Raw genomic sequence first — 922,746 nt, 5'->3', positions numbered from 1 at the left:
CGCGGGCCAGCAGTTCGGGGAACTCGAAGGGCTTGAGCAGGTAGTCGTCGGCGCCCAGGTCGAAGCCTTTCACCCGCTCGGTGAGACGGCCGCGGGCGGTGAGCATCATCACGCGGATGTCGCTGTGCTGGCGCAGGCTGGCGAGCACGTCCCAACCGTCCATCTGTGGCAGGTTCACATCGAGGATGACCAAGTCGTAGGCGCACTGCCGGGCCAGGTGCAGGCCGTCGACGCCGTTGTCAGCGCGGTCGACGACATAGCCGCTTTCGCTCAGTCCCTGTTGCAGATAATCGGCCGTCTTGTGGTCGTCCTCGATGAGCAGGATTTTCATGGATAGTTACCCGGTAATTACGCGAAGAGTGGTGCCGCAGGCGCAGGGAAGTTCATACCGCCAACGAGAAAGGCGCGCAGTCTAGAAGCTGTAGCGACTTCAGGGTCAACCGTGGCGATGTCGCATTTCCGGCTGGGTGAGGAGCACTGAAAGTTATGTATGTCGCTGTTCTGTAAGGTTTTACAGAAGCGATTCAGTTTGTTCGGAGTGCCGCGAATTGTTTCCTGAAGTTACCTGGAAGAGGCGCGATGCCTTTTTAAATACATACAACGGGACGTCGGCAAATGGCCAATTACATGTTTGTAATTATCCAGTCACCTTGTCGCTAGAGAGGCACTTCTAGATTCGCCGGTGGAAATGACGGGATGCCGTCGAAGTTGACTCCACCGTGCGAGGTTCGCCGTGTTTTCAAGACGTACTGGATTTGCCGCGCCGGCAATGCTGCTGGCGTTGCTGCTCTGGCAGTTGCCAAGTGGGGCGCAGGCCCGCGAGATCGGTATCGAGGATGCCCTGCAGGCCGCCGCCAGCGGCAACCCCGAGCTGGCCGCCAGCGGCCGGGAAATCGGCATCGCCCAGGGATTGCGCGAACAGGCCGGCCTGCTGCGCAACCCGACGCTGTCCTGGGACCAGGAGGGCACCGATTCGCGCAATCGCACCACCACGATCGGCATCAGCCAGCCGCTGGAACTGGGCGGCAAGCGCGGCGCGCGGGTGGAACTGGCCGAGCGCGGCCAGGATGTTGCCGCACTGAGCCTGCAGGCGCGACGCAACCAGCTGCGTGGCGAAGTGATCGCGGCTTTCTACACGTCCTTGCGCGCCCAGGAACGGGAGCGCCTGGCACAGCAGTCGGTGGAACTGGCGCAGCGTGGTGTGACTGCGGCTGAGGGGCGTGTGCGTGCCGGCAAGGCACCGCCGCTGGAGGCCAACCGCGCGCAGGTGCAACTCGCCGAAGTACGCCTGGAGCAGTCCCGCGCCCGCCGCGAACGAGCCGACGCCAACCAGGCACTGGCCGCACTGATGGGCTTGGCACTGCCGGATTTCAGCGGCGTGCGCAGCGACAGCGTCGAACCCTTGCCCGGCCTGCCCAGCAGCAATCAACTCCTCGACCGCCTGGGCGACAGCGCGGAAATGCGCCTGGCGCAGACCCGCATCGATCAGGGCGAGGCCGCTGTGCGGCTGGCAAAGACCCAGCGCATTCCCGACCTCGACGTCAGCGTCGGCACCCAGGAGGCCATCGACGCCGGCAACCGCGACCGCATTGCGGTGATCGGCTTCAGCCTGCCGCTGCCGCTGTTCGACCGCAACCAGGGGAACATCCTCGCCGAATCCCGCCGCGCCGATCAGGCTCGCGACCTGCGCAACGCCACCGAACTGCGCTTGCGCCAGGAAACCCAGCAGGCGCTGCAGCAGTGGAGCACCGCCCAGGGCGAGGTGAATGCCTTCCGCCAGACCATCCTGCCCAGCGCCCAGACCGCCGTGGAGAGCGCCACGCGCGGCTTCGAGATGGGCAAGTTCGGCTTCCTCGAAGTGCTCGACGCCCAGCGCACCCTGATCACCGCGCGCGACCAGTACCTGCGCGCGCTGGCCCAGGTCAGCGATGCCTGGGGACGGATCGAAAGGGTCTACGGCGATGTCGGCGCGGCCCGCTAAGCGCCGCCGCGCCTGGTTCGGCCTGCTGCTCGTGAGCCTGACGCCGTCCGCCGCCGCGCCCATCGTCAGCCTGCCCGTGCACTGGTGCGTCCACGACCTCTTCAGCACCCTCCATCACCCTGCGGTGCCTGCGCTACGGCGCGGCGCCGGCGGAAATTTCCCGGAGCTTCCATGATCAAGAAAACCCCTCTCGCCGCCACCGTTCTGCTGGCCTCCGCGCTGGGCGTCTGCGCCTACGCCTGGATGGGCAGCGAACAGGCCGGCGGCAGCCACCTCGACGACGCGACCCATGCGGACGGCGAGCACCACGGCAACGCCGCGCCGACGCGCCATGCCGAAGCAGGCAGCCATGCCGATGGCGAGCATCACGCCGCCAAGCAAGCGCCAGCCGAAGAAGAGGGCCTGCACCTCAGCCCTGCGCAGATACAGGCTGCCGGCATCCAGCTGGCCACCGCCGGACCGAAGGCGCTGGACGAAGCGTTCAGCCTGCCCGGCGAGATCGGCTTCGACCAGGACCGTACTGCCCACGTCGTGCCTCGCACGCCAGGTGTGGTGGAGTCGGTGAAGGTGGACCTGGGGCAGAGCGTGAAGAAGGGTGAGCTGCTGGCGGTGATCGCCAGCCAGCAGGTTTCCGAATTGCGCAGCGAGCTGGCCGCTGCCCAGCGCCGGGCGAGCCTGGCGAGCAAGACCTTCGAACGCGAGCGGGAGCTGTGGCAGGAGAAGATTTCCGCCGAGCAGGACTACCTGCAGGCGCGCCAGGACCTGGAAGAAGCGCGCATCGCCCTGGCCAATGCGCAGCAGAAGACCAACGCACTGAGCGGCGTGTCGGCCAGCGGCGGGGGCAATCGTTATGAGCTGCGCGCTCCCTTCGATGGCGTGGTGGTGGAGAAGCACCTGGTGCCCGGCGAGGTGGTCAGCGAGACCACCGCGGCCTTCACGCTGTCTGATCTGTCGCGGGTCTGGGCCAGCTTCAGCGTGGCGCCGCAGGACCTGGCGCGGGTGCAGGTGGGCAAGCCGGCGCGGGTGGAAGCGGCGGACCTCGGCATGCAGGTCGACGGCCGCGTCAGCTATGTCGGCAACCTGCTCGGGGAGCAGACCCGCAGCGCGGTGGCTCGCGTCACCCTGGCCAATCCCGATGGCGCCTGGCGACCCGGCCTGTTCGTCAATGTGCGGGTGAGCAGCAGTGCGCGCCAGGTGCCGGTCGCGGTGCCGGAGCAGGCGATCCAGGAGGTGGAAGGCAAACCCAGCGTCTTCGTGCGCAGCGCCGAAGGCTTCGAACCGCGGCCGGTCGATCTCGGCGCGCGCAGCGCAGGTCTCGTCGAGGTGCTGGCCGGCCTTGTCGCCGGTGACCAGGTGGCGACTGAAGGCAGCTTCATTCTCAAGTCGGAGCTGGGCAAGAGCTCGGCGTCCCACGCGCACTGACGGAGCGAAAGCATGTTCGAACGCATCATTCGTTTCGCCATCGAGCAGCGCTATCTCGTGCTGCTCGCTGTCCTCGGCATGGCCGGCCTGGGCATCGCCAGCTACCAGAAGCTGCCCATCGATGCGGTGCCCGACATCACCAACGTGCAGGTGCAGGTCAACACTTCGGCGCCGGGCTTCACCCCGCTGGAGACCGAGCAGCGCATCACCTACCCGGTGGAGACCGCCATGGCCGGTCTGCCGGGCCTGCAGCAGACGCGCTCGATCTCGCGCTCGGGGCTGTCGCAGGTGACGGTGATCTTCAAGGACGGCACCGACCTGTTCTTCGCCCGCCAGTTGGTCAACGAACGCCTGCAGCAGGCCCGCGAGCAGTTGCCTGAGGGCGTCGAGTCGGCCATGGGTCCGATCTCCACCGGCCTCGGGGAAATCTTCCTGTGGACCATCGAGGCCGAGCCGGGCGCGCGCAAGGAGGACGGCAGCGAGTACACGCCGACCGACCTGCGGGTGATCCAGGACTGGGTGATCAAGCCGCAGCTGCGCAACGTGCCCGGCGTCGCCGAAGTGAACACCATCGGCGGCTTCGCCAAGCAGTTCCAGGTTGCGCCCGATACCCGTCGGCTGGCGGCCTACCGGTTGACCCTGGCGGATGTGATCGCCGCGCTGGAGCGCAACAACGCCAACGTCGGCGCCGGCTACATCGAGCGCAACGGCGAGCAACTGCTGGTACGCGCACCGGGGCAGGTGGGCAGCCTGGAAGACATCGCCAATATTGTGGTGGCCAATGTCGACGGCACGCCGATCCGCCTGCGCAACGTTGCCGAGGTCGAACTCGGCCACGAGCTGCGCACCGGCGCCGCTACCGAGGATGGCCGCGAAGTGGTGCTCGGCACGGTGTTCATGCTGATCGGCGAGAACAGCCGCACCGTCGCCAAGGCTGCCGCCGCCAAGTTCGATGAGATCAACCGCACGCTGCCGGCCGGGGTCAGGGCGGTGACCGTCTATGACCGCACACAACTGGTCGACAAGGCCATCGCCACGGTCAAGCGCAACCTTACCGAGGGCGCGATCCTGGTGATCGCGGTGCTCTTCCTGTTCCTCGGCAACATCCGCGCGGCGCTGATCACCGCCATGGTGATCCCGCTGGCCATGTTGTTCACCTTCACCGGCATGTTCAGCAACCGCATCAGCGCCAACCTGATGAGCCTCGGCGCGCTGGACTTCGGCATCATCGTCGATGGCGCCGTGGTGATAGTCGAGAACGCCATCCGCCGCCTGGCCCACGCGCAGCAACATCATGGCCGCATGCTGACCCGCAGCGAGCGCCTGCACGAAGTCTTCGCCGCGTCGAAGGAAGCGCGCCGAGCGTTGATCTATGGCCAGCTGATCATCATGGTGGTGTACCTGCCGATCTTCGCCCTCACCGGCGTCGAGGGGAAAATGTTCCACCCCATGGCCTTCACCGTGGTGCTGGCGCTGCTGGGGGCGATGATCCTCTCGGTGACCTTCGTCCCGGCGGCCATCGCGCTGTTCATCACCGGCAAGGTCAAGGAGGAGGAGAACCTGCTGATGCGCGGTGCGCGCCGTGCCTACGAGCCGGTGCTGGACTGGGTGATGGCACGCCGCGCACTGGTGTTCGCCGTGGCCGCCGTGCTGGTGCTGCTCTCGGGCGTGATTGCAAGCCGCATGGGCAGCGAGTTCGTGCCCAGCCTGGGCGAGGGCGACTTCGCCCTGCAATCGTTGCGCACGCCAGGCACCAGCCTGTCGCAGTCGGTGGCCATGCAGGAAAAGCTCGAGCGCCAGGTGCTCGACAAGGTGCCCGAGGCTCTGCGCATGTTCAGCCGCACCGGCACCGCGGAGATCGCCTCCGACCCGATGCCGCCGAACATCTCCGACGCCTACGTGATGCTCAAGCCCAAGGACCAGTGGCCCGATCCGAAGAAGAGCCGCGCGCAGCTGGAGGCGGAAATCCAGGAAGCCGCCAACGGCGTGCCGGGCAGCGCCTACGAACTGTCGCAGCCGATCCAGCTGCGCTTCAACGAGCTGATTTCCGGAGTGCGCAGCGACGTGGCGGTGAAGGTCTTCGGCGATGATATGGACGTGCTGAACAAGACTGCCGAGCAGATTGCCGGTGTATTACGTCAGGTGCAGGGCTCGTCCGAGGTGAAGGTCGAGCAGACCAGCGGCCTGCCGGTGCTCACAGTCAACATCGACCGCCAGCGCGCAGCGCGCTACGGGCTGAATGTCGGCGACATCCAGGACAACGTCGCCGTGGCCATCGGTGGCCGCGAGGCGGGCACGCTGTTCGAGGGTGACCGCCGCTTCGACCTGATCGTGCGCCTGCCGGAAAACCTGCGCAGCGACATCGACGCGCTGTCGCGCATGTTGATCCCGGTGCCGGCCCCGGCCAAGGCCACGGACTCGCGCATCGGCTTCATTACCCTGGGCGAAGTGGCGCGCCTGGAACTGGTGCAGGGGCCGAACCAGGTCAGCCGCGAGAACGGCAAGCGTCTCGTCGTGGTCAGCGCCAACGTGCGCGGGCGGGATATCGGCTCGTTCGTCTCCGAGGCCAGCGGCAGCATCGAGCAGCAGGTGAAGCTGCAGGCCGGTTACTGGACCACTTGGGGCGGCCAGTTCGAGCAGTTGCAGTCGGCGGCGCAGCGCCTGCAGATCGTGGTGCCGGTGGCGCTGCTGCTGGTATTTACCCTGCTGCTGATGATGTTCAACAACGTCCGCGACGGGTTGGTGGTGTTCACCGGGATTCCCTTCGCCCTCACCGGCGGGGTGGTGGCGCTGTGGCTGCGGGACATTCCGCTGTCCATCTCCGCCGGGGTGGGCTTCATTGCGCTATCGGGGGTGGCGGTGCTCAATGGCCTGGTGATGATTTCCTTCATCCGCAGCCTGCGGGAGGAGGGACGTGGCCTCGACGCAGCAATCCGCGAGGGTGCGCTGACACGCCTGCGCCCGGTGCTGATGACGGCGCTGGTGGCGTCCCTGGGCTTCGTGCCCATGGCCCTGGCCACCGGCACCGGCGCGGAAGTGCAGCGGCCGCTGGCGACGGTGGTGATCGGCGGTATCCTGTCCTCGACCACGCTGACGCTGCTGGTGCTGCCGGCGTTGTATCGGTGGATGCATCGGCGGGATGAGGAGGACTGAATAGGTTCGCGGTAAAGCACATGACCGCTCGTTGTCATGTGCCGTTCCACTGCGGCAGCCGCCCCGTAGCCTCCATAGTCTGGTGGCGACTGTAGCCCTGATGGGTGTGGCTCGCATCGTTCAAACTCACTTTTAGCCAATGGTTCAATTCCTATCTACGCTTCCCCTGCGCGCTGCTTTTCGACGCAAGAGCTCAACAAGGTTCATGCAACGTTCAGCAGGCGCAAATGACCAGGGATTGGGCCGCAGCATGGCTGGTCAAACAGGACTGCTGTCTGCGTACTTCAGTGAGGAAGTGATGCTCTATAAATGCATGCGTTGCGTAATGGTGTACGACGCGGAATTCGACGATGACCGGTTTCTCTGTCCGAACTGCCGTGACCGGGTATGGCCGTTTTCAGGTCCTCGGCCCGAGCACGTATCCGAAACTGAAATGGTATTGCCGCAGGAACCCATACTGCCGCTTCCACAGGTATCCCCGATCTCCTACGAGTTCACCCGGCTTACCAACGAAAATTTTGCTTTCTGGGAAAGCTACGTGTACCTGATGAGGTTCGTGGCAACTAATCTGCTTTCGTCTGAAGTCAGTTACGGTTATCAGCAAGCGGTAAAGGGTTTTCTCGACGCATTGAGTTGCTTCAAGAGAACGCCGACCAGCGAGGTGTGGGTGGCCTATGCGGTCTTTGGCTCGACTGTCGGGGTAACCCAGGCGGAGCACTTCGTGCGAATCGAGATGTGCATGACGGTAACTACACATCCGGATATCCCCATCTCTACCCACATGGGGATTTTCCGTTCGCCGCTGAGGATGGTGACGGTTCCCGCGCTGAAAAAAATCCGGCGTTTGGAGCACGGTGGAGTCAGTGTCCGTCAGTTGATGGAAGTCATGGAAAAAAACGGAAATCTGGCAAGACCCGTGCGTAAGCTCTCTGTCATGCTTCATGCGTTCGCCGCCGAGCGTTGTCTGCAGAAAAGTAGCGGTGTGAAGAAGGTCTTCATGATCACTGCGCCGCTGAAAAAGATGCTGCAAATCTTGCGGGAGAACTGTGGTACTTACGCGACTGAAGACATCTATTCAGAGGAGACAGGGGGCGTTTTGGCTGTCCAGGTTGGCGCTTCCCCATGGCATAAGTATTTCAATTTCGTCGTCACGAACATCCACCAGTATCCTTGGCTGACCGAGCTTGCCGATCTGAAGGGCGGGCGCCCGAAGATCGCCATCGAGCTCAAATCGCTGGAGGATGCTTTCGAAAGCACGCGTGTCGAGCTGATTCTCGACTGGCTGGAGAAATGGCAGTCCTGAAGGCGAGCGCAAGGGACGTATCTCATTCGGCGTGGGCTTCCTTTTGCGATGTCCGCCACGTAAAAAAAGGCGCCCATGTGGGCGCCGAGAGTTCCTCTCCCCCCAAAGGGCACGTGGAGCGCCAGGGAGAGGAGCAGTGCTGCGGGGAAATCATCACCAGAAGCCTTGGGGGGCGGTGATGGCTTCCGTTATACGCAGGCGCGCCTAACAGGAGGCTGAGGCGCAACTGACAATTCCGTCATCCGCCTGTCAGGCGCAGGCCGTCACAGAATCGCCAGCGGGTATTCGACGATCAGTCGCACTTCGTCCAGGTCCGACTCAAAGGCGGTGGCGCGGGTGGTCGCCTGGCGTACGCGCAGGGACAGGTCCTTGAGCTGGCCTTCCTGGAATACGTACTTGGCCTCGACGTCGCGCTCCCAGCGCTTCTGGTCCGTGAGCGGGTCGCCGTTGTCATCCGTGCGCATGTACACGGCGTTGGCGTTGGAATAGTCGGCGTCGGTGCCGCGGGCGTAGCGGGTCATGAAGCTCAGCCCCGGTACGCCGTAGGTGGCCATGTCGAGGTCGTAGCGGACCATCCACGAGCGCTCCTTCGGCGAGTTGAAGTCGCTGTACTGGATGGAGTTGTCCAGGTAGATGGAGTCGGCCTGGCGCAGGTAGTCGAAGTCGTTGTTGCCGTTGTTGCGCTGGTGGCTGACGGCGATGCGGTGGGCGCCGAAGTGCACGCCGGCGCTGGCGCTCCAGATATTGGTGTTGAACTCGCCGAGCAGCTCGCGGCCTTCGTCCTGCGATTTGTAGTAGTTGAAGCCGCCGAACAGCTCCACGGCCTCGCTGAGCGGGAAGTTCAGCGCAGTGCCGAAGTAGTACTGGTTCCAGGCGTCCTTCAGGCGGCTGCTGTAGAGGCTGATGCTGGCGTTGTCGTTGATGGCGTAGTCGCCGCCGCCGTAGGCGAGCCAGGCCGAATCCACCGGGCCTGCGTAGAAGGTGGCGAAACCGTCGTCCATCTGCCGCGACTGCGGCTGGCTCATGGCGTGCAGGCGGCCGCCCTGCAGCGTCAGGCCGTCGAGGCTGGTGTTCTGCAGGGTGAAACCACGGAAGGACTCGGGCAGCAGGCGCGAATCGCCGTAGTGCACCACGGGAGTCTCCGGGAAAACGTCGCCGGCCTTCAGCACGGTGTCCCACAGGCGCACCTTGGCCGCGCCGCCGGCCTTGGCGTAGTCGCTCTCGGTGCGCCCGTCGTTGTCGGTAGGCAGTACGTCCACCGAGCTGCCGGCGCCGTTGCGCCCGTCACCGGTGTCGAGCTGGAAGCCGACCATGGCGAAGGCGTCGACGCCCACGCCGACCGTACCCTGGGTAAAGCCGGACTCGAACTTGCCGATGATCCCCTGGGCCCAGACTTCCGAGTAGCCGTTGCCGCGCGGAGGCACTGACTGGCCGTGGCGGGCGTCGCGGTTGAAGTAGAGGTTGCGGTTGAGGATTTCCAGGCTGGAACCTTCGAGGAAGCCTTCGGCTTGCTCTGTGCTCTCTGCCTCGGCGAAGACGGTCGGCGAAGCAACCCCCAGTGCCAGCAGCGAAGCCGCCAGCGGAAATTTACGTCGGTACTTTCTATGCGTGCGATTCATGCGATGCGTGCGATACATGGATGTGCTCCCTAGGGCAGGATGGTTGGTGACCGCCTGCTGTTGTTGTTTTTGCCCAGGCGTGGCGAGGGCCACGGGCATCGTGTGGGAGCGCGGATAACGGCGAGATGAGCGGCGGATGACAAATCTGTCAGGGGGCGGATCAGAGCAGGGCGGGCAGCGCTGGCAGACATACCAATGTCGAATCCAGGCAACTCGCCGTTGCGGTTCGTGGCTAGGGTGACGGACCTTCACCGCAACGACTGGAGCTGTCATGTCCGATTTCATCACCGTACTGCGCGACACCTGCCCGACGCCCGTGCTGGACGCCACCAAGTGGAAGCGCATCGGCGGCGACCCGCACACCGTCAACCTCAATGCCTACCTGTCGGCGGACGGCAGCAAGATCATGGGCACCTGGATCTGCACCCCCGGCAAGTTCGAGGTGAACTACGAGAAGTGGGAGTACTGCCACTTCCTCGACGGCTATTGCGTTATCACCCCCGAGGGCGAGCAGCCGATTCACCTGCGCGCCGGTGATGTGTTCGTCATCGAGCCGGGCATGAAGGGCACCTGGGAAGTGGTGGAGACAGTGCGCAAGTACTTCGTCTTCGCCTGAGACAGGGCGCAGACGAGAAGGGGAGCCATTGGCTCCCCTTTGTCGTTTCAGCGGGCCGGGTAGATGTTCTCGAACCACCACTGGCGGCGCACGGCGTAGGGATCGGCCAGTAGCTCGGGTTGCTGGTCCAGGCTGAGCAGGGTGCGCTGCCCGGCGTCGTACCGCGGCCATTGCGGCAGCTTGTCACCAGGGGATTGGCTGGCGCCGGCGTAGTCCAGGAGCATGCCTTGCATCAGCCGTGACAAGCGATCGCTCTCGGCAGCGTCGGCGGCGTCCTGTGGCGTGCCGGCCAGCAAGCGGCCGACGTAGGTGTCCAGCTTGCCGAAGAAGTAGACCTGGTCGGCGGCGTGCTGGGCGCGACGACGCGGGTCGGTTTCGCGGTCGAAGCGGTAGACCTGCACCCGGTTTTGTGCGGCCAGGCCCTCCGCAGCCCAGAGCGCAGGCATGACGAAGGCGCAGTCGCCCAGCAGGTGCATGGCGCGGACGCCGTCGTCGTCCTCGGGGAATTGCGCGCGATACAGGGCCTTGGCGGAATCCTTGAGCGCCGTCGGGATGATCGCCAGGCGCTCCACCAGCGCATCGAGGCCGAGTCGGTCGAGGCTGTCGTCCCAGTTCAGCCACAGCCCCATCTCGTAGTGGGTGAAGCCGATCAGGATGTCGATACCGGTGGCTGCTCCGCGCCGGGCGAACTCGATGGGGTCCAGCTGCGCACTGGCGTGGGTCTTGGGCCAGAACAGCGAGTCCATGTGGAACAGCATGTCGGTGCGCTCGGACAGGGCGTGCACCTTGGTCATCAGGGCGTTGGTGTCCAGTTCCCGCAACTGCGCGAAGCTGTCGATGGCGCAATCGGCGAAGAATCCGCGCGCGAGTTCCTTTGCCGAGGCGTCGCTGAGCCCATGGCCGAGGTCGCCGCTCAACCCCGGCAGGCCGGCGTAGCCGCTCATCATCACAACGCGTTGCACCAGCCCCTGCAGATGACCGCCGGCGAGCAACCAGCTGATATCGATGCTGCCGGCGGATTCGCCCATCAGGGTGATGTTGCTCGCATCACCGCCGAACTGCGCGATGTTCTCCCGGATCCAGCGTAGCGCCTGGAGTTGGTCGAGCAGGCCATGGGAGTGCGAGCCGGCAAATTCCTCACCACCGAGCACGCTGACGTCGAGGAAACCGAACAGCCCGAGGCGGTAATTCAGTGAGACGAACACCACGTCGCCGTTCGCCGCCAGTACGTCACCGTGGTAGCACTTCAGGCGGCTGCTCTCCAGCCAGTTGGCGCCGCCATGGATCCACACCATCACGGGTTTGTCGCTGGCGGTCGGGTTACGGGTCCAGACGTTCAGCGTCAGACAGTCTTCGGAGCCCACCCACGGTCTTCCCGGCACTGGGGCGCTGTCGCTGAATTCGTCGTACTCGCCCTCGGTTTCGTCGAACAGCTGGGCGGCAGCCGGGCCGAAGCGCTCGGCGCTGCGAACTTCGCTCCAGGGGTGATGGGGTTGCGGCGGGCGGAAACGCAGTTCGCCCAGGGGCGGCTCGGCGTAAGGAATGCCGAGGTAGCGGTAGAGCCTGCTGGCCGGATCGTAGGCGCCGCGCAGTGGGCCCTGGGCGATGTGGATGAGGGTCTGGTCAGTCATTGCGAAGTTCCTGGCACGGACGCGGCGCCCGTCGTTGAAGCGGGGAATGGGAATCAGAGTCCGCTCTTGAAGCGGTTCCAGGCACGGGTCATCAGGCGCAGGTCCGCCGGCGTCGGGTTGGACTGCCAGAACATCTTCTGACGCACCGTTTCGGGCGGGAACACCGTGGGATTGTTCGCCACCTCGACAGGCAGCAGCTCCTGGCTGGCGGGGACTGCGGTGGCGTAGCCGACGGTGGCGGTGAAGTCGGCGCTGACCTTGGGCTCGAGTACCTGGTTCATGAAGCGGTAGGCGGCATCGGAATTGGGCGCGTTCCTGGGCATGGCCATGAAGCCGAACCAGGCGACCGTGCCTTCCCGGGGGGCGATGTAGCGGATGTCATCGTTCTTGCCGGCCTCCTGGGCGCGGCGATGGGCGATTTCGACGTCGCCGGACCAGCCCAGTACCAGGCAGACGTTGCCGTTGGCCAGGTCGTTGATGTAGCTGCCGGAGTTGATGTAGCGCAGGCTCGGCTTGATTCCGTCGAGCAGCTGGTTGGCCTGCTCCAGGTTCTCGCGGGTGGGCTTCTGCGGGTCGAGACCGAGGTAGTTGAGGACGATCGGATAGACGTCCTCGGGGCTGTCGATCAGCCCGACCCCGCAGTCCTTGAGACGGCTGACGTTGGCGGGTTTGAACAGCAGGTCGTAGGAATCCAGTGGCGCATTTGGCAGGCGCGCGTTGACGAGCGTCGCGTTCACTCCAAGACCGGTGGTTCCCCAGTCGTAGATGAAGGCGTGGCGGTTGCCCGGATCCTTGCCCTCGACGAACTTCATCAGCTGCGGGTCGAGGTTCTTCCAGTTGGGCAGCTTGCTGCGGTCCAGTTCCTGCAAGGCGCCGACCTTGATCAGCTGGTCCAGCGAGGTGCCGGAGGGGACGACCACGTCATAGCCGCTGTTGCCGGTGAGCAGTTTCACCATCAGCGTCGACTCATTGTCGAAGGTGTCGTACTGCACCGTGATTCCGGTGGCGGCCTGGAAGTCCTTGATGGTGTCCTGGCCGATCAGGTCTGACCAGTTGTAGACGCGCACCTGCTGCTGGGCGGCGCCGGCAGCGGGGATCGAGAGCGCAGTGAGCATGCCGAGCGCCAGCTTGATGCCTTTCATTTCGGTGGACCTCAGGGTTCTTGTTGAGAAAACTGTATTTTTCTACAAAGTTGTAGTCAACTACAATTTATCAGCGGCGCTGGCATGGCTTTCCCGATATCATGGCTTGAGTAGAATGCTTGCCGTCCATCCCCTGCAGAACCGAAACGGAGCCGCCATGCCCGCCCGAAAGCCCGCCGCCGAAACCTCGCTGCGTGAACGCAAGAAGGAAAAACAGCGCCAGGCGCTGATCGACGTTGCCACCGAGCTATTCCGCGAGCGCACCTTCGCCAGCACGCGCATGGAGGACATCGCCGCCGTGGTCGAGGTAGGGGTGACCACTGTCTACAACTACTTCCCCAGCAAGCACGAGCTGCTGGTGGCGATCATCGATAACCAGGTGACGCTGGCGCAGCACAAGGTCGAGCGAGTGCTGGACGCATTGCCGGTGGAGCCGGTGGACGGGCTGGTGAAGATGATCGGCGCCGACTACGGCAATATCGACCGCATAGAGGACAAGCGCCTGTGGCGCGAACTGCTGGCAGTGATGCTGTTCGCCAGCGCCGAGCACGTAGAGATCGAGCAGTCACGCAGCCGCTTCCGCAAGGCCCTGGACCGGGCGCTGGCGAGTTACATCGAACGCGGGAAGCTGCGTGCCGATTGCGAGGTCGGGGCAGTGGTGGACATTGTCTACGCCATCTATGCCTATCACTTCCGTAGCCTCGCCTGTGCCGACAAGGCGCGCACGCGTGATGCACTGAAGCTGGTGCGCCGTGACATCGAGGTGCTGCTGCGCCCGCACCTCGCGTGAGGCGGTCCTACTGCGGCCCGTCGCTGACCGACCAGCTGGCCGCCGATACGTAGGGCGCCAGGGCCAGTTCGCCGACCAGGGCTTCCAGCAGGCTGTCCTTGTCGCTCGGTGCCAGTACCAGGGCGGCCACTTCCACGTCGCCGCCGGTCTTGCGCGCGTGGCTTTCCAGGCTCTGCAGGGCAAGGCCGTTGGCGCTCAGGCGGCGCAGCAGGGTGGAGCGAACCAGTGCTTCCTGGTGGGCCTCGGTGACGGCCTGGACCGTGTAGTAGCGCTCGCTGCTCGGCTCGATAGGGGCGTGACGCTGGATCCAGCGGGTCACCGAGGGCAGGGTGAGGTTGCACAGCACGATCAGCAGGGTGGCGACCAGCGCCGCCGCAAGGAATCCGGCGCCCGCCAGCACGCCCACCGCGCCGGTGCACCAGACCGTGGCGGCGGTGCTCAGGCCGCGCACGCTGAGGCCATCGCGCATGATTACGCCAGCGCCGAGAAAGCCGATGCCGGTGACCACCTGGGCGGACATGCGCACTACCTGGTCCTCTGCGTTCATGAGGAAGGGCAGGGTGGCGAAGGTGGCTGCGCCGAGCGCGACCAGACCGTGGGTGGCGACGCCGGTGAAGCGCTGGCGCCACTGGCGCTCCATGCCTATCAGGGCGCCAAAGCAGAGCGCCGCGAAGAGGTCGAGGACGATTTCGAAGGACATGCCTTTGTACTCCGCGCCGGTCTTGCGCCAGCGCCCGTGGGAAGGGGCATCGTGCCCCCGGTGATGAAGAAGGAGAGGTCAGTCTACCGGGCTGTCAGGGCGCGCGGGGTGACATAGGGCAGCGCGCTCCAGCACGAGCGGTCGCAGGGTGAATCCTTGTATCGATGGGCGGCTTTGCCCGGTACAGTGGCCGTCCCTTTCACCGCAAGAGAGTCGGCAAGATGGTCACCTGTTACCTGCGCTACGTGCTGGACCCGTACAAGCTCAAGGAATTCGAACACTACGGCCGGTTGTGGATCCCCCTGGTGGAGCGCTTCGGTGGCCAGCACCACGGTTACTTCCTGCCTTCCGAGGGTGCCAGCAACATTGCCCTGGCGATGTTCACCTTCCCCAGCCTGGCCGAGTACGAAAGCTACCGGCAGCGGTCCATGGATGATCCCGAGTGCCAGGCCGCGTTCCGTTACGCGGAAGAAACCCGCTGCATCCTCAGTTACGAGCGCAGTTTCTTCCGGCCGGTGTTCGGCGACTGAGTTCCGGACACGGATAGCGGCGTCGTGCGCCATGGCGGCGGATAACCCGTTCTGGGTTATCCGCCCTACACGCTGCGCCGACCCGAGCCGGTTGATCGCAGGGCGAATAACGCCTCTGGCGCTATTCGCCGTAGCAGGGCAGACGATCAGCGCTGCGCCGTGACGTCACCGCTCCAGCCGCCGCCGAGGGCGCGGAACAGGTCCACCAGGGCGATCTGCCGCTGGGTGCTGGTCTCGATGTAGGCCGACTCGTTGACGAAGTTGCTGCGCTGCGCGTCGAGGTAGCGCAGGTGGCTGTCGACGCCGCCTTCGTAACGCGCCTTGGCCAGCTTCAGCGTTTCGTTGGTGGTGTTGGCCAGAGCCCGACGCGCGGCTTCCTCGCGTCGCAGGGTGTCGGTCGCTGCCAGTGCGTCGGCCACTTCGCGGAACGCCGTCTGGATGGTGCCTTCATAGGCGGCTACGGCGGAGTCCTTGCGCACCTTGGCCAGATCGAGGTTGGCGCTGTTGCGGCCGGCATCGAAGATCGGCAGCGACAGGGTCGGCACGAAGCTCCACGAACGCGAGCCGCCGTCGAACAGCCCGGACATCTCAGCGCTGGAGGTGCCGAAGCTGCCGGTCAGGCTGATGCGCGGGAAGAACGCCGCGCGGGCCGCGCCGATGTCGGCGTTGCGCGCCTTCAGCACATGCTCGGCGGCGAGGATGTCCGGGCGCCGCTCGATCAGCTCCGACGGGGTTCCCGGCGCGATGTCCTGGATCAGCATGGACTTGTCCTGCGGTACCTGCGGGATGCGCTTGGCCGCGTCGGATGTGCCGAGCAGCAGCACCAGTGCATTGAGCGCCTGCTGTTTCTGCCGCGCATTGCTTTCCAGCTCTGCGCGGGACTGTTCGACCAGCCCGAGTGCTTCCTGATAGTCCAGCGCCGTGGCCGCTCCAGCGGTGCGTCGCTGGCCGATCAGGCGCAGCGAGTCCTCGCGGCTGGCCAGGGTCTGCTCGGTGAGCAGGTGGCGGCGCTGGGCCCCATCGTAGGTGAGGTAGGCCTGGCTGACCTCGGCGATCAGCGCGATGCGCGCGCTGCGGGCGGCTTCCTCGGTGGAGAGGTACTGCTCCAGCGCAGCGTCGGTCAGGCTCTTCACCCGGCCGAACAGGTCCAGCTCGTACTCGGGCAGCGCCAGGCCGACCTGGTAGCTGCTGCTCACCGCCGAGCTGCCGCTGTTGGACAGGTCCGCCGGCAGCCGCTGGCGGTTGCCGTTGGCGGCGCCGCTCAGGCCGGGCACGCGGTCGGCGCGCTGGATGCGGTACTGCGCGCGGGCCTGTTCGATGTCCAGCAGGGTCTGGCGCAGCGAGCGGTTGTTGTCCAGAGCGATGTTCACCAGCTCACGCAGTTCGCTGTCGACGATGAAGCTCTGCCAGTCCAGGTTGCTGGCCGCAGTACCGGGCTGGGCGGCGGGGCCGCTCCAGCTCTGCGCCACCGGTGCTTCCGGGCGCTCGTAGGTGGGCGCCATGGAGCAGCCGCCCAGAACAATAGCCAGCAGCAGCGCGCTGGCGGCAAAGGCAGGTTTGCGCAGGGTGGTCATTGCGCGGCCTCCGTGGGTTGATGCGCAGGTTTGGGTTGGCGACGCAGCAGCGACAGCAGCCAGACGAAGCAGATGGGCACGAAGATCACCCCCAGCAGCGTGGCGCTGAGCATCCCGCCGATCACCCCGGTGCCGATGGCGCGCTGGCTGGCGGCGCCGGCTCCGCTGGCGACCACCAGCGGCACCACGCCGAGGATGAAGGCCATGGAGGTCATGATGATCGGGCGGAAGCGCAGGCGCGCGGCCTGGATCGCGGCGTCGCGCAGGCTGTGGCCCTGTTCCCAGAGCTCTTTGGCGAACTCGACGATGAGGATCGCGTTCTTCGCCGCAAGACCAATGATGGTGATCAGGCCGACCTTGAAGTACACGTCGTTGGGCAGCCCGGTGACCGTCACCGCGAGCACCGCGCCGAGGGCGCCGATGGGCACGATGAGCATCACCGACAGCGGGATCGCCCAGCTCTCGTAGAGCGCCACCAGCAGCAGGAACACCACCAGGATCGCCAGGGCGAACAGCTGGGTAGCCTGGCCGCTGGCGACCTTCTCCTGGTAGGAGAGGCCGGTCCACTCGTAGCCGATGCCGGCCGGCAGCTCACTGACCAGACGCTGCATTTCCGCCATGGCTTCGCCGGTGCTGACGCCGGGGGCGGCGTCGCCGGAGATGCGGATCGACGGATAGCCGTTGTAGCGTGCCAGCTGCACCGGGCCTTCTTCCCAGCGGGTGCTGACGAAGGCGGACAGCGGCACCAGCTCGCCGGCGCTGTTGGGCACGTAGAGCTTGAGCACGGCCTCTGGGGTCATCCGGTCGCCCTGTTCGGCCTGCACCACCACGCGCTGCTGGCGACCCGCGTTGGCGAAGTCGTTGATTACCGAGGAGCCGAACGCGGTGGACAGCGCGCTGCTGATGGACTCGAAGCTGACGCCCAGGGTGCGTGCCTTCTCGCGGTCGATCTCCAGGCGCAGCTGGGGAGCTTCGGCGAGGCCTTCCATCATGGCGTAGAGGATCTTCGGGTTGCCGTTGGCTTCGCCGAGCAACTGGTCGCGGGCCGCCAGCAGCGCCTCGCGGCCGAGTCCGGCGCGGTCCTGCAGGCGCAGCGAGAAGCCGCCGGAGTTGCCCAGACCGTCGATCGGCGGCGGGGTCACGGCCATGATCGCGCCGTCGCTGATGCCGGCGAAGCGTTCGTTGATCGCCGCGGTTTCCGCCTCCGCGGACTGCGATTTGTCACGCACGGACCAATCCTTCAGCGTCGGGAAGGCCAGCGCGGCGTTCTCGCCCATGCCGGAGAAACTGAAGCCCATCACCAGGAAGGAGGACGCGACGGCCTCGCGTGACTTCAGGAACTGCTCCAGCTCCTGGCCGGTGACGTCGGCGCGCGCACGAGTGGCGCCCGGCGGCAGCTGGATGTCGACGATCATGTAGCCCTGGTCTTCCACTGGCACGAAGGATTCCGGCAGGCGCAGGTAGCTGTAACCGAGCAGGGCGACGATGCCGGCGTAGATCAGCATGTAGCGCCCGGCACGTTTCACCAGCGCGGTGTTGAGCAGCGTGTAGCGTTCGGTCAGCCGGTTGAAGCCACGGTTGAAGGCGCCGAAGAAGCCGCGCTTCTCGTGGTGACCTTCGGGGATCGGCTTGAGCAGCGTCGCGCACAGCGCCGGGGTGAAGGTCAGGGCGAGGAAGCCGGAGAACAGGATCGACACCGCCAGCGACAGGGAGAACTGCTGGTAGATCACGCCTACGGAGCCAGCCATGAATGCCAGCGGCATGAACACCGCCGACAGCACCAGGGTGATGCCGATGATCGCGCCGGACACCTGGCCCATCGCCTTGACCGTGGCGGCGGCCGGGGAGAGGCCTTCCTCGGCCATGATCCGCTCGACGTTCTCCACCACCACGATGGCGTCGTCCACCAGGATGCCGATGGCCAGCACCATGCCGAACATGGTCATCATGTTCACCGAGAAGCCCAGCAGGTACATCATCGTCAGCGTGCCGAGCAGGCACACCGGCACCACGATGGCCGGGATCAGGGTGTAGCGCACGTTCTGCAGGAACAGGAACATCACCAGGAACACCAGCACCATGGCTTCGATCAGGGTGTGGATCACCTTCTCGATGGCCACGTCGACGAAGCGCGAGGTGTCGTAGGGCACCGAGTACTCGACATCGTCGGGGAAGTTCACCGACAGCTCGGCCAGGCGCTCCTTCACCAGCGCGGCGGTCTGCAGCGCGTTGGCGCCGGGGGAGAGCTGGATGGCACCGGCCACGGTGGGCTTGCCGTCCAGGCGCGCGGTGAAGTTGTAGCTCTCGCTGCCCACTTCCAGGCGCGCCACGTCGGCGAGCTTGACGGTGGAGCCGTCCGGATTGGCGCGCAGGACGATGCGGCCGAACTCCGCCGGGTCGTCCAGGGTGCCTTTCACGGCGAGGGTGGCGGTCAGCTCCTGCTCGGTGCTGCCGGGGGAGGCGCCGAAACTGCCGGCCGGTACCTGCACGTTCTGCCCGCGAATGGCGTTGCCCACGTCATCGATGGACAGGCCGTAGCCGACCAGCTTCTGCGGGTCGATCCACACGCGCATGGCGGCTTCGGAGGAGAAGAACTGCAGCTTGCCGACGCCTTGTACGCGGCGCAGCTCGTTGTTGATGTTGCGCGCGGCGTAGTCGCCCAGGGCGGTGGTATCGGTGCGCGCGGAGCCTTCCTTGTAGTTGAGCGCGTAGATCAGCAGGAAGCCGGCGCTGGTCTGCTCGACTTCCAGCCCCTGCGTGAGCACGGCCTGGGGCATGCGTGCCTCGGCCTTCTTCAGGCGGTTCTGCACGTCGACCTGGGCCAGCTCCGGGTTGGTGCCGGGCTGGAAGGTGACCACCACTTCGGCCATGCCGTTGGAGTTACTGGTGGACTCGAAGTAGAGCAGGCCCTTGGCGCCGTTGAGCTCCTCCTCGATCACGCTGGTGACCGAGTCCACCAGTACCTGCGCGGAGGCGCCGGGGTAGGTGGCGGTCACGGTGATCTGCGGCGGCGCCACGCTGGGGTACTGGGCCACCGGCAGCAGCGGGATGGCCAGCAGGCCGGCCAGGGAAATGAACAGCGCCACCACCCACGCGAAGTTGGGGCGCTTGATGAAGAACAGTGACATGGGAATTCCTCGCGGCGATCCTCGCCTTACTGGCGCGACGCCTGCTGTTGCTGCTGGGCGTGACGGGCTTCGACCTTGGCGCCCGGCTGCAGGCCGGTGAGGCCGCCGACGATGACCTGGTCGCCGCTGGCCAGGCCCTGGCTGATCTGCCAGCGCGAGCCCTGCATGGCGCCGGTCTGCACCTGGCGGGTCTCGACGCGGCTTCCGGCGCCGATCACCAGCACGTGGGCAGTGCCATCGGTGGCGCGCTGCACGGCGCGTTGCGGCACGAGAATGGCCTTGGCGTCGGTGCCTTGCGGGGCGGTGACGCGGACGTACATGCCCGGCAGCAGCAGGCCATCGGCGTTGTCGAACTTGCCGCGCAGCGAGACCTGGCCGGTGCCACGGTCCACCGAGATATCGGTGAACAGCAGTTCGCCCTGGCGCTCGTACTGCGTGCCTTCGACGCGCAGGCTCAGGGCCTGGCTCTGGCCGGCGGGGAGGTTGCCGCTCTTGAGCGCTTCACGCAGGCGCAGGGCATCGGCCACCGGCTGGGTGAAGTCGGCGTAGATCGGGTCGAGCTGCTGGATGCGCGCCATCAGCGTGGCGTCGCCCTGGCCGACCAGCGCACCTTCGGTCACCAGCGCACGACCGATGCGCCCGGAAATCGGCGCCTTGACCGAGGCATAGCCCAGGTTCAACCGTGCCGTTTCCAGGTCGGCCTGGGCCGAGCGTACCGAGGCCTGGGCGCTGCGCAGGTCGGCGGTCGCGGTGTCGAAGTCCTGTTGGCTGACCGCTTCGATCTTCACCAGTGGCTCGTAGCGCTTCACCCGTGCCTGGGCTTCCTGCTGCGCGGCCTGGGCCCGCGCCAATTCTCCTTCGGCGCGGGACACGGCGGCTTTCAACGGCGCCGGGTCGATCTGGAACAGCAGGTCACCGGCCTTCACGTCAGCGCCTTCCTCGAAGCGCTTCTGCACCACGATGCCCGCCACCCGTGCGCGCACTTCGGCGACGCGCATCGGCTCGATACGACCCGGCAACTCCGAGGTCAGGGTGAGAGGCTCGGTCGCTACCGCCACCACATCCACCGGGCGCGCCGCCTCGACAGCTGCCGGCGGCTCGCCGGATTGTCCGCAACCCGCCAGTGCCAGCGCTGTCACCAGCGCACTGATTGTCCCTACTGCACGCAACCTGCCCATGTTTCACCCGGGGTCTGTCTTTCTAAGAGGTTGCGTATGATCTTTCCGAAGCTAAAATGAGTCAATATTGACTCATGTGAAACAAGTGTGAGCAAAAGTGTCATTTCCTTTGGTAGGTTGGGACTTTTTCTGCACAATGCAGCTATCCCACCCTTTCCCTTGACCCTCTGACCGGTCACCGACCCGAGGCCCGCTGATGTCCCTGACTGCCCATGATGAACGACTCCTCAAGGCGCTTGCCGCCGCCATCGTCGACCGCCCGCGGGCGACGCTGAAGGAGCTCGCAGAGTCGGCAGGGGTGAGCAAGGCGACGCTGCACCGCTTCTGCGGCACGCGCGACAATCTGGTGGAGATGCTCATGAGTTACGGCGAGCGTGTGCTCAATCAAGTCGTCAGCAATTGCGAGCTGGAGAGCGCCGAGCCGCTGACGGCTTTGCGCAAGTTGATCCAGGAACACCTGACGCACCGCGAAGTGCTGGTCTTCCTGATGTTCCAGTACAGCCCTGACAGCCTTGACCCGTGCATGGACGGTCGCTGGCAGTCCTACAGTGATGCGCTGGATGCCTTCTTCCTCCGCGGCCAGCAATCCGGCGTGCTGCGCATCGACGTGACGGCGGCGGTGTTCACCGAACTCTTCCTGTCGATGATCTACGGCATGGTCGATGCGGAGCGGCGCGGGCGCGCGGCCAGCTCCAGTTCGGCGACCGTGCTGGAGCAGCTGTTCCTGAACGGCGCAGCGGCGCCTGCCAAGGCCTGACGCACTTCCATGCGGGATTAGCGGGTGGTGGCTGGACGTGGTTTTCCGTACCATTGCCGGCCCTTCGTGTTCCCCGCTTCCGAGTAGAAAAATGAAACCCGCCCGCCTGCGTGCCGATGTCCTGGCCGGACTCACCACGTCCTTCGCGCTGGTGCCCGAGTGCATCGCCTTCGCCCTGGTCGCCCACCTCAACCCGCTGATGGGGTTGTACGGCGCCTTTATCCTCTGCACCCTCACCGCCCTGTTCGGCGGGCGCCCCGGCATGGTGTCCGGCGCCGCCGGTTCGATGGCGGTGGTGATCGTCGCGCTGGTCGTGCAACACGGCGTGCAGTACCTGCTGGCGACCGTGCTGCTGGGCGGGGTGGTGATGATCCTGTTCGGCCTGCTGCGCCTGGGCAAGCTGGTGCGCATGGTGCCGCACCCGGTGATGCTGGGCTTCGTCAACGGCCTGGCGATCGTCATCGCCATGGCCCAGCTCGAGCATTTCAAGGACGGTGAACACTGGCTCAGCGGCAACCCGCTGTACGTGATGCTGGGTCTGGTGGCAGTGACCATGGCAGTGGTCTATGGGCTGCCGAAGCTGACCCGCGCGGTGCCGCCGGCGCTGGTGGCGATCCTCGGCGTCGGGCTGGCGGTCTACCTGCTCGGCCTGCCGACCCGCACCCTGGGCGACATGGCGCACATCGCTGGCGGCCTGCCGCAATTCGCGTGGCCGGATATCCCGTGGAACCTGGAAACACTTCGGATCATCGCGCCCTATGCCTTCCTCATGGCCATGGTCGGCATCCTGGAAACCCTGCTGACCCTCAACCTCACCGACGAAATCACCGAGACCCGCGGCTTCCCGGACCGCGAGTGCGTGGCCCTGGGCGCGGCCAACATGGTCTCCGGTGCCTTCGGCGGCATGGGTGGCTGCGCGATGATCGGCCAGACCGTGATCAACCTCAGTTCCGGCGGCCGCGGCCGGCTTTCCGGCGTGGTCGCGGGGGTGATGATCCTGCTCTTCGTGCTGTTCCTCTCGCCGCTGATCGAGCGCATCCCGCTGGCGGCGCTGGTGGGGGTGATGTTCGTGGTGTCCCAGCAGACCTTCGCCTGGGCTTCGCTGCGAGTGCTGAACAAGGTTCCGGTGAGCGACGTGCTGGTGATCATCGCGGTGACCGCCATTACCGTAGCCACCGACCTGGCCACCGCGGTGTTCTGCGGGATCATCCTGGCGGCGCTGGATTTCGCCTGGAAGCATGCCCGCGAGCTGTACGCAGACATCCATGACGAGGCCGATGGCAGCAAGCTGTACCGCGTCCACGGCACGCTGTTCTTTGCCTCCACCACGCCCTTCCTCAATCAGTTCGACCCGGCCGGCGACCCGCAGCAGGTGACCCTGGACTGCGCGCACCTGAGCTTCGTCGACTATTCCGCCATCGCCGCGCTGATGACCCTGCGCGAGCGCTACAGCAAGGCGGGCAAGAACCTGCGGGTGGTGCACCTGTCCGAGCGCTGCAAGCAGTTGCTCAAGCGGGCCGGCGCGCAGCACGCCTGAGTTGCGGAGCGGGCTGGCAGGGTTGTGTGCTTTGTAGGATGGTGTGGAGCGAAGTGATACCCATCGATCCCTGCGCCAGCAGCATGGGTATCGCTGCGCTCCACCCATCCTACGGTCCTGTTTGCGGACCAGAAGCGGGCATAGCACGTAGGGCGGATAACCCGGAACGGGTTATCCGCCGATACCAAGACGGCGGATAACGCTGGCGCGTTATGCGCCCTACGGCCCTGTTTGCGGACCGGGCATGGGCTTGGCGAGCTTCAGAACTTCACCTTGAAGCCCAGGATGCCCTCGTAGCTGCGCCCGTCGCCGTCCAGGGCGCGCTGGTAGCCCAGCGAGCCAGTGACGCTGGTGCGGTCGTTGAGCTGGTAGTCCACGCCCAGGTTGAGTTCGCCCCAGCTGCCGTCCATGTCGGTGCCGAAGGGGATGTAGCCGTCCGCCGAGGAGAACTCGGTCTTGGCCTTGCCCTTGAACTCGTGCCACAGGCTGGGGCGGACCCAGACGCTGGTGCGCTGTTGCTTGCCGTGGTCGTCCTCGCGGAACCAGTCCTTGTCGACGCGCACGCCCAGGCGGCCGGTCAGCGAATCGACATCTTCGAAACGCACGTCGGCGGCGTCGTCATGGCTGTCATCGAGTTTCAGCTTGCTGACGATCAGTTGGGCCTGCGGCTCGACGTGCAGGGTCTTGTCGGAGTCGAGCTTGAACGGGTAGCCAGCCTCCAGCGAGGCGGTGATGCCGTGGCCGCGGGTCTTCAGCGAACCGGCGTCGTTGGCGCGCGCCTTGAGGTCGAAGCGGTTGAACTGCACGACGCCGTCCAGGTACCAGCCTTCGGGGCCGAAGTGCGTCCAGTAGCCGCCTATGCCGTAGGAGCGCAGGGTGTCGTCGCCGGCGTCCTGGCCATCGGTGTGGTCGACGCTGCCCTTGATCCGCCCGGCCTGCAGCGAGAGCCCGGCCTGGTCGGTGCTGCCGTCGGTGTCCTCGCTGCGGTAGAGGTCCGCGCCGACCTGGAAGGCCTGGATGCGGTAGTCGTAGTCCGCGCCGTTGCCCAGTTTGTCGGAGCCTTTCTGGTGGATCAGACGGCCCCAGCCCAGGGATGGGCCGTAGCTGTTCACTTCCTCGCTGGGCAACGGATCGTTGACGTTACGGCGTTCCTCGCCGACCCGCTCGTGCAGGGTGTCGACCAGGGCGCGGCTGTAGTTCAGCGCCATGGCGGGGAGGGCGCTGTACAGCGAAGTTTCGGCGCGGTAGTTGGGCCGGGAGGACGGTGCCGAACGCTCCGGCGCGACCGGCTCGACAGGTGTTACCGGCGTGGTGGGATCAACCGGACTGACAGGATCAACCGGATCGACAGGCTCAACCGGATCGACAGGGTCAACCGGATCGACCGGATCGACGGGCGCCGCTTCCTGGTTCGAGCGCAGGTACCAGGCTTCGCCGTTGCTGTCGTCCAGGCTGGCCCGGTGCAGGGTGTATTCGTAGGGGCCGGCCTTGACCCGGTTGAGCAGGCGGAAGGCGTCCGTCTCGGTGGTGCCGCCGTTCACCGCGTCCACCACCTTGATGCCGTTGCCCTGAGTCAGGGCGCCGGGACCGCCGGCATTCTTGATCAGCAGGTTGCTCTCGCCGTCGGCCTTGCCACCGTCGATCACCAACTGGTCGGAGGGTGAGTCGTCCTTGTACAGGTAGGTATTCAGGGCGAGGGTGCCGTTGGCGCCGTGGTAGTCGTTGCTGGTGAGCTTCTTGTAGCCGCCGTCAGCGCTGAAATCGATCAGGCTGGCGCTGTTGGTCAGGCTGCTCAGGTTGGAATCACCGGTGAGCTGCCACAGGCTGCTGTCCCGCAGGGTCACATCGGAGTGGCTGCCCGTGGCAGTTTTCGCCGAGCCGCTGACCAGGGACGTCGAGAGATCGATGCGGGCATTGCCGACAGCGGCCTCACTCTTGCCCACACCTTGCCACTGGCCGGTTCCCATGTCCGGAATGCTGTTGCCGTCGCTGGCGATCGCCTCGTCGACGCTCAGCCACTGGCCGCTACCGCCCGCCAGGCTATGGCTGAGGGCGATATCGGCGGCACCGGCAGTGGCGATGGTGGCGCCGTCGCGGTTGCTCAGCGAGCCGTGGTCGATGCTGATCCTTCCCGGTTGTGCATCGGTGCCCTGGGCATAGAGGGCTGCGGACTGATCGCCGGTGGCGTTGACCACGAGGCGCTCGGCATCGACGCTGCCGGCATTCTTGGCGACCACGCCGTGGCCCAGTGCGCCGCTGGTGCCGACGCTGACATTGTCCAGCTGCGCGCTGGCGGTATTGCTGGCCAGCACGCCGAGGGCCTGTTCGCCGGTGGTGGCGACGGTGCTGTTGAGGGCGCTCAGCGTAGCGCCGGATTCGGCACGCAGCCCGTGGGACTGGATGCCGTGGGTGGCGACGCTGGTATTGCTCAGGTCCAGTGTCGCGCTATCGTCCTTGTACTGCCGGCTGACCAGCACCCCCGTGGCATGGTCGCCGAGGGTTTCCACACTGACGTGGTCCGCCGTCAGGCTGACCGCGCCGGGCTTGATCGAGCCGATGCCGGCGTAGAGGCCGACGGAGTATTCGCCCTCGGTCTTCACGCTGAGGTTATCGAGGATCATGCTGCCGCCGTCGTCCACCGCCGCGCCGTAAGCCTGCGAGCCCGTGGTGCGCACGCTGGTGCCGTCGGCCATCAGCAAGGCACCGGGATTGCGGGCTGCCAGGCCGTGGGGGAACGTGAGGTTGCCGGCGGTTGGCGAACCGTTGCCGGTGGTGGTGACCGATCCGCCGTGGACGGTCACGGTGGCGCCCAGGTCGGCGATGATGCCCATGGCGTTGTCGTTGCCGTGGGTGGTGACGGTCACGTCGTTGACGGTCAGTGTCGAGCCGGGCGCTGCGGAGGAGGAGCTGCCGGCGCCCAGCGCGGTGGAGTAGTTGCCGGAGGTGGTGACGCTGCCGTGTTCCACGATGGCGTCGGCGCCCTCGCGGATCTGCACGCCATAGCTGGTCTTCGGCGTGGTGCGGACGTCGCTGGCGGTCATCTTCAGGCTCGAGCCGGCGCCTTCGACCAGCACGCCGGGTGACCAGGGACCGGCGCCTCCGACCTGGCTGTCGACCGCGATGTTGCTGTTGCCGACGGTGGCGCTGCCGCCGCCGCTGATGTTCAACCCGATGGCGCGGTTGCCGTCCACCGCGACGCTGGCGTGATCGACGCTGGCGGTGGAGCCGGCACCCTCGACGGAAATGCCGTGGCCGTAGTTCAGGCCATGCACGTCCAGCGTCGTCCCGCTGATGTTCAGGGCACCGCCGGCCATGGCGCGCGCCCCGGCGGCAGGGTTGGCGACGCTCCCCGAACCCTGCACGCTGACGCTGCCACCGGTCAGACTGACGCGGCTGCCGGTGCCCTCGGCGCGGGCGCCGCCGACGTTGGTGCCGCTACTGAGGATGCGGTTGTCGCTGGCGTCGATGATCCCGCCATTGGTGGCATGCAGGGCAGCGGTGGTGGTGCTGCTGGTGGCGTTACCGCTGACATTGATCTCGCTGTGCCCAAGACTGATGTGCGCGCCGTCTTCCGCGCGGGCGGCACTGGCGCTGCCACCGCCTATGTTCAGCAGTGCGTCATCGGCCTCGATGTGGGTGCTGGCGCCCGTCGCCAATAGCCCGTGGCTCAGGCTCAGGGGCTTTTCATCGTCCACCGGCAAGGTGGCAGACACCGCAGCGCCGCTGGTGCGGATTTCACTGCCGGCCAGGTCCACCTGGGCGCCATCGCGCGCCCAGATACCCACTGAGCCCTTGCCAGTGGTGGCTATCTCGCCGCCGTCGATGGCAACCTGGGTAGCGCTGCCAGCGGCCAGCACGCCATGGCCGTAGCCGCCTGCGGTGCTTACATCGCTGTCGGTGAGGCGGACCTGGGCGCCGTCGTCCGCGCGCACGCCATAGGCGGAGCCGTTGCTGGTGGTTACGTCGATCCCCTCGGCGGACAGCGAACTGCCGCCACTCACCTGTATGCCGTGGGCCCCACCAGTGCTGCTGTTGCGCGCGCCGCTGGTGGCAATGGCGACGCCGTCCAGGCTGGCGCTCGAACCGTTTTCCAGTGACAGGCCGACCGCGCCCCAGGACTGGGTGGCGACCGAGCCGCCGGACATCTCCAACTGCCCCCCGTCGACGACCACTCCGCGGTTGTTGGTGCCTTTGGCGCCGCCGCCGACCAGTATGTCGGTATCGGTCAGGCGGGCTTCGCCATTGACGTCGATCTTCATTCCGGTCAGTTCGTTGGCGGTGATGGCGACTCCGGCGGTGGTCTTCGGATCGAGTGCGATGCTGCTGCCGGTCATCCGCAGGGTGTCGCCGGCAGCGACGTGCACGGCGGTCTGTCCCTTGGCCGCCGCCGCGCTGGTGGCGCTGCTTTCGATGCGCCCGCCGGCATAACCCAGGTTGCCGTTGCCGCTGGTCCGTATCCCGCTGGTGTTGGCGGCGGCCAGGCGGATGGTGGTATCGGCATGGTCGCCGCTGACGATGCCCGCGTTGCCGGCCAGCGTCACGCTGATCGGCGGCGGGGCGCCCAGCAGGCCCACGCCGGCGAAGGCTTGCGGTGCTTCGTGGGCGGCCTGCAAGGCGATGTCCAGGTAGGAGGGATGCGGCGGGTCGAAGAGCACGCCGGCTTCGGAGGGTTGGTTGAGGTCTTCGGAATCGGTCTCGGCGACGTTGTCCTCGGCTTCGGCGCGGATGATGCGCAGCCCGAAGGCGCTGGCCAGCACGAGGCTGATGGCTTGGGCCAGGCGGGAGTGGCTGAGACCGGAAAGGAAGGGCTGGTTGGCTTTCATGGCAGCCTCCAGGAGGCAAGGAAAAATTGCCGCCAGTCTCCGGGGAGCGTCCGTTGGTGAATGTCGGAGCCGCTGTCATCAGCTTGTAGGAGTGACTCCCGCCTTCAGGGCTGGTCTACGCTGGTAGCGGGACAAGCAAGGAGGGAGACAGGGAATGAGTACCATCCTGCTGGTCGACGGCCAGCCGGTGCTCCGTGACGGGGTGCGCGCGCTGGTCAGTCGTGCCGGGCACCAGGTGATCGGCGAGGCGGACAACGGCCAGGATGCGCTGACGCTTTGCCGCGAACGGCGCCCGGACGTGGTCATCATCGAGTTGGCGATTCCGCGCCTGGGCGGCCTGGATGTGCTGCGTCGCCTGCGCGCCGCGATGGATGGCGTGCGCCTGCTGGTGTTCAGCGCGCAGGAGCGTGAGGTTTATGCCGGCCGTGCACTGCAGGCGGGCGCGGATGCCTTCGTCGGCAAGGACGAGCCGGCCGCCGAGCTGGAGAAGGCGCTGGCCGCCGTGCTGCGCGGGCGCAGCTACTTCCCGCGCGGAGCCACGCAAGGGCCGAAGGCGACCGACGCCGATGGCCGGGCGGAGCTGGAACGCCTCTCCGGCCGCGAGCTGACGGTTCTGGAAATGCTTGGCCGGGGGCTCTCCAATAAGGAGATTTCCGACCAGCTGAGCCTGAGTTACAAGACCATCAGCACCTACAAGATGCGCTTGCACCAGAAGCTCAATGTCAGCAGTGACGTGCAGTTGCTGCAGGTGGCGCAGAGCCTCGGGCTGCTGGCCGCGGAAGGGACGACCGTGGCGCCGGCCGATCCGCAGCTCGAGCATGAGCTGGGCCTGCTGCGCGCATTGCTCGATGCTACGCCCAACCCCATGTTCGTGCGGGATATGGATAGCCGCCTGCTGCTGTGCAACCTCCCGTTTCTCAACCGTGTCGGCAGGACCTTCGAGGAAGTCCGTGGCGGGTGTTTCGAGGATGCCCACTGGCTGTCGCCATCGTTGCGCGAGCGCACGGCGCAGCGCTATCGCGAGGCGGTGCTGCGCGAGGAGCCGATCGCCGAGGAAATATCGCTGGATGATTCGACCATCGTCGGCACCTACTTCGCCTGGTGCGTGCCGCATCGCTCCGCGGATGGACGGATGCTGGGAATGCTCGGTGGAATGCTGTCCCTGGACGAGCGCGACGAGCAGTTGGCGGAGCTGCGTAGCGGCCTGTTCGAGAGCCGTTATCGCAGCCATCTGAAGACCAACCTGCTGGCCAGGATCGTGGCGGATTTCCGTGAACATCTCGGTGGGCTCGATGCCTCCGTGCGGCGATTCGGCGAAGAGGACGCGGGCACGCTGGCGGACGTTGAACTGGAGGCTTCGCGCGGGGGCCTGCAGTCGATGCTGGCGAGCCTGCGCCAGCTGGATGCCCTGCTCGACCTGCAGCACCATGTGGCCGAGCGGGTCAGTGAGGCGCACGAACTGGGCCGGCTCACCGAGGAAATCCTGCAGCCCCAGCGCGCGGAGCTGCAGGCCGCCGGTTACCGGCTGGATCTCGGGCCGGGGGTGCTCAGCCTGAGGAAGGTCTGGATCGACGCGGGCTACTACCGCCAGCTGCTCGAAGCCTTGATCGAGGCGGTGCCACGTAACCCGGACCACGCAACGATCCGCCTGCAGCTGAGCAACTGGCGGTATCTAAAAGGGCTCCTGCGCCTGCGTATCGAGGTGTCGCCCTGGCAGTGCCTGGCAAGGCTCGTGGACACCGGCGAGCCGGCGAGCTGGGCGCGGGCGCGGGTACAGCGGATGGTGCTGTTGTTCCATGGGGAGTTGTCGCAGCTGGAGGGCGAGCAGGGCGAAGGCCTGTTGCGCCTGGAGTTCGACCTGCCCCTGGTCATCTGAGCTGACTCAGTGCTGCCGTTCGTTCATCTGCTGGTAAGCGTCCTCCAGGGCCTCGGCGTCCAGCAGCAGCTGGCGGGCCGCGCAGCGCATGCGGCGGTTCAGTTCCTGGTTGGCGATCAGCGGCGCCAGCTCGCGCAGGAGTTCGGCGGCCACTTCGTTGTTGAAGGCGGTGGAGCGTACGCTGCGCAGCGTACGCAGATTCTGCTGTGACATGGAAACCTCCAGGGGGAGGCGGCCGGATAGGCGGCCGCCCGTCGTGGTTCAGAACAGTTTGAGGAAGTTGAGGTAGAAACGCGGCGCCTTGCCGTTGTCGTCGTCCAGTTCCTTGGCCGAGACCGAGCGGGTCAGCGGGAAGGCGACTTCCGGCGAGACGTAGGTGTCCTTGAACACCTGCAGGTGCGCGCCGAAGCCGGTGGAGGACAGGCTTTCGCTGCTGATCCAGTTCGGCTCCTCGCTCCACACCTTGCCGAAGTCCCAGAAGGCGTAGTACTGGGTCGGTACGGCGTAATCCCGGAAGGTATGGAGGCGGTTGTACTGCAGCTCGGCTTTCACCGCGAAGCCCTTGTCGCCGGTGATTTCCGACGGGTCGTAGCCACGGCCGAACTCGCTGCCGCCGACGCCGAACTGCTCGGGTGAGAGCAGCGTCTGGCCGAACGAGGTCTGTGCAGTACCGGCAATGTACAGATTCATGCCGTCGATGATCTTCGAAAGGTCCTGCAGACGCTGGGCGTCCACCTGCAGCTTGGTGAAGTCGGTCCTGCCGCCCTCGCGGGACGGGTTGGCGCGGTCTTCCTGGCTGGCGCCCATGATCTTCAGGCCCTTGCTCAGTTCGGCCTTGACCAGGTTCTTGCCGCCGAAACCGTCGAAGAAGTCGTAGCTGGCGCCGAGTCGGATGGCGCGAAGGCGGTCGTCGCTGGACGGCGGGTTGTGCGGATCGTCCAGGTACTCCGACTTGCCGTTGTACCAGGTGAAGGCGGCCGAGGTCTTGAAGGTCTGGTCGCGCTGGCGGACCCACGGGCGGGTGATGCGTACCGCGAAGGTATCGCCGGAGCTGTTGGCGTCGAGGAAGGAGTAGGTGTCGGCATGGCCGTCGTTGTGCTGGGCGAGGAAGCTCACCACATCACCCTGGCCGCCCACCGGCAGGTCGTACTGGCCTTCGAAGAAAGTCATCTTGTCGCCTTCCACCGACCGCCCGGCTCGGATGCCCAGGTGGTCGCCACGGCCGGTGAGGTCGTTGACGCCGACCCCGCCGTAGACCTGCCAGGGCCCGAAGTAGCGGCTGTCGCGGTTGTCGAAGCCGAAGAAGCCTTCGTACTTGCGCACCTGGTTATCGACGACCAGGTCGGTGCCTTGCTCCACCGGCGAGGCGGCGAGGGTGGCACGGCTCTGCTGGCCTGACAGGTCGTTCATCAGCAGCAGGTTGCGCTCGATGGTGGCGCTTTTCGGCGGCACTTCCTGGCGGATGTTGTCGGCGTAGCGCTGCACGGCCTTGTTGCTGTCGCCCTGCAGTTTCACTTCGTTGACCCGGCCCTCGAAGACCTGGATCAGCAGTTCGCCGTTCTCCAGGCGTTGCTCGGGCAGGTAGGCGCGGGCCAGCAGGAAGCCGGCCTGGCGATAGCGCTGGGTGATCTGCGCAACCACCGCGTTGACTTCACCGAGGGTGACGCGGTGGCCTTCGAGCCTTGCGGTCAGCGGCGCGAATGCCTCGGGGGCGTAGAGCGTGGTGCCGCGGATGATCACCTTGTCGACCTGGAAACGCGTGGTGTCGTTGGAGTTCACCACCATCTCGGCTGGCGGGCCTTCGGTTTCGGGGACGACCACGGTGTCCGGCAGTTGCAGGGTCGAGGGCATCTGCGTGGAGCTTTCACGGCCACCGTCGGGGCGGGGGATTTCCACCCTGCCGGGGTCGAGCTGGGCCCGCGGCCCGGCGAACGCCGGGGCCTGGACCAGCAACAGGGCGGAGCACACGGCGACCGCCAGGATGTGCAGTTTCGAAGGAATGCCTTTCATGGCTATTTCCCTCCCTTGATTGTGCTGCTAGTGGGTTTGAGGTCTTGGGGAATTACGCTGCGCTTGGCCTCGGGGACGATGAACTGGCCGTCCTTGAAGAGGCTGTTGGCGTAGGTCAGTACGTCGCTGAGGTCCGCCGTCGTGCTGGTCTTGCCCTGGTAGGAGCGCGGTTTGCATACCAGCTGGACGGCGTAGCTGCGCACCACGGCGGGGGACACCGAGTAGTTGGCCGAGGCCGCCGCGGGCGACTCCAGCGCGGTGCAGCGGGCGTTGCCGGGGGACTGCGCGGTCATCGGCAGCGGCGGCAGGCCGGGTTGTTCCGGGGGCACCGGGGCGAGCGGGCCGGTGATGGTCAGGGCGCCGTCCCTGAAGCTGACGCTGTAGTTGTTGCCGGCGCTGAAGGCCTGGTTCTGGCTGATGGCGTAGCTGCCGGCGTCCTCGCCGGGGGCACGCAGCAGCGAGCCCTGGGCGATCGAGGCCTGGTCCTTGCCCTTGAGGCCGCTGACGCTCCAGGTCAGCGTCGGGTCAGTCGCACCGTGCATCTTGCTCTGGTTGTCGGCAGTGACCACCAGCGGTGCGGGAGTGACCTGCAGGTTGCCGTCCCTGAACACCATGCGGTAGTTGCCGCTGGTGAGGGTCACGTTGCCCTGGGTGATGGCGTAGCCCTCGGGCGTGACGTTCTCACCGGAGATGCGCGCCAGGCTGCCGGTGGTGACCGAGGCTTGGGTGTCGCCGTGCTTCAGGCCGCTGACGCTGTAGGTGAGCGTCGGGTCGAGGTCGCCGTAGACCTTGGTCTTGTGGTCGGCGGTGACGGTCAGCTCGGCGGGGGTGATCGCCAGCTTGCCTTCGTTGAAGGTCAGGATGTAGTTGCCGTTGGCACCCAGCGAGCCCTGGCCGATGGCGTAGTTGCCGACGTTCTCGCCGGCCGCCCGCGAGGCCTGGCCGCTCACGACGGAGGCCTGGCTGTCGCCGTTCTTCAGTCCATTCACCCGGTAGGTGAGCGCTGGATCGATCTCGCCATAGACCTTGGAGTGGTCGTCGAAGTCGATCTGCAGCGACGCCGGGGTGATGGTGAAGGTGCCTTCCTCGTAGTGGAGGATGTAGTTCTGGGTGGTGCTAGTCAGGTCGCCTTTCCCGATGGCGTAGCCACCGGCCTTCACATCTTCGCCGGCCTGGCGAGCCACGTTGCCGCTGAGCACGGAGGCTTTGTCATCACTATGCTTGAACCCAGTGACCTGGTAGCTGAGCGTCGGGTCGACCTCACCATATACCTTGGTGCTGTCATCGGCGCGCACCATGAGGGTCGCGGGAGTGATGGTGAAGGTGCCGCTGGCGTAAGTGAGGATGTAGTTCTGAGCAGCCTTGCCGGTCAGGCTCAGGGTGCCCTGGTTGATGGCATAGCCGCCTTCCTTCACATCCTCGCCGGCTTGGCGCGCTAGCTGGCCGGCCAGAGCCTCTGTCTCCTTGTCAGCGCCTTTCAGGCCATCGACCTTGAAGGTCAGGGTCGGATCAAGTTCGCCGTAGACCTTGCCGTCGTTGTTCGCCGTGACGTTCAACTGGGCCGGAGTGATGTGCAACGTACCGTTCTCGAACTCCAGGACGTAGTTGCTGCCCTGACCGTTGTTCAGGCCCAGGCTGCCCTGGTGGATCGTGTAACCGCCGGCCCGGACATCCTCGCCGGCCTCACGGCCTATGGCGCCTTTAAGAACAGATGTCTCCGTATCGCCGTTCTTGTAGCCGGTAATCACATGGCTCAGGAGAGGATCTGCATCGCCATAGACCTTGGTTTGATCATCGGCCTTGACGGTCAACGTGGCGGGGGTGATGGCCAGGTTGCCATTGACGAAGGAGAGGACGTAGTTGCTGTCCCCACCTACCGAAAGGTTGCCTTGGCCAATGCTGTAGTTGCCAACGTTCTCGCCGGTAGCCCGAGAAAGGTCACCGCTCAGGCCCAGATTTGCTTCGCTGTCAGAACCCTTGAATCCGGTCACGGTGTAGCTGAGAGTCGGGTCTAAATCGCCATAGACCTTGGTGTGGCTGTCAGCAGTCACTTCAAGGGTGGCCGGGGTCACCGTGAAGGTGCCGTTGGCGAAGCTCAGTACGTAGTTCTGACCCTTGCCGCTGGTGAGGTCGACGTCACCCTGGCGGATGGCGTAGCTGCCGACATTCTCGCCAGCATCTCTGACCACACTGCCTGCAACCAGCTGATCCTCGGTGTCTCCGTTCCTCATGCCGGTCACGGAGTAAGTCAGTTTGGGGTCAAAGTCGCCGTAGACCTTGGTGCTGCCATCTGCAGTGACCACCAGAGTCGCCGGGGTGATCGAGAAGGTGCCTGCCTCGTAGTGCAGGACATAGTTTTTCCCGGCCCCACCATTGAGGTCTACAGAGCCTTGGTTGATGCCGTAGTTGCCGACGTCCTCGCCGGCCTGGCGAACCAGGGAGCCGCTGTTCATCACATCAGCTTCGACATCATTGCCCTTCAGGCCATCGACACGGTATTTGAGGGTCGGATCAGCCTCACCATAGACCTTGGTTTTGCCATCTGCGGTGACGGTCAGCGTGGCGGGGGAGATGGTGAACACGCCATCCTTGAAGTCCAGGATGTAGTTCGAGCCAACACCGCCATTGAGATCCAGAGTGCCTTGGCCGATGCCGTAGCTCCCCACGTTCTCGCCAGCCTGACGGGCCACGGAACCACCGTTGAGTACGGAAGACTCTGTGTCAGTACCCTTAAACCCAGTGACCACATGAGAGAAGGTCGGATCGGCATCGCCATAGACCTTTCCATCGTCCTTGGCGTGTACGGTCAACTTGGCCGGGATGATTGCCAATTGGCCATCGACGAAGGTGAAGATGTAGTTGCCTGATGCTGCATCTGTCAGGCCTACGTTGCCCTGCCCAATGCCATAGTTGCCGACATTCTCCCCGGTCTGGCGGGTGAGGGTGCCACTAACCACATCAGCTTCCTGGTCGCCGTTTTTCAGGCCGCTGATCTTGTAGGTGAGTTCTGGGTCAACGTCTCCATAAACCTTGGTATGCGAGTTGGCCTCAACCTGCAAGGAGACAGGAGTGATGACGAAATCTCCGCCTGTGTACTGGAGGATGTAGTTCTGCCCGGCGGCACCCGTGAGGCCCACGGTTCCCTGGTTGATGGCATAGGTTCCAGCGTTCTCGCCAGCGTCTCGGACGACCTGGCCACTCACCAACGTCTCAGGCGTGTCATTCCCTTTGTAACCTGAAACCCGATAGGTCAATTCAGGGTCGAGATCACCGTAAAACTTGGTCACCCCATTAGCCTGAACTGTCAATGTCGCAGGCGACACAGTAAACACGCCGTCATCAAAGTGAAGGATGTAGTTCTGCGAAAGCTCCCCCGTCATTCCAAGAGTGCCTTTATTTATTCCATATTCACCCACGTTTTCACCAGATTCCCTGGCAATAGCGCCGCTCAGAATTTTGCTCAGACTGTCAGTTTGCGCAAGCCCTGAAACAGAGTACGCAAGGAGAGGGTCAGCATCACCGTAAGTCTTGCCGGCATCCAGCGCACGAACTCTAAGTTCAGCTGGCGTGATGGTGATTTGACCATTCATTAACAAGACTGAGTAGTTGTGCGCTATCGAAGGATCAAGATTGAAGCTTTCAATCTGATTGACATAAGACCCCACGTTGGTTCCTTGACCAGAGGTTTTTACCGAATCATTTCTGATCGTGTCGCCATTCATGAGACCTTGCGCGGTGAACCATGGAGCGGCGTGCGACATGCCGTCGTAGACGTATTGCGCGCTACCGGCCGTGAGAGTCAGCGGAGCAGGAATGATAGTTAGCAGTCCATCCAAAATCCGGACAGTGTAGTTTGCAGATTTCGAAGGATCTAATGTTACGTTATTGATCCTGGTTACATATGATCCTACGTCTCTACCTTGGCCCGACAGGACTACGTTCTTAATAACAGCCTCGTCACCAGGAATAAGTCCATAATAAACATAACCATAAACGGACTGAACGTTTCCGTTATATACGTAGTATTCATTGCCGGCTTGCATGACAAGTTCGGCAGGAACTATTTCAAGTTTCCCGTCAACGAACTTAAGGGTGTAGTTTCCACCTAGCCCGTTGTTTAAGCCCAACCCACCCTGGTTGATGGCGTATCCACCAGGAATAACATCCTCGCCAGACTCCCTGGCTAGTGCTCCGCCATTTAAAATATCAGCACCAGTCTGCCCAAGCTTCTCGCCGGATACTTCATAATCTAATGTCGGGTCTCCAGTGCCATACGTTTTGGCTTTGTCTTTAGCAGTGACAGTCAATTCAGCAGGGGTGACTGTCAGTTTCCCAGTGCCACTGTTGAGTTCATATCGTTTTTGCGCAAACGACCCGGCAGCCAGGCCACCCTTGATGTCGTACTGCCCGACATTCGATTGCTGGGTAGCCGCAGTTGTGGGCTCAGACTGAGTAATGCCGGTACGCCCGAGCATCCGGTCAACGTAGTTGTCGATGCCGCTGACTTTCGAGGCCTGGGTGTTCTCGGCCAGGGATTGCGAGAGTGGTGGGTTAGCATCGCCATAGGTGCGACTGGCATCAGCCGGAGTGGCGGTGACAGTAGCCTTGTTCGAGGTGATCTGGACGTTCTGTGCAGTCCGATCCTGCGTCTTGAGGAACTGGACCTTGGCGTTTTCGTAACGGGCATCGTTGGTGGTGTTGCTGCCGTCGTTCATCAACCAGCCGATCTGCGCCAGCACCGAGGTGGTGGTGGAGCCCAGCTTGATCGCCAGTTGCTGGGAGGACTGGGTCTGCTCGTTGTACTGGATTTCCGCCTGCAGCTGGGCACCGGGGATGTAGTCGCCGAGCACGCCCCAGTAAGGTTTATTCGAAGAGTCCGAAGTGGTGCCGGCGACTGCTACGCCACCCACGCCAGACAGGGAGAATCCCACGGGCGTGCTCACTTCTACGCCGTTGCGAAGAACCTTGGTCAGGCCATCCTTCGTGCCATCCGGGATGAACTGCCATTGGACGTTGTTGGTGTCTCTGAAGCTGAGCCCATTGACCAGGTAGTCTGAGCTGTCCAGATAGGTGAGCAGGGTTGCGGGGCTGATGGTTCTACCATCACGCCCGGTATAGCTGGTGGCCTCGAAGATGATGTAATCGAACTGCTGCCCGCCAGCACTGAGGGTCACACTGCGATAGGTTTCATTGGCGTGTTGATAGGACGTGATGTTCTGCGAACCAACCACAGATAGGGTGTAGGCCTTCACCCCGGTCAATTGCTCTCCGGTGTAGGGCGCCGTGACGGTGTCGGTAGTGATAGGTTCAGCGCCAGTGGCATTTGTCTGCGTGAAGCGGAAGATACCGTTGCTGGCCTGGCCTGCCAGCGTGCCGGCGTAGTTCAGCCCGCTTTCCATGCGCACGCTGGCACCATCCAGGGCCACCTTGTCGCCAATCAGCGCGGTGTTGTTGTCCTGGAAGATCGATGCGGTGTCGCCGGTTTTCAGCCAGGCCACACCGGAACCGACATCGATGATCGCGCGCTTGTTGTAAGCCGCGTCCCCCGTGGCGCTTCCGGCGTTGTCGATCAGCCGGATGTCCCCCGTGGCGCTGATGTAGAGGTTGCCATCCTTGAGCAGGATCGGCGCACGGATATTGACTGCACCACTGGTGCGGGTCTTGTCCGTCCCGGTATAGGCGGAGACCGTACCTGCGTTGCCTGAGGAAATCAGGGCGAGAGTAGATTTGCTGGTTCGCCCGTCGTTGTTAACGGTCGCGAAGTTGGTGGCAATGATCGGGGCGTTGACGTTCAGGGTGTCAGTTGCATAGATCGTCACATTGCCTTGAGCCAGGCCGTTGACGATGGCGCTGGCAGCCACCGAGCCCTGGCCGCTGCCATCGGTGTCGGTCGCCTCGATGTTGACCGTGGCCGGGTCCAGCAGCCAGGTGCCGTCAGCCGTGCTGCCCTTGGTGGAGACGTTCGCGTCGGAGGTGACGGTCAGCTGCTGGCCGGAGGTTTCCACCACACCGCCGCGCTGGCCACCCTTGGCGCTTGCCTGGCCGGCGAAATGGGTCTTGCCGTCGCTCCAGACCACGACCTGGCCGCCATCGGTCTTGCCGTCGGCCTTGAGCTGGGCGCCCTTGGCCACGGTCGTGTTCTTCGCCGCCTGCTCGGTTCCTTTGCCTTGATAGCTGCCACCTACCAGCACCTTGCCGCCAGAACCCTGGGTGCCGCTAGCGTCGATCTTCGCGGAGCCGACGACATTCACCTCGTCGCCCAGTACCTTGATCTGTCCACCATTGACCCCGGTGGCGCTGATGCTGCCGGTGACGTTGGTCTTCGCCGAATTACCCAGCACCACGGTGCCGCCATCGGTGGACACGGAGTCGGCCAGCACATTACCGCCGACGTTGATCACCGAATCCAGGTGCTTGGCCGCGCGGGCGGCGCTCATCGCAACGGTGCCGTTGCCGACGTCGATTTCGCCGCTGTTGTGTACGCCGCCGGTGACGTCCGGGTTGACGCTGTCCTTCTCGCCGGGCTCACCGCTCACGGCGATGTTCAGCAGGCCGTCACCGTGGAAGTCCAGGGTCGCCTGCGGGCCGGTCGCCAGTTGCACCATGCCCTTGCGCGCCTGGATTACGCCGGCGTTGTTCACCTGGGCGCCTAGCAGGGCGACCATGCCGTTGTCATGCACGGTGATGCGGCCCTGGTTGGTCACGTTGCCGGTGAGCTGGATGTCCAGCTTGCCGCTCTCGGCGAACTTTTTAGCCTGTTCCTCGGTGAGGAAGCCGGCACTGGCGACCAGGGCGCTGGAGCTGATATGTGCCTTCGGGCCGATCCAGACGCCGTTGGGGTTCACCAGGATCAGCTGGCCGTTGGAGGTCACCGCGCCATAGATCTTCGACGGGTCGCTGCCGATGACGCGGTTGAGGGTGACGGACTTGCCGTCGGGCTGGTTGAAGGTGATGCGGTTGTCTGCGCCAACGCTGAAGCGCTGCCAGTTGATGGCGGTACGCGCGCTTTGCGTGTTCACCGTCATCTCGTTGCCGTTCTGGCTGATGCTGCCGCTGCCGGAGATGATGCTGCCGCCCTGGGGCAGGGCGTCGCCGGCCATGACGGTCAAGGGGATGCCGGCGCCGGCCAGCGCCACGGCGATGCACAGGATGTGCAGCCGGCTGGGGCAGGTGCCGTGGGAAGAGGTGTGCGAGGGTAGGTCTTTCATGATGCTGCTCCATAGCGAGAGGGCTATGGGGCAAGCATCGGGTCAGGGCACTGGCGCCCCCATCGGGGGCGCCTGAAAGCCGTGTAGTGCCCGCACTAGTGGGGGGAACTACTGCGCACAAGCTTGAGCTGGATCAATCCGGCGCTGGGTGGTTCGTCCGCGCTGCCGGTCTGGAAACTGCCCTCGAACAGCTGGCAGATCAGACGCACCAGTTCCAGGCTCGGACGCTGGTCGAGGCTGGCCAGGCGCTCGGGCAGATCGGCCTGCGGGGCAAGCGCGAAGTTCAGCCGCCAGATGAGCACGCCGTGGGCCAGGTTTTCCACGCTGGCCTGCACCTCGCGGACCTTCAGCGCGGAGCGTTCGAGTGAGAAGCGCAGCGCCTTGAGCAGGTTGCGGTAGCGCGCGAGATCGACCCAGGCAAACTGGGGCGCAGCGACGGGCCGCAAGGGCAGGTCGTCCAGCAGGCTGGCGGTCAGCTGGTTCAGCTCGCACACCTGCGGTGCTATCGGCTCGCTGCCCGTTTCGGTGCGCAGCAGTTCGCGCAAAATCAGCAGCTTCTCCTCCATTCTGCCGAGGCCGACGAAGGCGCCGGAGAGTGGTTCCTCTTCCGGGCGGTGCGCCACCGATGGCTGCAGCAATGCGTGCAGGTGGCGGATTTCGTCCAGCAGGTCGTCGAAGCTGTACTGCAGGTATCGCGCGCGGGTGGCGCGCAGGCCATCCAGATAGGCCTTGGCCTCCTGCAGGTGCTGTACTTCGAGTTCGTGTTCGGTGATATCGACGAAGGAGCAGACCACGCCGATGGATTCACCGGAGTCTTCGCACAGGGGCACACCGATCAGGCGGATGATGCGATGTTCACCGTGCAGGGTGCAGGCGATCACCTGGGTGAATGGCTTGTCGCCTGCCGCGCCAGTGAGGAAGTCGCGGCGCGCCAGAACACCATCGGCTTCATTGACCACACCCATTTCGAACATGCGCGAACCCAGCAACTGTTCCTCGCTCTTGCCGTAGACCTGCAGGAAGTAGCGATTGCAGGCCAGCAGCTCGCCTTCGCGGCTCCAAAGGCTGATGGGGCTGGGCAGGATGTCGAACAGCCGCGCGAGATCACGGGTCTTGCTGGACGGTTCTGCCGGCGCGCGCACCAGGCTTTCCACCACATTGTTGCTGAGCAGGCCCTTCACCTTGGCGGCCTGTACCAGGTCCACCAGCGAGTCGGTCTGCGTCTTCTCCAGCAAGCGCGCCTTGTAGGTGCTGACGGTGCGGTCGCTGATCGCCAGTTCTTCGGCGATATCCTTGACCCGATAGCCCTGCGACAGGTAGTGCAGGACGGTCAGTTCGCGCGGGGTGATGTGCTCGTCCGCGCCCGGTGCATCGCCGCCCTGATGCGGCGCCTGAGCGGGGAAGACCTTGCGCCCGCCGAGCACCAGGCGCACGGCGTCGTCCACTTCCTCGGGGCGGTCGCCCTTATGCGCGAAACCCCGCGCGCCGGCTTCCAGGCAGAGTCCCTGGTAGTGGGCGGCGGGCAGGTGGGTGAAGACCAGGGTCTTCTGTTGCGGCCAGTCGCGGTGCAGCCGCCGCAGCAGTTCGACGCCGCCCAAGCGCGGCAGGTCCAGTTCGAGGATCAGCAGGTCAGGGTGCAGGCGCTTGACCACGTCGAGCGCTTCGCGGCCATCGCCGACTTCGCCGACCACCTCGTGCCCGGCAGCCTCCAGACGCTGGCGCAGGGCAGCGAGCATGAAGGGTTGCGGGTCTGCAATGGCGATGCGGCTCATCCTGGGGCTTCCTGCACTAGGGGGTGCAGCAAGGGTAGTCCAGTTGGCGAAGGATCAGCTGGCGCAGGTCAACGGCAGCAGACTCAGCGCCGCGAGATAGAGGCCCAGCCCGAAGATCGTGTGGGTGACCAGGCTGTGCAGGCGGGCCTTGGCCGGGCTCTCGGTCCTGCTCGCGGCGATGCCCAGGCCCAGCGCTGGCTGCATCAGCAGGAAGGGCATCGCCACGGTGACCACGCCGAAGAGCAGCGCCGGCAGCAGGGTCGGCCGGCACAGCCAGTCGCTGCCGGCCAGCGCGACCAGGGTAAGGGCGAAGACGATCCCGGTGAGGTAGTGGATCGCCCAGCCCAGCGGGCGTTCGCCGGCCACTGGCGCGGCCTTGCCGATGGCGACGTGGCGGAACCGCCCGCGCGGCATGTGGCCTACCCAGCGGCCGACCAGGGCATAGTCAAGCGAAGGCACGCCAAGCAGATGCCGGCGCAGGACGGTCCAGCCGTCCATCAGCAGGGTCGCGCCGATACCGGTGGCGATGGCAGGGATGAGGACAGAGAGTGGCATGGCAGGTTCCTTCGAGTGGGTCGATGGAACCAGCATCCCGGTTCAAGCGGACTTGAGGTCAAGCCTCGCGGGCGATGCGCTGGCTCAGCCTGGATCCCAGCACATAGAACACCCCGCCGCCGACGATGAAGGCGCCGAGCATGACGAACACCCAGTGCGGTGCGAACAGCGCGAGGAAGAATCCGACCAGGATCGGCCCGAAGGCGCCGCCGAGGTTGGCCAGGTTCTGCGTGCCGTAGTACACGCCGCGCAGGTGGGGCGGCGCGATGCGGTCGATGAACATGTACTCGGCGGGGATCACGATGATCTCGCCCAGGGTGAACACCACCATCGCCAGCCCCCAGTGCACGAGGCTGTGGGACAGGCCGAAGCCGACGATGCCGAGCACGAACAGGCCCAGGCCAACGATCAGCCAGCGCTGCAGGTGCTCGTTGCCGATGCGCTTGCCCAGCAGGTACTGCAGCGCGATCACCGTCACCGCGTTGACCCCCAGCAGCGTCTGGATCACCTGGTAGGCGTATTCCGCCGTGCCGGTGGCCACCAGGTATTGCGAGAGGTAGGCGGAGAACTGGCCGAATACCACGGCGGTGAGCACGCCGCCGATGGTGAAGTACATCAGCCGGTGGTCCCTGGTCAGCACCCCCATCACCGCGATGAACGAGGGCGGTGCCACGCCTTCGGCCGGGCGCATGCCACGGTCGCCGTAGCGCGCGAAGGCCAGCAGGAACAGCGCGCCGAGGCTCGCCGAGAGCACGAAAGGCAGGTGCTGGCTCCAGTGCGCCAGGGCGGCGCCGATGAAGGGGCCGATGGCGTAGGCGAGGTTGATCAGGGTGTAGCGGATGGAAAACGCACGGCCCTGCTCGGCGGCCGGCAGCAGGCGGCCGAAGATGGTCTTCACCACCACGTCGGTGACCGAATAGGCGAAGTTGAAACCCAGCAGGAACAGGAAGAACAGCCACAGCTGGGTGGTCAGCAGCATGCCGGCAAAGGCGGCGACGAAGCACGTGCCGAAGCCGAGGATCAGGCGGAAGCCGGGCAGGCGGTCGATCAGGAAGCCACCGTAGAGGCTGAGCAGCGAGCCGCCGAACAGCGCGCCGCCCATGATCAGGCCGATGCGGCTGACGGGCAGGTTGAACTGGGTCGAGAGGTAGATCACCAGGTAGGGCAGGGTGATGGCCCGGCCCAGGGTGAGCAGAAAGGTGCCGCTGAGCAGCAGGTTGACCTGTAGCGGATAACGCTTGAGCGCGGCGAGCATTCCTTGCCTCGGCTGACAGTGGGAGCAGGTAGGCTCCCGATCCTATCAGCACCAGCTTGGTGCATGGCAAGCGCCGGTGGCCCTCGTGGGGCCCCGGCGTGCCCGCTGCGTCAGGCCCCGGGCTTTTCCCTGGCGCGCAGAGCCTTGACCGTTTCACCACCTACGCCCCAGCTGTCGGTGGGGATTTCCTGGATCACCACGAAGGTGCTCGCGGGCGGTTTGCGCAGGACCCGTTCCAGCAGTTCGGTGACACCTTCGATGAGCTGGCGGCGCTCGTCGGCAGTCACGCCTTCGTCGGTGACCTGGATGTTTACGTAGGGCATGGCGGTTCTCCGATGTTGTGAAGTGGCTTACCAGACGCCGGTGGTGGAGCCACCGTCGACGTTGAGGATGGTTCCGCTGACGAAGGTCGAGTCGGTCAGGTAGAGCACCGCGTCGACGATATCCTGCGGGCTGCCGATCTCGCCACTGGGCGCGAGGCCGCGCAGGAAGGCGCGGGTGCCTTCGTCATCGGGATGCAGCGGGGTTTCGATGATCCCCGGCGCCACCGCGTTGACCCGCACGTGGGACGCCGCCAGCTCCAGGGCCAGACCGCGCACCGCGCTGTTCAGCCCGCCCTTGATCAGCACCGGCAGCAGCGCCGGCACCTTCACGTTGGGTTGCATGGCGATGGATGCGGTAATGCTCACGATGTGCCCCGAACCCCTGGCGGCCATGTGCTTGGCGGCGGCTTGCGACGGGTAGAAGAAGCCCTTGAGGTTGGTGTCGACGATGGCCTCGAGTTCTTCCTCGGTGTAATCGCCTACCGGCTTGGCGATGAAGATGCCGGCGTTGTTGATCAGGATGTCCACCTGGCCGAAGGCTTCGATGGCCTGGGCGAACAGGCGCCGGGCGGTGTCCGGCCGGGCGATGTCGCCGGCCACGGCGAGGAAGTTGTGCGGGTTGCCCAGTCTGGCGGCGGCTTCCTCGAGGCGGGACTGGGTGCGGGCGTTGCCGACCACGTTGTAGCCGCGTTCCAGGTAGGCGCGGGCGATGGCGAAGCCGAGGCCGCTGGAGGCGCCGGTGACGATGACGGTCTTGCTCATGGTGATCTCTCCGAGAGTGGGGCGGGGCGGGGTGCCCGCGTCTTGGAGGCCAATCTAGGCTGCAATCGCGACTTGAAAAATGAGGTTGACGGCATTTGAATTGATACCTCATGTAATCAATAGAGTCGCGCCATGACCCGCCATTTCGACGATCTGCAACTGGGCAGCATCGAGCTGTTCTGCCTGGCTGCGGAGACCGGCAGCTTCACCGCCGCCGCCAACGAGGCAGGTATCACGCCCGCGGCGGTGAGTCGTTCGGTGGCGCGGCTGGAGGAGCGCCTGGGTGTGCGCCTGTTCGTCCGCACCACGCGGCAGATGCGCCTGACCGATGACGGCCGCATCTACTTCGAGCGATGCCGGCAGGCGCTGACCCAACTGGTGGATGCCGAGCGCGCGGTCAGTGGCGGCCAGAGCATCGCCTCGGGGCGCCTGCGCATCAGCGTGCCCACGCCCTACGCGCATTACCGGCTGTTCCCGCGGTTGCCGGAGTTCCGCCGGCGCTACCCGCAGGTGCAGGTCGAGGTGCATGTCAGCAACCGCAATATCGACTTCGCCAACGAGGGATACGACCTGGCCATCCGTGGCCGCGACCCGGCGGACTCCAGCCTGGTGGCGCGGCGCCTGGAGGAGGCGGAGAACGTGGTGATCGCCACGCCCGCGTACCTGGCGCGTGCCGGTACGCCGCAGACGCCGGAAGATCTCGCCGCGCACGAGTGCATCCAGTTCGAGCTGCCCAGCAGTGGGCGGCGTGTGCCCTGGTCCTTCCGGGTCCACGGCAAGCCGGTGGAGATCGAGACGACCGGTAGCCTCACGGTGCTGGAGGATTACCTGGCCACGGCGACCCTGGCCAAGTGCGGCGGCGGGTTGATGCAGGCTTACCGCTTCACCGTGCAGGAAGAACTGGAGCAGGGCCAGTTGGTGGAAGTGCTGAAGGACTACGGCCAGACCACACGGCCATTCCTCCTCATCTACCCCTACGCGCGCCATGTGCCGTCGCGTGTGCGGGCCTTCATCGAGTTCATGCTCGAGGCGCGTAATGACGGTGCATCCCTGTAGGAGCGGGGCACGCCCGCGGTCGCGCGCATGGCCCGCTCCAACAGGTTGGTTGCGTCACTCCGGCAGTCATGGGTGGTTTTTCGAGAAATAAGATACGAAGTATTCGCATTTACAAAGAATTTACATCTGCATACACTTTGGCTCCCCGTCGGCGTCCACCAGCCGGCATTCGCCAACCGAGTCATTGCGCCAACAGAGCGCAAACCTCGCACCGAAGGATCCTCCAGCAGATGAAAGACGTAGCCTCGGGCGCGCTCCTGCTCAGTCTCTCCACCCTTGCTCTCTCCGCGGTCGCCGCCCCCGTGGCCATCGACCTGCCCAAGCAGCCCCTGGCCGCTTCCCTGGAGCAATTGCAGTCCGCAACCGGAATGCGGATTTCCTATGACCGTGCCCAGATCGCCAGGGTTGGCGCGCCGGCACTCAAGGGCAACATGGAGCCGGGCGAGGCACTCGATCGTCTGCTGGCGGACAGCGGCCTGCAGGGCACGGTCAACGGCAACAGCGCGCAGGTCAGTGGCAGTGTGCGCAATGGCGCCGCGGGCAACGACAGTGTCGACCTGGGCGCCACCGAAGTCGTCGGCGCTGCCCCTGTGGCGCCGGGCACCACCGAAGGCACCGGCTCCTACACCACCGGCGTGATGCAGACTTCCACCAAGCTGAACATGACCGTCCGCGAGACGCCGCAGTCGGTGAGCGTGGTCACCCGGCAGCAGATGGAAGACCAGAACATGCAGGACCTCGACGACGCGATCCGCGGCGTCACCGGCATGACCGTCCAGCAGTATGGCCCGGCGCGCGTGAGCTACGCCGCGCGTGGCTTCGATGTCGACAACATCATGTACGACGGCCTCGCCACCAGCATTTCCACCTACACCCAGGACGTGATTTCCGCCGCGGATCTGGCGATGTTCGACCGCGTCGAAGTGGTGCGCGGCGCCACCGGCCTGATGCAGGGTGCGGGCAACCCGGCCGCCGCCGTCAACATGGTGCGCAAGCGCCCGACCCAGGACTTCCACATGAGCCTGGAAGGCAGCGCCGGCACCTGGGACCGCTACCGCAGCCAAGTCGACGTGTCCGGCCCGCTGAACAGCGAAGGCACCCTGCGCGGCCGCGCGGTGGCTGCCTACGAGACCCGCGACAGTTTCCAGGACGTGGTCAGCGGCGAGCGCGGTGTGCTTTACGGCATCACCGAGGCCGACCTGAACCCGGACACCACCCTGACCCTGGGGGCGTCCTACCAGAACGACAACAAGAACGACAACTGGGTAGGCCTGCCGGCACCGCTGGGTGGTCGTCACCTGGACCTCAAGCGCTCCGACTACTACGGCGCCGACTGGTCCTACTGGGATACCACCACCACCCACCTGTTCGGCGACGTGGTGCACCGCTTCGACAACGGCTGGCAGATGAAGGTCGCCGCCGACAAGCTGTGGGCGCGCATCGACATGCTCGGCCTGTACAACAGCTGCTACTACACTGAAGGCTGTCCGACCATGATTCAGGGGCCGGGCCAGTACGCCTACACCGATGACCACCAGAGCTACGACGCCTTCGCCAACGGCCCGTTCCAGGCCTTTGGCCGCGAGCACGAGCTGGTGTTCGGCGGCAGCTACCGCGAAGAGCGCTTCGACGGCCACGGCGGCTGGGGCGACCTGACCTACAACGATGGCTCGCCGGTAACCCCGTTCGACCCGACCAAGTGGGACCCCAGCTCGGTGCAGAAGCCGAACATCGACATGAGCCTCTGGAACATGAAGCTCGACCAGGAGCAGAAGGGTGCCTACGTCACCACCCGCCTGAACGTCGCCGACCCGCTCAAGGTCATCCTCGGCGGCCGCCTGGACTGGTACGAGGCCGACCCGCACAACGATACCGGCACCCAGAAGGTCACCCGCAACGTCACCCGTTACGCCGGCGTGGTCTACGACCTGAACGACGTCTATTCGGTCTACGCCAGCTACACCGACATCTTCAAGCCGCAGAGCAACTTCGATTCCAGCGGCAGCCTGCTCGACCCGATCACCGGCAAGAACTACGAGATCGGCCTGAAGGGCGAGCACTTCGGCGGCACGCTGAACACCCAGATCGCGCTGTTCCAGATCGACCAGGAAAACCGCGCCACCGACGACACCAGCGGTCCCTCGCCGTGCCCCAGCTCGCCGACCTCGATCTACTGCTCGCGCGCTTCGGGCAAGGTGCGCAGCCAGGGTGTGGACATGGAAGTCAGCGGTGCGCTGACCGAGAACTGGCAGGCGATGGCGGGCTACACCTACGTCGACGCCAAGTACAAGCACGACAGCAACGAGGACAACGTCGGCAAGCCGTTCGACCCGAGCAAGCCGCGCCACCTGTTCAAGCTCGCCACCAGCTACACCCTGCCGGGCGAGCTGCACCAATGGCGCGTGGGCGGCAACCTGGTGACCCAGAGCCAGACCGAGGACACCACCACCGGCTTCCAGCAGGGCGGCTACACGGTGACCAACGCCATGCTCGGCTACAAGGTCAACGAGAACATCGACACCCGGGTGAACTTCAACAACATCTTCGACAAGTACTATTACAGCGGTATCAGCTTCGGCAACCTGAACTACGGCGAGCCGCGCAACCTGATGTTCACGGTGAAGTACTCGATGTGATCCGCCCGGCCTGAACGAAAAAGCCCCGCATCGCGGGGCTTTTTCATGGCTTCTGTTTCACTGCGGAGCCGCTTGCCTTCGGTGCGTCCGTAGGATGGCGTGGAGCGAAGCGATACCCATCGATCTACCGGCCACTCCGTTGATGGGTATCGCAGGCTCCACCCATCCTGCGATCGAGTGTCCAGGGTGCCGAAGTTGTGGGGCCGACGCCTGTGGGGCGCATAACGCGCCAGCGTTATCCGCCGCGAAGTGTCGGCGGATAACCTGTACCAGGTTATGCGCCCTACGCCCCTGCAGATGACGGACCTGTAGGACCAAGCCATGCCCGTGAATGCGCCGGCAAGGCGCGCTTACGCCCGGCCTTCTGCCTTCTCGAACAGCTCCAGCAGGTCCGTCAGCGTGCTTTCCAGGTACTCGCCTGCACGGTACGCAGGCTTGAGCGCATCACCACCTGCCACCACTTCCAGCGGTCGTTCGATGAAACGGCCCACCGGCTGGAAGTCGCCATCGAGCACCAGCACCACCGGGATCAGGATACGGTCCAGTTCCATGCGTTCACGCAGGTCGTCCTCGGCACGCCCCTTGGTGATCACCGCCAGCTCCACGCGCGGTTGCAGGCGCTGCAGATGATCCATCACGGTGACGTTGATCTGGCAGTCCGGGCACCACATCTCGCCGGCGATCAGCAGGCGGTAGCGACCTTCCACGGCCTGGACGCGGCGCAGGGTGTCGGCGCTGATGGTGCCGGGTTCAGCCAACTGCTGCTGGACCTTGCGCACCCCGGCAATCTCGCCGGGCAGGCCGTGGGCGACGAAGGCGTCGAAGCTCTCACCGATGGAGAAGAGTTCCTCGTAGGAGGCCATGGGGATTTCCTTGAAGCGGGTGATGGCTCATCCCAGCAGAAATCCCCGTGGCGGGCAATCAGCTCTTGGCGGTCTGCGCCTTGGCGGCCGCCAGGTAGGGCGCCAGGCGGCGGCCCATTTCCTCGCCGAGGGCCTGCAGGCCGCTGAGCGGGCGGACCATCACCTCGAACTCGACGATCTTGCCGTCCTCGTCGAAGCGCACCATGTCGATACCCTTGAGGTCCTTGCCGTTCACCGTGGCGCTGAACTCCAGCACCACGTTCAGGCCGTCGCCGGTGGCCAGCTCGCGGTGATAGGTGAAGTTCTCGAACACCTGCAGCACGGTATTGAGAATGGTTGAGACCACCGGCGCGCCGGGGTAGGGCGAGTGCGCCATGGGCGAGCGGAACACCGCGTTGGGCGCCAGCAGCTGCGGCAGGTTGGACAGGTTCTTGGCAGCCACCATCTGGTGCCAGCTGGCCAGCGAAGCGGCGGCCTGGGGATGCAGGTTCAGTGCGGTCACGGGAATACCTCCTGAGAGTTCTTGTTGTTCACTCAGGACGATACGGCCGCTCCGGCAGGTCGCTCAATGATCGGAAATGACAGAAGACTGATCCTGGCGTACAGCGCGCTCAGTGCGTCGCCGGGCTGATCAGGTAGCTCACCAGCTGCGGGTCGTCCCCCGGCTCGATGCTCTGCACCGGGCGCGGCAGGTCGGCGAACACGGCTTTCCAGAAGGCCGCCGCCACTTCGTCCTGGGAATAGAAACGCACCAGCCAGGGGCCGGGATTGCCCAGCAGCACCTGGTTGGCCAGTGCGCGGCCTATCCCCGAGCGACGGTATTTCTTCAGCACGAACAGGTCCGATAGCTCCAGCGCGTCGATGCCCGGCAGCTCGCTGCCTTCCACCAGCAGGAAGCCGGCGATGAAGCCGTCGGCGAGGATCAGGTTGGCGCTCCACTCCGGCTCGCTCCAGTAGCGCGCCAGGTGCTCCTCGTGGATGTAGAAGCGCCCATCGACCTCCACGTCCTCGTCCTCCCAGTCCGACGACTCGTAGGCGTAGTACTGATAGAGGTTGCGGATCAGGTCCTGGTGTTCAGGGCCGGTCTGCACCAGCTGGATGGAAAGATCGTTCATGGTCGATGGCTCGCGAGGAGACGGAAGAGGGCGCGTGAACGCCATTGTCGCCCATTCCCGTGGCAATGCCAGTGGCAGACGGGTTTGAACCGCGCCGCGGCGGGGTGCGATGATGCAGTCGCCTTCACCTTCGAGACCCCACCGTGCGAACCGACAGCCGCCTCTCGCGCATGCTCCATGTGCTGCTGCACATGGCCCGCGACGACCAGCCCGTGACCTCCGAGCGCATCGCCCAGATGCTCGGTACCAACCCGGCCGTGGTGCGGCGGACCATGGGTGGCCTGCGCGAGGCCGGCTACGTGCGCTCGGAGAAGGGCCACGGCGGCGGCTGGACGCTGGACTGCGACCTGGCCCAGGTCACGCTGCTGGATGTCTATCGCGCGGTGGGCAGCGAGCGCCTGTTCGCCATGGGCTTCGATAACGTGCACCCGGACTGCCTGGTGGAAAAGGTGGTCAACGACGCGCTGCAGGACGCCATGGAGCAGGCCACCGCCATCCTCCTTGAACGCCTGGGCGCCGTGTCCCTGGCCGATCTCGCCGAACGCTTCACGGCGCTTTACCCGAAAGGCCACTGATGATTCCTGGCTGAAATGCCGGTCGATGACCGGCATTGACCCTGCGTGCTCAATCAAGTTACTTTAAAAGTAACGTAAGATACCAAGCCCACCAGGAACCCCCCATGATCGATCTCTTGAACTCGCCGCTGGCCGGCGCGCTGTGGACCTGCCTTGCCCTGGCCATCGCCGCCTCCGCGCTGTCCATGACCGTCACCCAGACCGAACTCTTCGCCCCCTTGCGCGCACTGGCCTGGAAGGTCCACCCGCAGGTCGGCCACCTGTTCCAGTGCTTCTACTGCTTCAGCCATTGGGTGGTGATCGCCGGCACCCTGGTCTACCGTCCGGTAGTGATCGCCAGTGGCTGGGCGCCGGTCGACTGGCTGGTGGCGACCTTCTTCACCATCGCCCTGACGGCGATGTTCTGCGGGCTGCTGTTCAAGGTGTTCCTCACCGCCATGGCCAAGGCCGTGAGCGAGCGGGAGCTGAAGAAGCTATTAGCCAGCGAGTGACCAGAAAGGACTCTGCATGACCCCCTCCGAACTGATGGCCCCGTTCCACGACCCCGACGCCGCCGCGCGCTACGCGGAAAACCCGCCACGCTTCGTCCCCGGCCTGTTCGACCTGCACCGCATGGCCACCATCCTGTTGGCCGAGCAGGCGCCGCACGACGGCCACCTGCTGGTACTCGGCGCGGGCGGCGGCATGGAGCTGCGCGCCTTCGCCGAAGCCCAGCCGGCCTGGCGCTTCACCGGCGTCGACCCGTCTGCGGAGATGCTCGCGGTGGCCGCGCAAATGCTCGGGCCGAACGCTGGGCGCGCTGACCTGCTGCAGGGCTACATCGACGACGCTCCGCCGGGCCCGTTCGACGGCGGTGCCTGCCTGCTGACCCTGCATTTCCTGCCCGAGGCGGAACGCCTGCGCGTGCTGCGCGAGATCCACGCCCGGTTGAGGCCCGGCGCTGCCTTCGTCATGGCCCATCTCTGCGCGCCGCAAGGCGCTGGCGAGCGGGCGCGCTGGCTGTCGCGCTATGCCGAGTTCGCCGTCAGCGCGGGGATGGAACCCGCCAGCGCGCAGCAGGCTCGCAGCGCCGTGGATGCGCACCTGAACATCCTCACCCCCGAGCAGGACGAAGCGCTGCTCTGGGAAGCCGGCTTCAGCCGCATCGAGGCCTTCTACGTCGGCTTTGCCTTCCGTGGCTGGGTCGCGCTCGCCTGACAGCCCTTGCAAGAGCTGCGTCTGCTAGGCTGGCGTCCCGTTTTGCGCTGGACGCCAGTCGATGCAGATTCCTGCCACCCACGTCATCCACCAGACCGAGCACTGGCTGCTCAACCACCATCTGGCGTCCGCCTTGCCGGGCTACCTGATGCTCGGTTCGAAGCAGCCGGTGGAGTCCCTGGCCGACCTACCGGAAGCCGCGCTGGCGGAAATGGGCGTGCTGATGGCGAAGGCCCAGCGCATCCTCGAAGCAACACTGCAACCCAGATGGCTGTATATCGGCCGTTTCGGCCATTCGCCGGGCTTCCCCATCCACTTCCATTTCATCCCGGTATACGCCTGGGTCGAGGAAGCCTTCTGGGCCGATGAGCGCTATCGCTCATTAAGTCAGTTCGCCCATATCGAGGATGCCTCCACCCAGACCGACGGCGCCGAACTGACCCTGTTCGTCTGGCGTGAATTCGGCGAAGCGCCGGTGCCGCCCGCCGTGCAGGGGCCGTCGATCAAGCAGGTGATCGAGCGGTTACGTGGGCGTTTCGTCCAGCCCCAGTGACGCCAGCAACCAGTCATGGAACAACTGCGCCGCCGGTGACAGCTGGCGGTGGCGCAGGGACACCAGGTACTCGCCGCGCTCGGTGACCATGGCCAGGTCCGTCACCCGCTGCATCTCGCCGTTGGCCACCGCTTCGTCGGCCATGAAGCCCCAGGCCAGGCCGATGCCCATGCCCTGCTGCACGGCGCGGTAGGCGAGGGTGAGCTGGTTGAACACCGGGTCGCTCTCCGCCGGCTGGTAATCCTTGCCGAAGTGACCGAACCAGTCGTGCCAGTCCAGGCAGCTCCAGGCCGAGGTATCCAGTTGCACCAGCGATGCGGCGGCGAGCTGGTCGAGGCTGGTGATGCGCGAGGCGTCGAAGTCCGGCCGGGCGACCGGGTAGACCACCTCCGGCAGCACGAAGCGGCTGTTCAGCGTGGTCCAGTCACCGGCGCCGTAGAGGATGCCCAGGTCGAAGTCCACCAGGCTGGCTTCGTCGATCTCGTTGATCGCGTGGACATGCACGGCGATGCCGGGGTGGGCCTTGTTGAACTCGATCAGCTTGGGGAACAGCCAGAACTGCGCCAGCGCATGGGTCGCCAGCACCGACACGGCGTTGCTCTGATGCACGTTGCGGATGCGCCGCACGCTGTGTTGCAGGCGATCGAGCAGCATGTCCACGGTGGTCAGCAGTTCCGCGCCGGCGGCGGTGAGGGTCACGCCGCGCGGTTTGCGCTCGAACAGCGGCACCTTGAGGCTGTCTTCCAGCGCGCGCATCTGCTTGCTCACCGCGCTCTGGGTGAGGAACAGCTCGGTGGCGGCCTGGGTGAAGCTGCCATAGCGGCCCACGGCCTCGAAGGTGATGAGGGTTTCCAGGGGGGGCAGGGTGCGCAGGTAACGGCTGATGACGGCTCTCCGGTGAAAGGCTTGAGGCATTCCTTGTGGGAATGTCTCGGTGCGGATTTATCCTTGGTCAGAACCTACCACAACCGCTACCGTGACGCCTCTTTATGGGCACTCACTGAAGTATCGAGGTTGTTGGAAATGAAACGCGGGGTGGTCTACGCAGGCATGGCAGGGGCAATCTGGGGCGGGGTGATCCTCGCGCCGTCGCTGGTGCCGGAATTCAACCCGCTGCTGATCAGTTCCGTGCGTTTCGCGCTGTATGGCGCCATCTCGCTGCTGATCGCCTTGCCCGTGGCCCTCGGCCTGCTGCGCCGAGTCAGCCGCGAGGACCTGTCGATGCTGATTCGCCTGTCCCTGGCCGGCAACCTCCTGTACTTCGCGCTGCTGTCGGCGGCGGTGCAGTTCGCCGGGGTGGCGGCGGCCTCCCTGATCAACGGCATCATGCCGCTGGCAATCAGCTATCGCAGCCGTTCCGAGCAGGACTCGCTGCCGCTGTCACGGATGAAGATGCCGCTGGCGCTGGTGGCGCTGGGCATCCTCTGCATCAACCTCGATCCCTCGGCGCTGATGGCCAACGGCAGCACGCCGGGTGAGCGCATCCTCGGTATCGTCTGCGGCTTCTCGGCGGTGGTCTGCTGGTCCTGGTTCGCCACGGCCAACGCGCGCTACCTGAAGGCCAGCCACTTCACCAGCCATGAATGGTCGACGCTGACCGGCGTGGTCACCGGCGTCATGGCCGTGGTGCTGGCGGGCGTCGGTGTACTGATTGCGCCGCAGGCGGTGCCGACCGGCATTTCCTCGGAGCGCTGGATGGTGTTCCTCTGGGTCTCGCTGTTCCTCGCCATCTTCGGCTCGTGGGTCGCCAATGGTCTGTGGAACGCCGCGACGCGCCGCCTGCCGATGAGCCTCGGCGGCCAGCTGATCGTCTTCGAAACGCTGTTCGCCTGCGCCTACGCCTACATCAACGAGCAGCGGCTGCCGGGCCCGGTGGAAGCACTGGCGATCGTCCTGCTGACCGTCGGCGTGCTCTGGGCCATCGGCCTGCACCGTGCGCCGGCAGAGGTTCCGGCACGCGCGGTGGAGTCCTGAGTCAGGCCTTCGGGCTGCCTTCCAGGCGCGGGCTCCAGTCTTCCACTGCGCCGTTCTCCAGGCGCCGCGACAGGGTGCGGCGCCAGTTCGGCGGCAGCGGCAGTTCCAGGCATCCGCGCAGCACGTCGGCGTCCACCCGCTTGTCGAACAGCACGGTGGAGAGCCGTTGCAGCGACCATTCGGCATAGGGCCGCTCGATCAGTTCGAGTGATGCCCCGGCGGCCACCGAGCCTTCCTCCAGCACCCGGTAGTACCAGCCGGTGCGCCCGGATTCCTGCACGCGCAGGGCCATCTGCGCCACGTCGAAACGGTCGTTGAGCTTCCAGCAGGGCATGCGCCCCTGGGAAACCTCCAGCAAGGCCGTGCCGGCACGGATGCGGTCGCCCAGGCAGAGGTCCGCTTCGGTCCAGCCGGTGGTGCTGAAGTTCTCGCCGAACGCTCCGGGCTGGCCCAGCAACGGGTGCTCGCCCAGCTCGGCGGCCCAGGCCGCATAGTGCTCGCGGGGGTAGTGATGGATGGCTTTTTCGATGCCGCCGTGAACGCGCAGGTCGCCTTGCTCGTCGCTCTCCAGCCCCAGCGTGGTCACCGCCAGAGTGGCCTGGCGCGGTTGCTTGGCGATGGCGCTGCGCGAGCCGGGCCGGGTGAAGGGCGCGGCTTGGCCGGTGAGGAGGGCATCGAGGGAAACGGCGGGCAGGCTCATGTCGGGATTCTCGGGCTTGGAAATGGTGTCGACCAAAAACTACCTGGACAAAATCCATCAGGACGGTAGGCTCTGTCAATGTTTCGATCCGATACCAAGTAAGTTTCCCTTCGATTTCGCGAGAGTTCGCCATGCACAAGTACCGCCTGATTATCCAGCGCCACGGCCAGTTGCTCGGCCATTTCGATTCCGATCTGCCCTGGGCTCGCGACGCCGTGCGCGCCATCGCCGAGAGCCTGGGCGGGCAGGATTTCGACCTGGAGCTGCAGGTCGCCGACAGCGAACGCCGCCTGCTGGAAAGCTCGCCAGCCGGCATCAAGGTGCTGGCCAGCGAGCCGTTATTCCGCCCGGTGCCGTTGCACACCTTGTAGGAGCGGGCCATGCGCGCGATCGCGGGCATGGCCCGCTCCTACAGGTTGAATCCGGTGTCTGACGTAGGGCGCATAACCCGGCACGGGTTATCCGCCGGTTACGTCACGGCGCATAACGCTGGCGCGTTAAGCCGGCCGAGACACTACGTAGGATGGCGTGGAGCGCAGCGATACCCATCAACGCACACGCACGGCCAGCATGGGTATCGCTGCGCTCCACCCATCCTGCAAAAGCGGGATCGGCGTCAGGCGGGGAGGTGGTTTTCCATCGGGCACGGCGCAGAGCGCCTCAACCCAGCTTCTGCCCCAGCTCGCCGATGAACTGGCGCAGCCAGTCGTGGTGCGGTTTGTTGTGCCGGGCGATGTCCCAGAGCATGAAGCAGCGGAAGGACGGCACCGGGAAGGGCACCGGGCTGACGGTCAGGTCGGTCATCGCCGCGTAGCTCTCGGCGGCGAAGGTCGGGATGGTGGCGATCACTTCGCTGCTCATCAGCGTCGTCAGCGCGCCACTGAAGTGGGTGAAGGAGGCGGTGACCCGGCGCGCATAACCGGCGGCCTCGAACATGTCGTCGATGAAGCCGCGCCGGCCGTCGTAGGACACCCGCACATGGTTCGCCGCGAAGTATTCCTCCAGGCCGATGGGCTGGTCCGCCGCACGGCCGCGCGGGCGGTACAGGCAGGAGTAGGACGAGGAGAACAGCACCTGGGACGAGTAGCTGGTGCCGAAATCCTTCGGCTCGCTGCAGATCACCAGGTCCATGTCCGGGTCCTGCAGGGACTGTTTCCACAGCGAGCTGTTGCTCTGGTGGAAGGCGAAGCTCACGCCCAGGCCTTCGGCCGCCGCAGCGTTGACGATACGTGGCGCGAGGCAGGCCTCGATGTCGTCGGACAGCCCGATGTTGAACACATAGCTGGACTCGTGGGCGGAGAATTCCGGCTCGCTGCCCAGCACGCCGGAGATCGAGGTCAGCGCCTCGGCGATCTTCGGCGCCAGCTCCATCGCCTTGCGCGTGGGCTGCATGCCCGAGGCGGTGCGGATGAACAGTTCGTCAGCGAAATGCTCGCGCAGCCGGCGAAGCGCCGCGCTCACCGCGCCCTGGGTCACGTGCAGCACGGCCGAGGCGCGGGTAGCGCTGCGCTCGGTCATCAGGCAGTGGAAGGTGAGCAGAAGGTTGAGGTCGATCCGCGAGATATTACGTACGTTAATCCGGCTCATATTTCCTAATCGTTTGCCCTGCGCCCGCGGGGATTCCTAGTCTGGCGTCCACACAACCATAACAAGGGATGGAGAATCCTGTGGACGCGATTTCGCAAAGCGTGGGTGCAAGCAGCATCCGTACCAGGGGCGGGCAGTCGGATATCCGCAAGCGGGCCATCGCGGTCGGCATCGGCAACTTCATGGAGTGGTTCGACTTCGCCATCTACGGCTACTTCGCCGCGGTGATCGGCATGCTGTTCTTCCCCTCCAGCGCGCCGGGAGTCTCGCTGCTCTCGTCGCTGGCGGTGTTCGCCGTGGGCTTCCTTTCGCGGCCGTTCGGCGCGCTGATCCTCGGTCCCATCGGCGACCGTTTCGGCCGCCGCGCGGTGCTGATCATCACGGTGTTCGGCATGGGCGTGTGCACCACCATCATCGGTCTGTTGCCCTCCTATGAGGCAATCGGCATCGCTGCGCCGATCCTGCTGATCGCCATGCGCTTCATCCAGGGCATGATGGTCGGCGGCGAGTGGTCCAGCGCCGGCATCTACATCGTCGAAAGCGCGCCGTCGAACCGCCGCGCCACCGCCGCCAGCGTGATCACCGGCACCGCCGGGCTGGCCTTCCTGTTCGGCACCTTCACCGCTGCGAGCATTTCCTCGGCGCTGGATGATGCGCAGCTGGCGGCCTGGGGTTGGCGCCTGCCGTTCGTGGCGTCGATCGTGATGACCGGCATTGCTGTGTTCATCCGCCGCAAGCTGGGGGATACGCCGGTCTACGAGGAAATGGTGCGCCAGCGTGATGCGCTCAAGGCCCAGGCGCCGAGCAAGGCCGTGCGCCGCCGGGCGTTCATCACTACCTTCGCCTTCTCCGCGCTGTTCGGTGTGTCGCTGTACTACTTCATCACTTACGCCAACAACCATCTGGTCAGCACCGTCGGCCTGCCGCGCAGCAGCGCTCTGTGGCTGTGCAGCATCGCGCTGGTGGTCTACGTGATCGTCAACCCGCTGATCGGCCGCCTGAGCGACGCCATCGGCCGGCGCAGACTCTTGCTGGGCGCGGCCGCTGCGCTGACGGTGCTGGCCTACCCGATCTTCCTGTTGCTCAACACCGGCAACCCGCTGGCGATCCTCGCCGGGCTCACGGTGATGGGCGTGCTGGTGGCGATCACCGCTGTGATGGACGTGGTGCTGCTGGTGGAGGTCTTCCCGGCGTCGATCCGCTCCACCGGCGCGGCCCTGGGCCACAACCTGGCCCTGGCGATCCTCGCCGGCCCCGGTCCCTTCATCGCTGCCGCGCTGATCCGCCAGACCGGCGACGCGAACCTGCCGGCGGCTTATCTGGCGGCGGTCTCCCTGGTTTGCCTGGTGGTGCTGTGGAAGACCCTGCCGGAAACCCGCGACAACGACATCAGCCGCTTCTAGGCCCCAAAAAATTTTCAGATAGTCAGCCCCAGACAGGAGTCCCCATGACCCGTGTAGCAATCATCCAGGCCGCCTCCGTTCCCTACGAGCCCATGGCCAGCGTCGAGAAGGCCGCCGGCATCCTGCGCCGGGTGGCGGAGCAGGGCGCGAAACTGGCGGTATTCCCCGAGGCTTACATCGGCGGCTACCCCAAGGGCGCAGCCTTTGGCAGCGTGGTGGGCAACCGCAGTGCCGCCGGGCGCGAGCTCTACCAGCGCTACGTCGAGGGCGCCGTGGCGCTGGACGGCCCGGAGCTGGCCGCGCTGGCCGAAAGCGTCGAGCAGACGGGCGTGACGACGGTGGTCGGCATTATCGAGCGCCACGGCCGCACCCTCTACTGCACCGCCGTGACCCTGGCGCCCGGCCGGGGCATCGCCGGCTATCACCGCAAGCTGATGCCCACCGGGCAGGAGCGCTTGATCTGGGGTTTCGGCGACGGCTCGACCATCGAGCCGGTGCAGACCGACTTCGGCGTGCTGGGCAGTGTGATCTGCTGGGAGAACTACATGCCGGCGCTGCGCCAGGCCATGTATGCGCAGGGTGTGCAGCTGTACTGTGCGCCGACGGCGGATGATCGCCCGACCTGGGCTGCGTCGATGCAGCACATCGCGCTGGAAGGCCGGGTGTTCGTGCTCTCGGCCTGCCAGGCGATCCGCCTTGGCGAGTACCCGCAGCAGCACCGCGAGGCTTTCGGCCTGGCGCATCAGGAAGACGACTACGTCATGCGCGGCGGCAGCATGATCGTCAGCCCGCTGGGCGAGGTGCTGGCCGGGCCGGTGTTCGATTGCGAGACCGAGCTTTACGCCGACCTCGACATGGGCCTGCTGGAGCAGGGCAACCTCGACTTCGACGTGGTCGGCCACTACGCGCGGCCGGACGTCTTCGAACTCAAGGTCAATACTGCGCCACTGCGCCCGGTGACTTTCGAGGGTTGATGGCAAGCGCCCGGCGCCGATGGGCGCCGGGCTTTCCCTCAGCGTCCGACGCGTTTCTGCAGATGCGCCGGGTAGCGTTCGCCGACGATCTCGATCTCGCGCAGCGCCGCTTCGATGGCGGCGAGGTCGGTGGCGTCCAGCACCAGCGAGGCCGCGCCGAGGTTTTCTTCCAGGCGATGCAGCTTGGTGGTGCCAGGGATCGGCACAATCCAGGGCTGCTGGGCCAGCAGCCAGGCGATGGCGATCTGCGCGCGGGTCGCGCCCTTGCTCTCGGCGAGGCGGCCGAGCACGTCGATCAGCCCGGCATTGGCCTTGCGGTTCTCCTCGGAGAAGCGCGGCACGACATTGCGGAAATCGCTGGCCGAGAACTGCGTGCTCTCGTCGATGGCGCCGGTGAGGAAACCCTTGCCCAGCGGGCTGAAGGGCACGAAGCCGATGCCCAGTTCGGCCAGCAGCGGGAGGATTTCCTTCTCCGGCTCGCGCCACCACAGCGAGTACTCGCTCTGCAGCGCCGCCACCGGCTGCACCGCATGGGCGCGGCGGATGGATTGCGGGCCGGCTTCGGAGAGGCCGAAGTGCTTCACCTTGCCCTCTCGGATCAGCTCGCCGACGGCGCCGGCGACGTCTTCCATGGGCACGTTCGGGTCGACCCGGTGCTGGTAGAAGAGGTCGATGCGGTCGGTCTTCAGGCGCTTGAGCGAGGCTTCCGCCACGGCGCGGATGTTCTCCGGGCGGCTGTCCAGGCCGAGGGAAACGTCACCGTCCCTGAAGCCGAACTTGGTGGCGATCACCACCTGGTCGCGAACCGGCGCCAGGGCTTCGCCCAGCAGTTCCTCGTTGGCGAAGGGGCCATAGGCCTCGGCGGTGTCGAAGAAGGTCACGCCGCTGTCGAAGGCAGTACGTAACAAACGGATGCCATCGTAGCGGTCGACCGCCGGCCCGTAACCGTAGCTCAGGCCCATGCAGCCCAGGCCCAGTGTCGATACCTGCAGGCCGTTGTGACCCAGTGTGCGCTTGTCCATCGAAGTCTCTCCAATCGAAAGTCAGTCCTGAAGCGGGAAGGGCAGGAATGCCCGGCGAAACGTCTGGAATGGACTTTACTCAAGGACTTTCACCGTGATTAGACGGTTGAAACCGCATTCGCCTATGAGCCTGGCTCATGGGTTATGCCGGGGCATTCATGAGGCTGCCTCATAGGTCCAAACGCGTTTCGGCGCTTAATCGCCGGCGTGGCAGGGCCTAGCATGGTCCCCAGTCAACGGGTCAAGCGGAGAACACCATGAGCGAACCAGCTTCTACCGCCCACAAGGCTTTCGGCGATATCGCCCCGGCGCTGGCCGACTACACCGACCAGGTGCTGTTCGGCGATGTCTGGGAGCGCCCTGGCCTCTCGCCCCGCGACCGCAGTCTGGTCACGGTCTCCAGCCTGGTGGCGCGCTACCAGGCCAATGAACTCCACTTCCACCTGGGCAAGGCGCTGGACAACGGCCTGACCCGCGAGGAGCTGATCGAGGCCATCACCCATCTGGCTTTCTATTCCGGCTGGCCGACGGCCTCCACCGCGCTGGGCGTCGCCCGCCGCGTGTTCGCCGAGCGCGATGCCGCCTGAGGAGCATTCCATGCAATACCGTTACCTGGGCCGTAGCGCCCTGAAAGTGTCGCCCCTGTGCCTGGGCGCGATGATGTTCGGTGGCGAGACCGACGAACCGACCTCGCGGCGCATCATCGACAAGGCCTTCGAGCAGGGCGTCAACTTCCTCGACACCGCCGACGTCTACCACAAGGGCCGTTCCGAAGAGGTGGTGGGCCGTGCGGTGGCTGCCCGCCGCGATGACTGGGTGATCGCCAGCAAGTTCGGCAACGCTCTGGGCGAGGGCCCGAACAACCGCGGCCAGTCGCGCAAGTGGATCTACCAGTCGGTGGAAGACAGCCTGCGCCGGCTGGGCACCGACTACCTGGACATCCTCTACTTCCACCGCACCGACGTCGACGCGCCGCTGGAAGAGGGGTTGCGCGCAGTGGGCGAACTGATCCGCCAGGGCAAGGTGCGCTACTACGGCCTGTCCAATTTCCGTGGCTGGCGCATCGCCGAGGTGGTGCGCCTGGCCGACCAGCTGGGCATGGACCGGCCGGTCTGCAGCGAGCCGCTGTACAACCTGGTGGACCGCACCGCCGAGGTCGAGCAGCTGCCCGTCGCCGGCCACTACGGCATCGGCGTGGTGCCCTACAGCCCTCTGGCCCGCGGCGTGCTCACCGGCAAGTACCGGCCCGGCGCCGAACCGCCGGCGGACTCCCGCGTCGGCCGTGGCGACAAGCGTATCCAGCAGACCGAATGGCGCCCCGAATCCCTGCAGATCGCCCAGCGCATCGCCGAGCATGCGATCGCCCGTGGCACCACGCCGGCCGCTTTCGCCCTGGCCTGGGTGCTGAACAACCCGCTGGTCAGCTCGCTGATCGCCGGCCCGCGCACCGAGGAGCACTGGGACGGCTACCTGCCGGCGCTGGACCTCCAGCTGACCGCCGAGGACGAAGCCTTCGTGGACAGCCTGGTGCCGCCCGGCCATGCCTCCACCCCCGGTTACAGCGATCCCGCCTATCCCGTGGAAGGCCGTCCGGCCCGTCGTTGAAATCCATCCATTCGAAGCGTCAGGAGCCAAACCGATGAAGACCCTTGGATACGCCGCGCAGAACCCGCAGGACCCGCTCGGTCCCTTCACCTTCGAGCGCCGTTCGCTGCGCGACAACGACGTGGCGATGGACGTGCTCTACTGCGGCGTCTGCCACTCCGACTTGCACCAGGCCCGCAATGACTGGGGCTTCAGCCGTTACCCGATGGTGCCGGGCCACGAGATCGTCGGCCGGGTCACCGCCGTCGGACCGAAGGTGACGCGCTACAAGGTCGGCGACGCCGTGGCGGTGGGCTGCATGGTGGACTCCTGCCGGGAATGCGACCAGTGCCGCAAGGGCGAGGAACAGTTGTGCCGGCAGGGTAACACCCAGACCTACAACGACCGCGACCGCGTAACCCGCGAAGCGACCCAGGGCGGTTATTCCAAGCAGTTGGTGGTGCGCGAGGAGTTCGTCCTGCGCGTGCCGGACGGCCTGGACCTGAGCAAGGCGGCGCCGCTGCTCTGCGCCGGGATCACCACCTATTCGCCGCTGCGCACCTGGAACGTCGGGCCGGGCAGCCGCGTGGGCGTGGTGGGGCTCGGCGGGCTGGGCCACATGGCGGTAAAACTCGCCATCGGCCTGGGCGCCACGGTCACGGTGCTCAGCCGCACGGCGGACAAGCGCAGCGATGCCATGGAACTGGGCGCCGATGCCTTGCTGGTGTCCTCCGATGCGCAGGCGATGAAGGCCGCGGCCAACAGCTTCGACCTGATCATCGACACCGTGCCGGTGAAGCACGACCTCAAGCCTTACATGCCGCTGCTCGATGTGGACGGCACCCTGGTGCTGGTGGGGCAGGTCGGGCCCATCGACGAGATCAGCAGCATTCCGCTGCTGCTCGGTCGTCGGCGCATCGCCGGCTCGCCCATCGGCGGCATCGCCGAGACCCAGGAGATGCTCGATTTCTGCGGCAAGAAGAACATTCTGCCGGAGTGCGAGATGATCCGCATGGACGAGATCAACCAGGCCTACGAGCGCATGGAACGCTCCGACGTGCGCTACCGCTTCGTCATCGATCTGGCCACGCTGTCCTGACCTGCAACGCCTTGCGCTGGGCTTTCAGTCCTGATGGCGCAGGGCGTCCACCAGCACCGTGAACGCGCGGGATTTCTGCCGCCGGCTCGGGTAGTAGGGATGGTAGCCGGGGAAGGTCGGGCACCAGTCTTCCAGCACCTTCTCCAGGCGTCCGGCGGCGACGTGCTCGGTGACCATGTCTGCGGGCAGGTAGGCCAGGCCGAAGCCATCCAGCGCGGCACGCAGGATGTGCGGGCTGCTGTTGAAGGTCAGCTGGCCTTCGACCCGCGCCTTCACTTCGTGGCCGTCTCTGGCGAACTCCCAGGCCATCAGCCCGCCGTAGGTGGGCAGGCGCAGATTCAGGCAATCGTGGCTGGCCAGTGCCGGCACGTCCAGTGGGCGGCCTTTGCGGGCGAGGTAGGCGGGGCTGGCCACCACTGCCATGCGCAGGTCCGGGGCGATGCGCACGGCGATCATGTCCTTGGCCACCTGGTCGCCCAGGCGCACGCCAGCGTCGAAGCGTTCGGCGGCGATGTCGGTCAGGCCGTAGTCGATGCTCACCTCGACCTTGATGTCCGGGTAATCCGGCAGCACTTTTGCCAGCTTCGGCCAGAGCACGGTGCTGGCCGCGTGCTCGGCGGCGGTGATGCGCAGGGTGCCGACCGGCTTGTCGCGGAAGTCGCTCAGGGCCGCCAGTTCCGCCTCGATTTCCTCGAAGCGCGGCGCCAGCGTCTGCATCAGGCGTTCGCCGGCTTCGGTGGGGGACACGCTGCGGGTGGTACGGCTGAGCAGGCGCAGGCCCAGGCGGGTTTCCAGCGCGCGGATGGTGTGGCTCAGCGCCGACTGGGAGACGCCCAGCTGCGCCGCCGCCTTGGTGAAGCTGCCCTCGCGCGCGACGGTGACGAAGGCGATCAGGTCGTTGAAGTTTTCCCTTGGCATCTCGGCTCCGCTGCGTCCAGCGCGGCGGGGAGCCGCGCCGGGGCAGTGTATCCGATGGTTAGACGGTGACCACGACTTTGCCGAACTGCTGGTTGGACTCCAGATAGCGGTAGGCCTCGACTATCTCGTCAAAAGCGAAGGTACGGGCGATCACCGGGCGCAGCGAGCCGTCGGCGAGGCCGGCGTAGATGAAGTCTGAGGCTTCGCGCAGGCGCTGCGGATCTTCCAGCACTTCATAGACGCGATAGCCACGCAGGATCAGCGAACGGCTCAGCACCTCGAACAGCGGGAAGGGCGTGGGCTCTGGGCTCAGGCCGCCGTACTCGATGAGAATGCCGCCCTCGGCCATGGCGGCAGTCAGCGCCTCGAAGATCGGGCCGCCCACCGGGTCGAACACCACCCGCGCGCCAGCCTTGCCGGTGATCTCGAGCAGGCGCGAGCGCAGGTTTTCCTCTTCGCTGGCGATGACTTCGATGGCGCCGGCCTGCAACAGGGCGTCACGCTTGGCCGAAGTGCGGGTCACGGCGATAGGCACCGCGCCCACGCGCCGGGCGATCTGGATGGCGGCAAGGCCGACGCTGCTCGACGCGGCAGTGATGACGACGAAGTCCCCCTCGCGCAATCCGGCAACCTGACTCAGAGCGCCATAGGCCGTCAGGTACTGCATCCAGGTGGCGGCGGCGTCGTTCCAGGCCTGTCCCGGCGGGTTCTTCACCAGGCGGGCCTGCGGGACCACCAGATGTTCCGCGTGAGTCGGGTCTTCCTGCATCAAGGTCGGCGGCAGGATGCTTACGGCATCCCCCGGAGCGAACCCGCGTACCGCGCTGCCTACCGCCTCGACCACTCCCGTGGCCTCCAGCCCCAGTCCGGAAGGGAGCTGCGGGCTCTCGATGTAGCGGTCAGTGCGCAGCAGCGATTCGGCGCGATTCAGCCCCAGCGCCTTGACCCGGATACTCACTTCATCTGCGCCGGGCTGGCGAACTTCCACCGGCTCTATGCGCAGGACTTCCGGGCCGCCGAACTGGTGGAAACGAACCGCGCGGGTCTTGGTGCTTTCCATGTGATGCTCCCATACGAAAGTGATTTGACGTAAAGCGACTATCAGGCATGGGATTTGCCCGATAAATGGCGTATAGAAACAGTTGGTCGAAATCAGGGGTTTCGAATGGATCGTCTGACCAGCATGGAAGTCTTTGTCCGAGCGGTGGACCTCGGGTCCTTCGCGGCGGCAGCGGATGCTCTGGAAATGTCCGCACCGATGGTGGGCAAGCACGTGCGCTTTCTCGAGGAGCGCCTGGGCGCCCAGTTGCTGATGCGCAGCACGCGCCGGCAGAGCCTGACCGAGGCGGGGCGGATTTATTACGAGCGCTGTCGCATGTTGCTGGCCGATGCGGAGGCGGCGGACATCCTTGCCGCCGGCGAGGTGGCTGAGCCGCGTGGCCGGCTGCGGGTGGCGATGCCGGTGCATTTTGGTCGACGCTGTGTGGCACCGGTCCTGCTGGAACTCGCGCAGCGCTATCCGCAACTCGAGCTGGACCTGCGCTTCAGCGACCGCCTGACGGACCTTGCGGAAGAGCAGATCGACCTGGCCATTCGCACCGGCGAGCCGCAGCCCAGGGACGGTATCATTGCGCGGCGCATCGGCCGGCAGCGCATGGTGGTGTGTGCGGCGCCAGCTTACCTGGAGCAGCACGGGCGGCCAGAGCACGTCGAGGAGCTGGCCGCGCACCGGGTGCTGGTCTACCACCGCTCCGGGCGGATCAATCCGTGGTTGTTCCCCCGTGAAGGACAGGAAGCGGTGGAGTTCGCGCCGAGCTCACGGCTGCGTTTCGACGACCTCGCCGCCATCGCCGACGCGGCGGTACGCGGCATGGGGCTGGCGTGGTTGCCTTACTGGCTGGTGCGCGAAGCCATCGAGGGCGGCGCGTTGGATGAGTTGTTGCCGGAGCAGCCGGGCTTTCTCTACGACGTCCATGCCACCTGGCTGCAGACCACTCAGTTGCCGCGCAAGGTGCGGCTGGCAATCGACGCGCTGGTCGAGGTGATCCCCGGTCTGGTGATGCCGGCGCAGGAGTAGGGCGGCCTGAGCGGACGCCCGGAGGCGTTACTTGGCCGGAGTGAGTTGCAGCACGCGGTTGCGGCCGCCTTCGGCGAGCAGGTAGCCGCCCTTACCGTCGGGCACGATGGACTGCGGCGCCTTGAGGAACGACAGGATCGTGCGCGGTTCGCCCTTGCCGTCCCACAGCAGCAGGCGGGCGCGGTGGGTGGAGTCTTCGCTGATCCACAGGCCGCGCTGGTCGCACATCAGGAAGGTAGGCTGGTTCAGGCCGGAGAGCAGGACCGGGTCCTTGCCGTTGTCGCTGAACTCGTGCACAACCCCTTTCTTCTTCTCGGTGTAGAGCAGCTTGCCGTCGGTGCAGCGGGTGACGGATTCGGTTTCCTGCAGGTGGTCGCGCAGTACGGTCAGTTCGCCATCGGCCCAGCGGTAGCGCAGCAGCCGGCCATTCTCGCCACGGTCCTCGATGGCATAGAGGTTTTCACCGTCGTCCCACAGACCCTGCACGGACTGACCCATGAACAGGTCGGAGACCTTGCCGTCCCTGAGCAGTTGTACTGGCCTGCCGTCGGATTCCTGGCTGAATACCCAGCCGCCCTGGGCGGCGATCATGCCGTCAGGTTTGGACAGGCCGTCGACCATGACCCGGCGCTCGCCGTCGGCGGCGATACGCAGGATGTTGCCCTTGTCCTTTTTCAACTCCTGGCTGACCAGCAGGCCGCCGTCGGGCAGCGGTACCAGCGACGCGGCCTTCTGCACGTTCTTGTGCAGCACCTCGACGGACCAGCCAGCGGTGGCCTGCACCGGATAGAAGCCTTGCCAGGCGAAGAAGCCGAGAGCGGCCACGACGAGGGATCCAGTGCCGGTGAGGGCAAAACGAATCAGCGAGCGGCGGGGCGAACGCACGGAAGTCTGGGACATGTATCGGCTGCCAAAACTGAAGGTGGGCAACACTGGGGTGATCCATTTGGATTTATGCCTTCCTGGCATCCAGCGCGCAGCCGGGCATGGTAACCAGACAGTTCACCCGTGGGCTAGGGCGAAACCGAGTGACAGACATCACGCAAGGCAATGCGGAATAGCCGGGTGATTGGTCGTGGAATCGACGCTATTGGTACGAATGTGCAGCGAACTGCCTGGAATTGCCCAGGTAGTTTGCGGTGTTTTGCCACATATGTGCTGATTTGCCAGTCATGCGGGAGAACTGGGAAGACGACTTGATGGCCAATGGCCTACAATCCCTGCGTCCTTTGCTGAGGACAATCCAGACGGCTGTTGCGGACAGGAAGTCCGCAACAGCCGTTTTCTTTTGTGTGCTTATTGCTCGGCCAGACGAATCACGGAGTCCGCTTTGGCCGACAGGACCTCGGGTTTCTGCAGGCGCGTCGGGACGCCCCGCAGCACTGGACCCAGCTCGCTGGTGCTGACGGGCTTGCCGAACAAATGCCCTTGCGCCGATTCGCACTCCAGGCTTTGCAGTTGACGATGCTGGCTGGCGTTCTCGACACCCTCGGCCACCACCATAAGACCCAGTTCGCGGCCAAGGGCCAGCGCATTGCGCAGGACGATGTGGCGGCGCGGATCGCCGTTGTTGAGGTCGGCAAGGAAGGTTCGGTCCAGCTTCAGTTCGGTGAACGGCAGTTCGACCAGGCGCTGCAGCGTCGAGTGGCCGGAGCCGAAATCATCGATCGCCAGACCGCAACCGAGCAGGCGCAGGCGCAGCACGTTTTCCAGGCTTAGCGGCGGCGCATGCAGCGGCGAAGTCTCGGTCAGTTCGAAGGTGACATTTTTCGGGTCCATCTCCAGTCGACGGAATACACGTTCGACAGCGGAGGCGAAGTCCGTCTGCGCCAACTGCTCGGATTCCAGATTGAAGGAAAGCTCCAGGTCGGCGCGATTGTGCGCCCGCAGTGCCTCGATGGCCTGACGCATCAGTTCGAACAACCCTTTGTCGAGCTGCCCATTGCGACGCAGGACCGGCAGGAATTCGCCGGGTGCCAGCAGTTGCCCGTCTTCGCGCTGCCAGCGGGCCAGTACTTCGAAGCCGTAGATCTGTGCCGTGGCAACTGTCACCTTTGGCTGCAGGAAGGCGCGCAGGGCGCCGCTGCCCAGCACCTCGGCGGGCGTCCCTTCTTTGCTCTGCTCCCCCTGCTGAGAGAGTGCGGAACGCGCTTCCTGTGGCTGGAAGTCCGCCAGCAGTGCGCGCAGGCGCTCCAGCGTGGCGGCTTCGTTGCCGAGCCAATAGACCTTCAGACCCTGCACCTGCAGAAGATGGGCGAGGGCGGTCCAGGTACCCGGCGCCAGTTCGCCGCTGACCACAACGCCTTGAGCCAGCCCTTCTCGGGCCACAGTCTGGAGAAACTCCAGACGCGCCACCGGCTCGCTGCGCACATCGCAGATCAATAGGTGTACGCCACCCAGGCTGCGCAGGCGGTCCAGCGCGAAGGCGTTGCTGGATACCTCCGACAGGAAGCTGTAGCCGAGATGGTGCAGCGCGGTGACGGCGGTCGAGCGGTGCAGCCCGGAGGCCTGGAGTACCAGCGCGGAAAGGGGAGGCATGGAGTTTTACTCACGGAAGATTGGCTTGGCACATTTTCGAAAACGACGCCCGCCATGTGAGGCAGGGGATTCCAGTTCTTCTGTCAGTTAAATCCGACTCTGTGGGCTCGACCTGACTTCGGGTAGATGTATCCCTTCCGAAAGGAGACTGATGGTCGATCCTTTGAGGAGTTTTCATGCAGTAAATTTCTGCTCCAATCCCCATCGGTTGGCTCGTTCAGCTCTGGCATGCGCCTTGCCACGTGGCATGCGGGTGAAACCCAGGGTCGACCCTCGTGGTCCCACATGTTAGGGTCCTTGGGCTCCCTTTCACGTCCGCACCGGCTACCCACGGCTGCGCGGCACGCCCTGAACATGGAGAAATGGCTCATGTCACGTCCCGTACCAAGGGGACCTGTCGACACCGCCATGGTCCCGCATAGCGAGGCCTCAGCCACTGCGCTGCTGAACCTCTGGCTCAGCCGACCTCAGCAGACCGCACTGTTCCTGGATGTCGACGGAACCCTTCTGGACATCGCCGAATCACCCGGCGCGGTCGTCGTACCGCCCGGGCTGCTCGATGCCCTCACGCACCTGCATCGCCGACTCGACGGTGCCCTGGCCCTGATCAGCGGCCGCCCGGTCGAAGAACTCGACCGGCTCCTGCAACCCTTGCGTCTTGCCGCCAGCGGCGGCCATGGCGCCCACTGGCGCGAAAGTGGCGACAGCCCCTTGCGCCGCACCAGCAAAGACCTGCCCGCCTGCGTGCGGGTGCAGTTGAACGCCCTGGCCAATCGGCATGTCGGAATCCAGGCCGAGGACAAGGGCAGCAGCTACGCGCTGCACTACCGCTCCGCACCTTCGCTCGCCACAGCACTGCATGTCGAGTTGCAGGCTTTGCTGCGGGCGCCGGAGGGCGCAGGGCTGCGCTTGCTCAACGGCAAGCAGGTCTACGAAGTCGTCCCCGAAGGTGTCGACAAGGCCCAGGCGATTCAGCGGCTGCTGGGTATGCCTGGCTTCGCCGGACGCTTGCCGCTGTACATCGGCGACGACGTCACCGACGAACCCGCCATCGCCCTGATGCCGGCCCTGGGCGGCCTCGGCCTTTCGGTCGGGCGCGCCTTGCCCGGTGCCAGCGCGGTGTTCAGCGACGCGGCGGATGTCCGCGCCGCTCTGATGCAAGCAGGAGGAATCAACCGATGACGAACCGGCACGAAGGTGCTCTGGAACTGGGCCTGATCGGCAACTGCCGGGTGGCCGCGCTGGTCAATCCGCAGGCGCGGCTGGTCTGGTGGTGCTACCCGAACTTCGATAGCGATCCGGCTTTTTCCCGGCTACTGGCCGGCGATGACGAGAAAGGCTTTGCCGATGTGGTGCTGGAGAACCAGGCCAGCAGCACGTCCGACTATCAGCGCAACACGGCGATCATCACCACCGTGCTGCGGGACGACAACGGCGGCGCAGTGCGCATCACCGATTTCGCCCCGCGTTTCCTGCAGCACGGCCATGTCTACCGCCCGGCGCAGCTGTGCCGGTTGATCGAGCCCATCGAGGGCGTACCGAAGATCACCCTGCGTGTGCGTCCGACCCACGGCTACGGCAAGCCGAGCCAGGGCGCCATCGGTTCCAGCCATATCCGCTACCTGGAAGGTGATGAGCCGCTGCGCCTGACCACCGACGCGCCGCTGGCCTATATCCAGCACGAAACGCCATTCGCCCTGCGCCATCCCGTGAGCCTGGTGATCGGCCTCGATGAACCGCTCGACAACGCTCCCGGCGAAGTGGTCCGCGATTACCTCAAACGCACCCAGAACCACTGGCACGACTGGGTGCGCGGGCTGGCCATCTGCTTCGAATGGCAGCCGGTGGTGATCCGCTCGGCGATCACTCTGAAACTGTGCAATTTCGAGGACACCGGGGCGATCATCGCCGCTGCCACCACTTCCGTGCCGGAGGCGCCCGACTCGCAGCGCAACTGGGACTACCGCTACTGCTGGCTGCGTGATGCCTACTTCGTGATCCTCGCCCTCAACCGCCTGGGCGCCACGCGGACCATGGAGGGTTACATCGACTTCATCACCACCGTGGCCAGCGGCGACGCCGAGCTCAAGCCGCTGTACGGGATAATCCCCAATCAGGACCTCACCGAACGTATCGAGCTGGATCTTGCCGGCTTCCTCAACCACGCTCCGGTGCGGGTCGGCAATCAGGCGGTGGAGCAGAACCAGCACGACGTGTTCGGCTCGGTGGCACTGGCGGTGCTGCAGAGTTTTGTCGACGAGCGCCTGCCCAATCCCAGCAGCGAGGGCATGCTGCAACTGTTGGAGAGCCTGGCCGCCAAGGCCGTGCACGCGGCGTTCGAACCCGACGCTGGCATCTGGGAATACCGTGGCCGCCAACGCATCCACACCCATTCCGCGCTGCTCTGCTGGGTTGCCTGCGATCGCGTCGGGCGCATTGCCAGACGCCTGGGCCGCGGCGAGAAAGCCGGCGACTGGATGGACAAGGCGGCCAACCTGCGCGAACGCATCCTCGCCGAGGCCTGGAGCGAGAAGAAGCAATGTTTCACCGGCGCTTTCGGCCATGACGACCTCGATGCCAGCGTGCTGCTGATGAACGAACTGGGGATCATCGAGGCCGATGACCCTCGCTTTATCGCCACGGTCGAGTGCATCGGCCGCGAACTCAACGTCAACGGGCAGATGCTGCGCTACGCCGCGGCGGATGATTTCGGCGTGCCGGAAACCGCCTTCCTGGTGGTGAAGTTCTGGTACCTCGATGCGCTGGCAGCCATCGGCCGAGTCGATGAGGCGCGTCAGCTGTTCGAGCAACTGGTCGCCTCGCGCAATCGTTACGGATTGCTTTCCGAAGACCTGCACCCGGACACCGGCGAACTCTGGGGGAACATTCCACAGACCTACTCCATGGCCGGGCTGATCAATTCCGCCATGCGTCTTTCCATTGGCTGGGAGGAAGGTCTATGCCGCGCCTCGTGGTGATATCCAACCGGGTCGCGATCCCCGACGAGAACGGCCCGGCGCCGGGCGGGCTGGCCGTGGCGGTGGACGCCGCCATGCGCAACCGCGAGGGCATCTGGTTCGGCTGGAGCGGCGAGAAGGCCGAGGAGCCGGGCCCGCCGACCATGGTCCAGCGCGACAACCTGCAGTACATCCTCACCGACCTGCATCCGCAGGACTTCGACGAGTACTACAACGGCTTTGCCAACCGCGTGCTCTGGCCGATCCTGCATTACCGGGTGGACCTGGCCGAGTTCAACGAGGCCGAGTTCGGCGGCTACCAGCGGGTCAACGAGTTCTTCGCCGAGCGCCTGAGCCCGCTGCTGGAGGAGGACGACGTCCTCTGGGTCCACGACTACCATCTGATCCCCCTGGCTTCGGCCCTGAGGCAGCGCGGGCATGGCAACCGCATCGGCTTCTTCCTGCATATCCCGATGCCGCCGGCCGACCTCATCACCGCGCTGCCGCATCACGACGAACTGATCCGCGCGCTCACCGAGTACAACCTGATCGGCTTCCAGACTGAAAACGACGCCAGCAACTTCGCCCGCTACCTGACCCGCGTGGTTGGCGCGGCGACTCCCGATGGCCGGCGCTATCACCTGGAGGACCAGCATTTTCGAGTCGGCGTCTTCCCGGTGGGCGTGGACGCGGCCGGTTTCCGCCGACTGGCCGAAGAGGCCTCGCAGAGCCAGGCAGCCGAGGACCTGCGCGAAAGCCTGGGCGGTCGCGCGCTGATGGTAGGGGTGGACCGTCTCGATTACTCCAAGGGCATCGTCAACCGGCTGGACGGCTACGAGCGCTTCCTCGAGCGCAATCCGGACTGGCACAACCGCGTCACCTGCCTGCAGATATCACCGGGCAGCCGCCAGGACATCCCCGAATATGCCGACATCGACGCCGCTGTGAGCGCGCGGGTAGGGCACATCAACGGGCGCTTCGGCGCCGTGTCCTGGGTGCCGCTGCGTTATGTGGCGCGCAACCACCAGCGCGCGGACATCGCGATGGTCATGCGCCACGCACGGATCGGCCTGGTGACGCCGCTGCGCGACGGGATGAATCTGGTCGCCAAGGAGTTCGTCGCCGCCCAGGACCCGGACGATCCCGGCGTGCTGATCCTTTCCCAGTTCGCGGGCGCCGCCGCCGAGCTGGGCGGCGCGCTGATCATCAATCCTCACGACCGAGACGCCCTGGCCGATGCCATGCAGCGGGCGCTGCGCATGCCGCTCAAGGAGCGCCAGGCACGTCACCGGGACATGTATGCGGTGCTGGAGGCCAACGACATCCGCTTCTGGGGGCCGAGTTTCATCGACGCGCTGACGCGGCCGGGCAGGGCGCTGAACTGGCTGTCGAACCATTACCTCAGCCACTGAAATGCAAAACCCCGCCATCGCGGGGTTTTCTTCATGCATTCAAACGGTTAGGGCGCCGGTTTCTTCCCATCGGACTTTGCCCATTGCGACTTCCGCTCGACCTTCACTGCCAGTTGGCCAACGGGGATTTCCTGGATTTCGCCACCCTGGGAGAGGAAAGCGGCAATCTTTTCATCGAGCTCCGAACGTTCGCGAATCAGCTGTGAATCAGTCATGAAGTCACCTTTGCGTTGGGCGCCAAACCGGCCCGGCCAGCCTACACGTCTTTGACCTGTCGCGTCGTAATTGCTCGACCATTTGTCAAAATCACCACTGGTCGTGAAAAAAAGCTATGAATTAGCGCCAAACCTTGTATTCTGCATGGGCTGCCTGCCCAGTAACGAGTTCCGCGACTTGATGTTCTTCTACAAGATGCTCCATCTCCTCGGCACCTCTTCACTACGCATTCAGCTCATCGCCGGTCGGCTTTCGGCCGGCCTTTAGCATTCTTTTAGGAGACAACATCATGTCCGATCGTCAAAACGGCATCGTCAAGTGGTTCAACGCTGAGAAGGGCTTCGGCTTCATCACCCCGGAAAGCGGCCCGGACGTATTCGTTCACTTCCGTCAGATCGAAGGCAACGGCTACAAGTCCCTCGACGAAGGCCAGAAGGTCAGCTTCGTTGTGACTGCCGGCCAGAAAGGCCCGCAAGCTGAACAAGTTCGCGCTGTCTAATCGACATCGCTGACGAAAGAGCCCCGCTTCGGCGGGGCTTTTTTTTGCCTGCGATTTGCCCCGCTGACTCTTGATGACGCTTTCGGGGAAAAAACAAAAACGCCCGGTGCAGTGCACCGGGCGTTTTTCGCGGGTGGCTGGGCGCTGAGCGCTCAGGTCATTCCTGCTGTGGGTCGAACTGCTTGTCGCGGATCAGCAGGGCGGGGATGACGCCGCAGATGAAGTACGCCGCGCCCATCACCAGGAAGCCGACGCCAATGGACATCTGCGTAGCGAGGAAGCCGATCACCGCCGGGGCGATGGCTGCGCCGATGCGGCCGATGTTGTAAGCCCCGCCCACTGCTGTGCCACGGAAGGCGGCGGCGAAGCTCTCGGTCATGTAGGTCGCGTTCACGCCGTACGGGATGCCATAGAGGAAGCCGAACACCACCAGCATCCAGAGAATGTTCTCGGGGCTGTGGAACAGCACGATCACCGGCAGGAACACCGCGGTGCCCAGGGCGCCGAAGGAGAACACGGTGCGGCGGCCGAACCAGTCGGCGGCGACGCCGGCCAGGACCTTGCCCAGGATCATCGCGGCATAGGTGCCCACCAGGTACGAGGTCATGGCCTTGAAGTTCATGCCCATCTCGGTTTCCAGGTACGACGGCATCCAGTTGTTCACGCCGTAGTAGCCGAACTGCAGGAAACCGGCGGTCAGTGCCCAGAACAGGAACATGCGGCTGGCCTTCGGGTCGGCGAAGATCTGCTTGAAGGCATTCTGCCGGGGTGCAGTGGCTTCGCGGCCGGACGAGCCTTCGGCCTTGCGCTGCTGGCGTTCTGCTTGCGCCTGGACCCAGGCGGCGGGCTCGGGGATCAGCTTGCGCATGGCGATGGCCAGCACCACAGGGATGATGGCGATGTAGAACAGGTAGCGCCAGCCATGGTCCGGCAGGATCCAGCCGGCCAGCAGGGTGGCGACGATGTAGCCCACCGACCAGCCGGCCTGCAGGGTGCCGAGCACGGTGGTGCGGTATTTGGTCGGCACGTATTCGGCCATCAGCGTGTTGCAGGCCACGTACAGGGCGCCGAGGCCCAGCGAGGCGACGAAGCGCGCGGCGGCGAACTGCCAGTAGTTGTGGGTGAGGCCGAGGACGGCGGTGCCGACGGAGAACAGCACAATGGTCCAGACCACCGTCTTGACCCGGCCGAAGCGGTCGCAGGCCCAGCCGCCGTAGATGCCGCCGAAGGCCATGCCGGCCAGGGTGACGCTGCCCAGGCTGCCGGCCTGGAGGTTGCTCAGGCCGAACTCGGCCTTGAGGCTGGTGAGGCTGTAGGAGAGGAGCATCAGGTCTGCGCCATCGATCAGCAGGCCGATGAAGCAGAAGGCGAAGACCAGGACCCAGGTCTTGCTCTGGGTAGCAGCGGTTGCAGCCGTTGCGGAAGCAGTGTTTTCCATGAACGAATTACCTGTTGTAGTTGTTGGCGGGGCGGTTGGCCGACCCTCGGTAAGCGTGCGTGCGAATCCTGCCGGCAGGCGCGTGGTGCGTGGCCACGCGCTGCCGAATTGGGTGCCTCAGTGCCTGTGTGTCAGGACTGGGCTTCGCGGATCATGTTGCGGGCGATGATCACCTGCTGGATCTGGGTGGTGCCCTCGTAGAGTCGGAACAGGCGGACATCGCGGTAGAAGCGCTCGATCGCGTACTCGCTGACGTAGCCGGCGCCGCCGTGGATCTGTACGCAGCGGTCAGCAACACGGCCGCACATCTCGGTGGCGAACATCTTCGCGCAGGAGGCTTCGGTGCTGACGTTGCGGCCCTCATCGCGCTTGCGTGCGGCGTCCAGCACCATGCAGCGGGCGGCGTAGATCTCGGCCTTGCTGTCGGCCAGCATTGCCTGGATCAGCTGGAACTCGGCGATCGGCTGGCCGAACTGCTTGCGCTCCAGGGCGTATTGCAGCGCGTCGGCGAGCATGCGCTCGGCGGCGCCGACGCTCAGCGCGGCGATGTGCAGGCGGCCCTTGTCGAGCACTTTCATGGCGGTCTTGAAGCCCACGCCCTCGACGCCGCCGATGAGTTGGCTGGCGGGGATGCGCACGTTGTCGAAGATCACGTCGCTGGTGTGCGCGCCTTTCTGGCCCATCTTGTGGTCCGGCTTGCCCAGGGAAATGCCCGGAGTGCCACGCTCGACGATGAACGCGCTGATACCGGCGGAGCCCTTGATCGCCGGGTTGGTGCGTGCCATTACGGTATAGATGCCGGCGTGCGGGGCGTTGGTGATGAAGCGCTTGGTGCCGTTGAGCACATAGAAGTCGCCATCGCGCACGGCGGTGGTTTTCAGCGAGGCGGCATCGGAGCCCGAGTCCGGCTCGGTCAGGCAGAAGGCACTGAGCAGTTCGCCGCCGGCGAGCTTGGGAAGGTAGTGGGCTTTCTGCTCCGGCGTGCCGTCGATCAGGATGCCGATGGAGCCGATGCCGTTGTTGGTGCCGATGTAGGAACGGAAGGCGGGGGAGGTGCGGCCGAGTTCGAAGGTGATATTCACCTCTTCTTCCATGGTCACGCCCAGGCCGCCGAACTCTTCGGGGATGGTCAGGCCGAACAGGCCCATCTCGCGCATCTGCTGGACGATGTCCTGCGGGATCGCGTCGGTCTCGGCGACCTCGTTCTCCCGCGGGATCAGCACTTCGCCGACGAACTGGTGGATGGAATCCAGAAGTATCTGCAGCGTTTCTGGGTCTCGGATCATGTGCACTCCTCAAAAGGCCCGCGAGCGGGCCTGTCTTCCGAGGCACCGTCACCCGAGATTCAGCGAGCGGCGGCACCTATGTTGTTGACCATGTTGATCAGGCGGGGCCCGATGTCGTCCTCGAGCTTCTCGCGTGTCAGCTGGAAGCTCGGGCCGCCGCAGTTGAAGGCCAGCAGGCCGTACTGCGGATGTACCAAGGGCACGGCGACGGAGTTGACGTCGCGGTGCCATTCGCCGATCGACAGGCAGTAGCCGTAATCGGTGAAGTCCCTGAAGGCGCGGTCCAGACCCTTGCGGATGGCCGGCCAGTTTTCCGGTTCGCGCTGGCGAACGTGGTCGAGCAGGAATTCCCGCTCGTTCTCCGGCATTGCCGCGAGGCACGCGCGGCCCACCGAACTCGCCGCCAGCGGCAGATAACTGCCGATCTGCCGGCGCATGGTCATGTTTCCCTGGCCCTGCACGACGTCCACGTAGACCATCTGCAGGCGGTCGCGGGCGGCCATGGCCACCGCCGCCTGGGCGTGGTTGGCCAGTTCCTCCATCAGCGGATGGGCCACCGCGCGGATCGACAGGTTCGACAGCATCGCGTAGCCGAAACCCAGCACGCCGACGTCCAGCTGGTACTTGCCTGAATGCACCTCGCGCTTGAGGCAACCCAGGCGCATCAGGGTGTTGGTCAGGCGTGTCACGGTCGGCTTGGGCAGGTCGGTCTTGCGCGCCAGGTCCTGGTTGCTCAGCACGTTTTCCCGTGGCGAGAAGCAACGCAGGATCTCCAGGCCGCGAGCCAGGGCCGTCACGAACTGGCCGCTGTTTTCCTCTTCGCTCAGTGCCGTGGCGGGGTCATACAGTCCCCGTTCCAGCAGGCCGATCTCACCTTCGTTTTTCGTCGGCGCAGCCGAGTCCATCTCCGTCTTGTTGCGGCGCATGGTAGAACCCCTATTCACGGAAAATCAATAAAATAAAATGCAGTTTCGTCAGGCGAAATTGTAATGAGTCTGGACTGGTTAGTACAGGCGTACCCTTAAAAATATTCAAAGCCGCGTATTTAAAGGCTTTTAGAGGGTGTGTCGATCTTCACCGTTTACAGGCTGGATGAGGTGTCACTATGATGAAATCGAAATACGGAATGTAGTTTCGTCAGACGAAACAACTAAGAGGTCAGAGCTCCAATGAATACCAGCGTGGTTCATCTCGATATCCAGGCCGATGGTGTGGCGGTCGTCCGCATCGACCGACCGGAAGCCAAGAACGCCTTGAATGCTGCCGTGCGCCAGCAGCTGGCCGAGCACTTCCGTGCCCTGAGCGAAAATCGCGACGTTCGCGCGGTGGTGCTGACCGGGGGCGAGGAATGCTTCGTCGCCGGGGCGGACATCCGCGAATTCGCCCAGGCCAGCCCCATCGAGATGTACCGCCGTCACACCGAACTGCTGTGGGAAGCCATCTCGCGCTGCCCGAAACCGGTGATCGCCGCCGTGAATGGCTTCGCCCTGGGCGGCGGCTGCGAGCTGGCGATGCACTGCGACATCATCGTCGCCGGTGAGTCGGCACGCTTCGGCCAGCCGGAAGTGAAGCTCGGCCTGATGCCCGGCGCGGGTGGCACCCAGCGGCTGATCCGCGCCGTGGGTAAGTTCCAGGCGATGCGCATTGCCCTGACCGGATGCCTGATCAAGGCGCCGGAAGCGCTGGCCATCGGCATGCTCAGTGAGGTGGTGGAAGATGCGCGCACGCTGCCCCGCGCACTGGAGCTGGCTGCCGAGATCGCCACACTGCCGCCGCTGGCCGTGGCGCAGATCAAGGAAGTGATGCTCGCCGGCGCCGACTTGCCGCTGGAGAGCGCCCTGACCCTGGAGCGCAAGGCTTTCCAGCTGCTATTCGATTCGCAGGACCAGAAGGAGGGCGCCGCCGCCTTCCTGGAAAAACGCAAAGCCAGTTTCCTGGGGGAATGAGCATGACCCTTTCTTTCGAGCGCATCGAGCGTATGGCCATTGTCGGCACCGGCGTCATGGGCAGCGGCATCGCCCAGATCGCCGCCCAGGCCGGCATCCAGGTGAAGCTCTTCGACGCCCGCGACGGCGCTGCGCAAGCGGCCCGCGATAACCTCGGACGGACCCTCGCCAAGCTGGCGGAGAAGGGCAAGATCACCACCGCCGACGCGGACGCGACCCTGGCGCGCCTGCTGGTCGCCGGCTCCCTGAGCGAGCTGGCGGATTCCGATCTGGTGGTCGAAGCGATCATCGAGCGCCTGGATGCCAAGCAGGCGCTGCTGGCCGAACTGGAAGCCGTGGTCAGCGCCGAGTGCATTCTCGCGACCAATACCTCGTCGCTGTCGGTCACCAGCATCGCCCGTGGCTGCCAGCATCCTCAGCGGGTGGCAGGCTTCCACTTCTTCAACCCGGTGCCGCTGATGAAGGTGGTCGAGGTGATCGACGGCCTGGCCAGCGACCCGCAGGTCGGCGACAGCCTGGTGGCGCTGGCCGCGCGCATGGGCCATCGCGGCATCCGCGCCAAGGACACCCCCGGCTTCATCATCAACCACGCCGGCCGCGCCTACAGCACCGAAGCCCTGCAGATGCTCAAGGAAGCCATCGCCGAACCGGCCGATATCGACCGCATTCTGCGCGAGGGCCTGGGCTTCCGCATGGGCCCGCTGGAGCTGTTTGACCTGACTGCGCTGGACGTGTCCCACCCGGTGATCGAGTCCATCTACAACCAGTTCTACCAGGAGCCGCGCTATCGCCCGGCGGCGCTGACCCGGCAGATGCTCGAGGCCGGTTTCGTCGGGCGCAAGGTCGGGCGAGGCTTCTATCGCTATGCCGACGGCAAGATGATCGATGCGCCCGCTCCGCAACCGGTGCCGAACGTGGCCGCGCTGCCGCCGGTGTGGATCGGTGCGGAGAACGAACAGGATCGCGAACTGCTCGGCGAACTGCTGAAGAAGCTCGGCGCGACCCTGGAGCAGGGCGCCCAGCCAAGCAGCGAGGCGCTGTGCCTGCTGGCTCCCTATGGCGTTGACGCCACCACGGCGTGCCGGAACTTCGGTACCGACCCGGCGCGCACCCTGTGCATTGACCTGCTGCTGGATCTGCAACGTCACCGCTGCCTGATGCAGAACCCGGCGACCTCCAGCGTCATGCGCGACGCCGCCCATGCGCTGCTGGCGGCTGATGGTGTGGGCGTCACGGTGATCAATGACAGCGTCGGCTTCGTTGCCCAGCGCGTACTGGCGCTGATCGTCAACCTGGCCGGCGACATCGTCCAGCAGCGCATCGCCAGTGTCGACGACCTCGACGAAGGCGTGCGCCGTGGCCTGGGTTACCCGCAAGGCCCGCTGGCCTGGGGCGACAGCGTCGGCCCGTCGCGCCTGCTGACCATTCTCGAACGCATGACCGGCCTGACCGGCGACGCCCGCTACCGCCCCGGCCCCTGGCTGCGCCGCCGCGCCGAGTTGGGGTTGTCGCTGCGCCATGCCGAGCCCGCGCTGGGCTGAGGCCCGGCGTCCACCTCTTTCAAGGAGACTTCCATGCTCAATGCCTACATCTACGCCGGCCTGCGCACCCCCTTCGGGCGCCATGGCGGCGCTCTGGCTCCGGTGCGCCCGGACGACCTGATCGCCCAGGTGATCCGCGAGCTGCTGGCCCGCACCAGCGTGCCCGGCGAAGCCATCGAGGACGTGATCCTCGGCAACACCAACCAGGCCGGTGAAGACAGCCGCAACGTCGCCCGCCATGCTGCGCTGCTCGCCGGCCTGCCGGTGAGCGTGCCGGGGCAGACGGTGAACCGCCTGTGCGCCAGCGGCCTGGCGGCCGTCATCGATGCGGCGCGCGCCGTGACCTGTGGCGAAGGCGAGCTGTTCGTCGCTGGCGGCGTGGAAAGCATGTCCCGCGCGCCCTTCGTCATGGCCAAGGCCGAGGCCGCCTACAGCCGCGACCTGACGGTGTTCGACAGCACCATCGGCGCGCGCTTCCCCAACCCGAAGATCATCGCCGGGTTCGGCAACGACAGCATGCCGGAGACCGGCGACAACGTAGCCCGCGAGTTCGGCATCAGCCGCGAGCAGGCCGACCGTTTCGCCGCGCGTTCCCAGGCCAACTACGAAGCCGCCCGCGAGGCCGGTTTCATCGCCGGGGAAATCCTCCCGGTCAGCGTGCCCACTGGGCGCAAGACGCCGCCGAACGTGGTCGAGCAGGACGAACATCCGCGTCCGTCTTCCGATGAAGCCGCGCTGGCGCGCCTGAAACCCTTGTCCGAAGGCGGCGTGGTCACCGCCGGCAATGCCTCTGGCGTCAACGATGGCGCGGCCGCGCTGCTGATCGGCTCGGCTGCGGCGGGCGAACGCCACGGCCTCAAGCCGCTCGCGCGGATTCTCTCGGCAGCGGCGGTCGGCGTGGAGCCACGCATCATGGGCGTCGGCCCGGTGGAGGCGATCAACAAGGCGCTTGCCCGCGCCGAACTGACCCTCGCCGACATGGACATCATCGAGATCAACGAGGCCTTCGCCTCCCAGGTGCTCGGCTGCCTGCACGGTCTGGGCGTGGACTTCGACGATGCGCGGGTCAACCCCAACGGCGGCGCCATCGCCGTCGGCCACCCGCTGGGCGCTTCCGGCGCGCGGCTGGCGCTGAGCGTGGCGCGACAACTGCAGCGCACGGGTCAACGCTATGCGGTGATCAGCCTGTGCATCGGCGTGGGCCAGGGGCTCGCCATGGTTATCGAGCGCGCGTGAGCGCGCCTGCGAGGAATTGAAGATGGGTGCTTTGAGCGGATACCGCGTACTCGACCTCAGCCGCGTGCTGGCCGGCCCCTGGTGCGGCCAGGTGCTGGCCGACCTGGGCGCGGAAGTGATCAAGATCGAACGTCCTGGCGTGGGTGACGACACCCGCGGCTGGGGCCCGCCCTACATGAAAGCCGCCGACGGCTCGGACAGTTCCGAGGCGGCGTACTACCAGTCGACCAACCGCAACAAGCTGTCGGTGGCGCTGAACCTGGCGACGGAAGAAGGCCAGGCGCTGGTGCGCGCCCTGGCCTGCGAGTGCGATGTGCTGATCGAGAACTACAAGGCCGGCTCGCTGGCCAAGTACGGTCTGGATTACGACAGCCTGTCCAAGGTCAATCCGCGCCTGGTCTACTGCTCCATCACCGGCTTCGGTCAGACCGGCCCGCGCGCCGAGGAGCCCGGCTACGACTTCATCATCCAGGGCATGGGCGGGCTGATGAGCATCACCGGCGAGAAGGACGGCGTGCCCGGCGCCAGCCCGCAGAAAGTCGGTGTCGCCGTGTCCGATGTGATGACCGGCCTGTACTCGGTGGTCGCCATCCAGGCCGCGCTGCTGGCGCGGGAGAAGACTGGCCGCGGCCAGCACTGCGACATGGCGCTGCTCGACGTGCAGGTCGCCATGCTCGGCAACCAGAGCCAGAACTACCTCGCCACCGGTCGCTCGCCGGGCCGCCAGGGCAACGCCCACGTCAACATCGTGCCGTACCAGGTGTTCAGCGCGCAGGACATGGATTTCATCATCGCCTGCGGCAACGACAGCCAGTTCGTCTCGCTGTGCGACGCCATCGGCCTGCCCGAACTGCCGAAGGACCCGCGCTTCACCCGTAACGCCGACCGCGTGCGCAACCGCGACGTGATCGTCGGCAAGCTGGCGGAACACTTCCAGGGCGACACCGCCGACAACTGGGTGCGCCGCATCCACGCGATGAAGGTGCCGGTCGGTGTGATCAACGATATCGGCCGCGCGCTGGACGAACCGCAGGTGGTCGCCCGGGACATGCTGGTGGAGATTCCCCACGCGCAGAACCCCGCGTTCCGCATGGTCGGCAGCCCGCTGAAGCTGTCCGACACCCCGGTGGAATACCAGCGCCCGGCGCCGATGCTCGGCGAACACACCGACGAGGTGCTCAAGCGCCGCCTGGGGCTTGACGACGCGCGCCTGGCTGCGCTCAAGGCAGAGGGTGTGATCGAGCAGCTGGGCAAACCCTGACGCGTCAATGCTCGCAAGAGAGTAGGGCGCATAACGCGCCAGCGTTATCCGCCGCTGGCCCGAATGACGGCGGATAACCGCAAGCGGTTATGCGCCCTACGGTCGTTGAGTCCGTTCGCGGGCAGGCCCGCTCCTGCAAGTGTTCCCCCATTGCTCTTCGCAGGAGCGGGTTTGCTCGCGAACCCACCCCAACAGCAGCGCCGAGGCAAACCGGCGTCAGCCAAGGAAACAACCGAATGAAAGTACTCGTAGCCGTCAAGCGCGTGGTCGATTACAACGTCAAGGTCCGCGTCAAGGCGGACCACTCCGGCGTCGATCTCGCCAACGTCAAGATGTCCATGAACCCCTTCTGCGAAATCGCCGTGGAAGAGGCCGTACGCCTGAAAGAGAAAGGCGTCGTCACCGAGATCGTTGCGGTCTCCGTCGGCCCGACCGCTGCCCAGGAGCAACTGCGTACCGCGCTGGCTCTGGGTGCTGATCGCGCCATCCTCGTTGAGGCCGTCAAGGGTGAGGGCAACGAAGAACTGAGCTCCCTGGCCATCGCCAAGTCGCTCAAAGCCCTCGTCGACAAAGAGCAGCCGCAGCTGGTCATCCTCGGCAAGCAGGCCATCGACAGCGACAACAACCAGACCGGCCAGATGCTGGCTGCGCTGACCGGCTACGCCCAGGGCACCTTCGCCTCCAAGGTCGAAGTCGCTGGCGACAAGGTCAACGTCACCCGTGAAATCGACGGCGGCCTGCAGACCGTTGCCCTGAACCTGCCGGCCATCGTCACCACCGACCTGCGCCTGAACGAGCCGCGCTACGCGTCGCTGCCGAACATCATGAAGGCGAAGAAGAAGCCGCTGGACGTGGTGACCCCGGACGCCCTGGGTGTTTCCACCGCTTCCACCGTGAAGACCGTGAAAGTCGAAGCTCCGGCTGCCCGTAGCGCGGGCATCAAGGTCAAGTCCGTTGCCGAACTGGTCGAGAAACTGAAGAACGAGGCGAAAGTAATCTGATGGCTATCCTGGTAATCGCTGAGCACAACAACGGCGCACTGGGCGCTGCCACTCTGAACACTGTCGCTGCCGCGCAGAAGATCGGTGGTGACATCGCTGTCCTGGTCGCTGGCCAGAACGTCGGTGGCGTGGCTGAAGCCGCTGCCAAGATCGCCGGTGTTTCCAAGGTGCTGGTCGCCGACAACGCTGCCTACGCTCACCAGCTGCCGGAGAATGTGGCGCCGCTGATCGCCTCCATCGCCGGCAATTTCAGCCACGTGCTGGCCCCGGCGACCACCAACGGCAAGAACTTCCTGCCGCGCGTCGCCGCCCTGCTGGACGTCGACCAGATCTCCGAGATCATCGAAGTCGTCAGCGCCGACACCTTCAAGCGTCCGATCTATGCCGGTAACGCCATCGCTACCGTGCAGTCCTCGGCCGCCGTCAAGGTCATCACCGTGCGTGGCACCGGCTTCGACGCCGTGGCTGCCGAAGGTGGCTCCGCCGCTGTTGAAGCCGTTTCCGGCCCGGCCGATGCTGGCAAGTCCGCCTTCGTGGGCGAAGAACTGGCCAAGTCCGACCGTCCGGAACTGACCGCTGCCAAGATCGTCGTTTCCGGCGGCCGTGGCATGGGCAATGGCGACAACTTCAGCATCCTCTACTCCCTGGCTGACAAGCTGGGCGCTGCCGTCGGCGCTTCCCGCGCTGCCGTTGACGCCGGCTTCGTGCCGAACGACATGCAGGTCGGCCAGACCGGCAAGATCGTCGCTCCGCAGCTGTACGTGGCCGTCGGTATCTCCGGCGCCATCCAGCATCTGGCGGGCATGAAGGACTCGAAAGTGATCGTGGCGATCAACAAGGACGAAGAGGCGCCGATCTTCCAGGTTGCCGACTACGGCCTGGTCGCTGACCTGTTCGAAGCCGTACCGGAGCTGGAACGGACTATCTGATCCCGCTCATTCCCCTGGCCGGGCCAGCCGTCATCGGCCCGGCGTTTTGCCAACACCTCAAGTAGAAAGAAACAAGAACAATGAATACTCGTCGACTCCCCGTGCTGGTCTCCGGACTGGCGCTGCTGCCCCCGTTCGTCCACGCCGATTTCCTCGCCGACAGCAAGGCCAGCATCGAAACTCGCAACTTCTACTTCAACCGCGACTACCGCCAGAGTGGCGCCGCTCAGTCGAAATCCGAGGAATGGGCGCAGGGCTTCCTGCTGCGCTACGAATCGGGCTACACCGACGGTACCGTTGGCGTCGGCGTCGATGCGCTTGGCCTGCTGGGTCTGAAGCTCGACTCCAGCCCGGATCGCTCCGGCTCCGGCCTGCTGCCGTATTCCGCCAGCGACAAACGCGCTGCCGATGACTACAGCGACCTCGGCCTGACCGCCAAGCTGCGCGTCTCCAAGAGCACCCTGAAGGTCGGCACGCTGCTGCCCAAGCTGCCGGTGGTGCAGTACAACGACACCCGCCTGTTGCCGCAGACCTTCCAGGGCGCGCTGGTGGAGTCGAAGGAACTCGACGACCTCGACCTGCAGCTCGGCCAGCTGCGCGAGGTGAAGCAGCGCGATTCGTCCAATGATGAAGACCTGTCGATGACCCGTGGCAACAAGCGCAACATCGTTGCCGGCAGCCACCTCACCAGCGACCGCTTCAACCTCGCTGGCGGCACCTACCGCTGGAGCAACCAGCTCAGCACCAGCTACCACTACGCCAACCTCGAAGACCTCTATCGCCAGCACTACGTGAGCCTGGTGCACACGCTGCCGATCGCCGAGGGCCAGTCGCTGAAGTCCGACATCCGCTGGGCACGCTCCACCGACGATGGCGGCAGCAACGTCGACAACCGCGCGCTCAACGCCATGTTCACCTACAAGCTCGGCAACCAGGCGTTCGGCCTCGGGCTGCAGCGCATGTCTGGCGACACCGGCTTCGCCTACCTGTCCGGCACCGACCCGTACCTGGTCAACTACGTGCAGATCGGCGACTTCGCCAACAAGGACGAACGCTCCTGGCAACTGCGCTACGACTTCAACTTCGCCTCCTACGGGCTGCCCGGCCTGAGCCTGATGACCCGCTACCTGCGCGGCGACAACATCGACCTGCTGAACGGGCAGGGCAACGGCAAGGAGTGGGAGCGCGACACCGACGTCGGTTACCTGGTGCAGAGCGGCCCGCTGAAGAACGTCGGCTTCAAGCTGCGCAACAGCACCTTCCGCAGCAGCTTCGGCAACGACATGGACGAAACCCGCTTCATCGTCAGCTACACCTTGCCGATCTGGTAAGTGCCACCTGAAGCCTCCCGGTCCATCGCAATTGGGAGGCTTCGCTCCACGAATCTCCGGGCGCTGCGCAGGTAGGCCCGGAGTACACCTCCGCGACACTCCGGGACGAACGGCGTGAAAGCCCGTGCTTGAGCGAGTGAGGGGATATTTCCTACGTGCTGGCTGTCTCACTGGGCGAGGAAAAGTCTGGTCAGGGCCTGCGCCCTCGGCTTATAAAACCCTTTCGCCGCTGTAGACCCGCAGGGATGGCGGCCCCACGAGATCAAGGAACGATGATGCGACGAGTCACGATGATTCTGCTCGCTGCCGCCCTGTTGCAGGGCTGTGCGCACCAGAAGACCGGCAACCAGTGCGAAGACAACTTCAATACCGAAGGGGGCTTCATCGCCGGCAAGACCTTCACTTCCAACGTCCAGCTGGACATGCCGGTGGCCAAGGTCTTCGACCGGGCGCAGAAGACGCTGGTGAAGGAGGGCTTCACCATCCAGAACGCCGACGAGAAGAGCGGCACCATCTCCGCCTACCAGGGCGTGATCCTGAGCAGCCGCAACGCACCGTTGAATGTCGTGGTGGAAAAGTCGGGCTCGGGCTCCAAGGTAAGCTATGTCTTTGTCACCCTGGGTGGCATGTACACCACCGAGGGCGCGGTGCGTGACGGCTTCTGCCGGTTCACCGACGGGATTCGGCAGTAATCGGTAGCCCGCTCCTGCAGGGAGCTCGGTTTGTAGGATGGGTGGAGCGCAGCGATACCCATGCTGCGGCGCGCCCCAGGGACGATGGGTCTCGCTGCGCTCCACGCCATCCTACGTTCGAGATTCTTGAGATTTCGCGGCGGCTGACGTCCATCGCGGACGTAGTCTGCTCCTACGCGCGGACCAGCCTCTCCACGAGGCGGCGCGTGAGCGGGGCGATGACCAGCACCAGCGGAAAGGCGATGCTCCAGCTGGCGAGCCACGCGCCCAGCCAGAGCTGGGCGAAGGCCGGGGCCAGGCCTACGGCGCGCCAGGTGGAGAGGCCGGAGACCAGCAAGGTCATCACGCAGGACAGGATCAGCGCGAACAGCAGCGGGCCGTAGCGGCGGGCGATCATGCGTGGGCCTCCTGCGCGTGCTCGACCTGCGGCTGGTGCAGGCGGCCGAGGGTTTCGGCGAAGTACTGGCCGAACAGCCGGGCGGTCTTCAGGTCGCCGGGGCAGAAGTCCGCGGCGGTCTTGTCCGCCTGGGCCATCAGCCCGGACCAGGAGCCGAGGCGGTTGGCGGCTTCCTCGGCGGGCACGCCCAGGTGCTGCTCGGGAAGGATCGGGTTGCCGGCCCAGAGCATCCCGTGCTGCATGCAGAAGGTGAACAGCGAGATCAATGTGGACTGCTTGTCGCCCGCCGGCAGCGCCGACACGGTGAAGCCGGCGGCGAGGCGGCCACGCAGCTTCTGCTGGCGCCAGAGCGGCCCGGTGGCGTCCATCAGGGCTTTCAGCGGTGCCGAGACGCCGCCCAGGTAGGTGGGCGAACCCAGAATCAGGCCGTGGTAGGCGAGCAGCGCTTGCGGCTGCTCGATCAACTCCTGCGCCTTGAGCAGGTGCACTTCGCAGCCGGGCACACTGCGGGCGCCGCTGGCGATGGTCTGGGCGATGCGCTCGGTACGGCCGCTGGCGCTGTGGTAGACGATGGCGATGGTTTTCATGGTTTCTCCGCAGGTTGCACGCAAGGGAAGGCCGCGCGTGGATTGACCCCGGCTGCCTTTGGCGTGAACCTACAAGTTCAAGCGAACTTGAGGTCAAGAGGTGTTCCATGGATATCGCTGACGTGGCCAGGCGCTCCGGCGTGCCGGCATCGACCCTGCGGTTCTACGAGGAGAAGGGGCTGATCGTTTCGCTCGCCAGACCCGGCGCTCGCCGCCAGTTCGCGCCGCAGATTCTCGACCAGCTGGCGTTGATCACCCTCGGGCAATCGGCCGGTTTCAGCCTGGAGGAAATCCGCTCGATGTTCGCCGGCGACGGCGGAACCAACATCGACCGGCAGATGCTGGCGGCCAAGGCGGACGAGCTGGATGCGACGATCAGGCGTCTGCAGGCGATGAGCCGGGGGCTGCGCCATGCGGCGGCGTGCCCGGCGCCCAGCCATGCCGAGTGTCCGACTTTCCAGAAGCTGGTGAAAGTGGCGGGGGAGAGTGCGCTGGAGGGGAAGAAGGAGCGGGGGCGGTTGAGGAAGGGGAAGGGTGCTGTCTGAGGGATTTGAGTGGGGAGAGGGTGGTATCGGCTGGCAGGATGCTTTGCAATTGCGAGCGGATGCCCGGTTCATGCTTGCGATCCCAGCCAACCGCCGGCCCTGCCGGCTCCTACAATTTCGTAGGGCGAATAACCCGGAACGGGTTATCCGCCCTGCAGAGAGACACCCAGCGCGGCGAACAGCCACTCGCAGAACCCTACCGCCTGCGCATTGCGCTCGCTCTGCTGGTGTACCAGCAGCGACCAGTTCGGCCCGCGCACGGTCTGCTCGCTGAGCGGGGCAAGCAGGCCATTGCTACGGGCATCGCCGGCCAGCAGCCGGCTCACCAGGGCAACGCCCAGCCCCTGGCTGGCGGCATCCAGCAGCAGGCCGGGGTCTGAGAAGTTCAGGCCCTCGCTGCGCTGGCCAACGTCGGCGCCGCCCTGCAGTTGCCAGTGCGCCCAATCCATTTCCCGTTCGCCGTGCAGGGTGGTGCGCGTTGGCCCCGGCTGTTGCAGCAACGAAGGATGGCAAGCCGGGTAGAGGCGATCTTCCAGCAGCACGCGGAAGCGACATTCGGCCTGGGCGGTGAGATCGTCGCGCACGGCGATGTCGATGGTCTGGCTGGCCATGTCCGGGGTTTCGTCGGTGGTCAGCAGCCAGAGGTCGATCTGCGGGTGGCGGGCGTGGAAGTCGCCCAGGCGCGGCACCAGCCAGTGGCGGGCGAAGGCCGGGGTGGTGTTGACCACCAGCTGGTTGGGCTTGCGGTACTGGTCCAGGCGGCGGATGCCTACAGCCAGTTGCTGGAGCATGGATTGCGTGGTGCTGAGCAGGTCGGCGCCAGCGTCGGTCAGCGCCACCTTGCGCCCGGAGCGGTAGAACAGCGGCTGTTCGACGAAGCTTTCCAGGCTGCGGATCTGCTGGCTGATGGCCGACTGGGTGAGGTGCAGCTCCTCGGCGGCCTTGTGGAAGCTGCCCAGGCGCGCGGCGGCTTCGAAGCCGCGCAGGGCATTCAGGGGTGGCCAGTGTTTGAGCATGATCGATAAGTCTGCCTAATCAGATTTGCGCAAAATCTATCGTTTGTTCTGACATTTTTACAGGCCTAGCATGGTTATCAGGCGCCGCTGAACCTTTTCCTTCCGATTAAAATTACTTACCAAAGGCTTGAGTATGCATCGCAACGACGATAGGCAGAACGGCTGGCGCATGCCTGCCGAATGGGTCAACCACGCGGCGACCTGGATGGCATTCCCGCATAACCGTCCACTCTGGGAGGGCGGCTGGCACGTGACCCTGGAGCAGGTGCAGGAAGACTTTGCCCGCGTCGCCAACGCCATCGCCCGCTTCGAGCCGGTGAAGCTGGTGGTGGACCCGTCCGCCATGGCCCGCGCCGCCGAGCTGTGCGGGGCCAACGTCGAGTTGGTGGCGCTGCCCATCGACGACAGCTGGTGCCGCGACTCCGGGCCGACCTTCGTCTGCCATCCGCAGCACGGCGTGGCCGGCGTGAGCTGGCGCTTCAACGCCTGGGGCGGCAAGTCCGAGCACACCCTGGACGAAGGCCTGGGCCGCCGCATCCTCAACCACCTCGGGTTCGATTGCTTCGGTACGCCGCTGGCCAACGAAGGCGGGGCGATCCACGTGGATGGCGAGGGCACGCTGATCACCACCGAGTCGGTACTGCTCAATCCCAACCGCAACCCTGGCGTCAGCAAGCGCGAGATGGAGGAAATCTTCAGCCGCCTGCTCGGCGTGACCAAGACCATCTGGCTGCCGGGAGACCCGCAGTACGTCACCGGTGACATGACCGACGGCCACGTCGATGGCGTGTGCGCCTTCGCCCGCCCCGGTGTGCTGCTGGTGGATGCGACCCACGACGCTTCCAGCACCTACGCCGAAGTGGCGCGCGAGAACCGTCGCGCGCTGGAGCTGGCCACCGATGCCAAGGGCCGTTCCTTCGAGCTGATCGAGCTGTTCGAAGCCGGCGCGGCGGTGGACCCGGAAGCAGAAGTCTTCTGCGCGTCCTACACCAACTTCTACCTCGCCAATGGCGCGGTGATCATGCCGGCCTACGGCATCGCCGCCGACGACGAAGCCGCGGCGGTACTGGCCCGCGCCTTCCCCGGCCGCGAAGTGGTGCCGGTGCGCATCAACAACCTGGCCCACGGTGGCGGCGGCGTGCATTGCATTACCCAGCAGCAGCCGGCCTGGCCGCTGGGGGGCCTGTGATGAGCAAGCTGACCGTCGCTGTCCTGCAGTTCTCCTGCAGCTGGGACCTGCCGCGCAACCTTGCCGAAGCCGAGCGCCACGTGCGCGCGGCTGCAGCGGCGGGGGCGAAGCTGATCCTCCTGCCCGAGCTGTTCGCCACGCCGTACTTCTGCATCGAGCAGGACCACGCCCACCTCGCCCTGGCCCAGCCTTATGACGACAGCCCGCTGCTACAGCGCTTCGCCAACCTGGCGGCGGAGCTCAACGTGGTGCTGCCGATCAGCTGGTTCGAGCGCGCTGGCAACGCCTACTTCAACTCTCTCACCGTGGCCGACGCCGACGGCAGCCTGCTCGGCGTGTACCGCAAGACGCACATCCCCAACGCCATCGGCTACCAGGAGAAGGAGTACTTCAGCCCCGGCGACACCGGCTTCCGCGTCTGGGACACCGCCGTCGGCCGCATCGGCGTGGGCATCTGCTGGGACCAGTGGTTCCCCGAGACCGCCCGCTGCCTGGCACTGCAAGGTGCGGAGATGCTGCTGTTCCCCACCGCCATCGGCTCTGAGCCGGGCGCCGAACAGCTGGATTCCCGCGACCACTGGCAGACCGCCCAACGCGGCCACGCCGCCGCCAACCTGCTGCCGGTGCTGGCGGCCAACCGCATCGGCGAGGAAGTGGCGCCCAGCGATGAGGCGCTGCGGATGCGCTTCTACGGCTCGTCCTTCATTACCGACCACAAGGGCGCGCTGCTGGCCGAGGCCGGGCGCAACGAGGCCGCCGTGCTGGTGCGCGAGCTGGACCTCGGCCTGGCCCGCGAGGAGCGCCTGACCTGGGGCGTCTACCGCGACCGCCGCCCGGAAATGTACGGCCCGCTGCTCGGCCTCGACGGCCGCCACCTGCACCCGCGCTGGCAAGGAGTCTGACCATGAACAAGCAACTGCTGATTGGCGCTCTGGGGCTATCCCTGGCATGCACCCTGCAACCGGCCGCAGCCGAAGAGAAGGTCCTGCGCCTGTTCAACTGGGCGGATTACTTCGCCCCCGACACGCTGGCGAACTTCACCAGGGAAACCGGCATCCGCGTCATCTACGACGTGATGGACAGCAGCGAGACGCTGGAGGCCAAGATGATGGCCGGGCACAGCGGCTACGACCTGATCTTCCCCGGCGATACCGTGGCCGAGCGCCTGATGCGCGCCGGTGCGCTGCAGAAGCTCGACGAGAGCAAGCTGGAGCACCTGGGCGATATCGAGCCGGGCCTGCAGAGCCTGCAGACCAAGTACCCGTACTCGCGGCATGCGGTGGTGCCCTACACCTGGGGCAGCATCGGCCTGACCTACAACCAGGCGAAGATCGAGCAGCGCATGCCCGGCGCACCGGTGAACAGCCTCGACCTGATGTTCAAGCCCGAGCTGGCCAAGCACTTCGCCGACTGCGGCATCTCGATGATCGATTCGCCGGACGAGGTGCTCGCCGTGGTGCTCAACTACCTCGGCCGCGACCCGCGCAGCGGCAAGCCGCAGGACCTGAGCGATGCGCTGGCGGTACTCAATGGCATCCGCCCGTACATCCGCAAGTTCCAGTCGCAACCGGTGACCCAGCTGGTGAATGGCGACCTGTGCCTGTCACTGGGCTACAGCGGCGACGTGATCCAGTCGCAACGCGCCGCCGACGAGGCGAAGAAGCCCGAACGCTTCGAGTACCGCGTGCCGCGCGAAGGCACTTCGGTGTGGATGGACACCATGGCCATCCCGGCCGATGCGCCGCACCCCGAGTACGCCTACGCACTGATCAACTACCTGATGCGCCCGGGCGTAATGGCGGCGATCAGCAACGCCACCGGCTACCCGACGTCCAACGCCAAGGCGCGGCCGATGGTCGAGGCGAGCATGCGCGACAACCCGGACATCTATCTTGATGAGAAGGCCTACGCGCGGCTGTTCCCCGGCAAGGACATTCCGCAGCGCGACATGCGTTCGCGGATGCGCACCTGGACCAGTTTCAAGACCGGCACCGGTGGTTGAGGAGGCGAAGATGATGACACGCAGGAACCTGCTTGGCGCCGGCATGACGCTGGCGACGGGCCTCGGGCTCGGCTTGGGACGCGTCGCCCTGGCTGCGAAGCCCTGGTACATGCCCGACGAGCACCGCAAGCAGGAGCGGGTGTTCGTTGCTTACGCGGCGAGCCCGGACGTCTGGGAAGACATCGCTCCGGACGTCAATGCCACGGTGGCGCGGCTGGCCCGCGCCATCGCCGAGTTCCAGCCGGTGACGGTGCTCTGCCGGCCGGAGCAGCAGGCCGAGGCCAAGCGCGCGTGCGCTGGCCAGAACATCGACTTCCTGCCGGTGCCGGTGGATGACATCTGGGTGCGCGACTACGGCGGCTGCTTCCTGGTCAATGATGCGCCGGGCGGCCTGGCGCTGGCCGACTTCAATTTCAACGGCTGGGGCGGCAAGCAGCACGCCGAGCGCGACCGTGAAGTGTCGGCAGCGCTGGCCGAGGACGTGGAGGCCAAAGCCCTCGTCAGCGAACTGTGCGGGGAGGGCGGCGGCATCGAGGTGGACGGCCACGGCACGGCCATCTTCACCGAGAGCTGCTGGCTCAACGACAACCGCAACCCGGGCTGGACGCGCCCGCGTATCGAAGCGGAGCTCAAGCGCATGCTGGGGCTGCGCAAGGTGATCTGGCTGCCGGGCATTCGCGGCAAGGACATCACCGATGCCCATGTGGACTTCTATGCGCGCTTCGTCGAACCGGGCGTGGTGGTGGTCAACCTGGACAATGACAAGCGTTCCTACGACTACGAGGTTACCCGCCGGCACCTGGAGATCCTGAAGAACGCCACCGACGCCGATGGTCGCAAGCTTGAACTGCACAGCCTGCCATCGCCGATGAACCCCAGGCCGAACGCCTACAACCTCGACAACCCGGACTTCGCGGCAGGCTACATCAACTACCTGCCGGTGAATGGCGGGGTGATCGCGCCGAAGTTCGGTGATGCGACGGCTGATGAGCATTGCCATGCCTTGCTCAGCGAGCTGTACCCGGATCGCGAGGTCGTGCAGCTGAACATCGACCCGATTGCCGCCGGGGGCGGTGGCATCCACTGCGTGACGTTGCAGATGCCGGCGGTGTGACGCCGGCCCTGCCTGCGACCGTGCAGTGTCAGGGGAACGCCGCGGCGAGCAGGGCGGGGAGGGCCTCGCCGGCGGCGCTGGCCAGGGCGAAGTCGCGTTCACCGTGCAGCGGGCCGGGGGCGGGATTGACGTGCAGGACGGTCGCGCGGAGGCGCCAGGCGATCTCGGGGATTTCCGCTGCCGGGTAGACCACGCCGGAGGTCCCGACGGAGATCAGCAGGTCGCACTGTTCGGCCGCCTGGAAGGCGTGGGTGATGGCGTCCACCGGCAGGCTTTCGCCGAACCACACCACGCCGGGGCGCAGCGGGCCGCCGCAATGGGCGCAGGCCGGCGGTTGCACGCGGCGGCCGGCCTCGGGTTCGTCCGGCACGGGCAGTGGCCCATCCGGCTCGCGCTGGCACTGGAAGCAGCGCGGGCGTTCCAGCTGGCCGTGCAGGTGAGTGACGTCCTGGCTGCCGGCGCGCTCGTGGAGGTCGTCGACGTTCTGGGTGATCAGCGTGAGCCTGGGTACCTTGCTGGCCAGCGCGGCGATGGCGAGGTGCGCCGGGTTGGGCTGGGCGCGGTGGATGACGCTGCGGCGCCATTCGTACCAGCCCCAGACCAGCGCCGGGTCCGCGCGGAAGGCTTCGGCGGTGGCCAGGGAGGCGGCGTCGAAGCGTTCCCACAGCCCGGTAAGACGGTCGCGGAAGGTGGGAATGCCGCTCTCGGCGGAAACGCCCGCCCCGGTGAATACCACGACGTGACGGGCCTTGCGCAGCGCATCGAGCAGCGCGGAATCGAGGGTCATTGCGGGGCTTCCTGCAGCGTCGGGGCACTTTCCAGACGATTGCGCCCGGCGGCCTTGGCGCGGTACAGCGCGCGGTCGGCGGCTTCGATGAGGGCCTGTGGGCTGCTGTCGGTGCCAGCGGGCAGGGTGGCGATACCGATGCTCGCGGTGATGCGGCCCAGGGGGCTGCCGGCGTGGGTGAGGTTGGCGCCCTGCAGGCGCTGCATGAATTGCTGGGCTACGGCCAGGGCGCCGTCAGGACCGGTGTTGGGCAGGATCACCGCCAGTTCCTCGCCGCCGTAGCGAGCGGCCAGATCGGCGGGACGCCGCACGCTGTCGGCGAGGACGCGGCCGATGCGCCGCAGGCAGTCGTCGCCGGCCGGATGGCCATAGGTGTCGTTGAAGCGCTTGAAATGGTCCACGTCGATCAGCAGCAGCCCCAGCGGCGAACGTTCGCGGTGGGCGCGGCGCAGTTCGGCGAGCAGGTGCTCGTCGAAGCTGCGGCGGTTCTCCAGACCGGTGAGGGGGTCGCGCGAGGCGAGCACTTCCAGCTGCCGGTTGGCCCTGAGCAGGTCTTCGCGGGCATCGCGCAGCAGGCGCTCGGTGCCGATGCGGCGCTGGATGGCGAGGATCAGCAGGCTGCCGATGACCACGATGACCATCAGCAGGCCGAAGGCGATGGCCACCGTGCGCAGGGCGTCGGCGGCCCAGGCGGCGAGGGCTTCGTCCTTGCCGAGGGCGACCGAGGTCACCAGCGGGTAGCGCTCGTTCTTGCGGAAGGCGTAGATGCGCTCGATGCCATCCAGCGAGGAGGCGAAGGTCGCGCTGCCGACCGTAGCGCTCTCCAGGTACCGGGTGAAGATCGGCGAGCGCGACAGCACGCGGCCCATGTCGCTTTCGCGGAAGGGGTAGCGCACCAGCACCTGGCCGTTGCTGGTGGCCACGCCGATGGCGCCGGTCTTGCCGATGTCGATCTTGCCGAACAGGCGAAGGAAGTCCTGCACGCCGAGGGTGGCGACTATCACTCCGGCGAAGTTGCCCTGAGCGTCGTTGTAGCGGCGGCTGACCGTGATTACCCAGACGCCGGTGGCGCGGCTATGGATCGGTTCGCCGATATAGGCGTCCAGCGAGGGATTGTCGCGGTGGTGGATGAAGTAACCGCGGTCGGCGCTGTTGGCACCGGGCGGGAAGGGGCCATTGGAAGTCATCAGCCAGTTGCCCTGGGCATCGTAGATGCCGACCCCATTGAGCTGTGCGAGCAGGTGTTGCTGGCTCCGCACCAGGTCATTCAGCCGTTGCAGCTGGGGCGCACCGCGTCCCTCGTGCTCCAGCCGTTCGGCCAGGTCTAGCAGCAGCATGGAACTCTGGGTGACGATGCCTTCGACGTAGGTATCCAGCGCCTGGGTGAGGTTGAGGTTGTGCGTGGTGGTTTCCGCCAGCGTGCGCTCGCGCGCCGACCACAGCTCCCACGCCGTGGCGGCGGCCACGGCAAGGCTGATGATCGACAGCAGGAGGATGGCAAGGCGGATGTCGCGTTTCACTCTGGCCTCGTTGGGTCGGTCCTTGTGGCGGTTGCCATGCTCGGCGGGCATCGTCCGCCGCGAGTGCAGGGAGACGCCGGCCGCGCGCGCCGGGTTACGTGTCGTTCGTCAGACGCCTGGCATGCCGCTGAGTTGCACCCGGTTGCGACCTTTCTGCTTGGCCACGTACAGGTGCCGGTCGCAGCGGGCGAGCAGCTCGCGCGGTTCGCCCAGGCCGCCCTCGTTGGCCATCGCCGCGCCGAGGCTGATGGTCAGGTGGCGCAGGCTGTCGGGCCGGTACAGATGCTCGATGCCCAGGCTCGCTACCTGTTCGCGCAGCCGTTCGGCGACACAGCGCAGGTCCTCGGCGCTGGTCGCCTCCAGCAGGATGGCGAACTCCTCGCCGCCATAACGATAGACGTTGGCGCGCCCGCCGCGCAGGGTGCCCACCAGGCTTTCGGCTACCTGGCACAGGCAGCGGTCGCCGGCCTGGTGGCCGTAGTGGTCGTTGTAGGGCTTGAAGTAGTCGATGTCGGCCATCAGCAGGGCGAACGGCCGCCCGTGGGCGCGCATGCCGTGCCAGCACTCGTTGAGCTGCAGGTCCAGCGAGCGGCGGTTGCCCACGCCGGTAAGGCCGTCGGTGGCGGCCAGCTCCTGCAGGCGCAGGTTGAGTGCTGCCAGCTCGGTGCGCTGGCGTTTTTCTTCAAGGTCGGCGAGGAATGCCTGGCGCACGCCCTTGATGTTGGTCCAGCTGATGAACAGGCTGAACAGCGCGATGGGCAGGTAGACCAGGGTGAAGATCAGCAGCGGCTTGGCGGCGCCGTCGTGGATCAGCCAGACGTTGTAGAGAATGATCGCCGTGATGATCGCCGAGACCAGCGCGATGCCCTTGAAGGAGTACCGCACGCCGAGGTTGCCCAGCAGCACGAACACCACCGAGGCATAGAGGAAGAACGGCACGTCCGGCGAGGCGCTGCGCCTGAGCAGTTCGAACCAGGCGATGGTGGAGATGATGTCATGCACCGGCATCAGCAGGTCCATGACCAGCACGCTGCGGCTGAAGCGGAACACCAGGAAGATGTTGATCAGCCCGATCAGACTGAGGCCTGTGCGCAGGAACAGTGATTCCCTGGCCATGTCGGGGATCAGCAGCGCGTCGGCCAGCACATAGGAGTCGTAGGCAGCCATGGCGATGAAGTTGATCGCCAGCAGGAAGCGCCGGTAATGCTGGATCACATACGCCTTGTAGGCATCCTGCAGGCGCGGTGGAATTCTCCCCTGGTACTGCTGCCGGGGAGGAGCGGCGGGGAACTCGGGTGCGGTCATCGAGAGTGGGAGCCTGTGTCTGCCATCCAGGGCGAATGCTGGCCAAGGGCTAGAGTAGGGTGCGGCACCATCGCCGTCCAGCGGGGCGATGCATAGGTTGTACCAAAACTTCGGTTGCCGCAGATTGGCTCTGTCGCCACAGTCGCTAATGGATCTTTATAGGGTGCCAATGCGGCGGCATGATGACCACATTCACCTGCTGTCGAGGCCTTACATGTACGTACCTGCGCATTTCGAGGAAACCCGCCCGGACGAGTTGCACCGGCTGATCCGCGACTATCCCCTGGGCATCCTGGTCACCGGCCATGACGGTCTGCTGGATGCCAACCACCTGCCGTTCGAGCTGGAGCTCTCCGGCGAGAAGCCGCTGCTGCGCGCCCACGTTGCCCGCAACAACCCGGTCTGGCAGGAGGCTGACGGCGAGGAGGTGCTGGTGATCTTTCGTGGCGAGCACGCCTATGTCTCGCCCAACTGGTACCCGAGCAAGCACGAGGCGCACCGCCAGGTGCCGACCTGGAATTACCAGGTGGTACACGTGCGCGGGCGCCTGACGGTCATGGACGAGGAGCGCTTCGTGCGCGGTGTGGTCGGCCGCCTGACGCGCACCCACGAAGCAAGCGAGGAGAAGCCGTGGAAGATGAGCGACTCCACCCCGGAGTTCATCAGCGGCATGCTGGCGAACATCGTCGGCATCGAGGTGGAGATCGGCGAGATCATCGGCAAGTCCAAGCTCAGCCAGAACAAGGAAGAGCGCGATCGCCTGGGTGCCGCCGAGCGGCTGGAGCAGCTCGGCAGTGGCGAACTTTCCGCAGCGATGAAGGGCGCGCTGGACTGAGTTCGTGCCGGTGAGGCCCGTTCCAGACATGTCCGCATGTTTCGAGGGGTTGGCGGATCGAGTGCGTGGAATGTAATAATATTACAATTCAATCGCAATTGATTCCGCCCATGACCTCCGCATTGAACACCGCAACACCCTCAATCGCCAAAGCCGCTACCCGACTCCACTCCATCGATGCCCTACGCGGGCTGGTGATCCTCTTCATGCTGCTGGATCACGTCCGCGAGACCTTCTACCTGCACCTGCAGGTGAGCGACCCGATGGATGTGACCCAGACCGACCCGGCGCTGTTCTTCAGCCGCACCCTGGCGCACCTTTGCGCGCCGGTGTTCGTCTTCCTCACCGGGCTTTCCGCCTTCCTTTATGGCGAGAAACACGAGGGCCGCGCGGCGGTCTCGGCCTTCCTGTTCAAGCGCGGGCTGTTCCTGGTGCTGCTGGAAATCACCCTGGTGAACTTCGCCTGGACCTTCCAGTTTCCGCCGCAGGTCATCTACCTGCAGGTGATCTGGGCCATCGGCCTGAGCATGCTGGCGCTTTCAGCGCTGATCTGGCTGCCGCGCGCCGCGCTGGTGGTGCTGGGAGTGGCGCTGGTGGCCGGGCACAACCTGCTCGATGGGCTGCACTTCGCGCCCGGCCACTGGGCACACGTGCCCTGGGCGGTGCTGCATGACCGCGGCTGGATCGAGGTGGGCGATGCGCTGCGCTTGCGCACGTCCTATCCGTTGCTGCCGTGGATCGGGGTGATTGCCCTCGGGTATGCCGCCGGGCCCTGGTTCGGTCGTTCTGCCGATGCTGCCCGGCGCACTCGCAACCTGCTGCTGGCGGCGGCCATCGCGCTGGGCGGTTTCATCGCCTTGCGCCTGAACAACGGTTATGGCGAGAAGGCCTGGGGCGATGGCGATACCGACCTGCAACTGCTGATGAGCTTCTTCAACATCACCAAGTACCCGCCGTCCCTGCTGTTCCTGGCGCTGACCCTGGGCATCGGCCTGCTCCTGCTGGTCTTCTTCGAGCGCCGAGGGCAGGGCGCACTGGCGCGCTGGCTGGCGGTATTCGGCGCGGCACCGATGTTCTTCTACCTGCTGCACCTCTATGTGCTGAAGTTGCTGTACCTGTCAGCCGTGGGGCTCTGGGGGCTGAACCGCGGGCAGTACTTCGGCTTCGATTCGGTGTGGGCGGTCTGGTTGGGTGCGCTGGTGCTGATCGTCGCCCTGTACCCGCCGGTACACTGGTTCGCCGGGCTCAAGGCCCGTCGTCGCGATATCGCCTGGCTTAAGTACCTGTGAGGCTGCGTAGTTCCGCCGTGCTGCTGGCGCTGTCTGCGCCGGCGTTCGGCGCGGTGCAGGGGGAGTCCGGCGGTTTGGTCGAGGACAGCCGCTGGAGCCTGCTTAACCGCACGGTGTTCGACCAGCGCGAGTACCGCCATGGCGACCGCAACAGTGGCGCACGCAATGCCTACAAGCCTCGCAGCGAGCGCAATGGCTATGCAGAGGAGTGGGCCTATGGGCTGATGGGCAGCCTGCAGTCAGGTTTCACCCGTGGCAGCGTCGGATTGGGGATGGATGCGCACCTCTACCAGGGCGTGCTGTTGGACAGTGGCGGTGGGCGCGCCGGCAAGGCACGGCTGGTTGGCCTGGATAACGAAGGCCACCCCAAGGACAGCTTCGCTCGCGGCGGCGCGGCGTTGAAGGCGCGGATGTCTTCGACCACCCTTTGGTGGGGCGAGCAGCGGGTAAAGACGCCGGTGTTCAGCTCGTCTGACAGCCGCCTGCTGCCGGAAACGGCCACTGGTTTCTTCCTCTCCAGCGAGGAGTTCTCCGGGCTGCGGCTGGTGGCCGGGCACTTCACCGAAAGCACCGATCGCAACGCCTCCAGCCATGATCGCGGCTTCGTGGTGAACTACTCCAACGCCCGCCAGGGCGATGCCTTCGACCTCGCGGGCTTCACCTACGCGCCAGTCAAGTCGGCAAGCCTTAGCCTCTTCACCTCGCGCTACGAGGACAGCTGGCGCCAGGACTACCTCGGCGGCACCATCAGCCAGCCGCTGAGGCAGGGGCAGGACCTGTCGCTGAACCTCAACCTCTACCGCACTCGCGACACCGGGCAGGCGCTGTCCGGGCGCATCGACAACACCACCTGGAGCCTGCTCGGCGGCTACGGTTTTGGCGCACACCGACTCAGTGTCGGTTACCAGCAGGTCGAAGGCGACACGCCGTTCGACTACGTGACGCGCGGGGCGATTTTCATCACCAACGCGGTGCAGCTATCGGACTTCAATGCGCCCAACGAACGCTCCTGGCAGTTGCGCTATGACCTGGACCTGGCTTGCTTCGGCGCGCCGGGGTTGTCGATGGCGGCGGCCTACGTGCGTGGCACGGACATCGATGGCAGCCACGTCGACCCGCGTGGCGGCTACGCGTACCTGGGCTACGGCGAGGGCGGCAAGCACTGGGAGCGCGACCTGATGCTGCAGTACCGCGTGCCGGAAGGCCCGGCCAAGGGGCTGCGGCTGGTGCTGATGCACAACAGCCACCGCGCCAATGCCGCGCAGGCGGAGCTCAATACCGATCAACTGAGGGTTGCCGTGGAATACCCGCTGGACGGCGGCTTCTGATCAGAGCCCGCCGAGCAGGTCGTGGGTGTCGAGCAGGCGCCAGGCGATCTCCGGGTTCCTCTCCAGGCCCCGGCGGATTGCGGCGGGTATGGCCTGGCGGGTCTTGCGACAGAGACCGGGCTGCTCGTCGAAGTCGAATTCGATGCCGCGCATGGTGCGCACTTCGTTGAAGCCGGGGGCGATGTGCAGGCGGATGCCAAGCTGCTCGTAGAGCTTGTGCTGCATGCGCTGCAGGTCGGACAGGTCCTTGAGGTTCTCCAGCCGCTCCAGCAGGCGCTGCTCCTCGTGCCGGGTGAGCAGCAGGATGCGCAGGTCGGCGTCGGGCTGTTCCAGCAGGCGTTCCCGGTCGCAGTTGCAGGCGCCGGGCGGGCATTGCTGGCGGAGCGGGGGAGTGGCGGTCATGTCCCGATCATAGCGGGGGATCGGGAAATTGCGCAGCGCTGCTTCGGTGAAAACCTGCCGGCTGAATGCAGGGCTTTACATTCTGCCCAACGGTCCCCTCTCCCTTCAGGGGGAGGGTTAGGGAGGGGGGAAGAAAGTTGGCACTGACATCGAAGCAAGACTTGGCTCCGTAACCCTCTCCCCAGCCCTGGCTGCGCGCCCCGCTCCGAAAGGAGAGGGAGCAAAGCGCACTCCAGCGCGGCGCGCGGACCTCAGTGCGCCGGCTTGCGAATGGTTTTGAGCAGGTCTTCCGGGCTGATCTGCCCGACGATGTTGCTCACGCCTTCGCTGCCCGGTTGCGGCAGGCCGAGGATGTGGCCCTTGATCTTGCCGATCACGTGCATCTCGCACGGCTTGCAGTCAAACTTCAGGGTCAGCACTTCGTCGCCGTGGATCAGCTGCATCGGCTGCACCTTGGTGCGCACGCCGGTGACGCCCTTGGCCTGTTTCGGGCACAGGTTGAAGGAGAAGCGCAGGCAGTGCTTGGTAATCATCACCGGCACTTCGCCTGTCTCTTCGTGGGCCTCGTAGGCCGCGTCGATCAGCTGTACGCCGTGGCGGTGGTAAAACTCGCGGGCCTTCTCGTTGTAGACGTTGTACAGGAACGACAGGTGCGACTCCGGGTACACCGGCGGCGGACTGGTTTCGGCCTTGCGGCCACCGCGCGGGTGGGCCTGCACGCGGGCTTCGGTGAGCGCCTCGATGGCCTCGCGGCGCAGCGACTTGAGCTGGGAGTTGGGGATGAAGAACGCCTGCGGGGCGTCCAGCTCGATCCGGTCGGCGTGGTACTGGGTGGTGCCCAGCTGGCCGAGCAGGTCGTGCAACTGGTCCAGCGCCTGTTCCGGCTTGTTGGCGGCGCCGAACGGGCCGTCCAGGGCGACGCTGGCGCTGACACCTTCCTCGCTGGTGGCGGTCAGTTCCAGGCACTCTTCGCGCAGTTTTGCGACCCACGACAGGCCGACGCGGCGCTCGGCGGAAGTCTTCTGCAGCGCCTGCTGCCAGTTGTGGTCGAGGTTGCGTGACAGCGGGTGGTTTGGGCGCAGACGGTAGAGGCCCTCGGGCATCTCGTTGGGCTCGACGCGGTAGCGGTAGCGCTTCTCGCCGTCCTCTTCGAATTCACCTTTCGGCTCGGCGATGTTGGCGCGGAAGCCGACCACTTCGCGCTTCACCAGCACGTTGAGGCCGTCGCCGTTGGACAGCGGGTCCTTGGTCACCACCAGCAGGTCGCGCTTGCCGACCTTTTCCACGGTGCCCACCGGCAGGCCGGTGAAGGTCGGCGAGTCGAAGGCGCCGATGTCGATCTTGCGGTCGCTGACGAAGTAATCGGTGCTGCCACGGTGGAAGGTCTTGTCCGGGTCCGGCACGAAGAAGTGGTCGGTGCGGCCGCTGGAGGCGCGGGCCAGGTCCGGGCGCTCGGCGAGAATGCCGTCCAGGCGCTGGCGGTAATAGGCGGTGATGTTCTTCACGTAGCCCATGTCCTTGTAGCGCCCTTCGATCTTGAAGGAACGCACGCCGGCGTCCACCAGGGCGCTGAGGTTGGCGCTCTGGTTGTTGTCCTTCATCGATAGCAGGTGCTTCTCGAAGGCCACCACGCGACCCTGGTCATCCTTCAGGGTGTAGGGCAGGCGGCACGCCTGGGAGCAGTCGCCGCGGTTGGCGCTGCGGCCGGTCTGGGCGTGGGAGATGTTGCACTGGCCGGAGAAGGCCACGCACAGCGCGCCGTGGATGAAGAACTCGATGGCGGCATCGGTCTCGTCGGCGATGGCGCGGATTTCCTTGAGGTTCAGCTCACGGGCCAGCACCAGCTGGGAGAAGCCTGCCTGATCGAGGAACTTCGCCCGCTCCAGGGTACGGATGTCGGTCTGGGTGCTGGCGTGCAGCTCGATCGGCGGGATGTCCAGCTCCATGATGCCAAGGTCCTGCACGATCAGCGCATCGACGCCGGCGTCGTAGAGCTGGTGGATCAGCGCGCGCGCCGGTTCCAGCTCGTTGTCGTGGAGGATGGTGTTGATCGTGGTGAACACCCGCGCGTGGTAGCGGTGGGCGAACTCCACCAGCTGGGCGATATCGCTCACCTCGTTGCAGGCATTGTGCCGAGCGCCGAAGCTCGGGCCGCCGATGTAGACGGCGTCGGCGCCATGCAGGATGGCCTCGCGGGCGATATGCACATCGCGGGCAGGGCTGAGCAGTTCCAGATGGTGTTTGGGCAAGGACATGATTTCTTCTTTATCAGGCGTGCTTGTCAGGTATGACACGGGCAATCGCGCATTGTACCGGCCAAACGCCGCGCCGGCACCCGTGGCGTGCCAGGCGGCGTAACCCCCGGTCGCTCCGGCTGCCCCTGTAGGAGCGGGCCATGCCCGCGAACCGCGGACAGCGTCCGCGCCAACCGCCGCTCCGCTCTCGCCAACTGACGCTTTGTAGGATGGCGTGGAGCGCAGCGATACCCATCCTACGTTTGTACCTGCGCGGGAACGCCCGCCACCTACGGCAACTCTGCAACGCCCCTTCAGCCCCCCTTGCAGAACTGCAAAGTGACCCTGCAACCCTGTCTATTCCGCGCTTTGCGGGCATGGATCAAGATTCGTTCGTCCTTTCGGAACACCTCCCCCCACTTTCAAGGAACCGAATCATGAACGCCAAGAAATCCCTGCTCGCCGCCTCCCTCGCCCTGGTCATCGGCAATGTGTTCGCCGCCGGCAACCCCACCGTCGAACACAACACCCAGGCCTTCCTCGAAGCCCTGGAAGCCGGCAAGGGCCAGCCGCTGGAAACCCTCTCGCCGAAAGACGCCCGCGCCGTACTGACTGGCGCCCAGGCCTCGGTGAAGGTCGACCTTTCCGGCACCCAGGTCAGCGAGAAGACCGTGCAGACCGACGTCGGCCCGGTGAAACTGACCATCGTCCGCCCGGCGGGCGTGAAGGGCACGCTGCCGGTGTTCATGTTCTTCCACGGTGGTGGCTGGGTGCTGGGTGACTACCCGACCCACGCCCGCCTGATCCACGACCTGGTGGTGAACTCCGGCGCGGTTGCTGTCTACGTCGATTACACCCCGTCCCCCGAGGCGCAATACCCGGTCGCGATCAACCAGGCCTACGCCGCGACCCGATGGGTCGCCGAACACGGCAAGGAGATCAACGTCGACGGCAAGCGCCTGGCTGTGGCCGGCAACAGTGTCGGCGGCAACATGGCAGCGGTGGTCGCGCTGATGGCCAAGGACAAGGGCACGCCCAAGCTGCGCTTCCAGGCGCTGCTGTGGCCGGTGACCGACGCCAGCTTCGAGACCGGCTCGTACAACCAGTTCGCCCAGGGACACTTCCTCACCAAGCCGATGATGCAGTGGTTCTGGGACAACTACACCACCGACCCAAAACAGCGCGCCGAGATCTACGCATCGCCCCTGCGCGCCACCACCGACCAGCTCAAGGGCCTGCCGCCGACCCTGATCCAGACCGCCGAATCCGACGTGCTGCGTGACGAAGGTGAAGCCTACGGTCGCAAACTCGACGCCGCCGGTGTGGCTGTCACTTCCGTGCGCTACAACGGAATGATCCACGACTACGGTCTGCTCAACGTGGTGAGCAAGGTGCCCGCGGTCCAGGCCGCCATGCGCCAGGCCGGTGAAGAGCTGAAGGTCCACCTGCAGTAAGCCGCTTATCCAACCAGCCGCTTTCCTCCCTCGCCACCGGGCGGGGGAGGTCACTTCTCTGGAGGCCTTTTTGGAGGGAATCCCAATGAGCCAGCCCACGCCGCAAGAATCCGTCACCCTGATCATTCGCCACCGTGCCCGCCCCGATGGCGTCGCCGCCTATGAAGCCATCCTGCGCGAACTGACCCGCGCCGCCAGCGAGTTCCCCGGTCACCTGGGTGTGGATGTGATGCGCCAGGGCGACCATTTCACCTCCGTCTTGCGCTTCGCCAGCGCCAACGAACTGCAGGCGTGGCTCGACTCGTCGCAGCGTCATGAACTGATCGAGCGCGCCAACCCGCACCTGATCGACGTCGAACAGAAGGAACTGCACACCGCCCACGAGTTCTGGTTCACCACCCCGGACAGCCCCCAGAAGCAGCCGCCGCGCTGGAAGCAGGCGACCATTTCCTACCTGGTGATCCTGCCGCTGGTGATGCTGGTGCCGCAGCTCTGGCGCCCGCTGTTCGCCCAGGTCCCGCTGCTGGGCGGCTTCGTCCTCGCCAACATGCTCGTCGTCGCGACCATCGTCCTGCTGGTGGTCTACGTTTTCATGCCACGGGCCACGCGCCTGTTCTCCGCCTGGCTCAATGCCCGCTGATCGAAAGAGGAACATCGCCATGTACGCCGACCTGATCCTGACCAACGGCCGCTTCCACACCGTCGACCGCGAGAAACCCGAGGCCACCGCTGTAGCCATCGCCGACGGCAAGTTCATCGCCGTGGGCACGGAAGCCGAGGCCATGGCCTTCCGCGCCGGCGCCACCCGCGTCATCGACCTCAAGGGGCGCACCGCGATCCCAGGCCTCAACGACTCGCACCTGCACCTGATCCGTGGCGGGCTGAACTACAACCTCGAACTGCGCTGGGAAGGCGTGCCGTCCCTGGCCGACGCCCTGCGCCTGCTCAAGGAGCAGGCCCTGCGCACGCCGTCGCCGCAATGGGTGCGCGTGGTAGGCGGCTGGAACGAATTCCAGTTCGCCGAGAAGCGCATGCCGACCATCGAGGAGCTGAACCAGGCCGCGCCGGACACCCCCGTGTTCGTCCTGCACCTGTACGACCGCGCGCTGCTCAACCGTGCCGCACTGCGCGTCGTCGGCTACACGAAAGACACGCCGAACCCGCCCGGCGGCGAGATCGTCCGCGACAGCAAGGGCGAGCCCACCGGCATGCTGGTGGCGCGGCCCAACGCGATGATCCTCTATGCGACCCTGGCCAAGGGGCCGAAGCTGCCGTTCGACTACCAGGTCAACTCTACCCGCCAGTTCATGCGCGAGCTGAACCGCCTGGGTGTCACCAGCGCCATCGACGCCGGCGGCGGCTTCCAGAACTACCCGGACGACTACCAGGTGATCGAACAGCTGGAGAAAGACAACCAGCTCACCGTGCGCATTGCCTACAACCTGTTCACCCAGAAGCCCAAGGAAGAACTGGCCGACTTCAAGAACTGGACCAGCAGCGTCCAGTACGGGCAGGGCAGCGACTTCCTGCGCCACAACGGCGCCGGCGAGATGCTGGTGTTCTCGGCCGCCGACTTCGAAGACTTCCTCGAACCGCGCCCCGACCTGCCCGGCACCATGGAAGCCGAACTGGAGCCGGTGGTACGCCATCTGGTCGAGCAGCGCTGGCCGTTCCGTCTGCACGCCACCTACGACGAATCCATCTCGCGGATGCTCGACGTGTTCGAGAAGGTCAATCGGGACATCCCGTTCAACGGCCTGCACTGGTTCTTCGACCACTGTGAAACCATCTCGCCGAAGAATATCGAGCGGGTGAGGGCGCTGGGCGGCGGCATCGCCATCCAGGACCGCATGGCCTTCCAGGGCGAATACTTCGTCGACCGCTACGGCAAGCAGGCCGCCGAGGCTACGCCGCCGATCAAGCGGATGCTGGCCGAAGGTGTGCCGGTGGGCGCCGGCACCGATGCCACCCGTGTCTCCAGCTACAACCCCTGGACCTCGCTGTACTGGATGGTCAGCGGCAAGACCGTGGGCGGCATGGAGCTGTACCCGGAAGGACTGCCTCGCAGCACCGCGCTGGAGCTGTACACCCACGGCAGCGCGTGGTTCTCCAACGAGCAGGGCAGGAAGGGCATGCTCAAGGTCGGGCAGATGGCCGACTTGGCGGTGCTCTCGACGGACTACTTCAACGTGCCGGAGGAAGAGATCAAGGCCATCGAGTCAGTGCTGACCGTGGTGGACGGCCGCGTGGTGTTCGGCAGCGGCGACTTCGAACGCCACGCGCCGAGCGCCATTCCGGTACTGCCGGACTGGTCCCCGGTGGCCAAGGTCCCCGGCCACTGGCGCCCACAGGCGCCGCTGCAGAATGCCGTGCACCAGTGCGTCGGCTCCTGCGGCGTGCATGGCCACAGCCACGAACGCGCTCGCCAGTCGAGCGTGCCGGTGAGTGATTTCCAGGGTTTCTGGGGCGCATTCGGCTGTTCGTGCTTCGCCTTCTGACCCAAACGATGGCCCGCTCCTTGTAGGAGCGGGCCATGCCGCGACCGGCGGATAACGTCCGCACCGACAGCCCCGTTGATACCGCCGGCTAACGCTTCGTAGGATGGCGTGGAGCGCAGCGATACCCATCGATCCGTGCACCGACAGCATGGGTATCGCTTCGCTCCACCCATCCTACGTTTGCTCCAGCGGACTGCGTCCGCATTGTTCCGGCGCCGGCTCGGCCGCAGGCATGGCCAGCTCCTACAGATTGGCTCCACGCTTCACTTGTAGGATGGGCGGGGGCGCCCAGCCCATGCCCGCGAGCCGCGGACAACGTCCGCGTTCAGAACCCCACCAACTGCCCCACGGCCTGCGCCTGCGGGTCATCGCTGCGGCTCACCAGGGCGTAGTTGTAGCCACCCCGGCTCCAGTAACGCGCCAGCAGGTCGCCATCCGTGCGCTGCCCCTGCGGCAACATCTCGTGACGCGGGCCCGGCGGGCGGATGAAGAAGGTCAGCCGGCGACCTTGGCCATCTTCGTAGATCACCAGCGCCGCCGCGCCCTGTTCGGTCGCGAGCAAGCGGGCGCCAACCGTCTTCAGGCCAACCTGCTCCAGCGCCGGCGGTGGCGGGGCGTCTTTCAGGTAGCGAGCCAGCCAACCGCGCAGGTCGCCGCCATCACGCAGGTCCAGGCCGTTCTGGTTGGCATCGGCAAACAACCGGTAAGCCTGCACTGCGTCCTGCATCGGCACCATGCCGCGCATCATCGCGTCGCCGCGCATCTGCCAGCCGCCCATGCCACCGACGCCCAGCGCCACCAGCAGAGCCGCCGCCGTGGCCAGCCGCGTGCGCCGGCGCTGCTGAATCTGCCCGCGAATCCGCGCCGGATCGAGCTGCTCGGGCAGCGCACCACGGGCCTGCCCGGCAAAGGCCGCGCGTAATTGCTGGGCATCCTGCCGCCAGCCTTCCACGCGGCGGGCGTCGTCCGGGTGGGCGGCCAGCCAGGCTTCCACCCATTGGCGGCGCGACGGGTCCAACTGGTCGTCGATGTAGGCGTGCAGATCCTGTTCCTGGGGAGTGCCGTCGGGAATGCGTTCGTTCATTTCAGTACCCGCAAAGAAGGAGTCGCCGCCTGTCCTTCGCTCAGCGCGCGCAGCGCCGTGCGGGCGCGCGACAGGCGGGACATGACGGTGCCCATGGGAATATCCAGAGTCTCGGCTACCTCGCGGTAGCTCAGGCCTTCGACGCTGACCAGCGTCAGCAGCGCGCGCTGCTCGGCGGGCAGGCGCTCGAAGGCCTCCAGCGTCGAGCGTGCGCTGACGATGTCCTCCGGCGAGGCGCTCACCGCGCTGTCCGCACCGAACAGGCTGAGCAAGCGCGCATAGCGTTTCGCACGGCGCTGCCCGTCGATGAAGTGCCGGTAGAGGATCGAGAACAGCCAGGCGCGCAGGTCGCCGTCGTCGCGACGGCCGGTCCAGGCCGACAGCGCCTTCTCCAGGGTCGCCTGGACCAGGTCGTCGGCGCTGCTCGCGCTGCGGGTCAGCGACAGCGCGAAGCGCCGCAGCCGAGGCAGCAGTTCGCGCAGTGAATGGTCGTCCAGTGAGTGCATCGGGGCGCCAGGAATGGGTGGGTTCGAGCGAGAAAGACGAACGCAGCGGCGATCTATTCCCTTCGCGGGGAAAAATAATTTATTCGCCCTCGGTGGGAATAACCCGTCGCACGGTGCGTCGTACCGGCTCAACGCATTCAGCCTAAGCCTGAGGAGCTGGAAATGACAGAAACACCGCCCACCGCACCCAACGTGCCCCTGCGCCTGGCCGCCATCGGCGCCGTGGTGCTCGGCGTGGCCGCCGTCTTCGCCTACGTCGCCGGCTGGCTCGACCCGCAGCGGCTCACCCCGGCCAGCGTGATCAACACCCTGGAGCACAACAGCGGCGTCTACCCCGGCTACCGGCGCAACCACGCCAAGGGCCTGTGCGTGATCGGCCACTTCGACAGCAATGGCGGCGCGGCCAGTCTGTCCCGAGCCAGCCTGTTCTCGGTCGGCCGCTCGCCGGTGGTAGGGCGCCTCGCCATTCCCGGCGGCAACCCCAAGGCCAGCGACGGTGCCGCGCCGATCCGCAGCCTGGCCCTGCGCTTCCAGCCGGCCGACGGCCAGGAGTGGCGCACCGGGATGAACGCCATGCCGGTCTTCGTCGTGCGTGATGTCGCCAGTTTCTACGCCCTGCAGCAGGCCACCGCGCCGCAGCCGGGCACCGGCAAGCCCGACCCGGAAAAGGCCGGCGCCTTCTTCAAGTCGCACCCCGAGACGCAGGCCTTCCTCAAATGGGCCAAGTCCTCGACGCCGTCCTCCAGCTACGCCAACAGCGCCTACTACAGCCTCAACGCGTTCTATCTGGTGAACAAGGAAGGCAAGGAGCAGCCGGTGCGCTGGTCCGTGCAGCCCGAAGCACCGGTCGAGCCGCTGGCCGCCGACAAGCGAGGTGATGCCGACTTCCTCGCCGCCGAACTGGCCCAGCGAATCGCCGCCGGCCCGCTGCGCTGGCGCCTGCAGTTCACCCTCGGCGAACCCGGCGACAGTACCGTCGACCCCACCCAGGCCTGGCCCGACAGCCGCCGCACCGTGGACGCCGGCGAACTGGTGATCGAGCGTCTGCAGCCGGAAATCGGCGGCGACTGCCGCGACGTCAACTACGATCCGCTGATCCTCCCCGACGGCATCCGCGCCTCCGATGACCCGCTGCTCAGTGCCCGCTCGGCCGCCTACTCGGAATCCTTCAACCGTCGTACCCGTGAGCAGGCCCAGGAGACCCACTGATGAAACCGACTTACTTCCCGCTCTCCCTGCGCGTGCTGCACTGGCTGATGGCCGTGCTGGTGCTTGCCATGCTGCTGATCGGCCTGGGCATGGTCGCCAGCGTCTCCCCGCGCCATGCCGCGCTGGTTGCCATCCACAAACCCCTGGGCGCGGCGCTGCTGGTACTCGTACTGCTGCGCATCGTTGTGCGCCTGAGCCAGCGTATCCCCGCACTGCCCAGCGACATGCCCGGCTGGCAACGCAGCGCCGCGCACCTCTCGCACTTGGCGCTCTACGGCCTGCTGCTAGCGCAGCCGCTGGTGGGCTGGACCATGCAATCCGCCGGCGGCTACCCCGTGGTGCTCTGGGGCGGCTTCGAACTGCCCGCGCTGGTTTCGCCGTCGGTGCAACTTCACACCCTCCTGCGCAGCGCCCACACCTTCATCGCCTACGCCTTGCTGGCAACCATCCTCCTGCACCTCGCCGCCGCGCTGTTCCACGGGCTCATTCGCCGCGACGAAGTCCTCCCTAGCATGACTGGCGCACCCATGCCGCGCAGCTCCAGCGGAGAGCAGCCATGAAGCGCTTGCTCGCTGTCGCCTACCTATTCACCTCCTGCGCGGCCCTCGCCGCGCAGGAGGCTCCTCCCGCGCAGGACTACCACTACGGGCAGAAACTCGACATCAAGCGCGTGGTGCAACAACCGGACCTGGGGTTCTGCGGGATTCGCGAAGTGGAGATGACTTACGAAGACAGCGCCGGGCAGCGGCATACGCTGCGGTATCCGGTGTGGGGGCAGGGGTGTGGGAATGAGAATTGAATGGTAATGGGGCGGGGGCTATGTGGCCCCCATTTCGCTTTGGGAGAAGAGCGGAAACGCTATTGGCACGTTGATTCGATATCAACGTTCAGATAGAGGTATGGTCTGTCCTGGGCTATTGAGCTTTTAAGCCCAGGTAGAAGTACTTTTTAGCGTGTAGCCGGGAATGAGGTGTAGGGCCAGTGCATGCAGTTGCATGCACCACCCATCGTGTCAGGACGATTTGGGAATCGTAGCGGCCGCTCTGGATGCTTGTTTGATCTTCCGCACCGTCTCCACAAACGGCGTAACGATCAGGCTCCACAGCGAAGAATACTTCCCGTCATCCTGCTCCCCGGCGCCGAACTGGATCGGCTCCGGCGCGCGCTGGGTGACGTAGAGCGTGCCGAACATCCAGTCCCACAGCGACAGGTTGATGCCGAAGTTCCTGTTGAAGTGGCGGGGCGCGTCGCTGTGGTGGATCTGGTGCTGGGCGGGGCTGTTCAGCACATGCTCGATTATCGGCCCGAACGACAGCCACACATGGCTGTGGCGCAGGTTGGTCGCCAGCACGTTGAACAGCAGGATCATGTAGGTCACGCCGAACAGCGTGTAGGCGCTGATTTCTCCGCCGCAGAGGTACCAGAAGGCGCCAGCATAGGCGCCCAGGGCGAAGGCGCCGGCCAGCTGCGCCGCCAGCTTCTCCACGAAGTGCACGCGGCTCGCGGTGATCGGCGTCAGCACCGCCGCCGAGTGATGCACCTTGTGGAACGCCCACAGCCAGCGTGAATGGAAGGCGCGGTGTACCCAGTAGTTCTTGAAGTCGCTGACCAGGAACACGCCAAGCCCGTAGAGCAGCGACAGGCCGAGGTTCGTCCCCAACTGTGGCCGCGCGCCCCAGAGGTGGGTGAAGAAGGCGATGTAGTCGCCCGAGCGCAGGATGTACGGATCGACCAGCCCGACGATGGGCACCAGCAACGCCACATTGAGGATGCCGCGCACCAGGTAGTAGCGGTAATCCAGCAGCGCCGAGCGATGCAGGTTCACCCGGCTGCCACCGATGAACTGCCAGAACGACGCCGCCTGCGTCAGCCCGCGCTGCCGGCGGAAGCGGAACAATGCGTAGGCGATGGCGTAGGAGCACAGCAGGAACACCACGCCGACGCGGCCGCTGAGGTCGAACAGGCCGGCGACCTGATGGGTGATGGGGTTGATCACCCACTCGGTGAAGTGGCGGTGGAGGTGCGGGAGGTCAGGCATGGGCGCTGGCGCCGGGAGTCAGGTGAACAGGCTTGTACGTCGAGTGACCGCCCACGGCGCTGAGGCGCCAGCGACTCATGGGGTGTTACGCGTTCGCTAAGCATGGAACCTGGGGGAGCACGCTGTCAAAGTCCAGCGGTGCCGGGGCGGGGCAATTCGACAGGGGGTCGTCAGCAGCCTGATGTGCGGAGGCGACTGGATTGGCCTGAAGTGGTCTGCGGAGCGGGGGCCATCGATGAGAGGGGGAGGCGCCGCCCGGTGACTAAACCGGGGCGTGAACCTAAGGGAGGCGGCCAAGGACCGACATCCGCGAAGCTGTAGGTTCCGCGCGAAGGGCAGGGTGAAGACGCTTGCCAGTCAGCAACGAGCCGCGTGGTTGAAGGCTCAGGCTGCTGTCGCCAATGGCTGCTGCTGTCGATCCAGCGTTTCCTGGAGTTCAGCCACGGAATCCAGGACTCTCTGTGCCCAGCGATCATCGTCCGGACGCACGACAACGACGCGGAAACCATGGTCATGGCCTTCGCTCTTCACGCCTTCGGAATCATCGACATGCAGGTCGATATCGAATGCCGGCGGAAGTTTCGAGGGGGAGTTCGCCAGCCCGCGCTCGGTCAGGGCCTGGTTGTGGCGAACGCTGTTGACCACGCCGTCGACGTGGATGCCGTACAGCAACAGCCAGCGCCTGATATAGGACGGTGTGCGGCCGGAGGACGTGTAGACCCAGATGCTGCAGCCCTGGCGGCGCAGTTCCCGGGTCAGGGAGCGGGTGCCGATACGCAGCGGTTCGCCAAGCCAGCGATGAACAAACTCCGGGAGCTTGCTGGGTTCGACGTCGCTGTGGTGGGGGAGGCAGGCCAGGGTGTCATCGATATCGAACGAAATCCGAATGCGCGGGCGTCCGAAGCGGTAAGGCGCAACGGAACCCTTCATGGCGTCCCACAGCTGATCCTTGATGGCCAGGCAGGTGGCGAGCATGGGTTGCGTACTCATCAGGTACCTCCCTGACAGGCGGAGGCGTGCTTCTCGCCAAGGAAAAATCGGTCCGGATCCGGTGAATGATCTTCGAGGAAGGCGGCGTACTTTTTCTTGATCTTGGGCAATTCGAATAGCGCCTTTACGCCATGCTTGGCGGAGTTGCGGATGACCGATGACGGGTTGTAGTAACCCTTGGCGTTGTCCAGGGTCAGCACAAACGGCGGCAGCCCGGCGCGTATCAGCAGATAGCTGACGATCAGCGAGCCGCTGCGATGGTTACCTTCGATGAACAATTGCGGTTTGCTCAGAATCCGCACGTAGACACCGGCGGCGCGCTTCCACACCGATTCGCTGTGATACGCGCAGTACCAGTTGTACAGGTCCTTGATGCCGCCTTCGACGTTGTTGAAGAAGTGCGCCTCGGTGGCCGCCAGGTGCGGCGCGAATTCCAGCCGACGGGCAGGGTCGCGGCCGCAAAGCACGGTGGCGTTGATCTCCAGCATCAGGTTCACCTGTTGCAGATCGAACAGGTCGACGCCCCGTGCGACGTAGTCGTCGATAAGGGCGTAACCCTCCAGCACGTTGTGCAACACCTCATCGGTGAACGGATCACGCGGCTCGGTAAAGCACTGGCTGAGCTCGCCGAAACGGCCTTGCACCTCACGCAGCGCACGTTCAATCGCTCGCAGATCAAGACGGCGCGTGGCAGGCATGGGCAACCCAGAGGATGAGGTGTGTGGCTTCATACGTCTGCAGGTTCGACTCAGCTGAACTTGCCGCTGATGTAGTCCTCGGTCATCTTTTCCCGCGGGCTTTCGAAGATCTGCTTCGTCGCGCCCATTTCGACCAGGTAGCCCGTGCGGGTGCCCTGGGAAATGTCGACCGAGAAGAACGCCGTCGTGTCAGCGACACGGATGGCCTGCTGCATGTTGTGGGTGACCAGAGCGATGGTGTAGTCCTTCTTCAGCTCGACCATCAGCTCCTCGACACGGCGGGTAGCGATCGGGTCGAGTGCCGAGCACGGCTCATCCAGCAACAGGACTTCCGGTTCGGTGGCGATGGCACGAGCGATGCACAGGCGTTGCTGCTGGCCACCGGAGAGCGACAGGCCGCTCACCTTCAGCTTGTCCTTCACTTCATCCCACAGCGCGGCGCCCTGCAGGGCATGCTTGACCCGGTCGCCGATGTCGCCCTTGTAGCGATTGAGGCGCAGGCCAAACGCGACGTTGTCGAAGATGCTCATCGAAAACGGGTTCGGCTGCTGGAACACCATGCCGATGTAGCGGCGCACGACGACAGGGTCCACGCCCTTGCCGTAGACGTCCTGCCCGAGGAAATGCACATGGCCCTCGAAGCGGAAGCCGCGCACCAGGTCGTTCATCCGGTTCAGGCTGCGCAGCACGGTGCTCTTGCCGCAGCCAGAAGGGCCGATGAAGCCGGTGATCTTGTTCTTTTCGATCGGCACGTGGCTGTCACGTACCGCCATGAAGTTGCCGTAGAAAATCTTGTCCAGTTTGCAGTCCATGACCACCTGGGTCTCGGCGCCAACCGGGGCGACTTTCTGTGCAGTAGCTGTGTTCACGATTCGGATGCTCCGTATCTCAAAACTTGGGCTTGCCAAAAATGCGGCTGATGACGTTCACGATCAGCACGATCATCACCAGCACCAGCGATGCGGCCCACGCGAGCTCGAGCTGGTTGTCGAAGGGCATGCCGGAGAAGTTGTAGATCAGCACGGAAAGCGAGGCCGTGGGGTTCATCACGGCCAGGCTGCCGTCGTGGTAGATCCAGTAGTTGCTGAACAGCGCGGTGAACAGCAACGGCGCGGTCTCGCCAGCGGCGCGCGCCACGGCCAGCATGACGCCGGTGAGGATTGCCGGCAGGCCGGTGGGCAGTACGATCTTCCAGATGACCTGGGCGCGGGTGCAGCCCATGCCGTAGGCGGCATCCTTCATGATCTTGGGCACCATCTTCATCGACTCTTCGGCCGTGAGCACGACGATCGGCAGCATCAGCACGGCCAGTGCCACGCCACCCGCCGGTGCCGAGTAGGTGCCGGTGGTCATCACCACCAGGGCGTAGGCGAAGACGCCGGCCAGGATGGAGGGCAGGCCGGTGAGCGTCTTGGCGGCAAAGCGCGCGGCGCTCGCCAGCTTGCTGTCCGGCCCCAGCTCAGCCAGGAAGACGGCTGCCATGATGCCAACCGGAACGGCAATGGCGGCGGCGATACCGACCATGACGAAGGTGCCGGCCAGCGCGTTGCCGAAGCCGCCGCCGGTCTCGAAGCCGGTCGGCGGCAATTCGGTGAAGACCTCCAGGCTCAGGCGCGCACCACCGCGGGTGATCAGCATGTAGAGCACGGAGATCAGCGGCACGCTGGCCAGCAGGGCGCCCAGCCAGACCAGCGTGGTCAGCACCAGGCTGCGCAGGGCACGGCCCTCGAGCTTGCGCTGCAGGCTTGGCAGGGCGGAAACGGTGGGAGTGAGGCTGGTCATTACTTGGTCCCCCGCTGGGCGTAAAGCATGATCATGGAGCCGAGTACGTTCACGATCAGCGTGATGAACATCAGCACCAGTGCGGCATACATCAGCACTTCAACCTCGTTCGGCCCGGCTTCGGGGAAGTTCAGCGCCAGCAAGGCGGCCAGCGTGTTGGCCGGTGCGAACAGCGACAGGGAAATGGTGTTGGCGTTGCCGACCAGCATGGCCAGGGCCATGGTTTCACCCAGCGCGCGGCCCAGGCCCAGCACCAGAGAGCCGAAGATGCCGGTGGCAGCGGAGGGCACCATTACCTTGAGGATCGCTTCCCAGTGGGTGGTCCCCAGGCCGTAGGCGGCCTGCTTGGTCTTCATCGGCACGCTGGAAAGAGCGTCCTGCGAGACCGCCGCAATGGTGGGCAGAATCATGATGGCGAGCACCAGAGAGGCGGGCAGCAAGCCTGGCCCGCTCAACGATGTGCCGAAAAAGGGTATCCAGCCGAGTTCGCTGTTCAACCACGCCGTCAGCGGGCGAATGGCCGGGATCACCACGTAGATCCCCCACAGGCCGTAAACGACGCTGGGGATCGCGGCGAGCAGTTCGACGATGGTACGGAACACCGCCGCAAGCCTGGCGGGGAGGAAATCCTGGGTCAGGAAGATCGCCATGCTGACGCCGAACAGGCCTGCGATCAGCAGAGCGATCAGTGCGCTGTAGAGCGTGCCCCAGATGGCCGGCAGAATGCCGTACTTGCCCTGGTTGACGTCCCAGACCGAACCCAGGAGAACGTCCAGGCCATGTTTCTCCATGCCCGGAAAGGCCTTGCGACCGACTTCGAACACGAGGGCAACGACCAGCACCAGAATCAGGACCACACCCAGGCGTGCAATGGCACGGAAGGTCCGGTCAACCAGGAAATCCTTCGCGGATGGCGGTTGGCAGGCAGAGTCCGGATTTACCGGTACGACAAAAGGTTGGGTCATGGGAGAGTTCCGGAACAGGTGGAAATCTCATCCGGCGTGGCCGACAGCCCCCGCCGGATGAAGACTCGCAGGCGTTACTGGATGTTGGCGGAAGCTTTGCGAACCTGATCGACGACTGCTTGCGGCAGCGGGATGTAGCCCATCGAATCAGCGATCTTCTGCCCTTCGGTCAGGCCGTACTCGACCATTTCACGCATGGCCTTGGCCTTGGCCGGGTTCTCGTTGTGCTTGCGGAAGATCATCCAGGTGTAGGAGGTGATCGGGTAGGACTGGGCACCGTCCGGATCGGGCAGCCAGGCCACCAGGTTCTCCGGGAACTTCACGGCAGCCAGCGCCGCGGCACCGCTTTCCGCGTTCGGCACGACGTACTGACCGGCCTTGTTCTGCAGCTCGGCGAAGTCGACCTTGGCCAGCTTGGCGAAGCCGTACTCGATGTAGCCGATGGCGCCCGGGGTCTGGCGAACGGTAGCGGTCACGCCATCGTTCTTCGGCGACTTGATGAATTTGTCGCTGGCCGGCCAGTTGACGGTGTTGCCTTCACCCAGGGCAGTCTTGAACTCCGGGTTGATGGTCGACATGTGCTTGGTGAACACAGCGGTGGTGCCACTGGAATCCGCACGCACGACAACGGTGATCGGCAGGGCCGGCAGCTTCAGCTCAGGGTTGGCCGCGACGATCTGCGGGTCGTTCCACTGAGTGATCTTGCCCAGGAAGATGTTGGAGTACACGTCGCGCGGCAGTTTCAGGCCCTTGGGGCTGCCCGGCAGGTTGTACGCCAGGACGATTTCGCCGGCGGTCATCGGCAGCAGTTGCACGCCTTCGGCAACCTTGGCGATGTCCTCGTCCTTCATGGCCGAGTCACTGGCCGCGAAGTCCACGGTCTTGTTGAGGAAATCCTGTACACCCGCACCGCTACCCTTGGACTGGTAATCCACGGTGACGCCAGCGGTTTTCTTGCTGAAGTCCTTGAACCAGGTCAGGTAGATCGGAGCGGGGAAGCTGGCGCCAGAGCCGGTCAGGCGGACGCTCTCGTCGGCAAAGACGACGGAAGAGGCACACATGGACAGCGTAACGGCGATCGCAGCAGATTTCACAAAGCTTTTCATCGAGGGCAATCCTTTTGATATCGGGCTGCCATACTGTGATCGGGTCCTGTGAATGTTTTATGACAGCGCGGTGGCAAACGCTCTGGCTTGCCGGCTCGACTGGCCTATCTCCGGGCTTCTGCGATGTGCGTCAGATGAATTCGCAGCGGCTGCTCGCCGTGGCTGGCGGCGATTTCGGGGCTGGGGTGGAGGTTCAGGGCGGGGGATCGCCTCCCTGTTCGATGAGCGCGCTGCGCAATAAATAGTTACGGTCACTCGGCAGTGCCAAGGGAGGCAGATGCGTTCGGTTGCCGCCAATGAACTGTCGGGGCGAGGCCGCTCGACAGGGGCCGCTATCGGCCAGTAGCGGACACTGAATAAGCTGAGTGGAGAGCCTTAGCCGTCAAACCTGCGCCTGACGGCCCGCTCTACGTCTCTAGAACAGATACTTGAATCCGACCATGGCGTCGTACCCATGGCTGTCGCCGTCAAAGGCCTCGCGGTAGCCCGCAGAGACGGTGAAGGTCACTTTCTCGCTGGCCTGGTGATCTATGCCGAGGTTCGCTTCCCACCAGGTGCCATCAATATCCGCCTCGAACGGGATGTAGCCGGACTGCGAGGAGAACTCGGTCTTGGGCTGCCCCTTGAATTCATGCCAGACACTAGGGCGAACCCAGCCCTGCGTGCGACGACGACTCTTGTCGCTACCTTCCGTCTCCCAGTCCTTGGCAATGCGCACGCCGAGGCGGCCGATCAGCGATTCGACATCCCGGAAGCGCACGTCGGCACCGACATCATCGCTGTCATCGAGATCGACGTAGCTGTAGATCACCTGGGCTTGGGGCTCGATCCACAGATCCTTGTCCGCCTCGTAGGGGTATCCACCCTCCAGCGAGCCGGTGTAGCCCCAGCCCCTGGTCTCCAGCTTGCCAAGCTCGTTGGGGCGCGCTTCGATGTCGTAGCGACTGACCTGCAGGACGCCATCCAGATACCAGCCTTCCGGGCCGAAGTGCGTCCAGTAGCCACCCAGGCTGTATGCGCGCAGCGTGTCATCGCCGGCGTTGCGGCCGGTGTAGTGGCTGACGCCGGCATCCATGCTGCCGATGCCCAGCGAGAAGCCCGCCTGGTCATGGCCGCCATCGGCCCGCTCCTTGCGGTACAGGTCGGCGCCCACCTGGAAGGCGGTCAAGTCGTAGTTGTATTCGGGGGTATTACCCACGGCGTCCTTGCGGTCGCCATCCTGCTTGCCGCTGCGGTAGATCACCCGGCCCCAACCCAGCGACGGCCCCCAGGTCGCCTCGTCTTCCGCCGGGGGCTCCTGCCAGGCCGTCGGACGCTCCTCTCCCACGCGCTCGTGCAGGGTATCGACCATGGTGCGGCCATAGACAAGGGCCAGCGCCGGCAACGCCCCGTACAGCGAGACTTCGGGACGGAAGTTCGGCGTGCGCGGCTCAGGTGGCGCAGGTGGAGTCGGAGGTTCCGGCGGAGTGGGCGGATCGGGTGGCGTCGGCGGGGTCGGCTCGATGTCCGAGCGCAGGTACCAGGTCTGGGTGCCCGAACCATCTGGCGCGCCACGATAGAGCTGGTACTCGTAGGGCCCGGCTACGACCCGGCGGGCCAGGCTGAACGCATTGGCGTCACTGGCAGCCACTGCCGTGTCCAGCAGGTTCACCACAGCGATACCGTTGCCCTCGGTAAGGGCCCCCTGTCCACCGACATTCCTAACCAGCAGCCCGGTGGAGCCTCCGCTACCTGTGGCGGTGGAATCCACCACCAGCATGTCCGAATGACTGTTCGGGCCGCCCTCGTTGAGCTCGCTGTTGAGCAACAGGCGCCCTCCGTTGGATACAAACACACCGGTTCCGGCGCTGCCGGCGACCTGGGCGTTGCTGATGAGCAATACGTTGCCCACCGCATGACTACCCCCGGTGAGGTCAATCAGGCCACTGTTGGTGAAGGTTCCTACGCCCAGCAACTGGCCTTGTACCGCGCCACCCAGCACTGGGGAGTTCGCACTCTGCCCAAGCGGCAGATAAGCACCCGTGGTGTCGAAGGTCAGAATGCCGCTGCTCGGCTGGGCGGCCAAGGTCAAGGTGCCGCTGTTGTCGATGCTGTTGCCTGCAGCGGTTCCGAGGTTGTTGACCGCCACCCCCCAAGTGTCCCGGACACCATCTCCATTGCTGTCGGCGTAGTTGCGCAGCGTCCAGGAACCCTGGTTGTCGAGGCTTACCTGAGAAGTAGCAGCGTTGATTGCGCCGACGATTGATCCGCCGTTATCAATGGTTACGGTGGCATCCGGGCCGTTGGCATCCCCCAGCACCGCGCGGTCGCTGAGGGCGCCGATGGAGCCGGTATTGGTCAGCGCCTGCGTCTCGCCGGCCAGGGACACACCCGTGCTCAGGCCCCAACCTCCAAGGATCGCCGCGCTGTTGGTGACGCTTGCCGATCCACCGACCGAGAGCGCATCGATACCTGACGCGATGCTCCCATGGGTTGTGATATTGCCGCTGTTCTCCACGCGGATAGTGGCCGCGCCGGAGGCTTGCGCCAGTATCCCCTGGCTGTCGGTATCTCCCAGGGTAGTAATCACCCCACGGTTGATGACTGTCTGGTCGCCGGTCACCGTTATCGTCCGTATGCCGCGCTGTCTTTCGCCTCTCGCGACTAGCTCACCGCTGTTGTCGACCGTGGCAGCACCTGCGCCCGTGCCCGATTTGTAGGTGGTATTGGCAAGGATGGCAGCACCTCTACCGTTCACATCGATCTTGGAGCCGGTGTAGGTGACACTGGCATCCTGTAAACCGCTCTCAGCACGCAGCCCATAAGCATCAATCCCCGTACCCACGCCGCCTGAACCTTCAGACTGAGTGGTGATGGTTCCACTGGAATTGACCGTTGCCTTTCCCTGTGTCGACGTCGCATAGATGCCATGGGCGTTCGTACTGAGTGTTTCGAGCTTCTTGCCCGTGTAGATCACCGTCGCATCGCCATCGATGGATTCCAGGCGAATAGCGCTCGCCCCCGGCCCGCTCGTGACGATGTCGCCGCTGTAGTTCACCAGGCCGTTCTGGGCGGTGGTGATGATGATCCCGTTAGCTCGAGTCGACACTGAACCGTTCTTGACCGTGATGTTGCCGCTCCCGGTCAGGGTGAAGCTGCCGGTGCCGCGCTTGGTGGCGTAAATACCCCGTGAACCAATCGTGTCGGTGTCGTTCCCCACTACCAGATCGCCGTCGTTCTGGATGCTGATGTCGCCCGTAGCGCCGACGTTGTCATTCACGTAGATGGCGTGGCCGTTATCACCGGTCGTGGTGATATCGCCGCTGTTGACGATATGGATGCTGCCAGTGGTGGAGATGGAGCGGATGCCGAAGCCGTTCAGCCCGTCGGTGGTAATGCTTCCGGTGTTGGCGAGGTTGGTCGTGCCCGCACCACCCTCTGTGAAGATGCCGAAAGCGTTCTGACCCATACCGCGAATGGTCGCAGCGTTACTCACCGTCGTGTTGCCGTTGACGGCGCGAGTGTGCACCCCAGCATGGTTGCCGGTGCCGGCCTGAGGATCGTTTTCGTCGTCGATGTTTGGATCGCCTCCCGATAGCGGGTCGTTGTTGTCAACGGTAAGGCTGACGCCAGAACCCACCGTGGCATTCACGTTCCCACTGGAAACTGCCTTCAGCCAGATGTTGTTTCCGCCGTAAGTGAGGATGCTCCCAGTGCCGGCATGCTGGAACACGATGTCCCCGCCCCCGGAAGCGCTCACATCAATACCATCGCGCTCGCTGCCAACTGAGCGGTTATTGATGTTCACCTCAGTGCCGGCGCCAATCAGGACTGTCGATGAACCAGTGTTAGTGTTGAGGATGGCGACAGCGTCCAGGCCGCTGCCTCCTGACTGGATGAGATTGCTCCCGCTCTGGAAGTTGATGAGTGCTTCCCCAGCCCCCAAGATTCCACCCGTGATCTGAGCCTGTACCGCACTGACCGCAGTCAACGGTGTGCTCTGAACTTTAGTGCCGTTGAGCAGGATGCTGGTGTTTGCGTTGGCGGCGCGGGCAAGCAGGGAGTTTCCTGCAGACGTGGTCACCTGGGTGCCGGCCAGCGTCGTGATATCGGCCGCGATGCCGCTAGCCGGAGTACAGGTCTGGGTTGTCGTGTAGGTGCCGCTTTGCTGCCCACAGACAGCATGGGCTGTCTCCGGCAGCATCACCAGGGTGAAAGCATTGGCTATGGCGACGCCCAGAGCGGATCGGGCATAGGCAGGCAGGGAATGCCGCGTAAATGGCGGGAGCATGAAGAACCTCCTTGTTGCAGTTACATCCGTGGCAGTTTCGTTGCCTCGGCTGCACGCCGTACTCCCTATATCGTCGTGACCACCTGCCGGCTGGCGCTTGTAAGCGAAATGTAGCGCAAGGCGTCAAAATCGCTACAAATGAAGTGCAGGTCTTAGTGGCTCGAATTGCAGTGCCAGGTGTCCGCTATGGGTCGGTAGCGACCTCTCGCTGGAGGCTGCAATCGGCCAGAAGCGGAAGCTTGGGTGAAAGAGGTTCAGTTCTCTCGACAGTGCCGCATTATTCTTTTCAGCTCGCTTAGTGCATCGCTGAAGTCGCTCACAGCGAAACTTACCGGCTTGCTGTCGGCGATCCAGCGTGTTGATATCCCTACTTCCAAACCGCTCGACGCGCTCCAGCCAAACCGGCGCCAGTGCAGCGTACTTCCCTCAATGACCTGCTCTGTCATGAGCACTGCGCAATTAAAATCCATATCGTCGCTGCACACCAGCAGCGGTACTAAGGTGGACGTGCCATCCTCTCCCGGTGCAAAACGGCGTTCAGCGAGAGCGTCCTCCTCTTCGTCCAGTAGCCACATTAGCGACAATCCTTTCTTCGAGACATCTGGGTTATCGATATGGCACGCCAGCCATTGCTCGATTGGTACCTCATCGATAGCAAGCCAAGCGCAGGGGCTTTTGGAAAAGCCTGCTTTGTGGCAGATGGCCCGAATTTGATGAAGCATTGAACACTCCCCGATTCTGTCCTGATCAAAAGGCAGGATTTAACACTACTTGCAATGTCTAAGCACCGATCTCGACAATGTCCGCTATGGGTCGGTAGTGAACTCTCGCCAGAGGCAGCAAACGGCCGATGGCGGACGTCTGCGGGAGGAAAGATTGCAACCGCATCTGGCCTCCCGACCCGGTATGGCGTTCTACGCACCAGGGAGGAGATGCCCGTACCCTGCAGCCCGGGTGAAATCGGCCAGGCGCCAGAGACTGCCGTTCGCCCCCCATGTGCCATCGGCAATGTCCGTCAGCTGTATCGAAGTCATCAGCATGCGACCGTCATCCAGCTCTGCACTTTTTTCGATTGCCTGGTGCAGGCCCAGCACGTAGTCCCTGCGCATCTGCTCATCAAGGACGCCTGTAGGCACCTTGACCATGACGATGCAGGGAATCGCGTGGGCGTGCACGCTGATCCCCCCACAGAGCCAGTCGGCAGCCCGCACTTCCTCGATCAGTACCCAGCACAGGCTGCGCTGCCGAGGATCGTTTCCCATGTGTTCATGAGCGATGGCTGCCTCGCTGACGCGCGTCAGTAGTCGCTCTCGTTGCTGATCGCTGAAAGCGCCGGTGGGTACCTTGATCAGGATGTTGGGCATGGCTGAAACCATTGGCAATGGATTGAGGCGCTATTGAACCTGGCGTTCGCTTCGGGCAATAGTGTCCGATCTGCCCTCTTTCGAGCCTAATCCGACAATGCACGATTTCACCATTGTGGTCATACCGGGTGCTTTCGCCTCGAGCGTGGCCTCTACGCTGGACATCCTCGCCACCGCCGCAAGCGTCGGCGAGCGGCGCGGCTTGGCCACGCCCCGCTGGCGGATATGCGGCCCTCGCCCCGGATCGGTGACGCTGGCACATGGTCTGCAACTGCAGGTGGAACCGCTCGAGCATGACGCCCAGGACAACTCCTGCTGGGTCATACCGGGTATCGGCGTCGGTGACGTCGGCCAGCTTCAGCAGCGCCTCGAAGAGCCCTGGGCGAGTCCCCTGCTTTCGGCGCTGAATACTCACGTCGCAAGCGGCAAGGAGATCGCCGCCTCATGCTCTGCGGTCTTCCTGCTGCATGCCGCGGGACTGCTGGAGGGGCGGCGGGTGACGACCTCCTGGTGGCTGGCACCGCACCTGCAGAAAATCGCTCCGGGCTGCCGTGTCGACCCTGACTTCATGGTGCTGGCCGATCCCCCATTGACCACCGCGGGGGCCGCCTTCGCGCAAACGGACCTCATGCTGCATCTGCTTCGCCGGCGCTTGTCGCCCGAAATCGCCGACTCCGTCAGCAAGGCACTCCTCCTCGACCGTCGACAACTGCAGTCGCCGTTCGTGATCCCCGCCATGATGGTGCAGGGCAATGCCCTGGTCTCGCGCCTGACCGCACAGATCGAGAACTCGCTGCCGGCCCTGCCCGAGGTCAAGGCACTCGCAGCGAGCGTCGGCATGTCCGAGCGGACCCTGTCGCGTCACGTCCACAAGGCAACGGGGCACTCCACTCGGCAGCTCATCCAGCGAGTGCAACTGCACAAGGCCCGAGCGCTGCTCGAGTCCGGCGAATACTCCGTGGAAGCGGTCTCGGCGCAGGTCGGCTATCGGGACGCAACAGCTCTCCGCCGCCTGATACGCCGACTTTTGAACGCCACCCCACGGCAACTGCGCCAGCGTTGATCGAGCGGCTGATTCAGCACTCTCGACCGTCCGCTATGGGTCGGAAGCCGCCATCGGCGGCAACGCAGTTTGCATTTGCCAACCGGCCTTGCTTGACCACCGCAACCCTTCCTCATAACCTCCCGACGCCCCTGTGAAAGCGACAGGGGCCGGGTTTGGCGACTCGAATAACTACCTAGGTGCGGTGACGTTTCGTCAGACCGTGACGTATCAACACGTCCACGGTTCTTCGCTATGGCGGGCCGCACAGGGAGACCTTCGGGTCTGCCGGGACCTAGGTAGCCGGTTCGCCAACCCTGTGTGGCTCTGCCTCCCTAATCGTTTGGCGACGATCAGGGCGGTGGTTTCTCGAAACTACCTAGGAAAAGCACATGGACGACATCTACGTTCCCACCGTTTTCCACCGCTACAACCGTTCCCTGCGCGGCGTGTTGATCGACAACCAGCCCTGGTTGGTCGCCCGCGAGCTGGGATATCTGATCCGCGAGCGGGTCGATGCTTATGTTCTTCGATTGGATGAGGACCTCTTTCGCGAGGCGCGCCTGGTGACGGGCAGCGGCGAGGAGGACGTGATGCTGGTGAATGACTTCGGCACCTTCCATGTGCTGCACCGTTATCGCGATCCGGAGCATCGGCAGTTGCGGATGTGGATCACCGGCCATGTGCTGCCAACGCTCAGGGATCAGGAGCGGGTGGCGGCAGGGTTGCCGAGGCGGATGCTGGCGAAAGGCGAGGGGCGGTCGCTGGCGGTGCTGGATTGGCAGGGGGAGTACTGGGTGCCGATGGGGGAGGTGCCGAGGTTGATGCGTGAGGAAAGGCGCGGGAGATGGTGGCGGAGGGAGTGATTGTTGGTTTGGAGTGGGGCGGGTTCGCGAGCAAGCTCGCTCCTACATAGAGCAAGAGCCCCTCTCCCGCGAGCGGGAGAGGGGACCGTCAGGTGTGAGTCATGCGGTGGTGTTAGCCGGATAGGGCTGCATTAGCGGTTGCCAATCACGCAGCCGGCGGGGTGCCTTCGGCGTTGGCGACCACGGCGTCGATCTGGATCAGCGCGCCCTTGGGCAGTGCGCCTACGCCGACTGTCCGGCGGGCGGGGACGCCACCGGGGAAGTAGCTGGCGTAAACCTCATCGACGGCGGCGATGTCGTCGATGTTTTTCAGGTAGAGGTTGACCTTCACCACATCGGCCAGGGCGTGGTCGATGCTTTCGACGATGGCCTTGAGGTGCTTGAAGCACTGGCCGGCCTGTTCCTTGATGCCGCCGGCCACCAGTTCACCGGTCTTCACGTCCAGCGGCAGCTGGGCGGAGATGTGGTTGTAGTGGGAGAAGGCGACGGTCTGGGTGGAGAAGGGGCACTTCGGCGCGGCGTCGGTGTTGCGGGCCTTGATGACGATGCCGTGGCGGTCTTCGACGGCCTGCGGGGGTGTGCCGTCGCCGTGGGAGACCACGGCCTCGACCTGCACCAGGGCATCCATCGGCAAGGCTTGCGCTTGCACCACGGTGCGTGCCGGCAAGTAGCCGACGGCGCGGGCGATAGCCGAGTCGGGGAAGAAGGTGGTGTAGACCTGGTTCACGGCCTGCATGTCGGCGAGGTTCTTGACGAAGACGGTGATGCGCACGATGTCGTCGAAGGGCACGTCGATGCTTTCGAGGATGGTCTTGATGTTGCGCAGGCACTGCCGGGTCTGTTCCTCGACGCCGCCGGCCACCAGCTTCCCGGTGCGCGGGTCGATGGGCAGCTGGGCGCTGAGGTTGTTGTAGTGAGAGAAGGCGACGGTCTGGGTGGACAGCGGGCTCAGCGGCGCGCTCTCGGTGTTGCGTTCGACCTTGATCAGGTCGCCGGCCTGCGGGGCGCTGGGGATGGTGCCTTCGCCGCAGGTGATGAGCGCTTCGACCTGTACCTGGGCGCCCAGCGGCAGGGCGGCCACGCCGACGGTGGTGAGGGTCGGCAGGTAGTTGGGGAAGAAGGCCGCGTGCACCTTGGCGACGGCTTCGGCGTCAGCGATGTTGGTCAGGAAGATGGAGATGCGGACGGTGTCGTCCAGTCTGTGGCCGATGCTTTCGACGACGGCCTTGAGGTTCCTGTAGCACTGTTCGGCCTGTTCCTTGGCGCCACCGGCCACCAGCTTGCCGCTGCTCGGGTCGACCGGAAGCTGGGCGGAAAGGTTGTTGTAGTGGGAGAAGGCGACTGTTTGGGCGTAGGGGCCGAGGTTTTGCGGGGCCTTGTCGGTGTTACGTGCCAGAACTGCGTTGTAGCCACTCATGTTGGTGCTCCCTTGTTCGCTGGGAATCCGTGGATTGGGTGGCAAACGCTTCGTCCATTGCGATATCGGTCGTTGCCACTATCGGTTCAGACGACGGATATCAAGCTCGTCGAGAGGCGCGCAGACTATCGAGTCTTGAAGGGTGACCCCTTTGACTTATGGCAAGCGTAGTGGGGTCTCCTTACCGGGTTGTTTCAATTGGCGATGGGAGGGTGTCGGGATATTTCGAAAGGGATTTCTGAAAGTGGGGTGGTGGTTTTCGTGGAGGTCCGGCGCTAGAGCGATTCCCTCACCCCAGCCCTCTCCCAGAGGGAGAGGGGGCAGTTCGTGCCGGCTGGCAGCTTGGTTTTATCCTGTAGGACCCTCTCCCCAGCCCTGGCTGCGCGCCCCGCTCCGAAGGGAGAGGGAGCCGATTGTGCCGGCTGAAGATGTGGGTTCTCCTTGCGCCGAACGGTCCCCTCTCCCTTCAGGGAGAGGGTTAGGGAGAGGGCGCTTTCCGGCCGCCTATCAGAATATGTAGTCAGTGGTCAGGAAGCTGGAGTCGCGGTCGCGGATGATCTGGCTGATCAGCGCCTTGTTGGCGTCGGTGAAGCGCGTGGCGACCAGGGTGCGGATGGAGAAGGTGCGCAGGGCGTCGTGGACGGAGAGGGTGCCCTCGGCAGAGTTCTTGCGGCCGTTGAAGGGGTAGCTGTCCGGGCCGCGCTGACACTGGGCGTTGATGTTGATGCGGCCGACCTGGTTGACGAAGGCATCCACCAGCGGGCCGATCTGCTCGGGGTCGTCGCCGAACAGGCTGAGCTGCTGGCCGTAGTCGGACTGCAGGACGTAGTCGATCACCTCGTCCAGCTCGCGGTACGGCACTACTGGCACCAGCGGGCCGAACTGTTCCTCGTTGTACAGCCGCATGTCGGCGCGCACCGGGCTGAGCAACGCGGGGTAGAAGAAGCTTTCGCGGCTCTCGCCGCCGCTGGGGTTGATGACCTTGGCGCCCTTGGCCAGGGCGTCCTGCAGCAGGCCGTCGAGGTAGTCGACCTTGCCCGGCTCGGGCAGCGGCGTCAGCGCCACGCCGGCTTCCCAGGGCATGCCGGGTTTGAGTTCGGCGAGCTTGGCGCTGAACTTGGCGAGGAAGCTGTCCAGCACGTCTTCGTGAACGAAGAGGATCTTCAGCGCGGTGCAGCGCTGGCCATTGAAGGAGAGGGCGCCGGTGATGGCTTCGCTGACGGCGTTGTCGAGGTCGACGCTGGGCAGGACGATGCCGGGGTTCTTGGCGTCCAGGCCGAGGGCGGCGCGCAGGCGGTGCGGGCGCGGGTGGAGCTTCTTCAGGTCGGCGGCGCCGGAGTGGGTGCCGATGAAGGCGAAGACGTCGACCTTGCCGCTGGCCATCAGCGCGCTGACGGTCTCGCGGCCGCGCCCGTAGATGACGTTGATGACGCCCGGCGGGAAGCTGTCGCGGAAGGCTTCGAGCAGCGGACGGATCAGCAGCACACCGAACTTGGCAGGCTTGAAGACCACCGTGTTGCCCATGATCAGCGCCGGGATCAGGGTGGTGAAGGTCTCGTTCAGCGGGTAGTTGTACGGGCCCATGCACAGCGCGACGCCCAGCGGCACGCGGCGAATCTGCCCGAGGGTGCCCTGTTCCAGCTCGAAGCGGCTGGAGCGGCGGTCCAGTTCCTTGAGCGCCTGGATGGTGTCGACGATGTAGTCGCAGGTGCGGTCGAACTCCTTCTCCGAGTCCTTGAGGTTCTTGCCGATCTCCCACATCAGCAGCTTGACCACGGCCGTGCGCTGCTCGCGCATGCGGTCGAGGAAGCGCTCGACGTGGGCGATGCGCTCGGCCACGCGCAGGTTGGGCCACGCGCCCTGGCCGTTGTCGTAGGCGGCCACGGCGGCGTCCAGCGCGGCGAGGGCGGCGTCGGCATCCAGCAGCGGCGTGCTGCCGAGGATGACCTGCTGATCGCCCTGATCGGTGGCGAGGAAGATCGGGCTGCGTACCGGGGCGAGCGGGCCGTCCCAGCGGCGCAGTTCGCCGTTGACCAGGTATTCGCGCTGCTCGACGGGGGCGTCGGGGCTCCAGGCATCGGGGATATCGGCGAGGCGGGGGAACAGATGGTCGAGCTTGTTGTTGTCGGGCATGACTCATCCCTCGGGGGAAGGTGGGCGACTGGTCTGTTGAGGCGCATGAGCGTTCGCGGTCATGTGCCGTACGGAATGTTCTAGAGCCTAGCTCGGCTCAGGTAAAACGATTCAGCAAAAGTAATGCACGGGCGTAGGGCGCATAACCGCTTGCGGTTATCCGCCGGCTTTATGGTGTACGGGTGGGGCGGCGGATAACCCGTTCCGGGTTATGCGCCCTACGGGTGTGCCGGGTTGGGCTGCTTTGCCGGAGCGGGCTGCAGGAGTTCCTGCTGCTCGGCGTAGCGGGCGCGGATGTCGAAATCACGGGGCCAGGAGGGCTGGACGGGGGCTTTCGGAGTTGCGGAGGAAGTCACGGGCGATACCTCGTTGCAGGAATCCGGGGCGGGCGGTTGGTGGTGCTCGCCGGGTGATGAGGTGCTGGGCGTGATGGGTATCGCTGCGCTCCACGCCATCCTACGTGGAGCTCCCTGGAGGGGAGTGCAGCGATACCCATCAATCAATGCATCAGACGAACATCGACAGCAGCAGGATGAACAGCAGGCCGACCACCGAGAGGATGGTTTCCATCGCCGTCCAGGTCTTGAAGGTCTCCATCACGCTCATGTTGAAGTACTGCTTCACCAGCCAGAAACCGGCGTCGTTGACGTGGGACAGGATCAGCGAGCCGGCGCCGGTGGCGAGGACCAGCAGTTCGCGGTTGACGCCGGGGATCAGGTCGATGACCGGCACCACGATGCCCGCGCCGGTGATGGTGGCGACGGTGGCGGATCCGGTGGCGATGCGGATCACCGCGGCCACTAGCCAGGCCAGCAGGATGGGCGAAATCTGCGCCTGCACCGCCATGTGGCCGATCACGTCGCCCACGCCGCTGGCCACCAGCATCTGTTTGAAGCCGCCGCCGGCGCCGATGATCATCACGATGGCGGCAGTGGGGGCGAGGCTCTGGTCAAGCAGCTTGAGGATCTTCTTCGAATCGAAGCCGCGCGCGTGGCCGAAGGTGTACAGCGACAGCAGCAGGGCCAGCAGCAGGGCGGTGATCGGGTGGCCGATCATGTCCAGCCAGGCGCGGATCACGTGGCCATCGTCGAGCATGACGTCGGCGAAGGTCTTGAGCAGCATCAGGAACACCGGCAGCAGCACGGTGAGCAGGGTGACGCCGAAGCTGGGCAGGTTGCTGGTGTCCGGCTCGTGGGCGATCTGCGCCACCAGCTCTTCATTGGGCTGGCCGGGAATGTACTGGGCGATGAACTTGCCGAAGATCGGACCGGCGATGGCAGCGGTGGGCAGCGCGACCAGCAGGCCGTAGAAGATGGTCTTGCCGATGTCCGCGCCGAATACGCCGATGGCCAGCAGCGGGCCCGGGTGCGGCGGCACCAGGCCGTGTACGGCGGAGAGGCCGGCGAGCAGCGGGATGCCGATCTTGATCAGCGACACGCCGCTGCGGCGGGCAACGATGAACACCAGCGGCACCAGCAGGATGAAGCCGATCTCGAAGAACAGCGGAATGCCGACCAGGAAGGCGGCGAGCATCATCGCCCAGTGCACGCGCTCCTTGCCGAAGGCGCGAATCAGGGTGCGGGCGATCTGATCCGCACCGCCGGACTCGGCCATCATCTTGCCGAGCATGGTGCCCAGGGCAAGGATGATGCCGACGAAGCCGAGTACGCCGCCGAAGCCGTCCTGGAAGGATTTGACGATGGTCGCCACGGGCATGCCGGAGGTGAGGCCGAGGAAGCCGGCGGCGATGATCAGGGCAACGAAGGGGTGAATCTTGAAGCGGGTGATCAGCAGGATCAGGCCGATGATGGTGACCACCGCGTCCAGCAGCAGATAGGTGTTGTGGGACATGCCGAGCATGGGTCTCTCCTGTTTTTGTCTTTGTGCCGGAGCGGCTCTTCTTTCTTGGATTAATCGAGATAGCGCTATCTTTCGATGGCAGGCGCTATTGCGTCAGTCGTTGGAGTGCTGTCGCCACCAGAGGTGTGCGGCTTCCGCCAGTTCGTCGAGCGGGCGGGTGGCGTCCAGGCGCAGGGTCAGCGGTTCGCTGGTCGGCACTTCGAGGGCGGCGAACTGGCTGTCGATCAGGCTGGCCGGCATGAAGTGGCCGGGGCGGGTGGCGACGCGCTGGGCGGCGGTTTCCGGGGTGAGTTCCAGGAACACCACGCCCAGGCCGGGCACGGCGCGGCGCAGGCGTTCGCGGTAGATGAGCTTGAGCGCGGAGCAGGTGAGCACGGGGCGCTGGCCGGCGGCGATGGCTTTCTGCAGCTGGGCGGCGAGGGTGTCGAGCCAGCCGGCGCGGTCCTCGTCGGTCAGCGGGATGCCGGCGCTCATCTTCTGGATGTTGGCTTCGGGGTGGAAGGAGTCGCCTTCAATGGCGAACGCGCCGCTGCGCAGGCACAAGGCCTCGCTGACGCTGGACTTGCCGCATCCGGCGACACCCATGATGAGCACGGCATCGATGGCGGGGAGCATGCAGGGCCTCGGTGTTGAGACAGCGCTATCTTTGGTGGGCGTAACGAAAAGCATCGGCTGCCTCCGTATTCTTGTCATTCTAGTCGGTGTGTCCCGGTGCTCTCGTGAGTATGTTTCACCGGCGGGCGAGGGGCGGCGGGAGCCGGCCTCAGGCAATTGCCCTGGCTGCGAGACAGCGCTACCTTAGTGCCTCGATTTTTGTTTGGCAAGCCGCCCGATGACCGCTCAGAAGAACGATAAGAAAAACGACAAAAGCTCTCGCACCACCGGCAAACCCACCCTCAACGATGTGGCACGCAGTGCCGGCGTCAGCCCCATCACCGCCTCGCGCGCCCTGCGCGGCGTGAGCACGGTGGCCGAAGAACTGGCGGAAAAGGTCCGCCAGGCCGCCGCCGACCTGGGCTACGTGGCCAACCCCGCCGCCCGCGCGCTGGCTTCCAAGCAGAGCCACAACATCGTGGTGCTGGTGCCTTCGCTGGCGAACCAGCTGTTCATCGAAACCCTCGAAGCCATCCACGCGGTGATGCACCCGCGCGGGCTGGAAGTGCTGATCGGCAACTACCACTACTCCCGCGACGAAGAAGAGAACCTGCTGCGCAACTACCTCGCGTACCAGCCGCGCGGCCTGCTGCTGACCGGCTTCGACCGTACCGAGAGCGCCCGGCGGATGATCGAGGCCAGCGGCGTGCCGGCGGTCTACATGATGGACCTGGACCCCGGCGCGGGGCTGCATTGCGTGGGCTTCTCGCAGATTCGCGCAGGGGAGGCCGCGGCCAGACACCTGCTCAAGAGCGGGCGCAAGCGCCTGGCCTACATCGGCGCGCAGCTGGACCAGCGCACCCTGCTGCGCGGCGAGGGCTATCGCCGCGCCCTGCAGCAGGCCGGCTGCTACGACCCGGCGCTGGAAGTCCTCACGCCGCGCCCATCCTCGGTGGGCCTGGGCGGCGAGCTGTTCCGCCAGCTGCTGGCCAGCCATCCGCAGGTGGAAGGCATCTTCTTCGGCAACGACGACCTGGCCCACGGCGCCCTGCTGGAAGCCATGCGCCACGGCATCCGCATCCCCGAGCAGGTGGCAGTGCTGGGCTTCAATGACCTGCCCAGCTCGGAATTCATGGTCCCGCGCCTCTCCAGCATCCGCACCCCACGCAAGGCCATCGGCACCCATGCGGCCGAGCGCCTGCTCGACCTCATCAACGACAAGCCGGTGAACGCGCCGGTGATGGACCTGGGGTTCGAGTTGATGGTTCGCGAGAGCAGCTGACGCACGCCGCAAGGATCGTAGGGCGCATAACGCGCCAGCGTTATCCGCCATCGGAGGTCAGCGGCGGATAACCTGTTCCAGGTTATGCACCCTACGGGGTTGGCTCCGGCATTCCCTTGTAGGAGCGGGCCATGCCCGCGATCGCGCGCATGGCCCGCACCTGCAGGTTGCACCGAGTCGCCGGGACCGCGTTGTAGGATGGTGTGGAGCGCAGCGATACCCATCGCTCCAGTGCGCAGACTGTATGGGCATCGCTGCGCTCCACCCATCCTACGCAAGCGCTCCCTGCAAACCCTTTGCGCATAAAAAGGCCCGCTGGAGCAGCGGGCGTAGTGCGGAGGCAAAGCTGTTTTCCGGCGGGCAGCCACCGGAGCAATCACTCAGTACGCATCGCTCATCCCATCGGTGATGGTGATGCCCTGCTTGCGCATTTCCTGGATCAGCCCAGCGCGTGTGCCGGGCAGGTTGAGCAGGGCCTGGTAGCGCGTGGCTTTGACTTCCTCGGCGGTGTAGGGCTTGAACTCGGCGGGCATGCTGTTGCCAGCCATGCCCTCCTTGCGCAGCAGCCAGTTGAGCAGGTCGGCCAGTTGCGCGTCGTTCAGCGCGGACTGGGACATGCCCGGCACGCGCACGAGGAATTGCCGCCCACCCTCCACCTTCAGGAAGTTGCCGACGAAGCCGTGCAGGCGCGGCGTGTCGTTGGCCTTGCTGCCGCTGCCTTCGGTGAGATGGCAGCCGGCGCATTGCAGCTGGTAGTTGGTAGCCGGGCTGTAGCTCTGCTGGGAGATCGGCTTCTGCACCTCCTCGTTGCCGGGCGCCGGCCGCTGGTGCGGATCGGGGATCGCACGGGCCTGGGCAATGGGGGCGACCAGACTGCAGAGCAGGGCGCCGACAACGAGACTGCGCATGGGCTTTTCTCCCGACTTCAGACCGCGACGCCGCGGATGATGGTGACGGTGCAGTTGTAGATGCGCGATTCCGCGCCCAGGCACCAGTTGACGTCGTTGTTGTTGAACGGACGGTACAGCGGTTCCTCGCTCTCGTTGCGGGTACAGGCGCACTGGGAGCAGCTGTGCTTACCGCAGCAGTCGTTGTAGGAAATGATGTAGTCCTTGCCGTCTGCCGGGTTGCGGCAGGTGCCGATCCAGGTCACTTGCGAGGCATCGGTGCCGGGCGGGCAGGAGGTGGTGGTGCCGCCGCAGCAGGTGCAGAGGAAACCGTCGATGGAGCAGTAGCGCCAGTAGTCGCAGCTGTTTGGGTCACCCGGATCGCCAGCCTTGGGCGCCTCGGCGGCCAGGGCCTTGGAGGTGCGGTCGATCGGCAGGATGATCGGCAGCGCGGCGCCGGCCACCAGCAGCGAGCCGAAGCGGCCCAGCAGCTTGCGCCGCGAAGTGACGTTGGCCACCTGGCGGGAGGAGCGCTCGAACAGGTTGTCGAGGAATTTCATTCTTGTTCTCTCCGTGATCAGTGGCTGTGGCCGTGGCTGGCGTCGTGGGTGTGCACGCCGTTGTGGCTGTGGCCATTCATGTACTGCTGCAGGGTGGCGCTGCCCAGGTGCTCGACCTCGAACAGGCTGTCCAGATGCTCGCGGGAGTTCACCAGGCCCTTGGCGCGCAGCACGCCCTTGCTGTCGATCAGCGCGGCGTAGGGCAGCTTGCCGATCTGGTAGGTCATGCCCACTTCCGGGCCGACCACGTAGGCGGACTTCTCCAGGCCGTGCTCGGCGATCAGCGCCTGCTGGGCGGCCATGTCGCCGTCGCTGACGTAGATCACTTCCAGCTCGCCGGCCTTGTCCTTGGCGATGGACTTGATCGCCGGCAGCAGTGATTTGCAGATCGGGCAGGTCGGCGAGAGGAAGAACAGCAGCTGGCCGCGCTCGCCTTCATAACCGAAGTTGACCGGACGACCATGACGGTCGGCGGCGGTGACTTTGGGGGCGGGCTCGTTGACCGCCACGCCCTTGTCGACCATCAGCGCGCCGGCCGGCGCGATGCGGCCGTGGAGGACGCCGATCTGGCGCACCAGCGCCATGACGGTGAAGGCGAGGGCGATGAGCAGCACCCAGAGAAGAATGTTGGAAACGATCAGACCTTCCATTTGTTCACCTTCCGATGAGTTTGAGCAGGCGGGGATGATTGGCCAGCAGGCCATCGGCCGCGGCATACAGGAGCAGGGCGACAGCGCTGGCGGCGAGAATCACGAAGGCGTCGAACACGCCCATCTCGCGAGCCTGCGGAGCGCAGGAGGCGATCAGGGCGAGCGCGGCGATGATCGCGTTGCGCAGCAGCAGTACCGGGCGCAGCGGTTGCATCTGGCCGGGGCCGGAGCAGCCGCAGTCGATGTCGCGGCGCCCGCGCCAGAGGTTGATGCCGATGGCGCCGGCATAGAACAGGATCAGCGCCGTGGCGGCCAGGGCCGCGACGTGGCGGCTCGCCGGCACCAGCAGGGCGAAGGCGACAACGCCTTCGACCACCGGCAGCACGCGGGCCACCGGGCCGACCAGCGAGGCCGGCAGCAGACCGTAGTCTTCGACCTGGCGGGCGAAGCGCATCGGCGCGCGCAGCTTGTGGCTGGCTGCGCTGGCGAGCAGCACTGCAACGGCCACCGCACTGGCGATGATCAGGATCGGATCGGAAAACATTTCCGTACCTCTCGGTTGGCTTTCTCGGAATGGATCAGTGGCTCAGGACCAGGATCGGCGTCTTGGCGATCTTGTCCATGGCGCCGTTGTACTTGCCGGTCTTCAGGTCGAAGATCTGCAGGCCGCCTTCGATGTCGGTGCCCAGCAGCAATGGCTTGTCGTCGGTAGTGGCATGCAGGCTCCACACCGGCTTGGGCGCTTCCAGGGTGCCGATCTTCTTCTGCGTCTTCAGGTCGTAGACCCAGATGAACGGGCTCGGGTCTTCCCATTTGCCGGCGCTGTGCTCTTCATGCATCAGCACGTACATGCGGTTGAGCTTGGGCGCTACGGCCATCAGCTGCCAGCCGCCGGTGCCCCAGCCTTTCTTGCGCTCTTCGTCGGTGGTCAGCGACCAGCTCGGCAGCATCTTCGGCTTGTCGCCGGAGACGTCCACCGGCTTGACCATGCCGTCGGTGGTCACGAAGAAGTAGGTCTCGCCCACGGCCAGGCCGCGTTCGTTGAGCTTCTCCTTGTTCGGATCGAAGAACGGAGTCTGGCTGCGGCCGGTTTCCTTGCCGTCGTCACCAATCTTGGTGATCTGCAGTTGGCCGTCACCGCACAGCGAGGCGAAGGCGCGCTTGCCTACCGGGTAGTTGAGCACGCAGCCGCTGATGGCGATTTCGCTGGCGACCTTCTTCTCCTGGGTGTCGACGACGGTGACCGAAGTGGACGGGGTGAAGTTGTAGATGTAGACGAAGCGGTCGTCCGAGCTCGCGCCCAGGGCGTACTTCTGGGTCAGGATCGAGGCGCGCTTGGCCGGGATTTCCACTTCCCACTTCGGACGCAGGTTCGAGGTGTCCCAGGCGGTCAGCACGTCGGTGCGCACGCCGCGGGTGCCGCGGGAGTAGAAGGTGTCGGCGGAGTACAGGGTCTTCGCATCGTGGCTCAGGGTGGACGGAGCCACGAAGCCGGTGCTGACCATGCCGAGCATCTTCTTCTGCTCGGGGTCGACCACGGTGACGCGGCCGGCGATGAAGTTCTCGAACTCCACGTCGACGATGTAGGCGCGGTGCGGCGAGGGCGGGAACGGCAAGACTGTCTCACCGATGCTCTCGGTCGGCAGCTCGGCCTGGGCTGCGCCCATCGCGAGGCACGTGCTCAGCGCGAGGACCGATGGAGCGAGGAACCTGGCGACGCTCATTGGCGGGTACTCCCTTTTTCTTGTTGGCGGGCTATCGGTTGTTATCGGGCCGTCTGCCAGGGGCGGACAGCGGACGGAACATTGAGGAGAGTCTGCCTGCGTCGGTTTGCAGCGGACTTGTTGTCCGTGCCATTTCCTTGTCTGGGGGTGACAGGGTGTCGCAGGGAGAAAGTGCAGACTGCCGTTGCGTTTGGAGGCGGGAAATCCGCCGAACGGCACAGACATGGATCAAGGCTTCGTCAGGTTTTGGTGCGAAAAAGCTGCATCGTGCCCCGAAAATCCGCACAATGCACATTTGAGCTATCTTGAAACGCCGTAACACCCACCGGAAGTGTGCATTGTGAACAGTTCACAATGTTCGACATGCTCAAAATTTCCGCGTCGTTCCTGATTGGCTTTTCCGGCCCGCTATTTGCGTTGTGCCGGGAGTCCTCAACCAATCCTCGCGGAGATCCCCCCTCGATGAGTTCCCCCAGTGAGTTCCCCCTGAGCGCCACGCCCAGGGAAGGGCGCAAAGGCCTGCTGCCCATCGCCATGGTCCTGTTCAGCTTCACCTTCTTCACCGGCACCATGTTCGCCGGCGGCAAGATCGGCATGGCCTTCGACTTCGTCGACATGCTCTGGGTCGCCTTCATCGGCAACGTGCTGCTCGCCGTCTACGCCGCCGCCCTGGGCCTGATCGCCTCGCGCAGCGGCCTGAACACCGTGCTGATGGGGCGCTTCTGCTTCGGCGAGCGCGGCAGCAAGCTGTCCGACTTCCTCCTCGGCTTCGCCGAACTGGGCTGGTACGCCTGGGGCACCGCCACCGTGGCCATCGTGCTGGTGAAGATGCTGTCCCTGCCGGAGTGGCTGAACATCCCGCTGATGGTGATCTTCGGCCTGCTGTTCTCGATTACTGCGATCATCGGCTTCAAGGGCCTGGACATCATGTCCCGCGTGTCGGTGCCGCTGATGTTCATCCTGCTGGTGGCATCGATGGTCATCGCGACCAACCACGCCGGTGGCTGGAGCGGCCTGCTGGCGAAGGAACCGAGCCAGACCCTGACCTTCTCCGCCGCCGTGACCATGGTCTTCGGCACCTTCGCCAGCGGCGCGACCCAGGCCACCAACTGGACCCGCATGGCCCGCAGCGGGCGCATCGCAGTGATCGCCAGCGTGGTCGCGTTCCTCATCGGCAACGGCCTGATGATCGTCGCCGGCGCCTGGTGCGCCATCGTCTACCAGAACGCCGACATCGTCGAAGTGATGGTGCTGCAGGGCCTGTCCTTCGCGGCGGTGATCATGCTCTGCCTGAACCTGTGGACCATCCAGGGCCCGACCATCTACAACGTCTCCGCCGCCGCCTGCCACCTGGTGCGCAGCGAACGTCGCCGCACCATGACCCTGCTGGCCGCCGGTATCGGCATCATCCTCGCCATCGGCGGCATGTACGAATGGCTGATCCCGTTCCTGGTGCTGCTGGGCTCGATCATCCCGCCACTGGGTGGCGTGATCATGGCCGACTACTGGTACCGCAACCGCGGTGAATACCCGGCGCTGGTGGGCAGCCACATCCCGGCGTTCAACGTCACTGGCCTGGTGTCCTACGCAGTCGGTGCAGGCCTGGCCTACGCCTCGCCGTGGATCGCGCCGCTGGTGGGCATTGCCGCTTCGGCCATCTGCTACATCGTCCTCACCGAAGTCACCCGCGCCCGTGCGCCGGTGACCGAGCCGCGCGCTTGAGCCTGAGCGTCGAGGAAATCCTCCGTCTGCCGGGGCTGGAAAGCCTCGCGCTGCGGGCCGGCGCGCGCAATGTGCATCGCAGCGTGCGCTGGTCCTACGTGGCGGAGAACGTCGGCATCGCCGACTGGGTGATGGGCGGCGAGCTGGTGTTCGTCACCGGCATCAACCACACCCGTGACGAGGCCAACCTGCTGCAGCTGGTGCGCGAAGGCGTCGCCAGCGGCATCGCCGGCATCGTCATCCTCACCGGCGACGAGTTCATCCAGCGCATCCCTCTGTCTGTGGTTCATCTGGCCGAGACTCAAGGGCTGCCGCTGATCGAGCAGCCCTACGCGCTGAAGATGGTCATCGTCACCCACCTGATCGGCACGGCGCTGGTGCAGATGACCCAGGTGAAGACCTCGCGCCGCGACATCCTCGGCCAGCTGCTCAGCGGCGACTACCCGAGCCTGGAGATTGTCCGCCGTCGCGCCCAGCATCTGGAACTGCCGGTGGAGACGCCACGGCGCCTGGTGGCGTTGCGGCTGTCCGGCGTCGACACGCTGTTCCAGCAGCAGGAGCCGGAGGAGGCCGAGCGCGCGCTGCAACTGACCCGCCAGCGCCTGCTCGACCACCTGGAGAACTGGCAGCAGGAGCGCCCCGAGCGCCTGCCGGTGGTGATCCAGGGTGACCTGTTCGTCCTGCTGCTGGATGATTCCAGGAGTGCCGAGCGCGCCGAACTGCACGCCCTGGCCGCCGGCTTGCAGCAGGAACTCGCGCCGTTGCGTGCCTATCTCGGTTTGTCCGCCCGCGCCGAGTCCTGCGCCGAGTTCCCCCGCGCGCTGCTCGAAGCCCGCCAGGCGCTGGACGTCGCCGAAGGCATGCAGGCGCCCGCCGGCTTCTGCGACTACCGTGAGCTGGGCGTGCTGCGCCTGCTGCGGGCGATCCCCGATCGTGCGGTGGTCGAGCAGTTCATGAAGGACACCCTCGGCCCGCTCAATGACGCGGGCCGCAAACAGCCGCAGTTGCTGATCGAGACGCTCGACGCGCTCGTCCAGGAAGGCGGCAACGCGCTCCGGGCGGCACAGCGCCTGGGCATCCACCGCAACACCCTGAACCAGCGGATCGCGCGCATCGAGGCCCTCAGCGGCCAGTCCCTGGACGACGCGCAGTTCCGCCTGAATACCTCCGTGGCGCTGCTCATCTGGCGCATGTCCAATGCGCCGCGCCACGAATAGCCTGAAGAGGACCTACGAGCCCATGAAGATCATCAACGCCTCGCTGCGCAAGCAGACCGGCCTGTTCACCATCCGCTGCGAAGGCGACGTCATCGCCGAAGTCGTGCAGCAAGCCGGCAGCGTAGCCGCCAGCGGCGACGACATCGACGCCCGTGGCAACCTGGCCATCGCTCCGCTGGTGGAACCGCATATCCACCTCGACGCCACCCTGACCGCCGGCGAGCCGGAGTGGAACATGAGCGGCACCCTGTTCGAGGGCATCGAGCGCTGGGCCCAGCGCAAGGAAACCATTACCTTTGATGACACCAAGTCCCGTGCCCACACCACCATCCGCATGCTGGCCGCCCACGGCATCCAGCATGTGCGTACCCACGTCGACGTGACCGATCCGACCCTGGCCGCGCTCAAGGCCATGGTGGAGGTTCGTGAAGAAGCGCGGCACCTGGTGGACCTGCAGATCGTCGCCTTCCCGCAGGAGGGCATCGAGTCCTACGAGGGCGGCCGCGAGCTGATGGAAGAGGCGATTCGCCTCGGCGCGGACGTGGTTGGTGGCATCCCGCACTTCGAGAACACCCGCGAGCAGGGCGTCAGCTCGATCAAGTTCCTGATGGACCTGGCCGAGCGCACCGGCTGCCTGGTGGACGTGCACTGCGACGAGACCGACGACCCGAACTCGCGCTTCCTCGAAGTGCTCGCCGAAGAAGCCCGCGTGCGCGGCATGGGCGGTCGCGTCACCGCCAGCCACACCACCGCGATGGGCTCCTACGACAACGCCTACTGCTCCAAGCTGTTCCGCCTGCTCAAGCGCTCGGGCATCAACTTCGTCTCCTGCCCGACCGAGAGCATCCACCTGCAGGGACGCTTCGACACCTTCCCGAAACGCCGTGGCGTGACCCGCGTGGCCGAGATCGACCGTGCCGGCATGAACGTCTGCTTCGGCCAGGATTCGATCAAGGACCCGTGGTACCCGCTGGGCAACGGCAACATCTTGCGCGTGCTGGATGCCGGCCTGCACATCTGCCACATGATGGGTTTCGACGACCTGCAGCGCGCGCTGGACCTGGTCACCGACAACAGCGCCCGTGCGCTGAACCTGGGCGCGCGCTACGGCATCGCCGCCGGCCGTCCGGCCAACCTGCTGGTGCTGGGGGTGGAGAGCGACTATGAGGCGGTCCGCCAGCAGACCAAGGCGCTGTACTCGATCCGCAATGGCCGCGTTCTGATGAAGCGCGAGCCGGAGCAGGTGGAGCTGGTCGAGGGCTGATAAGTGACGGCTTCACCTGTAGGAGCGCCCCATGGGCGCGATCGCGGGCATGGCCCGCTCCTACAGGGGAAACGCCGTTCATACCGCGCGATGCGAGCGTGGAATCTTCACGAATTCCTGCGCGGCGCCTGCCCTCACCCTAACCCTCTCCCAGGGGGAGAGGGGACCGCCCGGTGCAGTGTGAGGCCATGGCGTCAGCCGGCACGGACAGCTCCCTCTCCCTCTGGGAGAGGGCGGGGGTGAGGGACAGCAGTGGCACGAACTTGCTCAGGGCACCATCGCCATGCCGACGCCAAAGCGGTTCCACGCATTGATGGTGGCAATCGCCAGGGTCAGGTTGACGATCTCGGCCTCGCTGAACTGCTCGCGCAGGGCGTCGAACTGGTCCTGCGGGGCGTGTTTTTCCGGCAGGCGGGTGAGGCTTTCCACCCAGGCCAGCGCGGCGCGCTCGCGTTCGGTGAAGAAGCGGGTTTCCTCCCAGACGCTCAGGGTCTGCAGCCGTGCCTCGGTCTCGCCGGCCTTGCGCGCGTCATTGGCGTGCATGTTCACGCAGTAGGCGCAGCCATTGATCTGCGAGGCGCGCAGGCGCACCAGCTCCAGCAGCGAGGTTTCCAGCCCGGACTTGGCCAGGGCCTGCTCCAGGCCGAGCATGGCCTTGTAGGCGTCAGGGGCGGCCTTGGGCCATTCGATTCGTGCGCTCATGGCGATCTCCAGTGGGGCCCGCGCTAGTGCGGGAATGGAGCTAAGTTACCCCTCGCGCCGCTACCTTCGAATAGCCAATTCCCGGCAATAGCGGCAGACCAATGGCGGCCATTCAACGGTCATGGCCGACCGCCGTTCTAGTACCAAGGGAGTAGGCGGGAGCATCCAAAGCAGGATTCGGCCGCCGGCCGCGCGTTCTTACCATCTCATCACAGGCGTCGTTCCGGGCGCCGTGCCTTGCCAAGCATCTCGATGAGAGGATGAAGTGATGAACAACAAGAACGTGCTGTGTGGCCTGCTGTTAGTGGCCGGCCTGGGTGTTTCGGGTCTGGCCCTGTCCCACGGCAATGTGACGCCCCAGGCAGTGGATACCACGGGGCTGGAACCGCTGGGCAAGGAATGGCGCGACACCAACCCCTACCGCGAGCCCTATGCCAACCACGCCAAGGCGGTGGAGATCGGCGCCTCGGCGTACAACCAGAACTGTGCGCGCTGCCACGGCCTGGAGGCCAAATCTGGCGGCATCGCCCCCGACCTGCGCATGCTCGACGTCGGCGCCGAAGGGGATGAGTGGTTCAAGGAGCGGGTGATCAACGGCGCGGTGCGCGACGGCGCCGTGTACATGCCGAAGATGGCCGACTACATCAGCCAGGAAGGCCTCTGGGCGATCCGCACCTACCTGGACAGCGTGCACGTGGAAGAGTGACTGCCATGCGCCTGCCCACTCTGCTGATCGACGCGCTCCTGAGCCTGGCCCTGTGCCTGCTGCTGGGGCAGGCGCAGGCCGGGGTTCGCCCCTACGAGGACATGGTCACCAGCGGCGTGCTGCGGGTGGCCGTGTACGAGAACTTCCCGCCCTACAGCTTCATGCAGGGCGGGCAGCCGCGCGGAGTCGACATCGACCTCGCCCAGCGCCTGGCCAGCGGCCTGGGCCTGCGCGCGGAGTTCCTCTGGGTCACGCCTGGCGAGCGCCTGGATGACGACCTTCGCAACTTCATCTGGAAGGGCCACTACCTGCGCCCCGGCGTGGTCGCCGACGTGATGTTGCGTGTGCCCTACGACCGCCAGTACGCCAACCGGCGCAACGATGTCGGCGAGTTCGCCAACGAACAGGTGGTGATGTTCGGTCCCTACCAGCGCGAGCGCTGGCAGGTGGTCAGCGACGACCGCCGGCTGTCCGAGGTGGATACCATCGCCGCTTTCCGCGAACACCCCATCGGTGTCGAGCTGGACAGCGTGCCGTCCTTCTACCTGACCTCGGTGCTGGGCGGCCAGCTCAGCCGCATGACCGTGCACTTCCCCAGTACCCAGGCGGCCTTCGACGGCATGCGCGCGGGCAAGGTGGATGCGGTGATGGCCCTGCGCGGCGAACTGGACTGGATGCGCGCGCAGGCCGCCGACGAGCACCTGAAGAACGCCGAAAACACCTATCCCAACCTCGGTCAGCCCGAGTGGGACATCGGTATGGCCGTGCATGAAAGCAACCGCCAGCTCTCCAACGCCCTGGACGGCGAGCTGGAGGAGCTGGTGCGCAGCGGCGAGATGGAAAAGCTCTACGCGGCCTACGGCGTGCGTTACGAACTGCCGGGGCTCTACCAGGACGTGCAGTGAGGGAGACATGATGCACAGGCGCGAACTGCTGCTCGGGATCTGCGCGCTGCCGCTGCTGGTGGCAGCGGTGGAGGGCGACCCGATGCCCTCGGTGATGTGGGAGTACCACCACAAGCGCCTGCTCGATGGCGAACCCTACGTCTTCGATGAGCGGGTGAAACTGGGCGTGCCGCCGTTCGCCGAGGACGCCCGCCAGGTCCCGGTAGAAGTGGACGCCCGCGCCTTGCCGGGGCGCTTCGACCGGCTGCTGCTGTGGGCCGAGCTGAACCCGATTCCCCATGTGCTGACGCTCTATCCGGGCGAGCATCTGGAGCCGTTGCTCGCGGTGCGCATCCGCATCGAGCAGGCCACGCCGATCCGCGCCGCGCTGCGGGACGAGAAGGGTGTCTGGCATGTCGGCTCGGCCTGGATCGATGCCGCCGGTGGCGGCTGCACCGCGCCCAGCGTGGTGCGTGCGCAGCCGGGCTGGGAAGACCGCCTCGGCCAGGTGCACGGTGAGTCCTTCGCCAGGGGCGAATACAGCCGGGTGCGCCTGTCGGTCTCGCACCCGATGGACAACGGGCTGGTCGGTGGCATCCCCGAGTTCTATCTGGATCACGCCGAGCTGCGCGGGCCGGACGGGCAAGTCTTCGCCCGCCTGGACCTGTTCCCGGCGGTGAGCGAGAACCCCACCTTCACTTTCGAGGTGCGCGGCCATCCGCGCACACAGCTCTGGCTGCACGACAACAACGGCAACGAATTCCAGGCCGCTCTGCGCTGACGCCGCACCGAGTTGCCGCCGCCCTGTGCTGACGAGGTGCCCATGCGTTTCCTCCTGATCGCCCTGGCCTGCCTGTGCCTGCCGGCACTTGCCGACCTGCAGTACCACCTCGAACCCCGGCGGATCGCCGAAGGCACCTGGCTGGTGGAAGGCAGTACCGACAACTTCGCCAAGGACAACGGTGGTGCCATTGTCAACGTCGCCTTCATCGACACTAGCGACGGCGTACTGGTGATCGATACCGGCCCGTCGAAACGCTACGGCGAAGCCCTGCGTGCGCTGATCCAGCAAACCACCGGCAAGCCGGTGAGGCGCGTGCTGCTTACCCATCACCACCCCGACCACGTGCTGGGCAACCAGGCCTTCATCGATGTGCCCATCGGTGCGCTGGCCGGCACCGGCAAGCTGCTGAAAGAGCAGGGCAACGCCATGGCGGAGAACATGTACCGCCTGCTCGGCGACTGGATGCGCGGCACGGAAGTGGTGCTGCCCACCGAGGCCGTGGAGCCGGGCATCCTGCAGATGGGCAGTCACCGGTTTCGGCTGGTCGGCCTGCGCGGGCATACCGGCGCGGACCTGGCGATACTCGACGAGACCACCGGCGTGCTGTTCGCCGGGGACATCGTGTTCTACCAGCGTGCGCTGACCACGCCGAACAGTCCGGGCCTGGACGTGTGGCTGGGCGATATCGACACGCTGCAGAAATTGCCCTGGAAACTTATTGTCCCCGGCCACGGCCCCATCGCCACCGACGCCGCGCCCTTTGCGCAGATGCGCGACTACCTCGGCTGGCTCGATGGCGTGATGCGCGATGGCATCGCCCAGGGCGCCGACATGAACGACCTCCTGCGCACGCCCATCCCCGAGCGCTTCGCCGGCGTCAGCCTGACGCGCTACGAGCTGATCCGCAGCGTCAGCCACCTCTACCCGCGTTACGAGCAGAAGGCCCTGCCGCGTGTCGACGAGCACTGACCGCGCTTTCGTACCCATACGCTCGCTGACAACTCCGCTGCGGGGCCGCCCGTTCCTACAGAAAATGCCCAGCTTTCCGGAAACGTAGGAGCGGACTCCGTCCGCGATAGGTCCGCATCGCACCGGATGCCATCGCGGACAAAGTCTGCTCCTACGCACGCCCCTATTTCCGCGCCTTCGCGGCCCGGTATTGCTACCAAGGAACTAGGAAATTCGGCACTGCGTTCAATTGTTGGTGCGGCCCACCAAACCAAGAATCTGCGACAGACCGGGGAACTTTCCCGGGTACAACAACAATCGCAGAGGCGCACCGCCATGAGACAGCTTCAACCTTTCGCCCGCACCGTGCTGTTCACCGCCATCAGCCTGGCCTCCCTGGGCGCCCACGCCGGGGTGACCGACCAGGACATCAGCGATTCCGCCAAGCGTACCGACCAGGTCGTGGTCAACGGGATCAACCAGCAGGGCCAGCGCTTCAGCCCGCTCAATACCCTGAACAGCGACAACGTGAAAGAACTGCGGCCGGTCTGGGCGCTGTCCTTCGGTGGTGAGAAGCAGCGCGGCCAGCAGGCGCAACCGCTGATCAAGGACGGCGTGATGTACGTCACCGCCTCCTACTCGCGGGTGTTTGCCGCCGACGCACGCACCGGTCGCAAGCTCTGGCAGTACGACGCGCGTCTGCCCGACGGCATCATGCCCTGCTGCGACGTGATCAACCGTGGCGTGGCCCTGTACGGCGACCTGGTGATCTTCGGCACCCTCGACGCCAAGCTGGTCGCCCTGAACAAGGACACCGGCAAGGTGGTGTGGAAAAAGACCGTGGCGGACTACAAGGCCGGCTACTCCATCTCCGCCGCGCCGCTGATCGCCAAGGGCAAGCTGATCACCGGCGTGGCCGGTGGCGAGTTCGGCGTGGTCGGCAAGATCGAGGCCTACAACCCCACCAACGGCGAGCTGCTGTGGAGCCGTCCGACCGTGGAAGGCCACATGGGCTACGTCTACAAGGACGGCAAGGCGGTGGAGAACGGCATCTCCGGCGGCGAGGCGGGCAAGACCTGGCCGGGCGACCTGTGGAAGACCGGCGGCGCCGCGCCCTGGCTGGGCGGCTACTACGACCCGAGCACCGACTCGCTGTTCATCGGCACCGGCAACCCGTCGCCGTGGAACTCGCACCTGCGTCCGGGCGACAACCTGTTCTCCTCCTCGCGCCTGGCGCTGAACCCGGAAGACGGCTCGATCAAGTGGCACTTCCAGACTACCCCGCACGACGGTTGGGACTTCGACGGCGTCAACGAGCTGGTGTCCTTCGACTACAAGGACGGCGGCAAGACCGTGCAGGCCGCGGCGACCGCCGATCGCAACGGCTTCTTCTACGTTCTCGACCGCACCAACGGCAAGTTCATCCGTGGCTTCCCCTTCGTCGACAAGGTGACCTGGGCCAAGGGCCTGGATGAGAACGGCCGGCCGATCTACGACGACGCCCACCGTCCGGGTGCTCCGAGCGAGGGTGGTGAGAAGGGCACTTCGGTGTTCGTCGCGCCGTCCTTCCTGGGTGGCAAGAACTGGATGCCCATGGCCTACAGCCAGGACACCGGTCTGTTCTACGTCCCGTCCAACGAGTGGGGCATGGACATGTGGAACGAGAACATCGCCTACAAGAAAGGCGCGGCGTACCTCGGCGCGGGCTTTACCATCAAGCCGCTGAACGAGAAGTACATCGGCGTGCTGCGCGCCATCGATCCGAAGACCGGCAAGCAGGTCTGGCGCTACGAGAACTACGCGCCGCTGTGGGGCGGCGTGCTGGCGACCCACGGCAACCTGGTGTTCACCGGCAACCCCGAGGGCTACCTGATGGCCTTCGACGCCAAGACCGGCAAGAAGCTCTACCAGTTCAACACCGGCTCGGGCGTGATCGCTTCGCCTATCACCTGGGAGATGGACGGCGAGCAGTATGTGACCGTGCTTTCCGGCTGGGGCGGCGCGGTGCCGCTGTGGGGTGGCGAGGTGGCCAAGCGCATCAAGGACCTGGACCAGGGCGGGATGATCTGGACCTTCAAGCTGCCGAAGGATCTGGTAGCGAAGAAGTGATGGTTGTGTGATCGGGGAAAAGGGCCGGCCATTGAGCCGGCCCTTTGTTTTTGCGTTGGGGTCTGGGTGTTCCTGCGCCGCATCGGTGTAAGCGGAGATATTGGGTTTCGCCCCCTCGGGCGACCTACTTTGCCAAACGACGCAAAGTAGGCAAAGGTCTTGCCCCGGACATCCGGTTTTTCGCTTGGGGCGAAAAATTCCCTCGTTGAAGCGGAGTTTCAGGGGCCCGCTGCGAAGGGCCATCCCTGGCCCATCGCAGCTCTCGCGACATCCATGTCGCTCAACTCCTGAAACTCCGCTTCAACGAGGCCTCCTGAACGGGGCGTTCGGCGTGTGCGGATACTTCTCTGGAAGTCCTCAAAATCCAAAGCCAGGGGCGGGCGAGGCATTGGCTCTTTGTAGGAGCGAGCTTGCTCGCGAACCGGACGGCACGGTATTTCCCTGTAGGAGCGAGCTTGCTCGCGAACCACCCAGCACAGTAGGGCGCATAACGCGACAGCGTTATCCGCCGTGGTGGCGTCGGCGGATAACCCGTTCCGGGTTATCCGCCCTACAAACAGCCACGCCCACCGCATCTACTACCAAATGAGTAACCCACCACTCCCATGGGTGCATTCCGGGTCGGGAAGGGCGCTGCCTAAGATCGCTCCATGACCTGGCCGATGGAGGCCGGGAACCGACAGGAGAGCATCCCATGATCTACGCCGCACCCGGAACCCCAGGCGCCGTCGTCACCCTCAAACCGCGCTATGGCAACTACATCGGCGGCGAGTTCGTCGCGCCGGTGCTGGGCCAGTACTTCAGCAACACCTCGCCGGTGAATGGCGAAGTCATCGCCGAGTTCCCGCGCTCCACCGCCGAAGACATCGAACGCGCCCTCGACGCTGCCCACGCCGTGGCCGGCAGCTGGGGCCGCACCTCGGTGCAGGATCGTGCGCTGATCCTGCTGAAGATTGCCGACCGCATCGAGCAGAACCTGGAGCAGCTCGCCGTCGCCGAGACCTGGGACAACGGCAAGGCCGTGCGCGAGACCCTCAACGCCGACGTGCCGCTGGCCGCCGACCACTTCCGCTACTACGCCGGCTGCATCCGCGCTCAGGAAGGCGGCGCCGCCGAGATCAACGAGAACACCGTCGCCTACCACATCCACGAACCGCTGGGCGTGGTCGGGCAGATCATCCCGTGGAACTTCCCGCTGCTGATGGCCGCGTGGAAGCTGGCCCCGGCCCTGGCCGCCGGCAACTGCGTGGTGCTCAAGCCGGCGGAGCAGACGCCGCTGTCGATCATGCTGCTGGCCGAGATCATCGGCGACCTGCTGCCGCCGGGCGTGCTGAACATCGTCCAGGGCTTCGGCAAGGAAGCAGGCCAGGCGCTGGCCACCAGCAAGCGCATCGCCAAGATCGCCTTCACCGGCTCTACCCCGGTCGGTTCGCATATCCTCCATTGCGCGGCGGAGAACATCATCCCGTCCACCGTGGAGCTGGGCGGCAAGAGCCCGAACATCTTCTTCGAAGACATCATGCAGGCCGAGCCGGCCTTCATCGAGAAGGCCGCCGAGGGCCTGGTGCTGGCATTCTTCAACCAGGGCGAAGTGTGCACCTGCCCGTCGCGGGCGCTGGTACAGGAGTCGATCTTCGAGCCGTTCATGGTCGAGGTGATGAAGAAGATCAAGGCGATCAAGCGCGGCAACCCGCTGGACACCGACACCATGGTCGGCGCCCAGGCCTCGCAACAGCAGTACGAGAAGATCCTCTCCTACCTCGACATCGCCCAGGGCGAGGGCGCCGAGCTGCTCACCGGCGGTTCCAGCGAGCGCCTGGAGGGCGACCTGGCCAGCGGTTACTACATCCAGCCGACCCTGCTCAAAGGGCACAACGGCATGCGTGTGTTCCAGGAGGAAATCTTCGGGCCGGTGGTGGGCGTGACCACCTTCAAGGACGAAGCCGAAGCGCTGGCGATCGCCAACGACACCGAGTTCGGCCTGGGCGCCGGTGTGTGGACCCGCGACATCAACCGCGCCTGGCGCATGGGCCGGGGCATCCAGTCCGGCCGCGTGTGGACCAACTGCTACCACCTGTACCCGGCGCACGCTGCCTTCGGCGGTTACAAGAAATCCGGCGTCGGCCGCGAAACCCACAAGATGATGCTCGACCACTACCAGCAGACCAAGAACCTGCTGGTGAGCTACGACATCAACCCGCTGGGCTTCTTCTAAGGCGTTGCTGCCAGCCGGCGGGCCTTACCCCATCAGGTTCGCCGGCTCCCTTCTCTGGTGTACCGCCCGGCACTCCACCGGGTATCCCTTGTGTCGACGCGCCCGCTCGGGCGGCCGTCCGCTTCCGTGCCCACTTCCATGGGCGACGGCCTTCGTCGAACGCGGCTTCTGCCGCGTTTTCTTTTTCCTGGCTGGCATCGCGATGCGTCCCCGCGTAGGAGCGGACTCCGTCCGCGATTGGCCCCGCTTCGCGCCGGATACCCATCGCGGATGAATCCGCTCCTACAAGAGCGTTTTAGGCGTCCCGCGCCCGCAACACCTGCCGCTGTCCTGCGCAACACCTGTAGCGCCCGCAACATCCGCATCACATCCCGTGAGGAATGCCAGAGGCCAGGAAACACGGGGCCTTCAGCGTACTCCTGCAAGCCTGGCACAGCGGTTGCTCTGAGCCTTCCAAGCCGCGGCGAACGATCTGCGGCACCAACAAGAATCGGAGAACCTCCATGAGATCGATTGGCCTGCAAGTGCCTTCCGTTCGCCTGCAACCCACCCTGCGTCATTCCCTGCTGACCGCTTCGCTGCTGATGGCCGGTCTGTCCCCCAATCTCCAGGCTGCTGAAGTCCCGGCCAACGTCGATGGCAAGCGTATCGCCGCCGCCAACAGCGAGCCGGGCAACTGGATGTCCACCGGCCGCACCTACGACGAGCAACGCTTCAGCCCGCTGAAGAAGATCGATCAGAGCAACGTCGGCAACCTGGGCCTGGCCTGGAGCCACAAGCTGGACATCGACCGTGGCGTGGAAGCCACGCCGATCGTGGTCGATGGCGTGATGTACACCACCGGGCCGTTCTCCATCGTCTACGCGCTGGACGCCCGCACCGGTGAGCAACTGTGGAAGTACGACCCGCAGTCCGACCGCAGCCGCGCCGGCGAAGCCTGCTGCGACGCGGTGAACCGTGGCGTGGCGGTATGGAAGGGCAAGGTTTATGTCGGCGTGCTCGATGGGCGTCTGGAGGCCATCGACGCCAAGACCGGCAAGCGCGTGTGGAGCGTCGATACCCGCAGCGACCCGACGCGCAGCATCACCATCACCGGCGCGCCGCGCATCGTGAAGGGCAAGGTCATCATCGGCAACGGCGGCGCCGAGTTCGGCGTGCGCGGCTACATCACCGCCTACGACGCTGAGACCGGCAAGCAGGACTGGCGCTTCTTCACCGTGCCCGGAGACCCGAAGGAAATGCCCAAGGGCAAGGGCATGGAGATCGCCGCCAAGACCTGGTTCGGCGACAACTACCACAAGCAGGGCGGTGGCGGCACGGTGTGGGACTCCATGTCCTACGACCCGGAGCTGAACCTGCTGTACATTGGCGTCGGCAACGGCTCCTCGTGGAACCCGCGCATCCGCAGCGAAGGCAAGGGCGACAACCTGTTCCTCTCGTCCATCGTGGCGATCAACCCCGACAACGGCGAGTACGTCTGGCACTACCAGACCACACCCGGCGACGCCTGGGACTACACCGCGACCCAGCACATCATGCTGGTGGACCTGGAGATCGACGGTAAACAGCGCAAAGTGCTGATGCAGGCGCCGAAGAACGGCTTCTTCTACGTTATCGACCGCGCGACCGGCGAGCTGCTCTCGGCGAAGAACTTCATCCCGATCAACTGGGCCACCGGCATCGACATGAAGACCGGCCGGCCGATCCGCAACGAGAAGGTCTCCGACTACTGGAAGGACCCGCAGAAGAAGGCTCGCCTGATCCAGCCGGCCTTCTGGGGCGCCCACGACTGGCAGCCCATGTCTTACAACCCCAACACGGGGCTGGTGTACATCCCCGCGCACATCATGTCGGCGATGTACCAGGACGTCGACGGCGCGCCGCCGCGCTCCAAGTTCAAGAGCATCTACCAGCTCGACGTCAACACCGGGATGATGCCCGAGGACCCCGAAGGCCTGCGCAAGATCGCCGACACCTGGACCGGCAAGCTGATCGCCTGGGACCCGGTGAAGCAGGAAAAGCGCTGGGAAGTTCCCTACAGCACCATCTTCAACGGCGGCACCCTGAGCACCGCCGGCAACCTGGTGTTCGAGGGCACCGCCGACGGCCGCGTGGTGGCCTATGCCGCCGAGAACGGCAAGAAGCTCTGGGAATCCCCGGCCAACACCGGCGTGATGGCCGCGCCGATCACCTATGAGGTGGATGGCGAGCAGTACGTGACCTTCATGGCCGGCTGGGGCGGCGCCTTCTCCACCTTCGCCGGTGCCCTGTCGCTGCGCGCCGGGGTCAAGCCCAACGCCCAGGTGCTGACCTACAAGCTGGGCGGCACCGCGAAGCTTCCGGACATCAACTACAAGTGGGCCGACCGCAAGCCCGAGCCGCCGGCGCTGACCGGCACCACCGCGCAGATCGACCAGGGCCGCGAGCTGTTCAACGGCAGCTGCTCGCAGTGCCATGGCATCAACGCCATCAGCGGCGGCGTGGTGCCCGACCTGCGCACCCTCAGTGCGGAGAACCACCAGCGCTTCCTCGGCATCATCTACGGCGGACGCATTCCCGACGGCATGCCTTCGTTCCAGGGCCACCTCGACCTGCAGCAGGCCGAGGCCGTGCACCAGTACCTGATCAAGCGCGCCTACGACCTCAAGGAACAACTGGCCGGCGCGCAGAAGACCGCCGCCAAGTGACCGTCAAACCGGAGAGCAACCCATGACTGACGTGACAACCTACCAGCACTACATCGACAACCGCTTCGTCGCCGGCGAGCCGTTGATCGAGGTACACAACCCGGCCAACGGCGAGCTGCTGGCGCGCATCCCCGAGGCCAGCGCGGCTCAGGTGGACAGCGCCATCGGCGCCGCCCGCGCGGCGCAGAAGGGCTGGGCGGCCAGGCCTGCCATCGAGCGCGCCGGCTACCTGCGCAAGATTGCCGAGAAGGTCCGTGCCAATGCCCCGCGCCTGGCGAAGATCATCACCGCCGAGCAGGGCAAGGTGCCGGCGCTGGCGGAAGTGGAAGTGAACTTCACCGCCGACTACCTCGACTACATGGCCGAGTGGGCGCGCCGCCTGGAAGGCGAAGTGCTGACCAGCGACCGCGCCGGCGAGCACATCTTCCTGCTGCGCAAGCCGCTGGGCGTGGTGGCGGGCATCCTGCCGTGGAACTTCCCGTTCTTCCTGATCGCCCGGAAGATGGCGCCGGCGCTACTGACCGGCAATACCATCGTCGTCAAGCCCAGCGAAGAAACCCCGATCAACTGCTTCGAGTTCGCCCGTCTGGTGGCGGAGACCGACCTGCCCACCGGCGTCTTCAACGTCGTCGGCGGCACCGGGGCCAGCGCCGGCAGTGCGCTGACCAGCCACGCCGGGGTGGACCTGATCAGCTTCACCGGCAGCGTCGCCACCGGCTCGCGGATCATGGCGGCGGCCGCGCCGAATATCACCAAGCTGAACCTGGAGCTGGGCGGCAAGGCGCCGGCCATCGTCCTCGCCGACGCCGACCTGGAGCTGGCGGTGAACGCCATCAAGGCCTCGCGGGTGATCAACACCGGGCAGGTGTGCAACTGCGCCGAGCGCGTCTACGTGCAGCGCCAGGTGGCCGACCAGTTCATCGAGAAGATCGCCGCCGCCATGGCCGCCACCCGCTTCGGCGACCCGAACGTGCAGGCGGACCTCGACATGGGCCCACTGGTCAACCGCATCGGCCTGGACAAGGTCGCGCAGATGGTCCGCACGGCGACCGGGCAGGGCGCCCAGATCATTACCGGCGGCGCCGTGGCTGACCTCGGCAAGGGCTTCCACTACCAGCCCACCGTGCTCGCCGGCTGCAAGGGCGACATGGAGATCATGCGCAAGGAGATCTTCGGCCCGGTGCTGCCGATCCAGGTGGTGGACGACCTCGACGAAGCCATCGCCCTGGCCAACGACAGCGACTACGGTCTGACCTCGTCGATCTACACCCGCAACCTCAGCGCCGCGCTCAAGGCCAGCCGCGAGCTGGACTTCGGCGAAACCTACATCAACCGCGAGAACTTCGAGGCGATGCAGGGCTTCCACGCCGGTACCCGCAAGTCCGGCATCGGCGGCGCGGATGGCAAACATGGGTTGTACGAGTACACGCATACGCATGTGGTTTATGCGCAGGAGTGAGCCGGGCTAGTCCGTGTCTGGGCTTGGACCCTCTCCCTAACCCTCTCCCTAACCCTCTCCCTGAAGGGAGAGGGGACTGGATCGGCGTGAAGCGCAGCGACGGCTTCCTCCTGATATTAATGTGTCAGGAAAGCACCATCGCCACGCTTCACTCGAATACTCCCTCTCCCTTCAGGGAGAGGGCGGGGGAGAGGGTGTCAGGGCGCGCACGGAGCTCCCAGGGAAAGCGAATGCAGTACCCGTAAACCCATCACCGTTTTGATTGGGCGGGCCTTCCTTGCCAGGTGAGGCTCGCTCCTTTTTCCCTGCGCCCGAAGCCGGTGATTCGCGGACGCAGGGAAAAGGGGAAGGATCAATACAGCGCGTTGGGCTGCACGATGCCGTGCTTCTTCATCTTCCGATACAGGGTCGACCGGGCAATGCCGAACTGCTGCGCCACCGCACTGATGTTCCACTGCTGCTCACGCAGCACCGCCAGCAGGTGGCGGGCTTCGTCGTCGTCCAGGCGGGCGGCGAGGCCGGTCGTGGTGGCCGTCGGCAGCGCTTCGGCAGTGGCGGCAGGAGCAGCCTGATGCAACTCCATCGGCAGGCAGTCCAGGTCTATGCGGCCGTCCTCGGCGAGGGCAGCGGCGTAGCGCAAGCAGTTCAGCAACTGGCGGATGTTGCCCGGCCACGGATGGCCGCGCAGCCGCTCGCGCACCGCGCCATCGAGGTGCAGGGCGCCGCCCAGGCCCGCCAGCAGGCTGTCGATCAGCGCTTCGCGGTCAGTGCGCTCGCGCAGTGCCGGCAACTGCAGGGTCATGCCGGCGAGGCGGTAGAACAGGTCCTCGCGGAAGCCCTTGGCACGGATCATCTCGGCGAGGTTCTGGTGGGTCGCGGAGACCACCTGCACGTCCAGTGCCACTGGCGCTTCGGCGCCCAGCGGGAGGATTTCGCGCTCAGCCAGCACGCGCAGCAGGCGCGTCTGCAGGTGCGCCGGCATGTCACCGATCTCGTCGAGGAACAGCGTGCCGCCGTTGGCCAGTTCCAGCTTGCCCTTCATGCCTTTCTTGCTGGCACCGGTAAAGCTGCCGCCGCGGTAGCCGAAGAGTTCGCTCTCGATCAGGCTTTCCGGGATCGCCGCGCAGTTCAGCGCAACGAAGGGCCCGGCGTGGCGCGCACTCGCCTGGTGAATGGCGCGGGCGAAGGCTTCCTTGCCGGTACCGGTCTCGCCGGTGACCAGGATGGAAATGCCCTTGTCGAGCACCTTGCGCAGCTTGCGCACGCCGTCCTGCAGGCGTGGGTCGGCGCCGGCGAGTCGGGTGAGGTCGGGATGCTCCGGGCTTTTCGAGGCAGCAGCGGCTGGCGCACCGCGGCGTGGCAGGCTGGCCGGCGTGCGCAGGCCGACATCGACCAGCGCGTGATCGGCCAGGGTGCGCAGGCGGATGCCCCGCGCGCCACCCTTGCTCAGGTCGAGCAACTGGTCGACGTCCGCCTCCAGCAGTTGCTCGATGCGGCTGCCCAGCAGCTCGCCGCGGCAGGCGGTGAAAGCGGCATGGTTGCCGCCGATCACCCGGCCCTGTTCGTCGAGGGCGATCAGTTGTTCGTTGGCCAGGTCCGACACCTCGTCGCGGGCCTTCACCGAGAGGGTCAGGCGGTCGCGGTAGCGCTGGCGGAAGCTGGCGTTTTCGATCAGCCGGGCGTACAGGATCACCAGCTGCAGGGTCAGGTACTGCGCGTCCTTGGGCCCGTCGTTGTACAGGCAGGTGGCGTTCAGGCAGCCGCGCAGGCGGTGCTGGGCGTCGAAGATCGGTGCCACCGAGCAGCTCAGGCGGAAGTTGCTCACCAGGAAGTGCTCCTGGCGGTGGATGGTCAGCGCCTCGCCAGCGGCCAGCGCGGTGCCGATGCCGTTGGTGCCGGCGATGGATTCGTCCCAGCGCGCGCCGACGATCAGCCCGGCCTGGGTGTAGCGGTCGCGCTCGCTGGGCAGGCGCGCATCGAGGGTGATGCCGCGCTCGTCGCTGAGCAGCACCGCGAAACCGGCCGGCAGCACGCGCCGGGCAAGGCCGGTGACGCCCTGGCTGGCAATCGCCAGGTAGTCCTGGTGCAGGCCTTGGTGCTCGCGGATTTCCCCGGCGGTGAGGATGTGTTTTTTCGCCCGCGCGCGCGGGTCGAGATGGTGCTCCATCACGCTGCGGTACCAGGAGCGCGCGATGGCGCCCTCGGGCTGGATGTCACGCTCGCCGAAGTGATCGGCGATGAAGGCGGCAAGGTCGTTCGGGCAGTTTTCCAGGGATTGCGGGTGCATGGTCACTCCCGGCGGCCGTCAGTCGGACTGCGGCGCATTGTTTTTGTATGGGACCGGCTCCGTGTAGGACCGTTCCGAGGATTGGCTAGTCTAGACCGGTGGGTCACGGGCGACGAGAGCCCGAGCAAGGCCTGTGCCGAAATACGCCGCGCGGGGCGCCGAGCCCTGCGCCAGAGCGCTCGCCGCCAAAAGGTGCGGGAGCAACCGGGCAACGGCTGTCGCAGCGATGGGACAGTTGTAGCGGCGGGGTGCGACAGCTGTCGCGGGCCCGCTACCAAATCAGGGGGGAATCTCCTTCGAAAGTATCATTCGGAGTGTCCGACCCTGGTGTTTAACTCGACTTGCCGGGCTTGCCGGCGCCTTCCAACAAGAAAGAGGACAGACCCATGTGGACCAAGCCTAGCTTCACCGACCTGCGCCTTGGCTTCGAAGTGACCCTGTACTTCGCCAACCGCTGATCCACTCGGCCCCGGTCCGCCGGGGCCCCTGCCCACGGGGCACTGTCATGCACATCCGAATTCTCGGGTCGGCCGCCGGTGGCGGCTTTCCCCAGTGGAACTGCAATTGCCGCAACTGTCGTGGCGTCCGCGACGGCAGCGTGATCGCGCAGCCACGCACCCAATCGTCCATCGCGCTGTCCGACGACGGCGCCAACTGGATTCTCTGCAACGCCTCACCCGACATCCGCGCCCAGCTGGCGTCCTTTCCGGCGCTGCAGCCGGCCCGGCGTCTGCGGGATTCGGCGATTGCCGCCATCGTCCTGCTGGATAGCCAGATCGACCACACTACCGGTCTGCTGAGCCTGCGCGAGGGCTGCCCGCACGAGGTCTGGTGCACGGAAATGGTCCACCAGGACCTGTCCACCGGCTTCCCGCTGTTCCCCATGCTGTCGCACTGGAATGGCGGGTTGAAGCACCGGCTCATCGCGCTGGATGCCGAGCCCTTCAGCATCCCGGCCTGCCCGGGCCTGCGCCTCACCGCCATCGCCCTGCGCAGCAGTGCGCCGCCGTATTCGCCGCACCGGGGCAACCCGCATCCGGGCGATAACATCGGCCTGTTCATCGAAGACCTGTCCACCGGCGGCAAGCTGTTCTACGCACCGGGCCTGGGCCAGGTGGACAACGAGCTGCTGGCCTGGATGCGCCGCGCCGACTGCCTGCTGGTGGACGGCACGCTCTGGCGCGACGACGAAATGCGTGTCTGCGAGGTCGGCGACAAGCTCGGCAGCGAGATGGGCCACCTGGCGCAGAGCGGTCCCGGCGGCATGATCGAGGTGCTCGACGGCATCGACGGGCCGCGCAAGGTGCTCATTCACATCAACAACACCAATCCCATCCTCGACATCGCCTCGCCTGAACGCGCCGAACTGGACGCGCGTGGTATCGAGGTGGCGTTCGATGGCATGGGGATTTTCCTTTAATGGCTCTTTTCCCAGAAGGAGCGTCGCGATGACCCGCGAAGCCATGAGCCCCGCCGAGTTCGAGCAGGCACTGCGCGCCAAGGGCGCCTGCTACCACATCTTCCACCCGTACCATGTGGCCATGTACGAGGGCCGCGCCACCCGCGAGCAGATCCAGGGCTGGGTGGCCAACCGCTTCTACTACCAGGTGAACATCCCGCTCAAGGATGCGGCGATCCTCGCCAACTGCCCGGACCGCGATGTACGCCGCGAATGGCTGCAGCGCATCCTCGACCATGACGGCGCACCCGGCGAGGAGGGCGGCATCGAAGCCTGGCTGCGCCTGGCCGAATCCGTCGGGCTGGACCGTGAACAGGTGCTGTCCCAGGAGCTGGTGCTGCCCGGCGTGCGTTTCGCCGTGGACGCCTACGTCAACTTCGCCCGCCGCGCCAGCTGGCAGGAAGCCGCCAGCAGTTCGCTGACCGAGCTGTTCGCTCCGCAGATCCACCAGTCGCGCCTGGACAGCTGGCCGCAGCACTACCCGTGGATCGACGCCACCGGCTACGACTACTTCCGCAAGCGTCTGTCCCAGGCGCGCCGCGATGTCGAGCACGGCCTGCGCATCACCCTGGAGCACTACCGCACCCGCGAGGCCCAGGAGCGCATGCTGGAAATCCTGCAATTCAAGCTCGACGTGCTCTGGAGCATGCTCGACGCGATGAGCATGGCCTATGAACTGGAGCGGCCGCCGTACCACACGGTGACGAGCGAGCGCGTATGGCACAGGGGGTTGCTGTGATGAGTCTGCCTTCGCTGGACAGCATCCCGGCGCTGCGCCGGGGCTTCCGCCTGCAATTCGAACCGGCCCAGGGCTGCCATGTGCTGCTCTATCCCGAGGGGATGGTGAAGCTCAACGACAGTGCCGGGGCGATTCTCGGCCGGGTCGACGGGCAAGCCGACGTCGCCGGCATCATCGATGGCCTGCGTGCCGATTTCCCCGGCGTGCCGGGCATCGACGAAGACATCCTGGCATTCCTCGAGGTGGCCCATGCGCAATTCTGGATCGAGCTGCGCTGAAGCGCCGGTAGGCCCGCCACTCTGGCTGCTGGCCGAGCTGACCTACCGCTGCCCGCTGCAGTGCCCGTACTGCTCCAACCCGCTGGACTTCGCCAGGGGCAGCGAGGAGCTTTCCACCCAGCAATGGATCGAAGTGTTCCGCCAGGCCCGCGAGATGGGCGCGGCGCAGCTGGGCTTCTCCGGTGGCGAGCCGCTGGTGCGCCAGGATCTTGCCGAACTGATCGCGGCGGCGCGCGGGCTGGGCTTCTACACCAACCTGATCACCTCCGGCATCGGCCTCAACGAGAAGCGCCTGAAGGAGTTCGCCGACGCCGGTCTCGACCATATCCAGATCAGCTTCCAGGCCGCCGACGAGGAGGTGAACAACTTGCTCGCCGGCTCGCGCAAGGCCTTCGCCCAGAAGCTCGCCATGGCCCGCGCGGTGAAGGCCCACGGCTACCCGATGGTGCTGAACTTCGTCACCCACCGGCACAACATCGACAGCATCGACCGCATCATCGAGCTGTGCATCGAGCTGGAGGCGGACTTCGTCGAACTCGCCACCTGCCAGTTCTATGGCTGGGCCGAGCTGAACCGTGCCGGCCTGTTGCCGACCCGCGAGCAGCTGCAGCGCGCCGAGCGCATCACCGCCGAATACCGCGAGCGCCTGGCCGCCGAGGGCAACCCATGCAAGCTGATCTTCGTGGTGCCCGATTACTACGAGGAACGCCCCAAGGCCTGCATGGGTGGCTGGGGCAGCGTGTTCCTCGACGTCACCCCGGACGGCACCGCGCTGCCGTGCCACAGTGCGCGACAACTTCCGGTGAAGTTCCCCAACGTGCGCGAGCACAGCCTGCAGCACATCTGGTACGAGTCCTTCGGCTTCAACCGCTTCCGCGGCGACTCGTGGATGCCCGAGCCGTGCCGCTCCTGCGACGAGAAGGAGCGGGATTTCGGTGGCTGCCGCTGCCAGGCCTTCATGCTCACCGGTGATGCCGAGGCAACCGACCCGGTGTGCGCCAAGTCGGCCCACCACGGGATTATCCTCGACGCCCGCCGCGAGGCGGAAACCGCCGCCGCCCCGCTCAGTGCGCTGACCCTGCGCAACGAGCGGGCCTCGCAACTGATCTGCAAGGCCTGAGGATGCAGCGCAGCGACTGGAGCGCCGAACGCGCGGTAGCCGCCGCGGGGGATTTCGCCGAGCTGCACGTGGCCCACGGCGGATTGCTGTGGGCTGCGTTCGACCCCGCCAGCGCGCGCTGCCGGTTGTTCCTCCGTCGTGATGGGCAGAGCGTCGAGCTGACGCCGCCCGGAGCTTCGGTGCGCAGCCGCGTCTACGAATACGGTGGCGGCTCCTGCTGCGCCACCGCCGACGGCGTGGCCTGGGTGGAAGAGGGCGACCAGCAGGTTCACTGGCTGCGATTGGGCGGCGTGCCCAGGCCGCTCACCCACCGCGATGATTGCCGTTACGGCGACCTGCACTACGTGCCGGCGTGGAACGCGATACTCGCCGTGGAGGAGGAGAACGGCAGCGGCGGTGTGACTCACCGCATAGTCCGCCTCGACGCGGATGGCCGGCGCCGAGTGATCGCGTCGGGCGCGGACTTCTATGCGTCCCCGGTGGCGGACGGCAGTGCCGAACGCACCGCCTGGGTGGAATGGGATCGCCCGCACCAACCCTGGACGCGCACGCGGCTATGCGAGTCCTTCGCGGGTGAGCAGCGCTGCCTGGCCGGACAGACCCGCCATGAGTCCATCCAGCAGCCACGTTTCGCCGAGGACGGTCGCCTGCATTGGCTGAGCGATGGCGACGGCTACTGGCAGCCCTGCCACGAAGGCCACGGCACCTTGCCTTGCGTGGCGGCCGACCACGCCGGCGCGCCGTGGCAACTGGGTGGGCGTACCTTCCTGCCGCTGGCGGGCGGCAAGCTGCTGGCAACCCATTACGTGGATGGCTGCGGCCTGCTGGTGGTGTACGACGAGCGTGGCAGGCAGCACCGGCTCGCACCGGAGTACAGCCGTTTTCGCGCGCTGGCGGCGGATGAACGCCATTTCTATTGCATCGCCGCCGCGCCGGATCGACTGCCGACGCTGCTGGCGATCCGCCGGGTGGATGGCTCGACCCAGGTGCTGGCCGGTGGCGAGAAGCCGCTGCCCGAGGGCGAGCTGTCTCGTGGCGAGGCCTTCCGCTACCCGGTGGGCGGGGACGAGTGCGGGCATGGGTTCTTCTATCCGCCCCGCGCGGGCGACCCTGCGCCGCCGCTGGTGGTGTTCCTGCATGGCGGGCCGACGTCGGCCAGCTACCCGGTATTCGACGGGCGCATCCAGTTCTGGACGCGCCGTGGCTTCGCCGTCGCCGACATCAACTACCGCGGCAGCAGCGGCTATGGTCGTGCCTATCGCGAACGCCTGCACCTGGGCTGGGGACAGGTGGAAGTGGAGGACATCGGCGCGGCGCTGGACTTCCTTGCCAAGGCCGGGCGCATCGGCCGCCAGCGGGTGTTCGTGCGGGGCGCCAGTGCCGGCGGCTACAGCGCGCTGATGGCGCTGGCACGGCTGCCGGGCTTGCGCGGCGGCGCCAGCCTCTATGGCGTCAGCGATCCGCAGGCGCTGGCGCGGGTCACCCACAAGTTCGAGGCGGACTACCTGGACTGGCTGATCGGCGACCCGCAACAGGACGCCGAGCGCTACCGCGAACGCACGCCGGTGCTGCAGGCGGATCATATCCACGCGCCGATGATCTTCTTCCAGGGAGAGTTGGATGCGGTGGTGGTGCCGGCGCAGACCGACGCCATGGTCGACAGCCTGCGCCAGCGCGGCGTGCCGGTGGAAGTGCACCGCTACGCCGGGGAGCGCCATGGCTTCCGCCAGGCCGCCAACCTGGCCCACGCGCTGGAGGCCGAATGGCGTTTCTATCAGGTGCTTCTGGCGGACTGATATCCGTCAGAACCGACTGTCAGAACCGTCTGCCAAGGTCGCATTGCAATACCTGACGGATGCAGTAGGCTGCCGGAAATATCCCATAACAATAACGACAGAGCCCCCGATGTCCCACGAGCTCAGCCAGCTGCGCAAGTTCGTCTCGCCAGAGATCATTTTCGGTGCCGGATGCCGGCACAATGTCGCCAATTACGTGAAAACCTTCGGCGCCCGCAAGGTGCTGGTCGTGTCGGACCCCGGTGTAGTCGCCGCCGGCTGGGTCTCCGATATCGAGGCCAGCCTGGCCGCCCAGAACATTCTTTTCTGCCGTTACACCGAGGTGTCGCCCAACCCGCGCGTGGAAGAAGTCATGCGCGGCGCCGACGTCTACCGCAGCGAAGGCTGCAACGTGATAGTCGCGGTCGGCGGCGGCAGCCCGATGGACTGCGCCAAGGGCATCGGCATCGTCGTCGCCCACGGCCGCAACATCCTCGAGTTCGAGGGCGTGGACACCCTGCGCGTGCCCAGCCCGCCGCTGATCCTGATCCCCACCACCGCCGGTACCTCGGCGGACGTCTCGCAGTTCGTGATCATCTCCAACCAGGACGAGCGGATGAAGTTCTCCATCGTCAGCAAGGCGGTGGTGCCCGATGTGTCGCTGATCGACCCGGAAACCACCCTGACCATGGACCCGTTCCTCTCCGCCTGCACCGGCATCGATGCGCTGGTGCACGCCATCGAGGCATTCGTTTCGACCGGCCACGGCCCGCTCACCGACCCCCACGCGCTGGAAGCCATGCGGCTGATCAACGGCAACCTGGTGCAGATGATCGCCAACCCGGCGGACATCGCCCTGCGCGAGAAGATCATGCTGGGCAGCATGCAGGCGGGGCTGGCGTTCTCCAACGCGATCCTTGGCGCGGTGCACGCCATGTCCCACAGCCTGGGCGGCTACCTCGACCTGCCGCACGGGTTGTGCAATGCCGTGCTGGTGGAGCACGTGGTGGCCTTCAACTACAGCGCCGCGCCCGAGCGCTTCAAGGTGATTGCCGAGACCTTCGGCATCGACTGCCGTGGCCTGAACCATGCGCAGATCCGCCAGCGCCTGGTGGAGCACCTGATCGCCCTGAAGAACGCCGTGGGTTTCCACGAAAGCCTTGGCCTGCATGGCGTGGGCAGCTCCGACATTCCCTTCCTCTCGCGCCACGCGATGCAGGATCCGTGCATCCTCACCAACCCTCGCGAGTCCAGCCTGCGCGATGTCGAGGTGGTGTATGGCGAGGCCCTCTGACGAGCAGCAGCAACAGGCCCTGGCCGGGCTGCTGGGCCTGGGCAGCCATTCCGCGCGCAAGAGCCACTACCCCGAGCTGGTGGCGCGGCTGGACGAGCTGGAAGCGGAGCGCAACCGCTACAAATGGCTGTTCGAACACGCCGTCCACGGCATCTTCCAGGCCAGCCTGAGCCAGGGCTTGCGCGCCGCCAACCCGGCGCTGGCGCGGATGCTCGGCTATGACGACCCGCAGCAGGTGCTGTGGAACCTGCAGGACATGGCCAGCCAGCTGTTCGTCGGCGGCGAGGCGGAGATGCGCCGCATCCGCGCGCTGCTGCGCGAGCGGGACGGCCTGTTCGGCTACGAGACGCGCCTGCGCCGCCGCGATGGCAGCCATGTGATCGTCCTGATGAACCTGCTGATAAAGCCGGATGAAGAAGGCCTGGTGGAAGGCTTCGTCGCCGACATCACCGAGCGCGTCCAGGCCCAGCAGCGCCTGCAGAGCCTGAACGAAGAGCTGGAGCAACGCGTCGCCGAGCGCACCCGCGAGCTGGAGGGGCTGAACCAGCAACTGCGCGAGGCTCGCGACGCCGCCGAGGCCGCCAACAACAGCAAGGACAAGTACCTGGCCGCCGCCAGCCACGACCTGCTGCAACCGCTGAATGCCGCGCGCCTGCTGGTTTCCACCCTGCGCGAACGCAAGTTGCCGAACGCCGAACAGGTGCTGGTGGAGCGCACGCACCAGGCGCTGGAAGGCGCCGAGGACCTGCTCACCGACCTGCTGGAAATCGCCCGCCTGGACCAGAGTACGATCCGCCCGGACCTGGATGTCTATCCGCTGGACGAACTGCTCGGCCCGCTGGTCTCGGAGTTCGACGAAGTGGCGCGCGCCGCCGGGCTGCGCCTGCGCTCACGGATTCCCGCGCTGGCGGTGCGCACCGATCATCGTCTGCTGTCGCGCATCCTGCGCAACTTCCTCAGCAACGCCTGCCGCTACACCGAGCGCGGCAGCGTGATGCTCGCCGCGCGCCGGCGCGGGGATAGCGTCAGGCTGGAAGTCTGGGACACCGGACGGGGGATTCCGGCGGACCAGCTGCAAGCCATCTTCCTTGAATTCAACCAGCTCGACGCCGGGCGCACGGCCAACCGCCGCGGTGTCGGGCTGGGCCTGGCGATCGTCGACCGCATCGCCGGTATCCTCGGTTGCCGGGTGCAGGTGCGCTCGGTGCCGGGGCGTGGGTCGGTGTTCTCCCTCGAAGTGCCGCTGGTGCGCGATCTGCCGCAACCGGGGCTGGTGGAGAGCGGCCCGCGCCCGGTGACCGGCGACCCGCTGCCGGGCCGGCGCCTGCTGGTGATCGACAACGAAGAGGCGATCCTCGCCAGCATGGCGGCGCTGCTCGGACAGTGGGGCTGCGAGGTACTGGTAGCGACCAGCTACGAGGAAGCGCTGCAGGCGCTGGATGGCAAGGCGCCGGAGGTGATCCTGGCCGACTACCACCTTGACCATGGCCGCACCGGCTGCGAGGCGGTGCGTGGGCTGCGCGAGTATTTCCGCTGCGAGCTGCCGGCGCTGATGATCACCGCCGACCGCAGCGATGATTGCCGTCGTGCGTTGCAGCGGCTGGGGATGCCGCTGCTGAACAAGCCGGTGAAGCCGGGCAAGCTGCGCGCGACACTGAGCGTGCTGCTAACTCATTGAAGCCCTTCAGCCGTCCTTGCGCCGGAGCATGCCGTTGACCTTGTCACGGAGAGCGTCGATGGAGAAGGGCTTGGCGATCATCGACATGCGCGTGGCCAGTTCGCTGCCATCGATATGCACGATCTCGGCGTAGCCGGTGGCGAACAGGATCGGCAGCTCCGGCCGCGCCTCGCGCGCGGCCACTGCCAGTTCCTCGCCGTTCATGCCCGGCAGGCCGACATCGGTGAGCAGCAGGTGGATGGTGGTATCTCCCTGCAGGATCGACAGCGCCTCTTCGGCGTCCTCGGCCTGCAGCACCTGGTAGCCAATCTCCTCCAGCACTTCCACGGTGAGCATGCGCACCAGGTCGTTGTCCTCGACGACCAGGACGCACAGCTGCTCGTTGGCCGGTTCATTGGGGGGCGTAGGGGCGTCGGGAATGCTGACCACTGAGGTGCCTCTCGGGAAATAGAGTGTGACGCAGGTGCCCTGGCCGGGCTCGCTGCGCAGGCGGATGTGCCCGCCGGATTGTTTGATGAAGCCGTAGACCATCGACAGGCCCAACCCGCTGTTGGGGCCGATGCCCTTGGTGGTGAAGAAGGGGTCGAAGACGTGGGTCAGGGTCGCCTGGCTCATGCCCTGGCCGCTGTCCTGCAGGGAGAGGGCGAGGTAGTCACCGGCCGGCAGGTCATGCTCGCCGCTGACGATCTCCTGGCGCCGCAGGCTGATCTCCAGGCTGCCACCGCCGGGCATGGCGTCGCGGGCGTTCTCCACCAGGTGGAGCATGGCCTTGTGCAACTGGTCGCGATCGGTCAGGACGCTCTGCGTGTCATCCAGGGTGAGCGCCAGTGTGACGTCCGGGCCGGCGCGTTCGACCAGTTCGTCGTGCCAGTTGCGCAGTTGCTGGCCGAGGTTCACCGGGTGCATGGCCAGCGCCTGACGACGGGCAAAAGCCAGCAGGTTGTGGGTCAGCTCGGCGGCGCGCTCGGTGGCCTGGGTGGCGGCATGGAGGATGTGGCTGAGCTCCGGCTGGGTGTTGGCTGGCGCGCGGCGGGTGATCAGGTCGAGGCTGAAGCGAATGCTCGCCAGCAGGTTGTTGAAGTCATGGGCGATGCCACCGGTGAGCTGGCCGACAGCCTCCATGCGCTGGGCGTTGAGCAGGGCGGTCTGCGCCTGCTCCAGCAGTAGCGCGCCACGCTTCTGTTCGGTGATGTCGCGGCCGCAACCATAGATGACGCCGTTTTCCTCGGTGGCGTGCCAGGAAATCCAGCGATAGCTGCCATCGGCGTGGCGCAGGCGGTTCTCGAAGTGCTGCAGGCGCTCACCACGGGCGAGGGTGGAACGGATGGCGATGCTCGGCGCGAGGTCGTCAGGGTGTACCAGCTCTTCGCTGTTGCGGCCGGTGAGCTGCTCCTCGCTCCAGCCCAGCAGGCTGCCCCAGGCCGGGTTGACGTTGAGCAGCACGCCCTGGTGATCGAGCACGCAGAGCAGGTCCTGGCTCACCGTCCACACGCGGTCGCGCTCGCGGGTGCGCTGGCGGGCTTCTTCCTGTACGGCGACCTTCAGCCTGCGCTCTTCCGTACGCTGGCTGGCGGCGGACAGGGCATGGCCGAGCAGGGCGGCCAGTTCGTTGAAGAAGGTCGCGTAGTTCTCGTCCAGGCGCCGCCGCGGGCTGATGCCGAATACCGCCAGGCTGTCGGCGTGGCCATCCAGTGGGGTGGCGTAGGTGCTGTCGAGCACTTCCGGCCAGGGCGCGAAGGCGCGCATGTGCTGGCTGCCCAGGGGGGACTGGTGGGCTTCCTTGATGCCGCCGAACAGGTGCAGAGGGTCGTCGTCCAGCGTCAGTTGCGCGGGGGCGAAGTGATCGTTGGTGTCGGTGCCGCAGGCGCCGAGCAGGGTGCCGGCATGGTAGAGCAGGCAGAAAGGCACATCGTGGCTGGCTTCGGCAAGCAGGGCGAAAGCCAGGGCGCAGATCTGTGCGCTGTCGTCGGCCTGCCCGAGGCGCTCCGCCAAACGCGTCAGCAGGCGCTGGCGGCGTTGCTCGATGACGTTGCCGGTGGTCTCCACGGCGGTATTGAACAGGCCGATAGGCTTGCCGTCCTGGCCGAAGATCGGGCTGACGTTATAGGTGAAGTAGGCTTCCTCGACGTAGCCGAAACGCACCATGGGCAGCAGGCGGTCTTCCTCGTGGGCGGCCACGCCGGTCTGCAGGATGCCGTTGTACATGGGGTCGAGGATCGACCAGATGTCCGACCAGGCGACGTGCGCGGGCTGGCCCAGGCAGGCGGGATGCTTGTCGCCGGGGATTGCGCTCCAGGCGTCGTTGTACAGCAGGATGAACTCCGGACCCCAGTAGATGCACACCGGCAGGCGCGAGTTCAGGCCGACTTCGAGGATGCCCTTGAGCGTGGCCGGCCATTGGTCCATCGGGCCGAGCGGCGTGGTCGCCCAGTCGTACTGGCGGATCAGCGGTGCCATGGCGCTACTGCTGTTGAGGAAGTCGCCCTGGCCCTGCACTGGTGAAATAGGGGTTTCCCCCGGGGAGCTTGGCATCGAGCAAACCCTGCGACCGATTGATCTTCTGTTCCTTGTCGGACGTTGGAAAGGCGCACCGGGAGATAATTCCACTTTTCTCCAGGCTTATTCCGCAAAAAGTTCGAACGTCCCGCAGGAGTGGCTGTCAATTCGCCAGCTGGTATGTAGCCTACAACGCTTAGCGTTATTATTTCTCCAGTTTTAAGAACGTTCTTACAATAACTTCAAATACTTACCTGGCATCTGTCGCAATCTCCGCCATGCCGGCGGGATGCATCCAGGGAAGATAGGCCATCAGGGAACCCGCAGATGAACCAGAAAGCCATCGCCGACGAAAGCGCCTTCCGCCGCATACTCGCGCGCAACATGGCGCTGCCGCTGGGCATCTGCCTGCTGGGCGCGGTGCTGTTCATCGGCCTGATCCTCTACATGCTCGACGTGCTGGGCTGGGTCGAGCACACCGACCGGGTGATCTCCAGCGCCAACGAGATGCAGCGCCTGAGCGTCGACCAGGAAAGCGGGCTGCGCGGCTTCCTGATCACTGGCGATCCGGGCTTCCTGGAACCCCTGGAGCAGGCGCGGCCTCGCATCAATTCCGGCCTGAAGAGCCTCTCGGAGCTCGTGGCGGACAACCCGCCGCAGGTCGAGCGCGTGGGCCGCCTGACATCGATGCAGGACGAATGGATGACCTTCGCCCAGCAGATGATCGAGCAGCGCCGCCAGGGCCAGGACACCTCCGACGCCATAAAGGCGGGGCGCGGCAAGAGCATGATGGATGCGATCCGCGCCCAGTACGCCTCACTGATCAATACCGAGCAGCAGCTGCGCCACGACCGCAACCAGTTCGCCTCCAACCTCTCCACGGGCGTGGTCGTCCTCTACCTGGTGTTCAGTATCGTGGTCGGCACCCTGCTGGCGTATTTCGGTCGCCGACAGTTGGTCAGCCTGTCCGAGTCCTACTCCGAATCTCTGCGCCGCCAGGTGGCGCATAACGAACACCTGGCCCGCCAGGCCTGGCTGCGCGATGGCCAGAGCCGCCTGGGAGAACAGTTGATCGGCCAGCAGTCGCTGCCGACCCTGGGGCGCAGCCTGATGGACTTCCTCGGCGAGTTCGTCGCCTCCCCGGTGGGCGCGCTGTATGTGCGTGATGATCGCGGCGGCCTGCGTCTTTCCGGTACCTATGGTTTCGCCACCGGCGCCCTGGGTGAGGACTACTTTGCCCCGGACGAAAGCCTGATCGCCCAGGCCGCGCGCCAGCGCAAGCTGCGCGTGGTGGAGGGCTTGCCGCCGGACTACCTGAAGGTCAACTCGGCGTTGGGCAACGGCCAGCCGGTGAGCGTGGCGCTGCTGCCGCTGCTCAACGACGGTGGTGTGGTCGGCGTGCTGGAGCTGGGCTTCCTGCGCCAGTTGGAAGAGCGTGACCAGGCCTTCCTGCAGAATGTCGGCGAAAGCCTCGGCAGTGCCATCGCCTCGGCGCAGCATCGCCAGCGCCTGCAGGACCTGCTGGCGGAAACCCAGCAGCTCAACGAAGAGCTGCAGGTGCAACAGGAAGAGCTGAAGACCGCCAACGAGGAACTGGAGGAGCAGTCGCGGGTGCTCAAGGAGTCCCAGGCGCACCTCGAGGCCCAGCAGGCGGAACTGGAGCAGACCAACGAGCGCCTCGCCGAGCAGGCCCAGGAACTGGCCGCCCAGCGCGACGATCTCGACGGCAAGAACACCGAGCTGAACCAGGCCCGCCTGGACCTTCAGGGCCGCGCCGACGAGCTGCAGCGGGCCAGCCGCTACAAGTCCGAGTTCCTCGCCAACATGTCCCACGAGCTGCGCACGCCGCTCAACAGCTCGCTGATTCTTGCGCGCCTGCTGGCGGACAACGAACAGGGCAACCTGGACGATGAGCAGGTGAAGTTCGCCGAGTCGATCTACGGCGCCGGCAACGACCTGCTCAACCTGATCAACGACATCCTCGACATCTCCAAGGTCGAGGCCGGCAAGCTGGAAGTGCGCCCGGAGAACGCCAGCGTGCGTCGCCTGGTGGAAGCGCTGGAAGGGCTGTTCCGGCCGCAGGCCGACAACAAGGGCCTGCGCTTCGTTGCCGAAGTGGCGGAGGACGCCCCGGCGCTGCTGTTCAGCGACCGCCAGCGGGTGGAGCAGATCCTCAAGAACCTGCTGTCCAACGCCTTCAAGTTCACCGACAGCGGCGAAGTTGCTCTGCGTGTGAGCGCCGCGCCCGAGGGGCTGCGCTTCGATGTGCGTGACAGCGGCATCGGTATCGCCGAGGACCAGCTCGCGCGCATCTTCGAAGCCTTCCAGCAGGCCGATGGCGCCACCAACCGCCGCTACGGCGGCACTGGCCTTGGCTTGTCGATTTCCCGCGACCTGGCGCACCTTCTGGGCGGCAGCATCATCGTCAGCAGCGAGCCGGGCAAGGGCAGCGTGTTCAGCCTGTTGTTGCCGCTGAATTACCAGGCGCCGGCCGAAGACGAGGTGGTCAGCGCGCCTGCGCCGATTGTCGCGGTTGCCCCGACCGCCATTGCGCCGCCGGTGGTGCGTGCGCCGGCCGCCGCAGCATTCGCCGACGACCGCGAACAGGTCAGCGTCGGCCAGCGCTGCGTGCTGGTGGTGGAAGACGAGCCGAAGTTCGCCCGCATCCTCTATGACCTGGCTCGCGAGCTGGGTTACCGCTGCCTGGTGGCCATGGGCGCCGAGGAAGGCCTGCGCCTGGCCGACGAGCACGGCCCGGACGCCATCCTGCTGGACATGCACCTGCCCGACGAATCCGGCCTCGCCGTGCTGCAACGCCTGAAAGCCAACCCGCGCACCCGCCATGTGCCGGTACATGTGGTCTCCGTGGAGGACCGCAGCGAAGCGGCCCTGCACCTGGGCGCCATCGGCTACGCGCTCAAGCCCACCACCCGCGAGCAACTGCGCGAGGTCTTCGGCAAGCTGGAGGCCAAGCTGACCCAGGAGGTCAAGCGCATCCTGCTGGTCGAGGACGACCCGCTGCAGCGCGACAGCGTCTCGCGACTGATCGGCGACGACGACATCGAGATCACCGCGGTGGAGCAGGGCGAACAGGCCCTGGAGCTGCTGCGGCGCAACATCTACGACTGCATGATCATTGACCTCAAGCTGCCGGACATGCAGGGCAACGAGCTGCTGCGGCGCATGGGCGAGGAGGACATCTGCTCGTTCCCGCCGGTGATCGTCTACACCGGGCGCAACCTGACCCGTGACGAGGAAGCCGAGCTGCTCAAGTATTCGCGCTCGATCATCATCAAGGGCGCGCGCTCGCCGGAGCGCCTGCTGGACGAGGTGACGCTGTTCCTGCACAAGGTCGAGTCGCAGCTCTCCAGTGAACGCCAGCGCATGCTGCGCACCTCGCGCAACCGCGACCGGGCCTTCGAGGAGCGGCGCATCCTGCTGGTGGACGACGACGTGCGCAACATCTTCGCCCTCACCAGCGCCCTGGAGCACAAGGGCGCCCGCGTGGAAGTGGCGCGCAACGGCCGCGAGGCCATCGAGAAGCTCGCCGAGGTCGGCGACATCGACCTGGTGCTGATGGACGTGATGATGCCGGAGATGGATGGCTACGAGGCGACCCGCCTGATCCGCCAGGACGCGCGCTTCAAGAAGCTGCCGATCCTCGCGGTGACCGCCAAGGCGATGAAGGACGACCACGAGCTGTGCCTGCGCGCTGGCGCCAACGACTACCTGGCCAAGCCCATCGACCTCGACCGCCTGTTCTCCCTGATCCGGGTATGGCTACCCAAGCTGGAGCGCATCTGACATGCCTGATCGCAGCCAGGACATCGAGCTGCGCCTCCTGATCGAGGCGATCTACCTGAAGTACAGCTACGACTTCCGCGACTACTCAGGCACCTCGCTCAAGCGCCGTGTGCTGCACGCTACCAAGCTGTTCGAGTGCCGCAGCATCTCGGCCCTGCAGGAGCGCATCCTGCACGACCCGCACGCCTTCCATGAGCTGCTGCAGTACCTGACCATCTCGGTGAGCGAGCTGTTCCGCGACCCCAGCTACTTCCTCGCGCTGCGCCAGGAAGTGGTGCCGGTGCTGCGTACCTATCCGTCGCTGCGCCTGTGGGTGGCCGGCTGCAGCACCGGCGAAGAGGTGCATTCGCTGGCCATCCTGCTGCACGAGGAAGGCCTGCTCGAGCGCACACTGATCTACGCGACCGACATCAACCCGCGCTCGCTGGAGCAGGCGCGTCGCGGCATCTATGCGGTAGAGGACCTGGCCCAGGCCAGCGAGAACTACCGCGCCGCCGGCGGCAAGGGTTCGCTCTCGGACTACTACACGGCGGCCTATGACGGGGCATTGTTCGACAAGATGCTGCGCGCCAACGTGACCTTCGCCGATCACAGCCTGGCCACCGACAGTGTGTTCTCCGAGACGCACCTGGTCTCCTGCCGCAACGTGCTCATCTACTTCAACCGCCAGCTGCAGAACCGTGCCATCGGCCTGTTCCATGAATCGCTGTGCCACCGGGGCTTCCTCGGCCTGGGCAGCAAGGAAAGCCTGGACTTCACCGACTTCGCCGGGGAATTCGAGGTGGTGAATCGCCGTGAACGGGTGTTCCGCAAGCGATGAACGCGCAACGCAGCATCCAGGCCGTGGTCATCGGCGCCTCCGCAGGCGGCGTGGATGCGCTGTTCCAGCTGTTCGGCGGGTTGCCGGCTGGCTTCGCTTTGCCCATGGTGGTGGTGCTGCACCTGCCGGAAAACCACGAGAGCCAGTTGGTGGACCTGTTCGCCCGGCGCCTGGCGATCCCCGTGGAGGAGGCCCGTGACAAGGCGCCGGTGGAGGCGGGCACGCTGTACTTCGCCGCGGCCGGGTATCACCTGTCCATCGAGCGGGAGCGCAGTTTTGCGTTGAGTCGCGAGGCACCGCGGAATTTCTCCCGGCCGTCCATCGACATCCTTTTCGACTCGGCGGCGGACGCCTACCGGGAGAATCTCGCCGGCATCCTGCTGACCGGGGCCAACCAGGACGGCGCCGAAGGGCTGGCGCATATCCACCGCGAAGGCGGGCTGAGCATCGTCCAGGACCCGGCCGAAGCCGCCGTGTCCACCATGCCGGAGGCGGCCATTGCACTCCACGCCCCGGACCACATACTTCGGCTGCGTGAAATTCACGCGCTACTGACCCGAATGGGCACCCGACATGCTGCGTAACCAGGGAAGCAAACTGCTGATCGTCGACGACCTGCCGGAGAACCTGCTGGCACTGGAGGCGTTGATCAAGGGCGAGGGGCGCGAGGTGTTCAAGGCCTCCTCGGCGGATGAGGCGCTGTCGCTGCTGCTGGAGCACGAATTCGCCCTGGCGCTGCTCGACGTGCAGATGCCCGGCATGGACGGCTTCGCCCTGGCCGAGCTGATGCGCGGCACCGAGCGCACCAAGAATATCCCCATCGTCTTCGTCACCGCCGCCGGGCGCGAGCTGAACTACGCCTTCAAGGGCTACGAGAGCGGCGCGGTGGACTTCCTCTACAAGCCGCTGGACAACCACGCGGTGCGCAGCAAGGTGAATGTCTTCGTCGACCTCTACCGCCAGCGCAAGGTGCTCGCGCGGCAACTGGAGGCGCTGGAGCAGGCGCGCAGCGAGCAGGACGCGTTGCTTGCCGAGCTGCGCGAGACCCAGGTGGAGCTGCAGCGTGCGGTGAAGATGCGCGACGACTTCATGTCCATCGTCTCCCACGAGCTGCGCACGCCGCTCAACGGTCTGATGCTGGATACCCAGTTGCGCCGTCTTTACCTGTCCAAGGGCAAGCTGGAGCACTTCGCGCAGGACCGTCTGGGGGTGCTCTTCGAGCGCGACGAGCGCCAGCTCACCGGGTTGAACCGGCTGATCGAGGACATGCTCGACGTCTCGCGTATCCGCACCGGCAAGCTGTCGATCCGCCCGGAGCCGGCGAACCTCGCCGATATCGCCCGCCGCGTGCTGGGCAACTTCGCGGTGCAGGCGCAGGCGGCCGGTTGCGAACTGAGCCTGGAGACGCCTGAAGTGGTGGAAGGCGTGTGGGACGCCTACCGCCTGGAGCAGGTGATCAGCAACCTGGTCAGCAACGCCCTGCGCTATGGGCCCGGCCAGCCGGTGGAAGTGACCGTCGCGGTGGCGGATGGCCGCGCGCAACTCTGCGTGCGCGACCATGGCGACGGCATCAGCGCCGACGAGCAGCGGCGCATCTTCCAGCAATTCGAACGTGGCGCCGGCGCGGCCCGTGTCGCCGGCCTGGGTTTGGGGCTGTTCATCTCCGAGCAGATCGTCCAGGCCCACGGCGGCCGCATCGAGTTGCGCAGCGAGCCGGGGTTCGGCGCGGCGTTCAGCGTCTTCCTGCCGCAGGACTGAGTGCCGTCTGGCGGCGCCCGAAGTGAGGTGGCTGCGCCTATGCTTTGCTCCAATGAGCCAAGAGAGCAGACCTGATGCCCGATACGACCGCCAGCACCGCCCAGCTCGTCGAAGATGCGCGCTACCGCCTGCTGGTCGAGGCGGTGACCGACTATGCCATCTACATGCTCGACCCCGATGGCCGCGTCAGCAGCTGGAGCTCCGGGGCGCAGCGCCTGAAGGGCTACGCCGCCGATGAGATACTCGGCGAGCACTTCTCGCGTTTCTATACCCCCGCCGACCGCGAGGCCGGACTGCCGGAGCTGGCGCTGGGCGAGGCGGCGCGGGTCGGGCGCTTCGAGAGTGAGGGCTGGCGCCTGCACCGCGATGGCAGTTCGTTCTGGGCCCACGTGGTGATCGACGCCATCCGCGATGTTTCCGGGGAGCTGCTGGGCTTCGCCAAGATCACCCGCGACCGCACCGAGCAGCACGAGACCGAGCAGGCCCTGCGCCGCAGCGAGCAGCATTTCCGCCTGCTGGTCAATGGCGTCACCGACTACGCGCTGTACATGCTTGACCCCGAGGGCAATGTCACCAGCTGGAACTCCGGCGCGGAGCGGATCAAGGGCTACCACCCCGAGGAGATCATCGGCCGTCGCTTCGACTGCTTCTACTGCGACGAGGACCGCCAGGGAGGCGTTCCCGAGACCAGCCTGAGCACCGCGCTGGCCGAGGGGCGCTACGAGGAAGAACGCCTGCAGATGCGCAAGGACGGCTCGCGGTTCTGGGCCAATATCGTCATCGACCCGGTATTCGACGACGCCGGCAAGCTGCTGGGTTTCGCCAAGATCACCCGCGACATCACCGACAAGCGCCGCGCCCAGGAAGAGCTGGAGCGCGCCCGCGACGAACTGATCCAGTCGCAGAAGATGGAGTCACTCGGCCAGCTGACCGGCGGCGTCGCCCACGACTTCAATAACCTGCTGACAGTGATCCTTGGCGGGCTGCAGTTGCTCGAACGACAACTGCCCAGGGACAACGAGAAGGTCCAGAACATCTGGCGCAACGCGCTGGAGGCGACCCGCCGCGGCGCCCAGCTGACTCAGCGGATGCTGGCCTTCGCCCGCAAGCAGCGGCTGTTCCCGCAACCGATCCAGCTGCCGGCACTGCTGCAGGACATGAGCGAGCTGCTGGTCAGCTCCCTGGGCCCGACCATCAGCCTGGAGACGCGCTTTCCGCTTCAGCTGGACTGCGTGATGAGCGACCAGAACCAGCTGGAGCTGGCGATCATCAACCTCGCCACCAACGCCCGCGACGCCATGCCTGGCGGCGGCAGCATCACCTTCTCTGCACGCAATGCCCAGGTCGGACCGCGCCAGGGCGGCAAGCTGGCGCCGGGGGAATACGTGTGCCTGGCCATGACAGACTCGGGGCTGGGCATGGACGAGGACACCCTGCGCCGCGCCGCCGAGCCATTCTTCACCACCAAGCCGACCGGCAAGGGCACGGGGCTGGGATTGTCCATCGTCCATGGACTGGCCCAGCAGCAGGGCGGCGCGCTGCTGTTGCGCAGTACGCCAGGGCAGGGCACCACTGCGGAAATCTGGTTGCCGGCGGTGAAGACGAAGGCGGAGCTGGTAGCAGAAAGCACCGAACTGCCGCCCGATGCGGTGGGCGAACCCCTGGAGCCGCTGGGCCTGCGGGTGCTGGTGGTGGACGATGACGCGCTGGTGCTGGCCGGCACCAGCGCGCTGCTGGCGGACCTGGGTTGCCAGGTCGCGCGAACCGATTCGGCGCGGGCGGCGCTGCAATGGCTGGAGCAGTCGGACTTCGACCTGATGATCACCGATTTCGCCATGCCGGACATGGACGGCATGCTGCTGATCCAGCAGGTGCGCCAGTCATACCCCGCATTGACCTGTGTGCTGACCACCGGTTACGCGGGACGGCTGGATACTCTGGCCGACTCGGTGGTGCGTCTGCCCAAACCGTTCGACCGCGACCAGTTGCTGGCTTTGCTGCTGCAGGTGAAGCACGTCGGGTAGATAAACCGAACCTCAGAGGACAGGGCGCGCCCAATGGAGACTGCCCATGTCCCGGAGGACTCGCCATGTACGCTCATCCCCAGGCACAGCGACCGGACCCACAGGAAGCCCCGCCGGACCGCGAGAGCCAGATTCCCGAGGACTTTCCCGAGGAGCTGCCGATGCAGCAGCCCCCGGAGGAACCGGTGCCGCAGCCGGAACAATGAACGGCTACGCAGACTTTCCGGCTGCGCAGCAGTCTTCCATTGCCGCGATCGCGCGACGGGAAGGCTGCTGCAGGCCACGAATCTCGGCGCTTACTCCTGCAGATATTCCCCAGCCCCCGTCATTGTCTGGCCCCACATTTCCAGGAAGCCGAACGCCGTGGTCAGCAGCGCCAGAAAGCCAAGGCCGAGGATGCAACCCGCATAGAACGCGGCGCTGCGCTGGGTCAGACGCATGTAGATCGGCAGGCCGATGAACAGCAGCCAGCCGGAATAGGCCGTGGCGGCCCCGGCAGCGAGGATCAGCAGCCAGCGCGAGGGCAGCAGCGCGGCAATACCGGCGAGCATCAGCGGCAAGGCGACGGCGGTGGAGAAGCCCATGCTGTGGTTGATGTTGGGCCGCACCTCGGTGCGGAACAGCACCCAGCGCGTGAGGTAGGCGATGATCACTATCCCGGCCACCAGGCCGACGTAGCACCAGAACCCGAGCAGCGCGCCACTGGCGGCGCTGAGGAACTGGGTTTCGCTGTTGCCCGGCAGGCGCCAGCCCACCTGGGTGGTGCCGATGAACAGGCACACCGCCGGGATCAGCGGCAGCAGCAGCCAGAACGGCAGGTAGGCCGCCGGGTGCTGGTCGGTGCTGTCGCGCAGTTCGTGCCAGGCCTTCTCGGGGTGCACGAAGAAATGGGTCAGGGGAAAGGTCATGGCGTTCTCCTAAGCCTTGAAAGGGTTTCAGTGCCGCCTGGACCGGTTGGCGGAGTGCAGGCCCTCGGCAACCTCGATTTCGATCAGCGAACCGGGGTCTTCATTGCCCGGATCGTTGATCTGCGAACTGGCCAGCTCCGGATCGTCGATGGCCGGATCGAGGTCGCTCTGGGGCATCAGCCCCTCGCTGCGGTCACGGAGGTCGAGCAGTGGCAGCAACTGCTCCTGGAACGCCTGCTGCTGGGTTTCCGACAGTGCGGCAAACCCGTGGTTGAGGATGTAGCGAGCAAGGATTTCCTGGCGGCTGTCGGATTCCAGCGCGCCTTCTTCGAGCAGCCGGCGAAGGCCTTCCGAGCGTTCGACATCCTGATGATCATTCCAGCCCATCGTTTGCACCTCCCGGATCGGGTGAGCGTGAGTGGTCAAGCGTGTGTGGCTCGGCATGAGCACTGGCAGTGGGCGGCGTCTTTCGCGTCGCCTATGCGGATGACCTGTGCCGGGCGTCCGATGTTCGGTGCCAGGGACGAACGGTGCCGTGGCGGCGCTCAGGAGCTGCCGCTGACCTGAGCCTCACGCCACGCCCGGCAGGACCCATCGCATTCCGGCATGGGCGGCATCGACCTATGGTATTGGCCGGGCGCAGCGCTCGGCTCTTAGCATCTCTTGCGTTTCCCCTGACAACGAGAACAACAAGTGGACCTGGGTAAAATCCTGCGCCGTAGCGCGCTTTACTGGCCTGACCGCGAAGCCGTGGTCGACTCCCGCCAACGTATCACCTTCGCCGACCTCGAGCGCCGCACCAACCGCCTGGCCTCAGGGCTACAGGCGCTGGGGCTGGAGCAGGGCGCCCATGTGGCGATCCTGGCACCCAACCGCGTCGAGCTGGTGGAGGCGGAAGTCGCCCTCTACAAGAACGCCATGGTCAAGGTGCCGATCAACGCGCGCCTGGCCCCCGATGAAGTGTTGAGCGTGCTGAAGGATTCGCGCAGCCAGGCGGTGATCGCCGATGCCGCCTTCGCCCGACTGATCGACCAGCGCCGCGCCGAGCTGCCGGACCTGAAGCTGATCGTCCCGCTGACGGACGAGGGCGCCGACGTGCCTTACGAGCAGGTGCTCGAGCGCGGCTCTGAGGCGCCGGTCAGTTGCGACCCGGCGGACGATGCCCTGGCCGTGCTGCACTACACCTCCGGCAGCTCCGGCGTGCTCAAGGCCGCCATGCTCAGCGTCGGCAACCGCAAGGCGCTGGTGCGCAAGAGCATCGCCAGCCCCACCGGCCGTTCAGGGCCGGGCGATGTGATGGCCCATGTTGGCCCGATCACCCATGCCAGCGGCATGCAGATCATGCCGCTGCTCGCCGCTGGTGCCTGCAACCTGCTGGTGGAGCGCTACGACGACCGCCTGCTGCTGGAGGCCATCCAGCGCGAGCGCGTCACCCGGCTGTTCCTGGTGCCGGCGATGATCAATCGCCTGGTGAACTTCCCCGGCGTGGAAACCTACGACCTGAGCAGCCTGCGCCTGGTGATGTACGGTGCCGCGCCCATGGCGCCTGCGCTGGTGCGCCGTGCCATGCAGGTGTTCGGGCCGATCCTCGCCCAGGGCTACGGCGCCGGCGAGACCTGTTCGCTGGTCACCGTGCTCACCGAGCAGGACCACATCGCCGCGCTGGACGACCCCAGGCGCCTGGCCTCCTGCGGGCGCTGCTACTTCGACACCGACCTGCGGGTGGTCAACGACGACTTCGAGGACGTGAAGGCCGGCGAGATCGGCGAGATCGTCGTGCGCGGGCCGGACATCATGCAGGGCTACTGGCAGGCGCCGGAGCTGACCGCCGAGGTCATGCGCGACGGCTACTACCTCACCGGCGACCTCGCCACGGTGGATGAGCACGGCTACGTGTTCATCGTCGACCGCAAGAAGGAAATGATCATTTCCGGTGGTTTCAACATCTACCCGACCGAGGTGGAGCAGGTGCTCTACAGCCTGCCGGAAATCTTCGAGGCGGCGGTGGTCGGCGTGCCCGACGAGCAGTGGGGCGAGGCAATCAAGGCGGTGGTGGTGCTCAAACCCGGCATGCAGCTGGACGAGGCGCGGATCATAGAGCTGTGCGCCGCGCAGCTGGCCGGCTTCAAGAAGCCGCGCAGCGTGGACTTCGTCCGCGAGCTGCCGAAGAACCCCAACGGCAAGGTCGTGCGCCGCCTGGTGCGCGAACCCTACTGGCAGAACCAGGATCGGCGGATCTGAGGAGCATGACCATGCAAGCGATTCAACCCAGCCCCAAGGCGCAGGCGATCATCGAAGATCTGCGCGGCTTCATCCGTGAAGAACTGCTGCCGCTGGAGCAGCGCGAGGGCATCCGCTTCGGCGAGAAGCACTCCCGCGAGCTGTTGCGCAGCCTGTGGCAGCGCTCCTGCGAGCGCGGCTTCTACAACATCATGCTGCCCGAGGAACTGGGCGGTGCCGGCCTGGGCATCGCCGACCTGTGCGCGGTGAAGGAAGCCGCCGCCAGCAGCGGCGCAGTGCTGGCCGCCCACGTGCTGGGCGAGCTGAGCGGCCCGCCGCGGGTCGGTCATCTGTTCCGCGTGGCCAGCGAAGAGCAGGTCGAGCATTTCCTGCGTCCGGTGTGCCGCGCCGAGAAGGCCGTGTGCTTTGCTCTGACCGAGGCCGAGGCCGGCTCCGATGCCACGGCGATCAAGACCAGCGCGCGCCTGGAGGGCGAACACTACGTGCTGGACGGCGCCAAGCGCTACATCTCCGGCGCGCCCTACGCGGACTTCGCCGTGCTGCTGGCGGTGACCGGGCCAGGCAAGGGCGCGGGCGGAATCTCGGCGTTCTTCGTCGACCTGTCGGCTCCAGGTGCGAAAGTCGTCTCCGACTACCAGGCGATGTCCGGCCCCGGCACCCACGGCGACATCATCCTCGAAGGGGTGAAGGTACCGGTGGCGCACCGCATCGGCGAGGCGGGCAAGGGCTTCAAGCTGGCCATGGGGCGCATCACCCTGAATCGCCTGCTGCATTGCGCGACCATGCTCGGCATGGCCGACCTGGCGCTGAACCTGTCGGTGGATTATGCCCGCACGCGGGTGCAGTTTGGCCGGCCGATCGGCATGTTCCAGGCGGTCAGCCACATGATCGCCGACATGGCCACCGAGCTGTATGCCGCGCGCAGCATGATGTACGCCACGGCAGCCAGCTATGACGCGGGCGGCGACATCCGCACCCAGTCGTCGATGTGCAAGGTGTTCAGCTCGGAGACCGCCTTCCGCATCGCCGACCGCGCCGTGCAGGTGCACGGTGGCGCCGGCTTGATCAACGGCCATCCGGTGGAATGGCTGTTCCGCGCGACCCGTATGATGCGCATCCTCACCGGGACCAGCGAAATTCAGCGCAACACCATTGCCAAGGGCATCCTGATGCCCGATTGACCGGCAGGACCTGACAGCGCAGCGCCCACAAGAACAAGAGAGAGACAAGCAACATGCACGATGCTCATGCCTTCCAGCCCCGAAAAGCCTGGACTGTCGCCTTCCTGCTGGCGGCGATGATGCTGGTTAACTTCCTCGACAAGGTGGTCACCGGCCTGGTCGCGGTGCCGATGATGAAGGAGTTGAACCTGACCCCGGCCGAATTCGGCCTGGTCGGTGGCAGCCTGCACTGGCTGTTTTCCATCTCCGCGGTGGTCGGCGGCTTCCTCGCCAACCGCCGCTCCACTCGCTGGATGCTGCTGGGCATGGGCGCCTTCTGGGCGCTGGTGCAGTTGCCGATGCTCTATGCCACTTCGCTATGGACGCTGGTGGCCTGCCGGGTGCTGCTGGGCGTGGGCGAAGGACCGGCCTCGCCGGTCGCCACCCACGCGCTGTACAAGTGGTTCCCCGACGAGCGCCGCAGCCTGCCGGTGGCGCTGCTGCACTCGGGCAGCGCCATGGGCCTGCTGATCGCCGGGCTGATGATCCCGTGGGTCAGCACCCACTACGGTTGGCGCAGCAACTTCGCCATCCTCGCGATTCTCGGCGCGGTGTGGTGCGCGGCCTGGTTCTTCTTCGGCCAGGAAGGCCGGCTGGGCGAGGTTCGCCAGGGCCAGCCGGGTGGCGAACGCCTGCCGTACCGCCGCCTGCTGGGCGACAGTACAGTGCTGGCCAACTACTTCTGCCACTTCGCCGCCAACTGGTCGCTGGCGCTGACCCTGACCTGGGTGCCGGCCTACCTGGAGAGCGGCCTGGGCCTGAGCGGGATGAACGCCGGGCGGCTGTTCGGCCTGTTCGTGCTGGTGACCATGCCGCTGAGCCTGTTCATGGCATGGCTGTCGCAACGCATGCTGCGTGCCGGGGTGTCGTCGCGCGTGGCGCGGGGCGTGTTCGTCTCCGCCTGCCTGATGGCCAGCGGGGTTTTGTCCATCAGCCTGCTGGCGGACCTGCCGGTGGCGCTGCGCATGACCTACATGACCCTGAGCGGCGGCTTGGCGCTGGTGATGTACTCGGTAGGCCCGGCGATGCTGGCGGAAGTCACGCCCACCGCTCAGCGCGGCAGCATCCTCGCCATCGGTAACGCCTTCTCCTCGCTGGCAGGGCTGAGCGCGCCCATCGTCACCGGCTTCCTGGTACAGCGCTCCGGCGGCCTGGATGGCGCCGGCTATGCCCACGGCTTCGCAGTCAGCGGTGTATTGCTGGTGGTGGCGGGGCTGGTCGGGCTGGCCTGGCTGCGCCCGCAGCGTTCGCGGGCCCAGCTCTGCGGTGAGCTGGCCACGGCCAGCTGAGCGGGGGAGATGAAATAGCGGTCAATCGTCGAGATTGACCGCCGGCAGAGGCGAGCGCTCGATCAGCTCGCCTTTCCACGTTCCGTTACGCACCGACTCCACCAGCAGCTCGCGCATCAGGTCGTGCACGCAGGAGGCGGCAAAGCTCAGCGGCTTGTGCGCCGAGTGGGCAATGGACACGGTGCGCTCGATCTGCGGCTCGACGATGCGCCGCGCCATGGCTTGGGAGCCCACCTCGATGGGCGGCCAGTTGCTGATGGACGCCGCCAGCCCGCTGGACACCAGGCCGGTGATGCCGTACGCGGACTGCTGCTCGTACTTCACGTTGAGCTCAAGCCCTGCGGCCATGGCCACCTGCTCGATGCGTCGGCGCAGATGCATGCCCCGAGGCGGCATCACCAGCGGCAGGCTGAGCGCCTCGGCCAGGGTGATGGTGTCGCCTTCGCTGACCGTAGGAATGCGCCCAACCCAGTAGAGCTGCTCGACGAAGATCGGCTCGGCGACCACGCCTTCCAGCTCCTCGGCATTGGGCACGATGCCGAAATCCACCTTGCCCAGTTCGATGGCTTCGCCACCTTCCTTGCTCAGGCCGTCGCGTACCACCAGGTCGATGCCGGGGAAGCGTTCCTGCACGCGCTGGATGATCGCCGGCAGCAGCAGGGCGGAGGTGGTCACCGGGATCGCCAGGGACACCCGGCCGCGCGGATCGCCCCGGCTGGAAACCAGCTCGTCCTTCACCGAATCGATCTTCTGCACCACCGAGCGCGCCACTTCGTAGAGGCGCCGGCCGGCGTCGGTGAGGTCCACACCGTCGTGCTGGCGCAGCAGCAGTTGCACCTCCAGTTCGCTCTCCAGCATGCCGATCTGCCGGCTCAGCGCCGGCTGGGCGATATAGGCCTTGCGGGCGGCGGCGGAAAAGCTGCCGGCCTCGGCGATGGCGATCAGGTAACGCAACTGCTTGAGGGTCATCGTCGTGCCTTTTCCGGCCATGCCGGTTTGTTATGGGGCCCATCTGAAGACGATATTTGTTCGTCGCAAGGGGGCTATTTAGTATCGACCCATCACTGCAAAGCAAGGGTCGGTAACGATAAGCCAACAATCTGCCAAGTCTTCTGGAAGTTAATCTGAAGAGTAATTCTTCCAATAAAGATATCCAGATAATACAGCCACTTAAGATCGAAACCTCGCGTTGGTTAAAGTGATTTCGAGGATAACTCTGTATTGCCTGAAGATCGCTCGAACAAGAATAAAGAGGATAAGAGTGATGACGCCGAAAGTTCGCATCATGGTGCGAGGCTCATGGCTATTGGTCGCAACTTGCACCAGCCATTGTGCCTGGGGTTACAACTTCGAGATCGGGGAAATCCAGGGTCAGCTCGACTCTGCGCTGTCGCTGGGCGCCAGCATGTCCACCCACAACCCGGAACAGCGCCTGATGCGCAGCGCCTCGGGCGATGACGGCCGCCGCAACTACCGCGCCGGCGACGTCTTCTCGAAGATCTTCAAGGGTCGCCACGACCTGGAGCTGAAGTACAACGACAGCGGCGTGTTCCTGCGCGGCAGCTATTGGTACGACTACGCCCTGCGCGACGAGAGCCAGCGCTTCAAGGACGTCGAGGACAACGGCCGCAAGAACGCCAACAAGTCCGCCGGCTTCGAGCTGCTCGACGCCTTCGTCTACCACAACTTCCAGATCGCCGATGAGCCGGGCTCCGTGCGGCTGGGCAAGCAGGTGGTGAACTGGGGCGAGAGCACCTTCATCCAGGGCGGTCTGAACGTGGTCAACCCGACCAACCTGTCGGCCATCCGCCGGCCGGGCTCGGAAGTGAAGGACGCGCTGGTGCCGGTGAACCTGTTCTACGTCACCCAGAACCTCAGCGAGAACCTCTCGGCCGACTTCTTCTACCAGCTGGACTGGGAACAGACCAATCTGGACAACTGCGGCACCTTCTTCTCCAGCAACGACTACATCCCCGACGGTTGCTACGGCCTGGACGTGGGCAGGAACCTCACCGGCAACGCCGCTGCCGTGCGCGCGCTGACGCCGTTCGGCGTCGACCTGACCAGTGAAGGCATCCGCCTGCAGCGCGCCGCCGACCAGGACGCGCGCAACAGCGGCCAGTGGGGCCTGTCGTTGCACTGGTTCGTGCCGACCCTGGACACCGAGTTCGGCGCCTACGCGGCCAACTACCACAGTCGCCTGCCGTACACCGGGTCGATCAGCAGCCCGTACCTGACCAACAGCAACTTCGTCCCGCAGCTGTGCGGCAACCTCGGACTGTCCGGCGCGGCCTGCAACGGCCTGATGAGCAGCAGCGCCGGCAAGACGCTGACCGACGCGCTGCGCATGGGCACTTCCAGCTACTTCGTCGAGTACCCCGAAGACATCCGCCTGTACGGCCTGACCTTCGCCACCACGCTGTCGACCGGCACCGCGCTGCAGGGCGAGATCAGCTACCGGCCGAACCTGCCGCTGCAGTTCAATGGCCCGGACCTGATCCAGTCCGGTCTCGGTGATCCATCGCGCACACCGTTGTACGACAGCGGCGTGGTGGCTTACGCCGACAGCAATGCCACCGACGGTTACCGCCGCAAGGAAGTGACCCAGGCGCAGATGACCGCCACCCAGACCATCAGCCAGGTCATGGGCGCGGACCAACTGGTGCTGGTGGGCGAGGTAGGCGCCACCTTCGTTGGCGGGCTGGAGGGCAACGGCGGCCCGCGCTACGGGCGAAACAGCACTTTCGGCTCGGGCGAGCTGGCCAACAACGCGGTGTGCATCGCCAACTCGGCCACCCCGGAGAACTGCAACAACGAAGGCTTTGTCACGTCCTTCTCCTGGGGCTACCGCACCCGGGCGATCTGGAGCTACGCCAACGCCATCGCCGGCATTGACCTCAAGCCCGGTCTCTCCTGGTCCCACGATGTGAAGGGCTACGCCCCGGCGGAGGTCTCGGGCTTCAACGAGGGCTCCAAGGCGGTCGGCGTCTCGCTGGATGCGGACTTCAACAGCACCTACACCGCCGGTATTTCCTACACCAACTATTTCGATGGCGACTACGGCAACCGCGGCGACCGCGATTTCGTCTCGCTGTCGGTCGGCATCAACTTCTGACGGAGCCTGCCCCTTGAAACGCATTTATTGCCTGTTCTCCGCCATCCTCCTGGCCCACGGCGCGCATGCCGCCGTGCCGGCCGGGGAGGCCGCCAAGCTGCAAGACAGCCTGACCCCAATGGGTGCCGAGCGCGCCGCCAGCGCCGACGGCAAGGTCCCGGCCTGGCAGGGCGGGCTGTCCGGCGAGGGCCTGAAGATCCAGGGCAACGGCACGCCGGCCGACCCTTACGCTGGTGACCAGCCGCTGTTCACCATCGATTCGGGCAACTACCAGCAATACCAGGCCAACCTCACGGCGGGTCAGATTGCGCTGCTCAAGCGCTACCCCGGTCAGTACAAACTGCCGGTGTACCCGAGCCGCCGCAGCGTGGGCGTCTCGGACTCGGTGAAGGGCTGGGTGGCGCAGAACGCCACCGACGCGAAACTGGTCAACGAAGGCAACGGCATCGAGGGCTTCCACGGTGCGGTGGCTTTCCCGATCCCGCAGAACGGCCTGGAAGCGATCTGGAACCACATCACCCGCTACCGCGGCGGCAGCCTGCTGTCGGTCAACGACAGCGCGGCGCCCCAGGCCGGCGGTGACTACGTGATCACCACCACCGAACAGCGCTTCACCATGGCCGACCAGGTGAGCAACTACGAGCCGGGCAAGGTGGACAACATGCTGTTCTATTACAGCCACCGCATCACTGCGCCGTCGCGCCAGGTGGGTGAGGTGGTGCTGGTCCACGAGACGCTGGACCAGGTGAAGCAACCGCGCCTGTCCTGGGTCTACAGTTCCGGCCAGCGCCGCGTGCGCCGCGCCCCGGACAACGCCTACGACGCCGCCGGTCCGACCACTGCCGGCCTGCGCACCGCCGACAGCCGCGACATGTACAACGGCGCCCCGGACCGCTACGACTGGAAGCTGATCGGCAAGAAGGAGCTGTACATCCCCTACAACAGCTATCGTCTGGCCTCGCCGGGCCTGAAGTACGCGGACTTCCTCAAGCCCGGCGTGATCGACGCCGCGCCAACCCGCTACGAGCTGCACCGCGTCTGGGAAGTGGAAGCGATCCTGAAGCCCGGTGCCCGGCATATCTACTCCAAGCGTCGCTTCTACCTCGACGAGGACAGCTGGACGGTGGTGGAGAGCGACCAGTACGACAGCCGTGGCGAGCTCTGGCGGATCGGCGAGAACCACACCTTCTACCGCCCGGACGCCCAGGTATTGCTGTCCGCCGCGCAGGTGTTCTACGACCTGCAGGCCGGCCGCTACATCGCTTCGAACCTGAGCAACGAGCAGCCGCGCGGTTATGATTTCGGCTTCCGCGCCACCACCTCGGACTATTCACCGGGCGCCCTGCGCGGGCTGGGCATCCGCTGATGGCGCAGGCGCAATGAGCAGTGGCCGCAGCCGCCTGGCCGACCGCCTGCTGGGCGGCGGCCAGGAGCCGGACCCGCGCTTCACCCTGGCCAACGAGCGCACCTTCCTGGCCTGGATTCGCACCGCCATGGCGCTGCTGGCCGGCGCCGTCGCCGTGGACGCCTTCGCCGACCCCGCGCTGCCGGGGCCCGCGCGGACTTTCCTCGCGCTGATGCTGGCCGGCCTCGGCCTGCTCACCGCCGGCGCGGCAGGGTTGCGCTGGCTGGGCGTGGAGCGCGCGCTGCGCCAGGGGCGGCCCTTGCCGGTGCCGTTGCTTGTGCCGCTATTGGCAATGGCTTGCGTGGTGCTGGCCGCCGGGCTGATCGGCTACCCGCGATGAACAGGGACAAGGGATTGCAGGCCGAGCGCACCACGCTGGCCTGGACGCGGACCTTGCTGGTGCTGCTGGTATTGGCTGCGCTGGTGCTGCGGCGGATCGGCGAGCTGTCTGCGCTGGCGCTGGTTCCCGCGGCGTTGCTGGTGAGCTGCGCGCTGGTCTGCCTGGTCGGGCAGGGCGGTCACTACCGGCGCAGCCGCCGTGCGCTCGCGGGTGATCACAGTGGCGGTAATGGCCGCGCCGTAGCCTGCCTGAGCCTGGCGCTGGTGCTCACCGCCGGCATCTTGCTCGGCCTGATCCTGCTGCACGACGAAATCTGACCATGCACGATCTGTACGACCTCGACCTGAACCTGCTGTCGGTCTTCGACGCCATCTACCAGCAGCGCAGCATCACCCGTGCAGCGCGGCTGATGGGCCTGAGCCAGCCGGCGGTGAGCAACGCCCTGAGCCGTCTGCGCAAGCACTGCGGCGACCCACTGTTCATCAAGAGCCACCTGGGCGTGACGCCCACCGTGGCAGCGCACCGCCTGGCCGACCATGTACGCCTGGCCTTCGAAAGCCTGCGTGAAGGCTGGCGTCAGGTGCCGGGGCGCGAGCCTTCCACGCCGGAGCTACGGGTCAGCTGCATCGACTGCCTGCAGCCGCTGTTCCTCGACACGGCGCTGGCGCGGCTCGCTGAGGACTGGCGGGTGACCTTCTACCAGCCGCAACGCCGCGTGGCCTTCGACGAACTGCGCGGTGGCCAGTTGGACATCCTGCTGGACATCGATCAGGTGGTGCCGTTCGGCTATGGCATCGAGCGCCTCACGGTCGCGGCGGACCACTACGTCTTCGCCCATGGCGCGGCGCTGCAGCGGCCACCGGAAAGCCTCGCGGACTACCTGCGCCAGCCGCAGATCCAGGTCTCCGCCCGGCGCGGCGGCCTGTGCCCGGTGGACCTGCAATTGGGTTTGCGCGGGTTGCGCCGGAACATCGCCTGCCGTGTGCAGAGCGCACTGGCCGCGCGGCTGATGCTGGACCGGCATCCGCTGGGGGTGACGTTGCCAGCTCGCATGGCGTGCCTGCTGGGGCTGAACTGCCAGCCGTTGCCGCTGGGTGAAGCGGTGGCCTTCCCCGTGGCCATCTACATCGCCCCCAGCCTGGGTGATGGCGGGCGGATTGCCGGTCTGGCGCGGGCGCTGGCTTCGCGCCTGTCGATGCTGGATACGGCGGCCTAGGTTTCGTCGCTGCCGACCACGCGGTTGCGGCCGCTCTGCTTGGCGCTGTACAAGCGCTGGTCGGCAAGCTTGAGCACCGCTTCCGGGGTCACGGCCAGTGCGCCCAGGTCGGCGACGCCGATGGACAGCGTGACCAGCCCCACCTGCGGTATCTGTGTGAGCGCCACGGTCTCACGGATGCGTTCGGCGATGCCGGTGGCGGTTTCCAGGGACGTCTGCGGCAGCAGCAGGACGAATTCCTCGCCACCGGCGCGGCAGGCCAGGTCGCCGGCGCGGGACGAGTCGCGCAGCACCGCCGCGATCCGCCGCAGGGCTTCGTCGCCGGCATCGTGGCCCCAGGTGTCGTTGACCCGCTTGAAGTGGTCGATATCCACCGCGAGTACCGAGTAGGCCACCCCGGATTGCTCCAGCGCATCCAGTGCTACACCCAGCGCGCGACGGTTGGCCAGGCCGGTGAGGGCGTCGCTTTGCGCCTCCTGGCTTAGCTGGCCGAGCTTCTGCTGCATCAGCCCGACACCGGTGAGCAGCGCCTTGCGGATCGCCGCCGCTTCGCGGTACCAGGTCTTGATGCCCTGTAGTTCGCGGGGCGTTTCCGGGTTCGACAACTGCTCGGCGCTCAGCGCCAGCTGGCGCAGCGGTCGGGTGATCAGCAAGGTGCCGACCCAGATCGCCAGCACGCCGAGCAGGCTCGCCGGAATCAGTCCCAGCAGCATGTCCTTCATCAGCAGGTTCAGCGGCGACAGGCTCAGGTCGCGCGGTTGCTGGGCCACCACTGCCCAGTTGGCTTCCGGCACCTGGGCGTAACCGGCGAGCATGGGCACGCCCTGGTAGTTGAGTACCTCCATCGAACCGCTCTCGCCGCGCAGGGCGGCCTCGATGGTGCTGCTGTGATTCACGACCTCGCCGACGCGCTCGCGGACGGGGTGGTGCAGCAGTCGGTGGTTGGCGTCGGCAACGAAGGCGAAGGTGCCTTCCTGCTGGAAGTGGCTGCCGATGATGCTATGCAGCACGCTGGGCTTGAGGATGTACACCGAGCCACCGACCAGGCCCAGGTACTCGCCGCTCGGGCTGGTGATCGGTTGCGAGATCAGTACCACGAGGTTGCCGGCAATGGACTCGTAGGCCTGGCTGATCTTCGGCTGCTTCAGGCTCAGCGCTTCCTTTACGGCCTCCGAGCGCAGCGTGGTGCCGACGATCTGCAGCGAGTCGGGGTAGGCCTGCAGGACCTTGCCACTGGCGTCAACGATGATGATGGAGTTGAAGAAGGCGTCCTGGGCCTGCAGGCGCATGGCCTCTGCGTGGAGTATCGGAGGTTCGTCGAAGTGATTGGCGAGTATCCCGGAGCTGTAGGCCAGGTTGCGCCGTGCGGAGCCGAGGAACTCGCGAATGCTCGACGCCACCTTGGCTGCATAGGCGCGATTGGCCTCCAGCGTCGAGTGGATCAGTGCGGTGCGCTGCACGTTGTAGGCGACCACCAGACTGTTGCCGAGGGTGGCCAGCGCGGCGAGCAGCACGAAGACCAGTATCAGCATCCGCAGCGTCAGCGGTTTGCGGCTCCAGCGCTTCATGGGCTGGCCTGCCGGGTACTACGGGGTGATCGCGATGTCGGGGTCTGATCCATGTAAGCGCCGGGGCTGGTGAAGGACGTGCAGCCTACCCGCCAATCCTCGACGGGGCGAGGTTCAGGATAGGCAGGCTTGCGGCGTCCGTCACATTGCTGGCACGCATCCGGCAGGGGGCAATTGCGCTCAGGCGCCCATAAAAGAGCCCCGCATTGCGCGGGGCTCTTTCATTCACTAGTCACTCAGGCGTGCTTGCGCAGCTCGGTGCTGAGGCCTGCCTGGGCGATCGTTGCGATCGCCTGGTCGCGAGCGGCCTCGGAGTCGTACAGCTTGCTGGTCAGCAGTTCTGCACCGGTGTTATCGCGGATCACGAAGAAATTCTTGCCGCCGGGGGACATCTGGCGCTTGTAGCGCTCGACGGCCGCACAGGAGCTGCGGAGGCTGTTGATGGCCTGCTCGGCTGCCTCCTGTGTCGGGTAGGCCAGAGTTTCCAGCAGAGTACCGTGGGCAGTGTTCTTGAGCAGAACGCGACGGTTGCCGCTGCTGAGTTCCTTGATTTCATACCAACCGGGCATGTGTAGCTCCATATAACCGGTGTCAACGTCCTGCGGGTGTTCCCGCAGGGTGACAGGCCAGTTTAGGAGTACGGGCGTACTATTTGTATAGGAAAAGTCCTATGAATCATGGGGTTACTGTATCAATTTGTCTCAGGGTCACGGGTCTCAGAACGTCGCCTTGACCTGCAGGCCGAGCAGCAGGGCGTTGTCGATGTCCTGGCCGGAGAAGGCGCCCGGCTCGATGACGTATTGCAGGTCCGGGCGCAGGGTCAGCCAGGGCGTGGCCTGGTAGCCGTAGCTCAGCTCGATGAGTTGTTCGCCGCTGTCCAGGTTCGGGTAGTCCTGGCCGTTGGCGAGGGCGTTGTTCTCCTGCACCTCGCGGCTGCGCGGGTTGGGTACGGCGCGGCCGTAACCCAGTGCGAGGCTGTCCTTCGGGCGGCCTTCGAAGGGTTTGTAGAGCACGACGCCGGTGCCATACCACTGGGTGAAGGGCGAGGCGGCGCTGCTGGCGGCCGAGGCCTGGCCGAAGACGTGCAGGCTGCGGCCCCTGGAGGTCGAGTCGTTCCACACGGCCTGGTCCACCAGCAGGTAATGACCGCTGCGGCCGGACTCCTGCTTGTCGCTGCCGATGCGCTGCACGTCGGAGCTGTCGTAGTACCAGCCCAACTTGTACTCGCCGGGCAGCTCGCCCTGGGGCTTGTAGATCAGCTCGATGGGCACCACGGTGCCGGTGGTGTGCTTGGGGGTGAGATGCCAGGCGCGGCTCGAGTTGCCGTTGCTTTCCGGGTCGACGTTGAAGGCGGCGATGCGTAGCTGCCAGTCGGGCGCGAAACTGTACTTCACCCGTGCGCCCAGGTGCGCGTTGGGGTAGTTGGTCCAGCCGCTGCCGCCGGACATGTTCAGTGGGTGGCCGCAGAAGCCGGCGTTCATGAAGTTGCAGAGGATGCCGCTGTCCAGTCCGCCGACGTCGTTGCCCATGGCCATGTAGCCGAGCTTGAGGTTCACCGCCCGGCTCAGGTCGCGCTCGTAGCTCAGCTCGGTCAGGCGGGTATAGAGGCCTCCGTAGTTTTCCTGCACCGGCAGGCGGTTGCCCACCAGGTCTTCCGAGGCGCTGTTGCCGCGGCGGTCGTTGATGGTCAGCTGGACCTTGCCGCCGTTGTCCAGGCCGTAGAGTTTCGACAGGTCGAACTGCACGCCCAGCTTGATGTTCTGCGAATAGCGCGCCGAGCGGTGCAGTCCGCCGTGGGCGTTGTAGGCGGTCTCGCCGCTGTAGTCGCCGGTGAACTTGACGCCGTCCTGTTCCAGCTGGTGGCGCAGGCCGCCCCAGTCGCCGGACATGGTGGGGCGGTCGAGCAGGCCTTCTTCGGCCAGCGCAGGCAGCGAGGCGACGCACAGCAGCAGGCCGGGCGTGAGGCGAAGGGAAGTGCGCATGGAATTTCCTGAACGTGAAGCGAATAAAAAAAGGCGCGGGGGTAGTGCCGCGCCGGAAGGAGACGCCCGCACGAGGCGGGCGCGATGGGATCGTTACGCCGGGCCGCTCACTGCTTGTCGGGCAGGGCGTAGGCCATTACGTAGTCGCCGCGGTCAGTGGACTGGCGCGCACCGCCGGCGGTGATGACGATGAACTGCTTGCCGGTCTTGGGCGACACATAGGTCATCGGGCCGCCCTGGCTGCCGACGGGCAGGCGGGCCTTCCAGATTTCCTTGCCGTTGCCGCTGTCGTAGGCGCGCAGGTAGAAGTCCTGGGTGCCGGCGATGAACACCAGGCCGCCCTGGGTGGACAGCGTGCCGCCCAGGGTCGGCAGGCCGATGGGGATCGGCAGGTGCATGCGGATGCCCAGCGGGCCGGTGTCTTCCACGGTGCCCACCGGAACCTGCCAGGCCACCTGGCGGGTCTTCATGTCGATGGCGGTGAGGGTACCGAACGGCGGCGCCTGGCAAGGAATGCCGGCCACCGAGAGGAAGCGGTTCTTGTTCACCGCGTAGGGCGTGCCCTTGAGCGGCACGGCGCCCATCCCGGTGTTCAGCGCTTCGCCGCCGCCGGCCGCCGCGCCCTTGTTGGCCGAGGGGATCATCTGGATCCACAGGCCCAGGCGCATATCGTTGACGAAGATGAAACCGTGCACCGGGTCGGTGGAAAGGCTGCCCCAGTTCATGCCGCCCAGAGAGCCGGGGAAGCTCAGCGACAGGTCGGTACCCGGCGCGGTGTAGAGGCCGTCGTAGCGCATCTTCTTGAAGTCGATGCGGCACAGCAGCTGGTCATACGGCGTGGCGCCCCACATGTCCGACTCGGTGAGGGTCTGCGCGCCGATCTGCGGCATGCCGACGGATTTCGGCTGGGTCGGCGAGTAGGGCTCGTTGGGGATGTTGCCTGGCTTGACCGGTACATCCTTCACCTCGGTGAGCGGTTTGCCGGTGGCGCGGTCGAGCACATAGATCTGCCCGGCCTTGGTGCCGATCACCACCGCCGGCACGGTCTTGCCGTCGTCCCGGGTGAAGTCGATCAGGCTCGGCTGCATCGGCAGGTCGAAGTCCCAGAGGTCGTTGTGCACGGTCTGGTAGACCCACTTCTCGGCGCCGGTGGTGGCGTCCAGGGCCAGGATCGAGGCGCCGTAGGTGTGGTCGAGCTTGCTGCGCTCCACGCCATAGATGTCGGTGGAGGAACTGCCCATGGGCAGGAAGACGGTATTCATCGCCGGGTCGTAGGACATCGGCGCCCAGCTGTTGGGAGTGCTGCGCACGTAGGTCTTGCCGTCCGCCGGGGCCTTTTTGTCTTCCGGATTGCCTGGATCGAAGGCCCAGCGCATGGCGCCGGTGATGACGTCGAAGCCACGGATCACGCCACCGGGCATGTCGGTCTGGACGTTGTCCGCGACGCGGCCGCCAACCACCACGGTGGTGCCGGCCATGAGCGGGGCGGAGGAGAGCTGGTAGTAGGAGTCGGGCACGTCACCCAGGCCGGCCTTGAGGTCGACCTGGCCGTTGTTGCCGAAGCCCTGGCAGAACTCACCGGTGTCGGCATCCACCGCGATCAGGCGCGCATCGATGGTGTTGGTCAGCAGGCGACGCTGGCAGTTGGCGCCGGCCGGAACGCTGGCGGCGATGACCTGCGAGCTGTTGGGCTGGGTCGGCTGGGCGATCTCCTTGGTGGCATCGAAGTAGGCCATGCCACGGCAGCGCTGCCAGACCTTGGACTGGGCGTTGATCTCGTTCTTCCAGAGTTCCTTGCCGGTGTCCGCATCGAGGGCGATCAGGTTGTTGTGCGGGGTGCAGATGAACACCTTGTCGCCGACCTGCAGCGGGGTGAGCTGGTCTTCCGCACCGTTGCCGTCGCTGATCGCCACGTCGCCGGTGTGGTAGGTCCAGGCCACCTTGAGCTGATCGACGTTGCCACGGTTGATCTGGTCCAGCGCGGCGAAGCGGCTGCCGCCCTCGGTGTTGCCGTAGTGGGCCCAGTCCTTCTGCGCGTGGGCCGGGTCAACCGGCGTCAGGCCAGGGCCCTTGTCGGTGGGGGCAACGCTGGGATGGGCGACGAACATGTTGCCGGCGGCAATCACCACCAGCACTGCCAGCACGCCAGCGATGCCGTATGCGCCACGACCGGCGCCACGACCGGCGTCGCGGCCGGCGGAGCGGGCCAGCAGCGGGTAGACCAGCGCAACTACCACGCCGATCGCGCTGAACATGAACAGGCGCGAGAACAGCGGCCAGAACACCAGGCCGGTGTCGGCCACGGCCCAGACCGCGGTTGCCACCAGGAAGGCGGCGAACAGCCAGGCGCCGGCCGGCTTGCGAAGGGCGATCAGCAGGCCGGAAACGGCCATGGCCAGACCGCCGATGAGGAAGTACCAGGAACCGCCGAGGCTGACCAGGCGGATGCCGCCGGCGGCCAGGGCGAGGCCGAGGAGGGCGATGACCACACCCAGGCCGAGGAGGATGAAAGTGCTCACGCGGGAGGCGCGCTGTACCGGTTTCATACAGAAGGTTCTCACTGTTGGATTCGCCGATTATACTCTTAGCAAGCTAATTAACTAGATAGTACAAACGTCGAAGATGCGCCTTTTGTCAAAAAAAGCCGGGACGAATTCCATAGCCTCCTCCGGTTCTTGCCCAGAACATCCTGACCCACAATACCCCTGTGCAGAGGCTGCCAAGACTGGCAGCATCGTTGCTCGGTCCTACAGAAGAATCCTAGCTGCCGTGCCTGTTTCCCGCTCCGTTGTGCCCGCCCGACTCAAACTGCTGCCGCTGCTGATCTGCGGCGTCACCCACGGCCAGCTGGCCCGCGCCGCCGACCCGCAGAGCGCCGAGCAAGCGCTGGCCGCGCCCATGGTGGTGACGGGCGCCTATGCGCCGGTGTCGAGCTTCGACCTGCCGTTCTCCATCGACACCGTGCAGCAGCCGCAGCTCAGCGATGGCCAGCTCGGCGTCAATGCCTCCGAAGTGTTGCAGCGGGTGCCCGGCCTGGTGGTGCAGAACCGCCAGAACTACGCCCAGGACCTGCAGATTTCCTCCCGTGGCTACGGTGCGCGCTCGGCCTTCGGCATTCGCGGTCTGAAGCTGCTCAGCGACGGCATCCCGGCCAGCACACCGGACGGCCAGGGCCAGGCGGCGACGCTGAACCTCGACGTCGCCGAGCGCATCGAGGTGCTGCGCGGCCCGGCCTCGACGCTCTACGGCAGCAACAGCGGCGGGGTGATCCAGATGTTCTCCCGCGACGGTTACGGGGCGCCGAAGGTTGGCGCGGAAACCACCTTCGGCAGCGACGGCTTCAACAAGAACCACCTGTATGCCGAAGGCGGCACCGACCAGGCTGGTTTCCTGCTCGATGCCTCGCGCATGGACACCGACGGCTACCGCGACCACAGCGCCGCGCGCCGCGACCAGACCTTCGCCAAGCTCAACTTCAAGCCCGACGAAGACAGCCGGATGGCGCTGATCTACAGCAGCCTGGAGCAGAACAACACGCAGGACCCGCTGGGCCAGACCTGGGACGCCTATAAGCACGACCCGCGCTCCGTCGCTCCGGCGGCCGAGCTGTACAACACGCGCAAGAGCATCGATCACCAGCAGCTGGGCATGAACTACGAGCGCTATTTCGGGGATGCGACACTGCAGTTAAACCTCTACGCCGGCCAGCGCAGCGTGGTGCAGTACCTGTCGATCCCCAGGACGGTGGCTTCCAACTCCCAGCGCGGCGGTGGCGTGGTGGACTTCGACCGCGAATTCCACGGTGGCACCCTGCGCTGGATCCAGCCGGTGCACAGCGCTCCGGGCGAGTTGACCGTCACCACCGGGGTGGACTACGACCGCAGCGAGGATGACCGCAAGGGCTTCCAGAACTTCAGCGGCGACCAGTTGGGCGTGAAGGGCGAGATGCGGCGCAACGAGAACGACATCGCCACCAGCCTCGACCCCTACGTGCAGGCGCGCTGGGAACTGGGCAACTGGACCTTCGACGCGGGCCTGCGGCACAGCACCATGAAAATGGAAGTGGACGATCGCTACCTGGCCAACGGCGACTCCAGCGGCTCGAAGAAGTACCAGCAGAACAACCCGTCGCTCTCGGTGATGTACGCCTTCACTCCCGACCTGCACGGCTACGTCAGCGCCGGCAAGGGTTTCGAGACCCCGACCCAGGCCGAGATGGCCTACGCGCCGGGCCTGAGCGAGAGTTTCAACTTCGGCCTCGACCCGGCCACCAGTACCCAGTATGAGGTCGGTCTGAAGGCCAGGGTCGCCGGCAATACGCGGGTCAACGCGGCGATCTTCGAGATACGCACCGACGACGAGATCGTCGTCGCCAGCTCCAGCGGCGGCCGCACCAGTTACCAGAATGCCGGCAAGACCCTGCGCCGGGGTTTCGAGCTGGGCGTGCAGAGCGACCTGTCCGAGCACTGGCAGGCCAACCTGGCTTACACGCGCCTCGACGCCACCTATGACGAGGACTTCGTCGAAAGCGGCAGTACCATCGAGAAGGGCAACCACCTGCCCGGTGTGCCCGGCAGCAGCCTGTTCGGCGAACTGGTGTGGAAGCCGCAGGATGGCATCAGCATGGGCTTCGAAGGCCAGTACCGCAGCAAGGTCTACGTCGAGGACAGCAACGAAGACAAGCCGGCGCCCAGCTACGCGGTGTTCAACTGGCGCACCCGCTTTGAGCAGCACGTCGGGCCCTGGACCTTCCACCAGCTGGTGCGCCTGGACAACCTGCTGGATCGCCAGTACGTCGGCTCGGTGATAGTCGGCGACAGCAACGGGCGCTATTACGAGGCGGCGCCGGGGCGGTCGTGGTATGCGGGTGCGGGGCTGGAATACCGGTTCGATTGAGTCGGCGCCGGATCGCCTTCCAATGTTCCGATTGTCGTCTGCGGGGCGCCATGAGGTCCCTGAATCCTCTATCCTCGCGTCCTTTGCATTGCGTGGGACGAGTTGGTAATGGGCAGATGGGCAATGGGCGCACTGTTGATGTGCGTGGCGGGCATGGCGTCGGCGGCTGATCCGCTGTTCGGCAAGTACAACTACGGCGCGGCGCAGAAAGGCTTCGGCAAGCAGCAGGGCTTCGTCGAATGCCTGCAGCCCATGGGCGTCACCGCGCGCTGCAAGGATGGCGTGGACTACGCGGGCACGCGCTTCCGCCTGGCGCTGACCTTCGACAAGCAGAAACTGGTCGAAGCGGTGCTCTACAGCGAATACAACGACGCCGCCTACCGGCGCGTGCTGCAGGAGGTGGCCAAACGCTTCATGCTGGTGGCCATCGCCGACGACAAGAACGTGGTCGACGTGCTGGCGCACACTCTCAACCCGAACCGCACCGAGGCCGACGCCAAGGCCATTGGCGACTTCGAGACCCATGCGCTGCGCAGCGGGATGATCAGCTACCGGCTCTACGAGCAGCTCGACAAGTACATCAAGCCGGGCCTGGACGCCCGCCAGGTACTGGCCACGGTGCCGTCGAGCATTCGCGTGGCCGAGGTCACGGTGAAGCACGGCAAGTCCGATAACTGGCTGATCGTGAAATTCGCCAAGCCGGGCCTGGCGCCGAAGAAGCCCAAGGCCTGATATCCCCGGCAGGAGCGCAATGGCTTCATATCTTCGTATGAGGCCTTCCCCCGGATTGCATGGAACGGACGATTGTTCGCCACTGGCCTGACGCAGGACAGTGGCGCCACTACCGTTCAACCTGGAATCCGCACATGAAACGTTCCCTGTGGCTGGAGGAAATCGCCTCCGAGCTGACTCCGCTGCCTGCGCTGGAAGGCCCGCTCGACGTCGACGTGGCCATCGTCGGCGGCGGCTTCGTCGGCCTCTGGACCGCGCTGCGCCTGCTGGAGCTCAAGCCTGACTGCCGTATCGCCATCATCGAGCGCGACATCTGCGGCGGCGGCGCCTCGGGGCGCAACGGCGGCTTCGTCATGTCCTGGTGGCCAAAGATCAGTTCGCTGGCCGCGCAGTGCGGCAAGGACGAGGCACTGCGCCTGGCCCGTGCCTCGGCGGCGGCCATCGGTGAGATCGAGGATTTCTGCAAGGCCCACGACATCGACGCGCACTTCCGCCGCGCCGGCTGGTTGTGGACTGCCACCACCGACGCCCAGCGCGGTGCCTGGAAGGGCGTGCAGCAAACCTGCGAACGCCTCGGCGAGCCGGTGTTCCAGTCGCTCTCCAATAGCGAGGTGGCGAGCCGCGCCGGCTCCGCCAAGCACCTCGAAGGCGTGCTCGAAGCCAGCAACGCTACCGTACAGCCGGCCCGTCTGGTGCGCGGCCTGCGCCGGGTGGCGCTGGAGAAGGGCGTCCGCATCTTCGAGAACACCCCCATGCTCAGCTTCGATCGCGGCCGGCCGGCGGTGATCCGCACTCCCGGCGGCGAACTGCGCGCACCGAAGGTGGTGATGGCGACCAACGCCTGGGCGGCGGCGATTCCCGAACTGCGCCGCACCATCCTGCCGGTGACCAGCACCGTGGTCGCCACCGCGCCGATCCCCGAGCGCCTGGAACAGATCGGCTGGACCGGCGGCGAAGCCATCACCGACTCGCAGCTGATGGTCGACTACTACCGCACCACGCAGGACGGCCGCATCGCCTTCGGCAAGGGCACCGGGATGATCAGCTTCGCCAGTCGCATCGACGAGAGCTACGACCACAACCCGCAGCTCAGCGAAGACACCGAACAGGACCTGCGCCGCACCTACCCGCAACTGGACGACGTAGCGGTGACCCACAGCTGGTCCGGCCCCATCGACCGTACCTACGACAGCCTGCCGGTCTTCGGCCACCTGGAGGGCGCGCCGCACATCGTCTACGGCATCGGCTGGAGTGGCAACGGAGTCGGCCCGAGCCGCCTGGGCGGGCGCATCCTCGCCAGCCTGGCGCTGGGTATCGATGACGAATGGAGCCGTTGCGGCCTGGTCGGCCGGCAGCCCAAGCGCTTCCCGCTCGAACCGGTGCGCTACGTCGGCGGCCTGATGGTGCGCGGCGCGGTGCAACGCAAGGAACAGGCCGAGGCGCAGAACCGCAAGGGCGGCTGGCTCGACCGTACCCTGGCCGGCTTTGCCCCGGCGGGACTCGAAGACAAGGACCTCTAGGAGAAAGAACCATGCCCCAACCGATCCTGCTCACCGGCACCGCCGGCCTCGAACTGCCGGCGCCGCAACCGGTGAAGGAACCCCTGGGTACTCCGGTATCCAGCGCCGCGACCCACGCCGAGGAAGGCGAGGGCGGCCTGCTCACCGGTGTCTGGGAATGCACGCCCGGCCGCTGGCGGCGCCAGGTGCTGTCGCGGGAATTCAGCCACTTCATCAGCGGCCACTGCCTGTTCATCCCGGACGACGGCGAGCCGATCGAACTGCGCGCCGGCGACGCCGTGCTGTTCCCGGCGAACTGTCAGGGCACCTGGGATATCCGCGAAACCGTGCGCAAGAGCTTCGTGATCATTCCCTGATTCCGGCATCTATTCCGGCAATCTGCGCCGAGCGCAGCGCGATCCAGAGGACGGCCACGTCCTCGGTGCAGTCCAGCGAGCGCTCGGTGATTTCCTCGATACGGCGGATGCGGTAGACCAGCGTCTGCTTGTGCACGTTGAGCAACTGCGCGGCCTTCTGCCAGGAACGGTTCTGCTCGAGGAAGACGCGCAGGGTGTGCTGCAACTGGCCACCCTGTTGCGCATCGTAATCCGCCAGCGCACCGAGTACCCGGCGATGCACACGCCGTGCTTCTTCCAGGCTCGCCGGCAGCCAGGACTGCTCGCCCTGGGCATCGGCATAGGCCACCAACGGACGCTGGCGGTTGGCATGGGCCAGCGCGAGGCGCGCCTCGCGCAGGGCTTCCACCGCCCGCAACGCATGGCCCAGCGGGTTGCTGTGGCCAAGGGTGCAGTCCAGCTCGGCCTGCAACGTTTCTGCCTGCGCCGGATCGCTCAGCAGCAGGATCAGCTCGTTGCCCTGGTGGCGCACCAACAGGCCCATTCCCAGCCGCTGAAGGCGTTGCTGCCAGTGTTGCGGCAGCTCGCCGGCGGCGCGCGCCAGCACCAGGCAGGCGGCATCCACCGGGCAATTCAGCTGCGCCAGCCGTTCCTGCGCCGCGCGTTCGGTTAGGCGCTGTTGCAGCAGGTCGTCCAGCAGTTCCGAACCCAGCCGCAGCATGCGCTCATGCTCGACCTGGGCGCGTTCCAGCTCGATGCCCAGCACCGCCACGATGTGATGCAGCAGGCCGTAGTCGAGCAGCTCGCCGCCCGTGGCGAGGATTTCGCAGGTGGTCAGCGACGGTAGCGGCATCACCAGCGCTTCCTGCTCGCCATTGCTGCAGCGGGTCACGGTGTCCGGCACCGAGCGGCGCTGGGCGAGGGTTGCCCGCCAGCTGTCCGGCAGCGGCGGCAGGCCTTCCTGCCAGGGTTGCAGCGTCGCCGAGTCGAACAGGAACAGCTGCGCGCGCACGTCGCTGCACAACCGGCGCAACAGCCCGGCGAGGCCGAGACCGCGCAGGCCGATGCGGGCGCTTTCATAGATGCGCGTCACGGCGCTGCGACGCTCGTGCTCTTCCTGTTTGCTGGCGTCGACGATGGCGCGGGTCACGGCGGAGAAGGGCACCGCGTAATCGGTCATCAGCAGCGGGAAACCCAGCTGGCAGGCTTCGTCCTGCAGCGCCTGGATATCCGCCGGGGCCTGCATGTTCTCGCCGATCATCAGCCCCGAGATGCGTGCCCCGGCCAGCCGCTTCAGGTAATCCCGTTGCGCCTGGGCCTGGGCGGGAATGCCGATGCCGGTAGTCATCAGCAGGTCGCCTTCACCCAGCCACTGGGTCGGGTCCGCAAGCTCGCACACATGCGCCCAGCGCAGGCGCCGGCCGACGCCCTCGCTGCCGCCGAGCAGACGGGTGCGCAGGGAGGCGTTGTCGAGGATGTCCTGGATATGGAAAGGCATGGCGGGTCCGCGGGCAGGAGTGGCTATCGATCAGGCCGGCAAGCATGCCACCAAGCGCGAGGCCTTGTCGCGCCTGGCTTGAGCGAGCCTTGCGGGCTTCGTACCGGGATACGAGCGGGGCCCTTCAAATTGTAGTTCCGTCTGATTGTGGAGCCTGGCGGCGGCCTCAAGACTAGCTGGCAGTGCGCCATGCGAGCCCTTGCAGGCTGCGAATGGCGCCGCCTGCCGCGAGGCGGGCCGTCTACTCACCGGAGACCATAACAATGAACAAGATCCTGAGTTCCTCCATCGCCTGCGCCCTGGGTTGCGCGGCGACTTTCCCTGCCTTCGCCGACCTCACCGTGGTCTCCCACGGCGGCGCCAACAAGGCTGCCCAGGTCAAGGCCTTCTACCAGCCCTACATGCAGCAGAGCGGCAGCCGCCTGATCGCCGACGAGTTCAACGGCGAGATGGCCAAGGTCAAGGTGCAGGTCGATACCGGCAGCGTCTCCTGGGATGTGGTGGAGATGGAAATGCCGGAACTGGCGCGGGCCTGCGACGAGGGCCTGCTGCAGGAAATCGGCGAGCAGCCGGGTATCGCCAAGCTCGCCCCGGAGCTGCTGGATGGTTCGGTACAGCAGTGCGGCGTGGGCTTCTTCGTCTGGTCCACGGTGCTGGCCTACAACGCCGACAAGCTCAAGAGCGCGCCCACCGGCTGGGCGGATTTCTGGGACACGCAGAAATTCCCTGGCAAGCGCGGCCTGCGCAAGGGCGCGATGTACACGCTGGAGTTCGCCCTGATGGCCGACGGCGTGGCGCCGAAGGATGTCTACGCCGTGCTCGGGACGAAGGAAGGCCAGGACCGCGCTTTCAGGAAGCTCGACCAGATCAAGCCGAGCATCCAGTGGTGGGAAGCCGGCGCACAGCCGCCGCAATACCTGGCTTCCGGCGACGTGGTGATGAGCTCCGCCTACAACGGCCGCATCGCTGCCGTTCAGGACGAAAGCCAGCTGCGCGTGGTGTGGAATGGCGGCATCTATGACATGGACGCCTTCGCCATTCCCAAGGGCGCGAAGAATACCGAGGAAGGCCTGCGCTTCATCCAGTACGTGCTGCAGACCGAACAGCAGAAGAACTACGCGCAGCAGATCGCCTATGGCCCGGTGAACCGTGCCGCGGTTCCGCTGGTGGACGCCGCCCGCCGCACCAACATGCCTACCGATGAGGCCAACCTGGCCGGTCAGGTTGCGATGAATGCGGCCTTCTGGGCCGACCATGGCGAGCAGCTGGAGCAGCGCTTCAACGCCTGGGCCGCCAAGCAGTAAAGCTTCACAGTGTGCGGCGTCGCCGCACTTTCAGGCCGCCCTCGGGCGGCCTTTTTTGTGCGCGCCTACAACGATTAGCACCGCGACTCCCTTGTAGGAGCGGGCCATGCCCGCGAACCGCGGAAGAAGTCCGCGCGTCCCGTCGTGCATCGGTACCGTAAGCGTTGCTGACGGATCGCGAGCATCGCTCGTCCCTACAGGGAACGCCGTGCCTGGCCGGATCGCCGGGCACAAAAAAGCCCATCGGCAGCGCCGATGGGCTTCGGGTCAAACGCAGGAGCGGATCAGGTCGCCAGGCTCAGCGATGCCGATTGCTGCAGCGAGCGGCCCTTGGTTTCCGGCGCCCACGCCAGGCAGATGAAGAACGCCAGCAGGGTAATCGCCGCACCGATCAGCAGGGTTGCCTGCAGACCGATGGACTCGATGCCGATGGGCATCAGGTAGGTGCCGGTCGCCGCGCCGATGCGGCTGAAACCGACCGCAACGCCGACAGCGGTGGCGCGTACGGAAGTGGGGAACAGCTCGTTGGGGTAGATCCACTCCAGGATGCTCGGGCCGCCGGAAACGAAGGCGTAGAAGGCAAAAGCGCCGACGATGAACCAGGCCGGGGCGTCCGCCCACAGGCCCAGTGCCAGCAGCGGCAACGCCATCAGTGCGAAGGGCACCACCACCATGGGGCGGCGGCCCCAGGTTTCCACCAGCTTCAGCGCCGGGATCACGCCGATGGCGAAGAGGATAGCGATCATCAGCTCGCCCAGGGTCGAGGAGTTCTCGCCTTTGATGCCAGCGGTCAGCAGGATCATGCTACCGAAGGTGTAGAGCACATATTGGGGCGTGATCTGCGCGAAGTAGAGCATGCCGCACATGATGGTGCGCTTGAGGTAGCCGCCCGAGGAAATCATCTTCAGGTCGCTTTTCCACGAACGATGACGGCCACCGTCGTTCAGCTCGGCGACATCGGCGGCAGTGATTACCACGTCCTTGTCATAGACCAGCTTGATGACCTTCTGCGCTTCCTCGATTCGTCCCTTGCTGGCCAGCCAGCGCGGCGATTCCGGGATGCCGCGGCGGATCAGCACAACGATGATGCCCAATACCGCGCCGCTGAACAGCATCCAGCGCCACAGCGAGTGGTCGCCGGTCCAGGAGACCATCAGGTAGCCGACGATGAAGGCGGTCATGGCGCCGCAGGACCAGGCCAGTCCGGACACGCCGATCATGAAGCCGCGGCGCTTGGACGGGGTGAACTCCGTGAGCAGCGAAGTGGCGATGGGGTAATCCGCGCCGACCGCGAGGCCGATGACGAAACGCAGCACGATCAGTTGCCAGGCCTCGGTGACGAAGGCCGACAGGCCGCAGGCGATCACCAGCACGGTGAGGTCCAGGGCGTACATGGTTTCCCGGCCGATGCGGTCGGTGATGGCGCCGAACACCGTTGCGCCGAAGAAGATGCCGAGCAGCGAGGCAGCGCCTATCAGGCCGGTTTCCACCGAGGTGGCGGCGATGTCCTGACCGAAGCCGATCAGCGCGATGCCGATCAGGCTGAGGATGTAGCCATCGAGGAAGGGGCCTCCGCAGCAGGCCAGCAGCAATTTCCGGTGAAATTTCGATACTGGGGAATGTTCAATGACATCAAACACGCTCATGGGTACAACCTTTGTTGAATTTATAAGTGGCCGGGCAGGCAGCTTTCTGGAGCCGGCAACGGGCGGCAGGAGCCCTTTTCAGAGGCCGGCAAGGGGGAGGGAGAGGGTGCAGGGGGAGGCCCGGGCGGACAATTCACCCAAGGTAAGAAGCGCTGCGCAGGGCCTTGTACGATCGTATGAGCGGTGCCGCGGAGGCACTCAGCGCGTGCTGGCCTGTTGCAGCAGCAGGTGCACGGTGGCGCAGCAGCCTTGGCCGGGCAGATGAGAAACCTGCAGCTCGCCGCCGAGGCTGTTGATCAGGTGCTGGGCGATATTCAGGCTCAGGCTGTTGCGGGCCGGGTTGCGCGTGGGGTAATCGCGGGTCAGTTCTGAAAGGGAATAGGCGCGCAGTTCACGGCGCTTGCTGCCCGGAAGGCCTTCGAGGGTGATGCGCACACCCATTTGCTGCTGCTTCGGGCTGGCGGCGATGCGCAATCGGACGCTGCCGTCGTCGGTCAGGTCGATCACGTACAGCCCCAGGTGTCGCAGAGCTTCGCGCAGGGACTTGGCGTCGACCAGCAGGGCATTGCGCGAGCGACTGTCGGCCTCCAGTTTCAGCGGCAGCTGTTTCTGGTCGGCCGGTGCGTGCAGGACGTCGAGGACCTCGGAGGCGAGCTCGTCCAGCCGCGTCGGCATCAGGGGAACCTCGTCCTGGGCGATGAGCGCCCGCTTGAGCGAGGCGCCGTGGACCTTCAGTTCCTCGAGTATCGCCAGGGCCTGGTCGAGGTCCTTGGAATTGGGCTGCGCGAGGGTGTTGGCGAGCGCCTCGATACGTTCGTTGAGATGGGTCGTCGCGCTGGTGAAAAGATCGGTCAGTTGCTGGTGCGCCAGTTCGCTGGCTTCGGCACGGCCGCGCAGTTCGTTGAGCTGATCGTAGCGTTCGGTGATGTCGGTGCTGCAGCAGATCATCCCGAGCAGGTTGCCGTCGCGGTCGCGGTAAGGTGTGCCCCAGTGGTGGAGCACGCGGCGTTCGCCGTGGACCGAGAGTTCGATGTCCTTGCTGAAGGGCTGTTCCTCGGCGAGTGCGCGCTGCAGAAAGCGCAGCATGTTGCGGGCATCGGTCGGTTGATACCAGTCCACCTCGGTGGTGCGGGTGCCGAGCACGTCGTCCAGTTCCGCCTGGTACAGCTCCAGGTGCGCCGGGTTGGCGTACACCAGGCGCGCCTCGGTATCTCGGACGTAGAAAGCCGCTGGCAGGCTTTCCACCATGGAGCGCCACAGGGGCGCTTCGCCGCCGTCGGCGCCCGGGTCATGGGTATGACTCGCCGGTGCCGCGAGATGATTGCGCCGGGCGAAGTCGATCAGATCGAGCATGCTGGTGAGGTTGAGCTTGCTGCGCATGCGTGCGCGGTAGGTGCTGACGGATTTCTCGCTGATGGTGAGCTCGTGGGCGATTTCCTGGTTGCTGTAGCCGCTTGCCAGCAGGCTGAGCACGCTGAGTTCGCGGTTGGACAGCGAAGCGACGCGCTCGGCGTCGTTCTCGTACAGGCTGGCGCGATGCACGCTGCCCAGCATTTCGGAAGGGAAGTAGCTGTGCCCACGCAAGACCACCGCCAGGGCTTCCTTGAGGCGGTCGATGTCCTGGTGCTTGCTGACGAAGCCTGAGGCGCCCACCTGCAGGAAACGGCCGACGTAGTGTTCCGAATCCTGCGTGCTGTAGCCCAGGATCGGCAGCGTCAGGCCACGGCCGCGCAGGCGCGAGATGACATCCAGGCCGGTGAGCTGCGACAGGTCGATGTCGATGATCAGCAGGTCTGGCGCGAGGCGGGTAGTCAGGCTCAGCGCCTCGAGTCCGTTGCAGGCCTCGCCGACCACCGTGTGGCGCTCCGCCTGCAGCAGCATGCGCACCGCGTAGCGGGTCATCGGGTGTTCGTCCGCGATCAGTATCCGCGCCATCTGTTCCCCCTGGGTTGCCCTTCACTCTAAGGCATGGTGATCGCACTCGTGTAATCATTTTCCTACAAATCGTGACTGGTTTTCGCATCCTCACTTTGAGCGGGCACGCCAAGAATGGCCTCAACCGCTTCCCCTCAAGGTGACTCGCCATGGAACCCCTCACACGCATTCCCAACCTGTCCCACACACCGCTTGCGCTTGTCATCGCCCTGTTTATCGCCGCCCCGGCGCTGGCAGCGGACTTCAGCACTCCCCAGGTCTTCACCGTCGCCAGTGCGCTACCCCACGCGCTGGTGCAGTCGCGCATCGATATCCCCGGCAGCGGCCCAGCTGTCAATGTGCAGGGCACTGACTTTTCCCTGCGTGATGTGCTGCTGCGCAATGCCGGCAGCGGCGGCGCGCTGCAAGCTCTCGGCGGCGCGGTTGTGGACGCGACGGCGCTCGATGCGCAGACGCTGGGTGGCCGTAGCCCGGCCATCCGCGTCGACAGCAGCTCCCTGCGGCTGAGCGATTCGAGCCTGGTGACGCGCGGCATCCTCAGCTACGGCATACAGGTGTCGGGGGCCTCGGCCCTGCAGGTGGAGCATTCGCGCATCGAAACCTTCGAGACCAGCAGTACCGGCATCCTCGTGGAAGGTGACGCGCTTCCCGGTCTGGTCAGCCACTCGCAGATCCACACGCACAAGGCCGAGAGCGCAGGCGTCGGCCTGAGCGCCAGCGGCCCGCTGGAGCTGGTCGACACGCGGATTCTCACCGAGGGCAGTTCCAGCTACGGCGTTTCCGCGAACAACGGCAGCCAGGTGCTGCTGGGCCAGGGCAGTACGGTGAATACACAGGGAAACTATGCCGCTGCGCTGAGCGCCCGGGACGGCTCGGCCATCGCCATGAGCGACGGCTCGGTGTTCACCCAGGGGCGCCAGTCCGCTGCTGCCTTGGCCGGCCGGTCCAGCCAGATCGAGCTGCAAAATACCCAGTTGCTGAGCGCAGGCGCCCAGTCCTCCGCGCTGGAAATCAGCGGCGACAGCCGTATCGGCCTGCGGGACAGCCAGGCCGCCAATGTCGATGGCAGCACCGTGCTGTTCTCCGGAGGGCAGGGTATCGGCCAGCTGGAACTGACCGACTCAGCGCTCACCGGCCAGCAGGACCTGATCGAAACCGCCAGCGGCAGCCAGGGCCATGTTGATGCCCGGGGCGCGCAGCTGCATGTCGTCACCGGCAGTGCCTTCCTGGTTCGTCCGGGCAGCGTGCTGAACGCCGCTCTGGAGAGCTCGACAGTGGAAACCCCGACCCTTGCCAGCGTCGAGGACAACGGCCAGTTCGACCTGCTCGCGAACGGCAGCACCCTGCATGGCAACACCCAGTTGCTGGCTCCGTCCCGTGGCCGGCTGGACATGGACCTGGGCACCAGCACCTGGGAGTTTGCCGGTAACGCCTCCCTGGGCAATCTCAAGCTGCGCGATTCCGCAGTGTTCTTCAGCGGCCCCGGCTACCAGGTGCTGACGGTGAATGGCGACCTCAGCGGCAATGGCCACTTCCAGATGAAAACCGATCTTTCCACCTCCCAGGGTGACCTGCTGCAGGTGCTGGGCCAGGCCCAGGGCAGCCACGAGATACTGGTGGCCGACAGCGGCCGGGACGCCCAGGGTGCCCCGCTGAAACTGGTCGGCACCGGTGGCGGCGCCGGACAGTTCAGCCTGCTGGGCGGTCATGTCGATGCCGGCGCCTTCCGCTATGGGCTGCAGCAGCAGGGCAACGACTGGTACCTGGTGCAGACCGGGCAAGTGGCGCCGATGACTGCGCTCACTCCGGCGCTGCGCCCGCAGCTGGTCCCGCAGCCCAACGGCAGCAGTATTCCGATGACGGCGCTCAATCCCTCGATCCCGCCGCAGAAGGTGCCCCAGCCCAACGGCAGCAGCGTGCCCATGACTTCGTTGAATCCGTCGATGCGCCCGCAACTCGTGCCGCAGCCCAATGGCTCGATCATTCCCATGACGGCGATGACCCCCTCGATGCGCCCCCAGCTGGTGCCCCAGCCCAAGGTCGATACGCTGCCGATGACGGCACTGACATCGGCGAATCAACCCGCCGTCGCCACGGGTACCCCGGCCATTGCCATGAGCACACTGACCCCGGCATCGCGCCCGGCCAGCCAGGCCCAGCGCCTGTCCAAGGGAGCCAACGCCGCATTGGGCATGCAGACTGCCGCCGCCAACCTCTGGCAGAGCGAACTGGGCACCCTGACCCGCCGCCTCGGCGAACTGCGCCAGGGCCATGACCAGGGCGGCCTGTGGACCCGCGCCATGGGCGGCAAGCTGAACGTCGATAGCGGCGACAGCCGCGCTTTCGAGCAGAGCCTGAGCGGGGCCGAGATCGGCGCCGACCGCGCCTTCGAACAGGCTGATGGCACTCTCTATGTCGGCGGCATGCTCGGGGCGGGCCATGCCGACCAGGACTTCGGCGAGCACAGCTCCGGCGACCTCGACAGCCGCAGCGTCGGCCTGTACGCCACCTACGTGCGCGAAGACGGCTGGTACCTTGACTCGGTACTCAAGTACGACCACCTGCGCGGTGACGTGAAGGTGCCGACCAACAGCGGTGGCCAGGTCCGCGGCCACTACGACTCCGACGCCTACGGCGCCAGCGTCGAGCTGGGTCGTACCGTGCAACTGGGCCAGGGCTGGTTCGTCGAGCCGCAGGTACAGCTTTCTGGCGCCCATCTGCAAGGGCCGCAGTACACCAGCAGTGACGAACTGGAAGTGGACGGCGACGCCGTGGACTCCGTCCAGGCTCGGGCGGGCGGGCGTGCCGGGCGGAACTGGCAACTGGACTCCGGTGCGCAGCTGCAGGGCTACCTCAGCGCCTCGTGGATCGATGAGCTGGCCGGCGACAGCACGGTCAAGGTCAACGGCCACGCGCTGGACAACCAGCTGCCGGGTTCCCGTGCCGAACTCGGCGCCGGCGGTTCGCTGCTGGTCAGCGCCCATCAGAAACTGATGGCCGAGGTCCACTACGCCAACGGCAACGAGATCGAGCAACCGCTGTCGCTGACCCTCGGCTACCGCTACCTCTGGTAGCCAACCATCCCGCTCGGGCGCATGCCGTGCGCCCTCTGGAGACCCATCATGAGTCGCGCTCGCATCGTCAGGGCCGGCGCCATCGCCAGCCTGCTGGGTGTTGCTCTGGTACTGGCCGGCACCGGCTACCTGGCCTGGAGCCTGGTCGTGCAACACACCGGCGAACGCCTGGAGACGCTGGCCAGGCTCGCCTCCCAACGGGCGGACGACACCTTCGCCCAGGCCGCCGCGACGCTGCGCGAGCTGAACCGCTCGCCGCTGCCTCCCTGCTCGGCGGAAGGCATCGAGCAGATGCGTCTGCTGGCCATCGACACGCTAGCGGTGAAGGCGGTCGGCTACGTCGAGGAAGAGGTGTTCGTATGCAGTTCCTGGGGCCTGGTCGGCCGCGCGGCGGAGCGCTGGCCGGAAGATTTCCGAACCCGCGAGGGCTTGGGCGTATCCATCAACGTGCAGCCCTACGTGGCGCCGGCAAAACCCATGCTGGCCCTGCGCGATGCGGCGTTCAACCTGCTGATCGACCCCGAGCACTTCCTCGAAACCTCCCTCGCGCCCGGCGTCAGCCTGGCCCTGGGCACACCGGCAGGGCACTGGCTGGGCACGCCGGCCGCCGGTTTTGCCCAGGTTCTCACGCGCATCCATAGCGAGCCGCACACCGCGCTGCGGGGTGGTTACCTCTATACGCGGGTCAACCACGGCAATTGGCAGACAGTGGCTGCGGTCAGTCGCGAGGCCCTGGTCCGCGACTTGTGGCGCGAGCTGCTCATGCTCGCACCGCTGGCCCTGCTGCTTTCCGGCCTGTGGTGCTGGGTGGTTGCACGTCGCGTGCGTGCCTATCTGTCGCCTCTGGCAGTGCTGACACGGGCCGTGGCGAACGATGAGTTCACTGCCTTCTACCAGCCCATCCTCGACCTGCGCGATGGCCGCTGCATCGGCGCCGAAGCGCTCGTGCGCTGGCGTCGCAAGGACGGCTCGGTGACCCTGCCTGAGAGCTTCCTGCCCCTGGCCGAATCCAGTGGCCTGGTCGAGTCGATCACCGCGCAGGTGATCTCGACGGTCTGCCGCGACCTGGGCGCCAGCCTCGCCTCGGGGGAATTGCAGCATGTGTCGATCAACCTCTCGGCACTCGACGTGGCAAGCGGGAGCTTCCTGCCGCACCTGGCCGAAGCACGGCAGCAGGCGGGCATCGATCCCGGCAGCATCTGGCTGGAAGTGACCGAAAGCTGCCTGTTGAGTATCGACGCCGCGCACCGGACACTGGCGCAAAGCCGCGAGGCGGGCCACCCGATCGCCCTGGATGATTTCGGCACCGGTTACTCCAGCCTGCAGTACCTGCAGCGCCTGCCACTGGACCTGCTGAAGATCGACCGCTCTTTCGTCCAGTCACTATCGGACGGCGCGCCTTGCCCGGTGACCGACCACACCATCGCCATGGCTCGCCAGCTGGCGCTGCGGATGGTGGCCGAAGGCGTCGAAACCGACGAGCAGCTGCAGTACCTGCGTCAGCGCGGCGTGCAGTACGGCCAGGGCTGGCTGTTCGGCAAGGCGATGCCGCTGAACGAATTCGTCGCTTACCTTGCCGGCCAGACCTGGCTGGCGGCCTCATGACTTCCAACCCCTGACCACAGGATGACCACCATGAAAACCTCACTGCTGCTGTTCTGCCTGCTCAGTGCCACCCCGGCACTCGCGCTGGCCGCCGATACCGTCACCACGGTCCCGGTGCACTTCACCAAGGGCGCGAGCAGCACCACCGTCAAAGGCAGCTTCAAGGGCTACGACACGGTTCTCTACACCCTGTCGGCCAAGGCCGGGCAGCACATGAAAGTCGGCGTCAGCGGCAGCAGCAACGCCAACTTCAACGTATTTGCGCCGGGCGACAAACCGGGCGAGTCGACCGCCCTGGGCAGCGGCTCGGTCGGCCAGGACTGGAGCGGCGCATTGCCGGCCTCGGGGACCTACAGCGTGCAGGTCTATCAGATGCGCGCCACCGCCCGCCGCGGGACCAAGGTGGATTACAGCATTCACTTCGGCATCGAGTGACGATCAGGCCTGGCGGTTGCTGCGCAGGGCCAGCGCGGCCACCGCACAGGCCAGCAGCGCCAGGAAGGACAGGTAGAACGCATCCCCGTAGGCCATGAGGAATGACTCGTGACGGATGTGCGCGCCGAGCCGGGCCAGTGTTTCAGCCTGTGCCGGCAACCACTCGTTGAGGCCGAAGGCACCGCCCGGATCGTCCTGCAGGCGCTCCTGCACCGCGGGCGAGAAGAGCGTCACCTGCTCACCGATGCGCTCGGAATGGAAGCGCTCGCGCTGCGAGACGATCTGCGTCAGCGCCGCCGTACCCACCGCGCCGCCCAGGTTGCGCAGCATGGAGAACAGCGCCGAGGCTGAGCCGGCCTGCTGCTTGGACAGGCCCGAGACCGCCAGCACCGACAGCGCCACCATGATGAAAGGCTGGCCGATGCCACGCACCACCGTCGAGGGAATGATCACATTGGCCGCGCTGTCGGCGTCCAGGTGCGCGCCCAGGTAGCAGCCCAGCGCCATGATGGCGAATCCGGTGGCGACCATCAGCTTGGGATTCAGCCAGCGCATCAGGTGTGGCATCAGCGGTGCCAGCAGCAACTGCACGACGCCATAGGCGATCAGGCTCACGCCGATCTCGCGGGCGTTGTAACCGTGCAGCTGGGACAGGTAGTTGGGCACCAGGAACACCAGCCCGAAAGTCGCCGCACCGAAGATGAACATCGCCGCGCTGGCCACGCCGAAGTTGTAGCCGGCCAGCAGCCGCAGGTTGATGAACGAGCGCTGGCCGAACAGTTGCGTGTAGATGAACAGCAACAGCGCGAACACACCGATGACCAGCATCCAGACGATGAAATCGGAGCCGAGCCAGTCCTTGCGGCCGCCTTCCTCCAGCACGATCTGCACCGCGCCCAGGCCGATGATCATGCTGGCAATGCCCAGCCAGTCGCCATTGCGCAGTTTCTCCAGTTGCATGGTCCTGGGCTCGATGGCCCAGGCCACGGCGGCCAGCAGGAGCACGCCGGGGACCAGTTGCAGGTAGAAGATCCAGCGCCAGCTGTAGGCGTCCGTGAGCCAGCCGCCGATGGACGGGCCGGCGGCCTGGGCGACGCTGTTGGACAGGCTGAACAGCGCCATGCCCATGGCCACCCGCGAGGCCGGCAGCTCGGTGATGATCAGCTGGAACGACAACGGAATCAGCACTGCGCCGGCCGCGCCCTGGATGACACGGATGGCGATCAGGGTGGCGAGGTTGGGCGAGAACGAGCAGGCCACCGAGGCCGCCAGGAAGATTGCCGAGCCCACCAGCATCACCCGGCGCAGGGAAAACACCTCCACCAGCCAGGCCGTCAGTGGGATCATCACGATCTCCGCGACCAGGTAGGCCGTGGAGATCCACGAGCCTTCCTCGAAACTGGCGCTCAGCGAGCCCTGGATTTCCGGCAGGGCGGCGCTGGTGACGTGGACGTTCATGCCGGCCATGAAGCAGCCGAGCAACCCGCCGATCACCGCCACCCAGGCCTTGAGCGAGGTCTTTTCGCTGTCACCGGTCTCTCTATTCATGGTGCTGCGCCTCGCCATCGGAGCGGGTATCCACTTCGGCGATCACCGACATGCCGGGCAGGATCGGCACCTGCTGGCGGGCGCCGGGGTCGAGGGCGATCCGCACCGGGAAGCGCTGGACGATCTTGGTGAAGTTGCCGGTGGCGTTGTCCGGCGGCAGCAGGGCGAAGAGGGCGCCGGAGCCTGGCGAGAAACTCTCGATGTGGCCACGCAGAGTCGCCTCGGGAAAGCTGTCCACGCGCACTTCGACGGGTTGGCCAGGACGCATGCGGCGCAGCTGGGTTTCCTTGAAGTTGGCTACCACATAGGACTGCGCCACCGGCACCAGCGCCAACAGCGGCAGGCCGGGAGTGACGTACTGGCGCTGGCGTGCGCGGCGCTGGCCGACCACGCCGGCGATGGGCGCGCGGACCAGCGTGTCTTCCAGTTCGTTTTCTGTCAGGGCGAGACTGGCATCCGCCCCGGCGGCGCGAGCCTGCTGTTGCTGCAACTGGGCGGCGGCCTGCTCGCGGCTGGCCTGAAGCACGCTCAGGCGGGTACGTTGCCGGCTGGCCGCGGCTTCGGCGCGGCTGAACGCTGATCTTGCGCGGGCGAAGTCGGCAGTCACGCTCTCTAGGCGCTGGTCGCTGGCTGCCTTCTGGGCCACCAGGTCGCGGTAGCGCTGGTAGTCCAGTTGCGCGCGCTGGCGCTCGGCGCGAGCGCTGTCGATATCGGCGGCAGCCTGGTCGATCAGCGCCTGTTGCTCCATCAACTGCGCGTCCAGTGTCACCAGCGCGGCCTGCTGCGCGACGATGGCGGCGCGGGCCTCGGCCTGCCGAGCTTGCGCCTGCTGCAGGCGGGCCCGGTAGTCGCGATCCTGGATCCGTACCAGTGGGGTGCCGACGGCCACGCTCTGGTTGTCCTCCACCAGCACCTCGTCGACGTAGCCGGAGACCTTCGGGCTGATGGTGATCCAGTCCGCGCGCACATAGGCGTCGTCGGTTTCCTCCAGGTAGCGGCCGATGTTGGCCCAGTAGAGGCCATAGCCCAGCGCGGCCACGGCAAGGAAGCCGCCGCCCAGCCCCATCAGGCGGCGCTTGCCGATGATCCTTGTCGCCGGTTCGGTGGAGGCAGCTTGTTGTTCATCGACGGCCATGTTCATCGGGCGGGTCCTGTAGAAAAAGTGGTGCGCCCGGCAAGCTCCTGGGCTGGCTCGTCCTGCCAGCCGCCTCCGAGGGCGTGGAAGAGTTCGATCTGGCGCTCGACCAGTTGCCGGTCGGCTTCGGCCTTGTCTGCTTCGAGGCGGACCATCGCGCGCTCGCTGTCGAGCACGTCGAGGAAATCCAGGGAGCCAGCCTGGTAGTTCACCTGCGCCAGACGGTAGGCGTTGCGGCTGCTGGCCAGCGCACCGACCAGCGCATCGCGGTGGCCGCTCTCGCCGTAGTAGCGGGCGAGACTCTGGCGAACCTCCTTGAGCGCCACCAGCGCCTGCTGCTGGAAGCGTGCGAGCTGCTGGCGCTCGTGGGCCTGCGCGCCGTCGAGGCGGGCACGGGTGGTCAGCAGGTTGGGAAAGCTCCAGCGGATCAGCGGGCCGACGGCATAGGTGATCGCCTCGTGCTCGCCGAGGTCGTGCAGGCGCTCGGCGGAGGAGCTGATCGACGCGCCGAAGGACACGCTCGGATAGAAATCGGCCTGGCGTACACCCACTTCATGCCCGGCAGCCGCCAGCGCACGTTCGGCGGCGCGGATGTCCGGGCGGCGTCGCAGCAACGCCCAGCCATCGCCGACCGGCAGCGCCTGGTTCAGTCGGGGCACACTCTGGCAGTCGCTGACGGTTGCCGGCAATTGTCCCGGCGCGCTGCCGGTGAGCACGCCGAGCTCTTCCAGCGCGGCCTGGTGTTCAGCCTCCAGGCGCGGCAGCAGGGCGCGGATTTCCTGCAGAAGGCTGCGCACGCGGTCCACCTCCAGGTCGGTGACCAGCCCGGCGCGACGCTGGCGGACCGTAAGGTCGAGGCTGCGTTCCACGGTCGATACCGAGTGCTGCTGGATGACGGCACGCGCGGCATAGGCGCAGGCATTGGCATAAGCGCGGGCGGTGCCGGCAGCGATGTTGACCCGCAACTGGTCGTGACTGGCCTGAGCGGCCTCCGCGTTGGCCTGGGCGCCGAGGATCGACTGGCGCACCTCGCCCCACAGGTCGAGCTGGTAGTCCAGCGCGAACCCCGGCATCTGGTTCCACTGCGAGCCGGCGCGGATGCCGGTGGCCTTGGCTTCGGTCTGGTCATCGCTGGTGCGGCCGTAGAAGGTCTGCCAGCTCGCCGTGGTGCTCGGCCAGCGCTGCGCCCGCGCCTGGCCCAACAGGGCCAGCAGCTCGTCGATGTGGGCGAGGGAGGCTTGCAGGTCCTGGTTATGCCGCAGGGCCCGGGTTACCAGCAAGTCGAGCTGCGGGTCCTGATACAACCGCCACCAGTCGGCGGGCGGTTCCTGCGCGGCAGTACCGCTGGCGAGCGCCTGCCAGTCGCCACCGGGGGGCAGATGGGCAACCGGCGTCTCATGTTCGCTGATCGCCGAGCAGCCGCCGAGCAGCAGGCCGGCACAAGCCAGCGCGAGCAGCGAGTGTCGGGGGTTGGAGGAGGGTATGGGCATGTCGGGGAGTCACTTCGGTTCGGACTCCCGCAGGTTAGGGATTCAACCGGTGCGGCTCTCTCGCACGGCCGACAACCAGCCTCGCAAAAATGACAAGCTGCTCAGCGCCGGACCGCCTGGTAGTGGCTGGGCGATTGTCCGAGAACCCGCTTGAAGGTCTGCGAGAACGCACTCGGGCTCTGGTAGCCGTGCTCCAGCGCCACTTCCAGCACCGAGGCGCCGGCGATCAGGCGCTGCAGGCTGAGGACCATGCGCACGCGGGTGCGCCAGTCGCCGAAGTTCATCCCCAGTTCGCGCTGGAACAAGCGGGCGAGGGTGCGGCTGCTCATGTTCAGTTGCTGCGCCCAGTCTTCCATGCCGGTCTCGTCCGCCGGTGCGCCAATCACCGCGTTGCACAGCCGCAGCAGGCGCGGGTCCTGCGGCATGGCGAGGTGGATGCCGACCGTCTGCGCCGCGTCCATCTCCACCAGCAGCAGTTCATGCAGGCAACGGCGGCGGTGCTCGTTGCCGGCGTCGGCCGGTACGGCACTGGCGGCCACGAGCAGTTCCCGCAGCAGGGGCGTTACTGCGATCAGCTGGCACTGCTGGCCGCCCCAGGGCCAGGTGGAGGCGGGCATGAACAGGGTGCGCATGCGCACGCTGCCGAACATGCGGATCTGGTGTTCGGTGCCCGGTGGTACCCACAGCGCGTGGCCGGCCGGCACCACCCAGTTCTTCTGCGCCGCGCCGACCAGCATCACGCCAGAGATCGAGTGGATCAGCTGCGCCTGGGTGTGGCAGTGCGGCAGGATCTCCTCGCCATCCTGGTGGTCGTAGGCCAGCGCTTCGAGGGAAAGGGCGCAGGTCATGACGGGGTGCTTTCGGGGCGAGTGGAGGTGTCGAGCGGTTTCATGCGGGGCTCCTGGTGGAGCTTGCATTTTAAGTGAATATTCTGGCGGATAAGCGGCGTTTGAGTGCTTGAAAGTGAATTATCAAGCAATTAATGCTCGGATTATTGGCAGATGAAGCAATCGCCTGAAAGGCGGTGGATGGTCAGTGGGACGAGACAAAAGCCGAGGCTTCCTGCGCCGGCGGAATCGCGAAGTTCTCCCGCATGCGCTGCGCTTCCGCCAGTGGCGTGCGGCCGAACAGGCGCTTGAACTCGCGGTTGAACTGCGAGGCGCTGGCGTAGCCGACGGCCAGGCTCGCCGCCTGCGCCGTCATGCCCTGGCGCACGATCAGCAGCCGCGCCTGGTGCAGCCGCGTGCACTTGAGGTACTGCATGGGCGAGGTGCGGGTAATGACCTTGAAATGGCTGTGGAATGACGGAACGCTCATGCCGGCCTCGCTGGCCAACTGCGGCAGGTCGAGGGGTTGTGCGTAGCCCGTGTGGATGCGCTGCAGGGCCCTGGCAATGTTGCCGAAGCGACCACGCATGGCCAGCGCCGCGCGCATGGCATTGCCTTGTGCGCCGGTCAGCACGCGGAAGTACAGCTCGCGCAGCAGGGCCGGCGCGAGGATGGTTGCCTCCAGCGGATCGCCCAGCGCTTCGAGGAAGCGCAGCACGGACTGTGTCAGTGCCGGGTCCATCGGGCTGGAGAACAGGCTGCGCGGGGCGGTTTCTGCGGGTGGCTGGCCCAGCTGGAGGCTGTGCTGGTCGATCTGCAGCATCAGCTCGGCGGCGAGCTGGAAGTCCAGGTGCAGGTAGATGGCCAGCAGCGGACGCTCTGGTGTGGCGTCGGTTTCCATGGTGAAGGGCACCGGCACTGCGACGGCCAGGTAGTGCTGTGCGTCGTAGACGTAGGTTTCATCGCCGAAATAGCCGCGCTTGCAGCCCTGGCAGACGATCACGATGCCGGGATCGTAGAGCACCGGAGTGCGCGCCAGCGGCCGGTTCGAGCGGAGCAGTCGCACGCTTGGCAGTGCGGTGAGGTTGTAGCCCTCCTGCGGAGCCAATGCGGCGATCTGGGCGACCATGCGCGCCTGGTCACTGCTGGGGACGTCGATATCGGTATTCATAGAATCAGGCAATAAAGACAGAGCTTGAGGTCTCTGAAAGGGAGATGAGGCTGCGTATTGTGCACTCATTCCCCCTGCAATGGAGTCACCCCATGTCATCTCCCAAGACCCTGCTGATCACCGGCGCCAATAGCGGCTTCGGCCTGGCCCTGGCCCACGCGGCGCTCGCCGCCGGCCATCGCGTGGTGGGTACGGTGCGCACCGAGCAGGCCCGCGCCGAACTGGAAGCACTGGCGCCCGGCCAGGCCTTCGGCCGCCTGCTCGACGTGACCGACTTCGACGCCATTCCCGGCGTGGTCGAGGAAGTCGAAGCCAGCGTCGGCCCGCTGGACGTGCTGGTGAACAGCGCCGGTTACGGTCACGAAGGCATTCTCGAGGAGTCGCCGCTGGAGGCGATGCGCCGGCAGTTCGAGGTGAACGTCTTCGGCGCCGTGGCGATGCTCCAGGCCGTGCTGCCCTACATGCGCCAGCGCCGGCGGGGGCACATCCTCAACATCACCTCGATGGGCGGCTACATCACGATGCCGGGCATCGCTTACTACTGCGGCAGCAAGTTCGCCCTGGAGGGGATCAGCGACGCGCTGGGCAAGGAAGTCGAGGGCTTCGGCATCGCGGTAACCGCCGTGGCGCCGGGTTCCTTCCGCACCGATTGGGCCGGGCGCTCCATGGTGCGCAGCCCGCGCTCCATCGCCGACTACGACGCGCTGTTCGACCCGGTGCGCCAGGCGCGGCAGGAAAAGAGCGGCAAGCAGCTGGGCGACCCGCAGAAAGCCGCGCAAGCGATGCTGGCGGCGATCGAAGCGCCGCTGCCGCCACGGCATCTGTTGCTGGGCAGCGACGCGCTGGGGCTGGTGCGGCAGAAACTGTCGGCCTTGCAGGACGAGATCAGCCACTGGGAAGCGCTCAGCCGCTCCACCGACGGCTGAGCGGCGCATCAGTAGCCGGCGTTGCGCTCCTCGGGGCGCAGGGTGAGGACTTCGAAGCCGGTGGCGGTCACCGCCACGGTGTGCTCGAACTGCGCGGAGAGCTTGCCGTCGAGGGTGACCACGGTCCATTCGTCCGCCAGGGTTTTCACCCCGGAATGGCCCTGGTTGAGCATGGGCTCGATAGTGAAGGTCATGCCTTCGCGCAGCACCTGCCCGGTGCGCGGGCGGCCGAAGTGCAGTACCTGCGGCGGCTCGTGCATCTCGCGGCCGATGCCGTGGCCGCAGTAGTCCTCGACCACGGTGTAGCCGTGCTGCCGGGCGTGCCGCTCGATGGCGTGGCCGACGTCGCCCAGGCGCGCGCCGGGCTTCACCGCGCGGATGCCTTTCCACATCGCCTCGTAGGTGATCTCCACCAGACGCCGGGCAGCGGGGGAGACATTGCCGATCAGGTAGGTCTTGCTCGAATCGGCGATGAAGCCGTTCTTCTCCAGGGTGATGTCGAAGTTGACGATGTCGCCGTCCTGCAGGCGGTCCGCCTCGGACGGCACGCCATGGCAGACCACCTGGTTGCGCGAGGAGTTGAGCACGTAGGCAAAGCCGTACTGGCCCTTGCTGGCCGGCCGCGCGCGCAGTTCATCGACGATGTAGCGCTCGACCCGGTCGTTCACTTCCAGGGTCGTCATGCCTTCCAGCGCCAGCGTGTCGACGAAGCCGAAGACCTTCGCCAGCAACCGGCCGGATTCGGCCATCAGTGCCAGTTCCGCGGGAGTCTTGGTCACTTGGCGCCTCCCGCGGCGGAGTATTTGACCCCGGCTTCCTGCAGTTCGCGGGTGATGATCTCGTTGAAGCTCAGGGTCGGTTCCAGCTCGCAGAGCATGCCGATCTTGATCCAGAACGCCGCCTGGGCGTTGATCGACCGGCAGGCCACGGAGCTGGCGCGGCGCAGCTGGTCGTGCAGGTCGTCGTCCAGGTTGATGATGCCCATGATTCTCTCGCCTCTCTCTGACACAATTCGATATGAAGCATAACAAAACATATATGCATCATATTGATCGAGGCGAGGGAATGCAAAGCCGGCGGCTCAGCCCACCTGCGAGACGGGCTCGGCCAGTGGTTGGGCTAGGGCGATCGCGCCCTTGCCGGCCAGTTCCGCCAGTTGCTCGGTGGCCAGCCCCAGTTGCTCGGCCAGTACCTGCGCGGTGTCCTGGGCGAACATCGGCGGCGCCAGGCGGTAGGTGGGCGGCGAGGCGGAGAAGCGTGCCGGGTAGCCGAGCAGGGTGACTTCGGTGCCGTCCTGCCGGGTCAGGGTCTGCAACAGACCGCGGGCCTGCACCTGCGGGTCGGCGAGGGCCTGCTGCAGGTTGTTGATCGGGCCGCCGGGCACGCCGGCCTTTTCCATGGCAGCCAGGAGGTCGGCGGCATGCCAGCCGGAGATGCTTTTTGCCAGTTCCACTTCCAGTTCGCGGCGGTGCTGGCTGCGGCCAGGGTTGCGGGTGAAGCGCGGGTCGCCACCCAGGTCTTCGCGGCCGAGCAGGCGGCACAGCGCCTGGAACTGCCCGTCGGAGCCGCAGGCAACGAGGATGTAGTCGTCGTTGCAGGCGAAGTCGCGATACGGCACCACGTTGGGGTGGGCGTTGCCCAGGCGCTGCGGCACCTGCCCGCTGACCAGATGGTTCATCGCCTGGTTGGCCATCAGCGACAGCTGGCTGTCGAGCAGCGCGCAATCGATGTGCTGGCCTTCGCCGCTGGCGTGGCGATGGTTCAGCGCAGCGAGGATCGAGATGGTCGCGTACAGGCCGCAGAACAGGTCGCTCACCGGCAGACCGACCTTCAGCGGCCCGGCGCCGGGTTCGTCGTCGCGGCGCCCGGTGATGCTCATCAGCCCGCTCATGCCCTGCACCAGGAAGTCGTAGCCACCGCGCCCGGCGTAGGGGCCGGTCTGGCCGAAACCGGTGACCGAGCAGTAGATCAGCTTCGGGTTCAGTGCCTTGAGCGCGACGTAATCCAGGCCGTAGCGTGCCAGGGTGCCGACCTTGTAGTTCTCCACCAGCACATCCGCTGAGGCGGCCAGGCGCCGCAGCAGGGCGGCGCCGTCGGGGTGACCGAAGTCCACGGCGATGGCGCGCTTGTTGCGGTTGGCGCAGAAGTAGTAGGCGGCGTCCCAGGTGGGGCTGCTGTCTTCCAGGAAGGGCGGGCCCCAGGTGCGGGTGTCGTCGCGCCGGCTGGGGCGTTCCACCTTGATCACGTCCGCGCCCAGGTCACCGAGTATCTGCGTGGCCCAGGGCCCGGCAAGAACCCGCGACAGGTCGAGGACGCGCAGGCTCGAGAGCGGGCCGTGCTGTTGAGTGTTGCTCATGCTTCTCTCCAGTTCGCTGCGGGGCTTCAGTGCAGGTCTTTGCCACAGGTTTCGGGCATGCGCACGAAGGCCACCAGGGTGATCACCGCCATGACCGAGACGTAGACCAGGAACCACTGCTCCTGGCCGCGGCTCTGCAACCAGGTCATCAGGTAGGGCGTGGTGCCGCCGAAGATCGCCACCACCAGGTTGTATGGCAGGCCGATGCCCAGGGCGCGGATATCGGTGCTGAACAGCTCCGACTTGATCGCCGGGGCGATGGCCGAATACAGCCCGTAGAGCAGCAGGCCGAACAGTTCGACGGCGAGGATCGAGGCGAACGAGGCCTCCATGGAGCGCACCACCGGGTAGAGCAGGGCGGCGTAGCCCAGGGCGAAGACGATCAGTTGCGGGCGACGGCCGATGCGGTCGGACAGCCAGCCGAACAGCGGCTGGGAAATCATGAACACCACCAGCGCCAGGCTGCTGGCGGCATAGGCAGTACCCGGCTCCACGCCGAGGCTGCGGATGGCGTGCACCGGCAGGTAGCTGACGAACAGGTAGAAGGCGAAGGCCCCCAGCAGGCTGATGCCGACCAGGCGTCTCACGGCTTCCGGATGCTCGCGCCAGAGGGTGCGCAGCGGCTGCTCGATGCGCTGGCCGCGACGCTGTTCCTGGCCCTTGCGGAAGGCTGCGGTCTCGTCGACACCATGGCGAATCCAGAAGCCGGCGAGGCTGCCCAGGCCGCCGATGAAGAACGGAATGCGCCAGCCGAAGTCAATCAGCTGTTCACGGCTCAGCCATTGGCTCAGCGCCCAGGCCAGGCCCGAGGCGAACAGCAGGCCGAGGGCAATGCTGGCGAAGAAGAAACCCGAGTACAGGCCACGCTGGCTGGCCGGCGCCGATTCGGCGAGGAAGGTCGCGGCGGCACCGTACTCGCCGCCTACCGAAAGCCCCTGGACCATGCGCGCCAATACCATCAGCACGGGTGCGGCGATGCCGATGGTGGCGTAAGTCGGCATCAGGCTGATCAGCAGCGAGGGCAGCGCCATCATCAGGATGGTCAGGTTGAGCGCCGCCTTGCGCCCGGCGCGGTCATTGAAAATGCCGATCAGCCAGCCGCCCAGCGGGCGCATGGCGAAGCCAATGGCGAACACCGCGAAGGAGGCGAGCAGGGCGGTGGTCTCGTTGTCCGAGGGGAAGAACTGGTGGCTGAAGTAGAGCGCGAAGGCGGTGTAGACCGTCCAGTCGAACCACTCCACGGTGTTGCCGACGCTGCCGGCGATGATGGTGCGCCAGGCGATGGGCCGGGCGCGGGCAGCCGCGCCCATTGAAGCGGAGCGATGCGGTTGGCTGAGAAGGTGGGCCATCGGTGTTCTCCATTGTCATTGTTTTGAGAAGCACGGTTTTGAGAAGCACGGTTCTGAGGGGTACGGCTCAGGCTGCGGGCAGGTGGCGACGCAGGAAGGCCAGGCTGTCGCCGCTCTCCCGCAGGGCTGCGCGGCCGATCAGCGGCTGCCAGTGCGCCTCGCTGCCGAAGTCCGCGCGCCAGGCATACAGGCGGCGGGTGTAGAGCTGCAGATCGCATTCCTCGGTGACGCCGATGGCGCCAAAGACGGCATGGGCGATGGTGCAGATGCGCACCGCCGCGCTGCTGCAGCGCGCCTTGGCCACGGCGGCCGGGATGCCCTGCGGCCAGGTCGCCCCGCGCAGCGCCAGTTGCGCCGCCATGCGCGCGGCGAAGACTTCCTCGGCGAGCACGCTGATCTGTTGCTGGATGGCCTGGAAGCCGCCGACCGGCTTGCCGAACTGCTGGCGGGTAGTGGCGTAGTCCAGGGTCAGTTGCAGCACCCGCTCGGCAGCGCCGGCGATCAGCGCTGCGCTGAAGGCCGCGCCAAGTGCGCGCCATTCATGGTCCGGCGGCAGGCGCTGGGCGCTTTCCGGCAGGCTCTGCCAATGCAGTTCCTCGGTGCTGCTGGCGTGGACACCATCCGCCCGCCGTTGCGCGCCATCCACCGGCAATAGCCAGGCGTCTTCCGGCAGCGTCGCCAGTACCCAGCAGGATTGCGCGGCAAACGGCACCGCATGGCAGCGCAGGCCTTGACCATCGCGTTCGCCATTGGCCAGGGCGATGGGCCCTTCGGGCAGCGCGAGGCCAGCTTCGGCCAGCGCCAGGCGCGCCCACCAGGTGCTGGCCAACGGCAGCGGCAGGGCCGCGCCGCCAGCGGCGAACAGCAGGTGGCAGGCGGTTTCGGCACTGGCCGCCGCGCCGCCGAGTTCCTCGGGCAGCAGCAGGTCGGCGAAGCCGTGTTCGGCCAGCGAGCGCCACAGGCCGTCGGCAGATTCGCCCAGGTCGATGCGGCGCACGCGCTCGGCGCTGACTTCGCCTTCGAGCCACTGGCCGAAGGCGTCGAGAATGAGGTTGTCGAGGCTCATGGGGTTTCCTATCGCAAGCCGAGGCCGCGGGCGATCACGCCGCGGAGGATTTCGCGGGTGCCGCCGCGCAGGGAGAACACCGGGGCCATGCGTTCCAGGTAGGCCAGGGTGCGTTGCAGCAGGTGCGGGACGGCGGCGCCCTGCACCGCGCCCAGCAGGTCGCCGAGCAAGGTCGGGATGGATTGTTCGAAGCTGGTGCCCAGGTCTTTCACCAGTGCCGCTTCCACCACGGGGCTGCGGCCGTCCGCCAGTTGCGCGGCGAGGCTGACCGACAGCGCACGCAGCACCATCAGCTCGCTCAGAAGTTGGCCCAAGAGACGTTCCTGGCCCGCCTGCGGGTGGCTGCGCAGCCAGTCCAGCCAGGCATCGAGCAGGGCAATGCTGGAGTAGATGCGCTCCGGCCCGCTGCGCTCGAAAGCCAGCTCGGCGGTTACCTGTTTCCAGCCATCGCCTTCCTCACCGACCAGCGCCTCGGCCGGCAGCTGCACGTTGTCGAAGAACACTTCGCAGAAGTGCTCGGCGCCAGTGAGGTCGCGAATCGGGCGGATGCTCACGCCGGGCAGGGACAGATCGACCAGCACCTGCGACAGCCCGCGATGGCGGTCCTGGGCGCTGCCGGAGGTGCGCACCAGGGCGATCATGTAATGGCTGTGCTGGGCGTAGGTGGTCCAGATCTTTTGCCCGTTGAGCAGCCAGCCGTCGGCATTGGCCTCAGCGCGGGTGCGAACGCTGGCCAGGTCCGAGCCGGAGTTCGGTTCGCTCATGCCGATGCAAAAGAACTGCTCGCCACGGCAGATCGCCGGCAAGTGCTGGCGCTTCTGCTGCTCGCTGCCAAAGCGCAGCAGCAGCGGGCCGCTCTGGCGGTCGGCGATCCAGTGCGCGGCCACCGGCGCGCCAGCGCAGAGCAGTTCTTCCACCACCACGAAGCGCGCCAGTGGGTCGAGGCCGGCGCCGCCATACTCGCGCGGCAGGGTCAGCCCGACCCAGCCGCGCTCGGCCAGGGCACGGCTGAAGTCGGCGTCGAAGCCTTGCCAGCTGCGCGCCCGCAGGTCGGTGGGATAGTCCCGCAGGCGCTCGGCGAGGAAGCTGCGCAGCTCCTCGCGCAAGGCCTCGTGCCGCGCCGGTAGCGCGCGGAAATCGAGGGCTTCGAGCATCAGCCTTCACTCCGCTCGGGGCGGCCGGCGAGCAGGCGCTTGACCTGGTACTCCATCACCGTTTCCTCGCGCTGGTTGAGCACGAAGACGCGGGAGGTGACCACGGCGCGGTTGTTCTTCGAGGTCGGGCGGACGTCCTCGATCTCCACCACGGCTTCCAGGGTGTCACCCACGACCACCGGGCCTTTCACGCTCTTGTGCAGTTCCAGCAGGGCCAGGCCGGTGCCTTGCAGCATGGTCTGCATGAGGATGCCTTCGATCAGGCTGTAGCTCAGCGCCGCCGGCACCGGGCGACCCTGGATGGCGCCGTTGAAGGTGCTGTCGATGAAAATGACTTCGGCCTGCCCGGTGACGCCGACGAAGCCGATCAGGTCGGCCTCGGTGACGGTCCGGCGGAAGGTGCGGAAACGCTGACCGGCTTCGATCTGCTGCCAGTAGTAGCCTTGCCCGAGGGCGATTTCGTTGTGCGCCATGCACCACTCTCCTGTTGGGATTGTTGTCGTCGAGTGGGGTCAGGCTATGGGCAGGGCTCGTACTCATCCAATATTATTTGGAGAACGATTGATACGCATGGAATATCAGTATGGAGCTGCGCCAGATTCATCAGTTCCTCGCCCTGGCCGAGACCCTGAACTTCCGCGAGGCCGCCGAGCGCCTGCACATGTCCCAGCCGCCGCTATCGGTGTCGATCCGCAAGCTGGAGGAGGAGATCGGCCTGCCGCTGTTCGAGCGCACCACGCGCCAGGTGGCCCTCACCGAAGCCGGCGAGGCGGTCCTGCCGGAGCTGCGCAAGGCATTGCTGCACTTGCAGCAAGCGCGGCGCTACGCGCTTGAGGCCGGCGCCGGGGAACGCGGGCAATTGACGCTGGGCTCGGTCGGCTCGGCGACGCTTTCGCTGATCCCTCAACTGATTCCGGAGTTCCGCCGGCGCTATCCGGGGATCGCCCTGGAGCTGCGAGAGCTGCCTTCCAGCGGCGTGCTGGAGCTGGTGGAGAACGGCGGCGCCGATGTGGGGCTGGTGCGTTTCCCGCTGCCGCAGCAGACGGCGTTGAAGCTGATCCCGCTGGTGTGGGAGCCGATGATGCTGGTCGTCCCGCAGGACAGCCCGCTGGCACTGAGCGGGCGCAGCCGCGTGCACCTGGCGGAAGTCGCCGACCAGCCGCTCATCGATTACCCGCACACCGAAGGTCTTCACTACGTGTTGTTACAGCTTTGCCAGGCGGCGGGGTTCGTGCCGCAACTGGTGCATTCCACCACCCAGGTGCAGGCGGCCATCAGCCTGGTGGCGTGCGGGCTGGGCGTGGCGCTGGTGCCGGCGCTGCATGCGCGCAACTCATCGGCGCCGGTGTGCTTCCTCGATCTGGAAACCCCGCACCAGGAACGCACCGTGGCACTCGCTCTGGTCTACAACCCGGACAACGAAAGCCGCGTGGTGCGGCAGTTTCGCGACGTGGCGGTGGAGCTGCTGGCGGCGGAAGGCTAGGGATTGAGCTGTTGCAACGCGGGCGGACGGCGTTGCCGCTCGCCACGTTGACGGCGCAGTTTTGGCAGCAATCCACGCAGCACGCGCAGACCCCGTTCGGCATCGGGTGTGCCGCCGTACAGCAGGCGCAGGGTCCGTTGCAGCTCCGCCGAGTGCACCTGCTGCTGGTGCAGCCAGAGGTAGAGACCATCCAGCCGCGCAGGCCGCTGCTGCAGTTGCCGGTGCAGCCGACGCCAGGCCCGATGTTCAGAATGCCGGTAGCGCTGGCGCAGCCGGCTGACGAGTCGCTGCAGCCATTGCAGGGCTGCAGCGGCGGGCACGGTCAGCCAATGCCAGCCCAGCGCCAGGCCGGCAATCAGCAGCAAGGCGGCCAGCGCGTGCCGCTCGATCCACACCCCCAGTCGATCGCGCCACGCCCCGGGGTTCACCGAAGGCGGTGCTGCAGCCACCTCCAACGCCAGGCCCGGCAGGTGCTCCACGTGCAGTTCGCCGCTGCTGGCTTGCCGCCAGCGCAGCTCCAGCGGCGGCAACTCGACGCGTCCCGCGCGTTCGAGCTGATAGGCGACGCTGTCGACACGCAGCGCGCCATCGCTGTGGCTGCGTCCGTCGTCGAGCTCCTGCAGTCGGACGGGGTTCAGGTACTGGCGGGTGCCTTCCACGGCGGCGAATTCGGCGGGAGGCAACAGCTCCATCGGCGCGCCCTTTACTCGCAGCTCGACGCGGCGTTCCAGGCTGTCGCCCACCTGAAATGCAGCCACGGGCGGTCGCAGAACCTGCTGCAGTTGCACCGAGTCGGCGACCAGGCGGGCGCCGTCGTCCGGTGCGGGAGATACCTCGAAGCTCAACGGCCGGCTGTTGGCGTGAAGCGTGGCCGTGGCTTGCCCGACCTGCACGTTGACCCGGAGCGCGGGAATCTCGAAACGCTGCGCCTGACGGGGCGTGATCCGGTACTGGTAACGCAGGCCAAAGAAGGTCTGCCCGTCACGTTCCACCGTCAGGTGCACAGGGGAGCCGGCTGGCTCGGCCACGCGGGTGCCTGGCAGTTGCAGGGCAGGGAGCTGCGGCGCGGCGGTGAACCAGGTGTCCGTCAGTACGTCGAGTTGCAGCGTCAGCGTCGCGCCAAGACTTGCCTTGGAATCGGGGAGGAGCTGTGCTTCGACGCGCAATTGTGGCCCGTCTGCATACGCGGCAGTGGCGAGCAGCATCAGCAGCAACTGCAGGACCCGCTTCAAGGCCTGTCCTCCCCGATGTGGCTGCCCTGCGCGCGGAACTTGTTGCGCAGGAAGGCGGCGGGCGAGGTCTGCAGGCTGTCCAGCCAGTGCTCGTCGGCCGGTCGTTGGCCCCAGGGCTGGGCAATGCCGCGGCCCTTGTCCGCCGAGTCGTCGATGACTTCATCGTCGCCGCGTTGCTTGGGTGCGTTTTGCGCGGCGTCTTCGCGGTCCTTTTCCAGCGCTTCCACCAGCGCAAGGTTGGCGCGGGCTTCGGGGAAGTCGGTCTTCAAGGCCAGGGCCCGGCGATAGGCTTTGATGGCCTCGGTGAGTCGGTATTGCCGCGCCTGACAGTTGCCCGCATAGAACTGTGCCTCGGCGGTGTCGAGACGGAAGAACAGCGCGAGGGCGCCGGCGTAGTCCGCCGCCTGATAGCTCGCCAGTGCCTTCCAGTAGGGATCGTCGAAGCGCTCGGCGGCCAGTGCCGGGTGCCCATGCTGGAGGGCCCAGCGGCCTTGCTGGTCCGGACTGGCGAAGGCGTCCAGCCAGCTGGCGGCCATGGCGGGCGGGCTTGGCAGGACAACGCCCAGGGCCAGCAGCGCAGCACCCAGCCAGTGGACCCGACAACCACGGCGCAGGCTGAGCAGCACCACCGGGAGCAGTGCCCAGCACAGCCAGTAGCCCACCTCCCGTGAACCGTCCGTGGCCTGCTGGCGGGCCTGGAAGTGCCGCACGGCTTGCCGGCCGATCCAGCGCACGTCGCTGTCGTCCGGGCTCAGTGCGCGCAGGCCGGCATCCAGGGCGCTGGCCAGCTCGGTCAGGGAGGCGGAGCGGCCTGAGGGGGCCGCGCTGCAATCCACCAGCAGCCATTGCAGCGCATCGCTGGCGTGGCGCTGCAGATCGTTGAGTTCGCGCGGGTCAGCATGGTCGGCGAACAGCACCAGGCTGGCGGGCGTGCCGGCTTCCTCCGAAAGGCTCGCGGCCAGCCGCTGGACGCCACGCAGGTCGCTGCCGGGTGTTTCGATCAGGGCGGTGGACAGCGCCTGGACGTAGCTTTCCAGCAGGCCGGGGTCGTCGGTGGGCGGCAGTACCAGGTGTGCGCTGCCGGCATAGGCGATCAGCGCGGTGGGCGCGCCCTGGCGATCCCTGAGCAGATCGCGCAGCTTGCGCTTGGCGGCTTCGAGGCGGGTGGGGCGCAGGTCCGGCGCATCCATGCTGGGCGACAGCTCGACGGCGAGGATCAGCAGGCCGCGATCATCGGCGGAGTCAGTGGCGTGCCCCGGCCAGACTGGGCCGGCAACTGCCACTGCGCCGAGGCAGAGGAACAGCGTCAGCAGGTGTGCGGGGCTGAGCCGGCAAGCGCCGGGCTGATCGAGCAACAGGTGTTGCAGCAGGTGCGGGGCGATACGTTCGGCCAGCCGTTGGCCGAGGTTCTGGTGACGGCGCCAGAGCTGCAGCAGCAGGAGCGCCACGACGATCAGCAGCAGCCAGAGCGGTCGATGGAATGGCATTCAGGCTCTCCGCAGGCTGGGCAGGCGCAAGGCGCCGGCGGCCAGCAGATGGCCGCAGCAGGTCAGCAGCAGGGCCAGGCCCAGCGGCCAGTAGTAGCCTTCATGGCGCGGGCGGGGGCCCAGCCGTGGCTGTGGGTGCGGAGCGCTGCGGTCCAGTTCGGCGTAGACGTCGGCCAGCGCCCGGCTGTCTTCGGCACGGAAGAAGCGTCCGCCAGTGGTCTCGGCCAGGGCTTGCAGGCGCTCGCTGTCGACTTTCTCCGCACCCAGCCCGCGACTGTCGCCGATGGCGATGGCCTGTAGCACTACGCCGCGCTGCACTGCCAGTTCCACCGCGCGCTCCGGAGGAACGGCACTGGCGTTGTCGCTGCCGTCGGTGAGCAGCACGATCTGCTGTGCACGCAGCGCCGGCCCGTCCAGCACGCGCAGGCTCAGGCCGATGGCATCGCCGATGGCGGTGTCCGGCCCGGCCATGCCGATGGCGCTGTCGTCCAGCAGGCGCAACAGGGTCTTGTGATCGAGAGTCAGCGGGGCCTGCACGTAGGCGCCGCTGCCGAACACCAGCAGGGCGAGACGGTCGCCGGTGCGCCGGGCAATGAAGTCGTGCAGCACCTGTTTCACCGCCGCGAGCCGGTCCAGCTGGTGGCCCTGGGTGTCGCGATAGTCGCGGGTGGCCATGGATTGCGACAGGTCGATGACCAGCACCAGGTCGCGCGCCGGCTCGATCAGCATCCGCGGCGGTTCATAAAAGGCGGGACGGGCGAGGGCGAGCAGCAACAGGCACCAGTTGAGCGGGCTCAGCCAGCCCTGCCAGCGTGCGGCAGCCTTGCCCAAGGGTGCGTGATGCACGCGGCGCAGTTCGCTGAAGAACGGCACGCGCAATGCCGTGCGCGCCACGCGCTGCTCGGGCAGCAGCCAGATCGCCAGCAGGCCCAGCGGCCACAGGGCCAGCACCCAGGGGTAATCAAGCTGCCACACGGTGAGCCTCCAGCCAGAGGCGCACCTGGGCGAAGAGGGTGTCCCAGTCCGCTTGCGGCCAGTGCTGCAGTTGCGCAGACGGGGCGTAGGCGAGCTGCGCCAGGCGTTCCGCGAGATCGGAAGCCAGCGGCCACGGGCAGTGCCGTTGCAGGAAGGCCTGCCAGGCCGGGCCGTTCAGCGTGGCGAGTTCCCCGTGGCGATTGCGCAGTTCGGGGATCGACAGCGCGCAGCGCTTGAGCAGAGCGGCCAGCTCGCGCCGCTGTTCCGGGGCTCGCTGCGTCAGAAGGTCAAGTTGTGCCAGGGCTTCACGCCGGTACTGCTGGCCGCGCCAACGTCGGTAGCGCTGCAGGCCGAGCAACGCCGCCACGACGATCAGGACCATCAGCAGTACCCACCAGCCCCAGGCCGGCGGCCAGTAGGAAGGCAGCGGCGGCAGTGGCAATTCCTGCAATTGCCGCAGGTCCGGCGTCACGCTGCTCATGCCAGGACTCCGGGGCGCAGCAGTTCGCGGCGCAACTGGTCCAGCGGCGCTTCGGCGGTGCTCAGGCGCAGCAGCGGTACCTGGGCCAGGCGCAGGTGTTCCGCCACGCTGTCCAGGCGACCACGGAGGTAGTCCTGCATGGGATGGCGCACGGCCTTGCGGCGCAGGTCGAGGTCCAGCCAGCCATGGCCATCGCTGAGGCTCAGCGGCGTGTCGCCGTGCAGTTGAAGGGCGAGCGGGTCCTGTACCTGCAAAGCGAGAATCCGGTGGCGCCGACGCAGTTGCTGCAGCAGGTCACGGGTGTGCTCATCGCAGCCCGAGAAGTCGCTGATCAGATACAGCTGCCCGCCACGCTCCGGGCCACTGAGCAGCGTTTCCAGCAACGAGTTCAGCCGCGCGCCGTTCGCCGGGGCGCTATCGGCAGACAGTGCGTGGTTGTGCCGCAGCATCGCCGCGCAGAAGGCGCGAATGCCGGCCGGGTTGCGGGTGGGGCGCAGACGCTCTTCATGGCGATCACCGAACACCAGCCCGCCGACGCGGTCGCCGCCGTGCAGCGCGCTCCAGGCCAGCAGTGCGCCCAGTTCCACGGCGAGGGTGGATTTCAGGTAGCGCCGCGAGCCGAAGAACATGTCCATGCGCTGGTCGACCCAGATCAACGCGGGGCGCTCGCGCTCCTCGCTGAAGCTGCGTACCAGCGGCGTGCCGTGGCGCAGGCTGGCGCGGCTGTCGAGACGCCGCAGGTCGTCGCCGGGGCGGTAATGGCGCAACTCCTGGAAGTCCAGTCCGCGCCCGCGCAGGGTCGAAGCGTGTTGGCCGAGCAGGCTGACGGCGGCAAGGCGGGTGATCCGTGCGCCCAGTCGCCGCGCGGGCATTTCCAGGGCCAGCAGGCGGCCAAGGTCGGCGTAGGCCAGACCGTCGGCGCGGCGCTCAGGCGGGAATGGCGACATGGTCGCGCAGCCGGCAGAGCACGGCGTCGGTATCAATGCCCTCGGCCAGCGCCTCGTAGCTGAGCAACAGGCGATGGCGCAGGACGGGCAGCAGCACCGCGTGGATGTCGTCGGGCAGGACGTGGTCGCGGCCTTCCAGCCAGGCGTGGGCGCGTCCGGCGCGGTCCAGGCTGATGGCGCCGCGCGGGCTGCAGCCAACCTCGATCCAGCGCGCCAGTTGCGCGTCGTAATCGGCGGGGCGGCGACTGGCGCGCATCAGGTCCACCAGGTAACGGTCGATGCTCGGCGCCACTTCGATGGCGGCGACCTGCTCCCGTGCCGCCAATAGAATCTCCGCGTCCAGCGGCTCCACGGCTTCGCGGGCACGAGCACCGCCGCAACCTTCGGCCCGCAGCAGGCGCAGCATGGTTTCCTCGTGCTCGGGCGCCGGGTAGTCGAGCTTGAGTTTCATCAGGAAACGGTCCAGCTGCGCTTCGGGCAGCGGGTAGGTGCCTTCCTGTTCGATCGGGTTCTGCGTGGCGAGCACCAGGTACAGCTCGGGCAGCGGGTAGCTGCGGCCGGCGCAGGTGATCTGGCGTTCTTCCATGGCTTCGAGCAGTGCCGCCTGGACCTTGGCCGGCGCGCGGTTGATTTCGTCGGCGAGGATCAGGTTGCCGAACAGCGGGCCCGGCTGGAACTGGATTTCGGCATGCCCGCCGTGGGCGTGGAGGGTTTCCGCGCCGGTGATGTCCGAGGGCAGCAGGTCGGGAGTGAACTGGATGCGGCTCATCCTGCCGTGCAGGTGTTGCGCCAGGGCCTTGACCGTGCGCGTCTTGGCCAGCCCCGGAAGGCTCTCCAGCAGCAGGTGGCCGTCGGCGAGCAGGGCGATGAGCAGTTGCCGGATCACCGTTTCCTGGCCCAGCACGACGCGGCAGAGGTTGCGCTCCAGGTCCAGGAGCGGAGTGCGAATGTCCAAGAGGGAGCTCCGTGCGATCACGCCTGCGGTTGTACAGCGCGCGGTGAAGCACCACACCCCTCGTAACGGAGGGGTGTGGTGGTGGCTCAGGGCTTGGCGGCGGCCTGTTGCTGCCTGGCCTTCTCGGCGATCTTCTGGTACACGGCCTGCTGCACCTGGTCGATGGTGAAGCTGGCCGGGCGCTGGCTCGGCGGCCAGTCGACGAAGGTCTGCAGGAACTGCGCGGATTTCATGGTGGCGATGCCCAGCAGGTAGGCGTTCTTCACCAGCCAGTCGCTGTACTGGTCGGAGACGATGTCGGCGGTCTCGTACGGGTCCATGCGCAGGTTGAACAGTTTGGGAATCCGCAGGCAGACGAAGGGCTCGCTCCACACCTCGAAGCCGCCGGGCTTGCGCTGCTCGCAGAACACCGCCTTCCAGTCGCCGAAGCGCATGGCCACCAGTTGGCCGTCGTCGTTGAAGTAATAGAACTCGCTGCGCGCGCTCTTCGGGCTCTTGCCGGTCAGGAAGGCGAGCTGGTCGAAGCCGTCCAGGTGGACCTTGTAGCTGGTGCCGCCGGCAACCGGCGCCCAGCCCTTGAGCAGTTTGTCCTTGGCGTCGGGCACGCCGACGGCGGAGAGCAGGGTGGGGAACCAGTCCAGCCCGGAGAACATCCCGTTGGAGACCTGTCCCGCCTGGATGTGCCCCGGCCAGCGGACCATCGCCGGCACGCGGAAGGCGCCCTCGTAGTTGGAGTTCTTCTCGTTGCGGAATGGCGAGGTGGCGGCGTCCGGCCAGGTGAAGCGGTTCGGCCCGTTGTCGGTGGTGTAGATGACGATGGTGTTTTCGGTGAGTTTCAGGTCATCCAGGGTCTTGAGCAGTTTGCCGACGTCGCCGTCGTGCTCGAGCATGCCGTCGGCGTACTCGTTGCCGGGCATGCCGCTCTGGCCCTTCATCGAATCGCGCACGTGGGTATAGAGGTGCATGCGCGTGGTGTTCATCCAGACGAAGAACGGCTTGTCGGCCTTGGCCTGTTTGTCGATGAAGTTGATCGCCGCCTGGGTGGTCTCGTCGTCGATGGTCTCCATGCGTTTTTTGGTCAGCGCGCCGGTGTCCTCGATCTTGCCGTCGGCGTAGGAGTGGATCACCCCGCGCGGGGAGAAGTGCTGGACGAAGGGGTTGCTCGGGTCCTTGGGCCAGTAAGGACGCTCGGGCTCTTCCTCGGCGTTGAGGTGGTAGAGGTTGCCGAAGAATTCGTCGAAACCATGCTTGGTCGGCAGGTATTCATCGCGGTCGCCCAGGTGGTTCTTGCCGAACTGGCCGGTGGCGTAGCCCTGGCCCTTGAGCGCCTGGGCCAGGGTGATATCGCGGTCCTGCAGGCCGACCGGCGAGCCCGGCACGCCGACCTTGGTCAGCCCGGTGCGCAGCGAGGCCTGGCCGGTGATGAAGGTCGAGCGCCCGGCGGTGCAGCTGTTCTCCGCGTAGTAGTCGGTGAACAGCATGCCTTCCTTGGCGATACGGTCGATGTTCGGCGTGCGGTAGCCGACCACGCCCTGGGAATAGGCACTGATGTTGGTCTGGCCGATGTCGTCGCCGAAGATCACCAGGATGTTCGGTTTGTCGGCCGCCTGGGCGCCGGCTCCTGCCAGCAGGCCGACGGCCAGGGCGAGCCGCGGCAGCCAGCTGCGTTTGCGGGTCATAGCACGGTTCTCCGTGATGCTTGTTGTTGTGGTTTGCAGGCCTGGCGCAGGAGGCCGGACACAGGGCGCCATTGAACGCGGCAAGGGGTGGGGTGCAAATCACCCGTTGGGGTGGTTCGCCGGATTGTCGTGAGCGGGCGATGCCCAGGGGTGTTACGTGGGGTATCGCGGGGGCGGCCCGATCCTGGGAAAGGTTCGCGGGGCCGCTGCCGGATTCCGCGAAGAAAAGCCGGAATCACCTGCACGGGTGAGGGCGAAAATCACCTGATCGGGCGGTTTTTGCCGGCTGCGGGCACTGCCAGCATGCGCACTCCAACACCTGGACCACCTGGAGTACCGCATGCCAACAATAACAATGCGCGGACACTTTCGACCGCAGGCGCTGGCCCTGGCCATCGCCCTGGCGAGCGCGCCGTGCGCTCACGCCGTGAATTTCAATATCGGGGAGATCGAGGGGCAGCTGGATTCGTCGGCATCCCTGGGCATGAGCTGGGCCCTGAGCAACCCGGACCCGAAATTCATCTCCAACTACAACGTAGTCGGCGCCAAGGGCAAGGCCGCCTCGCGCACCGCCGATGACGGTCGCCTGAACTTCAGCAAGGGCGACGTGTTCTCGAAGATCTTCAAGGGCACCCACGACCTCGAACTCAAGTACGGCGACTCCGGCGCCTTCCTGCGCGGCAAGTACTGGTACGACTTCAAGCTCAAGGACGAGGACCTGCGCTACTACAACATCGACGACCATGGCCGCGACCAGTCGGCCAAGGCCTCGGGCGGTGAGTTCCTCGACGCCTTTCTCTATCACAACTACCAGCTGGGCGATCTGCCGGGCAACGTGCGCTTCGGCAAACAGGTGGTGAGCTGGGGCGAGAGTACCTTCATCCCAAACTCGATCAACTCCATCAACCCGGTGGACGTCTCGGCGCTGCGCCGCCCCGGCGCCGAGGTGAAGGAAGCGCTGGTGCCGATCCAGCTGCTGTACTTCTCCCAGGGCCTTTCCGAGAACGTCACTGCCGAGGCCTTCTACCAGATCAAGTGGGACAAGACGGTCACCGAGAATTGCGGCACCTTCTTCGCCGTGGACGCCGTGGCCAAGGGCTGCGACGACCGCCTGGTGATCGCCGGTCCGGACTTCGCGCCCAATGATCCGCGTGCCAACGCCGGGAGCATCCTGGATGTGGCGGGCAATCGCGCCAACGCCTACATCCCGCGCACCGACGACCACGAGCCGGGCGACTCCGGGCAGTTCGGCCTGGCCATGCGCTGGTTCCTGCCGGACTTCAACGACACCGAACTGGGCGCGTACGTGATGAACTATCACAGCCGCAACCCGTTCCTGAGCTTCACCCGCACGACCTTTGCCGGTGCCTCCAACGCGCTGACCACCGCCAGCCGTGTGCGCGGCGCCAGCTACTTCGTCGACTACCCCGAAGACATCCGCCTGTACGGCCTGAGCTTCCAGACCAACCTGGCGGGCGTGGCGCTCAACGGCGAGGTCAGCTTCCGGCCGAACATGCCGATGCAGATCAACACCGCCGACCTGAACCTCGCGGCGGTCAACCAGGTCGGCCTGGTCAATGGCGTAGCCACGGCGGTTTCGCCAGTGTTCGTCGACGGCCAGGCGGTCAACGCACCGGGCGCGTCGATCGAAGGCTACAAGCGCCTGCCATTCACCCAGGTGCAGGTCAGCGCCACGCAGTTCTTCGACCAGGTGCTGGGCTCCGAACGCCTGACTCTGGTGGGCGAGGTGGGTTACGACCATATCAGCGGCATCGGCAACTCGGTGGGCGACCTGCGCTTCGGCCGTAGCCCGACCTTCGGCGCCGGCGAGCTGCTCGACCAGTCGGTGTGCGTCGGCACCGCCGCCGGCACCGCCACGGCCAGCAACCCGCAGCAGGAGTGCAACAACAAGGGCTTCTACACCACCAGTTCCTGGGGCTACCGCGTGCGCGGCATCCTCGACTACCCGAACGTCATCGCCGGCATCAACTTCAAGCCGAACATGGCCTGGTCGCAGGACATCAATGGCACCGGCCCGAGCTTCGAGGAAGGCGCCAAAGCCATCAGCCTGGGCGTGGATGCCGACTACCAGAACACCTACACGATGAGCCTGAGTTACACCAACTACTTCGGCGGCGATTACAACACCCTGACCGACCGCGACTACATGTCGGTCAGCGTCGGCGTGAACTTCTGAGCAGGTGAACAGCACATGCAAGCAAAGACAATGATCAAGGGCGCCATCCTCGGCCTCAGCCTCCTGGCGTGCTCGGTGCAGGCCGCCGTCTCCGCGCAGGAAGCGGACAAGCTCGGCAGCGCGCTGACTCCCATGGGCGCGCAGAAGGAAGGCAACGCCGACGGCAGCATCCCGGCCTGGACCGGCGGCCTCAAGCCCGGCGCGGCGAAGGTTGAGAACGGCTTCCTCGGCGATCCGTTCCCCACTGACAAGCCACTGTTCGTGATCACTGCGGCCAACGCCGACCAGTACAAGGACAAGCTCACCGCCGGCCAGCTGGCGATGTTCAAGCGCTACCCGGACAGCTACAAAATGCCGGTCTTCACCACCCGCCGTACCGCCGCGAGCCCGCAGGCGGTGTACGACGCAGTGAAGCAGAGCGCGGTGACCACCCAGGAAGCCAACGACGGCAACGGCCTGGCCAACTTCAGCTCGCACTACTATGCCTTCCCGATTCCGCAGAACGGCGTGCAGGTGATCTGGAACCACATGACCCGCTACCGCGGCAGCAACCAGCACCGTGAGACCGTGCAAGCCACGCCGCAGACCAACGGTTCTTACAACACGGTGAGCATGGTCGAGGACATCGCCTACCCGCAGACGCTGGCCGGCGGTGCCGACAGCAAGCAGAGCGAGAACGTGCTGTTCTACTACAAGCAGCAGGTGACCGCGCCCTCGCGCCTGGCGGGCAACGTACTGCTGGTCCACGAGACCATCGACCAGGTGAAAGAACCGCGCCTGGCGTGGATCTACAACGCCGGCCAGCGCCGCGTGCGCCGCGCCCCGCAAGTGGCCTACGACGGCCCAGGCACCGCTGCCGACGGCCTGCGCACCGCCGATGACCTGGACATGTACAACGGCGCGCCGGACCGCTACCAGTGGAAGCTGGTGGGCAAGAAAGAGATGTACGTCCCGTACAACAACTACCGCCTGTGGTCCACGCAGCTCAAGTACGACGACATCCTCAAGGCCGGGCACATCAACCCCGACCACGCGCGCTACGAATTGCACCGCGTGTGGGTGGTGGAGGCCACGCTGAAACCGGGCGAGCGGCACATCTACGGCACCCGCCGGATGTACGTGGACGAGGACACCTGGTCCATCGTCGCCACCGACCAGTACGACGGCCGCGGCCAGCTCTGGCGTGTGGGCGAGGGCTTCCAGGTGAACGACTACGAGCAGGGCATCTCGGTGTACGCGGTACAGTCGCTGAACGACCTGATCGCCGGGCGCTACATCGCCATGGGGCTGGTCAACGAAGCCCGAAAGGGCGCGCAGTTTGGCGTCAGCGCCGCGATGAACGACTTCACTCCCGCGGCACTGCGCAACGCCGGTATCCGCTGATCCGCGCTGCCTGAAACAGCCCGGCGCCGCGACTCTCGTGGCGGCGCCGGGTCAGGGCTAGTCCTGCGGCTAGTCCGAACGACCGATTGTCCCGCCTCGCCCCGCAATGATCTTCTGACACCCCGACGCAGCACGAACTACAACGATAACGGGTGTCGCCATGTCCAGTTTCCCCGCCATTGCCGCCGCTACGCCGGTCGCCCCGCAACTGCCCCGCGAGCCACTGCTGCACGCCCTGCTGGAGTCGCCCCGGCGCCTGAACCTGCTGTGCGCCCCGGCCGGCTACGGCAAGAGCGCACTGGCGCGCGCCGTGCTGGAACGCCTGCCGTCGAGCTGCGCCCGCGTCTGGCTCGACTTCGCCGGGCAGCCCCTGGCGCTGAGCGCCTGCTGCACCCAGATCGCCCGTCAGCTGGGCTTGATCGACAGTGACCCGGCCAGCGTGCAACTGGCCCTGCAATCGCGCCGGCAACCCCTGTGGCTGGTGCTGGACGACTACCCTCAGGCCGCCGACCCCGAGCTCGACGCCTGGCTGCAGCGCCTGCTCGGTCTCGCAGAAGCACCGCTGTATCTGCTGGTGAGCAGCCGCCAGCGCCCGGCCTGGAACCTTTCGCGCCTGCTGCTGGATGAACGCCTCTGTGAGCTGGGCGCCGCGCGTCTCGCGTTCAGCCGTGACGAATGCGACCTGCTGGCGCTGGCGCAGGGCTACGACGCCGACTGCCGCGAGCGCCTGTGGGCCGCGACCCAGGGCTGGTGCGCTGGCGCGCGGCTGGTGCTCAGCGCGCGCGACGGCGTGCACGCGCCGGGGGAGGTGGCTTCCTGGCTGCGTACTTACCTGTCCCAGGAGCTGCTGGGCCGGCTCGACGCCGAGGCCGGCGCGATGCTCTGCGGTCTTGCCTACCTGCCGCGCTTCAACCGGGAAATCTGCGCGAGCCTGTGGGAAGAGCAGGGCGGCGTGATCTTCGACCGCCTGCAACAGGGGCAGGGTTTTTTCCTCGCCCTGGATGCCGAGGCCAGCTGCTTCCGCCTGCCGCCGCTGGTGGCCAAGGCATTGCAGTGTCACCTGCAGGGCCCGGCGCTGACCCGCCTGCGCCTGCGCGCCTGTGGCGTGCTGGGCCAGGCCGGCTGGCTGGACGAAGCCATCGAGATGGCGCTGGAAGCCGGCCAGCCGGAAGTCGCCGCCGGCTACATGGACCGCCTGGACATGGACTGGCTGTTCAGTGGCCGTCACCTCGGCCTGCTGCTGGAGTGGCGCGAGCGGCTACCGGCGACCCTGCTGGAAAGCACGCCACGGCTGATCAGCCTGAACGCCCGCGCGCTGCTGTTCAGCTGGCGGCTGGACGAAGCGCACCAGTGCATCGAGCGCCTGGGCAACTTCCTGCCGCAGCCCCAGGCGCCGCGCAACCGCCGTCTGCTGGCCAACTGGCTGGCCCTGCGTGGCGCGCTGGACGGCATGCACGGTCGCCTCGAACAGGCCCGCGACCACTGCAACGCGGCGCTCGAAGACCTGGAACCACGCGACTGGCGGTCGACCCTGTTGTGCCTGACCACCCTGGCGCGTCTGGACATGGCCACCGGCGCGTTGCCGCAGGCCCGGCGCATCCTCCAGGCTGCGCTGGAGCTGGCGCGGCGCCAGGGCTGCCTGGCCAGCGAAGTGCTGATCGACTTCGACCGCGTGCGCCTGTGCCTGCTGGCCGGCGAGCGCGAACAGGCCCGCAGCCTGCTGGACGCTTGCCGCGAGCGGCTGCCGGCCGGCAGAGAAGGGCATGAATTGCTGCGCGGGCGTCTGGCCTTCCTCGATGGTGAACTGCTGCTCCTGCAGGGCGATGCCATGGCTGCTGCGGCCGCGCTGGAAGGCGGGCTGGGTCTGGCGCGTTCCTGCGCCGATCCTTACATCCTCCACGGCCTGCTGGGCCTTGGCGAAGCGGCCTCGCGCAGCGGCGACGCAGCGTCCGCGCAACGCTACTGCGAGGAAGCCGAACGCCGCATGCACTGCTGGAATGTGCAGCCTGATTGCTACCGGCTGTCGCTGGAAAGCCTCAAGTTGCGCCTGCTGGCGCGTCAGGGCCAATGGCTGCGCCTGCACCACGAGGCGACGGTGCTGGACGGGGAGCTGGAACAGCGTCCGGAGCGGGTCGCACCGCTGCATACGCCATCACTGCCGCAGCGCGTGCGTTACCTGCTGGCGCTGGCCGAAGCCGGCTGTGGCCGGATCGACGCCGCGCGGGCCCGTCTGCTGCAGTTGCGTGAAGAGTGCCAGGCCCTCGGCTATCAGGCGTTGGCGGGTGAGACCGAACATGCCTTGAACAGCCTGCGGGTCGAGATCGCCCCAGAGCGCCTGCCCAGCCTGTTGCCGACGTCCAGCGGCGAGGCCGAGGACAGCGCCCACGGCCTCACCGCGCGGGAAGTGGCCGTGCTGCGTCTGCTCGCCGAGGGCCTGTCGAACCAGGAGATCGGCAACAGCCTGTTCATTTCGCTCAACACCGTGAAAACCCACGCCAAGAAGATCAACCTCAAGCTCGGCGTGCGCCGGCGCACCCAAGCCATCGTCCGCGCCAAGTCACTGGGGCTGCTCGGTTGAGCCAGCCTCCTGCATGCCGCGCAGCAGGTCCACCAGTGCGCGGGCACAAGCCGGCAGGGCCTCGCGGTCGCGCAGCAGCACGCTGCGTTCGCGCACCACCCAGGGCTCGTCCAGCGGCAATATGCGCAGGTTCATGGTGCGGCGGTGGCGGATGGCGGCCGTCTCCGGAATCACGCCGATGCCGACCCCGGCCTCGACCATCCGGCAAATGGCTTCGAAGCTCGCTACCTGGATGCGCAGGTTGAGGTCGCCGCCCATGCGCTCGACCCGTTCGCGCAGGAAACTCTGCAGGGTGCTGCCTTCATGCAGGGCGATGTGCGGGTAGTCCAGAGTGTCGGCGAGGGTCAGGCGTGGCAGGGCGCACAAGGGATGGTCGGGCGCTACCGCGAGCACCAGCCGGTCCGTGCTGAAGTGAACGATCTGCAGGCCTTCGGCGCGCACCGGGCCGGCGACTATCCCCAGGTCCGCCGAGCCGTCGAGGATGGCGCGGACGATGTCGCGGTTCAGCCGCTCCTGCAGGTCGACGCTGACACCGGGGCGCTCGGCGAGGAAGTCCGCCAGCAGTTCGGGGAGGAATTCGGTGACCGCCGTGGTGTTGGCGAAGATGCGGATGTGCCCGACCTGGTCGCCGGCCTGGCCGCTGAAATCGCTTTTCAGGTGGTCCACCTGGCGCAGGATCAGGCGCGCGTGCTGCAGCAGGCGCTGGCCCGCCGGGGTCAGCTCGACGCCACGATTGTCGCGGTAGAGCAGGCGGCAGTCGAGTTGGCCTTCCAGCGCCTTGATCCGCGCGCTGGCGGCGGCCGCCGAGAGATGGGCGCGGCGGGCGCCCTGGGTCAGGCTGGGAGCTTCGGCGATGTGCGCGAAAAGCCGCAGGTCGGCGAGGTCGAAATGCATGGGGCGGTTCTCCGCGAAGCGACCAACAGCGGCGCTAGGCTTGAAGTGTGGAAATGGCGTTAGGCATTGCCTAACGCTGGATTATGAAAATGTGGATTCGACGAACGCAAGCCCTGTTGCATGCTCCGTTCATCAAACCTGCCAAGAGGTCCGCAATGAGCGATTCACCCTACGCCGACTGGATCGGCCGCTCCCAGGAGCGCGAGGAAGAACTGAGTACGCTGCTGGTCCGCCGTCTGGCCGTGACCCTGGCCGAAGACGCCCCGGCTGCCGGCGAGGCGCTGCCGCCGCTGTGGCACTGGATGTTCTTCCAGGATGAAGTGACCGAGCCGGGCCTCGGCGCCGACGGCCATCCTGCGCGCGGCGGCTTCCTGCCTCCGGCCGATGGGCGCAACCGCATGTGGGCTGGCGGCCGCCTGGAGTTCCACGAGCCGCTGCGTGTCGGCGGCGTGGCGAAACGCACCACCACCATCGTGAATGTCGAGGAAAAGCACGGCCGCACCGGCTCGCTGCTGTTCGTCACCCTGCGCCACGAATTCGCCCAGGACGGCCGCCTGGCGTTCAGCGAGGAGCAGGACATCGTCTACCGCGAGCCCACTCCGCCCAAGCTCACCAGCGGCAATGCACTGCCCGCCGGCGACTGGAGTGAAGCAGTAGAGCCGACGCCGATCCTGCTGTTCCGCTACTCCGCGCTGACCTTCAACGGCCACCGCATTCATTACGACTGGCCCTACGTCACCGAGGCCGAGGGCTACCCCGGCCTGGTGGTGCACGGCCCGCTGATCGGCACCCTGAACCTGCGCGCTTTCTGCCGCGCCAACCCCCAGGTACGCCTGCGCCGCTATGCCTACCGTGGCCTGCGTCCGCTGATCTGCCCCGAACCGTTCGAAGTCGGCGGCCGCCTGAGCGGTCCCGGCAAGGCTGAAGTCTGGGCCGGCAACGGCGCCGGCATCGCCCAGCGCGGCGAAGTGGAATTCGACTGACCGCACCTTTCCCGGTGCCTCCAACAAGAAAGACATGAGGTGTTTCGATGACGTCCACCCCCGAAGAACTCCAGGCCATCCGTGACGGCGTGCGCGCCCTGTGCGCGGAGTTCCCCGCCGAGTACTGGCGCAAGATCGACGAAGAGAAAGGCTTCCCCGAGGACTTCGTCCGCGCCATGACCGAAGCCGGCTGGCTCTCGGCGATGATCCCGGAAGAGTACGGCGGTTCCGGCCTGGGCCTGGCCGAAGCCTCGGTGATCCTCGAGGAGGTGAACCACTGCGGCGGCAACTCCGGCACCATCCACGGGCAGATGTACAACATGTTCACCCTGCTGCGTAACGGCAGCGCCGAGCAGAAGGCCTACTACCTGCCCAAGCTCGCCAGCGGCGAACTGCGCCTGCAGTCCATGGGCGTCACCGAGCCCACCACCGGCACCGACACCACCAAGATCAAGACCACCGCTGTGCGCCAGGGCGACAAGTACGTGATCAACGGTCAGAAGGTGTGGATCTCGCGCATCCAGCATTCCGACCTGATGATCCTGCTGGCCCGCACCACGCCACTGGCCGAGGTGAAGAAGAAGTCCGAAGGCATGTCGATCTTCCTCGTCGACCTGCGCGAAGCCATCGGCAACGGCCTGACCGTGCAGCCGATTGCCAACATGGTCAACCACGAGACCAACGAGCTGTTCTTCGACAACCTGGAGCTGCCGGCCAGCAGCCTGATCGGCGAAGAAGGCAAGGGCTTCAAGTACATCCTCGACGGCCTCAACGCCGAGCGCACGCTGATCGCCGCCGAGTGCATCGGCGACGGCCGCTGGTTCACCGAGAAATCCGCCCAGTACGCCCGTGACCGCGTGGTGTTCGGCCGCCCGATCGGGCAGAACCAGGGCGTGCAGTTCCCCATCGCCGAGGCGCATATCGAGATCGAGGCTGCCGACCTGATGCGCTGGCGCGCCTGCCAGGAGTACGACAGCGGCAAGAATGCCGGCGCCGCCGCCAACATGGCCAAGTACCTGGCTGCCAAAGCCAGCTGGGAAGCGGCCAACGCCTGCCTGCAGACCCACGGCGGCTTCGGCTTCGCCAACGAGTACGACGTCGAGCGCAAATTCCGCGAGACCCGCCTGTACCAGGTGGCGCCGATCTCCACCAACCTGATCCTGTCCTACGTGGCCGAGCACCTGCTCGAACTGCCGCGCTCCTTCTAAGCCGGGACGAGAAGAACAATGAACAATACCCACGCACTTGCCGAGTTCCTTGCCGGCCTGCGCTACGAAGACCTGCCCACGTCCGTGGTCGAGTACACCGAGGAGCTGTTCCTCGACTGGCTCGGCTCGGCCCTGGCCAGCCAGAACCGCCACCCGATCCCGCTGTTCCAGCGCTACGCCCAGCGCATGGGCCCGGCCAGCGGTAAAAGCCGCGTGCTGGTGGACAGCAGCTCGACCTCCGCGTACTTCGCCGCGCTGGTCAACGGTGCCAGCTCGCACCTGGTGGAGCAGGACGACCTGCACAACAGCTCCGTGCTGCACCCGGCCACCGTGGTCTTCCCGGCGGCCCTGGCTGCGGCGCAGGAGCTGGGCAAGTCCGGCCGCGAACTGATCCTCGCCAGCGTCGCCGGCTACGAGGCCGGCATCCGCATCGGCGAGTTCCTCGGTCGCTCGCACTACCGCATCTTCCACACCACCGCCACGGTCGGCACCCTGGCCGCCGCAGTGGCCGTGGGCAAATTGCTGAGCCTGGACAGCCGGCAGTTCGTCAACTGCCTGGGCAGCGCCGGCACCCAGGCCGCCGGGCTCTGGGAGTTCCTCCGCGACGCCGCCGACTCCAAGCAGCTGCACACTGCGAAAGCCGCCGCTGACGGCCTGCTCGCCGCCTACCTGACGGCCGATGGCCTGACCGGCGCGCAGAACATTCTCGAAGGCGAGCAGGGCATGGCTGCCGGCATGTCCAGCGACGCCGACCCGAGCCGTCTGGTGGACGGCCTGGGCACCCGCTGGGCGCTCTGCGAGACCTCCTACAAGTTCCACGCTTCCTGCCGCCACACCCATCCTGCCGCCGATGCGCTGCTGGGCCTGATGCAGCGCGAAGGGCTCAGCCATGGCGACATCGCCAAGGTCACCACCCGCGTGCACCAAGGTGCGATCGACGTGCTCGGCCGCGTAGTCGTGCCGCAGACCGTGCACCAGGCGAAGTTCTCCATGGGCACCGTACTCGGCCTGATCGCCGTACACGGCAAGGCCGGTCTGGTGGAGTTCGAGGAATTCTCCCTGAACGATGCCCAGGTGGCGGCGTTCCGCGAGAAGGTCAGCATGCAGCTCGATGCGGAAGTGGACGGTGCCTACCCGCGGCGCTGGCTGGGCCGCGTCGACGTGCTCACCACCGACGGCCGCCAGCTGCACGGCGCCATCGATGAGCCCAAGGGCGACCCGGGCAACGGCCTGAGCCGCGCCGAACTGGAGGACAAGTTCCGCCGCCTGCTGGCCTTCGCCGGCCAGCGCAGCCAGGCCGAGGCGGATCGTCTGGTGCAGGCCAGCTGGGCTCTGCACCAGTTGCCAAGCCTCGACGTCTTCCACTGAGTCTGCTGCGGGCGGCCAGTCCGCCCGATTCTTCCGAAGCAAGCGCGTCGGCCAGCCGGCCGGCGTCTGGAGTTGCCCATGAGTTCGCGTCCCCTCGACGGCATCACCGTCGTCAGCCTGGAACACGCCATCGCCGCGCCGTTCTGCACCCGTCAGCTGGCCGACCTCGGCGCCCGCGTGATCAAGGTCGAGCGCCCCGGCGTCGGCGACTTCGCCCGTGGCTATGACGAGCGCGTGCGCGGCCTGGCCTCGCATTTCGTCTGGACCAACCGCTCCAAGGAAAGCCTGTCCCTGGACCTCAAGCAGGAACCGGCGCAGGCCGTGCTGGAGCAACTGCTGGAAACCGCCGACGTGCTGGTGCAGAACCTCGCGCCGGGCGCCGCCGCGCGCCTGGGCCTGTCGTTCGATGCGCTGCACGAACGCTTCCCGCGGCTGATCGTCTGTGACATCTCCGGCTACGGCGAAGGCGGCCCCTACGAACAGAAGAAGGCCTATGACCTGCTGATCCAGAGCGAGAGCGGCTTCCTCTCGGTGACCGGCGGGCCCGGCGCCGACGAGATGGCCAAGGCCGGCTGCTCGATTGCCGACATTTCCGCCGGCATGTACGCCTACAGCGGCATCCTCTCCGCGCTGCTGCTGCGTGTCCGCACGGGAGAGGGCAGCCGCGTCGAGGTGTCGATGCTCGAGGGTATGGCCGAGTGGATGGGCTTCCCCATGTACTACGCCTTCGAAGGCCAGTCGCAGCCGCCGCGCGCCGGCGCTGCCCACGCCACCATCTATCCCTACGGGCCGTTCCCCACCGGCGACGGCGGCAGCGTCATGCTCGGCGTGCAGAACGAGCGCGAGTGGAAGCTGTTCTGCGAAGTGGTCCTGCAGCGTCCGGAGCTGGCGGTCGATCCGCGTTTCACCGCGACCAGCCTGCGGGTGGCCAACCGCGACGCCCTGCGTGGGCTGATCGTCGAAGCCTTTGCCAGTCTTGGCGCCGAACAGGTGGTCGGACGCCTGGAGCAGGCGCAGATCGCCAACGCCCACGTCAACGACATGCGCGGCCTGTGGCAGCACCCGCAGCTGGCCGCCCGCGATCGCTGGCGTGAGATCGACAGCCCGGCCGGCCGCCTGCCGGCGCTTTTGCCGCCGGTGAACAGCAATGCCTACGCGCCGCGCATGGATGCCGTGCCTGCTTTAGGTCAGCAGACGGATGACCTGCTGCAGGAACTGGGTTATACCCCCGGTGATATCCAGCGTCTGCACGAGCAGGGCGCGGTATGACCCAGGAGAACCCAATGATTCAGCAAAGCCCGGCGGATTCCATCGTGCGAACCGCGCTGTTCGTTCCCGGCAGCCGCCCGGAGCGTTTCGCCAAGGCCCTGGCCAGCGGCGCCGACGCGGTGATCGTCGACTTCGAGGACGCTGTCGAGGCCTCGCTCAAGGCCCAGGCCCGCGACAATCTGGAAGCCTTCCTCGGCGCCAATCCGGAGGCCCGCGTGCGGGTGCGGGTGAATGCCGCTGGCGATCCGGAACAGGCCGCCGATCTTGAACTCTGCCGGCGCCTGCCGGGCGTCATCGGCATCCTGCTGCCCAAGGCCGAGCGCGCCATGCAGGTGCGTATCGCCGCGTCCTGCGGCAAACCGGTGTGGCCACTGATCGAGAGCGCCCGTGGCCTGCTCGCACTGGGCGAAATCGCTGCCTGCGAGGGTGTGGAACGCCTGACCTTCGGTGGCCTCGACCTGGCGCTGGATATCGGCATGAGCAGTGGCACCCCGGCTGCCGCGGTGGTCTACGACCAGGTGCGCCTGAGCCTGCTGCTGCATTCGCGGGTGAACGACCTGCAACCGCCGCTGGACACCGTGTTCCCCGCGTTCGACGACGCCGAAGGCTTCGCCGCGACCATCCGCCATGGCCGCGACCTCGGTCTGCTCGGCGCGCTCTGTATTCATCCGAAGCAGGTCGGTGTTGCCCATGCGGCGCTGGCCCCGAGTGCTGACGAGCTGGACTGGGCGCGCCGAGTGGTGGATGCGGCCGAGAGCGGCGCGGCGGCCTTCCAGGTCGACGGGCAGATGGTCGATGCGCCGGTGCTGGGCCGCGCCCGGCGGTTGCTGGCCAGCGCTGGCGACTGACGGCCTTTTTATGGCTCTCTGAAATTCCGCGCCTGGGTTTTCCCTCTCCCTAACCCTGGCTACGCGCCCCGCTCCGAAGGGAGAGGGGACTGGATCGGCACCAGTGGGAACCGTGGTTTCAGTCGGCACGGATAGCTCCCTCTCCCTTCAGGGAGAGGGCGGGGGGAGAGGGCAGGTCCGGGCGTCCAGTCCTCATCCATCTTCGCGAATCCCGTGCCTTTGTGCTGGGACATCCGACCGCTCCTACAGGGGCAATACCAGCGCGCAGATCGGGCGCGCGCTGTTCAGCTCAATCCAGCAGGCCCCGCGCCCGCGCAATCGCCACGGCCTCGGTGCGCCCCTGGGCGCCGAGCTTGGCGTTGATGTTGCGCAGGTGGGATTTCACAGTGAACTCGGAGAGGAACATCTTCTCGGCGATCACCTTGTTCCGGTGCCCGGCCGCCAGCAGGCGGATCACCTGGATCTCGCGGGTGGTCAGGCCTTCGCCGGCAGCGCCGGGTACCTGGCCGTTGCTCGGCGTCTCGCCATGGCCGACGAAGCGCTGCAGCAGGGTGGTGAGGAAGCGCGGCTCGATGCCCAGCGCCCGCGACTGCGCCTGATGCGGAACCGCCCAGCGTTGCAGCAGGCCACCCAGGCGCGGGCCCTCGTCGAGGAAGGTGCGCATGAAGCCTTCATGACTGGCGAAGCGCAGCGCCTCGCTGAGTGCCTCGAAGGACTCCTCGGTTCGCTCCAGGGCACTGAGCGCGAGGGCATGCAGCAGGCGCAGCTTGAGTTCGCGGCGGTGGTGCTGGCGGGCGTTGGCCTCGGCCATGGCTTCGCGCAGCTCGCGCTCGGTGTCCTCGCAGTCGCCTTGGGCGATGCGCAGGCGGAAGCGGGCGATGCTCGGGGTGTCCACGTCGTTGCCATGCAGCAGGATGCCCGGCCGCTCCCAGTCACCATGCAGCTCGGCATAGCGCAGGGATTGGCGGGCCGATTCCAGTCGATTCTCCAGGGTGGCCGCGCGGGCACGCTCCAGCCAGGCCGAGCAGATCACCCGCGCCGAGCCGGACTGCTGGCCGATCTGTTCCAGGTCCGCCAGCAGGCGCAGCCAGGCGTCGCGGTCGCCCTTGAGCAGAGCGACGCGGGCCAGCAGGACATGGCAGGAAATCAGTGAATCCGGCGGGCTGCTTTCCTTGGCGTGGGGCAGCACTTCGCCCAGCAGCTGCTCCACCTCGTCCAGCGCGTCGGTTTCGTAGAGTGCGATGGACAGCGTGATCTCCAGCGACGGCCGCCCCGCGAGAATCTTCTCAGCGCCGCCCGTGGTCTGCGTCGGGAAGGCCGCCTGCAGGCGCGCCACGGCATTGCCCAAACGCCCCTGGATCATGTCCAGCGCGCCCTCCAGGCAACTGGCGACGCTGCCCATGGACTGGGTGCGGCTCTGCGAGCAGCGCAGGATCGCCCGCGACAGCAGGCGCCGCGCCTCTTCGTAGCGTCCTGTGGAGACCAGGCTGTAGCCCAGGCAGTTGGCGATCACGCCGTACTGGAACTGCTCGTCATCGGGGATGCGCTGGATATGCGCCAGGCCCACCTCGCAGCAGTCCTCCACCTGGTCGGTGAGGGCGAACAGCAGGCAGCGGATGGTTTCCGCTTCCAGCGCCAGCGGTTGCTCGCCGTCCTCGGTGGCACCACGGATCAGCGCGATGCTGGCCAGCGCGTCGGTGTAGCGGCGGTGCAGGGCGAGGGTCCAGGAATAGCCCAGGCAGAGGTTCGGGTAGCGCTGCAGGGTCTGCGGCGGAATCTGGTCCAGCCAGCGCAGCAGCAGGCGCGAACGGCCGACGTCCATGAATTCGCCGACATGCCGGGTCAGGTGCAGCGCGGCCTCGTCGCGGGCACCGGCCTGCAGCAGGTGATCGATGGCCGGCACCGGGCGCTGCTCGGCCAGGTACCACTGCGCCGCCAGCTGATGCAGCCGTGCGGCATGGCCGGGGTAGGAACGCTGCAGGGCGTCGCGCAGGTAGCTGGCGAACAGGCTGTGGTAGCGGAACCACTGATGTTCGCTGTCCAGCGGGAACAGGAACAGGTTGGCGCGTTCCAGGTAGGCGAGCATTTCCTGGCCGTCCTGCCCGCCGGTGACGGCGTTGCACAGCGGTACGCAGAGCTGGTCAAGCACGCTGGTGAGCAGGAGGAACTGCCGGCAGGCCTCGCTCTGCCGCGCGAGGATGTCCTCGGTCAGATACTCGGCCAGCTCCAGGTTGCTGCCGGAGAAGCTGGAGACGAAGGCTGCGTGGTCGTTGCGCCCCTGCAGCGACAGGCTGGCGAGGTAGATGGCGGTGATCCAGCCCTCGGTACAGCGGTAGAGGGTGGCGATCTCGGCGTCACGCAGCGGCAGTTCGCGCTTGTCGCGGATGAAGCGCGTCGCCTCGTCGAGGGAGAAGCGCAGCGCGCCGGGGTTGAACTCCAGCAACTGGCCACGGGCACGGATGCGCCCCAGGCCTATGTCCGGTGTCGAGCGCGAGGCCAGCACCAGTACGCCGCAGGGCGGCAGGGTGTCGATCAGCTGCTGGACGAAGTTGAGCACCGCCGGGTTGTGGATCGCCTCGAATTCGTCCAGCAGCAGGGCGAAGGGGCGAGTGCGGTCGGAGAGCTCTTCCAGCAGCGTCTGCATCTGCTGGGACAGGCCCTGCGGCTCGCCGGTCGGCGTGGCGTCGAGTTGGCGCAGGCCGTTGGCGAGGTGGGCAACGAAGCGTTGCAGGTCGTTGTCTGCGGCATCCAGGTTGAGCCAGAGCACCTGGCGTTCCTGCGCCAGGCAGCGCTCGCGGTACTGCTGCAGGAGGGTCGTCTTGCCGAAGCCGGCGGCGGCGCGGATCAGGATCAGCCGCGCGCTGGACTGCTCCATCTGCTCCAGCAGGTGCTGGCGGGGCAGATGGCTGGCGGAGACGGACGGCGTGGCGAACTTGCTCGACAGGATGCGCAGGGGCGCGGTCCCGGTGGCAGAGGCGGCGGAAAACTGGGCAGACATGGCAACTCCGCTGGCCGGTCGTGTGGCTGCGCTGGGCGCGCCGCCGGCTCAATTGTTTTTCTATGTCGCGGCATCTTGCCACGGCCGGCGGCGGGATCGCAGTCGTCCATTCGAACTACTCGACAGTTTGAGGCACGCCAGAGGCCCGAAATGCGGCCCGAGCGGACTAGTCCGTGATTCGTCCGTTCGATCCATTGTTGCCCGCTGGCCCGTCGCTAGGCTGGGGAGCTGCCGGATATCCCGGCGCTTGCACAGCCAGACAGGAGCGATGCGATGGCGGGCCCGCTGACGGGGTTGAAGGTAATCGAGATGGTCGGCCTGGGGCCGGCGCCGTTCTGCGCCATGCTGCTGGCTGACATGGGCGCCGAAGTGATCCGCGTGCAACGCCCCGGCCAGGCGTTGGGCGAGCGGGCGCGCTTCGACGTGCTCGGCCGTGGCCGCCGCGCCGTCGCCCTGGACCTGCGCCAGAGCGAAGGGGTGGAAACCCTGCTGCAACTGGTGGAAGGCGCCGACGCGCTGATCGAAGGCTTCCGCCCCGGTGTGATGGAGCGCCTGGGCCTGGGGCCGGAGCAATGCCTGCAGCGCAACCCGAAGCTGGTGTTCGGCCGCATGACCGGCTGGGGCCAGAGCGGCCCGCTGGCCCAGGCCGCCGGGCACGACATCAACTACATCGCCCTGGCCGGCGCGCTGCACGCCATCGGCCGACCCGGCGAGAAGCCGGTGGTGCCGCACAACTACATCGGCGACTTCGGTGGCGGCGGCATGCTGCTGGGCTTTGGCGTGCTCTGCGCGCTGCTGGAAGCGCAAAGCTCCGGCAAGGGGCAGGTCGTCGATGCGGCCATGACCGACGGCACCGCGCTGCTCTCGGCGATGATGTACGGCTTCCGCGCGGGCGGCCGCCTGAGCGACGAGCGCGGCGCCAACCTACTCGACGGCGGCGCGCACTTCTACGACACCTACGCCTGCGCCGACGGCCGCTTCATCGCCCTGGGCGCCATCGAACCGCAGTTCTATGCCGAGCTGCTGCAGCGCTGCGGCATCGACGACCCGCAGTTCCAGCAGCAGATGGACCCGCGCCAGTGGCCGCAGCTCAAGGCCAAGCTCACCGCGCTGTTCCTGCAGCGCAGCCGCGCCCAGTGGTGCGAGCTGCTCGAAGGCAGCGACGCCTGCTTCGCCCCGGTGCTGGACTGGGCCGAAGCCGCCGAGCACCCGCACAACCGCGAACGCGGCACCTACCTCGAACTCGACGGTGTGCTCCAGCCCGCGCCGGCGCCGCGCTTCAGCCGCACACCCGCCGCGACGCCGACGCAGGCTTCGGGCGAACCGCAGAGCGAAGCGGTGCTGCGCGACTGGGGACTGAGTGACGAACGCATCGCCGACCTGCAGCAGGCCGGCGTCATCTGAACCCCGCAGCGACGGGGGCCAACAGCACAACAACAAGAAAGGTGAACCGATGGAACGCTTGTACGAGTACATAGTGGTAGGCGCCGGCTCGGCCGGTTGCGCAGTGGCCGGGCGGCTGGCCGATGCCGGCTGCAAGGTGGCGCTGCTGGAAACCGGCGGTCACGACCACCACGGCAAGGTCACGGTGCCGGTGGGCCTGGTGCTGACCATTCCGCGCAAGGGCGACTACAACTACGCCTACGAAAGCACCGCGCAGCCGAGCCTGGCGGGTCGCGCCAGCTACCTGCCGCGCGGTCGCGGGCTGGGTGGCAGCTCCTCGATCAATGGCATGCTCTACCTGCGCGGTACGCCTTCGGATTACGATGGCTGGGCCGCTGCCGGCTGCGAAGGCTGGAGCTGGAAAGAGGTGCTGCCGTACTTCAAGCGCGCCGAGAACAACGAGCGCGCCGCCGGCAAGGACGACGCACTGCACGGCGGCAGCGGCCCGCTGCACGTTACCGACCCGCGTTCGCCGTGCTCCTGGGCGCGCCACTTCATCGAGGCGGCGGCCAGCGCCGGCCACGCCTACAACCATGACTTCAACGGACCGCAGCAGGAGGGCGTGGGCTACTTCCAGGTCACCCAGTTCAACGGCGAACGCTGGAACGCCGCGCGGGCCTACCTGCACCGGGGCAATGCCGACGATGCGACGCACAACGGCGGCCGCGATAACCTGCAGGTGCTGACCGGCAGCCGGGCGCTGCGCATCCTGTTCCAGGGCAAGCGTGCCACCGGCGTGCTGGTGGAACGTGATGGCCAGGAAGTGGCGCTGCATGCCTCGCGGGAAGTGATCGTCTGCGCCGGCAGCCTGGTGTCGCCGCAACTGCTTATGGTTTCCGGCATCGGTCCGGCCGCGCACCTGCGGCAGTTGGGCATCGCGCCGCTGCACGACGCACCCGAGGTCGGGCAGAACCTGCAGGAGCACCCGGACCTGATCCTGCACAAGCGCATCTTCAGCACCGACCTGTTCGGTGTGACGGTGCGCGGCGCGCTGAGCTACCTGGGGCAATGGCGCAAGTACAAGCGCGAGCGCGGCGGCCTGTTCACCCGCACCTTCACCGAGGCCGGGGCCTTCCTCAAGACCGATCCGACGCTGGCCGATCCAGACATCCAGCTGCATTTCGTGATGTCCTCGGGCGACAACCACGGGCGCACCTTCCACTACGGCAGCGGCTATTCGATCCACGTCTGCGTGCTGCGCCCGCACAGCCGCGGACAGATTCGCCTGCACAGCGCCGACATGCGTGACGACCCGCTGATCGAGCTGAACCTGCTCAAAGACGAACGCGACATGGCGACCATGCTCAAGGGCGTGAAACTGGTGCATGAAATCCTCGAGCAGCCGGTGCTCACGCGGTTCGGCGGCAAGCCGCTGTTCCATGGCCACCTGAAGTTCGACGGCAGCGACGACGAGGCGGTGAAGCAGATGATCCGCGAGCACTGCGACAACGTTTACCACCCGGTGGGCAGCTGCCGGATGGGCGGCGACGCACAGTCGGTGGTCGACCCGCAGCTGCGCGTGCGCGGCGTCCAGGGCCTGCGTGTGGCGGACGCCTCGGTGATCCCGCTGCAGGTAGGCGGCAACACCAACGCGCCGACCATCATGATCGGCGAGAAATGCGCCGATCTGCTGCTGGCCGAGCGCAATGACGCCCAGTCGGGCCGCGCCGCATCACTGGGCGAGCTGCAGACCAGCTGATACGCAGGTTGTACGGGGGAGGGCCAGGCGGCTTCGGGCGCCTGGCCCTTTTCTGTTGCCCGCTGATATTCGGATTGGTGAATCCGGTTCGCGGCCATGCATTCCCCTGTAAGAGCCCCTCACCCTAACCCTCTCCCAAGGGGAGAGGGGACCGTTCGATGAAGGATGAAAATGCGGCGTCAGCCGGCACGATCTACTCCCTCTCCCTCCGGGAGAGGGCTGGGGTGAGGGCCGTCCCAGGCACAAGCTTCCCGGAAGCAGCCCTCTAGTCCATTCGAACCACCTGCCAAACCACCGCAGCTTCATCCCTTCGACCGACGCCGCGGGCAACGCCCCTCCCTAGTATCGAACTCACAAGAACAACATCGATTGGAGACCTGCCATGTACCTGACCCAAGGCCTGCAACGCATGCTGCAGCAGGACCCGGACCACGTCGCGACCATCTTCCGCGGCCGCACGCGGACCTTCCGCGAGCAGGGCGAGCGCGTCTCGCGCCTGGCCGCGGCCCTGCAATCGCTGGGTATGCGCAACGGCGACCGGGTCGGCATGCTGGCCCTGAACTCGGACCGCTACCTGGAATACATGCTGGCCACCTGGTGGGGCGGCGGCGTGCTCAACCCGGTGAACATCCGCTGGAGCGTGCCGGAGATCGTCTACTCGCTGGACGACTGCCAGACCGAAATCCTGCTGATCGACGACCACTTCCTGCACCTGGCCGAAGGCATCCGCGCCGGCGCCAGGAGCGCCCCGGTGCTGATCCATGTCGGTGACGGCGCCGCGCCCGAAGGCATGCATTCCTTCGAGGGCCTGATCGCCAGCCACGAGCCCATCGAAGACGCCCTGCGCGGCGGCAACGACCTCGCCTCGATCATGTACACCGGCGGCACCACCGGCCTGCCCAAGGGCGTGATGCAGTCGCACCTGAATCTCTGGTCCTCTGCTGTGGCACGCATGGCCGAGTTCCCCGCCGAGGATGACTCGCGCACCCTGCACGCCGCGCCGATGTTCCACACCGCCGCCATGGCGCGCTGCCTGAGCCAGGTGATCGGTGGCTACGTCAACGTCTTCATCCCGATGTTCGACCCGCTGGAAGTGCTGCAGACCATCGAGCGCGAGCGCATCAACGAGATGCTGCTGGTGCCGACCATGCTGCAGGCGGTGATCAACCACCCGGACTTCGAGCGCCACGACCTGTCCTGCCTCAAGCGCATGGCCTACGGCGCCTCGCCGATTTCCCTGCCGGTGCTGGAACAGGCCCTGGCGAAGTTCCCCGGCATTGCCTTCATGCAGGCCTACGGCATGACCGAAACCTCGCCGGTGATCTCGGTGAGCCCGGACTGGACCCACCAGGCCGAGGGCATCGCCAGCGGCCTGGTACGCAGCGCCGGGCGCGGCGGCTTCGGCGGCCTGGTGAAGATCGTCGACGAGGAGGGCAACGAAGTCCCCCGTGGCGTGGTGGGCGAGATCATCGTCTGCGGCCCCAACGTCATGCTCGGCTACTGGAACCGCCCGGAAGAGACCGCCAAGACCCTGCGCAACGGCTGGCTGCACACCGGCGACGGCGCCTACATGGACGAGCGCGGATTCCTGTTCATCGTCGACCGCCTCAAGGACATGATCGTCACCGGCGGCGAGAACGTGTACTCCGCCGAGGTCGAGAACGTGGTGGCCCGCCACCCGTCCGTGCAGAGCTGCGCGGTGATCGGCATTCCCCACGAGCGCTGGGGCGAGGCGGTGCACGCCGTGGTGGTGCTGCACGCCGGCAGCGACGTCTGCTCCGACGACATCCGCGCCCACTGCGCCCAGCACATCGCCGGCTACAAGTGCCCGAAATCCGTCGAGTTCGTTGCCGCGCTGCCGCTCTCGGCGGCCGGCAAGGTACTCAAGCGCGACCTGCGCGCGCCCTACTGGAAAGACCAGAACCGCGCCGTCAACTGACGGCGCGCGACACGCCCATCCCCAAGGAGAAACACATGAGCAATAAAGTAGTGGTGGCCGGGGTCGGCATGATCCCCTTCACCAAGCCGGGCCAGAGCGACGAGTACCACATCATGGGCGCGAATGCGGCCAAGGCCGCACTGGCCGACGCCGGTATCGACTATGCGCTGGTGCAGCAGGCCTACGTGGGCTACGTCTACGGCGACTCCACCTGCGGCCAGGCCGCGGTCTACGGCGTCGGCCTGACCGGCATCCCGGTGGTCAACGTCAACAACAACTGCGCCACCGGCTCCACCGCGCTGTTCCTGGCGCGCCAGGCCGTGGAAAGCGGCGCCGTGGAATGCGCCATCGCCCTGGGCTTCGAGCAGATGGTCCCCGGCGCGCTGAAGGGCGCCTACACCGACCGTACCGGCCCGATGGACCGCTTCGCCAAGACCATGACCCAGGTGCAGGGCTTCGACGAGGCCGCGCCGCGCGCCGCGCAGTTCTTCGGCGGCGCCGGGCGCGCCTACATGAAGGAATACGGCATCAGCCGCGAAGTCTTCGCCCGCATCCGCGTCAAGGCCAGCCAGCACGCCGCGCGCAACCCGCTGGCGGTGTTCCGCAACGTGGTCAGCGTCGACGAAGTGATGGCCTCGCCGATGATCTTCGACCCGCTGACCCGCCTGCAGTGCTGCCCGCCGACCTGCGGCGCGGCCGCCGCCATCGTCTGCACCGAGGCTTTCGCGAAGAAGCACGGCCTGCGCACCGACGTGGTGATCGCCGCCCAGGCCATGACCACCGACCGCAACAGCACCTTCGACGAAGGCGACATGCGCAAGGTCGTCGGCTACGACATGACCCGCAACGCCGCCAACATCGTGTACGAGAAGGCCGGTGTCGGTCCGCAGGACATCCAGGTGGTCGAGCTGCACGACTGCTTCACCGCCAACGAACTGATCACCTACGAAGGCCTGATGCTGACCCCCGAGGGCACCGCCGAGAAATTCATCCTCGACGGCGACAACACCTACGGCGGCCGCATCGTCACCAACCCCTCCGGCGGCCTGCTCTCCAAGGGCCACCCGCTGGGCGCCACCGGCCTGGCCCAGTGCTTCGAGCTGACCCGCCAGCTGCGCGGTACCGCCGATGCCACCCAGGTGGAAGGCGCGCGCTTCGCCCTGCAGCACAACCTGGGCCTGGGCGGCGCCTGCGTCGTCACCCTGTTCCAGCGCCAGTGACCGGGGAGCCGCGAGCATGATTGACAAGAGCCATATCGGCGCGGTGGTCTCCAGCCACACGCAACTGGTCGAGGCGGGGCGCCTGCGCTTCTTCGCCAAGGCCACCGGCCAGACCGATGCGCGCTACAGCGACGAGACCGCCGCCCGCGACGCCGGCTACCCCGGCCTGCCGGTGCCGCCGACCTTCCTCTTCTGCCTGGACATGGAAGCCGGCGGCTCGGGTTCGGTGCTCAAGCGCCTGAACATCGACCTCGGCCGCATCCTGCATGCCGAGCAGGGCTTCACCTACCACCGCATGGCCTTCGCCGGTGAGCGCCTGTCCTTCGAGACGAAGATCGTCGACATCTACGACAAGAAGGGCGGCGCCCTGGAATTCGTGGTGCGTGAAACCCGCGTCAGCAACGCCGCCGGCGAGCTGGTGGCGGAACTGCGCAACAGCCTCGTCGTACGCAACGGATAAGGAGCCGAGCGTGAACCTGAATGCAATCGCCGTCGGCGACGAACTGCCGAGCTTCACCACCGACCCGGTGAACCGCACCACCCTGGCGCTGTACTGCGGCGCCTCGGGGGACCACAACCCGATCCACGTCGACATCGACTTCGCGAAGAAGGCCGGCATGCCCGACGTGTTCGCCCACGGGATGCTGTCCATGGCCTACCTCGGCCGGCTGCTGACCAACTGGGTGGCGCAGGAGCGCCTGCGCAGCTACTCGGTGCGCTTCGCTGCGATTACCCAGCTGGGCGATGCCATCACCTGTTCCGGCCGAGTGCTGGAGAAGGACGAGACCTCCGGCACCCTGCGCCTGGAAATCACCACCCGCAACCAGGCGGGTGAAATCAAACTGTCCGGCGAAGCCGTCGTGGCCCTGGACGCCTGAAACAGGAGAACAACCATGAACAACAAACTCGCAGGCCAGGTCGCCATCGTTTCCGGTTCCGGCCGTGGCATCGGTCGTGAAATCGCCCTCAAGCTGCACCGCGACGGCGCCGCCGTGGTGGTCAACGACCTCGACGCCGCCCCGGCCGAGGAAGTGGTTGCACAGATCGTCGCCGAAGGCGGCCGCGCCGTTGCCTGCGTCGGCAGCGTGACTGAAAAGGACTTTGGCGAGCGCTTCGTGAAGACCGCCCTGGAGTCCTTCGGCGGCCTCGACATCATCGTCAACAACGCCGGCTACACCTGGGACAACGTGATCCAGAAGATGACCGACCAGCAGTGGGACGACATCATGGAAGTCCACGTCTCCGCGCCGTTCCGCATCCTGCGCGCCGCTTCCGGGCACTTCCGCGAAGCCGCCAAGAAGGAAGCCGAGGAAGGCCGCGAGGTATTCCGCAAGGTGGTCAACATCTCCTCCGTCTCCGGCGTGATGGGCAACCCCGGCCAGGCCAACTACTCGGCCGCCAAGTCCGCGATCAACGGTCTGACCAAGGCCCTGGCCAAGGAGTGGGGCCGCTACAAGGTGTGCGTCAACAGCGTCGCCTTCGGCCTGATCGAGACCCGCCTGACCTCCGCCGCAGCGGGCGAGGGTGCGACCATCAACGTCGGCGGCCGCGAGCTGAAGGTCGGCATCAGTGAGCAGATGGCGAAGAACGTTGCCGCGATGATCCCCATGGGCCGCGCCGGCACCCCGGAAGAGGCCGCCGGTGGCGTGTACCTGTTCTGCATCCCGGAGTCCAACTACGTCTCCGGCCAGGTGCTGATTGTCGGCGGCGGTCGTCCCTGACCGTCCCTTTGCCGGCTGCCTCGCGCGGCCGGCCTTCTTTCTGAATCGTCTGCCGAGGAGCCGCCATGAGCGCCACTCAATCGCCCTGGATCACCGACGACCTGGTGATCTTCCAGGACTCCATCCGCCGCTTCATCGCCAATGAACTGGTGCCCCATGAAGAGCGCTGGTGGAAGCAGCAGCACATCGACCGCGACATGTGGCTCAAGGCCGGCGAGTTCGGCATGTTGCTGCCGAGCATTCCCGAACAATACGGCGGCGGTGGCGGCACTTTCGCCCACGACGCCATCGTCACCCTGGAACAGAGCCGCGCCATGTGCACCAGCCTGGGCACCAACGTGCACAGCGGCATCGTCGCGCACTACCTGCTGCGCTACGCCAGCGAAGAGCAGAAGCTCGACTGGCTGCCGAAGATGGCCCGTGGCGAGCTGGTGGCGGCCATTGCCATGTCCGAACCGGGCGCCGGCTCCGACCTGCAGGCGATCAAGACCCGCGCCGTGCGTGACGGCGATGAGTACGTGATCAACGGCTCGAAGACCTTCATCACCAACGGCTATCACGCCGACCTCATCCTCGTGGTCGCCAAGACCGACCCGGAGAAAGGCGCCAAGGGCACCTCCATCGTGGTGGTCGAAACCAGGGACCTGCCCGGTTTCCGCCGTGGCCGTATCCTCGAGAAGATCGGCCAGAAGGGCCAGGACACCACCGAACTGTTCTTCGACGACGTGCGCGTACCGGCCAGCAACCTGCTGGGCCCGGAGGAGGGCAAGGGCTTCATCCAGCTGATGCAGCAGCTGCCCCAGGAACGCATGATCATCGCCCTCGGCGCGCTGGCCACCATGGAGCGGGCAGTGGCCGAGACGGTGGAGTACGTGCGCAACCGCAAGGTGTTCGGCCAGACCCTGCTGGACCTGCAGAACACCCGTTTCAAGCTCGCCGAGTGCCAGAGCACTGCCGTCATCGCCCGCGCCTTCGTCGACGACTGCATGGTCAAGGTGCTCAAGGGCGAGCTGTCCGGCGAGACCGCAGCCATGGCCAAGTGGTGGAGCACCGAGCAGAACTGCAAGGTGATCGACGAGTGCCTGCAGCTGCACGGCGGCTACGGCTACATGCTCGAGTACCCCATCGCGCGGATGTACGCCAACGCCCGGGTGGGCCGCATCTTCGGCGGCTCCAACGAAATCATGAAGGAAATCATCGCCCGCACCCTGTGATGCGGGTGGGCCGGGCCGCCGCGTGCGGGCCGGCCATTCGCGCCGGGATGCCTGCCGCGAGGTACGCATGTCGAGCATCGAACTCTGCATAGAAGACGGACTGGCGCGCCTGACGCTGGCCAATCCGGAACGCAAGAACGCGCTGTCCACGGCCATGGTCGCCGAGCTGATCGACGCGCTCACCGCGCTGCGGCGCAACCCCGAAGTGCGCGCGCTGCTGCTGTCCGGTGCGGGCGGGGCCTTCTGCTCCGGCGGCGACGTCGGCAGCATGGGCGGCACGCCCGAAGCCGGCGCGGTGCGCATGCGCATGACGGAAACCAACCGCCTGCTGGCCGCACTGGCCGACTTCGACTGCCCGGTGGTGGCGCTGGTGGACGGCGTGGCCTACGGCGCCGGCTTCAGTCTGGCGCTGGCCGCCGACTTTGTCATCGCCAGCGAGCGCGGCCGCTTCTGCATGGCCTTCGCCCGCATCGGCCTGGTGCCGGACCTGGCCGCCTCCTGGCTGCTGCCGCGCCTGGTGGGCATGCAACGCGCCCGCGAAATCATCTACTCCGCCCGCGAGATCAACGCCACCGAAGCCGTGCAGCTGGGCATCGCCCTGGAAAGCCACGCAGGCGAGCGGGCCCTCGAACGCGCCGAGGAACTGGCTCGTGCACTGGCGCGGATGTCGCCCCCGGCCTTCGCCATGAGCAAGCGCCTGCTGGCCCGCAGCTTCGAGAACGACCTGGCGACCCAGCTCGACGCCGAAGCCGCCGCCCAGGCTGTGGCGCTGACCTCCGGCTATGTGAAGGAGGCTTCGGCCCGCTTCATGCGCAAGGAAACCCCGCTGTACCAGTGGCCGACCCGGCGCGACGACGAATAACCAGAAGAGTCCATCAGGAGACCCCCATGACCCAGACCAGCCCCGGCACCGCCATCCGCGCCGTGCTCGACCAGCAGCGCGCCGCGCACCTGTCCAGTGAACCGCTGAGCGCCGAGCGGCGCATCGAGCTGATCGACCGCGCCATCGGCCTGCTGGTCGATCACCAGCAGGCAATCGTCGAAGCGGTGCGCGCCGATTTCGGCCAGCGCAGCGACGACTTCTCCCGCGTGGTGGAAGTGCTGTCGCCACTGATGAGCCTGAAGCAGACCAAGGCCCAGCTGCTCGGCTGGATGCAGCCCGAGCCGCGCCACTGTGAGCGCGGCGAAGCCTGGGTGGAGTACCAGCCGCTGGGCGTGGTGGGCATCGTCACGCCATGGAACTTCCCGGTGAACATGGTCTTCACCGGCCTTGCCGGAGTCCTGGCCGCCGGCAACCGGGCGATCATCAAGCCCTCGGAATTCACCCCGCACAGCTCGGCACTGATAGCCCGGATGATCGCCTCGGTGTTCGCCGAGGACGAAGTCGCTGTGATCACCGGCGGGCCGGAAGTCGGCCAGGCGTTCTGCGCCCAGCCCTTCGACCACCTGCTGTTCACCGGCGCCACCAGCATCGGCCGCCAGGTAATGCGTGCCGCCGCCGAGAACTTGGTGCCGGTGACCCTGGAGCTGGGCGGCAAGTCGCCGACCATTATTTCCCGCTCCGCCGACTTCCAGGCTGCGGTGCAGAAGATCATCGCCGGCAAGCTGCACAACGCCGGGCAGATCTGCCTGGCGCCGGACTACGTGTTCGTCCCCGAGGAATCGCTGGACGACTTCATCGTCAGCGCCCGCGAAGTGATCGCGCGTTTCTACCCGAGCCTGCGCGACAACCCCGACTACACCTCGGTGATCAACGTCCGCCACCAGCAGCGCCTGCAGGGCTACCTGGACGAAGCGCACGCGGCGGGCGTAGAGCTGATCGAGCTGAACCCGGCCGGCGAGGACTTCGCTGCGCAAACCGGGCACAAGCTGGCACCGACCCTGCTGCGCAACCCCGGCGACGAACTGAAGGTGATGCAGGACGAAATCTTCGGCCCGCTGCTGCCGATCAAGCCGTACAAGACCATCTCCGAGGTGATCGACTACATCAACGCCCACCCGCGTCCGCTGGGCCTGTACTACTTCGGCGTCGACGCCGACGAGCAGGCGCTGGTGCTGCGCCGCTCCACCTCCGGCGGGGTGACGATCAACGACGTGATCAAGCATGTGGGTGTCGAGAGCCTGCCGTTCGGCGGCGTCGGCCCTTCCGGCATGGGCTCGTACCACGGCCGCGACGGCTTCCGCGCTTTCAGCCACGCCAAGGCGGTGTTCAAGCCGGCGGACGGCCCGGACCTGATGCGCCCGCCTTACGTCGAGCCGCTGCGTCAGGCCGTCACCGCCATGATCTGTCGCTGAGGAATCGCCATGAAAGCTGCTGTACTGCGCCAACCGGGCACGCCGCTGACCATCGAGGAAGTGGCCATCGGCAAGCCCGGCCCGCGCGAGGTGCTGATTCGCACCCGCGCCGTGGGCCTTTGCCATTCCGACCTGCATTTCATTGAAGGCGCCTACCCCTGGCCGATGCCGGTAATCCTCGGCCACGAGGCCGCCGGCGTCGTCGAGCAGGTCGGCTCGGAGGTCCGTTCGGTGAAACCGGGCGACCACGTCGTCACCTGCCTGTCGGCCTTCTGCGGGCACTGCCCACATTGCGTTTCCGGGCACCTGTCGCTGTGCGTGTCACCGGAAACCAAGCGCGGCAAGAACGATGAGCCGCGCCTGAGCGAAGTCACCAGCCTCAAGCCGGTGAACCAGTTCATGAACCTCTCGGCCTTCGCCGAGCAGATGCTGGTGCACGAGAACGCCTGCGTCGCCATCCGCCGCGACATGCCGCTGGACCGTGCCGCCGTGCTCGGTTGCGCGGTAATCACCGGCACCGGCGCGGTGTTCAACACCGCCCAGGTGCGACCAGGCGAGACCGTGGCGGTGATCGGCTGCGGAGGCATCGGCCTGTCCACCCTCAACGGCGCGGCGCTGGCCGGGGCAGGGCGGATCATCGCCATCGACCGGCTCGAGTCGAAACTCGAGCTGGCGAAGACCTTTGGCGCCACCGACGTGATCAACGCTGCCGACGGCGATGCCGTGCAGCAGGTGCTGGAACTGACCCGTGGCGGCGTGCAGCACGCCTTCGAGTGCATCGGCCTGAAGCAGACCGCCGAACAGGCCTTCGCCATGCTCGCGCGCGGCGGCAGCGCCACCGTCATCGGCATGATCAAGCCGGGCGTGAAGCTGGAGCTGAGCGGCCTGGACTTCCTCGCCGAGCGGCGCATCCAGGGCTCTTTCATGGGCTCCAACCGCTTCCCGGTGGACCTGCCGCGGCTGGTGGACTTCTACCTGCAGGGCCGGCTGAAACTCGACGAGCTGATATCCCAGCGCATCGGCCTTGAGCAGATCAACCTGGGCTTCGACGAGCTGCGCCGCGGAGAACTGGCGCGCTCGGTCATCGTCTTCGACCAGTGAATCGCGGAGAACCGACATGAAGACACGCATTACCGAACTGCTCGGCATCCGCTACCCGATCATCCAGGGCGGCATGATGTGGGTCGGTCGCGCCGAGATGGCCGCCGCCGTTTCCAACGCCGGCGGCCTGGGCATCCTCACCGCGCTGACGCAGCCGACCCCCGAGGCGCTGGGTGAGGAAATCGAGCGCTGCCGAACCCTCACCGACAAGCCCTTTGGCGTGAACCTGACGCTGCTGCCGTCGATCAACCCGCCGCCGTATGAGCGCTACCTGGACGTGATCATCGCCAGCGGCGTGAAGGTGCTGGAGACCGCCGGCAACAATCCCGGCGAGTTCATCGCCCGCGCCAAGGCCGCCGGCATGACGGTGATCCACAAGTGCGTGGCCGTGCGCCATGCGCTGAAGGCGCAGAGCCTGGGGGTGGACGCAGTGTCCATCGACGGTTTCGAGTGTGCCGGGCATCCGGGCGAGGACGATGTTTCCGGCCTGGTGCTGATCCCGCTGGCGGCACGCCGCCTGCAGGTGCCAGTGATCGCTTCCGGCGGCATCGCCGATGGCGAAGGCATGGCTGCCGCCCTGGCCCTGGGCGCCGAAGGGGTGAACATGGGCACGCGTTTCTGCGCCACCCAGGAGGCGCCGATCCACGAGAACATCAAGCGCGCGCTGGTGGGCGCCACCGAGCGCGACACCCGGTTGATCTTCCGCACCCTGCACAACACCGCGCGAGTACTGCGCAACCCGATCTCCGAGGAAGTGGTCAGCATCGAGAAGCGCGGCAATGCGCAATTCGAGGACATCCGCCACCTGGTGGCCGGTGCCCGCGGCCGCGCGGCGCTGGAGAGCGGCGAGGCGGACGACGGCATCGTCACCGCCGGGCAGTGCGTCGGCCTGATCGACGACATCCCCAGCTGCGCCGAGCTGCTGCAGCGCATGGTCCGTGACTGCCGGGCCAGCCTCCAGCGAGCCCAGCGTTACGCGGGGAGCGAAGCATGAGCGCCAGTGATTTCATCGAAGAGGAGGGCGACGTGCCCGCCGGCTTCCAGCCCATGTCGCGGCCCGGCTTCGTCAACAACTGCGGTGGCGTGTACGTGAACCTCGAGCGCCGCGTGGTGGCGGCGCGAGTCCTCGAGGAGCACCTGAACCCGCTGGGGATTGCCCACGGCGGTTTCCTCGCGACCCTGGTCGATACCGGCTTCGGCACGGCAATCAAGCTCACCGCCGGCAGCGAACTGCCCCCGGCCACCATCAACCTCGACATGGACTACCTGAGCCCGGCGCTGCCGGGGCGCTGGATCGAAGTCCATGTGCAGATCCACAAGCTCGGCCGCAGCATCTGCGTGGCCAGTTGCGACCTGCTTGACGGCGACAAACTGCTGGCGCGAGGCAAGGGCACTTTCATCAACAACACGCGCAGCCTGCACGGCCGGGCGCAATGAACCAGGAGCCAGCCATGGCCGAGAATCCCCCAGCCGCCGCGCCCGTCGGACCGGAAGCGCAGTACCAGCGATTCCTCCAGCAGGGCGGTTTCATGATCCAGCGCAGCGCTTCCACTGGCCGCCATGTGTTCTACCCGCGGGTGGCCGTCCCCGGCAGCGGCGAGACCGACCTGGAATGGGTCGAGGCTGCCGGCACCGGGCGCATCTACGCCATCACCGTTAACCGCTCGCGCAATGCCAGCCACAACGTGGCGCTGATCGATCTCGACGAAGGCGTGCGCCTGATGTCGCGCATCGAAGGCCGGGAAACCGCGCCCATCGGCAGCCGCGTCAAGGCGCGGGTGATCGAGGAAGACGGGCAGGCGCTCGTGGTGTTCGACGTGATCGAAGAGGTGCAGGCATGAATTCGTCCCTTCGCGGCAAGACCGCCATCGTCGGCATCGGCAGCGCCGGAATCGGCGAAGCCCACGGTTTCAGTGCCATGGAACTGCTCGGCCAGGCTTCGCTGAAAGCCATCGCCGATGCCGGGCTGAAACTCTCCGACGTCGATGCGGTGTTCTCCGCCACCAGCTCCCATGCGTTCCCGACGCTGTCGGTATGCGAGTATCTGGGCATCAGACCCAGGTTCGTTGACGGCACCAACGTCGGCGGTTCCAGCTTCGAATGGCACCTGCTGCAGGCCACCCTGGCGCTGCAGGCCGGGCTGTGCGACGTGGCGTTGATCTGCTATGGCTCCAACCAGCGCACCGCCGGCGGCAAGCTGGTGTCGATGAGCGAGCCGCAGTGGCACGAGACGGCCTACAAGCCACGCCACCCGATCACCTCCTATGCGCTGGCGGCCAGCCGGCACATGCACCAGTACGGCACCACCCGCGAGCAACTGGCGGAAGTGGCCCTGGCCGCGCGCGGCTGGGCCAACCTCAACCCGGAAGCCTTCGCCCGCGGCCCGCTGAGCATGGACGATGTGCTGGGCGCGCGGATGGTCAGCGACCCGCTAAGCGCCGCCGACTGCTGCCTGGTCACCGATGGTGCCGGCGCCTGCGCGATGGTCCGCGCCGACCGCGCCCGCGACCTACCGAACAAGCCGGCGTACTTCCTCGGCGCCGGCGGCGCGCAGTGGCACCGTTCGGTGGTGTGCATGCCGGACCTGACCGTCACCGCCGCCTCGGAAAGCGGCCCGCGCGCCATGCAGATGGCCGGCGTGAGCCACGCCGATATCGACCTGGTGATGCTTTACGACGCTTTCACCATCAACACCATCCTGTTCCTCGAAGACCTCGGCTTCTGCCCGAAGGGCGAGGGCGGACGCTTCGTCCAGGGCGGGCGCATCGCCCCCGGCGGCGAGCTGGCGGTGAACACCAATGGTGGCGGCCTGTCGTGCGTGCATCCGGGGATGTACGGGATGTTCCTGATCCTCGAAGCGGTGACGCAGATTCGCGGCCAGGCCGGGGAGCGGCAGTTGAAGAAGGCCGATATCGCGCTGCTGCATGGCAATGGCGGGACGCTGTCGAGCCAGGTCACGGCGTTCCTCGGGAGTGAGGCGGCGCTCTGATCGGGCATCGAGCAAGAGCCCCTCACCCTAACCCTCTCCCAAGGGGAGAGGGGACCGTTCGGTGCAGGTTGAAACCAATGCGTCAGCCGGCACGATCTGCCCCCTCTCCCTGAGGGAGAGGGCTGGGGTGAGGGGGAAGCCCAGGCACGCAATCATCAGGCAAGCACCGAAAGCCCGCCCGGCCCATGCCGCGCGGGCTTTCTGCTTTCTCGCGGCCCGAAATAAATCCCACCCGAAATTGGTCCGAACGAACTACAGCCAGCCCCGCGCCACATCCCGATACTCGACCGCAGCACCCAACCCGTCGCCCCTGCGCGGCGCACAAGAACAACAGGTCTGAGGAACACCTCGATGGATATCCACTACACGCCCGAAGAGCTGGCCTTCCGCGAGGAAGTGCGGGCCTTCCTGCGCGACAAGCTGCCGGCCGAGCTGGCCGCCAAGGTCAAGCTCGGCAAGCGCCTCTCCAAGCAAGACAACGTCTTCTGGATGCGCACCCTGAACGATCGCGGCTGGCACGCCTCCCTCTGGCCGGTGGAACACGGTGGCACCGGCTGGAGCGTGGTGCAGAAGTACATCTTCGAGGAAGAGTGCGCGATCTTCGGCGCGCCCCGCGTGCTGCCGTTCGGAGCGGTCATGGTCGGCCCGGTGATCATCAACTTCGGCACCGAGGCGCAGAAGGCCTACTTCCTGCCGCGCATCCTCGACATGACCGACTGGTGGGCCCAAGGCTATTCCGAGCCGGGCTCCGGCTCCGACCTGGCCAGCCTGAAGACCCGCGCCGTGCGCGAAGGCGAACACTACATCGTCAACGGCCAGAAGACCTGGACCACCATGGGCCAGCACGCCGACTGGATATTCTGCCTGGTGCGTACCGACCCGCAGGCCAAGGCCCAGCGCGGCATCAGCTTCCTGCTGATCGACATGAAGTCCCCCGGCATCACCGTGCGCCCCATCATCACCCTGGACGGCGAGCATGAGGTCAACGAGGTCTTCTTCGACAACGTGAAGGTGCCGGTGGCCAACCTGGTGGGTCAGGAGAACGACGGCTGGACCTGCGCCAAGTACCTGCTCACCCACGAGCGTACCGGGCTTGCCGGCATCGGCTTCTCCAAGCAGTTGCTGCGCCAGCTCAAGGGCATCGCGGCGCGCGAGCGCAAGGGCGGGAAACCGCTGATCGACGATCCGCTGTTCCGCGCACAGATTGCCGACCTGGAAATGCAGCTGATGGCGGCAGAAATGAGCAACCTGCGCATCCTCGCCGCCGCCCGCGAAGGCGGCGGCAGCGGCGCGGAAAGCTCGATCCTCAAGGTGCGCGGCACCGAGATCCGCCAGGCGATCACCCATCTGCTGCGCAAGGCCGTCGGCCCCTACGCGCTGCCGTTCCTCGAAGAGGAAATGGAAGCCTGCTCCGGCGACCTGCTGCACACCGACTACAGCGCCACCGCCGCCAGCCAGTACTTCATCATGCGCAAGCTCTCGATCTACGGCGGCTCCAACGAAATCCAGAAGAACATCGTTTCCAAAGTGAACCTCGGACTCTGAGAGGCAGCCGACCATGGACTTCAAACTCAATGAAGAGCAGCAGATGCTGCAAGACACGGCGGCGCGTCTGGTACGTGACGCCTACGGATTCGAACAGCGCGAGGCTTTTCGCCGTAGCGAGCTGGGCTACAGCGCCGACTTCTGGCGCCAGCTTGGCGAGCTGGGCCTGACCGGCGTGTCCCTGCCCGAAGCCTACGGCGGCTTCGGCGGCGGCGTGGACAGCATGCTGGTGCACACCGAGCTGGGCCGTGGCCTGTGCCTGGAGCCTTACCTGCAATCGGTGGTCTTCGCCGGCGGCCTGCTGGCCCAACTGGGCAGCGACGCGCAGAAGGACCAGTTGCTGACACGCGTCGCCAGTGGCGAGCTGCAACTGGCGGTGGCCTTTGAGGAACCGCAGAGCCATTACGAACTGAACAGCGTGGCCACCCGCGCCGAGCCGGTGAACGGCGGCTGGCGTCTGAGCGGGCGCAAGGTCGCGGTGATCGGCGGGCACAGCGCCGGGCTGATCCTGGTCTCGGCTCGCGTGGCCGGCGGCGAGCAGGACGAGCAGGGCATCGGCCTGTTCTTCCTCGACCCGAACGAGGCGGGCGTGAAGCGCCGCGTCTACCCGACCGCCAACGGCCTCAAGGCGTGCGAGCTGTACCTGGACGGTGCCTTTGTCGCCAGCGGGCACGTGCTGGGCGAACCCGGCGAAGCCTTCGATGCGCTGCGCTACCAGCAGGGTCGCGCCATCGCCGCGCAGTGCGCCGAGGCGGTCGGCGCCATGGAAGCTACCTGCGAGCTGACCCTGGACTACCTGAAGACCCGCAAGCAGTTCGGCGTCGCCATTGGCTCCTTCCAGGTGCTGCAGCACCGCATGGTGGACATGCGCGCCGAACTAGACCAGGCCAGCAGCATGGCGATCCTCGCCGCCTGCGTCGCCGACCAGCCCGACAGCACCGAACGCAGTCGCGCCCTGGCCGCCGCCAAGTACATCACGGTCCGCGCCGGCCGCCTGATCTCCGAGCAGTGCATCCAGCTGCACGGCGGCATCGGCCTCACCGACGAATACCTGGGCTCGCACTACGCCAAGCACCTGGTGATGATCAGCCACCAGTTCGGCGACGACGACCATCACCTGCAGGCGTTCAGCCAGATGATGGACGTGGCCTAGAACGTAGGGCGAATAACGCGCCAGCGTTATCCGCCGCTGCCCCGAATGACGGCGGATAACCGCAAGCGGTTATCCGCCCTACGTTCTGCTTTCCTACAGGCCCCTGGCGTCCCGCAGGTGTAGCCCAGTCCCAGAGTCACCCCTTGTTCCGGGCCGCAAGGCCCGGTTTTTTTTCCAGGAGTCCCCGATGAAAGTCCTCGTAGCCGTCAAGCGCGTGGTCGATTACAACGTCAAGGTCCGCGTCAAGGCGGACCACTCCGGCGTCGATCTGGCCAACGTCAAGATGTCCATGAACCCCTTCTGCGAAATCGCCGTGGAAGAGGCCGTACGCCTGAAAGAGAAGGGCGTTGTCAGCGAGATCGTGGTGGTCTCGGTCGGCCCCAGTAGCGCGCAGGAGCAACTGCGTACCGCATTGGCACTGGGCGCAGACCGCGCGGTGCTGGTCGAGAGCAATGACGAACTGAGCTCCCTGGCCATCGCCAAGTCGCTCAAAGCCCTCGTCGACAAAGAGCAGCCGCAGCTGGTCATCCTCGGCAAGCAGGCCATCGACAGCGACAACAACCAGACCGGCCAGATGCTGGCTGCGCTGACCGGCTACGCCCAGGGCACCTTCGCCTCCAAGGTCGAAGTTGCTGGCGACAAGGTCAACGTCACCCGTGAAATCGACGGCGGCCTGCAGACCGTTGCCCTGAACCTGCCGGCAATCGTCACCACCGACCTGCGCCTGAACGAGCCGCGTTATGCGTCGCTGCCGAACATCATGAAGGCGAAGAAGAAGCCGCTGGAAACCCTCACTCCTGATGCGCTGGGCGTCTCCACGGCCTCCACCGTGAAAACCCTCAAGGTCGAAGCGCCCGCCGCGCGCAGTGCCGGCATCAAGGTGAAATCGGTGGCCGAACTGGTCGAGAAACTGAAGAACGAAGCGAAGGTGATCTGATGGCGGTCCTGGTTATTGCAGAACATTCCAATGGCGCGCTGGCCTCGGCGACGCTGAACACTGTCGCCGCTGCGCAGAAGATTGGTGGCGACATCGCTGTGCTGGTCGCTGGCCAGAATGTCGCTGGCGCGGCCGAAGCCGCTGCCAGGATCGCCGGTGTTGCCAAGGTGCTGGTCGCCGACAACGCTGCCTACGTCCACCAACTGCCGGAGAATGTGGCGCCGCTGATCGCTGAGCTCGGCAAGGGTTACAGCTACGTGCTGGCCCCGGCGACCACCAACGGCAAGAACTTCCTGCCGCGCGTCGCCGCCCTGCTGGACGTCGACCAGATCTCCGAGATCATCGAAGTCGTCAGCGCCGACACCTTCAAGCGTCCGATCTATGCCGGTAACGCTATCGCTACCGTGCAATCCTCGGCTGCCGTCAAGGTCATCACCGTGCGTGGCACCGGCTTCGACGCCGTTGCTGCCGAAGGTGGCTCCGCCGCTGTTGAAGCCGTTTCCGGCCCGGCCGATGCTGGCAAGTCCGCCTTCGTGGGCGAAGAACTGGCCAAGTCCGACCGTCCGGAACTGACCGCTGCCAAGATCGTCGTTTCCGGCGGCCGTGGCATGGGCAATGGCGACAACTTCAGCATCCTCTACTCCCTGGCTGACAAGCTGGGCGCTGCCGTCGGCGCTTCCCGCGCTGCCGTTGACGCCGGCTTCGTGCCGAACGACATGCAGGTCGGCCAGACCGGCAAGATCGTCGCTCCGCAGCTGTACGTGGCCGTCGGTATCTCCGGCGCCATCCAGCATCTGGCGGGCATGAAGGACTCGAAAGTGATCGTGGCGATCAACAAGGACGAAGAGGCGCCGATCTTCCAGGTTGCCGACTACGGCCTGGTGGGGGACTTGTTCGAGGCGGTGCCGGAGCTGCAAGGCGCGCTGTGAGCCGCGGCCGGCGTGCCCGACAAAAGAAATCCGGGTCGCCACGCGCATGGCCGAAAGTGATCTAGCTTGAATGGAGGGGAGCCGGCGTCGGTGCCGGCTCCGCGAGCAGATCGGCGCCGCGTCCGTGTGCGCCGCACGTCCCTCACCCCAGGTGACGAAACGCCATGGACTCCCCGAAGAAAGCCTCCAGCAAGAAAGCCGGTGCCCCCGAATCTGCCGTGCAGTTCCGCTCCCGCGAGGAGCGCCTGGACGTCGGCCGGCGCCTGCGGCAGAAGATTCCCCGCGAAAGCCATGGCAAATGGAAGTCGCCTGGGCGACAGCGCGATGTCATCGCCATCCTGGAAAAGTCCAACCGCGATCGCCTCAAGGACCTGGTGCCGATCCGCTACGGGCGCATGTTGCGCAGCCCCTTCACCTTCCTGCGGGGTTCGGCTGCACTGATGGCCCATGATCTCGCCGGGCTTCCGCATATCGGCGTGAAGGTGCAGGCGTGCGGCGACTGCCATCTGCTCAACTTCGGGTTTTTCGCGACCCCCGAGCGCAACCTGGTCTTCGATCTCAACGACTTCGACGAAACCCTGCCTGCGCCCTGGGAATGGGACATCAAGCGCCTGGCGGTGAGTTTCGCGGTGGCTGCCCGCAGTAGCAGCATCGCCGATGCTCGCGCGCGCGAAATTGCCATGACCTGCGTGCGGGCCTACCGCGAGAACCTGCGCTCCTATTCGCGCATGAGCCCGCTGGAGGTCTGGTACTCGCGCCTGGATACCCAGGCCCTGCTGGACATGGCGCCCGATGCCAAGGCGCGCAAGTTTCGCCAGCAGCTGTTCGACCGAGCCCGCGAACGGGTGGTGGAAAGCGCCTTCCCGAAGATCGCCGAGCAGGTGGCGGGCCAGCCGCGCATCATCGACCAGCCGCCGATCATCTACCACGTCGCCGAAGCGGACTTCATGCAGCGCGTGCTGAGCAGCCTGGCGGATTACCGCGGCAGCCTGTCGGACGATCGCCGGGTGCTGTTCGAGCGTTACCGACTGGTCGACGCAGCAGTGAAGGTAGTCGGCATCGGCAGCGTCGGCACGCGCTGCTTCATCGCGCTGCTGTTTTCCGAGGAGAACCACCCGCTGATCCTGCAGTTCAAGGAGTCCTGCCGCTCGGTACTCGAGCCTTATGCTGGCAAGTGCCAGTACCGCCACCAGGGGCAGCGCGTGGTGATGGGCCAGCGCCTGATGCAGTCCTCCAGCGATATCTTCCTTGGCTGGATGCGCAGCCCGGCCGGGCGCGACTACTTCGTCCGACAGCTGCGCGACATGAAACTGTCGGTGCCGGTGGAACGCATCAGTGCCGTGCAACTGGAGCGCTACGCCGATATCTGTGGGCTGACCCTGGCCCGCGCCCACGCCAAGTCCGGCGACGCCGCAAGCATCAGCGGCTACCTGGGCAAGGGCGACGCCTTCGACAAGGCGATAGGCGACTTCGCCTTGCTCTATGCCGATCAGACCGAACGCGACCACGACGCGCTGGTCAAGGCCGCGCGCAGCGGGCGAGTAAAGGTGTTGATGGAGGAAGAGTAGGGCGTCCTGCGAGCTGTTTCGCGCAGCGGCGGCGCCTACGAGGGACTGCTCCTGTCTTCTGATCACTTCTCCTGCAAAAGAGCATGCAAATGGAAGCATCCGGCAAGAAGATGACCCTGACCGGGCTCACCACCCTGGTCGCGGTCAACATGATGGGCTCGGGCATCATCATGCTGCCCACCAGCATGGCGCAGCTGGGGGCGATCTCCCTGCTGTCCTGGATCATCACCGCCATCGGTTCGATGGCCATCGCCTACTGCTTCGCCCAGTGTGGTATCTACTGCACCCGCTCGGGAGGCATGTCGGCGTACACCGAGGAAGCCCACGGCAAGTCGGCGTTCTTCCTCTGCTCCTACCTGTATTTCCTGTCGCTGGCCATCGGAAACGTGGCCATCGCGATCTCCGCAGTGGGCTACCTGACCCCCTTCATTCCCTGGCTGGGCACCGGCGCCATGCCGCTGTTCATCGGCAGCGTGGCGCTGATCTGGCTGACCACCCTCGCCAACTTCGGTGGCCCCAAGGTGACCGGGCAAATCGGCTCCCTCACGGTCTGGGGGGTGATCATCCCGGTGGCGGGCCTGTCGATCATCGGCTGGTTCTGGTTCGACAAGCAGGTGTTCGACGCTGCCTGGAACCCGAACAACATCGCCATGGGCGACGCCATCACCCAGAGCATTCCGCTGACCCTCTGGGCCTTCCTCGGCATGGAGTCGGCGGCGCAGAACTCCGACGCTGTGGAGAACCCCAAGCGCAACGTGCCGCTGGCCTGCCTGCTGGGCACCCTGGGTGCGGCGGTGGTCTACGTGCTGTCGACGACGGTGATCATGGGTATTGTGGCGAATGCCGAACTGGCCAATTCCAGCGCGCCGTTCGCCTACGTTTATGCGCAGATGTTCAATCCCGTGGTGGGCAATATCATCATGGCACTGGCGGTGATGGCCTGCGTCGGTTCGCTGCTGGGCTGGCAGTTCACCCTGGCACAGACGGCCAAGGTCACCGCCGACCAGCACATGTTCCCCCGCCTGTTCAGCAAGGTCACGCTGCTCGGCGCACCGATCCTCGGGCTGGTGGCCAACGCCGCGCTGCAGAGCGCCATGGCGGTGTCGACCATCTCGCCCAACGCCTCGGAGCAGTTCGGCAAGCTGGTCAGTCTGGCCGCGGTGACCAACATCGTGCCGTACATCACCGCGCTGTCGGCGCTGCTGGTGATCATGCAGAAGGCCGGAGTGACCGGCTTCCCGCACCACCGCAACGTGGCGGCGTTACTGATCGCCATGGCGTACAGCTTCTACGCGCTGTACGCCTCGGGGATGGAGGCGGTGTTCGGCGGGATGCTGGTCACTGCGGTGGGCTACCTGATGTTCGGCTACATCGCCGACCGCTTCATCGATCCGCAGGCGAAGCTCAACGTGGAGGCCCGGCCATGAACCGCTGGCTCCCCCGCGCCATCCTCCTGCTGGCCGCCGCGTTGCCGCTGGTCGCTCCCGCCCAGACCCTGGAGCGCATCCGCAGCAGCCACACCCTGACCCTGGGCTACCTGCCGGAGCGCCCGCCGTTCTCCGCCAGCGAAGGCGAGGGCGCCGTCGGCTACGGCATCGACCTGTGCCAGAAGGTCGCCGACCAGTTGCGGACCCAGCCGGGTCTGGCGCAACTGCAGGTGCGCTTCGTCGCGTTGAATGCCGACAAGGCGCTGGAAACGGTGGGCGCCGGCGGCGTCGACCTGCTCTGCAGCCCGATGGTGGAAACCTTGAAGCTGCGTCAGGACCTCGATTTCTCCCTTCCGGTGTATACCGCCGGCCTGGGCGTGGTGGTCCGCAAGGATGCGTCGTTCTTCCTGGTGCGCTCGCTCAACGGCGAGGTGGACCAGAGCGGCCCGACCTGGCGTGCCACGCTGAACCGAGGTCTGGCGGCCTACACCTTCGCGGTGCCCGGCAATACCAGGGTGGAAACCTGGGTGCGCGAACGCCTGCGCCTGCTCAAGGTTCTGGTCACCGTGCAGGCCGTAGCCGGCCCCACGGAGGGAGTCGAAGCGGTCGCGGGCGGCAAGGCCGATGCCTTCTTCTACGACCAGATGACCCTGCGCAGTCTGGTGGAGCACAGCGCTGGCAGGGCCAACCTGATGGTGCTCAGCCGGCGCTTCGAGTTTGCCCCGGTTGCATTGGCGATGCCGCGCGGCGACGAGGACTTTCGCCTGCAGGTGGATACCGCGCTGAGCAAGCTGTATCGCTCCGACGATTTCGTGGCGCTGTACAGCAAGTACTTCGGCGCACCAAGCGAGCTGGACCAGAGCCTGTTCAAGGTCTATTCGCGGCCGTAGGCCGGGCCGGATTGCAGGCGGGCACTTCGCTGCCAGCTTGCGTTTCAGGGTTGCACAAGCAGATGGGCGTTGGTGTCGATCAGCGTCTGCGCGACCTCCACCAGGCCGTTGATGGCGAACTGCACGCCCATGCATACCAGCAGGAAACCCATCAGTCGCGAGATGGCATCGATGCCGGACTTGCCGGTGGCCTTCATGATCAGGTCCGAGGCGCGCAGGCAGCCCCAGAGGATCAGTCCGGTGCAGAGGAAGATCAGCGGTGGCGCGACCAGGATCACCCAGTGCGGGAAGCTGGTGCTGTGCTTGATGCTGGCCGCGGAGCTGATGATCATCGCGATGGTGCCGGGCCCGGCGGTGCTGGGCATGGCCAGCGGGATGAAGGCGAAACTGGTGCGTTCGGGCAGGTCCTCGCGGGAGTCTGGGGAGGGCAGGGGCGCGGGAAACAGCATGCGTCCGCCGATGATGCAGAGGATGCCGCCCCCGGCGACGCGCAGGCCCGGAATCGAGATGCTGAACACCCCCATGATGAACTCGCCGATGTAGTAGGTCAGCGTCATGATGATGAACACGTAGCAGGCGGTCAGCAGCGCCTGCTGGTTCTTCTCTTCGCGGCTGAAACCCTGGGACAGCGCAAGGAACAGCGCGACCGTAGTCGGCGGGTTGATCAGCGGCAACAGGGCCAGCAGCCCGAGTAGGATGGCGTCGAACAAACTGCTCATGAGCGGGCGTTTCTCCAGTGACGGACGGCTGGGGGAAGTTTAGGTGCGAATCCGCCGGCGGCGCGGAAACTATCGTGACCGGCTCGACACTGGCAGTACGGCCGCTGATCTACGCTGTAGACGATACGGTTGCCGCTTCGCTGGGCCTTTTGTCGTCTTCGCCAGGAGCCACTTCCCCGATGTCCGAAACCCCGTCGCAATTCCGATCCGGCTTCGACTGGCAGCGCTGGCTGCCCGGCCTCGTCACCCTGCGCAACTACCAGGCGAGCTGGTTGCCCAGGGACGTGGCCGCCGGGCTGGTGCTGACCACCATGCTGGTGCCGGTGGGGATTGCCTATGCCGAGGCTTCCGGCGTGCACGGTATCTACGGGCTGTACGCGACCATCATCCCGCTGCTGGCCTACGCGCTGTTCGGGCCGAGCCGGATCCTCGTGCTCGGCCCCGATTCGGCGCTGGCCGCGCCGATCCTCGCGGTGGTGGTGCAGTACGCGGCGAGCGACCCGCAGCGGGCCATTGCCATCGCCAGCCTGATGGCGCTGGTGTCCGGTGCGGTTTGCATGATCGCCGGCCTGCTGCGCCTGGGCTTCATCACCGAACTGCTGTCCAAGCCGATCCGCTATGGCTACATGAACGGCATCGCACTCACGGTGCTGATCAGCCAGTTGCCCAAACTGTTCGGCCTGAAGGTCGACAGCGAAGGACCGCTGCGGGATATCTGGCAACTGGGCCAGGCACTGATGGAGGGGCGCGCCAACTGGACGAGCTTCGCGGTGGGCGCCGGCAGTCTGGTGCTGATCCTGCTGCTCAAGCCCTACAAGCGCATTCCGGGCATCCTTATCGCGGTCATCCTGGCGACCCTGGCGGTCAGCCTGTTCGACCTCGGCAACCAGGGTGTCAAGGTATTGGGGCAGCTGCCGCAAGGGCTGCCGTCGTTTGCCTTCCCCTGGGTGACCGATATCGACCTGGTGGAAGTGGTGCTGGGCGGCGTCGCCGTGGCCCTGGTTTCCTTCGCGGACACCAGCGTGCTGTCGCGCACCTATGCGGCGCGACTGAAAAGCCCGGTGAACCCCAACCAGGAGATGTTCGGCCTGGGCGTGGCAAACGTCGCCTCAGGGCTGTTCCAGGGCATCCCCATCAGCAGCAGTTCCTCGCGTACCCCGGTGGCCGAAGCTGCGGGGTCGAAAACCCAACTCACCGGCATCATCGGCGCGCTGGCGGTGACCTTGCTGTTGCTGGTGGCACCGAACCTGATGGAGCACCTGCCCAACAGCGCGCTGGCCGCGGTGGTGATCGCCGCCGCGCTGGGCCTGTTCGAGTTCGCCGACCTGAAACGCATCTACCGCATGCAGCCCTGGGAGTTCTGGCTGTCGATCAGTTGCTTCGTCGGCGTGGCGGTGTTCGGCGCCATACCCGGCATCTGCATCGCCGTGGTGATCTCGGTGATCGAATTCCTCTGGGACGGCTGGCGGCCGCACCATGCGGTGCTCGGCCGGGTCGATGGAGTGCGCGGCTATCACGACGTAACGCGTTACCCGAATTCCCGGCGCATACCCGGACTGGTGCTGCTGCGCTGGGATGCGCCGCTGTTCTTCGCCAACGCCGAGCAGTTCCAGAATCAGGTGCTGGCGGCGCTGGACGAGTCACCGACGCCCGTACAGCGGCTGGTGATCGCCGCGAGCCCGGTGACCAGTATCGACGTGACGTCTGCCGATATGCTCGCCGAACTGGACAAGGTGCTGGAGCAGCGGGGCGTCGAGCTGCAGTTCGCCGAGATGAAGGACCCGGTGAAGGACAAGATGAAGCAGTTCGAGCTGTTCGAGGGCCTGGGCGAATCGGCGTTTCACCCGACGCTGGGCGCCGCCGTGGATGCCTACCTGGCCGACTCCGGCGTGGACTGGAAGCCCTAGGCCGCGCGGGCCCGCGCGCGGCGGCCATCGATCCAGATGAGCATGCCGCTGGCGTAGAGCGACACCACGAGGAACAGCGCCATGCGGATCGCGAAGGCGCGGTAGACGTCCTGGCCGCCGGCGCTGTCCGCCACCGACTGGCCAAGCAGGATCAGCATGGTGGTCAGGCAGCTGACCCAGTACGCGGGGCTCTTGCGCGTGGCCACGGCGGCGTACAGCCGACGGCCTTGCCAGAGGGTGAACAGCAGCACCCAGAGGAAGAACATCCACAGGTGCACGAACAGGCTCAGGGCGCCCCACACCATAATCGCCAGCACGCCGGCCAGCAGGGTGGAGCCGATCAGCTCGCGGCTGGCATGGCGCGCACGGGTTTCCCCCGCCTGCTGGCCGAGGCTCACGGACTTCATGATCAACGGCATGAAACGGTCCGGCGCGATGATCGCCAGGAGGAAGGCGGGCATCACGATCAGCGTGGCGCGCAGGGCGATCCAGGCGGCTTCCTGCTCATTGGGCAGGGGCGGGGCTGGGGGGGAGGGCGCATCCGCGGGCTCCGGGAACAGGGCGTGGGCCACGGCGGTGCTCAGCACGGCCAGCAGCATGCCCTTGGCCAGCGCCTCGACCACCGACAACGCCAGGGTGAAGTCACTGGTGCCGGCGGCGGCGATCATGGTCAGGCCGATCACCAGCAGGTTCGCCAGCAGGCCGTTGCCACCGCGTAGCGCATAGCGGAACACGCAGTACAGGCCGACGCCGACCAACAGCACGCCGCTGAGGGGCGCGTGGCGCAGCAGCGGGATCAGCAGCAGGCCAATGCCGCAGCTGAGCATTACCAGCACCGCCAGGGCCGGAGCCGCCTTGAGCGGCAGGGCCTGGGCGCGCATCGCCAGCAGGAGCACGGCAAGCACGGGGGCGAGGAACGGGATCGGCATGCCGATCCCGTAGCTGGCCGCCAGGCACAGCGCCGTGCCCCAGGCCAGCCGGAGCGCACGTTGGCGACGCAGTTCAATAGGCATACGACAGCCAGCTCATCAGCCACATGAACACGCGGCCGAGCAGGTTCAGCGGATTGCCTTCGCTGGGCAGCGCCATGACTTCGGCCTGACCGCCCACGCGCAGGCCGGCCGGGCTCTCCAGCTGGTCGCGGTCCAGCTCGACTATCACCGGGAAACGCTGCGCCGAGCGCAGCCATTCGCGGCTGTTCTGCACCGTCGGCAGCGAGCCCGGCGGCGTGCCCTGGCCGACGCTGACGCCGTAGCCGATGCTGCGGACACGCCCGGTGAGCAGCTCGCCCGGCAGCGAGTCGAGCACCACCAGCACCGGGGTGCCGTTGCGCAGGTGGCCGAGATTGTTCTCGGTCATGTCGGCGCTGATCCACAGGTCGTGGATGGCGATCAGGGTCATCACCGGGCTACCGGGGCCGACATAGTGGCCGACGTCGGTGCGCAGGTCGGTGATCAGTCCGTCGGAGTCGGCGCGCACCGTGGTGCGGGCAAGATCGAGGCGGGCCTTGGCGACGTTGGCCGTGGCGCTGCGCAACTGGGCGTTGTCTTCATCGTGGCCGCCTTGCTGTTCGCGGGCGCGCTCGACTTCGGCGCGGGCCGCCGCGACCTGGCTGGCCGCCTGTTCGCGGGTTGCCTGCGCGCTTTCCAGACGGCGCACGGAAACCGTGCCGGGGTCTTCCTGGTAGAGCCGCTGCAGGCGCTCGGCATCCTGCCGGGCCTTGCGCTCATTGGCCTGGGCGGCGGCGAGCGAAGCCTGGGCGGAGTCGATACCGGCGGTGCTCGCGCCGATCTGCCGGCGCACCGTGTCCAGGTCCGCCTCGGCGCGCTGCAGGGCGATGCGGTACTGCTCCTGGTCCAGTTCGAAGAGCACGTCACCCTTGCGCACTTCCTGGTTATTGCCCACGGCCACGCGCTTCACCGGGCCGGCCACCTCGGCGCTCACCGCGACCACGTAGGCCTGCAGCCGCGCCTGCTGGGTATAAGGCGTGAAGCGATCGGCGAGCAGGTACCAGACCAGGCTGACGACGATCAGCAGCAACACCAGGCGCATGCCGCGATCCGGCGCGGATTTGCCGGGGGCGGGAGGCGAGGGCGGTGCCGGCGGGGTAGCGGGGGTGTCGCTCATTTCGGGCTTCCTTGATCCTTGGCGGCTGGGGAGGGCTCATCGAGCAGGTCACCCCAGTCGGTGCGTTGCTGCATCTGTTGCCGGGTAGCGGAATCGATGGGCGCGCGCTGGCTGTCCCAACCGCCGCCGAGCGCCTTGTACAGCGCCACCAGGCTGCTGACCGCGTTGCCACGACTGACCAGGTAGCCGTCCTGCTGTTGCAGCAGCAGTTGCTGGGCATCGAGCACGCGCTGGAAGTCGGCGAAACCTTCGCGGTACTGCGAGCTGGCGAGGCTCAGCGAGCGTTGCGCCGCCTGCGAGGCCTGTTCGCGGATGCCGGCGCTCTGCAGCGAGCGCACGAGGCCACTGGCAGCGTCGTCGGCTTCGCGCGCGGCGTTGCGCACATCCTGCTGGTACAGCTCGATCAGTTGCTGCAGGCGCGCATCTTCCACGCGCACGGCGTTCTTGCGCCGGCCGTAGTCGAAGGGATTCCAGACCAGGCTCGGGCCGGCGGCGAGGTTGAAGCTATCGGGCAGGTTGCTGGCCGAGACGAAGCTCCAGCCGAGACTGCCGATCAGGCTCAGCGACGGGTACAGGTCGGCCTCGGCAACGCCCACCAGCGCCGACTGCGCGGCCACCGCCTGTTCGGCCGCGCGGATGTCCGGGCGGCGCTGCAGCAGGCTGGCCGGCACATCCTGGAGGATCGCGCCATTGGGCATCGGCAACTGGCCGTGGCGTGCGAGCAGCTCCGGCATCTCGCCCGGCGGGCGGCCGAGGAGGGCGCAGAGAATGTTGCGCAGTGCGTTTACCTGGTTCTCGAATTCGGGGATGGTCGCTTTGGTCGCCAGGTACTGGGTACGCGCCTGCTGCCAGTCCAGCTCGTCGTTTTCTCCGTGGCGGAACAGCCGCTCGGTGATTTCCAGGCTGCGCTCCTGGCGCCTGGCGTTCTCGCGGGCGATATCCAGGCGCGCCTCGGCGGTACGCAGGCCGAAGTAGGTGTCGGCGACCTGCGCGCGCAGCAGCACCATGGCGTCGGCGTAATTGGCCTGGGAGGCGAAATACACCGCGTCGGCCGACTCGATGGCGCGGCTGAAGCGCCCCCAGAAGTCGATCTCCCAGCCGATATCGAAGCCGACGCTGGATTGCCAGAACACCGAGTCCCGCGCACTGGGCGCGCCGTGCTGGTTCTGCTTGAGATAGAGGCTGTCGGCGCTGATCTGCTGCAACTGCGGATAACGCCCGGTCTGGGCGATGGCCAGTTGTGCGCGCGCCTCGGCGATGCGCAGGCCGGCCACGCGCAGGCTGGTGTTGTGCGCGTCGGCCTCGGCGATCAGCGCATCCAGGGACGGGTCGGCGAAGACCGTCCACCAGCGGCTGAAATCCGGCGCAGCCGCACGCTGGCCGGCCTGCTCCAGCAGCGGTGTGCTCCAGCCGTTCAGCCACGGCTGCTCTGGCTTCTGGTAGTCCGGGCCGACCTGGGTGCAGCCGCCCAGCAGGGCGGCGAGGATCAGGATGCCGCGTGTGACGCGCTCTGCCATGGCGATCCCTGGGTCATTCGGCCGGCGTGGCGGGCTTGTCCATCTTCGGCACCTGCTGGTCCACCCATTGCCAGAACAGCTTGTAGGTCACGGCGAGGATCACCGGGCCTAGGAACAGGCCGATGATGCCCTTGACCACCATGCCGCCGAGGGCGCCGATCAGCACCACCGGCATCGGCACGTCGACGCCGCGCCCGAGCAGCAGCGGCTTGAGCACGTTGTCGGCGAGCCCGGCGACGAAGATATAGATGGCGAACACGATGGTCGTGCCGGTGAAACCTTCGGTACTCAGCACATAGATGATGACTGGCAGGGTGACCAGGCTCGCCGGTGCCTGGGCGATGCCCAGCACTAGCACGATCAGCGCAAGGATGCCCGCGCCGGGGATGCCCTTGATGACGAAGCCGATGCCGATCAGCAACATCTGGATGAAGGCGATACCGATCACTCCCAGGGCCACTGCACGGATCGTTGCGGTACACAGCGCAGCGATGTGCAGACCGCGCTCCGCGCCGGAAATCCGCTGGGCGATGCGTTGTGCGGCGATGGTGCCCATCTCGCCGAAGGCCATGATGATGCCGGAGATGATGATGGCGCCGACGAACAGCAGGAAGGCCCCGCCGGCACTGGCGGCGGCGCCCAGCAGCATGCGCCCGGCGTCCTTGATGTTGGGCATCAGGCCGCGCAGCACATCCGTGAGGCTGGTGGAAGCGGCCAGCCAGAGGTCATAGACGCGCGGACCGATCAGCGGCCACTCGGCCACCGAAGGCTGGGGCGCCGGCACGTGCAGGGTGCCGCTCTTGAGGATGTCGCCGACGCTGCCGGCGGACTCGGTGATGGACATTGCCATCAGGTAGATCGGCACAATCAGCACCAGCAGCACGAAGAGCACCAGCAGCGTGGCGGCGTGGCCATCCTTCAGGCCGGTGCGCGCCTTGATCCTGCACAGCACAGGATAGAGGGTGACCGCGAGGATCACCGACCACAGCATCAGTTCGAGGAACGGCTGGAACACCTCGAAGGAGAAAATCACCAGGGCGGCGACCAGCCCGGCCTTGATGAGTATGTCGAGCATGCCCTGGGAAAGGGCTCCGTCGAGCTTGAATCCTGGTTGCATGGCTGTTCTCCTCAGGCGGGGCGGTCATTGCGCTGTTCGGCGCCTGGTTGGGGTGGTACGGGTGGTTGTGGGGTGGGTGGAGTGACACCGGCAAGGCCGCTGCCATCGTCGGCGAAACAGCCACCCGGTTCGTCGTCGCGGCCCTGGCGGTGCAGTTCCAGCAGCGATTGCACTTCCTGTAACTGGTAGCGGCGCACCCAGGCGGCGGCCTGTTCCTCGCTCACGCCCAGTTCGATAAAGGCGCGGCGTCCCATCTCCAGGCTGGAGTGGAAGGTCTCGCGCACCGGGTTGGCGCCCCGGTCGAGTAATTGCAGGACCTGCTGGCGGTTCAGTGCGCGGGCGATCACCCGGGTCCTGGGGTAAAGGCGGGAGAGGGCGTCCACGGTGTTCAGGTTGATCTGCGGGTCGTCGGTGGCGACTATCACCAGTTCCGCCTCGCCGACCTTGGCGGCGTGGAGGATTTCCGGGCGCGTCGGGTCGCCGTAGTACACCGGCACGCGACCTTCCTTGCCTTGGCGAACGATGGCATCCATCGAGGTATCCAGCGCCACCACCGGCACACCCTGGGCCTGCAGCAGGTTGGCGACCACCCGCCCCATACGGCCCATGCCGGCTATCACCACGCGCGGCTCGTCGCTGACGTCCGGCGGCCCATCCGGCACCTCGCCGACGGACGCATCGCCGCGCAACTGACGGACCAGCGCCATCATCACCAGCGGCACCACGGCCATCGACAGAGTGATGACCAGGACCAGTACGTCATGCACCCGCTGCTCCAGGAGTTGGTGATCCAGGGCTAGCTTGAACACCACGAAGGCGAATTCGCCACCGGACGCGAGCACCACGCCCAGGCAGAGCGCCTCGGAACGTTCCAATCCGCCGGTGAAGCGCCCCAGACCGAACAGCAGCGGAAGCTTGATGGCGACTAGTAGCATGGTCAGGCCCAGTACTAGCAACGGCGCGTCGAGCAGCAGGCTGAGGTCGGCAGTCATGCCCACGCCAACGAAGAACAACCCGAGCAACAGCCCCTTGAGCGGCTCGATCTGGGATTCCAGTTCATGGCGGAACTGCGACTCGGCCATCAGCATGCCGGCGAGGAACGCACCCAGCGCCATGGAGACACCCACGTGCTCCATGATCCAGGCGGTGCCCAGCACCACCAGCAGCGCGGTGGCGGTGGAGAGTTCGCGCAAGCCCGAGCCGACCGCCCAGGTGAACACCGGGCGCAGCAGGTAACGGCCGCCGATGATCACGATGCCGATGCCCACGGCAACCGTCAGTAGTGGGCGCACGCCCTCGTTGGAAGGGTCGCCACTGCCTGCCAGCAAAGGCACCACGGCGATCAACGGAATGGCGGCGATGTCCTGGAATAAAAGGATGCCCACGGCCAGCCGGCCATGCGGTTTGCCCAGTTCCTTGCGCTCGGCCAGCACCTGCAGGCCGAAGGCTGTGGAGGAGAGCGCCAGGCCTACGCCCAGTACCACCGCTGCGGCGGGCGACTGGCCGAATAGCAGGAAGGCGATCAGCCCGAGCACCAGGGCTGTCAGTCCTACCTGCAGCGACCCCACGCCGAACAGCGAGCGGCGCATCATCCACAGGCGCCGCGGGGAAAGCTCCAGGCCGATGATGAACAGCAGCATCACCACGCCCATCTCCGAGAGGCGGCTGACGTTCTCCGGGTGGCTGACCAGGCCCAGCACGGATGGGCCGATCAAAATGCCGGCCAGCAGATACCCCGGCACGGCGCCCAACTTCAGGCGTTGCGCCAGAGGTACGAGAATGACGACCGTCAGCAGGAAGATTACCGTCGCCTGCAGCAGGCTCCCGTCATGTGGCATTCATCAGCCCTCTTGTGATTCCTTGCGGGCCTCTTGGCCCTGTCGATACTGCCCGGCAGGTGTACTCCCGCCGGCTGCTTCCTGGCTGCCACGTCACCCCCGCTCCCAGGGCTTCTCTGGGGAAAGAGAGCAGGGTGCTTGCATCTGCTACTGCGCCGCTCAGGCACACGCTTCGCACAGGCCTCACGTTGTGGAGGACCTGGCGGGTGCTGATCGGTGAGAAATGAGTATGGGTGATCCGCAGCTTTTTGCCGGCCGGCGAGCTTAAGTCGCTATCACCCACCTAGAAAGGCAACTCCAGCAGATTCAAATACTTACGATGGCTCGGGGGAAACTAGAGCTTCCAGATCGGACCGTAGCTGCCAAAGCAGGCGTTCGACAGGGCCTGCGGGCGTACGCCGTGGGTTTCGTATCCGCCGAATTCGTTGATTTCCAGGGTCAGCTGCGGGGTGAGTTCCCTGCCGCTTTTCAGTCGAACGCTGTCGAACACCTGCAGTTTCTTGCCCGTGTTGACCACGCTGGTTTCCATCCAGGCGTCGGGCGTGCTGCCTTCATCCAGGCGCGCCAGCAGTGCGTTGTAGAGCGGCAGGTAACGACCATCGGGAGCCTTGCAGTCGATATTGATCTTCTTCACCAGGGCCTCGGCCTCGGCGGAGCTGAAATACAGGCGGCTGCCGAAATCACGTTGCAGCCTGTCGACGTAGCTGCCCTGACTATCGTTCTTCGCGGCAGCCGTCATCGGTTGTGGGGAAAGGTCCGCCAGACACGACTGCCGGCTTTTATAGAAGGTGTGAGAAACGCGAACACCCGTGGGCTTGTAGATCGCCGAGGTGATCAGCACATCGCCACTGGCGCTGAGGTGCTCGCCATCAGGGACGTACTCGCCGCCGTTGCCCCAGACGCCATCCGGCAGCCCCTTGGGCCAGGCAACGCAGCTCGGTTGAGAAGTATCGCGGAGCAGTTCGTAGACCGCCCCCTGGAGGAAGGCCCCGGAGTCGTTGGCAAGAGCGAAGCAGGAAGTCAGTGAAAGACAGGAAGCGATGAGCAGTCGAATCCGATTCAAGTAGCATCTCCTGATGGCCCGTCGGCGCTCCGGCAGGCGTACGCCACAAAGAATAGTCGGCCTTGCGGCAGATGATGCTCGAACTGCGACATTGGCAGGCGGATGAAAGGGCGGGCGCCTGCCAATGGCGGCTGGGCATGCGGAACGCAATCGCGGACCGAATCCGCTCCTGCGCCGATGGCGGACCGGAGCGGATTCATCTGCGCAGCACTGGCATCACCTTACTGCTCGGCCACTGGCACAGGGTGGGGTCGAAGTGGTGGAAGGTCTGGTCAATCAGGCCGAAGTTGGCTGGAAAATCAATCCCTGGGGTGGTCTGTCCCGGGCTGAGTGGACACTGACTTAAGGTGGATAATGTCCACCGCAAGGAGTGTTCATGACCCAGGCCAGACGACGTTTTCCCGAATCCTTCAAGCGCGAGGCGGTAGACCAGGTGCTTGCCGGCACGCCGCTTCGTCATGTAGCCGACACCATGAGGTGAATGGGATCTATGGTCATCGTCGAATCAAGGCCGAGTTGGCGGCCATGGGGCATGCGTGTGGTCGCCACCGGGTTGCTCGACTGATGCGCAAAGCCGGTCTGCGCGTTCGCTCGCGCAAGCGCTGGCGGCTGGTTTCCAGCAGTCGTCATGCTCTGCCGATTGCCCCGGATCAACTGGATCGCCAGTTCGTCTCGGATCGCGCCAATCGGCTCGGGTCGAGGCAGCCAATACTGCGCGTACGACTGCCAGGCCTTACTTCGGCGACATCGAATCGTGCCCAGCCATTCACGTCCCGGGAACTGCTGGGACAACGCCGCGATGGAGAGCTTCTTCCGTTCGCTGAAGGCTGAGCGGGTGTACCTGACGCGCTGTGCCAGCTACTACGAGGCGAAAACCGACCTGCTCGACTACATCCGCTTTTACAATCACCGTCGCCGCCACTCGACGCTGGGCTATCTCAGTCCGATGGAGTTTGAGCGGCGAAATGTGAGCAGTAGCTCTTAACTGCCTGTCCACCAGTTCCGGGACAGACCACCCTTAGCCTGCGTTGGTAGCGGTCGACGGCAGCGCTGCTTGGCAAGTCTCGCCACACGAGTGTCTGGTCACGCAATAGATGCTCTGCGCTTTTGATCAAAGAATGCAGTCCGTTTCCGAGACGACATCGCGACCACCGGGGATCTTCATTCCCTTGGGGTAGCGGGCGTCGCCAAGACTTCACTGACCAGTGATCACGCAAGGCTGAATAACAAGAATGAATGCCTCCGCTCGCGAATTCTCCACACGAGAACCTGAAACCCTGGTGGAGTGCCTGCTCCGCTGGGAGCAACTTAAACCGGACAGTGTCTATCTGGTGCAGCCGCTGGAAAGCGCATCCGAGATGAGTTTCACCTGGCGCGTTGTAGCTGATCAGGCGCGCCGCATGCCTGTTCGCACCGCTGTCCACGGTTTGGGGGTGGGCCGTCGCCCAGGGGCTGGGGCAGGGCGCTCTGACCTCGGTCGCACTGACGCTCATTGTGCTGCGCTCGCGAAACGCGCATATCGCTGCTGAGCTGTCGAGCATGGTACAGGGCGTGGGTTACGGCCTCGGTGCCTCAGGGCCTCTACTGGTTGGTCTGCTGCATGGTGCGAGCGGGAATTTCGTCACTGTGGGTTGGTTGTTTGCCAGTGTCGGAATGGCGGCAGTCGTGTTCGGCGTTCTCGCCGGGCGTGCCAGGCATGTCAAGGGCGAGATCTACGAAGTGCGTGTGGTTGAGCGAATCGTCACCGAAATATAGAGCGTGCTTGCGCTGTACGGTTGAGCCGGCGCTCCCTGCCGCTTTGGCCGTCAGCGCAACGTGTAGCCGCCGTCCGGAGAAAGGGTTGCTCCAGTCATGTAGGGGTTGTTCAGCAGAAACAGCGCAGCATCAGCAGCATCTTCGACCGTGCCTACACGTTTCAGCAGAGTGGACTGGGCGTAGTGGGAGAAGGCGCTTTCGCGCAGCTTCGGATTGCGGCTCTGCCACAGTTCACCGTCCAGCGTTCCGGGAGCGATGACGTTCACCCGGCGCGGCGCGAGGTCCACCGCCAATGCCCGAGCCAGGCCTTCGATCGCGCTGTTGCAGGCCGCGTAGGAAGCTGCTCCCGGCACAGGACGTGCTCCCGCGGCGCCGCCGACCAGCACGATGCCGGCCTCAGGCGCGAGAGCGGGGAGGGAGGTCTGCACCGTCCAGTACTGCGGCCAGAACTTGCGCTCGAAGGCGCTGCGCACTTTCTCTTCGTCCTGCTCGGTGAAGTCGGCGACCTGGTAGCTGGCCGCCGGCGTGAACAGGCCATCGACGCGGTCAAGGCGCGCGAAGAAATCACGCAGCGAGATGCGATCGGTGTTGTCCACCGGATAGCCTTCGGCGTTGTCGCCAAGGCTGTCGACTACCCAGGCCAACCGCGCTTCGTCGCGTGCACCGAGAACGACACGCGCACCCCGTTGAACTGCCAGTCTTGCGGCTCGCAGGCCGATCCCGGACGTGCCGCCGATGATCACTAGAGTCTTGCCTTCGAACATGTGATTCTCCTGTCGATGAGGCTGCCGATTGTAGGGACGACCCTGCGTGACAGGGTTTCACCCCGGCGGTGACGCAGAGGGAAGTCGATGGACGATTCGATAGCCGGACTACGAGCCTTCGTGGCATTCGCGGAGAGTGGCGGGTTCACTGCCGCCGGTGAGCGTCTGGGTCTTTCACGCTCGGCGGTGAGCAAGGCAGTGACGCGCCTTGAAGAGCGCCTGGGTCGCCGGCTGGTCGACCGTTCCAGCCGCAGCCTGCAGCTGACCGAAGAGGGCGGTTTGCTGCTGCAGCATGGGCGCCGCGTGCTTGATGAGCTGGACCTTGCCGCACAGGCGTTGCACGCGACAGACGATGAGGTTTCCGGTCTGGTGCGCATCGATCTGCCGCCCCTGTACGGTAGGCAGGTCGTGATGCCGATACTGCGGGATGTCAGCGATAGGTATCCACGGCTGCGTTTTGACCTGGGTTTTTCGCCTGTGGCCAGCGAGTTGGTCGCTGAAGGCGTGCACCTGGCGGTGCGTATTGGCGTTCTGCCCGATCGTGCCGAACTCATTGCGCGATCGCTCGGCCGGCAGCCAACTCGCTTGTACGCGGCCCCGGTTTATCTGCAGGCAAACCCGCCTGTGCGGGATCCTGCGGACCTTTCCTTGCAGCGCTGCCTGCTGGCGGATGTTCATGACGATTGGGAGTGGCTGCCGGGAGCGCCGAGGCTCCGCGGACCATTCGTGCTGCGCGACACCTGCGCACTGCTCGAAGGTTGTATCGCCGGGCTGGGAGTCGCGTGTTTGCCCGACTGGCTCGCTCGGCCCTATGTGGCTCGAGGCGAGCTGATCCCTGTGTTGCCGGAGCATCCGGGGCCCGTGCTTCCCATTCATGTCATCTGGCCCAGGGGACGGTACTTGCCGGCTCGCGTGCGGGTAGTGATTGATGCGCTGGTCGAGATGCTGGCGGATTGAGTTCATTGCTGCTGGTCGGAGTCCGTGATCGCCGATGAAGCGCGTTGCACATTTCGATCTATCCCCACAGCTCATTCCCAATGAGGATTCTGTCGACTGGGTGGCTCACCCTGGCGCCTTGGATAGCAGGGTTTCTTCCGCGCTGTTGTTCACCCAACAGCAGCCGTACAGCGATGCTGCTTTAGCAGCATGCCGTTTACGTCAAAACGCAGGCAGGCCCTGGAATACGTGAGGTCTGGCCGATTGGCATGAAGTCTGCCCTGTCCCCTGTAATCTCATGAATTCCAGGGGCCGATGTGAGCGCTGATGAATACCCACTGATTGCCAGTGACCAAGTGGATGCCACTGCGCTGCAAGGCGCGGATGGACGAAGTGTTGCTTTTGCTTCTGATCCTACTGCCGATATCGCGCTGGAATTCCGCGCGGTGACCAAGCGCTACGACGGTGGTCGGTCAGATGCGAAGAACGCGGTTACACAAGTGAGCCTCGCGGTGCAGCGCGGCGAGGTGCTCTGCCTGATGGGCACCTCCGGTAGCGGCAAGTCGACCCTGCTGCGACACGTCAATCGGTTGATAGAGCCCAGTAGCGGCGACGTGCTGATTGATGGCGAGGTGCTGGGCAACCTGACGCTTCCAGCGCTTCGTCAACTGCGTTCGCAGCGCATCGGCATGGTGTTCCAGCACTTCGGATTGCTGCCGCATCGCAGCGTGCGCGACAACGTTGCCTTACCACTGGAACTGCGGGGGGCGCCGGAAAGCGAGCGGCACGCGGCTGCACAACGACAACTGCAGGCCGTAGGGCTGGGAGAGTGGGGCGAGCATTTCCCCCATGAGTTGTCTGGCGGCATGCAGCAGCGTGTCGGGCTTGCCAGGGCGCTGGTCACCGACCCCGAGATCCTGCTGATGGATGAACCGTTCAGCGCGCTGGACCCGACCATCCGCCGCGATCTGCAGGGCCGCTTCCTGCAACTGGTACGCGAGCGTGGCATCACGACCCTGCTGGTAACCCACGACCCTGGTGAAGCGTTGCGCCTGGCAGACCGCATTGCCGTGCTGCGCGCTGGCCGACTGATTCAGGTCGGCACCCCCGGTGAACTGCTCGAACACCCAGCAGACGATGGTGTGGCGGATTTCTTCGACGAGCGACCGCATATCAGTCCGACCGCGCCATCTTCCGAGAAAGAGCCGGTCGTCGCTTCACTGGCTTCTACCCTGGACGAGCCCACGATGCATGGTTGGGCTCGTCAGGTCCTGCTGGGCCCGGTGGCGCTGGCGTCCGCCGGGCGAAATGGCCTGTTCTGGCTTGCTCTGCTGGTCGAGTTGACGGCCTTGGCCTGGCTCGCTGGTGCGTGGCGCGAGGGGCCCGGGTGGACACTGGCCTTCGCACTGGCAGCGCTGCTGGTCAATCGTGCTGCCAGCGCCGGGCTAAGCCAGCAGGGCCACAGACGAGACTCGCACGGCGTGGGATTGCCCCTGGCGCTGCTGCTCACGAGTCAGGCACTGACGCTTTGGCGCGCCCTGACGCCTGATGCCGCTGGAGCGCTGCTGCAGTTCCCCGCCGACCGCGACAGCATGCTGGCGGTCGCCGGTGCCATCGACCGGTTGATCGGCTGGTCACAGTTGACCTTCGAGAGTGCCTTCGTCGGTGTGATCGTCGCAGTGCGTACGGTCATCGAGGGCGTCGAAGGCGCGCTGGGCTGGATTCCCTGGCCTGTACCGGCGCTGGCCCTGGTCTACCTGGCCTGGCGTTCTGCCGGAGCGGCCCTGGCCCTGACCAGTGCGCTGGCCCTGGGCTACATCGGCCTGTTCGGCTTTTGGGAGCGCACCGTTTCCACCATCGCTCTGGTCGGGTCTTCGGTGCTGCTATCGCTGCTGATCGGGATTCCCATGGGCATCCTGCTGGCCAAGCGGCCACTGGCGCGGCGCGTGATCACACCGCTGCTGGACGTCATGCAGACGCTGCCGACCTTCGTCTACCTGATTCCGGCGGTGGCCTTCTTCTCCGTCGGCAAGACACCGGCGGTAATTGCAACGGTGATCTTCGCCCTTGCGCCGATGATCCGTCTCACCGCCCTGGGCATCCGGGAGGTGCCCAAGGCCGCCGTGGAGGCCGCAGTCGCCCACGGCGCAACGTCCTGGCAGACGCTTACCCGCGTCGAGTTGCCACTAGCCTCTAGCTCCCTGTTGCTGGGGGTCAACCAAACCATCGTGATGAGCCTATCGATGGTCGTCGTGGCAGCGCTGATCGGTGCCGGCGGCCTCGGTTACGACGTCATGACCGCCTTGCGCAACATCAAGGGCGGGGAGGGTGTCCTCGCCGGCATTGCCATTGTTTTCTGTGCCCTGGTGCCCGACCGGATCATCCAGGCATCCCTTCGCAAACGTCATCATCCCACTCAGGAGTAATACCTTTCATGGCCAGATTACTTTCCCGCGCCCTTGCCGGAGTCGCCTTGCTGGGCACGCTGGTGCCAGCCACGGCAACCTTCGCCAAGGACAAGATCGTGATCGGCGAGCAGAACTGGACCGGCGCCATCGCCATCCAGTACATCCTCGGCGACATCATCTCCAGCCGTCTCGACGGTGACGTCTCCTACCTGGCCGGTGACCTGCCGGTGCTGTTCGCCGCCGCCGCCAAGGGTGACGGTTCGGTGGACGTACTTACCGATATCTGGCTGCCGAACCAGTCCGCAGCCTGGGCCAAGTACGTCACCGGTGGCACCCACTCGCTGACCCCCAACAAGCAACCTTATGTCGGTGTGCAGGGCTTCTACATTCCTGGCTACATCCAGGACAAGTACAACGTGAAGTCGGTGTACGACCTGAAGAAGCCTGAGGTCGCCAAACTGTTCGCGCCACTGGGTGGCGGCAAGTCGCAACTGCTGGTCGGCCCCGCGGGCTGGGAGTCGACCTACATTGGTCAGATCAAGGCCAAGGACTTCGGCTTCGACGGCAACTTCGAGTCGGTCTCCACCGAGGCATCGGTGACCTACGCCAAGCTCGATGCAGCCTACAAGGCCGAGCGCGGTGTAATTTTCTACGCCTATACACCGGACTGGATCTTCTCAGCGTACGACCTGCGCCGTCTCGATGAGCCGCCGTTCGATGGCTATGCCCAGGACAACAAGAAGGGTGATCCGCTGTATAAGGCTGACGGCTGCTGGAAGTTCATCAGTCCGACCGTCGATGCCGACTGGCTGAGCAAGAGCAGCGTCACCTGCGCCTATCCCGATGCGAAGGTGCACATACTGGCGTCTTCCACCCTGCAGCAACGCGCGCCCCGGATCGCCGCGTTCCTGGAAAACGTGAGCATTGATCCGACGTCTCTGAACGATCTGATCCTCAAGATCGAACGTGAGAAGCAACCGGCGGATGCAGCGGCCAAGGCCTGGGTTGCGGCCAATCAGGCGACCGTCGACCGTTGGTTGAGTGCCGCCGGCGCCAAGGTGGCCGCGCAATGAGTCACTGGACTCTGCTCGATGGTGGAATGGGGCGTGAGCTCAAACGCATCGGTGCGCCGTTCCGGCAGCCGGAGTGGTCCGCCCTGGCGCTGTTGGAAGCACCGGAATACGTGGCAAAGGTGCATCGTGCATTCATCGCCGCTGGCGCAAGGGTGATCACCACGAACAGCTATGCCGTGGTGCCGTTTCATATCGGCGAAGAGCGTTTCGCCAGTTCCGGACGGGCCCTGGCTGGGCTTTCCGGCGAGCTCGCCCGGGGCGCCGCCGACGAGGCTGGCACTTCAGTGCGGGTTGCCGGTTCCCTTCCGCCAGCGCTGGGATCCTACCGGCCGGACCTGTTCGACGCGGACCGTTCCCAGGCGATCCATCGTGAACTGATCGCCGGCCTGGCACCGCATGTCGACTTCTGGCTGGCGGAAACCCAGAGTTCCCTGGCCGAGGCGCGTGCCGTGAAGGCGGCCCTGGACGGCGAGAGCAAGCCACTCTGGCTTTCCTTCACACTGCAGGACGCGGATGACGTGAAAGCAGAACCCCTGTTGCGCTCGGGCGAGAGCGTGGAGCAGGCGGTTCTCCTGGCCCTTGAGCTGGGTGCCAGTGCGTTGCTGTTCAACTGCAGCCAGCCGGAAAGCATGGGCGTTGCGATTCTTCGTGCCCGGCAGGTGCTGACGGACCAGGTGCGCGAACTGCCACTTGGCGTCTATGCCAACGCCTTTCCTCCAGTGCGCGAGGACGCCCAGGCCAACGACACCCTGCTTGATATCCGCGCTGACCTTGGACCTGCGGCGTACCTGCAGTGGGCACAAGAATGGATCGATGAGGGCGCCGCCATTATCGGAGGCTGCTGTGGCATTGGCCCGGAGCACATCGCCCAGCTCAACGAGCATCTGCTGGCCAGTGAGGAGGGGAGACCATGAGCGAATCACAACGGGCGACATTTGGTGCAGGGTGCTTCTGGGGAGCCGAGGCGGCTTTGCGCAAACTTGATGGGGTGATAGACAGTCGTGTCGGCTACGCGGCGGAAGCTGGCCGGGAGGCCCCGCTGATTGAAGTGGTGCAGGTAGATTTCGCCCCGGAGGTGATCAGCTATGCGGCACTGGTCGAGGCCTTCTGGGGATTGCATGATCCAACCTCGGTCGATCGCCAGGGCGAGCATGTGGGTGTGAAGTACCGCTCCGCGATCTTCACGCACTCTGCTGCTCAGGCGGAGACAGCAGACGCGGCGCGTGCGCAGCTTGACGGTTCGGGCCGTCATCGCCGACCGATTACCACGGTGGTGGTCGAGCTGGGACGCTTTGAGCTGGCGGACGAGGAGCAGCAGCGCTACCTGGAAAAGAACGGGCTTGCGACATGCTCCATCGGAGCTGAATAGATGACAGGCTGGTGGCGCTTTTGCGTGGCCAGCCTGTCATTGAACGTCGGCCCCCGTCCCGGAGGCAGGGTGTCGAACTCTTGCAGAGGAAGACCCATGGAGAGTCCGGGCTTCGAACCAACGGATCGGCAGCGCTGGGGTGTACTGGCCAGGATCAACACCTCCTCGGCGCTTTCCCAAATCGTGCAGATTGGCACCATCACACCGCTACTGTCCTTGTCGATGGAACGGCAGGGCGTCGACCCTGCACGGATCGGTCTTGTGGTCAGTGCTTCCTGGCTTGCCATTCTGGTGCTTTACCGCCTGGTCCCTCGTTTACTTGTCCTGTTCGGGCTGGCGCGAGCGTCGATCATCAGCGCTGCCCTGACGGTAGTAGCGGTGCTTGGCATGTCCTTGACCCGGGAGCCGATGCTGCTCTTCATGTTGAACTTCGTGCTGGGTATCGGGCTCATTCTGCGCTGGATTGCGAGCGATACCTGGATAGTGCTCGTTGCGCAGCGAAGCGAGCGTGGCCGTGCCATTGGTATTCACGAAACCCTGATGGGGCTGGGCATTGCCGTGGGGCCATTGCTGCTGTCGCTGCTGGGGGTGGAGAGTTCCACTCCTTACTTTGCGTGCGCGGCGCTCGCCGGTGTCTCCGGAGTCGTGGCCTGGACCCTGAGGGATGTCGCGGTGGCACCTGGCATCCCGATGGATAAAAAGCCCAGGGGCGTGCTCGGAATAATTCCCCTTGCCCTGTGCGGAGCTTTCATCGCCGGCTTCAGCGAAACCTCCTCGATTACCTTCCTCGCCAGCTACGGCCTGGCAGCAGGTTACCTGCTGGCGACAGCCACGTTGTTGGTTGCCACATTCGGGGCCGGCGGGACGGCGCTTCAGCTCCCCATCGGCTGGGTGGCTGACCGCAGTTCATACAGGGCGGCGCAGTTACTGTGTGGGCTGGTGCTGGTCGGTGGGGCAATGCTCATCGCTCTGTGCCTGCCATATCCGTGGCTCGCTGCATTGGCCGCGTTCGTCTGGGGCGGCGCCATCGGCGGAATGAACACCCTGGCGGTGATCGAAGCTGGCGAACGAGTCGGCGAACAGCAACTGTCGACGGCCATGACCGCCATCGCGTTGTTCTACACCCTGGGCAGCATTGCGGGCCCGATCATCACGGGCGTTGTCATTGGTGCGCTGGGTGAACAGGGGCTGGTCGCGTCGGTAGGGGCGGTGGGGCTGCTGTTTGTGCTCGCTTTGGCGCTGTATCCCGGCTCTTCGCCCCGGCAGTGAACTTGGGGAAAGAGCATGGCGACCAGCTCCTCGGACCTCGTGAGCAGCGATCAGTCGATGTCCTCCGGCTGTTGCTGGCGTTGACGGTATCGCGCAGTGGCGTGGCGAGCACCACAGTTGGTGGAGCACCAGTGCCGATCCCCTCGACGTGAGCGGTCGACAAAGATGACTGGGCATATATGGCTGGCGCACTCCCGAATGCGCTCGGCGTATTCGCCGGAGAACAGTTCGATGGCATCTCGCGCCAACATCGACAGGACCTGTGCCTGCGAGATGCTTTCCGGCACTCGACGAGAACGGCCGTCCGCTGCCAGTTGCGCAACCGGTACCGGGTGTTCTGCGTACTGGTTTATAGCCCGTACGTCGGTGGGCAGCGCATCCATCCCTTTTACGCGAGCCTGTGCCAAGCCATAGATCGCTCTGCGCAAGTCGCGCATTTGCTCCAGGTCGTTGGCGCTGAGCGTCTCGGTAACCGTCGGATAACCGATCTGCTGCAGCCAATCGTTCCACACCTCTGCCGTCATGATCCGGTCATAACGACGGCGGGTCCATTCGCCGAAGGTTTCCACCAGGAAGAGCGCTGGCGTACCACTGCGAAAATTGAAACGCAGATCCCGCTCGCTCAGGGTCGTACTTTCTTCCGTCATTGCAGATAGCGCCTCGCAGGTTTTCGGAGGGTGTGGTGCGGTAAATGGCTGCATCAGTTTGTAATGGGTAAACCCCATGACTTTGTATTCTATCATTGATGTTCATGTTATTGGTCAAATACATGACATTCTGGGCATGGAGCGCATCGTCCTGTTAGCCGTGAAGCCATGATCCAATCGTCTATATCTGGCTTCTATTCGATTGATAGCCTTCATAGTCGGCGAAATTCCGCCACTCTAGACGTGTTTTTTCACGAATGAAATTTAAAGGAATAAAAACGACAACTGATATATCAATATATCAAATCAATCTTTGCTCTCACGGCTCAGCTGGGTAGGATCGAGTTCAGTTAGTGTATTGACCAATAACTGTTTCGAAGAGTTCGCTGATGGATGATTCCGTACTTCCTAGCCACCGGCAGCCTGCCAAGGCCCGCCGTCCGCTCCTGCCACGAGACCTGGCGCTGATCGCGCTGTTCGCCGCCTTGATCGCTGTGCTCGGCTTGTTCGGCGTCCTGCCGTTGGGGCCCGTGGCAATAACCGCGCAAACCCTCGGCGTCATGCTCGCCGGCACGCTGCTGGGGCCCCGGCGAGCGGTGCTGGCCGTACTGTGCTTCCAGGCATTGACGCTGGCCGGACTGCCATTGTTGTCAGGAGGACGTGGTGGTTTGGCGCCTCTGTTCGGGCCTTCCGCCGGATTTCTGCTGGGCTGGCTGCCAGGGGTGGCGGTGATTGCCTGGATGGCGCCGCGCGATGGGCGCCACTACTCGCTCGGACGTGCCCTGTTGGCGAACTTCGTGGGTGGCATCCTGGTGATCTATGCCGCCGGCTTGCCGGTTGCAGCCTGGCGGCTTGGGAGTGGCCTGGGCGCATCCGTACTGGCTGCCGTGGAGTTTCTGCCGGGCGACCTGCTCAAGGTGGTGCTGGCCTCCCTGATCGGCCGCTCGCTGTTCCGCGCCTTCCCCATTCCGCCCGCCGGTGTTCGGCGCGGCGAATCCTGAGATACCCCTTTCCTACGCAATCGAATACTGAGGTTCCCAGCGGTGATTTCCATTCGAAACCTGAGCCACAGCTTCGGCGATTGGCCCGTGCTGCACGACATAAACCTGGAGCTCAAGGAGCAGCGAATCGCTTTCATCGGCGCCAATGGCAATGGCAAGTCGACCCTGGCACGTATGCTCAATGGCCTGCTGATCCCGCAGCAGGGCGATGTCGTGGTGAACGGCGTTGAAGTGCGCCGCCATCCTGTCCAGGCTCGTCAGCGGGTAGGGTTCATCTTCTCCGATGCCGATAGCCAGATCATCATGCCAACCGTTGCGGAAGATGTTGCCCTCGGCCTGCGCCGTTTCGGCTACGACAAGCTGCGAACCCAGCGTGAAGTCGATGCGTTGCTGGCCCGCTTCGGTCTGCAGGAGCACGGCGAACATTCAGCGCACTTGTTGTCGGGCGGGCAGAAACAGATGCTCGCACTCGCCTCGGTGCTGGCCACGCAGCCACAGATACTGATCTGCGACGAGCCCACGACATTGCTCGATCTTCATAACGTCGAGATCTTCGTCGATACCCTGCGCCGGCTGGAGCAACAGGTCATTCTCCTGACCCATCAACTGGAGATCATCGAGGACTTTGATCGCGTGGTCGTCATCGACCGCGGACGGGTGTTTTACGACGGCCCGCCAGCAGAGGCGGTGTCCCGCTACCGCGCCCTGATTCGTGCTCGGCGGGTTCCCCAGGAGCTTTCGGCATGATGGGTCTGTTCAAGCCCGGTAGCTCGTGGCTGCACCGATTGACTCCCGGCTGGAAGTTCCTCGGCCTCCTGGCGCTTTCTGCCGGGTTGTCTCTGACCACCCTCTTGCCCGCCCAGCTAGCCTGGCTGGCACTCTTCCTGGCGTTGTATCTGCAGGCTGGTCTCGGGCTGCGACCCGCCTTCGCCGCGTCGCGCGGCTTGGCGCCGTTCGTGGTGCTGATCATGCTGGTGCAGGTGTTCACGCAGGACTGGAAAGCCGGCGCACAGCTATCGCTGACCATGTACAACGCCATCCTGCTTGCGGGTCTGCTGACCCTGACCACAAGAGTTTCCAGCATGCTCGACCTGTTCGAGCGACTGCTGCGTCCCTTCGGTCGATTGGGTGTGGATACCTGGAAGGTGAGCCTGGTGCTGGCGCTGACCATCCGACTGATTCCAAGCGTGAGTCGTGCCATCGATATCTCGCGAGATGCCTGCAAAGCTCGCGGTTACGCACGGCCTGGCGTGCGTATCGTGCTACCGGTACTGGTGCGCCTGATTCGTGAAAGCGAGGCCGTTGGCGATGCCATTGCTGCCCGCGGGCTGGAAAGCGATCCCGCTGTGATCCTGGATGAGCCGGGTCGGCAGCAGGTTGGGAGCATCGCCCAATGAGCAATGTGCACATCATTCGCGAGGAGTCCGAAGTCGATTCGATTCTCGATCGGCTGGCGACCGCGGTCGCCGAAGGCGCTATTGAGCGCGATGCGACCGGGTCTCTGCCTGACGCAGCCATAGCTGCGATCGCCAGCAGTGGCCTGTTGGCCCTGAACGTGCCGCGAGCCTATGGCGGGGTAGAGGCAAGCGCTGTGACCATTGCCAGGGTCTACCGTCGCATCGCCGCGGCTGATCCAAGCGTGGCGCAAATATTCCAGCCGCACTATGCCGCCCTGGATGCGATAGGCCGGGTTGGCAGCGAACGCCAGCGTCGCTTCTTCTTTGCCGAAGCTCTGGATGGCGCCTGGTTTGGCAACGGCACCACGGAAATCGGCGTCAAGCGTGGCTATGAGCACTTCCAGACCAGCCTGCAGGAGATCGAGCCCGGTGGCGATTACCTGCTGGATGGGCGCAAGTACTACAGCACCGGTGCCGTGCATGCGCGCTGGATTGCGGTGATGGCCAAGGACCCCCAGGGGCGGATCGCAGTTGCCTATGTCGAGCGGCAGGCCGCTGGTGTGCGGGTCGAGCAGGACTGGAATGGTTTCGGCCAGCGTGGCACCAGCAGCGGCACCACCACGTTCGAGCGGGTAGAGGTGCCGCGCTGGCGGGTGGTCGAACGCTGGAGGCTGTTCGAACAGCCACAAAGCCATGGTGCCTTTGGTCAACTGCACCACATCGGGCTGGACCTGGGGGTTCTCGATGCTGCATTGCGCGACGGCGCAGAGTACGTTCGGCTGCGTTCTCGACCTTCCAGTGAGTCACCGTTTGCGAGCAACAGTGAAGACCCCGTGGTGATCCAGGCGTTCGGCCGTTTTGCCATCGCCCAGCGGGCCGCCTCGGCTCTGCTGGACGAAGCCGCACGGACCTATGACCGCCTCGACCCGCTACTGCGTGATCCCGATACCCCGCCCGACCAGGCGGCAGAGGCTGCCGCGCAAATTTCCCTGGCCGTTGCGGCCGCCAAGACTTTTGCCGCCGAGCAAGCGGTAAGTCTGAGCAGCGCGGTATTCGACTGGATGGGCGCGGGCGGTACGGCACGACCACTGGGGCTCGACCGCCACTGGCGCAACACTCGTACCCACTCCTTGCACGATCCTGCGCGCTGGAAGATCCACCACCTGGGCAATCACCTGCTCAACGGAATCCTGCCGCCCAATAGCGGCATTCTCTAAGACCTCTTTCCATAAACGATGACGCCCCTTCAGTGGGGTTGGGGGAACTTTGCATGGCAGTTTGGCTTGTTACTGGATCCAGCCGTGGGCTGGGATGGCACTTGGTAAAGGAGCTGCTTGCCGACGGGCATCAGGTAGCCGCGATTTCGCGCGTGATCGCTGTCGGTGAACCTGAGCATCCGCAGCTGTTGCGCCTTGCCGCTGACCTGACCGACCCGGTTCAGGTTGGTGAGGCAGTGGCAGTGACAGTGCAGCGCTTCGGACGCATCGACACGGTCATCAACAACGCGGGCAAAGGCTTGCTCGGGGCTATCGAGGAAGCCAGCGACGCGGAGGTTCGCGAGGTCTTCGAACTGAATCTGCATGGCGCGCTGAACGTTATCCGGGCTGTTCTGCCAGGCTTCCGTGCCCAGCGCGCCGGCAACCTGGTGAACATCAGCTCGCTGGCAGGCCTCTCTGGCGCGGCATCCTGGGGCGTCTATTCGGCCAGTAAGTTCGCCCTCGAAGGATTGAGCGAAGCGCTGGCCAAGGAAACGGCAGCACTCGGTGTGCGCGTTCTGATCGTCGAGCCCGGCATCCTGCGCACGGAGTTCCTCGAGGACCAGTCGCTGCTGACCAGTCATACGCGCATTGCCGATTACGAGGCAAGTTCAGGCGCGGCGCGGGGCGGGCTTGCCCAGAGCCGTGGCCAACAGCCCGGGGATCCGCAGCAGGCAGCGCGGCGCATCATCGCTCAGGTCGGCGCCGGCCTTCCGGCTGACGGGTTTGCTTCCCGGCTTATCCTGGGCTCGGACGCTGCGCGGGTCATCAGCGCCAAGCTGGCGCTGTTGCAGGGGCAGGTGGCCGCCAGCGCGCCGCTGGCCGGCAGTATTGATTTCGCCAGCGCGCCAGCAGCATGAGTCGCCGCGGGAAGATGCACCTGGCCCTGGTGACCGGTGATGCCGGTTTTCACCAGGCGGCTTGGCGACAGCCCGACAGCGCGGCGGAGCAACTCTGCGATCTGCAGCTGTTCCAGCGGCTGGCCCGGCGCGCCGAGGCGGCGGTGATCGACAGCCTGTTCGTGGCTGACGTCGCAGGCTTCGACCCGCAATCCCATGCCAGTTGGCCGACCAACCAGCTCGAGCCGCTGACACTGCTCTCGGCGCTGGCCGCAGTGACCTCGCGGATTGGCTTGATCGCTACCGTGTCGACCACGTTCACGCCTGCATACACCTTGGCGCGACAGGTCCTTTCGCTGGATCACCTGAGCCGTGGGCGTGCAGGCGTCAACATCGTGACCTCCCGTGGCGGGCAGCAGCTTTATGGACTCGAGCAGTTGCCCGCACATGCAGCCCGCTACCAGCGAGCTACCGAGACGCTGGAAGCGGCTCGGGCGCTGTGGGACGGCTGGGAGCCGGAGGCGATCTTGCTCGATCGCGAGGCAGGGCAATATGGCGATCCGCGGCGCATTCATGTGGCCGACTACCGTGGTGAGCATGTGCGCGTGAAGGGCGTACTGCCAACGCCGCGCTCTCCGCAAGGACGGCCATTGGTGGTGCAGGCAGGGTCTTCGGAGGAGGGCCGCGAACTCGCCGCGTGCTATGCGGATATCGTCTTCACCATGCAGGGGGATGTGGAGCAAGCAGCAAGCTTCTATCGCGACCTAAAGCACCGCGCCCGCAAGTACGGGCGAGACCCCGAGCACCTGAGGGTGCTGCAGGGGGTGACGCCGATCAGTGGCCCAACCATCGCCCAGGCGCAGGAGCAACAGCGAGCGCTCGCTGAGCTGACTGACCAGGAGCAGGCGCTTCGCCGGCTTTCAGGGCTGCTGAACGGTATCGACTGCACGTCCCTCGCACTGGACCAGCCGTTGCCCGAAGCGTTGCTACGACAGGCACGCCAGGGCGAACCCAGCACGGCCGCGCAGGAGCTTTTGGCGCTGGCGGTTCAGCAGCGCCCGCTTGGAGAGATCCTGCAACGGTTGGTGAGCTCACGGGGGCATTGGACGCCGGTGGGCAGCTACGAGCAGATCGCTGACCAGTTGCAGGAGCGCTTCGACGCTGGAGCAACCGATGGCTACGTGGTTTTGCCTGCGGATCTGAGCGCCTCCCTCGACGGCCTGCTCGACCATGTCATTCCTCTTCTGCAAGAGCGCCAGGTGCTGCGTAGCCAGTACCAGGGCGAGACCTTGCGCGAACACCTGGATCTTCCGTTGCCGGACTGGCAACGCCCCGTTTAAGGACTTTCCCATGAGCGACCTTTCTTCTGGCCGCGGTGCCAATGAGCTTTTCTTCAATGCTTTCGAACAGAACTGCGTTTCCCTGGCCTATCACGGAGTCTGGGCTCACCCGGAGTCCAAGCGTTTCGACTACACCCGCCCGCGCTTCTGGACTGACCTGGCCAGGACGCTCGAGCGTGGTGGATTCGACAGCATCTTCCTGGCGGATGTCGTGGGTGTACATGACATCTACCGAGGCGGCTACCAGACGGCGGTCAGCAGGGCGATGCAGTCCCCCGGGGGTGATCCGAGTGTGCTGATTCCGCTGATGAGCGCGGTCACAGAGCACCTGGGCTTCGTCTTCACCCAGTCCATCCTGCAGGAACCTCCGTTCAACTTCGCACGGCGGGTCTCGACGTTGGATCACATCACTGAGGGGCGGGTAGGCTGGAACATCGTCACCTCGCATCTGGCGAGCGCGGCGCGAAACCTTGGCTGGGGCGACCTGCCCGAGCATGACACCCGCTATGCCATGGCGGCGGAATACCTGGAAGTCTGCGGTCGGCTCTGGCAGCACAGCTGGGAGGATGATGCCGTGCTGCGTGACACGGTGCTGGGCCGCTATGCCAATCCTTCCAAGGTGCACCGCATCGATTTCGAAGGCCAGTACTACCAGGTTCCCGGTCCCCACTTGTCCGAGCCTTCGCAGCAGCGCACCCCAGTCCTGTTCCAGGCGGGCTCGTCGGAGGCCGGTCGGCAATTCGCGGCACGTAATGCCGAGGCCATTTTCCTCGACTCGACGACGCCTCTCGGGGCTCAGCAGATCATCGCGGATGTTCGCCGCCGCGCGTTGGCACTGGGGCGTGACCCTTCGAGCATTCTGTTCTTCCAAGGACTCACTTTCGTGGTTGGCGGCACCGATGAAGAAGCCAGGGCGAAGGATGCCAGCTACCGGGAATATCTCGATGAGGAAGCCTTCGCGGCGCAACTGAGTAGCGCGGCGGGCCAGGATATTTCGGCGGTGGATTTGAACACACCGTTGGAGAGCATTCGCACCAATACGCAGCAAGGCTGGCTGAACAGCCTTCGACAGTCAGCGCCCGACCAGAAGTGGACGCTTGGTCAGGTCCTGCTGTGGCGCCGCAACCGGCAGATTGTCGGCTGCCCCGAGCGCCTGGCCGATGAGCTGCAGAAATGGAAGGACGCCGGGGTGGATGGCATCAACGTCACCTACGTGATCTCTCCAGGCAGCTTCGAGGACTTCAGCGACGGCCTCGCGCCCGAGCTGCGCAAACGCGGCCTGCTCAAGCAGGAATACCGCCCCGGAACCCTTCGCCAGAAACTGTTCGGCAAGGGCGACCGCTTGCCGAGCAATCACCCATTGCAGCGTCGCGGCTGACCCCGTGCGTTGAGTATCCAACCGCCTTTCAAGGATGTCGTCCATGCAGTCTCAACAACCACCTTTTGCACGCCGTGCATTGCCCTGGCTGGGCTATAGCGTTGCCTTGGCCTTCAGTCAGATTGCCCAGGCCGATCAACCGAACACCGCTGTCGAACTGGAGAAAGTCGAGGTCATCGGCCGCGCGCAGACTGAAGCGGAGGTCGCCAAGGAGCAACTGGAGAAGACCCCGGGCGGTACCAACTACATCGACCTGCAGAGCGTTGAGCAGGGCCGCGCCAGCAACAACGAAGACGTGTTCAAGTACCAGCCCGGCGTCTATGCCAAGGCGACCAACAATGACGGCATCAAGCTGTCGATTCGTGGCTCGGGGCTCAACCGAGGGGCAGGTGCCCACGCGTCCGGCCTCTACGAGACCATTGACGGCCTGCCGCTTACAGGTCCTGGCGGTACACCGTACGAGCTCAAGGAGCCGCTCTGGCTGAGCAGGGTAGAGGTGCTGCGCGGCGCCAATGGTTTCGACCGGGGAGCCCTGGCGCTGGGCGGTGCGGTCAACTACGTCACCCACACTGGCTATGATGCGCCCAAGTTGCAGTTGCACTATGAGGCGGGCTCCAACGGGTATGCCAAGCGCGAGATCAGCTCGGGCCAGGTACTGGGCGATGCAGACTACTACGTCAGCCTCACGGACTCGGAGTACGACGGCTATCGCGACCACAGCGGCGGCAGCGGCAAGGGTGTCGCGGCGAACTTTGGCTATCGCTTCAACCCCAACTTAGAGACCCGCTTCTACTTCCGCTATCGGGAAACCGACAACGACATGCCGGGCAATCTGACCCGTTACCAGGTCAATCACGATCCCCGTGCGGCGAACCCGGTCTACGTGGCTCGGGACTCCAAGCGTATCCAGCCGGGTACGACCTGGTTCGGAAACAAGACGACTTTCTACCTCGACGACAACTCGCGGGTGGAAGCCGGCCTGGTTTACCACGACTACCCCATGGACTTGCGCGAGGGTACCAACCGCATCAAGGTCGCCTACACCGATGTCAGCGGGGTACTGAACTACATTCGCCAGGACACCCTGTTCGGCCACGACAGCACCACCACCATCGGCCTGCGCAGCACCAAGGCACTGCCCAACAACGGCGCTTCGGAGTATGTGCGTGTTCCCACCGGCAACACCGCCGCGTACGCCGTGGGCACCAAGACGCGCGATTACAGCTACCTGGGCTCCGACAGTGTGCTGCACATCGGCAACGATCTGGAGCTTGCTCCGAGCTTGTGGCTGACCACCGGCCTGGCGGCCATCTATACCCGCCGTGAAAGTGAAGTGACCTATCCGGAAGGCGGAGGCAAGGTGAGCCAGCATGACTGGGACTATGCCCCACGTGTCGGGTTGCGCTACGAGTTCAGCCCGCAGTTGCAGGTGTACGGCAACCTCAGCCGCTCGGTCGAACCGCCTCACGCCTGGTCGCTCATCTGGGGCTCGAACAAGTACTTCCCGGCCGGAAGCGGACCTGCCACCGGTCTGCAGCGTGAGCCCGTCAACTTGAAGAACCAGACGGCCACCACGCTTGAGGTGGGCGGGCGCGGTGACGCTCAGTTCGGGCACTGGGATCTTGCGGTCTATCGCTCGGAGGTTCGTCACGAACTGCTGAGTGTCGAGACCCAGGCTGCCACGGCTACCACCTCGGCCATCATCGCCGAATCCAACGCCAGCCCGACGATCCACCAGGGCGTGGAGTTCAGCCTGGACAGCCTGCTCTGGGACGGTGGCGGCCAAGGCCGCCTGAACCTCACGCAGGCCTATACCTACAGCGACTTCCATTACCGCGACGATGACCGTTTCGGCGATAACCAGTTGCCGGGTATTCCCAAGCACTACTACCAGGCCGAACTGCGTTACAGCCTCCCCAACGGTTTGTATGCCGGGCTGAACACCGAGTATTCCTCGCGGATTCCGGTGGACTACGCGAACTCGTTCTATGCCGGTTCATACAACATCTTCGGGGCTCGAGTGGGCTATGACGCTCCGGGAAAGGACTGGCAAGGTTGGCTTGACCTTCGCAACCTGACCAATGAGCGCTACGCGAACATCGTCACTCCCGGCTATGACGACAAGGGCAAGGACGTAGCACGCTCTGTGCCGGGCGATGGCTTCGGCGTCTATGTGGGGCTCACCTATGCCTTCCGTTGAAGGAAGCGACACGCATAGGTCCTGCCGGGGGCGCCGAACGGCGCCCCTCGGTGCCGCTCTGCTGGCGTGCTGGCTTCCGTTGGCAGCCGTTGCGGAGTCTGCCAGGCTGGCTGTTCTCGACGACATCGCGCAGCTCGCTGAGCTCAGCGAACTGCGTGCGACGGCAGGCGGCGAGGGCGTGCTGTACACGGTAACCCGCCCATCATCCACGGACGATGTGCAGCAGAGGGAACTCTGGCTCGCCAATTCGGCGGAGCGGACGCCTCGCCTGTTACTGGGCGGCGACCAGGCTTTTTCGCAGGCACGAAGTATCCCGGGCGACCAGGGTTACAGCTTTCTGCGTGATGATCATGAAACGCGCCAGCTGTGGGTGGTCCGTGATGGCTCGGCGCCCCGTCGGCTTTCCCAGCTGCCGGGGCGGATCCTGGACTACGAATGGGCGCCCGACGGCAAGCAGGTCCTGATCGCATACGACAGCGAGGCTGCTCGCCCGGCCAGCCAGCCACTGGTCATTGACCGCCTGGAGTTCAAGCGGGACGGGCAGGGCTATCTGAGCGGTGCGGAACCATCGCTCTACGTCTTCGATCCTGCCGGCGGCCGATTGCATCGGGTTGCCGGCGACGGGCAGGCAAGTCCTGGCTCCGCGCGCTGGTCTCCGGACGGCCGCTGGATTGCCTTCATCGCCAGCGCGGAGCCCGGTGTGAATGCGCGTCGCAGCGAAACCCTGTTCGTTGTCGACAGCAAGGGAGAAAAGCCTCCACGCACCCTTGCTCCCGCTCGACTGGGCAGTGCGACATCCCTGGCATGGGCACCGGACGGTCGCTCCATAGCCTATCTCGACAGCGAGGAGCGTGATCTCGACTTTCGCGAGCACCCACACCTGTCCCTGGTTGAGCTGGACTCCGGTGCCGTCCGGTCGCTGACGAAGACACTGGATCAGTTTGTCAGCACACCTGCCTTCAGTTCCGATGGCAAGCGCGTGAGCTTCATGGTCAGCGGTGACCGGAGTCAGGGGCTGGCGGAGGTAACGCTGGCTGACGGCAAGGTCAGTCGCTTACTGGACGGCCCGCTGACAGTAAGCGACTACGCAGTGACATCGACGGGCATCCTCTACATTGCCTCTGGCGATGAACGTCCGGGCGAGCTGTATCGCTTGATACCAGGCTCGTCCAGCCTGCCGCGGCAGTCCATCAGCGGCATCCACGACGCACTCAACCGGCAGGTACGCTGGCTGGCGGCGAAAGACGTCGAGTTCAGCTCCAGTGATGGGCAGATAGTGCACGGGCTCCTGACGTTGCCCGGCGGAAAGCCCAGTCACACGCTGCCCGCTCTACTGCGCATCCACGGAGGACCCAACTCGCAGGACAGCCACTCGTTCGTCTTCGAGCGGCAGCTACTCGCAGCACAGGGCTATGCCGTTCTGAACGTGAACTATCGCGGAAGCAGTGGTCGTAGCACCGACTTCAGCAAGGCGCTGACAGGGGAGTGGGGTAAGTTGCCGGTGGCCGACCTGCTCGCTGGTGTTGAATACCTGGTCTCCAGCGGTATCGCTGATCCGCAGCGTCTTGGCGTGGGAGGCTGGAGCTTCGGGGGTATCCTCACCGACTACCTGATTGCTGCGGACACCCGGTTCAAAGCGGCCATCAGTGGTGCGGGCAGCGGCAATCGGATTGCCCAGTATGGGCATGACCAATGGCTGAGCTTCTGGCGAGCCGAGTTTCCAGATCCATGGCTCGCCCCGCAGGCATGGATCGATGCCTCCTGGCCGTTCTTCCATGCCGGCCAGATCCGGACGCCGACGTTGTTCATGGGCGGTGACCGGGACTGGAGCGTGCCTCTGGTGGGAAGCGAGCAAATGTACCAGGCGTTGAAGGTCAACGGTGTCCCGACACAGTTGGTGATCTATCCGGGCGAAGGGCACGTGTTGCGGCGGCCATCCTTTGTCCGAGACCGCCTGCAGCGAACCATCGATTGGTACGCGCAATGGTTGCGGTGATTCATCGCCGCGATGGTTGAGCTACAACCTGGACAGTTCGTTGTGACCAGGAAGAGTTCCCGCTGACAGCAGACTGGGCGAATCGCTTCCCGGAGCCAGTGTTCTCCATCTGACTTGGCGTGCGTGGCGGCCTTATGCATGCCAGGCTCTCTCGCTGACTTATGCAGCGCCAGAAGAAGTGTGCTTATGCTGGGTGCCGGCCCAAACTCAACCGCCTAGTGGCTGAGGGCAGTTGGTGACTATCGCTCTGCCAGTCAGCGCAATGTGTAGCTTCCGCCAGGCAAGAGCGTGGTGTCAGTCATGTAGGGGGGCAGCAGAAAGAGCGCATGCTCATGCGCTCTTTTTTGAAATTTATCGAGAGAGCAGAGAACCCTCTAAATCGGGCATCAGAGTCGGTAATGTCTATTTTTCCGGTGCTGGTTAGATCCAATATTCACTTCGGTTCTTTGTTCAGCACTGGATGAGATATCCATGTCGCTGAAATGGCTGCTTGTACTTCTATCGTGTTCTCGATAGCGAGCTTATCGAAAGTATCGCGTACAACGCCGCTGATATCGAATCCGAATCGCGGGTTGATACTACGAACCCCGACGTTCCCCCGCCATCTTGCCCTGCCGCCGCACTTTCCTAGAATCGGCCGCATTCGCAGCACTTCATTCCAATCGATTCAGGGAGCTCCACCATGATGAACGCCATGCAGATGCCGATGAACACCAACACCATGATGCCGATGATGGGCATGCCGATGATGATGGCGACCATGGAATGCGAGATGCTCGACGACGGCATGATGTGCCGCATGAAGCCGGCCATGGGCATGGAAATGGCCATGTTCCGCAACAGCGCCGAGATGATGGCGATGATGATGAACTGCGGCATGCCGATGATGATGCACTGCGGCAACCTGATGATGATGGGCATGTCCCAGCCCGCCATGGCCATGATGCCGATGATGGGCATGATGAGCCCGATGATGCAGATGCCGATGATGGGTATGAACATGGGCATGCCCGGCATGAAGTGCATGATGGAATGCGCGATGCAGGGCGACATGATGATGTGCAAGATGATGCCGATGCAGGGCATGGGCATGGACATGCTCAAGAACTGCTGCCTGCTGATGAACAAGATGATGGAATGCGGTATGCCCATGATGATGAGCTGCAACGGCATGCCGATGATGTGCTGCACCTGCTGATAGCAGGGCACTAAAACGAAAAAGGCCCGGAGGGGAAACCCGCCGGGCCTTTTTCATTGCGTGGGCGCTTTGCGTGGATCGGTTCAGTCAAGCCGTTCCGCATAGGTCGTCACCAAGTACGCCACTGCCTCGCTGTCCGCCGGGTTGCGGTAGCTGTGCGGCTGGTCGGCGTAGAACAGGATGGAGTCGCCGGTGCCGAGGAGGAAGCGTTCCTGGTTGACGCTGATCTCCAGCACGCCCTGGGCGACCACCAGGTTCTCCTGGGTGCCGGGCGCGTGGCCGGTGGAGTGTTCGGTGGCCAGGCCTGCCAGGCGCAGTTCGTAGAATTCCACCTGGCGCGAGACGTCAAAGGGGAACAGCGCGCGGCTGACGAAGGCGCCGTCGCCGCTGACCAGACGTTTGCTTTCGCGTGCTGGCAGCACGGCCACGCCGTCGAAGGCGCGGTCGTCGAGGAAGGCGGCGACCGAGACCTTGAGGCCCTGGGCAATCTTACTCAGTACCTTGATCGACGGAACACTGCGGCCGGATTCGATCTGCGCCAGCATGGTGCGGCTCACACCGCAGAGACGAGCGAGGCCGTCGAGGGAGAGGTTGCGCTTGGCGCGCAGGCGCAGCAGGTTGCTGGCGACGCGCTCGCCGATAGGGTCGTCCGGCGCGCCGGGTGTGGTTTGCTCAGCGTCGAACGCCACGGTGGGCAGATCCGTGGCGAGCGGCAGGCCCATGATTCAGGCCTCGCGGCGGCCGCTGTCGCGGCTCTGCTGGACGATCTGGAAGGCATCGTAGCCGGCGCGCTGCGCGTACAGCATCCACATCAGCTCGGCCTGGCGGCGGGCCTGACGGCGCGTGCGGTGGCGGGCGAGGTCGATGATGTTGTCGGTGCGGTCCATGGCGGCTCCAGAAGGCTTGCAGACAAGCCGGTTGCGGTGAAGTTGGAGCTAGCCTAGCTGCGATCCTGTTAGAACCAGAAATACTGAATTAGCATTTGATAATTACTTATTCAGCTATAACGAGCGTGACGGGAAATCCGCCTGCACGGCCACGGACACCGCGTCCGGCCGCCAGAATTCCTGGTCGAATTCCACCAGCAAGCCATCCTCGGCGTAGTTCAGTCGTTCGAGCACCAGGTTGCTGGCGCCGCAGGCCAATTGCAGCAGCTCGGCCTGGTCGTCGTTGACCGTACCCAGGCGCAGGTTCAGCGTGCAGCGCGTCTGCACCTTGCCGAAGCGTTCGCGAAGGATCGTGGTCAGCGAACCGTCCAGGCGCGCGTCGAGCAGATCCGGGCACCAACTGGCGAGCAGGGTGTTGATTTCCACCAGCACCGGTCGGCCATCGATCAGCCGGCGGCGGTGCAGGCGGAACACCGGTTCGTCCGGCGACGGCAGGTTCATCCGCGCCGCCAGCCAGGCGCCGGCGCGTCGTCGTTCGGCGCTCAGGCATTCGGTGTGGGGCACGCGGCCCTGCAGGCGCACGTAATCCATGAAGCTGACCAGCCGCGTCGGGTCGTAGTCGATGCGCGGCGGGCTGAGGTACCAGCCGCGCCGGTTCTCGCGGTAGATCAGCCCCTCGGTTTCCAGCTGTTGCAGGGCCTGGCGCAAGGTGACGCGGGTGCACTCGAAGCGCTCGGCGAGGTCGCGCTCGGGCGGTAGTTTCTGCCCGGCAAGGAAGCGTCGCTGGGCGATGTCGGCGGCCAGTTGGTCGCGGATGCGGGCGTAGTGCGGTGGGATGGCCTGGTAGAGCATGGCGGCACCTCAGGCATTGCCGGCGGCGAGTGCCGGCGGTTCATCGCGCAGCTCGCGCTGCCAGGCCAGTAGCCCGTAGATCGCCAGCACCACGAAGCCGGCGTAGAGTCCGGCGGTAAGGTACAGCGCCTTGTAGAGGAACAGGCCGCTGTAGACCAGGTCGAGGATGATCCATAGCCACCAGCTGCCGACATACCTGCGCGCGGCCCAGAAGCTCGCTACCAGGCTGAAGGCGGTCAAAGTCGCATCCAGCCAGGGGAGGGCGGCGTCGGTGTAGGTATGCATGGCCCAGCCCAGGGCGAGGGCACTGACGGCACCCGCCAGGCAGCTGGAGAAGGCGGTGTTTGGCGGCAGGCGCTGGACGCGCACCTTGCCGTGCTCGTTGTCGCCCCGGCTCCACTGCCACCAGCCGTAGAACTGCAGCACCACGAAGACCAGTTGCAGGAGCATGTCGGAGTAGAGCTTCACGCTGAAGAAGATCCAGGCGTAGAGCAGCACCGCCACCACGTTCACCGGCCAGCACCAGCGGATGCGCCGGGCGGTGAGCCAGACGCCGAGCACGTTGACGATCACCGCGATGATTTCCAGAGCAGACATTGCCGCTTTCCTCAGAAGTTGACGCTCGCCGTCAGGCGAGCCGTGCGCGGCGCACCCTGGAACAGGTAGCCGTCGCCGAAATATTCACCGACATCGCGCCAGTAGCGCTTGTCGAACAGGTTGTCGACGCTCAGCCGCAGCGTGGTCGGGTAGTCGCCGATCCGTGTGCTGAAGCGCGCGCCGGCGTCATAGACGGTGTAGCCGCCGACCTCCACCGCGCCGTCACGGTCGGCGTACTTGGCGCCGCTGTAGCGCGCCGTGCCCAGCAGCGAGAGCCCCGGCACTTCGGCCAGCGCGTAGTCGGCCTGGAGGCTGGCGCGCAGGCGCGGGACGTTGATCGCCTGGTGGCCTTCGTAGTCGTCCGCGTCGCTGCCCACCACCCGCGAGCGGATGGCCGCGACGCTGCCGCTCAATTGCAGCGCGGAGGTCACCCGGCCACTGGCGGACAACTCGAGCCCGCTGTTCTTCTGCTGGCCCTGCTGCACGTAGGTAAAGGTGCCATCGCCGTTGGGCCGGGCGAACTGGTAGGCCTGGTGGATCTGGAACAGCGCGGCGCTCCAGTCGAAGCCGGCCAGTTCCTGCTTGATGCCGAACTCGACCTGGCGCGACGAGGTGGGTGCCAGGGTGTCACCGGCGTTGCTGGCGAACCAGGGTGCCTCGCCGCCCAGGGACAGCCCCTTGCTGTAGCTGCCGTAGATCGAGATGTCCGCGCGCGGCTTGAAGATCAGCGCGCCATTGGGCAGGAACTCCGAGCGGCGAGTGTGGCGGGTGGTGTCGCCGTCGCTGTCGAAGGTGCGTTCGTCCAGGCGCACCTGGCGGCCCCCCAGCACGACCTGCCATTGGTCATTCAGCGAGATGCGGTCGCTGGCGAACAGGCCGTACTGACGGCTGTCGAGGTGGCGATAGCTGTGTCCCGGCTCGCCGTCGAAGGGCTCCACGGCGCCGATGCCGGTGTAAATATTGCCGGTGCCGACCCACTCGTTGAGCTCGGGTCGGCTGTCCAGCACCCGGCGGAAGGCCGAAGTGCCGACGGTCAGCTCGTGGCGCAGCCCTCCGGTGGCGAACTGCCCGTGCAGTGCGGCTTCCAGCTCGTCGTTGCGACGGGTATCGTCCGGGCTGCGGAAGTCGTAGAGGTCGTAGTCGCCTTCGAGGCTGAAGTAGTTCGGCACTGCGGAATCGGCGCAACTGGCGGCGCCGTAGCAACCCCAGGGGAAGGCGCTGTAGTCGTCGATCACCACCCTGCTGCGCGAGGCACTGAGGGTGCCGGTCCAGGCGTCGTCGAAGCGGTACTCGAAGCGCGTGTTGAGGTTCAGCGATTCGATGCGTACCGGGTCGGCCCAGCTCTGGTAGCCAATGCGGTCGTGCGGGTCGATGCCATGGGGCAGTTCGCTGCCGCCGAGCAACTGGTAGCCCGGCGCCGAGGGCTGGCGACGGTTCTGGTACTCGGCGTCGAACTGCCAGAGGGCGTTGGGTGAGAGGTTCCAGTCCAGGGCCAGGGAGGCGAAGTCACGGTTGCCGTCGGTGTGGTCGATGTAGGAGCGCAGATCTTCGTGGGCCAGGTTCACCCGCACGCCGACGGTCTGCTCGGCGTCCAGCCAGGCGCCGACGTCAGTGGCGAGGTAGCGGCCGCCTTCGGCGTCGGTGCCAAGGGTCACCGAACGCACGTCCTGTGGCCGCTTGGTGACGTAGTTGATTACACCGCCGGGTTCGGACACGCCGCTCTGCAGGCCGGATAACCCTTTGAGCACTTCGACCTGCTCCTTGTTCTCCAGCGCCACGTTCTGCTCGCCGGTGATGGTGCGGCCGTTGACCTTGTAACTGCTGGCGGCATTGAGCGAGTAACCGCGGATCTCGAAGTTCTCGTAGTAGCCCACCGGCGCGTACGCTTCGCCGGTGGATGCGTCGTTCTTCAGCACGTCGCTGAGCAGGCGCGCCTGCTGATCCTTGAGCAGCGCCTGGTTGAACACCGAGATCGAGGCGGGCGTGTCCAGCAGAGGTGCCTCGCCGAAGCCTCCGACCGAGGCGCGGTCGCTGGCGTAGCTCTCGGTGTCATGGCCGATCACCGTGACGGTGTCCAGGGTGGCTTCCTCGGCCTGGCCGGGGCCGCTGGCCAGCAGCACGGCCAGGGTCAGCAGGCTGAGGGGAAATCGCGTGCGCGCGGGGCGCGACAGGTACTGCATGGAACGCTCCTGAATATTGCCGGGGCGTGCGCCGGGAATACACGGGGCCGAGCCCCTCCCGTGCGAAACGGATGGCCTTGGATGTGAGACGTGATTGCCCGCAAACGGACTGTCAGGCCGGAGCTGCTCCGGTGGTCAATGGCAGGGAAGGCTCTGCGGCCCACTCCTGCAGCGAGCCGTCGTAGATGGCGACCCGCGTTTCCCCGGCCAGTGTCAGCGCCAGGGCGAGGGCAGCGGCGGAGATGCCGCCGCCGCAGTACAGCAGCAAGGGTGGTTCGGCCTGGCGCAACTCGGCGAGGGCTTCGCTTAGTGCCGCGCCTCGCAGGTAGCAGCCGTCTTCGTCGAACAGGCTGCGCGCCGGCAGGTTGCTGCTGCCGGGAATGTGCCCGCGACGGGCGTAACGGGTGACGGCGCTACCGTCGAACAGCGCGGTGGACAGGGCGCAGACCAGCGTGCCGTGAGCGTTGCCAGCCACGACTTTCTCGACGTCGCGACGATCGATCCAGAAGCCGTCCCGGTACTTCGCCGGGGCCGACAGCGCGCCATTTCCGGCCTCGCGGGACTCGCCATGTTCCAGCGAGAAACCGGCGGCAATCCACGAGCGCAGCCCACCATCCAGCACGGTCGCGTCGATGCCCAGGCTGCGCAGCATCCACCACAGGCGTGCGGCCCAGAAACCGTCGCTGCGGTCATAGATCACGATCAGCGAGTCGTCATGGGTGCCCAGCCTCTGCAACGCGTCCAGCGCCGCCCGAGCCTCCGGCAGGGCGAAGCTGAAGGGCGCATCGACATCCGCCAGATCGCCCAGCAGGTCGGCATGCCGTGCGCCGCGAATGTGCCCGGCGAGCCAACCGGCGTAGCCGCTCTGTGCGCGGTAGTCGCTGTCGAACTGCGGGGCGGCGAGTTCGACGCTGGCGTCCAGCAGGCACAGACGCGGGTCATCCAGCACGGCGGCGAGCCGGTTGGCATTGATCAGGGGTTCGCTCATCTCACGCCACCTTCGTCGCAAGTTGGCGAACGTGGTCCAGCAGGCGCTGGCCTTCGCTGCCGAGGAACCAGCGGGTGTGGCCGATCAGGTAATTGTCGTAGGCCAGCGAAGCGCTCTCGGCTGAACCGAGGATGCCGTGGAAGTAGATGACCTCTGACAGCGCGAAGTCCGCATGCACAAGCGGCAGCAGCGCGGCCAGCGCGAGCAGGTCGTCGCGGCTCAGCGGGCGAACGCTGGCGTAGCCCTCCAGCAGCGCGTCGAGGGTGTCGAGATCGGCCTCGGCGGTGCGGCCCTGGTCCAGCTCCAGCCAGGGCACCAGGTTGCGTTCGATGGCGGTGGCCAGGTCGAACAGTGCGAAGCTTCTGTCGCTGAGGCCGAAATCCAGCACCGACACTACCTGTGCCTGCGGCCCATCATCGCTCCACAGCAGGTTGGAGGCGTGCCAGTCGCTGTGAGTCCACAGTGCGGGCTGGCGCTGCAGGTAGGGCAACAGCGTGCGCTGCAGCGGCAGGTGCAGTTCGCTCAGGGCTTCCTTCCATGGACGCGCCTGCAGGTACTCGGCGAGGGCCGGCGCTTGGGAAAAGGTCGCCTCGATGGCGGCGAGCGGGTCCGCCGCGCCGAACAGGTTCAGGTTGCCGAGCAGCACACCGGCACTCCGCGAGGGCGCGTCGAAGCCTTCGGCGGCGCGGTGCAGTTTCGCCAGCGCAGCGCCGGCGGCGAAGGCGTGGGCATTGTGCCGGAAGGGCGTCCAGGACAGCGCGTCGCGGTACAGATCCAGGCCTGCGGCTTTCTGGTGGACTTCATAGGTCCAGCCGTTCCGTTCGATGGCGCTGCTGCCGTGTCCATCGCGCAGTACCCGGGCGACCGGCGCGCCACGGCGGGTGAGGTGATCGAGGAAGGCGTGTTCTTCCACCAGCGATTGCACCGTGCGTACGCTGGGGTGGTGGCGTTTGACGAAAAGGCTACCGCCGGTGCTTTCCACCAGTGCGGCGGCGGAGAAGGGCCGCGGGCTGTGCCAGATGAGGCGGGCGTTGGTGCCGACCTGGGGGAAAGCCGCCAGCAGGTCGCCGACCTCGGCTTCGGTCAATGCCGGCCAGTCAGCCTCCACCGGTTCCAGGCCCATGCCATGGCTGATGCGTTTGGTCATGCCGGGTGCCCCGCGAGCCACGCATTGCTGGTGGCGCCGCGCCAGATTTCCGGGTCGCGCAGTACACCATGGTCATGCAGCCACTGGGCGTAGGGCTGCAGCAGTTCCTCGCGTTGCTCGCCCCAGCGTCCGTCATGCAGCCAGCTGGGCGCTATGCGCCGCAGCGACTCCGCCAGCATCTCGCGGGGAAAGTAGGGAATGGTGCGTTCGTAGGCCGGCAGCGCGGCCTCCGGCTCGGCCGCCGCGGCGAGGAAGCCCCGCGCGGTGATGGCGAGGAAACGCCGGGCGATGTCCTCGTTGGCATCGAGCCAGTCCTCGCGGGCACCCAGCAGATAGCTGTGATAAGGCGGCGCGCCGATCTCGTCCACTGGCAGCACCACGCGGCGCTCCTCGGCAATGGTGCTGGGCAGCAGCGCTTCCCAGGCCCAATAGCCCCCGAAGCTGGCGTCGGCGAGGCCGGCGTCCAGGTCTTCGGGGCGAAACTCGCGGAAGCCGGCGTCGATCAGCTCCACCGCATCCGGATCACCGCCATCGCGGCTCACCAGGTGCCGCACCATGGCCAGACCCCGGGGCGTGGGGTTGAGTGCCAGGCGCTTGCCCTGCAGGTCGCGCGGGCGGCGGATGCCGCTGTCGGTGAGGGTCTGGATGGACTCCAGGCCTCGATGGTTGATCGACGCCACGCCGATCAGCGGCTGGCCCAGCTCGCGGCGCACCAGCAGGCGATTGCTGGGGAACACGCCGAAGGCAGCGGCGCCGCGCGCCAGGTGGTCCAGGGTGTCGCCGTGGTAGGGATCGTGCACCACCAGCTCCACATCCAGCCCCGCCTCGCGGTACCAGCCGCGTTCACGGGCAAGGTAGAAACCGGCCGAATTAGGCCAGGGGTGGAAGTATTCGAGCATGACCCGCAAGGCAAACATGGAACCTTTCTCCGATACGGCCAGCGGCCGGCGACTGCGATGGACGTATTGAAAGGGAGACTATTTGGTATATACCAATATGAATTTCGCTGGTTTTTATAATCCTGAGGAATAAAGACGCCTTCAGTAGCGCATACGGTAGCAATGGCCGGCGGAAATCCCGAAATTCCCGTGAAACGCTCTGGGCCGGGCGTTCAGGGTTATGACCTCATGCGATTTAGATATTTATGGTTATAAGAAGACAGCGATAAAGTAACGGCCTCATCTAAGCCAGCCGCAAGCAGGACCCATGAGCCAATCCCCCTGGGGCGCGACGCCCGTGCTGACCCTGCCGCAGGGCGAGAAGCAGCCGCTGTCCATTCGTGCCAAGGCGCTGGTGTTCGCTGATCCGCGCTCGCGCCAGCTGCTGGAGTTTCTCGACCGTGTCGGCCCCAGCGAGGTGCCGGTGCTGATCAACGGCGAGACCGGCACCGGCAAGGAACTGGTGGCGCGATACATCCATAGCGCCAGTGGAAGAAAAGGCGCGTTCGTCGCGGTGAACTGCGGCGCGATCAACGAGAACCTCGCCGAGAGCGAGCTGTTCGGCCATGAGGCCGGGGCCTTCTCCGGCGCCACCGGGCGCCGCGCCGGCTGGTTCGAGGAGGCCGACGGCGGCACCCTGTTCCTCGACGAGATTGGCGATCTGCCGATGCCGCTGCAGGTGAAGCTGCTCCGCGCCTTGCAGGAGCAGGAGATCGTCCGCGTCGGCTCGCGCAAGCCGATCAAGGTGGACATCCGCCTGGTCACCGCCACCAACGTCGACCTGGAGCAGGCGGTGGATGCCGGCAATTTCCGTCTCGACCTGTTCTATCGGATCAATGTCGCCCAGGCCCGCGTGTTGCCGCTGCGAGAGCGCCCGCTGGACATCATGCCGCTGGTGGAGCACTTCCGTCGGCTCTACGCCCAGCGCCTGAAGATCGCCGAGCCGATGTTCTCCGAGGCTGCCGTCAGCGCGCTGCTGGACTACGCCTGGCCGGGCAACATCCGCGAGCTGGAGAACGTCGTGCACCTGGCGCTGCTGGTGGCGGGGGAGAAGGCGGTGCGACCCGAGCACCTGAAGTTCTCCGCCGCGCTGTCCGGTCAGCGCATGGGCGCGGGAGCGCCGACCGGTTTACCGCAGGAGATCATCCGCGACCAGTTGCAGCGGCTGTTCGAAGTGCCGGGGGAAACCCTGCTGCACGACCTGGAGGACCTGATCGTCCGGGAGTCCTTCGCCCACTGTGGCTTCAACCAACTGCGCACCGCGGCGCTGCTGGGTATCAGCCGCAACGCCATGCGCACGCTGCTGGTCAACCACGGCCTGCTCAAGGGCCGCGCCAAGGCCTGATCAGTCGCGACGGCGCTGCCGGGCAGTGGCCCCGGCAGCATCGCGGCGCAGCAGGGGCAGCAGCTCCTCGCCGAGGTGGATCGCCTCTTCCAGGTGCGGGTAGCCGGAGAGAATGAAGGTGTCCACGCCCAACTGGTGGTACTCCTCGATGCGCTCGGCGACCTCCGCATAACTCCCCACCAGTGCGGTGCCCGCGCCACCGCGCACCAGGCCGACACCCGCCCAGAGATTCGGTGAGACCTCCAGATCGCGCACGCTGTGCGCGCGGCCCTGGGTCAGGCTGATCTGCCGCGATTGCCCCACCGACTCGTAGGCAGCCAGCTGTTGCTGGGCACGCTCGATGGCATCGCGGGGAATCTCTTCCAGCAGGCGTCCGACATGGGCCCAGGCCTGGCGCGAATCCGCGGCGGCGAACACATGCAGGCGCAGGCCGAAGCGCAGTTCGCGGCCGTGGCCGGAAGCCAGTTCGCGCATGCGCAGGATGCGCTCGCGGATCATCGCCGGCGGTTCGCCCCACATCAGGTAGCTCTGCGCATGACTGGCGGCGATACGCTCGGCCACCTCCGAGGCGCCGCCGAAACAGATGGGCGGCAGCACGGCTTCGCGGGCGATCGGCACCGGGCTGCCGGTGCGGTAGTGCCGGCCGTGGTGCTCGCGTCCGGCCCAGGTAGCGCGGAACACATCGAGAAATTCGGCGCTGCGGGCGTAGCGCTCGTCGTGTTCGAGGAAGTCGCCCAGGGCTCGCTGCTCGAAACGGCTGGAGCCGCTGACCAGGTGCAGCAGCAGGCGGTTGTCGCTGAGCTGCTGGAGGGTGGCGGCCTTGTGCGCGGTGTAGGCGGGCAGTTCAACGCCGGGACGCAGGGTCAGCAGGAACTTCAACCGGCGTACTTCCTGGACCATCAGCGCGACGATCAGCCAGGGGTCTTCGAAGCCGCTGGCGGTCGGCACCATGATGCCGTCGAAGGCCGCCTGCTCGGCGGCGCGCACCACCTGGCGCAGGTAGTCGAGAGTCGGCGCGCGCTCACCCTGCTGGAACAGCCCGACCTTGGGCAGGCCGCTGCTGGTGAGGTGGTGGCCGTCGCCGTTGGTGGGCAGGAACCAGTCGATCTCGATGCGTTGGCGTTTGGGTTCAGCGGCCAATCCGGGTGTCCTTTTCAGCTTCGTTGCGCAGCAGCGGCAGGATCCGTTCGCCGAAGCGCAGGACCTCGCGCACCGCGTTGGGTGCCTGCAGGATGATCTGGTCGAGGCCGGCGCCCTGCAGTTCGCGAAGGCGGCTGGCGACCTGGCTGTAGCTGCCCACCAGCACAGGCGATTCGCCGGGTGCGGGCAGCCACAGGTTCGGGTGGATTTCGTTGTGCCGGGCGGGGTGCAAGGCGCGCTCGGCGAGCAGTTCGACCACGCTGGCCTCGGCGCGGCGGCGCTTGCCCCTGGCCGGTGCGACGAAGGCCTGCGCCTGCCGGGCGGCCTCGTCCCAGGCCTGCTCCTCGCTGTCGCGGGCGATGATCCCGAAGCTGGCGACATGGCCCAGCGTGCGGCCGGCAAGCTGGGCGGCGCGGTTCAGGCGCGCGATGGTTTCGCCCAGTTGCGCGATGCCGTTGCCCTGGACGAAACAGAGATCCGCGCGGCTGGCGATGCGTTCGGCACCCAGGCTTTCGTCCAGCAGCAGCGGCGTCGGTGGTAGGTCGCGCAGGCCGAGTCCGGCGTTCTCCAGGTGGAAGTAGCGGCCGTTGTGGTCCAGCGGTGTAGCGGGGGCGTGCAGCAGGCGTTGCAGGATGTCGAGGAACTCGTCGATGCGTTCGTGGCGCTGGTCGCGGTTGAGCACCTCGCCGAAGGCCCGGCGCAGGCTGCCGCGATCGCTATCGGGCAGGTGCAGGCGCACCCGCCCGGCGGACAGCGATTGCAGGCTCTGTAGGGTGGCCGCCAGCGCGGCCGGGAGCATGGCTTCCGCCGGCAGGCTCAGGGTCAGCCCGAGCCGCCGGGTATGCGCGCACAAGGCGGCAGCGACCATCAGGCTGTCCGGCTGGCTGGGGCCGCCGGGCAGGTAGAGGTCATCGAACCCTGCGTACTCTACGGCCTGGGCCAGTTGCACCCATTCCGATGGCTGCGCCTGCCAGTCCAGTCCGCGCCGGGTGCTTCTGGTGCAGAGCTTCCAGGCGAAGCGCAGGCTCATCCGGCGACCGCCAGTCGCTCGCCGGCGCTCGTCCAGCCCAGCGCCGGGGCAATGTCACGCGCCAGCTGCTCCAGTCGCCGCAACACCTGGGCCTGGGTGGAACTCTCCGACTGCACCACGGCGATGAAGTAGTCCGCGTAGGGCAGCAGCGAGGGGTCGTTGCTCACGCTGGCAATCACGTCCTCGGGATGACCGTGGTGGACGTTGAGCAGGCGCAGGTGGCTTTCCAGGTCGGCGGCTTCGTCGATCAGGCCCTCGCGGATCAGCCTCGGTACGTGCAGCTCGATGTCCGGAGCGAGCTCCGCGCGGGACTGGGTCTTGTCTTCAGCGGGAAATACCGCGCGGACTACGCCGATGCGCGGCCGTCGCGTTTCGTCCTGCCAGGCGCCGAGATAGGCGTCGGCCAGCGGCTTCTGCACCGTCAGCGGATCGTGGGTGGCGGTGCCCAGCAGAAGGCCATTGCCTTGCTCGGCGGCATACACCGCGCCGGCTTCGCTGCCGTGGGAATGCCACAGCCGCTCCCTCAGCCCGGCCGCTGGCGGATGCAGGCGCAACTGCGCTTCACCGGGCAGCGGCGCACCGAGCAGGGCGGCCTGCAGTGCACGCTGGGCTTGCTGGAAATCCTCCTGCCGGCGCTGGGCGTCTCGGCCGAAGGCATTGAACATGTCCAGGTTGGCGCCCCCGCTGCCCAGCCCCAGTTGCAGGCGGCCGGCGGATAGCGCGTCGAGCACGGCGGCGTCTTCGGCCAGGCGCAGGGCGTCTTCCAGCGGCAGGGTGATCACCGCCGTGCCCAGTTCGATGCGCCGGGTGCGCGCGGCAATGTTGGCGAACAGCAGCAGCGGTGAAGGCAGCTGGCCGAAGCCGCCGCTCAGGTGGTGCTGGGCGATCCAGCCGCCGTCGAAGCCCAGCGCCTCGGCGAACTCGAACTGCTCCTGCAGGTCGCGGTAGACCTGGCGCGGATCGCTGCCGAAGGCATGGGTGAGGAAGCCGAGCTTGAACGGCTTCCGCGGTTTCAGTGCGCTCATGCCGGTATCTCCTGTGCGAATGCGCGCTGCTGGCGCGGTTGCCAGCCCAGCGCGGGGGCGATGTCGCGGGCGACGGTTTCCAGGTGGCGCAGGGCTTCGGCGAAGCCGGTCGAGGTGGTCTGCACCTGGACGATCAGTTGGTCATCGGCACCCAGCGGTGCATCCGCACGCAGCTGCTCGGCGATCTTCGCCGGGTCGCCGTGCAGCACGCCGAGGGCGTCGAGCACCGCTTCGAAACCCTGTGCCGGGTCGGCGTGGCCAATGCCGATGCGGCGCTGGCGTTCGACGTAGGTGAGGATGTCCTGGCGCAGGGTCGAGCCGGCTGCGGCAGCGTCGGCACCGGGAAAGACTGCGCGCACCAGGGCAACGCGGGGCATTCCGGCGTGGGTAGGATTCCACGCCTGGCGGTAGCGCTCGATCACCTGCGCGCGCGGCTCTGCACCGGCATTAGGGTTAGGCGCGAGGATCAGCCCGTTGCCGCGCGCGGCGACCTGCTCGACGCGGGACGTCGCCTCCCACAGTCGCTGTTCCAGCCCATTGGCGGCCGGGCGCAACACGCGGCCCTCAGCATTCAGCGGCTCGCCGGCCAGGGCTTGGCGCAGACGCTCCAGACGCTGGTCGTACTGCGCGTGGCGGCCTTCCAGGCTCTGGCCGAAGGCGGCGAAGCTGTCCGGGTCGAAGCCGGCGCCCAGGCCCAGCTGCAGACGGCCCTGGCTGATCAGGTCGAGCACCGAGGCGTCTTCGGCCAGGCGCAGGGCATTCTCCTGGTTGAGTACGACGATACCGGTGCCCAACTGGATGTGCCGGGTTCGCTCGGCCGCCGCGCTGAGCAGCACCAGCGGGGAGGGCAGGCGGCCGTTCTCGCTGGCGAAGTGGTGCTGGGCCAGCCAGCCGCTGTCGAAGCCCAGCTCCTCGGCGGCCTCGAACAGCTCCAGGGTCTGCTGGTACAGGCGCGGCTCAAACTGCGGGGCGTACACGCGATTGAGGAAGCCCAGGCGAAAGCTGCTCTGGGGAGTGCGGCGAGTCATGGTTCTTGCTCCGTGAGGTCGGCCTGGCCCAGCAATGGTGTCAGTGCGGCGTCGAGGCGTTCGCTGTCGGCCGGCGCGCCGGGCAGGGCGTTGAATGGGCTGAGGGTGAGGTAGCCCTTGGCGACCCACACCGCTTCGTCCTCACCGTTGCTGGCGTCCGGCGGCGACGACCAGGCGAAGCCGATGCCCGGTTTACCCGCCAGCTTCGCGTCGAGCTTGCCGAGGTCTTCGGTGTAGAGGGCGTGGAAGGGCACGTAGCTGCCGATGCGGGTCAGCCGCGCGCCCTGGAGTTTTTCCAGCGGCGGCAGGTTGAGGTTCAGACCTACGCCTTTGGGCAGCAGAGCGCCGTCGGCTTGCCGGTGCTTGTCCAGCGCGTCCACCAGGCGGGTGACGATGGCGGCGATGCGCGGGCTGTCCTGCTCCTTCAGGTCGGCGCTGACGGCCAGTGCGGGTACGCCGGAGAGCACCGCTACGCTGGCGGCGTTGAAGGTGCCCGAGGCGCTGTTTAGGGCGCCGAGGTTATTGCCGGGGTTCGGCCCGACTATGACCAGGTCCGGGTGCGGCAGGACCTTCTCCAGCCCCAGCAGCACGGCCATGACCGGCGTGCCGCTGATGCGGATGTCCACCTGCTGGCCGGCGCAGCTGGCGGTTTCGCAGAGGCCCTTTTCGGTGGTGGTGAGGTAGTAGCTGTCGGGGTAGGCCGGGTCGTCGTCACGGCCGACCTGTGTCTCGCGTCCGAAGAAGAAGGCGCCGCCGCGTGCGCTCTGGTCGCTGTAGGGCGCGGCGATACGCACCGTGTGCCCGTCGGCCTTCAGCGCGGTGTACAGCGCGCGGATGTTCGGGTGGCGGTAGCCGTCGTCGTTACTGAGCAGGATGTTCAGCGCGAACGCCGGCTGCGTGAGGGCGCAGCCGGCGGCCAGCAGCAAGGGCGCGACCCTCATGCCGCGCTCCCGGCGAAACGGTTGGCCGGGCGCACCAGGCCGAGGTTCTCGCGCAGGGTGGTGCCCTCGTATTCGCGGCGCAGCAGGCCGCGCTCCTGCAGAAGCGGCACCACTTCTTCGACAAACACTTCAATGCCGCCCGGCAGGTACGGGAAGAACACGTTGAAGCCATCGCAGGCGCGGGCCTGGAACCAGGCATCGAAGGTGTCGGCGATGTCTTCGGCGGTGCCGATCACCGGGTTGCCGCCGGCCAGGCGCAGGTACAGCTGGCGGATCGTCAGGCCTTCGTTGCGCGCCAGCTCCAGCACCTTGTCGCGGCGGCTGCCGCGCTGGCCGACTGGAGTTTCCGGCAGCGGGCCGTCGAGGTCGTGGGTGGAGAGGTCGATGTCCTCGCCGAGGGTGTCGGCCAGCAGGCGCAGGCCGAGCACCGGGTCCACCAGACTCTGGAATTCCTCGAACAGCTCGCGGGCCTCTTCACGGGTACGCCCGATGAAGGGGGTGATACCGGGAAGGATCTTGATTCCATCCGGATCGCGGCCCAGCGCAGCGGCGCGTTGCCTCACGTCGGTGTAGAAGGCCTGGGCGGCGGGAATGGTTTCGGCCATGGCGAAGATGACTTCCGCCACGCGGGCGGCCAGCGCCTTGCCGGCGTCCGAGGCGCCGGCCTGCACCAGCACCGGGTGGCCCTGCGGCGGGCGGGCCACGTTGAGCGGGCCGCGTACCGAGAAGTACTCGCCCTTGTGGTCGAGGACGTGCAGCTTGGCCGGGTCGAAGTACTGTCCACTGGCCTTGTCGCGCAGGAAGGCGTCGTCCTCCCAGCTGTCCCACAGGCCCTTGACCACATCGTGAAATTCTTCGGCGCGGCGGTAGCGTTCGGCATGGTCGATGTGTGCCTCGCGGCCGAAGTTCCAGGCTTCGTCCGAGACCACGGAGGTCACCAGGTTCCAGGCAGCGCGCCCCTTGGACAGGTAGTCGAGCGAGGCGAACTTGCGGGCGATGTGGTACGGCTCGTTGTAGCTGGTGGTGGCGGTGGCGATCAGGCCGATGCGGCTGGTGACGGCGGCCAGCGCGGCCATCAGGGTCAGCGGCTCGAAGTGCTCGCCGCGTGCGGTGCGGCTGAGGGCGTCGAGGTGGTGGCCCCAGAGGGCGACCACGTCGGCGACGAACAGCGCGTCGAAACGGCCGCGTTCGGCGGTCTGCGCAACCTGCTTGAAGTAGTCGAAATCCAGGCTGGCGTCGGCCTGGGCCTTGGGGTGGCGCCAGGCAGCGACGTGGTGGCCGCTGTTGGCGAGGAAGGCGCCGAGCTTGAGCTGGTCGGTGCGGCGGGTCATGTCTTGTCTCCCGTTCGGGCGGGCGCCGTCTGGGCGCCCGCCGGCTTGTGCCAGGTCAGAAGTTGTAGGCCAGGCCCGTGTACCAGTAGCCGCCGGTAGTGCCGTAGGGCGAGAAGTTGCCGTACGGGAAGGCGCCGGAGGTGCTGGGCAGGTTGGTGCGGTCGGGGTAGACGTTGAACAGGTTGTTCGCCCCGGCGGTGAGGGTCAGGTTGCGGGTCAGGTGGTAGTCGACATTGAGGTCGGTGATCCACTGCGGGTCGAAGGTGCGGTCGTAGACCTCGGCGGTGCCGTACTGGGTGTACTCGCCGTAGCGGGTCAGGTTCAGGCTCACGTCGAACTGGCCGATGCTCCAGTCGGCGCCCAGCAGCAGGCGCGATTCGGGCTGGCCGTGCTTGAGGTTGCCCTGGCGCTGGCGGTCGTAGCCGCCGTCCGGGCCGAGGGCGGACTGGGCCACGGAGGAGGCGTGGATCTTGTCGATCTCGGTGGTGTTCCAGTTGAAGCCGGCGTTGTAGCGGATGCTGCCGTAGGCGCCCAGCTCCTGGCGGTAGTCGCCGACGATGTCGACGCCGCGGGTGGTGGTGTCCAGTGCGTTGGTGAAGTAGGTGACGTACTGGTTGGGGTTGAGGCCGGCGCCGGCGAGGATGTCCTGGATCGCCTGGGTGCCGCCCAGGTAGCCGGTCTGGGCGATGCGGTCGCGGATCTTGATCTGGTAGGCGTCGATGGTCAGGCTGCTGGCCGGGGTGGGCTGCAGGGTCAGGCCGACGCTGTAGTTGGTGGACTTCTCCGGGCTCAGGGTGGACGCGCCGAGAGCCTGGGCCACATCCGAACTCACCGCGACGTTGCGGTAGTCGATCAGGTTGCCGTTGACGCTGCTCTGCGAGGTCGAGCTGTAGATCTGCTGGGCCAGCGAGGGCGCGCGGAAGCCGGTGCTGGCGGTGCCGCGCACGGCCAGGATCGGGGTCAGCTGGTAACGGGTGGAGAGCTTGCCGTTGGTGGTCACGCCCGAGCCGTCGTTGTAGTGCTCGTAGCGCCCGGCGAGGTCGACGTGCCACTTGTCGGTGAAGTCCTGGCCGATCTCGCCGTAGCCGGCGTAGCTGGTGCGGCCCTTGGAGGCGGCGTCAGCCGGGGTGGTGCCGGCGCCGGAGATGGTGCCGGGGGCGATCAGCGCGCCGTTGGCGCCGTACTGGTAGTCGCCGTAGCCGTAGGAGGCGTACTCGCCCTTGCCGATCTTGTAGTTCTCGTAGCGGTGCTCCAGGCCCCAGGAAATCTGCGTGGGCTTGGCCAGGCCGAGGTCGAAGGCGCGGGTCAGGTCGAGGTTGCTGGTCCACTGGCTGAAGGTCTTCACGCCGGTGTCGACGTTGGTCGGCGAGTCCGCGCCGTAGCTGAGGTTGTAGGTATCGGTCAGCGTGGCGCGGGCGTGGTCCTGGCCATAGGTGGTGGACAGGTCGTAGTCCCAGCCGGCCGCTTCGCCCTTGCCGCCGAAGGCGAACTGGAAGTCGTTCTCGATGAACCGCAGGTTGTCCTCGATGCCCTCGGGGTAGGGCGTCGGGATGCCGTTGAAGCTCGCCGGCTGGTGGAACGCCAACGGTTTGGACGATTCGCGGTTGGTGTAGGTGGAGAAGGAGTAAAGGGTCAGCGCGTCATTCACCGGCAGCTCGGCGTTGTAGCCCAGGCTGAAGTTCTCCACCTTCGGCAGACCGGTGCCGTAGTAGGTGTGCTGCAGGCTGGTGTTGCCCGCGGAGTCGGTATAGGGCGCATTGTCGGAGCGGTCGGAGACGTTCTGGTGCTTGTAGTCCAGGGCGAAGTTGACGAAGCCCTCGTTGCCCAGCTCGAAACCGATGTTGCCGCTCTGGCGGGCGGTTTCGCCGTCACCGTTCTCGTAGTTCTGGCCGTAGGTGCTGGCCAGACGGCCGCCGTGGTCGGTCTGCTTGAGCACCACGTTGATGACCCCGCCGATGGCGTCGGAACCGTACTGCGCGGAGGCGCCGTCACGCAGGACTTCGACGTGGTCCACCAGGGCGGTGGGGATCATGTCCAGGTCCACCGGCTGCGAGCCGGAGTTCAGGTAGGTGCCGTTGTTGAGCAGGGCGCTGTTGTGGCGGCGCTTGCCATTGATCAGCACCAGCACCTGGTCGCCGTTGAGGCCGCGCAGGCTGATCGGGCGGACCACGGAGGTAGAGCCGAAGCCGGACGAGGCGGGCAGGTTCAGCGAAGGCAGAACGCGGCTCAGGGCGCGGGTCAGGTCGCCCTGGCCGGTGGCTTCCAGCTGCTTGCTGGAGATGACGTCCACCGGTGCCGGGCTGTCGGCCAGGGTGCGCGCCTGGCCACGGTTGCCGACCACCACCACGGTGCTCAGGCGGTTGTCGGTGGTGCTGCCGTTGGCGCTGGCATCGGCATCGGCGGCGAGCGCCGGCAATGCCTGGGTAACGGCGAGGAACAGAAGGCTGTGGGTGAACAGCGTGCGGGCGGTCGATGCGCTCCGGGCACGGGTGACTGTGGTCATGGTTACGCTCCAAGGTTTGCTCCCGGCTGGCGCCCTTCTGGGTGGCCGCTGCGGGTTATCGTGTCGACGGCATCGGGGCCGCGTTGGCGAACGGCTTGTTGCTGGGAGGGACTGGTCGCGTTCAGTCGGAAGGCAGGCTCAAGCTCATGGCGGTGACTAGGCAAGCGCTGTGCCAGTCTGGAAAGGCCTTGTCTTTCAGTGGTTTGCCGGTAGCGCTGGTAATTCCCTGCTGGGTTTGCAGCAGCGCCGATCCAGGCTGTTGCTTTTCATCCAGCCGCCGGCGAGGCGCAGGTCCCGGGTGGCGTGATGCTGCATTTGCAGCAAGGGGCACGCAGGCAGGTTCGAGCCTTCGCCGGGGTGCTGGCACAGGCCTTGCTCCGGCGCTGTTTTCACTTATCTGCCTGGAGAGACGCATGCCCAGACCCGGCCCGCGCAACCTGATCACCGATATCCCCGGCCTACTGGTCGGCCATGCCACCGATGAACTCGTACAGAGCGGCGTAACCGTGCTGCGCCCGAGCGGCGTGTGGACTGCCAGCGTCGATATTCGCGGCGGCGGCCCCGGCGGGCGCGAGTCCGCTGCGCTGGAGCCGGAGAACATGGTGGGACAGCTGCATGCGCTGGTGTTTTCCGGCGGCTCGGTGTTCGGTTTGGGCGCGGCGGATGGCGTGAGCGCGGAGCTGTCTGCGCTGGATATCGGCCTGCACCTGAAGGCCGGTGCGCCGGCCATTCCCATCGTGCCGGCGGCCGTGCTGCATGACCTCGCCAATGGCGGCGACAAGGGCTGGGGTATCGACCCGCCGTACCGTGAACTTGGCCGCGAGGCGCTGGCCAACCTGGATGTGGAGTTCGCCCTGGGCGCAGTCGGTGCCGGGCGCGGTGCCATGGCCGGTGTGCTGCCCGGCGGCCTGGGTTCGGCTTCGCTGGACCTGGGCGATGGTCTGGTGGTGGGGGCGCTGGTGGTGGCCAATCCCATCGGCAGTGTCTACATGCCCGACGGTGAGACGTTCTGGGCCTGGCCCTGGGAGCAGGGCGGCGAATTCGGTGGGCGCGTGCCGGCACAGAGGATGGACTGCAGCGAGCCGATGCCGGAGCTCTCACGGCTCGATTCCATGGGCCGCCTGCAGGCCGGCGCCAACACCACGCTGGCGGTGGTGGCGTGCAATGCGCGGTTGACCACCGCCGAGTGCAAGCGCCTGGCGATCATGGCTCAGGACGGCATCGCCCGCGCGGTGCGCCCGGCGCACCTGCCGTTCGATGGCGACAGCCTGTTCGCCATGGCTTCGGGCGACGTCGAACTGGTGAGTGGCCAGCGCCGTCAGGTGGAGCTGTCGCGCATCGGCTCGGCGGCTGCCGACTGCGTGGCGCGGGCGATTGCCCGTGGCGTGTACCTGGCCCGCCCACTGTAGGAGCGGGCCATGCCCGCTGAGCGTCCAAGGGCGCTCAGCGGGCGGGTAGGTACGGATTCCCGGCCAGCGCGCGGTCCACCCGGCGGGCCGCGCGAGCGGCTTCCTGGGGTAGGCCGAGGGCGTTATAGACGCGCTCGAGATGGCGGTTGCCGGGCACGTCCAGGGCGTCGTAGCGACGCCGCAGTTCCAGCGCCTGTTGCGCGGCCAGCCATTCCCCGGCGCGCAGTTGCGCATCCAGTTCGATCAGCGCGAACAGGTCGCGCTGGGCATGGCTGCCGCCGATCTCCCCCAGACGCGGCAAAGCCTGGCCCAGGCGCCGCGCTGCCAGCGCGTACTCGCCGCGGGCATGGGCGTACAGGCCTTCGGCGGCGGGCAGTGTCACGTCGGCCCACACCGCGCGGCTGAAGTCTGGTGCCTGGCGTGCCTGCTGGCGTAGGGCCTCGAGCAATTCACCGGCTTCTTCCTGCCCGGCGCGGGCCAGACCGTAGAGGTATTGCAGGCTGAGGAAAGGCTGCACGACATCCGCCCGGCGTTCGCGCAGGTAGGGCAGCAGTGCTTCCCAGCGAGGGCCGACGTCGATGCCGGCGAACTCCAGGCGAGCCAGCAGCGAGACCGCGCCGATCTGGTCCTGGGAGTACTCGGGGAAGATGCCCCAGACGTGCCGGTCGTAGATTTCCAGCACGCGCTGCTGGTTACCCCGCGCCAGATGAAACAGCGCCAGGTGCCACCAGTTGTGGGTGTACATGAAGGAGTTGAGCCCTTGCCAGCCGGCGCTGGCTTTTTCGAGGAACTGTGTGCCTTCCTCGATGCTCCCTCGGGTCAGCAGCACGTGGGCGAGGGCGTGTTGCGCCCAGGGTTCGCCAGGCAGCAACTGCAGGGCATAACGCGCCGCCGCATCGGCTTCCTCCAGCAGGTGACACTGCTCGTAGGCGAAGGCCAGCATGCCGTAGGCCTGGGGTACATCCTCGGCGCCTTTCACGGCCTTCAGGGCGATGCGCAGCATGGCCGGCGAGTTGCCGCGGTTGAATTCGAAGTACTGGTTGAGCTTGGCGGCCAGCAGGTCGCGCGGGTGCTCATCGAGCAGCAGTTCGCTCAGACGCAATGCCTCGGGCAGATCGTCAGCGCTCCAGGCGGCGAGCAGCGCGGTGTAGCGTTCGGCACGGGGAGTGCCGGGGCCGGCGGCCCAGGCCCGTTGCAGGTAGCGCGCCGCGAGGCTGGGCGCCTGAGGTGATTCGGCGAACATCATCAGCAGGCCGGCGAAGGCGTTGGCCAGCACCGAGGCCGGGTCTGCGTCAGCGCCGGCGAGGATGTTTTCCGCGCGGGTCTGGTAGGCGAGCACACCGCCGGTGAAGTCGTCGATGGCCTGGCGGGTGTCCGCGCGCTCGCTGTCGATGGGGTTGCCAAGGTAGTCCTGGGTCATGCGCTGCAGCTCCAAGTAGAAGATGCAGGCTAGTCGCAAAGCCTGTGCCAGTCGCGCAGGCCGCGCCGTGCGTGAGGCTGCGCGGCAGCGGCTGCTGCTTTTCAGGCAATGCGCCGGCGGCACTGTGTGATTTGCACCAGCGGCCTCGCGCCCAGGCGCCGCAAACCCCGCAGCGGCGGGCCTGCAGGGCCATGGCACAGCGCTTGCTCAAGCCCCTGGCAAAGCCGAATCACGGCGCTGATCCTGCAGGAGCTCCCATGCCCAGTCCTACTTTCCGCCTCGCGCCACGGCGCCCACGTCACGCCCGGCTGCTTGCCGGCCTGCTGGCGGCCGGCCTGGCCATGGCAGGCGCCGCCGTGGCGGAGCCGACCCGCGGCGGCCAGCTTGACCTGGTGGCGCAGCCCGAGCCGCCGTCGCTGTCCCACGCGGTGGTCAGCCACGTCGCGACCCAGTACGTCGGCGGCAAGATCCTCGAAGGGCTGATCACCTTCGACACCGACCTCAGGCCGCAGCCGGTGCTGGCCCGCAGCTGGACGGTATCGCCGGACGGCCTGACTTACACCTTCGACCTGCAGCCCGGCGTGAAATGGCACGACGGCCAACCGTTCAGTGCCGACGACGTGGTGTTCAGCTTCCAGGACTTCTACCCGGAGGTGGACAAGCGCATGGCGAGCATCTTCGGTGAGTACGTGCAAAGCGTGCAGGCCAAAGGCGCAGACCAGGTGGTGTTCCAGCTGAAGAAACCCTTCTCGCCGCTGCTGTCGGCGCTGGGCAGCGGCCTGCGGCCCATCGTGCCCAAACACCTGTACGCCGGCACCGACTTCCGCAGCAACCCGTACAACCTCAAGCCTGTGGGCACAGGCCCGTTCGTGTTCCAGGAGTGGAAGCGCGGGGCGTACATCCGCCTGGCGCGCAACCCGGATTACTGGCACAAGGGCCTGCCGTACCTCGACGGCATCGTCTACCACGTCATCCCCGATGCCGCTGCCCGTGCGGCCGCCTTCGAGCGTGGCGAGGTACAGGTGCTGCGCAGCGGCGATGCCGATTACGCCGACCTCAAGCGCCTGTCTCAGTTGCCGGGCGTCGAGGCATCCGAGAAGGGCTACGAGCTGTATCCGGGGCTGGCCTTCCTGCAAATCAACACCCGCAAGCCGGGCCTGGACAACCCCAAGGTGCGCCAGGCGATCCTCTATTCGCTGAACCGCCAGTTCATCGTCGACAACATCTTCTTCGGCACCGGTCGCGTGGCGGCCGGGCCGTTCCTCGGCGCCTTCCACGACCCGAAGCTGCCGCAGTACGGCTATGACCCGGCCAGGGCCAAGGCGCTGATCGCCGAGTCCGGCGTGGATGTCAGCAAGCTGCGCGTGCGCCTGCTCAACGGCGAGAAGGGTGGCGCCTGGGAGCGCCTGGCCGAGTACACCAAGCAGGCTTTGCAACCACTGGGCATCAAGGTGCAGGTCGCGACCTCCGACGCCGCCACCTGGTATCAGCGCGCCAGCGACTGGGATTTCGACCTGACCTACAACTTCATCTTCCAGATCGGCGACCCCTACCTGACCACCGCTTACCTGTACCGCACCGACTACATCCTCAAGACCTCGCCCTTCGCCAACATCACCGGCTACAGCGATGCCGCCGCTGACGCACTCTGGCAGCGCGTCGCCAATACGCCCGAGGGCCCCGGACGCCAGGCTGTATACGGCGAGCTGGAGCGCAAGCTCAATGATGACCTGCCGATCGCACCGATCTTCGAGATGCGCTTCCCCACGCTCTACCAGCAGCGCGTGCACAACCTGATCCGCAGCGCCACCAGCCTCAACGACAGTTACGCCGAGGTCTACCTGGAGCCCGCCAAGCAATGAATGTGCTGCTGTACGCCGGCGCGCGCCTGGGGCGTGCGCTGGCCCTGATAGTCGCGGTACTGGTCGGTGCCTTCCTGCTGCTTCGCCTCGCGCCGGGCGACCCTGCGCTGCTGATGGCGGGCGAGGCGGGCAGCGATGACGCCGACTACATCGCCCGGCTGCGCGGCGAGATGGGGCTGGACCTGCCACTGCCCGTGCAGCTGTGGCGCTACCTTGCGCAGATCGCTCACCTCGACCTGGGCTACTCCTACCGCAACCAGGAAAGCGTCTGGCAACTGATCGCCGAGCGCCTGCCGGCGACGTTGCTGCTGATGGGCTCGGCCTTCGCCGTGTCACTGACCCTGGGAGTCGCTCTTGGTGTGCTGGCTGCACGCAGCCAGCAGGGCAGTGGCCGGCTCGACCGTTTCATTGGCCGTGCCGTCTGGGTGCTGTTCGCCACGCCGCCGTTCTGGCTGGCGCTGCTGCTGGTGCTGCTGTTCTCCGTGCAGCTGGGCTGGCTGCCGGCCTTCGGCATGCAGAGCGTTGGCGCGGACCTGAGCGGGTGGGACTGGTGGGCAGATCGCCTCGGCCACCTGCTGCTGCCGTGCCTGTCGCTGAGCTTCCTGTCGCTGGCGATGTACGTCCACCTGACCCGTAGCGCCATGCTCGACATCCTGCCTCAGGAACATGTGCGCCTGGCACGCGCCAAAGGCCTGGGCGAAGGGCGCATCCTGCTCGCCCATGTGTTGCGCAATGCGCTGGTGCCGGTGGTGACCTTCGCTGGCCTGCAGCTTGGCCAGCTCGCCAGCGGTGCGCTGCTGATCGAAGTGGTTTACGCCTGGCCGGGCATCGGCCGGCTGCTCTATGACGCGCTCAGCCAGCGCGACTATGCATTGCTGCTGGGGGTGTTCCTGGTGATCTCCTGCCTGGTGGTGGCGTTCAACTTCCTCACCGATCTGCTCTGCCGCCTGCTGGACCCGCGCATCGGCGCGGCGGGGGAGGTGCGATGAGCCTGCGCCGTGCGTTTTACCGCCCCGGTGCGTTGCTCGCTGCCGGTTACCTGATCCTGCTGGCAGCGGCGGCCATCCTCGCGCCGTGGCTGTGCTCGGCCTCGCCCTGGGAGATGCTGGCGCGGCCGCTGATGCCACCATTGCATGACGCCAGCCATTGGCTGGGCACCGACATGCTCGGCCGCGACATCGCCACCGGAATGCTCTACGGCGCGCGCACCTCGCTGACTGTCGGGCTGCTGGCGACGCTGGCGACCCTGTTGCCGGCCCTGCTGGTCGGCGCCACGGCTGGCTACTTCGGCGGCTGGATCGACGAGTTGCTGATGCGCATTGCCGAGTGCTTCCAGATCATCCCGCAGCTGGTACTGGCGGTGGTGCTGGTGGCGCTGATGGAACCCTCCGTGGGCTCGGTGGTGCTGGCTCTGGCGCTGGTGGCCTGGCCACCAGTGGCGCGGCTGGTGCGCAGCGAATTCATGAGCCTGCGTCAGCGCGAATTCGTCCAGGCGGCGCTGGTGCTTGGCCAGCGGCCGGCGCGCATCGTCTTCGTGCAGATCCTGCCCAACGCGCTGTCGCCGCTGCTGGTGAGCCTGACCTTCATCCTCGCCGCCGCCATCCTGACCGAAGCCGCGCTGGCCTTCCTCGGTCTGGGCGATCCCGAGGCGATGAGCTGGGGCTACATGATCAACGCCTCGCGCAATCTGCTGCGCGATGCACCTTCGATGAGCCTGCTGCCGGGCGTGGCGATCCTGCTCACGGTGCTTTCCGTGCAGCGTGTCGGCGAGGCACTGCGCGAAGCCGTGCAGGCGCCTGGAAACCAGGGAGGGCGCCCATGAGCGAGAAACTGCTGGAGGTTCGCGACCTGCGCATCGACCTGCCGGCGGGCGGCGACCGTACCAGTGCGGTCAGCGACCTGTCCGTCGACCTGGCGGCCGGTGAAGTGCTCTGCGTGGTCGGCGAGTCGGGCTCGGGCAAGTCGATGCTCGCCAACGCCATCCTGCGCTTGCTGCCGGCCCACCTGAAACCAGTGCGGGGCAGCATTCGCTTTCGCGGCGAAGACCTCGCCGGGCGTAGCGAGCAGGGCATGCGCGAGCTGCGCGGCAAGGATATCGCCATGGTCTTCCAGGAGCCCATGAGCGCGCTCAACCCGCTGATGAGCATCGGCCGGCAGATCGACGAAAGCCTGCGTGCCCATGGCGTTGCGCAGGCTGCGAAGCGGCGCGAGCGGGTGCTCGACCTGCTCGGCTACGTCGGCCTGCCCGAACCGGAAAACCTTTATCACGCCTATCCCTTCCAGCTCTCGGGTGGCCAGCGCCAGCGGGTGGTGATCGCCATCGCCCTGGCGCTGGAGCCGGCGCTGCTGATCGCCGACGAGCCGACCTCGGCGCTGGACGTCAGCACCCAGGCGCAGGTCCTCGAATTGCTGCGGCGCATCCGCCGTGAGAAGGGCATGGCAGTGCTGCTGATCACCCACGACTTCGCCGTGGTGGAGGCCATCGCCGACCGTGTGCTGGTGATGGAAAAGGGCCGCGTGGTGGAACATGGCGCGCTGCGCCAGGTGCTGGATGCGCCGCAGCACCCCTACACGCGCCAGTTGCTGGCGGCGCTGAATCCTGGCGAGCGGGGTCCGCGTCGTTTTGATGTGGACGCTGCGCCGCTGCTGGAAGTGGCCAGCCTGCACAAGCACTACGACAGCCGCCAGGGTCTCTGGCGCCGACGCCGCGTTACCGCCTTGGCCGACGCCTCGTTCAGCCTGCGTCCGGGCGAGTGCCTGGGCATCGTCGGTGAGTCCGGCTCGGGCAAGACCACCCTGGGCCGCGCGATGGTACGCCTGCTGCGCCCGGACGGCGGGCAGATCCTGCTGCGGGGGCAGGACCTGGCGTCGTTGTCCCAGCGACGCCTGCGTCCGTTACGCCAGCAGGTACAGATGGTCTTCCAGGACCCGTTCGCTTCGCTCAATCCGCGCCAGCGTGTCGGTCGGCAGATCATGGCCGGGCCGTTGGCCCACGGTGTTCCCGTTGCCGAAGCGGAGCGCCGCGCGCGGGAGCTGCTGCAGCAGGTCGGCCTGCCGGAAGCCGCGTTCGCGCGCTACCCTCGGGATTTCTCCGGCGGGCAGCGCCAGCGCATTGGCATCGCACGTGCGCTGGCCTTGCAGCCCAAGGTGCTGGTGGCGGACGAATGCGTGTCGGCGCTGGATGCACTGGTGCAGCAGCAGGTGCTGGAACTGCTGGAAAAACTGCAGCGTGAGCTGGGCCTGAGCCTGGTCTTCATCACCCATGACCTGCAGGTAGCAGCGCGCCTGTGCGATCGCATCGCGGTCATGCAGGGCGGTCGCATCGTCGAACTGGGCGAGGCGCAGCAGGTGCTGCACACGCCGCAACATGACTACACACGCCGGCTGCTGGCCGCGCATCCTTTGCGCGGCGTGGAGGAGCCCGCATGACGGCGCCGCGACAGATGGCGCTGGGCGCTTTCCTCATGGCCACCGGGCATCACCTGGCTGGCTGGCGGCACCCCCGTGCGCACGCTGCTGGCGGACTGGATGTGGCTCACTACCAGGCGCTGGCGCGCACCGCCGAGCGTGGCTGCTTCGATGCGATCTTCCTCTCCGACACTCTCGCCATGCTGCCCGGCCGGCTGGATGCACTGAGCCGCATGGCGCGCACCGAGCACTTCGAGCCGCTGACGCTGCTGGCGCATCTGGCCGTCAGCACCCGGCACATCGGGCTGGTGGCCACCGTCACGTCCTCTTACAACGATGCGGCGAACGTGGCGGACACCTTCGCCACCCTCGAATCCCTCAGTGGTGGCCGCAGTGGCTGGAACCTGGTGACCTCGAGCAATGCCGAGGAGGCCGGTAACTTCGGCCGCGACCGGCACTTCGAGCACGCCTGCCGCTACCGCATGGCGGAGGACTTCCTCCTGCGCGTGCGCGAGCGCTGGACAGCCCGTGGCGTGGCGCCGGTACAGGTGCTGGCGGGCGCGTCGGAAGCAGGCAAGGAGCTGGCGGCGCAGCACGCGGAAGTGCTCTTCACGGCGCAGCCGGAAATGACCGGTGCGCAGGCTTTCTACCGTGATATCAAACAGCGGATGGCGCGCCATGGCCGCACTCCGGGCGCCCTGAAGGTGATGCCCGGCGTGCTGCCGATCCTCGGCACCAGCCGCGCGGAGGCCGAAGAGCGCCGCGCACAGTTGCAGGAGCTGGTGCAGCCGGTGGTGGGATTGTCGCTGCTCTCGGACGTAGCCGGCGGTTTCGACCTGTCCCAACTGCCGCTGGATGGCCCATTGCCGGAGCTGCCGCCCACCGAGTCCGGCGTCAGCCGCCAGCACCTGCTGCTGGAACTGGCACGGCGGGAGGGGCTGAGCATCCGCCAGCTCTACCAGCGCATCGCCGATGCCCGCGGCCATCGCGTGGTCGCCGGCACCGCCGTGGATATCGCCGACCAGCTGCAGGAGTGGTTCGAGTCCGGCGCGGCGGACGGTTTCAACATCATGCCGCCGTACCTTCCCGGCGGCCTCGACGACTTCGTCGCGCAGGTGGTGCCTCAACTGCAGCATCGCGGCCTGTTCCGCCGGCGCTACAGTGGCAAGACCCTGCGCGACCATCTGGGCCTGGCCCACAGCAAGGAGACTGCAGAACATGGCTGAACACTGGACGCAAGGGCTGCCGCTGGTGCGCGGCGAACGCGTGGAAATCCGCCCCGGACGGGGCATCAGCCTGGCCCACAGCAAGGGACATCGCTACCCGCAGACCGTGGTGTTCTTCGCCCACGGGGGCGGCGGCAACAAGGACCAGTGGCGCGAACAATGGCGGGAGCTGGCGACCGAGGGCTACAGCCTGGTGGCCTGGGACCTGCTGGGCCACGGCGCCAGCGACAAGCCACGGCGCGCGACGGACTATGCCTGGGATGAGCTGGTCGCTGACCAGGTGGCGGTGCTGCGGCGCTATGCCGGCGAGCGCAACATCCTCGCCGCGCATTCCTTCGGCACCGGCCTGAGCGTCAGCAGCCTGCTGGCATTGCAGGCCGAGGGGCAGGGCGCACTGATCGATTCGGCATTGTTGCTGGGCACCCAGCTCAACCGCCCGCTGGGGCGCGGCGGCCTGCTGTCGTTGCCGACGTGGCTGCTGGAGTGGTTCCGGCCCGTCCTGTCGAAAGGTTTTCGTGAGCGCGCCTGGCACGCCGACGCCAATCCGGAGTTGATCGATTACGAAGAACAGTTGACCCGCCACAACCGCCTCGATGTATTCAAGGCGCTGGTCAGCCAGGCCTCCTGGTTACCGGAAGCGGAGCTGGATCGCCTACGGTTGCCGGTGCGGATCGTCTCCGGCGACAGCGATGGGCTGACACCCGCTGAGCGCGCCCAGGCCCTGCACCAGCGTCTGCCCAATTCGCAGTTCGAAGTGCTGGAGAACTGCGGCCACCAACTGATGCTGGAAAAGCCGCAGAACATAAATCGGCACCTGCGCGAGTTGCTGGCTTTCTGATGCGCAGGGTTCGTCGACTCTCCAGAGGATGGCGTGCTCTATTGGATCACGAAGAAGCCGTGGGTCCCGTCGCGGCCCAGTTGTTCCACCAGCCCGAACTCCCAGTCCAGATAGCCCTGCATGGCCTCGCGCGGGTTGTCGGTGCCCTCGTAGGGACGGCGGTAGCGATCGATGCGGGGGGCAGCCAGCAGACTTTCGCCGTCTTCGGTCGGCTGGCCGGCGGCGACCCAGGCAGTGGTGCCGCCATCGAGCAGGAAGACCGGCTTGTCGGTCAGTGCCGCCACGTCCGCCACGGCGAAGCGTGCCAGCAGGCTGGTGCCGCAGGTCAGTACGTAGCGATCGGCGTCACCGAGTCCGGCCAGCGCCTGCTGCAGCTGGCTGCGCAGCGCCCAGGCGGCGCCGGGGATGTGGCGCTTCACGTAGTTGGCGCTGGCGGTGAAGTCGAGCACGGCGGTACCCGGGGCACGCAGCCAGTCGGCCAGGGTCTGCGGGGTGATGGTCTCGGCCTGCGGCGTCGGCGGCAGCGGAGCAGCCCAGGCGCCTTTTTCACTGAAATCGGCGGCGACCAGGCCGTCCAGCACGGCCACCTGCCAGCCCATCTGGGCCAGCCAGGAGGCGCTCATGTTGGCGCGCACACCGTCGTCGTCCACCAGCACCAGGCGCGCGCCGCGCACACTGGCGACGTGATCGGTTTCCTGCACCAGCTGGCCGCCGGGCGTGGAGCGCGACCCCGGCAGGTGACCGGCTTCGTATTCCTCCGGCGTGCGCACGTCGAACAGGTAGGTAGTGCGTGCACCTTCGGCTTGCCACTGGTGCAGGCCGTCGAGGTCGATGCGTGCGACCTTTGCGCGATCGGCCACGGAGCGGGCGCGCAGGGCGGCGGACTGGCGGGTGCCGGTGGAAACCTCGGCGAAACGTCGCGCCTGGCCGTGCTCCAGTTGTTGCCCGGCCAGCGTCCAGCCAATGGTGCCGTTGCGCAGCGCCGAGACCGGGTTGGGGATTCCGGCATTCACCAGCGACTGGGTGCCGATGATGCTGCGGGTGCGCCCGGCGCAGTTGACGATGACGCGGGTGGCCGGGTCCGGTGCCAGTTCAGCGACGCGCAGCACCAGCTCGGCGCCGGGCACGCTGATGCCGCTGGGGATGCTCATGGTCTGGTATTCGTCGAAGCGGCGGGCGTCCAGTACCACCACGTCGGCATCGGCATCCAGCAGGGCCTGTACTTCCTCGGCAGCCAGGGACGGGGTGTGGCGTTCGGCTTCCACCAGCTCGCCGAAGGATTTGCTCGGCACGTTGACGTCCTTGAATAGCTCGCCACCAGCACTGCGCCAGCCGGCCAGGCCGCCTTCGAGCAGCGCGACGTTGCTGTAGCCAAGGCCAAGGAGGCGTTGCGCGGCCAGTTCGGCCAGGCCTTCGCCGTCGTCATACACAGTCACCGGCGTGTTGCGGCGTGGTATGCGGGCATGAATCTCCAGCTCAAGCTTGGACAGCGGCACGTTGGCGGCGAACAGCGGGTGCTCCTGGGCGAAGGGGTCTTCCTCACGCACGTCGAGCAGCGCCAGCTCCTGTCGAGCGAGGAGGGCGGTGCGGATGTCGCGGAAGGAGCGGTGGGTGATCTGGCTCATGCGGGGTTCTCTTTCGACAGGTCCCAGATGTTGGGCAACTGGCTGTTGGAATAGCCGGAGATGAAGGGTTTTTCTTCGCCTTCGGCGCTGAATACGGCACGCCGAACGGCGCCGATGTTGGCGCCGTAGACGTGGATGCTGATGGAGGGCTGGTCGGCGAAGGCGTTGCTCACCTGGTGGATGTCGCCGATGCGCGGCGACACCGCCTCCACTTCGCCCGGTTCCAGGCGGTGCGCTTCGCCGCTGGGCTGCAGGCTGCCGTCGGCGGCGAAGGCGAAGGGCTGCGAGTACTCGGCACCACGCAACATGCCGATCAGGCCCCAGACGCGGTGGTCGTGCACGGGAGTGCGCTGCCCCGGGCCCCAGACGAAACTGACGACCGAGAAGCGTTGCTGCGAGTCGGCATGCAGCAGGTATTGCTGGTAGCGCTGTGGATCGGGGCGGGCGTAGTCCTCGGGCAGCCAGTCATCGTGGCGCACCAGCTCGGCCAGCAGCGGAGCCGCCTGGGCGAGCAGCGTGGCTTCGTCGGGATGGGTGTCGATGAGGGCCGCGAGGTCGCCGATGAACTGGCGCAGGCGGTCAAGTCGCAGAGGGACGGACATGCGGAAAATTTCACTCCGGTCAGGTTTGGCGCTACGGTAGCAAACGTATTTTTATTCCTGAAATGCATTTTGAATCTAAGCTAATATGCAAGAAATGCAATTGGTGCCAAGCCCATGAAGATCGACGACATCGATGCCTTCGTCGCGGTGATCCGCAACGCTTCCCTCAGCCAGGCCGCTGAAAGCCTTGGTCTGACTCAGTCGGCCATCACCCGCCGGGTGCAGAGCCTGGAAGAGTCTCTCGGGGTGGAGCTGCTCGACCGCAACACCAAGCCGCTCAAGCCCACCTCTGCCGGGCGCCGCGTATTCGAACAGTGCCTGCGGGTGCTGCGCGAGGTGGACGGCCTGCGTGAGCTGGTGTCCAGCGACTCACCGCCCAGTGGCGTCCTGCGTCTGGGGGTGCCGCAGAGCATTGGTGACGTGGTCCTGCTCGAGGCTCTGCGACGCCTGGCGGACGAGTACCCTGAGCTGCGCTCTCAGGTGAGCAGCGGCTGGGGCAGCCACCTGCTGGCGCGGATGGAAAATGCCGAGCTGGATGCTGCTGTCGTGCTGTTCCCGCCGAGCAAGGTATTCCCCGATGACCTCGGTGCGACGCCGTTGGGTCCCGTCGAGCTTTGCGTGGTCGTTGCGAAGGACTGCAACGTGCAGGCCCGGCGCCTGCTCGAGTGCTACCAGCACGGCTGGGTGCTCAATCCGGACGGATGCGGCTTTCGCGCCGGCTTGCAGCGCGCCCTGGCCGACCAGGGACTGGGGCTGCAACTGAACCTGGAAACCTTCGGCAGTGAACTGCAACTCGGGCTGGTGGCGCAGGGCAGGGGGCTCGGCCTGGTGCCAGCGCCCGCGCTTGCCCGCAGCCGCTACCGCGAGCAACTGCGGGTGCTGGAACTGGAGGACTTCCAGCCGCTGATCCAGCTCTGGCTGGTGCGCCCGCGGCTACTGGGCAATCTGGAGACGCCGGCACAGCTTTTCGGCGCATCGGTGGCCCAGGGGCTGGATATCTCTGCAACCTGACCCCCTGTAGGAGGGAGCTGGCTCGCGAACCTCCTCGACATCACAACTCCCCGTAGGGCGGTTAACGCAGGCGCGTTATCCGCCCTACGGTCCCTACCCCCTTCATTCATGTGTTAGCCGGATGGTGCCGTCGTGGCTCTGTTCGCGAGCAAGCTCGCTCCTATCCGAAGCGGAAAGCGAGGCGCGCAACTTGGTCGAGACTAAATATGCGCACTTTGCATATTAGGATATGACAAAAATGAATTTCCATCATGGACAACTTGCCTATAGCTTCTAAGCAAGACGCCAAACAAGGCGTTTTTCTTATAACGAAAGCCGCCGGCATCAGGCCGCGGCCCAGGCGAGGGCAACACAGTGAGCGTGGAAATTCTCGGCATGATCACCGCCACCCCGAGTTCCGAGGTGGATCAGCCGTTGGGGGATGCGGTGGATGCCGAGTTCGTCCGGCGCTTTGCCCAGGCCCATGAGGACGCCGGCTTCGACCGTGTGCTGGTCGGCTACTTCAGCAATGCCGCCGAGGGCGCGGTGGTCAGCTCGTTCGTCGCGGCCGCCACTCGCCGACTGGGCATCCTGCTGGCCTACCGGCCAGGCGTGATCGCGCCGCCGCTGGCCGCCCGCCAGCTTGCCACCCTCGACCAGTTCAGCGATGGCCGCCTGGCCCTCAATGTGGTCAGTGGTGGTAACGATGAAGACCTGGCGCGCGACGGCGACTACCTCGACCACGACCGCCGCTACGCCCGCACCGATGAATACCTGCAGGCCCTGCGGCAGATCTGGACTGCCGAGGAGCCGGTTGATTTCAGCGGCGAGTTCTACCGTTTCCAGGGGGCTTCGCCTGCGGTACGCCCTCGGCAGGCGCCGCACATCCCGATCTACTTCAGCGGCTCGTCAGACTCGGCGATCAAGGTCGCCGCCCGGCACGCTGACACCTACATGCTCTGGGGCGAACCACTGGCTGCCGTTGACGGACACATCCGTCGCGTGCGTGCCGCCGCCCGGGCGCAAGGGCGTGATCCGCGCTTCTCGGTGTCCTTCCGGCCCATCGTCGCAGACACCGAAGAGGCCGCCTGGAAACGCGCCGCCGAGATACTCGAACAGGTGCGCGAGAACCGCACGCGTCTGGGCCTGCCGCTCAACGACCACCAGCCGGAAAACGTCGGATCGCAACGCCTGCTGGCTGCGGCGCAGCAGGGTGAAGTGCTCGACACCCGCCTGTGGACCGGTGTCGCCCGATTGACCGGCGCGCGCTGGAACTCCACCGCGCTGGTCGGCACACCCGAGCAGGTTGCCGCTGCGCTGGGCGAGTACTACCGCCTCGGTGTTTCCACCTTCCTGATCCGTGGCTTCGTCCCGCTCGGCGATGCCGTGCGCTACGGCCAGGGCCTGATTCCCGCCATCCATGAACAGATCGCCCGCCTGCCGCAACTGCGGCGCGCCGGCTGAGGAGCTTTTCGATGACCCTGACCCAACGTCTGCGCGCCTCCCTGGCCGCGCTGCTGCTGAGCGCTCCGCTGGCGCACGCCGCCGACCTGCCGACCCTGCGGGTGGGCGACCAGAACTACTACAACGTGCGCGCGTCCATGGAAGCCTCCGGGGTGCTGGAAGGCGCCCCGTACACGGTGGACTGGAAGCACTTCCAGTCCGCTGCGCCGGTCGCCGAGGGCCTGCAGGCCGGCGCGCTGGACCTGGGCTTCCTCGGCGATTCGGGCTTCATCTTCCTGGCTGCCAAGGGTGCGCCAGTGAAGCTGATCGGCATCTCGCGGCAGAACCCCGACACCATCGCGCTGCTGGTGCCCAAGGATTCGCCGGTGAAGACCATCGCCGATCTCAAGGGCAAGAAGGTCGCCTACTGGCCCGGCGCCTGGAGCCAGCAATTGACCCTTCGCGCCCTGGAAAAGGCCGGCCTGCCCAGTAACTACGTGGAGTTCGTCAAACTGATGCCCATCGATGCCGCCGCCGCACTCCCGCGCGGCAGCATCGACGCCTTCCCGGTGTGGGAACCGTACATCTCGCAGCAGATCGTGTTCTCCGGCGCGCGCCCGATCCTCACCGCCCGCGACCTGATGCCGGGGCTGTCGAGCATTGCCGCCAATGCTGACTCAATCGATCCCAAGCGCGCGCAGATCGCCGACTTCCTCGCGCGCCTGCAGAAGGCCCGCACCTGGGTCGAGGCCCACAAGGAGCAATACGCCGATATCTGGGCGAAGAAGGCCAATCTCGACCAGTCCGTCTCGCGCCACTGGATCGGCCAGGCGGCGATGAGTGTCGGTCCGGTGGACAAGCAGGCAGCCGCCGATTATCAGGGCACCGCCGATTTCCTCCTTCAGACTGGTGCGCTGCCCAAGGCTTTCGATACCTCCAGCGTGATCGATACCTCGTTTGCCGGGGTCTTCCACTGACCGGGCGCAACCAGGGAGCATCCCGCGTGCAGATGGCATGACTGCTTATCTGCCGCGGGTTGCACACTGACCGGGCGTGCTGTCGCCTGGCATTAGTTAAGAACTAAAGATTATTTATTTTCTGTTTTTTATACCCATAATCTCGTGTCTACCGGACCACCGGACGCATCCACCCGTATCTGATCTGTCCCGTGGTCCGTCCTCGCATTGCGGGCGGCCAACCTGAATCCAAGGAGCCGTATCCATGTCCCGCCACCTGTTCCTGCGCCGTTTCGCCGTTGGCCTGAGCGCCTCGGTCGCCCTGTTCGGTGCCTTGAGCGCGCACGCCGAAGAGACTTTGCGCATCGGCTACCAGAAGTCCTCCACGCTGCTCACCATCGTCAAGGCGCAGGGCAGCCTGGATCGTGAACTGGCCAAACAGGGTATCAAGGTCACCTGGCACGAATTCCCCAGTGGCCTGCCGCTGCTAGAGTCGCTCAACGTCGGCAACGTCGACCTGTCCGCCGACGTCGCCGACACCGTCCCGGTGTTTGCCCAGGCCGCCGGCGCGCAACTGACTTACTTCGCCCGTGAGACGCCTTCGCCCACCGCGCAATCGATACTGGTACCGCAGGACTCGCCGCTCAAAACGCTGGGCGACCTCAAGGGCAAGCGCGTGGCCGTCACCAAGGCCGCAGGCAGCCATTACCTGCTGATTGCCGCGTTGCAGAAGGCCGGCCTGAAATTCTCCGATATCCAGCCGGCGTACCTGACTCCCGCCGACGGCCGCGCCGCCTTCGAGAACCACAAGATCGATGCCTGGGTAACCTGGGACCCTTACGTCGCCAGCGCCCAGCGCCAACAGAGTGCCCGCGTGCTCGCCGATGGCCAGGGTCTGGCCAGCTACCAGCGTTACTACCTGGCGTCCACCGCCTACGCCGAGGCACACCCGGAAGTGCTCAAGCAGGTCTTCGCCGAGCTGCAGAAGACCGGCCGCTGGGTGAAGGAACACCCGACCGACGCCGCGAAGGTACTCGGCCCACTGTGGGGCAACCTCGACGTTGCCACTGTCGAGCAGGCCAACGCCCGCCGCAGCTACGACGTACAGCCGGTGCGCGCCGATGGTCTTGACGAGCAGCAGCGTATCGCCGATGCCTTCTACGCGCAGGGCCTGTTGCCCAAGCCGGTGGATGCGCGCGCGGTGCCGGTCTGGCAGCCTGACGTGGCGAGTAACTGATCGAGGATTCTTAACCGCCGCCACTGCCCGTGACCGGCTGATCTGCGTCTGCCCAGCCGCGCTCAGCGATTCCGTACCTGGGCCGTGCCCTCAGTTAGCCGCGCGGCGAAAGGCGCCGGGCTGTTGTCCGGTCGCCTTGTGGAAGGCGCGAGTGAAGGCGGCGATGGACTGGTAGCCGATCGCCGCGGCGACTTCCGCCACGCTCTGGTCAGCTCTGAGCAGTCGGCACGCCTGGCCCATGCGCAGGGCCAGCAGTACCTGGCCGGGCGATTGCCCGCAGGTCTCGTTGAAACGCTTGAAGAAGGCAGAGCGCGACAGCCCGGCGCATGCCGCCATGTCTTCCAAGGTCCAGGACAGCTGCGGTTGTTGGATCATCTGCTCCAGCAGGCCGGCGAACTGCGGCAGGCGGGCGAGGGCGACCAGCCCGCCGAGGGATGGGTTGGCCACTACTTGCTGGCGCAGAACGTAGAGGAACAGCAGGTGGCTCAGGCGTTCGAGCATCTGCTGGGACGGTGCGGGCTGCCTCTGGCACTCCTCGAGGATCAGCTCGAACAGGCTGCGCGCAGCGCGCTGGGACGGCTCCTCGGCGCGCAGCACGAGGAAGGCGGGCAGGGCGTCGATGATCAGCGCCGACAGGCCGGAGTCGAAATGGAAGAATCCGCAGACCAGGCCCACTCCGTCCTCGGCCTGCAACTCCAGCGCAGTCATGCTCTGGCGTGGCTGGCACGCCGCGGCCTCGGCACTGGCCTCGCTGGACAGCCGGTACGGCACGTCGCGCAGGATGAACACCGCATCGCCGCTGTCCAGCCGGCAAGGCGGCTCATTGTCGAGATGCAACCAGCAGTGTCCCTGCACTACCAGGTGGAAGCTCGCCCGTGCCAGACCGTGGGTAGAGGCGTGCCAGCCGCCGCAATAGCGCCCGACATGGAACAGGCTCGCGCTCAGTTCAAGGCTGTCTAATAACCAATCAACCAGGGGGCTGGACGAAATCATCTAATGGAAAGACTCATGAGCAAGTGATAGCGACTTTAGAATATTGAATGGATTTCTTATTACCAACAGACTTTTTCGACACCTCATTTCAACGGAGTCGAACCATGTCCCGCCTGCCCATCCAGACCCTAGACAGTGCCCCGGAAGCCGCCAAGCCGTTCCTCGAGAATGCACTCAAGGGCTCCGGTTTCATCCCCAACCTGCTGGGAGTTCTGGCCAACGCACCGGCCGCCCTGGAAACCTATGTGACCGTTTCCGGGCTCAACGGCAAGTCCGACCTCGGACTGCCGGAACGCGAGGTGGTCCAGTTGATCGCCGCCACCACCCACGGCTGCGATTTCTGCGTCGCCGGGCACACCGCCGTGGCCTACAACAAGGCCAAGCTGCCTGAGGAAGTCATAGCCGCCCTGCGCGAACAGCGCGAACTGCCCGATGCCCGCCTGGAAGCCCTGGCCGCTTTCGCCCGTGAATCCATCGCCACCCGTGGCGCGGTCAGCGACTCGAGCCTGGCGGCCTTCCGCGCCGCCGGCTTCAGCGACGGCAACGCCCTGGAAGTGCTGCTGGGCATCAGCCTGGCGACCCTGTGCAACTTTGCCAACGTGCTGGCGCAGACGCCGCTGAACCCGGAGCTCGGCCGCTATCGCTGGGAAAAGGCTGACTGATTTCGTGTGACCGGGCGGCCCGTGCCGCCCCTGCCAGGAGAGCAACATGCTCGACCCGACCCTGAGCCGCTGGCTCGATGAGCACGCCGAGAGCCTCGACCTCGGCCATACCGATCCGCAGAGCGTGCTGCCGCAACTCGCCGCTGCCGGCCTGTTCGCCATTGGCGTGCCGGCAGAACGCGGCGGCAGCGGCGGCAGCGTGCTCGATGCGATCGACGCCATTGCCGACGTCGCCGGCCATTCCCTGACCGCCGCCTTCGTCTTCTGGGGGCAACGCGCCTTCATCGAGTACCTGCTGCAGAGCCCCAATCGCGAACTGGGCGATCGCCTGCTCGGTGAGTTGCTGGATGGCCGTCTTGCCGGCGCCACCGGGCTGTCCAACGCCATGAAGTTCCTCTCCGGCATCGAGAACCTGCAGGTGGCCGCGACCCCTGCCGGCGATACCTGGACCCTCGACGGCCGCCTGCACTGGGTGACCAACCTGCGCAAGGGCCGCTTCGTCGTGGCCGCTGCCATCGAGCGGCCGGGTGAGCCGCCGCTGGTGGCGGCCATCGCTTCCGACAGCGCCGGCCTGACCCGTTCTGACGACCTGCAACTGCTCGGCCTGCAGTCGAGCAACACCGCCGCGCTGGATTTCTCCGCCGTCGAACTGCCCCGCGAGTGGTTGCTGCACGACGATGCCCGCCAGTACCTGCCAACGGTGCGTCCGGCCTTCCTCGGCCTGCAATGCGCGATGACCATCGGCTTGACCCGCAAGGCCCTGGACGCCGTGCGCAGCCATCTGAGCGACCGCCGCTCGGTGCTGCGCGAGGAGGAACAGCGCCTGAGCGGCGAACTCGATGAGCGTGCTACCCAACTTCGCGCCGGACTGCTGGACGGCACCTTCCTCACTGAGCCGGCCTCGCTGTTCCGTATCCGCATCGGGCTGGCCGAAGGCGCGGCCGCGGCGGTGCAACTGGAGTTGCAGGCCAGCGGCGGCAAAGCCTATCTCAGCGAGTACGGTGCGGCGTTCGCCCGTCGCTGGCGCGAGTCGGCCTTCGTACCGATCGTCACGCCCAGCCTGGTGCAGCTGCGTGCTGAACTGCAGAAGCAGGCGCGCGCATGACCGAGGCGATCCTGCAGGCCAGCGACGTCGCCCTGGGCTATCCCGGCGACAGCGGCTGGCGCAGCGTGCTCGAAGGCTTCGCGCTGGAGCTGGCGCCGGGGGAGGTGGTGTCCATCCTTGGTCCCAGCGGCGTCGGCAAGTCCAGCCTGCTGCGCGTGCTCGCCGGTTTGCAGAAGCCAGCCGCCGGCACCGTGCGGTTGCTCGGCCAGCCCATCGACGGCCCACACCCGCGCGTCGCTGTTGCGTTCCAGGACCCGAGCCTGTTGCCCTGGCTGAGCCTGGCGAAGAACGTCGCCTTCGGCCTGGACTTCGCTCGCCAGCCAAACATCGACAAGGCCACGCTGCAGCAGCGCGTGGAGGATGCCATCGCCGCGGTCGGCCTGAGCCATGCACGGGACTTCATGCCGGCGCAACTGTCCGGTGGCATGGCCCAGCGCACCGCGCTGGCGCGTTGCCTGGCGCGGCAACCGCAAGTGCTGCTGCTCGACGAACCCTTTGGCGCGCTGGACGAAGTCACACGCGCCGACATGCAACAACTGCTGCTCGGCGTGATCCACCAGCGGCGCACCGCCGCTGTACTGATCACCCACGACATCGACGAAGCCCTGCTGCTTTCCGACCGTATCCTGCTACTGGGCGACACCCCGGCGCGGACGTTGGGCGAGTGGCGCATCGACCTGCCGCAACCCCGTGCGGAGCTGGTCGAGGAACTGGGCGCGCGACGGGTCGAGATCCTCATAACCCTACGGCGGGCAAGCCGCACCCACGCAAATATCCCTTCTGCGCAGGAGCCTGCCCATGTGCCTGGACGACCCCACACACTCCCGACGTGACATCCTCAAACTCGGCGCGCTGCTTTCCGCCGCCGGCGCGCTGCCACTGCTGACCAGTCTGCAGGCGCGGGCCGCCAGCGAGCCGGATGCCCCGGTACGTATCGGCTACCTGCCGATCACCGACGCCACCCCCTTGCTGGTGGCCCACGCCAACGGCCTGTTCGACGCCGAAGGCATCAAGGCCGAACGCCCTGTGCTGCTGCGCAGTTGGGCGCAGGTGATCGAGGCGTTCATCTCCGGCCAGGTCAACGTCATTCACCTGCTGTCGCCGATGACGGTCTGGGCCCGCTACGGCAGCAAGGTGCCGGCCAAGGTGGTGGCCTGGAACCACGTCGGTGGCTCGGGCCTGACTGTGGCGCCGGACATCAGTGACGTGAAGCAGTTGGGTGGCAAGACCCTGGCGATCCCATTCTGGTATTCGATCCACAACGTGGTGCTGCAGTCGCTGCTGCGCGACAACGGCCTGCAGGCGGTGAGCAAGCCGGCGAACGCCGCCCTGGCCGCCAACGAGGTCAACCTGGTGGTGCTGCCGCCGTCGGACATGCCGCCCGCCCTGGCGTCCAGGCGTATCGCCGGCTACATCGTCGCCGAACCGTTCAACGCCCTGGCGGAGAACCTCAAGGTCGGGCGCATCCAGCGCTTCACCGGCGATGTCTGGCGCAATCACGCCTGTTGCGTGGTGTTCATGCACGAGCACGACCTGAACAACCGGCCGGAGTGGTCGCAGAAGGTGGTCAACGCCATCGTCAAGGCGCAGTTGTGGACCCGTGACAACCGCGCCGAAGCGGCCCGGCTTCTGTCCAAGGACGGCGAGAACCGATATACGCCCCATGCGCCGGAAGTGCTCGGCCGCGTGCTGGCCCCGGCGGCCAGCGAACGCCAGCAATACCTGGCCGACGGCGCCATCCGCCATGCCGATTGGCAGGAGGAACGCATCGACTTCCAGCCGTATCCGTTCCCCAGCTACACCGAGGAGCTGGTGCGCCGCCTGAAGGACACGCTGATCCAGGGCGACAAGGGCTTCCTCGCTGCGCTGGAGCCGGCGCAGGTGGCGAAGGACCTGGTCGACGACCGCTTCGTGCGCACTGCGCTGGCCAGCGTCGGCGGCCTGGGCGCCTTTGGTTTCCCGGACAGCTTCGAGCGGATTGAGGAGATCAGCACGTGACACCCGTTGTGCTTTCCACGCGCCGCCACTGGGCGCTGGGCCTGGCCGGGCTGCTCGTGCTGCTCGTCCTGTGGTGGCTCAGCGTGCGGTTGTTCGGCGGCGATGGCCTGGGGCAGCTGTTCTCGCCCTCTGCCACCTTCACCAGCCTGGGCGAGCTGCTGGCTCGCCCGGAGCTGTACGAACACGTACTGGTGAGCCTGAAGCGGGTGCTGCTCGGCCTGCTCCTGGCGCTGGCCGTGGGGGTTCCGCTGGGCTTGCTGGTGGGGGCCTCACGCCATCTGGAGGCGACCACAACGCCGGCCTTCCAGTTCCTGCGGATGATCTCACCGCTGTCATGGATGCCCATTGCGGTGATGCTGATGGGGGTAGGGGACTCGCCGATCTACTTCCTGCTGGCCTTCGCCGCCGTCTGGCCGATCCTGCTCAACACTGCCGCCGGGGTGCGCCAGCTCGACCCGCGCTGGCTGCAGCTGTCGAAGAGCCTGAGCGCCACGCCTTTCGAGACGTTGCGCAAGGTCATCCTGCCCGGAGTGCTTGGTCACGTGCTAACCGGCGCGCGCCTGGCCATCGGCATCCTCTGGATCGTCCTGGTGCCCTGCGAAATGCTCGGCGTGAGCGCCGGACTCGGCTACTACATCCTCGACACGCGGGACCGCCTGGCCTACTCGGAGCTGATGGCCATGGTGCTGCTGATCGGCGTACTGGGCTTCGCCCTGGATGCGCTGGCGCGCAGTCTGTACCGACGGCATGGCTAGCGCGCTGTGCGCCAACCTTGGCAGTACTCGCAGCGTGGTTTTATCGGTAGCCCGGAGGTTCACGTCGCCGGGCAAGCAATACAGAGCGCTCCCAAGCGACGGCACCCGAGGTGAGGTGAAGTTGGGTGTGGATCACAAGGCCGCGAAGAAGGTGGCCTTCTCCGTCTTCGTCAGCGACTGCGGGGCGTCTGACGGTAACAGCCTCGATTGCGACGTCGTGCAGGGATTCAGATATCTGCTCCGGATACACGGCGGCAGCCGTTAACCCCGTCGATTTGGTTGCTGCCGCTCTTTGCTCTGCTCATGCTATGTCCGCTGCCGACCCATAGCGGTCGTTCGTAAATGCCGTTATCGGCCTGAGCATTCGCTCCAGGGCAGAAGCCCCTGAGGTGTATCTTCAAATCAGGCGAGATACCCAAGTGCGGCCGAATTCCTGGAGTTTAGATTGTTCAATCCAGGCAAAGGTTTTTCGAATGCTCAGTGGGGTTAGCCCAGTGGGTGAAAGCCTTACACGGCCCTCTTTGTCGGGACTGCTGCACGACAGGTAGGCCCAAGAAAACCTACCGGGTTTCCACCGAACGGTGCTACCGGCGCGCGCTTCGCACAGGAAGCTAGCCACCTGTAACGCACATTGGTGCGGGACTTTCAATTGCCAGTTGCCAGACGTGCTGATCTCGATAGAAAGCAGATAGCCACTTGGGGCGCTTTGCACGTACATGTAGGTCGGGAACCATTTCCCTGCACTGCATACAGTGACCAAAGCGGGTGACGTCTCCATCTTAATCCCCATCCCTAGTGGTACCTGCAGAGTAGCTAGTCGCAGTGAGCGACCAATCCTTCAATTCCGGCTAATGAGAACGTGGTGCCTCACCTGGTGTGTGAGCTTCTGATGGGCAGCTACCGACCCAAAGCAGACGTCAGGCAATGCGATCAATGAGCGGTGCACTCCGATGCCCCTTCGCAAGCTCTGCACGATAGAGCTCAATCACCTGGGCGGCATAGTCCGCTGGCTGCTTACCGCATTGACGTGCTGCATGGCATAGCTCTGACCATGCTTTCTGTCTGAAAAAGGCTCCAGCTTGCTCACGCGTACTTCCTTGCGGGATCAGAAGCTGAATTTGCTGACGCAGGGAGGGGGTTAGCTCTAGAAATGCAACGGTCGCCAACTCAACGTTGACGTGATTTTGCGGGGTCATGCTGTTGCTCTCGTACACTGGCAATTGGCTGCGAACAGGCGTAGGCGAGAGCGCCAAGGGGCGGGGCGGAGCGACCGGTCGTGAGTCGGCGGTAGTCCGAGGAACTCAAGTCATAGGATCACTGTAGGCTGTTAACCTGTCGGCGGGAGGAAATCAGCTCAACGGGGCGTCAGCTATTGGCCGTCTGCTGACCCTGGCGAGAGTCCGCTACCAACGCCAAACCAGCATCACTGCTGAAGTGGCAGCATTTTTAGTAAATTCGAAGCGAGAGCGTCTCAGTCTGAGAGGCGCACCGAGATACAGAAACCTTTGGATCGCCACGGTGCTGCAAGCGACTCTCTAAACAATTCAACGAGGTGCTCGAGAGGAAGGGCGCGGAAGTCATCAACTTGGTCATTGCTGATAAATACCAATGCGCAACATCCAATCTGACGTAGCAAGGCCGCTAACCCAGCTTCGAACTGCTGAGTCTGAAGCTCCCCGTCGCCTTGGTTCGCGGAGAGCTCATCCCATTCATCCGCGAAGCATCGTTTCTGGAGTAGCTCTGCATAGTCGATGATGTGCTGATCTTCCATAACCACTTGTTCAAGGTCTTCCGCTTGGAGTGGCAGAGAGAGCTTGTCGCGAATCCAACCAGGAACAGGTGAATAGCTGCGAAACTTCACGGACGGAAGCGCTTCGAACGCCAGCCAAGGCTCTTCCGCGGGAATGATCTCATCGCCCCACGTCCTCGTTTCGACAACACCGTCGACGAACAGAGACTTCCGGCGGCGTTGGGGAAGAATGATGCCCAAGCGGATATCCATATTGAGTGGTCCTGCTCCCGGTTGCTTGCGGTATCTGTTCCGTTTGGCGGTAGGATCGCATTTGTGCAGGACAGCCGTGAATAGCTACCAGCAGCATGAGCTGAACGTCCACTTCTGGCCGATAGCTGCCTGTTAGCGGGACCGTTTCCGGTTGAGTTAGCGCTCCAGACTCAGCTGTGGCGGGGGGGGCACTTCAAACCGGAACCTGAAACGGCTTACCCAGGAAAGCTGGTGTGAAGAATCCTGGCGCCACAGGCTGGCTGCCTGGAAAGCCGGAAAATGGAGTGACGACATGGGCGATTTTTCTATTGTCGGCCTCGAGTCAGTACACCTGGGCATGTTGCTGGGAAAAACCGCTGCACTCAAAGATCGCGTACTTGACCGGCATCTGAGTCCGCTCGGCATTACGTCGGGGCAGCTGAAAGTGCTGAAGACAATCTGTTACGGGGAAAACACAGCAGTCGCGCTGTGTAGACGACTGGGCATCGATAGCGCAGCCATGACTCGCATGTTGAGCCGACTGGAGCGCAAGCACCTGATCCTTCGTAGTCGAGACGAGCACGACCAACGACAAGTGCGACTGGCCCTGACCGCAAAGGGCGACGAGTTGATCGCCTGCCTTGCGCCATCGGAGGCAACGGCTATGGGGGAGTTCGCTGGCAGCTTGTCTGCTGAGGAGTTACTGCGATTGCGAAGCCTGTTGGAGAAACTGCTGTCGCTGCAAACACCCGCAATTGGCATGGATTGCCCGACAAGGCTTGCCTAGCCTAGATGGCCTACCTTCGAATTCATACAGGAGGAGGCTGGTCTGCGACGCATCTTCCAGATACGAAATGACCGCGGGGCAAGTGCAGGACAACTAGCGGAATAGTAGTTAATGCCAGCATGACGAATTTTTCAGAGCAGATCAGGCGTCTGGTTAAAGTTCTTAACTCTCGCGTGCTAACGTGGACGCTGCGAAGAGGATGCAATATATTTCCATGCCTTAATAGTCGCACACTCATTCAGGAGTCATCATGTCACGTCTTGCTGAATTTCGAGCCGCAGAAAAAGCGCTCGCGGAGCAATTGGCCCATCTTGAGTCGCTGAAGAATGACTCAGCACTGAAAAAAGAAATCGAATTCGAAGAGCAGCTCAAGAAGCTCATGAGCGAGTATGGCAAGAGCCTGAAGGAAGTTGTCTCTATTCTGGACCCATCCTCTTCGAGCGAAACCCGCAAAGGAGCACCGGCCGGAGGGCAGCGCAAAGCGCGCGAGCTTAAGATCTATAGACACCCACACACCGGTGAGGTTGTTGAAACCAAGGGCGGCAACCACCGGGTCCTGCGCGGCTGGAAAGACGAGTTTGGCTCTGACACTGTCGAGTCTTGGCGTCAAAGCTAATCGCAAGGCCACTCACGGTGGCCATTTAGCCTTTCGATGTTGTCTCCTACTCAACTGACCCACGCAGTGGAGTAGGGGAGGCAAGCCTTTTTAGGGCTCCCTCCCATCAACTCCAAAAATGGGGCCGAATATACCGATTGGAAACTCAGAAGCACTCTCTTCAATTTGACAAGCCATCCGCAGATCAAATTCGTTGGGATAATGCCGCAGCAGAAACTTTGCATCTCTACGAATATCCTCAGGAGCAGCAGAGTCACGTGACAACTTGAGCAGAAAGTCCCTGGTTTGGAGCACTGCACGCGTTCGCTCATGGGGCATTGTCATGGCCTTACACCTGTTTGACGGCTCATTCGCACTGGATGATCATTTTGGCTGCCCAATCTGGCAGGTGACAAAGTTTGAGCTTCTCTAGGTCTGACGAGGACAATCTAGATGTAATAGCGTCAAGGGACGCACGATTTGCTTCTTGGTCTTTCAGATAATACAGAGCGGAAACCGCAATCCCAACAGTTGTTCCGAAGTGCTGCAGGAGGGACCGAGGTGCATGGATCAGCCTTACGCGCGAATTGCCCACTCGAATCTCGCGAGTCGAGCGATTGGTGTAATACGTTGCCACCATCTGCATTTGAGTACTCAAGCGGAATGCTCTTAAGGCTTCTGCCCCATGAATCTGCAGTTGCTCACCACGCGCCAACGCTATCGCTTTGACCACTGACTCCGCTGCGGGAAGAATCTCTCCGATGACTGGGTGGAAGCATGGCCGCTGGTACACGCCAGGAAGGAGTCGCCGAAGGCGTCCTTTCTTCACTAAGAAACTCAGCGCCTTGCGAACAGCGTTGGGAGAGCCCAGCCCGGACAGTCTCTCAGACGGAAACGGAACCCCTTTGGGGAAGCGTTGAACACGCTTAAACACCGCTGTCGACACAGACATCATTGACACCCTGAGAGTCGATGGAGGGACGAGAGCACTCGCTGCTGCGCGGCCGCCAGGCTCACTCGTATTCTAACCCACCCCCAAAAACCTAGATCCTAGCCCTATGGCAAGCGTTCGCTTTTCCAGTGTCGATCCAGAGCTGGTCGAACTAAATTTTCATTTTTATGAGCTTGGTGAGATTTCAGAGATTTACTTCGCCGTTTTTCAAAGGATCAGTTCGGAGAGCTACAGACCAGACCATGGGAGAGCGGCCTGAACCTTATACATAATTTAACATAATATACATTATGCGAAGTTATCTATGTGGGGCATAGGGTGGAGTGTCACAGAATAAAAGCTCCCGGCTGGCTGTTCTGCTCTTGATGTCCGTCTTTCCTAAAACTGGATTTCCGTTCTACAGAGAATCGTGTTTTCAAATCCGTCGCTCATGGTGCACTTCGACCTCTGACTGAAGTTCTTTAAAATCCGGTTGCTGATCCCGGAAGCGTCAGCGGCCATGCCGAGCGGATCGATCGCTACTCGGATATCTTCCCCGTTGTACCGCTGACTCCCAGTTCCCGAGCGACCTGCTGCAGCCTTTCCAATGACACAGGCTTGCTGACATGCGAGTTGAAGCCAGCGGCGTGGGCATCCTCCGCGTCCGCAGCAGCGCCATAGCCAGTCAGTGCCACAGACGGTGTCTGGGCGTGCCGTGGCAACTGGCGGACCCTGCGCATCAGCTCATATCCATCCATGCCAGGCATCCCGATATCCGAGAGAATCAGATCAAAGGACGAGTCTTCCAGGCATCTCAATGCTGTCGGGCCATCCTCGGCGGTCGTGACCTCCGCGCCCTCGATCGTAAGCAGTTGCTCCATGATCAGGCGGATATCCGGTGAGTCGTCCACCAGCAGCAGCCGGGCTCCGGCAAAGGGGCCGGCAGACTCCTGCAAGGTGTCCACCGGCAGGTCGAACTGGCGGTAAAGCGGCAGCCACACCGTAAATAGTGCGCCCTGCCCTCGCCCTGCGGACGACGCTTCGATCCGCCCTTGCTGCGCTTCAACCAGCTCGCGCACCAGTGCCAGGCCGATACCAAGCCCCGGTTTGTGGCTACGTTGCTGCTCGTTGCTGGCCTGGCCAAACAGTTCGAATATGCGCGGCAGATCTTCCACCGGAATACCTTGGCCATTGTCCCGCACCTGGATGCGTAACATGCCATCGTCCTGCTCGAGGGCAACCTGGATATGGCCGCTGGCGGGAGTGAACTTCACCGCGTTGCTCAGAAGATTCCAGAGGATCTGTTCGACACGTACCGGGTCCGCCTCGGCCACCAGTGGGTCATTGCCACGCGCGGGCATCTGAAGATCGATCAGCAGGTCCTTCTCATGAGCTTCCGCCGACAAAGCGCCAACCACTTCCTCGATCACGCTCTGCAGGATGACCGGCGCCATATTGAGCTTGAGCTTGCCGGTATTGACCCGCGACAGGTCCAGCAGGTCATCGATGATGCGTGCCTGGCTGCGTACCGAGCTCTGGATGCCTTCGATGGCGCGCGAGGCCACCGCATGCGAGCGCACCGCAGACAGGCGCGCAATCAGCTCGGCATTGAGCTGGATGATATTCAGCGGATGCTTGAGTTCGTGGGACATCATCGCGAAGAACTCATCGCGAAGACGGATCTTCGCCTGGTTCTGCTGCAGGCGGTGTTCCTGCTCCGTTTCCTCGCGCTTTTTGCTGGTCACGTCACGGCCGATCTTGGCATAGCCATGCGGGCCGCCATTGGGCAGCGCAGTGGTCACGCTGCTGCAGAAGAAGGTGCTGCCGTCCTTTCGCAGGTGCCAGCGATCGGTCTCCACCCTCCCCACCTGCCGCGCCACCCGCAGTTCTTCACGCAGCACGCCGGAACGCTGGTCATCCTCGCTATGCAGGATATCCAGGCTCTGCCCTATCACATCGGCCTCGCGGTAGCCGTAGGCGCGTTCGGCGCCCTTGTTCCAGCCGGTGATGCTGCCGCTGCGGTCCAGGGTGACAATGATGAAGTCCTGCGTGCTTTCTACCGCCAGGCGCAGGCGCTCCTCGCTTTCCCGGGCCTTGTCTTCAGCGAGGCGTCGTTCGGTGACGTCGATGAATGTCAGCACCGCACCGTCGATGATGTTGTCGGTCGTCCGGTACGGCAGCATCCGCACCAGGTAGCGCCTTTCATCCTGGCTGGAAACTTCACGCTCGATGGTCCGCAGGGACTCGAAGCTGCTCGACGCATCCCGGGCCAGGTCCGGGTAATCCAGCCGGTGGGTGATGTCCAGCAACGAGCGTCCAGTGTCGGAAGCGATGATGCTGAAAATCTCGGTGGCTCGCGGGGTGTAGGACTTGATGCGCATGTCGCGGCCGACGAAGACGGTGGCGATGTCGGTGGACGCGATCAGGTTCTGCAGATCGTCGTTGATCTTGCCGGTTTCCTCGACCTTGGTCTTGAGCTCCTGGTTGACCGTGATCAGTTCCTCGTTGATCGACTGCAGCTCTTCCTTGCTGGTCTCCAGCTCCTCGGTCGTCGAACGCAGCTCTTCGTTGATCGCCTGCAGTTCTTCGTTGGACGCCTTGAGCTCTTCCGTGGACGTTTCCGCTTGCTCGATGGTCGCCTGCAGCTGCTCCTTGTTGCGCTGAAGCTCACTCTCCAGCTGCGAGAGCACGCTGTCCTTGACGTTCTGCTGATGGCCGTTGGCGTCGCTGCTCATGGTCTCTTCGACTTCATCGAAGATCACCAGGGCGAAGTCCGAGTCCATGTCGCGGAATGGCCGGATGACCATGTTGATGTAGGACGTGGTGCCATCGCGCTCATGCTTGACGCGCCGCGCCTCGACACTCTTCCCGGTCTGGAACGCCTGGAACAGCGCGGTGCGCAGCTCCAGGCGCAGCGACGGATGGACCAGAGACAACAGATTGTGCGACGGCTCGCCGCCGACATAGCGCAGGTAGCGCCCGGCCTGGTCGGACATATGCACGATGCTCGACTCGTGGTTGACCACCACGCTGGGCGGCGCGTACTGCTCCAGCACGCGCTGGTGCAGGTCGGCAAAGGACACACGGCGACGCTCGGCCGGGCGCTCGTTGCTCGCCTGCGGCGTATCGGCAAGGGGCATCACCGGCAGTGGCGAGGTCGGCCGACCCATGACCGCGCCGGCCTTGGCGCGGTAGATGCGGTTCTTCTTGTCCACCGGGGTGAAGAGCTCCTGACAGACGTCAGCCGATTCGGAACTGCCCAGGAACAGGTAGCCGCCCGGCGCCAGGGCGAAGTGGAACATCTGCAGGATGTCCGCCTGCACTTCGCGGTCGAGGTAGATCAGCAGGTTGCGGCAACTGATCAAGTGCAACTTGGAAAACGGCGGGTCGCGCAGCAGGTTGTGCATGGCGAACAGTACGCGCTCGCGGATTTCTTTTTTCACCCGGTAGCGCGTCTGCTCCTTGGTCACGTACTGGCGCAGGCGCTGGGGCGTGATGTCGGGAAGGATCGCTTCGGGGTAGACACCGCTACGGCCGATGGCGATGGCGTGCTCGTCGATGTCGGTGGCGAATACCTGGAACTGCCGGTCGATCTCCCGGTAATCCACGTGCTCGGCCAGCAGGATGGCCAGCGAATACGCCTCTTCACCGGAGGAGCACCCGGCGCTCCAGACCCGTACCGGGGCATCGCTGGTTTCCGGCATGTCGAACAGGCCCGGGATGATGTCGCGCTCCAGCGCTTCGAAAGCCTCGCGATCACGGAAAAAGTTGGTGACCCCGATCAGCATGTCGGCCAGCAGGTGCCGGGTTTCTTCCGGCGCTCCCTGAAGGAAGGCGCGGTAGGCCGGCAGGTCCCCCAGGCGATTGACCTGCATGCGCCGTTCGATGCGCCGCAGCACCGTGGCGCGCTTGTAGTGCTTGAAGTCATGGCCGGTGCGGGTGCGCAGCAGACTCAGGATGTCCTTCAGAGCGGTTTCGGCAGCGCGCGACTGCTCCGGGTCCTCGATGGAGCGGAACGGCGTGGCGACGTCGGCGTCGGCGGGCAGTTGCATGTTGCGCATGCTCTGCCACAGGTCGATGAGCTTCTGCGGCATGTCGCCCACCGGCAGGACGAAGTCCACCTGGCCGGTAGCAATGGCACTGCGCGGCATCTCGTCGTACTCGGCGTCGTCCGGTGACTGGGCGATGGTCACCCCGCCCTGCTCTTTCACCCGCGACAGCCCGGCCGAACCGTCGCTGCCGTTGCCGCTCAGGACAATGCTCACCGCGTGCTCGGCGTGGGCGTCCGCCAGCGTGCGCATGAAGATATCGATGGCGATGTGGCGCGGCTGGCCAGGGTTGAGCTCGGTCACGCGCAGATAGCCATCGTTCATGGTCAGCTGCATGGCCGGGGAAATCAGGTAGACACAGTTGCGCTCGATGGGCGTCGGCTCACTGACCTGCTGCACCTTCATCTTGGTGACTTTCTGCAGGATCTGGTGCGCGCTGCTCTCATGATTGGGCGAGAGGTGCATCACCACCACGAAGGCCATGCCGTTGTCGTTGGGCATGTTTTCGAACAGCCGCAGCAACGCACCCAGACCACCCGCCGACGCGCCGATACCAATCACCGGGAAGTTGAGGTGGCTGGGCTGCACCTTCAGCTTGAGGCCTTCGGCGGCGGGGATCTCTTCACTCATGGCTCAGGGTTCCTTGGATCGTGTTCCTGCGAGTCAGGCGGCCGGATCGCCGGCAGGCCGAAGAGTAGCAGCGTTGAGCATCGAAACCGAGATTCGGCGCGCCAATTTCGAAAGAGGCTTCCGACGGCTGCATCACCTGGAACGGGCGTACCGTCGGGCTTCGTACGTTGCTGCTTGCTCCAGCAGAAGACCACGGGTCGGGCAATCGGGTTCGTAATTCCTGCCCTCGCAGGAGGTGGATCGTGCATTCTGCCGCCGTCGAGCCCGAGGGCCATGCGTTCTGCATACCTTGCATGCGCACCTTCAACCACAACTATTTGAAAATATTGATTTTAATATTTTGAAACAGCTGGCATGCGCGGTGCAAAGGCAGGTTCAGGCCCAGCCAAAGGAGCACCGCCCATGATTGCCAGCGCCGATACCTCCCTCACTAGCACTCTCGATCACTCCGGCGTCGCCTGGCCGGCGATCTTCGCCGGCGCGGCCGCCGCCGCGGCACTGTCGCTGATCCTCATTGTCCTGGGCTTCGGCCTTGGGTTCTCCGCAGTGTCGCCGTGGCCTGGCGATGGCGGCAGCTTCAAGCAGATGAGCATCTCCACGTTCATCTGGCTGGCGATCACCCAGGTGCTCGCTTCCGGTCTGGGCGGATACCTGGCCGGGCGCCTGCGGGTGAAATGGGCCAGCCTGCACGGCGATGAAGTCTATTTCCGCGATACCGCCCATGGCTTCCTCGCCTGGGCCATCGCGACGCTGGTCACCGCCACCCTGGTGATCGGCTCGGTCAGCAGCCTGGTGGGTGGTGGCCTGAAGGCGGGCGCCACGGTGGCCGCCGGCGCGGCGGCGAGTGCCACCAGCGCTTCATCCGGCAAGGACGACAACGACGCCGCCTACTTCATCGACACCCTGTTCCGAGACAACCGGCCGGTCGCCGTCAGCGATGATGCCGCCCATGCAGTCGCCTCCCGTATTTTCGTGCGCGGCCTGGCCGAAGGGCAATTGAGCGCAGACGACCGCACCTACCTCGCCCGAGTGATCGCCCAGCGCACCGAGATCAGCCAGGCCGAGGCCCAGCAGCGCATCGATGCCGTGTTCGCCCAAGCGCAACAGGCCAAGCAGCAGGCCTTGCAGGCCGCCGACACGGCCCGCAAGGTCGCTGCCGGTTCGGCGCTGTGGATGTTCGCGGCGCTGCTGTGCGGTGCGTTTTTCGCCAGCTTCATGGCCATCCACGGCGGTCGCCGCCGTGATGCCGACCTACTACTGGTAGCCCAGCCCCTGCACTCCACCACTCACGCCCCTTCCATTCGCTGACAGGAGACTCACCATGCGCTCGATCCTCCTTTACTTCCTCGGCGTGCCGATCCCGATCATCATCCTGATCGCGCTGTTCTGGCATTGACCTCCCGTTACGGGGATGCGGGAGGGTAACCCTGCCCTCCCGCAGCAATCCTGCGTGACAGATCCCCTCACCACCGCTCGTGCGTTGCGGCTGAACTTCTGGCCCCTACCCGGCCCCAAACCTACTCCTGTCATCCTCGATAAGGAGCAACCATGGAGTCGCTGTATGCCTGGCTGGACCTGAGCCAGCTCGGCCGCTTGCTGTTGGTAGTGGCGGCTGCCGCCGCGGGATTCCTCATCCTGCGCTTTCTGATCAGCCTGGCGCGCAAGCGCCTGGAGGGACGCACCAGCCAATGGGCGCGCTACGCCGCGGCAATCGCCGGGCGCACCAGCAACGTGCTGGTCTTCGTCTTCGCCTTGATGCTCGCGCTCAAGCTCACCACCCTGCCCGACAACTGGAGCACAGCCCTGTCGCATACCTGGTTCGTCGTGCTGGCATTGCAGGTTGCCTGGTGGCTGGATGTCTGCGTGCGCCTATGGACGCACAACCTGTCCCGCTCGCGCTTCGGCGGCATCCAGAACCCGGTGATGGCAACGATTGTCTCGGTGGTGGTGCTGGTGGTGGTCTGGGCCGTGATGCTGCTGTCGATCCTGGCCAACCTGGGCGTGGACATCACCGCGCTGATCGCCAGCCTCGGTGTCGGCGGTATCGCCGTGGCACTGGCGGTGCAGACCATCCTCAGCGATATCTTCGCCTCGCTGTCGATTGGCTTCGACAAGCCCTTCGAGATCGGCGATTTCGTGGTGTTCGGTGACGTAGCCGGAACCATCGAGCACATCGGCCTTAAGACCACGCGCATCCGCAGCCTGAGCGGCGAGCAGATCGTCTGCTCGAATGCCGAACTGCTCAAGCAGACGTTGCACAATTACAAGCGGATGAACACCCGCCGCATCGTTTTCCAGTTCGGCATCAGCTACCGGACCTCGCCTGAGCAGGCCAAGGCGGTTGCTGACCTGGTCCGGGAGATCATCGACGAGATCGACGAGGCGAAATTCGATCGCGCGCATTTCCTCTCCTTCTCCGAGAGCCGCCTGCTCTACGAAGTCGTCTACATCATGCAAACGGCTGACTACAACCGTTACATGGACGTGCAGCAGCGGATCAATCTGAGCTTGCTGGCCGGCATGCAGGAGCGGGGCGTCGAGTTCGCCTTCCCGGTGCGCGAGCTGCGCAATGTCTCGGCTGTTCGCGACTTGCGCGAGCAGGATCGCGGAGTATTCGGTGCACAGCGCCAGGAAGGATCGCCGCGCGGCACCAGCCACTAGCGTCAGTCGGTGGGAGCCGAGCGCTCGTAACGGGCGTTGAAGGCCTGGATGAAGGCGTTGCGCAGGATACCGAGGAAAGCCTGGAAGGCACTGATGTCCTGGCGATGGATATTGCCGTTCAGATCCACACGGGTAGCGAACTGGTCCTTGCTCTGGTTCTTCAACACCGTTTCGCCACCACCGACCAGGGCTTCCCAGATCGAACGGAACAGGCTCTTGTCCTTCTCCTCCACATCCTGCTGCCAGTTGAACACGTCGACATCGCGCAGCAGCGGTTTGATGTAGCCGCTGAGGCGACCGTTGTCCGCCTTCGCTTCGATCACCAGGGTGCCGTGGCCACGATTGAAGTCGAACTTGCCGTAGGCGGAGGCGAAGTCGTTGACCCGGCGCAGCTCCACCTCGCTGGCGCGCAAGCGCAACTGGAAGTCCTCGAAGTCGGTGAACGGGTCGAATGACGCCTCGACCTCCAACGGCGCCTGGTCGAACAGGCGCGCACGCCCCTCGAAACGGGCGACCCGCTCGCCCTTCTCGTCCGCCACGTTGGTGAGGTTGTACAGGCTTGCATTAACCGCGCTGGCAGACAGGTGCACTGGTGGATTGGACTGGTAGTTGTGGAAGCGGACGCGGCCGTCCTCGATGCGCAGCTCGTCCAGAGTGATCGGCAGCAGCTTCTCCAGCTGCTCATGCCAGTTGGTACCGGCGCCGCTCTGGGATTCCTGGCTGCTGCCGCCATCGACGAAATTCAGCTCCGGCCGCAGGAAGATCACCCGCGCCACGATCCCGTGCTCGTACCACAGCGCATGCCAGCTCACGGCAAGGTCTATGACTGGCGCATCCAGCAGCGGCACCGGCACCTTGCCGCTGACCTTGACGATCTTCAGCCCGTTGATGCGGTAGGCGCCGCGCCATAGTGCGAGGTCCACGTCGGTGATCTGGCCGTGATAATCGCCCATGCGCTCCAGTTGGCCGTTGAGGTAGTCGCGGATCACGTAGGGCAACGCGATATGCGCGACCAGCAGCAACAGCAGGATCGCCAGGATGCTCGCCATGGGCACGCTGTAGCGCCTTTTCATCCCTGCCTCCAAGATTCTCTGGCAGTGGACTGATCTGATGGCGAGCGAGTTCAGGGAATTGCTGCCGCCCGGCTGCGGCAACGGCGCGACGACGAATGATATTCAAATGCCATCATTTTGTGGTTTATTCGGGTTTTCAGGCTTTGACCCGGAGGTTGCGTGCCGCCGATTTTCAGCAAAGGCACCTACGAGCTGTTCACCCCCGGCGGGGTCGGCAAGCGTATCGGCGTGCTGCGCAACGGCCGCGTCGAGTTGCTGAGCAGCCCGGATCGCTTCCGCGTCTACGCCAACCATCTGTTCATCGAACTGGACGGCCAGGACCTTGGCGAATGCATCGGCGAGATAGACGCCAGCGGCCAGGCCCAGTGGCTGGATGGTCGCGCCCTCTTCCGCGTAATACCGGTGTCCGCCTGAGGCGCGTCGCATCAGATCAGGAACAGACCGCCCGCGAGCAACGCGGCAATGGCCTCATTTCTCGGAAATGCCACTGAGGGTGATGCCGTACCGGCGCAGCAACTCGGTACTGGAGGCATCTCCGTGCTGGTCTCTTGCCGCTCCGTACTCACCGGCCGGCAGGTTCTGCCGAACCCAGCCCAGGAGGAACGCCGTCGCGTGCTCGATGCTCGGGCGCCCGTCGTGGTTCATGTCCAGCGTGCTGGTGTTGTTGTCCTTCTGGTAGCTGATCACCCATTCAGTCATAGGTACCTCCTCGGTTCGCTGCATTGCGCCTGTGCAAGTGAGTCGCCCGGCGCGCTGGAGTTGCCCCGGTGCGACAGACGGACCGACCGTCCGCGAGTCAACTCGAACCAAACGCCGCCAGCGCCTGCCTACGGAATACCGGAGGCCCTGGCGCCTTGGCATTCAGCAGCGGGAGAGCGAGATGAGCAAACAGAATCTGAGCGGATGGGAGCGAGCGGCCTCCATCGCCGCAGGCATTGCAGCAATCGGCCTGGGTGTGCGACGTGGCGGGCTGGCCGGCTGGTTGCGCGTGGGGGCTGGAGTGCTGGCTGCCAAGCGCGGCCTGAGCGGGCACTGCCAGGTGAAGGCGGCGTTGAACAAGCCGGTCCTGGAACCGTTGCGCTCCGAACGGGCCGCTGCGGTGCCCTCCCCTGGCGTGGCGGATTCGACGGTGTCGGAAGCGCGCATCGACCATGCCCTGGAAGAGACCTTCCCGGCGAGCGATCCGATCTCGCCCTGATCCTGTCCGGCACCCCGGTCGTCAGTCATGCAGTTCTCCTGTTGGGTCACGCAGCCTTGAGCGCTTCGCCCAGTGCCTCGTTGAACGCCTTCAAGTCACCGGGGTTGCGCGACGTGATCAGCGTCCAGCCCTTGGCCAGGCAAACCTCCACCTGGGCGTCGCGCCAGTCGGCGCCGGCGTTCACCAGGTCGGTGCGCACACTGGCATAGGAAGTCAGTGATTTCTCGGAGACCACACCGGCGTCGATCAGCAACCAGGGGCCGTGGCAGATGGCGGCGATGGGTTTGCCTGCCTCGCTGAATGCCTTGACCAGTCGCTGCGCGTCCGCGTCCTGGCGCAGGGTGTCGGCATTCACCGTACCGCCGGGGATCACCAGCAGGTCGTAGTCACCGGCCTTGAGGCCCTTGATCCTGGCGACGGAGTTCACCTGGATGTCCTTCTCGCTGTCATGCACCCAGGTCTGCGCCGAACCGCCCTTCACGCTGGCATGGATGACGGTGGCGCCCTGCGCTTTCAAGGCACGCATCGGCTCGAGCAGTTCATCGCGTTCGATGCCGGCATTGGCGGTGATGATCAGGACATTCCGGCCTTGCAGATTATCAGTCATGGATAGACCTCCTCTGGGGCAGGGCGCCGCTGGGGCGCCCTGCTCGCGGATGGGTTGCGGTTGTGACGGATCAATGCGCCCGCGCCACCGAGCGCAGGAGATTGGCACTGAGCTTGTCGGCATTGCAGCTGGCGACGTTGGCCAGGGAGACGATGCCCACCAGGCGCTTCTCGCGGTTGACCACGGCCAGCCGGCGCCTCTCGATCTGCGCCATGTTCTTCGCCACATGGTCGACGGACTCGTCATCGAAGCAGTAGCAGACGTCCTCGCTCATCACTTCGCTCACCGGCGTGCTCAGGTTCAGCCCGTCAGCCAGGCCGCGCACGACCAGGTCACGGTCGGTGAGGATGCCGCTGAGGTGGTCGTTGTCGTTGACCAGCAAGGCGCCGACGTCCACCTGCCGCATCAGCAGTGCAGCCTCCTGCAGCGTGGTGTCCGGGGAAATGGTGCGCACCTCGCGGCTCATGATCTCGCGTACGACCATGGAGCTGCGCTCGGTCGAGCGGTCGCTTCGGGCTTGGTCTCTCATGACATGTCCTCCTGTGTCGTGGCTGTCGTTCGGTGGAAAGACAGTCGCCCCGATCGTTCGATGTTTCCGTCGCACCGGTCATTCAGGAGTGCATGTTCCATTGGCAGTCTTCGGTGCCAATCTGGGTGCCGTCGATCCAATGGATCGCCCCCCAGCCCGAAGACCCGCGCTGAGTCCGCTTGGAGCCGTGGGACACCGTCGCCGCGAGGCATGACTGGATTTCAATCCCCCGGATTGCGCTCCTGCTGCTCTTCCCGGTTGGCCACTTTCTGCGGCGAGCCTTCTGTGACGTTGTTCTCCTCGCCCATTTCCTCGTAGGTCTTGCGCAGCTTCTGCAGCTCTTCGCTGCCCATGTCGTCCAGCCCCATGAGCACACGATGGGCGTGATGGGTCGTGCGCAGGAGTTCGTCGATCTTGATGTGCAGCGCGTCGGTGTCGCGGTTCTGGGTGCTCTGGATGAGGAACACCATGAGGAAGGTGATGATGGTGGTCGAGGTGTTGATCACCAGTTGCCAGGTGTCGTTGAAATGGAAGAACGGTCCGCTGAGCGCCCACCCCACCAGCAGCACGCACGCCAGGGCGAAGGTCAGCGGGCGACCGGCCCATTGCGACAGGGCCTGGGCGAAGCGCGAGAAGCTGGCGCCGGCCTTTTTCTCGTCGGGGGAGTTATTCGCCGCGTTCGACATGGACAGTGCGCTCAGGGACGGTGATGGTGACTTCGCGCGGCGGCGTCGGCTTCTCCAGGACCTTGTGCTTCCGACCGCCGGGTTTACCGGCGGAAGCAGTCCGAGGGGCGGTCATGGCGTGCTCTCCGCAATAGGGGTACCTGTCCGGTAGAGGCGGCGCCCGCGCCACGAGTTCAGAAAAACCATGGCCGGGAGCCGCGATCGGCTGAAGGCGAGTTCACGGGCATGGCCCGCTCCTGCAGGTCGTCCCACAGGATGCAAGCGCCTGCAACGCACACCCGGCTCAATACGCGTCAGGCGTCGTGCCCTTCTTCTGGGTGTTGTCGTGGTTCTTGCTCTTCTGCTTGTCCCTGCTTTCCTGGGACTGCACCTGGCTGTTGTCGTCGGTGCGGCCCTCATCCTTCTGCTTCTGCTGCGAAGCCGGCGGCGTGGGCGCCTGGCCGGGGCTCTGGCCGTGGGGTTTTTCGTTGGTCGGTACTTGGTTGGTCGCCTCGGCGGCGTAGGCTGGAATCAGTCCGATGGACAGCCAGGCCAGCAGAACGGCGGCAAAGGGCCGGGTGAGTCTGGTTTTGTTCATGGTGCGTTCTCCTCTGGTTGGATCATCAGCTCGGGTTGGATCATTTGCGCGCCAGCAACTGCCGCGCGCTCTGGCGCAGCACGCCCCAGCGGCGCGGGTCGCCGGTCAAGGCGCCGAGCAGGTTGCGCGCCTGTTCGAAGCTGATGTGCGGCGGCAGCGGCGGTACGTCGGGGTCGGTGAGCACCTCCAGCAGCACCGGGCGGTCGGATTCGAAGGCTTCCTGCCAGGCTGCGCTCAGGTGCGCGGGGTCGGTCACGCGGATGCCGCGAAAGCCCAGCAGCTCGGCATAGCGCGCATAAGGAAAGTCGATGACTTCCTGGGCAGCGGCGAACTCCGGGTCGCCGGCCAGGGCGCGCTGTTCCCAGGTGACCTGGTTGAGGTCGCCGTTATTGAGCACCAGCACGATGAAGGTCGGGTTGTCCTTCCAGCGCTTGTGGTACTGCTGCACGGTGACCAGCTCGGCGTTTCCGTTCATCTGCATGGCGCCGTCGCCGACCATGGCAATCACCGGGCGCTCGGGGTGCGCCAGCTTTGCCGCCAGTGCGTAAGGCACTCCGCTGCCCATGCTGGCCAGCTTGCCCGATAACGAACCGAGCATGCCGGGGCGCGCTCGCAGGTCACGGGCGTACCAGTTGGTGTGGGAACCACTGTCGCCCGCCAGGATCACGTCGTCCGGCAGCTGCGACGAAAGCTCCCAGAACACCCGCTGCGGGTTGATCGGTTCGGCGGGCTTCATCGCTTGCTCGCGCAGCTCCTTCCAGCTGTTCTCCACCGCCTTCTCGATACGGATGCGCCAGGTACCGTGGCGCTTGGGCTTGAGCAGCGGCAGCAGGCGCTGCAGGGTCTCCCCGGCGTCGCCCAGCAATACCTGGTCGATGGGGTAACGCATGCTGACGTTGCGCGCCTGCAGGTCGATCTGCACCGCCCTGGCCTGCCCCGGCTTGGGCAGGAACTCGCTATAGGGAAAGGTGGTGCCGATCATCAGAAGCGTGTCACAGCGCTCCATCAACTCGGCGCTGGCGCGGGTGCCGAGCAGGCCGATGGAGCCTGTCACGTAAGGCAGGTCGTCGGCGACCACCATCTTGCCCAACAGCGCCTTGGCAACACCCGCGGAAAGCGCCTCGGCCACCGCCTCGACTTCCTGGTGAGCCCCCAGCGCACCGGCACCGACCAGGATGGCGACCTTGCGCCCGGCATTGAGGATTTCCGCGGCGGCCACCAGCTCTTCCTCGCGAGCGTAGGGTCGCGGTGCGATGAAGCCGACCCCCGAATAGACATGGCCATGCTGGTGTGGCGACTTTTCCGCCGGCATCTGCTGCACGTCGTTGGGGATGATAACTGTGGCGACCTGGCGCTCGCTGCAGGCCACCCGCAGCGCACGGTCGATCACATGGAGCAACTGGCCTGGGCTGGCCACGGTCTCGACGTAATTGCTCACGTCGCGGAACAGCGTATGCAGGTCCACTTCCTGCTGGTAGTCGCTGCCCAGGGAAGTCACCGCCTGCTGGCCGACGATGGCCAGTACCGGCTGGTGGTCCATGCGGGCGTCGTACAAACCATTGAGCAGATGGATGGCCCCGGTCCGGAGGTCGCCAGACAGACGCCCACTTCACCGGTGAACTTGGCATGGGCGCCGGCCATGAAGGCGGCCATTTCCTCATGGCGCACGCGGATGTAGTCGAAGTCTTGGGCGCGCCGGCCGAAGGCTCCCATGATTCCGTTGATGCCGTCGCCGGGATAGCCGAAGACGCGTTGTACGCCCCACTGGGTGAGGCGTTCGAGCAATTGGTCGGCGACCGTATGGGACATGCTTTCCTCCAGTGAATTCGCTGCGGGACTGCGCGACACAGGCATTGCGCCCCTGCCTCGACCGACCGGCCCTGGCCGGACGGGTTCAGAACAATTCGCCAGCGGCGGGGCTCAGCAAGGCTCGTCTGTCAATTGGCCGGCTTCCTTACGAACGGCACGCAGAGCCTTTGAACCCCGGCGCGGCAAAGCCAGTCCGGATGAATAAGCCCCTTCACCATCGGACCTCGCCATGACCCAGGACGGCCTGAATGCCCTGTACGACCTGCTGCAGGATTTCGAACTGCCGCCGGACGCCGATCAGCAGCAAGCCATGCTCGACCACGCCCTGCGCAGCCTGAGCGACAACGGTCTGGACCAGTTGCCGGGCCCGGGCAGCGGCGCCACGCTGCGCCGCTGGCAGGCCCTGGCAGTGGTAGCCGGCAGCGATCTGTCGCTGCTCAAGCTGTACGAGGGGCATACCGATGCCTTGGCCATCCTTGGCGAACTGGAGGGTGATCCCCTTCCCGGCACCTGGGCGGTCTGGGCAGCCGAGCCGCCGGGTGCCAGCGTGAGGATCGTCGCCCGCGAGGCCGGGTTCGTGCGCATCAGCGGCAGCAAGCCGTGGTGCTCGGGCGCCTCGCTGGTGGAGCACGCGCTGGTGACGGCCAAGGATGAGCAGGATCGCCCGCAGCTGATTGCCGTGACTCTCGGCCAGCCGGGGGTGAGGGTGGGCGATGGCGATTGGCATGCCGTCGGCATGGCGGCCACCCGCAGCGCCACGGTTGATTTCGACGGGGTACTGGCGCGCTGCGTGGGAGCTCCCCGGGCCTATCTGCAGCGGCCCGGTTTCTGGCACGGCGGCGCCGGCATAGCCGCCTGCTGGTACGGCGCCGCCAGCCGCCTGGCCAGCTACCTGCGCCATGGCCGGCCTGAAGACGTTCACGCCATGGCCCATTTGGGCGCGGTGGATGCCGCGCTGGCCGGCGCCGCCGGCGCATTGCGCGAATGCGCCAGCTGGATCGACGACAACCCGGAGGCCGACCCGGAACTGCCCGCGCGCCGCGTCCGCGCCCAGGTCGAAGGCGCGGTCGAGGCTGTGCAATGGCACGTCGGCCATGCCCTGGGCGCCACGCCCTTCTGCCGCGACCGGCGCTTCGCACGGATTGCCGCCGACCTGCCGGTATTTCTCCGCCAGAGCCACGGCGAGCGCGACCTGGCGCACCTCGGCCTGCATCTGGCCAATCAGCACCACGAACGGTGGGCGTTGTGAGTGACGCTGTCGACCTGATCGCCGGTTCGGCCGGCACGCCCATCTCAGCCTGGCGGGCCAGCGGCCAGTTGGACCAACTGCCGCGAATCAGCAGTCACGAGCTGTTGCCGTCGGGCCGGCGGTTGGTGGTGGTGGCGCCGCATCCCGACGACGAGGTACTGGCCTGCGGTGGTCTGCTGTCCAGTCTTGCCGGTGATCGCGAGGGACTGCTGATCTCTGTCACGGATGGCGAAGGCAGCCACCCGGACTCGCCGCACTGGACGCCGCAGCGCCTGCGCACGACTCGGCAGCAAGAAAGCCGTCGCGCACTGGCCGAACTGGGTCTCGACCGGTCTGCATGGCGTTGGCAACGCCTGCACCTGCCGGACAGTGGCGTACAAGCCGAGGCGTTGGCAGAGGCGCTGACCGAATGGATACGACCCGGCGATCGGTTGATCAGCACCTGGCGCCACGACGGCCACCGCGACCACGAGGCCACCGGGCAGGCCTGCGCCCAGGTCGCCGCGCGCTGCGACGCCCGGCATATTGAAGCGCCGATCTGGGCCTGGCACTGGGCCTCGCCCGGCGACCCGCGCCTGCCTTGGGCCAGAGCGCAGCGACTGGATCTCGACGAAGCTGCGGTGCATCGCAAACGCCGGGCGATCGAGGCCCATGCCAGCCAGCTCGAAGGCCCCCGGCCGATCCTCGATGCACGCCTGCTGGAGACCCTGCTGCAACCCTTCGAGGTGTATTTCCTGTGAGCACACAGACCTCCAGCCATTTCGACGAGATGTTCCGTGACGACCCGGACCCCTGGTCATTCCGCTCATCCTGGTACGAGCGCCGCAAGCGCGGACTGATCCTTGCCAGCTTGCCGCGCAGCCGGTTCGTTAGCGGCTACGAGCCGGCCTGCGCAAATGGCGAGACCAGTGCCGAACTCGCCGGCAGGGTCGACTCGCTGCTGTGCAGCGACTTCAGTACCGAGGCGCTCGCCCTCGCCCGCCGACGCCTGGCCGGGCTGGAGAATGTGCGCCTGACCCGGCACTGCCTGCCTGCCGAGTGGCCGCAGGGGCGTTTCGAGCTGATCGTGCTGGGAGAGCTGGGCTATTACCTGGCGCCTGACGACTGGGCCTGCATCTGTGAGCGCGCGGCGGCCAGCCTGCAGCCCGGCGGCGTGCTGGTCGCCTGCCACTGGCGCCATCCCATCGACGGCTGCTCGCTCACGGGGGATGCGGTGCATGAATACCTCGCACGGGCAATGTCCGCTGCAGCCACGGTCAGCCATGTCGAGCGGGACTTCCGCCTGGAGTTGTGGTTCGACGAGGCTGCCGCATGATCGGGGTACTGGTGCCTGCGCATAACGAAGCGGAACTGCTCGGCGCCTGTCTGGCGTCGCTGCAACAGGCGGCACGGCATCCGGAGCTGAACGAGGAAACGGTGTGCATCCTTGTCGTGCTGGACGCCTGTACTGACGGTAGCGAAGCAGTGGCACGCGCAGCGGGTGTCTCCGTGCTGCAAGTCGAAGAACGCAACGTTGGACATGCCCGCCGTGCCGGGGCAGCGCGTCTGCTGGAACTGGGGGCCCGCTGGCTGGCCTGCACCGACGCCGACAGCAGCGTTGACCGCGACTGGCTGGTGCGCCAGCTAGCTTTTGGCGCAGAAGCTGTCTGCGGCACCGTACGCGTAGAAGACTGGTCGCCACGCCTGGAGCCGGTTCGCCTGATCTACGAGGATCATTACCAGAGCCACGAGGACCACCGGCATATCCATGGCGCCAACCTGGGCGTCTGTGCCCGCGCCTACCAGCGCGCCGGCGGCTTCCGCCCGCTGCCTGCGGATGAGGATGTGCACCTGGTCCGCGACCTGGAGCGCAGCGGCGCGCGCATCGTCTGGACGCACCAGACCTGCGTAACGACCAGCGCTCGCCGTGATTGCCGCGCGCGATACGGTTTCGGCGCATTCCTTGATGGACTCGCGGTGCCTTCTGGATGAACGGGCGGCGCCATGTGGCTCAGCCGACGATCAGCCGGTTGGCCCGCTCGCCGACCACCATCTCGGTGATCCAGCGCACGAGGATGTCGGTATAGGCGGCCTGGGACGTCTCGCTGCTCAGCGCATGGTCGGCCTGGTCGATGATCCGGTGAGTCAGCGAGTGGGTGCGCTGGAAGGCTGCGCGGTAACTCATGATGGTCGGGTGCGGGATATAGCTGTCGTGTTCCGACTCCACCAGCAGCACATCGCCGTGAAACCCGGAACAGGCCTTCAGTGCGCGGTTGCTGGCCGCCGGGATGAGGCTGGAGCGGTAGGCCATCAGGTCGTCCCGGGGCAGGTCGCGCTTGGGCACGTCCCAGTCCTCGTCGCGGTAGATCGCCGGCACGCGCAGGGCGAGCCAGCGCACAGCGCGCAACTCGGTGAGGATCGCGGCGAGATAGCCGCCATAACTGGTGCCGACCACCGCGATGGCGCTGGAGTCGATTCGCGGATGCGCCGCCAGCCGATCATAGGCGGCCAGCAAGTCGCGCAGGTTGTCTTCGCGGGTGATGGAAGCCTGCAGCCCTTCGCCAGCGCCGTGGCCGGCCAGGTCGAAGGTCAGGCAGACGCAGCCAAGCCCGGCGATACCGCGAGCCCGATTGAGATCGCGCTCCTGACTGCCACCCCAGCCGTGCACGAAGAGTACGCCGGGTACATGAGTGCGCGGGCTGAGGAAATTGCCCTGCAGGCGCAGGCTGCCGACATCGATATCGATGCGCTCGTCGCTGGAAAACTCACGGGGAAACAGCTCGTCACGGGAAGACATAAGGCGCCACCATTGCGTACTTCATGAGGAAATCGCCGTGCTCATCCGGCCCGCGATACAGCACGCGAACGTTGCCCGGCAGGGGTTTGTCCTCGAAGATCTCGAACGTCGAGGCGCGCACCACGCACAGCGCCGGATCGGCGACGAAGGCTTCCAGCGCCGCCAGTTCCGCACCGCTGGCACCGCCGATGCGCCAGGACTGCTCCAGCACGCCCGAGCAACGCTGGCCGCGGACGTCCAGGCCCTGGGCGACGTCGTAGTTGCGCCGCGAGGCGAAAAAGGCCGGCAGCAACTGATGCGCGGCGCGGTCGAACTGCATCGCCTGGTGGATCGCCAATTTCACCGATTCCACCAGGTCCAGTGCGAGCAGGCAGTCGAAGTCGCCACGCACCACCAGCAGGTCACTCCCACCGTAAACCAGCTCACCGCGCGGATTGCGATTGCGCTGCTGGACGCCGTGATAGCTGAGCAGAACACCATTGATCATCACCTGGCCGACGCTGTGGGTTTGCGGCTCGTCGAGGTCGTCCTCGATCACCAGCCCTGCGTGGTAATGCTCGTCCTCGTAGCGGACCAGAGCCTCTGCCAGCTGATCCGTATCCGCCACGACCTGCTGGCCCTGCCCGCCCCGGCTGGCTGCCGGCTTCAGCCGTTGCGGGCCTCGCTGCAGGCGCGCACTCGCACAGCGCAAGGCGTCGTTGTGGGAGAACACACTGTGGCCATCGAGCACCAGCGGTTTCACCCGTGCGGCGAATGCGTCGCTCCAGCCGCGCGGGGTCAGGGTCGGTCGGTCGATCAGCGGGTGGACGATGGCCTTGCCGCCCTGGAAGCCGTACTGCACATAGCCGCCGAACAGGTCCAACGGGCCATGGATGTCAAACTCCTCAGCTTGTTCGCGACCTGCCACTGTGGCATCCGGCACCCAGTAGAACTGCTGGCCGGGCTGCCGGTGCGAGGGCGGTTCGGCGCGGAAGTCCAGACCCTGGATCTGCGCCAGCCAGGCGGCCAGCGCCTCGTGGGTGTGGCGGTCGGCACGCTGCGCATCCGGGTCCAGCGAGCAGGCCACGACCAGGCGTGGGCGATCGGCATCGTTCATGAATCATCCCTCGGTCAGGCTGTATGAACAACCTGACTGACGCAGCAGTCATCGGTTCTACACAGATGACGAACTGCTGGAGCCGACCATGAATCAGCACCGCAACGACCAGGACCGCGAAGCACAGATACGCCAGAAGGCTTATGACCTCTGGGTTGCCGAAGGCAAACCCACCGGTCAGGCCGCCCGCCATTGGCAGATGGCGGAGGAACACCTGGGTCACTCGTTGCCCGTCGAACGCGCTCAGGAGCTGGACTACAAGGGCAAGCACAACCCTCGCCGCGAAGCGTAGCGGCAAGGCGTATTGCAACCGACGCAGAGGCCGATCGTGCATTCTGCTGGTTGCACATCGCCACGCTCCCTTCTGAATTGCTCTTCCGATCAAGCAGTTAGCGCCACTTCGAAGACTGGTACGGACCCTGCTTGCAGCAATGCCTGTCGGCCGCAGCGTTTTCGGTCGCGCCTTCTGCCCCTGCCTGATGCCCCTCCAAGCAAGCGGCTCCCGCGCTGACCGGGATGCCGCCACGTCGGTAGCGCGCGTCGGCAGAAATTCGAAACTTCACCCGTTGGGGGCCGGTCCCCCGCAGGACAGGACAAACACCACGGAGAACCACGGGGCTGACAGGAAACGCCAGTCCCCCTGACGAATCGAGGAGTCAACGATGCGTAACCAGCTGGCCGATGTGCGCCTGGAAGAAGCCACAGTCAACCTCACCCCGATCCCGTCGGCCGATGGTACGCCGCCGCAGCGGCGCAAACGGATACTCTTCGCCACCTCCGAATTCAGCGACTTCGTCAAGGCCGGTGGCCTGGGCGACGTCTCTGCCGCCCTGCCCCGCGCGCTGCTCGCCGATCACGATATACGGGTGCTGATCCCCGGCTATCCGCAGGTGCTCAAGGGCGCGATCGCCTGCAAGATAGTCGGGCATCTGCCAGGTCTCGCCGCGCTGCCGGCCTGTGACATCGGCGAGCTGAAGCTGGCCGACGGGCTGGTGGTCTATGCAGTGATCTGCCCCGAGCTCTATGACCGTCCCGGCACTCCCTATGTCGACCAGAACGGCCACGAATGGGCTGATAATCACATCCGCTTCGCTCGCCTGAGCCTGGCCGCCGCCGATATCGTGGCCGGCATGAGCGCACTGGCCTGGTACCCGGATCTGCTCCACGTCAACGACTGGCCCACCGCGCTGGCGCCGGCCTACATGGCCTGGCGCGGGCAGACAACACCCAGCGTGCTGACCATCCACAACCTCGGCTACCAGGGTTCCTGCCCGCTGGGCTGCTGCGCCGAGCTGGGCCTGCCGGACTCCGCCGGCTTGCCGGGCAGCATGGAGTTCTACGGCAAACTGTCGTTCCTCAAGGCCGGTATCAGTCATGCCAGCCACATCACCACGGTGAGCGAGACGTATGCCCGTGAGATCACCGGTCCGGATCTCGGCTGCGGCATGCACGGCGTGCTTGCCCAGCGTCGTGACCGCGGCCAACTGAGCGGCATCACCCACGGTATCGACGCAGGCTGGGACCCGCTGACCGATCCGCACCTGATTGAAGGTTTCGACGCCTCGCACATTGCCGGGAAACGCCGCAATGCCGACTACGTGGAGAAGCAGTTCGGCCTGCTCCCTGGGCGCGGCCCGCTGTTTGCGGTGGTCTCGCGGCTGGTCCAGCAGAAAGGCATCGACCTGACCCTGGCGATCGCCGACGAGATGGTTGCCGCCGGTGGCCGGCTGGTGTCCATCGGCTGCGGCGAACCGGAGCTGGAGCAGGCCATGCGCGAACTCGCCGAGCGTTATCCGGGCCGGGTCGGCGTGCAGGTCGGTTTCGACGAGACCACCGCCCGACGCATCTACGCCGCCAGCGACTTCCTGCTCATGCCCTCGCGCTACGAACCGTGCGGCCTCAGCCAGATGTACGCCCAGCGCTTTGGGTCGCTGCCCATCGCCCGGCACACCGGCGGGCTGGCCGACACCATCATCGATGGCGTCACCGGCCTGCTGTTCCGCGACGAGACCCCCGCCAGCTACTTCGACGCCGTGCGCCGCGCGCTGAACATCTACCGCTACCCCGAACTGCTGCACGCCATGCGCTGCAAGGCCATGGAGTCACCGCTGCCCTGGGACGAAGCCGTGCGTCCCTATACCTCCCTCTACCAGCGCCTGTTGCAACGGGTGCCGGCGCAGGCCGTGCGATGACGTTGCAGCACGGCGCGATGACCCTGCCCGACGGCAAGGTGCGGTTTTCGCTGTGGGCGCCGGATGCGCAGCGCGTCGAGGTGGAACTGGGCGGTGGCAAACGCCACGATCTGGAAAAGATCGAGGACGGCTGGTTCAGCGCCGAGGTTCCAGCCATCGTCGGGCAGACCTACCGCTACCGCATCGACCACGACCTGCAGGTTGCGGATCCGGCTTCGCGGGACCAGGCCGGTGGTGTCGAAGGCGAAAGCCGTGTGGTCGACTCCGGCGCCTACCGCTGGCTGTACCCGAACTGGCGCGGTCGCCCCTGGCACGAAGCGGTGATCTACGAAGTCCACGTCGGACTGTTCGATGGGTTCTCGGCGTTGCAGGGGCGACTGGAAGAGCTGGCCGCGCTGGGTATCACCGCCATCGAACTGATGCCGCTGAATGCCTTCCCCGGTCGGCGCAACTGGGGTTATGACGGTGTGCTGCTCTACGCGCCGTCGTGTGCCTATGGCGATCCGGACAATCTGCGCCGACTGATCGACACGGCCCACGGCCTGGGGCTGATGGTGTTCATCGACGTGGTCTACAACCACTTCGGCCCGCAGGGCAACTACCTCGGCCGCTACGCCAGCGCCTTCTTTCGCGCCGACCAGCAGACGCCCTGGGGCCCGGCCATCGACTTCCGCCATCCGGCGGTGCGCGAGTTCTTCATCGGCAACGCCGAAATGTGGGTGCGCGAGTACCGCGTGGACGGCCTGCGAATCGACGCCGTGCACGCCATCTCCGACAAGGGCTTCCTTCTTGAACTGGCCGAACGCGCCCGCCGGGCCACCGAAGGCCGTGAGCTGCACCTGATCCTGGAGAACGAAAACAATGAGGCCAGCCTGCTGCAGGGCGAGCGTGGCTTCGACGCCCAGTGGAACGACGACCTGCACCACTGCCTGCACGTCCTGCTCACCAGCGAGAACGAAGGCTACTACGTCGACTACTCGCACACCCCGATCGAGCAGTTGTGCCGCTGCCTGCGCGAGGGCTTCGCCTTCCAGGGGGAGACCGACTACCGCGGCATCGCCCGCGGCGAGCCCAGCGACCAGCTGAGTCCTCAGGCCTTCGTGGCCTTCCTGCAGAACCACGACCAGGTCGGCAACCGTGCGCTGGGCGAGCGCCTCACCACCCTGGCGCGCACGGACCAGCTGCGCGCGGCCAGTGCGCTGGTATTGCTCGGCCCCATGGTGCCGATGCTGTTCATGGGCGAGGAATGGGGCGAGCAACAGCCCTTCCTGTTCTTCACCGACTACCAGGGCGAATTGGCGCGGGCTGTCACAGAAGGCCGGCGCGAAGAGTTCAGGCGCTTCAGCCGATTTTCCTCGCCGGGCGCGGCCGCCTGGATTCCCGATCCCAATGACTACCAGACCTACGTGGCTTCCCGGCCTCGTCCCGAGCAGGGTGACGACACCTGGCGAGCGCACTGCCGGCAGCTGCTGGCGCTGCGTCAGCGCTGGCTGACACCCCACCTGCCCGGCACCCGCGCACTGGATGCGCAACCGCTGGCCGAGCGTGCGCTGAGCGCGAAATGGCGGCTCGGTGACGGCAGCCTCTGGCGCATCGACCTCAACCTCGGCTCGGACGACGTCGCCATCGACCCGCCGGGCGAAGGCGCCCAGGTGCTGTTCTGCTGTGGCCAGGGTGTGGCGCACTACCGCCACGGCTGGCTGGGCGCCGCCGCGTTGGTCGCCAGCCTGGAGACGACCTGATGAGCGATGCGCAACTGGAGCGCCTGGCCAGCGAAGCGGGCCTGGCCATCGACTGGATGGATGCCGACAACCGCCCGCAGCGCCTGACCGCCGAGGTGCAGCGCTCTGTGCTGGAAGCTCTCGGCTTTCCGGCGCGGAGCCCGGAGCAGATTCGCCAGAGCCTGGATGCGCTGGAGCGCCGCCAGGCAGAACTGCCACCGCTGATTACCGCCGACCAAGGGCAGCCGATTGCCGTTCCGGTGCCACCCGGGAGCCGCTACAAGCTGTTCAACGAAGACGACAGCGGCCACAGCGAAGGCCAGGTCGACGAACACGGGCAATTACCCGCGATCGAGCAATCGGGTTACTACCCCCTGCACCTGGGCGAGCGGGAAATCATCCTTGCCGTGGCGCCCCCGCGTTGCCCGTCGGTGGCGCAGTATTGTGGCGGAAGGCAGCGTGTCTGGGGCCTTTCCGCGCAGCTGTACTCCCTGCGCCGCGAGCAGGACGGTGGCGCCGGCGACATCGCCGCCCTCGCCCAACTGGTGCGTGCGGCAGCCGGGCACGGCGCGGATGCCATCGCCATCAGTCCGGTTCACGCCATGTTCCCCGCCTCGCGGCAGATCTACAGCCCCTATTCGCCGTCGAGCCGGCTGCTGTTCAACGAACTCTATGCCGCCCCGGGGCTGGTACTGGGCGATGAACCGGTACGTGAGGCGCTCGCCGCCGCCGGACTGGGAGCCGAACTCGCGCGCCTGCAAGCGCTGCCGCTGATCGACTGGCTGGGCGTCGCCCACCTGCGCGACCGGCTGCTGACGCAGCTCTACGGGCAGTTCCAGCACGACGCGGGCGAGCTGCATGAAGACTTCCTCGCCTTCCGCAATCTCGGTGGCGCCGAACTGCTGCAGCATTGCTGCTTCCAGGTCCTGCAACTGCGCCGCGCCGAAGCTGGCGACGGGCTGGACTGGCGGTTCTGGCCCGAGGATTACCGTAACGCCGGCAGCACCGAGCTGGGCCATTTCATGGTCGACGAAGAACAGGCGATCAGCCAGCAGGCGTTCGGCCAGTGGCTGATCGCCCGCGGCCTGCGGCAGGTGCAGACCGACGCGAAAGCCGCCGGCATGGGCATCGGCCTGATCGCCGACCTCGCGGTGGGTGCCGAACCGTCCGGCAGCCAGGCCTGGATGCGCCAGGATGAACTGCTTACCGGCGTCAGCGTCGGCTGCCCGCCGGACATCCTCAACCGCGCCGGGCAGAACTGGGGCATCTGCGCCTTCTCCCCGGACGGATTGCGGCGCAACGGCTTCCGCGCCTTCATCGAGATGCTGCGGGCGAACCTGCGCTACGTCGGAGGTCTGCGTATCGATCACATCCTCGGCCTGCGCCGGCTCTGGGTGATTCCCGCCGGTGCTGAGCCACAGGACGGCGCCTACCTCGATTACCCGATCCAGGACCTGTTGCGGCTGATCTGCCTGGAAGCCGAACGCGCCCAGGCAATCATCATCGGCGAGGACCTCGGCACCGTGCCACCGGGGCTGCGCGAGGCGCTGGCCGAGCGCGGCATCCTGGGCATGCGCGTGCTGCTGTTCGAGCAGCAGCACGGCCGCTTCATCGCACCGGCACAGTGGCCAGACAACGCCCTGGCCACCAGCACAACTCATGACCTGCCGACCCTGGAGGGCTGGCAGAAAGGCCGCGACATCGACTGGCGCGAGCAGCTCGGCCAGCGCAGCCGCGAGTCCGCTGCGGACGAGCGCAATACCCGCCAGCACGAGTCCTTCGCCCTGCGCCGGGCCTTGGGTGAGAACCAGATCCAGTCAGACCCGGTGCTGGACGGCGCCATCGAGCTCCTGGGGGCCACGCCTGCGCCGTTGGTATTGCTGCCGCTCGAAGACGCCCTCGCCTGCATCGAGCAGCCCAACCTGCCAGGGCCCGGCGATGCGCATCCGAACTGGCGACGGCGCTTCGAGCGCAACGCCGCAGAGATGCTCGACGACCCGCAAGTGCGTACGCGCATGGAACGCCTGCGCCGTGCGCGTAACGGAGGGCGCGAACATGGCTGAAATCCGCGCCACCCTGCGCCTGCAGTTCCACCGGGAGTTCACCCTGGATGACGCCCTGCCCTGGCTGGACTACTTCGCCCGGCTCGGCATCAGCCACCTGTATGCCTCGCCTCTGCTGGCGGCGCAGCCGGGCTCGCTGCACGGCTATGACTCCGTGGACCCGACCCGCATCAGCGAGGAGCTGGGTGGCGAGCCGGCACTGCGCCGGCTGGTGGCGGGCCTTCGGCAGAACGGCATGGGGCTGATCGTCGACACCGTGGCCAACCACATGCGTATCGGCGACGCCAATCCCTGGTGGCAGGACGTGCTCGAGTGGGGCCTGGACAGCCCCTATGCGCACTTCTTCGACATCCGCTGGCACAGCGACGACCCGCTGCTGGACCAGCAGGTGCTGCTGCCGTGCCTGGGCGAGGACTATATCGACGAGGTGACCTCGGAGCGCATCTGCCTGGATTACGACAACGCCAGCGCGCGCTTCCTGCTGCGCTACGGCGAGCAACGATTCCCGGTCTGCCCGTCCAGCTACGGGATGATCCTCTGCCATACCGAATGCCCCGAACTGCTGGCCCTGGCGCCGCGCTTCGTCGAGTTGCACCACCATCCGCTGGGCCGTCATCTGGCGCAGGCGCTCTGCCGGGAAGCGGCCGCTCCGCTTGCCGACAGCGGACGGCTCACCACCCTGCTGGCGTCCTACCGCCAGGATTGGCACAGCCTGCACCGACTGATCGAGCAGCAGCATTACCGCCTGGCCAACTGGCGGGTGGCGGCGGACGACATCAACTGGCGGCGTTTCTTCGACATCAATGAACTGGTAGGCCTGCGCGCCGAACATCCGGACGTCTTCCAGGCCAGCCACGCCTACCTGCTGCAACTGATGGATGAAGGGCTGATCGACGGCCTGCGCATCGACCACGTGGACGGCCTCGCCGATCCGCGCGGCTACTGCCGACGCCTATGGCGAGCCACCCGCGGCGCACCGGTCTACGTGGAAAAGATCCTCGGCCCCGGCGAAGCCCTGCCGGCGGACTGGAAGGTGCAAGGCACCACCGGGTACGACTTCATGAACCAGGTGTCGCAGCTGCTGCACGACGCCCACGGCGAGTCGCTGTTGCGCCACCTGTGGCTGGAGGTCAGCGGCCGGCAGGACGGGTTCGCCGAGGAAGTCCGCCAGGCACGCAAGCATGTGCTGGCCTCGCTGTTCGCCGGCGACGTAGAAGGCCTTGCACAGCAGCTCTGGCACATCGCTCGGTTCACCCTGGCCAGCCGCGACATCCCCTTGGGCTCGATCCGCCGCGCGCTGTTCCAGTTGCTCGCCGCCTTCCCCGTCTATCGCACCTATGCCGACGCGCTGGGCCGCTCCGAGCAGGACGAATACTTCTTCAGCCAGGCGCTGGAGCAGGCTCAGCAACACCTGGAACCGGGCGACCAGCGCACCCTCGGCTGGCTTGATCGCATGCTCGGCGGCGAGGCGCTGCGCAGACAGCCGCCCGGCCCGATGCGGCAGCTGCGCAAGCTGGCACTGGACCGATTCCAGCAGCTCACACCACCGATCGCTGCCAAGTCCCTGGAGGACACCGCCTGCTACCGCTCGGCGGCAGCGCTGGGGCGCAACGATGTCGGCTTCGATCCGCAGACCCTCGGGGGCGATACGGACGCCTTCCACCTCGCCTGCCTGAAGCGCCTGCGCAACTTCCCCCGCGCCATGCTGGCCACCGCGACCCACGACCACAAGCGCGGCGAGGACTGCCGGGCGCGCCTGGCGGTGCTCAGCGAGCGCGCCGGGTGGTTCGCCGAGCGGGCCTGGAGCTGGTGGAAACTCGCCGCGCCGCTGCGCCAGCACATCGCCCGTGGCCCCGCGCCCAGTGGCGGCGACGAACTCATCCTCTACCAGTGCCTGCTCGGCAGCTGGCCGCTGGAACTCGACACCGACGACGCGGTAGGCCTGCGCGAGTATCACCGGCGCATCGAGCAATGGCAGCGCAAGGCGATTCGCGAGGCCAAGCTGGACAGCGACTGGAGCGCGCCCAACGAAGCCTACGAACGCGTCTGCGGCGAATTTCTCGCCGGCATCCTGCTGGCGGACGACGGCGCAGCGCTGCGCCGGTCCATCGCCGAAGCAGCACGCAGCCTGATGCCGGCCGGAGCGCTCAATGGACTGACTCAGTGCGTGCTGCGCAACACCACGCCCGGGGTTCCGGATCTCTACCAGGGTTGTGAGCTCTGGGACTTCAGCCTGGTCGACCCGGACAACCGGCACATCCCGGACTTCGCCAGCCTGGAGACCACGCTGGACGGCCCGCCGGATTGGCCCGCGCTGCTGCGCGACTGGCGCACTGGCCGCATCAAGCAGGCGCTGCTCGCTTGGGCCCTCGGGCTGCGCAAGCGCTGGCCGGCACTCTTCGCAGCTGGCGACTACCTGCCGCTGGAAGCACGCGGCGAGCACGCCGCACAGGTCGCCGCCTTCGTCCGCAGCCACGCCGGCCAACACCTGCTGGTCGTGGTGCCGCGCTGCGTAGCCGGGCTGCTCGGCGACTCTTCACTGCCGCAGGTGCCACCAGCGCGCTGGACGGACACGCGCCTGCACCTGCCTTCCTCGCTGGCCGCCATCCGCTGGAACGGGCTGGCTGCCCCGCTCGAACCGCACAACGGGGAACCCCGCCTGGCTGAGCTGCTCGGTGAGACCCCGGTCAACCTGCTCATATCCGGAGGTGAACGATGAAGGTCAATGAGCGAAGAGTCCGCGAACTGGCCTACCAGATCTGGGAGTCCGAGGGGCGCCCGGAAGGCCAGCATGACCGCCACTGGCGCATGGCGCGCAGCCTCGCCGAAGCCGAGGCAGGAAATGCCGATGGTACGCAGGAGCCGGTAAAACCCCGCTTCGAGGGGGACAAGGAACCGGAGAAGCCCGCCCTCCTCCAGGAGCCGCCACGGCGCAAGGGCCGGCTGCCCAAGGCAGACCCGGAAGTGCCGGACCAGGACGAAGGCGAAACCGTGACGCCGACACCGCCGGAGGCCGAGCGCAAGTCCCCGGCCAAGGCCAAGCCGACCAGAAGTGCGCCGACCGTGACGCCCACTGCCAAGCGCAAGCCCAAGCCCAGCCCGGCCGAGGCAGCGACTCCCGGCAACCCAGCGGCGCCCAAGCCACGCACGAAGAAGCAGAGTATCTGACCCCAGGAGCCGGCCATGACCCGACGAGCACAGTCCCGCGTCACCGAAGGCCGCCCCTTCCCGCTGGGGGCCACCTGGGATGGCCTGGGCGTCAACTTCGCGCTGTTCTCCGCCCACGCCACGCGGGTCGAGCTGTGCCTGTTCGATGCCCAGGGCAAGCACGAAATCGAGCGCATCGAGCTGCCCGAATACAGCGACGAGATCTGGCACGGCTACCTGCCCGATGCCCATCCGGGGCAGATCTACGGCTATCGCGTGCATGGCCCCTATGAACCCGACGCGGGGCACCGCTTCAACCCCAACAAGCTGCTGATCGATCCTTATGCGCGGCAGCTGGTGGGTGAACTTAAATGGTCCGAATCGCTGTTCGGCTACACCATTGGCTCGCCGGATGCGGATCTCAGCTTCGACGAGCGCGACAGCGCGGCATACGTCCCCAAGTGCAAGGTCATCGATCCGGCCTTCACCTGGGGCGAGCAACAGCCGGTGCGCGTGCCCTGGGACGAGACTGTCATCTACGAAGCCCACCTGCGCGGCCTGAGCATGCGCCACCCCGCGGTGCCCGAGCGCCTGCGCGGCACCTGCGCCGGTCTGATGAACAGCGAGCTGCTGCAGCACCTGCGACAGCTGGGCATCACCAGCCTGGAACTGCTGCCGGTGCATGGCTTCCTCGACGACAAGCACCTGCTGGAAAAGGGCATGAGCAACTACTGGGGCTACAACAGCATCGCCTTCTTCGCGCCCCAGGCCCGCTACCTTGCCAGCGGCCACGTCAACGAGTTCAAGGAAATGGTCGCGCACCTGCACGCCGCCGGTATCGAGCTGATCCTCGACGTGGTCTACAACCACACCGCCGAAGGCAACGAGCTGGGCCCGACCCTGTGCATGCGCGGGATCGACAACGTCTCCTACTACCGCCTGCAGGCCGACAACCGCCGCTACTACGTCAACGATTCGGGCACTGGTAACACCCTCGACCTGAGCCACCCGTGCGTGCTGCAGATGGTCACCGACTCGCTGCGCTACTGGGCCACGGAGATGCGCGTAGACGGGTTCCGTTTCGACCTGGCGTCGATCCTCGGGCGCTACGCCGACGGTTTCGACGAACGCCACAGCTTCCTCGTCGCCTGCCGCCAGGACCCGGTGCTCAGCCACCGCAAGCTGATCGCCGAGCCCTGGGACTGCGGCCCCGGCGGCTACCAGGTGGGCGGCTTCCCGCCCGGCTGGGTGGAGTGGAACGACCGCTTCCGCGACACCGTGCGCAGCTTCTGGCGTGGCGATGAAGGCCAGCTGCCGGACTTGGCGCGGCGTCTCACCGCCTCGGGCGACCTCTACGACCAGCGTGGCCGGAGGCCCTATGCCTCGGTGAACTTCATCACTGCCCACGACGGGTTCACCCTGCGCGACGTGGTCACCTACGACCACAAGCACAACCAGGCCAACGGTGAGGACAACCGCGACGGCCACGACGACAACCGTTCCTGGAACCACGGCGTCGAAGGCCCTACCGACGACGAGGGCATCCGCCGCCTGCGCGTGCAGCAGATGCGCAACCTGATGGCCACGCTGCTGCTCTCCCAGGGCACGCCCATGCTGCTGGCCGGTGACGAGTTCAGCCGCACCCAGCAGGGCAACAACAACGTCTACTGCCAGGACAACGAACTGGGCTGGGTGGACTGGAACCTCGACGACGAAGGCCACGAACTGCTGGCCTTCACCCGCCGGCTGATCCGCCTGCGCCAGGCCTACCCGATCCTGCGGCGCGGGCGCTTCCTGGTGGGCGAGTATAACGAGGGCCTGGGGGTGCGTGACGTCACCTGGCTCGCGCCCGAGGGCGAGGAAATGACCGAGGATCGCTGGCACGACCCGCAACGGCGCAGTCTCGGCATGCTCATGGACGGTCGCGCGCAACCCACGGGCATCCGCCGCAGCGGCGGTGACGCCACCCTTTTGCTGCTGCTGAACGCCGGGCACGAGGGTCTCGATTTCATCCTTCCGGAGACTGCCCAGGGCCGCGACTGGCAGTACCTGCTGGACAGCGCCGAACCGCAGGAGCACGGGCAGAACTGGGAGTTCGGCGCCGCCTACCCGCTAAGCGCTCGTTCGCTGGCTTTGCTCGCTCTGCGTCGCAGCGACGACTGACCGTCGGGCAATCCGGCTGAACGTCGCCCGCGTGGCTCAGTCGGAACCAGTAGACGCGGAGGCCCGAAATCGCCAAGGGCAGGCCCGGCGTCGGAATATTCACTCCATGGGGAGGAGGCACATGACCCAGGCCGAGGCCGGTCCGCAGAGCCTTGCCCAGGCGCAGGCCGATACCCTGCTGCGGGTGCTGACGGTGAACACCCACAAGGGTTTCAACGCCTTCAACCGCCGCTTCATCCTGCATGAGCTGCGCGATGCGGTGCGCGCGACCTCGGCGGACCTGGTGTTCCTCCAGGAAGTCCACGGCGAACACCAGCTGCACGCCGAGCGCCATGCCAACTGGCCCCACGCCCCCCAGTACGAATTCCTCGCCGACAGCATGTGGCCGGCCTTCGCCTACGGACGCAACGCCGTCTACCCCGAAGGTCATCATGGCAATGCCCTGCTCTCGCGCCTGCCGATTCGCTGTTGGGACAACCGCGATGTGTCGGTGGCCGGCACCGAAGAACGTGGCCTGCTGCATGCACAGATAGACCTGCCCGGCGAAGGCACGCTGCACGCGGTCTGTGTGCATCTGGGGCTGCATGAGGTGCAACGGCGGAAACAGCTCCAACTGCTGTGCGCGCTGATCGGCGAACTGCCCGCCAACGACCCGGTGGTGGTCGCCGGTGATTTCAATGACTGGCGCTGCAAAGCCACCGGCGTCCTTGCCGGCTGCGGCCTGCGCCCAGCCTTCCCCGAGAGCGGCGGCGAACCGCGCAGCTTCCCCGCGCGCTGGCCGCTGCTGCGCCTGGACCGCATCTACGTGCGCCACCTCAAGGTCACCTTGAGCGAAGTGCTCAACCGCAAGCCCTGGCCACACCTCTCCGATCACCTGCCGCTGCTCGCGGAGGTGTCGCTATGAAGGAGGTATGGCGCGACGGCAACCGCGTGGAGCTGCTGATCAATGGCGAGGATTTCTTTCCCAGCGTGTTCCGCGCCATCGAGAGCGCGCGGCACGAAGTTCTGCTGGAAACCTTCATCCTGCGTGACGACAAGGTGGGGCGCGAGCTGCGCCAGGTACTGATCGACGCTGCCAATCGCGGCATTCGCGTGGAAGTGACCGCCGACGGCTACGGTACGCCGGACCTGGACGCAGGTTTTGTCGGCGGCCTGCTGGATGCCGGTGTGCGGCTGCACCTGTTTGACCCGCAGCCACTGCTGCTGGGCATGCGCACCAACCTGTTCCGCCGCCTGCACCGCAAGCATGTGGTGGTGGACGGTGCCGTGGCCTTCGTCGGCGGCATCAACTACTGCGCCGACCACCTGGCCGACTTCGGCACCATGGCCAAGCAGGACTACGCAGTGAGGGTCGAAGGCCCCGGCGTGGAAGACATTCGCCGCGCCTGCCTGGATCTGCTCAGCCCTGCTCCTTACCTTGAGGGCGGCGACATTCCCGCCGCCGACGCCGTGCACCCCGGCGGGTCGGCGGGCCCTTGCCGGACCTGCCTGGCCATCCGTGACAACCTCTACCGCCGCACCGAGATCGAGCAGCATTACCTGCGCGCCATCCGTCAGGCGAAGGAGCGGCTGCTGATCGCCAATGCCTACTTCTTCCCCGGTTATCGCCTGCTGCGCGCCCTGCGCGATGCGGCCGGGCGCGGGGTGAAGGTGCAGCTGATTCTCCAGGGACTGCCCGACATGCCGCTGGTCCGGCTATGCAGCAAGCTGCTCTACGACACGCTGTTGCGCGACGGCGTGGAAATCTACGAGTACTGCGAGCGCCCGCTGCACGGCAAGGTCGCGGTGGTCGACCGGCACTGGGCCACGGTGGGCTCCAGCAACCTCGACCCGCTGAGCCTGTCGCTGAACCTGGAAGGCAACCTGATGATCGAGGATGAGGCCTTCGCCGGTGGCCTGGACGAGCACCTGCAGCGCCTGGCCGTCGACAGCTGCCGCCGCGTCACCCGCCAGCATGCCCGTCGCGGCTACTGGTGGCGCGCGCCGCTGGTGTTCCTGAGCTTCCACTTCCTGCGTCACTTCCCCGCCATCGCCGGGCAGTTGCCGGCACACCGGCAGATGCTCCACCCCGCCAGCATCGACGATGAGGCCGGCCATTCGCAGGTGCAGCCATGAACCACAAGCGCTTCTGGAAGCGGGCCAACCGAGCCTTCAATATCGCGCTGCTGATTGCCCTGCCGGTCCTGCTGTTCCTGCTGTTACGCGCTACCGACTGGGACGAGGTATTCCGCCTGCTGCGCGAATACCCGCTCAGCACCCTGGCGCTGGGCATGCTGATCGCCATTTGCAGCTACGGCATCTTCAGCAGTTTCGATGTGCTCAGCCGCTTCTACATCGGCCACCCGCTGCCGGTGCGCCGGGTATTCACCGTGGCCTTCGTGTGCAACGCCTTCAACCTCAACCTCAGTTCCTGGGTCGGAGCCATCGCCTTGCGTTACCGCCTCTACGGGCGACTGGGGATGAGCACGGGGGACATCACGCGCATCCTCACCTTCAGCCTGATCACCAACTGGTACGGCTACCTGCTGCTGGCGGGGGCGCTGTTCGTCTCTGGTTTCCCCGACCTGCCGCAGAGCTGGTCCCTCGGCCAGAGCGGCCTGCGGGTAATCGGCGTGTTGCTCCTGCTGCTGGGCGCGGCCTACCTGCTGGCCTGTCGCTTCGCCAGCCGCCGTGCCTGGGGCTGGAAGCGCTACCGGCTGAACCTGCCGACCTGGCGCCTCGCTGCGCTGCAGGGCATCGCCGGGGCCAGCAACTGGTCGATGATGGCGCTGCTGATCTACAGCCTGCTGCCCGCCTCGGCGAGCTACCCGGAAGTGCTGGCGACCCTGATGATCAGCAGCATCGCCGGCGTTGTGTTGCATGTGCCGGCGGGCCTGGGGGTGATCGAGACGGTGTTCATCACCGTGCTGCGCGATCATTTCTCCCGCGGTGAACTGGTCGCCGCGCTGATCGGTTATCGGGTGCTGTACTTCCTCATACCGCTGCTGCTCGCCTGCCTGGTCTACCTGTGGCTGGAGCGGCATGCCAAGAAGCTGAAGCGGCGCGCGGATCGCCGGGAAGCCGCGAGGGCGTCCTGACCGCCGACCCTGCAGGCGGATCAAAGCATGGCCTGCGGCTACAGGTCGACGGCGTCGCCGGTGGGGCGAAGGATCAGGCAGCCCAGCGGCGGCAGGTTCAGCGCCAGGGATTGGTTCTGCCCGTGGGATTCATGGGGGTCGCTTTCCAGCGTCCCCCGGCTGCCCGCACCCGAGCCGCCAAATGCGTCGGCGTCGCTGTTGAGCAGCACCTGCCAATGGCCGGCCAGCGGCACGCCGATGCGGTAGTGCGGACGTGGTACCGGGGTGAAGTTGTGCACCACCAGTAGCGGCGCGCCGTCGCCAGCCAGACGCAGCCAGGCGTAGACGCTGTTGCGCTGGTCGTCGCCGATCAGCCAGTGGAAACCCTCGGCGCGATCGTCGAAGGCGTGGAGCGCGGGCTCCTCACGCAACAGCTGGTTCAGCTCGCGAACCAGTGCCTGGGCGCCGAAGTGCTCGGCGTAACGCAGCAGGTACCAGTCCAGCTGGCCGTCGTGGTCCCATTCGCGCCACTGGCCGAACTCGCAGCCCATGAACAGCAGCTTCTTGCCCGGATGGGTCCACATCATCGACAGGAACAGCCGCAGGTTGGCGAACTGTTGCCAGCGGTCGCCGGGCATCTTGCCCAGCAGCGAACCCTTGCCGTGCACCACCTCGTCGTGGGAGATGGGCAGGATGAAGTGCTCGGAGAAGGCATAGAGCAACCCGAAAGTCAGCTTGTGGTGGTGATGGCCGCGGTTGATCGGGTCTTCGCGGATGTACGCGAGGCTGTCGTGCATCCAGCCCATGTTCCACTTGTAGGCGAAGCCCAGGCCGCCCTCTTCCGTCGGCCGGCTGACGCCCGGCCAGGCGGTGGACTCCTCGGCGATGACCAGCGCGCCCGGCGCTTCGGTGTGTACCACGCTGTTGAGGTGGCTGAGGAATTCGATGGCTTCGAGGTTCTCCCGGCCGCCGTGGCGGTTGGGAATCCACTCGCCTTCCTTGCGCGAATAGTCGCGGTAGAGCATCGAGGCCACCGCATCCACTCTCAGGCCGTCGATATGGTATTCGCGCAGCCAGTGCAGCGCCGAGGCCAGCATGAAGCCGTGCACCTCGTTGCGGCCCAGGTTGTAGATGTAGGTGTCCCAGTCCTGGTGGAAGCCCTCGAAGGGGTGCGCATACTCGTACAGCGACGTGCCGTCGAAGTGCGCCAGGCCATGGGCGTCGGTGGGGAAATGCGCCGGCACCCAGTCGAGGATCACGCCGATCCCGGCCTGGTGGCAGCGGTCGACGAAACGCGCGAATTCCGCCGGGCGGCCGTAGCGCGCGGTGGGCGCGAAGAGCGACAGCGGCTGGTATCCCCAGGAGCCGCCAAAGGGATGCTCCATGATTGGCATCAATTCGATATGGGTGAAGCCCAGGTCGTCGATGTAGGGGATCAGTCGATCCGCCAGCTCGTCCCAGGTTGGCGCGCGGTTTTCCACCCACTGCCAGGAGCCGGCGTGCAATTCGTAGATTGACAGTGGCCGGTCGAATCCCTGGCGCTCGCCACGTTGCAGCATCCATTCGTCATCCTGCCAGGCGAAGGGTGTCGGGTCCGCTACCCGCGAGCCGGTGGCCGGCGGCATCTCGGTGGCCAGCGCCATCGGGTCGGCCTTGAGCGGCAGCAGGCCGTCCTGGCCGAGCAATTCGTATTTGTAGACCTCGCCCGGCTGCAGGCGCGGGATGAACAGTTCCCAGACGCCAGCCGGGTAGCGCAGGCGCATCACATGCCGGCGACCGTCCCAGCCGTTGAAGTCGCCCACCACCGAGACCCGCCTGGCATTGGGTGCCCACACGGCGAAACGCACACCGATCACGCCTTCGTGCTCCATCGCCTGCGCGCCGAAGCATTTGCCGAGCTGGCGATGGTTGCCCTCGGCGAACAGGTAGAGGTCCAGTTCACTTACGGAAGGGCCGAAGGCATAGGGGTCCTCGGTGACCTGCTCATGCTCGGGCCAGTGGATGCGCAGCCGGTACGGTGTCTTCCGGGGCAGGCGCGCAACGAACAGTCCACCGGCATCCAGCGGCTCCATGGCGACGAGGAATTCGTCCTGCGGCGACAACAGTTCCACCGCCAGCGCACCGGGCAGCCATGCCCGCACCAGTTCGCCCTCTGCGTCACGGTGCGGACCGAGGAAGGAGAAGGGATCGGCGTGGTCGGCACGCTGCAGATGGTCCAGGTCGCGGAGCGGTGTCATGTACGTCCTCCAATCAGATGTCGCGCCAGTTCGAACAGCCCTTGCAGCGGAACGTCCAGCCAGTCAGGGCGATGTCCGGCTTCGTAGAGCACTTCGTACGCGGCCTTCTCCAGGCTGAACAGGGCCAGCGCCGCGCCCTCGCCTTCGCGGCCATGCCATTCGTGCGGCAGGTCCACAGCGGCGGCTCGATAGGCTTCGAGGAAGGCGTCGCGGGCTTCGCGGCGATAGCGCAGCGCCAGTTCCGCGCGCGCCGCCTGGAGTTCTGCGGGCGCCTCGGTGCCCTGGGCGCTGCGCAGGGCCATGGCGGCGGCATAGTCGAAGGAACGCAGTACGCCGGTCACATCTTTCAGCGGGCTATGGCGACGACGGCGCTCGGCCAACGGGCGGTTCGGCTCGCCTTCGAAGTCGATGAGGAACGCATCACCCTGCACCACCAGGACCTGGCCCAGGTGCAAGTCGCCGTGGACGCGGATCATCACCCCGCCCTCGGCCAACCGCGCCAGGTTGGCCACGGCCTGCAGCAGTTCGCCGCGTTTCTCCAGCAACCAGTCGGCCATCACACCGCCACGCTCATCCAGGTGGCCGCGAGAGCGTTGCAGAGCCTCCAACGCCTGTTCGATCTGCGTGCCGATGCTGCTGTTCCAGGCGGCGCTGTCAGCGGCGCCACTGCGGTGCAGGCCGAAATCCGGCACGTCGGTGGCTTCGGCCAGCAACTGGTGCATCTCGCCCAATCGCTGGCCAAGCTTGCCGGCGAACAGGCGCAACTCTTCCATCACGTCGAACCCAGGCTCTGCAGCTTCCACACCCGGCAGCAAGCCGTCGCGCATGGCGCGTTCCAGCTGGTTCAGTGTCCAGCTCCAGGCATCGCCCTGGTTGCTCAGATAACCCTGCAGCAACATCAGGGTGTGCGGCTCGCCCCTGGCGTCGATACGCCGTACCTCGCCCAGCAGCGGGGCGATGTTGGCGTAGCCGCGCCGGCTCAGGTAGCCGCCCATCTCCGCCTCCGGATGTACACCGGGGAACACGCGGCGCAGCAGCTTGAGCAGCAGCTTGTCGCCGATCAGCGCGGAGCTGTTGGATTGATCGACGCTGAGTACGCGGACTTCCGCCTCCTCGCCAATCTCGCCGTACTGCGGCAAGCCGGGTTGCGGCAGGAACTGCAGCTCGCCGGCAGGGCCTTGCATCGTTGCTGTCTCGCGCAGCATGCGCAGGACCAGGCGGCTGAATGCGGGCAAGGCAAAGGCGTCGGTCAGCAGACCGACCTTGCGCCCGCGGCGTAGTCGGGCCATGGCCAGTTGCTGAGGCAGATCGGTGCCGGCGCCGCCTTTCTCCGGCACGGCAGCCAGTGGCAACTGATAGTGCTCAGCGCCCTCGGCCCCGGAGACTTCCACCTCCGACAGCATCGGTGCCGCATCGTCCTCGGTCAGTGGCATCGCATACAGCAGGTGGGCGCTGCCGGCTTCCAGGCGGCCGCCGGCGAACCAGCGGCGCTTGGGCAGGTAGCGCGGCAGTGAGTCGTTCTCCAGCAGCTCGCGTGGTGCACCGTTCATGATCTCGCCCAGGCGCTGGGCCAGCACCAGGGTTGGCAGCTCGGGCATGCGCTCCACGGGCTGCACGTGCCAGGCCGGCATCTGCTGGCTGTCGGCGAGGTAGAACCAGTAGAAACCGTAGGGCGCCAGCGTGAGCAGGTAGGTCAGCCGACCGATGGGCGGGAAGGAAGCGCCACCGAGCATCTCGACGGGCACCCGGCCGTCGAAGGCTGCCAGGTCCAGCTCCACCGCCTGGGCGGCGTTGGACAGGTTGGCGACGCACAGGAGGGTCTCTTCGCTTGCGCCCTCGCCCTCCGGCCGGTACTGGCGCAGGTAAGCCAGGATGCGCCGGTTCGGCGGCGAAAGCATACTGATGCTGCCGCGGCCGAAGGCCTTCTGCTGCTTGCGCACGCCGAGCATGCGACGGGTCCAGTTGAGCAGCGAGTGTGGGTCGCGCGCCTGGGCCTCGACGTTGACACCCTGGTAGCCGTAGAGCGAATCGAGAATCGGCGGCAGCACCAGGCTGGCCGGGTCCGCACGGGAGAATCCGCCGTTGCGGTCCATCGACCATTGCATCGGCGTACGCACGCCATCGCGGTCGCCCAGGTAGATGTTGTCGCCCATGCCGATCTCGTCGCCGTAGTAGAGGGTCGGCGTGCCCGGCATGGACAGCAGCAGGCTGTTGAGCAGTTCGATGCGCCGGCGGTCGCGCTCCACCAGCGGCGCGAGACGGCGGCGAATTCCCAGGTTGATGCGTGCGCGGCGGTCGGCGGCGTAGTAGTTCCACAGGTAGTCACGCTCGTCGTCGGTGACCATCTCCAGGGTGAGCTCATCGTGGTTGCGCAGGAAGATCGCCCACTGGCAGTTGTCCGGGATCGCCGGGGTCTGGCGCAGGATGTCGCTGATCGGGAAGCGGTCTTCCTGGGCGATGGCCATGTACATGCGTGGCATCAGCGGGAAGTGGAAGGCCATGTGGCACTCGTCGCCGGGGCCGCCGTCCGTCCCGCCAAAATACGGGCGCGTGTCCTCCGGCCACTGGTTGGCCTCGGCCAGCAGCATGCGGTCCGGGTAGTGGGCGTCCAGCTCGGCGCGGATCCGCTTGAGCACCACGTGGGTCTCGGGGAGGTTCTCGTTGTTGGTGCCTTCACGTTCGATCAGGTAGGGGATTGCGTCCAGGCGCAGGCCGTCCACGCCCATGTCCAGCCAGTAGCGCATCACCCCGAGCACTGCGCGCAGCACCTGCGGATTGTCGAAGTTCAGGTCCGGCTGGTGCGAGTAGAAACGGTGCCAGAAGTACTGCCCGGCCACCGGGTCCCAGGTCCAGTTGGACTGTTCGGAGTCGATGAAGATGATCCGCGTCTGGTCGTACTTGCCGTCATCGTCGGACCACACGTACCAGTTGCGCGCCTGGGAACCCTTCTTCGCCCGCCGTGCGCGCTGGAACCAGGGGTGCTGGTCGGAGGTGTGGTTGATGACCAGTTCGGTGATCACCCGCAGCCCGCGTTCGTGGGCTGCATCGATGAAGCGGCGGGCATCGGCCAGGGTGCCGTAGTCAGGGTGCACGCCCTTGTACATGGCGATGTCGTAACCGTCATCGCGGCGTGGCGAGGGGTAGAACGGCAGCAGCCAGAGGGTGTTCACGCCTAGCTCGGCGATGTAGTCGAGCTTCTCGATCAGCCCGCGAAAGTCGCCGATGCCGTCGTTGTTGGCGTCGAAGAAGGATTTGACATGCAGCTGATAGATGACCGCGTCCTTGTACCAGAGCGGATCATCGAGGAACGGTCGGGTCTTGCGCTTGGCCATGGTCGCAATCCTTAAGGGTTCAGGTCTCGGGGTGCAGGCGCCAGATGCCGAACGGCAGGTGCCAGGGCTCGATGCGCATCCACTGGCGCTTGCCGTGCCAGGTCCAGCGGTGGCCGTTCATCAGGTCCTCACCGCCCATGGACGCGTCATCGGGCAGGCCGAACTCCCAGAGCGGCAGTTCGAAGTCGGCTTCCTGGGCGTTGTCCGGGTCGAGGCTGACCGCGACCAGGATGAAGTTGGACAGGTCTGCGGTGCGCTTGCCGAACAGCAGGATGTTGTCGTTGAACGCGCAATAGGCCTGGAAGCCGAGATGGCTGTGCAGTGCCGGGTTCTCCCGGCGGATGCGGTTGAGCCGGGTGATCTCGCCGACGATGTTGCCGTGGGCGTGGTAGTCGCGCTGGCGCAGTTGGTACTTCTCGGAATCGAAGTACTCCTCCTTGCCCGGCACCGGGTCCGCCTCGCACAGCTCGAAGCCTGAGTACATGCCCCACAGGCCCGACCCCATGGTCGCCAGCGCCGCCCGAATGAGAAAGCCGGCTCGCCCGGAGCGCTGCAGGAAATAGGGGTTGATGTCCGGCGTGTTGACGAAAAAGTTCGGCCGGTAGCAATCGCGCAGCGGCGACTGGTTCAACTCGGTGAAATACTCCTCCAGCTCCTGTTTGGTGTTGCGCCAGGTGAAGTAGGTGTAGCTCTGGCTGAAGCCCACCTTGCCCAGTCGCGCCATCATCGCCGGCCGGGTGAAGGCCTCGGCGAGGAAGATCACCTGCGGATGCTCGCGGCGCACTTCGGCGATCAGCCACTCCCAGAATGGCAGCGGCTTGGTATGCGGGTTGTCGACGCGAAACAGGTTGACGCCCTGCTCCACCCAGCCCAGCACCACCTGCAGCAACCCCATCCACAGATCGGGTACGGCATCCGGGGCATAGAAATCGACGTTGACGATGTCCTCGTATTTCTTTGGCGGGTTCTCCGCGTGGCGGATGGTCCCGTCGGCGCGCCAGCTGAACCAGCCGGGATGCTCGCGCAACCAGGGGTGGTCCGGCGAGCACTGGATGGCGAAGTCCAGGGCGACTTCCAGGCCGCGTTCGCGGGCGGCTTCCACCAGGTCGCGGAAGTCTTCCAATGTACCGAGCTGAGGATGCACGGCGTCATGACCGCCCTCTTCGCTGCCGATGGCGTAGGGGCTGCCGGGGTCGTCCGGACCGGCCTGCAGGCTGTTGTTACGACCCTTGCGGTGTTGGCGACCGATGGGATGGATCGGTGGGAAATACAGGACGTCGAAGCCCATGGCGGCGATGTCCGGCAGGCGTCGGTGAACGTCGGCGAAGGTTCCGTGTTGCCCCGGCACGCTGCTTTCTGAGCGCGGGAACAGCTCGTACCAGCTGGCGAATTCGGCCAGTGGTCGCTCCACATCCAGTTCGAAAGTCAGGCTGCGGGTCAGGTACGGCCGGTGTTCTGCGCGCTGCATCACTTCCAGGGTGCGCGGCGCCATGAGCAGGCCGAAGCGCGCCTCGCGCTCTTCGCTGCCCTGCAGTTCGCGGACGATCTTCTCCAGCTCCGCTTCGCAGTCCTCCGGCGCGGTCTGCAGCACGTGCTGCAGCAGCTCGATGCCCTCGCGGAACTCCAGGTCCACCACCTGTCCAGCGGCGTACTTCTTCTCCAGCTCGTAGCGAAAACTCGCATAGCTGTCGATCCAGGCCAGCACGATGAACTCGGTGCGGCCGACCTGGGTCGGGGTGATATGCGCTTCCCAGTGGTCGTTGCCCATCGCTTGCAGGGGCGTTTTCTGCCACGGCTGACCCTTGCTCTCGCGCCAGGCGACCTCGGCAGCCAGCTTGTCGTGGCCATCACTGAAGATGCGCGCGTGGATGCGCGATGCGCGGTGGCTGATGGCCTTGGCAGCAAAACGACCGCTTTCCAGGCGTGGCTGCACGTCCTCGATGACGATGCGCGGCTCATTGGCGGCGGCCTCGGCCCGGCTGGCCGGATTTTCCCGTTCCATCGCGGCGCCCTCCTCGCGGTGGTGCGCGCTCCGTGGCGCGCTCGTGGTGGATTGGCGAGCTACAGGGGTTGGGAACGACGCTACGGCGGCAAGTTCAGGCTAATTGCGCCAGTGGTTGGCTCAAGAGGTCTTGCGCTTGGGCGTGGGTTTGCTGGTTGCACTTTTCTTCGCCGGCGCGTTGGCCGCCACGCGCCGCTTCCCGTCGCCCTTGAGGCTACGTTTGAGCAGCTCGGTGAGGTCGATGATGTCCGCGCCTTCGCCACTTTTCGCTTCCACTTGCGGGACCGTCTCCAGCTGTCCCTTGGCGGCCTTCTGCTCCACCAGGCGGTGGATTTCCTCACTGAAGCGGTCTTCGTAGTCCGCCGGTGTCCAGTGGCCGGACATGTCCTTGACCAGCCGCTCGGCCATTTCCGTCTCGCGCTTGTCCAGCTTCACCTTGCCCAGCGCCAGGCCCAGCTCGTCCACCTCGCGCACGTCCGCCGGCCAGCGCAGGGTCATCAGCAGGATGGCTTCGCCTTCCTCGCGCAACATCGCCAGGTGTTGGCGGCTGTGCATCACCAACTGGCAGACGGCGGCCTTGCCGGTCTTCTTCAGGGTGTCGCGCAGCAGCACGTAGACCTTTTCGCCGCGCTTCTCGGGCGTGAGGTAGTACGGCGAGTCGTAGAACGGCACCGGAATTTCCTCGATGTCGATGAAGCCGAGGATGTCGATGCTCTGGGTCGCCTCCGGGCGTGCGGCGCGGATTTCCTCCTCGCTGATGACCACATAGCGGCCTTTCTCCAGTTCCACGCCCTTGACGATGTGTTCCCTGGGCACCTCCTTGCCGGTGATCTTGTTCACCCGCTTGTAGCCAACCGGCTCCAGGCTGCGCTCGTCGAGCCAGTCGAAATCGGTGCCGCTGGAGCGCGAGGCGCTGTTGAGCGCTACCGGGATATGCACCAGGCCGAAGCTGATGGCGCCTTTCCAGATCACACGGGCCATGGGCAGTCCTCCTGCAAGGTCACGCCGTCATCGAAGTGCACGCGGCCCTCAGCGTCGATATCGCGTACCCGTGCGAGCATGCGGCGCGCCGCCGCTTCGGCTTCCGACGTGTTTCGGCTGCCGGGGGCATAGACCCACAGCACTTCCACCGCGGCGCCCTCGCGGATGACCTGGTATTCGATCAGCCCGCTGTAGCGGCCGTTCTCGAACATGGCGTCGGTCCAGGCGCAGGCCTGGGCGAATTCACGGAACATCGCGGTCCTCTCTCGACTCGTGAGGGGCATGTTTGTGGTTGCGCTCCAGCCAGCGCGGCAGGCAGTGCAGCACCAGCAGCGCCAGCAGCGTGCCGAGCACCGCCGTGGCCGAATGCCCCAGCCCGACGCTGATACCGATGGCCGTACTCAGCCAGAGCCCGGCCGCGGTGGTCAGGCCCTTCACTTCGGAGACTTGGCTGCCCTTGAGAATGGTGCCGGCGCAGAGGAAGCCGATCCCCGCGGCGATGCCCTGGATGACCCGACTGACGGCGTCCGCCTGCGCGCCACCTTCCCGGATCGCCATCACGAACAGTGCCGCGCCCAGGGTCACCAGCATGTGCGTGCGCAGGCCGGCGGCCTTACCCTGGCTCTCGCGCTCATAGCCCACGACACCACCCAGCACCACGGCGAGGCTCAGGCGCAGCGAGGCGCGGGTGATCTGCTCGACTTCGCTGAGGTCGGAGAACTCGGCCACCAGCGTCAGCCAGATTCGCTCCAATGTGTCCATGTCCGGCTCATGTTGAAGCCCTGATAAGAGTCCAGACCCGGACGAACGCCATTTGGTTTGCTTGATTTCGCCTGCAACCGCTGACCGCCCGGCAGAAATTCAGCAGTTCGTCCGCGGCAAGCCCCGCGTCTTCGTAGCCAGGGCTTGCCGGCTGTTGCTGTGTCGCGAGCGGTTCACTCCCCGCCGACGGGCACCTGCCAGATGTCCTGGGCGTACTCGCGAATGGTCCTGTCCGAGGAAAACCACCCGACTCGTGCAGTATTGAGCATCGAGGCTTTCCACCAGCGCGACGGTTTTCGCCAGAGCTGCTCCACGCGCTCCTGCGCATCCCAGTAGGCGTCGAAGTCCGGGCAGACCATGAAGCGGTCGTCATGGCGCAGACTGTCGACCAATCCGCTGAAGCGCTGCGGGTCATCCGGCGAGAATACCCCGCTGCTGATCGCCATCAGCGCCTCGCGCAGGCGTGGCGACTCGGCGATCTCGTTGTGCATGGCCAGCTCCCCTGCCCGTTTGCGAGCCTCCACCTGCTGCGCCTTGAGGCCGAAGATGAACATGTTCTCCGGGCCGATACGCTCGCACATCTCGACGTTGGCGCCATCCAGGGTGCCGATGGTCAGCGCGCCGTTGAGGGCGAACTTCATGTTGCTGGTGCCTGACGCCTCCAGGCCCGCCGTGGATATCTGCTCGGACAGGTCCGCCGCCGGAATGATGGATTCGGCCAGGCTGACGTTGTAGTTGGGGATGAACACCACCTTGAGCAGCCCGCGCACGGTGGGGTCGGCATTGACCGTGCGACTGATGTCGTTGGCCAGCTTGATGATCAGTTTGGCCAGCACATAGCTGGGCGCGGCCTTGCCGGCGAAGATCTTCACCCTGGGTACGCGTTCGGTGGTCGGGTCATTGCGGATGTCCTGGTATAGCGCCACGGTGTGCAACAGGTTGAGCAATTGACGCTTGTACTCGTGGATGCGCTTGACGTGCACATCGAACAGGGCATCCGGGTCGACACGCAGGCCCAGGCGCTCCTCGATAAGCACGGCCAGGCGCTGTTTGGCGTTGCGCCGCTGCTGGGCGAAGCGCTGGCGCACGGCGGACTTCTCGGCGTGGGCCGCCAGGTCGCGCAAGCGGCTCTCGAGGTTGTCCAGGACGTCGTCCCCGAGGGTGTCGACCAGCAGTTCGGTCAGTTCAGGGTTGGTCTGGAACAGCCAGCGGCGGAAGGTCACGCCGTTGGTCTTGTTGCTGATGCGATTCGGGTACAACCGGTGCAGGTCACGGAACACCGTCTCGCGCATCAGTTCGGTGTGCAGCGCAGAGACACCATTGACGCTGTGCGAGCCGAGGAACGCCAGATTCCCCATGCGCACGCGGCGGCCGTGGTCCTCCTCGATCAGCGACACCGACCGCAGCAGGGCGAAGTCGTGGATGTCCTTGGCGCGCAGGGCGTCGATATGGAAGGCATTGATCAGGTAGATGATCTGCATGTGCCGGGGCAACAGGCGTTCCATCAGCCCCACCGGCCAGGATTCCAGCGCCTCGGGCAGCAGCGTGTGATTGGTATAGGACAGGGTCGCCACGGTCAGCTCCCAGGCGTCGCCCCAATCCAGCCCACGCTCGTCCAGCAGCAGGCGCATCAGCTCGGCCACGGCGATGGCCGGGTGGGTGTCGTTGAGCTGGATGGCGACCCGCCCGGGCAGGCCGTACACGTCCTCGCCCTTGCCCAGGTGGCGCTGCATCAGGTCCTGCAGGGAGGCAGCGACGAAGAAGTACTCCTGGCGCAGACGCAGCTCCTGTCCGGCCTCGGTGCTGTCCGCCGGGTAGAGCACGCGGGAGATGCTTTCCGCACGCACGGTGTCGGCCACCGCCCCCAGGTGATCACCGGCGTTGAAGCGGTCGAGCTTGAGGGTTTCCTCGGCGCGGGCGCGCCACAGGCGCAAGGTGTTCACGCTGGCAGTGCGCCAGCCCACCACCGGCATGTCATAGGCGACCGCGCGAACGCGCTCTACCGGTTCCCAACGCTGGCGCTCGACACCATTGGCGTCCGGCTCGCTGTAGACGCTGCCGCCAAAGCCGACGCTGTAGGCGGATTCAGGGCGCTCGAATTCCCAGGGGTTGCCGAAGTCCAGCCAGGTTTCGGTGTGCTCCTGCTGCCAGCCATCGCCGATCACCTGCTTGAACAGCCCGTGCTCGTAGCGGATGCCGTAGCCGTGGGCGGGGATGTCCAGCGTCGCCATGCTTTCCATGAAGCACGCTGCCAGCCTGCCGAGGCCTCCATTGCCCAGTGCCGCGTCTGGCTCCAGCAGGCGGATGCGTTCCAGGTCCACGCCCAGTTCCGACAGTGCCTGACGCGCCACCTCGAGCAGCCCGAGGTTGCTCAGGTTGTCGATCAGCAGACGGCCGATGAGGAACTCCAGGGAGAGGTAGTACACGTGCTTGCGCGCGCTGCGATCGATGGCGCGGGTGGTTTCTTCCCAGTTGTCCACCTGGTACTTGCTCGTGGCCAGGGCCACCGCTTCGAACCAGTCATGGTCAAAGGCGTCGGCCGGGTCCTTGCCGACCGCATAGCGCAAGCGGGTGAGCACGGCATGCTTGAAGATCTCGACTGCCGACTGATCGGGAATGCTGTCCAGGGCCATTGCCGTCTCCTGCTTCTGTCGGTGACTGATTGCCGATGGCGCACGAGGCGCCCCAGTGCATCTGTCCGCGAGGAAAACGCTGAGTTCAGACCTTTTCCTTCACCGGCATGGCCCGTTCATCAGAAACGCCGAACGATCGGCGACGAGCGGTTTCTCCCCACTGTGGCCTGCGCTGGCGGGCCGGGCGCTCGAAGAGCGTGCACTGACGCATCAGCCAAGGGAGAACAAGCCATGCCACGGGGCGATAAAGACAAGTACACCGACAAGCAGAAGCGCAAGGCCGAACACATCGAGGAAAGCTATGAGAGCCGGGGCGTTCCCAAGGACGAGGCAGAAGCCCGAGCCTGGGCAACCGTGAACAAGCAGTCCGGCGGCGGCGAACGCAGCGGTGGCTCGGGCCGGAACAAGAGCGCACCGGCCAAGGCCGCCGCGCGGCGCAGCTCGGCCAAGCGCGCGGTAGCCACCAAGCAAGGCGTGCCGCGGCCTGACCAACCGCTGGAATCCATGACCAAGGCCGAGTTGCTCAACCGCGCACGGACCCGGCACATCGCCGGTCGTTCGAGCATGCGCAAGCAGCAGCTGATCGAGGCCTTGCGACGCGCGGCCTGATCTCCTGCGGCTCAGCCGTTGACCACCGTCCCACCGTTGACGTGCAGCACCTGCCCGCTGACATAGGAGGAGTCGCTGCTGGCGAGGTAGACATAGGCCGGGGCCAGTTCTTCGGGCTGTCCTGGTCTCCCCATCGGCGTGTTGGTGCCGAAGGTCGCGACTTCCTCGGCATCGAAGGTCGAAGGAATCAGCGGTGTCCAGATCGGTCCCGGTGCCACCGCGTTGACGCGAATGCCGCGCCTGACCAGGTTCATCGCCAGCGAGCGGGTGAACGAGGTGATCGCGCCCTTGGTGGATGAATAGTCGATCAGTTTCGGGTTGCCCTTGTAGGCGGTGATCGAGGTGGTGTTGACGATAGTGCCGCCCTCGCCCATCAGCGGCAGCACCGCCTTGGTCAGCTGGAACATGCCGAAGATGTTGGTGCGGAACGTCCGCTCCCACTGCTGCTGCGTAATGTCTTCCAGGCACTCCTGGGGATGCTGTTCCCCCGCATTGTTCACCAGTATGTCCAGACGTCCCCAGCGCTCCTCGACGCGGCGCGCCACTTCCGCGCAGAAGCCCGCATCGGCGACATCACCGGACATCTCCAGGCATTGCTGGCCGAGGGATTCGATGATCTGGCAGGTCTTGAGCGCGTCCTCGGATTCGTCGAGGTACAGCAACACCACATCGGCGCGCTCACGGGCGAATGTCACCGCGACGGCACGACCGATGCCGCTGTCGCCCCCGGTCACGATGGCGACCTTGCCGGCCAGCTTGGCAGCAGCACGGTACTCGCCGGAGACGAACTCCGGCTGCGGGCGCATCTGTTCCTCCAGGCCCGGCTGCTGGTCCTGGTGTTGTGGTGGCAGGGTTTCGGTCTCGCTCATGGGGTTCTCCTTCGATGCACCAGGGCATCTCGGATGGGTTCAACCACGCGGCGGCTTTTGCTGTCCGCAATGGCAGTGCGTGTCCTGACAGTGTTTTTCGCCATCCGGATGGCCGTCGGCGCAGGCCTGGCAACAGTAGGCACGGCCTTCGCGGTACACGGCCGTAGCTCCCAGGCTGCAGGAACAGCCGGGGCAGGAGCAGCGTTGTTCGTTCATGGCTTGGTTCCTCCAGGAGTCATCGACTCATTGGGTAGGCCGAAGCCAGGAAGCTTGGTTCAGGCTTTTTCACCAATGGCTCAGGCCGCCGACCGGCTTTTCTGAACCGTGCGCCCAGGGCTGCGTCCACTGCGGTAGTCGCAAAGCCAGAAGAAGGAGCAATTCCCATGTCGACTCCCCTCGCCTCCTCTTTCCTGCGCTGGTTGTTGCTGAGCTTCGCAGTGCTCGCCGGCAGCAGCTTCGCAGAGGGCAAGGACGATGAATCAGCCTTCATCTCCGCCGCCCTGACCAACAGCCAGCAGCAGCTCGCTCGCGCCCAGCAGGCTATCCGCTACGGCAAGACCCTGGCGGTGCGCGACCAGGCCCAGGGCGTGCTGGACGAACATTCGGCGATGCTCCGCGACCTGCAGACCCTGGCGCAGAAAAAGGGCGTGCCGGCGCAGAGCGACGCCCCGCTGAAGCCAGAGAACAGTCAGGCGCCGCTCACCGCCAGTGAACGCTTCGATCATGACTATGCGGTGGCGCAGTTGCGATCGAGCAAGGAAGCGGTGAGCTCCTTCGACCGCATGAGCAAGGAAGCCGCCGACGCTGACTTGCAAGGCTTCGCCCGTATCTGGCTGCCGATGCTCTATCACCAGCGCGAACTGGCGGACCAGCTGGTGGCGTCGCAGGCCCCCTGAACCGCCACCTTCAGCCTTCCAATTGGTCGATCATCCGGCGAGTCAGGCGCTGCCTGGTGTTGGCCCAGCCCGCCCACGGATCGGCCGCCACCAGGCGTTCGTCGACGTTGGCAATCGTCCACTGATTCGCGGCCTTGAGCGTGGCAAGCTCATCGCGACGAACCGGCACGGACACCGGCAAACCCTCTCGCGCCCGCACCGACCAGACGCAGACCGTGCTGGCGCCGCGAGTGTTGCGCAGATAGTCGATGAAGATTTTCCCGACGCGGTTCTTCGGCCCGGACACAGCACTGAAACGATCGGGCATCAGTTTGGCCAGATGCCGACTGATGGCATGGGCGAAGTCCTTCACCTCGTCCCAGCTGTGACGCCGCTGCAGGGGGACGAGAATGTGCATGCCCTTGCCGCCGCTGGTCTTCAGGTACGCCGGGAGTCCGAGTTCATCCAGCAGCGTCAGGGTCAGCTGCGTCGCCTCGATCATCCGCTGCCAGGGCAGTGACGGGTCCGGGTCGAGATCCAGGACGAAGCGGTCAGGCTTTTCCAGATCATCCAGGGTGGCGTTCCAGGTATGCAGTTCCAGAGCGCTCATCTGCGCAGCGCCCACCAGCCCCCTGGCCGTGGCGATCCGCAGCAGCGGCGCATGGCCCGGATCGAGTTTCGGATCGAGCGGCTGCGCGCCTGGGATTTCCGTGCGCGAGGCATGCCGCTGGAAGAACTGCTCGCCACCGACACCGTCCGGTACGCGCACCAGCGACACCGGGCGGTCAGCCAGCCAGGGCAGCAGGCGCTCGGCGGCCTTTTCGTAGTAATGCGCCACGTCGATCTTGCGCAGTTGGCTGGCAGGGTCGATCACCCGGTCGGGATGGGTGATGGTCACGCCCTGCAGGGTGTTGCCCGGTGTTCCCTTCGCAGTCTTTGTGTCAGCGCCCTGTGCGGCCTGTCTAGGTTTCTCCTCGACGATGGCCTGCACCGGCTTGTCACTGCGCAGGCCCTGGAATACCGCCTGGCGCACCAACCCCTCGCGGGTCATTTCGGCAAAGGCGACTTCGCACAGCAGCGCCGGGCGTAGCCAGGTCACGCCCCTGGCGTCCGCGCCCTTGGGCGCGTCCTTCAGCGGAGAGGTCTTGCGCTGAAGAGGTTTGAGCTGCTGATGAAGGGTTGCGAGACTCGCTGCGCTGAAACCGGTTCCGACCTTGCCGGCGTAACGCAGCGCTCCGTCCTCGTCATGCAGGCCGAGCAGCAAGGCACCGAAGTGCGAGCGCGAGCCTTTGGGCTCGCTGAAACCGGCAATGACGAATTCCTGCCGGCGCTTGCACTTGAGCTTGATCCAGTCGTGCGAGCGCTTCTCGGAATAGGGGCTGCCGGCACGCTTGCCGATCAGGCCTTCCAGGCCGAGACGACAGGCGCTGTCGAGGATGCTGCGCGGGTCATCGGTGAAGTCTTCCGAGTAGCGCAACGCTTCATTGGCATTGCCACGCAGGACACGCTGTAGCGCCTGGCGGCGTTCTTCCAGCGGCTTGCCGCGATAATCCGTGCCGTCCAGCCAGAGCAGATCGAACAGGGTGTAGTGGATCGGCGCGGAGACATTGGCATCGAAGGCGTTCTGCAAGCGCTGGAAATCAGGGCGCCCCTCCTCGTCCATGACCAGGATCTCGCCGTCCAGCCAGGCGGATTGCACCTCGAGCGCCGCCAGCGCCTTGCTCAGCTCCGGCAGCCTCTTCGACCAGTCGTGGCCGTTTCGCGTCATCAGACGCACCTTGCCCCGATCGAGACGGGCAAGGATGCGATAGCCGTCGATCTTGATCTCGTAGCGCCAATCGCCGGGAGGCGGTGCGTCCACCAGCGTGGCGAGTTGCGGGGAAATGGCGTCAGGGAGCGTGGCTTTGCGGGTTGTCGGGGTCTGCTTCGTCGACCTGGCCCGTTTCGGAGGCGTCTTTTTCGCCCCGGAGGACTCGCTGGGCAGCGATCGCCCGGTCACGACGCTCAGTGGCTCCTCGGCCAGGATGTCGAAGCGCGGATAGTCCCGCGCCTGGTCGTCGCGTCCCTTGATCAGGAACCATTGCGGCTGGCGACCCGCCATACGGGTTCGCACAAGGTTCCAGCTGCCGGCGAGCTTGCTGCCTTCCAGGCGAAACTTCAGAAGGCCGCTCTGCATGCCCTCGTGGGGGTCGCCGATGGGCGTCCAGCGGCCTTCGTCCCAGACGATCACGTCGCCTGCGCCGTAGTGTCCTTCGGGGATGTGCCCTTCGAAGCGCGCGTAATCCAGCGGATGGTCTTCGACCTCGATGGCCAGGCGCTTCACGCTTGGGTCCAGGCACGGGCCCTTGGGCACCGCCCAGCTTTTCAGCACCCCATCCAGTTCCAGGCGAAAGTCATAGTGCAAGTGGCTGGCGTCGTGCTTCTGCACCACGAAGGCGTATTCCCCGGCATGGCTGCCCGGCGCTTCACCGCTGGGTTCCGGGGTGCCGCTGAAATCGCGCTTGCGGGCGTACTCCTTCAGGGTCCGATTCGGAACGGCGGCGCGGGCCATGGGTCATTGCTCCTCATCGGGGTCGGAGTCATCCCAGGGTTTGCCGTCCAAAGGGCGCACGTGGCCTTCCTCCGCCTCATCCAGGCCGATGCCTCCGCCAATCTCGCTTTCGCGGCGAATATGCAGCTGCTTGTCCACCGGTGCGCTGTCGCCCGGCTCCAGCGGCGATTCGGTACCGTCCTCGTCGATCAGGGTTTCCGGGGCCAGATCGTCCATGCTCACGCCATCTTCCACGGCGCTGTCGCCCAGGGTCTCGCCACCGGTCTGGCCCATCTCGCGGCGGCGCTGCGCAGGAAACTCGCGCTCCACCTCTTCGGGCGAACGCTCGTCGCCGATGCGTCCTTCGGGAGCCTTCTCGAAATCCAGCTCGCGCACGCTGCCCATGCGGTCTTGGGTGTCGTCGATCTCGATGTGCTGCGGGTCGGGTGCTTTCTTCGCGGAGCTCTTGGCGGAATTGGTCATGGCGCTGCCTCCAGGTCTGAATGGTCCTGTGTGCGTTCAGGCCGGTTGAGCCGGCGCATAGCGCTGGAGTTCAGGTTTTCTGCCGGGAGGATCGGCAAGGACGGCAAGCCATCCGCCAGTCAGCCACCCGCTACTGCACCGGCCGCCAACCGGTTCTCCGCCAGCAGATGGTGCACCACCGCAACCAGCGCAGCCGCATCGGTTTGCCCCTTGCCACGCGCTGACTGGTAGGCCATGCGCTGCCGATCCGCGCTGTTGCCTTCCTCGATGATCCTGGCGGCATGGGCGAACAGCCGCTGACTTTCGTCGTCCAGCCAATCTTCAACGGCCACCTCCGCTCGCTGGAGCCAATCCCGCGCACTGACCACCTGATCGCCTTCCACCAGAAAGTGCCCCGCGCAGCCATGCCGCCGAGCCTGCCAGAAATTCTCCGCCAGCAAGGCTCGCTGCCAGTTCGGCTCTTCAGGTTCGTGTGCCTCCCGCGCGTGGCTGACCAGCAGACGGAACAGGCCGGCGATGCACAGCGCATCGTCGATCCGCGGACAGGCGTCGGGGATGCGCAGCTCCAGGGTCGGGTAATGCGCCGAGGGCCGCAGGAACCACCAGGCGTGACCGGGCTCGTGCATCAGACCGTACTGCAGGAGCAACGCAATGTAGCGCCGCCAGTGAGACTCATCGGTGAGTTGCGCGGGGGGCCCCATGCGCGGCCACTCCCCACAGAGCGACTGGCGATAGCTGACCAGTCCTGTGTCACGCCCGTCCCAGAACGGCGATGACGCACTCAGAGCGAGCAGCAGCGGCATCCAGGGCAGTACACGGTTCATCACGCGTACACGGTCGATGCCGCGCACCTCTACATGCACATGCAGACCGCAGAGCAAGCTTTGCCGCGCCACCACACCCGCCTCTTCGAACAACCGCTGGTAACGCGCGCGGAACGCCGGGGGCTGACGGTGCGCATGGGTGAAGGGATGGGCAGCGACGCAGAGGGTTTCCAGCCCGTGGGAACGGGATATCGCGCGCAATCGGCAGCGGCGGTCACTCAGAAATGCGGCTGCCTCGTCGAGCTGGCGCAGGACCGGGCTGACCAGTTCGTACTGGCACTGGAAGATTTCCTCCGCGACCTCCTCGCCCAGTACGCCACGGCAGGCATGGGAAAAGCCCAGTGGCACGTCGCGAGCGAGGTCCAGACTGGTGGGATCGAGCAGAAAGAACTCCTCCTCGATCCCGAAGCGGGGCAACGCGGGGCGTGCTGGCATGGCGGACCTCGCGGTATGGCGGTTACGGCTGGGACGCGCCGTCGCCAGTGGCGTTCAGTCTTTCCGCTCTTCGCCCCCTGCGCTTTGGCGTTTACTTGAAACCTTTGTTCGCCCGCTCACTCGCAAGAGAAAGCGTCCCGTTTTTTCCAACGAGGAGCCCCGCATGACGCCACCCGCCTCCCGGAATGCTGTCGCCTCGTACCGCGAGCACTGCTCCATCCGCGATCTCTATCAGTCCCTGCTGCGCACTCCGCAGGACTGCCTGGAGCGTGCAGCCACGCTTCTTGATACACAGCTGGACCTGCGGGCTGCCCACGACGACGAGCTGCCCGCCGACCCGCAACGCTGGGACAGTTGGCTGTCCAACCGCGCCGAACGCAGCGCACAGGGCTATGCCACCTACCTGAGCGAGCGCCGGGAAGGCGCACCGCGTCGGCACTTCGCCAACCGCGCCCATGCCCTGCACTTCCTCCAGGCCATAGCTCCCACCAAGCGGGTAGACGGCGCCTGGCTCTACGGTGTGCTCGACCACTGGAGCGACACGCGCCTGCTGCCGCTGGTACATACCTGCCTGGAAGAGCTGGGCCACGGTATCCCCGCGCGCAACCACGTGCTGGTGTACCAGCGCCTGCTGGACAGCCTGGGTTGCGATGCCCCGCCCGACCTGAGCGATGCGCATTACCTGCAAGGCACCCTGCAGCTGGCGCTGGGCTATCTGTCCGACGACTACCTGCCCGAAGTGCTGGGCTACAACCTGGGATACGAGCTGCCGCCGCTGCACCTGATGATCACCAGTTGCGAACTGCGCGAGTTGGGTATCGACCCGGAGTACTTCCGCCTGCACGTGACCATCGACAACGCTGCCACCGGTCACGGTCGCAAGGCATTGCAGGCGCTGGAAGCCAACCTGCCGCAGCTGGCCGATCGCGGCGCTTTCCTGCGCCGCGTGCACGCCGGATACCGACTCAACGACGCGGGGCTATCCAACCAACAGCTGCTCGATGGTTTCGACCTGGAAGCCGAAGTGGTCGCCATGCTTGAGCGCAAGCGGCCCTTCGCCAGGCAGATGCACGATGACCGTGCACGCATCGGCGGGCGCACGGTGAACCAGTGGATGGCCGGCCCCGGGCGCATGGGCGAATTTCTTGCTGCGTTGCAGCAACTCGGCTGGATCAGGCGCCACCAGGACCCCGCCAACAGTCGTCTCTGGGGCCTGATCTCCGGAGACAGCGCGGCCATGTTCGGTGTGTTCAATCCCTACGAGCGGCAGCTGCTGCACGACTGGATCGCCGGCGACTGGAGCGAGCCTGCGCAACGCAATCCCTGGGGCGGTAGCGAGAAAGCCAGCGCCGCCCCACCGTCGGCACGCTCGGAGTTCGCCACCGAGGAGCGCGCCCTGCTCAACGAGCTGTCCACGCTTTCGCCGCGCAGCCGCATGCATCGCCTGGTCGCTCTCATGGCTCCGCACCGCCACTGGACACCAGCCGGGCTGCTGGCCACGCGCATCTACACCGACAAACTGGGGATCGAACCATGACTACATTCTTCGACTCGCGCCTGGAGACATTGATCACCCTGGGGCAGGAGTTGCAGGCGCAAGACTACCGTTTCACCACGGTCACCCCCGCGACCCACGCGCGCGTCAACGCCCGGCCGGAAAACCAGCTGGCCGGCGATCTGCAGGGCGTGTTCGGCTGGAGCCGGCTGTTCCCCGACGCGCTAGTCAGCGAGCGCATGCTCGCCCTGCTGGAAACCGGCGGACTGCTGCAGCGCCAGGACAGTCAATGGCGCAGCGCGGTGCGCTGGTCGAGTCTGGACGACCAGCTGTTCGCCCACTCCGCCTACCCGACGCTGGAGACTGACGCGGTGTTCTTCGGCCCGGACACCTACCGTTTCGCCCACGCGCTGCACCAGTATTTCCAGAGTGGTGAGGCCGGCAATGTGCGCCGCGCCGTGGATATCGGCTGCGGTGCCGGCCCCGGCGCCATCCTCATCGCCCAGGCCTTCCCGGAGGCAGAAGTCACCGCCGTGGACATCAATCCGCGCGCCCTGGACTTCACCCGTGCCAACGCCTATCTCGCCGGCATCGATGACCTGCAGATTCGCCAGAGCAATCTGCTGGAGCGCATCGAGGGGCAGTTCGACCTGATAGTCGCCAACCCGCCGTACCTGCTCGATCCGGACGAGCGCACCTACCGCCATGGTGGCGGAGCATTTGGCGCAGGCCTGTCATTGCGCATCGTCGAAACCGCCCTGCAACGCCTGAACGTCGGCGGCTCCCTGCTGCTCTATACCGGCGCCGCGGTGGTCAACGGCGAGGCGCCCCTGCGCCGACAGCTGGACGCATTACTGATCGATCGTCCGGTGAGCTGGCACTACGAGGAGATGGACCCGGATGTGTTCGGCGAGGAGCTGGACAGCTCGGCTTACCAGCAGGCCGAGCGGATTGCGGCAGTGACGCTGACGGTAAAACGGCTGGGCTGATCTTTTAGCAGGCGGATAACGCTGCCGGCGTTATTCACCCTGCATTCTGACCTGCAGGAGCGGGACACGACCGCTCCTGCAGGGCCAACTCAAGCCGGAATCTTCGTCACCTGCGCCTCCCTCGCCCAGATGCGGTGCAGCTTCAGCGCCTTCTCGAAAGCCGCGAACACATCCGCTGCCGTGCGCCCCTCGACGATGCCCTCGTCAGGCGACAGACCGAGTTGCCCCGGTAATGCCTGCGCATCGCCGCAGAAGGCCAGCGGCTTGAGGTGCTTGTAGGCTTCCAGCAGGTAATGCAGCGCACGCCCGTCACCGCCGATCTGCTGGGTCGCCTTGGCGCCGCCGGGGACATACACCGCATCGAAGGCCACTGACGGCAAGCCATCCCAACTGGCGTCTGGAGTCAGCGATGCACCACCTTCCGCCTTTACCGGCGAGGTGCTCGGACCGATCAGCTTGCCGGCAGCTCCTGCCTTCTCGAGCGCATCTTTCAGGTCGCGCACATCACTCTCGCTGACGCCATCGGCGATCAGGATCGCCACCTTGCGCGAGCGGATATCCCCGGCGAGCAGGTTGGCCTGGCTCAGCGCCGGTGACGGCTTGGGCTGTGGCACCCTGGCTGCCTTGTGGGTGACTTTCACGCCGATCTGGCTGGCGACTTTCTCCGCGAGTTCCGGGCAGATATTGGCGAGGATTTCGTTTACCTCGCGCTCACGGATCGGCATCCGTTCCACCTTGGACAGCTCGAACACATAGGCCGAAGCGACATGCCCCTGCTCCGCCTCGCTGAGGCTGTGATAGAACAGCGCCGCCTGGTTGAAGTGGTCGGCGAAGGAATCGGCACGCACCCGCACCTTGGCGCCTGTCATAGGCTCGTGGTAGCTGGTGAAACCGCCCTGGCGCGCGGCTGGCGGCGTTTCCTTCGGCCAGCCGTCATCGATGGAGTTCGGCTCATAGGCCGCGCGGCCCTTGTGCAGCATGTGCTGGTGCAGGCCGTCGCGCTGGTTGTTGTGAAACGGGCATAGCGGCTGGTTGATCGGGATCTGGTTGAAGTTCGGGCCGCCCAGGCGCAGCAGTTGGGTATCGGTGTAGGAAAACAGTCGGCCCTGCAGCAGCGGGTCGTTACTGAAGTCGATACCGGGCACGATATGGCCGGGGTGGAACGCGGCCTGCTCGGTCTCGGCGAAGAAGTTGTCCGGGTTGCGGTTGAGCACCATGCGCCCGAGCAGCTTCACCGGCACCCGTTCCTCGGGCACCAGCTTGGTTGGGTCGAGCAGGTCGAAGTCGAACTGGTCTGCATCGGCTTCGGGGATAACCTGCACGCCCAGTTCCCATTCGGGGTAATCGCCCCTCTCGATGTCGTCCCACAGTGTGCGGCGGTGGAAGTCCGGGTCCTTGCCGGCAAGCTTCTGCGCCTCGTCCCAGAGCAGCGAACAGACGCCGGATTTAGGCCGCCAGTGGAATTTCACCAGCGAACTGTCGCCTGCCGCATTGATCAGGCGGAAGGTGTGCACGCCAAAGCCCTGGATGTGCCGCAGCGAGATGGGAATCGCCCGGTCCGACATGGCCCACATCACCATGTGCGCCGACTCCGGAGTCAGCGAGACGAAGTCCCAGAAGGTGTCGTGGGCCGAGCCGCCGGTGGGCATCTCGTTGTGCGGTTCGGGCTTCACCGCGTGGACGAAGTCGGGGAACTTGATGGCGTCCTGGATGAAGAACACCGGCATGTTGTTGCCCACCAGATCGTAGTTTCCCTCGTCGGTGTAGAACTTCACGGCAAAGCCGCGCACGTCGCGCACGGTGTCCGCGGAGCCGCGCGGGCCCTGTACGGTGGAGAAGCGCACGAACACCGGCGTCTGCTTGCCGGCCTTGCCCAGGAACGACGCCTTGGTGAGCGAGCTCCAGTCCTCGTACGACTCGAAGAAACCATGAGCCGCCGCACCGCGGGCGTGGACGATGCGCTCGGGAATCCGCTCGTGGTCGAAGTGGGTGATCTTCTCCCGCAGGATGAAGTCTTCCAGCAGCGAAGGGCCGCGTTCGCCGGCGCGCAGGCTGTTCTGGTTGTCGGCGATGCGCACATCGGTGTTGGTGGTCAGCGCCTCGCCAGTCGCGTCTTCACGGTAGCGCTCCAGGGCTTCCAGCTTTTCATTGGTGTTGCCCCGGTCGATAGTCTCGGTGCCCGCCAATCGGCTCTTCTTTGCGGTGGGTTTGGCCACGGTAGAGTCCTCCTCATCAGGATTCGAATCAGTGCGCGGCATGAAAGGACAGCCGCGCCTGGATCTACCTGATGGGACAGACCTGCCTCTGAGAGTTCACATATTCGCTCGACCTGCGCCGAGAGCGACCGCCTTCGTCCTCGCCTGCGGCCCCTGCAACCGCTGACCGCCCGTCCCACGCGACAAACTGCTCTTCGAGCGGCCACTCCCTCGCTCACGACCGTTCATCCTCAGCACTGAACGCTCCCCGGCCAGGCTCGTCATCCGGACATGCCCCCTGCTCGCGGGGCCTCATCCGATCAGAGGAATCACCATGAACATGACAGGCCATCTGCGGAACGGACTACTGTGCGCCCTCCTCCTCGTCGCCGCCCCGGTGATGGCGGAGCAGAAGTCTGCACAGGACCAGCATTTCGTCAGCGAAGCATCAGCCGCCGGCATGGCAGAGATCGACGCTGCAAAACTGGCGCTGAAGAAGAGCCAGTCTGCCGATGTGAAAACCTTCGCACAGCACATCATCGACGATCACGAGAAGGCCAATGCCACGCTGAAGTCGCTCGCCGCAAAGCACCAGCTGCAGCTCGCCGACAGCGCCAGCCTGACCAGCCAGGCGAAGGCCAAGGTGCTCGACGTGCGCGAGGAGTCGTTCGACGCAGCCTATGCCAACAACCAGGTCAGCGCTCACGAGGAAGCGGTGAAGGTCTTCACCGACGCAGCCAACAATGCCGCAGACGCGGACATCAAGAACTTCGCCCAGCAGACCCTGCCCGTGCTCCAGCAGCACCTGGAAATGGCCCGGGATCTGGTCAAGGCGCACCCTTCCAGTTAGCCAGGGAGCGAGTGTTCCCCTCGCTTATCGTTCAGCGTGCAGCTAGCCCCGAGGGTTCAGCTGCATCGCAGAACCCTCCATCGCCTCTCGCCAAGCCCCGTCAAATGAGAACGACAATTTCTTAACAGCCTTCAGGCGAATATCGCCGCCACTCTCGAATTGATTGGAGCGGCGTTTGATGAAATTGTGCGGAGCCTCGCTGGCCATTCTGGTGGCGATCGGAAGCACGGCGTTGCTGGGCGCGGAATCGGCGCTGGCGGCTTCGGATGACGACGGCATCGTGGTTTACGATGCCCAGCACGAGTCGCTGACCAAAGCCTGGAGTGAAGGCTTTACCCAGGGCACCGGGATCAAGGTTACCTTGCGCAAAGGCGACGATATCGAGCTGGGCAACCAGATCGTCCAGGAGGGAAAGGCATCTCCGGCCGATGTTTTCCTGACCGAGAACTCCCCCGCGATGATGCTCGTCGATCACGCCGGGCTTTTCGCTCCCGTCGACCCGGTCACTATCGCCCAGGTAGCCGCACCGTTCAGAACAGCCCAGGGTCATTGGGTCGGCATCGCTGCCCGCTCCACTGTCTTTGCCTACAACAAGGACCGGGTGAAGGAGTCCGATCTGCCCAAATCGCTGCTGGAACTGGCCGAGCCGCAGTGGATCGGACGCTGGTCCGCATCACCCGCCGGGGCTGACTTCCAGGCCATCGTCGGCGCGCTCCTGGAACTCAAGGGCGAAGCCGTGACGCTCGACTGGCTCGAGGCGCTGAAAGCCGGCGCGCGGAATTACCGGGGCAACAACGCCGTGCTCAAGGCGGTGAACGCCGGGCAGATCGATTCCGGCGTGATCTACCACTATTACTACTTCGGCGACCAGGCACGGACTGGCGACAACAGCGGCAACACCGCCTTGCACTACTTCAGGCACCAGGACCCCGGCGCCTTCATCAGCCTGTCCGGCGGCGGTGTCCTGGCTTCGAGCAAGCACCAGAAGCAAGCCCAGGCGTTCCTGCAATGGATCACCGGCCCCAAGGGCCAGGCCATTCTGCGTGACGGCAATTCCTTCGAGTACGCGGTTGGCGACGGTGCGCCGTCGAACCCGGAACTGGTCCCGCTGGACCAGTTGGATGCTCCGGTCATCGACGCTTCCCGGCTGGACAGCCAGAAGGTCGTGGACCTCATGATCCAGGCGGGCCTGCTCTAAGTGACGGCGCAACAGCTCGGGCCGGATTCGCGCCTGCGAGACGCCAGGAACAAGTCGCGTCTATCAACGCTGCGCCGCTGGCGAAACGGTTCGGGCCAGCTCTGGGTGCTGGGCGCTGCACTGCTGATTTCGGCATTCGCCCTGCTCCCACTGGCCTTCGTGGCCACTGCCGGCGTCCAGGCGGGTATCCCGTTGATCTCCAAGCTGGTGTTCCGCCCGCGAGTTGCAGAGTTGCTGTACAACACACTGCTGCTTGTCGTGCTGACCGTCCCGCTTTGCGTGCTCCACGGTATCGCGATGGCCTGGCTGACCGAGCGCACCAACCTTCCCGGAAGACGCCTGTTGTCCTTGCTGGTCGTGGCTCCGCTGGCCATCCCTGCCTTCGTCCACAGCTACGCGTGGATCAGCCTCGCCCCCTCTATCCACGGGCTGTTCCCGGCAGTACTGGTCTCGGTGATCGCCTACTCGCCCTTCATCTACCTGCCGGCTGCCGCCGCACTGCGACGGCTCGATCCTGTGTTGGAAGATGTCGCCGAGTCGCTGGGTGATCGCCCGTTCAAGGTATTCCTGCGGGTCGTGCTGCCGCAGTTGCGTGTCGCGATCTGGGGTGGCGCGCTGCTCGTCGGGCTGCATCTGCTGGCGGAATACGGCCTGTTCGCGCTGATTCGCTTCGACACCTTCACCACCGCCATTTTCGATCAGTTCCAGTCGTCCTTCAGTGGCCCGGCGGCGAACATGCTGGCCGGCGTCCTGGCGCTGGGCTGCCTGATGATGCTGAGCCTGGAGTCGGCCACGCGGGGTTCCGCACGCTATGCACGCATCGGCGCCGGCAGCCCGCGTTCTCCCCGGCAGTACCGGTTGGGCTGGAGATGTTCGGCGCTGGTGCTGACGATCTGCGCGGCGTTCACCGCAGCCTCACTGGGCGTCCCGCTGATTACCCTGGGCAAGTGGCTCAAGGCAGGCGGAGTCGCGGTCTGGAGCTCGCAGGAGTTGCTGAACTGCCTGGGCCAGACCCTGCTGCTGGGCGCGGCGGGAGCACTGCTGACCACCATTGCCGCCGTTCCGATCGCCTGGATCTCCGTCCGCGCGCCGAGCCGCTTCCAGCGCCTGCTCCAAGGCAGCAACTACGTGGCCAGTGCGCTGCCGGGGATCGTGATTGCCCTGGCGCTGGTCAGCGTCACGATCCGCTTCGCCCAGCCGCTGTACCAGACCGTTTTCACCGTGCTGCTGGCCTATGTGCTGATGTTCCTGCCGCGCGCCCTGGTCAGCTTGCGCGCAGGGCTTGCCCAGGCGCCGGTCGAACTGGAGAACATCGCCCGCAGCCTGGGCCGCACGCCGATGCAGGCCTTGTGGGGTGTCACCGTCCGCTTTGCCGCACCGGGCGCCGCAGCGGGCGTCGCCCTGGTGTTCCTGGCCATCGTCAACGAACTCACTGCGACGCTGCTCCTGTCGCCCAGTGGCACCTCGACGCTGGCCACCGCCTTCTGGTCGAAAACCAGCGAGATCGACTACGCCGCGGCGGCGCCTTACGCCCTGCTGATGATTCTGCTGTCCCTCCCCCTGACCGGGATTCTCTACCACCAATCCAAGCGAGTAGCAGGTCGATGAGCACACTCGAACTGAAGTCCGTGTCCCGGTTCTTTGGCGCCTATGCAGCGATCGAGAACTTCAACCTGACCGTGGCCAGCGGCGGCCGCACCGCGATTGTCGGCCCGTCGGGATCGGGCAAGACCACCCTGCTCCGGCTGATTGCCGGCTTCGAGGTACCTGACCTGGGGACGATCACGCTCGACGGGGTGACGCTTGCCGGTGACAGCACCTTCGTCCCGGCACACCGCCGGGTCATCGGCTACGTTCCGCAGGACGGCGCGCTGTTTCCTCACCTGTCGGTGGCCGAGAACATCGGTTTCGGCCTGCCCAGGGGGACGGAGAATCGCGACCGACGAATCCAGGAACTGCTGGAAATGGTCTCGCTCAATGCGTCCATGGCCAGCCGCTGGCCCCACGAACTGTCCGGCGGCCAGCAGCAGCGCGTCGCGCTGGCCAGGGCGCTGGCGCAAAGCCCGAAGCTGATGCTGCTCGATGAGCCCTTCTCCGCCTTGGACAGCGGCCTGCGCGTGTCCATGCGCAAGGCGGTATCGAAAGTCCTGAGCGATGCCGGGGTTACCGCCATTCTGGTGACCCACGACCAGGAGGAAGCGCTGTCGTTTGGCGATCAGCTGGCGGTCATTCGCCAGGGGCGGCTGGTGCAGGCCGGGGCGCCGAAGGACCTCTATCTGCGGCCCGCCGATGAGGAAACCGCCGCGTTCCTGGGGGATGCCCTGGTGTTTCGCGCCCATGTCAGCAACGGTTGGGCCCGCTGTGCGCTGGGCAATGTGATCGCGGGCAACGCCGCGCTCAACGGGCATGCAAAGATACTGCTGCGCCCCGAACAGCTGCATCTGAGCCGCAGCACGCTTTTCCCCAACAGTGCCGACGGCTGTTACGGCGTCGTGGTGGGCAGTGACTTTGGCGGCGACAAGTGCACGGTGATGGTCCAACTCCAGGCTCCCCTGTCGGAAGACGAACTGACGATTCCGGTCCGGGTGCCAGCAATGGACTGCCCCGAGCCGGGCGCGCGAGTCCACATCCTTGTCAGTGGCGCCGCTCACTCCTTCACTGCAGACAGGCTGGTGCAAGCCCACTAGCAGGCGGCCCTGACGACCCGCGCGACAGCGTCCTTGCGGATGCTGCCGGGCAGGTCTTCCACAGACTAGCCTGCGCTTACCACATCACCCGCGCGCCGACCTTGGCGCCGACCGAGTGGCTGTCGCCGAAGTCCTGCAGGCTGGTACGGCCCAGCAACTCGCCGAACAGCATTGAGCGGTCGTCGTCCCAGTTCAGCGATGCGCCCACGCCCAGACCGCCCCACAGCGCCTGTTCCTCGCTCTTCACGTGCAGGTCCGACACGTCGGCCGAGGTCCCGTTGGCGAAGTCGTAGTACAGGTTGGTGATGCCGTAGAGGTGCGAGCGGCTGGTCTTGCCGTTGCTGCCGGTCCACTGGGTCTCGCGGTCCAGGGATACGCCCAGGCGCGACACCAGACTATCGCCGTTGTCGTCGGAGACCTTGGCATCGTAGTCGTCGGTGAACGAATCGAAGCGCACTTGCGACCAGCTCAGCTGAGCTTGCGGCGTCACCGACCAGATGTCGTTGAGCACCACGCGGTGACCCACCTCGACGCCGGCAGCGACGCCGTTGCCACGGTTGCCGGTCTCCAGTTTCCTGCCCAGCTGCGAGGAACGCAGATCACTGTCGAACCAGCTGACGGTCGCCTGCCCATCGACGTAAGTGCCGTCGTTGCCGTACCAGGTGGCCGCGCCGCCGAAGCCGTAGCCGGTGACGTCGATGGAGCCATCGCCGTACTTCGAGGCCACGCTGGAGTTGGCCGTGCCGTAATGCAGGGTCGGGCCGACGACCAGGGTGCCGGCGTCGCTCTCATAAACCGGTGCGTCGAAGCCGGCTTCGAACTTCCACAGGTGTACGTCGTAGTTGGCGCTGCTGGTGCTGGACGATGGGTCGATCTGCGAATCGGAGCCCTCTGCCCTCACCCACGCGCCGCGACCGATGGCAGGCCGGCCATCTTTCGCTTCGCTTTGCAGCTCGGCGTCCGGCTGCCAGTAGCGGTTGCCGACGCGCTGCTGCAGGGTGCCCAGTTCGTTGAAGCGCTGCAGGACGCTGGAGTAGCTCTCGTACAGGGCAACTGTCGGCGCCAGCAGCGGTCCGGACGGCGGCGTCACCGGGGGGACTACGGGCGGGGTCACCGAAGGCGTTACCGGCGGCACCACGGGCGGCTCAACAGGCGGGGTCACGGGTGGCGTGACGGGCGGAGTCACTGGCGGAGTCACGGGTGGAGTGACCGGCGCATCCAGCGAGGAGCGCAGGTACCAGCCGCCGTCATTGGAGGCCGTCACGCCGTTCTGGTACAGACGATAGGCGTAGGCGCCCGCCACGACAGCCGGCTGGCCCTGATAGGTGTAGTTGCCAGCCAGGGTGAACAGGCCGTTGGACAGGCCCTGGACGTCGATCAGTTTGATGCCTTCCACGGTCGGTGCGCCCAGCCCGCCGACGTTGGTGACCCGGATGGTGCCAGTGCCGGAGGTATCGCCGGTGATCACCAGGCGGCCAGTCGCCGAGCTGTCGTCGCCCAGCACGGTGTTGACGGCCACCACGCCGCCATTGCCGATGTAGTCGCCATCGATGGTCAGCACGCCGGAACCGCCGCCCGGGGTGATAGTGCCACTGTTGCTGACGTTGCCGATCACAGTGCCGTTGCCGGACAGGGTGCCCAGGGCATTCACCGTCAGCGGGCTGGTGATCGAGCCGTCGATGGCCAGGGTGCCAAGGTTGACAGTGGTCGGGCCGGTGTAGGTGTAGACGTCGGTCAGGAGCGTAGTGCCGCTACCGTTCTGCGCCACGCCACCCGCACCGGTGATCTGCCGGTTGAAGGTATAGGTGTCGCTGCGGTTGAAGGCGAAGGTGGCGCCGCTGTCGACGACTACATCGCCGGCGAGGGTGCCGCTGGTGCCGCCGTTGCCGAGCTGCAGGGTGCCCTGCTGTACGTTCCAGGGGGCAGTGACAGTGCTGTCGCCGATCAGCGACCAGGTGCTGCTGCCGGTTTTCTGGAAGATATCGAAGTTCTGATACTGCGCGCCGAGGCTGGATACGTCGAACTGGTCATCGAGGTTCCCGCCCAGGCGGAAGATATCGGCGGTATTGGTCGCGCTGGCGATTACATTGCCGCGAATGTCCGAGCCTGCCTGCAGCTCCAGCGTCGAAAGGCCGGCGCCGGTGGCGAACTCGACGGCGTTGGCATAACCGCTGCCCGCATGGATACGCCCGGAGTTGACGATGGTGAGGTTGCCGGTGGGCCTGAACATGTAGATCGCCGCAGCACCGTCACCGGCCTCGATCAGCCCGGAGTTGGTGATCGTGCTGGTGCCCTGTGTGAGGCGGATGCCCATGCCGCCGGTACCGCCGTTCAGAGCGGCTCCGCCGCGGATGAGGCCCTGGTTGATGATACTGGTGCCGACCGACACTCCATTGAAAACCCCTGCGGCAGACACGCCGCCGTCGCTGGTCCCGCCAACGATGACGCCGCTACCGGAGTTCACCAGGCTGGAAGCGGTGCTCGCCAGCGAGACCCCCGAACCCAGGCCGGTGCTGGACGCATTGAAATTGGTCGCAGCGCCGCCGGTTATCGTGCCGTTGTTGGTGAGCGTCGCTCTGGTCGAAACGGCGAGGCCGGTATTGCCGGAGACGTTGCTGCCAATGCCCTGGCCGCCGGTCACCGTGCCGTTATTGACGAACACGCCATTGCCAACGGCGAGGCCATATCCCGGCGTGGTTGCACTCGCCGCGCCGACGTAGGTGCCTTCGAAGGTGTAATTCGAATTGATCGGAATGGTGCTGTAGATGTTGGTCAGCACGAAGCCCTGGGTATCGATGGTGATGGACTTCGTCGTGACAAGGGTCGCGCCAGTGAAGGAAAAGCTGGCGGTCAGGTTGATCGTGGAGCTGCTGTCGGCGTCGGCGTTGGCGGCGACGACCGCTGCCTGCAACTCGCTCTGGTTGGAGGCGGTATAGCCCCCTGCACAGGCAACCTGGGGAGCCAGGTTCGCTGCGACGAGGGCAAGAGTGATTGCAGAAAGTTGAGGCGCACGCACGCAAGTGCGCTGCATTCCATGGCGCTTATAGGAGGACTTCATGTGATCCCGCTCGGTGTGTTTTATTTGTTACAGGGTTGAAGCGGCGGCGAGCTTAGATCACGGCTTGAACAGGAGATGCGAACGGTTAACAGCGGGGGGATTTAATGTTGTCAGCAGAACTCAATATTTATCAAACACCCGTCATTACTGGGTTTTCTGCGAATTTCCGGCACGCCGGTACTGGCACGATCGTAACGCGTTACCCGAAAATCGCTTGATTCAAGGTAACGCGTTACCAGGCGCATTCTTGTAGCTTATCCTGTACAGAATCCGCGCAGGCATTCGAGCCGGAGCACTGGGTGCGTGCCGGCAGCGCCTAGTCGGCCAGTTCCGCCAGCACGCTTTTCAGACGCTCCAGCGTTGTCGGCGTGCAAGCCTGCATCGGTTCGCGCACCTCGTTGGCGATCAGCCCCTGGAGCGCCAGCGCACCTTTCACGGCAGCAGGATTGGGCTCGGCGAAAGCCGCCTGCATCCACGGCAACAGCCGGTAGAAAGTACGTCGCGCGGAGATCAGCTCGCCCTCTTCCATCTGCCGGAACATCTGCACATAGAGATCGGCGCGCACATGGGAAGAAGCCGAGATGGTGCCGGCGCCGCCCAGGCAGAGGTTGGTGTAGATCTGCAGGTCTTCGCCGGTGAGCACCGAGACCTGTCCGTCCGCAATCAACGCCAGGGTGGTTTCCACATCGCCCGCACAATCCTTGATCGCCACGATGTTCGGGTGGCGCACGATGCGGCGCAGCGTCTCGCGCTCGATGCGCGCGCCGGTGCGGTAGGGAATGTCGTAGAGCACCACCGGGACGCTGGCGGCGTCGGCCACGGTGCGGAAGAACGCCTCCAACCCGGCCTGGGATGGGCGGATGTAGTACGGCGCCGGCACCAGCACGCCCGCCACCGGGCGGCGCTGAATATCCTGCAGGAAGGCCAGCAGCTCGCGCTGATTGTTGCCTGCCAGCCCCATGATCACCTGCTGCGCGGGCACCCACTGCAACACGGCATCGAGCACTTCCAGCTGCTCTTCATGGCTCAGCGCGGCCGCCTCGCCTGTGGTGCCGCAGACCACGAAGCCCGCGACGCCTTGTTCCAGCAACTGCGCTACCAGCCCCTGCAGCGCCGGGTAGTCCACCGCGCCATCACGAAAGGGAGTGACCAGTGCCACCCAGATCCCACGAAAATTCGACATGCAAAAACTCCTGTTGGCTGACCGTCGGGTCGCCGTCAGGGAGGGATGCGGGAATCAAGCGGGAGGGAGGTTCGACCTTGCGCCTTGTGTCCTGTCAGCCCATCTGACGGGACAGCGCCCCGGTCAAATGAGCGACTGTTTCTTCGATTTCTTGGCAACGACAACGCACGCGCAGGCCCGGGCAAGGAAGCCCGAAGCGGAGAGCGAGTGGTTGAAGATGGAGAACATGGAGCTCTCTTACCCAATATCAGGTTGCGCGAAATGTCTGACGGATACTGCTGAAGGAGCGGGAGAGCTGTCAACTCCCCCGCTTCGCTTTGCGTGTCCGCAGGTAGTGCCGGTCAGTCCTTTCCGCAACGGCTTTCATCGTGCTGCAGGCTGGCCTGACTGACCTGGCTGCCCGGCGGAACGCTGCGGGTCAGCCAGACGTTGCCGCCGATGGTCGAGCCCTTGCCGATGGTCACGCGGCCGAGAATGGTGGCGCCGGCGTAGATCACCACTTCGTCCTCGACGATCGGGTGGCGCGGTTCGCCCTTGTGCAGCTGGCCGGTTTCGTCGGAGGTAAAGCGCTTCGCACCCAGGGTCACGGCCTGATAGATGCGCACCTGTTTGCCGATGATCGCGGTTTCTCCGATCACCACACCGGTGCCATGATCGATGAAGAAGCTGCTGCCGATCTGCGCACCAGGGTGGATGTCGATGCCGGTCGCCGAGTGGGCCAGCTCCGAGATGATCCGCGCCAGCAGCGGCAGGCCGGCGTTGTACAGATGATGCGCGAGACGGTGGTGAATGATCGCCATCACGCCCGGATAGCACAGCAGTACCTCGTCAACGCTGCGTGCAGCAGGATCGCCCTGGTAAGCGGCCATCACGTCGGCGTCGAGCAGCCTGCGCATCTCCGGCAGCGCGCGTGCGAAGTCGCGCACCAGCACCACGGCATGCTCATCGACCCGGCCGTCCACCACATCACCGCGCTGCCGCGCGCTGTAGCGCAGCTCCAGCCGGGCCTGTACCAGCAGCGCATTCAGCGCGGCGTCCAGGGTATGCCCGACGAAGAAGTCCTCGCTCTCTTCGCGCAGGTCATTCGGGCCAAGGCGCATGGGGAACAGCGCGCTGGCCAGGCGCTCCACCACTTCCTCGATGGACTGGCGCGAAGGCAGTTCGCGACCGCCCTGCTCCGGGTGGCGGCCCGTGCGGCTGCGCCATTCATTGCGGGCGCCACGCAGGTCCTCGACGATCTGCGCCAGTTGCCAGTTCACCGGGCCATTCTCGTTCAGTCGATTGGCGTCGTTCATCGCTTGCTGTATTCCTTGATTCACGGGGGCTTTCAATCACGATTGCCTATCCTGATCGGTCGCGCCGCGCAGGACAAATCGCCGGAAGGCATAACCTAATGCCTTTTTCGTAGGACGAAGTGTTTCTGCAGCAACAGCGAATCAACAGTGATGTTGCTGCGGCAACACCCTTTTGCCGTCAGAAGCGCGAAAACCGTGGCCTCCCGCTCTGGCACAGGCCTTGCTGCCGTGCAATGCCCGCCATGCAGCCGCACTCTTCTCTTTCTGCCTGACCGAACGCACCGACAACGACGGCTGCCGGGCCCGAATTCCAATGAAGACTTGCCACGCGTGCACCAATGGGGCGACGCCCCCTTTCGACGATGGCAACGAGGACATCCCATGAGTCTCGATATTTTCTGGTTCCTGCCGACTTCCGGCGACACCCGCTACCTGGGTCATTCCAGCAGCGGCCGCCCGGCCACCAACGAATACATGCGGCAGATCGCCGTGGCCGCCGACCAGCTCGGCTATGACGGCCTGCTGATCCCCACTGGCAGCAGCTGCCTCGATCCGTGGGTGACCGCCGCCAGCCTGGTGCCGGTCACCCAGCGCATCAAGCTACTGGTGGCCCTGCGCACTTCTCTGGGCAACCCCACCGCCTCGGCGCGCCAGGCCGCGACCCTCGACCAGGCAAGCGGTGGCCGGCTGCTGCTCAACGTCGTCCCCGGTGGCGACAGCACTGAACTGGAGGCTGACGGCGTGTTCCTCAGCCATGATGAGCGTTACACCGCTTCCGACGAGTTCCTGACCATCTGGCGCCGTCTACTGTCAGGTGAAACCGTGGACTTCGCCGGCAAGCATCTGAAGGTCAATGGCGCACAGAATTTCTTCCCGCCCGTGCAGAAACCCTACCCACCGCTTTACTTCGGTGGCTCCTCCCCCGCCGCTCATGACCTGGCCGCCAAGCACGTGGATGCCTACCTGACCTGGGGCGAACCGCCTGCCGCCGTGGCCGAGAAGATCGCCGACGTGCGCGAGCGCGCGGCGCGCCAGGGGCGTACGGTTCGCTTCGGCGTGCGCCTGCATGTCATCGTTCGCGAGACCAACGAGAAAGCCTGGGCCGCCGCGGACGAACTGATCAGCCACCTGGATGACGCCACCATCGCCGCCGCGCAATCCAACTACGCGAAGATGGATTCGGTCGGTCAGCAGCGCATGGCTGCGCTGCATGGCGGTGATCGCAACAAGCTGGAAGTGGCGCCGAACCTCTGGGCCGGTGTCGGACTGGTGCGCGGTGGCGCGGGAACTGCACTGGTGGGCGATCCGGAAACCGTTGCCGAACGCTTGCTGGAGTACGCCGCGCTGGGCGTCGACAGCTTCGTACTGTCGGGTTATCCGCACCTGGAAGAGGCTTATCGTTTCGCCGAACTGGTGTTCCCGCTGCTGCCCGGCAAGGGCCGCGTGACGGTGGACGGCGTACTCACCGGCGGCGCCTTCGACGTACGCGCCGGGCACGAGAAAACCACGGAAGCGGCCGCCTGAAGTTCAATCCAGAGCGCTCGGCCGATGGCTGGCATTGCCCCTGAGTGATCAGGGGCCTCTTGCCCAGAGGCTATTCTGCAGGTCGGCACCGTCACGGACGCAGAACGACCCAGCACTGGCTGATCGAGTATCGATTCAATGGCGAGGACCGCCATCCGTTCATGCGCGCGGGAACTCTCCCTCACATCGAGGCCCTCGCCTTTTCCATCTACGTCGGTGAATTTCCCGAGCAGCCCCGACCGTTGCACGCCACCGCGGAGGTCGAATCGTGGCTGGGCGCCTGCGGCATCACCATCAGCGACGCAAGCCTCGCCGCGCTCAAGCCGGAGGCACGTTCCTAGTCGCCAGCCCCCGCCACTCGAAAGGAAACGTCCTGCACGTTGTGCGCCTCTACATTGCGCCGGATGGTGTGGTAGCGCTTCTGGTAGCCGCGCAGGTCGTGGGTCGGAATATGCAGGTGTCGCGCGACATGGCTCCACGCCCTCGCCTCGCTCATGGACTCGTCTTCGGCCTCGAATTCGAACTCCCGTCCATCTCTCACAAAGCTGACGTGGTACCGCTTTGTCAGGGATTCGTCCTGCATGGCGCCTCCGGGTATCTGGCTGTATTTCAAGCACTGACCGGGCGTCGGCGTTGGCGGTTCAAAGAGAATGGCGACCATGCCATCGGCATGCGGCTCAGTCCATCACGACCAGGGAGATCGTGCCGCCTTCGGCAGGTGCATGGTGCAGGACGAGGTCGATCCGGTGGGCGGCGTGAAGCAGGGTTTCGGCGTCGTGTTCCAGCAACAACGCGGCCGCCATCAGCGCCGTTGCCGTATCGGGAGTGGCGGCCTTGAGTGCGGCCTCACGCAGCACCTGAACCACGCAGGTCTCGTTGAAAGCCGAGGCCATCAGTACCTTTCGCAGTCGTTCCACGTCAGCCTCCTTCCTTGTCGGTGCGTGCTTGTGGGTGTGCATTGCAGGAATAGCCCGGTTTTATCTTCCCCACCCCGCCAGCCGACGATTGGCGGGACCTGCAGTGACAGCTATTATTCGTAACGCGTTACCAGCAGACTGACCAAATTACAGTAACGCGTTACTCGCCCTTCAAGAGAGCCAGCATGAAAGACGCCAAGGACAAAGCCACTCGCGACGCCTTCGAAGCGCCGCGCAAGGGCCGCCCCCGCAAGGAAGGCGCCATGACCAACGCCGAGAAACAGGCCGCGTATCGCAAGCGCCGTGCGGAATCCGGTGGTGGTGCGGTGATGCTCAACAACGAGGAAATCTGGCTGATCTGCCATGCACTGGACGGCAAGGTCTGGGAAGCGGACGGCGAGCAGCGGCAGAAGCTCATTGCTCGCCTGCGCAAACGAGTCGTCTGAACCGTCTTACATCAACCCGCAGATGAGCTCCAAGCCAAGGTCTCTTACCTGTCGGTCGGTGCGCAGCTCATTGCCGTGGATACCGATCACGTTGGTTCGTGGCGTGGAGGTGTAGCGGCTTTGCAGGCTGATCAGGTAACGGCCGTCTTCCTGTCGGTCGCAGGTGAAGTCGAACAGTGGATAGCTCCGGTGAAGGAGTTCGGCGACGTCGAGACAGCTTGGCGGATTCATGGGGTTCTCCTGCGTTGCTGCGCCTATCCTGCGCCGCTGCGCCGGGAATGGAACCGCGGCCACTGGCCATCACCCGTTTCGCCTATTTCGTCGCCACCGCGCAAAGGTCAACGATTTGAGCGGCTTGAGCCGGGCGCTACGGCCATTTTCCGGCTTCGCCAATAAACCAGCCCGGACCGACGGCAAGACTTTACATATAACGATTTTTTGCCGCCGCCATGACGGATCGTTCTGAAAAAGAGTCGAACACCCCTGCGCGATATGTTTCGGATGAAGGGAATGCACGGCATTCGCCTATTCATTTCTCACATACATTGCCCACGGAGTAGTTCCCATGGCCGAACATAGAGGCGGTAAAGGCAACTTTGCAGAAGACCCCCAACGTGCTTCCGAAGCCGGCAGGAAAGGCGGCCAGCACAGTGGCGGCAACTTCAAGAATGATCCGGCGCGCGCATCCGACGCGGGCCGCAAGGGAGGTCAGCGCAGCCACAGCGGCCACTGATCGCCGGGCTGGCGAGGCGTTGCGACGCTCGCCAGCTCGTTGCACATCGCGCAAGTACGAAAACGGCGCCGAAGGATCGGCGCCGTTTTTCATGGAGCGTCAGGCTCCCGATCACTGGGTGCAGAGCACCTCGCTCACCTGGATATCCGAGCGCGAATCGCGCCCGACCGGGCCATGCAGTGCGCGGACGAATTTCTGTGCCTGCTCGCGACTCAGGCTTTCCTGTCGCAACACAGTGCTCATGGACTGGCCATTGCGGCTGTAGCGGATCAGGTATGCATGCATGGTGCTTCTCCTCCCCGGTGAAGGCGGCCGTTCCGCTGATCGGACGGCCTTTGTTGCGCAGGAGTCTAGTTCAGCATCCAGGGTTGCACGGGCGGGCTGAGCAACGTGCGCTGAATGGCACCTTTGAGTTCGTCGAGGTCCGCCGACTTGGGCAGCACGGGGTAAGGCGCGCCCTCCTCGCCCTTCTCTGCCCAGGGCGACAGCACCAGCACGCGCATGCGCGGGCGCAGCGGCAGGCAGGCTTCGATCAGTGCGGCGCCTGTCAATGGCCCGGTGAGCTGCTCGTCGATCAGGAACAGGTCGATGACCGAGGACGACACCAGGTGCTCGATGGCCTCATCTTCACTGAGTGCACTGAGCACAGCGTGCCCCTGGCCGAGCAGGTGTTCTTCCAGGCGCTGGAGTTGCTCGGGCGTTTCCTCGAGGACCAGCACCATCTTGTTGTCGTGTGCTTGCATATGCGTCTCTCCCTTGTCGAGTACGGGCTCTCCACGAATGCAGTAGCCGAGCAAGTTCCACGCCTGCTTGCCGCGGGAGGCGAGAAGCGCGCCGCAGAGCTGATCGCCCTGACAGGTGATTGCACGACGCCAGCAGCAGAACGCCCGAACAGGCAATCCGCTCGATGCAGAATGCCCGATGCAAGGGAGTGCGCAGCAAGTGAAGCCGACCCGATATGCCCTCAACCGAAACGGCCTATCGCCACAAGTTGCTTGGCACGACAGGCCAGGCTGTTAGGGTAAGGACACTTCCCAGACTTTCCCCTGGCCCCTTTCCGACGGGGCCTTCTTTTTGCCCTGCCGGTGCACGCTGGCTCGGCGCTGGGCTGACCTAACCTGCCGCCACCTGGGTTTTCTCCAGCAGGCGAGCCAGGCTTTTCCGGTCCACCGCTTCGCTGAACAGAAAGCCCTGCACTTCGCCACATTGCTCGTCTTCGAGGATGCGCAGCTGATCTTCGGTTTCCACACCCTCCGCAGTGACCGCCAGGTTCAGCGCCCTGCCCAGGCCGATGATGGCCTGGACGATGGAACGGTCGCGGCCGGTGGTGTCGAGGGTGGCAACGAAGCGGCGGTCGATCTTGATGCTGTCGAACGGGTACGCGCGCAAGTAGCCCAGGGACGAGTAGCCGGTACCGAAGTCGTCCATGTTCAGCTTCACGCCCAGTTCCTTGAGCGCCTGCATGGTCAGCAGTGCGCACTCCACGTCGCCCAGCATGGTGTTCTCGGTGACCTCCAGCTCCAGGCGCTCGGCGGCCAGCCCCGAGTCCACCAGCGCCCGTTTTACCTGACTGACGATGTCGGCGTGGGTGAACTGGCTGGGCGAGATGTTCACCGACACCAGCATCGAACCCGGCCAACCGGCCGCCTCGCGGCAAGCCTGCGCGAGCACCCATTCGCCGATATCGATGATCAGGTCGCTCTCCTCGGCCAGCTTGATGAACTCCTCCGGCCCCACCAACCCGCGCGAGGGGTGATTCCAGCGCAGCAGCGCCTCGGCGGAGACGATGGCCAGGTCACCGATGCGGTAGCGTGGCTGGTAGTACAGCTCCAGCTGGCCCTCGCGCAGGGCCGCACGCAGTTCGGTTTCGCTGCGTTTGCGCGCCTTCAGTTGCAGGTCCATGTGTTCGGAATAGAAGCGCCAGGCGTTGCGCCCGGCGGTCTTGGCTTCGTACATCGCCACGTCCGCGCAGCGCAGCAGGTTCTGGGCGTCGCCCTGGGCATCGCCCGAGAGCACGATGCCAATGCTGGTGCCGATGTGCAGCAGGTTGCCGTTGTACTCGATGGGCTGATTGATGATGGCCACCAGGCGCCGGCAGAAAGCCTCTGCGTCATCGCGCCCCTGGGACTGGCTGTCGACGATGACGAACTCGTCGCCGCCCAGGCGCGCCACCAGGTCCTCGCCGCGGATCGAATCGCGCAGGCGCTCGGCGACTATCTGCAGCACCGCATCGCCGGCCGGGTGGCCGAGCGTGTCGTTGATGGGCTTGAAGCGGTCCAGGTCGAGCATCAGCACGGCCAGTTGCTCCTCGCGACCGCTGCCCAGCAGGTCATCCATGAAACTGGCGAGCTTGGCGCGGTTGGGCAGCCCGGTCAGGGCGTCGTGCAGTGACAGGTGCTGGATGCGCGCGTGGGCTTCGACCTCGTGGGTGATGTCGGCGCTGGTGCCGCGATAACCGAGCCCGCCCGCACCGGACGCCGTGAACTTGCAGATGCGCCGCAGCCCGTGGGCGTCGCGAAAACCGCAGGTCAGTGTGGTGGAATGGCCTTCCTGGGGAATCTTCTCCAGCCAGGCGACCAGGCTCGTCGTGTCGCAGGTGATCAGGTCATCGATCCGCCGCCCGATCCAGTCGTCGATGCGGTAGCCGGTCAGTGTCTCGAAGCGCGCGGAAAGATAGGTCAGCCGGAAGCTCTCGTCGGTTTCCCATATCCAGTCGGAACTGGCCTCGGCAACAGCCTTGAAGCGCTGCTCACTGGTTTCCAGCGCCTGATTGGTGCTCTTCAGGCTGCGCTGATAGTGATCGACTACCCGCGCGTTGGTCAGCGAAGCGCGGATCAGCCAGACCAGGAAGACGAACACCAGCACCACCACGGCCGCCCACACGCCGGCCATTCGATGCAGCATGTCGCTGCCGGGCGTGGGGGTGCGCCAGCTGAGCTCGAAACCGGAATCACCCAGGTCGACGGCGCTGCCGTCGCTGACCCGGACATCGTCAGCGCGCACCTGCAGCGCGATCAGGCCGAAATCCCGCGAGATCTTCTGCAGCTTGGCGGGGGTGAGCCGGTCAACGAAGATCATCAACGGGCCGTCCAGCGGCGGGTTGGCTCTTGTGGGGCGGACCAGTGCGGCGGTGGCAATGGCTGGCTGATCGCCCAGGGTCACATAACGCGTTACCACTGCGTCACGCCGCGCAGCCACTGTAGCGGCATCGCGCAGCTCGTCGAGGTTCACCGGCATCTCGCGGGTGCAGTGGCTGCGCACCGGCTGGCCGTCGCGCATTACGTACTCCTCGCCGGCCTGGTTGAGCACACAGACCATCTCATACTCGTTGGCGGTGTACAGCAGCGGGCCGACGTTGTCCTCGCGGTAGGCCCAGTCAGCATTGAGCGGCGGATTGAGGTACCGGTAGGCGTCATTCCAGAAGGCGTAGGTGCGGATCAGGGATTCCGAGGCGGCGATGCGGTTCTGCAGCGCCTTGCCGGCGTAGAACCGCGTCTGCTCACGGGCCATCTCATCCTGCAGCGCAGCGATGTGCCCCATTACTGCCCCGCTCACCCCCAGCGCCCCGATCAGGATCAGGATGAACAGCGTCAGATGCCAGGTGACGGTACGCTGGGCGGATATTTCGCGTGGTGCGGCGAGCCGGGTGACATGGGTATTCATCGGCGTCTCTTCTGGGGGGACTTACCACTAGGAGTGACGGGGCGTGCGGATGTTCAAACCGAAGGAGCGGCGGCGCACCGACCACTCAGGCGGATTTTCCGAACCATCGGCTATCCCCTCACTCACAGCCCAGGCAAGCCACCCATCCTTCGGAGGCTCCATGCCTGGGAATCGCGAGCCGTCCATGGCGGCACAGAGCATTCACCTGACCCTCAACGGCGAGGAAAGGCAGCTGCAAGTGCTGCCCTGGACCACCACCCTCGACTTGCTCCGCGAGCAACTCGAACTCACCGGCAGCAAGAAAGGCTGCGACCACGGCCAGTGCGGCGCCTGCACGGTGCTGCTGGACGGCCGCCGGGTGAACGCCTGCCTGCTGCTGGCGGTGATGCTCGACGGCCACCAGCTGACCACCATCGAAGGCCTGGCTCACGGCGAACGCCTGCATCCGATGCAGGCCGCATTCATCCGCCACGACGCGTTGCAGTGCGGTTACTGCACGCCGGGGCAGATCTGTTCGGCTGTCGCCCTGGCCCGGGAGCCGGCGCCCCATGATCGTGATGAACTGCGCGAACGCATGAGCGGCAACCTGTGCCGTTGCGGCGCCTACCCGAACATCCTCGACGCCATCGAGGACGCCTTGCCCGCCAGCCGCCTGGAGGACCTATGAGCCCCTTCGCCTACAGCCGCCCTGCCGGCATCGACGAGGCCGTGGCGCTGGCCGGCCCGCGCAGCCGCTTCATCGCCGGAGGCACCAACCTGGTGGACCTGATGAAAGAAGAGGTAGAACGCCCGGAGCGACTGATCGACATCAACGCCCTGCCCCTGCGCGAACTCCGTGATACGAAGACCGGAGGGCTCTACGTCGGCGCACTGGTGGACAACGCCACCCTTGCCGCCAGCCCGCAGATTGTCGAACGCTACCCCCTGATCAGTCGCGCCATTCTTGCCGGCGCCTCACCACAGCTGCGCAACATGGCCAGTACCGGCGGCAACCTGCTGCAGCGCACCCGCTGCCACTACTTCTACGACCGCGCCGTACCCTGCAACAAACGCGAGCCCGGCAGCGGCTGCCCGGCCAAGGACGGTCTGAACCGCCAGCACGCCATCCTCGGCGCCAGCGAGTACTGCGTGGCAGTGCATCCCTCCGACCTGTGTGTGGCACTGGCCGCGCTGAATGCCGTGGTCCACGTGCGCGGCCCGCAGGCGCAACGCCGCCTGTCCTTCGAGCAGTTCCACCGCCTGCCCGGCAGCCGCCCGCAGGAGGACAACATCCTTGCCGACGACGAACTGGTGCTGGGCGTCGAACTGCCTGGCGAAGGCTTCCCGCAGCACTGCGCCTACCTCAAGGTGCGTGATCGTGCTTCCTACGCATTCGCCCTGGTGTCGGTGGCGGTCGGCCTCCTGCTCGACGGCGGAGGGCGCATCGCCCAGGTCAACATCGCCCTGGGCGGCGTGGCGCACAAACCCTGGCGCGATGCCGAGGCGGAAGAGCTGTTGCTGGGTAGCGCTCCCGAAACGGTACACTTCCAGCGTTGCGCCGAGCACTTTCTGCGCAACGCCAAACCGCTGAGCAACAACGCTTTCAAGGTGGAACTGGCCCGGCGCAGTATCGTCCGCGCGCTGCAACAGGCGGCAGGAGGTGCGCGATGAACAGCCAACTGCCCGCGGCCATCGGTACGCCGCTGGACCGCATCGACGGCCCGCTGAAAGTCACCGGCGGAGCGCGCTATGCCGCCGAGTACCGCGCCGAGGGCCTGCTGCATGGTGCGGTAGTCAGCAGCAGCATCACCCTTGGCCGTATCCTCGCCATCGACAGCAATGCCGCCAGCGCCATCCCCGGCGTGCACTGGGTGATGACGCACCTGAACCGGCCGCCGCTGGCCGCCGATGACGACAGCTATGAAGACCAGGACTCCGCCGACGGTTCGTCCTTCCGCCCGCTGTTCAACGATCGCGTGCTGTACAACGGCCAGCCGGTGGCACTGGTGATTGCCGATGACCTGGAAACCGCGCGTCACGCCGCTGCGCTGGTGCGGGTCGAGTACGAGTCGCGGCCACACTCCACCGACCTGCGCAAGAACCAGGCGGCGGCCATTCCCGCGCCCGCCGAACCACCCGGCCCGCGCGGCGACGCCGATGGCGCGTTGTGCAGCGCTCCGGTACGTATCGAGGCCGAGTACGAGCTGCCGGTGGAGCACCACAACCCCATGGAATCTCACGCTTCCACGGTGATTTTCCAGAGTGACGGCAGTCTGCTGGTCCACGACAAGACCCAGGGCGCGCAGAACAGCCAGAGCTACCTGTGCCAGATTCTCAAGCTCGAGCCTTCGCGGGTACGGGTGCAGGCAGCCTTCGTCGGTGGGGCATTCGGTTCGGGCTTGCGCCCGCAGTACCAGTTGCCGCTGGCGGCCATGGCAGCTATCAAGCTCAAACGCTCGGTACGTGTCGTGCTGACCCGCCAGCAACAGTTCACCTTCGGCTATCGTCCGCGCACCGTGCAGCGCCTGACACTGGGCGCCGACGAAACCGGACGACTGCTCGGCCTGGTGCATCAGGTAACGGGGCAGACCTCGCGCTTCGAGCAGTTCACCGCCCACGTCGCGCAGTGGTCGGGGATGCTCTATCGCTGCGACAACGTTCGCCTCACTTATCGACTGGTGCCGCTGGACGTCTATACGCCGCTGGACATGCGCGCGCCCGGCGCTGCCGAAGGGGTCCATGCGCTGGAGTGCGCAATGGACGAACTGGCCTGGGCCGCCGGAATCAATCCGCTGCACCTGCGCCTGATCAACTTCACCGACACCAACCAGAATCTCGGCAAGCCATACTCCAGCAAGGCACTGCGCGACTGCTACAGCGAGGGTGCGCGACAGTTCGGCTGGCCGACGCAAATGCCCGAACCCGGCACCTTGCGCGAAGGCGACCAGCGCATCGGCCTCGGCATGGCCACCGGCGTCTGGGAGGCGTTGCAGATGCCCGCCAGCGCCAGCGCAGCTCTGGCAGTCGACGGCAGCGTGGTGGTCGCCAGCGCCACCACCGATATCGGTACCGGCACCTACACCGCCATGACCCAGATCGCCGCCGAGGCCCTTGGCCTGCCCCCGGAAAAGGTGCGCTTCGTGCTGGGCGACTCCTCCCTGCCGAAGGCCCCATTGCAAGGCGGTTCCTTTACCGTCTCGTCGGTGGGCAGCGCGGTGCGCGAAGCCTGCCTGGCACTGCGGCAGAACCTGCTGGATGCGGCGCGACAGCTGCCTTCCAGCCCCTTCCAGCATTTCTCAGACGATCAGGTGCAATGCAGTGACGGCCGACTCCAGGCGAAGACTGCGGAACACCGGGTGGGCTTCGTTGAGCTGTTCCAGCGCTACGGCAGCCTGCGGGCCAGCGCCACCGCTCACCCATCTGCCCTGCGTCAGCGCTACGCCACGGCTACCCACTCGGCGGTGTTTGTCGAGGTCGCGGTGGACGAGGCGCTGGGTACGGTGCGCGTGCGCCGGGTGGTCAGCGCCATCGCAGCAGGCCGGGTGGTCAACCCGAAGACCGCGCGCAGCCAGATTATCGGCGGCGTGATCTGGGGCGTGAGCATGGCGCTGCACGAGGCCAGCCTGATGGACCACCGGCTGGGCCGTTTCATGAACCACAACCTCGCCGAATACCACCTCCCGGTGCAGGCGGATATCGGCGATATCCGCGTGCTGTTCGTCGACGAGCCGGACCCCGTGGTCAACCCGCTGGGCTCCAAAGGCGTTGGCGAGATCGGCATCGTCGGCGTGGCGGCAGCGGTCGCCAACGCCGTCTACCATGCAACCGGTAAACGCATCCGCGAGCTGCCCATCACCCTGGACAAGCTGCTGTGACTCGCGAAAGGAGGCTCAGATGCCCAGTCCGCGCTACACCAACCGTCGTCACGCCGGAATCGCCCTGGCGATGGTCCTGCGCGACATGCCTCTGGTCGCCCCGCTGATCCTCGCCCTGCCCCGTGGCGGCGTGCCGGTTGCCAAGGAAATCGCCCGCATCCTCGGCGCCCCGCTGGACGTGCTGCTGGTGCGCAAGATCGGCGCACCGGGCAACGAGGAGTTCGCTCTCGGCGCCATCGTCGATGGCCCCGAGCCGAACTGGGTGGTGGACGAGCAGATGATCGAGCGCTTCGACCCGCCGCCGGAGTGGTTCGAGCAGCAGGTGCTGGAGCAGATCCGCGAACTGGAGCGTCGCCGCGTGCTCTACCGCGGCGTGAAGGCCCCGGCACAACTGGAGGACCGCGACCTGATCGTGGTCGACGACGGCCTCGCTACCGGCAGCAGCATGCGCGCCGCGCTCAAGTGCCTGCGTGCGCAGCACCCGCACAAGGTGGTGCTGGCCGTACCGGTCGGCCCGGCGGAAACCGTGCAGAAGCTGCGTGAGGAGGTGGATGCGCTGGTGTGTCTGGATACCCCATCGCCGTTCCGCGCGGTGGGTGACCATTACCGCGACTTCCATCAGCTGAGCGATCAGGAAGTGATCGAGCTGCTGGCAAAATAATGGACAAGCGCTCCTGCCAAGGTGCTTTTCAACCGCTTTCGCGTTCCAGTACCCGGCAGCTGAGCAGGTTCAACCGTTCCACCGCGCCTTCCAGCGGCACCACGCCAATCGACTGCAGCACGCGCAGCGCGGCGATCTCGCCGATCTCGCGGGCCGGTGGTTTGATGGTGGACAGGCTCGGCAGCAGCATCGGCGCGAAGGGGTAGTCGCCAAAACCCAGCACCGCGCAATCCTCGGGAATTCTCAGCCCGGCGCGCTGGCCGGCAAGCAGGCCGCCGGCGGCGAGGTTATCGTTGGCGAAGATGATCGCCTCCGGCCGCTGCGCCCCCCGCGCCATCAGCGCCTCCATGGCCTGCCGCCCGGCTTCGAAGGGCGCGCTTTCGGTGGGCACGAACATCCACGGCTCTCCCCCCAGTTCGCGCAGGGTGTCAGCGTAGCCGTCGCGACGGTCCAGCGCACTGAAGTCGCCGGGTGCGCTGTTCTGCACGAAGGCGATGCGCCGATAGCCCTTGCCGTGCAGGTGGCGCACCGCATCCACGCCGACCTGATAATGAGAAAACCCGACCTGGATAGGTGCGCGCGCGGGCTGATAGTCCCAGACCTCCACGACGGGCATGTCCGCGCCGGCAATCAGCTTCTCGGTGGCGGCGCTGTGGAAGTGGCTGGTGAGCACCAGCGCCGCCGGGTTCCAGCCGAGGAAGGCGCGCACGGCGCTTTCTTCCTTGTCCTCGGAGAAGTAGCTGGAGGCCAGCAAAAGCTGATAGCCGTGGGTCGCCAGGGTGTCGCTGAAGGCCTGGATGGTATCGGCGAAGATCGGCCCGGAAATGTTCGGCACCACCATCCCCACTACCCTGCCCCGCGCCGAAGCCAATCCGCCAGCCACCTGGTTGGGCACGTAGCCCAACGCCTCCACCGCAGCGCCGATCCGCTCGCGCAGGTCATCCGACAATTGCGCCGGCTGGTTGAAATAGCGCGACACGCTGATAGCGGAAACGCCGGCGCGCTCGGCGACTGCAGTCAGCGTCACGCGTCCTGCGCCACGGCGCTTGCGGGGTGTCTGGTTGGCCAACGCGGCTCTCCTGCTGCTGGGTGCGAAAACGACACTACAGGAATATAAACTTAATTTTTAATTATTTGACGATCTATCAGGCGATTCAGGATACTCGCCGATGTTAGCGCTAACAACACCAACTGTCCGCAACGATTCCAGCCACTCGCACGAGCGAGCGCTCGTGACAGTCCCGCAGAAACAGGCGCCCCGGCAAAGAGAACCGAGGGCGGACCAGGGCACGAAGGAGTGGCTATGCAATCGCAACAACGGGGGACGCTCGGCCGTCCACAATTCACCGGCCGGCGCAGCGCACTGGCGCTGGGCATCGCCAGCGTGATCGGCGCTCTGGCCTGCAGCGTGCAGGCAGCCGAAACCAGCCATGGCGACAACCAGTCCGCTGATTCGGCGCCGACATTGAAAGCCGTTACCGTCACCGCGACCCGCCGCGAAGAATCGCTGCAGAAGGTGCCGGTGGCCGTCTCGGTGATCGATGGCGAGCAACTGGAACGCGACAACCGCAACAACGTGTCGAGTATTGTCCAGCAGGTACCGACCCTGAACTTCCGCACCGGTGCCTCGAACAAGGACACCTCGCTGTTCGTCCGCGGCGTGGGCACCATCTCCACCTCCCCCGGCGTCGAGCCGAGCGTGTCGACGGTGATCGACGGCGTGGTACTCGGCCGCCCCGGCCAGGCGACCCTGGACCTGCTCGACGTCGAGCGCATCGAAGTGCTGCGCGGCCCTCAGGGCACGCTGTTCGGCAAGAACGCGTCGGCCGGCGTGCTCAACGTGGTCACCCGCGAGGTGCCGGACGAAACCACCGGCTACATCGACTACTCGCATTTTGGCGGCGGCAACGAGAACCGCACCCGCTTCGGTATCGGCGGCACGCTGATCCCCGGCAAGCTCAAGGCCAGCGTCACCACCCTGCTGGGCAGCTACGACGGCAACGTGGACAACGTCTACAACGGCCACGAAGTAAATGGCTACAACCGCGCCGGCGCGCGCACGAAGTTCGAGATCACCCCGAACGACGACCTCAAGGTCACCCTGATCGCCGACTACATGAAGGGCAACGACGACAGCCCGAGCGGAGTCATCACCAGCACTTCGAGCGCGGCCTTCGCCAATGCCCTGCGCCCGGTGACGGCGGACAGCGACAACCGCAAGATCAACAGCGACTACCGCACCCACGTCGACGACACCAACAAGGGCCTGTCGGCGCAACTGGACTGGAACCTGGGCGACTACACCCTGACCTCCATCAGCGCCTGGCGCGGCTGGGACAACACCCAGTGGCAGGATGGCGATCGTCTTTCCCAGATCACCGCGAGCATCCCCAGCTCCCACGACAAGGGCGAGCTGAACTACGACCAGTATTCCCAGGAACTGCGCCTGGCCTCGCCCAAAGGCGAGTTCCTCGAGTACGTCGGCGGCCTGTACTACATGCACGCCGTGGACGATGAGACCTACCGCCGCGTGGTGACCTCCACCACCGCGCAGAACACCGGCGTGGCCGACTACAGCACGCGCAGCGACACTTACGCGGTGTTCGGCGAGAGCACGCTGAACTTCACCGATGACTTCCGTGGCATCGCGGGCCTGCGCTACACCCACGATGATCTGGAATACGACCATCGCCGCCGATCCACCTCGGCCACGGCGGTGACCGGGATCCAGCCGTCCACGTCCAGCTCCGGCTCCACCGATGAAGACGGCTGGTCCGGCCGCCTCGGCCTTCAGTACGACCTCAGCGACCAGCTCACCAGCTACCTGACCTACTCGCGCGGCTACAAGGGTCCGGCCTACAACGTGTTCTTCAACATGCAGCCGCGCGATACCGAGGCACTCAAGCCGGAGACCTCCAACTCCTGGGAAGCGGGCCTTAAGGCCACCGCGCTGGACAACCGCCTGACCGCCAACCTCGCGGTATTCCACACCGTCTACGACAACTACCAGGCGAACTTCTACGACACCGTCGCAGGCCAGGTGGTGACCCGCCTGATCAACGCCGGCAAGGTCAAGTCCGAGGGCGCCGAGCTGGACTTCAGCTATCAGGCCACCCGCCAGTTGAAGGTCTCCGGTGCCGTTGCCTACACCAAGGCGCGCATCGACAGCTTCGCCTGCCCGGCGGGCGCCGCGGCCGCCTGCAATGTCGACGGCAAACCGCTGCCCTTCTCGCCGGACTGGAAGAGCTACGTGCGCGCCGACTACAGCATCCCGCTGGACAACGGCCTGGATGTGGAGCTCGGCACGGACTACAGCTGGCAGGACAAGGTGCAGTACGACCTCAGCCAGAACCCCGACACCATCCAGGGCGCCTACGGCCTGTGGGGCGCCAGCATCGCCCTGGCCGACTACAACGACGGCTGGCGCGTCGCCCTGCTGGGCAAGAACCTCACCGACAAGTCCTATTCGCCCCTGCTGGCCACGGGCGGCAGCTACGTCTACCGCATGGTGCCGCGCGACGACGGCCGCTACTTCGGCGTCGAGTTGCGCAAGGACTTCTGATCGCTCCCCAGACTGAGCAACTCGCGGCGCCGGCTCGCCCCGGCGCCGTCGACAACAACACCCAAGCCGCCTTGCGTCCCTCCCGACGGACACACAGGAAAACCTCACATGACACGCACCCTTTCCCTTGGCGCCTTTCTCATGGCCACCGGTCACCACGTCTCGGCGTGGCGCCACCCGGACGTGCCGGCCAACGGCGGCCTCGACTTCCGCCTCTACAAGCGCCTGGCGCAGGTGGCCGAAGCGGCGAAATTCGACGCGCTCTTCGTTGCCGACAGCGTGGCCGCGCCCACTGGCGACATCGCCAGCCGCATGGCGCGCTCCGATCACTTCGAGCCGCTGACCCTGCTCTCGGCGCTGGCGGCGGTGACCGAGCGCATCGGCCTGGTGGGTACCGTGACCACCAGCTACAACGAGCCGTATCACGTGGCGCGCAAGTTCGCCTCGCTCGACCATCTCTCCGACGGCCGCGCCGGCTGGAACCTGGTGACCTCCGACGCGGCCGCCGAGGCGCTGAACTTCAACCGCCAGGAACACTTCGGCCACGCCGAGCGCTATGCCCGCGCGCGTGAATTCCACGAAGTGGTCACCGGCCTGTGGGATAGCTGGGAAGACGACGCTTTCACCCGCGACAAGGCCAGCGGCCAGTACTACGACCCGGCCAAGCTGCATGTGCTGCACCACGAGGGCGAACACTTCCGCGTGCAGGGCCCGCTGAACGTCGCGCGCTCGCCCCAGGGCCGCCCGGTGATCGTCCAGGCCGGCAGTTCCGAGACCGGACGCGAGCTGGCCGCGCAGACCGCCGAAGTGGTGTTCACCGCGCAGACCTCACTGGCCGCCGCCCGCGATTTCTACAACGACCTCAAGGGTCGCCTGCCGCGCTTCGGCCGCAGGGCGGATGACCTGCGCATCATGCCCGGCGTGTTCGTGGTGGTCGGCCAGAGCCAGGCCGAGGCGCAGGAAAAGTTCGAGGCCTTCCAGGAGCTTGTGGAGCCGCAGGTCGGCGTAGCGCTGCTGTCGCGCATGCTCGGCAACTTCGATCTTTCCGCCTACCCACTGGATGGCCCGTTGCCCGAACTGCCGCTCACCGACAGCGGTCAGCGCAGCCGCCAGCTGCTGCTCACCGAACTGGCCGGGCGCGAGAACCTAACGCTCGCCCAGCTGGGCCGGCGCATCGCCGGCGGACGCGGGCACTACAGCCTGATCGGCACGCCGGCGCAGATCGCCGACGAGCTGCAGGCCTGGTTCGAAGGCGGCGCCGCCGATGGCTTCAACGTCCTGGTGCCGCACCTGCCCGGCGGGCTGGAAGACGTGGCCAGCCATGTCGTCCCGGAACTGCAGCGGCGCGGGCTGTTCCGCCGCGAGTACAGCGGCAGCACCCTGCGCGAGCACCTCGGGCTCAAGCGCCCGGCCAACCGCCACACGATCTGACGATCTACGGGTCGCCCCCTCTGCGGCCCGTTTGCAAAGGAGTTTTCATGACCTACCTCGCCCATCCCGACCGCTACCAGCGTGTCCCTTACCGCCGCGTCGGCCGCAGCGGGCTGGTGCTGCCCGCCCTCTCCCTGGGCCTGTGGCACAACTTCGGCGACAGCGTGCCGCTGGACCGCCAGCGCGCCCTGCTGCGCACCGCCTTCGACCTGGGCATCAACCACTTCGACCTGGCCAACAACTACGGCCCGCCCTACGGCAGCGCCGAGCTCAACTTCGGCCGCCTGCTGCGCGAAGACTTCGCCGCCTACCGCGACGAGCTGGTGATCTCCACCAAGGCCGGCTGGGACATGTGGCCCGGCCCTTACGGCCAGGGCGGCAGTTCGCGCAAGTACCTGCTCTCCAGCCTCGACCAGAGTCTCAGGCGCCTGGGCGTGGACTACGTGGACATCTTCTACTCGCACCGTTTCGACCCGGACACGCCGCTGGAGGAAACCGCCGGCGCGCTGGCCAGTGCCGTGCAGCAAGGCAAGGCGCTGTACGTGGGCATCTCGTCCTATTCCGCCGGCAAGACCGCCGAGCTCGCCGCGCTGCTGAACGACTTGAAAGTGCCACTGCTGATCCACCAGCCGGCCTACAACCTGTTCAACCGCTGGGTGGAAAAGGACCTGCTGGCCGCTACCGACGAGCTGGGCGCGGGCGTCATCGCCTTTACACCGCTGGCCCAGGGGCTGCTCACCGATCGTTACCTGAACGGCGTACCGGCCGATGCGCGGGTCAACCAGCCGGGCGGTGCCTCGCTGCGGCCGGACCACCTGTCCGAGGACAACCTGCGCCGCGCCCGCGCGCTGAACGAAATCGCCCGGCGCCGTGGCCAGAGCCTGGCGCAACTGGCGCTGGCCTGGGTGCTGCGCGACGCCCGTGTAACCTCTGCGCTGATTGGTGCGAGCCGGCCGGAGCAGATCGTCGAGAACGTCGCCGCGCTGGATAACCTCGTGTTCAGCAGCGAGGAGTTGGCGGAGATCGATCGTCATGCCGTGGAAGGCGGGATCAACCTCTGGGAAAAACCCTCCCACGACTGGAAGGAATAAGCCTGTGAGACTGCTCAATCGACTGCTCGCCGGATTACTGCTGCTCGTGGCTGGCACCGCCCAGGCGCAGGACCCAGCGCACCTGCGCATCGGCTACCAGAAGGCCTCGGTCAGCCTGGTGCTGGCCAAGGAGCACGGCCTGCTGGAGAAGCGTTTCCCGCAGACGCAGGTCCAGTGGATCGAATTCCCCGCCGGGCCGCAGATGCTCGAAGCGCTGAACGTCGGCAGCCTGGATATCGGCTCCACCGGCGACATCCCGCCGATCTTCGCCCAGGCCGCCGGAGCCGACCTGCTCTACGTCGGGGTCGAGCCGCCCAAGCCGCAGGCTGAAACCGTGGTGGTGCCCAGGGACAGCCCGATCCGCAGCGTCGCCGAACTGAAGGGCAAGCGCGTGGCATTCCAGAAGGGCTCCAGCTCGCACAACCTGCTGCTGCGCCTGCTGCAGAAGGAAGGCCTGAGCCTGAAAGACATCCAGCCGCTGTACCTGACGCCGGCCGATGCCCGCGCCGCGTTCGAGAGCGGCCGGGTGGATGCCTGGGCGATCTGGGACCCCTGGTATTCGGCGCTGCTGCTGGACGGCCATGCGCGCTTGCTGGCGGACGGTTCGGCGGTGGGCCTGAGCGGGCCGTTCTACCTGTCCAGCCGGGAATACGCGGGCGCCAACCCGGCGTTCATTCACCAGGTACTGGACGCTCTCAACGAGGCCGAAGCCCTGACCCGCAGCGACGAAGCCGGCAGCCTGGCGATCATGGCGCGCGTGACCGGGCTGGCGCCGGCGGTGATCGAGGAAACCTTCAGGCACCGTCCGCCCTCGCCCATTCAACCTGTGGGTGATGCGGATATTGCCGCGCAACAGCACACCGCCGACCTGTTCCTCGCCGAGCGCATCCTGCCTCGCGCCGTGGATATCAGCGCAGCGCGCTGGGCACCCTGATTGCAGGAGCGGGGTTGTAGCCGGTGATTTGCTGCAAAATAGTTATCTAACCGGTTACTTTATATTTCTTCCGGTTATGAGCTAGACCAATTCATTCCTTCTCCGCGCCACCGCCGCGCTGCCACACTCGGCCTCGCCGGCGGGCCATCCCCGCCGCTCTGGAACGGGCCTTCCCACCCTCTAAGGCCCGCACTCGATCATCACGGAAACCCGTCGCACGAACGGGGCCCGAGAAGGAGCTGGATGTTCATGAAGAAACTTACTGCCGTTACCGCCCTCGCCCTGGCCGTCCTCTCCGGACTGGCCCACGCCGACCGCCTGGAAGACATCAGAAAGGCCGGTGTGCTGCGCGTCGCCGCATTCGACAGCAACCCGCCGTTCGGCTTCGTCGATGGCAAGAGCAAGCAGATCGAAGGCCTCGACGTGGATTACGCCAAGGCGCTGGCCGACAAGCTCGGCGTCAGGCTGCAGGTCCTGCCGACCAACCCCGCCAACCGCATCCCGCTGCTGACCGCGAACAAGGTCGACCTGGTGCTGGCCAACTTCACCATCACCCCCGAGCGCGCCGAACAGGTGGATTTCAGCATCCCCTATTTCGCCTCCGGACAGCAGTTCATCGTGCGCAAGGGCAGCCTGAAGTCGCCGGAAGACCTGAACCAGTGGCGCGTCGGCGTCGACAAGGGAACGGTCAACGAAGGCGTGCTGCGGGAGAAATTCCCCGGCGCCAAGGTCATCGCCTACGACGACACGCCCTTCGCCTTCACCGCCCTGCGCAATGGCCAGGTCCAGGCCATCACCCAGGACGGCCCGAAGCTGATCGGCCTACTGGCCAACGTGCCGGACAAGGACAAGTATGAAGTGCCGCCCTTCACCATCTCCAATGACCTGATCGGCGTCGGCATTCCCAAGGGTGAGAACGCCCTGGGCGAGTTCGTCAACCAGAGCCTTACCGAGCTGGAAGCCAACGGGCAGGCGCAGAAGATCTACGACACCTGGTTCGGCCCGACCACCAGGACGCCCCTGGCGCGCCTGTACAAGATCGGCGACAAGAGCTGACCCCCGCCCCGCGCACCGCATCACCGCACGCCCCACACCCGTGGGGCGTTGCCTTTCCCGCCTTCTGATGGACTCTGACGATGTTCGGCGAACTGCTCGCCCCGACCTACCTGAGCTGGCTGCTCGACGGTTTCCTGCTCACCCTCGGTATTTCCCTGTTCTGCTGTGTGGTCGCCACCCTGCTCGGCGCGCCGCTGGCCATTGCCCGGCAGGCGAAGTCGCGCTGGCTGGCGTGGCCCGCGCGGGCGTACCTCGCGCTGCTGCGTAATACGCCGCTGCTTGTGCAGCTGTTCTTCTGGTACTTCGGCGTGCCGGCACTGCTGCCGGAGGACTTCGTGTTCTGGCTGAACACGCCCCATGAGCTGGGCTGGCTGGCGTGGCCGTCGTTCGAATTCCTCGCCGCTGCCTGGGGCCTGACGCTCTACACCACGGCGTTCATTGCCGAGGAGTTCCGCGCCGGCATCGCCTCGGTCAGCGCGCAGCAGCGTGAAGCCGGCATGGCGTTGGGCCTGCGTCCGCTCCAGGTGTGGCGTTGGGTAATCCTGCCGCAAGCGCTGCGTACCGCACTGCCGCCGCTGATGGGGCAATACATGAACGCACTGAAGAACTCCTCGCTGGCCATGGCCATCGGGCTGGCGGAGCTTTCCTACGCGTCGCGCCAGGTGGAAACGCAGACCTTCAAGACCTTCCAGGCCTTCGGCATCGCCACCCTGCTGTACATCGGCGCCATCGCGCTGATCGAGGCGCTGGGCCAGGCGCTGCAGCAAACCCGCCGCTACCGCCAGGGAGCCTGACATGGACTTCTCCGTCATTCAGGACAACCTCGCCTACTTCCTCGTCGGCGCCTACCCGGACGGCCCGCTGGGCGGCGCCGCGCTGACCATCCTGCTTGCGCTGGCCTCCGGCATCGTCTCCGCGGTCATCGGTCTTGCGCTGGGCATTGCCTTGTCAGTGCTGCGCGGCAAACCGCGCCTGCTGCTGGTGGCCTTTCTCGGCTTCTTCCGCGCGATCCCGGTGCTGATGCTGATCTTCTGGACCTACTTCCTGCTGCCCATCGTCTTCCACTTCGACGTGCCGGCGCTGGGTACGGTGGTCTGCGCGCTGTCGCTGATCGGCGGCGCCTATCTGGCGCACTCGGTGCACGCCGGCATCGAAAGCCTGCCCAAGGGCCAGTGGGACGCCGCCCGCGCGCTGGGCCTGCATCCATGGCAAGTGCTCACCCTGGTGATTCTGCCGCAGGCACTGCCGATCATGCTGCCGTCGTTCCTCAATCAGTGGGTCTCGCTGATCAAGGACACATCCCTGGCCTACGTGATCGGGGTTGGCGAGCTGTCCTTCGTCGCCACCCAGGTGAGCAACCGGGTGATGGTCCACCCCACGGAAGTCTTCCTGTTCGTCGCCCTGCTCTACTTCCTGCTGTGCTCCGCGCTCGACCTGGCGGCAGTGCTGCTGGCGAAGCGGCGGCCGGACTACCGCAAGGCGGTGTGAGGCTCAGTACTCGTCGTGACGGCGCCACCAGATGCCCTGCTCGTTGCGCCCCAGCGGCGCGCGGTCGAGCCACTGGAACAGGCCCCAGAGCGAGTCCAGGCCACGGGCATAAGTGGAGTAACAGTGATAGATGTTGTTGCCTTCACGCACGAAGCTGCTCATCCCCGGCAGGTCGCGGGTGAAGGTTGCCACGTCAGTGCCGCAGCAGGCGGCGGTTTCCACCACGGGTGCCGGCGCCGGACCCGCGGCGGGGCCTTCGCGGCGGAAGTTGTAGTCGACTTCCCCGCCACGTTGCTGCGCTTCGGTGAACGACACGTTGAAGTCGTAGTTGAAGCCGCTGCCGTGGGATGACGCCCAGGGGAAGCTCCAGCCCATGCGCCGGCGGTACGCCAGCAACTTCTCCAGCGGCGCGCGGGAGACCGCCAGCAGGCTCACATCGTGGTTCGCCAGGTGGGGGGCGTAGCCGTCGAAGCCGTCGGCGATGTTCGAACAGGACGGGCAGCCGGCGCGGTAGTCCGGGCCAAACATGAAGTGGTAGACCAGCAACTGCGAACGGCCGGCGAAGAGGTCGGCAAGGCTCGCCGGGCCCTGCTCGGTGTCGAAGCGGTAGTCCTTGTCGACCAACACCCAGGGCAGCGCCTGGCGCTTGCGCGCCAGTTCGTCACTGCGCCGGGTCAGGGCCTTTTCCTCGGCCAGCAGGTCCAGGCGTGCGGCCAGCCATTCTTCGCGGGTAGCGGTGGGATGGGCAGTCATGGCAGTTCTCCTCCGCCAGCGGCGGCTCGGTGGGCATGGCTTAGACTAGGCAGCGGGCCGTGCCCGACGGGAGTGACAAAGTTGGCAGGATTTCCATGGATTCGCTGATCACGGCGGCAGCCTGTGCCCTCGCGGCCGGCGACCCGCTGGGCGCACTGAACCGCGTGGCGCTGCGCGAAGACCCGCCGGCGCTGGCCCTGCGCGGTATCGCCATGGCCCAGCTGGGTGATTTCCCTCGCGCACGTACCCTGCTGCGCCGCGCCGCCCGCACCTTCGGTGCCCACGAGCCGATGGCGCGCGCCCGCTGCCGGGTGGCCGAAGCGGAAGTGGCGCTGGCCAGCCGCGAGCTGAACTGGCCGACGGCACCGCTGGAGCAGGCGGCACAGGTGCTGCGCAGTCATGGCGACAGGATCAACGCTGCCCATGCCCATTACCTGCTGATCCGCCGCGTGCTGCTGATCGGCCAGCTCGATCAGGCCCATACAGCACTTGCCGAACTGCAGCCGGAATCACTACCGGCGCCGCTGCGCGCGGTGCATTGGCTGATTGCATCCGGCATCGCCGTTCGCCGATTGCAAGCGGGCGAGGCCCGGACCGCGTTGCGCAAGGCTGCCGAGGCAGCCGCCACTTCAGGCATTCCCGCCCTGCGTGCTGAGATCGACCAGGCGGCGCGCACGCTCGAAGCGCCAGCTGCCCGGCAGGTCGACCACCAGCACACGCGCCTGCTGTCGCTGGATGAAGTGGAAAGCCTGCTTAACTCCGACGCCCTGGTGGTGGACGCCTGCCGCAACCGCATCGGCGACCTGTCGCTGAACAGCCGCCCGGTGCTGTTTGCCCTGGCCCGCGTGCTGGCCGAAGCCTGGCCCGACGATGTGACCCGCACCGAGCTGATCGGCCGGGTGTTCCGCACTCGTCACCCGGACGAATCCCACCGGGCGCGCCTGCGGGTGGAAATCGGCCGCTTGCGCCGCCTGCTGCAACCCCTGGCCGGCATTAAGTCGACGCCCCGCGGTTATCGGCTGGTCGCCGCCAATCCGGTGGTCCTTGCGCCACCGCGGGAGGACGCCAACGCTAAAGTGCTGGCACTGCTCAGCGATGGCCAGGCCTGGTCCAGTTCGGCCCTGGCAATGGCGCTGGATACCAGCCAGCGCAGTATCCAGCGTGCCCTTGAAACCCTGGCCGAAGCCGGTCGGGTGCAGGCGCTTGGACAAGGCCGAGCACGACGCTGGACGCTGCCAGCGACGCCGGGTTTCGCGACGACCTTGTTACTCCCCGCGCCCTTCGGTGTCTGAATAGGCTGAAGGCTCCCACCCACAACGTGCAGGGCAACATCATGACCACCCACTACAAGCAATCCCCGGCGCAGGTGCTGCAGGAGTACGGTCCCTTCCCCGGCGTCAGCACCGTCCACGGTCTGACCTTCGATGGCCAGCGCGTCTGGTTCGCCGTGGGCGAGCGCCTGCAAAGCCTCGACCCGAGGGACGGCCGCCTGGAACGTGCCATCGAAGTGCCCGCCCACGCCGGCACCGCCTTCGACGGCACGCACCTCTACCAGATCGCCGAAAGCCGCATCCAGAAGATCGACCCGGCCACCGGCAAGGTCCTCTCGACCATTCCCGCGCCGGGCAATGGCGGCGATTCCGGCATGGCATGGGCGGAAGGTTCGCTCTGGGTCGGCGAGTACCGCGCACGGAAGATTCATCAGATCGACCCGGAAACCGGCGAAATCCTCCGTACGATTGATTCAAATCGTTTCGTCACCGGGGTGACTTGGGTCGAAGGTCAACTCTGGCATGGCACCTGGGAACCGGAATCGACCTACAGCGAGCTACGCCGTATCGACCCGCAGTCCGGCGCGGTTCTGGAGCAGCTGGACATGCCCGAAGGCGTGCATGTTTCAGGCCTGGAAGCCGACAGCGGTGAGCGTTTCTATTGCGGCGGCGGCAACAGCGGCAAGGTCCGCGCAGTGCGCCGGCCGCGCTAAGGGCATCGATCTGGGCTAGTGTGGGCACCTCACTGGAGATGGCCGCACTGGCCCGGAGACCGAGCATGGATTGGCTGGAACACCGTATTCCCCCGCCCTTGGTGGCAATCATCACCGCCGTGCTGATGTGGCTGGCGGTGCGCCCGATCTATCCGCTGGGCAACCGTCTGTGGCTGGCCCTGCTGGTGGCGCTGGCCGGGATTGCAGTCTGCCTGGCCGGCGTTGCGTCGTTTCGCCGCGCGCGCACCACGGTCAACCCGTTGAAGCCGGAGTCCGCCTCTTCGCTGGTGGTCGCCGGTATCTACCGGCATACGCGCAATCCCATGTACCTGGGCTTCGCCATCGTCCTGCTGGGCTGGTGCGTGTTCCTCGGTTCGGCGCTGGCGGTGCTCGGTGTCGCGGTTTTCGTGCTGTACATCGGGCGCTTCCAGATTCGCCCGGAAGAGCGGGCACTGCGCGAACTGTTCGGTGCGGAGTTCGAGGCTTTCTGCAGCCGAGTGCGGCGCTGGGTCTGAGGCTGTTTCTGACAGATGTCAGGCAAATCGCCATTGCCTTCTGACAGAAAGGGGTGAGATATTTGCAAATGGTAAATATTCGCATCAAGGCCTGCTGTGTCCCCTTCGCTCTTGCTGGTGGAAGACGATTCCCGTCTTCGCCTGGACCTCGAACGTCATTTCTGTCAGCGCGGCTTTTCCGTCACTACTTGCGCGAACGGTGACCAGGGGCTGGTGGCCGTCCACCAGAACGACTTCGACCTGGTCCTGCTGGACATCATGTTGCCCGGCGTCGATGGCCTGTCCCTGCTGGATAGACTGCGCAGCACGCGCACCACGCCGGTGATGCTGATGTCCGCCCTGGGTGCGGAGCAGGACCGCATCACCGGCTTCACCCGCGGTGCCGACGATTACCTGCCCAAGCCCTTCAGCCTGGCGGAACTGGATGCGCGCATCGATGCGCTGCTGCGCCGGGTCAGTCTGGATCGCTCGCGCACGGCGCAGAGCGAGCCTCAACGGCACAGCTCGCTGCAGTTCGACGATGAACGGCAGGACGTTACCCGCAACGGTGAACACGCTGGTCTTACGCATTCCGAGTACCGCCTGCTGGTGACGCTCAACGCCCATACCGGCGAAGCACTGAGCAAGAGCTTCCTCTACCAGAGCGTACTGCACCGAGCCTACACGCGGCTCGACCGGGGGCTGGACGTGCACGTCTGCAACCTGCGCCGCAAGCTGGCGGCCATCGGTGCGCAACAGGTGCAGATCCAGGCCGTGCGCGGCCAGGGTTACATCCTGGTAGACGCGGAACGTCACTGATGCGCCGTCACCCGCTGCTGTGGAAAATCGCCGCGCTGCAGGTTGGCTTCTGCCTGCTGCTGACCTGGCTGATCTGGACCTGGGGCCTGTCGCTGGAGCGCAGCACCTATTTCCTCGGCACCGAGGACCGCGACTATCTGGCGCGCTATGCCGAGCAGGCCGAAAGGGTCTGGGAGCAGCAGGGCGCCGAGGGCGTGGAGCGATTCCGCCAAGAGCTTTCCGCTGCCGAGGACACCTGGGTTGCGGTGATCGGCGAGCACTTGCAGAGCCTGGGCACCACGCCGCTGACGGCGGAGGAATCCAGCCACCTGACCTTCATGCGCATGCTGCACTGGCCCATGAGCCGGCGCCTGCAGGACGAGCTGCCCTATGTCAGCATCGAATTCCCCCGGCATCCCGAGCGCGGCCGGCTGGTCATGCAGTTGCCCGAGCGCCTGCTGCCGGGCGGCCTGACACCCTGGACGCACCTGTTCAGCCACGGCGTAGTGCCGACCCTGCTGGCCGCCCTCCTCGGCCTGCTGATCTATCGCCACCTGGTGTTGCCGCTCAATCGCCTGCGCGCCCGCGCCGATGCCCTGCGCGCCGACGACTTGGACAGCGAGGGCCTCGGCACTCCGCTGGCCCATCGCCGCGATGAGCTGGGCGAACTGGCGCTGGCCTTCGACCACATGGCTGACCGCCTGCGGCACAGCCTGGCGCAGCAACGCCTGCTACTGCGCACGCTATCTCACGAGCTGCGCACGCCGCTGGCGCGCCTGCGCATTGCCCATGACAGCGATCTGCCGGCGGACCAGCTGCGGCAACGCCTGGACCGCGAGATCCAGGACATGCAGCGCCTGCTGGAAGACACCCTCGACCTCGCCTGGATGGACACCGAGCGTCCGCAGCTGGAGCGCGAGCCGGTGCTGGTGTTGTCGGTCTGGGAAGCGCTGCGCGAGGACGCCTGCTTCGAAAGCGGCTGGGAGCCCGAGCGGCTGCCCTGTTCGCTGGGCACCGACTGCGTGGTGCAGGTGCACCTGGACAGCTTCGCCCAGGCCATCGAAAACCTGCTGCGCAATGGCATCCGCCATTCTCCGCGCAGTGGCAGCGTGCGCCTGGACGGCTGGCGCGAGGGCGCGTTCTGGCACCTGTGCGTCAGCGACGACGGCCCCGGTGTGGACGACGCAGACCTCGAACGCATCTTCCAGCCCTACCAGCGGCTGCAGCCGTCGGAGTCCAGCGGATTCGGCCTTGGCCTGGCCATCGCCCGGCGCGGTGTCGAGCTGGCGGACGGGCGGCTGTGGGCGGAAAACGGCACGGCCAATGGCAACTTGGGGCTTTGCTTGCACCTGCTGTTGCCCGCCGCACTCTCACCCTCGAGCAAACTTGGCCAACAAAGCGTCGCAAGTGTTTAGAAAGTTAATGCGCTTTACTAGCAAATAGCAGTCATTATCATTTGTGATCTCTTAGTAATCGCCCTCCTTCGGAGATCACCGATGTCGTCCCGTCCGATGCAGTTCCTTCCGCCCTTCCTGCTGCTGTCCAGCTGTCTGCTGTCCTTCGCCGTACAGGCCGCCAGCGCCGATTCCGATGTCGTCGAGTTCGACAGCGAGACCATCGTCGCCACCGCCGCGGAGGAAGCCAAGCAGATGCCGGGCGTGTCGATCATCACCGCCGAGGACATCAAGAAGCGCCCGCCGGCCAGCGACCTGTCGCAGATCATCCGCACCATGCCGGGTGTCAACCTGACCGGTAACTCCACCAGCGGCCAGCGTGGCAACAACCGCCAGATAGACATCCGCGGCATGGGCCCGGAAAACACCATGATCCTGGTGGATGGCAAGCCGGTCTCCAGCCGTAACGCCGTGCGCTACGGCTGGCGCGGCGAGCGTGACTCACGCGGCGACACCAACTGGGTGCCGGCCGACCAGGTGGAGCGCATCGAAGTCCTCCGTGGCCCGGCGGCGGCGCGCTACGGCAACGGCGCGGCGGGCGGCGTGGTGAACATCATCACCAAGCAGGCCGGCAAGGAAACCCACGGCGACGTCACCGTCTATAGCAACTTCCCGCAGCACAGCGACGAAGGCGCCACCCAGCGCATGACCTTCGGCCTCAACGGCCCACTGACCGACAGCCTGAGCTACCGCGTCTACGGCAACGTCGCCAAGACCGACTCGGACGACTGGGACATCAACGCCGGCCACGAATCCAACCGCACCGGCAACCAGGTCGGCACCCTCCCCGCCGGCCGCGAAGGCGTGCGCAACAAGGACGTCAACGGCCTGCTCAGCTGGCACCTGACGCCCGAGCAGACGCTGGACTTCGAGGCCGGCTTCAGCCGCCAGGGCAACATCTACACCGGCGATACACAGAACACCAACAGCAACGCCAACGTGAAGTCCATGCTCGGTCACGAGACCAACCGCATGTACCGCGAGAACTACTCGATCACCCATCGCGGCGAGTGGGACTTCGGCAGCTCCATGGCCTACCTGCAGTACGAGAAGACCCGCAACAGCCGCATCAACGAAGGCCTGGCCGGCGGTACCGAGGGCATCTTCAGCAACACCGATTTCTACACCGCCACCCTGCGCGACCTGACCGCACACGGCGAAGTGAACCTGCCGCTGCACGCCTGGCGCGATCAGACCCTGACCCTGGGCAGCGAATGGGTTCAGCAGAAGCTCGACGACCCCAGCGCCAACACCCAGACCACCAGCGAAGGTGGTTCGGTTCCGGGGCTGACCAGCAGCGACCGCGACACCACCTCACAGGCGCAGATCTTCTCGCTGTTCGCCGAAGACAACATCGAGCTGATGCCCGGCACCATGCTCACTCCCGGCCTGCGCTGGGATCACCACAGCATCGTCGGCGACAACTTCAGCCCGTCGCTGAACCTGTCCCACGCGCTGACCGATACCGTCACCCTGAAGGCCGGCATCGCCCGCGCCTACAAGGCGCCGAACCTGTACCAGCTGAACCCCGACTACCTGCTCTACAGCCGTGGCCAGGGCTGCTACGGCCAGAGCACCAGCTGCTACCTGCAGGGCAACGAGGACCTCAAGGCGGAAACCAGCGTCAACAAGGAACTGGGTATCGAGTTCCAGAAGGACGGCCTGATCGCCGGCCTGACCTACTTCCGCAATGACTACAAGAACAAGATCGAGTCGGGCCTGTCGCCCATCGATCAGGCCAGTGGCGGCACCGGCAGCTATGCCAACGCGGCGATCTACCAGTGGGAGAACGTGCCCAAGGCGCTGGTCGAGGGCCTGGAAGGCACCCTGACCATCCCGCTGATGGAGCAGCTGAAGTGGAGCAACAACTTCACCTACATGCTGCAGTCGAAGAACAAGGAAACCGGCGACGTACTTTCGGTGACGCCCAAGTACACCCTGAACTCCATGCTCGACTGGCAGGCCACCGACGCGCTGTCGCTGCAGGCCAGCGTTGCCTGGTACGGCAAGCAGACGCCGAAGAAGTACGACTACCACGGCGACCGCGTCACCGGCAGCGCCAACAACCAGCTCTCGCCCTACGCCATTGCCGGGCTGAGCGGCACCTACGTGTTCACCAAGAACCTGAGCTTCACCGCCGGGGTGGACAACGTCTTCGACAAGCGCCTGTTCCGCGAAGGCAACGCCCAGGGCGTAAACGGCATCGAAGGTGCCGGCGCCGCCACCTACAACGAACCGGGCCGCACGCTGTACACCAGCCTCACCGCGTCGTTCTGATTAGAGAAAAAGCCTGATGAGAATTCGCCTCCTGGCCCTGGCACTGGCGCTCGCCGTACCGGGGCTGGCAGCGCACGCCGCGCCTGCCCCCGACCAGAAAATGGACACCCACCTGCTGCAACGCCGCGATCTGGCCTACCGCTTCAGCGAGCTGAAGCTGGACTCCGCCGACGGTCAGCGTCACTACCAGCTGTGGATCGCCCGCCCGAACCATCCCGCCCCAGCCGCCGGCTACCCGGTGGTGTGGATGCTCGACGGCAACGCCGCCATCGGCGCGCTGGACGAGAAACTGCTCACCGACCTGAACAGTGGCAAGGCACCGCTACTGGTCGCCGTCGGCTACCAGACGCCGCTGCGCATCGACCGCAGTGGCCGCACCCGCGACTACACCCCGACGCGCCCGCAACAGGCCGAGCAAAAAGACCCGCTCACCGGTGATCCCAGCGGCGGCGCCGACGCCTTCCTCGATCTGATGCGCGACCGGATGCTCCCGGCGGTAGCCGCCCAGGCGCCCATCGACCGCTCGCAACAGACGCTCTGGGGCCATTCGTACGGCGGCCTGCTGACGCTCCACGCGCTGCTCACCCGGCCGCAGCAGTTCAGCTTCTACGCTCCGGCGAGCCCTTCGCTGTGGTGGGGCGACGGCGCCATCCTCAAGGAGCAGGACGGCTTCGCCCAGCGACTGGCCGGTCACTCTGCACAACTGTTGCTGATGCGCGGCGGTGAAGAACCCTTCCGGCCACGCGAGGACATCACCCCCAGCGCGCCGCGCGCCGCCCAGCAGCTGGTGGAAAATGTCGCCAGCGCGCCCGGCATGCAGGCGCAGTTCCACGCCTTCGACGGCCTGAGCCATGGGCAGACGCTGGCCGCTTCGCTGAAGTACCTGTTGCGGACGAAGTTCGTGGACTGACTGGATATCCACCGCAGGCTGAATCCCCTCACCCCAGCCCTCTCCCAGAGGGAGAGGGAGCAGTCCGTGCCGGCTGACGCGATGGCTTCATCCTGCTCCGAACGGTCCCCTCTCCCTCTGGGAGAGGGTTAGGGTGAGGGCTTGCCCAGCCGTGATGCCGCCAGCAAGCCCATTCGCGAGCAAGAACTAGGCGTCCCCCTCGCTCCTACGAAAAGCCCCCCGTCAGACCGATGCCGCAATCTGCTCCCGCAACCACCGATGCGCCGGGTCACGGTGCGAGCGCTCGTCCCAGAGCATCGACATCTCATACCCCGGCACCGCCACCGGCGCTTCCACCACCCGCAACGCCGGGTTATCCCGCACCAGTCGCGCCGGCACCATGGCAACCAGGTCACTGCTGGCCAGCGCCGAGATGACAAAGAGGAAATGCGGCACTGACAGCGCTACACGCCGGCTCAGGCCGGCTTCCGCCAGCGTCTCATCGGTCACGCCGCTGAAGCCGCCGCCGTCGGGTGACACCATCACATGCTCCAGCTGGCAGAACTGCGCCAGGCTCGGCTTGCGTTTGAGCTTCGGGTGCCCGGCGCGGCCGGCCAGCACATAGCGTTCGCTGAACAGCGTACGCCGGCGCATGTCTGGCGGGCTGCCTTCGGTGGTATGGAAGGCCAGGTCGATATCGCCCTGCTCCGCCTGCCGGGCGATGCGCGGCGGCGACAGCTCCAGCAGGGCCAGACGGGTGCCCGGCGCGCTGCCGCGAATGGCGCTCAGGGCCGGCAGCAGGATGGTGGATTCGCCGTAGTCCGTCGCCGCGATGCGCCAGGTGTTGTCCGCCTGTGCCGGGTCGAAAGGCGCTGAGGGCGCCACCGCCTGTTCCAGCGCCTCCAGCGCGATGCGCAAGGGTTCGCGCAGGGATTCGGCCCGCGCCGTCGGGCGCATGCCGCGCGGGCCGGGGAGCAGCAGCGGGTCGTCGAAGATGTCGCGCAGCTTCGCCAGATGCACGCTCACCGAGGGCTGCGAGAAGTTCAGCCGCTGGGCCGCGCGGGTCACGTTGTGCTCGGCAAGCAGCACGTCCAGGGTCACCAGCAGGTTGAGGTCGAGCCTGCGCAGATTATTCATTCATATACCTGGGATTCCGGATATTCATTTCCACTATACCTGCGGCAATCGCATCCTGCGCACACCCCCTTCTCAACGGAAGCAGCCGCCATGAATGTACTGATCGTCTACGCCCACCCCGAACCGCGCTCGCTCAACGGTTCGCTGAAGGATTTCGCGGTGCGCCGCCTGCAGGCCGCCGGCCATGAGGTTCAGGTCTCGGACCTCTACGCGATGAACTGGAAAGCCACGCTGGACGCCTCCGACAGCCTCGATCGCGATCCCGAGGCGCGCTTCGATCCATCCCTGGATTCCAAACGCGCCTACGCCGCCGGCCGGCAGAGCAGCGACATTGCCGCCGAGCAGGAAAAACTGCGCTGGGCCGACACGGTGATCCTGCAGTTCCCGCTCTGGTGGTTCACCATGCCGGCGATCCTCAAGGGCTGGTTCGAACGGGTCTATGCCTACGGATTCGCCTATGGCGTTGGCGAGCACTCCGATGCCCGCTGGGGTGACCGCTACGGCGAAGGCAACCTCGCCGGCAAACGCGCGATGCTGGTAGTCACCACCGGTGGTTGGGAATCGCACTACAGCGCGCGCGGCATCAACGGGCCGATCGAGGACCTGCTGTTCCCGATCCACCATGGCGTGCTGCACTACCCCGGCTTCGACGTGCTGCCGCCTTACCTGGTGTATCGCACCAGCCGCGTGGATGCGCAGCGCTACGCGCAGATCGAGCAGGAACTGGGCGAACGTCTGGACAACCTCCAGACCACCGCGCCCATCCCCTTCCGCCGGCAGAACGGCGGTGATTACGACATCCCCGCGCTGACCCTGCGCGAGCAGATCGAGCCGCAGGCCCGTGGATTTGCCGCGCATCTGGAGTGAGCCACTGTCCGCGAGCAATAACCCGCAGTAGGGCGCATAACGCGACAGCGTTATCCGCCGAGCGGCTGGCCGGCGGATAACCTGTTCCCGGTTATTCGCCCTACCTTTCTGCGCACCTTCAGGGCTGAACTCGCGGTTCCGCCTCGAAGGCTCGGCGCAGCAACTCGACAAACTCCGGCGCCGGCGGAATCTCCGCGTCGCCAATGCGGCTCACCGGCACCGCCGGCGTCCAGGAGTTCATCACCACTGCACCGGCCAGACGCGGCAGGTCCTGGCGGTCGATGCTCAAAGACGACTGGCGCGCGCCGAGCCTGTCCAGCTGGCGCTGGAGGATGCCCATGGTGGTACCGGTGAGCAGCCTCGCCCGCGGCCAGATCACCGATTCGCCGTCCCAGAAGGCCAGGTTCCAGATAGTCGCCTCGCTGAAGCGACCACGATGGTCGGTGAACACCGCGTCATCGAAACCGGCGGCCGCCGCTTCGCGCAGGTACCAGGTCTTGGCGATCTCGCCGACGTGCTTGATCTCCGGCAGCACCCGCTCGTGCCCCGCAACGGCCAGTGCCAGCGGGCCCTGCGGCCCATCCGATGGTGGCGCGGTGCGCACCAGCAGCTCGGGTCGGTGCTCAGGCCCTGCGACAGTGAACTCCCCGGCGGGCGAGTACACCGTCGCCATCAGCGAAGTATCGTCCGGCGCTTGCTCCAGCGCGGCTCGCAAGGCAGCGCGGATTTCCTCGTCGGCGTGGCTCTGGCCGAACAGCCGCTGCGAAGCGTTGCGCAGGCGCTCCAGGTGCAGGTCCAGGCCACGGATGCCACCGCCGCGCACCTGCATCGCTGTGAAATGGGCGTAGCCGGCGAAGGCCAGGGGCGCGAGATCGTCGGCGCCCGCGGGTTGGGCATTACGCTGGGTGACATAGGGATGGATGGCGGCTGACATGGCTTTGGCTTCCTCTGCTCGGTGTTTCACTGTCTGGACATCTGCATATCCAGCATCAAGTGGAATCACTATCGGGCTTTGACGAGGCCAGGAGAAACGAGTATTTCTCGACAGATCATCAAGAAGGATTTGAAGATCGATGAGCCGTTCCTTTCCCGGTATCCGCTCGCTGCGCACCTTCGAGGCCGCCGGCCGCCACCTGAACTTCACCCGTGCCGCGGAAGAAGTGGGCCTCACGCCGGCGGCCGTCAGCCACCAGATCAAGGAGCTGGAAGACCAGCTCGGCCTCGGCCTGTTCGTGCGCACCAGCCGCAGCATCCAGCTGACCCCGGCGGGCGCTTTGCTGCTGGAGGCGGCGGCGGAGTCCCTCGGCCTGCTGCATCGCGCCACCGTGCGGGCGCGGCGACTGGCGCGCACTTCGGAACAACTGCGGGTCTCGCTCACCGCGCGCTTCGCCACCCACTGGCTGCTACCGCGCCTGCCGCAGTTCCGCGCGCTGCATCCGGGACTGAAGCTCAGCTTCGACGTCAGCGACGAGCTGCGCGACTTCGCCGTCGACGACATCGACCTCGCCATCCGCTTCGGCAGCGGGCGCTATCCCGGCTTGCTGGCGGAGCGCCTGTTCGACACGCAGATCGTCCCGGTGTGCTGCCCGAGCCTGCTGGAAGACGGCCCGCCCTTGCGCGAGCCGCGCGACCTGCAGGCCCACACGCTGTGCCATGTGGTGTGTGAAACCGAAGGCGCGCCCTGGCCGGACTGGTCACGCTGGATGGAAGCGGCCGGCGTGGAGGACTTCGACGCCAGCGGCTGCGTCACCTTCGAGGACACCAGCCATGTGGTGCAGGCGGTGCTCGAAGGCGGCGCGGTCGGCCTGGCCGACCACGCCATGGTCGCCCGCGAGCTGGAACAGGGCCTGCTGGTGCAACCGTTCGAATTGGGCGTGCGGCTCGCCGAGGACTATGCCTACAACCTGGTCTATCCGCAGGCCAGCGCCGACGAGCCGCGCGTCAAGGCCTTCCGCGAATGGATTCTCGGGGAAATGGCGGTCTAGGCGCTCCGCGCCATTCACTCACGGAGGTATTGCCGCAGGATATTTCCCGTCTAAGCTGTGCGACGACGGAGTCCATGGGCTCGGATTGCTCAGCGTACCGATAGGAAAGATTCGCCTATGACAGAAAACATCGATACTGCTGCTGCCTTTGGTGCTCCCAAGGAAACCGCCCGTGAAGGCCGGCTTGGCTACCTGCCCGTCGCCCTGTTCGGCTCGGTGATGGGGCTCGCGGGCCTGTCGTCGGCCTGGAAACTGGCCACGCTGATCTACGGCGCACCACAGTGGGTATCGCAAGCCATCGGCCTGCTGGCGCTGCTGGCCTTCGTCGCGGTCGCCATCGGCTATGCGATCAAGGCATCCACCGGCCCCCACGCGGTGAAGGCCGAATTCCTCCATCCCATCGCCGGCAACCTGTTCGGCACGCTGTTCATCAGCCTGCTGCTGTTGCCCATTCCTCTGGTCGACTACAGCCTGTTCCTGGCCCGCGCCTGCTGGCTGATCGGCACGGCCGGGATGCTGCCGTTCGCCTGGCTGATCATTTCCCGCTGGCTCGGCCAACGCCAACAAGCGGCCCACGCCACACCGGCCTGGATTGTCCCGGTGGTGGGCCTGGCGGATATCCCGCTGGCGGTGCCGCTGCTGCAGTGGCCGGGCGCCGCCGACGTCGCCTTCTTTTCCCTCGCAGTGGCGCTGTTCTTCGCTGTGCCGCTGTTCACCCTGATCCTCTCGCGGCTGCTGTTCGAAGAGCCGCTTGGCGTTGGCCTGCAGCCTTCCCTGCTGATCCTGCTGGCGCCCTTCGCGGTCGGCTTCTCCGCCTACGTCAGCCTCGTCGGCGAGATCGACCGCTTCGCCAGCGCGCTGTACATGCTCACCCTGTTCATGCTGGCGGTACTCGCCGGGCGTCTGCGCCATCTGGCGCGCAACTGCCCGTTCCGCCTGGCCTGGTGGTCGGTCGGTTTCCCGCTGGCCGCCGCGGCCGGCTGCGCGCTGCGCTACGCGGGTCATGCGCCCGGGCCTTTCACCAATGGCGTGGCGCTGTTCCTGCTCGCCGCCGCGACGGTCGTCATCCTCGGCATGGGCCTGCGCACGCTGATCGGCGTGGCGACAGGCCAGCTGCGCAACCTCGCCACCTGAGTCGCACGGCTTGCCATTGCCGACGAATCCTGCGAAAACGCACGCCCTCGCGGCGCTCGTGCCGCACCCGCAGCACCGGAGAACGCCATGAGCAGCGAACTGCAGATCGAAGATATCGTCGTCGGCGACGGCAAGGCCGTGGTCAAGGGCGCCCTGATCACCACCCAGTACAGGGGCACCCTGGAGGACGGCACCGTCTTCGACTCGTCCTGGGACAAGGGCCGCCCGTTCCAGTGCGTGATCGGCACCGGCCGGGTAATCAAGGGCTGGGACCAGGGCCTGATGGGCATGAAGGTCGGCGGCAAGCGCAAGCTCTTCGTACCCGCGCACCTGGCCTACGGCGAGCGTCAGGTCGGCGCGCACATCCAGCCCAACTCCAACCTGCTGTTCGAGATCGAGCTGCTGGAAGTCCTCACCCGCGACGACTGATCGCCCTCTTCGGGCTCAGGCCGTCGCGGTTTCCACGTTGCGCCGCAGCGCCAGGATCGCCGTGGGCCCCTGGGCCTTGCGGGTGAACCAGAAGACCCGGCTCACCCCACGGGTGATCGCCACATAGGCCAGGCGCAACTGCTCGTCCTGCTGGGCCTGGTCGTAGCTGCTGGCGAAAAACCCGCAGGCCGCGTACAGCGCGCTGCGCAGCGGGTGTTTCTCCGGCGGCGCGCAGTCGTCGACGATGATCGCCACTTCCGCCTGCAAACCCTTGGCGCGGTGGATGGTCATGCCTTTCACCGGCAGCTTGCGGTCCAACTCGCCAAGGATGGTCTGCAACGTCTCATTGCGCCGACTGAGCAGCAGCACGGCGGTTTTCTCCCGCGAGCCGCGCGCGGCGACGTGCTCGCACTGCTTGCGGATTTCTTCCAGCAGCAGCGGCAGGCTGTTGCGCGCGTCAAAGCGTTGCACCAGCTTCACCCCGTGGTCGCCCGCCTCCGCCGACTTGAACGCCCGGCAGGCCTTGGCCTGTTTGCTGGCCACGCCCACCAGTACCCGTTCGCCATCGCGGATCACCGGGTCGATGCTGCGGTAGTTGGTCTCCAGCAGCAGCACGCGGCTCTTGCGCCGCCCCTTGCTGGGGAAATGCCGGTCAAAGTCCATGAACAACTCCGGCGAACTGCCGCGCCAGGCGTAGATGGACTGCCAGTCATCACCGATGGCCATCAGGCTGACGGCTTCGCCGCGCTTGGCGAGGTCGCGGTGCAGCGCCTGCAGCCATTGCACGATCTGCGGCGAGACGTCCTGGAACTCGTCGATCAGCAGATGCTGGAACGGCGCAAGCGATTCGGCCGGCAGCTTGCCGTCGCCGAGCTGGTCGGTCAGGCGCTGGAAGGCCAGGTTGAAGGTCAGCAGGCCCTGCTCCTGCAAGGCCGCATCGAAGGCCGCCCAGAACAGCTGCAGGGCCTCGATGAACTGGCGCTCACGCGGCGGGCAGGCGAGTTTCTGCGGCTGCAACTGGTCGATGCGCAGGCCGATGCTTTCGATGAAGCCGGACTGGGCGTAGAACGCCTCGAACAGCGGCAGCGCGGCGAATTCGCCCGACAGCTTGAAGGCATCCAGCGGCGCCTTGCCGATGCGTGGCGGCTTGCCGTCTTCGCCCGCTTCCGGCGGTGGCGGCAGCTCCAGCAACTGGTGCGCCAGGGCGCGGAACGCCGGCTGATCGGCGTAGCACTGCTGGTAGACCTGCTTGAGCAGGCGTTGCTGCGCCGGGCGCAGGCGGCCGGCGAGCAAGGGGTTGTCCAGCTCGCTGGCCTGGTCGCGTTCGTCCAGTTGCTCGAACCAGCGCGGGTTCTTCAGCGCAACTTTCGCCAGGGTGCCCATGGCCGAATGGAAGGTGCGCACGCACTGCCGCGCCTGCGCCGCATCGAACGGATGCCCCCAGTAGCCAAGCACCTTCACCAGTTGCTCGCGCAGCTGTGCGCAGGAAGCGTTGGTGAAGGAAATCACCGTCACCTTCTCCGCGTCTATCCCCAAGTGGCAGAGCATGTAGACCACCCGCAGCACCAGGGTGGTGGACTTGCCGGAACCGGCGCCGGCGAAGATGCGGGTCAGCGGCTCGGGCGCGAGGATCATCGCCCACTGTTCGTCCGACGGCAGGCTGACTATCCCGTGGGCAGCCGCCTGGGCCACGCGCTGGCGCATGTCGAGGGCGCGCTGCTCATCCGCTGCGCTGGCGCTGCCGTAGATGCCGGCTACGGCCGGAGCGCGCACGCGCTTGGGCGCAGGCGCCTCGCCATCCTTCCGGGCCTTGGCGCCGCGCTTGGCGGGCGTCTTGCCCGCCGCTTTCGCCTTGCCCTTTGCCTTGCCGCGCGCGCTGGCCTTGGGCTGCGCCGCCTCGCGCTCGGCGCGCAGGTATTCGGTGGTACGGGGGAAATAACGCGCAAGGGCTTCGGCAACCAGCCGCTTGTAGCGTTCGACAGCAGACTCCATGGGCCCTACCAGATCAGTTACAGCGTTGAATCATAAGCGCTTTCGGACAAGGACAGGCAATCCTTCCGGCGGTTCCGCGAGCCCTTTGAAAATTGATAACCATTAGCGATTGGATTAGAGTCGGACTCCCGCTTTTTCCGGCCACGCCGCCCCTACGGATGACCCCATGTTCGAACTGGAAAATGTCAGTTTCAGCGTCCCCGGTCGCACCCTCCTGCAGCCGCTGAGCCTGCAGCTGGCCGACGGCAACATGATCGGCCTGATCGGTCACAACGGTTCGGGCAAGTCCACCCTGCTCAAGCTGCTGGCCCGCCAGCAACAGGCCAGCGGCGGCAGCATCCGCCTCGACGACAAGCCGCTGCAGGACTGGGGTAACCGCGATTTCGCGCGTCAGGTGGCGTACCTGCCGCAGCAACTGCCGCAGACCGACGGCCTGACCGTGCGCGAGCTGGTCGCCTTCGGCCGCTATCCGTGGCACGGCGCACTGGGCCGCTTCACCGGCGAGGACCGCAAGCAGATCGACCGCGCGCTGGACCTCACCGACACCCTGGCCTTTGCCGATCGCCCGGTGGACCTGCTCTCCGGCGGCGAACGCCAGCGCGTCTGGCTGGCCATGCTGCTCGCGCAGAACAGCCGCTACCTGCTGCTGGACGAGCCGACTTCGGCGCTGGACATCGCCCACCAGGTGGAGGTGCTCTCGCGCGTCCACGAACTCAGCCGCGAGCTGGGCCTGGGCGTGCTGGTGGTGCTGCACGATATCAACATGGCGGCACGCTACTGCGACCACCTGATCGCCCTGCACGGTGGCCGCCTGCTGGCCCAGGGCACCCCGGCGGAGCTGATGCGCGGAGAGACGCTGGAAGACATCTATGGGATTCCCATGGGCGTACTGAACAACCCGGTGGATGGGTCGCCGATCAGCTACTTGCGCTGAACCGCTATAGGGGCAAACCGCCGCCCTCCCCGGCAAGCACATTTGCAGGATGGGTGGAGCTTGCGATTCCCATGCTGCTGCGGGTGCGCGAAATTCGATGGGTATCGCTGCGCTCCACACCATCCTACGTCCGTACGCCACCGTGATCCCCTGTGAGCGGAAGCGCCGGTCGCGGGCATGGCCCGCTCCTTCAGGTAGACGTATGCCACGCCGACGCAGGGTACGTTACAGGTCGCTCGCTTCCGGCGGCGGCTCGTCGATCAGCGGGCAGTTGTCGCAATGGCCGATGGTGCCCAGCCGATAGCGAATGCAGCAGGTCCGCCGTTGCCGCCATAGCCCGTTGGCCCGCTGCTCGCAGGACACCTCGACATACTGGATCGGCTTGAACAGCGGGTTGCGCGTGCCGTCCGGACGGCGCTCGGTCTCCAGCAGTTCGCGGCCGTGGCCGAGCATCGGGGCCAGGGGCGGCAGCCTGGCCATCTCGCCGAGGAACCATTCGAGGTAGTTGCCGGCATTGCTCCAGAGCACCTTCGGCGACAGGCGCGCCTCGGCGGCCAGGGTCTGGATGAAGGGCTGCAGGTGGCCTTCCAGCAGATGGGCGAAGCGCTGGAACGGATCGCCCGGCGTCGCGGCGAAGGGTCCGCCTTCTCCCGGCAACTTGAACGCCTCGGGAATACCCTGGGCATCCAGCACCACCTCCACCTCATCGAACGCCAGCGGCAGCGTGCGACCGAGCACCAGCGCTGCGGCCACTACCGGTGGAATGAGGCGCACCAGGTACCACTTGGACCACTGCGAAGCCAGCGCGCGTCGGTCACCATCGGCGTGGGGCGGGTCGAAGCGACGCAGCACGCTGTCGAGCATCTCCCGCTCCAGCAAGGCACGCGCCGGGATAGAAGGACGGGGATCGTCGCGGGTCACCAGCACCTCGCGGTAGCCGACGAACTCGCCGAAATACAGGGGAGCGAGGGCTGCAATCACCGGCAGCCCTCAGGCACACAACGAACCGCTGTCAGCACAGGCCACAACGCTCGAAGAAGGTTTCCCGGCTCTGCACCATCAGCGCGGCGCGCTTGTGCGGGAAGTTGAATTCCTTCTCGCGCCAGAAGCCCAGACGCTGCATGTGGCCGATCATCTTCGCGTTGTCGGCTCGCGGCTCGGCGACGATGCGCTGGGTGCGCGGGTCTTCCAGCAGCAGGTAGTGCACCAGCGCGGTCATCCAGCTTTCCACCTTGTGCGGGCCACGATGGCTTTCTTCGCCCACCAGCATGTGGATGCCACGGTCGTAGTCGCCCACTTCGTAGAACGGCGCGATGCGGTCTTCCTTGGCCCAGTAGGCTTCGTAGTAGGCGAAAGGCTCGTCGTCGATGCAGCCGATCAGGGTAGTGGTGTGCGGGTCGGCGGCGGCTTTTTCCAGATAGGCGCGATGTTGCTCAAGGGTGCCGCCTTCCTGCCAGAACTCCAGCACGCGCGGGCTGTTCTGCCAGCGACTGAAGCGCTCCAGGTCCAGTTCGATGTCGAGGGTGCGCAGGGAAATCCACTGGCCCAGCTTGGCGTCGAAGCGGCGATAGACCTCGCCCTGCGGCTTGGGAGCGCGAAGCGGGTGGCGGCGGCCGCCGCTCATGCGATAGACCTGCGGGTAGTTGGCGCTGGCCAAGCCCTTGTGCCAGGCGGCGGGCAGTTGCCAGAACGCGGAACGCTCGATCTGCAGGCGCCCACCGACTTCGTCGAGGCTCACCAGGCCTTGCTCGAAAGCTTCGACCGGGACATTGGCGGCAGCGAACTGCACGCGTTCGCTCTGTGCATCGCCAGCGAAGGTCCAGTAGGCCAGCATCCACAGCGCCTCCGTGGTTGGTGCTGAACTCAGCTGCCAGCACTCACCTTCGCGTTGCGCACTCAACATAGGCTGGCCGTCCAGCAGCAGCGTCAGGCCTTGGGTGCCGTGGTCAGCGGAGAGCTTGCGGCCATCGGGCAGCGGCAGGGAAAAACTGGGCGTCATGGTGGGTCCCCTTTTCGTGAATGCAACGGCCCCGCCCGTATGACGAGCAGGGTCAGCCGAAATTTAGTCGGCCCGGGCATCGATTCCGGGCCTTGCGGATCAGGCGCTTTCCGCAGTCAGCGGGCGCGTCGGCTTGTGTGCGGTTTCGTGGGGCGGCAGGTGCTCGAACATCGACGCAGCGATTTCCTGCGCGCGCATCGGCAGCACCGACAGCAGTGTGTCGCTCAGGCCGTGGCTGTCCTGGGTGAAGCCTTGCAGGTAGATGCCGGCATGCAGGCGCTTGTCGGCCAGCACGCGGTAGTCGCGGCCTACTTCGAAGTCACCCAGGTACTCCTGCAGCGGGGCGAGCAGTTCGCGGTGCGACTTGCGCTCGTAGCCGGTGGCGAGGATCACCGCATCGTAGCGGTGGGTTTCCACCGCGCCAGTGGCGCTGTCGCGCAGGGTCAGCTCGATGCCATCGGCGTCAGCCTTTGCCGCCTCAACATTGCGGCGGCAGAGGAAGGCATGGCGATCCACACCGGCCACTTTCTGGCGATAGAAGATGCCGTAGATGCGCTCGATCAGGTCCAGGTCCACCACCGAGTAGTTGGTGTTGTGGAATTCCTGGATCAGCTTCTCGCGCTCGGCCTTGGGCTCGTTGAACACCAGGTCGGTGTAGCGCGGGGCGAAGATTTCGTTGACGAAGGGACTGTCGTCGGCCGGCTTGAGCACCGCCGCGCGCAGGACCATGTCGACCTTCACCGAGGGGAAGCTGTCGTTCAGGTCGATGAAGGCTTCGGCCGCGCTCTGGCCGCCGCCGATCACCGCGATGCGCATCGGCTCGTTCTGGTTGCAGCGCTGCCTGGCCATGCATTCCAGGTAGCGGGCATGGTGGAACACGCGCGGATCGTCACGCAGGTGGCTGAAGGCCGACGGGAAGCGCGGCGTGCCTCCGGTGCTGACCACCACGCTGCGCGCCAGGCGGAAGCGCTCATGGCCACGGGCGTCAGTGGACAGCACCTTGACCAGCTCGATGCCATCCGGACCCTGCACCGGCTCGACGCGGCTGACGGTCTCGCCGCAGACACGCTGCTCGGCGAACTGCTCGCTGACCCAGCGCAGGTAGTCGTTGTACTCCATGCGGCACGGGTAGAAGGTGCCCAGGTTGGTGAAATCGATCAGCCGGCCCATCGCGTGCAGGTAATTGACGAAACTGTACGGGCTGGTGGGGTTGCGCAGGGTCACCAGGTCCTTGAGGAAGGAAATCTGCAGCTCGCTCTGCGCCACCAGGGTGTTGCCGTGCCAGCGGTAGTCGGCCTGCTTGTCGAGGAACAGCGCGTGGTAGTGGCGACCCTCGCGTCGCGCCTGCTCCTGCAGGGCGATCGCCAGCGCCAGGTTGGAGGGGCCGAAACCGATGCCGAGCACGTCGTAGGTCGGGGTGATCATCTGGGTCATGGTGCCAATGTCCTGTATCGCGATGGCCGTGGGGCGTGACCACGCGGGAGTCGGCGGCTTACTGCTCTGCCCGGAGCGCCCCGCCAGCCGGCGGTCGGCGCTCGCTCCTGCGTGTCGCCCATGATTTGCGCTGTCGATAGCGCGTTATCTGGAGAGACGAGACAGGCTTGGGGAAATTTAGAATGATTCTCACTAAGTCATGAAAATTTCAGAATGACGGTCAGTTATCGAGGGCGGAATCTTTCCCAGAAAACCCGCGCGGGCCGCGTGGGACTAATTCCTGAGCGTTTCCATGCGTCTGTGTAGGTAAAGGGGCCGCGGCGATCGAGGTTGGCTCTGTGCAGTGCGGTTCGCGAGGCGGCGCCCCAGGCAACACTGAAAAGAGGGCTTCAGTCCTGACCGCTCCAGGCTTTCAGGCGCAGCCGGCAATGTTTCATCGCGTTGACGATGTGTTTCTCCACCATGTCGCGGGAGATGCCCAGGGCTTGCGCGATCTCGACATGGCTGCAGCCCTCGACCTTTCGCAGCACGAAGGCGCGGCGACAAGCCTCGGGCAATTCGCCGAGGGCCCGCTGGAGCAATTGCAGTTGCTGCTGCTGGCTGGCTGCCTCCTGCGGGCAGCGCTCGTCGAGGCAACCTTCGCGGTCGAGGGTTTCCAGCTCTTCGGTGCGGCGCACGCGGCCGCGCCGGTGCAGGTCGATGCTGAGGTTGACCGCCGTGCGATAGAGAAATGCACGGGGTTGTTCGATATGCTCGTCACCCTTGCGGTCGAGCAGGCGCAGGAAGGCTTCCTGTGTCACATCGGCAGCCGCCTGGCGGTCGCCAAGGCTGCGATTGAGGTACAGGACCAGCTCCTTGTAATACCGGATGAACGCGCTTTCCACCCCGTCGGGCATCCTATGAAAAACAGTCGAGGCTGCAGGCGCCTGCTGACAGTCCGAGTCAGGCTTATTTATAATCACTCGCATCAACGCGAAAAGAAAGTGTGATATCGGCCGCAAACGGCCTTACCGAGATTCCCGATGACCAGCTCCCCCGCCCCGTTCGACGATGACCGCATCAGCGCCGAAGCTGCGCACTGGTGCGCGCGTCTGCACGACGAAGAGTGCAGCGATGCCGAGCGCGCCGAGTTTGCGCAATGGCTCGCGCTCGATACGCGGCACGAGGTCGAATACCAGGCGATGCTGGACATCTGGCAGCTCTCGGAGCTGCTGCCGCCGACACCACGAGCCGCCCCCGCACCGATAGCTCCCGCGCCACTGAGCGGCCGCCGCCTCCGCAGCAGCGCTCGCCGCCCTCGCAGTGGCAAGAGCATCGCCGCCGTGGCCGCTGGCGTGCTGGTGGCCATCGGCGCCGTATGGTCGGCAGGCTGGTCCGCCGGCTGGCTGCCCTCGAAGGTCGGCTACTACGCCGCGCAGCCCGGCGCGCGCGAGGTGGAACTGGCCGACGGCTCGAAAGTCGAGCTCAACAGCAACTCGCAACTGTACTTCGCCGACTTCCGCGACCGCCGCAGCGCCTGGTTGAAAAGCGGCGGCGAGGCGTACTTCCGGGTGACCCACGACACCCTGCAACCCTTCTCGGTCTACACCGACAACGGCAGCGTGCGGGTTACCGGTACGCGCTTCAACGTCTGGACCGACCCGCACCAGATGCTGGTCACCCTGCTCGAAGGCTCGGTGGTGGTCAGCCCGCCCGACAGCGTCGACGGCAACAGCGCCCAGCTCACGCCGGGCATGCAGGCGCGCTACAGCCAGGGTAGCCAGCGCATCGAACTGGCCCAGGTCGCACCCGCCGGCGCCATTGCCTGGATCGAAGGCAAGCTGGTGATCGATGACCTGACGCTGCAGTCGGCCATCCCGCTGATCAACCGCTACCTCAAGCAGCCGGTGTTCCTCGACGATGCCACCGTTGCCGCTATGCGCATCGGCGGCATCTACCGCACCGACGACCTGCAGGCGCTGGTGGATTCGCTGCCCAAGGTGCTGCCGTTGGAGCTGCGCAAGGACAACCAGGGCCGCACCGTACTGGCCAGCCGTTACGCGCAGCTCTAGCCAGGCTGGCGGATAACCCGTTGCGGGTTCTGCGCCCTGCACTGCCGCACCGTAACTCCCCGTAGGGCGGATAACGCGCCAGCGTTATCCGCCGTCTAGCGACCGAGAACTGACGAATCCACCCCCGCCTGCTTGAGAGGCTTTCGCAAATTCTCTTCAGTTTTTCCCACGCTCATTCGTCTTGATAGGAACGATTCGGATTTGCCGATGATTTCCTGATTCGCGCGCCGTCTCGCCCCGTTGTGCGGCCTGCCCCCTGGCAGGCTGGATCCAGGAAAAGACGATGCAAACACCCGCTCCAAGCGCCTTTCGCGAGATGCTCAAACTGCTGCGGCCTCACTGGTTGCCGCTGACCGCTGCCACCTTGCTGGGGATTCTCGGCGGCTCGGCCATCACCGCGCTGCTGGCCACCATCAACTACAGCCTGCATTCGCAAGGCGGCATGCCCGCCGGCCTGCTGCTGGGCTTCGCCGGGCTGTGTGTGCTGGCGCTGCTGGGCTCGATCATTTCCGACATGGGCACCAACTACGTCGGCCAGCACGTGATCGCGCGGCTGCGCAAGGACCTGGGCAGCAAGATCATCTCCGCACCCATCGAGCAGATCGAGCGCTACCGCAGCCACCGGCTGATCCCGGTGCTGACCCACGACATCGACACCATCAGCGACTTCGCCTTCGCCTTCGCGCCGCTGGCGGTCGCCCTGACTACCACGCTTGGCTGCCTGGGCTACCTGGCCTGGTTGTCGCCGCCGATGTTCCTCGCCACCGCCGTCGCCATCGTCGTCGGCAGCGCCGTGCAGTACGTCGCGCGAGCCAAGGGCATCAAGGGCTTCTTCGAGGCACGGGACAAGGAAGACGAACTGCAGAAGCACTACCGCGCCATCGCCGAGGGCGCGAAGGAGCTGCGCATCAGCCGTCCGCGGCGCTTCCAGCACTACAGCGAACGCCTGCAGGGTACCGCCGACGAAATCTGTGACATCCAGCTGCGCTCGATCAACCTGTTCAACGTCGCCAAGGGCTTCGGCTCGACGCTGTTCTTCATCGTCATCGGCGTGGCGCTGGCCTACCAATCGCTGTGGCCGAGCACCGACCAGGCCACCCTGTCCGGTTTCATCCTGGTACTTCTGTATATGAAGGGGCCGCTGGAAGGCCTGATCGGCCAGCTGCCGGTGGTGACCCGCGCCCAGGTCGCGTTCCGCCGCATTGCCGAGCTGTCGGTGCGCTTCTCCTCGCCGGAGCCGAACCTGCTGCTGGCCGATGACGGTCGCAAGCCACTGGACTTCCAGTCCATCGAGCTGCGCGACCTGGCCTACCACTACCCCACCGACGACGGCTCCCGTGGATTTGGCGTCGGCCCGCTGAACCTCAAGGTCAGCCGTGGCGAAATCCTCTTCATTGCCGGCGAGAACGGTTGCGGCAAGACCACGATGATCAAGCTGCTGCTCGGCCTCTACGCCCCACGCGGCGGGGAGCTGCTGCTCAACGGCGAGCCGGTGACCGATGCCGGCCGCGACGATTACCGCCAGCTGTTCACCACCATCTTCGCCGACTATTTCCTCTTCGAAGACCTGCTCAAGGGCAGCCAGGACGTCCCGGCCGAAGCCGGCCGTTATCTGGAACGCCTGGAGATCGCCCACAAGGTCAGCCTTGAAGGCCAGGAGTTCTCCACCACCGACCTCTCGACCGGCCAGCGCAAGCGCCTGGCGCTGGTGCAGGCATGGCTGGAGAAGCGCCCGGTGCTGGTGTTCGACGAGTGGGCGGCGGACCAGGACCCGGAATTCCGCCGGATTTTCTACACCGAGCTGCTGCCCGAGCTTCGCGCCCAGGGCAAGACGCTGATCGTGATTTCCCACGACGACCGCTACTTCGACGTCGCGGATCGCCTGCTGCGCATGAGCGCCGGGCAGATCGTGGAGATCGAGGACCACCGCGCTACAGCGCCACGAGGTGGTTCCGGCATGGCCATGCACTGACGGCCCGGCGGCCAGGAAGGCCGCCCTTTCCTGCCGCCGTCACTCAGCAACAAAAAAAGATCGAAAGGATTTTTCCGGTTTTCTCCAGCCGGCGCGTCACATAAAGCTGAATCATTCTTATTAGAAATTGCATTACAAGATCATGCCTTCAAGGTTAAAGGAGCTAAACAAGTGAGTCGCAATCGCTACGCGCTGCAATCCCAGCACAAGGTGAAGCCTCTGGCCCGTCTGGTCCGCGCCACCGCCCTGGGGATGGTATTGGCGGCTTCCGCCGTCGAGGCCGCCCCGGTCCGCATCGACATCCCGGCCCAGTCACTGGCTTCCGCGCTCACCAGCCTGGGCGCGCAGTCGAACCTGCAGATCGTCTTCAACCAGAGCCAGGTGCAGAACCTGCGCGCACCCGGCGTGCGCGGCGAGATGGAGCCCGCCCAGGCGCTGGAGCGCCTGCTGCAGGGTACCGGCATCAAGTACCAGGTCGAAGGCAGCCGCGTAACCCTGCTGGGCGCCGACTCCGCCAGCGGCGACACCCTGAACATGTCCGCCCAGGTCATCACCGGTACTGTCGAGGGTGAAGACAGCTACGTGCCGCGCACCTCCAACAGTGGCAGCAAGACCGACACCCCGCTGCTGGAAATCCCCCAGTCGATCTCGGTGATCACCCGCAAGCAGATGGACGCTCAGGGCGCGCAGACCGTGACCGAAGCGCTGCGCTATGTGCCCGGCGTCAAGGTGGAAGCCTATGGCCTGGACCCGAAAGGCTTCGACTGGCTGTACATCCGCGGCTTCAACGCCCAGGCCACCAGCGACTACCTCAACGGGCTGCGTCAGCAGAACAACAGCTACGCCTTCTTTCGCAGCGAGCCCTATGCCTTCGAGCGCATCGACGTGGTCCGTGGCCCGTCCTCCAGCCTGTTCGGCATGGGTGACGCCGGCGGTATCGTCAACCGTGTGAGCAAGAAGCCCACTGCCAACCACATCAACGAAGTCGAGCTGACTGGCGGCAACCATGACCGCAAGCAGGGCCAGTTCGATCTCGGCGGCGCGCTGGACGACCAGAACCAGTTCCTCTACCGCGTGGTGGGCCTGGCCCGCGACGCCAACACCCAGGCCGAGTACGACGACGGCCACGAGGTCGAGGACGACCGCTACTACATCGCCCCGTCCTTCACCTGGGCGCCTGACGAAGACACCAGCCTGACCCTGCTCACCGACTTCCTGCGGGACCGCAACTCCGGCTCGATCTTCGACTACAGCGTCAACGGCCACCCCACCGGCACCCTGCTCGGCGACCACAACTACAACCACTTCGACCAGGATCAGTACACCCTGGGCTACGAGTTTCGCCATCGCTTCAACGACACCTGGGAATTCCGCCAGAACGCGCGCTACGGCCAGGTCGACCTGATCTTCAACAACCTGCTGCCGCAACTGCAGGTGGGGCGGAACATCATCCGCACCGCGGATCGCTTCGACCAGCACATGGACACCTTCAACCTGGACAACCAGCTGCAGGCCAACTTCGACACCGGCTCCATCAAGCACACGCTGCTGATGGGCACGGACTACAGCTGGCAGGACGCCAATGTCGCGCGCTGGCGCACCCTCGGCCCGTCGCTGAACCTGGATAACCCGGTGTACGGCCAGAGTGTTCCGCGTCCGAACAAGGGCAACAGCATCCAGTCCATCGACTACGACCAGAACATCGAGCAGATCGGCGCCTACCTGCAGGACCAGGTCAAGTTCGACGACCACTGGATCCTCACCGCCGGTGGCCGCTACGACTACGTGCGCAATGACCTGGACAACCACGTCGGCGCCCACAGCATGCAGAAGGACAACGCCTTCACCGGTCGCGTCGGCCTGACCTACCTGACCGACTTCGGCCTGGCGCCCTACGTCAGCTACTCCGAGTCCTTCGTGCCCAACACCGGCATCAGCTCCGACGGCAGCGCCTTCAAGGCCAGCGAAGCGCACCAGTACGAAGCGGGCGTGAAGTTCCAGCCGGACGAAACCCTGCTGATCACCCTCGCCGCCTACGAGCTGACCAAGGAGAACATCCTCACCAACCAGCTGAACGCCAACGGCGTGCCCACCGGCTTCAGCGAAGCCACCGGCGAGCAGCGTTCGCGCGGCATCGAGGCCGAGCTGAAAGCCAAGCTGGACCAGAACTGGGACCTGCTGGCCTCGTACACCTACACCAAGGCCAAGATCACCAAGAGCAACGACGCCAACGAAGGCAACCGCCCGGCCAACGTGCCCGAGCACATGGCCAACGGCTGGCTGAATTACACCTTCCACGAAGGTGCGGTCGACGGTCTCTCCATCGGCGGCGGCGTGCGCTATACCGGCTCGCTCTACGGCAACAACGCCAACACCTACCACGTCGACAACTACACCCTGTTCGACGCCGGCGTGAGCTACCCGCTGAACAAGAACGTGACCCTCTCGGTGAACGCCCAGAACCTGCTGGACGAGGAATATGCCGCGACCTGCGACAGTCCGATTTCCTGCTACCCGGGCCTGCGCCGCACCGTCATGACCAGCGTGAAGTACAGCTGGTAAGGCACCGACGGAGGCGGCCGCGCGCCGGTTCCGCCTGCTGTTTCCGGGCTCCCTGTTCGCAGGGGGCCCTTTGCCGTTTCAAAGGCGTGTTGTTTCAAGAGCCCCGTTTTACGCGAGGAGTAGTGCATGTCCCTCACCCGTCGCCACCTGCTGCAGGGCCTCGCCATCGGCGGGCTGGCCTGCGCCTCCGGCCTCCCGGTACTCGCCGGCGAGCGTCTGACGCGAATCGTCGCGCTCAACTGGGTGGCCGCCGAGACACTGCTGACCCTGGGCGTGCCGCCTCTGGCGATCTCCGACGACCATTACTACCGGGTACGCATGCCCACTCAACCGTTGCCCGAGAGCGTGCGCGACGTGGGGCCGTACTGGGAACCGAACCTCGAACTGATCCAGCAGCTGCAACCGCAACTGATCCTCAGCGACCCGATGACCCCGACCCTGGAACGCCGCCTCAACGGCATCGCGCCGACCGAGCGGGTGGCCATCTACCCGGCCGCCGACGGCGCCTGGCGCGCCACCACCGAATTCATGAACGACCTGGCGCGCCGCCTCGGCGTCGAACAGGTCGCCGCTGATTACATAGCCGCGGGCGAGCAGCGTCTGGCCGAGCTGCGCGCGAAACTGGCGAGCCGCCCACTGCCGCCGGTGTGCGTCGCGGTGCTCAACCAGGACGGCCGCCACGCGGCCGTCTACGGAAAAAACAGCATGGTGCAGGACGTGCTCGACCGCCTCGGCGTCGAGAATGCCTGGCAAGGCCCCGTCGGCCCGGTGGGGCTGGCCATGGTCAGCATCGAAAGGCTGGCTGAGCGCCCGGACGCGCACCTGGTCTACGTCGACATCCCCACCACCTCGGCACGCCTGCAGAGCCTGCGACAGCCCAACGATCTCTGGGCCAACCTCCCCGCCGTACGCCAGGGCCACACGCTAACGCTGCAGCGTTTCTACCCCTATGCCGGCGCCGCCTCGGTGCTCGACCTTGCCGAACGCATCGCCGCCTACCTGGACAGCGCCACGGAGGTCGCCCATGTCTGAATCGACTCTCGACCTCGCCGCCCCACGCAGCGCTCTGCCGCTGGGCCCGGCGATATGCACGCTGGTGCTGGCGACCCTCGCTGGCCTGCTGGTGTTCCATGGCCTGCAAGGCGCCCTGCCCCGCGACCTCTGGTGGCAGGCACTGTGGTCGCCGGACCTGGACGACGTTCGCCAAGTGCTGCTGCACTTCAGCTTCTTCCCGCGCCTGGCGGTGAGCCTGATGGCCGGCGCCGCACTGGCCCTGGCCGGCACGCTGTTCCAGCAAATCCTGCGCAACCCGCTGGCGGAACCGGTGACCCTCGGCGTCTCTGCCGGCGCCAACCTCGCCCTGTCGGCCGCCACCATCTTCGCTCCGACCCTACTGGTGCACGGCCTGGAGGCCGTCACCCTGACCGGCGCGGCACTGGCGGCCTGCCTGCTGTTCGCCTTCGCCTGGGGCCGCACCCTGTCGCCGCTGCGCTTCATCCTCGCCGGCATGGTCATCAGCCTGTACTGCGTGTCGCTCAACGCGCTGCTGGTGCTGTTCAACCACGATTACCTGATCGACCTGCTGCTCTGGCAGGCCGGTTCGCTGAACCAGAGTGGCTGGGACGGCGTGCTCTATCTCTCCCCGCGCCTGGCAGTGGCCATGGTCATCGCGCTACTGATGGTGCGCCCGCTGGCCGCGCTGGGGCTCGAAGATGAAGGTGCCGCGGCGGTGGGCGTGAACCTGCTGCGCACCCGCGTAATGGGCCTGGCCGTGGCTGTGGCGCTGAGCGCGTTCGTCACCAGTGCCGTGGGCATGCTGGCTTTCGTCGGCCTTGCCGCGCCGGCCATTGCGCGGCTGTGCGGTGCGCGCACGCTCAAGCAACGCCTGATCTGGGCGCCGCTGCTGGGCGCCGCGCTGCTCTGCGTGGTGGACCAGATCGCCCGCGAACTGTCGCGCTTCGCCGGGGAAATTCCCGCCGGCATTCTCACCGGCATCTTCAGCGTGCCGCTACTGCTGTGGCTGCTCAGCCGCCAGCGCAGCGGCGGCATCGTCCCGCGTCCGGCGCCGGCCAAGCCGCAGCGCGAGCACCCGTGGCGGCTGATCACCGGCGCGGCGGTCCTGCTCGGTCTGCTGACCTTGCCGGCCATCTACTTCGCGGTGGACGCCAATGGCTGGCACTGGGGGGATGCCGGCCTGAGCGACGCCATCGCTCAATGGCGCCTGCCGCGCGTGCTCGGTTCACTGGCAGCCGGCGCCATGCTCGCCGTGGCCGGCCTGCTGGTGCAGCGCCTGACCGGCAACCCCATGGCCAGCCCGGAAGTGCTGGGCGCCACCTCGGGTTCGGCGATCGCCGTGCTGGTGCTGTTCCTGGTGATACCGCAGCCGCAGGCCTACATGGTCCCGGCAGCCAGCATCGGCGCACTGCTCACCCTCGGCCTGCTGCTGTGGTTCGCCTGGCGCAAGACCTTCAATGCCGAGCGCCTGCTGCTCACCGGCGTGTGCCTGACCACCCTGCTGCACTCGCTGAGCACCTTGCTGCTGGCCAGCGGCGACCCGCGCATGACGGCGATGATGAGCTGGATGACCGGCTCGACCTATCAGGTGGACGTGCTGTCGGCGAGCACCGGGCTGGTAGTCGGCGCGGTGATGATCGGCGTCAGCCTGCTGCTCGCTCGCCCGCTGGACCTGCTGACACTGGGCAACGGCACGGCGACTGCGCTGGGATTGCGGTTGCGTCTGAGTCACCTGACGATCCTGCTGACTGCCGCGGTGCTCACGGCTACCGCGACCATCATCGTCGGCCCGCTGAGTTTCGTCGGTCTGATCGGCCCGCACATCGCCCGCCACCTCGGCGTACGCCGCGCCGCCCCGCAAGTGCTGCTGAGTGCGGTGGCCGGGGCGCTGATCATGGTGGTGGCGGACTGGCTGGGGCGGAACATCGCCTATCCTTGGCCGGTGTCGGCGGGATTGCTGGCGGCGTTCATCGGTTGCCCGTACTTCCTCTGGCTGATGCATCGGGAGCGACGGGGCTGAACTGAGCGTTTCCGAATACAGCGGACCTTGTCCGCTGTTCGCGAGCATGGCTCGCTCCTACAGGTGTGCGCCGGATCTGAGCTTGTAGGAGCTGGCCATGCCTGCGACAGCCCTAACGCCGGAACGACAGAGAGCTTTGCGTAGGATGGGTGGAGCGCAGCGATACCCATGCTGCAGGTGCACGGAATGATGGGTATCGCTGCGCTCCACGCCATCCTACGGTGAGGATTTCGGCAAGGCCGATGCGTTGGCGGGAATCAGGCTTCCTGCAGCGCGCGGGGACGGTTGCTGCGGTCCTCGGCATCGACGGAAACCGCCTGCTGCAGCTGGAAGTCGAACTCGATCTCGGCGAAGCGCCCTTCCACACCGCGAGCCTTGGCAGCAGCCGCGTCTTCGACGAAACGCACCTCGCCGATCAGCCCGTCTCGGGTGGCGTAGGCGAAGTCGTCCCACAGGTACTGATCACCCGCGAGGTTGATCTGCGTGGTCAGGTGGCGATGCCCCGGCGCGGAGATGAAGAAGTGGATGTGCGCCGGGCGCTGGCCGTGGCGACCGAGCTGGTCGAGCAGCTCCTGGGTCGGGCCGTCCGGCGGGCAGCCGTAGCCGCTGGGCACGATGCTGCGGGCCTTGTAGCGGCCTTCGGCGTCGGTGACGATGCGCCGGCGCAGGTTGAACTCGGACTGGGTGCTATCGAAGTACGAGTAGGTACCCTGGGTGTTCGCGTGCCAGAGGTCGACCACGGCGCCAGCCAGCGGCTTGCCCTGCGGGTCGAACACGCGGCCGGAAAGGAACATCACGGTACCCGCGTCCTTGCCGTCGTCCATCCGCGCTTCGCCTTCGGACAGCGGCGCGCCGGCCACATACAGCGGGCCTTCGATGGTGCGCGGGGTACCGCCGCCGATGCCGGCAGCCGCGTCCTGGGCGTCCAGCAGCAGGTCGAGGTAGTGCTCGACGCCGAGGCCGGCGACGACCAGGCCGGCTTCCTGGCGGGAGCCGAGTCGGTTGAGGTAGTCCACCGCTTTCCAGAACTCGTCGGGGGTGACGTTCATGTCTTCGATCAGTTTCGCGGAGTCCTGCAGGATGCGCAGGACGAGGTTCTTCACGCGCGGGTTGCCCTGGTCATTCAGGGCGCCGCTGGCCTCTTCGAAGAACTTCTGGATGTCGGCAGTCTGGGAAATCTTCAGGGTCACAGTGATTACCTCGTTCTTGTTGTTAGATAGGGATCAACTGGCGCAGCGCACGGCCTCGCGGTCGACGCGATGGAAGACGCGGTTGAAGTACACGAGGCTGTCCTGGCGCTCGCGCACCGCGACCTTTTCCAGCTCGACGAACATCACCGTGTGCGAGCCGACTTCCTTGCAGTCGCTGATCCGCCCTTCCAGGCTGACCAGCGCCTGGCGCAGCACCGGCAGGCCGGCGTAGCCGTCATCCCAGAGGTCCCAGGTGAAGCGCTCTTCCATGGACACCTTGGTCATCCCGGCGAAGTGCTTCGCCAGTTCTTCCTGCTCTCCGCACAGCACGTTGACGCAAAGATGGCCGTTGCTGCGGAACACATCGTGGGTAGCGCTGCCGCGGTTGACGCAGACCAGCACGGTGGGCGGCGAGTCGGTGACCGAGCAGACCGCGCTGGCGGTGATGCCGCAGCGGCCTTCCGGGCCGTTGGTGGTGATGATGTTCACCGCCGCGGGCAGCTGCGCCATGGCGTTGCGGAAGTCGATCTGGGTCTGGCTGAGGGTGTTGGCCATTTCTTCGCTCCTATTTGCCGGAGTGGCATGTGCTGGAGTGGCCGGCACGCCCGGCCTTTCTTGTATGGGGCCAGCGTAGGGCAGCGCGGCGGCGCGCCATATTCAGACGATCACCACGCTTTGCGGTGGTGGCCGCTAGTCATCTAGGTGGTTTCTTTATCGTCAGCACCGGCGACTATGGGTATGCTCCGGGCATGCCATTCCGACGACCGCGGCAAGAGCCCGGCGTACGCGGCCTACGTGCAGCTCTACAACGATAAGAAAGAAAGTGGCAACGCCTGATGGAAGCTAGAAAACCCGTGGTCTACATCGTCGACGACGACAAGGACCTGCGCACCTCCCTCGCCTGGCTGCTCGAATCAGTCAGCATCGAATCGCTTTGCTTTGGCGGCGCCGAGGAGTTCCTGCGCGAATACGACCCAAGGCTCCCCGCCTGCCTGGTGCTCGACGTGCGCATGCCCGAGACCAGCGGCTTTCAGCTGCAGGAGATGCTCAACGACAAGGGCATCAACCTGCCGACCATCTTCGTCACCGCCCATGGCGACATCCCGATGTCGGTGAAGGCGATGAAGAACGGCGCGCTGGATTTCGTCGAGAAGCCCTACAACCCGCAACAGATGCTGGACCGCATCCAGGCGGCGCTGAAAAGCGCAGTACAGGTGCACGCGGGCCAGGAGCAGAAGCAGAACCTGCAGCACAAGCTCGACCTGCTCACCGGGCGGGAACGGGAAATCCTGATGATGGTGGTGGACGGCAAGGCCAGCAAGGTCATCGCCCGCGAGCTGAACATCAGCGTCAAGACGGTCGATGTGCACCGCACCAAGATCAAGGAAAAGATGGGCGTCAGCAGCATCGCCATGCTGGTGCGCGAGGTGCTCAACGTACCGGTGGAAGAATCGCGCCCCTGAGCGGGGCGCGTTCCTTTTCGGTCAATCAATCAGTCGATCAGTCGACTCGCTCGCCGCACAGGTCGAGGGCGAACAGTCGCTCCACTTCCGCAGCAGCCAGGCCGCAGCCCAGCAGGCTGAACAGCTTGCCCAGTGCCGCTTCACGGGTCATGCCGCCACCAGACACCAGTCCGGCATCGCGCAGGCGGCTGCCGGCGGCATACACGTCGAAGGCTACATGGCCCTGCGGGCACTGGCTGATCGCCGCCAGCACCACGCCTCGAGCGTGGGCTTCGCGCAGCGCGGCCAGCAGGTCTTCATTGTCCGAAGGGCCAGTGCCGCTACCGAAACACTCCAGCAGCAGCGCCTGAACGCCGCTACTCAGCAGCGCCCGCAGGTGCTCGGCGCGCAGTCCAGGGAACAGCGGCAGCACCGCGAGGTTCACCGCTTGCCGCGGCTGGCGGTAGCTCAGCTCGGCGGGCAGCGACTCAACGCGCTCCCCATTTCGCTCGCGCGGCAGTACGGCGAACGCATCGAAGGCATCACTGCGCAGCTTGGTGATGCGGGCGCCATGCATCAGCTCGCCGTTGAAATACAGCCATACACCCGGCTCGACGCCGGTGTCCAGCGCCTTCAGTGCGCCCAGCAGGTTGCCCGGCGCGTCGCTGCCCGGCGCGCCCATGGGCTGCATGGAACCGGTCAGCACGACGGGCACATCGAGACCCAGCAGCAGGAACGACAGCGCAGCGGCGCTGTAAGCCAGGGTGTCGGTGCCGTGCAGCACCAGTACGCCGTCATGGCCGCTCTGCTCCACCGCATTGACGATGGCGTCGCGCATGGCCAGCCAGTTGGCCTGGGTCATGTTGGCGCTGTCGAGCAGCGGTTGCAGCTCCGCGAAGGACCAATCGAGGCGAATCTCGCCATGGCCTTGCAGCTGTTCGCGCATGCGAGCTTCGAAGCCGCCAGCCGGCGCCAGGCCTTCGGCGGTCTGCAGCATGCCGATGGTGCCGCCGGTATAGAGGACGAAGAGGTTCTTCACGCGACGCATGCCAGTGCTCTTGTAGGAAAGTTCACAGGATAAACCGCGAGGCCGGGAGAAGTCCCGGCCTCGCGTGTCAGACCTTGGTCCGAGAAGGATCAGCCCTGAGCCGGCAGGCTGCCGTGGGCCGGAGCGGTCGAGTTGATCTTGTGGGCATCGCGCCAGGCATCGTGGTCGATGTCCAGGTCGGCGAACTTGCTGGCGTCGAACACCGGGCGCTCGATGCCGGCGGCGCGCTGCTCGTCGTAGTCGCGCATCACGCGCAGGCCGGTCTTGATCAGCATCGCCAGGGCCACCAGGTTGACGAAGGCCAGGCAGGTCATGGTGATGTCGGCGAAGGCGAACACGGTGCCCAGGTTCTGCATCGAGCCCCAGAGGATCAGGCCCAGCACAAGCACGCGGAAGGCGATCAGCGCGGAACGGCTGCGGCCGACGATGAACTGCAGGGCGTTCTCGCCGAGGTAGTAGTTGTAGGTGATGCAGGTGAACACGAACAGCGACAGCGCGACGCTGACGAAGATGCGGCCCCAGTCACCGACCACCGCGGCCAGCGAGTTCTGGGTCAGGGTGATGCCGTCGCCTTCGAAGCCCGGCGTATAGAAGCCCGAGAGCAGGATCAGCAGCGCGGTGCAGGTGCAGATGACGAAGGTGTCGAGGAACACGCTGAACGCCTGGACCACGCCCTGGGACGCCGGGTGACGCACGGCGGCGACGGCGGCCACGTTCGGCGCACTGCCCAGGCCCGCTTCGTTGGCGAACACGCCACGCTTGACGCCCATCACGATGGCCGCACCCAGCAGGCCGGCGAACGCCGGTTCCAGGCCGAAGGCACTCTTGACGATGGTGGTCAGCATGCCCGGCACCAGTTCGATCTGGGTGACGATCACGTAGAGGGTCACGGCGATGTAGGCCAGGGTTTTCACCGGCACCAGCAGGTCGGAGACCGCAGCGATGCGCTGGATGCCGCCGAAGAACACCACGGCCAGCAGCACGGCCAGGGCGATGCCCGAGTACAGCACCGGGATGTCGAAGGCGTTCTGCAGCGAGTGGGTCACGGTGAAGGCCTGCAGGCCGTTGAAGGCGAAGCCGTAGGTAACCAGCAGCAGGACCGCGAAGGTCATGGCCATCCAGCGCAGCTTCAGGCCGTGCTGGATATAGTAGGCCGGGCCGCCGCGGTACAGGCCATCGCCGTCGCTGCGCTTGTAGACCTGGGCCAGGGTGCACTCGAAGAAGCTGCTGGACATGCCCACCAGCGCGGTGACCCACATCCAGAACACGGCGCCGGGGCCGCCCAGGGTCACGGCGATGCCGACACCGGCGATGTTACCGGCGCCCACGCGGCCGGCGAGGCTCAGCATCAGGGCCTGGAACGAGCTCAGCTGGCCGGACTGGCCGCGGATCGATTCCTTGAACACGCCGAACATGTGGCCGAAGTGGCGGAACTGGACGAAACGGGAACGGATGGTGAAGTACGCACCGAGTCCTACGATGAGGACGATGAGGACTTTCCCGGAGAGGAAATCGTTGATCGCGTCGAGCATGTGCTGGGGCCTCGATTGTTATTGTGGGAGCACGGACCTGGGGCTGGCCCGCTCACTGGGGGCGCATGGTTGCGCCCGAAGCCTCCCGAAACAATTTCGCGGCTTGCTACGAATTGATGCTACCTGACGCTATAATTGCGCCAGTCGCACCACCTGGACCTGGCACAAATGTCCGAAAACCTCGGCCCCAACCTCAAATTGCTTTGCGCTCACTACCGCTCTATCTCGGAGGTTTGCCGCAAGCTCGCGATCAATCGCGCGCAGTTCAACAAGTACCTCGGCGGGCAGAGCCAGCCCACTCCTTTCAACCTCAAGAGGATTGGAGATTTCTTCGGCGTCGAGGATTACGAACTGCAATTGCCGCCGGAGCAGTTCGCCCGCCTGATCGGTGCGCGCGGCACTTCGCCGGCCAACGTGCAGCGCGACGACCCGCTGCTGGAGATGCTTCGCCCGCTGCGCGACCACGCGGGCAACCTGTCGCGCTATTGCGGCTATTACTTCGAGTATTCCAACTGCATGTCGGTGCCCGGCTCGATCCTGCTGTCGCTGGTGCACCTCTACGAGCAGGACGGCAACTTCCTCTTCGAGCGTCAGGAGCGCCAGGAGCGTTCCAGCAGCACCGACGTGCAGGCCGAGGACTGGGTGCGCTGCCGCTACCTGGGTGCAGCCTTCCAGCTGCAGGACCGGCTGTTCCTGATGGACTACGAGTCGCTCACCGTCAACGAGATGAGCCAGACCATCCTCATCCCCAGCTTCAAGAGCCGCATCACTCGCCTGAATGGCCTGAAGACCGGCGTTTCCAGCGGCGACCGCCGCACTCCGGCGTGCACCCGCGTGGTCTGGGAATACCTGGGCCCGGAGATCAATCGCATCAGCGCCTATCGCCAGGTGAAGCTGTACCAGCCGGACGATCCGCGCATCGACGATGACGTGCGCCAGCGCCTGCAGGTCGGGCCGATCCGCCACGGCCTGTTCGAAATCGAGTAACGACGACTTTCGCAGGAGCGTCCCCTGGCTACCTTTTGCGGCTCTGCAACCACGCCGCCGCCAGCCCGCTGCCGCAGATCACCGCGATACCCAGCAGCGCGGACGGCTCCGGCGTATGGCCGAAGATCACGAAGCCCAGCAGCCCGGCGAAGACGATCTGGCAATAGCTGAAGGGTGCCAGCAGCGCCGGCGCGGCATGCTTGAAGGCCTGGGTCAGGAACAGGTGCGCAGTCATCCCGCAGGTGCCCAGGGCCAGCATCATCAGGCCATGCACCAGCCCTGGCCATTGCCAGAAGAACGGCACCAGCGCGCTGACGATCAGGGTGTTGCACAGTCCGGCGAAGAAGTTGCTGGTGGTCGGGCTGTCCACCTGGCTGAGCTTGCGCGTCAGCAACTGGTAGAAGCTGAAGCACAGCGCCGAGCCGAACGGCAGTAGCACCGCCGGGGTGAACAGGTCGCCACCGGGGTGGACGATGATCAGCACGCCGAAGAAGCCGACTATCACCGCCGACCATTGCCCGAAAGTCACCCGCTCGCCCAGCAGCGGCACCGACAATGCCGTCACCAGCAGCGGCGCGAGGAAGTTCACCGAGGTCGCCTCGGCCAGCGGGATGTACTGCAAGCCAGTGGTGAACAGGAAGCTGGTGCCCAGCAGGCACAGTGCGCGGGCTGTCTGCAGGAGCGGATGGCGGGTGCGCAGCACGGCAAGGCCGGCACGCGGCAGGAAGATGCCCGCCATCAGCAGCGTGTGCACCACGTAGCGCGCCCACACCACCATGACGATGGGATAAATGCTCGCCAGGTACTTGGACAGCGCGTCGTGGCTGGAGAACAGGAAGGTCGCCAGGACGATGAGCAGGATGCCCCTGAAGGGCTGGTGGACGCCGGACAACGGCGATTGGCTGGTACTCATCGACTCACGGGTTCATTAGGCAGATGCGGCTGGCGCGGGAAGCTCGAAAGCCTAGCAGGACGCACCGCAGAAAGAATCCGCCATGCCGCGCCGGGAGCACCTCGCGGGTCCGCTGGAAGGCCGGGCGATACGAGTCCCGCACGGCGTTGTTGCAGGCATCCTACCCGCAATGCCGGCGGACAAATGTTCCATTTGGTTAATTCATGTTCGAACAGCGAACAGTTACGCCTCGGGCGAATTGCGGCGAGCCTCCGCGGACTACCACTATGGCCCCAGCCGCCGCCCCGATGCGGCGCCAACAACTATAAGAAAGGTCCGTTCACATGCTCACGCTTTCCCTGGCACGCCTGCGCGCGTGTATCGCCTCCATTCCTTGCCTGCACCCTCACCCTCGCATTTCCGTCGCGCCTGGCTGATCGGTTGATCCGCGCTCACTGATCGCCTTGAACCTCCATCCGCCGCTCCCGACAGAGCCGCGCGGAGGGCTCCGTTCGCCCCGAACAACGACAAGAATGCCGAGGGAACACCCATGCTCCGCTACCTGCCCCACCTCACCATCAGCGTCTGCCTGCTACCCGCCCTGCCCGTCCTGGCCCATGCCGAGGATGGCGGTTTTCTCGAAGACGCCAAGGCCAGCCTGCTGCTGCGCAACTTCTACATGAACCGCAACTACGTCGGCGAGGCTCGGCAGGACAAGGCAGAGGAATGGACCCAGAGCTTCATCCTCGATACCCGCTCCGGCTACACCCAGGGCACCGTCGGGCTCGGCCTGGACGTACTCGGGCTGTATAGCCTGAAGCTCGACGGCGGCAAGGGCACGGCCGGCACCCAGCTTTTGCCGACCCACGACGACGGCCGCCCCGCCGACGACTTCGGGCGCCTGGCGGTAGCCGGCAAGGCCAAGGTATCGAAGACCGAAATCAAGGCCGGTGAATGGATGGTGGTACTGCCGATCCTGCGCTCGGACGACGGCCGCTCGCTGCCGCAGACCTTCCAGGGCGCGCAGGTCACCTCGAAGGAAATCGACGGCCTGACGCTCTACGGCGGTCAGTTCCGTCAGAACAGCCCGCGCAACGACGCCAGCATGGAAGACCTGTCTCTGTTCAACCGCCCGGCCTTCACCTCGGACCGCTTCAACTTCGCCGGGGGCGAATACCGTTTCAACGGCGACCGCACGCTGATCGGCCTGTGGAATGCCCAGCTGAAGGACATCTACCAGCAGCAGTACCTGCAACTGCAGCACAGCCAGCCGCTGGGCGATTGGGTGCTCGGTGCGAATATCGGCTACTTCTGGGGCAAGGAGGACGGCAGCGCCCGTGCCGGGGACCTGGACAACCGCACCTTCTCCGGACTGTTCTCGGCCAGATACGGTGCGAGCACTTTCTATCTCGGCCTGCAGAAGGTCATGGGCGAGGACGAGTGGTTCCGCGTCAACGGCACCAGCGGCGGCACCCTGGCCAACGACAGTTTCAACGCCAGCTACGAGAGCGCGAAGGAGCGTTCCTGGCAACTGCGCCATGACTACGACTTCGCCGCTTTCGGCGTTCCCGGCCTGACCCTGATGAACCGCTACATCCAGGGGCGCAACGTGCACAACGCCAGCACCGACGACGGCAGTGAATGGGGCCGCGAGAGCGAACTGGCGTACACCGTGCAGAGCGGCACCTTCAGGACGCTGAACATCAAGTGGCGCAACTCCACCATGCGCCGCGACTGGGGCAACACCAACAGCTTCGACGAGAACCGGCTGATCATCAGCTATCCGCTGTCGCTGCTGTAGTCACCGCCGATTGCCATCCGCCGCTTCGCCAACCCGCTCGTGGCGGATAACGCTGGCGCGTTATCCGCCCTGCGAAACCGGCGGTCCGCTCCTACAGGCAATCCCGTTTCAACAAAAAGCCCCGGCATGCCGGGGCTTGTCCGTTCAGTTGGCGGCTTATCAGCCGGCCGGCTTGTCCGCGTCTTCCGCTTCGATCTCTTCCAGTGCCAGTTCCAGCCCCCAGCTGGAGGCTTCCACTGGCTGGGCGGCCACGGGCGGCGCAACCGGTGCCGGTGCGGCCGGCTTGGCTGCGGCGGGAGTGGCGGCACTACCGACGCTGCCCGGATTGTCCTTGTAGAGCTTGAGCTTCAGGCGCAGGTTGTTCGCCGAGTCGGCGTTCTTCACCGCTTCTTCCTCGGTAATCGCCCCTTCCACCGCGAGGTCGAACAACGCCTGGTCGAAGGTCTGCATGCCCAGCGCACGGGACTTGTCCATGATCTCCTTGATTGAGCTGAAGTCGCCGCGCTTGATGATGTCGCTGATGGTCGCCGTGCCCAGCAGCACCTCCACCGCCGCGCGACGCTTGCCGTCCTGAGTGCGCACCAGGCGCTGGGAGACGAAGGCCTTGAGGTTGTTGCCCAGGTCGTTGAGCAGCTGCGGCCGGCGCTCTTCGGGGAAGAAGTTGATGATGCGGTCCAGCGCCTGGTTGGCGTTGTTCGCGTGCAGGGTGGAGATTGCCAGGTGGCCGGTGTCGGCGAAGGCCAGGGCGTGCTCCATGGTCTCGCGGTCGCGGATCTCGCCGATCAGGATCACGTCCGGCGCCTGGCGCAGGGTGTTCTTCAGCGCGGCATGGAAGCTGCGGGTGTCCACGCCCACCTCACGCTGGTTGATGATCGACTTGCGGTGCCGGTGCACGTACTCGATGGGGTCTTCGATGGTGATGATGTGGCCGCCGCTGTTACGGTTGCGGTGGTCGATCAACGCCGCCAGGGAGGTGGACTTGCCCGAGCCGGTGCCGCCGACGAAGAGCACCAGGCCACGCTTCTCCATCACCACCTTGAGCAGCACTTCGGGCAGGTTCAGGTCGGCGAACAGCGGAATATCCAGCTTGATGTTCCGCGCCACGATGGAGACTTCGTTGCGCTGCTTGAACAGGTTGATACGGAAGCGACCGACGCCGGCGACGGAAATCGCCAGGTTCATCTCCAGCTCACGGTCGAACTCCGCGCGCTGCTCCTCGTCCATCAGCCCGTAGCCGATGCGGGCGACGTCGCCGGCCTTCATCGGTTCGTTGGTCAGGGGCTTGAGCACCCCATTGAACTTGGCGCAGGGCGGAGCGCCGGTGGAGAGGTAAAGATCCGAACCATCCTGGGTGGCCAGGATCTTGAGCATCGCTTGGATATCCATTGAACTGCATCCGTACGCAAGGTGGCGGCGGACGCCGTCTGTAAGCAGCGTCCTATAAATAAGAATTGGCTTATTGACTCTATGGAGCGCTCCTGCGCCAGACAATGCAACCCATCGCGAAATGCGACCTGTGTCACTGCTGCCGTACAATGCTGCTCAGACGCTTTCACTCAAGGACCCAATCAATGCCCGTCGCCATGGCCCGCCACATCCTGGTCAAGACCTCCGCCGAAGCCGAGCAGATCAAGCAACGCCTGGCCAAAGGCGAGGACTTTGCCGCCCTGGCGCGCAAGCATTCCACCTGCGCTTCCTGCAAGCGCGGTGGCGACCTGGGCGAGGTTCGCCCCGGCCAGATGGTCCGCAGCATCGACCAGGTGATCTTCAGGAAGCCGGTCGGCGTGGTTCACGGGCCAGTCAAAAGCCAGTTCGGCTACCATCTGGTCGAAGTCTATTTCCGTGACTGAGCAAGGCCGTGACTGATCGAAGCCGCGCCTGACCGAAGGAACGCACGCCCATGACGCCGCAACAGATCGCCCGCTTCTGCCTGGACCTGCCCGGCGCCCGCGAAGACATCAAGTGGGGCAGCAACCGGGTATTCTCGGTGGCCGGCAACAAGATGTTCGCCATCCTCGACTTCCTCGACAGCGGAAACGGCGGGCTCGCCTTCAAGGTCGGCCCGGAGCTGTTCCTGGGCTACGTCGACCGTCCCGGCATCCGCCCGGCGCCCTATCTGGCGCGCGCCTTCTGGATTTCCATGCAACGCCCTTACCCCATGGGCGACGCCGAATTGCGCGAAGCGCTGACCCGCTCGCACCAACTGGTGGTCGCCCGCCTGCCCAAGCGCCAACGCCTGGGCCTCATGCTGGAGACTTCCTGATGCGCACGCTCGACTGGGAAGGCATCTGGCACGCGCCGACGGCCAGCTGGGAATCGCTGCAACTGGGCGAGCTGCGCGCCGAGAGCCAGCTGCGTGCCATCGATGAAGCGGGCGGGCCGTCCTATCAGCTCGATTACCAGTTGGATTGGGACCACCAATGGCGCTTGCGGGAGGCGCGTTTCAGCGTGGAAAACGCGCGCGGCACGCATCAGTTGCACCTGCTGAACGATGGCGAAGGCCACTGGCAGAACGCTGCGGGCGAGTCACTGAAAGACCTGGAGGGCTGCCTGGACATCGACATCTGGCCGTCGCCCTTCACCAACACCTTTCCCATTCGCCGACTGCAGCTGGACGACGGCGAGCGCCGCGAGCTGGCTGTCGTCTACCTCGAAGCGCCCAGGCTCAAGCCGGTGCGGATGCGCCAGGGCTACACGCGAATCGATGCCCATCACTATCTGTACGAGAACCTCGAAGGCACCGATTTCAAGGCGCTGCTGAGCGTGGATGACGACGGGCTGGTGATCGATTACCCGACGCTGTTCCGCCGAGTCTGACCCCATTGTTTTCTGTAGATGCGCGCGATCGCGAGCGTGGCCCGCTCCTACAATCAGTCGGCAACTGAAGGTGCCTGCGTAGGGCGCATAACCTGGAACAGGTTATGCGCCGCCCCAAACAACGGCGGATAACGCTGACGCACTATTCGCCCTACGGACAGTGGATATTTCAGGTAGTTCGTTAGCTAGCTTTCCTACACGCCACACGCGGTCCATCATGTAGGACCACTCGCCGTACCGAACCGCAGCAGATGTCCGCCGATTCCCGCTCGTCCTCGTCCACCACCCTGCAAGTGGTGTCCGTCGTCCTTTTCACCTTCATCGCCTACCTGACCATCGGCATCCCGCTGGCCGTGCTGCCCGGCTACGTGCACAGCGACCTGGGCTTCGGCTCGGTGATGGCCGGCCTGGTCATCAGCATCCAGTACCTGGCCACCCTCCTCACCCGCCCGTACGCCGGCAAAGTCATCGACACCCTCGGCCCCAAGCGCGCCGTGCTCCACGGCATGGTCGGCTGCGCCGGCAGCGGTGCGCTGATGCTCGGCTCCTGGGCGATGCAGGGCCTGCCATTACTCAGTCTCGGCCTGCTGATGGTCGCGCGCCTGGTGCTGGGCACCTCGGAAAGTCTGGTCGGCAGCGCCTCGATCGCCTGGGGCATCGACCGCGTGGGCGCGGCGAACACGGCAAAAGTCATTTCCTGGAACGGCATCGCCAGCTATGGCGCCCTGGCCATCGGCGCGCCGCTGGGCGTGCTGATGGTCGGCCAGCTCGGGCTGGCCAGCCTGGGCGGCTGCGTGGTCCTGCTGGCCGCGCTCGGCTTCGCCCTGGCCTGGCCCAAGCGTGCCGCCGCTCTGGTGCATGGCGAGCGGATGCCTTTCCACCACGTGCTCGGCCGGGTATTGCCCCACGGCCTGGGCCTGGCACTGGGCGGCATCGGCTTCGGCACCATCGCCACCTTCATCACGCTCTATTACGCCAGCCTCGGCTGGAAAGACGCGGTCTACTGCCTGACCGCCTTCGGCGGCTGCTTCATCGGCGCACGCCTGCTGTTCGCCAATGCCATCAATCGTCACGGTGGCTTCCGTGTCGCTATCGCCTGCCTGTCGGTGGAAAGCCTCGGCCTGCTCCTGCTGTGGAGCGCCCCGACGCCCTGGATGGCACTCGCCGGCGCAGCGCTGACGGGCTTCGGTTTCTCCCTGGTGTTCCCCGCGCTGGGCGTGGAAGCCGTGGGCCTGGTGCCCGCTTCAAGCCGGGGTGCCGCACTGGGCGCCTATTCGCTGTTCATCGATGTGTCCCTGGGTATTACCGGGCCACTGATGGGGGCCGTCGCCAACGGCTTCGGCTTCGGTTCGATCTTCCTCTGCGCCGCACTCGCAGCATTCAGCGGACTGATCCTCAGCCTCTGGCTGTTCCAGCGCTCGTTTGCTCGCTGAGCCAGTCACGCGGCAATCTGCGGCGACTTCGCCCATCCCCCGCGAGCCGCCGCGATCCAGCAGGCAAAACCGCTGATCAGGTAATCATGACGGGAGCGTGACAGAGGCTGGACGAAAAAGTTCGAACCTCTGCTATCATCCCGCGGCGCCGGGGCGACCACGCCCCGAATACAACCAAAAGAATAGGCCAGCACAGAACTCCACCTACCCCGATCACGCACTTCGGGGCGGAGAGCTTTTTTCTTTCTGCTCGCTGGCGCTGCACCATTAAGGAAATCAAGATGCTGAACCACCGGATCAGTCTGCTCGCACTGGGGATCCTCGCGTCGACCGCTGCAATGGCCGATGACCAGTCCGCCGCCAAGGGCTTCACCGAAGACAGCCACCTGGACCTGTTCTTCCGCAACGCCTACATGAACCGTGACTACAAGCACGGTCGTGACGACAAGGCCGAGTGGGGCCAGGCCGCCACCGCCACCTTCACCTCTGGCTTCACCCAGGGCACCGTAGGCTTCGGCGTTGACGCGTTCGGCATGTACGCCCTGCGTCTGGACGGTGGCCAGGGCAAGAGCGGCGCTGCCGGCATCGACTTCTTCAAGCAGGGCGACAGCGGCGAAGCTGCCAACGACCTGGCCCGCGCCGGTGGCGCAGTGAAGGCTCGCTTCTCCAACACCGTGATCAAGTACGGTGACCAGATGCCGGCCCTGCCGATCCTGAGCTACGACAACTCCCGCCTGCTGCCGGAAAGCTTCACCGGCACCCTGATCACCTCCAAGGAGATCGAAGGCCTGGAGCTGAACGTCGGCCGCTTCACCTCGGAAACCCGCAAGAGCGCCGAAGGGCGTGACAGCGGCGGCCTGAAGCGCATCGACGTATTCGGCGGCAGCTACAAGTTCACCGACAACTTCAGCGGCTCGCTGTACGGCTACGAGAGCGAAGACGTCGCTCGCAAGCAGTACATGAACCTGAACTACGTCATCCCGGTGGCCGACAAGCAGTCCCTGACCCTGGACTTCAACGGCTACCGCACCCGTGTGAACGAAGACTTCGCTTCCGACAACGGCATCGACGGCACCAAGAACACCATCTGGAGCCTGTCGGCCGCCTACAACATCGGCGTCCACACCTTCATGATCGCGCACCAGCGCAACAACGGTGATTCCGGCTACAACTACGGCTGGTACCAGAACCAGGGCGGCCTGGGTGACGGCGGCACCACCATCTGGCTGGCCAACTCCTACTGGTCGGACTTCAACGGTGAAGACGAGCGTTCCTGGCAGGGCAGCTACAGCCTGGACTTCTCCGAGTACGGCGTACCGGGCCTGAGCTACACCGTGGCCTACGTCTACGGCGACAACATCAAGACCGCCGAGACCAGCAATGGCAAAGAGCGCGAAATCTTCAACCAGTTGAAGTACGTCGTACCGAGCGGCCCGGCCAAGGACCTGTCGGTCAAGCTGCGCGGTTCCTGGCTGCGCGTGTCCAACGACGCCCGCTCCTACAACGACGACGGCAACGAAGTACGCGTCTTCGTCGAGTACCCGGTCAACATCTTCTGATGATTTGATCAGGCTCTAAGGAAAACGCCCCTTGGCAGCGATGCCACGGGGCGTTTTTCATTCCGGCGCCTTTCTGGCCCAGGCGATCTACTCCAGAGAACGGCGCCTGTGCAGCCAGGGCAACGGCGGCAGCGCCATGCGCAGGATGTGGAAGCACAGCAGCAGGATCAGCACGCCGGCCACGAACGAGCCCAGGCGCTGGGCTGGTTCGAGCGTGTCATTGAGCACGTTGAGGAACAGCATCGCACTGCCGCCCAGCATGCAGGCCAGCAGGAACACCGAGAGGATGTAGATCTTCAGTGTCAGCAGCCGCCAATGCCAGCGCATGCGGCGGCGGACGGGGACTTCATCGGGGGGAAGTTGCGGCATGATCCATTGCCTCCTGACAGGTTTCTGACGGGCTCACGCAACTGCAGCACGCGACGTCGAGATATTGGCAGGAGGCTAGCCATCATCGTGCAGAATGCCAAGTCGTACAGCGTGCGACCGTCGGATCGCAGGCTGTGCGCCGATGAATGGCTGCTTAGCGCACCACGCTATTGATGTCGTGGCGATTGAGCGAGGTGCGCATTTCTTCGTACCACTCCGGGATCACGTCCTTCAGGCGCTCCTTGGCGTCCTCCAGCTTGAACGGCTGGGTGTAGCGCTTCTTGCGGTAGGAGTAGATGTAGTAGGTGCCGTCGCGGTAGAGGATGCGATCGAAGGTGTAGAAGCCGATGTGCGTGCCGTTGCAGCGTGCGGTCAGCACCATGTCACCCTCTTCGTAGGGCAGCACGCCTTCGGCGCACTCATAGGTGAAGAACTCGCGCACGTCGTCCCAGTCCACGCCATCGCTGCTGGCGTGCAGGAAGGCCTCGGCCTTCTCCTCGGAGTCGTCGGAATGGTCGCTGTACCAGATGAACAGCGGGATACTCTGGTTGGTCTCATCGCCCAGCCAGCTCTCGCCGTCCAGGTACTGCGCACTGCGCGCGAGGCTGGCCTGCACGCGGCGGTGGCTCTGGCGGTATTCCTCCAGCTGCTCGTCGAAAGCCGGCGAATCCTCACCCAGCACCACGCCTTCCATGCCCTTGATCTCGGCCACGCGCGCCAGGTACTCGGCGTAGAGCGCCGCGTCCTGGATCACGGTGCAGGTGTCCCGGGTCAGGCTCAGGCCGACTTCGGTGAAGTTGGCGCTGCCCAGCACGACGACATCCGGCTCGATCAGGATCAGCTTCCAGTGCACGCTGTTCTGCGCACGGAAGTCCACGTGCAGGGTGACGCTGGCGCCTGCATCGCGGACGCAAAAATCGATGAAGTCCGGCGAGCTGAACGAGTTGATGGTGCCCACCAGCAGGTCCAGGCGATTGCCCTTCTCCACCAGGGTTTCGATCAGTGACTCGGTTTCACTGGCGGAGGCCGAGACCACAGTGATCAGCTTGCCGCTGACCTGCTCCAGATAATGCCTGAGCGAATGTTGAGCGTTTAGGATTTTCATACAGCCCCCACCAGAATTCTGAACACCGAATTCTGATGCAGGACCATGAGCGGTTTCAACTGTCTGATATCGCCATAAGCCCGCATCACGGGCGCTGCAGCGGCAAAGCATGCAGCACGGGGCCGGCTGTGGCATAATGAGCGGCTTTGCCAGGCGCCTGTCGGCCTTCTTCGACAGCGCAGGCCTTTCCTGCCCGCCCGCGCCGTCCGCGCCCGGCGCGCACCATGTCCAGCCAAGGGTCAGTCAGTTGATTTCCACCGCCAATATCACCATGCAGTTTGGCGCCAAGCCGCTGTTCGAAAACGTTTCCGTCAAGTTCGGCAACGGCAACCGCTACGGCCTGATCGGCGCCAACGGTTGCGGCAAGTCCACCTTCATGAAGATCCTCGGCGGTGAGCTGGAGCCTTCGGGCGGCCAGGTAATGCTGGAAAACGGCGTGCGCCTGGGCAAGCTGCGCCAGGACCAGTTCGCCTATGAAGACTTCAGCGTGATCGACACCGTGATCATGGGCCACGAGGAACTGTGGAAGGTCAAGGCCGAGCGCGATCGCATCTACTCCCTGCCGGAGATGAGCGAGGAAGACGGCATGGCCGTGGCCGAGCTGGAGGTCCAGTTCGCCGAGTTCGACGGCTACACCGCCGAATCCCGAGCCGGTGAGCTGCTGCTGGGCCTGGGCATCCCGCTGGACCAGCACTTCGGCCCGATGAGCGCCGTCGCTCCGGGCTGGAAGTTGCGCGTGCTGCTTGCCCAGGCGCTGTTCTCCGATCCGGACCTGCTACTGCTCGACGAACCGACCAACCACCTGGACATCAACACCATCCGCTGGCTGGAAAACATCATCACGGCGCGTAACAGCACCATGATCATCATTTCCCACGACCGTCACTTCCTGAACAGCGTCTGCACCCACATGGCGGACCTGGACTACGGCGAGCTGCGCCTGTTCCCGGGCAACTACGACGAGTACATGACCGCGGCCGAACAGGCCCGCGAGCGCCTGTTGTCGGACAACGCCAAGAAGAAAGCCCAGATCGCCGAGCTGCAGACCTTCGTCAGCCGCTTCTCGGCCAACGCCTCCAAAGCCAAGCAGGCCACCAGCCGCGCGCGCCAGATCGACAAGATCCAGCTGGAAGAGGTCAAGCCGTCCAGCCGCGTCAGCCCGTTCATCCGCTTCGAGCAGCACAAGAAGCTGCACCGCCAGGCAGTGACCCTGGAAAAGGTCAGCCAGGGCTTCGACGGCGGCTCGCTGTTCAAGAACCTGAGCATGCAGGTGGAAGCTGGCGAGCGCATCGCGATCATTGGCCCCAACGGCATCGGCAAGACCACCCTGCTGCGCACTCTGGTCGGCGAGATGGCGCCCACCGCCGGTGAAGTGAAGTGGACCGACAGCGCGGACGTGGGCTACTTCGCCCAGGACCACGCCGAGGACTTCGAGGACGACTACAACCTGTTCGACTGGATGGCCCAGTGGACCCAGGGCGGCGAGCAACTGGTACGCGGCACCCTCGGCCGCATGCTGTTCTCCAACGACGACATCAAGAAGTCGGTGAAGGTGATCTCCGGTGGTGAACAAGGCCGCATGCTGTTCGGCAAGCTGATCCTCAAGCGCCCCAATGTGCTGGTGATGGACGAGCCGACCAACCACCTGGACATGGAGTCCATCGAGTCGCTCAACCTGGCGCTGGAAAACTATCCGGGCACCCTGATCTTCGTCAGCCATGACCGCGAGTTCGTGTCCTCCCTGGCCACCCGCATCATCGAGCTGTCGGAAAACGGCGTGACCGACTTCAGCGGCACCTACGACGACTACCTGCGCAGCCAGGGCGTAATCGTCTGATCAGCGCCACACCGCGATGAAAAAGCCCCGCCAGGTGCGGGGCTTTTTCTTGAGCGCTTCTCGGCAGGCACGGGCTTGGCCCACACCGTCAGGAGCGAATCGCGGGAGATCAGCGCCCTGACGTCTGCATCGTCGCGCTGCCCAGGCTGACGTCGAAGAACTCCGCCGCCGAGGCCGCCAGGTCACGGTGGATGGCCTTGCGATCCAGACCCTGGGTGTCGGTGCACAGGTCCGGGGTGGCCTGCACCTCCTCCTCCGAACAGGGCGACATGAAGACGAAGTGCCCTGCTCCGTCCAGCACCCGCAAGTCCGCTTGCTGCGGAAGTTTGCGCGCCAGCGCGCCGGCATTCCTCTTCCAGTCGAGGATCCGGTCATCGTTGCCGGTGTAGAGCAGCACTGGCACCTGCACATCTTCCAGCTCGTGGACGCCATACATCAGGCTTAGCGGCGCGAGCAGGAGCAAGGCGCCGATGCGCGGATCGGCCATCGGCACCAGGTCGTTGCGATCTGCGCGTACCTCGCCCTTCTCGCTGCAGGCGTCGGCGTCGTCCGGGCGCTCCTGGCAATACTTGATCAGCCGTTCCAGGCGCGGCTGGGCGCCGGCCAGGATCAGCGCCGTTTCACCACCGGCGGAATAGCCGATTACCCCGACCTTGCGCGGATCGGCAATGGCCGCGACCTTGGGGTCTAGCAGCGCGGCACTGATGGTTTCCGACACCTGCAGCGGCCGTCCGTAGAGGTTGCTCTTGGCGCCCAGGCGGCTGTGGTCATGCAGATTGTCGCCGGGGTGCAGCAAGGTCACCACCACGAATCCCTTGCGCACCAGCGCCTCGATCAGGTCACGGTGGGCCAGCGGAGTGCCGTAGTTACCGTGGGACATCACCAGCAACGGGAAGCGTCCGTTGGCGGTCTGCCCTTCGTAGGCGACGTCGAGGATGAAGTTGCCCAGGTGCAGGGGTTGCTCCGGCGCGCGCGTGGGGTAGAAGGCGATGGCCTTCATCGGCTGCTGGTCCAGCGGGTCGCTGACCTGCAGGCGGTGAAAACCCACATTCCAGCCCTGTGCCGCCCAACTCGCGGTACTGAAGGTAACGAGCAGCAAGAACCAGAACACGCGCCTCGCCATGGTGCAGTTCGCTCCGATTTGACTCCGGATCAGGCGCCACGAGGCTTGCTGGGGAATGCAGAGGTCGTCGGACGCCGCCTGGAGGGAACCTCTGCATAGTACGCGCCAGTGAGACTCGCTCCGTGCCCGCAGACAGGCGGTACCGACCGGCCACAAAAAAGCCCCGCATCGGCGGGGCTTTTCTTCTGCTGGCAGCGATCAGGCGGCGGCAAACTGGCTGGCGATGCTCGCCTGGGCGCCCGCGATGGCGTTGCGGCGCGGTTCGTCACCGTAGGCAAGGCCCTCAGCACGAACGACCTCGATGTCGGTAATGCCGAGGAAGTTCAGCACCAGCTCCAGGTAGCTCTCGTGGGCGATGCCAGTCGGTTGGCCAGCGTGGATACCGCCTGCGGTGGAGACGATGATCACTTTCTTGCCGCCCGCCAGGCCTTCCGGGCCGTTCTCGGTGTAGCGGAAGGTCCTGCCGGCGACGGCGATACGGTCGATCCAGGCCTTCAGCTGGCTGGGGATCGAGAAGTTGTACATCGGTGCACCGATGACGATGGCGTCGGCGCCGAGGAACTCCTCGATGCTCTTCTCGCCCAGCGTGGCTTCGTGTTTCTGCGCAGCATCGCGCAGCTCGGCCGGGGTGCCGGCGGCAACCAAGCTGGCGGAGGACAGGTGGCTGATGGCGTCGGCAGCCAGGTCACGGTAGGTGACTTCGACGCCCTGCTCGGCGGCAGCCCAGGCAGCCACCAGTTCGGCGCTCAGTTGGCGGGAAGCAGAATTGTCGCCGAGGATGCTCGAGTCGATGTGCAGCAGTTTCATGTGTGTTCTCCAGGAAAGGTGCCAGGTGGGTTGGCGGAGGAATTCGTCGTTGGGGGCAAGACTACGCATGTAGCCAATCTTCGATAAGTCGGCAAAAATGCAATGATTCGTCTCACCAGCAGGACAATCCCATGCAGGACCTCAATGACCTCTTCTACTTCGCCAAGGTGGTCGAAGCCGGTGGCTTTGCGGCCGCAGGGCGCCTGCTGGGGCTGCCGAAGTCGCGCCTGTCGCGGCGTGTAGCCGAACTGGAAGCGCGCCTGGATGTGCGTTTGCTGCAGCGCACGACCCGCAAACTCGCGCTCACCGACCTGGGCGAACGCTATTACCGGCACTGTCAGGCGATGCTGGTGGAAGCCGAGATGGCGGATGAAGTCGCGGCGCAATTGAGCGCGGAACCGCGTGGACGAGTGCGCCTGTCGTGCCCGGTGGCGTTAGCGGAAACCTCGCTGAACGAGATGCTGCCTGGTTTTCTCGCAGCCTATCCGCAGGTGAATCTGGAGCTGATGCTGACCAACCGTCGCGTCGACCTGCTCAATGAAAGCATCGACGTCGCGCTACGCGTGCGGGCACCGGGGGATGAGGACCTGTCGCTGATCTCGCGGCGCCTGCGCCTGGCGAAGACCGCGCTGGTGGCCGCACCGTCACTGCTCAAGGGCGTCAAGCTGCGTGCGCCGGAGGACCTGGCTGCCCTGCCCGTCCTCGGCGCCATCGACAATGATCGCCGCGTGCACATGAAGCTGACCGGCCCACAAGGCGAGGTGAAGGAAGTGGCACTGGAGGCGCGTCTGGCGGTGGAAGACTTCAACCTGCGCAAGAACGTGGCGCTGGCGGGATTGGGCGTGACACTCCTGCCGCTGCACTACTGCACCGAGGAACTGGAGGATGGCCGGCTGGTGCGCGTGCTCCCCGCCTGGAGCGAGCCGGAGGCCTACCTGCAGGCGGTATACCCGCACCGACGCGGCATCCTTCCGGCGGTGCGGGCGCTGCTCGACTATCTGCAGGAAGGCTTCTCGAAGGACGACTGGCCGGTCTGACGCCGGTCCAGTCCCTGAATGGGGACGCCGTTTACGCGGGGCTGACGCCCAGGCCCATCAGTGCGCCGATCCAGCTCAGCAGACGGCCGCCACTCAGCCAGTCGATCCAGAACAGCTGGTGCAGCACGACGATGGCCCAGAACACCAGCTGGAAGGACAGCTTTCGGGTCTTGTGGCGAAACACCTGCTGGGCTAGGAAAGCACCCGGCCAGCCGCCGAGCAGCTCCAGCAGGTGCAGGCTCTGTTCGGGAGTACGCCAGTCGTTGCGCTCGGCGCTGCGCTTGTCACGCCAGTAAGCGAAGAAGGCCAGGACGCTGAAGACCGGATAGAGCAGCAGGAACCAGACGAAGTAGGCCTCCTTCAGCCAGAGCACCGAGCCGATGACGGGCAACGCGAGCAGCACGGCGAGGACCACCAGCGCCTTGCCCAGAGAACGCCTTGGCGCACTGGGGAAGGCGACTTCGCGACCACTGCGAGCGCGCTCGCGGGTGGCTGTCGCCGCGGGCTTGCGGCGAATTGCCGGGGTATCGATGGCCAGCCCGGCAAGGCGGGCATGATCGGCGCGGGGGCGGCCGTCCTTGCCGGTGCCTTCGACGTAACGGACCTGATCGCCCGTTTCCGGGCGGCGGTCGCCACGGAAGTCGGAGATGTGCAGGAAGACTTCCTTGCCGCCGGCCTGGGGGCGGATGAAGCCGAAGCCTTTGTCATCGTCCCAGCGGCTGATGGTGCCGTTCTTTTCCACGTTTACTCACTATCGGATCAGGGTTTGACGCTGCTCCAGTCGATCAGGGCGAACTGCCAGGTCGCCAGGATCAGCAGGCCGAACACGATACGGTACCAGGCGAAGGCCGCATAGCTGTGGTTGGCGATGAACTTGAGCAGGCCGCGCACCGCGATCATCGCGAAGATGAAGGAGGTGACGAAGCCGATGGCGAATACCGGCAGGTCCGAGGGCTGGAAAATGTCGCGGTACTTGTAGCCCGAGTAGACTGCGGCGCCGACCATGGTCGGCATGGCGAGGAAGAACGAGAACTCGGTGGCCGCCTTGCGCGACAGGCCGAACAGCAGGCCGCCGATGATGGTGGCACCGGAGCGCGAGGTGCCCGGGATCAGCGCCAGGCACTGGCAGCAGCCAACCTTCAGGGCTTCCTTCCAGGTCATGTCGTCGACGGTTTCGGCGTGGACCACGTGCTGACGTTTCTCCGCCCAGAGCATGATCACGCCGCCCACCACCAGCGCCACGGCCACGGTGATCGGGTTGAACAGGTAGTGGTGGATGTAGTCGGCGAAGGCCACGCCCAGGACCACTGCCGGGAAGAAAGCTATCAGCAGGTTGATGGTGAAGCGCTGAGCCTTGCGCTGGGTGGGCAGGCCGACGACGATCTCGAGGATCTTGCGGCGAAATTCCCAGACCACCGCCAGGATGGCCGCCAACTGGATGATGATGTTGAAGGCTTCGGCACGCTCACCGCCAAATCCGATGAGGTCCGCCACGATGATCTGGTGGCCGGTGCTGGAGATCGGCAGGAACTCGGTAAGCCCCTCGACCACGCCAAGAATGAAGGCCTGAAAGGCGCTCCACAGATCCATACTACTGTCCCCCGCGAGGCACGCTGGCTCGCACGTTTCTAATGATTTTGTCCCGCTGCCTGCTCCTGGCGCGTGAGCGCCGCAGCGGCGTCGGCATGCTAATGCATTGCCCGCAGATCGCTACGAAATTCACAAAAATTTCTCTTCCACGGCACGGGCAGAGTAAGCGTTGGCAGTTCGGCAAATTCGAGCTGCCTTTCATCGCCAGGAAGATGCAGACAACCTCGATCCGGACGGGTTCGCGCCATCATGCAAAATGCCTAATTCATTGAAAAGCCTGCTGTACTCAAGTACCAGAAAGGCTACAAACCAGCCGATTCTGTTAACGACGCGAAACACTCGAATCGCCGCAAACGCTGGCGGGCCATGCCTTGGGCCTTCCCACCCAAAGTTGTGTATCAGCCACGTAACAGATTTCGCTTCTCCCGTGAGACGAGCCCCGTGCTAGGGGCCGCGCAGGGCTTTCGTACGCTCGTCCTGTATCAACGTCGAGACATCCGCTCCGTGATGGCTCATGTGGCCTAACGCCATGTCATTGATTCTCAATAGCTGATTAAAAGCGGCACGGCCCCTGCTCCACCTTGGTACCGCTGGTTAGGGCTCAGCGCACCAAGAAGGAACCGCCATCATGGGGAACATCGACTCACGGATAGTCGGCATTCTCGTCACGCTCGTTTGCGGCGCGGCCAGCGTCCCGCTGTGTCCGCTCGCTCAAGCCGGCGACGGCACCATCGTCCTGCAGCGCCAGGTGCAGCCACGCGTCGCCACCCGGCCGACCGACATTCCCGACCCGAACCCGATCACCGTCAACCCGAACATCTCCGACCAGATCGTGCGCCAGACCGGTAACGCCGAGCTGAGCGACAGCGATTTCGCCGGCGTCACCAGCGGCTCCAGCCTGCAGCGGCACATCCTGCCAGGCGGACAGCTGGTGGGCATGGACAACGGCGCCAACCAGACCCTCAACGGCAATGGCCTGGGGGCTGGCGCGGCTGGCGGCGGCGCCGGCATCTCCAACTCGGTGAACCGCACCGTCCAGCAGGGGCTCTCGCCCCTGCGCATGCTGACGGGGGACCGCTGAGATGAACGCCCGCCTGCTCGCTCTTCCACTCCTGCTCTGCAGCGTCACGGCCCTGGCCGCTGATCCTTCGACGGTCAACAACGCCAGCATCGACAGCGCCGTGCGCAACTACCACGGCGTCGCCAGCGTGAATCAGGCCGCCGGTGACTCCCAGCAACAGGCCAACGGCCGCGCCATCGCCATCGGCAGCAATGCCCAGGCCACCACCCAGTTCCGCCAGGCGGTCAACGCCAGCGTCGACCTCAACCAGGCCGCGTCCGCCAGCATCACCGGCAACGCCTTCACCAACGGCAACGGCGCACTGGGCGTGAACCAGGCCGCCGGGGCTGCCAACCAGCAAGTGAACGCCATGCGGATCAGCGTCAGCGCCATTCCGCAGAGCGTCGATGACAGCGTGCTTTCCCAGCAGAACGTCGCGCTGCCAGTGAACTCAGGCTCGAAGGACTCCACCACGGGTAGCCGGCAGGTCGTCACCAGCGACCAGGCCTTTGCCGGCAGCCGGGGTGTCGTGCAGATGAGCCAGAGCGCCGGGGTCGGCAATCGCATTGCCAACACCCTGAGCATCCGGGTCGCGGATTGACCCAAGCCAACTCCAATAACACTAAACACGCCAAACAAAGCAAAGGAGATACACCATGAAACCAAGAATGGCTCTGAAGCCTCTGGTTTTCGCTGTTGCAGCGGTCATGGCTGTAGCAGTGCAAGCAGATAATCGCGACAACGACCGTGGTCGTGGCCATCACGACAACCATGGCCATCATCACCAACAACCCAAGACCCCGTACGATCCCTACAAGGACCCGCGGATCGATGCAGGCGCCAGCGCCACGGTGGAAGACACCCAGGAGAGCAGCGACAACACCGTGGTGAACATGGGTACCAAGAACAACGCGACAGTCGACGGATCGTTGGGGAACGCATCCGGCAACGTGGGCGTCAACGTCGCCGCTGGCGACATGAACCAACAGGCCAACGCTGCCGCCCTGGCGACTGCCGATGAGAAATTCATCTTCGGTACCGCCTATGCGTCGACTGAAGTGACCCAGAACAACACGGACAACCAGGCCTGGAACTTCTCCACCACCAACAAGGCTTCACTGAACAACTCCGGCAGCAACTCCTCCGGGAACATCGGCATCAACATCGCCTCGGGCAACTACAACCAACAGAAAAACGACATGGCAGCCGCCGTGTCCGGTGGTCGTAGTGCCGACTCCTACAGTGGCGCCACCCAGACCTCCAGTGGCAACACCGTGGGCAACGTGGCCTTCCTGACCTACGAGAAGGAAACCCTGCGGTCCACCTTCAGCGCCCATGGCACCTACAAGGGCGCAGGCGCAGGCTACGTGGTCGACGAGTCGGGTCGTGGCGGTCATGACGACAGCCGTAACAGCGGTGGCAGCAAAACCGACAAGGATCCGCTGTTCTTCGTCGAAGCTGGCACTGTCGATCTCAGAGGCCAGGCCACCTATCAGGTGCTGATCCCCACCGGCTGGAAAGACCCGGTGCGCAACGATGCCTCCATCAACAACTCGCTCAACAACGTCTCGGGCAACCTGGGCGCGAACGTTGCGGCTGGCGTAGGCAACCAGCAGAGCAACTCGCTGTCCATCGCCGCAGGCTGCAAATCCTGCCTGTAAGCGAATTGGCGTAGCACCTGGAGGCTCCGGCGACGGAGCCTCCTTCTCCGAAGGCCACCCCAAGGCGTCACGATCATGCGTACGTCCGCCCTGCTTTTGCTCGCCCTTTTCAGCCTCACGACGCAGGCCGCGCAACTCCCCTTCGCCATTCTTCCCGGCGGGTCGATGGCCTACAAACACGTCGAGAGCATCCGCGAGCGCAAGTTCAGCAACCTGGTCCAGCAGAAGACCGACTTCAGCTGCGGCGCCGCCGCGCTGGCGACGATCCTCCGCCAGGCCTATGCGCTGGACGTGGACGAGGAATTCGTGATCAAGGGGATGCTGGTCCGGGCCGACCCGGACCTGGTGCGCACACAGGGTTTTTCGATGCTCGACATGAAGACGTATCTCGAAGGCATCGGCATGCGCGCACGCGGGTACCGAATCCCGCCGGCGTCTCTGGAGAAGCTGACGATCCCGGTGATAGTGCTGATGGATATCCGTGGCTACAAACACTTCGTCGTGATGCAGCGTGCCTATAAAGGTTACGTCTATATCGGCGACCCGGTGCTGGGTCACAAGCGCTTCACCCAGGAAGATTTTCTCAAAGGCTGGAACGGCATCATCTTCGCCGTCATCGGTCCGGGCTACGAACAGGCCAACGCCCTGATGAACCCGCCCGACCCACTGACGGCCAGGGACCGAATCAATGCGTTCAGCCCGGTCAAGGATGCAGAGCTCATGGAATTCGGTTTCATCCAGAGCGACTTCCTCTGAGACCGCACAAGAATGGAAGGCAGGAATCCTTCCGGGGAGAACCCTAATGAAAGTGATCCCGCTGCTTGCCGCCACCTGCATAGTGGCCTGCCTGCCGGTCCAGGCGGAAAGTGTCTTCAAGCCGATCGAACTGAAGGATCATGAGCTGGCCCAGCTGCGCGGCAAATATGTGATGCCGGGCCGGGTCATCAGCTTCGGCATCGTCATGAGCAGTACCTGGAAGAACGCCGTGGGCGACAACATCGGCGCCAAGGTCAGCATGCAGATCCAGGAGTCCACCATCAAGCCGCAGTTCTACGTCACCACCATCGACGAGAAAGGCAGCGGCGCGGCACCGGCCGCAGGCACCGGTACCGTCACCGGTGGCGCCGGACTCAACCAGACCCAGGGCGTCACCCAGAGCGTTCGCGCCGCGGGTGATTACAACACCGCTTCCAACAACGTCAGCATCGACGTGAAGGAAGCCAACCAGGCCCCGCCGGTAGCAGCCCCGCAGGGAACGCCGCTGGACTCCGCCCCCGTCACCGCCAGCAATGCGGCCGGTACCGTCAGCGTGTCGCCGAGCAACGGCGGCGTGCAGATGGCGATCAACGCCAACGGTCAGGGCGCCGCCATGCAGCAACTCGCTGCCGGCGGCCTGCTCCAGGCCGCGCAGATGGTGGGTGGAAATAATGCCGTCAACAACCTGGCACAGCTCAGTGTGGTACTCAAAAACAACCTTCCGTCGTCTGGAGCGCTGGACTGCAATCTCGACCAACTCAAAGGGCTTCGCACCATGGGTATGTGATCTACGCTCCAGTGCGACTGTGAGGTCCAACCTATAAGAAGGACAGCGCGCCATGCACCGATCGCTAACGCTAGGAACTGCAATCTGTGTATCCGCATTACTCCCCTCGACCTTCGCCGCCGCCGCGACGGAAGCCGAGGTGGAGACGTTGAAGCAGGAGCTGCTCGAACTCAAGCAGCGCTACGAGGCCCAGCAGAAGGCCCTGATGGTGCTGGAGCAGCGGGTCAGGCAGGTCGAGGAGGCTCCGGCCACCCCCGCCCAGCCCAAGCGCCTGGTCACCTCCACCGGCAAGCCGACACCGCCCGGAACCGGCAACACCGTTGCCTCCAGCGGCAGTTCCTACGGCGAGTCGCTCAAGGACGACGCCAGTCCGCCCAAGAGCGTGGAGAACCTCTACGACGAAGCCAGCGGATTCTTCGGCAACGGCGCCTTCAGCTTCGAGACGGGCATCACCTACACCCACTACGATGCCAAGCAGCTGATCCTCAACGGTTTCCTGGCGCTGGATACGATCTTCCTGGGCAACATCGGCGTAGACAACATCAACGCCGACAACTGGACCCTGGACCTCACCGGCCGCTACAACTGGAACAACCGCTGGCAGTTCGACATAAACGCCCCCGTGGTTTACCGCGAGAGCACCTTCGAATCGTCCGGCGCCGGCAACTCCACGGCGCAGTCCACTGACGAGAAGGTCACCCGCGACCCGACCCTGGGTGACGTCAACGTCGGCATCGCCTACAAGTTCATGGACGAAACCGAATCGCGCCCCGACGCGGTGGTCAGCCTGAGGATCAAGGCCCCCACCGGCAAGGAACCCTACGGCATCAAGCTCAAGCGCGCCTCGGACAACGACAACCTCAACGTGCCCGAGTCCCTGCCTACCGGCAACGGTGTCTGGTCGGTCACCCCCGGCATTTCGCTGGTCAAGACCGTCGACCCGGCCGTGCTGTTCGGCAGCTTCTCCTACACCTACAACTTCGAAGAATCCTTCGATGACATCAGCCCCACCCAGGGCGTGAAGCAGAAGGGCAAGGTCGACCTCGGCGACTGGTTCCAGATCGGTGCAGGCGTTGCATTCGCCCTCAACGAGAAGACCAGCATGTCGTTCTCCTTCTCCGACCTGATCGCCCAGAAGAGCAAGATCAAGGCCGACGGCGGCGACTGGACCACCGTCACCGGCAGCGACGCCAACGCGGCGTACTTCAACTGGGGCCTGACCTACGCGTGGAGCCCCAACCTGACCATCGTGCCGAACCTGTCCATCGGCATCTCGCCGGATGCGCCGGATTTCAGCTTCAGCGTGAAGTTCCCGTATTACTTCTGACGGCTCGGCTGTCCAACCGCAAAGGCCCCTGTTCGGGGCCTTTGTCATTCCTGCCACCGCAGGCGTTGACCGCGCCTGCCTTCTGTCGGAGCGGGCCATGCCCGCGATCCGCCGGCGGGGCCGGCGCTTCTTTTGCTCCGCCGTTGCAGACCCCGTGGCTTGGGCTTGATCGATGGGTATCGCTGCGCTCCACGCCATCCTGCGTTGGCGCGCCATTGTGATATCGGTGTGAGCGGAAATGCCTACAGATGCCGGCACGAAGCCAACCTGAAGGAGCGCCCCTCGGAGCTCCTTCAGTACTACGGCCACCCCGCCCTAGCGCAACTGATGCTTGTGCAACAAGCGATAGAAAGTCGGCCGCGAGATGCCCAGCATCCGCGCCGCCACGCTGAGGTTGTCTCCGTGCCGGGCCAGCGCATCGCACATGGCCTGGCGCTCGGCGCCCAGCTTGTACTCCTCCAGGGTCACCAGCGGCAGATGCGCCGAGCGCCCCTTCTCCCGCTCCAGGCCCAGGTCGCGGGCCTCGATCTGTCGCCCCTCGGCCAGCACCAGGCCGCGCCGCACCCGGTTGGCCAGCTCGCGCACGTTGCCCGGCCAGCTGTGCTCAGCCATCGCCGCCAGTGCATCGTCCGAGAAGCGCCTCGGACGGCGACCAGTCTCGACGCTGTAAAGGTGGGCGAAATGATTGGCCAGCAGCGCCAGGTCGCCATTGCGCTCGCGCAGCGGCGAAGTGGACACCTGCAGAACGTTGAGCCGGTAGTAGAGATCCTCGCGGAACAACCCGGCGCGGATCGCCTGTTCCAGGTCGACATGGGTCGCCGCCAGCACCCGCACATCGACATCAATCGGCTGGCTGCCGCCGACACGCTCGATCTGCTTCTCCTGCAGCACCCGCAGCAGGTTGGCCTGCAACTCCAGTGGCAGGTCGCCCACCTCGTCGAGGAACAGCGTGCCACCGTTGGCCTGTTCGAAGCGCCCGATCTTGCGCTGGTGCGCCCCGGTGAACGCGCCCTTCTCATGGCCGAACAGCTCGGACTGGATCAGCGCCTCGGGCATCGCCCCGCAGTTGATCGCCACGAACGGCCTGACCGCCCGCCGCGACTGGCGGTGCAACGTGCGCGCCACCAGTTCCTTGCCGGTGCCACTCTCGCCGCGGATCAGCACGGGAGACTCGGTCGGCGCGAACTTCGCCAGCAGCTTGCGCAGCTCGCGCACATCGCGGCTTTCACCCAGCAGCTCGTGCTCGTGCTCGTCACTGTGCACGCTGCCGCGCCCGCGCAGACGGGCCATGCCGAAGGCGCGGCCGAGGGTGACCTGCACCCGCGCCACATCGAAGGGCAAGGTATGGAAATCGAAGAACCACTCACTGACGAAATCGCCGACTTCATTGAGCGGCAAAGTGTCCGGGCTGAGCACGGCGATCCACTCCGTACCGCTGCGGCTGATGAGTTCCTTGACGGACTCCCGGCGTTCGAGATGCCGGGGTTGAAGGCGCAGCAGGCCGACGTCACAACCGCGATTGCCGGCGTTATCCAGCTCGCAGCTGTCTACTTCCCACCCTGCTGCCCGTAGTCCGGGTAAAAGCCTGCGGCAGTCGTCGCACGGATCGACCACCAGCAGGCGACGAAGATTCGTGGCTGCCTCGAGCATGCTCCCTTCCTTGGCGCCATTATTTTGAAAAACTTTAAAAAACAGTCGGTTGGCGCTCCAATTTGTAACGCTAGCAATATCTTGACGCAGCCCATTGACCGTTTTCCTATAAGGTCAATGCCGAAACGATCTCACCACCCGCGACCACGCCGCTTGACTTCCAGCCGCCGCACGAACTCCTCGAGCACCAGCTTGTAGAGATCGTCCCCCAGGTAGACGTCCTCTACCCCACAGTCGATGTTCGGGTTGTCGTTCACCTCGATGACCACCACCCGGTCCCCCGCCTGCTTCAAATCCACGCCGTAGAGCCCGTCGCCGATCAGGTTGGCGGTTTTCACCGCCAGTTCCACGACCTTGCGCGGCGCCTCATGGACCGCCATCGTGCGGAAATCACCGCTCACTTCCTGGGCGTCCGGGCTGTGGTCGTAGATCTGCCAGTGCCCCTTGGACATGAAGTACTGGCAGGCGAATATGGGTTTCTGGTTCAAGACGCCAATCCGCCAGTCATATTCGGTATAGAAGAACTCCTGGGCGAGCAGCAGCACCGAGCGCTCGAACAGTTCTGCACTGGCCTTGAGCAACTCCTCCTGGTTGGCCACCTTGATCACGCCGCGGGAGAAGCTGCCGTCGGGAATCTTCAGCACCAGCGGGAAGCCCAGGCGTTCGCCGACCTTCTCCAGTTCCTGCGGGTTGTCCTTGTAGAGGATTTCGGTGGCCGGCATGCCCAGCTTGTGGCTGCGCAACAGGTCGGCGAGGTAGACCTTGTTGGTGCAGCGCAGGATCGACACCGGGTCGTCCATCACCACCATGCCCTCGCTCTCGGCCTTCTTGGCGAAGCGGTAGGTGTGGTCGCTGACGCTGGTGGTCTCGCGGATCAGCAGGGCGTCGTACTCCGCCAGGCGCGAGTAGTCCTTCTTTTCGATCAGCTCGACGTCGATGCCCAGGCTGCGGCCGATGCGGATGAAGTTCTTCAGCGCCTTGCGATCGGACGGCGGGAAGGCTTCTTCCGGGTCGTGCAGGATCGCCAGGTCGTAGCGGTATTGCTTGCGCGAACGAGGCTTGCGCCAGATCTGCCGGCTGAAGCCGTCCAGCGCGTTGGCGAACTGTTCCTCCTGGTCCTCGCGCAGCTTGTGGATGTTCCCCGGCTTCACGCCCTCGATATGCCAGCCCCGGTTCTTGCGGAACTCCACCAGCAGCATCGGGCACGGCAGCGCCTCGAACAGCTGGCGCGCCAGGTCCTGCAGCGGCTCGATGTCGGTACGGCCGAAGTACAGCGTCAGGGTGAAGCCATCAGTGCTGCCGTAGGGGTGGTCGGCCAGCGCCTTGTCGAGGGTCTTCTCCAGGTCCTCCAGCGCCAGGCTGTAGAGCGATTTCTTCGCCAGCTCGCTGATGCTGCGCACCGACGGGATCACCTTGTGCCCGCGCGCTTCGGCCAGCAGCGAGCAGTAATAGCCGTGGCCCAGATACTTGTAGTTGCGGCACAGGTTGATTACCTGCACGCGCTTGCCGTTGTCGTCGTCGATGGGCATCTCCAGGTACTCCTGGGCGCTGACCACGTCTTCGCTGGGATAGTAGGAGGCCCAGTCTTCCTTGCGTTCCACGATGATGAACAGCTTGCTCACGACACCTCCGAAGCTGGCTGGCGCGCTTGCCGCGCCCTGCCCCTGGGACAATACTGGTTGAGCTTCGACCACACGACGCAACGCCCGTTCGCAGCCAGCACCGGACAAGGTGCGCCCTCCGGATTAACGAATGCTTACCCTATGAAACTCCAGTTCCGCGCCGCTTCAGCCGACGACCTGCAAGCCCTGGTCGAGATGGAAAACCGCTGCTTCGAACACGACCGCCTGTCCCGCCGCAACTTCCAGTGGATGATCACCCGCGCCCACGCCAGCCTGACCGTCGCAGAATCCGACGGCCAGTTGCTGGGCTACGCGCTGGTGCTGTTCCACCAGGGCACCTCGCTGGCGCGCCTGTATTCCATTGCCGTGGACGAACGGGCCCGCGGCATCGGCCTGGGCCAGAAGCTGCTGGACCGCGCAGAAGCCGAGGCGCTGGAGAATGACTGCGCCTACCTGCGCCTGGAAGTGCGCCCCGACAACCGTGGCGCCATCGCCCTCTACGAGCGCAACGGTTACCGCCCCTTCGCCACGGTGCGCAACTACTACGAAGACCATAGCGAAGCCCTGCGCTTCGAGAAACGCATCCGCCACATCAACGAGCGCACCCACCGCCACGTGCCTTATTACCGCCAGACCACCGAGTTCACCTGCGGCCCCTCGGCGCTGCTGATGGCCATGGGCGCACTGGAGCCCAAGCGCCGCCTGGCGCGCCGCGAGGAGCTGCGCCTGTGGCGCGAGGCGACCACCATCTACATGACCGCCGGCCACGGCGGCTGCAGCCCGCAAGGTCTGGCGCTGGCGGCGCTGCGCCGGGGCTTCCGCGTGCGCCTGTTGCTGTCGGAAGACGGCCCGCTGTTCCTCGATGGCGTGCGCAGCGAGGAAAAACGCGAGGTCATGCGCCTGGTCCATGAGGACTTCAGCGCCGAGCTGGCGCAAAGCGATGTCGAGCAATTGCTGGTCAACCAGCTGGATATCGAGGGCGCGCTGGAAGCCGGCGGCCAGCCGCTGGTGCTGATCAGCAGCTATCGGCTGACGCGTTCCAAGGCACCGCACTGGGTGGTGGTCACCGACTGTGACGAGGACTTCGTCTACCTGCACGACCCCGACGTCGACCACAGCCAGCACCGCGAACCGCTGGACTGCCAGCACATCCCGGTGAGCCACGCGGAGTTCGAGCAGATGAGCCGCTTCGGCCGCAGCAAGCTGCGCGCGGCGGTGATCCTCTACAAGCGCTGAAGACGGTGTTCTACGGCGCGCCACGACAGGTCGTGATGCAACCCACCGGCGCCACGAGCGCACGCAGTTCCGCCGCCGGCAGGTAGCCGTTGCGGGTATAGAGGAAGTCGAAACCGAACAGGCTGAGCATCAGCAGGATCGGCAGGACGAGAGTGACGGCGATACGCATGGCGACGCTCCTCTTCTGGTTCTTGTAGCGCCATCCTAGGACGCGGGCGCGGCGCACAACCTACTACCTTGGTACTGCCCCAACCGGTACTTTCTGCATATTTGCCGCACCCCTGACGCTTCCTATGCTGGCCGCACAAGAACCAGAAAGGAGTCGTCCCATGCGCCAGTTCGTCCTGCACGGCGTGGTCTATCTGCTGGCGGTTGCTTGCGCCGCCGCCTTCGGTCTCGACGCCCGCGCCGAAGAAGCTCCCACGCTGGAAGTCCGCATTGGCTATCTGGGCTACACACCCGACCCCGGTCCGCTGCTATCCAACGTCATCCCGGAACCTAGCGACGCAGGCCTGCGCGGCGCGGAGCTGGCAATCACCGACAGCAACAGCACCGGGCGCTTCCTCAAGCACCACTACAGCCTGCAAGCCGCCAGCACCGACACCCCGGAAAAGCTGCTCACCGAGGCCCAGCGTCTGCACGACGCCGGCTTGCGCCTGTTCGTGGTCAACGCTCCCGCCGACACCCTGCGCCAACTGGCCGCCGCGCTGCCGGACAGCCTGCTGTTCAACGCCGGCGCCGCCGATGACGAGCTGCGCGCCAGCCAGTGCGCGGTGAACGTGCTGCACACCCTGCCCAGCCGGTTGATGCTGACCGATGCCCTCACCCAGTTTCTGGTGCTGCGCAAGTGGACGCGCTGGCTGCTGATCGTCGGCAAACGCCCGGAAGATGCCTTGTACGCCACCGCCCTGCGCCGTTCGGCCAAGCGCTTCGGCGCGAAGATCGTCGAGGAAAAGCCCTTCACCTTCGACAACGACCAGCGTCGCAGCGCCCAGGCCGACATGGCCCTGTTCACTCAGTCCAGCGAGGACTACGACGCCGTGCTGGTGGCCGACGAGCACGGCGACTTCGGCGAATACGTGCCCTACAACACCTGGCTGCCGCGCCCGGTGGCAGGTACCCAGGGGCTGGTCGCCACCGGCTGGCACAAGACCGTGGAAACCTACGGCGCCGCGCAGTTGCAGAAGCGGTTCGAGGAACATGCCGGACGTTGGATGAACGATCGCGACTTCGCTGCCTGGATCGCCGTACGCAGCATCGCCAGCGCCGTGACGCGGCTGCGGGACGCCGACCCGATGGCGATCCGCAAGCTGTCGCTGTCCCCCGACCTGCCGCTGGACGGTTTCAAGGGCTACAAGCTCGGCTTCCGCCCCTGGGACGGTCAGCTGCGCCAGCCCATCCCGCTGGTGCAGCCGCGCGCGCTGGTCAGCACCTCGCCGCAGGAAGGCTTCCTGCACCCCGCCAGCGAACTCGACAGCCTCGGCCTCGATGCACCGGAAAGCCAGTGCCGCCTCGCCGAAGCTAATCCATAAGAAGAACTCCCATGAGGACCCTGCCCATGCCGCGCCTGCTTGCCCTCTCCAGCCTGAGCCTCGCCCTCTCACTGGTGTCACCGGCCTTCGCCGCCACCGCCTACGTGTCCAACGAGAAGGACAACAACCTGAGCGTCATCGACCTGGACAGCATGAGCGTCACCGGCACCATCGACACCGGCAAACGTCCACGCGGGTTGGCGCTGTCCCACGACAACAAGCTGCTGTACATCTGCGCGAGCGACTCGGACACCGTGCAGGTGCTCGATCTCGCCACCCGCAAGATAATCAGGCAGCTGCCATCGGGCGCCGACCCCGAGCAGTTCGCCCTGCACCCCAACGACCGCTGGCTGTACGTCTCCAACGAGGACGATGCACTGGTCACGGTGGTCGATACCCAGACCGCTCAGGTGCTCGGGCAAATCGACGTCGGCGTCGAGCCCGAGGGCATGGCGGTGAGCCCGGACGGCCAATGGGCGGTAAACACCAGCGAAACCACCAATATGCTGCACTGGATCGACACTTCGACCCAGAAGCTGGTGGACAGCACCCTGGTGGACCAGCGCCCGCGCCACGCCGAGTTCACCCACGACGGCTCGCAGGTCTGGGTCTCGGCGGAAATCGGTGGCACCGTCAGCGTGGTCGACACCGCCAGCCGCAAGATCCTCAAGACCCTGCGCTTCGCCATCCAGGGAGTACACCCCGACAAGGTGCAACCGGTGGGCGTACAACTGACCAGCGACGGCAAACTGGCCTTCGTCGCCCTCGGTCCGGCCAACCATGTGGCGGTAGTGGATGCCAGGACTTTCGAGGTGCTCGACTACCTGTTGGTGGGCCGTCGCGTCTGGCACCTGGCGTTCACCCCGGATGAGAAGACGCTGCTGGCCACCAATGGCGTCAGCGGCGACGTGTCGGTGATCGATGTCGCCTCGCGCAAGGTCACCAAATCGATCAAGGTCGGCCGCTACCCGTGGGGCGTGGTGGTGACGCCATGAACGCAGCCAGTATGAGTGCACCTGCCATGAATGCGCTGGCGGTCCGCGATCTCGGCTTCTCCTACGGTCCGCGCCGTGCCCTCGACGGCCTGGAATTCGAGCTGCCCGCCGGGCGCTTCACCGCCCTGCTCGGCCCCAACGGCGCCGGCAAGTCCACCCTGGTTGCCCTGCTCACCCGCCTCTACGACCTGCAGCAGGGCGAGATCGACGTGCTCGGCTGCAGCCTGCGCCGCCAGCCGCGCCTGGCCCTGCGGGAGCTGGGCGTGGTGTTCCAGCAGAGCACCCTGGACCTGGACCTGAGCGTGGAGCAGAACCTGCACTACCACGCCGCCCTGCACGGCCTGCCACGCAGCGTGGCGAACGAGCGGATCGACGCCGAACTGGCCCGCCAGCAATTGCACGAGCGTCGCCGCGACAAGGTCCGTGCGCTCAATGGCGGGCACCGCCGCCGGGTGGAGATCGCCCGCGCCCTGTTGCATCGCCCGCGCCTGCTGCTGCTCGACGAAGCCAGCGTCGGCCTCGACCCGGCAGCGCGCCAGGCACTCAACGAACACGTACGCCGGCTTTGCCGCGAGGACGGCCTCGCCGTGCTCTGGACCACCCACCTGCTCGATGAAGTACGCGACGAGGATGCGCTGCTGGTGCTCGATCGCGGGCGTCTGGTCGCACGGGGCGAGGCGCGGGATATCTGCGCGCCCGACGCCGGCAACCTGGAGCGCACCTTCGACCGCCTGACCCGCCTGGAGGCCTGCACATGAGCGCCCTGGAGAACCCGCGCCTCGGCCCCGCCGCCTACTGGCAATGCCTGCGCGGCATCGTCATGCGCGAATGTCTGCGTTTCGTCCTGCAGCGCTCGCGATTCCTCAGCGCGCTGGTGCGGCCGCTGCTCTGGCTGCTGGTATTTGCCGCCGGTTTCCGCGCCGCACTGGGCATTTCGATCATCGAGCCGTACGACACCTACGTCACCTACGAGACCTACATCGTTCCGGGGCTGTGCTGCATGATCCTGCTGTTCAATGGCATGCAGGGCTCGCTGTCGATGGTCTACGACCGCGAAATGGGCAGCATGCGCGTGCTGCTGACCAGCCCGCTGCCGCGCGCCTTCCTGCTCGCGAGCAAACTGCTGGCCACCGCGCTGGTGTCGCTGCTGCAGGTCTATGCCTTCCTGCTGATCGCCTGGCTGTATGGCGTGCAACCGCCGCCCATGGGCCTGATGGTGGCGCTGCCGGCATTGCTGCTGGCCGCCCTGCTGCTGGGCGCGCTGGGCTTGCTGCTGTCCAACGGCATCCGCCAGCTGGAGAACTTCGCCGGGGTGATGAATTTCGTCATCTTCCCGCTGTTCTTCCTCTCCTCCGCGCTCTACCCGCTGTGGAAGATGCGCGAGGCCAGCCAGTGGCTGTACTGGCTGTGCGCGCTGAACCCGTTCAGCCACGCGGTGGAGCTGGTGCGCTTTGCCCTCTACGAGCGCTTCAACCTGCTGGCGGCAGGCGTCTGCCTGGGGCTGACGCTGTTCTTCACCGGCCTTGCCGTGCTGACCTTCAACCCGCAGCACGCCACCCTGCGCAAGGGCTGAAACCTACTACTTTGGTACCGGTTCGCCCCTCCTGACGTCGAATTTCCAAAGCCGCACAGCCGGCATCTAATGGCCACTACAAGAAGAACGAACAGAGATACCGCCATGCCTCGCCTTGCGACTGCACTGAATGGCCATGTGGGCGGCTGCCTGGCCGCGTGCCTGCTCAGCCTGACCCTCGCGCTGCCGACCGCGCAGGCCGAGGACGCGCAGCTGTTTTCCGCCGACGGCTACCGACAGGCCCAGTACCGCAGCCCGACACCGCCCTCCGCCGACCACGCCACCACCCTCGACACCTCTGCCCTGCAGGCGCTGCTCCAGCGCGAGCCGCAGACCCGGCTGGTGGACGTCTACCGCCGTACCTTCCTCAACGGCCAGTTCGTCGAGGACGAAAAGCACCGCAACCTGCCCGGCAGCCTGTGGCTGGCCAACGTCGGCACCGGCACTCTGGAACCACAGTGGCAAGCCTACCTGGAGCAGAATCTCGCCCGCCTCACCGACGGCGATGCCAAGCGCCCGCTGGTGTTCTACTGCCGTTCCGACTGCTGGATGAGCTGGAATGCCATCCGCCGCGCACATGCGCTGGGCTATGCCAGCCTCTACTGGTACCGTGATGGAATCGACGCCTGGGAACAGGCAGGACTGCCCCTGCAGGATGCGCAACCGCAACCCCTGAAGTAACTTGCGATCACCGCCCATAACGACAACAACGAGGTGCAGGCCATGTACAAGATCCTGATCGCCGACGATCACCCGCTGTTCCGCGAAGCCATCCACAACGTCATCGCCGACGGCTTCCCCGGCAGCGAAGTAATGGAAACCGCCGACCTCGACAGCGCCCTGGGCCTGACCCAGGAACACGACGATCTCGACCTGATCCTGCTCGACCTGAACATGCCCGGCATGCATGGCCTCAACGGCCTGATGAGCCTGCGCAACGAGGCGCCGACCATCCCGGTGGTGATCGTCTCCGCCGAGCAGGACAAGCAGGTCGTGCTGCAAGCCATCACCTACGGCGCAGTGGGCTTCATCACCAAGTCGTCACCGCGCGTACAGATGACCGAGGCCATCGAGCAGATTCTCAACGGCAACGTCTACCTGCCGTCGGACATCATCCGCACGCAGAAATCCTCGCCGCGCCGCAGCGGCCAGGAAGACCACAGCATTCCACCGGAACTGCTGCAGGCGCTGACCCGCAAGCAGCTGCTGGTGCTGGAGCGGATGACCAAGGGCGAATCCAACAAGCAGATCGCCTACAACCTGGAGATCGCCGAAACCACGGTGAAGGCCCACGTCTCCGCCATCCTGCGCAAGCTGAAGGTACACAACCGCGTGCAGGCCATCCTCTGCGCGGGCGATATCGACTTCGCCGCCTACCTGCGCCGCTGAAACGAGGCGCCGCTGATTCATAACGTGCCGTTGCGACCGCTACCGGGAACCACTCGATGCCCTCCACCCGCACCCTGAGCCTCACCGGCCTGGCGATGATCGCCTTCGCCGGCAATTCCATCCTCTGCCGCCTGGCCCTCAAGGCCACCAGCATCGACGCGGTGAGCTTCACTGGCATCCGCATCTTCTCGGGCGCACTGATGCTCGCTCTGCTGCTGAAACTGCGCCATCGCGCCGCCAGCGACGGCGGCAACTGGCGCGCAGCGGCGGCGCTGTTCGTCTATGCCGCGGCGTTCTCCTACGCCTACGTGCAGCTGGATGCCGGCACCGGCGCCCTGCTGCTGTTCGGCGCGGTGCAGGTGACCATGATCCTGGTCGGCCTGCTGCGTGGCGAAAGCCTGCGCGGGCAGGCGCTGGCGGGTTTTCTGCTGGCCCTGGGCGGCCTGCTGGCCCAATTGCTGCCCAGCGCCAGCGCCCCGCCGCTGGCGGGTGCGCTGCTGATGCTGCTGTCCGGCGTGGCCTGGGGGCTGTACTCGCTGCTCGGGCGCAGGGGCAGCGATCCGCTGGCGATCACGACGGGCAACTTCGTGCGCGCCATTAGCTTTGCGGCCGTGCTGGCGGTGTTCTTCCACGCCGATCTGCGGGTGGACACGCTGGGCGTCGTTTATGCCGTGCTGTCCGGAGCGGTGGCTTCCGGGATCGGCTATGCCATCTGGTACAGCGCCCTGCCGGGGCTGTCGGCCATCCAGGGGGCTTCTGTGCAACTGAGCGTGCCGATCCTCGCCGCCCTGTCCGGCGCAGCGCTGCTGGGCGAAGCGATCAGCCTGCGCCTGGCGCTGGTTTCTCTGGCCGTGCTGGGCGGCATCGCCCTGATCCTGCTGGCCAAGGTACGCGCCCCCGTCGCGCAGCGCGCCTGACCTGCTTTGCTCTTCGTAGGAGCGAGCTTGCTCACGAACCTTGCCCCGCAGCGTAATCTGTTCGCGAGCTATAACGATGGCGTCCCCCTCGCTCCTACAGGTCCCTCTGCTATCCCGAGCGACGGAGTCCGCCTGTAGGAGCGCGCCATGCGCGCGATCGCGGGCATGGCCCGCTCCTACAGGTCGCTTGAAAGCTCGGCGCAGGCTGCCCCCTCACCCCAGCCCTCTCCCAAGGGGAGAGGGAGCAGTCCGTGCCGGCTGATGCCGCGGTTTCATCCTGCTCCGAACGGTCCCCTCTCCCCTTGGGAGAGGGTTAGGGTGAGGGCAAGCCCAAACGACGGAGTTTCGTTGTAGGTGCGAATCTTGTCCGTGAAATTCATCGCGGCGAAATCCAATCTCACCAGGAAACTCCGACGTAAAGCGACCATCTTTAGGAGCGCGCCATGGGCGCGATCGCGGGCATGGCCCGCTCCTACAGGAGGAATGCCGCAGCCCGAATCAACGGGCGCTATCGATCAGATGGCACAGCGCCGTCTTCAGCTTCATCGGCCGCACCGGCTTGTGCATCAGCGTGTGCCCCAGCTCGCGGACCTGCTGCTTCAGCTCGTTGCTGTAGTTGGCAGTGATCATCAGCGCCGGTAGCGGCGTGCCACGGCGGGCATTGATCGAGGCCACCGCGTCGACCCCGTTCAGCCCATCGTCGAGGTGGTAATCGACGATCAGCAGGTCCGACTCGGCGTGGAAGTTGTCCACCTGCCGCGCCAGGTCCTCCTCCGACAGCGCCGTCACCACCCGGCAGCCCCAGGTTTCCAGCAGCGTGCGCATGCCGGCGCAGATCGAGGCATCGTTATCCAGCACCCACACGCGGGAGCCGCGCAGGCGCTCCACCAGGTCGTCGGCGGTGCGCTCGGGTTCCGGCGCGCTTCGGGCCACACGGCGCGCCAGCGGGATTTCGATGGCGAAACGCGAGCCTTTGCCCGGTACCGACTCCACCTGAATGCGATGGCCGAGCATGCGCGCGATCTTCTCGACGATGGCCAGGCCCAGACCCAGCCCGCGGTCCTGATGGAGACGCTGCACATCGCCGCGCTTGAACTCCTGGAATATCTCGCCGAGCTTGTCGGCAGCGATGCCCACGCCGGTGTCCCAGACTTCGATCCACAGGCTGTGCCGACGCCGCCGGCAGCCCAGCAGTACCCGGCCCGACGGCGTGTAGCGGATGGCATTGGTCAGCAGGTTGCGCAGGATCCTCGCCAGCAGCTGGATGTCGCTGCGCACCTGCGCGCCACAGGGTACGAAGTCCAGCGCCAGGCCTTCGCTGGCGGCCACCTGACGGTACTCGGCGGCGAGGTTGCCGAGCAGTTCGCTGACATCGAACGAGGCAATGTCCGGCTTGATCACCCCGGCATCCAGCTTGGAGATGTCCACCAGGGTGCCGAGCAGCGTCTCCACGTCTTCCAGCGACTGGCTGATGTTGCGCACCAGCACTTCGCCGCTGCGCTCCTGCAGCGCACTGGTGAACAGCCGCGCGGCGTTCAGCGGTTGCAGCAGGTCGTGGCTGACGGCGGCGAGGAACTTGGTCTTCGACAGGTTCGCTTGCTCCGCCTCGCGCTTGGCTTCACGCAGGCGTCCTTCGACCTGGCTGCGCTCGTCGATCTCGCGCTTGAGCTGGTCATTCAGGCTGGTCAGCTCGGCCGTGCGTTCGCGCACCCGCTGCTCGAGGTTCTGGTAGGCCTGGTGCAGCGCCTCGGCGGTGCGGCGGCGCTCGGTGATGTCGCGGATCAGCACGAACAGGCCGGTCACGGTGCCGTCGGCCTGGCGGTTGGGCACGTAGGAGCGCTGCATGTAGCGCTCCTGCCCGGCGAGGTTGGTCTCGGCGATCTCGAAGGTGACGCTCTCGCCCGACAGCGCGCGCTCGAAGTACGGTTCCAGGCGCTGGCAGTGTTCGGCGCTGTGTACCTCGCGCAGGTTGCGCCCGAGCATCGAGCCGCTGGGCCAGCGGTACCATTCCTCGTAGACCTTGTTGGTGAAGTCGTAATCCAGATCGGCGGTGAGGTAAGCGATCAGCGCCGGGACCTGGTCGGTGATGAGGCGAATCCAGCGTTCGCTTTCACGCAGTGCCTCGGCGTGGCGGTAGCGCTCGGTGATGTCGGTGAAGGTGTTGACGAAGCCCCCGGTCGGCAACGCGTGGGTGCGGATTTCCAGCATGCGTCCGTCGAACAGGCGCTGCTCGATCACCCCTTCCGCCTCGCCCTTGCACGGTCGGCTGCGCGGTGTCAGCAGCGGCAGTTCGCTGTCGGCCATGACCTCGGCGAACGGCCGGTGCGCCTCGATCGGCGCCAGCCCGCAAAGCTCCAGGAAGCGCCGGTTCCACAACTCCAGCGCGCCATCGGCGCCGACCATGGCTACGCCCTGGGACAGGTTGTCGACGGCGCGTTGCAGTAAATGCGATTTCTGCGCCACCGCCTGTTCGCGGCGGGCCATCTCGTTCTGCTTGATCTCGGTAATGTCGCTGTAGAGCACCACCAGCCCGCCGTCGCGGGTCGGCCGTTCGGTGACGCGCACCCAGCGGTCGTTGCGCAGGCGATAGAGGGTGTGCTCGTCGTCGCTGCTGCGCTGTTCCTCGACGATCAGCCCGCTGCTCTGCGCCAGCCGGCGCACCTCGGCGAGCCGCGTTCCCGCGCCGACACGGGCGCGGGTCTGCGCCCAGAAGGCCCGGAACCGTTCGTTGTAGAGGACGATGCGCTGCTGCGGGTCGAACAGCACGAAGGCATCGGAGATGCTCTCGATGGCATCGAGCAGATGCTGGTGCGCAGTCTCGGCGCGCAGGCGCGCGTCGCTGAGCAGCTGGTTGCTGGATTTCAGCTCGACCATCGCTTCGCTCAGCGCATCGGTGCGCTCTCGCACCTGCTCGGCCAGCACCACCGAATGCTGGAAGGCGCCATAGGCGTTGTCGCCGCGCAAGGTGGCCGACTCGACACGCTCGATCAGCGCCGCATTGATCCGCTGCAGCTTGTGGTTGTCGCGCTCCAGCTCGTCAATGCGCGCACGCAGGTCAGCGTCCGGCGTTGCCCCGAGGACGGCCAATGGCGACACCGGTGAAGGTCTGGTTGATATGCATGCCATTGAATTGTTCCCCGTAGGTGTTGAAGCCGATCACCTGCTGGCTGCGCAGAAACTCGGCGGTGGGCCCGGTATCGCCGGCCACCTCCAGCTCCAGGCGGCGCAGGAAGCAGTCGCAGCCGATGGTCAGCAATGGCGGGCCGAGGCGTTCGTGCAGGCGCTGGAACTGCGCCTGCAGCCCGGGCAGCAGCGGGCCGGTGCTCATGGCGGTGAGGACGATGCCGTTCTCCACCGCGCAGTAGAACGTCAGGCTGAGGTCTTCGTTGACCTGCTGGATCGAGCGCACGTAGTACTGGTCACGCACCCGCACCGCCAGCGGATGCGCCGGGAACAGCGAGAAATCCAGCTGCTCCAGCGGCACTCCGACCAGCCGGGCGAACTCCAGCGCGGCCGGCTCGGCGTTGAGCTCCAGCACGCGGCGGCTGTCGCTGTCGGCGCGGGTGACCACCAGTTTCTCCTCGCTGGGCAGCACGTGGTGGGTGGTGAACACCTCGAAGTCCAGCCAGGTGTTGAACAGCACCACCACCGCCGCGCCGGTGTGGAACTGGCCCTGGTAATAGACGTGGGTGTGGGTCAGGTGGTTGTCGTCGCCGGCCGAGCCGCCGAAATGCGGGATAGCGCCCAGCGCGGCACTGAGCGCGGCGAGCACCACTTCCTCGCGGCTGGACAGGCCGTCGAGCAGGGTCAGGGCGAAGCTGTGGTCCTTGATCGGCGCCAGCCCGGCGCTGCGGCAGTCCGCCACCAGCGACTCGACCATCTGCTGCGCGTCGATCAGGCTGAAGCGCTCCATCTCGTCCACCAGCGCGCAGGAGATGGCGAAGGTGCGCAAATCGAAGCCGACGGCGGTGACGCAGCCACGCCCATAGCCCTGCGGGGTGATCTCCCCGGCGGTGGTGCAGCCGGCCAGGTCGATGCCGCCGAAATACTGCTCCAGCGCGGCGGCCAGCGTCGGCAGGTCGTATTCGGCGGAACAGAAGAACAGCACGAAGCCGAGGTTGGGATGGATCAGCTGGCGCGCCAGGTCCTGGGCAACCGCCTCGACGTCGCGGGCACTGGACATGCCGCGAACGACTCCTTGTGTTTCGTGCATGGCGTACGCCCAGTCAGGATATCGACGTTGGCATTCTACGAAGCAGCCGGAGCGCGCCCCATGCTACTTGGGTCGTGACGGGTCTATCCGAAAGTAGCGGGAAATTTGTAGGAGCAGGCCACGCAAGCGAACCGTGGGCAGGGCCGGCGCCGTCCCTTGGGCCGCATTCCGGCCATGACGGCTCCCCCATCAAACAAAAAAAGCGGGCGACACGCCGTGCCGACCCGCCGAAACGGAACCAAAGGAGTTGGGGGGTTACCAGTTGAGGACGGCGCCCACCGCGAAGGTGTCAGTGTCTTCGCTGACGGTGGAGCCCTTGCGGCCGTCGATCTCGTAGACGTTGTACTCGGCCACCAGCTTCAGGTTGTCGTTGATGGTGCGGAAGTAGGCGATGCCCTGGGTGGAGTAATCCGCCGCGCTGCCCAGGCCGTTGCCGTCGTCGCGGGTCTCGCCGGTGGACAGCGCCACACGGTTCTTGCCCCAGCTGTAGGAGCCCTGCAGCAGCACGCCGCGGCTGTCCACTTCACGCAGCGCAGCTTCACCCGCGTTGTTGGTGAAGAACGGGTTGATGCCCTTGGCGGTGAAGCCCGACCCCGTGAGCGAGAAGCCGCCCATCTTCGCCTGGAGGCCATAGCCCAGGCCCTTCGAGGTCACGCTGTCGACTTCGTCGTTGGTGTTCTTCGAGGTCTGGTAGGCGCCGTTGACCCAGCTGTAGATCTTCGCCCCGCCGACGTCGAACTGGTAGCTGATCTCGCTCTCGTAGCGCGGGTTGTCCTGGTAGGCCTTGTCGTCGAGGCCGTCACTGGCGTCCTTGTCGATCTGGTTGGTGTCGATCGGGTCCATGATGCCCACCGCGATGTGCAGGCCTTCCACCAGGTTGTTGTTGCGGTAGGTGATCTGCGAGGTCGGGAACGGGTACGGGTAGCCGGTGCCGATGTTGCCGAAGGACACGCCCTTGCCATCCACCAGGCCGAGGGTATCGCTGGCGTTGCCGAAGCCGGCGAGCAGTTCGTCGAGGAAGATGTTGGAACGCGAGAACAGGCCGAAGTCCTTGCCGATCAGCACCTCGCCCCAGTCGCCGGCGACATTGCCGTAGAACTGGCGGACGTCGATGGCGGTGTCGGTGCCGTCCTGCTCGCTGTCGTTGATGGTCACCCAGAACGAGGAGCGCCCGGTGAGGGTCAGGCCGTCGATCTTCTTGCCGAAGTTGAAGCCGATGTAGTTGGGCAGGAAGCCCATCTTCACCCGCGACTGGCGGCGGTCGTAGGTTTCGCCGTTGCGATCGACGTCGCTGTTCACATAGAAGGCGTTGAAGTAGCCGTCGGTGGAAAAGGTCGTGTCGTCCTTGTCGTACAGCATGATGTCGGCGCTGGCTCCGCTCGACACTGAAGACAGGGCCAGGGTGGACAATGCCAGCGGCAGCAGCTGGCGGCGGACGGCGATCTTGTTCTTGTTCATGGCGCTCTCCGGGTGGGGGGGTCGACTGCGGCTCAGTCGTGTCGGAGGCGATTATCGAAACGCTCGCGGCCTTGCCATACGCTGCTTTGGCGCCGGTTCCACGGGCCTTGCAGGCGTCTTGCGGGAGCACTGCGCAAGGCTCTGCGACCACCGCTTCCTCAGGCGCGTGGCGATGGTCGCGGGTAGTCGTGACCGCCGGGCAGCTACCTTGGGCCAGCACACCGGGCGTAAGGCAAAAGTCGACCGTGGCACCGCCTTGCGGACGGCACCCCAGGTCGAAAGTACGAGGATCAGGCGTGGCTGAGCAGCAGCCAGTGACCGCCCTGGGCGGAGCTGAGCGCCGAATGCGCGGCGCGCAGCTCGGTGGCGCAGAGGTTGCCGAGCGCCTGGACCATGGCCTCACGGTGCGACGATGCGACGCCGGCCAGCTGGTCGTTCCAGGCCTGATGCAGGCGTTCGGCGAAGTCGTCCGGCGCGCGCGCCAGCTCAGCGGCCAGCGGAGCGCGCAGGCTGTCGACTCGTTGCGGGTCGATCCGCAGCAGGGCTTCGCCCTGGCGGTAAAGGAAGCTGTCGACCTCGGCCTGCAACTCCACCGCCGACAACAACGGCGACTGCACCGCGAAGAGAATGCCGCGGCGCATGCCCACTTGGCGGAAGCCGCAGTACAGTGCATAGGCCAGTTGCCGCTCGCCGCGCAGCCAGTGGAAGAAGGCCGGCTCCAGCACGCGGGCCAGCAAGCGCCACGCGGCTTCGTCGGCCGCCGAGCGCGACGCCAGCGGGCAGAACAGCAACAGCGCCGCTTCGCCCGCCAGCTCCAGTACCTGGCGATGCCGACCGGCCGGGCCGCTGCGCGGCGGCAACGCGCTGGTGGTCGAGTAGCCTGCCAGGGTATCCGGCAACTCGATGCCGCGAGTCAGGTCGTCCCAATGGGCGGCGGACCAGTCCGGTGATGCATCGCTGTCTCCGGCCAGCATCTGCGGCAGCAGATCGAGCAACTGTCGGATCGGCATTTCACCTTCGCGGCGACGGCGTTCGGCAGCGTGCAGACGCGCGCCCTGCCCCAGCACAGCGGCGGCAGGATGCTGAAGCGCATGGATCGCGCACTCGGCCAGCTCGGCAAGGTGGTTCTTCGCCCCCGACAGCATCAGTGTCCAGTCACTTTCCATGGCCTCCAGGCGCAGGCTGGCGCCCTCGTGCCGTGCTGCGCCTGCAAGCGGACGCAGCGCCTGCCTGGCGCAAAGGAATGCCGGCCGGCTTGGCGGCTGCGGGAAGCGCCAGCGCAGGTAAAGGGCAGCGGGCTCGGCCTGCTTGGCCGCTTGCGTCGGCGTGAAGGACCACGGCTCGCCCCGCAGCGGTTCGATACTGCGCTGCGGGCTACGGCCGACATCGAGGATGAAGCCGGCCGAGGTCAGCGACTCGCCGATCACCGGCTCGCAGGTCAGCAGGCGGATCATCCGCAGTGTTACCAGTTGGCCGATCCATGCCGAGGGATTGGCGCTTCCCGCGCGGCGTTGCAGCTGTTCCAGGGCGCCGGTGGGCTCATCGACAGGAGCAGCGGCGAGGATATCCTCCGGCAATTTGCGCAGCGCCTCCAGCCAGGAAAGGAAGGCTGATTCGACGAGATCGGCGGTGGCGGCTTCGGCCAGTTCGAAATCGAAACGCAACAACGCTTGGCCGTTGGCGAAGCGGCTCAGACGCACACGGGCGCTGTCGGCAAGCCCGTTCTGCCCCAGGCAGGCCAGCAGTGATCCGGGCGCCTCGTCGGCCAGCCAGCCCTGCAACTGTTCCAGCAACGCACCGCCCTCACCCGCCACGCCCTCCAGGGCGAAGGCCAGCACCAGTCGCGGGGCGCCGGTCAGGCGCAGCTTCAGTTCCTGACCGGCCAGTGGCAGGAGGGACTCGGCACTGGCGGATTCGACCAGCGCGCCGGACGGGAGCACAGCGGCTTCGCGCTCGACCAGTGCCTCCAGTTCTTCCAGCGATTGCGGGCCCTGCAGCCAGAGTTCCAGCGCCCCGCCCACCTGACAGGAGCGGATGAAGGCACGCAGCGCCTTCTGGAACTCGGCGTTTTCCACCTTGAGGCTGTCGCGGCGACCGGCCACGAAGCGCCCCAGGGGGTGCCGCGGCGCCACCGCCAGCGCCAGGGCGGCGTCGATCAGGGTGTCAGGATCGCGGCCGCGGGCAAGGAATTCGGCTTCCAGCACTTCCCGTTCGGCGACCTGCACGGCTTCGTCCAGCAGCGGCCGCGCCAGCATGTCCACCAGCCGCGCCAACCCGTCCCCCAGATCGGCGGCCGGTACCTCGAAGAAGTAGTCCGTCTGCCGGGCCCGGGTGCTGGCATTGAGCCGACCGCCACGGGCCTGCACCCACGGCATCAGGCGCTCGCCCTCGACGAAGCGCTCGCCACAGAGGAACAGCAGGTGCTCGATGAAGTGCGCGAGGCCGGGGAAGGCTTCCGGCTCGTCGTGGCTGCCACGGGCGATCCGCAACAGCGCGGCGGCGCGGCTGGCGCCGGGAGCCTGGATGACGGTGGCGCGCAGGCCGTTGGCGAGGGTCAGGGTCTTGGCGGGAAGGCTGTTCATCGGCATCCGGTCCGGTTGATGGCCGTCACCATCGCCGAAGGCGCGGCAAAGGGAAATACGGCTTTGGCAGCAAACGCTTGCCGGCATTGGCCCACGCCATCAGGCGGGCTACCATTCCCGACGCCACTCGACCTTCGCCATTCTCTTGAAAGGAATACGCTCGCCATGAGCACCGCCCTGCTGATCATCGACGTCCAGTCCGACCTGTGTACCGGCGACTGCGCCTGTTTCGACATCGACAATGTGCTGCAGCGCATCAATGGTCTGAGTCGAGCGGCGCGTGGGGCCGGCGTGCCGGTGGTGCTGGTGCAGCACGAGGACGATGACCTGCAGTATGGCAGCGCCGGCTGGCAGCTGGAATCGCGACTGCTCACCGCCCCTGCGGACCTCCAGGTGCGCAAGACCACCCCGGACTCCTTCCTGCGCACCGACCTCGCCGACCTGCTGCAAGCGCGCGGCATCGATCACCTGGTGGTCTGCGGCCTGCAGAGCGACTACTGCGTCGACACCACCACCCGCCGCGCCCTGGCGCAGGGCTACGCCGTGACGCTGGTGGGCGATGCCCACTCCACCGTCGACAATGCCGTGCTCAGCGCCGCGCAGATCAGCGCGCACCACAACGCGGTACTGGGCAGCATCAGCAGCTTCGGCCCGCGCGCCAAAGTGGTCCCGGCCGCCGACGTGCATTTCTGAAGCCCGCGAGGTCATCCCCGTGAATTTCGACTGGAACGACATCCCGATCCTCCTCGCCCTCGCCCGGCACGGCAGCATGAGCGCCGCCGGCCGCGCGCTGGGCGTCGACCCCTCGACCATGAGCCGGCGCCTGGTGGCCGCGGAAAGCGCGCTGCAGACCCGCCTGTTCATCCGCGACAACGCGGGCTACAAGGCCACCGACGCCGGCACGGCCTTTCTTGGCTACGCCGAGCGCATCCTCGGTGATGTGCAGAGCATGCTGCTGGAAACGCGCAACGAAGCCAGCGCCATCAACGGCTCGGTGCGCATCACCGCGGTGGATTTCCTCTTCAGCCACTGGCTGGTGCAGCACATGCCGCAACTGGCGCGCACCTATCCCAACCTGCAGTTGCAGCTGATCCCGGCGAACCGCGCGCTGTCCTTCACCCGTCGCGAAGCCGACTTCGCCCTGCGCCTGGCGCGCCCGGCGGAAGACGCCGCGCTGGTGATGCGCAAGGTCGCCGACATCGGTTTCGCCATCTACGCCGCCACGCCTTTCGCCCAGGTGCCGCCTGAGCAATGGCCGCAGCAGCCCTGGCTGGGCTACGGCGAAGACCTCGATGACACCCCGGAGATGTGCTGGCTGCGGCGCTTCGTCCCGGATGCCAATTTCGCCCTGCGCGCGAGCAGTGTGACCACGCTGATCCACGCCTGCGAAAGCGGCCTGGGCATGGCGTTGCTGCCGTGCTTCCTCGGCGAGCGCGAAGGCCTGGTACGCCTCTCCGGCGCGGTGGTCGTGCGGGAAATCTGGCTGCTCGCTCACCGCGACGCCGGCCGCATCGGTCGCTTCCAGGCGGTCAGTGACTGGCTGCGCGAAGTGTTCGACCAGGACGCTGCGCAGCTCAGCGGCGAGCACCTGGACGTGCGTGCGCTCGGCGCCGTGGAAGTCAGCCGGGGCTGATCGCTTCCCGAAGAAAAAAGCCCGGATGTCTCGCGACATCCGGGCTTTTTGCCATCGGGGCCGAATGCGTGGTTACGGCTGGACCGGCGGGAGGTACTGCAGGGTGGTGCCCAGTGCCCAGAGCAGGAACAGCACCAGGGGCACGTGGACGAGCAGCTGGACGAAGCTGAAGCCGATCAGGTCGCGGGCTTTCAGGCCCAGCACGCCGAGCAGCGGCAGCATGTAGAACGGGTTGATCAGGTTCGGCAGCGCTTCGGCGGCGTTGTAGATCTGCACCGCCCAGCCCAGGTGGTACTGCAGCTCGTTGGCTACCTGCATCACATAGGGCGCCTCGATGATCCACTTGCCACCGCCAGACGGGATGAAGAAGCCCAGCACCGCCGAGTACACACCCATCAGCAGCGCATAGGTGTCGTGGGAAGCGATCTGCACGAAGAAGGTGGAGATGTGGTGGGCGATGGTGGAGCCGTCGCCGCCCTTCACAGTGGTCAGGATCGCCGCGATGGAGCCGTACAGCGGGAACTGGATCAGCACCCCGGTGGTGGTCGGCACGGCGCGGGCCACGGCGTCGAGGAAGTTGCGCGGGCGCCAGTGCAGCAGCGCGCCCACCATGAGGAACAGCAGGTTGTAGGTGTTCAGCCCGGAGATCGCGGTGATCGCCGGCTTCGTGCTGAATTCGTGGACCAGCCAGCCGGCGGCCAGGGCAACCAGCATCAGGATCAGCAGCGGGCTGTGTTCCAGCCATTCGCCCGGCCGGGTCGCCTTCGGCGCACTCGGCGGAGTGAAGCTGACGTCCACGCCGCAGGCCTTCGCATCACGGGCGCTGGCCGCGCCGGGTGCGGTCATGTAGGCGATGACCAGCGACACCAGCACCAGCGCCAGCAGCATCACGCCGGACTGCCAGAGGAAGATGGTCTCGGTGAACGGGATGACACCGGTGATCGCCAGGATCGACGGCGGCAGGCTGGCCGGGTTGGCCTGCAGCTGCGCGGCGGAGGACGACAGGCCAAGCGCCCACACGGCGCCCAGGCCCAGGTAGGCGGCGGCGCCGGCGGCGCGGTAGTCCATCTTCAGGTCTTCGCGACGCGCCAGGGCGCGTACCAGCAGGCCGCCGAACACCAGGGACAGGCCCCAGTTGAGCAGCGAAGCGACCATGGAAATGACCGCGACCCAGGCGACTGCCGAGCGGCCGTTCTTCGGCACGCGGGCGAACAGGTCGATGAGTTTGGACGCCGGGCCGGAGCTGGCGACCACGTAGCCGCCGATGACCACGAAGGCCATCTGCATGGTGAAGGGGATCAGGCTCCAGAAGCCGTCACCGAAGGCCTTGGCGGTTTCGGTGGCCGGTGCGCCGATGGCCAGTGCGGCCACGCTGACGATCAGCACCGCGAGCGCGGCGAAGACCCAGGAGTCGGGGAACCAGCGCTCGGCCCAGTTGGAACAGGCCATGGCGAAGCGCGCCGAGCGGCTGTCCTGAACGGCTGTGCCGGGGGTTTGGGCGTGGGAATTCATAATGGTCTACCTCGTTGTTCTTGTAATGGCTCATCGTCGAACGGGGCTTGTGGCAATACCCGTCCTGGAATGAAAAACCGCCCGGCCTGCGTGGGGCCGAGCGGTGACGCAAGGGTTTGCCGGCGCCGGGGGACGCCGAAAACCGCGGCAGGATGTTCGTCTGTCGGTGTGCCCACCCACCATCCTGCCTACCGGTACGACATGGATACATGCCGCCCGGCGCTCGCCAATCAATCGTTGGTCGCTTGGTCCTCGGTCGCGCCTTCAGTCCCGGATCAGGGCCATGGCGACACCCTGACCGCCGCCGATGCACAGGGTCGCGAGACCCTTCTTCGCATCACGGCGGAGCATTTCGTGGAGCAGCGTCACCAGCACGCGGGCGCCCGAGGCGCCGATCGGGTGGCCAAGGGCGACGGCGCCGCCGTTGACGTTGACCTTCTCGGCGTTCCAGCCCAGCTCCTTGCCGACCGACAGGGCCTGCGCGGCGAAGGCTTCGTTGGCCTCGATCAGCTCGACGTCGTCGAGGCTCCAGCCGGCCTTTTCCAGGCAGCTGCGGGTCGCGGTCACCGGGGCGATGCCCATGATCGACGGGTCGACACCACTGCTCGCATAGGCTTGGATGCGCGCCAGAACCGGGAGGTTCAGACTGCGTGCGCGCTCGGCGCTCATCAGCAGGACGGCGGCGGCGCCATCGTTGAGGGTGGAGGCGTTGCCGGCGGTGACAGTGCCATCCTTCTTGAAGGCAGGCTTGAGCTTGCCCAGGGATTCGGCGGTGGTGCCGGCGCGCGGTTGCTCATCGGTGTCGAAGGACAGGGGCTCTCCCTTGCGTTGGGGAATCAGCACCGGGGTGATCTCGTCCTTGAAGCGGCCGGCCTCGATGGCCGAGGCGGCTTTGAGCTGGGACTGCGCGGCAAAGGCGTCCTGCGCCTCGCGGCTGATACCGAACTTTTCGGCCAGGTTCTCGGCGGTGATGCCCATGTGGTAGTCGTTGAAGGCGTCGATCAGGCCGTCGCGCAGCAGGGTGTCCTGCAGCTCGGCGTGGCCCATGCGCAGTCCGGTACGGGCCTTGGGCAGCACGTAGGGCGCGAGGCTCATGCTTTCCTGGCCGCCGGCAATGATGGCGTCCGCGTCGCCGCAACGGATCGCCTGGACGCCGAGGAACAGCGCCTTCAGGCCCGAGCCGCAGAGCTTGTTGATGGTCATCGACGGCACTTCCACCGGCAGGCCGGCGCCTATGGCGGCCTGCCGCGCGGGGTTCTGCCCGGCGCCGGCGGTGAGCACCTGGCCGAGGATGACTTCGTCGATCTGGTCCGGCTTCACGCCGCTGCGTTCGAGCAGCGAGCGGATGACCAGACTGCCCAGTTCATGGGCGGGAATGTTCGCCAGGCTGCCCTGGAAGGCGCCGATGGCGGTGCGGGTGGCGGCGACAATAACTACGTCTTGCATCTGGGAACTCCGAAGCTGGCTTTACCTGTAGGAGCGCGCCATGCGCGCGAATCGCGGGCATGGCCCGCTCCTACACAGGGGATCAGAAGGTCATTTCCTTCACATCGTCCGGCACAATGAGGCGGCCGGCGGTCTTCTCGGCGATCTCTTCGACAGTCACTCCCGGCGCGGTCTCGCGCAGGATGAAGGCACCGTTCTCGATTTCCAGGTAGGCCAGGTCGGTCAGTACCTTGCGGATGCAGCCGGCGCCGGTCAGCGGCAGCGAGCAGCGGTCGAGCAGCTTGGACTCGCCGTCCTTGGAGGCGTGGGTCATGGTCACGATGATGTTGTCCGCGCCGGCCACCAGGTCCATGGCGCCGCCCATGCCCTTCACCAGCTTGCCGGGGATCATCCAGGAGGCGATGTTGCCCTGCACGTCCACCTCGAAGGCACCGAGCACGGTGAGGTCGACGTGACCGCCACGGATCATCGCGAAAGATTCGGCAGAGGAGAAAATCGACGCGCCCTTCACGGCGGTCACGGTCTGCTTGCCGGCGTTGATCATGTCGGCGTCGACCGTGTCTTCGGTGGGGAACGCGCCCATGCCGAGCAGGCCGTTCTCCGATTGCAGCATCACTTCCATGCCCTCGGGCACGTAGTTGGCGACCAAGGTCGGGATGCCGATGCCCAGGTTCACGTAGAAGCCGTCCTGCAGCTCGCGCGCCACGCGCTGAGCCATCTGTTCGCGGGTCAATGCCATCTTCTTGTCTCTCTTGTCCGGTGGGCTCAGGAACGAACGGTGCGCTTCTCGATGCGCTTCTCGAAGGTGCCTTGGATGATGCGGTCGACGTAGATGCCGGGGGTGTGGATCTGGGTCGGGTCCAGTTCACCCGGCTCGACGATCTCCTCCACCTCGACGACCGTGATGCGGCCTGCGGTGGCGACTACCGGATTGAAGTTCTGCGCGGTGTGGCGGTAGATGACGTTGCCATAGTGGTCGGCCTTCCAGCCCTTGACGATGGCGAAGTCGCCGGTGATGGCGCGCTCCATCACGTAGTGGCGGCCGTCGAACTCGCGCACTTCCTTGCCGTCGGCGACCGGGGTGCCGTAGCCGGTGGCGGTGAAGAAGGCCGGGATGCCGGCGCCGCCAGCACGGAGTTTTTCCGCCAGGGTGCCCTGCGGGGTCAGTTCGACCTCCAGCTCACCGGACAGCAGCTGCTGCTCGAACAGCGCGTTCTCGCCAACGTAGGACGCGATCATCTTGCGGATCTGGCGGTCCTCCAGCAGCACGCCGAGGCCGAAGCCGTCGATGCCACAGTTGTTGGAGACCACGGTCAGGCCCTTCACGCCCAGCTTGCGGATGTGCGCGATGAGGTTTTCCGGGATGCCGCAGATGCCGAAGCCGCCCGCCAGTACCGTCATGTCGTCGGTGAGCCCGGCAAGGGCTTCCTCGTAACTGCCTACACGCTTGTCGAGTCCTGCCATGTTGCTGCTGCCTCTTGTATTTGGAATGTCCGACCCATCGGTCAGAGAGCGTCTGCAGCTTCACCGGCAGCGACTGATTTGTTAAGTTTGTTTTTCCAATTGATTGATATGGTTTGCTTATCAATATGACTGTGAAGCAACTGCGCGCCTTCCTCGCCGTCGCCCAGAGCCTGAGCTTCGCCCAGGCCTGCGAGCGCTTGCACCTGTCGCAGCCGGCGCTGAGCCTGGCGATCAAGAGCCTGGAAGAGTCCCTGGGCGGCCAGTTGCTGGTGCGTACTACCCGCAGCGTGGCGCTCACACCGGAGGGCGAAACGCTGCTGCCCCTGGCGCGCCGGCTGCTGGCGGACTGGGACAACGCCGAGGAAGTGATGCACCAGCACTTCACCCTGCAGCTGGGCAGGGTCTCCATCGCCGCCATGCCCTCCTTCGCCGGCAACCTGCTGCCCGCCGTGCTGCGCACCTTTCGCGACCGCCACCCGAAGGTGAACGTGGCGGTACACGACGTGATCAACGAGCAGGTGCTGGAGATGGTGCGCAACCATCGGGTGGAGCTGGGCATCGCCCTGGAGCCGGACAGCCTCGACGGGCTGACTTTCACGCCTTTCTACACCGACCGTTTCGTTGCCGTGCTGCCCGCGGACTCAGCGCTGGCAAACGAATCCCGGATCACCTGGGAGCAGTTGCTGGCAGACCATTTCATTACCCTGCAACGTCCATCGGCCGTGCGTCTGCTGCTCGAAGAGCAGTTGCAGGGGCGACTGCCGGTGGCGTTCGAAAGCCACCAGTTAGTCACGGTGGGCCGGATGGTGGCCGAAGGGCTGGGCGTCAGCGCCGTGCCGCGCCTGTGCCGGCAGCAGATGGAAGAGCTGGGCGCGCGTTGCGTGGCGCTCGACGAACCGCGCATCGAGCGCCGGGTGGGGCTGTTCTGCCTGGCGGAGCACAAGCTTTCCAGTGCCGCGCAGGCGCTGGGCGATGTGCTGGTGAACGGGACGGACTGGGCGGGGATGGAGCAGGAGTGACAGCGCGCCGTCAAACCTCTCCGCCCATCCGCAAACTGACCTCCCGCGCCATCTCCAGCAGGGTCCGCGCCGCCTCGCCATGAGCTTCGGCGGCAAAGCTCGCCTGCGAACCGACCACGGTAATCACCCCGGCCAGTTCGCGGCCGGTCTTGAACAGCGGCACCGACAGCGCATTCACCCCCGGCATCAGCAGGCCGTGGATGGCATGCAGGCCCTCACTGCGAATGCCCTCCAGCACCGCCAAATCAGCGCCCTCCTCCAGCCCATCCTTGTAGGCCGCGAATACGAGCCCGGTGGACGAACCGTGCAGCGGCAGCACCGAGCCGACCTGGGTCACCAGCGTGACCATGCCCTGGGCCGGCTCAACCTGTACAACGGTCGGCCCGTGGCTGCCCCAGATGGCGAGGAAGCAGGTCTGCCCCAGCACATCGCGCAACTCGGCCAGCACCGGGCTCGCAACCTTCACCACGTCCAACCGGCGGATCGCCGCCAGGCCGACGTACAACGCCTCGCGTCCCAGGCCGTAATGGTTGGTCAGCGGGTCTTGCTCGGCGAAGCCGCTGGCGATCAGCGCCTGCAGATAGCGGTGGACCTTGGCCGCCGGCATGTCCAGGTACTCGCCCAGATGCTTGAGCGAAGTGCTCGGCGCAAGGTCCGCCAGGGCCTTGAGGATCTGCGTGCCCACCTCGGCGGATTGCACCTTTGCGCCCTTCGTCGGGACGGAGTCTTCTGCGTCGTTCATGGTCTTCAACTTAAAGGAACTCCCAGACGGACTTGACGGCCCGCCGTCACGAAATTACGTTAATCATAATTCAATTACGATAAAAAGAGTGAAACCACCATGACCGCCTCTCCTGCCTACCAATCCGGGTTCGGCAACGAATTCGCCAGCGAGGCCCTGCCGGGCGCCCTGCCCGTAGGCATGAACTCGCCGCAGCAGGTGCCGCTGGGGCTCTACGCCGAGCAGTTCTCCGGCACCGCCTTCACCGTCCCGCGCAGTGAGGCCCGGCGCACCTGGATGTACCGCATCCGGCCGTCCGCCGCGCACCCGCGCTTCGAGCGCCTGGAGCGGCAGATCACCGGCACCGCCCTCGGCCCCGTCACGCCCAACCGCCTGCGCTGGAACAGCTTCGCGACGCCCGAGGAGCCTACCGACTTCGTCGACGGCCTGCTATGCATGGCCGCCAACGCCGAAGCCGAGGCCTGCAGCGGCGTCAGCCTGTACGCCTACCGCGCCAACATCTCCATGCGCCGGGTGTTCTTCAATGCCGACGGCGAGCTGCTGATCGTGCCCCAGGCCGGCCGCCTGCGCCTGGTCACCGAGCTGGGCGTGCTGGAGCTGGAGCCGCTGGAGATCGCCGTGATCCCCCGTGGCATGCGCCTTCGCGTCGAACTGCTGGAAGCCGGGGCCGCCGGCTATGTAGCGGAAAACCACGGCGCCGCGCTGCGCCTGCCCGACCTCGGCCCCATCGGCAGCAATGGCCTGGCCAACGCCCGCGACTTCCTTGCCCCGGTGGCGCACTACGAGGACGTGGAAGGCCCGGTGCAACTGGTGCAGAAGTTCCTCGGCGAACTCTGGGCCACCCAGCTCGACCACTCGCCGCTGGACGTGGTCGCCTGGCACGGCAACAACGTGCCGTATAAATACGATCTGCGCCGCTTCAACACCATCGGCTCGATCAGCTACGACCACCCGGACCCTTCCATCTTCACCGTACTGACCTCGCCCAGCGATACCCACGGCATGGCCAACATGGATTTCGTGATCTTCCCGCCGCGCTGGATGGTGGCCGAAAGCACCTTCCGTCCGCCATGGTTCCACCGCAACCTGATGAACGAATTCATGGGCCTGATCCAGGGCGTGTACGACGCCAAGGCTGACGGTTTCGTCCCCGGCGGCGCCTCACTGCACAACTGCATGAGCGCCCACGGCCCGGACAACGCCACCACCGTGCAGGCGATTGCCGCCAACCTCAAACCCCACAAGATCGACAAGACCATGGCCTTCATGTTCGAGACCGGCCGCGTGCTGCGCCCCAGCCGCTTCGCCCTCGACTGCCCGCAGTTGCAGCGTGACTACGACAGCTGCTGGAGCGGCATGCAGAAGACCTTCGACCCTTCCCAGGAGCAGTAACATGAGCGCCGCCCACAACGCACAAAGCTGGATCGAATCGGCCAACGGCCACCCGGACTTCCCCCTGCAGAACCTGCCGCTGGGCGTGTTCAGCCCGCCGGGCGACTCGCCCCGTGGCGGCGTCGCCATCGGCGACTACATCTTCGACCTGAAGACCGCCTGCGAGAGCGGACTCTTCCACGGCGCCGCGCACCAGGCCGCGCTGGTCGCCAGCGGCGACAGCCTGAACGCCTTCTTCGCCGCAGGCCCTACGGCGCGCCGCACCCTGCGCGACGCGCTGATCCATTTGCTCAGCGAAGGCAGCGGCGAACAGAAGCGCATGGAGCACCTGGGCGCCGCGCTGCTCAAGCCGCAGGCTGCGTGCCGCATGCACCTGCCGGCCAAGGTGGGCGACTACACCGACTTCTACGTCGGCATCCACCACGCGCAGAACGTTGGCAAGCTGTTCCGTCCGGACAACCCGCTGTTGCCCAACTACAAGTACGTGCCCATCGGCTACCACGGCCGCGCGTCCACCATCGTGCCGTCCGGCACCGAGGTGCGCCGCCCCAACGGCCAGACCCTGCCCGCCGGCCTCGACGTGCCGGTGTTCGGCCCCTGCGCGCGGATGGACCTGGAGCTGGAGCTGGGCATCTGGATCGGCCAGGGCAATGACCAGGGCAAGGCCATCCCGATCAATGCCGCCTCCGGGCATATCGCCGGCTTCTGCCTGCTCAACGACTGGTCCGCGCGTGACATGCAGGCCTGGGAATACCAGCCGCTGGGGCCGTTCCTGTCGAAAAGCTTCGCCACCACGGTGTCGCCCTGGGTGGTCACCGCCGAGGCGCTGGAGCCTTTCCGCGTCGCCCAGCCGGCCCGCCCGGAAGGCGACCCGCAGCCGCTGCCGTACCTTTACGACGAAGGCGACCAGCAGCGCGGCGCACTGGATATAGAGCTGGAAGTCCTGCTGCACACCGCGCGCATGCGCCGCGAACACCAGGCCCCGGAGCGCATCGCCCTGAGCAACACGCTGAACATGTACTGGACCGTCGCGCAGATGGTGGCGCACCACAGCGTCAACGGCTGCCGCCTCCAGGCGGGCGACCTGTTCGGCTCCGGCACCCTCTCCGGGGAAACCCCGGACAGCTTCGGCAGCCTGCTGGAGCTCACTGGCGGTGGCAAACAGCCGGTGGTGCTGGCCAATGGCGAGGAGCGGCGCTTCCTCGAGGACGGCGACGAGATCATTCTGCGCGCCCGCTGCCGCCGCGAGGGCCATGCCTCCATCGGCTTCGGCGAGTGCCGTGGGCGGATTCTGCCGGCCCACTGACGCCATCGCTCAGTCCGTAGGACGCATAACGCGCCAGCGTTATCCGCCGTGCAGCTGGCGGATAACCTGTTCCAGGTTATGCGCCCTACGCTTCATCGCGCTCTGCGTAGGATGGGTGGAGCGCAGCGATACCCATGCTGATGGAGCAGGGATTTGATGGGTATCGCTGCGCTACACACCATCCTACCGATCGCCACTCCCTGTTCCGCTGTGGCTGGGCGGTTCGCGAGCAAGCTCGCTCCTACAGGTTCCCCCCCAAAAAAATCCTGCGCAAAAAAACGGGCCCGAAGGCCCGCTGCTAAACGAGGGTGTTGCTCTCACTATCAATCAGTGCGCGATGCACACCGACTTGATCTCGGTATAGGCCTCGACCACGGCGCGGCCGAACTCGCGGCCCATGCCCGACTGCTTGACGCCGCCGAAAGGCATGCTCGGGTCGAGCAGCACGTGAGCGTTGACCCACACAGTGCCGGACTCGATGCGCGGGACCATGTTCATCGCCTTCGACAGGTCGTTGGTCCACAGGCTCGCGCCCAGGCCGTACTCGCTGTCGTTGGCCATCGCGATGGCCTGCTCGTCCTCGTCGAACGGCAGGACCGCCAGCACCGGGCCGAATACTTCGTCGCGGGCCACGGCCATCTGCATGGTCACGTCGGCCAGCACGGTGGGCTGCACGTAGAAACCACTTCCACCAACCTGCTCGCCACCACAGACGATGCGCGCGCCCTGCTCGCCGGCACGGGCAATGTGGTCGAGTACGCTGCGCTGCTGCTTGGCGGACACCAGCGGGTTGATCTGCGCAGTCGGGTCCATGCCCTCGCCCAGGCTCATGCCGGCCACGGCGGCGGCCAGCTTTTCGACGAACTCGTCGTAGCGCGAACGGTGCACGTAGAAGCGCGAAGCCGCGGCGCAGACCTGGCCGTTGTTCAGCAGGCCGCCGAGCAGCGCGCCTTGCACCGCGTTGTCGATGTTGGCGTCGGCGAGGACGATCATCGGGTTCTTGCCGCCCAGTTCCAGGGCGAAGCGGGTCATGTTCTGCACGGCGGCCAGGCCGACGCTGCGACCTACTGCGGTGGAGCCAGTGAAGGAGACCTTGTTGACCAGCTTGTGGCTGGCCAGGCCGCCACCGATGCGCGGGCCGTCGCCGGTCACCAGGTTGAACACACCGGCCGGCACACCGGCCTCAAAGGCCAGTTCGGCCAGGCGCAGGGCGGTCAGCGGGGTTTCCGAAGCGGGCTTGATCACCACGCTGTTGCCGGTGGCGAGCGCCGGGATCAGCTTCCACACGGCGATCATCAGCGGGAAGTTCCACGGCACGATGCCGGCCACCACGCCCAGCGGCTCGCGGCGGGTGTAGGCGGTGAACTTGGCGCCGGGCGGCAGCGGGATAGAGACGTTCAGCGACTGGCCTTCGATCTTGGTCGCCCAGCCGGCCATGTAGCGCATGAATTCGACGGTGGCGCCGACATCCAGCATCCGCGAGATGTTGATCGACTTGCCCTGGCTGAGGGTTTCCAGCTGGGCCAGTTCCTCGCCGTTGGCTTCCACCAGGTCGGCGAAGCGCAGCAGGATGCGCTCGCGGTCGGCCGGGCGCAGGTCAGCCCAGACGCGGGACTTGTAGGCCGCCTGGGCAGATTTCACGGCGCGGTCGAGCAGATCGGTATCGATATCGGCAACGCTGGAGATCGCCTCGCCGGTGGCCGGGTTCAGCACGTCGGTGCGGGCGCCCTCGGGCACCACCCAGGCGCCGTCGATGAAGCAGCCATGCTTGCGTGCCAGGAAGGCAGTGACCTGAGGCAGGGTCTGTGTGACGTTCATGGTCTCTCCTGATTGATCAGTGCTGCTGGCTCAGCCAGCAGGTGAGTGCCCGCCGCTCGGCCGCATCGGCCAGGCCTGCGAAGGGCATGTAGGTTCCGGGCACGGCGGCCTGGGGCTGGCTGACGAAGGCGTCGAGGTTGTCACGCGACCAGGCCGCGCCCTTACCTTTCATCGCCTGGGAATAGCTGAAGCCGGCGAGTGATCCGGCCATGCGGCCGACTACGCCATGCAGGTTGGGGCCCATCATGCCGGGGCCGTCGGCCTTGGCGGTGTGGCAGATCGAGCAGTCACGGGCGAAGACGGTTTCGCCCTTCTGGGCGTCGCTGGCCGGGCAGTCACCGGCGAACGCCAGGACCGGTTGCAGCAGCGCGCCGGCCAGCAGCAGGCCGAGGGCGCGGAGTCGGAGCTTGTTGCGGGACATCGGGAAATCACCTTCGAGTACAGCTTGCGGCCGGATGGCGCGCGTCATCGAAGGTGATTGTTGCCAGCGGCGTCGGGGAGGGTCTTTTCCTCTGTGCCAGACGTGTTGGCGGGAGTGCCAGGATGGCGCTCAGCTGACGAGGGTCATGGCGGGAAAGCGTTCGCGAGCAAGCTCGCTCCTACGAAGAGCGGCTGCTGCGTAACCAGGGGCCTGTAGGAGCGAGCTTGCTCGCGAACCCGCCTGGCGTAGGAGCCGGCAACAGGCAGCATGGGTATCGCTGCGCTCCACCCATCCTACAAGGGTTCAGTCGGGGGACGGTGGTGCAAGCGGGCGTTTACGTAGGATGGCGTGGAGCGTAGCGATACCCATCAATAGGCGGCACAAGACCGCCGGGTATCGCCGTCCACCACCCGAGTCAATTCGCGTAGCGCTTGCGATACTCGCCCGGCGACACCCCGAAGCGGCCCTTGAAGGCCGTGGAGAAGTAGCTCGAATCGGAGAAGCCCCAGGCATAACCGAGCGCCGACAGCTTCTGCTCGAACTGGGCGTTGCGCAGGGTCTCGGCGCAGAAGTCCAGGCGGCGGTTCTTGATGTACTGCGCCACCACCAGGCCTTTCTTGGCAAACATGCGGTACAGGCCGCGCACCGAGATGCCCACCTCACGGGCGATCAGCTCGGGGCAGAGTTCTTCGGCGCCGATGTGCTGGTCGATGAAGGCCGTGGCCTTGCGGAACATGCGCTCGTGGTTGTCCTGCTCGGCGTCCTGGCTGGCCAGCGCAGGGCGCAGCAGCGTCACCAGGGCATCCAGGGTCGCTTCGCTCTCCAGCATGCCGAGGCTTTCCTGCTGGCTGGTCTCGACGATCAGGCGGTTGGCGAGCACGGCGATCGGCGAGCTGGCCGGGATCTTCGACGCGCAGGTCACTTCAGACATGCGCAAGCCACGCTCGATCACCTGGCGCGGCAGGATCAGCGAGAGCTGCCGGGATTCATCCAGGTAGGTCATGTCACTGGGCCGGCTGGCGTCGATCAGGCTGATGTCGCCGCGCGACAGTTCCACGCGGTTGTCGCCCTGCTCCAGGCGCGAGCGCCCTTCGAGCTGGAACACCGCGTAATAGTGCCCGCCGGCGCTGGTGCCGACTTCCTTGCTGGTCCGGTACAGGTGCACCTGGGCCATGTCGACCACGGAAAGCTTGATCGCACCGCCCTGGTATTCGCGCAACCGTCCATGGAACTGGGGGCCGAGGGTGCGCGCATCGAAACGACCGCACGCCCGGTTGACCTGTCCCAGCCACGCCTCGAAAGCGTCATCCCTCAATGTCGATGAAGAATTCATGACCTGCAAAGCCTCACACGCATTGTTTGTTGTTATTCAGCGACGGCCTCCAGGGCCTGTCGTCATCGTTCGCGGCCGCCTTCTATAACGAAAGTCGCACCGCGCTGTCCCCGCCCTGCAACCGCAGCGTTGCAAAGCGAGAGGCATTTTTCACGCCAACTCCAGTCAGTTCAATCCGCCGAAGCGCTTGTAGAAGCTCTCGCCGACGTCCGGTAGCGGGCCGTCGGCGGTCTCCAGGTTGCGGTTCAGCCAGTCTTCGGCCTTGGCGTGGATCAGTCGGTAGATGTTGCGGCACAGCTGCCGCGCCGCGCGCCCTTCCCAATCCCCCGGCAGCAGTTCGTCGGGCAGTTGTGGGTCACGCAGGAGCAGCCGGCGGTATTCGTGGATCAACAGGGTGCGCGCCAGGAAGCAGTCTTCCGGACGCAGCTGGTCCTGCTCGCGCAGCGCTTGCCAGAGCGGGCGGAACAGCTGGATGAATTCGCTGTAGTGCTCACCGAGTTCGTCGATCTTCCAGCTCTCGCGCACCTGCATGCGCATGGCGCGGGAGGCCAGCACGTCCTGGGCGCGGGTTTCGAAGACGATGCAGTCATCGGCCACGTCGAGGTCCTGCAGGGTCGCCATGACATCGCTGCGGTCGGCCCGCGGGCAGGCCATGACGGTCGGCGAGAGCGCGCCGAAGCCTTGCCATTCCAGCTCCTCGCGCACCTGCTTGCGCTTGTCGGCGGCGATCTGCGAGAGCATCACCAGGGTCCAGGAACCATCCCAGGCCGGCAGGCTGGAGCTGTAGACGCGCTTGAAGGCCTTCTCGAAACGCCGCCGGCCGGTGCCGGTCAGGCTGTAGTAGCTGCGCCGGCCGACCTTCTCGGCAGTCAGCCAGTCTTCCTTGGTCAGGCGGAAGATCGAGGTCCGGATCAGCCGCTCGTTGATACCGAAGGGTTCCAGCAGATTGATCAGGCTGCCCAGCCAGACGGTGCCGCCGTGGGGTTCGATGGCATCGCCATAGAGGGTGATGATCAGCGAGCTGGCGCGGATCGGCGTCTGCTCCTGGAAGCGATTGATCAGCTGATTCAGCGGTGCTAGAGCGGTCATGGCACGTTGCGCAGTCGAAGGAGCGGCGACTATACCTGCCCGCCGCACCGCCTGGCCATTGGAGCGAACCCCAGTACTCATGCGCCCTTCCCTACCCCTGCCTCGGCCTTGGGCCGGAAACCGGAATCCCCCAGGCGCGGACGCGCTTCCTCTATTTCCGCCAGCGGCTGGCATTCCACCAGGCTTTCGATGCAGCGCCTGGCCAGCGCCTGGTATTCCTCGGTGCCGCGGCGCTTCCAGGCGATCTCTTCGTCGCTCAGGCTGCGCTTGACGCTGGCCGGCGCGCCCATCACCAGGCTTTGCGGCGGGCAATCGAACTTGGCCTTGACGAAGGCGGCGGCCGAAACGATGGAGCGCGCGCCGATCTGCGCGTAATCCATCACCACGGCATTCATCCCCACCAGGGCATCCTCGCCGATACGGCAGCCGTGCAACACCGCGCCATGGCCGATGTGGCCGTTGCGCTCGACGACGGTGTCGCTGTCCGGGAACCCGTGCATGACGCAGGTGTCCTGAAGGTTCGCGCCCTCTTCGAGGACGATCCGCCCGAAGTCGCCGCGCAACGCCGCCAGCGGGCCGACATAGCAGCCGGGGCCGACGATGACGTCGCCGATCAGCACGGCGGTGGGATGGACATAGGCGGTCGGATGAACGACCGGGCGCACGCCTTCAAGGCTGTAGCAGGGCATCGGGTTCTCCTGCGGCGCAGCCGGCGTTACGGCATCACCGCACAAAGCGATCTGTTCTTTTGCAAGTTTTGTATCACATCAAGACAAGTACCTCCAATCTAAATCTGACGTATCACTTCCGGATGACGTTTGCAGGACAACGAAAAGGCTTTCAAAACCAGTAAACACGCTGCATTAAAGGCATTCACCAGCCACCCGCCTGCCCACTCGGCGGCACCGACAGAAATACTTTAGACACGCGATTAAACTTTTGTAGTTGTTTTTCCGTATCGCTTTAGGCCTATACTGCGAGAAGGCCGGAGACGGGCAACGCCTGCCTCCCATAATTCCAATACAGCCGGCCACGAAGCCGTGCGTGCAGCCTGAGGACGATGTCATGCCTCGCACCCTTGACGTTCAGATGCCTGAAGCGGGCGTTCGCCTGATCACCCTGCAGCGCCCCGAGGCGCTCAACGCACTGAACACCGAACTGCTCGGCGAACTGGCCGCCGAACTCGACGCCGCCGAGCAGGACAGCGAAACCCGCGCCGTGGTGCTGACCGGCAGCCGCAAGGCCTTCGCCGCCGGCGCCGATATCAAGGAAATGGCCGAGCGCGACCTGGTCGGCATCCTCAATGACCCGCGCGTCGGCTACTGGCAGCGCATCGCCGCCTTCTCCAAGCCACTGATCGCCGCCGTCAACGGCTTCGCCCTGGGCGGCGGCTGCGAGCTGGCGATGCACGCCGACATCCTCGTTGCCGGCGAAGACGCCCGCTTCGGCCAGCCGGAAATCAACCTCGGCATCATGCCCGGAGCCGGCGGCACCCAACGCCTGCTGCGCGCCGTGGGCAAGCCGCTGGCGATGCAGATGGTACTCACCGGCGAAGCCATCGACGCCCGCCACGCCCAGCGCGCCGGCCTGGTCAGCGAAGTCACCCAACCCGAATTCACCGTGGAGCGCGCCCTGCAGATCGCCCGCAGCATCGCCGCCAAGGCACCGCTGGCCGTGCGCCTGGCCAAGGAAGCGCTGCTCAAGGCGCAAGACACCGACCTGGCCAGCGGTCTGCGCTTCGAACGTCACGCCTTCACCCTGCTGGCTGGCACCGCCGACCGCGACGAAGGCATCCGCGCCTTCCAGGAAAAACGCCAGCCGGCCTACGAAGGTCGCTGAGCGCCACCCCTTTCTGCCCATTGTCTGCCCTTTGATGGAGCGAGCACGCCCATGAACTTCGAGCACATCCTGTTTTCCATCGAGGACGGCGTCGCCCTCCTCAGCCTGAACCGCCCGGAGCAGCTCAACAGCTTCAACGCCGCCATGCATGGCGAAGTGCGCGAGGCGCTCAAGCAGGTCCGGCAGACCCCGGATGCCCGCGTCCTGCTGCTGACCGGCGAAGGCCGCGGCTTCTGCGCAGGGCAGGACCTGTCCGACCGCAACGTCGCTCCCGGCGCGGAAGTGCCGGACCTCGGCCAGTCCATCGAACAGTTCTACAACCCGCTGATCCGCACCCTGCGCGACCTGCCGCTGCCAGTCATCTGCGCCGTCAACGGCGTGGCCGCCGGTGCCGGCGCGAACATCCCGCTGGCCTGCGACCTGGTGCTGGCGGCGCGCTCCGCCAGCTTCATCCAGGCCTTCTGCAAGATCGGCCTGATCCCCGATTCCGGCGGCACCTGGACGTTGCCGCGTCTGGTCGGCATGGCCCGCGCCAAGGCGCTCGCCCTGCTGGGCAATCGCCTGACCGCCGAACAGGCCGAGCAATGGGGCCTGATCTACCAGGTGGTGGATGACGCCAGCCTGCGCGAGGAAGCCCTCAGGCTCGCTCGCCACCTGGCTACCCAGCCGACCTACGGCCTGGCGCTGATCAAACGCAGCCTGAACGCCAGCCTGAACAACAGCTTCGACGAGCAACTGGAGCTGGAACGCGACCTGCAGCGTCTCGCCGGCCGCAGCGAGGACTACCGCGAGGGTGTGTCTGCCTTCATGGAAAAACGCACCCCCAGCTTCAAGGGCCGTTGAGCATGAGCGCTGTTGCTTTGAATAAAGACGCGAAAGTCGCGGTGATCGGCGCCGGCGCCATGGGCGCGGGTATCGCCCAGGTCGCCGCGCAAGCCGGCCACCCGGTGAAGCTCTATGACAACCGCCCCGGCGCCGCCGCCCAGGCCATTGATGGCATCGACCGCCAGCTCGGTCGCCTGGTGGAGAAAGGCAAATTGGCCGCCGAGGAACGCGCCGCCATCGTCGCGCGCCTGCAACCGGTGGAAGCCATCGAGGCGCTGGCCGATTCAAAGCTGGTGATCGAGGCCATCGTCGAAAACCTGGAGGTCAAGCGCGACCTGTTCCTGCAGTTGGAAGCGCTTTGCCCCGAGGACTGCATCCTCGCCAGCAACACCTCTTCGCTGTCCATCACCAGCCTGGCTGCCGGCCTCAAGCGCCCGCAGCAAGTGGTCGGCATGCACTTCTTCAACCCGGCACCGCTGATGGCGCTGGTGGAGATCGTCTCCGGCCTCGCCACCGATCCAGCGCTGGCTGACAGCCTGTATGCCACCTCGCTGGCCTGGGGCAAGAAGCCGGTTCACACCCAATCCACACCGGGCTTCATCGTCAACCGCGTGGCGCGCCCCTTCTATGCCGAAAGCCTGCGCCTGCTGCAGGAGGGCGCCGCCGACTGCGCCACGCTGGACGCATTGATGCGCGACGCTGGCGGCTTCCGCATGGGCGCCTTCGAGCTGACCGACCTGATCGGCCATGACATCAACTACGCCGTCACCTGCTCGGTGTTCGCCGCCTACTACGGCGACTTCCGCTTCCAGCCCTCGCTGATCCAGAAGGAGCTGGTGGACGCCGGCCGCCTCGGCCGCAAGAGTGGCCGGGGCTTCTACGACTACGCCGAAGGCGCCGAGCGCCCGCAGCCGGTGAGTCTGAGCAGCAGCGCCAGCGTCCCTTCCTGCGTACTGGAAGGCGACCTGGGCGTCGCCCAACCGCTGGCGCAGCGCCTGGAAGACGCCGGCATTGCGATCACCCAGCGCGCCGGCAGCGGCCTGCTGCGTGTGGGCGACGCAGTCGTGGCGCTGTCCGACGGCCGCCTCGCCAGCCAACGCGCCGGGGAAGACGGCCTGCGCAACCTGGTGCTGATCGACCTCGCCCTGGACTACAGCAAGGCTGCGCGACTGGGCGTTTCCGCCTCGGCAGACACCACGCCCGCAGCACTGGATCAGGTCGTCGCCCTGCTCGCCAAGGCCGGCATCGTCGCCAGCCGCCTGAGCGATACACCCGGCCTCGCCGTGCTGCGCACCGTCGCCATGCTCGCCAACGAAGGCGCCGACGCGGTGCTGCAAGGCGTGGGCAGCGCCAGCGATATCGACCTCGCCATGCGTGCCGGGGTGAACTACCCGCAGGGCCCGCTAGCCTGGGCCGCGCAGATCGGCATCGGTAACGTGCTGCGCGTGCTGGACAACCTGCAGGCCGCCTACGGCGAGGACCGTTATCGCCCGTCCCTGCTGCTGCGCCGCCTGAACGCTGAAGGAAGAAGTTTCCATGACTGACGCCACCCAGCTGGCCCGCGACTGCGCGGAAGCCATGTACGAGCGCGACCAGGCCACCCGCCGCATGGGCATCCAGTTGCTGGATGCCGGCCCGGGCAGCGCCAGGCTGTCGATGCGGGTGCGCGAGGACATGATCCAGGGCCACGGCACCTGCCACGGCGGCTACCTGTTCGCCCTCGCCGACTCGGCCTTCGCTTTCGCCTGCAACAGCTACAACGACGCCACCGTCGCCATTGGCTGCAGCATCGATTACGTGGCACCAGCCCGCGAAGGCGACGAGCTGATCGCCAGCGCCTTCGAGCAGAGCCGCAGCGGCCGCACCGGCAACTACGACGTGCGCATCGAGAATTCCCAGGGCCAGCTGATCGCCCTGTTCCACGGCAAATCCTACAAAGTGCGCGGCACCGTGCTGGCGCAGGAGACCTCCGAATGAGCGATATGACCGACGCCCTGATCATCGACGCCGTGCGCACGCCCATCGGCCGCTACGCCGGCGCCCTGTCCGGCGTGCGCGCCGACGACCTCGCGGCGATCCCGATGAAGGCCCTGATGCAGCGTCACCCGGAGCTGGACTGGAGCGCCATCGACGACGTGATCTTCGGCTGCGCCAACCAGGCCGGCGAAGACAACCGCAACGTCGCTCACATGGCCTCGCTGCTGGCCGGCCTGCCGGTGAGCGTGCCTGGCACCACGCTCAACCGTCTGTGCGGCTCGGGGCTCGATGCGGTGGGCAGCGCCGCGCGCGCCCTGCGCTGCAATGAAGCCGGCCTGATGCTGGCCGGCGGCGTGGAATCCATGTCCCGCGCGCCGTTCGTGATGGGCAAGTCCGAGCAGGCTTTCGGCCGCAGCGCGGAAATCTTCGACACCACCATCGGCTGGCGCTTCGTCAACAAACTGATGAAGCAGCAGTTCGGCATCGACTCCATGCCCGAGACGGCAGAGAACGTCGCCGAGCAGTTCAACATCAGCCGCGCCGACCAGGATGCCTTCGCCCTGCGCAGCCAGCACAAGGCCGCCGCCGCCCAGGCCAATGGCCGCCTGGCGAAGGAAATCGTCCCGGTGGAAATCCCGCAGCGCAAAGGCCCGGCCAAGGTCGTCGAGCAGGATGAACACCCGCGCGGCGACACCACCCTGGAGCAATTGGCCAAGCTCGGCACGCCGTTCCGAGAAAACGGCAGCGTCACCGCCGGCAACGCCTCAGGCGTCAACGACGGCGCCTGCGCCCTGCTGATGGCGACCCCGGCTGCCGCCGCACGCCACGGCCTGAAGGCCCGCGCCCGCGTGGTGGCCATGGCCACCGCTGGCGTCGAGCCGCGGATCATGGGCATCGGCCCGGTACCGGCGACCCGTAAGGTGCTGGAACTGGCCGGCCTCTCGCTGAACGACATGGACGTGATCGAGCTGAACGAAGCCTTCGCCGCCCAGGGCCTAGCGGTCCTTCGCGAGCTGGGCCTGGCGGACGACGACGCACGAGTAAACCCCAACGGCGGCGCCATCGCCCTCGGCCATCCGCTGGGCATGAGCGGCGCGCGCCTGGTCACCACCGCCCTGCATGAGCTGGAGGAACGCGGCGGCCGCTACGCGCTGTGCACCATGTGCATCGGCGTCGGCCAGGGCATTGCCCTGATCATCGAGCGAATCTGATCCATCGGCGGGATCGAACCCCGCACCGCCAGTCGCCTCCGTGCAGCGACTGGCAGGCAGAGCAAAGCCTCTGGCAGGGGTTCGAATCCTTCCGCGAACGGGGGCGCTATGCTGCTCCCATGACACTCGCAGCCCTCACCAGGGCTGGCGTACAAGAACAAATCGAGTGAACCCATGAACATGTACCATGATGCCGAACGTGCCCTGCTTGACCCGATGGAAACCGCCAGTGTCGACGAGCTGCGCCAGCACCAGCTGGAGCGCCTGCGCTGGAGCCTCAAGCATGCCCACGACAACGTCCCGCTTTACCAGAAGCGCTTCGCCGAAGCCGGTGTACACCCGGACGACCTGACCTCCCTGGACGATCTCGCCAAGTTCCCCTTCACCGGCAAGAACGACCTGCGCGACAACTACCCCTACGGCATGTTCGCCGTGCCGCAGAACGAGATCGTGCGCCTCCACGCCTCCAGCGGCACCACCGGCAAACCCACCGTGGTCGGCTACACGCAGAACGACATCGACACCTGGGCCAACGTGGTCGCCCGCTCCATCCGCGCCGCCGGCGGCCGCAAGGGGGACAAGGTGCATGTGTCCTACGGCTACGGCCTGTTCACCGGCGGCCTGGGTGCGCACTACGGCGCCGAGCGCCTGGGCTGCACCGTGATCCCGATGTCCGGCGGCCAGACCGAAAAGCAGGTCCAGCTGATCCGCGACTTCCAGCCGGACATCATCATGGTCACCCCGTCCTACATGCTCAACATCGCCGATGAGATCGAGCGCCAGGGCGTCGACCCGCACAGCCTCAAGCTGCGGCTGGGCATCTTCGGCGCCGAACCCTGGACCGCCGAGCTGCGCCGCGCGGTCGAGGAGCGCATGGGCATCACCGCCCTGGACATCTACGGCCTCTCGGAAATCATGGGCCCGGGTGTTGCCATGGAGTGCGCCGAGACCAAGGACGGCCCGACCGTCTGGGAGGACCACTTCTACCCCGAGATCATCGACCCGGCGACCGGCGCCGTGCTGCCCGACGGTGAATACGGTGAGCTGGTGTTCACCTCGCTGTCCAAGGAAGCGCTGCCGATGATCCGCTACCGCACCCGCGACCTGACCCGCCTGCTGCCGGGCACCGCGCGACCGATGCGGCGCATCGACAAGATCACCGGGCGCAGCGACGACATGCTGATCATCCGCGGCGTCAACGTCTTCCCGACCCAGGTCGAGGAGCAGGTGCTGAAGGTCAAGCAGCTCGCCGAGTGCTACGAGATCCATCTGCACCGCAACGGCAACCTCGACTGCATCGATATCCACGTCGAGTTGCGCCACGACCTGCAGGGCCTGTCGGCAGACGAGCAGAAGGCCATCGGCAGCGAACTGGGCAAGCAGATCAAGACCCATATCGGCGTCAGCGCCCGCGTGCTGGTGCAGCCTTCGCATAGCCTCAAGCGCTCTGAAGGCAAGGCCTGCCACGTGTACGACAACCGGCCCAAGGGCTGAGTGCCGGCATGATCGGACAGCCCCGCTTCGGCGGGGCTTTTCATTGCGCGCTCCCACATCCCCCCCCTCGCGCGGCGAAGACCGCCCGTCGCCCCACCACCCGCCCCTGTCGATCTTCAATCTCGTCCTTCGACTATTCCTCAAAAGCAGGCGGCATCCGGCCGTCCGCCCACCCGCAGGAGATGAACGATGAACTATGTCGATGGCTTCCTCGTACCGGTACCCACCGCCAAGCGCGAACACTACATAAAGGTGGCGCGCAAGGCGGCGGCCATGTTCCGGGAGTACGGCGCGCTCGGCGTCGTGGAGTGCTGGGGCAACGACGTGCCCGAGGGCAAGGTGACCTCCTTCCCCATGGCGGTGAAGCTCAAGGAGGACGAAACCGTGGTGTTCTCCTGGATCACCTGGCCGAGCAAGGAGGTGCGTGACGCGGGCATGAAGCAGTTCATGGAAGACCCACGGATGAAGACCGAATTCAGCGATATGCCCTTCGACGGCCAGCGCATGATCTTCGGCGGCTTCGACGTGATAGTCCAAGCCTGACCCACCCCGCTCCTGCAGACGACCCCACCTGTAGGAGCAACTGTCTTTCCCTGGTAGTTCCGTGTTTGTGCTTTCCCCCTCACCCCAGCCCTCTCCCTCAGGGAGAGGGAGCAAATCGTGCCGGCTGACGCTGTGGTTTCATCCGGCACCGAACGGTCCCCTCTCCCTCCGGGAGAGGGTTAGGGTGAGGGCCGATCCGAGCACAGATCTATCCGGTAGTAGCGGGCCACGCCCGCGATCCGCCGGCAAGGCCGTCGCCAAGCCGCAACGCCGCCCTTCAAGCCCTCAGCGCGACACAGAACTTCTTCACGAAAAGAATAGATTTACGTATCACTTCGTCGCCTTATAGCTCCATCCCCAGGGCATCAACGCACCGCGACAGAACGCAGCAAGCTCCAGATCATTACCCGCACAATTACGACATTTATCGGAGTAAATACCGACAAATGCGTCTCTTATCGCCCGCAGAACCTCCGGGAAATCCATCAAAGCGATACCAAAACCAATTACGACACATCATTTAGTGTTAGACATTCATTTCTGTATCATTTAAAAATACAGCCATGGCCAAGGCCGTCCCACGAACAAGACAAAAGGCTGGAGACACAGCATGTACGCACAACTGGTTGAGACCGGCGTGAAGCGCATCAAGGCGCTGGAGGAGATGTCCCCCGAGGAACGCGCCTTCCAGGAAAAGATCGATGCCGAGGTAAAGATCGAGGCGAAGAACTGGATGCCCGACGCCTACCGCCAGACGCTGATCCGGCAGATTTCCCAGCACGCCCACTCCGAGATCGTCGGCATGCTGCCCGAGGGCAACTGGGTGACCCGCGCACCAACCTTGAAGCGCAAGCTGCAGCTGATGGCGAAGATCCAAGACGAGGCCGGCCATGGCCTCTACCTCTACAGCGCCATGGAAACCCTGGGCGCCGACCGCGACGCGGAGATCGCCAAGCTGCATTCGGGCAAGGCCAAGTACTCGAGCATCTTCAACTACCCGACGCTGAACTGGGCTGACATGGGCGCGGTGGGCTGGCTGGTGGACGGCGCCGCCATCGTCAATCAGGTCGTGCTGCAGCGCACCTCCTACGGCCCCTACTCCCGCGCGATGATCCGCATCTGCAAGGAAGAGAGCTTCCACCAGCGCCAGGGTTACGAAATCCTCCTGACCATGATGCGCCACGGCAACCAAGCGCAGAAGGACATGGTCCAGGACGCCATCAACCGCCTCTGGTGGCCGGCCCTGATGATGTTCGGCCCGAGCGACGCCGACTCACCCAACAGCGCCCAGTCCATGGCCTGGAAGATCAAGCGCCAAAGCAACGACGAGCTGCGCCAGCGCTTCGTTGACCAGACCGTGCCGCAGCTGGAGCTGCTCGGCTGCACCGCCCCGGACCCGGACCTGAAGTGGAACGAGGAGCGCGGTCACTACGACTTCGGCGACATCCAGTGGGAAGAATTCTACGAAGTGCTCAAGGGCAACGGCCCGTGCAACACCGAGCGCGTCGCCACCCGCCGCAAGGCCATCGAAGACGGCGCCTGGGTCCGCGAAGCCGCGGTCGCCTACGCCCGCAAACAACAACAGAAACGCGACGCCGCCTGAGCCGCGAGGAGAGAGAAGTCATGTCCGAGTGGACCCTTTTTGAAGTGTTCGTGCGCAGCAAGCACGGCCTGAACCACAAGCACGTTGGCAGCGTCCACGCCGCCGACGCCGCCATGGCCATCGAGAACGCCCGCGAGCTGTACACCCGCCGCAACGAGGGCGTGAGCCTGTGGGTCGTGCCCTCCGCGCTGATCACCGCCTCCTCCCCCGACGAGAAGGACCCGCTGTTCGATCCGTCGCAGGACAAGGTGTACCGCCACGCCAGCTTCTACGAGCTGCCGCCCGAAGTCGGCCACATGTGAGGTCGCGTGCATGAATCCACATAACGACAAGATCGAATACCTGCTGCGCCTCGCCGACAGCGCCCTGATCCAGGGCCAGCGCCTGTGCGAATGGTGCGGCCACGCCCCGGCGCTGGAAGAAGAACTGGCACTGATGAACGTCGGCCTCGACCTCGTGGGCCAGGCGCGCAACTGGTACGAGTACGCCGTGGAACTGCTGGACGACGGCCGCGACGCCGACGCCCTGGCCTTCCGCCGCGACGAGCGCGCCTTCCGCAACCTGCTGCTGGTGGAGCAGCCCAACGGCGACTTCGCCGTGACCATCACCAAGCAGTTCCTCTATGACGCCTGGCACTTCCACGTGCTGCACGCCCTGAGCGCCTCCAGCGACGAGCGCATCGCCGCCATCGCCGCCAAGGGTCTGAAGGAAGTCACCTACCACCTGCGCCGCTCCGGCGAGTGGATGCAGCGCCTGGGCGACGGCACCGAGCAGAGCCATACGCGCATGCTCGCGGCTATCCCGCAGGTATGGCGCTTCACCGTCGAACTCTGCAATGCCGACGAGATCGAGCAGCGCCTGTTCGCCGAAGGCGTCGCGCCGAACCCGGAAGAACTCGCCGCCGCGTGGAAGGCCAAGGTCGCCGACATCTTCGCCGCCGCCACCCTGCCGCTGCCTGAACCTGCGGTGAACTTCTACCTCAGCGGTCGTCGCGGTGTGCATACCGAGCACCTGGGCATCCTCCTGGCCGAGATGCAGTTCCTTCAGCGGGCCTACCCCGATGCGACCTGGTGAGCTGATTACCAGCGACCGTGGCGCACGCGCAGGCTCCGCTGAAGACCTCAGCCATGCCTGGAACGTGCTCGGCGCGGTGATGGACCCGGAAGTGCCGGTGGTCAGCGTCGTCGAGCTGGGCATCGTGCGCGGGCTCGACTGGCAGGACGGGCACCTTCACGTGGTGGTCACCCCGACCTACTCCGGCTGCCCGGCCACCGAGGTGATCGAGCAGGACATCCAGCACGCCCTGGAGCACGCCGGCTTCGCCGCGCCACAACTGGAGCGCCGGCTGAACCCGGCCTGGACCACTGACTGGATCAGCGACAGCGGCCGCGAGGCCCTGCGCGTCTACGGCATCGCCCCGCCGGCCGGCAGCACCAGCAAGCGCAGCCTGCTCGGCGAAAGCCCGGAAGTCTGCTGCCCGCAGTGCGGCAGCGCGCACACCGAGCTGCTCAGCGAGTTCGGCTCGACCGCCTGCAAGGCGCTGTACCGCTGCGTCGACTGCCGCGAACCGTTCGACTACTTCAAGTGCATCTGAGCGGCGCCGCCGCCGGAGAAGAACAATGAGCAAGTTCCACAGCCTGAAAATCAAGGAAGTGCGCGCGGAAACCCGCGACGCCGTGTCCATCGCCTTCGACGTCCCGGCGGACCTGACCGACAGCTTCCGCTTCCAGCACGGCCAGCACCTGGTCATGCGCACCCAGCTCGACGGCGAGGAAGTGCGCCGCTCCTACTCCATCTGCAGCGGCGTCAATGACGGTGAACTGCGCGTGGCGATCAAGCGCGTGCCGGGCGGGCGTTTCTCCGCCTATGCCAACGAAGTACTGAAGGTCGGCGCCAGCCTGGAAGTCATGCCGCCAGCCGGCCATTTCAACGTCCAGCTCGACCCGGCGCGCCGCGGCGACTACCTGGCGGTCGCCGCCGGCAGCGGCATCACGCCGATCCTGTCGATCGTCAAGACCACCCTGGAAACCGAGCCGAACAGCCGCGTCACCCTGCTCTACGGCAACCGCTCGAGCAACGCCGCGATGTTCCGCGAGCAGCTCGAAGACCTGAAGAACCGCTACCTGCAACGCCTCAACCTGATCTTCGTGTTCAGCCGCGAACAGCAGGACGTGGACCTCTACAACGGCCGTATCGACGCCGACAAGTGCGGCCAGCTGTTCAGCCGCTGGCTCGACGTGAAGAGCCTCGACGCCGCCTTCATCTGCGGCCCGCAGGCGATGACCGAGACCGTGCGCGACCAGCTCAAGGGCAACGGCATGCCGGCCGAGCGCATCCACTTCGAACTGTTCGCCGCCGCTGGCAGCGAAAGCAAGCGCGAGGCCCGCCAGGCCGCCGCCGCGATCGACAGCGCGAAGAGCCAGATCACCGTGATCAGCGATGGCCGCGAGCTGTCCTTCGAGCTGGCCCGCAACAGCGTCAGCGTGCTCGACGCCGGCAACGAACACGGCGCCGAACTGCCCTACTCCTGCAAGGCCGGCGTGTGCTCGACCTGCAAGTGCAAGGTGGTCTCCGGCGAAGTGGAAATGGACAGCAACTTCGCCCTGGAGGACTACGAAGTGGCGGCAGGCTACGTGCTGAGCTGCCAGGCGTATCCGATCAGCGACAGCGTGGTGCTGGATTTCGATCAGCTCTGAGCCGTAGCTGCGGACTCAACCTGTAGGAGCGCCCCATGGCCCGCTCCTACTGGGAGCGTCGTGCTCCGAATGCTCCACCGCCAGCACCCCACAAGGACCCTGGCGGACCTTATCCGGCGGCTCGTCCCGCCACCTTGCTCTTCATATGAAGAATGCACCGCCAACGCCCACCCGGCGCGGTGGTCACCGGCACCAGCCGGCACCCTTGCGTAGCGATCCGGAGGAAGACAACCATGGCCCAAGAGCCAATCCTGCAAAGTTTCATCGGCGGCCGCTGGGTCGGCCAGCACGGCGCCCAGGCGCTGCGAAGTGCGCTCAACGGCCAGACCGTCGCGCGCACCCACGAAGAGGCGCTGGACTTTGCTGAAGCCGTCGCCCATGCCCGCGAGCAGGGCCTGAAAGAACTGATGTCCATGGACTTCCAGCAGCGCGCCCAGCGCCTGAAGGCCCTGGCGCTGTACCTGACCGAACGCAAGGAACAGCTCTACGAGATTTCCCGCCACAGCGGCGCCACCCGCGCCGACAGCTGGATCGACATCGAAGGCGGCGCCGGCACCCTGTTCGCCTACGCCGGCGTCGGCGGCCGCGAGCTGCCGTCGGGCAACGTCGTCCACGAAGGCCCGGCGATCCCGCTGGGCAAGACCGGCAAGTTCGCCGGCAGCCACATCCTGGTGCCGCGCGGCGGCATCGCCGTGCACATCAATGCTTTTAACTTCCCCATCTGGGGGATGCTGGAAAAGTTCGCGCCGAGCTTCCTCGCCGGCATGCCATGCATCGTCAAACCGGCCACCGCCACCAGCTACATCACCGAAGCCGCCGTGCGCGTAATGCATGAGTCCGGCCTGCTGCCGGCTGGCAGCCTGCAGCTGATCATCGGCGGCACCGGCGACCTGCTGGACCGCCTGCAAGGCCAAGACGTGGTGACCTTCACCGGCTCCGCCGACACCGCCGCCAAGCTGCGCGTGAACCCCAACCTGATCCGCAACTCGGTGCCGTTCAACGCCGAAGCCGACTCGCTGAACTGCGCCATCCTCGCCCCGGACGTCACCCCGGACGACGAGGAGTTCGACCTCTTCGTCAAGGAAGTGGCCCGCGAGATGACCGCCAAGGCCGGGCAGAAATGCACCGCCATCCGCCGCGCCATCGTCCCCGCCAAACACATCGACGCCGTGGCCGAGCGTCTGCGTGAGCGCCTGGCCAAGGTCGTGGTCGGTGACCCATCGGTGGAAGGCGTGAAAATGGGCGCCCTGGCCTCCCACGCCCAGCAGTCCGACGTCGCCGAGCGCGTCGAAGCACTGCTGAAGTCCAGCGAGCTGGTCTTCGGCGCCAGGGATGGCTTCGCCCCGCGTGGCGACGGTGTCAGCGAAGGCGCGTTCTTCGCCCCGACCCTGCTGCGCAGCCTTGACCCGCACGCCGAAGGCGGCGCCCACGACATCGAGGCCTTCGGCCCGGTGAGCACCCTGATGGCCTACGACGACATCGACGAAGCCATCGCCCTCGCCGCCCGCGGCAAGGGCAGCCTGGTGGCGAGCCTGATCACCCGTGATCCGCAGGTGGCGGCGAAAGTCGTACCAGCGATGGGCGCGCTGCACGGTCGTCTGCACATCCTCGACCGTGAGTCCGCTGCCGAATCCACCGGCCACGGCTCGCCGCTGCCGGTGCTCAAGCACGGTGGCCCGGGTCGTGCGGGTGGCGGTGAGGAACTGGGCGGCCTGCGCGCGGTGAAACACTACCTGCAACGCACTGCGGTACAGGGCTCGCCGACCATGCTGATGGCCGTCACCGGCGAATACGTGCGTGGCGCCAAGGTCTACGAGACCGAAGTGCACCCGTTCCGCCGCTACTTCGACGACCTGAAGATCGGCGAGTCGCTGCTGACCCACCGCCGCACCGTCACCGAAGCCGACCTGGTCAACTTCGGCTGCCTGTCAGGCGACCATTTCTATATGCACTTCGACGAGCTGGCGGCGAAGGACTCGCAGTTCGGCAAGCGCATCGCCCATGGCTACTTCGTGCTTTCGGCGGCGGCCGGCCTGTTCGTCTCTCCCGGCGTCGGCCCGGTGCTGGCCAACTACGGCCTGGACACCCTGCGCTTCATCAACCCGGTGGGCATCGGCGACACCATCCAGGCGCGCCTGACCTGCAAGCGCAAGATCGACCAGGGCAAGAAGAGCCCCAAGGGCGAGCCGCAGGGCGTGGTGGCTTGGGACGTGGAAGTCACCAACCAGCTCGGCGAGCTGGTGGCCAGCTACGACATCCTCACGCTGGTGCTCAAGCGCTCGTGATGCGGGGAACCGCTGCACCAGCTCGGCGCAACGGGAAATAGCCAGGGGATGGGCCACGCCCATCCCCTGCTCCTCAATACAGCCCGGTCGCGCTCCCCGGCTCGAAGACGGGAGTCTCGTTGGCCAGGATCATGTTGTAACTCAGCATGAACGTCACACCACCCTCGCTGGCCAGTGCCTGGCTGACCCAGCCGATCGGGTTGTTGAACAGCGAATCATCCGGGTTGAGCACGCCAATGGCCGCCGTATCGGGATCCTCGTCCCAGGTGACGTCGCCCCAGTGCCAGCCCAGCCCCAGCACGAACTGCCGCCCCAACAGTGCGCCAAGTGCGAACACCGTGTCATCGTCCACCTCGCGCTGCTGCGCCTTGGCATCACGCACGTACCGGGTAATCGCCGCGACCACCTCATGGGGTGGCAACTCGGGCGCCAGCTGAAGCAGCTCCAGGCCCTGCTGTTGCAGGTCTGCCAGTTGTTGTTCCAGCTCCGCCGACAGCGGAATGATTTCAGCCATGCTTCCTTCTCCTCCAACGGTTCCCGCTCTGTCCTGGCGGGCCCCTTACTGTTTAAACCCTAAAGCTGCCGCACGGGCCGACTGGCCAGCGCCGCTTACTTTGCGCGGCCCATCAGAACGTCCTGACTGCCTTCAGCCTTCTCCCGCAGGAAATCCCAGGTGGTGCGCATCCGCGCGATGTCCTTGAGCTCGGTCGGCATCAGCATCCAGAAGGTCCGCACGAACTCGATTTCCCCCGCCAGCACCGGTTGCAGCGATGGGTCTTCGGCTGCCGCGAACGCCGGCAGGATCGCCAGCCCGGCGCCCTCTGCCACTGCGCGCTGCTGGGCGAGGATACTGGTGCAGCGCAGCGCCATGTGCAGCGGCCGGCCGATCTCGTCGAGGTACTGCAATTCCTTGCTGTAGAGCAGGTCGTCGACGTAGCCGACCAGGGCGTGCTCGCGCAGGTCGTCGCGGTTGCGGATCGGCCCGCGCTCGGCGAGGTAGTCCTGCGAGGCGTAGAGGCGCAGTACGTAGTCGGTCAGCCGGGTAATCAGGTAAGGCCCGCGGCCGGGGCGCTCCAGGGTGATCACTATGTCCGCCTCGTGGCGCGACAGCTGTAACGCCCGAGGGACCGCCAGCAGGTCCACACCCAGGTGCGGGTGGCGCTGGTTCAGCTCCACCAGTTGCGAGGTCAGCAGCGTCGAGCCGTAACCCTCGGTCGCGCCGATGCGCACCTTGCCGGAGAGATTGTCTTCGGCGCCGGCCAGGCGCTTCTCGATCACCTTGCAGGCGCTTTCCATGGCCTCGGCCTGGGGCAACAGCCCGTGGCCGGCCTCGGTCAGCCGATAGCCGGCGGGCTCGCGTACCAGCAGCTGGGCGCCGATGCTCTTCTCCAGCGCCTGCAGGCGGCGGGCGACCGTGGTGTGGTCCACGCCCAGGCGGCGGGCGGCGACGGTCAGCTTGCCGGCCCGGGAAAGCTCGAGGAAGAACCGCAGGTTGTCCCAGTCCATATCTGCCCCAGCGCAGGCCATGTCTGCAAAAATGCAGAGCATACTTGCACATCACCTCATTGAGCACATCAAAAATGCACTGCTAGGATCGTTCCAGACAACAAGAAAGCCTTCAGGCTGGGAGAACCCCGATGACTGCAACTGCCGTCCCGACCGTCAAACTCTTCCTCGACGGCAAGCCCGTCGAGTCCACCACCTCCGAATGGCGCGATGTGATCAACCCCGCCACCCAGGAAGTCCTCGCCCGCGTGCCCTTCGCCACGCCCGAGGAAGTCGAGCGCGCGGTGGCCAGTGCCAAGGCCGCGTTCAAGACCTGGAAGAAGACGCCCATCGGCGCCCGCGCGCGCATCTTCCTCAAGTACCAGCAGCTGATCCGCGAGAACATGAAGGAACTGGCGGCGATCCTCACCGCCGAACAGGGCAAGACCCTGCCCGATGCCGAGGGCGACGTGTTCCGCGGCCTGGAAGTGGTCGAGCACGCGGCCGGCATCGGCAACCTGCAGCTGGGCGAACTGGCCAACAACGTGGCCGGCGGCGTGGATACCTTCACCATCCTCCAACCTATCGGCGTTTGCGCCGGCATTACCCCTTTCAACTTCCCGGCGATGATCCCGCTGTGGATGTTCCCGATGGCCATCGCCACCGGCAACACCTTCGTCCTCAAGCCCTCAGAGCAGGATCCGATGGTGACCATGCGCCTGGTCGAGCTGGCCCATGAGGCCGGCGTGCCGCCGGGTGTGCTCAACGTCATCCATGGTGGCCCGGACGTGGTGAACGCCATCTGCGACCACCCGGACATCAAGGCCGTCTCCTTTGTCGGCTCCACCCGCGTCGGCACCCACGTCTACAACCGCGCATCCCTCGCCGGCAAGCGCGTGCAGTGCATGATGGGCGCGAAGAACCACGCCATCGTGCTGCCCGATGCCAACAAGGATCAGACCCTCAACGCCATTGCCGGTGCCGCCTTCGGCGCGGCCGGGCAACGCTGCATGGCGCTGTCGGTGGCGATTCTGGTGGGCGAAGCCCACGACTGGATTCCCGACCTCGTGGCCAAGGCCAAGACCCTCAAGGTCAGCGGCGGCACCGAGGCCAATACCGATGTCGGGCCGCTGGTCTCCTGTGCGGCGCTGGATCGCGTCAGCGGCCTGATCGAACGCGGTACCCAGGAAGGCGCCAAGCTGGAGCTGGACGGCCGCAACCCGCAGGTGGCCGGCTATACCAAGGGCAATTTCGTCGGCCCGACCGTGTTCTCCGGCGTCACCCCGCAGATGACCATCTACCGCGAGGAAATCTTCGGCCCTGTGCTCTGCGTGGTGTCGGTGAAGACCTTCGACGAGGCCATCGAGCTGATCAACGCCAACCCCAACGGCAACGGCACCGCGCTGTTCACCCGCTCCGGCGCGGCCGCGCGGCACTTCAAGGAAGAGATCGATGTCGGCCAGGTGGGCATCAACGTGCCGATCCCGGTGCCGGTGCCGCTGTTCTCCTTCACCGGCTCGCGCGGCTCCAAGCTCGGCGATCTGGGCCCTTACGGCAAGCAGGTGGTGCAGTTCTACACCCAGACCAAGACCGTCACCGAACGCTGGTTCGACGAGAACGAGGTCGGCGGCGCGGTGAACACCACCATCAATCTCAAATAAGTCAGCCTGCCCGCCCGCTCGCCCCGAGCCGACCCGGACTTCAGCAAGGATGCTGGTCCGGACCCGGCACCACGCGGGCGGGCACCTCCTTTCGCGCCTGATCGACCGGGCGCCCCGAACAAGAAGAAGAGGATCAACCCATGCGCATCGGCTTCATCGGACTCGGCAACATGGGCGGCCCCATGGCCGCCAACCTGCTCAAGGCCGGCTTCGACCTGAGCGTCTTCGATCTCTCCGCCAAGGCCGTGGAAGCGGCCGTCGCCCTCGGCGCCCGCGCCCTGGCATCCCCCGCCGAAGTGGCGCGCGACGATGTCGAGGTGATCATCACCATGCTGCCCGCCGCCACCCACGTGAAGCAGGTCTTCCTCGGTGACGACGGCCTGCTGGCCAACGTGCAACCCGGCGTGCTGCTGATTGATTCGTCCACCATCGACCCGCTGAACGCCCGTGACGTCAGCGCCGCCGCCCTCACCCACGGCAACCCGATGCTCGATGCGCCGGTTTCCGGCGGCACCGCTGGCGCTGCCGCGGGCACCCTGACCTTCATGGTCGGCGGCGAGCAGGCTGACTTCGAGCGCGCCCGCCCGGTACTCGCGGCGATGGGCAAGAACATCGTGCACTGCGGCGGCGCCGGTAACGGCCAGGTGGCCAAGGTGGCGAACAACCTGCTGCTGGGCATCTCCATGATCGGCGTGGCGGAAGCCATGTCCCTGGGCGTGAAGCTGGGCATGGACGCAGAAGTGCTGGCCGGCATCATCAACACCTCCAGCGGCCGCTGCTGGAGCTCGGAAGTGAACAACCCGCTCACCGGCGCCCCGGCGGCGCGCGGCTACAGCGGCGGCTTCGGCACCGACCTGATGCTCAAGGACCTCGGTCTGGCCAGCGAGGCAGCGCGCCAGGTGCGCCAGCCCGTGCTGCTCGGTGCGCTGGCCCAGCAGCTGTTCCAGACCTTCAGCAACCAGGGCAACGGTCAGCTGGACTTCTCGGCCATCGTGAAGCTGTACGAACAGGGCTGATCTCGGGAATTCCCTGTAGGAGTGTCCCTGGACGCGATCGCGGGCATGACCCGCTCCTACAGGGCCCGCGAACCGCATCCCCGTCTCTATCTCGGCTATCATGCGCGCTCCGCCCCACCGGATGCCGCCCGATGATCCTCCGCCCGCAAACCCCGACACTCTGGGTCCTGCTGTTCTCCCTCAAAGGGTCGATCATCCCCGCCATCTGGCGCAAGGTGCTGTACACGGTGCTGCTCAGCTCGCTGGTGGTGGCCACCCATGGCACGCTCTACCACTACAAGGTGATCATCACCTCCACACCCTTCACCCTCTGGGGCCTGACGCTGGCGATCTTCCTCGGCTTCCGCAACAACGTCGCCTACCAGCGCTTCTGGGAGGCGCGCACGCTCTGGGGCGAACTGCTGATCGTGACCCGCAACCTGGCGCGGCAGACCCGCTCGCTACTGCCGGACCTGGAAAGCGAAGGCCGTCGCCAGCTGGGTAATCAGCTGATCGCCTTCACCTACGCCCTGCGCGACCAGCTGCGCGGCACCCCGCAAAGCGAGGACGTGCGCCGCCTGATGGGCGAGGAAGCCAGCGCCCTGGCCGCCAGCCGCAGCCCGACCAACGTCCTGCTCGCCAACCTTGGCCAGCGATTCGCCGACTACGGCCGTACCAGCGGCGCCAGCGACATAACCCTGGCCGCCATCGACCAGCAGATGACCCGCCTGTCGTACGTGCTGGGCGGATGCGAGCGCATCCGCAACACGCCGATCCCCTACCCCTACATCCTGATGCTGCACCGCATCGTGCACGTCTACTGCTTCCTGCTGCCCTTCTGCCTGGTGGACAGTATCGGCTGGTTCACCCCGCTGGCAGTGTGCGTGCTGGCCTACACCTTCTTCGGCCTGGACGCGCTGGGCGACCAGATCGCCGACCCTTTCGATACCCAACCCAACGACCTGCCGCTGGACGCCATGAGCCGCAACATGGAAATCGCCGTGCTGGAAATCCTCGGCGAAACGGACCTGCCCGAACCGCTGAAGCCGGTGGACGGCCTGCTGCTCTGATCCAGCACTGAGGACCCCTGAATGAACCACCTGAAAGACGTGCCGCTGAACAAGGCCTACCTGCTGCTCAACCACGGCCCGAGCACCATAGTCACCAGCGAGCACGAAGGCGTCGCCAACGTCATGGCCGCCGCCTGGGTCATGCCGCTGGACTTCGATCCGCCCAAGCTGATGCTGGTGCTCGATCGCAACACCTGGTCGCGCCATCTGGTGGAAGGCTCGGCCGCCTTCGTCATTCAGCTGCCGACGCGCCAGCAGGCTGACCTGACCCTGGCAGTTGGCTCGAGCAACGGTGGCGAGGGCAACAAGTTCGAGCAGCTGGACATTCGCACTTCCCGTGCGAAGCAGGTCGAGGCGCCGATCGTCGATGGCTGCGTCGCCTACCTGGAGTGCAAGGTAATCAGCGAGCCGCACAACCAGGAGAAGTACGACCTGTTCATCGCCGAAGTAGTCGCCGCCTATGCGGATGAGCGCGCCTTCTCCAATGGCCGCTGGCACTTCCCCAGCGACGAGCTGCGCACCATTCATTACCAGGCCGGCGGCGCCTTCTTCGCCACCGGCGAGGCGTTCCAGGTCAGTCGGGGCTGACCGGCTGCCAGGTTGCCGGCGCCGAGCCCAGCTCGGAGGCCGGCAGCTCCCAGTAGAGCGGCGAGCCCGCGACCTGCAGCGGTGGGCGCAAGCGCCGCGCGTGCCCCCAGGGCGTAGTCTCGATGCCCGGTGCCAGATCGGCAGTTGTCTCCGCCGCCAGCTCCAGCGAACCCACCGACGAAACTCCCGCCTCCAGCAGGCATTGCGCCGTGCGCGCCAGGGACAGGCGCCAACGACTCCCGCGGCCGCTACGCCGGCGCTCGGCCAATCCGCGCAAGGCCGCCGCAGCGATCAGGTAGCCGGTGGCGTGATCGAGCGCCTGCACCGGCAAGGGGACGGGTTTGTCTTCGCCCCGCCAGACGCGCCCGGCCTCGGCGATGCCAGTGCTCATCTGCACCAGGCTGTCGAAACCGCGCCTGTCGCTCCAGGGGCCCGACCAGCCGTAGGCATTCAGGCTGACATCCACCAATCCCGGCGCAATGGTCCGCCGTACATCGGCGCCGAACCCCAGCCGGTCCAGGGCATCGGCCCTATAGCCGTGCACCAGCACATCAGCGCTGGCGAGCAGCGCCTGGAAGCGCTCGCGGCCCGCAGGTTGGCGCAGGTCCAGACGCGCGCAGTGCTTGCCCAGGGTGACTTCCGGCACCACGCCAGGCTCATCCCAATCCGGCGGGTCGATGCGCAGGACCTCGGCGCCAAAGCCGGCAAGAAAGCGTGTGGCAATCGGCCCGGCCAGCACGCGGGTCAGGTCCAGCACGCGCAATCCGGCCAATGGGCGCTCGCGGTCGATCTCGATATCCAGAGAAGGCGCGGACACCAGCTGGAGATCGCGCAATACCAGCGGCTCGCGGGCAACGGCGAGGCCTTGCGGGTGCTGTTTCCAGGCGTCCCAGGAGCGCATCTCGGCCGCACAGCCGCCTTCCTTCACGATCGACAGCTCCAGTTCTCCCGCCTCCCAATTCGCCACGGCGTCTGTAACCCGATCACGATCATTCTCGGTACCGAGCACCCGAAGGGCGGCGGCGCGGTGGTGCGGGGCATTGGTGTGAAGGCGGATCCAACCGTCGCGGGTGCGGTAGTTGCCGGCGATGGCATCCCACAGGTCGGGAGGTATCCAGCCCTGGGCGCGCAAAGAGGTGGAGAACCAGAAAGAAGCCAGCCGGCGGTCCACGACCAGGGACGTGGCGGCACCAGAGTCCGGCTCCAGCCACTCGCCCAGCGCCAGCCCCGCGCTGGCGATGCTGGCGGCGGCCAGTTCGGTGACGAAGAAAGCCGAAGGCAGGGAGCCTTCGCTGCGAAAGGCCAGGTGACTCAGGCGTTCGGCCTGGCCGCCCAGGGCAATCCAAAGTCGCTCCGCAAGAACACGCTGCATCACTATCTCCGCCTTTTCCTTGGAGTTTTACCTTAGCCGTGCAGCGTCAGGCGGGCGAGCCGACCTTGGTCGACAGGCAATAAAAAGCCCGCAATCAAGCGGGCTTTTCGATGGGGAGCTAGTCCTTTAGCTGGTTTTCATCCTCTGCCCCCGAGTGTGAAAAAAACGTGAAGCGAGGGTCAGCCGAAACATTTTGTTGGAGATCGTATTGTCTGGGGGCTGGTGTTCAGCTCGAGTAATCCAGCGCGGTCCAGACACGGCTGAGCCCATCGCTGATCTGGCAGCTCGACAGGTCATCCGCTGCACCCCGCGAGGACAGGCGCACAGTGGAGTCGCCCTCGCCTTCAGTCAGCCACTGCAGGCGGCCACAGTTGGGTGTGTCGATCACATAGCTGGCAGCGATGGCTGAGCGCTCCTTCGGCAGGCGGATGGCGTCGCGTACCGTGCCGCGCTCCTCGATGCGCTTGCCGTCGGCCACCAGCACGGCCCAGGCCTCCTTGCCCTCGATGATGAGGTAGGCGCCATTGGCGCGCGGGACGTCCGCCTGGGGCTGGGCACAGCCCGCCAGCATCGCCACACCTGCGCAAAGCATCAGTTTCTGCAGCATCGCCATCGCTCCTGTTCTTCGAAGAGTGCCCGCCAAGCCAGTGGCGACGGGCACTTCAGGGTTTCTGTCAGACCGCGAGAGGGATACTAGGAGAAAATACTGTTCATGCATACAGTATTTTGCGAAAATTTTTTAAACCTCGACGAAAGGCCACAGTCCATTGGCTACGTCGATCACCTCGAATCACAGGGCATGGGCCAGAACCCCATTGAGGAGCAAGCGATGGTGAGCATCCATCAGCTGAAATACACCGTGAACCATATGGCCATCGAGGAAGTGAGCGAGGCCGTGTCGGAACTGCTGCTGGAGGGGTTGGTCACAGAGGGCAAGACGCCCTTCAGTCGCACCCACTTCAACGTGTGCTTCGCGGAAATCGAGGCCCTGATGCAGCGCGCCGGCTATCACCGGCCGCTGGATGTGGTGGGCTACCAGGGCCAGGCCTACGCCATGTTCGATCCCAGTCGCTGGGACGCCGTGGAAGTCCTGCGCTGGCTGAAGGAGTACGTCGAGGAATCGAAGGCGGTCAGCACCGCGTGAGCGCGCGGGCCTTTTGCAGGTCGCAGTTGCGGGAGCAGCGACTTGCGAAGGCTCACCCGGCGCACTAATGTCCCATGCACTTTTCCCGCTTGCCGAATCAAGGACGATTCCATGAGCGACTCTTCCTCCGACGACAGCTGGCTCTGGGCCTACCGCAAACTCCGTAGCTGGGATGTGGGCCGGGTCAGCTCCGCGTTCCTCGCCACACTCTTCCACTGGCGCGGCGATACCGGGCTGTTCTACAGCCACGGCGGCCTGCGCAAATCCCGCCTGACCCGCGACGACCTGATCGACTGATCCGACTTACTGCTGCTGGTAATAACCATTGCCGCGCGGATAGACCGCGCCGTTGGGGTATTCGATGCTCTGCCGGATGCCGCCGCTGCCCTGGTCGATGATCACCGTTCCCGAGCGCGTCTCGCCGTAGCTGCGCGGCACCTGCACACCGCCATAACCGTCATTTCGCTGCCAACTGGAGGAACTCTCCACGCTGCCGCTCGCACCCGGGCTGATATAGATACGTTGGATCACTGGCGGCGGTTGCTGCCTTTGCGGCTGCCCCTGGTAGTTCTGCTGGGATTGTCTTTCCTGCGTGGAAAACTGCTGCGCGTAGACGGGTAGCGCCAGGGCACAACAGGCGATGGCCCCGAGGATCCTGAGACCGATCATGGCGATCTCCCGAATGATGGAAAGGCTCCAGCTTACCAAGCCTCGCCGCTCAGTACAGGGCAATACGTAAACTCAATACAAATCCTTACATTTCAATAACTTAAAACACAATTATCACGTTAAATATAGGAAATGGCCTCCTCAAGGTGCTGCGTGGCACCACGGCTCCGTAGGGCTCCCTAAGCTCTTGTTCAAACAAACGGATAGCGTCGACTCCTAAAGTCTTTTATAGAATATTTTTTCTTTTAAAAACAAACGCATAAGTAGACATCCTAAACCTTCACAAGAGGCTACGAAGACCTGTTGCGAAGCGTTCCCAGCGGCTCCATGGCGCGGCGCCCCCATCAGCGCCTCCATCCGGGCAATCCACCCCTTGCCATTCCATTGCCACGATTGGCATTTCTTTCTCAATCAGTAAGATGCAGCGACTTTCGTAAGGAACGCCTCATGTTCGGACGCTGCCTGACCCTGCTGCTGATCCTCGCCATCCCCACCGTCGCCTCCGCCGCCGCCCCGCGCACCTTCGAGGAAGCCAAGAAGGTCGGGCGCAAGCTGTATGCCCGCCAGTCGGTGGAGTTCTATTGCGGCTGCCGCTACAACGGCACCAAGGTCGACCTGAAGAGCTGTGGCTACACCCCGCGCAAGAATGCCAATCGAGCGTCGCGCATCGAATGGGAGCACATCGTCCCCGCCTGGGTGATTGGCCATCAGCGCCAGTGCTGGCAGAGCGGCGGGCGCAAGAACTGCTCGCGCAATGACCGGGTGTACCAGAAGGCCGAGGCCGACCTGCACAACCTGGTGCCGAGCATCGGCGAAGTGAACGGAGATCGGAACAACTTCAGCTTCGGCTGGCTGCAGCAGAAGCCCTCGCAGTACGGCGCCTGCCCGATGGTGGTGGACTTCAAGGCGCGCAAGGCCATGCCCCGCGCGCAGATTCGCGGCATGATCGCTCGCACCTACTTCTACATGAGCGACCGCTACGGCTTGAGGCTGTCCAACCAGGACCGCCAGCTGTTCACCGCCTGGAGCAAGCAATACCCGGTGGAAGCCTGGGAGCGTCAGCGCAACCAGATGGTTGGCTGCGTGATGGGCTGGGGCAACCCCTACGTCGGCCCGATCGAGACCGACCGCTGTCCCGCGCCGAAGGTGGCCAGGCGCTGAAGCCTGGCGACAGGCGCAAGCGCCAGCAGTAGACTCCGACAGCCGTCCAGCGTGACGAGCCCCACCTTTATCTGTCTGGAGTACGCAACATGTCCTTCTCGATCTACCAGGCTTCCGTTCCCGTCTTCATCCGCATGCTCGGCAACCTCTCGGTGATCCTCGCCAAGGCTGCCGCCCATGCTGAAGCCAAGTCCATCGATCCTTCCGTCCTGATCAACGCCCGCCTCGCCCCAGACATGTTCGCCCTGGCGCGCCAGGTGCAGATTGCCTCGGACTCCGCCAAGGGCGCCGGCGCGCGCCTGGCCGGCGTGGACGTGCCGAGCTATCCCGATGACGAAACCACCTTCGACGAGCTGCAGGCGCGCATCGCCAGGACCATCGAGTTCCTCAAGAGCCTCAAGCCCGAGCAGTTCGACGGCGCTGACGACCGCACCATCGAGCTGAAGCTACGCACCCGCGAAGTCAGCTTCAAGGGCTCGGATTTCCTGCTGGGCTTCGTCAACCCGAACTTCTATTTCCATATCACCACGGCCTACGACATCCTCCGCCACAACGGCGTGGAAGTCGGCAAGATGGACTACCTGGGCGGCGTCTGACCGCTATGGGCGCCAGTCTCCCCGGCGCCCTTCAGCCGCGCGGCAGAGGCAACGTAGTGGTGGACTTGATCTCAGAGAGCGCCACGATGGAGTTGATCTCCTGCACCCCCGGCACCTGGGACAGCCGCTCGAAGAAGAATCGCTCATACGCCTCCACATCCTCCGTGACGATGCGCAGCATGAAGTCCACGGCCCCCATCAGGACATGGCACTCCAGCACCTCGGGAAACGTCTCCATGGCCTGTGCGAAATCCGTCAGGTGGTTGCGCCCGTGGGCGTTGAGCTTCACCTGCGCGAATATCTGGGTGTTCAGGCCGATCTTCTTGCGATCCAGCAGGGTCACCTGCTTGCGGATCACCCCTTCCTCCTTCAGCCGCTGAATCCGCCGCCAGCAGGGCGACTGGGACAGGCCGATGCGCTCGGCGATCTCCGCCGTAGAAAGAGTGGCCTCCTCCTGCAGCAGGGCGAGGATCTTGCGGTCATGGACATCCAGTGAAATTGGCATAAATGATTCTTCGTGGATTAATTCAGAGAATCATTAATGCATAGATTCCCGCCTAACAGCCCAAAACAGGCAAATAAATCCCCGGTACGGGCCGCAGAATATTTCTCACTTCTCCTGCATCGGCCAGCCGTCATGACGCTCCCCGCACTTCAACTCGTCGAATACTCCCTGGATCAACAGGACCGCCCGGTTCCCACCGAAGCGGCCGCCGATGTGCGCTACCTGATCCGCGCCGAGATCGATGCCGACATCCTCTGCCGCCTGCTGAACCAGTTCGCGCTCCAGGGCCACGTCCCGGCCGAGGTCGAATCCTCGCGCCGGGAGGACTGGCTGGACATCGCGCTGCGGGTGAACACCCTGCCGCGCTACCGTGCCGAGGTCATCGCCCAGCGCATGCGCGGCATGGTCAGCGTGTGCTCTGTCGATCTGCACGTACAAGGTGCAGAATCTGTCCTTTCAGCGACATAAGCTGACTTTCTGGCGCTAGCCGGCACATCCTTCCGGGCTTAGAGTGCGAACCTGACCCTAGCGGTCTTTCACACACAACAACGATGAGAGATGTGCCCATGGCTCGCCCACGCCTGCTCCCCGACAACTTCACCCTGGCACTGATCGCCACCGTGACCGTTGCCAGCCTGCTGCCCTGCGAAGGCACCGCCGCCGTGATCTTCGGCTGGATCACCAACCTGGGCATCGCACTGCTGTTCTTCCTCCACGGTGCGAAGCTGTCGCGCCAGGCGATCATCGCCGGCGCCACCCACTGGCGCCTGCACCTGCTGGTGTTCGCCTGCACCTTCATTCTCTTCCCGATCCTCGGCATGGCGCTCAAGCCGGTCCTGTCGCCTCTGGTGACCCCGGACCTGTACCTGGGCATGCTCTACCTCTGCGCCCTGCCGGCTACAGTGCAGTCATCCATCGCCTTCACCTCGCTCGCACGCGGCAACGTACCCGCCGCGATCTGCAGCGCCTCGGCCTCTAGCCTGATGGGCGTGTTCCTCACCCCGCTGCTAGTACAACTGCTGATCGGTGCCCACGGCGACACCGGCATATCGACCCTCGACGCCATCGGCAAGATCACCCTGCAACTGCTGGTGCCCTTCGTGGCGGGCCAACTGCTGCGCACCTGGATCGGCGCCTGGGTCGAGCGCAACAAGCCGGTACTGAAGTACGTCGACCAAGGCTCGATCCTGCTGGTTGTCTACACCGCCTTCAGTGCCGCTGTGATCCAGGGCCTCTGGCACCAGATCCCGCTGCCCGCCCTGGCCGGCCTGGTGATCGCCTGCTGCGCACTGCTGGCCCTGGCGCTGATCGCCACCAACCTGATCGGCCGCTACCTGGGCTTTTCCCTGGAAGACCGCATCACCATCGTCTTCTGCGGTTCGAAGAAGAGCCTGGCCACCGGCGTGCCCATGGCCTCGGTGCTATTCGCCAGCAGCACGGTCGGCGTGATCCTGCTGCCGCTGATGCTGTTCCACCAGATCCAACTGATGGTCTGCGCCGTACTCGCCCAGCGCTACGCGCAGCGCCAGGAAGACAGCCACGCATCGCTGGAACGCAGTAACTGACGACCTGACGCCCACAAAAAAGCCGGTGCAGATGCACCGGCTTTTTTGTTGCCGCCCTCGCCGTCAGGCGCCGACTGGCGTACGCATGGTGACGAACTCCTCGGCAGCCGTCGGGTGGATGCCGATGGTTTCGTCGAACACCCGCTTGGTCGCCCCGGCCTTCAGCGCAATGGCGATGCCCTGAAGCATCTCCCCGGCATCCGGGCCGACCATGTGGCAGCCCAGCACCTTGTCGCTGTCGGCATCGACGATCAGCTTCATCAGCGTCCGTTCGTGGCTTTCGGTGAGCGTCAGCTTCATCGGCCGGAAGCGGCTCTCGAAGACTTTCACCTTGTGCCCGGCGCTGCGCGCTTCGTCCTCGGTGAGGCCAACGGTGCCAATGTTCGGCAGGCTGAATACCGCAGTAGGAATCAGCTTGTAGTCCACCGGGCGGTACTCGTCCGAGCGGAACAGCTTGCGCGCCAGCGCCATGCCTTCCGCCAGCGCCACGGGGGTCAGCTGCACACGACCGATCACATCGCCGATGGCGTGGATCGACGGCTCGCTGGTGCCATAAGCCTCATCCACCTTCACGTAGCCACGGTCATCCAGCTCAACAGAGACGTTCTCCAGGCCCAGGTTGTCCAGCTGTGGACGGCGGCCCGTGGCATAGAACACGCAATCAGCTTCCAGCACGCGACCATCCTGGAGGGTGGCGGCCAGGGTGCCGTCGGCCTGCTTGTCGATGCGCGCGATGTCGCTGTTAAATTGCAGGTCCAGCCCCTTTCTGGTCAGCTCGTCGCGCAGATGCTCCCGCACGCTGCGGTCAAAGCCACGCAGGAACAGCTCCTTGCGGTACAGCAGAGAGGTTTGTGCGCCCAGGCCATGGAAGATGCCGGCAAATTCGACCGCAATGTAGCCACCACCGACTACCAGCACCCGGCGCGGCAGCGACTCGAGGAAGAAGGCTTCGTTGGAGGTGATCGCGTGTTCCTTGCCGGGAATATCCGGCACCTGCGGCCAACCGCCGGTAGCGATGAGGATGTGCTTGGCGCTGAAGCGCTGCCCGTCGACCTCCACGGTGTGCGCATCCTGCAGCTTGGCATGCCCCTCCAGGAGGGAGACGCCGCTGTTCACCAGCAGGTTGCGGTAGATGCCATTGAGCCGGTGGATTTCGCGGTTTTTGTTGGAGATCAGAGTCTTCCAGTCGAAGCTCGCTTCGCCCAGAGTCCAGCCGAAGCCTTCAGCCTGTTCGAAGTCCTCGTGGAAGTGCGCCCCGTACACCAGCAGCTTTTTCGGCACGCAACCGACATTGACGCAGGTGCCGCCCAGATAGCGGCTTTCCGCCACGGCCACCTTGGCACCAAAGTCTGCGGCGAAGCGCGCAGCGCGCACACCGCCTGAACCCGCACCGATGACGAACAGGTCAAAATCGAAAGACATCATGATTCTCCGCTTGGACATGTCAGGCAGCATACCTCATGGCGCCTGACCTATCCTGCCCACTGCCGGTCCCGAAGGAGGTATTGCCATGCGCCCGACCCTCACCCACCTGGCCCTGCACGTGCCCGACCTGGAAGTCTGCGTTGCGTTCTACGAGCGATTCTGCGGCATGCGCGTGATCCACGAGCGCGAAGGCAAGGGCTCGCGCATCGTCTGGATGGCGGAGCCAGGCAAGGAGCACAGCTTCATTTTCGTCATCATGCCCGGCGGCCAGGAACGCCACCTGGCAAGCGATGACTACAGCCACTTCGGCTTCGCCGTGGACACTCGCGATGAGGTCGACCGTGTAGCCAGGGATGCCGGGGCTGCCGGCTGCCTGATCTGGGCGCCACGGGAAGAACCCTACCCCGTAGGTTATTACTGTGGCCTGCGCGACCCGGCCGGCAACTACGTCGAGTTCAGCTACGGCCAACCGCTCGGCCCGGGCTCGGAGACGATGCCGATTCCACGCTCGATGTAGGCCGGAAAAAGAAAAAGCCACCCGAAGGTGGCTTTCCCGTAGAGCGGAAAGGTCCGGGATTACCAGGCCTTGCCAGTCTTGTAGAGGTGCTCGTAGCAGAAGTTGGTCGCCTCGATGTAACCCTCGGCGCTACCGCAGTCGAAACGCTTGCCCTTGAACTTGTACGCCAGAACGCAGCCGTCCTGGGCCTGCTTCATCAGAGCGTCGGTGATCTGGATTTCACCGCCCTTGCCCGGCTCGGTCTGCTCGATCAGGTCGAAGATGTCCGGAGTCAGGATGTAGCGACCGATGATCGCCAGGTTCGACGGGGCGTCCTCGGGCTTCGGCTTCTCGACCATGGTGTTCACGCGGTAGATGTCGTCGCGGATCATCTCGCCGGCGATCACCCCGTACTTGTTGGTCTCTTCCGGCGGCACTTCCTGGATCGCCACGATAGAGCAGCGGAACTGGTTGTACAGCTTGACCATCTGCTTGAGAACGCTGTCACCTTCGAGGTTCAGGCACAGGTCGTCTGCCAGCACGACGGCGAAGGGTTCGTCACCGATCAGCGGGCGGCCGGTCAGGATCGCGTGACCCAGACCTTTCATCTCGACCTGACGGGTGTAGGAGAAGGTGCATTCGTCGATCAGGCGACGAATACCGACCAGGTATTTTTCCTTGTCGGTGTTGCGAATCTGGTGCTCCAGCTCGTAGCTGATATCGAAGTGATCTTCGAGAGAGCGCTTGCCGCGGCCAGTGACGATACCGATTTCACCGAGACCGGCTTCCAGTGCCTCTTCAACGGCGTACTGGATCAGCGGCTTGTTCACCACCGGCAGCATTTCCTTGGGCATGGCCTTGGTGGCCGGGAGGAAGCGGGTACCGTAGCCGGCGGCCGGGAACAGACATTTCTTGATCATGGGAGTCCTTCGAGAGGGACAGGGGTGCGAGTTGCGCGCAGTCTAATCAGGCTGCGCCCGCCTTACAATGCCCCGGATTGCAAGCTGCACGACTCTTGTGAGGACTTGCGAAACCAGTGGCACGCGCATCTGACCATCAAGGCCCTGATTTAGTTCTCGAAGTTACTGGCAAATGGTCAGCATCCTGCTCCATCCCGCAGCAACTCTATGCCCAGGCGCCCTGCGCAACGTCGCTTCCGGAAAGCCGCTGGCGCACTACTCCCCATATTGAGAGTTGATCGCCTTCCTCGACCTTCAGCGTCGGATAGCCATCGCTCGCTGCCTGCAGCGCGAACGAACCGTCGACAATGGCCAAGCGACGGATCAACGCCTCACCGTTGAGCGCCGCCACCACGATCTCGCCAGGAGCCGCCAGCTCCGAGCGGTCGACCAGCAGCAGGTCACAGTCGTGAATGCCCGCCTGCGTCATGCCTTCGCCACATGCACGGACTATGTAGGTATGAAGGGACGCAGCGCCGGCCACTCCGCCAGGCTGCACCACATCATGAACTTCCAGAATGGCTTGCTGCATGATCCTGCCCCATATACTGTATATGCATACAGATATCAGATACCGCTCGGCCAGACAAGTCATTGAATGGAACCTCCGGGGACAAATGCCGCTCAACCGAAAGGACAGCGCACCGATGACGGTGGACTACCCTTAGGGAGGGGTGAGGATATCGATATGAATCCAGGCACGTTCGTCACGCTCATGATTTTCGGCTGGGTCCTGCTGGCAGTGGTTACGCTGTGGGCCATCCTTCGCGTACCGATGCGCCGGGCCCGCCTGCAGAAGCCCAAGCACAAAGCGAAAGCGGACCCCTCGCGACACCACCCCATCCCGCATTGAAATCATCGGTCGTGCAAAATGCCATGGCATTTGCACCTTCCCATGCAAGCTGCATGGAAAGCGAGACGAGAAGTAATTTCAACCTGATGATTTTAAAGGATTTTTTATTTGACCCAGATTGGTACGTCCCCTGCAATGAAAAGGGAAGGAACCGCCCATTCACTGCCGAGGACGACACCATGCCAATCGACCATCTGCCGGCCGCCCAATACCTCTGCCAGGTCTTCTCCGATTTCGAAGTGAGCTTCACGGCTCGACCGGACGGCAATCTGATCATGACGCTGAGCAAGAACGCGGGCGAACACATCGCCTGTCGCGTGGTGCGCCTGGAAGAGCAACGTAATGAAGTGCTGCTGACCAGCCTGGTAGGGCGTATTCGCCGCGACCTGGCGACCGAATACGGCCCGCTCCAGGAGCATGATGCCGACCACTTCAAGGAAGAGGTCCCGCTGCAGAACTTCTACGAGACAGCCGAGCCGCTGCGCCAGCGCCGTATCGTCAAAGCCGGTGCAAAGCTACGCTCGATAGCCAATATTGGAGCCTGAATGGGCGAGCAATAAAAAACCCGGCCTCGGCCGGGTTTCTATTATTTGGAGTGCTCGCTCGACTCAGGCATGCAGTCTGTACCGAATCGGGAAAGAGGAAGATGGTGCCCGGAGCCGGAATCGAACCGGCACGCCCAAAGGGCGAGAGATTTTAAGTCTCCTGCGTCTACCGATTTCGCCATCCGGGCGGCAGCGCGTTGCAGTGTTTCCAGGAGCAAGCCTGGAAAGGGCTGGACTATATACAGCCCCACTCCCCCTGCGCAAGTTGCTGAAACTCGCAATCCCTGCAGCGGACTATTAAAGAAAAAGCCCTGTAAATCTTTGATTTACAGGGCTTTTCTATTGGAGGCTGAGGTCGGAATCGAACCGGCGTTCACGGATTTGCAATCCGGTGCATAACCACTCTGCTACTCAGCCATAACACGGATGACTCAAGCGAATCATCTAAATCTGGAGCGGGAAACGAGACTCGAACTCGCGACCCCGACCTTGGCAAGGTCGTGCTCTACCAACTGAGCTATTCCCGCGTTGTCGTGTTGACGGGCGCCATTCTAACGATTTGGAAATGCCTGTCAACTCCTTGATTCAAAAATACTTATTTCTCTTTCGGGGTCGTGTTCAGGTGCGGCCAGGCCGCCACAAGATAGTGCAGCATCGACCACAGGGTGAGGATGGCGGCAACGATCAGCAGCGCATACCCAACCAGGACCCAGAAGGTCATCAGCGGCGGATTGGCCAGGAGAATCACCAGCGCCAGCATCTGCGCCGCGGTCTTCCACTTGCCCAGACTGGAAACGGCGACATGCGCCCTCGCCCCTATCTCCGCCATCCATTCGCGCAGTGCAGAGACCACGATTTCTCGACCAATGATGATGGCCGCCGGCAGCGTCAGCCACAGATTCGAGTGCTCTTCCACCAGCAGCACCAGCGCAGTGGCAACCATCAGTTTGTCCGCCACCGGATCGAGGAAGGCACCGAAGGGCGTGCTCTGCCCCAGGCGGCGCGCCAGGTAGCCATCCAGCCAGTCGGTGGCAGCAGCCAGGGCGAATACGGAGCTGGCAGCCAGGTGGCTAGCCGGGAACGGAAGATAGAACAGCAGGATGAAGATCGGAATGAGCAGAACGCGGAGCAGTGTGAGCAGGTTCGGGATATTCATCGGGTCGGAAGGTCTGCGAGTTGAGCCGGCATTCTACTCGCTGTGCAGTGCAGCATAAATCTGCTCTGCCAGCTTTTTGCTAATACCGGGGGCTTTGGCAATTTCATCGATACTGGCTCTGCCCAGCTCCTGCAACCCGCCGAAATGCTTGAGCAGGTCACGACGGCGCTTGGGACCGACGCCAGCGACGTCTTCTAATGTGGAGGTGCGACGAGCCTTGCCGCGCCGGGCACGGTGGCCAGTAATCGCAAAACGGTGCGCCTCGTCGCGGATCTGCTGGATCAGGTGCAGCGCGGGCGAGTCGGCGGGCAAGGTGAATTCATGTTCGGCATCATTGAGGTACAGCGTCTCCAGGCCGGGCTTGCGGGTAACGCCCTTGGCGACGCCGAGCAACGTCAGCCCCACTACTGCCAGTTCTTGGAGCACTTCCTGGGCCATCGCCAGCTGGCCTTTGCCGCCGTCCACCAGAAGAATGTCGGGCATCTTGCCCTCGCCTTCCTTCAGGCGGCTGAAGCGGCGCGTCAGCGCCTGGTGCATGGCGGCGTAATCGTCGCCGCCTGTGATGCCCTCGATATTGAAGCGGCGATAGTCCGACTTCAGCGCCCCCTCTGGCCCAAAGACCACACAGGAAGCCACAGTCGCTTCGCCACTGGAATGACTGATGTCGAAGCATTCGAGCCGCTGCGGCGGCTCCGGCAAGTCCAGCGCCTCGCCCAGCGCATCGAAGCGCGCAGCCATGTGCTGGCGGTTCGCGAGGCGGGCGGCCAGGGCCTGTTCTGCATTGGTCACGGCCAACTGCTGCCAGCGCGCACGAGTGCCTCGGACCCGCGGAGTAATTTCCAGCAGGCGACCACGGGACTCCTCAATGGCCGAAGCGAGGATCGGGAAGTCCTCATGCACGGCATTGACGATCAACTCGTTCGGCAGATCGCGCTCGTGATGACTGAGGTAGTACTGTCCGAGGAAGGCCAACAGGACGTCGCCCACCTCCTCCTCGATCGCAACCTGCGGGAAGAAATTCTTGCTGCCCAACACCCGCCCGCCGCGCACGCTGATCAGGTGAACGCAAGCGCCGCCCGGATTGACGATGGCTGCGACCACATCGACATTACCCGTACCAAACTCCATGCTCTGCTGGTCCTGCACGCGGCGCAGGATCTGCACCTGATCGCGTAATTCCGCCGCCTTCTCGAAGTCCAGGCGCATCGCCGCCTGCTCCATGCTGGTGGACAGCTCTTCGGCCAACACATTGCTCCGCCCCTCGAGGAACATGATCGAGTGGCGCACGTCTTCGGCGTACTCCTCCTCGCTCACCAGCCCGACACAAGGAGCCTTGCAGCGCTTGATCTGGTACTGCAGGCACGGGCGCGTGCGGTTGCGGTAGTAGCTCTCCTCGCACTGACGCACGAAGAAGGCTTTCTGCAGCAGCGCAAGGCTTTCGCGAATGGCACCAGCACTGGGGTACGGACCGAAGTAACGCCCTTTGGCCTTCTTTGCACCACGGTGAATGGTCAGGCGCGGGAACGGGTCCTCGCTCGACAGGAAGACGTACGGGTACGACTTATCGTCGCGCAGCAGGATGTTGTAAGGCGGCCGCCACTCCTTGATCAGCGTCTGCTCGAGAAGCAGCGCCTCGGTCTCGTTGGCGGTGATGGTGGTCTCGACCTGGGCGATCCTCGCCACCAGGGCGGCCGTTTTCGGCGCGAGCCCCGACTTGCGGAAATAACTGGAGAGACGCTTCTTGAGATCCTTCGCCTTGCCGACATACAGCAGCTTGGCCTCGGCGTCGAACATGCGATAGACGCCCGGCCGCCCGCTGCAGGTGGCCAGGAACGCCGCCGAATCGAACGATTGCGCCATGATCAGTTGCTGGCGTCGACCATGCCGTGCCGGACAGCCAGCAACGCCAATTCGACGTCACTGGTGATCGAGAGCTTCTCGAAGATGCGGTAGCGGTAGGTATTCACGGTCTTTGGCGATAGGCACAGCTTGTCCGAGATACTCTGCACCTTGTGACAGTTGGCGATCATCAGCGCGATCTGGATCTCGCGCTCGGACAGCGTATCGAACGGCGATGCATTTCTTTCCGGCTCGAAGGATTTCAGCGCCAGGTTCTGAGCGATCTGCGGGCTGATATAGCGCTGGCCGGCAAACACCTGGCGAATCGCCTGGACCATCTCGTCTAGGGCCGCGCCCTTGGTGAGATAGCCGGCGGCGCCAGCCTGCATCAGGCGAGTCGGAAATGGGTCCTCTTCGCACACCGTTACCACCACGACGCGCACATCGGGCTGGCTGCGCAGCAGTTTTCGGGTGGCTTCCAGGCCGCCGATGCCGGGCATCTTCACGTCCATCAGCACAACATCGGGCTTGAGCTCACGCGCCAGTTGCAGCCCACGCTCGCCGGAGTCGGCCTGCCCGACGACCTGCAGGCCGTCGATATCAGCCAGCATGCGGGTAATTCCGGTGCGCACCAGATCGTGATCATCGACCACCAGCACCTTAATCACGCAGCACCCCTTGAACAGAATGGAATGGCGAGCCCCGAAAAGGGACTCCGAACAATTGCCGAACCTTAACAGAAAGCAGCTCTACGACCTAGCTTGGAAGCGGTTCGCCAAAATGCAAGCGCCAGAGAAATGCAGTGCAGGCGGGATAAATGCTGACAGATACCTGTCAGACCGTCTAGGACGGCCGTACCGGAAAATTCTCTGCCAGGAAGGATCGACTGCAATGCAGATGGAACTCAGGCTTCAACGGCATCCAACAGGGCCCACGGCTTGTAGCCTGCGGCGCGCGCTGCCTTTTCCGCCTCCAGGATCGCCTCGGTGCGACTCAGAGAGCGCGAACGGTGCTCGAAGCGAAAGGCGGGCCCACTTTCTGCGCGCACGCTCAGAACAATCAGATAGCCCCGCATGGGGTTGCTGGCTTCCCGAGTGGTTTTCACTTTCTTCGGAGCAACGCCCAGCGCTTCGCGCATCTGCCGCTCGAGATCTTCGACTTGGTTCATTCAGGATTTTCCGGAGAGTGGTGCTTGAAGTTTAACTGAGCGGATCAACGCCCTACAGAATCATCTATCGGGATGACTGCCTTTTCTGACGTTGTTCAACTTGCGCAATGCAATTGCCATGAGCGCGATGTGAAATTGGAAGGAGACCCCACAAGTGGTGCTTCATCGCCATAAACGCGAAAGCCCCGCATTGCGGGGCTTTCAACGTTGTAATAGTGGCGGAAGCGTAGAGATTCGAACTCTAGGACAGTTGCCCGTCGACGGTTTTCAAGACCGTTGCCTTAAACCACTCGGCCACGCTTCCACATGAGCGGGCGGCAATATTACCGGATCGCAACACACTGTCAAACTCTGATGATTCAGCACGCTTTTCCCTCTGTTATGATGAGCACCACTACGGTCATGGATCCGTATCCCGCTTAAACAGGAGTGTCTCGACATGCAAGAACGGCAATATCTCGACTCCACAGCCGTGGAGCAGAAAGAGGTCAGCGGCGTCCTGCGCAACACCTACGGCCTGCTGGCCCTGACTCTGGCCTTCAGCGGCCTGGTAGCCTTCGCCTCGCAGCAGATGCGTCTGCCCTACCCCAGCTTCTTCGTGGTGCTGCTGGGCTTCTACGGCCTGTTCTTCCTCACCGTGAAGCTGCGCAACAGCGCCTGGGGCCTGGTCAGCACCTTCGCCCTCACCGGCTTCATGGGCTACACCCTCGGCCCGATCCTGAACATGTACCTGGGCATGGCCAACGGCGCGAGCATTATCTCCTCGGCCTTTTTCATGACCGCCCTGGTGTTCTTCGGCCTGTCCGCCTACGTACTGACAACCCGCAAGGACATGAGCTTCCTGTCCGGCTTCATCACCGCAGGCTTCTTCGTGCTGCTGGGCGCCGTCCTGGTCTCGCTCTTCTTCCAGATCAGCGGCCTGCAACTGGCCATCAGCGCCGGCTTCGTGCTGTTCTCCTCGGCGATGATCCTGTTCCAGACCAGCGCGATCATCCATGGTGGCGAGCGCAACTACATCATGGCCACCATCAGCCTGTACGTGTCGATCTACAACCTGTTCATCAGCCTGTTGCAGATCTTTGGCATCATGGGCAGCGACGACTGATCCTCGCGCCTCCCAGGAAAAAGCCCGTCTCGACGGGCTTTTTTCATTTTCGGCGCGGCAAACATCTGCATAGCGCCGTATCATCCAGCGAAAATTTGCCGATCAGGCCTGCTCCATGAAGTTCGTCATCGCCCTCTTCTCCCCGCCGCACTCGCCGGCAGCCCGGCGCGCCCTGCGCTTCGCCGAGGCTGCATTGGCCGGCGGCCATGAAATCACCCGGCTGTTCTTCTATCAGGACGGCGTGCACAGCGCCTCGGCAAACACCGTCACCAGCCAGGATGAGCTGGACGTCGCCGCCGCCTGGTCGCGCTTAGTCGCCGATTACCAACTGGACGGAGTGGTCTGCATTGCCGCTGCGCTGCGTCGGGGCGTGCTCAATCAGGAAGAGGCCAACCGCTATTCCCGTCCCGCCGCGAACCTGCAGGCGCCCTGGGATCTGTCCGGCCTCGGCCAGCTGCATGAAGCAGCGCAACTGGCGGACCGCCTGGTCTGCTTCGGAGGCAACTGATGGCCAAGTCCCTGCTGATCATCAGCCGCCAGGCGCCCTGGGCCGGCACCGCCGCCCGCGAGGCGCTGGATATCGCCCTGGCCGGCGGCGCCTTCGACCTGCCGATTTCGATGCTCTTTCTAGATGACGGGGTGTTCCAGCTCGCTCCCGGCCAGCGCCCGAGCACAGTCGAACAGAAGGACCTGCAGGCCAATCTGCAAGCCCTGCCACTGTTCGGCGTGGAAGCGCTCTACACCAGCAGCCACAGCCTTGCCGAACGCGGACTGGACAGCGCCAGCCTGACCCTGCCCGCTCAGGCGCTGGACGATGTCGCGCTGCGCAACCTGCTGCAAACCCATGACCAGGTGATCACGATCTGATGGCTACTCTCCACCTGCTCTCGCACTCGCCATTCAATGACGGCCGATTCGACAGTTGCCTGCTCCTGCTGGGGGCAGACGATGGAATCCTGCTGAGCGGCGATGCCACCTACGCGCTGCGACCCGGCAGCAAACCTGCACAGACGCTCCAGGCGCTACCCACTGGCAACGCGTTATTCGCCCTGCAGGAAGACCTTCAGGCCCGCGGCATGGACGATACCCCCGCCCACGTCGTTACCGTCGATTACCCCGGCTTCGTCGAGCTCTGCACTCGCTTCGACAAGGTGAACGCCTGGCTATGAGCACTCTACTGGTCAACGGCCACTCCCTGCCGCTGGACAAGGACGGCTACCTCGTCGATCTGAACGACTGGAGCGACGTCGCCGCCGAGGCCCTGGCGCACAACGAGGGCATCCACCTGACTCCCGAACACTGGGAAATCCTCCTGCTGCTGCGCGAGTTCTACGGCGAGTTCCAGCTCTCGCCGGCCAACCGTCCGCTGATCAAGTACGTCGCCCAGAAGCTGGGCGCGGAAAAAGGCAGCAGCCTGCACCTCAACCTCCTGTTCAAGGGCACACCGGCCAAGCTTGCCGCCAAGCTCGCCGGCCTGCCGAAGCCGACCAATTGCCTATGACCACCTCCCCGCTCGTCCTGCAGACACCCGCCGAACACCTCTTCGCCCAGTTCGTCCGCATCCTGGGCAAAGGCAAGCGCGGCGCGCGCGGCCTGACCCGCGAGGAAGCCCGCGAAGCCCTCGGCATGATCCTCGACGACAAGGTCGAGGAAAGCCAGCTGGGTGCCTTCCTGATGCTGCTGCGGCACAAGGAAGAAAGCGCTGAGGAACTCGCCGGCTTCACCGAAGCCGTGCGCTCCCGCCTACAGGCACCGAAGATCGCCGTGGACCTCGACTGGCCCAGCTACGCCGGCAAGAAGCGTCACCTGCCCTGGTACCTGCTGGCCGCCAAGTGCCTGGGAGGCAGCGGCACCCGTATCCTGCTGCACGGCGGCGGCGCGCATACCGCCGGCCGGGTCTACAGCGAACAGCTTCTGGAGCAGCTCGGCCTGCCGCTGTGCCGTGACTGGAATTCCGTCAGCGCTGCACTGGACGCCAAAGGCATCGCCTTCGCCCCGCTGGTCGACTGGATGCCGCGCCTGCAGCGCATGATCGACCTGCGCAACACCCTGGGCCTGCGCTCCCCCATGCACTCGGCCGTGCGCCTGCTCAACCCGCTGGGCGCAACCTGCGTCCTGCAGAGCATCTTCCACCCTGGCTACCAGGAGGTGCACCGTGAGGGCAGCCGCCTGCTAGGCGACTACGCCATCGTCATCAAGGGCGAGGGCGGCGAAATCGAGATGAACCCCGACGCCACCTCCCACCTTTATGGCTGCCGCAACGGCGAAGCCTGGGACGAGGAATGGCCGGCGCTGTCGCCGCTGCGCCACGTGAAGCCGGAAACGCTGGACCCGGCGCACCTGGCCGCCTTCTGGCGCGGCGAAGCCGAAGATGCCTACGGCGAACTGGCCGTCCGCGCGACCATGGCACTCGCCCTGCGCGCCATGGGAATGCAGCGCGGCGATGCCTTCGCAGAAGCCGATAGGCGCTGGGCTGCGCGGGATAAATCGATTTAGTCGATACTTGGAATCCTGTTTTTGCGCTAAACAATCGAGCCACAGCCGATAGACTGGTCCCATCTCCCCCGTGTTCTGGAGCAATGAGATGGGACAGTTGATCGATGGCCGCTGGCATGACCAGTGGTATGACACCAGCAAGGACGGCCGCTTCCAGCGCGAGAACGCGCAGCGCCGCAACTGGGTCACTGCTGACGGCCAGCCCGGCCCCACCGGCGAAGGCGGCTTCCGCGCCGAAGCCGGCCGCTATCACCTCTACGTATCCCTGGCCTGCCCCTGGGCCCACCGCACGCTGATCTACCGCCAGCTCAAGGGCCTGGAATCGCTGATCGACGTTTCGGTGGTCAGCTGGCTGATGCTGGAAAACGGCTGGACCTTCGACAAAGCCCTCGGCTCCACGGGCGACAAGCTCGACGGCCTGACCTTCCTCCATCAGCGCTACACCAGGGACGACGCGAACTACACCGGCCGCGTGACCGTGCCGGTGCTGTGGGACAAGCACGAGCAACGCATCGTCAGCAACGAATCGGCGGAGATCATCCGCATGCTCAACAGCGCCTTCGACGGCATCACCGGCAACCCGCTGGACCTCTACCCGGAGCCGCTGCGCACGCAGATCGACGAACTGAACGAGCGCATCTACCCGACAGTGAACAACGGCGTGTACCGCGCCGGTTTCGCGACGACGCAAGACGCCTACGAAGAGGCCTTCAAGACCCTGTTCAACGAACTGGACTGGCTGGAAGAGCGCCTGAGCAAGCAGCGCTACCTGGCCGGTGAATACCTGACCGAAGCCGACGTGCGGCTGTTCACCACACTGATCCGCTTCGACGCGGTCTACCACGGCCACTTCAAGTGCAACCTACGGCGCCTGGCGGACTACCCGAATCTGTCCGGCTGGCTGCGCGAGCTGTATCAACTGGAGGGCGTTGCCGGAACCGTGGATTTCCAGCACATCAAGAACCACTACTACGCCAGCCACCGCACCATCAACCCCACCGGCGTCGTGCCACTCGGCCCGCTGCAGGACTTCACCGGACCGCACGGACGGGACCACCTGCCGGGTAAAGGGATCGCGCGCAAGGGCTGACTAGCAGCACCGCTGCTGTGGGAGCGGGCCGCGCCCGCAATTCGCGGACAAGGTCCGCGCCTGCAGGAGCACCGAGTCAGATCGGTTTGTCGATACCGTCGTAGACCTTCTGCAGCGCGTCCAGGCGCTCCTGGTAGCGCTGCTTGAGGCAGGCCTTCTTGGCGCCGCAGGCGCGGCGCTGCTCCAGCCAGGCGAGCTGGGAGTCACCCAGGTTGCCGCGCATGCCCATGGCGAACAGGCCGCGCAGCAGACGGTAGGTAGTCGCCACCTGCACATCCATCTCGGAAAGCTGGCGATCCGCGCAGATGGCCTTCTCGTCCGCTTGCTTGGCCTTCTTGCAGTCGAAGCTGGCCGCATGGGCCGGTAAGGCGAAGCAACTCAGCGCACACGCAGCGCCCAGGATCGCAACGCGCAGGGATATCACTGCTGCCCCTCGAACCACGCCAGCTTCTCACGCAGCTGCACTACCTCCCCGACAATCACCAGAGTCGGTGCATGCACTTCATGCTCGGCCACCAGCTCCGGCAGGTTCGCCAGGGTGCCAGTGAACACGCGCTGATGCACCGTGGTGCCCTGCTGGATGAGCGCCGCCGGCGTATCGGCGGAACGACCGTGACGCACCAGTTGCTCGCAGATGACCGGCAAGCCAACCAGACCCATGTAGAACACCAGAGTCTGCCCCGGGGCGACCAGATCGTTCCACGGCAGGTCGGTGCTGCCGTCTTTCAGGTGGCCCGTCACGAAGCGCACGGATTGTGCGTAGTCACGATGAGTCAGCGGAATGCCGGCGTAGGCCGCGCAACCGCTGGCCGCCGTAATACCCGGCACGACTTGGAACGGGATGTCATTGGCCGCCAGTTCGTCGATCTCCTCGCCACCACGGCCGAAGATGAACGGATCGCCGCCCTTCAGGCGCAGCACGCGCTTGCCCTGCCGGGCCAGCTCGACCAGCTTGCGATTGATCTCGTCCTGCGGCACGGCGTGGTCCGCACGGCGCTTGCCGACGTAGAGTCGGTCCGCGTCACGGCGACACAACTCGAGGATGGCCGGCGCAACGAGGCGGTCGTAGAGCACCACGTCGGCCTGCTGCATCAGGCGCAGGGCGCGGAAGGTCAGCAGGTCGGGATCGCCCGGACCGGCGCCGACCAGATAGACCTCACCGCGAGGCTCGGCCTGCGGCGATTCCAGCTTGTCCGCCAGCAGGCGCTCGGCTTCGCTTGGCTGGCCGGCGATCATGCGCTCGGCGACCGGGCCCTGGAACACCTCCTCCCAGAACTTGCGGCGTTGCTGCAGGTCCGGCAGGCGCTGCTTCACGCGCTCGCGGAAGCGGCTGGCGAGACCGGCCAACTGGCCGTAGGTCGCGGGAATCCAGGTTTCCAGCTTGGCGCGCAGCAGGCGTGCCAGCACCGGCGCATCACCGCCACTGGAAACCGCCACCACCAGTGGCGACCGGTCGACAATGGCCGGGAAGATCACACTGCACAGGGCCGGCGCATCGACGACATTGACCGGAATGCCACGCTCGTTGGCGTCGCGGGAAACCTGGGCATTGAGCGGTTCATCGTCGGTGGCGGCAATCACCAGCACGCAATCCTGGAGGTCGCTCTGAGCGTAGGGGCGCAGGAGCAATTCACCCGCGCCCTCCTCGATCAGCTCACGCAGCTCCGAATGTACTTCCGGAGCCACGACTCGCAGCACTGCGCCGGCGTCGCTCAGCAGGCGCGCCTTGCGCAGTGCGACATCACCGCCGCCGACCAGTAGCGCGCGACGTCCGCGCAGGATGTGGAACAGCGGCAGGAAGTCCATCTCAGCCGATGACCTCGATGCCCGCCATGTACGGCTTGAGCACTTCCGGCACGCGGATCGAGCCGTCGGCCTGCTGGTAGTTCTCCAGCACGGCGACCAGGGTACGACCCACGGCCAGGCCCGAGCCGTTGAGGGTGTGCACCAGCTCCGGCTTGCCGGTTTCCGGGTTTCGGTAGCGCGCCTGCATGCGGCGGGCCTGGAAGTCGCCGCAGTTGGAGCAGGAGGAAATCTCGCGGTACTTGTCCTGGCTCGGCACCCAGACTTCGAGGTCATAGGTCTTGGCCGCACCGAAGCCCATGTCGCCGGTACACAGCGCCAGGGCGCGGTACGGCAGCTCCAGGGCCTGAAGGACCTTCTCGGCGTTGCCGACCAGGCTTTCCAGGGCTTCCCAGGACCTGGACGGCTCGACGATCTGCACCATCTCGACCTTGTCGAACTGGTGCTGGCGGATCATGCCGCGGGTATCGCGGCCCGACGCACCGGCTTCGCTGCGGAAGCAGGGCGTGTGGGCGACGAACTTCAGCGGCAGCTCCTTCGCATCGAGGATCTGGCCGGCAACGATGTTGGTCAGCGAGACTTCGGCGGTCGGGATCAGGTACAGGTCCGCTTCGTCTTCGCGCTGGATCTTGAACAGGTCTTCCTCGAACTTCGGCAGCTGGCCGGTGCCTTGCAGCGCCGGAGCCTGCACCAGGTACGGGGTGTAGGCCTCTTCGTAGCCGTGTTCGCGGGTATGCAGGTCGATCATGAACTGCGCCAGGGCGCGGTGCAGGCGGGCGATCGGGCCGCGCATCAGCGCAAAGCGGGCACCGGACAGCCGCGCGGCGGTCTCGAAGTCCAGCCAGCCGTGCTGCTCGCCCAGGGCGACGTGGTCCTTGATGTCAAAATCGAAGGTGCGCGGGGTACCCCAGCGACGGACTTCGACGTTCTCTTCCTCATCAGCCCCCACCGGCACGGACTCGTGGGGCAGGTTCGGGATGTTCAGCAGCAGGCTGTCCAGCTCGGCCTGGATGGCGTCCAGCTCCCGCTTGCCGGACTCCAGCTCCTCGGCCATGCGGTTGACCTCGGCCTTCAGCGGTGCGACGTCTTCACCATTCTTCATGGCCTGGCCGATGGCCTTGGAGCGCGAGTTGCGCTCGGCCTGCAGGGTCTCGGTGCGGGTCTGCACGGATTTACGCTGGCTCTCCAGCGCTTCGATGCGCGCCACGTCCAGAGTGAAGCCGCGGGTGGCCAGGCGTTCGGCCACTTCCTGCGGCTGGGTACGAACCAGTTTGGAATCGAGCATGGTGTCTTCTCGTGTCTAGTGTCAGGCGGCGCTCGCGGGCGCCACTTCAGGATTTTCTGCGACGGCGGGAACTGGCCTTGTCGAGGCTGGCCAGATGGCGCAGCTTTTCGCCGATCTTCAGTTCGAGCCCGCGCGGCACGGGTTGGTAATACTGGCGCGGTTCCATGGACTCGGGGAAGTAGTCTTCTCCGGCCGCATAGGCATCCGGCTCATCATGGGCATAGCGGTACTCGTCGCCATAGCCCAGGTTCTTCATCAGCTTGGTCGGTGCGTTGCGCAGATGCAGCGGCACTTCCAGCGAGCCGCTCTCCGCCACGTCACGACGCGCCGTGTTGTAGGCGTTGTAGACGGCATTGCTCTTCGGCGCGCAGGCCAGATACACGATAGCCTGCGCAATCGCCAATTCACCTTCGGGGCTGCCAAGGCGCTCCTGCACATCCCAGGCGTGCAGGCACAGGGTCAGGGCACGCGGATCGGCATTGCCGATATCCTCACTGGCCATGCGTACCACACGACGGGCGATGTACAGCGGGTCACAGCCACCATCGAGCATGCGCGAATACCAGTACAGCGCACCATCAGGACTGGAGCCACGCACCGACTTGTGCAGCGCGCTGATCTGGTCGTAGAAGGCCTCGCCGCCCTTGTCGAAGCGCCGACGCGAGTCGCCCAGCAGGTTCTGCAGCAGCTCGGCACTGATCTCGCTGTTGTCCTCGGCGAGGTCGGAGGCGTTCTCCAGCAGGTTGAGCAGGCGCCGGCCATCGCCATCGGCGGCAGCCATCAGGATGGCGAAGCTGTCGTCAGGCAGGCTCAGGTTGCGCTTGCCCAGCCCCTTCTCTTCGGTCAGCGCGCGCTCGACCAGTCGGCGCAGGGCCGCTTCGTCCAGGCTTTTCAGCACATAGACGCGGGCGCGGGAGAGCAGCGCGTTGTTCAACTCGAAGGACGGGTTTTCGGTGGTCGCGCCAATGAAAATCAGCGTGCCGTCTTCCACATAGGGCAGGAAGGCATCCTGCTGGCTCTTGTTGAAACGGTGCACTTCGTCGACGAAAAGGATGGTGCGGCGGCCGTACTGCGCGGCGTGCTGCTTGGCCACTTCCACCGACTGGCGGATTTCCTTCACGCCCGAGAGCACCGCGGAGATGGTCTCGAAATGCGCATCGGTAACCTGGGCCAGTAGCTTCGCCAGGGTTGTCTTACCGACTCCGGGCGGGCCCCAGAAGATCATCGAGTGCAGCGCGCCCTGCTCCAGCGCCTCGCGCAGCGGCTTGCCGCGGGCAAGCAGGTGCTCCTGGCCGACGTACTCGTCCAGGCTGGTCGCGCGCAGGCGCGCAGCCAGGGGCTGGGAAACGGGGGCGGAGCGGAACAGATCCAAGGTCTTACCTATTTATCACTCAAAGCCGGGTACTTGACGCAGGCGCGCAGTACCGGTCACTCCTGGATGACGTCGACACCCTTGGGCACATCGAAGACGAACTGCTTGGCGTCCATCGCCTCGTTCATCTTCACGTCGAAGAACAGGATGTTGGTGCGCTGGCCGACGCTGTCGATCAACTGCATGTCGTTCACCACGCCACTGCGGAAGGAAATCCGCAGGCTGTCGAACAGGGTGTCCTTGGACTTCGGCTTGAGGGTGAAGTCGACCACGTTGCCGCCATCTTTGGCGGTGATATCGAAGCTCTGACCGATTTTCGAAACATCACCGGAGAGCAGCAACGCTGGGGTCTGGGTCAGGCGCTGGTCGAGCTTCTGGATGGTCACCTGTTCCAGGTCCGGGTCGTACAGCCAGATTTTCTCGCCATTGGAGATCAACAGCTGCTCGTTCGGAGCATCGGTGTGCCACCGGAACAGCCCCGGACGTTTCAGGCCCAGGGTGCCGGCGGTTTCCTGCAGGCGGGTGCCGCTGCCGTCCAGGGTCAACTGGGAAAAGCGCGCGGTCATTGTCTGGGCCTTGGTGAGCATCCCGCTCAGGCGCTGCGCAGCAGCCTCGTCGGCATGGGCCTGGACGCCGGCAACAGCCAGCGCAGCAACGAACAACAGGCGGATCAGACGCATCGAAATCCTCGAAGTCGAATCAATCACGGATCGGGGCCGGCGCCATTACTTCGCGCGAGCCATTGGTATTCATCGGAGTAACCACACCGGCCATTTCCATAGCCTCGATCATCCGCGCGGCGCGGTTGTAGCCGATCTTCAGCTTACGCTGCACGGCGGAGATCGAAGCCCGGCGGCTTTCGGTCACGAAGCGCACGGCCTCGTCGTAGAGCGGATCGTCCTCGCTGCCCTCGCCGCCTTCGCCGCCACCGCCGCCTTCGAACGAACCGCCACCGCCTTCTTCGGCGCCGGCGAGGATGTCCTCGATGTAGTTCGGCGCGCCACGCAGCTTCCAGGCCTCGACAACGCGGTGTACTTCGTCGTCGGAGACGAAAGCGCCATGGACGCGAATCGGCAGGCCGGTGCCCGGCGGCAGGTAGAGCATGTCGCCGTGACCCAGCAGCTGCTCGGCGCCACCCTGATCGAGGATGGTGCGCGAGTCGATCTTGCTGGAGACCTGGAAGGCGATACGGGTCGGGATGTTCGCCTTGATCAGGCCGGTGATCACGTCCACCGACGGACGCTGGGTCGCCAGGATCAGGTGGATGCCCGCCGCACGCGCCTTCTGGGCGATACGGGCGATCAGCTCTTCCACCTTCTTGCCGACAATCATCATCATGTCGGCGAATTCGTCGACCACCACCACGATGGTCGGCAGGGTCTGCAGCAGCGGTGCTTCGTCTTCCATGCTCTCGCGGCGGTACAGCGGGTCGGTCAGCGGGGTGCCGGCCTCCTCCGCGTCCTTCACCTTGCGATTGAAGCCTGCGAGGTTACGCACACCCATGGCCGCCATCAGCTTGTAGCGGCGCTCCATCTCGGCGACGCTCCAGCGCAGCGCGTTGGCGGCCTCCTTCATGTCGGTGACCACCGGGCAGAGCAGGTGCGGAATGCCTTCGTAGATCGACAGTTCCAGCATCTTCGGGTCGATCATGATCAGCCGCGCCTCTTCGGGCGTGGACTTGAACAGGATCGACAGCAGCATGGCGTTCACGCCCACCGACTTACCGGAACCGGTGGTACCCGCCACCAGCAGGTGCGGCATCTTCGCCAGGTCGGTGATGATCGGGTTGCCGCCAATGTCGTGCCCCAGGGCCAGCGGTACAGTGGACTTGTGCTCGTCGTATTCCGGCGTCATCAGCACTTCGGAGAAGCGCACCATCTGCCGGTCTTCGTTGGGAATCTCGATGCCGACGGTGGTCTTGCCGGGGATGACTTCCACCACGCGCACGCTGATTACGGCCAGCGAGCGCGCCAGGTCCTTGGCCAGGTTGGAGATACGGCTGACCTTCACGCCAGCGGCTGGCTGGATTTCGAAACGGGTGATCACCGGACCCGGGTGCACGGACTCGACGATAACCTCGACACCGAACTCCTTGAGCTTGATCTCCAGCAGGCGCGACATGGCCTCCAGGGACTCGGGCGAGTAGCTCTGTTTCTTTTCCGACGCCGGGTCAAGGATCGATAGCGGCGGCAGCGTGCCTTCCACGGCGGTATCGACGAACAGCGGCGCCTGCTTCTCTTTCAGCACACGCTTGCTCGGCTCGGCCGGCTTGGTGGGCGGTGGCGGGACGTCGATCTTCGGCGCCACGCGCTTTTCGCGCTCCTGCACGCTCTTGACCAGCGCCTCCTCGCGCTCGATCAGGCGCTCCTTGACCTTGGCCTGCTCACGGCGGTCGGCAACGATGGGGGCGGCGACTTCGGCCACGCGTTCGTCGACTTCACGCAACTGGGCGACGAGCTGCTTGTGCTCGCTACGGGCGCTCCACCAGCGGTTGGTGGCGTTATGGATGAGCTCGAACAGATCGAGGGTGATCTTGCCGGTGACGTCCATCACCTTGAACCAGGACAGGTCGGCAAACACCGTCATGCCGAACAGGAACAGCGCCAGGAACAGCAGCGTACTGCCCTGCACATTCAGCGCATTGATGCCCAGTTGGCCAAGGCTCTCGCCCAGCGCCCCGCCAGCCGTGGCCGGCATATGAGCACCGCTGGTGTGGAAATGGATGTAAGCCAGCGCGGAGCCGGACAGGACCAGGAACACCAGGCCAATCAGGCGCCAGGAGAACAGCCAGCCGCTCCACTCCCAGGCCACGTGGCGCTTGCGGAAGACCTGATAGGTCTTCACCGCCAGCAGCAGCGGGAACAGGTAGGCGAAATAGCCCAGCACCATGAACAGGATGTCCGCGCTCAACGCGCCCAGGCGGCCGGCCGCGTTCTGCACCTGTTCGACGTGACTGGAGTGGCTCCAGCCCGGATCGGAGGAATCGTAGGTGAGCAGTGCCATCCAGAGGTAAAGGCAGAGCGCGCCGAGCGCGATCAGGGCCCCTTCCTTCAGACGGTAGTGCAATTGCTGGCGCCAGGCGGCGGCATGGCTTGCTGTGGTGTCCTTCAAAACGCTTCTATTCCTGCGCTATACGCGCGTCCGAGAGTCGTTGGGCCGCGAAACGGGCCTATTGTACGGCTTTGGCCGGCCGATGCCAGCGAACCCGGGTGTGCCTGACTGCGCTTTTGCCGGCTTTCCGGGGTTCGGTGTAGCATAGCCCAACACCGCTTTTCGGCTGCTCAATTGGAGCATGCATTCTCTTACGTGACAAAGGCTTATGGAGTCTTTTTATGAGTGAAGTCAAGCATTCGCGCCTGATCATCCTGGGCTCCGGCCCCGCGGGCTACACCGCGGCCGTGTACGCCGCGCGCGCCAACCTCAAGCCTGTTGTCATCACCGGCATCCAGCCCGGCGGCCAGCTGACCACCACCACCGAAGTCGACAACTGGCCCGGCGACGTCGAAGGCCTGACCGGTCCCGCCCTGATGCAGCGCATGGAGCAGCACGCCAAGCGTTTCGATACCGAGATCGTCTACGACCACATACACACCGCCGAGTTGCAGCAGAAGCCTTTCACCCTCAAGGGCGACAGCGGCACCTACACCTGCGACGCGCTGATCATCGCCACCGGCGCTTCGGCCCAGTACCTGGGCATGTCCTCGGAAGAGGCCTTCATGGGCAAGGGCGTTTCCGCCTGCGCCACCTGTGACGGTTTCTTCTACCGCAACCAGGTCGTCTGCGTGGTCGGCGGCGGCAACACCGCCGTGGAAGAGGCGCTGTACCTGTCCAACATCGCCAAGGAAGTCCACCTGATCCACCGTCGCGACAAGCTGCGCTCGGAGAAGATCCTGCAGGACAAGCTGTTCGAGAAAGCCAAGAACGGCAACGTACGCCTGCACTGGAATACCACCCTGGACGAAGTCCTGGGCGACAACATGGGTGTGATCGGCGTTCGCCTGAAGGACGCCGAAAGCGGCGAAACCCGCCAGCTGGACCTGTCCGGCGTGTTCATCGCCATCGGCCACAAGCCCAACACCGACCTGTTCAAGGGCCAGCTGGAAATGCATGACGGCTACCTGAAGATCAAGGGCGGCGCCGAAGGCAACGCGACCCTGACCAGCATCGACGGCGTGTTCGCCGCCGGCGACGTGGCCGACCACGTGTACCGCCAGGCGATCACTTCCGCCGGGGCCGGCTGCATGGCCGCGCTGGACGCCGAAAAGTTCCTCGACGACAACTGATCGGCGCAAGGGGAGGCTCACCCTCCCCTCCTCCCTATGCTCAAGTGGCTTTCCCGCAGCAATTTCGATTTTCCGCCCCTCGACAAGGCTCTGCACGAGCCCAACGGGCTGCTTGCGGCCGGCGGAGACCTCAACCCGCAGCGCCTGATCCAGGCCTATCGCCACGGCTGCTTCCCGTGGTACCAGGATGGCCAGCCGATCCTCTGGTGGTCACCGGACCCGCGCACTGTTCTGTTTCCTGAAGAACTGCACATCTCCCGCAGCCTGGCCAAGTTCATCCGCCAGCAGCAGTACCAGATCACCATCGACCAGGCCTTCGAGCAGGTCATCCACGGCTGCGCCGGACCACGCGATTATGCGGACGGCACCTGGATCACTACGCCGATGCAGGACGCCTACTGCCAACTGCACCGATTGGGTATTGCCCACTCAGCGGAAGCCTGGCACGGCAATGAACTGGTCGGCGGGCTTTACGGGCTAGCCATCGGTCGCCTGTTCTTCGGCGAATCCATGTTCAGCCGCGCCGACAATGCCTCCAAGGCCGCCTTCGTCGCCCTGGTACAGCGCCTGAAGGCCGCCGGTTTCGTGATGATCGACTGCCAGATGCCGACCCAGCACCTGCACAGTTTCGGCGCCCGCCCTATCTCCCGCCGCGAATTCGCCAGCTACCTGCGCCGTCATCTCGACGAAACACCCTCGCAGGACTGGACTTCGCAGGCGGACCCGCTCAGCCTGTCTTAAACTTGCCTGAGGGACCTCGCAGGGGTTAAAGATGACCGAGCTCGCCCGCCTGAAGTTTTACGCCACGCAACCGCATCCATGCAGCTATCTGCCCGAGGAGCAGGCCACCACCCTGTTCCTCGACCCCAGCCAGCCCATGGACGCGCAGTTGTACGCCTCGCTGTCCGAGGTGGGCTTCCGGCGCAGCGGCGAGCACCTATACCGGCCGCACTGCCAACACTGCACCGCGTGCATCCCGGCGCGCATTCCGGCCGCCGGCTTCCAGCCGAATCGCCAGCAGAAGCGCATCATCAAGCGCAACGCCGACCTGGAAGTCGTCCGCAAGCGCCCCGCCTTCACCGAGGAGTACTACGCCCTCTACATGCGCTACATCGAGCAGCGCCACGCAGACGGGGACATGTACCCACCCAGTCGCGACCAGTTCGCCACCTTCCTCGTGCGTGACCTGCCGTTCAGCTGCTTCTTCGAGTTCCGCCTCCACGGCAGACTGCTTGCCGTCGCGGTGACTGACGTCCTGCCCAACGGTCTCTCCGCGGTCTACACCTTCTACGACCCGGACGAAGAGCGCCGCAGCCTCGGCCGATTCGCCATCCTCTGGCAGGTCGCCGAGACCGAACGCCTGAACCTGCACGCCGTCTACCTGGGCTACTGGATCAAGAATTGCCGGAAGATGAACTACAAGACCCAGTACCGCCCGATCGAGCTTTTCGTGAACCAGCGTTGGGTAGCGCTGAACTGAAGCGAAAACAGCCATTGGCGTTGTGGGGCGATTTCAGGCACAATGTGTGCCTTTTTTAATGCCCTGAAACTTCAGGCAACCATAGATACCGAGGGTTCTACTGCATGTCGAAAGAAGACAGCTTCGAAATGGAAGGCACTGTCGTCGACACCCTGCCCAACACCATGTTCCGCGTGGAGTTGGAGAACGGGCACGTCGTTACCGCGCACATCTCCGGGAAGATGCGCAAGAACTACATCCGCATCCTGACCGGCGACAAAGTTCGCGTTGAACTGACGCCCTACGACCTGTCCAAGGGTCGCATCACCTACCGCGCTCGCTGACAGACGGTAGGTGCCGGCAAAAGCCGGCGCACAGAAGAACGCCCGGCAGTGCCGGGCGTTTTCGTTTGAGCCTGATTAATACTCGTCAGGCCGGTTCTGCGGCGATCACTTCGAACTCGAAGGCCAGCTCGCCATCCTTCAGATCCACATGGGCCACTCCGCCGTGCTCGGCCAGCTCGCCGAACAGGATCTCTTCGGCCAACGGCCGCTTGATCTTGTCCTGGATCAGCCGCGCCATCGGACGAGCACCCATCTGCGGATCGTAGCCCTTGTCGGCCAGCCAGCCGCGCGCCGAATCGCTGACCTCGATCTGCACGTGCTTGTCCTCCAGCTGCGCCTGCAGCTCGGTGAGGAACTTGTCGACGATGCTCTTGATGGTCTCGTGACTCAGGCGGCCGAACTGGATGATGGTGTCCAGGCGGTTGCGGAACTCCGGTGTGAAGCTCTTCTTGATCACTTCCATGGCATCGGTGGAGTGGTCCTGCTGCGTGAAGCCGATGGAAGCCCGCGCCGCAGTTTCTGCACCAGCGTTGGTGGTCATGATCAGGATGACGTTGCGGAAATCCGCCTTGCGCCCGTTGTTGTCGGTCAGAGTGCCGTGATCCATCACCTGCAGCAGCAGGTTGAAGACTTCCGGATGCGCCTTCTCGATCTCATCCAGCAGCAGCACACAGTGCGGCGTCTTGGTGATTGCCTCGGTGAGCAGGCCGCCCTGGTCGAAACCGACATAGCCCGGAGGCGCGCCGATCAGACGGGACACGGTATGCCGCTCCATGTACTCGGACATGTCGAAGCGCACCAGCTCCACACCCAACGCCTTGGCCAACTGACGAGCCACCTCGGTCTTGCCCACCCCGGTCGGACCGGAGAACAGGAAGGAGCCGACAGGCTTGTCAGGCGACTTGAGGCCGGCGCGTGACAGCTTGATGGCAGTGGACAGCGACTCGATGGCCGCGGCCTGGCCGAACACGGTCAGCTTCAGATCACGCTCCAGGTTACGCAGCAGCTCTTTATCGGAGCTGGACACGTGCTTGGGCGGAATCCGCGCGATCTTCGCGACGATGTCCTCGACCTGCGGCACTTCGATGCGCTTCACGCGCTTCTCTTCCGGCTGCAGACGCTGGTAGGCGCCCGCCTCGTCGATCACGTCGATGGCCTTGTCCGGCATGTGCCGGTCATTGATGTAGCGGGCAGCCAGCTCGGCAGCGGCACGCAGCGCTTCATCGCTGTACTCGATGTGGTGGTGCTGCTCGAAGCGCGGCTTCAGACCCTTCAGGATGCCGAAGGTATCCTCGACGGACGGCTCGGTGACATCGACCTTCTGGAAACGACGAGCCAGCGCGCGATCCTTCTCGAAGATGCCGCGGAATTCCTGGAAGGTAGTCGAGCCGATGCAGCGAATCTCGCCGGACGACAGCAGCGGCTTCAGCAGGTTGGACGCATCCATCACCCCGCCCGATGCCGCACCAGCACCGATGATGGTGTGGATTTCATCGATGAACAGCACCGCGTGCGGGCGCTTGCGCAGCTCATTGAGCAGCGCCTTGAAGCGCTTCTCGAAGTCGCCGCGGTACTTGGTGCCTGCCAGCAGCGCGCCCAGATCCAGGGAGTAGACGACACTGTCGGACAGCAGGTCCGGCACCTGGCCGTCGACGATGCGCTTGGCCAGGCCTTCAGCGATGGCAGTCTTGCCGACACCCGCCTCACCCACCAGGAGCGGATTGTTCTTGCGGCGACGAGCGAGGATCTGCGCGACGCGCTCGACTTCCGACTCACGACCGACCAGCGGATCAATGCGACCCTGGCGCGCCAAATCGTTCAGGTTGCTGGCATAGGCATCCAGCGGATGGCTGGAAGTGGAAGACTCGCCGCCCTCCTCGTCCTGCATCTCCTGCTCGCTGTCCTGATGCTCGGCATGACCCGGCACCTTGGAGATGCCATGGGCGATATAGTTGACCACGTCGATCCGCGCGACGCTCTGCTGCTTGAGCAGGAACACCGCCTGGCTTTCCTGCTCGCTGAAGATGGCGACCAGCACGTTGGCGCCGGTGACTTCGCGCTTGCCGGAACTCTGCACGTGGAATACGGCACGCTGCAGGACGCGCTGGAAACCCAGGGTTGGCTGGGTTTCGCGATCCTCGTCGTGCTGGGGGATCAGCGGCGTGGTGGAATCGATGAACTCCTGCAGGTCTCGCCGCAGTTTGTCCAGATTCGCACCGCACGCCTTCAGAACCGTTGCGGCAGCCTCATTATCAAGAAGCGCCAACAGCAAGTGCTCAACGGTCATGAACTCATGCCGCTTCGCCCGCGCCTCCTTGAAGGCGAGATTGAGGGTGACTTCGAGCTCTCGATTCAACATGACTTCACCTCGCTCCCAAACATCCGCATCAACCTTCTATCTCAATTTCGCACAACAGTGGATGTTGGCTCTCCCTCGCATATTGATTGACCTGCATGGCTTTGGTTTCCGCGACATCGCGGGTAAAGGTTCCGCAGTGCGCCTTGCCCTGGGTATGCACAGTCAACATGACCTTGGTTGCCTGCTCGCGGTTCATGTTGAAGTACAGCTCGAGCACCTCAACCACGAAATCCATCGGGGTGTAATCATCGTTGAACATGATGACCCGATACATGGACGGCGCCTTCAGGGCAGGTTTGGCTTCTTCAACCGCCAGCCCCGTCCCGTCGTCTTCCATTGGATCCGGGCGGTCCTGATTGAATGTTAGTCGAATCTGGCTACTTGCATGCATGCTGGAATAAAAGCTTTGCGAGTGGGTGAATGAGTGGGCCGGCCGGAGTTTGAATCGCCTCTCAGGCCCAGACGACGCCGCCTTGACTAACGGCAAAAGGGTGTTACAACCAAAGGATACCCCCCGGAGGGTATCAGGAGTTCCGGACGCCAGTCTTCAGAAAAAGGCATAGCGGAATAGTAGTGGATGATACTCCAGCGATGGAGTCCTTTGCAGAGGGATATCAGCATGCTTAGCGGTAAGGTCAAGTGGTTCAACAACGCCAAGGGCTACGGTTTCATCCTGGCTGATGGCCGAGATGAGGACCTGTTTGCTCATTACTCGGCAATCCAGATGGATGGCTACAAGACTCTCAAGGCCGGCCAACCCGTCAGTTTCGAGATCCTGCAAGGTCCGAAGGGGTTGCACGCGGTGAACATCCAGCCCGTCAACGCCAATGCATCCACCCCGTCCGCGCAGACTGCCCCGAGCAGCGAGGTAGAGAACCTCACGGCGGAAGCCTGATTCGTCAAGGATCAGACGAAACGAAAAAGGCCGGCAGCAAGCCGGCCTTTTTCATGGGCGACGAATCACCCGGTTACATCTTGGCGATGATCGCGTCGCCGAACTCGGAGCACGACAGCAGCTTGGCACCGTCCATCAGTCGCTCGAAGTCGTAGGTCACGGTTTTCGCGGCGATGGCGCCGTTCACACCATCGATGATCAAGTCGGCCGCTTCCGGCCAGCCCATGTGGCGCAGCATCATCTCGGCAGAGAGGATCACCGAGCCCGGGTTGACCTTGTCCAGGCCGGCGTACTTGGGTGCAGTGCCGTGGGTGGCCTCGAACATGGCCACCGAGTCGGACAGGTTCGCGCCCGGCGCGATGCCGATGCCACCCACTTCCGCCGCCAGCGCGTCGGACAGGTAATCACCATTGAGGTTGAGCGTGGCGATCACGTCGTACTCTGCCGGGCGCAGCAGGATCTGCTGCAGCATGGCGTCTGCGATCACGTCCTTCACCACGATATTCTTGCCAGTAGCCGGGTTCTTGAACTGCATCCACGGGCCGCCATCGAGCAACTGCGCACCGAACTCGTCACGGGCAAGCTCATAGCCCCAGTCCTTGAAGGCACCCTCGGTGAATTTCATGATGTTGCCTTTATGGACGATGGTGACCGAGCTTCGGTCATTGTCCACGGCGTACTGCAGGGCCTTGCGCACCAGGCGCTTGGTGCCCTCCTGGGAGACCGGCTTGATGCCGATGCCGCAGTTTTCGGTGAAGCGGATCTTCTTGACGCCCATTTCCTCGGTGAGGAACTTGATGACCTTCTGGGCCTCGGGAGTGCCGGCCTTCCACTCGACGCCCGCATAGATGTCTTCGGAGTTCTCGCGGAAGATCACCATGTCCACGTCACCAGGCTTTTTCACCGGGCTCGGCACACCTTCGAACCAGCGCACCGGGCGCAGGCAGACATAAAGGTCGAGTTGCTGGCGCAGCGCCACGTTCAGAGAGCGAATACCACCGCCCACCGGAGTGGTCAGCGGGCCCTTGATCGATACGACGTAGTCGCGAACGGCATCCAGGGTTTCCTGGGGCAGCCAGGTATCCTGGTCGTAGACCTGAGTGGCTTTCTCGCCGGCATAGACTTCCATCCACGCGATCTTGCGGTCGCCTTTGTAGGCTTTCTCGACGGCAGCGTCGACGACCTTGATCATGACCGGGCTGATATCGACGCCAATGCCATCACCCTCGATAAAGGGGATGATCGGGTTCTTCGGTACATTCAAGGACATATCGGCGTTGACGGTGATTTTGTCACCGGCCGGCACCTGGATCTTTTGGTATCCCATGCTGAACTCCGCTTTTTGATTGAAACCCTCTTGCAGCCACTGAGGGTAGCTCACAAGTCGGTAATCGAACTACATCATTCCTTAGTCTAAAAAAGGGACACGCTTCACCCTGCCTTTAGGGTGGTATACTGGCCGGCATGACTTAATGGTCATCGAGGTCCGAGCAGTCTGGGACCAGACTCTCTCCTCGCAGCGGCGCACGTCCTCACCAGGATCCCGCCGTACAACGCTCTACTGGCGCCCCAATATCCCCGCGGCAAATCTCGAAGGTCGGTCAACCACTTCGCTGACCGCAAGCGTGTACCAACGCGATTCGAGACTCTGTGCGCGCCCAGCAAAGAAGAGAGTTAGAACGAGATGTCCATCCGCTCGAAGATCACCTACACCTTCACCGACGAAGCACCCGCCCTTGCCACCTATTCGCTTCTTCCTATCGTAAAAGCCTTTGCCGCTTCCGCCGGCATCGACGTCGAGACCCGCGACATCTCTCTTTCGGGCCGTATCCTGGCCTCCTTCGCTGACAAGCTCGGCGACAAGGCGATCGAAGACGATCTGGCCTACCTGGCCGTACTGGCCACCGACTCCAAAGCCAACATCATCAAGCTGCCGAACATCTCCGCTTCGGTACCGCAGCTCAAGGGCGCCATCGCCGAGCTGCAGAAGCTGGGCTACGCCGTTCCGGACTTCCCGGAAGATCCGCAGACCGACGCCGAGAAAGACACCCGCGCCCGCTACGCCAAGGTCCTGGGCAGCGCCGTGAACCCGGTCCTGCGTGAAGGCAACTCCGACCGCCGCGCCCCGGCTGCCGTGAAAGCCTACGCTCGCAAGCACCCGCACAGCATGGGCAAGTGGAGCATGGCTTCGCGTTCCCACGCCGACTACATGCGTGGCGGCGACTTCTTCTCCAGCGAGCAGTCGGTCACCATCCCGAAGGCCGGTGAAGTCCGCATCGAGTTCGTCGGCAAGGACGGCAAGGTCGAGACCAAGAAGACCCTGAAGATGCAGGACGGCGAAGTCCTCGACAGCATGTTCATGAGCTGCAGCAAACTGCGCGCCTTCTTCGAGAAGACCCTGCAGGACTGCAAGGAAACCGGCGTCATGTGGTCCCTGCACGTCAAGGCCACCATGATGAAGATCTCCCACCCGATCGTCTTCGGCCACGCCGTCACCGTCTACTACAAGGACGTGTTCGAGAAGTACGGCCAGCTGTTCGAAGAGCTGGGCGTGAACCCGAACAACGGCATCTCCAGCGTCTACGACAAGATCAAGTCGCTGCCAGCCTCGCAGCAGGAAGAAATCCTGCACGACATCCACGAGGTATACAGCCACCGCCCGGAAATGGCGATGGTCGACTCGGTCAAGGGCATCACCAACCTGCACATCCCCAGCGACGTGATCGTCGACGCCTCCATGCCGGCCATGATCCGCAACTCGGGTCAGATGTGGGGCAAGGACGGCAAGCAGAAAGACACCAAAGCGGTAATGCCGGAAAGCACCTACGCCCGCATCTACCAGGAAATGATCAACTTCTGCAAAACCAACGGCGCGTTCGACCCGACCACCATGGGCAGCGTACCGAACGTCGGCCTGATGGCGCAGAAAGCCGAGGAATACGGCTCCCACGACAAGACCTTCGAACTGGAAGCTGACGGCGTGATGCGCGTTGTCGATGCCGACGGCAAGGTCCTGATGCAGCACGAAGTTCAAGCCGGCGACATCTGGCGCGCCTGCCAGACCAAGGACGCCCCGATCCGCGACTGGGTCAAGCTGGCCGTTACCCGCGCCCGCGCCTCCAACACCCCGGCCATCTTCTGGCTGGACCCGGAGCGCGCCCACGACAACGAGCTGCGCAAGAAGGTCGAGCTGTACCTGAAAGACCACGACCTGACCGGTCTGGACATCAGCGTCAAAGGCTACAACGAAGCCATCCGCACCAGCATGGAGCGTCAGCTGCGCGGCCTGGACACCATCTCGGTGACCGGTAACGTCCTGCGCGACTACCTGACCGACCTGTTCCCGATCATGGAACTGGGCACCTCGGCCAAGATGCTCTCCATCGTTCCGCTGATGGCGGGCGGCGGCATGTACGAAACCGGCGCCGGCGGCTCGGCTCCGAAACACGTACAGCAGCTGGTGGAAGAGAACTACCTGCGCTGGGATTCCCTGGGCGAGTTCCTGGCCCTGGCCGTCTCCTTCGAGGAAGAAGGCATCAAGACCGACAACGCCAAGGCCAAGGTGCTGGGCAAGACCCTGGACATCGCCACCGGCAAGCTGCTCGACAACAACAAGTCGCCGTCGCGCAAGATCGGTGAGATCGACAACCGCGGCAGCCACTTCTACCTGGCCATGTACTGGGCCCAGGCCCTGGCCGAGCAGAACGACGACGCCGAGCTGAAGGCTCACTTCGCAGGCCTGGCCAAGACCCTGACCGAGAAGGAAGCGGCCATCGTCGCCGAACTCAACGGCGTACAGGGCAAGCCGGCGGAAATCGGTGGTTACTACCGTTCCGACGCGGAGCTGACCAGCAAGGTCATGCGCCCGAGCGCGACCTTCAACGCCGCGATCGACGCACTGGCGTAAGCCATTTCGCGTGACACCAGAACCCCCGGGCCTTCCCGGGGGTTCTGCCTTCTGCGCCCCGCCACGTTAAACTCGCGCCCTTTCGCCCCAACGAGATCATCACCATGCGCTGGCTAGCACACGTCACCGTCGCCACCATCGTCGAAGACCAGGGCCGCTTCCTGCTGGTGGAAGAAATGTCCGCTGACAAAAAGCAGGTGTTCAATCAGCCCGCCGGCCACCTGGAGGCCAACGAAACCCTGCTAGAGGCCGCCGTGCGCGAAACCCTCGAGGAAACCGGCTGGGACGTAGAGCTGACCGCCGTCACCGGCATTTATCTGTACACCGCACCGAGCAACGGCGTGACCTACCAGCGCGTCTGTTTCGCCGCGCGCCCCCTGCGCCATCATCCCGAGCGCGACCTCGACGACGGCATCCTCGGCGCCCGCTGGATGACCCGCGACGAGCTGGCCGCACAGCCCGATCGCTGGCGCAGCCATCTGGTACTGCGCTGCATCGACGACTACCTCACAGGTGAGCACTTCCCGCTGGCCCTGATCCGCGACTGAGCCAAGCCCGAGCCTCTGCCGCTCGGCTCTGGTAGAATCGTCCTCTTTACCTGCGTTCGTGACCCGCTGCCATGTCTAGCTCATCCAAAGCCCCTCAGAACACCCGTGTCATCGTCGGCATGTCCGGCGGCGTGGACTCCTCCGTCTCCGCCCTCCTCCTCAAGGAGCAGGGTTACCAGGTGGAAGGACTGTTCATGAAGAACTGGGAAGAGGACGACGGCACCGAATACTGCACCGCCATGACCGACCTCGCCGACGCCCAGGCCGTCTGCGACCGTATCGGCATCAAGCTGCACACCGCCAACTTCGCCGCGGAATACTGGGACAACGTCTTCGAGCACTTCCTCGAGGAATACAAGGCCGGCCGCACGCCGAACCCGGACATCCTCTGCAACCGCGAAATCAAGTTCAAAGCCTTCCTCGACTACGCCGTCGCCCTGGGCGCCGACCTGATCGCCACCGGGCACTACGTGCGCCGCCGCGACATCGACGGCCGCAGCGAACTGCTCAAGGGTCTGGACCCGAACAAGGACCAGAGCTACTTCCTCCACGCCGTGGGCGGCGAGCAGATCGGCAAGACCCTGTTCCCGGTCGGCGAACTGGAAAAGCCCGAGGTCCGCGCCATCGCCGAGAAATACGGCCTGGCCACCGCGAAGAAAAAGGACTCCACCGGCATCTGCTTCATCGGCGAGCGCCGCTTCAGCGACTTCCTCAAGCAGTACCTGCCGGCCCAGCCGGGGAACATCGAGACCACCGACGGCACCGTCATCGGCAAGCACGTCGGCCTGATGTACCACACCATCGGCCAGCGCCAGGGCCTGGGCATCGGCGGCCTGAAGAATGCCGACGACAGCCCCTGGTACGTGCTGGAGAAGGACCTGGTGCGCAACGTCCTGGTCGTCGGCCAGGGCAACGACCACCCATGGTTGTTCTCCCGCGCCCTGCACGCCTCGCACATCTATTGGGTCAACCCCATCGAACTGGACCAGCCCAAGGCCCTGCGCGCCAAGGTGCGCTACCGCCAGGCCGACCAGGACTGCGTGCTGGAACGTACCGAGAACGGCTACCGCGCCGTCTTCGACGAGCCGCAGCGCGCCGTCACCCCGGGCCAGTCCGTCGTCTTCTATGACGGCGAAGTCTGCCTTGGGGGCGGCGTCATCGAATCCGCTGAACCCGCGTTCGCTAAGGACCGTAAATGAGCGATCTGCACGACCAGATCATCGCCCTCTCCGGCGTCTTCGAAGCCGCCTCCCTGGTAGACCGCCTCGCCCGCACCGGGCAGATCCCCGAAGCGCCGCTGGGCTGCATGCTCGGCAGCCTGCTGGTGCGCGACCCGAAGACCACCCTCGACGTCTACGGCGGCGACACCGCCAACCTGCGCGAGGGCTTCCGCGCCCTGGTCAGCGCCCTCGAGCGCGACCCCAGCAGCCTGCAGCGCGAGCCGCTGCGCTACGCCCTGTCGCTGATCGGCCTGGAACGCCAGCTCAACAAGCGTCCCGACATGCTCGACATCATGGGCACCCGCCTGGACCAGGTTCAGCAGCAGGTGCAGCACTTCGGCCTGGTCCACGAGAACGTCATCGCCTCCTGCGCCGGACTTTACCAGGACACCCTGAGCACCTTCCGCCAGCGCATCCAGGTGCACGGCGACATGCGCCACCTGCAGATCAACGCCAACGCCGCGCGCATCCGCGCCCTGCTGCTGGCCGGCATCCGCTCCGCGCGCCTGTGGCGACAGCTCGGCGGCAACCGCTGGCAGATGCTCTTCAGCCGGAAGAAAATGCTGAACGAGCTGCGCCCCCTGCTGCGCGGCTGAAACACGTCCTTCCGGTCGTCGCAAGGGCGACCGGTTCGCGCCATTCATGTATGATGTGCGCCCTTTTCGTTGACCGACAGCTACGAGAACGCCCCATGCAGCTTTCCTCCCTTACCGCGGTATCCCCCGTTGACGGCCGTTACGGCAGCAAGACCAGCGCCCTGCGTCCGATTTTCAGCGAATACGGCCTGATCCGTTTCCGCGTCCTGGTGGAGGTTCGCTGGCTCCAGCGTCTCGCCGCCCACGCCGGCGTCCCTGAAGTCGCGCCCTTTTCCGCCGAAGCCAACGCCCTGCTGAACCAGCTGGCCGACGACTTCCAGCTGGAGCACGCGCAGCGCATCAAGGACATCGAGCGCACCACCAACCACGACGTCAAAGCCGTGGAGTACCTGCTCAAGGAACAAGCCGCCAAGCTGCCGGAACTGGCCAAGGTCAGCGAATTCATCCACTTCGCCTGCACCTCCGAGGACATCAACAACCTGTCCCACGCCCTGATGCTGCGCGAAGGCCGTGACACCGTACTGCTGCCGCTGATGCGCCAGATAGCCGACTCCATCCGCGAGCTCGCGGTCAAGTTCGCCGACGTGCCGATGCTCTCGCGCACCCACGGCCAGCCGGCCTCCCCGACCACCCTGGGCAAGGAACTGGCCAACGTCGTCTACCGCCTGGAGCGCCAGATCAAGCAGGTCGCTTCGGTCGAACTGCTGGGCAAGATCAATGGCGCGGTGGGCAACTACAACGCCCATCTGTCGGCCTACCCGCAGGTTGACTGGGAAGCCAACGCCCGCGAATTCATCGAAGGCGACCTCGGCCTGAACTGGAACCCCTACACCACCCAGATCGAGCCGCACGACTATATCGCCGAGCTGTTCGACGCCGTAGCGCGCTTCAATACCATCCTCATCGACTTCGACCGCGACATCTGGGGCTACATCTCCCTGGGCTACTTCAAGCAGAAGACCGTCGCCGGCGAGATCGGCTCCTCGACCATGCCGCACAAGGTCAATCCGATCGACTTCGAGAACTCCGAAGGCAACCTGGGTATCGCCAACGCCCTGCTCCAGCACCTGGCCAGCAAACTGCCGGTCTCCCGCTGGCAGCGCGACCTGACCGACTCCACCGTGCTGCGCAACCTGGGCGTCGGTTTCGCCCACAGCGTCATCGCCTACGAAGCCAGCCTGAAAGGCATCGGCAAGCTGGAGCTGAACGCCGCACGCATCGCCGATGACCTGGACGCCTGCTGGGAAGTCCTGGCCGAGCCGGTACAGACCGTCATGCGCCGCTACGGCATCGAGAACCCCTACGAGAAGCTCAAGGAGCTGACCCGCGGCAAAGGCATCAGCGCCGAAGCCCTGCAGGTGTTCATCGAAGGCCTCGACATGCCGGCAGAAGCCAAGGCCGAGCTGAAGAAACTGACCCCCGCGAACTACATCGGTAACGCTGTCGCCCAGGCCAAGCGCATCTGAGATTCGCCCTGATTTTGCACGCCCGGCTGTGCCGGGCGTTTTTGTTTCAAGGACTTAACCATGAATCCTGCTATTCCTCTTCAGCTTTTGGGCGGCATCAGCGCCGACGAATTCCTCCGCGATTACTGGCAGAAAAAGCCCCTGCTGGTGCGCCAGGCCATCCCCGAATTCAAGAGCCCGCTGGACCCTGACGAACTGGCCGGCCTCGCCCTGGAAGAGATGATCGAATCGCGCATCGTCCTCGAACACGGCGACAGCCCGTGGGAGCTGCGCCGCGGCCCGTTCCAGGAAGACACCTTCAGCCAGATGCCCGAGCGCGACTGGACCCTGCTGGTGCAGGCCGTCGACCAGTTCATACCGGAAGTCGCCGAACTGCTGGAACACTTCAAGTTCCTGCCCAGCTGGCGTATCGACGACGTGATGATCAGCTACGCAGCCCCTGGCGGCGGCGTCGGCCCGCACTTCGACAACTACGACGTGTTCCTGCTGCAGGGTCACGGCCGCCGCCGCTGGAAAGTCGGCCAGACCTGCGACGCCAGCAGCCCGATGCTGCCCCACGCCGACCTGCGCATCCTCGCCGAATTCGAAGAGAGCGCCGACTGGGTGCTGGAACCCGGCGACATGCTCTACCTGCCGCCGCGCGTGGCCCACTACGGCATCGCCGAAGACGACTGCATGACTTACTCGGTCGGCTTCCGCGCGCCCAGCGCCGCCGAAGTACTGACCCATTTCACCGACTTCCTCGCCCAGTTCCTCTCCGACGAAGAGCGCTACAGCGACGCCGGCATGGCAGCGATGAAAGGCGACTTCGACCAGCACCAGATCCAGCGCGACGCCCTCGATCGCCTGAAGAACCTGCTGCAGGAGCACATGAGCGACGAACGCCTGCTGCTCACCTGGTTCGGCCAGTTCATGACCGAGCCGCGCTACCCGGAACTGGTGGCCGGCGAGGAGATCGAGGAAGACGACCTGACCGCGGCCATCGAAGACGGCGAAGTGCTGATCCGCAACCCCAGCGCCCGCATGGCCTGGAGCGAAGTGGACGTCGGCCTGCTGCTGTTCGCCAGCGGCCAGACCGTGGTCCTGCCGGAAAAACTGCGCGACCTGCTCAAGCTGGTGTGCTCGGCAGAGTCGCTGCACGAAGGGAATCTCGGCCAATGGCTGGCCGACGACGATGGGCGTAAGCTCATCGGAGAACTGATCAAACAGGGCAGTCTGGAGTTTGCCGATGAGTAGCAAGATCAGGGTTCGCGTCGCGGACTGGCAGAAGGATAATGCCGATCTGCGGCGCATTCGCGAGGCGGTGTTCATCGCCGAGCAATCGGTCCCGCCGGAACTCGAATGGGACGCCGAGGATGTCGAGGCCGTGCACTTCCTGGCTTTCGAAGGCGACTACGCCATCGGCACCGCCCGCCTCCTGCCGGACGGTCACATCGGCCGGGTGTCGGTCCTCAAGGACTGGCGCGGCCTGAAGGTCGGCGACCTGCTGATGCGCGCCGCCATCGAGCAGGCGGAAAGCCAGGGCCTGCAGCGCCAGTTGCTGACGGCGCAGGTCTACGCCATTCCCTTCTACGAGCGGCTAGGCTTCCAGGTGGCCAGCGGCGAATTCCTCGACGCCGGCCTCCCCCACGTGGACATGGTGCGCGAGAGCGCCTGAGCAACGACTCAAAGGAGCGACATGGAAAACGCCCCGGACCAAGACGACCTCCCGGTAGAACTGCCGGACATCGAGTTTCAGTCACCGGGGCGTTTTGCCGTCCACAACCCGCCCAGCGAAGCGCTGACGCCCGAAGCCCTTGAGCCAGCGCCTTTTCGCCTCGGCGAGGGCGACCAGCTGCACCGCTTCAGCAAGCCGGATGACGCCCGCGCCCATGCGCTGGCGCTGATCCAGCAGGCGCGCCGCACGCTCTACCTCTACACCCCCGACCTGGAGCCCTGGCTGTACCACCACAGCAGCATCCAGGAAGCCTGCACACAGTTGCTGCTGGGCAATCTGCGCAATCGCCTGATGATCCTGGTGCGCGACAGCACCCGGGCCGTGAAGGAAGGCCATCGCCTGCTCAATCTCAGCCGACGCCTGTCCAGCTACTGCCAGATCCGCCGGATCAATCCGGACTACCCGAGCGAGGAGCACGCCTTCCTCCTCGCCGACGATTGCGGCCTGCTGCTGCGCCCCGAGCCTGGCGAATTCGCCGGCTACGCGCACTACAACAACGCGGGCCGCGTCCGCCAACTGATCGCGCAATTCGAACAGACCTGGAACACAAGCCTCCTCGATCCGAACCTGCGGAGTTTCCTGATTTGAGCCGACACCCTCTCGCCCTGATGCTCGCTTGCGCGATCAGCCTCACCGCCACCGCAGCGCCGCGCACCGAGATCATTCCGCTCAACTACCGCACCGCCGAAGACGTGCTGCCGGTGGCGCAGCAGGTGCTGGGCAACGAAGGCCGGGTCACCGCCTACGGCAACCAGTTGGTCGTGAATGCTGAGCTGGCAAAGATCCGCGAACTGCAGCAGGTGCTCGAACAACTGGATACGCGCCCACATCAGCTACTGATCAGCGTCGATACGCTCGATGGCAGCCAGGGTAGCCAGAGCGGCTACTCGGTGAATGGCTCGGTCAGCGCCGGCAATGTGGATATCCAGGCCGGCCGCGGCGAAGTCAACGGCCGTGACCAGGTCCGCATCATCAATCGATCCACCAACAGCCGCGGAGGCGGTACCCAGCAGGTGCGCACCACTGAGGGCTCGCCCGCCTTCATCCAGGTCGGCCAGAGCCAGCCGGTGACCAACGCCGGCATCGGCCCCTACGGCCAGGTCTACAGCCAGACCGAGTACCGCGACGCCAACCAGGGCATGTACGTAACCGCCAGCCTCACCGGCAACCTGGTACACATCACCCTGAGCACCCGCAACGACCGCTTCAACGGCAATTACCAGGGCTCGATGAACACCAGCTCGGCCGACACCAGCGTCAGCGGCCCCATCGGCCAGTGGATCGAGGTCGGCGGCGTCAGCCAGAGCAACCAGAGCACGCAGAGCGGCTACACCCGCCAATACAGCACCCAGGGGCGCAGCGACAGCAGCCTGCGGGTGAAGGTCGAAGTGCTCGACTAATCCTTCCGTAGGTGACTTGGCAGTCCTCGTTAGACCTTCGTGTAGTAGTCCAAAAAAAACACTACAAAACGTTTGACGAACGCTCGTTTGAAAGTGCATGATGGCTTCGCTCCCGCTAACCAGAGGGTCTCAAAGCCCTCCGGACCGAGCCTGTGGCCCACCCGCCGCGCCGGTCCGTGTTGTTAAGCCCACAAGGCGGATCGACGAGGTTGCGACTGGCAAGAGGTTGTCCTGAGGGACGGGGAAGCAAGCCTTAGCAACAGTACGAAGTGACGGATTCAGCCGTCCACCATCGCCCAACGGCTGCCACGAGCCGGCAAGCGATTCTGGATGTCACCGCTGCAGTCACCCGTCTGTACGCCGCTCTACCCCACTCCTCCAGCGTCACTCCTTCTTTCGGTCGTACCTTCGCCATCCCGCGGCGAGCAATCCACAGTCAAATCCGTGCAGATACGGGCTTGAATGGGGAAGTCGGTGCTCAACCACACACATACTTTGAAGGATTGACCATGTCCGCTTATCAAAACGACATCAAGGCCGTTGCCGCTCTGAAAGAGAAAACCGGTAACAGCTGGAGCGCTATCAACCCCGAGTCGGTTGCCCGCATGCGCGCTCAGAACCGCTTCAAGACTGGTCTGGACATCGCCAAGTACACTGCGGCCATCATGCGCAAGGACATGGCCGAGTATGACGCCGACGCTTCCGTTTACACCCAGTCCCTGGGCTGCTGGCACGGCTTCATCGGTCAGCAGAAGCTGATCTCGATCAAGAAGCACCTGAAGACCACCAACAAGCGCTACCTTTACCTGTCCGGCTGGATGGTTGCCGCGCTGCGTTCCGACTTCGGCCCGCTGCCCGACCAGTCCATGCACGAGAAAACCGCCGTTTCCGGCCTGATCGAAGAGCTGTACACCTTCCTGCGCCAGGCTGACGCCCGCGAACTGGACCTGCTCTTCACCGCTCTGGACAGCGCTCGCGCTGCCGGCGACAAGGTCAAGCAGGACGAAATCCAGGCTCAGATCGACGGCTACGAAACCCACGTAGTACCGATCATCGCCGACATCGACGCCGGCTTCGGTAACCCGGAAGCGACCTACCTGCTGGCCAAGAAAATGATCGAAGCCGGTGCCTGCTGCATCCAGATCGAGAACCAGGTTTCCGACGAGAAGCAGTGCGGCCACCAGGACGGCAAAGTGACCGTTCCGCACGAAGACTTCCTCGCCAAGATCAACGCCGTTCGCTACGCGTTCCTCGAACTGGGTGTTGACGACGGCGTGATCGTTGCCCGTACCGACTCCCTGGGCGCCGGCCTGACCAAGCAGATCGCCGTGACCAAAGAGCCGGGCGACCTGGGCGACCAGTACAACTCCTTCCTGGACTGCGAAGAAGTTTCCGCTGCCGAGCTGCAGAACGGCGACGTGGTGATCAACCGCGGCGGCAAGCTGCTGCGTCCCAAGCGCCTGGCTTCCAACCTGTTCCAGTTCCGCAAGGGCACCGGCGAAGACCGCTGCGTCCTGGACTGCATCACCTCGCTGCAAAACGGCGCCGACCTGCTGTGGATCGAAACCGAGAAGCCGCACGTTGGCCAGATCAAGGGCATGGTTGACCGTATCCGTCAGGTCATCCCGAACGCCAAGCTGGTTTACAACAACAGCCCGTCGTTCAACTGGACCCTGAACTTCCGCCAGCAGGTGTTCGATGCATTCGTCGCCGAAGGCAAGGACGTTTCCGCCTACGACCGCGCCAAGCTGATGAGCGTCGAGTACGACGAGACCGAACTGGCCCAGGTTGCTGACGAGAAGATCCGCACCTTCCAGCGCGACGGTTCGGCCCACGCAGGCATCTTCCACCACCTGATCACCCTGCCGACCTACCACACCGCTGCGCTGTCCACCGACAATCTGGCCAAGGGCTACTTCGCCGACCAGGGCATGCTGGCCTACGTGAAGGGCGTTCAGCGTCAGGAACTGCGTCAGGGCATCGCCTGCGTCAAGCACCAGAACATGGCTGGCTCGGACATCGGCGACAACCACAAAGAGTACTTCGCTGGCGAAGCCGCTCTGAAAGCCTCGGGCAAAGACAACACCATGAACCAGTTCCACTAAGAACTGGCTCAACCAGCCCCTCGGGGCTGGGAGGCTCCGCAAAACCCCGGCCCCGGCCGGGGTTTTGCTTTTTGTGCCTGGCCGAGTTGCGCTTGGCCGAACCGCCAGCCAGCCCCTCCCCGCCCGCCAAGGGCAGAATCGCTTCGACGTGCCAGCCTCGGGCTTCCTTTATATGAACGGAACGCCTTTCTATGAACGGTACGCCCAAGCGCAACCGCCTCGCCCTCGCCGCCCTCCTCATCCAGCGCCTACCCAGCCGCCTCCACGAGCCACTGCTGAGTCGCCTGTTCTGCTCCCAGGTGCGCTTTGCCGGAACCGCCGGCGTACGCATCCAGAGGCTCTCCAATGATGAAGTGAGAATGAGCCTGGCCAACCATCGTCGCGCCCGCAATCACATTGGCGGCTTACATGCCGCAGCCATGGCGCTGCTGGCCGAGTCCGCCAGCGGCTGCATGGTCGGCATGAACCTGCCCGATCACAAGCTGCCGCTGATCAAGACCCTCAAGGTCGACTACCTGCGCCGGGCCACCGGCAGCCTGCGCGCCATCGCCACGCTGACGCCGGAACAGCGCCGCGCAATGCAGGACGATGATCGCGGCGAGGCGCTGGTGCAGGTGACCCTTCTGGACGATTCGGGGGCCGAACCGGTGCGCTGCGAGATGCGCTGGGCGTGGATTCGGAAGGGAAATTGAACCACCCGGATGCGGGGGCGACCAACGAGCTCACAGAGCGATAATTCGAAGTCACATACCAGGCGAAATAAAAGCCGCGCCGCTTATATGTAGTAAAGTTACGGATATACGACACTGCAAATGATAATATTTATCATTTATAGCCTGCCGATTTATTGCGGCCAAATACCTCGAAAGTACTATTCGACCAAAGCCGAAGTGCCGTCACACTAGGCATCCAGAGCCGCGCAAACAGGGCGCTACGGGAAATGCAAAAGCCTTTTGCCCGAAATAGAAGCATCTGTTTGTGTTGGAAAAATTTACTTGCTGAAGGCTTTGGGCATAAAATTGGAAAGATGACCTGAACCCTTAGCTCACTATCCTTGAGTTGTCGGGTTCGCAGTAGTCGGGCGTTGCGCCCGGAACCCAAGACAATCGTTATTTGTAGGAAGGAGTATCGGCATGCCCAATCCAGCTGAACTTGCAGCTCAACACTGGGGACTCGCCGCCTTCCTTTTAGGAGTGCTGGGCCTGCTCGCCTTCATGCTAGGGGTTTCCAGCCTTCTTGGCAGTAAGGCATTTGGTCGCAGCAAGAACGAACCGTTCGAATCGGGGATCGTTCCTACCGGCAGCGCCCGCCTGCGTCTGTCGGCAAAATTCTATCTGGTCGCGATGCTCTTCGTGATCTTCGACGTCGAAGCCCTCTTCCTCTTCGCCTGGTCCGTGTCCGTCCGTGAAAGCGGTTGGGCAGGTCTGATCGAGGCAACCATTTTCATAGCAATTCTGTTGGCAGGTCTTGTCTACCTGTGGCGTATCGGCGCGCTCGATTGGGCACCGGCGGCACGTCGCGCACGGCAGGCGAAGCTAAAACAATGAGGCTTTGGCGATGCAATACAAACTTACCCGGATCGATCCGGATGCGCCCAATGATCAATACCCGATCGGCGAACGCGAAACGGTAGAAGACCCGCTCATCGAAGGGCAGGTCCACAAGAACATCTTCATGGGCAAGCTCGAGGATGTTCTCAACGGTGCGGTGAACTGGGGGCGCAAGAATTCCCTGTGGCCGTACAACTTCGGGCTGTCCTGCTGCTACGTGGAGATGACCACGGCGTTCACCGCGCCGCACGACATCGCCCGTTTCGGCGCCGAAGTGATCCGTGCATCGCCACGCCAGGCTGACTTCATGGTCATCGCCGGCACCTGCTTCATCAAGATGGCTCCGGTCATCCAGCGCCTGTACGAGCAGATGCTGGAACCCAAGTGGGTGATCTCGATGGGGTCGTGCGCCAACTCCGGCGGCATGTACGACATCTACTCGGTCGTTCAGGGGGTCGACAAGTTCCTCCCCGTGGACGTGTACATCCCCGGCTGCCCGCCCCGTCCGGAGGCGTTCCTGCAAGGCCTGATGCTGCTGCAGGAATCCATCGGCCAGGAGCGTCGTCCGTTGTCCTGGGTTGTAGGCGATCAAGGCGTCTATCGCGCCGACATGCCTGCCCAGAAGGATCTCAAGCGCGAACAGCGCATTGCGGTCACCAACCTGCGCAGCCCCGACGAAGTGTGATCCGGCCCTCCACGAGAGGCCCGTTTTCACTCCACCGTTGACCGAGTGACTTAAAGACTATGAATGCAGACTCCGCTCTGTACATCCCGCCTTACAAGGCAGACGACCAAGATATCGTCGTCGAACTGAATTCCCGCTTTGGCGCCGAGACCTTCACCGTCCAGGCCACCCGCACCGGCATGCCGGTGCTCTGGGTTGCCCGTGAGCGCCTGATCGACGTCCTCACCTTCCTGCGCAATGTGCCCAAGCCGTACGTCATGCTCTATGACCTGCACGGTGTCGACGAGCGCCTGCGTACCCACCGTCGCGGCCTGCCGGGCGCCGACTTCAGCGTGTTCTACCACCTGATGTCGCTGGAGCGTAATAGTGACGTGATGATCAAGGTGGCCTTGTCCGAAGGCGACCTCAACGTGCCCACCGCCACCCGTATCTGGCCGAACGCCAACTGGTACGAGCGTGAGGTCTGGGACATGTACGGGATCACCTTCAATGGTCACCCGCACCTGACCCGCATGCTGATGCCGCCGACCTGGGAAGGTCACCCGCTGCGCAAGGATTACCCGGCGCGCGCCACCGAGTTCGACCCTTACGCGCTGTCCGCCGCCAAGCAGGACCTCGAGCAGGAAGCCCTGCGCTTCAAGCCCGAAGACTGGGGCATGAAGCGCCACGGCGAGAACGAGGACTTCATGTTCCTCAACCTCGGCCCGAACCACCCGTCCGCGCACGGTGCGTTCCGCATCATCCTGCAGCTGGACGGTGAAGAGATCCTCGATTGCGTTCCGGAGATCGGCTACCACCACCGTGGCGCCGAGAAGATGGCCGAGCGTCAGTCCTGGCACAGCTTCATTCCGTACACCGACCGTATCGACTACCTCGGCGGCGTGATGAACAACCTGCCGTACGTGCTCTCGGTCGAGAAGCTCGCCGGCATCAAGGTGCCGCAGCGCGTCGACGTCATCCGCATCATGATGTCGGAGTTCTTCCGCATCCTGAACCACCTCCTCTACCTGGGTACCTACATCCAGGACGTGGGTGCGATGACCCCGGTGTTCTTCACCTTCACCGACCGCCAGCGCGCCTACAAGGTGGTCGAAGCCATCACCGGCTTCCGCCTGCACCCGGCCTGGTACCGAATCGGCGGCGTCGCCCACGACCTGCCGCGCGGCTGGGACAAGCTGGTTCGCGAGTTCCTCGACTGGATGCCCAAGCGTCTGGACGAGTACGAAACCGCCGCCCTGAAAAACAGCATCCTGCGTGGCCGTACCATCGGCGTTGCCGCGTACAACACCAAGGAAGCGCTGGAATGGGGCACCACCGGTGCCGGCCTGCGCGCCACCGGCTGTGATTTCGACCTGCGTAAAGCCCGCCCCTACTCCGGCTACGAGAACTTCGAGTTCGAAGTACCGCTGGCGGCCAACGGCGACGCCTACGACCGCTGCATGGTCAAGATGGGTGAGATGCGCCAGAGCCTGCGCATCATCGAGCAGTGCCTGAAGAACATGCCCGAAGGCCCGTACAAGGCCGACCACCCGCTGACCACGCCGCCGCCCAAAGAGCGCACGCTGCAGCACATCGAAACCCTGATCACCCACTTCCTGCAGGTTTCCTGGGGCCCGGTCATGCCGGCCAACGAAGCCTTCCAGATGGTGGAAGCGACCAAGGGCATCAACAGCTACTACCTGACGAGCGATGGCAGCACCATGAGCTACCGGACCCGCATCCGGACGCCCAGCTTCCCGCACCTGCAGCAGATTCCGTCGGTGATCAACGGCAGCATGATCGCTGACCTGATCGCCTATCTGGGCAGTATCGACTTCGTTATGGCCGACGTGGACCGCTGATCATGAGTACCCTTATCCAGACTGATCGTTTCGAACTCAGCGAAACCGAGCGCTCGGCCATCGAGCACGAAATGCATCACTACGAGGACTCCCGCGCGGCGTCCATCGAAGCCCTGAAGATCGTCCAGAAGCAGCGCGGCTGGGTGCCGGACGGCGCCATTCCGGCCATCGCCGACATCCTCGGCATACCGGACAGCGACGTCGAAGGCGTGGCTACCTTCTATAGCCAGATCTTCCGCCAGCCGGTCGGCCGCCACATCATCCGCGTCTGCGACAGCATGGTCTGCTACATCGGCGGCCACGAGTCCGTGGTTGGCGAGATCCAGAAGCAGTTGGGCATCGGCCTCGGCCAGACCACCGCCGACGGCCGCTTCACCCTGCTGCCGGTGTGCTGCCTGGGCAACTGCGACAAGGCCCCGGCGATGATGATCGACGACGACACCTTCGGCGACCTGCGTCCCGACGGCGTCGCCAAACTGCTGGAGGCCTACGCATGAGTCGCCTCACCTCCTACGGCACGCCCAACCGCACTGCGCGCGCGGCCGAAACCCATCCGCTGACCTGGCGCCTGCGTGACGACGGCGCCCCGGTCTGGCTGGAGGAGTACCAGTCGAAGAACGGCTACGCTGCCGCGCGCAAGGCGCTGGCGCAGATGGCCACCGACGACATCGTCCAGACCGTCAAGGACTCCGGCCTCAAGGGCCGCGGTGGTGCGGGCTTCCCCACCGGCGTGAAGTGGGGCCTGATGCCCAAGGACGAATCCCTCAACATCCGCTACCTGCTGTGCAACGCGGACGAGATGGAGCCCAACACCTGGAAGGACCGCATGCTCATGGAGCAGCTGCCGCACCTGCTGGTGGAAGGCATGCTGATCTCCGCGCGCGCCCTCAAGGCCTATCGCGGCTACATCTTCCTGCGCGGTGAGTACGTCGACGCCGCCCGCAACCTGAACCGCGCCATCGATGAAGCCAAGGCCGCCGGCCTGCTGGGCAAGAACATCCTCGGCAGCGGCTTCGATTTCGAGCTGTTCGTGCACACCGGTGCCGGCCGCTACATCTGTGGCGAAGAGACCGCGCTGATCAACTCGCTGGAAGGGCGCCGCGCCAACCCGCGCTCCAAGCCGCCCTTCCCCGCCGCCGTCGGCGTCTGGGGCAAGCCGACCTGCGTGAACAACGTCGAGACCCTGTGCAACGTGCCGGCGATCGTCGAGCACGGCGTCGACTGGTACAAGGGCCTCGCCCGTCCGGGCAGCGAAGACATGGGCACCAAGCTCATGGGCTTCTCCGGCAAGGTGAAGAACCCCGGCATCTGGGAACTGCCCTTCGGCCTTCCTGCCCGCGAGCTGTTCGAGGACTACGCCGGCGGCATGCGCGATGGCTACAAGCTCAAGGCCTGGCAGCCGGGCGGCGCCGGTACCGGCTTCCTCCTGCCGGAACACCTGGACGCCCTGTTCTACGCCGGCGGCGTCGCCAAGGTTGGCACTCGTATGGGTACCGGCCTGGCCATGGCAGTGGACGACAGCGTCAACATGGTTTCCCTGCTGCGCAACATGGAAGAGTTCTTCGCCCGCGAATCCTGCGGCTGGTGCACTCCGTGCCGCGACGGCCTGCCGTGGAGCGTGAAGGTCCTGCGCGCGCTGGAGAAAGGCGAAGGCGCCCAGGGCGACCTGGAGACCCTCGAGCAGCTCGTCAACTTCCTCGGTCCAGGCAAGACCTTCTGTGCCCACGCACCGGGTGCTGTCGAGCCGCTGGGCAGCGCACTGAAGTATTTCCGTCCCGAGTTCGAAGCGGGCATTTCCCGCCAGGCTCAGGCCGTACAAGCACCGCAGACCGTCGGCGCTTGATGCTTTGATCGCCGGGCGCTGCGCCCGGCGTTGTTTCGTTGTAGTGCCGCGGCGTGCCGCCGGCCCGATGAAACCGTGATTTCTATTAGCCACGCCCGCTGACAACGGGCCAACGAAGACTTAGACCCATGGCCACGATCCACGTAGACGGCAAGACGTTAGAAGTCGACGGAGCGGACAACCTGTTGCAGGCCTGCCTCTCCCTCGGTCTCGACATCCCCTACTTCTGCTGGCACCCGGCGCTCGGTAGCGTCGGCGCCTGCCGCCAGTGTGCGGTCAAGCAGTACACCGACGAGAACGACACCCGCGGTCGCATCGTCATGTCCTGCATGACTCCCGCCACCGACAACACCTGGATTTCCATCGAAGACGAAGAATCCAAGGCATTCCGTGCCAGCGTCGTCGAATGGCTGATGACCAACCACCCGCACGACTGCCCGGTCTGCGAGGAAGGCGGTCACTGCCACCTGCAGGACATGACGGTGATGACCGGCCACAACCAGCGCCGGTACCGCTTCACCAAGCGCACCCACCAGAACCAGGAGCTCGGCCCGTTCATCGCCCATGAGATGAACCGCTGCATCGCCTGCTACCGCTGCGTCCGTTACTACAAGGACTACGCTGGCGGCACCGACCTGGGCGTCTATGGCGCGCACGACAACGTCTACTTCGGCCGTATCGAAGACGGTGTGCTCGAGAGCGAATTCTCCGGCAACCTGACCGAGGTCTGCCCGACCGGCGTGTTCACCGACAAGACCCACTCCGAGCGCTACAACCGCAAGTGGGACATGCAGTTCGCCCCGAGCATCTGCCATGGCTGCTCCAGCGGCTGCAACATCAGCCCCGGCGAGCGTTACGGTGAAATCCGCCGCATCGAGAACCGCTACAACGGCTCGGTGAACCACTACTTCCTGTGCGACCGCGGCCGCTTCGGCTACGGCTACGTCAACCGCGAAGACCGCCCGCGTCAGCCGCAGCTGATGCTGAGCAAGCAGAAGCTCTCGCTGGACGGCGCCCTGGACCAGACCGCAGCGCTGCTCAAGGGCCGCAAGGTCATCGGCATCGGTTCGCCGCGCGCCAGCCTGGAAAGCAACTACGCCCTGTCCGCACTGGTCGGCGCGCAAAACTTCTACAGCGGCATCTCCGCTGACGAGCTGCAACGCCTGCAGCTGGTCCTGAAGGTGATGCAGGACGGCCCGCTGCCGGTGCCGACCATCCGTGACATCGAAGACCACGATGCGGTATTCGTGCTCGGCGAAGACCTGACCCAGACCGCTGCCCGTATCGCCCTGGCCCTGCGTCAGTCGGTCAAGGGCAAGGGCGAGGACATGGCCGCCGCGATGAAGATCCAGCCGTGGCTCGATGCCGCGGTGAAGACCATCGCCCAGCATGAGATGAACCCGCTGTTCATCGCCAGCCTGGATGAAACCCGTCTCGACGACGTTGCCGCCGAGTGCGTGCACGCCGCTACCGAAGACCTGGCGCGCCTGGGCTTCGCCGTGGCACACGCGATCGACTCAAGTGCTCCGGCCGTCGCCGACCTTGACCCCGAAGCCGCCGCCCTCGCCCAGCGCATCGCCGATGCCCTGGTCGCCGCCAAACGTCCGCTGGTCATCTCCGGCACCTCGCTGGGCAGCAACGCCCTGATCGAAGCCGCGGCGAACATCGCCAGTGCGCTGAAGAACCGCGAGAAGAACGGCTCCCTGAGCCTGGTGGTCCCGGAAGCCAACAGCCTGGGCCTCGCCCTCTTCGGTGGTAACTCCGTCGAAGCCGCCCTGGAACAGCTGACCTCCGGTGCCGCCGATGCCGTGGTGATCCTGGAGAACGACCTGTACCGCCGCGCCGACGCTGCCGCCGTCGACGCCGCACTGGCCGCCGCGAAGATCGTCGTCGTCGCCGATCACCAGCAGACCGCCACCAGCGCCAAGGCCACCGTCCTGCTGCCGGCCGCCAGCTTCGCCGAAGGCGATGGCACCCTGGTCAGCCAGGAAGGCCGCGCCCAGCGCTTCTTCCAGGTCTACGATCCAACCTACTACAACGCCGACAACCTGGTCCGCGAAGGCTGGCGCTGGCTGCATGCCCTGCACAGCACCCTCGAAGGCAAACGTGTCGACTGGACCCAGCTGGACCACGTGATCGACGCCGTCGTCGCCGCCAAGCCGCAACTGGCCGGTATCCGCGACGCCGCGCCGAACGCCGCGTTCCGCATCAAGGGCCTGAAGCTGGCGCGTGAACCGCACCGCTACTCCGGCCGTACCGCCATGCGCGCCAACATCAATGTCAGCGAGCCGCGTCAGCCGCAGGACATCGACTCCGCGTTCGCCTTCTCCATGGAAGGCTACGCCGGCAGCGCCGAATCGCGTCAGCAGATTCCCTTCGCCTGGTCCCCGGGCTGGAACTCCCCGCAAGCCTGGAACAAGTTCCAGGACGAAGTCGGTGGTCATCTGCGCGCCGGCGATCCGGGCGTGCGCCTGATCGAGGCCAAGGGCGAGGCCCTGTGGTTCAGCGAGATTCCGGCGCCGTTCCACACCGCCACCAGCCAGTTCAAGGTGGTGCCGTTCTATCACCTGTTCGGCAGTGAGGAGAACTCCTCGAAAGCCACCCCGGTGCAGGAGCGCATCCCGCAGACCTACGTCACCCTGGCCAAGGCCGAGGCTGACCGTCTGGGCGTCAACGAAGGCGCGATCATCCGCCTGACCGTCAAGGGCCAGGAACTGCGCCTGCCGCTGCGTGTGAGCGAAGAGCTCGGCGCCGGCCTGGTCGCCCTGCCGATCGGTCTGCAAGGCATTCCCGCCGGGGTCATCGGCGCCGTCGCTGAAGGTCTGCAGGAGGCTGCGCAATGAGTTGGCTGACACCTGCCATCGTCGACATCCTGATCGAGGTCATCAAGGCCATCGTCATCCTGCTCGCCGTGGTCGTCTGCGGCGCGCTGCTCAGCTGGGTCGAGCGTCGTCTGCTCGGCCTCTGGCAGGACCGCTACGGTCCGAACCGGGTCGGCCCCTTCGGTGCCTTCCAGCTCGGCGCCGACATGCTGAAGATGTTCTTCAAGGAAGACTGGACCCCGCCGTTCGCCGACAAGATGATCTTCACCCTCGCGCCCATGATCGCCATGGGTGCGCTGCTGGTGGCCTTCGCGGTCATCCCGATCACCCCGACCTGGGGCGTGGCGGACCTGAACATCGGCATCCTGTTCTTCTTCGCCATGGCCGGCCTGACTGTGTACGCGGTGCTCTTCGCCGGCTGGTCGAGCAACAACAAGTTCGCCCTCCTCGGCAGTCTGCGCGCCTCGGCCCAGACCATCTCCTACGAGGTGTTCCTGGCCCTGTCGCTGATGGGCATCGTGGCCCAGGTCGGCTCGTTCAGCCTGCGCGACATCGTCGATTACCAGGCCGAGCACGTGTGGTTCATCATCCCGCAGTTCTTCGGTTTCATGACATTCTTCGTCGCCGGCGTCGCCGTGACTCACCGTCACCCGTTCGACCAGCCCGAAGCCGAGCAGGAACTGGCCGATGGTTACCACATCGAGTACGCCGGCATGAAATGGGGCATGTTCTTCGTCGGCGAGTACATCGGCATCGTGCTGGTGTCCGCGCTGCTGGCGACCCTGTTCTTCGGCGGCTGGCACGGTCCCTTTGGCATCCTGCCGCAGATCCCGTTCTTCTGGTTCGCCCTGAAAACCGGCTTCTTCATCATGATGTTCATTTTGCTGCGGGCTTCCATCCCACGCCCGCGCTATGACCAGGTGATGGCCTTCAGCTGGAAGTTCTGCCTCCCGCTGACCCTGATCAACCTGCTGGTGACCGGCGCTGTCGTGCTGGCCAGCCAGTAAGGAGTAGGACCATGATCAAGTACATTTTCGACGTGGTGCACGGCACCTACACCCAGCTGCGCAGCCTGGTGATGATCTTCGGTCACGCCTTCCGCAAGCGTGACACCCTGCAGTACCCGGAAGAGCCCGTGTACCTGCCGCCGCGTTACCGCGGCCGCATCGTGCTCACCCGTGATCCCGACGGCGAGGAGCGCTGCGTTGCGTGCAACTTGTGCGCCGTAGCCTGCCCGGTCGGCTGCATCGCCCTGCAGAAAGCAGAAGCCGAAGACGGTCGCTGGTACCCCGAGTTCTTCCGCATCAACTTCTCCCGCTGCATCTTCTGCGGCCTGTGCGAAGAAGCCTGCCCGACCACCGCGATCCAGCTGACTCCGGATTTCGAGATGGGCGAGTTCAAGCGCCAGGACCTGGTGTACGAGAAGGAAGACCTGCTGATCTCCGGCCCCGGCAAGAACCCGGATTACAACTTCTACCGCGTTGCCGGCATGGCCATCGCCGGCAAGCCGAAAGGCGCCGCGCAGAACGAGGCCGAACCGATCAACGTCAAGAGCCTGCTGCCGTAAGGAGACGTCGCGTGGAATTCGCTTTCTACTTCGCCGCCGGCGTCGCCGTGCTGGCAACCTTCCGGGTCATCACCAACAGCAACCCGGTGCATGCCCTGCTCTACCTCATCATCTCGCTGCTCGCGGTTTCGATGACCTTCTTCAGCCTCGGCGCCCCGTTCGCCGGTGCCCTGGAAATCATCGTCTACGCCGGCGCGATCATGGTGCTGTTCGTCTTCGTGGTCATGATGCTCAACCTCGGCCCGGCGATTGCCGAGCAGGAGCGCAAGTGGCTCAAGCCCGGCGTCTGGATCGGCCCCGGCGCCCTGGCTGCCGTGCTGCTGGTCGAACTGCTGTGGATGCTCTCGCGCACTCCGAGCGGCATCGGCATCGGCCACACCACCGTGGACGCCAAGGCCGTGGGCATCAGCCTGTTCGGCCCGTACCTGCTGGTCGTCGAACTGGCCTCGATGCTGCTGCTGGCGGCACTGGTCGCCGCCTACCACCTCGGCCGCCACGAAGCGAAGGACTAACACCATGAATGCAATCCCTCTCGAACACGGACTGGCGCTCGCCGGTGTGCTGTTCTGCTTCGGCCTGGTGGGCCTGATGGTACGACGCAACATCCTGTTCGTACTGATGAGCCTGGAAGTGATGATGAACGCCGCCGCTCTGGCCTTCGTGGTCGGTGGTGCCCGCTGGGGCCAGCCTGACGGCCAGGTGATGTTCATCCTGGTGCTCAGCCTGGCTGCGGCCGAGGCCAGCATTGGCCTGGCGATCCTGCTCCAGCTGTATCGCCGCTTCCATACCCTCGATATCGACGCTGCCAGCGAGATGCGCGGATGAACCTGCTGCCCCTTACTTTCCTGTTCCCCCTGGTCGGCTTCCTGCTGCTCTCGTTCTCCCGTGGCAAGTGGTCGGAAAATCTCTCGGCACTGGTGGGTGTCGGCTCCGTGGGCCTCGCGGCCCTCTCCGCCTTCTGGGCGATCTGGAGCTTCCACAGCAACCCGCCCGAAGGTGGCGCCTACAGCCTGGTGCTGTGGCAATGGATGAGCGTTGGCGACTTCAAGACCAACTTCACCCTGTACCTGGACGGCCTATCGGTCACCATGCTCGGCGTGGTCACCGGCGTCGGCTTCCTGATCCACCTGTTCGCCTCCTGGTACATGCGCGGTGAAACCGGCTACTCGCGTTTCTTCGCGTACACCAACCTGTTCATCGCCAGCATGCTGTTCCTGGTGCTGGGCGATAACCTGCTGTTCATGTACTTCGGCTGGGAAGGTGTGGGCCTCTGCTCCTACCTGCTGATCGGTTTCTATTACAACCACGTACCCAACGGCAACGCAGCGCTGAAGGCCTTCATCGTGACCCGCGTGGGTGACGTGTTCTTCGCCATCGGCATGTTCATCCTGTTCCAGCACCTGGGCACGCTGAACATCCAGGAGTTGCTGGTCCTGGCTCCGCAGCACTTCGCCAAGGGCGACCTGTGGATCACCCTGGCAACCTTGATGCTGCTCGGCGGCGCCGTCGGCAAATCTGCCCAGCTGCCGCTGCAGACCTGGCTGGCGGACGCGATGGCCGGCCCGACTCCGGTTTCCGCACTGATCCACGCCGCCACCATGGTAACCGCGGGCGTCTACCTGATCGCCCGTTGCCACGGCCTGTTCGAGCTGGCTCCGAACGTCCTGGAACTGGTTGGCGTCATCGGTGCAGTGACCCTGGTCCTGGCCGGCTTCGCCGCCCTGGTGCAAACCGACATCAAGCGTATCCTCGCCTACTCGACCATGAGCCAGATCGGCTACATGTTCCTGGCCCTGGGCGTTGGCGCCTGGGGTGGCGCGATCTTCCACCTGATGACCCACGCCTTCTTCAAGGCCCTGCTGTTCCTTGCTTCGGGTGCGGTGATCGTCGCCTGCCACCACGAGCAGAACATCTTCAAGATGGGTGGTCTGTGGAAGAAACTGCCGCTGGCCTACGCGAGCTTCGTGGTCGGTGGTGCCGCCCTGTCTGCCCTGCCCTTCCTGACCGCCGGCTTCTACTCCAAGGACGAGATCCTCTGGGAAGCCTTCGCCAGCGGTCACCAGAACCTGCTGATCGCAGGGCTCGTCGGTGCGTTCATGACCTCGCTGTACACCTTCCGCCTGATCTTCATCGCCTTCCACGGCGAAGCGAAGACCGAAGCGCACGCCGGCCATGGCGTCAGCCACTGGCTGCCGCTGGGTGTCCTGATCGTGCTCTCCACCTTCATCGGCGCGCTGATCACTCCGCCGCTGGCCGGCGTCCTGCCGGAAAGCGCCGGTCATGCCGGTGGTGAAGCCAAGCACAGCCTGGAAATCGCCTCGGGCGCCATCGCCATCGCCGGTATCCTGCTGGCGGGCCTGCTGTTCCTCGGCAAGCGCCGCTTCGTCACTGCCGTCGCCCAGAGCGCACCGGGCCGCTTCTTCGGTACCTGGTGGCTGCATGCCTGGGGCTTCGATTGGCTGTACGACAAGCTGTTCGTGAAACCCTATCTGCTGATCTGCCGCCTGCTGGCCGCGGACCCGATCGACAAGACCCTGGTCCTGGTCCCGCTCACCGCCCGTGGTGGTCACAAACTCCTCAGCCTCACCGAGAACGGCCGCCTGCGTTGGTACGCCGCTTCCCTGGTGGGTGGCGCCGCGCTGCTCCTCGGCGCGCTGCTGCTGGCTTAATGAATTCACGAAAGAGATTGAGCCCGACATGATTCTGCCCTGGCTAATCCTGATCCCCTTCATCGGCGGCTTCCTTTGCTGGATCGCCGAGTACACCAGCAAGACCCTGCCCCGCTGGGTCGCCCTGGGATCGATGGTCCTCACCCTGGCGCTGAGCCTGTGGGTGTGGCACACCGGTGACTTCCAGCTCGCCCCGGCACCCGGTGGCGAGCCGCAATGGACCCTGCAATTCCAGGTACCCTGGATCTCGCGCTTCGGCATCAGCGTGCACCTGGCAATGGACGGTCTGTCCCTGCTGATGGTCGCTCTGACCGGCCTGCTCGGCGTGCTGTCCGTCCTCTGCTCGTGGAACGAGATCCAGCGTCGCATCGGCTTCTTCCACCTGAACCTGCTGTGGATCCTGGGCGGTGTGATCGGCGTGTTCCTCGCCGTCGACCTGTTCCTGTTCTTCTTCTTCTGGGAAATGATGCTGGTGCCGATGTATTTCCTCATCGCACTCTGGGGTCATAGCTCGGACGACGGCAAGAAGACCCGCATCTACGCCGCCACCAAGTTCTTCATCTTCACCCAGGCCAGCGGCCTGGTGATGCTGGTGGCGATCCTGGGCCTGGTGTTCGTGCACTACAACAGCACCGGCGTGCTGACCTTCAACTACGCCGACCTGCTGAAGACCCAGCTGCCGCCGCACACCGAATGGCTGCTGATGCTCGGCTTCTTCGTCGCCTTCGCGGTGAAGATGCCGGTCGTGCCGGTGCACTCCTGGCTGCCGGACGCCCACGCCCAGGCGCCGACCGCCGGTTCCGTGGACCTGGCCGGCATCCTGCTGAAGACCGCCGCCTACGGCCTGATCCGCTTCGCCCTGCCGCTGTTCCCCAACGCCTCGGCCGAGTTCGCTCCGATTGCCATGACCCTGGGTCTGATCGGCATTTTCTACGGCGCCTTCCTGTCGTTCGCACAGACCGACATCAAGCGCCTGGTGGCGTACTCCTCCGTGTCGCACATGGGCTTCGTGATGATCGGCATCTACTCCGGCAGCCCCCAGGCGCTGCAGGGTGTCGTCGTGCAGATGATCGCCCACGGCCTCTCCGCTGCCGCGCTGTTCATCCTGTGTGGCCAGCTGTACGAGCGCCTGCACACCCGTGACATGCGCAAGATGGGCGGCCTGTGGTCGCGCATTCCGTACCTGCCAGCCGTGGCCCTGTTCTTCGCCACCGCGTCGCTGGGCCTGCCGGGCACCGGCAACTTCGTCGGCGAATTCCTGATCCTGCTGGGCAGCTTCAAGGTCGTTCCGGTGATCACCGTGATTGCCACCTTCGGCTTGGTGTTCGGCTCGGTCTACTCGCTGATCATGATCCACCGCGCCTACTTCGGCCCGGCCAAGTCCGACACCACCATCGCCGGTCTGAACTTCCGCGAGCTCTCCATGGTGCTCGGCCTGGCGGTGCTGCTGATCGTGCTCGGCGTCTACCCGCAGCCGGTCCTCGACACCTCCGCGGCAACCATGCACGGCGTCCAGCAATGGCTGGGTGCCGCCCTCTCCACTCTGGCAGCACGGTAAGCGCGAAATGACCTTCACGATTCAACACTTCATCGCGCTTCTGCCACTGCTCATCACCAGCGCCACCCTGGTGGTGGTGATGCTCGCGGTAGCCTGGAAGCGTAACCACTCGATGGCCGCCACCCTCTCGGTGATCGGTCTGAACCTGGCCCTGCTGTCGATCATCCCGGTGCTGAAAGTCACCCCGATCGAAGTCACCCCGCTCATGGTGGTCGACAACTTCGCCTGCTTCTACATGGCCCTGATCCTGATCGGCGCCCTGGCCTGCACTACCCTCGCCCACGCCTACATGGAAAGCTTCCCGGGCAACCGCGAGGAACTGTACCTGCTGCTCCTGCTCTCCACCGCAGGCGGCCTGGTACTGGTCAGCGCGCAGAACCTGGCCGGCCTGTTCATCGGTCTGGAGCTGCTGTCGGTGCCGGTCTACGGCATGGTGGCCTACGCCTTCTTCAACAAGCGCACCCTGGAAGCGGGCATCAAGTACACCGTACTGTCCGCCGCCGGCTCCGCGTTCCTGCTGTTCGGCATGGCCCTGCTCTACGCCGAGTCCGGCAACCTGGGCTTCTCCGCCATCGGCGCGTCGCTGGCCGAAGGCACCAGCCACGGCCCGCTGCTGGCCATCGGCGTCGGCATGATGGTCGTCGGCCTGGGCTTCAAACTGTCCCTGGCGCCGTTCCACCTGTGGACCCCGGACGTCTACGAAGGCGCCCCGGCTCCGGTCGCCACCTTCCTGGCCACCACCGCCAAGGTCGCCGTGTTCGCCGTGCTGCTGCGCCTGTTCCAGATCGCTCCGGCGGCCCTGAACAACGGCCTGCTGCATGACGCCATCGCGGTCATCGCTGTCGCCTCGATCCTGATCGGTAACCTGCTGGCGCTGACCCAGAGCAACATCAAGCGCCTGCTCGGCTACTCGTCCATCGCCCACTTCGGCTACCTGCTGATCGCCCTGGTGGCGAGCAAGGGTCTGGCCGTGGAAGCGGTCGGCGTCTACCTGACCACCTATGTCGTCACTACCCTGGGCGCCTTCGGCGTGGTCACCCTGATGTCCACCCCGTACAGCGGCCGCGACGCCGACGCGCTGTTCGAGTACCGCGGCCTGTTCTGGCGCCGTCCGGTGCTGACGGCGGTAATGACCGTGATGATGCTGTCCCTGGCCGGCATCCCGCTGACCGCCGGCTTCATCGGCAAGTTCTACATCGTCGCCACCGGTGTCGAGTCCCAGCACTGGTGGCTGGTCGGCGCCCTGGTACTGGGCAGCGCCATCGGCCTGTTCTACTACCTGCGTGTCATGGTGACCATGTTCCTGGTCGAGCCGAACATGAAGCGCCACGACGCGCCCCTGGACTGGGCCCAGCGCGCCGGCGGCATCATGCTGGTAGCCATCGCCCTGCTCGCCTTCTTCCTCGGCGTCTACCCGCAACCGCTGCTGGACATCCTCCAGCACAGCGGCCTGGTAGCCATCGCCGGCTAAGGTCGACAGGCAACAAAAAACCCCGCTTCGGCGGGGTTTTTCATTCGGCTGATTTATTGCCGTGAGGCGTTGCGGCTTTTCGTAGGATGGGTGCTCTGCCCTACTCTGCCGGCTTGGCTGCTTCGCCTTCACGACCGGTGAACAGGTCCCAGGAGGCCATGAACAGCGCGGCGATCAGCGGGCCGATGACGAAGCCATTGAGACCGAACAGCGACATGCCGCCGAGGGTGGAGATCAGCACCACGTAGTCGGGCATCTTGGTGTCCTTGCCCACCAGGATCGGGCGCAGGATGTTGTCCACCAGGCCGATCACCACCACGCAGAACAGCGTCAGCACAACGCCCTGCCAGATCGCCCCGGTGAGCAGGAAGTAAGCCGCCACCGGGACCCAGATCAGCCCCGCGCCAATTGCCGGGAGCAGCGAGAGGAAGGCCATCAGCGTGCCCCAGAGCAGCGAGCCCTGGATGCCGAGGAACCAGAAGATCAGCCCGCCCAGCGCGCCCTGGGTCGCAGCCACGGCGATGTTGCCCTTCACCGTGGCGCGGATCACCGTGGTGAACTTGGCGAACAGGTGTTGCTTGTGCTCCCCGCTCAGCGGTACCGCCTGCTTGATCCGCTTGCCCAGGGTCGGGCCGTCGCGCAGCAGGAAGAACAGCAGGTACAGCATGATGCCGAAGCTGATGACGAACTCGAAGGTGTTCTGGCCGATGCTGAAGGCCTTGGTGGCCACCAGCTGGCTGGCCTGCATCGCGCCCGCCGAGAGCTTTTCCTGCAGGCTGGAGAGGTCCGCCAGATCAAAGCGCTCCAGCAACTGGTGCGCCCAGCCCGGCAGCGCGGCGACCGCCTGCTGGTAGTAGGCGATGAAGTTCAGCTCACCGGACTTCAACCGCTGGTAGACGGTCGCCCCCTCCTGCACCAGCGCTCCGGCGATGAAGGTTACCGGCAGGATCACGATCAGGAAGCACACCGCCAGGGAGATCAGCGCGGCAAGGTTGTTGCGCCCGTTGAGTTTGACTCGCAGGCGGCGCTGCAGCGGGGCGAAGATGATCGCCAGGATGGTGCCCCAGAAAACCGCCCCGTAGAACGGCAGCAGGATCCAGCCGAAGGCGAGTGTCACCACCAGCAACAGGGCGAGGAACGTCCGGTATTCCAGTTTCGATTCGAACATGAGCGGGTCCATGGAGGGATAAACCTGCTCATTAGTCAGCAGTTGCCCCGCCAAGTGCAACTTTCAGCGCGTTCCGTGGGCGCGAGCGCTCTAGAGCACCATTGCGGCCACCCAGCCGAATACCAGCAGCGGCAGGTTGTAGTGCAGGAAGGTGGGCACCACGGTGTCCCAGATGTGGTTGTGCTGGCCGTCCACGTTCAGGCCCGAGGTCGGGCCGAGGGTGGAGTCCGACGCCGGCGAGCCCGCATCGCCCAACGCGCCCGCAGTCCCCACGATGCTGACGATGGCCAGCGGGCTGAAGCCCAGGTGCACCGCCAGCGGCACGAAGATCGCGGCAATGATCGGCACCGTGGAGAACGACGAGCCGATGCCCATGGTCACCAACAGGCCCACCAGCAGCATCATGAAGGCGCCCAGCGCCTTGCTGCTGCCGATCCAGCCGGCGGCGCTGTCCACCAGGCTGGAGACCTGCCCGGTGGCGGTCATCACTGCAGCGAAACCCTGGGCGGCGATCATGATGAAGCCGATCATGGCCATCATCTTCATGCCTTCGGTGAACAGGTCGTCCGCTTCCTTCCAGCGCACCACGCCGGACAGCGAGAACACCAGAAAGCCCACCAGCGCGCCGAGGATCATCGAATCCAGCAGCAGTTGCACGGCAAAGGCCGCCGCGACCGCGACGCCCGCCACCACCAGGCTCATCCTGCTGTACGGCGTATCGACCCGCTCGGCCTGCTCGATACGTTCGAGGTCGTAGTCACGCTTGCGCCGGTAGCTGAAGAGCACCGCGATCAGCAGGCCGCAAACCATGCCCAGCGCCGGAATCAGCATGGCATGGGTAACGTTGATGCCCTGCACGTCGACGCCCGCGCGGGCCACGTTGGCCAGCAGAATCTGGTTCAGGAAGATGTTGCCGAAACCCACCGGCAGAAACATGTAGGGGGTGATCAGGCCGAAGGTGATGACGCAGGCAATCAGCCGGCGGTCGATCTGCAGGCGCGTCAGCACATAGAGCAGCGGTGGCACCAGCAGAGGGATGAAGGCGATGTGGATCGGCAGGATATTCTGCGAGGAGATCGCCACCACCAGCAGCAGGCCGACCATCATCCACTTGAAGCCATTGGAGCCATTCGCCTCGTGGCGGCCGAGCATCGCCAGGGCGCGATCGGCCAGCGCGTGCGCCATTCCGGAGCGTGCGATGGCCACGGCAAAGGCGCCGAGCATGGCGTAGGACAGCGCCACCGTCGCACCGGCGCCCAGGCCTTCGTTGAACGCCTTGAGCGTGCCGTCCATGCCCAGGCCGCCCAGCAAACCACCGGCCACCGCGCCGGCGATCAATGCGACCACCACATGCACGCGACACAGGCTCAGCACCAGCATCAGGCCAATGGCGATCAGCACCGCATTCATCTTCACCACCCCTCTCACGGATTGCCCCGCCTGTGCGCGGGCAAAAAAGGCGCGCACTCTGCCAAACCCCTGGCGGGGTGTCAAAACCTGTGTCGAATCAGGACGTTTCCGAAATCAACTGGGCGGGATTTTCACCGTAGTGCGCACGTTTTTTGCCTTAAAGTCGCCGCCCGTCGTAACGGCACGCCAGAATCGCCTGTTTTCCGGCGTTTCGCCCCGTCACGGGTCAAGAAGATGCGGGAAAGGCCGATATATCGGGCATCCCAGGGCTTAGTTCAAACAAGGATTCCCCTCCATGCTGCTGCGCCGTCTCTCCATCCAGTGGAAGATCACGTTGCTTGCCGGGCTGTGTCTGCTCGGCGTCGTCTCGCTGCTCTCCGGCCTGTCCGTCTACCGCACGCAAACCAGCACCGCGCTGGTCAAGCAATCGAGCACCGAAATGCTCGATGAGGCGGCCAAGGCCCGCCTGCAATCGCGCGGCGAAGTCCAGGCCATGCGTATCCAGCGCTACATCATGGATGCCTACCAGTACGGCAAGGGCTTCTCGCGGCAGGTACTGTTCCTGCGCGACCAGGCGCAGAAGCGCTTCCTTGACGCCTATGACCTGCGCGAAGACCTGACCCGCCAGGTGAAGACCGCGCTGGAAGGCAACCCGGAGCTGCTGGGCCTCTATGTCGCCTTCGAACCCGATGCGCTGGACGGCAAGGACAAGCTCTTCGCCGGCCAGGGCGAGCTGGGCAGTAACGACGCTGGACGCTTCTCCATCTACTGGTCGCAGGCCACCCCGGGCCACCTGGAATCCGAAGCCATGGCCGAGTCGCTGCTGCAGGACACCAGCCCCGGCCCGAGCGGCAGCGCCTACAACGCCTGGTTCACCTGCCCCAAGACCACCGGCCAGCCCTGCGTACTTGACCCGTACTTCGACGACGTCGGCAACAAGCGCATGCTGATGACCAGCATCGCCTTCCCGCTGGAACTGGACGGCAAGGTCATCGGCGTCATGGGCCTGGACATCAGCATGGAGAAGCTGCAGGAAATCAGCGTCGAGGGCAGCCAGGAGCTGTACGACGGCCAAGGTCGCGTCAGCATCGTCAGCGCCGCTGGCCTGCTCGCCGGGCACAGCGCGGATGCCTCCAAACTGAGCAAGAACCTCAAGGAGGTCTACCCCAACCAGGGCGCCGACCTGCTGCAGGCCATCGCCGCCAACCATGAGCAGGTGTTCCGCCAGGACGACCAGCTGCGCGTGGTCGAGCCGCTGCAACCGATCCCCGGCTCCAAGCCCTGGGGCGTGCTGCTGGAAGTCCCGCAGAACGTCCTGCTCGGCCCGGCCATCGAGTTGCAGAACGAACTGGACAACCAGCGCGTGCAAGGCACCGTCTCGCAACTCGGCTTCGGCCTGGTTGCCATCCTGATCGGCCTGTTCGCCATGTGGCTCACCGCCCGCGGTGTGACCCGGCCGATCCTCAACGTCGCCGCCATGCTGCGCAACATTGCCAGCGGCGAAGGCGACCTGACCAAACGCCTGGACTACAGCGGCAAGGACGAGCTGGGTGAACTGGCCGGCTGGTTCAACCGCTTCCTCGACAAGCTGCAGCCGATCATCCGCGACGTGAAGTCCTCGGTGCAGGACGCCCGCGCCACTGCCGACCAATCCTCGGAAATCGCCAGCCAGACCAGCGCCGGCATGCAGCAGCAGTTCCGCGAAGTCGACCAGGTCGCCACAGCCTCCCAGGAAATGAGCGCCACCGCCCATGACGTCGCCAACAGCGCCGCCATGGCCGCCGATGCCGCCCGTGGCGCCGACGGCGCGACCCGCGATGGCTTGAGCGTGATCGACAACACCACCCGCCTGATCGACGAACTGGCCAGCGACATGAGCAGCGCCATGAGCCAGGTGGAAGGGCTGGCAGCGAGCAGCGAGCAGATCGGCTCGGTGCTGGAAGTGATCCGCGGCATCGCCGAGCAAACCAACCTGCTGGCGCTCAATGCCGCCATCGAAGCGGCCCGCGCCGGTGAGGCCGGGCGCGGCTTCGCGGTGGTCGCCGACGAGGTACGCAACCTCGCCAAGCGCACCCAGGATTCGGTAGAGGAAATCCGCCAGGTCATCGAAGGCCTGCAGAACGGCACCCGCGAGGTGGTCGGCGCGATGAACAATAGCCACCGCCAGGCGCAGGACAGCGTGAACCAGGTCGAACAGGCTGTGGCCGCGCTGAAGCGCATTGGCGACGCCGTGGGTGTGATCACCGACATGAACCTGCAGATCGCCAGCGCCGCCGAGGAACAGAGCGCGGTGGCCGAGGAGATCAACCGCAATGTGGCCGGCATCCGCGACGTCACCGAATCGCTGTCCAGCCAGGCGCAGGAATCGGCGCAGGTCAGCCAGTCACTGAACAAGCTGGCGAACCACCAGCAGGGGTTGATGGATCAGTTCCGCGTCTGAGCCGCAGCAGGATCGGTCGCCGGCAAGGCCGGCGCCAGATCAGGCCGTGCGGCGCGGCAGCTCCACCACCACCCGCAACCCGCCCAGCTCGCTGCTTTCCAGCGACAGGCCACCGCCACAGGCCGCCGCGATATCCCGTGCGATGCCCAGGCCCAGGCCGTGCCCAGCCACCTGCTCATCCAGCCGCGTGCCACGCTCCAGCACGCTGTCACGCTGGTCCTCGGCAATGCCGGGGCCATCGTCATCCACGCTCAACCGGTAGGCATCGGCGCCCTTCTCAACCGTCAGGCGCACCTGGGCATCGGCCCATTTGCAGGCGTTATCCAACAGGTTGCCGAGCATCTCCAGCAGGTCCTCCCGGTCGTACGGCAGGCGCGTCGCGGGCGGCGCCTGCCAGTCGATGGCGAGGTGGTCGCCATGGATGAGCTTGAGCATGTCGCACAGGCTCGGCAGCTCCGCATCGCAGTCGAAGTGGGCGCCGGGCAATGCTTCACCCACCAGCCGCGCACGTCCAAGCTCGCGGGCCAGACGCTGCTCGATCTGCTCCAGCTGTTCCTGCAGCACGCGCCGTAGCTCGGGGTGCTCGCGCAGCTCCTCGCGGTCGGCCAGGCTGATCAGTACGGCCAGCGGCGTCTTCAGCGCATGACCGAGATTGCCCAGCGCATTGCGCGAGCGGCGCAAGGTGTCCTCGGTGTGCTGCAACAGATGGTTGGTCTGCTCCACCAGCGGCTCCAGCTCGCGCGGCACCTGGCGGTCCAGCTGGCTGCGCTGACCCTCCTGCAACTGCGCGATCTGCTGGCGCACGCGCTCCAGCGGGCGCAGCGCGCGGCGCACCGCGAAGTTCTGGAACACCAGGATCAGCAGCAGCGCCAGCGCGCCGGCCCCCAGGCCGATATTGCGCAGGCGGTTGAAGCTCTTGAGGACGGGTGTGTAATCCTGCGCGACGACAATGTTGAGCTTCTTGCCGTAACGCTTGTAGTCACCGCGGAAGACCAGCAGGCGCTGACCCTCCGGGCCTTTTTCCAGCTTGCTGGCCAGGCCCTTGTGCGACGGCAGCTTCAGCTCGTTGTCCCACAACGAGCGTGAACGCCAGGTCTGGTCATCGAAGCGGATCACGAAATAGCGCCCGGAGAACAGCCGCTCATAGGTGGCGTCGACCCGCTGGCCGTCCAGCTGCAGCCCGGCCGGGCCACGGGTGATGCCCACCAGCAGGCTTTCCGCCTCGTCCTGCAGGCCGTTCACCAGGTAACGGCGCAAGCCCTGGTCGAACAGCCAGAGCCCCGCCTGGGCCAACGCCAGGCCGACCACCACCAGTACCACGCCAAGCCCGAGTCCGAGCCGGCGCTGGATCGACATCAACGGCCGACTCCGTTGCCGGTGAAGCGGTAGCCCTGGCCACGGCGGGTTTCGATGATCTCGCGGCCGAGCTTGCGGCGCAGGTGGTTGATATGCACCTCGATGACGTTGGAATCGCGCTCGGTCTCGCCGTCGTACAGGTGCTCGGCCAGGTGCGATTTCGACAGCAGCTGGCCGGGGTGCAGCATGAAATAGCGCAACAGACGGAACTCGGCGGACGTCAGGTCGACCTCCTTGCCACCCTGCTGCACGCACTGGCGCGACTCGTCGAGGCTCAGGCCGGCGACTTCCAGCTGGCTCTGGTTGGCCAACCCACGGGCACGGCGCAACAGCGCCTGGATACGCAGCAGCAGCTCCTCGGGATGGAACGGCTTGGTCAGGTAGTCGTCCGCACCGGCCTTCAGGCCATCGATGCGCTCAGCCCAGGAGCCGCGTGCGGTGAGGATCAGCACCGGTATCGAAAGCCCCATGCCGCGCCATTCCTGCAGCACTTCCAAGCCGGGACGGCCCGGCAGGCCGAGGTCGAGGATCACCAAGTCGTACGGTTCGCTGGCTCCCTGTACGGCGGCGTCGCGGCCGTCGGCCAGCCAGTCCACCGCGTAGCCCTGGCGGGTCAGGGTCGCCAGCAGCTCATCGGCCAGGGGTACGTGGTCTTCCACCAGCAGCAGGCGCATCAGTCGTCTTCCTTATCCTTGAGGATGCGGCCGTCGCGGGCATCCAGTTCCAGTTCGCGCACCACGCCTTCGGTGGTCAGCAGTTCCACCTCGTAGATGTAGGTGTCGTGCTCCTTCTCCAGCTCGGCTTCGAGCAAGCGCGAGCCTGGGTAGCGGCTCAGCGCGGCGGGGAGGATTGCCTCGAAGGGGCGGATCACCCCTTCCTTGCTCAGGCGCAGGGCTTCGTCCTGGCTCAGGTCATGGGCCTGCGCGACGCCAGCAATGGCGGCAAGCGCCAGGCCAAGCAGCGCCACGCGCGGCAGAACGGTCTTCATCAGTCATCCTGGTGATCGGTGAGGACTTCGCCGGTAACCGCATCCAGCTCGACATCCCACTTCACGCCCTGGGCGTCCTTGAGGTCGACCTTGTAGAGATAGCGGCCATGTTCCAGCTCGAGCTCGCTATCGTACACCGAACCGCCGGCATGCTTGGCCAGCGCGGTGCGGTTGAGCTCCTCGAAGTTGCGGATGGTGCCGGCATCGCGCAGGCGCAGTGCCTCGTCCGGGCCGATGTCGTGTGCCGTGGCAACGCCTGCGCCCAGCAGCAGGGCGGAGAGCGCGGTCAGGATCAGCAGCCATTTCATGAGCGTACCTCGTCAGAATCTTCTTACTTCCAGACTAAGGCGAAGGACTTAACTCAAGCTGAATCGGCAAGGAACATTCACCTGGTGAAGTATCCTTGCTCCGTGCGTACAGGCTCTATAATCGCGGCCTGCCAAAGCGAGGCCCGCATGACCGCCATCCAGATCAAGACCCCCGCCCTCACCCTCAAGGCCGGAAGCCGCGCGCTCCAGCGCATCCGCGAACAGGGGCTGGCCCCCGCCGATGTAGGCATCCTCCCCGGCGCCGCCGGTGGCCCGAAGGCGCTGGGCATTCAGGGCCTGGACCTCGCCCTGTTCGGTGAATGGCTGCCGCGCGCGCCGCGCGAGCGCTCGCTGATCGGCGCCTCCATCGGTTCCTGGCGCTTCGCCAGCGCCTGCCTGCCCGACCCGGCCGCGGGCATCCGCCGCCTCGGCGAGCTCTACACCCAGCAACGTTTCGCCCGCAACGCGAGCGTCAGCGACGTCTCGAAAAGCTGCGCGAAGATGCTCGACGATCTGCTCGATGGCCACGACGCCAGCGTGCTGGACAACCCCTGGTACCGTCTCAACGTGGTAGTGGTGAAGAGCCACGGTCGCCTCGCGCAGGACGGCAAGGCCAACCTCGGCCTGGGCCTGGGCGCGGTGATCCGCGACAACCTCGTCGGGCGCCGCCACCTGCACCGGCACTTCGAGCGTCTGATCATCCACGACGCCCGCCGCGCACCGCCGCTGGAGGCGCTGTCGGACTTCCCCTCGCGCTACCTGCACCTGGACCTGGCCAACCTGCGCCATGCCCTGCTCGCCTCCGGCTCCATTCCCATGGTCATGGAAGGCGTGCGCGACATCCCCGGCGCCGGCCCCGGCACCTACCGCGACGGCGGGCTGCTGGACTACCACCTGGACCTGCCCTACCAACCCGAGGGCGTGGTGCTCTACCCGCACTTCACCGACAAGGTCATCCCAGGCTGGTTCGACAAGGGCCTGCCCTGGCGCCGTGGCGACGCCGGCCGCCTGCAGGACGTGCTGCTGCTGGCGCCGTCGAAGGAATACCTGGCACTCCTGCCGCACAACAAGCTGCCGGACCGCAAGGACTTCCACCGCTACCTGGGCGACGACGCGGGCCGCGAGCGCTACTGGCGCAAGGCAATGGATGAAAGCCGGCGGATGGGTGACGAGTTCCTTGAACTGGTAGACAGCGGGCGCCTCGGCGAACGGCTGCAGCCGCTGACATAATCAGCGGCTTCACGCCTACAGCAAGGAATCGCCATGCCGCACTCTCGAAAGCTTCGCTCGCTTCTGGGCGCTCTCCTGCTCATCAGCATGGGCGCGCAGGCCGCAGTCGATGCCAAGGCGCAGCAGGAAATCACCCAATTGCTGGACTTCGTCGAGCACAGCGGCTGCCAGTTCATCCGTAACGGCAGCGAGTACCCGGCCGCCGAGGCGCGCGCGCACCTGCAGAAGAAGTTGGACTACCTGGAAAACAAGGGCATGGTGAGCAACGCGGAAGACTTCATCGAGCGCGCCGCGACCAAGAGCAGCATGAGCGGCCAGCGCTATCAGGTGGATTGCCCGGCGGGCAAGCAGGACTCCAGCGCCTGGCTGAATGACGAGCTCAAGCGGCTGCGTCAGGCATCGCAAGGAAACTGAGCTCATCCGCGATGGTTCGGCGCACCGACAAGGTCGCGGGCATTGCCCGCTCCTACAGGTGGGCGATTCTGTAGGAGCGGGCCAAGCCCGCGAACCGCCGCCTAAGATGGCGTTACCACAACACTCCGATCAGCCCGGCTGCCCATCCAGCCGCGGCTTCCAGAACATCGGGCCGTAGTGCCAGGCGAACATCAGGAACGCCACCACCCAGCACGCTGCCGCGATGCTCAGGCCCTCCAGCGGCCACCACATCACCAGCAGCACCCGCGCGACGACACCCAGGTTGAGCAGCGCGAAGGCCCAGGACATCACCTTCGGCGGTTGCAGCGGGCGACCGGTGTGGCCAAGGCTCACCCGCGCGACCATCGCCAGGATCAGCCCGCCAACGCCACCCACGGTGAGCGCGTGAATTGCCAGGCTCACGTTGAAGCTCGGCGAGAAGTTCCACAGCGCCATACCTGCCGGGGCCAGCAGCATCCACAGATAGGCCAGGTGCAGAGACCAGAGCAGCGGCACGCCCCAGTAGCCCTTGTCGTACCAGCGCCACAGGCGAACCAGGTGCCCCACCGCCAACGCGGCGAACAGCAGGCCTACCAGCGGGTGCGGCGTCAGGCCGATACCGACTGCGCTCAGCACCGCCACCAGCAGGGTGCCGCCCAGCAGCGAATTGTCCAGCCAGTTCCAGGCCGGCACCTGGGCGGTGCGGCCCAGCCCGCGCTGGGTGAAGAAGGGAATCACGCGGCCGCCGATCAGGCCCATCAGCGCCGCCACCAGCCATAGCGCACCCAGTGCGCCACCGCGCTGCCAGGCATCGTTGCCGGTCCAGACGCCGGCCATCACCAGCGCGTCGGCGAGTGTCAGCAGGCTCAGCACCGCGATGATCGGGTAGTTACGCTTCTGCCGGACCTGCCACAGGCTGCGGCCAATGAAGAAGGCCAGCGCCGGCATGAACGCCAGCTCGAGCACGGTGACCAGCCACAGCGGCGCACCCACGAGCCAGCCCACCCGCGCCGCGAGCCAGACCAGCGACAACACCATCAGCGGCTTGCCACTGACGCCGGGGCGGCCGGTCCAGGTCTGCACCGCGGTCAGCAGGAAGCCGGCGATGATCGCCGCCGCGAAGCCGAAGAGCATTTCATGACGGTGCCAGGCCAGCCAGCCGCCCAGCGGTTGCCAGGTCGGCAGCACACCGAGCAGCACCGCCGCCCAGGCCGCGATGGCGATCAGCGCGAACACCGCGCCACCCAGGAAGAACGGGCGGAAACCCAGGCGCCACAGGGGCGGTATGGTCAACAGCGCTTTTCGATCAACCAGTAACACAGCAAGCCTCCCAGCCTTCCTTGCGCATCTGATGTTGGGCTACCAGCCGCAGCACATAGCCCAGCTTCAATAGTGTCGGGCCGAGGATGGTGAAGGCATGCGCTGCGACAATGCTTTGCAGGTTCAGATGGCCATCGACGAAATAGGCTCCCACGATTCCCAACAGCAGTAATACGAGCCCGCCGGTCAGCAGTGACCAGGACATCGACAGATTGCGTTGCGGGCAGGCGAACAGACTTTCCATCACACACCTCCTCGGGATGCGCCGGCCCGCCATCGGGCCGGCGCTCAGGTTCAGGCCTCCAGCGCGCTGGCCGGGCCGAAGAACTCGTAGTGGGACTGTTGCTCGGGCACGCCGATATCACGCAGGTGACGCTTCACCTGAGCCATGAACGGCTTGGGACCGAGGAAGTAGGCGTCCAGGTTGCGGTCTTCCGGCAGCCAGTCCGCCAGCAGCTCGCGGCTGAGGAAGCCTTCGACGTGGGACGCATCCTGCGCGCGCGGCTCGCTGTAGCAGAAGTAATGCTTGAGCTGCGGATGCGCGTCGGATTGCGCCTCGACCCATTCGCGGAACGCATGCACGCCACCGTGGCGGGCGCAGTGGATGAAGTGCACTTCACGACCGGATTCCAGCGCCGGCTTGAGCATCGCCAGCGCCGGGGTGATGCCCACGCCGGCGGTGATCAGGGCCAGCGGCTTGTCTCCACCGCGCAGGACGAAATCGCCCGCCGGCGGGAACAGGTCCAGCTCGTCGCCCACGTTCAGGCGATCGTGCAGGTAGTTGGACGCCTTGCCTTCGGGTTCACGCTTCACGCTGATGCGGTACTCACGGCCGTTGGGCGCGTCGGACAGCGAGTAGGTGCGACGCACTTCCTCGCCATCGATCTCCAGGGAAAGGCCGATGTACTGGCCGGGCTGGAAGTCCAGCAGCGGCTCGCCATCCAGCGCCTGGAAGTAGAAGGAGGTGATTTCCTCGCTCTCGGCTTCCTTGCGGGCAATGCGGAAGCGCCGCGCGCCACGCCAGCCGCCATGTTGCTCGGCGTTCTGCTGGTACACCGACTCTTCGGCGCCGATCAGGATGTCGGCCAGCTGGCCGTAGGCGGCGGCCCAGGCGTCGATCACTGCCTGGGTGGCGATCTCCTCGCCCAGTACTTCGCGGATCGCCCGCAGCAGGCAGCTGCCAACGATCGGGTAATGTTCCGGCTGGATCTGCAGGGCAACGTGCTTGTTGACGATCTTCGCCACCAGCGGGCCGAGCTGCTCCAGCTCATCGATGTGGCGGGCGTACATCAGCACGCCGTTTGCCAGCGCACGGGGCTGGTCGCCGGAAGCCTGGTGCGCCTGGTTGAACAGCGGACGAACTTCCGGGTACTCGCTGAGCATCATCTTGTAGAAGTGCTGGGTCAGGGTCTCTCCGCCGGTCTCCAGCAGCGGGACGGTGGCCTTGACCAGGGTACGGTGTTCGTTGGACAGCATGTGGATCTCCTCGGGTTGGCCAGGCAATGAGTGGGGGGCGCCTGAGCTTTCTGCCTGAGGTATTTCAGGAAGCGTGCCAATCCCGCAGGCCTCTGTTTCCGGGACTTTCGCCTGGAAATGAGTCATAATGACCACGCAAATACCAGGTCAAAACGACTCCAAAGAGGTCAATATGACTCGCAACCCTCTTCTGGCCACCCTCCTTCCGCTGGTAGCCGACCTGTCCCGCGAGCTGCCGGAAAGCGAACGCTATCGCCGCCTGCTGGAAGCCCTGCGCGGTCTGCTGCCGTGCGATGCCACCGCCCTGCTGCGCCTGGAAGGCGATCAACTGGTACCGCTGGCGGTCGATGGCCTTAGCCAGGACACCCTTGGTCGCCGCTTCAAGATCAGCGAGCATCCGCGCCTGCGCGCCCTCATCGAGCACCCCGGCCCGACCCATTTCGCCGCCGACTGCGGCCTGCCGGACCCCTACGACGGGCTGGTGGAGGGCCTGCACGGACACCTGGAAGTCCACGACTGTCTCGGCTGTCCGCTGCTGGTGGACGAGCAGCCCTGGGGCCTGCTGACCCTGGACGCGCTGGACCCCGAGCGCTTCTCCACTGGCGACCTGGACAACCTGGAAGCCTTCGCCAGCCTCGCCTCCGCCACGGTGAAGGCCAACCAGCGCATGACCGACCTGGCCCAGCGCGCCGAGCACGAGCAGCAGCGCGCCGACGCCTACCAGCGCGCCTCCGGCGACCAGCCCAGGGAGCTGATCGGCCAGAGCAAGTCGCACCAGGCGCTGATGAATGAAATCCAGGTGGTGGCCGGCAGCGACCTGAGCGTGCTGATCACCGGCGAAACCGGCGTCGGCAAGGAACTGGTCGCGCAATCGATCCATGCCAATTCGCTGCGCCGCACCCAGCCGCTGATCAGCCTGAACTGCGCGGCGCTGCCGGAAACCCTGGTGGAAAGCGAACTCTTCGGCCACGTCCGGGGCGCCTTTTCCGGCGCAGTGGGCGAGCGTCGCGGCAAATTCGAACTGGCCGACGGCGGCACCCTGTTCCTCGACGAAGTAGGCGAGCTGCCGCTGACGATCCAGGCCAAGCTGCTGCGCGTGTTGCAGAGCGGCCAGTTGCAGCGCCTGGGCTCGGACCGCGAGCATCATGTAGACGTGCGCCTGATCGCCGCCACCAACCGTGACCTCGCCGAGGAGGTCCGCGCCGGCCGTTTCCGCGCCGACCTCTACCACCGTCTGAGCGTCTATCCGCTACGCGTTCCGCCCCTGCGCGAGCGCGGCAACGACGTGTTGCTGCTGGCCGGCTACTTCCTCGAACAGAACCGCCCGCGCCTGGGCCTGCGCAGCCTGCGCCTGACCCGCGAAGCCCAGGCCGCGCTGGTCGATTACGCCTGGCCGGGCAACGTGCGCGAGCTGGAGCACCTGATCGGCCGCGCCTCGCTCAAGGCCCTGGCGAACCACTCGCAGCGCTCGCGCATCCTCAGCCTGGGTGTCGACGACCTCACTCTGAACGCCCTGCACAAAGGCGCGCCCGATGCCGGCGCGAGCAAAGGCGACAATGCCATCGGCGAGGAGCTGGCGGGCGAGCTTCGCCCGGCAGTGGACGCCCTCCAGCGCCGGATGATCAGCCAGAGCCTGGAGCGCCACGAAGGCAACTGGGCAGCCGTGGCCCGCGAGATGGGGCTGGACCGCGCCAACCTCAATCGCCTGGCGAAACGCCTGGCGATCAAGTGAGCCGCTGGCCGGATCGGCCGGTCCAGTGGGTACGATGGTGATAGACTGTGCGCCCATTTTCCGGCCGGCCCGTTCCAGGGCCGGCGATCGTCACAGAGCACGCTACTTTGGAATTGTTCAAGGAATTCACCTTCGAGTCCGCCCACCGCCTGCCCCATGTTCCCGCCGGGCACCAGTGCGGACGTCTGCATGGCCACTCCTTCCGGGCCGCCATCTACATCGAGGGCGAGGTCGATCCGCATACCGGCTGGATTCGCGATTTCGCCGAAATCAAGCAGATCTTCAAGCCGATTTACGACCAACTCGACCACAACTACCTGAACGACATCCCCGGCCTGGAAAACCCCACCAGCGAGAACCTCTGCCGCTGGATCTGGCAACAGCTCAAGCCGCTGCTGCCGGAGCTGTCCAAGGTACGCGTGCACGAGACCTGCACCAGCGGTTGCGAATACCGCGGCGACTGATGCGCCCCATGCCATGAAAAAGGGCCGGCCATTGCCGGCCTTTTTCATTTCGGCGCGCCAGGCCTCAGAACAACCCCATCTGCCGGTCGACCAGTGCACTGAAGTCATCGTCCACGAAGGGCAGGATGGCGTCGGCGATGGGCTGCAGCTGCCGGCTGACGTAGTGGTCGTAATCGATCGGCGAGGCGAGCGTTTCCAGCGGTTCCGGACCGTTGACCGTGATCACGTAGCTGATCCAGCCACCGCGCTGGTACTGGCGCGGGCGGCCCTGGCGCTCGTTGTAGTCGTCGGCGATGCGCGCGGCGCGCACGTGGGGCGGCACGTTGCGTTCGTAATCGCCGAGCTGGCGGCGCAGGCGCTTGCGGAAGATCAACAGATCGTCCTGTTCGCCGGCCAGTGTGCGGTTCACGTAGTCGCGGACGTAGTCCCGGTATGGCTGGCGCTGGAAGATACGCAGGTACAGCTCCTGCTGGAACTGCTGGGCCAGTGGTGACCAATCGGTACGCACGGTTTCCAGGCCCTTGAAGACCATCTCGTCGCTGCCGTCATCACGTCGCACCAGGCCCGCGTAGCGCTTCTTGCTACCCTCTTCGGCGCCACGGATGGTCGGCATCAGGAAGCGCCGGAAGTGCCGTTCGAACTGGATTTCCAGTGCGCTCTCCAGCCCGTACTCTTCGCGCAGGTGTTCGCCCCACCACTGGTTGACGTGGCTCACCAGCGCGTGGCCGATCTCGGCGGCGGCTTCCTCGTCGTGGGCGCGACCCAGCCAGACGAAGGTGGAGTCGGTGTCGCCATAGATCACCCGGTGCCCCTGCCCTTCGATCAGCTCGCGGGTGCGCCGCATGATCTCGTGGCCGCGCAGGGTGATGGACGAGGCCAGGCGCGGGTCGAAGAAACGGCAGCCGCTGGAGCCAAGCACGCCGTAGAAGGCGTTCATGATGATTTTCAATGCCTGGGACAGCGGCGCATTGCCGTCGCGCTTGGCGGCGTCGCGACCCTGCCAGACGCGCTCGACAATGGCCGGCAGGCAGTGCTGCGTGCGCGAGAAACGCCCGCCACGGAAGCCGGGAATCGACGCCTCGTCCGAAGGGTCGCTCAGGCCCTCCACCAACCCCACAGGGTCGATCAGGAAGGTACGGATGATCGACGGGTACAGGCTCTTGTAGTCCAGCACCAGCACCGACTCGTAGAGCCCCGGGCGCGAATCCATGACGAAGCCGCCGGGGCTGGCTTCCGGTGCCTTGCCACCGAGGTTCGGCGCCACGTAGCCCAGTCGGTGCATCGGCGGCAGGTACAGGTGAGTGAAGGCCGCCACCGAGCCGCCGCTGCGGTCCGCCGGCAGCCCGGTGACGCTGGCGCGTTCGAGCAGGAAGTCGAGGATGCGGGTCTTATCGAAGATGCGCGTGACCAGTTCGCAGTCCTTGAGGTTGTATTTCGCCAGGGCCGGCTTGTCCTCGGCGAAGCGGCGGTCGATCTCGGCCATGCGGTCGTAGGGGTTGTCGATGGACTTGCCCTCGCCCAGCAACTGCTGCGAGACGCTCTCCAGGCTGAACGACGGGAAGCTCCAGAACGCTGAGCGCAGCGCCTCGATGCCGTCGATGATCAGCCGCCCCGCCGCCGCGGCGAAGTAGTGGTTGCTAGAGGCGTGCTGCCGCCAGCCCATCTCGTCGCCACCGCGCCCCAGGCGCAGGGGAATCTCCAGGCGCTTGGCGTGTTCCTGCAGCACGCGCAGGTCGAACTGCACCAGGTTCCAGCCGATGATTGCATCGGGGTCGTGCTCCGCCAGCCACTGGTTCAGGCGCTCCAGCAACTGCGCGCGGCTGTCGCAGTACTCCAGCTCGAAATCGCGCCCGCCATCGACACCATTGGCGGGGCCAAGCATGTACACCTGGCGCTGACCACAGCCTTCCAAGGCGATGGAATAGAGGTCGCCACGGATGTTGGTTTCAATGTCCAGCGAGGCCAGTTTCAGCTTCGGTCGGTACTCCGGCGCCGGTCGCAGTTGCGCGGCGACGGTGCTGCCGCCCTCGCCCGGCTCGCCGCTGAAGGTGACCGGGGCGGTGATGAAGCGCTCCATCAGGTAGCGCTCGGGTGGGCGGATGTCCGCCTCGAATACCTCGACGCCAGCCTCGCGCAGGCGCTTTTCCAGGTTCATCAGCTGGCGATGCTGCTGGCAGTAGAGGCCCAGCACCGGGCGTTGCTGGAAGTCGCGCAAGCCCAACGGGCGCAGTTCGGCGCCGCGCTCGCCGGCCAGCAGCTTCTCGGCTCGGGCGCGCTGTTCGGCCGGCACGAAGGCTACCGATGTCTGCGGCGGCAGCAGCACATGCCGGGGCCCGTCATCGGTGGCCAGCCAGAAACCCACCTCGGTGCCTTCGGGTGTATCCCGCCAATGTCGGGTCAGGACGAAACCCTGCCTTGCCTCCACGCTCTAACCACCCGTCAGTCGATTCATGCCGACATTCTACCGGTCCGCCTGAGGATTCGTTGCAAGGCATGTAAATCCGACCGATGCGTTTGACGCACGCCCCGCGTCTGCCCAAGCTAGCGGGCTTTCGTTTGCCTGCCAGGACTCGCCCGTGACCGATTCTTCCCGCCACTGGACCCGCCCTCTCCTCGCCACCCTGTGTTTTGCCACCCTGGTCTCCGGCTGCGGCCTGTTCGGCGAAAAGCCCGAAGAAGCCCAGGCGCCCACCTATTCCAAGGCCGAGTGGTCGGACCTGCCGCTGACCGCCGACACCGACGTGCTGCAAGGTTTCAGCGCTTGGCGCTCGGCCTGCGCGGTGCGCCTGAAGAAGGATGACATCTGGGCCGCGACCTGCGCCGACGCCGCCAGCGTACCGGCCTCCGCCCCGGCGATCCGCCAGTTCATGCAGACGCACCTGCAGCCCTACCAGCTTCGTTCCGGTGAAGGCAGCAAGAATGGCCTGATCACCGGCTACTACGAGCCCGTCTACCGCGGCAGCCAGCAGCGCGACGCCAAGCACACCGTACCGGTCTACGGCGTACCGAAGGACCTGATCACCGTGGCGCTGGACAGCGTCTACCCGGAACTCAAGGGCAAGCGCCTGCGCGGCAAACTCGAAGGCAACACCCTGGTGCCCTACGCCGACGCCGCCGGCATCCGCCGCGATGGCGTCAATGCTCCCGTGCTCGCCTGGCTACCCGACCCGATGGACCTGCAGTTCCTGCAGATCCAGGGCTCTGGCCGCGTGGAGCTCGCCTCCGGCCGCCAGCTGCGCCTGGGTTACGCCGAGCAGAATGGCCGGCCGTACAAGCCGGTGGGCCGCTGGCTGGTGGAACAGGGGGAGCTGAGCAAGGAAGAGGTCAGCATGGCGCGCATCCGCGACTGGGCGCGCGCGCACCCGCAGCGTGTCGACGAGCTGCTGGCGAGCAATCCCAGCTACGTGTTCTTCAGCCAGCGCCCGGACAGTAACGAAGGCCCGCGCGGCTCGCTGAACGTTCCGCTGACGCCCGGCTACAGCGTGGCCATCGACCGCAAGGTGATCCGGCTGGGCAGCCTGATGTGGCTTTCCACCACTCGCCCGGACGGCGCGCCAGTCGTGCGCCCGGTAGCTGCCCAGGACACCGGTGGCGCCATCGTCGGCGAAGTGCGCGCGGACCTGTTCTGGGGCACTGGCGACGCGGCCGGCGAGCTGGCCGGGCACATGAAACAGGACGGCCAGCTGTGGCTGCTGTGGCCGAAGGACAAGGCGCTGCCGGGCGTCTGACCTGCGCGTAGGAAAGTAGAGGTAATTCCTACTCGTACTACAGAGCTCCCTGAATCACCGGCATCACCGCCGTTCGGACAATGGTCAGCGAATCCAGGCCGGACCCTGGGTTCGCCGACCCTCAATCCGAACGCGGTGACCGCCATGAAGAACAACCAGCCTCCCCTCCGCTCGCAGCGCCAGCACCGTGGCTGGCCGCTGGACTACGACGTGCTCTGCTGGATCGGCGCCATCGCCCTGATCCTGCTGTTCTTCGGCGTCGATCAGTTCTTCGTGTCGAAGCTGCCGGGCACTGGCGTCATCGAGCACCAGCGCAGCGTTCCCCAGCGCCTGGACCTGCCCGCCGCCCAGGCGCTGGCAGCGGTGAACCATAACCGCCAGTAAGCGCTTCAGTTGCCCTGGCGGAACTGCCCCGGCGTCATCCCGCTCCAGCGACGGAAGGCCTTGGCGAATGCGCTCTCGTCTGAGAAGCCCAGGCGCTCGGCCACATCGCCCAACCTCGATGATTCGCGCAACAGCTGCTCGGCCATGGCGTGCAACACCTGCTCGCGCAGCAGCTTGAAGCTGGTGCCCTCGTCGGCCAGCTTGCGATTGAGATGACGGCCGCTGAGTTCCAGTTGGTCGGCCACCTTCTCCTTGCCCCAGCGCGGGTTCTGCCGCAGCAGTTGCTGCACGCGCGCGGCGAGGCTCTGCGCGCCCAGGCGTTCCAGCTGTGCATCGGCCAGCGCACGCAGGTGCTCGCGCATCAGGGCATTGGCCTGGATCAGCGGCACGTCGAGATCGGCCACGGCGAAGCTCAGCGCGTTCTCGGTGCAGGAAAAGTCCACCGGGCACTCCAGCAACTCGACGTAACGTGAAGGCTCGCCCCGCGCGGCATGGCTCAAAGTCAGGCGCTGCGGCCTGACGCGGTCGCCAGTGATCCAGCGGGTCAAGTGGACCAGGCTGGCCAATGCGGCCTCCACCCGCTCCTCGCGGCGTACGCTGTAGCTGGGGCGATAGACCAGCCGCACCTGCGTAGCCTCCTGCTCACTCTGGAACTCGCTGCCCTCGGCAATGATCGGGTAGTACTCGAGCAAGGCATCCAGTGCCTCGCCGTAATGCTCGCAGCTCATCAGCAGCGCGCCGACCATGTCCAGGTGCCCGACCTGCAGGGCGCTGCCCAGGTGCAAGCCCAGCAGCGGGTCGCCAGAGGCGGCGCAGAGGGCTTCCCAGAAGGCGTCCTGGCGCTGCAACGGGATGCGCGGTTCGAGGCTGGCGGCCTGCAGATCGGCAGGCACCGGCAGCCCCAGGCGCTGGGCGGCCTGCAGGATGCCCTGGGCGTAATGGACGGTAATGGTGTGCGACATGGTCCCGAATTAACCGGCGAAGGTCCCGATTGAGCCGTTACCGGGCGGTAACGCTGCCCTATGCTTGCCAATTACAACGATAAATACAAACAAGAGTCGCCTTGCATGCTGATTGAAACCGGAGCCGCGCCCGTGCCGCCGGCTACTGCCCGTTCGCCGTTCTCTGCCCTCCTGCTGCGGGAGAACGGCAATGCCTGAAGTCCATCTCGAATTCTCCGGCGGTTCGATGATCGCGCTGAATGCCATCATCGCGCTGATGATGTTCGGCGTTTCTCTGGAACTGCGCCGCGACGACTTCGCCCGCATCCTGCGCCAGCCCAAGGCGCCGGTGATCGGCATGCTCGTGCAGTTCCTGCTGCTGCCCGCCGCCACCTGCCTGCTGACCATCGCCCTGCCGATCGACCCGGAACTGGCGCTGGGGATGATCCTGGTCGCCACCTGCCCCAGCGGCACCTTCTCCAACATCATGACCTGGATGGCCCGCGGCAACGTCGCGGTGTCGGCCAGCGTCACTGCCGTATCGGGGCTGAGCGCGGGCATCTTCACGCCGCTGAACTTCGCCCTCTACGCGGGGCTGAACCCAGCGACCCGCGACCGCCTCACGCAGATCCACATCGACCCGCTGGAACTGGTGGGCGTCGTAGTGCTGGTGCTGATCCTGCCGATGCTGCTGGGCATGGCCCTGGGCCGGCACAAACCGCAGCTCGCACAGCGCCTGGAAAAGCCGCTGCGGCAGTTGTCGCTGCTGGTGATGCTCGGCTTCGTCGGCATGGCTTTCGCCAAGAACTTCCAGCAGTTCATGGGCTACTTCCACCTGTTCTTCTGGCTGGTCCTGCTGCTCAACGGCACGGCGCTGCTGCTGGGCTACACCTGCGCGCGACTGTGGAAGCTGCCGGACGCCGACGTGCGTGCGGTGACCCTGGAAAGCGGGATTCACAACTCGGCGCTGGGCATGGCGCTGATCCTCACCTTCTTCCCGCAGGCCGGCGGCATGCTGCTGATCGCGGCGTTCTGGGGTTGCTGGCAGCTGTTCTCCGGGCTGGTGCTGGCGCAACTCTGGGCGCGCCGCGAACCCCGCGCCGCCGCGGTGACGGCGTCATGAATGCGCCCGCCCTCGCCCTCGGCGGTTTCATCCTGCTGGCCTACACCCTGGAAGCCATCACCGGCTTCGGCAGCGTGGTGATTGCCCTGTCCCTCGGCGCGCTGCTGATGCCCATCGAGACGCTGCTGCCGATACTGGTGCCGCTGAACATCGGCATGACCGGCTACCTGTGCTGGCGCCACCGCCGACTGATCGACACCCGCCTGCTGTTGCGCACCGTGCTGCCGGGGATGCTCATCGGCATGCTGATCGGCTACCTGCTGCTGCCGCACCTGGACCCGCAACCGCTCAAGCGCGGGCTTGGCGTCCTGATCCTCTGGTTCGCCGGCCGTGAGTTGTGGCGGCTGCGCGCCAGTGCCCCGGAGCGCGGACGCACGCCGAACTGGGTGGTGCGCCTGGCCACCGGCGCCGCCGGGGTCTGCCATGGCCTGTTCGCTTCCGGCGGGCCGCTGCTGGTCTACGCGCTCTCGACCCGCCCGCTGGACAAGACCCGCCTGCGCGCCACCCTGGTCTGCGTCTGGTTCACTCTCAACGGCCTGCTGACCCTTGCCTTCCTCCTCGACGGCCGCCTGCGCCCGGCGCTGCCCCAGGTTCTCGCCTACGCGCCCCTGCTACTGCTCGGCGTATGGCTGGGCGAACGCCTGCACCACCGCTTCGAGGAACACCACTTCCGCCTCGCCATCCACTGCCTGCTGCTGGTCAGCGGCGTCCTGCTGCTGTCGCCCTGGAGCCTCCTGTGAGCTACGACATCATCATCAAGAACGGCCTGTACTTCGACGGCAGCGATGCCCCCGGCAGCCTGCGCCACGTCGGCATCAAGGACGGCCGTATCGACACCCTGAGCGTCAGCCCGCTGGAGGAAAACGGTTGCGAGCAGGTCATCGATGCGGCCGGCAAGTGGGTCGCCCCCGGCTTCCTGGAAATCCACTCGCACTACGATGCCGAAGCCATTGCCGCTCCTGCACTGAAGGAGTCGGTGCGTCACGGCGTGACCACCGTGTCGGTCGGTTCCTGCTCCATCAGCATGGTGCTGGGCGAGGCCGAGGACTGTTCGGACCTGTTCACCCGCGTCGAAGCCGTACCACGCGAGCAGGTGCTGCCGATCCTGCGTGACAAGCGCACCTGGAAAGACGCCAGGGGCTACCGCGCCTTCTACGACCAGCAGCCTCTGGGACCCAACCTCTGCTCCTTCCTCGGCCACTCGGAGCTGCGCGTCACGGTGATGGGCCTGGAGCGCGCCATCAGCGGCGCCAAGCCTACCGAAGCGGAGCTTTCGCGCATGGAGGAACTGCTGGAACAGGCGCTGGACGCCGGCTGCTTCGGTCTCTCGGTGATGACCACGCGGCTGGACAAGATGGACGGCGACCGCGCCTGGTCCAGCCCGCTACCCTCCACCTTTGCCAGCTGGAGGGAGTTCTCCCGTCTGTTCGCGGTGTTACGCCGGCGCAACGCGCTGATGCAGGGCGCACCCAACGCGGTCACCAAGATCAACGTGTTCGCTTTCCTCTACCAGGCCCACGGCTGGTTCCGCCGCCCGCTCAAGTGCTCGATGCTCACCGCGCTGGACCTCAAGTCCCAGCCCTTCATGCACCGCATCACCCGCGCCTCCGGCTGGGTCGCCAACTGCCTGCTGCGCGGCCGCTACCGCTGGCAGACCCTGCCCGCGCCCTTCGTGGTGCGCATCGAGGGGCTGAACATGAACGGCTTCGAGGAGTTCGGCGCCGGCGAGGTGCTGCGTGACATCAAGGACCCGGAAGAGCTCTACACGCGCATCCAGGACCCGGCGTTCCGCGAGCGCTTCAAGAAGGACATCAAGGCCACCCTCAGCCTCGGCCTGTGGCACCGCAACCTGTCCGACTGCTGGGTGCGCGAATGTCCGGATGCCTCAATGGTCGGGCGCAACTTCGAGGACATCGGCCGCGAGCGCGGTCTGGACCCGGTGGACGCCTTCTTCGAGCTGGCCGGCCAGTACCGCAACGAGCTCAAGTGGACCACCTGCTACGGCAACCACCGCCCGGAAATCATGGGCAAGCTGCTGGCCAGCCCCTGGACCCAGCCAGGCTTCGCCGACTCCGGCGCGCACCTGGCTTCCCACGCGCAGTACAACTTCCCGCTGCGCATGCTCAAGTACGTGCGCGATGCCGAACTGGCCGGGCAGAGCTTCATGGACACCGGCCGCGCCATCCACCGCCTGACCGGTGAGCTGGCGGACTTCGCCGGGATCGACGCCGGCTACATCCGCGTCGGCGACCGCGCCGATCTGGTGGTGGTCAACCCGGCCGGCCTGACCGATGAGCTGGATGAGGTCTGCGAAGCGCCCATGGAGATCATCGGCCTGACGCGGCTGGTGAAGCGCAACGATGATGCGGTGGAGGCCACGCTGATCAACGGGCGCGTGGCTTATCGGCGCGAAAGCGGCTTCCCGGAGGCTCTGGGCAAGGAGCGTGGGTTCGGGCGGTTCCTGCCGGGACGGGACGTGCTGAGCCGCCCGCAGGAAGTGCCGGCCGGGGAACCGGCATTCGGCCGGTAGTTGCGGCGCGCTCGATTGGCGCCGGTCATGCCGGCGATCCGTAAGCAGGGCTTACGGTGCCGACGCTTGCCGCGATACCGCGCGGCTGGCCGAGATTGACGCCCTGCCGCGCACTCACTAGAGTGCGCGGTTTCCGACATCCCTGTAATACCTGCACCATGACCCCGTTCTACCGCTTCGCCGACGCAAGCCTCGCCCTGCTGCGAGAGCCTCCGCGCGTACGCAAGATTGATACGGTGCTGCGCCGTCGCCGCAGCGTGCTGTTCGCCTTCACCTTCTCCCCTCCCGCCGGCTGCTGAGCCGGACGCCGCGCGCTCGCGCCGGCATTTCCGCATTCCGATTCCGCCCTCCGGTAAGCGCCGGCGGGCTCGTTCGCATGTGTTCGCCCTACGGCCTGAGCGCCGGGGCAAGAGAAGGTCTCCATGAATACCCCAAGCCCCCTCAACAAACCGCTTCTCGCGGTGCTGCTGTTCGCCGTCTCCATCGTCGGCCTGAGCCTGGGCGCGACTCTGCCGCTGGTAGCGCTGCGCCTGCTGGACAACGGCGCCAGCGCGCTGCAGATCGGCGTCCTCTCGGCGGTGCCGGCGGCCGGCATGATCCTCGCCGCCACGCTGGTGGACCGCGCCTGCCAGCTGATGAGCCGGCGCCGCCTGTACCTGCTGTGCTTCGTGCTGTGTACCGTGAGCACCGCAGCCATCGAATTCAGCAGCCACTCCCTCTGGCTGCTGGCGGCGGCACGCCTGGCGCTGGGCGTCGGCATGGGCATCGCGATCATCCTCGGCGAAGCCTGGGTCAACGAACTGTGCGGCGAGAAGAACCGCGGCACCATCGTGGCCCTCTATGCCACCAGCTTCACCGCCTTCCAGTTGCTCGGCCCGACACTGGTGGCGCTGCTCGGCGCGCAGACGCCCTGGGTGGTGCTGCTGGTCAGCGCAGGGCACCTGATCGCCCTGGCCACCGTGGCCTTTGCCATGCCCGAGGAAGGCATTCACGAACACGTCGAGGAGCCGCGCAGCTTCTCCCTGGCCGGTTTCCTGCGGGTGGCGCCAGCGCTGTGCATGGGCGTGCTGTTCTTCTCCTTCTTCGACAGCGTGGTGCTCTCGCTTTTCCCCGTTTACGCCTCCAGCCACGGCTACGCGGTGGGCATCGCTGCGTTCATGGCGACGGTGATCCTGCTCGGCGACATGATCTGCCAGCTGCCTCTGGGCTGGCTGTCCGATCGCCTCGACCGGCCCACCCTGCACCTCGCCTGCGGTGTCGCGGCGATGCTGATCGGCCTCGCCCTGCCCTGGCTGATCAGCCAGCCGTCGCTGCTGTGGCCGGCGCTGATGCTGCTGGGCGCGGTGGCCGGTGGCGTCTACACCCTGGCGCTGGTGCTGATCGGCCAGCGCTTCCGTGGCCGCGACCTGGTCACCGCCAACGCCGCCGCCGGCATGCTCTGGGGCGTCGGAAGCCTGCTCGGGCCGCTGCTCAGCGGCAGCCTGATGGACCTCGGCCCGCAAGGCGTGCCGGTGGCACTGGCGCTCGCCGCCGGGCTGTTCGTGGCCACGGCGGCCGCCTCGCTGCGCCGCACGGCCCTGCGCGCCGCCTGATGCCTCAATAGAAGGCAAGGCGCATCGACTTGGTGCCGGCCATGGCCCGGCTGGCATCCGCCCTGCACCGGGGATTTCCGCTAAGCGATTGAAATCCCCGGCGGTTTTTGGGGTTTCAGAAAAGCTGGCATTTCAATTGCTCTGTCCCCTGCAACGGGATGCATCACCCACGGCAAGGTAGCCACCGGGTGGGCGAACGCTGCAAGGCACACACTGGAGTTGCACCACAGGCGAACTAGGGTTCCGGTCTTTCGCGAGAAGGGCGTCTGGTCCGAGAGTTTTCCGGCCCTAGGGACAGGGCTACACGGCGGGAGAAAAGCCCGGGAGACGTGATGTCATCCCGTGCCGATTTCCAACCGTTAGGAGCAATGCCATGACCATGCCGCTTTCCCTGCGTTCCCTGCGCAAGACCCTGCTCGGTGCCTGTCTGCTTGCTGCCGCCGGGGTCGTGCCGCTGACGCTCCAGGCCGCCGAGAAGCTCAAGATCGGCACCGTCGTCTGGGCCGGCTACGCGCCCTTCTACGTCGCCGACAAGCTCGACCTCTACAAGCCCCACGGGCTGAAGGTGGAGCTGCAGTTCTTCAACGACCCGGCGCTGATCCCCACGGCCATGACCGGCGGCGCCCTCGACGGTGGCATGCTCACCTACGACCAGGTGGTCGGCGGTGTCGCCAAGGGCCAGCCGTACCGCGTGGTGATGCCCATTGATTTCTCCAACGGCGGCGACGCCATCGTCGCCGACAAGTCGATCAAGTCGGTCGCCGATTTCAAGGGCAAGAAGATCGGCTTCAACCCGCTCTCGCCGTCCGATTTCCTGCTCGCCTATGCGCTCAAGAGCCACGGCCTGAGCGACAAGGACATCAACCCGGTGAACATGACGCCCGAGGGCATCCCCGGCGCCATGGCATCCGGCAGCCTGCCGGTAGGCGTGACCTACGAACCCAACGTCTCGCAGATCCTCGGCATGCCCGGCGACAAGTTCCACGTCGTGTATTCGTCGAAGGACGCCCCGGGGCTGATCACCGACGTGCTGGTGTTCAACCAGGAGGTCATCGGCAAACGCCAGAAGGCGATCACCGCGATGATCCAGGGCTACGCCGACGGCCTGGCCTACATGAAGGCGCACCCGGACGAGTCCGCCGAGATCATCGGCAAGGTGCTGGGCGTCAGCGCCGCCGAGGCCAAGGAGCAGATGGCCGGGGTCTACAACATCCCGCTGGCGGAGATGAACAGGAACTTCGAAAAGTCAGACGCTACCAGCTCGTTCTTCGGCAGCGGCGCGGTGATCGCCCAGTTGCTCAAGGACAACAGCCAGATTCCGGCAATCCCCGACTTCGCCCAGACCTTCGACGCGCAGTTCGTCCAGGCCCTCGCCCAGTAAGGCGCCCACCCACCGTTCCCGCCGGGAGGGCGGGAACGCCTACGGAGGTTCTTCATGCCCGCGTCCCTGTACCGCTACGCCGATGGCCGGCTGCCCAACAGCCTGGCCCTGGCCTATGCCTTCGGTGGCTACGCCGCCGGCTTCGCCCTGCTGTTCGCCGAGAGCTGGCTGCTCAATGCCGCCGGCACCCTGCTGCTGGGCCACGCGATGATCGTCGCGGCCTACCTGATCCACGAGTTCGCCCACGGCACCATCTTCGCCAAGCCCGCGCACAACACCTGGGCCGGCGAGGCCTGCAGCTGGTTGTGCGGCAGCTGCTACGCCGGTTTCCAGGACCTGCGCCGCAAGCACATGCGCCACCACGTCGACCGCGCCGACGTGATCACCTTCGACACCAAGGCCCTCCTCGCGCGCAGCCCTCGCTGGGTACGCGCCTTGGTGCTGGCCGCCGAGTGGGCCTACGTACCGGCGGTGGAGCTGATCATGCATTACTACGTGATCCTCCTGCCCTTCATCACCGATAACCCGCGCCACCGCGCCAACCGCCGCCGTGTGGCGCTGACCCTGCTGGTGCGCGGCGCGTTGTTCGGCGTAGTCGCCGCCGTGTCGTTCAAGGCGCTGCTGCTCTACTTCGTCGCCTGGACGCTGATGATCATCGTGCTGCGCTTCACTGACGCCTACCAGCACACCTACGACGCCTTCGCAGTGCTGGAGGACGGCGGCAAGATCCCCGACGACAAGGCCCGCGACCGCACCTACGAGCAGATGAACACCTTCTCCAACGTGGTCTCGGTGCGCTGGCCGGTGCTCGACCTGCTGCTGCTCAACTTCGCCTACCACAACGCCCACCACGAGAAACCCGTGGCGCCCTGGTACCGCCTGCGCAAGCTGCACCACCAACTGTACGGCGACGGCTACGCCCAGGTGCTGCCGATGCACCTGCTGTTCAAGGGCTTCCACCGGCACCGCCTGCGCCGCGTGGTGGACGACAACTACGGTGAGGTCGCGCCCGCAGGCAACGACCGTGCCGACGGCTTCTACGGCGCCGTGGGCGTCTCCTTCCTGACGGCGGTCTGAGCATGATCGACTACCGGGGCAAACGCGTCCTCATCACCGGTGCCGCCAGCGGCATCGGCAAGGGCCTGGCGCGGGCGTTCGCCGAACAGGGCGCGACGCTGGAACTGCTCGACCGCAACGCCGAGGCACTACAAGGCGTGGCGGACGAGCTCACAGCACTGTGCGACCTGCGCACTGCCAGCCTCGACCTGGGCGACAGCGAAGCCATCGGCGCCTTCGCCGACAGCCGCCAGGGCGCTGCGCTCGATGTGCTGATCAACAACGCTGGCGTCGAGTACGCCACGCCGCTGGAAGGCGGCAACGCCGAGACCGACCAGCGCTGGCAGGCATTGCTGGACAACAACGTCGCCTCGATGCTGCGCCTGACCCGCGCCCTGCTGCCGCAACTGCGCGCCGGCAGCAGCGTCATCAACCAGGCGTCGATCTGGGGCCTGAAAGGCGTGCCGGGCTTCTCCGCCTATGTCGCCAGCAAGCACGCGGTGATCGGCCTGACCCGCTCGCTGACGTGGGAACTGGGGCCAAGGCGCATTCGTGTCAACGCCGTGTGCCCCGGCTGGATCGCCACCGAAGCTGCAATGCGTTCGCTGCGGGTGATGGCGCAAGCCAACGGCCGCAGCGAGGAAGACGAACTGGCGCAGATCCTCACCGCCCAGGCGGTGCCGGAACTGCTCACGCCGGCCGATCTCGCCGGCACTTTCCTGTTCCTCGGCAGCACACTGGCCAGCGCCATTACCGGTCAGGCGCTGTCGGTCAGCCATGGTGAGGTGATGCACTGATGAAACCGCTCGCAGGACAGACCGCCCTGATCACCGGCGCCACCCAGGGCATCGGCCGGGCCATCGCCCTGGCGCTGGCGGGAGCCGGCGCGCAGGTGTGGATCAACCACCTCGACCAGCCAGAAGCTGCCACCGCGCTGGTAGCGCGCATCGCCTCCAGCGGGGGGCGCGCCTATGCCGTACAGGCCGACGTCGCGGAGCCGGAACAGGTCGCCGAGATGTTCGCCCGCGTGCTCGCCGAAGGCGAGTTGGACATCCTGGTGAACAACGCCGGGATCATCCTGGAAAAGCCCTTCCTCGATACCAGCGAAGACGACTGGGCGAACCTGCTCGGCGTCGACCTGCACGCTGTCTACCGCTGCTGCCGCCATGCCCTGACGCACATGCAGGCGCGCGGCAGCGGCAGCATCGTCAATATTGCCTCGGAGCTGGGCCAGCTCGGCCGCGAACGCTACGCCGCGTACTGCGCCGCCAAGGCCGGAGTGATCGGGCTGACCAAGGCGCTGGCGCGGGAGTTCGCCCCACACATCCGCATCAACGGCGTGGCGCCGGGCCCGGTGGAGACACCGATGGTCTCGGTCGAGCACATGAGCGCGGCGATGATCGCCCGCGAAACCGCCATCCCCGCCGGCCGCCTCGGCCAGCCGGAGGAGATCGCCACGGCGGTGCTGTTCCTCGTCTCGCCCGGCGCGAGCTTCTTCCACGGACAGATACTCGGCGCCAATGGCGGCGCCTGGATGGGCGCCTGATGCGCGCGGAAATCGTCCTGCTGCTGGGCGCCGCCATCTGGGGCCTGGGCTGGATGCCCCTGGCGCACTTCGCCGGCCAGGGCCTGGCCGGCATGCCGCTGGTGCTCTGTACCTACGGGCTGCTCTGCGCGCTGGCCGTGCCGCTGGTACTGAACCAGCGCCAGCAGTGGTGGCCGCAACGCGTCGCCCTGCTCGCCATCGGCGTGTTTGGCGGCTGGGCCACGGCCGGGCTGGTGGCGGCGCTGTCCGAGGGCGACGTGGTGCGCGCCATGCTGCTGTTCTATCTCGCGCCGGTCTGGGGCCTGCTCGGTGGCCGCCTGCTGTTTGGCGAACGCCTGACGCCCTCGCGACTCGGCGCTCTGGCGCTGGCGATGCTTGGCATTGCCCTGACCCTGGGCGTCAGCCGTGACACCTTCCGCCCGCTGGCTGCCAGCGACTGGCTGGCGCTGTCCGCCGGCTTCGCCTTCGCCCTCAACAACCTGGCCACCCGCGCCGCCGAGCAGGTGCCGCTGGCCAGCAAGGCGGTGGTCGGCTTCATCGGCAGCGCCGCGCTGGGCGGGTTGTTCTGTCTGCTGCAAGGCACGCCGCTGCCCACCGTCGACGCCCACCAATGGCTGCAACTGGCTGGTTTCGGCCTGTTCTGGCTGGCTGCCATGGGTGCCGCGCAATACGGTTTCAGCCATGTCGAGGCGAGCCGCGCTGCGGTGCTGGTGGTGATCGAACTGCTGGTTGCCGTACTCACCGCCGCCTGGTTCGGCGACCGCGAGCTGGGCCTGCGCGAGTGGCTCGGCGGCTCTCTGGTTCTGGCGGCGGCGCTGATCGCCGCGCGCCCTTCTCCTGACCTTTCCCCCACTCTCTGCGAGGCCGAAACATGACTGTCCGCATGGACCAGCTCAGCTGGGTCGAATACGCGCGCCGGGTGCGCGAGCAATCCCCCGTCGTCTTCCTGCCCTGTGGCGCCACCGAGCAGCACGGCCCGCACCTGCCGCTGGGCACCGATGCACTGCTGGCCAGTGCGCTGTGCGAAGACGTCGCCCGCCAGGTCGACGGTCTGGTCGCGCCCGCCCTGTCCTACGGCTACAAGTCCCAGCCCAAGTGCGGCGGCGGCCAGCACTTCTGCGGCACCACCAGCCTCGACGGGCAGACCCTGATCGCCCTGGTGCGCGACGCCGTGCGCGAGTTCGCCCGCCACGGCGTCACCCGCCTGGTGCTGGTGGACGGGCACTACGAGAACCAATGGTTCGTCACCGAGGGCATCCAGCTCGCGCTGCGTGAGCTGGGGCCTTCCAGCCCGCTGGAAGTGATGCGCCTGGAGCACTGGGACTTCTGCAGCGAAGCCACGCTGAACGACGTATTCCCCGACGGCTTCCCCGGCTTCGCCCTGGAGCACGCGGCGGTGATCGAGACCTCGCTGATGCTGCACTACCTGCCCAGCCTGGTGCGCCTGGACTTGATCCCCGACGACGGCCCGGCCGACTTCCCGCCCTACGACATGTACCCCAGCCGCACCGAGTGGGTGCCGCCCTCGGGCGTGCTGTCCTCGGCGCGCGGTTCCAGCGCCGACAAGGGCCTGCGCATGGCCAAGGACATCGTAAAAGGCATCGCCGCTGCGGTACGCAAGGAGTTCGGGCTGTGAGCGTCGCCCTGATCGTCATCGACATGCAGCGCGACTTCTGTGCCCCCGGCGGCTACGCCGACCAGGCCGGGCTGGAGATCGGCCGCCTGCGCGCGCCGATCCCGGCCATCTCGCGCCTGCTGGACAGCGCCCGCGCCCTGGGCCTGCTGGTAGTACATACCCGCGAAGGGCACCGCCCCGACCTGACCGACCTGCACGAGAGCAAGCGTCGCCGTGCCGAACAGGCCGGCGCGCCCATCGGCGCACGCGGCCCGCTGGGGCGATTGCTGGTGCGCGGCGAGTATGGCCACGACCTGATCGACGAACTGTGCCCGCTGGCCGACGAGCCGGTGATCGACAAACCGGGCTACAGCGCCTTCGCTTACACCGACCTGGACCTGCTGCTGCGTCGGCGCGGCATCGGCCACCTGGTGCTCTGCGGCGTGACCACCGAAGTATGCGTTTCTTCCACCCAGCGCGCGGCAGTGGAGCTGGGCTACGCCTGTACGCTGGTGAGCGATGCCTGCGGCTCGCCGAGTGCCGAGCTGCACGCCGCCGCCCTGGCCATGGTCGAGGTGGAAGGCGGGCTGTTCGGTCGCGTACTGGACAGCCGTTCCGTGCTCGCCGAATGGGAGGAAAGCGCATGCCTGGCCTGAACATTTCCGCAGTACCGCCTGCCTATCTCGGCGTCTGGCAGCGCACCCTGCTGACCACTACCGGCGGGACGCATGACACCAGCACCCGCGTCTACTGGCTGCAGACCGAGCGCCTGTTCGCCGACCTGCGCATTCCGCTGCCGGCCCCCGAAACGCCCGAAGCACTGGCGAACCAGGCCGGTTTCGCCGGTCTCACCGAGATCACTGGCGATATCTGCCAATGGCACCGCGCAATCGACTTCCAGCCGCCCAATGGCGGCGAGGACATCGGCCGCATGCACTTCGTGGACAGCGAAAAGGTGCTGGAGGACGGCCTGGACGGCAGCTACCACGAAGTCTGGGAGCGCCTGCCCGAATCCCTCGGGCGCAACCGTGGCACCTGGCTGCTCGGAGCGGACGGCCGTCAGGGCTGCCTGCTGCTGGCCGGCGACTGCTTCCTGTTCGCCGCCGGACGGCGCCTGCCGCTGCCCCACGCACCATCGCTGGCCGCACTGCTCGACAGCGGCAACACCGAGCTGCTGGATTTCGAGCTGAGCTTTGGCCGCCATCAGGGCGGCGTTGCCCCCTGGCGCATCGAACTGAGCACCCTGCCGGCGCGCATTGGCGCCCGGCTGTTGCCCAGCGACGCCGATCCCGACCACCCCGAACTGCTGCGCGATACCCACTGGCTCAACAGCCTGGGCGCCACCCCGCCTGCCGGTGGCTGGCAAGCCTGCGAACGGCCCCTGTACCCCGATAAGGAGGTGACGCCATGACCGCCCACCAGCCCCTGCCCCGCCCCGTCGCGCAGCCCGCCCGCCAGCGCTGGTGGGTGATCCGCGGCGAACTGCCACGCAGCGCCGTCTGGACCCTGGCAGCAGCCGGCCTGCTGCTGCCGTTGCTGCTCTGGTGGGCCTACAGCGCCGCAGGATTGGCCAACCCGATGTTCTTCCCCGGCCCGGACGCCGTGCTCAAGCGCATTGGCCACTGGTGGAGCGACGAAGGCCTGCTGGGCGATATCGCCATCAGCGTCTGGCGGGTCATGGCCGGTTTCCTCGCCTCGGCGGTGATCGCCCTGCCGTTGGGCCTGTACATCGGTACCTACCGCCCGGTGCAGGCCTTCCTCGAACCGCTCACCGACTTCATCCGCTACATGCCGGCGGTGGCCTTCATCCCGCTGGTGATGCTCTGGGTCGGCATCGACGAAGGCTCCAAGGTGCTGATCATCTTCATCGGCACCTTCTTCCAGATGGTGCTGATGGTCGCCGAGGATGTGCGCCGCGTGCCCATGGCGCAGATCGAGGCGGCGCAGACCATGGGCGCCAGCCGCGCCGAGACCATCCGCCTGGTGGTGCTGCCCTCAGCGCGCCCTGCGCTGCTCGACACCCTGCGCATCACCTGCGGCTGGGCCTGGACTTACCTGGTGGTGGCCGAGCTGGTCGCCGCCAACTCCGGTCTGGGCTACGCCATCCTGCGCGCCCAGCGCTATATGCAGACCGACAAGATCTTCGCCGGCATCCTGCTGATCGGCGTCATCGGCCTGCTCACCGACCAGGCGTTCCGCTGGCTCGGCCGGGTCGCCTTCCCCTGGATGAAGAGGTAAGCCTGATGAGCCAGAACAAGATCGCCATCCGCCACGTCGACAAGGTCTTCAGCAGCCAGGGCCGGCACGTACAGGCGCTGCAGGATGTGAACCTGGAGATTCGCGCCAACGAGTTCGTCACCTTCGTCGGCGCCTCGGGCTGCGGCAAGTCCACCCTGTTGCGCAGCATCGGCGGGCTGGAGCGCCACAGCGGCGGCGAAATCCTCGTCGATGGCCGTAACGTGGACGGCCCCGGCATCGACCGCGCCATGGTCTTCCAGCACTACAGCCTGTACCCCTGGCTGCGGGTGATGGAGAACATCAAGTTCTGCCGCCGGCTCAAGGTGGTGTCCGACACCGTGCGCGGCGACGCCGACGTGGAAGTCGCCAGCGGGCGCGCCGATGCGCTGCTCAACCTGATGGGGCTGTCGGCCTTCGCCCAGGCTTACCCCAGCCAGCTGTCCGGCGGCATGCAGCAACGGGTGGCGATCGCCCGCGCGCTGATGCCCAAACCGCAGATCCTGCTGATGGACGAGCCCTTCGGCGCGCTGGACGCGCAGACCCGCGAGGTGATGCACGACCTGATCCGCCACGTGCACCGCCTGGAAAACAGTACCATCCTGTTCGTCACCCACGACGTCGACGAGGCGATCTACCTGGGTGGCCGCGTGGTGCTGATGGCGCCGCGCCCCGGCCGCATCGACAGCGTCTACGAGGTGCCGCTGCCGGCCGAGCGCAACCAGGACATGAAGATGGCCCCGGAATTCATCGCCCTGAAAAAGGAAATCCTCGCGCGTATCCGCGAGACCTCGGGCATGAGCACTGACCTGGAATTGCTGGAGCAGCTGACTCGCACCGCGGCGCCGGTCTGAGTCGGAAGGAAAGGAGTCGGCGGAGCGGATAGCCCCGCCGTTGTGCCGGGCGCTGGGCCCGAGACGGATTGCGCAGGAAGCGCGAGGGGAACGGCCTGCCGGGAGCGGGTAGCTCCGCCCGAGGGCTGGTGGGCCGCGTGGCCGCAGATGCAGCCGTAAAACTGGCCGGAAGCGCCCGGTAAGGCACTTCCGGCACCGTCGTCAGCCGATGGTCATCAGGCTGGCGTTGCCGCCGGCAGCGGCGGTGTTGACACTCAGGGCACGCTCGATCAGCAGGCGTTCCAGCGGGATGTCGGTTTCCCCACGGTTCAGCCCGGTGACGCCGACGATGGCGCCCTTGCGCTTGCTCGCCTGTTCGCAGACTGCGCGCAGCTGGTCGGAATCGCCGTGGTGCAGGATGGCGTCGAACACCTTGTCGGTCGCGCTCCAGTCGGCGACCAGCTCGATGCGCTGGGCAACTTCCTTGGGCAGTTCCTTGACCACGGCAGCGTTGGACTCGGCCACCAGCGGGCGGCTGCCGACGCTGAGCACCGCAGCCAACTGGGCCAGCAGGTCGGCGCGGTCTTCCGCCAGGCACAGCACGTGCTCGCGCGGCAGCAGGGTGTAGGTGTTGCGCTCGCCGGTCGGGCCGGTGAGAACCTGCTGGGTGAAGCTCTGCGCCAGTTCGCCGTAGCCGCCGAGCAGGGTCGCCAGGGCGGCGTCCTTCTGCCCTGCCCACTTGGTCAGCGCGTCCACGGCCTGCTGGGCATCCTTCGGACGCGGCAGCGCCTGGGCGCCGTCGCCCTTGAGCTGGTTGGCCACGGCATCCTGCGGACGGGTCGACAGCAGACGGTACAGGTACAGCGGGCCGCCGGCCTTCGGACCGGTGCCGGACAGGCCTTCACCACCGAAGGGCTGCACGCCGACCACCGCGCCAACCACGTTGCGGTTCACGTAGAGGTTGCCGACATGGGCGGTGCCGACGACCTGGGCGATGGTCTCGTCGATGCGGGTGTGTACGCCCAGGGTCAGGCCGTAGCCGGATTCGTTGATCTGCGCGAGCAGTTGGTCCAGGTCGGCGCGCTGGTAGCGCACCACGTGCAGCACCGGACCGAAGATTTCACGCTTGAGCTCGCTGAAGCTGTCCAGCTCGATCAGGGTGGGCACGACGAAGGTGCCGCGCTTGATTTCCTCGGCATCCACGCGAGCACTCTGGAAGACCTTGCGGCCTTTGTCGCGCATCGTCTGGATGTGCTTGTCGATGTTGCCCTTGGCTTCCTCGTCGATCACCGGACCGATGTCGGTGTGCAGGCGCTCCGGCGCTCCGACGCGGTATTCGGCCATGGCGCCCTTGAGCATCTGCACCACGCGGTCGGCGGCGTCTTCCTGCACGCACAGCACGCGCAGCGCGGAGCAGCGCTGGCCGGCGCTGTCGAAGGCGGAGTTGACCACGTCGACCACCACCTGCTCGGCCAGCGCCGAGGAGTCGACGATCATCGCGTTGAGGCCGCCGGTTTCGGCGATCAGCGGGATGGTGCGGCCCTGGGCGTCGAGGCGGCCGGCGATGTTGCGCTGGAGGATGCCGGCCACTTCGGTGGAACCGGTGAACATCACACCACGCACGCGCTCGTCGCCGACAAGGCGGGCACCGACGGTTTCACCACGGCCGGGCAGCAGCTGCACGGCGCCGGCGGGCACGCCGGCTTCCAGCAGGATGCGCACGGCTTGCGCGGCGATCAGCGGAGTCTGCTCGGCGGGCTTGGCCAGCACGGTGTTGCCGGCGGCCAGGGCGGCGGCCACCTGGCCGCTGAAGATCGCCAGCGGGAAGTTCCACGGGCTGATGCAGACCACCGGGCCCAGTGGGCGATGACTGTCATTGGCAAAGTGGGTGCTGGCCTGGGCGCCGTAGTAGCGCAGGAAGTCCACCGCCTCGCGCACTTCGGCGATGGCGTTGGCGAAGGTCTTGCCCGACTCTCGCACCAGCACGCCCATCAGCGACTGGATCTCGGCTTCCATCAGGTCGGCGGCGCGCTGCAGGATGGCGCCGCGCTCTGCCGGCTGGGTGGACTGCCAGATCTGCGCGCTGGACAGCGCGCCGAGGATGGCGTTGTTGACGTCGGCTTCGCTGGCCTCACGCACATGACCGACCACGTCGCGCAGGTCGGCCGGGTTGCGTACCGGCTGCGGCTCGCCCGGCGTGGCATCGGCCAGGCCCAGCATCGGCTCGGCGACGTAGGCGTGGTTGGTGCTCGACAGCAGCGCCGAGGACAGCGAACCCAGGCGGTGCTCGTTGGCCAGGTCGATGCCAGCGGAGTTCAGGCGACTGTCGCCATAGAGGTCGCGGGGCAGCGGAATGCGCGGATGCGGCAGGCCCAGGGTGCCTTCCTGCGCGGCCATCTGCTCGACCTGCAGCACCGGGTCGAGCACCAGGTCCTGCAGCGAAATGCTGTGGTCGGCGATGCGGTTGACGAAGGAGGTGTTGGCGCCGTTTTCCAGCAGGCGGCGAACCAGGTACGCCAGCAGGGTTTCATGGCTGCCCACCGGCGCGTAGATGCGGCACGGACGGTTGAACTTGCCGTCGGCGACCTTGCCCACCACCTGCTCATACAGCGGCTCGCCCATGCCGTGCAGGCACTGGAACTCGTACTGGCCCGGGTAGTAGTTCTGCCCGGCCAGCTGGTAGATGGCCGACAGCGAGTGGGCGTTGTGGGTGGCGAACTGCGGGTAGATGGATTCCGGCACGGCCAGCAGCTTGCGCGCGCAGGCCAGGTAGGACACGTCGGTGTAAGGCTTGCGGGTGTAGACCGGGTAGCCTTCCAGGCCGTTGACCTGGGCCAGCTTGATCTCGCTGTCCCAGTAGGCGCCCTTCACCAGGCGGATCATCAGGCGGTGGCGGCTGCGCTTGGCCAGGTCGATGACGTAGTCGATCACGTACGGGCAGCGCTTCTGGTAGGCCTGGATGACGAAGCCGATGCCGTTCCAGCCGGCCAGCGACGGCTCGAAGCACAGGCGCTCGAGCAGGTCGAGGGAGATTTCCAGGCGGTCGGCTTCCTCGGCGTCGATGTTGATGCCGATGTCGTAGTCGCGGGCCATCTTCACCAGGCCGAGCACGGTCGGGTACAGCTCGTCCATCACGCGGTCGTACTGCGCGCGGCTGTAGCGCGGGTGCAGCGCGGAGAGCTTGATCGAGATGCCCGGGCCTTCGTAGATGCCGCGGCCGTGGGAGGCCTTGCCGATGGCATGGATCGCCTGCTCGTAGGAAGCCAGGTAGCGCTTGGCGTCCTCATCGGTCAGCGCGGCTTCGCCGAGCATGTCATAGGAGTAGCGGAAGCCACGGGATTCCATGTTGGCCGCATTGGCCAGGGCTTCGGCGATGGTTTCGCCGGTGACGAACTGCTCGCCCATCAGGCGCATGGCCATGTCCACGCCCTTGCGGATCAGCGGCTCGCCGGACTTGCCGATGATGCGGTTGAGCGACGAGGACATGCCGGCTTCGGTGTGGGTCGCCACCAGCTTGCCGGTGATCAGCAGGCCCCAGGAGGCGGCGTTGACGAACATCGACGGGCTCTGGCCCAGGTGCTGGCTCCAGTTGCCGTTGCTGATCTTGTCGCGGATCAGCGCGTCACGGGTGGCCTTGTCCGGGATGCGCAGCAGCGCTTCGGCCAGGCACATCAGCGCCACGCCTTCCTGCGACGACAGGGAGAACTCCTGCAGCAGGCCCTGCACCAGCCCCTGACGGCCGCCGGCGTTCTTCTGGTTACGCAGCTTCTCGGCGATGCCCAGTGCCATCTTGCTGGCGGCGCCGGCCTGCTCTTTCGGCAGGCGGGCCAGGTCCAGCAGCATCGGCAGCGCTTCGGTTTCCGGGCGGCGGTAGGCGGCGGTGATGGCCGCACGCAGCACGGACTGTGGCAGGATGCTTTCGGCGAAATCGAGGAAGACCTGCAACCCTTGTTCGTTCAGCGAATCCAGCGACTCCTCGCCCGCCGCCGCTGCCAGGCCGGATTGTTCGGCCGGGGTCAGCCCGCCTTCCACCTGCTCCAGGTAGGAGAAGATGGCCTGCTTGATCAGCCAGTGCGGGGTACGGTCGAGTTGCTGGGCAGCCAGCTTGAGGCGCTCGCGGGTGGCGTCGTCGAGCTTCACGCCAAGGGTGGTGGTGGCCATGGGGCTTCCTGTTGTTAGAAGGTTTGCCTGAAAACGGCGCAAGGTTATACCGCCGATTCTCAAGGTGCAACCAGGTGCAACCCAATAAAAACAAGCCTTTGGTCGTACGCGCAGATCCGGTGCAACCGGTGACATTTCCCACACACGGCGCTACCAAACGGAGCACGGCCACGGGCTCGCCCGGCTGCAACCCGCAGGGGCTGGCTGGACGGCAGGAAGAAAGCAGTGTTCGTGCCAGGGCTGGAAAAGGTGCAACCCGAAATTCGCAGGGAAACACCCTGTAGGAGCGAGCCATGCTTGCGATCGGCCGGCAGGGCCTGCGCTGGCAGCGGCACAACCGCCAGCGGTAGCGGCGAAACGCGCCTTCAGGGACGCTCCGTGGGGCCTGGAGCCCCCGACCTACAGCTCCGGACGGGCCTTGAGCCAGAGTCCGAAGGTCTTGATCACCTCGACCACCGGCCGCAGCCGGTCACCGTCATCGCTCAGGCAGTATTCCACGCGCGGCGGAACCTCGGGATACACGGTGCGAGTCACCAGCCCCGCCTTTTCCAGCGCACGCAGCTCGGCGGTCAGCACTCGCTGGGAAATCTCCGGCATGTCACGGCGCAACTCGTTGAAGCGCTTGCTGCCGTCGAGCAGGTACGACACCAGCAGCAGCCGCCAGCGACCACCGATCACCCGCATGGCTTCCTCGACCGAGCAGCCCGAAACGTTCTTCTTCATCTTTGCTTCCCGGTAACCTTTTTGTGCCCAGCGCACAAAAAAGTGCGTTCTTACGCGCCGCATCGGGGTCGGGAATACTGGCCGCCCATTTCCGACCAGAGTCCGCCCGATGAAGCTCTACTTCGCCCCTAACGCCTGCTCCCTCGCCCCGCACATCGTCCTGCGCGAGCTGGGCCTGCCATTCTCGCTGGTGCGCGTGAACAATCAGACCAAGCGCACCGCCGATGGAACCGACTTCTACCGGATCAACCCGAAAGGCTATGTCGCGGCGCTGGAACTGGAAGACGGCACGGTGCTGACCGAGGGCGCGGCGATTCTACAGTACCTCGCCGACCTGCAGCCCGAGGCTGGCCTGGCACCGGCCAACGGCAGCCTGGCGCGCACACAGTTGCAGGCCCAGCTGAACTTCATCGGCAGCGAATTGCATGCCGGAATGAGCCCGCTGTTCAGCAGCGAGATTCCGCACGACGTGAAGGCTGTGCTGCGCGGCAAGCTGGCGAAACGGCTGGACTACATGGAGCGCGTGCTGGACGAAACCGGTCATGCGTTTGGCGACCGGTTCACTGTCGCCGATGCCTATCTGTTCACTGTGCTGGGCTGGTCGGATCACCTGAAAGTCGATCTCTCCCCCTTCCCTGCGACCCGCCGTTTCCTCGAAGTGATCGGCGCACGGAAAACCGTCATCGAGGCGCTTCGGGCGGAGGCTGAATCCGCCTGACCACGCAATGAACCGAAGGCGCAGACCCCTTGCCATATTCGGCCCTTGCAGCCGCCCGGAAGTGGGCTCAGTTCCGCGCCGGTGCGCTTTCGTGCCTCTTCCGTCAGTCACTGCCGGCAGGGCTGGAGCGACACCAACCGCTCGGCGGAAATTCTCCCGATACTTCGTGAAAGCCGCGTGTTCCGTGGTCCATCACTCAACCCCGGCCGCCCGCAGGCCGGGCATCGTGCAATCAGCACAGGAGACCCTGGATGAGCGATGACCCCGAGAGTTTCGCCAATGCCTACCAGAGCGCCCTGGTGGAGGTGGCCCTGCCCGCCTTCGCCCGCGCCAGCGAGTTCGCCCGCCAGCATGGCCTGGAGTGCAGCGTGGAGTTGCTCGATGGCCGCCGTGACTTGCCGGAGTTGAGCCTGAAGGTCCGCCACTCCTGCTACGACGCCGAGTGCATCTGCCGTATCAGCGCCGACCCGCAGACCCAGCGCCTGTGCCACGAGAACCGCTGCGGCGAGACCGAAGCCGACGTACAGCAGGTGATCGGCTCGCTCGCCTCGCTCAACGAACTGGTGCTGGACACCCGGTTGCTGGAGTTCTTCCAGAGCTCCTTCGCCCTGCACCTGGAGTACGCCTCCAGCCGGCACGCCGGCGGCTTCTGGTAATCCGTCGAGCAAGAACGACGAAGCCCCTTGCCCGGATAACGGGCAAGGGGCTTTTTGCTGGACGCGATCAGCCTTCGAGCTTCTGCTTCAGCGCCGCCAGGCCATCGACATAGATGCCGGTGAACAGTGCGCTGGCGTCAGCGTCAGTGATGCCTTCGGGAGTGAAGCAGCCGAACCACTCAACGCGCACGCCTTCACCCTCAGCACCCTGCAGCACGCGCAGGGTCGACTGATAGTCGCGCACCGGCGCCGGGCCCTGGAGGATGGTGTAGCTGTAGCTGCGCTCGGCTTCGTTGAAGTCAAGCAAGCGCTCGATGATGGTTTCGCCAGCGACGCTCTTCAGGGTGCGCACACGGCCACCTTCGCTGAGCGCACTTTGCGGAATGAACGGCAGCCAGTCGGGCAGCGAGTCGAAGCCGCCGATGAGTTGCCAGACCTGGTCGATGTCGGCATTGAGGTCGATGAAAGCATTGGCCTTGGCCATGGTATTTCTCCCGGGACGCGTGCCCCATGATTCGATGACGGGTGGTGCTACGCCGGGCCATGGGGCCCGACGGCAAAAGGCTCAGACGGCCGGGACGGGCGCCACGGCGCTGATCAGGCCCTGGGCGCGCAGGTCGATCCAGAACGCAGCCGGGATGACGGCGCTGAGCGCGGCGTGGTCCTGGTTGGCGTGCAGCGGACGGGTCGAGCCGGGGATCGCCGCGACCACCGCCGGATGGGCCAGGGCGAACTGCAGCGCGGCAGCTTTCACGTCCACCCCATGATCGCGGGCCACGGCACGAATGCGCTCCAGCTTGGCGAGCACGGCCGGGCTGGCCTTCTGGTACTCGAAGTGCTCACCACCGGCGGTCACGCCGGAGCTGTACGGGCCGCCGACGACGATGCCCACGCCCTGCTCCACCGCCTGCGGCATGACGCGTTGCAGCGCGCGCTCATGGTCCAGCAGCGAGTAGCGGCCGGCGAGCAGGAAGCCGTCTGGGCGCGGCTCGTCCAGGTCCAGGGTCAGCTCGATGGGCTCGACTCGGTTCACGCCCAGGCCCCAGGCCTTGATCACGCCTTCTTCACGCAGACGGGTGAGCACGCGGAAGGCGCCGGTGCGGGCGATCTCGAACTGGGTCAGCCACTCATCGCCGTAGAAGTCCTGGGCGATGTCGTGGATCCAGACGATGTCCAGGCGGTCGGTGTCCAGGCGCTTCAGGCTGTCCTCGATGGAACGCAGGGTGGCGTCGGCGCTGTAGTCGTTGACGATGCGGTTGCGGTTGCCGTGCTCGAACAGCCCGCTCTTCTCGCCCAACTCGCGGGAGGCCGGGTCTTCCAGCTCATCGAGGATGATGCGACCGACCTTGCTGCTGAGCACGTATTCGTCACGCGGGCGCTTGGCCAGGGCGGCGCCCAGACGGGATTCGGACAGGCCGGCGCCGTAGAACGGAGCGGTGTCGAAATAGCGCACGCCATTGTTCCAGGCGGCATCGACGGTAGCCTGCACTTCCTCGGCGGGCACGTCGCGGAACATGTTGCCCAGCGGCGCGGTGCCGAAACCAAGGCGGGCGGGGATCAGGGACTTGAGACTCATGTGGGGGTTCTCCGGGTTGGGGGGGGTCGCTTGTGAACTCCAGTGGCGGCAAGCCTATGCCTGCCCAACCGAGACCGTCCAAGTCATAATTCGACAGACTTGAGACCTTAAATTGCATCAAGTCTCATCCACCTGATCGTCAGACACTGGCGCCCGCCAGCACCATTTCACGGAAGTCCGCCACGATCGGCCGCAGGTCGACGCGGTGCCAGGCCGCCCACAGGCCGGTGCTTTGCCCGAGCCAGGGCAGCTCCCGCAGCACCACGTTGGGGGTGCGCTCGCCACCGATGCTCTGCTGGATCAGCGCCAGCCCCAGGCCCGCCGAAACCAGGCCGATGGCACTCAGCGGCTCGGCGGCCTCCAGGCGGATCTGCGGGGTGAAACCGGCGGCTACACAACTGGCCAGGAAGCGCTCGCGGCGGTTCGGCTGCAGTTGGCCCTCCACCATGATCCAGTCCTGTTCGTGGAGGTCGGCCGGCTCGATCAGCGGCTTGTCCGCCAGCGGGTGATCCAGCGGCAAGGCAAGGTGCAGCGGATCATCGAACACCGGCGCGGCAAGCAGGTCCGGGTCGTCATCCGCCGGCGGCTCGCAGACCAGGGCGACATCCAGGCTGCGCTGGCGCAGGCCCTCGAACTGCTCCTGGGCCGAGAGGTTATAGAGCGCGATGTGGATACCCGGACGCTCCTCGCGCACATGGCGCAACGCCTCGGGCAGCACGCCGGCATGGATGGCATGGCTGACGTAGCCGATGCACAGCCCGCCGGTCTCACCCCGGCCCAGGCGACGGCCGAGGGACTCCAGGCGCTCGGCGTGCTTGAGCAGTGCCTTGGCCTCGTGCAGGAAGGTGCGCCCATCGGAGGTCAGGCGCAGGCGTTGCTGGCTGCGCTCGAACAGCTGCAGCCCGAGGCGCTCCTCCAGTTGGGCGATCTGCCGACTGAGCGGCGACTGGGAAATGTGCAGTGTTTCCGCCGCCTTGCCGACGTGCTCGACTTCGGCCACGGCGACGAAATATCGGAGTTGTCTGAGATCGAGCATAGACCCTCAAGGACTCAAGTATGTCGAATTAAGTTATGTACGATCTTACAGGCCGTTTCTAGCATGGCGGCATATCCAGACGATCACCGGCGCATTCCGCGCCCCCCTGGATGAGGATTGAACACATGCAGATCGATCTCGGCGGCAACACCGCCATCATCAGCGGCTCCACCGGGGGCATCGGCCTGGGCATCGCCCGCCAGTTGGCCGCGTCGGGCGCCGACGTCGTCATAGTCGGGCGCAATGCCGCCTCCGTGGACGATGCCGTAGCCGGCATCCGTGCCAGCAACGGCAAGGCCCGCGGCGTGGTTGCCGACCAGGGCAATGCCGCCGGTGCAGACGTGCTGTTCGCCGCCGAACCCCGCGCCGATATCCTGGTGAACAACCTGGGCATCTACAACGACGTCGATTTCTACGAAACCCAGGACCAGGAATGGCTGGACTTCTACGAGATCAACGTGCTCTCCGGCATACGCCTGGCCCGTCACTACACCCCCGGCATGGTGGAGCGCGGTTGGGGCCGGGTAATCTTCCTGTCCTCGGAATCGGGCGTGGCCATTCCCGCGCAGATGATCAACTACGGCGTCACCAAGGCCGCCAACCTCGCCGTCTCCCACGGCCTGGCCAAGCGCCTGGCGGGCACCGGCGTCACCGTCAACGCCATCCTCCCCGGCCCGACCTTCACCGAAGGCGTGGCCAACCTGGTGGCCGACGCCGTGCGCCACTCCGGCCGCAGCGCCCGCGAGGAAGCCGACGCCTTCGTCCGCCGAGAACGTCCCAGCTCGATCATCCAGCGCGTCGCCGAAGTCGATGAAGTAGCGGCCCTGGCGACCTATGTCGCTTCGCCCTACTCCTCCGCCACCACCGGCGCCGCGCTGCGGGTGGATGGAGGCGTGGTGGATAGCCTGGCGATCTGACTCGGCCTGCTCTTATCGACTTGAGGCTAAAAGGAAAAATCATTCGCCATTGCCGTTTACATGAAGGCGACAATGGCGAGATGGAAATGGCTAGACCTTCAGCCCCTGCGCACGCTCAAGGTCTACCAGCCGCGTGGTCGGCCCGTCAGGGTGCAGGCGCTCTTTCACCCATTGAGGCCACTGACCGCGAGAGCGGCGTTTGGCGACGGCATAGGTGAAATCCTGCAGCCAATGCATGGGATAGAAAATGATCTCGCCTGTCAAAGTCGCGATATCCATCCACTCGAAATAGCGATGATCCCGCCGGGCTTTCTGCTTTTCAGCGATGTTACGCAAGGTATTTTTATGCCAATCACGCGGACGTAACTGGCCGGCTCTGACCATTTCCTTAACGTAGACATCCGATTCGCTATGTTGGCCGTTTTCATCGAACCAGGGGCCATTGTCCATGTAGGCCTGCAGCCAAGCCCAGAAGCCGCACTGCATTTCCAAACTCTTGCCCATGGGCGGGGACAGGGAAATGAACAGCGCCTGTTCGGCATCGCCGAAGCGGCGCACCACGGTTTCCAGGGTGGCGTTGTTCATGCCACCGCTGTGCGGCCCCACGGTCATGAACTGGCAGGCCACGGCCTGCGCTTCGTCCCAGGGCATGTGGTACAGCTCGCCCTCATGGTCGTAATAGATTTCGCGGGTACGGCGGTTGAAGAGGATGGCTAAAGGAAGGGGTTGGCTGATTTCCCAGAGGAATGGAGGGAACAAGCAGATCGGAATAAGCGGCAAGGTATAGAACAATCCCTCCGGCTTACCTGCCAATAGCATCCAGGGAATCATCACCAGATTCAGCACAATGGCGATCCCGCCAAGCACACCTGTTGGCATTCCCCGATAAGTTTCTCCTCCCGCCTTGAGCGCCAGGTACTGTTCGGTATGTTCCTCAGTGACGAACATTTCCCAGGGCTGCTGCCCGGTCGGCTCGTTGGCCTTGAGGATCACACCCGGTGCATTGCCGTGGCGGGCCAAGGCCTGTTGCATCAGCGCATTCAGATCCATAGCCGCTCCTCCACATTGACTGGCGGCAGGACGAGGCCTGGTTGGGGGCTGTAGTGCAAAACGCCCTTGAGAGCAGCCAGGGTGCGGTCACCCTCCTTGTGGTAGACACGGCGATAGAGCGGCTTGTGGTGCTGCCAGTTGATGCCGCTGTTGATGACGGCATTGAAGTCGCTCAGGGTCCAGATAACAGGCCGCTCCAAGGTGAGTACGCCGGGCAGGTATTCCCAGCCTTCTACCCCGGAAAACTCCACTTGGGCATCGTCGGGCAGGAACTTGCCGCCGCCGTAAAGCAGCAGATAGACGGAGGAAATCGTTTCACCGCTGTAGGGGTGGATTTCGTTGAGGCTGGTGGCGGCGAATAACGCGTACCGCGTTATTCGCCCTACGGTGGATGGCATGGTCAGACGTCCAGCCCCTGCGCACGCTCCAGGTCTACCAGCCGTGTGGTGGGGCCGTCGGGGTGCAGGCGCTCTTTCACCAATTGAGGCCACTGACCGCGAGAGCGGCGTTTGGCGATGTCATAGGTGACATCTTCAATCTTGCGCATGGGATAAAAAATCACATGCCCACAGAACATCAAGAAATCGCTCCATTTTTCCTGAGTAGGACTCGCCTCCGTTCCGTTGAGAATGCGCCAGTAATAGCCCAGATAGTCCGAGCCGCGCATGCTGCCCGCTTTGATCATTGTTTTGACGTAGGCATCCAACTCGCTGCGTTGGCCGTTCTCATCGAACCAGGGGCCGTTGTCCATATAGGCCTGCAGCCAAGCCCAGAAGCCGCACTGCATTTCCAAACTCTTTCCCATGGGCGGAGATAAGGAGATGAACAAGGCCTGCTCCGCATCACCATAACGGCGCACCACGGTTTCCAGGGTGGCGTTGCTCATGCCACCGCTGTGCGGCCTCACGGTCATGAACTGGCAGGCCACGGCCTGCGGTGAGGGCTTAGGGAACTGCTCCTTGGCGCAGGTAAAGGCGAGGTTGACCCTGGTCTGGGAAAGCGAATCCAACGGCGCCGGACGCGCGGCGGGGTACCCACCGCAACCAGTCAGCGCCAGGCAAAACGCCCAGACCACAACCCCCTTATGCATCGCCGTAGAAACTCCATGCCACGGTTTCGTTAGTCAGGGTGGTTTTGTCCTTCAGCGGCCAGGGGCGGATGATGAAGCGCTTGACGTCCCAGGTGGGGAAGATGTCGCCCTGCTTGAACAGGCGGACGGTATCGGTCTTGACGATGCTGCGCTCCGCGGACCAGAGCACGCGCCAGTAGCCGGCGCGTGGGCACGGCTGGCCGCTGTGGCAGATATGGAAATCGGTGGCGCGGATAAACGCCTGGGAACCGGGTAGCGGCTTGCCAGTAGCGGGGTCCAGGCCCTTGGCCTTGGCCAACTGCTCAATCAGCGCTTCGCTGGGTTTGGGCGGCGGGATATTGGCTTCGCGTTCCTCCAGCCATTTGAGCTTCCCATCCCATGGCGGAAGCTTGGCCGGCGGCAGAGGAACAATCTCGTTGATCTCGGGGATCTTGGGAAAAGCGTAGGAGTAACTGCCAAGAACCTCACCAATTTTCTTATAACGGCCTGCGCGCTCCAAATCCTTATTCTGTCCCAAATAATAAAACTGATCATCTGAATTCTGACGACGAAATCCTTCATCTAGAAATGAAGCTGCGCCCTCATCACCAGCAGCCACACCCATCTGAAATGCGGCAAGAGCCTCCGAATATTTTCCCTCCTCTTGAAAATACACACCAAGTAAAGCAGCAGCCTCTCCGTTACCCTGCTTAGCCGCACAGCTACGCATCTGAAAAGCAATGTCGGGAGCCATACGCTTTGGCGCTAACTTATTAGCAATGTAAACCTGAGCCTCTGCGCTACCTTCGTCAGCAGCTTTACGGTAATACCGCAACGCCATCTCTGGGTCCTTTTTTAATCCTGCCGCACCGCGCTGCAGGAATAATCCGACAAAGAAATACCCACTAGCCACCTGCGCATCAATTAATTGCTGGCTCATACGCAGATGCTCATCGCCGTTTAACTGGTAATGACTGCGCAGCGCACCGTTCTGCAAGTTGACATTCGCCTTGCTGTGACCGTTTTCCGAGGCAATGCGGTAGATCCGTTCAATCTGTGTATTGACGGTTCTGCTCTGTTTTAGCTGGTTGCTCTTTTCCAGCCAACGGGCATATTGGTAGAGAACATCGCTATCCGCTGATGGCTCAGGAAACTGTTCATATTTGCAACTGAAAGCCAGATTGGCCTTGATGTTCGATAGCGAGTCCATAGCGCTCCCTTTATTCGTCGGGGCCACAGCATTGATAGTTCCGCTACACGCGGCCAGCAGCAGGCTGGTTAGCAGCAGTATCCGACGCATCAGTCTTTATTACTCAAAATAGGTTCGTCGTAACGAAATTCGATCAGAGAGGCCCAAGGCTCCCCTTCATCCTCCTGACGCTTTCTATTTTTTCGGATAACGTTCTGCCAAGTCTTGAATGCTTCCGCAGCAATATCCTGCGCCGCTCTTTTATCTGTATGTAGATTCCATAACTCCCGTCGCATCCGTTTACTCACCTCATACCGCTCATGGGCAATATTCAATTCACTGTCCACCTGCATGCTGCGGGTATTGATATTGGCCGAGCCGTGGGTGGTGAAGACGTCGTTGACGATCATCAGCTTGGAGTGGATGTACACCGGCATCCAGGGTTTGCCCGGCGGAGAGTCCGGGGCCACCAGGGAGCAGACATGGATTTTCAGGCCGGGGCGTTCTTCGAAACCGTAAGGTCTGGCCGCATCCTCGCCGGGTAACGGATCGTCGTCGGTGATGGTGGGTTCAAGCGGCGTCTGTGCGTCCGAATCAGCCTTTCGCGGTTTGGCTCGCTCATCCACTACGGGCTCACCCCGCATCAGCTTGGTGACCTTGGGAATGGTGTCGGCCCGGCCCAGGGCGTCGAGCATGCGCTGGGTATTGACGGTGCCAGGGCCGATGCCCTCTTCGTTGGCGTTGGTGACGACGAACAGGTGCAGGGCGCCATGCTTGCCGGGGTCGCGTCCATCGGCTGTCTGCCGCGCGGCCGTCTGGAGGATGGCGTCGGCCAATGGCGGGCAGCGGAAGTACTGGTTTTCGATGTAGATGTACTCGGTGGCGTTGTTGATCGCCCGCAGGTAGAGGCGCTCTATGTCACGCTTGTTTTCCTGGGCCTGGGTTCGCAGAAGCTGCGCCATGACCAGATCGCTGCCTTCTTCGCAGCGGTCGAAGGAAAGCTGCTCTGCAACCTGCATTGCCTGCCGCGCTTCGATCAGGTCCTCGCCGGTTTCCTTTTCCCAGGCGGTGGCGAAGTTGTGATGCAGGTGTTCCAGTATCGGGCCGCGCACCTTGCTGGAAATATCCTGGCGGGGCCATTTGCCGCGCGGCCCCTCGTTTGGCCCGTAGGGCTTGCCGTCGGGGTCCTTGGGGTCGACAGGGCTCTTGAGGTCGCCACTGGGGCGCCGCTTGGAGGAGTGCGCACTGGTGTCCCAGTAGGCATCGAGCATGTTGTGGCCCATGACGAAGCCGACGGCCTTATCGGGCAGTTCGTAGTCGACCAGTACGGTTTTCTGGTGGTGAGTGGGCGCCGCGAAGTAAGAGAAAAGTGTCGAGGTGCTGATGCCGGGGTCTAGCGCCTGATTGGCCGCGCGCCAGGCAATCTCCACCCGGTCGGCGAAGCCGAAGCCACGGCTGACGAAGACCGGGAGCCCTTTACCTACCCGGTCCTTGGCGGTCCAGCCGGAGGCCGAACATTCGGCGAACCATTCACGGTCCTTGGCATACTGAACTTCCGTTGCTGTCTGTCCTTCACGATCCCAGAGGTGCGGCCCCTTGCCCGGCAGGTTGGCTTCTCCCGCGAAGCCGGCCGCGTTGAAAGGTGCCTCCCAGCCCAGCACGCGCACCTGCATGTCCTTCTCCGCCGCCTTTTGCTTGAGCAGGTCGCCAATCGACGGGCTCTTGCCGTCGCGGATGAAGTACATGGACGGCTGGAAACCCCAGCAGATGATGTCGATGGACCTCTCGGCCTTGGCGATAGCCTCGTGGACAGCCCTGAAGGCTTCTTCGCCATTGATCAGGTATTGATAGAGCGCGGGTACCGGATGGTATTCGGTGCGGCGCATGAACCAAGGTGAAATGCAGGTGGCTTCGTTGCTGTGTTGGAGAGCCACCGGGACAGTGATTTCAAGTTCTTCGCATTGACTCATGGCTGTTCTCCTTCGCGGCCGGCCAACAGGTTCAGCAACCGTGCATACAGTCCTCTATCGTCCACATGCTTGATGGGCTGCTTCACGCGCGGGTCAGTTTCGGAGGGGTGGTTCTGCAGGCCACGGTTGGCAAGTTCGCCGCTCGCGGCATTGCGGTAGTCGGTGGGGACAGGAATCTGATAGCTCACGCCACTGCTGGTCTCGAGCCGATAGTTCCGGGTGACGACCTGATGATCGAGCGCTATATGGCCTGTCTCATCCAGAACGCCTTCCTGCAGCAACGCACCATCGGCATAGAGCTTGTAGGGCATGCCGGCCCACGCCAGCTGGGGCGCATTGGGCGTTTGGGGAATGTTGATGCGCAGGCGCTCCACGGACTGGAGCTTCGGATACTCAGGATGGGTCGCCGACATGCTGGCGGGACCGCGCAGGGAAAAGTGCGCGGCCTTGATATTGAAGTCGCCGCGGGAGCCCAATTCGATGCGGTAAGGGTCGAGGGTGATGTAGCTGCCGCCTGCGTTGAGGGTGATTTTCTTCTTCGCGACGATATGCACCTCATCCTCGGTGCTGGTGATTTCCAGGCCGTGGCGGGCGAGCAGTTCCAGCTTGTCGTTCTGCGCCTGGATGATGACCGGGCCCTGGTTGGCGAAGAGCTTCATGCCCATCTTCCTGGCGAACAGGCCGATGCCTTCGCCGACTGCTGCGGTGAAGCGCTTGGCGACGCTGATATCCATGTTGGCGCCAGCGGTGGCGATCAGGTTTTTCCCAGCGGCCAGCTGGAGGTGTCCGCCACTGGTGGCAGCGATACCGTCAGGCGCCGAGGCGAGGATGCCGGGTTCGCGGAGCAGTTCCAGAGCGGCCTTGAGCTGCTCGGGGGCGTACTGGTCGGGCTCGTGTGTCACGGCCAGCGCGGCATCACGGGCCATGGCGCGGATCTGCTCCAGGGCTTGCTCCAGCTCACGAACGGCGGCCTGCATATCCAGCGTTTGGCCCTGTGCGCCGGGCTGGGCGTCGGCGCTGATGAACACACCCTTGCCGGCCCGTACTGCGCCCCAGCCATCGGTGCGTAGCTCGAAGCCTTCGCCGCGCTGCTGCCGTTGTGCATCTACCAGATGGCCAAGATTCAACTGGCTCTTGCCGCTGTACTCCGTGGACAGCTTGATGTGCTCTTTCCCACGTGAGTCGTCCAAGCGCAGCTTGTTGTTGGCCGGTGTGCGCAGGACGTTGCGCTTGTAGTTTTTCAGGGTGACGTGGTCGGGATGCCGCGAGTCGTGCATGGCGTAGGCGATGTAGGGCCGGTCCGGGTCGCCGTTTTCGAAGGCGATCCGTACTTCGGTGCCTTGTATCAAAGGCAGGTGCAGCCCATACGTGTCGCCGCAGTAGGGGCGGGCCAGGCGCAGCCACATTGACTCGCGGCCTGCGGGCCAAGTGTCGCGGTCGAAGACGAAATGGCACTTGTAGCGGCCTTCCATGTCGATGTGGCCGTACAGGTCATTCGGCTCGGGGCTCGTGACGCGCGCCGGGAGGGTACCGGCGATCACCGGCTTGGCCGGCACTTCCGGGCGGAAGCAGACCTGTTCGTCGTAGGGGATGGCTTCGAACTGCACCTCAAAGCTGCGGTCGCGAGCAGCGCGGCACTGCAGGTCGACAATCACCGCGCCCGCCGCGAAGCGCTTATCCGCGCCGTCGAGCTTCACTATCTGGCCGGGAAGGAGCACGGGGCTGCTGGTGAAACCGGTCAGGCGCGTGCGCTGGTTGAGGTAGCGTTCGTGGGCGAGGCGCGCGTAGAAGTAGCCGCTTTCGCTTTCCAGGTCTTCGTCCTGGGCGTAGGCGTCGCCGAGTTTCCGGTGTGGCTCGTCGTAGTGGTAAGCCTCGCCGTAGGTGGTTTTTGGCGATCTGAGCAGGTCGACCTTGGCGTCCAGCTCAGCACCGGCGTCGCGGTAGTAGTAGGCGCGATTGCTGACGCTCTGCACGACCCCTTCATGGTTGTCCTGCAGGTTCCAGACGGCATCCTGTCCGCTGGACTCCAGTGACGACAGCGGGCGCAGCGGTAAGGGTGGCGCGGGCAGGTACTGACGCTGGTCGTCGTGGAATTCCAGTACCTCGATGCGCAGGCGCTCATCCATGCTGAAGCGGTACCAGATGCCCACCTCGGCCGTGAGGCGCTGGATGAACGCCAGATCATCCTCGCCGTACTGCATCACCTGTTCGCGTTGCGGATATTCACGGGTCAGTTCGAAGAGGAAATCCTGCCCTTCGAACTCATTGCGCCGCAGTACCTGCTCGACGATCTGCGGCACGCTCTGGTTCTGGTAAATGCGGTACTGGCGAGCGAGGCCCAGCAGCTTCAGACGGGGGACGAAAGTCACCTTGTAGCGGGATTCGTCCCGTGACATGGCCAGCAGGGAAAAGCGGCTGATCGTGCCGTACAGCGTACGCAGGGGCGGCGCGAGCGGCGGCGTGTAGCCGGGAATGCCTAACTGCTCGGGCGGCGCGCGCAGGCTGAAGCTGGCGTCCTTGCAGAGGAACGAGTCGGCGGGGAGGTCGAGATCGGTGCTGGTGAATTCGATGCGGTAGGCGAAGGGCTGGCTGAGCGCTTCGTCTCCCGTGAAGGCCAGGACATCGAGCGGCGCGGTGACGTCCCTGATACTAAGCGTATGACGACTGTGATCGAAGAAGCGGTGGGCGGCATCGATGAGCATGGCGGGCGTCCGTTCCGGGGAGAACGTCGATCCCACCAGTTAGGCTGCGGCCTTGTCAGTCAGCCCCGTCCGTAAAGTCCGTGTGAACTTGCGCCAAACCACCGACTACCATGCAGGTCAGGTGGATGTACTCGCTGGTGCCGCATCTAGCGATGCAGCACCAGCGAGTGTCTGTGAGGACACATCCTCGGACTCCTGTCTTTAAGGCAGCAATGCAGTTCAGGCACTCAAGCGCGGGTAATCGGTGAGGCCGTGGGCGCCGCCGCCGAACAGGGTTTCGCGCTGGTGCGTGTTGAGCGGTGTGCCCAGGCGCAGGCGTTCGGGCAGGTCCGGGTTGGCAACGAAGGGCCGACCGAAGGCGATCAGGTCCGCCCAGCCTTCATTCAGCGCGGCGGTCGCACGCTCGGCGGTGTATTTGCCGGCATAGATCAGCGCGCCGGGGAACACTTCGCGCAAGCGGCGCTTGAACTCCAGCGGCATGTGCGGGGCGTCGTCCCAGTCGGCTTCGGCGATGTGGATGTAGCCCACGCCGATCTCGCCCAGCAGGCGAGCGGCGGCCAGGTAGGTAGTTTCCGGGTCGGCATCGGAACAGCCGTTCAGGGTGGTCAGCGGCGCCAGGCGGATGCCGACGCGGCTCTTGTCGCCGGTGCCTTCCACCAGCGCCCTGGCCACTTCCGCGAGGAAGCGCAGGCGGTTCTCCAGCGAGCCGCCGTACTGGTCCGTGCGGTCGTTGGCGTTGGAGTCGATGAACTGGTTGACCAGGTAGCCATTGGCGGCGTGCAACTCGACACCGTCGAAACCGGCGGCCATGGCGTTGCGCGCGGCCTGGCGGTACTCATCGACGATGACCTGGATTTCCTCCACCTTCAGCGCACGGGGTTTCGAGGCCTGGACGAAGCCGGGAGTCCCGTCGTTTTCGGCGATGAAGACATTGACGCCCTCAGCCTGCATCGCCGAGGAAGACACCGGCGACTGACCGTCGAGCAGGCTGATGTGACTGAGCCGGCCGACGTGCCAGAGCTGGGCGAAGATGCGCCCGCCGGCGGCATGCACCGCCTGGGTGACCTTGCGCCAGCCGGCGACCTGGGCCGGGGTGTGGATGCCCGGAGTCCAGGCGTAGCCCTTGCCCAGCGGAGAAATCCAGGTGCCCTCGCTGACGATCAGGCCGGCGCCGGCGCGCTGGGCGTAGTACTCGGCCATCAGCTCGTTGGGCACATCGCCCGGCTGGCTGGCGCGGGAGCGGGTCATCGGCGGCATGACGATGCGGTTGGGCAGTTCGAGCCCACCCAGGGAATAGGACTGGAACAGCGGGGATGCGTTAGTGGTCATGGCGGGACTCCTTCAGCGGCAAGAGGCGCGATCGGGAAGTCCGTGGGAGCCTTGGTGCAGCGCCGCGAACCACTCGATCGTTCGAATGGAAAGCAGTCTGCGGGCTTTGCCGACGGGGATTAAGACGCCGTTTCGGCAAAATCAATTGATTCCGGCTCACGAATGCAAGCCGAATTGCCTATCTGGAAGCGGAGAATCCTTCAGCCCTGGCTGGCAATGGCCTGGGCTACCTGCTGGTCACTCAAGGGCGATTGCGGGTGCTCGCTGCGGTACAGGCGCAAGGCTTGTTCGAGCTGGGCGCCATGAATCTGCCCGGCCGAAGCGACGTACGCCAGTGCATCGTCGCGAGCCTGCTGATAGGCACGTGGCGCCTGGCTGCTGGACTCGCTGACAGCGGCCGTGCCCAGGCTGGTGCCGACGGTGAAGTGATCCGAGGAGTTGCCCTTGCCATCCATGGCAGCGGCGGGGCCGGCAATGGCGAGCAGCAGAACAGCAGCGGTTTTCTTCAGCATCCGCAGACCGCCGGACGCGCGCTCCAGCCCATGCGCATCTCGGGATGTCCGGTGTGTTCGTCCTTGCGTTCCTCCAGCACCTCGAAACCGTGCCGCTGGTAGAACGCCACGGCGCCGGCATTCGCCGAATAGACCGCCAGCTCCAGCATCGGCAGGTGAATCTTGGCGTCGCTCAGCAGGTGCGAACCCAGCCCTTGGCCCTGGCACTCGGGGGCAACGAACAGTGCGGCCAGCGCGCCGTCGTGCAGGCTGTAGAAGCCAATCACGCAGCCGTCGCTCTCGACGACGCGTGACGCGGCAGCAGGCAGGTAGACGTCGCGCATGTCCTGCAGGCGCTGCTGCCAGAAATCGGTATCGATGAAGTTGTGGGCCTGCTGCGAAGCGCGCAGCCAGATATCCAGCACCCGGTCCATGTCGTCATCGCGAAAGTCACGGATCTGCATCGGAGTCGTCTCCCGGTCTTTTTAAGTGCTCATGGCGTGGCGGGCGGCATCCTCGCACAAGCGATCACCCTGCGCTCCCCCGCGCACTGCCACCAATCGTCGCACCTGCGCAGCCTCCAACAATGGCAAAAAAGAGCCGGCGAGCGACCCTTGCACTCAAGCACGCCCGAGGCGAACCGTCAGGTTCCGCTCATCCGAATCAGTGAACGACCGGCGGTCTCGGGGCTCTCTCGAATGGGTCTGGCAAATCCGCTAATGCGCGCGGCAGCGCGTGCCGACGCCCGTTGCGGATAGAAGCCCGAGGGCGCAACCGACCCGCGAATTCCAACCCGAAGCAATCAAGGAGACACTCAATGGGCAGCTATCGATGGTTCCCCTCTACCCGCAACAGTGGCGTGCAGGAGTTGCAATCCCTGGTGAACGACCTGGAATCCCTGCTGGCCAGCAGTCGGGACCTGACGGCAGAACAACTGCCGGCGTTCAAGACGAGGCTGCGGGACCTGGTGGATGACAGCCGCGAAACCAGCGAGCACCTGATTCAGCGCAGCCGCCGGGCCATTCGCGCGGGCGGCGAGTATGCCGGTGAACACCCCTGGCAGACCGTTGCAGTGCTGGCCACGGCCGCGGGCCTGCTGGCGGCGGCCTGTGCCCTGAGCCGTCATCAGCACTGACGCACAGAAGGTGAGCGGCAGCAGCGTTGCCGCTCACCGCGCGCGCTAGTCGATGAAGCTGTCGATCAGCTCCAGGCCAAGACTGCGCACCCGCCCTGCGCTGCTCAGTTCGTCACCGTGGATACCGACCACGGTGGTACAGGGCATGTCAGCCAGCTGGCTGCTGAGTCGGATTGAATAGCGACCACCCTCCTCCCGGTAGCAGGAGAAATTGAACAGCGGATAGGCTTCGTGGAGCACCGCTTCCACGTCCAGGCGTCGGAACTGCGTCATGGCCACCTCCTCTCCCTGGCTCAACCCTGCCCGCTCGGCTGCCGGAGGGAAATACTGGCGATTGGCCCTGGTGCCGGGACTCGCCGGCATCAGCAAGCGGATCGCCCGCACTGGCAGGCGCCGCTGATATCAAGGCTACCCCGGGGTTGTGCGAGTTTCGGACGGAAGGCCTGCCAGGGGGCAACCATGGCGACCAGAAAGGCGGCAAAGCTACTGGCCGTGCATTATCCAGCCTCTTGCCGGTGCAACCTTGCATCCTGCAAGTGACCAAAGGCCAGCATCTCCTCACGATCTCCAGCAATAACAGCCTGTTAAGCGGCTGAAACAGTCTTTCCCGGCCTGGCACGGCTGATGCGAGGTTTCAGGCTCAAGCCAACGCTCTGGCTTCTGCCAACCACCGGGAGGGATCGACATGTCCAGTTGCCGCGACACTGCCATCGAGCACCTGAGCCACCTGTTCAGCGACTACCGGCCACAGTTCACCACCAGGCCAGACGGCACACTGCTGATCAGCCTGCGCAATACCGCGGGCAAGCGCCTGATCTCCCGTGTCATCCAGCACGAGGAGCAGACCAGCGCCGTGTTGCTGAACAACCTCGTGGAACGCATCCGGCGAGACCTGATGACCGTCGAAGGTCCGCTGGAGGAGGACAACGTCGACTGGTTTCTCAAGCGCATCGAACTGCAGACCTTCGTTCCGGTGAATCCGACCCACCGGCCGCGCAAGGTGGTGGTGGCGGGCGCACGGTTGCGCGCCCTGGCCGGCAAGCAGACCCGGCAAGCGAGGTGAGCATGAAAACACCCGTGGATACCCCTGACCCCGATCCCAGAGTGACCCGCGAAGAGTCGCTGGAAGAACTGGTGGACATCGAGCCCGAGGACAGCCGGCAGGAGCCCCATCTGTCCGCCGCCCACCAGGACGGCCTCAAGGACGGGCCCACATAAGCCGATAAGACAGAAGGCCAGCGCAGCCAAACCAATGGGAAGTGCATTCCGGTGGCCGCCGTCAGTCCGAGCAGTCGGGCGGCCACCGGTTCTCTCCCCCGCGCGGGACTGTCCTTCCTTCCCGCACGGGCACGCATGAGCGAGGGAGCAGACAGGCTCCGGCGCTGGCGATCAGCGCGCCAGGAACGGTGGCGGCGCGTCGATCACGCCGGTCTCGTTGACGTATTGCTTGTAGTGCTCGATGAGCGCTGCCAGCTTCGCCGGCTCGCTCTTGGCCAGGTCCCTCGTCTCGCCGGGATCGCTGGCCAGATCGTAGAGCTGCCAGGTGGCCGGGCCGACCGGCGCGGGCAGGTACACCGCCTTCCAGTCACCCTGGCGGATGGCGCGCATGCCGAACAGTTCCCAGCCGGTAACGGTCTTCTCGTCGTGGGCCTGCTCGGTCTCGCCGGACAGCCAGCCCAGCCACGACTTGCCACGCACCTCGGCCACTTCGCGGCCATGCCACTGCTTGCCCGGATGGCGCACGCCGGCCAGGTCGAGAATGGTCGGGGTGATGTCCATCACCGTGGAGAAGCCGTGGCTGATCTCACCCTGGCGCTGCAACGCCGGGTAACGCACCAGCGCCGGCACGCGGATGCCGCCCTGGGTAGTGAAGGCCTTGTACAGCCGCGACGGCGCGGTGGCCGCCTGGGCCCAGCGCGGGCCGTACCAGATGTAGGAGTTGGCGCGGCCGATGTTCTCCAGGCTGTTGTCGTAGTGCTGGTCGAGGAAGCTCAGCAGATCAGGGCCGAAGCGCGGGAAGGCTTCCAGCAGCGCGCCCTCGGCGCCGTTGTCGGACATGAACAGGACGAAGGTGTTGTCCAGCTCGCCCTGCTGGCGCAGGTACTCGACGACACGCCCGACGTTCCAGTCCAGGCGCTCGACCATCGCCGCGTAGACCTCCATGGCCCGCGCCGATTTCGCCTTTTCCTCGTCGGTGAGGCGCCCCCACTCCTTGCTTATTGCCAAAACCGGATGCGCGTTCACGTCGGCTTCGATCAGGCCCAGCTGCTTGAGCCGCTCCAGCCGTTCCAGGCGTAGCGCCTCGGGGCCGGCATCGTAGCGGCCCTGATACTTGTCGACCACCTCCCTGGGCGCCTGCAACGGCCAGTGCGGCGCGGAGAACGGCAGGTAGGCGAAGAACGGCCGGCTCTGGTCGCGCTCCTTGAGGTAGTCGATCAGCTTGTCGCCGAAGGCGTCGGAGGAATAGAAGTCCGCCGGCAGTTCCTCGATGAACTGGTCGTCCTCCACGTACAGCGCTGGCGTGCCCTTGAGGATGCGTGGCGTGGTTTCATCGTAGGGCGGCTCGAAACCATAGTGATTGGCGGCACCCGGCAGCAGCGAGAACGAGCGCTCGAAGCCGCGCGCGTGGGGCGCCTGCTCCAGTTTCAGGCCCAGGTGCCATTTGCCGGCCATCAACGTCTGGTAGCCGGCCTCGCGCAGCAGCTCCGGCAGCGCCACCACGCGGTCGTTCAGGTAGCCCTCGTAGCCGGGCTTGCCTTCCAGCTCCGGGGTCAGCGCCTCGGCCATGGTGCCGATGCCGGCGATGTGGTGGTCGGTGCCGGTAAGCAGCATCGAGCGCGTCGGCGAGCAGGTCGGCGCGGTGTGGAAGTCGGTCAGGCGCAGACCGTCGAGGGCCAGGGCGTCGAGGTGCGGCGTGGCGATCTCGCCACCGAAGGCGCCGAGGTCGGAGAAGCCGAGGTCGTCGGCGACGATGACGAGGAAGTTGGGGCGTTTGCTCATGGTCGGACTCGTTAGGTTGGGTGAGCCTGCAAGGGCGGGTTCTCTGGATCAGCAGGCAATGAACTCGAACGGCAGGTCTTGCACCCGCTTGAGCTGCGGCGCGACGTAGTCGCCCTCGCCAGTCAGCTCGTGCAGCAGCGCCTCGCGCTGGCGCAGGAAGTCGTAGCCACCGCGCTCGCGCGGATGCACCAGCGGCACCTGGACGATGCGCTTGATGCGCCCGGGGCGCGGCGCCATGACCACCACGCGGTCGGCGAGGAACAGCGCCTCTTCGACATCGTGGGTCACCAGCACGGTGGTAATGCGTTCGCGCTGGCGGATGCGCAGCAGCTCCTCCTGCAACTGCTGGCGGGTCAGCGCATCGAGCGCGCCGAACGGCTCGTCCAGCAGCAGGATGCGCGGGCTGGCCACCAGGCCGCGGGCGATCGCCACGCGCTGCGCCATGCCGCCGGACAGCTGATGCGGGTAGGCGCGGGCGAAGGCCGTCAGGCCGACCAGTTGCAGATAATCGGCGACCCTGGCGGCCTTGCCGGTCTCGCTCAGCGGTTCGTTGACCAGACCGAGGGCGACGTTCTGCTCCACGCTCAGCCAGGGGAACAGGCGGTGCTCCTGGAACACGATGCCGCGCTCGCCGCCAATACCGTCGATGAGCGTGCCGTCGATACGGATCTCGCCCTGGAACTCGCGGTCCAGTCCCACCAAGAGCCGCAGCAGCGTGGACTTGCCGCAACCGCTGGCGCCGACGATGGCGATGAATTCACCGTCGGCGATCTCCAGGTCGAAACGCTCGATGGCCTGAAGTTCGCGGCCATCCACGGGGAAACTCTTGGCGACCTGGCGAAAGCTCACCAGCGCCTGGGATGCGAAAGCGTTCATGCGTGTCTCCAGCGCGTCACCCGCGCTTCGATGCGCTGGCCGAGGGCGGCCAGCAAGGCTCCGGTGAGTCCGACCAGCAACATGCCGGCGCCGACCAGGTCCATGCGGAAGAGTTGTTGCGCGCCGATCATCAGGCTGCCGATGCCGCCGTCCGAAGGCATGAAGTACTCGGCACCAATGGTCCCGAGCCAGGCATAGATCAGCGCCAGACGCACCCCGGCGAACACTGAGGGCGCGGCCCCTGGCAGTACCAGCCGCCGCAACCGTTGCCAGGGCGAGAGGCGCAGCGCGATGGCCGCTTCGCTCAGTTGCGCCGGCAGGCTGGCGATGCCGCGCTGGGTGGCCAGCAACAGCGGGAAGAATGCAGCCAGGCCGACGAACACCACCTTGGCCAGCTCGCCCAAACCAAACCAGGCGGTGAGCAGTGGCACCCAGGCAAAGATCGCCACTTGCCGCAGCGCAGCGAAGGACGGGCCTAGCACCCGCTCCGCCGGGCGCCACAGGCCCAGTCCCAGGCCGAGCAGGAAACCCAGCGAGCCACCCAGCAGCAGGCCGGCGAGCGTGCGTTGCAGGCTGGCCAGCAACGCGGCGGTCAGGCTGCTATCCAGCAATCCCTGCCACAGCGCGACGGCTACCGACGCGGGGCTGGCGAGAATCGCCGGATCGACCCACTGCAGTGCGCTCGCCGCCTGCCAGATCGCCAGCAGCGCCAACGGCAGCAGCCAGGGTTGCAGGCGTTCCCAGCCCTGCCCCGCCGTACTTCTCCGGAACTCTCCTGCGGCCTGTTGCGGCCAGTGAACCAGACGCCGGTCCAGCGCCTGGATACCACGGTCCATGGCCGCGCCCACCAGGCCGATGACCAGGATGCAGACGAACACGATGTCGAGCATGAACAGCTGGCGCGCCTGCACCATCAGGTAGCCGACGCCTTCGCTGGAAGCCAGCAGTTCCACGGCCAGCAACGAGGTCCAGCCCTGCGCCAGCGCCAGGCGCACGCCGGTGAGGAAAGCCGGCAGCGCCGCCGGCAGGATCAGCCGCCACAGCAACAATCGGCGCGGCAGGCGCAGCACGGCTGCGGCCTCGCGCAGACGCGGCTGGGCATCACGCACGCCGACCAGGGTGTGCAGCGTCACCGGCACGATGATCGCCTTGACCAGCACCACCAGCTTGAGCAGCTCGCCGATACCGAAGAACAGCATGAACAACGGAATCCAGGCCAGGGTCGGAACCTGCGCCAGGGCACTGAAGGTGGGCAGCACCAGACGCTCGGCGCGGCGGCTGAAGCCGAGCCAGGCGCCCAGTGCCAGCCCGCTGAGGATGCCGGCCAGCAGGCCCCGGAGCAGACGTTTCAGGCTGATGCCCAGTTGCTCCCAGAGCTCGCCGGCGAGCAGCTCGCGGCCGGCCTGCAGCACCAGTTCGGGCGTGGGCAGGATCTGCGCGGACATCCAGTGACGGTGGCTGGAGGTCCACCAGAGCACGGCAATGGCCAGCGGCACCAGCCACGGCAGGATGGGGTCAAGCCCGCTCCAACCGACGGTGGAAGGCCTCAGGCGGGGGCTGGGAAAAGCAAGGCGATAGGGCTTCGTAATATTCTTCATTGGAATATAAATAGTTATATCAATTCATTTATGAGCTAACACAAGCCATTTAAGGGAAGGTCCCGGTGCTCATCCAATGCATTCGCCGAATATTTTTTATGCCCGCCGGGCATCTACCCGCGAAGCCTTGTCATCCCTCGCTTAGCTCGAACAGTTTCTAAAAAATGAATTTTTATTATTTTGTTGATGAACAGCCCCATGCCTTTAGTGCGCTCGCCGGAGCCACACGCGCTCCCCCACTGCAGGAGGCAGGCGCCATGAAGGCCCTCACCACTCAATTGCTGTCCCTCTTCGCTGCGCCGGTGCTGGCCGGCCTCCTCGGCGTCTACCCGCTGGCCACTCAGGCCGCCGCCCCGGTGAAGGAAATCCGCATCGCCGTGCCCGACGTCAGCGCCGGCCAGAACCACTCCGGCGGCGGCGTGGTGGACATCCTCTACACCCGCCAGTTACTGGAGAAGGAATTCGCCAAGGACGGCATCCAGGTCAAATGGAGCTTCTTCAAGGGCGCCGGCCCGGTGGTCAACGAGGCCTTCGCCAACGGCCAGGTGGACTTCGCCTACCTGGGTGACCTTGCGGCGATCATCGGCAAGTCCAGCGGCCTGGACAGCCGCGTACTGGCCGCCACCGCGCGCGGCGTGAACCATTACCTGGGCGTGCAGCCGGGCTCAGGGATCAAGACCCTGGCCGACCTCAAGGGCAAGCGCGTGGGCATCTTCCGCGGCACTGCCAGCCAGCTGTCGTTCGACAACGCCCTGGCCAGCGCCGGCCTTACCGAGAAGGACCTGAAGGTGATCAACCTCGACTTCAGCGCAGCGCTTGCGGCGTTGGCGGCCAGGCAGATAGACGCCACCTGGGGCCTGGCCGGCCTGTTCGCCCTGCGCGACAAGGGCCTGGCGGAAATCCCGCTGAACACCCGCGACCTCGGCGGCGCCGGCACCCTGCAGGCGCTGCTGGTGGGCAACGGCGAATTCGTCGACGCCCACCCGGACATCACCGAGCGGCTGCTCAAGGTGCAGCTGCAGGCCGTGCAATGGGCCAGTGCGGAGGCCAACCGCGATGCCTATATCGAACTGGTGTCGAAGCAGGCCAGCTATCCGGCGGTGATCTTCAAGAGCGAATACCAGGACCGGCCGCTGGTGGAAGTACTGTCGCCGAAGCTGGACGCCGATTTCCTCGGCCGCCTGGATGCGTCCATCACGGCCGCGAAGAGCTACGGCCTGATCCGCCGCGACTTCAAGGCCGCCGACTGGGCCAACCCCGCTCCACTGGAGGCAGCGAGCCGGCAGGTGGCTGGGCAGCCGGTGGCGGCGATCCAGTAGTCCGTAGCAACGGCGCCTACCGGCGCCGTTCGCGGGCATGGCCCGCTCCTACAGGAAAACGTCGGTGTTGGACGGTTCGCGAGCAAGCTTGCTCCTACTACCGCTCTTCGCTCTCTGAAGACTTCCAGCGACATGTCCGAGCACGCCGAACGCCCCGTTCAGGAGGCCTCGTTGAAGCGGAGTTTCAGGGGTTGAGCGACATGGATGTCGCGAGAGCTGCGATGGACCAGGGACGGCCCTTCGCAGCGTGCCCCTGAAACTCCGCTTCAACGAGGGAATTTTTCGCCTAAGCGAAAAACCGGATGTCCGGGGCAAGCCTTTTGGTTACTTTTCGGCGTTTGGAAAAGTGACTCGCCCGAGGGGGCGAAACAGGAAGTCCGGGCGCACGCCGAAGCGACGCAGAAATACCCAAGCCAACGCAGCAATACAGGACCAACATCGGAGCGGAGGAAGGCGCCGGCCATGCCGACGGATCGCGGGCATGGCCCGCTCCTACAGGTTGAAGTCGATGATCCGGGTTATGCAGCAGCAGGCCGCCGGCTTACCAACGGGCAGCGAGGAACTCGGCCACGCGCCGGTAATACCCCTCCACCTCCGGCACCAGGTTGCCCATGCGCAGGAAGTCGTGGGTCATCCCGCAGCAGCGCTCCGCCTCCACTTCCACGCCCTGCTCCACCAGCGCGCGGGCGTAGGCCAGGCCTTCGTCCAGCAACGGATCGAACTCGGCCGCGAACAGCAAGGCCGGCGCGCTACCTTGCAAAGCAGCACCGGCATGGACCGGAGAGCAGCGCCAATCACCTCGCTGCGCAACGTCAGGCATGTACTGCTGATAGAACCAGTCCAGGCTGGCCGTCTCCAGCAGATAGCCCTCGGCAAACAGTTCCTCCGACTCAGTGCGCGCGCTGGCGTCCGCCGCCGGATAGAACAGCAACTGCGCGCAGGGCTGCTCCGCCCCCTCGCCTGCCAGCTCGGCGCAGAGCACGGTGGCCAGTGTCGCGCCGGCACTGTCGCCACCGACGGCAAGGCGGCGCGGACTCAGGCCGAGGCTGACAGCCGCGTTCAGCAGCCAGTTCCAGGCATCACGCGCGTCGAAGGTCGCCGCCGGGAACGGCGCCTCCGGCGCCAACCGGTAACCCACCGAAATCACCGCGCAATCGCAGTGCTTCGCCAGCCACCGGCACAGCCCGTCATGGGAATCCAGGCTGCCGACCGTGTAGCCGCCGCCATGGAAATACAGGATCGCCCCATCGCCAGAACCGGCAGGCCGGTACAGGCGGACAGGCAGCTGCCGGCCCTCGCGCGCCGGGATCAGCAGCGCTTCCACCGGCATCGACGGCGCCCCGGCCTTGAGTGATTCTGAGGAGGCCTCGAAGTCCTGCCGCGCCTGCTCCAGCGGCAATTCGTGCAACGCCGGGCGCCCCGTGCGGCGGCCGTCGTCGACCATGTCCAGGAAGGCGGAAATCTCCGGGTGCAGCATGCCGACCTCAATCATCAATGCGTTCATACCGTGGCTTGCTCCTTGCGCGCGCCGCTTTCCACCTGGGCGCAGCAATGGCCGATCACCCCTTCCAGTTCCGTGCGCAGCTGCGCCATCAGCGACTCGATGCGCGACGGGCGGAACACCCGGCGACTGAACATGCAGCGCAGGGTCAGCTCGCCGTCATAGACCTGGCCGACAATCTCCAGCCAGTTGTTCATCGGCGTGCTGGCGGCGTAGGTGTCGCCGGGCTTCTCCTGCAGCGGTACGAACAGCGCCTTGTCGTCGAAGCTCTGGTCGAACTGGCCGAGGTAGTTGAAGGTGACGCGCGGCTCGGCGCGGGCGGCAAGCTGGCGGCGCAGCGCACTGTCGCCCAGGTAGCGCAAGGCGCCATAGCCAATGCCCTTGTCCGGCACCGCGCGCAGTTGCTGGCGGATCGCCGGGATGGCCTGGGCGTAGTCGCCCTGCCCCGGCGTCAGGCGCAGCGGGAACAGGCTGGTGAACCAGCCCAGGGTACGGCTGTGGTCGACTTCGTCGAGGACATCCTCGCGGCCGTGGCCTTCCAGGCCGATCAGCACGGATTGGCTGTCGCACCAGTGGCACAGGGTGCGACCAAGGGCAGTCAGCAGCAGATCGTTGATCTGCGTGCGGTAGGCCTCTGGCGCCACCTTCAGCAGGCGCTGGGTCTGCTGGCGGTCCAGGCGCAGGAACAGCTGCTCCAGGTGCGTCATGCGCTCGGCGCCGCGCGGGTTGTCGCGTTGCGGCTCGCCAAGGCCAGCGCTGTCGGTCTGTTCCAGCCAATACGGCAGGTCGGCCTGGGCCAGTTGGCTGTCGGCGTAGTCGCGCAGGCCTTCGGCCCAGGCGCGGTAGGCGCTGGTGCGTTCGAAGATCGGCGCCGGCTCGCCAATGAGCTGCGCGGCATAACGCTGTTGCAGCTCCTCCAGCAGGATGCGCCAGGACACGCCGTCCACGCCCAGGTGGTGGATCACCAGCAGCAGACGCTGGCTGCCATCGGCCATGTCGGTGAGCACACCGCGCAGCAGCCGGCCTTCGCCCAATTCCAGGCTACGTTGCGCCTGGTTGGCGATCAGCAATGCCTCCTCGGCGTTCGCCGCCTGCCGCTGCCAGAGCAGCGCACCGGTGATCTCGCTGGCCTCGCGATAGCGCTGGCGCCACAGGCCGTCAGCCCCTTGGGCGAACGACAGGCGCAGGCTGCCGTGCTCGGCCAGCAGGCCTTGCAGCGCCGCTTCCAGCGCCTCGGCGTCGAGGCGCTGGCGGCACTCCAGCAGCACCGCCTGGTTGAAGTGGTTAGGTTCCTCCAGTCGCTGCTCGAACATCCATTGCTGGATCGGCACCAGGCCGAAGGACTCGCCATCGTCGGCCATTGCCACCACCGCTGTCGGCGCCGCCTCGGCGACGCTCTCGGCGCGTTCCAGCAGGCCGGCGATGGTCTGGTACTGCAACAGGTCGCGCAGGCGGATTTCCACCCCGTCACCCAGCGCCTGGCGGGCGCGGGAGACGATCTGCAGGCTGAGGATGGAGTCGCCGCCCAGGTCGAAGAAGTTGTCGCGGATGCCGACGCGCTCCACTTGCAGCACGTCCTGCCAGATGACCGCCAGCGCGCGCTCGCGCTCGTTTCGCGGTGCCTCGTAGGCCTCGCCCTGCCAGGTCGGCTCGGGCAGCGCCTTGCGGTCGATCTTGCCGTTAGGCGACAGCGGGAAACGCTCCAGCCGGAGGATCTGCGCGGGCACCATGTAGTCCGGCACCTGCTCGCGGAGGAAGCTGCGCAGCGCATCGCCTTCCGCTGCGCCGACCACGTAGCCGACCAACTGCTTGCCGCTGATACCGTCGCGGGCCACCACCAGCGCCTCGCTGACCTGCGGGTGATCCTGCAGGCGCGCCTCGATCTCGCCCAACTCGATACGGAAGCCGCGAATCTTCACCTGATGATCGATGCGCCCGACGTAGTCGATCACGCCATCGGCGCGGCCGCGTACCAGGTCGCCGCTGCGGTACAGGCGACCGCCTTGCGAGAGGTCGAACGGATCGGCGACGAAGCGCTCGGCGGTCAGCCCGGCGCGCTCGTGGTAGCCGCGCGCCAGGCCATCACCGCCGATGTACAGCTCGCCGGCCACACCCAGTGGCACCTGGCGCAACTGCTCATCGAGGATGTACAGCTTGCGCGCGCCGACGCCCTTGCCGATGGGCGCATAGGCGGCATCGCAGTCCGTCGTGCGGTCGGCCTTCCACAGCAGCGGCGTGACCACGGTTTCCGTGGGGCCGTAGCCGTTGATCAGGTGCTCGGCCCGCAACGCGCGCTTGGCCAGCTCGAAGCTGGCGTTGGGCACCGCGTCGCCGCCGAAGCAGTAGATGCGCACCGGCGGCGGGTTGCCGTCACGCAGCGCATGTTCGGCCAGTTGCTGCAGGTACACCGGCGGGAAGGCCGCCACGCTCACCTGCTTGTCGTGCAGTACGCGGTAGGTCTGCTCCGGCGTCCACAGCTCGTCGCCGCGCAGCACAAGGCTGCCGCCATGTACCAGGGTAGTCAGCCAACGCTCGTGGGCGCCGTCGAAGGCGAAGGACATGAAGTGCAGCTCGCGGGTCGCAGCATCCATCCGGTACAGCTCGCCGATGGCCGCACAATGCATGGCCAGCGGGCCATGGCTGACTGCAACGCCCTTGGGCTTGCCGGTGGAACCGGAGGTGTAGATCAGGTAGGCGAGGTTTTCCGGCTCCAGCGCCACCACCGGCAGATCGCTGTCTTCGCCGGTGAGGTCGAGGCTGTCGAGCTCCAGGCAGGTCACGCCCGCCGGCAGCGGCAGGCGCTCGCGCAGGCGGTTGTCGGTGATCAGCAGCGCGATGCCGGCATCGGCCATCTGGAATTCCAGGCGCTCGCGCGGGTACTCGGCGTCCAGCGGCACGTAGGCGCCGCCAGCCTTGAGCACCGCCAGCAGCGCCAGCGGAATGCGCACGCTGCGCGGCAAGGCCACGCCAACGCGGACTTCCGGGCCAACACCGAGGGCCATCAGGCGATGGGCCAGGCGGTTGGAGTCGCGCTCCAGCGCCGCGTAGTCGATCTCCTCGTCGCCACAGATCAGCGCCACCTCATCGCCACGCAGCGCAGCCTGGCGGGCGATGGCCAGGTGCACCGGCTCGGCCGGCGGCAGCGACTGGTGCGGGCCACGACAGGCAGCCAGGGCCGCACGGTCGCTGGCGGACAGGCATTGCAGTTCGCCGACGCGCTTGCCGGCGCCGTGCAGCAGGCTCTCCAGCACCTGCTCCATATTGCCGCGCAGGCGCGTTACGGCGGCTGCGCTGAAGTGCGCACGCAGGTACTGGTACTCGATCTCAAGGCGTTCGCCGACACGCACGGCAAGGTCCATGGGGATGCTGGTCTCGTCCTTCGACTTCAGCTCGCCGAAACGCGGCCCCTGGGCGCTGCGCAGCACCTCGTCGACCGGATAGTTCTCGAACACGATGATGCTGTCGAACAGCGCCTGCCCGGCCTGACCGGCCCAGCGCTGGATGTCGTACAGCGGCGTGTGCTCGAACTCGCGGACGTCCAGGTTGTAGGCCTGCAGCTCGCGAAGCCAGTCGCCGAGGTCGGCTTGCTCTGCCGGCGCCTGGACGATGGGCAACGTGTTGATGAACAGCCCCAGCAGGCTGTCGGCGCCGGCCAGTTGCGCAGGACGCCCGGCCACGGTGGCGCCGAAGGCCACGCGCTGCTGCCCGGTGTAGCGTTGCAGCAGGAGGATCCACGCCGCCTGCACCAGGGTATTGAGCGTTACCCGCTGGCTGCGGGCGAAGGCCTTCAGGCGTTCGGTGGCCGCCGCGTCGTAGCGGCTGTATTCCAGGCCGTGGCCGCTGCCTTCGACCGGGCGCGCCAGGCTGTCGGCGAGTACGGTGGGCTGGGCAAAGCCTTGCAGGCGACCGCTCCAGAAGTTCTGGGCCTGCTGCTGGTCCTGCACCTGCAGCCAGTGGATGTAGTCGCGGTAGCGGCCCTGCTCGGCGATGCTCTCGCCGTTGTAGCGGCGCAATGCTTCGGCAAACAGCTGGGCGTTGCTCCAGCCGTCGAGCAGGATGTGGTGGTGGGTGTAGATCAGCTGGTGGCTGGCCTCGGCGCTGCGCACCAGCACCAGCCGCAGCAGCGGCGGGCGTTCCAGGTCGAAGCTGCGGCTGCGCTCGGCGGCGGCCAGTTCGTCCAGTGCCGCGTCCATGTCCTCGCGGCCGCGCCAGTCGAGCACCTCCAGCGGCAGCTCGACGTGTTTGTGCACGGCCTGCACCGGTTGATCCAGCCCCTGCCAATGCACACCGGCACGCAGGTTGTCGTGGGCATCCAGCGCGGCCTGCCAGGCGGCACGGAAGCGCTCCACGTCCAGGTCCTGCACCTCCACGCGCAGCTGGTTGACGTAGACACCGCCCTCACTGCCGTCCACGCCGTGGAACAGCATGCCCTGCTGCATCGGCGACAGCGGGTAGAGGTCTTCGATCTGGTCTGGATTCAGACCGAGTGCGGCCAGCTGTGCGGCGTCCGGGGCTTCGAGAGCGGCGACGGCAACGGGTACTTCGGCCGCAACGAAATCACCGGCCACGCGGGCCAGCGCCTGCAGTGTCTGGTGCTGGAACAGGTCCTTCGGGCTCAGTTGCAGGCCGGCGGCACGGGCTCGGCTGACCACCTGGATGGAGACGATCGAGTCGCCGCCCAGCTCGAAGAAGTTATCGTCCAGCCCCACGCGATCAAGGCCGAGCACGGCGCACCAGATGGCCGCCAGGGTTTGCTCGCGTTCGCTTTCCGGCGCGCGGTAGGTCTTCTGCAACAGGCTGAAGTCCGGCTCCGGCAGCGCCTTGCGGTCAAGTTTGCCGTTGGGGGTCAGCGGCATGCGTTCGAGCTGGACGATCTGCGCGGGAACCATGTAGTCCGGCAACTCTTCCAGCAACGCGGTGCGCAGGTCGCAGTCGATGTGCCCGGTGACGTAGCCCACCAGTTGCTTGACCTGCCCCGCATCTCGGGCGATCACCACCGCCTCGCGCACGCCGGGCTGGCCGAGCAGGCGAGATTCGATCTCGCCCAGCTCGATGCGGAAGCCGCGGATCTTCACCTGATGATCGATGCGGCCGAGGTATTCCAGCACGCCGTCAGCGCGCCAGCGCGCGAGGTCGCCGGTGCGGTACATGCGCGCGTTTCGCTCCGAGCTGAACGGGTCAGCAACGAAGCGCTCGTTGGTCAGTTCCGGGCGCCCATGGTAGCCGCGCGCCAGGCCGTCGCCGGCGATGTACAGCTCGCCCGCCACGCCGATGGGTGCGGGTTGCAGCTCGCCATCGAGGATGTACAGCTGGGTGTTGGCGATAGGTTTGCCGAGCAGTACGCGGGCGCCCTTTTCTATCTTCCAGGCCGCCGACCAGATGGTGGTTTCGGTGGGTCCGTAGAGGTTCCACAGCGCTTCTGTTTGTGCGGTGAGCTTGTCCGCCAGCTCAGCAGACAACGCTTCGCCGCCGCAGAAGAAACGGCAGCCGGTCAGGCGCGGGAAGTCCTCGTGGCCACTGAGCAGAGTCCAGGTGCTGGGGGTCGCCTGGATCACCGTCACGCCTTGCTCCAGCGCCACCCCGAGCAGGCGCGACGGGTCGCGGGCGACGTCGCGGTCGACCAGCACCACACGGCCGCCGACCAGCAGCGGCAGGTACAGCTCCAGCGCGGAGATATCGAAGGACAGCGAGGTCAGCGCGAGCACGCGATCCTGCGTACTCAGGCCGGGCTCGCGGGCCATGCTCAGCATGAAGTTGACCACCCCGCCGTGGCGCACGGCGACGCCCTTGGGCTTGCCGGTGGAGCCGGAGGTGTAGATGACGTAGGCCAGATCATCCGGCTTGGCGAGGTTTGCCAGATCGTTGTCGGCGTAGCCATCCAGCTGCGCCCAGTCGCGGTCCAGGCAGAACGCGCGGGCACCCGTCTGCGGCAGCTCGCCGAGCAGGTGCTGCTGGGTCAGCAGCAGGCGCACGCCGCCGTCTTCGAGCATGTGCGCCAGGCGTTCGGCGGGGAATTCCGGGTCCAGCGGCACGTAGGCGCCGCCGGCCTTGAGCACCGCCAGCAGCGCCACCGGCAGCTCCACCGAGCGTTCCAGCGCGACGCCCACGCGGCTGTCCGGGCCGACGCCCTGCTCGCGCAGCCAGTGCGCGAGGCGGTTGGCGCGGCTGTTCAGCTCGGCGTAGCTGAAGCTGCGCTGGCCATCGGTGAGCGCCACGTCGGCAGGCGAGTGCTGCACCTGCTGTTCGATCAGCTGGTGCAGGCAGGCATCGCGCGGGTAGTCCATCGCGGTGGTATTCCAGCCGTAGAGCAGTTGTTCGCGCTCGCTGCCGTCCAGCAACGGCAGGCGCGCCACCGGGCATTGCGGGTCGCGCACCAGGGCCTGCAGCAGGTTGAGGAAGTGCCCGCCCAGGCGTTCGATGGTCGCCGTGTCGAACTGGTCGGTGGCGTACATGAACTGCCCGCGCACCTGGCCGTCACGGCTTTCCTCGGTGTTCAGGGTCAGGTCGAACTTGGCGATACCGCTGTCCAGCTCCAGGCTTTCCAGCTGCAGGCCACCGGGCAGCTCGCGCAAGGCGTCGCGGCGACTCGGCTGGTGGTTGCAGGCCACCTGGAACAGCGGGTTGTAGCTCAGACTGCGCTCGGGCTGCAGGGCATCCACCAGTTGTTCGAACGGCAGGTCCGGGTTGGCCTGGGCACCCAGCACCGCTTCGCGGGTGCGGGCGAGGAAGGTGTTGAAGGATTCGTCGCCGTCGATGCGTGCGGACAGCACCTGGGTATTCACGAAGAAGCCGATCAGCCTTTCGCTCTCGGCGCGGCCACGGCCGGCGATGGGCACGCCCACGCGCAGCTCGCGCTGGCCGCTGTAGCGCGACAACAGCAGCTGGTAGGCCGCAAGGATCAGCATGAACAGCGTGGCGCCCTGCCCGCGCGCCAGTTCGCGCAGGGAATCGCTGAGCGCGCGGGGCAGTTCGAAGTCCAGCGTCGCACCGCGATAGCTCTGCACCAGCGGGCGCGGCCGGTCGCCCGGCAAGGTCAGCAGCAGGGACTCATCACCCAACTGCTCCTTCCAGTAGTTCAGCTGCCGCTCGCCTTCGCCGGCCGACAGCCACAGGCGCTGCCAGCGGGCAATATCACTGTACTGGATCGGCAAGGCTTCCAGCTCGGCCCGGGTGCCCTGTACTTCGGCACCGTAGAGAGCAGCGAATTCATCGATCAGCACGCCGATGGACCAGCCGTCGGCAATGATGTGGTGCAGGTTTACCAGCAGCAGCGCCTCGCCCGGCAGGCGTGCCAGGTGCAGGCGCAGCAGCGGGCCTTCTGCCAGATCGAAGCAGCGCTGGGCGCACTCGTTGAGCCATTGCCGCGCCTCCGCTTCGCTGCCGAAATCCTTCGCCTCCAGATGCGCCGGGCCCGGAGGCAGGACGCATTGCAGCACCTCGCCATCCGGCTCCTGTAGGGCGCTTAACGCGCCAGCGTTATCCGCCGCCGCACTCTGCCCAGCCTGCGGCGGATGACGCTGCGCGTCATTCGCCCTACGAGAGCGGTCCTCTGCGCTGCGGAATACGGTGCGCAGGCTTTCATGGCGCGCGATCAGCGCGGCGAAGGCGCGCTCCAGCGCACCCTCGTCCAGCACACCGCGCAGGCGCACGGCGGCGGGAATGTTGTAGGCGGCGCTGTGCGGTTCCATCTGCCAGAGGAACCACAAGCGCGCCTGGGCTGCCGAGAGCGGCGCGTGCTCGCGTCCCTCGCGCAGGATCGGCAGGCGCGACAGGCTCACGCCTTTCTCGCGCAGCTGGCGCAGGAAGACGATCTGCTTGTCCTCGGGCAGCGCGCCAAGGCGCTCTGCGACCTGTTTCAGCTGGGCGTCCATCGGTTGACTCATTACAGGTTCTCCAGCTCGCCGAGCAGTTCGTCCATCAGGTCCAGTTCCTCTTCCGCGCTGGCGGCGCCTGCCCGCTGGGCTTCGATCCAGGCGGCCAGCGCCTCGATATTGCTCAGCTCGAACAGGCGGTGCAGCGGCAGTTCCAGGCCCAGGCGCTGACGCAGGGTCAGGCCGACCTGGGTGAGCAACAGCGAATGGCCGCCCAGTTCGAAGAAGTCGTCGTGCAGGCCGACGCGGTCCACCTGCAGCACGTGCTGCCAGATGCCGGCCAGTTCGACTTCCAGGTCGCTGCGCGGCGCCATGTACTCGCGCAGGCTGTCGCCCAGCTGCGGGTCCGGCAGGGCCTTGCGGTCAAGCTTGCCGTTGGGCGACAGCGGCATGGCGTCGAGGGCGATGATTCGCGACGGCACCATGTAGTCCGGCAATTCGCCTTGCAGCGCCTGACGCAGGGCTTCGGGCTCGGCGCTGGCGACCACGTAGGCCAGCAGCACGCCGTCCTTCGCCACCACCACCGCTTCGCTGACCTGCGGATGGGCCTGCAGGCGCGCCTCGATTTCGCCCAGTTCGATACGCAGGCCGCGAATCTTCACCTGGTGATCGAGACGGCCGAGGTATTCGATGGCGCCGTCTTCGCGCTGGCGAGCCAGATCGCCGGTACGGTACAGGCGTTCTCCACTGCCGAACGGGTCGGCAATGAAACGCTCGGCAGTCAGGCCGGGACGCGCGTGGTAACCGCGCGCCAGGCCCACGCCGCCGATGTACAGCTCGCCGGCCACGCCTTGCGGCACCGGTACCAGGCGCTCGTCCAGCAGCACCAGGCGCAGGTTGTCGATGGGCCGGCCGATGGGCACGACCTGCCGCGCGTTGTCCTCGTCGCAGGCCCAGAAGCTGACGTCGATCGCCGCCTCGGTCGGGCCGTAGAGGTTGTGCAGCTTCGCACTGCTGCGCTGGCGGAACTGCTGTTGCAGCTCATAGGGCAGCGCCTCGCCGGAGCACATCACCTGCAGCAGCGACGGGCAGCGCTCCAGTTCACCGGAGGCGACGAAGGTCTGCAGCATCGACGGCACGAAGTGCAGCGTGGTGACCTGCCCCGCCTCGATCACCTGACGCAGCGCCAGCGGATCGCGATGCGCGCCGGGCGCGGCGACCACCAGGGCGGCGCCGGTCAGCAGCGGCCAGAAGAACTCCCACACCGACACGTCGAAGCTGAACGGGGTCTTCTGCAGCACGCGATCGGAGGCGTCCAGCGCGTAGGCCTTCTGCATCCAGTTCAGGCGATTGACCAGCGCGCGATGGCTGTTGCCGGCGCCCTTGGGCTTGCCGGTGGAGCCGGAGGTGTAGATCAGGTACGCCAGGTTCTGCGGGCTGCCGGCGCTGGCCGGATTCTGCTCGGAGGCCGTGGCGATCTCGCCCCACTGGCTGTCCAGGCATACCATTTCGGCGTTGCTCGCCGGCAGGCGCTCCTGCAGGTGCTGCTGGGTCAGCAGCAGGCTCACGCCGCTGTCGCTCAGCATGTGCTGCAGGCGCTCCTGCGGGTAGTCCGGGTCCATCGGCACGTAGGCGCCGCCCGCCTTGACGATGCCCAGCAGAGCCACGACCAGCTCCACCGAACGCTCGGCGGCCACACCGACCAGTACGTCCGGGCCGACGCCCTGACCACGCAACCAGTGCGCGAGCTGGTTGGCACGGGCATTGAGCTGGGCGTAGCTCAGGCGCTCATCACCGAATTGTACGGCCAGTGCCTCCGGGGTCGCGGCGACCTGCCGCTCGATCAGTTCCTGCAGTTGCACGTCGGCGGGGAATTTCGCCTCGGTGTCGTTGAAGCGCTGCAGCAGTTCGTTGCGCTCGGCGTCGGCCAGTTGGCTGACCCGGCCCAGCGGGCGCTCGGCGTCTTCCACCAGGGCCAGCAACAGGTGCTCGAAGTGCCCGCGCAGCTGCTCGATCTGGCTCGCGCTGAGACGGTCGGTGCGGTAGGTGTAGCGCACATCCAGCTGTTCGCCGGCACTGGCCACCAGGGCCAGGGCGTAGTTGGTGCCGTCCACCGGGTGGTGGTCGAGGATGCGCAGGTCGTCCTCGCTGGAGGACGCCAGCGCCGCATCCATGGGGAAGTTCTCGAACACGATGATGCTGTCGAACAGCGCCTGCCCGCCGCGGCCAGCCCAGCGCTGGATGTCGTACAGCGGTGTGTGCTCGAACTCGCGTACGTCGAGGTTGAAGGATTGCAGCTCGCGCAGCCAGTCGCCGACGCGCTGGGCGTCATCCGGCGCCTGGACAATCGGCAGGGTGTTGATGAACAGGCCAAGGCTCTCTTCCGCTCCCGGCAGCGTGGCCGGGCGCCCCGCCACGGTGGCGCCGAAGGTCACGCTGCGCTGCCCGCAGTAGCGTTGCAGCAGCAGCGCCCACGCGCCCTGCACCAGGGTGTTGAGGGTGACGCGCTGGGCCTGGGCGAAGCGCTGCAGCGGCGCGCTGTCGAGGCGGCTGTGCAGCTCGCACAGCGGCTCCTCGCGGAAACCGGCGCTGCAGGCGGTGGCCAGCAGGGTCGGCTCGTCGAAGCCCTTCAGGCGCTCGCGCCAGAAGCTCTCGCCCGCCGCGCCGTCCTGGGCGTGCAGCCAGCCGATGTAGTCGCCGTACTGCGCCGCCGGCGCCGACAGTGCTTCGCCACGGTAGAGCGCGAGCACTTCGCCGATCAGCCGCGCGCTGCTCCAGCCATCCAGCAGCAGGTGGTGGCAGGTCCAGATCAGGTGGTAGCGGCGCTCGCCCAGGCGTACCAGCGCCAGGCGTTGCAACGGCGGCTTGGCCAGGTCGAAGCCAAGGTTGCGTTGCGCGTCAGCGACGTTTTCAAGCTGTTGCTCACTCACCTGCTGGTCGCGCCAGTCGAAGGACTGCACCGGCAACTGCGCGTCGCGCAGGACGAACTGCAACGGCGCCGCGTCGGCACTGGCGAGGAAGCCGGTGCGCAGGTTGGCGTGGCGGGCGATGACCGCGCGCCAGGCGTCCAGGAAACGCACCTCGTCGAGGCCGTCCAGGTCGACCCGCAGCTGATTGACGTAGAGCGAGGAGCCCGGCACGTCGAGGGCATGGAACAGCATGCCCTGCTGCATCGGCGACAGCGGATAGAGGTCTTCCACCCCGGCCGGCAGCGGCATTGCGTCGAGCTGTTGCTGATCGAGACCGAGCAGCGGCAGCTCATTTGCGCCGAGCTTGTGGGGATGGCTCAGGCAGTAAGCGACCAGTGCTTGCAGTTCGGCGCGCAGCAGCGCTTGCAGCTCGTCGATGTCCGCCGCGTCGAACATGGCGCTGCTATAGGTGACTTCCAGGCTCAGCTCGCCGCCGAGCACGCGGCCGGCATAGACCAGCGCGTTGCCCAGCGCAGCGTTCAGCGGCTGGCTGCGGCCCACGCCTTCGAAGGCCGGCAGGAAATCGGCGTCAGCGAAGGCCTGGTCGAGCTGGCCGAGGTAGTTGAAGGTCACCTGCGGCGCCGGCAGGTCACGCAGGCTGGCGGCGTGCTGGCTGAGATAGCGCAGCTGGCCGTAGCCGATGCCGGCGCGCGGCAGATTGCGCAGGTGTTCGCGGGTGGCGCGCAGGTCCGCACCCGGCTCGCCGCCGGCTTGCAGGCGGACGGGATAGAGCGCAGTGAACCAGCCCACGGAGCGGCTCAGGTCCAGCGCTGCTTCGCCGTCGAAGGCGTCGCGGCCGTGGCCTTCCATCTCCACCAGCGCAGAGCTTTCACCGGTCCAGGCGCAGAGGGCGCGGGCCAGCGCGGTCAGCAGCAGGTCGTTGATCTGCAGGCGCTGCGCTTTCAGTGCCGGGCCGAGCAGTTGGCGGGTGGTCTCGACATCGAGGCTGAAGCGCGCGTTGGCGGCTTCCTTCCAGGTGGCCGGGGCGCCGCTGCGGGCGCGGGTCAGACGCGGCGCATCGTGCAGCTCGGCCTGCCAGTAGCCAAGCTCAGCCGCCGCGCCATTGGCAGCCGCCTGCTGGCGGGCGCTCCAGGCCTGGTAGCTGTCGCTGCGCGGCAGTGCAGCGGGGGGGCGGCCGGCGCGCAGTTCGCGGTAGGCGTACTGCAGGTCTTCCAGCAGGATGCGCCACGACACGCCATCCACCGCCAGGTGATGGATCACCAGCAGCAGGCGCTCGCTGCCGTCTGCAAGGCCGACTTGCATGGCGCGCAGCAGCGGGCCGTTGGCGATATCCAGGCTGGCCTGGGCGTCGTCGCACAGGCGCTCCAGGGTTTGCGCGTCTGCCGCGCGGCGGCGCCACAGCAGCGTCATATCCAGCGGGCCGTGTTCGGCGTAACGCTGGCGGCTGCCGTCGAAGCGCAGGCGCAGCGCGTCGTGCTGGCCGACCAGCCAGTGCAGTGCGCGGGCGAGGACGTCACCGTCCAGCGCTTCACGCGGTTGCAGCAGCAAAGCCTGGTTCCAATGGTGGCGCTGGGCGCTCGGCATGCGCTCGAAGAAGCGCGCCTGTACCGGCGATAGCGCCACCTCACCGCTAACCGAAACGACCGGCGCAGCTGCTGCCGGCGCGGCCGGAGCGCGGCTTTCCAGCCACTGCGCCAATTGGCGAACGCTCTGCCGCTCGAACAGCTGTTTCGGGCTGAGCTTGTAACCGAGTTTGCGGATGCGCGCGATGATCTGCAGGCTGAGGATGGAGTCGCCGCCCAGCTCGAAGAAGTTGTCTTCGGCACCAACGCGCTCGACCTTCAGCACTGCCTGCCAGATATCGGCGATGCGCTGCTCCAGCTCGCTTAGCGGCGTGCTGTCGGCTGCCTTGGTAGCCACTTCGACGCGTGGCAGCGCCTTGCGGTCGACCTTGCCGTTGGCGTTCAAAGGCAGGCGTTCCAGCAGCATCAACTGGGCCGGCAGCAGGTATTCAGGGACAGCGGCGGCCAGGGCTTCGCGCAGGCTTTCCACGCTCCGCCCCTCAGCCACGGCCCAGGCCAGCAACTTCATCGGGCCGTCTTTGTCACGCTCGGCCAGCGCTACGGCATCACGTACGCCGGGCAGGCGCTTGAGCGCTTGCGCCAGTTCACCCGGCTCGACGCGGTAACCACGGATCTTCACCTGGTCATCGACGCGGCCGAGGAATTCCACGACGCCGCGACGGCTCAGCCGCACGCGGTCGCCACTGCGGTACAGGCGCTCGCCCTCAATCGCCACGAAGCGCTCGGCGGTCATTTCCGGCAGGCCGAGGTAACCCAGCGCCAGGCCCGCGCCGCCGATGTACAGCTCGCCGGGCACGCCCGGCAGCAGGTCGCGGCCGCTCTCGTCAAGCACGCGAATGGCACTGTTGGCCAGCGGCGTACCGATGGGCAGGCTGCCTGCCGGCAGGTCGTCCAGCAGCGACCATTCGTGGGTCAGCACGCCCACGGTGGATTCACTGGGGCCGTAGTGGTTGACGATGCGCAGCTTGGGCGCCAGCTCGCGGATCGGCTGCAGCAGCGCGCGGTCGCAGGCTTCACCGCCTACCACCAGCAGACGCCGCGGCAGCACGGCGGCAGCGTTGGGCGCGGCGGCCAGCAGGCCGGCGAGATGACTGGGGACGATCTTCAACACGTCCACGTCCTGCATGAACGCGGCAAAACGCTCGGCATCGGCCACGGCCTGGGCATCCGCCAGGTGCAGGCGACCGCCGCCGCACAGCGCGCCGAACAGCGTGGTGTGGCCGAGGTCGGCAGCCACCGAGGAGACCATCGCCATGCCCAGGCCCCGGGCGCGGCCCTGGTCCAGTTGCAGGCGTTCGAGCACGGCCTGCACATAGTTGGCGAGCGCCGCGTGGCTGACGCGCACGCCCTTGGGTTGGCCTGTCGAGCCGGACGTGAAGATCACATAGGCAGCCTGCTGCGGGTCGATGCTCCGCGCAGGCGCGGCAGCGCTATCCTGCTCCGGGCCACCGGCCGGAATCAGCGTGGCGGCGTCGCCGAAGGTCGCCAGCAGCGCGGCATCACTCACCAGCACGCGGCCGATGCCGTTGTCGGCGAGCAACTGGCGCAGACGCTCGGCCGGTTGCGCCGGGTCCAGCGGCACATAGGTGGCGCCGGCCTTGAGCACGCCCAGCAGCAGGAGCACCCACTGCGCGCTGCGCTCCTGGCAGAGGGCGATGCACTCGCCCAGCTCCACGCCGCTGGCGATCAGCGCGTTGGCCAGGCGGTTGCTGCGCTGGTCCAGCTCGGCGTAGCTGTAGCGGATGCTGTCGTCCTGCACGGCGATGGCGTCCGGCTGCGCGGCGACCTGCGCGGCAAACAGGCCGAGTACGTCGGATTGCGGCCATTGCCGGGTCTCACCGCGACGGCGCGAAGCCACCGGGCGCGGCAGTTCGCCAAGGGCGCGCTGCGGTTCGGCGCACAGCTGGCGCAGCAGCGCTTCGAACTGGCCGGCGATGGCGGCGACGCTGTCCTCGTCGAACAGGTCGCGGGCATAGACGAAGCTACCGCGCAGTTCATCGCCCGGCTGGCCGCTGGCGTCCAGCGCCTCGGCCATGTCCAGGGCGAGGTCGAAGCGCGCGCCGTACTGTTCCTCGCTGAACAGTTCCAGCTTCAGCGCGCCGGCATCGGGCAGGCGGCTGACGTCGAAGCCGAAGTTGAACTTCACCTGCACCAGCGGGTTGTAGGCCAGGCTGCGCTCGGGCTGCAGGGCTTCCACCAGTTGTTCGAACGGCAGGTCCTGGTGCGCCTGGGCGCCCAGGGCCAGCGGCTTGAGGCGGGCCAGCAGCGCGGCGAAGGATTCGTCGTCAGCCAGCGCGCAGGGCATGACCTGGGTGTTGACGAAGAAGCCGATCAGCCCTTCGGTTTCCAGCTGCTGGCGGTTGGCGATGGGCACTGCGACGCGCAGGTCGCGCTGGCCGCTGTAGCGTTGCATCAGCACCGCGTAGGCACCGAGCAGCAACATGAACAGAGTGACGTCCTGCTTGCGGGCCAGTTGCTTGAGTCGACCGCCGAGGTCGGCGTCCAGGCTGAAGCCGAGGCTGCCGCCACGATAGCTCTGCACCGCCGGGCGCGGGCGGTCGGCAGCCAGTTCCAGGACGGGCGTTTCGAGGCTCAGCTGCTCGGTCCACCAGCTCAGCTGACGCAGGCCCTCCTCGCCCGCCAGCAGCTCGCGCTGCCACTGGGCGTAGTCGGCGTATTGCACCGGCAGCTCCGGCAGTTGCAGTTCTTCGCCTGCTGCGAAGGCGCCGTAGAGGCGACTGAATTCGTCCACCAGCACGCGGATCGACCAGCCATCGGAGACGATGTGGTGCATCGTCAGCAGCAATACATGGTCGGCATCGGCCAGCTTGATAAGGGTCAGGCGCAGCAGCGGGCCATTGCGCAGGTCGAACGGATGCTGTGCTTCTTCCTCGGCCAGTTGGCGCGCGGCGCTTTCGGCTTCTTTCTCATCGGACAGATCGACCCGCGCGAGGTCCAGGGGCTGCGCCGGCTGGATGCGCTGGAAGGCCTGGCCGTCCACCTCATCGAAGGTGGTGCGCAGGGTTTCGTGGCGCGCCACCAGGGCATCGAAGGCACGGCGCAGCGCGGACTCGTCGAGCTGACCGCGCAGGCGTAGCGCACCCGGCACGTTGTAGGCGGCGCTGGCCGGTTCCATCTGCCAGAAGAACCACAGGCGGCTCTGGGCGGCGGATAGCGGCAGGTCGCCGTCGCGGGCCACGGCGCGCAGTGCCGGGCGAGCGCTGGGCGCAAGAGCCGTCAGCCGTGCAGCGAATTCGTCCAGGCGGCTGGCTTCGAACAGGTCGCGCAGCGGCACTTCGCAGCCCAGGTCACGGCGCAGACGGGAGATGACTTGCGTGGCCAGCAGTGAGTGGCCGCCCAGCTCGAAGAAGTCGTCCTCGCGGCCCACCGCAGGCACGCCGAGCACTTCCGCCCAGACAGCCGCGACGCGGCTTTCCAGACCCTCGCGCGGGGCTTCGGCGGTGCTGGCGGCTTCCTGCAGCTCGGGCAGTGTTTTACGGTCGATCTTGCCGTTGGCATTGAGCGGCATCTGCTCCAGCACGAGGATGCGCGACGGCACCATGTAGTCCGGCAGCTGTGCACGCAGGGCGGCTTTCAGTGCATCTTCGGCGAGGCTGTCACCACAGACATAACCCAGCAGGCGCTTGCCACGCTCGCTGTCGCGGGCGATTACCGCCGCTTCGCGCACGCCGGGCAGCGCGCGCAGGCGGGCTTCGATCTCGCCCGGCTCGATACGGAAGCCACGAATCTTCACCTGCTGGTCGACGCGGCCGAGGTAGTCCAGCGCGCCGTCTTCACGCCAACGCACGCGGTCGCCGCTGCGGTACAGGCGGAGGCCGTCTGCATAAGGGTCGGCCACGAAGCGTTCGGCGGTCATGCCGGCGCGCTGGTGGTAACCACGGGCCAGGCCGTGGCCGCCGATGTACAGCTCGCCGGCCACACCGCGCGGCAGCGGCTGGAGGCGGTCGTCGAGGATGTACAGGCTGCGTTCGCCGACCACTTCGCCGATGGGCGCGTAGGCCGCGCCGCAAGTCGTGTGTGCGTCGGCTTTCCACAGCAGGGGGGTGACCACGGTTTCGGTCGGGCCGTAGCCGTTGATCAGGTGTTCGGGTTTGAGCGCCCGGTGCGCCAGGTGATAAGCCGCTTCCGGCACCGCATCACCGCCAAAGCAGTAGATGCGCATGCCCGGCGCGTGACCGGTGATCAGAGCTTGTTCAGCCAACTGCTGCAGGTAGGCCGGCGGGAAGGCGGCGACCGTCACGGCATGGCGGCGCAGCTGGTCCAGGGTCTGCTCGGCGGTCCACAGCGCGTCATTGCGGATCAGCAGGCTGCCACCGTGGGACAGCGCGGTGAGCCAGCGTTCGTGGGCGCCGTCGAAGGCAAAGGACATGAAGATCAGCTCGCGGTCCGCCTCGCTCATGGCGTAGCGCCGGCCGATGGCGCGGCAGTGCGCGGCGATCTCGCCGTGGGCGACGGCAACGCCCTTGGGCTGGCCGGTGGAGCCGGAGGTGTAGATCAGGTAGGCGAGGTTCTGCGCCTGAACGCGCAGCAGCGGGCGCACGGCCAGGGCGTTGCCGAGGTCGGCCTCTTCCAGCACCAGACGCTCGACACCTACGGGCAGCGGCAGGCGTTCGGCCAGCTCGGCGTTGGTCAGCAGCAGGTCGACGCCGGCGTCCTGCATCAGCCAGGCCAGGCGCTCTTCGGGGTAGTCGATGTCCAGCGGCAGGTAGGCGCCGCCGGCTTTCATGACAGCCAGCAGGGCCAGCGGGATGTCCACGCCGCGCGGCAGGGCCACGGCGACTCGGCGCTCGGCGCCGATTCCGCGCTGGATCAGGCGTTGCGCCAGGCGGTTGGAGCGATCCTCCAGTTCGGCGAAGTTTACCTCGCGCTGCTCGTCGATCAGCGCGACCTTGGCCGGATGGCGGCGGGCCTGGACGGCGATGGTCTCGCTCAGCGCCTCGAAGGCCGGCGCGTCACTGGCCACGGCGATGCTCCAGTCACTGGCGGGCAGCCAGTCGCGGGCGTCCAGCACGGCGTCGGCATTGAGCTGCGGCAAGGCGCGCAGCAGGTCGAGGAAGTGCCCGACGAGGCGCTGCATGCCATTGGCGGCGTACCGCTCGCGGGCATAGCAGAAGCTCAGCCGCAAGGTCTGTTCGCCCTCGCGGACCCGCAGCACCAGATCGAAGGGCGTTTCCAGGTCGATCTGTTCCAGTTCTTCCACGCTGACGCCGGGCAGGCCGTTGCCGGCTCGCGGCTGCCACTGGTGGTCGAAGGCGACCTGGCACAGCGGGTGGCGGCCGTGGCCGCGTTCGGGTTGCAGCGCCTCCACCAGTTGCTCGAACGGCAGACCCTGGTGCGCCTGGGCTCGCAGGAGGTCGTCGCGCAGTTGGCGGAGCACGCCGCGCAGGCTGGCACCTTCGGGCAGCTCGCTGCGCAGCACCAGCAGGTTGACGAAGAAGCCGACCAGTCGCTCGCTGTCGAGCTGCTCGCGGCCGGCCTGGGTCAGGCCGATGCGCAGGTCGTGCTGGCCGCTGTAGCGCTGCAGCAGCAGGTTGTAGGCGCTGAGCAGGAGCATCGGCAGGGTCGCGCCGTGGGCCTGGGCCAGGCTGCGCAATTTGCCGGTCAGCTCGGCGTCCACTTCGCGTTCGATCAGCTCGGCGCTCTGGCCTTTTTCACCCGTCGTAAAAGGCAGTTCCAGCGGCGAGTGCTGGTTGCCCAGGCGCTCGCTCCACCAGTCCAGCAGACGCGCGCCCTCGCCCGCTTCCAGCTTGTTCTGCTGGGCGGCGGCGAGGTCGAGATATTGGCGCGACAGCGCCGGCAGCACGGGCTCGCGCTGTTCGACGATGGCGCGGTAGCACTCGGCGAATTCGTCCAGCAGCAGGTTCAGCGACCAGCCGTCGGCGATGATGTGATGCACGCAGAGCAACAGCGCCTGGCGGCCACCGCCGAGGTTCTGCAGGCGCAGGCGCAGCAGCGGGCCGCTGGCCAGATCGAAGGGCTGCGCGGCGAAGGCTTCGACGTCCTCGCGGGCGGCGATGTCGCGACGGGCGTTGCCCAGGGAGCTGAAGTCGCTCTCGGTGAGTTCTACCTGTGTCTCATCGGACAGGTTCAGCGACACCTCGCCATCGGCCTGCTCAATGAAGCGGCTGCGCAGGGTTTCATGGCGGCCCAGCAGCACGGCGAACGCCTGCTCCACTGCCGGCCGGCGCAGTTCGCCGCGCAGGTTCATGCGCCCGGCGATGTGGTAGACGGCGCTTTCCGGTTCCAGCTTCCAGAGGAACCACAGGCGGCGCTGGGCCGGCGACAGCGGCAGCAGACCGTCACGCGGGACTTGCGGAACGGCATCGGTTTCAGAGGTCGGCAGGGCTGCCAGGGCGGCGGCGAAGGTGCCGAGCTCCGGCGCTTCGAACAACAGGCGCAATTCCACGGCGCGGCCGAGGCGCTCGCGCAGGCGCGCCATCAGCTGGATGGCCTTGATCGAGTTGCCGCCCAAGGCGAAGAAGTTGTCGTCACGGCGGATCGCCGGCAGCTCCAGCACTTCGCTCCACAGCGCGGCGATGGCTTGCTCTTCAGCAGACAGTGGTGCGACCGGCTTGGCGCTGGCGCCATCGCTGATCGGCTCGCCAGCGCGCTGGATAGCGTAGGCCTGCAGGCTGCCGTCGAGCAGCTGGGTGCGGCAGGCCGAGCGTTGCAACTTGCCGCTGGAGGTCTTGGGCAAGGCACCCGGTTCCAGCAGCGCCACCACCAGCGGCGCTTCCTGGAAGGTTTCCGCCACGGCGGCGGAGATGGCTTTCGCCAGCGCCTCGGCGGAGATCAGCTTGCGCACGCTGCGCCCGACTTCGGCGGCGATGCCGATGCCCTCGCGGCCCTGATGCTCGATGGCGAAGGCAGAGACGCGGCCCTTGCGCACCAGGTCCACCTCTTCCTCGACGCAGCGTTCCAGGTCCTGCGGGTAGAGGTTCTGGCCACGGACGATGAGCATGTCCTTGAGGCGACCGGTGACGAAGAGTTCGTCGTTGTGCAGGAAGCCCAGGTCGCCGGTGCGCAGCCAGGTGCGGCCGTCCTTTTCGACGAAGGTGCGCGCGCTGGCTTCCGGGTTGCGCCAGTAGCCAAGGGCAACGCTGGGGCCGCTGCTCCAGATTTCGCCGACGCGGTCAGGGCCGAGGCATTCACCACTCACCGGGTCGACCAGCTGGATTTCATGGTCGGGCTGGGCCCGGCCGCAATTGATCAGCGAGGTGCCGCGCCCCGGGCGGGCGATGTTCTCGCCCAGGGCATCGAGGTTCACTTCCAGCTGGCCGATACCGTCGCCGCGTACGCCGCCGGTGACGAACAGGGTCGCTTCGGCGAGGCCGTAGCAGGCGTAGAAGGACGAGGCGTCGAACTGCGCCGGGGCGAACCAGGCGGCAAAGCGCTCCAGGGTATCCGGGCGGATCGGCTCGGAGCCGGAGAAGGCCACGCGCCATTTGCTCAGGTCGAGACCTTCCATGGCCGCCTCGTTGACGCGCTCGCAGCACAGGCGGTAGGCGAAGTCCGGCCCGCCGCTGACGGTGCCGCCGAAGCGGGCGATGGCTTCCAGCCAACGGCGCGGGCGCTCGAGGAAGTAGCGCGGCGACATCAGTACGCATTCGATACCACTGTAGATCGGTTGCAGCAGGCCGCCGATCAGGCCCATGTCGTGGAACAGCGGCAGCCAGCTGACGATCACGTCGTCGTCACCGATGCCGAAGCCGTGGCGGATCAGGCGCTCGTTGGCCACCAGGTTGCCGTGGCTGACCTGCACGCCCTTGGGCGTCGAGGTGGAGCCGGAGGTGTATTGCAGGAAGGCGATGTCGTCGTCGGCCAGTTCGGGCATCTGCCACTCGACGGCCAGCGCCGGGTCGGCCTGGTCCACCGCCAGCAGCAGCGGGCTGTCGCCGTTCTCGCGCTCGCAGGCCGGGCGCAGGGCGTCGATCAGCGTGGAGTCGGTGAGCACCAGGCTCGGTTCGGCGTCATCGAGGATCGAACGCAGGCGCGCCAGGTGCTGCGGGCGCACGGACTCCGGCGGATAGGCCGGCACGGCGATGATTCCCGAATAGAGGCAGGCGAAGAACGCGGTGACGTACTCCGGGCCGCTGGGCAGCAACAATACGGCGCGGTCGCCGTGCTGGCCGTGGCGCAGCATCCAGGCGGCCATGGCTCGGGCGCGCTCGTCCAGCTCGCGGAAGCTGATGGGCTGTTCGACATTCTCGGCGATGAATCGCAGGGCAGTCTTGCGCGGCATTTCGCAGGCGCGTTGCAGCAGGGCCTCGACCAGGTTTCCTGCGGCTTCGTAACGGTCGTTCATGACATCACCTGTTCTGTCGGCGGGCGCATGGGCCCGCCGGAGGGAAATTCGTGGGGTGTACCGGGGGATGGCCGTCGCAGGCGCTTCCCGGGTACTCCGAACTGTTCCCTCTCCCTTCAGGGAGAGGGAGCTATCCGCGCCGGCGTCAGGCGTCAGCGCCATGCCCTTGCGCCATCGCCACCACCACCTTGCGCGGGCCGCTGAACGGCGAACGCGCGTGGGCAGCGAGCATGTTGTCGAGCATCAGGACGTCGCCGCTGGTCCAGGGGAAACTCACCTTGGCCTCCTCCAGCACGCCGCGGATTTCGTCGAGCACCGAGGGCTCGATGGGGCTGCCGTCGCCGTAGTAGACGTTGCGCGGCAGGTCTTCCTCGTCGACGATTTCCAGCAGGCTTTCGCGCACTTCCGGCGGAAGATTCGAGACGTGGAACAGGTGCGCCTGGTTGAACCAGACCCAATCTCGGGTGACCGGATGCTGCGCCACTGCCTGGCAGACCTGGCGGGTACGCAGCTCGCCGTCTTCTTTCCACTCCCAGCCGATCTTGTGGGCCTTGCAGTAGGCCTCGACCACGGCCGGGTCGGCGCTGTTGAACACCTGCTCCCAGGCCACGTCCAGGCCGTTGCCAAAGTTGCGGGTGTACATCAGCCCGCGCTCGGTGAAGCGGCGGCGGATGCCTTCATCGACCCGACGGTAGATCTCGCGACTGTCAGCGATCGGTGTCTCGCCGCCGCTTTGTGCGGCCTGAACGCAGTAGAACCAGATCTTCATCGGCCACTCGCGGGTATAGGCCTGCTCGTTATGCAGCGGGATGTGCTGGTGCGGCGGGTATTCGGTAGAGGTGTACACACCGCTGGTGACGTTGCTGCGCGGGGTGGAGCCGAACTCGTAGTTGAGCAGCGGGTGGCCGAAGCCGGCGGCGAACTCACGGAAGCGCTCCGGCGCGCCGACCTGGAAGCCACGGAAGAGAATGCCGGCGCACACCGGCAGGCGTTCATCCACCAGCGGGCGCAGTTCGGCCAGTGCGTCGAGCAGGTCGATGCCGTCGCCGCGGGCCTGTACCAGCAGCGGCAGACCACCGCGCGCTTCGGCCAGGGGAGCAATGTCGAACAGAGTGGAGGTGGGCATCTGGGTCTCCGCTTGAATCGATCAGGCCAGCGCTGCGCTGGTCGACTGGCCGGGCTGGCGCAGGTGGCCGAGCAGCAGCTCGAGCAGGCGCGCCTCGCCGGCATTGAGGAAGAAGTGGCCGCCGTCGAGCATCTCCAGGGAGAAGCCGGCGCTGGTCTCGTCCTGCCACGCGGACAGGGACTCCACCGAAAGCCGGTCGGCCTTGCCGCCGAACACATGGATCGCGCAGGCCAGCGGCGCGCGGCGGCGGTAGTCGTAGAGGCCGCAGAGCAGGAAGTCGGCGCGTATCACCGGCAGGGTCAGGCGCAGCATTTCCTCGTCGGCGAACACCGCTTCGGGCGTTCCGCCCAGGCGGCGCATGCGGTCGATCAACTGGGCATCGCTCTGCTCCTGCGCCAACTCGCGATGGCTGTCGCGGCGCGCCGGCGCGGAGGCCGCCGAGGCAAACAGCGCCTGCGGCATCGGCAGGCCGCGCTCACGCAGCGCATGGGCTAGTTCGAAGGCCAGCAGGCCACCGAGGCTGTGGCCGAAGATGGCGTAGGGCTGGTCCAGGCGCGCAGCGATTTCATCGGCCAACTGGCTGGCCAGGGCGCGCAGGTCGGTCTGCAGCCTTTCGGCGAAGCGTCGGCCACGGCCGGGCAGCTCCACCGGGCAGACTTCGATCCAGCTCGGCAGCTGGCGCTTCCAGCGTGCATAGACCATGGCGCTGGCGCCGGAGTACGGCAGGCAGAACAGACGCAGCATGGGTTACTGCCCCTCGGCCATCTTCTGCCGCAGGCTGAGCGGGCGCATGTCGGTCCAGTTGGCTTCGACGAAGGCCAGGCACTCGGCCTTGCTCCCCTGCTTGCCGGCTTCGCGCCAGCCGGCCGGGACTTCCTTGTACTGCGGCCACAGCGAGTACTGCTCTTCGCCGTTGACCAGCACCTTGTAAACCGCATCTTCGCGATCGAACGCCATCGCCCTTCTCCTTCCGCTGTATGGGATGCCGGCCACCGGCCATTACCGATGTTTTCCAGCTCTGCCATGAAGACGAGGGAGACGATGAAATAGTTAGTGTTCTCGGATGCGATTAATTCTCATAAGATATGCGCCGGCGAAATTTCCTGGCTTGCCCTTCACCAGAGTGCTGAGAGATCTGACGAATGGATGCGAATGAAAAATCTTCACACTTGTGTGGGAACCCTGTCGCAGAGCGATAGTCGGAGTCTCTCGAATAAATTGATAATAATTATCATTTGATCTAGATTGGCCGCCTCAACCCATGTGGACGTCCCCGCCTCCGCCGCCGCATAGGAAACCCTTGCATGTCCAAGCCAATGCCCGCCGAGTCGCGCCCCGCTCTCCACGAGCTGTTCGCTACCCACCGGCAGACCTTCATCAATGCGGCCGCACGCATCCTCGGCTGCCGCAGCCATGCCGAAGACGTGGTCCATGATGCGTACATCAAGCTCAATGCGAGCGACCTCACTCCCGGCATCCAGTCGCAGAGCGGCTATCTGATGCGCGTGGTGCGCAACCTGGCCATCGACCTCTATCGCCGCCAGGCGCTGGAGAAGCGCTACTCGGGTAGCGAGGAAGAAGGCATGCACATCGCGACGCCGTCCGCGTCACCGGAGATCGAGCACGAGGACCGGCAGACCCTGGAGGCCATCTCCAGCGCCCTGCAGACGCTGCCCGAGCGCACGCGCTACGCCTTCGAGATGTATCGCCTGCACGGCCGCACGCAGAAGGAAATCGCCGAGGAACTGGGCGTCTCCCCGACCCTGGTGAACTTCATGGTGCGCGATGCGCTGATCCATTGCCGCAAGACCCTGAAGGGCCTGGAGGACGGCAAGCCGTAAGCCTCAGCCTTCCGCCAGGGCGCGGAAGGTCGAGCGATACTGCTCCGGCGTGGTGCCCGACAGCCGCCGGAACATCGCGATGAACGCCGAAGGGCTGCTGTAGCCCAGGTTAAAGGCGATCTGCTGTACCCCTCCCCCCGATGCCAGTGCCTCGATGGCGGCGAGAAACCGCAGGCGCTGACGCCATTCGCCGAACGACATCCCCAACTCCCGCTGACAGGCCCGCGCCAGGGTGCGCTCGGTGCTGTGCACGCGCTCGGCCCATTGCGCGAGGGTGCGGTTGTCGCCGGGCTCGGCCTGCAGCGCGGCCAGCACTTCGCCGAGCGCACCGCCACTGGCGTACGGCAGGTAGTCGTCGTGGGGCTGCGCGGCCTGCAGCTGGTCGATCACCACTTCGGCCAGGCGCTGATCGGCGGCGCTCTGCGGGATGTTCACCTGGCGTGCGGCGAAGTCGGAGAGGATCGCCTTGAGGATGTCGCTGATGGCCAGGGTGCAGGGCCCCTGCGGTAGCTTGCGCGCCAGTTCGGCGGACACGTAGAGCGAGCGGTAGACGATGGCCTGGCGGTTGTAGCAGCTGTGTTCGAGTCCCGGCGGTACCCACACGGCGTATTGCGGCGGCGAGAGGAAGCGCTGGCCGTCCACTTCCAGCTCCATCACCCCGTGGGACGCGTAGTTGAGCTGGCCCCAGGCGTGACGATGGCTGGGGGAATGGGTTCCAGCGTCGAACTCGTCGTAGCGGAAGTACAGATCGGCGGGCAGCTGGTCGATGTCGGGAAGCGGGAGCGGCAGTACGCGGGTCATGTCCGAATGCCGGGGTAGATTGTCCGGTTTTCATTATACGTCTGGTTTCGGACGAGGCGAGAATGGGTGCCATCTATGGAGCCCCTCTCCCCAGCCCTCTCCCTGAAGGGAGAGGGAGCCGTTTGGCGCTCAGCGCAATAGCAGAGTCAGCCGGCTAACACTGGACTTTCCGGCAACTCTAGACAGTCCCCTCTCCCTTCAGGGAGAGGGTTAGGGAGAGGGAAACAGCCCCACTCCGAAGCCAAACCTGAGACCTGCAAGAATCCCATGAACTACCTGTTCCCCCTGCTGGCCGTGGTCATCTGGTCCGGCAATACCGTCGTCAACAAGCTCGCCGTGGGGCAGATCGCCCCGGCGGAGATCGGCTTCTACCGCTGGGTGCTGGCCGGCGCTCTGCTGACGCCCTTCCTGCTGCGTGCCACCCTCGCCCACTGGCCGGTGATCCGCGCCAACCTGGGCAAGCTCGTCACCCTAGGCCTGCTCGGCATGGCCGTCTACCAGTGCCTGGCCTACTACGCCGCCGCGCTCACCTCGGCGACCAACATGGGTATCATCCTCTCGCTGATGCCGCTGATGTCCCTCGCACTGGCATCAGTACTGCTGCGCCACAAGTTGAGCCTCGCCGCGCTGCTGGGCGCGCTGGTCTCACTGGGCGGCGTGCTGCTGGTGATCACCCAGGGCAACCCGCAGCAACTGATCAGCCACGGCGTGAACCTGGGTGACGGCATGATGATCGTCGCCACCCTCGCCTACGGCGTGTATGGCGTGCTGCTGAAGAAGTGGAACCTGCCCCTGCCGCCGCTGCTGATGCTGTACCTGCAGGTGCTGGTGGCGATCGTCGCGCTGGCGCCGCTGTACCTGGCCTCGCCGCACCATGGCCTGAACGCCGGCAACCTGCCGCTGGTGCTGTATGCGGGCCTGCTGGCCTCCATCGTCGGCGCGCTGGCGTGGATGCAGGGCGTGCAGCGCATGGGGCCGAGCCGCATGTCGCTGTTCTTCAACCTGCTGCCGGTGCTGACCGCCGCCATCGCCGCCGTGGTGCTGGGCGAACAGCTGACCAGCTACCACCTGGTGGGCGGTGCGCTGACCCTCGCCGGCGTGCTGCTGGCCGAACTGTGGCGACCGCGGGAAAAGCCCGCCGCTGCTGTCAGCGCCCGTTGACCCGGGTGCTCTTGCAGGGCGCATAACGCGCCAGCGTTATCCGCCGTGAGTGGGCCGGCGGATAACCTGTTCCAGGTTACGCGCCCTACGCTCAACCGGCGTGGAACTCGGCCATCAGGGTCGAAACCAACTCCGCCGCCGACATCTCCCGCGACAGCGGTGCACCCTGCCCCGCCCATTGCACGGCGAAATCGCTGTTGCCCTTGGCGGTCGCCGCGGCGGTCAGCGCCTTGGCGGCGTCATAGGTGATCGGATAGTCCGGCAGCGCTGGCGCATCCGCACTGCCCAGGTCGGTGAACAGCCGGTTGACCATGCCCCGCGCGGCACGGCCGGAAATCGCCGCCGTCACCTCGGTACGCTCCCCACGCTCGCCGCGCAGCGCTGCCTTGAATGCAGCGTTGGCCGAGGATTCGTCGGTAGAGATGAAGGCGGTACCCATCTGCACCGCCTGCGCGCCCAGCTCGAACACTGCGCGCATGCCCTGCCCGTCCATGATCCCGCCCGCCGCGATCACCGGTAGGTCGGTGCCCTTCGCCAGCGTACGGACCAGTGCAAAGGTGCCAATGCGCGCGTCCTTCTCCGGCTCGAACACGCCCCGGTGGCCGCCGGCCTCATAGCCTTGCGCAACGATGGCGTCGATGCCCGCCGCCTCGATGGCACGACCTTCATCCAGACAGGTGGCGGTAGCCAGCAGGCGGATGCCGGCGGTTTTCAGGCGGTCGATCCAGTCCTGCGGCGGCAGGCCAAAGTGGAAACTGACCACGGCCGGGCGCGCCTCGATGAGGAATTCCAGCATCTCGGGGTCGGCCAGGAAGCTGCGGTAGATCTCGGTGATCTGCGCCGGCGGCTGCGCATCGAACTCGGCGAACAGCGGGCGCAGGTGTTCCAGCCACGCGGCCTCGCGGGCCGGGTCCGCCACGGCCGGGCGGTGGCAGAACAGATTGAGGTTGAGCGGCTTGTCGGTCAGCGCGCGGGTCTGCTCCAGCAGGGCACGGGCCTGCTTGGCATTGCTCGCGCCCAGGCCGATGGAGCCCAGCCCGCCGGCATTGGACACCGCCGCCGCCAGCGCTGGGGTGGACACGCCGACCATGGGCGCCTGGATGATGGGGTGCTGGATGCCGAGCAGTTCGGTGATGGGCATGACGGGGTCCTCGTGGTCGGCAGGGCCGACTGGCTGATTGGCACTTGACCAACAATCTCACAAAGAGAATATTAACGGCAACTTGTTCTCTACTGAAGATCAATCATGGATCTCTCCAGCCTGGAAATCTTCCGCTGCGTGGCCGAGGAACAGAGCGTCACCCGCGCCGCCGCCCGCCTGCAACGCGTGCAATCGAACGTCACCACGCGCATCCGCCAGCTCGAGGAAGACCTCGGCGCAGCGCTGTTCCTGCGCGACGGCAAGCGCATGACACTGACCGACCAGGGCCGCGAATTCCTCCGCTACGCCGAGCAATTGCTGGCCCTGGCCAGCGAGGCGCGGCAATCGCTGCACCCGCACAGCGCCACCGGCAGCCTGCGTCTGGGCAGCATGGAGGCCTCCGCCGCCAGCCGCCTGCCCGAGCCGCTGGCGCGCTTCCACCGCGCCTACCCCGAGGTGGAACTGCACATGACCACCGGCCACAGCCAGAAGCTGCTCGGCGAAGTGCTGAACCGCCAGCTGGATTGCGCCCTGATCGCCCACCCGGACATCCTTCGCGCCGAGCCGGGCTTCGAAGCGAAGCTGGAGCGGGGCCTGCGCGCCGAGCCGGTATTCCGCGAAGAACTGCTGCTGGTGCTGCCGGGCAACCATCCGCCGGTACACCGGCCAGAGGATGTGCAGATTCGCACCCTGGTCGGTTTCACCCGTGGCTGCACCTACCGTCAACTGGCGGAAGGCTGGCTGAAAGGCACGCCGTTGGCGGTGCAGGAGGTGGGCTCCTACCACGGCATCCTCGCCTGCGTGAACGCCGGCTCCTGCATCGGCGTGCTGCCGCGCTCGGTGCTGGAGCTGCAACGGGAAACGCCGGACCTGCAGGTGGTGCCGCTGATGGAAGTGGACACCCTGCTGATCTGGCGCGATGGCTACGCCACCGGCGCCTTCCAGCGCTGGCGGGAAACCCTGGAGGCACGCCCATGAGCCGCGCTCGCCGCCTACCCGCCGCGTTATCGGCGGCACTGATCCTGGCCGTCGGCATGGGCTTCGGTCGCTTCGCCTTCACCGGGCTGTACCCGTTGATGGTGCGCGACGGCGTGCTCAGCGTCACCGGCGGCTCCCTGGCTGCCTCGGCCAACTACGCCGGCTACCTGCTCGGCGCGCTGCTGCTGGCGCGCAGCCAAGAAAGGCATGCCGCGCGCATCTGCGTGATCGCGCTGGTCGGCACCTTGGCTACCCTCGTCGCCATGGCAGTTCCGGCACCGGCCTGGTTCGCCATCGGCGTGCGCCTGCTGGCCGGCGTGCTCAGCGCCATGGCGCTGGTCAGCGCCGCGCAGTGGCTGTTGCAGAGCATGGGCGAAAGCCATGGCGCACCGATGATGTTCGCTGGCGTGGGGATCGGCATCCTGGTCTCGGCGGAGCTGATCGCCGCTGGCAACGCCTTCGGCCTGGGCAGCGCGGCGATCTGGTGCGTGCTGGCGCTGGCCGGACTGGTACTGTCGCTGCTGGCCGCGCCTGCGCTCGGCCGGGAAGCGCCGGCCGGGCCGCATCAGGCAGTGAACGGAGCGGGGCCGGCTCCGGAGCTGTCCGCGCCGATCATCCTGCTGGTCTACGGGCTGGCCGGCTTCGGCTACATCATCACCGCCACCTACCTGCCGCTGCTGATGAAGAGTGGCCTGGGCGCCATCGACGCTTTGCAGGTCTGGGCCGCGTTCGGCCTCGGTGCTGCGCCATCGTGCTTTCTCTGGCATCGCCTGCACCTGAAGCTGGGCGGCCGGCGCGCATTGGCGCTCAACCTGCTGGTGCAGGCGGTAGGCGTGATGTTGCCGGCGTTGGGCGACTCCGCCGTCCTTTACCTGGGCAGCGCGGTGCTGGTGGGCGGCAGCTTCATGGGCACCGTGACCATCGCCATGCCGGCGGCCCGAGCTGTGGCCTCGCAAGTGCGCTTCAACATGCTCGCGGCGATGACGGCGCTGTATGGCGTCGGGCAGATCGTCGGGCCGCTGGCGGCCAGCGCCCTGCGTGGGCTGACCGGGAGCTTCATCCCGGCATTGGGAGCGGCAGCCAGTGCGTTGCTGGTTGGGGCGCTGTGCTGTTTGCCGCTGCGCCGGACTGAGGCGCTTGGCCGGTCGGTTTAAAGGCGTTCGTTGCTCCGGGGGAGATCGTGCGCGCGCTTCCCCCCTCACCCCAGCCCTCTCCCTCGGGGAGAGGGAGCTGTCCGTGCCGGCTGACGCTGAGGTTTCATCCTTCGCCGAACAGTCCCCTCTCCCTCTGGGAGAGGGCTAGGGTGAGGGCCGCCTGGAGCGTAGGAGTTCCAGCATGTAGGGCGCATAACCTGGAACAGGTTATCCGCCGGCCATCTCACGGCGGATAACGCTGACGCGTTATCCGCCCTACAACTGTACAGATCAGGCCGGCGGCTGCTGGCGGAAGGACACGCCCAGGCGGTTCCACACGTTGATCGCGCCGATGGCCACGGTGAGGTCCACCAGCTCCCGCTCGCTGAACTGCTCGCGGGCGAGCTGGAAGACCTCCAGCGGCACCTTGGATTCGGACAGCAGCGTCACGGACTCGCACCAGGCCAGCGCCGCCCGCTCACGCTCGGTGAAGAACGGCGACTCACGCCAGACGCTGACGGCGAACAGGCGTCGCTCGGTCTCGCCGTTGCGGCGCGCTTCCATGGCATGCATGTCGGCGCAGAATGCGCAGTTGTTCACCTGCGATACCCGCAGGCGCACCAGCTCCAGCAGCGGCTTCTCCAGCGACAGCTCGAAGATCGCGGCTTCCAGCGCCAGCACCGCCTTCAGCGCTTCCGGCGAGGCGGTGTAGTAATCCAGGCGTGGCTCCATGACGGCACTCCAGAAGTTGACCGTGCCATTGTGCGCCGAGGCGTGCCGGCCACAAGTGACCAATCCGCGGAATTTCGACCGCGCAACTTCACCGCGCCCCGCGCCGGCGCTACGCTTGCGCCACTGCCCAGAAGCTGCGGAGTTCGCCCTTGGAGCTGCACCTGATCATCCACGGCCAGAAGGATCTCGCCGGGCAACTCTATCGTCAGCTGCGCGAAGCCATCGACTCCGGCCGCCTCGCCGCCGGCACCCGCCTGCCGCCCAGCCGGCTGTTGGCCGAACAGTTGGGCATCTCGCGCAAGACCATCTCCGACACCTACGCCCAGCTCACCTACGAAGGCGTGCTGGTGGGCAAAATCGGTAGCGGCACCTTCGTCAACACCCATCTGCCGCGCCACGCCCGGCGCCAGGACGGCGTGCGCTTCGCCAGCCAGGACAACATCGAGCGCTGGGCCGATCTCGACACGCGCCTGCGCCACCCCGGCGCGGGCACGGCGAAGGCCGACTTCATCGGCGGCGCCACCACCCAGCTGCAGTTTCCCCAGGAGGAATGGCGGCGCTGCGTGAACCATGCCTTGCGCCAGATGACCGGCCTGCGCGGGCACTACAGCTCGCCCGAAGGCATCGCCCCGTTGCGCGACGGCATCGCCCGGCACATCTCCTATGCCCGTGGAGTGAACTGCCAGCTGGACGACGTGATGGTCTGCAACGGCGCGCAGCAGGCACTGGACCTGCTCGCCCGCGTCATGCTCCGCCCCGGTGATAAGGTCGCCATGGAAGACCCCGGCTACACCCCGGCGCGGCTGATCTTCCAGACCCTCGGCGCCGAGGTGGCCAGCGTGCAGGTGGACGCCGAGGGCATCCGCGTCGACCTGATCCCCGACGGTACGCGGATGATCTACACCACGCCCTCGCACCAGTTCCCGCTGGGCATGCCGATGAGCCCGGCACGCCGCGAGGCCTTGCTCGCGCGGGCGCTGGAACTGGGCGCGCTGGTGATCGAGGACGACTACGACAGCGAGTTCCGCTACGAAGGCCGGCCCACCGACGCGCTGCAAAGCCTCGATCGCCACGGCGTGGTGGCCTATATCGGTACCTTCTCCAAGGTGCTGCTGCCGGAGTTGCGCCTGGGCTACCTGATCCCGCCGTCCAGCCTGTTCACGGCGCTGGTGCGGGCACGGCAGATTTCCGACTGGCACAGCTCGACGCTGCCGCAGTGGGCGCTGGCCAAGTTCATCAGCGAGGGCTACCTGCTCAAGCACATCCGCCGCTGCCACGGCATCTACGCCGGACGCCGCGAGCGCATCCTGACGCGGCTGGCGGGCGACCTGTCGCCCTGGCTGGAAGCAGTGCCCTCGGTGGCCGGCTTCCACCTCACCGCCTTGCTGCGCCAGCCGGTCAACGTGGCACTGCTCTGCGAACTGGCGCGCAAGGTCGAGGTCGGCCTCTACGGGCTGGCGCCCTTCCACCATCAGGCGCCGGTGCGCGAAGGCCTGCTGCTGGGCTTCGGCGCCATCGACACGCTGGACATCGACCCGGCGCTGGACAAGGTGCGCGACCTGTTGCAGCAGTTGGCCTGAGCCTCATTCCCCCTGTAGGAGCGCGCTGCGCTCCCCGTCGACTCCGACGAACAGACAGCGATACCCATCGATTCCATGCCAGGGGCAGCGACGGCCGATCAGCAATAGCCATCCGAGAACGATTGGCCCGGCGGTTTTCCCTGGAATTGGCAGTTCAGCCGGGGGCGGCGCGGCCGTAACCTCCCAGCATCGGTTTTGAAAGCCGGTTCCGGCCTTTACCGGCCCCCGGCGTCAGCGCCCAATGGCCACCCAGCACGAAGGAGCCTCGCCATGTCCCCGTCCGCCATTGCCATCGTTCGCGTCCAGGCATTCCCCGGCCAGGCTGCCGCGCTGAGCGAGCATCTCACTCAATTGGTCACCCAGGTCCGCCAGCAACCCGGCTGTCAGGGCAGCGAGTTGCAGGAGCTGGCCGCCGATCGCTGGCAGGTGCTCACCCGCTGGGCCAGCCAGGCCGAGCTGGAGGCGCACCTGGCCGGCCCGAAAGCGCAGCAGTGGCTCGGCCAGCTCGGCTGTGGCGACCTGGCGCTGGGGCTGGAGTTCGAAAGCCGCAGCGCTGACTGACTCAGAACGCCGTGCGCACCAGCCCGCCATCCACCCGCAGCGCTGCGCCGTTGGTGGCCGAAGACAGCTCCGAGCAGACATAAAGCACCAGGTTGGCGATCTCCTCGGGGCGGGCGAAGCGCTGCAGCAGCGAGCCTGGCCGCGCGGTGCGGAAGAACTCCGCCTCGAATTGCTCGAACGGCTGCCCACCGGAAAGCTTGTCGACGAAATCACCCACGCCCTCGGACGCGGTAGGCCCCGGCAGCACGGCGTTCACCGTCACCCCGGTGCCCGCGCAGTATTCGGCCAGCCCGCGGGACAGGCCGAGCTGGGCGGTCTTGGTGACGCCGTAATGAATCATCTCCAGGGGAATCTGGATGCCGCTCTCGCTACTGATGAACACCACCCGCCCCCAGTTCTTCTGCTTCATGCCCGGCAGGTAGGCACGGGACAGGCGCACACCGGACAGCAGGTTGACGTCGAGGAAGCGCAGCCACTCCTCGTCGGCAATTTCCTCGAAGGGCTTGGGATCGAAAATACCCAGGTTGTTCACCAGCACATCCACCGCCGGGTAGCGCTTCACCAGCGCGGCAATCTGCTGCGGGTCAGAGAGGTCACCGGCGAAACCCTCGACCTTCGCATCGGCCTGCCCGTCGCGGATGCGTGCCAACGCATCATCAACCGACGCCTGGCTGCGACCATTGAGGATTACCCGCGCCCCTTCGCGGGCCAGGCCCTGGGCGATGGCGAAACCGATGCCCTTGGTCGAACCGCTGACCAGGGCGAGCTTGTCGGACAGATGCAGGTTCATGGCGAGTCTCCAGTAGACGGAACACGAGGACACCGGCGCGGGCCGGAGTGGGAATGGACGACTCAGCATAGGCGGCGCTTTCTCACCGGTGCCAGCCAGCCCGTCAGACGCTGGAAGACCCCGACTGGCTCCTCGGACAGCTTCCTGCACCGTCATCCGCTCTACGTCAGGCGTCTGCCGCGGAGCCGCGGTTCCCAAGGCCTGCAGCCGACGTCTTTGTAGGAAGGCTGTTACATTTCTGAGACAAAAAGCGCTTCTATTTGTCGCTTATGTATCTGTTCTGCTGGCGAAAATTCCAATCGCGACTAGCGTCAATTCCGTAAGCAGATATGCGTAGGACTGCTTTTCTCTGGGGATTTACCAGCCGGAATTAGGGAAATGCAGGCCAAATATCGCTCGAAGCTCTTCCAGCCAGTTGCCCACGCCCTGGCGCTGGAACAACGCATCCTGTTCGACGGCGCAGCCGCTGCGGCCGTCGATCAACAGCATCACGACAGCACCGCCGCCGAGGCGAAGGACACGGCCAAGCCGGCCACTGCCGTCGAGGCTCGCGCCCAGGCAGCCGCCCCCGCACAGGCGGCGCCGCGCAACCTGGTGGTGATCGATGCCCGCCTGGAAAACCGCGACCAGCTCGCCGCCAACCTGCCGGTGGGCACCACCGCACTGGTGGTGGACGCGGGCCAGGACGCCATCGCGGCCATCAGCAACGCGCTGACGCAACTGGGCAAGGTCGACTCGATCCAGATCTTCTCCCACGGCGCCACCGGCCAGTTCACCCTGGGCAACCAGACCTTCACCAGCCAGAGCGTCGACCAGCTCGGCGATCGCCTGAGCGCCTGGCGCGGCGAGCTCAATACCGGTGCGGACATCCAGCTCTACGGCTGCGACGTCGGCGCAGGCAGCGCCGGTCAGGCGCTGGTCAACGAACTGGCACGCTGGACCGGCGCGGACGTCGGCGCCTCCAGCAATGCCACCGGCTCCACCAGCGCCGGTGGCGACTGGAACCTGGAAGTGCGCACGGGCGACGTGGACAAGTCCATCGCCCTGAGCGCCGACACCCTGGTGAGCTTCCAGGGCCTGCTGGCCGACGCCAGCCCCACCGTGGCCATGGGCAGCGGCGGCGCGGCGGTGCGCCTGGGCGATACCTTCACCTTCGACGTCAACTTCAGCAACCCATCCACCCAGGTCGGCTTCGCGCCCTACATCGACCTGTTCATGCCGGCCACCGGCCGCGACGGCAATGACGGCGCCACTTTCGTTTCCGCCACCTACCTGGGCCAGGCGGTGACCAGCTATGTGATCACCTTCGACGCCAACGGCAATGCCACCCACCCGCTGGCCAAGGACGCCAACGGCAATGCCCTGGTGATCAACGCTGCCAGCGTCGGCATGAAGGCCGGCGACCAGATGGTGGTGCTGCAGCTGCCCTACGCCAGCGTCACCAGCGGCCAGCCGGCCATCGGCATCCAGGTCACCGCGCAGCTGAGCAACCTGGCCGACACCAGCTATTCCGACGGGGCGCCCAATCTCACCATCAATGCCCGCGGTGGCTTCGAGTACGGCAACGATTCACTGAACAACCCGGCGCAGGACCCAACCCTGGTGGAAGCGGCGCTGCACAGTTTCGTGGTCACCCCGACGCTGCTGTCGGTGACCCAGACGGTGAACATGCCCGAGGGCGAGACGGTCACCGGGCCGAACTTCACCCGCACCGAAACGGTGACAGTGACCCCGGCCCCCGGCCAGACCCTGACCAACGTGACGGTTACCCAGACGGTGCCCGACCAGGTTCACGTCAGCTCCATCACCCCTGGCGCCGGCGGCACCCTGACCTCGATCACCCTGCACGACGGCACTGTACTGACCAACCCGACGCTGATCGCCGCGGCACTCAACAACCCCAATGCCTTCGTCGCCAGCTACACCATTCACTACGACACCCTGAGCGCGGCCAGCACCACCACGGTCGGCTTCTACGTACCGGAGATCGACGCGGCCGGGCGGCCGGTGCTCGACCCTGCCACGGGCAACCCGCGCACCATCACCTTCGGCACCGCCACGGTGAATGGCGACTGGAACCCGCTGGACCCGCGCGACCGCCCCACCGACCCGGACGGTTATCCCTTCACCGTGACCGGCGACGGCGCAGGTATCACCTTCGTCGCCAAATCGATCACCCTGCTCAAAACGGTGAACCTGCAGACCGACGTCGGCACCCCCGGCATTACCCCCGGCGACACCCTGCGCTACACCATGGATGTGGCCATCTCCGACTTCTATGCCTTCGGCAAGAACATCCTCGGCCAGGGCACCTTCACCGTCACCGACCAGCTCAGCGACGGCCAGACCTTCTCCGCCGCCAATGCGCCGAGCATCGTCATCCAGCAACACGGCGCGTCGCAGGTCATCCCGGTGATCTACACCGCCACGGTGAACGCCGACGGCAGCACCACGCTGGTCTTCGACATCGGCGCGTCCATCGCTGCCGCCGTCCAGGGGCCCGGCCTCTATGCGCTGTTCGGCGACCTCTGGGATGACGATGTGCAGGAAGGTGCCACGCGGATGTCCATCGTCTACGACGCGACCATCGACACCACCTATACCTCCGACCACCCGCCCCATGACCAGCTCAACGAGGGCGACAGCGTCAGCAACAACGCAACGGTGGATGCCACTGTGCTGCGCGACTCGCTGAACATCGGCGGCGAGCAGACTGACGGCTCCGGCACCACCAGCACCATCGACACCTCCAACATCGATATCACCCTGACCCAGGTGAACGGCGGCAACCCGCCTGCCAACGGCGAGCTGCGTCCCGGCGACGTGGTCACCTTCACCATTACCTACGACCTGCTGGTGGCGGACTACGAGAACTTCAAGCTCACCGCCTACCTGCCGCTGCCGCTGCTCAACGCGGCGGGCATTAACTGGAGCATCGGCAACGGTGTCGGCCAGTGGAGCTTCGGCGCCGGCAACAGCATCCTCGACGTGCCCGACAGCGTCACCACCGGGGCCGGCAACTCGATCATCTTCGACTTCGGCAACTATGTTTCCGGCGGCCTCAACGGCGGCACCGTGCAGGTGCGCTTCACCATGGTGGTCGGCGACCAGCCCTACGCCGACCAGCGCGAACTCGACGTGCTGGCACAGTCCAGCCAGACCACCACCATCGACAAGACGCCGCTGATTTCCTCGGATGTCGCGGTCATCGAATCGGTCGCCGAACCGGTGCTGGACATCAAGCACGGCGTGGTTTCCACCACCAACGGCACGGTCACCGGCACCACCGGCACCTGGGCCCAGCCGGGCACCACCGGCACGCCCTTCAGCGGCAGCGTGACCAGCCTGGCGGCAGTGGATGGCAACGTCAGCGGCATCGACGGCGCCGACACCCTGCGCCTGGCCACGGCGATCAAGAACAGCGGCGGCGGCAACGCCTTCGACGTGTCCACCAGCATCACCCTTCCGGCAGGCCTGGCCTTCGTCGGCGGCAGCCTGTCCACCGCCAACCTGCAGATCCATCGCGGCGACGGCAGCCTGCTGGTGCAGGGCGTCGACTACAGCATCAGCGGCAACAGCATCACCTTCCTCGACCCCAACAACCAGGGCACCCTGCTCGCCGGCCGCGCCGGCACGGCCAACGACCTCTCCGGCGCCAACGTCGTGGTGATCACCTACGACGTCACGGTGAGCAACGCCATCCTCGCCTCCAGCACCCTGCAAAGCAGCGCGGCGCTGACCCACTACGCCAGCGTTGAGGGCGGGCAGGACTTCACTCCGGTGGACATCGTCGAAGTCGCCAACCAGCAGGTGGCCGCGCCGACCATCACCAAGACCTACCAGAACGGCAGCCTCACCGACGACGACTCCAGCGCCGGCCACACCAGCGGCAGCAACCTGGTGATCGGCGAGAAGATGACCTACGACATCGTCGTCACCCTGCCCGAAGGTAGCACCGCCAACCTGCGTCTTTCCGACCTGATTCCGCCGGGCCTGCGCCTGGACCTCACGGCCTTCGGCGGGGCGGGCTACCAGATCATCTACAACGCCGCGAACAACGGCATCGATCCGTTCAGCGGCGCGCTCACCCAGGCCTTCGCCGGCTCTGTCAACGTCCTCACCTTCAGCGGCGACGGCAGCGATGGCGGCGACCTGAACCTGCTGTTCAGTGCCGCCGGCTCCACGGCGGACAACAACATCGGTAACAACGCCTTCGTCATCCGCCTGGTGCTGGTGGCGAGCAACGTGCAGGGCAACCAGCAGGGCGTCACCCTGAACAACGGCGCGCAGCTGACCTACAGCGACCCCGACGGCGATACCCCCAACGGCGCCACGGCGGTGGACCGCACCGTCGCCAGCCCGCAGCAACCTTCGGTGACCATCGTCGAGCCGACCCTGACGGTGAGCCAGCAGGTCACGGCCACCCCCACCTACGGCGGCTTCGACGAAGGCGACACGGTCACCTACACCATCACCATCAGCAACACTTCCGGCACCAATGCCTTCGATCTCAGCCTGCTGAACATACTGCCCACGCAGATGGACAACATCGTGATCACCGGCAAGGTCTACAACGGCGCCACCAACAACGGCGGCGTGGACTTCATCATCCAGAACGGCCAACTGGTCACCGCCAGCGGCGCCAACATCGATATCGCCAATGGCGGCAGCATCATCATTTCCCTCTCGGGCGTGGTGAACGACACGGCAGCCGGCCAGGCAGTCATCACGAACAACGTCGTGGTGCGCTGGACCAGCCTGGATGGCCTGAGCAACGCCACCGACACCGGCGCGGGCGAGCGCGGCGGCGACGACGGACTGCTCAATTCCGGGGTGCTCAACGACTACCGGCAGATCAACACACTGCTGATTCCCGTCACCAATGGCATCCAGGTCTCCCGTGTCGGCGGCCTCGACGCCACGCCGCCGGCGACCAACTCCTCCGGCGCTACCGATACCGCCGGCCTGGAAGAAACCGTGGTGGTCGGCGAGATCGTCCGCTACCGCGTGGCGATCGTGGTGCCCACCGGCGTAAACCCCAATTACCAGATCCGCATCGAGTTGGCTCCCGGGCTGGAGTTCATCCCCGCCGACCTCAACAACATCCTTATCGCCCTGGGTTCCAGCGCCATTGGCGGCCTCACTACCGACGCCACCGACCTGATCAGCGGCGGCACCCTTGGCATGGTCGGCAACCAGAACAGTGACGTATCGCTGCCGATCCATCCCGACCTGTCCGGCGACAAGCCCACCGGCATCTTCAACATCAACAGCGGGCGCCTGCAGATTTCCCCTGATGGTCGGACCATCACCTTCAACCTGGGCAACCTGACCAACAACGAGATCAACGACGGCGATATCGAAGGGGTGATCCTGGAGTTCAACGTGCGCGTCGCCAACATCGCCTCAAACATTAGCGGTGCGCAGCTGAGCATGAATGTGTTCGAACACGTCGGCACCGGCGGCGGGGTCGACCGCGGCCACAGCGCCACGATCTTCGAGCACGTGGTGGAACCCAGCTTCACCGGCATGGACAAGTCGGTCATCGACATCGCCACCGGCAGCGTCGCCGGCACGACCCAGGCGACGGTCTCGGTCAGCTTCACCCAGAACGGCGAAGTACCGGCCTACAACATCGTGCTGCGTGACCAGTTCCCCAACGGCAGCGACTACGCGATCCAGAGCATCGTCATCAACGGCACCAGCTACACCACCGGCAACCTGCCGGCAGGCGTCACCGCCAGCGTGGTGGGCGGCCAGGTGGTGCTCAACTTCGACCAGCTGAACGTCAACGACAAGGTACAGGTGATCTACAGCGTCACCCTGCCCAACACCATCGTTCCCGACGACGTCACCAGCTCTGCGGTCCTGACCTGGACCAGCCTGCCCACCAGCTTCGAGAACGCCGGCTGGGGCGGCTCGCTGCCACTGACCGCCGGCGGCGCCGATGGCGAGCGCACTGGCCAGGACGGCGCGGGCGGGCTGAACAACTACATCCTCAGCGACGGTGCCGGCATGGGCGTGGTGAAAGGCACCCTGTGGGATGACACCAAGTCCGCCACCACCAGCACGACGCCCGACGGCCCTGGCCTGGGCGGCATCGACGTGACCCTGACCTGGGCCGGCGACGACGGCGTGTTCGGCAACGCCGACGACCGCACCTTCAGCACGGTGACCGCCGCCGACGGCACCTACCAGTTCGCCATCCTGCCCTCGGGGAATTACCTGGTGGCGGTGGCGCAGAACTTCGCCCAGGCGAGCAACAACCGTTTCCACGTGCGCGTCGACTCCGACAGCGGGACCTCCACCGTCGGCCTGGGCAACATCAACCTGAACCTGGCCGAAGGCGCCATCGGCATCGCCGATGCCGGCTACGTGCATATCAACGAAGCGCCGATCAACACCGTCGCCGACCAGCATGGCCAGGAAGATACCGTGCTGCACATCGTCGGCCTCGCCACCAGCGACGTAGACATCAACGCCGGCAATACCGCCGGCGTCATGACCGTCACCCTCAGCGTGGTCCACGGCGTGCTCTGGCAGACCGGAACGGCACCAGGGCCGAACGACGCCCCGCCTGCCAGCGCCGGTCGCACCCTGGTGCTCACCGGCACCCTGCAGCAGATCAACGTGTTGCTCAGCCAGATCTATTACAAGGGCGACCAGGACTTCAACACCGCCCGCAATGCCGAAACCCTCACCATGGTCACCAACGACCAGGGTAATTTCGGTGACGCGGACGGCGACGGCATCCCCGGCGAGAACCCCGACGACGCCCTGAAAGACACCGACACCCTGAACATCGTCATCGACCCGGTGAACGACGCGCCCATCGCCCGTCCCGACATTGCGATCGCCATCGAAGCCGGCGGTTCGAACAACGCCACGGTCGGCGTCGACCCCACGGGCAACGTGCTGGATAACGATACCGACGTGGACATCGCCACCAACGGCGACATCCTCAAGGTCACCCGCCTGGAGAACTCCACCGGCGGCTTCGTGGTGGTGCCCGCTGCTGGCGTCGTCAGCCTCGCCGGCCGCTACGGCACGCTCTACATCACCGCGACCGGTGGCTTCCAGTACGTGGTCGATAACAGCAATGCCGAAGTCCAGGCGCTGCGCACCGCGGGCGACGTGCTGCGCGAGTCGTTCGGCTACTTCATCACCGACACCGGCGGCCTTTCCAGCTCCACCTCCCTGACCATCGACATCCACGGCGCCAACGATACCCCCGTGGCGCAGAACGACACCGGCGCCGCCATCGAGGCCGGCGGGACCAATAACGGCACCGCCGGCAGCGATGCCACCGGCAACGTGCTGACCAACGACAGCGATGTGGACGCCACGGTCTATGGCGAGACCAAGGCCGTCAGCCTGGTGCGCTTCGACGGCACCGGCGGTGGCGCTATCCTGCCGGTCGCCCCCGGCTCACCGACCACCGTTGCGGGCCTCTACGGCAGCCTGACGATCAACTCCGACGGCACCTATCGCTACGTGGTGGACAACAACAATCCCGTGGTCCAGGCGCGGTCCCCCAGCGACCCTCTCCTCTCCGAGCAGTTCACCTACCAGGTCACCGACAAGGGCGGCCTGAGCGCCATCGCCACCCTCACCATCACCATCCAGGGCGCCAACGACGCGCCGGTGGCAGTGGACGACCACGGCAGCGCCACGGCCGGCGCCAGCGACGGCAGCCCGGCACCGGTCAACGCCAGCGGCAACGTGATCACCGGTAACGCCGGGGTGGGCACTGACACTGACGTCGACAACGTCGACCGACCCAACGCCGACAAGCTCAAGGTCGACGGCGTGCGCTCCGGCCTGGAAAGCGCCGGCGGCACCCTGACCGGTGTCGTCAACGGCATCACCACCAACATCGCCGGCACGGTCGCCCGGCTGGCCAACGGCAGCATCATCAGCGGCAACTTCGGCCAGCTCAGCCTGAACGACAACGGCACCTACACCTTCGTGGTCAACAGTGCCGATCCGGCCATCCAGGCACTCACGGCGAACCAGAGCCTGGACGTCATCTTCACCTACCGCATCCACGACACCGGCGGGTTGACCGACCAGGCGCAGCTGGTGATCACCGTACGCGGGGTGAATGACCCGCCCGTCGTGCAACCCGTCGTGATCCACGCCACTGAGGCCGGCGGCCTGCTCAACAACGTCGCAGGCCTCGACCCGACCGGCAGTATCCGGGGCTCCTATGTCGATCCCGACGGCGATGTCCTGACCATCACCGCCGTGGTCAACCCCAACGGCGTCAGCGGCAACGTGGGGGCGGACCTGGCGGGCAACTACGGCGTACTGCTGCTCAACGCCGACGGCAGCTACCGTTTCGTGGTCAACAACCTCGACCCGGCGGTGCAGTCGCTGCGTACCTACAACGACACACTCAGCGAGGTCTTCACCTACAGCGTCAGCGACGGGAACGGCAAGACCGTCACCCGCACCTTCACTGTCATCATTCACGGGCAGAACGATACCCCCATCGCTGCCGACGACACGGGGGCCGCCATCGAAGCCGGCGGCACGCTGAACACCACGCCCGGCGCGCCCGCCACCGGCAACGTGCTGCCCAACGATCTGGATGTGGACGGCGCGGCTTACGGAGAAACCCATGTAGTCGACGCTGTGCGCACTGGCACCAAAGGCGCCGGCGGCACGCTGATCGACCTGACCGCCAGCGGCGGCGTGATCGCTGGGACCTACGGCACTCTGACCCTCAACGCCAACGGCACCTATACCTACACCGTCAACGACAGCCTGGCCGCCGTGCAGGCGCTGAAGAACGGCGACTCGCTGACCGAAGCCTTCACCTACCGCATGCATGACACCGCTGGCGCCACTTCCATCGCCCAGCTGACCATCACCATCGAAGGCCGCTACGACGCCCCGGTGGCCAACGACGACATCAACTACGCCGTAGCCAACCTCGATGGCAGCGGCGGGCGCAACCCCACCGGCAACGTGATCACCGGCCTGACCGGGATCTTCGCCGGTATCGGTGCCGACACCGATGTCGATGCCGGCGATCACATGCGCGTCACCACCATCGCGGTCGGCCCGGAGGGTGCGCAGGTGAGCACCGTGGCGGTGACACCCGGCAGCCCGCAGACCATCATCGGCGCCTTCGGCACCCTGGTGATCAACGCCGACGGCAGCTACCAGTACTTCGTCGACAACACCAACGCGGACATCATCGCCCTCGGCCCGCTGGCGTTCGCTCTGGAATCCTTCACCTACCAGGTCACCGACGATGGCGGCCTCAGCGACCAGGCCACACTGATCATCCTGGTCCGTGGCCAGAACCAGCCACCGGACACCGAGCCGGACTTCGGCACGGCGGTCGAAGACGGCGGCCTGCACAACAACGTGCCGGGCAGCAATCCATCGGGCAACGTGCTGGACAACGACACCGACCCGGACACCATTACAACCATCCCGCAGGATGTGATGCACGTCGTCTCGTACTGGGCCGGCGACCGCCCCGTTCCGCCCGACGCCAGCGTTCCCGGCCAAAGCCTGCGTGGCCAGTACGGCACCCTGACGCTCAACGACGACGGCAGCTGGAGCTACGAGCTGGACAACTCCCTGCCGGAGGTCGAAGCCTTGCGCGCCAGCGGCCAGACCCTGCAGGACAAGTTCACCTACCTGGGCGCGGACATCTGGGGCGGCGCCACCCCAGGCCTGCTGACCATCACCATCGACGGGCGCAACGACACGCCGATTGCCAGCGACGACAACGCGCTGGCTGTGGAGGCCGGCGGCGTCAACAACGGCACCCCCGGTGTCGACCCGCGCGGCAACGTGCTCGACAACGACACCGACGTCGACGGTGTGCAGTACGGCGAAACCAAGTCGGTCGTGGACTTCACCAACCAGAACGGCAACACGGTCAATGCCGGAAACGTGCTGCAAGGTCTCTACGGCAAGCTGGTCATCAATGCCGACGGCAGCTACGAGTACCGCGTCGACAACGACAACCCCGCCGTGCAGGCCATGCGCAGCGCCAACGAGAAGCTGCAGGAAGTCTTCACCTACCGCATGCGCGACACCGCCGGCGCTACCTCCGACGCGCGCCTGACCGTGGTCATCCAGGGTGCCAACGACAATCCGGTGGCGCGCGACGACAGCAACAGCGCCACCGACCAGACGCCGGCACCGCAGGCCAGCGGCAACGTGCTGCCCAACGACAGCGACGTGGATGGCGGCGACTCGCTGACCGTCACCGGCATCCGCACCGGCCAGGAAACCGGCAACGGCACTGCCGGTGTGATCGGCCAGCCGATTGCCGGGCGCTACGGCACGCTCGTTCTCAACGCCGACGGCAGCTACACCTACACCATCGACCTGACCAACCGCGAAGTGCTGGCGGCGGCCGGACTCGGGCAGGTGCTCAAGGACTACTTCACCTACACCATCAGCGACCTGGCCGGCGCCACCGACGATGCCGTGCTGACCATCACCCTGGACATCGCCACGCCGTACATCCCGCCGGGCCCGCATTTCGACCGCTTCGGCGACGACGGCTACCCGCGTGACCGCCTCCCGGACGTAGACCCGGCGATCTTCGTGCAGCCGGTGGTCGAGCGCATCGATGATCGCCTGTCGCTGTCCAACTGGGGCGCCGACGGCAGCCACATCGACATCTTCGCCACGCCGGAAATCGAGAGCCCGTCGCTGGGCTCACAGCTGGGCCAGGTCAAGGGCCAGTTCGTCGCCCGCGCCGTGGCCGAAAGCCGCCGCGCGGCAACGCTGGACAAGAATTGGGTGGACGGCCGCCACGGCGTCATCAGCCTGAGCGCCGACGGGCTGTTGCCCGACCCGTCGCTGTGGGCGCCCTTCCCCGCCGACATGGTCGGCAAGGCTGACAAGGCGCAGAACACCCAGGGCTTCCGCGCGCAGCTGCGCGAGGCCGCCCAGCGCCGGAGTGGCCAATGAGGAACCCGCGACTCTTTAGGATCGATCAAGGACAGACTATGCCTGCCTACGCACTGAAATGCCTGAGCGCCACCATCACCGTCAGCCTCTTCCTCAGCGCCTGCTCGGCGTTCGAGCCCAAGCCCTACACCGAGGAGGAAATGCGCCAGCGGGTGATCGACGACCAGGCGCGGATGTACAAGGAGCAGGAGCCGGTCAGCGGGCCGATCACCTTCTACGAAGCATCAGCGCGCGCCCTGAAATACAACCTCGACTACCGCCTGAAACTGCTGGAAAGCGCGCTCGCCTCCGACCTGCGTGACGTCACCAGCCACGAGATGCTGCCGCGGGTGGTCGCCTCCGCCGGCTACGCCGGGCGCAACAACGATTCGGGCGGCACCTCCATCGGCATCGAGGACCGCCAGGTCAGCCTGCGTCCGTCCACCTCGGAAGAGCGCTACCGCCAGCTCTACAGTCTCGGGCTGTCCTGGAGCCTGCTGGACTTCGGCGTCGCCTACTACCGCACCCAGCAGAAGAACGACCAGATGCTGATGGCCGAAGAGCGCCGCGAGAAGGTCGCGCAGAACGTCCTGCAGGACGTGCGCAACGCCTACTGGCGCGCGCTGGGCGCCCAGCGCCTGCTGCCGGAAGTGGACGGCCTGCTGATGCGCACCCACCGTGCCCTGACCTCCGCCCGCGAGGCCGAGGGCAAGGGCCTGCTGCCACGCCAGGACATCCTCGCCTACCAGCGCGCCCTGCTCGACTCGGTGTACATGCTCACCGTGCGCCGCCAGGACCTGGAATTCGCCCGCGCCGAACTGGCAGCGCTGATGTCGCTGCCGCCGAACACCAAAATGGTCCTGGCCGACCTCGGCGAGCAGCCTCTGCCGCTGGTGACCAACAACGTCGAACAACTTGAACGCCTGTCCCTGGAACGCCGCCCGGAGATCATGGAGGAGTGGTACAGGAAACGCGTCGACATGAACGACCTGAAGATCGCCAAGGCCCAGCTGTGGCCCAACGTGAGCTTCAACTACGGCTACGAGTACGACTCCAACAAGTACCTGTACAACAACGACTGGAACCAGACCGGCATCAATGTCTCGATGAACCTGCTGCGCCTGGCGCAGTACCCGGACATCAAGGCCGCCGAGGCCAGCCAGGAAAAGACCGACGACATGCGCCGCACCGCGCTGTCCATGGCCATCCTCACCCAGGTCCGCGTCGGCCTGCTGCGCTACCAGCTGGCGAAGCAGGAAGTGGAGTTCGCCGACGAGAGCCTGCGCGTCGACCAGAGCCTGCTCAGCTACGCCCAGTCCGCCCGTGGCGCCGCCCTGGGCAGCGAACTGGAGCTGATCCGCGCCGAGGGGCGCTTCCTGCTCTCGCGCTACCAGCGCGAAGCCGCCTACTCCGACGCCCAGGCCGCCTGGGGCCGGCTGTACAACTCGGTGGGCTTCGAGGTGATGCCCAGGGAAATCGAGAACCACGACGTGAAGACCCTGGCGCGGGAAATCCAGCGCACGCTGGAGCAGCAGACCAGCACCAACCTGCTCGCCAGCAGTGGCGCCACGACCATGAAATCAACCGTTCAATCGACCGCTGGGCAAGCATCCGCAGGGCAGAAGGAAATCGCCAATGCCGCGCAGTAAGCCGTACCTGCTCCTCCCGTTGTGCCTGATGTTGCTCCAGCCGGCGCTGGCCGATGACGCCCCCAGCGGCCTGCCGCCACTGCCCGACAACCAGGACCCCGGCGCTATCCGCGTGCTGCTGGTGTCCAACCTGGAAACCACCCTCTCCGCACAGATGAACGGCACCCTCGGTGCGCTCAAGGCAAGCCTGGGCGACAAGGTCGCCAAGGATGCCGAGCTGGCCCAGCTCAACTGCGTGGAGGTCAACGCCCGCGCCAAGGTCGCTGCCGCCGAACTGAACATGGCCCGCTCCAATCTTGCCGCCAAGCAGAACCTGCGCAAGCTCGATGCCGTGGGCGACCTCGAAGTCGCCATGGCCAACACCGAGGTGCAGAAGGCCGACGGCGCCCTCACCCTGGCCCGCGCCCAGGCCGGCTACTGCCTGGTCGACGCGCCCTTCTCCGGGCGCATCGCCAAGGTCTACGTCAAACCCTACCAGACGGTGACGGCCGGCACGCCGCTGTTCGATCTGGTCAGCGATGGCGCACTGAAGGTCCGCCTCAATGTGCCCTCGTCCATGCTGCCCAGCCTGCGTCCGGACATGCCACTGGAAGTGGACATCCACGAAACCGGCAAGCACTACCCGGCCAAGGTCAGCGTGATCAACGCGCGGGTCGACGCCGTGGCGCAGACCGTGGAGCTGGAAGCGAAGCTGGACGCCAGCTACCCCGAACTGATCGCCGGCATGAGCGGGGTCGCGCGCTTCCCCGAAAGCCATGAGTGAGCTGCTGCCGCCACCCCAGCTGCTGCTGAGCCTGGCCAATGTGCGCGACAAGGCGCTGACGGCCGACTCCCTCGGCGCCCTGGCCTTCAGCATCGCCAACGACCTGTTCCCGCTGCTGCGCTTCCACCAGGCGCTGGTGTTCGCCTGCCATGAATCGCGCAACGAACTGCTGGCAGTCTCCGGCCTGGCCAAGCCCACGGAAGACTCGCCTTATCTGGTCTGGCTGGAGCGCGCCAGCCGTTGGGTCGCCGCGCAGCTGCCCGACGCCACGCCGACCTGGCTGGCCCGCGACGCCCTCGAACCGCCCGCCGACATCGCCGAAGGCTGGAGCGAATGGTGGCCCGCCGGGCTCTGGTGCGTGCCGCTGCACGACCGTGCCGGCAAGCGTCTGGGGCTGGTGCTGTTCCTGCTCGACGAGCCGCCAGCGCGCAACCTGCAACCGCTGCTGCAAGGCATCTGGCAGACCTGGGCGCACGCCTGGGCATCGTTCGGGCCGCGCACCCGCCTGCGCTTCTGGCGGCCGAGCAAGCGCCAGGTGCTGGTCGGGGTGATCGCCCTGGCCGCTCTGCTGCTGATCCCGGTGCGGCAGACCGCCCTGGCGCCGGCGGAAATCGTCTCGCGCAACGCCCAAGTGATCAGTTCGCCCATCGACGGCGTGATAGTCCGGATGCTGGTGCGGCCGAACCAGAGCGTCGAGGTCGGCACGCCGCTCTTCGAGCTGGACGAAACCACCCTGCGCAGCCGCGCCGACGTGCTGGCCAAGGAAGTTGCCGTGGCCGACGCCGAACTCATGGCCGCCAGCCAGCGCGCCTTCGACAACCCGCAGAGCAAGAGCGAACTCTCGGTGCTCGACGGCCGCTCCCGCCAGCGCCGCGCCGAACTGGCCGCCGTGCAGGCGCAACTGGCGCGCACCCGCGTACTCGCGCCGCGCGCCGGCGTGGCCGTGTACAGCGACCCCAACGACTGGCTGGGCAAGCCGGTGGTGACCGGCGAACGCATCCTGCAGATCGCCGACCCGAAGGCACCGGGCATGCGCATCCAGCTGCCGGTGGCCGATGCCATCGCGCTGGAGCCGGGGGCACCCGTGGCGCTGTTCCTCACCGCCTACCCGCTCGACCCGCTGCACGGGGAAATCCTCGACACCAGCTACCAGGCCAAGCCCAGCGATGAAGGCGTGGCCTCCTACCGCCTGCTGGCCAGCGTGCAGGACGCCCCGCCCCATGCGCGCCTGGGCCTGCACGGCACTGCCAAGCTCTACGGCGAACGCGTGGTGCTCGGCTACTACCTGCTGCGCCGCCCGCTGGCGTCCCTGCGCGCCTGGACCGGCTGGTAGCGACGATGGACATTGCTGCCGAAGACCTGCCCACCCCGCCGCTGCGCGACGACCTGCGCCTGGACGAAGCCGCGCCCGGCCCGGACGGAGAGCCGGTGTGGGTGATCCAGGACAGCGTGCTCAACCGCTTCTACCGCATCGGCTGGCTGGAGTTCGAATGCCTGCTGCGCTGGGAACAGACGCCCCGGCAGATCAGCGAGCAGATCGCCGAGCAGACCGCGCTCAAGCCCGACGCCGAGCAAGTGCTGGGCTTCCGCCAGTTCCTCGAACACCACCAGCTGCTTCGTCCCGGCCCCGAGGCACTGGCGCGACTGGCCGCGCGCAGCGAAGGCAAGCAATGGACCACCTGGAACTGGTGGCTGCACCACTACCTGTTTTTCCGTATCCCGCTACTGCGCCCGCAGCGCTTCCTGCGCGCCATCGCCGGCAGCCTCGACTGGCTGTTCAACCGCTACGTGGCGATGCTGGTGCTGTTGCTCAGCCTCGCCGGCATCGTGCTGGTGGCGCACCAGTGGGACACCTTCACCCACGACGTGGTGGAGTCATTCTCCTTCGAGGGCCTGCTCAGCTTCGCCGCCGCGCTGGTGGTGGCGAAGACGCTGCACGAGCTGGGGCATGCGCTGGTGGCCACGCGACTGGGGCTGAAGGTCGCGCACATGGGCATCGCCTTCGTGGTGATGTGGCCGATGCTCTACACCGACACCGGCGAGAGCTGGAAGCTGCGCAGCAACCGCCAGCGCCTGGCGATTGCCAGCGCCGGGATCATCACTGAACTGGGCCTGGCCGGGTTGTCGACGCTGGGCTGGGCACTGGCCGACCCCGGCCCCTTCCGCAACGGGTTGCTGTACCTGGCGACCACCAGCTGGGCGCTGTCGCTGGCCCTGAACGCCAGCCCCTTCATGCGCTTCGACGGCTACTTCATCTTCTCCGACCTGCTGGACTTCCCCAACCTGCACGAACGCGCCGGCGCCCTGGCGCGCACCACGCTGCGGCGCAACCTGCTGGGGCTGGATGAGCCCTGGCCGGAGCATTTCCCCACCGGCAAGCGCCGCCTGCTGGTGGCTTTCGCCTTCGGTACCTGGGTCTACCGCCTGCTGCTGTTCCTCGGCATCGCCGTGGCGGTCTACTACTTCTTCTTCAAACTGCTGGGGATCTTCCTGTTCGCCGTGGAAATCAGCTGGTTCATCGTTCAGCCTGTGTGGCGCGAACTCAAGGTCTGGTGGCAGCGCCGTGCGGAAGTGAAGCCGCGGCGCAAGCTGGTGTTCCTCGCGCTGCTCGGCGCCATCGTCCTGCTGCTCGCCATTCCCTGGCGCACCCAAGTGCATGCCATGGGCGTGGCGCGTGCGGCGCAGCAGTTGCACGTCTACGCGCCCTTCCCTGCGCTGCTGCGCGACCTGCGCCCGGGTGGCGAAGTCGGCAAGGGGGAAACCCTGGCGGTGATGGAGGAGCCCGACATTGCCGCCAAGGTAGCTGGCAGCGAGGCGAGCATCCGCGGTTTCCAGGGGCGGCTGGCGGGGATGCTGGCCGACCCGTCCGGTCTCTCCGAGGAAGCCGTCACCCGCCAGCGCCTGGGCGTGGAGTACCAGCAGGCCCGCGCCGCCCGCAACGAAATGGCCCGTCTCAACCTGCAGGCGCCCTTCAGCGGACGCTGGATGGACGTCAACCCGGACTGGAAGCCCGGCCAGTGGATCAACACCCGCGAGCCCATCGGCGTACTGGTGGACCCGCAGCACTGGCTGGTGGACGCCTACGTCAAACAGGACGAAGTGCAACGCCTCACCGACGGCGGCCATGTGCGTTTCTACCCCGAAGGCGTGCCGCGCCCCATCGAGGGCCAGGTGGTGCTGATCGGCACCACGCGCATCAGCCAGCTGGAACATCCGATGCTCGCCTCGCGCTACGGCGGCCCGCTGAACGTCAATCCGCAGGGCGAGGCGCTGGTGCCCAACCCGGCACTGTTCCATGTGCTGGTAAGGCTCGACGAGCCGCCACCGGGCCTTCACGAAACCCGTGGCCACCTGCAGATCGAGGGGACGCGGCGCAGCTGGCTGGGCGAGGGTTTCACCCGGTTGCTGGCGGTGGCATTGCGCGAGAGCGGGTTCTAGCGCCGGAGCTTTCCTGCCGGAGCGCGCCATGCGCGCGATTGCGGCATGGCCCGCCCCTGCAGATTGATGTTCCGTGCTCTTGGCCCCGCGCCGGGCTCACTCCTTCGCCATGCCGAAACAATGCCGCGCCTGCGGGAACTGGCGCTCACGCACCTCGCTGGCAAAGCGTTCGGCCGCCGCGCCGATCAGTTCGTCCACCCGCACGTACTGCTGCGCGAAGCGCGGAATCTGCTCGCCGGACAGCCCGAGCATGTCCTCGGTCACCAGCACCTGCCCTGCGCAGGCAGGTGAAGCGCCGATGCCGATCACCGGGATCTCCAGCCGCTCGCAGACCTGTCGCGCCACTGGCTCCAGCACGCCTTCGAGCACCACGCTGAAGGCCCCGGCGGCAGCGATGGCATCCGCGTCGCGCAACACCCGCGCAACGCCGGTTTCCTCCTTGCCCTGCACCTTGAAACCACCGAGGGCGTTGACCTTCTGCGGCATCAGGCCGATATGCGCCATCACTGGAATACCGCGCTCGACCAGGAAGGCTATGGTCTCGGCCATCTCCGCGCCCCCTTCCAGCTTCACCGCCTGCGCGCCACTCTCGGCAAGCACCCGCGCGGCGGCGATAAACGCCTGCTGCGGCGAGGCCTGGTAGCTGGCGAAGGGCATGTCCACCACCACGCAGGCCCGTTGCGAGCCCCGGACTACGGCGGCGCCGTGGACAATCATCATGTCGAGGCTGACGGCCAGCGTGTGCGGCATGCCGTAGAGCACCATGCCCAGCGAGTCCCCTACCAGCAGCACATCGACGTGCGGGTCGAGCAGCCGCGCCATGGGCGCCGAGTAGGCGGTCAGCACGACCAGACTGCCGGGCTCGCGGCGTTGGCGGATGTCCAGGATCGACAGGCGTTGTTGCAGGCGATGGCTGCTCATGGTGCTCTCCACGGATGGCTGATATTGGCCGGGGAAGACGCTACCATCGGCCCTCCATGACCCACTTCCGACAGTGAGACAAGCTATGCCGCCAGCGGGACAGGATGCTTTGGCACTTCCCGGCTTCACGTCGCTGCCCCGCCCCGTGTGGCTGCGCGCCTTCGACATGCCCGCCGGCCACGAGGTGGAGCCCCATTCTCACCCCTGGGGGCAACTGATGTACGCCGCCAGCGGCGTGCTTGAGGCGGCGACCGAGCAGTACGCCTGCGTGATTCCACCACGCCGGGCGATGTGGCTGCCGGCGGGCGTTCGCCACAGCGCGCGGGCGCGCACGCTGGTGGTCCACCGCAGCTTCTACCTGGCCCCGGAACTGGCCGTCGGCCTGGGCCCGTGCCGCGTGCTGGAAATCTCGCCGCTGCTGGACAACCTCATCCAGCGCGCCAGCGAATTCTCCCGCGACTACCCCGACGAGGGCCCGGAAGCGCGCCTCATGCAGGTACTGGTGGACGAGCTGCACAGCGCGCCAGACTCCGGCCTGGCCCTGCCGCTGCCGCGTGATGCCCGCCTGCGGCGCGTCACCGATCACTTGCAGGAGCACCCCGGCGAGCGCCTGGGCATCGAGGACTGGGCGCAGCGCGTCGGCGCTTCCAGGCGCACGCTGGCGCGGCTGTTCCGTGACGAGACCGGGCTGTCGTTCCGCGAATGGCGCGAGCGGGTGCGCCTGCTGGCGGCCCTGCCGAGGCTGGAACGCGGCGAGTCGGTGACACTCATTGCCGGCGAGTTGGGCTACGAGTCCACCTCGGCGTTCATCGAGCTGTTCCAGCGCCAGCTTCACACCTCGCCTGGAGCTTTGGCGCGGCAAATGCGGGCAGGAGGGTAATCGCCCGTCAGAGCGTCCCTGGGACGGGCCAGCGCAGCACCAAGCAGAACGGGCGACGAACATGAGAGTTACTTATGTTCATCACAAGAACAATGAGTTTGTCTCATGAAGGCTGCGCCGGGAGAATTTCCCCATCGTTGATTCAATGGAGAGATTCACATGGCGCTGGCACACAACCTCGGCTTTCCCCGCATCGGCCGCGACCGCGAGCTGAAGAAAGCCCAGGAAGCCTTCTGGAAGGGCGAGCTGGACGAAGCCGGCCTGCGCGCCATTGGCCGCGAGCTGCGTGCCGCCCACTGGCAGGTGCAGAAGAACGCCGGCATCGAGCTGCTGCCGGTGGGCGACTTCGCCTGGTACGACCAGGTGCTGACCCACTCGCTGACCTTCGGCGTGATCCCCGAGCGCTTCCGCGCCCATGGCGAAGCCAAGCCCACCCTGCAGACCCTGTTCGCCATGGCGCGAGGCGTCAGTACGGGATGCTGCGGCGCGCATGCCCAAGAGATGACCAAGTGGTTCGACACCAACTACCACTACCTCGTCCCCGAGTTCAGCGCTGACCAGCAGTTCGAACTGAGCTGGGAGCAGCTGTTCGAGGAAGTGGAGGAAGCCCACGCTCTCGGCCATCAGGTGAAACCGGTGGTAATCGGCCCACTGACCTACCTCTGGCTGGGCAAGACCAAAGGGGCCGACTTCGACAAGCTCGACCTCGTGGAGCGCCTGCTGCCGCTCTACGGCCAGATTTTCCGCCGCCTTGCCGCGCAAGGCGTGGAGTGGGTGCAAATCGACGAACCGATCCTCGCCCTCGACCTGCCGCAGGACTGGAAGAATGCCTTCGAACGCACCTACAACCTGCTGCAGAGCGAGCCGCTGAAGAAGCTGGTGGCCACCTACTTCGGCGGCCTGGACGACAACCTGGGCCTGGCCGCCGGCCTGCCCGTGGACGGCCTGCACCTCGACCTGGTGCGCGCACCAGAGCAGTTCCCGACCATCCTCGACCGCCTGCCGGCCTACAAGATTCTTTCCCTCGGCGTGGTCAACGGCCGCAACGTCTGGCGCTGCGACCTGGAGAAGAGCCTGGAAGTGCTGCGCCACGCCCATGAGCGGGTGGGAGATCGCCTGTGGGTTGCGCCGTCCTGCTCGCTGCTGCACAGCCCGGTGGACCTGGAGCGCGAGGACCAGCTGGATGCCGAGCTGAAGAGCTGGCTGGCCTTTGCCGTGCAGAAGTGCGCCGAAGTCGCCCTGCTCGCCCGTGCCGTCAATCAACCCGAGGCGCCGGAAGTCATCGCCGCGCTGGAGCAGAGCCGCACCGTGCAGGCCAGCCGCGCCGCCTCGCCACGCATCCACAAACCGGAGGTGAAGGCCCGCCTCGCGGCGGTGAAAGCCGCCGACTGCCAGCGCCAGTCGCCCTTTGCCCAGCGCATCGTCAAGCAACGCGCCGGCCTGAACCTGCCGGATTTCCCCACCACCACCATCGGCTCCTTCCCGCAGACCTCGGCCATACGCCTGGCGCGCCAGGCCTTCAGGCAGGGCAAGCTCAGCATCGCCGACTACACCGAGGCCATGCACAGCGAAATCCGCCATGCCGTGGTGATCCAGGAAAACCTCGGGCTCGACGTACTGGTGCACGGCGAGGCCGAGCGCAACGACATGGTCGAGTACTTCGCCGAGCAGCTCGACGGCTACCTCTTCACCCGCTTCGGCTGGGTGCAGAGCTACGGCTCGCGCTGCGTGAAACCGGCGGTGATCTTCGGCGACCTGAGCCGCCCGAAAGCCATGACCGTGGCCTGGATCCGCTACGCGCAGAGCCTTACCAGCAAGGTGATGAAAGGCATGCTGACCGGCCCGGTGACCATGCTGATGTGGTCCTTCCCGCGCGAGGACGTCTCCCGCGAAACCCAGGCGCGCCAGCTGGCCCTGGCGATCCGCGACGAGGTCGTCGACCTGGAGCGCGCCGGTATCAGGATCGTGCAGATCGACGAAGCCGCCTTCCGCGAGGGCCTGCCACTGCGCCGCAGCGACTGGGGCCGCTACCTCGACTGGGCCACCGAAGCCTTCCGCCTGTGCGCCTCCGGCGTGCGCGACGAAACCCAGATCCACACCCACATGTGCTACAGCGAGTTCAACGACGTGATCGAATCCATCGCCGCCATGGACGCCGACGTGATCACCATCGAAACCTCGCGCTCGGACATGGAGCTGCTGGAAGCCTTCGAGAAGTTCGAGTACCCCAACGAAATCGGTCCGGGCGTCTACGACATCCATTCGCCACGTGTGCCGGGCAAGGACGAGATGGTCAAGCTGCTGCGCAAGGCCGCGCAACGGATTCCCGCCGAGCGCCTGTGGGTCAACCCCGACTGCGGCCTGAAGACCCGTGCCTGGCCGGAAACGGAAGCGGCGCTGGTGAACATGGTCGCGGCCGCCCGCGAGCTGCGCAAGGATGTGGCGCTGCTGGGCTGAGCCGACCTGGCGCTCCACCCATCCTGCCTGACCCGCCCTACGGTGACGCCGCGCCAGCCCCGTAGGGCGCAAACGCCCCAGGCGTTATCCGCCCTACGCTTCTGCTACCGCGGCGATCCGGCAGATGAGCGTGGCGCCGGACAGGCGTAATCTGGTGCCCCTCCGGACGAAGGCACGCAGGACCAGACATGAAGCAGCTGCTCATCATCGGCATCGGCGCGGGCGACCCTGAATACCTCACGGTGCAGGCGATCAACGCGATGAACCGCGCGGACGTGTTCTTCCTCATGGACAAGGGCGCGGCCAAGGACAAGCTGATCCAGCTGCGCCGCGACATCCTCCAGCGCTACGTCTCCCGCAGCGATTACCGCATCGTCGCAGCCGAGAGCCCCGAACGCGTGCGCGAAGGCGACTACACCGGACAGGTACGCGACCTCAACCAGGCCAGGCAGCAGGTGTTCGAGCGGCTGATCGAAGACGACCTGCAGGACGGCCAGTGCGGCGCCTTCCTCGTCTGGGGCGACCCGTCGCTCTACGACAGCACGCTGCGCATCCTCGATGCGATCCTGCGCGGGGGCCGGGTGAGCTTCGACTACCAGGTCATCCCCGGCATCACCAGCGTGCAGGCGTTGGCCGCGCGCCACCGGGTGCCACTGAATGCCATCGGCCAGTCGGTACAGATCACCACCGGCCGCCGTCTGGCCGAGGGATTTCCGGCCAACGCCGAGAGCGTCGTGGTGATGCTCGACGCAGAAGACACCTACCGCCAGCTGGACGACCCGGAACTGGAAATCTACTGGGGCGCCTACGTCGGCACGCCAGACGAGATTCTTCGTAGCGGGCGGCTCGTCGAGGTCGGCGGCGATATCCAGCGCACCCGCCAGGCGGCCCGCGAGGCCAACGGCTGGATCATGGACACCTACCTGCTGCGGCGCGCGCCGAAGGACGCCTGAGCCCACACGCAGGGCGCATGACGGACACGGGGTGATCCGCCGAAATGGCGGATAACCCGTGCCGGATTAAGCGCCCTACCGTTCTGAGCAGGCTCGACAAAAGCGGCTAGAGTGATTTCGTTGTGTCGACAACGCCCGCCGGAGCGCACCGCTCATGCCCAACGTCAGCCTCGCCCGCTTCATCGAACACGCCACCCAGCTCAGCCGGCAGGAATCCGAACCCTGCCAGTGCGTCGCCTCCCTGGCGCCCTTCATGATGGAGCTGCTGGCCCATGCCGGCGACTTCCTCGAAGCGCACCACTACCAGAGCGACCCGTTCCACTACGCGCGCAACCTGGTCTACCAGGCGCCGGACGACAACCTCTCGCTCTACGCCCTGGTCTGGTCGCCGGGCCAGTGGACGCCGGTGCACGACCACGGCAGCTGGGGCGTGGTGGGCATAGTCGAGGGCGTGCTGGAGGAGCGCAGCTACGTCTGCCTGTCCGCCGACCGTAACCGCGACGAGGGCATCGAACTGGTCAAGGGCGGCATGATCCTGCTGCCGCCCGGCGCGGTCACCAGCTTCGTCCCCAACCCCGACCACATCCACGTCACCGGCGTTCCCGCCGACCGTCCGCGCGCGGTCAGCCTGCACCTTTACGGGCGGATGATGAACAACTACCACATCTATGACGTCGAGGCCGGCACGCGGCATTTCGTCGAGGTCGAGCACAACGGCTGAAACACCCGCCGAACACGCCTGCCGGATCACCCCGGAGGCTTGCCCGGCGCGATCTATACTCACACCGGCGCGCGGGCAGGAAGTCCCGCAGCGCTTGCCCTGTGGCGGAGGATGGTCAATGAATGCACCTGGTCCCGTTGTTCGTCCGACGATCCTGATCGTCGACGATGCTCCCGAGAACCTCACGCTCCTCTCGGAACTGCTCAAGCTGCTGTACCGCGTCAAGGCAGCGCGAACCGGCGAGAAGGCACTGCAGATCGCAAAGTCCGACGATCCGCCGGATCTCATCCTGCTGGACGTGATGATGCCAGGCATGAACGGTTTCGAAGTCTGCCGGCGCCTGCGCGAAGACCCCCGCACGCAGCGCATCCCGGTGATCTTCATCACCGCCCAGGTCGCCGCCGACGAGGAAATCCGCGGCCTGGAGCTGGGCGCGGTGGACTACCTGACCAAGCCGATCAATCCGCCCACCGTGCTGATGCGCGTGGACAACCAGTTGCGCATCAAGGCCGCCGCTGACTTCCTGCGTGACCAGAACGAATTCCTCGAACAGGAAGTGCAACGACGCACCCGCGAGCTGGCGGCCATTCAGGACGTCACCATCATCGCCATGGCATCCCTGGCGGAGACCCGCGACAACGAGACCGGCAACCACATCCGTCGTACCCAGCACTACGTCAGCGCGCTGGCCGAACACCTGCAGCAGCACCCACGCTTCGCCGCCGAGCTGAATGAGGAAACCCGCCAGCTGCTGTTCAAATCGGCGCCGCTGCACGATATCGGCAAGGTCGGCATCCCCGACCATATCCTGCTCAAGCCCGGCAAGCTCACTGCCGAGGAGTTCGAGCTGATGAAGACCCACACGACCCTGGGGCTCGAAGCCCTGGAGAAGGCCGAAGAGCGCCTGGGCATGGACGTGCCCTTCCTGCGCCTGGCCAAGCAGATCGCCTACGGCCACCACGAGAAATGGGACGGTAGCGGCTACCCGCAGGGCCTGGCCGGCGATGCGATCCCGCTGTCGGCGCGGCTGATGGCGGTGGCCGATGTCTACGACGCGCTGATCAGCAAGCGCATCTACAAATCGCCGATGACCCACGCCAGCGCCGTGGACTTCATCCGAAGCCAGCGCGGCCAGCACTTCGATCCGGATATCACCGATGCCTTCCTCGCCCTGCAGGACAGCTTCCGCGGTATCGCCGAGCGCTTCAACGACGGCGCGCAGGCTGCCCCCATTCCGGCACCGGCCAGGGTCTGATTCGCAGCGCACACGGCAAACCTGCCTGGAGGCGGCCCCATGTTGACTCCGCTCGGCTTTCTTCAGCGCCTGAGGCTGCGCACCCGGCTGGCGCTCGGGTTCGGCGGCATCCTGCTGCTCGCCCTGTTCCTCGGTCTCTACGGCCTGCACGTGCAGCGTCAGCAGATCGAACAGATCAACGTGATCTACGAGAAAGAGATGCTCGGCCTCTCGCACATCGAGGCAGCCCGCGTCGCCCTGGCGGGCATGGGGCGCAGCATCCGCCAGTTCGTCCTGGCCGCCGACGAGAACGGCCGAGCGCAGGCGGTCAAGCAGTTCAACGAGGTTCGCAGCAACCTGCGCGAGGAAATCGAACTGGCGCGGCCGCTCATCTACCGGACCTCCGCCCAGCAGGGGCTGGTGCGATTCGAGGCCGCCTACGAGGAGTATCAGGACCAGATCAAGCACGTCCTGGAGCTCAACGACCAGCCTATCCGCCACGGACAAGCCACTGACCTGGGCGCCATCGCCCTGCTCTCCTCCACCGCACTGCAACGGCCGGGCGAGGTGGCCAACCAGGCGCTGGCCGAGGTGGCTCAGGTCAAGCGCCAGGGCGCCGATCTGGAAGTGAACCTGGCCACGGAGCGCTTTTACCGCAGTGTCCAGCTGACCATCTGGCTTCTGGTGCTGGGCCTGGGCGGCGGCGTGCTGTTCGGCATCCTGATCAGCCAGTCGATTCGCCGGCCGGCCGATCAGCTGCGGTTCTCGGTGGATGCCCTGAGCAAGGGCGAACTGGATGTACAGGTGCCGTTCCAGGATTATCCCAACGAAGTCGGCGAAATGGCGCGGGCGATCACCGCCCTGCAGTCCGAAGCGCAACAGATGGCCGATCAGCGCTGGGTGAAGACTCAGGTGGCGACGCTCAGCGGGCAGATGCAGTCGGTCGCCGGCTCCAGCGAGCTGGGCGATCGCACCCTGGCCGCCCTCGCGCCGCTGCTGGCGCTGCGCCGCGCCTCGCTGCACATCCACGCGCAGGACAGCGAGGAGCTGGTCCTGCTGGGCAGCTACGCAGCGCCGCCGGATCTGCCCCGGCGCCTGCCCCTGGGCCAGGGCCTGATCGGCCAGTGCGCCAAGCAGCGCGCGCCGATCCACCTGCACCAGCCTGACCGTCAGCAGGAGGGCGAGTACGCGCCGCCGCTTTTCCTCGACATACTGCCGCTGATCCATGGCGAGCGCCTGGTCGGCGTATTGGCACTGGAAAGCCTGCAAGTGCGGGAGGCGAGCCAGAGGTCGCTGCTGGACGAGTTCGCGCCGTTGCTGGCGATGAACCTGGAAATCCTCGAGCGCAACTCGCGCACTGAGCAATTGCTCAAGGAGACCCTGAGCCAGGCGGAACTGATGGAGCAGCAGGCCGCTGCCCTGCAGGAAAGCGAGAAGCGCCTGCAGTACATCCTCGACTGCAGCCCGGTCAGCGTGGCCATCGCCACCCGCGACCGCCTGCACCTGGTGAACCCGGCATTCAGCGAGAACTTCGGCCTGAAAGTCGGCGACGCAGCGGCTGGCCTGTATGTCGAGATGGCGGAGCGCGAGTCGGTCTGGAACGACATGCTGGCCGGCGAACAGATGATCGAGCGCGAAGTCCGCATGTACGACAGCCAGGGTGGCGAGCGCGACATCCTCGCGACCTACCTGCCGGTCCTTCACCATGGCGAGCCCGCCGTGCTCGCCTGGCTGTACGACATCACCGCACGCAAGCTGGTCGAGCAGCAGACACATCGCGCCAAGGAGCTGGCCGAGGAAGCGACGCGGGCCAAGAGCGAGTTCCTCGCCAACATGAGCCATGAAATCCGCACGCCGATGAATGTGATCATCGGCATGAGCAGCCTCGCCCTGAAAAGCGGGCTCGACACTCGCCAGTACAATTACGTGCAGAAGGTCCACCGCTCCGCCGAGGGCCTGCTCGGCATCATCAACGACATCCTCGACTTCTCGAAGATCGAAGCCGGGATGATGAGCGTGGAGCACGTCGAATTCCGTCTGGAGGACGTGCTGGAGCAGTTCTCCGCGCTGGTCGGCTTCAAGGCCGAGGAAAAATCCCTCGAACTGCTGTTCCAGCTCGACCAGCGACTGCCCACCTCGCTGGTGGGCGACCCACTGCGTCTGGGGCAGATCCTGCTGAACCTGGGCAACAACGCGGTGAAGTTCACCGAGCTCGGGGAGATCGTCCTGGGCATCGAGCCGGCAGTGATCGGCAGCGACGTCACCGAGCTGCACTTCTGGCTGCGCGACACCGGCATCGGCATGACCGCCGAGCAATGCGCGCGCATGTTCCAGTCGTTCATCCAGGCCGACACCTCCACCTCCCGCCGCTATGGCGGCACCGGGCTGGGGCTGTCGATCTCCAAGAGTCTGGTGGAGCTGATGGGCGGGCGCATCTGGGTGGAGAGCGAGCCGGGCAAGGGCTCGGTGTTCCACTTCCATGCCCACTTCGGCATCCCCGAAACTGCCGCGCCCCGGCGCATGCTGCGGGCGGACGAACTGCTCGGCGTGCGCGCCCTGGTGGTCGACGACAACGCCTCGGCGCGGGAGATTCTCTCGGGCATGGCTCTCAGCTACGGGCTGGAAGTGGACGTCGCGCGCAACGGCAGCGAAGCACTGGAATGGATCAGCGAAGCCGAACAGCGGCAGTTGCCGTATCAACTGGTGCTGGTGGACTGGCAGATGCCGGGCATGGATGGCATCGAAGTGGTCGCACGCCTGCACGATGGCCACTGCGAGAGCGTCCCGGCAGTGATCATGGTCACCGCCTTCGGCCGCGAAGAAGCGCTGGACGCCGCACAGCAACGCGGCGTAGAGCTGGGCACGGTGCTGACCAAGCCGGTGACGCCCTCTACCCTGCTGGAGTCGATCAACATCGCCCTGGGCAAGGAGAGCGTCGTCGAGCCACGCAGCCGTGAGCGCCAGAGCGCCACGGACGAGGCGTTGGCACGTATCGCCGGCAGCCGGGTATTGCTGGTGGAAGACAATGAGCTGAACCAGGAGCTGGCGATGGAGTTGCTGGGCGACGCCGGCATTGAGATCGTGCTGGCCTGCAACGGCCAGGAAGCGCTGGACCGGCTGGCCACCGACACGCGCTTCGACTGCGTGCTGATGGACTGCCAGATGCCGGTGCTCGATGGATACGCGGCCACCCAGGCGCTGCGCCAGCGCCCGGAACTGGCGCAACTGCCAATCATTGCCATGACCGCCAACAACATGGCCGGTGATCGTGAACTGGCGTTGGCCGCGGGAATGAACGACCACATTGCCAAGCCCATCGACCCGCCCGCGATGTTCCTCACCCTGTCGCGCTGGATCGCTCCCCGGCAGCGGCAAACCAGCGGCGCAGCGGCGCCTGCACCGGTGGAGAGGCAGATTGGCGACCTCGACCTGCCAGGCATCGATACCCATGCCGGACTGGCGACCTGCGCCGGCAAGACCGCGCTCTACGAACGGCTGCTACAACGTTTTGGTACCAGCTACCGGGATTTCATTGGCGAGTTTCGCGCCCTCGACTCGGCAGCCGATCCGACCGCCCGCCGCCGGACCGCTCATACCCTGCGCGGCGCGGCAGCCAACATCGGCGCCCTGGAACTGGCCAGGGCCGCCACGGCGCTGGAGGAGGCCTGCCAGGCCAGCGCATCCGAGGAAGCGATCTCGCGCCTGCTGTTCGAGCTGCAAGCACAGCTGGAAAGAGTGCTGGCCGGCCTGGCGACGCGTACCGCTCCGCCGCTCGAACAGCCGGCGGCGCCGGGGCTGTCCCCAGCGCAGATCAGCAGCCTACTCCGGCAATTGCACGCCCTGCTCGAAGACAGCGACACCGGCGCCGGCGAGCTGGTCGGCCGGCTGGGCAGCGCTTTCGCTGACCCGCTACGGGCCGGGCTGCTGCGGGAAATAACCGAAGCCGTCGAGGGCTTCGACTACGAGCGCGCCCTGGAGCAACTGCAACGGCTGCTGGACGCGACACCCGAGCCCCTGCAGCCGCAAGCCTGAGCGTGCGGCCTCAGAGCGTCCTGATCGAGGTGCTGATCGCCCGTGCGCACTCGATGGCCGCCGGCGCCAGGCGGCGCTCGGCGTCCTCGCGGGTCCAGCGACTGGTGGGCGCCACCACGTGCACCGAAGCCACCGGGCGGCCCTGGCTGTTGCGCACCGGCGCGGCGACCGCCATGTCGCCCAGGAACAGCTCCTCGCTGTTGATCGCATAGCCCTTGCGGCGGATCTCGGCGATTTCCGCGAGGATTTCCTCCAGCGAGGTGCGGGTGTATTGGGTATGGCTGGACAGGTCGCTGCCCTGCAGCAGTTCCAGCACCTCGTCATCACTCAGCGCACTGAGGAAAGCGCGGCCCGAGGCGGTGCAGTACATGGGGATCCGGCTGCCGATGGGCAGGTGGATCGGGATGAACTTCGGCCCCACGAAGCGCGCGACGTAAAGCATGTCGGTGCGCACCGGCTCGGTGAGGTTGGTGGTCTCGCCGGTGGTCTGCGCCAGCTCCGCGAGGAAGGGATTGGCGACGTCCACCAGGGTGTCGGCGGCGAGGTAGTTGTAGCCGATCTCCATCACCTGCGGCGTCAGCTGGAAGCGCTTGGTCTGCGGGTGCTTGCTGACGTATCCCAGTGCTTCAAGCGTGTGGATCATCCGCTGCGCCGAGCTCTTGGTGATGTCGGCGGCCTCGGCTACCTCCGCCAGGTTCATGGTGCGGTTGCGCGCGTTGAAGCCGCGCAGCACGGCAAGGCCCTTTTCCAGCGACTGGTTGAACAGGCTGTTTTCGTTGTCGCTCATATCTCTTCCTTGGGAAGGATCACGCCTTTTTCAGGCTATTAATATCGATATGCGATATTTATAAATCTCTTTACGATTCTTGTAAATCATTTATATTGCAGCCAACGCCTCCTGCCGATACTCGAGGCCATCCATAACGCATAAAGACAACAAACCGCGTCAAATGGGAGTTCACCAATGCATCCTCGCCTCCGCGTGTTTTCCTGCGCCCTCGCGCTCGTCGCCAGCTGCGCTGCATCCTTCGCCGCCCAGGCCGAACCTCTGAAAGTCGGGGCTACTGCCACCGGCGTGCCTTTCACCTTCCTCGACGTCAAGACCAACAGCATCCAGGGCATGATGGTCGACTCGGCCCAGGCCGTGGCCAAGGCCGGCGGGTTCGACGTGGAAATCGCCCAGACCACCTTCGCCGCGCTGATCCCCTCGCTCACCGCGAAGAAGATCGACCTGATCTCCGCCGCCATGCTGCGCACGCCCGAGCGGGAGAAAGTGGTGCAGTACTCCGATCCGGTGTTCGAGTACGGCGAAGGCCTGGTGGTGCGCGCTGACGACGACAAGGCCTACACCAGCATGGATGACTTCAAGGGCGAAGTGGTCGGCGCGCAGGTCGGCACCATCTTCATCGACAAGCTCAACCAGCGCGGCATCTTCAAGGAAGTGCGCGGCTACGACTCCCTCGCCGACCTCACCCGCGACCTGGCACTGGGCCGGATCAAGGCCGGCTTCGGCGACCACCCGATCCTCGCCTACCAGATGGCCAAGGGCAGCCTGAAGAAGGTCCGCCTGGTGGACAGCTACCAGCCGCAGATCAAGGGCGAAGTCTGCCTGATCCTGCGCCAGGGCGACCCGCAGCTGCTCGCCCAGGTCAACCAGGGCATCGCCAGCATCAAGGCCGACGGCACCCTCGCCGCCATCATCGGCAAGTGGCACCTGGACTGACGTCCGCCTTTCTTCACGCCACTCCCGAGACTTACCCGCACCTTTCGCCGGAGCCCAGCGCCCGGTGAAGGGTGACGGCCGCCCTCAGCTTCCCGCTCACGGACATCCCTATGTTTCTCCAGAATGCCCTGGACTTCCTGCCCATTCTATTGAGTGGCGCGGTGGTCACCGTGCAGGTCACGATTGCGTCGTTCCTGCTCAGCTCGCTCATCGGCCTGGCCTTCGCCCTGATGATGGTGTCGAAAGTCCGCGCCGTGGCGCTGTTCGGCATCTCCGTGGTCAACGTGATCCGCGGCCTGCCGATCATCGTGCAGCTGTTCTACATCTACTTCGTGCTGCCGGATTTCGGCGTGCAGCTTTCCGCCATGCAGGCCGGCATCATCGGCCTGGGCATCGCCTACTCGGCGTACCAGGCGGAGAACTTCCGCGCCGGCATCCAGGCCATCCAGCAGGGGCAAATCGAAGCCGCCGAGTCCCTCGGTATGCGCGGCCCGATGATCATGCGCCGGGTGGTGCTGCCGCAGGCCTTCCGCATCGCCCTGCCGCCCTACGGCAACACCCTGGTGATGATGCTCAAGGACTCCTCGCTGGTGTCCACCATCACGGTGGCCGAGATGACCCGCGCCGGCCAGCTGATCGCCTCCTCGACCTTCGAGAACATGACCGTCTACACCCTGGTCGCCCTGCTCTACCTGGCCCTGAGCCTGCCGCTGTCGTTCGCCCTGCGCCGCCTCGAAGCGCGCATCGCCACGAGGAAGAAAGCATGATCCGCATCCAGTCGCTGCACAAAAGCTACGGCAGCACCCGCGTCCTCGAAGGCATCGACCTGTCGGTGGAAAGCGGCCAGGTGGTGTGCCTGATCGGTCCGTCCGGCTCGGGCAAATCCACCCTGCTGCGCTGCATCAACGGCCTGGAAACCTACGAGGGTGGCGACATCCTGGTCGGCCAGGAACGTGTCGACCGCCACGCCCACTCCATCCACGAAATCCGCACCCAGGTGGCGATGGTGTTCCAGCGCTTCAACCTGTTCCCTCACCGCACCGCGCTGCAGAACGTCATGGAAGGCCCGGTGTACGTGAAGAAGGAGCGCCCGGACGCTGCCCGTGAGCACGCCCGCGCCCTGCTGGAAAAAGTCGGCCTGAGCCACCGCATGGACGCCTACCCGGACGAACTCTCTGGCGGCCAGCAGCAACGCGTCGCCATTGCCCGCGCCCTGGCCATGCGGCCCAAGGCGATTCTCTTCGACGAGCCGACCTCGGCGCTGGACCCGGAGCTGGTGGGCGAAGTGCTGGCGGTGATGCGCAAGCTCGCCGACGAAGGCATGACCATGGTGGTGGTGACCCACGAGATGGGCTTCGCCCGAGAAGTGGCGGACAAGGTCTGCTTCCTCTATGGCGGGCGCATCGTCGAGGAAGGCGCCGCCAAGGATGTGCTCGGCGCGCCGAGCCAGCCGCGTACCCAGGAATTCCTCCGCCGCCTGCTCAACACCGACGGGGGCCAGGCATGAACGCCCAGCCCCTGGCACTGCCGCCCTCGCTCTGGGCAGCCACCGCGAACGCCGGCCCGGCCACACCGGCGCTGGCTGAAGACAAGCAGGTCGACGTCGCCATCGTCGGCGCCGGCTATACCGGGCTGGTCACCGCCCTGCACCTGGCCCGCAACGGCGTGCGCGTCTGCGTGCTGGATGCTGGCGAGCCGGGCTGGGGCGCTTCCGGGCGCAACGGCGGGCAGGTGATCCCCGGACTCAAACATGACCCCGACGACCTGCGGCGCATGTTCGGCGGCGAGAAGGCCGAACGCCTGATCGACGTTGCCGGCGGCGCTGCCGATGAAGTCTTCGAGCTGATCCGCCGCTACGACATCGACTGCGAAGCCACCCGCAAGGGCTGGATCCAGCCCGCCGCCTCGCCGGCCGCCCTGCGCGCCATCGAGAAGCGCGCCGAGCAGTGGCGCCAGCGCGGCGTAGCGGTGGAGATGCTCGACAAGAGCAGCGTCGCCCAACGCATCGGTAGCAACGACTACCTCGGCGCCTGGGTCGACCCGCGCGCCGGCAGCGTCCAGCCGCTGAGCTACGTGCGTGGCCTGGCCCGTGCTGCGTTGAGTGAAGGTGCCGCGATCCACGGCCACACCCGCGTGAGCAACCTGCGTCACCACGGCAGCGGCTGGCAGCTCAGCACCGATAGCGGGCACAGCGTGACCGCCGAACGGGTGATCCTCGCCACCAACGGCTACATCGACGACCTCTGGCCGAAACTGCGGCAGACGGTGATCGCCGCCAACAGCTTCATCGTCGCGACCAAACCCTTGCCGGATAACCTGCGGCGCAGCGTGCTGCCCAATGGCGAAGTCTGCTCGGATGCGCGCCGGCTGCTGCTGTACTTCAAGCAGGACGCTCGCGGCCGGCTGTTGCTGGGAGGTCGCGGTCCGTTCGCCGAGCCGCGCTCGCCCGGCGACTGGCTGCACCTGAAGCGCTCGCTGCTGGGCCTGTTCCCGCAGTTGGCCGAGGTGGAGTTCGAATACCAGTGGAGCGGCCGCGTGGCGCTCACCCCGGACTTCATGCCACGGCTGCATGAGCCGGCGCCGAACCTGAGCATCCTGCTGGGCTACAACGGTCGCGGCATCGCCATGGCCTCGACCCTGGGTCGTCACCTGGCGGAGCGCCTGCTGGACCGCGAGAAGGACTTCCCCTTCCCCGTCACCCCGGTGCGGCCGATTCCCTTCCATGGGTTGCAGCGCCTGTACCTGGGCGTGGGCATCGCCTGGTACCGGCTGCTCGACGCCGTTCTCTGAGGGTTCCCGGCCTGACGCCTTGTCAGGCCGGACCGCCTTCCTGCAGCGCCGCCAGGTAAGCACGCGGCGGCTGCCCGGTGTGCTCGCGGAAGCAGCGGTAGAACACCGACAGCGAATTGAAGCCCACCGCGAACGCCAGTTCGTCGATGCGCGCCGCCGGCTCCTCGCGCAGGCGCTCCAGCAGATGGCCGATGCGCGCCTGGTTCAGGTAGCGGTAGAAGCTCTGCCCGAGCACCTGGTTGAGCAGGTAGGAAATCTGGTTGCGCGTGTAGCCGGTGGCCCGTGCCAGGCGCTCCAGGTCCATCTCCGGGTCGAGATAGGGATGGGCGCTGCCGAAGTAGGATTCGATATCCAGCAGCATCTTCCCCACCTGGGCCGAGTTCAGGCCCAGGCGACGCTGGTCCTTGACGCCCTCCTCGCGCTGCTCGCGCACCGGCGTGGCGTACTCGTGGACGCGCCAGATCAGACCGTCGCGCACGGTGATCGCCTCGCTGGCACGGAACGAGGCCAGCCGGCTGCTGCGCCGCAACGTCAGGCGCGAGCGGTACTGGATGAACGCCGTATCGCCATCGGCGCGAATCTGATCGATGTGTTCGATGTGATGCTGCGGGCTGCGCGGCATGGCCGTGCGGATATAGCCGGGCAGCTCGCTGGCGGGGATTTCCAGGTCGTTGTAGAAATCGCAGTACTGCACCTGCGGGTGGAACATCGCCAGCACGCCTTCGACGTCGCGGTTCATCCAGCACTGGTGGTAGCGCGTGACCACTTCGCGGGTGCGCTCGGTTTCGTCATTCATGGTTTTCCCTCCGCCTGGGGCCGCAGCGTAGGGCGCGGGCAGCGCGCTGCACAGTGCCGCGGGTCCGCAGCAGCATCGCCGATTCCGCCCGTGCACGGAAGAACGACGCAAAGCCGCGCCGCGCCTAGTTTTCGGCCAGGGCCGAGAACAACAGAACAAGGCCCGTTTCCCACCTGCCGATCGCATTGGCGCCGCGCAAGCCGGCGTCCTCCAGGAGTGAAGATGAACAAGCGTGCTTTGGGTTGTCTGGCCGGCCTGCTGGCCGGTGCCGCGTTGCCGGTGCTGGCGGCGCCGCAAGAGGTGCATTTCGCCAACTGGGCCGACTACATCGGGCCGACCGTGCTGCAGGACTTCCAGAAGGAAACCGGAATCAGGGTGGTGCTCGACGCCTTCGAGTCCGACGAAGTGCTGGAGGCCAAGCTGCTCACCGGGCATTCGGGCTTCGATGTGGTGGTGCCCTCGGCGGACTTCCTCGCCCGCCAGCTCAAGGCCGGCGTCTACCGCCCGCTGGATGACGCACTGCTGCCCAACCGCAAGAACCTCGACCCCGACCTGCTGGCCCGCGTGGCCCAGTCGGACCCGGGCAACCGCTTCGCCGTGCCCTACCTCTGGGGCACCGTCGGCATCGGCTACAACCCGGCGAAAATCAAGGCCGCGCTGGGCGCCGACGCACCGCTGGACTCCTGGGATCTGGTGTTCAAGCCGGAGAACCTCGCCAAGCTCAAGGGCTGTGGGGTGGCCTTCCTCGACTCGCCGGCGAAGATCCTGCCGCTGGCCCTGCACTACCTGGGCAAGGACCCCAACAGCAACAATCCCGCGGACTACGAGGCCGGCACCAAGCTGCTGGAAAGCCTCAAGCCCTCGGTGACCTACTTCAGCTCGACCAAGTACATCGCCGACCTCGCCAACGGCAACGTCTGCGTGGCCATCGGCTTCTCCGGCGACGTGCTGCAGGCGCAGAAAAGCGCGCAGGAAGCCGGCGGCGCGGTGGACGTGCAGTACAGCGTGCCGAAGGAAGGCACCAACATCTGGTTCGACAACCTGGCGATCCCCAAGGACGCCCGCAACCCCGAAGGCGCTCACGCGTTCATCAACTACCTGATGCGCCCGGATGTGATCGCCAGGACCAGCGACTACCTGCACTACGCCAACGCCAACGTGCCAGCCAAGTCGCTGATGGACCAGAAGGTCCGCGAGAACCCGGCGGTCTACCCCAACGCCGAGCTGGTCAAGGGCATGTACGTCAGCCTGCCGCCGAGCCCATCGATCCTGCGCCTGATCACCCGCGACTGGAGCCGGATCAAGTCCGGGGTCTGACTCCCGACGCCCTTCCCGTCTCACCCGCAGCCCCGGTCGCCATAGCGCCCGGGGCTGTTTGCATTCGAAGGGGCGCCTTTTTCACGACGATGCCCAAGCCTTGCGGAAAGTGGATAGAACGCACGCCTGCCTCCGACCGACACTAGCCACGCTGGCAGCAAGATGCTGCACGTGCACCCATTACAAAACCCCCTTTAGAAAATCAAAAAAAACACCCGAGGCTTGTATGACCACCCCCGCCGAGCAACTGGAGCAACGGCTGAAGCAACAGAAAATCACCGAAGTCGAATGCGTGGTGAGTGACCTCACCGGCATCGCCCGCGGCAAGATTTCCCCCACCAACAAGTTCCTCGGCGAAGGGGGCATGCGACTCCCCGAAAGTGTCCTGCTGCAGACCGTCACCGGCGATTTCGTCGACGACGACATCTACTACGACCTGCTCGACGAAGCGGACATCGACATGGTCTGCAAGCCCGACCCGGACGCCATCTACCTGGTGCCCTGGGCGCTGGAGCCGACCGCGATGGTCATCCACGACACCTTCGACAAGGTCGGCAATCCCATCGAGCTGTCCCCGCGCAACGTCCTCAAGCGCGTGCTCAAACTCTATGCCGACAAGGGCTGGAGCCCGGTCGTGGCGCCGGAGATGGAGTTCTACCTGACCAAGCGCAGTAGCGACCCGGACTTCCCGCTGGAAGCCCCCGTGGGCCGTTCGGGCCGCCCGGAAAGCGGCCGCCAGAGCTTCTCCATCGATGCCGCCAACGAATTCGACCCGCTGTTCGAAGACGTCTACGACTGGTGCGAACTGCAAGGCCTGGACCTGGACACGCTGATCCACGAAGACGGCCCGGCGCAGATGGAAATCAACTTCCGTCACGGCGACGCGCTGAGCCTCGCCGACCAGATCATCGTGTTCAAGCGCACCATGCGCGAAGCCGCGCTCAAGCATGACGTCAGCGCCACCTTCATGGCCAAGCCGATCACCGACGAGCCCGGCAGCGCCATGCACATCCACCAGAGCGTGCTGGACATCGCCACCGGCAAGAACATCTTCGCCGCCGAAGACGGCTCCATGAGCCAGCTGTTCCTCCACTACATCGGCGGTCTGCAGAAGTACATCCCGAAAGTGCTGCCGATGTTCGCGCCCAACGTGAACTCCTTCCGCCGCTTCCTGCCGGACACCTCCGCGCCGGTGAACGTCGAATGGGGCGAAGAGAACCGCACCGTGGGCCTGCGTGTCCCCGCCGCGCCGCCGATCGCCATGCGCGTGGAAAACCGCCTGCCGGGCGCCGACGCCAACCCGTACCTGGCGCTGGCCGCCAGCCTGCTCTGTGGCTACCTGGGCATGATCGAGCAGATCAACCCCAGCGCCGCCGTCCAGGGCCGCGCCTACGAGCGCCGCAACCTGCGCCTGCCGATCACCATCGAGGACGCGCTGCAGCAGATGGAAGACTGCGACGTACTCAAGGAATTCCTCGGCGAGAAGTTCGTACAGGGCTACGTCGCGGTGAAGCGCACCGAGCACGAGAACTTCAAGCGGGTGATCAGCTCGTGGGAACGCGAGTTCCTGCTGCTGAGCGTCTGATCCTCATCCCTGACTTCACAACAACAATTCGGGAGTCCCCATGAGACTGCTGCGCACCCTTGCGCCCTTCGCCCTGGCAGCCCTTGCCTCGGCCGCACATGCTGCACCGACGGTCAGCATCTACAACTGGACCGACTACATCGCTCCGGACACCCTCGCCGGCTTCCAGAAGACCACCGGGATCAAACCGGTCTACGACGTCTTCGACTCCAACGAGACCCTGGAAGGCAAGCTGCTGGCGGGCCGTTCCGGCTACGACGTGGTGGTGCCGTCGAACCACTTCCTGACCCGTCAGGTGCAGGCTGGCGTGTTCCTCGAACTTGACCGCAGCCAATTGCCGAACTGGAAGCACCTGGACCCGGTACTGCTCAAGCTGCTGGAACAGAACGACCCGGGCAACAAGCACTCGGTGCCCTACCTGTGGGGCACCAACGGCATCGGCTACAACGTGGCCAAGGTCAAGCAGGTGCTGGGCGTCGACAAGATCGATTCCTGGTCGGTGCTGTTCGAGCCGGAGAACATCAAGAAGCTCCAGGCGTGCGGCGTGGCGTTCATGGACTCGCCCGACGAGATGATCCCCTCGGTGCTCAACTACCTGGGCCTGGACCCCAACAGCACCAACCCGGCGGACTATCCCAAGGCCGAGGCGAAGCTGGTGGCGGTACGTCCGTACGTCACCTACTTCCACTCGTCCAAGTACATCTCGGACCTGGCCAACGGCAACATCTGTGTGGCCTTCGGCTACTCCGGCGACGTGTTCCAGGCCGCTGCCCGCGCCAAGGAAGCCAAGAACGGCATCGAGATCGCCTACAGCATTCCCAAGGAAGGCGCGAACCTGTGGTTCGACCTGATGGCGATCCCCTCGGATGCCGGCCATCCGGAGCAGGCCCTGGCGTTCATCAACTACGTCCTCGATCCGAAGGTGATCGCCGGCATCAGCGAGTACGTCGGCTACCCCAGCGCCAACGCTGACGCCAAGACCCTGCTGCCCGAGGAAATGCAGAACAACCCCGAGGTCTACCCGAGCCAGGCCGTGCTCGACAAGCTGTACATCGCCAAGGCGCCGCCGCCCAAGATCATGCGCCTGATGACCCGCAGCTGGAGCAAGATCAAGTTCAACCAATGAAACGAGAAAGCGCCATGAAGCACACCGAGGAGCACGCCGCGTCCTATTACGCCGCGACCGCCCGCGACCGGCAGCAGTACCCTACCCTGACCGGGGATGTGCGGGCGGACGTCTGCGTGATCGGCGGTGGCTTCACCGGCGTGAACGCAGCCCTGGAGCTGGCCCGGCGCGGCCACTCCGTGGTGCTGCTGGAGGCCCGGCGTATCGGCTGGGGCGCCAGCGGGCGCAATGGCGGGCAGCTGATCCGTGGCATCGGCCACGACGTCAGCGGCTTCGCCAGGTACGTCGGCGAGGAAGGCGTGCGCTACCTCGAGCAGGCGGGTGTCGATTCGGTGGCCCTGGTCGCCGAACGCATCCGTGAGCTGGATATCGAGTGCGACTTGCGCTGGGGCTTCTGCGAGCTGGCCAACACCCCGGCGCAATACGCCGCGATGGTCCGCGAGCAGGACTCCCTGAGCACTTCGGACTACCCCCACGAGACCCGGCTGGTACCACCGGAGCGCATGCGCGAAGTGGTCGCCAGCAACTGCTACGCGGGTGGGCACATCGACATGGGCTCGGGCCACCTGCACCCACTCGACCTGGTGAAGGGAGAGGCCCGCGCGGCCAAGGCCTTCGGCGCGCAGATCTTCGAACAGAGCCCGGTGCTGCGCATCGAGCACGGAGCCACGGCTGTGGTGCATTGCGCCCAGGGCCGAGTGCTGGCGAACACCCTGGTGCTCGGCTGCAACGCGCACCTGGAAGAGCTGGAACCCAAGCTCACCGGCAAAGTGCTGCCCGCCGGCAGCTACGTGGTGGCCACTGAGCCGCTGTCGGAGGAAGTCGCGGCGCAGCTGATCCCGCAGAACATGGCGCTATGTGACCAGAAGGTGGGACTGGACTACTACCGCCTGACGGCCGACCGTCGCCTGCTGTTCGGCGGCGCCTGCCATTACTCGGGACGCGACCCGGCAGACATCGGCGCCTACATGCGGCCGAAGGTGCTCAAGGTGTTCCCGCAGCTGGAGCAGGTGAAGCTCGACTACCAGTGGGGCGGCATGATCGGCATCACCGCCAATCGTTTCCCGCAGGTCGGCCGGCTCAAGAGCCATCCGAACGTGTACTTCGCCCAGGGCTATTCCGGCCACGGGCTGAACGTCACGCACTGGTCGGCCAAGCTGCTCGCCGAAGCCATCCACCAGGGTGAGAGCAAGGGGCTGGACCTGTTCAGCGCCGTGCCGCACCTGACCTTCCCCGGCGGCAAGCTGTTGCGCTCACCGCTGCTGGCGCTGGGCATGGCGTGGTATCGGGTGCGCGAGCTGATCGGCTGAAGACGATGCTCTTGCAGGATGACTGGGGCGCAGCGTACCCATCCTAAGGCTCCACGCCAATTGCACCTCTGCAGCCCCGCAGGGCGCATAACCCGGACCGGGTTATCCGCCCTGCGGGGCTACACGGAAGCTCCGAGTTCCATTGCAGGAGCAGGCCATGGCCGCGATCCGCGGACAACGTCCGCGCCTATGACGACCTTCGATACTAGGCCCGGCCGCCCTGCTTCGCCGTGGTCTTCGGATACTCGCCGAACAGCGCGAAATACGACTGGGAAAATCTCCCCAGGTGCCAGAACGACCACTTCATCGCCACCTCGGCCACGGTCATGCCGGACTCGGCGGCAGCCAGCAGGTCACGTCGCGCCGCGTTCAGGCGTCGGTTGCGCAACCAGACGATGGGCGGGATGCCGGCATAATGCAGGAACGACTGCTGCAGCGTGCGCGGCGAAACACCCACCTTTGCAGCTAGATCAGCCATGCCGAACTGCTCGTCGGGGCAGTCGCTCACCACCTCCTTGACCCGCTGCACCACGCGCTTGGCCTGGACGATGGAGCGCGCCCGGCGTTCGCCATCCAGCGGCGCTTCGCACAGCAGCGAGAAACAGTGGGAGACGATGCTCTGCGCCACGCCCGGCGCATCCATCGGGTCGCCGCCGGCCGTGGCGCCGGTCAGCAGGTTGCTCAGCGAAGTCGCCACCGACTGGCAGTGGCCCGAGCGCAACGGCGTCAGTACCAGGTCGGCGAAAGCATCGGCCGGCTGGCCCCAGTTCGCCGATTCCTTGATCACTACCGCCACCTCGCGGTAGTTCTCCGGCGTGACCCAGGCGTTGCGGGTCTCCCCGTCGAGCAGGTAGAGCGCGTTGTCGGACATGTCGAAGCTGAACACCAGGGCGCCGGGCGGGGCGTGGAACTCCTGCTCGACGCGCAGGTTCATCTGCTCTTCAAAGAGCTCGATCCCCTCGACTTCGGCGTGCAGGATGCGCCCGGCGAATCGCCCGGCGGACATCTGCGTGTACTGCTGTTCCCAACCAGGAATGGCTATGCGCTGCTGATCTACTTCTTGTGCTTCGACAACCCGGATCGCCATACCCAGCCCTGCTGGTTTTTTCAGATGCGAAAGGCTACCAACCGGGGCGAGCCTCATGCAAGTCAAACGCAGCTGCCATCGGCTCTGGCGCCGCTTACGGCAACTCCGTTCGTCGCCTATAGTGAGCCCCATCCGCCCGTTTCCCGAGTGAAGGATCACCCGCCATGCACCCGCTCATCCTGCCCATGGCCACCCACGTGGCGTGGGCCGCACTCCTCTACGCGCTGCTGACCGTTGCCCGCGCTCCGAAGATCTGGGGTATTGGCCAACGCGCGGACGGCAGTAATCCCTGGGCCGATGTCGAACCGCGCATCAGCGCCAACCTGTCCAACCAGTTCGAATGGCCGCTGTTCTTCTACGCCGCCTGCCTGCTGCTGATCCAGCAGCGGCTAGACCTGGCCGCAGCGACCTGGCTCGCCTGGCTGTTCATCGCCGGCCGCGTGGCGCACAGCGGCGTGCAGATACTCACCCGCAACATCCGGCTGCGCGGGCTGGTGTTCACCGTCAACTTTCTCGCCGTGCTCGGCTTGTGGGTGGTGGTCGTTCTGTCGCCCTCGGGCAGGCCCGCTGCCTGAGCGGCGGCTAGAGCAAGGGACTGCGCCGGCGTGTGGTGGCGATCAGCTCGGTGGCCCGCGCACGCAACTGGCCGCAGCCGCCATCGACATCCTGCCCGGCGCTGTTGCGCACCTTGGTCAGCACGCCACGGCTGTGCAGGTAGCGGACGATCTCGACGATGCGCTCAGCGTCCGGGCGCTGGTACTGGTCGCCTTCCAGCGCATTGAAGGGGATCAGGTTGAGCACGCCGAACTTGCCCTTGAGCAGCCGCAGGATGCCGTCGAGCTCTTCCTGGCTGTCGTTGACGCCCTTGAGCAGCGTCCACTGGTACTGGATCGGATAGTTCGTGGCGCGCGCGTAGGCCTCGCCCTGCTCCACCAGCTCCTCGGGCGTCAGCTTCGGCGCACGCGGCAGCAGATGCTCGCGCAGCACGGCATTGCTGGTGTGCAGTGATAGTGCCAGGGCCGGCTTGATCCGCTGCTGCGGCAGGCGCTCGAAGACGCGCGGGTCGCCGACGGTGGAGAACACCAGGTTCTTGTGGCCGATGCCACCGTCGGTGCCGAGACGGTCGATGGCTTCGAGCACATTGTCGAGGTTGTGCGCCGGCTCTCCCATGCCCATGAATACCACCTTCTTCACCGACCGTACGCGCCGCGCCAGGACCAGCTGGGCGACGATCTCGGTGGTGGAAAGCTGGCGCAGCAGGCCGCTCTTGCCGGTCATGCAGAAGCGGCAGCCTACGGCGCAGCCGACCTGGGTGGACACGCACACGCCGCCGCGCGGCAATAACACGCTCTCCACCATCTGCCCATCGGCCAGGCGCACCAGCAGGCGCTCGGAGTTGTCACCACCGGGATGGCGCGAGTGGAGGGTCGCCAGGGCGTCCAGTTCGGCGGCGACCTGCGCCACACCGTTGCGCACGCTCAGCGGCAGGAAGTCCTCGGTGGCCTGCCGCTTGGTGCCGGCGTCCAGCGGCCGGCCCTGCAGCCAGGCACGCAGCATCCGCGCACGGTGCAGGGGCAGCGCGCCAAGGTCGGCGAGGCGTTGGTCGAGGTCGTGGATTCGCATGGGGCGCGAATCCTACCACCGCCATGCTCAGCGGCGTAGCGCTACCGGTCTGGCTGGAGACCTGGCCGCGGCGATGCTAGGGTCAGCCCATTGCACTGCCCAGGAAGTCGTCATGCACCGGACCGCCCCGCTCGTACTCAGCCTCACCTCCCTGCTCATCGCCAGTCTCGCTCAGGCTGCCCCACCGGACTTCGATGCCAAGGTGAACAAGCTCGCCCAGCAGGTCATGCGCGAGCAGAACATCGCCGGCCTCGCCATCGGCATCACCGATCACGGCGAGCAGCGCTTCTACAACTTCGGCGTGGCGTCGAAGGAGAACAAGCAACCGGTGAGCAACGACACGCTGTTCGAGATCGGTTCCGTGAGCAAGACCTTCACTGCCACCCTCGCCGGTTTCGCCCAGGCCGCGGGCAAGCTCAAGCTGCAGGACAGCCCGACACGCTACCTGAAGGAACTGCGCGGCAGTGCGCTGGACAAGGTGACGCTGATCCAGCTCGCCACCCACACTGCCGGCGGCTTCCCGCTGCAACTGCCCGACGAGGTGAAGACGCCCCAGCAGCTCACCGACTACTACAGGAACTGGCAGCCGCAGTACCCCGCCGGCACCCAGCGCAGCTACGCCAACCCCAGCATCGCCCTGCTCGGCATCGTCACCGCGCGGTCGCTCGACGTGCCATTCAAGACCGCGATGCAGCGCAACGTCTTCGCGCCGCTGGGCCTGAGCAATACCCATATCGACGTGCCAGTGACCCGCCAGGCCATCTACGCCCAGGGCTACGACAAGGATGATGCTCCGGTGCGGGTGAACCCTGACCAGATCGCCGACGAGGCCTACGGAGTGAAGTCCAGCAGCCGCGACCTGCTGCGCTTCGTCCAGGTGCAGCTGGGCGAGGTGAAGCTCGGCGACAAGTTGCGGGCGGCGGTGGATGCCACTCGTACCGGCTACTACCAGGTCGGCCCGATGACCCAAGACCTGATCTGGGAGCAGTACGCCTACCCGCCCAAGCTCGCCGAACTGCAGCAGTACAACGGCAGCAGCATGGTGCTGCAAAGCCAGCCGGTAACGGCGCTGCGCAAACCGTTGCCGCCGCAGCAGGACGTCTGGGTAAACAAGACCGGCGCCACCGGTGGATTCGGCGCCTACGTGGCTTTCGTCCCGTCGAAGCAGCGCGGCATCGTCATCCTCGCCAACCGCAACTACCCCAACGAGGTGCGGGTGAAGCTGGCCTGGGACATTCTCTCGAAACTCAACTGACCCAGGGCAATACCAGCGCCCGTGCAGGACCGGCGGGGGCTCCCATCGATAACGGTGATGTTCTGAATCAAAATGCCGGTAATGCTCCCTGGCGGCTGAACCTGTAGCGTGCTTCCCTGACGCATTCCGCCACTGAGGATCAGTGCCTTGCCCCGCCTCCCACTGCACCGCGCGCCCATCGACGACTACAGCCACTCGCCGCATTACATCGCCGGGAGATTCCGCAACCTCAAGGCACGCCCGGCCGACATGCCCGAACCGAGCGCCAAGGTGCTCTGGGATGTGCTGTTCAACAAACCGAAGAACACCGTGCCGCGCGCCCCGGTGCCGGTGCGCGCGCTGAGCCGTGAAGAGCTGGAGCAGGCGCCCGACCGCAGCCTGTACCGCCTCGGCCACTCCACCCTGCTGCTCAAGCTGCGCGGCGGCTGGTGGCTGACCGACCCGGTGTTCTCCGAACGCGCCTCGCCGTTCAGCTTTGCCGGGCCCAAACGCTTCCACGCGCCGCCGATTGCCCTGCAGGACCTGCCGCCGATCCGCGGCGTGATCCTCTCCCACGATCACTACGACCACCTCGACCGCGCGACCATCGCCGTGCTGGCCGAGCGCGCAGAAGTCTTCCTCACCCCGCTGGGCGTGGGCGATCGCCTGCTGGACTGGGGCGTGCCGGCGGAAAGGATCCGCCAGCTGGACTGGTGGCAGAGCACCACGGTGGACGGCCTGTGCCTGACCGCCACCCCGGCGCAGCATTTCTCCGGCCGTGGCGTGCGCGACGGCAACCGCACCCTGTGGTGCTCCTGGGTGATCGAGGACGACAGCCTGCGCGTCTTCTTCAGCGGCGATACCGGCTACTTCGACGGCTTCGCCGAGATCGGCCGGCGCTTCGGCCACTTCGACCTGACGCTGATGGAAACCGGCGCCTACAACGAACACTGGCCCTACGTGCACATGCACCCGCAGCAGACCGTGCAGGCGCATCAGGACCTCAACGGCCGCTGGCTGCTGCCGATCCACAACGGCACCTTCGACCTGGCCATGCACGCCTGGTACGAGCCCTTCGAGCGCGTGCTGGAAATCGCCGGCGAGCGCGGGCTGGCAGTTACCACCCCGATGATGGGCGAGCGCATCGACATCGAAGCGCCGCACCAGGGCGAGCGCTGGTGGCGCGGTGTGGTGGCCGAGGAAGCCCGCGCACCGGCGCCGCGCTGCGGCTGCCGCACCGCCCGCGAGAGCTGAGCCTGAAGCTGAGCCTGGGCTTTTGTAGATCCAGAGTTCAATCGCTGGCCAGCTCGAACAGCTGCCAGCGCACCGAGCTGACGCCCTTCTCCAGGCTGATGCGGCTGACCATCCGTTCCAGCTGGCCGGTGGCGCCGTGGCCACCGAGCAGCTCGGCGCGCACTTCCAGTTTCGCCGGATTGGTCTGGTCCTCGCTGTGCAGCGACTGCAGGCGCAGCTCGCTACTGTCCAGGCTGTGCAGCATCAGGCTGCGTACCTGGATCTCGTCTTCGGCGCGGCAGATGATGGCGACGCCATAACGCTGCTCCGCCTCGCTGGCCGGCAGCACGTCCTGGTGGTTGATGCGCTGGGCGATGTCACGCAGCAGGATGTTGGCGCAGAGCACCACCACGCTGCCCAGCGCAGCTTCCAGCAACAGGCCCATGCTGCACAGCACGCCGATGGCAGCGGTGCACCAGAGCGTGGCGGCAGTGTTCAGGCCACGCACGTTGAGGCCATCGCGCATGATCACGCCGCCACCGAGGAAGCCGATTCCGGACACCACGTACGCAGCGATACGCGGCGCATCGGCGGATAGCCCCGGCATGGCCTGGGTCATCAGCACGAACAGGCAGGCACCGGTGCTGACCAGCGCGTTGGTGCGCAGGCCGGTGAGGCGCTGGCGCAGTTGGCGTTCGGCGCCGATCAGGGCGCCCAGAATGAGTGCCGCTGCGACCCGCAGCAGGAAGATTTTCCAATCCATGTTCCACCTCGTTTGCGGCGCAGGGCCGCTCCATGCGCCGGGCGATGCCGGCGCGCATTCGGGTGATGGATTGCGAGGGAGCGAAGGGCCGGACCGGCCCCGCAGGGGAATGGTGCGACGTCATCCCGTGGCGGGATGCGTAGCGCCACTGTCCGCAACGCAGCGAGACAGTGGCAGGGTTCTGCCGGACGGCTCGCTGTTCAGGCCTGTCGCAATCGACCAGGGCAAGTGTCCAAGGCAGGACTCCTCTGTGGATTCAAAAAAAGCGGCCGGCCCCGGTGTGAGCACTGCCCGGGACAGCTACCGGCCGCGAGTCGCCATCATCGCCGAGCTGCCTTAAGGTTTCCTTAGCGGCCCTCACGAAGCACCTTCACGCCAGCGCGCCGGGGTGGTGCCGACCTGCGTCTTGAACAGGCGGACGAAGAAACTGACGTTCTCGTAGCCGACCTCGGCGGCGATTTCGCGCACCGACAGCTGGGTCGCCAGCAGCAACTTCTTCGCCTTGTCGATGCGCACCTGCTGCAGATAGAGATTCGGTGGCAGCTTCGTCGCTTCGCTGAAACGGCGCTTGAAGGTGCGCTCGCTGACCCCGGCCTGGCGCGCCATCCGCTCGATGGTCAGCGGTTCGGCGTGGTGGCTTTCGATCCAGTCCTGTACCCGCAGCACAGCATCGTCGCAATGGTTGCGATGGCCCGGCAGGATCGGTCCGAGGCGGTGTGGATCGGCGACCAGCAGATGGGTGGCGCAGAGCTGGGCGAAGCGGTCACCGCAATCGCGGGCGAGAATATCCAGCAACGCATCGAAGCAACCATTGAGCGAACCGGTGCTGTAGAGCCCCCCCTCCTGCAAGAAGGATTCGCGCGCCACGAAGCGGCACGCCGGATAGCGCTTGCCCAGTTGCCGGACAAAGGCCCAATGCGTGGCGAGCAGGCCGCCATCGAGACGCCCGCTGGCTGCCAGCCAGGCAGCGCCCGTGGTCAACGCCAGCACCCGCGCGCCAGCGTCGATGCGCTGGCCCAGCCACGCCAGCACCCGCACATCTGCCTCGAAGCCGGCCAGACGCGGCCCTTCGATGGCCGGCAGGACGATCAGCGAGGCGGCCTCGACATCCTCAAGCGCAGCCTCCGCCGTAATGACGTGACCACCTGCCGCGCACACCGGCGCGCCATCAACAGAGACCACGCGCACCGAGAAGGACGGCTCCACGCCCAGGTGCTGCTCCAGCAAAGCTGCAATGCGGAAAAAGTCCGCCGCCGAAAACAACCCCATCGCCCAACAGCCGTCATAGGCCAGAATCGCCACCTGTTTCAAATACCCTCCTGGCCCGATCGGACTATGAACACGCCCGTCTGAACATCGCCTCGGGCACCTGGCGGGAATACTATGACCGAACCCACAGCGAGTCAGTACAGGAGAGTCTCATGTCGTTGCCCGTCATCACCCGGGAGCACTGGATCAGCAGCGAGAAGGGCCAGCTGTTCGCTCAGGACTGGACGCCCGCCGAAACCGACGGTGAGCCGATCCTGCTGCTGCACGACTCGCTGGGCTGCGTGACGTTGTGGCGCGATTTCCCGGAGCAGCTCGCGCGCAGCACCGGTCGCCAGGTGATCGCCTACGACCGCCTCGGGTTCGGCCGCTCCAAGCGCTATCCCGGCGGCCTGCCGCTGGACTTCATCGACGACGAGGCGCGCAGTTTCTTCCCCCTGCTGCAACAGCACTTCGGCTTCGAACGTTGCGTGGTGTTTGGCCACAGCGTCGGTGGCGCCATGGCGGTGGCCTGTGCGGCACAGCATCCGCAGTCGTGCGCGGCGCTGATCACCGAGTCAGCCCAGGCTTTCGTCGAGCACCAGACCCGCGACGGCATCCGCGCCGCCGAGGTGGAGTTCGCCCGCGAAGGGCAACTGGAGCGCCTGCAGAAGTACCACGGCGACAAAGCCTTCTGGGTCCTGCGCGCCTGGGTCGATACCTGGCTGTCCGACGATTTCAGCGACTGGAACCTGGATGCGGAACTGGCGCAGGTGAGGTGCCCGATTCTCAGCCTGCATGGTGAGCAGGACGAGTACGGCTCGGCCGCGCACCCGGAGCGTTTCACCTCGGTCCCCGGCGTACCGACGATGCTCAGGCTGCTGCCCGATTGCGGCCACGTTCCGCACCGCGAGCAACAGCCGGCGGTACTGCAGGCGGTAGACGAATTCCTTCAGCGTTATGTGCCCTAGGCCCCGCCACTCGTGGGCTACGGCGGCTACCGTCTGGCTGGAAAGTTGAATCTAATTCCGCGCAGCCCAGTCACAACGACCAGGCGCAGTCGCCTCGCCACTTCGAGACGTAGGGAGGCGGCCTGAAGGGCGTCGTTGCGCGACTGCTTCGCAGGATTCGCACAACGACCTGACTGATTTCGCTGCGCAGGTAGGTTCGAGCATGTGCCGCCTTCTTCCATTGTTGCTGCTCACTCTGTGGGCGCCCTCTTCCTTCGCCACCTCCATCGGCACCTCCACCGACGAGAAAGCCCAGGCCGCGGTGAACAAGGCCGAAGTGCTGGAACAGCAGGTCGCCCACCCGGCGACGGCAGTAACCAGCCCGGCGCCCATCAGCAAATCCGAGGTCAAGGCGCTGGACCCGGCCGGCAAGGCGCCGCTGGACGACGCCATCACCTGCCTGTCGCGGACCATCTACTGGGAAGCCAAGGGCGGCGGCAAGGCGGACATGGAGGCAGTGGCCAATGTGGTGCTCAACCGCATGGGCCATGGGGGCTTCCCCGACACCGTGTGCGGCGTGGTCAAGCAGGGGCAGGCGCAGAAGCACTGCCAGTTCTCCTGGTGGTGCGACGGCCGATCCGACCAGGTGGAAGAGAAGAACCGCTACGACATCGCCAAGGAAATTGCCCGCCGGGCCCTGAACCAGCAGCTCAGCGACCGTACGCGCGGCGCCATGTACTTCCACGACCGTCACGCCTCGCCTGGCTGGGCGAAGGAATACATCCGCACGGCAGAGACCGACGAGTTCATCTTCTACAAGCCGCGCGGCGGGGATGCGCGCTAGGGTGCTTCAGGTTAGCTGACGACGCTGGAACCGTCGCGCTGGCCGTCCATCCAGCGCACCAGGGCCTCGCCGAACTCCGGTGGAGCCTTGCGCCCGACGCGGCGCGCGAGGTCGAGCACGGTGTGCTGGGCGAGGGCTTCTTCCATGCGTTTCTGCGCGGTGAGCATGACCGCGTGGATCGAGCAGGTGCCGCAGGTCGCCCATTCCGGGGGCGAGCCTTCGAACACGGCGCAGCGCCCACGGATGTCGCGGCACTCGAAGATCTGCTTGTCGCCGTCGATGGCCTTGACGATATCCAGTACGGTGATTTCGTCTGCCGGCCGCGCCAGGCGGAAGCCGCCGCGCACGCCTTCGGTGGCCGCCACCAGACCGGCCTTGGCCAGCTTGGTGAAGACCTTGGCAAGCAGCTCCTGGGGCACGCCCTGCAGTTCCGCCAGCGCCCGCACGCTGGAGTCGCGGCTGTCGCCCTTCTCGTCTGTCAAATAGAGCAGGCAATGAATGCCGTACTCCACGCCTGCACTGTACAAAGCCATCACAAACTCCGACTAACTCAGTCGCACTATTCTCAAGCCCTGCTGGGCATCCGGCAAGCACTTAAGCATGCATCCTGACGAGCTGTCATCTGCGGCACGCGGGCTATCGGCTCCTTTTCCTGTTCGCCAGATAAACAGAAGCAACGCCTTTTTCCCGCCCCGACCGTGACGAACGGTCGGAGTTTGCAGCAGAAATCGGTTGCGTCGCCTAACTACGACAAATATAGTCGTAGTTATCCGAGGCGCGCCGGGAAGCGAACCGCTCCGATATCAGGCACTCGGGAACCCAACAACCTGGATTCATCCTTTTCGTCGGAGAGCACCATGAAACAACGCATCCTGATCGTCGGCACCGGTTTCGCGGGCATGTGGAGCGCCCTGAGCGCCACCCGTCTGCTCGACCTGCACCAGCGCGGCGACGTCGAAGTCGCGGTCCTCGCACCCCAGGCCGAACTGCGCATCCGCCCGCGCTTCTACGAGCCGAACGTACACCAGATGGCCGCGCCGCTGGGCGACCTGTTCGGCGCCGTGGGCGTGACCTTCATCCAGGGCAGCGCCGAGCAGATCGATGTCGACGGCCGCCAGCTGGATTACCGCAACGCCAGCGGCGAAATCGCCACCCTGGGCTTCGACCGCCTGATCCTCGCCAGCGGCAGCAAGGTGGCCCGCCCCGCCCTGCCGGGCATCGAGCACGCCTTCGACGTGGACGAGATCGACCAGGCCGTGCGCCTCGAAACGCACATCCGCGCGCTGCACCAGCTGCCGGAGTCCGAAGCGCGCAACACCGTAGTCGTCGCCGGCGGCGGCTTCACCGGTATCGAAACCGCCACCGAAATGCCGGCTCGCCTGCGTGAAGTGCTCGGCGCGGACGCCAAGGTACGGGTGATCGTGGTCGACCGTGGCACCGAGATCGGCGGCGCACTGGGCGTCACCTCGCAGTCCGTGGTGGCCGAGGCTTCCGCCGAGCTGGGCGTGGAGTGGCGCCTGAAGGCTTCGGTGGAATCCATCGACGAGAACGGCGTGACCCTCTCCAGCGGCGAGCGCATCGAGGCGAAGACCGTGATCTGGACCGCCGGCGTTCGCGCCAGCTCGCTGACCGAGCAGGTTTCCGGCGAGCGTGACCGGCAGGGCCGCCTGCACGTGGACCGCAACCTTCAGGTGATCGGCCAGGACGCGGTATTCGCCACTGGCGATACGGCCTACGCTGCCACCGACGATGTCGGCAACTATGCGCTGATGACCTGCCAGCACGCCATTGCCCTGGGCCGCTCGGCCGGCAACAACGCCGCCGCCGACCTGCTGGGCGTAGCCCCCATCCCCTACAGCCAGCCCAAGTACGTAACCTGCCTGGACCTGGGAGCCTGGGGCGCGCTGTTCACCGAGGGCTGGGACCGCCAGGTGCGTTTCCAGCGCGAGGAAGGCAAGAAGATCAAGACCGAGATCAACACCGTGTGGATCTACCCGCCGGCCGCCGATCGCGCCACTGCACTGGCAGCGGCCGACCCGATGATCCCTGTCGTAGCCTGATGCGTTGAACAGAGCCCCGGTCGGCGCGAGCCTTCCGGGGCTTTTTCTTTGGCACTTTCTGGCGGTACCCGCTGGCACCATACCTGCCGGTAACTCTGCGTAGGATGGGTGGAGCGTAGCGGTACCCATCGTCAGGGTTGCCCGTCATGCCAGCAGCATGGGTATCGCTGCGCTCCACGCCATCCTACTTGTGCCTTCCTGATGCCTTGCGACGAACGCTGCGCCGCTGCCGGCGCTCCTATTGGCTGGGCCGGGTGCGTGGCGCACAGAGGGACTCGACCATCCGCGCCAGCGTCCCGATCACCTCCTCGCGCCCCAGCAGCGGCTGCGCCTCGCTCAGGTAGCGCGCGGTGGTGTACTGCACGGAGTTGATAATCACGAACAGCACGGCCGGCAGGTTGTCGATGCGGTAGTCGTCGAAGTGGCGCATCAGGTACTGCCGGCACACCTCCATCATCTGCTGCTCCAGGGTCTGGAACACCGGCGCGGAATTGAGCCGGTGCCAGTGCCGCAGCAGCTCGCGCTGCGCCGCATCGCCCTCGACCTGCTCGAAGATGCCCTCCAGCACAGCGCGGGTGACGCTGCCGATGTCTGCACCCAATAACGGCGTGACGCGCTCGTGCACCACCTTCATCAAGGTCCCGGCGCGCTGCATCAGCAGGGCCTCGACGATCATCTCCTTGTTGGCGAAGTACTGGTAAAGCGAGCCGACGCTTACCCCGGCGCGACGTGCCACGTGGTTGGTGGTCAGGCCGTCGAGGCCGCGCTCGCCGATTTCCAGCGCCGCCGCCTCGACCAGCACCGCCACCATGTCACTGGCGCGCTGCTGCGTGGGTTGCTTCCTCATGCCTCTCTCCTGGTGCGAGCCGGATGCGAGTTGAATGCGAGCAAATACTCGCAATAGCGTAATTCGAGGAATCCGCCCGGCCACCCAACCAAGGTATGAATCGATGAGCGCAACCGCCCTGCCCACCCGCCACGGCGCCGACCTGCAGCGCGCCCGCCGCACTGCCGCGCCGGTACGGCGCTTCCTCAAGGGTCCGAGTGAACCGGATACCGCGACCTGGCAGGCCATCGGTGAGTCCCTCACGGTGGGCGATGCACCCATGGATACACTGGTGGAGTGGATGTTCGACGTCGGCCTTGGCAGTGGCATGCGCCTTTACGAGCAGGCGCTGAACCAGGGTATCGCCGCTATCCCCGGCGCACCCGAGCCGCTGAAGACCTTCTTCGCCCAGGTCAACGCGCTGCCCGCCTGGGTCGACCTGCAACGCCTCGATGAAGGTGCAGGTGCCTGTGGTCTGTCGGGGCTCACCGGCATGCGCGTACTCCGCGACCTGGGCCTGCTGGCCGGCTACCAGGCTTCCGGAATCAACCGCACCCTCGTGCTCACCGGCGCGCTGGAGAAAGGGCCGCAGCGGCGCATCGCCGAAACCACCAAATGGTGGATCGACTGCACCCGTCCCGGCGGCATGGCGCAGGGCGCGGCGGGTTATCGCAGCACGCTGCACGTGCGGCTGGTGCACGCCCTGGTGCGCCGGCGGGTTTCACGGCTGGAAGCCTGGGACTTCGCCCACTACGGCCTGCCGGTCAATCAGGGCGACATGCACGCGACCTACCTGGCCTTCTCGGCGATCTTCCTGATCGGTCAGCGCATGCTGGGGGTGGCCCTGAGCCGGAGCGACCGCGAAGCGATCATCCATCTCTGGCGCTACATCGCCTGGCTGATGGGCGTCGAGGAGCGCTGGCTGTGCGCCAGCGAGAACGACGCGATCCGCGCGCTCTACCACAACCTGCTGTCCCAGGCGCCGCCAGACGACAGCAGCCGTATTCTCGGCTCGGCGCTGGTGGATGAACCGCTGCAGCGCCACTACGCCAACTTCGCCTGGCTGCGCGGGCGGCTGAACCGGGCCATCCACCTGAGCATCGCCGGCACCTTCATCGACGCCCAAGGCCGGCGCGCCCTCGGCCTGCCCGGCGGCAGCCTGCCGTGGTACCCGCTGCTGAGCGCGCCGCCACGTTTGCTCTTCCACTGCCTGCTGCGCGCACTGCCCGGTGGCCGCGGCTGGCTGGTGCGCCACGGGCTGCAAAGCCAGGAGGATTATCTGCGCACCCTGTTCGGCGGGGCGGATCCCCGGCTGATCTCGCCCACGCACCTGGCAGTGGAGGACGTCCGCCACTGAATCTGGCCATGTGAAAAAAACGGCACTCGAAGCGCCAATGCGCGATCCATACACGCAAGAACCTTCGAGGAGCCGCCATGGGTACACCGTCGGAACTGCCTGAGCTACCGCCCGACCTGCACTACGTCGACGACAGCCTGCCGGGTATCAGCCGGCGCCGGCTGCGCGGGCGCTTCGCCTATTTCGACCCGGGTGGCGAACGCATCCGCGTGGAGGCGGAAATCCAGCGCATCGACCAGCTCGCCATTCCGCCTGCATATATCGATGTGTGGATCTGCATCGACCCGCTTGGCCACCTGCAGGCCACCGGGCGCGACGTGCGCGGGCGCAAGCAATATCGCTACCACCCGCGCTGGACCGAGGTGCGAGACAGCGCCAAGTACGAACGCCTGCTGCGCTTCGGCGAGTGCCTGCCAGCCCTGCGCCGGCGCATCGAGCAAGATCTGGCGCAGCCGGGCCTGGGCTCGGAGAAGGTCATGGCGACCGTGGTCGCGCTGCTCGATCGCACACTGATCCGCATCGGCAACCAGCGCTACCGCAAGGAGAACCGCTCCTTCGGCCTCACAACCCTGAACAACCGCCATGTCGACGTGCAGGGCACCCGCATCCACTTCGCCTTTCGCGGCAAGAGCGGCGTCAAGCACAGCGTGGACATCGAGCACCCGCGCCTGGCGTGCATCCTCCGGCGCTGCCTGGAGCTGCCCGGCCAGCAACTGTTCCAGTACCTGGACGAAGAGCGGCAGCGGCATATGATCGACTCCCGCGACATCAACGCCTACCTGCGTGAGCACGCTGGCGAAGGGTTCACCACCAAGGACTACCGAACCTGGGCGGGCACCGCCCTGGCCCTGGAGTACTGCCGCAAGACCCGCTGGGAGGACGAGAAAAGCGCCAACCGCCAGCTCAAGGAGATCATCCAGCGGGTCGCCGACGAGTTGGGCAATACCCCGGCAATCTGCCGCAAATGCTACGTGCATCCGCTGGTGGTCGAAGCCTTCCTCGCTGGCGAACTGGCCGGCCTGCGCAAGCAGCGCAAGCGGCAGAACCTGAGCGCCGAAGAGGCCACCCTCCTGGCATTTCTCTCGCGCACGCCGTCCTGAGCGTTCGCCAGAAGGAAGCGCACGAGGGCAATGACAGCAAGATTGTTCAAGCCAGCACAATCGTTTCTCTGCCACGCTGAAAGCACTTACCTGCCTGCAAGAAACGTTCATGTCCCAAGATCAGCTTCCCTCACGCGCCTTCCTCAGGGGCGCCATCGACATCATGCCGCTGTCGCTCGCGGTCCTGCCCTGGGGCCTGCTGGCCGGCTCCCTGGCCATCGACGCCGGCCTCTCGCCACTGCACGGCCAGGGCCTGTCGGCCATCGTTTTCGCCGGCGCCGCGCAACTGGTGGCCATCGGCATGCTCAAGGGCGGCGCCGGATTCTTCTCGATCATGATCACCACCCTGCTGCTGACCTCGCAGCACCTGCTCTACGGGATGACCATGCGCCCGGTGATTGCCCCGCTGCCGGGGCGCTGGCGCGCCGGGCTGGGCTTCCTGCTCACAGACGAACTGTTCGCCCTCACCAGCGGCCATGACCGCGAAACCTTCAACCGCTGGTACGCCCTGGGCGTGGGCCTGACGTTCTACATCGCCTGGAACCTCTTCACCCTCGCCGGCGTGCTGGTGGGCACCAGCATTCCCGGCCTCGAGCACCTGGGGCTGGACTTCTCCATTGCCGCCACCTTCGTTGCCCTGATCGTGCCGGTGGTGAAGAACATCCCGACCGTGGTCTGTGTCGCCGTCTCGCTGTTCTGCTCGGTGCTGCTCAGCTACTGGCAGGTCGGTTCGGCGCTGGTGCTTTCCGGCCTGGCGGGGATGTTCGCCGGCTTCCTCTGCCAGAAATTCTCGGGGGTGCGCGCATGATGGCCTGGGCAGTGATCTTCGGCATGGGCCTGATCGTGTTCTTCAACCGCTACGTGTTCCTTGAGCCGCGCCTGCCGATCCGCCTGAGCAGCAACGTGCGGCAGTTCCTCGGCTTCGCCGTGCCGGGGATGCTCACGGCGATCTGCGGACCGATCGTGTTCCTTCCCGAACACCAGTTGAACCTGCGCGTGGACAACCCCTACCTGCTCGGCGCCATCGTCGCCGTGGCCCTGGTGCTGTGGACGCGCAACGTGCTGCTGAGCGTGCTCCTCAGCATGGGGGCGTTCTACCTGCTGCGCTGGTGGCTGTGACGGGCGCCGGGCTTCAGCCCGCCTCGCCCCGCCCGTAGTACGCCAGCACCAGTCGCACCAGCGCTTCCTCGATGCCCTCGCGCCGCCTCGGCGCCAGGGCAGCGGGATCCTCCAGCAGGGCGCGCAGCACGCCACCGACAGCGTGGGCGAGCACGAACACCTCGGGCTCGTCGAGCTTGCGCAGCTGCTGGTCATGGCCGATCAGGCCATGGGTCACCAGGTGGGTCATGATGCTGCCGCGCAGCGCCGGCAGCGGGCTGCCACCGCCGCGGGTCATCAGGTAGTGCATCAGCGCCTTGTGCGCGCCGGTGCGCCCGCCGTAGGCGCTGACGGCCGCGTGGATCACCGCGCGGATGCGCTCGCCGGGCGTTTCCGGCGGGCGAGCGGACAGCGCGCCCATGATCCCGGTGGCCAGCGCCGCCAGTTCGCGTCGGGCCAATTCGTCGAGGATGCGTTCCTTGTTGGGGAAGTACTGGTAGAGCGAACCGACGCTCACCCCGGCCAGTTCGGCCACGTGGTTGGTGGTGAACCCCTCCAGGCCATGACGCTCGAGGATGCGCCGGGACGCCTCCAATATGAGTTCGACCTTCTCCAGTGCCCGCGCCTGCCTCGGCAAGCGACGGCTATCTGACTGATTTTCCGCAGTTTTTCGTGTCACCTGGGGCCACCGGGAAAGCGAGTACAGCAAGCGCCGCATCCTTCCTATCATGGCAGCCACAACGAAGCCGGCAAGGCGAGCGGATGAACCGCAGCGGCCGGCCCGGGAGATCCCGCCATGAGCCACAAGAGCCACACCGCGCAACTGGACGACGACATCTGCGTGCACATCTTCGCCGCGTCCGGCGCCATGGTCGGCGTGTGTCTGACGGTAGTCGGCATCCTGCGCATCATCGTCGGCCAGCACCGGGTCGACATGATCGGCCAGGACATGCTCGCGCTGAACACGGTGATCTACCTGGCCACCACCCTCGCTGCCTATTTCGGCCTGCGCACCCGCAAGCTGCAGCGCAACCATCGCCTGGAGCGCCTCGCCGACACCCTGTTCCTGGTCGGCTTGAGCATCACTACCCTGACGACCGCCTTCATCGCCTGCGCAATGTCCTGCTGTTGAGCCCGCGATTGAATTTCCCTACCGGTATGTAGAAATATATACGGCGATAAGGTTGTCGCTCAGAGAGAAGAAGAATGAATACCGCCGTGTACGCCAAGGAAGCCGTCGGCGCGAATTACGCGCTGGAATCGATGCAATACGCCCAGGCCCGCACCTGGGAAGCCGTAGACGCCATCGCCGCCGCGATCGTCCCCGGTATGACCGAACTGGAAGCCGTCGCCATCGGCAAGCAGGTGCTCGCCGACCTGGGCATGGAGCGCATCTGGCACCCGCTGCTGATCCGCTTTGGCGCCAATACCCTGAAGACCTTCAAGCAGCGCTCCGAGGGCAACCCGGTGCTGGGTGAGAACGACATCTTCTTCATCGACATGGGCGTGGTCTGGCGCGGCCATGAAGGCGACGCCGGCGCCACCTTCGTCACCGGCGACGATCCACAGATGACAGCCTGCGCGGCGGCGGCAAAGACGCTGTTCCAGCGCGTCGAGGCGCGCTGGCGCGAGACCGGCTGCAGCGGCGTCGAGCTCTACGACTTCGCCCACCAGCAGGCCGAGACCATGGGCTGGAAGCTCAACCTGGACATCAAGGGTCACCGCGTCAGCGACTTCCCCCACGCCATCTACCGCGCCGGCGACCTGGGCGACTACGCCGAGCATCCCCACGGTGGCCTGTGGATCCTGGAAATCCAGATCGCCCACCCGAGCAAGGCCTACGGCGCCTTCTACGAAGACCTGCTGGCCTGACCCGGAGCCCCTGCGATGACTGAAAACGTACTGCTGTTCTCCTACGGCACCCTGCAGGACAAGGCCGTGCAACTGGCCAGCTTCGGCCGCGAGCTGCAAGGCCGCGGCGACGCGCTGGTGGCCTTCCGCACTGACTGGGTGGAGATCACCGACCCGGCCGTGCTCGCCACCAGCGGCAAGACACACCACCCCATCGTCCAGTACAGCGGCGAGGAGGCCGACCGCGTGCCCGGCACCGTCTTCGAGATCACCCCGCAGGAACTGCTGGCAGCGGACGCCTACGAGGTATCCGACTACCAGCGGATCAATGTCCGGCTGCAGTCGGGCCTGCAGGCGTGGGTCTACGTGAAGGCCTGACAACAGGCCCGACTCGTTAGGCGCCTTGCATGGATTCATTAGCAGGGCTTCAGGGTTGGCTATTTCGCGATCAGCGACAGGTTGACCGCATTCTCCCACCAAGCCAGCTATTCCGGTGGCTGCAAGGCAGCTCCCGACTCGACGAGGGCTGGCCTGAATCAACTGGCCTGCGCGATTCGATCATTCCCAGCAGTTTTCCTCATGGGTTCGTGCGGTGACCGGTCAGTAGACTGTGGCCACTCGCGAGCAACACCTACCTGAAGTCCACTACCGAGAACTCCTTCATGAAACTGCTCACTGCCAGTGTCCTGTCCCTCGCTGCCCTGCTCGCCAGCCAGGCTTCCATGGCCGAAGAATCCGCCCTGATGACCAACCGCCTGACCAAGTCCAACTACCAGGCCATGCAGGCCACTCGCGCCAAGACCGACGCCGAGCAGCAGACCGCACAGAACGCCCAGCCGGAAGCCGAGAAGAAGGCCGGACAGGACAAGCACTGCTGATACTGCTGTACGCCGGGAGCGCGCCGTCGCTCCCGGTTCCCGCCTTTCCCGCTCCTTACCTGCCCTCCGCCCAGCCTGATCGCTGGTACGCCCGCTCCTGCACGGGCAATCCCCTGCCTGCCCTGGCATCATTCCGGCAACCACCCCACAAACATCAGCCTCAATTGATGTCAGCCCAATCAAATATGAATTTTTCCTGATGCGGCAGCACCCTACTCTGGCTCTGCGCTGCACTGACAGCGCCAGCTACTCAGCCGTCCCTAGAGACGCGGGTTCTCGATAACAACTCCAACTGCCCCGAGGATCTCCCATGCGCCTTCGCCCACTCATGCCTGGCCGTGAATCCCCCTTTTCCCTGAACACCGGAGGCCGGCATGTCTGACCTTCGCAGCTCCACCGTCGCCAGTGGCGACGAAAGCCTGCTCGCCAGCCACGGCTACCGCCAGGAACTGGACCGCGGGCTGAACCTGTGGTCCTCGTTTTCCGTCGGCTTCGCCACCATTTCCCCGGTCGTCGGCATCTACTCGGTGATGTCCCTGGGCGCCATGAGCGTCGGGCCGTCGTGGGTGTGGATCGTGCCGCTGTGCCTGCTGCTGCAACTGAGCGTGGCGCTGGTGTACGCCGAACTGTCCTCGCAGTTCCCCCTGGCCGGCGGCTGCTACCAGTGGGTGCGCCGACTGATCGGCGACCGCGCGGCCTGGTTCACCGGCTTCCTCTACCTGGCCTCTGCCCTCGCCTCGCTGACCACGGTTGCCTACCTGGGCGGCTTCTGGCTCGGTCTGCTGGTGACCGGCGAGCCGCCATCGGCCAACGCCCAGGTCCTCTGCGGCGCGGCGCTGTTGGCCCTGGGCCTTGGCGTGAACCTGCTGGGCATCAACCCACTGAAGTACTTCGTCAACGCCGGCATCTTCGCCGAGGCCATCGCCTCCATCGGCATCGGTGTGCTGTTGTTGCTGTTCTTCCGCAACCACTCCTTCGAGATGCTGTTCAGCAGCCTGAATGCCCTGGAAGTCTCCGGCGGCACTTACTGGTCGGGCTTCCTCACCGCGCTGGCGGTGGGCGGCTGGGCCTTCCTCGGCTTCGACGCCTGCTCGCAGATTTCCGAGGAAACCACCGATGCCCGCGTCTCCACGCCGCGCGCCATCCTGCGCTCGATGCTGGTCGTCGGGCTGACCGTGATGCTCACCGCCTTTGCCGTGACCCTGTCGTACAAGGACCCGGCCGCCGTGGTCAGCGGGCAGATCATCGACCCGGTGACCCCCGCCGTGGTGGACGCCTTCGGCGCCTGGGCCGAGCGGCCGTTCGTGGCCATCGTGCTGGTGGCCTTCGTTGCCTGCGTGGTGTCGGTGCAGACCTACATCGGCCGCGCCATCTTCGGCATGGCCCGCGATGAAATCCTTCCCGGTTCCGCCCTGCTGCGTCGCGTGGACAAGCGCAAGGTGCCGATGGCCGCGATGGTCTGCAGCACCCTGCTGGCCAGCCTGGGCCTGGCGCTGGGTCTGAACGCCACCGCAGTGGGCACGCTGATCGCCTTCGGCAGCGGCGGCTTTTTCTTCGTCTTCCTGATCGTTGCCGCCAGCGCGCTGTATGCCCGCCTGAGCGGTCGCTGGGACCCGGACAAGGGCGCACTGAAGCTGGGCCGCAAGGGCCTGCTGGTCAACGTCATCGCCGTGGCCTGGCTGGTGTTCGAGGCGATCAACGTGGCCTGGCCGCGGGAAATGCTTGCCCCACCCGGCGCGCCCTGGTTCCAGGTCTGGGCGGTGGTGGTGGTGTTCTCCGTGCTCGCCCTGTTCGGCCTGGCCTACCTGTTCATCGCCAAGCCGCACCGCCGCATCGCCACCAGCCTGAGCTTCGCCGGCCGCGCGGTCGGCTGAGCCTCCTCGACTGAATCAGCGGCGCCGGTGCGCTTCGGCGCCCTCCTTCCCTTCCTGCCTGGCCGGGCCGCCTTGCGCCCCGGCGCGGGCAGGTCATGCCTGCAATCCGGAGCTTCCCATGTCCACCCTGAACTACTGGAACTACCCCACGGAAATCCTCTGCGGCGTCGGCGCCCTCGACCAGTTGGCCGAGCGCTGCCGTCTCGCTGGAATGCGCAAGCCGCTGCTGGTCACCGACCCCGGCATGCTCGAACTGCCGCCGCTGCACGAAGTGCGCCGCCGCCTGGAAGCCGCCGGCATCGATTACGCGCTGTTCCACGGTTTCTCCAGCAACCCCGCGCTGGAGGAAGTCACTGCCGGCGCCCAGGCCCTGGCCGAAGGCGGCCACGACTCGCTGATCGCCCTGGGGGGCGGCAGCGCGCTGGATGCGGCAAAGGGCATCGCCCTGCTCAGCCGTGATGCCGATGGCCTGCGCCATTTCGAATGGTCACAGCTGATCGCGCAGTACCCGACCCTGGGCGATCATCCGGCCCTCGACCTGCCGCCGCTGATCGCCATTCCGACCACCGCCGGCACCGGGTCCGAACTGGGCCGCGAAGCCGTACTGACCGACACCTCGCGCGGCATCAAGATCGTCGTCGGCCACCGCGAATTGCTGGCCCGCTCGGTGATCCTCGACCCGGCGCTGACCGTCGGCCTGCCGAAGTCGCTCACCGCCGCCACCGGCATGGACGCCCTGACCCACCACCTGGAGTCGCTGTTCTCGCCGCTCTACCACCCCATGTCCGCCGGCGTCGCCATCGAAGGCGTGCGCCTGGTCAAGGAGCACCTGCAGCGCGCCGTCCACAACGGAACCGACCTGGCCGCCCGTGAAGGCATGCTGGTGGCTTCGGCCAGCGCCGCCGTAGCCTTCCAGAAGGGCCTCGGTGGCGTGCATGCGCTGGCCCATCCGCTGGGCGCGAAGCACCACAAGCACCATGGTCTGCTCAACGCGGTACTGTTGCCTTACGTGCTGGTTGCCAACCGCTCGGCCATCGAGGCGGACGCCACGCGACTGGCGCGTTATCTGGAACTGCCGGAAGCCAGCTTCGATGGCCTGCTCGGCTGGGTGCTGGAACTGCGCTCGTCCGTGGGCATTCCCCATACGCTCAAGGAACTGGGCCTCAATGGCGAAGACGCGCCGTGGGTCGGCGAGCAGGCGGTGGCGGATATTTCCTCTTCCGAAACCAACGCCCTTCCACTGCAAGCCGAGGACTACTCGCGCATCTATCTCAACGCGATAGCAGGACGGCTTGCATAACCCTTTACGGCAGGACGGCACCGGTGGAGGTTAACCGACGTCCTGCGCTCGGGTTCCGGATGACGGGCAGTGAAGCCTGCTCGTCGCCGGAGCCGTGCGGCCACTTCGGCCCAGGCCCCATCCTCTCCAATGGAAATAATGCAGATATCCAAATTGCAGAACCAATTCCGAATGACTCGATAAAATTAGAAGCCGGTCCCTCGGAAGTAACCGCACAACCGCCAGAATACGCAATCGGCCCTGTCATGAAAACAACGTCAGGAAACCACCATGTTCACAGACGAATTACTGGAGCGTACAACTTCTGAATGGGAAAGATTCGGAAAGGACACCGGCCGCAAAGATAAATACATAGCCCCGGACAAATCCACGACCACGGAAAAGTCCACCGGTGGCAAGCTCAACCCAAGAAAGGAAACTGTCGACCCCTACTCCAGCCGGATAGCCGATTACTGGTTGGCGGTAGAGAGCAAGGATTACAAGAGTCTGGTCAAGACCTATGCAAAGGACAAGGGCAAGCTCGATGGCACCATCAATATTGCCTGGTCGGCGGCTTTTATTTCCTATTGCATGCAAATGGCCGGGGCCGGTGCATCCTTTCCTTACTCGCCAGGGCACTACCGCTGGATATACAACTCGATCAAGAACAGAAAAACCAACAAGCTCTCCGCAAGCCTGGTTGGCTACCGTCCCGCAGAACTACCCTTGAAACCCGGCGATCTGCTGGGCAAGTCGAGGATCCCTGGAGTTGCCTATGACAACGTGCTCGATGTTGGCTGGTTTGAAAGCCATTCGGATGTTGTCGTCGAGGTCGACGCTGGCGAGAGCAAGGCATTCGTTATCGGTGGCAACGTCGGCCAATCGGTGAGCAAGGTCGAAGTGAAGCTGACTCCCGAGGGGCTGGTTGCGAACCCTGCTGAATGGCTCGTGCACATCAGAAACAACATTCAGTAACAGCGACCGGGTTTTCGACAGGGAGAGTAGCCATGGCTAACAACGAAGCCAGTCCATCATCAATTCTAGGCAACGGAAATACCGCACCCTTCATATCAGTTGCCCTGGGATACTGCCTGTTAATTTCACTGCCATTTATTGTCTTCCTGCTGATACAAGCATTAAGCAGCGGCCCGCAGGGAGAAAAGACCATCCCGGGATGGTTGTCGGAGACGACCTACGTGGTCATAGTCCGACTGGCGTTATTCAGTGCAGTTTTATGCTTTGGGGCTCTGGGATCGGCAATCAGCCTGATCTCCAGAGTACGCAACGGCGAAGCATTGCTTCCCGTCGTAACGGTACACGAACTGATATCGGTGCAGACCATTGGCGCTGTCTTTGCGCTAGTGCTTTCTCTCATTTTCATGGGCAACCTGATAGCCGGTTCCATCTTTCCAAGCTGGGACCCTTTCTACACCATCGTCTACTCCCCTCCTGCTTTTGCGAAGTTGCTGGTTTGGTCTTTCATCGCCGGGTTCTTCGAGCGTTTCGTCCCTCATATGCTGGACAATCTTTCGAAGCGGGCCGACGAACAGGAAGATGAGCAACCACGCCTTCCATTTCCCCGGAAAGACGTATCAGACGAAAAGAGCGAGTCGTGACTTAAGCCGACAGGCCGTGCACGCTCAGCAGGTCTTCTATGAAGGCGCGGGCGGCCTCGCTGCGGGGGCGCCCGGCGTAGGTGATCATGCTGTGCGTCACCTCGTAGCAGAGCTTCTCTGGCAGCAGCGGCTTCATCCGCCCGCGCTCGACCCAGATGTTCGCGTAGTGGGTCGGCAGGTAGCCCAGGTGCGTGCCGGCCAGCACCGAATGCGCCACCGCCTCCATGTGATGCGCGGTGGCGCTGCTGCGTTCGGGGCGGAACGGCAGCTCCTGGTCCGCCGGCAGAAAGCCATGGCGCACCCAGTTGTACTCGGCGATCTGCTTCAGCGTTGGCTTGCGCGCGCTGAACAGCGGGTGGCGCTCGCCGCAGAACACACCGATCTCCTCGGTGTACAGCGGCAGGTAATCCAGCGTCGGCCGGGTGCGGCTGAAGTAGGAGATCGCCAGGTCCAACTGCCCATCGATTACCGCCAACTCCAGCTCGGTCGGCGAGTTCACGTAGAGGTTCAGCTGCACGTCCTGCTCGCGACCGTGGAAGGCCGCCAGGGTCTCGTCGAAGCGCGCCTGCGGCAGGGTCGTGACGTTGTCCGCCAGCCCCAGGTACAGCTCACCGACCAGTTGCCCGGACAGCGCCTGCGCCTGGTCGCGGAACAGCCCGATGGCGTCGAACATCGCCTGCGACGCTTCGAGAATCCGCTGCCCCTTCGCCGTCAGGCGGAAGCCGCCCTTGCCGCGCTCGCACAAGCGGTAGCCCAGGCGTTTTTCCAGGCTGCCGATGTGCATGCTGATATTCGACTGGCTCATGTTCAGCTCGGCCTGCGCCGCGGTGAAGCCGCCGCACTTCACCACGGTGGCGAAGATGCGCAGCAGGCGCAGATCGAGGTCGGTGAAATTCCTGAGCATGGGCAGAGTCCGGCGCCGGGCGGGCGGCTAGTCTACTGCACGGGGCGGAGCCAGTCCCGCTGGTGCGATCCGATGGAATTCCCGGCGCGCCCGCGAGTCCCTGTCCAGGTATCCCTCAAAGCCCACCAGCAGGGAGAGACGCCATGCTGCTCGAAGGTTCCTGCCACTGCGGCGCCGTGCACTTCAGCCTGCACAGCGCCCACCCCTACCCTTACCAGCGCTGCTACTGCTCGATCTGCCGCAAGACCCAGGGCGGCGGTGGCTATGCGATCAACCTCGGCGGCGAGGCTGCCAGCCTCAGGGTGCGCGGGCGCAAGCACATCAGCATCTACCACGCGAAGATCCGCGAGGAAGGCCAGCGCACCCAGACCAGCGGCGCCGAGCGGCATTTCTGCAGCCAGTGCGGCAGCGGGTTGTGGCTCTACGATTCACGCTGGCCGGAGCTGATCCACCCCTTCGCCTCGGCCATCGACACGCCCTTGCCAGTTCCCCCCGAGCACACGCACCTGCTGCTGCGATCGAAGGCCGGCTGGGTCGAGGTGGAGGCCGGGCCACATGACCTGCAGTTCGACGATTACCCGCAGGAGTCCATCGCCCATTGGCACCAGCGCCTCGGACTGGAACAGTGACAGTCATGCGCGCCAGAACGGCTTGGCAATCTCCTGTGCCACCCGGTGGCGCGTCAGGCCGATGTCCTCGATCAGGTGCGGATTGGCCCTGGCCATGCAGGCGAGCTGGCGGCGGACCCGCGCACGCGTCTGCCAGAGCGCAAGCAGTTGCAGCAGGGACGGCAGGCTGAACGACCGGCGCGAGGCTTCCGGCAGCAGCAGGCGGGGAGTATGGTTCATGGCAACCTCCATTCGACTCGTGCCTCATGGGGCCGAGCATGGCGGTCGTCAGTGGCGCCGTCCTCAAGCGGCGCCAAACACTTCCAAAAACTTGCAAAGGGGGCGTCATGCAGCAATCGCGTCTGGCTTTCGGCCCCTTCGTGCTCGATGGCCCAACCGGCGTGCTCAAGCGCAACGAGCAGCCCGTCACCATCGGTTTTCGCGCGCTGAACCTGTTGCAGACCCTGCTCGAGCGGCCGGGTGAGATTCGTACCAAGGTCGAGCTGATGGATGCCACCTGGCCAGGCCTTGTAGTCGAGGAAGGCAACCTCACCGTGCAGATCGCCCACCTGCGCAAGGTGCTCGGCGAAGCAGCGGACGGCAGCTCGTGGATCACCACCGTGCCCCGTGTCGGCTACCGCTTCAGCGCTGCCGTGCAGCGCCTGGCGGACGCGCCGCGCACGCCGCCGGCCTTGCCGGAGGAGCCATCCATAGCCGTGCTGCCCTTCGTCAACCTCGGCGACGACCCGCAGCAGGCCCTCTTCGCCGACGGTCTGACCGAAGACCTGACCACTGAGCTTTCGCGGGTCGGCGGGCTGTTCGTCATCGCCCGCACCTCGGCCTTCGCCTACAAGGGCAAGTCCATGGACGTGCGCGAGATCGCCCGCGAGCTGGGCGTGCGCTACCTGCTCGAAGGCAGCGCGCGGCGTGCCGATGCGCGCGTGCGGATCAACGCCCAGCTGGTGGACGCCTGCACCGGCGAGCATATCTGGGCCGAGCGCTTCGAGAGCCGCCTGGAAGACCTCTTCGACCTGCAGGACCAGCTCACCGGGCAGATTATCCAGGCCCTGCTCGGCCACCTGCGCACACCGCTGCCGCGCAACCGGCCGAAGAACCTGGAAGCCTACGAACTCTGCGTGCGCGCCCGCCAGCTGATGGATGATTCACCGCTGGCCGCACGGGAAGCACACCTGATGCTCAGCCGCGCCATCGCCCTCGACCCGCAGTACGCCGAGGCGCGGCGCTGGCTGGCGATGAACCACTGGATGGGCTGGATACACAGCGGCGGCCCGACCACGCTTGAGCGCGAGGCCGCCCTGGCGCAGGCGCGCGAGGCCGTGGCCATCGACCCCAACGATGCCGGCTGCCGCTGGAGCCTGGCTTACCTGCTGAGCTACGAGCGTGAATACGCAGAAGCCGATGCGCAGTTCCAGCGCGCGCTCGAGCTGGACCCCAATGACGCCGACGCCTGGACCGCGCTGTCCGATGTCAGGGTGCTGGCCGGGCGCATCGACGAAGGCCTGGAGCACATCCGCCGGGCCTTTCGCCTCAACCCCTTCCCCGCCGGCTGGTACTACCTGACGCTGGGCCAGGCGCAGTACGCGGCGCGCGATTACCAGGGCGCGATCCAGACCCTGCGCCGCGACGAAACCTATCGCAGCAGCTCGCGGCGTTTCCTTGCCGCCAGCCTCGCGCAGCTGGGCCGGCTGGACGAAGCCCGTGCGGAAACCGAGTTCTTCCTGGTCACCAACCCGGACTTCAGCATCCGTCACTGGGTGGAGACCGAGCCCCTGCGGGACGGAGCGGTGCGCGAGCACTTCGTCGAAGGCTTCCGCAAGGCGGGACTGCCGGATTGACGGGTTGCGTCACCTCGTAGGGCGCATAACCCGGAACGGGGGATCCGCCGGCTACCCTGGCGGATAACGCTGGGGGCGTTATGCGCCCTACACCTGCATCACCCTTTGATTGAAACGGCGGGCGGACTTCGCGCCGGCATCACGGATTTGTAATCCACGCCCGCTAACTTGCTCGCCCACATTCCGCACCCCGGCACACAACAGCCGGAGCGGCCCGACCGGCGCTGCCAGAAGACGGACCATGACGGTAGACACGAGCACCTCGCGCAAGCAGTTCCTGATCCGTTCCGAGAACATGACCGCCGATGATTTCGGCGAGCTCTACACGCGGATGTTCGGCAACCTCTATTCGGGGATGCCGCGCCCCGAAAAGCCCATCGCCATCGGCGGGGTCTACGGCCGCTACGAGGGTGTGAGCTTCCGCCGCCTGAGCTTTCGCGGTGACCTGCTGGCCGAGATGCCGGACCTGGACGACGAGATCACCTTCATCTTCCCCAGCGCCGGCCGCGTCGTCTTCAACCAGTGCAGCGACAGCATCGGCCTGCCCAGCGTCGGTCTGGCCATGGAGAAGGCCTCGGTACGATCGGTCGGTTTCATCGACGGCCACGCGCACCATGGTCTATCCGTGCGCCGCTCACTGTTCGCCCGTCGCCTGGCGACCCTGCTCGGCCGGCCGATCAGCCACAAAGTGCGTTTCCAGCCACGGGTGGACCTGAGCAACGACGCCTTCCAGGGCATCAAGGCCATCGTCGCCATGGCCACCGGCAACGAGTTCGACCTGCTGATCAATTCCAGCGCGTTAATGCCGGCGCGCCTGCAGGAAATGCTGGTGGACTCGGTGCTGGAAATCTGGCCGCACAACTACAGCGACGCACTCAGGCGCCCCGCCCCGCAGATCGCTCCGCGCCACGTGAAGCTGGCCATGGACTACATCCAGGAGCATCCCGATGCGATGGTCAGCGGCAGCGACCTGGCCGAGCTGACCAACGTCAGCCTGCGTGCCCTGCAGGACGGTTTTCGCCGCTTCGTCGGCAGCTCCATCGTCGCCTACCAGCGCGAAGTGCGCCTGCAGCGCGCCTATGACGCGCTGCAGCAGGACAGCGCGCAGTCGGTCAGCGAGATTTCCCTGGCGCTGGGCTTCAGCAACGTCGGCCGCTTCTGCCAGTATTTCCAGAACGCCTACGGGGTGAGCCCGGCGGACCTGCGCAGGAACCTGACGCTGCCCGTGTAGGGCGCATGACCCGAACGGGTTATCCGCCGTACTCGCTCTTCGAATGCAAACGGCCCGGCGGGTATTCCCGACGGGCCGTTCTTACAGCGCGGTACCGATCAGAACTGGTAGCTGGCCTTCAGGCTGCCACTGGCACCATGGCTGCCGCTACCGCCCAGTACGCCAGCTTCGGCGCCGACGCTGAAGTCGCCCTGGCTGGCGGTCAGGCTGAACGCGCCGCTGAACTGGTCGCGGTTGTCGAAGGCGGCACGCTGGGAAACGTCCAGGCCCAGCAGGTGGCCTTCGCTGTCGACCTTGTAGTCACCCAGCGCGTGGTCGTAGCCCACTTCCAGGCCCGGCACCATCTGCCAGCCGCTACCCAGCGCCACGGGAGCGAAGGAAGCCTTGAGGTTGGCATAGGCGCTGCGGCGGTTCTCGCTCATGTCGTCGACGTCCAGCGCCAGCTCGCTGCCCTTCTCCTGGAAGCCGTCCAGGTCCAGGTGGCTGTAGCGCAGGCCGATGCTCGGCTCCAGGGTCACGCTGGATACCGCCGTGCGATAGCCCAGCGCGATGCTGCCACCACTGAGGTTGCCGCTGGTGTCGCCCTTGGCTTTACCCAGGCCGCCGCCGATGTCGCGCTTGCTGTCGTAGTCGAGCCAGCCGTAGCTGAGGTCGGCATCGACGAACAGGCCCTGCTCCAGGCCGTCGAGGGCAAAGCGCGCGCCGCCACGGATGAAGGTCAGGTCGGTATCCACGTCACCACCGGCGCCGCCGATGCTGCCCTTGCTGTAGCCGAAGCCGGCGTTGCCGCTGAGCTGCTCGGAGAAGCGCTGGGTCACGCCGATCATCATGCCCTGGGTGTGTTCGTTGCTGCTCTCGGCGCTGGAGGTGGCGGAGTTGCCCTGGTAGCCGGCCAGCGCGGTGGTCCACAGGCGGGTCTGCCCGGTCTTCAGGTCGACACCACTGGCATAGGGCGCGGCGGCGCGGTCGATCAGCGCATCCTGGCGCAGCAGGTAGCTCGCCGCGTCGGCATGCACCTGGCCGCCGACGGTGGACTCGACACCGCCTAGGGTGCCAGCGTCGATGGCCGACTGCAGGTAGTAGTTGTAGGCGGTGTAGTCGCCGGACAGGCTGCTGTTCTGCAACTGGGTCAGCAACTGCGCGCCGGCGGCAGCGTTGCCGGAGAGGCCGGCGACACCCGGCAGGGTGCTGTAGTAGACCATCTTGCCGCGCAGCACGTAGATGGTTTCCTGGGACAGGCCGAGGCCTTCCTTCAGGTAGTTGTCCATGGTGCCGTATTCGGCGGTCACTTCGTCCAGGCCGGCCTGCAGGTAGCTGGCCTGCACACCCAGCAACGGCTCATAGATGGCCGCCATGCTCGCCGGCAGCATCGCCAGGGTCGCCTTGACCCGCGCGGCGGTGTAGTCGTTGGTGGCCAGGTAGTTTTCCATGATGGTCTGGCTGTCCACCCCGGCGATGCTCAGCAGCACGGCGGCGGTCCAGCCGGTGCGGTCCTTGCCGGCGGTGCAGTGGAACACCGAGGCGCCGTCGGCGGCGGCCAGCTCGTTGAACAGCGTGGTGAACTGGCTGCGCATGCCGGCGTCGCTGACGAAGGCACGGTTGGTCTCTTCCATCATCTCGATGGCCTGGGCGGCGCTGGTGAAGGAGATATTGGTGACATTGGCGCCGGAGGTGGTGCTGCCGATGATGTCGATGTTCTGGTAGGTCGCACCCGCCGGCAGGGTGTCCGGCGTGCCGGCGATTTCGCTCGGGGTACGCAGGTCGAACACATCACTGATACCCAGGCTGTTCAGTACCGCCAGGTCCGTGCCCTTGGGCGTCAGCGCGTTGGAGCGGTAGAACACCCCGGAGCGCATCACACCATCGTTGGACGTGGTGTAGGCCGTGGTGGTGCCGGCGATGTCACGGAAGTTGTCGATACCGGTCAGGTGCGGAGTGTCCAGTGTGTAGGTCTCGGCCGCGTTGGCGCAGGCGATGGACAGACTGAGCAAGGACAGGCCGAGGGTGGATGCGGAAAGCAGAGCGCGATGGAACACGATGTAGCCTCTTTGAGCTTTGTTGGCGGGGGCTACTATCGGTGGCGCTCGGGACTCGAATGTGACAGTTCCGCGCCCGGTGCAAATGGGCGCGCGATCTGTCCGTGAGCTGCGTTTTCTGTCCGTGCGGCTAGTCTTCGCTGCGCCCGCCGGACTCGCGGTCGCGCTCGTAACGATGGCGCATGGGGAACGCCGGCAGCCACGCCTCGCGGCGGCAGGTCCAGAGTTCGTAGGTGGGCTGGAAGCGGTCCGGCTCGTCCAGCGCACCGAGGCTCACTTCCACTTCGTCGCCGCTACGGCCGAACACCGAGGAACCGCAGCGCGGGCAGAAGCATCGCCCCTGATACTCCTGCGTGTCGCCTTCGATACGCACGGCGCTCTCGGGGAAGATCGCCGAGGAGTGGAACAGCGCGCCATGGTGCTTGCGGCAGTCCAGACAATGGCAGATACCGACCCGGTAAGGCTGGCCCGTCGCCTCGATACGCACGCTGCCGCACAGGCAGCTGCCGGTGGTCTTGTCCATGTTTTAGCGCCTCTCGTGCCCGAAGAAGATGGGTTGACCGGCTCTGGCGGCGCCCGCTCCGCCAGTCCGACGCGTGGCAGATTTGGCCGTTTCGCGATATTCGTCGTCCGGATCGCGTGAGACAGCCAGGGTCCGCACGCCTAGCATAGGCCTCCCAATACGAAGAACCCGGCGCGCCCTGCCCGCGCGCCACACCTTGCTGCCCCGGAGTCCCATGTCTACCACCGCTTCTTCCCTGGCCACGCCGTCCGTGGCCAGCCAGGCCAGCCCGCTGGTCATGCGCGTGATCGGCGCGTGCGCCCTCGCCCACCTGACCAACGACCTGATCCAGGCCGTGCTGCCGTCGATCTACCCGGTGCTCAAGGCCAACTACGGCCTGAGCTTCACCCAGGTCGGCCTGATCACCCTGACCTTCCAGCTCACCGCCTCGCTGCTGCAGCCCTGGGTCGGCTACCACACCGACCGCCATCCCAAGCCCTGGCTGGCGCCGCTGGGCAGCATCTGCACGCTGATCGGCATCCTCATGCTGGCCTTCGTCGGCAGCTTCCACGCCATCCTGCTGGCCTCGGCGCTGGTGGGCATCGGCTCCTCGACCTTCCACCCGGAAACCTCGCGCATCGCGCGGCTGGCCTCCGGCGGGCGCTACGGTCTGGCACAGTCCACCTTCCAGGTCGGCGGCAATGCCGGCAGCGCCTTCGGCCCGCTACTGGCGGCGGCCATCATCATTCCGTACGGCCAGGGCAACGTGGCCTACTTCGGCCTGTTCGCGGTGTTCCTCGTTGGCGTGCTCTGGGGCCTGAGCCGCTGGTACAGCCACCACCTCAACCTGTTCAAGCTCAAGGCCGGCGGCGTGGCCACCCACGGGCTGTCCAAGGGCCGGGTGACCGCGTCCCTGGTGGTGCTGGCGCTGCTGGTGTTCTCCAAGTACTTCTACATGGCGAGCTTCACCAGCTACTACACCTTCTACCTGATCGAGAAGTTCGACCTCTCGGTGGCCAGCTCGCAGCTGTACCTGTTCGGCTTCCTCGGCGCGGTGGCGGCCGGCACCTTCTTCGGCGGCCCGGTGGGCGACCGCATCGGCCGCAAGGCGGTGATCTGGTTCTCCATCCTCGGCGTCACGCCCTTCACCCTGGCGCTGCCCTACGTCGACCTGTTCTGGACCAGCATCCTCAGCCTGGTGATCGGCTTCATCCTCGCCTCGGCGTTCTCGGCCATCGTGGTCTACGCCCAGGAACTGGTGCCGGGTAACGTCGGCATGATCGCCGGAGTGTTCTTCGGCCTGATGTTCGGCTTCGGCGGCATCGGCGCGGCCTTCCTCGGCCACCTGGCCGACATCCACGGCATCGAGTACGTCTACAAGCTGTGCTCGTACCTACCGCTGCTGGGCTGCCTGACCATCCTGCTGCCGTCCACCAAGAAGAAAGCGTAAGCCTTCTGCCGCCGGCCCCGAGCCGGCGGCAGACCCTTCGCCCGGCCGTTCGTGCGGGGGCAAATGTAATGGATTGTTGTAAAGCGCCCCGAGCCTCGCCGGCGATACATTTGCGCCGCCTGGGCCACGGGCCATCACTGTTAGCCTTCCCGAAATGCAAATAACTCGCATTTGCCGGAGAGCTTTCCGTCCATGTCGTCCCGCCTGAACCTCACTCCCGTTACCCGTTCCGAAGCACCTCTCACCCTCGCCCCCATCGTCGGCCTCGCCACCTTCATGGCGATCCCACTGAGTGCCTGGGCGGATCAGCCGCCCACGACCGATGACCAGGACGCCCTGGCCCTGCCCGACAGCACCGTGCAGGCCACCCGGGAATCGCCTTACAAGGTCGACCGCGCCAGCTCGGCGAAGAACACCGAAGCGCTGCGCGATACCCCGCAGAGCGTCACCGTGCTTTCCGAGACGCTGCTCAAGGAGCAGAACGCCCAGAGCCTGAAGGACGCCCTGCGCAACGTGCCGGGCATCACCTTCAACTCCGGCGAGGGCGGTGGTGGCGTCGGCGACAGCCTGACCATCCGCGGCTTCAACGCCGACGGCAATATCTACCGCGATGGCGTGCGCGACCCGGCCAAGTACTCGCGCGACGACTTCTTCAACACCGAAGGCGTGGAGGTCTTCAAAGGCTCCAGCACTGCCGCCTGGGGCGTCGGCGCCGTCGGCGGCGCGGTCAACCTGGTGACCAAGACCCCACAGCTGGACGACTTCAACCTGCTCAGCGGCGGCGTCGGCACGGCCAACTTCAAGCGCGGCACGCTGGACGTGAACCACCGCATCGACGGCCTCGGCGAAGGCGCGGCCTTCCGCGTCAACGTGATGGGCGCCAACACCGGCACCGACGGCCGCAACTGGGTCGGCGACGAGCGCTACGGCTTCGCGCCGTCCCTGGCGCTGGGCCTGGGCACCGACACCCGCGTCACCCTGGCCTATGAGTACCTGCACGACAACGCCACGCCCGACTACGGCATCCCCACCGTCAACGGCAGCAACGGCAGCTCGCCGCACCGCGCCGGCGGCGCCAGCTGGAGCAGCTACTGGGGCTGGCGCAACCTCGACTACGAGAACAACGAATCGCACCGGGTGAACCTGAAGTTCGCCCACGACTTCAACGACGCCCTGAGCCTGGACAGCCGTTTCACCTGGTTCCACCTGGACCACGACTTCTTCGTCACCACCCCCGGCGGCGACCCGAACGCCGGCGCGCCCGGCATCCAGGCCGGCAAAGGCATCTATCGGCGCAACATCAACACGCCACTGCGCGAGCAGACCAACGAGACCTACAGCAACCAGACCAACCTGACCTGGCGCGTCGACACCTTCGGCATCGGCCACACCCTGGTCGGCGGCTTCGACCTGAGCAAGCAGACGCTGGACTCGAAGACCGGCGCGCTGTCCGCCGCCAGCCGCAACGCCATGGGCAACCTGCCGGTGGCCAGCAACGACTGGTCGAAGTACCCCTACGCGCTGGACACCTACACCTCCGCCAAGCAGTCGGTGGAGCAGCTGGACAAGGCCTTCTACCTGCTCGACACGCTGAAATTCGACGAGCACTGGCAGCTGCACCTGGCTGCCCGCCAGGATCACTTCGACACCCGCGTGCTGGACAGCCAGACCCGCGCCAGCCAGAGCGCCGCCTGGGTCGACAAGGGCAGCTCCTCGCAGAACGAGAAGCTCACCAGCGTGCACACCGCGCTGACCTACAAGCCGGTGGAAAACGGCAGCCTCTACGTCAGCTACGCCAACGCCAGGCAGCCTTCGGGCGTGCTCGCCGTGGCGCAGACTGGCAGCATCGCGTCGACCAAGGGCGACCGTGGCAAGACCTACGAAGTGGGCAGCAAGTGGGAGTTTCTCGACGGCCAGTTGGCGCTCAATGGCGACGTTTTCGAGACCAAGCGCCAGTTGACCTACATCGATGACGAGGAGCTTTCCGCCTACACCGGCGGCGAGGAGCGGGTACGCGGCGTCGAGCTGTCCGCCAGCGGCAACATCACCCGCAACTGGTCGCTGTACGCTGCCTACGTGCACCAGAACAGCAAGCTGGTGAAGCCCTACAACGGCTCGGACAAGGGCGTGCAACTGGCCAACACCCCGCAGAACGCCCTGAGCCTGTGGAGCACCTGGCAACTGCCGGACGACCTGGCTCTGAGCTATGGCGTGCAGTACGTCGACGACGTGAAGATCTACCCCGGTCTGGGCTCGACAATGACCCGCGCCGGCCAGACCACGGTGCCCGGCTACGTGGTGCACGACGCCATGATCAGCTGGCAGGCGACCCAGGACGTGCAGCTGCGCCTGAACGTCAACAACCTGTTCGACAAGCACTACTGGAGCCAGTACAACGGCCGCGGCTACGGCGTGCCCGGTGCGAGCCGGGGTGCGGTGCTGAGTGCGGACTATTCGTTCTAAGTGAGGACAGCCTGCGCCGAGCCTGCTTTTCGTAGGATGGCGTGGAGCGAAGCGATATCCATGCTGCAGTCGGGTATCGAGGCCGCTCGGGGCCGGTTACGGAAACGCTGCTGGCCCGTCCATCTCTTCAACCGCGAACCTGTCCGCCAACAGGACTCCCTCCCCGGAAACCCGGCGTGCGGGTTCGCGACCCAATCCCCGCTCCTGCAGGGGAATCGAAACCTGTCGATTGTCCGCACGAGGGCCGGCGGGATTTTGTAGGAGTGTTCTACTTCAGGCCCCGCGGTCGAACAGCAGCGTCGCTTCCAGCCCGCCACCGTTGCGGTTACGCAACTCCAGCCGACCATGGTGCGCCGCGGCGATGGTCTGGGCGATGCTCAGCCCCAGCCCATAGCCGCCGGTGGAGCGATTGCGCGACGGCTCCAGCCGGTAGAAAGGCTCGGTCACTCGCTCCAGCTGCTCCGCTGGAATACCCGGCCCGCGATCCAGCACACGGATACGCAGAACCTGTTCGCTGTCCTCGACCTCGATATCAGCACCACCGGCATAACGGATGGCGTTCTCCAGCAGATTGAGCAGCGCCCGCTGCAGGCTCAGCGGGTAACCGGCCAGCGGTTGCAGCGCGCGCCCGGACAGTGAAACCCGCTCGCCCTGCTCCTCGAAATCCGCCTGCAGGCTCTGCAGCAGCGCGTTCACATCGAGGTGCTGCCGCGCCTCGTCGAGGTCGCTGCCGCTGATGAAATCCAGGGTCGCGGTGACCATGCCTTCCATGTCGTCGAGGTCTTTGCGCATCTTCTGTCGCGCGGTCTCGTCGTCAAGCATCTCGGTGCGCAGGCGCAGGCGGGTGATGGGCGAACGCAGATCGTGGGACACGGCCGCAAGAAAGCGCATGCGCTCGCCGAGGTTGTGGATCAGCCGCTGCTGCATGGCATTGAATGCGCGGGCGGCGCGGCGCACTTCCAGCGGGCCTTCCTCGGCCAGCGGCGGCCGCTGGATGTCCTTGCCCAGGCCTTCGGCGGCGCGCGCCAGCTTGTCCAGCGGACCGATGGCCAGGCGCACTGCCAGCAGGGCCAGCAGCACCACCACGAGGATGCGCAGCAGGTACAGGCGCAGCAGGTAATCCAGCGCCACGTCGAGGGTCGACTGGCTGCTCCAGCCCTGCCCTTCGATCATCGCGATGCGCAGCCAGCGGCCATCGTCCAGCGGCGCCTCCAGCAGCAGGTGCGCCTTGACGCCATTGCCGGTGAAAAGCCCGGTCAGCCCGCTGCGCTCGCTGGCGCCCTCATGCAGTTCCACGCGCAACAGGCGCAGCCCTTGTGAGTCGCCGCCCTGATCGTGAACCGCGCGACGAAGCAGGCGCTCGGCCGCTGGATCGAAGGAGCCATCCGGCTCGTCCGCCGAATCCACCAGGCGCGCCTCGAACCCCGGCCGATCGAGCGCGCTCAGCGCCTGCGTAAAGCTCTCCGGCTGACGCTGGTGCAGGTGCTGCAGATCAGTCAGCCGCGCGGCCGCCAGGCGCAAGGGAATCTCCAGCGCCTGGGTGTGGCGCACGTCGTACCAGATGCTGCCGGTGAGCACCTGGGCGGCGATCATCCCGCCCACCAGGATCACCACCAGCCGCCCGAACAGCGTGCGCGGCCACAGGCGCATCAGGCGCTGACCACGTCTTCGGCGGTGAGCATGTAGCCCTGGTTGCGCACGGTGCGGATCAGCTTCGGTGACTTCGGGTCGTCTTCCAGGTGCTGGCGCAGGCGACTGACGCAGACATCGATGGCACGGTCAAATGGCAGGCGCTCCTTGTCGAACACCTGGCGCAACAGGAAGTCACGGCCCAGCGGGCGATTGGGATGCTGCAGCAGCAGGCGCAGCAGGCGGAAATCCGAGCCGGCCAGGGCGATGCTCAGGCCGGCCGGCGAGCGCAGGTGGCGGGCGCGGGTGTCCAGCTCCCAGCCGGCGAAGCGCAGGGTCGCCGCCTCGTCCACCTGGGCGCGCTGCGGGAAGCTCTGCACCCGTCGCAGCACCACCTTGATCCGCGCCAGCAGCTCGCGCGGGTCGAAGGGTTTGGGCAGGTAGTCGTCGGCGCCCATCTCCAGGCCGATGATGCGGTCGATCAGCGTGCCGCGCGCGGTGAGCATGATCACCGGTACGTCGCTGCGCGCTCGCAGGTCGCGGCACAGGGTCAGGCCGTCCTCGCCGGGCAGCATCAGGTCGAGCACCACCAGGTCCACCGGCTGCACTTCCAGCTGGCGCTGCATCTCGCGGCCATCGGCGGCGGCGGACACCTGGTAGCCCATGCCCTTGAGGTAGTCGGCCAGCAGTTGGCGGATCTCGGGGTCGTCGTCGACGACGAGGATGTGGTCTGGCCTGGACATCGGGAAACTCGCGGCGGGTCGCTATCGTTCCGACTGTCGGCAGGGGCTGCACGGCGCAAATGTAATGGAATGTTGTGGCGCGGGATTTCGCGCCCCTCCAATACAAAGCCGCCCGGCTCGCCCGCGACGGCAGCGGTAGAGTGGATTGCAAATGCGATTAATTCTACTTCATGCCCAGGTCGTTCCGCATGCCCTTCCTGTCGTCCCGCACTTCCCGCTCCCGTCTGACTCACGCCTTCGCCACCCTCGCCCTGCTCTGCCTCGGCTGGTTCGGCCTCGCCCTGCCCGCCCAGGCGCTCACTGTCACCGACGTGCTCGGACGCAAGGTCGAAGTGAACGGCAACGCCCAACGCGTAGTGCTGGGTGAAGGCCGACTGTTCTTCGCCCTCGCCCTGCTCGACCGCGACAATCCCTTCCAGCGCGTGGTCGGCTGGCAGAACGACGTGCGCCTGCTCGACCCGCACACCTTCGACGTCTACGCCCAGCGCTTCCCCCAGGTGAAGCAGATTCCGCTGATCGGCCAGGCCTCGGAGCAGAGCGTCAGCGCCGAACAGATTCTCGCGCTGAAGCCAGACCTCGCGGTGTTCAGCATCGCTGGCGAAGGCCCGACCCAGCACAGCCCGATTGCCGACATCCTCGCCGCCGCCGGCGTGCCGGTGCTGTTCGTCGACTTCCGCGTGCACCCCATCGAGGGCGTGCGAACCAGCCTGACCGCGCTGGGCTCGGCGCTCGGTCGGCAGGCCGAGGCGGACCAGTACCTGAAGTTCTACGACACCCACCTGCAGCGCATCCGCGATGGCGTGGCCGGGCTGGACGACGCGCACAAGCCCAGCGTGTTCCTCGAACTGCTGGCCGGCGTCTGGCAGGCGCCGGGCCACACCACCGGCAAGAGCGGCCTGGGCAGCGTGATCGACACGGTGGGCGGACGCAACATCGCCGCCGGCGTGGTGCCCGGCGCACTGGGCGACATCAGCGTGGAGTACGCCCTGTCGGCGAAACCGGATATCTACATCGCCACCGGCAACCGCAATCCGGGGCTGATCCTCGGCGCCGGCGTCAGCCAGCAGCAGGCCCGCGAGAGCCTGCAGAAAGTCCTGCAGCGCCCCGAGTTCGCCACCCTCGACGCCATCCGCAACGGCAAGGCCCACGGCCTCTGGCACGACTTCTACAACTCGCCGTTCAACATCCTCGCCATCGAAGCCATGGCGCGCTGGGTCCACCCGGAACGCTTCGCCGATCTCGACCCGGCAAAGACGCAGGCGCAGATCAACCAGGACTTCCTGCGCATCAGCCTGGACGGCACCTACTGGATCGACGCCGGCCAGTCTGAATGAACGCCGCCCTGGACAAGATCGACCTGCAGCAGGCACGCCACGAGCGCCGGCTGCAACTGCGCCGCCGAGGGGCGGTGCTGGTCGCGCTGCTCGTCTTGCTGCTGGGCTCAATGGCCTGGGACCTGCTCAGCGGACCGTCCGGGCTGACGCCCGCCGCGCTGTTCCATGGCCTGCTGCATCCGGGCGAACTGGAGCCGAGCCAGCGGGTGATCATCTGGAACGTGCGCCTGCCTTACGCGGTGATGGCGCTGCTGGTAGGCGGCGCGCTGGCCCTGGCCGGCGCGGAAATGCAGACCATCCTCGACAACCCCCTGGCCAGCCCCTTCACCCTTGGCGTGTCCTCGTCCGCCGCACTGGGCGCCTCGCTGGCGATCTTCTTCCATCTGGGCAACGCCTGGCTCTCGGCCAACGCTGCGGTGTCGCTGGCGGCCTTCGTCTTCGCCTGCCTGTCGCTGGTGCTGCTGCAACTGCTTTCGCGCCTGCGCGGGGGCGGCGTGGAAAGCCTGGTGCTGTTCGGCATCGCCCTGGTGTTCAGCTGTAATGCGGCGGTGGCACTGCTGCAGATGATGGCCAGCGAGGACGTGCTGCAGCAGCTGGTGTTCTGGACCCTCGGCAGCCTCGCCCGTGCCGACTGGCACAAGGCCGGCGCGCTGGCCCTGGTGCTCGTGCTCTGCCTGCCGTTCTCCCAGGCGGCGGCGTCAAAACTCACCGTGCTGCGCATGGGCGAAGACCGCGCCCGCAGCCTTGGCGTGGACGTGCGCCGCCTGCGCCGCTTCGCCCTGTTGCGTATCTGCCTGCTGTCGGCGTGCGCGGTGGCCTTCGTCGGCACCATCGGCTTCATCGGCCTGGTCGGCCCACACATCGCGCGCATGCTGATCGGCGAGGACCAGCGTTTCTACCTGCCGGCCAGTGCGCTGGTCGGCGCGCTGCTGCTATCGCTGTCGTCGGTGGCCAGCAAGCTGCTGATGCCGGGATTGATCGTGCCGGTGGGCATCGTCACCGCGCTGGTGGGTGTGCCGATTTTCATCACGCTGATCTGCCGGGGAGGACGCAGCGCATGAGCCTGCTCGCACAGAACCTGACGGTTGCCTACCGCCATCACGCGGTGGTCCACGACGTGACGCTGCCGGAGCTCAAACGCGGCACCCTCACTGCCCTGATCGGCCCCAACGGCGCGGGCAAGTCCACCCTGCTGCGCGGCCTTGCGGGCCTTGAGCGTGTACGCGGCGTCCTCAGCCTGGACGGTCAGTCACTCGCCTCGCTGTCGGTTGGCGAACGCAGCCGGCGCATCGCCTACATGCCGCAGAACCTGCCCGGCGGCATCGCCCTGAGTGTGCTCGACGCGCTGCTCGCCAGCCTGCGGGTCAACCCATTCGACACCGAACTGCGTCGCGCCGACCCGCTGGCCGCCGCCCTCGAAGCGCTGCGTCGGGTCGGCATCCTGCACCTGCGCGACCAGCGCCTGGACCGCCTCTCCGGCGGCCAGCGGCAGATGGTCAGCCTGGCCCAGCTGCTGGCGCAACGCCCGCAGGTGTTGCTGCTGGATGAACCCACCAGCGCGCTGGACCTGAACTACCAGCTGCGGGTCATGCAGTGCGTGCAGGAAGAAGTGCGCCGCCACGGCCTGATCGCCATTGCCGTGCTCCACGACATCGGCCTCGCCGCGCGCTATGCGGATCAGCTGGCGGTGCTGAACCAGGGCCGACTGGTGGCTGCCGGGGGCGCCGAATCCATCCTCACGCCGCAACTGTTCGGCGAGGTGTACGGCGTGCAGGCGCGGGTAGAACGCTGCTCGCGGAAGACCTTGCAGATCATCATCGACGAATTGGCCTGCTGAGCCCTCAACCTTCGCGGCGCTCGGGCTGGGTGGCGTGCACGAACACCGTGTAGGTGTCCGCTGGGTGCGCCACGCCGGCCTGATCCAGCGCGCGGGCAATGGACCCACGGTGGTAGGTGGCGTGGTTGAGGATGTGGAAGAAGATCTCCTCGCGGGTCAGGCTGCCGCTGCGGCCATCGGTGAAACGGAAGCGGATGACTTCCGCCGCGCGCTCCGGAGTCAGCGCGGCAAGCTGTTCGACGTACCACTGGCCGGAGGTCAGCAGGCGCTCGCGCAGCTCGGCATAGCCGGGCACCGACTGGGTATTGGTGGCCGGGTGCGGGTCCGCTTCGCCCTGCAACCGCGCGCGGAACAAGTCCTCGACGATGGCCAAATGGTTGAGCTGCTGGAGGGCAAAGGCGTGTTCCTCGGGGAAACGCTCGGGCTCGATCCGGGCGATGGCATCCAGTGTCCGGCGGTCCGACCAGCATTTGTAGGCGAAGGCCTGGATCAGCATCGCGATTCCTTGTCAGCAGCTACTCAAGACGAAGGCCGCACTGTAGCGCATCCAGCGCTTGGGTTGTGCCGGCCCAGCTGCCAGACTGCAGCCAGCCCCAAGGACGATTCGCTGCCATGAAAACCCCTGATATAGAAGCTATCCGCGCCTTCCTGCTGGTCGCCGACCTGAAGAGTTTCACCCGCGCCGCCGAAGCCACCGGCGCCACCCAGGCGGCCATCAGCCTGAAGATCAAGCGCCTGGAGGAATCCCTCGGCCGTCCGCTGCTGGAGCGCACGCCGCGCCGCGTCACGCTGTCGGCCCACGGCGCGGTGTTCCTCGCCAGTGCCCGCCGCCTGCTGGCGAGCTACGACGAAACGCTGCGCTGCTTCGACACGCCGCGCCGTACCCTGCGCATCGGCGTCAGCCACCACATCCTCGGCGCCGACCTGAGCCATTGGCTCAAGCGTCTGGCACAGGCCGATCCGGAGGTGATAGTCGCCTTCAGCCTCGGCACCTCGCGGCAGATGCTGGAGAGCTACGAGGAAGGCGCGCTGGATATCGCGCTGATCCTGCGCCACGACAACCGCCGCCAGGATGGCGAGGTGATCGGCACGGAGCGTTTCGCCTGGATGGCCGCCGAATCCTTCGAGCTGGCCGACGCCGCGCCGCTGCCACTGGCGATCCAGCCGGCGCCCTGCGGCATGCGCAGCATGGTCGAAAACGCACTGCAGACGCAGGGCCGCAGCTGGAGCGAAGCCTTCGTCGGCTCGGGGATTCTCGCCATCGGCGCGGCGGTGTCGGCCGGCATCGGGATTGGCGCCATGGTCGAACGCATGGCGCTGGCGGGCTGCATGGATGTGCGCGAACGCTTCGGCTTGCCGGAGCTACCGCCCCGCGACGTGGTGCTCTACAGCGCCCATCGCGACGCCCAGACCCGCGCGCTGATCAGCACGCTGAGCCAGGCCATCGCCGCCTGATCCTCAGTGCAGCAATACACCCACACGCGCCAGGAATAACACCAGCGCGAGGATCAGCGAGCCGCACAGGGCAACGGCGGCAAAGTGGGTGAAGGCGAAGTCGCGGGCATCAATCGGTTCGTGGTCCATGAACGGCACTTCCTGAACGGCGGTTGGGAGCTGCCAGTATCGAAAGTGCCGTGCGGGACAAACAGCGCGCGCCGGCTATTTCAGTGATAAGCGAAACGTGTCAGTAACCGGTCTGGCGATTCACCGTGTGCAGCAGCTCGGCGCCCTCCAGGTCGCGCAGGATGTTCTTCGCCACCACCGCCGCGCCGCCTTCCACCTGCATGGTGCTGGCGATGTGCGGAGTGACCCAGACGTGCGGGTGCGACCACAACGGATGGCCCTCGGGCAGCGGTTCCTGCTGGAACACATCGAGGATCGCCGCGCCGACCTGCCCCGCATCCAGCGCCGCCACCAGATCGGCCTCCACCACGTGCTCGCCGCGGCCGACGTTGATCAGCCCGGCCCCCTTTGGCAGTTGCGCCAGGGTCTCGCGGTTGAGAATGCGGCGGGTGCTGTCGGTCAGCGGCAGCAGGTTGACCAGGATGTCGCACTGCGACAGGAAGCTCGCCAGTTCCTCGGGGCCGGTGTAGCTCTGCACCCCGTCGATCTGCCGCGCGGAGCGGTTCCAGCCCAGCAGCTGGAATTTCAGGTGGCGCAATTGCGCAAGGCACGCCTGGCCCAGCTGGCCGAGGCCCATCACGCCGACGCGGCTGGTCGCCGCTGGCAGGATGCTCAGCGGCTCCCAGACCTGACTGGCCTGCTGCACGCGGTAGGCCGGCATCTCGCGGTGCAGGGCCAGCGCCGACATCACCACGAACTCGGCCATGATATCCGCCAGGGAGTCATCGACCATGCGCACCAGCGCCACCGACTCGGGGATCTTCGACAGGTCGAACTGGTCCACCCCGGCTCCCGCCGCGAACAGCACGCGCAGGCCGGTGTAGCGCTCGATATCCTCGACCGCCTTCCAGGTCAGCAGGTAGGTGACACGCGCCGGGTCGACCTTGTCGAAGCCTTCGACGAATTCCAGGTCCGGCACCTGGGCGGCCAGCAGGGCTCGCCACTTCTCGGCGTGTTCGGGTTCGGCGTTGTAAAGAAAGATCACGTCCTGTTCCTCGCTCTTGTTGTTCGCACGTCCTGGCAGTTAACCAGCCGACCTGCGGGAGGAACACCATTGGAGCAGTACTGCGGGCCCGCAGACCGGCCCGTCCTGCTCACTTCGCCGAGCGCACGCAGCCGAAGCGCACTTCCTTCGACGGCGAATGGCCGAAGAAGGACGTGTAGCACTTGCTGAAATGGCTGGGCGAAACGAAGCCGCAAGCCAGCGCCACTTCCACCAGCGACAGGTCGGAATGCTGCAGCAGACGCCGGCTTTCGGTGATGCGCAGCTCCAGGTAATAGCGCACCGGCGAGGTTCCCAGCTGCTCCTGGAACAGCCGCTCCAGCTGGCGCTTGGAGCGGCCCACGCACTCGGACAACTGGTCGGTGCTCAGCGGCTCCTCGATGTTCGCACTCATGAGGTTGAGCACGTCGCGCAGCGGCTGGGTCATCTTCTCGTGCAGTGCCGGGCGGGTGCGCCGGTAACGCGATTCCTCGAAGGCGAGGATGTCGACTATGCCCTCCACCAGCTCGCGGCCGTGCAGGCTGTGAATCCACTCCAGCACCAGGTTGAAGGCACCGGTCGGGCTGCCGGCGGTCAGGCGGTTGCGGTCGAGGATGTAGCTCTCGGCGGTCACCACGCTGTTGCGCGCAACCTCCGCCAGCGAGGCACGGTTTTCCGGGTGCAGCGCGCACTTGTACCCATCCAGCAAACCGGCCTTGCCGAGGAACCAGGCGCCGTTCCACAGACCCGCCAGGACGATGCCGCGCTCGTCGGCGAGGTGCAGCAGACGACTCAGGTTGGGCATGTCCTTGAGCGGCGTGCGCAGGCCGCCGCAGACCACCAGCAGGTCCATGTCCAGGTATTTGCTTTCCAGCGCGGACGCCGGGCAGATGACCAGCCCGAGGTCGCTGGTGACCGACTCGCCATCGAGGCTGTAGGTGCGCGTGGCGAAGGCACCTTCACGGATCAGATTGGCAGTGACCAGGGTGTCCAGCGCCTGGGTGAAGGCCGGGAGGGAGAAGTTCTCCAGCAGGACGAAACCGACCTTGCGCGGGCGCTGCGGCTCGGCCTTGCGATCGCCGACGAAGCGCAGGTTCTGCCCCTGCATGGACTCGCTGAACTGTCTTCTTTCCACTGCTGCGTACCTTTGCCAATTCTTGTCGGCAGACAGGGATCGCTCGGGCCATCGCCCGGCACAGAGCCTGTCCCGCCTCTTGTGGAGGGGGATTATACAAATGCTTCCGCCTCCGGATACCGACGTGCGACCTGCCCGCGAATGGCACTTACGAATACTCCCTCAAACTTCACTCCCGACACCTGCACCACGTGGCCAGCACGAGCATCTCCGGCGCAGCCCAGTGGACAGCGCATCACTGCAAAAACCCAACCTGATCTTCACGAATTCTTAAGCAGTCTGCGCGCAGCCTCGAACTACAGCGCGGTAAAGGATGGCAGGAGTGCCAGGCTGGAAGACTCGGGCTCGACGCTTGCTCATCGGGTTGACGGACAAGCACGGAGCCACGTGAGGGTTTGAAGAGAAGGATGTGATTGTTCTGCCCTGTTCATTGGCGTACTGCTGGCAGAGTATTCAATTGGACATTCAATCGACTCCGGGTCGCCCGCCGACCTATCTGGTCACCGCCATCGGATCGTTCTGCGCCGAGGCGGTCATCCATTCGCTGCGCCAGGCCGCCAGAGCCCGCGTAGTGGGCATCAGCACGCTGCCTCGGGAATGGACCGCCACTTCGGCCCTGCTGGACGCCTTCCATCGCGCTCCGCCCGCCAGGGACGTCCCCGGCTACATCGCCCGCGTGCTGGACATCTGCCGGCTGGAGCAGGTGACCCACGTGCTGCCGCTGATTGACCTGGAGGTCGACGCGCTCACTCTTCACCGGCAGGAGTTTTCCACCCAGGGCGTCGTCCTGTGCATGGCTCCCGCCGAAACCGTCCGCATCAGCCGGGACAAATGGCTGGTCTATGACACCTTCCGGGATCACTCGCTCATCCACCCGATTCCGACCTGGAAGATGGAAGATCCCGAGGTGGATGGCCTGCCATTCCCGCTGCACGCCAAGCCACGCGATGGCCGAAGCAGCGAAGGACTGGCACGAATCCTCGATGCGGATGATCTGGGCTACCTGCGAAAGAAGCTACGGACTCGACCCTACGTCGTGCAGCCACTGCTGGATGGCGATGTCCACGTGGTGGATATCGTCCGCCGACGGGCTACCGGGCAATGGGCCGGCATGGCGCGCAAGGAGCTGGTACGAACCTCCAACGGTGCGGGTGTCACGGTCAGGATGCTCGACGAACCGGCACTGCTCGACGCCGCCGCCCAGGTGGCGATTGCACTGGATCTCGACGGCTGCATCAATATCGAGTTCCTGGTCGGAGGCGACTGGCCGCTGGTGATGGACGTCAACCCGCGTTTTTCCGGCGGGGTCGCGTTCAGTCATCTCTCCGGTTACGACATGGTGACCAACCACCTGCGCTGCTTCTCGGGAGAGGCACTCGATCCTCCCGTGGTCCCGGCGCCGGCTATCCATGCACGACGTTACGTGGAAACCACCTTTGCGCTGCCCGATGACCTGGATACGCGGACCTTACTGGCGAGCTGAGGGTGGTACGGTCGCGCCACCGACTCCGGGCATCAGACACAAACCCCGGCAGCGCGCCGAAAGCCCAGCCAGACCAACAGGGCCGCCAGGACCTGACTGCAAGCAAAGAGCAGGAACACCGCCCCCGTGCTCCACTGCAAGACGAGCAGGCTCCCGGCGACGGCGGGCGAGATGATCGCCCCCAGCCGCCCGGTCGCCAGCACCAGCCCCACGCCACTGGCGCGAATCGCCGCGGGGAAGGACTGCGGCGCGAGGACGAACAGCGCCGCGATCGCGCCATTGAGCGCCATCCCGGCGATGACGCCAACGGCAACCGGCAGCGCCGATTCGGCGACCAGCGATGCCATCAGCACCATCACCAGCGCGTTGAGCAGCAGCAGTCCGAGCAGTAGAGCCCGTCCTCTACTGCGGTTCGCCGACAAGCCCACCAGCAACGCGCCGAACATGCCACCGCAGGACAGCAGCAGCCCATCGACGGCCCCTTGCTGCTCGCTGAATCCGTTGCGGACCATCAGTGTCGGCGTCCAGCTCATCACGAAGTAGAAGCTTGCCATCGCCAGGAACAGCGCCAGCGCCAGCGATGCGGTCAGTCGCCACTGCCGGGCAGCGAACAACTGCCCGTAGACCTCGCTGCGCGGCACTCGCGGCGTGGTGGCTGCGAGCCGGATGAACTGCGGCGACTCGCGCAGCCAGAATGCGCCCGCCACCGCGCCAGCCAGCGTGACTCCGCCACCGGCCAGGAATACGTAGCGCCAGCCGATCCATTCATTGAACTGGTGCGCCAGCAGCCCGCCCAGGCCCGCGCCCAGGGCAAAGGCGACCGATTGCAAGGCAATGGCCAGGTTCCTCCGGCGTGGGCTGGCCGACTCGTAGGCCAGCACATTGGCACCCACCAGCACCGCGCCGATGCCCAGACCGGTGAGCACCCGCAGAAGCAGCAGCTGGTAGTAGTCCTGGCTGCAGAACGACAGCAGCATGCTCAGGCCGCTCAACGACAGCGCCGCCAGCAGCAGTGGCCGGCGGCCGTGCAGGTCAGCCCGGGAGCCGAGCAGCGAGCCGCCGGCCATGCCCAGCAGGCTGGCGCTGAGCAACACGCCAAGCTGGCCCGCACCCAGCCCCCACTCCGCAGACACGCGGCTGCCGGTAAAGGCCATCGCCATGGCGTCCAGCCCGTCGATGACGTTGAAGAGCATGCACAGGACAACGACGCTCCACCGCGTGGGCACGTCTGCGTCGCTATGGGTCAGGTCCTGGGGCACAGAGCGTTCCTGGGGCTTCGGGTATTACAGGGCATAGCCGCCATCCAGCGTCAGGCTCGAGCCGCTCATGTGGGCCGCCGCCGGGCTGGCGAGATACGAGACCAGGCCGGCAATCTCCGCAGGCTGGGCGACTCGTCCCAGCGGGACGAGTTCAGCCAGCGCTTCCAGGTGCGCCTGCGTCATGTCCGTCGCGGTCGGGCCGGGCTGGATATTGTTGACGGTGATCCCGCGCGGCGCCAGGTCCAGCGCCAGCCCTTGCACCAGCCGCGCCACGGCGGCCTTGGTCATCGAGTACACGGCGCCCTCCACCGATGTGCGGCCGGATGCCGTGTTGCTGCCGATGGTGATCACTCGCCCACCGTCCCGCATGCGAGCCACGGCGGCCTGGATCGAGAGGATGACGCCACGAATGTTCACATCGAGCATCAGGTCGAGATCCTCGACGCTGAGCGTGTCGATACGCGCCAGCCGCAGCACGCCGGCATTCACCACCGCCACATCGAGCTCGCCGAAGTGTTCGACCGCCTTCGACACCGCATTGCGAATGGCGCCGGCGTCAGCGCTGTCAGCCTGGATGGCAATTGCCCGACCGCCGCCGGATTCGAGCTCGGCGACCAGCGCCTGGGCGCTGTCCGGCCGCGACACATAGGTCAGCGCCACCGAGAAGCCGTCGGCGGCAAGCTGCCTCGCCGCCGCCGCGCCGATGCCTCGGGAGCCGCCAAAAACCATGGCAACCTTGTTGCGAGCTGTTTCGTTGCTGTTCATCGTCTCACCCGTATTGGCTCATCAGCGCAGCGCTTGCCGCCCGAAGGCCCTGCAAATCGTAACAATCCCCGGACGCCACAAGCGAGGTGCCCTCCGCAAACGGGCATCAGGCGATGCCCGAATCCTGCGACGAAGCCACACGCTTGCCCAGCGGCGTTCTGCCGAAACCATCGGCGGCAAGCGTCTGCTGTGCCGGTACTTCCGAGTTCACACGCATGCCCAGCGGGGTGCGACTGAAGCCATCTTCGGCAAGGGTCTGCTGCGCCGGTACTTCCGGGTTCACGCGCATCCCCAGAGGGGTGCGGCTGAAGCCATCTTCGGCAAGGGTCTGCTGCGCCGGTACTTCCGAGTTCACCCGCATCCCCAGCGGAGTGCGGCTGAAACCATCTTCAGCTAGCTGCGGAGCCGCGCTCTTGTCAGCCAGAGGCGTCAGCTGGAAGCACACGGCGCCGTGGGAGCAGTTGGCCTCGGCAGCAGCATTGGCGTGCACAGCCACGCCGGCGAACGAGAAGGCAACGGCGGTCAGGAAGGTCTTCAGATTTTTCATGGCATCGATCCTCAAGGGTAAGGGGGCAGCTCATCCGGGAGGGACACAAAGCACTGGTGAACCTTGAGGTGCTTGCCGTGCCGCTGAGCTGTTGGAGCCCATTAAGAGCCCTTGGGGTATCTGCACCGTGTCGAAAACAGCCGCCGCCATTTCCGCAGATGTCAGAGCGGTCGCCAGATACAGTGGAATACAGAGGGACCGAGCGGGAGGCCGGAATGAGCGAGCGTCGAGCGTGTAATCACTTTCCTACAGGTCGTGACTGGATTTCGCGCTCTCATCTCCTAAGCCCCGGCGAATAATGCCGCCAAGGGAATCCACTTCCCTGCTTGCTTTCCTCCCATTGAATACCCCCAGAAGGATGTTCCATGCGCACCTTGCTCGCAGTCACCGTCACCGCCTTCCTCCTGGCCGGCTGCTCAAGCCCGGCGCAGCGGATGTCCACCTGCCTGGCGCAGGGAGTCAGCCGCGAGGCCTGCTACATGGCCGAGCAGAACCGCCAGACCGCCATCACCGCCGCGGCAGAAAAACAGGCGCTGGAGAACGCCAGAAACCAGTAGGAACGGCGCTGCGTAACTCCCGTGGCGACGTTCGTTGTTACGCGGGTTCGAATTCGCCACCACCGCGTCAACGGAGCCTGCCGCCAGCGTCGGGCTCCCGGCATCCTGTTAAAATCCATGCGTAGCGACTAGCCTCGCCGTCCGGTCCGGGTTGATCCGCCGTTGCCTTTCAAGGAAATCTGATGCCGCTGTCCCTGCAGTTCGAACAGGTCGATGTCTTTGCCGAACACCCCCACGAAGGTAACGCGCTGGCAGTCGTGGTGGCTGCCGACGAGCTGACCACCGAGCAGATGCAGGCCTTTGCGCGGTGGACGCAACTCAGCGAGACCACCTTCCTGCTGAAGCCGAAAACGCCGGAAGCGCATTACCGCGTGCGCATCTTTACACCGCTGCGCGAGCTGCCCTTTGCCGGCCACCCGACGCTGGGCAGCTGCAAGGTATGGCTGGATCAGCAGGCAGCCCCCGAACTTGCCGAGATCATCCAGGAGTGCCCGGCGGGCCTGGTTCGTATCCGCCGGCAAGGCCCGCAACTGGCGTTCTCCGCCCCGCCGCTGCTGCGTAGCGGGCCGCTGGATGCGGTGACGCTGAACCGTATCGAACAAGGCCTCGGCCTCGCTGCCGGGCAGGTCCGTGCCAGCCAGTGGGTAGACAACGGCCCCGGCTGGGCTGGCGTGCTGTTGGCCAGCCGCGATGAAGTGCTGGGGATCAGGCCCGACTACGCCGCACTGCAAGGGCTGAACGTCGGTGTCATCGCTCCGTGGACGGGCCAGGACGCTGAAGCCGACGTGGAAGTCAGAGCCTTCATGGGCGAAGAATGCAACGAGGACCCCGTCACCGGCAGTCTCAATGCCGGCCTGGCTCAGTGGCTGATCGGCGCGGGCACCCTGAGCGACCGCTACACCGTCAGCCAGGGCACCGCCCTGGGACGCCGGGGTCGACTGCAGATCGAAAGCATCGGCGCAATCCTGTGGGTCGGCGGAGCGGTACAGCGCTGTATTTCCGGCAGGGCTCTCTTCTGATCGGCGATCAGCAAGGGTGACCGCCACAAGGATTCAAAGCCCGCCGCCGAAGCGGTACTGCCAGGCGATACCCCAGACGTCATAGGTGCTGCCGGTGCGGGTATGCGCGCCGTTGCTGGCGAACAGTTTCAGCGAATGCTGGCGGCTCACCGGCAACGCGAGGGTGCCGCCGTAGCGCGAGTTTTCCTGGAAGTCATGGTTGCCGACGCCATCGATCCTCGTGCTACCACCCTCGAAGTAGGTGCCGTCCAGCGCCGCCCAGACGCCATTGGCGAAGGCGTAGATCAGGTGCGTCTGCACCTGGTAGACCGGGTTCTGGGACAGCTCCCGGCCGCCGTAGTAGTCGTCGTTGTCGGTGAAGAAGGTTGCCGCCGTGGACAGTTCCAGGGTCACGGCGCCGATGCGTTTGGAGATGCCCAGTTCCGGCTTGAACGACCAGCGATTGTTGCCCAGGTTGATCAGCCTGCCCGGATCGTATTGGCCCAGTGGCGGCGTCACCGCAAAGCTGGCGCCGATGATGACGTCCTGCTGGTAGCCGGGGAATTCGGCGAGGGACATGGCCGGGGCGCCGTAGAGATTGACCGAGAAGCGCAGCCGGGGATCGATCAGGCCGCTGACGTCGCGCTCGCGGGGTTCGCCGGCAAACAGGGCGGAGCCTGTCAGGTGAGCTCGCGGCAGGACGATATCGAATTTCCCCGAACGGCCCCAGACGTCCAGCGAGCGGGCAAAGGCGAAGACGGTCGTGCGGATATCGAGCCTGGCATCCGTCAACTGGGTCGATGGGTTGGCGGTCACGCTGCCATCCATGTCGCTGTATCCCAGGATCAGGAAGTTCATCCCGACCGGCGTATTGGCGTAGGTCCGGGGCTCGAGGTCCTCGGCGACGGCGTGGGAGCCCACTGCGATCAGCGACGCGGATACCAGGCGAACGAGCCCGAGGACATGAAGTTCGCGTTTCATCATCACCCGCTGGTCGGAAGTCTTCCTAGGTCAGATCAGTGTAGTAGCGGATTGGCCGCTCTCGGGCGGATTGCGTGGCCTCGAAGCGCGATACCCCAAGCCCGTGTGGGAGTCGCAAAGCCGGCTACGCTCCTCCAGTCGACCTCTGGAGAGTTCACCATGATCCGCTCCCTGCTGACCGCATCCCTGCTGGTGATCCTGAGTGTTCCGGCCCAGGCCGGCGTAGTGGCTTTCCCCTCCTCCTTTCGTACCCAGGACGTTGCCGTAGAGGGCGCGACCATCCACGTGCGCGTTGGCGGCAAGGGTCCGGCGGTAGTGCTGCTGCACGGGTTCGGCGATACCGGCGACATGTGGGCGCCGCTGGCGACTGACCTGGCCAAGGACCACACCGTGGTGGTGCCGGACCTGCGCGGCATGGGTCTGTCGTCGATCCCCGCCGCCGGCTACGACAAGAAGACCCAGGCCGGCGACGTTCGCGCGGTACTGGCGTCGCTGGGCATCGAACATTCGGTGGTGGTCGGCCATGACATCGGCACCATGGTCGCGTACGCCTACGCCGCCCGATATCCGCAGCAGACCGAACGCTTGGTGGTGATGGACGCTCCCGTCCCCGGCATCCCGCCGTGGAACGACATTGTTCGCTCGCCGATGCTCTGGCACTTCGACTTCGGCGGCGCGGACATGGAGCGCCTGCTGGCCGGGCGCGAGCGCATTTACCTGGACCGTTTCTGGAACGAATTCGCCGGCGACCCGCACAAGGTCGACGAAGCCACCCGGCAGCACTACGCCAAGCTCTATGCCCGACCCGGTGCAATGCATGCGGCCTTCTCCCAGTTCCGCAGCATTCGCCAGGATGCCGTGGACAACGAGGCGTCGAACAAGACTCGGCTGACCATGCCGGTGCTCGCCGTCGGCGGTGAAAAATCCTTCGGCGCCAACGAGGCCATCGTCATGCGCAACGCCGCCGACAACGTCACCGAGGTGGTGGTGCCGGGCGCCGGGCACTGGCTGATGGAAGAGGCGCCAACCCAGACGATTCAGGCGGTTCGCCAGTTCATCTCACCCTGACGGGCAGGCCTCCCCTGCAGCAGCGGGCCATGCCCGCGAAGAGCGCCAACAGGCGCTCTTCCGTTCCCCATTGCCACAGCAACTTCACTGCCGTCTGTCACAAAATTCCTACAAGCAGGTTGACCATCAAAATCTGCGCCTCTAGTTTCCTACCCTTCTTTCGCCGGGGTGCGCTGCGCTCAGGCGATCACAACGGCAAAGGAATGTCCGATATGTTCAAGCCCCTCAGGCCCTGGCTGCCTGCTCTGCTGCTTTGCAGCCCGCTCGCCGCGCAAGCGGAAGGCCCCTCTGGCGATTTCTGGCTGATTCACCAGCAGGGCAGCCTCTACAAGAACGAAATCTTCGTCATCGATGGCGACCCCGCCAACATCTATGACCGCAAGAACGGCGTGCGCTCGCTGGGTGTCTACGAATTCTACGAGGAAGGCGCCAAGCCGACCTTTACCGCCTATGACGTCGAGGTCGACTGCGCGAAGAACCGCGTGCGCCTCAACGGCGCGCAGAACTACGACAAGTTCTACAACGACATCCGTCCGAAGAAGGTTTCCAAGGAATGGCAGAAGAAGCCTGAGGCGTGGATCGCCCAGAGCCGCGACTTCCTCTGCAAGCCGGACGCCCACGTCGAGCAGAAGATGTACCCGCTGGGCAAGATGCCCATGCTGCAACTGGTCTCCGCCGCTCCTGGCCTGTTCCAGCTGCGCAACCGCGAGCACGCCAAGAACCTGATTCTGGAAATGGTCGACAAGGGCTTCGAGCAGATGCCCGTGAAGAACGCACCGGCCAAGGAGGGCGTGCAATGAAAGGACTACTCGCACTGGGGATGATCGCCATCCTGCTCGGCGGCTGTTCCGCCATTCCCACCCTGCCCGAAGCGCAGGCCCGCAGCTACTGGAAGGGCCGCCCGGCCGGCGACGCCATCGACCACTTCGGCGCGCCCAGCGATATCGGCCTGGCGCCGGAGAACGACTGGGTCGTGCTGATCTATCGCCGCGACACCTCCTACGTCTCCCGCGAGGCGCTCGGCACCTACACCGGCCCGCAGAACGGCCAGCTGGTGCATACCGAGTACTGGGGCGACGTGGTCCATTCGGCCAGCTGCGAAATCCGCGTCGCCATCAACCGCGCCCGCCAGGTGGACTACCTGCTGACCCGCGGCAATTGCGGCGGCATCGCGCTGAAGCCGGAAGCCTGAGCCCAGGTCCCCTCAAGGACGAGACACAACCATGGCTAACCTGAACTATCCGGCGAAAGCCGTCTTTGCGCTGCTCGGCCTCCTGGCCATCGGCTCGCAGGCTTCTGCCGAAGAGGTCAAGGTGACGGAACTGCTGCGCAGCGGCTACGAAGTGAAGGCCGCCTACGTGGCGCCGGGGCGGGTCACCCAGATCCACTTCCTGATCCTGCAGAAGGGCACGTCGGTCTACCAGTGCGGCACCTACGAGGCCAGCTCCCTCGCCCAGCAGTTCTACGACTACTCCAACACCTACTCCTGCTCGGCGGTCGGTGACTGGGTAGCGAAGAACGCGATTCCCGGCCTCAAGCAGTAATCCGGCGAAGGCCGGCATCCAAGATGCCGGCCATGCCACCCCTACCCCCGACACGGAAGTTCCCCCAATGAAGATTCGCCTGCTGCCCGCCAGCCTGCTGCTGGCCTGCACCCTCGCCCACGCCGCCAAGCAGCCGCCCGTACCCAAGCCCCTGGAAGAACAGGTGAGCCGCCTGGTGGAGCTGTACAAGGACAGCTTCGCCACCGGCTACCCCGAAGCCACCCATGTGCAGGCCCTGAAGACCGGCCAGGACAGCGAGATCATCCTGGCGGTGTTCACCATCGAAGGCTTCGACATGGGCAACAACTACTGCCAGTACCTCGCCGTCTTTTCCTCCACACCCAGTGAAGAAGGCCAGGAGCACTACAGCCTGCTCGATGCGATGCCGATCGGCGGCGGTGGCTGGCGTTCGGTCGAGAAGCTGGACGCCCGGCTGATCGCCGACCCGGCGGGCAAGCGTACCCTGATCGACATCCCGGTGATGGAGAACAGCGACGACGATGCGCCGAACTTCCCCAGCCGCGCCGGCGTGATCCACCTGGCCCTGGAAGGGTCACAGGCACCGCGGCTGGTGGAGCAGAAATGAGGGGGTGCGCCTGAAGTACCAGGCCCGATACCAAGTCGATAACAAACCGCTCTAAATTTCTCTTCCTGGCGGCCGCCATTGCGGATAACCCTCCTCAACGGAAATCCGTCCATGACTACCATCAGCGCCGTCAGCGCCACCAACGTTCGCTACACCACCACCTCGACTTCGGCCGCCTCGACCTCTGCCACGAGCAGCGAGGACAGCGCCACCAGCGATGCCACCAGCACTTCCCAGACGACGGCCAGCTCTTCGGCACAGGCGGCGGGTGGAGCAGCTGGCGGCGGTGCCGCCGGCGGGGCGAGCGGCAGCTCCGACAGCAGTTCCGACACCACCCTGGAGAAACTCAAGCAGGCCATGGAGCAGGCGCAGAAGGAGCTGGAAGAGGCCGAGCAGGAACTGGCCAAGGCCAGCCAGGGCGGTGGCCAGACCGAGGAAGAGAAGCAGGCCCAGCAGATCGCAGCACAGGCTGCCCAGGCACGCGTCTCGTCCGCCTCGGCGGCGGTAGCGGCAGCCACCGCGGCCTACTCCGAAGCCCTGACCGACTCGGGCAGCAGCACCAGCGGAACCTCGGTGAATACCACCGTCTGAACCACGCTGGCAGTGGTTGGCACTTTCGCCAAAGGCGCCAGGAACCGCCACCGCCATCCCCCGCCCTCCCCTAGCGGGATGCTGCGCCTTCGTTCATCAGGTATGTCACCAACTGCCGGGCGTGGGAGGAAAGTGCATCCCAGTCGGAGACACAGAGACGCAATTCACGGGTGGCCCAGGCGTCGGAGAGAGGCACCACCGCCGCCGGCAGCTCCTGAGCCATGCGTGTAGCAGCCGCCTCAGGGAGCATGGCCACGCCCACTCGCTGGGCGACCAGCTGGGCAATGGCATCGAAGCTCGGCGCGCGCACGCGCACCTTGAGCGGCACGGCATTGCGCACCGCCATCGACTCGACGAAACGCTGCATGGCGCGCTCAGCCGGCAGGCAGACGAAGGGAAAGCTCAGTGCATCGCGCAGACTAGGCAGGTGCTGGCTGGCCAGCGGATGATCCTGCGGCACCAGCAGCACCAGCTTGTCGTTGCGGAACGGTAGCGACAGCAGGCCGGCGGTGGGCAGGTTGCCGTCGTAGACGCCAATGTCGATCTGCCCTTCCTGCACGGAGAGCACCACGTCCTTGCTGTTCTGCTCGGTCAGTTGCAGGTCCACTTCCGGATAGTCCGCCAGGAACGGCCCCAACGCGGTGGGCAGGAAGGTGCTGTTGGCCACCGTGGAAGCGGCCAGGCGCAAGGTGATGCGCCGCTCTCCGCTCAGCTCCTGCAGGGTGTCCCTGAGCTGCCGGGCTTCCTTCAGCACACGCTGGCCGGCCTCCAGCACTAGGCGGCCGGTTGGCGTGAGGGTCATACCGTCGCTGTGCCGGGCGAACAGGGAGAGCCCGCAGCGTTCCTCGAACAGGCGCAGGCGGTTGCTCGCCGCCGAGACCGCCACCGGCACCGATGCCGCCGCCTTGCTCAGGCTGCCGGTGCTGGCGATGGCGGCGATCAGGCGCAGATCGGCAAGATCGAAATGCATGGGGTATTCTCCAAAAACGAAAGCCACGTTCGCCAAGTTGCGATTCTAGTGGAATGGCCTTCTCTCTAGAATAAAGCCTTTCCCCTGCCTTGCATCCGTGCCGCCATGAATAGCCTGACCTCCCTCTACCAGCGCAGCCTGCGCAACGGTGTGTTCTTCGCCGTGCTGTCCGCCACCGGTTTCAGCCTCAAGGCGGTCTTCGTGAAGCTCTCCTATGCCGCCGCGCCGGTGGATGCGGTGACGGTGCTGGCCATCCGCATGGGCCTGGCGCTGCCGCTGTTCCTCTGGCTGATCTGGCTGAGCCGCAGCCCGGAACAGCCCCGTCTGACGCTGACCGATGGCGTGCGCATCCTGCTGCTCGGGTTGTTCGGCTACTACCTGTCCAGCCTGTTCGACTTCTACGGCCTGCAGTACATCAGCGCCGGGCTGGAACGACTGATCCTGTTCACCTACCCAACCCTGGTGCTGCTCCTGCAGATGGCCGTCAACCGCGAACGCCCCGACTCCCGGACCCTGGTCGCCATGGGCTTGTGCTACCTGGGCCTGGGCATCGCCCTGGTGCATGACATTCGCGTGGAAGGCGGTGACGGACAGATACTGCTGGGCGCGCTCTGGGTGTTCGCCAGCGCCGTCACCTATGCCCTCTACTACATGGGCACGGCCGCCGTGGTGCGGCGTGTGGGCTCGATGCGCCTGGCCGGGCTGGCCGGCGGCGCTTCATCGGTGATGGTGCTGATCCACTACGCGGCGAGCAGCGACGTGCAGCAACTGGCGACCTTGCCCGGCGCGGTGTGGGTCCACGGTTCGCTGATGGCGCTGATCTCCACGGTGCTGCCGATCTACTGGATGGCGCTGGCGATCCAGCGTATGGGCGCCACTCATGCGGCCGCGTTCGGCAACCTCGGCCCGGTGCTGACCGTATTTGCCTCCTGGGCGCTGCTCGGTGAGGCGATCACGGTCTACCAGATTGCCGGGCTGGCACTGGTGCTGTTCGGCGTGTCGCGGTTGTCCGGGGCCAAGGCAGCGCCTCAGCCTGCGCCGAAGCAGCAGGCCGAGGATTGCAAGGCAACCGGTTGAGCGCGTCCGCTCGGATGACCCGCAAGCTCGCAGCGGGCGTAAAGCCCGCGGCGTGCCAGTAGAGCTGCGGCACTGACACGCCGGGGTGATTACTGCACGTTGCCGCTGTCGAGCTGGCGCTCTTTCTCGGCCAGACCATTGGCCAGGGTGGTCAGCTTGGTGTCGGGGGCGTTGCTGGGCAGCGGATCGACGCCGGCCGACGCGAATACCTGGCCATAGCTGTTGCGCAGTTCGGCATAGGCCAGGTCGCGGCGCAGGTCCGCCTGCAGCGCATTGAGTTCGCCCTGGATCAGGTCCAGCTCACCGATGCCCTGCGCCTGATGGCGGTTGCGCAGCTGGCCGACGATCTGGTTGTCCAGACTGGCCAGCTCCTGGGTGGTGACGAACTGGCGGCGCGCCTCGTTGTAGTTGGCGTTGGCCACGTAGAGCTGCGCCAGCACGGCCATCGACATGGCCTGCCGGCGCGCCACGTTGACGTCTTCACCGGCCTTGGCAACATCGATGGCCGCCGGGGCGGACAGGACGTTGAACAGGTTCCAGGTGACCTTCACGCCGTAGTCGGCCCAGCGGTTGTTGACCAGGAAGCTGTTGGAGTCATAGTGCCCACCGGCAGAGAACTCCAGCCCCGGCAGCAGGCGCAGCATGGCCTTGCGGGTTTCCGCGGCACTGATGCGCGCCTGGTAGTCCTGCTCACGCAGTTCCGGGCGGCTGGCCAGGGCCTGCTGCTCCAGTTGCTCGAGGCCGACCTTCAGCTCCGGCACGTCGTAGCCTTCCGGCGCGGCGAGGGTCAGCTCGGTGCCCAGCGGCAGGTTGATCAGGGTGGCGAGTTCGGTCTTGGCCAGCGACAGCGCACGGCGCTGTTCTTCCAGCTGGCGGCTGGCCTCGATCAGGGCGCGCTGGTAGCCCAGCGTCTGGACCTGGTCGCCGATGCGCTGCTGGCTCATCTGCTGGCTGTCCTTGCGCGCGCCGTCGACCCGCGCCATCAGCGCGTCGATACGGTCGAGCAGGCGCTGTGCGGCCACCGCGCGCCAGTATGCCGAGCGCACGTCCTGGATGATGGTCTGCACCACCTTGCGGCGGCGCTCCTGGACGATCAGGCGCTGGTCGGCCTGCTGCTTGGCGCTGACATAGCTGACGCCGAAGTCCAGCACGTTCCACACCATGGTCAGGTCGGCGACGTCGCGGTCGCGGTCCTGCGAGGTGGAGGGTTCCAGCGACTGGGTGTTGGTCAACACGCTCTGGCTGCTGGAAGCGCTCTGGTTGTTGCGCCCGGCGTAACCGGCCTCGAGCGCCATGCGCGGCAGCATGTCAAAGGTGGCGAGATCGAGTTGCCGGCGCGACAGCGCCTCCTCCATTACCTTCAGGCGCGACTCGAGGTTGTACTTCACCGCACGGGCCATGGCCTCGTGCAGGGTCAGCGGGCCGCTGAGCGGCTCCTGATCCTTGAACATCGCCTGCAGGTCGTCGCGGGCGCGTTGCTCGCTGACGCTACGGTCGATGGGTTGCGTGGTGACGGCGCAGCCGGACACGGCAAGCGCCAACAAGCTGATCCCTAGCAAGGTCGTGTGTTTTTTCATCCCTGGCCGTCCCCCTCGTTACGGCTTCGTTCTTGTGCTTTTTCTACTTGGCGATGTGGTCATCAGGATGCGTCGCGGTCCTGGGCTACTTGCCCCAGCGCCCAGGCCAGCTCGCGCAATGGTTGTTGTTCGGATTCGTGGATCTGCTGCAGTTGCTGCGTCAGGCTCGGCGCGCCGAAGATGCCGCGGATGCCCTGGTCGATATCGCCGCTGCGACGGTCGAAGGCCTTCAGCGGCGAGCTGTCGTCGAAACCGTCGCTATCGAAGATGCCGGCCAGCGTGCTGCTGCCGAAGACGCCTGCGTCACCGCCGCCGAAGCCCAGGAAGCCCTTGCCACTGCCGTCGCCGAACGACGAGCTGCCAAAGGCCTGGGCAATGAAGCTCTGCGACGGTGCGCCGTTGTTCACGAAGATATTGCCCAGCGGTGGCAGGCCACCGGTTCCTTCGCTGGGGAACAGCGACGGCGGCAGCACCGGCGAGGTGCCTTGCGGCGTGACAACCACCGGCACATCGGGTTGCAATGGCGTGGGCGACGGCAAGGCCGGAACGCCCGGCGTGGTGACACGGAACTCCGGATCGCCATCGGACAGCGAGCCGATCACATAGCTGTCGCCCCGCAGCGAGTTCGCCAGCGCGTTGCCGGCCGCATCGCTGATGCCGCCGGCGTTGACCGCAAGGCCCAGGCTGCCCTGCCCGCTCACGCTGCCGACGGTTACGCGGTAGATGCGGGCATCCACTTGCACGACGGAGAGTATGCTGCCGCTGGCGGAGTTGCTGGTCACCAGGGAGAAATCGCCGGCATCGACGCCGCTGACGTCCTCGTCGAAAGTCACCAGGAAGTTCACCGTGCTTGCGCCGGTGGGCGACGGGTCCAGCCGCACGACCCCGGTGGCGGTGGGCGCGCGGGTATCGACCAGCACGCCATGGCTGTCACCGATGCCGTTCAGCGAAGGATTCAGTGCGTTGCCGGTGGCGTCGCGCAGGGAGCCGCCGTTGGCGGAAAGCCCACTGACCTGGATGCCGTCGGCGTCGTTGTCGCCAGCCTGAACGGTGTAGCGGAACACCAGGCTGTTGCTGCCCGAACCGCTGACGTAATCGGCGTAGACGGTGCGCCCGCCCATGTCGATGGCCAGCTTCGGTGCGCCGTCGACCACCACGGCTTCGCTGGTCTGAACCACGAAGTCGAGGGTATCGCCCGCATTGTTGAGACTCCCCGCAGGCACGCTGACTGCGGTAACGGTCGGCGCATCGCGGTCGACGCTGTACACCGCACCCGTCAGCCCGCCGCTGAGGGCGTTGCCCGTTGCGTCGACGATGTCGGTAGCGCTGCTGTTGAGATTCAACCCAAGGGTGCCGGTGCCGGACACGCCGCTGACAGTGATCTGGTAAGTGTGCGCATCGATCTGCTGCAGACCGCTCAGGGTGCCCGCCGCGGTCCCGGTGCCGACCAGGGCGAAGTCGCTCAGGTCCACGCCGCTGACGTCCTCGCTGAAGGTCACGGTGTAACGCACGCTGCCGGCATTGGTCGGCGACGGGTCGAGGGAGACGATGGCGCTGGGCGTCGGCGCATCCCGGTCGACGCTGTATACCGCGCCGGTCAGGCCGCCGCTGAGGGCGTTGCCTGCCGCGTCGAGGATGCCGGTCCCGCTGCCGTTGAGATCCAGGCCCAGGGTTCCGGTTCCGGACACACCGCTGACGGTGATCTGGTAAGTGCGCGCGTCGATCTGCAGCAGACCGCTCAGGCTGCCGGCGGCGGTGCCGGTGCCGACCAGAGAGAAGTCGCTCAGGTCGACGCCGCTGACGCCTTCGCTGAAAGTCACGGTGTAGCGCACGCTACCGGCACTGGTCGGCGAAGGGTCGAGGGTGACGATGGCGTCGGGCGTCGGCGCCAGGGTGTCGATGATGATGCCGCTGGTGGAGCCCACGCTGTGCAGCGCCAGATCCATGTTGTTGCCGGTGCCGTCACGCAGGGAGCCGCCATTGGCGGAAAGCCCGCTGATCTGGATACCGTCGGCGTCGTTGTCGCCGGCCTGGACGGTGTAGCGGAACACCAGGCTGTTGCTGCCCGAGCCGCTGACGTAGTCGGCATAAACGGTGCGCCCGCCCATGTCGATGGCCAACTGCGGCGAACCGCCGACCACTACCCCCTCACTGGTCTGCACCACGAAGTCGAGGGTATCGCCCACGCTGTGGAGCGCACCCGGCGGCACATTGACTGCGGTCACGGTCGGTGCATCGCGGTCGACGCTGTACACCGCACCGGTCAACCCGCCGCTCAGGGGGTTGCCTGCCGCGTCGAGGATGCCGGTTCCGCTGGCGTTGAGGTTCAGGCCCAGGGTGCCGGTCCCGGACACGCCGCTGACGGTAATCTGGTAGGTACGCGCGTCGATCTGCTGCAGGACGCTCAGGCTGCCCGCGGCGGTACCACTGCTGGCCAGGGAGAAGTCGTTCAGGTCGACGCCGCTGACGCCTTCGCTGAAGGTCACGGTGTAACGCACGCTGCCGGCATTGGTCGGCGACGGGTCAAGGGTGACGATGGCGCTGGGTGTCGGTGCCACGGTGTCGACGATGACGCCGCTGGTAACGCCCACATTGTTGAGCGTCAGGTTCATGTTGTTGCCGGCGACGTCGCGCAAGGTGGCGCCGTTGGCAGACAGACCGCTCACACTGATGCCGTCGGCGTCGTTGTCGCCCGCTTGGACGGTGTACTGGAAGACCAGGGTCGAAGTGCCGGAACCGGAAACCAGATTGGCGAATACCGTGCTGCCGCCGATATCCAGGAGCAGCCTCGGGACGCCGTTGACCAGTACCGTTTCGCTGGTGTTGACCGTGAAGGTCAGGGTGTCGCCGGCATTGTAGGCAGCGCCGGCCGGCACGCTGACACTGCTGACAGTGGGCACCACGGCATCGACCAGCACGCCGGTCGTACTCGCCACGCTGTTCAGGGCTGTGTTGATGTCGTTGCCAGCGCTGTCACGCAGGGTGCCGCCGCCGGTCTGGATGGTCGAGCCAAGGCTGATGCCGTTGCTGTCAAACTGACCACTGGATACCACCAGGCGGAACAGCAGGGCCGTGCTTCCACTGCCACTGAGGTACTGGGCCAGTACGGTGCCTCCGCCATCCAGCGTCACGAGGATGTTCGGCGTGCCGCCACTGGTGTCGACGATCACGTTCTCGCTGAAGTTGACGACGAAATCGAGGTTCTGCCCCGCCACGTAGGTGCCGTTGGCCGGCACCGTGACACTGTTGACGACAGGCGCCACGCCGTCGATCACCAGGTTGGCGCGGCTTGCCAGGCTGTCGATGCTGGCCGGGTCCGGCAGGTCACTGAAGGCATCGTCCAGGCGCGCGTTGAAGATCCTCGCGCCGTTGAGCGACAGCGCGCCGATGCCGGCAATGTTGAGGTCCGCACTCTGGTCACCGGCCTGCACGGTATAGAGGAACGACAGGATGTTGCTGCCGCCGCCGCTCAGGTACTGGGCGGTGCGGTCGATGGTGCCGGTTTCCAGCAGCAGGCTCGGCCTGCCGGAGGTGGTGTCGACGCTGACGCTCTGGTCGAACTCGACGAGGACCAGAATCTGATCACCGACCTTGTAGGTGCCGTCCGGGGTGCCGGCACTGACGCCGACGATACGCGGGTTGGGCTGCTCGACGTTGATCGAGATGATATCGGTATCGGTCTGCTGGCCACCGGAGCCGGACTGCCCCTGGTCATTGGTGATGATCTGCAGCGAAGCCGCACCGTGGTAGCCGGCCATTGGGGTGAAGCTCAGCCCTGCCAGCGCATTGTTGATGTCGGCGAGGGAGCCATCGAAAGTCATGATGGCATCGACTGTGCCATCACCGGCCAGGAACGACAGGCCCGAGATGCTGCCCAGGGTGATCAGACCGTTGATGCCGACGAGCGTCACGCGCAGGTTCCCACCCGCGACATCCACGTCCGAGATGGAGATCGCGTTGCCATTGCCGGCGCTGAAGACCAGCGTTTCGTTCGAGATCACCGTCTGGGCACCCGGCACGCTGTTCACCGGAGCGTCGTTCACCGGGCTGATGTCCAGGTTGAAGGTGGCCGATGAAACCTTGGCGCCGCCCGTGCCGGTATTGCCGCGGTCATCGAGGCTGACCGTCACGATGACGATGCCCGAAGCGTTGGCCGCCGACAGGTAGCTCACCTGGCTGCCGGCGATGAAGGCGTTGATATCGCTGAGGCTGCCGCTGAGCACCAGCTGGTTGGTGCCCGAGCCTGTCAGCGTCACGCCGGCGCCGGCCAGGGCACTGAAGGTGCCGCTGCCCGGGGCGACACTGAAGGTCGCCTGGACCACACCCGATCCGGCATCAATGTCGCTGAAGCTGATGCCATTCAGCACCAGGGGTACGTCCTCGCTGCCGCTCACCGGCAACAACGGCACCACGGGGGTGCTCGGCGCATCGTTCACCGCGTCGACCTGCAGGATCAGGCTGCCGCTGTCGGTCTTCGCCGGGCCACCGCTGTTGCCCAGGTCAGTGATACTGACACCGAGGGTGACGTTGCCGTTGAAGTTCGCGTTCGGCGAGTAGAAGAGGTTCATCCCGGCGATGTAGGCGTTGATGTCCGCGACCTTGCCGGTGAGGGCGATGGTGTTGAGCCCCGTGTCAACCGCGATGTTTCCGCTGACGGTCGCGAACAGGATGCCGCTGTTGGCCGGCAGCGTGAAGGTGACCTGAACGTTGCCGGTACCCGCGTCGACGTCGGAGACAACGATGCCGGTAATGATCCCGGTAGCGTCTTCGCTGAGACTGATCACGCCGGGCAGGCTGAGCTGAGGGGAATCGTTGGCGGCCGTCACGGTCACGCTGCGCGTGGCGTCGGCGCTGTCGAGCTGGCCGTCGCTCACGCTGAAACTGACGCTGCGCGAGGTGGTGTCCGGGGTGTCCGAGCTGTTGCTGTAGGTCACCGAGCGCAACGCTGCCTGCCACTGGGCCGCGCTGGCGCCACTGGCGGAAGTGAAGGTCATTGTGCCAGTGGCGGCGTTGTAGCTGCCGCTGATGTCACCCATGGTGGCAGGATCGTTGGTGAATCCAAGCACATCCTCGGAGGGCCGCAAATTGCCAGTGATCTTCACCGAGGCGCTGTAGAGCAGCGGCGAATCGTTGTCCGACACGGTGAGGCCGCTGTCGACCACCACCGGCGTGGACGCCACGTCCGCCCCTTCGACGAACGCCGCGCTGCCGCCACTGCTAGTGACCGTCGGCGCATCATTGACTTCGACGACTGTAACGCTGGCGGTATCGCTGACCAAGGAGAACGGCGTGGTGCCGCCGCTGCTGGAAGCATCGAGCTTGAACCCCTGCTGGCCGGCTGTGATGCCGCTCTGGTCCCAGGCCTTGAAGGTGAAGCTGGCAGTGGTGCCATGGACGCCGTCGGGCACGAAGCGCACGCGATCGCTGCTGCGCAGCAGCAGCGCCGAAGCCGTGGAAACCGTACCGACGTCCTGCCAGCTGGCGCCGCTGTCCAGGCTGAACTGCCAGGTGCCACCGACGCCGGAGTTCAGGCCGGTGATGGCAATGCCCTGCACCGCGCCCGTGTCCACGTCGCTGACCTGACCGGTGATGAGGCTGGAAACCGCCTGTCCGACGTTATTCACGTCACCGTCGGTCAGCGTGTTGAGCATCGGGCTGGAGGGGATCAATACAGGCGCATCGTTGACGCTGCTGACGCTGATCGTTGCCTGCGCGATGCCTGTCGAGAACGCCGTGCTGCCGCCGTTGGAGCTGGTATCGGAGGTGGAGCGAATGCCGTTGAGGGAAGCGATGCCGAAGGTCTGGTCCCAGGCGCGGAAAGTCAGTGTGGCCGTCCCACCGTTTTTGCCATCGGGCACATAGCGAAGCAGGGTACTGCCCGACAGCAGCAGCGCGCTGCCATTGGACACCGCGCCGACATCGGTCCAGGTCACGCCATCGGTGGAGTACTGCCAGACGCTGCTGCCGGTGCTGGCCGTCAGGGCGATTCCGCTGGCAGGGCCATCGACGTCGGCGTAGGTAACGCCGGCCAGCAGGCTGCTGACCGTGACGGCCTGGGAGCTGGTGTCTTCGTTGGTACCCACCCAGGTGTAAGGGCCGCCGGACAGGGTCGGCGCGTCGTTGATGGCGGTGATCGCCACCTGGACGACGGCGGTGTTGGAGTCGTCGCCAGCGCTGTCGGTGACCACGAAATTGATCTGCCGGCTGGTATCGGAACCGCCGAAGGTCGGATCATCCGAGCTGGAGGAAAAACTCACCGAGCGCAGGACGGCCTGCAGCGCCGCGGCATTGCCGGCCCCGGTGATCGTCAGGACGCCGGTGGCGCTGTTGTAGCTGGTGGCGAAAGCGCCCGGGCTGCCGACGGTGAGGGAGTCGCCGACGCGCAGATCGCTGATGGTGACCGTGGCCTTCTGGAAGCTGCTGCCGTCGTCCACCAGGGTCAGCGTGGGGCTCAGCGCCACTGCGGCGGAGTTCTCGGTATAGCCGATGACGTTGTTGGCCGGCGCGAGCATCGGGGCGTCGTTGGTGGCGATCACACTGAGGGTGACGTTCGATGCTGCACTGGTGCCGCCATCGCCATCGGAGACAGTCACGCTGATGGTGCGCGTTGCGGTGTTGGGGTCGAGCCCGTTGCTGTTCACGTAGGTCAGGTTACGCACCAGCGCCTGGGCTGCCGCCGCGGTGGCCGCGGAGTTGAAGGTCACCACCAGGTTGCTGCCGCCGATGCCCCCCGTGTAAGTACCGATGAGCACTCCGCCGTAGGAGATGTTGGCGCCGGAGACGCTGATCTGGCCGGCAGCGGTCCCCTGGTTGCGGATGCCCAGGACGTCCTCCAGCGATTGCTGGCCGGAGGTGATCGCCACGCGCAACTGACCGCCATCGAAGTTCGCCGAGTCGCTGTCGCTCACCGTGGCCAGGCCCGCCGCATCGATCAGCGTCGGCCCGCTGTCCTCGGTGAAGCTCGCGGTCTTGCCATTGAGCCCGCCGAGCACAGGGTCGGCGTTGGGTCCCTTCAGATCGGTGAGAAGGACCTGCTGCAGGTCCATGTTGCCAACCGATTTAGAGCCGTTGAGCTGGGTGACACGCAGGGTAAAACCGCTGATGTCGTTGAACAGTGAACTGTCGATGTTGACGGTCAGCGGCCCCTGTGCACCCGAGAAGGTGAACGACTGGGTAACCGTCGCGCCCCCGGAAATCGCGCTGACGTCCAACCGGTAGTTGCCGCCGAAGGACTGGATCACCAGGCCGTCCAGGTCGAACTTGCCAAGATCGACGTTATCCGCGGTCCAGGTCAGCTGGTAGTAGTAGTTGCTGTCCCCGTCGGCCACGGAGCTCGTGCTGAAATAGATCGAGTCCGGCGAGCTCTCCCGCACCGCCCCCGTGGATTCACTGAGGGTGAAGCCATCCACCGTGTTGCCGCCGGTGTTGTTGGTCCAGTAGATGTCGCCCAGCGACTGGTTTGCCGAGGGTAGCGCCAGCAGGTCGGCATAATCGGGGCCGCTGTCGGAAGCCCAGGGGCGCTGCGTCTCGATGCTGCCGGTGTGGGCTTCCAGCGTCCAGTTGCCGCCCAGGGCCGCGGCGCCGGTGCGATCGGTGGAGGCAGCCACGTCGGCGCGGGTGAGCGCCGATAGCTGCTGAAGCAGCACTTCGCCGGAGCCCTTGGCCACGTCGCAGCCGTATAGAAGGATGTCGCCGTCGGCATCCAGGCTGTCGCCGATGGCGGACAGTTGCGAGGCCTTGCTGGCCAGGTTGTCGGCGCTGAGCACGGTGTTGCCCAGATGCACCTCACCCTCTTCGCCGTGGCTGAGGATATGGATGGCGTCGATGCCGGTGCGGCCGTTGAGGTACTGGGCGATCTGCTGCAGGCCGTCCTTGTTGCCGTCGAGCACCACCACTTCGGTACCCGGCTTCAGGCTGGCGACCAGTTGCTGGTAATTGGCGACCTTGCTGTCGGCGAACACCACTTCATGGCGCTGATCGGAGGAAGCAGTGGGGGCTGCGGCGAGGGTGTCGTGGGCGGACGAGTCGGTGGGTGTCTTGTCCTGGGCGGCGGGATGATCGGCGCCCTGGCTGGCGGCGGTATCCGCGACGGTGGCGGCGACCGCGCCGTCGAACATCATCCTGGCCTCGAGGCTCAGGGCCAGAGGGGAGCGCATGGCGCCGGACTGATGCTTGCGAACGACCGACGACGCGAACCAATGCCTGAACATATGGCCTCCTCCCTGAGAGCACACACGCAAAGCCGCACCGGCTCCGGTACGACGACTGCAAGCTGGCAAATTGTTATTGGATTGATCTCACCATAATGCCTGATGGAAAGCTGACGTCAATGGCCCGATAGCCGGCATTTGCCGGCAATTCGATCAATAACCGCGAGCCCGACGCTCTCATGGATATCGTCTATGTTTCCTCTCGGCCCGATCGCCAGCGGAATGGTCGGCGGGCCAGTCCCGTGATGAAGCGATAACAACTCAAAGTAGGGAAATGATCATGAGTGAACAGTCCTATCTCGGCTCGATCAGCGGCTGGGCCCCGAACTTCGCACCGCGCGGCTGGATGTTCTGCGCCGGGCAGATCCTCGCCGTCCAGCAGAACACCGCCCTGTTCTCGCTGCTGGGCACCAACTTCGGCGGCAACGGCCAGAACACCTTCGGCCTGCCCAACCTGCAGGGCCGCGTCCCCGTCGGCGTGGGCCAGTCGCCGGGTACATCCATGTACGCGCTCGGTCAGGTCGGTGGCACGGAAAGCACCACCCTGACCACCGCGCAGATGCCGATGCACACCCACGCCGCCGTCAGCACCCTCAGCGCCTCGTTGCCGACCAGCACGGCAGCGGCCACTTCGGCCGCGCCCAGCGCTACCTCGGTGCTGGCAGCCGCCAATGGCGCCTACGGCCGCGACGCCGTCGACGTGAAGATCTACGCGCCAGCACCGGGCTCGGTGAACCTGCCTCTGTCCAGTTCGGCGACGGTCAACGTCCAGCCGGCCGGTGGCTCCCAGCCGCTCTCCATCGTGCAGCCGTTCCAGGCCATCAACTACATCATCTGCGTTTCCGGGCTGTATCCCTCGCGCAACTGACGACTCAAGGAGCACCACATGGATGTCGAAAGCTATATCGGCGTCGTCGCACCCTTTGCCGGCAGCTTCGCGCCGAGAAACTGGATGACCTGCAATGGCCAGCAGATTGGTATTGCGCAGAACCAGACGCTCTACGCGCTGCTGGGCACCACCTACGGTGGCGACGGTGTCAACACCTTCTGCCTGCCCAATCTTGGCGGACGCGCAGGTCTCGGGCAGAACGCCAGCTACCCGCTGGGTGCCGTGGCCGGTACGGAACAGACCACCCTGCTCACCAGCAATCTGCCGATCCATACCCACGGCGCCACTGCGGAGGCCACCGTGCTGCTGCAGCAGTCCAGCAGCGCAGCCAGCTCCAGTCAGGCGACGACCAGCGATACGCTGGCGCAGTCGGTGGGTGCCGCCGGGCGTGACGCCGTCACGGTGCAGATCTACGGCCCCGCGCCGGGCTCGGTACAACTGCCGGCACAGGGGCAACTGAACGTGACACTGGCGACGGCCGGCGGCAACCTGCCCGTATCCATCCTGCAGCCCTATCTGGCGCTGACCCAGTGCATCTGTGCCCTCGGGGTCTTCCCCAGCCGCAACTGATCGACCCGGACCGCTGCCAGGCCCTAGCTGAACAGGGCCTGGTAGTGGCGCTGGTCGCCGACCGTCGCCGCCAACGGTGCCAGGTAAAGTTCGTAATCGCGTCCGCTAGGACTGCTCAGGCGATACTGGGCCTCGAGCAGCAGTACATTCATCGGCGTGGTGAAGATCAGCGCGAAAGGCGTGCGGAAACCACCGCTGACCTCGCGTCCTTCGATCACGTTGTGCAAGGTCAGCTGGACCGGGTCGGGAACGGTGTGCGCGGTGAACACCTGGCCGAGTTCAGAGCTGAATGCCTGGGCCGTCAGGCCCTGGAGGTCGATGAGCATGAGGTCACTCCCTGATCGTTGAATGGCAGGCTCCGCCTTCGCGAAACCTGGAAAACCTGAGCCTGAAACCCTGATCCTGAATGCCTGATCACGAAATCCAAGCCTGGAAAACTACAACAGCCCATGAGCGAGATAAAGACCCGCCCCACCCTGCTTCGCCGCCCCGCCGACAGCGCCGATGAGCCCTGGCTGAAGCGCCTGTTCGCGCAACTGCGCGGCCTGGACGCGGCGCTGATCGCAGCCTGCCCCGCCCTGCTGGACCAGCAGTGGCAACTGCAGCAGCGCATCTTCGCCAGTGACTATCCAGACGCCCTTACCGAACTGATCCTGCTCGACGGCGAACCAATCGGCGTGCTGACCCTGGACGACCGCCCGGACAGCCTGCGCATCCTCGAAATCGGTCTCGAACTGCATCAGCGCGGACGCGGTTTGGGTGAGCAGCTGCTGCGCGAGGTCGTCGCCCACGCCGACCATCAGGGCAAGGCGCTTGAGCTCGCGGTGATGCGCCACAATCCTGCAGTGCGCCTGTACCAGCGCCTGGGCTTCGAGAGCCTGGGAGGAGCGCCGGACGAAGCGCAATGGCAGATGCGCCGCGAGCCCGTTCAACCCGCCTGATCCCTGCGCAACGCTTCCAGCTCCCGGTAAGGCGCATCGGCCCAACGAGCCACACTGTCACGCAGTAGCGCAGAAGCGGAGTTGCGCTTGTCGCGGGAGTCCGCCACGAAAGCCTCACCCGGACGCTTGGCATTCTGCCGGCTCACCGCCATGGCCTGCTCGACCTGCCCAGACGTCAGCCGCAGGCGCTCGCGCAGGCGTCCGCCCAATACCTGCGGCAACTCCTCGTAAGCCACTGCCAGGCCGCCCTGTCCGCGGCACGCTTCCACCGCCAGCGCCAGTAACCGCCCCAGGCGTCGAGCGATGTATTCCTCGCGGGGTGCCACCGGCTCATCGACCAGGTTCAACGGCGACGGACTCAGTTGGCCCGGGATCATCTGCATGCCCGGCATCTTCAGGTGCGATGCAGCGATCTCCAGCGGGTCGCGGTAGAGGAAGATCCACGGCGTTTCGGGGAAGCAACGGCGAATCAGCGGCAACTCGAATAGATTCCACGCATCGAGCTTCACCACCAGATGCTGCGCCGGCGGCCCCGCGTTCTGCGCCAGCGCTGACAGCATCGCGATGACGGCCCGCTCCTGCTGGCCTGCCTCCCACTCGTGGAGGTAGTGACTGCGCAACAGGCTATCCAGCGGACCGGGCTCGGACAGCACCAGGTGACTGTCGAGCCCGGCGAGCATCTGTGCCAACAGCGTCGAGCCGCAGCGCGAGGCGTGGAAGACCAGCAGGCTCGGCGCCAAGCCGGGGCTCGCGCGCTGCCAATCGAGCAGCTCCGTCAGGCCGGTTTCGCGACGGAACGCCAGGTTGAAAGGCAGGCGCAGGGCCTGCTCCACGTCGTCATGGAAGAATGGTCGGGTCAGGCGCTGCTCGCCGAACCAGCACCAGTCCAGGCGCCAGTCCCGTGCGTCACACCAGGCACGAATGGGCCGCCAGCCACTGAGGTCCAGCACGGGGCTCAAGCTCTCCATTGGTCACTCCAGGCTCTGCGGGCCAGGCGCATCGTGGCGCGAACTTCAGCGGCGGAAAAGTGCAGGTCGCGAGCGGCCCCCAGAGCGACCACCCGCGCAACGAAGTCTGCGCTGTCGGTCATCGAGCGCAGCGCCTGGGCGAGCTCAGGCTCCTGCGCGACCTGCACGCGGAACTGCTCAAATGCCAGGGCCGCCCGACCAGGACGCAGGTTCGGCGTATCCGCCAGCCCCTGCTCGATCAACGCCAGCAGCCAGTCGTTGCGCTGGCAGTCGAGGACCAGATGGATGCGCTCCCCGGGCCCCGGATTGTCGACCCGGTGTGGGCGGGCGAGGTCGATGAACCAGCACTCGCCCGGATGCATCGGCACCTGCAGCCCGTCCACCAGGAACTCGACGCCCTCAGGGCTCAGCAACGGCAGGTGCAGGCGCAGGTCACTGTCGGGCAGCCCCAGATCAGGATCGCAGTGCTCGTGAATCCGCGAGCCGCAGCCCAGGCGCAGCAGGCGCGCGCTACGGATAGTCGTACGGAATGCGCCCAGTGCGGCCTGCCAGGCCGCGCTGCGCCGCAACAGGTCGCTGGCCAGCGCTGCGCCCTGCCCCGGCGCCAGCGGCATCAGGGCGTCATCGGGGGTGATCAGTGCAACGCCGCTCCAGTCCCCTTCGTAGAAGCCACTGTTGAAATGCCCTTGCCACGCCGTCTGGTCCACGGCAGCCAATGCGTCGAGCAACGGCTGCAACGGGATGTCCAGCGCGAGCCGGGCGCAGCGGGGTAACGATGTCGCGCTCATGGAACTCTCCCTGCTCCGAGAAAAGCCGCCGCCTCAGAATCCGCTTTCCCTCACACCCAATGCCGCCAGCCGCCGCCAGGCGAGCCCCAGGATCGACTGCCCACTGCCGTCCAGTACGACCATGCCGCGCTGCGGCTGCGCCAGGGCCCACGGGGCATCGCGCAGGCTCAGGCGCACACCGTACTGTGCCTGGACCGGCTCCGCGCGCTGCTGGGCATCGCGGCGCACGGCAATCGGGCCATGATGATCGGAGCTCAGCGCCTCCAGTTCGACGAAGACCGCGCCGTTGGCGTCCACTTCATCGAGCTGCACCAGCACGGCAGGGCGGGCCGGGTCGTCGGCGATGAAGCGCCCCTGCGCACCGCTCTGCACACGCCACAGGTCGGCCTCCGCCAGATAACCGCGCAGGCGCAGGCCTGGCTCCACCACACGCACCAGCACATCGGCAGGCTTCAACCATCGCCCCGGGCTCAGGTCGGGCAGCAGGTCGCGGATGACCCCGGCCTGCGGCGCGCGCAGTTGCAGGCGCTCGCGCTGGGCAGCGAGGCCCCGGTACTGGGCCACCGACTCCGCCAGCCGTTGTTCGAGAATGCCGACATCGGCAGCCGTCTCGCTACGGCCGGCCTGACGGCGCAACTGCAACTGCAGCAGATCGATCTCGCGGCGCACGATGAGCTGTCTGGCATCGAGGTCCGGTGAAGTCAGCTCCAGCAGCAACTCGCCCTGCTCCACCGTCTGGCCATCGCGCACCAGCAGTCGCCCGACCTGGGCAGCCGCCGGTGCATGCAGCGCCACGGCACGCGTCGCCTCCAGCTGCGCCGGCACTTCCACGGCACTGCGCCAGGGCACGACCAGCAGAGCCAGCAGAGCCAGCAGCGCCAGGCCAAGCCCGACGACCTTGTGCGGTGCAGCCTGCTCGCGGCGCTGCCACCATTCATGCAGCTCCCGCCAGATCGGCAGGCCGATGAACCAGACCAGCTCCACCAGCATCAGGAAGATGCCCAGCAGCTTGAAGAACAGGTGGTAGACCGCCAGCGCGATACCGAAGAACAGCACCGCGCGCCAGATCCACGAGCCATACCCCCAGATCAGCAGACGCCGGCGCAACGGTAAGGGCCAGGGTTCAGGCATCGGTTCGCCGTAGCCGAACAGCGCCTCGCGCAGCCGCCAGCGACACAGCGCGAAAGCCCGCGCCTGGAGGTTCTCCACGCCGAGCAGATCGGTGAGCAGGAAGTAGCCGTCAAAACGCATGAAAGGATTGAGGTTCACCAGCACCGTGGTGATCCAGGTGGCGCTGGCCAGCATGAAGGCCGAGGTGCGAAGCGGCCCGTCCGGCAGCAGCGACCAGGCCAGCAGCGCGAACACCGCCAGCACCAGTTCGGCCAGCACTCCGCCGGCGCCGATCAGCAGCCGCGAACGTCGGTCGCTGACGCGCCAGGCATCGCTGACGTCGGTGTAGAACATCGGCAGCATCACCATGAACGCCACCCCCATGCTCTGCACCCGGCAACCGGCCCGCTTGGCCATGAAGGCATGGCCGAACTCGTGGCAGAGCTTGGCGAAGGTCAGCGAAACACCGAAGGCCAGCGCCCCGCCCAGGCTGAACAGATGCGGGAAGGTCGCCAGGAAGCGCTGCCAGTCCCGCGCCACCAGGAACAGCCCGAGGGCGAACACCAGCGGCAAGCCCCAGCGCAGTATCCACCCGCCGTTGCGCTGCAGGACCGGCCAGGCGCGATTGAGAAAGGCATCCGGGCGCCACAGCGGAATCCGGAAGAACAGGTACTGGTGCAGCACCTTCTGCCACAGGCTGCGCTTTTGCAGCTGCGCCTTCTGCCCATAGCTGGCGCGCTGTTCGGCATCCACGGCGGCGATCAGGTCATGCCCGCGCAGGAAGCGCAGGAACTCTTCCAGCTCCTGCGCCCCCAGGGACTCTCCGGTTTCTGCATTGGCCGCCCCCAGCACCCGCTGCGGGTCGCCCAGCGCCCAGTGGCGCAACAGCCGCACCGCAGCGCCGCCGAGTTTGAAGTAGCGCCCGCGCAACGGGTCGGCCAGCGTCCATTGCGGTGCTCCGTCCAGCGCCGGTGCGGCTGGCGACAGCTGCAGGTCCGGTCGCAGCGCCGGCAGCATCACAGGCCCAGGCTCTGCCGCGCTGCCGCCAGCGGCCGGCGCAACAGGTAATAGGCCAGCGGGGCGCGATCGCCATACAGCTTGGCGGTGCCGCGCAGGCCGATGCGCGGGGGCGCCTCGTCGAACGCCGCGTCCAGCCGATACGCCAGTTGCCCGGCGGCAGTGGTCTGGGCCTCGTACGCCGCGCGCTGCAGACGAGCGTCATGGCGGCGTAGCGGATCGCTATCGAGCAACAGTACGACCTCCGAGCCTGGCTCGAGGACGATGGCGTCACCCACTGCCAGGTCGATGCGCAGCTCCGCCTGGTGCGGATCCGCCAGCTCCATCAGGCGCTCGCCGGTCTGCACCGGCTTGCCGGTCCAGCGTTCAGCGTCGGCAAACACCGCAATGCCGTCACGCGGCGCCCGCACTTCGGCACGGGCCAACAGGTCGCGGGCATAGTCACGCTCGGCGCGTTTCTGCTCCACCCGTGCGGCCAGCAGATCAACCTTCGCGCCGGACTCGGCATCGGAGAAAGCGCGTTGTGAATTGGCCTTCAGTTCGGCTTCGGCCACGCCAAGGGAGCGTTCGGCAACATCGGCCTGGGCTTGCAACGTGGTGGCGTCGAAGCGCACCAGCAGGTCGCCGGACTTCACCGCCTGGTTGGGTTTGACCAGCACCTGCTGGATCACGCCATCCAGCGGCGCGGCGATTACCTGGCCATCCAGCGGCACCACTTCTGCCGGCGCCAGCACTGACTGGCGCACGGGCGCAAGCAGCAGCAGGCAGAGCACTGCGGCAATCGCCAGCAGCTTCTTCTTCGGCCAGCGCAGCCGCCACGGCTTGCGCGGCTGCAGGGCCGTCCAGGCATGCGCATAGGCATCGCCCAGTTGCACCAGCAACGCCTGCTCTGCCTCGCTCCACGACTGCTCGCGGGCCAGCCAGAGGCCACCAAAGACTGCGCCGTGACGATCAGCCAGCGGCAACCAGAAGACCTCGCCGGCGGAGAGTTCCTGCCAATCGATCTGCTGTTGTGCGCCCAGCTGCTGGAAGTCCACGCGCTGCGCCTTGCCCAGCGCATCGTGCTGGTGCAACTGGCCGCAAGCCTGCTCGACGAAAGCCACGAAGGGGGCGTTGGGCTCCACCACGCTGATGCCGGTGAGCGCCCGGACCTTGCCCGCGATCATCAGCGCCGCATGGCGGTAACCGAACAGCGCCTGGGCGTCGTTGACCATGAGATACGCCAGTTGCTCCACCGTCGAGCAAGCCCGCGCCTGCCGCTCCAGAGCGAGAAACTGCGCGAAGACCCGCTCGGCCAGACCGACCTGCGGGGCGTTCATGGCGTCTCCGCGAAGCGCGCGGTGCCACTCATGCCAGCCAGCAGGCCCTTGGCGTCCCCCGGCAGCGAAGCAATCAGCGGCAGCATCTGGCTACCCTCGTCGATCCGTGCGCCCAGGCGTTTGACTTCCACCTGCAGCGGCTGGCCAGTCTCATCGGGCACGAAAGTGAAGGACTGCCCCACCTTCAACCGGGACACCCAGCGCGAAGGCACCAGCAGGCGGATTTCCAGGCTGCGGTTGTCGACGATTTCCAGCAGCGGCGCACCGCCGGAGACGCTCTCGAACGGCTGCGCCTTGCGTTGCACCACCTGGCCGTCGAAGGGTGCGACGACCGCACAGCGGCCAACCTGGACCTTGTAGACCTGCGCCTGCGCCTGGGCTTCGGAGAGCTTGGCTTCGGCCAGTGCGACCTCGAAGCGCCCCACGGAGTTGAGCGCCGCCAGCTGGCGGTTGTGACCCAGTTGTTCGCTGGCCGCCTTGGCGCCGGCCTGGGCAGCATTGAGCTGGGCCTGATAGGCCGAGCAGTCGAAGCGCACCAGCACATCGCCCTTGCGGAAGGACTGACCGTCTGCGAACGGCATTTCCAGGATGCGCCCGGCAAGCTCGCTCGACAGCATCGCCTGGTCCCGCGCCCGCAGGATGCCGCGGACATCGCCTGAACCAGCGGAGGACGGCGGGCTCGACAGCAAGGGGTCGTCCTGAGCGGGGTCCGCGGCATAGGCCGCTCCCGCCACGCACAGCGACACCCCAAAACCCAGCCAGATCCCTTTATGCATTGTCAGCTCTCCCTGCAGATCGGCGGAGTCTACGGTACTCCGCAAGCGGCGGATATTGGCCGCAGCAGAATTCCTCCGTAGGCTGGGCTGCCGGTCAACGCCGGCGAAAACCCGGCACAACGCGTCAACCGCTCTAGGCCGGGCCCATCGGACAGACCTCAAGGACCACCGGCAAATGGACGCAGCCAAATTCGATCACCAGCGACTTCACGCCGAAGGTTACGCCCTGCTGCGCCAGGCGATCCCCCTCGCCCTGCTGGAGGAGCTGCGCGCGGCTTTCAATGCCAACGTCCTGCCCTCGGATCGCTGGCCCGTGCCCCGTGGCGTGGACTGGCGCCACGCTCAGATCGACCTGGAGCCGTGCGTTCAAGCGGCTTGTCGACTGCCGCCGCTGCTGGCGGCAGTCGGTGCGTTGATCGGCGAGCGATTCTTCCTCGCCCAGGCCGAGGGGCGTGAACCCCTGCCCGGAGGCGGTCATCAGCAACTGCACCGCGATCTGTCCGCCCTGCGCCCGGGGGACATGGTCAGCGCCCTCGCCTTCCTCGATGACTTCTCGCCAGAAAACGGAGCCACCCGCCTCGCCCCCGGCAGCCACCGACCCGCCCCTGGCCAGCCACCCTTCGACTTCCTCGACGAATCCCACTCCCTGCAGTTGAGCGGCCGGGCCGGCGACATCCTGGTGTTCGACGTCGACCTCGTGCACGCCGGCAGTCTGAACAGCAGCGGCGCGCGGCGCCGCACGATCCTGATCAGCTACCGGGCCGAGCCTCTCTATGCAGCGCACCTGGAGACTTTGGGCCTGCGCAATGTGCGGATGGACACCGCCGAGCGTTTCGATCCGCCGCAGTCGTGCTGAGCGGTACGCCGACTAGCCGGCAACCGCAGCGGACTTCTCCCCCAGCCGCTGGACGAACCGCTGCAGATCGATGATCGCGCGACGATGGGTGCCGGCGCCGATGACGCCCGCCTCGTCGCGGCACTCGACCCGGAACACCAGCGACTTTCCATCGATGGCAATGAGTTCCACCGACGCCGTCACCTTCATCCCCACCGGCGTGGCGGCGATGTGGCTGACGTCCACCTGGGTACCCACCGTGCGCTGCTCAGGTGTGAGGAGGGGGCGCAGTCCTTCGATGCAGGTCTGCTCGATGAAGCCGATCATCATGGCGGTGGCGAACACCGGCGGCATGTCGGCAAAGCCAGGCCAGTCGGTCGCCACCTGGGGCACCGTGTGCCGCTGCGCCACGATCAGGGTTTCATTGTGGGTCAGTCCAACGGCAAGCACTGGCGGGTTCATACGCGTCCGATCCTCATGTTGATGGGCCAGCTGACCCGGTGCCGCGCAGTGGGATCGCCCCAGCGCTCGGCCATGTCGGCTGCGAAGTCATGCAGCAGGTCCTCGCGCCCGGCCTCGCGGGCGCTGCGCACCGCCGACCAGGTGGAGACGTAACCGAGGAACTCCCCGAGGTTCCACTCCAGGCGAATGGCGATCTCCGGGCCGGGAAACTCGGCGAAGGGGAAGTCGAGGGTGGCGTAGCCGCTGTCCACCAGCTTGCGTTCGGCCGGCCAGTAGGGGCCGATCTCCTTCCAGTAGAACTGCTCGAAGCGCTCGCCCAGCGCCCCCTCCAGCCGGAGCACGCCATAGCTGATCAGCGCCAGGATCGCGTTGGGCTCGGCGACCCGCCGCACTTCGGCGTAGAACCTCGGCAGATCGAACCAGTGCGCGGCCTGCGCGGCGGTGATCAGGCTGGCGCTGCGGCTGAGCAGCGGCAGGTCCTCGGCCGGGGCGCAGGCGTAATTGACGTTCTCCTGCGGCGCGGTATGGGCGATCTGGTCCGCACTGGGATCGAAGCCGACCACTGCATTGAAGTGCTCGGCCAGTTGCCGGGTCAGTTGGCCGCTGCCGCAACCGACATCGACCGCAAGCACCCGGTCGGGTGCCATCGCGGCCAGATGTGCGGCCAGCTCGGCGGGATATTCGGGACGGAAGCGCGCGTAGGCCTGTCCGCCTTGGTCGAACCAGTTGCGCAGGTCGCTGGACGGGTTACTCATGGCTGGCGACTCCTGTCTTGAGGGCGTGCTTGGCGTGGCTCAGACGCTCGGAGAAGCCCTGTGCTTCCAGCGCGCGGGCGGCGTCTTCCAGCACGCGTCGCAGCGGATGGCCGATCTCGGATTCCAGCTGCTCGATGGCTTCGAAGGTCGCCGCCCAGTGGGTGTTGAGCTTGCTCACCAGCTTCTTCCCGACCGGCGTCAGTTGCAGCACGCTCTTGCGGCCGTCTTCGGCGCGCTGGCGGGTGATCACCCCATCCGCCTCCATCTGGCCGACGGTCTGGCTGATGGCGCCCTGGGTCAGGTGGGTACGCGCGGTGATCTCGGTGACCGTCTGTGCCCCGGAACGGATGGCTCGCAGCACCGGCGTGTAGCGGGCCCGGTAGTTCATGCCCATCTGCTGGTAATGCTCCTCGGCGCCCAGTTCTACCAGTTCCGAGACGTAGCGCAGCAGTTCACCCAGGCCGGGTTCGTTCTTTCTGTTCATCGCAGCCCTCTCCATCGAGGGCTTCAAATTACATTAGCACTAATGCAAATGGCAAGCCGGTACGCAGATGAACGCGGCAGGACCGGCCAGAGCTTGCGCCCTGCCCGGTCCATTGCGCGGTCAGACCTGAGCCATGCCGCCGTCGACGAACAGCTCGATGCCGTTGATGAAGCTGGCGGACTCCGAGGCCAGGAAGGCCACCGCCTTGCCGATCTCCCGCGGCTCGCCCAAGCGGCCCAGCGGTACTTGGCTGGCCAGCGCGTCGAACAGACCCTGGCGGGCTTCTTCGGGCACCAGGTCACCCAGGCCGGGAGTGCGCACCGGGCCGGGGCTGACGACGTTGACGCGGATGCCACGGTCCTTGAGGTCCAGTGCCCAGGAGCGGGCGAAGTTGCGCACGGCGGCCTTGCTGGCGCTATAGACGCTGAAGTTGGCAGTGCCCTGGATCGAGGTGGTGGAGGAGGTAAGGATTACCGACGCGCCATCGGTGAGCAGCGGCAGCGCCTTTTGTACGGTGAACAGTACGCCGCGCACGTTGGTGCCGAAGATGCGGTCGAAGTGCTCCTCGGTGATCGCACCCAGCGGCAGCATGTCGCCGCCGCCGGCGTTGGCGAAGAGGATGTCCAGACGGCCGGCGCTCTTCGCGATCTGCGCATACACCGCATCGAGGTCGGCGAGCACCGAGGCGTCGGCGCGGATCGCCGTGGCGGCCGGGCCGATGGCTTCCACGGCGGCGTCCAGTTCGGCCTGGCGACGGCCGGTGATGAACACGCGGGCGCCCTGCGCGGCGAGCTCCTGTGCGGCGCCGAGGCCGATGCCAGTGCTGCCGCCAGTGACCAGTGCAACTTTACCAGTGAGGGACTTGTTCATGATGAGCTCCTGAGATTCGCGGTTGAGGGTTCTGCCTCGCAGCCTGCGTCTGGTGCGGCTTTGCGGTGAGGCATGGCGCTACTCTAGGGCTCGTTGATTGATGGAAAAAGCGCATACAATGGAATGACTATCCATAGCCATGGATAATAAAATGATCCCTTCAGAGGAATTTCCATGGATCAGCTCCAGGCCATCCGCGCCTTCGCCCGCGTCGTGGAAGCCGGCAACTTCACCCGCGCCGCCGACTCGCTGGACATGCCCAACGCCACCCTGAGCAAGCTGGTGCAGGAGCTTGAGGCGCACCTGGGCGTGCGCCTGCTGCAACGCACCACGCGGCGCGTCACGGTGACACCGGAAGGCCAGGACTATTACGCCAAGGCCACCCGCGTGCTGCGCGACCTGGAAGACATCGACTCGACGTTCAACATCGCCCGCAGCAAGCCACGCGGCCACCTGCGCATCGACGTCGGCGGCTCCACCGCGCGTGACGTGCTGGTGCCGCTGCTGCCGGACTTTCTCGCGCGCTATCCGGACATCCGCATCGACCTGGGCGTGTCCGACCGCTCGGTGGACCTGATCGGCGACAACGTCGATTGCGTGATCCGTGGCGGCGCGCTGGACGCCTCGTCACTGGTAGCGCGCGGTATCGGCCAGGCAACCATGGTCACCTGCGCCTCACCCGAATACCTGCGCCACAACGGCATCCCCGCCTACCCCGAGGAGCTGCGCAACGGCCATCGGCTGGTCAGCTACCTGTCGCCGCAGAACGGCCGGGCGGTGCCCTTCCGCTTCGAGCGTGACGGCGAACGCAGCGAGCTGAAACTCGAACACCGCATCGGCGTCAACGAAAGCAACGCGCACCTGGCCGCCTGCGTGGCCGGTCTGGGCATCGTCCAGACCTTCTCCTACGCCGCCGCAAGCGCCCTGCGCGACGGCACGCTGGTGGAGATACTGGCGGACTGGCGCCCGGCCCCCTACCCCTTCCACGTCGTCTACCCGCACAACCGCTACGTCACGCACCGCCTGCGGGTGTTCATCGACTGGCTGGTCGGGTGCTTCCCGGCGAAGGTCGCCGGCTGAGTCCTCAGGGCTGCTTGTCGGCCATCGACTCGAGTAGTTCGGCCGAAGGCACGAAGAACAGGCTGCCGGTCACCGCCTTGCTGTAGTCCAGCAGGCGGTCGTAGTTGCCGGCCGGGCGGCCGACGAACATGTTTTCCAGCATCTCCTCCACCGGCGCCGGCGAGCGCGCGTAACCGATGAAGTAGGTGCCGAACTCCCCGGCTCCGGGCCGGCCGAACGGCATGTTGTCGCGCAGGATCTTCACCTCCTGGCCGTCCTTTTCCAGGGTGGTCAGCGAACTGTGCGAGCAGCTGGGCTTCACATCGTCGCCCAGCTCGATGTCGGCCAGCTTGGTGCGCCCGATGATGCGTTCCTGGGCTTCAGTGGAGAGCTGGTTCCAGCCGGTCATGTCATGCAGGTACTTCTGCACCAGCACATAACTGCCGCCGGCGAAGCTCGCGTCCTCGTCGCCGATCAGGGTGAAATGCGCGACCTCGCGGCCTTCCGGATTCTCGGTGCCATCGACGAAACCGATGATGCTGCGCATGTCGAAGTAGCGGAAGCCCTGCACCTCGTCGACCACCGTGACCGCATCGCCCAGGCGCCCCACGAGTTGCGCCGCCAGCTCGAAGCACAGGTCCATCTGCTCGGCGCGGATGTGCAGCAGCAGGTCGCCCGGCGTGGACACCGCGACCCGCTCGCCGCTGCCGATCTCGCGGAAGGCATGCAGGGACGCCGGGCGTGGAGCGCCGAACAGCGCATCCCAGGCCGCCGAACCGAAGCCCACCACGCAGGACAGGTTGCCCGTCGGTACACGCTTGCCGACCGAGCGCACCAGCGCGGCAACGTCTTCGCAGAGTGCGCGCACCGGGCTCCAGTCCTTGCCCGGCGTCAGGGTGGCGACGAGGAAGATCGCGCTGCGGGTGATCGGGCTATCGACGGATTGGGGTTCGGGGGATTCGTTGAGCATGGTTTCCATTCGCCGCCAGTGGAATCAGGGGGATGAGATTATCAAAGCAGCCCGCTCGCAGCGTTGACAATGCGGGTTGCAAAAAACAAAGGGCCGGTCTTTCGGGCCGGCCCTTCGCTCAAACGGATGCAGCGTCGCTCCCTAGCGCATCGCCGCCAGCTTGATGCCAAAACCAAGCAGGCAGGCGCCGGCCAGGCGCTCCAGCAGATTGGCCACCCGCGGGTTGGCGCGCATGCGCTCGGCCAGCTTGTGGGTCAGCAGCACAGCCACCAGCCCATAGAGGAAGGTCACCACCGCCACGGTCGCCGCCATGAAAGCGAAGGTCACCAGCCCCTGGTGCTTCACCGGATCGACGAACAGTGGCAGGAAGGCCATGTAGAACACGATGGCCTTGGGGTTGAGCAAGGTGATCAGCATCGTCTGGCGCAGGTAGTGACCGTTGTCCAAGCGGCTCTGCCGCGGCGCATCGCCGGGCTTGCTCATCAGCATGCGCAGGCCCAGCCAGGCCAGGTACCCCGCGCCGAGCCATTGCACCGCGTGGAAGGCCGCCGGGTAAGTCGCGAGCAGCGTCGCCACGCCCGCCACCGCCATCCACAGCAACACCTGGTCGCCGAGGATCACCCCGCAGGTCGCCGCGAGGCCAGCCTTCACGCCGCCCTTGCCGGTCGCGGTGATCAACGCGAAATTGCCCGGACCGGGGATCGCCAGGAGCACCACGAAGGCAATCAGGAAGGCGCCGTAATCGGTCACTCCGAACATGGGGAAGGCTCCTGGGCAAGGCAAGTCAGATGGGTAGCGGCGAGTTTACCACTCCAGTTTGCTGACGCTGCCTGTCGCCTTGCCGGACCAGGTCCGGCTAAAACAGGCTTCGACCAGGAGACGGCACTGCCTTCACCTATGAACAGCATCGAGCACCGTTTCCGGAATCTTTCCAAAACCGTCGGCTGATTACATAAATTCATTGTTCGCCCATCTGTCTGGCCGTTGGGCGTCATGCAAGAATGTGCAGACATTGGCCCATTGACGGGCGCTGGAATGCTCCGATCGTCTTCGATGGAGTGCCCTTATGCAGTGTGTGATCCACGGATGGATGACCAGCCCCCTGCTGTACACGCTGATCGCCGCATCCCGCTGTAGCTGTACCCATTCTCCCTTTCCCGTTTCACTCGACGCCTCCCGCGCCGGGCGAAGACTGCTGCCTATTTAATGGACTAAGACCATGGCAAAAATGTCGTCTGACGGTCGCACGCGCGACCGTGTTTTTGGGCTGGTGATGCTGATTGCGGTGGGTGTGCTGGGGATCTGCGGGGGGCCGGCGGGGCGAGCGCACGCGGCGGCGTCGGCAGTGGTGCCAGCGGCCGCCGGGGACGCCCAGCAAACGGGCAAGGCGGACAAGGCAACGGCGCAGCCGAAATTCGACCTGGAACGAGCAGCCGGCGAGCCCCGCAACGGCAACTCGGCAATCGTCCTGCAATTCAACCGCCCCCTGGCGCCGGTGCAGAAGTTCCAGGAACTGATATCCCTCAGGCGCGGGAAAAACTACGCCTACGGTTACTGGGTCCTGAGTGAGGATGGCAAGACCCTGTTCTACCCCAACGTCACGCCCAAGGGCAGTTACCAGGTGACGATCAATGCAAGCCTGAAGGCGGCCGACGGGACCGAACTGGGAGAGGAAGTAGTCAGCGAGGTGGCGGCGGGCGAACAGCCGGCCAGCCTGTCCTTCGCCTCCTCCGGCAGCGTTCTGCCGGCACGCGGCAGTCGCGGCCTGCCAGTGGTTTCCACCAATGTGCAGCGGGTCAACATCGAGTACTACCGTATTCGCGAAGACGCCTTGTCGACCCTGTTCTGCCTGTACCCCAACAACTCGCAGCGCAGCCGCTACGACCTGGGTGGCAGAAGCTACCGAACCTGTGAAGGGCGCCCCGTACAGGGCGGTCTGGACGATCTGGGCACACCGGTGTACGCCAACTACTACACCCTCAAGAGCGAGACCGATGTACGCAACCTGACCTACATCCCCATCCAGAACGTGCCGCAACTGGCCGAGCCGGGGGTGTACATGGCCGTCCTGCGCAACGCCGAGATGGGCAGCTACAACCTGGGGTCGAGCGTGTTCTACGTCAGCGACCAGGGCCTGCACGTGCGCCTCTACGAGGACAATGCCTTCCTCCATGTGGCGTCCCTGCAGAACGGCAAACCACTGGCCGGGGTGCAGGTGAGCCTGAATGACGCGCACGGTGCCACCCTGTTCAGCGGCAGGACCGACAAGAGCGGCAACCTGCAGATCACCCACAAGGTCGAGCACGACCATGTGCTGATCGCGCGCCAGGGCAAGGACATCTCGGTGCTGCCCTTCAACCGGCCGGCACTGGACATCTCCAACTTCGATGTCAGCGGGCGTCCGCAGGCGCCCGTGGAAATCTTCACCTGGTCCGGCCGCGACCTCTACCGCCCCGGCGAGACACCGCGCGTTTCGGCCCTGCTGCGAGACTTCGACGGCAAGGCACTGCCCGCGCAGCCGCTGTTCGCGCGCCTGGTCCAGCCCGACGGACGCAAGCTGGCGGACGTGCGGCTGGAGGCCGGGGCCCTCAACCAGTTCGAGTGGAGCCAGGCCATCGCCAATGACGCGCCCACCGGCAGCTGGCAGCTGGAATGGCGGCTGGACCCGGCGAGCGCCAAGGCCGTGGGGGTCTTCAACTTCCAGGTGGAAGAGTTCCTGCCCGAACGCCTGAAGCTGGAACTCGCCAACGGGCAGTCCTACCTCAAGCCCGACGAGGCGTTCGAGCTGAAGGTGAAATCCAGCTATCTGTATGGCTCCCCCGCCGACGGCAACCGCTTTACCGCCAGGCTCGCGGCAAAGGCCGAAGTGCATCCGCTGCCGAACCTGACGGACACCTACTTCGGCAACCCGTTCGCCAAGGTCGTCAGCAGCGACAAGTTCGCCATCGACACCGAACTGGCCGCTGATGGCACGCTGGAGCAACAGCTGCCGCTGCCCGCCGAGGTGAAGCCGGACCGGCCCTACAGCCTGGTGCTGACCGGCAGCGTCTATGAAACCGGCGGGCGTGCAGTCACCCGCTCACTCAGCCGCACCTATTGGCCGGCCAATGCGCTGGTGGGTGTACGCCCGCTGTTCGACACCAAACAGGGTGCCAATTCGCTCTCTGAAGCGCCCTTCGAAATCCTGCGCGCCAACATTGCGGGCGAACTGGTGGCCGGCAGCAAACTGAAAGTCCGCCTGCTCGAAGAAGATCGCTATTCCTACTGGTACCGCGATCGCGGAGACGACTGGCAGGCGCAGCAGGACGTCGACCTGGAGCTGGTCGAGGAGCGCGTGCTCGACGTCCCGGCCGGGCAGTCCCTGAAAGTGAATTTCCCGGTGCGCTGGGGCTCCTACCGCCTGGAAGTGACGGACCCGCAGACCAACCTGACCAGTGTCTTCCCGTTCCACGCCGGGTACAGCTGGGAAGACGCGAACTCCGGCAAGGAAGCACTCCCGGACAAGGTCAAGGTAGCGCTGGACAAAACCGCCTATCGCGCCGGCGACACCCTGAAAGTCACGGTTACCCCGCCGCAGGAAGGCCCTGGCCTGCTGCTGGTGGAGTCCGATCACCTGCTCTACAGCAGGACGATCCAGGCGAAGGCCGGCGCCACCTTCGACATTCCGGTCACGGCCGACTGGGAGCGCCAGGATGTGCACGTGGTTGCGCTGGTGTTCCGTGGCGGCATGGCCAAGGACCTCACCACGCCGGCCCGTGCCATCGGCATCGAGCACGTCACGATGCAGCGCAATGACCGGCGCATCGGCCTGAAGCTGACCGCACCCGGCCAGGTGAGGCCGCAGGAGCCGCTGGAGGTCACCGTGCAGGCCGATGGCCTGGCCGGGCAGAAGGCTTTTGTCCGGCTGACCGCCGTGGACCAGGGCGTGCTGAATATCACCAACTACCCGGAGCCGGACGCCTGGAGTTGGCTGTACAGCAAACGCGCCCTGGGCACGGAGGCTTACGACCTGTATGGCCGGCTGATCGAGGCGATGAAGGGCGATACCGCGCGCCAGAGCTTTGGTGGTGATCTGGTGGGCCGCCCGCTGCCCAAAGCTGCGCGCCTGAACCCGCGCGTGCAGATCGCCGACCTGCTGGCCGAGCCGGTGCAGTTCGACGAGCAGGGCAAGGCATTGGTGAAACTGGATGTGCCGGACTTCAACGGCAGCCTGCGGGTATCGGCCCTGGCTTATGGCGAGCAGAGCTATGGCAATGCGAGCACCAGCGTCACGGTACGTGCGCCACTGCTGGTGGAGCCGAGCATGCCGCGCGTCATGGCCGGCGGCGACCAGGCGCAGATCAGCCTGGACGTGAAGAACTTCTCCGGCAAGAGCGGCGTCGCCAGGATCAGCGTGCGCGGCAGCGGCCCGATCGAGGTTCAGGAGGGCGAGCAGAACGTGGCGCTGGAAGATGGCGCCGGCGCGACCTTGCGCCTGCAGGTGAAGGCCCAGCCCGGCGTCGACGTCGCCAAGCTGGATATCCAGGCCGGGATCAACGACTACAAGGTCCAGCGGCATTTCGAGTTCGCCGTGCGCAGCGCCTGGCCACAGACCGTCCGCAGCGTACCGATGGCCTTGTCGGCCCAGCAGGAAACGATACTGGATGCCTCGTCGGCGCAGGGGCTGGTCGCCAGCACCCTGAACGGCCAGCTGACCCTGAGCACGCTGCCGCCGCTGCCCTACCGCCAGGCCCTCGAGGGGCTGCGCTACTACCCTTACGGCTGCATCGAGCAGACCACCAGCGGCGGCTACGCGGCGCTGGTCATGGACAAGAAGACCGTCAGTAGCCTGAACATCGACGGCTACTCGGAATCAGTCCGGCGCAGCACGGTCAACCGAGCGCTGGCGCGTATCGCCTCGTTCCAAACCAGCAGCGGCCACTTCACCTTCTGGGGCGGCAGCTCATCCATCGTCCCGTACATAACGCCCTATGTGGTGGACTTCATGCTCGATGCCCGCGATGCTGGCTTCGCGGTACCTGAAGCGGCCCTGCAGAAGGCTCTGGAAACCCTGAGCGAGGACCTGATCTCGGGCGACATAAGTTACTTCGACCAAGGCCAGCGGGCGCACCTGGATTTCGCTTACCGGGCCCATGCCGCCTTCGTCCTGGCGCGCGTCAATCGCGCCTCGCTCGGGGCGATGCGCACCCTGTATGACAACCACCGGCAAGACGTGGTGAGTCCATTGCCCCTGGTACACCTGGGCATTGCCCTGAAACTGATGGGCGACAACGAGCGTGGCCTGCACGCCATTGCCCAGGGCTTCGACTGGAGCGCGACGCGACCGGTCTTCGTCGGTGACTATGGCTCGGAACTTCGCGATCTGGCGGTAATGGTGGCGCTGACCCATGGCTATGGCGTCAACCGACCCGAGTACGACGCAAAGCTGGTGGATTGGGCAAGGCAGGCCAATTCCCGCGTTCTGGACGCCAAAGCAGGCAGCTATTACTACGGCTGGAGCTGGTACTACATGAGTACCCAGGAGCGCGTCGCCATCGCTCGCATACTGCAAACCTTCAACGACCACCCGGCGCCGTTGTCCGTCAGTCTGGAGGTGGGCGGCAAAGGCGTGGAGGTTCCGGTCGGCAGTGTTTTCTGGACCCGAGAGGTGAGCCCGGCGGACCTCGCCAGCGGCGTGAAGCTGAAACCCACCACGGACGCACCGGTATTCGCCAGCTTCGATGTGGCGGGCATCAGCGAACAACCGCCGGTGGACGACGGCTACGGAATGCAGATCGAGCGTCAATACTTCCTCCCCGACGGCACGCCATGGCAGGGCAGCGCATTGAAGGAAGGTGACAGCCTGATCGTGCAGCTCAAGGTGCATTCGAACTGGAATGTGGTGGACGCCATGGTGACCGACCTGCTGCCAGGCGGCCTGGAGGTGGAGAACCTCAACCTCAGCGGGACGCAAGCCTGGGCCAATGTCGTGGTGGATGGTATTCCGATGGAGCGATATGAGCGCGAGGCGGAGATCGTCCATCAGGAATACCGCGACGATCGTTATGCGGCCGCCGTCAAGCTGCAAGCCTGGCGGGACAGCAGGTTGTTCTACCTCGTGCGTGCCGTGACGCCAGGGACTTACACCGTCCCGCCGCCGCAGGTCGAGGACATGTATCGCCCGGCCATCCGCGGTATTGGAGTCGCGCCGATGAAGACCCTCACGGTGGGGAGCCCATGAAGTCAGCCAGGGTGCGCCGCTACGTCCGCGCACTCGGGCTTTCGATGGGCGTTGCGCTGCTCGGCGCGCTGTTGCTCGACCGGCTGTTCCCCCTGCCGCTACCCGCCGGCGAAGGCGGCAGCAGCGTGGTGCTGGCCCGTGACGGCAAGCCATTGCGGGCCTTCGCCGACGAGCAGGGCGTCTGGCGTTACGAAACCAGCGCACAGCAGGTATCGCCGCTGTACCTGCAGGCGCTGCTGGGCTATGAGGACCGCTGGTTCTACCAGCACCCCGGCATCAACCCCTACGCCCTGGCGCGCGGCGCGCTGTTGTCGCTGCGCCATGGGCGAGTCATTTCCGGCGGGTCCACCCTGACCATGCAGGCGGCGCGTGTGATCTCCCCGATTCGCCATGACTACAGCGGCAAGCTGTTGCAACTGTTTCGCGCACTGCAACTGGAGGCGCACCTGAGCAAAGACGAGATTCTGGGCCTGTACCTCAATCACGCGCCCTTCGGCGGTGCGATCGAGGGGGTGGAGGCGGCGTCCTGGGCCTACCTGGGCAAGTCCGCCAGCCAGCTGTCCCATGCCGAGGCGGCATTGCTCGCGGTGCTGCCCCAGGCGCCGAGCCTGCTTCGTCCGGACCGCCACGCCGACGCGGCGCGCGTGGCCCGCGACAAGGTGCTGGAGCGCATGGCTGCACAAGGCATCTGGAGCGCCAGCGAGGTACGGGACGCGAAAATGGAAGCGGTGATTACCCGCTCCCTGCGTTCGCCCCTGAATGCCGCCCTGTTGGCCGAACGCCTGCACCAGCGGCAACCTGGCGCGCAACGCATCCAGAGCACCATCGATGCCTCGCTGCAACGGGCGGTCGAACAGCGCGTGGGCGACTACGTGGGTCGCCTGCCGGCACGGACCTCCGCGGCGGTACTGGTCATGGACAACCGCTCCCTGGAGACACGGGTGTACGTCGGCACCGCCGCCTTCGCCGACCCCAGGCGACTGGGTCATGTGGACATGGTGCGGGCCTGGCGTTCACCGGGCTCGACCTTGAAACCCTTCCTCTACGGCATGGCGCTGGACGACGGGCTGGTGCATTCGCAAAGCCTGCTGGTGGATGCCCCGCAGGATTTCGGCAGCTACCGCCCCGGCAACTTCGATGAAGCCTTTGCCGGACCGGTCAGCGTCACCGAGGCCCTGCAGCGCTCGCTGAACGTGCCGGCGGTGGACGTACTGGACCGCGTCGGCCCCGCACGTTTTGCCGCGCAACTGGCGGCCGGCGGCCTGGAGTTGCGTCTGCCGCCGGGTGCGCAGCCCAACCTGGCGATGGTCCTGGGCGGAACGGCGGCCAGGCTGGAAGAACTGGTGGGTGTCTACAGCGCACTGGCCAACGGCGGCGTGGCCGGCGCGCCACGCTATACCCCGGAACAGCCCCTGCGGCAGCGCCGACTGCTGTCACCGGGCGCGGCCTGGATAGTGCGCGACATGCTCGCCAGTCACCCGGCCGAGCTGCCCGGCATGCCCCTGCAGAACAGCGCCACCGCACGTGCCCGCCTGGCCTGGAAGACCGGCACCAGTTACGGCTACCGCGATGCCTGGGCCATCGGCGTCACCGACAACTGGACCGTCGGCATCTGGGTCGGTCGCCCCGACGGCACGCCCTCCCCCGGGCAATACGGCAGCATCACCGCCCTGCCCCTGCTGTTCGCCGTCAACGCCATGCTGCCCAATCCCGGCGGCACGCCGCGCTTCACCCAGCCGGCCAGCGTGCAGGCCATGGACATCTGCTGGCCGCTGGGCACCGCCGCCAGCGCAACCCCTGCCGACCTGTGCCGGCAGCGCCGCAGTGCCTGGGTGCTCGACCATTCCGTACCGCCCACCTTCGCCGAGCGCGGCGTGGGCGTCTGGGCCGGCGGCCTGCTCAAGCTGCGGGTCAATGACGCCGGCCAACGCCTCAGCGCCGGTTGCGCCGACGAAGCGGAGCGTGCCCTGCAGATCGCCCGCTGGCCTGCCCTGGCAACACCGTGGCTGAGCAGCGCCGACGAGCAGGCCGCCACCGTGCCACCGTTGAAACCGGGCTGCGCGGCGGACTCGCTGGACAGCAGCAGCCCTATCCGCATCGCCGGCCTCACCGATGGCAGTACCCTGCGCAAACCGTCCAACAGCACGGCCCCGCTGCGAATCACGCTGCAGGCGCTGGGCACTTCCGCCCAGGTGCAGTGGCTGCTCGACGGCCGCCTGCAAGCCAGCAGCGAAGGTAGCGAGACGGTGAACATCACCCTGCCCAGACCCGGTGCGCATCAGGTGACGGCACTGTCCCGCCAAGGACCTTTTGCCCGGTTGTCGCTGACGGTACTGGCGCAGTGAAGCGCCAGCCGTCACACAACAACCGGCTCCCAGCGATCAGTAGCCGGTAGCCGCCTTCTCGATAGAGCGCGCCACGGCCTCGGGATGCGAGACCATGACCACATGGGAAGCCCCGCTGACCACCTCGACGTCCTTCGCCTGGGCGCGCTGGGCCATGAAGGCCAGCGCCTGCGGCGGGATGTTACGGTCCGCATCGCCATAGACGAACCACGACGGAATAGCCGTCCAGGCAGCCGCGCCGGCCTTCTCGTTCAACGCCGCCTCGGTGACCGGCCGCTGCGCCGCCGCCATCAGCGCGGCTTCGCCAGCGGGAACATCGGCGGCGAATTGGTCGTGGAACTTGTCCTGCTGGATGTACAGGTCCTTGCCGCCATCGGCCAGCGCGACCGGCGCGGCCAGGGTCGGGCCGAGGGTGCTGCCGGGGAACTTGCCGGCCAGCCCGGCGGCGCTCTCGCCCTTCTGCGGCGCGAACGCGGCGACGTAGACCAGCGCCTTGACGTTGGCCCGGTCACTGGCTGCCGCGCTGATCACGTTGCCGCCGTAGGAATGACCCACCAGCACCACCGGCCCCTTGACGCTGCCGACGATGTTGCCGATGTACGCGCCATCGCTGGCCACGCCGCGCAGCGGGTTGGCGGCAGCGATCACGCTGTAGCCGTCCTTTTCGAGGATGCGGGTCACGCCGTTCCAGCTGGAAGCATCGGCGAAAGCGCCATGCACCAGCACCACCGTCGGTTTCACCGGAGCCGCGAAAGCGCTGCCGACCAGCAGGCCGCTGGCGAGCGCCAGGGCGGTGAGGGTCATCTTCATAGTGGATCTCCTTGCTGAGGATGTGAGGAATAAAAAGCCCCGCACGGCGGCTCGGGGGAATCTCGGACCGTGCGGGGAACGCTCATGCCGAGCGGGGAAAATCGGAAGACTGGCTCAGTTCGCGCCACAGGCGCAGCTCAGCCAGGCGTGCCTTGTCGGCGTTCTCGATGGCCTGCAGCGCATCGCTGCCCAGGGCCAGGCGCAATGGCGGACGATCCATCCAGGCCACTGCGAGGATCGCCTGCGCGGCGCGCTGCGGATCGCCCGGTTGCTGACCGTCGTAAGCGCGTTGCCGGCGCGCGACCGCACCGACCACGGCGTCGTACTCGAAGCGCCCTTCCGAGAGCGTCGTCGAAGCGCCGGCAAAGTCGGTGCGCAGGCCGCCAGGCTCGATGATCGTCACCCGCACGCCGATCAGCGCCATCTCGCGCGCCAGCACTTCGGAAAAGCCCTCCACGCCCCACCTCGCCGCCGAATAGGGCGCACGCCCTGGCGCGCCGATGCGCCCGCCCACCGACGACAGCTGGATGATGTGGCCGCTGCGCTGTCGGCGCAGAAGCGGGATCGCCGCCTTGGTGACGATGATGGTGCCGAACAGGTTGGTCTCGATTTCCCGGCGGAACTCCTCCAGCGAGGTGTCTTCCACCGAGTTGACGTTGCCGAAGCCGGCGTTGTTGACCAGTACGTCGAGCCCGCCGAACTCCTCGACCATCTGCCCCACGGCGTCCTGCGCGGCGGCCGGGTCGGTGACGTCCAGCGGCGCCAGGCGCAGCGTCTGCGGGTAGAGCCGGGCGAGATCGGCCAGGGCATCCGGATCGCGGGCGGTGGCCAGCAGACGGTGCCCGGCCTGCAGCACGGCCTCGGCCAGCGCGCGGCCCAGCCCGCGGGAGCAGCCGGTGATCAGCCATCGTTGGTTCATGGGGACCTCCACCTCTTTCAAAGTGCAGTGCTCAAGGAGCAGCTATCAGGGTGCGTAGCGGGTGAAGACCAGGTCGTGGTCCTTCACCCGCGCCTGGTGACAGGCCAGGCAGGTCTGGTGCTGCGCCTCGTCGGCGGGCTTGCCGTCGATGAAGCGGGCGAAGCCCCAGCCGCCGGTGGCCGCGTACTTCTTCGAGTCCTTGACCATGAACTGCACGGTGGTGGCCGCACCGGGAACCGACGCCGGCTCGAACTCCGGCGACTGCACGTGCTTCCAGGCGAGCTTGGCCAGCACGCTGCCGTCAGGGAACGGCAAGGTGCCGGCGCGGTAGGCCTTCATGGCGATGTCGTTACCCAGCACGGCGCGCAATTCGTTCAGCGGCGCCGCCTCCTGGGCGGGCGCCACCAGCTGCCAGTTCCGGTAGCCCTCGGGCATGCGCACGCCGTAGATCGGCGAGGCGTCGCCGTCAGCCCTGGCGCCTGACGCCACCAGCAGGGCGAAGCCGGCCAGGGCGATACGGCGCAACATGGTTCCTGTGATGTTCATGGCGGCTCTCCGGCTCACAGATGATCGGCGTCGACCACCGCCTTGACGAAAGCGTCCGGCGCCTCCTGCGGCAGGTTGTGACCAATGCCACCGGTGATCAGGCGGTACTCGTACTTGCCACTGAAGCGCTTGGCGTAGGCCTCGGCCGGCGGGTGCGGCGCACCGTTGGCGTCGCCTTCGAGGGTGATGGTCGGCACCTTGATGCTCGGGAATGCCGAGAGTTTCTTCTCCAGCTCCGCATAGCGCGGCTCGCCTTCGGCGAGGTTCAGGCGCCAGCGATAGTTGTGGATGGAGATCGCGCCGTGGTCGGGGTTGTCCAGGGCCTGGGCGCTGCGCTCGAAGGTGGCGTCGTCGAACTTCCACTGCGGTGAAGCCAGTTGCCAGATCAGCCTGGCGAACTCGTGGCGGTACTTGTCGTAGCCGGCCTTGCCGCGCTCGGTGGAGAAGTAGAACTGGTACCACCACTGCAGCTCGGCGGTCGGCGGCAGCGGCGCCTTGCCCGCTTCCTGGCTGCCGATCAGGTAACCGCTGACCGATACCAGCGCCTTCACCCGCTCCGGCCAGAGCGCCGCGACGATGTCCGCCGAGCGCGCGCCCCAGTCGTAGCCGGCCAGTACGGCGCTCTTGATCTTCAGTGCATCCATGAAGTCAATGACGTCCACTGCCAACGCGGCCGGCTCGCCGTTACGCCGGGTCGAGGCGGAGAGGAAGCGCGTTTCGCCGTAGCCGCGGGCATAGGGAACCAGCACGTGATAACCCTTGGCGGCCAGTTGCGGCGCCACTTCGGTGTAGCTGTGGATGTCGTACGGCCAGCCATGCAACAGGATCACCACCGGGCCGTCGGCCGGACCCGCTTCGGCGTAGGCGACATTGAGCAAGCCGGCATTGATGTGCTTGAGCGTGCCGAACGCCGGATCGGTCGACGGCGCGGTAGCGGCCTGCGCCACCGAGCAGGAGGTGAATTGCGCGAGGGCGATGGCCAGCGCCGAGGCGCCAAGGTACGGATGCTTGAACAGGGTCATCAGGAGTCTCCAGGACAGGCGTGCGGCCTGCACGGTGGTTGCCGGCGTTCGGCGGGAATCAGTGGCTGGTGAGGCTGGCTCGCAGCGGGCGGAATGCCTCGCGCAGCTCCTCGCTGAACAGCTGCGGCTGTTCCCAGGCGGCGAAGTGGCCGCCCTTCTCCACCGCGTGGAAGTACGCCAGCGAGGGATAGGCGCGCTGCGCCCAGCTTTTCGGCGCGCGGTAGATCTCGCCGGGGAACACGCTGATGGCCACCGGCACCTTGATCTGCGCGGTTTTCTGCGCGGCGGCGCTGAAGTTGTTGTTGTTGTTTTCCCAGTAGAAGCGCGAGGAGGAAGCGCCGGTGTTGGTCAGCCAGTAGAGCGAAATGTCGTCGAGCATCTCGTCGCGGCTCAGCACGCGCTCGGGCTCCCCACCGCTGTCGGTCCAGGCGGCGAATTTCTCGTACATCCACGCGGCCATGCCGGCGGGGGAATCGGCCAGGGAATAGCCGATGGTCTGCGGGCGGGTCACCATCATCGCGCCATAGGCGGCATTGCGGCCGAAGAAGGTGCTCAGCGCGTCGAAGGCGCGGCGCTCGTCGGTGCCCAGCCCGGCTGGAGCCGGAGCACCGCTGTTGATCGGCCCGACCAGTTCCGGCGGCACCGTCGCCGGCATGTTCAGGTGGATGCCCAGCAGGCCGGGCGGGGCCAGGCGGCCAAGGGCATCGGAGATCACCGAGCCGTGGTCGCCGCCCTGGGACACATAGTGGCTGTAGCCCAGGCGCTTCATCAGCACGTCCCAGGCGCGGGCCACCCGGTCCGGGCCCCAGCCGGTGGCGGTCGGTTTGCCGGAAAAGCCGTGGCCGGGGATCGCTGGGATCACCACATCGAAGGCGTCTTCCGCGCGCCCGCCATAGGCCACCGGGTCGGTCAGCGGGCCGATGGTCTTGAGGAACTCCAGCGGCGAGCCGGGCCAACCGTGGGTAAGGATCAGCGGCATGGCGTGCGGTTCTTTCGAACGCACGTGGATGAACTGGATGTCCACGCCATCGATGCGAGTAATGAACTGCGGCAGCGCGTTGAGCCGGGCTTCGGCGCGGCGCCAGTCATAGTCCGTGCCCCAGTAGTCCACCAGCGCTCGGACTTTTTCCAGCTGGATGCCTTGCGAGGCATCGTTGACCGTCTCGCGGTCCGGCCAGCGCGTCGCGGCGATGCGCCGGCGCAGATCGTCCAGTTGCCCCTGCGGCACCTGGACGCGGAACGGCCGCACGCTGTCATCGGCGCTCGCGGCGCTGCTGGCAATGGCGGTTGCGGCAAAGGTTTGCTGCAGCAGGTGATGCTGACCGTCGCCGAGCAGGAACAGGCCCACGGCGGAGGCCATGAGCGTGCGGCTGAAGCGGCGACGAAACTCTTGCGATAACGCGACGGCTGGCATGGTCGATCTCCCTGAGTCACTGGCCGACGGATCGGCGACCTGCAGCGATCTCAACAAAGCCCGGGAGGTGCCGCGATTGCACCATGGTGTCGGTCGATACCTTGGTATCGGGCCCGGCGCGTGAAGCACATGCGGTGTCGCGGCCGACACCTAGGTATCATTGGCAGCCCCGCCAGCAAGGCGCATGCTCGCCCCACGGCTAGCGCCGGGAGAGGACCGGTATGCACAACGAAGTCGTCGACAAGCTGCCCGACATGGCGTGGACCGCCAGCGTCGAAGGCCGCCTGGAAAGCGTCAACCAGGCCTGGCGCCTTTATGCCGGGCGCGACCCCGACGCCCTCGGCGAGCATGCCTGGCAGGCGTTGGTGCATCCTGACGACCTGCCGGCGCTGCAGCGCGGCTGGAGCGCCATCTGCCAGTGTGGCGTTGCCCATGACCTGCAGGCCCGCCTGCGCCGGCACGACGGTGTCTATCGCCGCTTCCTGCTGCGCGCCCGCCCGCTCACCAACGATCTCGACGAGCCCGCCGGCTGGTGCGGCCAGAACATCGATATCGAAGACCTTCTGCCCGCGCCGCCCTTGACCGTGACGCGCGAGACCCAGGACCTGATCGACAGCATTCCCGCGCTGATCTCGCTGATGACGCCCAGCGGCGAACTGGAGTGCGTCAACCGGCACAACCGCGAGTACCTCGGCGCCAGTTTCGACGAGCTGCGGCGCTGGACCAGCTCTGACACCATCCACCCCGACGACCTGCCCTGCGCGCTGGCCGCCTGGAAGCACTCGGTGGCCAGCGGCGATCCGTACAACTTCCAGCAGCGGGTGCGCGGCGCGGACGGCATCTACCGCTGGTTCCACGTGCGCGGCCTGCCCCACCGCGATGCCGAGGGGCGCATTCAGCGCTGGTTCGTGCTGAAGGTGGACATCGACGAACAGCGGCGCGACCAGGCCTTGATCGCCCAGGCGCAGACGTCGCTGGCCCGTGCGCTGGAAGAAGTCAGCGTTTCCGAGGACCGACTGCGCACCCTGATTGACGCCGTGCCCGGCTTCGTCTGGCGCACCGACCCGGGCGGCAGCGTGGAGTTCCTCAACCAGCGCTGGTTCGACTACACCGGCATGACCCCGGAAAGCGCCGCCGGCGTTGGCTGGATGACCGCCCTGCACCCTGAGGATGCGCCGGCCCTGGGCGTCTACTGGCAAGGCCTGCTGGAAGCGGGCAGCGCCGGCGAATTCGAAGCGCGCCTGCGCCGCTTCGACGGCAGCTACCGCTGGTTCCTCATCCGCGCGGTGCCCCAGCTGGACGCGGCTGGCCGCGTGCTGAAATGGTACGGCGGCAACACCGACATCCATGTGCGCAAGCGCGCCGAGCTGTTGCTGGCCGGCGAAAAACGCCTGCTCGGTCTGATGGCCGGCGGTTGCGCCCTGCCGCAGGTGCTGGAAGCCCTTTGCGACCTGGTGGAGGCCAACCTCGAGGGCAGCCGCTGCGCCATCACCCTGGTCGCGCCGCGCCATGGCCGCTTGCCGGAAGCGACGCTGCGCCTGCAGGCCGGCGCCGCACCGCACCTGCCGGCTTCGATGTACGGCGGCGCGGACGGCCAGCCGGCGAGTTCGCAAAGCAGCCCGCAGGCACTGGCTGTGCTGCAGGGCGCCACCGTGAAGATCGATGACCTGCAGCGGGAAGTCCGCTGGCCGCTCTGGCGGCAACAGGCGCAAGCCAGCGACCTGCACGCGCTGGCGGCAGTGCCGGTGGTGGCCAACCACGGCGAGGTGAGCGGCATCCTCTCGGTTTATTTCGGCCAGCCCCAGAAGTTGGACGAAAACCAGTGCGCGCTGATCGGGCAGTTCACTCACCTCGCCAGCATCGCCATCGACCGCGCCCGCAGCGAAGCGGCCCTGCGACAGAGCGAAGCCTTCCTGGCCAAGGCCCAGCGCATCAGCCTCACCGGCACCTTCTCCTGGCGCGTGGACAACGACGAGATCGCCTGGTCGGAAGAGATCTACCGGCTCCTCGACCTGCAGCCGGGCCTGACGCCGGGCTTCGATCTGATCTTCTCGCGCATCCACCCGGACGACCGCGCCACCGTGGAAGCCATGCTCAGGCGCCAGCGCCGCGACGGCTGCGACTTCGAGCATGAACACCGGCTGCTGCTGCCCAGCGGCGCCGTGCGCCACGTCCACCTGGTCGCCCAGGCCACCCGCGAAGCCGACGGCGCGCTGCTGTACATCGCCACGGCGCAGGACGTCACCCAGCGCCGCCTCGCCGAGGAAACCCTGCACCGGACCCGCGCCGAGCTCGCCCATGTCGCCCGCGTCGCCAGCCTGGGCGCGCTGACCGCGTCCATCGCCCACGAGGTCAACCAGCCGCTGTCGGGCATCATCACCAATGCCAGCACCTGCCTGCGCATGCTCGGCTCGCAAACCCCCAACCTGGAAGGTGCCCGGGAAACCGCGCGGCGCACCATCCGCGACGGCAACCGCGCGGCCGACGTGATCAAGCGCCTGCGTGCGCTGTTCGCCCGCCACGAAACGGTCAGTGAACAGGTGGACCTGAACGAGGCCACGCGGGAAGTCATCGCCATGCTGCACAACGAACTGCAGCGCCACGGCGTGACTGTGCTGCCCACGCTGCAGGAAGAGTTGCCCGCCGTGAGCGGCGACCGCGTGCAGCTGCAGCAGGTGATCCTCAACCTCATCCTCAACGCCATCGATGCGCTGGACGAAGTGCACGACCGCCCCCGGCAGCTGCGCATCAGCACCGGCCATGACCTGGACGCGAGCATCTTCCTGGCGGTACGCGACAACGGCGCGGGCTTTGCGCCGGAGGACGCCGGCCGGCTGTTCGACGCCTTCTTCAGCACCAAGCAGTCGGGCATGGGCATCGGCCTGTGGGTCAGCCGCTCGATCATCGAGCACCACGCCGGCCGGGTCTGGGCCACCACCCACGACGGGCCGGGCTCCACCTTCATCTTCGCGCTGCCCCCGGCATCGCCCAGCCACGACCAACCGATGGAGATCCGCTGATGGCCACGCCCCTGCTCGTGTCGGTGGTCGATGACGACGAATCAGTGCGCGAATCCCTGCCGGACCTGCTGCGCGAGTTCGGCTTCGAGGTGAACGCGTTTTCCTCGGCCGAGGACTTCCTCGCCTCGGAGGCGCTGCAACGCACCCGCTGCCTGATCCTCGACGTGTCGATGCCGGGCATGAGCGGGCCGCAGCTGCAGAAGGAACTGGCGCAGCGGGCGATCCCCGTGCCGATCATCTTCATCACCGCCTACAGCGACGCAACCACCTGCCCACGCCTGCTCGCCCTGGGCGCAGTGGCCTGCCTGCTCAAGCCGTTCAGCGAAGCGGAACTGCTCAAGGCGCTCAGCGCCGCCCTGCCGGTCGGCTGACAGCCCGGTCGACGCCACTCGGAGGACATGGCATGTTGCACCACTCTCCCCTTCAACCCGGCTCATCCCCGCGAACGGAAACCCGGTCCATGTCAGAGGCGACACCCATCGTCTACGTGGTCGACGACGACATCTCGGTGCGCGAATCACTGGAGCTGCTGATCCGCTCGGCCGGCTGGCAGCCGGTGCTGTTCGAGGCCGCCAGCGCCTTCCTCGACCAGCCGCCGAGCCTCGCGCCGTGCTGCCTGGTGCTGGACGTCAACCTGCCGGACCTCAACGGGCTCGACCTGCAGCGCAGCGTGGCCGGCGAGCGCCCGGCGATGCCGATCATCTTCATCACCGGCTACGGCGACGTACCGCTCACCGTGCGTGCGATGAAGGCGGGCGCGGTGGAGTTCCTCACCAAGCCGTTCGACAGCGACACGCTGCTGCAGGCCATCACCGACGCCCTGGAACACAGCCGCGCAGCGCTCGGCCAGCAGTCCCGTCTCGACGCCCTGCGCCAGGCCTACGCCCTGCTCACCAGCCGCGAGCGGGAAGTACTGGAGATGGTGGTGGCCGGCCGCCTGAACAAGCAGGTTGCCGCCGACCTGGGCATCAGCGAGATCACCGTGAAAGCCCACCGTGGCCGGGTCATGCGCAAGATGCAGGCGCGCACGCTGCCAGACCTGGTGAACATGGCGGCACTGCTCGCCATCGGGCCGGCCGAGAGCCGCTGAGATCGCTCAGGCGGTAGCGCCCAGCGCCCGCCGCAATGCTTCCAGCTGGCAGACGTCGAGCGTGTCCAGGCCTTCTTCGGGCTGGCAGGTTTCCAGCAGCGCCAGCGCTTGGGCCACGTCCCCTTGCTTCGCGCGCAGCCGCGCCAGGTCCAGGCTCGAACGCAAGACCCAGGCGAACGCGCCCTGTTCACGAGCCATCGCCAGCGACGCCTGGAGAACACGCTCCACCGCCTGATCCCCCTCCTCGCCCAGCGCAGCGATGATCTGCGCCTCGATACGCATCAGCTCCGGCAAGGCATAGGCATCACCGCTGCTGCGGCAGTGCGCGATGCTGCGCCGCGCCACACCCAGTGCGCGGCGGTGTTCGCCGGCGAGGATCAGGCCTTCGGCCAGGGCAATCTCGAACGAGGTGGTCAGCAACTCGTAGCGCATGCCGTGCAGGCGCGTGAGGCTTTCTTCCAGTTGACGCACCGCATCGCCGGGTTGTTCGCGGCGAATGGCGATGGCCGCGCGCAGGCCCGGAGTCGCGGCCTGATAGGGGGCGAAGGCGTTGGCCTCGGCGATCCGGCTGAAACTCGCCAGGCTGCGCTCGGCCTTGTCCAGCTCGCCGGTCCAGAGATGAATGCACAGCGTCCACACCAGGGCGATGCAATGGGTGGCCGGGTGGTTGAGTTCCGCCGCCTCGGCTTCCACCTGGTCCGCCCAGCGCCGCGACTGGTCGGCGCAACCCAGCAGCCAGAGCGTCCGCGCCAAGGCGAGACCCGTGCGGTTGTGGTGGTCGAAGCCATAGTGCAACGTGCGGCTGCGTTCGGAAGGCAAGCTGTTGCGCAGGGACTTTTCCAGTTCCTCTCGCGCCCGCTGCTGGTCGCCCAGCAGGTGATGGGAGATACCGGCGAGCGAGGCAGCCACGGCCACCGCTTCCGGTTCGCCCAGGATATCGCCGACCAGCACCGCGCGCTCCGCCCAGGCCAGTGAAGAGGCGAAGTCACCGATGCGTTCGTAGAAGATCTGCAGGCGCCCGAGCACCCGCAGTTCGGCCCAGTGGTCGCCCAGCGCCTCGGCGATTTCCAGCGCGCGAAGCAGGGCCTTTCCGGCGGCCTCGCTGTTGCCGCGGGTGAACATCAGCACCAGCCCGAGGGCCGCCTGCAGTTCCATTTCAGTGGGCGTGCCGAAGTAGCCCAGCTCCAGCAACTCAGTGGCGCGAGCGCACCAGGTACGGCACTCCACCTGCAGTGAATAGTGCAGGAACAGCGGCGCGCTGGCCGCCGCCAGCGGTAGGGCCAGACCAGGGTCGCCCTGCGGGCCGAAGCTCCACTCCAGCGCGCTGCGCACGTTGCCCAGCTGGCTGGCCAGTCGCGCGCAGCCTTCGTAGATCACCTCGGGCACGCTCCCCAGTTGCTCCAGCAACCACAGGTAATAGGCGGCGTGACGAAAGGCCAGTGCGTGCGCCTCGTCAAGGCCTTGGGAAGCAGCCTTTTCGCGGGCGAAGGCACGGGTCATTTCCAGCAAGCGATAGGCCGTGGCGGCCTCGCTGCGGTCCACCGCCACGAGTCCCTTGGCGGTCAGCTCATCGAGGATGGCAGCCGCTTCCAGCGTGTCGATTCGTGCATCGGCAACGACCTGCGCGGCCGCCTCCTGGGAGAACGGCCCGACAAAGACCGAAAGGCGGTCGAACACCAGCTTCTCGCTGCCGGACAACAGGCCATAGCTCCAGTCCAGCATGGCGCGCAGCGTCTGGTGGCGCGGCTGGGCGGTGCGCCGGCCGGACCAGCCCAGGGAGAAGCGTTCGCCCAGCAGCGAATGGGTGGCCCTCACGCCATGGACGGCCACCCGTACCGCCGCCAGTTCGATGGGCAAGGCCATGCCACCCAGGCGCCGGCACATGTCGGCAATCAGGCCGGGGTCGCCATCCTGCAATTGCAGCGAAGCATTGGCGGCCTCGGCGCGCTCGACGAACAGCCGCACGGCGGGGAACGCCAGCAAAGCTTCTGGCGGCAAGCCTTGCGGGTCTTCGGGGAAATCCAGCGGGCCCAGCCAGTGCGCCTCTTCGTCCCGCGCGCGCAGCGGCTCGCGACTGGTGGCCAGTAGGCCGACGCCGGGAGCCGCATCGCGAATGCGCTCGGCCAGCGCGGACACTACGTCCACCACGTGCTCGCAGTTATCGACGATCAGCAGCAGGTCCTGGCCCCTGAGGTGCGCCAGCAGCACCGCCAGCGGGTCCTCGGACTGCACCGGAACGCCCACCGAAGCGGCCAGCGCCGAGGTCACCAGGTTTTCATCCTCGACTTGCGCGAGGTCTATGAAGCGCACCGCCTGCCGGCCCTCCGCGGCCAGGCGGTGACCCACCTCGTTGGCCAGGCTGGTCTTGCCGACACCGCCGGTGCCGACAATGGTGAACAGGCGCGGCTCACGCAGGCGCTGCAGGATCATCTGCACGTCGGACTCGCGGCCGATCAGCTTCACCCGTGGCGGCAAGCTGCCGACACCTTCGCCCATGCTCATCACCGGCGGCACTGCCGGCGCTGCGTCGCTGCCACGACTCACCGGCGCGACGAAGGCATAGCCGACACCCACCTGGGTGGTGATATAGCGCGCGCCGTCCTCGCCGTCGCCCAGGGCGCGGCGCAGGCCGGTCATGTGGAAGCGCAGGCTGCCCTCTTCCACCACCATGTCGGGCCACACGCGCTTGAGCAGCTCGCGCTTGGAGAGCACCCGACCGGGCTTTTCCAGCAGCGCGAGCAGCAGGTCGAAGGCACGCCCGCCGATGTCCATCGGCTGCGCATCACGGGTGAGCAGGCGCTTGCCGGGCACGACCCGGAACGGGCCGAATTCGACCGGCGTTTTGAGTGAGGAGGACAGATCGTCCGCTGCGGACTCCACGGGGCGTCTCTTCCGACAGAGGGAGTGGGCGCGAGACTGGCCCGCAAGTCCTAGCAGGATAGGAGTTTCGAGCACGCGATCAAGCCTTTGCGTGACCTTTTATGCGGGCTGTCACGCCCAATGGCCGGTGGCGATGCCCCATCAGCACAGGCTCAGGGTGACGGCGACATTGCCCCGCAGTGCTTTCGAGTAGGGGCAACTCTGCTGCGCGGCATCCAGCAGCCGCTGCGCCAGTTCGGCGTCCAGCCCCGGCAGGTGGACCGCCAGGTGGGCCCGCAGGAAGAAACCCTGCTCGCCGTGCATCAGCTCCACCTCGGCATCCACCGTCGTGTCCGCCGGGAACTCCTGCTTGCGCGCATTCGCGGCATGCCGCAGTGCGCCGATGAAACAGGCGGACCAGCCGGCGGCGAACAACTGCTCGGGGTTGCTGCCCTCCCCCGGTGCGCCGGGTGGCGTCAGACGGACCTGCAACCGACCATCATCACTGCGTGCTTCACCATCACGGCCGCCACGGGTATGTACGCGGGCGGTGTAGAGAATTTTCTCGATCGACTGCATCGGGACTTCCTGAAAACCTGGACTCAGTGGGCGGCGGCGGTACGCCTGCGCCGCGCCGGTTTCTGCGCTTCACACACGACGGGCCCTGCGCCCGGCAGCGCGCAACGGTGGACACTCAGTTCATGCCGAGCCAGCTCCAGCAGCCAGGCGCGAAAGGGCACGGCCGGGTCGTAGCTGGCGCGCTGTCCGTCGACCTGCCGCAGGGTGGCGCGCAGCAGGTCGCCCATGTCGTGCTGGTCGATGCGCCCGGCCTGCGCCTGACCCTCGAAGAAGGCGATGAGCAGCGGCAGCACGGCCATGTACAGCTGGCGCGATGCCACCTCGTCGTGTTCGCCGGAGCCGAGGATCAACGCGCCGAATTCGGCATTGCTGCGCCGCCCCGCCAGATTCATGCAGCCATCATGCTGGGTCATGGAGGCCTCCCTGGTTAGCCAATGACACCCGGTTGCCAGAGTGGCAAGGCCTGCGCAATCGGGCGAGTTATCTGCTGTTAGCTCTTGTTAGCTGGCCGGCTTTGCGCGGCGCAGAAAAGCAGAAACCCGAGCGAGGCTCGGGTTTGCGTGAGGTAGCGCAGCGGCGGATGGCACTCAGAACGGCGAGGGTTCCCCGCTGAAGGCCTCGACCGCCTGCACCAGTCCGAGGGCAGCCAGCATCACCAGCTCGCGCCCCTTCTCCGGCGTGGCAAGGCCTGGATCAGAGCCCATGCGGCCGTCCGGATGGCGCGCGCGGAAGTCCGCCGCTTCGCGTATCGGGCCCCAGTTAGCGATCGGCGGCGAGTACTCGGCCGACTTGATGTGCTGCGGATAGGCCCACTGGGTCACGGCGATCTCCGACGGCGTAGCGTGGATGCCATGGCCCTTGGGGAACTGTCGGTTGGCCAGTTCGCCGACGCCTTCCAGGTCCCACCAGTTGCACAGCTTCAGGGCGAAACCGGCCGGGCGGCGGGCGAAGCTGGCCTGGGCGTAGAGCTCGGAGAAGGCGGCCTCGATGGAAGCGACGTTGCCGCCGTGGCCATTGAGGAAGAGGATTCTCTCGAAGCCGTGGGCAGCCAGGGAATTCACCCAGTCGCAGATGGCGGCGATGAAGGTCGAGGGGCGCAGCGTGATGGTGCCGGGGAAGCCCAGGTGATGCTGCGCCATGCCGATGTTGAAGGTCGGCGCGATGAGGATGTCCGCCGACTTCTGCGCTTCGTGGGCGATGATTTCCGGGCACATCCAGTCGGTCCCCAGCAGGCCGATGGGGCCGTGCTGCTCGTTGGAGCCGATGGGGATGACGATGGTCCGGCTGCGGCCAAGGAACTGCTCGATTTCGGACCAGGTACAAAGGGGTAGGAGCATGGAGACCTCGCGATTCGACGGGTTCGCCTGGGTAGGATGAGCGTGCGGCGCACGTTCGGGCGGCGGGGTTCTCGGAGTTGAGACCGGGTTGCCCCTGCCGGGAATGACACCACGCCGGCCGGGAGGCGGACATTGCACCATGGTGTCTATCGGGCGTTCGGCGCGGCTGATTGACGGCGGACCTTGTCCGCCATTCGCGAGCAGGCTCGCTCCTACAAGGCCTTCGGCCTGATCGAGTACAACCCCGCCAGCAGGATCAGCAGCGCGCCGGTGATGGTCCAGAGGGTCGGCGTCTCGCCGAAGACGATGAGGCCGATCAGCGTGGCGAAGGCCAGCAGCGAGTAGTTGAACGGCTGCAGCGTCGAGGCCTGGGCGTACTTCAGCGCCTGGATCAGCAGCAACTGGGCGATCACCCCGGAGACGGCGACGATCGACATCAGCATCGCTTCGTGGGGCGTCGGCGTGACCCACGCGGGAAGCCCGGCGGAGGTGGCCGCCACGGCGCCGACCACGGCCATGTACAGCGTAGTGGTGGCGAAGGAGTCGGTCTGGCTGATACGCCGCGAGAGGATGTTGAAGAAGGCGAAGGTCAGCGCCGCCGCCAGCGGAATCAGCGCCGCGGGCTCGAACACACCCATGCCGGGGCGCAGGATCAGCAGCGTACCGCCAAAACCCACCGCCGCCGCCAGCCATTGCCGGCCGACCATCCGCTCACCGAGAAACAGCCGCGCCAGGCCCAGCGTCATCAGCGGGAAGACCGCGTAGAGTGCGTGGGTTTCGGCCAGCCCGAGATAGCGCAGGGCCAGGCCGAAGATGGCGATCTCGCCTACGCCCAGCAACGCGCGGACCACCTGTTGCCAGGGGCTGGCGCTGCGGATGGCCGCGCGCACGCCGCCCTGGGAACGACAGACGATGAGCGCGAACAGCACGAACACCCAGTAGCGCACCATCACCAGTTCGGCCACCGGCAAGTGGCGGACCAGCACCTTGGTGATGCCGTCCTGGCAGGCGAAGATGAGCATCGACAGCAGGCACAGGGCGATGCCCAGGCGTGGGTTGTTGGCAGCGGCCAGCGCGGTAGTCGAGGTCTTGCTGGTCATGGGAGAAGGCTCTTGGCGGTGGCGGCCTCGCGGCGGGCGCCTCCAGCGCTTGTGCCGGAGCGGCCGGGGCGCGGTCAAGCCACAGGGCGCTGGCAAGCACGCCGATGTCGCCCGCAAGCCGCCGGCACTTCAATCCGGCGCCGCTTCCCTCTACAGTCTGGCGACCCGCTCAAGGCGACAACGGTGATCCATGGACAGGTTTCAGGAAATGACAGTACTGCTGGCCGTGGCCGAGGCCGGCAGCTTTGCCGCTGGCGCCAAGCAGCTGGGCCTGTCGCCGCCCAGCGTGACCCGCGCCATCGCCGCGCTGGAGCAGCGCCTGGGTACCCTGCTGCTGGCCCGCAGCACCCGCAGCGTGCGGCTGACCGAGGCCGGCCAGCGCTATGTCGAGGACTGCCGGCGCATCCTCCAGGAACTGGAAGAAGCCGAGGAACTGGCCTCCGGCAGCGCCCTGCGGCCGCGCGGCAACCTGGCGGTGACCGCCCCGGTGCTGTTCGGCGAGCTGTACCTGATCCCGCTGATCGCCGGCTACCTGGAAACCCATCCCGAGGTGACAGTCAACGCGCTGCTGGTGGATCGCGTGGTGAACATGCTCGACGAGGGCATCGACGTGGCCGTGCGTATCGGCCAACTGCCCGAGGGCAGCCTGACCGCGCTGAAAGTCGGCGAAATCCGCCCGGTGGTCTGCGCCTCCCCGGCGTTCCTCGACTGCCACGGCCGCCCGCGGCACCCCAACGAACTGCTCGACGCGCCGGTGGTGATGGCCGCCACCAGCGTCCTGCTCACCGACTGGCAGTTCGTCACCGCGGACGGCCCGCTGACCCTGCGCCCACCGTCGCGTTTCGTGGTCAGCTCGAACAACGCCGCCATCCACGCCGCGCGCCTGGGCGGCGGCTATACCCGCGTCCTCTCCTACCAGGCCGCCGAGGCCGTGGCGCGTGGCGAGCTGGAGATCGTCCTCGACGAGTTCGCCACGGCGCCATTGCCGATCCACCTGCTTTACCAGGACAGCACGCGGCTGCCGGCGAAGGTTCGCAGCTTCGTCACGCATTGCGCGGAACGCCTGCGCGCCGACCCGGCCCTGCAAGCCACACAGCCGTGAGCCGCTACCGGGAAATGCAGGCGTTCGACGCCGTGGCGCGCTCCGGCAGCCTCGCCGCGGGCGCGCGTCGGCTGGAGCTGTCCACCGCGACGGTGATGCGCCTGGTTGCCGCTTTGGAGTCCCGCCTGCAATGCGAGTTTCTGCTGCGCGGCCCGCGTGGGGTCGAGCTGAGCGCCAGTGGCGAAGCCTTTGCCGCCAGTTGCCGGCAGATTCTCCAGGGTATCGATGAGGCGGAAGGCTCGCTCGACGGCTTGCAGGCCCACCCTGCCGGGCAGTTGAACCTGACATTGCCGCTGCTGATGGCCGACCGCCTCTTCGCGCCCATCGCAATGGATTACCTGGCAGCCTTTCCCGATGTACGCCTGGTCAGCCGTCACCGCGAGGACCTGCCGCGTCTGCTGGAAGACGGCATCGATGTGGCGCTGGTAATAGGTACCTTGCCCGACTCTTCCGGCTTCGCCTTGCCGGTGGGCATGGTGCGGCCGGTGATCTGCGCATCGCCCGACTACCTCACGCGCCATGGCGTGCCGCAGGCGCCGGAGGACCTCAAGGCGCACAGCATCATCGTCTCCGGCAGCCAGGGCCCCATCAGCGAATGGCGCTTCCGTCATCAGGGCGCGCCGCGTTCGGTGCGCTTCTCACCGAGGCTGGCGTGCAGCACCACCCACGCGGCGATCCGTGCGGCCAGCCTGGGGCTCGGGCTGACCCGCTGCATGAGTCACGAGGCCCATGCCGAACTGAGCAGCGGGGGCCTGCAAGCTGTGCTGCAGGACTACGCGGCGCCAGGGTTGCCGGTGCAGCTGATCTACCGCGAAGGCCGCCGCGCGGCGGCGCGGGTGCGTACCTTCCTCGATTTCGTGGTGCCGCGCCTGCGCGCGCATCCGGCATTGCGCGGGTAGGTCGGAGCGGCGAGGGCAGCCCATGGCCGCACGACGGCTGATCCCACCGCCCATTCTTCCGCATTCTGAAACGCTGGATTGCCCGCCCTGGTGATTCTGCGCGCCGTCCATCAGGCGCAGCATTCACCCATCAGCTCGAGCAACCCACCCCGAACCGACTCGCGCTGCCTACCCACTCAAGCCAACGGAGTCACCGTCATGTCCCACACCATCAAACTCTTCCGCCATCCGCTGTCCGGCCACGCCCACCGCGTCGAGCTGATGCTCTCGCTGTTGCAGCTGCCCACCGAACTGATCTCCGTGGACCTCGCCAAGGGCGCCCACAAGCATCCGGATTTCCTCGCACTGAACCCTTTCGGCCAGGTGCCGGTGATCGATGACGAAGGCGTCATCGTCTCTGACTCCAACGCCATCCTGGTCTACCTGGCGAAAAAATACGGCAACGGCCGCTGGCTGCCGGAAGATCCGCTGGGCGCCGCCCGCGTGCAGCGCTGGCTGTCGGTCGCCGCCGGGCAGGTTGCCTACGGCCCGGCCGCCGCGCGGCTGATCACCGTGTTCGGCGCCGCCTTCAACCCCGAGGAAGTCGCCACCCGCGCCCACACCCTGTTCCAGGTGATGGAACGCGAACTGGCGAAGACGCCCTTCCTGACCGGCAGCGAGGCGACCATCGCCGACGTGTCCAACTACTCCTACATTTCCCATGCGCCGGAGGGCAACGTCTCACTGCAGGACTACCCCAACCTGCGAGCCTGGCTGGCCCGAGTGGAGGCCCTGCCGCACTTCGTGCCGATGCAGCGCACTGCCATCGGCCTGCAAGCCTGATGCAACCTTCGCTGCCGGGGTAACCCGGCAGCCCCTTCGTCGCGAGGTGCCCGTCATGTTCCAGTTGCCCAAACACCGTACCTCCCCCTGGCACGCCGGCGAGAAGGCGATCCAGGAGCGCGTCGGCGTCGCCGAGCGCATGGAAGTCCATGGCCAGAAAGTCATCCGCGACTACATGCCCGACCAGCACCGTGAGTTCTACCACCAGCTGCCCTTCATCATCGCCGGCGCCGTGGATGACCAGGGCAGGCCCTGGGCAACCCTGCTCGAAGGTGCGGAAGGCTTCGTCACTTCACCCGACCCGAAAAGCCTGCTGCTCGACAGCGTGCCCGACAGCCAGGACCCGGCGGCCAGCGGCCTGCGAGCCGGCCACGCCATCGGTCTGCTGGGCATCGAGTTGCATACCCGCCGGCGCAACCGCATGAACGGTGTCCTCCGCGAAGTGGACGGCGGCCTGTTGACGGTGGCCGTCGAGCACTCCTTCGGCAACTGCCCGCAGTACATCCAGAAGCGCGAGTGGAGCCGCGACGAGCAGCGCTACAGCCAGCGCGCCCCGCGTGAGGATTTCGGTGCGCTGAACGAGGAGCTGGCAACCATCATCCGCAACGCCGACACCTTCTTCGTCGCCAGCTATGTGCAGCACGAAGACGGCGAGTGTTCGGTGGACGTTTCCCATCGCGGCGGCCGCCCCGGCTTCGTCCGGATCGACGGCAATCGCCTGACCATCCCCGACTATGCCGGCAACCTGCACTTCAACACCCTCGGCAACCTGCAGGCCAACCCGCAGGCGGGGCTGCTGTTCGTCGACTTCACCAGCGGTGACGTGCTGCAGGTTCACGGCCGCACCGAAATCCTCTTCGACAGCCCGCTGCTGGCGGCCTTCGAAGGCGCCGAACGCCTGTGGACCCTGGACATGCAGCACGCGGTGCTGCGCCGCAACGCCCTGGCGCTGCGCTGGAACTTCCGCGAATACTCGCCCACCAGCCTGATGACCGGCACCTGGGCCGAGGCCGACGCCAGACTGCAGGAGCGCGAGCAGCGCCAGCAGTGGCAGGACTGGCAGGTGCTGCGCGTGGAACCGGAAAGCGAAGACATCCGCTCGTTCTACCTGCAACCACCCACCGGCCTCGCCGTGACCTTCGCACCAGGCCAGCATCTGCCGGTGCGCCTGGCGGCCGGCGAACAGGCGCTGATCCGCACCTACAGCCTTTCCAGCGCACCGTCGGACGGCGAGCTGCGCATCAGCGTGAAGGCCCAGGGCCCGGCGTCGCGATACCTGCATGAACATATTGGTGTGGGCGATCACCTGCAGATCCGCGCGCCCATGGGCAGCTTCACCCTGAAGGGCGACAGCGTACGGCCAGTGGTGCTGATCGGCGCGGGCGTGGGCATCACCCCACTGCTGTCGATGCTACGTGAATTGGCGGCGGGCCCGGCGCGGCGCGTGCATCTGTTCCAGTCTGCGCGGACGCTGGGCCAGTTACCGTTCCAGCGCGAGATCGCCGAGCTGCGCCAGCGCGCGCCGCAACTGCAGATTCACCGTGCACTCAGCCGCCCGGAACCGGATGCTCTGCCCGGCCGCGACTTCGAACAGATCGGGCGTCTGGATATCGAGGCGATCAAGGCGCGGCTGCCGCTGGACGATTACGACTTCTACGTCTGCGGCCCCGGCGAATTCACCCAGGCAATCTACGACGGCCTGCGCGGCCTGAGCATCGCCGACGCGCGCATCCACGCCGAGACCTTCGGCCCCTCGACGCTCAAACGCCGGGGTGACGGCCAAGAGCCGACGCTGGTGCAACCGCCCGCTGCCACCGAACCGGTGCCGGTGTACTTCGCCGGCTCGGCCAAGGAGGCCCGCTGGAAGCCCGAGAGCGGCAGCCTGCTGGAGCTGGCCGAGGCCCGGGGGCTGGCACCCGACTTCAGCTGCCGCGGCGGTTCCTGCGGCACCTGCAGGACGAAGATCGTCAGCGGCCAGGTGCACTACCCCAATCCACCGGCGGAACTGCCCGAAGCGGGCAGCGTACTGATCTGCTGCGCCATCCCGGCGCAGGACGACAGCGGCGTGCAACCACTGGTGCTGGACCTCTAGGAGGCGAAACGATCATGAACGCACTGACTGCATTCGAAAGCGGGAGCGAGCGCTTCCCGCGCTGGGACGAGGAAGTCTTCGAATCGGCCGCGCCGGGTCTCTGCGGGCCGAACGAAGCGGAAGTGGGTTTCCTGCTGCCGCAGCTGCTCTCGACGCCGGGCTGTCCGTCGCGCTCGCGCGCCGTGGAGATTAGCGCGGCACTGGTCCGCTGGCTCAAACGCGCCCGATAGGCGCTATTCGCGCCTATGTACAACCGCGTAGGGCGCATAACCCGGAACGGGTTATCCGCCGATGCCATGACGGCGGATAACGCTGGCGCGTTATGCGCCCTACGGAACGGGTTCAGGCGCGCCCAACCAACCACACCAGATCACAAGGGAACTCCAACGTAGGATGGGTGGAGCCTGCGATACCCATGCTGTATCGCAGGCAGGGATCGATGGGTATCGCTGCGCTCAACCCATCCTACGTGCGCATTTCCCGGCGGGTTCGGTAGCTCGGGATCACTCGTCCTCGCGCGCCGGAATCCACCATTCCTCGCCGCGCACCGTGCGGATGTACTCCGGCCAGCGGAAGCGGTGCGGGACCTTGAAGTCCTTCGGCAGCAGCGGCGCCTGCCACTGTTCGCCGCCGATGCCGCCGCCGGTGCGCTGGTTGAATTCGCGGGTCGCCTCGGCCAGCAGGTCGGCATCGGTGAACAACTCGATCAGCGTGCTGCCGATGGTCTTCGAGGCCACGTCGATCATCGGGTCGATGGTCTCGCGGATGCCGCCCAGGGCGTTGGACACCCAGTCCGGATAGGTGAAGCCGGAGGGCGCGCTGAGCATCGGCCGGGCCACGTAGAGGCGCACGGTCGGGCAGTGCCAGGTGTATTCGGGGTAGTCGTCGGAGGTCAGGTACTTCTGCCACGCCGGCATCTGCAGGCGCATCTGCCGCTCGCATTCCTGCGGCTCGATCAATGCCTGAGTGGCCGGCAGGAAGGGTTCATCCATGGGCTCGAGACCGAGGTTCACCTGGATTTCCCGCGCCACCGCGATGGCCTGTTCACCCCAGCTCGGCGCGCCGATGGCGGCGAGGTTGTCGTAGCAGGCCTGGGCCAGCGCATGGTTGGCCAGCCCGCCACGGGACTTGCAGACCCAGGTCTTCTTCCACTGGCAGCCGGTGGCCATGGCCGCGGCGGCGGCGTTGTTGTCCATCACCGTGGAGATGGTCTCGGCCTGTTCGATGGAGTCGCAGCGCAGCAAGTACTGGATCTGCGAGACGTGCGGCGGCAGGTTGTCGGCGGTGGCTTGCCCGGCAGTGAGGATGGCTTCGTTGAAGCTCCACAGCCCGGTGAACGGCAGGGTCGAGCGACGCAGGCTCTCGTTCAGGGTGTAGAAGTGCACCAGCGCATCATTGGCGCCAGGAGCGCGGGCGGCCAGGTGGTTCTGCGGGATCGGACTGTAGCGGTCGGCAGCGATCCAGTTCTGCGGCTCTTCGCAGGTGAAGGTGTAGATGTACGAGTAGGCGATACCGCAGTGGGTGTCCCAGGTGGTGGTGTTGTTCAGCGGCAGCATGTAGGTGGGATGGAAGCTGACGGCGGCGTCGAGGTCGTCGTAGTAGCCCTTGGCGGCGTGCACGGGCTTGGACGCGCGCAGTTTTTCCGCCGGTTCGCCGAAGAACTTGATGGTGCCCCGGATACCGAATTCCAGCATCGCCGCCTTGGCCGCCAGCACCCCGCCCAGAGCGCTGATACCCAGCGCGGAGTGCGGGTCGGTGTGGCCCGGCGCGTACTTCGACAGGCCATCGCGTGGCATCGGCCTGGTCGCCGCCGCCTGGCAGTTGCCGGGCACTGCGTCGTATTCGGCGTAGGTGGCGAGGATCGGCCCGTCACCCTCGCTGCCATCGCCATTGCTGAAAGTGGCGACGAAGGCGGTGGGCATGCCGCCGCTGCCCTCTTCCACCGTGAAGCCTTCCTTGCGCAGCAACTCCACGTACCAGGCGCAGGACTTGTACTCGCGGAACGCCGGCTCGGCGAAATGCCAGATCACCTGGTGCCAGTCGGACAGCTGCTGGCGGTGCTCGTCGATCCACTGCTGGACGTAGGCCTTGAATTTCGACATGGCGGCTTCCTCATCGTTGCCTGTTGTTGTTGTCGTGTGGCCTAGTATTGGTGAAGCGGAATTTGCAACAAGCGCAGGATTTCGCCACCCATGTCCAGTTAGTTTCACCAATGGAGCAATGAGCGCCCCATGCACTTTCCCTCGATGACCGCCCTGCGGGCACTGGATGCCGTGGCCCGGCTGGGCAGCGTCTCCGCCGCCGCGACGGAGCTGAACCTTACCCGCAGCGCGGTCAGCCACCGCATCGCCACGCTGGAGGAACGCCTCGGCTTCGCCCTGACCGAGCGCACCGGTCGCGGCATTCGCCTGACCTATCGGGGGGAAAGGTATGCCCGCGACGTGCGACGCATCCTCGCGGAGGTACAGCTGGCCGGCAGCAGCTTCGACGAGCAGCAGGTCAGCGGCCCGTTGTGCGTGAGCTGCAACCCCGGTTTCGCCACCTACTGGCTGTGCCAGCACCTGGGCGACTTCCTGGCGCAGTACCCGAAGGTGCAGTTGCACGTGGTGACACCGCGCGTGCCGCAGGACACCAGCGCCAGCGACGCCGACCTGTTCATCGCCTACGGCAGCGGCGACTGGCCGAACCAGACGGTGGAGCAACTGGTGGCCCTGCACTTCTTCCCGGTCTGCAGCCCGCGCCTGATCCACTCGCGCGGCGGCCTGCAGCAGCCGGCGGACCTGGCCCACTACACACTGCTGCACATGAATGATTTTGCCGACTGGCGCCTGTGGCTCGGCGCGGTGGGTGCGAGCGCCATCGATCACCGCTCCGGCGTGCTGTTCGCCGATGCACCCTGCACCATCGCCGCGTGCATAGCCGCCCAGGGCGTGGCCATCGGCGACAACCTGCTCAGCGGCGACGCCCTCGCCCGCGGCCTGTTGGTGCGCCCGTTCGACATCACCATCCAGTCCAGCCGGGGCTACTTCCTGGTGACCGACCCGGTGAAGGCCGAACGCGCGGTGGTGAAGGCCTTCAGCCAATGGCTGAAGGCCCGTGTCGCCGCCACCACACAGAGCGCCAGCGACCTCAGCCGCCCACCGCTGGCGATCCCACCAGAGGCGGAACTGACGCGCTGAACCTCAGGCGATGCGGCGCAGCCCTTTGCGCGCCTTGGCAGAGCGGGTGTAGCGGAACAGGTCCTTGGGATCGTTGTCCTCTTCCTCGCTCCACGGCACCAGGTCGATGCGCTCGCCGAGGCCCAGGCGACTGGCCTGCTCATTCACGTAGCGCAACGCGGAGTAATCCTCGAGGGCGAAGCCGACCGAGTCAAAGATGGTCACCTGCTCGGCGCTGTCGCGCCCGGCCAGCTGGCCCGCCAGCACGCGCCACAGATCGGTCACCGGGAAGTCCGCCGGCATCTGCTGGATCTCGCCCTCGACCCGCGATTGCGGCTCGTACTCGACGAACACCTTGCCGGCGCGCAGGACGTCGGCGTGCAGTTCGGTCTTGCCCGGGCAGTCGCCACCCACGCCGTTGATGTGCATGCCCGACTCGATCATCTCCGGGGTAAGAATGGTCGCGTAGGCCTTGTCGGCGGTCACCGTGGTGACGATGTCGGCGCCGCGCACCGCTTCGGCGGTGGAGCCGGCGCGGATGATTTTCAGGTTGGGGACGTCCGCCAGGTTGCGGATCAGCTTCTCGGTGGCCTGCGGATCGATGTCGTAGACGGCGATTTCCTCGATGCCCAGGTGGTGATGGAAGGCCAGGGCCTGGAACTCGCTCTGTGCGCCATTGCCGATCAGCGCCATGCGTCGCGAATCCGGGCGGGCCAGCGCGCGGGCGGCCATCAGCGAGGTGGCGCAGGTGCGCAGCGCGGTGGCCACGGTCAGCTCGGAGAGCAGCACCGGATAGCCCGTCTCGACATCCGCCAGCACACCGAAGGCCATGACAGTGAACAGCCCGCGCTGGGTGTTCTGCGGGTGGCCGTTGACGTACTTGAAGGCATAGCGGGCGGTATCGGACACGGGCATCAGCTCGATGACGCCGATCTCGGAGTGGTTGGCGACACGGGCGGATTTGTCGAAGGACTCCCAGCGCACGAAATCCTGGGCGATGGTGTCGGCGAGTTCGCCGATGAAGCGGGCGACACCGATCTGCTGGACCAGTTGGGACATCGTGGGGACGTCGACGAAGCGAGTCATGGTGGGACCTCCGATTGTTGTGATTGGACTTTTCTGTCGGTGTATTCGAACGGTACCGCCCCGCTCCAGCATGCCTCGAACAGCGGGCACAACAACGTCGCAGAGGCCCTGGATCAGGTCTGCACTTCGGGAGAGGGGCTACACGATTCTCCCACCGGCCCCAGAGAAAACCCGGCTGTAATGGAGGGCTTTGCCGGCCGATCCGGCTGTATTGGAGGGTCATGACAGCCGATTCGGCTGCGCTTGAGGCAGCCGCTGGCGGGGGGATATCAGCGGAGGAAAACGCCGGAGAAAAGCGAGTCCACGGCGCTAGCTGGCGGACTCCTTGATAGTCGTCAGCTCAGGGTGGGCAACCAGCTTGTCGATGTGCAGGCTCTCATCGTTCAGCCAGGTTTCGGTGAGCGCGCGGTAGTGCTCCATGTCGCGGCAGCGCATGCGCACGCTGTAGTCGAAGGTCCCGCTGATCAGCTGGCAGTGCAGCACTTCCGGGCAGGCGATCATGCGTGCCTCGAAGGCCTTCTGCGCGGTGCGGCCACTCTGGTTGGACAACGCGACCAGCACCAGCAGCGACAGACCCGCGGCGATCTTCTGTTCGTCGATGACGGCTCCGTAGCCACGGATGATGCCGTGCCGCTCCAGCTTGCGGACGCGTTCCTGGCAGGGGCGCGGGGTGAGGTGGACCAGCGCGGACAGCTTGCCGTAGGTGATGCGGCCCTGGTGACGGAGGATGCGGAGGATCTCCTCGTCGATGCGGTCCAGGGTGAAGGGCGTACTGTCCTGATCTTTCCTGCTCATGCTGTTTCACGCTGGTTCGTCGGTGTTGGCGGCGTCCCTGCACCGCCCGATCTTTATGGGGCACGCCTCGCCGTCTGTCAAAGCGCGCCGTGCCGTCTGCGACAGCACGGCGCACCCGCTCAGATTTCCCGTGCCAGCTCGCTGCCGTTGCCGCGTCGGCTGAGCACCGCGAGGTACACCAGGCCGATGGCTATCCAGCCTGCGCCCAGCTCCTGCGCCTCACGGCTCATGCTGAACAGTACGTAGGCGATGATCACCAGGCCGATCAACGGGAACACCAGGTGGCGCAGCACCTGGCCGCTCTTCTGGCGGATGAAGTAATGATTGATCACCGCCAGGTGCAGCAGGCAGAAACCGGTCAGCGCGCCGAAGTTCACCAGCGAGGTGAGCACGTCCGGCGAGTCGAGGAAGTAGATGCCGATGCCCAGCGACAGCACGCCGACCAGGTACAGGCTGATGTGCGGGGTCTGGTACTTCGGGTGCACCTTGGCCAGCACTCGCGGCAACTTGCCGTCGCGAGCCATGGAGTACAGCAGGCGCGAAACGGCGGCTTGCGAGGTGATCGACACAGTCACGCCCCAGGCCAGCGCGGTGGACACCGCCGTCAGCGTGGACAGCCAGCTGCCGCCGGCCGCTTCGGCGATCTCGTAGAAGGCGGTGTCCGCCGACTTGAAGGTCATGCCCGCAGCCAGGTCGGTGGCCAGCCAGGTCTGCACGATGAAGATCGCGCCCATGACGAACAGCGCGATCAGCGAGGCGCGGCCAATCTGCTTGGCCGGGTCGCCCTTGACCTCCTCGGCGAGGGTGGAGATCGCATCGAAGCCGAGGAACGACAGCACCGCGATGGACACCGCCTTCATCACCAGGCCGAGGTTGAAATGCTCCGGCTGCAGCAGCGGTTCCAGCGTCAGCCGGCCATTGCCCAGGCCGCCTTCCAGCGCGTGGTAACCCACCGCCAGGAAGATCGCCAGCACCACCAGTTCGGCGATCAGGAACAGCAGGTTGAAGCGCGCCGCCAGGGTGATGCCGCGCAGGTTGATGAGCGTGGCGGACACCAGGAAGATCAGCATGAAGACCAGCTTGGGGATCGCCGGGAACAGGTGGTTCAGCGCCAGCGCGCTGAACACGTAGAGCAGCGGCGGGATCAGCAGGTAGTCCAGCAGCAGGACCCAGCCGGCAATGAAACCGACGTTGGGGTGGATGCCGCGCTGGGCATAGGAGTACACGGAACCGGCGATGGGAAACGCGCGGGACATCGCGCCATAGCTGAGCGCGGTGAAGAGCATCGCCACCATGCCCACCAGGTAGGCCATGGGCACCATACCGTGGGCGTCGGCATGGACCCAGCCGTACACGCCGAAGGGGGCGATCGGGATCATGAAGATCATCCCGTAGATCACCAGGTCGCCGAGCGTCAGGCTACGGCGGAGTTGTTGCTTGTATCCGAACTGTTCGATGGCCACGGGGCACTTCCTCTGGGAACGGCAGCTTTCAGGGTTCGGCGCTCATGCGCTGAATTGTTGTTGTTTTCAGAACCCGCCCGCCCCGGCCGAACGCACCAGGTCGGGCATGGGTCCTCAGAGCCAGGGAGCCAGGCGTGTCGCCCAGGCTTCCACCCCTTGCGGGGTCCGCAGTCCGTCATTGCGGATTTCGATCAACACGGCGTCCACGCCGCGCTCGTCGCCATGCACCGGGACAGTCATGTCCTCCAGCGGGTCGATCACATAGGGCTGGTTGGCGCCGATTTCTTCCCCGCTCTCCCTCAAGCCAGCAACCATGCGCTGGGCATAGGCTTCGGCCTTCGCGTAGAGCACCCCGGCGACCCACGGGCGCGGCTCGCCGCGATAGCTCGGGGTGAAGCTGTGTACGCCGACAAGCCGGGTTGGCCGGGCGGCGGCCAGGCGCTCGTCGAGCAGCGCGGTCAATCGCTGGTGGAAGGGTTCGAACAGACTCGCGACCCTCTCCTGCCGGGCCGCGGCGCTCAGGTTGAGGTTGCCGGGGATCGGGTAGATCTCGCTGTGCTCGGGAATCGCATCGGGTGCCGACAGCGGGCGGTTGAGGTCGATCAGCAGGCGCGAGTAGTTGGCTACCAGCAGCGTGGCGTCCAGGCGCGCCGACAGCTCGCGGGCCAGCTCCAGCGCGCCGATGTCCCAGGCGATGTGCTCGGCGGCAGCCGCGTCGTCCAGGCCCAGCTGCGCCAGTTCCTCGGGGATGTAGCGACTGGCGTGCTCGCAGACCAGCAGCACCGGGCTCTTGCCCTGCGGGTTGACGATCTCGAACGGCGGACGCCGGTAGAGGCCGGATTCAGTAGAACTTTGCATAGGATTCACAGAGTTGTTCTTCGCTGAGTTCACGGGTCAGGGCCTGCTCCTGGCGCTTCATGGAGACGTAGGTCTGCAGCAGCGCCGGCGGCAGCTGGGCGCACAGTTCGGTATCGGCGAGCAGCAGGCGCTGGGCCTCCTCCAGCGAACCCGGCAGCGACTTGATCCCCAGCTCCTCGCGCTGGGCGTCGCTGAGACTGTGCGGATCGACGTCGGTGACCGCCGACAACGGCAGTTCCTGCTGCATGCCCAGGCGCCCGGCGATCAGCACCGCGGCCATGGCCAGGTGCGGGCTGGCAGTGGCGTCCATGGGGCGGAATTCCAGGTTGAACTGGCGCGCCTTGGGTTTGCCGCCAATTTCCACCACCGGGCAGATGCGCAGCGCGGCTTCGCGGTTGCGCAGGCCCAGGCAGGCGTAGGCGGCGCTCCAGTGGTGCGGCTTCAGCCGCAGGTAGGACACCGCCGTTGGCGCGGTGAGCGCGCACAGCGCCGGCAGGTGGCGCAGCACGCCAGCGGCCCAGTGCTCGGCGAGCTTCGACAGGTTGCTCGGCGCGGCTTCGTCGTAGAACACCGGGGTACCGTCCAGGCGTTGCAGGCTCAGGTGCAGGTGCACGCCGTTGGTCACGGCGCCGGGCGCCAGCAGCGGCGTGAAGGTGCTGCGCCAGCCGAACTGGCGGGCGATCTCGCGGGTGACTTCGCGGGCGTTCACTGCGCGGTCGGCCGCAGCAACGCCCTGGGTCGGCCGGCAGGTGACTTCGTACTGGTTGCGGCCGTACTCGGGCAGGAACATTTCCGGCTCGGCGCCGATCTGTTCCAGCGCGCTCATCAGCCAGCCGCCGAAGTTGCCGGTCTGCCGCTGTGCCTGAAGCGAGAAAGCGGCGGCGTGTTCGTCCGCCAGGCCCAGCAGGTTGAATTCATGTTCGAAGGCGGCGGTGACTTGCAGATCGAGCTCCCGGTAGCGGGCGATCTCCTCGCGCAGCAGCGTGCGCGGGCACACCGGCCAGGGCGCGCCGGTGGTGGTCACCAGGTCGCCGTGCAGGTAATCCAGCGGCGCGGCCTGGGCGTCCGGGCCGTTTTGAAGTCGCACCCGGCTGCTCGGGTCGGGCAGCAGGCGCAGGTCGCCGTGGCTGCCCCAGGGATTGTCGTCGGCAATGATGTCCTGGGGCGTCAGCGCGCTGTTGGCGGGCACCCAGCCACAACCAGTGACAAGCTGCTCGGCGACTTCCGATTCGGGAAGCGAGCGGCCACGGGTGATGCCGCAGAGGTCGGTGGTGACGAAGCTGGTCAGGCGCATCGGAGCGGGATTGTTATTGTTCTGACTCATGACGTTCTCCCGGCCTCAGGCCAGCGCGGCGATACGGGCCAGCACACTGTCGGTGTCGGCGATCCAGCAGTAGCCCTTGATCGCTTCCAGGCAGGCCTGGTGGCGTTCGGCGGTGTGGGTGGCGCAGGCGTCCTCGACGAGGGTGACGAGGTAGCCACGGTCGGCTGCGTCGCGCACGGCCATGTCCACGCACTGGTCGGTGACCACGCCGCAGATGATCAGGTGGCGGGTATTCAGGTTGCGCAGCACGTAGTCGATGGCGGTGGAGTTGAAGACCCCCGAGGAAGTCTTGGGCAGCACGATCTCGTTCTCCCGCGGCGCCAGGGCATCGATCACCTGAGCGTCGGGGCTGCCCTTGGGCAGGTGCATGTCGGAGAGCTTGTGGTCCAGCGAGCGGTCACGGCCATCGGCGGTGAGGCTCTCGATGATGGTGTGCAGCACCTCCCCGCCCACCTCGCGCATGGCCGCCAGCAGGCGCTGCTGGTTGGGTATCACGCTCGCCTCGACACGGTCGTAGAAGTAGGAGTGCGTCGCTGGATCGACATGAGCATCGCGGCCGGGGATGACCCAGGCGTTCTGCATGTCGACGAACAGGATGGCGGTCTGGCCGCGAGTGAACGGAAGGTCACGGGGCGATTGGTGGGGCAAGCTGAACACGGTCATTCCTCGAGGATGTGGCTGCCAAAGGCAGCTCTCAGGTGGTCGATGCCTTCCAGGCGTTCGTCGAGCTGGCCGTCCATGCGCGCTACCAGGCTGGCGATCAGCGCCTCGACCTGGGCCATGGTCGGCACCAGGGTGTCGAAGGGCGATGGGGATTCCACCGGGGCACTGATGATCAGGTCGGCGAACTCGCGCAGCGGCGAGTCGTAGATATCGGTGAACAGCACCACGCGGGCGCCACGGGCCTTGGCCGCACGGGTCACGCCCAGCGCCTGGGCCTGGTAGCGGCGGTAGTCGAACACCACCACCAGGGTCTGGCGGTCGATGTCGCCCAGCTGGTCGGGCAGCGCGGCGCCGTCGTCCAGCAACAGGCAACCGCTGCGCAGCATGCGCAGGTGCGCCACCAGGTAACCGGCGAGGAAGCGGCTGAAGCGGCCGCCGTGGCAGAGCACGCGCAGCTTGGGGTCGAGCAGCCAGTCGCCGAGCAGGCGCACGTCGTCGGCCTGGGTCAGCGCCAGGGTGCGTTGGATGCCTTCGCTGGCGTCGCTCAGGTAGTTGGACCAGACATCGTCGCGGCTCATGCCTTCGCGACGCCCGGCGAGCAGGGTGCGCGGCGAGCGCAGGCGGTCGTCCACCTCGGCCATCAGCGCGTTCTGGAAGTCGCTATAGCCGCTGAAGCCGAGCTTCTTCACCAGACGCAGGATGCTGGGATCACTGACCCCGGCCTGACGCGCGAGGCGCGACATCGGTCCGAGGCCGGCGCGCGGGTAGTCGTCGAGCAAGGCGCGCAGGACTTTGCGCTCGGCCTTGGTGAGCTCGACTTCCGGGGTGTTCAGGCGATCTTTGAGTGTGAGCATGGTGGCGCCTCTTGTTATGGCGCCATTTGTATAATGTGCTTCATAAACTTTCAATACGTATTTTTTGTAGTATTCACTACAAATTGCAGGCGCACGACTTCAGCGTGGCGACGTAGACGTTCGCCTGCGATTTTCCAGTGAATAGGCGGGGCGTGTTGGCAGGTGCTTCGAACGTCGTCGGCGACGGCAGTCAGGCTGAATGAACGAAGTGGGAAAAGGCGGCGCCAGCCACGATTCGCAGGAACGGCGCCACCAGCGCGCCGCTGCGTCAGACGCCCTCGTCGAGGCGCTCGACCCAGCGCTCGGCCGCGTCATGGGACGCCTGGAAGGCTTCCTCGTGGGACTCCCACGGGCCGACCACCACGTCCAGCGGCGACACGCCGGCCGGCATCTTCGCCAGCGACAGCAGCACTTCTCCCACCTTGCCCGGGGCGATGTATCGCGGCGACATCAACACGGCGACACCCGTGGACGTCAGGTACTCACTGGGTGCCATGAACTCCGGCTCGACTGACTGCTGCATGTGTTTCCCCCCTGGCCGTGGACGGCCCGTTCTGCTCTGGATGGCGGCGACGAGGCGCACAACGCGCACTCTTCCTGATTCCTGACCCGGCCGGACGAACCACAGTTCCGGCAACCACCGCCGTCCCGCCGGCTAGCGGACAAACGGCCGTTTCAGGCGGGCACCGGCTCATGCGCCGGCATCGGCCGCTTGAGCAGCGTGCCCACCAGCACCGCGAACACCAGCGCCGCGACGCCCGCCGCCAGCAATACACCCTCGAAACCGCCGATGAAGGCCTGGCGCACAGCGGGCGCCAGCGCACTGCGCAGTGTCGGATCGACCAGCGACAGCGCCGCCGTGAAGTCCCCCGCCGCCGCGCGGGTCGCCATCTCGGCAGCCTTGTCCAGGTGCGCAGGGGCAAGCTTTGCCAGTGCGTCGCGCAGCAACTGGGCGCTGCGTGCGGCCAGGATGCCACCGAGAATGCCGATGGCCAGCACGATGGCGGCGAAGCGCGTGGTGGTGCTCAACCCCGAGGCCATCCCGGTGCGCTCGCGGGGCACGCAGGCCATGATGTTCTTCTGCGTATCGCCGTTGAGCAGCCCGGCGCCGGCACCCAGCACCAGGCTGGCGAGGGCGAAGGCCAGGTAACCGCCCTCCCCGGCCGCCAGCGCGCAAAGCAGGTTGCCCGCACCGACCAGCACCAGGCCGAAGGCAAAGATCCGCGCCGGGCTGAAGCGCCCACTCAGGCGCATGCCCACCCTTGGCGCCAGCAGCATCGCCACGGCGAACGGCAGCATCCCCGCGCCCGCCGCCACCGCCGACAGCTGCAGTCCGTTCTGCAGGTACAGCGGCAGCAGGGTCATCATCACCTGGGCACAGGCGGCGTAGGCGAACATGCCGAGCAGGGCGCCGATGAAGCGACCGCTGCGCATCAGCCGCAGGTCGATCATCGGCCGCGCCTGGCTGCGCTCCACCAGCACGAACAGACCCAGCAGACCGGCGCTGACCAGCAACCGCGCGAGGGTCGGCGGGCTGTCCCAGCCGACGCGGTTGCCATCGATCAGCGCCCAGATCAGGTAGCCCAGGCCGCCAGCGAAGGTCAGGCTGCCCAGCGGGTCGAGGCGCGCGGCAGCGCTGTCGCGGGACTCCTTGATGCTGCGCAGCGCCATCACCCCCAGCAACACTACCAGTGGCAGATTGAGGTAGAAGATCCAGCGCCAGCCCAGGGTGGCGGATATCACCCCGCCCAGCAGCGGCGCGAAAGTGATGGTGGCGCCCATGCACGCGCCCCAGAAGGCCCAGGCGCGCAGGCGCTCCTCGGGTTCGTGGAAGCGATGGCCGATGGCGGCCAGCGCCGAGGTCAGCAACAGCGCGGCGCCGACTCCCTTGGCGGCGCGGGCGATATCCAGGAACAGCAGGCTCGGCGCCGCACCGCAGGCCAGCGAGGCTGCGCCGAACAGCACCAGCCCGAGCAGCAGCATGCGCCGCCGGCCGAAACGGTCGGCCAGGCTGCCGGCGGGCAGCAGGCAGGCGGCGAAGGCCAGCAGGTAGGCGCTGACCACCCACTCGATATCGGCGAAGGAGCCGGACAGGTCGCGGGCGATGCTCGGCAGCGAAACGGCAACGATGTTGGTGTCGAGGATGATCAGCGCACACACCGCCGAGGCGGTCAGCAGGGTGAAACGGGCGGAGGGTCGTGGGCGAATCACAGGGTCGGACATGGCAAGGCTTCCCGCGTTGGCCGGCGCACCGGGTTTTGCCCTCGCCGCGTCAGCCTTGTAGTGTTGCCTCAACGGTAACGCCCGCGTGCGCCGGGCTTGTTAGCCACGGCGGCCTTCGTCATTAGCCTGCGACTAACGAACATGGAAATCCGTCATTTCCGCTACTTCCTCAGCGTCGCCCACCACGGCCACTTCACCCGCGCGGCCGAGCAACTGGGCATCGCCCCGCCGACCCTGAGCCGGCAGATCCAGGACATGGAAAAGGAACTGGGCGTGCTGCTGTTCCAGCGCAGCCAGCGCGAGGTGCGCCTGACCGCCGCCGGCGAAGCCCTGCTGGCGGAAGCCGGACTCGCGGTACGCCAGTTCGACGCCGCGCAACTGGGCGCGCAGCGCGCCGGCCGGGGCGAAACCGGGCATCTGCGCCTGGGCTACGTGGCCTCAGCGGCCTACTCCGGCGTGCTGCAGCAGCATGTCGAGCAATTCACCCGCGCTCTGCCGGCGGTGGACCTGGACATCAGCGAAGCGCCCATGGCGCAACTGCCGGCGCAAGTACGCGACGGTACGCTCGACCTCGCCTACGTGCGCTCGCCGATGAGCCTGCCGGAGGAGCTGGAAGCCATCGCGCTGCAGGAGGAAGGCTTCGTTCTCGCCCTGCCCGCTTCCTCGCGCCTCAACGAGCTGCCGGAGATTCGCGCCGCGCGCTTGAGTGGTGAAACCTTCATCCTCCCGGAGCAGATCTCCGGCACGCTGGAAGTGGCCAGCGCCGGCGGCTTTGCCCCGCGCCTGGGCCAGCAGCCGGGCAGCCTGGTCGCGGTGATCGCGCTGGTGTCCCTCGGCCGCGGCGTCGCCATCGTCCCCGAGTCCGTGGTGCGCCGGGTGCAGTTGCCGCAGGTGAACTACCGCCCGCTCGCTGACTGCGCGCCGCGCTCGTGGCTGTCACTGCTGCACCGGCGCTTCGAGAAATCACCGCTGGTGCGGCGCTATATCGAACAGGTCCGGGCTCAGTCCGCCGACCACACCGCCAGCTCGTAGCCGTCCGGGTCGATGAAATGGAAACGCCGGCCGCCGGGGAAGGCAAACGTCGCGCGGCTGATGGTGGCGCCGGCGGCTTCGAGGCGCGCCTGGGTCTGCGCCAGGTCGTCGGCGTAGAGGATCACCAGCGGGCCGCCGGGGCGTACCGGCTCACCGGTGGTGAAACCGCCGGTCAGGCGGCCGTCGCTGAACTCGGTATAGGTGGGGCCGTAGTCGGTGTAGCGCCAGCCGAACGCACTGGCGTAGAAGGCCTTGCTGCGCGCGATGTCGCTGACGTTGAACTCGATGTTGTCGATCTGACGGTCGTTTCCGCGGATACCCATAGTCGCCTCCTGGCAAGTCATGTCGGCCTGATCCTACGGCAAATCCCCGCGAGCAAAGCGCACCGCGCCGGTCGACCGCAGGCTGATTGGCCATTTTACGCCGATTGACGAATAATCATCGCGACTCAGCCAGACTCGCTGCCATGCTCAACATCCCCCTCGCCAGTGTCGACGACGTCGACCGCGCTGTGCTCGCCATCGGCACCGATTACCCGCTCGGCACGCTGCTCAAGCCCCACGCCCACCGCCGAGCGCAGTTCCTCTATGGCATGAGCGGGCTGATGGAGGTGGAAACCGAGGACGGCGCCTGGGTGATCCCACCCTACAGCGGCGTGTGGATTCCCGCCGGCAAGCAGCATCGGGTGCTGATGCGCGGGGTCAGCACACGCAGCCTGTACATCGACCCGCAGGTGCCGGTGCGCGACACCCTGCTGTGCCAGGCGCTGACCGTCTCGCCGCTGCTGCATCACCTGCTGCTGGCCAGCGTCGAGGTGCCGGCGCTGCACGACGAGCACGGCCGCGACGGCGACCTGATCCGCCTGCTGCTCCACGAGCTGCGCCAGGCGCCGAGCCTGCCGCTGTTCGCACCGCTGCCGGCGCACCCGCGACTGCTGGAGCTGTGCCGGGACTTCCTGCGCGCACCGGCCATCGACGTCACCGCGGAGCGCTGGGCCGGCGAGCTGCATTGCAGCACGCGCACCTTCAGCCGGCTGTTCCGCCAGCAGACCGGCCTCTCCTTCGGCGCCTGGCGCCAGCAGGCCTGCCTGCTTGCCGCCGTCACCCGGCTCGCGGCGGGCAACCCGGTCACCCGCGTGGCGCTGGAGCTGGGCTACGACAGCCCGAGCGCCTTCTCCAGCATGTTCCGCCGCAGCCTGGGCGTGGCGCCCAGCAGCTACCAGGCCTCGGCGGACAGCACTGCGGTGACCGCGTAACACCGCTGGCGCAATCGGACTGAACCCTCGCCGGCCCTCTCCTTCGATATGCACATGTCGCATCCGTCGAACCAACGCTGTCGAAGGAGCCTCCATGCACAACCTGGAAACCCCGACCCTCAAGCTGGGACTGTTCAAACCCTCGGGCAGCTTCGGCCAGGCGCTGATCGCCGGCGCCCTGCAACGCCAGCACGAGGTCACCGTGCTGCTCGACGACCTCAACCGCCTGCGTGCGCGCCCCGGCCTGCGCTGCAAGCTGGGCAGCCTGGACTCGTCCATCGTGGTCAGCCAGGCCGTTTCGGGGTTGGATGTAGTCTTCGCCTTCCTCGCCGACCAGCCGGCGGAGGAGCTGCCGCCGCAGTGCGGCGCACTGATCGACGGTGCGTTGCGCGCGGAGGTCCCGCGCCTTCTGCTGGTGGGCCATTGGGGCTGGCTGGTGGAGCCTGCCGATGCTGACCAGGAACAGCTCGGCGCCGGCCTCGCCCGTAGCCTCGAAGTCAGCGGTCTGGACTGGACACTGGTGGAGGCACCGCCAATGCCCGAAGGCCTGCGCATCGACGACTTCAGTCGCGCCGGTAGCGCATCCGCCGAGGACTCCGCCCTGGCGCTGTCCTACGCCGAGGCGCTGCTGGACGAGATGCAGCTGAGCCTGCACAGCGGCCAGTGCCTGCGCCTGCGCAGCGGCGAGGAGTAGCCGCCATGTCCGGCCCCGATGCACTCAGCCAGTTTCTCGGCACCCTGCTACTGGCGCTGGCCTTCAGCGCCTTCATCCTCTTCGTGCGCGGCTATCGCCCGGCCGGCGTCAGCGGTATCTGGTACGACCTGGTGCTGGTGTTCGTCGGCCTCTGGCTCGCACTGTGGCCGGAGCTGGGCAATTACCTGCGGAGCATGAGCATCCACAGCGCCATCGGCCTGCTGGCGCAGCTGCTTGCCACACTGCTGGGCGGAATACTGGGGGCGGGAGTGGCGTATGGATTGCGCCGTGTCATGCGCGAAAGCGGCAGCGACAGCCGGCCGGGGAGATGAGTGAAAGCGGTGCGACGGCGGACGATGGCCTGGACCACCGCCCGTCGCGCCCCTCAGGCCTCAGGGGTGATCCACGACCTGAGTGACGGCGTGGGGGTAATAGGCCACCCGCAGCGTATGCGGCTGGCCCATCAGTTGGCCATCGCCGTACCAGGTGATGTTGTCCTGGCGCAGGGTCATGCCGTCGCTGGTGTATTCGTACTCGCCGCCGTTGGAAGTGCTGAAGGCAAAGCGCTCGCTGTCCATCTGCTTCAGGTCGAAGCGGGTGCCAGCCGGCGGCATCTGCTGCTTCACGCGCTTGAGGTAGGCCGGCGCCAGTTCGGAGAACAGCTCGCGGGTGCGTGACTGATACTGGGCATCGGTGAGACCGGGGGTCTGCTGCAGTTTCTCGGCGATCAGGGTGAAGTACTCGGCATCGGTGCGGGCCAGCGCCATGCGCACGGCCATCACTTCGCCCAGGCGGGCCTGGTCGACCTGCAGCTTGCCGTCGGCGCCCTTGTCCGGGGCGATGAACTCGTTGCCATCGACCTGGATCAGCGGCGTGGTAGCCAGGTAGGCGGCGCAGGCGATCTGCTGGCCGGTGTGGTTCCCGCTGACCAGCAGCGCGGTGACGCCACCCTTCTCCTTCAGGCCGGCAGTGCTTTCGCCACTGGCGGCGACGAAACGGTCCACTTCCGCCTGGGTGGCTTCGCCACGGGCCAGGCTGCAGACCTGCTGCATTACGGCGGGATTACGTTTGCCGCCGACCAGCGGGCTCATGCTGAACACGGCGTTGCGGATGATCGGCAGGGCTGGATAGTCCAGCGTGCCCAGGTGCTGCTGGGCGCTGGCTTTGGCATCGCTGGCGGGAGTCTGGTCGGAGCCTTTGCAGCCGGCCAGCAGGCAGACGGGGATCAGCATCGCGGTCAACCATTTGCTCTGGATGTTCATGGCGTGTTCCTCACTCGTGGGCTTGCGCCGCAGCGGCGCTGGATTCGATGACGACCCGGCGGTCGGCCGCCAGGCAGTTGATCAGTTGGGTGCGCGGCAGGTCCGGGCAATCGGCTACCGGCTCAGCGGCCCCGGCACCGCGTACGTGCATCGAGGCGAACGGCACGCCAGCGGCGGCCAGGTATTCGCGCACCGCTTCGGCACGGCGCCGCGACAGCTCGCGGTTGTAGGCCGGCGAGCCAAGACGGTCGGTGTGCCCGGTGATGCTGATCTGCGATGGCTGCTGCGCCTTCAGTTGTTCGGCCAGGGGCGCCAGGCTGGCGCGGCCGGCAGGGCTGAGTTCAGCGCTGTTGAAGGCGAAAGTGGCGTCACCGCCGAGGGTGACACGCTGCGAAGCAGCCGGTGCCGTCACGGGTGATTGAGCCGGGGCCGGCTGGGCCTGATCCAGGCAGTCGGCCGGCGAGAACAGGAAGGTCTGCGCCTGCATGTCCTTGTCGAACAGCACCTTGTACTGGCAGACCAGGTCCTGCTGGCCCGGACGGCGGAAGCGCAGGACGTAGTCCCATTCATGCACGCCGAACAGGCCTTCCTGGAAGTGCGGGGTGCCGAGCAGTTCGTAGAGCTGGGCCTTGCCCATGCCCGGCTGTACCTTGCCGAGGTTTTCCAGGTTCACGTAGCTGCCCTGCGGGCGGTAGGAATCGCTGATCGCGGGGAATTGCGGATCGGCACTATGCCCCTGGGCATCGACCACGCTGTGGCTGCCGCAGGCTGCCAGCAGCAGTCCGCTGCAGGCCAGGGCCAGGGTGCACAGGTTGCGGATGGTGAAAGTGTTCATTTTGACCTCCTTCGCGCAGCCCGACCGGAGCCGGGCCGCGACGTAATGACTTACCACTGGTAACCGAGACCGACGGCGACGCCGGCTTCACCCTGGCTGCTGGTACTGCCCTGCAGCTTGGTGACCCACTTGCCGTTGTCGGAGATGCGCGAGACGCCAATCGCCAGCGCACCCTGGCCGCGGTAGTTGCCCAGCCCGACGGTGGCCATGCTGGCCCCGGCCGAGTGCGGCTGCGGCAGGGTCGCCATGGCCATGGCCCCGGCGATACCGGCGCTGAGGATGTCGTCCTGTTTCTTCAGGTCGTGGCGCAGCGCGTTGTAGCGGGAGTCGGTGTAGTCGTAGAACTGGTTGGAGATGTCACCCATGCTCTGCTGCAGCTGGCTGACGTTCACCGCATCGGTCGGCGCGGTGCCGGCGGCGAGGTTGGTGATCTGCCGCTCGTTGCCGGCGCTGCCCATCGAGACGCTGTTGGCGCGGTCGGCGACCGAATTGGCACCCAGTGCCACCGAGTTCTGCGCCTGGGCGCTGGAGCCGTTGCCCAGGGCCGTGGCGTTGGCGCCGCGGGCCCGTGCGCGGGTGCCGATGGCCGCACTGTTGTTGCCCGAGGCCTCCGCTCCCGCGCCGCCGGCCACCGCATCGGTGCCGGTGGGGCGCGGCTTGGGCAGGCTGCTGCTGTTGTTCACCTGGAACATGCCATCGGTGCCGTTCTGCAGCTGGGTGATGTCGGTCTTCGCCTGGGTGACGCGGTTGTCGACGTTGTTGATGGTGCTGTTGACCGTGTTGCCGTGGTCGCGCAACTGCGAGACGTTGACCGCATCGGTGTCGGCCTCGCCGGCCTTGACGTTGGTGATCTGCCGTTCGTTGCCGGCGCTGCCCACCGAGACGCTGTTATCGCGATCGGCCACCGAGTCGGCGCCCAGGGCCACGCTGTTCGCGGCCTCGGCACTGGCTCCGGCGCCGATGGCCGAGCTGCGCTCGCCGGTGGCGGCAGCACCCTCGCCCATGGCCACCGAGGAACTGCCAGTGGCGCTGGCGCCGGTGCCCACCGCCGTGGCGCTGTCAGCGCTGGCGGTTGCATGGCTGCCGATGGCGCTGGCGTTGCTGGCACTGGCATTGGCGCCATCGCCCATGGCCAGGGAGGACCTCCCGGAAGCCTGGGCGGCCGGGCCGACGGCGATGGAATCGGCGCCGCTGGCGATGGAGTCGGGTTTCTGCGAATTGGCGTGGAAGTACCTGATGCCGCCCAGGGTGATGTTGTTGATCTGGGTGGTCACTTCGTACAGCTGCGAGCCGTTCACTGCGTCGGTGGAGGTAGCGTCGATATTGCCGGCGGCGACGTTGGTGATCTTGCTCGGCCCGCGCCCGCCGTGGTTGGCGCTGAAGGCCCCTTTGCCACCATTGGCGGTCGGGTCCCAGAGCAGCGCATCCTGGCTCAGTTGGTCGGTGCGGTCGGAGACACCCTTGAGTTGCGAGACGTTCACCGCGTCGGTCTCATCCGCGCCTGCCGCGACACCCGTGACACGGCGGTTGCCGACATTGACTTCACCTGTCGCACTGCCGCCCACCAGATACGCCTGATGTCCCAGGGTGCTGCCATCGGCGACGGAACCTGCGCCCAGCGCCACGCTGCCGTCATGGCTGGACACCGCGCCCATGCCAATGGCGACGGAGTCCTGGCCGAGCGCCGCCGAATCAGTGCCGGTGGAGTTGGCGTGGAAGTACTTGGTGCCCGTGTTGTAGATATTCTCGACGTGGTCGCCCAGGTTGGAGACATCTCCTTCCACGTTGGTGACGCGGCCACCCAGGTGCGTCACCTGAGTGTTGGTCGCGGATAACTGCGAACCGTTCACTGCATCGGTGGAGTTGTCGTTGATATCGCCGGCTGCGACGTTGGTGATCTTGTTCGGCCCGTTGCCGTGGTGGGTGGCGCTGAAGCTGTTGCTGCCCCAGTCCCAGAGCAGCGCATCCTGGCTCAGTTGCTCGGCCCGTTCGGAAACGCCCCTGAGCTGCGAGACGTTCACAGCATCGGTGTCATCGGCACCAGCGGCGAGGTTGGTGATGCGGCGTTCGGCTCCGGAGGAACCAACGGAGACCTCACCGTTAGCATTGCCCATCGCCGGGTAGCCGCCTGCCATGTACGCTGGATGGCCGAGATTGGCCGTGGTGGTGCTGCCCGCCCCCAGCGCCACGCTGTTGTCGGCACTGGCGTTGCTATTGCGGCCCAGCGCCAGGGCGTCCTTGCCAGTCGCCTGAGCCTGATAACCGACCGCCGTGGAGCCCTGGCCCTTGGCGTAGGCGTCGTCCACCTGCAGCCCTTCGTCATTGGTGCGCACGTAGCGGATGCCACGTCCGTTCTCGGCGACGTTGGCATCGTTGTCGTTGCCGAAGACGTTGTTCACCCGGTTGTCGACATGGGTGACTCGGTTGTCGACCTGAGTGACGCGGTTATCGACGTTGGTGACGTTCTCGTTGGTCTCGTTGAGCTGCGACATGTTCACCGCGTCGCTGTCATCCGCACCACGGGCGACGTTAGTGATCCTGGTGCCGCCGGTCCTGGTCGACGAGTTGTAGGTATCGCCCTGCATCACCACCTTGTTGTAGTTGATGCTGCCGGTGACCGGATCGCGCTCGTACTTGACCGCGCCGGCGTCGCCGTCGGCCACCTGCTCGCCCAGGGCTTTCAGCTGGCTGACGTTGACGCCGTCGGTATCCTGCGCGCCAGCGGCAAGGTTGGTCAGGCGGCGGACGATCGGAGCGTTGCTGGTGTCGCCGGCATGACCGATGGAGAATTCGCTGTCGGCAACACTGCCAGCAACGCTGGTGGCGCCAGTCGGAACGTAGGCAGTTTCCGTGCGTATGCTTCTGCCGGCAGTGCTGGTGCTGTTGGCGCCCAGCACGATGCTGTTAAGCCCGTTGGCTTGCGCACCATTGCCGATGGCCACCGAGTTGGAGCGACTGGCCGAGCTCGCGTTGCCCAGGGCAATTGCGTTACTGGCATCCATCCCTACACTGCTGCCGTTGCCCAGCGCCATGCCGTTGCTGGCACGGTCACCGACCATTGCCTTTGTACCTAACGCCACCGTGTTGCTCGCGCCGACTCCGATCTGACTGCTACTCCCCAGGGCCAGGCCATTGCTGGAGTTGGTACCGACCACGGCAGAGCTGCCCAGCGCTACGGAATTGGTCGCGCCGGTCACGGCGGATGTGCCCAGAGCCAGCGAGTTGTTGGCATTGGCAGTCGCGCCCTTGCCAAGGGCTGCAGCGTTCTGGGCACCGTCGGCGATCAGACTGCCGCTACCCAGCGCGAGGCTGTCGGTGGCGCTCTGGCCGACCTTCGCAGCGCTGCCCATCGCAACGGAGCCCGCTGCACCCGCCACCGAACTTTCGCCCAGCGCCGTGGACCGGGAAGCTTGAGCATTGGCTCCGAAGCCCAGCGCTGTCGCTTTGTTGGCGTCCGCGGCAACCTGGCTGTTGTTGCCCAGCGCCATGCTGTCGGTGGCGCCGCGATTGACGGTCGCGCCATTGCCCAGCGTGAGCGCGTCGTTGGAAAGGGTCTGCGCGCCGTTGCCGATGGCGATGCCCTTGCTGCCCTGCACCAGGGCGTTGTTGCCCACGGCCAGGCCCTGGCTCGACTCGCTGCCGACCTTCGCCCCTGTCCCGAAGGCGCTGGCATCCTGGCTCAGGCTCTGGGCGTTGTTGCCGATGGCGATGGCATCGGCGCCAGTGGCGCTGGTGCCATTGGCATCGTTGACGTTGCCGATGGCCATGGAATTGCTGCCATCGATCTTGTTGTTCAGACCGATTCGGCCGCCGTTGACGTAGAGCTCGTTGCCCAGGGTCAGCGAGTTGCTGCCATCCGCCTGGGAGCCGGTTCCATAGAACAGCACCCGGCCAGTCTGGGTCGATTTGTCATTGGAAAGACAGTTTTCGTTCCCGCTGTCGGGGCCGTCATACTTCCAGCCCGTGCTACCAGTGGCACCGGTGTCATGCACGAAGATGCAACCTGGATCGGTGCTGTCGTTGACGTACAGACCGGGGTTACCTGCCACCGCACCGGCCATCCCGCTGACGGCAAGGCCGACGCTCAACGCCAGCAGAGACAGGGCCTGCTTTAACGGACGGCCCGCGCCGGCACCGCGATGACCACTCTTGCCGACGCGACTGGTCAGCTCCGAGGCAACACACCAGGCAGCGCGACTGCGCGACCACACCAGACGATAAATCCTGTTCATGAGAAGCTCCTTCCAGGGGCGCTGCCCCCGGATTTCTGCGAAGGGAAATCAGCGGGAGGACAGCTGCAGGGCGCGGCTGGACTGGATCAGTTGCGGGCGTTCCATGGCCGTCGGGCGCGACTGCTGCAGCGCGCGCTCGTAAAGGCGCAGTGCGCCGGCATGGTCCTGGCGGACGTAGTCGAGGTAGCCACCGGCGAACAATCCGGCCTCGGTGCGCAGGTCACGCTTGACCGCGTCGGGGGCCTGCAGGCCATCGATCTGGGCGAACACCGCGGAGCTGTCGGACTTGCCCTGGAACAGCGCGAGCATGGCGCGCTGGTGCTCGTCGACCGGTTTGATGGCACGGGCGAGTTTCTCCACACGCGCCTTGGTGACGGCCGGCTTGACTCCGGCATCGCTGGCCTGGCGGGCGGTTACCCAGAGGTTCCAGAGGCCGGCGTAAGCCTGGACCTGCGGATTGGGGGAGGTCTTCTGCAGCTCTGCGAAGGCTTTGCCGGCCTGCTCGAAGCGGCCCAGCGCGGCCAGGTTCACTGCCGACGGCAAGGCGATCACCGCCGCCTGGTCGCTGCCCTTGAGGGCGTCGTAGAACTGCCGGGCGCGCATGTGGCGGCCGCCGGCATCCTCGATGAAGGCCTGCTCGGCCAGGGCGCGGCTACCGCCCTGCCCTTGCGCGCCGGCTTCGCGCAGCAGCGCCTGGGCCGAAGCGAGGTCGCCTTCGAGCAGTTGCTGGTGGGCCAGCAGCACCAGGGGTTGTGCGACGGTTTGCGCGGGCGCCTGCGGCACCGGTTGCGCCGGGCCGGCCAGGGCCGACCCCGTGGCGACCAGCAATGCCAGGGCGATGGTGGAAAGCTTGCCGGAGCGACTGCGATCGGCGATTTTCGAGAGAGGGTTCATGGCGGCAACTCCTGTAAATATTCGAGTTGCCGTCATGCTAGGAATGGCGCGTGCGGAGCGAACTAGGAGTCCTCCCCGCCCCGGCATCAGAGTTGTTCCGCAATCAGGAGGGTGCTGCCAGGACCAGCTCCAGCTCCAGGTCGATGGCCAGACGCTCCGCGTTCCGCTCGGCCCCCATCCGGGCATTCATCCGTTGCGCCAGGCGCTGGACGTACTGCTGCAGGATGACGCTGCCGGTTCCTCCCAGGCCGCTGAGCTCCAGACGCACCAGCAACTGCCCCTGACGCACCGCTCGAGCTGCGAGCGTGACCTGTTCCGGCTCGCCAAGCAGCTCCAGTGCGCCACAGAGCCAATGGGCGAAAAGCTCGGCATCCAGCCAGCCATGCAGCGGCTCGCTGCAATGGTCGGCAAAACGGCAATCGGGATACGCCGCCAGGCAACGCTCGATGACCGGGCTCAGGTCACACGGCAACAGTGCCGGTGCGGGGTGGTCTTCGCGCGGATTACTGGTGCTCCTGAGCCGGCGCAGTGATTCGAAGACACCGGTCAGGCCTGGCGTCGCCGGATGCAATTCGAGCCCTGCCAGGTGCATCGTCAGTTCGTCCAGGGCCGCCGTGCCGATTTCGCGGATGCGATGCAACCGGGCTTCGGCGGCCAGCGCGCGGTCGCGCCACTCGAGCAGTTCGCCTTCGCTGTCGGTGATGTCCTGCAAGCCGCCGAGCACTCCGGTCGGCTGCCCACCGGAGTCTCGACAAGGCACCATCCAGGCGTGTACCACATGGTGGCTGCCGGCAAGATCGACGCGGAATGTCGCAGTGACCGGCACACCTTTCTCGACCAGTGCCTGGAACTTCTCGGGCAAGACTTCGCGGTACTGTTGCGGCAGCCAGGGACTGTCGGCCAGGCGGGAACCGAGCGCTTCGTCCACGCTGATCCGGTGGTAGTCGAGAAAGCGCTGATTGCAGAACAGCAGGCGACTGTCGACACCCCGCACGAACATCGGGTTGGGCGCGGCATCGACCAGCTCGCGCAGCATGCCGATCTCGGCGGGCAGCGCTTCGGCCACCGCCGCACCCGATGGATACTCCGCTACCAGGCCTGCACGACGGGCGATATCGGCCAGCTCGACGTTGGAGCCAACGCGCAGCTTCTCCAGCAGGTGCGCCTTGTAGGTGCTGACCGTCTTGAAGCTGATGCGCAGCTGCTCGGCGATACGCACGTTCGACTGCCCCTCGGCGATCAGTTGCAGCACCGATAATTCACGCGGAGTCAGGCCGCCCAGCACATCTTCGGGGCCCGACTGCATGTGCTCGCGGGCGAAGTGACCGCGGCCGGCGAGAACATCGGCGATGGCCTTGCGCAGCAGGGCGGTGTCTTCATGCTTGCTGACGAAGCCACTGGCGCCGGCCTGGAAGCACAGCGGGGCGAAATGCGCCGGGTTCTGCCGGCTGTAGACCAGCACCTTCTGCCGGGCATCGCGAGCGCGCAGGCGCCGCAGCAGGTCGAGCCCGCCTGCCCCCGGCAGGTTCAGTTCGAGGACTACCAGGTCCGGGTGGGCTTCACGCGCCAGGCTCAGGGCATTGGGCACATCGATCGCCTCTGCCGCCACCTCGTGGCCCATTTCTTCCAGCAACGTGCGCAAGGCATCGCGCACTATCGGTGTCGCATCCGCGAGCAAAACCCTGGCCATAGCTACCCTGCTCCGAGCCGGTTTCCGTCCGCAACAGCATAGGCACCACCGACCCTCCACGCAGCGCCTTTATCGAGAAGATCAACCCCCCGCCATGTCCAGCGCCGCCGCCTGCTCGTCGACCAACTGGCGGAACAGCTCCAGCGAGCGTGAGCGCGAGTCGCTGCGCCAGATCAGCCAGGTGTTCAGCCGGGCGAAGTCGCCACTCATGGGCCAGGCGCTGACCGAGGCGCTGCCGGGCATGTTGCTCAGCATGCTGCGCGGCATCACCGCCAGGCCGCCGCCCGCGCTCACGCAGGCGAGCATGCTGTGATAGGACTCCAGCTCGCGGATGGCGCCGGGGGCCGCGCCGTCAGCGGCGAACCAGCGTTCGAAGTGATGTCGGTAAGAGCAGTTGTCGCGGAACACGTAGATCATCTCGCCGTCGGCATCCTGGCCGCGCTGGATAGGCGCGTGGTGCGAAGGCGCGACCACCAGCATGTCCTCGTCGAACACCGGCACGCCGTCCAGCGCCGGGTGCTTGATCGGCCCGTCGACGAAGGCGGCGATCAGCTCGCCGGCGATCACCCCGTCGATCATGTCGCCCGACGGGCCGGTGGACAGGTCCAGCTCCACCTTCGGGTACTGCTGGTGGTAGCGCGCCAGCAGGCGCGGGATGCGCACCGCCGCCGTGCTCTCCAGCGAGCCGATGGGGAAGCGCCCCGTGGGCTCCTTGCCCGACACCACCACCCGCGCCTCTTCCACCAGGCCGAGGATGCGCGTGGCGTAGACGAGGAAGTCGTGCCCGGCCAGGGACAGGCGCAGGCGGTTGTTCTCGCGGATGAACAGGTCGGCGCCCAGGTCCGCTTCCAGCTGCTTGATCCGCGTGGTCAGGTTGGACGGCACGCGGTGCATGGCCTGGGCGGCGGCGGCGATGCTCTTGTGGGCCGCCACGGCGCAGAAGATTTCCAGCTGGACGAGGTCCATTTCATTCTCCAAACGAGAGCGTAATCGTCATTATTATTCAGTTTTCATAAGCATGATTCAACGCGACACTGGCTCCACTTCCTGCAACCCACCCTCCAGGAGCGAGCCATGAGCATCTCCCCGCAAACCCACGCGATCTCCCGCAATCCCGCCACCGGCGAGGTGATCGACAGCTACGCCTTCGAGTCCGCGCAGGCGCTTGAGCAGTCCCTGGCCCGCGCAGCACAGGGCTACGCGACCTGGAAGCGCACCCCGCTGGAGCAGCGCGCCGCCGCCCTGGTACGCCTAGGCCAGGCGCTGCGCGCCAACTCCGATGCCCTTGCCGCCACTATCACCGCCGAGATGGGCAAGCCCATCACCCAGGCCCGTGGCGAAGTGGAAAAGTGCGCCGGCCTTTGCGACTGGTACGCCGCCAACGGCCCGCAGATGCTCGCCCCGGAGCCCACCAGCGTGGAGCACGAGCGCGCCTGGATCGAGTACCGTCCGCTGGGCGCGATCCTCGCGGTGATGCCGTGGAACTTCCCGATCTGGCAGGTGCTGCGCGGCGCTGTGCCGGCGCTGCTGGCAGGCAACACCTATGTGCTCAAGCACGCACCGAACGTCATGGGCAGCGCCTACGGAATGCTGCAGGCGTTCCAGCAGGCGGACTTCCCGGCCGGCGTGTTCGAGGTGATCAACGTCGGTAACGACCTGGTTTCCCAGGCCATCCGCGACGACCGCATCGCCGCCGTCACCGTCACCGGCAGCGTACGCGCCGGCTCGGCCATTGGCTCCCAGGCCGGCGCCGCGCTGAAGAAGTGCGTGCTGGAACTGGGCGGCTCGGACGCTTTCATCGTGCTCGCCGATGCCGACCTCGACGTGGCCGTGAAGGCCGCCGTCGCGGGACGCTTCCAGAATTCCGGACAGGTCTGCGCCGCCGCCAAGCGCTTCATCATCGAGGACAGCATCGCCGACGCCTTCACCGAACGCTTCCTCGCCGCGACCCGCGAACTGCTGATGGGCGACCCGACCCAGGCGCAGACCTACGTCGGCCCCATGGCCCGCTATGACCTGCGCGACGAGCTGGATGACCAGGTACAGCGCACCCTGGCCGAAGGCGCCACCCTGCTGCTGGGCGGCGGCAAGGCCGAAGGTGCGGGCAACTTCTACCAGCCCACCGTGCTGGCGGACGTGACGCCGGACATGACCTCGTTCCGCGAGGAACTGTTCGGCCCGGTGGCCTCGATCATCCGCGCCAGGGACGCCCGCCACGCGCTGGAACTGGCCAATGACAGCGACTTCGGCCTGACCGCCACGGTGTTCACCGCCGACCTCGCCCGCGCCCGGCAGATGAGCGCCGAGCTGGACGTCGGTGGCGTGTTCATCAACGGCTACAGCGCCAGCGATGCCCGCGTCGGTTTCGGCGGCGTGAAGAAGAGCGGCTTCGGTCGCGAGCTGTCGCACTTCGGCGTGCGCGAGTTCTGCAACGCGCAGACCGTGTGGGTCGATCGCCGCTAAGCGCTGAAAACGCAAAGGCCCACCTCGCAGGTGGGCCTTTGTGCATCTGTCACCAGCGTCAGATAGTGCGCGAGAAGCGCTCCTGCTGCTCGCCACCCAGGTAGGCGTCAAAGGCCATGGCCACGCTGCGCATCATCAGCTGGCCCTGGGGCAGCAGCACCAGCGCGTCGTCGTGCAGCTCGATCAGGCCGTCGCCGACCTGCTCGCGCAACTGCCGCAGCGAGCCCTCGAAGTAATCGCCGAAGCGAATGCCGTGGCGCTCCTCCAGCGGGGCGTAGTCCACGCGGCCATGGCACATCAGTGCGCTGATCACTTCGCGGCGCAGGCAGTCGTCGTCGGTCAGGCGATAGCCCTTGTGCACCGGCAGCAAGCCCTCATTGATCCGCGCGTAATACTGCGACAGCTCCTTCACGTTCTGCCCGTAGGTGTCGCCGACCTTGCTGATGGACGACACGCCCAGGGCGATCAGGTCGCAGTCGGCGTGGGTCGAGTAGCCCTGGAAGTTGCGCTGCAGGGTGCCGTTGCTGCGGGCCACGGTGAGCTCGTCGTCGGGCAGGGAAAAGTGGTCCATGCCGATGTAGACGTAGCCCGCTTCGGTCAGCCGCTGGATGGTCAGTTCCAGCAGTTCCAGCTTGCGCTCGGGCGGTGGCATGTCCTCGCGGCGGATCAGCCGCTGCGCGCGTACCCGCTCGGGCAGGTGGGCGTAACTGTAGGCGGCAATGCGGTCGGGGCGCAGGGCGATGATCTTGCTGAGGGTAGTGTCGAAGCTCGCAACGGTCTGCAGCGGCAGGCCATAGATCAGGTCCACGGAGACCGACTTGAACTTCGCCTCGCGCGCCGCCGCGACCAGGTCGAAGACCTGCTGCTCGCTCTGCACGCGGTTGACTGCTTCCTGCACCTTCTCGTCGAAATCCTGCACGCCGAAGCTCAGGCGGTTGAAGCCCTGGGCGCGCAGCTCGGCGATGCGCTCGCGGCTGATGGTGCGCGGGTCGACTTCAATGGAGAACTCGTGGGCGTCGCTTTCGTCGAGGTTGAAATGCTCGCGCAGGCTGTCCATCACCTCGCCAAGCTGCTCGCTGGTCAGATAGGTCGGCGTGCCGCCCCCCAGGTGCAGCTGGGTGAGCTTGCGGGTGCCGTCGAACAGCTCGGCCTGCATGGCGATCTCGCGCTTGAGGTAGTCCAGGTATTCCACGGCGCGGTGGGTCTTCTGGGTGATGATCTTGTTGCAGGCGCAGTAGTAGCAGAGGCTCTTGCAGAACGGGATATGGATGTACACCGAGAGCGGCTTGGCCGCGCTCCCGTCGGTGGGGTGGTTGCTGCGCCGGGCAGCCGCGCGGTAGTCGTCGGCGGCGAACGCGCCATGGAACTGCGGCGCGGTGGGATAGGAGGTGTAGCGCGGGCCGGGACGGTCGTACTTCTCCACCAGCGCGCGGTTGAAACTCATCGATTCGGGCATGACACGGGCTCCTGAGGCGCTGGCAGTCTGTCGCTGCGAGTCGCCGCCGCACGATACTCCGCTCAAGCTACGCGCCTCCTGCGCAGGATCAAGAAGTTCTGTCGTGCAGGACGAATCTCCACGCTCCTACAGTAGTTGCTGATCGATGGCAGCACGTCTGTTCACGCAATGGCAATCCAATGGCCATCGCTATTTATATTTCTATACAGCGAAACACCAAGTTGCGCACGTTCGCAGCAATATCCCGCCTCGTTTTGGAATTCCCGTTGATCTGCGTCTAGGCTGGACCTCTGCAGCACCTGAGCGGTGCCAAGATAACCAGAGATTCCACAAGACACCGTGATTCGGCTAATGGCAATGCCCGCGAGCGCAGGTACCCACTGACCTGCCCCGGCATCGTTACGGCTGGATGGAACGAACCGTTGCTGACGGTACCTTCAAGGGACTGCGTGCAGAATGGCTACTTCAATTCCAGCCGGCGACCGCTATCGCGCTCTCGGCTTGTCGACCCTGGCCTTTACCCTGTGCTTCGCCGTATGGACGCTGTTCTCCATCCTCGGCCTGCAGATCAAGAACGAGTTCGGCCTGAGCGATACCCAGCTCGGCCTGCTGATGGCGACGCCGGTGCTGACCGGCTCGATCTCGCGCATCTTCCTCGGCCTGTGGACCGACCGCTACGGCGGCCGCTGGGTGTTCGGCCTGCTGATGCTGGTGTCGGCCGTCTGCGTCTACCTGCTGACCTTCGCCAACAGTTTCCCGATGTTGCTGGTGGCCGCCCTTGGCGTGGGCCTCGCCGGCGGCGGCTTCATCGTCGGCACTGCCTACACCGCCACCTGGTTCGAAGCCGGGCAACAGGGCACCGCGCTGGGGATCTTCGGCGCCGGTAACGTCGGCGCCGGCCTGACCAACCTCGCCGCCCCGCTGCTGATGCTCGCCCTCGGCTGGCGCGGCGCCGCGCTGGTCTATGCGATCGTGCTCGGCGTCATGGGTATCCTGTTCATCCTGCTGGCCAAGACCGACCCGCAGGCCGCCACCCGCCAGGCCAAGGCCATCCCGCTGTCCGAGCAACTGGCGCCGCTGGCCGAGCTGCGCGTGTGGCGCTTCTCGCTCTATTACTTCTTTGTCTTCGGCGCCTTCGTCGCGCTGGCCCTGTGGCTGCCGCACTACCTGATGGAGGTGTACGGCCTGGGGCTGGCCGCCGCCGGTTTCGTCGCCGCGCTGTACACGGTGCCGGCCTCGCTGTTCCGCATCCTCGGCGGCTGGCTGTCGGACCGCTACGGCGCGCGCCGGGTGATGTACTGGACCCTGAGCCTGTCGGTGATCTGCACCTTCCTGCTCAGCTATCCACCGACCCGCTATGTCGTCACCGGCGTGCGCGGCGAGGTGGAATTCGCCATGCACCTGGGGCTGATCGGCTTCGCCGCAATCATCATCGTGCTGGGCTTCTTCATGTCCCTGGGCAAGGCGGCGGTGTTCAAGCACATTCCCACCTATTACCCGCAGCACGTCGGTGTGGTCGGCGGGCTGGTGGGGATGATGGGCGGCCTGGGCGGCTTCCTGCTGCCGCTGACCTTCGGCATGCTCAACGACGTGGTCGGCATCTGGCAGAGCTGCTTCATGCTGCTGTTCCTGATCGCCGCCGGCGCCCTGGCCTGGATGCACTATGCGATCCGCATGGCCGAGCGGGTGGAATGGGCCGAGCGCAGTTCCTCCCGCGACCTGCCGGAGCTCTCCACCCCCAGCAGCTTCGTCCTGCGCGAATGGCACCCCGAGGACCCGGCATTCTGGGAGCAGACCGGCAAGCGCATCGCCACGCGCAACCTGTGGATCTCCATCCCCAACCTGCTGCTGGCCTTCGCCATCTGGATGGTCTGGTCGGTGGTGGTAGCCAAGCTGCCGCTGGCGGGCTTCGAGTACAGCGCCAACCAGCTGTTCTGGCTGGCCGCCCTGCCCGGCCTGTCCGGCGCCACCCTGCGCATCTTCTACAGCTTCATGGTGCCGATCTTCGGCGGCCGGCGCTGGACGGCGCTGTCCACCGCGTCGCTGCTGCTGCCGGCACTTTGGATCGGCTTCGCCGTGCAGAACCCGAACACGCCGTACCTGGTGATGCTGATCCTCGCTCTGCTCTGCGGCCTGGGCGGCGGCAACTTCTCTTCCAGCATGGCGAACATCTCGTTCTTCTTCCCCAAACAGGCCAAGGGCGCGGCCATGGGCCTGAACGCCGGACTGGGCAACCTGGGCGTGAGCGTCATGCAGTTCGCCGTGCCGCTGTGCATCACCATGGCGGTGTTCGGCAGCCTGGGCGGCGAGCCGCAGATGACCGCCGCCGGCACGCCGCTGTGGCTGCAGAACGCCGGCTTCATCTGGGTGCCGTTCATCATCCTGGCGACCATCGCCGCCTGGTTCGGCATGAACGACATCGCCAGCGCCAAGTCGTCCTTCGCCGACCAGATGGCGATCTTCAAGCGCAAGCACACCTGGCTGATGAGCGTGCTCTATACCGGCACCTTCGGCAGCTTCATCGGCTTCTCCGCTGGCTTCCCGCTGCTGGCCGGGCACCTGTTCCCCGGCGTCGACGTACTCAAGTTCGCCTTCCTCGGGCCGCTGATCGGCGCCCTCGCCCGCGCCTTCACCGGCGGCCTGGCGGACCGTTTCGGCGGCGGGCGGATCAGCCTCTGGGTATTCGTCGCCATGGCCGTGTGCGTCGGCGGCGTGCTGTTCTTCATCGAAGGCAAGGATCAGCCGGGCGCCTTCTGGGGTTTCCTGGCGATGTTCCTGCTGTTGTTCTTCTTCTCCGGCGTGGGCAATGCCAGCACCACGCAGATGATCCCGGCGATCTTCCGGATCATGACACCCCGCCTGTTCCCCAGCCTGCCCGCCGAGCAACAGGGCCTGCAGAGCGAGAAGGAGTCCGCCGCGGCGGTGGGCTTCATCTCGGCGGTAGCGGCCTACGGCGGCTTCTTCATCCCGAAATCGTTCGGCAGTTCGTTCGACCTCACCGGAGGCCCGGAATGGGCGCTCTACGGGTTCATCGTGTTCTACGTGCTGTGTATCGCGCTGACCTGGTTCTACTACACCCGTGGCAATGCCGAAGTTCGTTGCTGACGAGCTGCGTTGCTGAAGAGTCGCGTTGCTAGAGAGGCGCGTTGCTAACCGCGTGCCCTGCCAAGGAGGAGAAACATGAGCTTCTTCATCGACCGCCTGCGCTACCTGGTCAAGCGTCCCCCGGAGTTCGCCGGCGGCCACGGCGAAACCCGCGATGAGAGCCGCGACTGGGAAGACGGCTATCGCCAGCGCTGGCAGTTCGACAAGATCGCCCGCTCGACCCACGGGGTGAACTGCACCGGCTCCTGCAGCTGGAAGATCTACGTGAAGAACGGCCTGGTCACCTGGGAAACCCAGCAGACCGACTACCCGCGCACCCGCCCCGACCTGCCCAACCACGAGCCCCGTGGCTGCCCGCGCGGCGCCAGCTATTCCTGGTACCTGTACAGCGCCAACCGGCTGAAATACCCCATGGTGCGCAAGGCGCTGGTGCAGCTATGGCGCGAGGCGCTGGCGACCCACAAGGACCCGGTACTGGCCTGGGCGAGCATCGTCGAGGACCCGCAGAAGTCCAAACAGTACAAATCCATCCGTGGCCGTGGCGGGTTCGTCCGCGCCGACTGGGACGAGATGCAGACCCTGGTCGCCGCCGCCAACGTCTACACCGTGAAGACCTACGGCCCGGACCGCGTCGCCGGCTTCTCGCCGATCCCGGCGATGTCGATGGTCTCCTACGCCTCGGGCACCCGTTACCTGTCGCTGATCGGCGGGGTCTGCCTGAGCTTCTACGACTGGTACTGCGACCTGCCGCCCGCCTCGCCACAGGTGTGGGGCGAGCAGACCGACGTGCCCGAGTCCGCCGACTGGTACAACTCCGGCTACATCATCGCCTGGGGTTCCAACGTCCCGCAGACCCGCACCCCCGACGCGCACTTCTTCACCGAGGTGCGTTACAAGGGCACCAAGACCATCGCCATCACCCCCGACTACGCGGAAATATCCAAGCTCTGCGACGAATGGATGAGCGCCAAGCAGGGCACCGACTCCGCGCTGGCCATCGCCATGGGCCATGTGATCTTCAAGGAATTCCACCTGGAGAAACCCAGCGCCTACTTCACCGACTACATCCGCCGCTACACCGACATGCCGATCCTGGTCGAGCTGGAACAGCGCGACGACGGCAGCCTGGTGCCGGGCAAGCAGCTGCGCGCCAGCGACTTCGACGGCAACCTGGAGCAGGCCAACAACCCCGAATGGAAGACCGTGGCCTGGGACGAAAGCGGCGACCGCCTGGTGGTACCGCGCGGCGCCATCGGCTTCCGCTGGGGCGAGAGCGGCCACTGGAACCTGGAGCAGGTCGACGCCGACGGCAAGGAGATCAGCCTGCGCCTGTCGCAACTCGGCCACCATGACGAAGTGGCGCGGGTGGCCTTCCCCTACTTCGGTGGCATCGAGCGCCAGCACTTCCCCAACGTGAAAGTGCGCGACGTCATCTACCACCATGTGCCGGCCAAGCGCCTGAAACTGGCCGATGGCCGCGAGGTGCTGGCGGTCACCGTGTTCGACCTGACCGCCGCCAACTACGGCATCGACCGTGGCCTGCAAGCCACCGTCGGCGGTGCGGGCGAGGACGACGGCGCCAGCGACTACGGGCAGATGAAGCCCTATACCCCGGCCTGGCAGGAGGCGATCACCGGGGTGCCGGCGGCGCAGATGATCCGCATCGCCCGCGAGTTCGCCCTCAATGCCGACAAGACCCATGGCCGTTCCATGATCATCGTCGGTGCCGGGATGAACCACTGGTACCACATGGACATGAACTACCGCGGGCTGATCAACATGCTCATCCTCTGCGGTTGTATCGGCAAGAGCGGCGGCGGCTGGTCGCACTATGTCGGCCAGGAAAAGCTGCGCCCGCAGACCGGCTGGACGCCGCTGGCCTTCGCCCTCGACTGGCACCGTCCGCCGCGCCACATGAACGGCACCTCGTTCTTCTACAACCACTCCAGCCAGTGGCGCTACGAGAAGCTGGAAGTGAAGGAGCTGCTCTCCCCGCTCGCCCGCCCGCAGGACTTCAGCGGCAGCCTGGTGGACTTCAACGTGCGCGCCGAGCGCATGGGCTGGCTGCCCTCCGCACCGCAACTGGGGATCAACCCGCTGCGCCTGGCCGCCGCCGCCCAGGCCGCCGGCAAGAGCACCGTGGACTACACCGTCGAGCAACTGAAAAGCGGCCAGCTGCGTTTTGCCAGCGAAGACCCGGACAACCCGCAGAACCACCCGCGCAACCTGTTCGTCTGGCGCTCCAACCTGCTCGGTTCTTCCGGCAAGGGCCACGAGTACATGCTCAAGTACCTGCTGGGCACCAAGCATGGCGTGCTCGGCAAGGACCTGGGCGAAGCGGGCAAGCAGCGCTCCGAGGAGGTGGTCTGGAAGGACGACCCCATCGAAGGCAAGCTCGACCTGCTGACCACCCTGGACTTCCGCATGTCCACCACCTGCCTCTACTCGGATGTGGTGCTGCCCACCGCCACCTGGTACGAGAAGGACGACCTCAACACCTCGGACATGCACCCCTTCATCCACCCGCTCACCGCCGCCACCGACCCGGCGTGGGAAGCGCGCAGCGACTGGCAGATCTACGACGGCATCGCCCAGGCCTTCTCGCGCCTGTGCGTCGGCCACCTGGGCGAGGAAACCGACCTGGTCACCCTGCCCCTGCAGCACGACAGCCCCGGCGAGCTGGCCCAGCCCGAAGTGCGTGACTGGAAGAAGGGCGAGTGCGAGGCAATCCCCGGCAAGACCATGCCGTCGCTCATCGAGGTCAAGCGCAACTACCCGGAAACCTACGAGCGCTTCAGCTCCGTCGGCCCGCTGCTGGACACCATCGGCAACGGTGGCAAGGGCATCGCCTGGAAGACCGAGACCGAGGTCGACCTGCTCGGCAAGCTCAACTACCGCAAGCTGGAAGGCTCCGCCGCCGGCCGGCCGAAGATCGCCTCGGCCATCGACGCCGCCGAGATGATCCTCGCGCTGGCGCCGGAAACCAACGGCCAGGTAGCGGTGAAAGCCTGGGCGGCGCTGTCGAAGATCACCGGGCGCGACCACACGCACCTGGCCAAGCCCAAGGAAGAAGAGAAAATCCGCTTCCGCGACCTCGTCGCGCAGCCGCGCAAGATCATCTCCAGCCCTACCTGGTCGGGCCTGGAAGACGAGCACGTGAGCTACAACGCCTGCTACACCAACGTGCATGAGCTGATCCCCTGGCGCACCGTCACCGGCCGCCAGCAGTTCTACCAGGACCACCCGTGGATGCGCGCCTTCGGTGAAAGCCTGATGGTCTATCGCCCGCCCATCGACACCAAGGCCGCCGCCAGCGTTGCCGCGCCGAAAAGCAACGGCAACCCGGAAATCGCCCTGAACTGGCTGACCCCGCACCAGAAGTGGGGCATCCACTCCACCTACAGCGACAACCTGCTGATGCAGACCCTGTCGCGCGGCGGGCCGATCGTCTGGATGTCCGAGGACGACGCACGCTCCATTGGTGTCTCCGATAACGACTGGATCGAGCTGTACAACGCCAACGGCGCCATCGCCGCCCGCGCGGTGGTGAGCCAGCGGGTGCGCCCGGGCATGGCGATGATGTACCACGCCCAGGAACGCATCCTGAACATCCCAGGCTCCGAGATGACCGGCACGCGCGGCGGTATCCACAACTCGGTCACGCGGGTCTGTCCCAAGCCGACCCACATGATCGGCGGCTACGCGCAGCTCTCCTACGGCTTCAACTACTACGGCACCGTGGGTTCCAACCGCGACGAGTTCGTCATCGTGCGCAAGATGCGCCGCATCGACTGGCTCGACGGTGAAGGCAACGACTATCAGCAGGAGGCCGTCAAATGAAGATTCGTTCCCAGGTCGGGATGGTCCTGAACCTCGACAAGTGCATCGGCTGTCACACCTGCTCGGTCACCTGCAAGAACGTCTGGACCAGCCGCGAAGGCATCGAATATGCCTGGTACAACAACGTCGAGACCAAGCCCGGCATCGGCTACCCCAAGGAATGGGAGAACCAGAAGAAATGGAACGGCGGCTGGGTGCGCAACGCCGACGGCTCCATCAACCCGCGCATCGGCGGCAAGTGGCGGGTACTGGCGAACATCTTCGCCAACCCGGACCTGCCGGAGATCGACGACTACTACGAGCCCTTCACCTTCGACTACCAGCACCTGCACAGCGCCAAGCAGGGCGACCACCAGCCGGTGGCGCGGCCGCGCTCGCTGATCTCCGGGCAGCGCATGGACAAGGTGGAATGGGGCCCGAACTGGGAAGAACTGCTGGGCACCGAGTTCGCCAAGCGGCGCAAGGACATCAACTTCGACCAGGTACAGGCGGACATCTACGGGCAGTTCGAAAACACCTTCATGATGTACCTGCCGCGCCTGTGCGAGCACTGCCTGAACCCGGCGTGCGTGGCCTCCTGCCCCAGTGGCGCGATCTACAAGCGCGAGGAAGACGGCATCGTCCTCATCGACCAGGACAAGTGCCGCGGCTGGCGCATGTGCATCAGTGGCTGCCCGTACAAGAAGATCTACTACAACTGGAAAAGCGGTAAGTCGGAGAAGTGCATCTTCTGCTACCCGCGCATCGAGACCGGCCAGCCCACGGTGTGCTCGGAAACCTGCGTGGGACGCATCCGCTACCTCGGCGTGCTGCTCTACGACGCCGACCGCATCGAGGAAGTGGCCGCCTCCAAGGATGACCGCGACCTCTACCACCGCCAGTGCGAAATCTTCCTCGACCCGCACGACCCGGAAGTCATCGCCCAGGCGCGCAAGGACGGCATCCCCGACAACGTGATCGCCGCAGCGCAAGCCTCACCCGTCTACAAGCTGGCCATCGACTGGCAGCTGGCCCTGCCGCTGCACCCGGAATACCGCACCCTGCCGATGGTCTGGTACGTGCCGCCGCTCTCCCCCATCCAGTCCGCCGCCGAGGCCGGGCACGTGGAGTTCGATGGCGTGCTGCCCAAGGTCGAGTCGCTGCGCATCCCGGTACGTTACCTGGCGAACATGCTCACCGCCGGCGAGGAAGCACCGGTGGTGCTGGCCCTCAAGCGCCTCATGGCAATGCGCGTGTACATGCGCGCCAAGCACGTCGACAAGGAGCTGAACACCGAGGTGCTGCAACAGGTCGGCCTGACCCAGAACCAGGTCGAGGAGATGTACCGCTACCTGGCCATCGCCAACTACGAGGATCGTTTCGTCATTCCCACCGGCCACCGCGAGCACATCCCCGAGGCCTATGCCGAACGCAGCGGTTGCGGCTTCACCTTCGGCGACGGCTGCAACGGTGGCGGCAACAACCAGGTCAGCCTGTTCGGCGGACGCAAGAACACCACCACGCTGGTCAAGCCGGTGCAGACCTTCGAGCCGGTGGAGGACAGCCGCCATGGGTAACTACGAAGCCATTCCCAAACCTCACGACGGCCCCATCGTCGGCCTGCTCAGCCTGCGCGTGCTGGCGCGCCTGCTCGACTACCCCACCGCCGAGCTGCAGGCGGCCTGCGCCGAAGCCGTGGAGATTCTCGACGGCGAGGACCGCCTGCCACTGAAGCTGCGCACGGAACTGGCGCAGTGGTGCGCTGAACTGGCCGCCGGCGACCTGCTCGATCTCGAGGAAGCCTACGTCGAGCTGTTCGACCGTGGCCGCGCCACCTCACTGCTGCTGTTCGAGCACGTGCACGGCGAATCCCGTGACCGCGGCCAGGCCATGGTCAACCTGCTGGCCGAGTATGAAGCCGCCGGCTTCCAGCTCGACGCCCGCGAGTTGCCGGACTACCTGCCGCTGTTCCTAGAGTACCTGTCGACCCGCAGCCATGAGGAAATCGGCCAGTGGCTGGGCGACATCCAGCACATCCTCGCCCTGCTCACCGCGCGTCTGGAAGAGCGCGGCACCCGCTACGCGCTGGTACCCCGCGCCCTGCTCGCGCTGATCGGCGCCACCGAGGCCATCGACGAGCAGCGCCCGGTGGCCGCCGGCGAAGCACCGGACAACACGCCCCAGGCGCTGGACGCGGTGTGGGAGGAAGAAGCCGTGCGCTTCCACGCCGAAACCGACAAGGACTGCAGCCTGCAGTCAGCCGAAGGACGACGCCTGGCTGAACGCAAGTACGAAGCGCTGCCCCAGGTCGTGCAGATCATGCCGTCAGAGCGCCCCTGAACCCGGCAAAGAATGAACGGAGGCCCATCATGTTCGAGCAATACCTGCTCCAATTCATCTACGGCATCTACCCCTACCTCGCCGGCACCGTGTTCCTGATCGGCAGCCTGATGCGCTACGACTATGGCCAGTACACTTGGAAGACCGGCTCCAGCCAGATGCTCTCGTCGAAGCACATGCGCCTGGCCAGTAACCTCTTCCACATCGGCATCCTGGCGATCTTCGGCGGCCACCTGGTCGGCCTGCTGACGCCGCACTGGGTCTACGCGCCGTTCCTCTCGGCCGGGCACAAGCAGCTGATGGCGATCATCTTCGGCGGCATCGCCGGGGTGCTCTGCGTGATCGGCGGCGCCATGCTGCTCTGGCGGCGGCTGACCAACCCGCGCGTGCGCGCCTCCTCCAGCGCGATGGACAACCTGATCATCGCCCTGCTCCTGCTGCAGGCCTGCCTGGGCCTGACCACCATCTTCGAATCCATGGACCACCTGGACGGCGGCATGATGCTGGCGCTGGCCAACTGGGCGCAGGCCATCGTGTTCTTCCGCGGCGGCGCGGCCGACTTCGTGATGGAAGCGCCGCTGATCTTCAAGCTGCACATCTTCATCGGCCTGACCATCATCCTGCTGTTCCCCTTCACCCGTCTGGTGCACGTGTGGAGCATTCCGCTGGGCTACTTCGGCCGTAACTACCAGATCGTCCGCCGTCGCGGCTAAGGAAAAAGCCAATGGACATGATTGCCGTCGAGAACCTCCCCGATGCACCGATCCCGGTGATCCGCGTCGGCGACACCGAACTGACCGAGGCCGACATCGCCAAGGAGACGCCCTTCCACCCGGCCTCCTCGCTGGCCGATGCGCAGCTCAGCGCCGTGCGCGCACTGGTCGTGCGCGAGCTGCTGTCGCAGCGCGCCGCCATGCTCGGGCTGACAGCGAACATCGAGGATGATGACCAGGCCGTCGCGGCCCTGCTGGAACGCGAGCTGAACATCCCGGAGCCGGACGAAACCAGCTGCCGGCGCTACTTCGACACCCACCGCGAGCGCTTCTCCGAACCGACCCGCCTGCGCGTGCGGCACATCCTGCTGCCCGCCGCACCGGAAGACGCCAAGGCCCGCGACGCGCACTACCGGCTGGGCGAGAAGCTGCTGAAGGAGCTGGGCGAGCACCCGGAGCGCTTCACCGACCTGGCTCAGCGGCATTCCGCCTGCCCGTCGAAGGACGAAGGCGGCGAACTGGGCTGGCTGACCTCCGGGCAGACCGTCGCTGAGCTGGACCAGGCCATCCAGCGCCTGCCGGTAGGCCTGCACGACCGGCCACTTGCGTCACGCTATGGCTGGCATGTGGTGAGCATCGACGAGCGCCAGGAACGCAAGCCGCTGCCCTATTCCCAGGTCGCCAACCACGTACACCACAGCCTGCGCGAGGAATCCACCCGCCACGCCCTGCGCCAGTACCTGCTGGCGCTGGAGAAGGAAATCGGTGTCCGCGGCTTCAGCCTGGATGAAGACCCCATCGAAGGCTCCGGCAACCGGCGCAGCGATATCGGGCTCTGACTTGCCCAGGGCTCAGGAACGGTCGCGGCGCACGGTGGAGATGAAGCTGGTCGGGATCGACATCAGCAGGATATAGGCCGATACCGCCAGCATCAGTCCGCCGCTACCCAGCAGCAGGTAGCGGCGCTCCTTCACCACGGTCACGTCCAGGCCGCCGGAAAAGAGAATCCAGCCCAGCCCCGCCAGCGCAACGGTGAAAAGGATGGCAATCAGGTAGCTGGCGGCGACGATCAGCATCCAGAACGGACTCCAGCGCCGGCGCGTTGGCTTTTCCATGGCTTCGGGCCTCCCAGCCCCCCAGCGAATACTCACGAACCCGCGCAGTCTGATGGCCACTGGCCGCTTCGGCAATGCGACGAAAGCGCAAGAAGCGCTTCCCAGACACGGCAGGGGCGCTGCAAACCCGACCGGAAGCGCCCGGCTGGCATACCGGAAAACCAGCAAGGGCGCTTACAATCACGGTTTTTGCCGACAGTGCAGTACGGTTTCGAAAATGTCGCTCGATCCACCCACCATGTTGACCATCACGGTCGCCCTCGCGGCGGCCGCAGCGCTGTACCTGGCCATCGAATGGCGCAGCGTGCGCGAACGCTCGCTGCTCTACTGGAGCGCGGGCTTCGCCACCATCACCATCGGCTCCACCCTCGCCCTGCTGCGCATGAGCGGCTACCTGCTGGTGGGCATCTGGTTCGCCAACGGCCTGCTGGTGCTGGCGCACTGGTTCTTCCTCAGCGGCGTGGCGAAGTTCACCGAAGCGAGGTTGTCGCGGGGCTGGCTGCTCGTCCCGCTCACCTGGATAGCGTTGCTGGCGCTTCCCGACGGCGGCCCGCTGTGGTCCAAGCTCATGCTGCTGGCCAACTCCTGGCTGGTCGCCCTGCTCTCCCTGCGCGCCAGCTACCTGCTGCGGCCCCACGGCAAGTCCCTGAGCGTGGGCGCGGTGCAACTGCGCTACGTGATGCTGGTACACGGCGCCTTTTACCTGGCCAAGGGCGCGACGGTGATCATCCCCGGTACGCTGATCGACCTGGCCGCCTTCCGTGGCGAAATCATCCAGATTTCCCTGGTCGAAGGCGCCATGGCGATCATGCTGATCGCCCTGTCGATGACCGGCACCGAGCGCTATCGCCGCGAGAAACGCATCGCCCGGCTTGCCGCGCGGGACCCGCTGACCGCCCTGTACAACCGCCGCGCCCTCGAAGTCCGTGCGCCGCGCGTGTTCGAGGAGATCTCCCCGGAGCGCCCCGGCGCGCTGCTGCTGATCGACATCGACAACTTCAAGCAGGTCAACGACCTGCACGGGCATACCGCCGGCGACCGCCTGCTGGTGGCGCTCAGCGAGATGATCCGCGCCGCTTTGCCCGAGCGGGCCGTGGCGGCGCGCCTGGGCGGTGACGAGTTCGTCATCCTGCTGAGCAATATCAGCGGCGAACAGGTGATGGAACTGGCCGGCAAGCTGCGCGAGCAGTTCCAGACCACCGCCACGCAGAACTTCGCCACGCCCCAGGCCGTGACCCTGAGCATCGGCGCCAACCTGTTCGACCAGCCACCGGCCAGCCTCGCCGCGCTGATCGAGCAAGGCGACGCTGCGCTCTACGAATCCAAGCGCGGCGGTCGCGACAGCATCCGCCTGATGGACCGCACGGTGGCCGGTGGCGATCCGCTGCGCCTGGGCTGATTCGAACCGATAGGAGCAACGCGGCCCGCGCAAGGCGGGCCGTGTGGGGACCTCAGGTGTGGCGCGCCGGCGCCGCGTACTGGGGCATGGTGATGCAGCCGATGTTGCCGCCGCCCAGGAGAATTTCCCGCGAGTTGTCGATACCGATCACGCGCTTGTCCGGGAACAGCTCGGCCAGCACGCCCTGGGCGATGCGGTCGTTGGGGTCGTTGAAGAACGGCATCACGATGGCCGAGTTGCCGGTGTAGAAGTTGATGTAGGAGGCGCAGATCTTCGTGCCTTCCTGGCGGTCGAAGCTGCCGTCGACCTGGTCCAGGCCCTCGGCCTCGGCAGCCGTCCACTCCAGGACCTGCGGCTGCGGCAGCTTGTGTACTTCCAGCGCGTTGCCTCGGGCGTCGCGAGCGCTGCGCAGCACGTCGTAGGCCTCCTGGTAGATTTCCCACTGCGGGTCGCTGCGGTCGTCCGTCCACTGCATCACCACCACGCCGGGCCGCACGAAGCAGGCCAGATCGTCGACGTGGCCGTCGGTTTCGTCGAACTTGCACCCGCGCGGCAGCCAGATCACGTGCTCGGCGCCCAGGTAGTCGCAGAGCCGGCGGGTGACCTCTTCCTTGCCCAGGTGGGCATTGCGGTTGCGGTTGAGCAGGCACTGCTCGGTGGTCAGCAGGGTGCCCTGGCCGTCACTGCGGATGCTGCCCATCTCGGCGATGATCGACGCGCGATAGCGGTCGAAGCCTTCGATCTCGAGGATCTTCTGCGCGATCTGGTCGTCCTTGTCCCAGGGGTAATAAAGGCCGCCATCGAGCCCGCCGTAGGCGTTGAACTGGAAGTCCACCCCGCGCATCTCGCCGGTGGCGTCATTGACCAGGAAAGCCGGGCCGCTGTCGCGGAACCAGGTGTCGTTGCAGGTCATTTCCACCACGCGCACATTCTCGGGGAGCATGCGCCGGGCGTTGGCGTACTGCGCGGCAGAGGCGCAGACGGTCACCGGCTCGCTGCTGGCGATGGCGCTGACCACCTCGACCCAGATCTTCTGCGCCGGCTTGCCGCCGTTGCGCCAGACATCCGTGCGCTCGGGCCAGCCAAGCCAGCAGCGGGCCTTGGGTTCGAATTCGCCGGGCAGGCGGAAGCCATCGGCCTTGGGCAGTGTCGAGTGGGTGCGAGACATCGGTGGTACTCCGCAATCAGGGACTGGAATGCCTCAAGGTTGCCGTCTCGCCGCGAAGAGCACCATTGATGAATTTCGCGGAACAGCTGAATTCAATTCATCGAAAACCAACAAAAAGATGAGACCCACCAACAGTACCGACCTTACCGGAAAACCTCGCCGTAGGATGGGTGGAGCCTGCGACACCCATGCTGCCTGGGCTTCACGGCGCATCGATGGGTCTCGCTGCGCTCCACGCCATCCTACCTGGCGTTCATCCTGCGAGACGCAGGTTAAGCCGCCAGAACAGACCGTGCCGGACTCACATGTCATTGAGCTGGCCGGTCATCCATTCGATGAAATCCGCCACCGCCGGCTTCTCCAGACGCAGGCGTTCGCAGACCAGCGCGTACTGCCCCAGGGAGGTGATCTGCGCGGCGAACGGGCGCACCAGCCGGCCGCTGGCCAGGTCCTCGGCGCTGGTCAGGTTGTCGCCGATGGCCACGCCCTGCCCGCGCACCGCCGCTTCCATGGTCAGCCCGGCGTGACCAAGGTAGACGTGGCGGCTGGGGCGGATGTCGCTGGCGTGGGTGGTCAGCCAGGCAGTCCAGGACTTGCCGTCCTGGTCGTCGTGCAGCAGGCAGTGGCGCGCCAGGTCGCGTGGATGCTTGAGCGGCGACTGGTTGAACAGGCCGGGGCTGCACACCGGGAAGAACTGCAGGGTCGGCAACGGCCGCACGAAGTAGGTGCTGGCGTCCGCCGGACCGGTGCCGTAGGTGATCGCCAGGTCGATCTCGGCGGCCGGCCCCGGCGCCTCCAGCGGCTGTTCATGCAGGTGCAGGACAATCTCCGGATAGCGCTCGGCGAAATCCGCCAGCCGGCCCACCAGCCACTTCTGCGCCAGCTCCACCGTCACGGCGATATGCAGCTGTGCCTGAGAGCCCGGATCGCGCAACTCATCGCACGCTGTACCGATCAGCTCGAAGGCCTGTTGCAGGCTGCGCAGCAGGCGCCGCGCCTGGGGAGTGGGCTGCACCTGGCGACCCTGGCGCTCGAACAGCGTCGCCCCCAGTTGCTCTTCGAGCTGGCGTATCTGGTGGCTGACCGCACTGTCGGTGACACACAGCTCGGCGGCGGCGCGGCCGAAGTGCGCATGGCGGGCAGCGGACTCGAAGGTGCGCAGGGCGGTAAGCGAAGGCAGGCGGCGCATGGGCGGCAGGTCTTTTCGAAGAATGGCGGCCGGCATGCTGACCGAGGCGCCACGCCCAGCGCAAGCCACGGCATCGAGGCAGGGGCATCACTCTTTTCGCGACAGCCGCCACCGGCAGGGGACCAACGTCACTTTGCGGGAGCACCATCGTCGAGTGACGGCCAATCGGCAGGCCGGACGATTGGATACTCTTTATGTCCAGCATTGTGTCGTGTGCGGCATATCTATCGCATCTTGAAGCAAAACCCGAGTTGCATATCCCGGATCGCTATCTAGGCTCTTTCACACAACCGGCTTCCCCATGTCCTATGGGTAGCAGGCTCAACGTCTCCAGAGCGCATTCGGAGCGAATGCCTTTCACGTCGCCGGGGCGACGCGAGAGCCAGTCAGGGATCAGCAGGGGATGCTCGATGACCAGAGACAGCACAGGCGCCGCAAAGGCCATCAGCGCCACCATTGCCACATCGCTTTGTATCCTGTTCTCCGGCCCCGCCTCCGCCGGCGGCATCATGATCTACGAGGCCGGGCAGGAAGGCATGGGCCTGGCCAACGCCGGCTCCGCCGCCCTGGCCAGCGACCCCAGCGTGCTGATGAGCAACCCCGCCGGTATCGCCAGGCTCAAGGGCACGCAGATCAGCGCCAACGCCCAGGTCATCCTCGGCGACCTGCGTTTCTCCCGTGACGACAACAACCAGTTCGATGGCAACGAAGGCGGCAACGCCCTGGAATGGCTGCCCGGCGCGAGCTTCTTCGTCAGCCAGCAGATCGACGAGCGCTCGGCCATCGGCTTCGGCATGTACGGCAACTTCGGCCTGGCGCTGAACTACGACGACGACTGGGCCGGCCGCTACTTCAGCCAGGAAACGGCGATCATCGGCGTGTCCTTCCAGCCGACCATCGCGCACAAGTTCACCGACGACCTCACCGTCGGCATCGGCCCGCGCATCGTCTACGGCTACTACCGCACCGAGATGGCCATCAACAACAACCTGCTGGGCCTGCGCGACAACCCCGACGGCCAGCTGGAATACAAGGACACCGACGTCGGCGTCGGGGTCAACCTGGGCCTGCTCTATGACCTGAGCGAGCGCACGCAGATCGGCCTCGCCTACACCAGCAAGGTGAAGCTGGAGTTCGAAGACAGCCCCGACGTGAACAAGATCAGCAACCCGATCATCAATGCCGCGCTCAACCGCCTGGACGTCAGCTCGCTGGAGCTGGACGTGAACATCCCGCAGACGGCGACCCTGAGCATCGCCCACCAGCTGGACCCGCAGTGGAAGCTGCTGGGCAGCCTGGGCTGGCAGGACTGGAGCGAGTTCGGCGAGATCGGCGTGGACGTCGACGCCAACGCCGGCGGTGTCGACCGTACTGTCGACCGCAAGTACAAGGACACCTGGCACGCCTCCATCGGCACACAGTACCAGGCCACCCCGCAATGGCGCTGGAGCCTCGGCCTGGGCTACGACAGCTCGGCGGTGGACGACAAGGACCGCACCGTGGACAACCCCATGGCCGAGACCTGGCGCCTGGCGACCGGTATCAACTACCAGGTCGAGGAAGGCCTCGACCTGCACCTGGCCTACACCCTCGTCTGGCTCGGCGACATGGACGTCGAGCAGACCAAGTCACGCTCCGGCGAGACCCTTTCCGGCACTTACAACAACGCCGCCCTGCACATCATCGGCGGCGGTGCGACCTGGCGATTCTGACGGCCTACGCGACGACAAGAGCGCGGCCCTGACACTGCGATACGACACCTTCCACAAGAAACATCCCTAAGGAGCACTGCAATGAACCTGAAATTCCTGGCCCTGCCGCTGTGCGTGGCCACCCTCACCCTCTCCGGCTGCGCCAGCAAGTACGTGGAGCCGGAGAACTACTCAGGCTTCCTCAAGGACTACAGCGTCCTCAAGGAAGAGAAATCGCCCTCCGGCGCGCCGGTGATGCGCTGGATCAAACCCGGCATCGACGTCAGCCAGTTCACCAGCGTCTACGTCGAGCCGAGCCAGCTCTACCCGAAACCGCAGCCCAGCGAGAAGATCCCGCAGAGCACCCTGGACGGCATCACCAAGTACTACGACCAGGCGCTGCAGACGCAGTTCTCCAAGGCCCTGCCGCTGGCCACCGGTCCCGGCCCGGGCGTGCTGATCGTGCGTCCGGCGATCACCGCCGTCAGCGCCGAGACCAAGGGCCTGCAACCCTACGAGGTGATCCCGATCGCCCTGATCGCCGCCGGCGTCAGCACCGCCACCGGCATCCGCGACCAGGACACCAGCATCGCCACCGAAGCGGCCTTCCTCGACGGCAGCGACGGCAAGGTGGTCGCCCAGGTCGTGCGCAAGGGCGCCGGCACCGAGCTGGAGAACTCCTCCCAGGTCATGAGCGCCAACGACGCGAAGGCCGTGCTCGATGGCTGGGCGCGGGACATGCTCAAGTCCTATGAGCAACTGAAACACAAGTAACCCCCTGCATGGCCCGCCAGCCGGCGGGCCATGCCCACAAGGCCCCGACGCACCACCCGATGCAGTGAGGAAGTCACCGAAATTCAACGCTGGCAGTTGCCCCGCAGGTACAGTGCATTCCGCAAGAAGGAGCTTGAAATGAAAGCGATTGCCCGATCCCAGAAGTCGTTTGGCCAACTGCCAGGCCAAGGCCTCTGGAAATTCAGTACCTCGTTCGCCCTGGCCGCCGCCATCTCCATGACCACCCAGGCCTGGGCCGCCGAAACGCCCAAGGCCGCCACCGAGGCGACCAAGACCGCCAACGACGCCCTGCTCAAGGAGCTACCGTTCGACGACAAGACCTCGTTCGAGCTGGCGCACAAGGGCTTCATCGCGCCGCTGCCGTCCGAGCCGATCAAGGGCGAGAAAGGCAACCTGATCTGGGACCCGGCCAAGTACAACTTCATCAAGGAAGGCCAGGCCGCGCCGGCCTCGACCAACCCGAGCCTGTGGCGGCAATCGCAGCTGATCAACATCTCCGGTCTGTTCGAGGTCACCAAGGGCCTCTACCAGGTGCGCAACTACGACCTGTCGAACATGACCATCGTCGAGGGCAAGACCGGCATCACCATCTTCGACCCGCTGATCTCCGAGGAAACCGCCCGCGCGGCGCTGGAGCTGTACTACCAGCACCGGCCGAAGAAACCGGTGGTGGCGGTGATCTACACCCACAGCCACGTCGACCACTACGGCGGCGTGAAGGGCGTGGTGAAAGAGGAAGACGTCAAGGCCGGCAAGGTGAAGATCTACGCACCCAAGGGCTTCCTCGAACACGCCGTGGCCGAGAACGTAATGGCCGGCACCGCCATGAGCCGCCGCGCCAGCTACATGTACGGCAACCTGCTGCCGCCGACTGACACCGGCCAGCTCGGCGCGGGTCTGGGCACCACCACCTCCGCCGGTACCGTGACCCTGATCCCGCCGACCGACATCATTTCCCAGACCGGCGAGAAGCACGTCATCGACGGCCTGCACTACGAGTTCCTCTACGCGCCGGGCAGCGAGGCCCCGGCCGAGATGATGTACTACATCAAGGAAATGAAGGCGCTGAACACCGCCGAAGACTCCACCCATACCCTGCACAACACCTACTCGCTGCGCGGCGCGAAAATCCGCGAGCCGCTGCCCTGGTCCAAGTACCTCAACCAGGCGCTGAAGATGTGGGGCGACGACGTCCAGGTGATGTATGCCATGCACCACTGGCCGGTATGGGGCAACAAGGAAGTCAACGAGCACATCGGCCTGCAGCGCGACATGTACCGCTACATCAACGACGAAACCCTGCGCCTGGCGAACAAGGGCCTGACCATGACCGAGATCGCCGAGCAGGTGAAACTGCCCAAGGCGATCGCCACCAAGTTCTCCAACCGGGGCTACTACGGCTCGCTGAACCACAACGTGAAGGCGACCTACGTGCTCTACCTGGGCTGGTTCAACGGCAACCCGGCGACCCTGCACGAGCTGCCGCCGGACGAGGAAGGCAAGCGCTACGTCGACATGATGGGCGGCGCCGACGCGGTGCTGAAGAAGGCCAAGGAGTACTACGACAAGGGCGACTACCGCTGGGTGGCCGAGGTGGTCAACCACGTGGTCTTCGCCGACCCGAACAACCAGGCGGCGAAGAACCTGCAGGCCGACGCTCTCGAGCAGATGGGCTACCAGGCCGAGAGCGGCCCGTGGCGCAACTTCTACCTGACCGGTGCGCAGGAGCTGCGCAACGGCGTGCAGAAGCTGCCGACGCCGGACACCGCCAGCCCCGACACCGTCAAGGCGATGGACCTCGACCTGTTCTTCGACTACCTGGCCATGCGCCTGAAAGGCCCGGAAGTCGAGGACAAGAAGATCACCCTGAACTTCGACTTCACCGACCTCAAGCAGAAGTACCTGCTGCAGATGGAAAACGGCGTGCTCAACCACACCGAAGGTCTGCAGGCCAAGGACGCCGACGCCACCATCACCCTGACCCGCGACACCCTCAACAAGCTGATGCTCAAGCAGGCGACGCTGAAGGATGCCGAGGCCTCGGGCGACATCAAGGTCAACGGCGACCAGGCCAAGCTCGAAGAGCTCATGAGCTACATGGACAACTTCGACTTCTGGTTCAACATCGTCACGCCCTGACCGGGCCGCAGCAGCCAGGCCGGCGGCACGCGCCGCCGGCCTGGCGCTTTCCTCGCAGTCCTGGAAGCCCCTCACATGGATACCGTTCGCGGCACCGCTTTCCTCCAGTTCGGCGAACTGCTCGCCGAGCGCGGCGCCTCGCTTCGCGCTCACCTCGCGCCGCATCGCATCGACCTGAACGTCGTCGGCGACTACGAGAAGAAGTTCTCCTACCGCAGCCTGGTGCAGATCTTCGAAGGCAGTGCCCGCTCACTGGCCATGCCAGAATTCGGCCTGGAACTGGCGAGCCGGCAGAAATCCACCCTGCTCGGCCCTCTGCAACACCTGGCGCAGACCGCGCCCACTGCCGGCGAAGGGCTGGCTGCGGTGGTGCGCTACATGCGCCTCTACAGTCCCTCGATCCTCTTCCACCTCGAGCGCCGCAACGACTGCACCCTGCTCTGCTTCGACAACGCCCTGCCGTGCATCGAAGAGATTCCGCAAATCGTCGAGAAGTCACTGCTGCACGGCCGACTGATGATGGCTGAACTGCTCGGCACGCCCTTCCAGCCCACCACCGTGCTGCTGCGCCACCAGCCGCAAGCCGAGCTGGCGGTGTACCGGCGCTACTTCGGTTGCCCGGTGCTGTTCGGCCAGGAATACAACGCCCTGGCGATCTCCCAGCGCGACCTGCAACGCCCCTGCGTACGTCACGACGCCACGCTGCACGCCATCGTGAAGTTCTACCTGGAAGCACATTCGGGCGCGGACGAGAAACTCGGCTTCGAGGTCGAGCGACACATCCACGCCCTGCTGCCCCGGCAGCGCTGCAACCTGGAACAGGTGGCACAACTGCTCGACCTGCACCCGCGCACCCTGCAGCGTCGACTGGCCAACGACGGTATCGACTTCGAAGAGCACGTCGACCAGATCCGCCGCCGCCGCGCCGAACAACTGCTCGGCCAGTCCGACCTGCCCATCTCGAGGATCGCCCAGGAGCTGGGCTACCGCCGCACCACCTCATTCTGCCGCGCGCACCACCGCTGGTTCGGCATGGCGCCCATCGAGTATCGGCGCGCGCTGAAGTCCTGAGTCCGCCACACCCGCGATCGATTCACCGCCGCTCCGCTCCGTAGGGCGCATAACCCGGAACGGGTTATCCGCCGGCAGCCTGACGGCGGATAACGCTGGCGCGTTGTCCGCCCTACCAGCGCGAGCACGCTGCAGCGCCAGATGCACCAGGCCTGTGGTCGCGCGCATCGCGCGCTCCTCCAGCAGCCCCGCGATACCGGCGCTCACTCGAACATTCCCTGCAAAGCGTTATTGCCCTGAGGCCAGGCATTCGGTTATTTTGATAATAATTCGCATTTGCACGATCCATCGTCCGGCTCCCATGACACGACCCATCGCCCGCGCCCATCGAGCCCAAGTGGCCAGCCTCTACCGCGAGAACCACGGCTGGATCCAGCAGTGGATCAATCGTCGCCTGGGCAATGCCAGCGATGCCGCCGAGCTGGCCCAGGACGTCTTCGTGCGCCTGTTGGCGCAGCCACGGGAGTTCGAGAGCGACGTCCACGCCCGCGCCTACCTGAGCCGCATCTCGCTGCACCTGTGCGTCGATTTCTGGCGCCGCAAGCAGTTGGAGAAAGCCTGGCTCGAAGCCCTGGCGCTGGTGCCGGAAAGCCATTGGCCGTCGCAGGAACACCAGGCGATCATCCTGGAAACCCTTGGCCAGCTGCAGGACCTGCTGGAACGGCTGCCGCCCAAGGTCGCCGCCGCCTTCAGCCTGTCGCAGCTGCACGGCATGGGTTACCGGGAGATCGCCGAGGAGCTTGGCGTTTCGGTGCGCACAGTGACCAAATACATCGCCCAGGCCATGTTCCAGTGCGCCCTGCTCGAGGCGGAACTGGACGGAGTGCTGCAGTGAGCGCGCGCCCCGGCCTCGACCACGCCACGCTGGAAAGCGCCGCCAACTGGTTCGCGCGCCTGCAAGAGTCCCCCAACGACACCGAACTGCGCGCGCAATGGCGCCGCTGGCTCGACCAGGGCGAATCGCAGCGCCTGGCCTGGAGCTACATCGAACGCATCGGCCAGCGCTTTGCCAGCCTGCAGGAGCAGGGCCCCTCCGCGCACAGGACACTGACCTCCCTGCGCACCGGCAAGCAGACCCGCCGCCGCCTGCTCAGCCAGCTCAGCGTATTGGCCGGCGCCGGCCTGTTCGGCTGGCTCGGTTGGCGAGCAAATCCCATCGCCAGCCTCCACGCCTGGCGCGCCCAGTACCGCACGGCGGTGGGCGAGCGCCGCAGCGAGCGGCTGAGCGACGGCACACAAGTCTGGCTCAACAGCGACAGCGCACTGGACGTTCATTTCGACGACGCCCGCCGCGAGCTGGTGCTGTACGCCGGTGAAGTGCTGATCGAGACCGGCCACGGCGACAGCCGTCCCTTCCAGGTCCGCACCCGTGCCGGCTTGCTGCAGCCGCTGGGCACGCGCTTCAGCGTGCGCGAAATCGGCCCGCGCACGCAGCTCAATGTCTACCAGGGCGCGGTGCGCGCCACCCTGCAGGACAGCGGCGCCAGCCTCACCCTGCAAGCGGGCCAGGGCGTCGTCTTCGATGCCCTCGAAGCCGCTGCGCTGACCCGCGCCGAAGCCCGCCGCGAAGCCTGGAGCCGCGGCCTGCTGCTGGCCGAGGACATGCCGCTGGAGGAATTCATCGCCGAACTCGGCGGTTACCGGAGCGGCCACCTGGGCGTCGACCCCACCGTGGCACGGCTGCGCGTCATGGGCAGCTTCCCGCTGGCCGACACCGACCAGGCCCTGGCACAACTGGAAGAGGCGCTGCCGGTGCGTGTGCAGCGGCGTTTCGACTGGTGGGTGACGGTGGTTCCACGGAGCTAGCCAGGCGCCCTGCGGGTGTTCGCGAGCAACAATCTTCCCGCTCTGGTGGCACCCTGCAAAAAAGTTTTCGAGAATGGTTCCGATTTTCCGTTCTGCTTCGGATTACTAGGAAACACTCCTAATAACCGGACGCCAAGGAACCGGAATGTCACGCCAAGACCAGCACTTCCCGAGCAAAAAGCATCCCCTGTTTCTCGCCATCGCCCTGAGCCTGGCCACCGTCGCCTCGCTCACGACAACCTCCACGGCGATGGCTGAGCAAGCTCAGCGCCAGAGCTTCGACATCCCCGCCGGCCCCCTCGCCCGCCAGCTCAATGAGCTGGCCGCGCAGACCGGCCTGCTGCTGGCCGCCGACGCCGAGCTGACCCGCGACCGCCAGAGCCAGGCCGTGCGCGGCAACTACAGCGCCGAGGAAGCGCTGGACGTGATGCTGATGGGCAGCGGCCTCGCAGCCCAGCGCAAAGGCAACCGCTACCAGCTGGTGCCGATCCCGCAGGACGACGCCGCGCTGGAGATGACCGACACCACCATCATGGGCCAGGGTATGGGCCAGGCCACTGAGAACAGCGGCAGCTACACGCCGGGCCTGACCAGCGTCGGCTCGAAGACGCCGACTTCGCTGAAGGAAACCCCGCAGTCGGTCTCGGTAATCACCCGCCAGTTGATGGACGACCGCCAGATCACCGACATCAACGAGGCCATGAAGGCGGTACCGGGGATCACCGTGCAGAGCGGCACCTTCCGCCTGCAGGACTACTACTCGCGCGGCTTCGCCATCCAGAACATCCAGCTCGACGGCGCCGCGCCGATGGCCCTGGGCACCACCGCCGGCTCGTTCTACTCCTCCAACGTCTACGACATGGCCGAGTTCGACCACGTCGAAGTGCTGCGCGGCAGCTCGGCGCTGTTCGGCGGCACCGGCGACCCCGGCGGCATCATCAACCTGGTGCGCAAGCGCCCGCTGGATACCTACCAGCTGAAGTTCAGCGCCTCCGCCGGCACTTGGGACAACTACCGCTCAGAGCTGGACGTGACCGGGCCGCTGGGTTTCGACGGCAAGCTGCGCGGGCGCGCGGTGGTGGCCTACCAGGACCGCCAGTACTTCACCGACAACCGCGCCACCGACAAGCCGATCTTCTACGGCGTGCTGGAAGCCGACGTCACCGACGACACCCTGCTCACCGGCGGGATGCGCTTCAACCAGGTCCACGAAACCGGTACCGCCAACGCCGTGCCGCGCTACAGCAACGGCGTCGATCTCGGCCTGCCGCGCCATACCGGGCTGTCCACCACCTGGGCGTATGCAGATGGTTTTTCCCGCGAGTACTTTGCCAAGCTGGACCACCGCCTGAACGACGACTGGAAGCTCAACCTCAGCTACACCAACATCTACGACACCATCGAAACCAACAACGCCACCACCCTGGGGTCGGTGAACCCGGTGACCGGCACCGGAGTCACCCGCTACGGCACCTGGATCACCCAGTGGAGCGAGCAGGACCTCTGGGACGCCAACGTCTCGGGCAACTTCAGCCTGTTCGGCCTGAACCACCAGCTCACCGTCGGCGGCGACTACCAGGACATCGACAGCCGCTGGCAGGGCACCCCGCGCTTCGCGACTGCCGGCGGCGCGGTGGACGTGTTCGACCCGAACTCCACGCCCTGGACCGACCCCGGCCCCCGTCCGGACGTTACCCGCAACTACAGCCCCAACAGCCAGACCCAGTACGGCCTCTACTCCAGCCTGCGCCTGCAGCTGGCCGAGCCGCTGCATCTGATCCTTGGCGCGCGGGTGCAGCGCTACAAGTTCGACCAGACCTACCAGACCCTGGCTAACGGCACCTGGAACACGCAGTCACGCGTCGACATGCGCGAACCGACCAGGACCACGCCGTTCGGCGGTATCGTCTACGACCTCAGCGACGAGTGGGCCGCCTACGCCAGCTACGCGGAAATCTTCAAGCCGCAGCAGAACTACATGGCCGGCCCGCTGGGCAGCGGCAGCACCCTCGACCCCATGACCGGCAAGACCTACGAGACGGGCCTGAAGGGCGAGCTGTTCGACGGCAGGGTGAACACCAGCGTGGCGCTCTACTACACCAAGCGCGAAGACCAGGCCGTGCTCGACCCACAGTACGACGCCACCTCGGTGCTGTTCGGCGGCAACTGCTGCTACGTCAACGGCGGCGAAGTCGTCAGCAAGGGCGTGGACATGGAAATCTCCGGCGAGGTACTGCCGGACTGGATGGTGATGGCCAGCTACACCCTCAACCTCAACAAGAACCGCACCGTCGGCGGCGAGCGGAGCACCATCACGCCCAAGCACCTGGCCAAGCTGTTCAGCACCTACCGCCTGCCGGGCGACTGGTCGAAGTTCCGCGTCGGCGGCGGCGTCGATATCCAGAGCGCGACCAAGGTCAGCGGCACCGCCTCCTACTACGACAGCAACGGCAACGTGACGCAGGCCGACGTGCCGTACGACTACCAGCAAAGCGGCTACGCGGTGTGGAATGCGCTGGTCGACTACCAGCTGGACGAACACTGGAACGTCGCGCTCAACGGCAACAACCTGTTCGACAAGAAGTACTACCAGACGGTCGGCACCTCGACCTATGGCAACGTCTATGGCGACCCGCGCAACTTCATGCTGACCGTGCGTGCGACGTACTGAGGATCGGGCCTTCATCAAAGCTTAATCTTGCGCCGGCAGACTGAAGCCAGTCACCAATGGTGCGTGACCCATGAATGCTGCCTGTTCCAGGCAGCATTTTTTTTGCCTCCCCGTCGGGGCACACCGGCAGGAGCAGCCCATGTTCTTCCTGCCGGGGAATACCGGACAACCCGGCCGATTGCTGCTATATGCCTTGAGGCACGCACCGATGTGCAGCCGCCCCTCCCTGTATGGATACCGGCATGCCGATCCGCCGTTCGAGCACCATCCTTCTTGCCAGCCTGGGCCTGACCGGCGCCATCGGCGCCCTGTCGACCTGGGCCATCCTGGAAATGCGCCACGACGCCCTCGAAGTCGCCAGTGCCAACGGCCACAACATCGCCCTGCTGGTGCAGCGCGACATCCAGCGCAACCTCGACCTCTACGACATGACCCTGCAGGCCGTGGTGCACGCCCATGCCCAGCCGGAGATACGCGGGCTGTCCATGGACACGCGCAACCTGCTGCTTCGGGCCTACACCGCGCCCACTCGCGGCATGGGCTCGGTGTTCCTGACCAACGCCGACGGCATCGCCACCTACAGCTTCGGCAAGGAAGTACCGGCACGCATCGACCTCTCCGGCCGCGAGTACTTCCAGGCACTACGCGTATCGCAGGGCGACGCGCCCTACCTGAGCCACCCGTACATCCCCTACTCCAGCGACGCCCGCAACAGCGTTGCGCTGAGCCGTCGCCTGGAACGCGAAGACGGCAGCTTCGCCGGGGTGGTCGGCGCCAACCTGGAGCTGGCCTACTTCAGCGAACTGTTCAGCGACCTCAACCTCGGCGATGGCGGCACGGTCAGCCTGCACATGCGCGACGGCACCCTGCTCGCGCACTGGCCGGACACGGAGCCCGCCGCGACGCTGGGCGAATCCTTCGAGCGCTACCGCAGCAACGGCGCGGAGAACTTCTTCGACACCAACAGCGACGGGCAGGAGCGCTGGCACGACTTCCGCCCGGTAGACGGCTACCCGCTGGTGTTCAGCGTCGCCCTGCCATCGCGCGAGATCTACGAGGACTGGTACTGGCGCGCCAGCCTGATCGGTTTGCTGGGCGTTTCCCTGGTCGGCGCGGTCATCGGCCTCGCGCTGCTCGCCCTGCGCCAGATGCGTGAGCGCGACCGCCAGGAAGCCGAATTGCGGCAGGCCGCCAGCACCGACCCGCTGACCGGACTGAACAACCGCCGTGCCTTCGACCTGCGCGCCAACCACGAGTGGGCGCGCTACCAGCGCAGCGGAGCCGCGCTGTCAGTGATGCTGATGGATATCGACAAGTTCAAGGCCTACAACGACCACTACGGTCACCCCGCCGGCGACGCCGCACTGAAGACCGTGGCCCGGGTGATCGCCGAGTGGGCACGGCGCCCCGCCGATTGCGCGGCGCGCTTCGGCGGCGAGGAATTCGTCGTGCTGCTGGGCGACAGCGAAGAAGCCGATGCCCTGGAGCTTGCCGAGCACATCCGCGCCAGCCTGCAGGCCCTCGCCGTGCCGCACGAGCATGGCCCGCAGGGGGTGCTCACCCTGAGCATCGGCGTGGCCAGCACCTCGCAATTCAACCCCGCCGACTGGGCCGAGTTGCTGCAGTCTGCCGACAGCGCGCTGTACCGGGCAAAGGATGGCGGACGCAACCGGGTGGTCGGCTTCCGTTGCACCTCAGTCGAAGCCTCCTAGCCGCGCAGGCTCAGCACCTTCAGCTCGCACTCGAAGAGAAACTCGAACGCCTCCACCTGGCGCAGCGCATCGCTCATCTGCGCGCCCCAGGTGTACAGGCCATGCCCGCGAATCAGATAGCCGAAGCAATCCGGGTGGGCGTCGAGCCAGGGCTGCACCTGGGTGGCCAGGCGGGCGATGTCCTGGTCGTTGTCGAAGACCGGCACGCTGACGCGGCCTTCATGGGTACTGACGCCGGCAAAGGCCTTCTGCAGCTCGTAATCCTCCAGTTGCAGACGATCACCGACGGTCAGGCGCGACAGCACCGTGGCGTTCACCGAGTGGGTGTGCAGCACCGCGCCGACCTCCGGGCGCCACGCATAGAGCTGGGTATGCAGCATGGTTTCCGCCGACGGCTTCTTGCCCGGCTCCAGGCTGTTGCCGGCCAGATCGGTTTCCAGCACATCGTCCTCACCCAACTGGCCCTTGTGCTTGCCGGAAACGGTGAGCAGAACGCGATCCGCCGTCAGCCGTGTCGAATAGTTGCTGCTGGTGGCCGGCGACCAGCCACGGCCGTAGAGGAAGCGGCCGGCGTCGATGATCTGCCGGGTGAGTTGCTGGCGGGTATCGGTCATGGCGAAGTCGAGGCTGCGGAAAGAGGCCGCCACTCTATCCAGCGCCTCCCGCCGCGCTAAATACCGTAATCGCATGAGGTCATAACCCGCAGTGGCGCCCCCTCGGCCCGCGAACGCAGCATTCCCGACATTCCGCGGCGGATGCTGGCAAAATCCCCCCGCGCATCACCCCGGATGGCCGGGACGCACCGAGTGAACAACAGCTGCTTCAGCGACCTGAATACCTGTGCGCGCACCCCGAATTCCGGTGCGGCATCGCCGGTGATGGCCGGCAAGTGGAGAACCCTGCATGACCAAACGCCTGAGCCACGGCATGGGCCTCGAGCCGGTGGAGCCCGACTGGCCGGCGCTCACCGAGGCGGAAGTCGCCAGCCTGCTGGAAGACTTTCCGCAGGCCGGCGCCAACGCCCACCTGACCTGGCATAGCCCCCGCCCCTTCTCCGCCGCCGCGCTGGTGGAAACCGACGGCGGCCCGCTGTTCGTCAAACGTCACCATCCCGGCGTGCGCTCCGCAACCGCGCTGGCGGAGGAGCATGCCTTCCTCGATCACCTGGCTCGTCGCGGCGCGCCCGTTGCCCAGGTACTGCGTGACAGCCACGGCTATAGCGCCATCGCACGAAACGGCTGGACCTACGAGGTACACCGCAAGGCCAAGGGGCTCGACCTGTACCGTGACGCGCTGTCCTGGACACCCTTCCAGCACAACGCCCACGCTTTCGCCGCCGGCGTCGCCCTGGCGCGGCTACACCACGCCGCCGAAGGCTTCGACGCCCCCGCGCGCAGCACCGATGTGCTGTTCAGCAACCTGAGTCTGTTCGGCGCAGAGGACCCCATCGCTGCCATTGAGGCGACCCTCCTCCAGGCGCCCGCCCTCGCCGAGTACCTGCAGGCGCGTCCGTGGCAGGAGACCCTGAGCGAACTCCATCTGCCGCTGCAACGCCACCTGCTGCCCTACCTGGGCCGCCAGCCGGCGCTGTGGACCCACAACGACTGGCATGCCTCCAACCTGCTGTGGAACGAAGACAGCCGGCAGGCGCAGGTCGTGTCGATACTGGACTTCGGCCTGAGCGACCGCACCTTCGCGCTGTTCGACCTGACCACCGCCATCGAGCGCAACCTGGTGCCCTGGCTGGAGCTGGACCAGGGCCGCGCCGCCGTGGCCGACCTCGACGGGCTCGACGCCCTGCTGCAGGGCTATGCCAGCGTCCGCCCGCTGAGCCGCGACGACCTGCTCGCGCTGACCGCGCTGCTGCCACTGGTGCATGCGGATTTCGCCCTGTCCGAGATCGGCTACTTCCATGGCCTGCTCGGCTCGGAGGAAAATGCCTCCCTGGCCTACGACAACTACCTGATCGGCCACACCCGCTGGTTCCAGGGCAGCGAGGGACAGCGGCTGCTCAACCATCTGCGCCAACTGGCGGCCAGGGCGAACTGACTCGCCTGAACATCCATTCTGAGGAAAAAGGGCATGTCTGCTCTGGAAATCATCGCGGTCATCGTCAACGTGCTCGGCGTCTGGCTCACCGCCCGACGCATCCGCTGGTGCTGGCCGGTGAACGTGGTGGCGGTGTTGCTCTACGCGTGGATCTTCTTCAGCGTGAAGCTCTATTCCGACATGCTCCTGCAACTGGTCTTCGTGGTGCTGCAGTTCTACGGCTGGTGGCAGTGGAGCCAGGGCGGCAGCGACCACGGCAAGGTGCGCGTCGAGCGCCTGCCGCTCCCTACAGCCATCTCCAGCTGCCTGGCCGGTGCCGCCGGCGCCGTCGCCCTGGGCTGGACCATGCACACCCACACCGACGCCGCCCTGCCCTGGCTCGACGCCGCACTCACCGCCTTCAGCCTGGTGGCGAGCTTCTGGGCCGCGCGCAAGTACGTCGCCAGCTGGTGGCTGTGGATCATCCTCGACGTGGTCTACACCGGCGTATTCCTCTACAAGGCGCTCTACCTCACGGCCGGGCTCTACGCGGGCTTCATCGTGCTGGCGATCTACGGCCTGCTGGCCTGGCGGCGCGAGCTGCACGACGAGCCGCCGAGCGGGCCGGCTATGGCGGCGAGTTGAACGGTAGGAGCAGGTATTCCGGGCAGGGGCGAATCCTTTAATACGAGCATATGAGAATGCTTTTTCAGTATTTAAGGAAATAACAGCCGACATCCTATAGTGGCGATCTGGTTCACCCTCATCACCGCAAGGAAGTCCCATGCTCCGCCATCTACTTGCCGCCAGCCTCGCCCTGGCGCTGTTCGGCTGCGCCACCCCGCCCGCTCCCTCCGTCCATACCACCAATCCCAGCAGTTCGACATTGCAGGGCGATCCGACCCGGCCGGCGCAGGCGCAGTGGTTGCGCACCGAGTTGTACTTCGCGCTGGGCCAGGAGAACGGCAAGGAGAAGATCAGCGAGCAGCGCTGGCGGCAATTCCTCGACCAGGAGGTGACGCCGCGCTTCCCGGATGGCTTCACCGCCTACGACGCCTACGGCCAGTGGCGCGACCACGGTGCGCCGGAACCGGAGCGGCTGAGCACCAAGGTGATCGTGATCCTGCATGAAGACACTGCCGCGCGCGGCAAGGACATCGAGGCGATCCGCCTGGCGTGGAAGCGTATCACCGGGGACCTCTCCGTTCTGCGTCTGTCGCAACCGGCGCAGGTTTCCTTCTAATGGACGAATTCCGCGAGTCGCTGCATGACGGTTACGCGCAGGCGCTGACCGTCGACGAGCCGATCTACCAGGGCAACACCGGCCAGCAGGAGGTGCAGGTGTTCCGCAACCGGCGCTTCGGCCGCGTGCTGACGCTGGACGGCGTGGTGCAGACCACCGAGGCGGACGAGTTCGTCTACCACGAGATGCTCGCCCATGTGCCGATCCTCGCCCATGGCGCGGTGCGCCGCGTGCTGGTGATCGGCGTGGGCGACGGCGGCATCCTGCGGGAGATCGTCCGTCACGCCGGCATCGAGAAAATAGTCGCCGTGGAGATCGACACGCAGGTGGTCGAACTGTGCCGCGAGCTGCTGCCGCTGCATTGCGCTGGCGCGCTGGACGATCCGCGCCTGCAGCTGATCTACGCCGACGGCCTGGAGTACCTCGCGCAGAGTCGCGAGACCTTCGACCTGATCCTCTGCGACTCCACCGATCCGGGCGGCCCGGCGGCCAGCCTGTTCACCGACGCCTTCTACCGAAACTGCCAGCTGCGCCTGGGCAGCGGCGGCATCCTCGCCACGCAGAACGGCGTGCCCTTCCTCCAGCCGGAGGAACTGGGCGGTACGGCGCGGCGGCTAGCCGATACCTTCGCCGACTGGGGCTTCTACCACGCGGCGGTACCGACCTACATCGGCGGCAGCATGGCCTTCGGCTGGGCGTCCAACAGCGAGAAGGTGCGCCGCACCGAGCTGGAAACCCTGCGCCAGCGCTTCGCGAAGAGCGGCCTGGTGACCCGTTACTACACCCCCGAGGTGCACCAGGCGGCGTTCGCCCTGCCGCGCTACATGCTCGACCTGATCGAGGCCGGGCTTCAGCGCGACAGCTGAGGGTTGTCCAGGCGCTGCGGCGTCCAGTCCGGGTCGCGGGCGCGAACCGGACTGCTGACCTGCAGCACTGCCGTACCGAAGCGCAGCTTGAAGTGCGCGCCGATATCCGTGAGTGCCTGGCGCGTGTAGGGGTTGTCGGCGTGGATGAGGATCAGCATCCGCGACGGCAGCTTCTCCGGCCCGCCGCTGGGGCCGCGCCACTGGCCGTGCAGGTCGAGCCAGCTCAGGCCATCGGGGAAGCGCGGCGTCACCTCGCGGGCGAGGAAGTCTTCCCACTGCGCCAGCTCCACCGCTTCCAGGTACAGCTCGGTGCGCAGCATGCGCCGGCCGCTGGCTTCACCACTGGCGCTGGCTGACGGCTCGTTGAGCCATAGCCCGACCAAAGCCGCCAGCAACACAGCCACGGCGCCATTGCGCCAGAGTGCCTTTGCGCGCATCACCCGCCCTCCTCCGTCCAGCCTTGCTCCTGAGCCCCTCGCGGGCGCAGAAGCAGTTGCAGCACCGCCCCCAGCGCCAGCACAGCCACGCCGAGCAACGCGCCCCAGCCGACATAGGCAACGCTGGAATACAGCATGTACAGGCACACCGCGAGGAAGCCCAGCGGCAGCCACGGGTACAGCGGGACGCGGATCGGCCGCGGCACTTCCGGGTGGCGGCGGCGCAGGACGATCAACGCCACGCTGCTCAGGCTGAGGAACAGCCAGTACACCGGGGTCATGTACTCGACCATGGTGTTGAAGCCATGGCCACTCCAGCCGCCGACCGCGATCAGCAGTAGCGCTACCACGCCCTCGGCCAGCAGCGCGGCGCGTGGCACACCGTGGCGCACGTCCCAACGACCGAGTACGGCCAGTGCCGGCACATCCCGCGCGGCGGCGTAGGTCGTGCGGCTACCGACGATCAGCGTGGAGTTGATGCTGGCGACGGCGGACACCACCACCACCGCCATGATCAGGCCGATGCCCGGCGCACCGAAGGCCAGCCCGAGCAGTTCCAGCGCCGGCGCGCCGCTGGCGGCCAGGCCATCGAAGCCCAGCCCGCGAATGAACGCCCAGTTCAGCGCCAGGTAGATCAGCAGCAAGGCAGCGAGCGCGCCGAGCATGGCGGTAAAGATGCCCCGCCGGTTGTCGCGCAGCTCCGCCGACAGCGTGGCTGCATCGCTCCAGCCGCCGAAGGCGAGGAAGACGTAGATCAACGCGGCGGAGAACCCGGCAACGCCAACCTGCTCCGGCTCCACCGGCACTACTGCGGGCGGCACGAAGCCGCGCCACTCCAGCCACAGGCCGGCGCCGAAGATGCCGAGGAAGCCCGCCGCCACCAGAGCCACCAACCCCGCCTGGGTGCCAAGGCTGACCCGCCAGCCGATCAGGTTGAGCGCCACCAGCGCGCTGACCAGCCCGCCCGCCAGCAGCACGTTGCCCAGCCGGCCGAGGCCGAGCAAGGCGCTGAAGTGGTCGGCGAAGAGGAAGGCCATCAGCGCTATCCAGCCGGTGTGCAGGATGGCGAAGCGCGACCAGGCGAACAGGAAGCCCACCCGCTGCCCGTAGGCGCGCTCGAGGAAGTGGTAGTCGCCGCCGGGATGGGCGAAGGCCGAGGCCATCTCCACGTAGCACAGCGCACCGACCATCGACAGCACGCCACCAAGCACCCACACCAGGTAGAAGTGTTCCTGGCCGACGTTGAGCGCCACGGTGGGCGCGGTTTTCAGGATGTCGCTGGTGATCACCATGCCCAGCGTCAGCAGCAGCGCGTGGACGGCGCCCAGCTGCCGGTGCGGGCCGGCTGGCCTGTCAGCGGCGAAGTTGTCAGCCATGAGTCGGCTCCGCAAAAGTAGCCGGGCCGCAAGGCGGCCCGGTGAGAACGCCAGCTATCAGAACGACTGCCTCTAGAACGAATAGCTCGCGCGGGCGTAGTAGTACGCGCCGTTGGAGCCGATCGGCGAGAGCACGTCGTACGGCAGATTGCCGCCGTAGTTGATCTCCGAGCTGGAGCGTTCCGGGTAGTTGTCGGTGAGGTTGTTGCCGCCCACCGCCAGGCTGAACTGCGGGGTGAACTTGTAGGCCACCTCGGCATCCAGCTGCCACACCGCGCCGTAGGTCTGCTCCGGGTGGTAGCCGTCGCCGAAGTCGAACACGCGAGTGGTCTCGCCCTGTCGGGTCAGACGGCCGAGCAGGTTCCACTGCGCATCGCTCCAGGTGGTGGTGAGAATAAAGCGGTCTTTGGGCGCGGCGTCGGTGAGGGTGTTGCGCTCCTCTACGCCCACCAGTGCGTCCTCACCGATGCCGAGGTTGGAGAGCTGCTGCGGCGTGCCCTTGGTGCTGCGTACCTTGGTGTGGTTGTAGGTGTACGCGGTGGTCACGCCCAGTTGCCCGCCGACGAAGGGCTGGTGGTAGTTGAGCACCAGCTCGGCGCCATCGGTGCGGGTGTCGGCGGCGTTGGTGAAGAAGTTCACGTCATGCACGCCGGCCACGCCGAAGTTGTCCTGGATGAACTGCTCCATGGCGTCGCTGCCGATGCGCTGGGACAGGGTGATGCGGTCATCGACGTCGATGCGGAACACGTCGAAGGACAGGTCGAAGCGCTCGTTCAGCTGCGCGGTCAGGCCCAGGCTGAAGTTCTTCGAGGTCTCCGGGTCGAGTTTCTCGGCGCCCAGCGCGCGGGCGATCGGGTCGTTCACCGAGAGCACGCGGATATCGGTAAGCGTGCCGCCGTCGCCGAAGTTGCTGGTGGTGTTCTGGAAGCCCACCTGGGCCAGCGAGGGCGCGCGGAAGTTGGTGGACGCCGCCCCGCGCAGGGCCAGCACCGGGGTCAGCTGGTAGCGGCCGCTGAGCTTTCCGGTGAGTTTGCTGCCGGCGTCGTCGTAGCGTTCCCAGCGCGCGGCGGCATCGACGAAGAAGTCGTCGGTGAGATCGCCCGACAGGTCCACGTAGGTGCCGAAGACATTGCGGTCGATGTCCACCTCTTCGCTCGGGCGCAGGCCGTTGGCGCCGTCGGCGCCAACGCCGTAGTAAGAGGCTTCGTCGCCGGCGGTGGTGATGTAGTTCTCGTAGCGGTACTCGCCACCGACCGCGAGCACGAAGGGCCGCCCGGCGAGGCTCAGCTCGCGGCTGAGATCGAGGTTGGCGACACTCTGGCGCAGCTCGTAGTCGCCGGTATCGAAGCGCGTTGGCGTGTCTTCGCCGAGCGATGCATTAAGGGTGCGCCGGGTCGAGGATTCGAAACGGTTGCGGCCGTGGGTGACGCTGGCGTCGTAGTCCCAGGTGTCGGCGATCAGACCCTTGTAGCCGAGGGTGGCGGAAAGGTCGGTGTTGTCGCCCAGGGACTGCGGCAGGTAGCCGTTGGGGTAGATCTCCGGGTGCTCGTCCGGGTAGCGGTAGAATTCCGCGCCAGTGGTGTGGCGCTCGTTGTACAGCCCGAAGGAGTAGAGCTTGCCGCCGCCCAGCGCGAGGTCGCCGTTGAACCAGGCGTTGACGTCGCGCGCCAGGCCATCGCCCATCACGTAGTTGCGCTGACCGGGGGTATCGGCGAAGCCGTCGTAGCCGGCGCGGTTGGTGGGCTCGCGGTTGATGAACTCGGCGCCGCCACGGACGAAGCCGTCTTCGCCCAGGCGCGTGCCGGCCTTGGCGGCGGTGTAGGAGTTCTGCCCGTCGGTGGTGGTCTTGCCGATGGCGTCCTGGTGGGTGTGGTAGGCGCCGTAGCTGGTGGTCACCTCGCCGCCTTCGGGGGCGTCGTCGAGGATGATGTTGATCACCCCGGCGATGGCGTCGGAGCCGTACTGCGCGCCGGCGCCGTCACGCAGCACTTCGATGCGCTTGATGGCGCTGATGGGGATCGAGTTGAAGTCCACCGGCGCGGTGCCACGGCCGATCTTCGAGGAATCATTGACCAGCGCCGAGGTGTGCTGGCGCTTGCCATTGATCAGCACCAGCACCTGGTCCGGGCTCATGCCGCGCAGCTGGGCGGCGCGCACATGGTCGGCGCCGCCGGAGTTGGACTGGCGGGGAAAGTTGAAGGACGGCAGCAGCGTCGCCAGGGCCTGGCCCAGCTCACCACCGACGGCACCGGTGGACTTGAGGTCTTGCGCGGTGAGCACGTCCACCGGCACCGGGGAATCCAGCAGGGTGCGGTTGTTGCCGCGGGTGCCGGTGACCAGCACGGTCTCGAGTTTGGTGGTGGCCTCGGAAGTCGACGGGGTTTCGTCGGCGTGCGCGGCAGACTGGGCGATGACCGAGGCCACCGCAACGGCAATGAGGGAACGGGATAACACGCGAAGTACTCCTGTCTCGCTTAAAGAGCGCCACTCGCCGTTGGCGGCGAGTCCGGAACTCCGCTGATGTGTTTTTCTGATGGGCTCGAGCGGTTGGTGTCGGAAGTCCGGAAACCGCGAGCGACTGTTCCCCTCAGGATGGAGAAAACAGTGCTCGGGAAAGCGCTCCAGGTGTCACGGCCGGTCTCTCTTCGTGATGAGCGAAAAGGCGCGGCTCTCGGTATCGCCGGTCATCCCTGACCAGATGGGGAAGGCATCATCCTAGCTAGTGGCAGAGTGCTTTCAAACGAATAAAAAATGCTTTGTTTATAACTGGTTACGGTGTTCGCCGAGCAACAGCTCAAAGTGTTTGCCCAGCAACAGCGACGCCCGTCAATCGAAGGCCTTGCGCTCCCATTCGTCCTCGGGAATATCCAGCGCCTCGCCGGAAAAACGCTCCTCGCGGAACGGATCAGCCTCGTTGTGGAAGCCATTGCGCTCCCAGAATCCGAGGCGGTCGCTGTCGCTGAATGCCAGCTCGCGCAGCCACTTCGCGCTCTTCCAGAAATAGCGCCCGGCGATCACCAACCGCAGCGGCCAGCCGTGCACCGGGGTCAGCGGCTCGCCGGCGTAATGCGTGGCAAGCAGACTGTCTGGACGCAACAGGTCTTCCAGCGGCAGGTTGGTCTCGTAGTCGTGGTCGGCGTAGGCCATGACGAACTGCCCGGCTGGCTCCACTCCGTAGTGCGCCAGCAGGTCGGACAGGTGCACGCCGTGCCACGCGGTGTCGAACTTGGACCAGCGCGTGACGCAATGGATATCGCAGACCAGCTCGCGCTGCGGCAGCGCCAGCAGGTCGTCCAGGCTCAGTTCCAGCGTTCTGGACAGTGCCCCGCACAGGCGCAGGTGCCAGGTCGCGCGGTCGTACTCGGGTACCTCGCCTTCGTGGAGGATCGGGAAGCGCTCGGTCAGCACCTGCCCCGGCGGCAGGCGTTCGCCGTAACGCGGGTCACCAGCCGGCGAGCGTGCCTTCTTCAGGCGTCGGGCCTTGTCGTGCAGGCTCATGCTTCAGTTCGCCAGCGGGATCCACGGCGCCTGCGCCACTTTCTGCGCCTCGCCGAAGGCCGGCACCTTGCGCGCCAGGTCGCGGACGTTCTTCACGTCGAGGTCGAGCAATTGCTGGCGGGTGATCAGGGTCGGCGGTACCAGCACCTGCTCGCCGGGATTCTCCCCGGCGATGCGCAGCGCCAGGCTGCGCACGCTGATGGCGCCGGCCACTTCCGGGTTGACCGCAGCGGTGGCGCTCCAGGCGCTGCCCTGCTCCTTCATGATCTGGATGTCGGCGGTGGAAATGTCGGCGCTGTAGATCTTCACCTGCTTGCCCAGCCCGGCTTCGTCCACGGCGATCTTCACGCCCTTGGCGAACTCGTCGAAGGGTGCGAAGAACACAGTGATGTCCGGGTTGGCGCGCAGCACCGCGCTGGCCTGGTCGGCCACCGAGTTGGCGATCGGCGCGTTGAGCGTGCCGAAGCGCGCCTTCTCGACGATGCCGGGGTGCTCGGCCTTCACCTGGCGCCAGATTTCGTCGCGGCGCTCCATGGGAGTGAAGCCGTCGATGTACACGTAGCCGGCGTCGAACTGGTTGCCGTTGTCCTGCAGCACCTGCTTGAGGGCCAGGCGCGCCAGCTCGCGGTGGTCCTGCTCGACGCGGGTGATGCGCGGGTCGTTCACGTCGACGTCGAAGGTCACTACCTTGATGCCCTTGGCCAGTGCCTTGTCGATGGAGTCCTTGAGCGTTTCGGCGAGGCCGAGCTGGACGATGATGCCGTCCACGCCCAGGTCGATGGCCTGCTCCAGCATCTCGCGCTGGGTGGCCGCCTGCTGGCGCGCGTCGAACACGCGCAGCTTCACGTCCAGCGCGTTGGCCTGCTTCTCGACGCCACGCAGATAGGCCTCGGGGAAGTCGCCGGAGAACAGGTAGCCGACGAGGGCGATCTGCACGCCGCCCTTGTCGAAGGGTGCGGGCGCACCGGGTAGCCCGGCGGCGACGGCACTGGCTGCGCCGGACAGCAACAGCCCGGCGGCGAACAGCGCGCGCAGGGATTTGGCGGGGGTGAATTTCATCCGTTGAATCTCCGAGAAAGTGCGATCAGCGCCCACGCCGGGCCAGACCGAAAGTGAACATCAGGGCCGAGACCAGCACGGCGCCCTTGACGAAATCCTGCGCGTAGTAAGGCGCGTTGAGCATGGTCAGGCCGTTGAGCAGGGTCGCTACCAGCACCGCGCCCACCAGGGTTCCGAAGGCGTTGGGCTTCTGCGCGCCGAGCACGGCGAAACCGATCAGCGCAGCGCCGAGGGCATCGAGCACCAGCCCGTTGCCGGAGCTGACGTCGCCACGTCCAAGGCGCGCCGCCAGCAGCAATCCGCCCAGCGAAGCGAGCAGCGCCGAGAGCACGTAGGCGAGCAGCTTGTAGCGCTCCACCGCCGCACCGGCGAGGCGGGCGGCCTGCTCGTTGCCGCCGATGGCGTAGAACAGCCGGCCCGGCTGCGTGCGTTCGAGGAACAGCCAGACCAGCAGTGCGCAGCCGAGCATCACCACCACGGGCACCGGCACGCGGTCCCACAACTGCGCGCGGCCGAGGGCGAGGAACCAGCCGGCGAAGGCGCCCGGCGCTTCGTCTCCGTTGGGCAGGGTCATGCCGACGGCGATGGAGCGGCCGCCGGTGGGGATCAGTTGCACGCCGACCACCAGGAACATGCTGCCAAGGGTGGCTAGGATGTCCGGCACGCGCATGCGCACGATCAGCCAGCCGTTGAGCAGCCCGACCAGGGTGCCGAGGCCGAGACTGATGAGGATCGCCGCGAGCGGCCCCCAGTCCAGCACCACCATCACGTAGCTGGCGGTCATCAGGCTCAGCGCGGCGACCGCACCGATGGACAGGTCCAGCCCGCCCACGGCCATGCTCAGGGTCACACCCAGGGCGAGCAGCGCGACGATGGACACCGACTGCAGCACCAGGAACAGATTGCCGACCCGCAGGAAGGCCGGCTCCAGCAGCGCAAACACCAGCACCAGCAGGGCCAGCAGCAAGAGCAGCGCATAGTGGATGAGGAAGTCGAGCAAGCGTGCGACGGGCGACGTCGCTGGGCTGCCCACGGTAGTTCTGGACACGCACGGCTCCTTTCTAGATGCGCGCAGTTTCCTGGCGTGAAGGGTTGGATGGGGTGAGATGGGCGACGATCTCGCTGCGTTGCAGGTCGTGCCGGGGCAGTTCGGCGACCACCGCTCCGTCGCGCACAACGAGGATGCGGTCGGCGATTTCCAGGGCTTCGTCCGGGTCGCTGCAGATCACCAGCGTGGCGCGGCCGGTGGCGCTGGCGCGGATGCGCTGACCGATGTCGCGGCGGGCGCGCACATCGACGCCCTGGAAGGGCTCGTCGAGGATCAGCACGCGGCCCTGCCCCAGCAGCCAGCGGGCGAGGATGACCTTCTGCTGGTTGCCGCCGGAGAGCAGTTCGAGAGGATGCTCGGGGCCTGGCCCCTTGATGCCGAGCGCTTCGATCTGCTCGGCGACTCTGGCGCGCTCGGCGTTGCGGTCGATGAAACCGAAACGGGTGAAGCTATGCAGGAACGGCAAGGTCATGCTGGCGCGCACCGAGAAACCGGGCACCCGTGAATTGCGCGCGCGGTCCTCGGCGGCGAAGAACACGCCGGCGGAAATCGCTTCGCGCGGCGTGCGCGGTAGCCAGTCGCGACCATCGAGGCGGATCGATCCGGCGTGATGGCGGCGCAGGCCGAACAGCACTTCGGCGATCTCGCTCTTGCCGGCGCCGAGCAGGCCGGTCAGGGCGACCACTTCGCCTTCGTGCAGGTCCAGATCAAATGCCGCACTGTGGGCGTCAAGCTGCCAGTCGCGCAGGGCCAGCACCGTCTCGCCGCGCTCCAGTGGCTGCAACTGCACATCGCCCAACGCGGCGCCGAGCATGGATTCCACGGCGGCGCCGAGATCCAGCGGCGCCGTGAACTCGCCGACCAGACGGCCATCACGCAGCACCAGCGCGCGATCCGCCACACGTTGCAGATCAGACAACCGATGGGAGATGTAGAGGATCGCCACGCCGCGTTCGCGCAGGTGGTCGATCAGTTGGAACAGGCGCCCGGCTTCGACGGTCGACAGCGATGCAGTGGGCTCGTCGAGGATCAGCAGGCGCGGTTTCAACGCCAGCGCGCGGGACAGGATCACCAGTTGCCGCTCGGCGGTGCCGAGGGTTTCGATGGGTGCTTGCAGTGGCAGATGCAGGCCCAGGCCGGCGGCGATTTCAGCCGCGCGCCTGAGCGCCTCGCGAGGACGGAAGAACAGGGCGCCGGAGGCGCCGCAGAGTTCGTCCAGCAGGAGGTTTTCCGCGACGCTCAGGCCGGGCACCACGCCCTGCTCCACCTGCTGGTGAACGGCAACTATGCCGTGGCGCCGGGCGTCGTGGGGTGAGGCGAAACGCACCGCCTGGCCATCGATCAGTAACTGCCCGGCATCATGGCCATGGGAGCCGGCGATGATCTTCACCAGCGTCGACTTGCCCGCACCGTTCGCGCCGAGCAGGGCGAGGACTTCGCCGGGACGAATATCCAGGTCCAGACCGGCCAGCACGCGGTTTTCGGCAAAGGACTTGCCGACACCTTCGAGGCGGAGGAACGGGACGGAAGCAGGTTGGACGGACATCAGGCTCTCGATACGACGGGGCAGAGCGAAAGCGCCGTATCAGAGCTTCGCCGTTGGACTGAGCGGCGATTCTTTTATAATCTCAAACCATGCATCAACTAGTTTTTAATATCGTTTATGCATATACTAACAACCGGCTGCGCATGCACAAGCGTACTGTTCGCCCAGCAACAGCCGCCCGAAAAACGGCTGACGCAACGCAGACCCGGCGGTTAGCATCCATGGCATTCAACCCACAAGGTGAGAACTCACGATGGCGAACGATACCTACACTCCACCCCGCGTCTGGACCTGGGACAAGGGCAACGGCGGCGCCTTCGCCAGCATCAACCGGCCCATCGCCGGCCCGACCCACGACAAGGAACTGCCACGCGGCAAGCACCCGCTGCAGCTGTATTCGCTGGCCACTCCCAATGGCGTGAAGGTCACCATCCTGCTCGAAGAGCTGCTGGAACTGGGCGTGAGCGCCGCCGAATACGACGCGTGGCCGATCAGGATCAGCGACGGCGACCAGTTCGGCAGCGGCTTCGTCGGGATCAACCCGAACTCGAAGATCCCGGCGCTGCTGGACACCAGCGTCGAGCCGGAGCTGCGCATCTTCGAATCCGGCTCAATTCTGGTGTACCTCGCGGAGAAGTACGGCCACTTCCTGTCCGGGGACCTGGCCAAGCGCACCGAGACGCTGAACTGGCTGTTCTGGCAGATGGGCAGCGCGCCTTTCCTCGGCGGCGGCTTCGGCCACTTCTACGCCTACGCGCCGGAGAAGTACGAGTACCCGATCAACCGCTACGCCATGGAGGTCAAGCGCCAGCTCGACGTGCTCGACCGCCAGCTCGCCGAGAACCGCTACATCGCCGGCGACGAATACAGCATCGCCGACATGGCGATCTGGCCCTGGTACGGCGCGCTGCTGAACAACCAGGTGTATGAGGCGGCTGAATTCCTCGATGTGGAGAGCTACACACACGTGCGCCGCTGGACCGACGAGATCGCCGCTCGCCCGGCTGTGAAACGTGGCCGCCGGGTCAATCGCACCTGGGGCGACGACGCCCTGCCGGAGCGGCACAGCGCCGACGACTTCAGCAAGTGATTCATTAGCCCTGGGGCGTGAGCTGGATCGCGTCCCGCACTCTGCCGCCCCTCCCGGCGAACGTTCTCGTAGGATGGCGTGGAGCGCAGCGATACCCATCAAATCCGGTGCGCCGCCAGCATGGGTATCGCTGCGCTCCACCCATCCTACGGTCGTGCTTCGCCGCGGCCTCGATGTGAATGGAGTCTACGGTCACGGAGAGGCTCCGCCTCCGCAGGAGAGCACCGTACGAACGCCAATAAAAAACCGGAGCCCCTTCAGAGGCTCCGGTTTTTTACTTCAGCGCGCGATTACTTGCCAGCAGTCAGGGTGCTGTAGGCAGTGATCAGGTTGCGGTAATCCGGAATGTGGTTCGAGCACAGGGCAGCCAGCCCTTCGATGTCGTTGCGCCAGTCGCGGTGCAGCTCACAGGCCACGCCGAACCAGGTCATCAGCTGGGCGCCAGCCGCTTCCATCCGACGCCAGGCGGCGTCGCGGGTCATCTCGTTGAAGGTGCCGGACGCATCCGCCACGACGAACACATCGAAACCTTCCGCCAGGGCCGACAGCGCCGGGAACGCCACGCAGACCTCGGTCACCACGCCGGCGATGATCAGCTGCTTCTTGCCAGTGGCCTTCACCGCTTTCACGAAATCCTCGTTGTCCCAGGCATTGATCTGACCGGGGCGGGCGATGTACGGCGCGTCCGGGAACTGCGCTTTCAGCTCGGGAACCAGCGGGCCGTTGGGGCCGGTTTCGAAGCTGGTGGTGAGGATGGTCGGCAGGTTGAAGAATTTGGCCAGGTCGCCCAGCGCCAGCACGTTGTTCTTGAACTTGTCCGGATCGATGTCGCGGACCAGCGAGAGCAGACCGGCCTGGTGGTCGACCAGCAGTACGGCGGCGTTGTCTTTATCCAAGCGGTTGTAGGTGGGGTTGGCCATGGTGAAATCCTCGATTTGTTTTCAGTGGGTCCGGCTGTGCCGGAAGGTTTGGACTCGTTTGCAGCGCGTCACTGCATGGAACAAAGATTAAATTCGACACCCTTGATCCACCAGACGGCAAAATTCACTTATAGCGTTCCATTTTCAGAACGATCTGCCACAAGGGGGATCGAGCTAACCCGCGTGTCGCCAGGTGGATTCGCGCATCCCATCGAAGAAGCGCCGCTGCCAGCTCAGCGGCGTAACGCCTTCGAGGCGGAAGAAGATTCGGCAGAAATGCGCCTGGTCGCAGAAGCCACATTGCAGGCCGATCTCCGCCAGCGGGAAGGTCGACTCACGCATCAGTTGCTTGGCCTTCTCCACCCGCTGGATTCGCATCCAGGCCTGGGGCGAATGCCCGGTGGTGACCTTGAACTTGCGGGTGAAGTCGCTGCGTGACAGTGCGCAGGCGGCGGCCAGGTCGCTGACCGTGATGCCGCTGTCCAGATGCTTGAGCAGCAGCGCCTGGGCACGCTCCTTCTGCCAGGGGGCCAGATCGCGCTTGGGGGCGTCCACTGGAATCTGGCTGATGAGTCT

At 65.9% G+C, this 922,746-nt stretch carries 783 protein-coding genes, 4 tRNA genes, 2 pseudogenes and 1 riboswitch (2 of these 790 only partly in view); of the genes and pseudogenes, 445 read left to right on the top strand and 344 right to left on the bottom strand.

All coding sequences use genetic code 11. The features are described 5' to 3' along the window. Nucleotides 1–331, bottom strand: partial view of a heavy metal response regulator transcription factor gene (locus tag IB275_RS17185; RefSeq protein WP_192295727.1) — the start only. Its footprint begins 344 nt before the window's first position; 331 of the gene's 675 nt are visible here — the first part of the coding sequence; the start codon lies at nt 329–331; the stop codon falls past the left edge of the window. Between the two features lie 438 nt (nt 332–769). Here IB275_RS17185 and IB275_RS17180 point away from each other — a divergent pair, with 438 nt between their 5' ends. The 4 genes from IB275_RS17180 (at nt 770) to IB275_RS17165 (ending at nt 7,859) form a co-directional block, all read left to right on the top strand. After that, nucleotides 770–1,981, top strand: coding sequence for a TolC family protein (locus IB275_RS17180; protein WP_151189669.1), 1,212 nt, complete (start codon nt 770–772; stop codon nt 1,979–1,981). A gap of 171 nt (nt 1,982–2,152) precedes the next feature. After that, nucleotides 2,153–3,403 carry an efflux RND transporter periplasmic adaptor subunit gene (locus IB275_RS17175; RefSeq protein ID WP_192295726.1) on the top strand — a complete coding sequence of 417 codons (1,251 nt, stop codon included), beginning with the start codon at nt 2,153–2,155 and terminating at the stop codon, nt 3,401–3,403. Between the two features lie 12 nt (nt 3,404–3,415). Then, nucleotides 3,416–6,556 (top strand): CusA/CzcA family heavy metal efflux RND transporter, encoded by a 3,141-nt coding sequence (locus IB275_RS17170; protein ID WP_192295725.1) that lies wholly within the window; start codon nt 3,416–3,418, stop codon nt 6,554–6,556. Between the two features lie 205 nt (nt 6,557–6,761). After that, nucleotides 6,762–7,859, top strand: a complete 1,098-nt coding sequence (locus tag IB275_RS17165) for a hypothetical protein (protein WP_192295724.1) — start codon at nt 6,762–6,764, stop codon at nt 7,857–7,859. Nucleotides 7,860–8,122: 263 nt separating this feature from the next. Here the strand turns inward: IB275_RS17165 and IB275_RS17160 are convergent, their stop codons facing one another. Then, entirely contained in the window at nt 8,123–9,496 is a 1,374-nt protein-coding gene (locus IB275_RS17160) for an OprD family porin (protein WP_405308160.1), read from the bottom strand. A 253-nt stretch (nt 9,497–9,749) separates the two neighbouring features. Here IB275_RS17160 and IB275_RS17155 point away from each other — a divergent pair, with 253 nt between their 5' ends. Further along, nucleotides 9,750–10,094 carry a cupin domain-containing protein gene (locus tag IB275_RS17155; protein WP_184595441.1) on the top strand — a complete coding sequence of 115 codons (345 nt, stop codon included), beginning with the start codon at nt 9,750–9,752 and terminating at the stop codon, nt 10,092–10,094. 47 nt (nt 10,095–10,141) lie between these two features. Here the strand turns inward: IB275_RS17155 and IB275_RS17150 are convergent, their stop codons facing one another. Beyond that, nucleotides 10,142–11,725 (bottom strand): carboxylesterase/lipase family protein, encoded by a 1,584-nt coding sequence (locus IB275_RS17150; RefSeq protein WP_192295723.1) that lies wholly within the window; start codon nt 11,723–11,725, stop codon nt 10,142–10,144. A 53-nt stretch (nt 11,726–11,778) separates the two neighbouring features. Beyond that, the gene (locus tag IB275_RS17145) at nt 11,779–12,867 is read right to left on the bottom strand and encodes a polyamine ABC transporter substrate-binding protein (RefSeq protein ID WP_192295722.1); all 1,089 of its coding nucleotides are present in this window, start codon (nt 12,865–12,867) and stop codon (nt 11,779–11,781) included. A gap of 157 nt (nt 12,868–13,024) precedes the next feature. Here IB275_RS17145 and IB275_RS17140 point away from each other — a divergent pair, with 157 nt between their 5' ends. Next, a complete protein-coding gene (locus IB275_RS17140) occupies nt 13,025–13,657 on the top strand; it encodes a TetR/AcrR family transcriptional regulator (RefSeq protein WP_192295721.1) in 633 nt (210 codons plus the stop codon). Between the two features lie 7 nt (nt 13,658–13,664). Here IB275_RS17140 and IB275_RS17135 read toward each other — a convergent pair whose 3' ends face one another. Further along, nucleotides 13,665–14,357 (bottom strand): MgtC/SapB family protein, encoded by a 693-nt coding sequence (locus tag IB275_RS17135; protein WP_192295720.1) that lies wholly within the window; start codon nt 14,355–14,357, stop codon nt 13,665–13,667. 221 nt (nt 14,358–14,578) lie between these two features. On the opposite strand from IB275_RS17135, the gene IB275_RS17130 reads away from it, so the two are divergent. Further along, nucleotides 14,579–14,887, top strand: a complete 309-nt coding sequence (locus tag IB275_RS17130) for an NIPSNAP family protein (RefSeq protein WP_192295719.1) — start codon at nt 14,579–14,581, stop codon at nt 14,885–14,887. Between the two features lie 146 nt (nt 14,888–15,033). On the opposite strand, the gene IB275_RS17125 is transcribed toward IB275_RS17130, so the two are convergent. The 3 genes from IB275_RS17125 to IB275_RS17115 are packed head-to-tail and all read right to left on the bottom strand — an operon-like array spanning nt 15,034 to nt 20,767. Continuing rightward, nucleotides 15,034–16,452, bottom strand: a complete 1,419-nt coding sequence (locus tag IB275_RS17125; protein WP_192295818.1) for an efflux transporter outer membrane subunit — start codon at nt 16,450–16,452, stop codon at nt 15,034–15,036. A gap of 5 nt (nt 16,453–16,457) precedes the next feature. Beyond that, on the bottom strand, nt 16,458–19,589 hold the full coding sequence (locus IB275_RS17120; RefSeq protein WP_192295718.1) for a multidrug efflux RND transporter permease subunit: 3,132 nt from the start codon (nt 19,587–19,589) through the stop codon (nt 16,458–16,460). 26 nt (nt 19,590–19,615) lie between these two features. Continuing rightward, nucleotides 19,616–20,767 carry a MexC family multidrug efflux RND transporter periplasmic adaptor subunit gene (locus tag IB275_RS17115; RefSeq protein ID WP_192295717.1) on the bottom strand — a complete coding sequence of 384 codons (1,152 nt, stop codon included), beginning with the start codon at nt 20,765–20,767 and terminating at the stop codon, nt 19,616–19,618. A 196-nt stretch (nt 20,768–20,963) separates the two neighbouring features. Here IB275_RS17115 and IB275_RS17110 point away from each other — a divergent pair, with 196 nt between their 5' ends. Together IB275_RS17110 and IB275_RS17105 are read left to right on the top strand one after the other, a co-directional pair. Continuing rightward, the gene (locus IB275_RS17110) at nt 20,964–21,524 is read left to right on the top strand and encodes a TetR/AcrR family transcriptional regulator (protein WP_151186908.1); all 561 of its coding nucleotides are present in this window, start codon (nt 20,964–20,966) and stop codon (nt 21,522–21,524) included. 91 nt (nt 21,525–21,615) lie between these two features. Further along, entirely contained in the window at nt 21,616–23,061 is a 1,446-nt protein-coding gene (locus IB275_RS17105) for a SulP family inorganic anion transporter (protein WP_192295716.1), read from the top strand. A 260-nt stretch (nt 23,062–23,321) separates the two neighbouring features. Here the strand turns inward: IB275_RS17105 and IB275_RS17100 are convergent, their stop codons facing one another. After that, nucleotides 23,322–27,884 (bottom strand): autotransporter outer membrane beta-barrel domain-containing protein, encoded by a 4,563-nt coding sequence (locus IB275_RS17100; RefSeq protein ID WP_192295715.1) that lies wholly within the window; start codon nt 27,882–27,884, stop codon nt 23,322–23,324. Between the two features lie 154 nt (nt 27,885–28,038). On the opposite strand from IB275_RS17100, the gene IB275_RS17095 reads away from it, so the two are divergent. After that, nucleotides 28,039–29,760, top strand: a complete 1,722-nt coding sequence (locus IB275_RS17095) for a response regulator (RefSeq protein WP_192295714.1) — start codon at nt 28,039–28,041, stop codon at nt 29,758–29,760. A gap of 6 nt (nt 29,761–29,766) precedes the next feature. Here IB275_RS17095 and IB275_RS17090 read toward each other — a convergent pair whose 3' ends face one another. From IB275_RS17090 to IB275_RS17055, 8 genes are all read right to left on the bottom strand, one after another. After that, on the bottom strand, nt 29,767–29,973 hold the full coding sequence (locus IB275_RS17090) for a hypothetical protein (RefSeq protein WP_151186913.1): 207 nt from the start codon (nt 29,971–29,973) through the stop codon (nt 29,767–29,769). A gap of 48 nt (nt 29,974–30,021) precedes the next feature. Further along, entirely contained in the window at nt 30,022–31,770 is a 1,749-nt protein-coding gene (locus tag IB275_RS17085) for a ShlB/FhaC/HecB family hemolysin secretion/activation protein (RefSeq protein WP_192295713.1), read from the bottom strand. 2 nt (nt 31,771–31,772) lie between these two features. Then, nucleotides 31,773–38,978, bottom strand: a complete 7,206-nt coding sequence (locus IB275_RS17080) for an MBG domain-containing protein (RefSeq protein ID WP_225607886.1) — start codon at nt 38,976–38,978, stop codon at nt 31,773–31,775. A gap of 95 nt (nt 38,979–39,073) precedes the next feature. Beyond that, nucleotides 39,074–40,750 (bottom strand): response regulator, encoded by a 1,677-nt coding sequence (locus IB275_RS17075; protein WP_192295712.1) that lies wholly within the window; start codon nt 40,748–40,750, stop codon nt 39,074–39,076. A 54-nt stretch (nt 40,751–40,804) separates the two neighbouring features. Then, on the bottom strand, nt 40,805–41,305 hold the full coding sequence (locus IB275_RS17070) for a DUF2938 domain-containing protein (RefSeq protein ID WP_192295711.1): 501 nt from the start codon (nt 41,303–41,305) through the stop codon (nt 40,805–40,807). Between the two features lie 58 nt (nt 41,306–41,363). Continuing rightward, a complete protein-coding gene (locus tag IB275_RS17065; RefSeq protein ID WP_192295710.1) occupies nt 41,364–42,560 on the bottom strand; it encodes an MFS transporter in 1,197 nt (398 codons plus the stop codon). 110 nt (nt 42,561–42,670) lie between these two features. Next, on the bottom strand, nt 42,671–42,883 hold the full coding sequence (locus IB275_RS17060; protein WP_192295709.1) for a tautomerase family protein: 213 nt from the start codon (nt 42,881–42,883) through the stop codon (nt 42,671–42,673). Nucleotides 42,884–42,910: 27 nt separating this feature from the next. Continuing rightward, on the bottom strand, nt 42,911–43,645 hold the full coding sequence (locus IB275_RS17055; RefSeq protein WP_192295708.1) for an SDR family NAD(P)-dependent oxidoreductase: 735 nt from the start codon (nt 43,643–43,645) through the stop codon (nt 42,911–42,913). A 132-nt stretch (nt 43,646–43,777) separates the two neighbouring features. On the opposite strand from IB275_RS17055, the gene IB275_RS17050 reads away from it, so the two are divergent. Both IB275_RS17050 and IB275_RS17045 read left to right on the top strand, forming a co-directional pair. Beyond that, nucleotides 43,778–44,701, top strand: coding sequence for a LysR family transcriptional regulator (locus IB275_RS17050; protein ID WP_192295707.1), 924 nt, complete (start codon nt 43,778–43,780; stop codon nt 44,699–44,701). A gap of 230 nt (nt 44,702–44,931) precedes the next feature. Then, nucleotides 44,932–47,337 (top strand): TonB-dependent siderophore receptor, encoded by a 2,406-nt coding sequence (locus tag IB275_RS17045; protein WP_192295706.1) that lies wholly within the window; start codon nt 44,932–44,934, stop codon nt 47,335–47,337. 350 nt (nt 47,338–47,687) lie between these two features. Here the strand turns inward: IB275_RS17045 and IB275_RS17040 are convergent, their stop codons facing one another. The 3 genes from IB275_RS17040 to IB275_RS17030 all read right to left on the bottom strand — a co-directional run bounded on the left by IB275_RS17040 (nt 47,688) and on the right by IB275_RS17030 (nt 49,315). After that, nucleotides 47,688–48,200: a thioredoxin family protein gene (locus IB275_RS17040; protein ID WP_192295705.1), complete on the bottom strand. Its 513-nt coding sequence runs from the start codon at nt 48,198–48,200 to the stop codon at nt 47,688–47,690. 58 nt (nt 48,201–48,258) lie between these two features. After that, nucleotides 48,259–48,702 carry a nuclear transport factor 2 family protein gene (locus tag IB275_RS17035; protein WP_081520850.1) on the bottom strand — a complete coding sequence of 148 codons (444 nt, stop codon included), beginning with the start codon at nt 48,700–48,702 and terminating at the stop codon, nt 48,259–48,261. A gap of 109 nt (nt 48,703–48,811) precedes the next feature. Further along, nucleotides 48,812–49,315, bottom strand: a complete 504-nt coding sequence (locus tag IB275_RS17030) for a GNAT family N-acetyltransferase (RefSeq protein WP_139791711.1) — start codon at nt 49,313–49,315, stop codon at nt 48,812–48,814. A 143-nt stretch (nt 49,316–49,458) separates the two neighbouring features. On the opposite strand from IB275_RS17030, the gene IB275_RS17025 reads away from it, so the two are divergent. The 4 genes from IB275_RS17025 to IB275_RS17010 all read left to right on the top strand — a co-directional run bounded on the left by IB275_RS17025 (nt 49,459) and on the right by IB275_RS17010 (nt 51,640). Then, nucleotides 49,459–49,890 (top strand): Rrf2 family transcriptional regulator, encoded by a 432-nt coding sequence (locus tag IB275_RS17025; RefSeq protein ID WP_192295704.1) that lies wholly within the window; start codon nt 49,459–49,461, stop codon nt 49,888–49,890. Nucleotides 49,891–49,994: 104 nt separating this feature from the next. Beyond that, nucleotides 49,995–50,381, top strand: coding sequence for a DUF1360 domain-containing protein (locus IB275_RS17020; protein ID WP_192295703.1), 387 nt, complete (start codon nt 49,995–49,997; stop codon nt 50,379–50,381). A gap of 16 nt (nt 50,382–50,397) precedes the next feature. Beyond that, nucleotides 50,398–51,087 carry a class I SAM-dependent methyltransferase gene (locus IB275_RS17015; protein WP_192295702.1) on the top strand — a complete coding sequence of 230 codons (690 nt, stop codon included), beginning with the start codon at nt 50,398–50,400 and terminating at the stop codon, nt 51,085–51,087. Between the two features lie 61 nt (nt 51,088–51,148). Next, nucleotides 51,149–51,640, top strand: coding sequence for an HIT family protein (locus IB275_RS17010; RefSeq protein WP_192295701.1), 492 nt, complete (start codon nt 51,149–51,151; stop codon nt 51,638–51,640). Here the strand turns inward: IB275_RS17010 and IB275_RS17005 are convergent. Further along, entirely contained in the window at nt 51,611–52,555 is a 945-nt protein-coding gene (locus tag IB275_RS17005; protein WP_225607887.1) for a LysR substrate-binding domain-containing protein, read from the bottom strand. The two genes, IB275_RS17010 and IB275_RS17005, sit on opposite strands and share 30 nt — an antisense overlap. A gap of 108 nt (nt 52,556–52,663) precedes the next feature. On the opposite strand from IB275_RS17005, the gene IB275_RS17000 reads away from it, so the two are divergent. Further along, nucleotides 52,664–53,614: a DMT family transporter gene (locus IB275_RS17000; RefSeq protein ID WP_192295700.1), complete on the top strand. Its 951-nt coding sequence runs from the start codon at nt 52,664–52,666 to the stop codon at nt 53,612–53,614. A gap of 1 nt (nt 53,615) precedes the next feature. On the opposite strand, the gene IB275_RS16995 is transcribed toward IB275_RS17000, so the two are convergent. After that, complete coding sequence (locus tag IB275_RS16995) at nt 53,616–54,314, bottom strand: MOSC domain-containing protein (RefSeq protein WP_192295699.1); 699 nt, start codon at nt 54,312–54,314, stop codon at nt 53,616–53,618. Between the two features lie 131 nt (nt 54,315–54,445). Here IB275_RS16995 and IB275_RS16990 point away from each other — a divergent pair, with 131 nt between their 5' ends. Continuing rightward, nucleotides 54,446–54,685 (top strand): cytoplasmic protein, encoded by a 240-nt coding sequence (locus tag IB275_RS16990; protein WP_192295698.1) that lies wholly within the window; start codon nt 54,446–54,448, stop codon nt 54,683–54,685. Nucleotides 54,686–54,974: 289 nt separating this feature from the next. On the opposite strand, the gene IB275_RS16985 is transcribed toward IB275_RS16990, so the two are convergent. Then, nucleotides 54,975–55,901, bottom strand: a complete 927-nt coding sequence (locus tag IB275_RS16985) for a LysR substrate-binding domain-containing protein (RefSeq protein ID WP_192295697.1) — start codon at nt 55,899–55,901, stop codon at nt 54,975–54,977. Between the two features lie 80 nt (nt 55,902–55,981). Between IB275_RS16985 and IB275_RS16980 the strand changes: the two genes are divergently transcribed. Together IB275_RS16980 and IB275_RS16975 are read left to right on the top strand one after the other, a co-directional pair. After that, nucleotides 55,982–57,304: an MFS transporter gene (locus IB275_RS16980; protein WP_192295696.1), complete on the top strand. Its 1,323-nt coding sequence runs from the start codon at nt 55,982–55,984 to the stop codon at nt 57,302–57,304. A gap of 44 nt (nt 57,305–57,348) precedes the next feature. Then, nucleotides 57,349–58,278: a carbon-nitrogen hydrolase family protein gene (locus IB275_RS16975; RefSeq protein WP_192295695.1), complete on the top strand. Its 930-nt coding sequence runs from the start codon at nt 57,349–57,351 to the stop codon at nt 58,276–58,278. Between the two features lie 38 nt (nt 58,279–58,316). Here IB275_RS16975 and IB275_RS16970 read toward each other — a convergent pair whose 3' ends face one another. Further along, nucleotides 58,317–59,300 carry an aldo/keto reductase gene (locus IB275_RS16970; protein ID WP_192295694.1) on the bottom strand — a complete coding sequence of 328 codons (984 nt, stop codon included), beginning with the start codon at nt 59,298–59,300 and terminating at the stop codon, nt 58,317–58,319. 257 nt (nt 59,301–59,557) lie between these two features. Between IB275_RS16970 and IB275_RS16965 the strand changes: the two genes are divergently transcribed. From IB275_RS16965 to IB275_RS16955, 3 genes are read left to right on the top strand one after another with little or no spacing between them, the layout of a single operon-like run. Next, nucleotides 59,558–59,887, top strand: a complete 330-nt coding sequence (locus IB275_RS16965; protein WP_088421705.1) for a carboxymuconolactone decarboxylase family protein — start codon at nt 59,558–59,560, stop codon at nt 59,885–59,887. A 10-nt stretch (nt 59,888–59,897) separates the two neighbouring features. After that, the gene (locus IB275_RS16960; RefSeq protein WP_192295693.1) at nt 59,898–60,905 is read left to right on the top strand and encodes an aldo/keto reductase; all 1,008 of its coding nucleotides are present in this window, start codon (nt 59,898–59,900) and stop codon (nt 60,903–60,905) included. Nucleotides 60,906–60,939: 34 nt separating this feature from the next. Beyond that, the gene (locus IB275_RS16955; protein ID WP_192295692.1) at nt 60,940–61,983 is read left to right on the top strand and encodes an NAD(P)-dependent alcohol dehydrogenase; all 1,044 of its coding nucleotides are present in this window, start codon (nt 60,940–60,942) and stop codon (nt 61,981–61,983) included. A gap of 24 nt (nt 61,984–62,007) precedes the next feature. Here IB275_RS16955 and IB275_RS16950 read toward each other — a convergent pair whose 3' ends face one another. Together IB275_RS16950 and IB275_RS16945 are read right to left on the bottom strand one after the other, a co-directional pair. Then, entirely contained in the window at nt 62,008–62,901 is an 894-nt protein-coding gene (locus tag IB275_RS16950; protein ID WP_192295691.1) for a LysR family transcriptional regulator, read from the bottom strand. 58 nt (nt 62,902–62,959) lie between these two features. Next, nucleotides 62,960–63,961: a zinc-dependent alcohol dehydrogenase family protein gene (locus IB275_RS16945; RefSeq protein WP_192295690.1), complete on the bottom strand. Its 1,002-nt coding sequence runs from the start codon at nt 63,959–63,961 to the stop codon at nt 62,960–62,962. A gap of 105 nt (nt 63,962–64,066) precedes the next feature. On the opposite strand from IB275_RS16945, the gene IB275_RS16940 reads away from it, so the two are divergent. Further along, nucleotides 64,067–64,978: a LysR family transcriptional regulator gene (locus IB275_RS16940; RefSeq protein ID WP_192295689.1), complete on the top strand. Its 912-nt coding sequence runs from the start codon at nt 64,067–64,069 to the stop codon at nt 64,976–64,978. Nucleotides 64,979–65,005: 27 nt separating this feature from the next. Here the strand turns inward: IB275_RS16940 and IB275_RS16935 are convergent, their stop codons facing one another. Together IB275_RS16935 and IB275_RS16930 are read right to left on the bottom strand one after the other, a co-directional pair. Then, nucleotides 65,006–65,878 (bottom strand): SMP-30/gluconolactonase/LRE family protein, encoded by an 873-nt coding sequence (locus IB275_RS16935; protein WP_192295688.1) that lies wholly within the window; start codon nt 65,876–65,878, stop codon nt 65,006–65,008. Nucleotides 65,879–66,274: 396 nt separating this feature from the next. Then, nucleotides 66,275–67,516: an EAL domain-containing response regulator gene (locus IB275_RS16930; RefSeq protein ID WP_081520830.1), complete on the bottom strand. Its 1,242-nt coding sequence runs from the start codon at nt 67,514–67,516 to the stop codon at nt 66,275–66,277. A 369-nt stretch (nt 67,517–67,885) separates the two neighbouring features. Between IB275_RS16930 and otsB the strand changes: the two genes are divergently transcribed. From otsB to otsA, 3 genes are read left to right on the top strand one after another with little or no spacing between them, the layout of a single operon-like run. Further along, nucleotides 67,886–68,698, top strand: coding sequence for a trehalose-phosphatase (gene otsB, locus IB275_RS16925; protein WP_225601675.1), 813 nt, complete (start codon nt 67,886–67,888; stop codon nt 68,696–68,698). After that, nucleotides 68,695–70,494, top strand: a complete 1,800-nt coding sequence (locus IB275_RS16920; RefSeq protein WP_192295687.1) for a glycoside hydrolase family 15 protein — start codon at nt 68,695–68,697, stop codon at nt 70,492–70,494. Before otsB ends, IB275_RS16920 begins: the two co-directional genes overlap by 4 nt. After that, nucleotides 70,476–71,885, top strand: a complete 1,410-nt coding sequence (gene otsA / locus IB275_RS16915; protein ID WP_192295686.1) for an alpha,alpha-trehalose-phosphate synthase (UDP-forming) — start codon at nt 70,476–70,478, stop codon at nt 71,883–71,885. The genes IB275_RS16920 and otsA overlap by 19 nt, the downstream gene beginning before the upstream one ends. A 47-nt stretch (nt 71,886–71,932) precedes the next feature. On the opposite strand, the gene IB275_RS16910 is transcribed toward otsA, so the two are convergent. Next, the gene (locus tag IB275_RS16910) at nt 71,933–72,100 is read right to left on the bottom strand and encodes a hypothetical protein (RefSeq protein WP_167523180.1); all 168 of its coding nucleotides are present in this window, start codon (nt 72,098–72,100) and stop codon (nt 71,933–71,935) included. Between the two features lie 290 nt (nt 72,101–72,390). Between IB275_RS16910 and IB275_RS16905 the strand changes: the two genes are divergently transcribed. Further along, nucleotides 72,391–72,600: a cold-shock protein gene (locus IB275_RS16905; protein ID WP_017518411.1), complete on the top strand. Its 210-nt coding sequence runs from the start codon at nt 72,391–72,393 to the stop codon at nt 72,598–72,600. A gap of 157 nt (nt 72,601–72,757) precedes the next feature. Here the strand turns inward: IB275_RS16905 and IB275_RS16900 are convergent, their stop codons facing one another. The 3 genes from IB275_RS16900 to IB275_RS16890 form a co-directional block, all read right to left on the bottom strand. After that, on the bottom strand, nt 72,758–74,038 hold the full coding sequence (locus IB275_RS16900) for an MFS transporter (RefSeq protein ID WP_192295685.1): 1,281 nt from the start codon (nt 74,036–74,038) through the stop codon (nt 72,758–72,760). A gap of 131 nt (nt 74,039–74,169) precedes the next feature. Then, on the bottom strand, nt 74,170–75,324 hold the full coding sequence (locus IB275_RS16895; RefSeq protein WP_192295684.1) for an acyl-CoA dehydrogenase family protein: 1,155 nt from the start codon (nt 75,322–75,324) through the stop codon (nt 74,170–74,172). A gap of 59 nt (nt 75,325–75,383) precedes the next feature. Then, nucleotides 75,384–76,250 (bottom strand): IclR family transcriptional regulator, encoded by an 867-nt coding sequence (locus tag IB275_RS16890; RefSeq protein ID WP_192295683.1) that lies wholly within the window; start codon nt 76,248–76,250, stop codon nt 75,384–75,386. A 243-nt stretch (nt 76,251–76,493) separates the two neighbouring features. On the opposite strand from IB275_RS16890, the gene IB275_RS16885 reads away from it, so the two are divergent. From IB275_RS16885 to IB275_RS16850, 8 genes are all read left to right on the top strand, one after another. Continuing rightward, on the top strand, nt 76,494–77,270 hold the full coding sequence (locus IB275_RS16885) for an enoyl-CoA hydratase (RefSeq protein ID WP_192295682.1): 777 nt from the start codon (nt 76,494–76,496) through the stop codon (nt 77,268–77,270). Beyond that, nucleotides 77,267–78,811: a 3-hydroxyacyl-CoA dehydrogenase gene (locus tag IB275_RS16880; RefSeq protein ID WP_192295681.1), complete on the top strand. Its 1,545-nt coding sequence runs from the start codon at nt 77,267–77,269 to the stop codon at nt 78,809–78,811. Before IB275_RS16885 ends, IB275_RS16880 begins: the two co-directional genes overlap by 4 nt. Nucleotides 78,812–78,844: 33 nt before the next feature. Continuing rightward, the gene (locus IB275_RS16875; protein WP_192295680.1) at nt 78,845–80,047 is read left to right on the top strand and encodes a 3-oxoadipyl-CoA thiolase; all 1,203 of its coding nucleotides are present in this window, start codon (nt 78,845–78,847) and stop codon (nt 80,045–80,047) included. A gap of 22 nt (nt 80,048–80,069) precedes the next feature. Next, nucleotides 80,070–81,308: a CaiB/BaiF CoA transferase family protein gene (locus IB275_RS16870; protein ID WP_151186941.1), complete on the top strand. Its 1,239-nt coding sequence runs from the start codon at nt 80,070–80,072 to the stop codon at nt 81,306–81,308. Nucleotides 81,309–81,544: 236 nt separating this feature from the next. Continuing rightward, entirely contained in the window at nt 81,545–82,309 is a 765-nt protein-coding gene (locus IB275_RS16865; RefSeq protein ID WP_285888273.1) for an electron transfer flavoprotein subunit beta/FixA family protein, read from the top strand. Then, nucleotides 82,309–83,238, top strand: a complete 930-nt coding sequence (locus IB275_RS16860) for an FAD-binding protein (protein WP_494514414.1) — start codon at nt 82,309–82,311, stop codon at nt 83,236–83,238. The genes IB275_RS16865 and IB275_RS16860 overlap by 1 nt, the downstream gene beginning before the upstream one ends. 80 nt (nt 83,239–83,318) lie before the next feature. Beyond that, on the top strand, nt 83,319–84,569 hold the full coding sequence (locus IB275_RS16855) for an OprD family porin (protein ID WP_151186944.1): 1,251 nt from the start codon (nt 83,319–83,321) through the stop codon (nt 84,567–84,569). Between the two features lie 275 nt (nt 84,570–84,844). Next, nucleotides 84,845–85,261, top strand: a complete 417-nt coding sequence (locus IB275_RS16850) for a hypothetical protein (protein WP_184596142.1) — start codon at nt 84,845–84,847, stop codon at nt 85,259–85,261. 172 nt (nt 85,262–85,433) lie between these two features. Here IB275_RS16850 and IB275_RS16845 read toward each other — a convergent pair whose 3' ends face one another. Further along, complete coding sequence (locus IB275_RS16845) at nt 85,434–85,658, bottom strand: DUF2798 domain-containing protein (RefSeq protein ID WP_192296104.1); 225 nt, start codon at nt 85,656–85,658, stop codon at nt 85,434–85,436. After that, a complete protein-coding gene (locus tag IB275_RS16840) occupies nt 85,655–86,245 on the bottom strand; it encodes a flavodoxin family protein (protein WP_192296103.1) in 591 nt (196 codons plus the stop codon). Before IB275_RS16840 ends, IB275_RS16845 begins: the two co-directional genes overlap by 4 nt. A 107-nt stretch (nt 86,246–86,352) precedes the next feature. On the opposite strand from IB275_RS16840, the gene IB275_RS16835 reads away from it, so the two are divergent. Continuing rightward, nucleotides 86,353–86,790 (top strand): helix-turn-helix domain-containing protein, encoded by a 438-nt coding sequence (locus tag IB275_RS16835; RefSeq protein WP_192296102.1) that lies wholly within the window; start codon nt 86,353–86,355, stop codon nt 86,788–86,790. 143 nt (nt 86,791–86,933) lie between these two features. Here the strand turns inward: IB275_RS16835 and IB275_RS16830 are convergent, their stop codons facing one another. Next, nucleotides 86,934–87,806, bottom strand: coding sequence for a LysR substrate-binding domain-containing protein (locus IB275_RS16830; RefSeq protein WP_192296101.1), 873 nt, complete (start codon nt 87,804–87,806; stop codon nt 86,934–86,936). A gap of 133 nt (nt 87,807–87,939) precedes the next feature. Here IB275_RS16830 and IB275_RS16825 point away from each other — a divergent pair, with 133 nt between their 5' ends. From IB275_RS16825 to IB275_RS16810, 4 genes are read left to right on the top strand one after another with little or no spacing between them, the layout of a single operon-like run. Further along, on the top strand, nt 87,940–88,995 hold the full coding sequence (locus tag IB275_RS16825; protein ID WP_192296100.1) for an agmatine deiminase family protein: 1,056 nt from the start codon (nt 87,940–87,942) through the stop codon (nt 88,993–88,995). Then, complete coding sequence (aguB, locus tag IB275_RS16820) at nt 88,995–89,897, top strand: N-carbamoylputrescine amidase (protein ID WP_192296099.1); 903 nt, start codon at nt 88,995–88,997, stop codon at nt 89,895–89,897. The genes IB275_RS16825 and aguB overlap by 1 nt, the downstream gene beginning before the upstream one ends. Nucleotides 89,898–89,899: 2 nt before the next feature. Further along, nucleotides 89,900–90,997, top strand: a complete 1,098-nt coding sequence (locus IB275_RS16815) for an extracellular solute-binding protein (protein ID WP_192296098.1) — start codon at nt 89,900–89,902, stop codon at nt 90,995–90,997. Nucleotides 90,998–91,007: 10 nt separating this feature from the next. Next, nucleotides 91,008–92,111 (top strand): agmatine deiminase family protein, encoded by a 1,104-nt coding sequence (locus IB275_RS16810; protein WP_192296097.1) that lies wholly within the window; start codon nt 91,008–91,010, stop codon nt 92,109–92,111. Between the two features lie 28 nt (nt 92,112–92,139). On the opposite strand, the gene IB275_RS16805 is transcribed toward IB275_RS16810, so the two are convergent. From IB275_RS16805 to IB275_RS16795, 3 genes are all read right to left on the bottom strand, one after another. After that, on the bottom strand, nt 92,140–92,898 hold the full coding sequence (locus IB275_RS16805) for an SIR2 family NAD-dependent protein deacylase (RefSeq protein ID WP_192296096.1): 759 nt from the start codon (nt 92,896–92,898) through the stop codon (nt 92,140–92,142). Continuing rightward, nucleotides 92,895–94,418, bottom strand: a complete 1,524-nt coding sequence (locus IB275_RS16800; protein ID WP_192296095.1) for a sensor domain-containing diguanylate cyclase — start codon at nt 94,416–94,418, stop codon at nt 92,895–92,897. Before IB275_RS16800 ends, IB275_RS16805 begins: the two co-directional genes overlap by 4 nt. Nucleotides 94,419–94,526: 108 nt before the next feature. After that, complete coding sequence (locus IB275_RS16795; RefSeq protein WP_192296094.1) at nt 94,527–95,723, bottom strand: GGDEF domain-containing protein; 1,197 nt, start codon at nt 95,721–95,723, stop codon at nt 94,527–94,529. A gap of 214 nt (nt 95,724–95,937) precedes the next feature. Between IB275_RS16795 and IB275_RS16790 the strand changes: the two genes are divergently transcribed. The 3 genes from IB275_RS16790 (at nt 95,938) to IB275_RS16780 (ending at nt 99,175) form a co-directional block, all read left to right on the top strand. Beyond that, complete coding sequence (locus IB275_RS16790) at nt 95,938–96,558, top strand: FMN-binding negative transcriptional regulator (RefSeq protein WP_192296093.1); 621 nt, start codon at nt 95,938–95,940, stop codon at nt 96,556–96,558. Between the two features lie 110 nt (nt 96,559–96,668). Then, nucleotides 96,669–97,847 carry an acetyltransferase domain-containing protein gene (locus tag IB275_RS16785; RefSeq protein ID WP_192296092.1) on the top strand — a complete coding sequence of 393 codons (1,179 nt, stop codon included), beginning with the start codon at nt 96,669–96,671 and terminating at the stop codon, nt 97,845–97,847. Then, nucleotides 97,844–99,175 carry an OprD family porin gene (locus IB275_RS16780; RefSeq protein WP_318652572.1) on the top strand — a complete coding sequence of 444 codons (1,332 nt, stop codon included), beginning with the start codon at nt 97,844–97,846 and terminating at the stop codon, nt 99,173–99,175. The genes IB275_RS16785 and IB275_RS16780 overlap by 4 nt, the downstream gene beginning before the upstream one ends. Here the strand turns inward: IB275_RS16780 and IB275_RS16775 are convergent, their stop codons facing one another. Together IB275_RS16775 and IB275_RS16770 are read right to left on the bottom strand one after the other, a co-directional pair. Beyond that, on the bottom strand, nt 99,176–99,577 hold the full coding sequence (locus IB275_RS16775) for a hypothetical protein (protein WP_192296091.1): 402 nt from the start codon (nt 99,575–99,577) through the stop codon (nt 99,176–99,178). Between the two features lie 251 nt (nt 99,578–99,828). Beyond that, on the bottom strand, nt 99,829–101,832 hold the full coding sequence (locus IB275_RS16770; RefSeq protein WP_192296090.1) for a peptidase U32 family protein: 2,004 nt from the start codon (nt 101,830–101,832) through the stop codon (nt 99,829–99,831). Between the two features lie 416 nt (nt 101,833–102,248). Here IB275_RS16770 and IB275_RS16765 point away from each other — a divergent pair, with 416 nt between their 5' ends. From IB275_RS16765 to IB275_RS16755, 3 genes are all read left to right on the top strand, one after another. After that, nucleotides 102,249–103,265 carry an alpha/beta hydrolase gene (locus IB275_RS16765; RefSeq protein ID WP_192296089.1) on the top strand — a complete coding sequence of 339 codons (1,017 nt, stop codon included), beginning with the start codon at nt 102,249–102,251 and terminating at the stop codon, nt 103,263–103,265. Between the two features lie 85 nt (nt 103,266–103,350). Then, entirely contained in the window at nt 103,351–103,905 is a 555-nt protein-coding gene (locus tag IB275_RS16760) for an antibiotic biosynthesis monooxygenase (RefSeq protein WP_192296088.1), read from the top strand. Nucleotides 103,906–103,924: 19 nt separating this feature from the next. Further along, on the top strand, nt 103,925–105,763 hold the full coding sequence (locus IB275_RS16755; RefSeq protein ID WP_192296087.1) for an amidohydrolase: 1,839 nt from the start codon (nt 103,925–103,927) through the stop codon (nt 105,761–105,763). A 325-nt stretch (nt 105,764–106,088) separates the two neighbouring features. Here IB275_RS16755 and IB275_RS16750 read toward each other — a convergent pair whose 3' ends face one another. Together IB275_RS16750 and IB275_RS16745 are read right to left on the bottom strand one after the other, a co-directional pair. After that, nucleotides 106,089–106,847: an anti-sigma factor family protein gene (locus tag IB275_RS16750; protein WP_192296086.1), complete on the bottom strand. Its 759-nt coding sequence runs from the start codon at nt 106,845–106,847 to the stop codon at nt 106,089–106,091. Further along, entirely contained in the window at nt 106,844–107,353 is a 510-nt protein-coding gene (locus tag IB275_RS16745; protein WP_081519714.1) for a sigma-70 family RNA polymerase sigma factor, read from the bottom strand. The genes IB275_RS16750 and IB275_RS16745 overlap by 4 nt, the downstream gene beginning before the upstream one ends. 162 nt (nt 107,354–107,515) lie before the next feature. On the opposite strand from IB275_RS16745, the gene IB275_RS16740 reads away from it, so the two are divergent. Genes IB275_RS16740 through IB275_RS16730 form a run of 3 tightly spaced genes read left to right on the top strand, consistent with a single transcriptional unit; the run spans nt 107,516 to nt 109,361 of the window. Continuing rightward, complete coding sequence (locus IB275_RS16740) at nt 107,516–108,562, top strand: catalase family peroxidase (protein ID WP_192296085.1); 1,047 nt, start codon at nt 107,516–107,518, stop codon at nt 108,560–108,562. Continuing rightward, complete coding sequence (locus IB275_RS16735; protein WP_192296084.1) at nt 108,562–109,122, top strand: cytochrome b; 561 nt, start codon at nt 108,562–108,564, stop codon at nt 109,120–109,122. Before IB275_RS16740 ends, IB275_RS16735 begins: the two co-directional genes overlap by 1 nt. Next, on the top strand, nt 109,119–109,361 hold the full coding sequence (locus IB275_RS16730) for a DUF2790 domain-containing protein (RefSeq protein ID WP_192296083.1): 243 nt from the start codon (nt 109,119–109,121) through the stop codon (nt 109,359–109,361). Before IB275_RS16735 ends, IB275_RS16730 begins: the two co-directional genes overlap by 4 nt. 213 nt (nt 109,362–109,574) lie before the next feature. On the opposite strand, the gene IB275_RS16725 is transcribed toward IB275_RS16730, so the two are convergent. The 10 genes from IB275_RS16725 to IB275_RS16680 all read right to left on the bottom strand — a co-directional run bounded on the left by IB275_RS16725 (nt 109,575) and on the right by IB275_RS16680 (nt 121,775). Next, a complete protein-coding gene (locus IB275_RS16725) occupies nt 109,575–110,600 on the bottom strand; it encodes a sterol desaturase family protein (RefSeq protein WP_192296082.1) in 1,026 nt (341 codons plus the stop codon). A 384-nt stretch (nt 110,601–110,984) separates the two neighbouring features. Beyond that, the gene (locus IB275_RS16720) at nt 110,985–111,530 is read right to left on the bottom strand and encodes a hypothetical protein (protein WP_192296107.1); all 546 of its coding nucleotides are present in this window, start codon (nt 111,528–111,530) and stop codon (nt 110,985–110,987) included. A gap of 59 nt (nt 111,531–111,589) precedes the next feature. Then, entirely contained in the window at nt 111,590–112,288 is a 699-nt protein-coding gene (locus tag IB275_RS16715; protein WP_192296081.1) for a hypothetical protein, read from the bottom strand. Nucleotides 112,289–112,338: 50 nt separating this feature from the next. Beyond that, nucleotides 112,339–113,100 (bottom strand): phosphate ABC transporter ATP-binding protein PstB, encoded by a 762-nt coding sequence (gene pstB / locus IB275_RS16710; protein WP_054911197.1) that lies wholly within the window; start codon nt 113,098–113,100, stop codon nt 112,339–112,341. Nucleotides 113,101–113,176: 76 nt separating this feature from the next. Then, the gene (pstA, locus tag IB275_RS16705) at nt 113,177–114,070 is read right to left on the bottom strand and encodes a phosphate ABC transporter permease PstA (protein WP_081519723.1); all 894 of its coding nucleotides are present in this window, start codon (nt 114,068–114,070) and stop codon (nt 113,177–113,179) included. Further along, complete coding sequence (gene pstC / locus IB275_RS16700; protein ID WP_192296080.1) at nt 114,070–115,035, bottom strand: phosphate ABC transporter permease subunit PstC; 966 nt, start codon at nt 115,033–115,035, stop codon at nt 114,070–114,072. The genes pstA and pstC overlap by 1 nt, the downstream gene beginning before the upstream one ends. A gap of 74 nt (nt 115,036–115,109) precedes the next feature. Continuing rightward, nucleotides 115,110–116,141: a phosphate ABC transporter substrate-binding protein PstS gene (gene pstS, locus IB275_RS16695; protein WP_192223334.1), complete on the bottom strand. Its 1,032-nt coding sequence runs from the start codon at nt 116,139–116,141 to the stop codon at nt 115,110–115,112. A 415-nt stretch (nt 116,142–116,556) separates the two neighbouring features. Next, a complete protein-coding gene (locus IB275_RS16690) occupies nt 116,557–120,411 on the bottom strand; it encodes an autotransporter outer membrane beta-barrel domain-containing protein (protein WP_192294838.1) in 3,855 nt (1,284 codons plus the stop codon). Between the two features lie 254 nt (nt 120,412–120,665). Continuing rightward, entirely contained in the window at nt 120,666–121,133 is a 468-nt protein-coding gene (locus IB275_RS16685) for a hypothetical protein (RefSeq protein ID WP_192294839.1), read from the bottom strand. Nucleotides 121,134–121,325: 192 nt separating this feature from the next. Next, nucleotides 121,326–121,775, bottom strand: coding sequence for a tautomerase family protein (locus tag IB275_RS16680; protein WP_192296076.1), 450 nt, complete (start codon nt 121,773–121,775; stop codon nt 121,326–121,328). Between the two features lie 97 nt (nt 121,776–121,872). Between IB275_RS16680 and IB275_RS16675 the strand changes: the two genes are divergently transcribed. Together IB275_RS16675 and IB275_RS16670 are read left to right on the top strand one after the other, a co-directional pair. Then, entirely contained in the window at nt 121,873–122,838 is a 966-nt protein-coding gene (locus IB275_RS16675; protein ID WP_192296075.1) for a GlxA family transcriptional regulator, read from the top strand. Nucleotides 122,839–123,209: 371 nt separating this feature from the next. Next, nucleotides 123,210–123,683, top strand: a complete 474-nt coding sequence (locus IB275_RS16670) for a BRO-N domain-containing protein (RefSeq protein WP_192296074.1) — start codon at nt 123,210–123,212, stop codon at nt 123,681–123,683. Nucleotides 123,684–123,828: 145 nt separating this feature from the next. Here the strand turns inward: IB275_RS16670 and IB275_RS16665 are convergent, their stop codons facing one another. From IB275_RS16665 to IB275_RS16645, 5 genes are all read right to left on the bottom strand, one after another. Then, entirely contained in the window at nt 123,829–125,100 is a 1,272-nt protein-coding gene (locus IB275_RS16665; protein ID WP_192296073.1) for a RidA family protein, read from the bottom strand. A gap of 507 nt (nt 125,101–125,607) precedes the next feature. Then, nucleotides 125,608–127,233, bottom strand: a complete 1,626-nt coding sequence (locus IB275_RS16660) for an NADP-dependent glyceraldehyde-3-phosphate dehydrogenase (protein ID WP_192296072.1) — start codon at nt 127,231–127,233, stop codon at nt 125,608–125,610. Between the two features lie 218 nt (nt 127,234–127,451). Then, nucleotides 127,452–127,589 carry a hypothetical protein gene (locus IB275_RS16655; RefSeq protein ID WP_167523182.1) on the bottom strand — a complete coding sequence of 46 codons (138 nt, stop codon included), beginning with the start codon at nt 127,587–127,589 and terminating at the stop codon, nt 127,452–127,454. 151 nt (nt 127,590–127,740) lie between these two features. Continuing rightward, nucleotides 127,741–129,093 carry a GntP family permease gene (locus IB275_RS16650; protein WP_192296071.1) on the bottom strand — a complete coding sequence of 451 codons (1,353 nt, stop codon included), beginning with the start codon at nt 129,091–129,093 and terminating at the stop codon, nt 127,741–127,743. 93 nt (nt 129,094–129,186) lie between these two features. After that, nucleotides 129,187–129,708, bottom strand: coding sequence for a gluconokinase (locus IB275_RS16645; protein ID WP_081519732.1), 522 nt, complete (start codon nt 129,706–129,708; stop codon nt 129,187–129,189). Nucleotides 129,709–129,925: 217 nt separating this feature from the next. On the opposite strand from IB275_RS16645, the gene gntR reads away from it, so the two are divergent. Continuing rightward, complete coding sequence (gntR, locus tag IB275_RS16640) at nt 129,926–130,969, top strand: HTH-type transcriptional regulator GntR (protein WP_192296070.1); 1,044 nt, start codon at nt 129,926–129,928, stop codon at nt 130,967–130,969. A gap of 380 nt (nt 130,970–131,349) precedes the next feature. Here the strand turns inward: gntR and IB275_RS16635 are convergent, their stop codons facing one another. From IB275_RS16635 to IB275_RS16615, 5 genes are read right to left on the bottom strand one after another with little or no spacing between them, the layout of a single operon-like run. After that, entirely contained in the window at nt 131,350–131,877 is a 528-nt protein-coding gene (locus IB275_RS16635) for a c-type cytochrome (RefSeq protein WP_192296069.1), read from the bottom strand. Nucleotides 131,878–131,894: 17 nt separating this feature from the next. Then, nucleotides 131,895–132,416: a methylamine dehydrogenase light chain gene (locus IB275_RS16630; RefSeq protein ID WP_045217996.1), complete on the bottom strand. Its 522-nt coding sequence runs from the start codon at nt 132,414–132,416 to the stop codon at nt 131,895–131,897. 17 nt (nt 132,417–132,433) lie between these two features. After that, the gene (mauD, locus tag IB275_RS16625; protein ID WP_192296068.1) at nt 132,434–133,066 is read right to left on the bottom strand and encodes a methylamine dehydrogenase accessory protein MauD; all 633 of its coding nucleotides are present in this window, start codon (nt 133,064–133,066) and stop codon (nt 132,434–132,436) included. A 4-nt stretch (nt 133,067–133,070) separates the two neighbouring features. Further along, complete coding sequence (locus tag IB275_RS16620; RefSeq protein WP_192296067.1) at nt 133,071–133,610, bottom strand: MauE/DoxX family redox-associated membrane protein; 540 nt, start codon at nt 133,608–133,610, stop codon at nt 133,071–133,073. Between the two features lie 34 nt (nt 133,611–133,644). Next, nucleotides 133,645–134,790, bottom strand: a complete 1,146-nt coding sequence (locus IB275_RS16615; RefSeq protein ID WP_192296066.1) for an amine dehydrogenase large subunit — start codon at nt 134,788–134,790, stop codon at nt 133,645–133,647. A gap of 462 nt (nt 134,791–135,252) precedes the next feature. Between IB275_RS16615 and codB the strand changes: the two genes are divergently transcribed. The 3 genes from codB to codA are packed head-to-tail and all read left to right on the top strand — an operon-like array spanning nt 135,253 to nt 138,993. Further along, nucleotides 135,253–136,512, top strand: a complete 1,260-nt coding sequence (codB, locus tag IB275_RS16610) for a cytosine permease (protein WP_192223342.1) — start codon at nt 135,253–135,255, stop codon at nt 136,510–136,512. Beyond that, nucleotides 136,509–137,729, top strand: coding sequence for a PucR family transcriptional regulator (locus IB275_RS16605; protein WP_192296065.1), 1,221 nt, complete (start codon nt 136,509–136,511; stop codon nt 137,727–137,729). The genes codB and IB275_RS16605 overlap by 4 nt, the downstream gene beginning before the upstream one ends. Nucleotides 137,730–137,751: 22 nt before the next feature. Further along, nucleotides 137,752–138,993, top strand: coding sequence for a cytosine deaminase (gene codA / locus IB275_RS16600; protein WP_192296064.1), 1,242 nt, complete (start codon nt 137,752–137,754; stop codon nt 138,991–138,993). Between the two features lie 267 nt (nt 138,994–139,260). Here the strand turns inward: codA and IB275_RS16595 are convergent, their stop codons facing one another. Beyond that, nucleotides 139,261–139,695 (bottom strand): carboxymuconolactone decarboxylase family protein, encoded by a 435-nt coding sequence (locus tag IB275_RS16595; RefSeq protein ID WP_088421446.1) that lies wholly within the window; start codon nt 139,693–139,695, stop codon nt 139,261–139,263. 268 nt (nt 139,696–139,963) lie between these two features. Between IB275_RS16595 and pedF the strand changes: the two genes are divergently transcribed. The 8 genes from pedF (at nt 139,964) to aldA (ending at nt 151,487) form a co-directional block, all read left to right on the top strand. Continuing rightward, nucleotides 139,964–140,401, top strand: a complete 438-nt coding sequence (pedF, locus tag IB275_RS16590; protein WP_192296063.1) for a cytochrome c-550 PedF — start codon at nt 139,964–139,966, stop codon at nt 140,399–140,401. Between the two features lie 5 nt (nt 140,402–140,406). After that, complete coding sequence (locus IB275_RS16585) at nt 140,407–141,306, top strand: substrate-binding periplasmic protein (protein ID WP_192296062.1); 900 nt, start codon at nt 140,407–140,409, stop codon at nt 141,304–141,306. A gap of 7 nt (nt 141,307–141,313) precedes the next feature. Next, nucleotides 141,314–142,066, top strand: a complete 753-nt coding sequence (locus tag IB275_RS16580) for a quinoprotein dehydrogenase-associated SoxYZ-like carrier (RefSeq protein ID WP_412548204.1) — start codon at nt 141,314–141,316, stop codon at nt 142,064–142,066. A 42-nt stretch (nt 142,067–142,108) separates the two neighbouring features. Continuing rightward, nucleotides 142,109–143,038 carry a quinoprotein relay system zinc metallohydrolase 1 gene (locus IB275_RS16575; RefSeq protein WP_192296060.1) on the top strand — a complete coding sequence of 310 codons (930 nt, stop codon included), beginning with the start codon at nt 142,109–142,111 and terminating at the stop codon, nt 143,036–143,038. Between the two features lie 315 nt (nt 143,039–143,353). After that, nucleotides 143,354–145,126, top strand: coding sequence for a methanol/ethanol family PQQ-dependent dehydrogenase (locus IB275_RS16570; RefSeq protein ID WP_081519749.1), 1,773 nt, complete (start codon nt 143,354–143,356; stop codon nt 145,124–145,126). Between the two features lie 694 nt (nt 145,127–145,820). Continuing rightward, a complete protein-coding gene (exaC, locus tag IB275_RS16565; RefSeq protein ID WP_081519750.1) occupies nt 145,821–147,341 on the top strand; it encodes an acetaldehyde dehydrogenase ExaC in 1,521 nt (506 codons plus the stop codon). 503 nt (nt 147,342–147,844) lie between these two features. Continuing rightward, a complete protein-coding gene (locus tag IB275_RS16560) occupies nt 147,845–150,028 on the top strand; it encodes a PQQ-dependent dehydrogenase, methanol/ethanol family (protein WP_192296059.1) in 2,184 nt (727 codons plus the stop codon). 22 nt (nt 150,029–150,050) lie between these two features. Beyond that, nucleotides 150,051–151,487: an aldehyde dehydrogenase gene (gene aldA, locus IB275_RS16555; protein WP_151186978.1), complete on the top strand. Its 1,437-nt coding sequence runs from the start codon at nt 150,051–150,053 to the stop codon at nt 151,485–151,487. 352 nt (nt 151,488–151,839) lie between these two features. Here the strand turns inward: aldA and IB275_RS16550 are convergent, their stop codons facing one another. Further along, complete coding sequence (locus IB275_RS16550) at nt 151,840–153,774, bottom strand: sigma-54-dependent Fis family transcriptional regulator (protein ID WP_192296058.1); 1,935 nt, start codon at nt 153,772–153,774, stop codon at nt 151,840–151,842. A gap of 386 nt (nt 153,775–154,160) precedes the next feature. Between IB275_RS16550 and pqqA the strand changes: the two genes are divergently transcribed. From pqqA to IB275_RS16510, 8 genes are all read left to right on the top strand, one after another. After that, nucleotides 154,161–154,232, top strand: coding sequence for a pyrroloquinoline quinone precursor peptide PqqA (pqqA, locus tag IB275_RS16545; protein WP_003106462.1), 72 nt, complete (start codon nt 154,161–154,163; stop codon nt 154,230–154,232). A gap of 47 nt (nt 154,233–154,279) precedes the next feature. Continuing rightward, entirely contained in the window at nt 154,280–155,194 is a 915-nt protein-coding gene (gene pqqB / locus IB275_RS16540; RefSeq protein ID WP_192296057.1) for a pyrroloquinoline quinone biosynthesis protein PqqB, read from the top strand. A gap of 28 nt (nt 155,195–155,222) precedes the next feature. Beyond that, complete coding sequence (gene pqqC / locus IB275_RS16535) at nt 155,223–155,972, top strand: pyrroloquinoline-quinone synthase PqqC (RefSeq protein ID WP_192296056.1); 750 nt, start codon at nt 155,223–155,225, stop codon at nt 155,970–155,972. Further along, nucleotides 155,972–156,250, top strand: a complete 279-nt coding sequence (gene pqqD, locus IB275_RS16530) for a pyrroloquinoline quinone biosynthesis peptide chaperone PqqD (protein ID WP_024762490.1) — start codon at nt 155,972–155,974, stop codon at nt 156,248–156,250. The genes pqqC and pqqD overlap by 1 nt, the downstream gene beginning before the upstream one ends. Then, nucleotides 156,222–157,370, top strand: a complete 1,149-nt coding sequence (gene pqqE / locus IB275_RS16525) for a pyrroloquinoline quinone biosynthesis protein PqqE (protein ID WP_192296055.1) — start codon at nt 156,222–156,224, stop codon at nt 157,368–157,370. Before pqqD ends, pqqE begins: the two co-directional genes overlap by 29 nt. A gap of 2 nt (nt 157,371–157,372) precedes the next feature. After that, complete coding sequence (locus IB275_RS16520) at nt 157,373–159,166, top strand: S9 family peptidase (protein WP_192296054.1); 1,794 nt, start codon at nt 157,373–157,375, stop codon at nt 159,164–159,166. A gap of 109 nt (nt 159,167–159,275) precedes the next feature. After that, nucleotides 159,276–160,439, top strand: a complete 1,164-nt coding sequence (gene ercA / locus IB275_RS16515) for an alcohol dehydrogenase-like regulatory protein ErcA (RefSeq protein WP_192296053.1) — start codon at nt 159,276–159,278, stop codon at nt 160,437–160,439. Then, on the top strand, nt 160,423–162,117 hold the full coding sequence (locus tag IB275_RS16510) for a PAS domain-containing hybrid sensor histidine kinase/response regulator (protein WP_192296052.1): 1,695 nt from the start codon (nt 160,423–160,425) through the stop codon (nt 162,115–162,117). The genes ercA and IB275_RS16510 overlap by 17 nt, the downstream gene beginning before the upstream one ends. A 6-nt stretch (nt 162,118–162,123) precedes the next feature. Here IB275_RS16510 and IB275_RS16505 read toward each other — a convergent pair whose 3' ends face one another. Next, complete coding sequence (locus IB275_RS16505) at nt 162,124–164,649, bottom strand: ATP-binding protein (protein ID WP_192296051.1); 2,526 nt, start codon at nt 164,647–164,649, stop codon at nt 162,124–162,126. A gap of 291 nt (nt 164,650–164,940) precedes the next feature. On the opposite strand from IB275_RS16505, the gene IB275_RS16500 reads away from it, so the two are divergent. From IB275_RS16500 to IB275_RS16475, 6 genes are all read left to right on the top strand, one after another. Further along, on the top strand, nt 164,941–168,417 hold the full coding sequence (locus tag IB275_RS16500; protein WP_192296050.1) for a response regulator: 3,477 nt from the start codon (nt 164,941–164,943) through the stop codon (nt 168,415–168,417). Between the two features lies 1 nt (nt 168,418). After that, nucleotides 168,419–169,237, top strand: coding sequence for a CheR family methyltransferase (locus IB275_RS16495; protein ID WP_192296049.1), 819 nt, complete (start codon nt 168,419–168,421; stop codon nt 169,235–169,237). Further along, on the top strand, nt 169,234–169,821 hold the full coding sequence (locus IB275_RS16490; RefSeq protein WP_192296048.1) for a chemotaxis protein CheB: 588 nt from the start codon (nt 169,234–169,236) through the stop codon (nt 169,819–169,821). The genes IB275_RS16495 and IB275_RS16490 overlap by 4 nt, the downstream gene beginning before the upstream one ends. Beyond that, nucleotides 169,811–170,995 carry a hybrid sensor histidine kinase/response regulator gene (locus IB275_RS16485; RefSeq protein WP_192296047.1) on the top strand — a complete coding sequence of 395 codons (1,185 nt, stop codon included), beginning with the start codon at nt 169,811–169,813 and terminating at the stop codon, nt 170,993–170,995. Before IB275_RS16490 ends, IB275_RS16485 begins: the two co-directional genes overlap by 11 nt. Before the next feature lie 74 nt (nt 170,996–171,069). Continuing rightward, the gene (locus IB275_RS16480; protein ID WP_192296046.1) at nt 171,070–173,019 is read left to right on the top strand and encodes a hybrid sensor histidine kinase/response regulator; all 1,950 of its coding nucleotides are present in this window, start codon (nt 171,070–171,072) and stop codon (nt 173,017–173,019) included. A gap of 65 nt (nt 173,020–173,084) precedes the next feature. Beyond that, complete coding sequence (locus IB275_RS16475; RefSeq protein WP_167523184.1) at nt 173,085–173,225, top strand: hypothetical protein; 141 nt, start codon at nt 173,085–173,087, stop codon at nt 173,223–173,225. Nucleotides 173,226–173,315: 90 nt separating this feature from the next. Here IB275_RS16475 and IB275_RS16470 read toward each other — a convergent pair whose 3' ends face one another. Continuing rightward, complete coding sequence (locus tag IB275_RS16470; protein WP_081519766.1) at nt 173,316–173,927, bottom strand: Yip1 family protein; 612 nt, start codon at nt 173,925–173,927, stop codon at nt 173,316–173,318. Nucleotides 173,928–173,954: 27 nt separating this feature from the next. Beyond that, the gene (locus IB275_RS16465; protein WP_192296045.1) at nt 173,955–174,314 is read right to left on the bottom strand and encodes a hypothetical protein; all 360 of its coding nucleotides are present in this window, start codon (nt 174,312–174,314) and stop codon (nt 173,955–173,957) included. Nucleotides 174,315–174,620: 306 nt separating this feature from the next. On the opposite strand from IB275_RS16465, the gene IB275_RS16460 reads away from it, so the two are divergent. The 3 genes from IB275_RS16460 to IB275_RS16450 are packed head-to-tail and all read left to right on the top strand — an operon-like array spanning nt 174,621 to nt 178,677. Next, entirely contained in the window at nt 174,621–176,168 is a 1,548-nt protein-coding gene (locus tag IB275_RS16460) for a class I adenylate-forming enzyme family protein (RefSeq protein WP_192296044.1), read from the top strand. Between the two features lie 11 nt (nt 176,169–176,179). Next, a complete protein-coding gene (locus IB275_RS16455; protein WP_192296043.1) occupies nt 176,180–177,349 on the top strand; it encodes an acyl-CoA dehydrogenase family protein in 1,170 nt (389 codons plus the stop codon). Nucleotides 177,350–177,402: 53 nt separating this feature from the next. Next, nucleotides 177,403–178,677, top strand: a complete 1,275-nt coding sequence (locus IB275_RS16450) for an MFS transporter (protein WP_192296042.1) — start codon at nt 177,403–177,405, stop codon at nt 178,675–178,677. A 21-nt stretch (nt 178,678–178,698) separates the two neighbouring features. On the opposite strand, the gene IB275_RS16445 is transcribed toward IB275_RS16450, so the two are convergent. After that, a complete protein-coding gene (locus IB275_RS16445; protein WP_192296041.1) occupies nt 178,699–179,646 on the bottom strand; it encodes a LysR family transcriptional regulator in 948 nt (315 codons plus the stop codon). A gap of 295 nt (nt 179,647–179,941) precedes the next feature. Here IB275_RS16445 and IB275_RS16440 point away from each other — a divergent pair, with 295 nt between their 5' ends. Genes IB275_RS16440 through IB275_RS16420 form a run of 5 tightly spaced genes read left to right on the top strand, consistent with a single transcriptional unit; the run spans nt 179,942 to nt 184,753 of the window. Beyond that, nucleotides 179,942–181,792, top strand: a complete 1,851-nt coding sequence (locus tag IB275_RS16440) for a DUF1302 domain-containing protein (RefSeq protein WP_192296040.1) — start codon at nt 179,942–179,944, stop codon at nt 181,790–181,792. Nucleotides 181,793–181,805: 13 nt separating this feature from the next. Then, a complete protein-coding gene (locus tag IB275_RS16435; protein WP_192296039.1) occupies nt 181,806–183,158 on the top strand; it encodes a DUF1329 domain-containing protein in 1,353 nt (450 codons plus the stop codon). Between the two features lie 13 nt (nt 183,159–183,171). Next, on the top strand, nt 183,172–183,537 hold the full coding sequence (locus tag IB275_RS16430) for a YidH family protein (RefSeq protein ID WP_192296038.1): 366 nt from the start codon (nt 183,172–183,174) through the stop codon (nt 183,535–183,537). Next, nucleotides 183,534–183,854 (top strand): DUF202 domain-containing protein, encoded by a 321-nt coding sequence (locus tag IB275_RS16425; protein ID WP_192296037.1) that lies wholly within the window; start codon nt 183,534–183,536, stop codon nt 183,852–183,854. The genes IB275_RS16430 and IB275_RS16425 overlap by 4 nt, the downstream gene beginning before the upstream one ends. Nucleotides 183,855–183,856: 2 nt before the next feature. Then, the gene (locus tag IB275_RS16420; protein ID WP_192296036.1) at nt 183,857–184,753 is read left to right on the top strand and encodes a LysR family transcriptional regulator; all 897 of its coding nucleotides are present in this window, start codon (nt 183,857–183,859) and stop codon (nt 184,751–184,753) included. On the opposite strand, the gene IB275_RS16415 is transcribed toward IB275_RS16420, so the two are convergent. The 4 genes from IB275_RS16415 to IB275_RS16400 form a co-directional block, all read right to left on the bottom strand. Continuing rightward, a complete protein-coding gene (locus tag IB275_RS16415; protein ID WP_192296035.1) occupies nt 184,750–186,321 on the bottom strand; it encodes a sensor domain-containing diguanylate cyclase in 1,572 nt (523 codons plus the stop codon). The genes IB275_RS16420 and IB275_RS16415 overlap by 4 nt on opposite strands. Nucleotides 186,322–186,557: 236 nt before the next feature. Continuing rightward, the gene (locus tag IB275_RS16410; RefSeq protein WP_081520420.1) at nt 186,558–186,890 is read right to left on the bottom strand and encodes a DUF1508 domain-containing protein; all 333 of its coding nucleotides are present in this window, start codon (nt 186,888–186,890) and stop codon (nt 186,558–186,560) included. A gap of 147 nt (nt 186,891–187,037) precedes the next feature. After that, complete coding sequence (locus tag IB275_RS16405; RefSeq protein WP_192296034.1) at nt 187,038–188,303, bottom strand: carbohydrate porin; 1,266 nt, start codon at nt 188,301–188,303, stop codon at nt 187,038–187,040. Between the two features lie 107 nt (nt 188,304–188,410). Next, nucleotides 188,411–190,849 (bottom strand): glucose/quinate/shikimate family membrane-bound PQQ-dependent dehydrogenase, encoded by a 2,439-nt coding sequence (locus IB275_RS16400; RefSeq protein WP_192296033.1) that lies wholly within the window; start codon nt 190,847–190,849, stop codon nt 188,411–188,413. 352 nt (nt 190,850–191,201) lie between these two features. On the opposite strand from IB275_RS16400, the gene IB275_RS16395 reads away from it, so the two are divergent. The 4 genes from IB275_RS16395 to IB275_RS16380 all read left to right on the top strand — a co-directional run bounded on the left by IB275_RS16395 (nt 191,202) and on the right by IB275_RS16380 (nt 195,807). Next, entirely contained in the window at nt 191,202–193,199 is a 1,998-nt protein-coding gene (locus IB275_RS16395; RefSeq protein WP_192296106.1) for a TonB-dependent receptor family protein, read from the top strand. Nucleotides 193,200–193,307: 108 nt separating this feature from the next. Continuing rightward, nucleotides 193,308–193,931, top strand: a complete 624-nt coding sequence (locus tag IB275_RS16390; protein ID WP_192296032.1) for a hypothetical protein — start codon at nt 193,308–193,310, stop codon at nt 193,929–193,931. 134 nt (nt 193,932–194,065) lie between these two features. Next, nucleotides 194,066–195,451 (top strand): NAD(P)/FAD-dependent oxidoreductase, encoded by a 1,386-nt coding sequence (locus IB275_RS16385; RefSeq protein WP_192296031.1) that lies wholly within the window; start codon nt 194,066–194,068, stop codon nt 195,449–195,451. Nucleotides 195,452–195,462: 11 nt separating this feature from the next. Further along, nucleotides 195,463–195,807: a cupin domain-containing protein gene (locus tag IB275_RS16380; RefSeq protein WP_192210971.1), complete on the top strand. Its 345-nt coding sequence runs from the start codon at nt 195,463–195,465 to the stop codon at nt 195,805–195,807. On the opposite strand, the gene IB275_RS16375 is transcribed toward IB275_RS16380, so the two are convergent. Further along, nucleotides 195,797–197,284 (bottom strand): PucR family transcriptional regulator, encoded by a 1,488-nt coding sequence (locus IB275_RS16375; protein ID WP_192296030.1) that lies wholly within the window; start codon nt 197,282–197,284, stop codon nt 195,797–195,799. The genes IB275_RS16380 and IB275_RS16375 overlap by 11 nt on opposite strands. Nucleotides 197,285–197,547: 263 nt before the next feature. Here IB275_RS16375 and IB275_RS16370 point away from each other — a divergent pair, with 263 nt between their 5' ends. Continuing rightward, the gene (locus tag IB275_RS16370; RefSeq protein WP_192296029.1) at nt 197,548–198,588 is read left to right on the top strand and encodes an ABC transporter substrate-binding protein; all 1,041 of its coding nucleotides are present in this window, start codon (nt 197,548–197,550) and stop codon (nt 198,586–198,588) included. 284 nt (nt 198,589–198,872) lie between these two features. Here the strand turns inward: IB275_RS16370 and IB275_RS16365 are convergent, their stop codons facing one another. Together IB275_RS16365 and IB275_RS16360 are read right to left on the bottom strand one after the other, a co-directional pair. Next, on the bottom strand, nt 198,873–200,234 hold the full coding sequence (locus IB275_RS16365) for an MFS transporter (protein ID WP_192296028.1): 1,362 nt from the start codon (nt 200,232–200,234) through the stop codon (nt 198,873–198,875). A 198-nt stretch (nt 200,235–200,432) separates the two neighbouring features. Further along, nucleotides 200,433–202,169: a response regulator gene (locus IB275_RS16360; protein ID WP_192296027.1), complete on the bottom strand. Its 1,737-nt coding sequence runs from the start codon at nt 202,167–202,169 to the stop codon at nt 200,433–200,435. A gap of 149 nt (nt 202,170–202,318) precedes the next feature. Here IB275_RS16360 and IB275_RS16355 point away from each other — a divergent pair, with 149 nt between their 5' ends. From IB275_RS16355 to IB275_RS16345, 3 genes are read left to right on the top strand one after another with little or no spacing between them, the layout of a single operon-like run. Further along, nucleotides 202,319–205,243: an autotransporter outer membrane beta-barrel domain-containing protein gene (locus IB275_RS16355; protein WP_192296026.1), complete on the top strand. Its 2,925-nt coding sequence runs from the start codon at nt 202,319–202,321 to the stop codon at nt 205,241–205,243. Nucleotides 205,244–205,291: 48 nt separating this feature from the next. Beyond that, nucleotides 205,292–206,848 carry an EAL domain-containing protein gene (locus IB275_RS16350; RefSeq protein ID WP_192296025.1) on the top strand — a complete coding sequence of 519 codons (1,557 nt, stop codon included), beginning with the start codon at nt 205,292–205,294 and terminating at the stop codon, nt 206,846–206,848. A gap of 30 nt (nt 206,849–206,878) precedes the next feature. After that, a complete protein-coding gene (locus tag IB275_RS16345; RefSeq protein ID WP_192296024.1) occupies nt 206,879–207,283 on the top strand; it encodes a g-type lysozyme inhibitor in 405 nt (134 codons plus the stop codon). Between the two features lie 3 nt (nt 207,284–207,286). Here IB275_RS16345 and IB275_RS16340 read toward each other — a convergent pair whose 3' ends face one another. The 5 genes from IB275_RS16340 to IB275_RS16320 all read right to left on the bottom strand — a co-directional run bounded on the left by IB275_RS16340 (nt 207,287) and on the right by IB275_RS16320 (nt 213,523). Beyond that, the gene (locus IB275_RS16340) at nt 207,287–208,831 is read right to left on the bottom strand and encodes an MDR family MFS transporter (RefSeq protein ID WP_192296023.1); all 1,545 of its coding nucleotides are present in this window, start codon (nt 208,829–208,831) and stop codon (nt 207,287–207,289) included. After that, complete coding sequence (locus tag IB275_RS16335) at nt 208,824–209,972, bottom strand: HlyD family secretion protein (RefSeq protein ID WP_192296022.1); 1,149 nt, start codon at nt 209,970–209,972, stop codon at nt 208,824–208,826. The genes IB275_RS16340 and IB275_RS16335 overlap by 8 nt, the downstream gene beginning before the upstream one ends. Further along, nucleotides 209,969–211,456: an efflux transporter outer membrane subunit gene (locus IB275_RS16330; protein ID WP_192296021.1), complete on the bottom strand. Its 1,488-nt coding sequence runs from the start codon at nt 211,454–211,456 to the stop codon at nt 209,969–209,971. Before IB275_RS16330 ends, IB275_RS16335 begins: the two co-directional genes overlap by 4 nt. Nucleotides 211,457–211,557: 101 nt before the next feature. Continuing rightward, the gene (locus tag IB275_RS16325; RefSeq protein ID WP_192296020.1) at nt 211,558–212,304 is read right to left on the bottom strand and encodes an AraC family transcriptional regulator; all 747 of its coding nucleotides are present in this window, start codon (nt 212,302–212,304) and stop codon (nt 211,558–211,560) included. 184 nt (nt 212,305–212,488) lie between these two features. Next, nucleotides 212,489–213,523, bottom strand: a complete 1,035-nt coding sequence (locus tag IB275_RS16320; RefSeq protein WP_412548205.1) for an AraC family transcriptional regulator — start codon at nt 213,521–213,523, stop codon at nt 212,489–212,491. Nucleotides 213,524–213,546: 23 nt separating this feature from the next. Here IB275_RS16320 and IB275_RS16315 point away from each other — a divergent pair, with 23 nt between their 5' ends. Continuing rightward, entirely contained in the window at nt 213,547–214,380 is an 834-nt protein-coding gene (locus IB275_RS16315; protein ID WP_192296018.1) for an oxidoreductase, read from the top strand. Nucleotides 214,381–214,388: 8 nt separating this feature from the next. On the opposite strand, the gene map is transcribed toward IB275_RS16315, so the two are convergent. The 7 genes from map to IB275_RS16280 form a co-directional block, all read right to left on the bottom strand. Beyond that, nucleotides 214,389–215,129 (bottom strand): type I methionyl aminopeptidase, encoded by a 741-nt coding sequence (gene map, locus IB275_RS16310; protein ID WP_494514446.1) that lies wholly within the window; start codon nt 215,127–215,129, stop codon nt 214,389–214,391. Nucleotides 215,130–215,155: 26 nt separating this feature from the next. Continuing rightward, complete coding sequence (locus IB275_RS16305; protein ID WP_081520395.1) at nt 215,156–215,365, bottom strand: ParD-like family protein; 210 nt, start codon at nt 215,363–215,365, stop codon at nt 215,156–215,158. Nucleotides 215,366–215,461: 96 nt separating this feature from the next. Then, complete coding sequence (locus IB275_RS16300) at nt 215,462–216,736, bottom strand: CaiB/BaiF CoA transferase family protein (RefSeq protein ID WP_192296016.1); 1,275 nt, start codon at nt 216,734–216,736, stop codon at nt 215,462–215,464. Between the two features lie 26 nt (nt 216,737–216,762). Then, nucleotides 216,763–218,085, bottom strand: a complete 1,323-nt coding sequence (locus IB275_RS16295; RefSeq protein WP_192296015.1) for an MFS transporter — start codon at nt 218,083–218,085, stop codon at nt 216,763–216,765. Between the two features lie 67 nt (nt 218,086–218,152). Then, nucleotides 218,153–219,151 carry an acyl-CoA dehydrogenase family protein gene (locus IB275_RS16290; protein WP_192296014.1) on the bottom strand — a complete coding sequence of 333 codons (999 nt, stop codon included), beginning with the start codon at nt 219,149–219,151 and terminating at the stop codon, nt 218,153–218,155. Nucleotides 219,152–219,159: 8 nt separating this feature from the next. Continuing rightward, nucleotides 219,160–220,308 (bottom strand): acyl-CoA dehydrogenase family protein, encoded by a 1,149-nt coding sequence (locus IB275_RS16285; RefSeq protein WP_412548207.1) that lies wholly within the window; start codon nt 220,306–220,308, stop codon nt 219,160–219,162. Beyond that, nucleotides 220,305–220,778, bottom strand: a complete 474-nt coding sequence (locus tag IB275_RS16280; protein ID WP_192296012.1) for a MaoC family dehydratase — start codon at nt 220,776–220,778, stop codon at nt 220,305–220,307. Before IB275_RS16280 ends, IB275_RS16285 begins: the two co-directional genes overlap by 4 nt. A gap of 110 nt (nt 220,779–220,888) precedes the next feature. Here IB275_RS16280 and IB275_RS16275 point away from each other — a divergent pair, with 110 nt between their 5' ends. Then, nucleotides 220,889–221,788, top strand: coding sequence for a LysR family transcriptional regulator (locus IB275_RS16275; RefSeq protein ID WP_192296011.1), 900 nt, complete (start codon nt 220,889–220,891; stop codon nt 221,786–221,788). Here IB275_RS16275 and IB275_RS16270 read toward each other — a convergent pair. The 7 genes from IB275_RS16270 to IB275_RS16240 all read right to left on the bottom strand — a co-directional run bounded on the left by IB275_RS16270 (nt 221,785) and on the right by IB275_RS16240 (nt 229,544). Then, the gene (locus IB275_RS16270; protein WP_192296010.1) at nt 221,785–223,020 is read right to left on the bottom strand and encodes a BatD family protein; all 1,236 of its coding nucleotides are present in this window, start codon (nt 223,018–223,020) and stop codon (nt 221,785–221,787) included. The two genes, IB275_RS16275 and IB275_RS16270, sit on opposite strands and share 4 nt — an antisense overlap. Beyond that, the gene (locus IB275_RS16265) at nt 223,017–224,507 is read right to left on the bottom strand and encodes a VWA domain-containing protein (protein WP_192296009.1); all 1,491 of its coding nucleotides are present in this window, start codon (nt 224,505–224,507) and stop codon (nt 223,017–223,019) included. The genes IB275_RS16270 and IB275_RS16265 overlap by 4 nt, the downstream gene beginning before the upstream one ends. Then, nucleotides 224,508–225,482: a VWA domain-containing protein gene (locus IB275_RS16260; RefSeq protein ID WP_192296008.1), complete on the bottom strand. Its 975-nt coding sequence runs from the start codon at nt 225,480–225,482 to the stop codon at nt 224,508–224,510. After that, nucleotides 225,469–225,963 carry a DUF4381 domain-containing protein gene (locus tag IB275_RS16255; RefSeq protein WP_192296007.1) on the bottom strand — a complete coding sequence of 165 codons (495 nt, stop codon included), beginning with the start codon at nt 225,961–225,963 and terminating at the stop codon, nt 225,469–225,471. Before IB275_RS16255 ends, IB275_RS16260 begins: the two co-directional genes overlap by 14 nt. Next, nucleotides 225,960–226,910 carry a DUF58 domain-containing protein gene (locus IB275_RS16250; protein ID WP_192296006.1) on the bottom strand — a complete coding sequence of 317 codons (951 nt, stop codon included), beginning with the start codon at nt 226,908–226,910 and terminating at the stop codon, nt 225,960–225,962. The genes IB275_RS16255 and IB275_RS16250 overlap by 4 nt, the downstream gene beginning before the upstream one ends. Further along, nucleotides 226,891–227,865, bottom strand: coding sequence for an AAA family ATPase (locus IB275_RS16245; RefSeq protein ID WP_192296005.1), 975 nt, complete (start codon nt 227,863–227,865; stop codon nt 226,891–226,893). The genes IB275_RS16250 and IB275_RS16245 overlap by 20 nt, the downstream gene beginning before the upstream one ends. Nucleotides 227,866–227,951: 86 nt before the next feature. Beyond that, entirely contained in the window at nt 227,952–229,544 is a 1,593-nt protein-coding gene (locus IB275_RS16240; RefSeq protein ID WP_192296004.1) for an arylsulfatase, read from the bottom strand. A 340-nt stretch (nt 229,545–229,884) separates the two neighbouring features. Here IB275_RS16240 and IB275_RS16235 point away from each other — a divergent pair, with 340 nt between their 5' ends. From IB275_RS16235 to IB275_RS16225, 3 genes are all read left to right on the top strand, one after another. Next, nucleotides 229,885–231,741 (top strand): DUF1302 domain-containing protein, encoded by a 1,857-nt coding sequence (locus IB275_RS16235; protein WP_192296003.1) that lies wholly within the window; start codon nt 229,885–229,887, stop codon nt 231,739–231,741. 15 nt (nt 231,742–231,756) lie between these two features. Next, nucleotides 231,757–233,124 (top strand): DUF1329 domain-containing protein, encoded by a 1,368-nt coding sequence (locus tag IB275_RS16230; RefSeq protein WP_192296002.1) that lies wholly within the window; start codon nt 231,757–231,759, stop codon nt 233,122–233,124. Nucleotides 233,125–233,284: 160 nt separating this feature from the next. Further along, nucleotides 233,285–235,702, top strand: coding sequence for a LuxR C-terminal-related transcriptional regulator (locus IB275_RS16225; RefSeq protein WP_225607806.1), 2,418 nt, complete (start codon nt 233,285–233,287; stop codon nt 235,700–235,702). Here IB275_RS16225 and IB275_RS16220 read toward each other — a convergent pair. Further along, a complete protein-coding gene (locus IB275_RS16220; RefSeq protein ID WP_192296001.1) occupies nt 235,682–236,596 on the bottom strand; it encodes a LysR family transcriptional regulator in 915 nt (304 codons plus the stop codon). The genes IB275_RS16225 and IB275_RS16220 overlap by 21 nt on opposite strands. 155 nt (nt 236,597–236,751) lie before the next feature. Here IB275_RS16220 and IB275_RS16215 point away from each other — a divergent pair, with 155 nt between their 5' ends. The 5 genes from IB275_RS16215 (at nt 236,752) to IB275_RS16195 (ending at nt 242,272) form a co-directional block, all read left to right on the top strand. After that, the gene (locus IB275_RS16215; RefSeq protein WP_192296000.1) at nt 236,752–237,579 is read left to right on the top strand and encodes an HTD2 family dehydratase; all 828 of its coding nucleotides are present in this window, start codon (nt 236,752–236,754) and stop codon (nt 237,577–237,579) included. Between the two features lie 47 nt (nt 237,580–237,626). Further along, nucleotides 237,627–238,787: an acyl-CoA dehydrogenase family protein gene (locus tag IB275_RS16210; protein WP_081520377.1), complete on the top strand. Its 1,161-nt coding sequence runs from the start codon at nt 237,627–237,629 to the stop codon at nt 238,785–238,787. Between the two features lie 18 nt (nt 238,788–238,805). Continuing rightward, nucleotides 238,806–240,155 (top strand): MmgE/PrpD family protein, encoded by a 1,350-nt coding sequence (locus IB275_RS16205; RefSeq protein WP_192295999.1) that lies wholly within the window; start codon nt 238,806–238,808, stop codon nt 240,153–240,155. A 78-nt stretch (nt 240,156–240,233) separates the two neighbouring features. Next, on the top strand, nt 240,234–241,424 hold the full coding sequence (locus tag IB275_RS16200; RefSeq protein WP_192295998.1) for a CaiB/BaiF CoA transferase family protein: 1,191 nt from the start codon (nt 240,234–240,236) through the stop codon (nt 241,422–241,424). A 14-nt stretch (nt 241,425–241,438) separates the two neighbouring features. After that, the gene (locus tag IB275_RS16195; RefSeq protein ID WP_192295997.1) at nt 241,439–242,272 is read left to right on the top strand and encodes an HpcH/HpaI aldolase/citrate lyase family protein; all 834 of its coding nucleotides are present in this window, start codon (nt 241,439–241,441) and stop codon (nt 242,270–242,272) included. A 289-nt stretch (nt 242,273–242,561) separates the two neighbouring features. On the opposite strand, the gene IB275_RS16190 is transcribed toward IB275_RS16195, so the two are convergent. Then, on the bottom strand, nt 242,562–245,270 hold the full coding sequence (locus IB275_RS16190) for a winged helix-turn-helix domain-containing protein (protein ID WP_192295996.1): 2,709 nt from the start codon (nt 245,268–245,270) through the stop codon (nt 242,562–242,564). A gap of 273 nt (nt 245,271–245,543) precedes the next feature. Here IB275_RS16190 and IB275_RS16185 point away from each other — a divergent pair, with 273 nt between their 5' ends. The 22 genes from IB275_RS16185 to IB275_RS16080 all read left to right on the top strand — a co-directional run bounded on the left by IB275_RS16185 (nt 245,544) and on the right by IB275_RS16080 (nt 269,340). Continuing rightward, nucleotides 245,544–246,674 (top strand): CaiB/BaiF CoA transferase family protein, encoded by a 1,131-nt coding sequence (locus IB275_RS16185; RefSeq protein WP_192295995.1) that lies wholly within the window; start codon nt 245,544–245,546, stop codon nt 246,672–246,674. Between the two features lie 49 nt (nt 246,675–246,723). Further along, a complete protein-coding gene (locus IB275_RS16180; RefSeq protein WP_192295994.1) occupies nt 246,724–248,412 on the top strand; it encodes a GMC family oxidoreductase in 1,689 nt (562 codons plus the stop codon). Nucleotides 248,413–248,794: 382 nt separating this feature from the next. After that, a complete protein-coding gene (locus IB275_RS16175; protein ID WP_151187173.1) occupies nt 248,795–250,351 on the top strand; it encodes an acyl-CoA synthetase in 1,557 nt (518 codons plus the stop codon). A gap of 35 nt (nt 250,352–250,386) precedes the next feature. After that, nucleotides 250,387–251,571, top strand: coding sequence for a lipid-transfer protein (locus tag IB275_RS16170; protein WP_192295993.1), 1,185 nt, complete (start codon nt 250,387–250,389; stop codon nt 251,569–251,571). 16 nt (nt 251,572–251,587) lie between these two features. After that, nucleotides 251,588–252,031 (top strand): MaoC family dehydratase N-terminal domain-containing protein, encoded by a 444-nt coding sequence (locus tag IB275_RS16165; RefSeq protein WP_192295992.1) that lies wholly within the window; start codon nt 251,588–251,590, stop codon nt 252,029–252,031. A gap of 10 nt (nt 252,032–252,041) precedes the next feature. Continuing rightward, nucleotides 252,042–252,449 (top strand): MaoC family dehydratase, encoded by a 408-nt coding sequence (locus tag IB275_RS16160; RefSeq protein ID WP_192295991.1) that lies wholly within the window; start codon nt 252,042–252,044, stop codon nt 252,447–252,449. A 15-nt stretch (nt 252,450–252,464) separates the two neighbouring features. Then, complete coding sequence (locus IB275_RS16155; protein ID WP_192295990.1) at nt 252,465–253,292, top strand: SDR family NAD(P)-dependent oxidoreductase; 828 nt, start codon at nt 252,465–252,467, stop codon at nt 253,290–253,292. A gap of 65 nt (nt 253,293–253,357) precedes the next feature. Next, the gene (locus IB275_RS16150) at nt 253,358–254,506 is read left to right on the top strand and encodes an acyl-CoA dehydrogenase family protein (RefSeq protein ID WP_192295989.1); all 1,149 of its coding nucleotides are present in this window, start codon (nt 253,358–253,360) and stop codon (nt 254,504–254,506) included. Between the two features lie 67 nt (nt 254,507–254,573). Then, entirely contained in the window at nt 254,574–255,368 is a 795-nt protein-coding gene (locus IB275_RS16145; RefSeq protein ID WP_192295988.1) for an enoyl-CoA hydratase/isomerase family protein, read from the top strand. A 26-nt stretch (nt 255,369–255,394) separates the two neighbouring features. Continuing rightward, nucleotides 255,395–256,801 (top strand): coniferyl aldehyde dehydrogenase, encoded by a 1,407-nt coding sequence (locus IB275_RS16140; protein ID WP_192295987.1) that lies wholly within the window; start codon nt 255,395–255,397, stop codon nt 256,799–256,801. A gap of 9 nt (nt 256,802–256,810) precedes the next feature. Next, entirely contained in the window at nt 256,811–257,902 is a 1,092-nt protein-coding gene (locus tag IB275_RS16135; protein ID WP_192295986.1) for a Zn-dependent alcohol dehydrogenase, read from the top strand. A gap of 16 nt (nt 257,903–257,918) precedes the next feature. Continuing rightward, nucleotides 257,919–258,896, top strand: a complete 978-nt coding sequence (locus tag IB275_RS16130) for an NAD(P)H-dependent flavin oxidoreductase (protein ID WP_192295985.1) — start codon at nt 257,919–257,921, stop codon at nt 258,894–258,896. Beyond that, nucleotides 258,893–259,339 (top strand): PaaI family thioesterase, encoded by a 447-nt coding sequence (locus tag IB275_RS16125; protein WP_192295984.1) that lies wholly within the window; start codon nt 258,893–258,895, stop codon nt 259,337–259,339. The genes IB275_RS16130 and IB275_RS16125 overlap by 4 nt, the downstream gene beginning before the upstream one ends. Before the next feature lie 14 nt (nt 259,340–259,353). Beyond that, nucleotides 259,354–259,743 carry a Zn-ribbon domain-containing OB-fold protein gene (locus IB275_RS16120; RefSeq protein ID WP_192295983.1) on the top strand — a complete coding sequence of 130 codons (390 nt, stop codon included), beginning with the start codon at nt 259,354–259,356 and terminating at the stop codon, nt 259,741–259,743. After that, nucleotides 259,740–260,891: a thiolase family protein gene (locus IB275_RS16115; RefSeq protein WP_192295982.1), complete on the top strand. Its 1,152-nt coding sequence runs from the start codon at nt 259,740–259,742 to the stop codon at nt 260,889–260,891. Before IB275_RS16120 ends, IB275_RS16115 begins: the two co-directional genes overlap by 4 nt. A 351-nt stretch (nt 260,892–261,242) precedes the next feature. Beyond that, a complete protein-coding gene (locus tag IB275_RS16110) occupies nt 261,243–262,436 on the top strand; it encodes an acyl-CoA dehydrogenase family protein (protein WP_192295981.1) in 1,194 nt (397 codons plus the stop codon). Between the two features lie 13 nt (nt 262,437–262,449). After that, nucleotides 262,450–263,589, top strand: coding sequence for an acyl-CoA dehydrogenase family protein (locus IB275_RS16105; protein ID WP_192295980.1), 1,140 nt, complete (start codon nt 262,450–262,452; stop codon nt 263,587–263,589). A gap of 187 nt (nt 263,590–263,776) precedes the next feature. Then, on the top strand, nt 263,777–264,526 hold the full coding sequence (locus tag IB275_RS16100; RefSeq protein WP_192295979.1) for an electron transfer flavoprotein subunit beta/FixA family protein: 750 nt from the start codon (nt 263,777–263,779) through the stop codon (nt 264,524–264,526). After that, nucleotides 264,526–265,455, top strand: coding sequence for an electron transfer flavoprotein subunit alpha/FixB family protein (locus IB275_RS16095; protein ID WP_192319012.1), 930 nt, complete (start codon nt 264,526–264,528; stop codon nt 265,453–265,455). The genes IB275_RS16100 and IB275_RS16095 overlap by 1 nt, the downstream gene beginning before the upstream one ends. Before the next feature lie 164 nt (nt 265,456–265,619). Then, nucleotides 265,620–267,023, top strand: a complete 1,404-nt coding sequence (locus IB275_RS16090; RefSeq protein ID WP_192295973.1) for a DUF2252 domain-containing protein — start codon at nt 265,620–265,622, stop codon at nt 267,021–267,023. Between the two features lie 89 nt (nt 267,024–267,112). Then, a complete protein-coding gene (gene potE / locus IB275_RS16085; RefSeq protein WP_192295972.1) occupies nt 267,113–268,450 on the top strand; it encodes a putrescine-ornithine antiporter in 1,338 nt (445 codons plus the stop codon). Then, nucleotides 268,447–269,340, top strand: a complete 894-nt coding sequence (locus IB275_RS16080; protein WP_192295971.1) for an amino acid ABC transporter substrate-binding protein — start codon at nt 268,447–268,449, stop codon at nt 269,338–269,340. Before potE ends, IB275_RS16080 begins: the two co-directional genes overlap by 4 nt. A 44-nt stretch (nt 269,341–269,384) precedes the next feature. On the opposite strand, the gene IB275_RS16075 is transcribed toward IB275_RS16080, so the two are convergent. Beyond that, nucleotides 269,385–270,059, bottom strand: a complete 675-nt coding sequence (locus tag IB275_RS16075) for a MarC family NAAT transporter (protein WP_192295970.1) — start codon at nt 270,057–270,059, stop codon at nt 269,385–269,387. 179 nt (nt 270,060–270,238) lie between these two features. Here IB275_RS16075 and IB275_RS16070 point away from each other — a divergent pair, with 179 nt between their 5' ends. Further along, nucleotides 270,239–271,966, top strand: a complete 1,728-nt coding sequence (locus IB275_RS16070; protein WP_192295969.1) for a SulP family inorganic anion transporter — start codon at nt 270,239–270,241, stop codon at nt 271,964–271,966. Here the strand turns inward: IB275_RS16070 and IB275_RS16065 are convergent. The 6 genes from IB275_RS16065 to IB275_RS16040 form a co-directional block, all read right to left on the bottom strand. Further along, nucleotides 271,963–272,979: a DUF2955 domain-containing protein gene (locus tag IB275_RS16065; RefSeq protein WP_192295968.1), complete on the bottom strand. Its 1,017-nt coding sequence runs from the start codon at nt 272,977–272,979 to the stop codon at nt 271,963–271,965. The two genes, IB275_RS16070 and IB275_RS16065, sit on opposite strands and share 4 nt — an antisense overlap. Next, nucleotides 272,969–274,093 carry an HlyD family secretion protein gene (locus tag IB275_RS16060; protein WP_192223471.1) on the bottom strand — a complete coding sequence of 375 codons (1,125 nt, stop codon included), beginning with the start codon at nt 274,091–274,093 and terminating at the stop codon, nt 272,969–272,971. The genes IB275_RS16065 and IB275_RS16060 overlap by 11 nt, the downstream gene beginning before the upstream one ends. After that, a complete protein-coding gene (locus IB275_RS16055; protein WP_192295967.1) occupies nt 274,090–275,610 on the bottom strand; it encodes an efflux transporter outer membrane subunit in 1,521 nt (506 codons plus the stop codon). Before IB275_RS16055 ends, IB275_RS16060 begins: the two co-directional genes overlap by 4 nt. A 13-nt stretch (nt 275,611–275,623) precedes the next feature. Further along, nucleotides 275,624–276,727 (bottom strand): AI-2E family transporter, encoded by a 1,104-nt coding sequence (locus tag IB275_RS16050; protein WP_192295966.1) that lies wholly within the window; start codon nt 276,725–276,727, stop codon nt 275,624–275,626. Nucleotides 276,728–276,738: 11 nt separating this feature from the next. Continuing rightward, on the bottom strand, nt 276,739–278,565 hold the full coding sequence (locus tag IB275_RS16045; RefSeq protein WP_192295965.1) for a monovalent cation:proton antiporter-2 (CPA2) family protein: 1,827 nt from the start codon (nt 278,563–278,565) through the stop codon (nt 276,739–276,741). A gap of 334 nt (nt 278,566–278,899) precedes the next feature. After that, nucleotides 278,900–279,628 (bottom strand): hypothetical protein, encoded by a 729-nt coding sequence (locus IB275_RS16040; protein WP_192295964.1) that lies wholly within the window; start codon nt 279,626–279,628, stop codon nt 278,900–278,902. Nucleotides 279,629–280,153: 525 nt separating this feature from the next. Here IB275_RS16040 and IB275_RS16035 point away from each other — a divergent pair. Then, on the top strand, nt 280,154–280,459 hold the full coding sequence (locus tag IB275_RS16035; RefSeq protein WP_225607814.1) for a hypothetical protein: 306 nt from the start codon (nt 280,154–280,156) through the stop codon (nt 280,457–280,459). Continuing rightward, nucleotides 280,428–280,613, top strand: a complete 186-nt coding sequence (locus IB275_RS16030; protein WP_225607807.1) for an IS3 family transposase — start codon at nt 280,428–280,430, stop codon at nt 280,611–280,613. Before IB275_RS16035 ends, IB275_RS16030 begins: the two co-directional genes overlap by 32 nt. 820 nt (nt 280,614–281,433) lie before the next feature. On the opposite strand, the gene IB275_RS16025 is transcribed toward IB275_RS16030, so the two are convergent. Beyond that, nucleotides 281,434–282,147 carry an SDR family NAD(P)-dependent oxidoreductase gene (locus IB275_RS16025; RefSeq protein WP_192295961.1) on the bottom strand — a complete coding sequence of 238 codons (714 nt, stop codon included), beginning with the start codon at nt 282,145–282,147 and terminating at the stop codon, nt 281,434–281,436. 87 nt (nt 282,148–282,234) lie between these two features. Here IB275_RS16025 and IB275_RS16020 point away from each other — a divergent pair, with 87 nt between their 5' ends. The 6 genes from IB275_RS16020 to IB275_RS15995 all read left to right on the top strand — a co-directional run bounded on the left by IB275_RS16020 (nt 282,235) and on the right by IB275_RS15995 (nt 289,202). Continuing rightward, nucleotides 282,235–283,104 (top strand): LysR family transcriptional regulator, encoded by an 870-nt coding sequence (locus tag IB275_RS16020; RefSeq protein WP_192295960.1) that lies wholly within the window; start codon nt 282,235–282,237, stop codon nt 283,102–283,104. Nucleotides 283,105–283,454: 350 nt separating this feature from the next. Then, nucleotides 283,455–285,509, top strand: a complete 2,055-nt coding sequence (locus IB275_RS16015) for an ATP-binding cassette domain-containing protein (protein ID WP_225607815.1) — start codon at nt 283,455–283,457, stop codon at nt 285,507–285,509. 8 nt (nt 285,510–285,517) lie between these two features. Continuing rightward, nucleotides 285,518–286,564 (top strand): ABC transporter substrate-binding protein, encoded by a 1,047-nt coding sequence (locus tag IB275_RS16010; protein WP_192295958.1) that lies wholly within the window; start codon nt 285,518–285,520, stop codon nt 286,562–286,564. Continuing rightward, nucleotides 286,561–287,478, top strand: coding sequence for a homocysteine S-methyltransferase family protein (locus IB275_RS16005; RefSeq protein ID WP_192295957.1), 918 nt, complete (start codon nt 286,561–286,563; stop codon nt 287,476–287,478). The genes IB275_RS16010 and IB275_RS16005 overlap by 4 nt, the downstream gene beginning before the upstream one ends. Then, nucleotides 287,475–287,933, top strand: a complete 459-nt coding sequence (gene msrA / locus IB275_RS16000) for a peptide-methionine (S)-S-oxide reductase MsrA (RefSeq protein ID WP_192295956.1) — start codon at nt 287,475–287,477, stop codon at nt 287,931–287,933. Before IB275_RS16005 ends, msrA begins: the two co-directional genes overlap by 4 nt. A 96-nt stretch (nt 287,934–288,029) precedes the next feature. Beyond that, a complete protein-coding gene (locus IB275_RS15995) occupies nt 288,030–289,202 on the top strand; it encodes an MFS transporter (RefSeq protein ID WP_192295955.1) in 1,173 nt (390 codons plus the stop codon). A gap of 50 nt (nt 289,203–289,252) precedes the next feature. Here the strand turns inward: IB275_RS15995 and IB275_RS15990 are convergent, their stop codons facing one another. Continuing rightward, the gene (locus IB275_RS15990) at nt 289,253–289,945 is read right to left on the bottom strand and encodes a CGNR zinc finger domain-containing protein (protein ID WP_192295954.1); all 693 of its coding nucleotides are present in this window, start codon (nt 289,943–289,945) and stop codon (nt 289,253–289,255) included. Between the two features lie 293 nt (nt 289,946–290,238). Between IB275_RS15990 and IB275_RS15985 the strand changes: the two genes are divergently transcribed. The 10 genes from IB275_RS15985 (at nt 290,239) to IB275_RS15940 (ending at nt 302,454) form a co-directional block, all read left to right on the top strand. Further along, entirely contained in the window at nt 290,239–290,850 is a 612-nt protein-coding gene (locus tag IB275_RS15985) for a biotin transporter BioY (RefSeq protein ID WP_192295953.1), read from the top strand. A gap of 42 nt (nt 290,851–290,892) precedes the next feature. Beyond that, nucleotides 290,893–291,597, top strand: a complete 705-nt coding sequence (locus IB275_RS15980) for an energy-coupling factor ABC transporter ATP-binding protein (RefSeq protein ID WP_192295952.1) — start codon at nt 290,893–290,895, stop codon at nt 291,595–291,597. Next, a complete protein-coding gene (locus IB275_RS15975) occupies nt 291,597–292,247 on the top strand; it encodes a CbiQ family ECF transporter T component (protein ID WP_494514413.1) in 651 nt (216 codons plus the stop codon). Before IB275_RS15980 ends, IB275_RS15975 begins: the two co-directional genes overlap by 1 nt. Continuing rightward, nucleotides 292,244–293,464, top strand: coding sequence for an acyl-CoA dehydrogenase family protein (locus IB275_RS15970; protein WP_192295950.1), 1,221 nt, complete (start codon nt 292,244–292,246; stop codon nt 293,462–293,464). Before IB275_RS15975 ends, IB275_RS15970 begins: the two co-directional genes overlap by 4 nt. Before the next feature lie 101 nt (nt 293,465–293,565). Beyond that, on the top strand, nt 293,566–294,363 hold the full coding sequence (locus tag IB275_RS15965; RefSeq protein ID WP_494514412.1) for an SDR family NAD(P)-dependent oxidoreductase: 798 nt from the start codon (nt 293,566–293,568) through the stop codon (nt 294,361–294,363). 14 nt (nt 294,364–294,377) lie between these two features. Continuing rightward, nucleotides 294,378–295,682: an NtaA/DmoA family FMN-dependent monooxygenase gene (locus IB275_RS15960; RefSeq protein ID WP_192295948.1), complete on the top strand. Its 1,305-nt coding sequence runs from the start codon at nt 294,378–294,380 to the stop codon at nt 295,680–295,682. A 10-nt stretch (nt 295,683–295,692) separates the two neighbouring features. Continuing rightward, a complete protein-coding gene (locus IB275_RS15955) occupies nt 295,693–297,060 on the top strand; it encodes an LLM class flavin-dependent oxidoreductase (RefSeq protein ID WP_192295947.1) in 1,368 nt (455 codons plus the stop codon). Between the two features lie 43 nt (nt 297,061–297,103). Further along, nucleotides 297,104–299,260: a TonB-dependent receptor family protein gene (locus IB275_RS15950; protein WP_192295946.1), complete on the top strand. Its 2,157-nt coding sequence runs from the start codon at nt 297,104–297,106 to the stop codon at nt 299,258–299,260. A 79-nt stretch (nt 299,261–299,339) separates the two neighbouring features. Then, the gene (locus IB275_RS15945) at nt 299,340–301,256 is read left to right on the top strand and encodes a S9 family peptidase (RefSeq protein WP_192319015.1); all 1,917 of its coding nucleotides are present in this window, start codon (nt 299,340–299,342) and stop codon (nt 301,254–301,256) included. A 682-nt stretch (nt 301,257–301,938) separates the two neighbouring features. Beyond that, on the top strand, nt 301,939–302,454 hold the full coding sequence (locus tag IB275_RS15940; RefSeq protein WP_192295944.1) for a hypothetical protein: 516 nt from the start codon (nt 301,939–301,941) through the stop codon (nt 302,452–302,454). A gap of 83 nt (nt 302,455–302,537) precedes the next feature. On the opposite strand, the gene IB275_RS15935 is transcribed toward IB275_RS15940, so the two are convergent. The 8 genes from IB275_RS15935 to IB275_RS15900 form a co-directional block, all read right to left on the bottom strand. Next, nucleotides 302,538–303,176 (bottom strand): helix-turn-helix domain-containing protein, encoded by a 639-nt coding sequence (locus tag IB275_RS15935; protein WP_192295943.1) that lies wholly within the window; start codon nt 303,174–303,176, stop codon nt 302,538–302,540. A 3-nt stretch (nt 303,177–303,179) separates the two neighbouring features. Continuing rightward, nucleotides 303,180–303,341 (bottom strand): hypothetical protein, encoded by a 162-nt coding sequence (locus IB275_RS15930; RefSeq protein ID WP_017519129.1) that lies wholly within the window; start codon nt 303,339–303,341, stop codon nt 303,180–303,182. Nucleotides 303,342–303,455: 114 nt separating this feature from the next. Beyond that, nucleotides 303,456–304,193 carry a UTRA domain-containing protein gene (locus tag IB275_RS15925; RefSeq protein ID WP_192295942.1) on the bottom strand — a complete coding sequence of 246 codons (738 nt, stop codon included), beginning with the start codon at nt 304,191–304,193 and terminating at the stop codon, nt 303,456–303,458. A 9-nt stretch (nt 304,194–304,202) separates the two neighbouring features. Further along, nucleotides 304,203–304,790 (bottom strand): nicotinamide riboside transporter PnuC, encoded by a 588-nt coding sequence (gene pnuC, locus IB275_RS15920; RefSeq protein ID WP_192295941.1) that lies wholly within the window; start codon nt 304,788–304,790, stop codon nt 304,203–304,205. Between the two features lie 11 nt (nt 304,791–304,801). Next, complete coding sequence (locus IB275_RS15915) at nt 304,802–306,970, bottom strand: TonB-dependent siderophore receptor (RefSeq protein WP_192295940.1); 2,169 nt, start codon at nt 306,968–306,970, stop codon at nt 304,802–304,804. Nucleotides 306,971–307,082: 112 nt separating this feature from the next. After that, nucleotides 307,083–307,958, bottom strand: a complete 876-nt coding sequence (locus tag IB275_RS15910; RefSeq protein WP_192295939.1) for a sulfurtransferase — start codon at nt 307,956–307,958, stop codon at nt 307,083–307,085. A gap of 1 nt (nt 307,959) precedes the next feature. Continuing rightward, nucleotides 307,960–309,105, bottom strand: coding sequence for a phosphotransferase enzyme family protein (locus IB275_RS15905; RefSeq protein WP_192295938.1), 1,146 nt, complete (start codon nt 309,103–309,105; stop codon nt 307,960–307,962). After that, nucleotides 309,102–310,022: an ABC transporter substrate-binding protein gene (locus IB275_RS15900; RefSeq protein ID WP_192295937.1), complete on the bottom strand. Its 921-nt coding sequence runs from the start codon at nt 310,020–310,022 to the stop codon at nt 309,102–309,104. Before IB275_RS15900 ends, IB275_RS15905 begins: the two co-directional genes overlap by 4 nt. Before the next feature lie 289 nt (nt 310,023–310,311). On the opposite strand from IB275_RS15900, the gene IB275_RS15895 reads away from it, so the two are divergent. Further along, nucleotides 310,312–311,388: a sigma-54 interaction domain-containing protein gene (locus IB275_RS15895; protein ID WP_192295936.1), complete on the top strand. Its 1,077-nt coding sequence runs from the start codon at nt 310,312–310,314 to the stop codon at nt 311,386–311,388. On the opposite strand, the gene IB275_RS15890 is transcribed toward IB275_RS15895, so the two are convergent. From IB275_RS15890 to IB275_RS15860, 7 genes are read right to left on the bottom strand one after another with little or no spacing between them, the layout of a single operon-like run. Beyond that, on the bottom strand, nt 311,389–312,528 hold the full coding sequence (locus IB275_RS15890; protein WP_192295935.1) for an LLM class flavin-dependent oxidoreductase: 1,140 nt from the start codon (nt 312,526–312,528) through the stop codon (nt 311,389–311,391). Further along, on the bottom strand, nt 312,518–313,558 hold the full coding sequence (locus IB275_RS15885; protein ID WP_192295934.1) for an LLM class flavin-dependent oxidoreductase: 1,041 nt from the start codon (nt 313,556–313,558) through the stop codon (nt 312,518–312,520). The genes IB275_RS15890 and IB275_RS15885 overlap by 11 nt, the downstream gene beginning before the upstream one ends. Then, the gene (locus IB275_RS15880) at nt 313,555–314,583 is read right to left on the bottom strand and encodes an LLM class flavin-dependent oxidoreductase (protein ID WP_192295933.1); all 1,029 of its coding nucleotides are present in this window, start codon (nt 314,581–314,583) and stop codon (nt 313,555–313,557) included. Before IB275_RS15880 ends, IB275_RS15885 begins: the two co-directional genes overlap by 4 nt. Continuing rightward, nucleotides 314,580–315,611 (bottom strand): LLM class flavin-dependent oxidoreductase, encoded by a 1,032-nt coding sequence (locus tag IB275_RS15875; protein ID WP_192295932.1) that lies wholly within the window; start codon nt 315,609–315,611, stop codon nt 314,580–314,582. The genes IB275_RS15880 and IB275_RS15875 overlap by 4 nt, the downstream gene beginning before the upstream one ends. After that, nucleotides 315,608–316,552 (bottom strand): 5'/3'-nucleotidase SurE, encoded by a 945-nt coding sequence (locus IB275_RS15870; RefSeq protein WP_192295931.1) that lies wholly within the window; start codon nt 316,550–316,552, stop codon nt 315,608–315,610. Before IB275_RS15870 ends, IB275_RS15875 begins: the two co-directional genes overlap by 4 nt. Continuing rightward, a complete protein-coding gene (locus IB275_RS15865) occupies nt 316,549–317,883 on the bottom strand; it encodes an LLM class flavin-dependent oxidoreductase (RefSeq protein WP_192295930.1) in 1,335 nt (444 codons plus the stop codon). Before IB275_RS15865 ends, IB275_RS15870 begins: the two co-directional genes overlap by 4 nt. A gap of 55 nt (nt 317,884–317,938) precedes the next feature. Beyond that, on the bottom strand, nt 317,939–320,386 hold the full coding sequence (locus IB275_RS15860; RefSeq protein WP_192295929.1) for a TonB-dependent receptor plug domain-containing protein: 2,448 nt from the start codon (nt 320,384–320,386) through the stop codon (nt 317,939–317,941). Nucleotides 320,387–320,799: 413 nt separating this feature from the next. Between IB275_RS15860 and IB275_RS15855 the strand changes: the two genes are divergently transcribed. Beyond that, nucleotides 320,800–321,795 carry a P1 family peptidase gene (locus IB275_RS15855; RefSeq protein ID WP_192295928.1) on the top strand — a complete coding sequence of 332 codons (996 nt, stop codon included), beginning with the start codon at nt 320,800–320,802 and terminating at the stop codon, nt 321,793–321,795. A 34-nt stretch (nt 321,796–321,829) separates the two neighbouring features. Here the strand turns inward: IB275_RS15855 and IB275_RS15850 are convergent, their stop codons facing one another. Continuing rightward, nucleotides 321,830–323,215 carry a tetratricopeptide repeat protein gene (locus IB275_RS15850; RefSeq protein ID WP_192295927.1) on the bottom strand — a complete coding sequence of 462 codons (1,386 nt, stop codon included), beginning with the start codon at nt 323,213–323,215 and terminating at the stop codon, nt 321,830–321,832. A gap of 341 nt (nt 323,216–323,556) precedes the next feature. Between IB275_RS15850 and IB275_RS15845 the strand changes: the two genes are divergently transcribed. The 6 genes from IB275_RS15845 to IB275_RS15820 are packed head-to-tail and all read left to right on the top strand — an operon-like array spanning nt 323,557 to nt 330,549. After that, nucleotides 323,557–325,077: an ABC transporter substrate-binding protein gene (locus IB275_RS15845; RefSeq protein WP_318652571.1), complete on the top strand. Its 1,521-nt coding sequence runs from the start codon at nt 323,557–323,559 to the stop codon at nt 325,075–325,077. Beyond that, nucleotides 325,074–326,066 (top strand): ABC transporter permease, encoded by a 993-nt coding sequence (locus IB275_RS15840; protein WP_045214324.1) that lies wholly within the window; start codon nt 325,074–325,076, stop codon nt 326,064–326,066. The genes IB275_RS15845 and IB275_RS15840 overlap by 4 nt, the downstream gene beginning before the upstream one ends. After that, nucleotides 326,063–326,899, top strand: coding sequence for an ABC transporter permease (locus tag IB275_RS15835; RefSeq protein WP_192295925.1), 837 nt, complete (start codon nt 326,063–326,065; stop codon nt 326,897–326,899). Before IB275_RS15840 ends, IB275_RS15835 begins: the two co-directional genes overlap by 4 nt. Then, nucleotides 326,896–328,506 (top strand): ABC transporter ATP-binding protein, encoded by a 1,611-nt coding sequence (locus IB275_RS15830; RefSeq protein ID WP_192295924.1) that lies wholly within the window; start codon nt 326,896–326,898, stop codon nt 328,504–328,506. Before IB275_RS15835 ends, IB275_RS15830 begins: the two co-directional genes overlap by 4 nt. Continuing rightward, nucleotides 328,503–329,711: an LLM class flavin-dependent oxidoreductase gene (locus IB275_RS15825; protein ID WP_225607808.1), complete on the top strand. Its 1,209-nt coding sequence runs from the start codon at nt 328,503–328,505 to the stop codon at nt 329,709–329,711. Before IB275_RS15830 ends, IB275_RS15825 begins: the two co-directional genes overlap by 4 nt. Further along, nucleotides 329,704–330,549: an alpha/beta fold hydrolase gene (locus IB275_RS15820; RefSeq protein WP_192295923.1), complete on the top strand. Its 846-nt coding sequence runs from the start codon at nt 329,704–329,706 to the stop codon at nt 330,547–330,549. Before IB275_RS15825 ends, IB275_RS15820 begins: the two co-directional genes overlap by 8 nt. 38 nt (nt 330,550–330,587) lie before the next feature. Here IB275_RS15820 and IB275_RS15815 read toward each other — a convergent pair whose 3' ends face one another. Continuing rightward, nucleotides 330,588–332,174, bottom strand: coding sequence for a rhodanese-related sulfurtransferase (locus IB275_RS15815; RefSeq protein ID WP_192295922.1), 1,587 nt, complete (start codon nt 332,172–332,174; stop codon nt 330,588–330,590). Further along, complete coding sequence (locus IB275_RS15810; RefSeq protein ID WP_192295921.1) at nt 332,171–332,776, bottom strand: 3-mercaptopropionate dioxygenase; 606 nt, start codon at nt 332,774–332,776, stop codon at nt 332,171–332,173. The genes IB275_RS15815 and IB275_RS15810 overlap by 4 nt, the downstream gene beginning before the upstream one ends. A 114-nt stretch (nt 332,777–332,890) precedes the next feature. Between IB275_RS15810 and IB275_RS15805 the strand changes: the two genes are divergently transcribed. From IB275_RS15805 to IB275_RS15790, 4 genes are all read left to right on the top strand, one after another. Continuing rightward, complete coding sequence (locus IB275_RS15805; protein ID WP_192295920.1) at nt 332,891–333,787, top strand: LysR family transcriptional regulator; 897 nt, start codon at nt 332,891–332,893, stop codon at nt 333,785–333,787. Between the two features lie 354 nt (nt 333,788–334,141). Next, nucleotides 334,142–335,230 carry an LLM class flavin-dependent oxidoreductase gene (locus tag IB275_RS15800; RefSeq protein ID WP_500862559.1) on the top strand — a complete coding sequence of 363 codons (1,089 nt, stop codon included), beginning with the start codon at nt 334,142–334,144 and terminating at the stop codon, nt 335,228–335,230. A gap of 11 nt (nt 335,231–335,241) precedes the next feature. After that, the gene (locus IB275_RS15795) at nt 335,242–336,186 is read left to right on the top strand and encodes an ABC transporter substrate-binding protein (protein ID WP_192295918.1); all 945 of its coding nucleotides are present in this window, start codon (nt 335,242–335,244) and stop codon (nt 336,184–336,186) included. A 244-nt stretch (nt 336,187–336,430) separates the two neighbouring features. After that, complete coding sequence (locus IB275_RS15790) at nt 336,431–337,402, top strand: aliphatic sulfonate ABC transporter substrate-binding protein (protein WP_192295917.1); 972 nt, start codon at nt 336,431–336,433, stop codon at nt 337,400–337,402. A 90-nt stretch (nt 337,403–337,492) separates the two neighbouring features. Here IB275_RS15790 and IB275_RS15785 read toward each other — a convergent pair whose 3' ends face one another. Continuing rightward, nucleotides 337,493–338,395, bottom strand: a complete 903-nt coding sequence (locus IB275_RS15785) for an AraC family transcriptional regulator (RefSeq protein WP_192295916.1) — start codon at nt 338,393–338,395, stop codon at nt 337,493–337,495. 104 nt (nt 338,396–338,499) lie between these two features. Between IB275_RS15785 and IB275_RS15780 the strand changes: the two genes are divergently transcribed. Genes IB275_RS15780 through IB275_RS15760 form a run of 5 tightly spaced genes read left to right on the top strand, consistent with a single transcriptional unit; the run spans nt 338,500 to nt 342,915 of the window. Further along, complete coding sequence (locus tag IB275_RS15780) at nt 338,500–339,057, top strand: carboxymuconolactone decarboxylase family protein (RefSeq protein WP_192295915.1); 558 nt, start codon at nt 338,500–338,502, stop codon at nt 339,055–339,057. Between the two features lie 46 nt (nt 339,058–339,103). Further along, nucleotides 339,104–340,162: an acyl-CoA dehydrogenase family protein gene (locus tag IB275_RS15775; protein ID WP_192295914.1), complete on the top strand. Its 1,059-nt coding sequence runs from the start codon at nt 339,104–339,106 to the stop codon at nt 340,160–340,162. Beyond that, complete coding sequence (locus IB275_RS15770; RefSeq protein WP_192295913.1) at nt 340,159–340,995, top strand: ABC transporter ATP-binding protein; 837 nt, start codon at nt 340,159–340,161, stop codon at nt 340,993–340,995. Before IB275_RS15775 ends, IB275_RS15770 begins: the two co-directional genes overlap by 4 nt. Next, the gene (locus tag IB275_RS15765) at nt 340,961–342,160 is read left to right on the top strand and encodes an ABC transporter substrate-binding protein (RefSeq protein ID WP_192295912.1); all 1,200 of its coding nucleotides are present in this window, start codon (nt 340,961–340,963) and stop codon (nt 342,158–342,160) included. The genes IB275_RS15770 and IB275_RS15765 overlap by 35 nt, the downstream gene beginning before the upstream one ends. Nucleotides 342,161–342,168: 8 nt before the next feature. Next, a complete protein-coding gene (locus IB275_RS15760) occupies nt 342,169–342,915 on the top strand; it encodes an ABC transporter permease (RefSeq protein ID WP_192295976.1) in 747 nt (248 codons plus the stop codon). A 917-nt stretch (nt 342,916–343,832) separates the two neighbouring features. Here the strand turns inward: IB275_RS15760 and IB275_RS15755 are convergent. Together IB275_RS15755 and IB275_RS15750 are read right to left on the bottom strand one after the other, a co-directional pair. After that, the gene (locus IB275_RS15755) at nt 343,833–344,111 is read right to left on the bottom strand and encodes a hypothetical protein (protein WP_192295911.1); all 279 of its coding nucleotides are present in this window, start codon (nt 344,109–344,111) and stop codon (nt 343,833–343,835) included. Between the two features lie 275 nt (nt 344,112–344,386). Beyond that, the gene (locus IB275_RS15750; RefSeq protein WP_192295910.1) at nt 344,387–344,917 is read right to left on the bottom strand and encodes a hypothetical protein; all 531 of its coding nucleotides are present in this window, start codon (nt 344,915–344,917) and stop codon (nt 344,387–344,389) included. 292 nt (nt 344,918–345,209) lie between these two features. Here IB275_RS15750 and IB275_RS15745 point away from each other — a divergent pair, with 292 nt between their 5' ends. Together IB275_RS15745 and IB275_RS15740 are read left to right on the top strand one after the other, a co-directional pair. Beyond that, nucleotides 345,210–345,683, top strand: coding sequence for a MarR family winged helix-turn-helix transcriptional regulator (locus IB275_RS15745; protein WP_192295909.1), 474 nt, complete (start codon nt 345,210–345,212; stop codon nt 345,681–345,683). 250 nt (nt 345,684–345,933) lie between these two features. Next, nucleotides 345,934–346,299: a histone-like nucleoid-structuring protein, MvaT/MvaU family gene (locus tag IB275_RS15740; RefSeq protein ID WP_192295908.1), complete on the top strand. Its 366-nt coding sequence runs from the start codon at nt 345,934–345,936 to the stop codon at nt 346,297–346,299. A 90-nt stretch (nt 346,300–346,389) separates the two neighbouring features. On the opposite strand, the gene IB275_RS15735 is transcribed toward IB275_RS15740, so the two are convergent. The 3 genes from IB275_RS15735 to IB275_RS15725 form a co-directional block, all read right to left on the bottom strand. Then, nucleotides 346,390–346,617: a BPSL0761 family protein gene (locus IB275_RS15735; protein WP_318652570.1), complete on the bottom strand. Its 228-nt coding sequence runs from the start codon at nt 346,615–346,617 to the stop codon at nt 346,390–346,392. Between the two features lie 28 nt (nt 346,618–346,645). Next, complete coding sequence (locus IB275_RS15730) at nt 346,646–347,230, bottom strand: DUF6088 family protein (RefSeq protein WP_225607809.1); 585 nt, start codon at nt 347,228–347,230, stop codon at nt 346,646–346,648. 518 nt (nt 347,231–347,748) lie between these two features. Next, complete coding sequence (locus IB275_RS15725; RefSeq protein WP_192295907.1) at nt 347,749–351,888, bottom strand: CheR family methyltransferase; 4,140 nt, start codon at nt 351,886–351,888, stop codon at nt 347,749–347,751. A gap of 402 nt (nt 351,889–352,290) precedes the next feature. On the opposite strand from IB275_RS15725, the gene IB275_RS15720 reads away from it, so the two are divergent. Both IB275_RS15720 and IB275_RS15715 read left to right on the top strand, forming a co-directional pair. Beyond that, entirely contained in the window at nt 352,291–353,196 is a 906-nt protein-coding gene (locus IB275_RS15720) for a hypothetical protein (protein ID WP_192295906.1), read from the top strand. Nucleotides 353,197–353,436: 240 nt separating this feature from the next. Beyond that, entirely contained in the window at nt 353,437–354,549 is a 1,113-nt protein-coding gene (locus IB275_RS15715) for a mechanosensitive ion channel family protein (RefSeq protein WP_192295905.1), read from the top strand. A 2-nt stretch (nt 354,550–354,551) separates the two neighbouring features. On the opposite strand, the gene IB275_RS15710 is transcribed toward IB275_RS15715, so the two are convergent. Beyond that, on the bottom strand, nt 354,552–355,622 hold the full coding sequence (locus IB275_RS15710; RefSeq protein WP_192295904.1) for a DUF748 domain-containing protein: 1,071 nt from the start codon (nt 355,620–355,622) through the stop codon (nt 354,552–354,554). 159 nt (nt 355,623–355,781) lie between these two features. Here IB275_RS15710 and IB275_RS15705 point away from each other — a divergent pair, with 159 nt between their 5' ends. Further along, entirely contained in the window at nt 355,782–356,036 is a 255-nt protein-coding gene (locus IB275_RS15705; protein WP_192223455.1) for a hypothetical protein, read from the top strand. Between the two features lie 54 nt (nt 356,037–356,090). Here the strand turns inward: IB275_RS15705 and IB275_RS15700 are convergent, their stop codons facing one another. Continuing rightward, complete coding sequence (locus tag IB275_RS15700) at nt 356,091–356,321, bottom strand: hypothetical protein (protein ID WP_192295903.1); 231 nt, start codon at nt 356,319–356,321, stop codon at nt 356,091–356,093. Nucleotides 356,322–356,502: 181 nt separating this feature from the next. Here IB275_RS15700 and IB275_RS15695 point away from each other — a divergent pair, with 181 nt between their 5' ends. After that, complete coding sequence (locus IB275_RS15695; RefSeq protein ID WP_081519934.1) at nt 356,503–356,820, top strand: YgaP-like transmembrane domain; 318 nt, start codon at nt 356,503–356,505, stop codon at nt 356,818–356,820. Between the two features lie 46 nt (nt 356,821–356,866). Here the strand turns inward: IB275_RS15695 and IB275_RS15690 are convergent, their stop codons facing one another. From IB275_RS15690 to IB275_RS15665, 6 genes and pseudogenes are all read right to left on the bottom strand, one after another. Next, a complete protein-coding gene (locus tag IB275_RS15690; RefSeq protein WP_192295902.1) occupies nt 356,867–357,427 on the bottom strand; it encodes a type 1 glutamine amidotransferase domain-containing protein in 561 nt (186 codons plus the stop codon). A gap of 70 nt (nt 357,428–357,497) precedes the next feature. Continuing rightward, nucleotides 357,498–357,911, bottom strand: a complete 414-nt coding sequence (locus IB275_RS15685; protein ID WP_192295975.1) for a CBS domain-containing protein — start codon at nt 357,909–357,911, stop codon at nt 357,498–357,500. Between the two features lie 266 nt (nt 357,912–358,177). After that, nucleotides 358,178–358,642 (bottom strand): low affinity iron permease family protein, encoded by a 465-nt coding sequence (locus IB275_RS15680; protein WP_192295901.1) that lies wholly within the window; start codon nt 358,640–358,642, stop codon nt 358,178–358,180. Continuing rightward, nucleotides 358,623–358,757 (bottom strand): hypothetical protein, encoded by a 135-nt coding sequence (locus IB275_RS15675; protein WP_263864851.1) that lies wholly within the window; start codon nt 358,755–358,757, stop codon nt 358,623–358,625. Before IB275_RS15675 ends, IB275_RS15680 begins: the two co-directional genes overlap by 20 nt. 168 nt (nt 358,758–358,925) lie before the next feature. Further along, the gene (locus tag IB275_RS15670) at nt 358,926–359,219 is read right to left on the bottom strand and encodes a hypothetical protein (protein ID WP_081519931.1); all 294 of its coding nucleotides are present in this window, start codon (nt 359,217–359,219) and stop codon (nt 358,926–358,928) included. Nucleotides 359,220–359,259: 40 nt separating this feature from the next. Continuing rightward, nucleotides 359,260–361,028, bottom strand: a pseudogene (locus tag IB275_RS15665) (thiamine pyrophosphate-requiring protein). 229 nt (nt 361,029–361,257) lie between these two features. Here IB275_RS15665 and IB275_RS15660 point away from each other — a divergent pair. Genes IB275_RS15660 through IB275_RS15645 form a run of 4 tightly spaced genes read left to right on the top strand, consistent with a single transcriptional unit; the run spans nt 361,258 to nt 364,248 of the window. Continuing rightward, nucleotides 361,258–362,277 carry an acyl-CoA dehydrogenase family protein gene (locus IB275_RS15660; protein ID WP_192295900.1) on the top strand — a complete coding sequence of 340 codons (1,020 nt, stop codon included), beginning with the start codon at nt 361,258–361,260 and terminating at the stop codon, nt 362,275–362,277. After that, complete coding sequence (locus tag IB275_RS15655) at nt 362,274–363,017, top strand: PIG-L deacetylase family protein (RefSeq protein ID WP_192295899.1); 744 nt, start codon at nt 362,274–362,276, stop codon at nt 363,015–363,017. The genes IB275_RS15660 and IB275_RS15655 overlap by 4 nt, the downstream gene beginning before the upstream one ends. Further along, nucleotides 363,014–363,592, top strand: coding sequence for a methyltransferase domain-containing protein (locus tag IB275_RS15650; RefSeq protein ID WP_230986162.1), 579 nt, complete (start codon nt 363,014–363,016; stop codon nt 363,590–363,592). Before IB275_RS15655 ends, IB275_RS15650 begins: the two co-directional genes overlap by 4 nt. Further along, nucleotides 363,589–364,248, top strand: coding sequence for a glycosyltransferase family 2 protein (locus IB275_RS15645; protein WP_192295898.1), 660 nt, complete (start codon nt 363,589–363,591; stop codon nt 364,246–364,248). Before IB275_RS15650 ends, IB275_RS15645 begins: the two co-directional genes overlap by 4 nt. A gap of 19 nt (nt 364,249–364,267) precedes the next feature. On the opposite strand, the gene IB275_RS15640 is transcribed toward IB275_RS15645, so the two are convergent. After that, a complete protein-coding gene (locus IB275_RS15640) occupies nt 364,268–365,053 on the bottom strand; it encodes an alpha/beta hydrolase family protein (RefSeq protein ID WP_192295897.1) in 786 nt (261 codons plus the stop codon). Next, on the bottom strand, nt 365,040–366,149 hold the full coding sequence (locus tag IB275_RS15635) for a DUF3182 family protein (RefSeq protein ID WP_192295896.1): 1,110 nt from the start codon (nt 366,147–366,149) through the stop codon (nt 365,040–365,042). The genes IB275_RS15640 and IB275_RS15635 overlap by 14 nt, the downstream gene beginning before the upstream one ends. Nucleotides 366,150–366,237: 88 nt before the next feature. On the opposite strand from IB275_RS15635, the gene IB275_RS15630 reads away from it, so the two are divergent. The 10 genes from IB275_RS15630 (at nt 366,238) to IB275_RS15585 (ending at nt 380,512) form a co-directional block, all read left to right on the top strand. Next, a complete protein-coding gene (locus IB275_RS15630) occupies nt 366,238–366,441 on the top strand; it encodes a DUF2934 domain-containing protein (protein WP_192295895.1) in 204 nt (67 codons plus the stop codon). A 370-nt stretch (nt 366,442–366,811) separates the two neighbouring features. Further along, complete coding sequence (gene glgA / locus IB275_RS15625; RefSeq protein WP_192295894.1) at nt 366,812–368,341, top strand: glycogen synthase GlgA; 1,530 nt, start codon at nt 366,812–366,814, stop codon at nt 368,339–368,341. Continuing rightward, the gene (treZ, locus tag IB275_RS15620) at nt 368,338–370,083 is read left to right on the top strand and encodes a malto-oligosyltrehalose trehalohydrolase (RefSeq protein ID WP_192295893.1); all 1,746 of its coding nucleotides are present in this window, start codon (nt 368,338–368,340) and stop codon (nt 370,081–370,083) included. The genes glgA and treZ overlap by 4 nt, the downstream gene beginning before the upstream one ends. Further along, the gene (gene malQ, locus IB275_RS15615) at nt 370,083–372,125 is read left to right on the top strand and encodes a 4-alpha-glucanotransferase (RefSeq protein ID WP_192295892.1); all 2,043 of its coding nucleotides are present in this window, start codon (nt 370,083–370,085) and stop codon (nt 372,123–372,125) included. Before treZ ends, malQ begins: the two co-directional genes overlap by 1 nt. Further along, complete coding sequence (gene treY / locus IB275_RS15610) at nt 372,118–374,844, top strand: malto-oligosyltrehalose synthase (protein ID WP_192295891.1); 2,727 nt, start codon at nt 372,118–372,120, stop codon at nt 374,842–374,844. The genes malQ and treY overlap by 8 nt, the downstream gene beginning before the upstream one ends. Next, nucleotides 374,841–375,293: a DUF2934 domain-containing protein gene (locus tag IB275_RS15605; RefSeq protein ID WP_192295890.1), complete on the top strand. Its 453-nt coding sequence runs from the start codon at nt 374,841–374,843 to the stop codon at nt 375,291–375,293. The genes treY and IB275_RS15605 overlap by 4 nt, the downstream gene beginning before the upstream one ends. Nucleotides 375,294–375,308: 15 nt before the next feature. After that, nucleotides 375,309–377,435 carry a glycogen debranching protein GlgX gene (gene glgX / locus IB275_RS15600; protein ID WP_192295889.1) on the top strand — a complete coding sequence of 709 codons (2,127 nt, stop codon included), beginning with the start codon at nt 375,309–375,311 and terminating at the stop codon, nt 377,433–377,435. 121 nt (nt 377,436–377,556) lie between these two features. Further along, nucleotides 377,557–378,339 (top strand): endonuclease/exonuclease/phosphatase family protein, encoded by a 783-nt coding sequence (locus tag IB275_RS15595; RefSeq protein ID WP_192295888.1) that lies wholly within the window; start codon nt 377,557–377,559, stop codon nt 378,337–378,339. Then, the gene (gene clsB / locus IB275_RS15590; RefSeq protein ID WP_192295887.1) at nt 378,336–379,550 is read left to right on the top strand and encodes a cardiolipin synthase ClsB; all 1,215 of its coding nucleotides are present in this window, start codon (nt 378,336–378,338) and stop codon (nt 379,548–379,550) included. The genes IB275_RS15595 and clsB overlap by 4 nt, the downstream gene beginning before the upstream one ends. After that, on the top strand, nt 379,547–380,512 hold the full coding sequence (locus IB275_RS15585) for a lysylphosphatidylglycerol synthase domain-containing protein (RefSeq protein WP_192295886.1): 966 nt from the start codon (nt 379,547–379,549) through the stop codon (nt 380,510–380,512). Before clsB ends, IB275_RS15585 begins: the two co-directional genes overlap by 4 nt. A 38-nt stretch (nt 380,513–380,550) precedes the next feature. Here the strand turns inward: IB275_RS15585 and glgB are convergent, their stop codons facing one another. The 7 genes from glgB to IB275_RS15550 form a co-directional block, all read right to left on the bottom strand. Continuing rightward, on the bottom strand, nt 380,551–382,728 hold the full coding sequence (gene glgB / locus IB275_RS15580; RefSeq protein ID WP_192295885.1) for a 1,4-alpha-glucan branching protein GlgB: 2,178 nt from the start codon (nt 382,726–382,728) through the stop codon (nt 380,551–380,553). Continuing rightward, complete coding sequence (treS, locus tag IB275_RS15575; RefSeq protein WP_192295884.1) at nt 382,725–386,060, bottom strand: maltose alpha-D-glucosyltransferase; 3,336 nt, start codon at nt 386,058–386,060, stop codon at nt 382,725–382,727. The genes glgB and treS overlap by 4 nt, the downstream gene beginning before the upstream one ends. Before the next feature lie 19 nt (nt 386,061–386,079). Beyond that, nucleotides 386,080–388,062 (bottom strand): alpha-1,4-glucan--maltose-1-phosphate maltosyltransferase, encoded by a 1,983-nt coding sequence (locus tag IB275_RS15570; RefSeq protein WP_192295883.1) that lies wholly within the window; start codon nt 388,060–388,062, stop codon nt 386,080–386,082. A 120-nt stretch (nt 388,063–388,182) separates the two neighbouring features. Further along, nucleotides 388,183–389,043 carry a non-homologous end joining protein Ku gene (ku, locus tag IB275_RS15565; protein WP_192295882.1) on the bottom strand — a complete coding sequence of 287 codons (861 nt, stop codon included), beginning with the start codon at nt 389,041–389,043 and terminating at the stop codon, nt 388,183–388,185. After that, nucleotides 389,031–389,297 carry a hypothetical protein gene (locus IB275_RS15560; RefSeq protein WP_192295881.1) on the bottom strand — a complete coding sequence of 89 codons (267 nt, stop codon included), beginning with the start codon at nt 389,295–389,297 and terminating at the stop codon, nt 389,031–389,033. Before IB275_RS15560 ends, ku begins: the two co-directional genes overlap by 13 nt. After that, on the bottom strand, nt 389,287–389,805 hold the full coding sequence (locus IB275_RS15555) for an MgtC/SapB family protein (protein ID WP_081519909.1): 519 nt from the start codon (nt 389,803–389,805) through the stop codon (nt 389,287–389,289). The genes IB275_RS15560 and IB275_RS15555 overlap by 11 nt, the downstream gene beginning before the upstream one ends. Nucleotides 389,806–389,978: 173 nt before the next feature. Then, complete coding sequence (locus IB275_RS15550) at nt 389,979–392,438, bottom strand: glycogen/starch/alpha-glucan phosphorylase (RefSeq protein ID WP_192295880.1); 2,460 nt, start codon at nt 392,436–392,438, stop codon at nt 389,979–389,981. Nucleotides 392,439–392,669: 231 nt separating this feature from the next. Between IB275_RS15550 and IB275_RS15545 the strand changes: the two genes are divergently transcribed. Beyond that, nucleotides 392,670–393,047: a Rho termination factor N-terminal domain-containing protein gene (locus IB275_RS15545; RefSeq protein ID WP_192295879.1), complete on the top strand. Its 378-nt coding sequence runs from the start codon at nt 392,670–392,672 to the stop codon at nt 393,045–393,047. An 11-nt stretch (nt 393,048–393,058) separates the two neighbouring features. Here the strand turns inward: IB275_RS15545 and IB275_RS15540 are convergent, their stop codons facing one another. Together IB275_RS15540 and IB275_RS15535 are read right to left on the bottom strand one after the other, a co-directional pair. Next, entirely contained in the window at nt 393,059–393,916 is an 858-nt protein-coding gene (locus tag IB275_RS15540; RefSeq protein ID WP_151187084.1) for an SDR family oxidoreductase, read from the bottom strand. Nucleotides 393,917–393,955: 39 nt separating this feature from the next. Then, nucleotides 393,956–394,132, bottom strand: a complete 177-nt coding sequence (locus IB275_RS15535; RefSeq protein WP_151187083.1) for a metallothionein — start codon at nt 394,130–394,132, stop codon at nt 393,956–393,958. A 167-nt stretch (nt 394,133–394,299) separates the two neighbouring features. On the opposite strand from IB275_RS15535, the gene IB275_RS15530 reads away from it, so the two are divergent. Then, nucleotides 394,300–394,812 (top strand): DUF4142 domain-containing protein, encoded by a 513-nt coding sequence (locus tag IB275_RS15530; protein ID WP_192319018.1) that lies wholly within the window; start codon nt 394,300–394,302, stop codon nt 394,810–394,812. 10 nt (nt 394,813–394,822) lie between these two features. Here IB275_RS15530 and ligD read toward each other — a convergent pair whose 3' ends face one another. The 3 genes from ligD to IB275_RS15515 all read right to left on the bottom strand — a co-directional run bounded on the left by ligD (nt 394,823) and on the right by IB275_RS15515 (nt 399,063). Continuing rightward, nucleotides 394,823–397,342 carry a DNA ligase D gene (gene ligD / locus IB275_RS15525; protein ID WP_192295877.1) on the bottom strand — a complete coding sequence of 840 codons (2,520 nt, stop codon included), beginning with the start codon at nt 397,340–397,342 and terminating at the stop codon, nt 394,823–394,825. A 3-nt stretch (nt 397,343–397,345) separates the two neighbouring features. Next, entirely contained in the window at nt 397,346–397,804 is a 459-nt protein-coding gene (locus IB275_RS15520) for a phosphotransferase system, HPr-related protein (protein ID WP_192295876.1), read from the bottom strand. A 119-nt stretch (nt 397,805–397,923) separates the two neighbouring features. Continuing rightward, nucleotides 397,924–399,063, bottom strand: coding sequence for a carboxylate-amine ligase (locus tag IB275_RS15515; protein WP_192295875.1), 1,140 nt, complete (start codon nt 399,061–399,063; stop codon nt 397,924–397,926). A 163-nt stretch (nt 399,064–399,226) separates the two neighbouring features. On the opposite strand from IB275_RS15515, the gene IB275_RS15510 reads away from it, so the two are divergent. After that, nucleotides 399,227–400,600: an iron-containing redox enzyme family protein gene (locus tag IB275_RS15510; RefSeq protein WP_192295874.1), complete on the top strand. Its 1,374-nt coding sequence runs from the start codon at nt 399,227–399,229 to the stop codon at nt 400,598–400,600. Further along, on the top strand, nt 400,597–401,547 hold the full coding sequence (locus IB275_RS15505) for a class I SAM-dependent methyltransferase (RefSeq protein ID WP_192295873.1): 951 nt from the start codon (nt 400,597–400,599) through the stop codon (nt 401,545–401,547). Before IB275_RS15510 ends, IB275_RS15505 begins: the two co-directional genes overlap by 4 nt. An 89-nt stretch (nt 401,548–401,636) precedes the next feature. On the opposite strand, the gene katE is transcribed toward IB275_RS15505, so the two are convergent. Beyond that, nucleotides 401,637–403,763 carry a catalase HPII gene (gene katE / locus IB275_RS15500; RefSeq protein WP_494514433.1) on the bottom strand — a complete coding sequence of 709 codons (2,127 nt, stop codon included), beginning with the start codon at nt 403,761–403,763 and terminating at the stop codon, nt 401,637–401,639. 313 nt (nt 403,764–404,076) lie between these two features. On the opposite strand from katE, the gene IB275_RS15495 reads away from it, so the two are divergent. The 4 genes from IB275_RS15495 to IB275_RS15480 all read left to right on the top strand — a co-directional run bounded on the left by IB275_RS15495 (nt 404,077) and on the right by IB275_RS15480 (nt 408,477). Beyond that, complete coding sequence (locus tag IB275_RS15495) at nt 404,077–404,592, top strand: DUF4142 domain-containing protein (protein WP_192295871.1); 516 nt, start codon at nt 404,077–404,079, stop codon at nt 404,590–404,592. Between the two features lie 178 nt (nt 404,593–404,770). Beyond that, complete coding sequence (locus tag IB275_RS15490; RefSeq protein ID WP_192295870.1) at nt 404,771–405,790, top strand: iron ABC transporter substrate-binding protein; 1,020 nt, start codon at nt 404,771–404,773, stop codon at nt 405,788–405,790. Between the two features lie 69 nt (nt 405,791–405,859). Continuing rightward, a complete protein-coding gene (locus tag IB275_RS15485) occupies nt 405,860–407,398 on the top strand; it encodes an ABC transporter permease (protein ID WP_225607820.1) in 1,539 nt (512 codons plus the stop codon). Further along, the gene (locus tag IB275_RS15480) at nt 407,395–408,477 is read left to right on the top strand and encodes an ABC transporter ATP-binding protein (protein ID WP_192295869.1); all 1,083 of its coding nucleotides are present in this window, start codon (nt 407,395–407,397) and stop codon (nt 408,475–408,477) included. The genes IB275_RS15485 and IB275_RS15480 overlap by 4 nt, the downstream gene beginning before the upstream one ends. 76 nt (nt 408,478–408,553) lie before the next feature. On the opposite strand, the gene IB275_RS15475 is transcribed toward IB275_RS15480, so the two are convergent. From IB275_RS15475 to epsC, 3 genes are all read right to left on the bottom strand, one after another. Next, nucleotides 408,554–411,535: an autotransporter family protein gene (locus IB275_RS15475; RefSeq protein ID WP_192295868.1), complete on the bottom strand. Its 2,982-nt coding sequence runs from the start codon at nt 411,533–411,535 to the stop codon at nt 408,554–408,556. A 316-nt stretch (nt 411,536–411,851) separates the two neighbouring features. Next, nucleotides 411,852–412,718 carry a 4-hydroxy-tetrahydrodipicolinate synthase gene (dapA, locus tag IB275_RS15470; RefSeq protein WP_192295867.1) on the bottom strand — a complete coding sequence of 289 codons (867 nt, stop codon included), beginning with the start codon at nt 412,716–412,718 and terminating at the stop codon, nt 411,852–411,854. A gap of 341 nt (nt 412,719–413,059) precedes the next feature. Continuing rightward, entirely contained in the window at nt 413,060–414,013 is a 954-nt protein-coding gene (gene epsC / locus IB275_RS15465; RefSeq protein ID WP_192295866.1) for a serine O-acetyltransferase EpsC, read from the bottom strand. A gap of 381 nt (nt 414,014–414,394) precedes the next feature. Between epsC and ssuD the strand changes: the two genes are divergently transcribed. Further along, nucleotides 414,395–415,537 (top strand): FMNH2-dependent alkanesulfonate monooxygenase, encoded by a 1,143-nt coding sequence (ssuD, locus tag IB275_RS15460; RefSeq protein ID WP_192295865.1) that lies wholly within the window; start codon nt 414,395–414,397, stop codon nt 415,535–415,537. A gap of 161 nt (nt 415,538–415,698) precedes the next feature. Next, nucleotides 415,699–415,878, top strand: coding sequence for a hypothetical protein (locus tag IB275_RS15455; protein ID WP_192295864.1), 180 nt, complete (start codon nt 415,699–415,701; stop codon nt 415,876–415,878). Here the strand turns inward: IB275_RS15455 and IB275_RS15450 are convergent. Then, nucleotides 415,875–416,120: a hypothetical protein gene (locus tag IB275_RS15450; protein WP_192295863.1), complete on the bottom strand. Its 246-nt coding sequence runs from the start codon at nt 416,118–416,120 to the stop codon at nt 415,875–415,877. The genes IB275_RS15455 and IB275_RS15450 overlap by 4 nt on opposite strands. A 94-nt stretch (nt 416,121–416,214) precedes the next feature. Beyond that, a complete protein-coding gene (locus IB275_RS15445; protein WP_139791649.1) occupies nt 416,215–416,454 on the bottom strand; it encodes a hypothetical protein in 240 nt (79 codons plus the stop codon). Between the two features lie 185 nt (nt 416,455–416,639). On the opposite strand from IB275_RS15445, the gene IB275_RS15440 reads away from it, so the two are divergent. After that, nucleotides 416,640–416,900 (top strand): hypothetical protein, encoded by a 261-nt coding sequence (locus IB275_RS15440; protein WP_192295978.1) that lies wholly within the window; start codon nt 416,640–416,642, stop codon nt 416,898–416,900. Nucleotides 416,901–416,906: 6 nt separating this feature from the next. Here IB275_RS15440 and IB275_RS15435 read toward each other — a convergent pair whose 3' ends face one another. Next, complete coding sequence (locus IB275_RS15435) at nt 416,907–417,131, bottom strand: hypothetical protein (RefSeq protein ID WP_192295862.1); 225 nt, start codon at nt 417,129–417,131, stop codon at nt 416,907–416,909. Nucleotides 417,132–417,465: 334 nt separating this feature from the next. Here IB275_RS15435 and IB275_RS15430 point away from each other — a divergent pair, with 334 nt between their 5' ends. Then, complete coding sequence (locus tag IB275_RS15430; RefSeq protein WP_081519887.1) at nt 417,466–417,633, top strand: con-10 family general stress protein; 168 nt, start codon at nt 417,466–417,468, stop codon at nt 417,631–417,633. A gap of 111 nt (nt 417,634–417,744) precedes the next feature. Here IB275_RS15430 and IB275_RS15425 read toward each other — a convergent pair whose 3' ends face one another. From IB275_RS15425 to IB275_RS15415, 3 genes are all read right to left on the bottom strand, one after another. Continuing rightward, nucleotides 417,745–417,918 (bottom strand): hypothetical protein, encoded by a 174-nt coding sequence (locus tag IB275_RS15425; protein WP_167523186.1) that lies wholly within the window; start codon nt 417,916–417,918, stop codon nt 417,745–417,747. A gap of 65 nt (nt 417,919–417,983) precedes the next feature. Next, nucleotides 417,984–418,376 (bottom strand): response regulator, encoded by a 393-nt coding sequence (locus tag IB275_RS15420; RefSeq protein ID WP_192295861.1) that lies wholly within the window; start codon nt 418,374–418,376, stop codon nt 417,984–417,986. A gap of 370 nt (nt 418,377–418,746) precedes the next feature. Beyond that, nucleotides 418,747–421,296, bottom strand: coding sequence for a bifunctional diguanylate cyclase/phosphodiesterase (locus IB275_RS15415; protein ID WP_192295860.1), 2,550 nt, complete (start codon nt 421,294–421,296; stop codon nt 418,747–418,749). A gap of 160 nt (nt 421,297–421,456) precedes the next feature. On the opposite strand from IB275_RS15415, the gene IB275_RS15410 reads away from it, so the two are divergent. The 4 genes from IB275_RS15410 to IB275_RS15395 are packed head-to-tail and all read left to right on the top strand — an operon-like array spanning nt 421,457 to nt 425,811. After that, nucleotides 421,457–421,963 carry a (2Fe-2S)-binding protein gene (locus IB275_RS15410; RefSeq protein WP_192295859.1) on the top strand — a complete coding sequence of 169 codons (507 nt, stop codon included), beginning with the start codon at nt 421,457–421,459 and terminating at the stop codon, nt 421,961–421,963. Continuing rightward, nucleotides 421,960–422,946 carry an FAD binding domain-containing protein gene (locus tag IB275_RS15405; RefSeq protein ID WP_192295858.1) on the top strand — a complete coding sequence of 329 codons (987 nt, stop codon included), beginning with the start codon at nt 421,960–421,962 and terminating at the stop codon, nt 422,944–422,946. The genes IB275_RS15410 and IB275_RS15405 overlap by 4 nt, the downstream gene beginning before the upstream one ends. Then, nucleotides 422,943–425,150: a xanthine dehydrogenase family protein molybdopterin-binding subunit gene (locus IB275_RS15400; RefSeq protein WP_192295857.1), complete on the top strand. Its 2,208-nt coding sequence runs from the start codon at nt 422,943–422,945 to the stop codon at nt 425,148–425,150. The genes IB275_RS15405 and IB275_RS15400 overlap by 4 nt, the downstream gene beginning before the upstream one ends. Before the next feature lie 19 nt (nt 425,151–425,169). After that, entirely contained in the window at nt 425,170–425,811 is a 642-nt protein-coding gene (locus IB275_RS15395) for a phosphoribosyltransferase (protein WP_192295856.1), read from the top strand. Between the two features lie 28 nt (nt 425,812–425,839). Here the strand turns inward: IB275_RS15395 and IB275_RS15390 are convergent, their stop codons facing one another. Beyond that, a complete protein-coding gene (locus tag IB275_RS15390) occupies nt 425,840–426,880 on the bottom strand; it encodes a LacI family DNA-binding transcriptional regulator (protein ID WP_192295855.1) in 1,041 nt (346 codons plus the stop codon). A gap of 234 nt (nt 426,881–427,114) precedes the next feature. On the opposite strand from IB275_RS15390, the gene IB275_RS15385 reads away from it, so the two are divergent. From IB275_RS15385 to IB275_RS15355, 7 genes are all read left to right on the top strand, one after another. Continuing rightward, nucleotides 427,115–429,373 carry a TonB-dependent receptor gene (locus tag IB275_RS15385; protein ID WP_192295854.1) on the top strand — a complete coding sequence of 753 codons (2,259 nt, stop codon included), beginning with the start codon at nt 427,115–427,117 and terminating at the stop codon, nt 429,371–429,373. Between the two features lie 108 nt (nt 429,374–429,481). Beyond that, nucleotides 429,482–430,804, top strand: coding sequence for an LLM class flavin-dependent oxidoreductase (locus IB275_RS15380; protein ID WP_192295853.1), 1,323 nt, complete (start codon nt 429,482–429,484; stop codon nt 430,802–430,804). A 47-nt stretch (nt 430,805–430,851) separates the two neighbouring features. Beyond that, the gene (mgrA, locus tag IB275_RS15375; RefSeq protein ID WP_192295852.1) at nt 430,852–431,895 is read left to right on the top strand and encodes an L-glyceraldehyde 3-phosphate reductase; all 1,044 of its coding nucleotides are present in this window, start codon (nt 430,852–430,854) and stop codon (nt 431,893–431,895) included. 4 nt (nt 431,896–431,899) lie between these two features. After that, nucleotides 431,900–432,829: a sulfonate ABC transporter substrate-binding protein gene (locus IB275_RS15370; protein WP_192295851.1), complete on the top strand. Its 930-nt coding sequence runs from the start codon at nt 431,900–431,902 to the stop codon at nt 432,827–432,829. A 249-nt stretch (nt 432,830–433,078) separates the two neighbouring features. Continuing rightward, on the top strand, nt 433,079–433,885 hold the full coding sequence (locus IB275_RS15365) for an ABC transporter substrate-binding protein (protein WP_192295850.1): 807 nt from the start codon (nt 433,079–433,081) through the stop codon (nt 433,883–433,885). 80 nt (nt 433,886–433,965) lie between these two features. Then, entirely contained in the window at nt 433,966–434,679 is a 714-nt protein-coding gene (locus IB275_RS15360) for an amino acid ABC transporter permease (protein WP_192295849.1), read from the top strand. A gap of 1 nt (nt 434,680) precedes the next feature. Next, the gene (locus IB275_RS15355) at nt 434,681–435,373 is read left to right on the top strand and encodes an amino acid ABC transporter permease (RefSeq protein WP_192295848.1); all 693 of its coding nucleotides are present in this window, start codon (nt 434,681–434,683) and stop codon (nt 435,371–435,373) included. Between the two features lie 3 nt (nt 435,374–435,376). Here IB275_RS15355 and IB275_RS15350 read toward each other — a convergent pair whose 3' ends face one another. After that, nucleotides 435,377–436,126 (bottom strand): DUF899 domain-containing protein, encoded by a 750-nt coding sequence (locus IB275_RS15350; protein ID WP_192295847.1) that lies wholly within the window; start codon nt 436,124–436,126, stop codon nt 435,377–435,379. A 95-nt stretch (nt 436,127–436,221) separates the two neighbouring features. Here IB275_RS15350 and IB275_RS15345 point away from each other — a divergent pair, with 95 nt between their 5' ends. The 7 genes from IB275_RS15345 (at nt 436,222) to IB275_RS15315 (ending at nt 444,043) form a co-directional block, all read left to right on the top strand. Then, on the top strand, nt 436,222–437,418 hold the full coding sequence (locus IB275_RS15345; RefSeq protein ID WP_192295846.1) for a winged helix-turn-helix domain-containing protein: 1,197 nt from the start codon (nt 436,222–436,224) through the stop codon (nt 437,416–437,418). A 41-nt stretch (nt 437,419–437,459) separates the two neighbouring features. Next, entirely contained in the window at nt 437,460–438,110 is a 651-nt protein-coding gene (locus IB275_RS15340; RefSeq protein WP_192295845.1) for a Vgb family protein, read from the top strand. A gap of 65 nt (nt 438,111–438,175) precedes the next feature. Continuing rightward, complete coding sequence (locus IB275_RS15335; RefSeq protein ID WP_192295844.1) at nt 438,176–438,625, top strand: methyltransferase family protein; 450 nt, start codon at nt 438,176–438,178, stop codon at nt 438,623–438,625. A gap of 96 nt (nt 438,626–438,721) precedes the next feature. Beyond that, nucleotides 438,722–439,423, top strand: a complete 702-nt coding sequence (locus IB275_RS15330) for a response regulator transcription factor (RefSeq protein ID WP_192295843.1) — start codon at nt 438,722–438,724, stop codon at nt 439,421–439,423. Next, the gene (locus IB275_RS15325) at nt 439,423–440,817 is read left to right on the top strand and encodes a HAMP domain-containing sensor histidine kinase (RefSeq protein WP_192295842.1); all 1,395 of its coding nucleotides are present in this window, start codon (nt 439,423–439,425) and stop codon (nt 440,815–440,817) included. The genes IB275_RS15330 and IB275_RS15325 overlap by 1 nt, the downstream gene beginning before the upstream one ends. An 81-nt stretch (nt 440,818–440,898) precedes the next feature. Continuing rightward, nucleotides 440,899–443,133 (top strand): TonB-dependent siderophore receptor, encoded by a 2,235-nt coding sequence (locus IB275_RS15320; RefSeq protein ID WP_192295841.1) that lies wholly within the window; start codon nt 440,899–440,901, stop codon nt 443,131–443,133. A gap of 16 nt (nt 443,134–443,149) precedes the next feature. Next, the gene (locus IB275_RS15315; protein ID WP_192295840.1) at nt 443,150–444,043 is read left to right on the top strand and encodes an alpha/beta hydrolase; all 894 of its coding nucleotides are present in this window, start codon (nt 443,150–443,152) and stop codon (nt 444,041–444,043) included. 222 nt (nt 444,044–444,265) lie between these two features. On the opposite strand, the gene IB275_RS15310 is transcribed toward IB275_RS15315, so the two are convergent. Then, on the bottom strand, nt 444,266–445,159 hold the full coding sequence (locus IB275_RS15310) for a LysR family transcriptional regulator (protein WP_192295839.1): 894 nt from the start codon (nt 445,157–445,159) through the stop codon (nt 444,266–444,268). 90 nt (nt 445,160–445,249) lie between these two features. Here IB275_RS15310 and IB275_RS15305 point away from each other — a divergent pair, with 90 nt between their 5' ends. Beyond that, nucleotides 445,250–446,026, top strand: coding sequence for an NAD(P)H-dependent oxidoreductase (locus tag IB275_RS15305; RefSeq protein WP_192295838.1), 777 nt, complete (start codon nt 445,250–445,252; stop codon nt 446,024–446,026). A 118-nt stretch (nt 446,027–446,144) separates the two neighbouring features. Here the strand turns inward: IB275_RS15305 and IB275_RS15300 are convergent, their stop codons facing one another. Further along, nucleotides 446,145–446,960, bottom strand: coding sequence for an aminotransferase class IV family protein (locus IB275_RS15300; protein ID WP_192295837.1), 816 nt, complete (start codon nt 446,958–446,960; stop codon nt 446,145–446,147). A 139-nt stretch (nt 446,961–447,099) separates the two neighbouring features. Between IB275_RS15300 and gcvA the strand changes: the two genes are divergently transcribed. The 3 genes from gcvA (at nt 447,100) to IB275_RS15285 (ending at nt 449,574) form a co-directional block, all read left to right on the top strand. Then, a complete protein-coding gene (gcvA, locus tag IB275_RS15295) occupies nt 447,100–448,011 on the top strand; it encodes a transcriptional regulator GcvA (RefSeq protein ID WP_192295836.1) in 912 nt (303 codons plus the stop codon). A gap of 117 nt (nt 448,012–448,128) precedes the next feature. After that, nucleotides 448,129–449,145 carry an SLAC1 anion channel family protein gene (locus IB275_RS15290; RefSeq protein ID WP_192295835.1) on the top strand — a complete coding sequence of 339 codons (1,017 nt, stop codon included), beginning with the start codon at nt 448,129–448,131 and terminating at the stop codon, nt 449,143–449,145. 87 nt (nt 449,146–449,232) lie between these two features. After that, nucleotides 449,233–449,574, top strand: a complete 342-nt coding sequence (locus IB275_RS15285) for an FKBP-type peptidyl-prolyl cis-trans isomerase (RefSeq protein ID WP_081519864.1) — start codon at nt 449,233–449,235, stop codon at nt 449,572–449,574. Between the two features lie 15 nt (nt 449,575–449,589). On the opposite strand, the gene IB275_RS15280 is transcribed toward IB275_RS15285, so the two are convergent. Beyond that, nucleotides 449,590–451,566 (bottom strand): DEAD/DEAH box helicase, encoded by a 1,977-nt coding sequence (locus tag IB275_RS15280; protein ID WP_192295834.1) that lies wholly within the window; start codon nt 451,564–451,566, stop codon nt 449,590–449,592. Between the two features lie 166 nt (nt 451,567–451,732). Between IB275_RS15280 and IB275_RS15275 the strand changes: the two genes are divergently transcribed. Then, complete coding sequence (locus IB275_RS15275) at nt 451,733–452,500, top strand: ATP-binding cassette domain-containing protein (protein WP_192295833.1); 768 nt, start codon at nt 451,733–451,735, stop codon at nt 452,498–452,500. Between the two features lie 225 nt (nt 452,501–452,725). Here IB275_RS15275 and fhuF read toward each other — a convergent pair whose 3' ends face one another. The 4 genes from fhuF to IB275_RS15255 form a co-directional block, all read right to left on the bottom strand. Continuing rightward, entirely contained in the window at nt 452,726–453,481 is a 756-nt protein-coding gene (fhuF, locus tag IB275_RS15270) for a siderophore-iron reductase FhuF (protein WP_192295832.1), read from the bottom strand. Between the two features lie 31 nt (nt 453,482–453,512). Further along, nucleotides 453,513–454,499 (bottom strand): GNAT family N-acetyltransferase, encoded by a 987-nt coding sequence (locus IB275_RS15265; protein WP_192295831.1) that lies wholly within the window; start codon nt 454,497–454,499, stop codon nt 453,513–453,515. A 99-nt stretch (nt 454,500–454,598) separates the two neighbouring features. Then, nucleotides 454,599–455,933 (bottom strand): lysine N(6)-hydroxylase/L-ornithine N(5)-oxygenase family protein, encoded by a 1,335-nt coding sequence (locus IB275_RS15260; protein ID WP_081519859.1) that lies wholly within the window; start codon nt 455,931–455,933, stop codon nt 454,599–454,601. A gap of 389 nt (nt 455,934–456,322) precedes the next feature. Beyond that, entirely contained in the window at nt 456,323–456,829 is a 507-nt protein-coding gene (locus IB275_RS15255) for a sigma-70 family RNA polymerase sigma factor (protein ID WP_192295830.1), read from the bottom strand. 126 nt (nt 456,830–456,955) lie between these two features. Between IB275_RS15255 and IB275_RS15250 the strand changes: the two genes are divergently transcribed. The 5 genes from IB275_RS15250 to fhuB all read left to right on the top strand — a co-directional run bounded on the left by IB275_RS15250 (nt 456,956) and on the right by fhuB (nt 465,552). Next, on the top strand, nt 456,956–457,984 hold the full coding sequence (locus IB275_RS15250) for a FecR family protein (protein ID WP_192295829.1): 1,029 nt from the start codon (nt 456,956–456,958) through the stop codon (nt 457,982–457,984). Between the two features lie 283 nt (nt 457,985–458,267). Continuing rightward, complete coding sequence (locus IB275_RS15245; RefSeq protein ID WP_192295828.1) at nt 458,268–459,956, top strand: cyclic peptide export ABC transporter; 1,689 nt, start codon at nt 458,268–458,270, stop codon at nt 459,954–459,956. Nucleotides 459,957–460,127: 171 nt separating this feature from the next. After that, nucleotides 460,128–462,518, top strand: coding sequence for a TonB-dependent siderophore receptor (locus IB275_RS15240; protein ID WP_192295827.1), 2,391 nt, complete (start codon nt 460,128–460,130; stop codon nt 462,516–462,518). A gap of 126 nt (nt 462,519–462,644) precedes the next feature. Further along, nucleotides 462,645–463,550 carry an ABC transporter substrate-binding protein gene (locus IB275_RS15235; RefSeq protein ID WP_192295826.1) on the top strand — a complete coding sequence of 302 codons (906 nt, stop codon included), beginning with the start codon at nt 462,645–462,647 and terminating at the stop codon, nt 463,548–463,550. Further along, nucleotides 463,543–465,552, top strand: a complete 2,010-nt coding sequence (gene fhuB, locus IB275_RS15230) for a Fe(3+)-hydroxamate ABC transporter permease FhuB (protein ID WP_192295825.1) — start codon at nt 463,543–463,545, stop codon at nt 465,550–465,552. Before IB275_RS15235 ends, fhuB begins: the two co-directional genes overlap by 8 nt. A 257-nt stretch (nt 465,553–465,809) precedes the next feature. On the opposite strand, the gene catA is transcribed toward fhuB, so the two are convergent. Both catA and hpaC read right to left on the bottom strand, forming a co-directional pair. Further along, nucleotides 465,810–466,742: a catechol 1,2-dioxygenase gene (catA, locus tag IB275_RS15225; RefSeq protein WP_192402275.1), complete on the bottom strand. Its 933-nt coding sequence runs from the start codon at nt 466,740–466,742 to the stop codon at nt 465,810–465,812. Between the two features lie 33 nt (nt 466,743–466,775). Further along, nucleotides 466,776–467,297, bottom strand: a complete 522-nt coding sequence (gene hpaC / locus IB275_RS15220; RefSeq protein WP_081519852.1) for a 4-hydroxyphenylacetate 3-monooxygenase, reductase component — start codon at nt 467,295–467,297, stop codon at nt 466,776–466,778. Nucleotides 467,298–467,578: 281 nt separating this feature from the next. On the opposite strand from hpaC, the gene IB275_RS15215 reads away from it, so the two are divergent. Further along, nucleotides 467,579–468,205 carry a response regulator transcription factor gene (locus IB275_RS15215; RefSeq protein WP_138215629.1) on the top strand — a complete coding sequence of 209 codons (627 nt, stop codon included), beginning with the start codon at nt 467,579–467,581 and terminating at the stop codon, nt 468,203–468,205. A 37-nt stretch (nt 468,206–468,242) separates the two neighbouring features. On the opposite strand, the gene IB275_RS15210 is transcribed toward IB275_RS15215, so the two are convergent. Beyond that, a complete protein-coding gene (locus tag IB275_RS15210; RefSeq protein WP_192296109.1) occupies nt 468,243–469,232 on the bottom strand; it encodes an asparaginase in 990 nt (329 codons plus the stop codon). A gap of 89 nt (nt 469,233–469,321) precedes the next feature. Further along, a complete protein-coding gene (locus IB275_RS15205; RefSeq protein ID WP_192296110.1) occupies nt 469,322–470,764 on the bottom strand; it encodes an alanine/glycine:cation symporter family protein in 1,443 nt (480 codons plus the stop codon). A 168-nt stretch (nt 470,765–470,932) separates the two neighbouring features. On the opposite strand from IB275_RS15205, the gene IB275_RS15200 reads away from it, so the two are divergent. Next, entirely contained in the window at nt 470,933–471,751 is an 819-nt protein-coding gene (locus tag IB275_RS15200; protein ID WP_192210664.1) for a helix-turn-helix domain-containing protein, read from the top strand. A gap of 28 nt (nt 471,752–471,779) precedes the next feature. Here IB275_RS15200 and IB275_RS15195 read toward each other — a convergent pair whose 3' ends face one another. Then, on the bottom strand, nt 471,780–472,664 hold the full coding sequence (locus tag IB275_RS15195; RefSeq protein WP_192296111.1) for a DMT family transporter: 885 nt from the start codon (nt 472,662–472,664) through the stop codon (nt 471,780–471,782). Between the two features lie 529 nt (nt 472,665–473,193). On the opposite strand from IB275_RS15195, the gene IB275_RS15190 reads away from it, so the two are divergent. Continuing rightward, a complete protein-coding gene (locus tag IB275_RS15190; RefSeq protein ID WP_192296112.1) occupies nt 473,194–474,444 on the top strand; it encodes an OprD family porin in 1,251 nt (416 codons plus the stop codon). A 159-nt stretch (nt 474,445–474,603) separates the two neighbouring features. Here IB275_RS15190 and IB275_RS15185 read toward each other — a convergent pair whose 3' ends face one another. Continuing rightward, on the bottom strand, nt 474,604–475,830 hold the full coding sequence (locus IB275_RS15185; protein WP_192296113.1) for a PilT/PilU family type 4a pilus ATPase: 1,227 nt from the start codon (nt 475,828–475,830) through the stop codon (nt 474,604–474,606). Between the two features lie 185 nt (nt 475,831–476,015). Here IB275_RS15185 and IB275_RS15180 point away from each other — a divergent pair, with 185 nt between their 5' ends. The 5 genes from IB275_RS15180 (at nt 476,016) to IB275_RS15160 (ending at nt 480,253) form a co-directional block, all read left to right on the top strand. After that, the gene (locus IB275_RS15180; protein WP_192296114.1) at nt 476,016–476,294 is read left to right on the top strand and encodes a peptidylprolyl isomerase; all 279 of its coding nucleotides are present in this window, start codon (nt 476,016–476,018) and stop codon (nt 476,292–476,294) included. Nucleotides 476,295–476,344: 50 nt separating this feature from the next. Next, the gene (locus IB275_RS15175) at nt 476,345–476,707 is read left to right on the top strand and encodes an MmcQ/YjbR family DNA-binding protein (protein ID WP_192296115.1); all 363 of its coding nucleotides are present in this window, start codon (nt 476,345–476,347) and stop codon (nt 476,705–476,707) included. Continuing rightward, nucleotides 476,707–477,261: a putative glycolipid-binding domain-containing protein gene (locus tag IB275_RS15170; protein WP_192296116.1), complete on the top strand. Its 555-nt coding sequence runs from the start codon at nt 476,707–476,709 to the stop codon at nt 477,259–477,261. The genes IB275_RS15175 and IB275_RS15170 overlap by 1 nt, the downstream gene beginning before the upstream one ends. A 251-nt stretch (nt 477,262–477,512) precedes the next feature. After that, nucleotides 477,513–478,694, top strand: coding sequence for an MFS transporter (locus tag IB275_RS15165; RefSeq protein WP_192296117.1), 1,182 nt, complete (start codon nt 477,513–477,515; stop codon nt 478,692–478,694). 281 nt (nt 478,695–478,975) lie between these two features. Continuing rightward, complete coding sequence (locus tag IB275_RS15160) at nt 478,976–480,253, top strand: OprD family porin (protein ID WP_138215619.1); 1,278 nt, start codon at nt 478,976–478,978, stop codon at nt 480,251–480,253. Between the two features lie 87 nt (nt 480,254–480,340). Here IB275_RS15160 and IB275_RS15155 read toward each other — a convergent pair whose 3' ends face one another. Continuing rightward, complete coding sequence (locus tag IB275_RS15155; RefSeq protein WP_192296118.1) at nt 480,341–480,622, bottom strand: hypothetical protein; 282 nt, start codon at nt 480,620–480,622, stop codon at nt 480,341–480,343. 154 nt (nt 480,623–480,776) lie between these two features. Continuing rightward, a complete protein-coding gene (locus IB275_RS15150) occupies nt 480,777–481,727 on the bottom strand; it encodes a phospholipase D family protein (protein WP_192296119.1) in 951 nt (316 codons plus the stop codon). A gap of 247 nt (nt 481,728–481,974) precedes the next feature. Between IB275_RS15150 and IB275_RS15145 the strand changes: the two genes are divergently transcribed. Then, complete coding sequence (locus tag IB275_RS15145) at nt 481,975–483,564, top strand: ABC-F family ATPase (protein WP_081519837.1); 1,590 nt, start codon at nt 481,975–481,977, stop codon at nt 483,562–483,564. Nucleotides 483,565–483,673: 109 nt separating this feature from the next. On the opposite strand, the gene IB275_RS15140 is transcribed toward IB275_RS15145, so the two are convergent. Continuing rightward, a complete protein-coding gene (locus tag IB275_RS15140) occupies nt 483,674–484,687 on the bottom strand; it encodes an alpha/beta hydrolase family protein (RefSeq protein WP_192296120.1) in 1,014 nt (337 codons plus the stop codon). Nucleotides 484,688–484,885: 198 nt separating this feature from the next. Next, the gene (locus tag IB275_RS15135) at nt 484,886–485,494 is read right to left on the bottom strand and encodes an FMN-dependent NADH-azoreductase (protein WP_192296121.1); all 609 of its coding nucleotides are present in this window, start codon (nt 485,492–485,494) and stop codon (nt 484,886–484,888) included. Nucleotides 485,495–485,625: 131 nt separating this feature from the next. Here IB275_RS15135 and IB275_RS15130 point away from each other — a divergent pair, with 131 nt between their 5' ends. Then, nucleotides 485,626–486,531: a LysR substrate-binding domain-containing protein gene (locus IB275_RS15130; protein ID WP_045217489.1), complete on the top strand. Its 906-nt coding sequence runs from the start codon at nt 485,626–485,628 to the stop codon at nt 486,529–486,531. A gap of 31 nt (nt 486,532–486,562) precedes the next feature. Here the strand turns inward: IB275_RS15130 and IB275_RS15125 are convergent, their stop codons facing one another. Then, nucleotides 486,563–487,273 carry a DUF1294 domain-containing protein gene (locus IB275_RS15125; protein ID WP_192296122.1) on the bottom strand — a complete coding sequence of 237 codons (711 nt, stop codon included), beginning with the start codon at nt 487,271–487,273 and terminating at the stop codon, nt 486,563–486,565. 17 nt (nt 487,274–487,290) lie between these two features. After that, entirely contained in the window at nt 487,291–488,121 is an 831-nt protein-coding gene (locus IB275_RS15120) for an undecaprenyl-diphosphate phosphatase (RefSeq protein WP_192296123.1), read from the bottom strand. A gap of 628 nt (nt 488,122–488,749) precedes the next feature. On the opposite strand from IB275_RS15120, the gene fapA reads away from it, so the two are divergent. The 6 genes from fapA to fapF all read left to right on the top strand — a co-directional run bounded on the left by fapA (nt 488,750) and on the right by fapF (nt 493,712). Continuing rightward, on the top strand, nt 488,750–489,202 hold the full coding sequence (gene fapA, locus IB275_RS15115; protein WP_192296124.1) for a functional amyloid chaperone FapA: 453 nt from the start codon (nt 488,750–488,752) through the stop codon (nt 489,200–489,202). Nucleotide 489,203: 1 nt separating this feature from the next. Continuing rightward, entirely contained in the window at nt 489,204–489,782 is a 579-nt protein-coding gene (gene fapB, locus IB275_RS15110; RefSeq protein ID WP_192296125.1) for a fibril amyloid subunit FapB, read from the top strand. Between the two features lie 55 nt (nt 489,783–489,837). Then, nucleotides 489,838–490,842 (top strand): amyloid-like fimbrin subunit FapC, encoded by a 1,005-nt coding sequence (gene fapC / locus IB275_RS15105; protein WP_138215608.1) that lies wholly within the window; start codon nt 489,838–489,840, stop codon nt 490,840–490,842. Nucleotides 490,843–490,917: 75 nt separating this feature from the next. After that, nucleotides 490,918–491,598, top strand: coding sequence for a fibril amyloid maturation endopeptidase FapD (gene fapD, locus IB275_RS15100; RefSeq protein ID WP_045217496.1), 681 nt, complete (start codon nt 490,918–490,920; stop codon nt 491,596–491,598). 46 nt (nt 491,599–491,644) lie between these two features. Continuing rightward, a complete protein-coding gene (fapE, locus tag IB275_RS15095; protein ID WP_192296126.1) occupies nt 491,645–492,385 on the top strand; it encodes a fibril amyloid subunit FapE in 741 nt (246 codons plus the stop codon). 52 nt (nt 492,386–492,437) lie between these two features. Next, nucleotides 492,438–493,712, top strand: a complete 1,275-nt coding sequence (gene fapF / locus IB275_RS15090) for a fibril amyloid transporter FapF (RefSeq protein WP_081519828.1) — start codon at nt 492,438–492,440, stop codon at nt 493,710–493,712. Nucleotides 493,713–494,027: 315 nt separating this feature from the next. Here the strand turns inward: fapF and IB275_RS15085 are convergent, their stop codons facing one another. Together IB275_RS15085 and IB275_RS15080 are read right to left on the bottom strand one after the other, a co-directional pair. Beyond that, nucleotides 494,028–495,362, bottom strand: a complete 1,335-nt coding sequence (locus IB275_RS15085) for a sigma-54 dependent transcriptional regulator (RefSeq protein ID WP_081519827.1) — start codon at nt 495,360–495,362, stop codon at nt 494,028–494,030. Nucleotides 495,363–495,493: 131 nt separating this feature from the next. Beyond that, nucleotides 495,494–496,984 carry a RimK family ATP-grasp domain-containing protein gene (locus tag IB275_RS15080; protein WP_138215605.1) on the bottom strand — a complete coding sequence of 497 codons (1,491 nt, stop codon included), beginning with the start codon at nt 496,982–496,984 and terminating at the stop codon, nt 495,494–495,496. 141 nt (nt 496,985–497,125) lie between these two features. Here IB275_RS15080 and IB275_RS15075 point away from each other — a divergent pair, with 141 nt between their 5' ends. Next, on the top strand, nt 497,126–498,220 hold the full coding sequence (locus tag IB275_RS15075) for a GNAT family N-acetyltransferase/peptidase C39 family protein (protein ID WP_081519825.1): 1,095 nt from the start codon (nt 497,126–497,128) through the stop codon (nt 498,218–498,220). 10 nt (nt 498,221–498,230) lie between these two features. Here the strand turns inward: IB275_RS15075 and IB275_RS15070 are convergent, their stop codons facing one another. After that, on the bottom strand, nt 498,231–498,389 hold the full coding sequence (locus IB275_RS15070; RefSeq protein ID WP_192296127.1) for a hypothetical protein: 159 nt from the start codon (nt 498,387–498,389) through the stop codon (nt 498,231–498,233). 160 nt (nt 498,390–498,549) lie between these two features. On the opposite strand from IB275_RS15070, the gene IB275_RS15065 reads away from it, so the two are divergent. The 7 genes from IB275_RS15065 (at nt 498,550) to IB275_RS15035 (ending at nt 504,626) form a co-directional block, all read left to right on the top strand. Beyond that, nucleotides 498,550–499,752 (top strand): ABC transporter substrate-binding protein, encoded by a 1,203-nt coding sequence (locus IB275_RS15065; protein WP_192296128.1) that lies wholly within the window; start codon nt 498,550–498,552, stop codon nt 499,750–499,752. A gap of 26 nt (nt 499,753–499,778) precedes the next feature. Then, entirely contained in the window at nt 499,779–500,747 is a 969-nt protein-coding gene (locus IB275_RS15060) for a YVTN family beta-propeller repeat protein (RefSeq protein ID WP_081519823.1), read from the top strand. 26 nt (nt 500,748–500,773) lie between these two features. Continuing rightward, nucleotides 500,774–501,505, top strand: a complete 732-nt coding sequence (locus tag IB275_RS15055) for an ABC transporter ATP-binding protein (RefSeq protein WP_192296202.1) — start codon at nt 500,774–500,776, stop codon at nt 501,503–501,505. After that, complete coding sequence (locus IB275_RS15050) at nt 501,502–502,320, top strand: ABC transporter permease (RefSeq protein WP_192296129.1); 819 nt, start codon at nt 501,502–501,504, stop codon at nt 502,318–502,320. The genes IB275_RS15055 and IB275_RS15050 overlap by 4 nt, the downstream gene beginning before the upstream one ends. A gap of 105 nt (nt 502,321–502,425) precedes the next feature. Continuing rightward, nucleotides 502,426–503,001, top strand: a complete 576-nt coding sequence (locus IB275_RS15045) for a PQQ-dependent catabolism-associated CXXCW motif protein (RefSeq protein ID WP_192296130.1) — start codon at nt 502,426–502,428, stop codon at nt 502,999–503,001. Between the two features lie 42 nt (nt 503,002–503,043). Continuing rightward, nucleotides 503,044–503,709 carry a response regulator AgmR gene (gene agmR, locus IB275_RS15040; RefSeq protein ID WP_024764454.1) on the top strand — a complete coding sequence of 222 codons (666 nt, stop codon included), beginning with the start codon at nt 503,044–503,046 and terminating at the stop codon, nt 503,707–503,709. A gap of 56 nt (nt 503,710–503,765) precedes the next feature. Next, nucleotides 503,766–504,626 (top strand): EamA family transporter, encoded by an 861-nt coding sequence (locus tag IB275_RS15035; RefSeq protein ID WP_192296131.1) that lies wholly within the window; start codon nt 503,766–503,768, stop codon nt 504,624–504,626. Between the two features lie 498 nt (nt 504,627–505,124). On the opposite strand, the gene nahK is transcribed toward IB275_RS15035, so the two are convergent. The 4 genes from nahK to pqqF all read right to left on the bottom strand — a co-directional run bounded on the left by nahK (nt 505,125) and on the right by pqqF (nt 512,879). Next, nucleotides 505,125–507,752: a hybrid sensor histidine kinase/response regulator NahK/ErcS' gene (gene nahK, locus IB275_RS15030; RefSeq protein ID WP_192296132.1), complete on the bottom strand. Its 2,628-nt coding sequence runs from the start codon at nt 507,750–507,752 to the stop codon at nt 505,125–505,127. Then, on the bottom strand, nt 507,682–508,839 hold the full coding sequence (nosP, locus tag IB275_RS15025) for a nitric oxide-sensing protein NosP (protein WP_192296133.1): 1,158 nt from the start codon (nt 508,837–508,839) through the stop codon (nt 507,682–507,684). Before nosP ends, nahK begins: the two co-directional genes overlap by 71 nt. Before the next feature lie 255 nt (nt 508,840–509,094). After that, on the bottom strand, nt 509,095–510,297 hold the full coding sequence (locus IB275_RS15020; RefSeq protein ID WP_192296134.1) for a porin family protein: 1,203 nt from the start codon (nt 510,295–510,297) through the stop codon (nt 509,095–509,097). A gap of 290 nt (nt 510,298–510,587) precedes the next feature. Then, nucleotides 510,588–512,879 (bottom strand): pyrroloquinoline quinone biosynthesis protein PqqF, encoded by a 2,292-nt coding sequence (gene pqqF / locus IB275_RS15015; RefSeq protein WP_192296135.1) that lies wholly within the window; start codon nt 512,877–512,879, stop codon nt 510,588–510,590. Between the two features lie 165 nt (nt 512,880–513,044). On the opposite strand from pqqF, the gene IB275_RS15010 reads away from it, so the two are divergent. Continuing rightward, nucleotides 513,045–513,572: a cysteine hydrolase family protein gene (locus tag IB275_RS15010; protein WP_192296136.1), complete on the top strand. Its 528-nt coding sequence runs from the start codon at nt 513,045–513,047 to the stop codon at nt 513,570–513,572. A gap of 19 nt (nt 513,573–513,591) precedes the next feature. After that, the gene (locus IB275_RS15005; RefSeq protein ID WP_192296137.1) at nt 513,592–514,512 is read left to right on the top strand and encodes a LysR family transcriptional regulator; all 921 of its coding nucleotides are present in this window, start codon (nt 513,592–513,594) and stop codon (nt 514,510–514,512) included. Nucleotides 514,513–514,584: 72 nt separating this feature from the next. Here IB275_RS15005 and IB275_RS15000 read toward each other — a convergent pair whose 3' ends face one another. The 4 genes from IB275_RS15000 to IB275_RS14985 form a co-directional block, all read right to left on the bottom strand. Beyond that, nucleotides 514,585–516,024, bottom strand: a complete 1,440-nt coding sequence (locus IB275_RS15000) for a short-chain fatty acid transporter (RefSeq protein WP_081519812.1) — start codon at nt 516,022–516,024, stop codon at nt 514,585–514,587. Nucleotides 516,025–516,288: 264 nt separating this feature from the next. Beyond that, nucleotides 516,289–517,470, bottom strand: a complete 1,182-nt coding sequence (locus IB275_RS14995; protein WP_192296138.1) for an acetyl-CoA C-acetyltransferase — start codon at nt 517,468–517,470, stop codon at nt 516,289–516,291. An 82-nt stretch (nt 517,471–517,552) separates the two neighbouring features. Continuing rightward, nucleotides 517,553–518,209: a CoA transferase subunit B gene (locus tag IB275_RS14990; RefSeq protein WP_138215588.1), complete on the bottom strand. Its 657-nt coding sequence runs from the start codon at nt 518,207–518,209 to the stop codon at nt 517,553–517,555. 26 nt (nt 518,210–518,235) lie between these two features. Beyond that, entirely contained in the window at nt 518,236–518,934 is a 699-nt protein-coding gene (locus tag IB275_RS14985; RefSeq protein ID WP_081519809.1) for a CoA transferase subunit A, read from the bottom strand. A 125-nt stretch (nt 518,935–519,059) separates the two neighbouring features. On the opposite strand from IB275_RS14985, the gene IB275_RS14980 reads away from it, so the two are divergent. After that, nucleotides 519,060–519,953 (top strand): LysR family transcriptional regulator, encoded by an 894-nt coding sequence (locus IB275_RS14980; protein ID WP_192296139.1) that lies wholly within the window; start codon nt 519,060–519,062, stop codon nt 519,951–519,953. Between the two features lie 10 nt (nt 519,954–519,963). Here the strand turns inward: IB275_RS14980 and IB275_RS14975 are convergent, their stop codons facing one another. Continuing rightward, on the bottom strand, nt 519,964–520,695 hold the full coding sequence (locus IB275_RS14975) for an IclR family transcriptional regulator (protein WP_192296140.1): 732 nt from the start codon (nt 520,693–520,695) through the stop codon (nt 519,964–519,966). Nucleotides 520,696–520,794: 99 nt separating this feature from the next. Here IB275_RS14975 and hmgA point away from each other — a divergent pair, with 99 nt between their 5' ends. Both hmgA and fahA read left to right on the top strand, forming a co-directional pair. Beyond that, the gene (gene hmgA, locus IB275_RS14970; RefSeq protein ID WP_192296141.1) at nt 520,795–522,087 is read left to right on the top strand and encodes a homogentisate 1,2-dioxygenase; all 1,293 of its coding nucleotides are present in this window, start codon (nt 520,795–520,797) and stop codon (nt 522,085–522,087) included. 1 nt (nt 522,088) lies between these two features. Further along, nucleotides 522,089–523,393, top strand: coding sequence for a fumarylacetoacetase (fahA, locus tag IB275_RS14965; protein ID WP_192319103.1), 1,305 nt, complete (start codon nt 522,089–522,091; stop codon nt 523,391–523,393). A 327-nt stretch (nt 523,394–523,720) separates the two neighbouring features. Here the strand turns inward: fahA and IB275_RS14960 are convergent, their stop codons facing one another. The 5 genes from IB275_RS14960 to paaY all read right to left on the bottom strand — a co-directional run bounded on the left by IB275_RS14960 (nt 523,721) and on the right by paaY (nt 528,743). Beyond that, nucleotides 523,721–525,211, bottom strand: coding sequence for an aldehyde dehydrogenase family protein (locus tag IB275_RS14960; RefSeq protein ID WP_192296143.1), 1,491 nt, complete (start codon nt 525,209–525,211; stop codon nt 523,721–523,723). 16 nt (nt 525,212–525,227) lie between these two features. Then, a complete protein-coding gene (locus tag IB275_RS14955) occupies nt 525,228–525,632 on the bottom strand; it encodes a c-type cytochrome (RefSeq protein ID WP_192296144.1) in 405 nt (134 codons plus the stop codon). 415 nt (nt 525,633–526,047) lie between these two features. After that, the gene (feaR, locus tag IB275_RS14950) at nt 526,048–526,965 is read right to left on the bottom strand and encodes a transcriptional regulator FeaR (protein WP_192296145.1); all 918 of its coding nucleotides are present in this window, start codon (nt 526,963–526,965) and stop codon (nt 526,048–526,050) included. Between the two features lie 165 nt (nt 526,966–527,130). Next, entirely contained in the window at nt 527,131–528,054 is a 924-nt protein-coding gene (gene paaX / locus IB275_RS14945) for a phenylacetic acid degradation operon negative regulatory protein PaaX (protein WP_192210683.1), read from the bottom strand. A 77-nt stretch (nt 528,055–528,131) separates the two neighbouring features. Continuing rightward, complete coding sequence (gene paaY / locus IB275_RS14940) at nt 528,132–528,743, bottom strand: phenylacetic acid degradation protein PaaY (protein ID WP_192296146.1); 612 nt, start codon at nt 528,741–528,743, stop codon at nt 528,132–528,134. Between the two features lie 376 nt (nt 528,744–529,119). On the opposite strand from paaY, the gene paaF reads away from it, so the two are divergent. The 13 genes from paaF (at nt 529,120) to paaZ (ending at nt 542,527) form a co-directional block, all read left to right on the top strand. Further along, a complete protein-coding gene (gene paaF, locus IB275_RS14935; RefSeq protein WP_192296147.1) occupies nt 529,120–529,893 on the top strand; it encodes a 2,3-dehydroadipyl-CoA hydratase PaaF in 774 nt (257 codons plus the stop codon). 51 nt (nt 529,894–529,944) lie between these two features. Beyond that, complete coding sequence (paaG, locus tag IB275_RS14930; RefSeq protein WP_192296148.1) at nt 529,945–530,736, top strand: 2-(1,2-epoxy-1,2-dihydrophenyl)acetyl-CoA isomerase PaaG; 792 nt, start codon at nt 529,945–529,947, stop codon at nt 530,734–530,736. Nucleotides 530,737–530,738: 2 nt separating this feature from the next. Beyond that, nucleotides 530,739–532,262, top strand: a complete 1,524-nt coding sequence (paaH, locus tag IB275_RS14925) for a 3-hydroxyacyl-CoA dehydrogenase PaaH (protein ID WP_192296149.1) — start codon at nt 530,739–530,741, stop codon at nt 532,260–532,262. Beyond that, entirely contained in the window at nt 532,255–532,695 is a 441-nt protein-coding gene (gene paaI, locus IB275_RS14920) for a hydroxyphenylacetyl-CoA thioesterase PaaI (protein WP_192296150.1), read from the top strand. The genes paaH and paaI overlap by 8 nt, the downstream gene beginning before the upstream one ends. 5 nt (nt 532,696–532,700) lie before the next feature. Continuing rightward, nucleotides 532,701–533,906: a 3-oxoadipyl-CoA thiolase gene (pcaF, locus tag IB275_RS14915; protein WP_192296203.1), complete on the top strand. Its 1,206-nt coding sequence runs from the start codon at nt 532,701–532,703 to the stop codon at nt 533,904–533,906. A 174-nt stretch (nt 533,907–534,080) separates the two neighbouring features. After that, nucleotides 534,081–535,400 (top strand): phenylacetate--CoA ligase PaaK, encoded by a 1,320-nt coding sequence (gene paaK / locus IB275_RS14910; RefSeq protein WP_192296151.1) that lies wholly within the window; start codon nt 534,081–534,083, stop codon nt 535,398–535,400. 189 nt (nt 535,401–535,589) lie between these two features. Continuing rightward, nucleotides 535,590–535,943 carry a DUF1428 domain-containing protein gene (locus tag IB275_RS14905; RefSeq protein WP_192296152.1) on the top strand — a complete coding sequence of 118 codons (354 nt, stop codon included), beginning with the start codon at nt 535,590–535,592 and terminating at the stop codon, nt 535,941–535,943. A 610-nt stretch (nt 535,944–536,553) separates the two neighbouring features. Continuing rightward, nucleotides 536,554–537,546: a 1,2-phenylacetyl-CoA epoxidase subunit PaaA gene (gene paaA, locus IB275_RS14900; protein ID WP_138215576.1), complete on the top strand. Its 993-nt coding sequence runs from the start codon at nt 536,554–536,556 to the stop codon at nt 537,544–537,546. 20 nt (nt 537,547–537,566) lie between these two features. After that, nucleotides 537,567–537,848: a 1,2-phenylacetyl-CoA epoxidase subunit PaaB gene (gene paaB / locus IB275_RS14895; RefSeq protein WP_017520939.1), complete on the top strand. Its 282-nt coding sequence runs from the start codon at nt 537,567–537,569 to the stop codon at nt 537,846–537,848. A gap of 10 nt (nt 537,849–537,858) precedes the next feature. Further along, nucleotides 537,859–538,620, top strand: a complete 762-nt coding sequence (paaC, locus tag IB275_RS14890; protein ID WP_192296153.1) for a 1,2-phenylacetyl-CoA epoxidase subunit PaaC — start codon at nt 537,859–537,861, stop codon at nt 538,618–538,620. Beyond that, nucleotides 538,607–539,140: a 1,2-phenylacetyl-CoA epoxidase subunit PaaD gene (paaD, locus tag IB275_RS14885; RefSeq protein ID WP_192296154.1), complete on the top strand. Its 534-nt coding sequence runs from the start codon at nt 538,607–538,609 to the stop codon at nt 539,138–539,140. The genes paaC and paaD overlap by 14 nt, the downstream gene beginning before the upstream one ends. Nucleotides 539,141–539,165: 25 nt before the next feature. Next, entirely contained in the window at nt 539,166–540,242 is a 1,077-nt protein-coding gene (gene paaE, locus IB275_RS14880) for a 1,2-phenylacetyl-CoA epoxidase subunit PaaE (protein WP_192296155.1), read from the top strand. Nucleotides 540,243–540,475: 233 nt separating this feature from the next. Beyond that, complete coding sequence (paaZ, locus tag IB275_RS14875) at nt 540,476–542,527, top strand: phenylacetic acid degradation bifunctional protein PaaZ (protein ID WP_192296156.1); 2,052 nt, start codon at nt 540,476–540,478, stop codon at nt 542,525–542,527. Between the two features lie 73 nt (nt 542,528–542,600). On the opposite strand, the gene IB275_RS14870 is transcribed toward paaZ, so the two are convergent. Both IB275_RS14870 and IB275_RS14865 read right to left on the bottom strand, forming a co-directional pair. Continuing rightward, nucleotides 542,601–543,041: a hypothetical protein gene (locus IB275_RS14870; RefSeq protein WP_225601676.1), complete on the bottom strand. Its 441-nt coding sequence runs from the start codon at nt 543,039–543,041 to the stop codon at nt 542,601–542,603. Nucleotides 543,042–543,136: 95 nt separating this feature from the next. Then, nucleotides 543,137–544,033: a LysR family transcriptional regulator gene (locus IB275_RS14865; protein WP_192296157.1), complete on the bottom strand. Its 897-nt coding sequence runs from the start codon at nt 544,031–544,033 to the stop codon at nt 543,137–543,139. Nucleotides 544,034–544,164: 131 nt separating this feature from the next. On the opposite strand from IB275_RS14865, the gene IB275_RS14860 reads away from it, so the two are divergent. The 4 genes from IB275_RS14860 (at nt 544,165) to IB275_RS14845 (ending at nt 548,326) form a co-directional block, all read left to right on the top strand. Then, nucleotides 544,165–545,673 carry a CoA-acylating methylmalonate-semialdehyde dehydrogenase gene (locus tag IB275_RS14860; RefSeq protein WP_192296158.1) on the top strand — a complete coding sequence of 503 codons (1,509 nt, stop codon included), beginning with the start codon at nt 544,165–544,167 and terminating at the stop codon, nt 545,671–545,673. A gap of 140 nt (nt 545,674–545,813) precedes the next feature. Continuing rightward, on the top strand, nt 545,814–546,689 hold the full coding sequence (gene mmsB / locus IB275_RS14855) for a 3-hydroxyisobutyrate dehydrogenase (protein WP_192296159.1): 876 nt from the start codon (nt 545,814–545,816) through the stop codon (nt 546,687–546,689). Nucleotides 546,690–546,820: 131 nt separating this feature from the next. Next, complete coding sequence (locus IB275_RS14850) at nt 546,821–547,738, top strand: bestrophin family protein (RefSeq protein ID WP_192296160.1); 918 nt, start codon at nt 546,821–546,823, stop codon at nt 547,736–547,738. A gap of 21 nt (nt 547,739–547,759) precedes the next feature. After that, nucleotides 547,760–548,326, top strand: a complete 567-nt coding sequence (locus tag IB275_RS14845; RefSeq protein WP_192296161.1) for a flavin reductase family protein — start codon at nt 547,760–547,762, stop codon at nt 548,324–548,326. Here the strand turns inward: IB275_RS14845 and IB275_RS14840 are convergent. Together IB275_RS14840 and IB275_RS14835 are read right to left on the bottom strand one after the other, a co-directional pair. Continuing rightward, on the bottom strand, nt 548,313–549,698 hold the full coding sequence (locus tag IB275_RS14840) for a CoA transferase (protein ID WP_192296162.1): 1,386 nt from the start codon (nt 549,696–549,698) through the stop codon (nt 548,313–548,315). The genes IB275_RS14845 and IB275_RS14840 overlap by 14 nt on opposite strands. Before the next feature lie 226 nt (nt 549,699–549,924). Then, nucleotides 549,925–550,305, bottom strand: coding sequence for a hypothetical protein (locus IB275_RS14835; protein WP_081520447.1), 381 nt, complete (start codon nt 550,303–550,305; stop codon nt 549,925–549,927). Between the two features lie 222 nt (nt 550,306–550,527). Here IB275_RS14835 and IB275_RS14830 point away from each other — a divergent pair, with 222 nt between their 5' ends. Together IB275_RS14830 and IB275_RS14825 are read left to right on the top strand one after the other, a co-directional pair. Beyond that, nucleotides 550,528–550,842, top strand: coding sequence for a hypothetical protein (locus IB275_RS14830; protein ID WP_045217597.1), 315 nt, complete (start codon nt 550,528–550,530; stop codon nt 550,840–550,842). Between the two features lie 111 nt (nt 550,843–550,953). Next, on the top strand, nt 550,954–551,139 hold the full coding sequence (locus IB275_RS14825; RefSeq protein WP_045217600.1) for a hypothetical protein: 186 nt from the start codon (nt 550,954–550,956) through the stop codon (nt 551,137–551,139). A 6-nt stretch (nt 551,140–551,145) separates the two neighbouring features. Here IB275_RS14825 and IB275_RS14820 read toward each other — a convergent pair whose 3' ends face one another. Then, the gene (locus IB275_RS14820) at nt 551,146–551,511 is read right to left on the bottom strand and encodes a hypothetical protein (RefSeq protein WP_192296163.1); all 366 of its coding nucleotides are present in this window, start codon (nt 551,509–551,511) and stop codon (nt 551,146–551,148) included. A 447-nt stretch (nt 551,512–551,958) separates the two neighbouring features. Between IB275_RS14820 and IB275_RS14815 the strand changes: the two genes are divergently transcribed. After that, complete coding sequence (locus IB275_RS14815; RefSeq protein WP_192296164.1) at nt 551,959–552,672, top strand: endonuclease; 714 nt, start codon at nt 551,959–551,961, stop codon at nt 552,670–552,672. An 89-nt stretch (nt 552,673–552,761) separates the two neighbouring features. Continuing rightward, entirely contained in the window at nt 552,762–553,268 is a 507-nt protein-coding gene (locus IB275_RS14810; protein WP_192296165.1) for a DUF1993 domain-containing protein, read from the top strand. Nucleotides 553,269–553,299: 31 nt separating this feature from the next. On the opposite strand, the gene IB275_RS14805 is transcribed toward IB275_RS14810, so the two are convergent. Continuing rightward, entirely contained in the window at nt 553,300–553,773 is a 474-nt protein-coding gene (locus tag IB275_RS14805; RefSeq protein WP_192296166.1) for an Lrp/AsnC family transcriptional regulator, read from the bottom strand. A 132-nt stretch (nt 553,774–553,905) separates the two neighbouring features. Between IB275_RS14805 and IB275_RS14800 the strand changes: the two genes are divergently transcribed. Further along, nucleotides 553,906–554,241 (top strand): ACT-like domain-containing protein, encoded by a 336-nt coding sequence (locus IB275_RS14800; protein WP_192296167.1) that lies wholly within the window; start codon nt 553,906–553,908, stop codon nt 554,239–554,241. 98 nt (nt 554,242–554,339) lie between these two features. Next, on the top strand, nt 554,340–555,338 hold the full coding sequence (locus IB275_RS14795; RefSeq protein ID WP_192296168.1) for a bile acid:sodium symporter family protein: 999 nt from the start codon (nt 554,340–554,342) through the stop codon (nt 555,336–555,338). Nucleotides 555,339–555,401: 63 nt separating this feature from the next. Here the strand turns inward: IB275_RS14795 and gorA are convergent, their stop codons facing one another. Beyond that, a complete protein-coding gene (gene gorA, locus IB275_RS14790) occupies nt 555,402–556,760 on the bottom strand; it encodes a glutathione-disulfide reductase (protein WP_192296169.1) in 1,359 nt (452 codons plus the stop codon). An 88-nt stretch (nt 556,761–556,848) separates the two neighbouring features. On the opposite strand from gorA, the gene IB275_RS14785 reads away from it, so the two are divergent. After that, nucleotides 556,849–557,280: a VOC family protein gene (locus IB275_RS14785; protein WP_192296170.1), complete on the top strand. Its 432-nt coding sequence runs from the start codon at nt 556,849–556,851 to the stop codon at nt 557,278–557,280. Nucleotides 557,281–557,339: 59 nt separating this feature from the next. On the opposite strand, the gene galU is transcribed toward IB275_RS14785, so the two are convergent. Together galU and IB275_RS14775 are read right to left on the bottom strand one after the other, a co-directional pair. After that, nucleotides 557,340–558,179: a UTP--glucose-1-phosphate uridylyltransferase GalU gene (gene galU / locus IB275_RS14780; RefSeq protein WP_024767166.1), complete on the bottom strand. Its 840-nt coding sequence runs from the start codon at nt 558,177–558,179 to the stop codon at nt 557,340–557,342. Between the two features lie 205 nt (nt 558,180–558,384). Continuing rightward, a complete protein-coding gene (locus IB275_RS14775) occupies nt 558,385–558,750 on the bottom strand; it encodes a LexA family protein (protein ID WP_192296171.1) in 366 nt (121 codons plus the stop codon). A gap of 374 nt (nt 558,751–559,124) precedes the next feature. On the opposite strand from IB275_RS14775, the gene IB275_RS14770 reads away from it, so the two are divergent. Further along, nucleotides 559,125–559,616, top strand: coding sequence for a DUF3509 domain-containing protein (locus IB275_RS14770; protein WP_192296172.1), 492 nt, complete (start codon nt 559,125–559,127; stop codon nt 559,614–559,616). 102 nt (nt 559,617–559,718) lie between these two features. Here IB275_RS14770 and IB275_RS14765 read toward each other — a convergent pair. From IB275_RS14765 to IB275_RS14730, 8 genes are all read right to left on the bottom strand, one after another. Then, a tRNA-Leu gene (locus IB275_RS14765) sits at nt 559,719–559,804 on the bottom strand. A gap of 155 nt (nt 559,805–559,959) precedes the next feature. Further along, nucleotides 559,960–560,033, bottom strand: a tRNA-Cys gene (locus tag IB275_RS14760). A gap of 34 nt (nt 560,034–560,067) precedes the next feature. Further along, a tRNA-Gly gene (locus IB275_RS14755) sits at nt 560,068–560,143 on the bottom strand. A gap of 68 nt (nt 560,144–560,211) precedes the next feature. Next, nucleotides 560,212–560,772, bottom strand: a complete 561-nt coding sequence (pgsA, locus tag IB275_RS14750) for a CDP-diacylglycerol--glycerol-3-phosphate 3-phosphatidyltransferase (protein ID WP_192296173.1) — start codon at nt 560,770–560,772, stop codon at nt 560,212–560,214. A 33-nt stretch (nt 560,773–560,805) separates the two neighbouring features. Then, a complete protein-coding gene (gene uvrC / locus IB275_RS14745; RefSeq protein ID WP_192296174.1) occupies nt 560,806–562,632 on the bottom strand; it encodes an excinuclease ABC subunit UvrC in 1,827 nt (608 codons plus the stop codon). 2 nt (nt 562,633–562,634) lie between these two features. Further along, nucleotides 562,635–563,279, bottom strand: a complete 645-nt coding sequence (gene gacA, locus IB275_RS14740) for a response regulator transcription factor GacA (protein ID WP_017517075.1) — start codon at nt 563,277–563,279, stop codon at nt 562,635–562,637. 236 nt (nt 563,280–563,515) lie between these two features. Further along, a complete protein-coding gene (locus IB275_RS14735) occupies nt 563,516–563,779 on the bottom strand; it encodes a hypothetical protein (protein ID WP_225594994.1) in 264 nt (87 codons plus the stop codon). Nucleotides 563,780–563,995: 216 nt separating this feature from the next. Beyond that, nucleotides 563,996–564,083 (bottom strand) — tRNA-Ser (locus IB275_RS14730). A gap of 135 nt (nt 564,084–564,218) precedes the next feature. On the opposite strand from IB275_RS14730, the gene IB275_RS14725 reads away from it, so the two are divergent. The 7 genes from IB275_RS14725 to IB275_RS14695 all read left to right on the top strand — a co-directional run bounded on the left by IB275_RS14725 (nt 564,219) and on the right by IB275_RS14695 (nt 568,470). Next, nucleotides 564,219–564,884, top strand: coding sequence for a Bax inhibitor-1/YccA family protein (locus tag IB275_RS14725; protein ID WP_024765156.1), 666 nt, complete (start codon nt 564,219–564,221; stop codon nt 564,882–564,884). Between the two features lie 115 nt (nt 564,885–564,999). Continuing rightward, complete coding sequence (tusD, locus tag IB275_RS14720) at nt 565,000–565,392, top strand: sulfurtransferase complex subunit TusD (RefSeq protein ID WP_192296175.1); 393 nt, start codon at nt 565,000–565,002, stop codon at nt 565,390–565,392. Beyond that, the gene (gene tusC, locus IB275_RS14715; RefSeq protein ID WP_192296176.1) at nt 565,392–565,751 is read left to right on the top strand and encodes a sulfurtransferase complex subunit TusC; all 360 of its coding nucleotides are present in this window, start codon (nt 565,392–565,394) and stop codon (nt 565,749–565,751) included. Before tusD ends, tusC begins: the two co-directional genes overlap by 1 nt. Next, the gene (tusB, locus tag IB275_RS14710) at nt 565,751–566,053 is read left to right on the top strand and encodes a sulfurtransferase complex subunit TusB (RefSeq protein ID WP_192296177.1); all 303 of its coding nucleotides are present in this window, start codon (nt 565,751–565,753) and stop codon (nt 566,051–566,053) included. Before tusC ends, tusB begins: the two co-directional genes overlap by 1 nt. After that, complete coding sequence (locus IB275_RS14705; RefSeq protein ID WP_151187240.1) at nt 566,050–566,385, top strand: TusE/DsrC/DsvC family sulfur relay protein; 336 nt, start codon at nt 566,050–566,052, stop codon at nt 566,383–566,385. The genes tusB and IB275_RS14705 overlap by 4 nt, the downstream gene beginning before the upstream one ends. Beyond that, entirely contained in the window at nt 566,382–567,380 is a 999-nt protein-coding gene (locus IB275_RS14700; RefSeq protein ID WP_192296178.1) for a glycosyl transferase family protein, read from the top strand. Before IB275_RS14705 ends, IB275_RS14700 begins: the two co-directional genes overlap by 4 nt. A gap of 88 nt (nt 567,381–567,468) precedes the next feature. Then, the gene (locus tag IB275_RS14695; protein WP_192296179.1) at nt 567,469–568,470 is read left to right on the top strand and encodes a glutathione S-transferase family protein; all 1,002 of its coding nucleotides are present in this window, start codon (nt 567,469–567,471) and stop codon (nt 568,468–568,470) included. A gap of 76 nt (nt 568,471–568,546) precedes the next feature. On the opposite strand, the gene IB275_RS14690 is transcribed toward IB275_RS14695, so the two are convergent. Genes IB275_RS14690 through ftsK form a run of 6 tightly spaced genes read right to left on the bottom strand, consistent with a single transcriptional unit; the run spans nt 568,547 to nt 576,041 of the window. After that, complete coding sequence (locus IB275_RS14690; RefSeq protein WP_285887717.1) at nt 568,547–568,891, bottom strand: lysozyme inhibitor LprI family protein; 345 nt, start codon at nt 568,889–568,891, stop codon at nt 568,547–568,549. Further along, nucleotides 568,891–570,276: a siroheme synthase CysG gene (cysG, locus tag IB275_RS14685; protein WP_192296181.1), complete on the bottom strand. Its 1,386-nt coding sequence runs from the start codon at nt 570,274–570,276 to the stop codon at nt 568,891–568,893. The genes IB275_RS14690 and cysG overlap by 1 nt, the downstream gene beginning before the upstream one ends. Nucleotide 570,277: 1 nt before the next feature. Next, entirely contained in the window at nt 570,278–571,558 is a 1,281-nt protein-coding gene (serS, locus tag IB275_RS14680; protein ID WP_192296182.1) for a serine--tRNA ligase, read from the bottom strand. 46 nt (nt 571,559–571,604) lie between these two features. Next, the gene (locus tag IB275_RS14675) at nt 571,605–572,930 is read right to left on the bottom strand and encodes a replication-associated recombination protein A (protein WP_045214802.1); all 1,326 of its coding nucleotides are present in this window, start codon (nt 572,928–572,930) and stop codon (nt 571,605–571,607) included. A gap of 56 nt (nt 572,931–572,986) precedes the next feature. Continuing rightward, the gene (lolA, locus tag IB275_RS14670) at nt 572,987–573,610 is read right to left on the bottom strand and encodes an outer membrane lipoprotein periplasmic chaperone LolA (protein WP_192296183.1); all 624 of its coding nucleotides are present in this window, start codon (nt 573,608–573,610) and stop codon (nt 572,987–572,989) included. Between the two features lie 19 nt (nt 573,611–573,629). Further along, the gene (gene ftsK, locus IB275_RS14665; RefSeq protein WP_192296184.1) at nt 573,630–576,041 is read right to left on the bottom strand and encodes a DNA translocase FtsK; all 2,412 of its coding nucleotides are present in this window, start codon (nt 576,039–576,041) and stop codon (nt 573,630–573,632) included. Nucleotides 576,042–576,262: 221 nt separating this feature from the next. Between ftsK and trxB the strand changes: the two genes are divergently transcribed. The 4 genes from trxB to infA all read left to right on the top strand — a co-directional run bounded on the left by trxB (nt 576,263) and on the right by infA (nt 579,016). Further along, nucleotides 576,263–577,213, top strand: coding sequence for a thioredoxin-disulfide reductase (gene trxB / locus IB275_RS14660; protein ID WP_081520473.1), 951 nt, complete (start codon nt 576,263–576,265; stop codon nt 577,211–577,213). A gap of 36 nt (nt 577,214–577,249) precedes the next feature. Then, nucleotides 577,250–577,954, top strand: a complete 705-nt coding sequence (gene aat / locus IB275_RS14655; protein ID WP_192296185.1) for a leucyl/phenylalanyl-tRNA--protein transferase — start codon at nt 577,250–577,252, stop codon at nt 577,952–577,954. A gap of 31 nt (nt 577,955–577,985) precedes the next feature. Further along, nucleotides 577,986–578,693: an arginyltransferase gene (locus tag IB275_RS14650; protein WP_138215506.1), complete on the top strand. Its 708-nt coding sequence runs from the start codon at nt 577,986–577,988 to the stop codon at nt 578,691–578,693. A 104-nt stretch (nt 578,694–578,797) separates the two neighbouring features. Next, entirely contained in the window at nt 578,798–579,016 is a 219-nt protein-coding gene (gene infA / locus IB275_RS14645; RefSeq protein WP_002553999.1) for a translation initiation factor IF-1, read from the top strand. Nucleotides 579,017–579,101: 85 nt separating this feature from the next. Here the strand turns inward: infA and clpA are convergent, their stop codons facing one another. Both clpA and clpS read right to left on the bottom strand, forming a co-directional pair. Further along, nucleotides 579,102–581,375, bottom strand: a complete 2,274-nt coding sequence (gene clpA / locus IB275_RS14640) for an ATP-dependent Clp protease ATP-binding subunit ClpA (protein WP_081520476.1) — start codon at nt 581,373–581,375, stop codon at nt 579,102–579,104. Between the two features lie 28 nt (nt 581,376–581,403). After that, a complete protein-coding gene (gene clpS, locus IB275_RS14635) occupies nt 581,404–581,766 on the bottom strand; it encodes an ATP-dependent Clp protease adapter ClpS (protein WP_081520477.1) in 363 nt (120 codons plus the stop codon). A gap of 228 nt (nt 581,767–581,994) precedes the next feature. On the opposite strand from clpS, the gene cspD reads away from it, so the two are divergent. Then, nucleotides 581,995–582,270: a cold shock domain-containing protein CspD gene (gene cspD, locus IB275_RS14630; RefSeq protein WP_045214920.1), complete on the top strand. Its 276-nt coding sequence runs from the start codon at nt 581,995–581,997 to the stop codon at nt 582,268–582,270. Nucleotides 582,271–582,343: 73 nt separating this feature from the next. Here the strand turns inward: cspD and icd are convergent, their stop codons facing one another. Next, a complete protein-coding gene (icd, locus tag IB275_RS14625) occupies nt 582,344–583,597 on the bottom strand; it encodes an NADP-dependent isocitrate dehydrogenase (RefSeq protein WP_138526519.1) in 1,254 nt (417 codons plus the stop codon). A 357-nt stretch (nt 583,598–583,954) separates the two neighbouring features. On the opposite strand from icd, the gene IB275_RS14620 reads away from it, so the two are divergent. The 24 genes from IB275_RS14620 to nuoN all read left to right on the top strand — a co-directional run bounded on the left by IB275_RS14620 (nt 583,955) and on the right by nuoN (nt 611,235). Further along, a complete protein-coding gene (locus IB275_RS14620; RefSeq protein ID WP_138215504.1) occupies nt 583,955–586,177 on the top strand; it encodes an NADP-dependent isocitrate dehydrogenase in 2,223 nt (740 codons plus the stop codon). A 104-nt stretch (nt 586,178–586,281) separates the two neighbouring features. Next, complete coding sequence (locus tag IB275_RS14615; protein WP_192296186.1) at nt 586,282–586,725, top strand: NUDIX hydrolase; 444 nt, start codon at nt 586,282–586,284, stop codon at nt 586,723–586,725. Between the two features lie 71 nt (nt 586,726–586,796). Continuing rightward, nucleotides 586,797–587,924, top strand: coding sequence for a tRNA 2-thiouridine(34) synthase MnmA (gene mnmA, locus IB275_RS14610; RefSeq protein WP_192296187.1), 1,128 nt, complete (start codon nt 586,797–586,799; stop codon nt 587,922–587,924). Then, nucleotides 587,921–588,541 carry a high frequency lysogenization protein HflD gene (hflD, locus tag IB275_RS14605; protein WP_192296188.1) on the top strand — a complete coding sequence of 207 codons (621 nt, stop codon included), beginning with the start codon at nt 587,921–587,923 and terminating at the stop codon, nt 588,539–588,541. The genes mnmA and hflD overlap by 4 nt, the downstream gene beginning before the upstream one ends. 95 nt (nt 588,542–588,636) lie before the next feature. Further along, nucleotides 588,637–590,007: an adenylosuccinate lyase gene (gene purB / locus IB275_RS14600; protein WP_192296189.1), complete on the top strand. Its 1,371-nt coding sequence runs from the start codon at nt 588,637–588,639 to the stop codon at nt 590,005–590,007. 60 nt (nt 590,008–590,067) lie between these two features. Further along, nucleotides 590,068–591,243 (top strand): ribosomal protein uL16 3-hydroxylase, encoded by a 1,176-nt coding sequence (locus tag IB275_RS14595; RefSeq protein ID WP_192296190.1) that lies wholly within the window; start codon nt 590,068–590,070, stop codon nt 591,241–591,243. Beyond that, complete coding sequence (locus tag IB275_RS14590; RefSeq protein ID WP_017517103.1) at nt 591,236–591,664, top strand: GNAT family N-acetyltransferase; 429 nt, start codon at nt 591,236–591,238, stop codon at nt 591,662–591,664. Before IB275_RS14595 ends, IB275_RS14590 begins: the two co-directional genes overlap by 8 nt. 21 nt (nt 591,665–591,685) lie before the next feature. Beyond that, nucleotides 591,686–592,312: a DUF7931 domain-containing protein gene (locus IB275_RS14585; protein ID WP_192296191.1), complete on the top strand. Its 627-nt coding sequence runs from the start codon at nt 591,686–591,688 to the stop codon at nt 592,310–592,312. A gap of 20 nt (nt 592,313–592,332) precedes the next feature. Beyond that, a complete protein-coding gene (locus tag IB275_RS14580) occupies nt 592,333–593,124 on the top strand; it encodes a secretin N-terminal domain-containing protein (RefSeq protein WP_192296205.1) in 792 nt (263 codons plus the stop codon). 509 nt (nt 593,125–593,633) lie between these two features. Further along, on the top strand, nt 593,634–595,229 hold the full coding sequence (locus IB275_RS14575) for an isocitrate lyase (protein ID WP_192296192.1): 1,596 nt from the start codon (nt 593,634–593,636) through the stop codon (nt 595,227–595,229). A gap of 191 nt (nt 595,230–595,420) precedes the next feature. Further along, the gene (locus tag IB275_RS14570; protein ID WP_192296193.1) at nt 595,421–595,921 is read left to right on the top strand and encodes a DUF4442 domain-containing protein; all 501 of its coding nucleotides are present in this window, start codon (nt 595,421–595,423) and stop codon (nt 595,919–595,921) included. A gap of 441 nt (nt 595,922–596,362) precedes the next feature. Beyond that, nucleotides 596,363–596,776, top strand: coding sequence for an NADH-quinone oxidoreductase subunit A (locus IB275_RS14565; protein WP_017517108.1), 414 nt, complete (start codon nt 596,363–596,365; stop codon nt 596,774–596,776). A 10-nt stretch (nt 596,777–596,786) separates the two neighbouring features. Next, complete coding sequence (locus tag IB275_RS14560) at nt 596,787–597,464, top strand: NuoB/complex I 20 kDa subunit family protein (RefSeq protein ID WP_045214755.1); 678 nt, start codon at nt 596,787–596,789, stop codon at nt 597,462–597,464. A 59-nt stretch (nt 597,465–597,523) separates the two neighbouring features. Next, nucleotides 597,524–599,305 carry an NADH-quinone oxidoreductase subunit C/D gene (gene nuoC / locus IB275_RS14555; protein WP_081520488.1) on the top strand — a complete coding sequence of 594 codons (1,782 nt, stop codon included), beginning with the start codon at nt 597,524–597,526 and terminating at the stop codon, nt 599,303–599,305. Continuing rightward, a complete protein-coding gene (gene nuoE / locus IB275_RS14550) occupies nt 599,302–599,802 on the top strand; it encodes an NADH-quinone oxidoreductase subunit NuoE (protein WP_169887231.1) in 501 nt (166 codons plus the stop codon). Before nuoC ends, nuoE begins: the two co-directional genes overlap by 4 nt. Continuing rightward, nucleotides 599,799–601,148 carry an NADH-quinone oxidoreductase subunit NuoF gene (gene nuoF / locus IB275_RS14545; protein ID WP_081520490.1) on the top strand — a complete coding sequence of 450 codons (1,350 nt, stop codon included), beginning with the start codon at nt 599,799–599,801 and terminating at the stop codon, nt 601,146–601,148. Before nuoE ends, nuoF begins: the two co-directional genes overlap by 4 nt. Nucleotides 601,149–601,276: 128 nt before the next feature. Next, nucleotides 601,277–603,991: an NADH-quinone oxidoreductase subunit NuoG gene (nuoG, locus tag IB275_RS14540; RefSeq protein WP_192296194.1), complete on the top strand. Its 2,715-nt coding sequence runs from the start codon at nt 601,277–601,279 to the stop codon at nt 603,989–603,991. Beyond that, complete coding sequence (nuoH, locus tag IB275_RS14535; protein ID WP_192296195.1) at nt 603,988–604,977, top strand: NADH-quinone oxidoreductase subunit NuoH; 990 nt, start codon at nt 603,988–603,990, stop codon at nt 604,975–604,977. The genes nuoG and nuoH overlap by 4 nt, the downstream gene beginning before the upstream one ends. A gap of 11 nt (nt 604,978–604,988) precedes the next feature. After that, nucleotides 604,989–605,537, top strand: coding sequence for an NADH-quinone oxidoreductase subunit NuoI (nuoI, locus tag IB275_RS14530; protein WP_192296196.1), 549 nt, complete (start codon nt 604,989–604,991; stop codon nt 605,535–605,537). 11 nt (nt 605,538–605,548) lie between these two features. Beyond that, nucleotides 605,549–606,049, top strand: coding sequence for an NADH-quinone oxidoreductase subunit J (gene nuoJ, locus IB275_RS14525; protein WP_017517115.1), 501 nt, complete (start codon nt 605,549–605,551; stop codon nt 606,047–606,049). 4 nt (nt 606,050–606,053) lie between these two features. After that, complete coding sequence (gene nuoK / locus IB275_RS14520) at nt 606,054–606,362, top strand: NADH-quinone oxidoreductase subunit NuoK (protein ID WP_017517116.1); 309 nt, start codon at nt 606,054–606,056, stop codon at nt 606,360–606,362. Beyond that, a complete protein-coding gene (nuoL, locus tag IB275_RS14515) occupies nt 606,359–608,206 on the top strand; it encodes an NADH-quinone oxidoreductase subunit L (protein WP_192296197.1) in 1,848 nt (615 codons plus the stop codon). Before nuoK ends, nuoL begins: the two co-directional genes overlap by 4 nt. Before the next feature lie 28 nt (nt 608,207–608,234). Continuing rightward, nucleotides 608,235–609,764, top strand: coding sequence for an NADH-quinone oxidoreductase subunit M (gene nuoM / locus IB275_RS14510; RefSeq protein ID WP_192296198.1), 1,530 nt, complete (start codon nt 608,235–608,237; stop codon nt 609,762–609,764). A 7-nt stretch (nt 609,765–609,771) separates the two neighbouring features. After that, nucleotides 609,772–611,235 (top strand): NADH-quinone oxidoreductase subunit NuoN, encoded by a 1,464-nt coding sequence (gene nuoN / locus IB275_RS14505; RefSeq protein ID WP_081520495.1) that lies wholly within the window; start codon nt 609,772–609,774, stop codon nt 611,233–611,235. A gap of 100 nt (nt 611,236–611,335) precedes the next feature. Here the strand turns inward: nuoN and IB275_RS14500 are convergent, their stop codons facing one another. Together IB275_RS14500 and IB275_RS14495 are read right to left on the bottom strand one after the other, a co-directional pair. Then, on the bottom strand, nt 611,336–612,403 hold the full coding sequence (locus tag IB275_RS14500) for an AI-2E family transporter (RefSeq protein ID WP_192296199.1): 1,068 nt from the start codon (nt 612,401–612,403) through the stop codon (nt 611,336–611,338). Nucleotides 612,404–612,493: 90 nt separating this feature from the next. After that, nucleotides 612,494–613,813, bottom strand: coding sequence for a Na+/H+ antiporter family protein (locus tag IB275_RS14495; protein ID WP_192296200.1), 1,320 nt, complete (start codon nt 613,811–613,813; stop codon nt 612,494–612,496). Between the two features lie 295 nt (nt 613,814–614,108). On the opposite strand from IB275_RS14495, the gene IB275_RS14490 reads away from it, so the two are divergent. Continuing rightward, on the top strand, nt 614,109–616,253 hold the full coding sequence (locus tag IB275_RS14490) for a methyl-accepting chemotaxis protein (protein ID WP_192223615.1): 2,145 nt from the start codon (nt 614,109–614,111) through the stop codon (nt 616,251–616,253). A gap of 39 nt (nt 616,254–616,292) precedes the next feature. Here IB275_RS14490 and IB275_RS14485 read toward each other — a convergent pair whose 3' ends face one another. From IB275_RS14485 to IB275_RS14470, 4 genes are read right to left on the bottom strand one after another with little or no spacing between them, the layout of a single operon-like run. Further along, nucleotides 616,293–617,612, bottom strand: a complete 1,320-nt coding sequence (locus IB275_RS14485; RefSeq protein WP_192296346.1) for an ATP-binding protein — start codon at nt 617,610–617,612, stop codon at nt 616,293–616,295. Then, the gene (locus tag IB275_RS14480) at nt 617,609–618,283 is read right to left on the bottom strand and encodes a response regulator transcription factor (protein WP_081520498.1); all 675 of its coding nucleotides are present in this window, start codon (nt 618,281–618,283) and stop codon (nt 617,609–617,611) included. Before IB275_RS14480 ends, IB275_RS14485 begins: the two co-directional genes overlap by 4 nt. After that, complete coding sequence (locus tag IB275_RS14475; protein WP_192296345.1) at nt 618,283–618,597, bottom strand: PepSY domain-containing protein; 315 nt, start codon at nt 618,595–618,597, stop codon at nt 618,283–618,285. Before IB275_RS14475 ends, IB275_RS14480 begins: the two co-directional genes overlap by 1 nt. Continuing rightward, nucleotides 618,597–618,905 (bottom strand): PepSY domain-containing protein, encoded by a 309-nt coding sequence (locus IB275_RS14470; RefSeq protein WP_138214296.1) that lies wholly within the window; start codon nt 618,903–618,905, stop codon nt 618,597–618,599. Before IB275_RS14470 ends, IB275_RS14475 begins: the two co-directional genes overlap by 1 nt. Nucleotides 618,906–619,052: 147 nt before the next feature. Between IB275_RS14470 and IB275_RS14465 the strand changes: the two genes are divergently transcribed. Both IB275_RS14465 and IB275_RS14460 read left to right on the top strand, forming a co-directional pair. Then, complete coding sequence (locus IB275_RS14465) at nt 619,053–620,135, top strand: patatin-like phospholipase family protein (RefSeq protein WP_192296344.1); 1,083 nt, start codon at nt 619,053–619,055, stop codon at nt 620,133–620,135. A 33-nt stretch (nt 620,136–620,168) separates the two neighbouring features. Further along, nucleotides 620,169–620,549 carry a YfeK family protein gene (locus IB275_RS14460; RefSeq protein ID WP_192296343.1) on the top strand — a complete coding sequence of 127 codons (381 nt, stop codon included), beginning with the start codon at nt 620,169–620,171 and terminating at the stop codon, nt 620,547–620,549. A gap of 129 nt (nt 620,550–620,678) precedes the next feature. On the opposite strand, the gene IB275_RS14455 is transcribed toward IB275_RS14460, so the two are convergent. Genes IB275_RS14455 through hmpA form a run of 3 tightly spaced genes read right to left on the bottom strand, consistent with a single transcriptional unit; the run spans nt 620,679 to nt 623,345 of the window. Next, complete coding sequence (locus IB275_RS14455) at nt 620,679–621,869, bottom strand: NnrS family protein (protein ID WP_192296342.1); 1,191 nt, start codon at nt 621,867–621,869, stop codon at nt 620,679–620,681. After that, on the bottom strand, nt 621,856–622,113 hold the full coding sequence (locus IB275_RS14450; RefSeq protein ID WP_081520504.1) for a transmembrane sensor/regulator PpyR: 258 nt from the start codon (nt 622,111–622,113) through the stop codon (nt 621,856–621,858). Before IB275_RS14450 ends, IB275_RS14455 begins: the two co-directional genes overlap by 14 nt. Nucleotides 622,114–622,163: 50 nt before the next feature. Further along, nucleotides 622,164–623,345, bottom strand: a complete 1,182-nt coding sequence (gene hmpA, locus IB275_RS14445) for an NO-inducible flavohemoprotein (RefSeq protein ID WP_192296341.1) — start codon at nt 623,343–623,345, stop codon at nt 622,164–622,166. A 172-nt stretch (nt 623,346–623,517) separates the two neighbouring features. Here hmpA and norR point away from each other — a divergent pair, with 172 nt between their 5' ends. Both norR and queD read left to right on the top strand, forming a co-directional pair. Next, the gene (norR, locus tag IB275_RS14440; RefSeq protein ID WP_192296340.1) at nt 623,518–625,077 is read left to right on the top strand and encodes a nitric oxide reductase transcriptional regulator NorR; all 1,560 of its coding nucleotides are present in this window, start codon (nt 623,518–623,520) and stop codon (nt 625,075–625,077) included. 107 nt (nt 625,078–625,184) lie between these two features. Next, nucleotides 625,185–625,541, top strand: coding sequence for a 6-carboxytetrahydropterin synthase QueD (gene queD / locus IB275_RS14435; protein ID WP_017516521.1), 357 nt, complete (start codon nt 625,185–625,187; stop codon nt 625,539–625,541). 64 nt (nt 625,542–625,605) lie between these two features. Here queD and IB275_RS14430 read toward each other — a convergent pair whose 3' ends face one another. After that, on the bottom strand, nt 625,606–627,966 hold the full coding sequence (locus tag IB275_RS14430) for a DNA polymerase II (protein WP_192296339.1): 2,361 nt from the start codon (nt 627,964–627,966) through the stop codon (nt 625,606–625,608). 151 nt (nt 627,967–628,117) lie between these two features. Here IB275_RS14430 and mltA point away from each other — a divergent pair, with 151 nt between their 5' ends. Further along, nucleotides 628,118–629,269 (top strand): murein transglycosylase A, encoded by a 1,152-nt coding sequence (gene mltA / locus IB275_RS14425; protein ID WP_192296338.1) that lies wholly within the window; start codon nt 628,118–628,120, stop codon nt 629,267–629,269. A gap of 144 nt (nt 629,270–629,413) precedes the next feature. Then, entirely contained in the window at nt 629,414–629,653 is a 240-nt protein-coding gene (locus IB275_RS14420; protein WP_192296337.1) for a hypothetical protein, read from the top strand. A 5-nt stretch (nt 629,654–629,658) separates the two neighbouring features. Here the strand turns inward: IB275_RS14420 and qhpR are convergent, their stop codons facing one another. After that, nucleotides 629,659–630,615 (bottom strand): AraC-like transcriptional regulator QhpR, encoded by a 957-nt coding sequence (qhpR, locus tag IB275_RS14415; protein ID WP_192296336.1) that lies wholly within the window; start codon nt 630,613–630,615, stop codon nt 629,659–629,661. Between the two features lie 190 nt (nt 630,616–630,805). Here qhpR and IB275_RS14410 point away from each other — a divergent pair, with 190 nt between their 5' ends. The 15 genes from IB275_RS14410 to IB275_RS14340 all read left to right on the top strand — a co-directional run bounded on the left by IB275_RS14410 (nt 630,806) and on the right by IB275_RS14340 (nt 644,526). After that, the gene (locus IB275_RS14410) at nt 630,806–631,717 is read left to right on the top strand and encodes a bile acid:sodium symporter family protein (RefSeq protein ID WP_081520511.1); all 912 of its coding nucleotides are present in this window, start codon (nt 630,806–630,808) and stop codon (nt 631,715–631,717) included. After that, entirely contained in the window at nt 631,714–632,457 is a 744-nt protein-coding gene (locus IB275_RS14405) for a sulfite exporter TauE/SafE family protein (protein WP_081520512.1), read from the top strand. Before IB275_RS14410 ends, IB275_RS14405 begins: the two co-directional genes overlap by 4 nt. Continuing rightward, complete coding sequence (locus tag IB275_RS14400; RefSeq protein WP_192296335.1) at nt 632,454–634,247, top strand: N-acyl-D-amino-acid deacylase family protein; 1,794 nt, start codon at nt 632,454–632,456, stop codon at nt 634,245–634,247. Before IB275_RS14405 ends, IB275_RS14400 begins: the two co-directional genes overlap by 4 nt. A gap of 158 nt (nt 634,248–634,405) precedes the next feature. Continuing rightward, entirely contained in the window at nt 634,406–634,546 is a 141-nt protein-coding gene (locus tag IB275_RS14395; protein ID WP_192296334.1) for a hypothetical protein, read from the top strand. Nucleotides 634,547–634,669: 123 nt separating this feature from the next. Next, nucleotides 634,670–635,839, top strand: a complete 1,170-nt coding sequence (locus tag IB275_RS14390; protein WP_138214309.1) for an MFS transporter — start codon at nt 634,670–634,672, stop codon at nt 635,837–635,839. A 224-nt stretch (nt 635,840–636,063) separates the two neighbouring features. After that, nucleotides 636,064–636,168: riboswitch (guanidine-I (ykkC/yxkD leader) on the top strand. A 44-nt stretch (nt 636,169–636,212) separates the two neighbouring features. After that, on the top strand, nt 636,213–637,220 hold the full coding sequence (locus tag IB275_RS14385) for an ABC transporter substrate-binding protein (protein WP_225607901.1): 1,008 nt from the start codon (nt 636,213–636,215) through the stop codon (nt 637,218–637,220). Nucleotides 637,221–637,274: 54 nt separating this feature from the next. After that, the gene (locus IB275_RS14380) at nt 637,275–638,297 is read left to right on the top strand and encodes a fatty acid desaturase family protein (protein ID WP_192296333.1); all 1,023 of its coding nucleotides are present in this window, start codon (nt 637,275–637,277) and stop codon (nt 638,295–638,297) included. 2 nt (nt 638,298–638,299) lie between these two features. After that, entirely contained in the window at nt 638,300–639,073 is a 774-nt protein-coding gene (locus IB275_RS14375) for an SDR family NAD(P)-dependent oxidoreductase (RefSeq protein ID WP_192296332.1), read from the top strand. Next, nucleotides 639,073–639,822 carry an SDR family NAD(P)-dependent oxidoreductase gene (locus IB275_RS14370; protein WP_192296331.1) on the top strand — a complete coding sequence of 250 codons (750 nt, stop codon included), beginning with the start codon at nt 639,073–639,075 and terminating at the stop codon, nt 639,820–639,822. The genes IB275_RS14375 and IB275_RS14370 overlap by 1 nt, the downstream gene beginning before the upstream one ends. Then, complete coding sequence (locus IB275_RS14365; RefSeq protein WP_192296330.1) at nt 639,822–640,697, top strand: DMT family transporter; 876 nt, start codon at nt 639,822–639,824, stop codon at nt 640,695–640,697. Before IB275_RS14370 ends, IB275_RS14365 begins: the two co-directional genes overlap by 1 nt. Beyond that, nucleotides 640,694–641,458: a creatininase gene (locus tag IB275_RS14360; protein WP_192296329.1), complete on the top strand. Its 765-nt coding sequence runs from the start codon at nt 640,694–640,696 to the stop codon at nt 641,456–641,458. The genes IB275_RS14365 and IB275_RS14360 overlap by 4 nt, the downstream gene beginning before the upstream one ends. A 23-nt stretch (nt 641,459–641,481) precedes the next feature. Next, the gene (locus IB275_RS14355) at nt 641,482–642,093 is read left to right on the top strand and encodes a cysteine hydrolase family protein (RefSeq protein WP_192296349.1); all 612 of its coding nucleotides are present in this window, start codon (nt 641,482–641,484) and stop codon (nt 642,091–642,093) included. Further along, complete coding sequence (locus tag IB275_RS14350; RefSeq protein ID WP_192296328.1) at nt 642,081–642,848, top strand: hypothetical protein; 768 nt, start codon at nt 642,081–642,083, stop codon at nt 642,846–642,848. Before IB275_RS14355 ends, IB275_RS14350 begins: the two co-directional genes overlap by 13 nt. Continuing rightward, nucleotides 642,845–643,675: an ABC transporter permease gene (locus IB275_RS14345; RefSeq protein WP_192296327.1), complete on the top strand. Its 831-nt coding sequence runs from the start codon at nt 642,845–642,847 to the stop codon at nt 643,673–643,675. The genes IB275_RS14350 and IB275_RS14345 overlap by 4 nt, the downstream gene beginning before the upstream one ends. Nucleotides 643,676–643,680: 5 nt before the next feature. Beyond that, nucleotides 643,681–644,526 (top strand): ABC transporter ATP-binding protein, encoded by an 846-nt coding sequence (locus IB275_RS14340; RefSeq protein ID WP_192296326.1) that lies wholly within the window; start codon nt 643,681–643,683, stop codon nt 644,524–644,526. 201 nt (nt 644,527–644,727) lie between these two features. On the opposite strand, the gene putA is transcribed toward IB275_RS14340, so the two are convergent. After that, on the bottom strand, nt 644,728–648,666 hold the full coding sequence (gene putA, locus IB275_RS14335) for a trifunctional transcriptional regulator/proline dehydrogenase/L-glutamate gamma-semialdehyde dehydrogenase (protein WP_192296325.1): 3,939 nt from the start codon (nt 648,664–648,666) through the stop codon (nt 644,728–644,730). A gap of 399 nt (nt 648,667–649,065) precedes the next feature. Then, nucleotides 649,066–649,389, bottom strand: a complete 324-nt coding sequence (locus IB275_RS14330; protein WP_192296324.1) for a winged helix-turn-helix transcriptional regulator — start codon at nt 649,387–649,389, stop codon at nt 649,066–649,068. 109 nt (nt 649,390–649,498) lie between these two features. Between IB275_RS14330 and gstA the strand changes: the two genes are divergently transcribed. Together gstA and IB275_RS14320 are read left to right on the top strand one after the other, a co-directional pair. After that, a complete protein-coding gene (gene gstA / locus IB275_RS14325) occupies nt 649,499–650,107 on the top strand; it encodes a glutathione transferase GstA (RefSeq protein ID WP_192296323.1) in 609 nt (202 codons plus the stop codon). A 251-nt stretch (nt 650,108–650,358) separates the two neighbouring features. Beyond that, a complete protein-coding gene (locus IB275_RS14320) occupies nt 650,359–650,763 on the top strand; it encodes a hypothetical protein (protein ID WP_192296322.1) in 405 nt (134 codons plus the stop codon). Nucleotides 650,764–650,830: 67 nt separating this feature from the next. On the opposite strand, the gene IB275_RS14315 is transcribed toward IB275_RS14320, so the two are convergent. The 3 genes from IB275_RS14315 to IB275_RS14305 all read right to left on the bottom strand — a co-directional run bounded on the left by IB275_RS14315 (nt 650,831) and on the right by IB275_RS14305 (nt 653,375). Further along, entirely contained in the window at nt 650,831–651,247 is a 417-nt protein-coding gene (locus IB275_RS14315; RefSeq protein WP_192296321.1) for an SRPBCC family protein, read from the bottom strand. Nucleotides 651,248–651,328: 81 nt separating this feature from the next. Continuing rightward, nucleotides 651,329–652,339: an aldo/keto reductase gene (locus tag IB275_RS14310; protein WP_192296320.1), complete on the bottom strand. Its 1,011-nt coding sequence runs from the start codon at nt 652,337–652,339 to the stop codon at nt 651,329–651,331. Between the two features lie 139 nt (nt 652,340–652,478). Then, nucleotides 652,479–653,375: a LysR substrate-binding domain-containing protein gene (locus tag IB275_RS14305; RefSeq protein ID WP_192296319.1), complete on the bottom strand. Its 897-nt coding sequence runs from the start codon at nt 653,373–653,375 to the stop codon at nt 652,479–652,481. 125 nt (nt 653,376–653,500) lie between these two features. Here IB275_RS14305 and IB275_RS14300 point away from each other — a divergent pair, with 125 nt between their 5' ends. After that, the gene (locus tag IB275_RS14300) at nt 653,501–654,292 is read left to right on the top strand and encodes an SDR family NAD(P)-dependent oxidoreductase (protein WP_192296318.1); all 792 of its coding nucleotides are present in this window, start codon (nt 653,501–653,503) and stop codon (nt 654,290–654,292) included. A gap of 90 nt (nt 654,293–654,382) precedes the next feature. On the opposite strand, the gene IB275_RS14295 is transcribed toward IB275_RS14300, so the two are convergent. The 9 genes from IB275_RS14295 to IB275_RS14255 form a co-directional block, all read right to left on the bottom strand. Beyond that, the gene (locus tag IB275_RS14295) at nt 654,383–655,342 is read right to left on the bottom strand and encodes a hypothetical protein (protein ID WP_225607900.1); all 960 of its coding nucleotides are present in this window, start codon (nt 655,340–655,342) and stop codon (nt 654,383–654,385) included. Beyond that, nucleotides 655,333–655,740: a hypothetical protein gene (locus tag IB275_RS14290; RefSeq protein WP_192296317.1), complete on the bottom strand. Its 408-nt coding sequence runs from the start codon at nt 655,738–655,740 to the stop codon at nt 655,333–655,335. The genes IB275_RS14295 and IB275_RS14290 overlap by 10 nt, the downstream gene beginning before the upstream one ends. Before the next feature lie 2 nt (nt 655,741–655,742). Beyond that, a complete protein-coding gene (locus IB275_RS14285; RefSeq protein WP_225607899.1) occupies nt 655,743–656,432 on the bottom strand; it encodes a hypothetical protein in 690 nt (229 codons plus the stop codon). After that, on the bottom strand, nt 656,425–657,711 hold the full coding sequence (locus IB275_RS14280; protein WP_192296316.1) for an SEL1-like repeat protein: 1,287 nt from the start codon (nt 657,709–657,711) through the stop codon (nt 656,425–656,427). Before IB275_RS14280 ends, IB275_RS14285 begins: the two co-directional genes overlap by 8 nt. Next, the gene (locus IB275_RS14275) at nt 657,711–659,570 is read right to left on the bottom strand and encodes a phospholipase D-like domain-containing protein (protein WP_192296315.1); all 1,860 of its coding nucleotides are present in this window, start codon (nt 659,568–659,570) and stop codon (nt 657,711–657,713) included. The genes IB275_RS14280 and IB275_RS14275 overlap by 1 nt, the downstream gene beginning before the upstream one ends. Further along, a complete protein-coding gene (locus tag IB275_RS14270) occupies nt 659,567–662,272 on the bottom strand; it encodes a type VI secretion system tip protein VgrG (RefSeq protein WP_494514432.1) in 2,706 nt (901 codons plus the stop codon). Before IB275_RS14270 ends, IB275_RS14275 begins: the two co-directional genes overlap by 4 nt. A 219-nt stretch (nt 662,273–662,491) precedes the next feature. Then, a complete protein-coding gene (locus IB275_RS14265; RefSeq protein WP_192295670.1) occupies nt 662,492–663,601 on the bottom strand; it encodes an alkene reductase in 1,110 nt (369 codons plus the stop codon). A 200-nt stretch (nt 663,602–663,801) separates the two neighbouring features. Further along, a complete protein-coding gene (locus IB275_RS14260) occupies nt 663,802–664,113 on the bottom strand; it encodes a DUF2388 domain-containing protein (RefSeq protein ID WP_192295669.1) in 312 nt (103 codons plus the stop codon). Continuing rightward, on the bottom strand, nt 664,107–664,556 hold the full coding sequence (locus IB275_RS14255) for a GNAT family N-acetyltransferase (RefSeq protein WP_192295668.1): 450 nt from the start codon (nt 664,554–664,556) through the stop codon (nt 664,107–664,109). The genes IB275_RS14260 and IB275_RS14255 overlap by 7 nt, the downstream gene beginning before the upstream one ends. Before the next feature lie 353 nt (nt 664,557–664,909). Between IB275_RS14255 and IB275_RS14250 the strand changes: the two genes are divergently transcribed. After that, the gene (locus tag IB275_RS14250; RefSeq protein WP_192210945.1) at nt 664,910–665,227 is read left to right on the top strand and encodes an ElaB/YgaM/YqjD family protein; all 318 of its coding nucleotides are present in this window, start codon (nt 664,910–664,912) and stop codon (nt 665,225–665,227) included. 45 nt (nt 665,228–665,272) lie between these two features. Here the strand turns inward: IB275_RS14250 and IB275_RS14245 are convergent, their stop codons facing one another. Continuing rightward, a complete protein-coding gene (locus IB275_RS14245; RefSeq protein WP_081520531.1) occupies nt 665,273–665,500 on the bottom strand; it encodes a hypothetical protein in 228 nt (75 codons plus the stop codon). Between the two features lie 412 nt (nt 665,501–665,912). Between IB275_RS14245 and IB275_RS14240 the strand changes: the two genes are divergently transcribed. Then, complete coding sequence (locus IB275_RS14240) at nt 665,913–666,290, top strand: DUF3509 domain-containing protein (protein ID WP_192295667.1); 378 nt, start codon at nt 665,913–665,915, stop codon at nt 666,288–666,290. 2 nt (nt 666,291–666,292) lie between these two features. Continuing rightward, nucleotides 666,293–666,445, top strand: a complete 153-nt coding sequence (locus IB275_RS14235) for a hypothetical protein (RefSeq protein WP_167523197.1) — start codon at nt 666,293–666,295, stop codon at nt 666,443–666,445. A gap of 171 nt (nt 666,446–666,616) precedes the next feature. Here the strand turns inward: IB275_RS14235 and IB275_RS14230 are convergent, their stop codons facing one another. From IB275_RS14230 to IB275_RS14220, 3 genes are read right to left on the bottom strand one after another with little or no spacing between them, the layout of a single operon-like run. Beyond that, entirely contained in the window at nt 666,617–668,227 is a 1,611-nt protein-coding gene (locus tag IB275_RS14230) for an arylsulfatase (protein WP_192295666.1), read from the bottom strand. Nucleotides 668,228–668,275: 48 nt separating this feature from the next. Further along, nucleotides 668,276–669,103 (bottom strand): ABC transporter ATP-binding protein, encoded by an 828-nt coding sequence (locus tag IB275_RS14225; protein WP_192295665.1) that lies wholly within the window; start codon nt 669,101–669,103, stop codon nt 668,276–668,278. Beyond that, nucleotides 669,100–670,701 carry an ABC transporter permease gene (locus tag IB275_RS14220; protein WP_225607870.1) on the bottom strand — a complete coding sequence of 534 codons (1,602 nt, stop codon included), beginning with the start codon at nt 670,699–670,701 and terminating at the stop codon, nt 669,100–669,102. The genes IB275_RS14225 and IB275_RS14220 overlap by 4 nt, the downstream gene beginning before the upstream one ends. Before the next feature lie 257 nt (nt 670,702–670,958). On the opposite strand from IB275_RS14220, the gene IB275_RS14215 reads away from it, so the two are divergent. Beyond that, on the top strand, nt 670,959–672,020 hold the full coding sequence (locus tag IB275_RS14215) for an ABC transporter substrate-binding protein (RefSeq protein ID WP_192295664.1): 1,062 nt from the start codon (nt 670,959–670,961) through the stop codon (nt 672,018–672,020). A 541-nt stretch (nt 672,021–672,561) separates the two neighbouring features. Here IB275_RS14215 and IB275_RS14210 read toward each other — a convergent pair. From IB275_RS14210 to IB275_RS14185, 6 genes are all read right to left on the bottom strand, one after another. Further along, on the bottom strand, nt 672,562–673,524 hold the full coding sequence (locus IB275_RS14210) for an alpha/beta hydrolase (protein WP_192295663.1): 963 nt from the start codon (nt 673,522–673,524) through the stop codon (nt 672,562–672,564). Beyond that, complete coding sequence (locus IB275_RS14205) at nt 673,521–681,404, bottom strand: non-ribosomal peptide synthetase (protein ID WP_192295662.1); 7,884 nt, start codon at nt 681,402–681,404, stop codon at nt 673,521–673,523. The genes IB275_RS14210 and IB275_RS14205 overlap by 4 nt, the downstream gene beginning before the upstream one ends. Then, nucleotides 681,404–694,171, bottom strand: a complete 12,768-nt coding sequence (locus IB275_RS14200; protein ID WP_192295661.1) for a non-ribosomal peptide synthase/polyketide synthase — start codon at nt 694,169–694,171, stop codon at nt 681,404–681,406. The genes IB275_RS14205 and IB275_RS14200 overlap by 1 nt, the downstream gene beginning before the upstream one ends. Before the next feature lie 145 nt (nt 694,172–694,316). Continuing rightward, on the bottom strand, nt 694,317–695,297 hold the full coding sequence (locus IB275_RS14195) for a TauD/TfdA family dioxygenase (RefSeq protein WP_192295660.1): 981 nt from the start codon (nt 695,295–695,297) through the stop codon (nt 694,317–694,319). A gap of 21 nt (nt 695,298–695,318) precedes the next feature. Continuing rightward, nucleotides 695,319–696,041 carry a thioesterase II family protein gene (locus tag IB275_RS14190; RefSeq protein ID WP_192295659.1) on the bottom strand — a complete coding sequence of 241 codons (723 nt, stop codon included), beginning with the start codon at nt 696,039–696,041 and terminating at the stop codon, nt 695,319–695,321. 3 nt (nt 696,042–696,044) lie between these two features. Beyond that, entirely contained in the window at nt 696,045–696,254 is a 210-nt protein-coding gene (locus IB275_RS14185; RefSeq protein WP_192211110.1) for an MbtH family protein, read from the bottom strand. Nucleotides 696,255–696,601: 347 nt separating this feature from the next. Between IB275_RS14185 and IB275_RS14180 the strand changes: the two genes are divergently transcribed. Further along, nucleotides 696,602–697,138: an RNA polymerase factor sigma-70 gene (locus IB275_RS14180; protein WP_081516992.1), complete on the top strand. Its 537-nt coding sequence runs from the start codon at nt 696,602–696,604 to the stop codon at nt 697,136–697,138. A gap of 3 nt (nt 697,139–697,141) precedes the next feature. Here the strand turns inward: IB275_RS14180 and IB275_RS14175 are convergent, their stop codons facing one another. Continuing rightward, the gene (locus IB275_RS14175; RefSeq protein ID WP_192295658.1) at nt 697,142–697,939 is read right to left on the bottom strand and encodes an AraC family transcriptional regulator; all 798 of its coding nucleotides are present in this window, start codon (nt 697,937–697,939) and stop codon (nt 697,142–697,144) included. 267 nt (nt 697,940–698,206) lie between these two features. On the opposite strand from IB275_RS14175, the gene IB275_RS14170 reads away from it, so the two are divergent. After that, nucleotides 698,207–699,100 carry a DMT family transporter gene (locus IB275_RS14170; protein WP_192295657.1) on the top strand — a complete coding sequence of 298 codons (894 nt, stop codon included), beginning with the start codon at nt 698,207–698,209 and terminating at the stop codon, nt 699,098–699,100. Between the two features lie 91 nt (nt 699,101–699,191). Here IB275_RS14170 and IB275_RS14165 read toward each other — a convergent pair whose 3' ends face one another. Next, nucleotides 699,192–700,241, bottom strand: a complete 1,050-nt coding sequence (locus tag IB275_RS14165) for an NAD(P)H-dependent flavin oxidoreductase (RefSeq protein WP_192319090.1) — start codon at nt 700,239–700,241, stop codon at nt 699,192–699,194. A 105-nt stretch (nt 700,242–700,346) separates the two neighbouring features. On the opposite strand from IB275_RS14165, the gene IB275_RS14160 reads away from it, so the two are divergent. Together IB275_RS14160 and IB275_RS14155 are read left to right on the top strand one after the other, a co-directional pair. Beyond that, entirely contained in the window at nt 700,347–701,219 is an 873-nt protein-coding gene (locus tag IB275_RS14160; protein WP_192295655.1) for a LysR family transcriptional regulator, read from the top strand. Then, complete coding sequence (locus IB275_RS14155) at nt 701,216–702,373, top strand: YbfB/YjiJ family MFS transporter (protein WP_192295654.1); 1,158 nt, start codon at nt 701,216–701,218, stop codon at nt 702,371–702,373. The genes IB275_RS14160 and IB275_RS14155 overlap by 4 nt, the downstream gene beginning before the upstream one ends. Nucleotides 702,374–702,643: 270 nt before the next feature. Here IB275_RS14155 and IB275_RS14150 read toward each other — a convergent pair whose 3' ends face one another. Beyond that, nucleotides 702,644–703,084 carry a carboxymuconolactone decarboxylase family protein gene (locus IB275_RS14150; RefSeq protein WP_081516986.1) on the bottom strand — a complete coding sequence of 147 codons (441 nt, stop codon included), beginning with the start codon at nt 703,082–703,084 and terminating at the stop codon, nt 702,644–702,646. A 149-nt stretch (nt 703,085–703,233) separates the two neighbouring features. Between IB275_RS14150 and pdxR the strand changes: the two genes are divergently transcribed. Further along, on the top strand, nt 703,234–704,664 hold the full coding sequence (gene pdxR, locus IB275_RS14145) for a MocR-like pyridoxine biosynthesis transcription factor PdxR (RefSeq protein ID WP_192295653.1): 1,431 nt from the start codon (nt 703,234–703,236) through the stop codon (nt 704,662–704,664). A 270-nt stretch (nt 704,665–704,934) separates the two neighbouring features. Further along, complete coding sequence (locus IB275_RS14140; protein ID WP_192295652.1) at nt 704,935–705,225, top strand: putative quinol monooxygenase; 291 nt, start codon at nt 704,935–704,937, stop codon at nt 705,223–705,225. Nucleotide 705,226: 1 nt separating this feature from the next. Here IB275_RS14140 and IB275_RS14135 read toward each other — a convergent pair whose 3' ends face one another. Beyond that, complete coding sequence (locus IB275_RS14135) at nt 705,227–706,015, bottom strand: SDR family NAD(P)-dependent oxidoreductase (RefSeq protein ID WP_192295651.1); 789 nt, start codon at nt 706,013–706,015, stop codon at nt 705,227–705,229. Between the two features lie 378 nt (nt 706,016–706,393). Here IB275_RS14135 and IB275_RS14130 point away from each other — a divergent pair, with 378 nt between their 5' ends. From IB275_RS14130 to IB275_RS14110, 5 genes are read left to right on the top strand one after another with little or no spacing between them, the layout of a single operon-like run. Further along, a complete protein-coding gene (locus IB275_RS14130; protein ID WP_192295650.1) occupies nt 706,394–716,962 on the top strand; it encodes a cadherin-like domain-containing protein in 10,569 nt (3,522 codons plus the stop codon). Nucleotides 716,963–717,000: 38 nt separating this feature from the next. Then, complete coding sequence (locus IB275_RS14125; protein WP_192295649.1) at nt 717,001–718,590, top strand: TolC family protein; 1,590 nt, start codon at nt 717,001–717,003, stop codon at nt 718,588–718,590. After that, nucleotides 718,577–719,353, top strand: a complete 777-nt coding sequence (locus IB275_RS14120; RefSeq protein WP_138214358.1) for an efflux RND transporter periplasmic adaptor subunit — start codon at nt 718,577–718,579, stop codon at nt 719,351–719,353. The genes IB275_RS14125 and IB275_RS14120 overlap by 14 nt, the downstream gene beginning before the upstream one ends. Then, complete coding sequence (locus tag IB275_RS14115) at nt 719,346–720,686, top strand: efflux RND transporter periplasmic adaptor subunit (protein ID WP_192295648.1); 1,341 nt, start codon at nt 719,346–719,348, stop codon at nt 720,684–720,686. The genes IB275_RS14120 and IB275_RS14115 overlap by 8 nt, the downstream gene beginning before the upstream one ends. 5 nt (nt 720,687–720,691) lie before the next feature. Continuing rightward, nucleotides 720,692–722,791, top strand: coding sequence for a site-2 protease family protein (locus tag IB275_RS14110; protein WP_192295647.1), 2,100 nt, complete (start codon nt 720,692–720,694; stop codon nt 722,789–722,791). Nucleotides 722,792–722,887: 96 nt separating this feature from the next. On the opposite strand, the gene panB is transcribed toward IB275_RS14110, so the two are convergent. Next, nucleotides 722,888–723,712, bottom strand: a complete 825-nt coding sequence (panB, locus tag IB275_RS14105; protein WP_192295646.1) for a 3-methyl-2-oxobutanoate hydroxymethyltransferase — start codon at nt 723,710–723,712, stop codon at nt 722,888–722,890. Nucleotides 723,713–723,797: 85 nt separating this feature from the next. On the opposite strand from panB, the gene IB275_RS14100 reads away from it, so the two are divergent. The 6 genes from IB275_RS14100 (at nt 723,798) to IB275_RS14075 (ending at nt 733,989) form a co-directional block, all read left to right on the top strand. After that, complete coding sequence (locus IB275_RS14100) at nt 723,798–724,592, top strand: AraC family transcriptional regulator (protein ID WP_192295645.1); 795 nt, start codon at nt 723,798–723,800, stop codon at nt 724,590–724,592. Nucleotides 724,593–724,751: 159 nt separating this feature from the next. Further along, a complete protein-coding gene (metE, locus tag IB275_RS14095) occupies nt 724,752–727,049 on the top strand; it encodes a 5-methyltetrahydropteroyltriglutamate--homocysteine S-methyltransferase (RefSeq protein ID WP_192295644.1) in 2,298 nt (765 codons plus the stop codon). Between the two features lie 188 nt (nt 727,050–727,237). Further along, entirely contained in the window at nt 727,238–728,002 is a 765-nt protein-coding gene (gene cobF, locus IB275_RS14090; RefSeq protein WP_192295643.1) for a precorrin-6A synthase (deacetylating), read from the top strand. A 154-nt stretch (nt 728,003–728,156) separates the two neighbouring features. Continuing rightward, nucleotides 728,157–728,723 (top strand): cysteine dioxygenase family protein, encoded by a 567-nt coding sequence (locus IB275_RS14085; protein WP_081516974.1) that lies wholly within the window; start codon nt 728,157–728,159, stop codon nt 728,721–728,723. A 118-nt stretch (nt 728,724–728,841) separates the two neighbouring features. After that, the gene (locus IB275_RS14080) at nt 728,842–729,978 is read left to right on the top strand and encodes a response regulator (protein WP_192295642.1); all 1,137 of its coding nucleotides are present in this window, start codon (nt 728,842–728,844) and stop codon (nt 729,976–729,978) included. Nucleotides 729,979–730,017: 39 nt separating this feature from the next. Further along, nucleotides 730,018–733,989, top strand: a complete 3,972-nt coding sequence (locus IB275_RS14075) for a hybrid sensor histidine kinase/response regulator (RefSeq protein WP_192295641.1) — start codon at nt 730,018–730,020, stop codon at nt 733,987–733,989. Between the two features lie 10 nt (nt 733,990–733,999). Here the strand turns inward: IB275_RS14075 and IB275_RS14070 are convergent, their stop codons facing one another. Then, on the bottom strand, nt 734,000–734,776 hold the full coding sequence (locus tag IB275_RS14070) for an IclR family transcriptional regulator (protein ID WP_081516971.1): 777 nt from the start codon (nt 734,774–734,776) through the stop codon (nt 734,000–734,002). 177 nt (nt 734,777–734,953) lie between these two features. Here IB275_RS14070 and IB275_RS14065 point away from each other — a divergent pair, with 177 nt between their 5' ends. The 4 genes from IB275_RS14065 (at nt 734,954) to IB275_RS14050 (ending at nt 738,502) form a co-directional block, all read left to right on the top strand. Beyond that, nucleotides 734,954–735,712 carry an ABC transporter substrate-binding protein gene (locus IB275_RS14065; RefSeq protein ID WP_081516970.1) on the top strand — a complete coding sequence of 253 codons (759 nt, stop codon included), beginning with the start codon at nt 734,954–734,956 and terminating at the stop codon, nt 735,710–735,712. A gap of 110 nt (nt 735,713–735,822) precedes the next feature. Then, a complete protein-coding gene (locus IB275_RS14060) occupies nt 735,823–736,479 on the top strand; it encodes an amino acid ABC transporter permease (protein ID WP_192295640.1) in 657 nt (218 codons plus the stop codon). Further along, nucleotides 736,476–737,219: an amino acid ABC transporter ATP-binding protein gene (locus IB275_RS14055; protein WP_081516968.1), complete on the top strand. Its 744-nt coding sequence runs from the start codon at nt 736,476–736,478 to the stop codon at nt 737,217–737,219. Before IB275_RS14060 ends, IB275_RS14055 begins: the two co-directional genes overlap by 4 nt. Continuing rightward, nucleotides 737,216–738,502 (top strand): NAD(P)/FAD-dependent oxidoreductase, encoded by a 1,287-nt coding sequence (locus IB275_RS14050; protein ID WP_192295639.1) that lies wholly within the window; start codon nt 737,216–737,218, stop codon nt 738,500–738,502. The genes IB275_RS14055 and IB275_RS14050 overlap by 4 nt, the downstream gene beginning before the upstream one ends. Before the next feature lie 22 nt (nt 738,503–738,524). On the opposite strand, the gene IB275_RS14045 is transcribed toward IB275_RS14050, so the two are convergent. Further along, a complete protein-coding gene (locus tag IB275_RS14045) occupies nt 738,525–739,298 on the bottom strand; it encodes an AraC family transcriptional regulator (RefSeq protein WP_192295638.1) in 774 nt (257 codons plus the stop codon). A gap of 222 nt (nt 739,299–739,520) precedes the next feature. Between IB275_RS14045 and IB275_RS14040 the strand changes: the two genes are divergently transcribed. The 4 genes from IB275_RS14040 (at nt 739,521) to IB275_RS14025 (ending at nt 744,636) form a co-directional block, all read left to right on the top strand. Continuing rightward, complete coding sequence (locus tag IB275_RS14040) at nt 739,521–740,615, top strand: polyamine ABC transporter substrate-binding protein (protein ID WP_192295637.1); 1,095 nt, start codon at nt 739,521–739,523, stop codon at nt 740,613–740,615. Between the two features lie 226 nt (nt 740,616–740,841). Continuing rightward, nucleotides 740,842–742,200 carry a glutamine synthetase family protein gene (locus IB275_RS14035; protein WP_192295636.1) on the top strand — a complete coding sequence of 453 codons (1,359 nt, stop codon included), beginning with the start codon at nt 740,842–740,844 and terminating at the stop codon, nt 742,198–742,200. Between the two features lie 40 nt (nt 742,201–742,240). After that, nucleotides 742,241–743,326 carry a polyamine ABC transporter substrate-binding protein gene (locus IB275_RS14030; RefSeq protein ID WP_081516963.1) on the top strand — a complete coding sequence of 362 codons (1,086 nt, stop codon included), beginning with the start codon at nt 742,241–742,243 and terminating at the stop codon, nt 743,324–743,326. Nucleotides 743,327–743,340: 14 nt separating this feature from the next. Continuing rightward, nucleotides 743,341–744,636, top strand: coding sequence for an NAD(P)/FAD-dependent oxidoreductase (locus IB275_RS14025; RefSeq protein WP_192295635.1), 1,296 nt, complete (start codon nt 743,341–743,343; stop codon nt 744,634–744,636). A gap of 205 nt (nt 744,637–744,841) precedes the next feature. Here the strand turns inward: IB275_RS14025 and IB275_RS14020 are convergent, their stop codons facing one another. Then, the gene (locus tag IB275_RS14020; RefSeq protein WP_225601952.1) at nt 744,842–745,642 is read right to left on the bottom strand and encodes a helix-turn-helix domain-containing protein; all 801 of its coding nucleotides are present in this window, start codon (nt 745,640–745,642) and stop codon (nt 744,842–744,844) included. A 245-nt stretch (nt 745,643–745,887) separates the two neighbouring features. Here IB275_RS14020 and IB275_RS14015 point away from each other — a divergent pair, with 245 nt between their 5' ends. Then, nucleotides 745,888–746,298 (top strand): MAPEG family protein, encoded by a 411-nt coding sequence (locus IB275_RS14015; protein WP_192295633.1) that lies wholly within the window; start codon nt 745,888–745,890, stop codon nt 746,296–746,298. A 7-nt stretch (nt 746,299–746,305) separates the two neighbouring features. Here IB275_RS14015 and IB275_RS14010 read toward each other — a convergent pair whose 3' ends face one another. Then, the gene (locus tag IB275_RS14010) at nt 746,306–747,346 is read right to left on the bottom strand and encodes an RNA methyltransferase (RefSeq protein ID WP_192295632.1); all 1,041 of its coding nucleotides are present in this window, start codon (nt 747,344–747,346) and stop codon (nt 746,306–746,308) included. Nucleotides 747,347–747,458: 112 nt separating this feature from the next. Between IB275_RS14010 and ampC the strand changes: the two genes are divergently transcribed. After that, a complete protein-coding gene (ampC, locus tag IB275_RS14005; RefSeq protein ID WP_192295631.1) occupies nt 747,459–748,601 on the top strand; it encodes a class C beta-lactamase in 1,143 nt (380 codons plus the stop codon). Between the two features lie 147 nt (nt 748,602–748,748). Beyond that, nucleotides 748,749–749,834, top strand: coding sequence for an MBL fold metallo-hydrolase (locus IB275_RS14000; protein WP_192295630.1), 1,086 nt, complete (start codon nt 748,749–748,751; stop codon nt 749,832–749,834). A 37-nt stretch (nt 749,835–749,871) separates the two neighbouring features. Here the strand turns inward: IB275_RS14000 and IB275_RS13995 are convergent, their stop codons facing one another. Together IB275_RS13995 and IB275_RS13990 are read right to left on the bottom strand one after the other, a co-directional pair. Beyond that, entirely contained in the window at nt 749,872–750,576 is a 705-nt protein-coding gene (locus IB275_RS13995) for an MgtC/SapB family protein (protein WP_192295629.1), read from the bottom strand. 357 nt (nt 750,577–750,933) lie between these two features. After that, nucleotides 750,934–751,878 (bottom strand): GlxA family transcriptional regulator, encoded by a 945-nt coding sequence (locus tag IB275_RS13990; protein WP_318652568.1) that lies wholly within the window; start codon nt 751,876–751,878, stop codon nt 750,934–750,936. 119 nt (nt 751,879–751,997) lie between these two features. Here IB275_RS13990 and IB275_RS13985 point away from each other — a divergent pair, with 119 nt between their 5' ends. Together IB275_RS13985 and IB275_RS13980 are read left to right on the top strand one after the other, a co-directional pair. After that, nucleotides 751,998–752,792, top strand: coding sequence for an alpha/beta fold hydrolase (locus tag IB275_RS13985; protein ID WP_192295627.1), 795 nt, complete (start codon nt 751,998–752,000; stop codon nt 752,790–752,792). A gap of 202 nt (nt 752,793–752,994) precedes the next feature. After that, nucleotides 752,995–753,615 carry a cell wall hydrolase gene (locus IB275_RS13980; RefSeq protein ID WP_192295626.1) on the top strand — a complete coding sequence of 207 codons (621 nt, stop codon included), beginning with the start codon at nt 752,995–752,997 and terminating at the stop codon, nt 753,613–753,615. 11 nt (nt 753,616–753,626) lie between these two features. Here IB275_RS13980 and IB275_RS13975 read toward each other — a convergent pair whose 3' ends face one another. Next, complete coding sequence (locus IB275_RS13975) at nt 753,627–754,148, bottom strand: RrF2 family transcriptional regulator (RefSeq protein WP_192295625.1); 522 nt, start codon at nt 754,146–754,148, stop codon at nt 753,627–753,629. Between the two features lie 324 nt (nt 754,149–754,472). On the opposite strand from IB275_RS13975, the gene IB275_RS13970 reads away from it, so the two are divergent. Continuing rightward, on the top strand, nt 754,473–755,675 hold the full coding sequence (locus IB275_RS13970; protein WP_192295624.1) for an NAD(P)/FAD-dependent oxidoreductase: 1,203 nt from the start codon (nt 754,473–754,475) through the stop codon (nt 755,673–755,675). A gap of 238 nt (nt 755,676–755,913) precedes the next feature. On the opposite strand, the gene IB275_RS13965 is transcribed toward IB275_RS13970, so the two are convergent. Continuing rightward, entirely contained in the window at nt 755,914–756,522 is a 609-nt protein-coding gene (locus IB275_RS13965; protein ID WP_192295623.1) for a TetR/AcrR family transcriptional regulator, read from the bottom strand. A gap of 103 nt (nt 756,523–756,625) precedes the next feature. On the opposite strand from IB275_RS13965, the gene IB275_RS13960 reads away from it, so the two are divergent. From IB275_RS13960 to IB275_RS13945, 4 genes are all read left to right on the top strand, one after another. After that, the gene (locus IB275_RS13960; protein ID WP_192295622.1) at nt 756,626–757,858 is read left to right on the top strand and encodes an oxygenase MpaB family protein; all 1,233 of its coding nucleotides are present in this window, start codon (nt 756,626–756,628) and stop codon (nt 757,856–757,858) included. A gap of 77 nt (nt 757,859–757,935) precedes the next feature. Continuing rightward, nucleotides 757,936–758,958 carry a DNA topoisomerase IB gene (locus tag IB275_RS13955; protein WP_192295621.1) on the top strand — a complete coding sequence of 341 codons (1,023 nt, stop codon included), beginning with the start codon at nt 757,936–757,938 and terminating at the stop codon, nt 758,956–758,958. Between the two features lie 109 nt (nt 758,959–759,067). Then, complete coding sequence (locus IB275_RS13950) at nt 759,068–759,766, top strand: AzlC family ABC transporter permease (RefSeq protein ID WP_192295620.1); 699 nt, start codon at nt 759,068–759,070, stop codon at nt 759,764–759,766. Next, the gene (locus tag IB275_RS13945; RefSeq protein ID WP_045214509.1) at nt 759,763–760,077 is read left to right on the top strand and encodes an AzlD domain-containing protein; all 315 of its coding nucleotides are present in this window, start codon (nt 759,763–759,765) and stop codon (nt 760,075–760,077) included. The genes IB275_RS13950 and IB275_RS13945 overlap by 4 nt, the downstream gene beginning before the upstream one ends. Nucleotides 760,078–760,090: 13 nt before the next feature. Here the strand turns inward: IB275_RS13945 and IB275_RS13940 are convergent, their stop codons facing one another. Then, a complete protein-coding gene (locus IB275_RS13940; protein ID WP_225607869.1) occupies nt 760,091–760,651 on the bottom strand; it encodes a TetR/AcrR family transcriptional regulator in 561 nt (186 codons plus the stop codon). 201 nt (nt 760,652–760,852) lie between these two features. Here IB275_RS13940 and IB275_RS13935 point away from each other — a divergent pair, with 201 nt between their 5' ends. The 8 genes from IB275_RS13935 to IB275_RS13900 all read left to right on the top strand — a co-directional run bounded on the left by IB275_RS13935 (nt 760,853) and on the right by IB275_RS13900 (nt 767,554). Continuing rightward, nucleotides 760,853–761,188: a hypothetical protein gene (locus IB275_RS13935; RefSeq protein ID WP_192295618.1), complete on the top strand. Its 336-nt coding sequence runs from the start codon at nt 760,853–760,855 to the stop codon at nt 761,186–761,188. A 74-nt stretch (nt 761,189–761,262) separates the two neighbouring features. Next, nucleotides 761,263–761,928 carry a M24 family metallopeptidase gene (locus tag IB275_RS13930; protein WP_192295617.1) on the top strand — a complete coding sequence of 222 codons (666 nt, stop codon included), beginning with the start codon at nt 761,263–761,265 and terminating at the stop codon, nt 761,926–761,928. Nucleotides 761,929–761,943: 15 nt separating this feature from the next. Beyond that, entirely contained in the window at nt 761,944–762,285 is a 342-nt protein-coding gene (locus IB275_RS13925) for a gamma-glutamylcyclotransferase family protein (RefSeq protein ID WP_192295616.1), read from the top strand. Between the two features lie 284 nt (nt 762,286–762,569). Further along, nucleotides 762,570–762,785, top strand: coding sequence for a hypothetical protein (locus tag IB275_RS13920; protein ID WP_192295615.1), 216 nt, complete (start codon nt 762,570–762,572; stop codon nt 762,783–762,785). Nucleotides 762,786–763,159: 374 nt separating this feature from the next. Next, complete coding sequence (locus tag IB275_RS13915) at nt 763,160–764,659, top strand: APC family permease (protein WP_192295614.1); 1,500 nt, start codon at nt 763,160–763,162, stop codon at nt 764,657–764,659. A gap of 118 nt (nt 764,660–764,777) precedes the next feature. Beyond that, complete coding sequence (locus IB275_RS13910) at nt 764,778–765,959, top strand: iron-containing alcohol dehydrogenase (RefSeq protein WP_192295613.1); 1,182 nt, start codon at nt 764,778–764,780, stop codon at nt 765,957–765,959. Nucleotides 765,960–766,229: 270 nt separating this feature from the next. Further along, nucleotides 766,230–766,913: a DUF2272 domain-containing protein gene (locus tag IB275_RS13905; protein WP_138214397.1), complete on the top strand. Its 684-nt coding sequence runs from the start codon at nt 766,230–766,232 to the stop codon at nt 766,911–766,913. A gap of 32 nt (nt 766,914–766,945) precedes the next feature. Further along, a complete protein-coding gene (locus IB275_RS13900) occupies nt 766,946–767,554 on the top strand; it encodes a hypothetical protein (protein WP_192295612.1) in 609 nt (202 codons plus the stop codon). 1 nt (nt 767,555) lies between these two features. On the opposite strand, the gene IB275_RS13895 is transcribed toward IB275_RS13900, so the two are convergent. Beyond that, the gene (locus tag IB275_RS13895; RefSeq protein WP_192295611.1) at nt 767,556–768,458 is read right to left on the bottom strand and encodes a LysR family transcriptional regulator; all 903 of its coding nucleotides are present in this window, start codon (nt 768,456–768,458) and stop codon (nt 767,556–767,558) included. Between the two features lie 143 nt (nt 768,459–768,601). Between IB275_RS13895 and IB275_RS13890 the strand changes: the two genes are divergently transcribed. Next, the gene (locus tag IB275_RS13890) at nt 768,602–769,087 is read left to right on the top strand and encodes a GFA family protein (protein WP_192295610.1); all 486 of its coding nucleotides are present in this window, start codon (nt 768,602–768,604) and stop codon (nt 769,085–769,087) included. A gap of 3 nt (nt 769,088–769,090) precedes the next feature. Here IB275_RS13890 and IB275_RS13885 read toward each other — a convergent pair whose 3' ends face one another. Then, nucleotides 769,091–769,306, bottom strand: coding sequence for a DUF1127 domain-containing protein (locus IB275_RS13885; RefSeq protein WP_225601954.1), 216 nt, complete (start codon nt 769,304–769,306; stop codon nt 769,091–769,093). A gap of 107 nt (nt 769,307–769,413) precedes the next feature. Between IB275_RS13885 and IB275_RS13880 the strand changes: the two genes are divergently transcribed. Then, the gene (locus tag IB275_RS13880; RefSeq protein ID WP_192295608.1) at nt 769,414–770,922 is read left to right on the top strand and encodes a winged helix-turn-helix domain-containing tetratricopeptide repeat protein; all 1,509 of its coding nucleotides are present in this window, start codon (nt 769,414–769,416) and stop codon (nt 770,920–770,922) included. A gap of 241 nt (nt 770,923–771,163) precedes the next feature. Further along, nucleotides 771,164–772,153, top strand: coding sequence for an AraC family transcriptional regulator (locus IB275_RS13875; protein ID WP_192295607.1), 990 nt, complete (start codon nt 771,164–771,166; stop codon nt 772,151–772,153). Nucleotides 772,154–772,251: 98 nt separating this feature from the next. On the opposite strand, the gene IB275_RS13870 is transcribed toward IB275_RS13875, so the two are convergent. Together IB275_RS13870 and IB275_RS13865 are read right to left on the bottom strand one after the other, a co-directional pair. Beyond that, nucleotides 772,252–774,189, bottom strand: a complete 1,938-nt coding sequence (locus tag IB275_RS13870) for a tyrosine-protein phosphatase (protein WP_318652567.1) — start codon at nt 774,187–774,189, stop codon at nt 772,252–772,254. 130 nt (nt 774,190–774,319) lie between these two features. Beyond that, the gene (locus IB275_RS13865) at nt 774,320–774,712 is read right to left on the bottom strand and encodes a GFA family protein (RefSeq protein WP_192295606.1); all 393 of its coding nucleotides are present in this window, start codon (nt 774,710–774,712) and stop codon (nt 774,320–774,322) included. 214 nt (nt 774,713–774,926) lie between these two features. Here IB275_RS13865 and IB275_RS13860 point away from each other — a divergent pair, with 214 nt between their 5' ends. Beyond that, complete coding sequence (locus IB275_RS13860; RefSeq protein WP_192295605.1) at nt 774,927–776,141, top strand: MFS transporter; 1,215 nt, start codon at nt 774,927–774,929, stop codon at nt 776,139–776,141. A 192-nt stretch (nt 776,142–776,333) separates the two neighbouring features. After that, the gene (locus tag IB275_RS13855) at nt 776,334–778,604 is read left to right on the top strand and encodes a TonB-dependent receptor (protein ID WP_192295604.1); all 2,271 of its coding nucleotides are present in this window, start codon (nt 776,334–776,336) and stop codon (nt 778,602–778,604) included. Between the two features lie 273 nt (nt 778,605–778,877). On the opposite strand, the gene IB275_RS13850 is transcribed toward IB275_RS13855, so the two are convergent. Beyond that, the gene (locus IB275_RS13850) at nt 778,878–780,254 is read right to left on the bottom strand and encodes an ATP-binding protein (RefSeq protein WP_192295603.1); all 1,377 of its coding nucleotides are present in this window, start codon (nt 780,252–780,254) and stop codon (nt 778,878–778,880) included. Further along, a complete protein-coding gene (locus tag IB275_RS13845; protein ID WP_081516932.1) occupies nt 780,254–780,976 on the bottom strand; it encodes a response regulator in 723 nt (240 codons plus the stop codon). The genes IB275_RS13850 and IB275_RS13845 overlap by 1 nt, the downstream gene beginning before the upstream one ends. 188 nt (nt 780,977–781,164) lie before the next feature. Between IB275_RS13845 and IB275_RS13840 the strand changes: the two genes are divergently transcribed. Genes IB275_RS13840 through IB275_RS13830 form a run of 3 tightly spaced genes read left to right on the top strand, consistent with a single transcriptional unit; the run spans nt 781,165 to nt 784,147 of the window. After that, nucleotides 781,165–782,310, top strand: a complete 1,146-nt coding sequence (locus tag IB275_RS13840; protein ID WP_192295602.1) for an ABC transporter substrate-binding protein — start codon at nt 781,165–781,167, stop codon at nt 782,308–782,310. Further along, nucleotides 782,307–783,371, top strand: coding sequence for a FecCD family ABC transporter permease (locus IB275_RS13835; protein ID WP_192223210.1), 1,065 nt, complete (start codon nt 782,307–782,309; stop codon nt 783,369–783,371). Before IB275_RS13840 ends, IB275_RS13835 begins: the two co-directional genes overlap by 4 nt. Continuing rightward, nucleotides 783,368–784,147: an ABC transporter ATP-binding protein gene (locus tag IB275_RS13830; RefSeq protein WP_192295601.1), complete on the top strand. Its 780-nt coding sequence runs from the start codon at nt 783,368–783,370 to the stop codon at nt 784,145–784,147. The genes IB275_RS13835 and IB275_RS13830 overlap by 4 nt, the downstream gene beginning before the upstream one ends. A gap of 4 nt (nt 784,148–784,151) precedes the next feature. On the opposite strand, the gene IB275_RS13825 is transcribed toward IB275_RS13830, so the two are convergent. Further along, nucleotides 784,152–784,643 carry a DinB family protein gene (locus IB275_RS13825; protein ID WP_192295600.1) on the bottom strand — a complete coding sequence of 164 codons (492 nt, stop codon included), beginning with the start codon at nt 784,641–784,643 and terminating at the stop codon, nt 784,152–784,154. Nucleotides 784,644–784,759: 116 nt separating this feature from the next. Between IB275_RS13825 and IB275_RS13820 the strand changes: the two genes are divergently transcribed. Continuing rightward, nucleotides 784,760–785,602 (top strand): LysR family transcriptional regulator, encoded by an 843-nt coding sequence (locus tag IB275_RS13820; protein WP_192295599.1) that lies wholly within the window; start codon nt 784,760–784,762, stop codon nt 785,600–785,602. Nucleotides 785,603–785,605: 3 nt separating this feature from the next. Here the strand turns inward: IB275_RS13820 and IB275_RS13815 are convergent, their stop codons facing one another. The 3 genes from IB275_RS13815 to IB275_RS13805 all read right to left on the bottom strand — a co-directional run bounded on the left by IB275_RS13815 (nt 785,606) and on the right by IB275_RS13805 (nt 787,887). After that, nucleotides 785,606–785,731, bottom strand: coding sequence for a hypothetical protein (locus IB275_RS13815; RefSeq protein WP_263864850.1), 126 nt, complete (start codon nt 785,729–785,731; stop codon nt 785,606–785,608). Nucleotides 785,732–785,831: 100 nt separating this feature from the next. Beyond that, a complete protein-coding gene (locus IB275_RS13810; protein WP_192295598.1) occupies nt 785,832–786,755 on the bottom strand; it encodes a 2-hydroxyacid dehydrogenase in 924 nt (307 codons plus the stop codon). 109 nt (nt 786,756–786,864) lie between these two features. Continuing rightward, nucleotides 786,865–787,887 (bottom strand): GlxA family transcriptional regulator, encoded by a 1,023-nt coding sequence (locus IB275_RS13805; protein ID WP_318652566.1) that lies wholly within the window; start codon nt 787,885–787,887, stop codon nt 786,865–786,867. Nucleotides 787,888–788,344: 457 nt separating this feature from the next. Between IB275_RS13805 and IB275_RS13800 the strand changes: the two genes are divergently transcribed. Next, nucleotides 788,345–789,370 carry an ATP-grasp domain-containing protein gene (locus IB275_RS13800; protein ID WP_225601955.1) on the top strand — a complete coding sequence of 342 codons (1,026 nt, stop codon included), beginning with the start codon at nt 788,345–788,347 and terminating at the stop codon, nt 789,368–789,370. A gap of 32 nt (nt 789,371–789,402) precedes the next feature. Here IB275_RS13800 and IB275_RS13795 read toward each other — a convergent pair whose 3' ends face one another. The 3 genes from IB275_RS13795 to IB275_RS13785 form a co-directional block, all read right to left on the bottom strand. After that, nucleotides 789,403–790,629 carry an MFS transporter gene (locus tag IB275_RS13795; protein WP_285888145.1) on the bottom strand — a complete coding sequence of 409 codons (1,227 nt, stop codon included), beginning with the start codon at nt 790,627–790,629 and terminating at the stop codon, nt 789,403–789,405. A 24-nt stretch (nt 790,630–790,653) separates the two neighbouring features. Continuing rightward, complete coding sequence (locus tag IB275_RS13790) at nt 790,654–791,394, bottom strand: SDR family oxidoreductase (RefSeq protein ID WP_225601956.1); 741 nt, start codon at nt 791,392–791,394, stop codon at nt 790,654–790,656. Between the two features lie 106 nt (nt 791,395–791,500). After that, on the bottom strand, nt 791,501–791,941 hold the full coding sequence (locus tag IB275_RS13785) for a hypothetical protein (RefSeq protein ID WP_192295597.1): 441 nt from the start codon (nt 791,939–791,941) through the stop codon (nt 791,501–791,503). 365 nt (nt 791,942–792,306) lie between these two features. Between IB275_RS13785 and IB275_RS13780 the strand changes: the two genes are divergently transcribed. After that, nucleotides 792,307–792,498: a hypothetical protein gene (locus tag IB275_RS13780; RefSeq protein WP_192295596.1), complete on the top strand. Its 192-nt coding sequence runs from the start codon at nt 792,307–792,309 to the stop codon at nt 792,496–792,498. 182 nt (nt 792,499–792,680) lie between these two features. Beyond that, complete coding sequence (locus IB275_RS13775; protein WP_192295595.1) at nt 792,681–793,517, top strand: PhzF family phenazine biosynthesis protein; 837 nt, start codon at nt 792,681–792,683, stop codon at nt 793,515–793,517. A gap of 33 nt (nt 793,518–793,550) precedes the next feature. Here IB275_RS13775 and IB275_RS13770 read toward each other — a convergent pair whose 3' ends face one another. Beyond that, entirely contained in the window at nt 793,551–794,477 is a 927-nt protein-coding gene (locus tag IB275_RS13770) for a transporter (protein WP_225601957.1), read from the bottom strand. 159 nt (nt 794,478–794,636) lie between these two features. Between IB275_RS13770 and IB275_RS13765 the strand changes: the two genes are divergently transcribed. From IB275_RS13765 to IB275_RS13740, 6 genes are all read left to right on the top strand, one after another. Continuing rightward, nucleotides 794,637–795,545, top strand: a complete 909-nt coding sequence (locus IB275_RS13765) for an alpha/beta fold hydrolase (RefSeq protein WP_192295593.1) — start codon at nt 794,637–794,639, stop codon at nt 795,543–795,545. Between the two features lie 212 nt (nt 795,546–795,757). Next, nucleotides 795,758–796,345 carry a hypothetical protein gene (locus IB275_RS13760; protein WP_081516919.1) on the top strand — a complete coding sequence of 196 codons (588 nt, stop codon included), beginning with the start codon at nt 795,758–795,760 and terminating at the stop codon, nt 796,343–796,345. Further along, a complete protein-coding gene (locus IB275_RS13755) occupies nt 796,342–796,737 on the top strand; it encodes a hypothetical protein (RefSeq protein WP_045214467.1) in 396 nt (131 codons plus the stop codon). The genes IB275_RS13760 and IB275_RS13755 overlap by 4 nt, the downstream gene beginning before the upstream one ends. A gap of 31 nt (nt 796,738–796,768) precedes the next feature. Then, the gene (locus IB275_RS13750; protein WP_192295592.1) at nt 796,769–797,089 is read left to right on the top strand and encodes a hypothetical protein; all 321 of its coding nucleotides are present in this window, start codon (nt 796,769–796,771) and stop codon (nt 797,087–797,089) included. A 67-nt stretch (nt 797,090–797,156) separates the two neighbouring features. Continuing rightward, nucleotides 797,157–797,675, top strand: a complete 519-nt coding sequence (locus IB275_RS13745) for a hypothetical protein (protein WP_192295591.1) — start codon at nt 797,157–797,159, stop codon at nt 797,673–797,675. A gap of 111 nt (nt 797,676–797,786) precedes the next feature. Then, on the top strand, nt 797,787–798,266 hold the full coding sequence (locus IB275_RS13740) for a hypothetical protein (RefSeq protein WP_192295590.1): 480 nt from the start codon (nt 797,787–797,789) through the stop codon (nt 798,264–798,266). 70 nt (nt 798,267–798,336) lie between these two features. On the opposite strand, the gene IB275_RS13735 is transcribed toward IB275_RS13740, so the two are convergent. Next, nucleotides 798,337–799,236, bottom strand: a complete 900-nt coding sequence (locus IB275_RS13735; RefSeq protein ID WP_192295589.1) for a LysR family transcriptional regulator — start codon at nt 799,234–799,236, stop codon at nt 798,337–798,339. A 105-nt stretch (nt 799,237–799,341) separates the two neighbouring features. Here IB275_RS13735 and IB275_RS13730 point away from each other — a divergent pair, with 105 nt between their 5' ends. Continuing rightward, nucleotides 799,342–800,313, top strand: coding sequence for a DMT family transporter (locus IB275_RS13730; RefSeq protein ID WP_192295588.1), 972 nt, complete (start codon nt 799,342–799,344; stop codon nt 800,311–800,313). Nucleotides 800,314–800,402: 89 nt separating this feature from the next. On the opposite strand, the gene IB275_RS13725 is transcribed toward IB275_RS13730, so the two are convergent. Then, complete coding sequence (locus tag IB275_RS13725) at nt 800,403–801,890, bottom strand: TolC family protein (RefSeq protein ID WP_192295587.1); 1,488 nt, start codon at nt 801,888–801,890, stop codon at nt 800,403–800,405. Nucleotides 801,891–801,952: 62 nt separating this feature from the next. Further along, nucleotides 801,953–810,046, bottom strand: coding sequence for a DUF4347 domain-containing protein (locus tag IB275_RS13720; RefSeq protein ID WP_494514431.1), 8,094 nt, complete (start codon nt 810,044–810,046; stop codon nt 801,953–801,955). Between the two features lie 334 nt (nt 810,047–810,380). On the opposite strand from IB275_RS13720, the gene IB275_RS13715 reads away from it, so the two are divergent. Continuing rightward, nucleotides 810,381–810,968: a phage tail protein gene (locus tag IB275_RS13715; protein ID WP_192295585.1), complete on the top strand. Its 588-nt coding sequence runs from the start codon at nt 810,381–810,383 to the stop codon at nt 810,966–810,968. Nucleotides 810,969–810,986: 18 nt separating this feature from the next. Beyond that, a complete protein-coding gene (locus tag IB275_RS13710; RefSeq protein ID WP_192295584.1) occupies nt 810,987–811,559 on the top strand; it encodes a phage tail protein in 573 nt (190 codons plus the stop codon). A 23-nt stretch (nt 811,560–811,582) separates the two neighbouring features. Here IB275_RS13710 and IB275_RS13705 read toward each other — a convergent pair whose 3' ends face one another. After that, nucleotides 811,583–811,885 (bottom strand): DUF6916 family protein, encoded by a 303-nt coding sequence (locus tag IB275_RS13705; protein ID WP_138214442.1) that lies wholly within the window; start codon nt 811,883–811,885, stop codon nt 811,583–811,585. A 123-nt stretch (nt 811,886–812,008) separates the two neighbouring features. Between IB275_RS13705 and IB275_RS13700 the strand changes: the two genes are divergently transcribed. Further along, nucleotides 812,009–812,500 (top strand): GNAT family N-acetyltransferase, encoded by a 492-nt coding sequence (locus IB275_RS13700; protein WP_138214443.1) that lies wholly within the window; start codon nt 812,009–812,011, stop codon nt 812,498–812,500. Here the strand turns inward: IB275_RS13700 and IB275_RS13695 are convergent. From IB275_RS13695 to IB275_RS13675, 5 genes are read right to left on the bottom strand one after another with little or no spacing between them, the layout of a single operon-like run. After that, nucleotides 812,488–813,468 carry a sulfotransferase family protein gene (locus IB275_RS13695; RefSeq protein ID WP_192295583.1) on the bottom strand — a complete coding sequence of 327 codons (981 nt, stop codon included), beginning with the start codon at nt 813,466–813,468 and terminating at the stop codon, nt 812,488–812,490. The genes IB275_RS13700 and IB275_RS13695 overlap by 13 nt on opposite strands. Beyond that, the gene (locus IB275_RS13690; protein WP_192295582.1) at nt 813,456–814,256 is read right to left on the bottom strand and encodes an aspartyl/asparaginyl beta-hydroxylase domain-containing protein; all 801 of its coding nucleotides are present in this window, start codon (nt 814,254–814,256) and stop codon (nt 813,456–813,458) included. Before IB275_RS13690 ends, IB275_RS13695 begins: the two co-directional genes overlap by 13 nt. Before the next feature lie 33 nt (nt 814,257–814,289). Then, nucleotides 814,290–816,386 carry a site-2 protease family protein gene (locus tag IB275_RS13685; protein ID WP_192295581.1) on the bottom strand — a complete coding sequence of 699 codons (2,097 nt, stop codon included), beginning with the start codon at nt 816,384–816,386 and terminating at the stop codon, nt 814,290–814,292. Next, entirely contained in the window at nt 816,383–817,702 is a 1,320-nt protein-coding gene (locus IB275_RS13680; protein WP_192295580.1) for an efflux RND transporter periplasmic adaptor subunit, read from the bottom strand. Before IB275_RS13680 ends, IB275_RS13685 begins: the two co-directional genes overlap by 4 nt. Next, complete coding sequence (locus tag IB275_RS13675) at nt 817,699–818,478, bottom strand: efflux RND transporter periplasmic adaptor subunit (protein WP_192295579.1); 780 nt, start codon at nt 818,476–818,478, stop codon at nt 817,699–817,701. Before IB275_RS13675 ends, IB275_RS13680 begins: the two co-directional genes overlap by 4 nt. A 175-nt stretch (nt 818,479–818,653) precedes the next feature. On the opposite strand from IB275_RS13675, the gene IB275_RS13670 reads away from it, so the two are divergent. Then, nucleotides 818,654–819,334, top strand: coding sequence for a phytanoyl-CoA dioxygenase family protein (locus IB275_RS13670; RefSeq protein WP_192295578.1), 681 nt, complete (start codon nt 818,654–818,656; stop codon nt 819,332–819,334). A 12-nt stretch (nt 819,335–819,346) separates the two neighbouring features. On the opposite strand, the gene IB275_RS13665 is transcribed toward IB275_RS13670, so the two are convergent. The 4 genes from IB275_RS13665 to IB275_RS13650 all read right to left on the bottom strand — a co-directional run bounded on the left by IB275_RS13665 (nt 819,347) and on the right by IB275_RS13650 (nt 821,884). Next, entirely contained in the window at nt 819,347–819,775 is a 429-nt protein-coding gene (locus IB275_RS13665) for a thioesterase family protein (RefSeq protein ID WP_192295577.1), read from the bottom strand. Then, entirely contained in the window at nt 819,772–820,530 is a 759-nt protein-coding gene (locus tag IB275_RS13660; protein ID WP_192295576.1) for a class I SAM-dependent methyltransferase, read from the bottom strand. The genes IB275_RS13665 and IB275_RS13660 overlap by 4 nt, the downstream gene beginning before the upstream one ends. After that, entirely contained in the window at nt 820,523–821,014 is a 492-nt protein-coding gene (locus tag IB275_RS13655; RefSeq protein WP_192295575.1) for a MarR family winged helix-turn-helix transcriptional regulator, read from the bottom strand. The genes IB275_RS13660 and IB275_RS13655 overlap by 8 nt, the downstream gene beginning before the upstream one ends. Before the next feature lie 120 nt (nt 821,015–821,134). Beyond that, a complete protein-coding gene (locus tag IB275_RS13650; RefSeq protein ID WP_081516898.1) occupies nt 821,135–821,884 on the bottom strand; it encodes an SDR family NAD(P)-dependent oxidoreductase in 750 nt (249 codons plus the stop codon). 174 nt (nt 821,885–822,058) lie between these two features. Here IB275_RS13650 and IB275_RS13645 point away from each other — a divergent pair, with 174 nt between their 5' ends. Beyond that, on the top strand, nt 822,059–822,964 hold the full coding sequence (locus IB275_RS13645) for a LysR family transcriptional regulator (protein WP_192295574.1): 906 nt from the start codon (nt 822,059–822,061) through the stop codon (nt 822,962–822,964). 4 nt (nt 822,965–822,968) lie between these two features. On the opposite strand, the gene IB275_RS13640 is transcribed toward IB275_RS13645, so the two are convergent. After that, the gene (locus IB275_RS13640; RefSeq protein WP_192295573.1) at nt 822,969–823,913 is read right to left on the bottom strand and encodes a Dyp-type peroxidase; all 945 of its coding nucleotides are present in this window, start codon (nt 823,911–823,913) and stop codon (nt 822,969–822,971) included. 141 nt (nt 823,914–824,054) lie between these two features. Beyond that, complete coding sequence (locus IB275_RS13635) at nt 824,055–824,672, bottom strand: LysE family transporter (RefSeq protein ID WP_151186798.1); 618 nt, start codon at nt 824,670–824,672, stop codon at nt 824,055–824,057. A gap of 460 nt (nt 824,673–825,132) precedes the next feature. On the opposite strand from IB275_RS13635, the gene IB275_RS13630 reads away from it, so the two are divergent. Both IB275_RS13630 and pbpC read left to right on the top strand, forming a co-directional pair. Beyond that, complete coding sequence (locus IB275_RS13630) at nt 825,133–830,133, top strand: alpha-2-macroglobulin family protein (RefSeq protein WP_192295572.1); 5,001 nt, start codon at nt 825,133–825,135, stop codon at nt 830,131–830,133. Beyond that, entirely contained in the window at nt 830,130–832,478 is a 2,349-nt protein-coding gene (pbpC, locus tag IB275_RS13625; RefSeq protein WP_225607867.1) for a penicillin-binding protein 1C, read from the top strand. Before IB275_RS13630 ends, pbpC begins: the two co-directional genes overlap by 4 nt. Before the next feature lie 36 nt (nt 832,479–832,514). On the opposite strand, the gene IB275_RS13620 is transcribed toward pbpC, so the two are convergent. The 5 genes from IB275_RS13620 to IB275_RS13600 all read right to left on the bottom strand — a co-directional run bounded on the left by IB275_RS13620 (nt 832,515) and on the right by IB275_RS13600 (nt 837,189). After that, complete coding sequence (locus tag IB275_RS13620; protein WP_192295571.1) at nt 832,515–833,288, bottom strand: alpha/beta fold hydrolase; 774 nt, start codon at nt 833,286–833,288, stop codon at nt 832,515–832,517. Between the two features lie 82 nt (nt 833,289–833,370). Further along, nucleotides 833,371–834,207 carry an oxidoreductase gene (locus IB275_RS13615; protein ID WP_192295570.1) on the bottom strand — a complete coding sequence of 279 codons (837 nt, stop codon included), beginning with the start codon at nt 834,205–834,207 and terminating at the stop codon, nt 833,371–833,373. Nucleotides 834,208–834,252: 45 nt separating this feature from the next. Continuing rightward, nucleotides 834,253–834,753 carry a cytochrome P460 family protein gene (locus tag IB275_RS13610; RefSeq protein ID WP_192295569.1) on the bottom strand — a complete coding sequence of 167 codons (501 nt, stop codon included), beginning with the start codon at nt 834,751–834,753 and terminating at the stop codon, nt 834,253–834,255. A 14-nt stretch (nt 834,754–834,767) separates the two neighbouring features. Continuing rightward, entirely contained in the window at nt 834,768–835,775 is a 1,008-nt protein-coding gene (locus tag IB275_RS13605; protein ID WP_192295568.1) for an alpha/beta fold hydrolase, read from the bottom strand. A gap of 58 nt (nt 835,776–835,833) precedes the next feature. Next, nucleotides 835,834–837,189, bottom strand: a complete 1,356-nt coding sequence (locus IB275_RS13600; RefSeq protein ID WP_192295567.1) for an epoxide hydrolase family protein — start codon at nt 837,187–837,189, stop codon at nt 835,834–835,836. Between the two features lie 221 nt (nt 837,190–837,410). On the opposite strand from IB275_RS13600, the gene IB275_RS13595 reads away from it, so the two are divergent. The 3 genes from IB275_RS13595 to IB275_RS13585 all read left to right on the top strand — a co-directional run bounded on the left by IB275_RS13595 (nt 837,411) and on the right by IB275_RS13585 (nt 841,299). Further along, nucleotides 837,411–840,209, top strand: a complete 2,799-nt coding sequence (locus IB275_RS13595) for a PAS domain-containing protein (RefSeq protein WP_192295566.1) — start codon at nt 837,411–837,413, stop codon at nt 840,207–840,209. Further along, nucleotides 840,209–840,580 carry a response regulator transcription factor gene (locus IB275_RS13590; RefSeq protein WP_192295565.1) on the top strand — a complete coding sequence of 124 codons (372 nt, stop codon included), beginning with the start codon at nt 840,209–840,211 and terminating at the stop codon, nt 840,578–840,580. The genes IB275_RS13595 and IB275_RS13590 overlap by 1 nt, the downstream gene beginning before the upstream one ends. A gap of 89 nt (nt 840,581–840,669) precedes the next feature. Next, a complete protein-coding gene (locus IB275_RS13585) occupies nt 840,670–841,299 on the top strand; it encodes a response regulator transcription factor (RefSeq protein WP_168190511.1) in 630 nt (209 codons plus the stop codon). A 6-nt stretch (nt 841,300–841,305) separates the two neighbouring features. On the opposite strand, the gene IB275_RS13580 is transcribed toward IB275_RS13585, so the two are convergent. From IB275_RS13580 to IB275_RS13560, 5 genes are all read right to left on the bottom strand, one after another. Next, nucleotides 841,306–844,179: an ATP-binding protein gene (locus IB275_RS13580; protein WP_192295564.1), complete on the bottom strand. Its 2,874-nt coding sequence runs from the start codon at nt 844,177–844,179 to the stop codon at nt 841,306–841,308. Between the two features lie 141 nt (nt 844,180–844,320). Further along, the gene (locus IB275_RS13575; RefSeq protein WP_192295563.1) at nt 844,321–844,737 is read right to left on the bottom strand and encodes an organic hydroperoxide resistance protein; all 417 of its coding nucleotides are present in this window, start codon (nt 844,735–844,737) and stop codon (nt 844,321–844,323) included. Nucleotides 844,738–844,760: 23 nt separating this feature from the next. Further along, nucleotides 844,761–845,150: a hypothetical protein gene (locus IB275_RS13570; protein ID WP_192295562.1), complete on the bottom strand. Its 390-nt coding sequence runs from the start codon at nt 845,148–845,150 to the stop codon at nt 844,761–844,763. Between the two features lie 174 nt (nt 845,151–845,324). After that, nucleotides 845,325–846,074 carry a creatininase family protein gene (locus tag IB275_RS13565; protein WP_192295561.1) on the bottom strand — a complete coding sequence of 250 codons (750 nt, stop codon included), beginning with the start codon at nt 846,072–846,074 and terminating at the stop codon, nt 845,325–845,327. A 212-nt stretch (nt 846,075–846,286) separates the two neighbouring features. Next, nucleotides 846,287–847,174, bottom strand: coding sequence for a DMT family transporter (locus IB275_RS13560; protein ID WP_192295560.1), 888 nt, complete (start codon nt 847,172–847,174; stop codon nt 846,287–846,289). A gap of 190 nt (nt 847,175–847,364) precedes the next feature. Here IB275_RS13560 and IB275_RS13555 point away from each other — a divergent pair, with 190 nt between their 5' ends. From IB275_RS13555 to IB275_RS13535, 5 genes are all read left to right on the top strand, one after another. Beyond that, entirely contained in the window at nt 847,365–848,276 is a 912-nt protein-coding gene (locus IB275_RS13555) for a LysR family transcriptional regulator (RefSeq protein ID WP_192295559.1), read from the top strand. Next, nucleotides 848,273–849,175 carry a LysR family transcriptional regulator gene (locus IB275_RS13550; protein ID WP_192295558.1) on the top strand — a complete coding sequence of 301 codons (903 nt, stop codon included), beginning with the start codon at nt 848,273–848,275 and terminating at the stop codon, nt 849,173–849,175. Before IB275_RS13555 ends, IB275_RS13550 begins: the two co-directional genes overlap by 4 nt. Nucleotides 849,176–849,373: 198 nt before the next feature. After that, a complete protein-coding gene (locus IB275_RS13545; RefSeq protein ID WP_192295557.1) occupies nt 849,374–849,997 on the top strand; it encodes a glutathione S-transferase family protein in 624 nt (207 codons plus the stop codon). Between the two features lie 55 nt (nt 849,998–850,052). Next, the gene (locus tag IB275_RS13540) at nt 850,053–852,089 is read left to right on the top strand and encodes a pyridoxamine 5'-phosphate oxidase family protein (RefSeq protein ID WP_192295556.1); all 2,037 of its coding nucleotides are present in this window, start codon (nt 850,053–850,055) and stop codon (nt 852,087–852,089) included. A gap of 14 nt (nt 852,090–852,103) precedes the next feature. Then, complete coding sequence (locus IB275_RS13535; RefSeq protein ID WP_192295555.1) at nt 852,104–852,319, top strand: hypothetical protein; 216 nt, start codon at nt 852,104–852,106, stop codon at nt 852,317–852,319. Between the two features lie 273 nt (nt 852,320–852,592). Here IB275_RS13535 and IB275_RS13530 read toward each other — a convergent pair whose 3' ends face one another. Further along, nucleotides 852,593–854,191, bottom strand: coding sequence for a zinc-binding metallopeptidase family protein (locus tag IB275_RS13530; protein ID WP_192295554.1), 1,599 nt, complete (start codon nt 854,189–854,191; stop codon nt 852,593–852,595). 129 nt (nt 854,192–854,320) lie between these two features. Between IB275_RS13530 and IB275_RS13525 the strand changes: the two genes are divergently transcribed. Next, complete coding sequence (locus IB275_RS13525) at nt 854,321–855,268, top strand: LysR substrate-binding domain-containing protein (protein ID WP_192295553.1); 948 nt, start codon at nt 854,321–854,323, stop codon at nt 855,266–855,268. Between the two features lie 3 nt (nt 855,269–855,271). On the opposite strand, the gene ocd is transcribed toward IB275_RS13525, so the two are convergent. From ocd to IB275_RS13480, 9 genes are all read right to left on the bottom strand, one after another. Further along, nucleotides 855,272–856,333 (bottom strand): ornithine cyclodeaminase, encoded by a 1,062-nt coding sequence (gene ocd / locus IB275_RS13520; RefSeq protein ID WP_192295552.1) that lies wholly within the window; start codon nt 856,331–856,333, stop codon nt 855,272–855,274. A gap of 309 nt (nt 856,334–856,642) precedes the next feature. Next, on the bottom strand, nt 856,643–857,128 hold the full coding sequence (locus tag IB275_RS13515) for an Lrp/AsnC family transcriptional regulator (RefSeq protein ID WP_192295551.1): 486 nt from the start codon (nt 857,126–857,128) through the stop codon (nt 856,643–856,645). 119 nt (nt 857,129–857,247) lie between these two features. Further along, nucleotides 857,248–858,591 (bottom strand): APC family permease, encoded by a 1,344-nt coding sequence (locus tag IB275_RS13510; protein ID WP_138214478.1) that lies wholly within the window; start codon nt 858,589–858,591, stop codon nt 857,248–857,250. A gap of 114 nt (nt 858,592–858,705) precedes the next feature. Beyond that, nucleotides 858,706–859,449: an N-formylglutamate amidohydrolase gene (locus tag IB275_RS13505; RefSeq protein WP_192295550.1), complete on the bottom strand. Its 744-nt coding sequence runs from the start codon at nt 859,447–859,449 to the stop codon at nt 858,706–858,708. Beyond that, nucleotides 859,433–860,773, bottom strand: a complete 1,341-nt coding sequence (locus tag IB275_RS13500; protein WP_192295549.1) for a glutamine synthetase family protein — start codon at nt 860,771–860,773, stop codon at nt 859,433–859,435. Before IB275_RS13500 ends, IB275_RS13505 begins: the two co-directional genes overlap by 17 nt. A 15-nt stretch (nt 860,774–860,788) precedes the next feature. Then, nucleotides 860,789–861,430, bottom strand: a complete 642-nt coding sequence (locus IB275_RS13495; protein WP_192295548.1) for a cysteine hydrolase family protein — start codon at nt 861,428–861,430, stop codon at nt 860,789–860,791. Between the two features lie 2 nt (nt 861,431–861,432). Next, nucleotides 861,433–862,290 carry a MurR/RpiR family transcriptional regulator gene (locus tag IB275_RS13490; protein WP_138214482.1) on the bottom strand — a complete coding sequence of 286 codons (858 nt, stop codon included), beginning with the start codon at nt 862,288–862,290 and terminating at the stop codon, nt 861,433–861,435. Between the two features lie 268 nt (nt 862,291–862,558). Beyond that, entirely contained in the window at nt 862,559–862,813 is a 255-nt protein-coding gene (locus tag IB275_RS13485) for a hypothetical protein (protein WP_138214483.1), read from the bottom strand. 152 nt (nt 862,814–862,965) lie between these two features. Then, a complete protein-coding gene (locus IB275_RS13480; RefSeq protein ID WP_192295547.1) occupies nt 862,966–864,513 on the bottom strand; it encodes an MFS transporter in 1,548 nt (515 codons plus the stop codon). Nucleotides 864,514–864,654: 141 nt separating this feature from the next. Here IB275_RS13480 and IB275_RS13475 point away from each other — a divergent pair, with 141 nt between their 5' ends. Then, the gene (locus tag IB275_RS13475; RefSeq protein WP_192295546.1) at nt 864,655–865,545 is read left to right on the top strand and encodes a LysR family transcriptional regulator; all 891 of its coding nucleotides are present in this window, start codon (nt 864,655–864,657) and stop codon (nt 865,543–865,545) included. On the opposite strand, the gene IB275_RS13470 is transcribed toward IB275_RS13475, so the two are convergent. After that, nucleotides 865,515–865,868, bottom strand: coding sequence for a VOC family protein (locus IB275_RS13470; RefSeq protein ID WP_192295545.1), 354 nt, complete (start codon nt 865,866–865,868; stop codon nt 865,515–865,517). The two genes, IB275_RS13475 and IB275_RS13470, sit on opposite strands and share 31 nt — an antisense overlap. Nucleotides 865,869–866,011: 143 nt before the next feature. Between IB275_RS13470 and IB275_RS13465 the strand changes: the two genes are divergently transcribed. From IB275_RS13465 to IB275_RS13455, 3 genes are all read left to right on the top strand, one after another. After that, nucleotides 866,012–866,800 carry an AraC family transcriptional regulator gene (locus tag IB275_RS13465; protein ID WP_192295544.1) on the top strand — a complete coding sequence of 263 codons (789 nt, stop codon included), beginning with the start codon at nt 866,012–866,014 and terminating at the stop codon, nt 866,798–866,800. A 94-nt stretch (nt 866,801–866,894) separates the two neighbouring features. Then, nucleotides 866,895–867,494, top strand: coding sequence for an NAD(P)H-binding protein (locus tag IB275_RS13460; protein WP_192295543.1), 600 nt, complete (start codon nt 866,895–866,897; stop codon nt 867,492–867,494). Nucleotides 867,495–867,499: 5 nt separating this feature from the next. Continuing rightward, nucleotides 867,500–867,826 (top strand): hypothetical protein, encoded by a 327-nt coding sequence (locus tag IB275_RS13455; protein ID WP_192295542.1) that lies wholly within the window; start codon nt 867,500–867,502, stop codon nt 867,824–867,826. A 60-nt stretch (nt 867,827–867,886) separates the two neighbouring features. Here the strand turns inward: IB275_RS13455 and IB275_RS13450 are convergent, their stop codons facing one another. From IB275_RS13450 to ptrR, 6 genes are all read right to left on the bottom strand, one after another. Then, complete coding sequence (locus IB275_RS13450) at nt 867,887–868,756, bottom strand: hypothetical protein (RefSeq protein WP_192295541.1); 870 nt, start codon at nt 868,754–868,756, stop codon at nt 867,887–867,889. Nucleotides 868,757–868,766: 10 nt separating this feature from the next. Next, complete coding sequence (locus IB275_RS13445) at nt 868,767–869,591, bottom strand: OmpA family protein (protein ID WP_192295540.1); 825 nt, start codon at nt 869,589–869,591, stop codon at nt 868,767–868,769. A gap of 50 nt (nt 869,592–869,641) precedes the next feature. Then, nucleotides 869,642–873,823, bottom strand: coding sequence for a YadA-like family protein (locus tag IB275_RS13440; protein ID WP_192295539.1), 4,182 nt, complete (start codon nt 873,821–873,823; stop codon nt 869,642–869,644). A gap of 48 nt (nt 873,824–873,871) precedes the next feature. Continuing rightward, entirely contained in the window at nt 873,872–874,717 is an 846-nt protein-coding gene (locus IB275_RS13435) for a hypothetical protein (protein ID WP_192295538.1), read from the bottom strand. A gap of 103 nt (nt 874,718–874,820) precedes the next feature. Continuing rightward, nucleotides 874,821–876,407, bottom strand: coding sequence for a response regulator (locus IB275_RS13430; RefSeq protein WP_192295537.1), 1,587 nt, complete (start codon nt 876,405–876,407; stop codon nt 874,821–874,823). An 81-nt stretch (nt 876,408–876,488) separates the two neighbouring features. Beyond that, nucleotides 876,489–877,373 carry a putrescine utilization regulator PtrR gene (gene ptrR, locus IB275_RS13425; protein WP_192295536.1) on the bottom strand — a complete coding sequence of 295 codons (885 nt, stop codon included), beginning with the start codon at nt 877,371–877,373 and terminating at the stop codon, nt 876,489–876,491. A gap of 108 nt (nt 877,374–877,481) precedes the next feature. Here ptrR and IB275_RS13420 point away from each other — a divergent pair, with 108 nt between their 5' ends. Beyond that, complete coding sequence (locus IB275_RS13420) at nt 877,482–878,870, top strand: aldehyde dehydrogenase family protein (RefSeq protein ID WP_192295535.1); 1,389 nt, start codon at nt 877,482–877,484, stop codon at nt 878,868–878,870. 58 nt (nt 878,871–878,928) lie between these two features. Here the strand turns inward: IB275_RS13420 and hemN are convergent, their stop codons facing one another. After that, complete coding sequence (hemN, locus tag IB275_RS13415) at nt 878,929–880,326, bottom strand: oxygen-independent coproporphyrinogen III oxidase (protein WP_192295534.1); 1,398 nt, start codon at nt 880,324–880,326, stop codon at nt 878,929–878,931. Nucleotides 880,327–880,782: 456 nt separating this feature from the next. Between hemN and IB275_RS13410 the strand changes: the two are divergent. The 7 genes and pseudogenes from IB275_RS13410 to IB275_RS13380 all read left to right on the top strand — a co-directional run. Then, nucleotides 880,783–881,616 (top strand): annotated as a pseudogene (locus IB275_RS13410) (MFS transporter); the annotation flags it as partial. Between the two features lie 384 nt (nt 881,617–882,000). Beyond that, nucleotides 882,001–883,431 (top strand): NarK family nitrate/nitrite MFS transporter, encoded by a 1,431-nt coding sequence (locus IB275_RS13405; RefSeq protein WP_412548213.1) that lies wholly within the window; start codon nt 882,001–882,003, stop codon nt 883,429–883,431. Between the two features lie 75 nt (nt 883,432–883,506). Beyond that, a complete protein-coding gene (locus tag IB275_RS13400; RefSeq protein ID WP_192295532.1) occupies nt 883,507–887,271 on the top strand; it encodes a nitrate reductase subunit alpha in 3,765 nt (1,254 codons plus the stop codon). Beyond that, nucleotides 887,268–888,827, top strand: a complete 1,560-nt coding sequence (gene narH, locus IB275_RS13395; RefSeq protein WP_192295531.1) for a nitrate reductase subunit beta — start codon at nt 887,268–887,270, stop codon at nt 888,825–888,827. Before IB275_RS13400 ends, narH begins: the two co-directional genes overlap by 4 nt. Beyond that, the gene (gene narJ / locus IB275_RS13390; RefSeq protein ID WP_192295530.1) at nt 888,820–889,590 is read left to right on the top strand and encodes a nitrate reductase molybdenum cofactor assembly chaperone; all 771 of its coding nucleotides are present in this window, start codon (nt 888,820–888,822) and stop codon (nt 889,588–889,590) included. The genes narH and narJ overlap by 8 nt, the downstream gene beginning before the upstream one ends. Before the next feature lie 29 nt (nt 889,591–889,619). Next, the gene (gene narI, locus IB275_RS13385) at nt 889,620–890,303 is read left to right on the top strand and encodes a respiratory nitrate reductase subunit gamma (RefSeq protein WP_138214500.1); all 684 of its coding nucleotides are present in this window, start codon (nt 889,620–889,622) and stop codon (nt 890,301–890,303) included. 11 nt (nt 890,304–890,314) lie between these two features. Continuing rightward, nucleotides 890,315–891,142 carry a peptidylprolyl isomerase gene (locus tag IB275_RS13380; RefSeq protein WP_192295529.1) on the top strand — a complete coding sequence of 276 codons (828 nt, stop codon included), beginning with the start codon at nt 890,315–890,317 and terminating at the stop codon, nt 891,140–891,142. Between the two features lie 12 nt (nt 891,143–891,154). On the opposite strand, the gene IB275_RS13375 is transcribed toward IB275_RS13380, so the two are convergent. Next, nucleotides 891,155–891,418 (bottom strand): hypothetical protein, encoded by a 264-nt coding sequence (locus IB275_RS13375; protein WP_138214502.1) that lies wholly within the window; start codon nt 891,416–891,418, stop codon nt 891,155–891,157. Between the two features lie 217 nt (nt 891,419–891,635). On the opposite strand from IB275_RS13375, the gene IB275_RS13370 reads away from it, so the two are divergent. Then, the gene (locus tag IB275_RS13370) at nt 891,636–892,817 is read left to right on the top strand and encodes a GGDEF domain-containing protein (RefSeq protein WP_192295528.1); all 1,182 of its coding nucleotides are present in this window, start codon (nt 891,636–891,638) and stop codon (nt 892,815–892,817) included. 52 nt (nt 892,818–892,869) lie between these two features. On the opposite strand, the gene aguA is transcribed toward IB275_RS13370, so the two are convergent. Together aguA and IB275_RS13360 are read right to left on the bottom strand one after the other, a co-directional pair. Then, nucleotides 892,870–893,985 (bottom strand): agmatine deiminase, encoded by a 1,116-nt coding sequence (gene aguA / locus IB275_RS13365; protein ID WP_192295527.1) that lies wholly within the window; start codon nt 893,983–893,985, stop codon nt 892,870–892,872. A 301-nt stretch (nt 893,986–894,286) separates the two neighbouring features. After that, nucleotides 894,287–895,174, bottom strand: a complete 888-nt coding sequence (locus tag IB275_RS13360) for a LysR substrate-binding domain-containing protein (RefSeq protein ID WP_192295526.1) — start codon at nt 895,172–895,174, stop codon at nt 894,287–894,289. 410 nt (nt 895,175–895,584) lie between these two features. Between IB275_RS13360 and IB275_RS13355 the strand changes: the two genes are divergently transcribed. From IB275_RS13355 to IB275_RS13320, 8 genes are all read left to right on the top strand, one after another. Further along, on the top strand, nt 895,585–896,886 hold the full coding sequence (locus IB275_RS13355; protein ID WP_192295525.1) for an OmpP1/FadL family transporter: 1,302 nt from the start codon (nt 895,585–895,587) through the stop codon (nt 896,884–896,886). Nucleotides 896,887–896,967: 81 nt separating this feature from the next. Then, the gene (locus tag IB275_RS13350; protein WP_138214507.1) at nt 896,968–897,639 is read left to right on the top strand and encodes a DUF3313 domain-containing protein; all 672 of its coding nucleotides are present in this window, start codon (nt 896,968–896,970) and stop codon (nt 897,637–897,639) included. A gap of 138 nt (nt 897,640–897,777) precedes the next feature. Further along, complete coding sequence (locus IB275_RS13345) at nt 897,778–899,799, top strand: alkyl/aryl-sulfatase (RefSeq protein ID WP_192295524.1); 2,022 nt, start codon at nt 897,778–897,780, stop codon at nt 899,797–899,799. A 75-nt stretch (nt 899,800–899,874) separates the two neighbouring features. Further along, nucleotides 899,875–900,870 (top strand): AraC family transcriptional regulator, encoded by a 996-nt coding sequence (locus IB275_RS13340; protein WP_192295523.1) that lies wholly within the window; start codon nt 899,875–899,877, stop codon nt 900,868–900,870. Nucleotides 900,871–901,171: 301 nt separating this feature from the next. After that, nucleotides 901,172–901,705, top strand: coding sequence for a sigma-70 family RNA polymerase sigma factor (locus IB275_RS13335; RefSeq protein ID WP_192295522.1), 534 nt, complete (start codon nt 901,172–901,174; stop codon nt 901,703–901,705). Continuing rightward, nucleotides 901,702–902,676 carry a FecR domain-containing protein gene (locus IB275_RS13330; RefSeq protein ID WP_192295521.1) on the top strand — a complete coding sequence of 325 codons (975 nt, stop codon included), beginning with the start codon at nt 901,702–901,704 and terminating at the stop codon, nt 902,674–902,676. Before IB275_RS13335 ends, IB275_RS13330 begins: the two co-directional genes overlap by 4 nt. A gap of 145 nt (nt 902,677–902,821) precedes the next feature. Next, nucleotides 902,822–905,347 (top strand): TonB-dependent siderophore receptor, encoded by a 2,526-nt coding sequence (locus tag IB275_RS13325; RefSeq protein ID WP_192295520.1) that lies wholly within the window; start codon nt 902,822–902,824, stop codon nt 905,345–905,347. A 242-nt stretch (nt 905,348–905,589) separates the two neighbouring features. Beyond that, nucleotides 905,590–907,059 (top strand): sensor domain-containing diguanylate cyclase, encoded by a 1,470-nt coding sequence (locus tag IB275_RS13320; RefSeq protein WP_192295519.1) that lies wholly within the window; start codon nt 905,590–905,592, stop codon nt 907,057–907,059. On the opposite strand, the gene IB275_RS13315 is transcribed toward IB275_RS13320, so the two are convergent. Continuing rightward, nucleotides 907,056–907,673: a methylthioribulose 1-phosphate dehydratase gene (locus IB275_RS13315; protein WP_192295518.1), complete on the bottom strand. Its 618-nt coding sequence runs from the start codon at nt 907,671–907,673 to the stop codon at nt 907,056–907,058. The two genes, IB275_RS13320 and IB275_RS13315, sit on opposite strands and share 4 nt — an antisense overlap. A gap of 289 nt (nt 907,674–907,962) precedes the next feature. Here IB275_RS13315 and IB275_RS13310 point away from each other — a divergent pair, with 289 nt between their 5' ends. The 4 genes from IB275_RS13310 to speE all read left to right on the top strand — a co-directional run bounded on the left by IB275_RS13310 (nt 907,963) and on the right by speE (nt 911,196). Continuing rightward, nucleotides 907,963–909,108, top strand: a complete 1,146-nt coding sequence (locus IB275_RS13310) for a phosphotransferase enzyme family protein (protein ID WP_192295517.1) — start codon at nt 907,963–907,965, stop codon at nt 909,106–909,108. Nucleotides 909,109–909,141: 33 nt separating this feature from the next. Beyond that, a complete protein-coding gene (gene pnuC, locus IB275_RS13305) occupies nt 909,142–909,732 on the top strand; it encodes a nicotinamide riboside transporter PnuC (protein WP_192295516.1) in 591 nt (196 codons plus the stop codon). Between the two features lie 139 nt (nt 909,733–909,871). Then, nucleotides 909,872–910,330 (top strand): DUF3574 domain-containing protein, encoded by a 459-nt coding sequence (locus IB275_RS13300; protein ID WP_192295515.1) that lies wholly within the window; start codon nt 909,872–909,874, stop codon nt 910,328–910,330. Then, nucleotides 910,330–911,196, top strand: a complete 867-nt coding sequence (gene speE / locus IB275_RS13295; protein ID WP_192295514.1) for a polyamine aminopropyltransferase — start codon at nt 910,330–910,332, stop codon at nt 911,194–911,196. The genes IB275_RS13300 and speE overlap by 1 nt, the downstream gene beginning before the upstream one ends. Here speE and IB275_RS13290 read toward each other — a convergent pair. The 7 genes from IB275_RS13290 to IB275_RS13260 all read right to left on the bottom strand — a co-directional run bounded on the left by IB275_RS13290 (nt 911,181) and on the right by IB275_RS13260 (nt 920,160). Beyond that, entirely contained in the window at nt 911,181–911,633 is a 453-nt protein-coding gene (locus IB275_RS13290; protein WP_192295513.1) for a DUF3574 domain-containing protein, read from the bottom strand. The genes speE and IB275_RS13290 overlap by 16 nt on opposite strands. Next, nucleotides 911,633–913,009: an APC family permease gene (locus IB275_RS13285; RefSeq protein WP_192295512.1), complete on the bottom strand. Its 1,377-nt coding sequence runs from the start codon at nt 913,007–913,009 to the stop codon at nt 911,633–911,635. The genes IB275_RS13290 and IB275_RS13285 overlap by 1 nt, the downstream gene beginning before the upstream one ends. 72 nt (nt 913,010–913,081) lie before the next feature. Next, complete coding sequence (locus IB275_RS13280; RefSeq protein WP_192295511.1) at nt 913,082–915,463, bottom strand: TonB-dependent receptor plug domain-containing protein; 2,382 nt, start codon at nt 915,461–915,463, stop codon at nt 913,082–913,084. 372 nt (nt 915,464–915,835) lie between these two features. Then, complete coding sequence (locus tag IB275_RS13275; RefSeq protein WP_225607866.1) at nt 915,836–916,507, bottom strand: sulfite oxidase-like oxidoreductase; 672 nt, start codon at nt 916,505–916,507, stop codon at nt 915,836–915,838. A gap of 3 nt (nt 916,508–916,510) precedes the next feature. Further along, the gene (locus IB275_RS13270; protein ID WP_192295510.1) at nt 916,511–917,566 is read right to left on the bottom strand and encodes a substrate-binding domain-containing protein; all 1,056 of its coding nucleotides are present in this window, start codon (nt 917,564–917,566) and stop codon (nt 916,511–916,513) included. 25 nt (nt 917,567–917,591) lie between these two features. Then, complete coding sequence (locus IB275_RS13265; protein WP_192295509.1) at nt 917,592–918,614, bottom strand: ABC transporter permease; 1,023 nt, start codon at nt 918,612–918,614, stop codon at nt 917,592–917,594. 13 nt (nt 918,615–918,627) lie between these two features. Beyond that, nucleotides 918,628–920,160 (bottom strand): sugar ABC transporter ATP-binding protein, encoded by a 1,533-nt coding sequence (locus IB275_RS13260; RefSeq protein ID WP_192295508.1) that lies wholly within the window; start codon nt 920,158–920,160, stop codon nt 918,628–918,630. 253 nt (nt 920,161–920,413) lie between these two features. Here IB275_RS13260 and yghU point away from each other — a divergent pair, with 253 nt between their 5' ends. Further along, the gene (yghU, locus tag IB275_RS13255; protein WP_192295507.1) at nt 920,414–921,250 is read left to right on the top strand and encodes a glutathione-dependent disulfide-bond oxidoreductase; all 837 of its coding nucleotides are present in this window, start codon (nt 920,414–920,416) and stop codon (nt 921,248–921,250) included. A 290-nt stretch (nt 921,251–921,540) separates the two neighbouring features. Here yghU and ycaC read toward each other — a convergent pair whose 3' ends face one another. Then, on the bottom strand, nt 921,541–922,170 hold the full coding sequence (gene ycaC / locus IB275_RS13250) for an isochorismate family cysteine hydrolase YcaC (RefSeq protein ID WP_192319086.1): 630 nt from the start codon (nt 922,168–922,170) through the stop codon (nt 921,541–921,543). Between the two features lie 174 nt (nt 922,171–922,344). Further along, nucleotides 922,345–922,746 carry the 3' portion of a helix-turn-helix domain-containing protein gene (locus tag IB275_RS13245; protein WP_192296351.1) on the bottom strand. 9 nt of this gene lie beyond the right edge of the window, so only the last 402 of its 411 coding nucleotides appear in the window; its start codon lies beyond the right edge, outside the window; the stop codon is at nt 922,345–922,347.

Origin of the sequence: Pseudomonas sp. PDM21, assembly GCF_014852505.2 — a bacterium.
Classification (GTDB): domain Bacteria; phylum Pseudomonadota; class Gammaproteobacteria; order Pseudomonadales; family Pseudomonadaceae; genus Pseudomonas.
Note: the sequence above shows the minus strand (reverse complement) of the source record. Positions and strands in the feature narration are given on the sequence as shown.

Bases quoted from the DNA above. Each gene is read 5' to 3' on its own strand.
- IB275_RS17180 (WP_151189669.1), top strand. From the start codon at position 770: ATGCTGCTGGCGTTGCTGCTCTGGCAGTTGCCAAGTGGGGCGCAGGCC.
- IB275_RS17175 (WP_192295726.1), top strand. From the start codon at position 2,153: ATGATCAAGAAAACCCCTCTCGCCGCCACCGTTCTGCTGGCCTCCGCG.
- IB275_RS17170 (WP_192295725.1), top strand. From the start codon at position 3,416: ATGTTCGAACGCATCATTCGTTTCGCCATCGAGCAGCGCTATCTCGTG.
- IB275_RS17165 (WP_192295724.1), top strand. From the start codon at position 6,762: ATGCAACGTTCAGCAGGCGCAAATGACCAGGGATTGGGCCGCAGCATG.
- IB275_RS17160 (WP_405308160.1), bottom strand. From the start codon at position 9,496: ATGTATCGCACGCATCGCATGAATCGCACGCATAGAAAGTACCGACGT.
- IB275_RS17155 (WP_184595441.1), top strand. From the start codon at position 9,750: ATGTCCGATTTCATCACCGTACTGCGCGACACCTGCCCGACGCCCGTG.
- IB275_RS17150 (WP_192295723.1), bottom strand. From the start codon at position 11,725: ATGACTGACCAGACCCTCATCCACATCGCCCAGGGCCCACTGCGCGGC.
- IB275_RS17145 (WP_192295722.1), bottom strand. From the start codon at position 12,867: ATGAAAGGCATCAAGCTGGCGCTCGGCATGCTCACTGCGCTCTCGATC.
- IB275_RS17140 (WP_192295721.1), top strand. From the start codon at position 13,025: ATGCCCGCCCGAAAGCCCGCCGCCGAAACCTCGCTGCGTGAACGCAAG.
- IB275_RS17135 (WP_192295720.1), bottom strand. From the start codon at position 14,357: ATGTCCTTCGAAATCGTCCTCGACCTCTTCGCGGCGCTCTGCTTTGGC.
- IB275_RS17130 (WP_192295719.1), top strand. From the start codon at position 14,579: ATGGTCACCTGTTACCTGCGCTACGTGCTGGACCCGTACAAGCTCAAG.
- IB275_RS17120 (WP_192295718.1), bottom strand. From the start codon at position 19,589: ATGTCACTGTTCTTCATCAAGCGCCCCAACTTCGCGTGGGTGGTGGCG.
- IB275_RS17115 (WP_192295717.1), bottom strand. From the start codon at position 20,767: ATGGGCAGGTTGCGTGCAGTAGGGACAATCAGTGCGCTGGTGACAGCG.
- IB275_RS17110 (WP_151186908.1), top strand. From the start codon at position 20,964: ATGTCCCTGACTGCCCATGATGAACGACTCCTCAAGGCGCTTGCCGCC.
- IB275_RS17105 (WP_192295716.1), top strand. From the start codon at position 21,616: ATGAAACCCGCCCGCCTGCGTGCCGATGTCCTGGCCGGACTCACCACG.
- IB275_RS17100 (WP_192295715.1), bottom strand. From the start codon at position 27,884: ATGAAAGCCAACCAGCCCTTCCTTTCCGGTCTCAGCCACTCCCGCCTG.
- IB275_RS17095 (WP_192295714.1), top strand. From the start codon at position 28,039: ATGAGTACCATCCTGCTGGTCGACGGCCAGCCGGTGCTCCGTGACGGG.
- IB275_RS17090 (WP_151186913.1), bottom strand. From the start codon at position 29,973: ATGTCACAGCAGAATCTGCGTACGCTGCGCAGCGTACGCTCCACCGCC.
- IB275_RS17085 (WP_192295713.1), bottom strand. From the start codon at position 31,770: ATGAAAGGCATTCCTTCGAAACTGCACATCCTGGCGGTCGCCGTGTGC.
- IB275_RS17080 (WP_225607886.1), bottom strand. From the start codon at position 38,978: ATGAAAGACCTACCCTCGCACACCTCTTCCCACGGCACCTGCCCCAGC.
- IB275_RS17075 (WP_192295712.1), bottom strand. From the start codon at position 40,750: ATGAGCCGCATCGCCATTGCAGACCCGCAACCCTTCATGCTCGCTGCC.
- IB275_RS17070 (WP_192295711.1), bottom strand. From the start codon at position 41,305: ATGCCACTCTCTGTCCTCATCCCTGCCATCGCCACCGGTATCGGCGCG.
- IB275_RS17065 (WP_192295710.1), bottom strand. From the start codon at position 42,560: ATGCTCGCCGCGCTCAAGCGTTATCCGCTACAGGTCAACCTGCTGCTC.
- IB275_RS17060 (WP_192295709.1), bottom strand. From the start codon at position 42,883: ATGCCCTACGTAAACATCCAGGTCACCGACGAAGGCGTGACTGCCGAC.
- IB275_RS17055 (WP_192295708.1), bottom strand. From the start codon at position 43,645: ATGAGCAAGACCGTCATCGTCACCGGCGCCTCCAGCGGCCTCGGCTTC.
- IB275_RS17050 (WP_192295707.1), top strand. From the start codon at position 43,778: ATGACCCGCCATTTCGACGATCTGCAACTGGGCAGCATCGAGCTGTTC.
- IB275_RS17045 (WP_192295706.1), top strand. From the start codon at position 44,932: ATGAAAGACGTAGCCTCGGGCGCGCTCCTGCTCAGTCTCTCCACCCTT.
- IB275_RS17040 (WP_192295705.1), bottom strand. From the start codon at position 48,200: ATGGCCTCCTACGAGGAACTCTTCTCCATCGGTGAGAGCTTCGACGCC.
- IB275_RS17030 (WP_139791711.1), bottom strand. From the start codon at position 49,315: ATGAACGATCTTTCCATCCAGCTGGTGCAGACCGGCCCTGAACACCAG.
- IB275_RS17020 (WP_192295703.1), top strand. From the start codon at position 49,995: ATGATCGATCTCTTGAACTCGCCGCTGGCCGGCGCGCTGTGGACCTGC.
- IB275_RS17015 (WP_192295702.1), top strand. From the start codon at position 50,398: ATGACCCCCTCCGAACTGATGGCCCCGTTCCACGACCCCGACGCCGCC.
- IB275_RS17010 (WP_192295701.1), top strand. From the start codon at position 51,149: ATGCAGATTCCTGCCACCCACGTCATCCACCAGACCGAGCACTGGCTG.
- IB275_RS17005 (WP_225607887.1), bottom strand. From the start codon at position 52,555: ATGCCTCAAGCCTTTCACCGGAGAGCCGTCATCAGCCGTTACCTGCGC.
- IB275_RS17000 (WP_192295700.1), top strand. From the start codon at position 52,664: ATGAAACGCGGGGTGGTCTACGCAGGCATGGCAGGGGCAATCTGGGGC.
- IB275_RS16995 (WP_192295699.1), bottom strand. From the start codon at position 54,314: ATGAGCCTGCCCGCCGTTTCCCTCGATGCCCTCCTCACCGGCCAAGCC.
- IB275_RS16990 (WP_192295698.1), top strand. From the start codon at position 54,446: ATGCACAAGTACCGCCTGATTATCCAGCGCCACGGCCAGTTGCTCGGC.
- IB275_RS16985 (WP_192295697.1), bottom strand. From the start codon at position 55,901: ATGAGCCGGATTAACGTACGTAATATCTCGCGGATCGACCTCAACCTT.
- IB275_RS16975 (WP_192295695.1), top strand. From the start codon at position 57,349: ATGACCCGTGTAGCAATCATCCAGGCCGCCTCCGTTCCCTACGAGCCC.
- IB275_RS16970 (WP_192295694.1), bottom strand. From the start codon at position 59,300: ATGGACAAGCGCACACTGGGTCACAACGGCCTGCAGGTATCGACACTG.
- IB275_RS16965 (WP_088421705.1), top strand. From the start codon at position 59,558: ATGAGCGAACCAGCTTCTACCGCCCACAAGGCTTTCGGCGATATCGCC.
- IB275_RS16960 (WP_192295693.1), top strand. From the start codon at position 59,898: ATGCAATACCGTTACCTGGGCCGTAGCGCCCTGAAAGTGTCGCCCCTG.
- IB275_RS16955 (WP_192295692.1), top strand. From the start codon at position 60,940: ATGAAGACCCTTGGATACGCCGCGCAGAACCCGCAGGACCCGCTCGGT.
- IB275_RS16950 (WP_192295691.1), bottom strand. From the start codon at position 62,901: ATGCCAAGGGAAAACTTCAACGACCTGATCGCCTTCGTCACCGTCGCG.
- IB275_RS16945 (WP_192295690.1), bottom strand. From the start codon at position 63,961: ATGGAAAGCACCAAGACCCGCGCGGTTCGTTTCCACCAGTTCGGCGGC.
- IB275_RS16940 (WP_192295689.1), top strand. From the start codon at position 64,067: ATGGATCGTCTGACCAGCATGGAAGTCTTTGTCCGAGCGGTGGACCTC.
- IB275_RS16935 (WP_192295688.1), bottom strand. From the start codon at position 65,878: ATGTCCCAGACTTCCGTGCGTTCGCCCCGCCGCTCGCTGATTCGTTTT.
- IB275_RS16930 (WP_081520830.1), bottom strand. From the start codon at position 67,516: ATGCCTCCCCTTTCCGCGCTGGTACTCCAGGCCTCCGGGCTGCACCGC.
- otsB (WP_225601675.1), top strand. From the start codon at position 67,886: ATGTCACGTCCCGTACCAAGGGGACCTGTCGACACCGCCATGGTCCCG.
- IB275_RS16920 (WP_192295687.1), top strand. From the start codon at position 68,695: ATGACGAACCGGCACGAAGGTGCTCTGGAACTGGGCCTGATCGGCAAC.
- otsA (WP_192295686.1), top strand. From the start codon at position 70,476: ATGCCGCGCCTCGTGGTGATATCCAACCGGGTCGCGATCCCCGACGAG.
- IB275_RS16910 (WP_167523180.1), bottom strand. From the start codon at position 72,100: ATGACTGATTCACAGCTGATTCGCGAACGTTCGGAGCTCGATGAAAAG.
- IB275_RS16905 (WP_017518411.1), top strand. From the start codon at position 72,391: ATGTCCGATCGTCAAAACGGCATCGTCAAGTGGTTCAACGCTGAGAAG.
- IB275_RS16900 (WP_192295685.1), bottom strand. From the start codon at position 74,038: ATGGAAAACACTGCTTCCGCAACGGCTGCAACCGCTGCTACCCAGAGC.
- IB275_RS16895 (WP_192295684.1), bottom strand. From the start codon at position 75,324: ATGATCCGAGACCCAGAAACGCTGCAGATACTTCTGGATTCCATCCAC.
- IB275_RS16890 (WP_192295683.1), bottom strand. From the start codon at position 76,250: ATGCGCCGCAACAAGACGGAGATGGACTCGGCTGCGCCGACGAAAAAC.
- IB275_RS16885 (WP_192295682.1), top strand. From the start codon at position 76,494: ATGAATACCAGCGTGGTTCATCTCGATATCCAGGCCGATGGTGTGGCG.
- IB275_RS16880 (WP_192295681.1), top strand. From the start codon at position 77,267: ATGAGCATGACCCTTTCTTTCGAGCGCATCGAGCGTATGGCCATTGTC.
- IB275_RS16875 (WP_192295680.1), top strand. From the start codon at position 78,845: ATGCTCAATGCCTACATCTACGCCGGCCTGCGCACCCCCTTCGGGCGC.
- IB275_RS16870 (WP_151186941.1), top strand. From the start codon at position 80,070: ATGGGTGCTTTGAGCGGATACCGCGTACTCGACCTCAGCCGCGTGCTG.
- IB275_RS16865 (WP_285888273.1), top strand. From the start codon at position 81,545: ATGAAAGTACTCGTAGCCGTCAAGCGCGTGGTCGATTACAACGTCAAG.
- IB275_RS16860 (WP_494514414.1), top strand. From the start codon at position 82,309: ATGGCTATCCTGGTAATCGCTGAGCACAACAACGGCGCACTGGGCGCT.
- IB275_RS16855 (WP_151186944.1), top strand. From the start codon at position 83,319: ATGAATACTCGTCGACTCCCCGTGCTGGTCTCCGGACTGGCGCTGCTG.
- IB275_RS16850 (WP_184596142.1), top strand. From the start codon at position 84,845: ATGCGACGAGTCACGATGATTCTGCTCGCTGCCGCCCTGTTGCAGGGC.
- IB275_RS16845 (WP_192296104.1), bottom strand. From the start codon at position 85,658: ATGATCGCCCGCCGCTACGGCCCGCTGCTGTTCGCGCTGATCCTGTCC.
- IB275_RS16840 (WP_192296103.1), bottom strand. From the start codon at position 86,245: ATGAAAACCATCGCCATCGTCTACCACAGCGCCAGCGGCCGTACCGAG.
- IB275_RS16835 (WP_192296102.1), top strand. From the start codon at position 86,353: ATGGATATCGCTGACGTGGCCAGGCGCTCCGGCGTGCCGGCATCGACC.
- IB275_RS16830 (WP_192296101.1), bottom strand. From the start codon at position 87,806: ATGCTCAAACACTGGCCACCCCTGAATGCCCTGCGCGGCTTCGAAGCC.
- IB275_RS16825 (WP_192296100.1), top strand. From the start codon at position 87,940: ATGCATCGCAACGACGATAGGCAGAACGGCTGGCGCATGCCTGCCGAA.
- aguB (WP_192296099.1), top strand. From the start codon at position 88,995: ATGAGCAAGCTGACCGTCGCTGTCCTGCAGTTCTCCTGCAGCTGGGAC.
- IB275_RS16815 (WP_192296098.1), top strand. From the start codon at position 89,900: ATGAACAAGCAACTGCTGATTGGCGCTCTGGGGCTATCCCTGGCATGC.
- IB275_RS16810 (WP_192296097.1), top strand. From the start codon at position 91,008: ATGATGACACGCAGGAACCTGCTTGGCGCCGGCATGACGCTGGCGACG.
- IB275_RS16805 (WP_192296096.1), bottom strand. From the start codon at position 92,898: ATGACCCTCGATTCCGCGCTGCTCGATGCGCTGCGCAAGGCCCGTCAC.
- IB275_RS16795 (WP_192296094.1), bottom strand. From the start codon at position 95,723: ATGACCGCACCCGAGTTCCCCGCCGCTCCTCCCCGGCAGCAGTACCAG.
- IB275_RS16790 (WP_192296093.1), top strand. From the start codon at position 95,938: ATGTACGTACCTGCGCATTTCGAGGAAACCCGCCCGGACGAGTTGCAC.
- IB275_RS16785 (WP_192296092.1), top strand. From the start codon at position 96,669: ATGACCTCCGCATTGAACACCGCAACACCCTCAATCGCCAAAGCCGCT.
- IB275_RS16775 (WP_192296091.1), bottom strand. From the start codon at position 99,577: ATGACCGCCACTCCCCCGCTCCGCCAGCAATGCCCGCCCGGCGCCTGC.
- IB275_RS16770 (WP_192296090.1), bottom strand. From the start codon at position 101,832: ATGTCCTTGCCCAAACACCATCTGGAACTGCTCAGCCCTGCCCGCGAT.
- IB275_RS16765 (WP_192296089.1), top strand. From the start codon at position 102,249: ATGAACGCCAAGAAATCCCTGCTCGCCGCCTCCCTCGCCCTGGTCATC.
- IB275_RS16760 (WP_192296088.1), top strand. From the start codon at position 103,351: ATGAGCCAGCCCACGCCGCAAGAATCCGTCACCCTGATCATTCGCCAC.
- IB275_RS16755 (WP_192296087.1), top strand. From the start codon at position 103,925: ATGTACGCCGACCTGATCCTGACCAACGGCCGCTTCCACACCGTCGAC.
- IB275_RS16750 (WP_192296086.1), bottom strand. From the start codon at position 106,847: ATGAACGAACGCATTCCCGACGGCACTCCCCAGGAACAGGATCTGCAC.
- IB275_RS16745 (WP_081519714.1), bottom strand. From the start codon at position 107,353: ATGCACTCACTGGACGACCATTCACTGCGCGAACTGCTGCCTCGGCTG.
- IB275_RS16740 (WP_192296085.1), top strand. From the start codon at position 107,516: ATGACAGAAACACCGCCCACCGCACCCAACGTGCCCCTGCGCCTGGCC.
- IB275_RS16735 (WP_192296084.1), top strand. From the start codon at position 108,562: ATGAAACCGACTTACTTCCCGCTCTCCCTGCGCGTGCTGCACTGGCTG.
- IB275_RS16730 (WP_192296083.1), top strand. From the start codon at position 109,119: ATGAAGCGCTTGCTCGCTGTCGCCTACCTATTCACCTCCTGCGCGGCC.
- IB275_RS16725 (WP_192296082.1), bottom strand. From the start codon at position 110,600: ATGCCTGACCTCCCGCACCTCCACCGCCACTTCACCGAGTGGGTGATC.
- IB275_RS16720 (WP_192296107.1), bottom strand. From the start codon at position 111,530: ATGAAGGGTTCCGTTGCGCCTTACCGCTTCGGACGCCCGCGCATTCGG.
- IB275_RS16715 (WP_192296081.1), bottom strand. From the start codon at position 112,288: ATGCCTGCCACGCGCCGTCTTGATCTGCGAGCGATTGAACGTGCGCTG.
- pstB (WP_054911197.1), bottom strand. From the start codon at position 113,100: ATGGACTGCAAACTGGACAAGATTTTCTACGGCAACTTCATGGCGGTA.
- pstA (WP_081519723.1), bottom strand. From the start codon at position 114,070: ATGACCAGCCTCACTCCCACCGTTTCCGCCCTGCCAAGCCTGCAGCGC.
- pstC (WP_192296080.1), bottom strand. From the start codon at position 115,035: ATGACCCAACCTTTTGTCGTACCGGTAAATCCGGACTCTGCCTGCCAA.
- pstS (WP_192223334.1), bottom strand. From the start codon at position 116,141: ATGAAAAGCTTTGTGAAATCTGCTGCGATCGCCGTTACGCTGTCCATG.
- IB275_RS16690 (WP_192294838.1), bottom strand. From the start codon at position 120,411: ATGCTCCCGCCATTTACGCGGCATTCCCTGCCTGCCTATGCCCGATCC.
- IB275_RS16685 (WP_192294839.1), bottom strand. From the start codon at position 121,133: ATGCTTCATCAAATTCGGGCCATCTGCCACAAAGCAGGCTTTTCCAAA.
- IB275_RS16680 (WP_192296076.1), bottom strand. From the start codon at position 121,775: ATGCCCAACATCCTGATCAAGGTACCCACCGGCGCTTTCAGCGATCAG.
- IB275_RS16675 (WP_192296075.1), top strand. From the start codon at position 121,873: ATGCACGATTTCACCATTGTGGTCATACCGGGTGCTTTCGCCTCGAGC.
- IB275_RS16670 (WP_192296074.1), top strand. From the start codon at position 123,210: ATGGACGACATCTACGTTCCCACCGTTTTCCACCGCTACAACCGTTCC.
- IB275_RS16665 (WP_192296073.1), bottom strand. From the start codon at position 125,100: ATGAGTGGCTACAACGCAGTTCTGGCACGTAACACCGACAAGGCCCCG.
- IB275_RS16660 (WP_192296072.1), bottom strand. From the start codon at position 127,233: ATGCCCGACAACAACAAGCTCGACCATCTGTTCCCCCGCCTCGCCGAT.
- IB275_RS16650 (WP_192296071.1), bottom strand. From the start codon at position 129,093: ATGCTCGGCATGTCCCACAACACCTATCTGCTGCTGGACGCGGTGGTC.
- IB275_RS16645 (WP_081519732.1), bottom strand. From the start codon at position 129,708: ATGCTCCCCGCCATCGATGCCGTGCTCATCATGGGTGTCGCCGGATGC.
- gntR (WP_192296070.1), top strand. From the start codon at position 129,926: ATGACCGCTCAGAAGAACGATAAGAAAAACGACAAAAGCTCTCGCACC.
- IB275_RS16635 (WP_192296069.1), bottom strand. From the start codon at position 131,877: ATGCGCAGTCTCGTTGTCGGCGCCCTGCTCTGCAGTCTGGTCGCCCCC.
- IB275_RS16630 (WP_045217996.1), bottom strand. From the start codon at position 132,416: ATGAAATTCCTCGACAACCTGTTCGAGCGCTCCTCCCGCCAGGTGGCC.
- mauD (WP_192296068.1), bottom strand. From the start codon at position 133,066: ATGGAAGGTCTGATCGTTTCCAACATTCTTCTCTGGGTGCTGCTCATC.
- IB275_RS16620 (WP_192296067.1), bottom strand. From the start codon at position 133,610: ATGTTTTCCGATCCGATCCTGATCATCGCCAGTGCGGTGGCCGTTGCA.
- IB275_RS16615 (WP_192296066.1), bottom strand. From the start codon at position 134,790: ATGAGCGTCGCCAGGTTCCTCGCTCCATCGGTCCTCGCGCTGAGCACG.
- codB (WP_192223342.1), top strand. From the start codon at position 135,253: ATGAGTTCCCCCAGTGAGTTCCCCCTGAGCGCCACGCCCAGGGAAGGG.
- codA (WP_192296064.1), top strand. From the start codon at position 137,752: ATGAAGATCATCAACGCCTCGCTGCGCAAGCAGACCGGCCTGTTCACC.
- IB275_RS16595 (WP_088421446.1), bottom strand. From the start codon at position 139,695: ATGAGCGCACGAATCGAATGGCCCAAGGCCGCCCCTGACGCCTACAAG.
- pedF (WP_192296063.1), top strand. From the start codon at position 139,964: ATGAACAACAAGAACGTGCTGTGTGGCCTGCTGTTAGTGGCCGGCCTG.
- IB275_RS16585 (WP_192296062.1), top strand. From the start codon at position 140,407: ATGCGCCTGCCCACTCTGCTGATCGACGCGCTCCTGAGCCTGGCCCTG.
- IB275_RS16580 (WP_412548204.1), top strand. From the start codon at position 141,314: ATGATGCACAGGCGCGAACTGCTGCTCGGGATCTGCGCGCTGCCGCTG.
- IB275_RS16575 (WP_192296060.1), top strand. From the start codon at position 142,109: ATGCGTTTCCTCCTGATCGCCCTGGCCTGCCTGTGCCTGCCGGCACTT.
- IB275_RS16570 (WP_081519749.1), top strand. From the start codon at position 143,354: ATGAGACAGCTTCAACCTTTCGCCCGCACCGTGCTGTTCACCGCCATC.
- exaC (WP_081519750.1), top strand. From the start codon at position 145,821: ATGATCTACGCCGCACCCGGAACCCCAGGCGCCGTCGTCACCCTCAAA.
- IB275_RS16560 (WP_192296059.1), top strand. From the start codon at position 147,845: ATGAGATCGATTGGCCTGCAAGTGCCTTCCGTTCGCCTGCAACCCACC.
- aldA (WP_151186978.1), top strand. From the start codon at position 150,051: ATGACTGACGTGACAACCTACCAGCACTACATCGACAACCGCTTCGTC.
- IB275_RS16550 (WP_192296058.1), bottom strand. From the start codon at position 153,774: ATGCACCCGCAATCCCTGGAAAACTGCCCGAACGACCTTGCCGCCTTC.
- pqqB (WP_192296057.1), top strand. From the start codon at position 154,280: ATGCACATCCGAATTCTCGGGTCGGCCGCCGGTGGCGGCTTTCCCCAG.
- pqqC (WP_192296056.1), top strand. From the start codon at position 155,223: ATGACCCGCGAAGCCATGAGCCCCGCCGAGTTCGAGCAGGCACTGCGC.
- pqqD (WP_024762490.1), top strand. From the start codon at position 155,972: ATGAGTCTGCCTTCGCTGGACAGCATCCCGGCGCTGCGCCGGGGCTTC.
- pqqE (WP_192296055.1), top strand. From the start codon at position 156,222: ATGCGCAATTCTGGATCGAGCTGCGCTGAAGCGCCGGTAGGCCCGCCA.
- IB275_RS16520 (WP_192296054.1), top strand. From the start codon at position 157,373: ATGCAGCGCAGCGACTGGAGCGCCGAACGCGCGGTAGCCGCCGCGGGG.
- ercA (WP_192296053.1), top strand. From the start codon at position 159,276: ATGTCCCACGAGCTCAGCCAGCTGCGCAAGTTCGTCTCGCCAGAGATC.
- IB275_RS16510 (WP_192296052.1), top strand. From the start codon at position 160,423: ATGGCGAGGCCCTCTGACGAGCAGCAGCAACAGGCCCTGGCCGGGCTG.
- IB275_RS16505 (WP_192296051.1), bottom strand. From the start codon at position 164,649: ATGCCAAGCTCCCCGGGGGAAACCCCTATTTCACCAGTGCAGGGCCAG.
- IB275_RS16500 (WP_192296050.1), top strand. From the start codon at position 164,941: ATGAACCAGAAAGCCATCGCCGACGAAAGCGCCTTCCGCCGCATACTC.
- IB275_RS16495 (WP_192296049.1), top strand. From the start codon at position 168,419: ATGCCTGATCGCAGCCAGGACATCGAGCTGCGCCTCCTGATCGAGGCG.
- IB275_RS16490 (WP_192296048.1), top strand. From the start codon at position 169,234: ATGAACGCGCAACGCAGCATCCAGGCCGTGGTCATCGGCGCCTCCGCA.
- IB275_RS16485 (WP_192296047.1), top strand. From the start codon at position 169,811: ATGCTGCGTAACCAGGGAAGCAAACTGCTGATCGTCGACGACCTGCCG.
- IB275_RS16480 (WP_192296046.1), top strand. From the start codon at position 171,070: ATGCCCGATACGACCGCCAGCACCGCCCAGCTCGTCGAAGATGCGCGC.
- IB275_RS16475 (WP_167523184.1), top strand. From the start codon at position 173,085: ATGTACGCTCATCCCCAGGCACAGCGACCGGACCCACAGGAAGCCCCG.
- IB275_RS16470 (WP_081519766.1), bottom strand. From the start codon at position 173,927: ATGACCTTTCCCCTGACCCATTTCTTCGTGCACCCCGAGAAGGCCTGG.
- IB275_RS16465 (WP_192296045.1), bottom strand. From the start codon at position 174,314: ATGGGCTGGAATGATCATCAGGATGTCGAACGCTCGGAAGGCCTTCGC.
- IB275_RS16455 (WP_192296043.1), top strand. From the start codon at position 176,180: ATGCAAGCGATTCAACCCAGCCCCAAGGCGCAGGCGATCATCGAAGAT.
- IB275_RS16450 (WP_192296042.1), top strand. From the start codon at position 177,403: ATGCACGATGCTCATGCCTTCCAGCCCCGAAAAGCCTGGACTGTCGCC.
- IB275_RS16445 (WP_192296041.1), bottom strand. From the start codon at position 179,646: ATGACCCTCAAGCAGTTGCGTTACCTGATCGCCATCGCCGAGGCCGGC.
- IB275_RS16440 (WP_192296040.1), top strand. From the start codon at position 179,942: ATGACGCCGAAAGTTCGCATCATGGTGCGAGGCTCATGGCTATTGGTC.
- IB275_RS16430 (WP_192296038.1), top strand. From the start codon at position 183,172: ATGAGCAGTGGCCGCAGCCGCCTGGCCGACCGCCTGCTGGGCGGCGGC.
- IB275_RS16425 (WP_192296037.1), top strand. From the start codon at position 183,534: ATGAACAGGGACAAGGGATTGCAGGCCGAGCGCACCACGCTGGCCTGG.
- IB275_RS16420 (WP_192296036.1), top strand. From the start codon at position 183,857: ATGCACGATCTGTACGACCTCGACCTGAACCTGCTGTCGGTCTTCGAC.
- IB275_RS16415 (WP_192296035.1), bottom strand. From the start codon at position 186,321: ATGAAGCGCTGGAGCCGCAAACCGCTGACGCTGCGGATGCTGATACTG.
- IB275_RS16410 (WP_081520420.1), bottom strand. From the start codon at position 186,890: ATGCCCGGTTGGTATGAAATCAAGGAACTCAGCAGCGGCAACCGTCGC.
- IB275_RS16405 (WP_192296034.1), bottom strand. From the start codon at position 188,303: ATGCGCACTTCCCTTCGCCTCACGCCCGGCCTGCTGCTGTGCGTCGCC.
- IB275_RS16400 (WP_192296033.1), bottom strand. From the start codon at position 190,849: ATGAAACCGGTACAGCGCGCCTCCCGCGTGAGCACTTTCATCCTCCTC.
- IB275_RS16395 (WP_192296106.1), top strand. From the start codon at position 191,202: ATGGTGGTGACGGGCGCCTATGCGCCGGTGTCGAGCTTCGACCTGCCG.
- IB275_RS16390 (WP_192296032.1), top strand. From the start codon at position 193,308: ATGGGCAGATGGGCAATGGGCGCACTGTTGATGTGCGTGGCGGGCATG.
- IB275_RS16385 (WP_192296031.1), top strand. From the start codon at position 194,066: ATGAAACGTTCCCTGTGGCTGGAGGAAATCGCCTCCGAGCTGACTCCG.
- IB275_RS16380 (WP_192210971.1), top strand. From the start codon at position 195,463: ATGCCCCAACCGATCCTGCTCACCGGCACCGCCGGCCTCGAACTGCCG.
- IB275_RS16375 (WP_192296030.1), bottom strand. From the start codon at position 197,284: ATGCCTTTCCATATCCAGGACATCCTCGACAACGCCTCCCTGCGCACC.
- IB275_RS16370 (WP_192296029.1), top strand. From the start codon at position 197,548: ATGAACAAGATCCTGAGTTCCTCCATCGCCTGCGCCCTGGGTTGCGCG.
- IB275_RS16365 (WP_192296028.1), bottom strand. From the start codon at position 200,234: ATGAGCGTGTTTGATGTCATTGAACATTCCCCAGTATCGAAATTTCAC.
- IB275_RS16360 (WP_192296027.1), bottom strand. From the start codon at position 202,169: ATGGCGCGGATACTGATCGCGGACGAACACCCGATGACCCGCTACGCG.
- IB275_RS16355 (WP_192296026.1), top strand. From the start codon at position 202,319: ATGGAACCCCTCACACGCATTCCCAACCTGTCCCACACACCGCTTGCG.
- IB275_RS16350 (WP_192296025.1), top strand. From the start codon at position 205,292: ATGAGTCGCGCTCGCATCGTCAGGGCCGGCGCCATCGCCAGCCTGCTG.
- IB275_RS16345 (WP_192296024.1), top strand. From the start codon at position 206,879: ATGAAAACCTCACTGCTGCTGTTCTGCCTGCTCAGTGCCACCCCGGCA.
- IB275_RS16340 (WP_192296023.1), bottom strand. From the start codon at position 208,831: ATGAATAGAGAGACCGGTGACAGCGAAAAGACCTCGCTCAAGGCCTGG.
- IB275_RS16335 (WP_192296022.1), bottom strand. From the start codon at position 209,972: ATGAACATGGCCGTCGATGAACAACAAGCTGCCTCCACCGAACCGGCG.
- IB275_RS16330 (WP_192296021.1), bottom strand. From the start codon at position 211,456: ATGCCCATACCCTCCTCCAACCCCCGACACTCGCTGCTCGCGCTGGCT.
- IB275_RS16325 (WP_192296020.1), bottom strand. From the start codon at position 212,304: ATGACCTGCGCCCTTTCCCTCGAAGCGCTGGCCTACGACCACCAGGAT.
- IB275_RS16320 (WP_412548205.1), bottom strand. From the start codon at position 213,523: ATGAGTGCACAATACGCAGCCTCATCTCCCTTTCAGAGACCTCAAGCT.
- IB275_RS16315 (WP_192296018.1), top strand. From the start codon at position 213,547: ATGTCATCTCCCAAGACCCTGCTGATCACCGGCGCCAATAGCGGCTTC.
- map (WP_494514446.1), bottom strand. From the start codon at position 215,129: ATGGCCGAATCCGGCCGGTTGCTGGCGAAGGTCTTCGGCTTCGTCGAC.
- IB275_RS16305 (WP_081520395.1), bottom strand. From the start codon at position 215,365: ATGGGCATCATCAACCTGGACGACGACCTGCACGACCAGCTGCGCCGC.
- IB275_RS16300 (WP_192296016.1), bottom strand. From the start codon at position 216,736: ATGAGCAACACTCAACAGCACGGCCCGCTCTCGAGCCTGCGCGTCCTC.
- IB275_RS16295 (WP_192296015.1), bottom strand. From the start codon at position 218,085: ATGGCCCACCTTCTCAGCCAACCGCATCGCTCCGCTTCAATGGGCGCG.
- IB275_RS16290 (WP_192296014.1), bottom strand. From the start codon at position 219,151: ATGAGCCTCGACAACCTCATTCTCGACGCCTTCGGCCAGTGGCTCGAA.
- IB275_RS16280 (WP_192296012.1), bottom strand. From the start codon at position 220,778: ATGGCGCACAACGAAATCGCCCTCGGGCAAGGCTACTACTGGCAGCAG.
- IB275_RS16275 (WP_192296011.1), top strand. From the start codon at position 220,889: ATGGAGCTGCGCCAGATTCATCAGTTCCTCGCCCTGGCCGAGACCCTG.
- IB275_RS16265 (WP_192296009.1), bottom strand. From the start codon at position 224,507: ATGCCATTCCATCGACCGCTCTGGCTGCTGCTGATCGTCGTGGCGCTC.
- IB275_RS16255 (WP_192296007.1), bottom strand. From the start codon at position 225,963: ATGAGCAGCGTGACGCCGGACCTGCGGCAATTGCAGGAATTGCCACTG.
- IB275_RS16250 (WP_192296006.1), bottom strand. From the start codon at position 226,910: ATGTCGCCATTCCCGCCTGAGCGCCGCGCCGACGGTCTGGCCTACGCC.
- IB275_RS16240 (WP_192296004.1), bottom strand. From the start codon at position 229,544: ATGACCCGCAAACGCAGCTGGCTGCCGCGGCTCGCCCTGGCCGTCGGC.
- IB275_RS16235 (WP_192296003.1), top strand. From the start codon at position 229,885: ATGCCAACAATAACAATGCGCGGACACTTTCGACCGCAGGCGCTGGCC.
- IB275_RS16230 (WP_192296002.1), top strand. From the start codon at position 231,757: ATGCAAGCAAAGACAATGATCAAGGGCGCCATCCTCGGCCTCAGCCTC.
- IB275_RS16225 (WP_225607806.1), top strand. From the start codon at position 233,285: ATGTCCAGTTTCCCCGCCATTGCCGCCGCTACGCCGGTCGCCCCGCAA.
- IB275_RS16220 (WP_192296001.1), bottom strand. From the start codon at position 236,596: ATGCATTTCGACCTCGCCGACCTGCGGCTTTTCGCGCACATCGCCGAA.
- IB275_RS16215 (WP_192296000.1), top strand. From the start codon at position 236,752: ATGAGCGATTCACCCTACGCCGACTGGATCGGCCGCTCCCAGGAGCGC.
- IB275_RS16210 (WP_081520377.1), top strand. From the start codon at position 237,627: ATGACGTCCACCCCCGAAGAACTCCAGGCCATCCGTGACGGCGTGCGC.
- IB275_RS16205 (WP_192295999.1), top strand. From the start codon at position 238,806: ATGAACAATACCCACGCACTTGCCGAGTTCCTTGCCGGCCTGCGCTAC.
- IB275_RS16200 (WP_192295998.1), top strand. From the start codon at position 240,234: ATGAGTTCGCGTCCCCTCGACGGCATCACCGTCGTCAGCCTGGAACAC.
- IB275_RS16195 (WP_192295997.1), top strand. From the start codon at position 241,439: ATGATTCAGCAAAGCCCGGCGGATTCCATCGTGCGAACCGCGCTGTTC.
- IB275_RS16190 (WP_192295996.1), bottom strand. From the start codon at position 245,270: ATGTCTGCCCAGTTTTCCGCCGCCTCTGCCACCGGGACCGCGCCCCTG.
- IB275_RS16185 (WP_192295995.1), top strand. From the start codon at position 245,544: ATGGCGGGCCCGCTGACGGGGTTGAAGGTAATCGAGATGGTCGGCCTG.
- IB275_RS16180 (WP_192295994.1), top strand. From the start codon at position 246,724: ATGGAACGCTTGTACGAGTACATAGTGGTAGGCGCCGGCTCGGCCGGT.
- IB275_RS16175 (WP_151187173.1), top strand. From the start codon at position 248,795: ATGTACCTGACCCAAGGCCTGCAACGCATGCTGCAGCAGGACCCGGAC.
- IB275_RS16170 (WP_192295993.1), top strand. From the start codon at position 250,387: ATGAGCAATAAAGTAGTGGTGGCCGGGGTCGGCATGATCCCCTTCACC.
- IB275_RS16165 (WP_192295992.1), top strand. From the start codon at position 251,588: ATGATTGACAAGAGCCATATCGGCGCGGTGGTCTCCAGCCACACGCAA.
- IB275_RS16155 (WP_192295990.1), top strand. From the start codon at position 252,465: ATGAACAACAAACTCGCAGGCCAGGTCGCCATCGTTTCCGGTTCCGGC.
- IB275_RS16150 (WP_192295989.1), top strand. From the start codon at position 253,358: ATGAGCGCCACTCAATCGCCCTGGATCACCGACGACCTGGTGATCTTC.
- IB275_RS16145 (WP_192295988.1), top strand. From the start codon at position 254,574: ATGTCGAGCATCGAACTCTGCATAGAAGACGGACTGGCGCGCCTGACG.
- IB275_RS16140 (WP_192295987.1), top strand. From the start codon at position 255,395: ATGACCCAGACCAGCCCCGGCACCGCCATCCGCGCCGTGCTCGACCAG.
- IB275_RS16135 (WP_192295986.1), top strand. From the start codon at position 256,811: ATGAAAGCTGCTGTACTGCGCCAACCGGGCACGCCGCTGACCATCGAG.
- IB275_RS16130 (WP_192295985.1), top strand. From the start codon at position 257,919: ATGAAGACACGCATTACCGAACTGCTCGGCATCCGCTACCCGATCATC.
- IB275_RS16125 (WP_192295984.1), top strand. From the start codon at position 258,893: ATGAGCGCCAGTGATTTCATCGAAGAGGAGGGCGACGTGCCCGCCGGC.
- IB275_RS16120 (WP_192295983.1), top strand. From the start codon at position 259,354: ATGGCCGAGAATCCCCCAGCCGCCGCGCCCGTCGGACCGGAAGCGCAG.
- IB275_RS16115 (WP_192295982.1), top strand. From the start codon at position 259,740: ATGAATTCGTCCCTTCGCGGCAAGACCGCCATCGTCGGCATCGGCAGC.
- IB275_RS16110 (WP_192295981.1), top strand. From the start codon at position 261,243: ATGGATATCCACTACACGCCCGAAGAGCTGGCCTTCCGCGAGGAAGTG.
- IB275_RS16105 (WP_192295980.1), top strand. From the start codon at position 262,450: ATGGACTTCAAACTCAATGAAGAGCAGCAGATGCTGCAAGACACGGCG.
- IB275_RS16100 (WP_192295979.1), top strand. From the start codon at position 263,777: ATGAAAGTCCTCGTAGCCGTCAAGCGCGTGGTCGATTACAACGTCAAG.
- IB275_RS16095 (WP_192319012.1), top strand. From the start codon at position 264,526: ATGGCGGTCCTGGTTATTGCAGAACATTCCAATGGCGCGCTGGCCTCG.
- IB275_RS16090 (WP_192295973.1), top strand. From the start codon at position 265,620: ATGGACTCCCCGAAGAAAGCCTCCAGCAAGAAAGCCGGTGCCCCCGAA.
- potE (WP_192295972.1), top strand. From the start codon at position 267,113: ATGGAAGCATCCGGCAAGAAGATGACCCTGACCGGGCTCACCACCCTG.
- IB275_RS16080 (WP_192295971.1), top strand. From the start codon at position 268,447: ATGAACCGCTGGCTCCCCCGCGCCATCCTCCTGCTGGCCGCCGCGTTG.
- IB275_RS16075 (WP_192295970.1), bottom strand. From the start codon at position 270,059: ATGAGCAGTTTGTTCGACGCCATCCTACTCGGGCTGCTGGCCCTGTTG.
- IB275_RS16070 (WP_192295969.1), top strand. From the start codon at position 270,239: ATGTCCGAAACCCCGTCGCAATTCCGATCCGGCTTCGACTGGCAGCGC.
- IB275_RS16065 (WP_192295968.1), bottom strand. From the start codon at position 272,979: ATGCCTATTGAACTGCGTCGCCAACGTGCGCTCCGGCTGGCCTGGGGC.
- IB275_RS16060 (WP_192223471.1), bottom strand. From the start codon at position 274,093: ATGAGCGACACCCCCGCTACCCCGCCGGCACCGCCCTCGCCTCCCGCC.
- IB275_RS16055 (WP_192295967.1), bottom strand. From the start codon at position 275,610: ATGGCAGAGCGCGTCACACGCGGCATCCTGATCCTCGCCGCCCTGCTG.
- IB275_RS16050 (WP_192295966.1), bottom strand. From the start codon at position 276,727: ATGCAACCAGGATTCAAGCTCGACGGAGCCCTTTCCCAGGGCATGCTC.
- IB275_RS16045 (WP_192295965.1), bottom strand. From the start codon at position 278,565: ATGCCACATGACGGGAGCCTGCTGCAGGCGACGGTAATCTTCCTGCTG.
- IB275_RS16035 (WP_225607814.1), top strand. From the start codon at position 280,154: ATGGGGCATGCGTGTGGTCGCCACCGGGTTGCTCGACTGATGCGCAAA.
- IB275_RS16030 (WP_225607807.1), top strand. From the start codon at position 280,428: ATGGAGAGCTTCTTCCGTTCGCTGAAGGCTGAGCGGGTGTACCTGACG.
- IB275_RS16025 (WP_192295961.1), bottom strand. From the start codon at position 282,147: ATGTTCGAAGGCAAGACTCTAGTGATCATCGGCGGCACGTCCGGGATC.
- IB275_RS16020 (WP_192295960.1), top strand. From the start codon at position 282,235: ATGGACGATTCGATAGCCGGACTACGAGCCTTCGTGGCATTCGCGGAG.
- IB275_RS16010 (WP_192295958.1), top strand. From the start codon at position 285,518: ATGGCCAGATTACTTTCCCGCGCCCTTGCCGGAGTCGCCTTGCTGGGC.
- IB275_RS16005 (WP_192295957.1), top strand. From the start codon at position 286,561: ATGAGTCACTGGACTCTGCTCGATGGTGGAATGGGGCGTGAGCTCAAA.
- msrA (WP_192295956.1), top strand. From the start codon at position 287,475: ATGAGCGAATCACAACGGGCGACATTTGGTGCAGGGTGCTTCTGGGGA.
- IB275_RS15995 (WP_192295955.1), top strand. From the start codon at position 288,030: ATGGAGAGTCCGGGCTTCGAACCAACGGATCGGCAGCGCTGGGGTGTA.
- IB275_RS15990 (WP_192295954.1), bottom strand. From the start codon at position 289,945: ATGATAGAATACAAAGTCATGGGGTTTACCCATTACAAACTGATGCAG.
- IB275_RS15985 (WP_192295953.1), top strand. From the start codon at position 290,239: ATGGATGATTCCGTACTTCCTAGCCACCGGCAGCCTGCCAAGGCCCGC.
- IB275_RS15975 (WP_494514413.1), top strand. From the start codon at position 291,597: ATGGGTCTGTTCAAGCCCGGTAGCTCGTGGCTGCACCGATTGACTCCC.
- IB275_RS15970 (WP_192295950.1), top strand. From the start codon at position 292,244: ATGAGCAATGTGCACATCATTCGCGAGGAGTCCGAAGTCGATTCGATT.
- IB275_RS15960 (WP_192295948.1), top strand. From the start codon at position 294,378: ATGCACCTGGCCCTGGTGACCGGTGATGCCGGTTTTCACCAGGCGGCT.
- IB275_RS15955 (WP_192295947.1), top strand. From the start codon at position 295,693: ATGAGCGACCTTTCTTCTGGCCGCGGTGCCAATGAGCTTTTCTTCAAT.
- IB275_RS15950 (WP_192295946.1), top strand. From the start codon at position 297,104: ATGCAGTCTCAACAACCACCTTTTGCACGCCGTGCATTGCCCTGGCTG.
- IB275_RS15940 (WP_192295944.1), top strand. From the start codon at position 301,939: ATGATGAACGCCATGCAGATGCCGATGAACACCAACACCATGATGCCG.
- IB275_RS15935 (WP_192295943.1), bottom strand. From the start codon at position 303,176: ATGGGCCTGCCGCTCGCCACGGATCTGCCCACCGTGGCGTTCGACGCT.
- IB275_RS15930 (WP_017519129.1), bottom strand. From the start codon at position 303,341: ATGGACCGCACCGACAACATCATCGACCTCGCCCGCCACCGCACGCGC.
- IB275_RS15925 (WP_192295942.1), bottom strand. From the start codon at position 304,193: ATGCTCTACCAGGCCATCCCACCGCACTACGCCCGCATCCGCGACCAA.
- pnuC (WP_192295941.1), bottom strand. From the start codon at position 304,790: ATGTCTGCTCTGGAAATCATCGCGGTGATCGTCAACGTGCTCGGCGTC.
- IB275_RS15915 (WP_192295940.1), bottom strand. From the start codon at position 306,970: ATGCAGTACCTGTCGCGCCCCGCGCGCACGCGATTTCCCCTCAGCCTG.
- IB275_RS15910 (WP_192295939.1), bottom strand. From the start codon at position 307,958: ATGAGCGAACCCCTGATCAATGCCAACCGGCTCGCCGCCGTGCTGGAT.
- IB275_RS15905 (WP_192295938.1), bottom strand. From the start codon at position 309,105: ATGACCAAACGCATCAGCCATGGCATGGGCCTGGAACCGGTGGAGGCT.
- IB275_RS15900 (WP_192295937.1), bottom strand. From the start codon at position 310,022: ATGTTTGCCTTGCGGGTCATGCTCGAATACTTCCACCCCTGGCCTAAT.
- IB275_RS15895 (WP_192295936.1), top strand. From the start codon at position 310,312: ATGAGCCAATCCCCCTGGGGCGCGACGCCCGTGCTGACCCTGCCGCAG.
- IB275_RS15885 (WP_192295934.1), bottom strand. From the start codon at position 313,558: ATGAGCCTGCGCTTCGCCTGGAAGCTCTGCACCAGAAGCACCCGGCGC.
- IB275_RS15880 (WP_192295933.1), bottom strand. From the start codon at position 314,583: ATGAGCGCACTGAAACCGCGGAAGCCGTTCAAGCTCGGCTTCCTCACC.
- IB275_RS15875 (WP_192295932.1), bottom strand. From the start codon at position 315,611: ATGACTCGCCGCACTCCCCAGAGCAGCTTTCGCCTGGGCTTCCTCAAT.
- IB275_RS15870 (WP_192295931.1), bottom strand. From the start codon at position 316,552: ATGAGGGTCGCGCCCTTGCTGCTGGCCGCCGGCTGCGCCCTCACGCAG.
- IB275_RS15865 (WP_192295930.1), bottom strand. From the start codon at position 317,883: ATGACCCGCCGCACCGACCAGCTCAAGCTCGGCGCCTTCCTCGCCAAC.
- IB275_RS15860 (WP_192295929.1), bottom strand. From the start codon at position 320,386: ATGACCACAGTCACCCGTGCCCGGAGCGCATCGACCGCCCGCACGCTG.
- IB275_RS15855 (WP_192295928.1), top strand. From the start codon at position 320,800: ATGCCCAGACCCGGCCCGCGCAACCTGATCACCGATATCCCCGGCCTA.
- IB275_RS15850 (WP_192295927.1), bottom strand. From the start codon at position 323,215: ATGACCCAGGACTACCTTGGCAACCCCATCGACAGCGAGCGCGCGGAC.
- IB275_RS15845 (WP_318652571.1), top strand. From the start codon at position 323,557: ATGGCAGGCGCCGCCGTGGCGGAGCCGACCCGCGGCGGCCAGCTTGAC.
- IB275_RS15840 (WP_045214324.1), top strand. From the start codon at position 325,074: ATGAATGTGCTGCTGTACGCCGGCGCGCGCCTGGGGCGTGCGCTGGCC.
- IB275_RS15835 (WP_192295925.1), top strand. From the start codon at position 326,063: ATGAGCCTGCGCCGTGCGTTTTACCGCCCCGGTGCGTTGCTCGCTGCC.
- IB275_RS15830 (WP_192295924.1), top strand. From the start codon at position 326,896: ATGAGCGAGAAACTGCTGGAGGTTCGCGACCTGCGCATCGACCTGCCG.
- IB275_RS15825 (WP_225607808.1), top strand. From the start codon at position 328,503: ATGACGGCGCCGCGACAGATGGCGCTGGGCGCTTTCCTCATGGCCACC.
- IB275_RS15820 (WP_192295923.1), top strand. From the start codon at position 329,704: ATGGCTGAACACTGGACGCAAGGGCTGCCGCTGGTGCGCGGCGAACGC.
- IB275_RS15815 (WP_192295922.1), bottom strand. From the start codon at position 332,174: ATGAGCCAGATCACCCACCGCTCCTTCCGCGACATCCGCACCGCCCTC.
- IB275_RS15810 (WP_192295921.1), bottom strand. From the start codon at position 332,776: ATGTCCGTCCCTCTGCGACTTGACCGCCTGCGCCAGTTCATCGGCGAC.
- IB275_RS15805 (WP_192295920.1), top strand. From the start codon at position 332,891: ATGAAGATCGACGACATCGATGCCTTCGTCGCGGTGATCCGCAACGCT.
- IB275_RS15795 (WP_192295918.1), top strand. From the start codon at position 335,242: ATGACCCTGACCCAACGTCTGCGCGCCTCCCTGGCCGCGCTGCTGCTG.
- IB275_RS15790 (WP_192295917.1), top strand. From the start codon at position 336,431: ATGTCCCGCCACCTGTTCCTGCGCCGTTTCGCCGTTGGCCTGAGCGCC.
- IB275_RS15785 (WP_192295916.1), bottom strand. From the start codon at position 338,395: ATGATTTCGTCCAGCCCCCTGGTTGATTGGTTATTAGACAGCCTTGAA.
- IB275_RS15780 (WP_192295915.1), top strand. From the start codon at position 338,500: ATGTCCCGCCTGCCCATCCAGACCCTAGACAGTGCCCCGGAAGCCGCC.
- IB275_RS15775 (WP_192295914.1), top strand. From the start codon at position 339,104: ATGCTCGACCCGACCCTGAGCCGCTGGCTCGATGAGCACGCCGAGAGC.
- IB275_RS15770 (WP_192295913.1), top strand. From the start codon at position 340,159: ATGACCGAGGCGATCCTGCAGGCCAGCGACGTCGCCCTGGGCTATCCC.
- IB275_RS15765 (WP_192295912.1), top strand. From the start codon at position 340,961: ATGTGCCTGGACGACCCCACACACTCCCGACGTGACATCCTCAAACTC.
- IB275_RS15755 (WP_192295911.1), bottom strand. From the start codon at position 344,111: ATGACCCCGCAAAATCACGTCAACGTTGAGTTGGCGACCGTTGCATTT.
- IB275_RS15750 (WP_192295910.1), bottom strand. From the start codon at position 344,917: ATGGATATCCGCTTGGGCATCATTCTTCCCCAACGCCGCCGGAAGTCT.
- IB275_RS15745 (WP_192295909.1), top strand. From the start codon at position 345,210: ATGGGCGATTTTTCTATTGTCGGCCTCGAGTCAGTACACCTGGGCATG.
- IB275_RS15740 (WP_192295908.1), top strand. From the start codon at position 345,934: ATGTCACGTCTTGCTGAATTTCGAGCCGCAGAAAAAGCGCTCGCGGAG.
- IB275_RS15735 (WP_318652570.1), bottom strand. From the start codon at position 346,617: ATGCCCCATGAGCGAACGCGTGCAGTGCTCCAAACCAGGGACTTTCTG.
- IB275_RS15730 (WP_225607809.1), bottom strand. From the start codon at position 347,230: ATGTCTGTGTCGACAGCGGTGTTTAAGCGTGTTCAACGCTTCCCCAAA.
- IB275_RS15725 (WP_192295907.1), bottom strand. From the start codon at position 351,888: ATGAGTGAAGAGATCCCCGCCGCCGAAGGCCTCAAGCTGAAGGTGCAG.
- IB275_RS15720 (WP_192295906.1), top strand. From the start codon at position 352,291: ATGATTGCCAGCGCCGATACCTCCCTCACTAGCACTCTCGATCACTCC.
- IB275_RS15715 (WP_192295905.1), top strand. From the start codon at position 353,437: ATGGAGTCGCTGTATGCCTGGCTGGACCTGAGCCAGCTCGGCCGCTTG.
- IB275_RS15710 (WP_192295904.1), bottom strand. From the start codon at position 355,622: ATGAAAAGGCGCTACAGCGTGCCCATGGCGAGCATCCTGGCGATCCTG.
- IB275_RS15700 (WP_192295903.1), bottom strand. From the start codon at position 356,321: ATGACTGAATGGGTGATCAGCTACCAGAAGGACAACAACACCAGCACG.
- IB275_RS15695 (WP_081519934.1), top strand. From the start codon at position 356,503: ATGAGCAAACAGAATCTGAGCGGATGGGAGCGAGCGGCCTCCATCGCC.
- IB275_RS15690 (WP_192295902.1), bottom strand. From the start codon at position 357,427: ATGACTGATAATCTGCAAGGCCGGAATGTCCTGATCATCACCGCCAAT.
- IB275_RS15685 (WP_192295975.1), bottom strand. From the start codon at position 357,911: ATGGTCGTACGCGAGATCATGAGCCGCGAGGTGCGCACCATTTCCCCG.
- IB275_RS15680 (WP_192295901.1), bottom strand. From the start codon at position 358,642: ATGTCGAACGCGGCGAATAACTCCCCCGACGAGAAAAAGGCCGGCGCC.
- IB275_RS15675 (WP_263864851.1), bottom strand. From the start codon at position 358,757: ATGACCGCCCCTCGGACTGCTTCCGCCGGTAAACCCGGCGGTCGGAAG.
- IB275_RS15670 (WP_081519931.1), bottom strand. From the start codon at position 359,219: ATGAACAAAACCAGACTCACCCGGCCCTTTGCCGCCGTTCTGCTGGCC.
- IB275_RS15660 (WP_192295900.1), top strand. From the start codon at position 361,258: ATGACCCAGGACGGCCTGAATGCCCTGTACGACCTGCTGCAGGATTTC.
- IB275_RS15645 (WP_192295898.1), top strand. From the start codon at position 363,589: ATGATCGGGGTACTGGTGCCTGCGCATAACGAAGCGGAACTGCTCGGC.
- IB275_RS15640 (WP_192295897.1), bottom strand. From the start codon at position 365,053: ATGTCTTCCCGTGACGAGCTGTTTCCCCGTGAGTTTTCCAGCGACGAG.
- IB275_RS15635 (WP_192295896.1), bottom strand. From the start codon at position 366,149: ATGAACGATGCCGATCGCCCACGCCTGGTCGTGGCCTGCTCGCTGGAC.
- IB275_RS15630 (WP_192295895.1), top strand. From the start codon at position 366,238: ATGAATCAGCACCGCAACGACCAGGACCGCGAAGCACAGATACGCCAG.
- glgA (WP_192295894.1), top strand. From the start codon at position 366,812: ATGCGTAACCAGCTGGCCGATGTGCGCCTGGAAGAAGCCACAGTCAAC.
- treZ (WP_192295893.1), top strand. From the start codon at position 368,338: ATGACGTTGCAGCACGGCGCGATGACCCTGCCCGACGGCAAGGTGCGG.
- malQ (WP_192295892.1), top strand. From the start codon at position 370,083: ATGAGCGATGCGCAACTGGAGCGCCTGGCCAGCGAAGCGGGCCTGGCC.
- treY (WP_192295891.1), top strand. From the start codon at position 372,118: ATGGCTGAAATCCGCGCCACCCTGCGCCTGCAGTTCCACCGGGAGTTC.
- IB275_RS15605 (WP_192295890.1), top strand. From the start codon at position 374,841: ATGAAGGTCAATGAGCGAAGAGTCCGCGAACTGGCCTACCAGATCTGG.
- glgX (WP_192295889.1), top strand. From the start codon at position 375,309: ATGACCCGACGAGCACAGTCCCGCGTCACCGAAGGCCGCCCCTTCCCG.
- IB275_RS15595 (WP_192295888.1), top strand. From the start codon at position 377,557: ATGACCCAGGCCGAGGCCGGTCCGCAGAGCCTTGCCCAGGCGCAGGCC.
- clsB (WP_192295887.1), top strand. From the start codon at position 378,336: ATGAAGGAGGTATGGCGCGACGGCAACCGCGTGGAGCTGCTGATCAAT.
- IB275_RS15585 (WP_192295886.1), top strand. From the start codon at position 379,547: ATGAACCACAAGCGCTTCTGGAAGCGGGCCAACCGAGCCTTCAATATC.
- glgB (WP_192295885.1), bottom strand. From the start codon at position 382,728: ATGACACCGCTCCGCGACCTGGACCATCTGCAGCGTGCCGACCACGCC.
- treS (WP_192295884.1), bottom strand. From the start codon at position 386,060: ATGGCCAAGCGCAAGACCCGACCGTTCCTCGATGATCCGCTCTGGTAC.
- IB275_RS15570 (WP_192295883.1), bottom strand. From the start codon at position 388,062: ATGGAACGGGAAAATCCGGCCAGCCGGGCCGAGGCCGCCGCCAATGAG.
- ku (WP_192295882.1), bottom strand. From the start codon at position 389,043: ATGGCCCGTGTGATCTGGAAAGGCGCCATCAGCTTCGGCCTGGTGCAT.
- IB275_RS15560 (WP_192295881.1), bottom strand. From the start codon at position 389,297: ATGTTCCGTGAATTCGCCCAGGCCTGCGCCTGGACCGACGCCATGTTC.
- IB275_RS15555 (WP_081519909.1), bottom strand. From the start codon at position 389,805: ATGGACACATTGGAGCGAATCTGGCTGACGCTGGTGGCCGAGTTCTCC.
- IB275_RS15550 (WP_192295880.1), bottom strand. From the start codon at position 392,438: ATGGCCCTGGACAGCATTCCCGATCAGTCGGCAGTCGAGATCTTCAAG.
- IB275_RS15545 (WP_192295879.1), top strand. From the start codon at position 392,670: ATGCCACGGGGCGATAAAGACAAGTACACCGACAAGCAGAAGCGCAAG.
- IB275_RS15540 (WP_151187084.1), bottom strand. From the start codon at position 393,916: ATGAGCGAGACCGAAACCCTGCCACCACAACACCAGGACCAGCAGCCG.
- IB275_RS15535 (WP_151187083.1), bottom strand. From the start codon at position 394,132: ATGAACGAACAACGCTGCTCCTGCCCCGGCTGTTCCTGCAGCCTGGGA.
- IB275_RS15530 (WP_192319018.1), top strand. From the start codon at position 394,300: ATGTCGACTCCCCTCGCCTCCTCTTTCCTGCGCTGGTTGTTGCTGAGC.
- ligD (WP_192295877.1), bottom strand. From the start codon at position 397,342: ATGGCCCGCGCCGCCGTTCCGAATCGGACCCTGAAGGAGTACGCCCGC.
- IB275_RS15520 (WP_192295876.1), bottom strand. From the start codon at position 397,804: ATGACCAATTCCGCCAAGAGCTCCGCGAAGAAAGCACCCGACCCGCAG.
- IB275_RS15515 (WP_192295875.1), bottom strand. From the start codon at position 399,063: ATGCCAGCACGCCCCGCGTTGCCCCGCTTCGGGATCGAGGAGGAGTTC.
- IB275_RS15510 (WP_192295874.1), top strand. From the start codon at position 399,227: ATGACGCCACCCGCCTCCCGGAATGCTGTCGCCTCGTACCGCGAGCAC.
- IB275_RS15505 (WP_192295873.1), top strand. From the start codon at position 400,597: ATGACTACATTCTTCGACTCGCGCCTGGAGACATTGATCACCCTGGGG.
- IB275_RS15495 (WP_192295871.1), top strand. From the start codon at position 404,077: ATGAACATGACAGGCCATCTGCGGAACGGACTACTGTGCGCCCTCCTC.
- IB275_RS15490 (WP_192295870.1), top strand. From the start codon at position 404,771: ATGAAATTGTGCGGAGCCTCGCTGGCCATTCTGGTGGCGATCGGAAGC.
- IB275_RS15480 (WP_192295869.1), top strand. From the start codon at position 407,395: ATGAGCACACTCGAACTGAAGTCCGTGTCCCGGTTCTTTGGCGCCTAT.
- IB275_RS15475 (WP_192295868.1), bottom strand. From the start codon at position 411,535: ATGAAGTCCTCCTATAAGCGCCATGGAATGCAGCGCACTTGCGTGCGT.
- dapA (WP_192295867.1), bottom strand. From the start codon at position 412,718: ATGTCGAATTTTCGTGGGATCTGGGTGGCACTGGTCACTCCCTTTCGT.
- epsC (WP_192295866.1), bottom strand. From the start codon at position 414,013: ATGAACGACGCCAATCGACTGAACGAGAATGGCCCGGTGAACTGGCAA.
- ssuD (WP_192295865.1), top strand. From the start codon at position 414,395: ATGAGTCTCGATATTTTCTGGTTCCTGCCGACTTCCGGCGACACCCGC.
- IB275_RS15455 (WP_192295864.1), top strand. From the start codon at position 415,699: ATGCGCGCGGGAACTCTCCCTCACATCGAGGCCCTCGCCTTTTCCATC.
- IB275_RS15450 (WP_192295863.1), bottom strand. From the start codon at position 416,120: ATGCAGGACGAATCCCTGACAAAGCGGTACCACGTCAGCTTTGTGAGA.
- IB275_RS15440 (WP_192295978.1), top strand. From the start codon at position 416,640: ATGAAAGACGCCAAGGACAAAGCCACTCGCGACGCCTTCGAAGCGCCG.
- IB275_RS15435 (WP_192295862.1), bottom strand. From the start codon at position 417,131: ATGAATCCGCCAAGCTGTCTCGACGTCGCCGAACTCCTTCACCGGAGC.
- IB275_RS15430 (WP_081519887.1), top strand. From the start codon at position 417,466: ATGGCCGAACATAGAGGCGGTAAAGGCAACTTTGCAGAAGACCCCCAA.
- IB275_RS15425 (WP_167523186.1), bottom strand. From the start codon at position 417,918: ATGCATGCATACCTGATCCGCTACAGCCGCAATGGCCAGTCCATGAGC.
- IB275_RS15420 (WP_192295861.1), bottom strand. From the start codon at position 418,376: ATGCAAGCACACGACAACAAGATGGTGCTGGTCCTCGAGGAAACGCCC.
- IB275_RS15415 (WP_192295860.1), bottom strand. From the start codon at position 421,296: ATGAATACCCATGTCACCCGGCTCGCCGCACCACGCGAAATATCCGCC.
- IB275_RS15410 (WP_192295859.1), top strand. From the start codon at position 421,457: ATGCCTGGGAATCGCGAGCCGTCCATGGCGGCACAGAGCATTCACCTG.
- IB275_RS15405 (WP_192295858.1), top strand. From the start codon at position 421,960: ATGAGCCCCTTCGCCTACAGCCGCCCTGCCGGCATCGACGAGGCCGTG.
- IB275_RS15400 (WP_192295857.1), top strand. From the start codon at position 422,943: ATGAACAGCCAACTGCCCGCGGCCATCGGTACGCCGCTGGACCGCATC.
- IB275_RS15395 (WP_192295856.1), top strand. From the start codon at position 425,170: ATGCCCAGTCCGCGCTACACCAACCGTCGTCACGCCGGAATCGCCCTG.
- IB275_RS15385 (WP_192295854.1), top strand. From the start codon at position 427,115: ATGCAATCGCAACAACGGGGGACGCTCGGCCGTCCACAATTCACCGGC.
- IB275_RS15380 (WP_192295853.1), top strand. From the start codon at position 429,482: ATGACACGCACCCTTTCCCTTGGCGCCTTTCTCATGGCCACCGGTCAC.
- mgrA (WP_192295852.1), top strand. From the start codon at position 430,852: ATGACCTACCTCGCCCATCCCGACCGCTACCAGCGTGTCCCTTACCGC.
- IB275_RS15365 (WP_192295850.1), top strand. From the start codon at position 433,079: ATGAAGAAACTTACTGCCGTTACCGCCCTCGCCCTGGCCGTCCTCTCC.
- IB275_RS15360 (WP_192295849.1), top strand. From the start codon at position 433,966: ATGTTCGGCGAACTGCTCGCCCCGACCTACCTGAGCTGGCTGCTCGAC.
- IB275_RS15355 (WP_192295848.1), top strand. From the start codon at position 434,681: ATGGACTTCTCCGTCATTCAGGACAACCTCGCCTACTTCCTCGTCGGC.
- IB275_RS15350 (WP_192295847.1), bottom strand. From the start codon at position 436,126: ATGACTGCCCATCCCACCGCTACCCGCGAAGAATGGCTGGCCGCACGC.
- IB275_RS15345 (WP_192295846.1), top strand. From the start codon at position 436,222: ATGGATTCGCTGATCACGGCGGCAGCCTGTGCCCTCGCGGCCGGCGAC.
- IB275_RS15340 (WP_192295845.1), top strand. From the start codon at position 437,460: ATGACCACCCACTACAAGCAATCCCCGGCGCAGGTGCTGCAGGAGTAC.
- IB275_RS15335 (WP_192295844.1), top strand. From the start codon at position 438,176: ATGGATTGGCTGGAACACCGTATTCCCCCGCCCTTGGTGGCAATCATC.
- IB275_RS15325 (WP_192295842.1), top strand. From the start codon at position 439,423: ATGCGCCGTCACCCGCTGCTGTGGAAAATCGCCGCGCTGCAGGTTGGC.
- IB275_RS15320 (WP_192295841.1), top strand. From the start codon at position 440,899: ATGTCGTCCCGTCCGATGCAGTTCCTTCCGCCCTTCCTGCTGCTGTCC.
- IB275_RS15315 (WP_192295840.1), top strand. From the start codon at position 443,150: ATGAGAATTCGCCTCCTGGCCCTGGCACTGGCGCTCGCCGTACCGGGG.
- IB275_RS15310 (WP_192295839.1), bottom strand. From the start codon at position 445,159: ATGAATAATCTGCGCAGGCTCGACCTCAACCTGCTGGTGACCCTGGAC.
- IB275_RS15305 (WP_192295838.1), top strand. From the start codon at position 445,250: ATGAATGTACTGATCGTCTACGCCCACCCCGAACCGCGCTCGCTCAAC.
- IB275_RS15300 (WP_192295837.1), bottom strand. From the start codon at position 446,960: ATGTCAGCCGCCATCCATCCCTATGTCACCCAGCGTAATGCCCAACCC.
- gcvA (WP_192295836.1), top strand. From the start codon at position 447,100: ATGAGCCGTTCCTTTCCCGGTATCCGCTCGCTGCGCACCTTCGAGGCC.
- IB275_RS15290 (WP_192295835.1), top strand. From the start codon at position 448,129: ATGACAGAAAACATCGATACTGCTGCTGCCTTTGGTGCTCCCAAGGAA.
- IB275_RS15285 (WP_081519864.1), top strand. From the start codon at position 449,233: ATGAGCAGCGAACTGCAGATCGAAGATATCGTCGTCGGCGACGGCAAG.
- IB275_RS15280 (WP_192295834.1), bottom strand. From the start codon at position 451,566: ATGGAGTCTGCTGTCGAACGCTACAAGCGGCTGGTTGCCGAAGCCCTT.
- IB275_RS15275 (WP_192295833.1), top strand. From the start codon at position 451,733: ATGTTCGAACTGGAAAATGTCAGTTTCAGCGTCCCCGGTCGCACCCTC.
- IB275_RS15265 (WP_192295831.1), bottom strand. From the start codon at position 454,499: ATGACGCCCAGTTTTTCCCTGCCGCTGCCCGATGGCCGCAAGCTCTCC.
- IB275_RS15260 (WP_081519859.1), bottom strand. From the start codon at position 455,933: ATGACCCAGATGATCACCCCGACCTACGACGTGCTCGGCATCGGTTTC.
- IB275_RS15255 (WP_192295830.1), bottom strand. From the start codon at position 456,829: ATGCCCGACGGGGTGGAAAGCGCGTTCATCCGGTATTACAAGGAGCTG.
- IB275_RS15250 (WP_192295829.1), top strand. From the start codon at position 456,956: ATGACCAGCTCCCCCGCCCCGTTCGACGATGACCGCATCAGCGCCGAA.
- IB275_RS15245 (WP_192295828.1), top strand. From the start codon at position 458,268: ATGCAAACACCCGCTCCAAGCGCCTTTCGCGAGATGCTCAAACTGCTG.
- IB275_RS15235 (WP_192295826.1), top strand. From the start codon at position 462,645: ATGTCCCTCACCCGTCGCCACCTGCTGCAGGGCCTCGCCATCGGCGGG.
- fhuB (WP_192295825.1), top strand. From the start codon at position 463,543: ATGTCTGAATCGACTCTCGACCTCGCCGCCCCACGCAGCGCTCTGCCG.
- hpaC (WP_081519852.1), bottom strand. From the start codon at position 467,297: ATGGCCAACACCCTCAGCCAGACCCAGATCGACTTCCGCAACGCCATG.
- IB275_RS15215 (WP_138215629.1), top strand. From the start codon at position 467,579: ATGGAAGCTAGAAAACCCGTGGTCTACATCGTCGACGACGACAAGGAC.
- IB275_RS15210 (WP_192296109.1), bottom strand. From the start codon at position 469,232: ATGCGTCGCGTGAAGAACCTCTTCGTCCTCTATACCGGCGGCACCATC.
- IB275_RS15205 (WP_192296110.1), bottom strand. From the start codon at position 470,764: ATGCTCGACGCGATCAACGATTTCCTCTCCGGGAAAGTCCTCATCGTC.
- IB275_RS15200 (WP_192210664.1), top strand. From the start codon at position 470,933: ATGTCCGAAAACCTCGGCCCCAACCTCAAATTGCTTTGCGCTCACTAC.
- IB275_RS15195 (WP_192296111.1), bottom strand. From the start codon at position 472,664: ATGAGTACCAGCCAATCGCCGTTGTCCGGCGTCCACCAGCCCTTCAGG.
- IB275_RS15190 (WP_192296112.1), top strand. From the start codon at position 473,194: ATGCTCCGCTACCTGCCCCACCTCACCATCAGCGTCTGCCTGCTACCC.
- IB275_RS15185 (WP_192296113.1), bottom strand. From the start codon at position 475,830: ATGGATATCCAAGCGATGCTCAAGATCCTGGCCACCCAGGATGGTTCG.
- IB275_RS15180 (WP_192296114.1), top strand. From the start codon at position 476,016: ATGCCCGTCGCCATGGCCCGCCACATCCTGGTCAAGACCTCCGCCGAA.
- IB275_RS15175 (WP_192296115.1), top strand. From the start codon at position 476,345: ATGACGCCGCAACAGATCGCCCGCTTCTGCCTGGACCTGCCCGGCGCC.
- IB275_RS15170 (WP_192296116.1), top strand. From the start codon at position 476,707: ATGCGCACGCTCGACTGGGAAGGCATCTGGCACGCGCCGACGGCCAGC.
- IB275_RS15165 (WP_192296117.1), top strand. From the start codon at position 477,513: ATGTCCGCCGATTCCCGCTCGTCCTCGTCCACCACCCTGCAAGTGGTG.
- IB275_RS15160 (WP_138215619.1), top strand. From the start codon at position 478,976: ATGCTGAACCACCGGATCAGTCTGCTCGCACTGGGGATCCTCGCGTCG.
- IB275_RS15155 (WP_192296118.1), bottom strand. From the start codon at position 480,622: ATGCCGCAACTTCCCCCCGATGAAGTCCCCGTCCGCCGCCGCATGCGC.
- IB275_RS15150 (WP_192296119.1), bottom strand. From the start codon at position 481,727: ATGAAAATCCTAAACGCTCAACATTCGCTCAGGCATTATCTGGAGCAG.
- IB275_RS15140 (WP_192296120.1), bottom strand. From the start codon at position 484,687: ATGGCGAGGCGCGTGTTCTGGTTCTTGCTGCTCGTTACCTTCAGTACC.
- IB275_RS15135 (WP_192296121.1), bottom strand. From the start codon at position 485,494: ATGAAACTGCTGCACATCGACTCGAGCATCCTCGGCGACAATTCTGCT.
- IB275_RS15130 (WP_045217489.1), top strand. From the start codon at position 485,626: ATGCAGGACCTCAATGACCTCTTCTACTTCGCCAAGGTGGTCGAAGCC.
- IB275_RS15120 (WP_192296123.1), bottom strand. From the start codon at position 488,121: ATGGATCTGTGGAGCGCCTTTCAGGCCTTCATTCTTGGCGTGGTCGAG.
- fapA (WP_192296124.1), top strand. From the start codon at position 488,750: ATGGGGAACATCGACTCACGGATAGTCGGCATTCTCGTCACGCTCGTT.
- fapB (WP_192296125.1), top strand. From the start codon at position 489,204: ATGAACGCCCGCCTGCTCGCTCTTCCACTCCTGCTCTGCAGCGTCACG.
- fapC (WP_138215608.1), top strand. From the start codon at position 489,838: ATGAAACCAAGAATGGCTCTGAAGCCTCTGGTTTTCGCTGTTGCAGCG.
- fapD (WP_045217496.1), top strand. From the start codon at position 490,918: ATGCGTACGTCCGCCCTGCTTTTGCTCGCCCTTTTCAGCCTCACGACG.
- fapE (WP_192296126.1), top strand. From the start codon at position 491,645: ATGAAAGTGATCCCGCTGCTTGCCGCCACCTGCATAGTGGCCTGCCTG.
- fapF (WP_081519828.1), top strand. From the start codon at position 492,438: ATGCACCGATCGCTAACGCTAGGAACTGCAATCTGTGTATCCGCATTA.
- IB275_RS15085 (WP_081519827.1), bottom strand. From the start codon at position 495,362: ATGCTCGAGGCAGCCACGAATCTTCGTCGCCTGCTGGTGGTCGATCCG.
- IB275_RS15075 (WP_081519825.1), top strand. From the start codon at position 497,126: ATGAAACTCCAGTTCCGCGCCGCTTCAGCCGACGACCTGCAAGCCCTG.
- IB275_RS15070 (WP_192296127.1), bottom strand. From the start codon at position 498,389: ATGCGTATCGCCGTCACTCTCGTCCTGCCGATCCTGCTGATGCTCAGC.
- IB275_RS15065 (WP_192296128.1), top strand. From the start codon at position 498,550: ATGCGCCAGTTCGTCCTGCACGGCGTGGTCTATCTGCTGGCGGTTGCT.
- IB275_RS15060 (WP_081519823.1), top strand. From the start codon at position 499,779: ATGCCGCGCCTGCTTGCCCTCTCCAGCCTGAGCCTCGCCCTCTCACTG.
- IB275_RS15055 (WP_192296202.1), top strand. From the start codon at position 500,774: ATGAATGCGCTGGCGGTCCGCGATCTCGGCTTCTCCTACGGTCCGCGC.
- IB275_RS15050 (WP_192296129.1), top strand. From the start codon at position 501,502: ATGAGCGCCCTGGAGAACCCGCGCCTCGGCCCCGCCGCCTACTGGCAA.
- IB275_RS15045 (WP_192296130.1), top strand. From the start codon at position 502,426: ATGCCTCGCCTTGCGACTGCACTGAATGGCCATGTGGGCGGCTGCCTG.
- agmR (WP_024764454.1), top strand. From the start codon at position 503,044: ATGTACAAGATCCTGATCGCCGACGATCACCCGCTGTTCCGCGAAGCC.
- IB275_RS15035 (WP_192296131.1), top strand. From the start codon at position 503,766: ATGCCCTCCACCCGCACCCTGAGCCTCACCGGCCTGGCGATGATCGCC.
- nahK (WP_192296132.1), bottom strand. From the start codon at position 507,752: ATGGCATGCATATCAACCAGACCTTCACCGGTGTCGCCATTGGCCGTC.
- nosP (WP_192296133.1), bottom strand. From the start codon at position 508,839: ATGCACGAAACACAAGGAGTCGTTCGCGGCATGTCCAGTGCCCGCGAC.
- IB275_RS15020 (WP_192296134.1), bottom strand. From the start codon at position 510,297: ATGAACAAGAACAAGATCGCCGTCCGCCGCCAGCTGCTGCCGCTGGCA.
- pqqF (WP_192296135.1), bottom strand. From the start codon at position 512,879: ATGAACAGCCTTCCCGCCAAGACCCTGACCCTCGCCAACGGCCTGCGC.
- IB275_RS15010 (WP_192296136.1), top strand. From the start codon at position 513,045: ATGAGCACCGCCCTGCTGATCATCGACGTCCAGTCCGACCTGTGTACC.
- IB275_RS15000 (WP_081519812.1), bottom strand. From the start codon at position 516,024: ATGAATTCCCACGCCCAAACCCCCGGCACAGCCGTTCAGGACAGCCGC.
- IB275_RS14995 (WP_192296138.1), bottom strand. From the start codon at position 517,470: ATGCAAGACGTAGTTATTGTCGCCGCCACCCGCACCGCCATCGGCGCC.
- IB275_RS14990 (WP_138215588.1), bottom strand. From the start codon at position 518,209: ATGGCATTGACCCGCGAACAGATGGCTCAGCGCGTGGCGCGCGAGCTG.
- IB275_RS14985 (WP_081519809.1), bottom strand. From the start codon at position 518,934: ATGGCAGGACTCGACAAGCGTGTAGGCAGTTACGAGGAAGCCCTTGCC.
- IB275_RS14980 (WP_192296139.1), top strand. From the start codon at position 519,060: ATGACTGTGAAGCAACTGCGCGCCTTCCTCGCCGTCGCCCAGAGCCTG.
- IB275_RS14975 (WP_192296140.1), bottom strand. From the start codon at position 520,695: ATGAACGACGCAGAAGACTCCGTCCCGACGAAGGGCGCAAAGGTGCAA.
- hmgA (WP_192296141.1), top strand. From the start codon at position 520,795: ATGACCGCCTCTCCTGCCTACCAATCCGGGTTCGGCAACGAATTCGCC.
- fahA (WP_192319103.1), top strand. From the start codon at position 522,089: ATGAGCGCCGCCCACAACGCACAAAGCTGGATCGAATCGGCCAACGGC.
- IB275_RS14960 (WP_192296143.1), bottom strand. From the start codon at position 525,211: ATGAACGTCACACAGACCCTGCCTCAGGTCACTGCCTTCCTGGCACGC.
- IB275_RS14955 (WP_192296144.1), bottom strand. From the start codon at position 525,632: ATGTCCCGCAACAAGCTCCGACTCCGCGCCCTCGGCCTGCTGCTGGCC.
- feaR (WP_192296145.1), bottom strand. From the start codon at position 526,965: ATGAATTCTTCATCGACATTGAGGGATGACGCTTTCGAGGCGTGGCTG.
- paaX (WP_192210683.1), bottom strand. From the start codon at position 528,054: ATGACCGCTCTAGCACCGCTGAATCAGCTGATCAATCGCTTCCAGGAG.
- paaY (WP_192296146.1), bottom strand. From the start codon at position 528,743: ATGCCCTGCTACAGCCTTGAAGGCGTGCGCCCGGTCGTTCATCCGACC.
- paaF (WP_192296147.1), top strand. From the start codon at position 529,120: ATGCCTCGCACCCTTGACGTTCAGATGCCTGAAGCGGGCGTTCGCCTG.
- paaG (WP_192296148.1), top strand. From the start codon at position 529,945: ATGAACTTCGAGCACATCCTGTTTTCCATCGAGGACGGCGTCGCCCTC.
- paaH (WP_192296149.1), top strand. From the start codon at position 530,739: ATGAGCGCTGTTGCTTTGAATAAAGACGCGAAAGTCGCGGTGATCGGC.
- paaI (WP_192296150.1), top strand. From the start codon at position 532,255: ATGACTGACGCCACCCAGCTGGCCCGCGACTGCGCGGAAGCCATGTAC.
- pcaF (WP_192296203.1), top strand. From the start codon at position 532,701: ATGACCGACGCCCTGATCATCGACGCCGTGCGCACGCCCATCGGCCGC.
- paaK (WP_192296151.1), top strand. From the start codon at position 534,081: ATGAACATGTACCATGATGCCGAACGTGCCCTGCTTGACCCGATGGAA.
- IB275_RS14905 (WP_192296152.1), top strand. From the start codon at position 535,590: ATGAACTATGTCGATGGCTTCCTCGTACCGGTACCCACCGCCAAGCGC.
- paaA (WP_138215576.1), top strand. From the start codon at position 536,554: ATGTACGCACAACTGGTTGAGACCGGCGTGAAGCGCATCAAGGCGCTG.
- paaB (WP_017520939.1), top strand. From the start codon at position 537,567: ATGTCCGAGTGGACCCTTTTTGAAGTGTTCGTGCGCAGCAAGCACGGC.
- paaC (WP_192296153.1), top strand. From the start codon at position 537,859: ATGAATCCACATAACGACAAGATCGAATACCTGCTGCGCCTCGCCGAC.
- paaD (WP_192296154.1), top strand. From the start codon at position 538,607: ATGCGACCTGGTGAGCTGATTACCAGCGACCGTGGCGCACGCGCAGGC.
- paaE (WP_192296155.1), top strand. From the start codon at position 539,166: ATGAGCAAGTTCCACAGCCTGAAAATCAAGGAAGTGCGCGCGGAAACC.
- paaZ (WP_192296156.1), top strand. From the start codon at position 540,476: ATGGCCCAAGAGCCAATCCTGCAAAGTTTCATCGGCGGCCGCTGGGTC.
- IB275_RS14870 (WP_225601676.1), bottom strand. From the start codon at position 543,041: ATGGCTGAAATCATTCCGCTGTCGGCGGAGCTGGAACAACAACTGGCA.
- IB275_RS14865 (WP_192296157.1), bottom strand. From the start codon at position 544,033: ATGGACTGGGACAACCTGCGGTTCTTCCTCGAGCTTTCCCGGGCCGGC.
- IB275_RS14860 (WP_192296158.1), top strand. From the start codon at position 544,165: ATGACTGCAACTGCCGTCCCGACCGTCAAACTCTTCCTCGACGGCAAG.
- mmsB (WP_192296159.1), top strand. From the start codon at position 545,814: ATGCGCATCGGCTTCATCGGACTCGGCAACATGGGCGGCCCCATGGCC.
- IB275_RS14850 (WP_192296160.1), top strand. From the start codon at position 546,821: ATGATCCTCCGCCCGCAAACCCCGACACTCTGGGTCCTGCTGTTCTCC.
- IB275_RS14845 (WP_192296161.1), top strand. From the start codon at position 547,760: ATGAACCACCTGAAAGACGTGCCGCTGAACAAGGCCTACCTGCTGCTC.
- IB275_RS14840 (WP_192296162.1), bottom strand. From the start codon at position 549,698: ATGCAGCGTGTTCTTGCGGAGCGACTTTGGATTGCCCTGGGCGGCCAG.
- IB275_RS14835 (WP_081520447.1), bottom strand. From the start codon at position 550,305: ATGCTGCAGAAACTGATGCTTTGCGCAGGTGTGGCGATGCTGGCGGGC.
- IB275_RS14830 (WP_045217597.1), top strand. From the start codon at position 550,528: ATGGTGAGCATCCATCAGCTGAAATACACCGTGAACCATATGGCCATC.
- IB275_RS14825 (WP_045217600.1), top strand. From the start codon at position 550,954: ATGAGCGACTCTTCCTCCGACGACAGCTGGCTCTGGGCCTACCGCAAA.
- IB275_RS14820 (WP_192296163.1), bottom strand. From the start codon at position 551,511: ATGATCGGTCTCAGGATCCTCGGGGCCATCGCCTGTTGTGCCCTGGCG.
- IB275_RS14815 (WP_192296164.1), top strand. From the start codon at position 551,959: ATGTTCGGACGCTGCCTGACCCTGCTGCTGATCCTCGCCATCCCCACC.
- IB275_RS14810 (WP_192296165.1), top strand. From the start codon at position 552,762: ATGTCCTTCTCGATCTACCAGGCTTCCGTTCCCGTCTTCATCCGCATG.
- IB275_RS14805 (WP_192296166.1), bottom strand. From the start codon at position 553,773: ATGCCAATTTCACTGGATGTCCATGACCGCAAGATCCTCGCCCTGCTG.
- IB275_RS14800 (WP_192296167.1), top strand. From the start codon at position 553,906: ATGACGCTCCCCGCACTTCAACTCGTCGAATACTCCCTGGATCAACAG.
- IB275_RS14795 (WP_192296168.1), top strand. From the start codon at position 554,340: ATGGCTCGCCCACGCCTGCTCCCCGACAACTTCACCCTGGCACTGATC.
- gorA (WP_192296169.1), bottom strand. From the start codon at position 556,760: ATGTCTTTCGATTTTGACCTGTTCGTCATCGGTGCGGGTTCAGGCGGT.
- IB275_RS14785 (WP_192296170.1), top strand. From the start codon at position 556,849: ATGCGCCCGACCCTCACCCACCTGGCCCTGCACGTGCCCGACCTGGAA.
- galU (WP_024767166.1), bottom strand. From the start codon at position 558,179: ATGATCAAGAAATGTCTGTTCCCGGCCGCCGGCTACGGTACCCGCTTC.
- IB275_RS14775 (WP_192296171.1), bottom strand. From the start codon at position 558,750: ATGCAGCAAGCCATTCTGGAAGTTCATGATGTGGTGCAGCCTGGCGGA.
- IB275_RS14770 (WP_192296172.1), top strand. From the start codon at position 559,125: ATGGAAAGCGAGACGAGAAGTAATTTCAACCTGATGATTTTAAAGGAT.
- pgsA (WP_192296173.1), bottom strand. From the start codon at position 560,772: ATGAATATCCCGAACCTGCTCACACTGCTCCGCGTTCTGCTCATTCCG.
- uvrC (WP_192296174.1), bottom strand. From the start codon at position 562,632: ATGGCGCAATCGTTCGATTCGGCGGCGTTCCTGGCCACCTGCAGCGGG.
- IB275_RS14735 (WP_225594994.1), bottom strand. From the start codon at position 563,779: ATGAACCAAGTCGAAGATCTCGAGCGGCAGATGCGCGAAGCGCTGGGC.
- IB275_RS14725 (WP_024765156.1), top strand. From the start codon at position 564,219: ATGCAAGAACGGCAATATCTCGACTCCACAGCCGTGGAGCAGAAAGAG.
- tusD (WP_192296175.1), top strand. From the start codon at position 565,000: ATGAAGTTCGTCATCGCCCTCTTCTCCCCGCCGCACTCGCCGGCAGCC.
- tusC (WP_192296176.1), top strand. From the start codon at position 565,392: ATGGCCAAGTCCCTGCTGATCATCAGCCGCCAGGCGCCCTGGGCCGGC.
- tusB (WP_192296177.1), top strand. From the start codon at position 565,751: ATGGCTACTCTCCACCTGCTCTCGCACTCGCCATTCAATGACGGCCGA.
- IB275_RS14705 (WP_151187240.1), top strand. From the start codon at position 566,050: ATGAGCACTCTACTGGTCAACGGCCACTCCCTGCCGCTGGACAAGGAC.
- IB275_RS14700 (WP_192296178.1), top strand. From the start codon at position 566,382: ATGACCACCTCCCCGCTCGTCCTGCAGACACCCGCCGAACACCTCTTC.
- IB275_RS14695 (WP_192296179.1), top strand. From the start codon at position 567,469: ATGGGACAGTTGATCGATGGCCGCTGGCATGACCAGTGGTATGACACC.
- cysG (WP_192296181.1), bottom strand. From the start codon at position 570,276: ATGGACTTCCTGCCGCTGTTCCACATCCTGCGCGGACGTCGCGCGCTA.
- serS (WP_192296182.1), bottom strand. From the start codon at position 571,558: ATGCTCGATTCCAAACTGGTTCGTACCCAGCCGCAGGAAGTGGCCGAA.
- lolA (WP_192296183.1), bottom strand. From the start codon at position 573,610: ATGCGTCTGATCCGCCTGTTGTTCGTTGCTGCGCTGGCTGTTGCCGGC.
- trxB (WP_081520473.1), top strand. From the start codon at position 576,263: ATGAGTGAAGTCAAGCATTCGCGCCTGATCATCCTGGGCTCCGGCCCC.
- aat (WP_192296185.1), top strand. From the start codon at position 577,250: ATGCTCAAGTGGCTTTCCCGCAGCAATTTCGATTTTCCGCCCCTCGAC.
- IB275_RS14650 (WP_138215506.1), top strand. From the start codon at position 577,986: ATGACCGAGCTCGCCCGCCTGAAGTTTTACGCCACGCAACCGCATCCA.
- infA (WP_002553999.1), top strand. From the start codon at position 578,798: ATGTCGAAAGAAGACAGCTTCGAAATGGAAGGCACTGTCGTCGACACC.
- clpA (WP_081520476.1), bottom strand. From the start codon at position 581,375: ATGTTGAATCGAGAGCTCGAAGTCACCCTCAATCTCGCCTTCAAGGAG.
- clpS (WP_081520477.1), bottom strand. From the start codon at position 581,766: ATGCATGCAAGTAGCCAGATTCGACTAACATTCAATCAGGACCGCCCG.
- cspD (WP_045214920.1), top strand. From the start codon at position 581,995: ATGCTTAGCGGTAAGGTCAAGTGGTTCAACAACGCCAAGGGCTACGGT.
- icd (WP_138526519.1), bottom strand. From the start codon at position 583,597: ATGGGATACCAAAAGATCCAGGTGCCGGCCGGTGACAAAATCACCGTC.
- IB275_RS14620 (WP_138215504.1), top strand. From the start codon at position 583,955: ATGTCCATCCGCTCGAAGATCACCTACACCTTCACCGACGAAGCACCC.
- IB275_RS14615 (WP_192296186.1), top strand. From the start codon at position 586,282: ATGCGCTGGCTAGCACACGTCACCGTCGCCACCATCGTCGAAGACCAG.
- mnmA (WP_192296187.1), top strand. From the start codon at position 586,797: ATGTCTAGCTCATCCAAAGCCCCTCAGAACACCCGTGTCATCGTCGGC.
- hflD (WP_192296188.1), top strand. From the start codon at position 587,921: ATGAGCGATCTGCACGACCAGATCATCGCCCTCTCCGGCGTCTTCGAA.
- purB (WP_192296189.1), top strand. From the start codon at position 588,637: ATGCAGCTTTCCTCCCTTACCGCGGTATCCCCCGTTGACGGCCGTTAC.
- IB275_RS14595 (WP_192296190.1), top strand. From the start codon at position 590,068: ATGAATCCTGCTATTCCTCTTCAGCTTTTGGGCGGCATCAGCGCCGAC.
- IB275_RS14590 (WP_017517103.1), top strand. From the start codon at position 591,236: ATGAGTAGCAAGATCAGGGTTCGCGTCGCGGACTGGCAGAAGGATAAT.
- IB275_RS14585 (WP_192296191.1), top strand. From the start codon at position 591,686: ATGGAAAACGCCCCGGACCAAGACGACCTCCCGGTAGAACTGCCGGAC.
- IB275_RS14580 (WP_192296205.1), top strand. From the start codon at position 592,333: ATGCTCGCTTGCGCGATCAGCCTCACCGCCACCGCAGCGCCGCGCACC.
- IB275_RS14575 (WP_192296192.1), top strand. From the start codon at position 593,634: ATGTCCGCTTATCAAAACGACATCAAGGCCGTTGCCGCTCTGAAAGAG.
- IB275_RS14570 (WP_192296193.1), top strand. From the start codon at position 595,421: ATGAACGGTACGCCCAAGCGCAACCGCCTCGCCCTCGCCGCCCTCCTC.
- IB275_RS14565 (WP_017517108.1), top strand. From the start codon at position 596,363: ATGCCCAATCCAGCTGAACTTGCAGCTCAACACTGGGGACTCGCCGCC.
- IB275_RS14560 (WP_045214755.1), top strand. From the start codon at position 596,787: ATGCAATACAAACTTACCCGGATCGATCCGGATGCGCCCAATGATCAA.
- nuoC (WP_081520488.1), top strand. From the start codon at position 597,524: ATGAATGCAGACTCCGCTCTGTACATCCCGCCTTACAAGGCAGACGAC.
- nuoF (WP_081520490.1), top strand. From the start codon at position 599,799: ATGAGTCGCCTCACCTCCTACGGCACGCCCAACCGCACTGCGCGCGCG.
- nuoG (WP_192296194.1), top strand. From the start codon at position 601,277: ATGGCCACGATCCACGTAGACGGCAAGACGTTAGAAGTCGACGGAGCG.
- nuoH (WP_192296195.1), top strand. From the start codon at position 603,988: ATGAGTTGGCTGACACCTGCCATCGTCGACATCCTGATCGAGGTCATC.
- nuoI (WP_192296196.1), top strand. From the start codon at position 604,989: ATGATCAAGTACATTTTCGACGTGGTGCACGGCACCTACACCCAGCTG.
- nuoK (WP_017517116.1), top strand. From the start codon at position 606,054: ATGAATGCAATCCCTCTCGAACACGGACTGGCGCTCGCCGGTGTGCTG.
- nuoL (WP_192296197.1), top strand. From the start codon at position 606,359: ATGAACCTGCTGCCCCTTACTTTCCTGTTCCCCCTGGTCGGCTTCCTG.
- nuoM (WP_192296198.1), top strand. From the start codon at position 608,235: ATGATTCTGCCCTGGCTAATCCTGATCCCCTTCATCGGCGGCTTCCTT.
- nuoN (WP_081520495.1), top strand. From the start codon at position 609,772: ATGACCTTCACGATTCAACACTTCATCGCGCTTCTGCCACTGCTCATC.
- IB275_RS14500 (WP_192296199.1), bottom strand. From the start codon at position 612,403: ATGTTCGAATCGAAACTGGAATACCGGACGTTCCTCGCCCTGTTGCTG.
- IB275_RS14495 (WP_192296200.1), bottom strand. From the start codon at position 613,813: ATGAATGCGGTGCTGATCGCCATTGGCCTGATGCTGGTGCTGAGCCTG.
- IB275_RS14490 (WP_192223615.1), top strand. From the start codon at position 614,109: ATGCTGCTGCGCCGTCTCTCCATCCAGTGGAAGATCACGTTGCTTGCC.
- IB275_RS14480 (WP_081520498.1), bottom strand. From the start codon at position 618,283: ATGCGCCTGCTGCTGGTGGAAGACCACGTACCCCTGGCCGATGAGCTG.
- IB275_RS14475 (WP_192296345.1), bottom strand. From the start codon at position 618,597: ATGAAGACCGTTCTGCCGCGCGTGGCGCTGCTTGGCCTGGCGCTTGCC.
- IB275_RS14470 (WP_138214296.1), bottom strand. From the start codon at position 618,905: ATGAAATGGCTGCTGATCCTGACCGCGCTCTCCGCCCTGCTGCTGGGC.
- IB275_RS14465 (WP_192296344.1), top strand. From the start codon at position 619,053: ATGACCGCCATCCAGATCAAGACCCCCGCCCTCACCCTCAAGGCCGGA.
- IB275_RS14460 (WP_192296343.1), top strand. From the start codon at position 620,169: ATGCCGCACTCTCGAAAGCTTCGCTCGCTTCTGGGCGCTCTCCTGCTC.
- IB275_RS14450 (WP_081520504.1), bottom strand. From the start codon at position 622,113: ATGGAAAGTCTGTTCGCCTGCCCGCAACGCAATCTGTCGATGTCCTGG.
- hmpA (WP_192296341.1), bottom strand. From the start codon at position 623,345: ATGCTGTCCAACGAACACCGTACCCTGGTCAAGGCCACCGTCCCGCTG.
- norR (WP_192296340.1), top strand. From the start codon at position 623,518: ATGACTCGCAACCCTCTTCTGGCCACCCTCCTTCCGCTGGTAGCCGAC.
- IB275_RS14420 (WP_192296337.1), top strand. From the start codon at position 629,414: ATGAAGAACAACCAGCCTCCCCTCCGCTCGCAGCGCCAGCACCGTGGC.
- qhpR (WP_192296336.1), bottom strand. From the start codon at position 630,615: ATGTCGCACACCATTACCGTCCATTACGCCCAGGGCATCCTGCAGGCC.
- IB275_RS14410 (WP_081520511.1), top strand. From the start codon at position 630,806: ATGCCTGAAGTCCATCTCGAATTCTCCGGCGGTTCGATGATCGCGCTG.
- IB275_RS14405 (WP_081520512.1), top strand. From the start codon at position 631,714: ATGAATGCGCCCGCCCTCGCCCTCGGCGGTTTCATCCTGCTGGCCTAC.
- IB275_RS14395 (WP_192296334.1), top strand. From the start codon at position 634,406: ATGACCCCGTTCTACCGCTTCGCCGACGCAAGCCTCGCCCTGCTGCGA.
- IB275_RS14390 (WP_138214309.1), top strand. From the start codon at position 634,670: ATGAATACCCCAAGCCCCCTCAACAAACCGCTTCTCGCGGTGCTGCTG.
- IB275_RS14385 (WP_225607901.1), top strand. From the start codon at position 636,213: ATGACCATGCCGCTTTCCCTGCGTTCCCTGCGCAAGACCCTGCTCGGT.
- IB275_RS14380 (WP_192296333.1), top strand. From the start codon at position 637,275: ATGCCCGCGTCCCTGTACCGCTACGCCGATGGCCGGCTGCCCAACAGC.
- IB275_RS14375 (WP_192296332.1), top strand. From the start codon at position 638,300: ATGATCGACTACCGGGGCAAACGCGTCCTCATCACCGGTGCCGCCAGC.
- IB275_RS14370 (WP_192296331.1), top strand. From the start codon at position 639,073: ATGAAACCGCTCGCAGGACAGACCGCCCTGATCACCGGCGCCACCCAG.
- IB275_RS14365 (WP_192296330.1), top strand. From the start codon at position 639,822: ATGCGCGCGGAAATCGTCCTGCTGCTGGGCGCCGCCATCTGGGGCCTG.
- IB275_RS14360 (WP_192296329.1), top strand. From the start codon at position 640,694: ATGACTGTCCGCATGGACCAGCTCAGCTGGGTCGAATACGCGCGCCGG.
- IB275_RS14355 (WP_192296349.1), top strand. From the start codon at position 641,482: ATGCAGCGCGACTTCTGTGCCCCCGGCGGCTACGCCGACCAGGCCGGG.
- IB275_RS14350 (WP_192296328.1), top strand. From the start codon at position 642,081: ATGCCTGGCCTGAACATTTCCGCAGTACCGCCTGCCTATCTCGGCGTC.
- IB275_RS14345 (WP_192296327.1), top strand. From the start codon at position 642,845: ATGACCGCCCACCAGCCCCTGCCCCGCCCCGTCGCGCAGCCCGCCCGC.
- IB275_RS14340 (WP_192296326.1), top strand. From the start codon at position 643,681: ATGAGCCAGAACAAGATCGCCATCCGCCACGTCGACAAGGTCTTCAGC.
- putA (WP_192296325.1), bottom strand. From the start codon at position 648,666: ATGGCCACCACCACCCTTGGCGTGAAGCTCGACGACGCCACCCGCGAG.
- IB275_RS14330 (WP_192296324.1), bottom strand. From the start codon at position 649,389: ATGAAGAAGAACGTTTCGGGCTGCTCGGTCGAGGAAGCCATGCGGGTG.
- gstA (WP_192296323.1), top strand. From the start codon at position 649,499: ATGAAGCTCTACTTCGCCCCTAACGCCTGCTCCCTCGCCCCGCACATC.
- IB275_RS14320 (WP_192296322.1), top strand. From the start codon at position 650,359: ATGAGCGATGACCCCGAGAGTTTCGCCAATGCCTACCAGAGCGCCCTG.
- IB275_RS14315 (WP_192296321.1), bottom strand. From the start codon at position 651,247: ATGGCCAAGGCCAATGCTTTCATCGACCTCAATGCCGACATCGACCAG.
- IB275_RS14310 (WP_192296320.1), bottom strand. From the start codon at position 652,339: ATGAGTCTCAAGTCCCTGATCCCCGCCCGCCTTGGTTTCGGCACCGCG.
- IB275_RS14305 (WP_192296319.1), bottom strand. From the start codon at position 653,375: ATGCTCGATCTCAGACAACTCCGATATTTCGTCGCCGTGGCCGAAGTC.
- IB275_RS14300 (WP_192296318.1), top strand. From the start codon at position 653,501: ATGCAGATCGATCTCGGCGGCAACACCGCCATCATCAGCGGCTCCACC.
- IB275_RS14295 (WP_225607900.1), bottom strand. From the start codon at position 655,342: ATGGATCTGAATGCGCTGATGCAACAGGCCTTGGCCCGCCACGGCAAT.
- IB275_RS14290 (WP_192296317.1), bottom strand. From the start codon at position 655,740: ATGCCATCCACCGTAGGGCGAATAACGCGGTACGCGTTATTCGCCGCC.
- IB275_RS14285 (WP_225607899.1), bottom strand. From the start codon at position 656,432: ATGCATAAGGGGGTTGTGGTCTGGGCGTTTTGCCTGGCGCTGACTGGT.
- IB275_RS14280 (WP_192296316.1), bottom strand. From the start codon at position 657,711: ATGCGTCGGATACTGCTGCTAACCAGCCTGCTGCTGGCCGCGTGTAGC.
- IB275_RS14275 (WP_192296315.1), bottom strand. From the start codon at position 659,570: ATGAGTCAATGCGAAGAACTTGAAATCACTGTCCCGGTGGCTCTCCAA.
- IB275_RS14270 (WP_494514432.1), bottom strand. From the start codon at position 662,272: ATGCTCATCGATGCCGCCCACCGCTTCTTCGATCACAGTCGTCATACG.
- IB275_RS14265 (WP_192295670.1), bottom strand. From the start codon at position 663,601: ATGACCACTAACGCATCCCCGCTGTTCCAGTCCTATTCCCTGGGTGGG.
- IB275_RS14260 (WP_192295669.1), bottom strand. From the start codon at position 664,113: ATGCTGAAGAAAACCGCTGCTGTTCTGCTGCTCGCCATTGCCGGCCCC.
- IB275_RS14255 (WP_192295668.1), bottom strand. From the start codon at position 664,556: ATGCAGATCCGTGACTTTCGCGATGACGACATGGACCGGGTGCTGGAT.
- IB275_RS14250 (WP_192210945.1), top strand. From the start codon at position 664,910: ATGGGCAGCTATCGATGGTTCCCCTCTACCCGCAACAGTGGCGTGCAG.
- IB275_RS14245 (WP_081520531.1), bottom strand. From the start codon at position 665,500: ATGACGCAGTTCCGACGCCTGGACGTGGAAGCGGTGCTCCACGAAGCC.
- IB275_RS14240 (WP_192295667.1), top strand. From the start codon at position 665,913: ATGTCCAGTTGCCGCGACACTGCCATCGAGCACCTGAGCCACCTGTTC.
- IB275_RS14235 (WP_167523197.1), top strand. From the start codon at position 666,293: ATGAAAACACCCGTGGATACCCCTGACCCCGATCCCAGAGTGACCCGC.
- IB275_RS14230 (WP_192295666.1), bottom strand. From the start codon at position 668,227: ATGAGCAAACGCCCCAACTTCCTCGTCATCGTCGCCGACGACCTCGGC.
- IB275_RS14225 (WP_192295665.1), bottom strand. From the start codon at position 669,103: ATGAACGCTTTCGCATCCCAGGCGCTGGTGAGCTTTCGCCAGGTCGCC.
- IB275_RS14220 (WP_225607870.1), bottom strand. From the start codon at position 670,701: ATGAAGAATATTACGAAGCCCTATCGCCTTGCTTTTCCCAGCCCCCGC.
- IB275_RS14215 (WP_192295664.1), top strand. From the start codon at position 670,959: ATGAAGGCCCTCACCACTCAATTGCTGTCCCTCTTCGCTGCGCCGGTG.
- IB275_RS14210 (WP_192295663.1), bottom strand. From the start codon at position 673,524: ATGAACGCATTGATGATTGAGGTCGGCATGCTGCACCCGGAGATTTCC.
- IB275_RS14205 (WP_192295662.1), bottom strand. From the start codon at position 681,404: ATGAGTCAACCGATGGACGCCCAGCTGAAACAGGTCGCAGAGCGCCTT.
- IB275_RS14200 (WP_192295661.1), bottom strand. From the start codon at position 694,171: ATGAACGACCGTTACGAAGCCGCAGGAAACCTGGTCGAGGCCCTGCTG.
- IB275_RS14195 (WP_192295660.1), bottom strand. From the start codon at position 695,297: ATGCCCACCTCCACTCTGTTCGACATTGCTCCCCTGGCCGAAGCGCGC.
- IB275_RS14190 (WP_192295659.1), bottom strand. From the start codon at position 696,041: ATGCTGCGTCTGTTCTGCCTGCCGTACTCCGGCGCCAGCGCCATGGTC.
- IB275_RS14185 (WP_192211110.1), bottom strand. From the start codon at position 696,254: ATGGCGTTCGATCGCGAAGATGCGGTTTACAAGGTGCTGGTCAACGGC.
- IB275_RS14180 (WP_081516992.1), top strand. From the start codon at position 696,602: ATGTCCAAGCCAATGCCCGCCGAGTCGCGCCCCGCTCTCCACGAGCTG.
- IB275_RS14175 (WP_192295658.1), bottom strand. From the start codon at position 697,939: ATGACCCGCGTACTGCCGCTCCCGCTTCCCGACATCGACCAGCTGCCC.
- IB275_RS14170 (WP_192295657.1), top strand. From the start codon at position 698,207: ATGAACTACCTGTTCCCCCTGCTGGCCGTGGTCATCTGGTCCGGCAAT.
- IB275_RS14165 (WP_192319090.1), bottom strand. From the start codon at position 700,241: ATGCCCATCACCGAACTGCTCGGCATCCAGCACCCCATCATCCAGGCG.
- IB275_RS14160 (WP_192295655.1), top strand. From the start codon at position 700,347: ATGGATCTCTCCAGCCTGGAAATCTTCCGCTGCGTGGCCGAGGAACAG.
- IB275_RS14155 (WP_192295654.1), top strand. From the start codon at position 701,216: ATGAGCCGCGCTCGCCGCCTACCCGCCGCGTTATCGGCGGCACTGATC.
- IB275_RS14150 (WP_081516986.1), bottom strand. From the start codon at position 703,084: ATGGAGCCACGCCTGGATTACTACACCGCCTCGCCGGAAGCGCTGAAG.
- IB275_RS14140 (WP_192295652.1), top strand. From the start codon at position 704,935: ATGTCCCCGTCCGCCATTGCCATCGTTCGCGTCCAGGCATTCCCCGGC.
- IB275_RS14135 (WP_192295651.1), bottom strand. From the start codon at position 706,015: ATGAACCTGCATCTGTCCGACAAGCTCGCCCTGGTCAGCGGTTCGACC.
- IB275_RS14130 (WP_192295650.1), top strand. From the start codon at position 706,394: ATGCAGGCCAAATATCGCTCGAAGCTCTTCCAGCCAGTTGCCCACGCC.
- IB275_RS14125 (WP_192295649.1), top strand. From the start codon at position 717,001: ATGCCTGCCTACGCACTGAAATGCCTGAGCGCCACCATCACCGTCAGC.
- IB275_RS14120 (WP_138214358.1), top strand. From the start codon at position 718,577: ATGCCGCGCAGTAAGCCGTACCTGCTCCTCCCGTTGTGCCTGATGTTG.
- IB275_RS14115 (WP_192295648.1), top strand. From the start codon at position 719,346: ATGAGTGAGCTGCTGCCGCCACCCCAGCTGCTGCTGAGCCTGGCCAAT.
- IB275_RS14110 (WP_192295647.1), top strand. From the start codon at position 720,692: ATGGACATTGCTGCCGAAGACCTGCCCACCCCGCCGCTGCGCGACGAC.
- panB (WP_192295646.1), bottom strand. From the start codon at position 723,712: ATGAGCAGCCATCGCCTGCAACAACGCCTGTCGATCCTGGACATCCGC.
- IB275_RS14100 (WP_192295645.1), top strand. From the start codon at position 723,798: ATGCCGCCAGCGGGACAGGATGCTTTGGCACTTCCCGGCTTCACGTCG.
- metE (WP_192295644.1), top strand. From the start codon at position 724,752: ATGGCGCTGGCACACAACCTCGGCTTTCCCCGCATCGGCCGCGACCGC.
- cobF (WP_192295643.1), top strand. From the start codon at position 727,238: ATGAAGCAGCTGCTCATCATCGGCATCGGCGCGGGCGACCCTGAATAC.
- IB275_RS14085 (WP_081516974.1), top strand. From the start codon at position 728,157: ATGCCCAACGTCAGCCTCGCCCGCTTCATCGAACACGCCACCCAGCTC.
- IB275_RS14080 (WP_192295642.1), top strand. From the start codon at position 728,842: ATGAATGCACCTGGTCCCGTTGTTCGTCCGACGATCCTGATCGTCGAC.
- IB275_RS14075 (WP_192295641.1), top strand. From the start codon at position 730,018: ATGTTGACTCCGCTCGGCTTTCTTCAGCGCCTGAGGCTGCGCACCCGG.
- IB275_RS14070 (WP_081516971.1), bottom strand. From the start codon at position 734,776: ATGAGCGACAACGAAAACAGCCTGTTCAACCAGTCGCTGGAAAAGGGC.
- IB275_RS14065 (WP_081516970.1), top strand. From the start codon at position 734,954: ATGCATCCTCGCCTCCGCGTGTTTTCCTGCGCCCTCGCGCTCGTCGCC.
- IB275_RS14060 (WP_192295640.1), top strand. From the start codon at position 735,823: ATGTTTCTCCAGAATGCCCTGGACTTCCTGCCCATTCTATTGAGTGGC.
- IB275_RS14055 (WP_081516968.1), top strand. From the start codon at position 736,476: ATGATCCGCATCCAGTCGCTGCACAAAAGCTACGGCAGCACCCGCGTC.
- IB275_RS14050 (WP_192295639.1), top strand. From the start codon at position 737,216: ATGAACGCCCAGCCCCTGGCACTGCCGCCCTCGCTCTGGGCAGCCACC.
- IB275_RS14045 (WP_192295638.1), bottom strand. From the start codon at position 739,298: ATGAATGACGAAACCGAGCGCACCCGCGAAGTGGTCACGCGCTACCAC.
- IB275_RS14040 (WP_192295637.1), top strand. From the start codon at position 739,521: ATGAACAAGCGTGCTTTGGGTTGTCTGGCCGGCCTGCTGGCCGGTGCC.
- IB275_RS14035 (WP_192295636.1), top strand. From the start codon at position 740,842: ATGACCACCCCCGCCGAGCAACTGGAGCAACGGCTGAAGCAACAGAAA.
- IB275_RS14030 (WP_081516963.1), top strand. From the start codon at position 742,241: ATGAGACTGCTGCGCACCCTTGCGCCCTTCGCCCTGGCAGCCCTTGCC.
- IB275_RS14025 (WP_192295635.1), top strand. From the start codon at position 743,341: ATGAAGCACACCGAGGAGCACGCCGCGTCCTATTACGCCGCGACCGCC.
- IB275_RS14020 (WP_225601952.1), bottom strand. From the start codon at position 745,642: ATGTCCGCCGGGCGATTCGCCGGGCGCATCCTGCACGCCGAAGTCGAG.
- IB275_RS14015 (WP_192295633.1), top strand. From the start codon at position 745,888: ATGCACCCGCTCATCCTGCCCATGGCCACCCACGTGGCGTGGGCCGCA.
- IB275_RS14010 (WP_192295632.1), bottom strand. From the start codon at position 747,346: ATGCGAATCCACGACCTCGACCAACGCCTCGCCGACCTTGGCGCGCTG.
- ampC (WP_192295631.1), top strand. From the start codon at position 747,459: ATGCACCGGACCGCCCCGCTCGTACTCAGCCTCACCTCCCTGCTCATC.
- IB275_RS13995 (WP_192295629.1), bottom strand. From the start codon at position 750,576: ATGGATTGGAAAATCTTCCTGCTGCGGGTCGCAGCGGCACTCATTCTG.
- IB275_RS13985 (WP_192295627.1), top strand. From the start codon at position 751,998: ATGTCGTTGCCCGTCATCACCCGGGAGCACTGGATCAGCAGCGAGAAG.
- IB275_RS13980 (WP_192295626.1), top strand. From the start codon at position 752,995: ATGTGCCGCCTTCTTCCATTGTTGCTGCTCACTCTGTGGGCGCCCTCT.
- IB275_RS13975 (WP_192295625.1), bottom strand. From the start codon at position 754,148: ATGGCTTTGTACAGTGCAGGCGTGGAGTACGGCATTCATTGCCTGCTC.
- IB275_RS13970 (WP_192295624.1), top strand. From the start codon at position 754,473: ATGAAACAACGCATCCTGATCGTCGGCACCGGTTTCGCGGGCATGTGG.
- IB275_RS13965 (WP_192295623.1), bottom strand. From the start codon at position 756,522: ATGAGGAAGCAACCCACGCAGCAGCGCGCCAGTGACATGGTGGCGGTG.
- IB275_RS13960 (WP_192295622.1), top strand. From the start codon at position 756,626: ATGAGCGCAACCGCCCTGCCCACCCGCCACGGCGCCGACCTGCAGCGC.
- IB275_RS13955 (WP_192295621.1), top strand. From the start codon at position 757,936: ATGGGTACACCGTCGGAACTGCCTGAGCTACCGCCCGACCTGCACTAC.
- IB275_RS13950 (WP_192295620.1), top strand. From the start codon at position 759,068: ATGTCCCAAGATCAGCTTCCCTCACGCGCCTTCCTCAGGGGCGCCATC.
- IB275_RS13945 (WP_045214509.1), top strand. From the start codon at position 759,763: ATGATGGCCTGGGCAGTGATCTTCGGCATGGGCCTGATCGTGTTCTTC.
- IB275_RS13935 (WP_192295618.1), top strand. From the start codon at position 760,853: ATGAGCCACAAGAGCCACACCGCGCAACTGGACGACGACATCTGCGTG.
- IB275_RS13930 (WP_192295617.1), top strand. From the start codon at position 761,263: ATGAATACCGCCGTGTACGCCAAGGAAGCCGTCGGCGCGAATTACGCG.
- IB275_RS13925 (WP_192295616.1), top strand. From the start codon at position 761,944: ATGACTGAAAACGTACTGCTGTTCTCCTACGGCACCCTGCAGGACAAG.
- IB275_RS13920 (WP_192295615.1), top strand. From the start codon at position 762,570: ATGAAACTGCTCACTGCCAGTGTCCTGTCCCTCGCTGCCCTGCTCGCC.
- IB275_RS13915 (WP_192295614.1), top strand. From the start codon at position 763,160: ATGTCTGACCTTCGCAGCTCCACCGTCGCCAGTGGCGACGAAAGCCTG.
- IB275_RS13910 (WP_192295613.1), top strand. From the start codon at position 764,778: ATGTCCACCCTGAACTACTGGAACTACCCCACGGAAATCCTCTGCGGC.
- IB275_RS13905 (WP_138214397.1), top strand. From the start codon at position 766,230: ATGTTCACAGACGAATTACTGGAGCGTACAACTTCTGAATGGGAAAGA.
- IB275_RS13900 (WP_192295612.1), top strand. From the start codon at position 766,946: ATGGCTAACAACGAAGCCAGTCCATCATCAATTCTAGGCAACGGAAAT.
- IB275_RS13895 (WP_192295611.1), bottom strand. From the start codon at position 768,458: ATGCTCAGGAATTTCACCGACCTCGATCTGCGCCTGCTGCGCATCTTC.
- IB275_RS13890 (WP_192295610.1), top strand. From the start codon at position 768,602: ATGCTGCTCGAAGGTTCCTGCCACTGCGGCGCCGTGCACTTCAGCCTG.
- IB275_RS13885 (WP_225601954.1), bottom strand. From the start codon at position 769,306: ATGAACCATACTCCCCGCCTGCTGCTGCCGGAAGCCTCGCGCCGGTCG.
- IB275_RS13880 (WP_192295608.1), top strand. From the start codon at position 769,414: ATGCAGCAATCGCGTCTGGCTTTCGGCCCCTTCGTGCTCGATGGCCCA.
- IB275_RS13875 (WP_192295607.1), top strand. From the start codon at position 771,164: ATGACGGTAGACACGAGCACCTCGCGCAAGCAGTTCCTGATCCGTTCC.
- IB275_RS13865 (WP_192295606.1), bottom strand. From the start codon at position 774,712: ATGGACAAGACCACCGGCAGCTGCCTGTGCGGCAGCGTGCGTATCGAG.
- IB275_RS13860 (WP_192295605.1), top strand. From the start codon at position 774,927: ATGTCTACCACCGCTTCTTCCCTGGCCACGCCGTCCGTGGCCAGCCAG.
- IB275_RS13855 (WP_192295604.1), top strand. From the start codon at position 776,334: ATGTCGTCCCGCCTGAACCTCACTCCCGTTACCCGTTCCGAAGCACCT.
- IB275_RS13850 (WP_192295603.1), bottom strand. From the start codon at position 780,254: ATGCGCCTGTGGCCGCGCACGCTGTTCGGGCGGCTGGTGGTGATCCTG.
- IB275_RS13845 (WP_081516932.1), bottom strand. From the start codon at position 780,976: ATGTCCAGGCCAGACCACATCCTCGTCGTCGACGACGACCCCGAGATC.
- IB275_RS13840 (WP_192295602.1), top strand. From the start codon at position 781,165: ATGCCCTTCCTGTCGTCCCGCACTTCCCGCTCCCGTCTGACTCACGCC.
- IB275_RS13835 (WP_192223210.1), top strand. From the start codon at position 782,307: ATGAACGCCGCCCTGGACAAGATCGACCTGCAGCAGGCACGCCACGAG.
- IB275_RS13830 (WP_192295601.1), top strand. From the start codon at position 783,368: ATGAGCCTGCTCGCACAGAACCTGACGGTTGCCTACCGCCATCACGCG.
- IB275_RS13825 (WP_192295600.1), bottom strand. From the start codon at position 784,643: ATGCTGATCCAGGCCTTCGCCTACAAATGCTGGTCGGACCGCCGGACA.
- IB275_RS13820 (WP_192295599.1), top strand. From the start codon at position 784,760: ATGAAAACCCCTGATATAGAAGCTATCCGCGCCTTCCTGCTGGTCGCC.
- IB275_RS13815 (WP_263864850.1), bottom strand. From the start codon at position 785,731: ATGGACCACGAACCGATTGATGCCCGCGACTTCGCCTTCACCCACTTT.
- IB275_RS13790 (WP_225601956.1), bottom strand. From the start codon at position 791,394: ATGAACAGCAACGAAACAGCTCGCAACAAGGTTGCCATGGTTTTTGGC.
- IB275_RS13785 (WP_192295597.1), bottom strand. From the start codon at position 791,941: ATGAAAAATCTGAAGACCTTCCTGACCGCCGTTGCCTTCTCGTTCGCC.
- IB275_RS13780 (WP_192295596.1), top strand. From the start codon at position 792,307: ATGCGCACCTTGCTCGCAGTCACCGTCACCGCCTTCCTCCTGGCCGGC.
- IB275_RS13775 (WP_192295595.1), top strand. From the start codon at position 792,681: ATGCCGCTGTCCCTGCAGTTCGAACAGGTCGATGTCTTTGCCGAACAC.
- IB275_RS13770 (WP_225601957.1), bottom strand. From the start codon at position 794,477: ATGAAACGCGAACTTCATGTCCTCGGGCTCGTTCGCCTGGTATCCGCG.
- IB275_RS13765 (WP_192295593.1), top strand. From the start codon at position 794,637: ATGATCCGCTCCCTGCTGACCGCATCCCTGCTGGTGATCCTGAGTGTT.
- IB275_RS13760 (WP_081516919.1), top strand. From the start codon at position 795,758: ATGTTCAAGCCCCTCAGGCCCTGGCTGCCTGCTCTGCTGCTTTGCAGC.
- IB275_RS13755 (WP_045214467.1), top strand. From the start codon at position 796,342: ATGAAAGGACTACTCGCACTGGGGATGATCGCCATCCTGCTCGGCGGC.
- IB275_RS13750 (WP_192295592.1), top strand. From the start codon at position 796,769: ATGGCTAACCTGAACTATCCGGCGAAAGCCGTCTTTGCGCTGCTCGGC.
- IB275_RS13745 (WP_192295591.1), top strand. From the start codon at position 797,157: ATGAAGATTCGCCTGCTGCCCGCCAGCCTGCTGCTGGCCTGCACCCTC.
- IB275_RS13740 (WP_192295590.1), top strand. From the start codon at position 797,787: ATGACTACCATCAGCGCCGTCAGCGCCACCAACGTTCGCTACACCACC.
- IB275_RS13735 (WP_192295589.1), bottom strand. From the start codon at position 799,236: ATGCATTTCGATCTTGCCGATCTGCGCCTGATCGCCGCCATCGCCAGC.
- IB275_RS13730 (WP_192295588.1), top strand. From the start codon at position 799,342: ATGAATAGCCTGACCTCCCTCTACCAGCGCAGCCTGCGCAACGGTGTG.
- IB275_RS13725 (WP_192295587.1), bottom strand. From the start codon at position 801,890: ATGAAAAAACACACGACCTTGCTAGGGATCAGCTTGTTGGCGCTTGCC.
- IB275_RS13720 (WP_494514431.1), bottom strand. From the start codon at position 810,046: ATGCGCTCCCCTCTGGCCCTGAGCCTCGAGGCCAGGATGATGTTCGAC.
- IB275_RS13715 (WP_192295585.1), top strand. From the start codon at position 810,381: ATGAGTGAACAGTCCTATCTCGGCTCGATCAGCGGCTGGGCCCCGAAC.
- IB275_RS13710 (WP_192295584.1), top strand. From the start codon at position 810,987: ATGGATGTCGAAAGCTATATCGGCGTCGTCGCACCCTTTGCCGGCAGC.
- IB275_RS13705 (WP_138214442.1), bottom strand. From the start codon at position 811,885: ATGCTCATCGACCTCCAGGGCCTGACGGCCCAGGCATTCAGCTCTGAA.
- IB275_RS13700 (WP_138214443.1), top strand. From the start codon at position 812,009: ATGAGCGAGATAAAGACCCGCCCCACCCTGCTTCGCCGCCCCGCCGAC.
- IB275_RS13695 (WP_192295583.1), bottom strand. From the start codon at position 813,468: ATGGAGAGCTTGAGCCCCGTGCTGGACCTCAGTGGCTGGCGGCCCATT.
- IB275_RS13690 (WP_192295582.1), bottom strand. From the start codon at position 814,256: ATGAGCGCGACATCGTTACCCCGCTGCGCCCGGCTCGCGCTGGACATC.
- IB275_RS13680 (WP_192295580.1), bottom strand. From the start codon at position 817,702: ATGAACGCCCCGCAGGTCGGTCTGGCCGAGCGGGTCTTCGCGCAGTTT.
- IB275_RS13675 (WP_192295579.1), bottom strand. From the start codon at position 818,478: ATGCATAAAGGGATCTGGCTGGGTTTTGGGGTGTCGCTGTGCGTGGCG.
- IB275_RS13670 (WP_192295578.1), top strand. From the start codon at position 818,654: ATGGACGCAGCCAAATTCGATCACCAGCGACTTCACGCCGAAGGTTAC.
- IB275_RS13665 (WP_192295577.1), bottom strand. From the start codon at position 819,775: ATGAACCCGCCAGTGCTTGCCGTTGGACTGACCCACAATGAAACCCTG.
- IB275_RS13660 (WP_192295576.1), bottom strand. From the start codon at position 820,530: ATGAGTAACCCGTCCAGCGACCTGCGCAACTGGTTCGACCAAGGCGGA.
- IB275_RS13655 (WP_192295575.1), bottom strand. From the start codon at position 821,014: ATGAACAGAAAGAACGAACCCGGCCTGGGTGAACTGCTGCGCTACGTC.
- IB275_RS13650 (WP_081516898.1), bottom strand. From the start codon at position 821,884: ATGAACAAGTCCCTCACTGGTAAAGTTGCACTGGTCACTGGCGGCAGC.
- IB275_RS13645 (WP_192295574.1), top strand. From the start codon at position 822,059: ATGGATCAGCTCCAGGCCATCCGCGCCTTCGCCCGCGTCGTGGAAGCC.
- IB275_RS13640 (WP_192295573.1), bottom strand. From the start codon at position 823,913: ATGCTCAACGAATCCCCCGAACCCCAATCCGTCGATAGCCCGATCACC.
- IB275_RS13635 (WP_151186798.1), bottom strand. From the start codon at position 824,672: ATGTTCGGAGTGACCGATTACGGCGCCTTCCTGATTGCCTTCGTGGTG.
- IB275_RS13630 (WP_192295572.1), top strand. From the start codon at position 825,133: ATGGCAAAAATGTCGTCTGACGGTCGCACGCGCGACCGTGTTTTTGGG.
- pbpC (WP_225607867.1), top strand. From the start codon at position 830,130: ATGAAGTCAGCCAGGGTGCGCCGCTACGTCCGCGCACTCGGGCTTTCG.
- IB275_RS13620 (WP_192295571.1), bottom strand. From the start codon at position 833,288: ATGAAGATGACCCTCACCGCCCTGGCGCTCGCCAGCGGCCTGCTGGTC.
- IB275_RS13615 (WP_192295570.1), bottom strand. From the start codon at position 834,207: ATGAACCAACGATGGCTGATCACCGGCTGCTCCCGCGGGCTGGGCCGC.
- IB275_RS13610 (WP_192295569.1), bottom strand. From the start codon at position 834,753: ATGAACATCACAGGAACCATGTTGCGCCGTATCGCCCTGGCCGGCTTC.
- IB275_RS13605 (WP_192295568.1), bottom strand. From the start codon at position 835,775: ATGACCCTGTTCAAGCATCCGTACCTTGGCGCCTCGGCGCTGGCCATC.
- IB275_RS13600 (WP_192295567.1), bottom strand. From the start codon at position 837,189: ATGCCAGCCGTCGCGTTATCGCAAGAGTTTCGTCGCCGCTTCAGCCGC.
- IB275_RS13595 (WP_192295566.1), top strand. From the start codon at position 837,411: ATGCACAACGAAGTCGTCGACAAGCTGCCCGACATGGCGTGGACCGCC.
- IB275_RS13590 (WP_192295565.1), top strand. From the start codon at position 840,209: ATGGCCACGCCCCTGCTCGTGTCGGTGGTCGATGACGACGAATCAGTG.
- IB275_RS13585 (WP_168190511.1), top strand. From the start codon at position 840,670: ATGTCAGAGGCGACACCCATCGTCTACGTGGTCGACGACGACATCTCG.
- IB275_RS13575 (WP_192295563.1), bottom strand. From the start codon at position 844,737: ATGCAGTCGATCGAGAAAATTCTCTACACCGCCCGCGTACATACCCGT.
- IB275_RS13570 (WP_192295562.1), bottom strand. From the start codon at position 845,150: ATGACCCAGCATGATGGCTGCATGAATCTGGCGGGGCGGCGCAGCAAT.
- IB275_RS13565 (WP_192295561.1), bottom strand. From the start codon at position 846,074: ATGCTCCTACCCCTTTGTACCTGGTCCGAAATCGAGCAGTTCCTTGGC.
- IB275_RS13560 (WP_192295560.1), bottom strand. From the start codon at position 847,174: ATGACCAGCAAGACCTCGACTACCGCGCTGGCCGCTGCCAACAACCCA.
- IB275_RS13555 (WP_192295559.1), top strand. From the start codon at position 847,365: ATGGACAGGTTTCAGGAAATGACAGTACTGCTGGCCGTGGCCGAGGCC.
- IB275_RS13545 (WP_192295557.1), top strand. From the start codon at position 849,374: ATGTCCCACACCATCAAACTCTTCCGCCATCCGCTGTCCGGCCACGCC.
- IB275_RS13540 (WP_192295556.1), top strand. From the start codon at position 850,053: ATGTTCCAGTTGCCCAAACACCGTACCTCCCCCTGGCACGCCGGCGAG.
- IB275_RS13535 (WP_192295555.1), top strand. From the start codon at position 852,104: ATGAACGCACTGACTGCATTCGAAAGCGGGAGCGAGCGCTTCCCGCGC.
- IB275_RS13530 (WP_192295554.1), bottom strand. From the start codon at position 854,191: ATGTCGAAATTCAAGGCCTACGTCCAGCAGTGGATCGACGAGCACCGC.
- IB275_RS13525 (WP_192295553.1), top strand. From the start codon at position 854,321: ATGCACTTTCCCTCGATGACCGCCCTGCGGGCACTGGATGCCGTGGCC.
- ocd (WP_192295552.1), bottom strand. From the start codon at position 856,333: ATGACTCGCTTCGTCGACGTCCCCACGATGTCCCAACTGGTCCAGCAG.
- IB275_RS13515 (WP_192295551.1), bottom strand. From the start codon at position 857,128: ATGAGCAGGAAAGATCAGGACAGTACGCCCTTCACCCTGGACCGCATC.
- IB275_RS13505 (WP_192295550.1), bottom strand. From the start codon at position 859,449: ATGCAAAGTTCTACTGAATCCGGCCTCTACCGGCGTCCGCCGTTCGAG.
- IB275_RS13500 (WP_192295549.1), bottom strand. From the start codon at position 860,773: ATGAGTCAGAACAATAACAATCCCGCTCCGATGCGCCTGACCAGCTTC.
- IB275_RS13490 (WP_138214482.1), bottom strand. From the start codon at position 862,290: ATGCTCACACTCAAAGATCGCCTGAACACCCCGGAAGTCGAGCTCACC.
- IB275_RS13485 (WP_138214483.1), bottom strand. From the start codon at position 862,813: ATGCAGCAGTCAGTCGAGCCGGAGTTCATGGCACCCAGTGAGTACCTG.
- IB275_RS13480 (WP_192295547.1), bottom strand. From the start codon at position 864,513: ATGTCCGACCCTGTGATTCGCCCACGACCCTCCGCCCGTTTCACCCTG.
- IB275_RS13475 (WP_192295546.1), top strand. From the start codon at position 864,655: ATGGAAATCCGTCATTTCCGCTACTTCCTCAGCGTCGCCCACCACGGC.
- IB275_RS13470 (WP_192295545.1), bottom strand. From the start codon at position 865,868: ATGGGTATCCGCGGAAACGACCGTCAGATCGACAACATCGAGTTCAAC.
- IB275_RS13465 (WP_192295544.1), top strand. From the start codon at position 866,012: ATGCTCAACATCCCCCTCGCCAGTGTCGACGACGTCGACCGCGCTGTG.
- IB275_RS13460 (WP_192295543.1), top strand. From the start codon at position 866,895: ATGCACAACCTGGAAACCCCGACCCTCAAGCTGGGACTGTTCAAACCC.
- IB275_RS13455 (WP_192295542.1), top strand. From the start codon at position 867,500: ATGTCCGGCCCCGATGCACTCAGCCAGTTTCTCGGCACCCTGCTACTG.
- IB275_RS13450 (WP_192295541.1), bottom strand. From the start codon at position 868,756: ATGAACATCCAGAGCAAATGGTTGACCGCGATGCTGATCCCCGTCTGC.
- IB275_RS13445 (WP_192295540.1), bottom strand. From the start codon at position 869,591: ATGAACACTTTCACCATCCGCAACCTGTGCACCCTGGCCCTGGCCTGC.
- IB275_RS13440 (WP_192295539.1), bottom strand. From the start codon at position 873,823: ATGAACAGGATTTATCGTCTGGTGTGGTCGCGCAGTCGCGCTGCCTGG.
- IB275_RS13435 (WP_192295538.1), bottom strand. From the start codon at position 874,717: ATGAACCCTCTCTCGAAAATCGCCGATCGCAGTCGCTCCGGCAAGCTT.
- IB275_RS13430 (WP_192295537.1), bottom strand. From the start codon at position 876,407: ATGGCCAGGGTTTTGCTCGCGGATGCGACACCGATAGTGCGCGATGCC.
- ptrR (WP_192295536.1), bottom strand. From the start codon at position 877,373: ATGGACCTCGTCCAGCTGGAAATCTTCTGCGCCGTGGCGGCCCACAAG.
- IB275_RS13420 (WP_192295535.1), top strand. From the start codon at position 877,482: ATGAGCATCTCCCCGCAAACCCACGCGATCTCCCGCAATCCCGCCACC.
- hemN (WP_192295534.1), bottom strand. From the start codon at position 880,326: ATGCCCGAATCGATGAGTTTCAACCGCGCGCTGGTGGAGAAGTACGAC.
- IB275_RS13405 (WP_412548213.1), top strand. From the start codon at position 882,001: ATGGCCGAGCGGGTGGAATGGGCCGAGCGCAGTTCCTCCCGCGACCTG.
- IB275_RS13400 (WP_192295532.1), top strand. From the start codon at position 883,507: ATGAGCTTCTTCATCGACCGCCTGCGCTACCTGGTCAAGCGTCCCCCG.
- narH (WP_192295531.1), top strand. From the start codon at position 887,268: ATGAAGATTCGTTCCCAGGTCGGGATGGTCCTGAACCTCGACAAGTGC.
- narJ (WP_192295530.1), top strand. From the start codon at position 888,820: ATGGGTAACTACGAAGCCATTCCCAAACCTCACGACGGCCCCATCGTC.
- narI (WP_138214500.1), top strand. From the start codon at position 889,620: ATGTTCGAGCAATACCTGCTCCAATTCATCTACGGCATCTACCCCTAC.
- IB275_RS13380 (WP_192295529.1), top strand. From the start codon at position 890,315: ATGGACATGATTGCCGTCGAGAACCTCCCCGATGCACCGATCCCGGTG.
- IB275_RS13375 (WP_138214502.1), bottom strand. From the start codon at position 891,418: ATGGAAAAGCCAACGCGCCGGCGCTGGAGTCCGTTCTGGATGCTGATC.
- IB275_RS13370 (WP_192295528.1), top strand. From the start codon at position 891,636: ATGTCGCTCGATCCACCCACCATGTTGACCATCACGGTCGCCCTCGCG.
- aguA (WP_192295527.1), bottom strand. From the start codon at position 893,985: ATGTCTCGCACCCACTCGACACTGCCCAAGGCCGATGGCTTCCGCCTG.
- IB275_RS13360 (WP_192295526.1), bottom strand. From the start codon at position 895,174: ATGCGCCGCCTGCCTTCGCTTACCGCCCTGCGCACCTTCGAGTCCGCT.
- IB275_RS13355 (WP_192295525.1), top strand. From the start codon at position 895,585: ATGACCAGAGACAGCACAGGCGCCGCAAAGGCCATCAGCGCCACCATT.
- IB275_RS13350 (WP_138214507.1), top strand. From the start codon at position 896,968: ATGAACCTGAAATTCCTGGCCCTGCCGCTGTGCGTGGCCACCCTCACC.
- IB275_RS13345 (WP_192295524.1), top strand. From the start codon at position 897,778: ATGAAAGCGATTGCCCGATCCCAGAAGTCGTTTGGCCAACTGCCAGGC.
- IB275_RS13340 (WP_192295523.1), top strand. From the start codon at position 899,875: ATGGATACCGTTCGCGGCACCGCTTTCCTCCAGTTCGGCGAACTGCTC.
- IB275_RS13335 (WP_192295522.1), top strand. From the start codon at position 901,172: ATGACACGACCCATCGCCCGCGCCCATCGAGCCCAAGTGGCCAGCCTC.
- IB275_RS13325 (WP_192295520.1), top strand. From the start codon at position 902,822: ATGTCACGCCAAGACCAGCACTTCCCGAGCAAAAAGCATCCCCTGTTT.
- IB275_RS13320 (WP_192295519.1), top strand. From the start codon at position 905,590: ATGCCGATCCGCCGTTCGAGCACCATCCTTCTTGCCAGCCTGGGCCTG.
- IB275_RS13315 (WP_192295518.1), bottom strand. From the start codon at position 907,673: ATGACCGATACCCGCCAGCAACTCACCCGGCAGATCATCGACGCCGGC.
- IB275_RS13310 (WP_192295517.1), top strand. From the start codon at position 907,963: ATGACCAAACGCCTGAGCCACGGCATGGGCCTCGAGCCGGTGGAGCCC.
- pnuC (WP_192295516.1), top strand. From the start codon at position 909,142: ATGTCTGCTCTGGAAATCATCGCGGTCATCGTCAACGTGCTCGGCGTC.
- IB275_RS13300 (WP_192295515.1), top strand. From the start codon at position 909,872: ATGCTCCGCCATCTACTTGCCGCCAGCCTCGCCCTGGCGCTGTTCGGC.
- speE (WP_192295514.1), top strand. From the start codon at position 910,330: ATGGACGAATTCCGCGAGTCGCTGCATGACGGTTACGCGCAGGCGCTG.
- IB275_RS13290 (WP_192295513.1), bottom strand. From the start codon at position 911,633: ATGCGCGCAAAGGCACTCTGGCGCAATGGCGCCGTGGCTGTGTTGCTG.
- IB275_RS13285 (WP_192295512.1), bottom strand. From the start codon at position 913,009: ATGGCTGACAACTTCGCCGCTGACAGGCCAGCCGGCCCGCACCGGCAG.
- IB275_RS13275 (WP_225607866.1), bottom strand. From the start codon at position 916,507: ATGAGCCTGCACGACAAGGCCCGACGCCTGAAGAAGGCACGCTCGCCG.
- IB275_RS13270 (WP_192295510.1), bottom strand. From the start codon at position 917,566: ATGAAATTCACCCCCGCCAAATCCCTGCGCGCGCTGTTCGCCGCCGGG.
- IB275_RS13260 (WP_192295508.1), bottom strand. From the start codon at position 920,160: ATGTCCGTCCAACCTGCTTCCGTCCCGTTCCTCCGCCTCGAAGGTGTC.
- yghU (WP_192295507.1), top strand. From the start codon at position 920,414: ATGGCGAACGATACCTACACTCCACCCCGCGTCTGGACCTGGGACAAG.
- ycaC (WP_192319086.1), bottom strand. From the start codon at position 922,170: ATGGCCAACCCCACCTACAACCGCTTGGATAAAGACAACGCCGCCGTA.